Below are 895678 nucleotides of genomic sequence, written 5' to 3'. Positions count from 1 at the left end.
GGAGATCCGCGTCGAACTGCACGCCGGCAACATGGTGGCGCAGTTCCAGCCGGGCGAGGCCGTGCAGGTGCTGATCCCCGCCGACAGCCGCGTCGTCAACGCCTGAGGAACGCCGCGCCATGAAAAGACTATGGTGGCCCTGGGGCGTCCTCACCGCGATCAGCCTGGCCGTGCTGCTGTTCTTCGTGCTGTATCCGCTGGGCGTGCTGTTCGGCAACAGCGTCACCGGCCAGGACGGCGGCTTCACGCTGGAGGGGTTTCGCGCCCTGCTGGCCGACTCGCAGTACGTGGAGGCCTTCGGCAACACGCTGATCCTGGGCCTGGCCGTCACGACCTGCACCGTGCTGGTGGGCGTGCCGTTCGCGTACATGGTGGCGCGCTACGACTTCCCGCTCAAGAACCTGGTGGCGATCCTGCCGGTGCTGACCATCGTCATCCCGGAGATCATCGTGGGCCAGTCGTGGCTGCTGATCCTGGGCAACAACGGCCTGCTGACGAATCTGCTGGGCGACGCCGGCATTTCGCTGCCGTCGTTCTACGGCTGGACCGGCATGCTGTTCTCGATGACGCTGGTCTACTACACCTACATCTACCTGGGCGTGCTGGCGGCCTTGCGCGGCTTCGACGGCCAGCTGGAGGAAGCCGGCCTGAGCCTGGGCACGCCGCCGCTGCTGACCAAGCTGCGCGTGCTGGTGCCGGTGCTGCTGCCGGCGGTGCTGGTCAACGCGCTGGTGGTGTTCACGCTGGTGGTGGGCAACTTCGCGCTGGCCACGCTGCTGGGCAGCCGCGTGCCGCTCTTGTCGGTGATGACCTACAACACCTTCGTCAGCGAAATGGGCGGCAGCCCCACGCTGCAAAGCGCCATGTCGGTGGTGTCCATCGCCATCGTCGCCATCGTGCTGTTCTTCCAGAAGCGCGTGGTCGAACGCAAGGTCTACACCATGACGCAGGGCCGCGCCCCGGCCCCGGTGCGCGTGCGTTCGTGGACGGCGCTGCTCTACACCGGCGGCGTGGGCCTGGTGATCTGCATTTCGCTGCTGCCGCTGATCGTGGTGTTCATCGCGGCCTTCACCAAGACCAGCGGGCCGGTCATGCAATGGGGCCAGTGGTCGCTGGCCAGCATGCAGCGCGCGCTGCACGGCGCGCCCGAGCCCATTCTCAATTCGCTCAAGTTCGCCTCGCTGGCCACGGTGCTGGGCGTGTCCTTCGCGGTGTTGGCCAGCTACCTGACGATCAAGAAACGCAGCGCCTCCACGCAGGTGCTGGACTACATCGTGGTGCTGCCTTTGACCATCTCCGGCACGGTGCTGGGCATCGCGCTGGTGCAGACTTTCAACACCGGCTGGCTGGTGCTGGCGGGCACCTCCGGCATCATGGTGCTGTGCTACACGGTGCGGCGCCTGCCGTTCGCGGTGCGCAACGCCTCGTCGGTGCTGTTCAACATTCCCGAGTCGATCGAGGAAGCCTCGATCAGCCTGGGCGTCTCCCCGCTCATGACCTTCTTCAAGGTGGTCCTGCCCGCCATGAAGGCCTCGATCATCTCGGCCGCCATCCTCATGTGGCTGACGACGATCTCCGAGCTGTCGGCCTCCATCGTCGCCTACAGCGGCGGCCTGGAAACCATGCCCATCGCCATCTTCCGCCAGGTCGACGGCGGCAGGCTGGGCATGGCCTCGGCCTACGGCGCGGCGCTGGTCACGGTGATCGTGCTGCCCATCATCGTGTCGGTCAAGGCGTTCCGCATCAAGCTGTTCTCCGGCAAATAACCCACTCGCACAGAGGCTACCCATGCAACTCAAGCACCTACTTCAGCACAGCGTCCTGGCGGCGGCACTGGCAACCGGCGCGGCCCAGGCCCAGAACGTCGTGCTCTACTCGTCCAACAACACCGAGACCATCGAAACCGCGCTGGAAGCGGTCAGGCAGCACGCGCCCAAGCTGAACGTGCAGCCGGTCACCGGCGGCACCGGCACCATGATGAAGCGCATCGAGGCCGAGGCGCAGAACCCGCGCGGCGACCTGTTCTGGAGCGGCGGCTTCGGCACGCTGGGCGCCTACCGCCAGCACCTGCAGCCCTACCGCCCGGCCGACCTGGACAAGATCCCGGCGGAATTCCGCGGCCCGGACGACCTGTGGGTCGGCACCAACGTCCACGTCATGGTGATGATGGTCAACGAGCGCCAGCTCAAGGGCCTGCCCGCGCCGGCGACCTGGTCGGACCTGATGCAGCCGCAGTGGAAGAACAAGTTCGCCATCACCGATCCGTCCAAGAGCGGCACGGCCTACATGCTGGTGTACGGCCTGTACAAGCAGTTCGGCCAGGAAGGCCTGGACAAGATCGCGGCCAACGCCGTGATCACGGCTTCGTCGGGCACCACCTACAAGGGCGTGGCGGCCGGCGAATACGCCGCGGGCCTGACGCTGGAATACGCCGCGCAGGAATACGTGGCCGGCGGCCAGAAAGAGATCAAGCTGGTGTATCCGTCCGAAGGCAGCTACCTGGCGCCGGAAGGCATGTTCATCATCAAGGGCGCGAAAAACGCGGACGCCGCCCGCGCCCTGTATGACGGCCTGCTGAGCAAGGAATCGCAGCAGGCCCAGCTGGTGAACAACTTCCGCCGCCCGACGCGCACGGACATCCCGGTGGCCAGCCTGACCACCCTGCCCGACCTCAAGAGCATCAAGATCTTCCCGATCGACCAGGATGCGGCGGCCAAGGAATATGAAGCCGTGGTGGCCGCCTGGAACCAGGCCGTCTCGAAGGCGAAATAAGCGCCCTCAGTTGCCGTCGACCATCCGGCCGGCGGCAAGGACCAGCTGGCGCCCGCAACGGGCCGCCAGCTGCGGATCGTGGGTCACCAGCACCAGCGTGGTGCCGTGCTCGCGGTGCAGGTCGAACATCAGGTCGATGACCGTCACGCCGGTGGCGGCGTCCAGGCTGCCGGTGGGCTCGTCGGCGAACAGCAGGTCGGGCCGCACCACGAAGGCGCGCGCCAGCGATACGCGCTGCTGCTCGCCGCCGGACAGCGTGCGCGGGTAGTGATGCAGGCGCGCGCCCAGGCCGACGCGCTCCAGCATGGCCTGCGCCGCCTCGCGCGCGGCCTGCCCGGCCAGTTCCAGCGGCAGCATCACGTTCTCCAGCGCGGTCAGGTTGGGCAGCAGCTGGAACGACTGGAACACGAAGCCCACGTGGTTGGCGCGCAGGCGTGCGCGGCCGTCCTCGTCCAGGGAAAACAGGTCCTGCCCGGCCAGGCGCACGCTGCCGGCGCTGGGAACATCCAGCCCCGCCAGCAGTCCCAGCAAGGTGGACTTGCCCGAACCGGAGCTGCCGGTGATGGCCACCGCGCTGCCGGCCTCGACCGTAAAATCTATGCCTTCCAGGATAGACAGCGTGCCGCCGGCGTCGGCCACCCGCTTGCCCAGCCCTTTCACCTCGATCGAATTCTTGTTATCCATGCGCCTATTTTCCCGTCTGCTACTCGTATCCGTCCTGGCGACCGCCAGCGTGGCGCCCGCCCACGCTCAGACCGCCGCGCCGGCCCAGGGTTCCGCGCCCCGCACCGTGCTGATCCTGGGAGACAGCCTGTCGGCCGAATACGGCATCAAGCGCGGCACCGGCTGGGTGCCGCTGCTGTCGGCCCGCCTGTCCGAACAATACCCCAACTATCGCGTCGTCAACGCCAGCATCAGCGGCGACACCACCAGCGGCGGCGTGGCGCGCCTGCCGGCGCTGCTGCGCCAGCACGAGCCGGCCGTGGTGGTGCTGGAGCTGGGTTCGAACGACGCGCTGCGCGGCCTGTCGCTGTCCATGACCGAGCAGAACCTGCGCACCATGACGCAGGCGGCGCGCCAGGCCGACGCCCGCGTGCTGATCGTGGGCATGCAGATTCCGCCCAATTACGGGCGCGACTACACCCAGCGCTTCGCACAGGTGTTCCCCACGGTGGCCAAAGACGAAAACGCCCGGCTCGTGCCCTTCCTGATGGAAGGTATTGCAACGAACCGGGCGATGTTCCAGGCCGACGGCATCCATCCCAACGAGGATGCCCAGGCCAGATTGCTGGACAACGTGTGGCCGACGCTGCGGCCCATGCTCGACTGAAGCGTCAGCCGGCGGCCTGCTGCTGGTCGCCGCGGATGACGTCGGCGGCGGCCGGCAGCACTTCGACCTTGTACTGCTCACGCAGCATGCGAATCATGGCTTCGCTCTCGGCCTGGCCCCAGGCGCCGGAGAGCTGCTGCGCGAGGCTGTCCTGGTCGGCCTTGTCGACCTTGCCGGCCTCGACCTTCTCCAGGCGCACCAGCGTGTAGTCGGCGCCCGACTGCACGCCGGCATAGCCCGGCAGCGTGCCCGCGGGCAGGCGCATGGCGGCTTCGAGGACCGGACGCGGCAGGCCCTTGGGGTCCTGGCGCGAGACGGTCTGCGGCGCCGAATAGCCTTCCGGCACGGTCGTGGCCGGGCTGGCCTTGTCGGCGGCCAGGGCGGCTTCGCCGGCCTGCTTGGCGGCGGCGGCGGCGCGCTCGTCGATCAGCCTGGCGCGGATCGAATCGCTGACCTTCTCCAGCGGCGGCACGTGGGCCGGCTGCACCGCGGCCACGCGCACGGCCAGCATGGTGTCGGGCGAGAGTTCGATCACGCCGGAGTTGTGCTTTTCGCGCAGCACGTCGGGCGAGAACAGCACCTGGCGCACGCGCGGGTTGTCCAGCAGCGCGGCGTCGGGGCTGTCGGCGGCCGAGCCCGGGCCGGCCTGGTCGGCGGGCAGCAGGCCCTCGCGGGTCACCCCGGAGGCGGTGCGCAGCTTCAGGCCGACGGCGTCGGCGGCCGGCTGCAGGCTGTCCTGCTGGTCGTAGACCTGCTTGTTCAGCTGGCTGGCCATTTCCGAGAAACGCACGGCGGCGATCTGCTTGCGCACTTCGCCGGTGATCTGGTCCTTGACCTCGGCCAGCGGCTTGATGGCGGCGGGCTGGATCTCGGTGACCTTGACGATGTGCAGGCCCGACGGGCTTTCGATCACGCCCGAGACCTGGTCCTTGGCCTGGCCGAACACGGCCTTCTCCAGCGGGCCGGACAGCATGCCCGGGGCCAGCCAGCCCAGGTCGCCGCCCTTGGCGGCCGAGCCGGCGTCCTGCGATTCCTTGGCGGCCAGCTCGGCGAAGCGGGCCGGATCGGCGGCGGCCTGGCGGGCCAGGTCCTCGGCCTTGGCGCGGGCGGCCTTGCGGGCCTCTTCCGAGGCGCCGGGGGCCAGTTCGATCATGATGTGGCTGGCGCGGCGGCGCTCGGGCTTGCCGAAGCGGTTCTTGTTCTGTTCGTAATAGGCGGTCAGGTCTTCTTCCTTGACCTGCACGCCCTGGGTGGCGGCGGCCTCGTCCAGCACCAGGTACTGCACCTGGACCTGCTCGGGGATCTGCAGCTGCTGCTTGTTGGCGTCGTACCAGGACTGGATGTCGGCCGGCGTGACGTTGACCTGCGAGCGGAAGTCGGCGGCGGCGAAGCGGCGCAGCTGCACCGTGCGCTGCTGGGTCAGCGCGGTTTCCAGCGCGGCCACGACCTCGGCCGGCGCGCGGGCCGACTGGCCGACCGGTTCGAGCACGCGGGCCACGGCCAGGTCGCGGCGCAGGCCGGCTTCGAACGAGGTCGGCGACATGCCCTGCGCGGCCAGCACCTGGCGGTAGCGCTCGGGCGAGAAGCGGCCGTTGTCCTGGACTTCGGGAATCGCGGCGATGGTATTGCGCAGCGTTTCGTCCGACACCGAGAAGCGGTTGTCCATGGCGACATTGGCCAGCAGGCGCTGGTTGATCAGCTGGTTCAGCAGGTTTTCGCGCAGCGCCGGCGTGTCGATCACGGCCGGGTCGAACTGCGTTCCCAGGCGCTGGCGCAGCTGTTCGAGCTGGTTGCGGTGCGCCTGGTCGAACTCGGCGCGCGAAACCGGTTGCCCGGCGACCGTGGCCAGTTCGGGCTCGGCCCGCATGAAACTCTCATAGCCTTGAATCCCGACCAGGAAAAAGGACGGCACGATCAGAAGCAGCAGGATGAACTGCATCCAGCGCCGATGGCTGCGAATAAATTCGAACATGGAATCCCTGTTGCCGCGCTCCGGGGTATCCACCCGGAGCCGCACGAAAACGCATAAAAAAGGGCGAACCCGATTCGCCCCATTCCCATACCGGTCACTACCGGGTCAGCGGGCGGATTTTAGCATTTCTCATTCGCCGGGTGAGCCGGGCGAAACCCGGCCCTCGCCCGCATGGATCGCATCCGCCGTCAACCCGGGGAATCACTATTTCCGCCGCCTGCGGCCCCTCGTATCGTGGCCGGGTCCTTCCACCCGCAAAGAGGTCGCCCCGATGCCGTTTTCCGCCCCCCGCCTGCCCGTTCTGCGCGTCTGCGTCGCGCTCGCCCTGCTCGGCGGCGCCCACGCGGCGCTGGCCGCCCCGGTCGCCGCCGTGCACGAAGCCGCCCAGGCGCAGCGCCAGGGCATGCTGGACACCATGCGCGACCTGGTCGGGATCGAATCCGGCAGCAAGGACGTCGAAGGCGTGGAGCGCATCGCCGAACTGATCCGCGACCGCCTCAAGGCCCTGGGCGGCAAAGCCGAGATCCTGCCGGCCACCGACGTGTTCCGGCTGGACGACACGCCCGAGAAGGTCGGCCCCATGGTGCATGCCGAATTCAAGGGCAAGGGCGACAGGAAGATCATGCTGATCGCCCACATGGACACCGTCTACCGCAACGGCATGCTGAAGGACCAGCCCTTTCGGATCGACGGCGACAAGGCCTACGGGCTGGGGATCGCCGACGACAAGCACGGCGTGGCCATGATCCTGCACACCATCGCCCTGCTGCAGAAGCTGGGTTTCGACGATTTCGGCACCCTGACCGTGCTGATCAACGGCGACGAGGAAATCAGCTCGCCCGGGGCGCGCAGCACCATCACCCGCCTGGGCGCCGAGCAGGACGCCGTGTTCTCGTTCGAGGGCGGCGGCGCCGAGCCGCGCCTGACGCTGGCCACCAGCGGCATCGGCGCGGCCTACCTCACGGTGCAGGGCAAGACCTCGCACGCCGGCTCGCGCCCCGAAGGCGGCGTCAACGCGCTCTACGAACTGGCGCACCAGGTGCTGCAGCTGGACGACCTGTCCAAGCCCGAGGCGGGGCTGAAGCTGAACTGGACCGTGGCCCAGGCCGGCACCAACCGCAACGTCATCCCGGGCCAGGCCACCGCCCAGGCCGACGCCCGCGCGCTGCGCGTCTCCGACTTCGACGCGCTGTCGCGCAGCCTGGAGGAAGGCATCAAGAACAAGCTGCTGCCCGATTCCAAGGTCAGCGTGAAATTCGAAATCCGCCGCCCGCCGCTGGAGGCCACGCCCGCCTCGCGCGCGCTGGCCCGCCACGGCGTGGAGATCTATAAGGAACTGGACCTGCCGCTGAAGGTGGTGGACCGCGCCAGCGGCGGCGGCACCGACGCGGCCTTCGCGGCGCTCAAGGCGCGCGGGCCGGTCATCGAGGGCATGGGCCTGTCCGGCTTCGGCGCGCATTCCAACGACGCCGAATACATCCGCATCGACAGCATCGTGCCGCGCCTGTACCTGGCCGCCCGCATGATCATGGACGTGTCGCAGGGCAAGGCGCCCATGAAGTAGGAGTATCCTTGCAATCCTGTCCCAAGAACCTGATTGCAACACCTCCATGAGCGCAACATTACCCTCCTGGCCCTATTCCCGCTACATCGCCCACCGCGGCGGCGGCCGGCTGGCCCCGGAGAACACGCTGGCCGCGATGCGCGTCGGCGCCGAACACGGCTTCACCATGTTCGAATACGACGTCAAGCTCAGCCGCGACAACGTGCTGGTGCTGATGCACGACGACAAGGTCGACCGCACCTCCAACGGCGCCGGCCCGGCCGCGGACAAGACCTACGCGGAACTGGCGCAACTGGACTTCGGCAGCTGGCATTCGGCCGCCTACGCCGGCGAGCCGCTGCCCACTTTCGCCGCCGTGGCCCGCTACACCCTGGCCAACGGCATCGCCAGCAATGTCGAAATCAAGCCCTGTCCCGGCCGCGAGGCCGAGACCGGCCGCGCCGTGGCGCTGGCCGTCCGCCAGTTGTGGCAGGACGCGGCCCCCCTGCCCCTGCTGTCCTCGTTCGCGGAAGCCGCGCTGGCGGCCGCGCGCGAGGCCGCGCCGGAAGTGCCGCGCGCGCTCCTGGTGGAAAAAGTCCCCGCCGACTGGCGCGAGCGCCTGGCCAAGTACGAATGCGTGGCGCTGAACATCAACCAGAAAGACGCCACCCGCGAACTGATCGACGCCGTGCACGCCGCCGGCTACCGCATCGCGGCCTGGACCGTCAACGACCCGGAACGCGCGCGCCTGCTGCTCGACTGGGGCATCGACGGCATTTTCACCGACGAGCTGGCCGCCATCCGGCCCGCCGCCTGAGGCACCGCGCCGTGTTCAGCTACCGCCACGCCTTCCACGCCGGCAACCATGCCGACGTGCTCAAGCACGCCATCCTGATCCACACGCTGGATTACTTCAACCGCAAGGACGCGCCCTACTGGGTGGTCGACACCCATGCCGGCGCCGGGCTCTACAGCCTGGACAGCGACTGGGCCGCCAAGACCTCGGAGTTCGCCGACGGTATCGGCCGCCTGTGGGAAGCGCCGGACCTGCCGCCCATCCTGGCCGACTACGTGGCCCGCATCCGCGCCTACAACACCAACGGCCGCCTCAAGCGCTATCCCGGCTCGCCGTGGCTGGCGCTGGACGCCATGCGCCCGTCGGACCGGCTGCGGCTGTTCGAGATGCATCCCACCGAAATCGACACGCTGGTCTCCAACCTGGAGCACCAGGGCCGCACCGCCCAGCGCCAGACCACGATCTACGGCGACGACGGCTTCGAGGGCGTGAAGGCGCTGCTGCCGCCGCCCACGCGCCGCGGCATGGTGCTGATCGACCCTTCGTACGAAGACAAGAACGACTACCGCCGCACGCTCATTACCGTCAAGGAATGCATCAAGCGCTTCGCCACCGGCACCATCGCCGTCTGGTATCCGCTGGTGCAGCGCCGCGAGGCCGGCGAGATGGCGCGCCACCTGGAAAACCTCAAGGTCAAGAGCTGGCTGCACGCCACGCTGACCGTCAAGAAAGCCGCCATCGACGGCTACGGCCTGCACGGCAGCGGCATGTTCCTGATCAATCCGCCCTGGACCCTGCACGACGCGCTCAAGCCCGCCATGCCTTACCTCGCGCGCACGCTGGGGCAGGACGAACGCGCCGGGTTCACGCTGCAGTTCCGGGAAAATCCCTTCCCCGCGCCGAAAAAACACTCGGACGAATAAGGCGCTTCCCGCGTCGCAGGCGCTGCGGCGCGGGACGCCCGCCCTCAAACCACCTCGTCTTCCGTCGCTTCCGGCCGCAACGCCTCGCGCGCCAGCGCCAGCTTGGCCGCGGCGTCGCGCAGCGCCGTGCGCAGGCCCTCTTCGATCACCGGGTGGTAGAACGGCATCTCCAGCATGCGCGCCACGGTCAATTCCTGCTGCACGGCCCAGGCCAGCAGGTGGCCGATGTGCTCGGCGCTGGGGCCCACCATCTCCGCGCCCAGAAAGCGGCCGGTTTCGATATCGGCGTACACGTGCAGCAGGCCGCGGTTCTTCAGCATGACGCGCGAGCGGCCCTGGTCGCCGAAATCCACCTCGCCGATCACATAGGTGCCCGGGATCAGCCGCGCGTGGCCCTTGCCGGCCACCGCGATCTGCGGGTCCGAGAACACCACCGCCAGCGGCGCGCGGCGCAGGCCGGGACGGACGTCCGGATGGCGCGCCGCGTTTTCGCCGGCGATGCGGCCTTCGTCGGCCGCCTCGTGCAAGAGCGGCGCGTCGGCGTTGGCGTCGCCCGCGATGAAGATGGCGCTGTCGCCGGCCTGCATGGTTTCGCGGTCGAAGACCGGCACGCCCTGCGCGTTCAGCGCCAGCGAGGTGTGCTCCAGGCCCAGCCCGTCCAGGTTGGCGCGGCGGCCGGTGGCGACCAGGGCGTAATCGAAGCGCTCGGTGCGCTCACTGTTGTCCAGCGCCACGTAGCGCACTTCGACCTCGTCGCCCACGCGGGTCGTCTCCAGCACGCGCGCGTCCGGGTCCAGGTAGAACTCGCCCTGGAAGATCTTGCGCGCCGCCTGGCGGACCTGCGGGTCGCTGATGCCGGCCAGGCTGCCGCTGACCCCGAAGACGCGCACGGTCACGCCCAGCCGGGCCAGGGCCTGGCCCAGCTCCAGGCCGATCACGCCGGGACCGAACACCGCCACGCGGCGCGGCAGGTCGTTCCAAGCGAACACCTCGTCGTTGACCACCAGCCGGTCTCCCAGCGCGCGGAAAGGCGGCGGCACCGAGGGGCGCGAGCCGGTGGCGATGACGATGCTGGCGGCCTGCACCTCGGTGTGCTCGTCCACGTGCAGCACCGTATCCGACACGAAGCGGGCATAGCCGCGCAGCTTGTCCTCGGCGGGGATGTTCTCCACGCCTTCGAGCACGAAACCGACGAAGCGGTCGCGTTCGCGCTTGACGCGGTCCATGACCGCCGCGCCGTCGACGCTGATCTTGCCGTTCACGCGCACGCCGAACGCATCCGTGTGGGCGGCGCTGTGGGCCGCTTCGGCCGCGGCGATCAGCAGCTTGGACGGCATGCAGCCCACGCGGGCGCAGGTGGTGCCATAGGGGCCGCCCTCGATCAGCAGCGCTCGCTTGCCCGCGGCTTTCGCCGCGCGGTAGGCGGCCAGGCCGGCGGTGCCGGCGCCGATGATGGCGATGTCGGTGTGCAGAGTCTTCATGTCTTGGGGTCTCCCTGTATGGCGTGGGGCAGGATTTGCAAGGCGTATTCCGCCTTGTTGCGCAGCCTGAGGACGAACGCCGTCCCGCGGCGCCCGGACGGGGCCGCACCAAGATGCGCAACGAGGGAAATTCGCGGAAGATGCCGGGCCGCGGCGGGCGGCCCGGCCGGCGGACCGGGACGTACGCCCCGGCCCCGGCAGGCGCTTAGCCGATGCGCGCCTTCAGTTCTTCCAGGCCGCCGACCAGCGAGCCGTTGATGAACACCTGGGGAGCGGTGCCCTTGCCCGAGACCGCGCCGATCACGCGGCCGCGGACCTTGTTGTCCAGCGGGATCTCGATCGCGGAGTAGCCCTTGGCGTCCAGCAGCGCCTTGGCTTCGATGCAGAACGGGCAGCCCGGCTTGGAGAACACCACGACCTGGTCCGGCTTCTTGGCCTTCGGGGCGAAATACGCCAGCATGGTGTCGGCGTCGGACACTTCGAACGGGTCGCCTTCCTTTTCCGGCTCGATGAACATCTTTTCGATCACGCCGTCCTTGACCAGCATCGAGTAGCGCCAGCTGCGCTTGCCGAAGCCGAGGTCGCTCTTGTCGACCAGCATGCCCATGCCTTCGGTGAACGCACCGTTGCCGTCAGGCAGCAGCGTGATATTGGACGATTCCTGGTCCTTGGCCCATTCGTTCATGACGAAGGTGTCGTTGACCGACACGCACACGATGCTGTCCACGCCGGCTTCGAAGAAGGCGGGCGCCAGTTCGTTGTAGCGCGGCAGGTGCGTCGAGGAGCAGGTCGGCGTGAAGGCGCCGGGCAGCGAAAAGACCACAACGGTCTTATTCTTGAAGATATCGTCCGAAGTGACCTTCTTCCAGGTATTGTCTTCGCGGACGGGGAAAGTAACGTTGGGGACTCGTTGGCCTTCGCGGTTCTGCAGCATTCAATCTCTCCTTGGGGTAGCGGGGTCTTGTTCAACCACCATGGAAAGAATGATAAACGCCAGCTATTAATTAATCAAATTTAATAATTTTAATTAATTGATAGCCTAAGGCAATCGGCCCCGGGGCCGCCGGCCGGCAGGCGGGGACTTGCGCCGGCGGCCCCAAGGGAGATTACACGCGCGACGGCTCGTAGCCGGCATCGCGGATCGCGGCCTCGATCGCGGCGGCCTCGCCCGCGCCCGTCACGATGACGCGGTGCGACGGCAGATCCACGGTGACGGTCGCGCCCGGCGCGGCCTGGGTCACGGCGCCGGTGATGGTCTTGACGCAATGGCCGCAGGTCATGTCGGGCACTTGGAACTCGATGCTCATGTCTATCTCCAGAGGGATTCAAGGTTGGCGGACGCTGTTTTGTCCACCGTGAACACAGCTTAAACCTTCCAATTGTGTCAAGGTCAAGCGTAGAATGGGACGACACTACGGAGGTTGGCCATGAACATCGGCGAGGCGGCGAAAAGCTCCGGCATTTCCGCCAAGATGATCCGCTACTACGAAAGCATCGGCCTGATCGGCCCGGCCGTGCGCACCGACTCGGGCTACCGCGTCTACAGCGAGCACGACCTGCACACCCTGCGTTTCGTGCGCAGGGCGCGCGACCTGGGATTCTCGGTGGAACAGATGAACGAGCTGCTGGCGCTGTGGAAGGACCGCAGCCGCGCCAGCGCCGACGTCAAGCGCATTGCGCTCCAGCACGTGGACGAGCTGGAGCGCAAGGCCGAGGCGCTGCGCGAGATGGCCGCCACCCTCAAGCACCTGGCGCGCACCTGCCACGGCGACCAGCGGCCGGACTGCCCTATCCTGGAAGGCCTGGGCAGCGCGCACTAGCGCCCGCTTCAGGCCTGGACCGGCGTCTCGGCGGCGGCTGCCGCGGCCAGCTTGGCGGCCTGCGCGGCCTCGGCCTCGGCGGCGGCCCTGGCGGCGCGTTCGCGCGCGCGCTCCTTCACCGCATGCACGCCGTCGGCGTCCAGCGATTCGAACACCGCGATCGACTCCACGTGGCCGGTGTGCGGGAACATATTGATCACGCCGGCGCTCTTGAGCACATAGCCGCCCTCGTGCACCAGGATGGCGGCGTCGCGCGCCAGCGTGGCCGGATTACAGGACACGTAGACGATGCGGCGCGGACGCTCCTGCGGCTCCAGCTGCGACAGGGACTGCGACACGGCCTGCGCGCCCTCGCGCGGCGGGTCGATCAGCATGCGGTCGAAATAGCCCAGGCCGCGCAGCCAGTCCACGTCGACCTCGAACAGGTTCAGGGTCGCGAAGCTGGTGCTGCCGGCCAGGCCGTGGCGCGAGGCGGCCTCGAGCGCGCGGTCGGTCAGCGCCTTGCTGCCCTCGACGCCCACGGCTTCGCGCGCCTGCGTGGCCAGCGGCAGCGTGAAATTGCCCAGGCCGCAGAACAGGTCGGCCACGCGGTCGGTGGGCTGCACTTCCAGCAGCTGCAGCGCGCGCGACACCATGGCGCGGTTGATGGCGTGATTGACCTGGGTGAAGTCGGTGGGCCGGTACGGCATGCGCAGGCCGAACTCCGGCATGGCGTAGGCCAGCGCGTCGCCGTGCTCGCGCTCCAGCGGATGCACGGTGTCCGGCCCCTTGGCCTGCAGCCACCACTGCACGTTGTGCCTGGCGGCGAAGGCGCGCAGGATGGCGATGTCGCCGTCGGTCAGCGGCAGCAGATGGCGCAGCACCAGCGCGGTCACGCCCTCGCCCAGCGACACCTCGATTTGCGGCATGCGGTCCGGCGCCGACATCGAGGCGATCATGGCCCGCAGCGGCAGCAGCAGGTCGCTGACGTGGCGCGGCAGGACGTGGCATTCGCGCATGTCGGCCACGTAGCTGCTCTTGCGTTCGTGAAAGCCCACCAGCACCCCGCCCTTCTTCGGCACCACGCGCACCGACAGGCGCGCGCGGTAGCGATAGCCCCAGGTCGGGCCTTGCAGCGGCGGCAAAATGCGCGCCGGGCGCAACTTGCCCACGTGCCAGAACGTGTCCTCCAGCGAGCGCTGCTTGATGGCCACCTGCGTGCTGGGTTCGAGATGCTGCATGGCGCAGCCGCCGCAGACGCCGAAATGCGGGCAGCGCGGGGCGACGCGCTGCGACGAGGGCCGCAGCACTTCCTCGACGCGCGCGATCTCGTACGAGGGCTTGCGCCGCACCGTGACGGTCGAGACCCGCTCGCCCGGCAAGGCGCCTTCCACGAATACGACCTTCCCGTCGCGGCGGGCGATACCCCTGGCTTCCAGGTCCAGGGATTCGATACTCAAAACGTCAGACATCTCACGCAGTCCAGAATTACACGCAACCCGGTATTGTAAAAGGACTGCGCCCGATCCCGGAAATGGCCCGAGGCCCGTCCGCCGCTCAGAAGGCGCGCGCCACCGAAAACACCGCGCCCAGCCGCCCTGAGGGGTGGCCGTACTTGGTGGGCAGCCAGTTGTCCCGGGTCGCGCCCACGGCGGCCAGGCCCAGCACCCAGCCCTTGAGGTCCTTGGTCACGCCGAGCTTGTAGTCGACGTAATGGCCGATGGCGTCGCCGTCCATGTCGGTCTGGTTCTTCAGCTTCTGGTAGCCGACGTGGCCCACCAGGCCCCAGCCGTCGCCCAGGTCGAAGTTGGCCGTGCCGTCCAGGTACCAGGTGCCCTTGCTGTCGGGCGTGCTGAAGAAATCGCTGGGCGTGTACGAGTACTTCAGGCTGTAGCTGCCGTAGGAGACGCCCAGGTACAGGTCGGTGTTGTTGTAGTTGCCGCCCTTGGGCGAGCTGGAGCCGGGATAGTAGTAATGCAGCACGCCGGCGTCGAGCGCGAAGCCGCCGCCGACGTCGCCCTTCCAGCCGCCATAGAAATCCATTTCCAGGTTGCCGTCGGTGAAGACGAAGTCGGAGACGTTGGAGTTCCAGTTGCCCAGGTAGAAGCCGGAGCTGTGGGTCAGGTCGAAGCCCAGCTGCACGGCCGGGCGGAAATCGGTTTGCGAGTAGCCGCGGAACCGGTAGTCGCTGACGATGGCGGCATTGCCGCTGAGCGCGAATCCGCCGCCCAGGTCGGTGGGTTCGGCCAGCGCGGGCGCGGCGAAACTGGCGGCAAGCACAAAGGGCAAGGCGGGCAGCGTCTTCTTCATGGTGCAAAGTCCTGGTCGGATTCGAGGAAGGCGGACGGCCTCGGGGCGCGTCCGCGCCGGCCAGCCAGGAGCGGCGGCCGGTTACCGACTCATCAAGCAATGTCCATGCCAGGCCGCGGATGCCGCAGGCGGCAGCCCCGAAGCGCCCGGAATCGCCCTTTCATGCACCAGCGGCGTGCAGCCCGCGCGCCGCCATGCTCCAAAACAGGGAGCCCCCGGCACGCGCAGGCGTGGCGGGGGCTGCGATCACCGGCCGGCCTTGCGGCCGGGGTGCGGGGTTCAGTTGGCGGCCGGGGCCGTTTCGGCGGGCGCCTTGCCCTTGCCGTGGCGCGCTTCCATCTTGGCGTGGCGCTCCTGCATGCGGGCCTGGCGCTCCTTGACCATCGCGGTGACCTGGCCGCGCTGGGTGTCGTTCAGGCTGTCCCAGACGGCCAGCCACTGGTCGCGCACCTGCTTGGCCTGCGCGCCGAAGGCGTCGCGCGACTTGTCGGACGCTTCGACCAGCGCCCGCGGGTCCAGCTTGCCGCTGTCGAGCTGCGCCTTGAGCAGGTCATGGCGCTTGCCACCGGCCTCGCGGCGCGCCTCGTGCAGGCTGCGCTGGCTGTCCTGGGCGGTCTTGAACAGGGCCTGCTGTTTCTCGTCCAGCTTGAGTTCGGCGACCTGCGCCTTGGTCACGGGACCCAGGCCGGGAATCATCAGGCCGTCGCGCATGGCTTTGTGGAAGCCGCCGCCGCCGTGATGGCGCTGCTGCATGGCGGCGGGGCCGCCGTCAGCCGTGGGAGCAGCCATGACGGCGCCGGCCGCGAGGCCGCCGGTGGCGACGACGAAAGCGAGAGCGGCCAGGTTGGAGCGGATAGCGAATCGGGACATGTGGGTCTCCTTGAGTGAAGAAAGCGAGACCATTGTGCGATTCGCCCGGTTTCAGCCGGGTTTCGTGCGCGCAAGCGATGTTTCAGTCGATTGCGCGGGGCGTCCTTTACGTGGGGCGCCCTTTGCGCGGGGCGTCCTTTGCGCGGGGCGTCCTTCACGCGGGTGTGTTGCGCTCAGTTGGCGTCCCAGGCCGCCATGTATTCCTTCCAGTGCGGCGCGTCGCTGGCGCCGAGGGTGTCGCGCACCAGCGCGATCTCGGCCTCGTAGGCGGCGCGGTCGAGTTCGCCGCGCAGGAAGCGGAAGCGGCAGTACACCAGCCAGGTGTTGACCACGTCGGTTTCGCAATAGGCGCGCACTTCGTCGGCGCGGCCCTGGCTCCAGGCTTCCCAGACCTTGCTGCCGTCCATACCCAGCTTGCCGGGAAAGCCGCAGAGCTTGGCCAGCTCGTCCAGCGGCGCGTTGGCGCGGCCGTTGTACTTGGCCAGCAGGTCCATCAGGTCCAGGTGGCGGGAGTGGTAGCGCGAGATGTAGTTGTTGAACTTGAAATCGCGGTCTTCCTCGCCCATGTCCCAGTAGCGCGGCGCGGGCACGCCCTGGATCAGGCTGCGGTAGTGCAGCACCGGCAGGTCGAAACCCGAACCGTTCCAGCTCACGAGCTTGGGCGTGTAGCGTTCGATGGTCTTGAAGAAGCCCGCCAGCAAGGCGGCCTCGGGGTCGTCGGCCTGGCCCAGCGTCTTGACGCGAAAGCCCTGGTCGTCGCGGAACACGCAGCCCACCACCGCCACCTTGTGCAGGTGCAGCGGCAGGAAGTCGTGGCCGACCGCCTCGCGGCGCGCGGCCAGCGCGCGCTCGATCACTTCCTGGTCGGAAACCTCGGGCCCCCAGCCGTTGAGCTTGCGCAGCCCCTCGGCGTCGGGGATGGTTTCCAGGTCGAATACCAGGGTGGGCGTCATCGCGCGGGCAGGTATTGCATGGGGTCCACCGGCTGGCCCTGGCGGCGGATTTCGAAGTGCAGGCGCGGCGAGGTCGTGTCGCTCTGGCCGAGTTCGGCGATCTTGGCACCGCGCTTGACCGTCTGGCCGGTCTTGACCAGCACCGAACGGTTGTGGGCATAGGCCGTGATGAAGCCGTTCTGGTGCTCCACGATGATGAGGTTGCCCAGGCCGCGCACGCCGTTGCCGCTGTACTTGACCAGGCCGTCGGCCGCGGCGATGACCGGATCGCCCAGCGCGCCGGCGATGTCGATGCCCTTGCTGCTGGCGTTGAAGCCCTGCACGATCTGGCCGTTGGCCGGCCAGCCCCAGTTGATGACGCCGGCGTCGGCGGCGCGCGTGGCGGGCTTGGTCTCGACCGGGGCCGGCGCCGGGGTCGGCGTGGTTTCGGGCGGCGGCGTGGTGGTTTCGGGCTGGTCTAGCGGACGCGGCTGCGTCTTGGTGCCGGTGATCGGCGCGGTCTGCGCGCCGCCGGTGGCGCTGCCCGACATCTTCAGCACCTGGCCGACGGAGATCTGGTTGGGGTCGCTGAGGTTGTTCCAGCGCTTGACGTTCTCGATGTCCACGTTGTTGGCGCGGGCGATCTTGTATAGCGTGTCGCCCGGCTTGACCACATAGGTGCCGCCGGGCTGGGTGGCGGGCGCGGGCTGCCCGCCGGTCATGTCGACCACGGGCGCGCGAGTGCCTTTGGATGCGCAGCCGGCCAGGATGGCCAGGCTGAGCGCCCCCGCGATGAAGAGCGGGCGACGCAGGCGCGCCGACGGCGCGCCCAGAGTGATATCGGTCAGTTGCAACTGCCCGTTGAGCATACGTTTCTCCTGTTTGCTCAAGATTGTATTCCGGCCCGTAGCGGCACAAAGCGCACGGCCTCTAATTCTGTGCGTTTCCAGCTGGCCGCGCCCGTGCGTTCGATCAGAACCAGGCGCTGGTTGGCGCCCCCTTCCGGAGCGATCAGGCGGCCCCCCGGCGCCAGCTGCGAAAGCAGCGCTTGCGGGATGGCCAGGCCAGCGGCAGCCACAACGATAGCATCGAACGGCGCCACGCCGGGCAGGCCCAGCATGCCGTCGCCGTAGATGAGGCGTATCCTCGTCGTCAGCCGCAAGGCGCGCAGGTGTCCGCGCGCCAGTTCGTACAGTCCGCGGATGCGCTCGATGGTATGCACCTCGCGCACGAACTGCGCCAGCACCGCGGCCTGGTAGCCACAGCCGGCGCCGACTTCCAGCACCCGCGTGGGCGCGCGGTCCTCGCAGACCGCGGCAATCATGCGCGCCACCACCCAGGGCTGTGAAATGGTTTGCGAATGGCCGATGGGCAGCGCCGCGTCTTCGTAGGCGCGGCTGGCCAGCGCCTCGTCGACGAACAAGTGGCGCGGCACCGCGCCCATCGCGTTGAGCACGCGCTCGTCGCTGATGCCTTGCGCGCGCAGGCGCTGCACCATGGCCTGGCGCAGGCGGTCGGAGTTCAGGCCCAGGTTGCCGCCGGAGGCCGGCGCCGGCGCCTGGGCCTGGCGCGGCAGCGTGGCCGCGGAAATCCGGGTATTGCTGTTGGCCGGCGTGACGCCGGGGCTGAGCCGGCCAGAGTCGTAGCGCGCCGGGCCGCTGCGGCCGGGCACGGGCTGCGACACGTCCGGCTGGCTTATGCGTTTGCGCATAGCGGCTCCGCCCAGTTACGGATCTCGTCGAGCTGGCTGTGCTGGGTCAGGTCCAGCCGCAGCGGCGTGACCGACACGGTGCCCTGCTCGACGGCATGGAAGTCCGTGCCCGGAGCCGCGTCGGCCGCCAGGCCGACGGGGCCGATCCAGTACACCGTGTCGCCGTAAGGCGTGGTGGTGCGCACCACCGGCTGCGACGGATGGCGCTTGCCCAGGCGGGTGACGGCGAAGCCGCGCATGTCTTCGTAGCGGCGGCTGGGAATGTTGACGTTGAGCAGCACCGGCGCGGCCAGCGGCTGGGCCAGATGGCGCTCGACCACCTGGCGCGCGGCGCGCGCGGCGTCTTCGATGTGGGCCCAGCCTTTTTCGGCCAGCGAGAAGGCGATGGCGGGAATGCCGAACAGATAGCCTTCGCTGGCCGCGGCCACGGTGCCCGAATAAAGCGTGTCGTCGCCCATGTTGGCGCCGTTGTTGATGCCCGAGACCACCAGGTCCGGGCGCGCGTCCATCAGGCCGGTGAGCGCCACGTGCACGCAGTCCGACGGCGTGCCGTTGACCGCGATGAAGCCGTTGGAGGCGGTGCGCACCGACAAGGGGCGGTTCAGCGTGAGGGAGTTGGAGGCGCCGCTGTGGTTGGTCTCGGGCGCGACGACGGTGAGGTCGCCCAGGCCTTGCAGCGCCGACACCAGCGCTTCGAGCCCGGGGGCGGAGTAACCATCATCGTTCGAAACCAGAATTCGCATTGTGCATCCGAAAGAAAACAAGACACGGTGGACGTGTCCGATTGTACCGTCCGCAGAGGCCATCCGGATGACGGGGTTGAGGTCCGGGCGGCGGCGCCCCGCTCGATAACCCGTAGCCGGGCGCGGCGCGCGGCGCGGTAGAATCCGCAGCCATTACGACATACCAACGGACTCCCCCTTTCCATGGCGATCACCGCAACCTCCTTCGCGTTCCATCTTGCGCTCATCCTGCTGGCCTATCTGATCGGCTCGGTGCCGTTCGCGGTGGTGGTCAGCAAGCTCATGGGCCTGCAGGACCCGCGCAGCTACGGCTCCAAGAATCCCGGCGCCACCAACGTGCTGCGCACCGGCAACAAGACCGCCGCCGCGCTGACCCTGCTGGGCGACGCCGCCAAGGGCTGGTTCGCGATCTGGCTGGCCGAAAAGCTCGCTCCCGGCATTCCCGTCGGGCCGCTGTCGGCGGTGGCGCTGGCCGCTTTCGTGGGCCACCTGTATCCGGTGTTCCTGGGCTTCAAGGGCGGCAAGGGCGTGGCCACCGCGCTGGGCGTGCTGGTGGCGATCCAGCCCTGGCTGGCGGTGGCCACGGCCGCGACCTGGCTGATCGTCGCCATCTTCTTCCGCTATTCCTCGCTGGCCTCGCTGGTGGCGGCGTTCTTCGCCCCGGTGTACTACGTGTTCGGCTCCGGCCTGGCCTGGCGCGCCCAGCCCGCCATGGGCGTGGCGCTGGTCATCATCGGCGTGCTGCTGTTCTACCGCCACCGCGCCAACATCACGCGCCTGGTGCAGGGCACGGAAAGCCGGATCGGCGGCGGCAAGAAGAAATAGGCGGCGGCGCGGCGCCCTGCCCGCTCAACCGATCTCCGCCAGGTCCCACCGAGGCCTGACCGTAAAGCTGTGCGGCGCGTCCGCATCCAGCACCGCCAGTCCGGCCTTGACCCGCTCGGCCGCCGCGAACGCGATCATCGCGCCGTTGTCGGTGCATAGCGCCAGCGGCGGGAAATAGGCGGTCGCCTTCAGCGGCTTGAGCGCGGCCGCCAGGCGGGCGCGCAGCAACTGGTTGGCGCCCACGCCGCCGGCCACCACCAGCCGCTTCAGGCCGGTCTGCTTGAGCGCGCGGACGGCCTTGGCCGCCAGCACCTCGACGATGGCGGCCTGCGTGGCCGCGGCGAGGTCGGCGCGGGTCTGTTCGTCCAGGCCGCCCGCCGCCTCGGCGGCCTTGACCCGGGTCAGGACGGCGGTTTTCAGGCCGCTGAAGCTGAAATCCAGGTCGCCGCTGTGCAGCATGGGGCGCGGCAGGTCGAAACGCGCGGCGTCGCCGCTGGCGGCCAGCCGGGCCAGCGCGGGGCCGCCCGGATAGCCCAGGCCCATCAGCTTGGCGGATTTGTCGAAGGCCTCGCCGGCAGCGTCGTCCAGCGTTTCGCCCAGCAGTTCGTAGCGGCCCACGCCGTCGACCCGCATCAGCTGGGTATGGCCGCCGGACACCAGCAGCGCCACGAAGGGGAAGTCGGGCCGCGGGTCGGCCAGCATGGGCGACAGCAGGTGCCCTTCCAGGTGATGGATGCCGATGGCCGGCAGATGGCGCGCCCAGGCGAACGATTGCGCGACGCTGGCGCCCACCAGCAGGGCCCCGGCCAGGCCGGGGCCGGCGGTGTAGGCCACCGCGCCCACGTCGGACATCTGCAGGCCCGCTTCGTCCAGCACCTGGCGGGTCAGCGGGATGACGCGGCGGATGTGGTCGCGCGAGGCGAGTTCCGGCACCACGCCGCCGTATTCCTGGTGCATGGCGATCTGGGTGTGCAGCGCGTGGGCCAGCAGGCCGCGTTCCGTACAGACGGCCGCGACGCCGGTCTCGTCGCAGGAGCTTTCAAAGCCGAGAATAATCATGGCGGCAGAGTTTACAACTGATGCGAAAATAGCGGCCCGCAAGCCTGTTAAACATACTGGGGACTCGAATGCTGGAGAAGCTATTCAAGCTGCGTGAACACGGTACGAACGCCCGTACCGAGCTCGTGGCGGGCCTGACGACATTCCTGACGATGTCGTACATCATATTCGTCAATCCGGACATCCTGTCGTCGACGGGCATGGACCGCAACGCCGTGTTCGTGGCCACCTGCCTGGCCGCCGCGCTGGGCTCGCTGGTGATGGCGCTGATCGCCAACTGGCCCATCGGCATGGCCCCAGGCATGGGCCTGAACGCGTTCTTCGCCTTCACCGTGGTCAAGACCATGGGCTACACCTGGGAGCAGGCGCTGGGCGCGGTGTTCATCTCCGGCGTGATTTTCCTGTTCCTGACGATCTCCGGCATCCGGGTATGGCTGGTCAAGGGCATCCCGCATTCGCTGCGCAGCGCCATCGCCGCGGGCATCGGGCTGTTCCTGGCCATTATCGCGCTGTCGAACGCCGACATCGTGGTCGCGCATCCGGCGACCAAGGTCACGCTGGGCGACCTGACCAAGCCCGGCCCGCTGTTCGCGATCCTGGGCTTTTTCATCATCGCCGCGCTGGACGCGCTGCGCGTGCGCGGCGCCATCCTGATCGGCATCGTCGCGGTCACGCTGCTGTCGATGGCGCTGGGCTACAACGAATTCAAGGGCATCTTCGCCGCGCCGCCCAGCCTGGCGCCGACGCTGTTCAAGCTGGACATCCTGGGCGCCCTGCACAGCGGCTTCGTGCACGTGATCCTGGTGTTCGTGCTGGTCGAAGTATTCGACGCCACCGGCACGCTGGTGGGCGTGGCCCGGCGCGCCGGCCTGATGCCCGAGAACAAGCCCAACCGCCTGGGCCGCGCGCTGTTCGCCGACAGCTCGGCCATCGTGGCCGGCTCGATGCTGGGCACCAGCAGCACCACGGCCTACGTGGAAAGCGCCTCCGGCGTGCAGGCGGGCGGACGCACCGGCCTGACCGCGCTGGTGGTGGCGCTGCTGTTTCTGGCCGCGCTCTTCATCTCGCCGCTGGCGGGCGCCGTGCCGGCCTACGCCACCGCGCCCGCCCTGCTGTACGTGGCCGGCCTGATGATGCGCGAGCTGATCGACATCGACTGGAACGACGTGTGCGAGGCCACGCCGGCCGCGCTGACCGCGCTGGTCATGCCGTTCACGTATTCGATCGCCAACGGCATCGCCTTCGGCTTCATCAGCTATGTGGTGCTCAAGACCGCCACCGGCCGGGTGCGCGACGTGCATCCCGCCACCTGGCTGGTCGCGGCCCTGTTCGTGATCCGCTACGCCTTCTATCCGGGCTAGCGGCACGCTGCGTCGATTGTCCCCGTCAATCGGGGACATAGATTGAATCCATACAACCCGCCAGCGCATAAGGTTGCTGGCGGCTGCGGTTGAAATCGCCGATACACTCCCCAAGTATCCTGTATATGGAGTCCACCTTGCGTTTCAACCGTCCCACCCCCTCCTGCAGGGCAGTCCGATGAGCAGCCTGGCCCGCATCCCGTTTTCCGTCCTCGACCTGGCCCCCATCGTGCAGGGCCGCGACGCCGCCGACGCCTTCCGCAACACGGTGGCGCTGGCGCAGCACGTCGAGCGCCTGGGCTACCGCCGCTTCTGGCTGGCCGAGCACCACAACATCAACGGCGTGGCCAGCAGCGCCACCGCGGTGCTGATCGGCCACGTGGCGGCGCATACCAGCACCCTGCGGGTGGGTTCGGGCGGCGTCATGCTGCCCAACCACGCGCCGCTGATCATCGCCGAACAGTTCGGCACGCTCGAAACCCTGTACCCGGGGCGTATCGACCTGGGCCTGGGGCGCGCGCCAGGCAGCGACGGCGCCACGCAGCACGCGCTGCGCCGCGGCCCGCGCAGCGGCCTGGAGTTCCCCTCGCTGGTCGAGGAACTGCGCGGCTTCCTGGCGCCTTCGCGGCCCGGCCAGCCGGTGCGCGCCATACCCGGCGAAGGCCTGGACATCCCCATCTGGCTGCTCGGCTCCAGCGATTTCAGCGCGCGGCTGGCGGCCGAACTGGGCCTGCCGTTCTCGTTCGCCGGGCATTTCTCGCCCGAGGGCATGGCGGCGATGCGGCTGTACCGCCATCTGTTCAAGCCATCGGCGACGCTGGCCCGCCCCTACGCCATGATAGGCGTGCCGGTGGTGGCCGCGGAAACCGACGAGCAGGCCCGCCGCCAGGCCACCACGCAGCAGCAGAAATTCCTGTCCCTGGTGCGCGGCAACCGGCTGCAGCTGCAGCCGCCCGTCGACAGCATGGACGGGCTGTGGAACGAATGGGAGCGTGAAGCGGTCAATCAAAGACTGGGCGCCGCCATCGTGGGCGGGCCGGAAACCGTGCGGCGCGAGCTGGAGGCGCTGGTGGCCGAAACCGAGGCCGACGAGGTCATGATCGTCTCGGATTTCTACGATATTGCCGACCGCCTGCGCTCCTTCGAAATCGTCGCAGCCCTGAAGCAGGACGCCACGGCCTGAAGGCGTCCCCGACCGCGCCCGCTCCCGGCGCCAACCATTGCGACGCGACCGCCACCCGCTCTACTATGGCCAAAAGCGCATAGAACGCCGTAGCGTCGCCAACCCCGACACCGCTTTCGCCGTACACGCGGCAAGGATGCAAAATGAGTATTGTTGAACTCACCAAAGACAGCTTCCAGGATGCCATCACTCCCGACGGCACCCTGATCGTCGATTTCTGGGCGCCCTGGTGCGGCCCGTGCCGCGGCTTCGCCCCGGTCTTCGAGCAGGCCGCCACCGAGCACCCGGACGTCACGTTCGCCAAGGTCAACACCGACGTCGAACAGGAACTGGCCGGCGCGCTGGGCATCCGCTCGATCCCCACGCTGATGGTCTTCCGGGAGAAGGTGCTGCTGTTCTCGCAGCCCGGCGCCCTGTCCGGCGGTCAATTGAACGAACTGCTGGCCAAGATCAAGGAAGTGGACATGGAACAGGTCCACAAGGAAATCGCCGCCGCCCAGAACGGCTCGGACGCGTAATCGCGCGCTAACGTGATGGCGTAGGATGGGCATGGCGCGCGCGCACCGGGGCAAACACACCACCGCCCAGCGCGCGCAGCCCACCGGGCGGCGCAGGCCGCCATTTTCCGGCAAGCTTGTATCAGACCCATCTCATATATAGATGAGATAGATACTCAATACGATTCACGCACGTTCCCCACCCTGGAAATGTGCCGATGAATCCACCGATCACGGCCGGCGATCAGGTCCCCGGTCCAGCCCCCCTCCCCGCCGATTCCGCCGCAGGCCCGCGGCGCACCCTGCCGGTCGAATTCCACGGCCGCGCGCTCGATTACTTCCGCGTCTGGATCGTGAACGTGCTGCTCACCGTCGTCACGCTGGGCGTCTGGTCCGCCTGGGCCAAGGTGCGCACGCGGCGCTGGTTCTACGGGCACACGCGCATCGACGGCCACAGCTTCGACTATCACGCGACAGGCCGGCAGATTCTTGTCGGCCGGATCATCGCGTTGGCGGTGCTCGTCGCCGCTTCCATAATCAGCCGGCTCTCGCCGGCCGGCAGCCTGGCCGTCACCATCGCCATCCTGTGCCTCCTGTCCTGGACGGTCAACGCGGGCCTGCGTTTCAGCGCGGCCATGATGTCCTGGAGGAATGTGCGTTTCGGCTTTCAGGGCAATTACATGCGCGGGGCTTGCGTCTTTCTGCTCATGCCCGCGATCGCGGTATTGACGCTCGGGCTGCTGACCCCGCTCGCCTCGCGCATGGCGGGGCGCTACGTGGCCGGCGGCTACCGCTACGGCAACGCCGCCTTCGCCAGCACCCCGCGGCTGGGCTCGCTGTACGGCGCGCTCTTCCTCAGCATCCTGGTGTTCTTCGTGATCATGATCCTGGGCCTGCTGCTGGCGGCCGCCGTCGCCGCGGCCGATGGCATCGACGTCTCGATGGAGACGCTGGCGCTCGACTGGTACGCCTTCCTGTACGCCCCCGAGGGCCGGCCTCCGGCCTATGATTCGGGCCTGCTCAAGCTGCTCATCGCGGCGCTGGGCCCCAGCTTCTACGCCGCGTTTTTCATCGCCGGGTTGTACTACGGCGCCTGCCTGCGCAACGAGCTGTTCAAGCGCCTGACCCTGACGGGCGGACACCGCATGCAGAGCCGGCTGTCGCCGCTGGTCCTGATCTGGATCGTGATTTCCGGCCTGGTGGCCGCCGTCGTCACGCTCGGGCTGGCCTACCCCTGGGCGCGCGTGCGCCACTACCGCTACCTGACACAAAGCCTGACCGTGCTGGCCGCGCCGGGACTGGACGACCTGGTCTCGCAGCAGCAGAACGCGCCAGGCAGCTTCGGGAGCGAATTCAGCGAGCTCGAAGGCTTTGGCAGCGCGGCCATGTTCTGATCCCGGTCCGGTGCGAGGACGTCTGTTCAAGTCCGGCGCCGCCGCGCACCGCCCGGCCACGCTCACGCGGCAAGCCGACGGTTCCCTGCTGCTGGACGATGGCGGTACGCCGCGGGTGCTGGCGCCCAGCGCGCTGCGCTGGTCCAGCCGCATCGCCGATACGGCGCGGCGCGCGACCTTGCCCGGCGGCGCCGTGTTCGAGACTTTCGACAACGACCGGGTCGACGCCCTGAGCCGCCGCGGACCCGGCCTGTTGCACCGCCTGGAACGCCTCGGCACGTTGCGGCTCACGCTGACGGCGGCGCTGGCCCTGGTGGCGGTGCTCATCGGACTGCGCTGGGCCGTGCCCTGGCTGGGCGACGCGGCATCGCGTTTCGTGCCGCGCGCGGCCGAGGCCCGCATCGGCGCCGCGTTGCTGGACACGCTGGACCGCCTCTCCTTTCAACACAGCGATCTGCCCGTTGCCACGCGACAGGCCATCGAGGCCGAATTCAACGATCTGTCCGTCCATGCCAGCGCGCCGCCCGGCAGCCTCGGGCTGATTTTTCGGCGCGGCGGCAAGCTGGTGGGCGCCAATGCGCTGGCCTTGCCCGGCGGCCAGGTCGTGGTCACCGACGAGCTGGTTGCGCTGGCGCCCCGGCCCGCCGACCTGGCCGGCGTGCTCGCGCACGAGATCTCCCACGTCGAGTACCGGCACGGCATGCGCCGCCTGGGCCGCCTCGCGGGCCTGTCCGTCGTGGTCATGCTCATGACCGGGGATGGCGTCGGCGCGGTATACGACCTCGGCACTCTGGGCGCCGGCCTGCTCGACCTGGGCTACTCGCGCGGCTTCGAGCGTGAAGCCGACGCGCGCGGGGCCGCCCTGATGCGACGGGCCGGCAAGAATCCCGACACGCTGGCGCTCATGCTCGAGCGCCTGAGCGCGGCGTCGGGCGAGGGCCTGCCGGGCTGGCTGTCGAGCCATCCGCCCACGCAGGAACGGGTGGATGCGATCCGCGCGCGCCGGTAGTCAGCGCGCCCCGGTCACTCCACCTCCCACCCTGCCCGCCCGCGCGTGATGTTGGCCACGGTCAGCGCCAGTTCATCGACCGCGCCGCGCGGCACGGAAAAGCGCAGCGTCACGCCGGCTTCGTTGAAATCCTCTTGCACGATGGCGGCGCCGGCCTGCGCCAGCCGGGATTTGAGCAGCGGCAGTTCGGCAAAGCCGCAGCTGCAGGAAACCGTGGCGAGGTCCACGATCTCGGTGCGCTGCCCCAGCCGCAGGCAGTTCGCCGCGCAGCCGCCATAGGCGCGCACCAGGCCGCCCGCGCCCAGCTTCACGCCTCCGAACCAGCGCACCACCAGCACGGCCACCCGGTCCATGTCCTGGCCTTCGATGGCCTGCAGTATGGGGCGGCCGGCGGTGCCGCCCGGCTCGCCGTCGTCGTTGAAGCGGTATTCCTGGCCGATGCGGTAGGCCCAGCAGTTGTGGGTCGCCTCGGGGTCGCTGTGTTCGGCGAAGAAGCGCATGGCCTCCTCCACCGTCGCCACCGGCGCCGCGTAGGCGGCGAAGCGGCTTTTCTTGATGTCTTCCTGGTAGGAACAGGGCGCGGTCAGCGTGTGCGTCATGCCCGGCATTGTAAGTGCAGCGCGACGCTAGCCGTGGCAGTCGGGCACTTCCTGGTCCAGATAGACGTCGAAGGCGACGTCGCGCGCCCATTTGGCGGTCATGGCGCGCCAGGCGCCGGCGCGCTCCCAGGCGCGCATTTCCTGCGCCAGCCAGCCCCGGCTGGCCGCGGCGTCGGCCGGCAGCAGCCAGACGCGTTCATGCCGCGCGCCGTCGGCGGCCAGCGTGGACGAAAACTTCTTCCATTCCGGAAAGCGCATCAGCGGCTCCCACACCGCGTCGTCCACCAGGCCGATGTCGCAGCTGCCTTCGCGCACCGCGACCAGGGCGTCGGACGGCACGCGATAGGTGCGCACCACCGCGCCCCAGCGCTGCGCCAGTTCGCGCGAGGCCGACGCGGCCTCGGCCATGCAGACGCTGCGTCCGCGCGCGTCGGCCGGCTGGCGCAGGCGGGTGTCGCTGCGGATCACGGCCTTGGGGCGATAGGCGTAGCCCGTGGGCTGCGCGGCGACCGGGCCCGGCTGGTCCGCGCCGCCCTCGGCCAAAGCGAGATCCACCTCGCCCGCCGCGAGCGCGGCCGCGGCGGCGGCCGGCGGCAGCTCGCGCAGCCGCACCGGCAGACCCAGGCTCTGCCCGAGCCGCTCGGCCATGGCGGCGTCCAGCCCGTCCGGCGTGCGGATCTTGGCCCCGGCCGCGGGCGGCGGCGCCAGGTACGGCACGCCCACCACCAGCTCGCCGCGCGCGCGCGCCGCGGCGAAGGCTTCGGGCTGCGCCTGCGCCGCGCCCGACAGCGCCAGGCAGGCGCCGAGCGCGAGCAGCCTCAGACGGGCGGACAGGTTGCGGGTCGCCATGTCGTTCACACGTACTGGTAGCGCAGCAGGCGGTGCTTGAGGTTTTCGAGCACGAACTGGTCGATCAGCGCCGCCAGCACCGCGATGACCAGGATGTTGGTCATGACGCCGGTCATGTCGGCGATCTCGCCCGAATAGGCCAGCGAACGGCCCAGGCCCTTGCCGAAACCGATCAGCATCTCGGCCGAGATCAGCGCGCGCCAGGCGTTGCCGAAAGCCAGCTGCGCGCCGGTGATGAGCTCGGGCATCACGGCCGGCAGGTAGACGCGCTTGACCAAACCCCAGGGCGTGGCGCCCATGACGCGAGCGGCCGAGACGTGCACGCGCTGCACCGATTCGGTGGCGTTCATCACGCTGAGCGCGGCCGGGAAGAAGGCCGACAGCGCCACCACCACGATGATGGGCGTGTTGCCGAAGCCCATCACGATCAGGAACAGCGGCACCCACGCGATCGACGGGATCGATTGCAGGATGACGATGGCGCTGCGCAGCACTTCGCGGAAGAAGAACAGCACGGCCGCCACCAGCCCGAAGCCGATGCCGGCGGCCAGCGCCAGGCCGTAGCCCGCGCCCAGGCGTCCCAGCGTGCCCAGCAGGCTCTGGTGGAAGGACTGCTTGCCCAGGTCCTCGAACAGGCGCTCGACGACGGTGGGCACGCCCGGCATCAGGAAGTCCGGCAGCGCCAGCGAAGCCAGCTGCCACAGGGCCAGGATGAACAATACGCCCAGCACGCCCGCCAGATGCTTGCGGGCGCCGGTGACTCGGGTGGATGCGCTCAAAGCTTGCGAGCCTCTTGCCAGGACAGGTCGACGATGCTGGAGACGTCGTACGGCTTGCCGTCACGCGTCTTCAAGGAACCCTGGGCCTGCAGGATGTCGGCGATCTCCTGCATGCGGCGCGTGTCCTTCTCGGTCAGCTTGGGCGTGAACACCTGCGTGCCGATGGCTTCGGCGATCACCGTCTCGCGCGGCAGTTCGCCGCGGGTCAGGGTCTTGAGCGTGGGCTCGGCGATGAAGTAGGAGGCGATCAGCTTGGAGGCCTGGGCCGGTTGCTTCTGCAGCAGCTCGATGGCCTGGTTCTGCGCGTCCAGCGCCTTCCACACGTCGTCCTTGCGCTTGGCCAGGGTTTCGCCGGAGGTGATCACGACCATGCACGGAAACGGCCAGGCCTGGCCGACTTCATAGATCTGCTTGACCGGGGCCACCAGCTGCGCGATGCGGTCGTAGGGCTCGAACAGGAAGGCCGCGTCCACGCGCTTGCCCACCAGCGACTGCACCGCCACGGCCGGGCTCACGCCCATGATGTTGACGTCGTCGGCGGCCAGGTTGCCCTGCTTGAGCACCACGCCCTTGAGCACCACGTCGGCCGTGCTGCCTTCGGCCTGCGAGGCCAGGGTCTTGCCCTTGAGGCCGGCGATGTCCTTGATGCCGGTATCGTCGCGCACGATCAGCGAGTGGTAGCCCTGCTGCGCGCCGCCCACGACCTTCAGGTCGGCGCCCTTGGAGGCCCAGGCCACGGCGTTGGTGAAGCCCAGCACGCCGATGTCGAGCTGGCCGCCGACGATGGCCTTGATGAGGTCGGTGCCCGACTTGAATTCGATCAGTTCGGAATCCAGGCCGGCCTTCTGGTAGTAGCCGCCTTCCTGGGCGACGATGGCCTGCGCATCGTCCATGACGCGCAGATAGCCCACGCGGAATTTTTCGGCGGCCATCGCGGGGGCCGCTGCCAGCAGCGCCGCGGCCAGCGGCAGGGACAGCCATTGCTTGAATTTCATGAGGGAGCTCCAGGGGAATCGGAAACGGCGGCGCTTGCGCGCCGCCGCGAAAAACAGGCGCGCCGCGCCGTCAGGCGGCCAGGGCGAGGTCGGCGTGCGCGTCGGACCCGTCCACGGCGATGCCGAGCAGGCGCAGGATCTCGCGCTTTTCGGCGACCAGGCCGGACAGGTCGTGGGTCTTTTCGTGGTGCGCCAGGTTGAACTCGCGCAGCACCCGCGCCGGGCGCGGGCTGAACACGATGATGCGGTCGGCCAGGAACAGGGCTTCGTCCACGTCGTGGGTGACGAGCAGCACGGTGGGCTTTTCCTGGGCGATCAGCTGGCGCAGCACGTCCTGCAGGCTCAGGCGGGTCAGCGCGTCCAGCGCGCCGAAGGGCTCGTCCATGAGCAGGGTCTGCGGCTGCGCGATGAAGGCGCGGGCCAGCGCGGCGCGCTGGCGCATGCCGCCGGACACCTGGTGCGGGTAGTAGTCCTCGAAGCCGGCCAGGCTGACGCGGGCCAGCCACTGGCGCGCGGCCTCGCGGGCGCGGGCCTTGGGCGTGTTCTGGAACTCCAGCGCCAGGGCCACGTTGTCCAGCAGCGTCAGCCAGGGATAGAGCGCGTGCTCCTGGAACACCAGGGTGCGGCTGGGATGCGGGCCGGCGACGGCCTGGCCGTCGGCCAGCACGCTGCCAGCCGTGGGCTTTTCCAGGCCCGCCGCCAGGTGCAGCAGGGTCGACTTGCCGCAGCCCGACGGGCCGACCAGGGCGACCAGTTCTCCGGTCTTGATTTCGCTGGCGAAGCCGTCCACCACCGGCAGGTCGCCGAAATGCTTGTGGACTTGGTCGAAGGTGAGATTCATGGAACGAGCCGTGGCGGATGGAAAACGAGGCTCCAATCTAACAATTCGTTATATGAATCCAAACGATCAATATCGAATGTCTTAACTGCTTCCGGTAATAAAGCCATGCCGGCAATACCGGAATCGAATCGCTGCCACATAAAACGATATTGGACGCCGCGGCCCACGCTCATTAAGGTGGTCCGCATACATAACGGGGCCCACCCCGATCGGAGACATATGGAGCCGGACCATACCGACGCCGCGCGTCCGCGCGGCGCCCTTTCGCATCTGAAGGTACTGGACCTGACGCGCGTGCTGGCCGGCCCCTGGGCCACGCAGACGCTGGCCGACATGGGGGCCGAGGTCATCAAGGTGGAGCGCCCCGGAGAAGGCGACGACACCCGCGGCTGGGGTCCGCCCTTCCTGGTGGACGCCGACGGCGCCGAAACCCGGGATTCCTCGTACTTCCTGAGCGCCAACCGCGGCAAGCGTTCCATCACGGTGGACCTGGCCAAGCCCGAGGGCCAGGCGCTGATCGTGGCGCTGGCGCGGGATTCGGACGTGCTGGTGGAAAACTACAAGGTCGGCACCCTGGCGCGCTACGGGCTGGACTACGACAGCCTGCGGGCGGTGAACCCGCGCCTGATCTATTGTTCGATCACCGGCTTCGGGCAGGACGGGCCGTACGCGCCGCTGCCCGGCTACGACTTCGTGTTCCAGGGCATGGGCGGGCTGATGAGCATCACCGGCGACCCCGCAGGCGAACCGATGAAGTCGGGCATCGCCATCACGGACCTCCTGACCGGCGTCTACACCAGCACCGCCATCCTGGCCGCCGTGGAATACCGCCACGTCAGCGGCGCGGGCCAGCACATCGACATGTCGCTGCTGGACTGCGTGGTCACCATCTCCTCGTACCAGGCCATCAATTACTTCCTGTCCGGCCGGGTGCCGCAGCGCATGGGCAACGCCCATTCCAACATGGTTCCCTACCAGGTGTTCGCCTGCAAGCAAGGCGAGGTCATCGTCGCGGTGGGCAACGACGCCCAGTTCCGCGCCTTCTGCGGCGCCATCGGCCGCGCCGAGCTGGCGGCCGACGAGCGCTACGCCACGGCCGGCGCGCGCAACCGCCATCGCGCCACGCTGATTCCGCCCATCGCGCAGGCCATGCTGGCGCGCACCATGGCCGAATGGGTCGAAACGCTGCAGGCGGTCAACGTGCCCTGCGGCCCCATCTACGACATGGAGCAGGTGTTCCAGGACCCGCACGTGCGCCACCGGGGCATGCAGCTGTCGCTGCCGCACGGCGCCGGCGTGGAGACGCCTTCCGTGGCCAACCCCATCCGCCTGAGCGACACGCCGCTGCGCTACGAGCGCGGCGCGCCGACGCTGGGCGAGCACACCGACGCCGTGCTGCGCGAACGCCTGGGCCTCAGCCAGGCGCGCATCGCCGAGCTGCGGGCCAAAGGCATCGTCTGACCACCCCGACCGCCGTCGCGACGGCCATGCCCCCCTCAGGAGACACCACCATGCGCATTCTCTCCGCTGCGGCCTGCGCCGCGCTGGCCCTGTCAGCCCTGGCGCCCGCGTCCGCGCGCGCCCAGGACGCGCCGGTCCGCTTCGTCGTGCCCTACCCGCCCGGCGGCGCCGCCGACCAGATCGCCCGGCTGGTGGCGCAGGCCGTCGGCAAGGACGGCGAGGCCCCCATCATCGTCGAGAACAGGCCGGGCGCGGCGGGCATGATCGCCGCCGACCACGTGGCCCGCGCCAAGCCCGACGGCAAGACCTATTTCGTCGGCTCCAACGCGCCCCTGGTGGTGAACCAGGCCTTGTACGCCAAGATGAACTACGACCCGGCCAAGGACTTCGTGCCGGTCTCCGGCATGGCCAAATCGCCGCTGTTGCTGGTGGTGCGCCCGGACCTGCCGGCGCAGGACGTCAAGTCGCTGGTGGCGCTGGGCCGGCAGGCCCCGGGCAAGCTCACCATGGGCTCGGCCGGCACCGGCAACATCACCTACCTGGCCGGCGAATATGCCGTCAGCAAGCTGGGATTCAAGGTCACGCACGTGCCCTACCAGGGCAGCGCGCCGGCCATCGTCGGCCTGATGGGCGGCAGCACCGACATGATGTTCGACGCCCTGCCCTCCAGCATGACGCAGGCGCAGGCCGGCAAGATCCGCCCCTTCGCCGTGCTGGACGACAAGCGCTTCGCCGGCCTGCCCGAGGTGCCCACGGCCGCCGAGCTGGGCTATTCCGGCATCGAGGCCAGCGCGTGGTTCGGGCTGGTGGCGCCGGCCGGCACGCCGCCGGCCATCGTCGAACGCATGAACCGGGGCGTGAACCAGGCGCTGGCGCAGCCCGAGCTGCAGCGCAAGCTGACCGGCATCGGCGCGGTGCCCATGCCCGGCGGCCCCGCCGTGTTCGCGGCCTTCGTGCAGGCCGAGAGAGACCGCTGGCTGCCGGTGGCCCGCGACCTCGGCCTCAAGGCGCAGTAAGCAGACACGAGGAAACCACGGCATGATCACCGTGGATTCCAACAGCAACAAACCAAGGAGCACCGATGACTTTGAAGATCACCCGCCACGGCGCCACCGCCGTGCTGACCATGGACCGTCCCGACCAGCGCAACGCGCTCAGCACGGACATGCGCGAGGCGTTCTCGCGCGCGCTGCCCGAATTGCGCGACGACGACGGCGTGAAGGCCGTGGTGCTGACCGGCGCCGGCGGGCATTTCTGCGCCGGCGGCGACATCAAGGCCATGACCGAGGCGCATGCGCAGGGACTGGACGCGTTCGAAGGACGCGAGCGCATCCGCAAGATCCACCGCTGGTACGACACGCTGGTGGACCTGGAGAAGCCCGTGATCAGCGCGGTCGATGGCGCGGCCTTCGGCGCCGGCCTGTCGCTGGCGCTGTGCGCCGACTATGCCATCGCCAGCCGCCGGGCCACGTTCTGCGCGGTGTTCGCCCGCATCGGCTTCGTGCCCGACATGCTGGGCATGTACCTGTTGCCGCGCGCCGTGGGCCTGGCGCGCGCCAAGGAACTGGTGTTCACCGCCAGGGTGTGCGCGGCCGACGAAGCGCTGCGGCTCGGCCTGGTGCAGGCCGTGTGCGACGGCGATCCGCTGGAGCAGGCCCTGATCATGGCCGAGCGCTTCCACGCCGCGCCGACGCAGGCGCTGGGCCTGGCCAAGACCATCATGAACCGCAGCTACGAGTCCACCCGCGAGGACGTCTACGCGCAGGAAGCGATGGCCCAGGCGATCTGCCGCGACAGCGCCTACCACCGCGAAGCCGCGCGCCGCTTCGTCGAGAAACAGCCGCTTGCCTACAAATGGGATTGAACGGCTTGCGGGCCGCCGACGGCGGCCCGGGCCCGGCCTCAGGCGTCGATGCCGCGCGAGGTCAGGTACTCGTCGTAGGTGCCGCGGTAGTCGACGATCTCGCCGGACGGCAGGATCTCGATCACGCGCGTGGCCAGGCCGGACACGAATTCGCGGTCGTGCGACACGAACACCAGCGTGCCCTGGTATTTCTCCAGCGCGAACTGCAGTGATTCGATCGATTCCATGTCCAGGTGGTTGGTGGGCTCGTCGAGCAGCATGACGTTGTGCCGGCCCAGCATCAGGCGGCCGAAGGTCATGCGGTTCTTTTCGCCGCCGGACAGCACCTTGGGCGCCTTGGGCAGGTCGTCGGCCGAGAACAGCAGGCGGCCCAGCACCGAGCGGATCGACTGGTCGTCGTCGCCGGGCTGGCGGTGTTCGCCCATCCAGTCCAGCAGGTTGATGTCGGTCTGCTGGAACTGGTCGGAGACGTCCTGGGCCATATAGCCCAGATCGGCGTTTTCCGACCACTTCACGGTGCCGGCGTCCGGCGCCAGGTCATTGGCCAGCAGGCGCAGCAGCGTGGTCTTGCCCACGCCGTTGGCGCCGATGATGGCGATCTTCTCGCCCGCCTCGACCATGGCCGAGAAGTTCTTGATGACCGGCGCGTCGTAGGCCTTGGACAGGTTCTCGACGTTGACCGCCTGGCGGTGCATGACCTTGTTCTGCTCGAAGCGGATGTACGGGTTCTGGCGCGACGAGGGCTTGACTTCGACCTGCTCCGACTTGATGCGGTCGATCTGCTTCAGGCGCGAGGTGGCCTGGCGCGACTTGGACTTGTTGGCGGCGAAACGGCGCACGAAGTCCTGCAGTTCGGCGACGCGCTCCTTGGCCTTGGCGTTGTTGGCCACCAGGCGCTCGCGGGCCTGGGTCGAGGCCAGCATGTAGTCGTCGTAGTTGCCCGGGTAGATGCGGATCTCGCCATAGTCCACGTCGGCCATGTGCGTGCACACCTGGTTCAGGAAGTGGCGGTCGTGGCTGATGATGATCATGGTGCTCTGGTAGCTGTTGAGCACGTTTTCCAGCCAGCGGATGGTGTTGATGTCCAGGTTGTTGGTGGGTTCGTCCAGCAGCAGCACGTCCGGGTTGGAGAACAGCGCCTGCGCCAGCAGCACGCGCAGCTTCCAGCCCGGCGCCACTTCACGCATGGGCAGGTTGTGCTGGTCCACGGCGATTTCCAGGCCCAGCAGCAGCTCGCCGGCGCGGGCCTCGGCGGTGTAGCCGTCGTACTCCGCGAACTTGGCCTCCAGCTCGGCGGCGCGCATGTAGTCGTCCTCGGACGCCTCCGGGTTGGCGTAGATGGCGTCGCGCTCGGACATGGCGGCCCACATCTCGGTGTGGCCCATCATCACCACGTCCAGCACGCGCTGGTCTTCGAAGGCGAACTGGTCCTGGCGCAGCTTGCCCAGGCGCACGCCCGGCTCCAGCGAGACGTTGCCGGCCGAGGGCTCCAGATCGCCGCCGATGATCTTCATGAATGTCGACTTGCCGGACCCATTGGCTCCGATCAACCCGTAGCGGTTGCCTTCTCCGAACTTGACGCTGACGTTCTCGAAAAGGGGCTTGGGACCGAACTGGATGGTGAGATTGGCAGTGGATATCACGGTGTGGGTAGGGGGTATGAGGTGCTGCGGGCGCCAGAGGACGCGCGCGGGAAACCTGACATTGTAGCAAGCCGGTCTTTCCCGCGCCCCCTTCCCCCTTTCCCGTTACCGGCTCACGTCGATCACATACCTGCCCCGGTTGTTGCCCGCCATCATCCGGGCGGCCAGCTGCGGCACCTCGCTCAGGCCGGCCGTCATGGCGATGTCGGCGAACGGCATGTCCGCATAGACCCGGCCCAGCCGCTCCCAGGCCTGGCGGCGCCTGGCCGGCGGGCACATCACCGAATCCACGCCCAGCAGGCGCGCGCCGCGCAGGATGAACGGCATGACGGTGCCCGGCAGGTCGGCCCCGCCGGCCAGCCCGCAGGCCGCAACCGCGCCCCCGTACTCGGTCGCCGCCAGCGTCCTGGCCAGCACCTTGGAGCCCACCGTGTCGACCGCGCCGGCCCAGCGCTGCTTCTCCAGCGGCCGGGGCATCTCCGCCCATTCCGGCCCCGAAACGATTTCGGACGCGCCCAGCGACTTCAGGTACGGATGCACGGCCTCGCGTCCCGGCTGCACCAGTGCGGCGACCCGCCAGCCCAGGCCAGCCAGCAGCGCCACGGCCACGCTGCCCACGCCGCCGGACGCGCCGGTCACCAGCACCGGGCCGGCCGCCGGCGTCAGGCCGGCGGCCTCCAGCTCCATCACGCACAGCATCGCGGTAAGGCCGGCCGTGCCGATCGCCATGGCCTTGAAGCTGTCCAGCCCCGGGGCCAGCGGCACCAGCCATTCCGACCTGACCCGCTGCACCTGCGCGTAGCCGCCCCAGTAGCGCTCGCCCACGCTCCAGCCGGTCAGCACCACCGGCGCGCCGGGCGGATAGTCCGGCGCGGCGGATTCCAGCACGGTGCCGGCCAGGTCGATGCCGGGCACCATGGGATAGTCGCGCACGATCCCGCCCTTGCCCGTGACCGCCATCGCGTCCTTGTAGTTCAGGCTGGAATATTCGACCTTGACCGTCACGTCGCCGGCGGGCAGCTCGGCCAGGCTCAAATCCTGCAGGCTGCACAAGGTACGGCCGTCGTCCTGCGTCAGCAGCAGGGCCTTGAATGGATCGTCATGCTTCATGCGGTTTTCCTCTGTGGTTGATGGTTGCTAATCGACCCGGCTGCCCGACAGCTGCACCAGCTCGCCCCAGGTGCCGTACTCGCGGCGCAGCAGCTGGGTGAAATCCTCGGGCGTGTCGGTGCGCGCGAAGGCGCCGATGGATTTGAGCGACTGGGCCAGCGCCGGCGTGGCGACGGCCTCGCGCAGTTCCTGGTTCATGCGCTGCACGATGGGCCGCGGCGTGCCCTTGGGAAACAGCATGCCCAGCCAGGGATTGGCCTGGAAATCGGGGTAGCCGGCTTCGGCGAAGGTGGGCGTGTCCGGCAACATCGGCAGGCGCTGGCTGGAACCCACGGCCAGGGCTTTCAGGCGCCCGGACTGGATGTGCGGCAGGGTCACCGCCACCGTGTCCAGGCCGATGGCGACGTTGCCGGCGATCATGTCGGTCATCGCCTTGGCGCTGCCCTGGTACGGAATGTGGGTCAGCTGCAATTGCGCCTGGCGCTCCAGCATCACCATGCCCAGGTGCGACAGCGTGCCGTTGCCCGAGGACGAGAAATTCAGCGCGCCGGGATGGCGCTGGGCGTAGCCGCGCAGCCCCGCCACGTCGCTGAACGGCTGCGAGGCGTTGGCCACCAGCACCATCGGCAGGTCGGCCACCAGGCTGACCGGCGCGAAGTCCCGCAGCGTGTCGTAGCCCGTGGATTTGTACAGATGCGGATTGGTCACCAGCGAGGCGGTGGCCGACAGCATCATGGTGTAGCCGTCCGGCGCGGCCTTGGCCAGCGCGGCCAGCGCGATACTGCCGCCCTGCCCCGGCCGGTTCTCGACGATTACCGGCTGGTTCAGTTTTGCCGACAGGCGTTCGGCCAGCAGCCGCGCCACGGCGTCCGTGGCCTGCCCGGGCGGAAAACCCACCAGCAGCTTGACCGGCTTGGCCGGCCATTGGTCGGCGGCCTGGGCCGGCGCCGCGGCGGCCAGGCCGGCCGCCACCATCCATCCTGCTATCCATGCGCGCATTGTCGTCTCCTCCTGATGGCGCCCGGAGCCTGTCGGTAGCGGCCCCGTGGCGATGGAACCCGCGTCAGATCACGCCACGCTCGCGCAACTGCGCCTGCTGTCCGGCGTCGATGCCCAGCGCGCCCAGTACCTCGGCGTTGTGCTGCCCCAGGCTGGGCCCGGCGTGGTGGACCGCGCCCGGGGTGTCGGAAAAGCGCGGCACCACGCTCTGCATGCGCACCGGCCCGAGCTCCTCGTCCTCGACCGCGACGATGCCCTGGCGCGCCGCGATGTGCGGGTCGCTGAAAATGTCCGCGATGTCGTAGATGGGGCTGAAGCCCACCGCGTTGGCGTCCAGCAGCGCGCCCAGCTCTTCGAGCGTGTGGCGCGCGATGGCGGCCGACACCAGGGCGTCGAGCGACTCGCGGTTGCGCACCCGGTCCGGATTGGTGCGATAGCGCGGGTCCTCGGCCACGCCGGTCAGCGCCAGCGCCACGCACAGCCGTTCGAATATGCGCTGGGTCGATGCGGCGATCGAAGCCCAGTGGCCGTCGCGGGTGCGGTAGACGTTGCCGGGCGCCGCGTACTGGCTGCTGTTGCCCAGCCGCCCGCGCACGATGCCGAGCTGGTCGTATTCGATGGGCAGGAAATCCATGACCCGGAACATGGACTCCATCAGCGAACAGTCGATTTCCTGGCCCTGGCCGCGTGGCGCGGTCTTCTCGCGGTACAGGGCCGAGACGATGCCGAGCGCGCCGAACAGGCCGGCCACCGCGTCGGCGATGGGAAAACCCATGTGCAGGGGCCGCCCGTCGGCTTCGCCGCAGATGTTGGTCAGGCCGCTCATGGCCTCGAACACGCGCGCGAACCCGGGCTTGTTGCGGTACGGGCCGGTCTGGCCGAAGCCGGTGACGCGCAGTATGGTCAGCGCCGGGTTGTGGCCGTGCAGCCATTCGCGGCTCATGCCCCAGCCGTCCAGGGTGCCCGGGCGGAAATTCTCCACCAGCACGTCGAAGTCCGGCAGCAGGCGGGCCACGATGTCGCGGCCCTCGGGCGTGCGCAGGTCGACCGAAATGCCTTTCTTGTTGCGGTTGGCGACCTTCCACCACAGCGGCACCCCGTTCTTGTGCGGGGCCAGCGCGCGCAAGGGATCGCCCGGCCCGGGGATCTCGACCTTCAGCACGTCCGCGCCCAGGTCGGCCAGCAGCGTCGCGGCCCAGGGGCCGGCCACCACGGTCGACAGATCCAGAATACGCACACCTTTCAACGGACCCGCACTTTCCTCGAAACTCATCTGCTGACTCCTGGGCGCGGCCTGCCGCGCGGCGTTTGCAAGGGGGTGAGGAAATTCTGTGCTGAAATCGCTCCATCAGGAACGGGCAATTTCGATAAACCAGTTATCTCGAAATCAGATGGGAAGCGGCCATGGATCTGAAGAACCTGCGCATGTTCACGCGCATCGCCGAAGCCGGCAGCCTGACGCGGGCGGCCGCCGCGCTGGGCATCGCGCAATCGGCCCTGAGCCGCCAGTTGTCGGAGCTGGAGCAGGAATTCGGCGGCCGCCTGTTCTTTCGCACCGGGCGCGGCGTGCTGCCGACCGAGCTGGGCGAAAGCCTGATGCCGCGCGCCCAGGCGCTGCTGCTGGAGGCCGACCAGTTGCTGGAGGAAGCCCGGGCCGCGCAGCGCAAGCCGGCCGGGGTGGTCAGCCTGGGGCTGATTCCCTCGCTGTCGCAGCCGCTCATCGGCATGCTGCTGACCTACACGGAGGCGCGCTATCCCGGTATCCGGCTGCGCGTGTTCGAAGGCTATAGCGGTGAAATCGAGGCCTGGCTGGCCAACGGCAAGATCGACATCGGCATCTACAACCGCTATCGCGCCGCCTCCACCCGCATGCACGAAGTGCTATTCGAAACCGAGATGAAAGTGGTGACCGGCGCCGGTTCGGCGCTGGCCGGCAGGCGGGAGTTGCGGCTGGCCGACCTGGCGGCCGCGCCGCTGGCGCTGCCGGTGCGTCCCAACGCCCTGCGCACGGTGCTCGACAGCCTGACGCTGCGCGCCGGCATCGAGCTGAACGTGGTGCTGGAAGCCGATTCGGGCGTGGCCATCAAGGACGCCGTGCGCCGCGCCGGCCTGCACAGCATCCTGCCGGCCCACGCGGTGTCGGCCGAGGTCGAGGCCGGCAGCCTGGTTCCGCTGCGCCTGACCGATCCGTCCATACGCCAGACCGTGCTGATGGACCTGAGCCGCCAGCGCCCGGCCACCGCGGCCACGCGCCTGCTGTACAAGGCCCTGCCCGAGCTGGCGCGGGAGGTGATGGCGGGCGCGCGCTGAACGCGCCGCCCGCGGTCAGTGGGTGTGCTCGTCCAGCACCAGGTGCGCCAGCCCGGCCTCGGTGGCCAGGCCGACTTTCTGCCCGATGGGCAGCGTCGCCTTGGTGGCCACGTGGCCGTACGGCAGCCCGGTCACCACCGGCACCTTGACCGTGCGGCGCAGCCAGGCCACCACCTCGGGCAGGTCGTAGCCCTTGTCGTGGGGCGCCAGCCTGTAGTCGGTGAAGCGGCCCAGCACGATGGCCTTCTGCCGCCCCAGGATGCCCGCCTGGTGCAGCTGGATCAGCATGCGCTCGATGCGGTAGGGATGCTCGGCCACGTCTTCCAGGAACAGGATGCCGCCGCGCACCTTGGGCATGTAGGGCGTGCCCGCCAGCGAGGTCAGCATCGCCAGGTTGCCGCCCCACAGGATGCCGCGGCAGTCCACCGGATCGGCGTCCTGGGTCTCGAAGCTGAGGATCTCCAGTTCGCCGCGCATGATTTCGCCGAACAGCGCTTCGGTCAGGTCGTCGACCTTCTTGCCGCCGAAGTCGGCGACGGCGGTCGCGCCGGTGTAGCTGACCGCGCCGGTCTGCGCCAGCAGGGCGAGGTTGAAGGCGGTGAAGTCGCTCATGCCGACGAAGCGCTTGCCGCTGTCGGCCATGGCCTTCCAGTCGATGGCCGGCAGCAGCCGGCCCACGCCGTAGCCGCCGCGGGTCACCATGACGATGGGCAGCTTCTGCTTGACCGCGCGGGTCAGGCTGGCCAGGCGCTGGGCGTCGGTGCCGGCGAAGCGCTGGTGCTCGGCCAGCGCCGTGCGGTCCAGCGCCGTCTTGAAGCCCTGGGCCTGCAGGCGCTCGCGCGCCAGGTCCACGGTGGCCGGATCGCGCACCGCCGACGAGGGCGAAATCAGGTAGATGCCGCGGGCGTCGGGCCGCGCGTGGAAATGGCCGTGATCGTGGTCGTGGTCGTGGCCGCAGTCCTCGCCGCATTCGTGGTCATGGCCGTGGTCATGGACGGCCTTGGCGGCCTTGCTGGTGCTCATGCAATGGATTCCTTGCTGCGGCGGGCGCGGAAGAAGCGGCGCAGCAGGTCGCCGCAAGGTTCCGCCAGCACGCCGCCGGTGACTGAAGTGTGGTGATTGAGCCTGGCCACCGCGCCCACGTCCAGCACGCTGCCGCAGGCGCCGGTCTTGGGATCGTAGGCGCCGAATACGACCCGCGCCAGGCGCGCGTGCAGCATCGCGCCGATGCACATGACGCAGGGCTCCAGCGTGACGTAGACGGTGATGCCCGGCAGCCGGTAGTTTTCCAGCGCCTGGGCGGCGGCGCGCAGCGCCACGATCTCGGCGTGGGCGGTGGGATCGTGGTCGATGATGGTGCGGTTGTAGCCGCGGCCCAGGATCTCGCCCTGCGCCGAGACCACCAGCGCGCCCACCGGCACCTCGCCGATGTCGTAGGCGGCCTGGGCCTGTTCCAGCGCCAGCGTCATGAAAGCGGCGTCCTGCGCCGTCCAGGGCGGCGGGGCCGCCAGGGCCTGCGCTTCAACCACGGTACACCCGGGACTTCAGCGCAATGCGGCCGGCCAGGCTGGTGACGGCCTCTTCCAGCCACTGGTACAGCTCGGCCTGTTCGTCGTAGCGCGCCTGGTTCAGGTTGGACACCCGGCCTTCTTCGATGAAGCCCCAGGCGCGGCTGCGCTTGTCGCGGTGCTTGGGGTCCCAGACGCCGAAGGCGAAGCCGCCGGCGCGGCGGATCAGCGAAAAGCACGGAATGTCGGTGTAGCCGTCGCCGACGAACACCATCTGATCGAACGGCACGCGCAGGCGGTCCTCGGGAACCTTACGGTTGACCTCGAAGGGCTTGCCGCGGAAATCGCGGCCGATGATGCCTTTCTGGATGTGGAACAGGTAGCGCGTCTTGTCGGTGAAGCTGACGATGCGGCGCGGAAACATGATGCCGCCGTCTTCGCCGTAGACGAACTCGGACGCCCAGATCTCGGTGAATTCGTGCGCGATGGGGGTGGAACGGACCACGTCGCCGATGCCGCTGGAGATCAGGTAGAACTCCAGCTGCACCTGCGGCTGCTCGGCCCGCACGGCGGCGCGCAGCCGCTGGAACAGCGTGGGCACGCCGTCGTGCAGTTCGAGGCGCGCGCCCCAGTCTTTCAGGCGCTGCTGCGTGATCGGCCCGTACCTGCCGGACTGCGACAGGCGGATCATCTGGTACAGGTAGGCGGGCACCGGGTCCCAGTCCTGCTGCGACAGCAGGGGGTCGACGTCTTCCTTCCAGAAGGACGCCGTGTCCACCCCGATGCTGTCCAGGAAACCGGACGTGCTGTCCGAGGCCAGCGTGTCGTCGAAGTCGAAAATCAGGGCGATGACGTCGGACATGTATGTGCGTGAAAAAGGGCGACAGCCGCCATTTTGCCTGAATGTGGCGGCGGCCGCGCCCCTTGCCCTGCCCTTCCTACTGGCGGATGGGCGCGCTCATGGTGCCCGAGCCGCCGGCCGGCGCCGGGGCCATGCCGGGCGCGCCGGTCGAGGGCGCCGCCGAATCGGCCGGCACCTGGATCACCGTCTCGCGCAGCACGCCACCGCCCTGCACGCTGCCGCGCACGTTCGTGGGCGAGGTCATCTGGGTCACGCAATCCTGGCGCGACGCCTCCGGCAGGCGGTTGCAGCGGTCGATCATGTTCTGCTGGTACTGGTCGGGACTGGCTTCCCGGAGGTTCTGGCGCGCCGCTTCCTGGCGGGCCGCGCCGGCCTCGCGCATGCACGCGGCCGGGTCCTGGCCGGTGGCGCCGCTCTTGCACGCCGCGATGTCCTGCTGGTATTGGGATTGGCCTTTGCCGCGTCCGGTCGCATCCGCCGCGTGGACCGCTCCCGCGGCCAGCATCAGGCCTGCCGCGCAAAGGGTCGCCGCGAGGCGTTTGGTGTGCATGGGTCGTGTATTCATGGCCAGCTCCTTCAATAGCGATTGCACCAGAGCGGCGCGGCCTGCGGACCGGCGCCGCTCGCTCGGGACCCGCTCGCGCGAGGCGCGCGGGCCTTTGCTCCACTATCCCACGATGACGCGCCGGCGAGGTGTCCAGCAACGTGAAATCGTAAGATTACGTATCAATAATGCGCCGCAACATGCAATCCAGGACCACGCGTCTGCTAACGCGCGTCCGCTAACGCGCGTCCCTCTCCGCATCGGCGGGATTGATGCGGTTGCGGTAGGTCGCCGCGCGCATCAGCAGCATCGCGGTGACGGGCGAAGACACGATCAGCAGCAAGGTGATGACCACCTCGTGGAAAACCGGACGGGCCGACAGCGCCGAAAACACCAGGATGGACGCCAGCAGCACGCAGCCGCAGCCCATGGTGTTGCCCAGCGTGGGCGCGTGGATGCGGGCGTAGAAGGTGCGGAAACGCAGCAGGCCGGCCGAGCCGGTCAGGGCCAGCAGGCCGCCCAGCACCAGCAGGATGCTGGCGGGAATGCCGGCCCACAGCGGGATCTGGTCTGCGATCATGGCTCGATCACCTCCCCGCGCAGCAGGAAGCGCGCCATCGCGGTCGAACCGACGAAGCCGAACAGCGCGATCAGCAGCGCGATGTCGAAATACACCGACGTGCCGGAACGGATGCCGAACACCAGCATGGTCAGCATGCCGTTGATGTACAGGGTGTCCAGGGCCAGCACGCGGTCCTGGGCGGTCGGTCCGCGCAGCAGGCGGACGGTGGCGCAGACCATGCCCAGCGCGAAGCACAGCAGGGCGAAGGACGCGGCCCAATAAAGCACGGTATTCATTCGAAAATCTCCATCAGCGGGCGCTCATAGCGCTCCTGCACCAGCTTGATCCAGTCGCCCTCGTGCTGCAGGTCCAGCACGTGCAGCTTCAGGCGGTGGTCGTCGGTCAGTTCGACCCAGACGGTGCCGGGGGTGTAGGTGACGATGCAGGCCAGCATCGCCAGGCCATGCGGGTCGCGCATGGTCAGCGGGATCATGATGAACCCGGGCGAAAAATCGTTGGGGCCGGGATTCAGGATCAGCCTGGCCACGGCCACGTTGGAACGGATGATGTCGGCCGTGACGTGCAGGAACAGCGGCACCGCCTTCCACAGCCGGCGCGGGCGCGCGCGCAGCGGACGCAGGCGCGACGCGGCCCAGGTGAACCACAGCGCCAGCGCCAGGCCCAGGGCGACCTGGCCGGCCGATACGCTCTGGTTGAGCACCAGCCACAGCACGAACAGGAAGGTCGGCAGGAACAGGAAATAGAGGCGGCGCATCAGCTTCCCCCCTTGAGGCTGCGCACGGTCTGCGCCGACATGACGGCCTCGATGTACGACTTGGGCTGGTCCAGCGAGCGGGCCGCGTCGTCCAGATAGGCCGACACCGGCCCCGCGCCGGCGGCCAGGCCCACGCAGAGCAGCAGCAGCACGGCCACCGGGCCGGCCTCGATCACCCGCAGCCGCGGCGTGCTGCGGTCGTCGCTGGCCCAGAACACGCGGATGCCGGTGCGGCCCAGGCCGATCAGGCCGGCCAGGCCCGACACCAGCACCGCGGCCACCAGTATCCAGGCGTCCATGGGCAGCGCCGACTCGTTGGCCGCCGACACCGCCGCCGACAGCAGCGACAGCTTGGCCACGAAGCCCGACAGCGGCGGCAGGCCGGTAACCAGCAGCGCGCAGGAAATGAAGGCCAGCCCCAGAAAGGCCATGGCCGCCGGAATCGCCACCCCGACCACGTCGTCGGAGCGGTTGACCGAGGTCGGATCGTCCAGGTCGAAGGCGTCCAGCGTCACCGCCAGCACGTTCGCGCCGAAGCTGCGGGTGCGCTCGATCAGTTCGGCCAGCATGAAGAACGCGCCCGTGGTCAGCACCGAGCTGATCAGGTAGAACAGCGCCGGGCCGGTCAGCGTCACGCCCGGCATGCCCAGCGCGGTCAGCAGCGTGCCGGCCGACACGATCACGCAATAGCCCACCATCTTCTCGAGCTGCTGGGTGGCCAGCAGGCCCAGGCCGCCGAACAGCAGCGTGGCCAGGCCCGCGGCGAACATCCAGTCCAGGCTGAACGCCGCCGGCGCGCCCGACGGCAGCAGCAGCGAGCCGATGCGCAGCAGCGCGTAAATGCCCACCTTGGTCATGATGGAGAACATGGCCGCGATCGGCGCGCCGGCCGAGCCGTAGCCCTTGACCAGCCAGAAGTTCAGCGGCCAGGCGCCCGCCTTGACCAGGAAGGCCACGCCCAGGATGGCCGCGCCCGCCTCGAACAGCATGCGTTCGGCGCCCGCCAGGTGGCCGGCGCGCTGCGCCAGGTCGGCCAGGTTCAGCGTGCCGGTGACGCCGTAGATCAGCGCGATGCTGATCAGCAGCAGGAACGAGGCCACCAGGTTGACCGCGATGTACTGCAGGCCGGCGCTGACCCGCGCCACGCCCGAGCCGTGCAGCAGCAGGCCGTAGGAAGCGGCCAGCAGCACCTCGAAGAACACAAACAGGTTGAACAGGTCGCCGGTCAGGAAGGCGCCGTTGAGACCCATCAGCAGGAACTGGAACAGCGAGTGGAAATGCACCCCGGCGCGGTCCCAGCGGGCCAGCGCGTACACCAGCGAGGCCAGCCCCAGCACCGCGGTCAGCGTCAGCATCACCGCGGCGAGCCGGTCGACCACCAGCACGATGCCGAAGGGCGCGGGCCAGTCGCCCACCAGGTAGACCCCTACCCCGTCGGGCCACACGCCCGGCACGGCGCCGCCGGCCACGGCAAGCAGCGCGATCGCGGCGGCCAGCTGGGCCAGCGTGGACAGCGCGGCGATGGCGCCGCGCGTATAGCGGCGGGTGTCCGCCAGAAGCAGCATGCCCGCGCCGGCGAGCAGCGGGATGATGATGGGCAGTACGGGCAGATGTTGCAGCCAGAAATTCAAGATTGCGACTCCCGTCCATCCACGTGGTCGGTGCCCGTCAGGCCGCGCGAGGCCAGCAGCACGACCAGGAACAAGGCGGTGGTGGCGAAGCCGATGACGATGGCGGTCAGCACCAGGGCCTGCGGCAGCGGATCCGCGTACCAGGAGGCGTCATGGGCCGCGGCCGGGTCCACCACCGGCGGGCGGCCCGAGGCCAGCCTGCCCATGCCGAAGATGAACAGGTTCACCGCGTAGGAAACCAGCGACAGGCCCATGATGAACTGGAACGTCCGCGGCCGCAGCAGCAGCCAGACGCCCGAGCCAGCCAGGACGCCGATCGCGAGGGCGTAGATCAATTCCATCAGGCTTCTCCGGTTTGAGCGGCGGCCGCCTGGAGCTCGGCGGCGGCCTTGCGTTGCGCGCGCAGCGATTGGTGGGCCAGCGCCACCAGCACCAGCACGGTGGCCCCCACGACCAGCATGTACACGCCCAGGTCGAACAGCAGCACGCTGGACAGGTGCACGTGGCCGACCAGCGGCAGCGCGATGTCCCACGACAGCGCGGCCAGGAACGGCTTGTAGACCAGCCAGGCGGCCATCGCGGCCGAGCCGGCGAACAACAGGCCCATGCCGATCCAGTTCTGCGGATTCAGGCGGCTGCGCGACTCCACCCAGTACACGCCGCCGACCATGTATTGCAGGATCACGGCGGTGGCGAAGATCAGGCCGCCGACGAAACCGCCTCCCGGCTCGTTGTGCCCGCGCAGCAGGAAATACACCGAGATCAGCGCGGCCGTGGGCAGCAGCAGGCGCACCAGCACCGTGGGCACCATCATCGAGCCGGCCGGCAGCAGCGACTTGATGTCGGGCGCGGCCGGCACGCCGCCGTCCTGGTCGATCTGCTGGCGCGGCAGGTCCGCGCTTTCGGCGGCCGGACGGAAGCGGCGCAGCAGCGCGTAGACGGTCAGCGCCACGATGCCCAGCACCGTGATCTCGCCGAAGGTATCGAAGCCGCGGAAGTCCACCAGGATCACGTTGACCACATTGGTTCCGCCGCCGTCGGGCAGCGCGTGGTCCACGAAGAACGAGGAAATCGTCTCGCCCTGCGGGCGTGTGAGCACCGCGTAGGCCAAAGCCGACATGCCGGCGCCGGCGGCCACCGCCAGCAGCAGGTCGCGCAGGCGGCGTCCGCGCGCCTGCAGCGTGGCCTTGAGGCTTTCATCGTCGTCCTGGGCGATGCGCCGCGGCAGCCAGCGCAGGCCCAGCAACAGCAGCACCACGGTCACCACCTCGACCGACAGCTGCGTCAACGCCAGGTCGGGCGCCGAGAACCAGACGAAGGTCAGACAGGTGATCAGCCCCGCCCCGCCGGCCAGCGCCAGCGAGGCCAGGCGGTGGTACTTGGCCTGGTAGGCCGCCGCCAGGGCGCAGACCCCGCCCACCAGCCACAGCAGCGCGAACGACGGATCGACCGGGGTCAGGCGCCCCGCCCCGTTGAGCCAGCCGCCGGCGCGCAGCGGCAGCCAGGCGACAAACAGCGTGCCCAGCACGATGAGCAGCATCTGCACCTGCAGCCGCGACGAGGACAGCCAGCGCAGCAGCCAGGCCGCGGCCACGCTGGAGCCGTCCAGGAGCGCCTCGAAGGTGCGGCGGCCGTCCAGGCGGTAGATGAAAGGCACGCGGCCGGGATTGGCCCGCTGGTGCGCGCGCAGCGCCAGGTACAGCAGCACCCCGGCCGTGGTGGCCACCAGGCTCATGAGCAGCGGCAGGTTCAGGCCGTGCCAGACGGCCAGGCTGTACTCGGGCATGTCCTGCCCCAGGATGCTGTGCGCGGCCGTGGCCAGGAACGGGCCGACCGTCAGGCCGGGCACCACGCCCACCAGCAGGCACATGAACACCAGCAGCGCGCTGGGGAACAGCATCCAGCGCGGCGGCTCGTGCGGCGCGCGCGGCAGGTCGGTGGCCGGCGGGCCGAAGAACACCTGCAGGATGAAGCGCAGCGAATACGCCACGCTGAACGCGCCGGCCACGGTCGCCAGCAGCGGCAGGCCGATCTGGATGAGATCGTCGCCGCTGACGAACGTGGTCTCGGCGAAGAACATTTCCTTGGACAGGAAGCCGTTGAGCAGCGGCACCCCCGCCATCGAGGCGGCCGCCACCGTGGCCAGCGTGGCGGTGATGGGCATGGCCTTGTACAGGCCGGACAGGCGGCCGAGGTCGCGGGTGCCGGTTTCGTGGTCCACCATGCCCGCGGCCATGAAAAGCGAGGCCTTGAAGGTGGCGTGGTTGATCATGTGGAAGATGGCCGCCACCAGCGCCAACGTGCTGTTCAGGCCCAGCAGCAGCGTGATCAGCCCCAGGTGGCTGATGGTGGAATAGGCCAGCACCCCTTTCATGTCCTGCTGGAAGATGGCGGCGTAGGCGCCCAGCACCAGCGTCACCAGGCCCGCTCCGCCGATGATCCAGAACCATTCGTCGGTGCCCGACAGCACCGGCCAGAAGCGCGCCAGCAGGAACACGCCCGCCTTGACCATGGTGGCCGAGTGCAGGTAGGCCGACACCGGCGTGGGCGCGGCCATCGCGTTGGGCAGCCAGAACTGGAACGGGAACTGCGCGCTCTTGGTCAGGGCGCCCAGCGCCACCAGGATCAGCACCGCCGGATACCAGGGATCGGCGCGCACCAGGTCGCCGGCGGCCAGCACGCGGTCCAGGTCGTAGCTGCCGACGATATGGCCCAGGATGAGGACGCCGGCCAGCAGGCACAGCCCGCCGGCGCCGGTGACGGTCAGCGCCATGCGGGCGCCGCGCCGCGCGTCGAGCCGGTGGTGCCAGTAGGCGATCAGCATGAAGGACGCCAGGCTGGTCATTTCCCAGAACATCACCAGCTGGATCAGGTTGCCCGACAGCACCACGCCGAGCATGGCCGCCATGAACGCCTGGAAGAACGAGAAAAAGCGCGGCACGGGGTCTTCGGGCGACATGTAGTAGCGCGCGTACAGCACCACCAGCGCGCCCATGCCCGAGACGATCAGGGCGAACAGCCAGGCGTAGCCGTCCATGCGCAGCGTGAACTGCAGGCCCAGCGCGGGCGCCCAGGGCATGTCGACCCGGACCACCCCGCCGCCGGCGACTTCCGGGTACAGGCTGGCGACCAGAACCACGCAGACCAGGGCGATGAGGCCCGCCAGCCACGCCTCGGCGTTGCGGGCGTTGGAAGGCAGCAGCGCGGCGCACAGGCTGCCGGCGAACGGCAGAGCGAGGATCAGGATCAGCGACATGGCGTTCCGAGAATGTCCGGGCCCCCTCCCGCCGGCGCAAAGGCAGCGAAAGACGAAACAGACCGGGGATTGAAAACGGACGGAACCCTGGCCCGGTGCGTCGCTGCACTACACGTTGCCCCGCGGGGACATCAACCAACGCCATTGAACGGCGCAGACAGAAACAAACGCAATAGTTTTATTGCAAGACCGGCCAAGAATCTCATCCGAAAAATATCAGATTCTCGGGAGTTATGCAGGAATTTATGTGTGAACCGGGGCGATGACGACATGATCGATGCGCAATGATTACACAATCGACGCGTTTGCCGCTCGATTCATGTTGTTGTCAGGAAAGGCTTTTTTCCGCTTATTGCGGTCTACTTCGCGCAACGTTGCGGCCGCGCAAACGGGCGCGGCCGGTCAGGGTCGATCCGGGTTGACCGGCAGCGCGTTCCTGTGTGGAATTGCGCCCACGAAACGTCGGCCCCGCCAGCATCCGAGCCGGGCACGCTTTCACCGGCCGCCGGCCAGAAGCCGGCCGGACCGGAATTCAATAAGATGGAGAAGACTTTGACCCTGCTGTCCCAAGCCAAGGCCGTACTGGCCGCCGCCATCGCCGGCGTCTGTATCAGTAGCGTCGCGCAAGCCGCCGACGCCTACCCCAACAAGCCCATCCGCCTGATCGTGCCCTTCGCCGCGGGCGGCACCACCGATATCGTGGCCCGCATCGTCGCCGAAGGCCTGACCCGCGAGCTGGGCCAGGCCGTGGTCGTGGAGAACCGCGGCGGCGGCGGCGGCTCGATCGGCGCCGACGCGCTGGCGCGCTCCACCCCGGACGGCTACACGCTGGGCGTGGCCACCGTCAGCACCATGGCCACCAACCCGGCCACCAACCCCAAGAACCCGTACAACCCGCTGAAGGACTTCGTGCCCATCACCAATATGGTGAACGTGCCGAACGTGCTGACGGTGAACCCGTCCGTGCCCGCCAAGAACCTGGCCGAATTCATCGCGCTCCTCAAGGCCAACCCGGGCAAGTACGCCTACGCGTCCTCGGGCGCGGGCGGCATCGGCCACCTGGACGGCGAACTGTTCAAGTCGCTGACCAAGACCGACATGGTGCACGTGCCCTACCGCGGCTCGGGTCCGGCGCTCAACGACGTGATCGCCGGCCAGGTCAACGCCCAGTTCGACAACCTGCCCTCGTCCATGCCCCATATCCAGGCCGGCAAGCTGCGCGCCCTGGCCGTGGCCGCGCCCAAGCGCCTGCCGGCGCTGCCGGACGTGCCCACCTTCACCGAAGGCGGCCTGCCGGAAATGGACAACATGGCCTGGTACGGCCTGGTCGCGCCCGCCGGCACGCCGCAGGCCGTGGTCGACCGCATCCATGACGCCACCGTCAAGGCGCTGAAGGATCCGAAGATCGCGCAGCGCCTGGCCGACGGCGGCTCGCTGGTCGACGGCAACACCCCGGCCGAGTACGCCGCCCAGATCAAGCGCGAGCTCGAACTGCGCCAGCGTATCGCCAAGGAACGCAACATCCAGTCCACGAACTGATCCCCGCCAGTCCGGCTGCCGGCCCCTTGCGCGGGGCCGGCGCTTGACTGCAATCGCCCGGCTGGTAGCATGTGCGTCCGTGCGATCCCGTTATTTCCCCCCTCCCTGTGCCGCATGCGCCATCTGCGCCCTGCGCTCAACCTTGTTGAGCTCGCAGGAAGTCGCCGCGCGTTCCGCCTACGCGCGCTCCAAGCCCGGCTAATCGCCGGCGTTTCCTCCTTCTGAGTCTCATACCGGCCCGCCGCCGGCGGCCTGCGCACAAGCTCGCGCAGCGCATGCCTTGCCGCAGGCCGGCCGACGCCCTGCCGCGTGGCCGGGCGCCGAGCCTCGTCCCGATTTCCGCATGCCCGCCGACGGCCTGCGGACAGGCCACGCACCGACCTACTGCAAGCGTTCCATGCAACTCACCAAGAATTTCGTCAAAGCCAAAAACCCCTGCGCCGGCGGCTACAAATGGTTCCTGCGCGACCACAACGGACAGGGGGACTACCAGGCCGTGCTCGATGCGCTGGTCGCCGACGGACGGGTCGGCGACGCGTGCTGGCTGCTGGACCAGTTCGGCCCCACCGACGCGGTGCTGCGGCTCGACACCCTGGACGCCAACGCCATCGTCTTCGCCGGCACGCTGGAAGTGCGCATGGGCATCAACGTCGACACGGTGGTGCGCGCCGGGCGCAGCATCGTCACCGGCGGCGGCATCCGCGCCGGCGAAACCATCATGGCGGGCGAGAACATCACGGCCGGCGCCAACATCGCCAGCGGCGGCGAGCTGCGCGCCGGCGGCGACATCAGCGCCGAATGGGGCATCGAGACCGTGACCCGCCTGGACTGCGGCGGCAACGTGCGCGCCAAATGGGACATCTGCGCCGGCCAGGACCTGGCCGTCACCGGCCATCTTCATGCGGGCCAGGACCTGCAGACGCAAGGCGCCATCAAATGCGGCCAGGGCATCAAGGCCGGCGGCGACGTGCGCGCCGAAAAATCCATCGACGCGGCCTGCGGCATCCAGGCCGGCGGCTCCATTCTGTGCGGCGACCATCTGGCCAGCGGCTGGGGCATGATCGCCGGCGAGGACATCCGCGCCGAGGGCGCGATCCGGGCCGGCGAAGGCGTGCAGGCCGCGGGCTGCATCGAGGCCGGCGCGGGCCACGGCATCTACGCCGGCCTGAGCGTGCGCCTCGACGCCTGGCCGGCCTGCGCCCGGGTCGTGGCGCAGGCCCGTCCGCAACAGCTCGTCAGCGGACACTGGGACGGCTAGCGTCCCGCGCCGGCTGGCGCAGAACCAGCATCAGGCCGAGCAGAATGGCGACCATACCGGCCAGGCTCAGCGCCGACAGCCGGTTGCCCAGGATCAGGTAATCCAGCAGCGCCGTGCCCACCGGCACCAGGTAGAACAGGCTGGTGACGTTGACCAGGTTGCCGGCCTGGATCATGCGGTAGAACAGCAGCGTCGCGGCCACCGAAATCACCAGCCCCATCCAGAGCAGCGGCAGCACGAAGCCGGCCACCCACTCCACCCGCAGCGGCTGGAACGGCGCGAACAGCAGGCACAGCAGCAGGCTGACCGCGTACTGCAGCGGCAGGACGTCCATCGGCGCCTGATGCAGGCGCTTCTGCAGGATCGCGCCGGCCGTCATGCAGGCCAGCGCCGCGCATGCGCAGGCCATGCCGGCAACCGAGAAACGCGCCATCGCGATGCCTTGCAGCATCACCATCGCCAGGCCGCAGAACGCCAGCCCCAGCCCGGCCAGGCGCGCCGGCGCATGGCGCCGCTCCAGCAGCGCCAGGGTCAGGATGGGCTGCGCGCCCAGCAGCACCGCCAGCACGCCGGGCGTGATGCCGTTATCCAGCGCCAGCAGATAGAAGATGGTGTAGCCGCCTATCAGCAACAGGCCGGTGGCCGCGGCCCTCAGGCGCGTGCCCGGCTCGGGCAGCCAGCGCCGCCGCCAGGCGCAGATCAGCAGCAGCACGGCCAGGGCCAGCACGAAACGCGCCAGCAGAAAGCCGAAGGCGGACGCATGGAACAGCCCCCAGCGGGCGAAGATCGCGCCGCCGCTCCACAGCAGCACGAACAAGGTGGTGGAGCCGCAAGCGGCCCACGCGGATCGATCGAAAGACATGAGGTTTCTACCTGTCGAAGTCATTGCAGGCTCCGCCCCTGCCCGCACGCGGGCGCAAGCCGGCGCATGGCGGACGTGGCGCGCGTCAGGGCGCCGCGGCGTCAGGCGGACGGGCTTGGAAAGGGCTGGAGTCGGGTGCGGACGGCGTCAGCCGACGACGGCCGCAAGCGGCGGGCATGCGCCCGCCGGCACGCCGCAAGGCGGCGCGGACGGCGGAGATGCCGAGAGGAATGCCGGCGGCGCAAGCAGCACCGCAATGACAGGCGTAAACCGGGAAGAAACCAGTGACCGCACGCGCGCACGCAGGCCGGCCGTGGAGACGGCGGCGGGATGGGCGATGTGCGTGAAATCAGGCATGGGCGTAGCCTAGCGCCGACTGCGCACGGCCGTCAAGCGATCCGGCGCTGTTCCACGCCCATGTCGCGCCAGGCTTCGCCGTGGCAGGTGAACATCAGGATCTGGTGGCGCGTGGCGGCGTCGAACAGCGCGCGCTTCATGAAGTCGCGGCGCGCGTCGTCGGTGTGGACCAGCGCGTCGTCCAGCAGCAACAGCGTCGGCCGCCCGGCTTCGCGCAGCAGGTCCGCGTAGGCGAAGCGCGCCAGGATGCCGAGCTGTTCGCGCGTGCCGAAGCTGAGCGCGGCCAGCGGGTCTTCGCCGTGCGCGCGGCGCAGCGCCGCGGGCAGCAGGCCATCGTCGAGCCGCAGGTCGGCATCGGGGAACAGCAGCGCCAGATAATGGTTCAGGCGGCGCGCCAGCGGCGCCTGCAGCCGCTGGGTGGCGGCCGCCCGGCGTTCAGTGAGCAGGCCCAGCAGCAGGTCCAGGGCCGCCGCGCGGCGGGCCAGTTCGTCGCGCCGCCGTTCCAGGCGCTCGCAGGACGCCGCCGCTTCGGACAGGCGTTCGCCCAGCCCTTGCGCGCCGGCCTGGTCCAGCTTGCCCTGCAGCTGCAGGATGTCGCCGTGGCGCTTGTGCTGCGCATCGCGCTCGATGGCGGCGGACTTTTCGTAGCGCCGCACGTCCTGCTCCAGCAGTTCGGGCTGATGGCCGGCCAGCGCGGCCTGAGCCTCCCGCACGCGGCGTTCGAGCGCATCGTGGCCGCTGCGCGCCTCGGCCAGCCGGGCGGCGCGGTCCTGGCGCTGGGCGATGCGTTCGGGCGATTCCAGGTCGGCGCCGCGCGCGGCCGCCTGCGCTTCCAGCAGCTGGGCGCGGGCGTGTTCGGCGTCCATCGCGCGCTGCGCGTCGGCCAGCGTCTTCTCGGCCTGGGCTGCGCCAGCCTCGGCTGCGCGCAGCGCCTGCGTGGCCGCCTGCAGGTCGCCGTCGCCGGCCTCGTCCGCGGGCGGCAGCTTGGCCAGCCGCTCCTCCAGCTGCGCGCGGCGCGCCCTGGCTTCCTCGCGCTGGCTGCGCAGCGCGTCCACGCCCTTGGGCGCATGGATGGCGAGCGCGCGGCGCATGCCGTCGAGCTCGCGCAGCAGCGCGCCGTAGCGGGCGTGGCGCTGTTCGGCCTCGGCCAGGGTATCGACGCCCAGGCGCTTGCACCAGGCGGCGCAGGCGGCGACCGCCTCGTCCAGGTCGCGCCTGAGCGCGGGCAGATCCTTGCCGCCCGGCTCGATGCGGAAACGGCCCACGCCGGGCAGTTCCAGTTCGGCCGCCTCGGTCAGCAGCACCTCGTCGGCGCCGCTCAGCGCCCGGCCGTCCAGGCGCGCGTCGCGCCCCGGCTCCAGCGCGTAGGACAGGCGCGTGGCGATGGCCTGCCGCTGCAGCTGCAGATTGGCGCGTTCGCGTTCGGCCTTGCGCAAGGCCTCGATATCGGCGTCCGCGATCTCGATCCGCACGCTTTCGGCCTTCAGCGCGGAGCCTTGTTCGATCAGCGCGGCGGCTTCCTTCAGCGCGTGCGCCAGGCGCTCGATCTCGGGGTCGAGCTGGGCCAGCTGACGCTCCAGGTCGCGCCGGTCGGCCACGGCCTGCAAGGCGGCCACGCGCCGGCTCGCGGCCTGCACCGCCTCGGCCTGGTCCTGGCGCTGGCGCCGGGCGCGGGCCAGCGGTTCGAGCGCGGCTTCGGCGCGGCCGCGCGCGGCGCGGGCCTCCCCGGCCAGCGCCTGGTGCGCCGCGGCGTCCTGCTGGTCGCGCTGGACCTGGTCCTGCAACAGGGCCAGCGTCTGCGCGGCCTGCGCCTGTTCGCGGCGCAGGCCTTCCAGGGCCTCGCGTTCCCGGGCCACGGCGGCCAGCCGGGTGCGCGCTTCGGCGGCCTTGGCCTCGAAGTCTTTCCAGGGTTCGCCGGCGCGGGCGCGCTCGTGCTCGCGGCGCAGCTCGGCCAGGCGATCGACGTCGGCCTCAAGCTGGGCCATGGCCTGCGCGCACTCGTCGCGCTCGGCCGTCGCACGCGCCAAGGCGTCCTCGGCCTCTTTGTAGACGCCCTTGGGGCGGCTGTTGCGCGCGTCCAGCAGCGCGCCGCGCTCGGCGGCCACGCGCTCGTACAGGCGGTCGCCGTCGCCGCCGGCCAGTTCGCCGGACAACTGCGTCAGCGCGTCGCGCAAGTGCGCGCCCGCATGGCCGGCCGCGTCATGCAGGTTCTGGCCTTCGCCCTGCTGGATCCAGAGCAGGCCCGGAATGCCCGCCAGTTCGGGCTTGCTCTGGCCGCGCGCGGCCAGTTCGAAACCCAGCAGCGCGGCCAGCGCGTTCTCGGCCTCTTCGCCTTCGAGCCGGCGCGCGCCGCCGTCGACCAGCAGTTCGCAACGGGCGCGCGACAGGAACTGTTTTTTCAGCACATAGTCGTGGCCGGCGTGCGAGAACGCCAGCTCCACGCCGGGGCGCGCGCCGGACTCGCCGCGCGGCGCCAGGTCGGCGACCTTGCTGGTGCTGTAACGCTCCAGGAAAGCCGCGCGGATGGCCGCCGCCACCGTGCTCTTGCCGGCCTCGTTCGGCCCCACGAACAGGTTCAGGCCGTCTTCCAGGCCGTCCAGCACCAGCGGCTGGCGGAACTTGCGGAATTCTTCCAGGGCGATGCGCGAGAGCTTCATTTCGCACCTCCCGACACGGCGCTTTCGCGCTGGAACCTGAGCAGCAGCCGCAAGGCCTCGCCCGCCACCGCCGACTGCGCGGGGTCGGCCTGCAAGGCCTGCAATTGCGCCGCCACCTCGCCCACGTAGCCGCTGGCGCGCAGCTCGGCCAGGTCGGCCTCGTCCGGCTCCAGCTTCAGGCCCGACAGGTCCGGCAGCAAGGCGCGCACCTGCGCCGCCGTCCGGTCCACCGCCTGCTGCAGCGCCTCCCAGGTCTCCATGTTGACGTGCCCCTGCACGTCCAGGCGCAGCACGTCCTGCGCGTCGAGCCCGGCCATGCGCTCGGCCAGCGCCTGCGCGTCGCTGGGCAGGCTCAGCGTCTCCGACCAGGCCGACCAGCGGTAGCGCCCGGTGGCCAGCCGTTCGACGGCCGGCGCCGCGCCCGGGGCCTCGATGCGCACGTCCAGCACGTAGCCGGGCTCGTTGCCGCGAAAGCGGTCCTGCTCGGGCGTGCCGGCATACCAGGTGCGCTCGTCGATGGCGAGGCAGCCATGCCAGTCGCCCAGCGCCAGGTAATCGAGCCGCGCACGCGCGGCGCGGTCGGGCGCGATGGGATTGGTGGCGTCGATGTTGTCCGGCAGCCGTCCAGCCACGCTGCCGTGCGCCAGCCCCACGCGAAAACGCCCCGGCGCGGTCTCCAGGCCGTCGAAGGCCTGGGTCACGTCGTCGTAGGTATGGCGCTGGGTAAGCGGCGCGGCCAGCACCGCGAGATCGATGGCCGGCAGGTCCACCACGCCGATGGCCGGCGGCGCCTGCACGTTGGGCGGAATGCAGCCCAGCTGCCGGGCGCGGCTCCAGACGCTGTCGGCCAGCGCCGCGTCATGGTTGCCGGCGATCATGACCCAGGGTCCGGCATAGGCCGCCATGGCGCCGAACAGCCGGCGTATCGTGCGGTCCGACACGCCCTGCGTATCGAACACGTCGCCCGCCACCAGCACGGCGTCCACTTGGCGTTCGGCGGCCAGCGCGGCGATCCGCGCCACGGCCTCGAAGCGCGCCTCGGCCAGCATGGCGGCGTCATCGGTTTCGAACTGGCCGTATTGCCGCCCGATCTGCCAGTCGGCGGTGTGCAGGAAATGGATCATGCGCGGGATTGTAGGCCGAAGCGGGGTCGGGCCGGCGATGCGGCAACGCCATGATCGTAGGATGGGTGCAGCGCGAGACTGTCTGGACAAGAACGCAATCAGAAAACGCGCGGAACCCATCGTCCGCAAATCGCCCGTTTCACGCGCCCTTGCTGTCCAGCACCAGCGGCCGCCCGGCGGCGGATCTGCGGTCGTAGCGCGAAATATCCAGCCCGTCCGTGCGGATGGCCGGGCGCTGGCCCATGACCAGGTCGGCCACCAGCTTGCCCGAGCCGCAGGCCATGGTCCAGCCCAGCGTGCCGTGGCCCGTGTTCAGGTACAGGTTGCCGTAGCGGGTCGGGCCGACCACGGGCGTGCTGTCCGGGGTCATGGGGCGCAGGCCGGTCCAGAATTCGGCGCGGGCCACGTCGCCGCTGCCCGGGAACAGGTCGTTGACGACCAGTTCCAGCGTCTTGCGGCGGGCGTCTTTCAGGCGCAGGTCGAAGCCCGACAGCTCGGCCATGCCGCCGACGCGGATGCGCTTGTCGAAGCGGGTGACGGCGATCTTGTAGGTTTCGTCCAGGATGGTGGAGACCGGCGCGGCCGACTCGTCCGTCATGGGGATGGTGAGCGAATAGCCCTTGACCGGATACACCGGCAGGTCCAGGCCCAGCGGCTCCAGGAAGCCGCGCGTGTAGCTGCCGAAGGCGGCGACGTAGCGGTCCGCCGTCAGCACTTCGTTGCCCACGCGCACGCCGGTGATCTGGCCGCCCGCGGTGTTCAGGCCGGCCACGGCCTGGCCGTAGCGGAATTCCACGCCCAGCCCGGCCGCCAGCTCGGCCAGCCGGGTGGTGAACAGCTGGCAGTCGCCGGTCTCGTCGTTGGGCAGGCGCAGGCCGCCGGCCAGCTTGTCGATGGAGCGGGCCAGCGCCGGCTCGGCCGTCGACAGGCGGTTGCGGTCCAGCAGTTCGTAGGGCACGCCCACTTCTTCGAGCACGGAGATATCGCGGCGCGCGGCTTCGAGCTGCGCCTCGGTGCGGAACAGCTGCAGCGTGCCGCGCGTGCGCTCTTCATAATGGATGCCGGTGGAGGCGCGCAGTTCGCGCAGGCAGTCGCGGCTGTACTCGGACAGGCGCAGCATGCGTTCCTTGTTGACGGCGTAACGCTCGGCCGAACAGTTGGCCAGCATGGCGGCCATCCATTTGAGTTGGAACAGGCTGCCGTCCAGGCGGATGGCCAGCGGCGCGTGTTTCTGGAACAGCCATTTGACGGCTTTCAGCGGGATGCCGGGCGCGGCCCAGGGCGTGGAATAGCCCGGCGACACCTGGCCGGCGTTGGCGTAGCTGGTCTCCAGTGCGGCCGCGGGCTGGCGGTCCAGCACCGTCACTTTGGCGCCCTGGCGGGCCAGGTAGTACGCGGTCGTGGTGCCGATGACGCCGCTGCCGAGGACGATCACATGCATGATTCTTTCCGATGTTTGGTTTTATGCAGGAATTTCGGTAGTCTATGACCCTCGTCACAGTGAAAGACACTGAAAAATCCGTTTTGGCAGTGGTTTTTCCCGCCCAATACCCGTTTTCCGATCGCCCGTAGTGAAATGCGCGACCTCGACCGTATCGACCTGAAAATCCTGGATATCCTGCAGCGCGAAGGCCGGATTTCGGTCACCGAACTGGCCGACCGGGTGAACCTGTCGGCCACGCCCTGCTCGGACCGCATCAAGCGGATGGAGCGCGACGGCGTCATCACGGGTTACCATGCGCGCGTCAATCCGGCGGCGCTGGGCAAGAACCTGCTGGTGTTCCTCGAAATCAAGCTCTCGGCCAAGTCGGGCGACGTGTTCGACAAGGTCAAGAACGAGCTGCTGTACGTGCCCGAGGTCATGGAATGCCACCTGGTTTCGGGCGACTTCGACTACTTGGTCAAGGCGCGCCTGACCGAAATGAACGAGTACCGCCGTCTCCTGGGCGAAATCCTCAAGCGCCTGCCGGCTTCGGCCGAGTCGCACAGCTATGTGGTGATGGAGGAAATCAAGGAAACGCTGTACCTGCCGGTGGACCGCTAGGCGCGCGGCGCGTTCTTCGCGGTTTGTTACCGGATGGGACCGCGCCGGCTGCTATGCTGGCGGCCCCCGGATCGCGCCTCAGCGCACCGACCCCATTTTTACTCCGCCTATGACTCGACTCTACAAGTATTTCTTCCGCGGCCTGATCACCGTGCTGCCGCTGGCGTTGACGCTGTATCTGCTCTATATCTTCCTGGCCTGGACCGAAGCGGTGGCGCTGACCTTCCTGCGCCCGTTCATCGGCGGCTTCTACGTGCCCGGCATGGGCCTGGCGCTGGGCATCCTGGGCATTCTGGCGATCGGCTACCTGGTCTCCAAGGAGCGCGTGCAGCGCGTGCTGGTGCTGCTGGAAATGCCGTTCACCAACCTGCCGGTGGTCAAGAGCATTTATTCGTCGCTCAAGAGCTTCGCCGACTATTTCTCGCCCAGCTCCAAGAACACCGCCCAGCAGGTGGTGGTGCTGCGCGTGCCCGGCCAGCAGCTGGAGCTGGTGGGCCTGGTGACCCGCCGCAGCATGGAAGGCCTGCCCGAAGGCTTCACGCAGGAAAACCGCGTGGCGGTCTACCTGCCGATGGGGTACATGATCGGCGGCTACACCGTGTTCGTGCCGCAGGAATGGGTGCAGCCGATCGACATGTCGGTCGAGGAAGCCATGCGCTCGTCGCTGATCGCCTGGATGGCGCGCGCCGAAACCAATAACCGCCCGGCCGCGCCGGTCGCGCCCCAGCCTCCCGGCGACGCGCCGCGCAGCCAGGCCTGAGCCAGGACCTTCCATGCCCATCATCGAATTCACGCTGGCGCCAGGCTGCCCCTATATCGAAGTCAACCAATTGCTCAAGGCCGCCGGCGTCTGCGACAGCGGCGGCGCGGGCAAGATGCTGGTGGCCGACGGCCTGGTCCAGGTCGGCAGCGTGCCGGAAACGCGCAAGACCGCCAAGATCCGCGCCGGCCAGATCGTGACCTGCGGCGATGCGCGCATCGTGGTGCGCGCCGCCGAGGCCGGCGACGAGCCGGCCTGATCCTCTTTTCCACCGCCCCACCGCGAGCCGCCATGAAATTCAAGATGTCCCAGAACTCCATCTTCGCCGTCCTGCTGCGCTCGCCGTGGTGGATGAGCGCGGGGGTGGCCGTGCTGCTGTCGGCGGGAGGCTTCGCCGCCCTGCCGCTGGAGTACGCGGCGATGGGCGTGTTCGCGGCGATCCCGTTCGTGGTGATCGCCATCATGGCGGCCTACAAGCAGATGCGCGCCCCGTCGGACGCGCGCGTGCAGGCCGTGACGCAGGCCGCGGCCGCCATGTCCTGGGCGGAGTTCGCGCGCACCGTGGAGGCGGGCTTCCAGCGCGACGGCTGCGAGGTGCAGCGCCTGCAGGCCGCCGGCGCCGACTTCGCGCTCAGCAAGGACGGCCACGTGGCCATCGTCAGCGCCCGGCGCTGGAAGGCGGCCCGCGTCGGCGTCGAGCCGCTGCGCGAGCTGCAGGCGGCGCGCGAGCAGCGCGGCGCGCGCGAAGCCATCTATATCGCCCTGGGCGATGTTTCGGAAAACGCGCAGCAATACGCGCGCGCGCAAGGCGTGTCGCTGATGGCCGCGCCGGAACTGACCCGGCTGCTGCGCGACCTGAAAACCTGAGGCCGGGATGCGCCGATGAGCTACCGCCTGCTTGCCGACCTGGTGCTCATCGTCCATGCGCTGTTCGTGGCCTTCGTCGCCTTCGGCGGCCTGCTGGCGCTATGGAAACCCCGGATCGCCTGGCTGCACCTGCCGGCGCTGGCCTGGGGCGCGCTGGTCGTGGGCATGGGCTGGATCTGCCCGCTCACCCCGCTGGAGGTCTCGCTGCGGCGCCAGGCCGGCCAGGAGGGCTATGAAGGCGGCTTCATCGAACACTACCTGCTGGGCCTGATCTACCCCGCGGACATCGGCCGCGGTTCGCAGATCGCCCTGGCCGTGCTGCTGCTGGCCGGCAACGCCATCGTCTATGCCTTGTGGGCCCGGCGCCGCCGGCGCTGAACGCCGCGCTACAGATTGCGCGCGATGACCAGCCGCTGGATGTCGCTGGTGCCTTCGTAGATCTGGCAGACGCGCACGTCGCGGTAGATGCGCTCGACCGGGAAATCCTTCAGGTAGCCGTAGCCGCCCAGGGTCTGGATGGCCGCCGAACACACGCGCTCGGCCATCTCGGAGGCGAACAGCTTGGCCATCGAGGCCTCGGTCAGCGCGGGCCGGCCGGCGGCGCGCAGAGCCGCGGCGTGCAGCACCATCTGGCGCGCGGCGTGGATCTGCGTGGCCATGTCGGCCAGCCGGAACGACACCGCCTGGTGTTCGAAGATGGGCTTGCCGAAGGCCTGCCGGTCGCGGGCGTAGTCGCGCGCGCATTCGAAGGCCGCGCGCGCCATGCCGACCGACTGCGAGGCGATGCCGATGCGCCCGCCTTCCAGGTTGGACAGCGCGATCCTGTAGCCCTCGCCCTCCTCGCCCAGGCGGCAGGACGCCGGGATGCGCAGGTCCTCGAAAGCGATCTGGCAGGTGTCGGAGGCGTGCTGGCCGAGCTTGTCCTCGACCCGCAGGACCTTGTAGCCCGGGGTGTCGGTGGGCACGATGAACGCGGAGATGCCGCGCTTGCCGGCTTCGGGGTCGGTCACCGCGAACACGATCACGGTCTGGCCGTTGCGCCCCGAGGTGATGAACTGCTTGCCGCCGTTGAGCACGTAGCCGTCGCCGTCGCGGCGCGCGCGGGTCTGCAGGCTGCTGGCGTCGGAACCTGCCTGCGGCTCGGTCAGCGCGAAGGCGCCGATGTGCTCGCCGCGCGCCAGCGGCCGCAGGAAGCGTTCCTTCTGCTCGTCGGTGCCGAATTTCAGGATGGGCATGCAGGCCACCGAGTTGTGCACGCTCATGATGGTGGAGCAGGCGCCGTTGCCGGCGGCGATTTCTTCCAGCGCGACCGCGTACGACACATAGCCGCTGTCGTTGCCGTCCCATTCCTCCGGCACCAGCATGCCGAAGAATCCGAGCTGCGCCATTTCGGCGATGGCGTCGGCGGGATAGTGATGGTCGCGGTCCCAGCGTTCGGCGTTGGGCGCCAGGCGCTCCTGCGCGAAGCGGCGCGCCATGTCCTGGATGCTGAGCTGTTCTTCGGTCAAAAGCATGTTTGTCTCCTGAGTGCGCCGTCCGGCCTGCGGGGTCGCGGCCCGGCTCTGCGCGCGCGTCGCGGCCCGTCATGGGGACCGCGCCGACTGCGAGAATACACCGCCGCGTCAGGCGCGCGGCGCGTCCTGTTCGGCGCGCTGGCGCGCCGGCCCCATGGCGCGGCTCAGGTTGTAGGCGGTGTTGACCAGGCCGATGTGCGAGAAGCCCTGCGGGAAGTTGCCGATCAGGCGCCGGCGCACCACGTCGTATTCCTCGGACAGCAGGCCCAGGTCGTTGCGCAGGGACAGCAGCCGCTCGAACAGGCGTTCGGCGTCGTCGAGCCGGCCCAGCATCACGTAGGCGTCGGCCAGCCAGAAGCTGCAGGCCAGGAATACGCCCTCCTCGCCCTGCAGCCCGTCGTCGGTGAGGTCGGTGGAATAGCGCCGCAGCAGGCCGTCGCGCAGCAGCCCGCGCTCGATGGCCTGCACCGTGCCGGCCACGCGCGGGTCCTCGGCGGGCAGAAAGCCCACCTGCGGGATCAGCAGCATGCTGGCGTCCAGCGCGGTCGAGCCGTAGCTCTGCACGAAGCAGCCGCGCGCGCGGTCGTAGCCGTTTTCGCAGATGTCGGCGCGGATCTGGTCGCGCAGGCGGCGCCAGGCCGCGACCGGGCCTTTCAGGCCGAAGCGTTCGCAGCCCTTGACCGCGCGGTCGAAGGCCACCCAGCACATCAGCCGCGAATGCGTGAAGGCGCGGCGCTCGCCGCGCACCTCCCAGATGCCGTGGTCCAGCTCCGTCCAGCGCCGCGCCAGCGGCTCCAGCAGCACCTTCTGCAGCCGCCAGGCCTCGGCCAGCGGCGCGAGGTCGGCCGCGCGCGCGGCGTACAGGGTTTCGATCAGCTCGCCGTAGACGTCGAACTGGCTCTGGCCGGCCGCGTCGTTGCCGATGCGCACCGGCAGGCTGGAGGCATAGCCGGGCAGCCAGGGAATCTCCAGTTCCGGCAGCCAGCGTCCGCCGGCGATGCCGTACATGATCTGCAGCTGGTCGGGGTGCCCGGCCACGGCGCGCAGCAGCCATTGGCGCCAGGCCTCGGCCTCTTCGCGGTAGCCGGCGTTGAGCAGCGCGTACAGCGTGAGCGCCGAGTCGCGCAGCCAGCAATGGCGGTAGTCCCAGTTGCGCGCGCCGCCCAGCGTCTCGGGCAGCGAGGTGGTGGGCGCGGCGATGATGCCGCCGGTGGGCTGGAAGGTCAGCAGCTTGAGCGTGATCAGCGAACGCACCACCGCGTCGCGGCGTTCGTCGGCCGGCCCTTCCCAGTGGCAGCGCTTGGCCCATTCCTGCCACCAGGATATGGTGCGGTCCATGCTTTCGACGCGGTCGGGCACGAAGTGCGGCGTGCGGTGCGAGCGGTGGTAGGACAGCGTGAACGGCACCACCCGCCCCTGGTGCACGCTGAAGCGCGCGGTGGTCTTGAGGTCGTGCCCTTCCATCTCCACGGGCGTGTGCAGTTCGACCGCGTCCGGCCCGGCGATGGCGCTCAGGCCGTAGTCGCGCCGCCGCACCCAGGGCACGGCCTGCCCGTAGTTGAAGCGCAGCACCAGGTCCATGTCCATCAGCACGTGGCCGGAATCGCCGCGCACCACGCGCACCAGGTCCACGCGCTCGTCGTCTTCGCTCAACGGCATGAAGTCGTACATCGTCGCCACGCCCGAGGCGGTCTCGAAACGCGTTTCCAGCACGGCGGTGTCGGGCACGTAGCGGCGCGAGACGACGGCGCGCTGGCCATGCGGGGCGATGCGCCAGCGTCCGTGGCGCGCGTCGCCCAGCAGCGCGGCGAAACAGGCCGGCGAGTCGAAATGCGGCAGGCAGAGCCAGTCGATGGAGCCGTCGCGCGCCACCAGCGCGGCAGACAGCATGTTGCCGATGAGCCCGTAGTCTTCCAGCGGCTTGGACATACGCGGTCAGCCCGCGCCGCGGAATTCGGGATACAGCGTCATCCCGCCGTCGACGAACAGGGTCGTGCCGGTCACGTAGTCGGACGCGTCGCCGGCCAGCCAGACGGCGGCCCGCGCCACGTCCTCCGGCTCGCCGATGCGGCCGTACGGAATCAGCTTGAGCAGCCTGGCCAGGCTTTCGGGGCTGTCCCAGGCCGGCCGGTTGATGGCGGTGCGTATCGCCCCGGGCGCGATCGAATTGACGCGGATGCGGGCCGGCGCCAGTTCCTGGGCCAGCGACTTCATCAGCATCGACAGCCCGCCCTTGGACGCCGCGTAATTGACCTGGAAGGCCCAGGGGATGAGCTCGTGGACCGAACTGATGAAGAGGATGTTGCCGCGCGACATGCCTTTGCGCGCCGGGTCGGCCGGCTGGGATTCATAGGCCCGGGCCGCGGCGCGGGCGCACAGGAAATGGCCGGTGAGGTTCACGTCGATGACGCGCTTCCAGTCGGCCAGCGTCATGTCGGCGACGGGCGCGGGATGCTCGATGCCGGCGTTGTTGACCAGGATGTCGACGCGGCCGTAGTGGTGCACGGCCTGCTCGAACAGATGCTCGACCTCGGCCTCGCGGCTGATGTCGGCGGCCGCGGCCACGGCCTGGCCACCCAGGCGCTGCACGGCTTCGACCACGGCGGCCGCGCGCACCTGCGAGTCGCCGCCCGCGCGGTGATTGACCACCACCCGCGCGCCCGCTTGCGCCAGCGCGATGGCGGTGGCCCGCCCGATGCCCGACGACGCGCCGGTCACCAGCGCGACGCGGTCCTGCAAGTCCGATCCCTGTCGCATGCCGTCTCCTTCAGGAACGATCAGGTTAGTACCGCCCGCCGGGGCGGTACAAGCCGGATGCGCAACAGGGTTTTACACGGCTACCGGACCTTGCCCTCCTTCCAGGCGGCCAGCAGCTTCTCGTACGGAATGGTCTCGCCCTTGGGCTTCTCGTTGTCGAGCTTCTTCCAGGGCGCGTGCTGGTCGGACAGCCACTTGGACGGATTGCTCTTGGCATTGAGCTTGGGCGCGCACTGCGCCATCCCCGCCCGCTCCAGACGCGCCATGACCTGGTCCATTTCGTTGGCAAGGTTATCCATGGCGGCCTGCGGCGTCTTCTCGCCGGTGACCGCGGTGGCCACGTTCTTCCACCACAGCTGCGCCAGCTTGGGGTAGTCGGGCACGTTGTTGCCGGTGGGCGTCCAGGCCACGCGCGCCGGGCTGCGGTAGAACTCGATCAGCCCGCCGTAGTTGGCCGCGTTCTTGGTGAAGAACTCGCTGTTGATGTCGCTGTCGCGGATGAAGGTCAGGCCGGTGATGGACTTCTTGAGCGAGACCGACTTGGACGTGACGAACTGCGCGTAGAGCCAGGCGCCGGCCAGCCGGTCGGGGTTGGTGGACTTGAAGAAGGTCCACGAGCCCACGTCCTGGTAGCCGTTCTGCATGCCGTCCTTCCAGTACGGGCCGTAGGGCGACGGCGCCATGCGCCATTTCGGCGTGCCGTCGTCGTTGACCACCGGCAGGCCCTTCTTGGTCATGTCGGCGGTGAATGCCGTGTACCAGAAGATCTGCTGCGCGATCTGCCCCTGGGCCGGTACCGGGCCGGATTCGGAGAAGGTCATGCCCATGGCCTGCTGCGGGGCGTACTTCTTCATCCAGTCCACGTACTTGGTCAGCGCGTAGACGGCGGCCGGGCTGTTGGTGGCGCCGCCGCGCGCCACCGAGGCGCCCACCGGCGTGCACTTGTCGTCGGCCACGCGGATGCCCCACTCGTCGACCGGCATGCCGTTGGGCAGCCCCTTGTCGGCGGCGCCCGCCATGGACAGCCACGCGTCGGTGAAGCGCCATCCCAGCGACGGGTCTTTCTTGCCGTAGTCCATGTGGCCATAGACCTTCTTGCCGTCGAGCTCCTTGACGTCGTTGGAGAAGAAGTCGGCGATGTCCTCGTAGGCGGACCAGTTGGTCGGCACGCCCAGCTCGTAGCCGTACTTGGCCTTGAACTTGTCTTTCAGGTCCTGGCGCGCGAACCAGTCGGCGCGGAACCAGTAGACGTTGGCGAACTGCTGGTCGGGCAGCTGGTAGAGCTTGCCGTCCGGGGCCGTGGTGAACTTGGTGCCGATGAAGTCCTTGAGGTCCAGGCCGGGGTTGGTCCATTCCTTGCCCGCGCCGGCCATGTAGTCCGACAGCGGCAGGATGGCGCCGTAGCGGTAGTGGGTGCCGATCAGGTCCGAATCCGAGATCCAGCCGTCGTAGATGGACTTGCCGGACTGCATCGACGTCTGCAGCTTCTCGACCACGTCGCCTTCCTGGATCAGGTCGTGGTTGACCTTGATGCCGGTGATCTCGGTGAAGGCCTTGGCCAGCGTCTTGGACTCGTACTCATGCGTGGTGATGGTCTCGGACACCACGTTGATCTCGGTGACGCCCTTGGCCTTCAGCTTGGCGGCGGCGTCGATGAACCACTTCATCTCGGCCATCTGCTGGTCCTTGGACAGCGATGAGGGCTGGAACTCCGAATCGACCCATTTCCTGGCTTCCGGCTCTCCGGCCCACGCCCCCGACGTCCCGATCAGGGCGATGGCGGCCGCCATGGCGTGCATGCGCAATTTCATGACCTGTCTCCTCGATAAGTCTTCCCCGATGTACGCTGCGGACGCTGGCCCGGGAAGACGATGGCCGATAGTCCTTTACCTGCATAACGCAGGGGTCTGCGCCCCCGTTTCAGCCCTTTTTCATGATGAGCGCCAACAACAGCATCGATACCGCGAACCCGATCCAGACCGAGGGCGGTTCGTCCAGCGACAGCCATTCGGCCGCCTTCTCGCCCAGGCCCACGAAGGCCAAGTTGACCCAGGCCGCGGCCATCAGGCCGATGAACAGACGGTCGCCGCGGGTGGTGCGCAGGGGCAGGAACCCCTTGCGCTCGACCGTGGGCGATTTCAGTTCCCATATCGTCATGCCCGCCAGCATCAGGCCGACGCAGGCGAAGAACACGGCGACGGGAACGGTCCATACCATCCAGCTGAACATGAGTCGTCCTCCGGGTTGCCCGCGCTACACGCGGCCCATCGCGAAGCCCTTCGCGATGTAGTGCCGCACGAACCAGATCACGATGCCGCCGGGCACGATGGTCAGCACCCCGGCGGCGGCCAGCACGCCCCAGTCCATGCCCGAGGCGGACACGGTGCGGGTCATGGTGGCCACGATGGGCTTGGCGTTGACCGAGGTGAGCGTGCGCGCCAGCAGCAATTCGACCCAGCTGAACATGAAGCAGAAAAACGCCGCCACGCCCACGCCGGACTTGATCAATGGCAAAAAGATTGTCAGGAAAAAGCGCGGGAAGGAATAGCCGTCGACATAGGCGGTTTCATCGATCTCTCGCGGCACGCCGGACATGAAGCCCTCCAGGATCCACACCGCCAGCGGCACGTTGAACACCAGGTGCGCCAGCGCCACCGCCAGGTGGGTGTCCATCAGCCCGAACGAGCTGTAGAGCTGGAAGAACGGCAGCAGGAACACCGCCGGTGGCGTCATGCGGTTGGTCAGCAGCCAGAAGAACACGTGCTTGTCGCCGATGAAGCGGTAGCGCGAGAACGCATAGGCCGCCGGCAGCGCCACCGCCAGCGAGATCACGGTGTTGATCACCACGTAGATCAGCGAGTTGATGTAGCCGGAATACCAGGCCGGATCGGTGAAGATGGTGCGGTAATGCTCCAGGGTGAAATCCTCGGGCCAGAACGTCAGCGTGCTCAGGATTTCGGTATTGGTCTTGAACGACATGTTCAGCATCCAGTACAGCGGCAGGATGGCGAACACGAGATACAGCGCCAGGAATACGCCGCGCCACCAGCTCTTGTTCTCACGCATGGGTGCGCTCCTCGTCGAAACCGCCGGTGGTGCCGGCGCGCTGCATCCAGTTGTAGAGGATGAAGCACAGCAGCAGGATGATCAGGAAATAGATGATGGAGAACGCGGCGGCCGGCCCCAGGTCGAACTGGCCCACGGCCTTCTGCGTCAGGTACTGCGACAGGAAGGTGGTGGCGTTGCCGGGTCCGCCTCCGGTCAGCACGAAAGGCTCGGTGTAGATCATGAAGCTGTCCATGAAACGCAGCAGCACCGCGATCATGAGCACGCCGCGCAGCTTGGGCAGCTGGATGTAGCGGAACACCGCCAGGCGCGAGGCCCCGTCGATGCGCGCGGCCTGGTAGTAGGCGTCGGGAATCGCGCGCAGGCCCGCATAGCACAGCAGCGCCACCAGCGGCGTCCAGTGCCAGACGTCCATGACCAGCACGGTGACCCAGGCGTCCACGTCGTTGCCGGTGTAGTTGTAGTCCACGCCCAGCCATGACAGCGTCGCGCCCAGCAGCCCGATGTCGGTGCGGCCGAACACCTGCCAGATGGTGCCCACCACGTTCCACGGAATCAGCAGCGACAGCGCGATGATGACCAGCACCGCCGAGGCGCGCCAGCCGGTCGCCGGCATGGACAGCGCCAGCAGGATGCCCAGCGGGATCTCGATGGCCAGCACCGCCAGCGAAAAGCCGATCTGGCGCAGCAGCGCGCCGTGCAGCTCTTCGTCCTGCAGCACGGCGGCGTACCACTCGGTGCCGACGAACACGCGGCGCTCGGGCGAAATGATGTCCTGCACCGAATAGTTGACGATGGTCATCAGCGGCAGGATGGCGGAGAACGCCACGCACAGCACCACGGGCAGCACCAGCAGCCAGGCCCGGTGATCTATGGGTTTCATCGGATCAGCTCCTCGTCGCGGTAGAAGCAGGTGTGCGGGTTGAGCACCCCCAGCCAGGCCGTGTCCCCGGCCGCCGGGATGGCGCCGCCGTTCAGGCGCGCGCGCACCGCGACGCCCTCGTAGTCGGCCACCAGCAGCGTGTAGGTGCCCACGTCCTGCACGCGCTCGACGCGCATGGGCACGGCGCCTGGCGCCTCGGGCTCGGCCAGGCGCAGGTATTCCGGGCGCACGCCCAGCTTGACCGGGCCGGCGCCGGCCAGCGCCGCCGCCGGGGCCTCGGGCACGCCGGCCACGCGCCGGCTGCCGACCTCCAGCGCGCCGTCGCGCCATTGCGCGGGCAGGAAATTCATGCCGGGCGAGCCGATGAAATGGCCCACGAAGGTATGCGCCGGGCGCAGGAACAGATCGTCGGCGGTGCCCACCTGCACGGCGCGTCCGCGCGCCATCACCATGACCTGGTCGGCGAAGGTCAGCGCCTCGGTCTGGTCGTGGGTCACGTAGATCAGGGTCAGCTTGAACTCGCGGTGGATTTCCTTGAGCTTGCGGCGCAGCTCCCATTTGAGCTGCGGATCGATCACGGTCAGCGGCTCGTCGAACAGGATGGCCGACACGTCGCTGCGCACCAGCCCGCGGCCCAGCGAGATCTTCTGCTTGGCGTCGGCGGTCAGGCCGCTGGCGCGGCGGTCCAGCACCGCGGACATGTCCAGCATCTCGGCGATGCGCCCCACCCGCTCGCGCACGCGTTCGGCCGGCATGCCGCGGTTGCGCAGCGGAAACGCCAGGTTCTCGGCCACGGTCATGGTGTCGTAGACCACCGGAAACTGGAAGACCTGGGCGATGTTGCGCGCCTGCGGCGTGCGGCCGGTGACGTCCTGGCCGTCGAACAGAATGCGCCCGTGCGAGGGCCGCAGCAGCCCCGAGACGCAGTTCAGCAGCGTGGTCTTGCCGCAGCCGGACGGCCCCAGCAAGGCGTAGGCGCCGCCGTCCTGGAAGGTGAACTTCAGCGGCAGCAGCGCGTAATCGTCATCCGTCCTGGGGTCCGCGACGTAGGAATGGGAGAGGTCCAGCTCGATCTGCGCCATCAGGCCGCCTCCCCCGCGCCGGCCGGCTGGCGCGGCGCGGCCAGCAAGGCGCCGTCGGCGCCGAAGGCATAGGTCTGGGCGGGGTCGAAGTAAAGCTGCACCGGCTGCTCCAGCGTGTAGCGGTGCACGCCGGGCAGTTGCGCCACCACGTCGCCGGCCGCGGTCTCGGCGTGCACGAACGTGTCGGAGCCGGAAATCTCGGCCAGCTTCACCACGCCCGGCAGGCGGATATGCCCGGGGCGCGGCTCCACGTCCAGCGCGCCGGCGCGCAGGCCGGCGGTGAGTTCGCCGGCGGTTTCCGGGGGCAGCGCGCGCGCCACTTCCATCTCGCCTTGCAGCGTAAAGCCCGACGCCGTGCGGCGCGCCGGGAACAGGTTCATGGGGGGATCGCTGAAGGCGCGCGCCACCCGCAGGGAATTGGGGCGGTGGAAGACGTCGACGGTCGGCCCGTATTGCAGCAGTTCGCCGGCGTCCAGCACCGCGGTGTGGCCGCCCAGCAACAGCGCCTCGCCCGGTTCGGTGGTGGCGTAGACGACGGTGGAACGGCCTTCGGCGAACAATTCCGACAGTTCGTCGCGCAATTCCTCGCGCAGCTTGTAGTCCAGGTTGACCAGCGGCTCGTCCAGCAGGATCAGCGGCGCGTCCTTGGCCAGCGCGCGCGCCAGCGCCACGCGCTGCTGCTGCCCGCCCGACAGTTCCGACGGGTAGCGTTCCAGCAGGTGGTCGATGTGCAGGCGGGCCGCCATGGCGCGGACCTTGGCGCCGATGTCGCCGGCGCCGCGCAGCTTGAGCGGCGAGGCGATGTTGTCGTAGACCGACATGGACGGGTAGTTGATGAACTGCTGGTACACCATGGCGACGTTGCGCTGGCGCACCGGCACGCCGGTGACGTCGGCGCCGTCGGCCAGCACGCGGCCCTCGGTGGGCCGGTCCAGCCCGGCCATGATGCGCATCAGCGTAGTCTTGCCCGCCAGGGTCGCCCCCAGCAGCACCGTCATTGCCCCCTCGACCGGCGCGAGGCTCATGGGATACAGGTGGGTCTGCGAGCCCGCCCGCAAACTTACCCTGTCCAGGTTCAGCTGCATCTGATCTCCTCTACCTACTAATACGTCCCTGTTTTATTGCAACGCGGACTTCAGTATTCGGTACAGCGGCCCGGCCTGCGCCTGGCGGACGACAGGATGAGCATACTCTTTCAGATAGCTTTCGTTTTTTGTGCGTTTTACTCAAGAAGCGAACAAAAAACAATCTTGCGGTGCGTCATTATTTTTCGCTTTTGTTGTTTTATTATACGAACATGACACTGAATCCCCGCCAGAGCGCCCTGATCGAAATGGTGCGAGCCCAGGGCTCCGCCTCGATCGAAGAGCTCGCCAAACGCTTCGACGTCACGCTGCAGACGGTGCGGCGCGACGTCAATATTCTTTCGGAAGCCGGCCTGCTGTCGCGCTTTCACGGCGGCGTGCGCATCGAGGCCTCCACCATCGAGAACATCGCCTACCGCAAGCGCCAGGGCCTGCACGCCGCCGGCAAGCAGCGCATCGCCGAGGCGGTGGCGCGCGCCGTGCCGGACGGCTGCTCGCTGATCCTGAACATCGGCACCACCACCGAGGCCATCGCCCGCGCGCTGCTGCGCCATCGCGGCCTGCGCGTGATCACCAACAACCTGCACGTGGCCGACATCCTGTCGGACAACCCGGACTGCGAAGTCATCGTGGCCGGCGGCGTGGTGCGTTCGCGCGACCGCGGCATCGTGGGCGAGGCGACCATGGACTTCATCCGCCAGTTCAAGGTGGATATCGGACTGATCGGGATTTCGGGCATCGAGGCCGACGGCACGCTGCGCGACTACGACTTCCGCGAAGTGCGGGTGGCGCGCACCATCATCGAACAGTCGCGCGAAGTCTGGCTGGCCGCCGACAGCAGCAAATTCAAGCGCCAGGCCATGGTGGAGCTGGCGCACATCTCGCAGATAGACCGGTTTTTCACCGACGCGCATCCGCAGGAGCCGCTGGCGCAGGTCCTGCTGGACGCCGGCGTGCGCTGCGACGTCGCCGCGGCGCCCAATACCCTGAAGCAAACACCTTGACATCCATGAACGCTCCCCTCGCCCCCGTCGCCCCGCCCGACCGCAACCGCCTCCTGGCCACGCTGGACAACACGCATTCCTGGGACGTGATCGTCATCGGCGGCGGCGCCACCGGCCTGGGCACCGCGGTGGACGCCGCCTCGCGCGGCTACCGCACGCTGCTGATCGAAGGCGCCGACTTCGCCAAGGGCACCTCCAGCAAGGCCACCAAGCTGGTGCACGGCGGCGTGCGCTACCTGGCGCAAGGCAATGTCAGCCTGGTGCGCGAGGCCCTGCACGAACGCGGGCTGCTCAACCGCAACGCGCCGCACCTGGTGTGGCCGCTGGGCTTCGTCGTGCCCGCCTACAACCTGCTGGACCAGCCCTTCTACGGCGTCGGCCTGAAGATGTACGACATGCTGGCCGGCAAGCTCAACCTGTCGCCCAGCCGCTGGCTGTCGCGCCGCGACACGCTGGCCAACGCACCGACCCTGGCCGAGGCCGTCAATGGCCGCAAGCTGCGCGGCGGCGTGCTGTACTACGACGGCCAGTTCGACGACGCGCGCCTGGCCGTCAGCCTGATGCGCACGCTGTTCGACCTGGGCGGCACGGCGGTGAACTACGTGCGCGCCACCGGCCTGACCATGACCGGCGGCAAGGTCGACGGCGTGACCGCGCAGGACGTCCTGGGCGGAGCCAGCTTCACGCTGCGCGCGCGCTGCGTGATCAACGCCACCGGCGTCTGGGTGGACGCGGTGCGGCGCATGGAAGACAAGAACGCGCAGACCATGGTCGCGCCCAGCCAGGGCGTGCACCTGACCCTGCCGCGCGAATTTCTGCCGGGCGACCGCGCCATCCTGATTCCCAAGACCGACGACGGCCGCGTGCTGTTCGTCGTGCCCTGGAACGGCCACACCATCGTCGGCACCACCGACACGCCGCGCAACGACCTGCCGCTGGACCCGCAGGCCGGCGCGCAGGACGTGGACTTCATCCTCGGCACGGCGGCGCGCTACCTCAGCCGCAAGCCCACGCGCGACGACGTCACCAGCGTCTGGGCCGGCCTGCGTCCGCTGGTCAAGGCCACCGGCGAGGCGTCCACCAAATCCCTGTCGCGCGAGCACACCATCCTGGTGTCCAAGGCCGGCCTGGTCACCGTGACCGGCGGCAAATGGACCACCTACCGCCGCATGGCGCAGGACGTGGTCGACACGGCCATCCAGCACCAGCTGCTGACCCAGGCCAGCTGCCGCACCGAGACCCTGGCGCTGCACGGCGCCGCCGGCCTGGCGCCGTCGCAGGAACACGCCGGCACGCCGGACAGCTACTACGGCAGCGACCTAGCCGCGCTCAAGGCCCTGCCGGGCGCCGAGCGCATGCTGGTCAAGAGCAGCGGCCTGTCCGAGGCGCACGTGCGCTACGCGGCCCGGTACGAACTGGCGCGCAGCGCCGAAGACGTGCTGGCGCGCCGCAACCGCGCGCTGTTCCTGGACAGCGAAGCCGCGATGCTGGCCGCCCCCGAAGTGGCCCGCCTGCTCGCCGAGGAACTGGGCCACGATGCCGCCTGGCAGCAGCGCACGCTGCAGGACCTGGAAACGGTCGCGGCGAATTACCGGTTGTAGGGGGGATGGTGGGATGGTGGGATGCTGTGATGGCGTGACGGCGTGATGGCGTGACGGCGTAGGATGGGTGCAGCGCGAGAGCGCGTGCGCAAAAACTCAACCATCGAACGCGCGTAACCCATCCTACGCATCCGATGCGTCCGACGTATCCGATGCATCCGATGCATTCAACGCATCCGGCACATCCGATACATCCGGCACACCCGACGCATCCAACACGTCCCGCTCCTCCCCTCACGGCACCCGCAACGGGCTGTCCTCGATCATCCGCTCGAACGCCCGCAGCAGATCCGGGTCGCATTTGGCGCCGGCCTCTTGATGCAGGATGCGCATGATTTCCGCGTGCGGGCGCGCGGGATGGTAGGGGCGCACGTCGCCCAGCGCGTCGTAGGAATCGGCCAGCGAAATGATGCGCGCATGCAGCGGGATGTGGTGGCCCGCCAGGCCGGCGGGATAGCCGGAGCCGTCGAAATGTTCGTGGTGGTGGCGCACCGCCAGCGCGATCTGTTCGCGTTGCGGAATGGCGCTGCACAGGATGATGTCGGCGCCGGCCGCGGCATGCGCCTTCATGATCGCCCAGTCTTCCGGGCCGAGGCGGCTGGGCGAGAACAGCACGCGGTCGGGCGTGCCGATCTTGCCCAGGTCATGCAGCCGGGCGGCGATGGCGACGATTTCCTGTTCGTTTTCTGGCAGGCCCAGCGCCTGGGCCAGGGCCGCGCTCAAGGCCGCGACGCGGCCGCTGTGGCGGCCGGTGGCCGGGTCGCGCGCCTGCATGGCGGCAAACAGCGCGGCGACGCAGGAGCCCGGGGGTGTTGCGGGAACTTCGGAAGGCATTGGAACGGAGCGCGCAAGACGGGCTGGCGCCGTGCGCGGATTTCGCAAAAGGCGCGATTCTGACACATGAGCGGCCGCGGCCGCCGCAATCAGTGCTCCAGCCGCTCCAGCAGCATCTGCGCCACGCCCACCGACGAGGCCGGATTCTGGCCGGTGATGAGCAGGCCGTCGCCGACCACGTGCGGCTCCCAGTCCGGACCGCTGGAGTACTGCCCGCCCAGCTTCTTCAGTTCGTCCTCGACCAGGAACGGCACCACTTCGGTCAGTTGCACGGCGGCCTCTTCCGCATTGGAAAAGCCGGTGAGCCGGCGTCCCTGCACCAGCGGCTTGCCATCGGCCGTCTTGGCGTGGCGCAGCACGCCCGGCGCGTGGCATACGGCGGAGACCGGCTTGCCGGCCGCCAGCATGGCCTCGATCAGCGCCACCGACGCGGGGTCTTCGGCCAGGTCCCACAACGGGCCGTGGCCGCCGGGATAGAACACGGCGTCGTAGTCGGCCGCCTGCACCTCGGCCAGCGGGCGGGTCGCGGCCAGCAGGCGCTGGGCATCGGGGTCCTGGCGGAAACGGCGCGTGGCCTCGGTCTGGGCGTCGGGCTCGTCGCTCTTGGGGTCTAGCGGCGGCTGGCCGCCGGCCGGCGAAGCCAGCGCGACCTTGGCGCCGGCGTCCACGAATACGTAGTACGGCGCGGCGAACTCCTCCAGCCAGAAGCCTGTCTTGCGGCCGGTATCGCCCAGGGTGTCATGCGAAGTCAGCACGATCAGAATATTCATGGCGCGCTCCTGTTGTCGTCCGGGCCGACGCGCACGATGCGCTTGCCGGCGTTCTCGCCCCTGAGCAGGCCGATCAGGCCGCGCGGCGCGTTCTCCAGTTCCTCGACCACGTCCTCGCGGTACTTGATGCGGCCGTCGCGCAGCAGGCCTTCCATGGCCTGGCGGAACTCGCCGTAGCGGTGGGCGTATTCGTTGAAGATGATGAAGCCCTGCACCTTCAGGCGCTTGGTGAGGATGACCCGCATCAGCTGGCCCAGGCGGTCGGGCCCGTCGGGCGCGCGGGTGGCGTTGTAGGCCGAGATCAGGCCGCACACCGGCACGCGGGCGCGCGGATTGAGCAAGGGCAGCACGGCGTCGAACACGGCGCCGCCCACGTTCTCGAAATACACGTCGATGCCTTGCGGCACGGCCCGCGCCAGCCGCGCCGGCAGGTCCGGCGTCTTGTGGTCCACGCAGTCGTCGAAGCCCAGCTCCTCGACCACGTAGCGGCATTTGTCCGCGCCGCCGGCGATGCCCACGACCTTGCAGCCGTGGATCTTGGCGATCTGCCCGACCACCGCGCCCACCGCGCCGCTGGCCGCGGCCACCACCACGGTTTCGCCGGCCTTGGGCTGGCCGATGTCGAGCAGCCCCATGTAGCCGGTGAAGCCCGGCATGCCCAGCACGCCCAGCGAGTAGGAAGGATGTTCGGGATCGGGCCCCAGGCGCAGCAGGCCCGCGCCGTCCGACAGCGCGTAGTCCTGCCAGCCGGATTGCGCCAGCACCCAGTCGCCCGGCCGGTAGTCGGGATGGTTGGACGCCTGGACCCGCGTCACCGTGCCGCCCACCATGACTTCGCCGATCTTGACGGGTTCGGCATAGGACGGCGCATCGCTCATGCGCCCGCGCATATAGGGGTCCAGCGACAGATAGACGGTGCGCAGCAGCACCTGGCCCGGGCCGGGCTGCGGCACTTCGCCGGTTTCCAGGCGGAAATCGCCGTCGCCGGGCTCGCCCTGCGGACGAGAGGCCAGCACGATGCGGCGGTTGATGGAGGACGATTGCGGCATGGCGGTCGGATCTCCTGCGTAAAGCCGCCAGCGCGGCGGCATGGGGGTCGTCCCATTACACCATCGTTGTCCGAAGCCCAGAACGGTAACCCTGGCGGCCGCCCCCCTTTTAATTAATTAATAATTTAATTAAGATATCGGCCATGAACTCCGCACCGCCTGCCACGCCCCGCCGCCCCGGCCGTCCGCCGCGCCCCGACAGCGCCGCAATGCGCGCCCGGCTGCTCGACCTCGCCACTCAACGGTTCGCCGCGAGCGGCGTGGCCGCGACCACCATCGCCCACATCGCGCAGCTGGCCGGCGTCACGCCAGCCATGGTGCATTACTACTTCAAAAGCCGCGACCAGCTGATCGACGCCGTGGTGCAGGAACGGCTCGTGCCCGTCATCGCCTATGTCTGGGCGCCGGTGCCGGTAGCCGCCGGCGAGGCGCAGGAGCCGCCCGCGGACCCGGCCGCCACGGTGCGGGCCTTCATCGCCGAGATCGTCGGCCGCGTGGTGCGCAGCGCGGCCGAACGCCCCTGGCTGCCGGCGCTGTGGCTGCACGAAGTGGTCAACGAAGGCGGCCAGCTGCGCGAACGCGTGCTGCGCCACCTGCCCGCCGACCGCCTGCACGCCTTCGCCGCCCTGATCGCCGACTGCCACCGCCAGGGCGCCATCACGCCGGGCGTGGAGCCGCGGCTGGTGTTTCTTTCGCTGCTCGGCCTGACCCTGCTGCCCCTGGCCACGTCCAGCCTGTGGCGGCGCGTGTGGCAGGGCGACCCGCAGGCCCAGGCCCTGGACACCGAAGCGATCGCGGCCCACGCCATCGCCATGCTGACGGGCGGCCTGTTCTCGCCGGCCGCCCCTTCCCAGGCCTCTACAGGATGCTGACCATGCGCATTTCCACCGCCTTGCGCCGCCCCCTGCCCGCCGCCGCGGCGCTGGCCCTGCTGCTGGCCGGCTGCGGCAAAGACGAGCAGCCGTTCTTCCAGGGTTATGCGGAAGGCGAGTACGTCTACGTGGCCTCGTCCGAGCCCGGGCGGCTGGCCGACCTGCCGGTGCGCCGCGGCCAGCAGGTCGCCGCCGGCGCGCCCTTGTTCGCGCTCGAAGCCGGGCGCGAAACCGCCGCGCGCGAGCAGGCCAGCGCCCAGCTGGCCGCGGCCTCGGCCCAGTTGGCCGACACCGCCACCGGCAAGCGCCCGGCCGAAGTCGACGTCACCCGGGCGCAGCTGGCGCAGGCCGAGGCGGCCAGCCAGCGTTCGGCCGCGCAGCTGCGGCGCGACACCGAGCAGCTGCGCATCGGCGGCATCGCGCGCGCGCAGCTGGACGAAAGCCGCGAAAGGGCCCGCGCCGACGCCGCCCGCGTGCGCGAACTCAAGGCCCAGCTGGACGTGGCCACCCTGCCCGGGCGCGAAGAGCAGCGCGCGGCGCAGGCCGCCGACGTGGAAGCGGCCCGCGCGGCCCTGGCGCAGGCGGACTGGACGCTGGCGCAGAAACGCCAGGCCGCGCCCGCCGCCGGGCTGGTGTTCGACACGCTGTACCGCGTGGGCGAATGGGTGCCGGCCGGAAGCCCCGTGGTCAGCCTGCTGCCGCCGGGCAACATCAAGGTGCGCCTGTACGTCCCACAGTCGGCGCTGGGCGGGTTGAAACTGGGCCAGCAGCTCATGGTGCGCTGCGACGGCTGCGGCGACCCCATCCCGGTACGCATCGACTACATCTCGACCCAGGCCGAATACACGCCGCCCGTGATCTACAGCCGCGAAAGCCGCAGCAAGCTGGTCTACATGATCCAGGCCCGGCCCGCGCCCGAGGCCGCTGCGCGGCTGCATCCCGGCCAGCCGCTGGAGGCGGCGCTGCAATGAGCGCGGCGCCCGCCCGGCAAAACGCCGCCCGCCCCTACGTCATCGACGTGCGGGGCCTGAACAAGCGTTTCGGCGACAAGCAGGTGGTCGACGACGTTTCGCTGCAGGTGCGCGAGGGCGAGATCTTCGGCTTCCTGGGTCCCAACGGCAGCGGCAAGACCACCTGTATCCGGCTCATGTGCGGGCTGTTGACGCCGGACTCGGGCAGCGGCACCTGCATGGGCTACGACATCCTGCGCGACAGCGAGCAGATCAAGCGCCACGTCGGCTACATGACGCAGAAGTTCTCGTTCTGGGACGACCTGAGCATCCGCGAGAACCTCGATTTCGTGGCCCGCATGTACGGCATGCCGGCGCGCCGCGAAACCGTGGAACGGGCGCTGGAAAGCCTGGGCCTGCAAAGCCGCGCGCGGCAGCTGACCGGCTCGCTGTCGGGCGGATGGAAGCAGCGGCTGGCGCTGGCCGCCTGCCTGCTGCACGAGCCGCGCCTGCTGCTGCTGGACGAACCCACCGCCGGCGTCGATCCCACGGCGCGGCGCGACTTCTGGGAGCAGCTGCACGAACTCGCCGCGCGCGGTATTTCGGTGCTGGTCAGCACGCACTACATGGACGAGGCCGAACGCTGCCACAAGCTGGCCTACCTGTCCTACGGCCGGCTGCTGACGCAGGGCACGGCCGACGAGGTGATCGCCGAGCAGGGCCTGACCACCTGGGCCATCCGCGGGCACAACCTGGTGCCGCTGGCGCAGCGCCTGCGCGACGCGCCGGGCGTGGACCAGACGGTGGCCTTCGGCTCGGCGCTGCACATCAGCGGCCGCGACGCCGCGCTGCTGGAGCGCACGCTGCGGGACGCCGTCGCCGGCCAGGCGCTTGAACTGGAACGCATCGACACCAGCCTGGAGGACGTCTTCATCTACCTGATGAAGCGTTCCACCGACAACTACGCGAGCCCGCCATGAGTCCACGCCTGCAAGGCTTTTCCTGGTCGCGCTGGTGGAGCATGGTGCTCAAGGAGTTCCTGCAGCTGCGCCGCGACCGCATCACCTTCGGCATGATCGTGGGCATGCCCATCATGCAGCTGGCGCTGTTCGGCTACGCCATCAACACCGATCCCAAGCAGATGCCCACCGCCGTGATCGCCGCCGACCACAGCCCGTTCACGCGCAGCTTCGTGGCGGCGATGAAGGCGTCCGACTACTTCCGCATCACCGAGGAGCTGAAGGACGAGGAAGCCGGGCGCGCCGCGCTGGCCCAGGGCCGCGTGCTGTTCGTGCTGACCATCCCGCCCGACTTCAGCCGCCGCCTGCTGCGCGGCGAACGTCCGGCGCTGCTGATCGAGGCCGACGCCACCGACCCGATGGCGACCGGCCTGGCCATCGGCGCGGCCACCCAGCTGACGCAGGCGGTGGCGGAAAAAGACCTGACCGGCGCGCTGGCGCCGCTGGCCGGCGGCCAGCCGCCCTTCGAGGTGCGCGTGCACCGGCTGTACAACGAGGAGCAGATCTCGCAGTACAACACCGTACCGGGGCTGATGGGCGTGATCCTGACCATGACGCTGGTGATGATGACCGGCCTGGCCATGACGCGCGAACGCGAGCGCGGCACGATGGAGAACCTGCTGGCCATGCCGGTGCGCCCGCTGGAAGTGATGACGGGCAAGATCGTGCCCTACATCGCCATCGGCCTGATCCAGGCCAGCATCATCCTGCTGGCGGCGCGCTTCGTGTTCCACGTGCCGTTCCAGGGTTCGCTCGTCAGCGTCTACCTGGCCTCGCTGCTTTTCATCGCCGCCAACCTGACCGTCGGCATCACGCTGTCGTCGCTGGCGCGCAACCAGCTGCAGGCCATGCAGCTGACCATGTTCTATTTCCTGCCGAACATCCTGCTGTCGGGCTTCATGTTCCCGTTCCAGGGCATGCCGGTCTGGGCGCAATACCTGGGCAACCTGCTGCCGTTGACGCATTTCAACCGGCTGATCCGCGGCATTCTGCTCAAGGGCAACGGCTGGTGGGACCTCTGGCCCAGCATCTGGCCGCTGCTGCTGTTCACCGTGATCGTCATGGCCGCCGCCGTGAAGTTCTACCGCCGCACCCTGGATTGAACCGACATGCTCCGCCGTCCGTCCATGCCCTGTCCTTCCCTTGCCGCGCCGCGGCGCCTGGCCGCGCTCGCGCTGGGCGCGCTGCTCGCGGGCTGTACCGTGGGGCCTGACTTCCAGGCCCCCGCATCCCCGCAGGTCGACGCCTATCTTCCGCCTACGGCCGACGTCACGGCGGCCGACGCGGGCCAGCGGCTGGTGGCCGGCGCCGACATTCCGGCCCAATGGTGGCGCCTGTTCCGTTCCGAGGCGCTGGACGCTCTGGTGCGCCAGGCGCTGGAGGCCAGCCCCACGCTGGCGCAGGCCCGCGCCCGGCTGCGCCAGGCCGGCGAGGAGCTGAACGCCGAGACCGGCGGGCGCCTGCTGCCCTCGGCCGACGCCAACCTGTCGGCCGCGCGCCAGAAGGTGGACCCCTCGGCCTTCGGCGTGCCGGTGGCCGAGCCGCCGGCCCCGTTCACGCTCTACAACGCCTCCATCGACGTGTCCTACACGCTGGACCTGTTCGGCGGCAACCGGCGCGCGCTCGAAGGCCTGGGCGCTCAGGTGGACTATCAGCGCCACGAATTGCAGGCCGCGCGCATGGCGCTGGCCGCCAACGTGGTCACGGCCGCGATCCGCCAGGCCGACCTGGGCGAACGGCTGCAGGCCACGCGCGAACTGCTGGCGGCCCAGTCCCGCCAGCGCGACATCATGCGCCAGCGCCTGGACGCCGGCGGCATATCGCAGGCCGACCTCAGCAATCAGGAGCTGCTGGTGGCGCAGACGCAGGCCACGCTGGCGCCGCTGCAGTACCAGTTGTCGCAGGCCACGCACCAGCTGGCGGCCTACCTGGGCCAGCCGCCCGCCGCCCTGAGCGCGCCGCCCCTGCGGCTCGCCGACCTGACCCTGCCGCCGGACGTGCCCACCGGGGTGCCGTCGGCGCTGGTGCGCCAGCGCCCCGACATCCTGGCCGCCGAAGCGCTGTGGCACCGGGCCTCGGCCGACGTGGGCGTGGCCACCGCCAACCTGTACCCGCAGTTCACGCTGACCGCCAGCTTCGGCTCGCAGCGCACCCGCGCCGGCGACCTGTCCGACGGGGTCAATGTGTGGAACCTGGGACTGGGCCTGGCCCAGCCGCTGTTTCACGGCGGCGAGCTGCGCGCCCGCCAGCGCGCCGCGCAGGCGGCATACGACGCCGCGGCCGCGGGCTATCGCCAGACCGTGCTGGACGGCTTGCGCCAGGTCGCCGACGCCCTGCGCGCGGTGCAGACCGACGGCGCGGCCTTCCAGGCCCAGGACGAGGCCTGGCGGCGCGCCGCCGAGGCCGAGCGCATCGCGCAGGGCCGCTATCGCGCCGGCGGCATCAGCCACCTGAGCCTGCTCGACAGCCAGCGCCAGCTGCTGGAGACGCGCATCGCGCGCAGCGCGGCCGACGCGGCGCGCTACGCCGACACCGCCGCGCTGTTGCAGGCGCTGGGCGGCGGCTGGTGGAACGAGGCGCCCCCGCCCTGAGGGCCGGCGCGCACCACAACGGTGCGGCAAACGCGCTTGGCCGAGAATTCGGGGCTGAAAGTGGCGTTGTGCAAGGTTTAGGAAACCGCAGGGTTCGTTGCATCATGCAGAGGCTTATGCTGCAAAGATAACAACGATTCATGAATGACTTACTCGATTTGATCGTCTTCTCGCCCGATGCCGGTCAATGCAAGCGCCGTAGCGGCGCACTGGCCGGAATGGGCTTCTCGCCCCGCCAGTGCCACGACTCCAACGGCCTGTTCCGCCTGTTCCAGGCCCGCCGCGCGCCTCTGCTGGTGATGGAGGCCGAGCTTTCCGATCTCTGCATGGCGGTGGCGGGCCTGCGCGCCATGGACACCGCCGCCGGCATCGTCGCCATCTCCAGCTTCGACTCCCCCGAAAACCGCATCCTGGGCCTGCATTGCGGCGCGGACGTCTGTTTTCCAGCCTCCGTGGACACGCCGGAAATCGTGGCCGCGCTGCAGGCGCTGGTGCGCCGCGTGCCGGCGGCGGGCCGGCGCAAGCCCGCCGAGTCCGAGCCGCAGCCGTCGGCGCAGGCGCCCGGCGGGGGCAAGTGGCAGTTCCTCGACGCCGCCTGGACCCTGGTCAGCCCGCAGGGCACGCGGCTGTCACTGACCCAGGCCGAACGCGAATTCCTGCTCAAGCTGACCGCCACCGCCGACAAGCGCCTGCCGCGCGCCGATGCGCCCGGGCTGGAGGCCCAGGGCGGACGCGAATCCATGCGCCGCACCGACGTGGTCGTGAGCCGGCTGCGGCGCAAGGCCCAGGACGTGAACGTGGAACTGCCGATCCGCACCGTCTGGGGATGGGGCTACGCCTTCACCGGCGACATCTAGCCTCCCATCCCGCGCGGCGTATCATGCGGTCCAGGATCCTCTTTCGCCCACGCCGCCATGGAAGTCTTTGAACGCCTGCAGGCCCTGCTGGCCAGCCACCAGGCCCGCTACCGCCTGATCGAACACCCCGCCGCCGGCCGCTCGGTCGAAGTGGCCGCCATCCGCGGCACCGCCGTCAGCCAGGGCGCCAAGGCGCTGGTCTGCCGCGTGAAGCTGTCGTCGAACCAGCGCAGGAACGTGCTGGCCGTTTTTCCGGCCGACCGCCAGGCCGACCTCGCCGCCATCGCCCGCGCCGCCGGCGGCAAGAAGGCCTCGCTCGCCTCGCAGGACCTGGCGCGCGAGCTGACCGGCTGCGAGATCGGCGCCATCCCGCCCTTCAGCTTCAATCCCGAGCTGCACCTGCTGGTCGATCCCAGCCTGCGCCACCGGCATGAGGAAATCGTGTTCAACGCCGGCCGCCTGGACGCCTCCATCCTGCTGAACACGGAAGACTACTTCCGGCTGGCCGCGCCCGAAGAGGCGCCGCTGGTCAAGGCCGCCCCCGAACTTCCCGCCAACCAGGTCTGAACCATGTGTCTCGCCGTACTGGCCCTGCGCACGCTGCCGGGCATTCCCGTCCTGATCGCCGCCAACCGCGATGAATTCCACGAACGGCCCACCCTGCCCGCCGCGCAATGGCCCGACGCGCCCGACATCTACGCGGGGCGCGATGGCCGGGCCGGCGGCACCTGGATGGGCGTGAGCGCCCGCGGCCGCTATGCGCTGGTGACCAATTTCCGCGAACCCGGCCATTTCCGCGACCCGGCGCCGTCGCGCGGCGCGCTGGTCGAAGACTATCTGCGCGGCGCCGAACCGCCCGCGGCCTACCTGGCCCGCGTGCACCGGGGGGACCAGGCCTACAACGGCTTCAATCTGATCGTGGGCGACGCGCGCTCGGCCTGGTATCTGAGCAACCGCGACGGCGGCCCGCGCGAGCTCGCCCCCGGCATCTATGCCCTGTCCAACCATCTGCTGGACACGCCCTGGCCCAAGCTCGCGCGCACCAAGGCGGCGTTCGGCGCGGTGCTGCGCAGCGGCCCACAGCCCGACCTGCCCGCGCTCATGGCCGCCCTGGCCGACCGCCAGCCCGCCGACGACGCCGACCTGCCCGCCACCGGCCTGCCGCTGGAGCGCGAAAGACTGCTGAGCAGCCCCTTCATCGTCAGCCCCAACTACGGCACCCGCAGCTCCAGCGTGCTGGCGCTGCGCGAGGACGGGGCCGGACAGCTCGACGAAAGGCGCTTCGCCCCGGACGGCTCGGTCAGCGGCGAAAGCCGGCTGACATTTTCCTGGCAGCCGGCCGACACCATCGCTTGAGTTCCCGGACGCCTTGCGCGAACTCCGCGCGCCGGCCAAGGTCGAACCTGTTGCCGCCCCGCGTGGCGCGGCGGCGATTGCAGCCGGCTCCGAGGCCGGCGATCCTATCGAGGAGCATCTCATGAACAAGCGTATCGAACGCTGCACCATGGCCGCCGCGATGGCCGTGGGCAGCATGGCCTTTGCCGGGATACTGTCGACCGTCCAGGCCGGCCTGCCGCCGGTGCAGCGCCAGGGCGCCGTCGAATATGTCAGCGGCGGCATCGGCCTGGATGAATCCGAAGCCATGAAGGCCGCCGCCAAGGACTACCCGCTGGCGCTGACCTTCGCCGCGCAGCGCAACGGCACGGCCGACTACGTGGCCAACGTCGGCGTGTCCATCCAGGACGCGCAAGGCAAGTCGGTGCTGCAGGCCACTTCCGAAGGCCCTTACATGCTGGTGAAGCTGCCGGCGGGCCGCTACAAGGTGTCGGCCACCTATAACGGCGCGGCCCAGGAGCGCGAGGTCTCGGTGCAGGGCGGCGCCACGGCGCGCGCCGTGTTCGAATGGAAGTAGCCGGCGGCCCTACACGCCGGTAAACAGAATCGCGATCACGAAGCCCACGCCGACCGCCCAGACCAGCGAGCGCAGCGCGCCCCAGTTGGCCAGGTACATGGCCAGATAGCCCAGGCGCACGCCCAGCCAGCACGCCATCAAGGTGGCCACGTGCGCGGGCGGCGCCTGGTTGTACAGCGCGAACAGCACCGCCGCATAGAAGAACGGCAGCGCCTCGAAAGCATTGTTCTGCGCCGCGTTGGCGCGGGCGCGCCAGCCTTGCTGCCGCGCCAGCCAGGCGCGCGGGTCGTTGTTGTCGAACTGGCGGCCGCCGGCCTTGGCGATGATCGTGGATACGAAAGGCAGCAACGCAGCGGCCAGCATCAGCCACGCAATGGTCTTCATGGTGCGACTCCCGGGTGAGCGATCCGCCGACGATAACGCAAGCGGCCCGGCCGCGCTTACACTCAGCGCTTTGCGCCCCTTCCCCGCCCGTGCCGCTGCTCAGCCCCTGGTCCGCCCTGTTTCTTGCCGCCGCCATGCTCTGGCCGCCGGCGACGCGGCGCTGGGCGCTGGCGCCGCTGGCCGCGGCCTACGGCTGGGCCTGGGCCGACGGCAGCATCGATACGGTGGCGCTGGCCTGGCTGGCGCTGCTGGCGCTGGCGGCCGCACTGGTGCAATCGCCATCCGGTCCGGCCGCGCGCGGCGCGGGACATGCGCTGTTCCTGGCGCTGGCCGCGCTGCTGTTCATGCATGCGCTGCCGGGCTTTCACAATCTGCGCGTGATCGAGCCGGCGCCGCTCAGCCCCGGCGCCGCGCCTTTCGGCATGTACCTGAACCTGGACAAGCCGCTGGCCGCGTTCTGGGTGGTGCTGGCGCTGGCCCCGCCGATGGCCACCGCGCGGGCGCGCGCCACGCTGGCGGCGGCGGTGCTGGCCTGCGCCGCGGCGATCGCGGCCTGCCTGGGATGCGCGCTGGCCCTGGGCGTCGTGCAATGGGACCCCAAGTGGCCGCAGGCGGCCCCGGTCTGGCTGCTCAACAACGCCCTGCTGGTGACGCTGGCCGAGGAAGCGCTGTTTCGCGGTTATCTGCAACAGCAGCTGAGCCAGCGCTGGCGCGGCCGTCCGTGGGGCGGCGCGGCGGCGCTGGCGGTCGCGGCCGTGCTGTTCGGGCTGGCGCACTACGCCGGCGGCTGGCAATGGGTGCTGCTGGCCACGCTGGCGGGCGCGGCCTACGGCCTGGCCTACCGCTACGGCGGGCTGGCTGCCGCGGTGCTGGCGCACCTGGGCCTGAACGTGGCGCACTTCGGCCTGTACACCTACCCGATGCGCGCCGCGTTCTGACCGCCTCAGGCCGGCAGCGCCGGATAGTCGGTATAGCCGCCAGGACCCGGCGCGTAGAAGGTGGCCGGGTTGGGCGTGTTCAGCGGCGCCTTGAGCGCGAAGCGGCGCGCCAGGTCGGGATTGGCGATGTACTGCACGCCGAAGGCCACGGCGTCGGCACGGCCGGCGGCGATGGCGGCCTCGGCGGATTCGCGCGTGTAGCCTTCGTTGGCGATATAGACGCCGCCGAACGCGGCCTTGAGCGCCGGCCCCAGGCTGTCGGGCGCCTCGTGTTCGCGCACGCACAGAAAGGCGATGCCGCGCCCGCCGAGTTCGCGCGCCACGTAGCCAAAGGTCGCGGCCGGGTCGGAATCGCCCATGCTGTGGATCTCGCCGCGCGGCGACAGATGCACGCCGACGCGGCCCGCGCCCCATACCGAAATACAGGCGTCGGTCACTTCCAGCAGCAGGCGCGCGCGGTGCTCCACCGGGCCGCCGTAGGCGTCGGTGCGCAGATTGGTGCTGTCCTGCAGGAACTGGTCCAGCAGATAGCCGTTGGCGGCGTGCACTTCCACGCCGTCGAAACCGGCTTCCATGGCCATCTGCGCGCCGTGGCGGTAGGCCTGGACCACGCCCGGCAGCTCCGAGGTTTCCAGTGCGCGCGGCGTGACGTAGGCGCGCCGCGGGCGCACGTGGCTGACGTAGCCCTGCGGCGCGATGGCGCTGGGCGCCACCGGCAGTTCGCCGTCCAGGAACATCGGGTCGGAAATCCGGCCCACGTGCCACAGCTGCGCCACGATCCGCCCGCCGGCCGCATGCACGGCGGCCGTGACCTTGCGCCAGCCCTTGACCTGCTCCGGCGTCCACAGGCCCGGCGTGTCGGCGTAGCCCACGCCCTGCGGGGTCACGGCGGTGGCCTCGGTCAGGATCAGGCCGGCGCCGGCGCGCTGCGTGTAGTACTCGACCATCAGGTCGTTGGGCACGCGGCCGGGGTCGGCGTGCATGCGGGTCAGGGGCGCCATGATGACGCGGTTGGGCAGCGTCAGTTCGCCGACGCGCAGAGGTTCGAATAGCTGGCTCATGCAAATCCTCCGCCCCCTGCCGGGGGCTACATATCCTGGTTGAGTTGCCGCAGGAACGCGGCGATCACGGCTTCGTTGCGACGGAAAAACACCCACTGCCCCACTTTCGTGGCCGAGATCAGGCCCGCGCGCTGCAGCACCGCCAGGTGCGAAGACACGGTGGACTGGGACAGGCCGCAGCGGCTGTCGATGTGGCCCGCGCAGACGCCATGCTCGAAGCTGTGGCCCGGGCTTTCCTCGAAATAGGCCTGCGGCGTCTTCAGCCACGCCAGGATTTCGCGCCGCACCGGATTGGCCAGCGCCTTCAGGATGGCGTCGGCGTCGATGACGGGTTGCGCGGCATTGGAAGCAGTCATATTGAAATATCGCAATTTATCGAATCTTATATCGAAACTATTCGATATATAGTCATGCCCATGCGGATTCCAGGGCTATCGGCCGTCCGCCCGGCCCGGCTTGAGGCTGTCGGCCCAGTCGCGCGCCAGGTCGCGCCGGGCCCGCCGGTTCACCAGCGCGGTGAGCGCCATGGCGAGCACCGCGCCGGCCGCGGCCAGCGCCATGTCCTTCTGCGCATCCCAGATATCGCCCTGGGTGCCCAGGTAGGCCGCGCCCAGCTCGCTGCCCACCGTGGCCGCCGCGCCCCACTCCAGCAGTTCGTACAGCGCCGAGGTCGACAGCGTGACGTCCATGGGCAGGAAATACGCCCAGAAACCGCGTACCTCGACCACGCGCAGGAAGATCTCGCGGATGGGATAGGCCAGCAGCAGTCCGTAGGAAAAATGCACCACGCGGTCGAAGTTGTTGCGCTCCCAGCCGACCAGCGCGTTGAAGCTGCCGCCGGTCAGCGCGCGCCACCAGTCGTCGTACGGCACCAGCGAATACGTGTAGTGCGCCCCTACCGCGTGCAGGCACAGGTACAGGAAGATCAGCGTGTAGGACACGCGCGAAAACACGAACCAGCGGCGCGTGAGCAGCAGCGCCGCGCCGAAGGCCAGCACCAGCGCGTTCTCCAGCGCCCAGTCGGCGCGGTCGTGCGGCGAGATCGCCAGCGCCGTCCAGATGACCGCGAACAGCAGGCCCAGCGTGTACAGGTAGCGGCGCCGCGCGTCGGCCACGGTCACTCTCCCTCGACCCGGCCGCGCAGGCGCTTGATCTCGCCGTGCCGCACCTTGCGCTGCACGCGCCGGCGCTGCGAGGCGCGGGTCGGCCGGGTGGCGTGGCGCGGCTTGTCGGGCCGCGCCACCGAACGCACCATGGCGAGCAGGCGCTCGACGGCTTCGGCGCGGTTCTTTTCCTGGCTGCGAAACGCCTGCGACTTGATCACGATGATCCCGTCCTTGGAAACGCGGTGGTCGCTGAGCGCGCACAGCGCGTCCTTGATCTCGTCGGGCAGGCTGGAGGCGCGCACGTCGAAGCGCAGGTGCACGGCGCTGGACACCTTGTTGACGTTCTGGCCGCCCGCGCCCTGGGCGCGGATCATGGAGAACGCCAGCTCGCGCTCATCCAGGTAGAGGGAATCTAGGACGTGAAGCATATGGCGGGAGTATATCCATGCCCTTGCGGGCGCGGTTACGCGGCGGCGCTGGCGAGCGATGCGCCGCGCCAAGTAAAATAACGCGCTTTGCCTGCTTTTCCGGCGTCCGGCCGCCGACACCATCCATGACTTATTCCGCCAAAGAAATCTTCAAGACGCTGCAGGGCGAAGGCGCCCATGCCGGCCGCGCGGCGGTCTTCTGCCGGTTCGCCGGCTGCAACCTCTGGAGCGGCCGCGAAAGCGACCGCGCCAGCGCCGCCTGCACCTTCTGCGACACCGACTTCGTCGGCACCGACGGCGAAGGCGGCGGCAAGTTCGCCACCGCCGAACTGCTGGCCGACACCATCGCGGCCTGCTGGGGTCCGGGCGCCGAAGACCGCTACGTGGTCTTCACCGGCGGCGAACCGCTGCTGCAACTGGACGCCGCGCTGCTCACGGCCGTGCACGCGCGCGGCTTCACCGTGGCCATCGAAACCAACGGCACCATCAAGCCGCCGGCCGGCATCGACTGGATCTGCGTCAGCCCCAAGGGCACCGCCCCGGTGGTGCTGGAGCGCGGCGACGAGCTCAAGCTGGTCTATCCGCAGGCCAACGCCCTGCCCGAGGCCTTCGCCCACCTGGACTTCGACCACTTCTTCCTGCAACCCATGGACGGCCCCGCACGCGCGGCCAACACCCGGCAAGCCGTCCAGTACTGTATGCAGCATCCGCAATGGCGGCTCAGCCTGCAAACCCACAAATACATAGGCATTCCATGATTTACCCCCGTCCCCTGCGGAGCGCGCCATGATTTCCGTGACCCGCAGGCTGGAGTTCGACGCCGGCCACCGCATTCCCGACCATCGCAGCCAGTGCCGCAACCTGCACGGCCACCGCTACGTGCTGGAGATCACCCTCAGCGGCGACGTGGTGCAGGCCCCGGGCGAGTCCGACAACGGCATGTTGATGGACTTCTCCGAGATCAAGCAGATCGCCAAGACCCACATCGTCGACGTCTGGGACCACGCGTTCCTTGTCTATGAGGGCGACGCCGCCGTGCGCGCCTTCCTGGACACGCTGCCCGGCCACAAGACGGTGGTGCTGGACCGCATCCCCACGGCCGAAAACCTGGCCGCCATCGTCTTCGCCACGCTGGCGCCCCACTACCACGGCCACTACGGCGCCGAGCTGCGCCTGACCCGCGTGCGCCTGTACGAAACGCCCAACTGCTGGGCCGACTGCAACGGCTGAGCGCGCCCCGGCCGATCGCCCCATCCGAGCCCGGTTTTCCATCCCTGGAAAACCGGGCTCTTATCTTTTCGATTGAAACAATCAATGGAGATCTTCGTCATTTTCAATTAATAGTAAGCTAATAGATAGGATACAATCTATTCCATGAACACGCCCACCGACTTCCAGCTCATGGCCACCACGTCCAACCTGATGGTGCTGTCGCGCGCCTATCGCGGCGCCGCCGACAAGGCCCTGGCCGACTACGGACTTTCCCAGGCCACGGCCTGGCCCGTCATCCTGACCGGCCGTCTGGGAGACGGCGTGCGCCAGGGCGCCCTGGCCGAGGCGCTGGGCGTCGAAGGCCCCTCGCTGGTGCGGGTGCTGGACCAGCTGGTCGCCGCCGGCCTGATGGAACGCCGCGAGGACCCGCATGACCGCCGCGCCCGCACCCTGCACCTGACCGACGCCGGCCAGGCCTTGCGCGCGCAGGTCGAGGACGTGCTGGTCGAATTGCGCCGCCACCTGTTCCGCGGCATAGACGCGGCGGACCTGGAGGCCTGCCACCGGGTCTTCGAAAGCCTCAAGGCCGCGCTGGGCCGCAGCGGCGCCGGCGCGCAGCAACAGGACGAGCAGCCGTGAAACTGCCTACCCTGCGCGAAACCATCTTCTCGCTCCAGGCGTATCTGAGCGCCGTGCTGGCGCTGTACGTGGCGTACAGCATGGGCCTGCCGCGCCCGTTCTGGGCCATGACCACCGCATACATCGTGGCCCAGCCCTGGTCGGGCGCGGTGCGCTCCAAGGCGCTGTACCGCCTGACGGGCACCTTCGTCGGCTCGGCCGTCACCGTCTACATGGTGCCGCAGCTGTCGAACTCCCCGGTCGTCATGGTCGCGGCCATGGTGGTGTGGGTGGGCGTCTGCCTGTACCTGTCGGTGCTGGACCGCACCCCGCGTTCGTACCTGTTCATGCTGGCCGGCTATACCGCCGCCATGATCGGCTTTTCCAGCGTGACCGAGCCGTCCCTGGTGTTCGACACGGCGCTGGCCCGGGTCGAGGAAATCTGCCTGGGCATCGTCAGCGCCACGCTGGTCCACAGCATCGTGCTGCCGCAAGGCCTGGCCCCCACGCTGCTGCAGCTGCTGGACAAGGCGGTGCGCGGGGCGCGCAACTGGATGCACGACACGCTCAGCGGCCAGACCGACGAGCAGAAGGACCGCGACCGCCGCACGCTGGCCAACGACATCACGCAACTGCGCCTGCTGTCCACCCACGTGCCCTTCGACACCGGCAACCTGCGCTGGACCGCGGGCGCGGTGCGCGCCATGCAGGACCAGGTCGCGGCCCTGACGCCCATCGTTTCCGCCGTGGAGGACCGCATGCTGGCGCTGCAGGCCGACGGCCAGGCGCTGCCGCAGGAGGTTTCCGCGCTGCTGCGCGACATCTCCGAATGGATCAACGCCGGCGCCCTCGCCACGCACGAGGACGCCCTGCGCCTGCGCGCCGAGGCGGCCAGGCTCACGCCCGCCATCGACGGGCGCGCCACCTGGCGCGACGCGCTGCTGGCCAGCCTGATGACGCGGCTGCGCGAACTCATCGACACCCACGACCAATGCCTGGCCCTGCGCCGCGACATCCGCGCCGGGCTGCAGGGCGCGCCGCTGCGTCCGTCGCGCGCCAGGCGCGTTTCCTCCAATACCGTGCTGCACCGCGACCGCCAGCTCGCGCTACTGTCGGCGCTGGCCGCCGGCGTGGCGATTTCGATCTGCAGCGCGTTCTGGATCGGCACCGCCTGGAGCAACGGCGGCTCGGCCGCGCTGATGGCCGCGATCGCCAGCTGCATTTTCGCCTCGCAGGACAATCCCGTGCCCGGCATCATGCAGTTCCTGACCTACACCATCTATTCCATTCCGCTGTCGGCGCTGTACCTGCTGGGCATCATGCCCGCCATCCATTCGTTCGAAATGCTGGTGCTGGCGATGCTGCCCACGGCCTTCGTGCTGGGGGTGTACATCTCGCGCCCCGCCACCGTCGGCAAGGCCATGGCCTTCGTGTTCGGCTTCGTGGGCACGCTGGCGCTGCAGGACACCCATACCGCCGACATCGTGTCCTTCATCGATGCGCAGATCGCGCAGAACATCGGCGTGGCCACCGCCGCCATCGTCGCCGCCCTCTTCCGCACGGTCAGCGCCGACCGCAGCGCGCGCCGCATCCAGGCCGCCAACTGGAAAGAACTGGAAATACTGGCAAGTTCGCCGCGCGCCCCCGAGCGCCACACCTACGCCGCCCGCATGCTGGACCGCATCGGCCTGCTGCAGCCGCGCCTGGCGCTGGCCAAGCGCCCGGACGACGTGGTCGCCGCCGACGCGCTCAAGGACCTGCGCGTGGGCCGCGACATCACCGAACTGCAACGCGTGCGCCGCCACCTGCCCATGGCCGAGGCCGCCATCGCGCCGCTGCTGGCCAGCCTGGCCGGCTTCTTCCGGGCCCGCCAGGCCTGGCAGCCGGGACAGAAAACGCCGGAATTCCTGGCGCAGATCGACCGCGCGCTGTCCAGCGTCGCCAGCACCGCGCAGCACGAGGGCGCGCGGGCGCGCGCCGTGGTGGCCCTGGTGGGCATCCGCCGCGCCTTCTTCCCCGACGCCCCCGATTACCAACCGCCCCATCCGACGCTGGAGGGCCAGACATCATGATCGGCGAATTCAATCTCTACGGCATTTACTTCCCCTGGCTGCTGGTGCTGGGCGTGGCCACCCTGGGCATCGCCTGGGCCGTGCGCCGCGTGCTGGCCCGCGCCGGGCTGTACCGCCTGGTATGGCACCCCGCGCTGTTCGACCTGGCGCTGTTCGTGGTGCTGCTGTATGGCGTTTCCCTCATTTCCCCGTATTTTCTTCAGAGATCCGCATGAAACTCCCCAACGCCCTGCGCCCTTCCGCCATCGGCAGGTTCGCCGTGACGGCCGTCGTCGTCGCCGCGGCCGCCTACGCCGGCTGGCAGCTCTGGGTGCACTATGAAGTCGAACCCTGGACGCGCGACGGCCGCGTCAAGGCCTACGTGGTGCAGGTCGCGCCCGACGTCTCCGGCCTGGTCACCAGCGTGCCGGTGCACGACAACCAGGACGTGAAGGCCGGCGACGTGCTGTTCGAAATCGACCGCGCACGCTTCCAGCTGGCGTTCGACCAGGCCCAGGCCTCGGTGCATTCGCAGCAGGTGGCGCGCACGCAGGCGCTGCGCGACGCCAAGCGCAACCGCGCGCTGGGCCGGCTGGTGGCCGCCGAGGCGCTGGAACAGAGCGAGACCCGCCTGCAGCAGGCCGAGGCCGCGCTGGCGCAGGCCGAAGTCCAGCTCGACACCGCGCGCCTGAATCTCGAACGCAGCCGCGTGGTCGCGGCCACCGACGGCCGCGTCACCAACCTGGACCTGCGCGCGGGCTCCTACGCCACCGCCGGCCGCGGCGTGATGGCGCTGGTGGACGCGGGCTCGTTCTACGTCGAAGGCTACTTCGAGGAAACCAAGCTGCCGCGCGTGCACGAAGGCGATCCCGTCACGGTGACGCTGATGGGCGATTCGCGGCTGATCCGCGGCCACGTGGAAAGCATCGCCCAGGGCATCGCCGATCGCGACCGCAGCACCGGCGCCAACCTGCTGCCCAACGTGAACCCGACCTTCAACTGGGTGCGCCTGGCGCAGCGCATCCCGGTGCGCGTGAAGATCGACGACGTGCCCGAAGGCGTGCGCCTGGTGGCCGGCCAGACCGCCACCGTGGCGGTCGACAGCCCGCCCCGGCATGCCTCTGCGCACACCCCGCAGTCTTCCTGATCCCGTCTTTACCCTCTTTACCCTTTACCCGACGCCATACCGTGTGATTGCCATGAATACCAGAAACCTCCTGCCGCTGATGCTGGCCCTTGCGCTGGCCGGATGCACCACCGTGGGCCCCGACTACCAGGTGCCCGCGGACGCGGTGGCCGAGCGGCAGAGCGCGCAGGCGCCTTTCGCGCAGGCCCAGGAGGACGTGTTCCGGCAGGACGCGGTGCCCGGCCGCTGGTGGCGCCTGTACAACGACCCCACGCTGGACGGGCTGGTGGAAAAGGCGCTGGCCGCCAACACCGACCTGCGCGTGGCCGGCGCCAACCTCGAACGCGCCCAGGCCGTCCTGCGCGAAACCCAGGCGCAGCAGCAGCCCAGCCTCGGCGTCAACGCCTCGCCCACCTACGGCCACGCCTCGGGCCTGCAGGAAATGCAGCCCGGCATCGATCCGCCCAACCGCTGGTCGTACTCCGCCGGCGCCGGCGTGTCCTACCAACTGGACCTGTTCGGCCAGATCCGCCGCGCGATCGAAGCCTCCAGCGGCGACGCCCAGGCCGCGCAGGCCGCCTACGACGCCACCCGCGTCACCGTGGCCGCCGAAACCGCCCGGGCCTACGCCACCGTCTGTTCGGCCGGCATGCAGCTGGCTTCGGCCCGGCATTCGGTGAAAGTGCAGCAGGAATCGCTGGACGCGGTGCAGCGGTTGCAGCAGGCCGGCCGCGGCACCGTGCTGGACGTGACGCGCGCGCGCAGCCAGCTGCAGCAGCTGCGGGCCAACCTGCCGCCGTTCGAGGCCCAGCAGCGCACCGCGCTCTACCGCCTGGCGGCGCTGACCGGCCAGACGCCCGCGGAAATCACGCCCGCCCTGCTGCAATGCGCCGAGCCTCCCCGGCTGGCCGACACCATACCGGTGGGAGACGGCGCCGAACTGCTGCGCCGCCGTCCCGACATCCGCCAGGCCGAGCGCGCGCTGGCCGCCGCGACCGCGCGCATCGGCGTGGCCACCGCGGACCTCTACCCCAAGATCACGCTGGGCCTGTCGGCCGCCTCGGGCGGCCCCGCCACCATGTTCGGAGACCGCGGCACCTTCAGCTGGAGCGTCGGCCCCCTGATCTCCTGGACCATCCCCAACACCGGCGCCGCGCAGGCCCGCATCGCCCAGGCCCAGGCCGGCACCAAGGCCGCCGCCGCGCGCTTCGACGCCACCGTGCTCAACGCGCTGCGCGAAACCGAAAGCGCGCTGGTGGTCTACGCCCGCCAGCTCGACCGCGACAGCGCCCTGCGCGCCGCGCGCGACCAGAGCGCCGAGGCCGCCTCCCAGGCCAGCCAGTTGTTCCGCCTGGGCAAGACCGACTACCTGACCGTGCTGGACGCCGAACGCACGCTGGCCACCAACGAAAGCGCGCTGGCGGCCTCGCAGGCCGAACTCAGCAACGACCAGATCGCGCTGTTCCTGGCGCTGGGCGGGGGCTGGGAGAAGTAATCAGTGCACCGTGCTGCCGTCCGGCGGCGTCTGGTTCAGGCCCAGCGCCGCCTCCCAGCTGCGCAGCGGCACGCAGGTCTGCAGGCGCATGATGGCGCGCTCGATCAGGGCGGGATGCAGTTCGTGGCCCACGTGGGTGGCCACGTCGATGGTGGAATCGCCGTGCAGTTCGGTCAGGCGCGCCTGGGCGGCCTGGATGTGGGCCACGTCCATGACCGGATCGTCGGCCCCGTGCAGCAGGTGCAGCGTGGTGTATTGCGGCGCGGAGCGCGGCAGCTGGGCGTAGCGGCCGGAAAAGGCCAGGACGCGGCCGGCCATGCCGTCGTGGGCCTGGACCAGCTCCAGCGCCATGATGGCGCCTTGCGAGAACCCCGCCAGCGCCGTGTCGGACTGCAGCAGGCCGAAACGGGCCTGCGCCTGGCGCACATAGGCCTCCAGGGGCGGCAGGGCCCGCGCCACGCGTTCGGGGCGGTTTTCCTCGGTCACGCCGCGCACCGAGAACCATTGGCGGCCCGCGCCGCCGCCGTCGAAGGGCTCGAAGCCCTCGGGGATCAGCACGGCCGCCGCCGGAAACGCCGCGCGCACGGCCTGGGCCAGCGGCTGCAGATTGTCGGGCGAGCCGCCCACGCCATGCAGCAGGATGAAAAGCTGGCGCACGTCGACGCCCGGATCGGGAAGGAATTCGATAGAACTGGAAGACGCCATGAGACTGCTCCGTACGGGCCTGGGGCCGCTCAGGCAGCCCCCTATTGCCGCATTGTAAAATGCGCGGCCCGGTGTCCCTGAAAGTCCGACACCCCAGATATGTGGCCCGCGTGCGCGGCCATCACCCACCCAGCAATGCAAACATCCACAACAGAAGCCGGCGCGACGCCGGCCGGCCAGAATCAGCTGCACCGCGTGCTCAAGGCGCGCCACCTCACGATGATAGCGCTAGGCGGGGCCATAGGCACCGGCCTGTTCGTCGCCTCTGGCGCGGCCATCGCGCAGGCCGGCCCCGGCGGCGCGCTGCTGGTCTACCTGGCGATCGGGCTGATGGTGTATTTCATCATGACCAGCCTGGGCGAACTGGCGACCTTCATGCCGGTCTCGGGCTCTTTCTGCACCTACGCCTCGCGCTACGTGGACCCGGGCTTCGGCTTCGCGCTGGGATGGAATTTCTGGGTCAGCTGGGCCACGGTGGTGGCGGTGGACGTGGTGGCCGCGCAGCTCGTCATGGCGTACTGGTTCCCCGACACCCCGGGATGGATCTGGAGCGTGGCGTTCCTGGCGCTGACCTTCGGGCTGAACGCGTTCTCGGCGCGCAGCTTCGGCGAGGCCGAGTACTGGTTCGCCATCATCAAGGTGGCCGCGGTGCTGTGCTTCATCGGCGTGGGGCTGGCGATGCTGGTGGGCATCATCCACGGCGGCCCCGCGGTGGGGCTGCAAAACTGGACGGTGGGCGACGCGCCTTTCGTGGGCAACGCGGCCACCTGGGTCGGCGTGGCCATGGTGGTGGCCTATTCTTTCCAGGGCACCGAACTGGTGGCCGTGGCGGCCGGTGAATCCGAGAACCCGCGGCGCAACGTGCCGCGCGCCATCAATCACGTGTTCTGGCGCATCCTGCTGTTCTACGTGCTGGCCATTCTCATCATCGGCCTGCTGCTGCCCTATACCGATCCGCAGCTGCTGCGCAACGAGGTCGAGGACATCGCGGTCAGCCCCTTCACCCTGGTATTCCAGCATGCCGGGCTGCTGTCGGCGGCCACGGTGATGAACGCCGTCATCCTGACCTCGGTGCTGTCGGCGGGCAATTCCGGCATGTACGCGGCCACGCGGATGCTGTTCAACATGGCGCGCGAAGGCCAGGCCCCCGCCCTTTTCATGCGCCTGACCCGCAGCGGCGTGCCGCTGTACGCATTGCTGGCGACCGCGCTGCTGGCCTGCCTGTGCCTGTTCAGCCTGGTCTACAGCCCCAAGGCGGTCTATATCTGGCTGCTTAACTTCGCGGGCATGACGGAATTCATCGTGTGGCTGAGCATCGCGGTCAGCCACTACCGTTTCCGGCAGGGCTATGTCAGGCACGGCTACGACACCGCCGACCTGCCCTACAAGGCCGGCCTGTTCCCCTTCGGCCCGCTGCTGGCCTTCGTGCTGTGCCTGCTGGTCACGCTGGGCCAGAACTACCAGGCTTTTCTGGAAGAACGCATCGACTGGATCGGCGTAATCTCTACTTACCTGGCGATTCCGCTGTTCCTGGCCCTGTGGCTGGGCCACCGGCTGCTGCGCGGATCGCGCTGGATCCGGTACCAGGACATGCGCTTCTACGGCGTGGACCTGGCCCGCGAAACCGGCGCGCCGAGCGCCCGGCCCGCTGCTGCCGACGTTCGCGGTTAGGCGGGTACCGTATCCCTGGTTTTGGATACCGCCGTGAAGGATACGCCCAACGTGTCCATCACGCGGCGCAGCGTGCGGTAGCTTGGATTGGCCCCAGGAGCGAGGACGCGATAAAGATTGGTGCGGGCCAATCCCGACTCCTCAGCTATCGTGCCAATCCCGCGCGCGCGGGCCACATCGCCCAGCGCTTGAAGAAAAGCATCCGGATCGGCATCCTGAATCGCATCTGCCAGATAGTGGGCAATCGTCTCGTCATCGGTCAGATAGTTCGCCGGATCGAAATCACGCAGCTTTGTCATGTTGCACTCCGTTTAAGTTCGGCCCATAAGCTCTTGGCTATTGCAATATCCCGCGATTGGGATTTCTTGTCGCCGCCACACAGCAAAATGTAGATGGTCTGCCCACGACGACTACTGTATATTCATACAGCTATAATTGGTTCTCAGACCTTTCCTACGTGTTGCCATGCAGTCCCCGGAACGCATCCATCCCGCGCTATGGCGCGCCACCCAACTGGCTCAGGGCGCCGCCCGCTGCCTGCCCACCGGGCATGCGGCGCTGTCGGCCGAGCTGCCGGATGGCGGCTGGCCGCTGGGTTCGCTGATCGAGCTGCTGGCGCCGCATCCCGGCGTCGGCGAAATCCGCCTGCTGCGTCCGGCCCTGGCGCAGCTGGAAACCCGCCGCGCCATCGCGCTGGTGCAGCCGCCGCACGCGCCGCATATCGCCAGCTGGATGAGCTGGCGGCTGGACCCGCGCCAGCTGTTGTGGGTGGCCCCCGAGAAGCCCGCCGATGCGCTCTGGGCCGCCGAGCAGATCCTGAAGAACGGCAGCTGCGGGGCCCTGATCTGCTGGCTGCCCCGGGTGCGGCCCGAGTCCCTGCGCCGCCTGCACCTGGCCGCCCAGGCCAGCGACCTGCTGTTCGTCGCCCTGCGTCCCGCCGAGGCGGCCCGCAACGCCACGCCCGCGCCCTTGCGGCTGGCGCTGGCGCCCGCGCCGGGCGGGCTGTCGGTGCAGATACTCAAGCGCCGCGGGCCGGCCTGCGACACGCCGCTGTATATCGGCCTGGAGCCCGGCGCCGCCTCGACTTCTCCTTCCCGCCATGCGCCTCTGGATCGCCGCCTGCCTGCGCTGCCTGCCGCTGGACGCCATACGCCCGCACTGGCCGCATGAGGGGCCGGCGTTCGCGGTCCTGGACCAGGAACGCGTCGCCGCCCTGACGCCCGCCGCCCGCCAGGCCGGCGTGCGGCCCGGCATGCGCCGCGCCGGCGCCGCCGCCATCGCGCCCCAGGTCGAACTGCTGGCGCGCGATCCGCTGGCCGAGGCCGAAACCCTGCAGGGCGCGGCGCTGGCCCTGCTGCAATACACGCCCGAAGTCGCGCTGGCGGGCGACGACACGGTGCTGCTGAACGTGGGCGCCAGCCTGATGTTCTTCCGCGGCCCGCGCGCCCTGAGCCGCCGGGTGGCCGCCACGCTGCGCGCGCTGGACCTGCGCGTCACGCTGGGCATGGCCCCCACCGCCATGGGCGCCTGGCTGCTGGCGCGCCGTCCCGGCCGGCGCGCGCCCCGGCGCGTGCTGACGCTGCCCACGCTGGTCCGGCGGCTGGACGCCCTGCCCCTGGCGCTGCTGCCGCAGGCCCAGGCCCGCCGCGACTGGCTGGACGACATCGGCTGCCACAGCCTGGCGGACCTGCGCGCCCTGCCGCGCGCCGGCCTGCAGCGGCGCAGCGCGCCCGAACTGCTGCAGGCGCTGGACGCGGCCTATGGCCAGGCGCCCGAACTCTACCGCTGGATCGAACCGCCGCCCCGGTTCGAGCGGCGCATCGAACTCATGGACTACGTGGAGCACACCGACGCCGTGCTGGCGGTGGCGCGCCGCCTGGCCGAGCAACTGGCCGGCTGGCTGAGCGCGCGCCGGCTCGCGGTGCGGCGCGTGGTGCTCAGCCTGGAACACGAGCGCGGCCGCCATGCCCGGCCGCCCGCCGAGGTGGAGCTGGCCCTGGCGCAGCCGGTCTGGCAGGCGCAGCAGATCCTCGGCCTGCTGCGCGAAAAACTGGCCCGCTACACGCTGCAGGCGCCGGTGATCGCCGTCGCGCTGCTGGCGCCGGACACGCAGGAGCAGCCCGCCGCCAGCGCCACGCTGTTTCCCGAACCCGGCGGCACCGCCGCCGACCACGCCAGGCTGCTGGACCTGCTGGCGGCGCGGCTGGGCCGCAGCCAGGTGCGCCACGCCTGTCCCGTGCCCGACCATCGCCCCGAGGCCGCCAACGCCTGGGGCGATGCGCTGGCCCCCGCGCCCCGTCCCGCCCCGCTGCCCGAGCTGCTGGACCGGCCGTTCTGGCTGCTGGACCCGCCGCTGCCCCTGAAGCTGTCCGGCCACCGTCCGCAGTACGGCGGCCATGCACTGCGCCTGATGCGCGGCCCCGAGCGCATCGAAAGCGGCTGGTGGGACCCGGACCTGACCGTGCGCGACTACTTCGTCGCCGAGGACGAGGCCGCCGCGCGCTACTGGATCTACCGCGAGCGCGACGCCGAGCACGCCCGCTGGTTCCTGCACGGGCTCTACGCCTGAGAGTCCAGATGGAACACGATCTCCCCGAGGCCGTTGCGGCCGGCCTGCCTGGCTACGCCGAGCTGCAATGCCAGTCCAACTTCTCCTTCCTGCAAGGCGCCTCGCATCCGGAAGAGCTGGTCACCCGCGCCGCCGAGCTGGGCTACGCGGCGCTGGCCATCACCGACGAGTGCTCGCTGGCGGGCGCGGTCCGCGCCCACGTGGAGGCCAAGGCCCGCAACCTGCCGCTGCTGATCGGCGCCACCTTCCAGTTGCGCGCCGCGCCCGACGCCGCGCCGCTGGGCCTGACCCTGCTGGCCCAGACCCGCGAGGGCTATGGAAACCTGTCCGAACTCATCACCCTGGCGCGCACCCGCGCCCCCAAGGGCGAATACCGGCTGGCTCCGGAAGACCTGACCCATCCGCCCTCGGGCTACGCCCATCTGCGCCACATGCCCGAATGCCTGGCCATCCTCAGCCCCGCCTACGGCCTCGACGCCGAGCGCATGACGCAGCAGGCGCGCTGGCTGGCGCGCGCCTTCGGCCAGCGCGCCTGGGTCGGGTTGAGCCTGCTCCACCGTTGCCGCGACGACCTGCACCGCGCCGCGGTGGAACAGGCGGCGCAGGCCGCGCAGCTGCCCGTGGTGGCGCTGGGCCAGGTGCAGATGCACGTGCGCTCGCGCAAGCCGCTGCACGACACGCTGACCGGCATCCGCACCCGCCAGCCGGTGTCCCAGTGCGGCTATGAACTGTCCGGCAACGCCGAGCAGCACCTGCGCACGCGCATGCGCCTGGCCAATCTCTATCAGCCCCAGGCGCTGGCCCAGACGCTGGTGGTGGCCCGCCGCTGCGCGTTTTCGCTGGAGCAGCTGCGCTACGAATATCCGGACGAGATCGTGCCGCGCGGGCACACGCCGGCCACCTACCTGCGCCAGGAAACGCAGGCCGGGGCCGTGCGCCGCTTTCCCGGCGGGGTGCCGCCGGAAGTGGCCGCGCAGATCGAGAAAGAACTGAGCCTGATCGCCGAGCTGCGCTACGAAGCCTATTTCCTGACCGTCTACGACATCGTCCAGTACGCCCGCAACCAGGGCATTCTGTGCCAGGGCCGCGGCTCGGCGGCCAACTCCGCGGTCTGCTACTGCCTGGGCATCACCGAGGTCGATCCCGCGCGCGGCAACAGCCTGTTCGAGCGCTTCATCAGCAAGGAGCGCAACGAGCCGCCCGACATCGACGTGGACTTCGAACACCAGCGCCGCGAAGAAGTCATCCAGTACATCTACGACAAGTACGGCCGGCACCGCGCCGCGCTGACCGCCGTGGTCATTTCCTACCGGCCGCGCAGCGTGCTGCGCGACACCGGCCGCGCGCTGGGCGTGGACCCGGGCGTGATCGACGCGGTGGCGCGCGCCCACCAGTGGTGGGACAGCAAGAAGGAAATGCTGCGCACGCTGGGCGGCTGCGGGCTGGACCCGGATTCGCAGGTGGCGCGGCAATGGGCGGCGCTGGCGCACACCCTGATGGGATTTCCGCGGCATTTGTCGCAGCACCCGGGCGGCTTCGTGATTGCGCGCGGCAAGCTGTCGCGCCTGGTTCCCATCGAAAACGCCGCCATGCCGGACCGCAGCGTCGTGCAATGGGACAAGGACGACCTGGACGCGCTGGGCCTGCTCAAGGTGGACGTGCTGGCGCTGGGCATGCTGTCGGCGCTGCGCCGCACGCTGGAGCTGGCCGGGCAGCGCCGCGGCCGGCCCTTGCGGCTGCAGGACATCCCGCCGGACGACGCCGCCACCTACGACATGATCTGCGACGCCGACACCATCGGCGTGTTCCAGATCGAATCGCGCGCGCAGATGAGCATGCTGCCGCGCCTGCGCCCGCGCGAATACTACGACCTGGTGGTGCAGGTGGCCATCGTGCGGCCCGGACCGATCCAGGGCGGCATGGTCCACCCCTACCTGCGCCGCCGCCAGAGCAAGGAAGGCGCCAGCTATCCCAGCGAAAAAGTGCGCGGCGTGCTCGAACGCACGCTGGGCGTGCCGATCTTCCAGGAACAGGTCATGCAGATCGCCGTGGTCGCCGCCGGCTTCACGCCGGGCGACGCCGACCAACTGCGCCGCTCCATGGCCGCCTGGAAGCGCAAGGGCGGCGTGGACAAATACCGCGCCAAGCTGGTCGGCGGCCTGCTGGCCCACGGCTACACGCTGGAATTCGCCGAAGCGCTGTTCCGGCAGATCGAAGGCTTCGGCGAATACGGGTTTCCCGAAAGCCACGCCGCCAGCTTCGCGCTGCTGGCGTATGCCAGCTCCTGGCTCAAGCGGCACGAGCCCGAGGCCTTCCTGGCCGCCCTGCTCAATTCCCAGCCCATGGGCTTTTACGCGCCGGCCCAGCTGGTCCAGGACGCCCGCCGCCACGGCGTCTGCGTGCTGCCGGCCGACGTCACGGTCAGCGGCTGGGACTCGGCCCTGGAGCCCCTGCCGGCGGGCCACCCCGGCGCGCGGCGCGCGCCGCATCCGCACGCGCCCGCCCCCGATGCGCCGCGTCCCGCCGTGCGGCTGGGGCTGAGCCTGCTGCAGGGCATGCGCGAGGACGCCGTCCGGCGCATCGAGGCCGCGCGCGCCGCCGCGCCGTTCGCCGACACCGGCGACCTGGCGCGCCGCGCCGCGCTCACGCGCCACGACCTCAACGCCCTGGCCGCCGGCGACGCCCTGCGCACGCTGGCCGGCCACCGCCGCCAGGCCAGCTGGGAAGCCGCCGCCAGCGTGCACAGCCGCGACCTGCTGCGCGACGCCGCCATCGTCGAAACCGCCGCGCCGCGGCTGTCCGCCCCGACCGAGAGCCAGGCCGTGGCCGCGGACTACCGCAGCGTGGGCCTGACCCTGCGCAGCCACCCCGTGGCGCTGCTGCGCGCCGAGCTGGCGGCGCGCAATTTCCAGCCCGCCGCGGTGCTCAACGGCTACCCCGACAAGCGCGTGGCGCGCGCCTGCGGCATCGTCACCGTGCGCCAGCGCCCGCAAACCTCCAAGGGCGTCATCTTCGTCACCCTGGAAGACGAGACCGGTCCGGTCAACGTGATCGTGCGCCCCGAACTGATAGAACGCCAGCGCCGCGAACTGCTGGGGTCGGCGCTGCTGGGCGTATACGGTTCCTGGCAAAGCGTGGACGGCGTGCGCCACCTGGTGGCGCAGCGGCTGGTGGATCTGTCCGAGCTGTTGGGCGGACTGTCCGCGCGCAGCCGCAACTTCCATTAGGACGGGCTCGCGCCCGCCCTGAGCACAGCGCGCCGCGGCTGGTCTATCATGGCTTTTTCGACGCGTTGTTGTAAGGAGTTCTACATGATCCGCAAGCTGATTCCCTTCCTGCTGGTCGCCAGTCTGGCCGCATGCGCCAACACCGGAGCACCGCGTTCGTCCAGCGCATCGGGCTCCAGCTCCTCCAGCGCATCGTCCTCGTCCGGCGCCGCTTCCTCGTCGGGCATGTCCAGCGCCTCCGGCTATGGCGGCAAGACCTGCGACGCCGCGGCGCTGCAGTCGCAGATCGGCCAGAAGGCCACCCCGTCCGTGATGGAAGACCTGCGCACGCGCAGCGGCAGCTCCACCGCCCGCATGCTGCGCCCGGGCCAGGTCGTAACCATGGAATACAACGCCACCCGCCTGAACCTGATCGTCGACGACAAGGACGTCATGACCGCGATCCGCTGCGGCTGAAGACGCCTCAGTCGCCGCCGGCGGCGCTGCGCGCTTCGGCCAGCGCCACCGTCAGGTGCATCACTTTTTTCTTCAGCTGGTCGCGCTCGTCCGTCAGCCGCGCCAGCAGTTCGCGCAGGCGCGCGATTTCGGCCGGCATGTCGGCAATGTTCTCGATGGGTTCCTCGGGACGCGGCTCGCGCGGCGGGGCCTTGGCCTGGCGCACTTCGCGCGCCGCCTGCTGCAATTCCTTTCTGCCGCCCGCCACCGCGGCCGCCTGCCGCTCGACCGGAAGCGAAGACACCGCGGCGGCCGCGTTGATCGAGATCGCCCCTTCCTTGACGGCCCGCACCAGCTCGGGCGCGGCGGCCTTCTGGATTTTTTCTATCTGCCCCAGCGTGTTGCTGCTGATGCGCGCGGCGCGCGCCAGCGCCTGGCGGCTCGGGACCGGCATGGCCTGCGCCGGCAGCGGCGGCGCATCGGAACCCTCGTCCCAGGGCGGATCGTCGGGCGCGGCGGCGGCGGCGCGCGCCTGCAGGATTTCCTTCTTGCGCAGCGCCAGCACGCCGCGCTGGAAGTCCGACACGCTGCGTCGGCCCAGATGGTTTTCTATCATCCAAAGGTGCACATCCTCGATCGACTGGAAGCGCGTGTTCTGGATGGTCTGGAAGGCAATGCCGTGCTTGCGGCACAGCGCGTAGCGGTTGTGTCCGTCGACCAGCAGGTCGCCCCACAGCACCAGCGCGTCGCGGCAGCCTTCGGCCAGCAGGCTGCGTTCCAGCGCCGCGTACTCGTCTTCGGTCAAAGGGTCTATATAGGCGCGCAGGCCCTCGTCTATCCTGATGTCCATTGTGTCCAAATGCAGGTTTGCCTCAAGCCAGCCCCTGGCCGCGCAGCACGTCCTGGACCGCCGCCAGCCGCCCGACCGGATCGGTCATGGCCAGCAGGCGCGCCTTGTCGTCCGGCGGCAGCGGCAGCAGCTCGCACCAGCGGTTGGCGACCCAGCCGCCGTCGTCCAGCCTGAAGGGCGGCCCCACCGGCATGCGCTCGGCGCTCACGCCTTCGCGCTGCCACTGGGCCACCAGGCGCCCCAGCGCGTCGGCGCTGGCCTGCATGGCCGCCGGCACGGGCGCGGGCGGATCGTCGGCGATGGGCTCGGCCTGCCCCATCCAAAGGCCGTATTTTGCCACCTCGCTGGACAGCAGCCGGAAACGCCCCGTGCCCACGCAGCGCAGCTCCAGCAGCGCCGGCATGGGCGCGTCCCAGGCGTCGATGCGGGCCATCGTGCCCACGGGCGCCAGCGTCTCGCCGCCGCCCGGCGTGCGCACCTCCTGCCCCGACAGCAGGCCCACCACGCCGAACTCGCTGCCATCGGCGATGCAGCGCCGGATCATGTCCAGGTAGCGCACCTCGAAGACGCGCAGATGCAGCACGCCCGCGGGAAAAAGCGCGTTCGATAGCGGAAACAGCGGTATCAGCGACATGGCAGCCTCCTATTGGACGCAAACGCTGAAAAAACATGTCACGCGGCCGTCGTATCGCGGCGCCCGCCATTGCCCTATGATGGAGCCCGCGGCGCGGCCGGGTGCGCCGCGCCGCTTATGCGCTGCGCCCGTCGAACGGAATGCGCGTGAGCGTGTCCAGGGCCACCGTCTCCAGGCAGCGCGCGTTCACCGCGGCCGTTTCCTCGCCCTGCGGGCTCACGCCGAAAGCGAATGGCGCGCAGCCGCAATCGGCGCAGAAGTGATGCGAAATCACGTGCTTGTTGAACTGGTAGGTCGACATGCGATCGGTGGACGAGGTGATGCGCAGGCTGGCGCGCGGCACGAACCACAGCAGATAGCCCTTGCGGCTGCAGTACGAGCAATTGCATTCCAGGACCTGGGACACGTCGCCGTCGACCTCGAACGCGATCTGTCCGCAGTGGCAGCTTCCTTTTTGCATGGCCTGGCTCCTGATTACTGATTACGTGAGTCGGGCTTCCATCATAGAGCGGCGGCGGCCTTCTTGGCACCGCTTCCGTCTCATCTTCCGGAGAGAACATGCCCCAACTATCCGCCTATCTCAGCTTCGACGGCAACTGCGCCGAGGCCATGCAGTTCTACGAGCGCGTGCTGGGCGGGCGGCTGGAGGCGCTGATCCGCTACGCCGACGCGCCGCCCGACGCCGCCATGCCGCCCTTGTCGGCCGAGGACGCCGGGCGCATCATGCACGCGCGCCTGGGCCTGGACCAGCAGACGCTGCTGGGCAGCGACGCCACCGCCGCCCATCCCTATCCGGGCAAGCAGGGCGTGGCGCTGGCGCTGGCCTACCCCACGGTGTCCGATGCGCAGCGCGTCTTCGACCAGCTGGCCGACGGCGGCAACATCACGCTGCCGCTGCAGAAGACCTTCTGGGCCGAGGCCTACGGCGCGCTGATCGACCGCTACGGCACCCGCTGGATGGTCAGCGGCGGCCGCATGGCCCACTGAACACGACCTCTCCAAGGAAGCGATACCCGATGACGCATGGAATCCACGGCAGGCAGCGCTGGTGGGCGCTGCTGGTGCTATGCCTGGGCGTGCTGATGATCGTGCTGGACACCACGATCGTCAACGTCGCCCTGCCCTCTATCCGCCAGGACCTGCACTTCACCGAGACCTCGCTGGTCTGGGTGGTCAACGCCTACATGCTCACCTTCGGCGGCTTCCTGCTGCTGGGCGGCAGGCTGGGCGACCTGCTGGGACACCGCCGCATGTTCCTGGCCGGCCTGACGCTGTTCACGCTGGCCTCGCTGGCCTGCGGCGTGGCCCAGGGCCAGGCGCTGCTGATCGGCGCGCGCGCGGTCCAGGGGCTGGGCGGCGCGGTGGTCTCCGCCGTGTCGCTCTCGCTCATCATGAACCTCTTCACCGAGACCGGCGAGCGCGCCCGCGCCATGGGCGTATACGGCTTCGTCTGCGCCGGCGGCGGCAGTATCGGGGTGCTGCTGGGCGGGCTGCTGACCAGCGCGCTGTCCTGGCACTGGATCTTCCTGGTCAACCTGCCCATCGGCGTGCTGGTCTACGCGCTGTGCCTGCGGCTGATCCCGCGCGCCGCGCCGACGGCCGCCGGCGCCCGCCTGGACGTGGCCGGCGCGCTGGCCGTCACGGCCTCGCTGATGCTGGCGGTGTATGCCGTGGTCAACGGCAACGAGGCCGGCTGGACCTCGGCGCAATCCCTGACCCTGCTGGGCGTGGCCGCGGCGCTGATGGCGCTGTTCCTGTGGATCGAGGCGCGCGTCGAATCGCCGCTGATGCCGCTGGCGCTGTTCCGGCTGCGCAACGTGGCCACCGCCAACGTCGTCGGCGTGCTGTGGGCCGCGGCCATGTTCGCGTGGTTCTTCGTGTCGGCGCTGTACATGCAGCTGGTGCTGGGCTATACGGCCATGCAGGTCGGGCTGGCCTTCCTGCCGGCCAACCTCATCATGGCGGCCTTCTCGCTGGGCCTGTCGGCAAAGCTGGTGATGCGCTTCGGCATCCGGCTGCCGCTGGCCGCCGGCCTGTCGCTGGCGGCGCTGGGGCTGGCGCTGTTCGCGCGCGCGCCGATCGACGGCGCCTTCGCCGCCGACGTGCTGCCCGGCATGCTGCTGCTGGGCCTGGGCGCCGGCGTGGCCTTCAATCCCCTGCTGCTGGCGGCCATGAACGACGTGGAGCCCAGCCAGTCGGGCCTGGCCTCGGGCGTGGTCAATACCGCCTTCATGATGGGCGGCGCGCTCGGCCTGGCGGTGCTGGCCAGCCTGGCCGCGGCCCGCAGCGCCACGCTGACGCAGGCGGGCGCAAGCGCCACCGCGGCGCTCAACGGCGGCTACCAGCTCACCTTCCTGGCCGGCGCCGTCATCGCCGCGCTGGCGGCGGCCTTGAGCGCGGCGCTGCTGCGTGCGCGCAACCGCGGCGTGCCGGCCGAGGCCGGCGCGCCGCACTGAGCCGGCCTCAGCCCCGCGCGGGCCGCGCCAGCCAGGCTTCGGCCAGCTTCACGAAGGCGCTGGCGCCGATGGGCAGCAGCTCGTCGTTGAAGTCGTAGCTGGTGTTGTGGACCAGGCAGGGGCCGGCGCCGTGGCCGGCCTCGCGGTGGTCGCCGTCGCCGTTGCCGATGAAGCAATAGCTGCCCGGCACCGCTTCGAGCATGAAGGAAAAATCCTCGGCCGCCATGATGGGCGTCTGCGCCAGCACGCGCCCGGCGCCGACCACCGAGGCCAGCGTCTCGCGCATGAAGGCGGTTTCGGCCTCGTGGTTGATGGTCGAGGGATAGTGGCGGGTGAAGACGAAATCGCACTCGGCGCCGAACATCTCCGCCACGTGACGCGCGATCTCGCCCATGCGGCGCTCGATCAGGTCCAGCGTTTCGCGCGTGTATGCGCGCACCGTGCCGCGCAGCTCGCAGGTGTCGGCGATCACGTTGACCGCTTCGCCGGCGCGCAGCATGGTCACCGAGATCACCGCGGTCTCCAGCGGCTTCTTGTTGCGGCTGATGATGGTCTGGAACGCCTCGATCATCTGGCCGGCCGCCGGTATCGGGTCGATGGCCAGGTGCGGCATGGCCGCGTGGCCGCCCTTGCCGCGTATGGTCACGTGGAATTCGCTGTTGGACGCCAGCACCGGCCCCGGCGACGACGCGAAGCAGCCGACCGGAATGCCGGGCATGTTGTGCATGCCGAACACCGCTTCCATGGGGAATCTCTCGAACAGGCCGTCGCGCATCATTTCGCGCGCGCCGCCGCCGCGCTCTTCGGCCGGCTGGAAAATCAGGTAGACCGTGCCGTCGAAATTGCGATGGCGCGCCAGGTGCTGCGCCGCGCCCAGCAGCATGGCGGTATGGCCGTCATGGCCGCAGGCGTGCATGACGCCGGCGTGCTTGCTGGCATGGTCGAACCGGTTGGCCTCCTGCATGGGCAGCGCGTCCATGTCCGCGCGCAGGCCCACCGTGCGCGCCGAGCTGCCGTTGCGGATCACGCCCACCAGCCCGGTCTTGCCGAAGCCGCGATGCACCGTGATGCCCCAGCTCTCCAATTGCTGCGCCACCAGGTCGGCGGTGCGGTTCTCTTCGAACGCCAGCTCCGGATGGGCGTGGATGTCGCGGCGGATGGCGCGGATGGAAGGCGCGTGTTCAACAATGTCTTCGATCAGGTTCATGTGGCGATGCCGGCCCCGCGCAGGGGCCGCGATAACGGGTTGAAAAGAAGGCGGGGGATCAGTCGGGCTTGATGCCCAGCTTGCGCAGCACCGGGCCGGAGGCGTCCCGTTCGGCCGCGACGCGCCGGGCGAAGTCGGCCGCCGCCAGATGGTACGGCAGCGAGCCGTGGCTGGCGTACATCTGCTTGAGCGCGCCGTCCTGCTGCGCGCGGCCGATCTCGGCGTTCAGGCGCTGCACGATCGCCTCGGGCGTGCCGGCGCTGGCGGCCACGCCCAGCCACACCGCGCCCTCGAAGCCGCGGAAGTCCTGCTCGGCCAGCGTCGGCGCCTTGCCGAAGGCGGCGTCCGGCACCGTCTCGCTGATGGCCAGTACCCGCAGCCGGCCGTCCTTGACCATGGGTTCGACCAGCGCGGTGCCGGCGAAGTACATCTGCGTATCGCCGGCCAGCACCGAGTTGAGCGCGCCGGTGCCGGTCTTGAACGGAACGTGCATGATGTCGACGCCGGCCTGCTCGCGCAGCATTTCGAACAGCACATGCGGCGGGCTGCCGTTGCCCGACGAGGCGTAGTTCAGCTTGCCCGGCTGCTGGCGCGCCTGCGCCAGCAGTTGCCCCAGCGACTGCGCGGGCAGCTTGTCGTTGACCGTGAGCGCCATCGGGATGATGGCCAGCGGGCTGACCGGCAGCAGGTCGCGCGCCGGATCGTAGGTCAGGGCCGGAAAAATATACGGATTCCACACCAGGTGCGCGTTGGTCACCAGCGCCAGCGTATGGCCGTCGGCCGGCGCGGACTTGAGCTGCTGCATCGCCAGCATGCCGCCGGCGCCCGGCTTGTTCTCCACCACCACGGGCTGGCCCAGCGACCGGTGCAGCCGCTCGGCCAGCGGCCGCGCGAACAGGTCGGGCAGACTGCCGGGCCCGCCGTTGACCAGAATGGTCACCGGCCGGCTCGGCCAGTCCGCGGCGTGCGGCGCCGGGGCGATCAGCAGCGCGGCCAGCGCCGTCAGGCCGGCCGCGGCGCGGCGCAGAAAGGGCCGCCGCCGTCGGCGGGACTCGTGTAGCCGTGTCACAGTATGTCTCCTGTGCGCCTGCCGCCGGCTTGGATGCCGGTCATTCTGCGCGGCGCGCTTTTCTACGATAAGCACCACAAATCTCGGCGTCAACAATTTTTATCGAGATTTTTTCCGCGCATGATAAAGTAGCGTCATGTCTGACGGTACTTCCCTGCCCCCGCTCGCTCATTCCGCCTCGGCCCACACGCTCGTGGGCACGGCCTACGTCAACCTGCGCCGCGACATCATCCAGGGCAAACTCCCGCCCGGCTCGCGCCTGCGGGTCGAACATCTGAAGGACGATTACGGCGTGGGCGCCGGCACGCTGCGCGAGGCCCTGGCGCTGCTGGTCTCGGACGCGCTGGTCATCGCCCACGGGCAGCGCGGCTTTCACGTCACCCCGATCTCGCTGGAGGATTTCCACGACATCACCGAGAACCGCGTGCTGCTGGAAACCGAGGCCTTGCGCCAGTCCATCGCCGTGGGCGACGACGACTGGGAAAGCGCGGTGCTGGCGGCCTTTCACCGGCTGGGCAAGGCCGAGCAGCGCCTGGCCGCCGACCCCGAAGCCCGCTTCGAGGAATGGGAACAGCGCAACCGCGAATTCCACCGCGAACTGATCCGCGCCTGTCCCTCGCGCTGGCGCCACCACTTCCTGGGCATCCTGTACCAGCAGGCCGAGCGCTACCGCCGCCTGACCGTCACCCGCAAGCCCATCGCGCGCGACCTGCACGACGAGCACCAGCGCATCCTCGACGCCACGCTGGCGCGCGACGCCGACCTGGCCTGCTCCTTGCTGGCCAGCCACATCCGCCTCACCTACGAAGCCGTCGCGAAGCTGCCGCCCGAACTGTTCACGCCTTCGGCCTGAGGCGCGCCGCTCAGCCCGCGCCGGCGCGGTGCTGCGCCAGCACCTCGCACATGGCTTGGGCCGCGCGCTCCAGCACCGGCACCGCGCGCAGCAGTTCGTCCAGCATCACGCGGGCCGTGGGCGCATGGCAGGCCACCGCCGCCACCACGCGGTCGTCGGCGGCGCGCACCGGCACCGCCACCGCGCTCATGCCGCGCACGAACTCCTCGTTGTCGATGCCGATGCCCCGCGCGGCCAGGCGCTCCAGCTCTTCCTCCAGCCGCGCCGGATCGGTCAGCGTGCGCGGCGTGTTGCGGGTCAGCGGCAGCCGCGCCAGCACCCGGCTGCGCTCGAGCCGGCTCATGGAAGCCAGGAACAGCTTGCCGCTGGCGGTGCAATGCATGGGCACATGGCTGCCCACCGCGAAGAACAGCCGCAGCGGTTCGGCAGTCTCCACGCGTTCCATATAGACCACGCGGTCGCCGTCGGGCGCGGTGAGATTGCAGGTTTCACCCAGCGTGCCGACCAGCTGCGCCAGCACCGCGCGGCATTCGCGGGTGAAGGCCGAGGCGCGCAGCGTGGCCAGCGCCAGCGCCGAAGCCTGCGGGCCCGGCACGTAGCCGTTCTCGGTGGGCGTGGCGGCCACGAAGCCGGCGCGCTGCATGGCCGCCAGCAGGCGCATCAGCGATGACTTGGGCATGTCCAGCCGCTGCGCGAGCTGCGCCAGCGTGGGCGGATGCTGGGCCCGCGCCAGGTGTTCCAGCACCAGCAGCGCGCGCAGCGAGCGCGCCGTGTCCTGCGGCTCCTCCGATGCTGCGCTGCGATTTTGAAACCGGTTTTGCATTTTCTGTTCCACTTTTCCGCGCTTGCGCCGGTTGTGCTTTGCGCTGCGCGCACGCTTCCTAGAATCGCTCTCAGCGTCAGTGCCCGCAAGCCCGCGCGACGCCGGGTCCAGGCACTGCAGCGCATGGCATCACAGCGTATATAACTGCGCCCCACAACGACAAGCAGGGTAAACGCGCCGTCAGGGGCGTGCGGCGGCCCGCTGCAGGGAGAGCTTGCGGATATGTCCGATACCGTGGATTACATCGTCGTAGGCGCCGGCTCGGCCGGCTGCGTGATGGCCAACCGGCTGAGCGCCAGCGGCGCGCATTCCGTCTGCCTGCTGGAAGCCGGACCGAAGGACAGCTATCCGTGGATCCACATCCCCATCGGCTACGGCAAGACCATGTTCCACAAGGTCGTGAACTGGGGCTACTACACCGATCCCGATCCCAACATGCTGGACCGGCGCATCTACTGGCCGCGCGGCCGCACGCTGGGCGGCTCCAGCGCCATCAACGGCCTGATCTACATCCGCGGCCAGCGGCGCGACTACGACGCCTGGGCCGCCGCCGGCAATCCCGGCTGGGGCTGGGACGACTGCCTGCCCTATTTCCGCAAGCTCGAAAACAACGACCTCGGCCCCGGCCCCACGCGCGGCACCGACGGCCCGCTCAACGCCACCTCCATCAAGACCCCGCATCCGCTGGTGCAGGGCCTGATCGCCGCCGCGCAGAACCTGGGCATTGCCCAGGTCGACGACTTCAATACCGGCGAACAGGAAGGCGTGGGCTACTACCAGCTCACCACCCGCAACGGCCGGCGCTGCTCCACCGCCGTCGCCTACCTGCGTCCGGCCCAAGGCCGCGCCAACCTGCGCATCGAAACCGACGCGCACGCCATGGCCATTCTGTTCGAGGGCACCCGCGCCTGCGGGGTGCGCTACCGCCAGCACGGCCAGGTGCGCACCGTGCGCGCGCGCCGCGAAGTGATACTGTGCGCCGGCGCGCTGCAGTCGCCGCAGCTGCTGCAGCTCTCCGGCGTGGGGCCGGCCGCGCTGCTGCGCCAGTTCGGCATCGGCGTGGTGCGCGACCTGCCCGGCGTGGGCGAGAACCTGCAGGACCACCTGCAGATCCGGCTGATCTACGAAACCACGCGTCCCATCACCACCAACGACCAGCTGCGCACGCTGCCCGGCCGCATCCGCATGGGCCTGGAATGGCTGCTGCTGCGCGGCGGACCGCTGGCCGTGGGCATCAACCAGGGCGGGCTGTTCTGCCGGGTCGATCCGGCCAGCCTCACGCCCGACACCCAGTTCCATTTCGCCACGCTGTCGGCCGACATGGCCGGCGGCAAGGTGCACCCGTTCTCGGGCTGCACTTATTCGGTATGCCATCTGCGCCCCTCGTCGCGCGGGCGCGTGCGCCTGCGCAGCGCCGATCCCTTCGAGGCGCCGTCCATGCAGCCGAACTACCTGTCCACCGAACTGGACCGCCGCATGACGGTGGCGGCGGTCAAGTACGCGCGGCGGCTGGCCGCCACGGCGCCGCTGGCGGCGATGATGAAGCGCGAATTCCGCCCCGGGCCCGAGGTGCGCAGCGACGACGAGATCCTGCATTTCTGCCGCGAGTACGGGGCCACCATCTTCCACCCCAGCGGCACCGCCAAGATGGGGCCGCGCAGCGATCCCCTGGCGGTCGTCGACGCGCAGCTGCGCGTGCATGGCGTGGCGGGGCTGCGGGTGGTGGACTGTTCCATCATGCCGACGCTGGTTTCCGGCAACACCAACGTGCCCGCAGTCATGCTGGCCGAGCGCGCGGCCGATTTCATTTTGCAGGAGCATACCCAGGCGCATCCGCAGACGCTGCAGGCCGCCGCCTGACACCCACGGCCCAGGCCCGCGCAGACGGGCCGGCCGCCACACCAAAGGAGACTAGACATGGCCAAGCAGAACGAAGCCGCGGTGCGCCGGGTCGTCGCCGCGTCGCTGATCGGCGCCACCATCGAGTGGTACGACTTTTTCTTGTACGGCGTCGTCGCAGGCATTGTGTTCAACAAGCTGTATTTCCCGGCCGGGGACCCGCTGGTCTCCACCATGCTGGCCTACACCACGTTCGCGGTCGGCTTCGTCACCCGGCCGCTGGGCGGGCTGATCTTCGGCCACTTCGGCGACCGCATCGGCAGGAAAAGCATGCTGGTCATGACCCTGATGATCATGGGCGTGGCCACCTTCCTGATCGGCCTGGTGCCCACCTACGACAGCATCGGCATCTGGGCGCCCATCCTGCTCCTGCTGCTGCGCGTGTTCCAGGGCATCGGGCTGGGCGGCGAATGGGGCGGCGCGGTGCTGATGGCCTACGAATACGCGCCGCCCGGCAAGAAAGGGCTGTACGCGTCGCTGCCGCAGATAGGCCTGGCCATCGGGCTGTGCCTGGCCTCGGGCACGGTGGCCCTGCTGTCCACCCTGCTGACCGACGCGCAATTCATGGCCTGGGGCTGGCGCGTCGCCTTCCTGCTGTCGGCGGTGATGGTGCTGGTGGGCATGTACATCCGCCTGAACATCAAGGAAACGCCGGAGTTCGCCGCGGTCAAGAAGAACAACGCCGAAAGCCGCATCCCTTTCGCAGACATGTTCCGGCGCTTTCCGGGCAACGTCTTCAAGGGCATGGGCGCGCGCTACATCGACGGGGTGTTCTTCAACGTATTCGGCGTATTCACGATCTCGTATCTCACGCAGACTGTGAAGATCACGCGCACCGAGGCGCTGATCGGCGTGATGGCCGCGGCCCTGGTCATGTGCTTCTTCATCCCGTTCTTCGGCCGCCTGTCGGACCGCGTCGGGCGCACGCGCGTCTATTTCTGGGGCTCGCTGATCACCGCGCTGGCCTCGTTTCCCGCTTTCTGGCTGATGCTCAACAGCCAGGGCAGCGCGGTGCTGATCTGGGTAGCCATCATCATCCCGTTCGGCATCCTGTACGCGGCCGTGTACGGGCCGGAGGCGGCGCTGTTCTGCGAACTGTTCGACGCCCGGGTGCGCTACACCGGCATCTCCTTCGTCTACCAGTTCTCGGGCATTTTCGCCTCGGGCATCACGCCCATCATCGCCACCGCGCTGCTCAAGGCCGGCGGCGGCCAGCCCTGGCTGATCTGCCTGTACGTGCTGTTCTCGGGCGTGGTGTCGGCGGCGTGCGCGTGGCTCATCGGGCGCGGCAAGCAGCCCGACGAGGACGCCGCGGCCCGCGCGCTTCAGCCGGCCGCCACGGGCCGGCCGTAGAACGGATAGTTGGGGTCGTTGTAGCCGTGCGATGAAGCGTGCCCCGGAGTCACCCAGCCGTTGACCACGGCCTCGTCCTCGGGCGTGATGGCGACGTCCAGCGCGGCGTAGTAGTCCTCCATCTGCGCCAGCGTGCGCGGCCCGGCGATGACGGCGGTGACGATGGGGTTGGCCAGCACCCAGGCGGTGGCGAAATGCCCCGCCTGCACGCCGCGCGCGGCGCTGTGCGCTACCAGCTTCTGCGCGATCTGCAGCGACTCCTCGCGGAACTCAGTGGCCAGGATGCGGGAGTCGCCGCGCCCGGCGCGGGTATCGGCGGCCGGCGCCTGGCCCGGCAGGTACTTGCCGGTGAGCACGCCGCGCGCGATCGGGCTGTAGGGCACCACGCCCAGGCCGTAATGGCCGCAGGCCGGCAGGATCTCGACCTCGGGGCCGCGGTTGAGCATGTTGTAGTACGGCTGGCACACCACCGGCTGCGGCACGCCCATGCGTTCGCACAGGCGCATCACCTCGGCGATGCGCCAGCCGCGGAAGTTCGACAGCCCGTAGCTGCGCAGCTTGCCCGCGCGGATCAGGTCGCCCAGCGCCCACAGCGCTTCTTCGAGGTTTTCCTCGTGGTAGTCGCGATGCAGGTAGAGGATGTCCAGGAAGTCGGTGCCCAGCCTCACCAGACTGGCCTCGACGCCACGGATCAGCCATTGGCGCGAATAGTGCGACTGGTTCGGGCCCTTGCCCACGGCGTTGCCGATCTTGCTGGCCAGCACCCAGTCGTGGCGCTGCCCGGCCAGCAGCCGGCCCACCACTTCTTCCGAGCGCCCGCCGTTGTAGACGTCGGCGGTGTCGATGAAATTCAGGCCGCGGTCGCGCGCCGAAGCGACGATGCGCGCGGCCTCTTCGTCGGGCGTCTGCTCTCCGAACATCATGGTGCCCAGGCACAACGGCGATACCCGGAGATTGCTGCTGCCCAGCCGGCGGTAGTTCATGAGTGGATTCCTTGGGTTGTGGGGGGTTGGATACACCATACCCCGGATTATGCGCGCCGCGGCCCCGTCACGCCCCGCCCGCGTCCACCGCCGCCAGTATCCTGCCGAACAAGGCGTCGGCGTGGGCCGAATCCAGCCAGCGCACGATCACGACCATCTTGCGTTCCGGTTCGACCCAGGTGAACGAGCTGCCCGCGCCCACGCCGAAGAAGCTGGAGGCCGGCACGCTGGGGAACACGCGGCCTTCGTGGTTCAGCCAGATCAGGTAGCCGTAGTACGGCGCGATGTCGCAGGGCGTGCGCATGGCGCGTATCCAATCTTCCGACAGCACCTGGCGGCCGTTGGCGCGCCCGCCGTTGAGCAGCATCTGGCCGATCAGCGCCTGGTCGCGGGCGCTGATCGACATGCCGCCGCCCCAGTGCGAGCCGCCCGGCACCGAGGGCATGCGCTGGCCGTCGATCTCGACCCAGGCGTTGTCGTAGCCCACCCATCGCCAGTTCTCGCTCGCGCCGATCGGGCGCATCACCGCCTCGCGGAAAACCTCGGGCAGCGGCTTGCGGAACAGGTGCAGAAGCGCATAGGACAGCTGGTTGATGCGCACATCGTTGTATTCCCAGTACGTGCCGGGGCGCTGCAAGGGCCGCGCGTCGCCCTTCTTGCCGTCGGGCGGCACGCCGAAGGTGACGGCGCGGTAGCGGTCCGCCTGGTCGGACACCCCGAAGCGCTCGCCCTCCCATTCGCTGGTCTGCTGCAGCAGGTGGCGCCAGGTAATGTCGGCGTTCTGGCCGCTGTCGAAGCCGATGCCGGGCACGCGCCTGCCGACCGGCTCGTCCACGTCCGGCAGCAGGCCTCGGTCATGCGCCACGCCGGCCAGGATCGCCAGGTACAACTTGGCCACGCTGAAGGTCAGGTCGGCGCGCTCGGGCTCGCCCCACTCGGCGACGGTCTTGCCGTCCACCACCACCACGCCCGAGACCGGCCCGCGGTCGTGGATGGGGCCCAGCAGGCGGTTCCAGGGCGGCGGATCGTTCAGGTGCACGCCGAAGACGCCGTCGACGCTGCGGTCCCAGGCGGTTTCGTGGTCGTTGGCGAACTGGATCGCCTGCTGCATGAGGGTGTTCATTGCTTGCCTCGTTATGGTTGCGATTTCAGGAATTCCATGGCGGCCTGCACGCCGCCGGCGCGATGCGGCACCCCGGCCGCGGCCAGGCCCATCTCCACGCCGGCCAGCGCGCCGCACAGCGTCAGGTCATTGAAATGGCCCAGGTGGCCGATGCGGAAGACGCGGTCGGCCAGCTTGCCCAGGCCCTGCCCCAGCGACATGTCGTAGCGCTCCAGCACCGCCTTGCGCAAGGCGTCGGCGCTGTGCCCGGGCGGCATCAGCACCGCGGTCAGGGCCGGGCTGTGCGCGGCCGGGTCCAGGCTCAACAGCTCCAGCCCCCAGGCCTGCACCGCCAGGCGCGTAGCCTGCCCATGGCGGCGGTGGCGCGCGTAGACCTGCGCCAGGCCTTCCTCGCGCAGCATGGCCAGCGCTTCGTGCAGGCCGTAAAGCAGATTGGTCGAGGGCGTGTACGGAAAGTAGCCGCGTTCGTTGGGCCCGAGCATTTCGCGCCAATCCCAGTACGAGCGCGGCAGGCGCGCCGTGTCGGCCGCGGCCAGCGCCTTGGCGCTGACGGCGTTGAACGACAGGCCGGGCGGCAGCATCAGGCCTTTCTGCGAACCCGCCACCGTCACGTCCACGCCCCATTCGTCGTGGCGGTAGTCGATGGAGCCCAGCGACGAGATCGTGTCCACCATCAGCAGCGCCGGATGCGCGGCGCGGTCGATGGCCGCGCGCACCGCGGCCACGTCGCTGGTCACGCCGGTGGAGGTTTCGTTGTGCACCACGCACACGGCCTTGATGCGGTGCTGCGCGTCGGCGGCCAGGCGCGCGCCGATGGCCGCCGGGTCCGCCGGATGGCGCCAGTCGCCTTCCAGGAAGTCGACCTCCAGGCCCAGCCGCCCCGCCAGCTTGCGCCACAGGCTGGCGAAATGCCCGGTCTCGGCCATCAGCACCCGGTCGCCCGGCGACAGCGTGTTGACCAGCGCGGCCTCCCAGGCGCCGGTGCCCGAGGACGGATAGATCACCACCGGCCCCTGCGTCTGGAACACCTGCCGGATGCCGGCCAGCACCTCCAGGCCCAGCGCGCCGAAGACCGGCCCGCGGTGGTCGATGGTGGGCTGGTCGATGGCGCGCAGCACGCGGTCGGGCACGTTGGTGGGGCCCGGAATCTGCAGGAAGTGGCGGCCGGATGAGTGCGGGTTCAGGCTGAACATATGTCACCCCAGATGGAATAGTTTTTGTATACCAACGAAAAGCCCGGCAAACGAACAGCGTATGCCCGGCGTGCGGACCTACGGCATGCGTCACTCTATCCCATTGTTTTTACGTAATTAACCTAGGGTATACACCCATCAGGCCGCGGGGAAAGCAGGTTTATAGTGCGGAAAAACAGGGGAATTTTTGTATACCAATGAGCAGCGCGCTTAGCCTACCCGACGCCGACCCCGCGCCCGCGGCGCAGTTGTCCGGCGCCAGCCGCACGCTGCCGGCCACGGTGGCCGGGCAGTTGCGCAAGCGCATCATCCAGGGCGAATTCCCGCCGGCCTCGCGCCTGAACGAACGGGCGCTGTGCGACCTGCTGGGCGTGTCGCGCACGCCGCTGCGCGAGGCCTTCCGCCTGCTGGCCGCCGAAGGGCTGGTGCAGATCGAACCCAACCGCGGCGCCCAGGTGGTGGCGCTGTCCGAAGCCAATATCCGCGAAGCCTTCGAAGTCATCGGCGGGCTGGAAGCCATGTCCTGCCGGCTGGCCTGCGAACGGGCCACCGACCTGGAGATCGCCGAGATCCGGGCGCTGACCTACGAGATGATGGCCAGCCACGCGCGCCGCGACCTGCCCTCGTATTTCCGCCTCAACCGCGAGATCCACGAGCGCATCAGCCTGGCCTCGCACAACGGCCTGCTCAAGCAGCTGTACGACGCCCAGAACGCGCGCATCCAGAACCTGCGTTTCGTGTCCAACGAAAACCGCCAGAAGTGGGACCTGGCCATGCGCGAGCACATCGAAATGGCCGAGGCGCTGGAGGCGCGCGACGCCGACCGGCTGGCCGGCATCATGCGCCAGCACCTGCAGCGCAAGTGCGACGCCGCCCTCAGGACCTTGCAGCCGCCCGCACCGGATTCCGGCTGAACCGCCCGCCCGGACACGCAGCAGATACGCAGTACGTGCAGTGACTTCCACAGGAGCCTCGCCATGGCCGATTACCGCGTCCCCCCTCGTATCGTTCCTGCTTCACTCCCGTCTCACCGCCGTCCCAGGTTCGCGATCCTGGCCGCCGGGCTGGCCTGCGCCGCCGTCCTCGCCCAGCCGGCCCTGGCCGGCAAGAAGGACGACACCCTGCGCATGGCCTACGACCAGGCGCCCGAAAGCGTGGACCCGTACTTCAACAACGTGCGCATCGGCGTCATCATCGCCGCCAACGTCTGGGACACCCTGCTCTACCGCGACCCGGTCACCAACGAGTACAAGGGGCAGCTGGCCAAGAGCTGGAAGCAGGTCGACGACAAGACCATGGAGTTCGAACTGCGCCAGGGCGTCAAATTCCACAACGGCGAGGAGTTCGACGCCGACTCGGTGGTGTACACCCTGAACTACGTGGCCGACCCCAAGAACAAGGCCGTGACGCAGCAGAACGTTGCGTGGATCGACAAGGTCGAGAAGATCGACAAGTACAAGGTGCGCCTGACCACCAAGGAGCCCTTCCCGGGCGCCAAGGAATACCTGTCCACCACCGCCGCCATCCATCCCGCCAAGTACTACCAGGAAGTCGGCCCCAAGGGCATGAACGCCAAGCCGGTGGGTTCGGGCCCGTACAAGGTGGTGGACTACCAGCCCGGCAAGTCCATCACGCTGGAGCGCAACGCCGACTACTTCAAGGATTCGCCCAAGGCGCAGCCCAAGATCGGCAAGGTCGTCATCCGCTTCATACCCGACCGCCAGACGCAGATGGCCGAAGTCATCTCGGGCGGCGAAGACCTGATCATGAGCGTGCCCAAGGACCAGGCCGAGCAGCTGGGCTCCATGCCCCAGCTGCAGATGGTCACGGGCAACACCATGCGCATCGTGTTCATGCAGATGAACATCCTGGAAGGCACGCCGGCGCCGCAGCTCAAGGACGAGCGGGTTCGCCGCGCCATCATCCACGCCATCGACCGCGAATCCATGTTGAAGAACATCGTGGGCGAAGGCGGCGGCCTCATCAACACCATCTGCACGCCGTCGCAGGTGGGCTGTACCCAGGAAGGCGCGCCGGTCTACAAGTACGACCCGGCCCAGGCCAAGAAGCTGCTGGCCGAGGCCGGCTATCCCAACGGCTTCGACATCGACATCGTGGCCTACCGCGAGCGCAACCAGACCGAAGCGATCATCAACTACCTGCAGGCGGTGGGCATACGCGCCAAGCTGAACTTCCTGCAGTACGCGGCCATGCGCGACATGATCCGCGCCGGCAAGGCCTCGCTCACGCACCAGACCTGGGGCTCCAACCTGGTCAACGACGTGTCGGCCTCCACGCCGGTGTACTTCTCGTTCGGCAACGACGACATCACCCGCGACCCGCAGGTGCGCGACCTGCTCGATAAGGGCGACCACACCATAGACGCCGAGGCCCGCAAGGCGGCCTACAAAGAGGCGCTGGACCTGATCGCCAAGAAGGCCTACGCGGTGCCGCTCTGGACGCTGCCGGCCTATTACGTCGCCACCAAGGACGTGAACTTCAAACCGTATTCGGATGAACTGGTGCGCTTCTGGGACATGAGCTGGAAGTAAGAGGCGCGCGCCGCCGGGCGGTTCCGGCGGCGCGCATCGCAGACGGAAGCGAAAGAGGCTGAGTCCTATGCTTTATTTCACGATCAGGCGCCTGGGCCTGGCGCTGCTGGTGGCGCTGACGGTTTCGATCCTGGCGTTCCTGCTGCTGCACCTGTCGGGCGACCCGGCGCTGGCGCTGGCCGGCGAAGGCGCGCGCCAGGCCGACATCGAAATGATCCGCAAGACCTACGGCCTGGACCGGCCGCTGGCCGTGCAGTATGCGGACTGGCTCTGGCACATCCTGCAGGGCGACTTCGGCACCTCGGTGTATTTCAAGACCGAGGCCGGGCCGCTGATCCTGTCCAAGCTGGAGACCACGCTGATGCTGGGCCTGGCCGCGCTGGGCTTCGCGCTGCTGGTGTCGATTCCGCTGGGCGTGCTGGCCGCGCTGTACAAGGACAGCCTGGTCGACCGCTTCTGCCTGGCCGTGGCGGTGCTGGGCCAGGCGCTGCCGAATTTCTTTTTCGCGCTGATCCTCATCATGCTGTTCTCGATCACGCTGCGCCTGCTGCCGGTCTCGGGCAGCGGCAGCTGGCAGCACTTCGTGATGCCGGCCATCGCGCTGGGCTATTACGTGGCGCCGGCCTTCATGCGGCTGATCCGCGCCGGCATGATCGAGGTGCTGGCCGCCGACTACATCCGCACCGCGCGGGCCAAGGGCCTGCCGGCGCGCAAGATCGTTTTCAAGCACGCGCTGCGCAACGCCATCGTGCCGGTGGTGGCGCTGGCGGCGGTGCAACTGGGCTACCTGCTGGGCGGCTCGGTGGTCATCGAGACCATCTTCGCGCTGGACGGCCTGGGCTACCTGGCCTACCAGAGCATCACCTACAAGGACTATCCGGTGATGCAGCTGATCGTGCTGCTGCTGTCCGTGCTGTACGTGCTGCTGACGCTGGCCTCCGATATCGCCAACGCCTGGCTCGATCCGCGCATCCGGGTGTCCTGACATGAGCGCGCCCATCCTTACTCCCGCCGTGCCCGCCGCGCCCCCGGAACTGTCCGTCTCCGCCCTGCGCTGGCGGCGGCTACGGCGCAACAAGGCGCTGCTGGCTGGCGGCGGCATCCTGCTGGCCATCGTGCTGATCGCGCTGCTGGCGCCATGGATCTCGCCGCATGATCCGTATTACCAGGACCTCGCCTACCGCACCGCGCCGCCGGTCTGGTATGCCAAGGGCACCTGGCTGCATCCGCTGGGCACCGACCAGCTGGGCCGCGACTATCTCTCGCGCCTGTTCTACGGCGCGCGCATCTCGCTGCTGATCGGCGTCAGCGTGGCGCTGATCTCGGGCCTGATCGGCACCGCCCTGGGCATGGCGGCCGGCTACTTCGGCGGCAAGACCGACATGGCCGTGTCCTTCCTCATCACCACCCGCCTGTCCATGCCCGTGATCCTGGTGGCGCTGGCCACGGTGGCCATCGTCGGCGGTTCGCTATGGGTCGTGATCCTGGTGCTGGGGCTGCTCAAGTGGGACCGCTACGCGGTCGTCATGCGCAGCGCCACCCAGCAGGTCCGCTCGCTGGAATACGTGGCCGCGGCGCAGGCCGCCGGCGCCTCCACCTGGCGCATCGTGCGCGGCGAAGTGCTGCCCAACGTGGTGCCGCAGCTGATCGTGATCGCCACGCTGGAGGCGGCCAGCGCGATCCTGCTGGAGGCTTCGCTGTCGTTCCTGGGCCTGGGCGTGCAGCCGCCGCTGCCGTCCTGGGGCCTGATGATCTCGGAGGCCAAGGCCTATATGTTCTTCTCGTTCTGGCTGATCGCCATACCCGGCTCCGCGCTGGCGCTGCTGATCTTCGCCATCAACCTGGCCGGCGACGGGCTGCACCAGCTCCTCGCGCCGGAAGAGAGGTCCTGAGATGAGCGGCACGGATATCGTCCTCGACGTGCAGGGGCTGACCGTCGACATCGCCACGCCGCGCGGACCGCTGCATGCGGTGCGCGACGTGTCCTTCCAGGTCAGGCGCGGCGAAACGCTGTGCCTGGTCGGCGAATCGGGCTGCGGCAAGTCCATGACCTCGCTGGCCATCATGGGCCTGCTGCCCAAGGCCGCCCAGCGCCGCACGCGGCGTCTGGCCGTGCTGGGCGAGGATCTGTCGGCCGCCCGCGCGCGCCGCGTCAACGCGCTGCGCGGCAGCAAGATGGCGATGATCTTCCAGGAGCCCATGACGGCGCTCAACCCCGCCTACGCCATCGGCGACCAGCTGACCGAACACTACGTCCACCACTGCAAGGCGGGCCAGCGGCAGGCGCGCGACCGCGCGGTCGAATTGCTGGAGAAGGTCGGCATCGCCTCGGCCGCGCAGCGGCTGGGCCAGTATCCGCACCAGCTTTCCGGCGGGCTGCGCCAGCGCGTGATGATCGCGATGGCGCTGATGTGCGGGCCCGAACTGCTGATCGCCGACGAGCCCAGCACCGCGCTGGACGTCACCATCCAGGCGCAGATCCTGCGGCTGCTGGCCGAGCTGCAGGCCGAGCTGGGCATCGCCATGGTGCTGATCACCCACGACCTGGGCGTGGTCGCGCGCATCGCGCGGCAGGTCGCCGTCATGTACGCCGGCCAGGTCGTCGAGGAAGGGCCGGTGGCCGAACTCTTCGCCGCGCCCCGCCATCCCTATACCCAGGGGCTGCTGGGCTGCATCCCCGTGCCCGGACGCACGCCGCCGGGCGCGGCGCTGGGCACCATCCCCGGCGTGGTGCCGGCGCTGGTGGGCGAGCTCGAAGGCTGCGCCTTTTTCGAACGCTGCCCCCATGCGCAGCCGCGCTGCCGCCAGGCGGTGCCGGTGCATGGCCTGGACACGGGGCAGCGCTGGCGCTGCGTGCTGCATCCAGAGGGAGGCCGGGCATGAGCGCGTTGCTGCAAGCCGAAGGCGTCAGCCGCCAGTTCTCGGTGCGCGCCGGCATGTTCCGCCCGCGCAGCACCCTGCACGCGGTCAACGGCGTGGACCTGGAGGTCGAGCGCGGCGCGGTGCTGGGCATCGTCGGCGAATCGGGCTGCGGCAAGTCCACGCTGGCCCGCATGCTGCTGGGGCTGACGCCGCCCACCGAGGGCGCGGTGCGGCTCGACGGCCAGGACATCCGCGGCCTGGACCGGCGCGCGCTGGCGCGCCGCGTGCAGCCGGTGTTCCAGGACCCGTACTCCTCGCTGAACCCGCGGCGCACCATCGCCTCCATCGTCTCGCTGCCGCTGGAAGTGCACGGTATCGCCAACCCCAGGCAGCACAAGGCCATCGAAATGCTGGAGCGCGTGGGCCTGCCGCCGCGCCTGGCGCACAACACGCCGGGGCAGTTGTCCGGCGGCCAGCGCCAGCGCGTGGCCATCGCGCGCGCGCTGGTCATGCATCCCGAAATCGTCATCTGTGACGAGCCCACCTCGGCCCTGGACGTGTCGGTACAGGCCCAGATCCTGAACCTGCTGATGGACCTGCGGCGCGAATTCAACCTGACCTATGTCTTCATCAGCCACAACCTGGCCGTGGTGGAACACATCGCCACCCATGTGGCCGTGATGTACCTGGGCCGGGTGGTGGAATCCGCCGCCACCGCCCGCCTGTTCCACGAGCCGCGCCATCCCTACACCCAGGCGCTGCTGGCCTCGGTGCTCACGCCCGAACCGGGCCTGGGCATCCCCGACATGGGCCTGGGCCTGTCCTTTCCCGATCCGCTGCGCCCGCCGGCGGGCTGCCCGTTCCACCCGCGCTGCCAGCACGCGATGGACCAGTGCAAGACCGAACGCCCCGCGCTGGCGCAGCGCGGGCAGGCCCTGGTGGCCTGCCATCTCTATCCTTCCGATCCCCAGCATGGAGCCCGCCCATCATGACCCGCGCAGACGCCCTCGCCCAGGCCCAGCAATGCTTCGATTCCGGCGCCTTCCGCGCGCTGCTGGCGCGCCGCCTGGCCATGCCCACCGAAAGCCAGAACCCCGAACGCGCGGCCGTGCTGGCCGACTACCTGGACGCCGAAATCCGGCCGGCCTTCGAAGCCCTGGGCTTCACCTGCCGCACGCTGACGCATCCCAAGGCGCTGGCGCCGTTCCTGTACGCCGAGCGCATCGAAGACCCCGCCCTGCCCACCGTGCTGGGCTACGGCCACGGCGACGTCATACGCGGGTTGGAGCGGGAATGGAAGCAAGGCCTGTCGCCCTGGGGCCTGACCGAATCCGAAGGCCGCTGGTACGGCCGCGGCATCGCCGACAACAAGGGCCAGCACAGCATCAATATGGAAGCGCTGCGGCTGGTGCTGGAGACGCGCGGCCGGCTGGGATTCAACGCCAAATACCTGATCGAGATGGGCGAGGAAACCGGCTCCATGGGCCTGCGGGAACTGTGCGAAGCGCACCGCGATCTGCTCGCTGCCGACCTGCTCATCGCCTCCGACGGGCCGCGCCTGAGCGCCGAGCGGCCCACGGTATTCCTGGGCGCGCGCGGCAGCCTGAACTTCGACCTCAGCATCAAGGCGCGCGCCGGCGGCCATCATTCGGGCAACTGGGGCGGGCTGATCTCCAACCCCGGCATCCAGCTGGCGCACGCGATTTCCACGCTGGTCTCGCCGACCGGCCAGATCCGCGTGCCGGAATGGGTGCCCGCGGAACTGCCGCCGGCGGTGCGCCGCGCCCTGGCCGACTGCCAGGTCGACGGCGGCGCCGACGGCCCGGAGATCGAACCCGGCTGGGGCGAGCCCGGCCTGTCGCCGGCCGAACGCGTGTTCGGCTGGTGCTCGTTCGAAGTGCTGGCCTACAAGACCGGCAACCCCGACACCCCCGTCAACGCCATCCCGCCGCGCGCCTGGGCGCGCTGCCAGCTGCGCTTCGTGGTCGGCGTGGACCCCGACGAACTCATCCCCGCCCTGCGCCGCCATCTGGACCGCCAGGGCTTTCCCATGGTCCAGATCGCGCTCACCCGCGAAAGCATGTTCCGCGCCACCCGCATCGACCCGGAAGACCCGTGGGTGCGCTGGGCGGTGGAATCGCTGGAGCGCACCGCCGGCGTCAAGGCCGCGGTGCTGCCCAACCTGGGCGGCTCGCTGCCCAACGACATCTTCACCGACGTGCTGGGCCTGCGCACGATCTGGGTGCCGCATTCCTATCCGGGCTGCTCCCAGCACGCGCCCAACGAACACCTGCCGCCGGAGCTGCTGCGCCAGGCGCTCGGATTGATGACGGGACTGTACTGGGACCTCGGCGCGGGCGGCACGCCGGCGCTGGCGCGCTGAACTCAGGGCGCGGACCGCGCCGCCGACAGCGGCTGGACCGCCAGGCGCAGGCCCATCGCCTTGAGTATGGCGATCAGGCTGCTCAACGCCGGATTGCCCTGGGGCGATAACGTGCGATAAAGCTGGGTCGGATTCAGGCGGGCCTGCTCGGCCACCGCCTGCACGCCGCCGTAGGCGCGCGCGAGCTGGCGCAGCACGATCAGCAACTCGGCCTGCTCGCCGTCCTGGAGAATGTCATTGATGACTTCCAGCGCAAGCGTCGGATCGTTGCGGTATAGCTCCGCCATTGCTTCGTCATGGGCTCTGCTTTTCATGCGTCGGTTCTCCGTTGCCAGTCTTGCCAGCACTGCACTGCGCGCTCGATATCCGCGTGGCGCAGTACACCCGCTCGATTCGATACATGGGCATTTTCGTTTATAGACGAATATCAATCAAGCATGAGGCCTCAAGCACGAGCATTTCGTCCAGCCGGCGCGCTCCCCGCGGCCGTCCACAGACGAAAAAAAAGCCTCCTGCTAGGAGGCGGGCTGGGGCGGCAGCCGTATTCGCATGCCTTCCAGCAGCAGGTCCGTGATGAAGTCCGCCAGGCGCTCGCGCTGTTCGGCGTCGGGGGTCTGGCGGGTGAAGCGTTCGATGATGCCCATGAGCGACTGCGCGAACCAGTCGGCGCGCGGCTGCGTGCGCAACAGGCCCGCCTGCTGCTCGGCCCGCACGTTGTCGGCGAGCATCGCCACCAGTTCGTCCTTCAGGGCCTCAGCCGACGCCGCCTGGAAGAAGCCGATGCGGGTCAGGTTGGGATCTTCCTGCAGGATGTCCAGCAGCCCGCCCACGCCCTGGCGGATGCGGCCGGCCAGTTCGGCCTCGGGCAGGTCGTCCGGCAGGCGCGCCTGGCCGATGGCCTGGCGCAAGCGCTGCATGAACATGTCCACCAGCTCGTCGTACGCGGCCTGCTTGCTGCTGAAGTACTGGTAGAAGACCGGCTGCGTCACGCCGGCGCGGGCGACGATGTCGCTGATCCGGGTGTGCTGGAACCCGCGTTGCGCGAACTCCGCCGCCGCGACCGCCAGAAGCTGCAGCCGGGTGCGCTTGCCTTTGGTGAGACGCTCGTCTTGCGACGCAGGAGAAGGTGGTAACGTGATCATCGCGAGAAAATACTACCTATCAACAGTTTTAGCCACTGCCAACCCCCTACCGGACCGCCGTCCGGCCAGCCGATGAGATTGCCGTTACGCATCCTGCCCGCCGCCCCCGTTCTTGCCCTCGCGCTCGCCAGCGCCGGCTGCGTTCCCTACCCCGTCTACAAGACCCTGCAACCCGAAGCGCGCCCTACCGTGCTGGACGAGGCCGAGCGGCCCGTGGCGGATGCCCGCGTGGTGCTGATCAGCAGCGCATACCCCTACGGCCGCGAACGTTTTCGCAACGAAACGCGCAGCGCCGCCGACGGCGCGGCGGCGTTTCCCGCGATCCGCGAATGGCGCGCGGAATCGATGATGCTGCACGGCGCGCAGACCTATTTCTGGAACTGGTGCGTGGAAAAAACCGGCTATGAAACCTACGAAACCATGAACCGCGAGCCTGACGGTTTCGAGCCGCGCGCGCAGGTGCGCCTGCGGGCCGGCGAGTCGCGCTCATGCAACAGCGCGCAACCGCCCCTGACGCCACGCCCGCGGCCCTGAAACGGCTTGAAATCCCGGTAGCGCTTGCGACAACCCGTGACGCCCGCGCAGCAGTAAAGTATTGATGTTGCCTCTTGCCGCGCGCCATGCCGGCCGGGGCGATCCAGGAGCAGAATCATGAATCGGTTTTCGGTCCGCGCCACGGCGCTGGCCTTGGCGCTGGCGGTGGTCAGCGCGCCCGCGCTGGCCGGCGGCAGGCACGGCGGCGGTTATTGGGGCGGCGGCCACCACGGCGGCTATGGCGGCTACGGCGGCGGTTATCACCACTATCACGGCGGCGGCGGAAGCAGCTCCGACGGCTGGTGGGTGGGCGGCGCGTTCGCGCTGGCCGCGATCGGCCTGCTGCTGGCGGCGGACTCGGGGCCTTCCTACGCGCAGGCCGGCGTCTATGCGCCGGGCGTGGGCTATACCACCCCGCCGGTCTACGGCGCGCCGACCTATCCGGACTCCGTGTACGAGACGCCGCAATATCAGCCTCCCGAGCAGCCGCAATACGTGCCGCCGCCGCAATACGAACAGGCCGCGCCCATGGGCTCGCCCCAGGCCGGCGCCAGCAGCGATTGCCAGCGCTGGGCCATGAACCAGAGCGGCTACGACCCGGCGCACATCTCGCAATGGACCACGCAGGTCTCGGTGGACACCTACAACCGCATGCTGCAATCCTGCATGGCAGCAGGCCGCGAGTACACCAACTAGGTTGCCAATCCCGCAGCCAGCGCCAGCGCGCGCTGCAAAAACGCAGACTGGTCATCCTTGCGGTAGCTCACGATCACCGGCGACACGAACGCATCGCCTTCGATCCGCACGTGGGCCACGTCCTGCCGTTGCAAGCGCTGCACCGAGGCCGGCACCACTGACACGCCCACGCCCGCGGCCACCAGGCCTATCGCGGTCTGCAGCTCGTTGGCCTCCTGTTCGACCTGCAGCGCGTAGCCCGCGGCGCGGAACAGCCCCAGCACATGGTCCGCAAAGTTCGGCCGCGGCCGCGCCGGATACAGCACGAACGGTTCCTGCGCCAGGCGTTGCGCCGACACGCTGCCCATCGCCGCCAATGGATGATGCAGCGGCACGGCGGCCATCAATGGTTCGGTCATCAGCACCCGGCGTTCGATCGCCGGATCATCCAGCAGGATCCGGCCGATACCTAGATCGATGCGCCCTGTTTTTAGCGCTTCCAATTGCGGCAGCGTGGTCATTTCCGCCAAGCCGACTTCCACCTTGGGATCGGCGCTGCGCAATTGGCGGATCAGCTCGGGCACGAAGCCATACAGGGTCGACGGAACAAAACCGATGCCGAACCAGCGTCGCTGCGTTTGCCCCAGACGGCGCGTGCCTTCCAGCACTTCTTCCAGCCGGGCGGTCAACAGCCGCGATTGCTCCAGCAGGAAGCGCCCGGCTTCCGTCAGCCGCAAGGCGCGGGTAGTGCGTTCGAACAGTTGCACCCCCAGTTCTTCCTCGAACTGGCGGATCTGACGGCTCAGCGGCGGCTGGGCAATATGCAGCCGGGCGGCGGCACGCGTGAAGCTCCCCTCTTCCGCCACTGCCTGGAAGTATCTTAGGTGTCTGAGTTGCATGGCATATTTATACCCAATAGATATCAATAGGAAGCCATATAGTCTTGGACTCAAGCGGAAAGCGCAAGTCATACTGCCCCTGTCATGTCATTTCTGATAATAAAAGTATGAATCTGCCAAGCATTCTCTCGGTTCAGGCCATTCTGGTGGATCTGCCCACCATCCGCGCCCATCAACTGGCCATGGCGGTCATGCAGCGGCAAACGCTCGTGATCGTGCGCCTGACGTGCAGCGACGGCATCGAAGGCATCGGTGAAGCCACCACCATTGGCGGCCTGTCTTACGGTGAAGAGAGCCCCGAAGGCATCAAGCTGGCAATCGATACCTATCTGGCTCCGGCACTGACCGGCCTGGACGCCACCAACATCCACGCGGCCATGCAGCACCTGGAAAAGGTGGCCCGCGGCAATCGCTTCGCCAAGTCCGCATTGGAAACCGCGCTGCTGGACGCCCAGGGCAAGCGGCTGAACGTGCCGGTGTCGACCCTGCTGGGCGGCGCCGTGCGCCCCCGTCTGCCGGTGCTCTGGACGCTGGCCAGCGGCGATACCGCCCGTGACATCGAGGAAGCCGAGTCGCTGCTGCAAAGCCGCCGCCACAACACGTTCAAGCTGAAGGTGGGCCGCCGCGCCGTGTCGCAAGACGTGGCGCACGTGTCGCGCATCAAGCAGGCGCTGGGCGACCGCGCCCGCGTGACGGTGGACGTGAACCAGGCCTGGAACGAGGCCGATGCGGCCGGCGCCATCGCGCGGCTGGAAGCGGCGGGCGTGGACCTGATCGAACAACCCATAGCCCGCGCCAACCTGGCCGGGATGGCCCGGCTGGCCGCGCGCTTCGTCGTCCCGATCATGGCGGACGAAGCCGTAAATGGCCCGGAAGACGCGCTGGACATCGCGCGCCAAGGCGCGGCCGACGTGCTGGCGTTGAAGATCGCCAAGTCGGGCGGCCTGCACGAGATGCTGCGCACTGCGGCGGTGGGCGATGCCGCCGGCATGTCGCTATACGGCGGCACGATGCTGGAAGGCTCGGTGGGATCGATCGCGTCGGCGCACGGCTTTGCCTGCCTGCCGCGCCTGTCTTGGGGCACCGAACTGTTCGGTCCGCTGCTGCTGAAGGACGACATCGTCGTCAATCCGCCGCGCTACGCCGATTTCGAACTGGAACTTCCCGACGGCCCCGGCCTGGGGCTGACGCTGGACGAAGACAAGCTGAATTTCTACCGGCGGGACCGCTGACGGACCGCAGACACGCGACATCCGGCCGCGCCCGCCTCGAAGGGCGCACCCACAATAATTCATGCACTACGGAGACGACCATGCGCCACCTATTCAAACCCTTTGCCCGCGCCATCCTGGCCCTATCGCTCTTGGGCGGCGCGTCCGCCGCGCTGGCCGACGGCTACCCTGACCGCCCAGTCAAATGGATCGTGCCCTTCCCGCCGGGAGGCGCCATGGACAGCATCGCCCGCACGCTGGGCGAATCCATGGGCAAGCAGCTGAACACGTCAGTCATCGTCGAGAATCGCGCCGGCGCGGGCGGCAACATCGGCGCGGCCTCGGTCGCGCGCGCCAAGCCCGACGGCTACACGATTCTGATCGTGGCCAACGGCATGGCCGTCAACCCGGCGCTGTACGCCGACCTGAACTACGACCCCATCAAGGACTTCGCACCTATCTCGCTCTTGGCCGTGGTGCCCAACGTACTGGTCACCAATCCGGCCCGCACCGGCGCGACCAGCGTGCAGGACGTGATCGCCAAGGCGAAAGCCCGGCCCGGCCACTACACCTACGCCTCGGCCGGCGTGGGCACGTCGATCCATCTGGCGGGCGAACTCTTCGTATCGATGACGGGCGTCGACATGCTGCACGTGCCCTACAAGGGCAGCGGCCCGGCCGTGGCGGATTTGCTGGGCGGCCAGGTGGACTACATGTTCGACAGCATCACGTCCGCCAAGCCGCACATCGTCAGCGGCAAGCTGCGCGCGCTGGCCGTCACCACGGCCAAGCGCTCCGCCGCCCTGCCTGACGTGCCGACCCTGCGGGAAGCCGGCGTGCCGGGCTACGAACTGATGCCCTGGTTCGCGGCGTTCGCCCCCGCCGGCACCCCGCCGGAAGTGGTGGCCAGGCTGAACGAAGCCATGCGCAATGCGTTAGTGGAACCGAAGGTGAAGGCAACCCTGGATTCGATCGGCGCGGAGTCTATCGGAAGCAGCCCGGACGCACTGCGCGACCATCTGGCCAAAGAAACCACACAGTGGAAGACCCTGGTCAAGGAACGCAACATCAAGATCAACTGATGCACCGGGGCAGGCCCTGCCCGCCCCGACATCTCGGACCGGCCTGCGGCAGGTTTACGGCGTTTCCCCAGCCCGCGGAACGGCGCGCTAAGCGCCGTCGCCCGCCTCCAGGCGCGCCAGCCAGTCCTGGGCTTCGCGCCACTGGTGTTCGCTGAACACGCGCACGCCCGCCTGCGCAAGCAGTTCGGCCGTCACGCCCGAGCCGGGGATCTTGTTGCCGGCGAAATGGCCGTCGTACACATAACCGCTGCCGCAGGACGGGCTGCCCTCCTTGAGCACCGCGACCCGGATGGCATGGCGGCGCGCGGCCGCCAGCGCCTCGCGCGCGCCTTGCACGAAGGGCGCGGTCACGTCCTCTCCCGACACCGCCACGATGCGGGCGCGGCCGGCCAGCACCGTCGCCGCCGCGGCGCCCGGCTCGATCTCGGCGGGCGGACGCGGCACGGGCAGGCCGCCGGCGACCTCGGGACAGACAGCCACCACGCGGCCCTGCTTTAGCCAGCGCGCCAGCACCGCGTTGTCGTGCGAGACGGCGCGCGCGTCGTAGCGCACCGGCTTGCCCAGCAGGCAGGAACTGACCAGCACGTATTCCATACGCAATTCCGGCAGGCTCAGGAGGATTCCTCGGCCGCCTTGCGCGTCCGCCGCGGGGCGGCGGTCTTGCGGGCCGTCTTGCGCGCGGGCTTGGCGGCCGGCTCGGCCTCGGCAGGCGCGGCGGCCGCGGGTTCGGCGGCGGTCGCTTGCGCCTTGGCCTCGGCGGCCTTGGGCGTGGTCTTGCGGGCGCCGCGGGCGCGCTTGGCGGGGGCTGGCACGGGCTCCGCCGCCGGCTCCTCGATCTGCGGCGACGGCTTGACGAAGGTCCATTCCGTCACGTCGACCACGGGCGGCGGTGCGGCCACGGCCATAGGCTGGCGCTGCGGCGGAGCGGGCTTGGGGATGGGCGGCAGTTGCGCGGCGACGGGAGGGGGCGCCGCGTCGGCCGGCCTGGGGGCCTCCGGCTGCGCATAGGCCTCGGCCGCAGCCGGGGCGGATTCTTCGCGCGGGGCGGCGTCGGGCTTCTGGCCCGCGCCCCGGCCGGACGTCTTGCGCCCGCCCCGTGCATTGCGGGCCGGCCTGGCGCCGGCGGCTTCCGGCGCCGCGGCGGCGGACGGTGCTTCGGCGGCGTCGCTGGCTTGCGCGCGCGCCGCAGGACGCCCGGCCGGCTCGCCGCCGGCGCTGTCGCGGTACACATAAGTGCCGGATTTTTCCTCGCGGCCCACTTCCAGGAAACCGCGCGACTGCGCCTCTTCCAGCAGGTTGCCGAAGGCCCGGAAGCCGTAGTAGGACTCGTTGAAATCCGGCTTGCGGCGCTTGAGCGCGTCCTTCAGCGCCGAGGCCCAGATCTTGCCGCTGTCGCCGCGCTCGGCCACCAGCGCCTCGAAGGTCTCGACCACCATCTCGACGGCCTGGGTCCGGCGCGCCTCCTGCTCTTCCTTGCGGCGGCGTTCCTCGTCGGGCGTGCGGCGCTGGCCGCCGTTGGCGCCGCGGTTGTCGCGGCGGGCCTCGGCGGCGCGCTGTCCTTCGCGCGCCAGGTCGTCATAGAAAATGAATTCGTCGCAGTTGGCGATCAGCAGGTCGGAGGTGGACTGCTTCACTCCCACGCCGATCACCTTCTTGTCGTTCTCGCGCAGCTTGGACACCAGCGGCGAAAAATCGGAGTCGCCGCTGATGATCACGAAGGTGTTGACGTGCGACTTGGTGTAGCAGAAGTCCAGCGCGTCCACCACCAGCCGGATGTCGGCCGAATTCTTGCCCGACTGGCGCACGTGCGGGATCTCGATCAGCTCGAAATTGGCCTCGTGCATGGGAGCCTTGAATTCCTTGTAGCGCTCCCAGTCGCAATAGGCCTTCTTGACGACGATGCTGCCCTTGAGCAGCAGGCGTTCCAGCACGGGCCGGATGTCGAACTTGTGGAATTTGGTGTCGCGCACGCCCAGCGCCACGTTCTCGAAATCACAGAAAAGCGCCATGCTGACGCTTTCGTTGGGGTTGTTCATGTTTTGCTCCAGTTCGGCGGCGGCCGCCGGGCGAGGCGCCGCCAGATGCCGCCCATGATATACATATCCGCCGGTCCGCCCCCATTTTGACGGATCGCCAGGCAGCCCGGGCGCGCAGGCCAAGCCGATGCTTACGGCCTATTTCGCCCCGCTTTCCGGCCGATTGAGCGGCGCCGGTCCTGGCTAGAATTTCCCGAAATTCCGGCACTCCGCGCGCGGAGCGCCTTCGTTATCGGGCAAGATCCATGAATCCGTCTACCCTCATCGGCGCCGCCGTCGGCCTGTTCACCCTGGTCATCGTGGTGGCCCTGGCGGCCACCGACCCCAGCCTCTACATCAACCTGCCCGGGCTGGCCATCGTGCTCGGCGGCACCTGCGCGGCGCTGTTCATCGCCTATCCGCTGTCCGAGGTGGTGCGGATCTTCAAGCTGGTGCGCACCGTGTTCCGCAACGACCAGCACGACCAGCAGCGCGACATCGACGAACTGGTGACCATGGCCCAGCTCTGGATGAACACCGACGTGCGCAAGGTCGAAGAGGCGCTGAAAAAAGTCTCCAATCCCTTCCTGCGCACCGGCGTGCAGCTCATCATCGACAATACGCCGGAAGACCAGATCATCGAACTGCTGCAATGGCGCGTGGCGCGCCTGCGCGCCCGCGAACAGGCCGAAGCGCAGATGTTCCGCGTCATGGCCACCTTTGCGCCCGCCTTCGGCATGCTGGGCACCCTGGTCGGGCTGATCAACCTGATGTCGGTGCTGGGCGACGGCAGCATCCAGACCATCGGCCAGCAGCTGGCCATCGGCCTGATGACCACCTTCTACGGCATCCTGCTGGCCAACCTGGTGTGCAAGCCCATCGCCCTGAAACTGGAGCGCCGCACCGCGCGCCGCGTCGAATCCATGAACATGGTGCTGCAAGGCATCGCCATGATGTGCGAGAAGCGCGGCCCCGCCGTCGTGCGCGAAACGCTCAATTCCTTCGTCATGCACATCGAAGACGAAATCCATGACGGCGGCCTGCAGGAGCCGGCCCAGCCCAAGGCCGACGGCGCGGCCAAGCCCGCCGTCCGTTCCGTGCCCCTGGCCCGCCCGGCCGCCGCGCGCCAATGAGCCTGATCTCGCCCACCCTGGCCGAGCGGATCGAGCAGGCCCGCCAGGCCGAGCTGCGCGCCCGCAAGGCGGCCGCCGGCGGCGCCTGGCGCCAGGGCAGAAGCGGCCGCCAGGACCGCTACGCCCGCTGGCACGTCGAGGACAACGTAGAACCGGAATCCGAACACTGGCTGCTCAGCTACCTGGATCTGATCACGCTGCTGCTGGCGCTGCTGGTCGTGCTGCTGGCGCTGACCCGCCTGCAGGGCCTGGCTTTCTTCGGCAACGAGCAGCCTGTGCAGCTGGTCGGCTCGCTGGCCGCCAGCGGCCTGCCGGCATACGACGGCGAATATTCCGAATTCGACGCCGTGGCCATCCCGGCCAGCTGGGCCGAGCCGCCGGCCCCGGCCGAGCCGCCCGCGGCCACCGTGGCCGACGCCGCGCCCGCGCAGGAAGGCGAGATCGTGGCCGAAGCCGCGCCGCCGCTGCGCGCGCCGTCCAAGGAATCGCTGGGCCTGGCCGACCTGGGCAACTCGGTCGACGTCATCATCAATGAACAATCGGTCAGCTTCCGCATCAGCAACGAACTGCTGTTCCCGTCCGGCCAGGCCACCCTCAGCCCGGCCGGGCTGGACGTCATCAAGCGCCTGGCCGGCATCCTCAACAAAAACGATTACCAGGTGTCCGTCGAAGGCCATAGCGACCCGGTGCCCATCCAGACCCGGCAGTTCGCCTCGAACTGGGAACTGTCCAGCAGCCGCGCCACCAGCGTGCTGCGCGAACTGGTGCGCGACGGCGTCGCGCCGCAGCGCCTGCGCGCGGTCGGCTACGCCGAAACCCGCCCGCTCGAATCCAACGACACCGCCGCGGGCCGCGCCGCCAACCGGCGCGTGGAACTGATCATGGACATCACCGCGCCGCAGAAGGCGGCGCAGGGTCCCGCCGCGCCGCGTTCCTGAGCCGCCGTCCTCAATGGCGGTGGCGGCCGTAAGAGCGATGGTGGCCGCGATAGCCGTCATCGCCGCGATAGCCGGCGCGCCGGTACGAATGATGGTCGCGACCGCGGTCGCGGTCCCAGTGGCGGCGGCCACCGCGGCGGTGGTCGTTATCGTCCGTCAGCACATTGCCCAGCACCCCGCCGGCCGCCGCGCCGCCCAAGGTGACCCAGGGATCGCCATCCGACAGCAACGCACCCGCCACGCCACCCAGTCCGGCGCCGATGACGGTGTTGCGCGTCTCGCGGTCGGCCAGCGCCGTGGTGCTGACGCCCAGCGCCAGCGCGCCCGCAAGTACCGCTTGAATCAGTCGTTTGGTGATGGCCATGATTATTCTCCTGTAGCCGGCGTCCCCGCCCCACGGGGATCGCACGATCGGGACCCAAATTAGCATCGCCGCCATGTGTCAGTCCTGCTGGCTGGGATACCGGGTGTATAAGCTGTTTCAGTCGCTTTCCAGCGCCTAAACTGGACAAATGCCGCCCGCCACGCCCAAACCCATGGCCCCCGCCCTGCTGCGCCGCCTGCTGCGCGCCAAGGACCGCATCGACGCCGCCTCGCACGAGGCCTGGCCGGTCGAGCGTCTGGCCGCGGTGGCAGGCGTCACCGAAGCGCATTTCGCCCGCAGCTTCAAACAGGCCTTCGGCCTGCCGCCGCACCGCTATCTGCTGACCCGGCGCATCGAACGCGCGACGGCCCTGCTGCGCGACACCGCGCTCAGCATTACCGACGTCGCCTACGCCAGCGGCTGGGAGAGTCTGGGCAGCTTCGGCCGGGTGTTTCGCGACGTGACCGGCCACAGCCCCGGCGCCGTGCGCCGCCAGGCCCGGACTTCGCATGAACAGCTCGCCCCGGTGCCGGCCTGTATTCTGAAAGCCGCGTTGCGGCCTGAACTCGAAACCGCAGTTTTGGAGAAGCGCCGCCGCAAGAGCAGGACTACATTGCCCACACCAACCCAGGAGGTCTAATGAATCCAGGAATCAATGTGGTGGGCCTGTACGTCGACGACCAGGACGAGGCGCTCGCCTTCTATGTCGGCAAGCTCGGTTTCAAGGTCCATACCGACGTGCAGAACGGGCCGTACCGATGGCTGACGGTCCAGCATCCCGACCAGCCCTCTTTCCAGCTCGGCCTGTTCAGGCCCGGCCCGCCGGTGCACGACGACACCACCATGCAAACCCTGCTCGCCGTGGTCGCCAAGGGCGCCATGCCGCCCCTGGTCCTGCACGTTTCCGACTGTCGTGCGCAATATGCCCGGCTGAAGACCGCCGGGGTCGAATTCACTCAGGAGCCGATGGAGCGCTACGGCAGCATCGACGCGGGCTTTCGCGATCCCGCCGGCAATGGCTGGAAAATGATCCAGACCCCGCGCGGCGGGACGTAAGCGCGCGCCGGAGCAGGACTTCAGCTGGCGAACCTGAGCAGGTATCCGTCGGGGTCCTGCACCAGGAGCTCCTTGCAGGACGACCAGCCCGACCCGACGTGGTAGCGCTTTTCCTCGATCGGGCGGAACAACGGCCAACCGGCTGCTTCCAGCGACGCAGCCAGCGGCTCGATGGCAGGCACCTGCATCTGGAAGTTGATGCCTCGTCCGAAGGGCCGTTCCAATGGGCCGGTTTCCCAGGAGCCGTTGATGGCGCACAGCATGACCTGGAGCGGGCCGCGCTCGATATAGGCGAAGCCGGCCTCGGGGCGCGCGTAAGCCACTTCAAATCCAAGCAGGCCGCACCAGAAGTCCAGGCTGGCCTGCAGGTCGGAGACATCCAACTCAGGCACCAGGGGCGCGAATCCTCCCGTGGGCAATCTGCCTTCGGAGGCCGCGGCATTGCGTTGCTGTTGATCCATGGGCATATCCTGTCGTCGACGGCGCGATGCCCCGTGCCCGCGCCGGCCGACATACTACAGGACCCGCACGCGAGGCTACGAAAACAATGGCGAAACCGCCGCGATCGGCGGTAATCTGGCGGACCCGATCCGTCGTCCGTCCAGGAAGCTCCCATGTCGTACCTGCTATTGATCGTCGAACCGGCGGGCCAGCGCGCCCGGCGCACGCCCGAGGAAGGCCGCGAGGCCTATGCGCAGATGGTCGGCTATGCCGAGGACCTGCAGGCGCGCGGCCTGCTGGTGCGCGCGGAGTCGCTCAAGTCGGATTCGGAGGCGGTGCGCCTGCAGATCCGCGACGGCGAGCGCTCCCTGCTCGACGGCCCCTATGCCGAGGCCAAGGAGATGATCGGGGGATTCTTCCTGCTGAGCTGCGAGACGCGCGAGGAAGCGCTGGCGCTGGCGGCGCAGTGCCCGGCCGCGCAATGGGCCACGGTGGAGGTGCGCGAGCTGGGCCCCTGCTTCATGTAGCCGCCGTGGCCCGGCTTCAGCAGTTGCCTTTCTTGGCCTGTCCCGGCGGACAGAAACCGCCGCCGCCGCCGCCGTAGCCGCCGTGAGGATCGACGATCACCGCGCCGTCGGGCGTATAGACGGCGCAGCCTGACAACAGGGCCGCCATCAAGGCAAAGCTGCAAAGGATTTTCATATCTGTATTCAAAGTTGTGGACGCCTGCGAGTGTAGGCAGGCGCGCTGCAACCAGGGCTGAGTGTTCGTAACAATCTGCTGGTTGTGTTGCGCCGCCGTCCCGCAGACCTGGGACTTACCCTAGGTTTTTCGCACAGATGTCGATCCGGCGCCGCGTCGTTCGTCGTGCCTGTACAAGCCCGGAAAAACACGACGGGCCGTGATTTCCGAACCCAGGAGATTCAGGAATGCGATTCATGATCCTAGTGCGGGCCACGCCCGACAGCGAAGCCGGCGTCATGCCGCCCGAAAGCATGTTCGCCGCGATGACGACCTATCACGAAGCCCTGGCCAAGGCGGGCGTGCTGCTCGACGCCAACGGCCTGCAGCCCTCCTCGCGCGGCTGGCGGGTGCATTACGACCACGGCCAGCGCTCGGTGATCGACGGCCCGTTCGCCGACACCAAGGAGCTGATCGCCGGCTACACCATGATCCAGGCGCGCTCGCGCGAAGAGGCCATGCAATGGGCCTTGCGCTTTCCCGAGCCTTTTCCCGACCAGCCCTGCTCCATCGAAGTGCGCCAGATGTACGAGCTGGACGAACTCGGCCCCAGCGAATCGATCGAACGGTTCCGGCGCCTGCCGGCCATCAGCCGCTGACAGCCATCGCTCTTGCACCGATCCCAAGCCGACCCACCGGAAACCCACATCATGCCCAAACAGATCTTCGTCAATCTGCCCATCGCCGACATGCAGAAATCGCAGGCTTTCTTCAAGAGCCTGGGCTTTTCCTTCAATCCCCAGTTCACCAACGACCAGGGCGCCTGCATGGTCGTCAGCGACGACATCTACGTCATGCTGCTGGTGACCGACTTCTTCCAGACCTTCACCGGCAAGCCGGTGGCCGACGCCAACAAGAGCACCGAAGTCCTGATCGCGCTGTCCTGCGACAGCCGCGCCGAGGTCGACGACCTGGTGGCGCGCGCGCTGGCCGCCGGCGGCAGCGCGCCGCGCCAGCCGCAGGACCACGGCTTCATGTACGCGCACGGCTTCGAAGACCTGGACGGCCACATCTGGGAGCTGGTGTACATGGTGCCCGGCGAGATGCCCGAAGCATGACGACGCAGGCGGCCACGCATCGCGCCATCGAGGCGGTCTGGCGGATCGAAGCCGCCAGCGTCATCGCCGGCGTCGCGCGCCTGGTGCGCGACGTCGGCCTGGCCGAAGAACTGGCGCAGGATGCCCTGGTCGCCGCCCTGGAACGCTGGCCCGAGACCGGCGTGCCCGACAACCCGGGAGCGTGGCTGATGACCACCGCCAAGAACCGCGCCCGCGACCGCTTGCGGCTGGACGCGCTGCATACGCGCAAGCACGAGCAGATCGGCCGCGAGCTGGAGGCCCTGCAGGCCGACGTGGAGCCGGATTTCGTCGACGCGCTGGACGCCGCGCGCCAGGACGACATCGGCGACGATCTGCTGCGCCTGATTTTCACCGCCTGTCATCCGCTGCTGTCGACCGAGGCCCGCGTGGCGCTGACGCTGCGCCTGCTGGGCGGGCTGTCCACGGCCGAGATCGCGCGCGCCTTCCTGGCCTCGGAGTCCACCATCGCGCAGCGCATCGTGCGCGCCAAGCGCAGCCTCTCGGCCGCCAACGTGCCGTTCGAAGTGCCGCGGGCGCACGAGCGCGCGCCGCGCCTGGCCTCGGTGCTGGAAGTCATCTACCTGATCTTCAACGAAGGCTATTCGGCCACCTCGGGCGATGACTGGACCCGCCCCGCCCTGTGCGACGAAGCGTTGCGCCTGGGCCGCGTGCTGGCCGAGCTGGCGTCCGGGGAAAGCGAGGTGCACGGGCTGGTCGCGCTGATGGAACTGCAGGCCTCGCGCCTGTGCGCGCGCGCCGACGCGCAGGGCCGTCCCGTGCTGCTGATGGACCAGGACCGCGCCCGCTGGGACCGCTTGCTGATCCGCCGCGGGCTGGCGGCGCTGGACCGCGCCGACGCGCTGGGCGGGGCACGCGGCCCCTACGCGCTGCAGGCCGCGCTGGCGGCCTGCCATGCCCGCGCCCGCACGCCCGAAGACACCGACTGGCAGCGCATCGTGGCGCTGTACGACGCGCTGGCGCAGGCGCAGCCCTCGCCGGTGGTGGAACTGAACCGCGCCGTCGCCGTGGGCATGGCCTTTGGCCCAGAGGCCGGACTGGACCTGGCCGACCGGCTGGCGCAGGACCCGGCGCTGGCCAATTACCATTGGCTGCCCAGCGTGCGCGCCGACCTGCTGGCCAGGCTGGGCCGCCGCGCCGAGGCCCGCGCCGAATTCGAACGCGCCGCCGGCATGACGCGCAATGCCCGCGAGCGCGCATTGCTGCTGGAACGCGCCAACCAGATGGATTCGCAGACATGAAGCGCGACGCCATCGCGGCGTCCTAGATCCGATCCGGCCCGCTGGCGCCCTGTACGCGCGATGGATACCGTTTGCGTCGATACCGCAACGCGTCACCGTCCGATCATGGCGATCCAGTCCTTCCGGTGTGCAGACACGCAGGCCCTGTTCGAGCTGCGGCGGGTCCCCAGGTGGGTCAACGCCGAAGCCCCTGCGCTCAAGAAGCTGCGCCTGCTGCATGCGGCGCGCCAGCTTGTGGACCTGCGCACCCCGCCTGGCAATCGCCTGGAATACCTGAAAGACGGCAAGCGCGCCGGGCGGCACAGCATACGCGTCAACGACCAATGGCGCATCTGCTTCGTCTGGACCGCCGACGGCCCCGCCGACGTCGAGATCTTCGATTACCACTGACCCGGGACCGGCCGGCCCGGGCCATCCACGCGCCGCTACAGCAGTTCCGGCAGGCGGCGCAGGTCGTCGATGACCTCGCTGGCGCCTTCGTCCAGCAACCGCTGGCGTTGCCCGGGACCGTTGTGCGAGGCCCCGACGTAGCCGATGGCGCGCATGCGCGCAGCCCGCGCGGCGCGCACGCCGGCCACGCTGTCTTCCACCACCACGCAATCCAGGATTGCCGCGCGCATCTGCCGGGCGGCGAACAGGAACACGTCCGGCGCCGGCTTGCCGCGCGCCACCTGCGCCACGCTGAAGACATTGGGCGCGAACGCGTCCCACAGGCCCACCATCCTCAAGGCCGCCTCCAGCTTGGCGGGCTGGCTGCTGGAAGCCACGCACAGCTGCATGCCGCGCTCGCGCAGCGCCGCCACCGTTTCGGCCGCGCCGGGCAGCGCGCGCAGTTCCTGGCGGAAGCTGGCCTGCAGGCGGTCGGCGTACTGCCGCGCGAACCCGTCGGGCAGGCGGCGTTCGCTTTCCTGCTGCAGGGTCTGCCACATGTCCGCGTCGGGAATGCCGGCGAAGCGGCGCGCGGCCTCTTCGGGCGTGATGGCGATGCCGTGCGCGGCCAGCGCTTGCGACTGGGCGCGCGCCGCGATGATCTCGCTATCGATCAGGACGCCGTCGCAGTCGAAGATGACCAGGCGGGGGGCAGGCGTATGCATAGTGGCTCCGTGGGAAACAAGCCCCCATGATAGGCCGGCGGCATGACGCCGCAAGGTCGGCCGCGCGCGCCTACAGCCCCGCGCCGCGCAGGCGCCGCAAACGCCACGCCAGCGCCACGCCGCCCAGCCCTGCCGCGGCCACGATGAACGAGGCCGACGTCCAGCCGTAGCGGTCGATCGCGCCGCCCACCGCCAGCGGCCCGATCACCTGGCCGAGGTTGCTGCCCTGCATCACCAGCCCCACCGACGCCGCCGCCAGGCCGGCGCGCGGCGCCAGCGTGGGCGCGGTGCCCAGCAGGGTGGCCGGTATCAGCCCGCCCACCGCCGAGAACAGCACGCACAGCAGAAAGGTCGGCATCGCCGGCAACACCGAGCGGAAGATGAGCAGCGCCACCGCGCCCATCGCCACGCTGGCGCAGGCGATCAGCGTGGAACGCCGCCAGCCGCGCGCCAGCAGCACGCCGGCGCCCAGGTTGCCGATCACGTTGGCGGCGCTGGCGATGGCGCTGTAGACGCCGGCGGTGGCCAGCGACAGGCCCAGCTGCTCGGTCAGCAGCACCGGCAGGAAGGTGAACAGCGCGAAGAACATCAGGCTGTAGAGCGTGAACGTCAGCGCCAGCAGGCGCGGGCCGGGCGCGCCCAGGGTGTCCGCCGTGTCCTGGCGCAGGCTGCGCCAGGACAGGCTGGCCCCGCCCGGCGTGGCCGGGGCCAGCGCCGCGACGCTCGCCAGCGACACGACCACCGCCGCGCTGGCGCACCACCAGTAGCCGCGCCAGTCGCCGAAGGCCTGCGAGGCCAGCATCGCGATGGCCATGCCCGCCGGCATATAACAGCTCCACAGCGCGAACGCGATATCGCGGTTCGAGGCCGACACCATGCGCTGCAAGGCCGCCGGACCCGCCACCGAAATCATCAGGAATCCCAGCCCTTCCATGACGCGCGACGCCAGCAGCAGGCCGTAGGCCGGCGCCATCGCGCCCAGCGCCGCGCCCACGGCCGTGGCCGCCAGGCCGGCCAGCAGCATGCGACGCGCGCCGTAGCGGCCGATGACGCCGCCGGCCGCGATGCCGCCGAACATGCCCAGCACGGAGAACACCGCCGCCAGCGCGCCTATCGCGGCCAGGTCCAGCCCCAGATCCCGGCGCAGCAACGGCGCGGCGATGATCAGCTTGCCCACCTGCAGCGCCGCCGCCACGCCCGCGCCCACGATCGCCGCCACCGCGCCCCAGCGCGTTCCTTCCTGCCCCATTCCCGTCTCCGCCTTGTCAGAACCCGGCCAGGATGCCATCGCCGGCCGATTCCGGTAAGTGATAATCTTCTGATTGACTTGATCGATTTATTAGATCGTCCGGCGCGATGATAGACGCTCTTACCCTGGACCAGCTACGCGTATTCGCGGCGGTGGCCGACACCGGCAGTTTCCGCGCGGCCGCACGCCGCCTGTCGCGCGTGCAGTCGGCGGTCAGCCACGCCATCGCCAATATGGAAACGCAGCTGGGCGTCAGGCTGTTCGACCGCAGCGGCCACCGTCCCGTCATGACGCCCGAGGGCGCGGCGCTGCTGGCCAACGCCCGCGACATCCTGCTGCGCGTGGACGCCATGCGCGCCCGCGCCCAGGGGCTGGGCGAAGGCGTCGAGCTGGAACTGTCGCTGGCCGTGGACACGCTGTTTCCCCTTGCCGCGGTGGGCGCCTCGATCAACGCGCTGCGCGCGGCCTATCCTTCGGTGGCCACGCGGGTTTCGGTGCTGCCGCTGGGCGGGCCGATAGAGGCGCTGCTGGCGCGCAGCCATACGCTGGGCATCGTGGCGGGCGAGCACTTCCGCCATCCCCACATCGCCATGCAGGCCTTGTCCTCGGTGCAGATGGTGGCCGTGGTCGGCGCGGCCCACGCGCTGGCGCGCCACGTCGCGGCGGGCGAGCCGCTGGCCCCGCCCGCCCTCGCCGACCATGTGCAGATCGTGCAGTCGGACCCCTCGGCGCTCAGCCAGGGCCGCGACTTCGCCGTGCTGTCGCCGCAGACCTGCCGCGTCAATACGCAGGACGCCAAGCACGCGCTGATCGTCGCCGGCGCCGGCTGGGGCCGCCTGCCGCTGTGGCAGGTGGAGCGTGACCTGGCCGAAGGCCGGCTGCTGCGCCTGCCGACCGACAGCCTGGGCCGCGGCAGCCAGGTGGCCGCCGAAACCTATCTGGCGCACCGCATCGACCAGCCGCTGGGGCCGGCCGCCCGAGTGCTGGCGGCCGCGCTGCGCGACGCGGCCCGCTGAGGGCTCAGGACTTGGCGGGGGGCCGCGCGTAGCTCACGCCCATGCCGGCGCGCACGTCGTTCTGGATGCCGTAGGGCGGGATCGGATAGCGCAGTCCGTTGGCCGACAGGGCCTTCATGCCCTCGATGGCGATGGGCAGGTAGCGCGGCGGCATGGCCATCAGCATTTCCTCGTCCGGCACGCCGCCGTAGCGGCGCTCGGCGAAACAGGGCAAGGACAGGCTGGGTTCGCCGGTGGCCAGCGCCCTGCCCCAGGAGTCCGCACAGGCGGTCTCGCCCACCACGCTCCAGTCGAAGCGGCGGTAGTTCTTCCATTGCAGGCCATTGATGAGGATGATCATCTGGCCCGGCGTGGCGTACACCAGGCAGATGTCGGGCGGGTCCAGCCGGCCCGAGGCCAGCGGCGACACCACCATGCCCTGGTACTTGCCCGCGGGCACGCAGGACAGCGCTTCCTGGCGGGCCTGGGCGTCGGCCTGGGTGGCGTGCCATACGCCGACATAGTCCTCGCCGCGCCGCCAGGCCTCGTCCTGCGGCCCCAGCCCGATCACGGCGCGGCACTGCGCGCCCACCAGATCGTCGCCGGTGATGCCCACGGTCCAGCCCAGCCGCGCCGCCATGCCGACGATCTGGTCGGTGGTGTGCGTGGCCTGCGGACGCCGCAGGCCCTTGACCGCCGCCATGTCCTCCGCCCGCTCATACAGCTTCATGCCGATGACCGTGGTCTTCAGGCGCAGCAGCTTGTTCAGGTCATCGACCAGCGATGCCCAGTTCAGTGTCGTCTCTTCCATGCCCGTCCTTTGGACTGTAGTACTTGCACGGACTATAACGAATCGGCCGGGCCTACGGACCGATGGAACGCAGCGCCCGCTTGCAGATGCGTTCGGTGGCGGCCGCCGGCCGGCCTGCCGACCAGCGCGCGCATACTTCGCGCACCCAGTCCGGGCGGCTCTTGCTGGCGTCGTTGAGCCAGTTCGCCACCGAATCCTGCACATAGACGGCCGGGTCCGCCCGCAGCGCTTCCAGCAAGGGCAGCGCCTGGCCCGGATCGGACTTCAGCGCCGCGATGTGCGCGCACCAGACGCCGCGCGGACGCAACGACTCGCAGGCGAAACGCCGCAGCCGCTCGGACGGCTCACTGGTCCATGGCTGCAGCAATCGCAACGCCTCCTGCAGTTGCGCCGCCAGATGCTCGCGCAGCGCCAGCCAGGCCCATTCGCGCACGCCGAAATGCGCGTCGTCGGCCAGCGGACGGATCAGATCCAGGCGCGCGCCGAGCGTGCCGCCCGGCATGGCGCCCGCCATGAAGCAGGCCCAGCCGCGCACCGTGTCGCAACGGTGCGTCTTCAAGACTTCGAAGCCGTCGGGCCCCAGGCGTTCGCCCAGGATGTGCGCGGCCAGCGCCATGCGCCGGGAAATGCCCAGCCCCGCCTGCGCGCGCATCGAGGCCACCGCCGCGGCCCCGGCCTGCGGCGCCACGGCCTGCATCAGGACGGCGAAATCCACCGCCAGGCATTCGGTCAGCGTGGCCGCCGGTTCTCCGGCGTTCAACTGCGCCAGGCGCTCGGGCGCGATGTCTTTCACGCCCCTGCCGGCCGGCTTCGGCGCCGCAGCCTTGCGCGGGCTCACCGCGCCGGCTCCCGAATGGCGGCACGGCCCGCGTCCGTGCCTTGCCAGACCCGCTCCAGCAGGCCGGCCAGTCGCTCCCGGTCCGCGTCGCCGAAGCCCGCGAACAGCGAGCCGATCCAGTCGGTGTGCTCCTTGAAAAGCCTGGCCGCGGCCGTCCGGCCCTTGGCGGTCAGCTTCACCTTGATGCTGCGCCTGTCCTCCTTGCCTGCCTGGCGCGCCACGAAACCGTCGCGCTCCAGCCCGTCGAGCAGGCCGGTCACCGTGGCGCGCGTGACGCCGGCGCCTGCGGCCAGTTCGTGCGGCGCCAGGCCCTGCGCCTGTTCGTGCAGCAGGAACAGCAGCACGAATTTGCCCTCGGACAGCCCGCGCGGCGCGAGCCGGGCGGCGCAATCCCGATCGATGGCCGCGGCCAGCGACAGCAACTGAAAGCACAAGCCGATGCCGCCGGCCGACGGCAACCCCCGCCTTGCCGCGATTTCCAGCAGCGCGCGGTGCTTGCGTTCCAGCATGGCTTGTCCGTCCTTCATGGCCGCTCCAAAATTAATTAGCCGGCGTATAGTACGCCGGCTAATTAATATCCTGCAACCACGGGCCTGCCTTCAGCGATACAGCACCGTGGGGAGCCACAACCCGATCTCCGGGAACACGTACAGCAGGAAGATCGCGATCACCTGGATGCCCATGAACGGCATCATGCCCATGAAGATCTGGTTCAGCGTGACGTGCGGCGGCGAGACGCCCTTCAGGTAGAAGGCGGACATGGCCACCGGCGGCGACAGGAACGCCGTCTGCAGGTTCAGCGCCACCAGCAGCCCGAAGAACAGCGGATCGATGCCGAAGGTGTTGAGCAGCGGCACGAAGATGGGCATGAAGATCACGATGATCTCGGTCCATTCCAGCGGCCAGCCCAGCAGGAAGATGATGACCTGCGCCAGCAGCAGGAACTGCAGCTGCGACAGCCCCAGCGACAGCACCCATTCCTCGATGATACGCTGTCCGCCCAGCAGCGCGAAGGCCGCCGAGAAGATCGACGAGCCGACGAACAGCCAGCACACCATGGCGCTGGTCTTTGCGGTCAGGAACACCGATTCGCGCAGCACCGGCATGTTCAGCCGCCGGTACGCCAGCGCCAGCAGCGCGCCGCCCAGCGCGCCCATGGCCGCCGCCTCGCTGGGCGTGGCCAGGCCGAAGCCGATCGAACCCAGCACCGCCGCGATCATCACGGCCAGCGGGAAGAACGAGGACATCAGCATCTTGAAGATTTCCAGCCGCGCCCAGGTCAACAGGCCATAGAACGCCAGCATGGCGGCTGCGCATATCGCCGCGAAGATCCAGAAGCCGGTGGGCGCGGCGATGCCCTCGCCGGCCTCGGCCGGCGCATCCGCTGCGGCCGCGGCGGACGGCGCCGCCGGCGCGTCGGACTGGGCGCCGGGCGGTTCGGACAGGCCGCCCGCGTCATTGGAAGGCGGCTCGGCCAGTCCGCCGGACGGCGGCTCGCTCAGGCCCGAATCGAAATCCACCGAACCCAGCTGCAGTTCCGCGGGCACGTCGTAGACCACTTCGGGCCGCGTCGTAGCCTGGTAGACCACGGCCACCAGCAGCACCGTCACCGCCAGCGGCGCCAGCGCCATCGCCATGTAGCGCAGCAGCGCCGACAGCGGCACGTCGCGGTTGCGGCGCCCCTTGAACAGGGCCGCCACCATGCCGGACAGCGCGCGCACGTGACCGCCCGAGGCCAGCGCCTTCGATTCGGGCGACAGCGGCACGCCGCGTTCGGCCATGGGCAGCGGCGGCGCCAGGTCGGGCCGCAGCTTGGCCAGGATGATGACGTACAGCATGTACAGGCCGGCCAGCATGATGCCGGGGAACAGCGCGCCCGCATACAGCTGCACCACCGACACGCCGGTGGTCGCGCCGTACACGATCAGCATCACCGAAGGCGGCAGCAGGATGCCCAGGCAGCCGCCGGCCGTGATGGCGCCGGCCGTCAGCCGCACGCTGTAGCCGGCCTTCAGCATGGCCGGCATGGCCAGCAGGCCCATCAGCGTGACCACCGCGCCGACGATGCCGGTGGCCGTGGCGAAGATGGCGCAGGTCGCCAGCGTGGCTACCGCCAGCGCGCCGGGCAGGCGCGCCAGCGCCAGGTGCATGGAGCGGAACAGTTTTTCGATGAGGTTGGCGCGCTCCACCAGGTAGCCCATGAACACGAAGAGCGGGATGCAGATCAGCGAGTCGTTGGTCATGGTGGCGTACGTGCGCTGCACCATCAGGTCCAGCGTCTGCCCGATCGAGCGCGCCGGATCGGGATTCTGCATGTAGTACGCCAGGAAGGTGAACAGCACGCCCATGCCCATGAGGGTGAACGCCGTCGGAAAGCCCAGCATGATCGCCACCACGATCAGCGCCAGCATCAGCAGCCCGATGTGCCCGGTGGTGAGGTTGTCCCAGGGCGTCAGGAAGACGATCATCAGGATGACCAGGCCGATGCACGACAGGCCGAACCACAATGCCTTGTGGATTTTCATTGGCGAGGCTCCTCGTGCGTGACGTAGCGGTCCAGGCGGGCGATGTCCTCGTCCTTCACGTGCACCATCTCCTTGAGCTTGTCGACGTCCACTTCCTCGACGTCCTCTTCACGCGCCGGCCACGCCCCGCGGCGCAGGCACAGCAGGCAGCGCATGACTTCGGCCAGCCCCTGCACCAGCAGGACCGCGCCCGCGATCGGGATGAAGGCCTTGAACGGGTAGATGGGCGGCCCGTCGGCCATCAGCGAGGAATGCTCGCGGATGGCGATGGAATAGCCGGCGTAGTACCAGCCCGCCCACACCAGGGCGATGACCCCGGGAAAGAAAAACACGATGTACAGCGTCAGGTCGAGCCCGGCCTGCATGCGCGGCGGCAGAAAGCCGTACAGGATGTCGCCGCGCACGTGGCCGTTCTTGGCCAGGGTGTACGCGCCGGCCATCATGAACAGGATGCCGTAGTACATCATCTGCAGGTCGAACGCCCACGCGCTGGGCTGGTTCAACACGTACCGGGCGGCGACTTCCCAGCACACATGCAGGGTAAGAACGACGATCAACCAGGCGAAGGCCTGCCCGACGAAGGTGGATATGCGGTCTATGAAACGTATGATTCGGATCATCTGGCGTCCTGGTTGAGGCGCATGGCTTCCCGCCGCACGACCTGGACGAGCGCGCGACGCATGAGACGATGTGTCAATCGGTCAAGGCGCAACGGCGCCCCGGCCCGCCTGGGCCGGCGCGGGGCGGGCCCTGCGTTCAGGCCGTCTTGTTGCTGCGCGAGAAGTAGTGGTTGTAGGCCATGCGGAAGTTGACCGAGGTATCCCCGTTCCAGCGCCCCACCCGCTCGGCGAAGGCGCGCTGCGACTCCAGCACCTTCTTGAACAGGGGGTTCTCGGCCGAGCGCTTGGCGATCATCTCGTCCCAGATCTTCAGCTGCTGCTGCAGGATGGCGTCGGGCGTCTTGTAGAACTTGACGTTGTGCTCTTTCTGCAGCTTGACGTAGTCCTGCGAATAGCGGTTGGCCGCCTTCCAGGACATGTCGGCGCTGGCGGCCTGCGCGGCGTAGCTGAGGATGTGCTTGAGGTGGTCCGGCAGGCTGTCGTACTTGGCCTTGTTGAACAGCACCTCGAACTGCTCCGCGCTCTGGTGGAAACTCTGCAGCATGCAGATCTTGGAGACGTCCTGGAAGCCCAGCGCCAGGTCCGAGGACGCGTTGTTGAACTCGGCGCCGTCGAGCAGGCCCCGGTCCAGCGCCGGCACGATCTCGCCGCCGGGCAGCGCGTTGACCGCCGCGCCCATGGCCGTGTACATGTCGATGGCCAGGCCCACCGTGCGGAACTTGAGGCCCTTGACCTCGTCCATCTTGGTGATCGGGCGCTTGAACCAGCCGAACGGCTGGGTCGGCATCGGGCCGTACATCAGCGACACCACGTTCACGCCCATGGCTTTCTGGATCTCGACCAGCAGCTCCTTGCCGCCGCCGTATTCATGCCAGGCCAGCAGCATGTTGGCGTCCATGCCGAAAGACGGCCCGGACCCCCACAGCGCCACGGCCGTGTTCTTGCCGTACCAGTAGGCCACCACGCCATGCCCGCCGTCCAGCGTGCCCGCGGACACCGCGTCCAGCAGATCGAACGCCTTGACCACCGCTCCCGCGGGCAGCACCTCGATCTTCAACTGGCCGCCGGCCATGTCGTTGACCTTCTGGGCATAGTCGCGGGCGAACTCGTGGAAGATGTCGTTGGCCGGCCACGTGCTCTGGAAGCGCAGGGAAATCGGAGCATTCTGCGCCCGGCTGACCGCCGGAAATCCCAGGGCTGCGGCGCCGGCCGCGGCTGCGCCGGAGATGAACTTGCGGCGGCGGGGCTTTGTAACGTGTTGCATGGTGTGTTGTCTCCTGAAAGGACTACATGGACCAGCTAATAGTTACTTCTGCTACGTGGACGCGGGAGCGGCCCGCGGATGACGCGAAACTGTGAGCTGATTAAACCTTTCCGACTAATCGGTGACAATCAGCTTTATGTCAGGATTTACCCTAGACGACGGATTAACACTTAAGCGCTAAGGCCTCTGCACGACTCTCACCTTGCCGCTGTCGCCGCCGCCGCAGAACAGGCGTTCGCCCGCGTCGGACTCCAGCCCCGAGACGCCCGTGCCGGCCGGCATTTCCACGCTTTGCAGCACTTCGCCGGTGCGCGCGTCCAGTTCGCGCAACTCGCTGGCGCCGTCCTCCCAGGTGCCGTGCCACAGCTTTCCGTCCACCCAGGTCACGCCCGTGACGTAGCGGTCCGAAGCGATCGTGCGCAGCACGCGGCCGGATTCCGGGTCCACCTGGTGGATCTTGCGCTGGCGGTACACGCCCACCCACAGGCTGCCTTCGGCCCAGGCCAGGCCCGAGTCCTCGCCGCCGCCCGGCGCGGCGATGGTGGAGACCACGCGGCCGCTGGCCGGCTCGATTTTCTGGATGCGCCCGTCGGCGATCTGGTAGAGATGCCTGCCGTCGTAGGCCGTGCCGGCGCTGGCCGCGACGTCGATGGCGCGCGTCGTGGCGCCGCTGTCGGGGTCCATGGCCAGCAGCCTGTCGCCCACGGCGAACCACACCTGGCTGCCATCGTAGGTCAGGCCGTGCACGGCGCTCACGTTCTCGAACGGACCGTATTCGCGGATGATGCGGGCTTGGGAGCGTTTCATGTCGGTATCCTCCAAAAGAGACGCCTCCATGCTAGTCCGCCGCCAGCGCGGCCGGGAGCAACAAGGTTGTCGTGAATCCGGGCATGGGCGGGGTGATCCAGCGCCGCGCGCGGCCCTGCCCGCGCGACTGCACCTTGTCGGCGGCGGCCAGCGCATCGAGCGCGCGCTGCACCGTGCGCTGGCTGGCGTTCAGGGCCAGCGCCAGCGCCGAACTGGACCAGGCCTCGCCGTCGGCCAGGAACGCCAGGATGGCGCCGTGGTCGCGGTCGGCGTCTTCGACCGGGCGGGCCAGCACCACGGCCTCGCGTCCCGGCCGCGGCTCGAGCGCATAGCCTTCGCGCGTGGCGACGATGCCGGCCAGCGGCCGCAGCGCCGTGCGCAGCCGGCCGATTTCCACGCGCAGGCGCGCGCGGTGCGTGTCGTCGAAGTACGCGCTGCGAAAGGCCTGCCGGCTCAAGGCCTCGCGCGCGACGGCCTGCGGCCAGGCCTGCGCCAGCGCGCGGGCCAGCGCGAACAGCACCGGCCGGCTCGCCAGCGGCACCACCGCGCCGGCCTCGCGCACCGCGTTGCGGCAGGCGTCCACCACCAGCGTGTCGGACGCCAGCAGCGCCTCGACCTCGTCCAGCAGCAACAGGCGTTCGCCGCCGCGCCCGAGCAGGCGCGCAGCCGGCGCGGTCAGCACCATCGACGCGCTTTCGACCTCGGCCGCCAGCGCCGGAATGCCGGCGTGATTGGCCGCGATCTCGGCCTGGGCCAGCGCGGCGCGCGCGGGCTGTATCCGCAGCCGCCGCAAGGCGATGCCGGCGGCGATCAGTTCATGGATGGCGCGCGACGCGGGCGCCAGCGCGGCGGGGTCGAGCGCGGCCAGCGCGCGTTCGGCGTCGTCGAGCCGGCCGATCAGAAGCGCCCGGCGCGCCTGCAGATGACGGGCGTGCGCGGCATTGGCCGGATCGCCGTGCGCCTGCAAGGCGGCGCGCGCGGCCTCCAGCGCCTTCTCCGGCCAGGCCAGCTCGCGCGAGACCAGCGCGATCTCGGCCTCGGCCACCACGCAGCGGGCGCGCGACAGCACGTCCTTGGCGTCGAAGCCGCGGGCGGCGCTGCGCAGCAGGGTGCGGGCGCGGCGGAAATCGCCCAACTGCGCCATGGCGATGCCGCGCAGGGCGAGCGCCGGCGCGTCGCCGCGCAAGGCGACCAGATTCAGCGCGGCCAGCGGATCGCCGGCCGCCAGCGCCCGCGCCGCCGATGCGATCAGGGAATCCATGGACATTGCGCCACGTGCGCGGCTCCATTCAGTGTGCAAGCCCTAATCTATCACCGACCGGCCGGCGGGAAATTCAGCGTCAGCGCCACGCCTGCGCCGCGCAGGCCCTCGTCCAGGCTGATCTCGGCGTGATGCTGGCGGGCGATCTGCGCCACCAGCGACAGGCCGATGCCGCTGCCGCCGCCGGCGCTGCCGGCGGCGCGGTAGAAGCGGTCGAAGACGCGTCGGCGCTGGGCCGGCGCGATGCCGGGGCCGTCGTCGGCCACGCGCAGGAACGCGCCGCCATCCGGCAAGGGGCCACAGGACACGGCGATCTGCCCGCCCTCTGGCGTATAGCGGACCGCGTTGTCGAGCAGGTTGCGCAGCAGCACGCCCATCGCGTCGACTCGCCCCTGGACCGTACAGGCCCGGACTTCGAGCAGGATGCGCTGGCGCTTGCGGGTCGCGTCCGATTCGCAATCCCGCGCCAGCATCACGACCAGCTTGTCCAGTTCGATCGTCTCTGGCGCGTCGGCGCCTGCGCTCAACGCATCCATGCGGGCCTGATCCAGCAACTGCTCCGACAGGCGCGAAGTGCGCTGCGCGACCTGCCGCAGCTTTTCGATCGAGGCCGTCTCGCCGCCGGTTCCGATGCTGCGCGCCACCAGTTCGGCGTGCGCGCTGAGCGCGGCCAGCGGCGTGCGCAGTTCGTGCGCCGCGTCCTCCAGGAAGCGGCGCTCGCGGTCCATGCCGGCCTTCACCCGTCCCAGCAACTGGTTGATCGACTGGATGAACGGATGCAGTTCGCCCGGCATGCCGGCCGACGGCACGGGCGCCAGGTCGAACGGCTCGCGGCGCGCGATCGCCGCGCCGGTCTGGTCCACCTTGCGGAAAGCCCGGCACACCACCGCGCAGCTCACCGCCGCCAGCAGCACGAACAGAATGGAGACGATGATGAGGCCGCGCCTGACGCTGTACCAGGACCGCGCGCGCCATTCACTCTCGGGCTTGGCCACCTGCACCTGCACGCGGCCGCTGGCGTCGGTGAGCGAAAACACGCGCCACGCGGCGCCGTCCAGCGTCACGTCGGCGTAGCCGTCGGCAAGCGTCGCGCTCAGCGGCGCTTCGGGCGACTCAGGCGAACGCATCAGCAGCCGCCGGTCGGCCAGCGACCACACATGAAAGCGCACCCGGTCGCCGTCGACCAGTTCCGCTCCGGGCGGCGCGAAGCGTTCGGTGGGCGCCACGCTGCCCAGCAGGCTGACCGGCAGCGAGGCCAGCATCTGGGTGGCCGCGTCGCGCAGCCACAGGTCGCGCACGCCGGTCTGGGCGCGCATGGTTTCGTACTGCTGGAAGGCCGACACGCCGATCCAGGCCAGCAACAGGGTCAGCAGCAGCGTGACCGTCAACTGCCTGCGCAAGGTCTTCATGAAGCCTCTTCGATGCGATAGCCCAGGCCGTGCACCGTCGTGATCAGCCCGTCGCCCAGCTTGCGGCGCAGCTGGTGGATGTACACGGCCACCGTGTTGCTTTCGATCGCGCCGCTGTCGCCATAGACGGCGGCCTCCAGCTGCTCGCGGTTGACGGTATGGCCGATGCGCTCCATCAGCGCCAGCAGCGTGCGGTATTCATGTGCGCTCAGTCCGATCTCCACGCCGGCGCGCGTCACCACCCGCCTTGCGGGTTCCAGCACCACGTCGCGGCAGCGCAGCGCCGACACCACCGTGTTGCTGCTGCGCCGGACCACGGCGCGCAGCCGGGCCAGCAGCTCATCGAGCTGGAACGGCTTGACGATGTAGTCGTCGGCGCCCAGGTCCAGGCCCTGGACGCGTTCGCTGAGCCGGTCGCGCGCGGTCAGGATGAGCACCGGAGTCGCGTCGTAGCGCGCGCGCAGTTGCTTCAGGACCGCCAGGCCGCTGCCGTCGGGCAGCCCCAAGTCCAGCAGCACGGCCTGAAAAGCATGTTCGACCAGGGCCAGCCTGGCCTGCGCGACGTCGCGCACCCAGTGCGCGTCCACCCCCGACTGACCCAGGCCGGTATGCAAGGCGTCGCCCAGCATGGCGTCGTCTTCGACTAACAGGACACGCAAGAGAACTCCAAGGCAAACGAACGAGGGCGAATCATGCCGGCGCCCATTTAAAAAATTATTAAAACCCCATGCCGACAATGCGGTTCGCGTAGGGCGAGGCAGCCGGCCCGCCTGGGAACAAAGGAAGCAATGGAATGAAGCCACTGATTTTATCAAGCAGGACGCTGGCGGCCTCGGCCGCGCTGCTGGCGGCGCTGACGGGCAACGCACGCGCCGAGAACGAGGGACAGCGCCGCAACTTCATCGGCATGGGCGTGGGCGCCATACCGGTGTACGAAGGCTCCAGCGAATACCGCGCCCTGCCCGTGCCGCTGATCCAATACCAGTCCGGACACTTCTTCATTTCGCCGCGCGCAGGCCTGCCGGCCATGGGCCTGAAGTTCGACCTGGCGCCGGACTGGACCACCGGCGCCTTCGTCGGCATGGGGCTGGGACGCAAGGCCGATGACGCCGACCTCACCAAGGGACTGGAAGACATCGACTTCCACGGCACCTACGGCGCCTTCATCGAATGGTCGTCCGGGGACTTCTCGGTGATCGCGGCCTACCGGCAGGCCGCGAAAAGCGGCTATGGCGCCACGCTGGACCTGCGCGCAACCTACACGGCATGGCGCGACACGCGCAACCGCGTCTCGATCGGCGCCAACACGCAATGGGCCGACAGCGACTACATGCAGACGTGGTTTGGCGTCACGCCCTCGCAGGCCGCGCGCAGCCGCGCCGGGCTGGATACCTACTCGGCCTCGTCCGGCTTCAAATCCGTGTCGGTCTTCGGCACCTGGACACACAGCTTCAACGACCGCTGGGCCGCGGTGACCACGCTGGGCGTCAGCACCCTGGCCGGCGACGCCCGCGACAGCCCGCTGACCGACCGCGAGACCAACGCGTTCGCCCACGTCGGCGTCATCTACGCATTCTGACGGCCAGGGCCGGCCGGCCCGCAAACAGGGAGATCCCAGATGAAACGCCTGCATGGCATGGAATTGTTCGCCGAAGTGGCGAAGGCGCACAGCTTCAGCCGCGCCGCCGCCGCGCTCGGCGTCCCCACCTCCACGGTGTCGCGCCACGTGGCCGAACTGGAGCGCTCGGTCGGGCTGCGCCTGCTCAACCGCAACACGCGGCGCGTGGAACTGACCGACGCGGGCCGCCTGTACTTCGAGCGCTGCCGCCGCATCGTGGCCGAAGCCGAACTGGCGCACGCCGAGCTGCGCGAGCATTTGGACACGCCCAGCGGGCCGCTGCGGGTGCAGTTGCCGGCGGCCCATGCGCTGGACGCGCTGATGCCAGCCATGGTGGCTTTCGGGCGCCGCTACCCGGACATCCGGCTGCAGTTGTCCGTGGCCGAGCGCGAAAGCGCCGAGCGCGCGCCCGATGCCGCCGACGTGTCGATCCGCCTGGGCGAGCTGCCCGACTCCACGCTGGTGGCGCGCCGCCTGGGCGCGGTGCAGGCCGGGCTGTATGCCTCGCCCGCCTATCTGACCGCGCGAGGCGCGCCGCGCGAACCCGAAGACCTGGAACGCCACGACTGCATCGGGTTGCGCCAGGGCGCCTGCCCGGCCGGCCCCTGGCGGCTGCGGCGCGGGACCGAGCGGCGCGACGTCCCGGCGTCCCTGCGCTATGGCGCCAACGACGCCTGCATGGCCAGGCAGCTGGCCCAGATGGGCGCAGGCATCGCGGCGCTGGGCGGCGGCGCCGACGGACTGGTGCGCGTGCTGCCGACCTGGAGCCTGGAACCGGTCGCCGTGCACGCCGTGACCGAGACCCGCCTGCTGCCGGCCAAGACCCGCCGCCTGATCGACTTCCTGGCAGAGTATCTGGACGCGCCCGCGGCCGCGCTGGCCGCCGAACCGCCGCTGGCCCGCGCGGCCTAGCGCGACATGCGCCGGGTGATACGACCCCGTTTACCCGGCCCCGCCCCCTTTCCGTCCGCAGCGCCGCCCGCCACCGTGTAAACTCCCCCCTTTTTGACTCTGGTGGTATGTTGCAGGCCCCCCAGCGCACCGGTTTAAGCGGCCCGACGCTCATTCGCTTGCTGACTCGCCTGACGGATGTCGATGTCGCGCAATCCAGGCAATCGCTCTCTGACCATCTGAGCCAATGGCTCGGCTGGACGGACGCGATCGCCCTTTCGGCGGCGCTCAACACCAGCCCGCCCGTGATCGCGCCGGGCGCGCGCATGTTCGGCAGCGCCGAGGAGCGCGAATGCGAGCGCGTGCGCGCCACCCTGGCCGACGCCATCGCCAGCGATACCGCGGCCACGGCCGCCAGGCGTCCCGCGCCGGGACAGGCGCCGGCAAAGAAGCTGGCGGCCCTGGCCGAAGCCGAGGCCGATTACGCGAATTTCCGCCAGCGCTATCTGTCGTTGCAGCACACGATGGAAACCGCCGTGGGCAACCTGCGCAGCCGGCTGCGCGGCATGGTCGCGGCCAGGAATGGCGAATGGACGCGCCTGGCGGTGGTCGACGCCATCATGGACCGCGCCCTGCTGCCCAAGGAGCGCGCCCTGCTGGGCGCCATCCCGAAACTGCTGCAAGGCCATTTCGAACGCCTGCGCCAGGCCGAGGCGCAGGCCCTGGCCGAAGCCGGCGACGACGGCGCCGAGGCGCCTGCGGCCGCGGCCGGCGCCTGGCTGGAGACGTTCCGCAAGGACATGCGCAGCGTCCTGCTCGCCGAACTGGATGTCCGTTTACAACCGGTCGAGGGGCTGCTTGCCGCCCTGCGCACCGGCCAGATCCGTACACACTAACCAGGACACTATGTCCCGATACCTGATCAATCTCGTTGTTTTCCTGGCCGGCCTGGCCGTTGCGGGCTGGATCGGCCTGGGCTATGCGGGCACCAACCCGCTGGCGCTGGCCGTGACCCTGCTCATCGGCGTCTGCTATCTCGCCGGCGCGTACGAACTGTGGCGCTACCAGCGGGCCACCTCGGCCCTGAGCCGCGCCCTCTCCGGGCTGGCCGAGGCGCCGGGCAACCTGGCCAGCTGGCTGGACCAGCTGCCCGCCAGCCTGCGCAACGCCGCGCGCCTGCGCATCGAGGGCGAGCGCGCCGGCCTGCCCGGGCCGGCGCTGACGCCGTACCTGGTGGGGCTGCTGGTGCTGCTGGGCATGCTGGGGACCTTCCTGGGCATGGTGGTGACGCTGCGCGGCACCGGCCTGGCGCTGGAAAGCGCCACGGACCTCGCCGCCATCCGCGCCTCGCTGGCCGCGCCGGTCAAGGGCCTGGGATTCGCGTTCGGCACCTCGATCGCCGGCGTGGCCACCTCGGCGATGCTGGGGCTGCTGGCCGCCCTGTGCCGGCGCGACCGCATCCGCGCCGCGCAGCTGCTCGACGCCAAGGCCGCCACCGCCCTGCGCGTGTATTCGCAAGGTTATCAGCGCGAAGAGTCCTTCAAGCTGCTGCAACGCCAGGCCGAAGTCATGCAGCGCCAGGCCGAGGCCATGCCCGCGCTGGTCGACAAGCTGCAGGCCATGATGGACGGCATGACGCGCCAGCACCAGGCGCTCAACGACCGCCAGCTGGCCAGCCAGGACGCCTTCCAGGGCAAGGCCGAGGCGGCCTACGCCCGCCTGGCGTCGGTCATGGAGCAATCGATGAAGGACGGCGTGGCGCACAGCGCCCGTTCGGCCGGCGAAGCCCTGCAGCCGGTGGTCGCGGCCACCATGGCCAGCCTGTCGCGCGAAACCGCCAACCTGCAGGACACCGTGGCCCAGGCCGTGCAGCGCCAGCTCGACGGCCTGACCGCCGGCCTGCAGGCCTCGACCGCCAACGTGGCCGAGATCTGGAACCAGGCCCTGGCCGGACAGCAGCGCGCCAGCGAAGCCCTGGCCCAGGACCTGCGCGCATCGCTGGACCGCTACGCCCAGACCTTCGAACAACGCTCGGCCGCGCTGCTGGATCAGGTCTCCGCGCGCCTGGAGGCCTCTTCCGGCGATATGTCGCAGGCCTGGAGCCAGGCGCTGGCGCGCCAGGAACAGGCCAGCGAAAAACTGGCCGGCGACAACCTGCAGGCGCTGACCGCGGCCGCCGCCAGCTTCGAGCAGCACTCGGCCTCGCTGCTGCGCACCCTGAACCAGTCGCATGGCGCGCTGCAATCCGAACTGGCCTCGCGCGACCAGCAGCGCCTGGCGGCCTGGACCGAGACGCTGGGCGCCATGGGCGCGACGCTGCGCCAGGAATGGCAGCAGGCCGGCGCCCTGGCCGCCGAGCGCCAGCAGGCCATCGCCGAGACGCTGGCGCAGACCGTGCGCGACGTCACCGCGCAGGCCGCCACCCAGGCCGGCCTGCTCGAAAGCGTGGCTGCGCGCATGGAAGCCGCCGCCAACGGCGTGTCGCAGCAATGGACCGATGCGCTGTCGCGCCAGGAAGCCGCCAGCGCACGCCTGGCCGGCGACAACCGCCAGGCCCTGGAAGCGGCCGCCGCCACGTTCGAGCAGCATTCCTCCTCGCTGCTGCGCACGCTGGAGCAATCGCACGCCGACCTGCAGGCCGCGCTGGCCGCGCGCGACCAGGAACGCCTGGCCGCGTGGAGCGGCGCCCTGGCCTCGATGACCGCGGCGCTCGGCCAGCAATGGGAAGCGGCCGGCGCGCAGACCGTGGCGCGCCAGCAGGAGATCACCGAATCGCTGGCCCGGACCGTGCACGACGCGTCCACCCAGGCGCAGGCCCAGGCCGCGCTGCTCGAAGGCGTGGCCGCGCGCATGGAGAGCGCCGCGCGCGGCGTCTCCGAACAATGGACCGGCGCGCTGGCGCAGCAGCAACAACGCAGCGAAAAGCTGGCCGGCGACAACCAGGCGGCGCTCGAAGCCGCGGCCGCCGCCTTCGAACGGCACGCCGCCGGCCTGCTGCGCACGCTGGACCAGTCTCAGACCGAACTGCAATCCGCGCTGGCCTCGCGCGACCAGGAACGCCTGGCCGCCTGGACCGGCACGCTGTCCACGCTGGCCGAGCGCCTCGGCCACGAATGGGAACAGGCCGGCACCCAGGCCGCGCTGCGCCAGCTGGAGATCGGCGACACGCTGACCCAGGCGTCGCGCGAACTGGCCGAACAGGCCCAGGCGCATTCCAGCCTGCTCGAAAACATCTGCACCCGCCTGGAGGCGGCGGCCCACGGCGTCACGCAGGCCTGGATCGACGCGCAGGCGCGCCAGGAACAGGTCGGCGCGCAGCTGGCCGGCAGCAACCAGCAGGCGCTGGAAAGCGCCACGGCCGCCTTCGGCCGGCAGGCCGAACAGCTGCTGCAGACCCTGCAGCGCTCGCACGCCGAACTGCAGGCCGCGCTGGCCGGCAGCGACGAAGCCCGCCTGGCCGCCTGGACCGGCAAGCTCGGCGAAATGGCCGACACGCTGCGCGACCAGTGGGAACAGGCCGGCGCCAGCACCGCCAGCCAACAGCAGCAGATCTGCGACACCCTGGCGCTGACCGCGCAGGACATCGCCTCGCAGACGCAGGCCCACGCCAGCGAGACCATCGCCGAGATCGGCCGCCTGGTGCAGGCCGCCTCCGAGGCGCCGCGCGCCGCCGCCGAGGTCATCGGCGAACTGCGCCAGAAGCTGTCCGACAGCATGGAGCGCGACAACGAGATGCTGGAAGAACGCAGCCGCCTGCTCGAAACCCTGGGCACGCTGCTGGACGCCGTCAACCACACGGCCGCCGAACAGCGCTCGGCGGTGGACGCGCTGGTGTCCTCCTCGGCCGGTCTGCTCGACCGGGTGGGCGCGCAGTTCACCGGCCTGGTCGAAAGCGAGGCCGGCAGGCTGGCCGACGTGGCCGCGCAGGTCACCAGCAGCGCCGTCGAGGTCGCCAGCCTGGGCGAATCCTTCGGCGCGGCGGTGCAGCTGTTCGGCGAATCCAACGACAAGCTGCTCACCCATCTGCAGCGCATCGAAGCGGCGCTGGACAAGTCCATCGCGCGCGGCGACGAACAGCTCGCCTATTACGTGGCGCAGGCCCGTGAGGTCGTGGACCTGAGCATGATGTCGCAGAAGCAGATCGTCGAGAACCTGCAGCAGCTGGCCAGCCAGCGCGCGGCGCCCGCGGCGGAAACGGCATGAACGAGGACATCGACGGCGGCGTGGAGCCGACGGTCCCGGCCTGGGCCGTCTTCGGCGACCTGATGTCGGTGCTGCTGGGCGCTTTCGTCCTGATCCTGGTCAGCGTCGTCGCGCTGCAATTGCAGCTGTCGACCCAGCTCGAAGAAGAGGTCAAGCAGCGCGAAGCCGAAACCCAGCGCCGCGAGACGCTGGAGCAGGCGCTGGCCGGCCCGCTGGCCGCCGGACGCGTGACCCTGATCGACGGGCGCATCGGCATCAGCGGCAGCGTGCTGTTCGCGCTGAACTCCGACCAGCTGCAGCCGGAAGGCCGCGAGGTGCTCAAGACCCTGATCGAGCCGCTGGCGGCCTACCTGAGGACCCACAACGAGATCCTGATGGTCAGCGGCTATACCGACGACCAGCAGGTGCGCGAAGGCAACCGCCGCTTCGCGGACAACTGGGACCTGTCGGCCCAGCGCGCGCTGACGGTCACGCGCGCGCTGATCGACGAAGGCGTGCCCTCCTCGTCCGTATTCGCGGCCGCCTTCGGCGCCGAGCAGCCGGTGGCCTCGAACGCCGACGAAGCCGGCCGGGCCAAGAACCGCCGGGTCGAGATCACGCCGGTTCCCCGCCCCTCCGGCAACGCGGAACAGCCTCATGGGCGCTGACGGCGCGCGCGCGGAAATGCTGGACGCGCAGGCCGTGCTGGACGGCTGGCGCGAAAGCGGCGCCGACCGCCACGCGCCGGCGCGCTTTCGCCTGATCGACGCGATGGCGCGGCGCGCCGCCGCGCATGACGGCGCGGCGCGCCAGCGCCTGGACGCCAGGCTGGCCGAACTGATCCTGGCCTACGCCGACGACCTGCAACGCGCCGCCGGCCGGGCCGAACCCGCGCCGCAGGCCGAGGCCGCCCCCGGCCCGCTGGCCCGGCTGGCCGACGCGCTGGCCGCCCCCGCGCCGGACGAACCCGCGGAATCGCTGCCGGCGCAGCTGCGCGCCTCCTATCCGGAACTGGCGGTGCTGGAGTACTTCCAGGGCGTCTGGTCCCGGGTCAGCGCCGACCGCCAGGTGCGGCAATCGCAGGAGCAGGTCCACAAGAACGCCGGCCCGCTCAATTCCAACCAGCTCGTGCACCGCGCGCTGTCGCTGATGCGCGAGCTGTCGCCCGGCTACCTGCAGCAGTTCCTGTCCTATACCGACGCGCTGATCTGGATGGAGCAGATGGCGGCCGCCACCGCGCCGCCGCCCAAGGAAGCGCCGCGCGCCGGCGCCAAGAAGAGCGCGCGCGGCAAGGCGCGCTAGCGGCCCGCGATTTGCGCGCGCCGCGTGCGCCGGAGTAAGATACGGTTCATATACGGTTTATATATGGATCACTTATGGGCATAGTCAAGATTTCCGAGCAGATGCACGAGAACCTGCGCGTGGCCAGCGGCGCGCTGAGCCGCTCCATCAACTCCCAGGCCGAGCACTGGATGCGCATCGGCATGCTGTCCGAGCTTTACCCCGAACTGCGCCACGCCGACATCTGCCAGATGCTGATCCGCATCGAGCAGGCCGAAGGTTTCGCCATCGCCGCGCTGTCCCAGGGCCGGCCGCAGGCGGCCCAGCAGGAGGCCGCGTAAATGGCGCGCAAAGTCTCCATCAAGTCCGCCGCCGACATCGAAATGGCCCGCAAGGCCGGCGCCCTGGCCGCCGAAGTGCTGCACATGATCGCCGAACACGTGCGTCCCGGCGTCACCACCGACGAGCTCGACCGCATCTGCCATGACTACATCGTCAACGTGCAGAAGGCGATCCCGGCCAACGTGGGATACCACGGTTTTCCCAAGACCATCTGCGCCTCGGCCAACCACGTGATCTGCCACGGGATTCCCTCGGCCAAGGTGCTGAAGAACGGCGACATCCTGAACATCGACGTGGCCGTCATCAAGGACGGCTGGTTCGGCGACACCAGCCGCATGTATTACGTGGGCCAGCCCAGCCCGCTGGCGCGCCGCCTGGTCGAAACGACCTACGAGGCCATGCGCGCCGGCATCATGGCGGTCAGGCCCGGCGCCACCCTGGGCGACGTGGGCCACGCGATCCAGACGGTGGCGCACCGCGAGCACTTCAGCATCGTGCGCGAGTACTGCGGCCACGGCATCGGCCAGATCTACCACGACGAACCGCAGGTGCTGCACTACGGCCGCCCGGGCGAGGGCCTGGTGCTGCAGCCCGGCATGATGTTCACCATCGAGCCCATGATCAACGCCGGCAAGCCCCAGACCAAGCAGCTGCCCGACGGCTGGACCGTGGTGACCAAGGACCGCTCCCTGTCGGCCCAGTGGGAACACATGGTGGTCGTGACCGAGACCGGCTATGAAGTGCTGACGCCCTGGCCGGACGGCTTCGGCGCCTATCCGCCCATACCCTGACCGGCGCGGCAAGAAACGGAGTGCCGGCGGGCCGGGGCGCGATCATGATCGTGCCCTCGCCGTTCCTGCGCCCCGCTTCCATGCCCGCCCTGCCCCGCGCCTTCCGCCGCCTGGCCGCCTCCAACCTGGCGGCCCAGTTCTCCGAACAGATGGCGCTGGCCGCCGCGCCCCTGGTGGCGGTGCTGGCGCTGGGCGCCAGCGCCGCGCAGACCGGCTATCTGCAGGCCGCCCAGACCCTGCCGTTCCTGCTGTTGTCGCTGCCGGCCGGCGTGCTGGCCGACCGCATGCCGCGCCGCACCCTGATGAGCGTGGCCGAGGCCGTGCGCGCGGCCAGCCTGCTGGGCCTGCTGGCGCTGTTGTGGACGAACCTGCTGAACCTGGGCTGGCTGGCCGCCCTGGGATTCGCGGGCGCGCTGGGCACCGTGGCCTACAACGTGGCCGCGCCCGCGCTGGTGCCGCGGCTGGTCGCGCAAGCCGAACTGGCCAGCGCCAACCGCTGGCTGGAACTGGCGCGCAGCGCGGCGTTTTCGGCCGGCCCCGCGGCCGGCGGCGCCCTGGTCGGCTGGATGGGCGCGCAGCCCGCCTACGCGCTGGCCGCGGCCTTGTCGCTACTGGCGGCGCTGCTGCTCGCCGGCCTGCCGCGCGAGACGCCCGCGCCCAGGCCCCGGCGGCGCATGCTGGCCGAGTTGCGCGAAGGCGCATCCTTCGTCGCCGCGCATCCGCTGCTGCGCCCGGTGCTGGTGACCGCCGTGTTCTTCAATACCGCCTGGTTCGTGCTGCAGGCCGTCTACGTGGCCTATGCCGTGGACCGGCTCGGCCTGTCGGCCGCGGCCGTCGGCGCGACGCTGGGCGTGTATGGCGGCGGCATGGTGGCCGGCGCGCTGCTGGCGCCGTGGCTGGCCCGGCGGCTGTCCTTCGGCGCCATGATCGGCGCGGGTCCCCTGGCCGCGCTGGCGGCCAGCCTCCTGCTGCTGGCCACGCTGGCGCATCCGTCGGGCGCCTGGGCGGCGGCCGGGCTGTTCCTGTTCGGCGCCGGCCCCATCCTGTGGACCATCACCACCACCACGCTGCGCCAGGCGGTCACGCCCAACGCCATGCTGGGCCGGGTCTCTTCGGTAATCCTCACCGCGACCTACGGCGCCCGCCCCGTCGGCGCGCTGATCGGCGCCGTGCTGGCCGCGCGGGTCGGAATCGAAGCCTGCCTGTGGGCGTCCACCGCCGGCTTCGCCGTGCAGTTCGCGGTGCTGTTCGGCTCGCCGGTGCGGCGGCTGCGCAGCCAGCCCGCAACTGTTGCGGGCTGATCGGCGCGCATCTGTATCTGGCGGCCGCGCCCGCCCGCCGCTAGACTGCCCCGTTCATACCAACGGAGCGCGCGGCGCGCACAGCATGCTGAAAATCCTCGGAAAGGCCTCATCCATCAACGTGCGCAAGGTGCTGTGGACCTGCGCCGAACTGCGGCTGCCTTTCGAGCGCGAAGACTGGGGTTCGGGGTTCAGGCCCACGGAAGAGCCCGGTTTCCTGGCGCTCAACCCCAACGCCATGGTGCCCGTGATCCAGGACGGCGACTTCGTGCTGTGGGAGTCCAACAGCATCATCCGCTACCTGGCTTCGCAATACGGCGGCCAGGCGCTGTATCCGGCCGAACCGAAGCTGCGCGCCCGCGTCGACCAGTGGCTGGACTGGCAGGCCAGCGATCTGAACCGTTCCTGGTCCTATGCCTTCATGGCGCTGGCGCGGCAATCGGCCGCGCACCGCGACGCCGCCGCGATCGAGGCCTCGTGCCAGGCCTGGTCGCGCTTCATGGGCATCCTAGACCAGCGCCTGCAACAGACCGGCGCCTATGTGTCGGGCGCGGCCTTCACGCTGGCCGACGTCGCCGTCGGCCTGTCGGTGAACCGGTGGTTCCTCACGCCCTTCGACAAGCCGCGGCTGCCGGCCGTCGAGGCCTATTACGACCGGCTGGCCGAGCGCGAAGGCTACCGCCAGCACGGCCGCAACGGCACGGTCTGAGCGCCTACTTCACCACGCCGCAGACCAGGCGTCCGCCCCCGCCGCCCAGCGGCTTGGGCGTGTCGCTGTAGTTGTCGCCGCCCACGTGCACCATCAGCGCGCGGCCCTTGACGTCGGCCAGCTTCAGGTGCGGCGCGACCACCGCTTTCTTGGCCGAGCCGTCGGCCGCGACCACGATGAACGGCAGGTCGCCCTGGTGCCCGTCGGTCGCCATCGGGCCCTTGTGGGCCTTGGTTCCCTTGGGGTCCAGGTGCCCGCCGGCCGCGCCGCCGGGCGCCATCTGGTCGTTCACCATGCCGGGCTCGCAAGACCCTTTCTCGTGCACGTGGAAGCCGTGTTCGCCGGGCGGCAGGCCCTTCAGGTTCGGCGTCAGCTCCAGCCCGCCCTTGGTGTCCTTGACCGTGATGGTGCCGGCGCTCTTGCCCACGCCGTCCGCGCTCAGGAAGGACATCGAAACGCTTTCCGCCGATGCCGCGCCGGCGGCGCCCGCCAGCGCAAGCGCCGAAACCAGCAACGATATTTTCTTCATGTGGTGCCTCCAGGAATCGCAGGCCAGGGCCGGCCGGTCGCCGCCCCATGCCGTCAAAAACAATAGCATTCACGCCGAGCCGCCCGCCAGCAATCTTCGTTCCTGATACAAACGGAGGGCGCGGGCCTGCCGCGCCTCTCACCAGACCGCCGACACCACCGCGTGCAGCGCCACGCCGATCAGCCCGCCGACCACGGTGCCATTGAAGCGAATGTATTGCAGGTCCTTGCCCACGCTCAGCTCCAGCTCGTCGACCAGGTGGCGCTCGTCCCAGTTCTTCACCGTGCGCGAAATATGCTCGGTGACGCCGCTGCGCAGCCGGCCGGTCAGGCGGCGCGCGCCGCCCAGCACGTGGCGGTTGACGGCCTCGCGCAGGCCGGGGTCTTCGCCCAGCTTGCGGGCCAGCGCCAGCAAGGCGTTTTCCAGGTGGCGCGCCAGCGCCGAATCCTCGTCGGACAGATCGCGCCGCAACGCCGCGTGGATGTCGTCCCACAGGCCTTGCACGTATTCCTGCACCTTGGGGTGGTCGATGGCGCGCTGCTTGAGCGCCTCGACCTGCGCGGCCAGCGCGGGATCGTCGCGCAGCCGGCGGATGTAGTTCAGCACCCAGGCCTCGTAGTCGCGGCGCACCGGATGCTCCGGCTGCGACAGCACGTCGCGCAGTTCTTCCACCAGCGCGCGCGCCAGCCGGTCGGCCAGGTTGTCGGCGATGCCCTCGACCGACTTGACCACGTCCACCGCGGCGATGATGCGCGGCCATTCCTTCCTGGCGAACTTGACCAGCAGGCCCGAGGCGCGGGCCTTCACCTCTTCTTCGCTCAGGTAGCCGCCCAGCCGTTCCAGCGCGGCGTCCAGCAGCTCCTGGTGGCGGCCGTCGCGCGTGAGCAGGCCCAGCACCTCGCCGGCCGTGTCGGCCGCGTCCCAGCGGCGCAAGGTCTTCACCGCGAATTCCTGGATCACGCCGCGCACCGCGCGGTCGTCCAGCAGGTCCAGCATCTGCAGCGCCACGTTGCGCGCGCCTTCACTCAGGGCGCGCGCCTGGCGCGGGCGGCCCAGCCAGTGGCTCAGGCGCGCGGCCGGGTCGAACACGCGCAGCTTTTCCATCAGCGCGTCGGGGTCCAGGAAGTGGTCGCGCACGAACACCGCCAGGTTGTCGCCGATGCGGTCCTTGTTGCTCGGGATGATGGCGGTATGCGGAATCGGCAGTCCCAGCGGGCGGCGAAACAGCGCGACCACCGCGAACCAGTCGGCCAGCGCGCCCACCGTGGCCGCCTCGCAGAAGGCGCGCACCCAGGCCCAGATCCCCTGCCCGCCCATCGCATGGCTGAGGACGAAGCCGCCCATCATGGCCGCAAGCAGCGCCAGCGCGCCGATCTTCATGCGCCGCAGCTGCGCGCGGCGCGCCTCGGACGCCAGGGCGGAACGGGTCGCGCGGGCGGCGCCGGACGTGGACGTGTCTGTCATGGAGTCTCCGGGATGTGGGGGGCCAGGGCCAGCAGGCGCTACCCGGCCGGGGCCAGCAGGCCCGGCATGCCTTCATGGCTGGCCTGGGCGCGCGCCAGTATGAATTCGATCATCATCGAGATGGCCCGCGGATGGTGCCGGTTCGGCATGTACAGCATATACATGGCGCGCCCGAAAATGCTGAGCCGCCACGGCGTCAGGGCGGGCAGCAGCTCGCCGGCGGCCAAGTCCCGGTGCACCACGTAATCCGGCACGATGCCCACTCCCAGCCCGGCGCGGATCGCGTCGCGCAGGAAAACGTAATTGCGCGAAACCACCGTGGGCTCCAGCACCACGTGCTGGCGCGGCAGGCCGCCGTAATAGGCCGACAGCCGCAACGGCCGGCCGATGACCGCGGCGCTGATGACCGGACAATTGGCCAGGTCCTCGGGACGCTGCGGCAGCCCGCGGGCGGCGGCATAGGCATGCGACGCGCAGGCCACGTAGCGGACCTGGCCCAGCTCGCGCGCCACCAGGTTCTGCGGCGGCTCGGACATGATGCGCACCGCGATGTCGACCTCGTCGCGCAGCAGGTCGTCTACGCTGTTCTCGAACAGCACGTCCAGCACGATGTCCGGATAGGCCTGCTTGAACTCCAGCAGCCAGGGCGTCATCACGAAACCGCCGTAGCCGCTGGGCACGCTCAGCCGCACCTTGCCCTGCGGCGTCTTGCCCAGGGTCTCGACCGACTCGCGGGCCGCGGTGATCTCATCCTGGATGTTGCGGCCGTGGCGATAGAGCTTGAGCCCGATCTCGGTGGGTTCGACCCGCCGCGTCGTGCGCCGCACCAGCTGCATGCCGACCGAGCGTTCCAGCTGGCTCAGGTGATAGCTGACGTTGGCGCGCGTCATCTTCAGCCGGCGCGCCGCCTCGCTCAGGTTGCCGGCATCCAGGATTTCCACCAGCAAGGTCAGGGATTTGGTGTCCATCCGCCTCTCCTACACGGTCATCGTCAAAATTTTTTAAACGTTATGTCAATTGCCGCTGGAATTGTCAAGACTTATTGACTGGGAAAGAATATGGCACACAAAAAAGAGGCGGGCCAACCCGGCATGCCCTGACGGAGACACCTGTCCATGACAGACAGCGCAAGCACCGGCGCGGTTCACGCGCGCCGCTACGAGGACATCCTGGTCGTGACCATCGACCATCCCCCGGTCAATGCCCTGAGCGCCGCGGTGCGCGCCGGCCTGGCGCGGGCCGTGAGCCAGGCCCGGGACGACGCGCAGGTCCGCGCCATCCTGCTGACCGGCTCCGGCAAGGCGTTCATCGCCGGCGCCGACATCCGCGAATTCGGCAAGCCGCCGCAGCCGCCTTCGCTGCCCGAGGTGTGCAACCTGATCGAAGCCAGTCCCAAGCCGGTGGTGGCCGTGCTGCACGGCGCCGCGCTGGGCGGGGGGCTGGAAGTGGCGCTGGCCGCGCACTATCGCGTGGCCCTGCCCGGCGCCAGGCTGGGGCTGCCCGAAGTCAATCTGGGCCTGTTGCCCGGCGCCGGGGGCACGCAGCGCGCCCCGCGCCTGATGGGCGCGCAGGCCGCGCTGGACCTGATGCTGTCGGGCCGCCACCTGTCGGCCCAGGACGCGCTGGCCGCCGGGCTGGTCGATGCGGTGGCCGACGGCGACGACGCGCTCGGCGCCGGCCTGGCCCATGCCCGCCAGCTGCTCGCCATGCACGCCGGCCCGCGCCGCACCCGCGACGCGAGCGCCGCCCTGGCCGACAAGCCGGCGGCCCTGGCCGCGGTCGACGCCGCCGCCGAGCGCGTCGCCGCCACCTCCCGCGGGCTGTATTCGCCGGCGCGCATCGTCGAGGCCGTGCGCGCCGCCATCGAACTGCCTTTCGAACAGGGCCTGCAGGCCGAACGCGCGCTGTTCCTGCAATGCCTGGACAGCCCGCAGCGCGCCGGCCTGGTGCACGCCTTCTTCGCCGAACGCGCGACCGCCAAGGCGCCGGAACTGGCGCAGGCCCGGCCGCGGCGGCTGGAGCGGATCGGCGTCGTGGGCGGCGGCACCATGGGCGCCGGCATCGCCGTGGCGGTGCTGGACGCCGGCCTGCCGGTGGTGATGGTCGAGCAGGACGAGGCCGCCCTGGAGCGCGGCCGCGCGCGCGTCGCGCGGGTATACGACCTGCTGGTCGGCAAAGGACGGATGGACGCGGACGAACGCGCCGCCCGCCTGGCGCGCTTCACCGGCGCGACGTCCTACGACGCGCTGGCCGAGGCCGACCTCATCATCGAAGCCATCTACGAGGACATGGACGCCAAGCTCGCCGTGTTCGCGCAGCTGGACCGCGTGGCCAAGCCCGGCGCCGTGCTGGCCACCAACACCTCGTACCTGAACGTGGACCGCATCGCCCAGGCCACCCGCGGCCCGGCCGACGTGCTGGGCCTGCACTTCTTCTCGCCGGCCAACATCATGAAGCTGCTGGAAGTGGTGGTCGGCAGCCGGACCGCGCCCGACACCGTGGCCACCGGCTTCGAACTGGCGCGCCGGCTGCGCAAGATCCCGGTGCGCGCCGGGGTCTGCGACGGCTTCATCGGCAACCGCATCCTGGCCGCCTACCGCCAGGCCGCCGACATGATGATGGAAGACGGCGCCTCGCCCTACGAGATCGACGCCGCCGTGCGCGCCTTCGGCTATCCGATGGGCCCCTACCAGATGATGGACCTGGCCGGCGGCGACATCGGCTGGGCCACGCGCAAGCGCCGCGCCGCCACCCGCGACCCGGCGCTGCGCTATGTGCAGATCGCCGACCGCCTGTGCGAACGCGGCTGGTTCGGCCAGAAGACCGGCCGCGGCTATTACCTCTACCCCGACGGCGCGCGCCAGGGCCAGCCCGATCCCGAGGTGCTGGCCATCATCGACGCCGAACGCCGGCGCGCCGGCGTCAGCCCGCGCGCCTTCTCCGAGGAAGAGATCCAGCGCCGCTACCTGGCCGCCATGATCAACGAAGCGGCCAACGTGCTGAGCGAAGGCATCGCCCTGCGGCCGTCCGACATCGACGTGGTGGCCCTGTCCGGCTACGGCTTTCCGCGCTACCGCGGCGGGCCGATGCACTACGCGGACCAGGCGGGCCTGCCTCGCATCCTGGCCGATCTGCGCGGGTACGCGGCCCAGGACCCGGCGTTCTGGAAGCCCTCGCCGCTGCTGATCGAACTGGCCGAGAGCGGCCGCGATTTCGCCAGCCTGAACCGCAACGCCTGAATTCCAACCTACCGAAGGCCATTGCCATGCGTGAAGCCGTTATCGTCTCCACCGCCCGCACCCCGATCACCAAAGCGGGGCGCGGCGAATTCAACCTGATCGCCGGCCCCACGCTGGCCGCCCACGCCGTGCGCGCCGCGGTCGAGCGCGCCGGCGTGGACCCGGCGCTGATCGAGGACGCCATCATCGGCTGCGGCTACCCCGAGGGCGCCACCGGCCGCAACATCGGCCGCCAGGCGGTGGTGCGCGCCGGCCTGCCGCTGAGCGTGGGCGGCGCCACCGTCAACCGCTATTGCGCCTCGGGCCTGCAGGCCATCGCCAGCGCCGCCAGCCGCATCGTCATGGACGGCGCGCCAGCCATGATCGCCGGCGGCGTGGAATGCGTTTCGCAGATCCGCACCCGCGACGACGGCGTCAGCGGCATGGACCCGTGGATCGTGGCCAACAAGCCCGAGCTCTACCTGCCCATGATCGAGACCGCCGACATCGTCGCGGCGCGCTACGGCATCAGTCGCGAGGCCCAGGACCGTTTCGCCGCCCAGAGCCAGGCGCGCGCCGAGGCCGCGCAGGCCGCCGGCCGCTACCGCGAGGAGATCATCGCCGTCACCACCACCATGGCCGTCACCGATCGCGCCACCGGCACGGTCAGCGAACGCGAAGTGACCGTGGACCGCGACACCTGCAACCGTCCCGGCACGACCTACGAGGCGCTGGCCGCGCTGGCGCCGGTGCGCGGCCCCGGCCAGTTCGTCACCGCCGGCAACGCCTCGCAGCTTTCCGACGGCGCCGCGGCCTGCGTGCTGATGGAGGCCTCGCAGGCGCAGCGCGCCGGCATCCAGCCGCTGGGCGCGTTCCGCGGACTGGCGATCGCGGGCTGCGAACCCGACGAGATGGGCATCGGCCCGGTCTACGCCGTGCCCAGGCTGCTGGCCCGCCACGGCCTGTCGGTGCAGGACATCGACCTCTGGGAACTGAACGAGGCCTTCGCCTCGCAGGCCCTGTATTGCCAGGAAAAACTCGGCATCCCCATGGAACGCCTGAACGTCAACGGCGGTGCCATCGCGCTGGGCCATCCGTTCGGCGTCACCGGCGCGCGCCTGGCCGGCCACGTGCTGCTGGAGGGCCGCCGCCGCGGCGCCCGCTACGCGGTCGTGACCATGTGCGTGGGCGGCGGCATGGGCGCGGCCGGACTGTTCGAAATCTATTGATCACGAGAGCAACCATGGATCTGACTTTCACCCCCGAAGAAGAAGCGTTCCGCGCCGAAGTGCGCGCCTTCCTGGCGGCCGAACTGCCGCCGGAACTGGCGCGCAAGGTGCGCGGGCACCGCCACCTGTCCAAGGCCGACATGGAAGGCTGGCACGCCATTCTGAACGCGCGCGGCTGGCTGGCCAGCCACTGGCCCCGCGAATACGGCGGCACCGGCTGGAGCGCCGTGCAGAAGTTCATCTTCGAGAACGAATGCGCCCTGGCCCACGCCCCGCGCATCGTGCCCTTCGGCCTGAGCATGCTGGGCCCGGTCCTCATCAAGTACGGCAACGAAGCGCAGAAGCGCCACTGGCTGCCGCGCATCCTCGACGGTTCGGACTGGTGGTGCCAGGGCTATTCCGAGCCCGGCGCCGGCTCCGACCTGGCTTCGCTCAAGACCGCCGCGGTGCGCGACGGCGACCACTACGTCGTCAACGGCCAGAAGACCTGGACCACGCTGGGCCAGCACGCCAACATGATTTTCTGCCTGGTGCGCACGCGCAGCGAAGGCAAGCCGCAGGAAGGCATCAGCTTTCTGCTCATCGATATGAACAGCCCCGGCATCGAGGTGCGTCCCATCGTCACGCTGGACGGCGACCACGAAGTCAACGAAGTGTTCTTCTCCGACGTGCGCGTGCCCGTGGCCAACCTGGTGGGCGAAGAAAACCGCGGCTGGTCCTGCGCCAAGTACCTGCTGACCTACGAGCGCACCAATATCGCCGGCGTGGGCCTGTCGACGGCGGCGCTGCAGCAGCTCAAGGCCGTGGCGGCGCGCCAGCGCAAGAACGGCAAGCCGCTGGCCGAGGACCCGCTGTTCGCGGCGCGGCTGGCGCGCGTCGAGATCGAACTGGACAACATGCGCGTGACCAATCTGCGCGTGCTGGCCGCGGCCGCCCACGGCGGCGCGCCCGGCGCCGAAAGCTCGATGCTGAAGATCCGCGGCACCCAGATCCGCCAGGAAATCACGGCGCTCAACCGCCGCGCCATGGGCGTCTATGCCCGGCCCTACGTGAAGCAGGCGCTCGAAGACGGCTATGACGGCCCGCAGATCGGGCCGGACGGCGCCGACAGCGCCGCCGCGCAGTACTTCAACTTCCGCAAGCTGTCGATCTTCGGCGGCTCGAACGAAATCCAGAAGAACATCATCTCCAAGATGATCCTGGGACTGTAAGGAATCAAGCAGATGAATTTCGACCATACCGAAGACCGGCGCATGCTGTCGGACATGCTGCGACGCTTCGTGGCCGAGCAGTACGGTTTCGCCGTGCGCGACGACATCGCGCGCTCGTCCCAGGGCTATAGCGCGGACTTCTGGCGGCGCTATGCCGAGCTGGGCGCCATCGGCGCGCTGTTCCCGGAAGACGACGGCGGCCTGGGCGGCGCCGGATTCGACATCGCGGTGGTGTTCGAGGCCCTGGGCCGCGGGCTGGTGGTGGAGCCCTTCCTGGACGCGCTGGTGGCCGGCGACGCCATCGCCGCGGCCGGCACGCCGGCGCAGAAGGCCGTGCTGGCCGAGCTGCAGTCCGGCGCCGCCATCGTGTCGCTGGCCCACGCCGAGGCGCAGGCCGGCTACGAGCTGGCGCACGTGCGGACCCGCGCCGAGCGCGACGGCGACGGCTGGCGGCTCGACGGCGCCAAGGCCGTGGTGGGACACGCCGAACAGGCCGGTCTGTTTGTGGTGTCGGCGCGCACCTCGGGCGGCGACGACGACGCCGACGGCATTTCGCTCTTCCTGGTCCCGGCCGGCGCGCCCGGCCTGCAGGTGCAGGGCTACCCCCTGATCGACGGCGGCCGCGCCGGCGACCTGACCCTGGACCATGTGCGCGTGGGCGCCGACGCCCTGCTGGGCCAGGCCGGCGCCGGCCATGCCGTGCTGGAACGCAGCATCGGCAAGGGCGTGCTGGCGCTGTGCGCCGAAGCCGTGGGCGCGATGGACGCCGCGCGCGACGCCACCCTCGAATACCTGCAGACCCGCAAGCAGTTCGGCGTGCCGATAGGCCGCTTCCAGGCCCTGCAGCACCGCATGGCCGACGTGCTGCTGGAGATCGAACAGGCGCGCTCGGCCGTCATCAACGCCGCCGCCCAGCTCGGCCATGCCGACCGCGCCACGCGCGAGCGCGCGCTGTCGGCCGCCAAGTACACCATCGGACGCGTGGGCATCCTGGTGGCCGAAGAATGCATCCAGCTGCACGGCGGCATCGGCATGACCTGGGAACTGCCGCTGGCCCACTATGCCAAGCGCCTGGTCATGATCGACCATCAGTTCGGCGACGAAGACCATCATCTCGCCCGTTTCATCGCACTGGCCCCGCAGGAGTAATGCCATGAACAGCGGCACCCCGCCCCCCGACGCCCTCGACCTGCCGCTCGAAGGCGTGCGGGTCCTGGACCTTTCCCGCGTCTTCGCCGGCCCGCTGTGCGGCCAGGTGCTGGCCGACTTCGGCGCCGAGGTCGTCAAGGTCGAACACCCGGTGCGCGGCGACGACACGCGCGACTGGGGCCTGCGCATCGGCAAGGGCGAGACCACCTACTACAACAGCATGAACCGCAACAAGCGGTCCATCACGCTGGACCTGCAGTCCAGCGCCGGCGTGGAGATCGTCTACAGCCTGCTGCCGCAGTTCGACGTGGTGATCCACAACTTCAAGAGCGGCGGCGCCGAGAAGCTGGGCCTGGGCTACGAGCAGCTCAAGGCCGTCAAGCCCGACCTGATCTACTGCGCCATCGCCGGCTACGACAGTTCCGGACCCGAGGCGGCGCGCCCCGGCTACGACCTCGTCATCCAGGGCGAGACCGGCCTCATGGCGATCAACGGCGAAGCGCAGCAGCCGCCGTTGAAATTCGGCGTCGCGGCGGTGGACATGATGACCGGCATGTACGCCGCGCAGGCCGTCCTGGCCGCGCTCTACCGGCGCGAACGCAGCGGCCGCGGCCGCCTGATCGAAATGGCGCTGTACGACTGCGGCATCATGGTCACCAGCTACTACGGCCTGGACGCCCTGCTGCTGGGCCGCGACCCGCAGCGCTACGGCAACGCCCATCCGTCCATCGTGCCCTACGGCATGTTCGAAGCCGCCGACGGCCCGCTCATCATCGCGGTCGGCACCAATGCGCAGTTCGACAAATTCTGCCGCCACGTGGTGATGCGCCCCGACATCGTCGAGGACCCGCGCTACGCCACCAACGTCGAGCGCGCCAGGAACCGCCTGACCCTGCTGCCCGTGGTGACCGGCCTGATCCGCGAATTCCCGCGCGACCTGCTGCTGGCGCGCCTGACCGAGTGCGGCATTCCCTGCGGCGAGGTGCTGGGGCTGCACGAAGCCCTGACCGGCCCGCGCACGCGCCGCGGCGGCCTGGTGCAGGAACTGCCGCACCCCGTGGCCGGCAGCACGCACGTCTATGCGCCGCCGTACCGCCTGGACGGGCAGCGCCTGCCCATCCGCCACGCCCCGCCCACGCTGGGCGAAGGCACGCGCGACGTGCTGCAGCGCCTGCTGCAGATGAGCGACGCGCAGCTAGAGGCCTTGCAGGCGCAGGGCGTGCTGACCCTGCCCGGCGACGGCCGCGCCGATTGAAATCTCCGAAGAACGCAGACCAGGAACATCGATCATGACGGCACCGACTTCGTGCACCCATCCCTCCCGCGCCCGACGCGCCGTGCTGGCCCTGGCGGCAAGCCTGCTCGTGGCGGGCGGCGCGGCCGCGCAATCCTATCCCAGCCAGCCCATCAGGCTGATCGTGCCGTTTCCGCCCGGCGGCCCGACCGACGTGGCCTCGCGGCTGATCGGCCAGCAGCTCGAAGCGCGGCTGCGGCAGCCCGTCATCGTGGAGAACCGGCCCGGCGCCTCGGGGTCGATCGCCGCCAACCTGCTCAAGCGTTCGCCGGCCGACGGCTACACCCTGATGATGCTGGCCACGCCCACGCTGTTCGCGCCCTTCTTCTACAGGAACGTCGGCTACGAGACGCCCAAGGACTTCCAGCCCGTGGCCACGGTGTACGACCTGCCCATCGTGGTCGTGACCAATCCGCAGAAGCTGCCCGAGGTCGCCAGCCTGAAGCAGCTGGTCGACTATGCCCGCGCCCACCCCGGCGAGTTGAACTACACCAGCTCGGGCGCCGGCAGCTTCGGCCACATGACCATGGAACGGCTGCAGGACGTGGGCGACTTCCGCATGCAGCACGTGGCCTACAAGGGCGGCGTGCCCGCCATCACCGACACGATAGGCGGACAGGTGCCCATGATGTACGCCGACCTGGTGGCGGCCCTGCCGCATATCCAGGCGGGCAAGCTGCGCGCGCTGGCGGTCGGTTCACCCAGCCGCGTGTCCGTGCTGCCCGACGTGCCCACCATCGGCGAACAGGGCTTCGACGGTTTCGACGCGGTGTCCTGGGGCGGATTGCTGGCGCCGCGCGGCACGCCCGGCGCGGTAATCGAACGGCTCGGCCGCGAAGTCCAGGCCATCCTGGCCGACCCGGCGATCCAGGCCAAGCTCATCGGCGCGGGCACCATCGCGCACTATGAGCCGGCCGACGCGATGGGCCGGCGCATCGCCGACGACTACCAGAAATGGGGCGCGCTCGCGCGCGACAAAGGCATGACCGCAGAATAACGACCGACCGGGCGGAACCGGCGGCGTCCACCAGAGGAGACCAAGCACATGCAACCATCCATCACCCGCCGCGCCTGCCTGGGACTGGCGCTGACCGCGGCGCTGGGCGCCGTCCTGCCGCTGCAGGCCAGCGCCCAGGCCGCGTTCCCGTCCAAGCCCATCACGCTGATCGTGCCCTTCCCGGCCGGCGGCTCCACCGACCGCCACCTCCGGATCGTGGCGCAGGACGCCGCCAAATACCTGGGCCAGCCCGTCATCGTCGAAAACCGGCCCGGCGCCGGCGGCACCCTGGGCCCGTCCACCATGGCCAAGACCGCCAAGCCCGACGGCTACACCATCAGCCTGTACACGCTGGCGATGCTGCGCATGCCCTACATGCAGAAAAGCAGCTGGGACCCGATCAACGATTTCAGCTTCATCATCGGGCTGTCGGGCTACACCTTCGGCTTCACCGTGCGCGCCGACTCGCCCTACAAGACCTTCAACGAATACATCGAGGCCGCGCGCAAGGCGCCGGGCACCGTCGACTACGGCTCCACCGGCGTGGGCTCCTCGCCCCACCTGCTGATCGAGGAAGTCGCCATCAACGCCAAGGTCAAGCTGAACCACGTGCCCTTCAAGGGCAACGCCGACATGCAGCAGGCCCTGCTGGGCGGCCACGTCATGGCGCAGAGCGACGCCACCGGCTGGGACCAGTTCGTCGATGCCGGCAAGATGCGCCTGCTGGTCACCTTCGGCGAAAAACGCACCACCCGCTGGCCCGACGTGCCCACCGCCAAGGAACTGGGCTACAAGGTCGTGTCGACCTCGCCCTACGGCCTGGCCGGCCCCAAGGGCATGGACCCCGCCGTGGTCAAGACGCTGCACGACGCCTTCAAGCGCGCGCTGTACGACCCGGCCAGCATGGAGGTCATGAAACAGCTGAACCAGGAACCCGCCTACCGCGACAGCCAGGATTACAAGGCCTGGGCCCAGGAAACCTATGTCAAGGAGAAGTCGCTGATCGAGTATCTGGGATTGATGGCGAAGAATTGACGGAGCGGGTGGCGGGCGGAAGATGGGTTACGCGCGCTGGAAGCGCCAGGGACGTAGGATGGGTGCAGCGCGAGATTCACGACGCAAGAACCCCGTCACGGAACGCGCGGAACCCATCTCGCCCCCCCCCATCCGACATTTGCTAGACTGGCTGCCCGTATTCCCCCGCCGCCGCCCATGCCCCAGGACGTCCCCACCGATCTCAGCGCCGACGAAATCGCCAGGAAAGTGGCGGCCGCCATCGTGGCGCATCAGCTTCCGCCCGGCACCCGCCTGCGCGAAGAGGCGCTGGGCCGCGTCTACCAGGTCAGCCGCACCAAGGTGCGCGCCGCGCTGCTCATGCTGTCCAAGGACAAGCTGATCCAGATCGTTCCCGACAAGGGCGCCTTCGTCAGCAAGCCCGACGCCAACGAGGCGCGCGAGGTCTACGCCGTGCGCCGCATCCTCGAGGCCGCGCTGGCGCGCGAATTCGTGGCGCGCGCCACGGCCGCCGACTACCGCCGCATCGACGCCCACCTGGCGGCCGAGCGCCGCGCGCTGGAAGGCGGCGACGTGCAGGCGCGCAACCAGCTGCTGGGCCATTTCCACATCCTGCTGGCCGAGGTGGTCGGCAATTCGGTGCTGACCGGCATGCTACGCGAGCTGTCGGCCCGCAGCGCCGTGATCACCATGCTTTACCAGAGCTCGCGCGACGCGAGCTGCTCGTCGCGCGAACACCAGGAGTTCATCGACGCGGCCCGCGCCGGCGACGCCGAGCGCGCCTGCGCGCTGATGGACGCGCACCTGGAACACGTGCAGACCGCGCTGGACTTCTCCCAGGGCGGGCGCAGCGACGGCGACCTGGTCAGCGCGCTGTTGCGTTAGCGCGCCCCGGCGCGCAGTTGCTCGCGCAGCAGCTGCTCCATGCGCTGCTGCATCCAGCTCTCGGTTTCGCCCAGCCTGCCGCCCTGCAGCCAGAGGCTGCGCACCGGCAGCATCGGCAGCGACAGGTCCTCGCTGGGCACCCGGATCAGCGCCTGGCGATTGCCTTCGTACTCCGCGATATTGAGCGGCAGGATGGCCCAGCCCACGCCGTCGGCCGCCATGGCCGCGATGGCGTAGCAGCTGTCGGCGCGCCATACCGTGGGGCTCAGCACCAAGTCGTCGACGCCATCCATCTGCATGACCAGTTGCCGGTGCCGGGCCAGGTCGCTGCGCCCGGCGGCGGGCAGCGCGGCCAGCGGATGCCCGCGAGCCACGAAAATGCCCTGCGCCACGTCGCCCAGGCGGCGATGCGCAAAGGACGGGCCGGGATCGCCCCGGTCCAGGTGGAAGGCCAGGCTGGCGCGGCCCTGGCGCAGGTAGTCGGCGACCTCGGTGGCGGTGCCGTTCAGCTGGGTCAGCTCCAGCGCCGGAAAGCGCTCGGCCAGTTCCTTGAGCAAGGCGCCCAGCACCAGATGCGGCAAGGCCTCGTCCAGCGCGATCGACAGGCGCGCATCGCGCCCGCCGGCGAACGCCAGCGCGCGCTGTTCCAGCCCGCCGGCCTGGCGCAGCAGTTCGCGCGCCTCCTGCAGCATCACCTCGCCGGCCGGGGTCAGCGTGGCGTTGCGCCGCGAGCGGTCGAACAGTTCCACCCCCAGGTCGGCCTCCAGCAGTCCCACCGACGTGCTGACGGCCGACTGTGCCCGGCCCAGCTGGCGCGCGGCCGCGGAGAACGATCCGGCCTGCGCCGCGGCCACGAATTGGCGCAGCTGCTCCAGCGTCCATTGCATGCGGTTCTCCCGTTATCCATCTACTAAATAGATGAAATCAAACTTTTTCGTACGAATTACCTGATGAATAATAGCGCCTCTTGAAGGAGTGGAACCATGCAGCGGACTGAACCGAACGCTGTCGCCACGGCCGCGCCCGGCCGCTGGCTGGTGCTGGCCATCGTGTCCAGCGCCCTGTTGCTGATCGTGGTCGACATGACCGTGCTCTACACCGCGCTGCCGCGCCTGACGCATGAACTGAACGTCGGCGCCTCGGCCAAGCTGTGGATCGTGAACATCTACGCATTGGTGGTCTCGGGCCTGTTGCTGGGCATGGGCACGCTGGGCGACCGGCTGGGCCACAAGCGCCTGTTCATGGCCGGCCTGGCGGTGTTCGGCGTGGCCTCGCTGGCCGCCGCCTATGCGCCCGGCGCGGCCGCGCTGATCGCGGCGCGCGCGCTGCTGGCGGTGGGCGCGGCCATGATGATGCCGGCCACGCTGTCCATCCTGCGCCTGACCTTCGCCGACGAGCGCGAGCGCGCGGTCGCCATCGGCATCTGGGCCTCGGTGGCCTCGGGCGGCGCGGCCATCGGCCCGGTCATCGGCGGCGCGCTATTGGCACATTTCTGGTGGGGCTCGGTGTTTCTGATCAACGTGCCCATCGTGCTGCTGGCCCTGCCGCTGGCGTGGCGCTGCATCCCGGCCAGCCGGCCGCAGACCGGGCGTCCGTGGGACCTGGCCGGTTCGCTGCAGGTGATGGCCGGGCTGATCCTGTGCGCCTACGCGCTCAAGGAACTGGGCAAGCCCGCGCCCTCGTGGACTCACGCCGCGCTGGCCTGCGCCGCGGGCGCGGCGCTGCTCGCGGTGTTCGCGCGGCGCCAGCGCGGGCGGCCCTATCCGCTGATCGACTTCGCGATATTCCGCAACCGCGCCTTCTCGTCGGCGGTGGCGGCGGCGCTGTTCGCCGCGGCCGCGCTGCTGGGCATGGAGCTGGTGTTCAGCCAGCGGCTGCAGCTCGTCATGGGCAAGTCGCCGCTGGAGGCCGCGCTCTTCATCCTGCCGCTGTCGCTGGCCGCCTTCGTGTCCGGACCGCTGGCGGGCTGGCTGCTGGGACGCGTCGACGGACCGCGCCTGCTGTTCCTGGCGCTGCTGGTCTCGGGCGCCGGCATGGCCGGCTACCTGCTCAGCTATGACGCTTCCATCCTGCCCCAGATGGCCAGCCTGTGCGTGCTGGGCCTGGGCATAGGCGCCACCATGACGGCGGCCTCCAGCACCATCATGCAAAGCGCCACGCCCGAGCGCGCCGGCATGGCGGCCTCGATCGAAGAGGTGTCCTATGAGCTGGGCGGCGCGCTGGGCGTCACGCTGATGGGCTCCATCCTGTCGGGCGTGTACGCCCACGCGCTGGACGTGCCGGCGGGCCTGCCCGCGGACGCCGCGCGCGACAGCCTGGACCAGGCGCTCATCGTGGCCGAGCACGTGCCGGCCGACCTGGGCGCCGCGCTGGCGGCGCTGGCCCGCGGCGCGTTCGACACCGGCTACGCCGCCGTGCTGGCCACGGCCACCTTGCTGCTGTTGGCCACGGCGGGGTTCGTGCTGCTCAACCGCCGCCGGCTGCCCGCCTGAACTCAGCAGCTGCGCAGCGCGTGTTCCATGTCGGCGATCAGGTCTTCTTCGTGCTCCAGCCCGATGGAGACCCGGATCAATCCTTCCGACACCCCGGCGGCCTCGCGCTCGGCCGCCGGCACGCCCGAGTGCGTGGTGGAGGCCGGATGGCAGATCAGCGATTCGGTGCCACCCAGGCTCACCGCCGAGCGGAACAGATGCAGCGCGTTGATGAAGCGGAACGCCTTCTCGCGCCCGCCGTCGAGCACGAAGGCGAAGGTCGAGCCCGGCCCGGTGCACTGGCGCTTGTAGACCTCCTGGTAGGCGCTGTCGGCGATGAGCTCGGGGTGGAACAGCTGCACCTTCTCCAGCGGATTGCCGGCCAGCCATTGCGCCACCTTGGTCGCCGTGCGCGCCGCCTGCTTCATGCGCAGCACCACGGTCTCCATCGAGCGCGTGATCATCCAGCACGAATGCGGATCGAGCTGCGAGCCGAACGCGCTGCGGATGGCGCGCACCTTCTTGATCAGGTCCTTGCCGCCGGTGACCGCCCCGGCCACCAGATCGCTATGGCCGCCCACGTACTTGGTCAGCGAATACACGCACAGGTCCACGCCATGTTCGGCCGGCTTCTGGAAAATCGGCCCCAGCAGCGTGTTGTCGCAGACCGAGATGGGACGGTAGCCGTGGCGGCCTTCGAACGCGTCGAGTTCGCTCTTCATGGCCGCGAAATCGATCAGCGCATTGGTCGGGTTGGCCGGCGTTTCCACATAGAACAGGCGCACCGGCCCCTGCGCGGCCGCCGCCTCCAGCGCCTCGCGCATGCTGGCCGCCGACAGGCCGTCGCGCACCGCGTGCGAGCCTATGCCCCATTCCGGAAAGATCCGCGATATCAGGGTCTCGGTGCCGCCATACAGCGGCACCGACTGCACCAGCTGGTCGCCCGGACGCAGGAACGCCAGGAACACCGCGCTGATCGCCGACATGCCGCTTGAGGTCACGGCGGCGTCCTGCGAGCCGTCCAGCAGCGCCAGGCGGTCCTCCACGATCTCCAGGTTGGGATGGTTGAAGCGGCTGTAGACCAGCCCCGCGGCCTCGTCCTGCCCCAGCGGCTTGCGGCCCGACACCAGATCGAAGAACGCCGCCCCGTCCTCGGCCGAGCGGAACGCGAAGGTCGAGGTCAGGAATACCGGCGGCTTGACCGCGCCCTCCGACAGGAAGGGGTCGAAGCCGTAGGACATCATCTGCGTTTCGGCGTGTAGCGGACGGCCGAAGATGTCTTTCTTGTGGTAGCTGGAGTAACTCATGATCTGCCTCTCTCGGTAGTCCCGGGGTGGAAATCGCGCATGCGCAGACGATAGCGCCGGCGGCGCGGGTATGCATGGCAGTATGGCTGCGCCGGTCGCCAATATTCTTTCCATTTCTATTGCGTGGCGGCGATAATGGGAAACAACCTTTCCTTGAAGCCGAACCCGATGAAAGACACTGCCTCGTTACATCAACTTGATGCGATCGATTGGAAAATCATGAAAATCCTTCAAGAAGATGGGCGGCTCAGCAACGCCGAGCTGGCCGAGCGCGTGTCGCTGTCGGCCTCGCCCTGCTGGAAGCGCCTCAAGCGCCTGGAGAACACCGGCGTGATCCGCGGCTACCAGGCCATCCTGGACCGCCGCGCGCTGGGCATGGGCGTGGTGGCCTTCGTCAGCATCTCGCTGGAAAACCATACCGAAAAGACCTGCCGCGCGTTCGAGGCCGGCGTGCTCGCCATGCCCGAGGTGCTGGCCTGCCACAACACCACCGGCCAGCACGATTACCTGCTGCACATCGTGGCGCGCGATTTCGACGCCTATTCGGATTTCGTGCGCAACCGCCTGCGCCCGCTGCCCGGCGTGAAGGAACTGCTGAGCACGCTGTCGATGCACGAGGTCAAGTCGTCGGCGAAGCTGCATTTGTAGGATGGGTGCAGCGCGGGAGGTCTGAGGCAAGAACCCGGCTGCCGAACGCGCGAAACCCATCAGGCGGCCCCGGCCGCCGTTTTTCGCCGCATGCTGATGTTGGCCTCTTGCCACGAAAGGCGGCGGCTCGCGCCGCCTGATGGGTTTCGCGCGCTGAGCTTATGCGTTTTTGCCCAAGAACGCTCGCGCTGCACCCATCCTACGCCACGACGCTACACGGCCTCCAGCGCCCCCGCCACCACCCGGTTGCGGCCCTGGCGCTTGGCCTGGTAGAGGCCGCGGTCGGCCGCCTGGATCAGGTCGGTGCAGGCCTGCCCTTCGCGCGGCACCGCGGTGGCCGCGCCGATGCTTACCGTCAGCCACGGGCCCGAGCCGGCGTCCTTCTGCGGAATCTGCATGGCCTCGATGGCGCGGCGCAGCTTTTCGGCCGCGAGCCGCGCGCTGCCGGCGGGCGTGCCGGGCAGCACCAGCGCGAACTCCTCGCCGCCGAAGCGCGCCGCCAGGTCGGTGGAGCGGTCGCAGCTCGCGAAGATGGTGCTGGCCACGCGCTTGAGCGCCTCGTCGCCGGCGATGTGGCCGTAGGTGTCGTTGTAGGACTTGAAGTGGTCCACGTCGATCATCAACATGCTGATCTCGCGGCCGTCGCGCTGCGCGCGCTGCCATTCGGCGGTGAGGTACTCGTCGAAATAGCGGCGGTTGCCCAGGCCGGTCAGGCCGTCCGAATTGGTCAGGCGGCGCAGCTCCATATTGCTTTCCAGAAGCTGCTGCTGGCTCTGGCGCAGCGCCTGGTAGGCCTCGTCGCGCTGCACCAGCGCCATATACGAGCGCGAGTGGTAGCGGATGCGCGCCACCAGCTCGATGGAATCGGGCAGCTTCACCAGGTAGTCGTTGGCGCCGGCCGAAAACGCGGCGCTCTTGATCGCCGGGTCTTCCTTGGTGGACAGCACGATGATGGGAATGTCGCGCGTGACGGCATGCTGGCGGTACTGCTGCACCAGGCTCAGACCGTCCACGCCGGGCAGCACCAGGTCCTGCAGGATGACCGTGGGCCGCGTCTGGATCGCCACGGTCAGCGCTTTTTCCGGGTCCGAGCAGTAGTGGAAGTCGATATTGCCCTCCGCCGCCAGCGCCCGTCTGATGGCCTCGCCGACCATGACCTGGTCGTCCACCAGCAGCACCATGGCCGCGTGCGATTGCAGGTTCGACGGCGCCGCGCCTTCTGTGGGAGGGTACATATTCAGTCCTTCTTTTTGTTCAATGTCCGGCCGCTCAGGCAAAGGCCTGCGTGAGGCGGGAAGCGATTTGGTCCAATGGGCGGATTTCCACGGCCGCCTGCATGGCGGCCGCGGCCTTGGGCATGCCGTAGACGGCGCTGGAGGCCTGGTCCTGGGCGATCGTCAGCCAGCCCCGTTCGCGCAGCGCCCGCAGGCCGCGCGCCCCGTCCTGGCCCATGCCCGTCAGCAGCACGCCGGCCGCCCGGCCGCGCCAATGCTGCGCGACGCTATGGAAAAACACGTCGATGGAAGGCCGGTACAGGCTTTCCTTGGGATCTTCCGCATAGCGCAGCGTACCATCGGCCAGCAGCCGCAGATGATCGTCGGTGCCGGCCAGCAGGATCTGCCCCGGCGCGGGCTGCTCGCCCTCGCGCACCAGCCGCACCGGCAGCCGCGCCTGCTCGTTGAGCCAGTCCGCCATGCCGGCGGCGAACGAGGCGTCCACGTGCTGCACCAGCACGATGCCGGCCGGAAAGCCCGGCGCGATGCCCGACAGCAGCTGCGCCAGCGCCGCCGGTCCGCCGGCCGAAGCGCCGATGACCAGCAGCCCCTGCGCATGCGCCTGCGGTGCCGGCACGGCCACCGGGCTCAGCGGCAGACGCCTGCCGTAGCGGCCGATCAGCCAGCCTATGTTGCGGATCTTGCGCAACAGCGGCGCGGCCGCGGCGCCCAGGTCGGCCGCGCCCACCACGGGCGTGTCGGCCGCGTCCAGCGCGCCGTGGCCCATGGCGTCGAAAACCCGCGAAGTATGGCGGGCCACGTCGGAGGTGACCACCACGATGGCGCAGGGCGTGGCCCCCATGATGCGCCGGGTCGCCTCGACCCCGTCCATCACCGGCATGATGAGGTCCATCAGCACCAGGTCCGGGCGGTCGCGCGCGCACAGGTCCACGGCCTCCTGGCCGTCGGCCGCCACCCACGCCACCTGGAATGCCGGTTCCAGCGCGATCACGCGCCGCAGCATCTCCACCGCCATCGGCATATCGTTGACGATCCCGATTCTCACGTGTGCGCCTTTCCGATCAGGTCTTCGACGGCGTCGAGCAAAGCGTCGTCATGGAAGCTGCCCTTGGCCAGGTAGTAGTCGGCGCCGGCGTCCAGCCCGCGCCGGCGGTCCTCTTCGCGGTCCTTGTAGGACACTACCATGACCGGCAGGGTTTGCAGCCTGGGATCGGCCTTGATGCACGACACCAGCTCGATGCCGTCCATGCGCGGCATATCCACGTCGGTCACGACCAGGTCGAAAGATTCGCTGCGCAGCATGTTCCAGCCGTCCATGCCGTCGACCGCCACGGCCACGTCGAAGCCCCGGTTCAACAGCAGCTTGCGCTCCAGTTCGCGCACCGTCAGCGAATCGTCCACCACCAGCACGCGCTTGCGGCGCCGCGCCGGGGCCGCCGCGCCCGGGCCGTCGACCCGCGCCAGCCGCCCGCCTTCGACGAGCTTCTGCACCGACACCAGCATGTCCTCCACGTCGAGGATCAGCAGCGGCGTGCCGTCGTCCATCAGCGCGCCCGCCATCACGTCCTGCACCTTGCCCAGGCGCGGGTCCAGCGGCTGCACGACCAGCGTGCGCTCGCCGACGTAGCGGTCCACGGCGATGCCGTAGAGTCGGTCGTGCTCGCCCACCAGCACCACGCTGACCGTTTCCGAATACGGCGCGGGCTGGTCGGTGTGCAGGATCTGCCGCGCCGACACCAGCCCGATCTGCCGGTCCATGAACCGGAAATGCTGGTGCCCTTCCAATTGCTCGATGTCCTCGGCCCGCACCTGCAGGGCATGGCTGACGTAGGCCAGCGGAAAAGCGTAGATCTGCTCCTGGATCTCGACCAGCAGGCTGCGCACCACCGACAGCGACAGCGGCATCTCCAGCATGAAGCGCGTGCCCTGCCCGGTCTGCTGCTGGATGCGCACGGCGCCGCGCAGCTGCCGCACCATGGTCTGCACCACGTCCAGCCCGACGCCGCGGCCCGAGATCTCGGTGACCTCGCCGCGCGTGCTGAAGCCGGACAGGAACAGGAATTCCAGCAGCTCGGCCTCGCTGAGCCGCGCCGCGGTCTCCGCGCTGGCCAGCTTGCGCCGCACCACTTCGTCGCGCAGCCGTTCGGGCGCGATGCCGGCGCCGTCGTCGCTCAGTTCGATCAGCAGCATGCCGGCCGCGTGCCGCGCCGCCAGCCGGATCAGGCCTTCCGGCGGCTTGCCCGCCGCCGCCCGGACCGCCGGTATTTCTATGCCGTGATCGACGGCGTTGCGCAGCAGATGGGTCAGCGGCGCGTCGAGCTTCTCGAGGATGTCGCGGTCGACCTGGGTGGACTCGCCTTCGATCTCCAGGCGCACCTGCTTGCCCAGCGCGCGGCCCAGGTCGCGGACCATGCGGGCCATGCCGCCCACGCCGTCGCCGAAGGGCCGCATGCGGCAGGCCAGCGCCGTGTCGTACAGGCGCCGCGCCAGATGGCCCATGCGCCAGCCGAACTCGTCGACCTCGCCGGTGCGCTGCGACAGTTCCTGCTGGCATTGTTCGACGATGCGGTAGGCGTCCTCCAGCGCGGCCTGCCCGCCCGGGTCCAGCGCCTTGCCGGCCAGCGCGGTGCGCGCGCCGTCCAGCGCCTGCAACGCACCGGCCTGCAGCCGCCGCAGGCGCAGCATGGACGCGCCGAACGGCGCGATCCACTGCGACTCCACCAGCGTTTCGCTGGACAGGCCCAGCAAGCGGTTGAGCGTGTCGGCGGTAACCCGGAGCACCCGCTCGCCCTCGCCCGCGCCGAGGTCGGACTTGCGCCGCGCCGGCAGCGCCGCGGGGACTTCCGGCGGTTCCGGGATGGCCGGCATCGCAGGCGGCGCAACGGCCGCGGCCTGCGGCGCATGCGCCGCGCCGCTCAGCCGGGCCACCAGATCGTCGATCTCGCCGCCCAGTTCCGCGCCCGGCGTGGCCACGCGCTGCAGCAGGTCGGCGCCCAGCAGCAAGGCGTCGATATCGGCGGCCTGCAGCCGCAGCCGCCCTTCCTTCGCTTCGACCAGGCAGTCCTCCATCGCGTGCGCGATGCGCACCGCGGGGTGCAGGTCCACGATGCGCGCCGCGCCCTTGAGCGAATGCGCGGCGCGCATGCAGGCTTCCAGGTGCGACGCCGACGTGGGGTCGTGCTCCAGCGCCAGCAGACCGTCGTTGAGCACCTGCACCTGGGTGCGGGTCTCGATCTGGAACAGTTCCAGGAGCGAGGCGTCGCGCATCTGTTCCGGGTTCACGCCAGGCTCCGTTCCAAGGCTTGCATCAGCAGGGTTTCGTCCAGCACGCCCACGGCGCGGCCGCCGGCGCGCGCCATGCCGCGCGTGTATTTCAGCGCGGCGCCGTCCACCGTGGCAGGCAGCGGTTCGAGGCGGTCCAGCTCGACGGCGTGGATGCCTTGCACCTCGTCGACCGGCAGCACCACCGCGCGGCCCGCGCCGCCCAGGATCAGCATGCGCGCCGCGGCCGGACGCTCGCGCGCCTCGGGCGCGGCCTCCAGGCCCAGCAGCCGCGCCAGCGACACGCATACGGTCAGCGTGCCCCGCACATTGGCCACGCCCAGCATCGCCGGGTCGCGGCGGTGCGGCAGGCCGAGGATGCTGCGCACGCTCGCCACTTCGTCCAGCGCCTGCGCCGGCAGGCCCAGCCACTCGCGCTGGACGCGGAACACCAGCAGCGCGGACAGGTCGCCATGCGCGGGCTCCGGCGCGCCGCCGTCGCCCTCGGCCATCTGCGGCGGCAGGCGATCTAGGATGCGCTTGGCGGCCGCGGCATAGACCGGACAGTTGCGGCAATGCACGTGGCCCGCCAACTGCGCGCAACTCTGGTCGCCGCGGATGCCGATGCGGTTCCAGCAGTCGTCCACGTCGGCAAGCCTGTCCAGGGTTTCACTCACGGCGCGTCTCCTCGCGCGCCGCGCGCGCCTGCAGGCGGCGGGCGCCCTCGTGGTCGCCCTCGGAGGCGACCAGCGCGGCCAGGTGCAGCAGCGCCTCGCGGTGGGTCGGCTCCAGGTACAGCGCCTTGCGGTACGCGGCCTGGGCCTGGCGCGCGTCGCCGGCGGCGTCCTGCAGCAGCCCTTGCAGATACAGCGCCTCGGCGCTGACCCCGTGGGCGTCGATATGGGCCTGGCATTGCGCGGCGGCCTCGTCCACCCGCCCCTGGTCCGCCAGGGCGGCTATGCGCTGCAACGAGGCCTCGGCGTCCTGCCTGGCCGGCGCCGGCGCGGGCCGCGCGGCGTGCGGCCGGGCCAGGCCCGGCGCGGGCGCCTGCGGCAGCGCCCGCCGGGGCGGCGTCCAGCCATGCGCCAGCGGGCGCGCCGGCCGCGGCGCGGCCTTGGCCGCCGCCGGCAAGGCGCGCGCGCCGAAGGCGAAGGCGCGCGCCATCGGCAGCGCGGGCAGCCGGCGCGCCGTCAGCAGGCTGGTCTCGGCCGGGCCGACGAAGAGCGCGCCGTCGTCTCGCGCCAGGCGCAGCAGCACCTGCACGGCGCGTTCCTGCGTGGCCGCGTCGAAATAGATCAGCAGATTGCGGCAGAACACGAAGTCGTACGGCGCGACGCCCGCCAGCAGCCCCGGATCGAACAGGTTGCCCGAACGGAACCGCACGCGCGCGGCCACGTGCCCGGCCAGGCGATGGCCGTCGCCGGTTTCGGAAAAATAACGGTCGCGATAGGCCAGGTCGTCGCCGCGGAATGCGTTGCGGCCATACACGGCGCGCTGCGCGAACTCGACCATGCGCACGCTGATGTCCACCGCGTCCACCTGGAAGCGTTCGGCCGGCACGCCGGCGTCCAGCAGCGCCATGACGATGGAATACGGTTCTTCGCCGCTGGAACACGGCAGGCTCAGCACCCGCAGCACGCGGTGCTCGGCGCCAAGCGCGTAGAGGCGCTCGCGCGCCAGCGCGGCCATCGCGGCCTGGGACTCCGGATACCGGAAGAACCAGGTCTCCGGCACGATCACCGCTTCGATCAGCTGCTGCATTTCGTCGAGCGAGCTGCGGGCATGCTGCAGGTAATCGCCCTCGTCGTCCACGCCGGCCACGCTCATGCGGCGCCGCACCGCCCGCTCCACGGCCGCCTTGCCGATCGAGCCGCTGTCCAGGCCCATGCGCCGCTTGAGCAGCGCGCTGAAATCGTCGACCAGCATCATGGCCGGGCCTCGTCCGGAAACAGCAGCACGCGCACCGCCGCCGGCAGCAGATCGTCGACGCGTACGGCCTGCACCAGGCCGCCGGCGTGGCTCAGCACCGGCCCCAGGTAACGGGCCTCGGGATGATCCAGCCCGCCCGGCCGGAACGCGGCCGGGTCGAAATGCGCGGTTTCCGTGGCCTGCTCCAGGATCAGCCCCAGCAGCCGCGGTTCGGCTTGCGGCGCGCCGCGGTAGCGCACCAGCGCCAGCCGCGTGCTGGTCACGGCCGCCGCCGCCCCCCTTCCGGCCAGCGCGCTCATGTCGATGACCGGGACCGCCGCGCCGCGGCGCTCCAGCATGCCGGCCACCCACGACGGCGCGCCGGGCACCTGCTTGAGCGCGCGCAGGCCCAACACCTCGGCGACGTCGCGCGCCTCCAGCGCATAGCGGTCGGAACCGATGCAGAACAGCAGGTACAGCCGGCGTGCGGCCGCCGCGCGGGCGTGGGAGTCCGCCATGTCCGCCGTCACACCTTGAAGCGCGACACGCCGCTGCGCAGGTCGTTGGCCACCAGCGTCAGCTCATCGATGGCCAGCGAGGACTGGCGCAGCGACTCCACCGTCTGCTGCGCCGCGTCGCTCAGCTGCTGCAGCGCCTGGTTGATCTGCTCGGCCCCGGTGGCCTGCGCCTGCATGCCTTCGTTGACCATCTGCACGCGCGGCGCCAGGGTCTGCACCTGCTGGATGATCTGCGACAGCTGGTCGCCCACCTGCTGCATGTCGGCCATGCCGCGGCGCACTTCCTCGGAAAACTTGTCCATGCCCATGACGCCGGCCGAGACCGACGACTGGATCTCGCGCACCATCTGCTCGATGTCGTAGGTGGCGACGGCGGTCTGGTCCGCCAGCCGCCGGATCTCGGTCGCCACGACCACGAAGCCGCGGCCGTACTCGCCCGCCTTCTCGGCCTCGATGGCGGCGTTCAGCGACAGCAGGTTGGTCTGGTCTGCCACTTTCGTGATCGTGGTCACGACCTGCGTGATGTTGCCGGCCTTCTCGTTGAGGATCGCCAGCTTGGCGTTGACCGAGCCGGCCGCGCCGACCACGTTGCGCATGGTCTCCTCCATGCGCGCCAGCCCGACCTGGCCATTGCCGGCCAGCGCCGCGGTCTGTTCGGCCGCGCCCGAGACTTCCGTCATGGTGCGCACCAGTTCGCGCGAAGTGGCGGAGATTTCGCGCGAGGTGGCGCCGATCTCGGTGGTGGTGGCGGCCACTTCCGAGGCGGTCGCCTGCTGCTGCTTCGAGGTGGCCGCGATCTCGGTGACCGAAGTGGCGACCTGCACCGCCGAACGCTGGGTCTTGCCGACCAGTCCGGTCAGCTCGTCCAGCATGCCGTTGAAGCCCGTCTCGATGGCGTTGAACTCGTCCTTGCGCGCCAGCTTCAGGCGGCGGGTCAGATCGCCGCCGCCGGTGGACTCCAGCGTCTTGACGATGTAGCGCATCGGGTCGGCGATGGCGCGCATCAGCAGCACGCCGCAGATCACCGCCGCGACGATCGCCAGGGCCAGCGACACCATCATGCCGACCTCGGCGTCGGTCACCGATTTGCGGATGGCCTCGGCCGCCTCGTCGGCCTGCCGCTTGTTCTCGGTCACCACCGTGGCCAGGATGTCGCGGCCCTTGTAGAACGCCGGCCGCAGGTCCGACTTGACGCGCGCCTGCGCCAGCGCGGCGTCCGCCAGCGTGCCCGGCGCCAGGATCTCGGCGCGGATGCGCTTGTACTCCCGCAGTTCGCGCTCGAAGGCCTCGAAGAGCTGCAGGTCGTCGTTGCGTTCGATGGTGCGGCGGTATTGCGCGACCTCTTCGTCCAGCGCCTGGTCGTTTTTCGGCAGGGCCTCCAGGGCGGTGGCGCGTTCTTGCGCGGTATCCAGGCTCAGGGCGTCCTGCACCGTGATGAAACCCGTCAGCCAGGCGGCGCGGATCGAGGCGCTGTGATAGATGCCCGGCACCGCGTCGCTGTTGATCAGCTGGACTTCCGATTCGATCACCAGCAGGCGCCGGTAATCGACCACCACCATCAATGCCATGATGGCCAGGATGACCATGAAGCTGGCCAGGATGCGCTGGCGCAGTGTCAGATTATTCATGCCGGAAACCTTTCTACAGTGTCGACTCGCCTGTTCGGCTACCGGCCCGCGCCGGTCCTGGTCTATTACGGAATGTTGAGTTCGTCGGCAATTATTGCAAAGGCGGCTCCGGCCAGCCATGAAAAATGACGAAACGATCCCGATTGGGGTCGTTTCGTCTGAAAAAAGCAAAAAAAGCTTACAAAACCGGGCGAATTCGGCCCCGCCGCCTCAGTCTCGCCAGAGCGCGACGGGCGGCCGCTCCCGGACCCAGTCCTGCGCCTGTCCGTAGGCGTGCGCCAGTTGCAGCACCGCCAGGTCGCCGCGCGGCGGGCCGATCAGCTGCATGCCCATCGGCAGCCCGGCGGCGTTGAAGCCCACCGGCACGCTGATCACCGGGCAGCCGGCCAGCGTCCACGGCGTCACGGTCTCCATCCAGCGGTGGTACGTGTCCATCGGGCGTCCCGCGATCTGCTTGGGCCAGTCCATATTGACGTCGAACGGAAACACCTGCGCCGACGGCACCGCCAGGTAATCGACTTCCTCGAACATGCGCAGCACCGTCTGGTACCAGGCGCTACGCTCTTCGGTGGCCTGGTAGACCTGGCGCGCCGTGATTCCGTCCAGCCCCTCGACCTCCCAGATCAGCGCCGGCTTGGCCAGCTTGCGGGTCTCGGGATCGTGGACCAGGGCGTGGTACTGGCCGCCCACCATCAGGTGGCGGTGCACCAGCCACATGCGCCACAAGCGGTCGCCGGCGAACGGCACCCGGTAGTCCAGCGCCTCGCAGCCCACCGCCGCCAGATCGCCCAGCGCGCGCTCGCACAGGTCCAGGATGCCGGGCTCCATGGGCAGGTAGCCGTTCCAGTCGCCCAGCCAGCCCACGCGCTTGCCGCGCAGGTCGGTCTCCAGCGGCTGCGCGAACTGCGCCGGATCGTCCGACAGCGACAGCGGCGCGCGCGCGTCGTAGCCCGCCATCACCGACAGCATCAGCGCCACGTCGCGCGGCGTGCGGCCCATGGGGCCTTCGTAGGACAACTGCTTCAGGAAGACCTCGGGCGCCGGCCCGGACGGCACGCGCCCTGCCGACGGCCGAAAACCGTACACATTGCAGAACGCGGCCGGGTTGCGCAGCGAGCCGCCGAAGTCGCTGCCGTCGGCCACCGGCAGCATGCGCGCGGCCAGCGCCGCGGCCGCGCCGCCGCTGCTGCCGCCGGCCGTCCGGGAAGGATCGTAGGGATTGCCGGTGGCGCCGTAGACCGCGTTGTAGGTATGCGAGCCCAGCCCGAATTCCGGCACGTTGCTGCGGCCGATGAAGATGGCGCCCGAGGCCCGCATGCGCTCGATCATGATGGAGTCGTGCGCCGTCACCTGGTCCTTGTAGACCGGCGAGCCCATGGAGGTCACCATGCCGCGCACCGCCGTCAGGTCCTTGGGCGCCTGCGGCATGCCGTGCAGCCAGCCCAGCCATTGCCCGGCGTCCAGCTGGGCGTCGCGTTCGGCGGCCTCGCGCATCAGTTCGTCGCTGTCGCGCCGGGCCACGATGGCGTTCAGCTTGGGATTGACCCGGTCGATATGCGCCAGGTAGGCGGCCATCACTTCGCGGCAGGACACCTGGCGCAGCCGGATCGCCTCGGACAGCGCATGGGCCGGCATGGCCACGATATCGTTCAGCGCGGCGGGCGCGGGGGCGGCAGTAGGCATGCTTGTCTCCTTGTGGTGCGCCGCCTGCCAGGCGGACGCAGACGAAATACTACCCAAAGCGCGGCGGCGGCGCGCGGCCGCCTGCGGCTGATCAGCGCACGCGCCACCAGCCCGGCAGCAGGCCGCGCACCTTGGCGCGCCGGTAGCGGTCGTCGATCAGGTGCACCGTGCCCACGTCGTCTTCGGTGCGTATCACCCGGCCGGCCGCCTGCACCACCTTCTGCATGCCCGGATACAGATAGGTGTAGTCGTAGCCGTTCTCCTCGCCGTAGCGCCGGTCCATGGCGCGCTTGATGTGCTCGTTGACGGCGTTGACCTGCGGCAACCCCAGCGTGGCGATGAAGGCGCCGATCAGGCGCCTGCCCGGCAGGTCCACCCCTTCCGAGAATGCGCCGCCCAGCACGGCGAAGCCCACGCCCCGCCCCTCCTCGGAAAAACGCGCGAGGAACGCGGCGCGCCCGGCCTCGTCCATGCCCGGCGTCTGCGCCCATATCGGCACGTCCGGATGGCGTTCCCGCATCAGGTCCGAGACGCGGCGCAGGTAGTCGAAGCTGCTGAGAAAGCCCAGGTAGTTGCCCGGCCGCTCGGCGTACTGGCGCGCGATCAGGTCGGCGATCGGCGCCAGCGAACGCTCGCGGTCGCGAAAGCGCGTGGACACGTCGCCCACCACCCGCACCTCCAGTTGCCGGGCCTGGAACGGCGCGGCCACGTCGATCCAGGCGGCCGCCGGCGGCAGGCCCAGCGTGTCGCGGTAAAACTGCTGCGGGCTGAGCGTGCCCGAGAACAGCACCGTGGCATGCGCCGCCGCATAGCGCCCGGCCAGGTACGGCGCCGGGATCACGTTGCGCACGCACAGCGTGGAGCGCGGCGTCCTGGCGCCGGCCGCGCCGCCCGCGTCCAGGGTGGCGTCGAACAGCGCATGCGGGCCGAACTGCTCGGCCAGGCGCATGAAATGCAGGGCCTCGAAGTAGAACGCCAGCACCGGATCGTCCTGCGCCAGCGGATGCTCGCCCATGTGGTCGGTGATCGCGGCCACCGCCTTCTGCACCGCCGCCAGCACCCCGGCCGGCGCTTCGTCATAGGCCTGGTAGGCCTCGGCCTGCTTTTTGTTCAGGGCGTTCCAGGAACGGTTCAGGCCGTCCAGCGCTTTCTTCAGCGGCTTGGGCGCGGCCTGGCGCGCGCCCGCCAGCATGCCCTGGTCGAGCTCGCCCGTGTACATGCGGCGCGCCCGTTCCACCAGGTTGTGCGCCTCGTCCACCAGCACCGCCACCTTCCACTGGTTGGCCTGGGTCAGCGCATGCAGCATGGCGGTGGCGTCGTAGTAGTAGTTGTAGTCGCCCACCACCACGTCGGCCCAGCGCGCCATTTCCTGCGACAGGTAGTACGGGCAGATCTCGTGTTCGGCGGCCGTGGCGCGCAGCGCCGCGGCGTCCATGCGCGCGTGCGCCAGCGCGGCCTGGCGGGCGCCCGGCAACCGGTCGTAGAAGCCCCGGGCCAGCGGGCAGGATTCGCCGTGGCAGTCCTTGTCCGGATGCACGCAGGCCTTGTCGCGCGCCTGCATGTCCAGCACCCGCAGGCGCGGCGCGGCCGGCTGGGCGTTGACGGTTTCCAGCGCCTCCAGCGCCAGGCCGCGGCCCGGCCCCTTGGCGGCCAGGAAGAAGACCTTGTCCAGCCCCGCGCCCGGGCAGGCCTTGAGCACGGGAAAGATCGTGCCCAGCGTCTTGCCGATGCCGGTGGGCGCCTGCGCCATCAGGCAGCCGCCGTCGCGCGCCGTGCGGTACGCGGCCACGGCCAGCTCGCGCTGGCCGCTGCGAAACGCGCCATACGGAAACGCCAGCGCTTCCAGCGCCGCGTCGCGCGCGCGGCGGTGCGCCTGTTCGGCCGCGGCCCAGGCTAGGTAACGGCCGCAGTAGTCGTGGAAATACGCCTGCAGCGCCGCCGCGTCCTGGGTTTCCACCAGCACGGTTTCTTCCTCGGTGGCCAGGTTGAAATACACCAGCGCCACGCGCAGCTGCGCCAGCCCGCGGGCCTGGCACAGCAGGTGCCCGTAGACCCGCGCCTGCGCCCAATGCGCCGCGCGATGGTTGTCGCGCACGCTCTCGAAGCGGCCGCGATAGGTCTTGATCTCTTCGAGCTGGTTGGCCGCCGGATCGTAGCCGTCGGCGCGGCCGCGCACCAGCAGGTTCTGGTATTCGCCGGACAGCGCCACCTCGGTTTCGTAGTCCGGCCCGCGCCGCCCGGCCACCGCGGCGTGGCCGGCCATGCCCTCCAGGCCGCTGGGCGCGGGCGTGAAACGCGAATCCAGGTCGCCGGCGCGGGCCGTGAACTCGCAAAGCGTGCGCACCGCGACCGCGTGCTTCATGGCGCGTCCTCTTGCCAGCTCACGTGGCAGACGCTGACCGGCATGCCGTGCGCCACGCAATACTCCAGCCAGCGGACCTGGTTGTCCTGCAGCTTGTCGCCCGGCCCCTTGACCTCGATGAGTTCGTAGCGGCGCTCGCCGGGCCAGAAGCGGATCAGGTCCGGCAGGCCCGAGCGGTTGGCCTTGACGTCGCGCAGCAGCCGCGTGAAGTACAGCTTCAGGTGCGCCGCCGGCAGGCAGTCCAGCGCCAGCGCCAGCAGCGGCTCGGACAGCGCCCCCCAGAACACGAACGGCGACTGCACGCCGCGCTTTTCTGCGTAGCGCGCCAGGATCGTGTCGCGGTAGTCCGGCGTGTCCAGCTGCGCCAGGCATTGCGCGAAGCGCGCCTCGCGGCGCTGGTGGAAGTCCGGCGCGTCCAGGTCCGCCGGCCCGCGCTGGAACGGATGGAAAAACGCCCCCGGCACGGGTGCGAACACCGCCGGCCAGCACAGCAGGCCGAACAGCGAATTGATGAGCGCGTTCTCGACGTAATGCACCGGCGCGTCGTCGCGGTGCAGGTGATCGCGCGCCACGAACTCGACCGGCATGGGCTGGCCGGGACGCGGCAGCGACAGGTCGCGCCGCGCCACCGCGGGCGCGCGGCGTCTTGCGGCCGCGGCCTGCCCGGCGCCGCGCAGCAGGCGCGGCATCATGCGCGCCAGCCGCTGGCTTTCTTCTTCGCTTTCGGGTTCGGCCTGCGCGCGCGCCGCCAGCGCCAGGGCCTCGTCGAAGCGCGCCATGCGCTCGTATACGCGGATGCGGCGGTGACGCGCGCCGGGATAGGCGCACAGCGCATACACGCGCTGCGCCGCGTCCCAGTCCTGCGCGCGCTCGCAGGCCTGGCCGATGCGCAGCAGCAGCTTGCCGCGCCGCTTTTCCAGCCAGGGGTTATCGCTGGCGCAGGCGTCGATGGCCGGCAGCAGCGCATCGAGTTGCGCGCCCGCTTCGAGCGCCTGGCGGCACGCGTGCAGCGCCAGGTAGCGGTCGATGTCGGCGCGCGCCTGGAACGCGCGCGAGTCCGCGTCGAACGCCACGGTTTCATACTGGAACACGCCCAGGTCGGCCAGCACGAACTCCGACCAGTCCTGATGCAGATTGCCGAAGAACATGAGGCGCAGGCGTTCGCAGAGATCGGCCGCCATCACCCGCCAGACCGGCTCGGCGGCGCGCGGATGCCAGGCGGCATAAGGCTGCGCCGGCGGATGCAGCGGCCGCAGCGCCTCCAGCAGCTCGGCCTTGCGGGCGCCGGCCTTCACCGGCGCGCCGCGGAATATCGCGGCCAGTTCGCCCTTGGTATGCAGGCCGAAGAGCTCGTCCAGCGTCATGGGCGCCGCGGCGTCCAGCCAGCCCAGCGCCGCCAGCGGCGCGGCGGCCGCCAGCGTGCCGGGGATTTCTTCGTAGCTCAGGCGGGTGGCCCGGAACCACGGGCCGCGCCGCATCAGCATGCGCACCATGAGCGCCCGCGACGCCTGCGGCAGGGCCTGGAAATCCGCCAGGAAGCGCCGCTCGGCGTCGTCCAGCAGGTCGCCGTAGCGCTCGGCGATCCACGCCAGGGCGCGCTCGAAATTGTGCAGGTAGTAATAGCGGTGCGGAGGAAACATCGGCGCGGCCGGATGACTGGATATTTATCCAGCAATCATAGCAGGACGGCCGGCAAGCGCGAGGCTTGCCGGCCGTCCCCGGGCAGACGCCGCGATACCTCAGCGCGCCGGCTGCGGCTGGGCGCCGACTTCCTTGCGCACCTTGGCCACGTCGGCGGCGCTGACCGCGCCGGCCTTGTTGCCCCAGCTGGAGCGCACGAAGGTCACCACGTCGGCGATCTCCTTGTCGGTCATGCGCCAGTCGAAGCCCGGCATCGCGTACGCGGTCGGCGCGGTGGCCGTCGCCGGCATCTGCGCGCCCTTGAGCACGATGTGGATCAGCGACGCGGGGTCGGCCGAATTCACCGTGGAGCTGAGCGCCAGCTGCGGGAACGTTTCCGCATAGCCCTTGCCGGTGCTGCGGTGGCAGGCCGCGCAGTTGTTGAGGAAGGCCATGGCGCCGTCGCCCTTGTCCTTGCCGGCGCGCAGCGCCTGCGCCACGGAATCGTCATAGGCCAGCGGCTTGGCGTCGTCCTTGTTCACCGGCGGCAGGCTCTTCAGGTACACGGCGATGGCGTTGACGTCGGCGTCGGACAGGTGCTGCGTGCTGTCGCCGACCACCTGGGCCATGCCGCCGAAGGCCGCCGAATGCCCGTTGCGCCCGGACTTCAGGAAGGCCGCGATGTCTTCCTTGGTCCAGCCGCCCAGGCCGTCGGCCATATCGCCGCGCAGGTTCTTGGCCAGCCAGCCCTCGACCACGCCGCCCGACAGGAACGCCGAGCCGTCGGCCTCGGTCAGCGCCTTCTCCTGCAGCGCGAAGCCGCGCGGCGTATGGCAGGTGCTGCAATGGCCCAGGCCCTCGACCAGGTATTGCCCGCGCAGCAGCGCCTCGCGGTCGGCGCCCTTGAGGTCGCTTGCGGCGGGTCCGCTGACCGCGTCCGGCGCGAACATCCAGCGCCACACGCCGAGCGGCCAGCGCATGGACAGCGGCCAGGTGATGTCGGTGTCCTTGTTGGCCTGCTTCACCGGCTCGACGCCGTGCATGAAGTAGGCATACAAGGCCTTCACGTCGTCGGGCGTGACCTTGGCGTAGGCCGTGTACGGCATGGCCGGATACAGCGAATGCCCGTCCTTGGCCACGCCGTGGCGCACCGCCCGGTCGAAGTCCTCGTAGCTGTACTCGCCGATGCCGGTTTCCTTGTCCGGCGTGATGTTGGTGGAGTAAATCGTGCCCAGCGGCGACTCGATGCCCAGTCCGCCCGCGAACGGCTTGCCGCCCTTGGCGGTATGGCAGGCGATGCAGTCGCCGGCGCGCGACAGGTACTCGCCCTGCTTGACCAGCTGCGCGTCGGCCGCGGCCGGCGTGCCATCCGCCGCCCAGGCGGAGCCGGCGGCCAGGACGGAGAGCGCGGCGACAATGGTGTGCTTGATCATTGTTCCGTCTCCTTACGCCTGGACCAGCGGGCCGGGGTTCTTCAGGTACTGGTCGCGGATCGCCTGCGCGGACCAGAAGGCCAGCGCCCCGACCAGGCCCGTCGGGTTGTAGCCCATGTTCTGCGGGAACACGCAGGCCCCCATCACGAACACATTGGGCACGTCCCAGCTCTGCAGGTACTTGTTGACCACGCTTTCCCTGGGACTGGAGCCCATGATGGCCCCGCCCGTGTTGTGCGTGCTCTGGTAGACCCGCGTGTCGTAGCGCGCGCCCTTCTTGCGCACGCCCACGAAGTACTTCTCGGGCTTCATGGCCTTGGCCACTTCCTCCATGCGCTTGCCCATGTAGCCCAGCATCTCGAACTCGTTGTCGTGCCAGTCGAAGGTCATGCGCAGCAGCGGCTGGCCGTTGCTGTCCTTGTAGGTCGGGTCCAGCGACAGGTAGGCGTCGCGGTACGACATCACCGAGCCCGAAATACCGATGCTCAGGTGGCGCTGGTAGGCGTCCTGCACGCCCGCCTTCCAGGCCGTGCCCCAGCTGGGCGTGCCCGGCGCGGTGGGCGTCTGCTTGATGGGACGCCCGCCATAGCGCACGTGGCGGATGCTGGCCCCGCCCAGAAAGCCCAGCGGGCCGTGGTCGAACTGGTCGCCGTTGAGGTCGTCCATGCTGACGCCGCCGGCGCCCGTGCCCACGAACGGATTGAGCTGCGTGCCCTTGGGCAGCAGCATGCTGACCGCGCCGTTCATCTGGTAGGCGTAGTTCTTGCCGACCACGCCTTCGTTGGTCTTGGGATCGTAGGGCTTGCCGATGCCCGAGAGCAGCAGCAGGCGCACGTTGTGCATCTGGTAGGCCGACAGGATCACCAGGTCGGCCGGCTGCTCCACCTCGCGGCCCTGCGCGTCGATGTAGGTCACGCCGACCGCCTTCTTGCCGCTGGCGTCCAGGTTCACCTTGATCACCTGCGACTGCGTGCGCAGTTCGAAGTTGGGCTTCTTCAGCAGCACCGGCAGGATGGTGGTCTGCGGCGAGGCCTTGGAATACATGTAGCAGCCGTAGTTCTCGCAGAAGCCGCAGAAATTACAGGGGCCCAGGCGCACGCCGTACGGATTGGTGTACGGGCCGGACGCGTTGGCCGCGGGCGCCGGATACGGGTTGAAGCCCACCTCGCGCGCGGCCTTCTCGAACAGCTGCGCGCCGTAGGTGGTGGTCAGGGGCGGCAGCGGATATTCCTTGCTGCGCTTGCCTTCCAGCGGGTTGCCGCCCTCCACGACCTTGCCGTTCAGGTTGCCGGCCTTGCCCGAGGTGCCGCACACGTACTCGAACTTGGTGAAGTACGGCTCCAGTTCGTCGTAGGTGACGCCGAAGTCCTGGATGGTCATGCCTTCGGGAATGAAGTCCTTGCCGTAGCGCGTCTCGTAGCGGGTGCGCAGCTCCAGCTCTTCGGGCAGCACGCGGTAGTGCATGCCGTTCCAGTGAAAGCCCGCCCCGCCCACGCCGTTGCCCAGCAGGAACGAGCCGTTCTGGCGGTACGGCACCGCCACGTCGTCCACGCCGTGGCGGATGGTCACGGTTTCCTTGGACAGGTCCTGGAACAGCTTGCCGCGCACGGAATACGCCAGCTCGTCGATCACCTTGGGGTACTCGGCGTCCTTGGGCGTGTCCTGCATGCCGCCGCGCTCCAGCGCCAGCACGTGCAGGCCGGCCTCGGTCAGCTCCTGGCCCATGATCGCGCCGGTCCAGCCGAACCCGACCAGCACCGCATCGACTTTGTCTTTCTTGATCGCCATGGTTCAGCCCCTCTCCCCGGAAATCGAAACCGGACCGTAGGGGTACTTCACGTTGGGCTGGTCCGCCCAGTCCATGTAGTCGGCGCGCGCGCCCGGAAAGCCCACCATCTTCCAGCCCACCATGTTCTTGTTGCCGCCGTACATCGGATCGGCGAAGAAGCCTTCCTTGGTGTTGGCCAGCAGGAAATTGAAGAAGGTCCTGGACGGCACGGTCTCGAATTCGATCTTGCCGGCCTGCAGGTCCTTCAGGATCTGCTCCTGCAGCGGCTTGTCCAGCTCCGCGTAGACCTTGCCGTGCGTCTTCGTGCACCAGGCGTCGCAGGCCTCGATGCCGTTGCGGTAGACCTGCCGGGGATTCTGGTTGATCTGGTAGCCCAGCTCGGGCACCACGTCGGGGTGGAACGGCCCCTGCATGTACCAGAGCTTGCCGTGGCCGAACGGCGTTTCCATCTGGCGGTCGATGAACTCGGGCACGCCGGCTTCGATGGCGCCGGGGCCGTACTCGTCGGCGGGGATCAGGTGATCGACCGCGGCGACGATGAAGGCCCATTCGGCCTTGCTGAAGTAGGTGGGTTCATAAGGTTTGGCCGCAGGCGCCTTGGCGCTTTCCGACCCGTTGGTACAGCCGGTGGTCATTGCCCCCACCGCCAACGTCGACGCCGGCACGATGGCCAACGCCTGCAGGAACCGCCTGCGCGGCTTTGCGTCTTCTGTCATAAACATCTCCGTGATAACCCAAGCCGCCCTAGCCCTACAGAACATGAACCTGGAAACACGAACCGCCGAGCTAGAGACAACAAGCTCTACGCTTACAGAAAATCGACTCTTCCTGTGAAAGGGACACAAGAAAAGGTGCCGTCATTATGCGCTTTTCCCGCCAACTGATACGCTCGATTGACCGTATCAGTTTCATTTTCTCGGTATGGAAATGTGTTTTGCATTAAGGACTATGTAAGAAGCCCGCATAAGCGGGCTTTTCTGACAACTCCTTGAACGATTTCGCGCAAATTCAGCGCTGGCGCAGCCTGGCCACGTCGCCGGGCGTCACGCTGGCCGGCCGCTTGCCGTACTCGACCCGCAGCCAGTTTCCGAGCGCGCTGATGTCCTCGTCGGACAGCGTGCGCGCGAACCCCGGCATGGCCTGCATACGCTCCAGGCCGGGCAGCTCGTGCGCCGGCAGCCCGTCCAGTATCGAAACGAGCAGGTTGTGCGGATCGGCGTCGGTCACGCTGCTGTTGCCGACCAGGCCCGGCGCCACGTGCGGCACGCCCCGGCCATTGGCCGCATGGCAGCCGGCGCACAGGTTCAGGTAATGCGAGCGTCCCGACAGGTCCTGTTCCATCGGCCGCCCAGCCTCGGCCAGGGCGACGGCCGGCGGCGCCGCTTGCGGGCCGGAAGCGAACAGGTACGACACCGCGGCGTCGATATCCGATTCGCGCCATCGGCTGGTCGAGAGATTCACCGCTTCCAGCATTTCGCCCGACGCCACCGCCACCGCGCTGACGCCCGTGCGCAGGTAGCGCCTGAGTTCGTCCTCGGTCCAGCCGCGGGCCAGCAGGCCGGCGCGCGTGATGTCCGGGGCGGCGAAACGGGCCAGGGTGTTGTTGCCGGCCAGCGGCCGGCGCCGGTCCGTCTGCCCCAGCGCGCCGCGCGGGCTGTGGCACTCGGCGCAATGGCCCAGCGTATCGACCAGGTATTTGCCGCGCAGCAGCGCGGGCGCATTGTCCTGCCGCGCCTGCGCCTGCCCGTCGCCGGCGAACAGGAAGTTCCAGAAGTACAAGCCAAAGCGCAGGTTGAACGGGAACGAGAGCCCGTTCTCCCGATTGGGCTGCGCGACCGCCGGCACGTTCATCAGGTAGGCGTACATCGCATCGCTGTCCTGCCTGCTGATGCCGCGGTACGAGGTATACGGCATGGCGGGATACAGCAGATGCCCGTCGCGCGCCGTGCCGCGCGTCAGCGCCCGATGGAATTCCTCGGCCGTGTAGCGGCCGATGCCGTGGTCCGGGTCCGGCGTGATATTGGTGGAGTGAATCGCGCCGAACGGCGTCTCCAGCGGCCGTCCACCGGCTAACGGCGCGCCGCCATGCGCGGTATGGCAGGCCGCGCAATCGGCGACGGTCGCCAGGTATCTGCCCAGCTCGATCTGCCCGGCGGCGGCATCGACGTGCTGCACCGGATCGGACTGGGCCAGCCACCGCCGGCCTTCCTGCACCGCGACCAGGGCGATGACGGCGAGCGCGGCCGCGGCGGCGCCTGCCGCCAGCCAGCGTTTCGCGCCTTGCCGGCGCTTGCGGACGGTGTCATCGGCCATGGTCGCGCCTCACCAGTCCGGGGGTTTGCAGGACGACCTGCCTGACCGCTTCGAAATACCGCACGTAGCCGGTGCAGCGGCACAGGTGCGGGTCGAGCGCGGCCTCGACGGCCGCGTCGACCTCATGTTCGGCGATCGGCGTGCGCTTCAGCCTTTCCACCAGCACGGTGGCCGCGTTGACGAAGCCGGGCGTGCAATAGCCGCACTGAAAGCTGTAGCCATCGACGAAAGCCTGCTGCACCGGCGACAGTTCGACCACCGCGCCGTCCGCGTCGCGCCGCGCATGGCCTTCGATGGTGCGCACCTTCCTGCCTTTGAAATAGTGCGCGCCAGTGATGCAGGTGCGGACCTCCTGCGGCCCGTCCTGGCCGTCGACGATCACGGTGCAGGCCCCGCACTCGCCCTGGCCGCAGCCGAACCGCGTGCCGGTGAGATTCAGGTACTCGTGCAGCACGTCTATCATCATCATGTCCTGCGGCACCTCATATGGCCCGTAGGTCTTGCCATTGACGTCCAGCGTCAGGGGCAGGGATACGATGGAATTTTTCATGTGGCGCTCCTGTTCCGGGCCTGTGCACCGGGCCCTGATTGCAGCGCGGCGAGAATCTTGTCCGCGCTGACCGGCAGTTCCCGGAACCGGTGGCCGGTGGCATGGGCGACGGCGTTGGCCAGCGCCGGCACGATGGGCATCATGGACAGTTCGCCTATGCCCTTGTAGGGATCGGAACCGGACAGGGGCTGCAGTATTTCGGCGGTCTGCGTCCATACCGCCACGTCGCGCGAGCGCGGCAGCTTGTAGCGGTTGAAGTTCCACGTGCCGTTGCCCGGCCCGTCCTCGTACAGCGGCAGGTATTCGTGCAGCGCGTGGCCGATGCCCATGGCCGCCCCGCCCTGCAATTGCCCGGACACCAGCTCCGGCACCAGCTGGTTGCCGCATTCCAGCACCGCGTGATGGCGCAGGATCTCGACCTTGCCGCTGGCCTTCTCGACCGCGACTTCGGCCAGCACGCCCAGCACGCTGTTCAACAGGAATCCCGCGTTATTGCGCTGCACCGCCGGGTACGCCACCCGCGTGCGCGGAATGAAGCAATAGCCGCCGGCGGTGGGCGTGCCGCCGGCCGCCGGCCCGCCGCCGTCGCCCCGGCGCACGGCCAGGCCGTCGATCTGCCAGCGTTCGACGCCCGACGGCAGCGCGAAATCGGATTCCGTCCATTGCCCGCGGCTGAAGTCGTGGACCGCGACGCCGGTGACCAGGTTCAGTTCATAGGCCTTGCGCGCCAGCGTCTCCAGCGGCAGCGGCGTCATCCCGCCAGCCGTCAGCCGTCCGCCCACCCAGCGGGCCTCCTCCGGCCGCACCGCCGAGGACGCCCATTGGCCGCCGCCGATGCCCCGGCTCCAGATCGCGACCGCGGCGGGCCACAGGCCGTGCATGAACAGAAAACGGCTGGCCTCGATGGTGGCGTGGCTGAAGTAATACGAGGAGTTCGACGCCGACGAGGGCGAGGAAATATACGGCGTCCAGTACGGGTTCTGCGCCAGCAGGTCCTGCGCCGCCTGCGAGATGGTGCGCGGATTCTCGCTGGTCTGCATGGGCAGCTCGGGCCAACGTGTCTGGCCCCACTCCACCGCGTCGGCCGGGCGGCCCAGCCACTTGGCGCAGGCGTAGGCCTGGCTGGTGGTCGAGCCGGTGCCGATCTCCACCGCGACGTGGCGCAGCTCGATCCGCCCGTCCGGCGACAACGCGACGCCGGCGTATGCGGCGTCGGCCCCGTTGCCGTATTCGCGATAGGCGCAGGCGGCCCCCACGCCGTACAGCCGGCCCGGATGCTCGGCCTCGTAGGCCGATTTGCGCCGCTGCCGCTCCTGCCACAGCGGATGCGCGGCCATCCGGTGCAGCACTTCGGCGCCGCGCAGCTCGCCGCCGGGAATGGCGCCCTGCGTATTCTTCATGTTGGCGCGCAGCACGTTGGCCAGACGCAGCTCGATGGCGTCCAGCCCCAGTTCCTGCGCGACCTCGTCGACCAGCATTTCGGTCGCGCCTATGCTTTGCACCATGCCGACGCCGCGCACGGCGGCCGCATCCACCGCGCGCGACGCCTGCATCGTGCTCATCAGATCGCTGCGCGGAAAATAATAAAGAGACTGCGCGCCGACCAGCGTGGCGAAGCCCACGATGGGCGACCCGCTGCTGCGCCCGCCGCCATTGCCGACCAGCCTGGCCTGGAAAACCTGGAATTTCCCGCTGGCGCGATCCACCGCGATGCGGTAGCGGATCTGGAAACTGTGGCGCTTGGTGCCGGCCTGGAACTGCTCGTAGCGGTCGTTGGCCAGCCGCACGGGACGGCCGTCCGCGTACAGCGCCGCGATCATCGGCAGCAACTGGAACATGCTGGCTTCCTTGGCCCCGTAGCCCACGGTATGGCACGGCGTCAGCAGAATGCGCCGGATGTCGCGCCGGCTGGCGGCGAACATCCGGGCGGCATGCTGCAGGATCTCCTGCGGGGCCTGCGTCGCGACGATCACGTGCAGCGTGCCGTCCGCGCCTTCGTACCAGCAGTTGCCGTTATCGGTTTCCAACGGCGCGGGTTCGATGGACTGGGAGAAGTATTCCCGCTCCAGCACCAGCTGCCCCAGGCGGGGCTGTTCCAGCGCCTCGGCGATCTGCTGCGCGTGCGCCAGGCCGGCGGCGTCCAGCGCGTCGCTGCGCGCCCATTCTGGCGCCTGCTTGACGAAGCGCGCCGGGCGCAATGCCTTGTCCTTGAAGCTGGAGTAGACGTCATCGGCGAACGGGTCCTGCCCGCCCACGCGCACATAGCGCAGGCTGGCCCAGGGGTCGCGCACCAGCGGCTGCCCGCCGCCTTCGAAGCGGACCGCGCCCGGGCTGGATTTCAGTATTGTCTTGGCCGCCCTGAAGCGCGCGAAATCATGCCAGATCAGCATGGCCACGGCCTGCCCCAGATAGGCCGGCGTCGTGCCGGCGCGCAGCAAGAGCTCGCCATCGGCTATCGCGATGCCGTCGCGCTCCAGGTCTTGCGCGGTGACCACGCGGTCGGGCTGCAGCCCGGCCTCCAGCATGCCCAGGTCGATCCCGGCATAGACGCCGTCGGCCCGCGCGGCGCGCAGCAGCATGGCATGGGATTGCGTGTCGGGCCATCCGGGCTGGTCGACGGCGCGCATATCGAACCCGAAGGTCTTCTCGCCCGTCACCTTGGCCAGCGCGTCGATGCGATGGCGCATCCTGCCTGCGTCCGCGTCCCATGCCGACAGCGGCGGGGACTGCCGCACGGGCGCGGCGGCGAACGCCACGCGCGCGGGCCTGACCAAAGCGACCGCGATTCCGGAGACGACGCTGCTCCACAGGAAGTCGCGCCTGGTGAAACCATTGCTCATATTTTCGGCCTCTGTGCCACGGAGGGAAGAAGCCAATGATTCTGTCAGCCGCGTCCGCGCTCGTCCTGCACGAAAGCGACAAAAAATCGCTAAGACCGGCCAGGCGCGGAATCGGGCCGGGCGAGTTCGGCGAAGTACTTTGCCGGCGGCTTGCCCACGGCCTTGCGGAACATGGAGATGAACGCCGTCACCGACTCATAGCCGAGATGGTCGGCGGCGCGCTGCACCGAGTTGCCGGCGGCAAGCTGGTGCATGGCCACGATCAGGTGCAGCTGCTGGCGCCAGCGGCCGAACGACAGCCCGGTTTCCTGATGGACCAGCCGGGCCAGCGAACGCTCGCTCATGGCCACCTCCCTGCCCCAGGCCGCCAGCGTGCGCCTGTCGGCGGGGTTCTCCGTCAGCATTCTGGCGATCTTCTGCAGGCGCGGATCGGAAGACGTCGGCAGGTGCAAGAGCTCGACCGGCATCTTCACCAGCTCTTCGAGCAACACCACCGCCTTGCGGCCCGTGGGGCTGTCCGGCGGATAGCTGGCGTCGGCCTGCGCCATGTCGAGCATCAGCTCGCGCACCAGCGGCGTAATGGACAGGGTGCAGCATTGCCGCGGCAGACGGGCGGCGTCCGGACGCACGAAGAGATTGCAGATGCGCGCGTTGTCCGTCGCGCGCATGCTGTGCGTCATCTTCCCGGGTATCCACACCGCGCATCCGGGCGGCACCATCCAGATCGAATTCGGCACCTCGCAGGTCACGCCGCCGCGCAAGGCCAGCACCAGTTGCCCGTAGCGATGCCGGTGCACGGGCACCTCGCTCCTGCGCCCGGCAAGCTCCACCTGCCGGCCGATCACGGGCGCGTCGGACGCCTCAAACTCATCGAGCCTGTCGATGTCCAGATCCGCCAAAGTCGTCATGCCATTCACGTTGACCTGATTGAGCGATTTTTTGCCATTTTAAGCCGTATACATACTAACGGAGCGCATCCTATCCTGCCTGCTCCGCCCCTACCCGCTCATGCCGCCATGCAGCCATATCAACCGCCCACATCGGACAGCGCAACGCAGGCGATGGACGATATCGAGCTCCACGTCCTGCGCCATCTTTGCCAGTGGCGCCAGGCCGGGCAGCGCGCGATGCTGTTGACGGTGGTGCGGACCTGGGGCTCGTCGCCGCGCCCGGTGGGCGCCATGATGGCGCTGCGCGAGGACGGCCGCAGCGCCGGTTCGGTATCCGGCGGCTGCGTCGAGGACGACCTGATCCTGCGCCATGCGCGCGGCGCCGCAGGCATGCCGGCGCAGCCGCCGCAACTGATCCGCTATGGCGTCAGCGCCGACGAAGCGCATCGGTTCGGCCTGCCCTGCGGCGGCACGCTGGAGCTGCTGGCCGAATTCAATCCCGCGCCCGAACCCTTGGCGGAACTGCTTCAACGGCTGCAAGCCGGCGAACTGGTGCGCCGCACGGTCCTCCGCCAGGACGGCGCCGTGCGGCTGGACCGCGCGCACGCGCCCGGCACGCTGCGGCTCGACGACGACACGCTGGAATACACGCTGGGGCCGGCGTACCGCATGCTGCTGATCGGCGCCGGCGCGCTGGCCGAATACCTGGCCACCATGGCGCGCTTCAATGGGTTCTCGGTCACGGTCTGCGATCCGCGCGCCGAACACCGCGACGGCTGGCGCATGTCCGGCGTGCGCATGGTGACCGACATGCCCGACGACGCCGTGGCCGCCTTCGCCCCCGACCTGCGCAGCTGCATCGTGGCGCTGACCCACGATCCCAAGCTGGACGACATGGCCCTGCTCGAGGCCGTGGACAGCCCGGCCTTCTACGTCGGCGCCATCGGCTCGCGGCGCAACAGCGCGGCGCGCCGGGCCAGAATGAAAACGTATTTCGGCCACACGGACGCCAGCCTGGCCCGGCTCAGGGGTCCGGTCGGCATCCACATCGGCAGCAAAACGCCGGCCGAGATCGCGGTCAGCATCATGGCCGAAATCCTGGCCGTGAAAAACGGCGTGGACCTGCCCGCCGCGCTTTCCATCGCCGCGTCCAAGCCGCGCTGAGCGCCGCGCCGGGCGTCAGGGCTGATCGCGGTCGCCGGCCAGCGCGCCGCGCCATGCCTGCCCGATGATGCGCGCGTAGGCCGCGGGCACGTCGGCCACCGGCAAGGCCTTGGCCAGCCGGGTCACGTCCAGCGCGTCGCGCAGCAAGGCGTCCAGCGCGCTTTCCTGGATGCCGAAACTGCGCAGATCGGTCGGGATGCCCAGCCTTCCCACCAGCGCGCGCAGCGCCACCGGCAGCCGGCGCACCGCCGCTTCCTCGTCGGCATCGGCAATGCCGAAGATGCGGGCGGCCTCCAGCAGTTCCGTAAAGCGCTCCTCGCGCAGCGCGTCCAGCACATACGGCAGGATGACCGCGTTGGTGCTGCCGTGGCTTTTGTGGGTCTGCCCCGCGATCGCATAGGCGATGCCGTGGGCCGCGTTCAGCCCCGCGCTGCCGTACGAAAGCGCGGCATAAAGGCTGGCGTACGACATGCCGATGCGCGCCTGCGCATCGGCGCCGTCGGCGTAGGCCCGTTCCAGCCACGCCGCGCACAGCCGCAGCGACTCCCTGGCGAACATCATGGTCAGCAACGAGCGGCCGCTGTAGCCCGGGTCCGCGCTGCCGCCGCGGTCGTACTGCGCGCTGTCCAGCGTCACCAGCGACTCGATGGCGTGCGTCAAGGCGTCGATGCCGGCGTCGGCCGTGACCCGCGCCGGACAGGTATAGGTGAATTCGGGATCGACCAGCGCGATCTGCGGCCGCAGCGCGTTGTCCATCACCGCGACCTTGGTGGCGTTGTCCGGGTCCACCAGGATCGCCCCCGGCGTCGCCTCCGAACCGGTGCCCGAGGTGGTTGGCAAGGCGATGAGCGGCAGCGGCCGGCAGCCGGCCAGGTCGCCCAGGAAATCGCGCACCGGGCGGCCTTCGGGCAAGGTCAGGCAGAGCGCCTTGGCCAGGTCGATATTGCTGCCGCCGCCCAAGGCGATGACGTGGTCGGGCCGCGCGCCGTCCAGGGCCGCACGCAGCTGCCCGGTCGCCCGGTCGCACAGCGTGGTGGTCGGGTCGGGCTCGCCGCCTTCGTACACCGCGAGACGCACGCCGCGCGCGCCGGCGGCCTCGACCAGCTCGCGCACCCAGGGCGTCTGCCTGGCGAAGAAGGCGTCCGTCACCACCACGCCCTGCCGATGGCCCAGGCGTTCCAGCAATGCCGGCAACTGGTTGCGGGCGCCGCAGCCGACGATCAGGCGGCCGGGCGCGCAGAAATGGATCAGGTCTTCAGTTCTCATGGGTGGACTCCGGAACGGCGGGAAAAATCCCGTGCTGAAGAAAGCGGCGGATCTGCCGCGCCACGTCCGCCGTGTTCTCGGTGAGCACGGAATGGCCGGCGCCGGCAATGACGTATTGCGACGCCCGCGGCAGCCCCTCGGCCAGCCATAGGCCGTGGCTCAGCGGCGAGTCCGTGTCGTCGCTGCCGTGGATGACGAGCGCGGGTTCGGCGATCGCCGCCAGCGATGCGCGATGGTCCAGGCCGCGTATGGCCTGCCAGGTGGCGGCGACGGCGGCATGGTCGGCCGCCACGCGCATGCCCAGGCGCTGCTGGCGCTGCGCCACCTCGCGCAACAGCGCATCGCCCTCTTGCCTGAACCAGCGCGCCTGCGCCAGGCACGGCGTGCCCGACACCAGCACCAGTCCGGCCGGACGCGCGGCGTTGCTGCGGCGCAGGGCCTCCAGGATGACCGAAACGCCCATGCTCCAGCCGGCCAGCACGTAGGGGCGGCCGCCGCAGTGCGCGCGCACCGCGTCGTCCAGATCGTCGGCGTAGCGTTCCAGCGCATAACCGCCGGCCGCGGTCGGCCGGGGCGCGGCGCCGCGCCCGCGCAGATTGGGCAGCACCCAGGTCGCGGCGTCGGCCAGCGCCTCGGCCACCGGCGACCAGGCGGTGCGCGTGCCCTGGATGCCGTGGACCGCCACCACCCGAAGCGGCCCGCTACCCTTGATTTCAATGTCCATGTTGACGTCCGTCAAAGGAAAGCAACGGGCAGATGATGGAAAAGACGATACACGGCTTATATATCTCCAGAGGATGACTGGTGTTTTGCTATTCTTGCGCTGTCGAACGAGTAAGGAGAGAGGGATTGGCACGAGCCGCAAGCCCCGGCGCCGCCGGCGCCAAGCGCAAGTCCAGCGCGCCGTTGCCCGCAGTCGCCCCGATGCAGGCCAAGTCCAAGCTGAACGATGTGGCCTATCAGCTTCTGGAGGAGGCCATCGTGACGCTGAAGATTCCTCCCGGCACGCTGGTGTCCGAGCAGCGCCTGAGCGAAATGACCGGCGTCGGACGCACGCCGCTGCGCGAGGCCGTCCAGCGCCTGGCGCGCGAACACCTGATCGTGGTGATGCCGCAGCGCGGCCTGCAGATCCCAACCATAGACATCGGCAGGCAGCTGCGGCTGCTGGAAACCCGGCGCGAGATCGAGCGGCTGGTGTGCCGCAGCGCGGCCAAACGCGCCACGGCCAGCGAACGCAAGCGCTTCCAGCGGCTGGCCGACGAATTCAGCGCGGCCTCGGCCAAGAACAACGACGTCGCCTTCATGCGTTCGGACCGCGAATTCAACGAACTGTGCCTGACCGTGGCGCGCAACGAATTCACCGAAAGCGCCATGCGCGCGCTGCACGGCCTGTCGCGCCGGTTCTGGTATCTGCACTACAAGCAGGCGGCCGACCTGCCGGAAATGGCGCGCCTGCATGCGGCGGTCGCGTCGGCGATCGCGCAGGGCGACGTGGCCGGCGCCGGCGAGGCGCTGGACCGGCTGGTCGACAACGTCGAAGCCTTCGCCCGGGCCACGGTGGCGCTCGACCGGCTTTGAACCGGCCCCTGCCCGCCGCCGCACCCTAGCGCCCCTGCAGGATGGCGGCCTCTTCGTCCGACAGCTGCGGGCCGTCGAGCGTGACGCGCGAGTGGTCGTTGCGAAAGCGCGCGATCACCGGCCGCAGCTCCTCTTTCACGTGCTTCTCGCTATAGCCGTTGAACAGGTGCCCGGCCAGCCCCCGGCGCAGGTCCGAGGTGCCCATGAACCAGTCGGCGATGGGAAACGTCAGGTTCATGTTGTACTTCATCATGATCCCCATATTGTGATGCGCGGTGTGATGGCGCCGGATCGTATTGATGAAAGGCATGTTGCGCACGAACCAGTTGTCGTGCACGTGGCAGCAATAGTGGAAGGTCTCGTAGATCAGGTACTGCCCCACCATCGTCAGAAACAGGATGTAGCCCGCGTTCGGATTGAACACCAGCGAAGCGATGTAACCCAGCGCCGTGCCGGCCACGCCCAGCGTGGCGAGCACCCGCCACGGAAAGAACACGATCCGGAACTCCCGCGTGCTGTCGATGGTGGGCTCCAGATCCGTGAAGTACTGGTGATGCTGGCGCGTATGCCGTTCATAGATGGCGCGCAGCGCGAACACGTCGATGCGCCGGTGCATCACGTAGCGGTGCAGGAACCACTCCACGAAATTGCCCGCCAGAAACACCGGCACGACCAGCAGCCACTCCCAGGTCGCGCCCTGGATCTGGGTAAGGCAGTACCAGATCGCCGCCGCGCCGACGGCGTACATCACGCCGATGTGCAGCAGGCCGTTGTACAGCGGACTGATGTCCGCCTTGTACTCCTCGCGGAACTTGCGTTGTCGTTCGGTCATCATGGCCAGCCTCCTTACGCCGATAACGTACACAACTAATATATTAGTTTGCACAGGCTAGCGCGCGCCCCGGTACAAACCCCTATCGGATATTTTTTGAATCCAACTAATATATTAGTTGAGTACAAAAATCGCAGGACCACAACGGGAGACTAGCTATGGATATGTCCATTAGCGCGGTAGCAGCACGCACCAGTGTCGCCGCTCGTCTAGAGCGCCTGCCGATCACCGGCTATCAGCGAGGCTTGTTCGCCATCATCGCGACCGCCTGGTTCTTCGATTCCATGGACCTCGGAATCATGACCTTCGTGCTCGGTTCCATCAAAGCCGAATTCGGCCTGACGGCCATGCAGACCGGCCTGCTGGCCAGCTCCAGCTTCCTCGGCATGTTTCTCGGCGCGGCTACCGCCGGCCTGCTGGCCGACCGTTTCGGCCGCAAGCCCGTGTTCCAGGTCAGCATGGTGTTCTGGGGCATGGGCAGCCTGCTTTGCGGCTTCGCCCAGGACGTCGACTCGCTGATGATCTACCGCGTGCTGCTGGGCTTCGGCATGGGCATGGAGTTTCCCATCGGCCTGTCCATGGTGTCCGAGATCGTGCCCGCCAAAAGCCGCGGCCGCTACGTCGCCATCCTCGAAGGCTTCTGGCCCATCGGCTTTATCGCCGCCGGCATCGTGGCGTACTTCTGTCTGCCGCTGATAGGCTGGCGCGGCATCTTCATCCTGCTGGCCATCCCCGCCCTCTTCGTCTTCTACGTGCGCCGCTACGTGCCCGAATCCCCGCGCTGGCTGGAAGACGCCGGACGCACCGACGAGGCCGACGCCGTCACCGGCCGCTTCGAACATTCCGTGATGCGCTCGGGCCGCCTGAGCGAATTGCCGCCCGTCACCGACCTCACCGCCCAGGCCCGCCCCAGCCGCCGCGCGCTCTATGCCGAACTGTGGCACGGCATCTACGCCAAGCGCACGGCCATGCTGTGGATACTGTGGTTCTTCGCCCTGCTCGGCTACTACGGCCTGACCACCTGGCTGGGCGCGCTGCTGCAGCAGGCCGGCTACGAAGCCACCAAGTCGGTGCTGTACACCGTGTACATCTCGCTGGCCGGCATCCCCGGATTCATCTTCGCCGCCTGGCTGCTGGAAGCCTGGGGCCGCAAGCCCGCCTGCGTGCTGACCCTGCTCGGCAGCGCCGTGTCCGCCTACCTCTACGGACAGGCCGCGGCCATGCAGGCGCCCCTGCCCTACCTGATCGGAGCCGGCCTGTGCATGCAGTTCTTCCTTTTCGGCATGTGGTCGGTGCTATACGCCTACACGCCAGAGCTCTACCCCACGCGCTCGCGCGCCACCGGCGCCGGCTTCGCCTCGTCCATCGGCCGCGTCGGCTCGCTGGTCGGCCCTTACGTGGTCGGCGTGCTGCTGCCCCTTACCGGCCAGGCCGGCATCTTCGCGCTGGGCGCGGCGTCCTTCGTCATCGCGGGACTGGTCGTGATCGTGCTGGGCGCGGAAACCAAGGGGCGGTCGCTGGAGGAGCTGTCGCATTGAGGGTGTCGAGAATATCGGATTGCGCAGTAGTGGAGAGCCGAAATCCAGCCATCGAGCTGCCCGCCTGTGGATGGCGCTCAGGTGAATATAACAATATTGGCATATATGCCAATTCCGGTGCCGTGTGACGGCGGGAAGTACTATTTCAACACCCGCCCCAACCTGCCGCCGGCCATTGCAGCACCGCCGGCCAACGGCCCGCATTCGAAGAATTCCGATCATGCCGAACCGCCATGCCGTCCGGATTGCGCTGGCCCTGCCGCTGCTCGCGCTGGCCGGTTTCGGCGCCTGGATACTCAGCCTGCCGTCCCAGCCCGGACGCGCCGAACCGCCGCCCATCGCGGCCGATGAAACCAAGGCCATGCTGGCCGCGCTCGCGCCGCCCAAACGGCAGCGCCCGCTGGTAGCGGTGGTGGGCCTGAACGACGCCACCGAGACCACCGACTATCTGATGCCCGCCGGCATACTGCGCCGCGCCGACATCGCCGACGTGGAAATGCTGGCGAGCGCGGCCGGTCCGGTAAAGCTGTATCCCGCGCTCGCGGTACAGCCCGACGCCACGCTCGCCAGTTTCGACGCGCGCCATCCGGCCGGGGCCGACTACGTCATCGTGCCCGCCATGAGCCGCGACGACGATCCCGCCATCCTCGCCTGGCTGCTTGCACAGTCCCGCAAGGGCGCGACCATACTCGGCGTGTGCGCCGGGGCCAAGGTCGTGGCCGCCGCCGGCCTGCTCGACGGCAAGCGCGGCACCACCCACTGGTACTACCTAAACGACCTGCTGCGCGCGCATCCGTCGATCTCCTACGTCGCGGACCGGCGCGTCGTGACGGACCGGGGCGTGGCGACCAGCACCGGAATCTCCGCCTCCATGCCCATGATGCTCATGCTGATCGAGGCCATCGCCGGGCGGCAAAAGGCCGAGGCCGTGGCCGGCGACCTCGGCCTGCCCGCCTGGGACGCTCGCCACGCCAGCCGCAACTATGCGCTGACCCGGCCCTTCGTCACGACGGTGCTGGGCAACTCGCTGGCGTTCTGGAACCGCGAACGGATCGGCGTGGCGCTTGCGCCCGGCATGGACGAAGTCTCGCTCGCGCTGGTGGCCGACGCCTGGTCGCGCACCTACCGTTCCAGAGCCGCGTCGTACGCGGATTCGCCGCAACCGGTACAGACCCGCAACGGCATACGCATCATTCCCGACGCGGCCGACTGGTCGGCGCAAGCGCGCATCGCCACCGCGACCGAGCAACGGCCGGCCCAGGCGCTGGACCGGACCCTGCAGGCCATCGCCGGCCGCTACGGCGCGTCCACCGCCGACATGGTCGCCGTGCAACTGGAATACCCGTGGCAAGAAGCGCATGGCCGTTTTTCCGCAGCGCTGCCGCGGTAATTGTGTCAAAACCTGGCGCAGCCGCGCCGTCCGGCCGTTGGTGACACGCCTGGAAACATCCGGGCTGGCCGGTTTGGAAACACCCGCCTACGATCGGTGACTCGACTCGCGCCGCCCTGGAGCTCCGATGCGCGTATTGCAGTCGCTCAAGTCCCGTATCGCAGCCGCGCTGGCCGGCATCGGCACGCTCGTGGCCGCGGCCAGCGTGGCGCTCTATGGCGCGTATGGCAAGATCAGCCGCGGCGCCGAGCCGGTGTTCGCCGCCGGCACGGCCATCCAGACCGGCCAATGGCGGGTGGTGCCGCAACGCGCCTGGACCGCGTCGGGCAAGGCCTACGGCGTGCCGGTGAAGCCCGGCGCCACGGCGCTGGTGCTGGAAGCCGAACTGACCAATCGCACGGCGGAATCCAGCGCCGACTATCTCGGCGTGTTCCGCTGGAACGCGGCCGCCGGCAAGCCGTATGTGGTGGGCCTGCGCGACTCGCTGCAAATGCCCTACCTGCAGCCCGGCCTGCCCGAACGCGTCGCCTTCATCTGGACGCTGCCGCCCTCCGCCGCCGCGCCCGCGCAGGCCGCCTTCGCGGTGGCGAGCAAGACCTACAAGCCCATCGACAATCTGTACGGCGCGCCCGGCTGGTTCAATCCCGCCGTCGTGGGCCGGGTCGAGCTGCCCGTGGCGCAAGACGGCGCGAAGGCGGTGCAATGAGCGCGCGGCTGGGCTCGCTGCTGCTGATTCTTGCCTCGGCGCTGGCGTTGTACGGCATGCAGCGCAGCACGCCGCGCTACATGGACCTGACCGGTCCCATCGTCGAACGCGGCGTCATGGGCGAGGCGGTCGACACCCGCCTGTTCCAGGCCACGGTCGAGCGCGTGCAGTTCGCGCGGCAACTGGCCTATCGGCGCCTGGGCGCGGAGCAGGTCCGCGACACCGGCGGGGTGTGGGCCATCGTGTGGCTGCGCCTGGCCGCCGCCGACACCTCGGCCACCATGGCCGAAGCCGCGTGGCTCGGGCCAGACGGCCTGGCCTACCGCCATACCGACCGCCTGTCGCTTGCGCGCGGCGTGCCGCCCTACGCGCTGGACCCGGGCCTGCCGCGCAGCGTGCGGCTGGTGTTCGAAATCCGTCCCGACCAGGCGCGCGGCGCCGCCCTGCTGCTGTCCTCGCGCTACGGGCCGCGCCTGGATTCGCAGGCGCGCATCGCGCTGGACGACGTACCCGTCGACGCCGATGGCCGGCCCCAAGCCATCGCCCGATACGATCTGGACCAGGAGAGCCCGCCTTGAACGACGTCCAGCCCGCCGAGCGCCGCTGGCGCCGGCTCAGCCTCTGGCTCCTGCCTCCGTTGCTGCTGCTGACGCTCTTCTGGGGCGGACGCGAAAACGCGGCCCGTTGGCTTCAGGGACGCGAACTGCGGCCGCACGACGTGGCGGCAGGCGCCACGGCGCCGCTGGGCGGCGCCCGTTGGAGCCTGCAGGAATTCGGCGTCATGGAGCCGCCGGCCAACAAAGGCTGGCTGCCCGGCTCGCGCGCGGCGCTGGCCGCCTTCTCGGTGCACGTGGAAGCCTCCGACCTGCCCACGCGCTGGCGCGGCTGCCGCATCGCCCTGCACGACGCGCGCGGACGCACCTGGCTGCCCGCCATCGAGCCGGCGCTGCGCGTGCCGCCGGCCGCGGCGCGCGGCTGCGTGGCCGCCGCGCATCGCGGCATCGCGCCCGGCTCGCGCGTCGTCATCATCGAAGCCTTCATGGTGCCGGCCGACGCCGAGCCGCCCTGGTCGCTGTCCGTCTCCATGGACAGCGACCGGCCGGCCTACCTGCGCTTCACGCCGCCCGCGCCCGGCTGATCAGGCGGCCGCGGCCGCCGCGCGGCGCGACTGCCATGGCGCGAACGCGCTCTCCAGCACCGCCGCCAGAAAGCAGATGCGCAAAGGCTCGATCAGCAGGCCGGTGGACGAATCCCGGAACGGGCTGCCGAACAACAGCGACACCGCCTGCGCCAGCACCTGCCAGGTGTCCAGGTCATGCGGTCCGATCAGGCGTGCCGCGCCATACCACAGCCACGCCGCGCCCCAATCGATCAGCCGATACCCCACGATCAGCGTCACCAGCAGCAGCGTGCCGCTATGGAAGGCCAGCCGCACGCCATTGGCCAGCGGCAGATAGCGCTTGCGATAGCCCGCCACGAAATGCTCGACGAAATCCCGCAGGAAACGCGGCATCGAACGGTAGCGCTCGCCCAGGCGCTGCAGACGGTCATAGCGCCGCAACTCCGCGTCCTCGCGCACGTCGTAACCATAGACCAGGGCCGCCATCACCAGCCACACGACCGGCAGCAGCGCATAGAAGAACAGGCGCGCCAGCGCCGCCCCCAGGGTCGGGCCCTGCGCCTCCACCGGCGTCATGCCCGCGGCCCAAGCGTCCGACAGCGGCGTCAGCGCGTTCAGAAAAGACTGCAGCAGCGCGTCCAGCCCGCGCTTGTCGATCAGCCATTGCCAGGCCTGGTCCTTCCAGCGGCTGATCACGTACAGGCCGATAAGAATCCAGTTCGTCTCGCACAGCACCACCAGCCACTGCCAGCCGCTGCGCCCCGTGCGGTCGCGCGCCGCCACCGCCGCCTTGCGCACCAGCCACGAAATCGCCACCGACACCAGCAGCCAGCGCGAATCCAGCGCGTCCAGCACCTGCCCATGCTCGCCCAGCGGGTCCAGACCCAAGGCCAGCCGCGAATACTGCCGCACCGTATCGCCCAGGAATCCCCAGGCCGCGTAATACGCGAAAAACGGCAGCAAGGCCACGGTCAGCACCTGCCCCAGCCGCCCCTGCCCGCCGCCTTCCGCCGCCGCGCCGGCGCGCGCCGCTTCCTGCGCGCCGCGCAAGGCCGGCAGGCCCGGAAGCAGCACCAGGAACATGGCCACCGTCGTCACCAGCTGCGCCAGCGCCACCAGCGTCAGCACCGCCAGGCCGGACAGATGGTGGGCGAAACCGGTATGCACCGCCGCCCACAGCAGCACATCGTGGGCCAGCGAGCCGGCCAGCACCAGGGCCATCAATTGCGGCCAGAACCGCAGCCACAGCCTGCCGGTAAGCGCCCACGGCGCAAGCACGGCCTCGAGCATTTCGCCACCCTGTCGTCGCGCGGATTAGTAGCGGTCGATCATAAGACTGCGCCGGCGGGCGACTTGTTACCGCTTGCCACGATTGCGCACAGCGTGTCAGCGCCGTGGCCCCGCCCCGGCCGGCAATACTGGAACGGATGTTCCAGATAATGTACGATCCACCAACCCCGGACACCGGATCGCCATGCTGGACACCCTGCTCTCCACCGTCCCCCTGGACGCGCTCGCCGTAAGAATGCTGGCCACGGCCTTCGTCGTCATGGCGGTTTCATGGGCCGTGGGCGCCTTCGGCCCGCTCATCGGCGGCGCCCTGGCCGGCCTGCCCATCATCCTCGGGCCCGGCTTCTACTTCCTGGCCGCGCAAGCCCCGGCCGCCTTCGTCGCGCAGACCGCCGCCTACGCGCTGCTGTCGCTGTGCGCCACGCAGTGCTTTCTGCTGTGCTACGTCGCCGTCGCCGCCAGGACGCCGCCCTGGACCAGCCTGGGCTGCGCCGTCGGCGCCTGGCTGCTGGCCGCGCTGGCGCTGCGCCAGCTGCCCGCGCAACCCGTGGCCGGCGCCCTGCTCTTCATCGCGGTCACCGCGCTCTGCCTGCGCATCGGCCGCCGCTTCCTGCTGCCGCGCGGCCCCGCCAAAGGCAAGGCCGGCTTCGGCCTGCTCGCCCTGCGCGGCCTGCTGGCCGGCACGCTGGTGGCCGCCGTCACCACCGCCAGCCAATGGCTGGGCGCCACCGGCGCCGGCCTGCTGCTGGCGTTTCCCATCGGCTACAGCGTGGTCGCCATCACCCTGCACCAGAAACTCGGCACCGCCAGCCTGATCGCCACGCTCTACTCCGCGCTGCTCGGCACCGCCAGCCTGGCCGCCTTCTGCGCGGCGCTTGCGCTCACCGCCCCGCACTGGACGCCGAACGCGGCGCTGGCCTGGGCGCTGGCGGCTTCGATGACGTTCACGCTGGGCTTGGTGATCAAGCGGCGGCTGGCGATGGCGCGCTGATGCCATCCTGCTCGGGCCGGGCCAGCTGGGCCTTGCCCACGTTGCCGGCCGAGTCCAGTCCCAGCAACACCAGATTCCGCTCATAGTCCTGGGCAAGCAGGCGTAGGACGTCCTGCACGCCTTCGCGCCCGCCGCAAGCCAGTCCATAGAGCGCCGGCCTGCCCACGAACACGGCGTGCGCGCCCAGGACCTGGGCACGAACGATGTCGGCCCCGCTGCGCACGCCGCTGTCCAGGAACACCGGAATGCGGCCGCCGACGCGCTCCGCGATCGCCGGCAAGGCGGCAATCGCGGAGGGCGCCGCGTCCAACTGCCGGCCCCCGTGATTGGACACGATGACACCGTCCACGCCATGCCGGACCGCCAGGGCGGCGTCCTCCGCATGCAGCACGCCCTTGAGCACCAGCGGCCCGTCCCAGAGCCCGCGCAGCCAGCGCAGGCTCTCCCATACCAGCGACCGGTCCATGCTTCTGGCCAGCAGCGAAGCCTGGACCTCGGCCGGCAAGGCGTCGGCGGGATGCTCGGCCAGGTTCACGAACCGCGGCGCGCCGCCCTTGAGCATCCGCAGCGCCCAACCCGGGCGCCGCGCCACATCCCATGCCAGCCTGGGCGTTATCCGGAACGGGATCTTGAAACCGTTGCGCGCATCGCGCCAGCGGTGGCCGCCGACCGGCACGTCCGCCGTCAGCACCAGCACGCGATAACCGGCGCCGCGCGCGCGCCGCAGCAACTGCTCGGCCAACCCGCGGTCCCGCATCACATACAACTGCAGCCATTGCTCGCCGCCGCGGGCCTGCGTCCGCACTTCTTCGGCGCGCTGGTTCGACGCGGTCGACAACACGAACGGCACGCCGCTGTCCGCGGCGGCGGCCGCCAGCATCGCGTCGCCCCCCGGGCGCACGATGCCGTTCAGGCCCGTCGGGGCCAGCGCGAACGGCGCGCGCCAGGACGAGCCGAACACCTCCACCGAAGTATCGACCTGGGCGACGTCCCGCAGCACGCGCGGCGTCAGCCTGATCCGCTCGAAGTCGGCCCGGTTGGCGCGCAGGCAGGTTTCGTATTCCGCGCCGCCATCGATGAACTCGTACACGAACCTGGGCAGCGATTTGCGGGCCGCGCGCCGGTAATCGTCGATCGTGATCAGCACTCGGCACCTACTGCAGCGTAATGCCGCGCTCGCGGATGATCTTGCCCCAGCGCTCGTTCTCCCCCGCCACGAAGCTCGCCATCTCGCCAGGCGAACTGAACCAGGGCTCGACCGCGATGCTGGCGAAAAAATCCTTCACCGGCTGCGACGCCAGCGCCGCGCCCAGCGCGCGGTTCAGCGCCTCGACCGTGGCGCCGGACGTGCCCGCGGGCACCAGCATCCCCTGCCAGGCAAAGGCCTCGAAGCCCGCCAGCCCTTGCTCGTCCAGCGTCGGAATGTCGGGAAAATTCTGCATGCGCCGCGGGCTGGCCACGCCCAACACCTTGAGCCGCCCCGTCTTCATCTGCGGCACCACGGTGGAGGCATCCATCAGCGCGAACGACACCGCGCCCGCCATCAGATCGGTCACCGCCGGCGCACCGCCGCGATAGGCCACGTGCGTCATCTTCAGCCCGGTGCGCTCGCGAAAAAGCTCGGCCGCCAGATGCTGTGCCGACCCCACACCCGAGCTCGCGAAATTGGCGCTGTCGGGATGGCTCTCGGCCCAGCGCAGGAACTCGGCCAGATTGTTCGCGGGCACCTCGCTCGATACCACCAGCAATATCGGATAGCGCGCATACAGCCCCGCCGGCGCGAAATCCTTCGCGCTGTCATAAGGCAGGCTGGCGAACAGATGCGGATTGGCCGCCAGCGTCGTGAAATCGCCCGTAAAAACCATATTGCCCTGCGCCCTGGCATTGGCCACATACGCGGCCGCGATATTGGTGGCCCCGCCTGGCCTGTTGCTGACGAAAAAGCCGCGGCCCATCTGCGCGCTCATACTCTCGGCGAGCTTGCGCGCAATCACGTCCGAACCGCCGCCCACCGGAAAGGGATGCACCCATTCCACCGACCTGTCGCCGCCCTGCGCCAGACAGGCGGCGGCGCCGCCGCTGGACGCCAGGGCCAGCAGGGCTTTCAAGAATAGGCGCTTGCGCATGTCGCTTCTCTCCCGGAGTCGTGGCAATTCGATGGCGAGAGTGTGAGGCCCGGCGACATTCCTGAGAATTGTTATTTCCGGCCAAAGTCATTACATTCCGGTATGGCCTACAACCTGCACGAACTGCGCGCGTTCCTCGCCGTCATCGAACACGGCTCCCTAGGCAAGGCCGCCGAAAGACTCGCCCTTACCCAGCCCGCGCTAAGCAGGATCGTGAAGCGGCTGGAAGAATCGGTCGGCGAGGCTCTGTTCGAACGCCACACCGGCGGCATGCGCCTAACCGCCTACGGCAAGGCCCTGGCCCCGCATGCGCTACTGCTTTGCCGCGAGGAAAAAATCGCGCGCGACGAAATCGACCGCATGCGCGGCCTGGCCGTGGGCGCCCTGCGCCTGGGCGTCACCGCCGGCGCCTCCGCGCTGTTCATCCCCAGGGCGCTGGGCGCCTTCCTGGAAAAGTGGCCCGGCATCGCCGTCGACGTGGTCGAAGGCATCTGGGACGAACTGGCCACGAGCCTGGAGAACTACCGCGTCGATCTCGTGATCGCCCCGGAGGCGCCCGAGACCGCCCGCATCGCCGCCGCCAGGGATTGCGCCTGGCACGAGACCATGAACGTGATCGTCGGCGTCGGCCACCCTTTGCGCGCCGAGCCGCCCGTCGCCATGCAGGCCCTGCTTGCCGAACGCTGGTGCTTCGTTCCCGAACACACCGAACCCCGCAACCGCCTGGTCTCGCTCTTCAGGAAAAAAGGCCTCACCGCGCCGCCCATCGCGGTATCCAGCCCCTCGATTCCGCTGCTCAAAAGCCTGGTCGCGCATTCCGGCTTCGTCAGCTGGCTCACCCGCCCCATGTACGCGGCGGAACTGAAGGCCGGCCTGATCCGCGAACTGCACGTCGAAGGCCTGGATCACGAACGCCGGTTCGCGGCGTATCACCGGCGCGAAGGCATACTCCCCGCGCCGGCCCTACGGTTCCTGGAGGAAATCCGCAGGCAGACCGCTTAGCGCTGGTCGCCCAGCGCCCGCGCGGCCTGGAGGATCAAACCCAGTTGAATGGCGGTGAGCAGCGTATGTGATCGCGCAGACATGGCGAATACCCGAAGTGATAATTATCAATTAGTTGTAAACCAACTATTCTTGCTGCGACCGCTACACATCGACTGACAGCCTCCCGCGCTGAAAATCCATGACCGATACGCTCCAGCACCTCAGCCAGCAACAACGCGAATTCTCAAACGAACGCGACTGGGAGCAGTTTCATTCGCCCAAAAACCTGGCCTCCGCCCTGATCGTCGAAGCGGGAGAACTACTGGAACATTTCCAGTGGATGACCGAAGAACAAAGCCGGGCGCTCTCTCCCGAGAAGCTGGAAGCCGTCGGCTACGAAATCGCCGATGTGCTGCTTTATCTGGTCCAGCTGAGCAACGTGCTGGGCATCGATCCCGTGAAAGCCGCGCAGGCCAAAATCCGGATCAATGCGCAGAAGTATCCGGTCAGCCGCGCCAAAGGCAGCAGCAGGAAATACGATGAGATTTGAGCTGCGGAAACGGGTGCGCGTGACAGACGGCGCAAATGAGAAAAGGCGCCGAAGCGCCTTTTCTCTTGCCTTCCTACATCGAGGGCAGGATCACTCCCACTCAATCGTCGCAGGCGGCTTGCTCGACACGTCATACACGACACGGTTGATCCCGCGCACTTCATTGATGATCCGCGACGACACCCGGGCCAGCAGCGGATGCGGCAGCGGCGCCCAGTCGGCGGTCATGAAGTCGAACGTCTGCACCGCGCGCAGCGCGACGACGTATTCGTAGGTGCGGCCGTCGCCCATCACGCCCACGGACTTGACCGGCAGGAACACGGCAAACGCCTGCGAGGTCAGTTCGTACCAGGTCAGGCCGCTGGCCTCGTCCTTGGTGTTGCGCAGTTCTTCGATGAAGATGGCGTCGGCGCGACGCAGCAGTTCGGCGTATTCGTGCTTGACTTCGCCCAGGATGCGCACGCCCAGGCCGGGGCCGGGGAACGGGTGGCGATAGACCATTTGCGGCGGCAGGCCGAGCGCCACGCCGAGTTCGCGGACTTCGTCCTTGAACAGTTCGCGCAGGGGTTCCAGCAGCTGCAGGTTGAGCGTGTCCGGCAGGCCGCCGACGTTGTGGTGCGACTTGATGGAGGTGGCCTTGCCGGTCTTGGCGCCGGCCGATTCGATCACGTCGGGGTAGATGGTGCCCTGGGCCAGCCACTTGGCGCTTTTCTGCTTGCCGGCCTGTTCCTGGAACACTTCGACGAATTCGCGGCCGATGATCTTGCGCTTGGCTTCGGGGTCGGCCACGCCGGCGAGCTTGCCCATGAACTGGGCGGTCGCGTCGATGTGGATGATGTTGACGCCCATGTTCTCGGCGAAGGTCTGCATGACCTGCTTGCCTTCGTCCAGGCGCAGCAGGCCGTGGTCGACGAAGACGCAGGTGAGCTGGTCGCCGATGGCCTTGTGGATCAGCGCGGCCGCGACGGAGGAGTCCACGCCGCCGGACAGGCCGAGGATGACTTCGTCGTCGCCGACCTGTTCGCGGATGCGCGCGACGGCTTCGGCCACGTAGTCGGGCATGTTCCAGTCGCCTTCGCAGCCGCAGATCTCGTTGACGAAGCGGGCCAGCATGGCCTTGCCCTGCACGGTATGCGTGACTTCGGGGTGGAACTGCACGGCGTAGAACTTGCGGTCTTCGTCGGCCATGCCGGCGATCGGGCAGGACGGCGTGGAAGCCATGAGCTTGAAGCCCGGCGGCAGTTCGGTGACCTTGTCGCCGTGGCTCATCCAGACCTTCAACATGCCGTGGCCTTCGGGCGTGGTGAAGTCTTCCAGGCCTTCCAGCAGCTTGGTGTGGCCGTGGGCGCGGACTTCGGCGTAGCCGAATTCGCGGTGGTCGGAGAAGCTGACCACGCCACCCAGCTGCTGGGCCATGGACTGCATGCCGTAGCAGATGCCCAGCACCGGCACGCCCAGTTCGAACACGGCGTGCGGCACGCGCATGGAGCCTTCTTCGTAGGCCGAGGCGTGGCTGCCGGACAGGATGATGCCCTTGAGGCCTTGCGCCATCTGTTCGCGCACGAAGGCGTCGTCGACGTCGCCCGGATGCACTTCGGAATACACGCCGGCCTCGCGCACGCGGCGGGCGATCAGTTGGGTGACTTGCGAACCGTAGTCGAGAATGAGGATGCGCTGGTGCATGGAGACTCTACCGGTAATGAATGGAACCGCAGTAAATAAAACCGCACCGGCAGAACCGCGGGTTCATTGCGGTTCTGCCGGTGCGTGATGCATGACATTGTAGTTGACTGTACGGATCAGTCGGCGCGGTAGTTGGGCGCTTCCTTGGTGATCTGTACGTCGTGCACGTGCGACTCGCGCACGCCGGCGGAGGTGATCTCCACGAATTCGGCCTTGGTGCGCATGTCGTCGATGGTGGCGGCGCCGCAATAGCCCATCGAGGCGCGGATGCCGCCGACCAGCTGGTAAATGATGGCCAGCACGCTGCCCTTGTAGGGAACACGGCCTTCGATGCCTTCGGGAACCAGCTTGTCCGCGTTGTTGGCGGGGTCCTGGAAGTACCGGTCGGCCGAGCCGTCGGTCATGGCGCCCAGGCTGCCCATGCCGCGGTACGACTTGTACGAGCGGCCCTGGAACAGCACGACTTCGCCCGGCGACTCTTCGGTGCCGGCGAACATGCCGCCCATCATGCAGGAGAACGCGCCGGCGGCCAGGGCCTTGGCGACGTCGCCCGAGTAGCGGATGCCGCCGTCGGCGATCAGCGGCACGCCCGTGCCTTCCAGCGCCTTGGCGACTTCCGAGATGGCATGGATCTGCGGCACGCCCACGCCGGCGACGATGCGGGTGGTGCAGATCGAGCCGGGGCCGATGCCGACCTTGACGCCGTCGGCGCCGTACTCGACCAGCGCGCGCGCGGCGGCGGCGGTGGCGATGTTGCCGCCGATGACTTCGACCTTGGGATAGTTCTGCTTGACCCAGCGCACGCCTTCGAGCACGCCCTTGGAGTGGCCGTGGGCGGTGTCGACGATCAGGACGTCGACGCCGGCGGCGACCAGCTTCTCAACGCGCTCTTCGGTGCCGGCGCCCACGCCCACCGCCGCGCCCACGCGCAGCTGGCCCTGGGCGTCCTTGCTGGCCATCGGGTGTTCGGTGTTCTTGACGATGTCCTTGACCGTGGCCAGGCCGCGCAGTTCGAAGCCGTCGTTGACGATCAGCACGCGCTCCAGGCGATGCTTGTGCATCAGGGCCTGGGCCTCTTCCAGCGTGGCGCCTTCCTTCATGGTGACCAGGCGTTCCTGCGGCGTCATGATGTTGCGCAGGGGCTGGTCCAGGTTCTCTTCGAAGCGCAGGTCGCGGTTGGTGACGATGCCGACCAGCTTGCGTCCCTCGACCACCGGCAGGCCCGAGATGCCGTGCTGGCGCTGCAACGCAATCGCGTCGCGCACTTTCATCTGGGGGGTGACGGTGACCGGATCGATCACGATGCCGAATTCGTGGCGCTTGACGCGGGCCACTTCACGGGCCTGGGCGTCGGCGGACAGATTCTTGTGGATGATCCCGATTCCGCCCTCTTGCGCCATGGCGATGGCCAGACGCGATTCGGTGACGGTGTCCATGGCGGCGGACACGAGGGGGATATTGAGATTGATGTTGCGGGTCAGGCGCGTGGCCAGGGAGGTGTCGCGCGGCAACACCTCGGAATACGCAGGCACCAGCAACACATCGTCGAAGGTGAGCGCTTTTTGAACGAGACGCATGGGTAACTCCGGGCGCAAAGCAAGATTATACGCCGTCCAGGTGTTTTGCCTAGGTATTCACCCTAGGTCCGCAAAGATTATTTCAGTGTTTTTACCCGGATCAATTGACTTTCATTTTTACCCGGATCATAATCCGGCCATCAATTTTACCCGGACGAAACAATGACTACTTTGTCTGCACACACCGCATTCTCGGGCCATCGCCTCCTTGCCGCCGGCGCGCTGGCCGACGTGGCCCTGGCCGTAAAACGCGCGATGGCCGCCGGCGACGCCGCCATCCTGGTCTACGAGGACCGGTCCGGCCGGCAGGTGGACCTGAATCTAAGCGGCGACGACGCCAGCGTCGCCGAACGCCACCGCGCCCCCGCCGAAACCGATTCCGCCAGCCCGGCCGAACCGGCGCCGCGCGGACGCGGCCGGCCCAGGCTGGGCGTGGTGGCGCGCGAAGTCACGCTGCTGCCGCGCCATTGGGACTGGCTGGCCGCGCAGCCCGGCGGCGCGTCCGTGGCCTTGCGCAAGCTGGTGGAACAGGCGCGCCGCGGCAACGAGGCGCAGGAGCGCCGCCGCGCATGCCAGGAGGCCGCGTATCACTTCATGTCCAGCATGGCCGGCAACCTGCCGGGCTTCGAGGAGGCGACCCGCGCGCTTTATGCCGACGACCGCGAACGCTACGCGCGGCTCGTCGCCGACTGGCCGCAAGACGTGCGCGACTACGCCATGAAGCTGGCCTGCCCCGCGGCCGACCAAGCCGCCGCGGGCTGATCGCCCCGGCCGCGCCTGCGGTAGACCGGCCTGGGCCGAGGCGGCGGATATGCGTTTTAATCGGAACTGGCGGGCGCGCTTTTCGCGCCCGCGCCCTTCCCCTTACGGTGCATCATGGCCATCGCGAAGAACTTTCTGCTCTACGACGGAGACTGCCCGTTCTGCTCGAATTACGTGCAGATGCTGCGGCTGCAAAAGGCGGTCGGCCCGATCGACCTGCTCAACATGCGCGACCATCCCGACCTGGCGGTCGCCTACAAGGCGCAGGGATACGACCTGAACCAGGGCATGCTGCTGCACCTGGACGGACAGGATTATTTCGGCGCGGACTGCATCAACCGGCTGGCGCTGCTCAGCACCGGCAACGATTTGTTCAACAGCATCAACGCCGCCGTCTTCCGCAATCCCTGCCTGTCCACCGCCCTGTATCCGTTCATGCGCACCGGCCGCAGCCTGGCGCTGACCCTGCTGGGCAAGAAGAAGATGCAGGTCTGACTGCCTTTCAGGCCGCCCGCGCGGCGTCGTCCGGCGCCAGCGGCGCGGCCTCGCCCCGGCTCCAGCCGCAGGCCGGGTCGCGCTTGTCGCGCCGGTAATTCCATTCGGCGCCGCAGATGGCGCAGGTAAAGGCTTCGTGGCTGACGCCGCGCCGGTGTTCGTCGAGCGAGCGCACGTCACCGAGGCTGATCAGGTTTTCGTGTCCGGGCGCGTCGCGCCGATTCGCAGCGATAGCCTCGCATTGTTCGCAAGTCGCCATGGCTCATCCCCTTCCTTGTGCTTTACGGGGATGTTACGAAAGCGTAATCGGCCAAAGTTCAGCAATTCTCACCTGGGCCCGGCCAGATTCCGTAACGTCTTGGAAGAATATCGAACGGCAATAAGTCCCCGAAAGTCGGACTATCGTTGGTCGGGCGCCGGATTACGCCCAAAGCATGAGTTCCCTGCTCCGATACATCGACCCGAATCTTGAACAAGAAAGGATGCTTATCGTGACTTCAATCGGAAAAACCGCCGCTGCCTGCGTGTTGGGCGCCTATATGACACTGGCTGCCATCGGACAGACCGCTTACGCCCAGGCCGACGCCGCCGCGCCGCTCGCGACCGGAATGATCGACTCTGGCGTGGCCGAAGGCCAGGTGATCGAGGCCGTGCGCAGCGGCGACATCCTGTCCATCAAGATGCGGTTCAAGCCCATCGTGCCGGGCAAGACCGAGATGATTTATTCGACGATCTCGCAAAACGACTACGAGAACAGCTTCTACGTGGTCGCGGGCAACAAGAAATACCTGCTGCTGAAAGACAGCAACGACAGGCCCCTGACCAATCCCAAGCTGATGCTGCGCACCGCCAAGGACACGCCGATCGCCGGTTCCTGGCATGGGAAATTCCCCGCGCCGCCCAAAGAGATCACCGAAGTATCCCTGACGATCCCGGGCGTCGAGACCTTCGACGCCATCAAGATCACCGATCGATAGCCATGACGGGCCACCTGGGCGCGTCATCCCTGCTGGCGGCGGCGCTGCTGACCGCGGCCTGCGGCTCTTTTGCGCAAGAGCCGCCCTACAAGGCCGAGATTCTCGATCTCAAGGCCACTATCCTGGACCTGAAGGGTTTTCCTTCCGGCACCGGCGGCGGCGTATCCGACCTGACCGCGCGGATCGATGGGCTGGCCGCCCGCCATTCGGGCATATCGGTTCGGCAGGACCAGAATGCCGTGACCGTGTCGATGCTGGGCGACGTGCTGTTCGACTTCGACAAGGCCGCCATCCGCCCGGCCGCCGAACCGACGCTGCAGGACATCGCCGGTCTCATCGAGTCCGGCCCGGCCGGCGCCGTGGCGATCGAAGGACACACCGACTCCAAGGGATCGGCCGCCTACAACAAGGAATTGTCGCTGCGGCGCGCCCAGGCGGTGGCGAAATGGCTGGCCAGCCACGGCGTGGACCCCTCGCGCTTGAAAACCGAAGGCCTGGGCGACAGCCGGCCGGTGCAGCCGAACAAACTGGCCAACGGCGCGGACAACCCCGAAGGACGCGCCCAGAACCGGCGCGTGGAGTTCGTGCTGCCGAAGTGATTATCCCTGCCGCGCCGGGGGCATTCCGGCGCGGGTCAATATTCCGCAAGACCCCGCATTATTAGCTGTCGCGCCCCGGCGAACGGATCGCGCGCATCGGCTAGTCAGGCCGCGCTATTCATTCTTCCTCGCCGTAGCCGAAAGGCCAGCGGCGCTTGTTCGGCTCCGGGGCCGGTTGCTTGGTTTCCATGGCGGACTCCTGATGATTGATGACCGAATGCTACCGCCACGGGCCGAATCGAACTGCAAAGGTTCGCAAAGATCGAGGGCCGCCTTGCGGCGGCCCCATCCGTGTTTCTAACACAGGTGGACCGCGGCCCGCATCGGGGCTAGAACGCATGCGGTTTCGCAGGGCGGCGCGTAGCATGGAACGCACATGCTGCAGGAGGAGACCGTCATGCCGGGTTCCAACTGGATATGTGGCAGCAAGCCACCGCAACGCCAGGGATTCTTCGAAACCGAATTCAATACGGGCGAAACCGAGGTCACGATGTACTCCATATTGGGCTGGATGCCGCCCGCGCACCGCGGCTATGTGGTCCGGTGGCGCTTGCTGGACCCGGCCGTGGAACAGGCCGAGATCGAACGGTATCTGCATTGCCGCCGACAGGGCCGCAGCCATTCCTGAACGGCGGCCGCGGGCGCGGCAAGGCAGCTTAAGTTTTATTCCGGCTTTCGTCCCGGCAAAACGGAACTAAAAGCTTGTCCAGGAGCTGCACAACCTCGTCTACGCCTGAACGCCTGGCGAATACCGCGAACGCGACCAGTTCTACCAGGCCGAGCACAATCGGCCCCGACCAAGTGTTCATCTGCATGAACAAAAAAGCGTCAATCAGCGCAACGATAAAGACGGAAAGGATAAAGCGCTCTTCCCGCCGAGATTCCTTTTCATATTGGAGTTTCCGCTCCAGGTTCGCGGTGGCGGCAGCGATTTCCTCGGTTGGCAATATGCCGGCCGACTCGGAGGCGCTTTCGGAAAGATGCTGGAATTCTCCGCTGGGCACCGCTCATTCCTTGGGCCCGAAACGTTGAGCATACTCATCCAGCACCGATGAAAATGGAATCTCGACGCCCCAGTGTCCGGTGGTGAAATGCCGGCTCCATGCGCTCTTGCCGTCATGGGTCAGCTTGACGAGCTTGAATGCCGGTTCGTTGCCGAACCTGTCCACGGCCTCGTCGATCAATTCGACCGCCAGCGGGTCAGACGGGCGGAGTATCGACCGAAAGATGTTCCTGATTGGGCGGGCGCCAAAAGCTGACGCACGGTGGTAGACGGACGGCAAAACCGGACCGTAATTCCATGCCTGGAAATTCTCATCGGCGATCATGGGCCGCTTATGGCGGCCGGCGTAGACCATGTGAGCCAGATACAGGATTTTTTGTAGCTGCAGATTCGTAAGCGTCCAATCGGACGTGTCGCATGCGTGCTTGGCTGCCTGCAAAGCCGTTACGCCCATGATCGCCTCCGCGGAAAACATAACAATAAAGACTGCGAACAACTGTAATTTAATACAGCACCAGAGCAGCGCAATGCACGCCGGCGAGAACTAGGACCAAGGTAAGACACGGTCAACCGAAATAACCCGCAGTTATGAATTCCCCTAGGGATAACCCCATGAGGGAATTTGCTTATGCGCTTTAATTATTTGCACGGCGCATACTTCGCGGGCAAGAATTCGTCCTTGGCATAAATCAAAACCAATGGAACTTCGTCAACTCGAGGCCTTCGCGGCCGTGATGTCCACGGGCAGCGTCACCGCTGCCGGACGGCTGCTGGGACGCTCGCAGCCCGCGATCAGCCGGCTGCTGCAGGAACTGGAGGCCGAGATCGGCTATGCCCTGTTCGCGCGCAGCGGCCCGCGGGTCACGCCGACCGAACAGGGCTTTCTGCTGTACGAAGACGTGGAACGCGCGCTGGCCAGCCTGCAGCAGATCCGCGGCCGCGCCGAAGAGATCGCCCGCGGCGAGGCCCAGCCGCTGCTGATGGCGGCCACCTCGGCGCTGGCGGCCGGGCTGGTGCCCGACGCGCTCAAACGCATCGAGTCCCGGCTCGGCGCGGCCCGCGTGCAGTTGCGCAGCGCCTCGCCGGAACAGGTGGTGCATGCGGTGCTGTCGGGCTCGGCGCAACTGGGCGCGACCAGCCTGCCGCTGGAGCATCGCGGCCTGACGGTGCACTGGATCGGGCAGGCGCCCTGTGTGGCCGCGCTGCCGGAAAACGATCCGGCGGCGCAGCAGGCGGTGGTGCCGGTGTCGGCGCTGGCCGGCCGGCGCCTGATCACGATGGCCAATCCGTTCCGGCTGCGCCGGCGGCTCGACGCCGCGCTGGCCCCCGGCGGCCGCATGCCCGCCACGCTGGAAACCAATTCGTCCGTCAACGCCCTGGCCGTCGTGCGCGCCGGCCTGGGCGTGTCGGTGCTGGAACCGATCACCGCCTACGGCATGCCGATGGAAGGCGTGGCGATCCGTCCCATCGACCTGGACATCCCATTTTTCTTCGGGGTCATCACCCCGCAGTCGCAAACGCCGACGCCGGCCTGCCAGGCCATGGCCGATGCGCTGGCCGACGCCGCGGCGGCCCTGCTGCCCGGCTTCGTGCTGCACGACGCCAGCGCCCATGCGGCGCTGCTGCAGTCGATCTACGGCGACGACGCCCCACTTACGGAATCCCCTGCATCATGAATCTGCCCATAGCCACTCCGCCGCAAGGCCTGGCCGCGCTGGAAGCGCGCCTGCGCCAGGACCTTGCCTGGCTGGAACTTCCCGCCAAGAACTGGGTGACGCCCCGCCATGTCGACGGCAAGCCCGTGCTGGACGTGGCCATCGTCGGCGGCGGCATGGCCGGCCTGGCGGCGGCGGCGTCGCTCACGCACCTGGGCATCAACGCGCCCATCTTCGACCAGGCGCCCGCCGGCTTCGAAGGCCCCTGGGCCACCACGGCGCGCATGGAGACGCTGCGCTCGCCCAAGCAGCTGACCGGCCCCGCGCTGGGCCTGCCGGCGCTGACGTTCCGCGCCTGGTTCGAATCCCAGTTCGGGTCCGAGGCCTGGGAGGCGCTGGACAAGATTCCGCGCCTGCAATGGATGGACTACCTGCGCTGGTATCGCCGCGTGCTGGACCTGGATGTGCGGAACGAACACCGCATCTGCGCCGTGCTGCCGCGCGCCGACCGGCTGGTGCAGCTGGAAATCGAGTCGCCCGCCGGCCGCAGCACGGTGCTGGCGCGCCGCGTGGTGCTGGCGACCGGGCGCGACGGCCTGGGCGGCGCCTATGTGCCCGACTTCGCCAGGAAACTGCCGCGCAATCGCTGGGCGCACTCCTCCGACGTCATGGACTACGCCACGCTCGCCGGCAAGCGCGTGGGCGTGGTCGGCGCGGGCGCGTCCGCCATGGACAGCGCGGCCACCGCGCTGGAGGCGGGCGCGGCCAGCGTGGACCTGCTGATCCGCCGCCAGGACATCCCCCGCATCAACAAGGGCAAGGGCGCCGGCAATCCCGGCCTGACCCACGGCCACCTGACGCTGCCCGACGAATGGAAGTGGAAGATCCGCCACTACATCAACGCCGCCCAGGTCCCGCCGCCGCGCGGCAGCACGCTGCGCGTATCGCGCCACCCCAACGCGCGCTTCAACCTGGGCGCGGGCGTGCAGGACCTGGCCATGGTGGACGACGAAATCCGCGTCACCACTCCCAAGGGCGTGTTCGCGCTGGACTTCCTGATCTTCTCCACGGGATTCCGCATCGACTGGACCGCGCGCCCCGAGTTCGCCGCGCTGGCGCCGCACGTGCGCGCCTGGGGCGACCGCTACGTGCCGCCGGCCGGCCAGGAAGACCAGGAGCTGCATGACTCGCCCGACCTGGGCGCGGTCTTCGAACTGCAGGAGAAAACCCCGGGCGCCTGTCCCGGCCTGGACCGGGTGCACTGCTTCTCGTATCCGGCGGCGCTGACCCAGGGCACGATCTCGGGCGACATCCCCGCCATCAGCGAGGGCGCCAAGCGCCTCGCCCAGGGCATCGCGGGCCTGTTCTACCGCGAGGACGTGGCCACGCACTACGCCAATATGGAAGCGTTCTCCGAACCGGAAGTGTTCGGCGATGAATGGGTGCCCGCGCCGGCGCCCGCCCCCATCGCGCAATCGGAGACCGCGCAATGACGGGCTGGTTGCTGCGCCGCGTGGCGCAAGCCGCGGTGGTCGTCTTCCTGATGACGCTGATCGTGTTCGTGGGCCTGCATGCCATCGGCAACCCGGTGGACATTCTGATCGGCCAGGACGTGGACCAGGTCGACCGCGCCCGCATCATCGCCGAGCTGGGCCTGGACAAGCCGCTGTGGGAACAGTACCTGGCGTTCATCAACGGCGCCCTGCACGGCAATCTGGGCAACAGCTTCGTCTACAACATCCCGGCCGTGGAGCTGGTGATCCAGCGCCTGCCCGCCACCTTCGAGCTGGCCATCGCCGCCATGCTGCTGGCGGTGGTCGTGGGCCTGCCGCTGGGCCTGCTGGCCGGGCTGTATCCGGAAAGCCGCTACTCCAAGCTGATCATGGCGGGCAGCATCGTCGGCTTCTCGCTGCCCACCTTCTGGATCGCGCTGATGCTGATCATGACGTTCAGCGTGTCGCTGGGCTGGCTGCCGGCCAGCGGCCGCGGCGAGACGGTGGAGTTCCTGGGCCTGCAATGGTCGTGGCTGACGGCCGACGGCTGGCGCCACCTGATCCTGCCGGCCTTCAACCTGTCGCTGTTCAAGATCTCGCTGGTGATCCGCCTGACCCGCGCCGGCGTGCGCGACGTGCTGCCGCAGGACTTCGTGAAATTCGCGCGCGCCAAGGGCCTGTCGCCGCTGCGCGTGGTGGGCGTGCACGTGCTGCGCAACACCATGATCCCGCTGGTGACGGTGCTGGGCCTGGAACTCGGCTCGACCATCGCGTTCGCCGTGGTCACCGAGAGCATCTTCGCCTGGCCCGGCGCCGGCAAGCTGATCCTGGACAGCCTGAACGCGCTGGACCGCCCCGTGATCGTGGCCTACCTGATCGTGGTGGTGTTCCTGTTCGTCACGCTGAACCTGATCGTCGACATTCTGTACAAAGTGCTGGACCCGCGGGTGCGGCTGGAGGCTGCCGCATGAGCGTTGTATCCACACAAACGCCGGCGCCCGCCCTGCGCCGCGAATCTCCCTGGCGCCGCAACCTGGCCGAGTTCATGTCGTCCAGGACCGCGGTGCTGGGCCTGGCGGTGTCGCTGCTGCTGATCCTGGCCGCCGCGCTGGCGCCCTGGATCGCGCCGCAGAACCCTTACGACCTGCTGCAGATCGACGTGCTGGACGCGCGCCTGCCGCCAGGCACCATGAACGGGCTGGAGACCTTCCACTACTGGCTGGGCACCGACGGCCAGGGCCGCGACCTGCTGTCGGGGATTCTGTACGGCCTGCGCATCAGCCTGATGGTGGGCGTGGGCTCGGCCCTGATCGCCGGCGTGGTCGGCACGCTGCTGGGCCTGCTGGCCGCCTACGCGGGCGGCAAGGTCGACGCGCTCATCATGCGCCTGGTGGACCTGATCCTGTCCTTCCCGTCCATCCTGGTCGCCATGATGATCCTGGCCTACCTGGGCAAGGGCGTGGGCAACGTGGTGCTGACGCTGGTGATCCTGGAATGGGCCTACTACGCCCGCACCGCGCGCGGCCAGGCCCTGGTGGAGCGCCGCCGCGAATACGTGGAAGCCGCCCGCTGCCTGGACATCCCCAACTGGCGGATCATGCTCAAGCACATCCTGCCCAACTGCCTGCCGCCGCTGATCGTCATCGGCACGCTGCAGATCGCGCGCGCCATCACGCTGGAAGCCACGCTCAGCTTCCTGGGCCTGGGCGTGCCCGTGACCGAACCGTCGCTGGGGCTGCTGATCTCCAACGGCTTCCAGACCATGCTGTCCGGCGAATACTGGATCAGCTTCTATCCCGGCATCGCGCTGCTGATCACCATCGTGGCCATCAACCTGGTGGGCGACCGCCTGCGCGACGTGCTGAACCCGAGGAACCACAAATGACCGCCGCCAGCATGATTTCCGGCGCGCCGGCCACGCTGGAGGTGCGCGACCTGCGCACCCACTTTTTCACCCGCGCCGGCGTGCTGCCGGCCGTGGACGGCGTTTCCTTCACCCTGGAACGCGGCAAGATCCTGGGCCTGGTCGGCGAATCCGGCTCGGGCAAGTCGGTCACGGGCTTTTCCATCATGGGCCTGGTGGACGCGCCGGGCCGCGTCGTCGGCGGCGAAGTGCTGTTCCAGGGCCGCGACCTGACCCGGCTGGCGCCGCGCGAACTGCGCAAGCTGCAAGGCAACCGCATCGCCATGATCTTCCAGGACCCGATGATGACGCTGAACCCCGTGCTGCGGGTCGACGCGCAGATGATCGAGACCGTGCGCGCGCACAACAAAATGAGCGTGGCCCAGGCCCGCGAGCTGTCGCGCGACACCCTGGGCATGATGGGCATCCCCAGCCCCGAAGAGCGGCTGCTGGCCTATCCGCACCAGCTCTCCGGCGGCATGCGCCAGCGCGTGGCCATCGCCATCGCCATGCTGCACCGTCCGGACCTGATCATCGCCGACGAGCCCACCACGGCGCTGGACGTCACCATCCAGGCGCAGATCCTGTCGGAAGTGCAGAAGCTCGCGCAGCAGCACGGCACCAGCCTGATCTGGATCACCCACGACCTGTCGGTGGTGGCCGGACTGGCCGACGAAGTGGCCGTCATGTATGCGGGCCGCATCGTCGAACACGGCACGGTCGACGACGTGCTGGACCGTCCGCAGCATCCCTACACCGTGGGCCTGATCGACAGCCTGCCCAGCAACAACCGGCGCGGCCAGCGGCTGCGCCAGATTCCCGGCATGACCCCCAACCTGCTCAACCTACCCGCCGGCTGTGCCTTCGCGGCGCGCTGCCCGCGCGCCAGCGCCGCCTGCGGCCAGCAGCCCGGCATCGCCGAGGCCCTGCCCGGCCACCGCGTGCGCTGCTTCCATCCCACCCTGCAATCCAGCGAGGCGATGGCATGACGGCGTCCGCCCCCACCCCGCTGATCGACCTGAGCCGGGTCAGCAAGCGCTTCGGCGAACGCGCCGTCGGCCCGGCCGGCCGCGCCCTGCAGCGCCTGGGCCTGTCCAAGCCGCCCGCCGTCACCCGCGCCGTCGACAACGTGGACCTCATCGTCAATCCCGGCGAAGTGGTCGGCCTGGTCGGCGAGTCCGGCTGCGGCAAGTCCACGCTGGGCCGCATCGCGGCCGGCCTGCTCACGCCCTCCGGCGGCGAGATCCGCATCAACGGCGTGCGCCCCGCGGACATGAACGCCGCCCAGGCCCATGCCGCGCGCCTGCGGGTGCAGATGATCTTCCAGGACCCCTACGCCAGCCTCAACCCGCGCCTGCGCGTCGACGAGATCGTGGGCGAGGCGGCGCGCATCCACGGCCTGGTCGGCAACGGCGACTTTGACGACTACGTCAGCGCCCAGCTGGAACGCGCCGGCCTGGACCCGGCGCTGCGCCACCGCTACCCGCACCAGTTCAGCGGCGGCCAGCGCCAGCGCATCGGCATCGCCCGCGCACTGGCCGTGCAGCCTTCCATGCTGGTGTGCGACGAGGCCGTGGCCGCGCTGGACGTGTCCATCCAGGCGCAGATCCTGAACCTGTTCATGGACCTGCGCGAAGACCTGGGATTGACCTATCTGTTCATCAGCCACGACCTGGGCGTGGTCGAGCACCTGTCCGACCGCGTCGTCATCATGTACCTGGGCCGCGTGGTGGAGACGGCCACCGTGGAAGAAGTCTTCCGCCGTCCCAACCACCCGTACACGCAGGCCCTGCTGGCCGAAATCCCCAGCCTGAAATCGCGCCGCAAGACCTTTACCGCGATCAAGGGCGAAATCCCCAGCCCGCTGAACCCGCCCGGCGGCTGCCATTTCCATCCGCGCTGTCCGCAAGCGATGCCGCGCTGCAAGACCGAGGTTCCCACGCTCAAGGGTATCGCCATCAACCACCTGAGCGCCTGCCACCTGAACGACATGGCTTGAACACGCCTTCAACAAGGACTCCGAACATGAAACGCCTGATTCTCACCACGCTCGCCGCCGCCGTCCTCGGCGCCTCGGCCGCCGCCGTCGCCGACGACCTGTCCATCGGCTTCGCCGACCCGCTGTCCTCGCTGGACCCGCAGCTGAACAACCACGCCGGCGACCGCTCGGTGGCGCTGCACTTCTGGGATCTGCTGATCGAGAACAAGGAGAACAAGCTGCAGCCCGGCCTGGCCGTGAGCTGGAAGCCGCTGGACGACAAGACCTGGGAATTCAAGCTGCGCGAAGGCGTCAAGTGGCAGGACGGCACGCCCTTCACCGCCGACGACCTGATCTACTCCTACACCCGCGCGCGCGCCGTGCCGGGCAGCGTGGCCACCTACGCAGGCTACCTGCGCACCATCGACTCGATGAGCGCCAAGGACCCGCTGACCCTCATCGTCAAGACCAAGGCGCCCAATCCCGACCTGCCGCTGAACCTGGCCTCGGTGCACGTGGTCAGCAAGCACGTGGGCGAGAAGTCCACCACCGAGGACTACAACTCGGGCAAGGCCATGATCGGCACCGGCCCCTACAAGTTCGTGTCCTACACCCCCGGCGACCGCGTCATCATGGAACGCAACGACGCCTACTGGGGCGGCAAGCAGATCTGGGACAAGGTCAACTACCGCTACATCAACAATGCCGCCGCCCGCACCGCGGCGCTGCTGGCCGGCGACGTGGACGTGATCGACAAGGTCTCGGTGTCCGACCTGGCCAAGCTGCAGAAGGCCTCGAACGTCTCGGTCTATCCGTACGACGGCCTGCGCGTCATGCTGCTGCAGCCCAGCTTCAACCCCGCGCCCAACGCCTACATCACCGACAACAACGGCAAGCCGCTGGACAAGAATCCGCTCCTGGACGTGCGCGTGCGCCAGGCGCTGAACCTGGCCATCAACCGCAAGGCCATCGCCGACCGCATCCTGCAGGGCGCGGCCACCGAGGCCAACCAGTGGATGCCCAAGGGCACCTTCGGCTACAACCCCGACGTCAAGAACATCCCCAACGACGCCGCCCAGGCCAAGAAGCTGCTGGCCGAGGCCGGCTACCCCGACGGCTTCAAGCTGACCATGCACGTGCCCAACGACCGCTACCCGCAAGGCCCGGAAACGGCCCAGGCCGTGGCGCAGTTCTGGACCCGCATCGGCGTCAAGACCCAGGTGGAAGTGGTGCCGTGGGCCGTGTACTCGGGCCGCGCCAACAAGAACGAATTCGCGGTCAGCATGCTGGCCTGGGGCAACGGCACCGGCGAAGGCAGCTACGCGCTGGTCAACGTCCTGGCCACCGCCGACCCCAAGAAGGGCCTGGGCGCCTCCAACTGGGGCCGCTACAGCAACCCCAAGGTCGACGCCGCCCTGGAGCAGTCCACCTCGGAATTCGACGTGGCCAAGCGCGAAGCCATCCTGCGCGACTCGGTCAAGATCGTGTCCGATGACGTCGGCGTGATTCCGCTCTTCCACTACAAGAACATCTGGGCCGCCAAGAAAGGCCTGAAGGTCACCCCCATGACCAGCGACCGCACGGCCGCCATGATGGTGACCAAGGACGCGGGCAAGTAAGCCATGGCGCTCACCCTTTCCGTCACCCCCGCGGACGCCCTGATCGACGTGCCGCGCTGCATCCGGGTCGAGCAGGCCCGGCCCGGCCAGACCGTGGAAATCACGGCCCTGACCCGCCGCAACGGCGTGCTGTGGCAAAGCCGCGCGGCCTTCGTGGCCGACGCCGACGGCGTCGTCGACCTCTCGCGCCAGGCGCCCGCTTCCGGCGACTACGCCGGCACGGCCCCCATGGGCCTGATCTGGTCGCAATCGCCCGTGGATTCGCCCAGCCGCGAGCAATTCAACCACCCGGTGACCGAGGCCCTGGTCACCGACGTGGTGGCCCGCGCCGACGGCGCCCAGGCCCAGGCCAGCTTCACCCAGCGCCTGGCCGCCGAAGGCGTCACCCGCCACGAAGTGCGCGAGGAAGGCCTGGTCGGCACGCTATACCTGCCGCCCGGCTGCGCGCCCGGCACGCATCCCGCCGTCATGATCCTGAACGGCTCGGGCGGCGGCATCAACGAACCGCGCGCCGCGCTCTACGCCTCGCGCGGCTACGCCGCCTTCGCGCTGGCCTACTTCAAGGCGCCGGGGCTGTCCGACTACATCTCCAACACGCCGCTGGAATACTTCCAGACCGGGCTGCGCTGGCTGCGCAAGAAGGTGCAGCCCAAGCACGACTTCGTCGCCCTCAGCGGCCAGTCGCGCGGCGGCGAACTGGTGCTGCTGCTGGGCGCCACCTTCCCCGAGGAAGTCTCGGCCGTGGTCGGCTACGTGCCGGGCGCCGTGGTCCACAGCGGCCAGAACGCCTGCGACCCCAAGATCGGCCGCGAAGGCCCCACCTGGCTGCTGGGCGGCAAGCCCGTGCCGCACGTCTGGGAAAACAACCGCACCGCCACCTGGGCCCCGTTCGACGAAGGCCCCGCGCCGCACCGCCACGAGAAGGCCATCCTCACCGCGCTGCAGGACCCCGACGCCGTGGCCCGCGCCCGCATCAAGGTCGAGAACATCCAGGGCCCGGTCATCCTCTTGTCCGGCACCGACGACGGCTCCTGGCCGTCCAGCCTGTACTCGAAGATGGTGCGCGACAAACTGGCCGAAGTGAAGCACCCCTACCCGGTCCAGTGGCTGGACTACGAGAACGGCGGGCACTCCATCCTGTTCCCGTACGTGCCCACCACCCAGCACGTCTACGCCCATCCCGTGTCCGGCAAGATCAGCACCAGCGGCGGCACCCCCAGGGATAACGCCCGCGCCGACCAGGAATCGTGGGAAGGCGTGCTCAAGTTCCTCGACGCCGCCGTGCGCGCGCGCGCCGCCTGACAGAATCAAGGAGATCCGCATGGCTGAACCCATTACCTACAACGTCGCCGCCGACCTCGTCGACCGCCTAGTCGCGCTGGCGCCCGACAGCAAGACCTACGCCGCGCGCCACCAGCGCGAGAAAGTCGCCGCCGCCACCCAGGGCAGCTACGACGCCCTGTTCGACCCCGCGCTGCCCGGCCTGTCGCTGGCCGAGCGCCTGCTGGTCGCGCTGTACGCCAGCCGCATCACCCCGTCGCCGCTGCTGGCCGCCCACTACCGCAAGCGCCTGGCCGAGACCGACGCCGCGCCCGCCGACATCGCCGTCGCCGAGTCCGGCAAGCCTGCCGAGGCATCCAGCCCGCGCCTGGCCGCCATCCTCGAATACACGCGCAAGCTGATCGAAAAGCCCGTCGAAGGCGACGAGGCCGCGCTCAAGACCCTGCCGGCCGCCGGCGTGTCCACGCCCGCCGTCGTCACCCTGTCGCAGCTCATCGCCTTCCTGTCCTACCAGGTCCGCCTGGTCGCCGGCCTGCAAGCCATGCAAGCCCTGGAAAGCCAGCCCGGCCGCGCCGCCGGCACGCCGCCCGCGCCCTTCCCGCCCAACACCGCGGCCACCGCGCCCGGCGCCGTCATCAAGAACCACGGCTTCACCAACGAAAGCCTGGAATGGAAGGCCTGGCTGGACGTCGTCAACGTGAAAACCGCCACGCCCGAGCAGATCGCCGTCCTGGAAGAAAGCCACCCCAAGGCCAAGGTCTCCGACTACTACCTGTTCCTGGTCCACCAGCCCGAGATCCTGCGCCAGCGCTCCACCGCGTTCAACGCCATCATGTACGCCCCCGGCGGCCTGTCGCGCGCCGAACGCGAACTGGGCGCCACCGTCGTGTCGCGGGTCAACGGCTGCGTCTACTGCGCCTCGGTCCACGCCCAGCGCTTCGAGCAACTGGCCAAACGCAACGACGTGATCGCCCAGGTCTTCGAAGACCCCGCGACCGCCGGCACCACCGCGCGCGAACTGGCCATCGGCAAGTTCTCCATCCAGATCACCGACGCGCCCGCCACGGTGAACGCCGACAGCATCCAGGCCCTGAAGGACGTGGGCCTGAACGAAGGCGAGGTCCTGGACCTGCTGCATTCGGATGCGATCTTCGCCTGGGCGAACCGCCTGATGCTCAACCTGGGCGAGCCGGTTTTCCCTAAGGCTTGACCCTGTGGCGTCCGGCCGCCCCCGTGCCGGACGCCTGGCCGCTTGTCATCGCCGGCACCGGCCGGCGCTGACGAGCCGCTCTTTCAACGTTGCCAGGTCAGCAGCTTGACGCCCGCAACGCCAAACACCACGGCCACCGTCCCTTCGATCCAGCGCCGCAGCCTGGCGTACAGCGCAATCATCGGCGCGGTCGAAAAAGCGATGGCGTAGCCGCCGAACACCATCACGCCAAGCGACGCGCAACCGCCGATGATCGCCGGCAAGGTGCCGTCCGACGCGCTCTCTCCCAGCCCCAGCGACATGATCGCCATCCAGGCCAGCACCGCCTTGGGGTTGCCGATATGCATGAGCACGCCCTGGCGGTAGAGCGCCCGGTAGCGCGGGGTCACACGGCCCGTTTTCACATTCGCAAAGGCCGCGCCCGGCCTCAGCGCCGACCTGCCGGCGCGCAACGCCAGATAGAGCAGATAGACGCCTCCCACCATCTTCATGATGTAAAGCGCCTGCGCGGATGCCGCCAGCACGGCGGAAATGCCGGTCGCCGCCAGCGTCGCCCAGAATAGCGAGCCCGTGATGACGCCCGCCGCCAGCGCAAGCGCCGGCACACGGCCGTCACGCATCGCCGTTGCCATGATCGCCATATTGCTGGGCCCGGGACTGGCGGTGGCAATCAGATAAGTGCCATACACGAGGGCAAGCTGACTCACGAGCATTTGCGTTTCTCCAGGGATGCCAGGACATATCCCCGGCGCGACCACGCGGCGCTTCAGCCCGAGCGCAAGCAGCACCGCATCGCGCATGTTACTCGTATGCCAGATAACCTGGATCGCCGGATACCGCACAGTCCGCGGCCGGTTTTCCCGGTTCGCGGCGGCGGCGTTTTCGTTAAACTGACGCTTTCCGCCTACTCGTGCGCCCCGCCCATCGCGGGGCGCATTGCCTTACCCCATGTCCGACAAAACCCACGACATCCGCCCCGGCCAGTCGATCGAACTGCTCAAGGCCCTGCACATCCTGACCCGCGACGGCAAGATGAACCAGGACAGCCGCCGCAAGCTCAAACAGGTCTACCACCTGTTCCAGTTCATCGAACCGCTGCTCAAGGACGTCCAGCAGCAACGCGGCGCGGTCACCCTGGCCGACCACGGCGCGGGCAAGTCGTACCTGGGCTTCATCCTGTACGACCTGTTCTTCAAGGAACAACCCGAGGCCGTCAGGCAAGGCTCGCACATCTACGGCATCGAAACCCGCGAAGAGCTGGTCAAGTCATCCGAGGAACTGGCGCGCCGCCTGGGCTTCGGCGGGATGTCCTTCCTCAACCTGTCGGTGGCCGAATCGATCACCTCGGACAAGCTGCCCGCCGCCATCGACGTGGTGACCGCGCTGCACGCCTGCAATACGGCGACCGACGACGCGATCCATTTCGCGCTGGAAAAGAAAGCCAGGTACATCGTCATCGTCCCCTGCTGCCAGGCCGAAGTCGCCGCCGTGCTGCGCAAGAACAAGGCAAAGGCGCTGGCCGATCCGCTGGCCGAAATCTGGCGGCACCCGCTGCATACGCGCGAATTCGGCAGCCAGATCACCAACGTGCTGCGCTGCCTGCAGCTGGAAGCGCACGGGTATCAGGTCAGCGTGACCGAGCTGGTCGGGTGGGAACACTCGATGAAGAACGAGCTGATCATTGCGCAGTACAAAAACCTGCCGCGGCGCAAACCTGCCGAACGGCTGACGGAGATGCTGGAGCGCATCGGGCTGCAGGAGTTGAAGGACCGGTTTTTCCTGCCGGAGCCGACGACGGGGGCCTGAAAATCGGCCACCATGTCCTGCTAGCGGGAAGAGCTCGATCTACGGATCAATCGCCAGAGCTACGGCGCAAGCGATCGGTTGAATTCTTGTTCAGGCGCTGCGCTTCGGATTCCGCGTAGTCTTCCTCGCCCTGTTCGTACTGCCCTTCATACATACAACTGCTGCGGTACCACGCGCACTCGTTGCCTATTGAACAACCCGAAGTCAGCGCGGTGAGGATCAGGATGATGCTGCAACGGCCTACGGTTTGAATCGACATATCTCTCCCTGGTAATTGATGGACAGTGTAGGAGATGGAGATGGCGAATTCGGGTGGAGTCGGAAATCGATACCTTTGATCACGAATGAATTGATCATTGGGCAGGACAAGGATTTGCCGAGGAAAGACCCTCCGAACAGATGACCGAGATGCTGGAGCGCGTTGGGATTGAAAGCATTGAAGGATCGATTTTTCTCGCCACAGAGTGATTGAAAATTGACAAAGGACCGCATGCGGTCCTTCTGCTTTTTGAGCGCTCATCTCGGAGAGGGACGAAAACTTGCTGACGTGCCCCCGGAATATCCGTACAGATCAAAACTAGAGGTAAGGTTGCTTCTCAGCGCCCCGAGCGGGGCGAGGAGAAGCCATGAAACGGTCGAGATTTACCGAAGAGCAGATCGCCTACGCGCTGCGACTGGCCGATAGCGGCACACCGGTGGTCGATGTATGTCGACAACTTGGTGTGTCCGAGGCGACTAGCAGGGGGGGCGAGGACCGCGCAATAGTTCTATGGTCACGGCCGCCGAAGACGTGGGATGCTTACGACAGGCAGTTGCATAGGTACGCATTCCAAATCGAGTGTTCTGAGGAGGAGACAGCACGGGCGCGACCATCTGCCCAACCTCTATGGCGGTCGATTCGCATATTTGCGACCGCTGCCAAGTATCTCCTGTGGACGTCGAGCTTTCGCGGAAGGTTATGAGTTCACGCGAAATCCGTAGTGTCGCGTGAACACTGCTACCTATTGCGTTCGAACGGTGCTGAATGATCGGCACATTTCTGTATGCCTGTCAGAACGGAAGTTAGGACATGTTCGGCCGTGCAGAATGTCTGACTTCTTGGCTAGCAACTTGATTTTATGTTGCCATATGTATTATTTGGTGCTAAACATATCTAATATGCCGGAGGCGGTGATATGAAAGACTGAATAAAAGCCAGAGGGAGTTCGGTTTCTGTGTGGCGTGGCATTGCGTCAGCCCGATGTAATCTGACTTTCTGGGGATATAGCTCAAATGGCAAGGTGTTTGCGCATGAAGTACCCGATACAGTGTCAATGCGCAATTGGCTGAAATTTCCCGAGTTTTGTTGCCACAGCATGAGTTGTCAGAAATCAATAAATGCGCGGATGCTCGATACTCTGATTTTTGAAATGTAAAGTTGGCTAATAGTGGAATGCAACTAAAAAATAGGGTTTGAAAATGGATTGGAAACGGCTGTTATCAACTAAGCGTCTCGGACGTCCTGTCAATGGTGACAATCCATTAAGAACGGAGTTCACTCGTGACTACGATAGAATTATCTTTAGCTCTGCTTTTCGTCGATTGCAAGACAAGACCCAAGTATTTCCACTTGCAAAGAGCGACTATGTTCGGACACGACTCACTCATAGCCTGGAGGTTGCCAGTGTAGGGCGGTCACTTGGCATGCTTGCCGCTGACGCGATCGTACAGAAAGAGCCCGCTTTGAAAGATATAGTTAGTCCTTACGATCTTGGTACGGTCGTGGCAACCGCGTGTCTTGCTCACGACATTGGCAATCCCCCTTTCGGTCACGCCGGTGAGTCAGCAATACAGGAGTGGTTCGAAACCAGCGCTATTGTCAACGAGCTGAGCGACTCGGAGCGTTATGACCTACTGAAGTTTGAGGGTAATGCTCAAGGTTTTCGAACACTGTGCAAACAGCAGCATGCACCTCAAAGGGTTGGTTTGGAGCTGACTTGCGCAACACTTGGTGCTTTCGTCAAGTACCCGCGAGAGTCCGCGGTGGATGATGCTCAGAAGTACGGTATTAGCGGGAAGAAGTTTGGTTTCATGCAGAGTGAATCAGAACTTTTCCGAGAATTGGCCGATGAACTCGGTTTGGTGCGCAAGCCTGGTGCTACCGATGCTTGGTATCGTCACCCCTTAGCGTTTCTAGTGGAAGCGGCTGACGACATTTGCTATCACGTTATGGACGTTGAAGATGGCTACAAGGCGGGATGCCTATCGTTCGATGAGATCTCCGAGTTATACCGTCCTTGGCTCACTCCAATGCGTTGGGAATATGGCCTGCAGATTGAAGATCTTGGTCGACGCGTTGAATATTTTCGTGCTCTGACGGTGAATTCAATGGTCCAGGCCACAGTACAAGCCTTTAAGGAGAACTACAACGGCCTGCTGGATGGAACCTTCGACAAGGAGCTCACCGCATGCATCTCATTGAGCAGGGAGTTCACAGCATTCAAAGAGCTTGCGAAATGCAAGGTGTATATTGCGAGGCCTGTTATTGAGGTTGAGGCTTGCGGCTTTGAGGTTATCGCAGGGCTGCTGGAATCATTTTTCGGTGCGATAGATATCAAGGCGAATAACCTTGGAAAAGGAAAAGCGAAGGCCAGAACGCTCCTCGGTTTGATGCCAGGAGTTGCTCGTAACCTTACAGAGCTCTCTGCTTACGAGCGAACTCTTCTCGCCACGGATTTTGTTTCAGGCATGACCGATTCGTTTGCAGTCGAATTGTACCAACGCGTTCGGGGAATTTCGCTTCCTTGATCTAAAGAAAAGTTCGATGGTTTACGATTTTATCAATGTGACGAGCATCGAGCGTCCACTGCGGAGCGTGTGGAGCCCTTCGTGCCTTCTGGACTGAATAATGTGGCGGCGGGCTGGCATTAAGATAATGTCAGTTCACCACAACACTTTGCGCTAAACCGGCTCTCGTTGAAGCTGTTCCCCACCTGCTGAAAGTTCGGCGCCGTGGAGGTCGACATTGGCACTCTCTGGACGGCATTAGATTAATGTAACATAATGGTTACAAAAGGAAGAAGGCATGCAGAACCGAACCTCGGGGCGCCTTTACGCCGCGACTGATCTAGTCAATTTCCTCGAGTGCGAGCACGTTACATCGCTCGATCTGCTGAATCTGCAGAGCCCGCTGCCGCGGGGAGAGGTGGACGAGTCGACCCAGCTCATCCAGCGGAAGGGTTATGAGCATGAAGATGCGTACGTCCAGCACCTACGTGACCAAGGTCTGACTGTGATCGACATCGCCGAGGGCAATGAAAGTCTTGAGGCGAAGGTGGCCGCCACACTCAAGGCTATGCACGTCGGCGTCGATGTTGTCTTTCAAGCCACGCTAATGCACGACAACCTGGCAGGCTTTGCGGACTTCCTCATCAAGGTCGACAGGCCTTCTTCCCTGGGCAGCTACAGCTACGAGGTTTCAGACACCAAACTTTCGCGTACGGCTAGGGCCAAATTCCTGATACAGCTGTCGTTTTATTCGAAGCTGCTAACCGTAGCGCAGGGCGTAGCACCGGTGTCGATGCACGTCATTCTTGGGGACCGGTCTCGCAAGACCTATCGGTGTGCCGACTATGCACACTACTTTGAAGCGTTACTGGAGCGATTCCTGGCTCGCATGGAAGAGGAAGGTAAGACCACCTATCCGGAGCCCTGTGGCTACTGCGATCTTTGCCATTGGAATCATCTATGTAAGCAGCGATGGTTAGATGACGATCACCTCAGCCAGGTCGCTAACATCACACGCGGCCAGACACTAAAGCTTAAAGACGCGGGCATAGACACCATGGCCAAGCTAGCCGCGCTGTCTCCGAAGGCCGCGGTGAGCAAAGTCCAAGCTGGCACGCTGACAAAGCTGCAGCGTCAGGCGTTTCTGCAGACCGAGGGCCGACGTACGGGCAAGCGCATTGTCGAATTGCTACCTCTAGAGCCGGGCCGAGGCCTTCTTCGAATGCCCGAACCGAATGCCGGGGACATGTTTTTCGACATGGAGGGCGATCCGCTCGAAGAAGGCGGACTGGAATATCTCTTTGGCCTGTACTTCTCCGAAGGTGGCCAATGGCGTTTCAAGGGCTTCTGGGCCCATAGCCGCCAGGAGGAATGCGTCGCCTTCGAAGCGTTTGTCGACTTCGTTGTGGCCCGCCTGAAGACCTATCCAGGCTCTCACGTCTACCACTACGCGAAGTACGAAGAGAGCGCCCTCAAGAAGCTGATGACAATGCACGCCACGCGCGAGGCTGAGGTCGACAACTGGCTGCGCCGCGGTGTGCTCGTCGACCTCTACCAGGTAGTGCGCGAAGGCATCATGGTGTCGGAGCCACGCTATTCGATCAAGAACATCGAACACTTCTATCTGGAGGCACGCGAGGGCGATGTCACCAATGCTGGCGCCAGCATCGTCTGGTACGAGAGGTGGAAGGAGACAGGGGAATCGTCGCTTCTGGACTCCATCGAAAAGTACAACGAAGACGATGTCCGCTCGACGCAGGAACTGCGAGACTGGCTGTTGACACTGCGCCCGCAGGAGATGCCATGGGCACAGCCGCGTGCGATGGCGAACGGAGCTAGCGCTGAAACGCCATCCAACCAATCTCTCACCCAAGCCGAGGCTCGCCTTGTGCCATACCGCAAAGCCTTAGTTGAGTCCTTGCCGGAGGACCGCCTAGCCTGGACCGCTGAAGAGGCCTTTAAAGAGTTGATCTACCAGCTCCTGGACTTTCACCGCCGCGCAGACAAGCCCGCCTACTGGGCAATGTTCCAGCGCATGGATATGACAGACGACGAGCTTTTGGAAGATCCGGAGTGCCTAGCAGGGCTGGAGTCGGATCCACAGGCGCCACCCACGGTGGTGAAAAGGTCTACGCTCTACACGTACACATACCCTGCTCAGGAGACCAAGCTGCGTAGCGGCAGCAACATCACGCGGGCTGACACTGGCGAATCCTTGGGCCAGCTGGACATGGACAGCGAGGCGCGCCTCATTCGCCTCAAGGTTGGCCCTTCGAAGGAAAAGCCGCCTGCGCGGCTCAGTTTGGGACCAGGTAGCCCAGTGCCGACCAAAGTCATCCAAGAAGCACTGTTCCGGTTCGCTGACACCGTGATCGAGGGCACCCGCATGTACCCGGCGCTTGAAAGCGTACTACGCCGGCAAGTTCCTTCCATTGCGGGCAAGGATCCTGAAGCGCCAATGATTGTTGGAAAGGCCACGGTCGAGGCCTGCACCGCTGTGGTGAAGGGCATGCAGAACACCTATCTGTTTGTCCAGGGTCCACCCGGTGCTGGGAAGACCTACACCGGTTCTCACGTCATCGTCGAACTGCTGGCCGCCGGCAAGCGGGTCGGTATCACGTCCAATTCCCACCGTCCCATTAATCATCTGCTGGAGAAGATTTTCGAGGTTGCGAAGAAGCGAGGCCTGGCCTTCAAGGGTGTCAAGAAGTCGAATAAAGGGGACGACACGGAGTACCCCGGGGATGGCATCGAAAACCTCTATGACAACGACGCGGTTTTCTCCTGCGGCGCACAACTGGTGGCAGGGACCGCATGGCTTTTTTCCAGGCCTGACGCTAACCAGTACCTCGACTATCTGTTCGTCGATGAAGCCGGTCAAGTCTCGCTGGCCAATTTAATCGCCGTCGGCACCAGCGCCCGCAACCTTGTCTTGTTGGGGGACCAGATGCAGCTCTCACAGCCCACTCAGGGCGTCCATCCGGGACGCTCGGGCGACTCATGTCTCGACTACCTCCTCGACGGCGCCGCCACGATTGCGCCGAATCGTGGCATCTTCCTAGAGACAACCTGGCGGATGCACCCTGACGTCTGCGCCTTCATCTCGGAGGCGGTCTACGACTCTCGGCTGGAACCTGAGTCCAAGAACAGAGATCGGATCCTCGTACTTCGGGACGACGCAGCACCGATTCTCACCCCCACCGGAATAGTCTTCGCCCCAGTGAGCCATGAAGGCTGCTCGCAGCAGAGCAATGAGGAGGCCGAGGTCATCAAACACCTATACGAAAATCTTCTGCGCCAGAGCTACAGTTCAGACGATGGCAGCACCCACCCAATGGCTTCGGAGAACATCCTCGTCGTGGCCCCCTACAACATGCAAGTCAACCTGCTACGAGACGTGCTTCCGGCCAATGCTCGGGTTGGGACTGTCGACAAATTCCAAGGGCAGGAAGCCGAAGTAGTTCTCATCTCGATGACGACCTCGAGCGAAGCCGAATTGCCGCGCTTCATGGAGTTCTTGTTCAGCAAGAATCGTCTGAACGTGGCGGTGTCTCGGGCAAAGTCCTTAGCGGTGCTCGTGGCCAATCCCGCCCTGATGACTATCAAGTGTTCTACGCCGGAACAGATGGGCCTTGTGAATACCCTCTGTTGGATCGCGTCGATTGGAGCGCGGTCTGGACGGCAGTACTCGGCGTGCAGCGCGGATTAAAAATAGGTGTCAGACTACAGTTTCGCCGGAGAAATTGTAGTCTGACACCCATTTTCACAGGGAAAATCTGCAGCACCATTGCCTGAGTGGACAGCATCCAGGCCCAGGCGCCAACGACGCGGTGTTCCGCCGAGGAAATTGCCCACGATCACAGAGACACCATAGAGCGCAAGCCCCTCTTCAGTGCCACCCTTGCTGGCGGCGGCGCAGGTAAGGCAGGATACTCAAGAGTCCCAGCACCGCTAGCCCCGCACCGATCCATAACGCGATCCGAAACTCATAGCCCGCGGAGATCGCCATGCCGGACAGAAACGTCCCGCCGCCCAGGCCAATATTGATCACGGACGTATGAACCGCGTTCACCAAGGGCCCCGGATGTGCCACGCTGACGATGCGCGCCATCATCGCCGGATTCATCGGCACGCCGGACAAGCCGATCAGGATGACGAAAGCCACTGCCAGCCAGGCATACTGCGCCAGCAGCGCCATGCCAATTAACGAAAAACTGAGCACCGTCAGGCCAGTCACCATGATCGTGAGGCTATGTCGATAGGCTAAACGCCCCGTGATCATATTCCCGGCAAGATTGGCCGCGCCGTAGAGCATCAAGATGATCGGCACGACCTGCATCGTCAGGCCGGTGACCGAGGTCAGAATCGGCACGAAATAGCTGAAGGCGGCAAAGCTTGCCCCCAAAATCAGGCAACTGGTCGCGCAGGCCTTCCAGTACGCCAGCTTCTTGAACGCCTGCAGCTCCTCGGCCATGTTCAGGCCGCCCTTGCCGCCGCCGACGTTGGGCAAGGTGCGAACGAGCACCGCCAGGCAAACGAGCACCAAGAGCGCCACCAGGCCGAAACTCACGCGCCAGCCCCAGTGCTGGTTGATGATGGTGGCTAGCGGCACGCCGAAGACGTTCGATACCATGAAGCCGCCAATCACCACGGCGGCCGCGCGCGGTCGGTTTTCAATGGGCACCAACGCCATGCTGGTGGCCAAGGACAAGCTCAGGCACCCCGCGCATAAGACGCCGATGATCAAGCGCACCGCGATCAGTATGGCGTGATCCGAGATGAAGGCGCTAAAACCCTGCACCAGCACGTACGCGGCAAGCAACGCCAGCAATGTCGGTCGGTAAGGGACTTTGAGCTTCAGAAATACATACGTAAGCACCGGTCCGCCCAGCATCACGCCAAATGCGAAATACGAGATCAAGTGCCCCACTTGCCCTATCGTGATGCCGAAGGCCTCAGATAAGGTTTCCATCATTCCTGCCACCATCAATTCCGAGGTGCCAATCGAGAAGACGGCCAGCCCCAGAATGTAGACCACCAACGGCATTTCCTACTTTCCTAATAGTTATTGAACAATCATTCCAAAAATAGTCAAAAAAAACGCGTCGACTACGCAATCATAAGAATCACGCCTATAAAAATTTGCCTCGAGGGCTTGGCACAAGCACCCAAGTCCCCTGCTCGCCCCCTACAGGTTGGCCAGCAGCCCCGTCACGGCATCGTTGAGAACGCTCCTATCCGAAATATTTTTATTCAGCACCCGTAGCCCGTAGTAGCCCGCCAAGAAGCCTCGGGCCATTTCGACGGCCGAGATCGTCGTGCCGAATTCGCCATTCTTCTGCCCTTCGGTAAAAGCCGAGACCAAGGCCGTCTCCAGGCGTTGGCGGTATTCGGTGTTCAGCGTCGCGACGACCTCATCCTTGCTGCCACGCTCGAGCGCGGAGAACAGCACCATGGCCTCATGCTGCTCGGCCTGCGCCAGGTCCTCAGCCACGCCCCAGAGCAGGAGCGTACGCAGGCGGTCCCTGACCGAACCCGCTTGCATCAAGATGGTCAGCTGGGCTTGCATGCTCTTTTCGTGGCTGCGCAAAAGGGCCTGCTCATAAAGCGCCTGCTTATTGCCAAAGGCGTTATACAGGCTGCCCCGCCCGAGGCCGGTACTGTCGCAGAGGTCCTGCGCCGAGGTCCCGGCGAATCCATTCTCGCTGAAGACCCCAACCGCGGCATCAATAATTTCTTCGTCTTCGAATTGCCGAGGGCGCCCCTGGCTGGGCGATTTTTCCTTGCTCATGCGTCGAGTGCAGCTGAAGCGTTCAGTGCGCAAAGATAGCAGTTTTGGAACAAATAGTCCAATAAGGCAGCCGCCGACACCTATTGCACAGAACGATGAAGTAGAATTCAAATATCACCATAAATCATGAATTTAATTCATATACCATGCTAGACCGCATCCATCTATCCATCGTGCAAGAAGTGGAAAAACAAGGTTCGTTGACCGCCGCCGCAGGCGTCCTGCACGTAACGCAGTCGGCCCTAAGCCACAGCATGAAGAAGTTGGAGCAGCAGCTGGGCACCGACATCTGGCTGCGCGAAGGCCGCAGCCTGCGGCTCACGCAGGCCGGTCAATACCTGTTGGCGGTGGCCAACCGGGTGCTGCCGCAGCTGAATCTGGCCGAGGAGCGCCTGCGTCAGTTCGCCCAGGGAGAGCGCGGATCGCTGCGCATCGGCATGGAGTGCCATCCCTGCTATCAGTGGCTGCTGAAGATCGTTTCCCCGTATCTGGCCGCGTGGCCGGATGTGGACGTGGATGTGAAGCAGAAATTCCAGTTCGGTGGCATCGGAGCGCTGTTCGGCTACGAAATCGATCTGCTGGTCACACCCGATCCGCTAAATAAGCCAGGGCTCGTGTTCGAGCCTGTGTTCGACTATGAACAAGTGCTGGTCGTCGCGGGCAACCACCCGCTCGCCAAGGAGGAGTACGTCACGCCCAAGCAGCTCGGCAACGAGGTGCTGGTGGCCTATCCGGTGCCGGTCGACAGGCTCGACATCTACAGCATGTTCCTGACGCCGGCCGGCATTACGCCGAAGCGCCACAAGGCCATCGAGACGACGGACATCATGCTGCAAATGGTCGCCAGCGGCCGCGGGGTGGCGGCGTTGCCGCGCTGGCTGGTGCTGGAGTACGCGGATGCAATGAACGTGGTGCCTGTCCGGCTGGGCAAGAAAGGCATTGCCAAGCACATCTATCTGGGCGCTCGCGAGGTGGACGTCGATATCGATTACCTGCGTGCGTTTATCGCGCAGGCGAAACGGCCAGCCCTGGCTTGATGCAACGCGGTCAAGTGCAGGGCGCCAAATTTGCAAGCAGATCGGCATGCCGCACAACTCATGAACTGAACTAATGGTTTCATGAGATCAATTCACTTTTTTTCATGGATGGTCCAACCTATACTGCGCCCCCTACGTCGTCGATAAAGACTGCCAAATAAAACCAGAAGAATTTGAGCAGCGCTGAAAAGCAATGAATGGACGCGGGTTTATTTCAGGAATCAGGGCAGCAGATCAACATGAGCAACGAGTTCACATTTGCCATCAAGAGCATTTGTTTCGACGAAGACTATCGTCCTTCGGACAATACGCGGATCACCACCAATTTTGCCAATCTCGCCAGGGGCGCTAGCCGCCAGGAGAATCTGCGCAATACGCTGCGGATGATTGACAACCGTTTCAATGCCCTGGCGCATTGGGACAATCCCAAGGGCGACCGCTATACCGTCAATCTTGAAATCATCTCCGTCGAGATGAGCATTGACGGCGCAGGCAACGGCAGCGCCCTGCCCTTGATTGAAGTGCTGAAGACCAGCATTTTCGATCGGAAGACCAACGAGCGCATCGAGGGCATAGTAGGAAATAATTTTTCCTCCTATGTTCGGGACTATGACTTCAGCGTGCTGCTGCTGGAGCACACCAAGAATCAAGCCGCGTTCAGCACACCGGAGAATTTTGGGGACCTGCATGGAAAGCTGTTCAAGGCCTTCGTGAATTCAAGCACTTACAAAGAGCATTTCAGCAAGCCGCCCGTGATCTGCCTGAGCGTGTCGAGCAGCAAGACCTATCACCGCACTGAAAACCGGCATCCCGTGCTGGGCGTGGAATACCTGCAGGATGAGTACTCGCTGACTGACGAATACTTCAAGAAGATGGGAATGAAGGTCCGCTACTTCATGCCGCCCAACAGCGCCGCGCCCCTGGCTTTCTATTTTTCCGGCGATCTGCTGGGCGATTACTCCAATCTTGAGCTGATCAGCACGATCAGCACGATGGACACCTTCCAAAAGATCTACCGGCCGGAGATCTACAACGCGAACTCCGCGGCGGGAAAGTCCTATCAGCCCAGCCTGAAACACCAGGATTATTCGTTGACCCGGATTGTCTATGACCGAGAGGAACGTAGCCGGCTGGCTATCGAGCAGGGACGGTTTGTTGAAGAGCACTTCATCAAGCCGTACCAGGCGATTCTTGAGCAGTGGTCCGCCAACAACCCTCTTTGATCAATCAGAAAAACCAAGGCATCTATTGTGAAGAAATTGTTCCCCACCTCGACCGCCGGCAGCCTGCCCAAGCCCTCCTGGCTGGCAGAACCCGAGAAGCTCTGGTCGCCCTGGAAACTGCAGGACGAGGGCCTGGCCGAGGGCAAGCAAGACGCTCTGCGTCTGTCTCTGCAGGAACAGCAGCACGCGGGCATCGATATCGTCAGCGATGGCGAACAAACGCGTCAGCACTTCGTGACCACGTTTATCGAGCACCTGGAAGGCGTCGATTTCGAGAACCGCAAGACCGTCAGAATTCGCGATCGCTACGATGCGAGCGTGCCGACGGTGGTGGGCGCCGTGGCGCGCCGCAAGCCGGTGTTCGTCGACGACGCCAGGTTCTTGCGCCAGCAGACCGGGCAGCCGATCAAATGGGCCTTGCCAGGCCCGATGACGATGATCGACACGCTGTATGACGCCCACTATCGAAGCCGCGAAAAGCTGGCTTGGGAATTCGCCAAGATTCTCAATCAGGAAGCCAAGGAACTGGAGGCCGCCGGCGTCGACATCATCCAGTTTGACGAGCCTGCATTCAATGTGTTCTTCGACGAAGTGAATGACTGGGGCGTAGCCACGCTGGAACGCGCCATTGAAGGGCTCAAGTGCGAAACCGCTGTCCACATCTGCTACGGCTACGGCATCAAGGCCAATACGGATTGGAAGAAGACGCTGGGATCGGAGTGGCGGCAGTATGAAGAGGCATTCCCCAAGCTGCAAAAGTCCAGCATCGATATCGTCTCGCTGGAATGCCAGAACTCCCGCGTTCCGATGGATCTGATCGAGCTCATCCGGGGCAAGAAGGTCATGGTGGGCGCCATCGACGTGGCCACCAACACCATTGAAACCCCGGAGGAAGTCGCCGACACGCTGCGCAAGGCACTTCAGTTCGTGGATGCCGACAAGCTCTACCCTTGCACGAACTGCGGCATGGCTCCGCTGTCTCGTGCTGTCGCGAGAGGCAAGCTGAGCGCGTTGAGCGCCGGCGCGGAAATCGTCCGCAAGGAACTCTCGAACTGATTCAAAGGCGGGAAATAGTCGTCGCGAGCTGCCCGCGACGACCACGCGCGCGCAATAGACCTCAATATGTCACTTTCCAGCACTGCGATCGAGCCGTTGCGCTTTCGCGAAGTTCTCGGGCACTACGCGTCCGGCATTACCATCATCACGACGCAGTTCGATGACGAGCCGATAGGCTTCACCTGCCAGTCGTTCCACAGCGTGTCGATGAGTCCGCCGCTGGTGTCGTTCAACGTGATGTCCAGCTCAGGCAGCTATCCCAAGATCCGCCGCGCCGGTCGCTTCGCAGTCAATATCCTGTCGGACGAACAAGTCAGGATTTCCAACCAGTTCGCTCGGCGAGGCACGGACAAATGGCATGAAGTCCAATGGCGGGAGTCGCCGCTAGGCAATCCGATCATTGCCGGCAGCCTGCACTGGCTCGATTGCGAAATCTATGCCGAACACGCCGCCGGCGATCATCTGATCGTGATCGGTGAAGTGAAGGCGTTGAACCTGCAAGAAGCTGCCGCTACGCAGCCATTGCTGTACTACAAAGGCCAGTATCGCAACATCGCCGAGCATTGCGAGGCTTGACGGTTTAATCAGGGCGTCACCTGATAGCCGCGTTGCTGCATACAACTGGCATAGGTGGACGCAGCGGCCGCATTGGCCTGCGACTGGGCGGCCCGGTCCTGCCGGCGTTCCTGCCGTTGCCGCGAACCGCCTACCACCGCCCCGGCCACCGCGGCGTCTTTCGCCTGGTTCTGCCGGTATTGCTGCTTGACGTCGTCGTCCAGGCGGTCATAGACCTCCTCATGCTGCCGGCCGCGCGCGCCGGCCACCGCCGCACCCGCCGCCGCCCCGGCAGCCGCGCCGCGCACGCGCCCGCCGGATCGGGGACTTTCCGGCGTGGCGCTGGCCCCATTGCCGGCCAGCGCCTGGCACGCGGCGCTGTCTTGCTGGGTGGTTGCGGGAGACTGCCCTTTGAGCGGCGTCGCCGTCTGGGCCGTGGCGCCCAGGCAGAACAGGGCGAGCAAGGGAACTGCGCAATACATGGACGTTTTCATGAAAAACTCCATTGAATCGAGAACCCGGATGATTGGAGTTTAGCTTGATGGCGGGTGATGGGTTACGCGCGGTGGAGGGTTCGGTTCTTGTCCGTGTGTTGCCGCGCTGCACCCATCCTACGACGCCCCGGCGGCGCCGTCTGGATGGTATCTACACTCAACTCCGGCCCGCCACCTGCGCATACCGCCCCGCGATCCCGCCCGCCGCCTGGCGCATCCGCTCCACCACCATCCCGAACCTCTCCACCGCCAGCCGTTCGGCCATCGCCGTCACCGTAATCGCTCCCAATGCTTCCTGTTTCCCCGACAGGATCGGCACCGCCACCGCGCTGGTGCCCGGCATCAGCCCTGCCGGCGCATGCGCCAGCCCTTCTTTCCGGGCCTTTTCCACCCGCGCGATCACATCCTCCACGCGTTCGCCCAACACCTCCAGGCGCGCGGCATTGCTGCGCACCAGGATGACGCTCTCGTCGGCGTCCAGGCTCGCCAGCAGCGCCACGCCCGACACGCCCACTCCCAGCGGGCGTCTCACCCCCACTTCGATGGACAACACCTGGATCGGATGCCGCCCGGTCCGCCTGCCTATGCATATCGAGTCGTGTCCGTGGCGGATACTGAGAAACACCGTATCCCCGACCTGATCCGCCAGTTCCGACAGATATGGGTCGGCCAGCGTCAATAGCGGAAAGCGCCGCGTGCGCGCCAGCCCCAGCAGGGTGACTTCCTGTCCGATCAGATACCGGCGCGTTTCCGGGTCCTGTTCGACCGCCTCCTCTTGCACCAGGGTCTTCAGCAGCCGATGCACGGTCGGACGGTTCAGGCCGGACATGCGTTCCAGGTCCACCAGGCGCACGCCCCGTTCCTGGCCGCACGCAATCAGCCGCAGCAGCGCCAAGGCGCGGCGCACGGTCTGGGCGCCGGAGGCGTTCTTGTCCTCGGCGTCGCTCATGCGGCCTCCGGCTTCATGACGGATTTGGGGGTTTGCGCGATGCCGCGCTTGGTGACGATGGGGCCGAGCGTTGCATAGTTGGGGCCGCCGATGCGGCAGATCGGCCGCAGCAACCGGGTATCGATCTTGCCGTCCTGCATCAAGCCGTCGCGGATGTGGAACATGACGACTTCGCCCACGAAGAATTCGGCGCCGGTGGCTCCGAAGGGCGTGACGCTGTGCAGCCGGCATTCCAGGCTGATGGGCGCGGCGGCCAGGCGGGGCGTCGGGATGGCGGCGCCGGGAAGCACCTGCAGGCCCAGCAGTTCGGCTTCGCTAACTTCGGCCGGATGTTCCTGGGCGCTTTCATGGAGCGGATCGAGGAGCGTCTCGTCGGCGATGTTCACGACGAAGTGGCCGTTGGCCATGATGTTGCAGCCGGTGTCTTTGCGCTGCCCGGCCTTTCTGCCGATGTTGACGCCGATCATGGGCGGCTGGTTGGAAACGAAGGTGTAGCAGCTGAAGGGAGCCAGGTTGACGCCGCCGTTGGCGTTGACGCTGCTGATCCAGGCGATGGGCCGCGGAACGACGATGCCGCTCATCAGGCGGTAGGTCTGTTCGGGGTTCAGGTCGGTTGCGGGGAAATGCATGCTGTCTCGCTCCGTAGTCCGGATATTGAACATCAGAATTTGGACTCTTTCATGCGCATACAGTGCGCCTAGCCTTATTTTCCGGCGTAGACCGCACAAGCCGGAACATGCCTGCGGAAGCTCTATCTCAAATTAGTCCAATATTCGGAACTTTTCTTCAAATTGGCGTTGTCCGGCATGGCGGGAATTCCTAGAGTGTCATCAAACAAGCAAAACGCGATGACACGCACAGGAGACTGACCATGAACCGCAACGCGCTGCGCGCCTGCGCCACTGTGGCGCTGACCGTCCTTACCTCGATGGCCCATGCCGCCTGGCCCGACAAGCCCGTGAAGATCGTCGTGCCCTACCCGCCCGGCGGCAATGTGGACGTGGCGGCGCGGCTAATTGCGCCGGGGCTGCAGGAGGCGCTGGGCCAGCCCTTCATCGTCGAAAACAAGCCCGGCGCGGGCGGCATGATCGCCGGAGAACAGGTGGCCCGCTCGGCCCCGGACGGGTACACGCTGTTCATGGCCGCGAATGGTCCGCTGCTGTTTTCGCCGCTGATTTTCAAGCGCGACGCATATAGGTGGGATCGGGATTTTGCGCCTATCAGTTCGGTTTCGTTCACGCCGCTGGTGCTGCAGGTGCGGCCCGAGTTGAAGGTGAGGAACCTGGGAGAGCTGTTGGCGCTGGCGAAGAAGGAGCCGGGTAAGCTGAACATGGCGTCGCCGGGCGCCGGCACGACCAACCATCTGGTGAGTGAGCTGCTGCAGTCGCTAACCGGCGCGCGCTGGACGACGGCGCAATACAAGGGGAACGCGCCGGCCACGACGGACCTGCTGGGTGGCCAGGTGGATTTCAATTTCGATCAGATTTCGGTGGCGCTGCCTTACGTGACGGACGGGCGGCTGCGGGCGCTGGCGGTCACGACCGCCGAGCGCGTGCCGTCGATGCCCGACGTTCCCACGTTCGCGGAAGCCGGCGTGCAGGGCATGGAGGCGTCCACTTTCACCGGACTGCTGGCGCCGAAGGGCACGCCGCCCGAGGTCCTGGACAAGTTGAGCGCGGCGCTGGGCAAGATTCTGGCGCAGCCGGCAATCATCCAGCGTTTCGACGAGCTGGGCGCGCAGGCGCGCGGCAGTTCGCCCGAGGAATTCACGCGTTACCTGGCCGCGGAAGACGCGCGCTGGACGCCGATCATCAAGCGCGCCGGCATTACGGCGAATTGAATCCGGACGCGCCCGCGACGCGGCGCGCCTTTCCCTTACCTTCCCGATACGGAATCCGCCATGAGCAGACGCAGCATCTATGCCGAAGGCTTCAGCCACAAGAATCCCATTCCCGCCGCCTGCCGGATCGGCCCCATGCTGTATTCCGGCAGCATCCAGGGCACCGACCCGGCGACGGGCGCTTACGGCGCATCGCTGGAACGCCAGTGCGAACTGATGTTCGATCACGTGCGCCGCATCGTGGAAGCAGGCGGGGGCACACTGGGCCACATCGCCAAGATGACAGTGTGGATGCGCGACCGCAGCCAGCGCGCGGCGCTGAACGCGGCGTGGCTGCAGGCGTTTCCGGATGCGCAGGATCGCCCGGCGCGCCACACCATGCAGGCGGATCTGGATGGCGACAAACTCATCGAGTGCGATTTCGTCGCGGTGATCGGATAAGGGAACCGGCGATGACGCAATACCAACACTTCCATACCCATCCGACCGCGCCGGCGTATCGCTTGCCGCCGGGTTCGTGCGACAGCCAGTTTCATGTATTCGGGCCGGCGGACCGCTATCCGGTGCGTCCGGGCGCGGCGTATGAAATGCCTGACGCAACGATCGAGACGGCGCTGGGCCTGCACCGGCTGCTCGGCATCGAGCGCGGCGTGATCGTGCAGGCCACCACATATGGCGCCGACCATCAGGTCGTGCTGGACGGTCTCGCCGCGGCCGGCCCGTCGTACCGCGGCTGCGCGAATGCGGTGGTGCTGGCCGAACGCGATGACGCGTACATCCAGAAGCTGCACGACGCGGGCGTGCGCGGCGCGCGCTTCACGCGCCAGGGGCTGGGCATCAGCATGGCGCCGGCCGTGTTCGACCGCGCCATCGCGCGCATCCGCGAGCTGGGCTGGTACGCCAAGTTCCAGCCGGAGCCCGACGGCATGATGGCGCAGATGGAGCAGTTCGAAGCGCTGGACATCCCGGTGCTGCTGGACCACATGGGCCGCGCCGATCCGGGCGCGGGCGCGGCCGATCCCACGCGGCGCAGCCTGGAATCGCTGCTGGCCCGCGGCAATTTCTGGGTGATGCTGTCCTTGACGGAGAAGCTGTCGCGCACGGGAGAGCCCTGGGACGACGTGATTCCGCTGGCCCAGGCGCTGATCGCCGCGAACCCCGATCGCGTGATCTGGGGCAGCGACTGGCCGCATCCGGTGTCGGTCAAGGCGACGCCGGACGAGGGCAGGCTGCTGGACCAGTTGGCGCGCTACGCAGGCGATGACGCCACGCTCAGGAAGATTCTGGTCGACAACCCCGCGCGCCTTTTTGGATTCGACGAATGAAACTGCTCAGCTTCACCCATGAAGGCCGCGCGCGCTTTGGCGCCCTGCGCGGCCAGGACGAGATTGTTGCGCTCGATGGCCAGGGCCACGACAGCCTGCGCGCCGCGCTGGAAGCAGGCGCCCTGCCCGCCCTGGCGCGCCTGGCCGGCTCGCTGCCGGTCACGCACCGGCTGAGTCAGGTGCGCCTGCTGCCGCCGGTTCCCGCGCCCGAGAAGATCATCTGCGTGGGCGTGAACTACGGCAAACGCAACGAGGAGTACCAGGACGGCAGCGCGCCGCCCGCCTATCCCAGCGTGTTCCCGCGCTTTCCGGGCTCTTTCGTGGGGCACGGCGAGCCCTTGCTGCGCCCGCCGGAGTCCGGGCAGCTCGACTACGAGGGCGAAATCGCTATCGTCATCGGCAAGACCGGCCGGCGCATCGCCGCGCAAGACGCCTGGAGTCACATCGCCGGCCTGACCTGCCTGAACGAAGGCACGGTGCGCGACTGGGTCAGGCACGGCAAATTCAACGTGACCCAGGGCAAGAACTTCGACGCCAGCGGTTCGATGGGTCCATGGATGGTGACGGCCGACGAGTTCGACCCCGCCGCACCGCTGACGGTGCGCACGCGCGTCAACGGCGAGCTGCGCCAGCAGGACTCCACCGACAACCTGATGTTCCCCTTCGCCGAACTGATTCGCTATATCTCCATCTGGACCACGCTCAAGCCGGGCGACGTCATCTCCACCGGCACCCCTATCGGCGCCGGCGTGCGCTTCACGCCGCCGCGCTTCCTGAAGCCGGGCGACGTGGTCGAGGTGGAAGTGGCCGGCATCGGCATCCTGTCCAACCCTGTGGCTGACGAGTCGGCCGCGCCCGCGCAAGGAACCCGCCATGCTCAATGAAGACGACCGCATCCGCGCCGCCAGCCTCCTGCTGGAGGCGGAACGCAGCGGCGTACCCACCACGCAACTCGACCAGGTTTTTCCAGGCATCGAGATCGCCGACGCCTATGCGATCCAGAAGCGCATCATCGACCAGAAACTCGCCGCGGGGGCCAGGTTGCGCGGCCACAAGATCGGCCTGACTTCCAAGGCGATGCAAAGCACGGTCGGCATCGACGAGCCGGACTACGGGCATTTGCTGGACACGATGTTCTATCAGGACGGCGAGACCATTCCCACCGCCAGGCTGATCGTGCCCCGCGTGGAGGTGGAACTGGCTTTCGTGCTGGGCAAGCCGCTGCAGGGTCCCGACGTGAGCCTGTTCGACGTGCTGGACGCCACCGACTATGTGGTGCCGGCGCTGGAACTGATAGACGGACGCAGCAAGTATCCGCGCCGCATCGTCGACAACATCGCCGACAACGCCGCCTGCGCCGGCATCGTGCTGGGCGGCCGGCCCGTGCGGCCGCTGGACATCGACCTGCGATGGGTGGGCGCCCTGCTCCTGAAAAACGGCGTGATCGAGGAATCGGGCGTGTCCGCCGCCGTGCTGGGACACCCGGCGCTGGGCATCGCCTGGCTGGCCAACAAGCTGGCCCAGCACGATACCGGCCTGGCCGCCGGCCAGATCGTGCTGGCCGGGTCGTTCACCCGCACGGTGGCGGTCAAGAGCGGCGACACGCTACATGCCGACTACGGCAAGCTGGGCAGCATCTCGGTCCATTTTTCCTAGGACGCCGCATGGAACTTCCCGTCAATCCCTTCAAGCGCGCGCTGCGCGAACAACGCCACCAGACCGGCCTGTGGGTCACGCTCGGGCATCCGAACAGCACCGAGCTGGTTGCCGCCAGCGGCTTCGACTGGCTGCTGCTCGATACCGAACACACGCCGGCGCTGCTGCCGACGGTAATGGCCCAATTGCAGGCCGCGGCCGCCTATCGCAGCCATCCCGTCGTGCGGCCGTCGTGGAACGACAAGGTCCAGATCAAGCAATACCTGGACATCGGCGCGCAGACCCTGCTGCTGCCCTATGTGCAGAACGCGGCCGAAGCCGAGAGCGCGGTGGCCGGCATGCGCTACGCGCCGCGCGGCGTGCGGGGCGTCAGCGGCACCATGCGCGCCACGCGTTATGGCCGGGTGCCCGACTATATGCGCCGCTGCGAGGACGAGCTGTGCCTCCTGGTGCAGGCGGAGACCGGCGAGGCGCTGGAGAACCTGGACGCCATTATCGCGGTGGACGGTGTGGACGGCGTCTTCATCGGGCCGGCGGACCTGGCCGCCAGCCTGGGCTATCCCGGAGAACCGCAGCATCCGAAGGTGGTCGCCGAGGTCGAACGCGCCATCGGGCGGGTACGCGCGGCCGGCAAGGCGCCCGGCGTGCTGACGCCGGACGAGACGCTGGCGCGGCGGTACATGGCCGCGGGAAGTTTATACACGGCGGTGGGCGTGGATGCGGCGATCCTGGCGCGGCACTGCGACCAGCTCGCGGCGCGGTTCGCTGCCGCCCCTGGCTAGCACACCTGCCCTCATTTCACCGCCGCATTCCCGCCGTCCGCGAACAAGGCGGAACCCGTGACGAAACTCGCCATGGAACTCGCCAGAAACAAGGCGGCCGAAGCAATCTCCTCGGGACGGGCGATCCGCTTCATCGCGTGCAGTCCCGCCGCCCATTCCTTCTGCGCGCTGTCGCCCGCCATCGCCGTGTCCACGCCGCCGGGCAGGAGCGCGTTGGCCCTGATGCCCTTGTCGCCATAGTCAGCGGCGATGCCTTTGACCAGTCCCATCAGCCCCGCTTTGGCGGCCGCATAGGCCGCCATGCCGGGCAGTCCCACGCTGGTGCCGACAAAGCTGGACGTGAAAATGATCGCTCCGCCCTTGCGCTCGAGCATGGCGGGGATCTGATGCGCGCTGCCCAGAAACGCCGAATGCAGGTTCGCCGCTATCGTCGTTTGCCAGTCGGCAAAGGCAATATCGGCCAGCGGCGCTATGGGTCCGGTGGCGCCGGCGTTGTTGAACGCGATATCGAGGCCGCCGAATTCCGCGACCGCCGCTGAGACCAAGCGTCTGTGGGTCTCGGGCCGGCAGGCGTCGCCGGCGACCACGCTCGCCTTTCCGTCCTGGCCGCGAATGCGCGCGGCCACCTCCTCCAACGCCGATTCACCCCTGGCGTTCAAGACGACGGCGGCGCCCTGCGCGCTGAACAAGAGCGCGGCGGCGCGCCCGATTCCCGACGATGCGCCCGTGATGATGGCGACTTTATCCTGCAGCAACCCCATGGCGGCGCTCCGATATGAATGGTGTATCTTCATTGTCCGGAGCGTTGGCCGAGACGGATATCCGGTTCTTGCGGCCCGTTCGACGCTCTCCCTGCAAGCCGCACGCGGAAACCCCATGCGCAACCGCCCCGATCCATTCGTCCCGCCGAAACGGCGACAGCCCGCACGCCAGAACTCGCTCCTCTGGACTCTCGAACCCCTGGAGCGCGACGCCAATTACGCCCACCGCAAGATGTTCGGCTGCGACGCGGCCTACCTGGATGAGGCGCTGTACCTGGTGGCCGCGGACCGCGACGATCCGTGGAGCGGCATTCTGGTGTGCACGTCGAAAGAACGGCACGCGGCGCTGATGGCCGAGCTGCCAGCCCTGCAGCCGCATCCCGTGCTGGGCAAGTGGCTGTACCTGCCGCAGACGGACGAGTCTTTCGAGGCGATCGCGCAGAAGCTGGTCGGGCTTGCGCTGGCGCGCGATCCGCGGCTGGGGGTGATACCCAAGCCGCGATCGCGGCGGCGTAGCGCCTGGCGTAACGAGGAATAAAGGCAGCAGGTCTCTACAGATGGCGGTGGCTGCAAACCATGGGCTGCCCGGCAAGCGCCTCCATCAGCCCCGCCAGTCCGCGCGCGCTGCCGTCATCCAGGCCTTCGGTGCGGATCAGGCGAAAGCCCATCGCCAGGCTGTATTGCCAGTCCAGTTCCAGGATTCGGTAGTCGCGGCCATCTTGCGGGCAATGCCATTGCGCGGCCGGGTCTTCGTAGGCGGCGCCGATGAAGTCGACGTGCGAGTCGAACGGCGGCATGGACTCCAGCAGTTCGTCGGAGCCCGGCAGGCTGGGCTCGGAAAGGTTTTCGCCGACCGCCACGTGCGGCGCGGGGCCGTCATAAGCCAGCAGCATCAGCGGAAAATACCTGGGGTCGGCGTCATAGGCAGCGCGCGTGTCGGCGTTGAGGTACGGCCGCGCCGCCGGGCCCAGGCAGTATTGCGGGCTGTTCCAATCGCTGCCCTCGTTGTCCAGATACAGGTCGCCCGGCACGATACCGCGCTGGGATAGCAGCGCCAGCGCCTCTTCCATGGTGTCGTTATGGCGTATGGGCAGGTCCGCCGGCAGGTGTCCCGCCTGCACGTACATCGCGATCACGTCGCCCGTCGTGCGCAGGCCGTCCCGGTGCTGGTACGACCCTTCGTTCAGGCCGGCCAGGCCGAAGCTCAGGTTCAGCAATGCGCGATACGGGATGCGGTCGCCGCGCGGTTCGAGCACGTATCCCCCTTCCAGCAGCCTGGCTTCCAGCGCGCGCCAGTCCGGCGGCGGCAAATGCATATCGCGTGGGCAAAGAAACTGGTGGTGTTCGGACATGGACGACGCGTTCGTTCGAGGTTCGGGCGCGCCTTTTTAACATGGCGACGAGGACCTCGTCGGAACCGGGCGTCAATCCACCTTGGCGCCGGACCGTTCAACCAACGGCACCCATTTGGCGATATCCGCCTGGATGAACGCCGCCAGCCCGCTGGGCGGACCGTCGTGGAAGATCTCATAGCCCAGCGCCTGCAGGCGCCGGCGCTGTTCGTCGCCATCCATGACCTTGCGCGCGGCCGCGTTGATTCTGGCGACGACGTCGGGCGGGGTGCCGGCGGGCGCCATCAGGCCCAGGTCCACCGTGATGACGTAACCCGGCACGCCCTCCTCCATCATGGTGGGCACGTCCGGCAGCAGCGGCGACCGGGCTTGTCCGGTGACGGCCAGCGCGCGCAGCTTGCCTTCCTTGACCAGGCCGGACACGCTGGGGGTGTTGTAGAAGGCGAACGCGACTTCGTGCGCCATGATGGCGGCCACGCCCTGCGGCGCGCCGCGATAGGGAATGTGGGCGGCCTGGGCGCCGGTGATGGACAGCAGCAGTTCGGCCGACAGGTGGTGCGTGGTGCCATTGCCGCCGGAGGAATACATCAGCTTGCCCGGCTGGGCCTTCAAGGCGGCGACCAGTTCGCGCACCGAGCGGTACGGGCTGTCGGCCGGCACGATGAGGACGTTGGAACTGCCCGCCAGGTAGGCCACCGGGACGAAGTCCCTGGTGGGGTCGTAGGACAGTTTGGAGAACAGGCCCAGGTTGATGGCCCAGGTGTTGTTCGATCCCAGGACCAGCGTGTAGCCGTCGGGGGCCGATTTGGCCACATAGTTCATGGCGATCTGGCCGCCGCCGCCGGGCCGGTTCTCGACCACCACGGTCTGGCCCAGCAACTGGCTCAAGCCGGGCTGGACCGCGCGCGCCAGAATGTCGGCCGTGCTGCCCGCCGCCAGCGGCACGACCAGGGTGATGGGACGTTCGGGAAACGGCGCGGCGCCGGCCGGCATGGCGCCGAACCCCGCAAAGGCCAGGAGGGCCGCCAGTAGTGCTTTCATGATGCCTCCGCGGTGGTGCTTGCTGTGGAAACCATGCGGCATTGCATGATGCGAAGCAGCGTATCCGAGGTGGCCCGCCCGCAGAATAGGCGGGGTGCTATAGCGTCATGCCATCATGGCATGGCGGCTTCGCGGCGCAGCCGCTGCGATACCGAGCGGACCACGGCGACGAAGGCCTGGGCGGCGGGAGACAGCGGGTAGTTGGCCTGGCGCGCGATCGAGATCGGCCATTCCAGGCTGGGGTTGCGCAGCGCGATGCTTTTGATGCCGGCCGGCATCTGTCCGTGCGCGATCTGCGGCAGCATGGCCACGCCCATGCCGGCCTGGATCAGGCCTATCGCCGTGGACAGCAGCACGACGCGCTGTTCCACCCTTGGGTAGATGTCGGCGGCGATGAGGCGCCGGCTGATGCTGAGCCACGGCGGGGCTTCCGGATTGAGCTGGATGCACGGCAGTTCGGCCAGCACCTTGGCGTCGACCTCCTCGAAGCGGGCCAGCGGATGGTCGGCGCGCACGAAGAGCGCGACGCCGCGGTCCAGCAGCGGTTCGACCATGATGCGGGAGTCGTCGTCCGGCATGACGGCGCCCAGGCCGACGTCGGCCTCGTGCGAGAGCAGCCGGGTCCGGATCTGCTGCACCATGCAGTCGACCACGATCAGGTCGAGCTGGGGGTGGCGCTGATGGAATTCCATGAGCACGTGCGGCAGCAAGGTGGCGGCGGTGACGTGGCCGACCGCGACCATGACCTTGCCCAGCTTCAGTTCGGAATGTTCGCGGCTTTCCTGGATAGCGCTGTCGATGGCCAGGATGGCGCGCCGCGCCACGTCCGCCATGGCCTGGCCGTCGCGCGTGAGCGAGACCTCGCGGCCGCGCACGACCAGCGGCTGGCCGACCTCGGCTTCGAGCCGGCGGATCAGGTGGCTGACCGAGGGCTGCGACAGCCCCAGGCGTTCGCCGGCTGCAGTGAAGCTGGCGGTTTCGCCTATCGCGACGAGCGCGCGCAGCTGGCGCAGCGAGACGGATTCGACCGGATCTGACATGCCATGACGTCATGATGGAATAGTTTCCATACTATAGCTACATGCCCGAGCGCTCCCTAAGATGGGATTTCCCTAACCTGCGCACGGAACCGCAATGCCGCACTCCTCCTACGCCGCCGACCGCATGGGATCGGCCGTCGTCGAACCGTCGGGCCGCTTCGAAGCGGGCAGCCTGGCCTCGTTCACGCTGACCTATACCGCCGGCTATTTCGGCATCGACGACACCGGGTCGATCAAGATCGTGCACCGCTTCGCCAGCGACATGGGCAAGCCGCAGTTCGACCGGCCCGACGGCTGGAACTACACCACCGTGGAGGCTTCGAACGGCGCGGTGCTGCAGGTGGAGTACGACGGCAAGCGCAACATCCGGCCCTGGGACAAGACGCTGTTCATCCGGGTGGTGCGCGGCTATCTGGAGGAAGGCGACCGCATCGTGGTGCGTTTCGGCGACACGCGGCAGGGCTCGCCCGGCATGCGGGTGCAGACCTTCAGCGAACCGACCTTCGAGTTCAAGGTGCTGGTGGACGCCTTCGCCACCTACAACTACGTGGAGCTGGAGAACTCCCCCACCATCGCCGTGGTGGCCGGCCCGCCGGTCGCGTACAAGGCGATCCTGCCGAGCCAGGCGGCGGCCGGCGAGCCGTTCAGCCTCGGTTTCAAGGGCGAAGACAAGTGGGGCAACCCCAGCGACCGCGTTTCGGGCGAGTTCACGCTGCGCAGCAGCCTGCCGTTGCAGGGCCTGCCCGCCTCGTTCGCGATGCGCGAGGGCCAGCATGCGCTGCGGCTCGAAGGGCTGATGGCGCAGGCCCCCGGAGAACTGCGCATCGAGGTGCTGCGCGACGGGGTGCCGGTGGCGCACAGCACGCCGTGCCGGATCGTGCCGGCCGGCGACGGCAGGCGCGGTCATTACTGGGCTGATCTGCACGGACAGTCCGAGGAAACCATAGGCACGAATTCGGCGGAAGAGCTGATCCTGTTCGCGCGCGACCGCGCGTTTCTGGACGTCATGAGCCACCAGGGCAACGACTTCCAGATCACCACGCCGTTCTGGGAACACCTGAACGCGCTGACGGCCAAGTACAACCAGGACGGCGCGTTCATCATCTTTCCCGGCTACGAATGGTCGGGCAACACCGGTCTGGGCGGCGACCGCAACGTGCTGTATTTGCAGGAGGGCCGCCCCATCCACCGCTCCTCGCACGCGCTGATCGACGATCTGTCGGATCTGGCGCTGGACGCCAACGACGCCGACGCGCTGTTCGATGCGCTCAAGGACGAGGACGTGGTGGTGTTCGCCCACATCGGCGGGCGCTACGCCGACATCACGCGCTCGCACGACGCGCGGCTGGAACGCTCGATCGAGATCCATTCTGACTGGGGCACTTTCGAGTGGCTGCTGGAGGATGCGTTCCGGCTGGGCTACCGCGTGGGCATCCTGGCCAACAGCGACGGGCACAAGGGCCGGCATGGCGCCAGCCACCCCGGCGCGTCCCTGTTCGGCGCATACGGCGGCCTGAGCTGCCTGATCGCCGACCGGCTGACCCGCCAATCCATCGCCGAATGCCTGCGTCAGCGCCGCCATTACGCCACCACCGGCTGTCGCGCCTATCTGGACGTGCAGGCGCATTTCGAGCGGCCGGCGCGGCGCTATTCCGACGATCCCAAGCTGGGCGCGCCAGTGACGCTGGAGCCGGTCTCGCAAGCCGACATGGGCGCCATCCTGTCCTACGACGGCGACGCGCTGGAGTTCTCTTTCGAAGTGCTGACCCACGGCCCCATCGAACGCGTGGAGGTCCGCAACCGCATGGACGTGGTGCAGACGCTCACGCCTTACGACGAGGCCGCGCTGGGCAGCCGCATCCGCATCGTGTGGGAAGGATCGGAGTACCGCGGCCGCGGCCGGCAGACGGTGTGGGACGGCAGCGCCACGCTGGAAGGCAACGCCTTCGTGGATCCGCAGCCGATCAATTTCTGGAACCTGGACAAGACGCTGGAGCAGCCGCGGCCCGACATGCTGAGCTGGCGCTCGCTGACCACCGGCGGCTTCAGCGGCATCGACGTGCGACTGCGCGATCCGCAGGCCGGCGTGCTGAAGATCGACACGCCGGTCGTGCAGACCGAGATCGCCGTCGACCGGATCGGCCTGGAGCCGGTGGTGGTGGAGAACGGCGGCATCCGGCGCCGGCTGCAGGTCTATCGCCTGCCCGACGAAAATCCGGCGCGGCGCATGCAGGGGCGCGTTCGTGTGCCGCTGCACATGGGTCCCGACAATGCGGTGTACCTGCGCATCACCACCGAAGACGGGTTTTTCATTTACTCCAGCCCGATCTATGTGGAGCGCGTCTCGAACGTATCGGGAACGCGCGAAAAATAGCGATATCCGCCCTTCGGGCTTTTCTTTGCGACGAAACTACCGTAAATACCCCACATCCTTTTAAGACGACAGGAGTTGGGGTATGGCAGAGAAAGGCGCAATCCATGGCTTGGCGATAGGCGTGCCGTCGGCGGTGCTGGCGGGCGCCGTCGCGTTGTCGCTGCTGGGCTATGGCGCCGCCAATGCGATCGAAACCCGCTTTGGCATTCCCGCCGAATTGACTTACGGCTCGCCGCTGGACCTGCTGCATCTGTCCCGCCATGCGCTCACCGGCTGGATGGAAATGGCGGACAAGCTGCACGAGACCGAGAACTTTCGCTGGCTGGTCTACGTCATGGCGGGCGTGGGACTCGCGCTGACCTTGATAGCCATCGCCGCGCGTACTCCCAAGGTACGCCATCAGGCGGTAAAGGCAGGCGGCCGGGCGTGGCGCGCGCTGTCGAATCTGCCGGGCGCCGGGGCGCTGCGTTGGCTGCGCAGGCAGGCGCTGAGCTTCACCCCGCTGGCAATAGGCGCAGCCGTTCCATGGCTGCTGATTATCCTGATGAAGATGGCAATCACCGTGTTCGTCATTCTTCCCTACGCCGGATACAAGGGTGCGCTGCTGCACTTCGACACCTGGGTCGTATCCGCGGAATTCTGCAGCCCGATACGAGGCCGCAATGAAAGACTGAACCCGTTCAACCTCAACGCCTCGCCGTCCACGCAGGAATACAAGACCAAGATCACCCCCTGCCTGTCCCTCTGGCAAGACGGCGCCCTGGTTGCCGAAGGCCGGCATGTCGCCTCCACCGATAGCACGGTGATCCTGTTCGACCCGGTAAGCGGGAATGTGGTGATCGAACCCACCGAGGGCCGGTCCATGCGCTTGAGCGGCCCGTCCGCCGCCGTCCTGAACGATCAGCTGCGAACCCCGCTCACCGACGATTGACTACGCCTGCCACGCCGCCACCAGCCGGTTTCCGCCCGCCTCCTTGGCGCTGTACAGCGCTCGGTCGGCGGCGGCCAGGGCTTCGGCCAGCGGCGGCGCAGCCCGTTCGTAGCGGGCCAGGCCGATGCTGACCGTGGCCGACATGGCGATGCCGTCGGCCTGGGCCGCGATGGCGCCGGCGAAGCGTTGCGCGATGGATTCGCCCAGCGTCTGGGCGCGGCCGGCGGCGTCGCCGGCCAGCAGCGCGGCGAATTCCTCGCCGCCGATGCGGGCGAGGATGGCGTCGGGGCCCAGCACGGCGCGCGCCGTTTCCGCGAAGGCCTGCAGCACCTGGTCGCCTTTCTGGTGGCCGTGGCGGTCGTTGATGGCCTTGAAGCGGTCGAGGTCGAACGCCAGCACGGCCAGCGGCGCGCGGGCTCCGGCGTCCTGCAGCAGGCGCGCGCCCTGCTCGAAGAACCAGCGGCGGTTGCCCAGCCGGGTCAGGTAGTCGGTCTGCGATTCGCGCAGGAGCTGGCCGTGGGTTTCCTCGCGCACCAGCTTGAGCAGGGTCATGGGCAGGAGGATCGAATACAGCACGCCCTCGTACATGGTGAGCGTGCTGGCGGTCAGGTGTATGCCGGGGCCGTGTCCGGCCACCCACCACGGCAGCAGGCAGGCGCGCGCGGCGTAGATCAGCGCGTGCACGCCGGTCACCGCCGCGGCGATGCGCAAGGGCGTGTAGGCCTTCAGCTCGTCGCAGCGCAGCAGCTGCCAGGCCGTCATGCCGCTGACCAGCGCGATGGGAAATGCGCTGACGTATTTCCAGACGAGGTCCTCGCCCCGCTCGCCGGCCGCCGCCCATATCAGCGCCATGACGATGAGCAGCGCGAAGGAGGCGGCGCGGTAGCGCCTGCCGCGCAGCGAGGCCGCGCCGTTCATGACCAGCAGATAGCCGCTGAGCACGATGAGGTTGGCCGCGGCCGAGCCCAGCCCGCCCGGCACGCGGCTACGGAACAGCGCGGCGGTGCAGCCCAGCGCCAGCGTCGCGAAGCCCGCCGCCAGGATGCGCAGCGAGCGGCTGCGCCGGGGATGCGTGCGATGCTCCCAGAACGTCAGGCCGGCCGTGGCCAGCAGGGTTCCGATGATGATGAAGTAAAGGGTGAGGAGATCGACGTACATCGGAGACGTTGGGTATGGCGCGGCTTTTGCGCGGCAGGCCGAAATTCTACAAGGGCCGGCTTACGGCCGGGTCGCGGGCGCGCGCTCATCTACAATCGCAGGCCAAGCCGGTCGTAGGCGCGGCCGGGCGGTAGCTCACAGGTAGTAATGACGCGCGCGAAGAAAGCCCCTCCCAGGAAGAAACGTTCCACCAGCAGGTCCACGGCCCGTTCCAGCGGCCGATTCCCGAAGTTCCTGAAAGCGCTGCTGTTCTCGTCGCTGGCGAGTTTCGGCGCGGCCACTTATGTGCTGAATCCGCAGTGGCGGATTCCGGCGCCGGTGCAGGAGGCGCTGAACCGGCTGGGCTGGCCGGCCTTGCCGCACGAACGGACGGCAAAGCCGCAGGAACGGGCGGCGCCCACGGCCGCGCCGGCCGGCGCGCCGGCCCAGACCATGTTCGCCGAGTGCCGGCAGTTCTTTCCGCATTCGCGCCCGCCGGAAGTGCCGGGCAGCCAGAAGCTGCGCGAGATCTGTTTTTCGGCCTTCGCCATCCTGCACGACGGCCAGACCAAGACGCCGGTGTTCGTGGCCGAGCGCCTGAACCTCCGGATGCTGACGCAGGCCCAGGGCCTGCAGCGCACCGACAGGTTCTACGCCGAGGCGCGGCTGCCGCGCGCCGAGCGGGCCGAGCTGGACGACTACCGCGGCTCGGGCTATTCGCGCGGGCACATGGCGCCGGCCGGCGACATGTCCACGCCCGAGGCCATGGCGCAGAGCTTTTCGCTGGCCAACATGGTGCCGCAGAACCAGATCCATAACGGCGGCGCCTGGAGCGCCATCGAGCAGGACACCCGCAAGTACGTGATGCGCGCCGCCGGCGACGTGTACGTGTTCACGGGGCCGGTATACGGCGAACGGCCGCAGACCATCGGTTCGGGCGTGGCGGTGCCCAGCTACCTGTACAAGGTGGTGTACGACGCCACGTCGGGCCGCTCCTGGGTGCACTGGCAGGCCAACGCCGCCGGCACCCGCGCGGGGCCGCCGATCAGCTACGAGGAGTTCGTGCGGCGCACGGGGCTGAAGCTGCTGCCGGCCGGCGGCTGAGGCGCGCGGCCGGATTCAGCCGTTCATCTGGTACAGCTGTATCAGGTTGCCGCAGGTGTCGGAAAAGATGGCGATGGCGACCATGCCGGCCGGAGTCGGGTCGACGGTGAAGGCCACGCCTTTTTCCTTCAGGCGCCGCACGTCTTCCTGCAGATCCGCGCTTTCGAAGGCGGTGACGGGAATGCCGTCGTTCCTCAGCGCGGTCTGGTAGGCGTTGGCCGCCGGATGGCTGTTGGGCTCCAGCACCAGTTCCAGATCGGCGGGGCCGTCAGGCGAGACCACCGTGATCCAGCGCGCCGCGCCCATCGGGATGTCGTTTTTCTTCTGGAAGCCCAGCACTTCGGTGTAGAAGCGCAGCGCTTTGTCCTGGTCGTCGACGAAGATGCTGTTGAGCTTGATTCTCATGGGGTCGCTCCCGTGGTTTGCGCAGGCGCGCCCTCAGCCGCGCCAGGCGGCCTCGATGGCGGCGATGTCGATCTTGCGCATGGTCATCATGGCCTCGAAGGCGCGCTTGGCCGCCGCCGGGTCGGGGTCGGCGATGGCCTCCATCAGCACCCGCGGCGTGATCTGCCAGGACAGGCCCCACTTGTCGCGGCACCAGCCGCATTCGCTCTCCTGCCCGCCGTTGCCGACGATGGCGTCCCACAGCCGGTCGGTCTCGGCCTGGTCCTCGGTGGCGATCTGGAATGAAAAGGCTTCGCTGTGCTTGAAGGCCGGCCCGCCATTCAGGCCCAGGCAGGGAATGCCGATGACGGTGAATTCCACCGTCAGTACGTCGCCCTGCTTGCCCGAGGGATAGTCGCCCGGCGCGCGCAGCACCCGCTGCACGGCGCTGTCGGGGAAGGTCTGGGCGTAGAACTGCGCGGCTTCCAGCGCGTCGCGGTCGTACCAAAGGCAAATCGTGTTCTTGCTGGCCATGGCGGCTCTCCTGACGAAGTCCCGGTAGGTGCAGCATAGCCGCGATGCCGGTCCGGCAAGCGTTACCAAGCTTTGGAAAATGTTGTGGGCGCAATGCCGCCACATTTGTTACTCCCGGCGCAGGATGTGCGGTGCCACACTGTTCCCACGGACATCCAACCCAGGAGGAACCCGCTCATGACAGCCCCTACCGACAACCCCAGCCCCGCCGCCGCATCCCCCATGCGCACACCCCCGGTGGTTTCGCCGCAGGAATGGGAGGCCGCGCGCCAGCGGCTGCTGGTGAAGGAAAAAGCCCACACCCGCGCCCGCGACGCGCTGGCCGCCGAGCGCCGCCGCATGCCCTGGACGGAGGTGGACGCCAATTACGCCTTCGACGGCCCGCACGGCCGGCTCAGCCTGTCCGACTTGTTCGACGGACGCCGCCAACTGATCGTCTACCGCGCCTTCTTCGAGCCCGGCGTCTACGGCTGGCCGGAACACGCATGCCGCGGCTGCTCCATGGTGGCCGACCAGGTGGCGCACCTGGCGCATCTCAACGCCCGCGACACGACCCTGGTCTTCGTTTCGCGGGCGCCGCAGGAAGACATCGCGCGGCTCAAGGCCAGGATGGACTGGAAGATGCCGTGGTTCACGCTCACCGATGGCTTCGACAAGGATTTCGGCGTGCACGAATGGCACGGCACGAACGTGTTCTTCCGCGACGGCGACCGCATCTTCCGCACGTATTTCCTGAACAACCGCGGCGACGAACAGATGGGCGGCACCTGGAACTACCTGGACATCACGCCGCTGGGCCGCCAGGAGACTTGGGAGGATTCGCCCGAGGGATACCCGCAGACCCCGACGTACAAGTGGTGGAACTGGCACGACAGCTATGTCCAGGGCGCGGCGCCCGACCGGAAGTGGGTGGAAATATCGGACGCGGGCGAGGCGGCATTCCGCAACAAGAACAAGTAAGCCCCCTTCTAGGGGTATTCCCGATCCCGTATTGTGGCAAAAGTGAAATTTCCCTATTATTTTTTCATTGAGAGTGAAAAACAGACCAGAGTTTCATGAAATCCGATAAGCCCGAAGACAGCCCGAACGCCGCCGACGAACACGACAAGGCCCTGGGCGAACGCCTGCGCGCGGCGCGCCTGCAGCAAGGCCTGAAACTGAAGGACGTGGCGGAACGGGCCGACATGTCGATCGCGCTGATCAGCCAGGTCGAACGCGGCCTCAGTTCGCCGTCCATGCGCAGCCTGCGGGCGATCTGCCACGCCCTGGGCATCGACGGGGCCAGCCTGCTGGCCCCGGCCCCCAGCGGCCCGGTCAGCGACGAGCAGAACGAATTCACGGTCAGGGTCGCGGCGCGCAAGCCGCTGAAGCTGGGCAACAACGGCGTCACCAAGTACCGCATCACGCCCAGCAGCTGCGCCACCCTCGAAGGGTTCCTGATGGAGCTGGAGCCGGGCGCGGCTTCCGACCCCGGCTTCCTGGTGCAGGCCAGCGACAAGATCGGCTACGTGCTCAGCGGCAAGCTCCAGATCTTCGTCGACGACAAATCCTTTTTGCTGGAGGCCGGCGACAGCTATGGCTTTTCCGGCAGCCACCCCTATCGGTGGCAAAACGGCTGGGACCAGAAAACCGTTTTCCTGGTCGTCAACAGCAACCATTTCTACGTCTGACCCCCTCTCCATTGCTCCACCGCATTCCAGCCCATACCGACAAATAAAAGGCCGCGACGCGGCCATCCAAGGGATAACACCGCAATGAACTCGTCTTCAGCATCGATCGGCGCGCGCCCGGCGCGCGTTCCCGCGCGCAAAGGCAAGCTGCGCGACATCGTGGCCGCCAACATCGGCGCCTTTTTCGAGTGGTACGACCTGCTGGTCTACGCGCTGTTCGCGCTGCCGATTTCGCGGCTGTTCTTCCCTTCCGACGACCCGCAGACCGCCCTGCTGTTCAGCTTCCTGACCTTCGCAAGTTCCTACCTGATCCGCCCGGTGGGCGCCGTCCTGCTGGGCATCTACGCCGACAAGAAGGGGCGCAAGGCCGCGCTGTCGCTGACCGCCACGCTGATGCTGATCGGCACGGCGCTGATGGCGCTCATTCCCACCTACGCCACCATCGGCGCGCTCGCGCCGGTGGCGCTGGTGGCCGGCCGCCTGCTGCAGGGCTTTTCCGCGGGCGGCGAATTCGGCACCGCGAATTCCTACCTGACCGAGCAGAATCCCAGAATCAAGGCGTTCCTGGCCAGCCTGCAGTTCTCCACGACGGGCCTGGCGCTGGTGGTGTCGGCGCTGTTCGCCTACTTCATCAACCACTACCTCACCGAAGCGCAGATCGACAGCTGGGGCTGGCGCCTGCCCTTCGTCTTCGGCTGCCTGATCGGCCCCGTCGCCCTCTACATCCGTTTCAAGATCGATGAAACGCCCGAATTCGACGGCGAGCAGGCGCAACGCGCCGCCCCGCTGCGCGAGACCTTCCGCCTGCACAAGCGCTACCTGCTGCTGGGCGCGCTGATCGTGGCCGCCGGCAACGTCGCCAGCTATCTCAACATCTACATGCCGACCTTCGCCATCAACAACCTGGGCATTTCCAAGGACGATGCGTTCGTGGCCTCGATCTGCAGCGGCCTGGTGTGCACCTTCCTGCCCATGCTGGGCGGGCTGGCCGCCGACCGCTACGGCGCGGTCAAGACCATGGCCGCCGCCCTGGTGCTGGGGCTGATCATCATCGTGCCCACCTTCAGGATGCTGACCGGCGCGCCTTCGTTCGGCTCGCTGGTGCTGTTCCAGTGCCTGATGTCGCTGGTGTTCTACAGCTTCTATTTCGCGCCGGTCGGCTCGCTCCTGGCGCAGCTGTTCCCGACCTCCTGCCGCACCACCGGCGTATCCATCGCGTACGTCGCGTCGCAGACCTTCTTCGGCGGCGTCACGCCCGTGGTGGTGGGCTTTTTGGTGACGCGCACCGGCACGATCATGTCGCCCGCCTACTACCTGATCGCGATCGGCCTGGTGGCCATCGTCGCGCTGGCCAGCGTGCGCGCCAAGGTCCGCTGAACTCCCGCCAACCTCTTACAGGCGCTATCCGTTTCATGGACACCCGCATTCCCTCCCACGTGGACGTCGCCGTCATCGGCGGCGGCATCATCGGCATCAGCACGGCCTGGTCGCTGGCCCGCGCCGGCCTGCGCGTCGCCGTATTCGAAAAAGGCGTAGTCGCGGGCGAACAGTCCTCGCGCAACTGGGGCTGGATACGCTCGGTCGGGCGCGACCACCGCGAACTGCCGCTGGCGCTGCGCGCCAACGCCCTGTGGCGCGAGCTACAGGCCCAGGCGGACGTGGGCTACCGGCAGCGCGGCCTCGCCTACCTGGGCCGCAGCGCGGCCGATATGCAGGGCCACGCCAAATGGCTGGAAGCCGCGCGCCCGTACGCGGTGCCCGCCAGGCTGGTCGATGCCGCCGACCTGCCCGCCCTGCTCGGCGCGCAGAGCGCGCGCGCCTGGGCCGGCGCCCTCTACAACGCCGACGACGGCGTGGCCGAGCCGCAGCTGGCCACCGCCGCCATCGCCGGCCTGGCGCGCGCGGCGGGCTGCCAGATATTCGAACGCTGCGCGGTGCGCGGCCTGGACCTGGCCGCCGGCAGGGTCGGCGGCGTGGTCACCGAACGCGGCGCCGTCGGCGCGGCGGCCGTGGTGCTGGCCGGCGGCGCATGGTCGCGCCTGTTCTGCGGCAACAGCGGGGTGTCGTTCCCGCAACTCAAGGTGCACGCCTCGGTGCTGCGCACCACGCCGCTGGAGACCGGCATGGATCTGGCCATCAACGGCGGCGACTTCACCTGCCGCAAGCGCGCCGACGGCGGCTACACGGTTTCGCAGCTCGGCGCCTCCACGGCCGACCTGACGCCCGACAGCATCCGCCTGATGCGCCAGTTCCTGCCGGCCTGGATGGCCGAGCGCAAGTACCTGAAGCTGCGCGTCGGACGGCGCTTCATCGACGAACTGAAGATGCCGCGGCGCTTCGCGCTGGACGCGCCCACGCCGTTCGAGCAGCACCGCATCCTCGACCCGCAGGCCGGCATGGCGGCCATCTCCACCGCGCTGGAAAAGCTCAAGGCGGCCTTCCCCGCCTTCGCGCCCGCCCGCGTGGCCGGCGCCTGGGCCGGCATGATCGACGTCACGCCGGACGCCCTGCCTGTCATGTCGGCCGTGGATTCCGTGCCGGGCTTCTTCCTGGCCTCCGGTTTCTCGGGCCACGGCTTCGGCATCGGCCCCGCCGCCGGCGAACTGATGAGCGAACTGGTCCAGGGCAGGACGCCCACCGTGGACCCGGCCGCCTTCCGCCTGTCGCGCTTTGCCTGACCCCTTTTTTCACCCCGTTCATGGAGTACATGCAGTGCCTGACAACAATGCCCGACTGATCCGTTTCAACGGCGGCCCGATGGTCGATCCGGTCCCCGGCAAACCCAAGCAGCCGCTCACCGGCGACGCGTCGTTCCTCAGCGTCAAGGCCTTCGACCACGAAACGGCGCGCGCCGGCGTGTGGGAAAGCACGGCGGGCACGTTCCAGGCCAACAATGCCGGCTATATCGAATTCGGCTACATCGTCGAGGGCGCCTGCCGCCTGGTCGATCCGGACGGCACCGTGCATGCGCTGGCCGTGGGCGATGCCTTCGTCATGCCCGAAGGCTATTCGGGCCGCTGGGAAGTGGACCGGACCGTCAAGAAAATCTACTTCATCAGCGTCACCCGCTAAGCACGAACGCCCGGCCCGCCCGGGCATCCCCGCCCCCCGGCCAGCGGCAGCTTCGGCGCCTGCGCCGTCGTCAGCACGTCCCCGAAGGCATCGTCGTGCGGCCCGACAGTACAATTCCCCTGCTTTTTTCTTCTCCTGCCCGGCCATCCATGTCCAATCTCATCGTCCACGGCGGCACGCCCCTGCGCGGCCGCGTCACTCCTTCGGCCAACAAGAACGCGGTGCTGCCCGTGCTGTGCGCCACGCTGCTGACCGACCAGCCGCTGCGGCTGCACGGGGTGCCGGACATCACGGACGTGCGCAAGATCCTGGAGATCTTCCGCACGCTGGGCAGCGACGTGCGGCTCGACGAAAGCACCCGCACGCTGGACCTGCACCACCGCGACACGGCCTTCGACGCCGCCCGCCACCGGCTGCCCGAGGAAATGCGCTCGTCCATCATGCTGGTGCCGCCGCTGCTGGCCCGCTTCGGCGTGGCGCGGCTGGAAGACAACGTCAAGGGCTGCACCCTGGGCGTGCGCGAGATCGATCCGCACGTGGACATCTTCCGCTCGTTCGGCGGCGAGGTGGAGCGGGCCAGCGGCTCGCTGCTGGTGCGCGCCAGCGGCCACCTGCGCCCGACCCATCACTGGCTGGACTACGCCTCGGTGACCACGACCGAGAACTTCGTGCTGTGCGCCGCGGCGGCGCAGGGCGAATCCACGCTGACCAACGCGGCTTCCGAGCCGCACGTGCAGGAGTTCTGCCGCTTCATGGCGATGATGGGCGCCGACATCGACGGCATCGGCACCTCGCGCCTGACGGTGCGCGGCGGCGCCCGCCTGAAGGGCGGCGAATTCACCTTCGAGGAAGACTTCCACGAAATCACCACGTTCCTGGCGCTGGGCGCGATCACCGGCGGCGACGTGGTGGTGCGCAACAGCACCCCGGGCAACTTCCCGCTGATCGACCGCACTTTCGCCAAGTTCGGCGTGCAGATCGTGCATGAAAACGGCTGGTCGCGCGCGCTGCGCCAGGGCCCGCTCAAGGTGCAGACGCCCTTCACCAGCAACGTCCTGACCAAGGTCGAGGCCGCGCCCTGGCCCTACTTCCCGGTGGACCTTTTACCGATCTTCATCGCGCTGGGGGTGTGCGCCGAGGGCAACGCCATGTTCTGGAACAAGGTCTACGACGGCGCGCTGGGCTGGACCGGCGAATTGTCGAAGTTCGGCGCCCACGTGTTCTCGTCGGACCCGCACCGCGTCATCACCTTCGGCGGCCGTCCGCTGACGCCGGCGGTGGTCGAAAGCCCCTACATCATCCGGGTCGCGATCGCGCTCTTCATGGTGGCCAGCAGCATCGGGGGCCGCTCGGAAATCCGCAACGCCACGCCTATCCGCCGCGCCCATCCGCGCTTCGTGGAAAACCTGCGCAGCCTGGGCGTGCAGGTGGAATGGACCAGCGAAGAATAGCTGCCGGCGGGCCGGCGCAAGCCTATACTTTGCAGACACACACGCTCCATTACGCGTAACGGGAGCCCGCCGACTTACTCCCGGCGCGACGCGCCGGGAGCGTGGCACTCCAGGGTCATGGCCCCTTGCACCGGAGGCGGATGCCATGTCGCGCCCCGCAGATTGAGACGGCTCGTTTTTAGACGCAGTCTACGAAGCAGCACCTTCAAGGAGGTGTGTGATGAGCAAACTCTCCAATGACGCGCTGGACGCCCTGCGGGCGTCCGCGAGGGGCCAGGTCCTGACCCCCGACGCGGCGGGCTACGACGACGCCCGCAGAATCTGGAACGCCATGATCGACCGCCGCCCGGCGGTCATTTTGCGATGCGCCGGCGCCGCGGACGTGCGCCTGGCGGTGGACTTCGCGCGCCGCAACCGCCTGGTGGTGGCCGTGCGCGGCGGCGGCCACAACATCGCCGGCACCGCCGTCTGCGACGGCGGCATGATGATCGACCTCTCCGCGATGAAGTCGGTGCGGGTCGATCCGCGGCGCGCCCGCGCCTATGTCGAGCCGGGCGCGCTGCTGGCCGACGTGGACCACGAAACCCAGGCCTTCGGCCTGGCCGTGCCGCTGGGCGTGAATTCGACGACCGGCGTGGCGGGCCTGACCCTGGGCGGCGGCTTCGGCTGGCTGACCCGCCGGTTCGGCATGACCGTCGACAACCTCGTTTCGGCCGACGTGGTGACCGCCGACGGCCAGCTGCTGCACGCCAGCGCGCAGGACAACGAGGACCTGTACTGGGCGATCCGCGGCGGCGGCGGCAACTTCGGCGTGGTGACGATGTTCGAATTCCAGCTGCACGCGGTCGGCCCCATCGTGTACGGCGGCCTGGTGGTGCTGCCGCTGGCCCAGGGCCGGCAGGCGCTGCTGCAATACCGCGAGGCGCTGGAAACCATGCCGGAGGAACTGACGGTGTGGGCGGTGCTGCGGCTGGCGCCGCCGCTGCCGTTTCTGCCCGAAGCGGTGCACGGCAAGCCCATGCTGGCCTTCGCCATCTGCTATTCGGGCGATCCGGACCGGGGCCTGGCAGCGGTCGAGGCGGTGCGCGGCTGGGGCCAGCCCTATGGCGAACACCTGGGTCCCATGCCTTATACCGCCTGGCAGCAGGCCTTCGATCCCCTGCTCACGCCCGGTTCGCGCAATTACTGGAAGTCGCACAACCTGGGCCAGTTGCAGGACGGGCTGATCGACGCGCTCATCGGCGCGGTCGAAACGCTGCCGTCGCCGCAGTGCGAGATCTTCCTGGGCTATATCGGCGGCGTCGCCATGCAGGTTCCCGTCGCGGCAACCGCCTATCCGCACCGCGCCGCGCAGTTCGCGATGAACGTGCACGGGCGCTGGGACGCGCCCGAGGACGACGAGCGCTGCATCGCCTGGGCGCGCGCGCTGTTTCGCGCGACGCAGCCCTATGCGCAGGGCGGCGTGTACGTGAACTTCCTGACGTAGGACGAACCGGATCGGCTGGGCGCCGCCTACGGGCCGAATTTCGAACGGCTGGTGCGGGCCAAGACCCGCTACGATCCGCACAACCTGTTCCGGCATAACCAGAACATTCCTCCCGCGGCGGCCTGACGGCGCCCTCGGTCCGCGCCCGGACGCCCGCACCGCGTTCGGGCGCGACCGATTATTGCCGCGACGCCGCGGCATTAAGGCGCGCAACAATTATTAACGTGTCTGGCAAAATATCTCATTGACGGGAATTGCCCCGGCCCTTATTTTTGGGCGATTCTGCCCTGTAATAAAAACGCAGTCGCCGGCGGAAAAAAATCCACCATGTCCCTCCCCCGATAAATGCGTAAGGAGCGCTGAGAACAATGGGTCATCTGGTTTTGCTGCTGCTGGGCGTGGAATATATGCGCAAACGCGCCCGCGCCCTGATGATTATCGGCTGGATATTCCTGATCGCCGGCATCGTGGTGTTCATCGATGCGCTGGACAATGCCATCTACTTTCCGCTGAATTTCTTCGCCGGCCTTTTCATCATCGAGGGGCTGGCCACGCTGGCCATCGCCAAATCGGGCGTGGGCGGACAGCGGGTGCTGCGCTACGCCAAGGGCATCATCGTGCTGACCGCCGGCATCCTGGTGCTGGCCGGCCACCATCACGGGCATTTCCTGCTGTCCATGATTTTCGGGCTGCTGTTCCTGGTGGACGGGCTGCTGCAATGCACCGCCGCCTACGTGGTGCGCTATGAGCGCTGGCGTTATGTATTCGCCTCCGGCGTGGCCGAAATACTGCTGGCGATTTTCTTTTTCCAGCCCTACCCGACCAATTACGTGGGCACGGTGCCTTATTGCCTGGGGCTGTTCCTCGCGTTCGCGGGCCTGAAACTGCTGGCGCTGGCCCACCGCACGCGGCGCCTGGATTCGAATCCCGCGCTGCATGCCAATCCCGATCCGGCCTTCATGCCCACGCGCGGCGACGACGCACCGCCGCAAACCGTTTTCGACGGCCCGCCGGCGGCCTCCGAGCGCGCGCTCACGGTCCACGTCTGGACCCCGTCCGGCTCGGCCAAGGCGGAAACCCGCAATTATCCGGTGGTGGACCGGTATATCGCCGCCGTCGACCTCAACGGCGTCGTGTCCACCGGCCATGCCGCGATGGAATCGCCCGAAGGCATCTACATCAGCCTGTATCCGGCCAAGGAAATCGACCGCTCTCCCGAGCAGTTCGGCATGCTGCTGCGCGCCACCGCCGACAACAACGTGCCGGGCCTGTTCCAGCCCGATTACCCGACCGAGGCCAAGGCCTGGTGCCCGTCCACGGTGCAGGTGCGCATCCGCAACTACGACGCCGCCAAGCTGCAGGCGTTCTGGGACGAATACCGCCAGAACACCACCTACAACCTGACTTACCGCAATTGCTCCAGCTCGGTGTCCAACGGCCTGGAGGCGGCGCTGGACGGTGTGGTGGGCCGGCTGCATGGCCCCAAGGCCGGCTGGCGCGTGCTGCTGCGCCTGCTGCTGACGCCCGAACTCTGGGTGGCCGGGCAGATCCGCAAGCGCGCCCTGACCATGGCCTGGACCCCGGGCCTGACGCTGGACTATGCGCGCGCGCTCAGCATGCTGGCCGATCCGCGTCCGTTCGGCTGGTGGAAGATGTCACAGCAGGCGCTGCGCCAGATGGCGCGCCTGCGCGCCGGCTGGCGCAGCCAGGACCGCGAGGCCGTCGCCCGCAACGCGCGCGCCGAATCGCAGGGCGCGCAATGACGGACGCGGCCCGCCTGCTCCGCCCGCCCGCGCCCTTGCCCGCCCTCGCGCCGCGGCCATGATCGCGCAGATCGCCATCGGACTGGCCGTGCTGGCCGGGGCCGGCTGGGGCGCGCTCGCCCTGTGGTTCCAGGCCCCGCTGGGCCCGCGCGCGCGGGGCGTCGTGGCCGCCCTGTGGCTGGCGCTGGGCGCCGCCGCGCTAGCCGGCCTGGCCTGGGACGCCTGGCGGCCCGCCGCGTTTTTCGGCGCGCTGCTGCTGGGCCTGCTGGCCTGGTGGAAGCTGGGCGTGCGGCCGTCGAACGAACGCCAGTGGATGCCCGAGGTGGCCCGCCAGACCCAGGGCGCGGTGGACGGCGACATCCTCACCCTGCGCAACGTCCGCAATTTCGAGTGGCGCTCGCGCACCGACTTCGATCCGCGCTGGGAAACCCGGGTCTACGACCTGTCGCGCCTGGCTTCGGTGGACCTGCTGCTGTCCTACTGGGGCCGGCCGGCGGTGGCCCACGCCATGGTGTCGTTCGGCTTCGACGACGGCCAGTACCTGGTGTTCTCGGTGGAGATCCGGCGCAAGCTGAACGACACGTTCTCGGAGATCGGCGGCTTCTTCCGCCGGTACGAACTGGCCGTGCTGGCCTCTTCCGAGGAGGACAGCCTGCGGGTGCGCACCAACGTGCGCGGCGAGGACGGCTACCTGTATCGGGTGCATATGCCCGAAGGCGCGGCGCGCAAGCTGCTGCTGTCCTACGTGGACACGGCCAACCAGCTGGTGCGCCAGCCGCGCTTCTACAACACCCTGACCGCCAACTGCACCACCATCGTGTACCGCCTGGCCGACCAGATCGTGCCGGGGCTGCCGATGGACTACCGGCTGCTGCTGTCGGGCTACCTGCCCGAATACCTGTACCGGCTGGGCGCGCTGGAAGGCGCCGACAGCCCGCAGGCGTACCGGCAGGCCGGCCACTACACGGACCGCGCCCGCGCAACCGCGGACGCCGCCGACTTCTCGCGCAACATCCGGCGCGGCGTGCCTGGCGTGTAGCAGCAGGCAGCCCATCCCGTTCAGGACGTTCGGGCCGATATCGGCTGCGGCTCAGCGCTGGCCGGCCAGCCGCGCGGCTTCGCCCAGCAACGCGTCCAGCAGGCGGCGCGCCGGCACGGTCAGCGGCGCATCGGCGCGGTGGGTCACATAGATGACGGTCTTGGGCAAGGGATCGGCGAGGTCCAGCCGCACCAAGTCCAGCGCCGGCCCGTAACGGTCGAGGAACCCCTGCGGCATGATGCCGATGAGGTCCAGCTGCGGCATCAGCGCCAGCAGCGTGGAAAAGGACTCGCATTCGAGCTGCAGATGCAGCGCGCGCGCCTGCGCTTCGTCGGCATACAGCGCCCTGGGATCGCCCGGCCCCTGCGCCGGCCCGGTCAGCACCCAGGCGGCTTCGGCCAGTTCGCTCAGGCGCCGGGCGTGCGCCAGCGGATGCGACGCCCGCGCGACGATGACCGACTGGCTTTCGAACAGCGGCTGCACGGCCAGATCGCCGCCGCCGCCCGCCTCGGGCAGGGGACCCAGCGCCATGTCCAGTTCGCCCGAACGGATGCGCTCCAGCGCCTGCGGATAGAGCGTGTCGCGCACCCGCAGCCGCACCTGCGGCCAGCGCGCGCCATAGCGCGCCACCGCGCCCGGGGCCAGCAGGATGGCGGCGGCGGGCGATACGCCCAGCGTCACCTGGGCTTCGGCGCCGCGCAAATGCCACGCCAGGTCTTCGTGGGCCTTCTCGATTTCGCGCATGACCACCGCCGCGCGCGCCGCGAGGATCTCGCCGGCCTGCGCCAGCCGCACGCCCTTGGGGGTGCGCACCACGAGTTCGGCGCCCACCTCTTCCTCCAGCTGGCGCAGCGACTTGGTCAGCGCCGGCTGCGACACGTTCAGCACCTGCGCGGCAGCGCGCATGCTGCCGGTTCGGGCCAGGGTGAGCAACAGGTTCAGATGCTGGAGTCGCAAGCCGCCTCTCCGGCCGATTACCTGCGGTAATCGACATCAAAACAATTCAAGGGATGCGCGCGCAGGCCGTCGATAGAATTCCTGCATGCCCCATCGGAGACAGGAGCCTAGCATGACCCGAGGCGTGAAGAACATTCTCTTCATCATGTGCGACCAGCTGCGCTACGACCATCTTTCCTGTTTCGGCCATCCCACGCTGAAGACGCCGAACCTGGACGCGCTGGCCGCGCGCGGCGTGATCTTCGACCGCGCCTATGTGCAGTCGCCCGTGTGCGGCCCGTCGCGCATGAGCTACTACACCGGACGCTATGTGCACGCGCATGGCGCCAGCTGGAACTTCGTCCCGCTGAAGGCCGGCGAGATGACCATCGGCGACCACCTGCGCCCGCTCGGGGTGCGTTCCGTGCTGGTGGGCAAGACCCACATGCGCGCCGACATGGCCGGCATGTCGCGGCTGGGCATAGACCCGGCCTCCGTCATCGGCCGCCGCATCGCCGAATGCGGCTTCGACGCCTACGAACGCGACGACGGCATCCACCCGTACTCGGGCCACGACCCCGACCCGCGCTACAACGACTATCTGCGCGCGCACGGCTACGGAGGCGACAACCCCTGGGAATGCTGGGCCAATTCCGCCGTGGATGCCGACGGCACGGTACGCTCGGGCTGGTTCCTGAAGTATTCCAACCTGCCCGCGCGCGTGCCCGAAGAGCACTCGGAAACGCCATACATCACGCGTCGCGCGATGGACTTCATCAGCGAGGCGGGCGAACAGCCCTGGTGCCTGCACCTGTCCTACATCAAGCCGCACTGGCCCTATCTGGCGCCGGCGCCCTACGCCGGCATGTACAGCGCGCAGGACGCGCTGCCGGTGGTGCGGTCGGAGGCCGAACGGGCCGATCCGCATCCGGTGTATGCGGCGATGATGCGGCATCGCGTATCCGCGACCTTCTCCGAGCCCGGCGTGCGCGAGGCGGTCATGCCCGGCTACATGGGGCTGATCAAGCAGATCGACGACCAGCTCGGCGTGCTGTTCCGCTTCATGGAGGCGCGCGGCCTGTTCGACAACACCATGATCGTGTTCACGTCCGATCACGGCGACTATCTGGGCGACCACTGGATGGGCGAAAAAGACCTGTTCCACGAGCCCGTCATCCGCATGCCGCTGATCGTCTACGACCCGGACGCGCGCGCCGACGCGGCCCGCGGCACGCGCTGCGCGGCGATGGTCGAAGCGATAGACCTGGCGCCGACCTTCCTGGAAGCCTGCGGCGGCGTGCAGGTGCCGCACATCATGGACGGCCGTTCGCTGCGGCCCCTGCTGTTCGGCCAGACGCCGTCGGACTGGCGCGACCACGTCATCTGCGAGTACGACTACGCCTTCCAGGATTCGCGCATCGCGCTGGGCACGCCCGCGCGCCAGGCCTGGCTGCGTATGGTGCGCGACGAACGCTGGAAGTACGTGCTGGCCGAAGGCTACCGGCCGATGCTGTACGACCTGCAGGAGGACCCCCAGGAATTTGTCGACCTCGGCGCCTCGCCTGCGCACGAGGCGGTGCGCAGGCGCATGGAAGAACTGCTGTTCCGCTGGGCGCGCCAGCCGCGCCAGCGGGCCACGGTGGCCGACGGCACCATCGAATCCATCGAAGTCCAGCCGCGCATTTCCGAAGGCGGCATCCTGATCGGCTATTGGGACGAAGCCGATCTGGCCCGCGCCAGGCAGTCGTTCAAGCCCCGTTTCGCATCATCCAACCCGCTCGTGAAGCCGACGCTGGATCGGCTGTCGCAATCCTGAGGAGTGCCGCATGATTCTCGAAACCCCCGACATCACCCGCGCCCAGACCGGCCTGGACGGCGTTTCCTGGAACATCCTGGGCCAGGTGTACGTGCCCAAGCAGGTCAGCCTGGACAGCATTTCCTGGCACGCCACGTTTCCCGAAGAAAGCTTCGTGCCGCCGCACGTGCACCCGAACCAGGACGAATACATCTTTGTGCTGGACGGCCGCATCGACCTGCTCCTGGACGGCAAGAAGACTTCCGCCGGCCCGGGCGACCTGGTGCGCATGCCCCGCGGCGTGCCGCATGCGTTCTTCAACAATTCCGGCATGACCGCCACCGCGCTGTTCTGGGCCGCGCCCGCGGGCAAGCTGCTGGCGCTCTACCGGCGCATCCACAACATGTCGAGTCCGGCCGAGGTGGTGGCGGTGGCGCCGGAATACGACGTGATCTTCATGCCGCCCGTTTCTTCCGCGGCCTGAGCCATGCGCCGCCGCACGCTACTGAAGGGCCTGTCCGGCGCCCTCGCCTGTACCTTGCCGTGGTCCGCCCGGGCCGCGTACCCGGACAAGCCCGTGCGCATCATCGTGCCGCTGCCCGCGGCCAGCCCGCCCGACGTGCTCGCGCGCGTCATCGCTGAAAGGCTGCAGCGCCTGTGGGGCCAGCCGGTGGTGGTCGAGAACCGCCCCGGCGCGACCGGCATGATAGGGCTGGACGCCGTGGCGCGCAGCGCCCCCGACGGCTACACCGTGGGCATCATGTTCCTGACCCACACCGTGCTGCCGGCGCTGTTCGGCAAGGTGTCCTACCGTACGGATGGCGACTTCGCGCCGATCGCGAACCTGGTCTGGCTGTACAACGCCCTGCTGGTGGCGCCGGGCAGCGAGTATGCCGACGTCCGCGGCCTGGTCGAACAGGCCAGGCGCCAGCCCGGCAAACTCAGCTATGGCTCCGGCGGCAACGGCTCGCCCGCCCATCTGCTGGCCGCCGCCTTCTGTCAGGCAGCGGGCATAGACATGCTGCATGTGCCGTTCAAGGGACCCGCGGAAGCGGCGCAGGCGCTCATGGGCGGCTACGTGCAGACCATGTTCGCCACCGCCTCGGTCGCCGTGCCGCTGGCGCAGTCCGGCAAGTTGCGCGCGCTGGCCGTCACGCGCGACGGCGGCATGGACGCCCTCCCCGGCGTGCCCACGCTGGCCGAGGCCGGGGTGCCGGCGTTCAACCTCAAGGAATGGGAAGGCATCGTCGCGCCCGCGGGCACGCCGCCGGCTCTGATCTCCAAATGGAACGGCGCCATGCAGACCATCCTGGCCGAGGCCGGGGTGCGCGACAAGCTCGCCGGCCTGGGCATGGAAGCCGCGGACGCGAACACGCCGGCCGAATTCGCGGGGCTGATACGGGGCGAGCTGCAGCGCTGGTCGACGTTCGTGTCGGAACGGAAGCTGCGCAACGGATGACGGCGCAGCGCGCCGCAGCCCAGGCCTGCGGCCGCCCGCCCGGCCCGCCTAGCGCGCCGCGCCTGCCGACCGTCCCAGGAAATCGAGCACCGCCAGATACGAACCTTCGTTGCCCGCGGCGTTCGCGCTGGCCGATCCGCCGGCGTCCAGCAGCAGGCCCGACATGGCGTGCGGCTTGCTGATGAGGGTCGCGGGCAGGTAGGGATAGTGCACGTGGTGCCCCGCCCCCATGCAGACGTGGTGGAAGGTCGGCAGGCCGTGCGCCAGGCGCTGGCGCATGACGACCTCGGAATAGGCGGTGCTGGGCCAGAAGCCGTCGTCCGAGGCGCTGACCAGCATGATCGGGCCGGGATAGTTTTCGACCGGAATGCGGGCGCGCTCGAACGCCGCGCTGTCGCGCGTGGCGCTGAGAAAAGCATGGGTCTGGCGGTACGGCGGGTCCGAGGCGTAGGCCGCCTCCCAGTCCGCGCTGGCGTTGTCCTGCCACAGGTGCGGCAGCGGCTCGCCGGCCTTGGTCCAGACCTGCGCGTCGCGGCCGGTGCCGGGCGCGCCGGCGCTGACCACGCCGTGCATCACCGGCGACGGCACGTAGGCCACCACCGCGCTGACCAGCTCCGGGTAGTGCGAGGCCACCAGCAGCGAGGTCTCGCCGCCGCGGCTGATGCCCGACAGCGCCACGAAGCCGTCGCGCGGCGCCAGCTCGGCGCGGGCCCAGCGCAGCGCATGCTCGAAATATTCCAGCGGCATGTCGTTCAGGTACTTGGGCCGGCCTTCGTAGTTGAAGATGGCCAGCGCCAGGCACTGGTAGCCGCGGGCCGCGAACAGCGCCGCGCGCGGCGCGTTGACGCCGCCGGACGAGCCGTTCATGTAGATCACCAGCGGATGCGGGCCGGGGCCGGCCGGGGTGTAGAGCTCGCCCGACAGCGTCATGCCGCCGACCTGCTCGCGCACCGCGCGGTGGCTCACGCCTTCGGCCAGGAATTCCTGCACCAGCTGCGCGCGGGCGCTGCGGCGGCCGTCGCTGGCCTCGATGTCGATCGCCAGCGCGTCGGTGCGGTCCGGCGGGAACACCACGCGTTCCATGTCGCAGCAGCTCATGGACCAGACCAGGCCCATGGCCGAGGGCTCGGCGTAGCTGCCCGACACCGGGCAGTCGCGCGACAGGTCCAGGCTGCCGTCATGGCCGGCCATGAACACGGCCTGCGAGCGCCACGCGGCGCCGCACATCCGCATGCTGGCCGTCACGGTGACGAAGGCATAGGCCGGGAATCCGTCGATGCGGATGTCGCGCGCCACGTCGATCAGGGCGCGTTCGGGACTGACGGTGATGCGGGGCGGTTCGCTCACGGCGGCTCCTTAGCTCTTGAGATCGGTACGGGGCACGCCGTTGGCCTTGATGACCTGGGCCCACATGGCGGACTCCTCGGCGATGACGCGGTCCAGGTCGGCCGATGACGTGAACTCGACCGTCACGCCCTGCTCCGCGAACTGCTGCACCAGGCCGGGGTCGCGCGTGCCTTCGCGCACCGCATGCTCCAGCTTCTTGACCACGGCCGGCGGCATGGCGGCCGGGCCGGAAATCATCATGCGGGTGTACAGCTCGAAGCCGTCCACGCCCGCCTCCTTCATGGTGGGCACGTCGGGCAGGCTGGACAGGCGCTTGTCGGCGGTGACGGCCAGCACCTGCAGCTTGCCGGACTTGATGTTGGGCAGCGCCGAGGTCGGAAAATCGAAAGAGCTCTGCACGGTGCCGGCCATCAGGTCCAGCAGCGCCGGGCCGCTGCCCTTGTACGGCACGTCCTGGAACTGGGTGCCGGTCTTGGACTGGAAATGCAGCAGCGCCAGGTGGTTGATCACGCCGCGCCCGGCGTGCGCGCAAGTGATGTCGCCGGGCTTCTTCCTGGCCAGGGAGATGAACTCCTGCACGGTCTTCACGCCCAGCGCAGGATTGACGATCAGCAGCATGGGCGACTTGCCCATCGACCCCAGCTGCTTGAAGTCCGACTGCTGGTACGGCAGGTTGTTGTACAGCAGCGGGTTGAGGATCATGCCATTGGTGCCGGCAAAGCCCAGCGTGTAGCCGTCCGGCTCGGCGCGCGCCACCGCCACGGTGGCGATGATGGCCTGGCCGCCGGGGCGGTTCTCCACCACCACGCTCTGCTTGAGCGTCTTGCCCATGCGCTCGGCCAGGGCGCGCGCGGCGATGTCGGTCAACCCGCCCGGGGCAAAGCCCACCAGCAGGCGCACGGGGCGGGTCGGGAAGTCGTCCTGCGCCCAGGACGGGCGCGGGATCAGCGGCAGCGCGGCGAGCGCGCCCAGGGCATGGCGGCGGGTGAATCGCATACGGCTCTCCAGGCGGGAGCCGTCCGCCCGAGGGGCAGACGGTCTCGGAGAACGTATGTTGTATGCAGTTTTACGCCGGAGCTACTCGGGGTATCCCGAGGTCGTCAGGGAAGCATATTCCGCCTGACGGTACTTCGTATGCGATCCAGCCCGATCAGGGCTTGGCCATGAGCTTCTTCCACCCCTCCAGCTCCAGCCGGTTCATGGTGTCGATGTTCTTCTCGTAGATCTCGGCGGCGTCCGGGAAGGACTCCACCGCCCGGTCGATGCTGGCTTCGCGCAGCAGGTGCAGGATGGGATACGGCGAGCGGTTGGTGTAGTTGGAGATGTCGTCCGGCTGCGTATCGGCGAACTGGAACTGCGGGTGGAAGGTCGCTACCTGCAGTTCGCCCACCAGGCGCATTCGCTTGAGCAGGCGGTCCGATAGGTCCTCGAAGTCGTTGAACTCCAGGAAGTCGTCCAGCGCGTCCGGAACGATGAGCAGCGTGGTGTCGATCTTTTCCGGATCGGCCTCGGCCAGCAGCGCCAGTTCGTCCTGCAGGTCGGTCAGCACGCCCTCGGCGTCGGTGGCGTCGCTGACCGCGAAGCGGATCTGGTCCTTGACCTGCACCGCCTTGGCGAAGGGACAGAGGTTCAGGCCGATCACGGCCTGGTTCAGCCAGTGCCGCGTTTCGGCGACGACGTTGGCGTAGGCGTCGGAGGTGGAAATCATACGGGCATCGCCGCCATCGTCTGGGCCACCGCGGCGGTGAGCTTCTTGCCGTAGGGCACGTGCAGGAATTCGTTGGGGCCGTGGGCGTTGGACTTCGGCCCCAGCACGCCGCAGACCATGAACTGGGCCTTGGGGAAGCCCTTCTGCAGGATGCTCATCAGCGGGATGGTGCCGCCCTGGCCGATGTAGCCGCAGGGCGCGCCGTAGTACTGCTGCGAGGCCGCGTCCAGCGCCTGGGTCAGCCATTGCTCGGAGGCCGGCGCGTTCCAGCCGGTGGCCGCGCCTTCGTTGGCCTTGAAGATGACCTTGGCGTTGTAGGGCGCGTCGGCTTCCAGCAGCGCCTTGATCTCCTGCGAGGCGGCCACGGCGTCGACCAGCGGCGGCAGGCGCAGCGACAGCTTGAAGGCGGTGCGCGGACGCAGCACGTTGCCGGCGCTCGACAGCGGCGGCAGGCCTTCGGCGCCGGTCACCGACAGGGTCGGGCGCCAGGTGCGGTTGAGCAGCGCCTCTTCGGGCTCGGTCGTCATGGGCAGCACGAAGCCGCCGTCGGCGCCGCAGCTCCAGGGAAAACGGCGCCAGACCTCGTCGCCCAGGATGCGCGCGGTGGCGTGCACCTGCTCGATGCGCTCGGAGGGAATTTCGCAATGCAGGCTTTGCGGCAGCAGGCGGCCGGTGGCGCTGTCTTCCAGGCGGTCCAGCAGATGGCGCAGGATGCGGAACGACGACGGCACCACGCCGCTGGAGTCGCCCGAGTGCACGCCCTCGTCCAGCACCTGCACTTCCAGCGTGCCCGACACCATGCCGCGCAGCGAGGTCGTCATCCAGAGCTGGTCGTAGTTGCCCGCACCCGAATCCAGGCACACCACCAGCGCCACGTTGCCCAGGCGATCGCGCAGCGCGTCCACGTAGGGCAGCAGGTCGTAGCTGCCGGATTCCTCACAGGTTTCGACGATGCCCACGCAGCGTGGGCGCGGGATGCCCTGCTTGTCCAGCGCCATGATGGCGGTCAGCGAGGCGTACACCGCATAGCCGTCGTCGGCGCCGCCGCGGCCATAGAGCTTGCCGTCTTCGTACTTCGGGGTCCACGGGCCCAGGCCGGCGCGCCAGCCGGAGAATTCGGGCTGCTTGTCCAGGTGGCCGTACAGCAGCACGGTGTCGCCGTTGTCGCTGCGGGTGGCGGGCGCGTCGAAGAAAATCACCGGGGTGCGGCCCGGCAGGCGCACCACTTCCAGTTTCAGGCCCGAGACCTTATGCGCCTCGACCCATTGCGCGGCGTCGCGCACCACGCGTTCGATGAAGGCGTTCTTTTCCCAGTCCGCATCGAAGGCCGGGCTCTTGGCCGGGATGGCGATGTAGTCGGTCAGGGCCGGGATGATCTCGTTGTCCCACTTGGCGTCCACGAAAGCCTGCAAAGCCTGCGGATCGAGAGTGGGAGGAAGCGCGTCTTCGGGGATGCGGGCGTTCATGGCGGTGATCCTGTGGTCGGGAAAGATGGGCAAAGCGGTATTTTATGCCCAGCGCCGCGCCGCCGGCAGCTTTCGTCCCCTATTTGAAGCGCCCGCGCGCAAAAGGCGCCGCTACCTGGCCGCGTAGGCCTCGATGCGGCCCCACACCTGCCGGGCCAGCGGCTTGGCGTTGTCCACCGACTGGTACAGCCGGATTTCCATGTGGACGTCGTTGCGCGCGCTGTCGGCGCGCACCAGCGTGCCGGCGCGCAGGTCGGCCTCGACCAGCGTGTGGGGCAGCCAGGCCAGGCCGAAGCCCTGACGGGCCATGGCGTGCAGCGCGTCGGCCAGGTCCGATTCATAGCGGGTCTGCAACAGCGCCGGCACGCACAGGCCGCGCAGCCGGTCGCCCAGGATGCGGCCCAGCGACATGCTGTCGGCGTACGCCAGGAACGGCACCGCCGGGTCCGAGGCCAGCCTGGGCACCGCATGGCGCGGGTGGCGGCTGCCCGCCGCCAGCGGCGCGCTGACGGCCACCAGCCGGTCGGCGCCCACGCGCCGGCAGCGGTAGCCGGCGTTGTCTATCCGGGCGTAGAGCGGCTCGTGCGCGTGGCACAGCAGGAAATCGACCTCGCCATCCACCAGCATGTCGACGCCGTAGTTCAGGGTGGTGGTGACCACTTTCAGCTGGAACGGCTCCATGCCGCGCTCGACGCTGGCCATGAGCCCCGGCAGCACAGAATGCGCCAGCGTCTTGCCCGAGGCGATGACGATCCTGCGGGCGCGCTGCAGCTCCGGCTTTTGCAGTCCCTCGCGCGTTTCGCGCAGGATCTCCAGGACTTCGACGGCCGCCGCCAGCATGCTGCGGCCCGCGGCGTTGAGCGTGGAGACCTGATGGCCGCGCTCGACCAGCGGCACGCCGGCCCAGTCCTCCAGCGCCTTGATGCGGCGCCCGAAAGCCGGGTGCGTCACGTTGCGCGCCTGCGCGGCGCGCAGCAGGTTGCGCGACTTCGACAGCGCCACGAAGTCTTCCAGCCATTTGATGTCCATGCCGTTTTTCCCATTGTGCCGTTCCGGCACAGTGGCTGCGCATTTTGCACAAACCCCTGGGCGGGCGCAACTAGCATTCCGGCATCTTTCCTGGAAGCGCCGATGTCCGACTCCCCTGTCCTGCTGAAATCCCTGCGCAGCCATTTCCTGGGCGGCCAAGACGCCGCGGTCCACGGCCTGCCGGTGCTGAGCAAGCCTGTCGTGGGCAATGCCGCGCCGCGGCCGATCGACATGAACGGCAGCTATTGCGCCGGCCAGCTCTACGCGCAGGAATACCGGCTGGCGCGGCCCCGCCACCCCTACCCCGTGCTGCTGTGGCACGGCGGCGGCATGACCGGCGCGCAGTGGGAAAGCACGCCCGACGGCCGCCAGGGCTGGCTGTGGCGTCTGCTGCAAGCCGGCTACGACGTGTTCGTGGCCGACGCGCCGGAACGCGGCCGGGCCTCATGGACGATGTTTCCGCAGATCTACGGATCGGCGCCGATCTTCCGTTCCAAGGAAGAGGCCTGGCACCTGTTCCGCATCGGCCCGGCCGACGGCTACGCGGCGCGCCGCGCCCACCCCGCGCAGCAGTTTCCGCTGGAAGCCTTCGATACCTTCGCCAAGCAGTTCGTGCCGCGCTGGCTGGGCCACGAAGCCATGGCGCTGGACGGCTACCGCCGCCTGCTGGATCTGGCCGGCCCCTGCATCGTCATCGGCCACAGCCAGGGCGGCGGCTACGCCACGCAGCTGGCCCACGAATATTCCGGTTCGATCCGCGCGCTGGTGGCGGTCGAGCCCACCGGCACGCCGGCCGCCGCGGCCGCCTCCCTGCCCCCGCAGCTGCTGGTGTGGGCCGACCACTTCGGCGCCAGCGCCGCCTGGCAGCGCTACCGCGCCCAGACCGACGCCTATTGGCGCGCGCTGCGCCAGGCCGGCCAGCGCGCCGACGTGCTGGACCTGCCCGCCGCCGGCATCGCCGGCAATTCGCATTTCTGCATGCTGGACCGCAACAGCGACCGCATCGCCGAACTCATCGTCGACTGGCTCGCACGCCTCGACTAACCTTGCTCTGGAGACACTGATGACACTGAAGAAAATCGCGATCGCCCTGGCGTTCATGAGCGGCGCCTCGCTGGCCGCGGCCCAGCCGGGCGGCGGCTATCCCGACAAGCCGATCCGCATGATCGTGCCGTTCGCGCCCGGCGGCACCGCCGACATCATCGGCCGCGTGTTCGCCGCGCAGCTGGGCACGGAACTCGGCGCCACCGTGGTGGTGGAGAACAAGGCCGGCGCGGGCGGCTCGATCGGCACCCGCTTCGTCGCCGACTCGGCGCCCGACGGCTACATCCTGCTGCTGGCCTCGTCCAGCACCCACGGCACCAACCCGGCGGTCTACAAGAACCTGAGCTACGACGCCGCGCAGGACTTCACCGCCATCACCCAGCTGGTGACCGTGCCGGGCGTGCTCAGCGTCACCAAGGACTTTCCGGCGGCCGACCTGCAGGGCCTGGTCGCCGCGGCCAAGGCCGATCCGCAGAAGTACACCTACGCCTCGTCGGGCGCGGGCGGCCTGGGCAACCTGGCCATGGAGCTGATGAAGTCGATGACCGGCGCCGGGCTCATGCACATCGCCTACCGCGGCGCCGGCCCGGCCTTCACCGACGTGATCAGCGGCCAGGTGTCGATGATCTGGGAACCGCTGCCGGCGTCGCTGCCGTACATCAAGAGCGGCCAGATCCGCGCCATCGCAGTCGCCGCGGACCAGCGCTCGCCCGAGCTGCCCGACACGCCGACCTTCAAGGAAGCCGGCCTGCCGCGCTATGAAGCCAATGCCTGGAACGGCCTGCTGGCGCCCAAGGGCCTGCCGGACGACGTGAAGAAGGTGCTGCACGACGCCTCGGTCAAGGCGCTGAACGACCCGCAGGTCAAGGCCAAGATGGCCAGCCTGGGCGGCACGGTCGTGGCCGGCACGTCCGAGGACTTCCAGGCCCTGATCGCCCGCGACGTGAAGAAGTGGAAGAACGTCGCGGCCGACGCCAGCATCCAGCTGGATCAGTAAGGACTCAGGCCCCCAGCAGCGCCGGCTCGGCGCTGCGGCCCACGGCCGGCGCCTCGGCGTCGATCACGCGGCCGGCCTGCAGCTTGAACACCGCCACGGCCTCGCGCAGGCGCTGGGCCTGGGTTTCCAGCGAGGCGGCGGACGCGGCGGCCTGCTCGACCAGCGCCGCGTTCTGCTGCGTCACGCTGTCCATCTGCGACACCGCCTGGTTGACCTGCTGGATCCCTTGCGACTGTTCCTCGGACGCGCTGGAGATCTCGTTGATGATGTCCGTCACCCGGCGCACCGAACTCACGATCTCCTGCATGGTGGCGCCGGCGGCCTCCACCTGGTCCGAGCCGACCGACACCTTCTGCACCGAATCGTCGATCAATCCCTTGATTTCCTTGGCGGCGGCGGCGCTGCGCTGGGCCAGCGCGCGCACTTCGCTGGCCACGACCGCGAAGCCCTTGCCCTGCTCGCCGGCGCGCGCGGCTTCCACCGCGGCGTTCAGCGCCAGGATGTTGGTCTGGAAGGCGATGCCGTCGATCACGCCGACGATGTCGGCGATGCGGTTGGAGCTGTCGGCGATGCCGCGCATGGTGCCGACCACGTCGCCCACGGCGCGTCCGCCGCGCGCGGCCACTTCGGAAGCGGCCGTGGCCAGTTCCGAGGCGCTGCGCGAGCTTTCGGCGTTGTTGCGCACGGTGGACGAGAGTTCGTCCATGCTGGCGGCGGTTTCCTCCAGCGACGCGGCCTGCTGCTCGGTGCGCGAGGACAGGTCGATGTTGCCGGCGGCGATCTCGCGCGCGCCGGTATGGATTTCCTCGACGCCCAGGCGCACGGCCGACACGGTGCGCGCCAGGCTGTCCTGCATGCGCTTGACGGTGCCGTACAGCGCGCCGATTTCATTGTTGCCGCGCTGCTCGATGCGGTTGGTCAGGTCGCCCGCGGCGATGCGGTCGAACAGGCGGCCGGCCTCGTGCAGCGGGCGGAACACCGCGCGCGCGAACACCACGTACAGGCCCACCACCAGCACGCCCACCACGGCCAGCAGGCCGATCAGCAGCGCGATGGCGCCGTTGATGCGGGCCGAGGCCTCGCGCGCCACGCGCTGGCCGACTTCGTCGGCGTAATCCAGGTATTTCTGGATGGCGGCGGTGAAATTCAGGCCCAGCGGCGTGACTTTTTCCAGGTTCAGGCGGCCGGCCTCCTGGGCGTTGCCGGCGCGGATGGCCGCGATCATGGGCACGATGGCGTCGCGGTGGTAGACGTCATAGGCCGCCAGCGCGGCGTCGAACAGCGGCTTGCCTTCGGCCGTGGTCTCGGGCGTCTGGCGCGCGGTCTGGATCAGGTCGGCGGCCTCTTTGGTGTAGCGGTCCAGGCGCTGCATGCTGGCCAGGTTGTCGATGCGCTTGCCTTCCATCAGCGCGGTCTGCGCGGCCACCAGCACCAGCCGGGCGCGCAGCAGCTCGCTGGCGGCGCCGTCCACGGCGTTGGCGCGGACCAGGTTGGTTTCCAGCAGGCGTTCGATGGAGTTGCGGTTGGAGGTGAGCTGCTGGTAGACCGCGATGCCGGTCACCAGGAAAAGCGTGAAGAAAACGACTAAAGCGGTCGTCAAGACCGCGCGGATACTTAAATTCTTGAACATGAGGGGGAGGAACTCCGGGGGGTTGCGTAAAGCTTCCCCTATAACGGCGCACTGCAATGAAAAGTTAAATATCTCATTGAGTTACATATCCTCCCCCCCTTCCGGCGCGCCGTTCAGGCCGGCTTCCACCCTTGCGGCACGCGCGGCTTGTCGATCTGCGCGAAATGGCAGATGGCGTCGGCGATGCCGGAGAAGTCGATCCCGCCGAATTCGCCGGCGCGCGCCAGGCTGAACGACTCATGCACGGCCGCGGCGACCGGCATCGGCACCTTGGCGGCGTGCGCGGCGCCGACCACCAGGGACATATCCTTGTGCGCCAGGTCGATGGTGAATCCGGGCGTGGTGTCGCCAACCAGCACCTTGTTGGGGAAGTTCATGCGCAGCTGGCCGTTGGAAGCGGACGTGCCGTAGAGCACCTGCAGGGTCTTGGTGATGTCCAGGCCGAAGCGCTGCGACAGCGCCAGCGCCTCGGCGTTGACCTGGCACAGCGTGACCGCGACGTAGTTGTTGACCAGCTTGGTGCGCCCGCCCGCGCCCACCGGGCCGCAGTGGTAGGTGGTGGTGCCCATGGCGTCGAGCAGCGGCTTGACGCGCTCGAAATCGGCGTCGCCGGCGCCCACCATGAAGAGCGATTCGCCGCGGTCGGCATGTTCGGCCAGGCGCCCGACGGGCGCGTCCACCACCGTCATGCCGTGGGCCAGCGCCTGTTCCTGCAGGCGGTCGGTGGCCAGCGGATCGATCGTGCTCATGTCCATCAGCACGCTGCCGCGGGCGGCGTTGGCGAAGATCCCGCCCTCGCCCAGCGCCACCTGCTCGACCTCCTTGGACGAGGGCAGCATCGTGATGATGACCGCGCAGCGCCGCGCCACGTCGGCCACGTCCTTGCCCTGGGCGGCGCCGGCCGCCGCCAGCTCCTCCATGGCCTGCCGGTTGATGTCCAGGACCACGAGCTCGAACCCCGCCTTGCGCAGGTTCAGCGCCATGGACTTGCCCATGCGTCCCAAGCCGATGAAACCGATTTTTTCCATGCCAGTCTCCTCTCTGTCGGCGTTCGAGCGCCGATCGTGTCGCGCGGTTGCTCAATAGCCGATGTAGGCCGTCTTGGTCGAGGTGTAGAAGTCCACGGCGTAGCGGCCCTGTTCGCGCGGGCCGAAGCTCGACGCCTTCACGCCGCCGAAGGGCACGTGGTAGTCCAGGCCGGCGGTGGGCAGGTTCACCATGGTCAGGCCGCTGCGCACGTTCAGCCGGAAGTGGTTGGCGTGCTTGAGCGAGGTGGTGCAGATGCCCGAGGACAGGCCGAAAGCCGTGTCGTTGGCGACCTGCAGCGCCTCGTCGTAGCCCGACACCCGGATCACCGCGGCCACCGGGCCGAAGATCTCCTCCTGGTTGATGCGCATGGCGTTGCTGCTTTCGGTGAACAGGGTCGGACGCAGGAAATGGCCGGCCGTGGCCGCCTCGGCGCGCGTGCCGCCTTCGGCCAGGGTGGCGCCCTCGCTGCGGCCCAGCTCGATGTAGCCCAGGATCTTCTCCAGCTGGGCGGCGTTGATGACCGGGCCGATCTGCGTGCCGGCGGTGCGCGGATCGCCCACCACCAGCTTGCGCATCCTGTCGGTCAGGGCCTGCACGAAGCGGTCGTGGATGCCGTCGGCCACGATCAGCCGGCTGGACGCGGTGCAGCGCTGGCCGGCCGAATAGAAGGCGCCGTTGAGCGCGCACTCCACCGCCACGTCCAGGTCCGCGTCGTCCAGCACCACCAGCGGGTTCTTGCCGCCCATCTCCAGCTGCACCCGCATCATGCGTTCGCTGGCGCCGGCGGCGATCTTGCGGCCGGTGGCCACGCTGCCGGTGAAGCTCACGGCGTCTGCGCCGTCGAGCAGCGCCTGGCCCGCCGCCGCGCCATAGCCGTTGACCAGGTTGGCCACGCCCGCCGGCAGGCCGGCGCGCTCCAGGATGGCGAACAGTTCCCAGGCCGCGCCGGGCGTGTGTTCGGAAGGCTTGAGCACCACCGTGTTGCCGAAGGCCAGGGCCGGCGCGATCTTCCAGGCCGGGATCGCGATGGGAAAATTCCAGGGCGTGATCATGGACACCACGCCCACCGGATGGCGGCTGATCTGCACGCCGATGTCCGGGCGCACGGAGGGCAGGTTTTCGCCGCCGTAGCGCACCGCCTCGCCGGCGAAGAACTGGAACACCTGTCCGGCGCGCATCACCTCGCCCACCCCGTCGGCCAGGGTCTTGCCGGCCTCGCGCGAGACCAGGGCGCCCAGCTCTTCCTTGCGCGCCAGGATTTCGTTGGCCGCGCGGAACAGGATGTCGCTGCGCAGCTGCGTGCTGCTGCGCTCCCAGGCGGGCGCGGCGTCGCGCGCGGCCTGCACCGCCTGGCGCATCTGCGCCTGGTCGGCGCTGGCGTACAGGCCGATCACGTCCGCGGGGTCCGCCGGGTTGAGGTTCTCGATCGCATCGGGGCCTTCCACCCAGGCGCCGCCGATGTAGTTTGCTTTCTGCGTCACTGTCTGCTCCTAGTTATGGTCTTTGATCGTTTCACGCGTGGCCGCCCTTGCCCTTGCCCAGCACCGCCTCGCGAAAGCGCGACCGGAGATAGGGACCGTCGCGCGGCGGCAGGCTGCCGGGCTCGGGCGCCGAAGACACTTTTAACACCAGGCATTGCAGGCCCGGTTCGCGCAGGGCCGGAATGCGGTCCGACAGCTCCGCCTCGCTGCGCACCGTGGCCGCGTCCGCGATGCCGCAGGCGCGCGCCACGCCGGCGATGTCCACGCCGCGCCCCGAATGCGCCGGCTGCATGCCGGTCTCGCCGTAGTGCTCGTTGTCGATCACGATGATCTTCAGGTTCGAGGGCGCGCGCACCCCTATGGTGGCGAGCGAGCCCAGGCCCATCATCATTTCGCCGTCGCCGACGAAGGCCAGCACCTGCCGGCCGGGCTGCGCCAGCGCCAGGCCGAAGGCCACCATGCAGGCCCCGCCCATCGCGCCCCAGACGTAGAAATTGCGCTCGTCGTCGCCCGCGGCCGACGTGTCGTATGTGGGATTGCCCAGGCTGGCCACCACCAGCGCGTCGCCGCGCCTGTCGAGTATGCGGGCCACCGCCGCCCGCCGGTTCATCGTCGCCGTCGCGTTCATCTGCATGGTCCCGTCCTACTTGCTGAAGTTCTTGATGCCCAGCACGCGCTGGGAAATCACCACGGCCACCGCCCGGTTCGAATTGAACGCGAGCAGGCTGGCCGCCCGCACCGTTTCGGGCGCGTCCTCGCCGCGGTCGACGCGCTGCACGTAGACGCCCGCCGCTTCCAGCGCCGCCACGGCCGACTGGCCCATGGGACATTGCCAGGGATTGAACTCGCCCCATTCGCCGCGCATGGTGACCAGGCACAGCAAGGGCATGCGGCACTCCTGCGTCAACGCCAGCATATTGATGCAGTTGCCCACGCCGCTGGACTGCATCAGCAGCACGCCCTTGGCCCCGCCCAGCCAGGCCCCGCCCAGCATCGCCACGCCTTCTTCTTCGGTGGTGAGCGAAATCGCTTCCACGTCGGGGTCCGCCTCGAACAGCTTGATCAGCCGGCCGTGCCCGGCGTCGGGCACGTACGCCATTTGCGTAATGCCGGCTTCCTTCAAGTTCCGATAAACCAGCTCGGGCCAACTTTCCGCCATGATTGCCTGCCTCCGGTAAGGGATGGGAATTCAGATCTTTGCCTGCAGCTTGCACACGCCGGGCTTGGTCGGCGCATAGGCCTCTTCGCCCGGGATGGTGGCCACTTTCCGGTAGTAGTCCCACTCGCCCTTGGAGGCCGAGGGCGACTTGACCTGCATCAGGTACATATCGTGGACCATGGCGCCGTCGGCCCGGATATAGCCCTTGGTGAACATGTCGTCGATCTGCATGGACTTCAGCGCGTTCATGACCGCGTCCGAGTCGGTGGTGCCGGCGCGCTCCACCGCCTTCAGGTAGGTGGTGGTGGCGGAATAGTCGCCCGCCTGGAAGGTGGTCGGCATCTTCTTGTTGCGCTCGTGGAAGCGCTTGCTGAACGCGCGCGAGCGTTCGTCGAGATCCCAGTACCAGCCGTCGGTGAGGTACATGCCGGCCGTGGTGTCCAGGCCCAGGCTGTGGATGTCGGTGATGAACACCATCAGGCCGGCCAGGCGCATCTGGTCGCTCACGCCGAATTCCTTGGCCGTCTTGATCGAATTGATCAGGTCGCCGCCGCCGTTGGCCAGGCCCAGCACCTGCGCCTTGGAGGCCTGGGCCTTCATCAGGTAGGACGAGAAATCCGAAGTATTGAGCGGATGGCGGGTGGTGCCGGAAACAGAACCGCCGTTGGCCTGCACCACGTCCATGCTGGCCTTCTCCAGCGAATAGCCGAATGCGTAATCGGCGGTCAGCATGAACCAGCTCTTGCCGCCCTGCGCCACCATGGCCGCCGCCGTGCCGCGGGCCTGCGCCGAGGTCGAATAGGTGTACCGCACCGTGTAGGCGTTGCAGGCCTCCTCGGTCAGGCTGTCGGCGCCCGCGCCGGCGCTGATGAAGACCTTTTTCTTCTCGGCCGCGATGGTGCTGATGGCCAGCGAGGCCGACGAGTTGGAGCCGCCTATCACCAGGTCGACCTTGTCCTGGTCCCACCACTGGCGAGCCCGGTTCGACGCGATGTCGGCGCGGTTCTGGTGGTCGGACGCCAGCACTTCTATCGGCTTGCCCAGCACCTTGCCGCCGAAGTCCGCCACCGCCATGCGGATCGCGTCCAGGCCGCCGACGCCGTCGAAGTCCGAATAAGGACCGCTCATGTCCGTGACGAAGGCGATCTTCACCGTGTCGCCCTGGGCGCTGGCCGCTCCCGTCCCGCAGATGCCGACTACCGCCAACGCGACGGCACCTAACACTTTCGTACTGGTTTCCACGTCTTGTCTCCTTGCTGTGTCGGCCTTGCCGCAGGATCGCCAAAGCCATCTCTATTTTTAATAATATATTCATCTACGATCTATTTTTTTCATATCGTTTACCCCTAGCCCGACATTCGGCGCCGGTTTCCGATCCCTATAATCCGGTATCTCCCGCCCCACCCGCGCACCATGGATTTACGCCAGATCGAGTGTTTTCTCTGCCTGTACCGCAACGGCGGCATGACGCGCGCCGCCGCCGAGCTGGGCATCGTCCAGTCCGCGCTGAGCACGCAGCTGGCCAAGCTGGAAAAGACCTTGAAGGTTCAGCTGTTCGAACGCTCCAGCCGCGGCGTCACGCCCACGGCCGCGGGGGTGGATCTGTACAAGATGCTGCTGCCGCTGTCGAAGGAAGTGGAAAGCGTGCGCCAGCGCATGCTGGACCTGAGCGGCGGCACGTCGGGATTGATACGGGTGGGCACGGTGCCGTCGCTGGGCGCCAGCATCGTGCCGCGCGCCCTCTCGCTCTACAGCGCCGAGAACCGCGACGTCACGATCCGGCTGACCGAGGCCTATAGCGCGGGGCTGGTCGAGCGCCTGGACGCCGGCGAGCTGGACGTGGCCATCGTCAACCTGATCCAGCCGGTGCGCAGCCTGGAGATGCGTCCGCTGGTCAACGAGGAACTGGTGCTGGTGACCGCCGCCGGCAGCCCGCTGCGCAACGTCGAATTCAAGGACCTGTCGATCGACGCGCTGATCGTGCCGTCGCTGGGCCAGGGCCTGCGCGCCATCATCGATCCGGTGCTGAAGAAACGCGGCGCGGCCGCGCGCCCGCGCCTGGAAATGGACGCGCTGACCCCGACGCTGGAGCTGGTGAAGTCAGGCGCCTGGGCCACCATCCTGCCGGTCAGCGCCATCGCGCACGAACTGGACGCCGGCGCCCTGTCGGTGCGCCGCATCCACGCCGACATGCAGCGCCAATTGGTGGTGGTGAATCATCCGCGTCGCCCGCTCAGCCTGGCGGCCCAGCGCTTCGTGGCCGCGCTGGCCGCCGAGGCGCAGGACGCAGTCACGCGCGCGCAGCGGTTCATGAAGTCGTTGAAGCGCGCGTCGTAGGATGGGTGCAGCGCGCGGAGACCCGGGCCAGAACCCAGATCCCCAACGCGCGGAACCCATCAGGCGGCGCCAGCCGCCGTTTTTCGTGGCAAGAGGCAAACGGCGGCTAGCGCCGCCTGATGGGTGCCGCGCGTTATACAGCCCCGTTTTTGCGGATATCGTCTCGCGCTATACCCATCCTACGCCAGCCAGACGCGGGCATTGCGGAACATGCGCATCCACGGGCTGAACGCGCCGCCGGCGTCGGCCGCGCCCCACTTCTCGGGCGCCCACGACATCATGACGTTGCGGGTCACGCGCTCGGGGTGCGGCATCATGACCGTGAAGCGGCCGTCGGCGGTGGTGACCGCGGTCAGGCCGCCGGGGCTGCCGTTGGGGTTGAACGGATAGGCTTCGGTGGCCTGGCCGCGGTTGTCGATATAGCGCGCGGCGGCCAGCACACGGGCGGCGTCGCCCTGCTGCGAGAAGTCGGCATAGCCCTCGCCGTGGGCCACGGCGACCGGCACGCGCGCGCCTTCCATGCCGGCGAAGAAGATCGACGGCGACTTGGCCACTTCCAGCATGGACAGCCGCGCCTCGTACTTTTCCGACTGGTTGCGCGTGAAGCGCGGCCAGAATTCGGCGCCCGGGATCATGGGCGCCAGCGCGGCCATCATCTGGCAGCCGTTGCACACGCCCAGCGCAAAGGTGTCGGGGCGCGCGAAGTACGCGGCGAACTGATCCGACAGCTTGCTGTTGAAGCGGATGGTGCGCGCCCAGCCTTCGCCGGCGCCCAGCACGTCGCCGTAGCTGAAGCCGCCCACAGCCACCAGGCCCTGCGCCTGCGCCAGGTCCACGCGGCCCGACAGCAGGTCGGTCATGTGCACGTCGATGGCCTCGAAGCCGGCGGTGTCGAAGGCCCAGGCCATTTCCACCTGACTGTTGCAGCCCTGCTCGCGCAGGATGGCCACGCGCGGGCGCTTGCCGGTGTTGATGAACGGCGCGGCCACGTCTTCCTGCGGGTCGAAGGCCACGCTGGGGCTCATGCCCGGGTCCTGGGTATCGTTCCAGACGTCCAGTTCGGCCTGGGCGCAGGCCGGGTTGTCGCGGCGCGCCATGATGCGGTAGGAGACTTCGCTCCAGGCGCGGCCGAGGTCGGCGCGCGGCTGGCCCCAGACCTTCTTGCCGTCGCGGTAGAACTCCACTTCGTCGGCGCCGTTCAGGCCGCCGATGACGTGCGAGTGGGCCGACAGGCCCGCGCCGCGCAGCACCTGCATGACGGCGTCGCGCTGCGAGGCCGGCACCTGGATCACGGCGCCCGCCTCTTCCGAGAACAGCGCCTTGAGCGTGAGTTCGTCGCGCTGCACCGCCACCTGCTCGGGGCGGATCTTGAAGTCGCCCCAATCCGCCGATTGCGGATCGAAGGTCAGCATGTCCAGGTTGACCGAGATGCCGGTGCGGCCGGCGAAGGCCATTTCCACCAGGGTCGCGAACAGGCCGCCGTCGGAGCGGTCGTGGTAGGACAGGATGGTGCCGGCTTCGGCCAGCGTGCGAATGGTGACGAAGAAGGCGCGCAGGTCCTGCGGCGCGTCGATGTCCGGCACGGTCTCGCCGACCTGGTTATAGACCTGCGCCAGGATCGAGCCGCCCATGCGATGGCGTCCGCGCCCCAGGTCGATCAGGATCAGCACGCTGTCGCCGGCGTCGGTGCGCAGCTGCGGCGTGAGGCTGGCGCGCACGTCGGCCACCGGCGCGAAGGCCGTGACCACCAGCGACACCGGCGCCACCACCTGGCGCTGCTCGCCGTCCTGCTGCCACGAGGTCTTCATGGACAGCGAATCCTTGCCGACCGGAATCGACAGGCCGGTCGCCTGGCACAGCTCGCTGACGGCGGACACCGTGTCGTACAGCGCCGCGTCCTGGCCGTCCACGCCGCAGGCGGCCATCCAGTTGGCCGACAGCTTGATGTCTTCCAGGCGCGCCACGTCGGCGGCGGCCAGGTTGGTCAGGGCCTCGGCCACGGCCATGCGGCCCGAGGCCGGCGCGTCCAGCATGGCGATCGGGGTGCGCTCGCCCATGGACATCGCTTCGCCGCGGAAGCCTTCGTAGTCGGCCAGCGTCACGGCGCAATCGGCCACCGGCACCTGCCAGGGGCCGACCATCTGGTCGCGGCTGGACAGCCCGCCCACGGTGCGGTCGCCGATGGTGATGAGGAAGGTCTTGTTGGCCACGGTGGGGTGGCGCAGCACGCGGTAGGCGGCGTCAGTCAGGTCGATGCCGGCCAGGTCCAGCGGCGCGGACACGCCGGGCAGGCGCGTCACCTCGCGCGTCATGCGCGGCGGCTTGCCCAGGATCACGTCGATCGGCACGTCCACCGGACGCACCTCGGCCTCGCCTTGCGGACGGATCGTGTCCAGGCCGGGCAGGCCTTCGCCGTCGACCACGCGCAGCTGGCGCTCTTCGGTGGCCACGCCCACCACCGCGTACGGGCAGCGTTCGCGGCGCGCGATGGCGTCGAAGCGCTCGAGGTCTTGCGGCAGGATCGACAGGACGTAGCGCTCCTGCGATTCATTGCTCCAGATTTCGGCGGGCGACAGGCCGGATTCTTCCAGCGGCACGCGCTTCAGGTCGAAGATGGCGCCGCGGCCGGCGTCGTTGACCAGCTCGGGGAAGGCGTTGGACAGGCCGCCCGCGCCCACGTCATGGATGGCGATGATGGGGTTCTTGTCGCCCTGCTGCCAGCAGCGGTCGATGACTTCCTGGGCGCGGCGCTCGATCTCGGGGTTGCCGCGCTGCACGGAGTCGAAGTCCAGCTCGGCCGAGTTGCTGCCCATGCTGATGCTGGAGGCGGCGCCGCCGCCCATGCCGATGCGGAAACCCGGGCCGCCCAGCTGGATCAGCAGCGCGCCGGGGGGAATGACTTCCTTGTGCGTCAGGCCGGCGTCGATGCTGCCCAGGCCGCCGGCGATCATGATGGGCTTGTGGTAGCCCCAGCGGGTGCAGCCGGCGGTCTGCTCGAACGAGCGGAAGTAGCCCAGCAGGTTGGGACGGCCGAATTCGTTGTTGAAGGCGGCGCCGCCGATGGGGCCGTCGATCATGATGGACAGCGGCGAGGCGATGCGGTCGGGCAGGCCGTGGTGATCGGCTTCCCAGGGCTGCAGCGCGTCGTCGAAGCGCAGGTGCGAGACCGTGAAGCCGGTCAGGCCGGCCTTGGGCTTGGAGCCGCGGCCGGTGGCGCCTTCGTCGCGGATCTCGCCGCCGGCGCCGGTGGAAGCGCCCGGGAACGGCGCGATCGCGGTCGGGTGGTTATGCGTTTCCACCTTCATCAGCGTGTGCACGACGGTGTCGCGGCGGATGTATTTGGCGCCTTCCGCGCCCTCGCCCGTCAAGCCCGGCACGCCGGCCTGGAAGCGCTGCGCGGGGCCGCCTTCCATGATGGCGGCGTTGTCGGAATAGGCCACGACCGTGCCGGCCGGCTGCGCCTTGTGCGTGGCGCGGATCATGCCGAACAGCGTGTTGGGCTGCGCCTGGCCGTCGATCACCCACTGGGCGTTGAAGATCTTGTGGCGGCAGTGTTCGCTGTTGGCCTGGGCGAACATCATCAGTTCCACGTCGGTGGGGTCGCGCCCCAGGTCGCCGAAGGACTTGGCCAGGTATTCGATTTCGTCGTCGGACAGGGCCAGGCCGAGCGTGGCGTTGGCCTCGACCAGCGCCTGGGCGCCGCGCGCCTGCACGTCCACCGTGCGCATGGGCTTGCCGGCCAGCGGCTGGAACAGCGCCTGGCCGTCGAAGCTGGCGTCCACCACGGTTTCGGTCATGCGGTCGTGCAGACAGTCGGCGGCGCGCGCCAGCATGGCTTCGTCGAAGGACTTGGCGCCCAGCAGGCCGCGTTCGGGCGTGATCACGTAGCGCACGCCGCGCTCGATGCGGTGCACGGCCGTCAGGCCGCAGTTGTGGGCGATGTCGGTGGCCTTGCTGGCCCACGGCGAAATCGTGCCCAGGCGGGGAATGACCAGCAGCGCCAGACTCTTGGCCGGCGCCTCGCCCGTGGCCGGCGTGCCGTAGTCCAGCAGTTGGGCAAGCTGGTTCTGTTGCTCGGCCGTGAGCGCGGCGTCGGTGCTGACGAAGTGCTCGTAGCGGGCGGATATGTCGGCCACCGGCAGGCCGGCTTCCTTCAGCTGCGCCAGCAGGCGATCGCGACGGAAAGAGGACAGGACGGAGGAACCAGGCAGATGCTGAACTAGGGACACGATGCGGGCGCCGTATAAGGTAGAAGGAGCAAAAAGCGATTTTACCCGTTTAGGGGGTTTTCCCGGAGCCGCGCTGCAACCGGTCCGTTCAGGCCCCGCCGGCGGCCGAGGTTACAAAAGAATTCCGCCGCCCATGCACGAAGATGGTGCATGGCAATATCTGCGCGCATTTCCTTATGCGGTCCCCGTTTACCTGCCATCCTGGAGGCCTGGCCCGGAAATTTATGCTGCGACGCACCATGTTGCGTCCATCCCGCACCGCGGGAAAACACGAACTATCGCGCCCACGGCGCAACGGTAGGATGCAGCGACCCCACAAATAAAAAGCAAAGCGCCTACCCGCGCGCTGGCCGTAGCCTCATGTCCCGCCCCGAAGCCCCCGCCGAGCCCGTAGAACCGATCATCCCCGCAGAACCCGATCCCGCCGTAAAAGTGCCGCTGGCCATCGAGGACTGGCTGGCCGTGATCCTGCTGGCGGCGCTGGCCATCATCACCTTCCTGAACGTGCTGGTGCGCTATTTCACCGACCAGTCCTTCGCCTGGACCGAAGAAATCTCGGTGTTCCTGCTGATCGTGCTGACCATGGCCGGCGGCAGCATGGCCTTCGTGCGCAACCACCACATCCGCATCGAGATCCTGGCCGACTCGGGTTCGCCGCGCCGCCAGCGCATCATGGCGCTGATCTCCAACGGCTGCGTGCTGGCGTTCTTCCTGCTGCTGACCGTGCTGTCGGTCAAGCTGGTGGCCGACGAATACATCTACGAAGAGACCTCGCCGGCCATCGGCGTGCCGACCTGGTGGTATTCGATCTGGCTGCCCGTCATGGCCGCGGCGATCTCGCTGCGCACCATCGGCATATTGCGCCGCATCGCGCGCGCCCCCGTGGCGGCCGATTCCGCCAGCCGGGGCCAGCCATGATCGCGGGCGTCCTCTTCACCGTCTTCATCGTGCTCATGCTGATCGGCGTGCCGGTCGGCGTGGCGCTGGGCATCGGCGGCACCGTGGCCATCGTGCTGTCCAACCTGGACACGCCCTGGTATGGGCTGTTGACGGTGCCGCAGAACTTCTACGCCGGACTGGCCAAGTATCCGCTGCTGGCCATTCCCATGTTCGTGCTGGTGGGGTCGATCTTCGACCGCTCCGGCGTGGCCAAGCGGCTGGTGGATTTCGCCATCGCCATCGTCGGGCGCGGCCCGGGCATGCTGCCGCTGGTGTCGATCGCGGTGGCCATGTTCCTGGGCGGGATTTCCGGCTCCGGCCCGGCCTGCGCGGCCGCCGTGGGCGCGGTGATGATCACCGCCATGTCGCGCGCCGGCTATCCGGGTTCGTTCTCGGCCTCGGTGGTGGCCGCCGGCGCCGCCACCGACATCCTGATCCCGCCCTCGGTGGCCTTCATCATCTATTCGGTGCTGGTGCCCGGCGCCTCGGTGCCGGCGCTGTTCGCCGCCGGCATGGTGCCCGGCGTCCTGGCCGGCCTGGCGCTGATCATTCCGGCGGTGTGGCTGGCGCGCAAGCACAAGATGGGCGCGCTCGAGGCGCATCTGCCGCGCCCGCCATTCTGGGCCAGCCTGCGCGAGGCCTCGTGGGGCCTGGCCGCGCCGGTGCTGATCCTGGGCGGGATGCGCATGGGCTGGTTCACGCCCACCGAGGCCGCCGTGGTGGCGGTGTTCTACGGGCTGTTCGTGGGCATGTGCATCCACCGCAGCATCAAGCTGCGCGACCTCTTCACCATTTTGCGCGAAGCCGCCGAACTGTCCGCCGTCATCATGCTGGTGGTGACGCTGGCCGGCATCTTCGCGTGGGCCCTGTCCACGCTCAGCATCATCGATCCCGTCACGCACGCCATCGTCAATTCCGGCCTCGGCGAATGGGGCGTGCTGGCGCTGCTGATCCTGCTGCTCATGACCGTGGGCATGTTCCTGGACGGCATCTCCATCTTCCTGATCTTCGTGCCGCTGCTCATGCCGATCGCCAACGCCTACGGCTGGGACCCGGTGTGGTTCGGCGTGATCCTGACGCTGAAGGTGGCGCTGGGCCAGTTCACCCCGCCGCTGGCGGTGAACCTGATGGTTTCCTGCCGCATCGCGCGCGTGCCGATGGAGTCCACGGTGCGCTGGGTGGTGTGGCTGCTGGGCGCGATGTTCCTGGTGCTGGTGGCGGTGCTTGCCTTCCCGCAGCTGGCGCTGTGGCTGCCCCACAAGCTCGGTTATTGAAGCGGCTGACCTGCATTACACAACAACAGACAGACTAGCAAAGAGAGGAGACGCAACATGAAGTTCCGCAACCTGATCGGCGCCGCCCTGTGCGCGGCGGCAGTGGCGGGCATGGCGCCCGCGCATGCCCAGAACTACAAGTCCGAATACAAGCTCTCGATCGTCGTGGGCACCACCTTCCCGTGGGGCCAGGGCGCCGAAATCTGGTCCAACCTGGTGCGCGAGCGCACCGAAGGCCGCATCAACATCAAGGTCTACCCGGGCACCTCGCTGGTCCAGGGCGACCAGACTCGCGAATTCACCGCCATCCGCCAGGGCGTGATCGACATGGCGGTGGGCTCCACCATCAACTGGTCGCCGCAGGTCAAGCAGCTCAACCTGTTCTCCCTGCCCTTCCTGATGCCCGACTACGCCGCCATCGACTCGCTGGTGCAGGGCGAGGTCGGCAAGCAGATGTTCAAGCTGATCGAAAAGGCCGGCGTGGTGCCGCTGGCCTGGGGCGAGAACGGCTACCGCCAGCTCAGCAACTCCAAGCACGAGATCAAGAAGCCCGAGGACATGAAGGGCATGAAGCTGCGCGTGGTGGGCTCGCCGCTGTACATCGACACCTTCACCGCGCTGGGCGCCAACCCCACCCAGATGAGCTGGGCCGACGCCCAGCCCGCGCTGGCCAGCGGCGCCGTGGACGGCCAGGAAAACCCCCTGTCCATCTACACCGGCTCCAAGCTCTACACCGTGGGCCAGAAGTACCTGACCCTGTGGAACTACGTGGCCGACCCGCTGATCTTCGTGGTCAACCGCGAGGTGTGGAATTCCTGGTCCGAGAAAGACCGCGACATCGTGCGCCAGGCCGCGCTGGACGCCGGCAAGCAGCAGATCGTGATCGCGCGCAAGGGCGTGACGCCCGAGGACCCGTCGCTGCTCAAGGAGATCGAGGGCCACGGCGTCAAGGTCACCTCGCTGTCGCAGGCCGACCATGAAGCCTTCGTCAAGGCCACCAAGCCCGTCTACGACAAGTGGAAAAAGCAGATCGGCGAAGACCTGGTGAACCTGGCCGAAAAGTCCATCGCCAGCCGCAAGAAGTAAGCCCGCAAGAACACAGCAAGCCCCAGGGGAACCGGCGGCGCAAGCCGCCAACCGAGGCAGGGACACCAGATCCCGCCCGCCAACGGGCGCCGGCCACGAGCCGGCGCCCGTATTTTTTTGAGGCGGCCCCGTTACGCCGGGTAAGAAACTTCCAGGATATCCAGCTCTTCGATGCCGCCGGGCGTGCGCAAGACCACCGTATCGCCTTCCCTGGCCTTGATCAGGGCGCGCGCCACCGGCGAGATCCAGCTGATCTTGCCGGCCAGCGGCTCGGCCTCGTCCACGCCCACGATGGTCACGCGGTGCTCTTCGCCGGCCTTGTCGGAATACAGCACCGTGGCGCCGAAGAAAACCTGGTCGCGGTTGGGCTGGGCGGCCGGGTCGACCACCTCGGCGAAGTCCAGCCGCTTGGTCAGAAAGCGCATGCGGCGGTCGATCTCGCGCAGCCGCTTCTTGCCGTAGAGGTAATCGCCGTTCTCCGAGCGGTCGCCGTTGGACGCGGCCCAGGACACCACCTGCACCACGGCCGGACGCTCCACGTTCATCAGGTGCGCCAGCTCGCCGCGCAGGCGTTCGTAGCCGCCGGGCGTCATGTAGTTCTTGGTGCCGGCCGGCAGCGCCTGGGCCTGCGGCAGATCGTCGTCGTCCTCTTGATCGGATTCTTTAACAAATGCTTTGTTCATGGCGGTTGCGCCGTTGGGCGCGGTCACAGTCGATAGCATGGCGGGCGTGGCGGACGGGCCGCCGCCCGGGTCAGAACCAGTCGTGCCAGACCGGCTTGAGGTCCGGCGGCAGCGCCGGCAGGCGGCCCAGGTCCATCCGGCTTTCCTTGGGGCTGTGGAAGTCCGAGCCGCGCGAGGCGAGAAAGCCGTAGCGGCGCGCCACGTCCGCGTAGTGGCGGGCCTCTTCGACCGTATGGCTGCCGGTGTTGACCTCGATGCCGACGCCGCCCAGTTGCAGGAACTCGTCGAACAGCGCGGCGAACTGCAGCGGCGTGTACTTGTAGCGGCCGGGATGCGCGATCACGGCGCGGCCGCCGGCCCCGCGTATCCAGCCCACGGCTTCGGCCAGCGTGGCCCATTGCATGGGCACGTGGCCGGGACGGTCGTCGCCCAGGTGCTTGTTGAACACGGTCTGCACGTCGGGGCAATAGCCGGCCTCGACCAGGTAGCGCGCGAAGTGCGTGCGGCTGATGAGTTCGGGATTGCCGGCAAACGGCAGCGCGCCTTCGTAGGCGCCCGGCATGCCCATCTCGGCCAGGCGTTCGCCGATGCGCTTGGCGCGTTCGGCGCGGCCGGCGCGGGTCTTGCGCAGGCCTTCGATCAGCGTCTGGTCGGCCGGATCGAAGCGCAGCCCGACGATGTGCACCGTCAGGCCGGCCCAGGTGACCGAGATCTCGACGCCGGTGGCGAATTCCATGTCCAGTTCGCGCGCCGCGGCGGCGGCTTCGGCCAGGCCGCCGACCTCGTCGTGGTCGGTCAGGGCCCAGACGTCCACGCCATTGGCATGCGCGCGCTGCGCCACGTCGCGCGGCGCGAGCGCGCCGTCCGAGACGGTGGAATGGCAATGCAGGTCGATATTCAGGGTGCGCGCGTTCATGGGGCTATTGTAGAGAAGCCCCGCCAGCGTGGATAGCGCCGTGTCCGTCCCTGGTTTGGCAGGGCGCTAACCCAGCAGGAACGCGGCCACCGGCTCGACCTGCTCGTCGGCCATCAGCGTGGGCGCGTGGCCCACGCCGGCCACTTCGTGCGCCCGCGCGCGCGGATTGCGCGCCAGCATTTCTTCGACCGTGGCGCGGGTCAGCAGATCCGATTGCTCGCCGCGCACGATGAGGATGGGGCAGGCCACGGTGTCATAGGCGCGCCACAGGATCTGCTCGCCGGCGGCCAGTTCCTGCGGCGTCTGCGCGGCCAGGGCCTGGGCCAGCGCCAGGTCGTAGTGCTTGACCCATTTGCCGCCCTGTTCGGGGTACAGATAGCGTCCCAGCTCGGCCCATTGCGCGTCGGTATGCGGGCCGAACGTCGTGGAGTTGGCGCGCATGGCGGCCACGGCCGCGTCGAACGACTCGAATTCGGCCGGCTCGCCCACATACTGGCCGATGCGCGCCAGCGCGCCGGTCTCCAGCCGCGGGCCGACGTCGTTGAGCACCAGCTTGTCCAGCCGCACGCCTTCGGACGGCGGCAGCATGCCCGCATGCGGGCGCATCGCCAGCATGGCCTGCGCGTATACCGCGGCGCCCGACAGCGCCAGGCCGATCAGCCCGCCCATGGAGGTGCCCAGCCAGGCCAGGCGCGCCGGGCGCAGGCGGGCCAGCAGGGTCACCATGTCGGAGACGTACTGCGGCACGGTGTAGAAAGCGGGATTGGCGAGCCAGTCCGAACGCCCCCGGCCCACCACGTCCGGGCAGACCACCCGGTAACGGTGGGCCAGGCGGCGGGCCAGCGTGTCGAAATCCCGGCCGCTGCGGGTCAGGCCGTGCACGCAGACCAGCACCTCGTCGTTGGCCGGATCGCCCCATTCCCAGTAGGCCATGCGATGCAGCCCGGCCGGGCTGGCGCAGGTGACGAATTCCAAACGGGGTTCCAGGCGGGCGTCCTGCATCGATGCACTCCACGAGTCTGCGCGCGCCGACACGGTGCGCCAGGCGGGTATCTTATAGGATGGCGTCGAACTCGGACCGCGGCCCTGGACTATCGGAGCGCGCATCGCTACGATCACGCCATCCGGATCGACGCCCCGACCGCCGGGCGGAAGGTGAATTAGCCTATCGGCGCGATCCAACATTTAAATTGGAGTTGCCCGCCGTTTCGCGCCAAAGTACGCAGCCTCGAGCATTGCCAGATCAGTCTTCCCAAATTGATATGGAGTCCGTATGCAGCAAAGCAGTCCCACCTCCCCGCTGACCACCGACGAGCAGGCCGTCAGCCTCCCCCCTCCCCAAGCCCCCAAAGTGTTGCAGGACGTCCTGGCCCGCGCCGACGTCCAGATCAACGGTACGCGCCCCTGGGACATCCGCGTCCACGACAAGCACATGTACGACCGCGTGTTCGCAAGCTGGTCGCTGGGCCTGGGCGAGTCCTACATGGACGGCGAATGGGACTGCGACCAGCTCGACGAGCTCTTCACCCGCCTGCTGCGCGCCGACGTGGGATCGGCGGCGCTGGGCCTGGCGCGCCTCAAGCTGATCGCCGAACACCTGCGCCACAAGCTTTTCAACCTGCAGTCCAAGAGCCGCGCGTTCGAGGTCGGCAAACAGCACTATGACGCCGGCAACGACGTGTTCGAAGCCATGCTGGACAGCCGCATGATCTATTCCTGCGCCTACTGGGAACATGCCGAGACCCTGGAACAGGCCCAGGAAGCCAAGCTGGACATGATCTGCCGCAAGCTGCAGCTCAAGCCGGGCGAAACCCTGCTCGACATCGGCTGCGGCTGGGGCGGGCTGGCCAAGTTCGCGGCCGAGCGCTACGGCGTCAAGGTCACCGGCGTGACCGTCTCCAAGGAACAGCTGGCGCTGGCGCAGCAGCGCGTGCAGGGCCTGCCGGTGCAACTGCTGCTGCAGGACTACCGCGACCTGCAAGGCAGCTTCGACAAGGTCGTGTCGGTCGGCATGTTCGAGCACGTCGGCCCCAAGAACTACGACACCTACTTCACCCACGTGCAGCGCCTGATGGCGCCCGGCGGCATCTTCCTGCTGCACACCATCGGCATCGCCGCCACCAGCCAGAGCACCGATCCCTGGATCGACCGCTACGTCTTCCCCAACGGCAAGCTGCCCTCGGCGCGCGAAATCGCCACGGCGGTGGAAGGCCGTTTCATCATCGAGGACTGGCACAACTTCGGCGCCGACTACGACCGCACGCTGATGGCCTGGTGGGAGAACTTCGAGCGCGCCTGGCCCACGCTGGAAGCGCGCTACGGCAAGCGCTTCTACCGCATGTGGAAGTACTACCTGATGTGCTGCGCGGGCTTTTTCCGCTCGCGCGAGGGCCAGCTCTGGCAAGTGATGCTGACCCACCCGCAGCGCCAGGACATGTACCGCTCGCTGCGCTGACCTTCGCTACGCGGCCTGCCCCGCGTCCGCGCGGATCAGGTCGGCCGCGCGTTCGGCGATCATGATGGTCGGCGAATTGGTGTTGCCCGACGTGATCAGCGGCATCACCGACGCGTCCGCAATGCGCAGCCCCTCCAGCCCATGCACGCGCAGCCGCGCGTCGACCACCGCGCCGGCGTCGGCGTCGCGGCCCATGGCGCAGGTGCCCACCGGATGGAAAATCGTGGTGCCGATCTTGCCTGCCGCTTCGCGCAGCTGGGCTTCGTTCTCGTACGCCGGTCCCGGCAGCCATTCCTGCGGACGGTAGCGCTGCAACGCCGGCGCCGCGGCGATCCGGCGCACCAGGCGGATGGAATCCGCCGCCACCCGCAGGTCTTCCTCGGTGCTCAGGTAGTTGGGCGCGATCACCGGCGCCAGGCCCGCGCCTTGCGGACCCTGCGCATGCACGCTGCCGCGCGAGGTGGGCCGCAGGTTGCAGACGCTGGCGGTGAAAGCGTCGAATCCGTGTAGCGGCTCGCCGAAGGCGCCCAAAGACAGGGGCTGCACGTGGAACTCGACATTGGCGCGGGCCTGGCCCGGGTCCGATTTGGCGAAGGCGCCCAGCTGCGACGGCGCCATGCTCATCGGGCCGCTGCGGTTGACCAGGTATTCCAGGCCGATGCCCGCCCTGCCCCACCAGGTGGAGGCGATGCGGTTCAAGGTCTTGACGCCGTCGACCTTGAGGATGACGCGCAGTTGCAGATGGTCCTGCAGGTTTTCGCCCACCCCGGGCAGGGCGTGGCGCAGCGCGATGCCGCTTTCGCGCAGCCGCGCCGGCTCGCCCACGCCCGAGAATTCGAGCAGCTGCGGCGTGTTGATGGCGCCGGCCGCCAGCACCACTTCGCGGCGCGCGCGCACCGTCGCGCCGGCCTCGCCGCGCTTGAGCTGCACGCCCACGCAGCGCTTGCCTTCGAACACCAGCTGCTCGACCAGCGCGCCGGTTTCCACCCGCAGGTTCGGGCGCTGGCGCACCGGCCGCAGAAAGGCCTTGGCCGTGTTCCAGCGCCAGCCGCGGCGCTGGTTCACTTCGAAGTAGCCGCTGCCGAAATTGTCGCCGCGGTTGAAGTCCGCCACGCGTGGGATGCCTTCCTGCTCCGCCGCCTCGGCGAAAGCCTCCAGGATGTCCCAGCGCAGCCGCTGCGGCTCCACCCGCCATTCGCCGCCCGCGCCGTGGAACTCGTCTGCGCCGCGGTGGTGGTCTTCGCTGCGCTTGAAGACCGGCAGCACCTGGTCCCAGCTCCAGGCCGGATCGCCCGACAGCGCGGCCCAGTTTTCGTAGTCCTCGCGCTGGCCGCGCATGTAGATCATGCCGTTGATCGACGAGCAGCCGCCCAGCACGCGGCCGCGCGGGTAGATCAGCGCACGGCCGCCCAGGCCGGGCTCGGCCACGGTGCGGTACATCCAGTCGGTGCGCGGATTGCCGATGCAATGCAGATAGCCCACCGGGATGTGGATCCAGTGGTAGTTGTCGCGCCCGCCGGCCTCCAGCAGCAGCACCTGCACGGACGGATCGCGGCTGAGCCGGTTGGCCAGCACGCAGCCGGCCGAACCCGCGCCCACGATGATGTAGTCGTATGTCTCCATAAGCGCTTCTTATTTTCATGCCCGGGCGGATGCCGGACTTTGCCATGACTCTGGCGCAGTGCTGCGCGCCTGTCCAATGAATTGTTGAAAAACGCTTTATAAGCGTCTTTAATAAAGCTCGACTTCCCCGCCCCCATCCAGCCATGGATCTCAAGCATATCCGCAGCTTCGCCGCCGTGGCCCGCGCCGGCAACCTGACGCGCGCGGCCGAGCAGCTGCACCTGACCCAGCCCGCGCTCAGCCTGCAGCTCAAGAATTTCCAGGAATCGCTGGACCTGGCGCTGTTCGCGCGCACCGCCCAGGGGCTGGCGCCGAACGCCGACGGCCGCGCGCTGCTGCCGGCGGCGCAGCGGGTGCTGGACGCGCTGGACGATTTCGAGCGCGCCATCGGCGCGCTGCGCGACACCGTGCAGGGCGAGCTGCGGATCGGCACCATCCTGGACCCGGAATTCCTGCGGCTGGGCGCCACGCTGCAGCACCTGGTCGAGCACTATCCCAAGATCCGTCCCACGCTGCGCCACGGCATGTCCGGTTCGGTGGGCAGGCTGGTTCGCGCGGGCGAGCTGGACGTGGGTTTCTTCCTGGGCGCGCCGGGCGACGCGGCCGCGGGGCTGGAGGCGCTGCCGCTGGCTTCGTTCACGTATAGCGTGGTCGCGCCCAAGGGCTGGGGCGCGCAGGTGGCCGGCCGCGGCTGGGCCGAGATCGCCGCGCTTCCGTGGATCTGGACGCCCCCGGATTCCGTGCACCACCGCCTGCTGGCCGCGCAGTTCGAAGCCCTGGGCATCGCGCCCAACGCGGTGGCCGAGGTCGACCAGGAAGCCTCGATGCTGGACTTGGTGCGTTCGGGCGTCGGCCTGTCGCTGGCCCGCGATTCCATCGCGCTGCGCGAATCCCAGGCCAACGGCGTGCTGCTGATCAAGGGCCTGTCGATCCAGGCAGAACTGTCCTTCATCACCCAGGCCTCGCGGCGCGCCGACCCCTTGGTGGACGCCGCCTTCGCCGCCGTGCGCGCCGCCTTCGGCTGACGGCGCGCCCCGCGCCAAACAGGTGCGGCGCGCACAACACTATGCACCGCAATGAAGCAGCCCGCCGCACGCGCGGACGCGCCGGCCGCGCGCGCCCCCGCGCGCGCCGGCTGGCATGGACTTTGCTTTGAATCCTGGCAGGCGGGCCGCAAGCCCGCCGCACACGACAATTCGAGCAACACCGGCAAAGGCGCCCTCGACCGCAAGGTCCAGGGCGCTTTTCGTCTTTTCGGAACCGGGGATTTCCCATGAACGTATCGGCAGCAAGCGACTCCCTGCAAACCCTCGTCATCGTCGGCAACGGCATGGTGGGCCACCACTGCGTCGAACAGCTGATCGCGCTGGGCGCGCTGGAACGCTACCGCATCCACGTCTTCGGCGACGAGCCGCGCCGCGCCTACGACCGCGTGCACCTGTCCGAGTACCTGAACGGGCGCGACGCCGAATCGATGGCGCTGGGCGCGGCCGGGCTTTACGAACACCCGGGCGTCACGCTGCACCTGGGCACGCCGGTGCTGGAGATAGACCGGCGCCAGCGCGAGGTCGTCACCGCCGCGGGCCGCTATGCCTACGACAAGCTGGTGCTGGCCACCGGCTCCCATCCTTTCGTGCCGCCGATAGCCGGCGCCGAGGGCGCTTCGCGCCTGGTCTACCGCACGCTCGACGACCTGGACCAGATCCGCCAGGCCGCCGACGGCGCGCGCCGCGGCGTGGTGGTGGGCGGCGGACTGCTGGGCCTGGAGGCGGCCAACGCGCTGAAATCCCTGGGCCTGCAGGCGCACGTGGTCGAATTCGCGCCGCGCCTGATGCCGGTGCAGCTCGACGAGCAAGGCGGCGCGGCGCTGCGCGCCCGCATCGAGGCGCTGGGCGTGGGCGTGCACCTGTCGCGCGCCACGCAGGACATCCGGCCCGGCACGCAGTACCGCTACCGCATGCGCTTCGCCGAAGGCGCGCCGCTGGAGACCGACCTGATCGTGTTCTCCGCCGGCATCCGGCCGCAGGTCACGCTGGCGCGCAAGGCCGGGCTCACGCTGGCCGAGCGCGGCGGGATCGCGATCGACGACTTCTGCCGCAGCAGCGACGAACACATCTACGCCATCGGCGAATGCGCGGCCTGGAACGGCAGCGTGTACGGCCTGGTGGCGCCGGGCTACCAGATGGCGCGCACCGCCGCCGCCGCGCTGTGCGGCGAGGCCGCGCAGCCCTTCGCCGGCGCCGACATGTCGACGCGGCTCAAGCTGCTGGGCGTGGACGTCGGCTCCATCGGCGACGCCCACGGCGCCACGCCGGGCGCGCGCAGCTATCGCTATATCGACGAGGCCGGCGCCGGCTACCGCCGCCTGGTGGTCTCGGGCGACGGCAAGCGCGTGCTGGGCGCGGTGCTGGTGGGCGACAACAGCTATTACGACACCCTGCTGCAATACGTGCAGAACGGCATCGCCCCGCCGGCCGACCCGGCCAGCCTGATCCTGCCGCGCGGCGAGGCGGCGCCGCTGCTGGGCGCGGACGCCCTGCCCGATTCGGCCACGGTCTGTTCCTGCCACAACGTCAGCAAGGGCGCCGTCCGCCAGGCCATCGACGGCGGCTGCGCCGACCTGGGCGCGGTCAAGGCCTGCACCCGGGCGGCCTCGGGCTGCGGCGGCTGCGCCGGCCTGCTCAAGCAGGTGGTGGAACACGAACTGGCCGCGCGCGGCGTGGCGGTGGACAAAAGCCTGTGCGAACACTTCGCCTACACGCGCCAGGAGCTCTACGCCATCGTGCGGGTCGGCGGCATCGAGAGCTTCGAACAACTGCTGGCCAGCCACGGACGCGGCCGGCTGGGCTGCGAAATCTGCAAGCCCGCCGTCGCCTCCATCCTGGCGTCGTGCTGGAACCGGCCCATTCAGGACCCGGCCCTGGTGCCGCTGCAGGACACCAACGACACCTTCATGGCCAATATGCAGAAGAACGGCACCTACTCCATCGTGCCGCGCATCGCCGCCGGCGAGATCACGCCCGACGGCCTGATCGCCATCGGCGCCGTCGCCAAGAAATACGGGCTGTACACCAAGATCACCGGCGGACAGCGCATCGACCTGTTCGGTGCGCAGCTGCACGAACTGCCCGCCATCTGGGGCGAACTGATCGCCGCCGGCTTCGAGACCGGCCACGCCTACGGCAAATCGACGCGCACGGTGAAGTCCTGCGTGGGCAGCACCTGGTGCCGCTACGGCGTGCAGGACAGCGTGCGCATGGCGCTGGACATCGAGCACCGCTACAAGGGCCTGCGCGCGCCGCACAAGCTCAAGTTCGCGGTCTCCGGCTGCACCCGCGAATGCGCCGAGGCGCAGAGCAAGGACATCGGCGTCATCGCCACGGAGAAGGGCTGGAACCTCTACGTCTGCGGCAACGGCGGCATGCGCCCGCGCCATGCCGAGCTGTTCGCCACCGACCTGGACGACGCCATGCTGATCCGCGTCATCGACCGGCTGCTGATGTTCTATATCCGCACGGCCGACAAGCTGCAGCGCACCGCCGCCTGGCGCGAGTCGCTGGAGGGCGGGCTGGACTACCTGAAGCAGGTGGTGCTGGAAGACAGCCTGGGCCTGTGCGCCGAGCTGGAAGCGCAGATGCAGCTGGTGGTGGACCGCTATGAATGCGAATGGGCCAACGCGCTGAACGATCCGCAAAAGCTCAAGCGCTTCCGCACCTTCGTCAACGACGACGCCGCCGACCCCGACATCCGCTTCGTGCAGGAGCGCGGCCAGCCGCGGCCCGCCCCCGCCCGCGTCATCCCCATCGCCGAGGAGATTGCCTGATGGACGCCCTGGTCAACGAACCCGAAGCCTGGCGCCCGGTGTGCCGCCGCCAGGACCTGGTGCCCCACTCCGGCGTGGTGGCGCTGGTCGACGGCGTGCAGATCGCGCTCTTCTACGTGCCGCAGGCCGCCGAGGGCGAGGTCTACGCCATCGAGAACCGCGACCCGCGCTCCGGCGCCAACGTCATCGGCCGCGGCATCGTCGGCCACCTGGACGGCGAGCTGGTGGTCGCCTCGCCGCTCTACAAGCAGCATTTCCGGCTGGCCGACGGCAGCTGCGTGCAATACCCCGAACAGCGGCTGCGCGCCTGGCGCGCGCGCCTGAACGCCGACACGGTCGAGATCGGCTGACCTCACGGCAGATTCTCGCGGAATATCACCTGGCTGCGCGCCATTTCCACGCCGTTCATCGCGCTGCGCCTGTCGCGCAGGTTGGAGAAGATCCGCACGCAGCTCATCAGCGCCTCCATCGGGCTTTGCGTGATGACCGCGTCCATGGTGCCGTCTATCAGCAGCGAGCGGGTGTCGGGCGTGAGGCCGTGGCCGATGAACACCACCCGGTGCTGCAGGCCGGCCTCCTTCAACGCGCGCGCCACGCCGTCCGAGGCGCCGCCGATGTTGTAGATGCCGGCCAGCTGCGGATACTGCTCCAGCAGCTGGCGCGTCTGCTCGTAGTTGCGCTGGGCGTCGTCGTAGCCCTCGCGCAGGTCGACCACCTGCATGGCCTGGAACTGTTCCGCATACAGCTGCAGAAAGCCGCCCTCGCGCTCCTCGTGCGCGCGGTAATGGCGCGAGCCCGCGATCAGCGCCACGTGCGCCGCGCGCGAGCCGATGAAGCGCGCGATCAGGTAGCCCGCGGTGCGCCCTGCCGCACGGTTGTCCAGCCCCACGTAGGCGGCGCGCGCGCAGTTGGCGATGTCGGAAATCAGCGTCACCGTCGCCACGCCCTGCTGCGCAAGCGCGTCGACCGCCTCGCGCACCGCCGGATGCTCCAGCGCCATGAACGCGATGCCGTCGGCGCGCCGGCCGTGCCTGGCTAGCGCCTGGGCCAGCGCGTCGGGGTTGAAGCTCTCGACGTATTCGACCTGGCACTTGGCGTTCAGCGGCGCGAAGTGCTCGTGCGCGTAGCTGACGGTGTCGCCCAGCATGCGCAGATAGCGGTTGCTGCCGCGCGGCAGCAGGAACACCAGGCGCATGGGCTCGGGCGCGGCGGCCGCGAGGATTTCCTGTTCGGGCAGGTAGTCCAGCTCGATGGCGGCGCGAAAGACTTTCTGCGCGGTGCTGGCGCGCACGCCGGGGCGGCGGTTCAGCACCCGATCGGCCGTGGCGGTGGAGACGCCGGCTCGCGCGGCCACGTCGGCCAGGCGCGCCAGCCTGCGTTCGGAAGGTTTTCTATTCACATCAAAAACCATCATTAAAGAAGTTTGACGATGATAGCGCCTATTCACTATTGTCCAGTCTGCCGCATGGGATTGGCACTTTTGTGGCGCATCAAAAAACATCATAACCACGATTATGGAGACAACCATGAAGCTGATGACCCGCCGCAGTGCCTTGCGCCGCCTGGGCGCCGTTCCCGCCCTGGCCCTGGCCAGCGGTTTCCCGATGATCGCGCGCGCCGCCGACTACACGCTGAAGTACGGCAACAACCTGCCCGTCACCCATCCGCTGAACATCCGCGCCCAGGAAGCGGCCGAACGCATCCTCAAGGAAAGCAACGGCCGGGTGGACATCAAGATCTTCCCCAACAACCAGCTGGGCGGCGACACCGACATGCTGGCGCAGGTGCGCTCGGGCGGCATCGATTTCTTCACGCCGTCGGCGCTGGTCATCGCCACGCTGGTGCCGGTGGCGGCGATCAACGCCGTGGGCTTCGCCTTCAAGGACTACGACCAGGTCTGGAACGCCATGGACGGCGCGCTGGGCGCGCACGTGCGCGCCGCCATCGCGCAGCGCCGCCTCTACGCCTTCGAGAAGATGTGGGACAACGGCTTTCGCCAGACCACCAGCAGCAAGGCGCCGGTGCAGACCGCCGCCGACATGGACGGCCTCAAGATCCGCGTGCCGGTGAGCTCGCTGCCCATCTCCATGTTCAAGGGCCTGGGCGCCGCGCCGGCCAGCCTGCAGTTCAGCGAAGTCTATTCCTCGCTGCAGACCAAGGTGGTCGACGCCCAGGAAAACCCGCTGCCCATCATCCAGGTCGCCAAGCTGTACGAAGTGCAGAAGTACTGCTCGCTCACCAACCACATCTGGGACGGCTACTGGTTCATCGCCAACGGCCGCATGTGGGAAGGCCTGCCGCAGGACCTCAAGACGGTCGTCGCCCGCGGCATCAACGAGGCCGGCCTGGCGCAGCGCGAGGACATCAAGAAGCTCAACGCCTCGGTGCAGTCCGACCTGGAAGCCAAGGGCCTGCTGTTCAACCAGCCCTCGGCAGACAGCTTCCGCCAGCAGCTGCGCAACGCCGGTTTCTACAAGGAATGGCAGGGCCGCTTCGGCAACGAGGCCTGGACCCTGCTGGAGCAGGCCGTCGGCAAACTGGCCTGAGGTCGCGCCATGTCCTCCCTGTCCGCTCCCCACGCCGCGCCGCCCCTGCTGCCGGCCCATCCCCTGCGCCGGGCCGCCGGCGCAATAGACAGCCTGCTGGGCTGCGTGGTCGAACACGCGGCGGCGGCCATCGTGCTGGTCGAGATCGCGGTGCTGTTCGCCGGCGTGGTCGCGCGCTACGCCCTGCACAGCCCGCTGGTCTGGTCCGACGAACTGGCGTCCATCCTGTTCCTGTGGCTGTCCATGCTGGGCGCGGTCGTGGCGCTGCGGCGCGGCGAACACATGCGCATGACGGCCTTCGTCAACAACGTCGGCCCCGCGCGCCGCGCGCAGCTGGAAACGGCGGCGCTGGCGGCCTCGCTGGCCTTCCTGGCGCTGATCCTGGCCCCGGCCATCGAGTACGCGCACGAAGAACACTTCATCGTCACGCCGGCGCTTGAACTGAGCAACGCCTGGCGCGCCGCCGCCATTCCGGTCGGCATGGGCCTGATGGCCATCGTGGCGCTGCTGCGCCTGGCGCGCACCCAGACCCTGCCGCAGATGCTGGCGGCGCTGGCCGGCGCGGCGGCCGTGGTGGGGCTGTTCTGGCTGGCCCAGCCGCTTTTCTCCACGCTGGGCAAGCTGAACCTGGTGATCTTCTTCGTGGGCATCGTCGCAGCCACGGTGTTCGCCGGCGTGCCCATCGCGTTCTCGTTCGCGCTGGCCACCTTCTCCTACCTGGCGCTGACCACCAACACCCCCATGCTGGTGATGGTGGGCCGCCTGGACGAAGGCATGTCGCACCTGATGCTGCTGGCGGTGCCGCTGTTCATCTTCCTGGGCTCGCTGATCGAGATGACCGGCATGGCGCGCGCCATGATCCAGTTCCTGGCCAGCCTGCTGGGCCACGTCCGCGGCGGCCTTTCATACGTGCTGATCGGCGCCATGTACCTGGTGTCGGGCATCTCCGGCTCCAAGATCGCCGACATGGCGGCCATCGCCCCGGTGCTGTTTCCCGAGATGCAGAAGCGCGGCGCCAAGCCGGGCGACCTGGTGGCGCTGCTGTCGGCCACCGGCGCGCAGACCGAAACCATTCCGCCCTCCATCGTGCTCATCACCATCGGTTCGGTCACCGGCGTGTCGATCGCGGCGCTGTTCACCGGCGGCCTGCTGCCGGCGGTGGTGCTGGGCCTGGCGCTGTGCTCGGTGGTCTGGTGGCGCTACCGCAAGGAAGACCTGAGCCTGGCCCAGCGCTTCACCTTGCGCGAAATCGGCCGCTATTTCGTGATCGCCCTGCCCGCGGTGGCCCTGCCCTTCGTGATCCGCGCGGCCGTGGTCGAAGGCGTGGCCACCGCCACCGAGGTCTCCACCATCGGCATCGTCTATTCCGTGGTCATCGGCCTGCTGGTCTACCGCCGCTTCGACTGGGCCCGCCTCAAGCCCATGCTGATCGAGACCGCCTCGCTGTCCGGCGCCATCATGCTGATTGTGGGCTGCGCCACCGCCATGGCCTGGGCGCTGACGCAATCGGGATTCTCCGGCGACCTGGCGCGCCTGATGGCCGACATGCCCGGCGGCTCGTACGGCTTCCTGGCCGTGTCCATCGTGGCCTTCATCATCCTGGGCAGCGTGCTCGAAGGCATACCGGCCATCGTGCTGTTCGGCCCGCTGCTGTTCCCGATCGCGCAGCAGGCCGGCGTGCACGAGGTGCACTACGCCATGGTCGTTATCTTCGCGATGGGCATCGGCCTGTTCGCGCCGCCGTTCGGCGTGGGCTACTACGGCGCCTGCGCCATCAGCCGGGTCGATCCCAACGAAGGCATCGGGCCGATCTGGGGCTACGTCGCCGCGCTGCTCATCGGCCTGGTGATCGTGGCGGCCTTCCCCTGGTTCTCCATCGGTTTCCTGTAAGTCTCCCGCGGGGCTGCGGCCCCGCGCTTTCCAACCCTCAAAGCTGCAAAGTCCGATCATGAGTCGATTCCTGGGCGAAATCCGCCAACTCGGTTACGTGGTGCACGATATCGAAGCCGCCATGGACTACTGGAGCGCCACGCTGGGCGTGGGCCCCTGGTACTACAACCCGCGCGTACCCATCGTGAACTACCGCTACGACGGCGCCAGCCATGAGCCGCACAACTCGGTGGCGCTGGCCAACTCCGGCTACGTGCAGGTCGAGCTGATCCAGACCCGCAACGACGTGCCCTCCATGTACCGCGACTTCCTGCAGGCCGGCCGCACCGGCCTGCAGCACGTGGCCTACTGGACCGAGGACTACGACGCCGATCTCGAACGCCTGCTGGCGCAGGGCTTCAAGCCCAAGATGAGCGGCGAAGTCGGCGAAAAAGGACGCTTCATCTATTTCGATACCGAGTACCACCCCGGCACCGTGATCGAGCTGTCCGAAGTGGCCGGCCCCAAGGGCCGCCTGTTCGACCTGATCCGCGACAGCGCGCGCGACTGGGACGGCAAGGACCCCGTACGCCCCTTCCCCGACCTGAACCGACTCTGAAGCGCCCGCCCATCGCCCTATGAACTCCCAATCGTTTACCGCCACCTACCTGATCGAAACCCCGCTGGACCCCGCCCGGGTGGCCGAGGTCATGGCCGGCGAGCAGTCCTGCGGCACCTTCACGCGGGTGCAGGGCGAAACCGACGAGCTGCGCGCGCGCGCCCGCGCGCGCATCGAATCCCTGGAGGAACTGGAGACCGTCAGCGCCCCCAGCCTGCCCAACGCCTGGCTGGCGCGCCAGCCGGGCGGCATGCCGGCGCGCTACCGGCGCGCGCGGGTGCGCATCGCCTTTCCGGTCGCCAACGTCGGCGCCAACCTGCCCACGCTGGCGGCCACCGTCGGCGGCAATCTGTACGACCTGGGCGAAGCCACCGGCCTGCGCCTGGAAAGCCTGGAACTGCCCGCCAACTACCGCGCCCAGTTCGACATGCCCCGGGCCGGCATCGCCGGCACGCGCGCCCTGACCGGCGTGGCCAGCGGGCCGCTGGTGGGCACCATCATCAAGCCCAACGTCGGCCTCTCGCCCGAGCAGACCGCGCATCTGGTGGCGCAGCTGTGCGCCGCCGGCGTGGACTTCATCAAGGACGACGAGGTCTGCGCCAACCCGGCCCATGCCCCGCTGGCGCAGCGCGTGGCCGCCGTGATGGCCGTGGTGCGCGCGCACCGCGAACGCACCGGCCGCCAGGTCATGGTGGCGTTCAACATCAGCGACGAAACCGACGCCATGCGCCGCCACGCCGAGCTGATCGAACGCGAGCAAGGCAGCTGCGCCATGGTCAGCCTGAACCACTGCGGCTACTCCGCCGTCCAGACCCTGCGCCGCAGCACGCCGCTGGCGCTGCACGGCCACCGCAACGGCTACGGCGCGCTGTCGCGCCACCCCATGCTGGGCGTGGGATTCCAGGCCTACCAGACGCTGTGGCGGCTGGCGGGCGTGGACCACATGCACGTGCACGGCCTGCAGGGCAAGTTCTCGCAGGAGGACCAGGAAGTAGTGGACGCCGCGCGCAACTGCCTGGCTGCGCTGACCTTCGGCATCGACGACGCGGTGATGCCGGCGTTCTCGTCCGGCCAGTGGGCCGGCACCGTGCCCGCCACCTGGTCGGCGGTGCGCAGCGACGACCTGCTGTTCATGTCGGGCGGCGGCATCCTGGCCCACCCGGACGGCCCCGCCGCCGGCGTGCAGAGCATCCGCCAGGCCTGGCAGGCCGCGCGCGAAGGACAGGCCCTGCAGGACTACGCGCGCCAGGCGCCCGAACTGCGACGGGCGCTGGACTTCTTCGGAAACCGCGCATGACCCGCGACCAGCGCGGCCCCGCGCCGCCGCGTGTGGGCTGGTACGGAGACGACTTCACCGGCGCCACCGACACGCTGGCCGAAGTCTCGCGCGCCGGCCTGCGCAGCCTGCTGTTCCTGGGCGTGCCGACGCCGCAGCAACTGAGCCGCGCCGACGCGCTGGACGCCATCGGCATCGCGGGCGCGGCCCGCGCCATGCCGCCAGCCGAAATGCAGGACGAGCTCGACGCCGTGGGCCGCTTCATGGCCGGGCGCGGCGTGCGCGTGCTGCACTACAAGTGTTGCTCCACGTTCGACAGCGCGCCGCACGTCGGCAATATCGCCGCCGCCATCCAGGCGCTGCGCCGCCACATGCCCAACCCGCTGGTGCCCATCGTGGGCGGGCAGCCCAGCATCGGGCGCTATTGCAGCTTCGCGCAGCTCTTCGCCCGCGCCGGCGGCGCCCCCGCGATCCACCGCATCGACCGCCACCCGGTCATGCGCGCGCACCCGGTCACGCCCATGCACGAAGCCGACCTGCGGCTGCACCTCGCGGCGCAAGGCCTGCGCGAGATCCGGTCGGTGCCGCACACCGACTACCCGCGCCTGCGCCGGCCGGCCGACGCGCCCGTGCTGGAAGACTGGATCGACGGCGTCGTCGAATCCGCCGACGGCCCCCTGCTGCTGGACCTGATCGACGACGAGCAGCTCCCGGTGATCGGCCGCCTCATCTGGCGCGCGGCCGCCCGCCTGCCGCTGCTGGCGGTCGGCCCCAGCAGCGTGCAGCAGGCGCTGGCCCGCGCCATGCCGGGCGGCCGCGCCGCCGCCGTCGACGCACCGCTGGCGCCGGCCTCGGGGCCGGTGCTGGTGGTGGCGGGCAGCCTGTCGCCGGTCACCGCGCAGCAGATCGCCGCGTGCCGGCGCTATGCGCGCCAGCCGCTCTCCGTGCAACGGCTGCTCTCGGACCCTGGCTACGCCGCCGCGCAGTCGCGCGAGGCCGTCGCCGCGCTGGTCCAGGGGCACAACGTGCTGGTCCATACCGACCGGCCCGAGCAGGCCCCCAGCGCCGCCCACACGGCGGCCACCGCCCGCGCCACCGCGCAGCTTGCCGCCGCCATCGTGCAGGGCAGCGCGCAGGCGGGCCGACGGCTGGGCCGCGTCGGCATCGCCGGCGGCGACACCTCCAGCCAGGCCACCCTCGCCCTCGGCCTGTGGGGCCTGGCGTTTCGCTGCGTGCTGGCGCCCGGCGTCACGGTCAGCGTCGCGCGCAGCGACGACCCGCGCATCGACGGCATGGAACTGATGCTCAAGGGCGGCCAGATGGGCGGCGACCTGCTGTTCGACGAACTGGCGCAGGGGCTGGCCTGACGCCGTACGCCGCGCTTGCGGGTTATGCTGCGCCGTTGCGCCCGCCCGTCGGCGCCCCGACCCAGGAGACTCCCCGCATGAACCGGCTGCTGCGCGCCTCGGCCATGGCCGCATTCACGCTGTGCGTATCCGCCGCGGCCGCCGCCGCGCCGGCCACCCGCGCCGAATGGAGCGGCGCCGCGGCGCGCCAGCTGCAACGCCACCTGACCATGCCCAAGGAAGCCGACGGCCTGCCCGGCCCGCTCAGCCTGAAACTGCGCCTCACCATCCTGCCCGACGGCGGGATAGACAAGATCGAAGTGGCCGCCAGCTCCGGCCATGCGGCAGTGGACCGCGCCGCAGCCGCCATGGTCCGGCGCGCCGGGCCGCTGCCCGCCTTCGCCGCCGACATGACCGGCGACAGGGAAATCCTGATGCTGCCGCTGCGCTTCGAACCGGAAGCGCCGCAAGAGAATCCGCCGGCCGCCGCCGCGCACCGCTACGCCGACCCGGCGCGTGGCTACGGCGTGACCGTGCCCGCCCCCTACCGCATCCTGCCCAGCGGCAGGACGGCGGAATTCGACCTGCTGGTCAGGGTGGGCGATGCCAACGGAGAGCGGTGCACCATCGGTTTCAACACCGCGCGCAAGGCGCTGACGGCCCATCCCGGCCGCGAGGCGCCGCTGTCGGCAGCCGCCCGGCTGGCCGCGGACGAAACCCTCGAAGCCGCGCAGGGCCGCGAACTGCAGGAACGCCGGACATTCGAATCGGCCGGCGCGCACGGCGTCGAATACGTGGCGCCGGCCGCGGACGCGGCGCTGCTGCGCTACACCGCCCTGCTCGACACGCCGGCCCTGCGCGTGGCGCTGGCCTGCACCGCCACGCGCGCAGCCATGCCGGCCGCCCTGGCCGACTTCCGCCGCATCCGGGACGGGATCAGCCTGGGATCGCCGGACGCGCCTTGAACCTAGCGCCCATGCCAGTAGCGCCGCCCGCGCTGGCGCTGCGTCCACACCTCCAGCCCGTCCGGCGTTGAACTCGCTATCACCGCCCCGTCGCGGTCGCTGCGCCAGAACGCCGCGCCGGCGCGCATCCAGCGCCGCTCCACCGCGCGCGCCGGATGTCCGAAGCGGTTCAGGTGGCCGGCCTGCGCGATCGCGTGGCCCGCGCCGCTGGCCTGCACCAGTTCGCGTCCCGAGGACGAGGCCGAGCCATGATGCGGAGCCAGCACCACGTCCGCGCGCCCGAGACCGTTGGCGGCCAGCGCGCGTTCCTGCGCCGTGCCCACGTCGCCGGTCAGCAACAGCGTATGGCTGTCCCCTTCGATGCGTAGCACGCAACTTTCGGCATTGGGGTTTTGCGCCACACCGGCGCCTGCGCGCGGCGGATGCAGGAACGTAAAACGCACGCCGTCGGCCTCCCAGCCCAGCCCGCTGCGGCAACGCTGCGCCTGGCGCGGCGGAGCCGGCGCGCCGGCCCGCGGCCACAGCCGGGCGTCGCGCCGCAGAAACGCTTCCAGGTCGAAGGACGCGTAGCTGCGCGCCGCCGGCACGGCCGCCAGCACCGCGCGCAAGCCGCCCACGTGGTCCATGTGGGCATGCGACAGCACCAGCACGTCCAGCCGGCGGATCGCGCGCGCCTGCAGGAACGGCGCGACCACGCGCTCGCCGGCGTCGCTGCCGCCGTAGTGGCGCGGCCCGGCGTCGAACAGCAGCGTCTGGCTGGCCGTCTCCACCACGACGGCGCCGCCCTGTCCCACGTCCAGCGCGCTCATGCGCCAGTGGCCGGGCTCGGGCCTGTCGGGACGCCAGCACAGCAGCGGCAGCATGCACAGCCATCCCAGCCGCCGCCCCGGCCAGCCGGGCGCCTGCAGCGCCCAGGCCATGCCCGCCACCGCCAGCGCCAGCCACGGCCACGGGGCCGCTCCCACCGCCACGCTGGACCACTCGGCCGCGGCCACCCAGCCGACCGGCGCCATGGTCGCGTCGAACGCCGCCAGCCCCGCGCGTCCGGCCAGCGCGGCCAGGGCCTGGGCGCCCGGCAGCGCCGACAGCGCCGCGCACAGCAAGGCTAGCGGCGTCACCACGAAGGTCACCACCGGGATCGCCACCGCGTTGGCCAGCGGCGATCCCACGGACACCTGATGCACCAGATAGGCCAGCAGCGGCGTGAGCCCCACGGTGATCGTCAACTGCAGGCGCGCCGCCTGCGCCAGCCGCGCCGTCCATCGCGCCCGCCAGCCCGCCTGCGCATCGCGCGGCGCCTGGGCGACCCGCAGCAGCACGGCCACCGCCCCGAACGACAGCCAGAAGCCCGGCGCCATCGGCGCCCACGGGTCCAGCGCGGCCACCACCGCGGCCGCGCCCGCCAGCACCCGGTCGGCCGACAGCGGCAGCCGCGACACCGAAGCCGCCAGGGCCACGGACAGCATGAAGAAAGTGCGCCGCGCCGGCACGCCCCAGCCCGCCAGCAGGCAATACAGCAGCGCGACCGCCGCGGCGGCCGCGCCGCCGGCCACACGCGCCGGCGCGTACTCCGCCAGCCCCACGCCGCGCCATCGTCCCCGCCGCCACAGCGCCGCCGCCAGCAGGCCCGCCAGCCCCGCGATCGAGGTGACGTGCATACCGCTGATGGACACCAGATGGGTAATGCCGCTGCGGCTGAACACCTGCCAGTCCTCGCGCGCCACGCCGGCCTGGTCGCCGATCGCCAGCGCGATCAGCACCGGCGCATAGCGGTGCGCTCCCAACGCGGCGCGCAGCCCCTGCCGCACGTGATGGCGCGCCCGCTCCAGCGCCACGCCGGCCGTCGCCCAGGGCCGGTCCGCCAGCAGCCTCGGCCGCCCGCGCACCTTGCCCAGCGCCCGCACGCCGCGCGCGAACAAGCGACCCTCGGCATCCGGCCCCGCCGGATTCAGCGCCCCATGCGGACGCCGCAGCACCAGCGCCATGCGCCACACCTGCCCCGGCGCCAGCGCCGGCAGCCCACCCGCCGGCGCCGGCCAGCTCACCAGGATGCGCGACGGAATCCCCGCCGCCGCCGGCTCGGCCAGCTCCGCCAGGAAGCGCAGTTCCTTGTCATCGCCGTCGGGCAACCCGGCCACTCGCAGCACCACGCGCGATACCGCGTTTTGGTGCACCTGCGCCAGTTCATCGTCGAGCCGCCGTTGCGCCTGCACGCCGGCATTGAGCAGCCCCACGCACAGCCCCAGGGCCGCGGCCGCGCAGTTGCGTGGGCCCGCAAGGCGCAAGCGCAGCCCGGCAAACAGCGCCAACGCGGCGCCGGCGGCCAGCAGCCAGGCCGCGCCGGCCCCGGGCAGGCGCGGCAGAACCTGCACCAGCCCCGAGCCGGCGACCAATGCGATGCAGAAAATGCGGCCCGTGATATGCGCCTCCCGAAACGGGACAGCGTAGGCGGCCGCGATGGCCCTGCGGCGTCGCGCGTGGCGGTTTTGGCCGCCCCGGCCCGCCGCAACTCAGCCCTTCACCGGATTGCCGGCATACGCGCCGACCACGTCGATGAACCGCCTGAGCAGCGCCGACTTGTTGTCCGCGCGCCAGACCAGTTCCCAGTGCTGCACCACGTCCAGGTCCGGCAGTTCCATGAAGGCGACCGAATCCGGCGCGGCGCGCGTGGCGGAGTCGGGCAGCACGGTGCAGCCCATGCCGGCGGCGACCAGGGTGAGCATGGAGGCCACGTCCACGCCCTGCACCGCGGCCCGCGGCACGAAACCGGCCTTGAAGAAGCAGTGGATCAGCTTGTCGTGCCAGACCGGCGCGGCGTTGCGCGGCAGCCAGATGAAGTCCACCGCGTTGAGGTCGCGCAGCGAGGCGGGCGGGCCGCCTTCCCATCGCCAGTCGGCGGGATAGGCCAGCAGCATTTTCTCGGAATAGATGGGGATGCCCTCGAACGCGGGGTCGTCCGGCGGGCGGAACAGGGTGAAGCCGGCGTCCAGCCTGCCGGTGGGCAGCCACTCGAGCTGGGTGTCGGACAGCAGGTGGCTCAGCGTCAACGAGACGCCCGGCGCCTCGTGCCGGAAGATGCGCAGCACTTCGGTCAGCAACGGACGCAGGGTCAGCATGACCGGCAAGGCGATGGACAGGTGGCCGATTTCGCCGCGTCCCACGCGCTGGGCGCGTTCGACGGTGGCCGCGGCGTCGCCCAGCAGCCGGTTGGCGTCCACCAATAGCTGCTTGCCGACTTCGGTCAGGCGCACGCCGCGGGCGCTGCGCTCGAATACGGTCGCGCCCAGTTCTTCCTCCAGCGCCTGGATCTGCCGGGTCAGCGCGGGCTGGGCGATGTAGACGGCCTGGGCCGCCAGGCTGATGCTGCCGTGCTGTGCAACCGCAACGAAGTAGCGCAACTGCCGCAGATCCATGGTTATACCTTTACGGCATGGGGAACATAGGTAACAAGCATTTTACGGCATGGCCTGCGCTTCCTACCATCCAGCGGTGTCCATGCTTTCCATCAAGAGTATCCATGCCCATGCCACAGAAAATCCCGCAGTTGCTGCCCTCGGAGATCGATGCCTACCGGAAAATCCGGCGCGACCTCCATGCCCATCCCGAACTGGGTTTCGAAGAACACCGGACGGCCGAAGTGGTCCGTACGGAGCTGCGCCGGCTGTCCATCGAACACCGCACGGGAGTCGGCGGCACCGGCGTGGTCGGCATGATCCAGGGACGCGGAACGGCCTGCGGGCGCGCGATCGGACTGCGCGCCGACATGGACGCGCTGCCCATGGATGAATGCACGCGGCTGGACTACGCCTCGCGTCACGCAGGCAGAATGCACGCCTGCGGCCATGACGGGCACGTCGCCATGCTGTTGGCCGCCGCCGCTTATCTGCAGCGCACGCGGGCCTTCGACGGCGTGGTCTATCTGATTTTTCAACCTGCGGAGGAGGGATTGAATGGGGGATTGGAGATGGTCAGGGATGGCCTGTTCGAGCGGTTTCCGATGCAGGAGGTCTATGCCCTGCACAACTGGCCCGCGCTTGCGCTGGGATCGGTGTCGGTTCCGGTCGGGCCGGCCATGGCCGCGTCCGACCGCATCACCATCCGGATCAAGGGCAAGGGCGGCCACGGCGGCCTGGCGCCGCAGCGCGCGCTGGACCCCATCCTGATGGCGGGCCACGTCATCGTGGCGGCGCACTCCATCGTCAGCCGCAACCTGGACCCGCTGGAGGCCGGCGTGCTCAGCCTGTGCGGCATCGCCGGCGGCAGCCTGGCGGGCTTCAACGTGATCCCGGACGAGGTGGTGCTGACCGGCACCGCGCGCTCGCTTCAGCCCGAAGTGCGCAGCATCATCGAGACGCGGCTGCGGGCCACGGTCGAGCACGTGGTGCAGGGCCTGGGCGGCACGGCGACGCTGGAATACGAGCCCAACGTGCCGGCGACCGTCAACACCGAAGCCCAGGCCCTGCTGGCGCGGCGGGCGGCGGCCGACGTCGTGGGCGAGGACAACGTGGTGCGCCGTCCGCTGCCCAGCCTGGGCGGGGAGGATTTTTCCTTCATGCTGCAGCAACGCCCGGGCGCCTACATCCATCTGGGCACGGGAGACCCGGACCATCGCCACGGACTGCACAACTCGAATTTCGATTTCAACGACGCCGCGCTCCCCATCGGGGCCGCGGTCCTATCCCGTATCGCTGAACTGGGACTGCCGCTGCATAACAACGCATAAGCGGCGGCCGGGAGGAGACAGACTATGAAACAGACGAAAAAAGCGGCCCCTCGATGGCTGCAACTGACCGCCGCCATTCTGGGCAATGCGCTGGAATGGTATGACTTCGGCGTGTTCGCCGCGCTGGCCTTCATCATCGCCAAGGTGTTCTTCCCCGCCGCGGGCGAACACACCGCGCTGCTGCTGACCCTGGCGACTTTCGGCGTGGGCTTCGTGACCCGGCCCATCGGCGGGATCGCCATCGGCATCTATGCCGACCGGCGCGGGCGCAAGGCCGCGCTGCAACTGATCATCGCGCTGATGACGGTGTCGCTGCTCATCATGGTGTTCACGCCCTCTTACGCCACCATCGGCATCGCCGCGCCCATCCTGATCGTGATCGCGCGCCTGATGCAGGGCATCGCCACCGGCGGGGAATTCGCCTCGTCCACGGCCTACCTGGTGGAGGCGGCGCCGCCGGGCAAGAAAGGCGTGTACGGCGCCTGGCAGATGTTCGGCCAAAACCTCGCCAACCTGGCCGGCGCGGCCACCGGCTTCCTGCTGACCTCGCTGTTCACCGAAGAGCAGCTGATCGAAGGCATGTGGCGCGTGCCGTTCGTGATCGGCCTGCTGATCGCGCCGCTGGGCTGGTGGATACGGCGCTATCTGGACGAGCCCGAGGAATCCGAACTCGCCATGCGCAAGGGCGAGAAAGTCAGCCTGGCCGCGATGTTCAACCGCTACCCGCGCTCGATCGCCGCCACGCTGTGCCTGACCACCTGCGCCACCGCGTCGGTCTACACCTTCATCATCTACCTGCCGACCTTCGTCACGCGCCAGTTCAACTTCGCCCTGCACGACGCCTTCACGGCGCAGTCCATCGGGCTGCTGGCCCTGATCGTCGCGATTCCGCTGGCCGGCGCGCTGTCCGACCGCTACGGGCGCAGGCCCGTGATGCTGGCGTTCCTGCTGCCCTACGCCCTGTTGATGTACCCGCTGTTTTCCTGGGTGCAGTCGGCGCCCACGCTGGCCAACCTGACCGTCGCCTTCACCGCGCTCAGCATTCTGCTCGGCGGATTCCTGGGGCCGTTCGCGACCGCGCTGGGCGAGCAGTTCCCGACCAATGTGCGCTCGGCGGGGCTGGCGGTCTGCTACAACATCGCGGTGATGGTGTTCGGCGGCTTCGGACAGTTCATCGTCACCTGGCTGATCCAGACCACCGGCGTGACGCTCGCGCCCGTCTTCTACAGCCTGGCCGGCGGCGTGGTCGGGGTGATCGGCTGCATGCTGAGCCAGCCTTCCCGCCACGCGGCGCCAGGCCAGCCGGTGCTGCGCGACAGGCTGGCCTGATAACATACGGCGCATCAACCCGGGGAGTCTGCGTCGACGGGCCGCGCCAGGCCCGCCACGCGCGGCGCCCCGTCCAACCCGATCCAGATGCCAGACCGCTCCCCCACCCTCGCCGCCCAGGCCCGGCTGTCGCACGACCTGCTCCAGGCCGTGCGCCGCGATGCGCCGCTGGTGCAGTGCCTGACCAATTTCGTTTCCATGAACTATGCCGCCAACGCGCTGCTGGCCATCGGCGCTTCGCCCGCCATGGTGCACGCCGCCGAAGAGGCGCCGGAATTCGCCCGCCTGAGCGGCGCGGTGGTGATCAATATCGGCACGCTGTCGGCGCCCTGGCTGGACAGCATGCTGCTGACCGCCGGGTCGGCCGGCCGCGCCGGCACGCCCTGGGTGCTGGACCCGGTGGCGCATCACGCCACCGCCTTCCGCCGCGACGCGGTGGCGCGGCTGCTGGACCTGCGCCCCGCCGTCATCCGCGGCAACGCCTCGGAAATCATCGCGCTGGCCGGCGGCCAGAGCGCCGGCAAGGGCGTGGATGCGCGCGACGCCGTCGCGCAAGCGGAGGAATCGGCGCGCGCCCTCGCCGCCGCCCGCCAGACGGTGGTGGCCGTCACCGGCGAAACCGATTACGTCACGGACGGCAGCCGCGCGCTGCGCATTACCGGCGGCTCGCCCTGGATGCCGCGCGTCACGGCCACGGGCTGCGCGCTGACGGCGGTGGTCGGCGCGTTCGCGGCGGTGTCGCGGGACGATCCGTACGCCGCCGCGGTGGCGGCCCTGTCATGCTTCGGCATCGCCGGCGCCAGCACGCACGACCAGGCGCAAGGCCCCGGATCGTACGCATGGCGCTTCCTGGACGCGCTGGCGGCCCTGGATGCCGACAGCCTGGTCCGGGCTTCGCCGCTGCGCGCCTAGGGCCTGTTCACATCCGGTACTGCAGACTCAGCATCGCGTTGCGCGGCGCGCCCGGCATGTTCAGGTTCGGGCTGGTCCCGTGCGCCGACACGATATAGCCGGCGTCGAACAGGTTGTACACGTTCAGCTGCACCGCATACGGCCCCTTGCGCCACCATGCGGCGACGTCGGCGGTCACATAGCCGGGCAGCCTGACGGTGTTGCCCGGGTTCGCGTAGCGCGCGCCCACCAGGTTCAGGCCCGCGCCGGCGCCGAAGCCGTCTCCCAGGTCCTTGGTGACCCAGATGTTGCCGGCATGGCGCGGCGTCAGCGTGGCGCGCTTGCCTTCCACGTTCCTGCCGGCGTCCTTGGCGATCGATTCGGTGACGCGGGCATCCAGGTAGGCATAACCCATCATCGCGCGCCAGCCGTCGCCCAGGTCGCCCGACAGCGTCCATTCGGCGCCGTCGGTGCGTTGCGTTCCGACCGGCACCAGTGAGTTGGTGACCGGATCGTTGACCTTGATGTCGGTGCGCTCCAGGCGGAAGATGGACACCGTGGTCGACAGCTTGCCGTCCAGGAAGTCGTACTTGGCGCCGATTTCGTAGTTGGTGGTTTTCTCGGGCGCCAGGTCGGCGTTGCTCGCGGCCAGCGAGAATGCTTCGCCGGAAGGCTGGTACGACTGGCTCCACGAAACGTAATACGACTGCTTGGCGTCGGGCTGGTACACCAGGCCCAGGCGCGGACTCCAGTTGGAATCGGTGCGCGACAGCCTGGCGCCGCTGCGGCGGTCCTCGGTCTTCTGCTCGAAGCGGTCATGGCGCACGCCGCCCAGCATCTTCCAATGCTCGCCCAGCGACACCATGTCCTGGACGTACAGACCCAGGGTATTGAAACGGCCCAGGTTGTCGGCGCTGGGCCGTCCCCCCACCTGCATGGGCAGCGTGGGCAGCACCGGATCGAACAGGTCGACCGTGGCCACGTTGTTGGCCGAATAGTTCACCAGGTCCTTGTTCTGCTGCCCGACCTCCACGCCGTACAGGATCTCGTGCGAGACCGAACCCCATTGCGCGCGCTGCGTCAGCTCGGTCTGGTTGGTCCAGCCGTGCTCCTCGCGTCGCACGTTCGAACGGTTCAGCGTCACGGTTTGCGCGGCCTCGTTCACCACGCCCGGCAGCGTGTTGTTGCGGTTCAGCGTGTAGTGGTAGTAGCGGGTGGCGTTGCGCAGCGACCAGGTGCCGTTGAAGCGGTGGTTCAGCGTGCCGGCGTAGGACTGCACGCGCGCCTGCGTGTAGTCCACGTCGCGCGCGTTCTCGGCGCCGTAGTAGGTGGACGGGTCCACGTCCACCGGCCGGCCGTGATAGGCGGGAATGCCGAAGTCCGTGACGCGGCGGTCTTCCAGGAATTCGGTCTGGATCAGGAAGGTCGTGTCCTCGCCCAGGCGCAGCATGGCCGACGGCGCGATGGCCTTGCGGTCCAGGAACTGCTTGTCGCGGTAGCTGTCGCCCTTCTCGACCGCGCCGGTCAGCCGCCACGCCATGCTGCCGCTCTCGGTCGCGCGGCCCAGGTCCAGCTCCAGGCGGCGGTCGTTCCATGAACCGTAGCTCAGGCCCAGCTGGGTGATGTCCTCGCCGGGCTTCTTGGTGATGCGGTTGATCAGGCCGCCGGAGGACCCCCGGCCGTACAGCACCGCGGCCGGGCCCTTGATGACGTCGACGCGCTCGACGTTGGAAAGATCGCGATAGTACAGCGCGTCGTCCCGGAAGCCGTCGACGTACTGGTCGGCGATGGCGGTGAAGCCGCGGATCGACACCTGGTCGCGCTGCCCGTCGCCCGACGAAAAGCTGACCCCCGGCACGTTCTTCAGCGCGTCCTGCAAGGAATTGGCGTGCTGGTCGCGCATGACCTGCGCGGGCACCACGTTGACGGTCTGCGGGATGTCGCGCAGGGGCGCGTCGATCTTGGTGGCGCTGGACGAGTCCGGCGGGTTATAGCTCTGCGACGTATCGTCTATGCCGTAGACGCTGACGGCGGGCAAGGTGGCGGCAGAGGTTTCGCTCTGGGTCTGGGCCAGGCCGGACAGCGGCGCAATGGCGAGCAATGCTGCGGAGATCGAGCGAGTGGGATGCATGACCGTGCTGCGTTATCGGGTTGGGGATAAAACGGTCCGGCATTATTCTGCAAATGCGAATCTGTCGCAATATTTTTATCATTTGCTCATAGATCCGTGGTTCCGCATACAAGTTGCGGCCTATTCCCCCTGCGGCTGGCGGTAGTAGACGCAGATGCGCCTGCCGCCGATTTCATGCACCTCGATGGGTAATTCATACAGTTCGCTCAGCACCTCGGCCCGCACCAGCTCGGACGGCGCGCCCTGGCAGGCGATGCGGCCCGCCCGCATGGCGACGATGCGGTCGGCGTAGGTGGAGGCGAAGTTGATGTCGTGCAGCACCAGCACCACGGTCTTGCCCAGTTCGTCGGCCGCCCGGCGCAAGGTGCCCATCATGGCGACGGCATGCTTCATGTCCAGGCTGTTGAGCGGCTCGTCCAGCAGGACGTAGCGCGTGTCCTGGCACAGGACCATGGCGACGAAGGCGCGCTGGCGCTGGCCGCCAGACATTTCGTCCAGGTAGCGCCCGGCCAGCGGCTCCAGGTTCAGGTAGGCGATGGCCCGGTCGATGTGTTCCTTGTCGGCCAGCGTCAGGCGCCCGCCGCTGTGCGGATAGCGGCCGAACGCCACCAGGTCCCTCACCGTCAGCCGCAGCGGCAGATGGTTGTCCTGGCGCAGGATGGACAGGCGGCGGGCCAGTTCACGGCTGTCGGCGCGGGTCACGTCCAGGCCATCGACCGACACCGAACCCGCGGACATCGGCAGCAGCCGGCTGACCATGGAAAGCAGCGTCGACTTGCCGGCCCCGTTGGGGCCGATGATGGCGGTCACGCCGCCGGCCGGCAGCGACAGGGACACGCCGTCGACCACCACGCTGTCGCCGTATTGCTTGCTGACTTGCTGGATCTCTATCATCGGCGCCCCCTGCGCAGGATCAGGACGAGGAACATCACGCCGCCCACGAATTCAATGACCACGCTGACCGTGGTGTTCAACTGCAGCACGCGCTCGAGCAGCGTCTGGCCGCCCACCAGGAAAATCACGCTCAGCAGCGTCGCGGCGGGAATGGTATGGCGGTGCCGGTCCGAGCCCATGGCCTGGTAGGCCAGGTTGCTGACCAGCAGCCCGAAGAAGGTCACCGGGCCGACCAGCGCGGTGGACACCGACACCAGCACGGCGATGGCCGCCAGCGTCTGCAGCAGCGTGCGGCGGTAGTCCACGCCCAGGTTGACGGCGATCTCGCGGCCCAGCGCCAGCACGTCGTAGCGGTGCCGCATGCGCCACACCAGCAGCGAGGCCGCGCACACGGCGGCCAGCGCGATCGGCAGCAGGCCCACGCGCACGCTGTTGAAGCTGGCGAACATGCGGTCCTGCAGCACCAGGAATTCGTTGGGGTCGATCAGCCGCACCACGAAACTGGACAGGCTGCGAAACAGCAGCCCGAAGATGATGCCCACCAGCATCATCAGGTGCAGGCTGCGCACGCCGTCGGCGAACAGCCAGCGAAACAGCAGGCAGGCGAACGCCGTCATCACGCCCACCTCCAGCAGGAAGGCCGCCACGGGATGCTCGACGCTGGCTGCCGCCTGCCCGAAGCCGAACACCACCACCGCCTGGATCAGCAGGTACAGGGCGTCGAAGCCCATGATGGCCGGCGTCAGGATGCGGTTGTGCGTGATGGTCTGGAACAGCACGGACGACAGCGCCACGGCATAGGCCACCAGCAGCATGGCCGCCAGCTTGGCGCCGCGAAACGGAATCACGAACGACCACTGCCCGTTGGCGCCCAGGGTCATGAAGGCGGCCACGCAGGCCAGCGCGGCGATGCCGAGCAGGCCCAGCCGCCAGGTTTGCGCGCGCATCGCCGGCGCCCGGATGACGGTCTCAGCCAAGGCGGGTCCTCCGCACGCGCAGCAGGCCGAGGAACAGGATGCTGCCCAGCACCCCGACCACCGTGCCGATGGGAATCTCGTACGGGTGGATCACCAGCCGGCCGATGATGTCGCAGGCCAGCACGAAGATGCCGCCCAGCGCGGCCACCCACGGAATGGAGCGGCGCATGTTGTCGCCCAGCAGCAGGCTGACGGCGTTGGGCACGATCAGGCCCAGAAAGGGAATGGCGCCGGCCGTCACCACCACCACGGCGGAAATCGCCGACACGATGAGCAGGCCCGCCAGCGTCAGGCGCGCGTGGTTCAGGCCCAGGTTCGAGGCGAACTCGCGGCCCATGCCGGCCACCGTGTAGCGGTCGGCCGCCGCATAGGCGGCGCAGGCCAGCGCGAAGCCTACCCACAGCAGCTCGTAGCGCCCGCGCAGCACGCCGGAGAAATCGCCGGTGGTCCAGGCATGCAGCGATTGCAGCAGATCGTAGCGGTAGGCGACGAAGGTGGTCGCCGCCTGGATCACGCCGCCCAGGATCAGCCCGATCAGCGGCACGATGAACGGCGTGCGCAGCGGCACGCGGCGCAGCAGCGCCAGGAACAGCAGGGTTCCGGCCAGGGCGAAGCCCGTGGCCGTGAGCATCTTGCCGATCACCGGCGTGTCCGGCGCCAGCAGCGTGATGACCAGTATCCCCAGCGTGGCGGATTCGACGGTGCCGGCGGTCGAAGGTTCGACATAGCGGTTGCGCACCAGCATCTGCATGATCAGGCCGGCCACCGCCAGCGACATGCCGGCCAGCAGCAGCGCCAGCGTGCGCGGCACCCGGCTGACCAGCAACAGGCGCCAGGCGCGCTGGGCGTCGTCATCGCTCCATAACGCGCCCCAGGACCACTGGCCCGCGCCCAGGCTGATGCTGGCCGCGCACAGCAGCAACAGCAACGCCATCACCGCCGCCAGACCGCCCCAACCGCGCATCGACCGCCGCCAACCCACCTGCCCGACTCCTGCTCCCGACATGCGGCGCTACTTGGCCGCCGCCAGCGCGCCCGCGATTTCGTCGACGCTCTGCTGCATGGCCGTCAGGCCGGCGCTGCCCATCAGATACCAGTTGTAGCCGTTCAGGTACACCACGCGCTTGTGCTTCCAGGCCTTGGTCTGGCGCACCAGTTCATTGTCCAGCATGCGCTGGGCCGACACGCCTTCGCGGCCGATGGCGGCGTCGCGGTCGATCACGAACAGCCAGTCGGGATCGGTCTGCGCGATGAACTCGAAGGAAATGGCCTGGCCGTGGTTGGACACGCTCAGGCCGGTGGTGGCCGGCTTGATGCCGAAGGCGTCGTGGATCACGCCGAAGCGCGAGCCGGGGCCGTAGGCGCTCATCTTGCCGCCCGTGGTCAGCACGATCAGCGCCGTGCCCGCGCCGCCGGCCCGCTCGCGCAGGGCCGAGATCGACGCGTTCAAGGCGTCGAGCTTGCCGCGCGCGACGTCCTCCTTGCCGTAGATGGCCGCCAGCGTGTGCGTGTTGCGCGTGACGCTGCCGACCAGGTCCTTGGCGTCGACGGTCAGGTCGACGGTGGGCGCCAGCCTGGCCAGTTCGTCGTACTTGGGCGCGGAGCGGCCCGCCACGAAGATCACCTGCGGCGCGGCCGCGTGGATCACCTCGTAGTTGGGCTCGAACATCGTGCCTACCTTGAGGTAGCGTTTGTCGGCGTACTGCGCGAGCTGCGGCGGCAGCTTGGCCACGCTGGGCAGGCCTGCGACTTCCACGCCCAGCGCGTTCAGGGTGTCCAGCACCGCCAGGTCCATCACTACCGTCTTGGACGGATTGGCCGGCACCGCGGTCTCGCCGCGCGCGTGCTTGACCGGCACCGTGGCCTGCGCCGCGCACACGGCGGCCGTGGCGCCCAGCGCCAGCGCGGTTGCGGCGCGGGCCAGCCAGTGGCGGGCGCGGCCCATTCGTATCTGCTTTTTCATGCGTACCTCTTCATGTGGCGGGCGCCACGCGCCCTGCTGTCTCAGAACTTCACGCCCATGCCCAGCCAGTAGCGGCGGCCGTCCTCGACATAGCCGTAGTCGTCGTAGGCGACCTGCTTGTCGAACAGGTTGTAGATGCCGGCGTACACCGACACGGTCTTGTTGAGCTGGTAGGAACCGCCCAGGTCCACGAAGGTGTAGGACGGCGCCACCAGCGACGACGAGGACGGGCCGGTGATGGGCTGGCTTTCCTTGCCGCGGTAGTTCAGCCGCGCCCAGGCCTGCAGCGCGTCCGACGGCTGCCAGTTCACCGTGGTGGTGAACAGGTGCTTGGGCAGCTGGTTCAGCGGCTGGCCCTGGTACTGGCCCGACTTCTGCTCCGACTTGGTGTAGGTGTAGCTGCTGGTCATCGACCAGGCCTGCGACAGCGCGAACTGCATGCTGGCTTCCACGCCGCGCGAGTTGGCCTTGTCCACGTTCATGTAGGTGGTGGGGTCCGAGCCGAACTGGTTGGGACCGTCGGTGCACTGGGTGGCCGGGCACGCGACGCGGGTGATCTTGTCCTTGAAGTCGTTGTTGAACAGCGTCAGGCCGGCGTTGAAGCCTTCGCCGTCGTCATACAGGATGCCGATTTCCTCGGTCACCGACTTCTCCGGCGTCAGGTCCGGATTGCCGTACATATTGCCGCCGCGGCTGACCTGGCCCCAGCCGGCCACCGTCTGGCGCAGGTCGGGCGCGCGGAAACCCGTGGACACGCCGCCCTTGAGGGTCCAGCGCTCGGCCATGTGCCAGACGCCGTACAGGCGCGGGCTGAAGTGCGTGCCGAAGTTCTCGTCCTCGTCCATGCGCAGGCCGGTGGTCAGGGCGAAGCGCTCGGTCAGGCGCCATTCGTCCTCGGCGAACAGGGCCCACTGGTAGCGCTCGACCTTGTTCGGACCGCCGGCCAGCTGGTTGCCGGTCTGGTCGTTCAGGCGCTGATTCAGGTAGCTGCCGCCCAGGGTCAGCATGTGCGAGCCCAGCGGCAGCGTCCAGCTGGTCTGCAGGTCCAGATTCTTGATCTTCATCTGGCGCGAGCGGTTGTCGAACTCTTCCTGCTGCACATAGCTGTCGGACACGCCCCAGCCCCAGCGCCCGGTGTGCGACAGCGCCCATTTGTTGCTGCGGTAATCGGTCTCGGACGACGCCGGGCAGCCATTGCGCGAGCACGCCTCGCCCGGCGCCAGCGGCGCGACGGTCTTGCCCAGCGTTTCCTGCAGCTTCTGCCGCATGGTGGTCGCTTCCAGCACGATGTCGTGGTCGCGGTTGGGCGTGAGCGCCAGCTTGGCGGTCACGCTCTCGGCGTTGCGCTTGCGAAAGCCGTCGACGATGTCGTCCTCGTCGCGCTGCGTGGCCTGGCCGTAGATCTGCAGGCCCAGCAGGTCGGTCTTGATCGGGCCGGCCAGGTAGAAGTTGCCCTGGTAGATGTCGCCCGACTTGCTGCTTTCCTGGATCGTGGTGTCCAGGCGGATCTCGCCGCCCCAGGCTTCGGGCACTTTGCGGGTGATGATGTTGATCACCCCGCCCATGGCGTCCGAGCCGTACAGCGAGGACATGGGGCCGCGCACGACCTCGATGCGCTCGATGGCCGACAGCGGCGGCGTCCAGCCGCCCTCCACGCCCGTCGAATCCGAGTTGGTGCGGGTCTCGCGGGAGTTCTGGCGCTTGCCGTCGATCAGGATCAGCGTGTACTTCGGGCCCATGCCGCGCAGGCTGATGTCCTGGCGGTCGCCGCCGCCGGTGACGATGACGCCGGGCACTTCGACCAGCGCGTCGTTCAGGTCGCGGTAGAACTTCTTGTCCAGGTCCTCGCGGGTGATGACGCTGATCGAAGCCGGCGCGTCCTGGATCTGCTGCTCGTAGCCCGAGGCGGTGACCACCACCGTGTCCAGCGTCTTGGCGGTTTCATCGCTCTGCGCCCATGCCGGCGCCGCCCCGAAACCCGCCGCGCACAGGGCCGCCGCCAGCCGTGTGCGCGAGCCCGTTGCGCGCCTGGCGCCGGCCAGTTCTTTGCTGCTCATGATCTTCGATTTCTCCCGTCCCGGGCGCCGCGCCACCCCGCGTGCCGCGTCCCGCCCGCTTCCAATTTATGAATGAAAACTATTCTCATATTAGAATTGGAGCTGGCGGACAGCGGCAACACGCTTTCCGCAACTTTTATCTTCTTTGCACTTCTTGACGCATGCCTTTTTTCCATACCCCGGCGCCGCGCCGCATCCTGCTGATCGACGACGACGTCGAACTGGCGCAGATGCTGCGCGAATACCTGGAATCCGCTCATTGCCGGCTCACGCTCGCGCACACGGGCGCGCACGGGCTGGACCTGCTGGCGCAGGACGATTTCGACCTGGTGCTGCTGGACCTGATGCTGCCCGACGGCAACGGCCTGGACCTGCTCAAGCAATACCGGCAGCGCTCGCGCCGCCCGGTCATCATGTTCACCGCCCACGGCGGCGAAACCGATCGCGTGCTGGGCCTGGAGTTCGGCGCCGACGACTACCTGGCCAAACCCTTCAGCCCGCGCGAGCTCAAGGCCCGCATCACGGCGGTGCAGCGGCGCTTCGAAGAACTGCCGCAGGCCCCGTCCGCCCCCCTGGCGCTGGGCGACCTGTCGCTGGACCCGGCCAGCGGGCTCGCGCGGCTGGGCGACGAAGCAATCGCGCTGACCGGCGCCGAGCAGCGCATCCTGGAGATCCTGATGCGCACGCCCGGGCAGGTGGTCGCGCGCGAGCAGATCGGCCAGTACGCGCTGGGCCGCAAGCCCGACCGCTACGACCGCAGCATCGACACCCACATCAGCGCGCTGCGCAGGAAGCTGAGCCTGGACAACGGCGCGGCCGCGCTCTCCATCCGCAATCTGCGCGGCCTGGGCTACGTGCTCACCGGCGGCGCCTGATGGCCTGGCTGCCCGCCCGCTCGCTGTTCTGGCGCGCCTTCCTGACCTTCTGGAGCGCCATGGCCATCATCATGGTCTGCGCCATGATGCTCACGGCCGCGGTGGCCTGGTACCGCTTCAACTCGCTGGACGGCCTGAATCCCGCCAGCCTCACGCACGACGCCGAGCAGATCGCGCGCCTTCAGGGCAAGCAAGGCCTCAAGCGCTGGGTGCAGGCCATGGACCAGCGCTACACCGCCCTCAAGATCTACATCGTGGACGCGCGCGACGCCGACATCCTGGGCCGCCGCCTGCCCGCCCGCGTGCACGACTGGCTGGGCGCGTACCGCGCGGCGCCCGAGCGTGCGCAGGTGGACTACCCGCCGCCCGATCCGGCCAGCGAGCGGGTGTCCTGGTGGGACCCGCAGCTGCTGACGCTGCCGGACGGCTCGCGGCTGCTGATGCGCTTCCTGCCCTTCGATTCCTCGCGCTGGGAAGTGCTGGCGCTGTCGCCGGTGGCGCTGGCGCTGCTGTTGTTCGCGCTGGCCGTGACCGCGCCGTTGTGCTGGGCCCTGACCCGCCACGTCGCCGCGCCGCTGGCGCAGCTGCGCCAGGCCACGCAGTCGCTGTCGGCCGGCCGGCTCGACGCCCACACGCCCGCCAGGCTGGCGCGCCGCCGCGACGAACTGGGCCTGCTCGCGCGCGACTTCAACGCCATGGCGGACCGCCTGAAGGCGCTGGTCGATACCCGCGAACAACTGCTGCACAACATCGCCCACGAACTGCGCTCGCCGCTGGCGCGGCTGCGGCTGGCGGCCGAGCTGGCTCGCCGCAAGGACGAACGCCAGGACCTGCAGCTCGACCGCATCGAACACGAGTGCGAGCGGCTGGACGCGCTGATCGGCAACACGCTGCGGCTGGCGCGGCTGGGCGCCCTGCCCGCGCCGTCCGACACGGTGGATCTGGCCGAGATCGTGTCCGGGGTGGTCGAGGACGCGCGCTACGAGGCCGGCGGCCGCCAGGTCGGCATCGTCTGGGACGGGCATCCGCCGGTCGCGCTCATCGGCGAGCGCTGCAGCCTGGCCAGCGCCATCGAGAACGTGCTGCGCAACGCCCTGCGCTTCGCCCCCGCGCACAGCGCCATACGCGTGCGGCTGCAGGCTGGCGCGCGCGAGGCCTGCCTGGAGATCGAGGACCGGGGGCCGGGCGTGGCGCCCGAGGAACTGGAGTCGCTGTTCGAGCCCTTCTATCGCACGCCTTCGGGCGCGCGCAAGCCGGGCAGCGGCGCCGGCCTGGGGCTGTCCATCGCGCAGGCCGCGATCGCCGCGCACCGGGGCCGCATATCGGCTCGCAATCTTTCGCCGCGGGGGTTGAGCGTGCGCATGGAACTGCCGCTGCCGCCGGCCTGAAGCCGCCGCTCAGTCGGCGTCGGCCAGGATGGCGGCGGGCAGCCGCGGCAGCACCCGCAAGGCGTTGGCGGTGGTGGCGTGCGCCACCTGGGCCGTGGTCAGCCCGCGCAGTTCCGCCAGGACCTGCGCGATGCGCGCCAGCTCCGACGGCCGGTTGCGGCGCTGGGGCGGATGCAGCCAGGCCGGCGGGATGTCCGGCGCGTCGGTTTCCAGCACCAGGTGCGCCAGATCGACCTCGACGGCGTGGCGGCGGATCTGCAGCGCGCGCTCATAGGTCATGGCCCCGCCCAGCCCCAGCGCGAATCCCTGGTCGATAAAAGCCTGCGCCTGCTGGGCGCTGCCGTTGAAAGCGTGGGCGATGCCGCCGATGCGCGGATGGCGGCGCAGGTACTTCAGCAGGATGTCCTGCGACTTGCGCACGTGCAGCAGCACCGGCAGGCCGAATTCGGCCGCCATCGCCAGCTGCGCCGCGTAAAAGCGCTCCTGGCGCGCGCGCGGTTCGCCGCTGGCGATCTCGGGCACGAAGAAATCCAGGCCGATCTCGCCGATGGCGACGAAGCGCGGGTCGCCCAGCGACTGCCTGACGGCCGCGCGCAGCGCGTCCAGGTCGGCGTCGTCGGCGCGCTGCACATAGAGGGGATGGATGCCCAGCGCGTAGGCGCCGCCCGCCGTCCGGCCGGCCAGTTCGCGCACCACCGGGAAATTGGCGCGTTCGACCGCCGGGATCACGATGGACTGGACCCCGACTTCGCGGGCCTCGTCGGCGACCTGCTCGCGGTCGGCGTCGAACTCCGCGGCGTCCAGGTGGCAATGGGTGTCGATCAGCATGGGCGCGGCCTCCTTGCGCCGATTATCCGCCCGTCCCGCTCAACCCGAAACCAGGCGGCCGTTTTCCATGAGAAGCTGGCGGTCGGCGCGGGCGGCCAGTTCCGGATCGTGCGTGACGATGGCGAACGCCGTGCCCGATTCCCGGTTCACCCGGGTCAGCAGCTCGAACATATTGTGCGCGGTGTGGCGGTCCAGGTTGCCGGTGGGCTCGTCGGCCAGCACGCAGACCGGCCGGGTCACTAGCGCGCGCGCCAGCGCCACGCGCTGGCGTTCGCCGCCGGACAACTGCCCCGGGAAATGCCCTTCGCGCGCGGCCAGGCCCACCAGGCCCAGCACTTCGCGCGCCGCCTCGCGCGCCCGCTCGCGGTTTTCGCGGCGCACGATCAGCGGCATCGCCACGTTGTCCAGCGCCGAGAATTCCGGCAGCAGGTGGTGGAACTGGTAGACGAAGCCCAGGCTGCGGTTGCGCACCGCGCTCTTGCGGCTCTCGGACAGCCCGATGGCGAGCTGGCCGTCGACCGACACCGAGCCGCTGGTCGGCACGTCCAGCAGGCCCAGGATGTGCAGCAGCGTGCTCTTGCCCGAGCCCGAGGCGCCGACGATGGCGACCATCTCGCCGCGCGCCACCGACAGGCTGACGTTGCTCAGCACCTCGATGCGCGCCGGGCCTTCGTCGTAGATCTTGACGATGTTCTCGGCCTGCAGCGCCGGGGTCGTGTTCTCGGTCCGGATATCAGTCATGGCGCAGCACCTGGGCGGGTTGCAGGCGCGAGGCGCGCCAGCTGGGATACAGGGTCGCCAGCAGCGACAGCACCAGGGAGGTCACGCCTATGGTCACGATGTCGCCCACCTGCGGGTCCGAGGGCAAGGCGCTGATGAAATAGATCTCGCGCGGCAGGAAATGCACGCCCAGCAGGCGCTCGATGAAAGGCACGATCACGTCGACGTTATAGGCGATGACGATGCCGCCTGCCACGCCCAGCAGCGTGCCGATCACGCCGATCAGCGCCCCCTGCACCAGGAAGATGCGGGCGATCTCGCGCGGCCCGGCGCCCAGCGTGCGCAGGATGGCGATGTCGGACTGCTTGTCCTTCACGGCCATGACCAGCGAAGACAGCAGGTTGAACGCGGCCACCGCCACGATCAGCGCCAGGATCAGGAACATCATGCGCTTTTCGGTCTTGACGGCGGCGAACCAGGTGCGGTTGTTGCGCGACCAGTCGCTGGCCATCACGTAGGGCGGCAGCACCTTCTGCAGCTCGGCCGCCACTTCCGGCGCGCGCTGCATGTCGGCCACGCGCAGGCGCACGCCGGCCGTGCCGCTTTCGCGGAACACGCGGGCGGCGTCCTCGTCGTCGACGAAGGCCAGCGAGGAATCGTATTCGTAATGGCCCGAAGAGAACACGCCGACCACGGTGAACTGCCGCATGCGCGGCGTGAAGCCCGCCGGGCTGATCGACCCCTGCGGCGCCATCATCAGCAGCGTGTCGCCCAGCTTCACGCCCATGCCGTCGGCCAGTTCATTGCCGAGCACCACGCCGAAGCTGCCCGGCTTCAAGTCGGTAAGCCTGCCCGACACCATCTGCCTGGGCAGGTCCGAGACCTTGCCCTCGGCCTGCGGATCGATGCCGCGCACCTGCACGCCGCGCAAGGCCTGCCCGCGCACCAGCATGCCCTGCGCCGCGACGAACGGCGCGCCGGCCTTGACCTCGCTGTTCTTCTCGGCCGCCGAGGCGAACTGCTGCCATTGCTCCAGCACCCGCTCCGGCACCGCGCCGGGTATATAGAGTTCGATGTGCGGCAGCACCGACAGCATGCGGTCGCGCACTTCCTTCTGGAAACCGTTCATGACCGAAAGCACCACGATCAGGGCGGCGACGCCCAGCGCGATGCCGGCCATGGAACTGGCGGCGATGAATGAAATGAAGCGATCGCGGCGGCCGCGTCGCTGGCGGATTCGGGCCAGCCCGGCGTAGCGGGCGCCTATCCAGAGTTCGTAAGGTATTTTCAGCACGTGCGCATTATGGCATTAACGGGGCGAGGCGCCGTCGCGCGAAACGGGTTGTATCCGTTCCGGTCCCGGGCATGGCCTTACAATCCCCCACACCATGCTGATTGTTCTACCGGGCGCCCTGCCCGCCTTATCCGTGGCCGGCGAGCTGGCCAAGCTGTTGCCCGAACGCGCACCCACCCTGCACGCCTGGCTGCAGGCCGGCAACGCCCGGCCCCAGGCCTACGACGTGCGCGCCCACGGCTGCACGGCGTTCGAGTCCTGGCGGCTGGCCCGCGCCGGCTACACGCCCGGGGCCGGCCTGCTGCAAAGCGCCGGCCTGGGCCCGCTGCTGGCTGGCGGCCAGGCGCAAGGCGGCGAACCCGTCTGGCTGGCCGAGCTGGTCCATCTGGCCCTGGGCACCGACCAGGCCACCCTGCTGGACCCCGGCCTGATGGACCTGCGCGCCGAGGAAACCGCCGCCCTGCTGGAGACGGCCCGCCCGCTCTTCCAGGACACGGGCTTCACGGTCGAAGCGCTTGCGCCCGAGCGCTGGCGCCTGCGCCTGCCCGGCGATCTGCGTCCCCAGACCGCCAGCCCGCTGGCGGTGGCCGGGCAGCGCCTGAACGACTGGTGGCGCCAGGACGCGCAGACCCGTCCCTGGCGCCGGCTGCTCAATGAAATACAGATGGCCTGGCACGATCACCCGGTCAACGATGCGCGCGCGGCCCGCGGCCTGCCGCCGGTCAACGGGCTCTGGCTGTACGGCGGCGGATCGCCCTGGACGGCCGCGGCGCCCGGCGCCGAACGCGTATACACCGGGCTGGACGCCGCGCAGCGCGGCGGCGACTGGGCCGCCTGGCTCGACGCCCTGGCGGCGCTGGACGCGCAGCATCTGCGTCCGCTGGCCGGCAAGCACGGCCTGCCCGACCAGCCCGCCGAACTGCTGCTGCTGGGCGATGACCGCCAGGTCACCCTTACCCTGAAACCGCGCGGGGGCCTGCTCGGCTTGCTGCCCGCGCCCAAGAAAAACTGGAGCGCCTGGTGGTCACACCCCGCCTGACTGTCCGCCCGTCCGACCTGGACGCCTGCCGCGTCCTCGAAGCCTCGGGCATCCATCCGCTGCTGGCCCGCCTGTGGGCCGCGCGCGGCGTCACCCATCCCGACCAGACCCGGCTGGCCTGGCCTTCGCTGCTGCCGCCGGCCGGCCTGACCCATTCGGCCCACGCGGCCGGCGTGCTGGCCGACGCGATCCAGGCCGGCAAGAAGCTGCTGATCGTGGCCGACTACGACTGCGACGGCGCCACCGCCTGCGCGGTCGGCCTGCGCGCCCTGTCGGCCATGGGCGCCGATGTGGACTTCCTGGTCCCCAACCGTTTCGAGACCGGCTACGGCCTGTCGCCGGCCGTGGTGGAACTGGCCTGCCGCCACCGCGCCGGCAAGCCCGACATCATCATCACCGTGGACAACGGCATCGCCAGCGTGGACGGCGTGGCCGCGGCCAACGCCGCCGGCATCGGCGTGGTCATCACCGACCACCACCTGCCCGGCGACACCCTGCCGCAGGCCCTGGCCATCGTGAACCCCAACCAGCCCGGCTGCGGCTTTCCGTCCAAGAACCTGGCAGGCGTGGGCGTGATCTTCTACATGATGCTGGCGCTGCGCGCCGAGCTGCGCCGCCGCGGCGTGTACGCGCCCGACGGCGGCCCGCGCCTGGACGCGCTGTCCGATCTGGTGGCGCTGGGCACGGTGGCCGACGTGGTCAAGCTCGACGCCAACAACCGCCTGCTGGTCACCCAGGGCCTGCAACGCATGCGCGCCGGACGCCTGCAACCCGGGCTGCGCGCGCTGTTCGCCGTGGCCGGGCGCGAGCCGCGCAGCGCCAACGGCTTCGACCTGGGCTTCGCGCTCGGGCCGCGCATCAACGCCGCCGGCCGGCTGGCCGACATGAGCCTGGGCATCGCCTGCCTGACCACCGACGACGAGGCCCAGGCGCTGGAGATGGCGCGCGAGCTGGACAACATCAACCGCGAACGCCGCACGATCGAGGCCGAGATGCGCGAACAGGCGCTTGCCGCCATGGAAGCGCCCGAGGCGGCCGCCGGCGCCACCGTCTGCGTGTTCGACCCGGGCTGGCACCAGGGCGTCGTGGGCCTGGTGGCCTCGCGCCTGAAGGAAAAATTCTGGCGCCCCACCCTGGCCTTCGCGCCGGCCGGCGACGACGAGATCCGCGGCTCCGGCCGCTCGATCCCGGACGTGCACCTGCGCGACGCGCTCGACCTGGTGTCCAAGCGCCACCCCGACCTGATCCGCAAATTCGGCGGCCACGCCATGGCGGCCGGCCTGACCCTGGCCAAATCCGACTTCGCCGCCTTCGCCCCGGCCTTCGACGCCGCGGTGCGCGAACTCACCGGCCGCGACACGTTCGAACCCGTGATCGAAACCGACGGCTCCCTGGAATCGGGCTACGCCAACGCCGACGTGGCCGGCATGCTGCAGCAGCAGGTCTGGGGCGCGGGCTTCGCCGCCCCCCTGTTCCTGGATGAGTTCGTGGTGCGCAACCAGCGCCTGGTCGGCGAGAAACACCTCAAGCTGTCGCTGGAACGCGGCCACCAGCGCTTCGACGCCATCTGGTTCGGCCACGACCAGTCCCTGCCCGAACGCATCCAGGCCGCCTACCGCCTGGAACAGAATGTCTGGAACGGGATGGTGTCGGTGCAACTGGTCATCGAACACGCTGGGTAGAGGCCCACCCCCGAAGCGCCTGCGGCGCTTCCCCCTCAAGGGGGCGCCACTGCGGACCGGCGAAGCCGGCTCCGCGTGGCCCGGCTCTGCGGGACCGGCATCCACACTCACCCTACCTGTTCACCAGCCTCGCCGGCTGCGCCAGGGCCACCAACGCTCCCACCACCAGGCAGCCCGACAGCATATAAAGCCCGGTGTTGGTGGTCCCGGTCAGGTCCTTCAGCCACCCCACCAGATAAGGGCTGACGAAGCCGGCCAGATTGCCCACCGAGTTGATCAGCGCAATCCCGGCCGCCGCCGCGGTGCCGCCCAGCAAGGCGGTGGGCAGGCTCCAGAACAGCGGCAGCACGGTGCAGATGCCGATGTTGGCCACGGTCAGGGCCACGATGGCCAGGGCCGTGTTGCCGCTCCACAGCGCCGACAGCAGCAGGCCGACCGCGCCGAACAGCGCCGGCAGCGCGACGTGCCAGCGGCGTTCGCGGTGGCGGTCGGAGTTGCGCGAGATCAGGATCATGCCGATCACGGCGAACAGGTTGGGCACCGCCGTCAGCAGGCCGATCGCCAGCGGGCTCTGCACGCCGCTGCCCTTGATCAGCGTAGGCATCCAGAAGCCGACGCCGTACAGCCCCATGACGAAGGAAAAATAGATCAGCGCCATGGCCCAGACGCGCGGCCGGGTGAGCGCGGCGCGGATCGGCGGGTCCTCTTTCTGCTGTTCCTCGGCGGCGATGTTGCGGATCAGCACGGCCTTTTCGCTGGCGGTCAGCCACTTGGCGCGGTTGATACGGTCGTCCAGGTAGATCAGCACCAGCACGCCGATCACGACCGAGGGTATGCCTTCCAGCAGGAACAGCCATTGCCAGCCCGACAGGCCGTGGTCGCCGTGGAAGGTGCCCATGATCCAGCCCGAGATCGGGCCGCCGATCAGCCCGGACATGGGCACCGCGGTCATGAAGAAGGTGGTGATGCGTCCGCGGCGCGCCGCCGGATACCAGTAGGTCAGGTACAGGATGATGCCGGGAAAGAAACCGGCCTCGGCCGCGCCCAGCAGGAAGCGCAGCGCGTAGAACATGTGCACGCTGGTCACGAACATCATGCAGGCCGAGATGATGCCCCAGGTGATCATGATCCGCGCGATCCAGACGCGCGCGCCCACCTTGTGCAGGATGATGTTGCTGGGAATCTCGAACAGGAAGTAGCCGATGAAGAAAATGCCCGCGCCCAACCCGTACACCGTCTCGCTGAATTGCAGCTCCTGCAGCATCTGCAGCTTGGCGAATCCCACGTTGACCCGGTCCAGGTAGGCCACCACATAGCAGACCACCAGCAGCGGCACCAGCCGCCAGCCGACCTTGCGGTAAATCCTGTCCTCCTCCGTCGCCGGGATCGCCGGCGAGACCCCGGGGGCCATCGCATTTTCCATCTTTGTCTCCATTCCTCTGACGGGATGGGCCGACTTCCGGCCGGCCGCTACCCGCAGCCTAGAGCCGCAGAGTTGACAAAAAACTGAACAACTTTGGACGGCCGGAAATCGCCGGCCACAGATCCGTCCCCCACCCCGCCGAGATCGCCCCACGCGGCGCTGCCAAGCGCGCTAAAATGCCAGGTTTCGCACAAAAGTCATCAAGACAGGATCAATCATGGAAGCCGAACGTCAGAACCAGCTCGCAGCCCGCCTCGCCGACTACGCGGAGCGCGAACAGGCTCTACGGAGGTATCTTTGACTACGATGCCAAATCCGAACGCCTGCAAGTCGTAAACGCCGAGCTCGAAGACCCGGCGGTCTGGAATGACCCCAAGCACGCCCAGGACCTGGGCCGCGAGAAGAAATCCCTCGAAGACGTGGTCGAGACGCTGACGGCGCTGGGCTCCGGCCTGGCGGACTCGAACGAGCTGTTCGAGCTGGCCGCCGCCGATGACGACGACGCCACGCTGGAATCCATCGAGCAGGACGCCGACGCCTTCCAGGAAAAGCTGGAAGCGCTGGAATTCCGCCGCATGTTCTCCAACCCGGCCGACCCGCTGAACTGCTTCCTGGACATCCAGGCCGGCGCCGGCGGCACGGAAGCGCAGGACTGGGCCTCCATGCTGCTGCGCCAGTACCTCAAATACGCCGAACGCAAGGGCTTCAAGGCCGAGGTGCTGGAAGAATCCGAAGGCGAAGTCGCCGGCATCAAGTCCGCCACCATCAAGCTCGAAGGCGAGTACGCCTTCGGCTACCTGCGCACCGAAACCGGCGTGCACCGCCTGGTGCGCAAGAGCCCGTTCGACTCCTCGGGCGGACGCCACACCTCGTTCGCCAGCGTGTTCGTCTACCCCGAGGTCGACGATTCCTTCGAAGTCGAAGTGAACCCCGCCGACCTGCGCGTGGACACCTACCGCGCCAGCGGCGCGGGCGGCCAGCACATCAACAAGACCGACTCGGCGGTGCGCCTGACCCACATGCCCACCGGCATCGTGGTGCAGTGCCAGAACGACCGTTCCCAGCACCGCAACCGCGCCGAAGCCATGCAGATGCTGAAGTCCAAGCTCTACGAGCTGGAAATGCGCAACCGCATGGCCGAGCAGCAGAAACTGGAAGACTCCAAGACCGACGTGGGCTGGGGCCACCAGATCCGCTCGTACGTGCTGGACCAGAGCCGCATCAAGGACCTGCGCACCAACGTCGAAATCTCCAACACCCAGAAGGTGCTGGACGGCGACCTGGACCCGTTCATCCAGGCCAGCCTGAAGCAAGGCATCTGAGTTTCGCGACACTCCCTTCCACCGCTTCCCGAGGTTCACGAATGTCCGACACCATCGCAATCCTGACCGGCGCTTCGCGCGGCATCGGCGCCGCCATGGCGCGCGGCCTGGCCCGCCCGGGCACGCGCCTGATCACGCTGGCGCGCCGCGAAGATCCCGAACTGGCCGAGTACGCGCGCGCCCAGGGCGCGCAGCTCGAACAGCTCTCCGTGGACCTCTCCGACCTGGCCGCGGCGGGCGCGGCGGCCGAGCGCATCTGCGCCTCGCTGCCGCGCGACGCCAGGCGCTACCTGCTGATCAATAACGCGGGCACGGTGCACCCCATCGCCGCCACCGGCACGCTGACCGACGGCGCGGCCATCGCGGCCGCCTTCAACCTGAACGTCTCGGCCGTGATGCTGCTGACGGCGCGCTTCCTGGCCGCCGTCGAGGGCCTCGACGCCGACCGCCGGGTGCTCAACATCTCCTCCGGCGCGGGCCGCAACCCCAACGCCGGCTGGGGCGTGTACTGCGCCACCAAGGCCGCGCTCGACATGTACACGCGCGTGGTCAAGGCCGAGCAGGGCGAAGGCGGCGCGCGCATCGTGGCGCTGGCCCCCGGCATCGTCGACACCGACATGCAGGTCGCCATCCGCTCCAGCGATCCGGAAGACTTCCCCGCCCTGGCCAAGTTCCAGGACTTCCACGCCAGCGGCAAGCTGTCCTCGCCCGCCAACGTGGCCACCCGCATCCTCGCCTACCTGGATCGCTCGGATTTCGGCACGACCGAGATCGACGACATCCGCAATTACGACTGATTTCCCTACCATGACCGACCAATCGACCGCCACGGCGCCCGCCCAGGATGAAAACCGCTTGATCGCCGAACGGCGCGCCAAGCTGTCCAAACTGCGCGAAGCCGGGGTCGCGTATCCCAACGACTTCGTTCCCGACGCCCGCGCCGCCGCGCTGCACGACAAATACGACGGCCAGGAGCAGGAAGCCCTGGCCGCCAACCCCGTGGCCGTCAAGGTCGCCGGCCGCATGATGCTCAAGCGCGTCATGGGCAAGGCCAGCTTCGCCACGCTGCAGGACAGCACCGGCCGCATCCAGATCTACCTCGACCGCGGCACGCTGGGCGAAGACAGCTACGCCGCGTTCAAGCAATGGGACATCGGCGACATCATCGCGGTCGAAGGGTCGGTCTTCAAGACCAACAAGGGCGAACTGTCGGTGCACGCCGCCAGCGCGCGCCTGCTGTCCAAGTCGCTGCGCCCGCTGCCCGACAAGTTCCACGGCGTGGCCGACCAGGAGCTGCGCTACCGCCAGCGCTACGTCGACCTCATCATGACCGACGCCACGCGCCGCACGTTCGAGGCGCGCAGCAAGGCCATCGGCAGCATCCGCCAGTTCATGCTGAACGCGGGCTTTCTCGAAGTGGAAACCCCGATGCTGCACCCGATCCCGGGCGGCGCGGCGGCCAAGCCCTTCGTCACGCACCACAATGCGCTGGACATGGAAATGTTCCTGCGCATCGCGCCCGAGCTCTACCTCAAGCGCCTGATCGTGGGCGGCTTCGAGCGCGTGTTCGAAGTCAACCGCAACTTCCGCAACGAGGGCGTGAGCCCGCGCCACAACCCCGAATTCACGATGATGGAGTTCTACGCGGCCTTTGCGGACTACCGCTGGCTGATGGACTTCACCGAGGAACTGATCCGCCAGGCCGCCATCTCGGCCACCGGCAGCGCGGTGCTCACCTACCAGGAGCGCGAGCTGGACCTGGGCAAGCCGTTCGACCGCCTGACCATCTGCGAAGCCATCCTCAAGTACGCCCCGGGCTACACCCAGGCGCAGCTGGACGACGCGGCCTTCGTGCGCGCCGAGCTCAAGAAGCTGGGCGCCGACGCCGACGGCCCGGTGCTGGCGCGCGCCGGCCTGGGCGCGCTGCAGCTGGCGCTGTTCGAGGAAACCGCCGAAGCCAAGCTCTGGAACCCCACCTACATCATCGACTACCCGGTGGAAGTCTCGCCGCTGGCGCGCGCCTCCGATACCCGCGAAGGCATCACCGAGCGCTTCGAGCTCTTCATGACCGGCCGCGAAATCGCCAACGGCTTCTCCGAGCTGAACGACCCCGAGGACCAGGCCGAGCGCTTCCGCGCCCAGGTCGAGGCCAAGGACGCGGGCGACGAGGAAGCCATGTACTACGACGCCGACTACATCCGCGCGCTGGAATACGGCATGCCCCCCACGGGCGGCTGCGGCATCGGCATCGACCGCCTGGTGATGCTGCTGACCGACAGCCCCAGCATCCGCGACGTCATCCTCTTCCCGCACCTGCGCCGTGAAGACTGAAGGGCGCACGGCGTCATGATCTTCAAGATCCTGATGCTGCTGCTGGTCGTGGCGGGGCTGATCTACTGGATCAAACAGCCCCGCGGCGTCCAGCCGGTCGCCTACGCGCCGGCGCGCCAGCGCCGGCCGGCCTTCATCGCGCTGTGCATCGCCGCCGCCATCGCGGCGATCGCGGCGCTGCTGACCGCGGTGCTGTGGATGGGCAGCGTGGCCGGCGGCGTCACCGGCGGCGGCTACCGCGGCGAGGCGGATTTCCTGCTGCCGGTCTCCGGCGCGCTGCTGGCCCTGTCGGTGGCCTGCGCGGTCGGCGCCTTCTTCAAGCGGCGCGGCTGATTTCCCTGTTCATAACGGCCATCTGCCGGCGCCCGCCGGCAGCGCCGGCAGCGAAGCCTGCAGCATGGCGTCGATGAATTCCGCCGGCTGCAAGCGCCCGCCCGGCTTGTACCACTGCACCGTCAGGTTCATGGCGCCCAGCACGCAACGCTTGATGATGCGCGCATCGCCTTGCAGCAGGCCCGCGTCCACCGCCCCGGCCACCACGTCCTGCCACATCTGCTCGTAGCGGTCGCTCAGCGACTTGACCGCGTCGCGGCTGGGCGGCGACAGGCTGCGCCACTCGTAGACCAGCGCGTTCATGGCGTCGCCGCCGGCGCCGTGCAGCATGCTCCACATATGCACCCGGAACAGCGCGGCCAGCCGGTCGGCGGGCTCGTCGTAGCGCGCCAGCGCCTGCCCGCCGCCGTCTATCACTTCCTGGATGCCGTTGTTCATCACCGCCACCAGGATTTCCTCCTTGCTGCGGAAATGATGGAACAGACTGCCCGACTGCAGGCCCACCGCGCGCGCCAGTTCGCGCACCGTGGTGCGCTCGTAGCCGTGGCGGCAGAACAGCTGCCCCGCCGTCAGGATCACCTCGCGCCGGCGCTCGGACTCCGAACGGTCGTCCCGCGCCGCGCCGCTAGCCGTCTTTTGCATCGCCGCTCACCGCCGCTGCTTCATGCCGCCGTCTCCTCGGCGTAGAGCGCCTCGATCTCGCCCGCATAGCTGCGGTAGATGCTGGCGCGCCTGACCTTCATGGTCGCGGTCACTTCGCCGTCGTCATGGTCCAGCTCCTTGGTCAGCAGATGGAAGCGCTTGATCTGCGCCACCGGCGCAAGCCCGGCGTTGGCCCGCGCCACTTCCTGCTGGATCAGTTCGCGCACCGGCGCGGACTCGGCCAGCGAGCGGAAATGCGTGAACGCGATGCGGCGCGACTCCGCCCATTTGCCGACCGTGTCGAATTCCAGCTGGATCAGCGCCGACACGTACTTGCGGCCGTCGGCGATGACGATGCATTCCTTCACGTACGGGCTGCCCTTGACCGCGTTTTCGATCTCAGAGGGCGTCAGGTTCTTGCCGCCGGCGGTGATCATGATGTCTTTCAGGCGGTCCACGATGCGCACGCGCCCGTCGTCCTCGGCCACCACGTCGCCGGTATGCAGCCAGCCCTCGCGCACGGCGTCGGCGGTCGCGTCAGGATTCTTGTAATAGCCCTGGAACACCATCTCGCCGTGCACCTGCAGTTCGCCGGCCTCGCCCATGCGCCACTCGACGCCCAGTATCGGCTCGCCCACCGTGCCGACCTTGACCCGGTCGGGATGCTGGCCGAAGATCATGCCGGCCGATTCGGTCAGGCCGTAGACCTCCACCAGCGGCACGCCCAGCTTGCGGAAATAGCGCACCACGTCCGGCGGAATCGGCGCGGCGCCCGTCATGGCCACCCGCACCCGGCGCAGCCCGATGAAATTCTGCAAGGCGCGCAGCACCAGCCAGTACCACAGCCAGCGCGTCAGCCGCTCGCCGGCCGTGTACTGCGCCGGCGACTTCTCCAGGAAGGGCTCGCACGCCGCCAGCGCGCGCCGGTACAGCCAGCGCTGCAGCCGCCCGGCTTCCTGCATCTTGATGGAGATGGCGGCGTGCAGCTTTTCCCAGATCCGCGGCACGCCCAGGAAGATGGTCGGCGCGACTTCACGCAGGTCTTCCTGCACGGTGCGGATCGATTCGCCGAAATTGACCTGCGTGCCCAGGTAGATGGGCACGAAGGTCGACAGCATCTGCTCGGCCACGTGGCACAGCGGCAGGTAGGACAGGTGCACGCTGGCCCGGTCCATCGCCAGCCGGTCCGCGATGCCCGGCGCCACCGCGCGCATGTTGCGGTAGCTCAGCATCGCGCCCTTGGGCTTGCCGGTGGAGCCCGAGGTATAGATCATGAGCCCGGTGTCGTCCAGCCGCTGGCCGTCCAGCGCCGAGTCCAGCGCGGCCAGTTCGGCGGCCTCGCGCCGCTGGCCGTCGGCCTCGACCTCGGCGAAGGTCACGATGCGCGCGCGCTCGGCCGGCGCGTAGGAGCGCAGGCCCTTGCTCTCGATCACCACGATGCGGCGCAACAGCGGCAGCCTGTCGGCCACCTGCAGCACCTTGTCGGTCTGCTCCTGGTCCTCGCACACCACCAGTTCCACGTCGGCGTGCTCGAGCACATAGCCCATTTCTTCGGCCGGGCTGGTGGCGTACACCCCCACCGCCACGCCGCCGACCGCGCCCGCGCCCATCTGCGCCAGCAGCCACTCGACACGGTTCTCGGACACGATGGCGACCCGCCCGCCCGGCCCGAGGCCCAGCGCGCGCAGGCCCATCCCGACCCGGCAGGCCCGCTGCCAGTATTGCGACCACGATATCGGCTGCCAGATGCCGAAATCCTTCTGCCGGATGGCGATGGCGCCCGGCTGGCGGCGCGCCTGCTCGCGCAGCATCTGCGGCAGCGTCAGCGCCGGCCATGCCCCGGCCGCGGGAAGATTGCGTTCCTTTTCCGTCATGAGAGCCAGCGCTTGCGGCGCTTGTAGTGCTTGATGTCGCGAAAGCCGCGGGCTTCGCCCCCGCCGCCCACGCCCAGATAGAACTCGCGCACGTCGGGGTCGGCCGCCAGCTTGTCGGCGCTGCCGTCTATCACCACCTTGCCCGTCTCCATGATGTAGCCGTAGTTCGCCACCGCCAGCGCCACCGAGGCGTTCTGCTCCACCAGCAGCATCGACACGCCCTGCTCGCGGTTGATGCGCGCGATGATGGAGAAGATGTTCTCCACCAGCATCGGCGACAGGCCCAGCGATGGTTCGTCCAGCAGCATCAGCCTGGGCTGCGCGATCAGCGCGCGCCCGATGGCGAGCATCTGCTGCTCGCCGCCCGACAGGTAGCCGGCCAGGCCGCGCCGGCGCTCGAACAGGCGCGGGAAATAGGTGTAGACCAGGTCGAAGTCCGCGCGCGCCCCGGCCCTGCCGGTCAGGGCGTAGGTCGCGGCCACCAGGTTCTCCTCCACCGTCAGGTCCTCGAACACGCGGCGCCCTTCCATCACGTGCGCCAGGCCGGCGCGCACCAGGTTCTGGGGCCGCGCGCCGGCCGTGTCGCCGCCGTCGAAGACGATGCGCCCGCGCACCAGCGCGCCGTCCTCCAGGTCCAGCAGGCCGGACACGGCCTTCAGCGTGGTGGACTTGCCGGCGCCGTTGCTGCCCAGCAGCGCCACGATGCTGCCCGCCGGCACCGACAGCGACAGGCCGCGCAGCACCTGGACCGCCTTGTTGTAGACGACCTCGATGTTGTTGATATCGAGCACCGCCGCGTGCGCCGCCCTCACTTCAGCACGATCCAGTCGGAAGCCGGCACCATCTGCTTCTGCTTGACGTCGGCGCGGTAGATGCGGCCCACCGGAATCGAATTGCCCTTGATGGTGATGGGCACGCCGATCAGCCCGCCGGTATCGAAGTCCTTGATGCCGTCGAGCGCCGCCTTCATGTTGGCCCCGGTCAGCTCCTTGCCGGCGTCCAGCGTGCGCTTGGCCACTTCGGTGAACAGCATGGCGGCCAGAAAGCCCTGCATGTAGCCGGTGCTCTGGTACTGCGGACGCATTTCGCGGATCTTCTTCAGCATGGGCGCGTCGCCCTCGGTGTCGTAGTAATAGCGGTACGGCATCACGCCCATGAAGCCCTCGGCGTCCTCGCCCATCTGCATCACGGTGGAGTTGTCCATGGTCCAGAAGGTGCCCATGTAGCGGGTCTTCAGGCCCATGCGCTTGCCCTGCCCCACGAACTCCGGAATCGGCGCCAGCACGTAGCCGTGGAAGATCGTGTAGTCCGGATCGGCGCGGCGCAGCTTGATGACTTCGGTGGACACGTCCACGCTGCCCGGCGGGGTCATGATCTCGGTGGCGACCTTCAGCCCCAGCTTCTCGGCGACCGCGCGCGAGCTGGCTATCGGGTCGCGCCCGAACTCGGTGTCCGAGTACACGAACGCGACCTTCGCGCCCGGCTGTTCCTTGGCGATGTAGCGCAGCAGGATGCCGAACATTTCGGTGTAGTCCGGTCCCAGCATGAATTGCGCCGGATACTTGGCCGGGTCGTTCAGTTCGGTGGCGAAGGAAGCGCCGGTCATCAGGATGTCGCCGCTGCGGTTCAATTCGGCGTTGATGGTCTTGGAGAACCCGGTGGAATCGCCGTAGTAGAAATTCACCTTGTTCTGGCTGGTGATCTTCTTGAAGGCCGCCACCGAGGCGTCGACCTTGTACGCCGTGTCCTCGGGCACGTAGCGCAGCTTGCGTCCGTTCACCCCGCCCTGGTCGTTGACGATCTTCACGTAGTCGGTGATGCCGGCGTGGATGCCCTGCCCGGCGAAGGCGAAGACCCCGCTCAGCGGGATCGAGCCGCCCAGCACCAGGTCCTCGGCCGCCTGGGCGGCGGGCGCCGCCGCCAGTGCCGCCGCCAGGCCCAGCGGGGCCAGCAACCTGGATAAACCGCTACCGATCCGGATGCGCTTCATGGTGAGTCTCCTGTGGGTCTTGTGGCTGGCCTTCAGGTGCGAAACGGCCAGAGGTGGAAGAAACGGCGCACTCGCCGCCAGATTTCCGCGAGCCCGTGCGGCTCGAAGATCAGAAAGCCCACGATCAGCAGGCCGAAAACAATGGTGCGCACCGGCGAGATCAGCCGCAGCGCGTCGCCGCCCACCGGCAGCCAGCCGACGACCAGCTTGAGCAGCTCCGGCACCATGGTCATGAAGATCGCGCCCAGGATGGAGCCCAGGATCGAACCCATTCCGCCCACGATGATGGCCGCCAGGAAGAAGATGGACATGATGAGCGGAAAGCTCTCCGGCGTGACCACGCGGAAGAAATACGCCCACAGCCCGCCCGCCACGCCCGCGTAGAACGAGGACAGGCCGAAGGACAGCAGCTTGTAGCGCAGCAGCCGGATGCCCAGCACCTCGGCCGAGATGTCGCGGTCGCGGATGGCGATGAAGGCCCGCCCGATGCGGGTGCGGAACAGATTGGCCGCCCCCAGCACCATCAGCGCCGTCACCGGCACGATCAGCCAATAGATCTTGAACGAGGTGTCCAGGTCCACGCCCAGCAGCCGCGCCGGCGGCACCTGCAGCCCGGTGGTGCCCCCGGTGAACTCCCAGTTGGCGAAAATGAAATGCGCGATGAACGAGGCCGCGATGGTCGAGATCGCCAGGTACAGGCCCTTGACCCGCAGCGACGGGATGCCGACGAACAGGCCGCCCAGCATCGCCACTACGCCGCCGCCCAACAGGTTCACCAGCACCGGCGTGCCCAGGCGCAGCTCCATCACGGCCACCGTATATGCGCCCAGGCCCATGAACGCGGCCTGCCCCAGGCTGACCAGGCCGGTATAGCCGGTCAGGATGTTCAGGCCCGTGGCGCTGGCGATGTTGATCGCCACCAGGCAGGCCAGGTACAGCCAATACGCGTCGGCCATGAACGGAAACAGCATCAGCGCGGCGGCCAGCAGCGCCAGCCAGGTCCGCTGCGTGGCGGTATCGAACAGCGCTTCGTCGGCAAGATAGGTCTCTTTGGCAGTCGCGATGCGCATCGGTCACAGCCTCTCGATTTCACGGGTGCCGAACAGGCCGTAGGGCCTGGCCATCAGCACCACCACCAGCACGATGAAAGTGGCCAGCAGCTTGTACTCGCCGCCCAGGTAGGCGCCGGCCCAGGCCTCCAGCAGCCCGATGAACACGCCGCCCACCAGGGCGCCGGCCACGCTGTCCAGCCCGCCCACGATCACCACCACCAGCACCGACAGGCCGAACACGCCCATCGACGACGAGATCCCGCCGATCGCGCCCACGATCACGCCGGACACCGCGGCGATGGCGCCGGCGGCCACCCAGGCCAGCGAAAACACGCGCGGCACGTTGATGCCCATCGCATACGCCGCGCCCTGGTCCGACGCCGTGGCGCGCAGCGCCACCCCGCCGCGCCAGTAGCGGAATACGACCAGCACCAGCAGCGCCAGCGCCACGGCCACCCAGAACCCGTAGAACACCTTGGGCGCCACGAAGGCCTCGCCCACCATCACGGGCGCGCGCGGCATGAATTCCGGCAGGCGCCGCTGATCGGCCGTCCAGATCAGCTCCACCACGCCCACCAGGATGGACGCCAGTCCCACCGTGATCATGAACACCGAGATCGGCGATTCGCCCAGCATGGGCCTGATGGTCAGCCGCTCGACCAGCGCGCCGAACACACCCGAGGCCAGCACCGCGCCGGCGATGGCCAGCCATATCGGCCAGTCCATGCCCGCGGCGAACGCATAGAACAGATAGGCGCCCAGCATCAGGAATTCGCCGATGGCGATGTTGACCACCCGCGTGGCCTTGTAGACGATGACGAACGCCAGCGCCGCCAGCGCGTACAGCCCGCCGCTGCCCAGCCCGGCCAGCGAGACCTCCAGGAAGAACAGCATGTCCATCAGGCCGCCTCCCGCAGCCGGCGGCGCAGATCGCCCACGTCGCCCGCGCCCAGGTAGGCCTGGATGACCTGCGGATCGGCCTGCACCTGCGCCGGCGTGCCGTCGGCGATGACCTGGCCGAAGTTCAGCACCACCACGTGGTCCGACAGGTCCATCACCATGCCCATGTCGTGCTCCACCATCAGCACCGTCACGCCCCACTCGGCGCGCGCGTCCAGGATGAAGCGCGCCATGTCGTCGGTCTCCTCGCGGTTCATGCCGGCCACCGGCTCGTCCAGCATCAGCACCTTGGGGTTCATGGCCAGCGCGCGCGCCAGCTCCACGCGCTTTTGCAGGCCGTACGACAGCGCCGCCACCGGCGCGTGGCGGATGTGGTCGATCTCCAGGAAATCGATGATGCGTTCTTCGATATCGGCGCGCAGCGCCATCTCTTCGCGGCGCGCCCGGCCCAGGTAGAAAAGCGCGTCCAGCACGTTGCTGCGCAGATGGGCATGGCGGCCCAGCTTGATGTTGTCCAGCACCGTCATGCCGCGAAACAGCGCGATGTTCTGGAAGCTGCGGGCCAGGCCCAGCCTGGCGCGCTCCGGCGCCGCCACGCGCGTGATGTCGCGCCCCAGGAAGCGGATCTGTCCCGCCGAGGGCTTGTAGAAACCGGAAATGGTGTTGAACAGCGAGGTCTTGCCGGCGCCGTTCGGGCCGATGACCGTGGTGATGGAGCCGGGCTCCACGCGGAACCCCACGTCCGTGAGCGCCTTGACCCCGCCAAACGACAGCGTGACGCCATCGACCTCCAGCAACGGAGGGCTGTCCGACCGATCCACCATTTGTCTCCCCGCTTTCGATGCGAAGTTTTTATCGGTTGTCGGCGTCAGTCTGGCGAACCCGCGAGGCAGGCGATGCAGCGAACCTGTCTTTACCCACGCCAGTACAGCGCCGGAAAATCGTTCAATGCTTCGTTCAATGCGTTACGCTAAGCGTGCTCAAAACAAAACCAAGCAAGCGCTCGGTTCAGACCATAGCATCGCGTTTTTTGGATCGACAGCTGGTATTTACCCGATAACGGAGACTCTCCCATGACCCCTGCACTTCCGGCCCTGCGGACGCTGCTTCTGGAAACCGACGGCGCCATCGCGACGGTGACGCTCAACCGCGCCGACGCGCTCAACGCCATCGACGTGGCCATGGCCCGCGACCTGCAGCAGGCGGCCCAATGGCTGGAAGCCCGCGACGACGTCCGCGTGGTGCTGCTGCGCGCCGCGGGCAAGGCGTTCTGCGCCGGCGGCGACATCTCCATGTTCGAAGGCGAGTCCGCGCTCGTGCGGGCCACGCTGCTGGACCTGTTCACGCCGCTCAACGATTTCGTCGCCCGCGTCGCGCGCATGGACAAGCTATGGCTGGCCCAGGTGCATGGCATCGCCGCCGGCGCCGGCCTGTCGCTGGTGCTGGCCTGCGACCTGGCCATCGCCGCGGCCGATGCGCGCTTCCTGACCGCCTACCTGAAACTCGGCGCCACGCCGGACGCCGGCATGACGCATGGCCTGACCCGGGTGCTGGGCGCGCGCCGCGCGCTGGACCTGCTGCTGCGTCCCGACCCCTTCGGCGCGGCCGAGGCGCTGGCCTGGGGCATCGTCACCCGCACCGCGCCCGCCGGGGATCTGGCCGAAGCGGCGCGGGCCTACGCCGGCGCCCTGGCCGCGAACGCCCCGCACGGCATCGCCGGCGCCAAGGCGCTGCTGCGCGCTGCCGAACACGCCCCGCTGGAAACCCAGCTGGCCGAAGAGACCGCGCGGTTCCTGGACTCGGCCGCGCGCGCCGATTTCGCCGAAGGCGTGCAGGCCTTCCGCGAGAAACGGCCGCCGACATTCAGCGGCAGATAAAGCATAAGGAAAACTAGACGACGCGCTTTTCGACCGCCTGCGCCCAGCGCCGCGCCACCGTCGGCGAGGTGGCGCAGGTGGCCGATTCCGTCACCACGCGCACCGCGCGTTCGAGCAGCTGGATGTCGGCCTCGTGCTGGCGCGCCACGTGCGGGTCTTCGAAGAAGATCACGCGCTGGCACTGGTGTTCCAGCACCAGCTCGGCGATCTGCGCGTCGCCGCCCAGCGGGCCGCTCAGGTAGCGGTGCACCCAGGGCGTGTCCTTGGGCCAGCCGCGCGACCAGGCCAGCTCGTTGAGACGCCCGCCCGTGGTGCCCGTGGCCACGCGGCGCGCAAAGCGCGACAGCACGTCGAAGTGCTCGGCCGCGAACGCCACCATTTCGTCCTTCAGGGCGTCGTGGGCGATCAGCGCCAGGGTCTGGCCGGTGAAGTTGAACAGGCGCGAGACCGAAACGTCCGGCGCCAGCCCGGCGTGCACGCGCTCGACCTCCATCCATTCGATGGCGCCGGCCAGCGTCGAGATGAACGGCCGGCCATGCGTGATGCACTGGCGCTTCAAGGCCAGCGCCTCGGGAAAAATCGAAGACGGGTCGACCGGATCGATCAGGTAGATCGCGCCGTCGAACGGCGCGTCGCCGTCGCGGCCCTCGGTGACCCGGGCCACCAGCTTCATCAGGCCGCCCTCGCGGCCATAGGGATAGCGGATCAGGCCGCTATAGCCCTGCAGCATGCCTTCGCGCACGATGGCGTCGTGCGTGCGGCCCACGGTGTGCAGCTGCACGCCCAGTTCGCGGATGGTGGACGAGCAGGCGCGCAGCCAGCTGAACAGGGCGGCGTCGGGAGTTTCGTGGTGGAGCCGGTTGGCGGCCAGGCCAAAGCGCAATTGGGCAGCGGGCATCGATAGACTCGGGCAAAAGAAACGGCGGAGATACCGATGATACCGTGGCCCGCATTACCCGCCGGCGAAAAAAAAGCTCCCCGGGGGGAGCTTGTCCGAAGCCGGCCTTCAGTCGGCTTCGTCGATCCAGGCCATCTGGATGGCCTCCAGGATTTTCTCGCCGCAATGGGCGGGATCGTCGCTGAAACCCGGCAAGGCCAGGACCCACTCGCGCAGCTGCACGAAGCGCAGCGTCTTGGGGTCCACGTCCGGATACGCATCGGCCAGCGCGGCGGCGATCTCGTAGGTGTCGGTCCACTTCATCAATGGCCCTCTTTCGCGTGGTTGATGGTGTACTTGGGAATCTCGACCGTCAGGTCGGCGTCCGCCACCAGCGCCTGGCACGACAGGCGCGAGGTCGGGGTCAGGCCCCAGGCCTTGTCCAGCAGATCCTCTTCGTCGTCGGTGGCGTCCTCGAGCGAAGCATAACCCTGCTTGACCACCACGTGACAGGTGGTGCAGGCGCACGACAGTTCGCAGGCGTGCTCGATGTCGATGTGGTTGTCCAGCAGCACGCGGCAGATCGACACGCCCTTGGGCGCGTCTTCGATCACGGCGCCTTCCGGGCAGTAATCGGGATGAGGCAATACGGTCAGTTTCGGCATAACGTGTTATCAGGCGATCTCATCTAGTTTGCGGCCGGCCAGCGCGGCGCGGATGCTGCGGTCCATGCGGCGCGCCGCGAACTCGTCGGTCGCCGCCGCCAGGGCCTGCACCGCGTCCTTCACGGTATCGGCGTCGGTCGCATCCTGCGCCGCGGTGGCGGCCTGCAGGCACTCGTCCACGCGCTTGCGCTCTTCGGCGTCCAGCAGGTCGCCGTCCACGGCCAGCGCGGCCTGCACGGATTCCACCAGCTGGCGGGCATCGACCTGCTGCTCGCGCAGCATGCGGGCCTGCGCGTCGGAATCGGCCTGCGCCACGCTGTCGGCCAGCATCTGCGCGATTTCCTCGTCCGACAGGCCGTAGGACGGCTTGACCGACACCATGGCCTCGACGCCCTGGCTTTGCTCGCGGGCGGTCACGCTCAGCAGCCCGTCGGCGTCCACCTGGAAGGTCACGCGGATGCGCGCCGCGCCCGCCACCATGGGCGGAATGCCGCGCAGCTCGAAGCGCGCCAGCGAGCGCGAATCGGCGACCAGGTCGCGCTCGCCCTGCACCACGTGGATGCTCATGGCGGTCTGGCCGTCCTTGAAGGTGGTGAATTCCTGGGCGCGCGCCACCGGAATGGTGCTGTTGCGCGGGATCACGCGCTCCACCAGGCCACCCATGGTTTCCAGTCCCAGCGACAGCGGGATCACGTCCAGCAGCAGCCAGTCCTCGCCCGGAGCGCGGTTGCCGGCCAGCAGGTTGGCCTGCAGCGCCGCGCCCAGCGCCACCACCTGGTCGGGGTCCAGGTCGGTCAGGGGCGTGGTGCCGAACAGCTGCCCCACCGCCGCGCGCACCACCGGCATGCGGGTCGCGCCGCCCACCATCACCACGCCGCGCACGTCGGCCGGCGCGAGCGCGGCGTCGCGCAGCGCGCGCCGGGCGCAGTCCAGGGTGCGTTCGATCAGGGGCCGGGCCAGGGTTTCGAATTCGGCGCGGGTCAGCGCCGCGTCCAGCTTGCGGCCGTCCGACAGCGCCAGCTGCACACGGGCCTCGTCGGCATCGGACAGCGCTTCGCGCGCCGCGCGCGCGGCCATCAGCAGGCCGCGCCGGTCCGACGGCGTCAGCTCGCCGCCGGCGGCCAGTCCGGCCAGGGCGCGGTCGGCGATCAGGGAGTCGAAATCGTCGCCGCCCAGCGCCGTGTCGCCGCCCGTGGCGATTACTTCGAACACGCCCTGGGTCAGGCGCAGGATGGAAATGTCGAAGGTGCCGCCGCCCAGGTCGTACACCGCGTACACGCCCTCGGCCGCATGATCCAGGCCGTAGGCGATGGCCGCCGCGGTCGGCTCGTTGAGCAGGCGCAGCACGTTCAGCCCGGCCAGGCGGGCCGCGTCGCGGGTGGCCTGGCGCTGGGCGTCGTCGAAATACGCGGGCACCGTGATGACGGCGCCCACCAGGTCGTCGCCCAGCACGTCTTCGGCGCGCTGGCGCAACACCGCCAGGATCTGCGCCGACACCTCGACCGGGCTCAGGTCACCCTGCACCGTGCGGATGCGCACCATGCCGGGCGCGTCCACGAATTCGTAGGGCGCGCGCATGGCCTGGGCCTCCGCCAGCGAGCGGCCCATGAAGCGCTTGACCGACACCACGGTGTTGTGGGGGTCCTGCGCCTGCTGGGCCAGCGGCTCGCGGCCCGTGGTGACCTTGCCGTCGGGGAAATAGCGCACGGCCGACGGCAGCAGGGCCTGGCCCTGCGCATCCGTCAGCACTTCGGCGACGCTGCTGCGCACCGCCGCGACGAGGGAATTGGTCGTGCCCAGGTCGATCCCGACCGCCAGCTTGCGCTGGTGCGGCGCGGGCGATTCACCGGGTTCGGATATCTGCAATAAGGCCATGTGATTCGGTTCTTCTGATCTGTGGGCGGCGGCGCGGCCGCGCGCCTTGGGCTATCCGGCGGGCTGGGCTTCTGCCAGTTCCTGCGCCAGCTTCTCCACGAACATCCATTCCCGCACCTTGGCGCCGGCCGCGGCGTAGTCGCGCTCCTGGTCCAGCAGGCGGGCGAGCGTGGCGTGCATGGAAGCGCGCGCCTGCTCCAGCTCGGCCTGCAAGGCGGCCAGGGCGGCGGCGTCGCCGCGCGCATCGTCCAGCATCTCGCGCCAGGTCATCTGCTGCATCAGGAAGGCGCCGTCCATGGAGGTGTTGCTTTCGGTCTGCAGGTCCACGCCGGCCTGTTCGCACAGGTAGCGGGCCCGCAGCAGCGGGTCGCGCAGCTGGCGGTAGGCCTCGTTGGCGCGCGCCGCCCATTGCATGGCGACGCGGCGTTCGGCCGGACTGGCGGTGGCGTAACGGTCGGGATGCACCTGGGCGGCGACGGCGCGCCACGCGCTTTCCAGCGCCCGGGCGTCGAGGTCGAAGCGTGCCGGCAAGCCGAACAGGCTGAAGTGGTCGTCTCCAGCCAAGACTACACCGTGAACGACTCGCCGCAGCCGCAGGTCGCCTTCTCGTTGGGGTTGCGGAACTTGAAGCCTTCGTTCAGGCCTTCGCGGGCGTAGTCGAGCTCGGTGCCGTCGAGGTAGGACAGGCTCTTGGGATCGACGAAAACCTTCACGCCGAAGCTCTCGAACACCTGGTCCTCGGGCGCCGCGTCGTCCACGTACTCGAGCTTGTAGGCCATGCCGGAGCAGCCCGTGGTCCTAACGCCGAGCCGCAAGCCGATACCCTTTCCGCGCTTCTGCAGGTAGCGGCCGATATGGGTGGCGGCCTGTTGGGTCAGGGTAACGGACATGTTCAGCTCGCCACGGTTTCGGCCGCGACCGAATGCTTTTCTTTGTAGTTCTGCACCGCCGCCTTGATCGCGTCTTCGGCCAGGATGGAACAGTGCACCTTCACCGGCGGCAGGGCCAGCTCTTCGGCGATCTGCGTGTTGCGGATCTTCATGGCCTCGTCGAGCGTCTTGCCCTTGACCCATTCCGTCACCAGCGAGCTGGAGGCGATGGCCGAGCCGCAGCCGTAGGTCTTGAAGCGCGCGTCTTCGATCACGCCGGCTTCGTTGACCTTGATCTGCAGCTTCATGACGTCGCCACAGGCCGGCGCGCCGACCATGCCGGTGCCCACCGATTCGTCCGACTTGTCGAACGAGCCGACGTTGCGGGGGTTTTCGTAGTGATCCAGAACTTTGGTGCTGTAAGACATGCTATTTCTCCACGGATTTCTTGGCGCGGGCGCTTAGTGCGCGGCCCACTGCACGGTGTTCAAGTCGATGCCTTCCTTGGCCATTTCCCACAGCGGCGACATATCGCGCAGCTTGCCGACGCGGCTCTTGATGAGCTCGACGGCGAAGTCGACTTCCTGCTCGGTGGTGAAGCGGCCCAGCGTGAAACGGATCGAGCTGTGCGCCAGCTCGTCGTTGCGGCCCAGGGCGCGCAGCACGTAGGACGGTTCCAGGCTGGCCGAGGTGCAGGCCGAGCCGCTGGAGACGGCCAGTTCCTTGATCGCCATGATCAGGGACTCGCCTTCGACATAGTTGAAGCTGACGTTCAGGTTGTGCGGCACGCGCTGGTCCATGTCGCCGTTCAGGTAGACCTCTTCGATCTGCGACAGGCCTTTCCAGAGGCGGTCGCGCAACATGCGGATGCGCTCGTTCTCGGTGCCCATTTCCTCGCGGGCCAGGCGGAAGGCCTCGCCCATGCCGACGATCTGGTGGGTGGCCAGCGTGCCCGAGCGGAAACCGCGCTCATGGCCGCCGCCGTGCATCTGCGCTTCGATGCGGATGCGCGGCTTGCGGCGCACGTACAGGGCGCCGATGCCCTTGGGGCCATAGGTCTTGTGGGCCGAGAACGACATCAGGTCGACCTTGAGCTTCTGCAGGTCGATTTCCACCTTGCCGGTGGCCTGCGCGGCGTCGACGTGGAAGATGATGCCCTTCTCGCGGCAGATTTCGCCCAGGGTTTCCACGTCCTGGATCACGCCGATTTCGTTGTTCACCATCATCACGGACACCAGCACGGTGTCGGGGCGCAGCGCGGCCTTGAAGGTGTCCAGGTCGATCAGGCCGTTGTCCTTGACGTCCAGGTAGGTCACTTCGAAGCCCTGGCGCTCCAGCTCGCGACAGGTGTCGAGCACGGCCTTGTGCTCGGTCTTGACGGTAATGATGTGCTTGCCGCGCTCGGAGTAGAAGTTCGCGGCGCCCTTGATGGCCAGGTTGTCGGATTCCGTGGCGCCGGAGGTCCAGACGATTTCGCGCGGGTCGGCGTTGACCAGCTTGGCGACTTCTTCGCGGGCGCGCTCGACGGCCTCTTCCGACTCCCAGCCGAACGCGTGGCTGCGCGAAGCCGGGTTGCCGAAGTTGTCGTACAGCCAGGGCACCATCTTTTCAACGACGCGGGGATCGACGGGCGTCGTGGCGGAATAGTCCAGATAGATCGGGCGGGTGGTCATTTCTACAACTCCTACTACTTATACGGTGGCATTGGCGGCGACGGTCGCGGTCGGGGCATTGGCGGCATTGGCGCCCCCCACCCGGTTGACGCGGACTGCGCAGGCCTGTGCCTGATTGTTGGCTTCCTGCAGCTGGCGCACGCGCTGCTGATCGACCAGATCCTGCAGCGACACCGAGTCCAGGTAATCGACCATCTTGCGGTTGAGCGTGGCCCAGAGTTCGTGCGTCATGCACTTGCCCGGCTTGCCGTCGTTGCCGCTGGTACAGTCGCGCTTGCCGCCGCAGCTGGTGGCGTCCAGCGGCTCGTCCACGGCGAAGATGATGTCGGCGACGGTCACGTTGCGCGCCAGGCGGGCCAGCGAATAGCCGCCGCCCGGGCCGCGCACGCTGTCCACGAGTTCGTGGCGGCGCAGCTTGCCGAACAGCTGTTCCAGGTAGGACAACGAGATATTCTGACGCTGGCTGATGGCCGCAAGCGTGACCGGACCGCTATGCTGCCGCATAGCCAGGTCGATCATGGCAGTCACGGCGAAACGCCCTTTGGTAGTTAGCCGCATGGTAGGTTCCCAGTGATTCGGCAACGGCCGCCGGCGAATCCAGCGGCCAATACCCGAGTAATTGGCTCAAGTATAGCCTAATCCCGACTAATTTGGTATGGCACCGGCCTAGAAAAAACCGCGCATATGCGCGGTTTTTCATTGCCAGGCACTTCCGGGAACCGCACACAGGCGGTTCCAAGTACGGAATCAGGCTGCCTGGTACTGGGTTGCGCGCTTGCGCACCAGTTCGAGCACACCCTGACAGGCGTCTTCGAGGTAGTCCAGAACCTTGCCGAAACCGTCGGCGCCGCCATAGTAGGGATCGGGCACGGTGGCCTCTTCGAACTCGTTGGCAAAGCGCATCAGCAGCATCAGCTTGTGCTGGTAGGCCTTGGGGCACTGCTGCTGCATGGCCGAGAGGTTGTCCCAGTCCATGGCGAGGATCAGGTCGAAATCGCGGAAATCTTCCGCGGTGACCTGACGCGCTTCGCAGTGCGTGATCTCGTAGCCGCGCTTGCGCGCTGCGGCCTGCGCCCGGGCATCAGGCGCCTCGCCGATGTGAAACGCGTGCGTGCCCGCGGAGTCGATGCGAACCACATCGCTCAAACCCGCGTCATTCACCAAATGGCGAAACACGCCCTCTGCGCTCGGCGAGCGACAGATATTGCCCATGCAAACGAAAAGTACCTTGGTCATCATGGGTGTAAGTGTGCGGGAAAACCCGAGATAAGGCAAGTTTTTTTTGCGTTTGCGTAAATGGCTCAGGGCAAATATGTCCCCATCACTTTTTCATATGATTCAATGGCTTGCATCAACAATCAAAAGCAACGCTTGAACTCCGGGGCGGGATAATCGACGGCGCCGCAGGCGGGCGATTGCAACGCAACAGATCGGCGGCCGATTCAGCAAGGTGTCAGCAAAAAGACACAACAAGATACGTCAGACGGCGCCGTCCAGCAGCACCCGCTGTTTCAGCGCGGTCAGGGCGTCGCGCGCCGCCGCGGCCTGCTCGAATTCCAGGTTGCGGGCGTGGTCCATCATCAGCTTTTCCAGGCGCTTGATTTCGCGCGCCATGGCCTTTTCGTCCTTCATGAATTCGGCCGGCACCGCCGCTTCCAGCGCGTCGTGCTGGGTCGGCGCGACGATGCCGTCGATGAGCTCGCGCACCGCCTTCTGCACGCCGCGCGCCGTGATGCCGTGGTCCTCGTTGAACTGCAGCTGCTTGTTGCGGCGGCGGCCGGTTTCCTCGATGGCGCGCTGCATCGAATCGGTGATGCGGTCGGCATAGAGGATGGCGTGGCCGTTCAGGTTGCGCGCGGCCCGCCCGATGGTCTGGATCAGGCTGCGCTCGGAACGCAGGAAACCCTCTTTGTCGGCGTCCAGGATGGCGACCAGCGACACTTCGGGAATGTCCAGGCCTTCGCGCAGCAGGTTGATCCCCACCAGCACGTCGAAGGTGCCCAGGCGCAGGTCGCGGATGATCTCCACCCGCTCGACCGTGTCGATGTCGGAGTGCAGGTAGCGCACCCGCACGCCGTGCTCGCTCAGGAAGTCCGTCAGGTCCTCGGCCATGCGCTTGGTCAGGGTGGTGACCAGCACCCGTTCGCTGCGCGCCACGCGTTCCTTGATCCGGCCCAGCAGGTCGTCGACCTGGGTGCGCGCCGGCAGCACCTCGACCAGCGGATCGACCAGGCCGGTGGGACGCACCACCTGCTCGACGACGTTGTCGGCGTGCTCTTTCTCGTAGGCGGCCGGCGTGGCCGAGACGAATACGCACTGGCGCATGCGGGCCTCGAACTCCTCCAGCCGCAGCGGCCGGTTGTCCAGCGCCGAGGGCAGCCGGAACCCGTACTGCACCAGCGTCTCCTTGCGCGAGCGGTCGCCGCGGTACATGCCGCCCAGCTGGCCGATGGTGACGTGGCTTTCGTCGATGAACATGAGCGCGTCGGCCGGCAGGTAGTCGATCAGGGTGGGCGGCGGCTCGCCCGGGGCGGCGCCCGACAGGTGGCGCGAGTAGTTCTCGATGCCCTTGCAGAAGCCCAGCTCCTGCAGCATCTCCAGGTCGAAGCGGGTGCGCTGCTCCAGGCGCTGGGCCTCGACCAGGTGGCCGTCGTCGGTGAAGCGCCTGACGCGTTCGCGCAGCTCTTCCTTGATGGTCTCGATGGCGCGCAGCACGGTGTCGCGCGGCGTTACGTAGTGCGAGCCGGGATAGACGGTGAAGCGCGGCAGCTTCTGGCGGATGCGGCCGGTCAGGGGGTCGAAGAGCTCCAGGCTTTCGACCTCGTCGTCGAACAGCGTCAGGCGCAGCGCCAGCTCGGGGCTTTCGGCCGGAAAGATGTCGATGGTCTCGCCGCGCACGCGGAAGGTGCCGCGCGTGAAATCGGCGTCGTTGCGGGTGTACTGCATGGCGACCAGGCGCGCCAGGATCTCGCGCCGCGAGATCTGGTCGCCGGCGCGCAGGATCAGCACCATCGCGTGGTAGTCGCCAGGATTGCCGATACCGTAGATACACGACACCGTGCCCACGATGATGGTGTCGCGGCGCTCCAGCAGGCTCTTGGTGGCCGACAGCCGCATCTGCTCGATGTGCTCGTTGATGGAGGAGTCTTTCTCGATGAACAGGTCGCGCGTCGGCACGTAGGCCTCGGGCTGGTAGTAGTCGTAGTACGAGACGAAGTACTCGACCGCGTTCTTCGGGAAGAACTCGCGCATCTCGGCGTAGAGCTGCGCGGCCAGCGTCTTGTTGGGGGCCAGCACCAGCGCGGGCCGGCCCAGGCGCGCGATGACGTTGGCCATGGTGTAGGTCTTGCCCGAACCGGTCACGCCCAGGAGCGTCTGGAACATCAGGCCGTCTTCGACGCCCTGGACCAGGCCGTCGATGGCGGCGGGCTGGTCGCCGGCCGGCGGATATGGCTGGTACAGGTGAAACGGGCTGCCCGGAAAGTCGATGAAGCCGCCGCCGGCAACGGCTGGCACGCCATCGTCCCCGGCGACGACGGCTTCCACGCTCGGGTCTATTGTGGGCTTAGGCATGCTAGACTCTTCCAGGGTAAACCCCCCATTATCCACAGCACCCCGGACTGCGTCCACCCACCTCATCAGACTCCCATGAGCACCCTTTTCGATTCCGTCGAACTCGCGCCGCGCGACCCCATTCTTGGCCTGAACGAACAATACAACGCCGACACGCGTCCCGGTAAAGTCAATCTGGGCGTGGGCGTGTACTACGACGACGAGGGCCGCATCCCCCTGCTGGGCGCGGTGCGCAAGGCTGAAACCGCCCGCATCGAGGCCGCCGCGGCCCGCGGCTACCTGCCGATCGAAGGTATCGCCGGGTACAACGCCGGCGCGCAGGCCCTGCTGCTGGGCAAGGATTCCGCGCTGGCCGCCGCCGGCCGCGTGCTGACCACCCAGGCCCTGGGCGGCACGGGCGCGCTGAAGATCGGCGCCGACTTCCTGCGCCAGCTGCTGCCCTCTTCCAAGGTCCTGATCAGCAACCCGAGCTGGGAAAACCACCGCGCGCTGTTCGAGCGCGCCGGTTTCGAAGTCGGCACCTACGCCTACTACGACGCCGCCACCCGCGGCCTGGACTTCGACGCCATGCTGGCCGACCTGAAGGCCGCTCCGGCCAAGACCGTGGTCGTGCTGCACGCCTGCTGCCACAACCCCACCGGCGTGGACCCCACCATGGACCAGTGGAAGCAGATCGCCGCCGTGGTCAAGGAAAACAATCTGGTGCCGTTCCTGGACATCGCCTACCAGGGCTTCGGCGACGGCCTGACGGAAGACGCCGCGGTCGTGCGCATGTTCGCCGACCTGGACCTGACCATGTTCATCAGCTCCTCGTTCTCGAAGTCGTTCTCGCTGTACGGCGAGCGCGTCGGCGCGCTGACGGTCGTGGCCGGCAGCAAGGACGAAGCCGCCCGCGTGCTGAGCCAGCTCAAGCGCGTGATCCGCACCAACTACTCCAACCCGCCCACCCACGGCGGCACGGTGGTGTCCACGGTGCTGAACACGCCCGAACTGTTCGCCATGTGGGAACAGGAACTGGCCGGCATGCGCGACCGCATCCGCCTGATGCGCAAGCAGCTGGTCGAGAAGATCCAGGAACACGGCGGCAAGCAGGACTTCAGCTTCGTGCTGCGCCAGCGCGGCATGTTCTCGTACTCGGGCCTGACCGCCGCCCAGGTGGACCGCCTGCGCGAAGAGCATGGCGTCTACGCCGTGTCCAGCGGCCGCATCTGCGTGGCCGCGCTCAACAGCGGCAACATCGACAAGGTCGCCAAGAGCATCGCCGCGGTGCTGTAAACGGCCCGCCATCCGGCCTCAAACGGGACCCGCGGGTCCCGTTTTTTATGGACGCCCGCCCACGGCTTGCTTTTTTGCGCTGCGTCCCCCAGAATGGCCGCTGTATATATGTACAGTCCGCCAGCAACGGATCATCGCCATGGCCAGCAAACTCACCGATCGCCAACAGCAAATCCTGGATCTCATCAGGCAAACCGTCGCGCGCACGGGTTTTCCGCCCACACGCGCCGAGATCGCGCAGGCCCTGGGTTTCCGCTCGCCCAACGCAGCCGAAGACCACCTCAAGGCGCTGGCGCGCAAGGGGGCCATCGAGCTCACCGCGGGCGCCTCGCGCGGCATCCGCCTGAAGGACGCCGCCGGCGCGCCCGCGCAGGCATCCCTGCCCATGCCCGCCCTGGCGCAGCTCTTGCTGCCGCTGGTGGGCCGCGTGGCCGCCGGCAGCCCCATCCTGGCGGCCGAACACGTCGAACGCGAGGTCGGCGTGGACCCCAACCTGTTCGCCCAGGCGCCCGACTACCTGCTGAAGGTGCGCGGCATGAGCATGCGCGACGCCGGCATCCTCGAAGGCGACCTGCTCGCCGTCAAAAAAGCGTCCGAGGCCCGCAACGGCCAGATCGTGGTGGCCCGCCTCGGCGACGACGTCACGGTCAAGCGCCTGCAGCGCCAGAACGGCCATATCGAGCTCCTGCCCGAAAATCCGGACTTCCAGACCATCGTGGTCGGGGCCGACCAGGATTTCGCGCTGGAAGGCATCGCGGTGGGGCTGATTCGTACGCACGCGCTGCATTGAGCCTGCGCGCAGGCATAAAGAAACCCGCCTAGGCGGGTTTCTGTTTGGGCGGCCGAACCGGTCAGTGCTTGAGCACCGGATCGGTCGAGCCTTCGGCGGGCTTGGCCACCAGGGGCTCCTTGACCGCTTCTTCCTCGGCCAGGGGCTCGGGCAGGCGTTCCAGCGCCAGCTCCAGCACCTTGTCGATCCAGCGCACCGGCACGATCTCGAGGTGGTTCTTGACGTTGTCCGGAATCTCCGCCAGGTCCTTGACGTTTTCTTCCGGGATCAGAACCATCTTGATCCCGCCGCGGTGGGCGGCCAGCAGCTTTTCCTTCAGGCCGCCGATGGGCAGCACTTCGCCGCGCAGCGTGATCTCGCCGGTCATGGCGACGTCGGCGCGCACCGGGATGCGCGACAGGGCCGACACCATGGCCGTGGTGATCGCGATACCGGCGGACGGGCCGTCCTTGGGCGTCGCGCCTTCCGGCACGTGCACGTGCATATCGTGCTTCTCGAACACGCTGTCGGCAAAGCCCAGGCGGCGGGCGCGCGAGCGCACCACCGTGCGGGCCGCCTCGACCGATTCCTTCATCACGTCGCCCAGCGAACCGGTGCGTTGGATGACGCCCTTGCCGGGCATGTCGGCGACTTCGATCGTCAGCAGGTCGCCGCCGACTTCGGTCCACGCCAGGCCGGTGACCTGGCCGATTTGGTTTTCCTTCTCGGCCATGCCGAAGGCGTAGCGGCGCACGCCCAGGTATTCGTTCAGGTTCTCACCCGTCACGTTGACCGGCTTGACCTCGGGCGTCTTGCCCTCGGCCTTGGCGCGGTCGGCCTGGGTCAGCAGCTGCTTGATGACCTTGCGGCAGATCTTGCCCACTTCGCGTTCGAGCGCACGCACGCCGGCTTCGCGGGTGTAGTAGCGCACGATGTCGCGCAGCGCGCTGTCGTCGACGGTCAGCTCGCTATCCTTGACGCCGTTGTTCTTCATCAGCTTGGGCAGCAGATGGTCGCGGGCGATGTGGATCTTTTCTTCCTCGGTGTAGCCCGACAGGCGGATCACTTCCATCCGGTCCAGCAGGGCCGGCGGAATGTTCAGCGTGTTGCTGGTGGCCACGAACATGACGTCGGACAGGTCGAAGTCGACTTCGATGTAGTGGTCCTGGAATGTGTGGTTCTGTTCCGGGTCCAGCACTTCGAGCAGGGCCGACGAGGGGTCGCCGCGGAAATCCATGCCCAGCTTGTCGATTTCATCGAGCAGGAACAGCGGATTGCGCACGCCCACCTTGGACATGTTCTGGACGATCTTGCCCGGCATGGAGCCGATGTACGTGCGGCGGTGGCCGCGGATCTCGGCTTCGTCGCGCACGCCGCCCAGCGCCATGCGCACGAACTTGCGGTTCGTGGCCTTGGCGATGGACTGCCCCAGCGAGGTCTTGCCCACGCCCGGAGGGCCGACCAGACACAGGATCGGCGCCTTCACCTTGTCCACGCGCTGCTGCACGGCAAGGTATTCCAGGATGCGTTCCTTGACCTTCTCCAGGCCATAGTGGTCGTTGTCCAGCACCGCCTCGGCGTTGCTGATGGAATTGTTGATCTTGCTCTTTTTCTTCCAGGGAAGATTGATGAGCGTATCGATGTAGTTGCGCACCACGGTGGCTTCGGCCGACATGGGCGACATGAGCTTGAGCTTCTTGAGCTCGGCATCGGCCTTCTTGCGCGCCTCTTTGGGCATGTGCGCGGCGATGATCTTCTTTTCGAGCTCTTCGATGTCCGCGCCCTCTTCGCCCTCGCCCAACTCCTTCTGAATGGCCTTGACCTGCTCATTCAGGTAGTAGTCGCGCTGGCTCTTTTCCATCTGCTTCTTCACGCGGCCGCGAATCCGCTTCTCGACCTGGAGGATGTCGATTTCGGTTTCGAGCTGCGTGAGCAGGCCTTCGAGGCGCTCGGAGGTGCCGACGATCTCGAGCATTTTCTGCTTCTGCTCGAGTTTCAGCGGAAGATGCGCGGCGATCGTGTCGGCCAGGCGCCCGGCATCGTCGATGCCGGCCAGCGAGGTCAGGATCTCCGGGGGGATCTTCTTGTTCAGTTTTACGTACTGCTCGAACTGGGCGACGATCGCGCGGCGCAGGGCCTCGGTTTCGGAGCCCTGCATGGCGTCGGGTTCGATCGGCGACACCTGGCAGGTGAAGTGCGAATCGGCGTCTTCGATGCTGTTGATGCGGGCGCGCTGGGTGCCCTCGACCAGCACCTTGACGGTGCCGTCGGGCAGCTTGAGCATTTGCAGGATGCCGGCGACGCAGCCGATCTCGTAGACGTCTTCGGGCGTGGGATCATCCTTGCCGGCGGATTTCTGGGCCACCAGCATGATGCTTTTGCCCGCTTCCATCGCAACCTCGAGCGCGCGGATCGAGCGCGGACGGCCGACGAACAGCGGGATGACCATGTGCGGGAACACCACCACGTCGCGCAGTGGGAGCAGGGGCAGGTCGATCGGGTCGGAAGGCAGGGTCTGGCTGGCAGACATAGGAGGTTCCTCGGTATGACTCGGCGTATCGGGGACGGTTGGCCCGATTTTCGGACCAAGCACGTCAGTTACGTCTGTTATGGGAACAATAGCCGAAAATTCAAGATCTCGGCGCCTCGATAGCCCAAAGGTTAAAAAAACCCCGCGGGGGCACCTTCAGTATGCAGGGGACAGGGCCGGGAGAAAAGCGGATTTCCCCCGACGGTACGCCTGGAGACAAAAAAACCCGTTACGAGAACGGGCTTTTTTGAAATATCAGGCCGCGGCGTCCCTGACTTCTCCCCGCTCCGGCTTGTCCGTCGCGGCGGCTTCGTCGGCGTAGATCAGCAAGGGCTTGCCGTCTCCGTCGATGGCGCCTTCGTCCAGCACCACGCGCTTGACGTTGCCCTGGGAAGGCAGGTCGTACATGGTGTCGAGCAGGGCCTGCTCGATGATGGAGCGCAGGCCGCGGGCGCCGGTCTTGCGGCGCAGCGCCTTGCGGGCGATCGCCTTGAGGGCGGCGGGCCGCACGTCGAGCTCGGCGCCTTCCATGGCGAACAGCTTCTGGAACTGCTTGAGCAGGGCGTTCTTGGGCTCGGTGAGGATCTGCACCAGCGCGGCCTCGTCCAGCTCGTCCAGCGTGGCGACCACCGGCAGGCGGCCGACCAGCTCGGGGATGAGGCCGAACTTGATCAGGTCTTCCGGCTCGACTTCGGAGAACAGCTCGCCCACGCCGCGTTCGGACTTGGCGCGCACCGAGGCCGAGAAGCCGATGCCCGATTTCTCGGTACGGTCGCGGATGACCTTTTCCAGCCCGTCGAAGGCGCCGCCGACGATGAACAGGATGTTGGTCGTGTCGACCTGGACGAAGTCCTGGTTGGGGTGCTTGCGCCCGCCCTGCGGCGGCACCGAGGCGACCGTGCCTTCGATCAGCTTGAGCAGGGCCTGCTGCACGCCCTCGCCCGACACGTCGCGGGTGATGGACGGGTTGTCCGACTTGCGCGAGATCTTGTCGATTTCATCGATGTAGATGATGGCGCGCTGCGCCTTTTCCACTTCGTAGTTGCAGTTCTGCAGCAACTTCTGAATGATGTTCTCGACGTCTTCGCCCACGTAACCGGCTTCGGTCAGCGTGGTGGCGTCGGCCATGACGAAGGGCACGTTCAGCATGCGCGCCAGCGTCTGGGCCAGCAGCGTCTTGCCCGACCCGGTGGGGCCGATCAGCATGATGTTGCTCTTGGAGAGCTCGACCTCGTCGCCCTTGATCTCGCCGTGGCGGATGCGCTTGTAGTGGTTGTAGACCGCCACCGCCAGCATGCGCTTGGGCGAATTCTGCCCGATCACGTACTGGTCGAGGAAGGTCTTGATTTCAGCCGGAGTGGGCAGCTCGGAACGAATCGCCGCGCGCGCGGTGGCCTGCGCCTCTTCGCGGATGATGTCGTTGCACAGATCTATGCATTCATCGCAGATGAATACCGACGGACCCGCGATCAGCTTGCGGACTTCATGCTGGCTTTTATTGCAAAACGAGCAATGCAGCACTTTTGCGTCTGCCGATCCCTTTTTTTCAGGCATATTTCTTTCGTATCTCAGGTAAAGATGCGCCAGCCCAGCGAAGGTCTGGCGCATGCGCTTACTCAAATATGGTGGCAGCGGGTTCGAATATCAACCGGGAAGTCAGCCTTCCGTGCGGGAGCTCATTACCTTGTCCACCAGTCCATACGATACCGCATCTTCGGCCGACATGAAGTTGTCACGCTCCGTGTCTATGCCGATGCGCTCCATCGTCTGGCCGGTATTGTCGGCCAGGATGCGGTTCAGGCGCTCGCGCAGGTCCAGGATTTCGCGGGCCTGGATCTGGATGTCCGAGGCCTGCCCCTGGGCGCCGCCCGAGGGCTGGTGGATCATGATGCGGGAGTTGGGCAGCGTGAAACGCTTGCCCTTCTTGCCCGCCGCCAGCAGGAACGCGCCCATGCTGGCCGCCAGACCGGTGCACAGCGTGGACACGTCCGGCTTGACGAACTGCATCGTGTCGTAGATGGCCATGCCCGCGTACACCGACCCGCCGGGCGAGTTGATGTACAGGGAAATGTCCTTGTCAGGATTCTCCGATTCCAGGAACAGCAACTGCGCGACGACCAGGTTAGCCGTCGCGTCGTTGACCGGTCCCACCAGGAAAATGAGCCGCTCGCGGAGCAGACGCGAATAGATGTCGTAGGCGCGCTCGCCGCGCCCCGACTGCTCGATCACCATGGGAATGTAGCCCAGGCCGGTAGGGGTCACCGACGACCCGCCGTTCATTGCCGCATAGAAATCGGTGAATCTCTGCATAGTGTTACGCCATCCCCATCAACTGATCGAAAGGCACCTTCTCTTCGGTGACCTTGGCCTTTTCCAGCACGTGCGCGACGACATTGTCTTCCAGCACGATCGCCTCGATTTCAGCACGACGCTGGCGGTCGGCCAGGTAATAGCTGACAACCTGGGCGGGTTGTTCGTAGTTCTGGGCGAACTCTTCGATGCGCGCGCGCACCTGCTCGGGCTTGGCCTGCAGCTGGGCTTGCTTGACCAGTTCCGAGACCAGCAGGCCCAGGCGGACGCGGCGCTCGGATTCGGTCGTGAAGGCTTCGGCCGGGATCGGCACGGACTCGGCGTTGGGGATGCCGCGCTGCTTCAGTTCTTCGCGGGCGGCGGCCACGCGGCCTTGCACGTCGTTGTCGACCAGGGCCTTCGGCACGTCGAACTTGCCGGCTTCGACCAGGGCGTCCATCACGCTGGACTTGGTGCGGCCTTGCGAGCGCACCTTGACTTCGCGTTCGATGTTGCTGCGGATGTCGGCCTTGAGCTTTTCCAGGTCGCCTTCGGGCTGGCCGAGGGACTTGGCGAATTCGCCGTTGAGTTCGGGCAGCACGCCTTCGGCCACTTCCTTCACGGTGATCGTGAATTCGGCGGTCTTGCCGGCGACTTCCTTGCCCTGGTAGTCATCGGGGAACTTGAGCGGGAAGACCTTGGTGTCGCCGGCCTTCAGGCCGCGCGCGGCTTCTTCGAACTCGGGCAGCATGCGGCCCTGGCCCAGCACGAAGGGGAAGTCTTCGGCCTTGCCGCCTTCGAACGGCACGCCGTCGATGGTGCCGGCGAAGTCCAGCGTGATGCGGTCGCCGTCGGCGGCGGCACGGCCTTCGCGGGCTTCGAACGTGGCGCGCTGCTTGCGCAGGACGTCCAGGGTCTTTTCGACTTCGGCGTCGGTGACGGCGGTTTCGTAACGGGTGACGGCCAGCGCCGACAGGTCGGGCACGGCGACTTCGGGGTAGACCTCGAACGTGGCGGTGAACGCCAGCGTGTCGTCGGCGACGCCTTCGGTCTTGGGTTCGAGGTTCGGGGCGCCGGCGACGCGCAGTTTGGCGCCGTCCACGGCCTGCTCGAAGGCACGGCCGACTTGGCTATTGATCACGTCGTAGCGGATGCCGGGGCCATGGCTGCGCTCGAGCATGGCGAGCGGGGCCTTGCCCGGACGGAAGCCGGGGACCTTGGCGGTCCGGGCCACGCGCTTCAATTGCGCCTGGACTTCCTTTTCGACGTCGGCCACCGAGACGGCCAGATCAACACGGCGCTCCAGGCCGGAGAGGGTTTCAACCACAGGCTGCATTAAAAGACCTATATTCCGAGAGATAAGAGATAACGGGCGGATAAACACGCCATTTTACCGGAAAGTTCCGGACCGCTGACGCAAAGAGGCGCGAGCACCCGGATAAGTCCGGATACTCGCGCCCCGTTTTCCACTCCGCATGGGGCGGAAAAACGCCTGCCGGCGCCTTACTTGGCCTTGGCGATGCGCTCTTCGATGTGCTGCGCGCGCTTGGCCGAGGACGGATGCGAGCTCATCATATCGCTCTTGCCGCCGTCCAGTTCGGCCAGCTTCTGGAACGCGGTCACCAGGCCGCGGGTGTTCTGCTTCTTGGACTGCAGCAGGTCGAACGAGTAGTCGTCGGCGGCGCTTTCCTGCGATTGCGAGAACTGCGCGTTGATGAACTTCTCGGTCAGGTCGCCCAGCTGCGACGAGCTGAGGGCGGCGACCGTCGCGCCGCCCGCCGCGCCGGCGGCGTCGCGCGCGGCCGAAACCGTGTAGGCGGTCTGCATGGCCTTCTTGCTGTGGCCCAGCGCCACGTGGCCGATTTCGTGGCCGACCACGCCCATTACTTCGTCGTCGGTCATCATGTCCATCAGGCCGCTGTAGACGCGGATGCAGCCGTTGGCCATGGCCCAGGCGTTCACGTCCTTGGTGATGTAGACCTTGTAGCTGGCCTTCTGGCCGTTGACCGTGCCGCCCAGCGCCTTGGCGATCTTCTGCAGGCGGGCGTCGTACTTGCTGCCGGGCGCGGCGATCTTCTCCTGCGAATCGCTCTGGGCGCACGACTTGTCCGAAAGCGTCTTGATTTCGGCGTCGCTCAACGTGGCGGCCTGCACGACCTTGCTGCCGGCGCCGACCAGTCCGCCGATGTCCAGCGCATGCGAGACGGAATAAGGGGCAAGCGCGACGGCCAACGCGGCCACGGTGTAGCGGATCTTCATGGGAACAAACTCCTCTTGAGTGGCTCTATGCCAACGAGGCGGCAATTCTATATATGGCCAATGTGCTCCGAACGTTTCGGCACACAGTTTCGCAAATGCCAGTTTTTCTTACATAAAACCCCGGCAGACGGCGGGCAATCGTGCTATCGGCCATGGCCCGCCGTCATGAAAACGGATGCACGCCGCCACATGCCGTTGATAGAATTGCGCCCGCTTTTTTCGCACACATCTACGGCTCGCACCCAACATGATTCATAACTCCCCTCCCCGCCTGGGCCTGCTGCCCGGCCTGATCTTCAGTTCCCGCTGGCTGCAGCTGCCGCTGTACCTGGGCCTGATCGTGGCGCAAGGCGTCTACGTCATGCTGTTCCTGAAGGAGCTGTGGCACCTGCTCACGCACGCCACCAGCTTCGGCGAGATGGAGATCATGCTGCTGGTGCTGGGCCTGATCGACGTGGTCATGATCTCGAACCTGCTGGTGATGGTGATCGTCGGCGGCTACGAGACCTTCGTCTCGCGGCTGCGCCTGCAAGGCCATCCCGACCAGCCGGAGTGGCTCAGCCATGTCAACGCCAGCGTGCTCAAGGTCAAGCTGGCCATGGCCATCATCGGCATCTCGTCGATCCACCTGCTGCGCACCTTCATCGAGGCCGGTACGCTGGGCACGGCCAACGCGCGCTTCACCGAAGCCGGCGTCATGTGGCAGACCATCATCCATGCCCTGTTCATCTTCTCGGCGCTGGGCATCGCGCTGGTCGACAAGCTCTCCACGCCCGCCAGCCACGCCAAGCACTGACGGCGCCGCGGCTACGCGGAGGCGAAAAAAAAACCCACGCATGCGCGTGGGGTTTTTTCATGCGGCCGCTGAGATCAGGCCGCGACCTTGATGTTCTTCGCACTGGGCCCCTTGGGCCCGGTGCCCACGTCGAAGGTGACGCGCTGGTTTTCCTGCAGCGACTTGTAGCCTTCGCTGCGGATCTCGGAGTAGTGCGCGAAAAGATCCTTGCTGCCGTCGTCGGGCATGATGAAGCCATAACCCTTTTCGGCGTTGAACCACTTAACGATGCCGGTTGCCATGGAGTGTCCTTGACCTATGAAAAGCGATTGCTCGCGGGGCGCCAGATCATCAAGGATGGGAGAGGAAACAACCGCTGCACCACTGACGGCGACAAGAGAAACGCAAACCGCGTCGCTTGAAAATCTCGCTGAACCCAGTGTATTGGCGAACCTCGAAAATCGTCAAACAAATGCGCGCACCGGTTTATTTTTCAAGTTGCCACGTCAGGAAACATAAAGATACCAAGTGGCTAGCCCGCGAATCCGCCGGCGTCCAGGAACTCCTGTTCGGCCTGCGTAGTCTGCCGGCCGAGCGCGCCATTGCGATGCGGAAAGCGTCCGAAACGCTTGATGATGTCGCGATGCAGGACCGCCCAATGCAGCGAATCCGCGTCCACCGGCTCCATCAGCGCGACGGCGCGGTTCTGCGCCGCCAGGTTTTCGGCATGCTCGAACGGCAGGTAGAAAAACGGGCGCAGCTGCCGGTCGACGGCCAGGTCGTGGCCGGCCGCGATGGCGCGCTCGGCGAAGTATTGGGCCAGAGGATCGGTGGCGTACATGTGCGCCGTGTCCCGGTAGGCGTTGCGGGGGAACTGGTCCAGCAGGATCATCAGCGCCAGCGCGCCGGTGGCGTCATCCAGCCAGCCATCCAGCCGGCGCGCGGCCGCCTCGCGGTGCGCGTCCTCGAAACGGACGCGGAACTCGGCGTCGAACTCGGGATTCTTGCTGAACCATTTTTGCGGCCCGGCATCGACCCAGAAGGAAACGACGTCCTGCGGTCGGATGGCGAGCGGCGTGGCGGTGGATTCGGTCATGTGGGCGCGATCCTGCTTGATTGGCGGCGGTGGGAATAGCCAGAGAATAACGCGCCCGCGGCGCCGGGGCCGCGGCCGAAAAACAAAAAAGCCCCGCTAGCGGGGCTTCTTCGAAAAACTCAGGACCTTACAGGACCTGGATTTTCGTGGCTTGCGGGCCCTTGGGGCCATTGGCCGTCACAAAGCTGACGCGCTGGTTCTCTTCCAGGGACTTGAAGCCCGTACCCTGAATTTCGGAGAAGTGGGCGAACAGATCCTTGCCACCCGCTTCCGGAGTGATGAAGCCATAGCCCTTTTCCGAGTTGAACCACTTAACGACGCCGGTTTCCATACTGTATTTCCTAGAGATAATGGGCAAATGCCCGGAGGTCACGAATCAATCAAGGAGGGGACAGTAGAACAATAACGCTGAGCCGGAAAAGGCACGGCACTGAACGAAAATCGCAACGCTTGTGATCGTGTGCCGACACTATCGTTAGGTTCCCCTCATAAGTCAACATAATCCTAAAAATTGCGTGCCAATAATGCAACAAAGGGAAACGGCGCACAAAATACACACGAATTCATAGGCAATAAGAGGTCCTGCATAGGTGTAAACACCCATACATCATAAAAAAACAATCAAGGCTTATATAAATGCCGTCCCCACCTGCGCACACCCTGCATACGCCGTTTGGACTAGCACTTTGGTTTGCCGCCAGGCTTACTCGTCGATAGGTAAACCCAACAAATCGAGTGCCGCGCCAAAAGCATCGGGACCCGAGCAAAGGAAAACCGCCACGTCGCCGGGATTCATATTTTCCAGGACCTGGTCGATTTGTTCTTGCGCATTATCAACATTGTCGACATTCGCGGCGTGTATATCCGCCCCCGCATCGACTTTTGCGCGCGGCACAATGTCTGCGATCGCATTCAGATCGGTCACGCCCACGACCACGTAGACGCTGATGCTTTCGCCGTCCAGCGTGGTGTGCAGCTCAACGCCGCCCGCCACGTCGGCAACCTGCCGACTTACAATTTCCATGTTCCATCTTCCTAAATTCGCGGGACAGGCCCGCCCGGGCACGCACCTCGCGGGTGCACACGCACGCCCAGGCGCGACTATAACAGCCTTGGGCTAGGGCTTCCTGACATTCGGACCGAGCGAGCGGCGCGCCGCGCCCGAGGTGGCCGCCACGTTGCGGCATTGCACGCCTGCGGCGGCCAGCGCATCGCGCAGCGGCTTCTGGGCGGCCAGGAATGCGGACTTTTCATCGTCCGCCAGCTTGCAGACGAACAACTGCGCCTGCAGCTGGGTGCGGCGGGCCTTGCGGTTGCCGGCATCCTGCGCGAGCCAGTCGCCGATCCAGGCGGCGGCCGCCTCGGCGCTGCCCTGCTGCTTGACGTGGCCCAGCAGGTCGAACACGGTCACGCCGTCGATCCGTTCGTCGTCGCCGCGCGACAGGAACAGCTTGGCGGCCTGGCCCGAATAGCCGGGGACCACCGCGAGGCAATCGCGTTCTGCGGGTTTTTTCATGGTGTATGCACTGTCGGTTATCGGAAAGCCTGGACTGTAACCCGGGCGCAGCCGCTGTCGCATTGCCGCCGCCGAACTCTGCTATCGTCGGACTGATCCCTTCCCTACATGGTGGACATCATGCAACGCGATTTCGATCTGGTCGTCACGATTCTGGGCGCCCTGCGCGACGCGCCGGGCCCCAACCTGAGCACGCACGACATCAAGAACGCGGCCCTGGCGCCGCATCCCGAAGAACAAGCCCTGCAGCTGGTCGCGCATCATCTCGACCTGCTCGAGGATGCTGGCCTGGTCAAGCAGGTCAGCGAAACCGCCGCCAATGCGGGCGCGACGCGCTGGCGCATCACCTGGAAGGGCTATGACGCCCTGGAGCAGGACGAGGAAGACGAAGACGAGGATTTCGACGCCGAGGAATGAGGCGCCGGCAGGCTCAGCGGCGCCGCAGAATGCGCCGCGTGAGCAGCGACGCGGCGGCGCCGATCACCAGGCTGAACATGAAGGCGGCGATCGACAGCATCACCGACAGATCGCTGAAGCCGCCGCGGCGCGACAGCACGAACACCGCCACGAACACGGCCGCCGCCAGCGCGGCGACACCCGCGAGCGCATGCTTGACGGAACCCAGGCGGCCGCACAGCGCACCGCCGGCCAGCGCCGCCGCCACCACCGCGGCCATGGACCAGAACAGATATTCGTACTGCATGCGAACCATCTCCCCGAAGGCATTGAGGCGCACGCATTATAGGCGCGCCCCCGCGCCGCCCTACCAGCCGCGGAAGCGTTCCCAGTGCGCCACCACCTCGGGCGAGCCGTCGCGCACGACTTCATACGCGTCGTGCTGGGCGCAGGTGGCGCAGGCATGGTTGGGCACGATCCGCAATTTGGCGCCCAGCGGCAGGTCCGGCAGGGCCGCTGCGCTGCCGGGACGCACCTTGATGATGCCCTGCTCCTGGTTGGTCTCGGCCAGCAGCAGATCGGGATAGACCTTGCCGGAGGCGTCGCAGACGAGCCCGTACAGCTGATCGACGCGCTGCCTGGCGGTTCCGCGGTCGCGCGACATGGCCATCCACCCGGCGTCCACCAGTATCCAGCCCTTGTCGGGCTGATGGCCGATCACTGTGGTCAATACGGTGGCCGCGATGTCGTCGACCTCGCACACGCCCAGGCCCGCCATCACCAGGTCGAAGAACACGTATACGCCGGCGCGCACCTCGGTCACGCCGTCCAGGCTGCGCGCGAAATGCGCCGTGGGCGTGGAGCCCACGCTGACCACCGGGCACGGCAGGCCGGCCTTGCGGATGGCCTCGGCGCAACTGACGGCGGCCTGCCTTTCCTGCTCGGCCATGTCGGCGATGGCCTCGATGCTGTCGCAGCCATAGGATTCGCCCGCATGGGTCATAACTCCCCGCAGGCAGGCGCCCTGCTCATGCAGCGTCCTGGCGATGGCCAGCAGCTGCTCGGTATTGCCGGGCTGCACGCCGGCGCGGTGGCCGTCGCAGTCGATCTCGATCAGCGCGGGAATGGGGTCGCCGGCGTCGCGGGCGCGGCGCGCCACGGCCTGCGCCGCCTCGATGCTGTCGACCACCACGGTCAGATCGACGCCGCGGCGGCGCAGCGCCAGCACGCGGTCCAGTTTCGCCGGCGAGACGCCGACGGCGTACAGCAGATCGGTGACGCCGGCGGCGGCGAACTGCTCGGCCTCCTGCAACGTCGACACCGCGGCCGGGCCTTGCGGCGTGGACATCAGCCGGCGCGCGACCTCGATGGACTTGGGCGTCTTGAGGTGCGGGCGCAACTGCACGCCATGACCGGCCATCAAGGCGTTCAGGCGCTCGATGTTGCGCGCCATGCGGGTCTCGTCGAGCAGCAGGCACGGGGTGTCCAGGGAGTCCACGGTGGATGGGGCGGCGGCGGTCATGGGCGTCTCGGCATGGCGGATTGGAATGCCTGCCAGTATGGCGCGGCGGCGCCCTCCCGTGTTTAATATCGACTTAATCATCCATTAACGCGACGCTGAATGATTACCACCGACGACCTGCGCTTTTTCCTGAGCCTGGCGGCGACCCGCTCGCTGGCCGAGGCGGCCCGCATGATGGACGTGACCCCGCCGGCCGTCACGCAGCGCCTGCATGCGCTGGAAAAGCGCCTGGGCGTCAGGCTGGTCAACCGCTCCGGGCGCGGCACGGCGCTGACCGACGAGGGCCGGCTGCTGGCCTTGCGGGCCGAGCAGATCTGCGCGGAACTGGGCGACCTGGCCGACGAACTGGCGGGCCGGCGCGGCGTGGTGGCGGGCCATCTGCGCGTGGTCGCCCCGCTGGGCTTCGGCCAGCGCTACGTCGCCGGGCTGGTGGCGCAATTCCGCGAGCGCAGCGAGAACCTCACCGCCAGCCTCACGCTGTCGGACGGCCCGCCCCGGCTCGCCGCCGACGACTGGGACGTCATGGTCCATATCGGCGAACTGCGCGATTCGACGCTGGTGGCCCATCCGCTGGCGCCCAACCGCCGCCTGCTATGCGCCGCTCCCGCCTACCTGGCGCGCCGCGGCGCGCCCGCCAAGCCGGAAGACCTGCGCGCGCACGATTGCATCGCGCTGCGCGAAAACGACGAGGACGTGACGCTGTGGCGCTTCAGGCAGGGGCGCGGCGCAGCGGTCGGCGTGCGCATCGCGCCGGTGCTGTCGAGCAACGCCGGCGAAACCGCGGTGGAGTGGGCGCTGGCCGGGCACGGCATCATCGTGCGTTCGGAATGGGACGTGGCGGCGCACCTGCAGGCGCGCCGGCTGGTGCCGCTGCTGGCCGGCTGGACCCTGCCGCAGGCCAACGTGGTGGCCCTGGTGAAATCGCGCCAGGAACTGGCCGCGCGCACCGCCGGATTCCTCGCACACCTGCGGGCGGCCTTCGCCACGCCGCCGTGGCGCGCCCAGGTTTAGGCCGCGTCAGTCCAGCATGGCTTCGGCTTCGATCTCGACCAGCCATTCCGGCAGCGACAGGCCGCTGACGATGATCCAGGACGACGGCGGCGGGTCCTGCGGGAAACGGTCGCGCAGCGCCTGGGCGATCACCTCCTGGTCCTCGCGCACCGTCTCGCAGATGTAGATGCGCAGCATGATCACCTGATCCAGCCTGCCGCCCGCGGCGGCCAGCACGCGCTCGACATTGTCGAGCGCGGCCTCGGTCTGCCCCTGCAGGCCGGGGCTCACCGTGCGCGCCTGGGCGTCGACGCCCACCTGGCCCGACAGCAGCATGCGGCGCTGGCCGGTCACGATCACGGCCTGGCTGAAGCCGTACTGCACGGAGTCGAATACGGTATCGGGATTGACGACGGTTCGGGACATGGCCTGCTCCTGGGACACTCGGGTCCCGCCATTCTATCTGCCCGGGTCCCGGCGCCGCCGCGCGCAGGCCATGCGGCCCTTGCCGCACCCGCGATTTGCGGCCGGCCGGCGACGCGCATACCATCGGCCTCCATCGATTTCCCGTTCAATCATTTTCATGCAAGGCGGACAGACCGCGTGAACACCCGCACACCCTCCGGCACGCCCCGGGTCACAGGCGCCTCCTGGGCGGCGCTGCTGCGCGGAAGCAACGCGCTGCGCTCCATTGCGCTGGCCGGCGGCGTGGCGCTGCACGCCATCAACGTGTATGTCGTCACCACCATCCTGCCCAGCGTGATCCAGGACATCGGCGGGTTGGAGTACTACGCCTGGAACACCACGCTGTTCGTGGTCACGTCCATCGTCGGGTCGGCGCTGTCGGCCCGGCTGATCGAGGCGCTGGGGCCGCGCGCCGCGTACCTGCTGGCGGTGCTGGTGTTCACGGTGGGATCGGCGGCCTGCGCGCTGGCGCCGTCCATGCCCTGGCTGCTGGCCGGGCGCAGCGTGCAGGGCCTGGGCGGCGGCATCCTGTTCGCGCTCAGCTACGCGCTGATCCGGCTGGTGTTCGAGCCGGCGCTGTGGTCGCGCGCCATGGCGCTGGTGTCCGGCATGTGGGGAGTGGCCACCTTGTGCGGCCCCGCCATCGGCGGCATCTTCGCGCAGGCCGGGCACTGGCGGCTGGCCTTCTGGGCGCTGCTGCCCGCGGCGGCGGCGCTGGCCCTGATCGTGGCGCTGAAGGTGGGCGGCAAGAGCGCCTCGCGGCCGGCCAGGCCGACGTCGCTGCCCTGGTCGACGCTGGGCCTGCTGGTGGTCAGCGTGCTGGCGATCACCGCGGCCAGCCTGTCCACCAGCCTGGGCTGGAACCTGGCGGGCATCGCCGCCGGGCTGGCGATCGCGGCGCTGATCGCGGCGGTGGATACGCGCGCCGCCAAACGGCTGCTGCCCACCGGCGCCTACCGCATCGGTTCGCCGCTGGGCGCGCTGTACGCACTGATGTGCCTGGTGGTGGCGGCCATCACCACCGAGATCTTCGTGCCGTACTTCCTGCAGGTGATCCACGGCATGTCGCCGCTGGCCGCCGGCTACATGACGGCCGCGATGGCGGCGGGCTGGACGCTGGCCGCCATGCCCAGCTCGACCCGCAGCGGGCCTGCCGCCGACTTCCTGGTGCGCCTGAGCCCGGCCGTCATCCTGGCCGCGCTGGCCGCACTGGCCCTCATGACGCCGCGCACGGCGCTGTTGCAGTCGCAAGCGGGGCTGGCCGTCTACGTGCTGGCGCTGGCCGGGGTCGGCTTCGGCATCGGCCTGAGCTGGCCGCATCTGCTGACCCGCATCTTCAACGCGGCGCCGCCCGGCGAGGAGACCCTGACCTCCTCGTCCATCACCACGGTGCAGTTGTACGCCACGGCCTTGACCGCGGCGCTGGCCGGCGTCATCGCCAACAGCGCGGGCCTGGCCGATCCGGGCGGCGTCACTGGCGCGCAGCGCGCCGCGCAATGGCTGTTCGGCGCGTTCGCGCTGGCGCCCGCCGCGGCCCTGCTGCTGCAGGCGCGGATCGCGCGCCGGCGCTAGCGGGCCGGTCCGCCAAAGGCGGTATGGAAGCGCGCGGGCGGGTTTGCTACGCTGCTCCTACCTGGAGGGTACCGGCCATGAACAATGGAATCCGCGTGCTGTGCGTGCAGCCATCGTCGTTCTCCGCGCGTTTCGCGTTCCTGGGGATCGCGCTGCGATGGACGCTGGGCGCCACGCCGCGGCCCGCCAGGCTGCTGATCGGCCCCCACGACCTGGAGCCGCTGGGCTCCGAGGCCGACTTCTGGAGGTTCGCGCTGCGCCATGCGTGCGCCAGCCGCTCCATCCTGATCACCCGGGGCGGCCGCTGGGACGTGACGGCCTCGGTCGACGGCGACGAAGTCCGCGCCTTCGGACGCAAGTTCGCCCTGCGCCATTGCCTGTTCTGAGGTCAGGCATCCTGCGGCGGCTTGCGGTGATACAGCGCCAGTTCCTCGGCGGTCCAGCGCTGCCGCGCCTCTTCCTGGCAGCAGCTGCGGAACACCAGCGCCCCCACGTCCAGGAAACGCTTGAGGTCGGCGTCCGACAGCTTGGCCTGCACCTGTATCAGGCAATCCGCGTAGGCGGACAGTATCCCGTCCCAATGGTCGAACCTGCCCGGCGCGACGGGCTGCGTGATCATGCGCGCCATCATTTCACTATGATCCATGCTCTGACCCTCTCGGACGCCCCGCCGCCGCCATGAGCGCCGGCGTAGGGGCCGCCCGCCCCGTCAGCAAGCGCCATGCCCGGACGGGGATCAGCGCGCGGCGGGCTGGCGCTGGGCCTGGCCATCCGGCGCGCGGCCGCGCAGCAGCGCGTCGGGATAGGCCTGCAGGTAGTCCGCCAGCTCCCGCAGCGAGCGGGCCGCGCGCGCCAGCTCCTGCAAGGCCGTGCCGGCGCTGACCGGCAGGTCGCCCTCGGGACTGAGCACGCCGCCGACCGCCGCCAGCGAACGGCTGGCCTGCTTGAGCACGGTCTGCGCCTGCGGCGCCAGGCCGGTGTCCAGCCGCCTGACCAGGCTGGCCGTGCCGCGCAGCAACTGGTTGAGTTCCGTGCCCAGCGCCTCGAACGGCACCCGCTCCAGCTTGGCCAGGATGCTGTTGACCTGCTGCTGCAGCTGGTCCAGGTTGTTCGGCACGGTGGGGATCAGCGGCCTGGGCTCCATCTTGAACGCCACCGGCTTGGCGTCGGGAAACACCGCCACCGCGACGTACAGCTGGCCGGTCAGCAGGTTGCCGATGCGCAGCTGCGCGCGCATGCCGCGCTCGATCATGGCGCTCAGCAGCTTGCCGCTGGGATGCTCCAGCGAGGACCCGGAGTATTCGCGGATCTCGCCCACGGTCTTGGCGCCCAGGCGCTCGAGATACAGCGTGGCGCCGACCATCGCATAGAACTGGTTGGTCTCGCGGTCCAGCTCCAGGCCGATGGAATCGACCTGTCCGATGGTGGCGCCATAGGCGTCGATGGGCGCGCCGACCGTCAGGCCGCGCACCGACTGGTCGAAACGCATGCGGATATGCAGCGGCACGCCGTCGGGCTGGGCCCGCGCGGCGCTCTCGGATGGGAAGATGACGAATTCGTCGTCGGCCTTGGCGACCACCCGTTCGCGCTGCTCGATCGTATCGAAGGCCACGCCGCCCACGATGACCGACAGCAGCGATTGCGAGCGCATCTGCAGGCCGCGCGCGTCCACGCTGAAGTCCACGCCGCTGGCGTTCCAGAAGCGCGTGGCCGCATTGACGTAGGCGTCGTTGGGCGCGTCGATGAACACCTGCACGTCCACGCCTTCGCCGGTGCGGTCGAGCTGGTAGCCCACCACCTGCCCCACCGGTATGCGCCGGTAGTAGACCGGCGAGCCCACGTCCAGCGAACCCAGGTCGCGGGCCTTGAGCGTGTAGCGCTTGCCGGCGCGGTCCTGCGTGACCTCAGGCGGGATTTCCAGGCCTGTGAAGGTCGATTGCAGCGTGTGCCGATCATTCTTCGGGTCCGGGCGGCTGGCGGGATCGACGCCGATGTAGGCGCCCGACAACAGGGTGCCCAGCCCCGACACCCCGCTCAGGCCGAGGCGCGGGCGCACCACCCAGAACCGGGTGCCTTCGCGCAGCAGGCTGGCGGCTTCCTTGTCGAGGCGTATGGTGACGATGACGCCGGAATGGTCGGGGTTGAGCGCCACCCGTTCGACCAGGCCGACATTGACCTCTTTGTAGCGCACCTGCGTCTTGCCGGCTTCCAGGCCTTCGGCGGTCTGGAAGCCGATGGTGGCGGTGGGGCCCGCCTCCATCCAGACGCGCACCACCAGCAACAGGCCGCCGACCGCCGCGATGATGGGCACCAGCCAGATCCATGACAGGCGACGCCGTTTGCGCCCGGCGGCTGGCGCATGGGCGGAGGCAGGGCCGGGCTCAGGCATAGAGGACGCTCTCTGTAGTATCCATCCGGACGCGCGGGCAAGATCCGTCCCAAGAATCGCCCCCCGCCGCCCGCCACGCAAGTAAGGGAAATCCCGAGGCCGGGGTTCGCGGTAGGATAAGCGTCCCTGAAAGCAGAAATACAGCAGGAATATCCCGTGACTCTCGAAATCCGCCCCGCCGCCCCTACGGACGCGGCCCAGATCCATGCCTTCATCACCGAACTCGCCATCTATGAGCGCGCCGCCCACGAGGTGATCGCCAGCGTCGAGGACGTGCGGCGCACGCTGTTCGCCGAGGGCGCGCCGGCCAAGGCGCTGATGTGCCTGCTGGACGGCAGGGTGATCGGCTACGCCGTGTACTTCTACAGCTACTCGACCTGGCTGGGCCGCAACGGCATCTACCTGGAAGACCTCTACGTCACGCCGGAACACCGCGGCATCGGCGCCGGACGCGATCTGCTGCGCCACCTGGCGCAGGAAGCGGTGGCCAACGGCTGCGGCCGGCTGGAATGGAGCGTGCTGGACTGGAACGAGCCGGCCATCGATTTCTACCGCTCGATCGGGGCGCTGCCGCAGGATGAATGGGTGCGCTACCGCCTGGCCGGCGAAGCGCTGCAGAACTTCGCGCAGGGCCGGCGCTGAGCGGCCGGCTCAGAATTCCGGCAGGTCGAACAGCGTGTGCAGCGTGGAGCTGGGCACGGGCACGGACGCGAGATGCTCGCGTCCGTCGTCGTCGACCAGCACGCGCACCGGACGCGAGGCCACGCTCATGCCGTCCAGGCTCATGGCGGTCTCGACCTGGGCGCCGTCCTTGATGAGTTCGATGACTTCCGAAGCCGCCGCCGTCACCGGCTCGGTGACCCAGCCGGGCACGCCGCGCTCGGCCTGCCCCCAGCGCACATAGGCCACATGCCCGCTGACGGGCTCCTTGCGGACGGCGACGATTACATACAAAGACATCCGGGCCTCCCTGATAGAACGTGGCCAGGATCGTATAACAACTTGGCGCGGCCATGACGGCCGCCGGGCTCAGGGTTCGATGTCGATCGGGGCAAAGGATTTCACCAGGTCGTCCAGCATCTTCAGCTGGGTGAGGAAGGGCTCCAGCTTGTCCAGGGGCAATGCGCTGGGGCCGTCGCATTTCGCGTTCCTGGGATCGGGATGCGCCTCCAGGAACAGACCCGCCAGCCCGACCGCCATGCCGGCGCGCGCCAGTTCGGCGACCTGCTCGCGGCGTCCGCCCGAGGCCGCATCCAGCGCCGAACGCTGCTGCAGCGCGTGGGTCACGTCGAAAATCAGCGGGCGGTTGCCGGTCACCTTTTTCATGACGCCGAAGCCCAGCATGTCCACCACCAGGTTGTCGTAGCCGAAGCAGGTGCCGCGGTCGCACAGGATCAGCTTGTCGTTGCCGGCCTCGGTAAATTTTTCCACGATGTTCAGCATCTGGGTCGGGCTGAGGAACTGCGGCTTCTTGATGTTGACCACGCGCTGCGTCTTGGCCAGCGCCACCACCAGGTCGGTCTGCCGGGCCAGGAAGGCCGGCAGCTGCAGGATGTCGGCGACCTCGGCCACCGGCGCGGCCTGCCAGGGCTCGTGCACGTCGGTGATGACCGGCACGCCGAAGGTCTGCTTGACCTCTTCGAAAATGCGCATGCCCTCTTCCAGCCCCGGACCGCGGTAGGAATGGATCGAAGAACGGTTGGCCTTGTCGAAGGATGCCTTGAATACGTAGGGGATGCCCAGCTTGCGCGTCACGCGCTGGTATTCCTCGCAGGCGCGCAGCGCCAGCTCCCGGGATTCCAGCACATTGATGCCGCCGAACAGCACGAAGGGCAGATCGTTGGCGCAGTTGATGGAAGGGGAAATGACGACTTGCGGCGCGGTCATGGCGGGTGAATCCTGTAGAGATGTAGCGGGTGATAGTGCGTAATGTACAACCTTGGCCGGCGCGGCTCAGGCGTTGCCGGTGTCGGAAGTCCAGCTGGCCGAGTAGGTCTGCGGCAGCAGGCTCAGGCTGCCCACCAGCTTTTCCACGCGCTCGTCTTCCTGGCGCATGGAATAGACCACGGCCGTCACCTCGGAGCGGCCGGCGTCGCGCTGCTGGCTTTCCACGCCGCGCAGGCGCAGGCTGTGCTTGCCCAGCGCGTTGAGCAGTTCGGCGCGCACCAGGGCTTCGTCGGCCGACGCGCAGGTCAGCGCGATGTTGTAGTAGCGTTCCTCGGTTTCCGCCTCGGGCACGTAGCGGTCGACCAGCCTGGCGCCGCCGCGCAGCACGACGTTGGTCACCAGGATCAGCGCCGCCACCGCGCCGGACTCGGCCAGAAAGCCGTAGCCCGCCAGCACGCCGACGGCGCCGGTGGCCCAGATGGTGGCCGCGGCGCTCAGGCCGCGGATGGTGAGCCCGTCGCGCATGATGAGGCCCGCGCCCAGGAAACCGATGCCGGTCACCACCTGGCTGCCCAGGCGCATGTCGCTGCCTGCGTCCAGCAGCGCCGGCAGCGCGGTGTAGGCGGCCGCGCCCAGCGCGACCAGCGCGTGCGTGACGACGCCGGCGTAGTTCTGGCGCCACTGGCGCTCCAGGCCGACGGCGGCGCCCAGCAGCATGGCCAGCGTGAGATGGGTGGCGATGGAAAGTCCGGTCATGGCAGGCTTGAGGTGACGGCAAGCCTGCCATTATCGCCCGCGTCCGGGCGCTCCGGACGCCGGCCGCTTACTCCTGGCCCGGATCGCTCACCAGCCGGTAGGCGATGGCGCCGATGATGGCGCCGACGATGGGCGCCACCCAGAACAGCCACAACTGCTCCAGCGCCCAGCCGCCGACGAACAGCGCCGGTCCGGTGGAACGGGCGGGATTGACCGACGTGTTGGTCACCGGAATGCTGATCAGGTGGATCAGCGTCAGCGCCAGGCCGATGGGAATGGCGGCGAAGCCGGCCGGCGCCCGCTTGCTGGTGGCGCCCAGGATCACGAACAGAAAGCCCGCGGTCATGACGATTTCGGTAATCAGGGCCGACGCCATCGAATACTTGCCCGGCGAATACGCGTCATAGCCGTTGGCCGCGAAATGGCTGCCCTTCAGGTCGAAACCCAGCTTGCCGCTGGCGATGCAGGCCAGCACCGCGGCCGCCGCGATGGCGCCGAGCACCTGCGCGATGACATAAGGCAGGATTTCCCTGGCCGGAAAACGGCCGCCCGCCACCAGGCCGACGGTGACCGCCGGATTGAAATGGCCGCCCGAAATATGGCCGACGGCGAACGCCATGGTCAGCACCGTCAGGCCGAAAGCCAGCGCCACGCCGGCGAAGCCTATGCCCAGTTCGGGAAAACCGGCGGCCAGCACCGCCGCCCCGCAGCCGCCCAGCACCAGCCAGAACGTGCCGAAGAATTCCGCGCCGCAACGCTTCGATAGCGAATACATTTCCACTCCCCAAAAACGAAAACCCAACGGTATCGCGCGGCGGGAATTGCAACGTTAAAGCAATGCAAATCTTGACAGTTCTTGTTCGCGGCCCGAGCGCCGGCAGCTCCGCCCCACACAGGGTAACGGCGCGAAAAGGCTTCGGGGATCGGCCGGATGGGCGAACCCATGGCGGCCCCATCGGTCCTGCGGCTTGCAATAAATATTTAAACAGGCACACTACGGCCATTCGAAAGTATGGCCTTGCCACGCAAGGCCTCATCCGGCCGGCTGCAAACCCCTTGCGGCCGAGTCTGCGGTAGGAGTGCGCGGTGTCTGATGTCCGGGACATGAATCCTCTTCATCAAAACAGGCGGGTGCCGTCACGGCCCGCTGCCGCCTTGCCGATGCCCTCCCCGCGCCACCTTCCCCGCGCAATCGCGTCTGCCGCCATGCGGTAGCGATCGGCCGCGGCCGTTCCTCGCGGAACCGGCCGTCCGGCTTCCCTCCCCCTTCTGATTCCGTTTCCCGTCTTTCGCGGCCGCATGCGCCGTGAGGACTTTCTTCGTGCAGACCCGTCAAGAGGCCGACACACCCATAGACCGACTCAAGGAGCGTCACATGCGGTTAATCACCGACCAGGAACTCAACACCATGTCCACCGAGAGCAAGCGCCGCCGGCACCAGGAGCTGGATCGCAAGCTCGTCGTCGCCAGCCAGCGCGGCTGGTCCTGCGTGCAACGGATCGAGGCCAGCCGCGCCAAGGTCCATGCCGCCATTCAGCGCGACATCGAACTGGGCCGCGACACCGAGGCCAAGGTCGACAAGCGGCGCGTGCGCGCCCGCGCGGCCAGCTAGCCCGGGCGGCCAGGCAGGGGATGCGGCGACTGGCAACGGGCCGCATTCTCCTGCGGGCCGCCGCTGGTCCAGCGCTGCACGTCGCGGATCAGGTATTGCAGGAATTGCGCGTAGGCCCGGTCCAACGCCCGCATCCAGGCGCTGTCGTCATGCCTGACGCAGGAGGCGCGCACGGCGCAGTTCAGCGTTTCCGCCAGGAGGCCGACGGTTGCGCCAGACATCCGGAAACAGATCGGCGCCTGGCAGGAATGCCGGTGAGCATCGCGCAGCGCGTCATCACGCGCCTGCGCCGTGGCCTGCGTATCGGCCGCGACCCGCAGCAGCAGGTTCAGTATTTCGCACCAGTCCGCCAGCAACTCGTGCACGGCACACCTCGCGGGGAACGCGTACGGACGCTCGGATTCGGGGCGCGCAGATCGATGACATCCAGAAATGCAGCGTACTTGAGTGCCACGGAAGGCTCTCCTTATCGTGCTGTTTATGGGCAAGCATCCACTGAAGAGCGCGACGATATAGCAAAAATCGGGATATTCGCACTGGCGTATACCCGTAAGGGGGCGTCCCGACTTGCCTTGCCCGGCACCCCACCTTCGATAGCGCGAGGGCACATTAAATGTATGCACAAAAAATCGTTGCACCCTTTATTTTCTGTACATACAATAAATAAATGATCATCACCTTCGACACCGCCAAAGATCTGAGCAATCAGCGCAAGCACGGCGTTTCGCTGGCGGCCGCTGAATGGTTCGAATGGGATGAAGCCCTGGTGCGCGAGGACATGCGCCGAAAGTACGGCGAGCGCCGCATGATCGCCTTGGGCTATATCGATGTGCGCCTGTATTGCATGGTGTACGTGGACCGCAACGACGAACGGCGCATCATCAGCCTTCGCAAGGCAAACTCGAGAGAGGTGAACCTGTATGCCGAAACTTAAGCCGGGGACGATCGTTCCCAACCGCGAAGAGGACGAGGTCATTAACCGTGGCATCGCCGCCGATCCGGATACCTACGAACTCGGAGCAGCCGACCTGAAAAAAATGACACGAGTCGGACGTCCCAAGGCAGAGATCACGAAAGAGCGGATCTCGATCCGGCTGTCACCCGACGTGCTGGCGTTGGCCAAAGGCAAAGGAAGCGGCTGGCAAACCCGGATAGACCAAAAGCTACGTGCAGCCTACAGCCCCAAGATCGCGTACATCGGCGGTTCGATGGACGGTATCCAACTGTACGTGGCGGGACATCCGAAGACTGCAATGGTCCAATATAAGGGCGCCGACGATTTTCCGGCCGACCCGTTGCGACTGGAGCAGTACGTGCGCAGGACGATCAGCCGCAAGATTGGCGACCACACCGAGCAGCGCGATTTCTTCGTGCTCAAGGGGATGACAGACAGTGAGGCGAAGAAACTCGCCGAAAAGCGCCCCCTGCTTTGGCATGACGACGAAGTGCAGGTGGAGGAGCAGGACGGAGTGGCCATCGTTCATGGCCTCCCCTGATGCTCCCCGGGACGCTACGAAATACGGGCAGCAAGGAATCCGCCAGCTGTCGAAAAAGAAAACCCCCGAGGCATTCGACGCCTCGGGGGTTCTCGGGGGGCTGTAGACACTGTTGGCGCACCGCTGTGCGCACCGCCAGACAGCGTCAGGCAATAAGTGGTGCGAAGGAGGGGACTCGAACCCCTACACCTGTTACGGCGTCAGGACCTAAACCTGGTGCGTCTACCAATTTCGCCACCTTCGCAAAGCCAAGCCCGCTATTGTAGCTTGCTTGTTAAAATCTTGCGTCATGAATCCGCGCCTCGATGCCCTACACCCCTATCCGTTCGAAAAACTGCGGGCTTTGCTGGCTTCGGCCGCCCAGCAGCCGGACGGCCTGACGCCCATCAATCTATCGATCGGCGAGCCCAAGCACGCCGCGCCGGAGCGCATCGGACAGGCGATCCGCGACAGCCTCGCGGGCCTGTCGGTCTATCCGTCCACCAAGGGCGACCCGGCGCTGCGCCAGGCGATTTCGCAGTGGCTGGCCAGCCGCTACAGCATTCCGGCGCCGGACCCGGAAACCCAGGTGCTGCCGGCGCTGGGCTCGCGCGAGGCGCTGTTTGCGTTCACGCAGACCGTCATCGACCCGTCGGCCGGCTCGGTGGTGATCTGCCCCAATCCTTTTTATCAGATTTACGAAGGCGCCGCGCTGCTGGCCGGGGCCACGCCCTACTTCGTGAACGCCGACCCGGTGCGCGATTTCGGCAGCGACTGGAACCGGGTTCCGGCCGAGGTCTGGAAGCGGACGCGCATGGTTTTCGTCTGTACGCCGGGCAACCCGGCCGGCAACGTCATGTCGCTGGACGACTGGAAGACGCTGTTCGAGCTGTCCGACCGCCATGATTTCGTGATCGTCTCGGACGAGTGTTATTCCGAGATCTACCTGGACGAAGCCAATCCGCCCCTGGGCGGCCTGCAGGCGGCGCGCCGCCTGGGCCGTGACGACTACCGCAACCTGGTGGCGTTCTCGAGCCTGTCCAAGCGTTCCAACGTGCCGGGCCTGCGCTCGGGCTTCGTGGCGGGCGACGCCGCCCTGATCGGCCGTTTCCTGCTGTACCGGACGTATCATGGCAGCGCGATGAGCCCGCTGGTGTCGGCGGCCAGCATCGCCGCCTGGACCGACGAGGCCCACGTCAAGGACAACCGCCGCATGTACCGCGAAAAGTTCGACGCCGTGGTGCCGATCCTGCAAAACGTGCTGGACGTGACCCGTCCGCAGGCCTCTTTCTACCTGTGGGCGGCCACGCCCGGTTCGGATACGGCGTTCGCGCGCGACCTTTACGGCCGTACCGGTGTTACCGTGCTGCCGGGCAGCTTCCTGGCGCGCGAGGCGCACGGGACGAATCCCGGCCAGGGCCGCATCCGCATCGCCCTGGTGGCGCCCTTGGCCGACTGCGTGCAGGCGGCCGAACGCATTGCCCATTTTGTGCATACTTCTGTTTGATCAACCCTTAAAAGCTGAGCCGCTATGACTCTCGACCTGCAGACCACCATCGAACAAGCCTGGGAAAACCGGGCCAACCTGTCGCCCACCGACGCCAGCGCCGAAGTGCGCGAAGCGGTCGAGCACACCATCGACGGCCTGGATCTGGGCCGCCTGCGCGTGGCCGAGAAGATCGGCGACGACTGGGTCGTGCATCAGTGGATCAAGAAGGCCGTGCTGCTGTCGTTCCGCCTGAGCGACAACGCCATCATGGGCCAGGCGCCGCTGCAGTTCTACGACAAGGTGCCGCTCAAGTTCTCGGAATACGGCGACAACGCCTTCAAGCAGGGCGGCTACCGCGTGGTGCCGCCGGCGGTGGCGCGCCGCGGCGCCTACATCGCCCGCAACGTGGTGCTGATGCCCTCCTACGTGAACATCGGCGCCTACGTCGACGAAGGCACGATGGTCGACACCTGGGCCACGGTCGGTTCGTGCGCCCAGATCGGCAAGAACGTGCACCTGTCGGGCGGTGTGGGCATCGGCGGCGTGCTGGAGCCGCTGCAGGCCAACCCCACCATCATCGAGGACAACTGCTTCATCGGCGCGCGCTCGGAAGTCGTGGAAGGCGTGGTGGTGGAAGAGAACTCGGTGCTGGCCATGGGCGTGTTCCTGTCGCAAAGCACCAAGATCTATGACCGCGCCACCGGCAAGATCACCTACGGCCGCGTGCCTTCGGGCTCGGTGGTGGTGCCCGGCTCGCTGCCGTCGGCCGACGGCACGCACAGCCTGGCCTGCGCCGTCATCGTCAAGCGTGTCGACGCGCAGACCCGCGCCAAGACCAGCATCAACGATCTGCTGAGGGCCTGATGAGCACACCCGCGTCCGCGTCGGCCTGCGCCGTACTGGATCTGGTCAAGGACCTGATCGCCCGCCCGTCGGTGACGCCCGCCGATGAAGACTGCCAGGCCACGCTTGCCGCGCGCCTGGAGCGCATCGGCTTCAAGTGCGAAACCATCGCCCAGGGCGGCGTGACCAATCTGTGGGCCCGGCGCGGCAGCGCCGCGCCGCTGGCGGTGTTCGCCGGCCACACGGACGTGGTGCCCCCGGGGCCGCGCGAGAAGTGGGAGAGCGATCCGTTCGTGCCCACCGAACGCGACGGCTACCTGTACGGCCGCGGCGCGGCCGACATGAAGAGCTCGATCGCCGCCTTCGTGGTGGCGGCCGAGGAATTCGTGGCGGCCAATCCGCAGCATGGCGGCTCCATCGCGCTTTTGATCACGTCCGACGAGGAAGGCCCGTCGATCGACGGCACCGCCATCGTCTGCGACGCGCTCAAGGCGCGCGGCGAGCAGCTGGACTACTGCATCGTGGGCGAGCCGACCTCGGGCGAGGCGCTCGGCGACATCTGCAAGAACGGCCGCCGCGGCTCGCTGTCGGGCAAGCTCACGGTCAAGGGCATCCAGGGCCACGTGGCCTACCCTCACCTGGCGCGCAACCCGGTGCACCAGCTGGCGCCGGCGCTGGCCGAGATCGTCGCGATCGAATGGGACCAGGGCAACGAGTACTTCCCGCCCACCACATTCCAGGTGTCCAACCTGAACTCGGGCACCGGCGCCACCAACGTGGTGCCGGGCGAGGCGGTGGCGCTGTTCAACTTCCGCTTCTCCACCGCCAGCACGCCGGACGGCCTGAAGGCGCGCGTGCATGAGGTGCTGGACCGCCACGGCCTGGAATACGCGCTGGACTGGGAGCTGGGCGGCGAGCCTTTCCTGACCCCGCGCGGCACGCTCAGCGAGGCGCTGTCCTCGGCCATCAAGGACGAGACCGGCGTGACGACCGAGCTGTCGACCACCGGCGGCACGTCCGACGGCCGCTTCATCGCCAAGATCTGCCCGCAGGTGATCGAGTTCGGCCCGTGCAACGCCACCATCCACAAGGTCAACGAACGCGTCGAGATCGCCTCGCTCGCGCCGCTGAAAAATATTTACCGGCGCACGCTGGAAAACCTCCTGCCCGCCAAGGCGTAATCCGTCCCGCGCCGATCGCGCGGGCCCTGCGCCCCTCGGGAGACGCCGTTTCCCGAGGGGCGAATTCATCAAGAATGCCAGCCATGCAACCATCCGCCCGCCTAGAACTGCTGACCCTGCGCGACCTGATCCGTTACGGCGTCTCCCGGCTGAACGCCGCCGGGGTGGCGCTGGGCCACGGCAGCGACAACGCCTGGGACGAGGCGGTATACCTCGTCCTGCACGCCCTGCACCTGCCGCTGGACACGCTGGAACCCTTCCTCGACGCCCGCGTGCTCGACAAAGAGCGCGCCCGCGTCCTGGACCTGATAGACCGCCGCGTGACCGAGCGGCTCCCCGCCGCCTACCTGACCAACGAGGCCTGGCTGCGCGGCCATCGCTTTTACGTGGATCAGCGCGTCATCGTGCCGCGCTCGCCGATAGCCGAACTGCTGGACCAGGGCCTGGCGCCCTGGGTCGCGGACCCGGCCGAGGTCGGGCGCGTGCTGGACATGTGCACCGGCTCGGGTTGCCTGGCCATCCTGGGCGCGCTGGCGTTTCCCCATGCGCAGGTGGACGCGGTGGACGTGTCCTCCGATGCGCTGGAGGTGGCGCGGCGCAACGTCGAGGACTACGGGCTGGAGGACCGGCTGGCGCTGCACCAGAGCAATCTGTTCGAAAGCCTGCCCGCGCAGCGCTACGACGTCATCATCTGCAATCCGCCGTACGTCAACAGCGGCTCGATGGACGTGCTGCCCGAGGAATACCGCCACGAGCCGCAGCTGGCGCTGGCCGGCGGCGCCGATGGCATGGACCTGGTGCGCCGCATCCTCGAGGCCGCCCCGCGCTACCTGAGCGAGAACGGCGTGCTGGTGCTGGAGATCGGCCACGAGCGGCCTTTCTTCGAAGCGGCCTTCCCCGAACTGTCGCCCATGTGGCTGGATACCGAGCAGGCGTCCGACCAGATCCTGCTGTTTACCCGTGAGCAATTGACAACGTGATACGCGCTACTGGATTGACCCTGCGCCGGGGCACGAAAGTGCTGCTTGACGGCGCCGAATTCGTCGTGCACCCGGGCGAGCGCGTCGGCATCGTCGGCAAGAACGGCGCCGGCAAGTCGTCCCTCTTCGCGCTGCTGACCGGCGCGCTGGACGTGGACGCCGGCACGCTGGCCATGCCGGCCGGCTGGCGCATCGCCAGCGTCAAGCAGGAAATCGAGGCCGACGAGCGCCCGGCGCGCGAGTTCGTCATCGACGGCGACGTGCATCTGCGCGAGCTGCAGGCGCGCCGCGCGGCGCTGACGGACGAGCAAGGCACGCAGATCGCCGAGGTCGAGGCGGCGCTGGTGGAAGCCGGCGCCTGGAGCGCGGCCTCGCGCGCCGAGCAGCTGCTGGCCGGCCTGGGCTTCAAGCCCGCCGAATGGATGCAGCCGGTGGCGAGCTTCTCGGGCGGCTGGCGCATGCGCCTGGCGCTGGCGCGCGCGCTGATGGCGCCGTCCGAACTGCTGCTGCTGGACGAGCCCACCAACCACTTGGACCTCGACGCCATGCTGTGGCTGGAGAAGTGGCTGGGCGCCTACCCCGGCACCGTGATGCTGATCTCGCACGACACCGAGTTCCTGGACGCGGTGGCCAAGTCCATCCTGCATTTCGACCACGCCAAGCTGGTGCGCTACCGCGGCGGCTACGGCGACTTCCTGACGCAGCGCGCCGAGCGCCTGCGCCAGAGCAACATCGCCTACGAACGCCAGACGCGCGAAGCCGCGCGGCTGCAAGGCTTCATCGACCGCTTCAAGGCCAAGGCCTCCAAGGCCAAGCAGGCGCAAAGCCGGGTCAAGGCGCTGGCCCGCATGCAGGTGCTGGCGCCCCTGCAGGCCGAGGCCGGCATCGACATCCGCATCCCGTCGCCCGAGCAGGTGCCCGACCCGCTGCTGACGCTGGAGCACCTGTCGGCCGGCTATACCGACGCGGCCGGCAATGCCGTGCCCATCCTGCGCGACGTGACGCTGATGGTGCGCGCCGGCAGCCGGGTGGGCGTGCTGGGCGCCAACGGCGCCGGCAAGAGCACGCTGATCAAGACGCTGGCCGAGGAACTGCCGGTGCAGGCCGGCGAGCGCCGCGCCTCGCGCGGGCTGGCCATCGGCTATTTCCACCAGCACCAGCTCGACATGCTGGACGTGGACAGCACACCCATCGCCCACCTGGCGCGCCTGGCGCCCGAGGCGCGCGAGCAGGAGCTGCGCAACTACCTGGGCGGCTTCGGCTTTTCAGGCGACACGGTGACCAGCAAGGTCGGCCCCATGTCCGGCGGAGAAAAGGCGCGCCTGGCGCTGTCCCTGATCGTCTGGCAGAAGCCCAACCTGCTGCTGCTGGACGAGCCCAGCAACCACCTGGACGTGGAAACCCGCGAGGCCCTGGCCACCGCGCTGGCGGACTTCGGCGGCAGCATGCTGCTGGTGTCTCACGACCGGCACCTGCTGCGCACCACGGTGGACAGCTTCTGGATCGTGGCCGACGGCGCGGTGCGCGAATTCGACGGCGACCTGGAGGACTACCGCGACTGGCTGGCCGCGCGCAACGCCGGCGAACGCGCCGAAGCGGCGCGCGAGAACGCGGCCAACGGCGAGCCCGTCATCGACCGCAAGGCGCAGCGCCGCGCCGAGGCCGAACAGCGCCAGCGCCTGTCGGCGCTGCGCAAGCCGCTGGAAGCGAAACTCGCCAAGGTGGATGCCGAGATGGAAAAACTGCGCGCCAAGCTGCAGGCGCTGGACGCCGTCATCGCCGACCCGGACCTGTATTCGGACGCACGCCGCGCGGAACGCCAGAAGGTCATGGCCGAGCATGGCGAGCACGGCAAGCGCATGGACGAGCTGGAAGAGCAGTGGCTGGAGATCCAGGGCTCGCTCGAGGAGATCGAGCAGTCGGAGCCTTGAAGGGATGGCGGCTGGGGGTGTCCGATGGGTTCCGCGCGTTCGATGATTGGGTTCTTGCTTAAGGACGCTCGCGCTGCACCCATCCTACGGTCGCGTCATCGTAGGATGGGTGCAGCGCGAGAATCCTAGGGCAAGAACTCAGGTATCAAGCGCGCGGAACCCATCGCCCCCCCTCACGAATAAGGGCGTTCGCGCAGCCGGGTATGGTGCGCGACCACCGTATCGATCACTTCGTGCAGTATGTTTTCGGCCAGTTCGGGCGGCACGCCCGCTTCCTCGGCCAGGCGCCGGATGCGCGCGACCTGCTGGGACTCGCGCCGGGTGTCGAGCAGATCCATGCCGTGGGCCTGCTTCAGTTCGCCGATCATGTCCGTGCAGCGAAAGCGCACGCCCAGCAGCAGGATGATCTGCTGGTCGATCTCGTCGATCTCGGCGCGCAGCGACGCCAGCTCGTCTTCGGGGGATTCGTGCTCGGCCATGTTTTTCAACCCTGAACGATATCGAGTTTCGCGATGCCCAGCGCCAGGGTCTTGGCGCCCACGTCGCGGAACTGGATTTGGGCCTGGGCGTCCTGTCCTGCGCCGCTCAGGCCGATGATCGTGCCCTCGCCGAACCGCGCGTGGCGCACGCCCTGACCTACACGATACTGCTTGTCGCCCACGGTGACGCCGCTGGCCACGCTGCGCGGTTGACGCGGCGCAATGGTGTTGGTGGGCTTGCGTCCGAACGCGTCGCCGCGGTTGCCGCCGCCCCAGCTCGCGCTGGTGGCGCCGACCTGCGCCAGGCCGGCCTTGGGGGTCAGCCATTTCAGGTGCTGCTCCGGAATTTCGTCCAGGAAGCGCGAGCGCATCGCGTAGCGCGTCTGGCCGTGCAGCATGCGGCTTTGCGCCAGGCTGATGTACAGGCGCTGGCGCGCGCGCGTGATGGCCACGTACATGAGGCGGCGCTCTTCTTCCAGCCCGGACGGCTCGAGGATGCTGTTCTCGTGCGGGAACAGGCCCTCTTCCAGGCCGGTGATGAAGACCGCGTCGAACTCCAGGCCCTTGGCCGCGTGCACGGTCATGAGCTGCACCGCGTCCTGGCCCTGCTGGGCCTGGTTGTCGCCGGCCTCCAGCGCCGCGTGCGACAGGAACGCCGCCAGCGGCGTCAGGCCGTCGCCGCCGATGGCCGGCGCGTCCACCACGCCCGGCATGAGCGTCGAGGAAGCGTCCTGCTCGGGCACGACGCCGGCCGGCAGGCCGTCGTAGTTTTCCTCGGACGCGAACACGGCGGCCGCCGTGATCAGTTCGTTCAGGTTTTCCAGACGCTCGGCGCCTTCGCGCTCGGCCTTGTAATGGGCGTTCAGCCCGCTGGCCTCGAGCATGTGCTCGACCATCTCCGGCAGCGGCAGGTCGCGCGTTTCCTCGATCAGACGGTGGATCAGCTGGGCGAACTGCGCCAGGTTGGAGCCACCCTTGCCGCCCACCAGGGCCACCGCCGAATACAGGCTGGTGTCATGGGCGCGCGCGGCGTCGGCCAGCTGCTCCAGCGTGCGCGCGCCGATGCCGCGGGTCGGGAAGTTCACCACCCGCATCCACGAGGTGTCGTCGTGCGGGTTGGCCATCAGGCGCAGGTAGGCCAGCGCGTGCTTGATTTCCTGGCGCTCGAAAAAGCGCAGGCCGCCGTACACCTTGTAGGGAATGCCGGCCGAGAAGATGGCGTGTTCCAGCACCCGCGACTGCGCGTTGCTGCGGTAGAGCACGGCGATCTCGCGGCGCAGGCTGCCGTCGCGGATCAGCGCGCGGATCTCGTCGACGATCCATTGCGCCTCCATGCCGTCGGACGGCTGCTCGATGACGCGCACCGGCTCGCCCTCGCCCTGCTCGGTCCAGAGATTCTTGCCCAGCCGGCCGGTGTTGTGGCCGATCAGCGCGTTGGCCGAATCCAGGATGTGGCCGTAGGAGCGGTAGTTCTGCTCCAGGCGGATCACGGTGCCGCGCGCGTAGTCGCGCTCGAAGTCGGCCATGTTGCCGACGTTGGCGCCGCGGAATGCGTAGATGGACTGGTCGTCGTCGCCCACCGCGAAAATGGCGGCGCCGCCGCCGGCCAGCAGGCGCAGCCACTTGTACTGCAGCGTGTTGGTGTCCTGGAACTCGTCGACCAGGATGTGGCGGAAACGGCGCTGGTAGTGCTCGCGCACGGGCGCGTTGCGCGACAGCAGTTCGTAGGCGCGCAGCAGCAGTTCGGCGAAGTCGACCACGCCCTCGCGCTGGCACTGGGCCTCGTAGAGCTGGTAGATCTCGATCAGGCGGCGGCGGTGGGCGTCGTAGGCTTCGACGTCGGCCGGACGCAGGCCCTCTTCCTTGGCGCCGTTGATGAAGCGCTGCACGTCGCGCGGCGGATACTTTTCATCGTCGACGCCGTTGGCCTTCATGAGGCGCTTGATCGCCGCGAGCTGATCGGTGACGTCCAGGATCTGGAAGCTCTGCGGCAGGCCGGCATCGCGGTGATGGGCGCGCAGCATGCGGTTGCACAGGCCGTGGAAGGTGCCTATCCACAGGCCGCGCATATCGATGGGCAGGATGGCCGACATGCGCGCCAGCATCTCGCGGGCGGCCTTGTTGGTGAACGTGACCGCCAGCAGCCCAAAAGGCGAGGCCTGGCCGGTTTGAATCAGCCAGGCCATGCGGGTGGTGAGCACCCGGGTCTTGCCGCTGCCCGCCCCGGCCAGGACCAGGGCGTGCTGCGGTTCTAACGTTACTGCGGCGCGTTGTTCAGGATTGAGCTTCTCTAGCATCATGCCGCGTAGCGGCGCAGACGTTGAGCGAATTGCTCGAGCCCGGCGATGCCGCTTTGCTGGGCGCGCTGGCACCAGGCCTGCAGATCATTGAGGAGCTGTTCGCTGCTGGCGCTGGAGCTTTCCCAGATGCGGCCGAGTTCGCGGCGCATCTGCACCAGCGTGGCCAGCGACTTGTTGCGGGCGATGGCCTGGTCCACGGCGGCAACCTGTTCGGGCTGGAGGATGTCCTCGTTGCGGTGGATGGCGCGGCGCACGCGGTGCAACTGGGTCCAGTCGCATTCGGCGCTGCCCTTCTTGCGCGAATCCTTCAGCTTGGCGAGTTCTTCGCGGGCGGCGCTCTTGATCACGTCCGCGTAGCGGGCCATGACTTCGTAGCGGTGCGTGATCACGCCCTGCAGGGTGCGCAGGTCGATGCCGGTGCGGCTGTCGTCCAGCTTGAGCTTGGGCGCGACCTTCTTGATCTTGGCCAGGCCGAAGAACTTCAGGATGTTGATGTAGCACCAGCCGATGTCGAACTCGTACCACTTGGCCGAGAACTTGGCCGACGTGCCATGGGCGTGGTGGTTGTTGTGCAGCTCTTCGCCGCCGATCACGATGCCCCACGGGAACACGTTGGTGCTGGTGTCCGGGCTGTTGTAGTTGCGGTAGCCCCAGTAGTGGCCGATGCCGTTGACCACGCCGGCGGCCCAGAACGGAATCCAGGCCATCTGCACGGCCCACACCGTCACGCCGATGGCGCCGAACAGGGCGATATCGATGGCGAGCATGGTCAGCACGCCCCACAGGCTGTGCTTGCTGTAGATGTTGCGCTCGAGCCAGTCGTCGGGCGTGCCGTGGCCGAACTTGGCCATGGTTTCCTTGTTGGACGATTCCTCGCGGTACAGCTCGGCGCCGCGGAACAGCACTTTCCAGATGCCGAACAGGATGGGCGAATGGGGATCGCCTTCCTTTTCGCACTTGGCGTGGTGCTTGCGGTGAATGGCAACCCATTCCTTGGTGACCATGCCGGTCGTCATCCAGAGCCAGAAACGGAAGAAGTGCATGACGGCTGGATGGAGGTCCAGGCCGCGGTGCGCTTGGCTGCGATGGAGGAATACCGTGACCGAAACGATCGTGATGTGCGTCATCACCAGGGTGAACACGACGATCTGCCACCAGGTGGCTTGCGTCAGACCGCCGGCAATGAAGGAGAGGATGTAATCCATAAAGCTGTTATGAGCCTCGCTTGAGAAGTGCGTGAAGTTTAGCTTACCTTTGCCGTCTTATGACAAGGGAGTTTCAAAATAGTTTTTGAGAGAAATCAAGGACTAAGCCAGGGTTTTGACACGTAAACATCCCTACTCGCGACCATAAAAGACAAGCGCGAGGCCAGGCCCTGCGACCCTGCATCTACCCTGTAACAAGGGTAGCGCAATCGCCGGGACAAGTGGTTTGGGCCAGATTTTGGCATTAAAGTTCCTGTCAGCCGCGCGGCCGCGCGCCCTGCCGTCCGCCACGCCCCGACTGTCTCTTTTGCCCCACTGATGTTGCCGAACAAACCCCGCTTCATAATACGCCCCCCTTTTATTTGCGCCCTGGCCCTGGTGGGCGCCGGCCTGTCCGCGCCCGCCGCGTCGCAGACGCTGAAGCCGGGCGACGTGGTGGTGCTGGCCTCTTATTACGAGATCCGCGGCTCGGACTGCCTGGCCCTGCGCGCGCCGCGGCTGTCCATCACCCTGGCGCCCCGCCTGGGCAAGGCCAGCGTCATGCAGACGCGCGGCCAGTCGGGCGCCTCCGGGCGCTGCGCCTACAAGACGGTGCCCGTCTCGCAACTCGTGTACCAGGCCGACCGGCCGGGCCAGGATTCCCTGGCCTGGGAGGTGAAGTACCAGGACAAGACGCTCGGCACCCGCCGCTACAGCGCCACGGTGGGCGTCACGCCGGGTTCCTGATCCGACGCCTGCGCCGCCTCGGCCGATTCCTCGGATTCGGCTACGGCCCCCTTTTTCTTGCGCTCGAACACCGCGGCGAAGAAGCCGTCGGTGCCGTGCACGTCGGGGCGCAGCTGGACATAAGGACCGTCGAGCTGAAGGTTCTCGCAGCGGGCCGCCAGGATGGCGGCGGCGTCCAGGCGTTCGAAATCGGGGTGGCTGGCCAGGAAACGCTCGGCCTGCACCTCGTTTTCCTCGGCCAGCAGGCTGCAGGTGGCGTAGACCAGGCGGCCGCCGGGCGCCACGCAGCGCGCGGCGCTCTTGAGGATGCGCTCCTGCAACTGGCCCAGCTCGGCCAGCGCCTCGGGGTGCTGGCGCCATTTCAGGTCGGGATTGCGGCGCAGCGTGCCGATGCCGCTGCACGGGGCGTCGACCAGCACGCGCTGGGCCTTACCGGCCAGGCGCTTGACGCGGGCGTCGTTCTCGTTATCGATGACGACCGGCACCACGTTGGACAGGCCGCTGCGCGCGAAGCGCGGCTTGGCGCGCGCCAGGCGCGCCGCCGACACGTCGAAAGCGTACAGGCGGCCGGTGGAGCGCATCAGCGCGCCCAGCAGCAGCGTCTTGCCGCCCGCGCCGGCGCAGAAATCGATGATCATCTCGCCGCGGCGCGGCCCGACCAGCAGCGCCAGCAGCTGGCTGCCCTCGTCCTGCACCTCGATACTGCCGTTTTCGAATTGCGGCCAGCGGTTGATGGCCGGCCGGCCTTCCATGCGGATGCCCCAGGGCGAATACGGCATGGCGACGGGCTGGTAGCGGCCGGCGCCCTGCTGCAGCTCGGCCAGCATGGCGTCGCGTTCGGCCTTCAGCGGATTGACGCGCAGGTCCAGGCTGGCCTGGCGGTTGAGCGCCTCGATCAGCGTTTCGGGACTGTCCATCGCGCCCAGGCGCTCGTCGAGCCAGTCCGGGATGCTGCCGCGCACCGCGCGCGGCAGCGTCGCCAGGTCGATCTGCGACACGCGCCGCAGCCACTCGGCCTCGGCGGCGTCCAGGCCTTCGGCCAGCTCGCCGGCGCCCAGCGTGGCCGCCAGGCCCAGGATGGCCAGGCGGCGCGAGGCCGGGCCCACGCCGCTTTCGCCGAACTGGCGGTAGCGGCGCAGATGGCGCAGTACGTCGTAGACGGCCTCGGCGACCTCGGAGCGGTCGCGCGCGCCCAGGTTGGGATGGCTGCGCAGCCAGTGCGACAGCGCCGCGTCGGCCGGGTGGGTCCATTGCAGGATTTCGCCCAGGGCGCGCTGCACCTGCTCGATCCGGATGGCGGCGTACGGCTGGCGCGGACGGTTGTACTGGGGCTTCTGCGGCGCGCGGGCCTCGCCGCGCGGGGCGTCGTGGGGACGCTGGCCGGGACGGCCTTCGCGGCGCTCGGCGCTGTAGGAGGCGCGCTCGCCGCCGCGCGGCGCGTCGTAGGACGGACGCTGGCCGGGGCGGCCTTCGCGGCGCTCGGCGCCGTAGGAGGCGCGCTCGCCCTGCCGCTCGTCGCGGCGTTCTTCGCGCCTGCCGTCGGGACGGCCTTCGCGCCGCTCGTCGCGGCGACCGTCGCGGCCGCGCTCCAGCGCCTGCCGGGCCTCGCCCTTGGGGCGCGAAAAGAAGCTCCGGCCGTCGCGGCCTTCGGCGGCGCGCGGGGCGCCGGCCGGACGGGAACGCGGGGGTTGGGATTTAGTCATGGCGTATTCCAGTGGGGCGGAGGTTTGCCGCCCGGTAAATGCGTTGCAGCGCGCGTTGCGCGGACGGTCAGGCGGCCGGCGACCAGGTGAACAGGCGCTCGGGATCGCCCGCCACGTTCACGCGGTGGTCGCTCGTCAGGGTAACCCGGCCTTCGGCCAGCCAGCGCACCGCCGCCGGGAAAGCCTGGTGCTCGACCGTCAGCACGCGCTCGGCCAGCGCTTGCGGCGTATCGCCGGCCAGCACCGGAACGCAGCCCTGGGCGATGATGGGGCCGTGGTCCAGCACCGGGGTCACGAAATGCACCGTGCAGCCGTGCACCCGCACGCCGGTGGCCAGCGCCTGGGCGTGGGTGTGCAGGCCCGGGAAGGCCGGCAGCAGCGAAGGATGGATGTTGACCAGCCGGCCCGCATAATGGTTGACGAAGCCCGGCGTCAGCACGCGCATGAAGCCGGCCAGGATGACGTAATCGGGCTCGTAGCGGTCGATCTCGGCGGCCAGCGCGGCGTCGAAGGCCTCGCGGCTGGCGTAGTCCTTGTGGAACAGGGCCGCGGTGGGAATGCCCTGGTGGGCGGCCCATTCCAGGCCGGCGGCGTCCGGCCGGCTGGCGATCACGGCGGCCACTTCGGCCGGCCAGCCCTGGTCGCGGCACGCTTCGGCCAGCGCCCGCATGTTGCTGCCCCGCCCCGAGATCAGGATGACCAGGCGGCGCTTGGTGGTAGATATTTCCGGCAAGATAAGGAATTCCAAGGGAAATCGGGTTTGTGCGCGCGAGTCCCGCGCGATTTGGGCGGGATGGGAACAAACCCGGAATCCAAAATTGTAAACTCTCGCTCGTGAAACCATCGCTGCATATCTACCGATCCCTGCCCCCGCCCGAGCGGCGCGCCCCGTGCGCGCTGACGATCGGCAATTTCGACGGCGTCCATCGCGGACACCAGGCCATGCTGGCGCGCGTCTGCCAGGTCGCGAGCGAACGCGCGCTGGCGCCCGCCGTCATGACCTTCGAGCCGCATCCGCGGGAATATTTCGCCACGCTGCACCAGCGCCCGGAACTGGCGCCCACCCGGATCTCCGGGCTGCGCGACAAACTGGCGGCGCTGGCGCGCTACGGCATCTCCCAGGTCGTGGTCGAGCGTTTCAATGCCCGCCTGGCCGAGATGTCGGCCAACGCCTTCATCGAACAGCTGCTGGTGCAGGGCCTGCACACCAGATGGCTGCTGGTGGGCGAGGATTTCCGCTTCGGCCACAAGCGCAGCGGCGACATCGACCTGCTGCGCGAAGCCGGGCTGCGCCACGGCTTCGAGGTGCAGACGCTGGCCGACGTAACCGACCAGCACGGGCACCGCATCTCCAGCTCGGAAGTGCGCACCGCGCTGGCGGTGGGCGACCTGGAGCGCGCCCGCCACCTGCTGGGCCATCCGTATCACATCAGCGGCCACGTCATACACGGCCAGAAGCTGGGCCGCACGCTGGGCTTTCCCACCATGAACCTGCGCGTGGCCGAACGCTGCGCCGCGCGCTCGGGCATTTATGTGGTGCAGGTCCACGGCCTGGGCGAGCGCGCCCTGCCCGCGGTGGCCAGCCTGGGCGTGCGCCCCACGGTCGAAGACCGCGGCCGCGTGCTGCTCGAGGCGCACCTGCTCGACGAGACCATCAACGCTTACGGTAAACTCGTACGCGTCGAATTCCTGCAAAAGTTGCGGGACGAAGAAAAATTCCCTGACCTCCCTTCCCTGACTGCCGCCATCGCCGAAGACGCGCGAAACGCGCGCGCCTATTTTGCCGTCCATGGACTATAAAAAGACCCTCAACCTGCCCGATACCCCTTTCCCCATGCGGGGCGACCTCGCCCGACGCGAGCCCGCCTGGATTTCGCAGTGGGAGGAAAACCACGTCTACCAGGCGATCCGCGCCGCCAGTCGCGGCCGCCCGCGCTTCGTGCTGCACGACGGCCCGCCCTACGCCAACGGCGACATCCATATCGGCCACGCGGTCAACAAGATCCTGAAGGACATCATCGTCAAGAGCCGCAACATGGCCGGCTATGACGCGCACTACGTGCCGGGCTGGGACTGCCACGGCATGCCGATCGAAATCCAGATCGAGAAAAAGTACGGCAAGCACCTGCCGGTGGCCGAAGTCCAGTCCAAGGCCCGCGCCTACGCGCTCGAACAGATCGACCGCCAGCGCAAGGACTTCAAGCGCCTGGGCGTGCTGGGCGAGTGGGATCGTCCCTACATGACGATGAACTTCAGCAATGAAGCCGACGAGATCCGCGCGCTGGGCCGCATCCTGGACAAGGGCTACGTCTTCCGCGGCCTGAAGCCCGTGAACTGGTGCTTCGACTGCGGCTCGGCCCTGGCCGAGGCCGAGGTCGAATACGCCGACCGCGTCGACCCGGCGGTGGACGTGGCCTTCCCGTTCGCCGAACACGCCAGGCTGGCCGCGGCCTTCGGCCTGGATTCGGTGGACGACGGCGCCATCGTCATCTGGACCACCACGCCCTGGACCATCCCGTCCAACCAGGCGCTGAACGTGCATCCCGAAATCGAATACGCCCTGGTGCGCGTGTCGCCGGCGCCCAAGTTCGGCCCCCTGCTGCTGATCGCCAAGGAACGCGTCGAGGATTGCCTGAAGAGCTGGGAGCTGGAAGGCGAAATCATCGCCACCGCCCCGGGCGCGGCGCTGTCCGAGATCCAGTTCCGCCATCCGCTGGCGCAGTTCGAGGCCGCCTACGACCGCAAGGCGCCCGTCTACCTGGGCGACTACGTGACCGCCGACTCCGGCACGGGCGTGGTGCACTCGGCCCCGGCCTACGGCATCGAGGACTTCATCTCGTGCAAGGCGCACGGCATGAAAGACACCGACTTCATCAGCCCGGTGATGGGCGACGGCAAGTATGCCGACAGCCTGGCGCTGTTCGGCGGCCTGTCGATCTGGGACGCCAACCCCAAGATCGTCGAGGCGCTGAAGGAAGCCGGCGCGCTGATGCACGTGGAAAAGCATAAGCACAGCTACATGCACTGCTGGCGCCACAAGACGCCCATCATCTACCGCGCCACCAGCCAGTGGTTCGCCGGCATGGACGTGGCCCCCAAGGACGGCGGCCCGACCCTGCGCGAATCGGCGCTGGCCGGCATCGACGCCACGGCCTTCTATCCGGCCTGGGGCCGCGCCCGCCTGCACGCCATGATCGCCAACCGTCCGGACTGGACCCTGTCGCGCCAGCGCCAGTGGGGCGTGCCGATGGCCTTCTTCGTGCACAAGGAGACCGGCGAGCTGCATCCGCGCACCATCGAATTGCTCGAACAGGTGGCGCAGCGCGTCGAAAAAGGCGGCATCGAGGCCTGGCAGGCGCTGGACCCGCGCGAACTGCTGGGCGACGAGGCCGACCAGTACGAGAAGAACCGCGACACGCTGGACGTGTGGTTCGACTCCGGCAGCACGCACGCCACGGTGCTGGGCGGCAAGGACGGCGCTTTCGCCGGCTCGCACGGCGCCGAACTGGGCTGGCCCGCCGACCTCTACCTGGAAGGCTCGGACCAGCACCGCGGCTGGTTCCATTCCTCGCTGCTGACCGGCTGCATGCTTTACGGCCAGCCGCCCTACAAGGCGCTGCTGACGCACGGCTTCGTGGTCGACGGCCAGGGCCGCAAGATGAGCAAGTCGGTGGGCAACGTGATCGCCCCGCAGAAGGTGTCCGACTCGCTGGGCGCCGAAATCCTGCGCCTGTGGGTGGCCTCCACCGACTACTCGGGCGAACTGTCCATCTCCGACGAGATCCTCAAGCGCGTGGTCGAAGGCTACCGCCGCATCCGCAATACGCTGCGCTTCCTGCTGGCCAACCTGGCCGACTTCGACGCGGTGTCGCAGGCCGTGCCCTACGGCGAACTGTTCGAGATCGACCGCTACGCGCTGGCCATGACGGCGCAGATGCAGGCCGAGGTCCAGGCCAACTACGAACGCTATGACTTCCACCCGGCCGTCGCCCGCCTGCAGACCTTCTGCTCGGAAGACCTGGGCGCGTTCTACCTGGACATCCTGAAGGACCGCCTGTACACCTCGGCCGAAGACAGCCGCGCCCGCCGCTCGGCCCAGACCGCGCTGCTCGACATCACCCAGACGCTGCTCAAGCTGATGGCGCCGATCCTGTCGTTCACGGCCGAAGAAGCCTGGAAGGAACTGGTCGACTCCGCCCTGAAGAACCAGGCCGACGCCGCCCGCACCACGATCTTCACCGAGGTCTACCACGCGCTGCCGCCGTACGCCGACGCCGAAGCGCTGACGGCCAAGTGGACGCGCCTGCGCGCCATCCGCGCCGAAGTCCAGCGCAAGCTCGAAGAAGTGCGCACGGCCGGCGACATCGGTTCGTCGCTGCAGGCCGAGGTCGACCTCTACGCCAGCGGCGCGGACCGCGAACTGCTGGCCAGCCTGGGCGACGACCTGCGCTTCGTGCTGATCGTCTCGCGGGCCACCGTGCACGCCGGCGAAGGCGAGACCCGCATCGAAGTCACGCCCTCGGCGCACAAGAAGTGCGAGCGCTGCTGGCACTGGCGCCTGGACGTGGGCCAGGACGCGGATCATCCCGAGATCTGCGGCCGCTGCGTGTCCAACCTGTTCGGCTCGGGCGAAGCCCGCGACAAGGCCTGAACATGGCCGGGCCCGCCCCCACCGGCGTCCAGTCCGGCACCCGCCCCGCGCCCGCGCGCGTGGGGCGCTGGCTGGCCATCGCGCTGGCCATCATCGTGCTGGACCAGCTGACCAAGATCTACTTCAACACCGCGTACCAGTACGGCCAGCGCGTCAACCTGCTGCCGTTCTTCGACTTCACCCTGGTGTACAACCGCGGCGCCGCGTTCAGTTTCCTGGCGTCCGAGGAAGGCTGGCAGCGCTGGCTGTTCACCGGGCTGGGCTGCGTGGCGGCCGTGGTCATCACCATCATCCTGCGCCGCACCCACGGCCAGCCGCGCTTCTGCCTGGCGCTCACGCTGATTCTGGGCGGCGCCATCGGCAACGTCATCGACCGGGTGGTGCATGGCCACGTGGTGGACTTCCTGCTGTTCTACTGGAACAACTGGCAATTCCCCGCCTTCAACCTGGCCGACGTCGGCATCACCTGCGGCGCCGTGCTGCTGGTGCTGGACGAACTGCTGCGCTCACGCAAGCCGCAAGCCTGAGTTTCGCCGCGTTTGATCCCCCCTGAACGGATGGCGAACGGCGCGATGCCGCAATGCAGAATAAAATCACTGTCCGTTCCTCGTTTACGCGGCGCTGAACCCGCCGCCCCGCCCCCATGCTCGACCTCGCCCGCAAACGCATCGTCCTCGGCCTGACCGGGGGCATCGCCTGCTACAAAATCGCCGAGCTGGTGCGGCGCATGACCGAACAGGGCGCCACGGTCGACGTGGTGATGACCGAGGCGGCCACGCACTTCATCACGCCCATCACCATGCAGGCCCTGTCGGGCCGCCCGGTGTTCGTGGACGCCTGGGACGCGCGCGTGCCCAACAACATGGCGCACATCGACCTGACACGCGGCGCCGACGCCGTGCTGATCGCGCCCGCCAGCGCCGATTTCATGGCCAAGCTGGCCCACGGCATGGCCGACGACCTGCTGTCCACGCTGTGCCTGGCGCGCGCTTGTCCGCTGCTGGTCGCGCCCGCCATGAACCGCGAAATGTGGGCCAACCCGGCCACGCAGCGCAATGTCGCGCAGCTGCGCGCCGACGGCGTCAGCGTGCTGGGACCCGCCGCCGGCGAACAGGCTTGCGGCGAGACCGGCGACGGCCGCATGCTGGAAGCGCACGAACTGCTGACGGACCTGATCGCCTTCTTCCAGCCCAAGCTGCTGGCCGGCCGCCACGTGCTGCTGACCGCCGGCCCCACGTCCGAGCCGGTGGACCCGGTGCGCGTGCTGAGCAACCGCTCCTCGGGCAAGACCGGCTACGCGCTGGCGCGCGCCGCGCGCGAGGCCGGCGCCCGCGTCACGCTGATCACCGGCGCCACCTTCCTGCCGGTGCCGCGCGGCGTCACCGCGCTGTCGGTCACCACCGCGCGCCAGATGCACGATGCGGTGATGGCCAGCGCGGCCGACGCCGACATCTTCATCGCCGTGGCCGCCGTGGCTGACTGGCGCGTGAAGAACGTCAGCACCCAGAAACTGAAAAAGACCAGCGAGGGCGGCGGCGCCCCCGTCATGGAGTTCGAACCCAATCCCGACATCCTGGCCGAAGTCGCCAAGCTGGCCGACGGTCCCTGGTGCGTGGGCTTCGCGGCCGAAACCGAGAAGCTGGCCGAGCACGCCGAAGCCAAGCGCGCGCGCAAGGGCATCCCCCTGCTGGTGGGCAACCTCGCGCACAAGGTCATGGACGCCGACACCACCGAACTGGTGCTGTTCGACGAACAGGGCGTGCATCCCCTGCCCGCCGCCGGCAAGCTGGACGCGGCGCGCCGCCTGATCGCCGAGATCGCGGCGCGGGTGCCGCCGAAGTAGTCCTCTGCGCACTCAAAAAAAAACGCCAGGCGTCGCGGCCTGGCGTTTTTGTTTGCGCGCCCGCGCCGCGGCCGCGCTCAGTGTATGTGCTCCTGCGCCGAGCGGTCGTCACGCTCCATCTGCAGCGTCGTATGGTGCAGGTCGAAGTCCTGCTGCAGGCGGTCTTCGATGGCGCGGCGCACCGCCTCGCCGTCGGCCCCCGGCTCCAGCACCACATGGCCCGTCAGCATCGGATTGCTCTGCGTCACCGCCCACAGGTGGATGTCATGGATGGCGGCCACGCCGGCCGTGCCGGCGATGGCGTCGCGCACCGCCTGCAGGCTCATGCCCGGCGGCACGCCTTCGAGCAGGATGTTCACGCACTCGCGCAACAGCGTCCAGGTGCGCGGGAACACCATGAAGCCGATGCCCACCGCCAGCGCCGAATCCACCCAGCGCCAGCCCGTGAACCAGATCACCACGGCGCCGACGATCACGCCTATCGAGCCCAGCATGTCGGCCCACACTTCCAGGTAGGCGCCCTTCACGTTCAGGCTTTCGTCCTTCGCGCTTGCCAGCAGCCGCATCGCGATCAGGTTGACGATCAGGCCGACCACGGCGACGGCCAGCATCCCCACGGACTGGATATCCGACGGCGCCGACAGGCGCTGATAGGCCTCGTACAGGATGTAGAACGCGATGCCCAGCAGCACCAGCGCATTGACCGCCGCCGCCAGAATCTCGAAGCGGGCGTATCCGTAGGTGCGCATCAGGTCCGCCGCCTTGCGGCCCGCGCGGATCGCGACCAGCGCCAGCAGCAGGGCCATGGCGTCGGTCATCATGTGCATGGCGTCGGAAATCAGCGCCAGGCTGCCCGTCATGATCCCGCCGACGATTTCCACCAGCATGAAGGTGCTGGTCAGGCCCAGCGCGATCCAGAGGCGGGATTCGGGTAAGGTGCGCACGTCGCCGTGCTGATGGCTATCGCTCATTGGTGTCCGCGGATCAAGGCTGGTTCGACGGCGCGACGGCGGTGCCGCACTGCGCGCAGAAACCGGCTCCGGCAGCGATGGCCGCGCGGCACTGCGAGCAGGCCAGCGGCGCCAGCGAGACGCCGCATTGCGAACAATAGCGCCCGCCCGCAGCCTGGGAGGCGCCGCAACCGTTGCAGACGGCGGCGGCGCCCTGCGGCGCGCCGCCATAGGCCCCGCCGCCGCGACGGTCATAGCCATGATGGCCGCCGTACCCGCGATGCCCGGCGCGCCCGCCCAGCAGATGTTTCAGTATGCCCATATCAGCCTCCGAGCCGCGATCGCGGCGTATTGCCAGGCATCATGACAAAGCCTGAAGCAGCTTCAGAGTCAAGGGCAGAGTACGACGACAGTGCCCCGAGGCGAGTATTCGTGGTGCGGTGGCGGCGCTCCCGGAAATGGGATGAATCTGTCACTCGGCCAGGCCCTGCAGGCCCCTCCGACCTCCATACCCCCCTATCATCGGCCCAAAACATGGAGGAATGACATGATCGGACACAAGCCGCCTGCGGCGTCGACAGTCCTGATCGGCGACATCCGTACGCTGATCGAGGCATCACGGCAGCGCGCCGTCTCGACCGCCAACGCCGAACTGACCTTGCTGTTTTGGCGTATCGGCCACCGCATCCATACGGAGGTTCTGGCCGGACAACGGGCCGGATACGGTGAGGAACTACTGGCAACCTTGGCCCGGCACCTCGTTCGCGACTTTGGGCAAGGCTTCGCGGAAAAGAATCTACGGCGCATGGTGCAGTTTGCGGCCGCCTATCCTGACGAATCAATTGTCGTGACGCTGTCACGACAATTGAGCTGGTCGCATTTCGTGGCGCTGTTGCCGCTGAAGGATCCGCTCAGGCGGGACTACTATGCACAAATGGCCAGTGCCGAACGCTGGAGCGTGCGGACACTGCGCGAACGCATGGATTCGATGCTGTACGAGCGCACTGCGCTTTCAAAAAAGCCGCATGAAACAATCGCTCAGGAACTGGCGGCCTTGCGCGATGCCCGCCGGATGTCGCCGGCGCTGGTGATGCGCGACCCATATATCCTGGACTTTCTGGGCCTGCTGGATAGTTGGCAGGAGGACGAACTGGAAGCGGCGATCATCCGCGAAATGCAGTCCTTTCTGCTGGAGCTGGGCGCTGGTTTTTCTTTTCTTGCGCGACAGAAACGCATCCAGATCGACGACGAGGACTTCCACCTCGATCTGCTGTTTTATAACCGCAAGCTGCGCCGACTGGTAGCGGTGGAACTGAAAATCGGCGAGTTCAAAGCAGCGTTCAAGGGGCAGATGGAGCTTTACTTGCGCTGGCTCGACAAGCATGAACGCGAACCTGGAGAAGCCCCGCCGCTAGGCATCATCCTATGCGCCGGCAAAAAGCGCGAGCAGATCGAACTATTGGAGCTGGACAAGTCGGGCATCCATGTCGCCGAATACCTGACCGCCCTTCCACCACCCGCAGTGTTGGCCGAACGGCTACAGCAGGCAACCGAGCGGGCTCGCTCCCAGATCGAGCGCCGCAAGTCCGGCGAACAGCGATGACGGCGGCATTCAGGTTGCGCGAAAAGCCGCCGCCAGACCCGCGATCAAGCCTGGCGCCCTTGCGGACGCTCAGGCGCTGGCGCCTTGCGTTCAATCGAGGCTGATGTTGGCGGCCTTCACGATGTCCGCCCACTGCTGGCGGTCCTTCTCCAGGAACTGGCCGAACTGCTCGGGCGTCATGCCCGTGACCGGCTCCGAACCCAGGCCGGCCATTTTCTCGACCAGGGCGGGTTGCTTGAGCACGTCCTGCAGCGCGGCGTAGTAGGCGGCCAGCACGTCGGCGGGCAGGCCGGCGGGCGCGAACACGCCCTGCCAGGTCGGCATGTCGAAGCCCTTCAGGCCCTGCTCGTCCAGCGTGGGCACGTTGGGCAGCTGCGGCGCGCGCTTGAGCGAGGCCACGCCGATGGCCTTGACCTTGCCTTGCGTGGCCAGCGGGGCCGCGGTGGAGATGTTGTCCATCGTCATCGCGATATGGCCGCCCAGCAGGTCGGTGATGACAGGCGCCGCGCCACGGTACGGCGCGTGCGGCACTTTCACGCCCAGCTTGTACAGCATGGTCTCGGCGATCAGGTGGTTGGAGATGCCCACGCCGGCGGTGCCGTAGGTGGCGGTCGGCGTCTTCTGGAAGTATTCCTTCAGCTCGGCCAGGTTGTTGGCCGGCACGTCCTTGTTCACGATGACCACGTTGGGCTGCACCGCGACCAGCGTGATCGGGGTGAAGTCAGTGGGCTTGTAGTTGGTGCCCTTGGGGTTGAGCACGTGGGTGATGGCCATGGAGCCGGCGGCGCCGATGCCGATGGCGTAGCCGTCGGCCGGCGACTGGCTCAGGCGGTACGCCATGATGTTGCCGCCGGCGCCGGCCAGGTTTTCGACCACGACAGGTTGGCCCAGGCGTTGCGACAGCGGGTCGGCCAGCAGGCGGGCCAGCGTATCGGCCGAGCCGCCCGGGGCGAAGCCCACCAGCAGGCGCACGGGTTTAGCGGGCTTCCAGGCGTCGGCGGCCAGCGCCGGCGTGGCGGCAAGCGCCGAAACGGCGAACAGTGCGCCGACGGCGCGGTTTAGGGTACGGCTGAACATAACGAAAAACTCCCTGCAATATTTGATTCACCGAAGGCCCGGCGCGCCAGGCCTTCGGGTAGAGATTGGGTGTCAGACACCCGGACCAAGGATTTGCGCCAGCGTCTGCGCGACGAGGCGGTTGGAGAGCAGGACCGGACGGCCGGACGCCTGGGCCACGGCCGCGCGCATGCGCTCGGCGTAACCCATGCAGTGCATGACGATCAGGTCACAGGAGGCCAGCTCGCGGCCGGCCTGCTCGAAATTTCGCGCCGCCTGCTGCGCGTCGGCCTCATAAGGCGAGGCGTGCGCCACCTGGACGTCGCAAGGCAGCGGCACGGCCATGTGGAAGGCGTCGACCTGCGCGGCCAGCGGCACCACCAGGCCCACCTTGCGGCAGTGCTGCGCCAGCGCCGCGACCAGGTGATCCACGACCTGCTGCGGCTCCACCACGAGCGTGCGCATCGGCGCGATGGCCGTGCCGGTGCACAGCGGCACCAGCACGTCGTAGCCGGCGGCGTCGGCCTGGCTCATGACCTGGGCCAGCCGGGCCTCGGCGGCGGCCGCGTCCAGCTCGATCTGCGAGCCGTCGCGCATGCGCGTGGCGAAGCGGTAGGCGCCCGGCTTGGGCGCCAGCGCGGCCAGCGCCGCCGCGTCCAGGCCGTCCAGCGCGCCGAACTCGTCGACCTGCACGTGCGCGCCCAGCAGCGGCGCGATTTCCGGCACCACGTCGCTGCGCGGCGACTGCCCGATGGTGAAGAACGCCACCCGCCGCCGCGGTTGCGCGCTCATGCCGCGTCTCCGGTTTCGCGGCCCACGGTCTGCAGGTGCGCCATGGAGCCGTAGCGCGATTGCAGCGCGGCCCATTCGGCCTCGTCGAAAAACGTCATGGCGCGCTGGCCGAAGAGCTTGGCGGTTTCGATGCAGAAGCGCATGGCGACGTCGGCGTCCACCGCGTTGGTCACGCCGGTGGCGCAGCCCGGCACCGTGGTCTGGGCGGTCAGCGCCACGCCCACCACGGGCGCGTCGGTGACGATGGTGGGCTGCATCAGCGAATTCACGTGCCACAGGCCGTTTTCGTAGGGCGTGATGTCCTGCGTGGTCAGCGGCAGCGTCACGGGCAGTTCGCCGCTGACCCAGCCCATCACGTCCAGCATCGTCTCGGGAATGCGCAGCAGATAGCCCTGTTTTGCCACCGGCGTCAGCGCCACGCCGCGCTTGTTGACGAGACGGTTGCCGCGCGTGGTGTCGACCGAGAGGATCGCGTCCATGCGCGGATCGACTTCATGCGACATCATCTCGCGCATCGGGAATGGCGAGCGCATCATCGGCACCGGATGATGCGGACGCGTGCCGGCGCGCGGGCAGATATGCGTGCGGATGCGCACCGTGCCGGGCAACACGTCGCCCTCGCGGGCCATGGCCATCAGCTTGAAAGCCGCCGCGATCGCGACCACCGCGCCATCGCTGTCGGACACCAGGCCCGTGACGGCCGGGCGCGCGCCGATGCCGCCCAGGCGGCCCACGATGCCCAGCTGCGGCGCCGTCTCGTCGGCGCCCGGGATGACGATGGAAAGGAATTCGGTGGCGGCGCCGTCGCGCTCGAGCCGGGTCACCTCGACTTCGCAGTCGCCGGCCTCGCGCAGCCGCTGCGCCACCGACTCGCCGGTGACGTGGGCGGACGACAGCAGTTCGATCGTGTCGATGACTTGCTTCATGCCTGGACCTCCACCGGACCCGGGCGGAATACGCGCGGTTCCTGCTGGCCGAGGAACAGCGGCGCCTCGTGCGGGCCGATCAGGGTCATCTCGCCGCCGCTCACCCGCAGCCCGGAGCCTTCCGGCAGGCCCAGCACCGGCATCGCCGGGTTCAGGGTGCAGAACTCGGCCAGGCGCTGCGCGCGGGTCTCGCCGCGGTGGCCCGGCGGATGGGCGTTGGTGTAGTGCGGATTGATCTGGAACGGCAGCAGGCCCAGTGCGTCGAAGCCCTGCGGGTCGGTGATGGGCATGTCGTTGGTGGTGCAGATGGTCGGGCAGCTCAGGTTGGACCCGGCGCTCCAGCCCAGATAGGCCGCGCCCTGGCGGACCCGGCGCGCCACCACGCCCAGCAGGCCCTGGCGGCGCAGCTGGCCCAGCAGGTTGAACGTGTTGCCGCCGCCCACGATGATCACGGCCGCGCCTTCCAGCGCGGCCACCGGATCTTCGGCGCGGTGCAGGCCCTGGATGTCCAGGCCGGTGTCGGCCAGCGCCGAGACCACCAGCGCGGTGTAGTCGTCCCAGTTGCGGGTCACGCCCGCGAACGGCACGAACACGGCCGGCGCGCCCGGCGGCAGCGCCGCGATCAGTTCGCGGATGGCGGGCAGCGCATGCACCAGATAGCCGGCGTCGCTGCTGGAATTGCTGAGTAGCAGGAGGTTCATGAAAGCGATTTCCGTAAGGAAGTTTGGAGATTCAGGCTAGCCAATAGGGATCGTTCAGTTCGCGGCCCAGCGCCCCCACCTGCTCGAGCACGGTCTGGCGCAACCGCGCGACGCGCTCGGCGTCGACCTGGAAAGACACGAAGGACAGGCACAGGCCGCGCAGCTCGCCGGTGGCGGGATCGCGCAGCGCCGCGGCCACCGCGCCGATACCGGGCATGGCCTGGTCGATGGCGACGCCGCAGCGGTCGGCGCGGACCTGCGCCACCAGGCCGGCCAGTTCGCCCACGGTGGCGGGACAATCGCGTCCCTCCATGGGCAGCGACTGGCCGGGGTCGGCGCCGTACAGCGCCTGGAACTCGGCATCGCTCAGGCGCGACAGCAGCGCCCGGCCCATGGCGGTGCCCGAGGCCGCGCGGCGCGAGCCGGGCGAAGACAGCACCTGCACCGGGTGCGAGCCGTTCAGGCGCTGCAGCACCACGGTCTCGCGCTGGTTCAGGGTGGACAGATAGGCGGTCAGCCCGCTTTCGTCGGACAGGCGCGCCAGCACGGCGCGGCAGGCGTCATCGAGCGGCGTGGCCGCCATGCCGGCGCGCACCGCCTGGGCCAGCAAGGCCCCTGCGCGGTAGCGGCGCGTGGCGGGGTCCTGGTCCAGCAGGCCGTAATGCTGCATCTGGTTGAGCAGGCGCGAAGCCGTGCTCTTGGGCAACGCAAGGCGCGCCGCCACATCGGTGAAGCTCAATTCCGTCGCGCCGTCCGCATACAGCGACAAGACGCGCTGGACTCCGTCGAGAATGCTCATATTGGTTCCGAATTATGGAACTCAAGTTCCTAATAGAAGAACAAGAATAAAGCACGGGGTGGATGGCGGTCAATACGAAGTGCAATGGGCGGGGTTTCCGGCAGACTGCAGAGACACAAAGGCGGCCCCGCCCTGTGGCCCATGCGAAAAGGACGAACCATGACCATCCCGCCCCCTTCTTCCAAGTCTCGTGACGCGAGGCTGGCCCGCAATGATCCAGGTCAGGCCGCACGCATTCCCGCAGCCGGCCCGGGAAATATCGTGACCTTGCTGGCCGAATGGAGAAACGAAGAACCGTTAGGACCCGAAGACCAGTTCCCCGATCTCGAGGACACACCGATCGGGCGGCAAAACCCGCGATGAGCGCCTATCTGCTGGACACCAATATCATCAGCGTCCTGCTGCGCGAGCCCGATGGCCGGGCCGCGCGCCGTGTCGAGCGGGTCGGCCATCGCCGGGTCTGCACCAGCATCGTCGTCGCGGCCGAACTGCGCTACGGTTGCGCCAAGAAGAACTCCGCCAGATTGCGTGCCAGGGTCGGATGCCTGCTGAACGCGATACCGGTCCTGCCGCTGGACGCGCCCGCCGACGCCAGATACGGCAGCATTCGCGCCCAGTTGGAAGCGGCAGGGGAAACCATCGGCGCCAATGATTTATTGATCGGCGCGCATGCCCACGCGCTCGGCCTGACGCTGGTGACCGGCAACACCCGGGAATTCGAGCGCATTCGCGGGCTGGTCATAGAAAACTGGCTGGCTTGAAATCGGCGCTGCGCTGCGGCGCCCCTTCCCTACCGCTCCGCCATCTCCGCCCACTGCGCCAGCGGCAGCGGCGGTTGTTCGTGCAGGATGCGCGCCAGCACCAGTTTCAATTCGGCCCAGCCGCCGCGCGCGGTGGGCCAGCTCGACGGAGTGACCGGCGTCCAGCCACCGTCGGCGGCGCGCTGCGCCATCTTGAAGCGGAAGGTGTAGTGGCCCGCCACGCCCATGCGCAGGTCGGTGACGACCAGGGCGTCGCCGATGGCGTCGTAGCGCAGCCAGTCGTCGGTGAACCAGCGCAGCCGCTGGTGCAACGGCACGCCGGCCAGGGCCTGGCCGAGGTCCAGGTTCAGCGGCTGGCGCAGCCATTCCGGCGGGTCGCGGTCGAACAGGCTGCTGACGGATTCGTAATAGTGGCCGTCGGCGGTCTTGGCGATGACGCGCCATACCAGGGTGTTGAATGGCATGTTGACCGCGCGCAGTTCGGTGACGGCGATGCCCCGGGCCTGCATCGCTTCGCGCACTCGGTGCTCGGCGGCCATGCGGCCGGCCAGGCCGAAGCCCAGGTAGGCGGTGCTGAACACCAGGGCGGCGGCCAGCAGGCGGCGCGCGCCGCGGGTCATGCCGCAGGCGATCGCCACCAGCACGCCGGCGGCCAGCGGCACGGTGTAGACGGGGTCGATGATGAAGACGGCGGACCAGCTTTCCGGTATGCGCGCCAGCGGCCAGAAGAGCTGGGTGCCGTAGACGGTGAACGCGTCCAGCACGGGGTGCGTGACCAGCACCAGCCACAAGGTGAGGAACAGCCGCCGCCCGCTGTAGGGCGCCTGCGGCCAGTATTTGCGGATCAGCCAGGCGAGCAAGGCGGCCAGGCCGGTCAGGACGAAGACCGAATGCGAGAAGCCGCGATGGTAGGTCATGAGCGAGACCGGGTCGGGGTAGCTCATCAGCACGTCCAGGTCCGGCACGGTGGCCAGGGCCGCGCCGTAGATCAGCGCCCGGCGTCCCTGGAAGCGTCCCATCAGCGCGCCCTGTATTCCGGCGCCCAGCACCGCTTGCGTAACCGAATCCATAATTCCCTGACTGTAGACTTCAACCGTACGGACTAGGGCCTGCGCGTCCGCTCTTGCAGGCGTTAAGATACCCGATTGCATTCAGCTTATTTTCAAGTTTGCCTTTGTGAGCCTATACGTGGACCAATACATCGACCAGATCGCCGCGTTCATCGAGACCAACCAGGCATGGGCGGGTCCGATCACTTTCCTGCTGACGCTGGGCGAGTCCCTGGTGCTGGTGGGCCTCTTCATCCCGGCCACCGCGCTGATGCTGCTGACCGGCGGGCTGATCGGCGCGGGTACGCTGAGCCCGTGGATCGTGCTGGCCTGGGGCATCGCCGGGGCCATCGTGGGCGATGCGCTGTCTTACTGGCTGGGCCGCTGGGCCGGGCCGAACGTGCTGCGCCGCTGGCCGCTGAAGCAGCAGCGCTCCGGCGTCGCGCGCGCCCGCCTGTTTTTCTACCGCTACGGTTTCGCTTCGGTGCTGGTCGGCCGCTTCCTGGGCCCGATCCGTTCCACCATTCCCACGGTGGCCGGGGTGATGGGCATGGCCCACGGCCGCTTCCAGCTGGCCAATGTCATTTCCGCCGCCCTGTGGCTGCCGCTGATGCTGGCGCCGGGCTACATCACGGCGCGCAGCCTGGGCACAGCGGACAACGCGCAGCAGATCGCCATGATGATAGGCGCCGGCCTGTCGGTGCTGCTGGGCGGCGGCCTGCTGGTGGCCATGCTGCGCAAACGCCGCGTGCCGGCTCGCCAGCGCCGCGGCAACTGAACCGGAGAGCTCCATGGCCATCGATGGCGAGCCGAAAGACGGCGATTTCGTGCGCTATATCGAAAACCTGACGCGCGCTGGCGGCGCCGCGCGCGGCAGGGTCGAGGCCGAGCGCGTCGACGCCGGCCTGTTGTCCGACCCCTTCCCCACGCCCGCGCGCAAGCCCGCGGCGGCCGCCCCCGCCGGCCAGGAAGACCCCGCCGCGGACTCGCTGGCGCGGCGCGCGCGCCAGCGCAAGATCGGCATCATCCTGACCATAGGCGGCGTGCTGGCCGGCTGGGCGGCGGCGCGCATCGTGTTCCAGGTGCTGCGCAGCCCGCAGGTCGACCTGGACGAGCTGATGCCCGCGGCCTTCCTGGTTTTCTTCGCGGTGATGCTGTTCAAGGCCGCCGCCGGCGCGCGCAATCCGCGCCGGCCGCCGCTGGCCAAGCTGCCGCCCTTGAAGACCTCCGCGTACCGCAAGGACGGTAGCGCGTGAGGCCGGGACGCGGCGGCAATGGTGCTAACATTTCCGCCGCTGTCCAACAGACCCCACGAACCCGGAGTGAAAGTGAATAACGTAGTCGGATTGAACCAGGCCCAGGCGGCCACGATGCTCAAGTTGCAGGACCACTTGAACAGCATGATCAATCCGGACTGGGTCAACGGCGGCGCCCGTTTCCTGCGGGCCGCCTTCGTCGAATCGGCCGAGGCGCTGGAGCACTACGGCTGGAAATGGTGGAAGAAGCAGACCATCGACCTGCCCCAGGTGCAGATGGAACTGGTGGACATCCTGCACTTCTATCTGTCGCACACCATCGTCGCGGCCGGCGGCAGCGCCGGGCAGGCCGCCGACGCGCTGGTGGCCGATCTGGCCGGACCGGCCTCGGTGTCGCTGGACGGCAAGGCCTACGCGCTGGACACGCTGAACGTGCCCGAGCTGCTCGAACTGATCGGCGGCCTGGCGGTGTGCGGGCGCGCCAGCTTCAAGGTGCTGGAGCAGGCCATGACGGCCTGCGAAATGAGCTGGAACGACGCCTACACGCAGTACGTTTCCAAGAACGTGCTGAACATCTTCCGCCAGCGCCACGGCTACAAGGAAGGCACCTACGTCAAGATCTGGAACGGCGAAGAAGACAACGTCGTGCTGGCGCGGCTGATGTCGGCGCTGGACCCGGCCCAGGCCGATTTCGCCGAACAGCTGCAGGCCCGGCTGGAACAGGCTTACGCCGCTCTCTAGGCGCTGCGGGCCACGGGCCCCGCCACCGAATCGATCGCGACGTCCCACACCGACGGCGAACCCACCTGCTGGCGCAGCGCTTCGGTGAAGGCGCGTATCCTGGCGTTGGCGCGCGGCATGGCCCGCAACAGATAAATGCCGCTGTCCGGCGCCGGCACGGCGTCCCGCAGCGCCAGCTGCACCAGGCGGCCGGCGCCGATGTCCGGGCCGGCCGACCAGTTCGGCATGAGCGCGATGCCCAGACCTTCCAGCGCGGCCTGGCGCCGCGCGTCGCAATCGTCGCATTCGAGCACGAAGCGGGCGTCCTGCGCCCACAGCCCGCCGCCCACCTCGCGCCAGCCGCGCACGCTGGTGCTGTGGCGCCGGTCGATCAGGCGGTGGCGCGCCAGGTCCGCCAGCGTGCGCGGCACGCCGTGCCGCTCCAGATAGGACGGCGCCGCGCAGATCAGGTAGCGGTGGCTGCCGATGCGCTGCCCGATCAGGCTGCTGTCGGGCTGCTGCCCCACCCTGACCACCACATCCATGCGCTCGACCACCGGGTCCACCACCCGCTCGGTCAGCTCCAGTTCCACGCGCAATTGCGGATGGCGCAGGCCCAGGCGCGGCAGCATGGGCACCACGTAGCGCCGCGCGAAAGCAGGCAGGCAGCTCACGCGCAGCTGGCCCTGGACGCTCTGTTCCAGCGAAATGACCTCGGAACGGGCCTCCGTCATGTCGTGCAGGATCTTCACGGCGCGCTCGTAGAGCACTTCGCCGGCCTCGGTCAGGGCCAGGGCGCGGGTGGAGCGCAGGAACAGCGGCACCTGCAGTTCGGACTCCAGCGCCCCGATCTGGCGCGCCACGGACGAGGCCACCATGCCGCGGCGGCGCGCCACCTCGGAGAAGCTCTGCGCGCGCGCGACGTCGACGAAGATCGACAGGTTTTCGGCGAATTTGACGGCTTTCATTTGTGCATATGGCGCAAAAGGCTTTGGCGTGTGGCGCGTGCTTTCCTGCTGGCGCTGGCACTTACGATAGCGTGCATGGCCGCAGTTTGGCAATTTGCACAAAAATAGGAACCGCAATGACCGACACCGCTTACCCGAACGCCGTCTCGCCGTTCGTCTACACCAGCCGCGCGCAGCGCGTGGTCTTCGGCCCGGGCAGCCTGGAAGGTCTGGCGGCCGAGCTCGACGCGCTGGGCCTGCGGCGGGCGCTGGTGCTGTGCACCGCGCCGCAGCGCGCCCAGGCCGAGCGCGTGGCCGCGCTGCTCGGCGCCGACCGCGTCGCCGGCATATTCGACCAGGCGGCGATGCACGTGCCCATCGAGGTCGCGCGCCAGGCGCGCCAGGCGGCGCGCGAGCATGGCGCGGATTGCGCCGTGGCGGTGGGCGGCGGCTCCACCATCGGACTGGGCAAGGCCATCGCGCTGGAGGCCGGCCTGCCCGTGATCGCGGTGCCCACCACTTACGCCGGTTCCGAGATGACGCCGATCTACGGCATCACCGAAGCCGGCCTGAAAAAGACCGGCAAGGACGAGCGCGTGCTGCCGCGCAGCGTGGTCTACGACCCGGAACTGAGCATGTCGCTGCCGGCGGCGATGAGCGCGACCAGCGGCATGAACGCCATCGCCCACGCCGCCGAAGGGCTGTACTCGGCCGACGGCAATCCCATCATGGACCTGATGGCGCAGGAAGGCATCCGGGCGCTGGCCCGGGCGCTGCCCGTCATCTGCGGCGGCGCGGCCGGCCAGGCCCTGCAGGCGGCGCGCGGCGACGCGCTGTACGGCGCCTGGCTTTGCGGGACCGTGCTGGGCAGTGTGGGCATGGCCCTGCACCACAAGCTCTGCCATACGCTGGGCGGCAGCTTCAACCTGCCGCACGCCGAGGTGCATACCGTGGTGCTGCCGCATGCCCTGGCCTACAACGCGCCGGCCGCGCCGCAGGCGATGCAGCGCATCGCCGCCGCGCTGGGCCGCGTCCGACGCCGCGCAGGGCGTGTACGACCTGGCCCGCTCGCTGGACGCGCCCACGGCGCTGCGCGAGATCGGCATGCGCGAGCAGGACCTGGACCAGGCCTGCGACATCGCGCTGCGCACGCCCTATCCCAACCCGCGTCCGCTGGAACGCGCGGCCTTGCGCGCCTTGCTGCAGGACGCCTACGAAGGCCGCCGGCCCGGGGCGGCCGGCCGCTAGCGCGCGCCGAAGCGGGTTTCGCCGAACAGCGCTTTCTGGTCGCGCGGCTGCGAGCGCCAGTACTGGTGCGGCGCGGCGACCTGGCCGCCGAGCTGCGCGGCGGCATGCCAGGGCCAGCGCGGGTCATACAGCATGCCGCGCGCCAGCGCGACCATGTCGGCCTGGCCCTGCGCCAGGATGTCCTCGGCCTGCTGCGCCTCGGTAATCATGCCGACGGCGATGGTGGGCATGCCCACCTGGCGCTTGATCTGCTCGGCGAACGGCACCTGGTAGTTCGGCCCGACCGGAATTTTCTGCTGCGGCGACACGCCCCCGGAGGACACGTCGATGAACTCGCAGCCGCGCGCCTTGAGCTGCTGCGCGAAGGCCAGGGTCTGCTCCAGGTCCCAGCCCCCTTCGACCCAGTCCGTGGCCGAGACGCGCACGCCCAGCGCCACATTGCGCGGCGTGATTTCGCGCACCGCCTGGAACACCTCCAGCGGAAAGCGCATGCGGTTCTCCAGCGAGCCGCCGTAGGCATCGTCGCGACGGTTGGCCAGCGGCGACAGGAACTGGTGCAGCAGGTAGCCGTGCGCCGCATGCAGCTCGATCGCGTCCAGCCCCAGGCGCAGCGCGCGGCGGGCGCTGTCGACGAAGGCCTCGCGCACGCGCGCCAGACCGGCCTGGTCCAGGACCCGGGGCGCCGGCTCGGCCGCGCCGTGCGGCAGGGCCGAAGGCGCCCAGGGCTGCCAGCCGCCCGCCTCGGGCGCGGACCAACTGACCGCCGTTCCAGGGGCGCCTCGCTGGAGGCCTTGCGGCCCGCGTGGCCGAGCTGTATGCCGAGCCTGATCGGCGAATGGCGCCGTACGGCGGCCACCACGCGGCCCAGCGCGGCCTCGGTGTCGTCGGACCACAGGCCGAGATCGCCCGGCGAGATGCGGCCCTCCGGCTCGACCGCCGTGGCTTCGATGAACATCAGCCCGGCGCCGGACAGCGCCAGGTGGCCCAGGTGGATCATGTGCCAGTCGACGGCCCGGCCCTTCTCCTGCGGGCCGCCGCTGGTCCAGCGCTGCACGTCGCGGATCAGGTATTGCAGGAATTGCGCGTAGGCCCGGTCCAACGCCCGCATCCAGGCGCTGTCGTCATGCCTGACGCAGGAGGCGCGCACGGCGCAGTTCAGCGTTTCCGCCAGGAGGCCGACGGTTGCGCCAGACATCCGGAAACAGATCGGCGCCTGGCAGGAATGCCGGTGAGCATCGCGCAGCGCGTCATCACGCGCCTGCGCCGTGGCCTGCGTATCGGCCGCGACCCGCAGCAGCAGGTTCAGTATTTCGCACCAGTCCGCCAGCAACTCGTGCACGGCACACCTCGCGGGGAACGCGTACGGACGCTCGGATTCGGGGCGCGCAGATCGATGACATCCAGAAATGCAGCGTACTTGAGTGCCACGGAAGGCTCTCCTTATCGTGCTGTTTATGGGCAAGCATCCACTGAAGAGCGCGACGATATAGCAAAAATCGGGATATTCGCACTGGCGTATACCCGTAAGGGGGCGTCCCGACTTGCCTTGCCCGGCACCCCACCTTCGATAGCGCGAGGGCACATTAAATGTATGCACAAAAAATCGTTGCACCCTTTATTTTCTGTACATACAATAAATAAATGATCATCACCTTCGACACCGCCAAAGATCTGAGCAATCAGCGCAAGCACGGCGTTTCGCTGGCGGCCGCTGAATGGTTCGAATGGGATGAAGGCCCTGGTGCGCGAGGACATGCGCCGAAAGTACGGCGAGCGCCGCATGATCGCCTTGGGCTATATCGATGTGCGCCTGTATTGCATGGTGTACGTGGACCGCAACGACGAACGGCGCATCATCAGCCTTCGCAAGGCAAACTCGAGAGAGGTGAACCTGTATGCCGAAACTTAAGCCGGGGACGATCGTTCCCAACCGCGAAGAGGACGAGGTCATTAACCGTGGCATCGCCGCCGATCCGGATACCTACGAACTCGGAGCAGCCGACCTGAAAAAAATGACACGAGTCGGACGTCCCAAGGCAGAGATCACGAAAGAGCGGATCTCGATCCGGCTGTCACCCGACGTGCTGGCGTTGGCCAAAGGCAAAGGAAGCGGCTGGCAAACCCGGATAGACCAAAAGCTACGTGCAGCCTACAGCCCCAAGATCGCGTACATCGGCGGTTCGATGGACGGTATCCAACTGTACGTGGCGGGACATCCGAAGACTGCAATGGTCCAATATAAGGGCGCCGACGATTTTCCGGCCGACCCGTTGCGACTGGAGCAGTACGTGCGCAGGACGATCAGCCGCAAGATTGGCGACCACACCGAGCAGCGCGATTTCTTCGTGCTCAAGGGGATGACAGACAGTGAGGCGAAGAAACTCGCCGAAAAGCGCCCCCTGCTTTGGCATGACGACGAAGTGCAGGTGGAGGAGCAGGACGGAGTGGCCATCGTTCATGGCCTCCCCTGATGCTCCCCGGGACGCTACGAAATACGGGCAGCAAGGAATCCGCCAGCTGTCGAAAAAGAAAACCCCCGAGGCATTCGACGCCTCGGGGGTTCTCGGGGGGCTGTAGACACTGTTGGCGCACCGCTGTGCGCACCGCCAGACAGCGTCAGGCAATAAGTGGTGCGAAGGAGGGGACTCGAACCCCTACACCTGTTACGGCGTCAGGACCTAAACCTGGTGCGTCTACCAATTTCGCCACCTTCGCAAAGCCAAGCCCGCTATTGTAGCTTGCTTGTTAAAATCTTGCGTCATGAATCCGCGCCTCGATGCCCTACACCCCTATCCGTTCGAAAAACTGCGGGGCTTTGCTGGCTTCGGCCGCCCAGCAGCCGGACGGCCTGACGCCCATCAATCTATCGATCGGCGAGCCCAAGCACGCCGCGCCGGAGCGCATCGGACAGGCCGATCCGCGACAGCCTCGCGGGCCTGTCGGTCTATCCGTCCACCAAGGGCGACCCGGCGCTGCGCCAGGCGATTTCGCAGTGGCTGGCCAGCCGCTACAGCATTCCGGCGCCGGACCCGGAAACCCAGGTGCTGCCGGCGCTGGGCTCGCGCGAGGCGCTGTTTGCGTTCACGCAGACCGTCATCGACCCGTCGGCCGGCCTCGGTGGTGATCTGCCCCAATCCTTTTTATCAGATTTACGAAGGCGCCGCGCTGCTGGCCGGGGCCACGCCCTACTTCGTGAACGCCGACCCGGTGCGCGATTTCGGCAGCGACTGGAACCGGGTTCCGGCCGAGGTCTGGAAGCGGACGCGCATGGTTTTCGTCTGTACGCCGGGCAACCCGGCCGGCAACGTCATGTCGCTGGACGACTGGAAGACGCTGTTCGAGCTGTCCGACCGCCATGATTTCGTGATCGTCTCGGACGAGTGTTATTCCGAGATCTACCTGGACGAAGCCAATCCGCCCCTGGGCGGCCTGCAGGCGGCGCGCCGCCTGGGCCGTGACGACTACCGCAACCTGGTGGCGTTCTCGAGCCTGTCCAAGCGTTCCAACGTGCCGGGCCTGCGCTCGGGCTTCGTGGCGGGCGACGCCGCCCTGATCGGCCGTTTCCTGCTGTACCGGACGTATCATGGCAGCGCGATGAGCCCGCTGGTGTCGGCGGCCAGCATCGCCGCCTGGACCGACGAGGCCCACGTCAAGGACAACCGCCGCATGTACCGCGAAAAGTTCGACGCCGTGGTGCCGATCCTGCAAAACGTGCTGGACGTGACCCGTCCGCAGGCCTCTTTCTACCTGTGGGCGGCCACGCCCGGTTCGGATACGGCGTTCGCGCGCGACCTTTACGGCCGTACCGGTGTTACCGTGCTGCCGGGCAGCTTCCTGGCGCGCGAGGCGCACGGGACGAATCCCGGCCAGGGCCGCATCCGCATCGCCCTGGTGGCGCCCTTGGCCGACTGCGTGCAGGCGGCCGAACGCATTGCCCATTTTGTGCATACTTCTGTTTGATCAACCCTTAAAAGCTGAGCCGCTATGACTCTCGACCTGCAGACCACCATCGAACAAGCCTGGGAAAACCGGGCCAACCTGTCGCCCACCGACGCCAGCGCCGAAGTGCGCGAAGCGGTCGAGCACACCATCGACGGCCTGGATCTGGGCCGCCTGCGCGTGGCCGAGAAGATCGGCGACGACTGGGTCGTGCATCAGTGGATCAAGAAGGCCGTGCTGCTGTCGTTCCGCCTGAGCGACAACGCCATCATGGGCCAGGCGCCGCTGCAGTTCTACGACAAGGTGCCGCTCAAGTTCTCGGAATACGGCGACAACGCCTTCAAGCAGGGCGGCTACCGCGTGGTGCCGCCGGCGGTGGCGCGCCGCGGCGCCTACATCGCCCGCAACGTGGTGCTGATGCCCTCCTACGTGAACATCGGCGCCTACGTCGACGAAGGCACGATGGTCGACACCTGGGCCACGGTCGGTTCGTGCGCCCAGATCGGCAAGAACGTGCACCTGTCGGGCGGTGTGGGCATCGGCGGCGTGCTGGAGCCGCTGCAGGCCAACCCCACCATCATCGAGGACAACTGCTTCATCGGCGCGCGCTCGGAAGTCGTGGAAGGCGTGGTGGTGGAAGAGAACTCGGTGCTGGCCATGGGCGTGTTCCTGTCGCAAAGCACCAAGATCTATGACCGCGCCACCGGCAAGATCACCTACGGCCGCGTGCCTTCGGGCTCGGTGGTGGTGCCCGGCTCGCTGCCGTCGGCCGACGGCACGCACAGCCTGGCCTGCGCCGTCATCGTCAAGCGTGTCGACGCGCAGACCCGCGCCAAGACCAGCATCAACGATCTGCTGAGGGCCTGATGAGCACACCCGCGTCCGCGTCGGCCTGCGCCGTACTGGATCTGGTCAAGGACCTGATCGCCCGCCCGTCGGTGACGCCCGCCGATGAAGACTGCCAGGCCACGCTTGCCGCGCGCCTGGAGCGCATCGGCTTCAAGTGCGAAACCATCGCCCAGGGCGGCGTGACCAATCTGTGGGCCCGGCGCGGCAGCCCCGCGCCGCTGGCGGTGTTCGCCGGCCACACGGACGTGGTGCCCCCGGGGCCGCGCGAGAAGTGGGAGAGCGATCCGTTCGTGCCCACCGAACGCGACGGCTACCTGTACGGCCGCGGCGCGGCCGACATGAAGAGCTCGATCGCCGCCTTCGTGGTGGCGGCCGAGGAATTCGTGGCGGCCAATCCGCAGCATGGCGGCTCCATCGCGCTTTTGATCACGTCCGACGAGGAAGGCCCGTCGATCGACGGCACCGCCATCGTCTGCGACGCGCTCAAGGCGCGCGGCGAGCAGCTGGACTACTGCATCGTGGGCGAGCCGACCTCGGGCGAGGCGCTCGGCGACATCTGCAAGAACGGCCGCCGCGGCTCGCTGTCGGGCAAGCTCACGGTCAAGGGCATCCAGGGCCACGTGGCCTACCCTCACCTGGCGCGCAACCCGGTGCACCAGCTGGCGCCGGCGCTGGCCGAGATCGTCGCGATCGAATGGGACCAGGGCAACGAGTACTTCCCGCCCACCACATTCCAGGTGTCCAACCTGAACTCGGGCACCGGCGCCACCAACGTGGTGCCGGGCGAGGCGGTGGCGCTGTTCAACTTCCGCTTCTCCACCGCCAGCACGCCGGACGGCCTGAAGGCGCGCGTGCATGAGGTGCTGGACCGCCACGGCCTGGAATACGCGCTGGACTGGGAGCTGGGCGGCGAGCCTTTCCTGACCCCGCGCGGCACGCTCAGCGAGGCGCTGTCCTCGGCCATCAAGGACGAGACCGGCGTGACGACCGAGCTGTCGACCACCGGCGGCACGTCCGACGGCCGCTTCATCGCCAAGATCTGCCCGCAGGTGATCGAGTTCGGCCCGTGCAACGCCACCATCCACAAGGTCAACGAACGCGTCGAGATCGCCTCGCTCGCGCCGCTGAAAAATATTTACCGGCGCACGCTGGAAAACCTCCTGCCCGCCAAGGCGTAATCCGTCCCGCGCCGATCGCGCGGGCCCTGCGCCCCTCGGGAGACGCCGTTTCCCGAGGGGCGAATTCATCAAGAATGCCAGCCATGCAACCATCCGCCCGCCTAGAACTGCTGACCCTGCGCGACCTGATCCGTTACGGCGTCTCCCGGCTGAACGCCGCCGGGGTGGCGCTGGGCCACGGCAGCGACAACGCCTGGGACGAGGCGGTATACCTCGTCCTGCACGCCCTGCACCTGCCGCTGGACACGCTGGAACCCTTCCTCGACGCCCGCGTGCTCGACAAAGAGCGCGCCCGCGTCCTGGACCTGATAGACCGCCGCGTGACCGAGCGGCTCCCCGCCGCCTACCTGACCAACGAGGCCTGGCTGCGCGGCCATCGCTTTTACGTGGATCAGCGCGTCATCGTGCCGCGCTCGCCGATAGCCGAACTGCTGGACCAGGGCCTGGCGCCCTGGGTCGCGGACCCGGCCGAGGTCGGGCGCGTGCTGGACATGTGCACCGGCTCGGGTTGCCTGGCCATCCTGGGCGCGCTGGCGTTTCCCCATGCGCAGGTGGACGCGGTGGACGTGTCCTCCGATGCGCTGGAGGTGGCGCGGCGCAACGTCGAGGACTACGGGCTGGAGGACCGGCTGGCGCTGCACCAGAGCAATCTGTTCGAAAGCCTGCCCGCGCAGCGCTACGACGTCATCATCTGCAATCCGCCGTACGTCAACAGCGGCTCGATGGACGTGCTGCCCGAGGAATACCGCCACGAGCCGCAGCTGGCGCTGGCCGGCGGCGCCGATGGCATGGACCTGGTGCGCCGCATCCTCGAGGCCGCCCCGCGCTACCTGAGCGAGAACGGCGTGCTGGTGCTGGAGATCGGCCACGAGCGGCCTTTCTTCGAAGCGGCCTTCCCCGAACTGTCGCCCATGTGGCTGGATACCGAGCAGGCGTCCGACCAGATCCTGCTGTTTACCCGTGAGCAATTGACAACGTGATACGCGCTACTGGATTGACCCTGCGCCGGGGCACGAAAGTGCTGCTTGACGGCGCCGAATTCGTCGTGCACCCGGGCGAGCGCGTCGGCATCGTCGGCAAGAACGGCGCCGGCAAGTCGTCCCTCTTCGCGCTGCTGACCGGCGCGCTGGACGTGGACGCCGGCACGCTGGCCATGCCGGCCGGCTGGCGCATCGCCAGCGTCAAGCAGGAAATCGAGGCCGACGAGCGCCCGGCGCGCGAGTTCGTCATCGACGGCGACGTGCATCTGCGCGAGCTGCAGGCGCGCCGCGCGGCGCTGACGGACGAGCAAGGCACGCAGATCGCCGAGGTCGAGGCGGCGCTGGTGGAAGCCGGCGCCTGGAGCGCGGCCTCGCGCGCCGAGCAGCTGCTGGCCGGCCTGGGCTTCAAGCCCGCCGAATGGATGCAGCCGGTGGCGAGCTTCTCGGGCGGCTGGCGCATGCGCCTGGCGCTGGCGCGCGCGCTGATGGCGCCGTCCGAACTGCTGCTGCTGGACGAGCCCACCAACCACTTGGACCTCGACGCCATGCTGTGGCTGGAGAAGTGGCTGGGCGCCTACCCCGGCACCGTGATGCTGATCTCGCACGACACCGAGTTCCTGGACGCGGTGGCCAAGTCCATCCTGCATTTCGACCACGCCAAGCTGGTGCGCTACCGCGGCGGCTACGGCGACTTCCTGACGCAGCGCGCCGAGCGCCTGCGCCAGAGCAACATCGCCTACGAACGCCAGACGCGCGAAGCCGCGCGGCTGCAAGGCTTCATCGACCGCTTCAAGGCCAAGGCCTCCAAGGCCAAGCAGGCGCAAAGCCGGGTCAAGGCGCTGGCCCGCATGCAGGTGCTGGCGCCCCTGCAGGCCGAGGCCGGCATCGACATCCGCATCCCGTCGCCCGAGCAGGTGCCCGACCCGCTGCTGACGCTGGAGCACCTGTCGGCCGGCTATACCGACGCGGCCGGCAATGCCGTGCCCATCCTGCGCGACGTGACGCTGATGGTGCGCGCCGGCAGCCGGGTGGGCGTGCTGGGCGCCAACGGCGCCGGCAAGAGCACGCTGATCAAGACGCTGGCCGAGGAACTGCCGGTGCAGGCCGGCGAGCGCCGCGCCTCGCGCGGGCTGGCCATCGGCTATTTCCACCAGCACCAGCTCGACATGCTGGACGTGGACAGCACACCCATCGCCCACCTGGCGCGCCTGGCGCCCGAGGCGCGCGAGCAGGAGCTGCGCAACTACCTGGGCGGCTTCGGCTTTTCAGGCGACACGGTGACCAGCAAGGTCGGCCCCATGTCCGGCGGAGAAAAGGCGCGCCTGGCGCTGTCCCTGATCGTCTGGCAGAAGCCCAACCTGCTGCTGCTGGACGAGCCCAGCAACCACCTGGACGTGGAAACCCGCGAGGCCCTGGCCACCGCGCTGGCGGACTTCGGCGGCAGCATGCTGCTGGTGTCTCACGACCGGCACCTGCTGCGCACCACGGTGGACAGCTTCTGGATCGTGGCCGACGGCGCGGTGCGCGAATTCGACGGCGACCTGGAGGACTACCGCGACTGGCTGGCCGCGCGCAACGCCGGCGAACGCGCCGAAGCGGCGCGCGAGAACGCGGCCAACGGCGAGCCCGTCATCGACCGCAAGGCGCAGCGCCGCGCCGAGGCCGAACAGCGCCAGCGCCTGTCGGCGCTGCGCAAGCCGCTGGAAGCGAAACTCGCCAAGGTGGATGCCGAGATGGAAAAACTGCGCGCCAAGCTGCAGGCGCTGGACGCCGTCATCGCCGACCCGGACCTGTATTCGGACGCACGCCGCGCGGAACGCCAGAAGGTCATGGCCGAGCATGGCGAGCACGGCAAGCGCATGGACGAGCTGGAAGAGCAGTGGCTGGAGATCCAGGGCTCGCTCGAGGAGATCGAGCAGTCGGAGCCTTGAAGGGATGGCGGCTGGGGGTGTCCGATGGGTTCCGCGCGTTCGATGATTGGGTTCTTGCTTAAGGACGCTCGCGCTGCACCCATCCTACGGTCGCGTCATCGTAGGATGGGTGCAGCGCGAGAATCCTAGGGCAAGAACTCAGGTATCAAGCGCGCGGAACCCATCGCCCCCCCTCACGAATAAGGGCGTTCGCGCAGCCGGGTATGGTGCGCGACCACCGTATCGATCACTTCGTGCAGTATGTTTTCGGCCAGTTCGGGCGGCACGCCCGCTTCCTCGGCCAGGCGCCGGATGCGCGCGACCTGCTGGGACTCGCGCCGGGTGTCGAGCAGATCCATGCCGTGGGCCTGCTTCAGTTCGCCGATCATGTCCGTGCAGCGAAAGCGCACGCCCAGCAGCAGGATGATCTGCTGGTCGATCTCGTCGATCTCGGCGCGCAGCGACGCCAGCTCGTCTTCGGGGGATTCGTGCTCGGCCATGTTTTTCAACCCTGAACGATATCGAGTTTCGCGATGCCCAGCGCCAGGGTCTTGGCGCCCACGTCGCGGAACTGGATTTGGGCCTGGGCGTCCTGTCCTGCGCCGCTCAGGCCGATGATCGTGCCCTCGCCGAACCGCGCGTGGCGCACGCCCTGACCTACACGATACTGCTTGTCGCCCACGGTGACGCCGCTGGCCACGCTGCGCGGTTGACGCGGCGCAATGGTGTTGGTGGGCTTGCGTCCGAACGCGTCGCCGCGGTTGCCGCCGCCCCAGCTCGCGCTGGTGGCGCCGACCTGCGCCAGGCCGGCCTTGGGGGTCAGCCATTTCAGGTGCTGCTCCGGAATTTCGTCCAGGAAGCGCGAGCGCATCGCGTAGCGCGTCTGGCCGTGCAGCATGCGGCTTTGCGCCAGGCTGATGTACAGGCGCTGGCGCGCGCGCGTGATGGCCACGTACATGAGGCGGCGCTCTTCTTCCAGCCCGGACGGCTCGAGGATGCTGTTCTCGTGCGGGAACAGGCCCTCTTCCAGGCCGGTGATGAAGACCGCGTCGAACTCCAGGCCCTTGGCCGCGTGCACGGTCATGAGCTGCACCGCGTCCTGGCCCTGCTGGGCCTGGTTGTCGCCGGCCTCCAGCGCCGCGTGCGACAGGAACGCCGCCAGCGGCGTCAGGCCGTCGCCGCCGATGGCCGGCGCGTCCACCACGCCCGGCATGAGCGTCGAGGAAGCGTCCTGCTCGGGCACGACGCCGGCCGGCAGGCCGTCGTAGTTTTCCTCGGACGCGAACACGGCGGCCGCCGTGATCAGTTCGTTCAGGTTTTCCAGACGCTCGGCGCCTTCGCGCTCGGCCTTGTAATGGGCGTTCAGCCCGCTGGCCTCGAGCATGTGCTCGACCATCTCCGGCAGCGGCAGGTCGCGCGTTTCCTCGATCAGACGGTGGATCAGCTGGGCGAACTGCGCCAGGTTGGAGCCACCCTTGCCGCCCACCAGGGCCACCGCCGAATACAGGCTGGTGTCATGGGCGCGCGCGGCGTCGGCCAGCTGCTCCAGCGTGCGCGCGCCGATGCCGCGGGTCGGGAAGTTCACCACCCGCATCCACGAGGTGTCGTCGTGCGGGTTGGCCATCAGGCGCAGGTAGGCCAGCGCGTGCTTGATTTCCTGGCGCTCGAAAAAGCGCAGGCCGCCGTACACCTTGTAGGGAATGCCGGCCGAGAAGATGGCGTGTTCCAGCACCCGCGACTGCGCGTTGCTGCGGTAGAGCACGGCGATCTCGCGGCGCAGGCTGCCGTCGCGGATCAGCGCGCGGATCTCGTCGACGATCCATTGCGCCTCCATGCCGTCGGACGGCTGCTCGATGACGCGCACCGGCTCGCCCTCGCCCTGCTCGGTCCAGAGATTCTTGCCCAGCCGGCCGGTGTTGTGGCCGATCAGCGCGTTGGCCGAATCCAGGATGTGGCCGTAGGAGCGGTAGTTCTGCTCCAGGCGGATCACGGTGCCGCGCGCGTAGTCGCGCTCGAAGTCGGCCATGTTGCCGACGTTGGCGCCGCGGAATGCGTAGATGGACTGGTCGTCGTCGCCCACCGCGAAAATGGCGGCGCCGCCGCCGGCCAGCAGGCGCAGCCACTTGTACTGCAGCGTGTTGGTGTCCTGGAACTCGTCGACCAGGATGTGGCGGAAACGGCGCTGGTAGTGCTCGCGCACGGGCGCGTTGCGCGACAGCAGTTCGTAGGCGCGCAGCAGCAGTTCGGCGAAGTCGACCACGCCCTCGCGCTGGCACTGGGCCTCGTAGAGCTGGTAGATCTCGATCAGGCGGCGGCGGTGGGCGTCGTAGGCTTCGACGTCGGCCGGACGCAGGCCCTCTTCCTTGGCGCCGTTGATGAAGCGCTGCACGTCGCGCGGCGGATACTTTTCATCGTCGACGCCGTTGGCCTTCATGAGGCGCTTGATCGCCGCGAGCTGATCGGTGACGTCCAGGATCTGGAAGCTCTGCGGCAGGCCGGCATCGCGGTGATGGGCGCGCAGCATGCGGTTGCACAGGCCGTGGAAGGTGCCTATCCACAGGCCGCGCATATCGATGGGCAGGATGGCCGACATGCGCGCCAGCATCTCGCGGGCGGCCTTGTTGGTGAACGTGACCGCCAGCAGCCCAAAAGGCGAGGCCTGGCCGGTTTGAATCAGCCAGGCCATGCGGGTGGTGAGCACCCGGGTCTTGCCGCTGCCCGCCCCGGCCAGGACCAGGGCGTGCTGCGGTTCTAACGTTACTGCGGCGCGTTGTTCAGGATTGAGCTTCTCTAGCATCATGCCGCGTAGCGGCGCAGACGTTGAGCGAATTGCTCGAGCCCGGCGATGCCGCTTTGCTGGGCGCGCTGGCACCAGGCCTGCAGATCATTGAGGAGCTGTTCGCTGCTGGCGCTGGAGCTTTCCCAGATGCGGCCGAGTTCGCGGCGCATCTGCACCAGCGTGGCCAGCGACTTGTTGCGGGCGATGGCCTGGTCCACGGCGGCAACCTGTTCGGGCTGGAGGATGTCCTCGTTGCGGTGGATGGCGCGGCGCACGCGGTGCAACTGGGTCCAGTCGCATTCGGCGCTGCCCTTCTTGCGCGAATCCTTCAGCTTGGCGAGTTCTTCGCGGGCGGCGCTCTTGATCACGTCCGCGTAGCGGGCCATGACTTCGTAGCGGTGCGTGATCACGCCCTGCAGGGTGCGCAGGTCGATGCCGGTGCGGCTGTCGTCCAGCTTGAGCTTGGGCGCGACCTTCTTGATCTTGGCCAGGCCGAAGAACTTCAGGATGTTGATGTAGCACCAGCCGATGTCGAACTCGTACCACTTGGCCGAGAACTTGGCCGACGTGCCATGGGCGTGGTGGTTGTTGTGCAGCTCTTCGCCGCCGATCACGATGCCCCACGGGAACACGTTGGTGCTGGTGTCCGGGCTGTTGTAGTTGCGGTAGCCCCAGTAGTGGCCGATGCCGTTGACCACGCCGGCGGCCCAGAACGGAATCCAGGCCATCTGCACGGCCCACACCGTCACGCCGATGGCGCCGAACAGGGCGATATCGATGGCGAGCATGGTCAGCACGCCCCACAGGCTGTGCTTGCTGTAGATGTTGCGCTCGAGCCAGTCGTCGGGCGTGCCGTGGCCGAACTTGGCCATGGTTTCCTTGTTGGACGATTCCTCGCGGTACAGCTCGGCGCCGCGGAACAGCACTTTCCAGATGCCGAACAGGATGGGCGAATGGGGATCGCCTTCCTTTTCGCACTTGGCGTGGTGCTTGCGGTGAATGGCAACCCATTCCTTGGTGACCATGCCGGTCGTCATCCAGAGCCAGAAACGGAAGAAGTGCATGACGGCTGGATGGAGGTCCAGGCCGCGGTGCGCTTGGCTGCGATGGAGGAATACCGTGACCGAAACGATCGTGATGTGCGTCATCACCAGGGTGAACACGACGATCTGCCACCAGGTGGCTTGCGTCAGACCGCCGGCAATGAAGGAGAGGATGTAATCCATAAAGCTGTTATGAGCCTCGCTTGAGAAGTGCGTGAAGTTTAGCTTACCTTTGCCGTCTTATGACAAGGGAGTTTCAAAATAGTTTTTGAGAGAAATCAAGGACTAAGCCAGGGTTTTGACACGTAAACATCCCTACTCGCGACCATAAAAGACAAGCGCGAGGCCAGGCCCTGCGACCCTGCATCTACCCTGTAACAAGGGTAGCGCAATCGCCGGGACAAGTGGTTTGGGCCAGATTTTGGCATTAAAGTTCCTGTCAGCCGCGCGGCCGCGCGCCCTGCCGTCCGCCACGCCCCGACTGTCTCTTTTGCCCCACTGATGTTGCCGAACAAACCCCGCTTCATAATACGCCCCCCTTTTATTTGCGCCCTGGCCCTGGTGGGCGCCGGCCTGTCCGCGCCCGCCGCGTCGCAGACGCTGAAGCCGGGCGACGTGGTGGTGCTGGCCTCTTATTACGAGATCCGCGGCTCGGACTGCCTGGCCCTGCGCGCGCCGCGGCTGTCCATCACCCTGGCGCCCCGCCTGGGCAAGGCCAGCGTCATGCAGACGCGCGGCCAGTCGGGCGCCTCCGGGCGCTGCGCCTACAAGACGGTGCCCGTCTCGCAACTCGTGTACCAGGCCGACCGGCCGGGCCAGGATTCCCTGGCCTGGGAGGTGAAGTACCAGGACAAGACGCTCGGCACCCGCCGCTACAGCGCCACGGTGGGCGTCACGCCGGGTTCCTGATCCGACGCCTGCGCCGCCTCGGCCGATTCCTCGGATTCGGCTACGGCCCCCTTTTTCTTGCGCTCGAACACCGCGGCGAAGAAGCCGTCGGTGCCGTGCACGTCGGGGCGCAGCTGGACATAAGGACCGTCGAGCTGAAGGTTCTCGCAGCGGGCCGCCAGGATGGCGGCGGCGTCCAGGCGTTCGAAATCGGGGTGGCTGGCCAGGAAACGCTCGGCCTGCACCTCGTTTTCCTCGGCCAGCAGGCTGCAGGTGGCGTAGACCAGGCGGCCGCCGGGCGCCACGCAGCGCGCGGCGCTCTTGAGGATGCGCTCCTGCAACTGGCCCAGCTCGGCCAGCGCCTCGGGGTGCTGGCGCCATTTCAGGTCGGGATTGCGGCGCAGCGTGCCGATGCCGCTGCACGGGGCGTCGACCAGCACGCGCTGGGCCTTACCGGCCAGGCGCTTGACGCGGGCGTCGTTCTCGTTATCGATGACGACCGGCACCACGTTGGACAGGCCGCTGCGCGCGAAGCGCGGCTTGGCGCGCGCCAGGCGCGCCGCCGACACGTCGAAAGCGTACAGGCGGCCGGTGGAGCGCATCAGCGCGCCCAGCAGCAGCGTCTTGCCGCCCGCGCCGGCGCAGAAATCGATGATCATCTCGCCGCGGCGCGGCCCGACCAGCAGCGCCAGCAGCTGGCTGCCCTCGTCCTGCACCTCGATACTGCCGTTTTCGAATTGCGGCCAGCGGTTGATGGCCGGCCGGCCTTCCATGCGGATGCCCCAGGGCGAATACGGCATGGCGACGGGCTGGTAGCGGCCGGCGCCCTGCTGCAGCTCGGCCAGCATGGCGTCGCGTTCGGCCTTCAGCGGATTGACGCGCAGGTCCAGGCTGGCCTGGCGGTTGAGCGCCTCGATCAGCGTTTCGGGACTGTCCATCGCGCCCAGGCGCTCGTCGAGCCAGTCCGGGATGCTGCCGCGCACCGCGCGCGGCAGCGTCGCCAGGTCGATCTGCGACACGCGCCGCAGCCACTCGGCCTCGGCGGCGTCCAGGCCTTCGGCCAGCTCGCCGGCGCCCAGCGTGGCCGCCAGGCCCAGGATGGCCAGGCGGCGCGAGGCCGGGCCCACGCCGCTTTCGCCGAACTGGCGGTAGCGGCGCAGATGGCGCAGTACGTCGTAGACGGCCTCGGCGACCTCGGAGCGGTCGCGCGCGCCCAGGTTGGGATGGCTGCGCAGCCAGTGCGACAGCGCCGCGTCGGCCGGGTGGGTCCATTGCAGGATTTCGCCCAGGGCGCGCTGCACCTGCTCGATCCGGATGGCGGCGTACGGCTGGCGCGGACGGTTGTACTGGGGCTTCTGCGGCGCGCGGGCCTCGCCGCGCGGGGCGTCGTGGGGACGCTGGCCGGGACGGCCTTCGCGGCGCTCGGCGCTGTAGGAGGCGCGCTCGCCGCCGCGCGGCGCGTCGTAGGACGGACGCTGGCCGGGGCGGCCTTCGCGGCGCTCGGCGCCGTAGGAGGCGCGCTCGCCCTGCCGCTCGTCGCGGCGTTCTTCGCGCCTGCCGTCGGGACGGCCTTCGCGCCGCTCGTCGCGGCGACCGTCGCGGCCGCGCTCCAGCGCCTGCCGGGCCTCGCCCTTGGGGCGCGAAAAGAAGCTCCGGCCGTCGCGGCCTTCGGCGGCGCGCGGGGCGCCGGCCGGACGGGAACGCGGGGGTTGGGATTTAGTCATGGCGTATTCCAGTGGGGCGGAGGTTTGCCGCCCGGTAAATGCGTTGCAGCGCGCGTTGCGCGGACGGTCAGGCGGCCGGCGACCAGGTGAACAGGCGCTCGGGATCGCCCGCCACGTTCACGCGGTGGTCGCTCGTCAGGGTAACCCGGCCTTCGGCCAGCCAGCGCACCGCCGCCGGGAAAGCCTGGTGCTCGACCGTCAGCACGCGCTCGGCCAGCGCTTGCGGCGTATCGCCGGCCAGCACCGGAACGCAGCCCTGGGCGATGATGGGGCCGTGGTCCAGCACCGGGGTCACGAAATGCACCGTGCAGCCGTGCACCCGCACGCCGGTGGCCAGCGCCTGGGCGTGGGTGTGCAGGCCCGGGAAGGCCGGCAGCAGCGAAGGATGGATGTTGACCAGCCGGCCCGCATAATGGTTGACGAAGCCCGGCGTCAGCACGCGCATGAAGCCGGCCAGGATGACGTAATCGGGCTCGTAGCGGTCGATCTCGGCGGCCAGCGCGGCGTCGAAGGCCTCGCGGCTGGCGTAGTCCTTGTGGAACAGGGCCGCGGTGGGAATGCCCTGGTGGGCGGCCCATTCCAGGCCGGCGGCGTCCGGCCGGCTGGCGATCACGGCGGCCACTTCGGCCGGCCAGCCCTGGTCGCGGCACGCTTCGGCCAGCGCCCGCATGTTGCTGCCCCGCCCCGAGATCAGGATGACCAGGCGGCGCTTGGTGGTAGATATTTCCGGCAAGATAAGGAATTCCAAGGGAAATCGGGTTTGTGCGCGCGAGTCCCGCGCGATTTGGGCGGGATGGGAACAAACCCGGAATCCAAAATTGTAAACTCTCGCTCGTGAAACCATCGCTGCATATCTACCGATCCCTGCCCCCGCCCGAGCGGCGCGCCCCGTGCGCGCTGACGATCGGCAATTTCGACGGCGTCCATCGCGGACACCAGGCCATGCTGGCGCGCGTCTGCCAGGTCGCGAGCGAACGCGCGCTGGCGCCCGCCGTCATGACCTTCGAGCCGCATCCGCGGGAATATTTCGCCACGCTGCACCAGCGCCCGGAACTGGCGCCCACCCGGATCTCCGGGCTGCGCGACAAACTGGCGGCGCTGGCGCGCTACGGCATCTCCCAGGTCGTGGTCGAGCGTTTCAATGCCCGCCTGGCCGAGATGTCGGCCAACGCCTTCATCGAACAGCTGCTGGTGCAGGGCCTGCACACCAGATGGCTGCTGGTGGGCGAGGATTTCCGCTTCGGCCACAAGCGCAGCGGCGACATCGACCTGCTGCGCGAAGCCGGGCTGCGCCACGGCTTCGAGGTGCAGACGCTGGCCGACGTAACCGACCAGCACGGGCACCGCATCTCCAGCTCGGAAGTGCGCACCGCGCTGGCGGTGGGCGACCTGGAGCGCGCCCGCCACCTGCTGGGCCATCCGTATCACATCAGCGGCCACGTCATACACGGCCAGAAGCTGGGCCGCACGCTGGGCTTTCCCACCATGAACCTGCGCGTGGCCGAACGCTGCGCCGCGCGCTCGGGCATTTATGTGGTGCAGGTCCACGGCCTGGGCGAGCGCGCCCTGCCCGCGGTGGCCAGCCTGGGCGTGCGCCCCACGGTCGAAGACCGCGGCCGCGTGCTGCTCGAGGCGCACCTGCTCGACGAGACCATCAACGCTTACGGTAAACTCGTACGCGTCGAATTCCTGCAAAAGTTGCGGGACGAAGAAAAATTCCCTGACCTCCCTTCCCTGACTGCCGCCATCGCCGAAGACGCGCGAAACGCGCGCGCCTATTTTGCCGTCCATGGACTATAAAAAGACCCTCAACCTGCCCGATACCCCTTTCCCCATGCGGGGCGACCTCGCCCGACGCGAGCCCGCCTGGATTTCGCAGTGGGAGGAAAACCACGTCTACCAGGCGATCCGCGCCGCCAGTCGCGGCCGCCCGCGCTTCGTGCTGCACGACGGCCCGCCCTACGCCAACGGCGACATCCATATCGGCCACGCGGTCAACAAGATCCTGAAGGACATCATCGTCAAGAGCCGCAACATGGCCGGCTATGACGCGCACTACGTGCCGGGCTGGGACTGCCACGGCATGCCGATCGAAATCCAGATCGAGAAAAAGTACGGCAAGCACCTGCCGGTGGCCGAAGTCCAGTCCAAGGCCCGCGCCTACGCGCTCGAACAGATCGACCGCCAGCGCAAGGACTTCAAGCGCCTGGGCGTGCTGGGCGAGTGGGATCGTCCCTACATGACGATGAACTTCAGCAATGAAGCCGACGAGATCCGCGCGCTGGGCCGCATCCTGGACAAGGGCTACGTCTTCCGCGGCCTGAAGCCCGTGAACTGGTGCTTCGACTGCGGCTCGGCCCTGGCCGAGGCCGAGGTCGAATACGCCGACCGCGTCGACCCGGCGGTGGACGTGGCCTTCCCGTTCGCCGAACACGCCAGGCTGGCCGCGGCCTTCGGCCTGGATTCGGTGGACGACGGCGCCATCGTCATCTGGACCACCACGCCCTGGACCATCCCGTCCAACCAGGCGCTGAACGTGCATCCCGAAATCGAATACGCCCTGGTGCGCGTGTCGCCGGCGCCCAAGTTCGGCCCCCTGCTGCTGATCGCCAAGGAACGCGTCGAGGATTGCCTGAAGAGCTGGGAGCTGGAAGGCGAAATCATCGCCACCGCCCCGGGCGCGGCGCTGTCCGAGATCCAGTTCCGCCATCCGCTGGCGCAGTTCGAGGCCGCCTACGACCGCAAGGCGCCCGTCTACCTGGGCGACTACGTGACCGCCGACTCCGGCACGGGCGTGGTGCACTCGGCCCCGGCCTACGGCATCGAGGACTTCATCTCGTGCAAGGCGCACGGCATGAAAGACACCGACTTCATCAGCCCGGTGATGGGCGACGGCAAGTATGCCGACAGCCTGGCGCTGTTCGGCGGCCTGTCGATCTGGGACGCCAACCCCAAGATCGTCGAGGCGCTGAAGGAAGCCGGCGCGCTGATGCACGTGGAAAAGCATAAGCACAGCTACATGCACTGCTGGCGCCACAAGACGCCCATCATCTACCGCGCCACCAGCCAGTGGTTCGCCGGCATGGACGTGGCCCCCAAGGACGGCGGCCCGACCCTGCGCGAATCGGCGCTGGCCGGCATCGACGCCACGGCCTTCTATCCGGCCTGGGGCCGCGCCCGCCTGCACGCCATGATCGCCAACCGTCCGGACTGGACCCTGTCGCGCCAGCGCCAGTGGGGCGTGCCGATGGCCTTCTTCGTGCACAAGGAGACCGGCGAGCTGCATCCGCGCACCATCGAATTGCTCGAACAGGTGGCGCAGCGCGTCGAAAAAGGCGGCATCGAGGCCTGGCAGGCGCTGGACCCGCGCGAACTGCTGGGCGACGAGGCCGACCAGTACGAGAAGAACCGCGACACGCTGGACGTGTGGTTCGACTCCGGCAGCACGCACGCCACGGTGCTGGGCGGCAAGGACGGCGCTTTCGCCGGCTCGCACGGCGCCGAACTGGGCTGGCCCGCCGACCTCTACCTGGAAGGCTCGGACCAGCACCGCGGCTGGTTCCATTCCTCGCTGCTGACCGGCTGCATGCTTTACGGCCAGCCGCCCTACAAGGCGCTGCTGACGCACGGCTTCGTGGTCGACGGCCAGGGCCGCAAGATGAGCAAGTCGGTGGGCAACGTGATCGCCCCGCAGAAGGTGTCCGACTCGCTGGGCGCCGAAATCCTGCGCCTGTGGGTGGCCTCCACCGACTACTCGGGCGAACTGTCCATCTCCGACGAGATCCTCAAGCGCGTGGTCGAAGGCTACCGCCGCATCCGCAATACGCTGCGCTTCCTGCTGGCCAACCTGGCCGACTTCGACGCGGTGTCGCAGGCCGTGCCCTACGGCGAACTGTTCGAGATCGACCGCTACGCGCTGGCCATGACGGCGCAGATGCAGGCCGAGGTCCAGGCCAACTACGAACGCTATGACTTCCACCCGGCCGTCGCCCGCCTGCAGACCTTCTGCTCGGAAGACCTGGGCGCGTTCTACCTGGACATCCTGAAGGACCGCCTGTACACCTCGGCCGAAGACAGCCGCGCCCGCCGCTCGGCCCAGACCGCGCTGCTCGACATCACCCAGACGCTGCTCAAGCTGATGGCGCCGATCCTGTCGTTCACGGCCGAAGAAGCCTGGAAGGAACTGGTCGACTCCGCCCTGAAGAACCAGGCCGACGCCGCCCGCACCACGATCTTCACCGAGGTCTACCACGCGCTGCCGCCGTACGCCGACGCCGAAGCGCTGACGGCCAAGTGGACGCGCCTGCGCGCCATCCGCGCCGAAGTCCAGCGCAAGCTCGAAGAAGTGCGCACGGCCGGCGACATCGGTTCGTCGCTGCAGGCCGAGGTCGACCTCTACGCCAGCGGCGCGGACCGCGAACTGCTGGCCAGCCTGGGCGACGACCTGCGCTTCGTGCTGATCGTCTCGCGGGCCACCGTGCACGCCGGCGAAGGCGAGACCCGCATCGAAGTCACGCCCTCGGCGCACAAGAAGTGCGAGCGCTGCTGGCACTGGCGCCTGGACGTGGGCCAGGACGCGGATCATCCCGAGATCTGCGGCCGCTGCGTGTCCAACCTGTTCGGCTCGGGCGAAGCCCGCGACAAGGCCTGAACATGGCCGGGCCCGCCCCCACCGGCGTCCAGTCCGGCACCCGCCCCGCGCCCGCGCGCGTGGGGCGCTGGCTGGCCATCGCGCTGGCCATCATCGTGCTGGACCAGCTGACCAAGATCTACTTCAACACCGCGTACCAGTACGGCCAGCGCGTCAACCTGCTGCCGTTCTTCGACTTCACCCTGGTGTACAACCGCGGCGCCGCGTTCAGTTTCCTGGCGTCCGAGGAAGGCTGGCAGCGCTGGCTGTTCACCGGGCTGGGCTGCGTGGCGGCCGTGGTCATCACCATCATCCTGCGCCGCACCCACGGCCAGCCGCGCTTCTGCCTGGCGCTCACGCTGATTCTGGGCGGCGCCATCGGCAACGTCATCGACCGGGTGGTGCATGGCCACGTGGTGGACTTCCTGCTGTTCTACTGGAACAACTGGCAATTCCCCGCCTTCAACCTGGCCGACGTCGGCATCACCTGCGGCGCCGTGCTGCTGGTGCTGGACGAACTGCTGCGCTCACGCAAGCCGCAAGCCTGAGTTTCGCCGCGTTTGATCCCCCCTGAACGGATGGCGAACGGCGCGATGCCGCAATGCAGAATAAAATCACTGTCCGTTCCTCGTTTACGCGGCGCTGAACCCGCCGCCCCGCCCCCATGCTCGACCTCGCCCGCAAACGCATCGTCCTCGGCCTGACCGGGGGCATCGCCTGCTACAAAATCGCCGAGCTGGTGCGGCGCATGACCGAACAGGGCGCCACGGTCGACGTGGTGATGACCGAGGCGGCCACGCACTTCATCACGCCCATCACCATGCAGGCCCTGTCGGGCCGCCCGGTGTTCGTGGACGCCTGGGACGCGCGCGTGCCCAACAACATGGCGCACATCGACCTGACACGCGGCGCCGACGCCGTGCTGATCGCGCCCGCCAGCGCCGATTTCATGGCCAAGCTGGCCCACGGCATGGCCGACGACCTGCTGTCCACGCTGTGCCTGGCGCGCGCTTGTCCGCTGCTGGTCGCGCCCGCCATGAACCGCGAAATGTGGGCCAACCCGGCCACGCAGCGCAATGTCGCGCAGCTGCGCGCCGACGGCGTCAGCGTGCTGGGACCCGCCGCCGGCGAACAGGCTTGCGGCGAGACCGGCGACGGCCGCATGCTGGAAGCGCACGAACTGCTGACGGACCTGATCGCCTTCTTCCAGCCCAAGCTGCTGGCCGGCCGCCACGTGCTGCTGACCGCCGGCCCCACGTCCGAGCCGGTGGACCCGGTGCGCGTGCTGAGCAACCGCTCCTCGGGCAAGACCGGCTACGCGCTGGCGCGCGCCGCGCGCGAGGCCGGCGCCCGCGTCACGCTGATCACCGGCGCCACCTTCCTGCCGGTGCCGCGCGGCGTCACCGCGCTGTCGGTCACCACCGCGCGCCAGATGCACGATGCGGTGATGGCCAGCGCGGCCGACGCCGACATCTTCATCGCCGTGGCCGCCGTGGCTGACTGGCGCGTGAAGAACGTCAGCACCCAGAAACTGAAAAAGACCAGCGAGGGCGGCGGCGCCCCCGTCATGGAGTTCGAACCCAATCCCGACATCCTGGCCGAAGTCGCCAAGCTGGCCGACGGTCCCTGGTGCGTGGGCTTCGCGGCCGAAACCGAGAAGCTGGCCGAGCACGCCGAAGCCAAGCGCGCGCGCAAGGGCATCCCCCTGCTGGTGGGCAACCTCGCGCACAAGGTCATGGACGCCGACACCACCGAACTGGTGCTGTTCGACGAACAGGGCGTGCATCCCCTGCCCGCCGCCGGCAAGCTGGACGCGGCGCGCCGCCTGATCGCCGAGATCGCGGCGCGGGTGCCGCCGAAGTAGTCCTCTGCGCACTCAAAAAAAAACGCCAGGCGTCGCGGCCTGGCGTTTTTGTTTGCGCGCCCGCGCCGCGGCCGCGCTCAGTGTATGTGCTCCTGCGCCGAGCGGTCGTCACGCTCCATCTGCAGCGTCGTATGGTGCAGGTCGAAGTCCTGCTGCAGGCGGTCTTCGATGGCGCGGCGCACCGCCTCGCCGTCGGCCCCCGGCTCCAGCACCACATGGCCCGTCAGCATCGGATTGCTCTGCGTCACCGCCCACAGGTGGATGTCATGGATGGCGGCCACGCCGGCCGTGCCGGCGATGGCGTCGCGCACCGCCTGCAGGCTCATGCCCGGCGGCACGCCTTCGAGCAGGATGTTCACGCACTCGCGCAACAGCGTCCAGGTGCGCGGGAACACCATGAAGCCGATGCCCACCGCCAGCGCCGAATCCACCCAGCGCCAGCCCGTGAACCAGATCACCACGGCGCCGACGATCACGCCTATCGAGCCCAGCATGTCGGCCCACACTTCCAGGTAGGCGCCCTTCACGTTCAGGCTTTCGTCCTTCGCGCTTGCCAGCAGCCGCATCGCGATCAGGTTGACGATCAGGCCGACCACGGCGACGGCCAGCATCCCCACGGACTGGATATCCGACGGCGCCGACAGGCGCTGATAGGCCTCGTACAGGATGTAGAACGCGATGCCCAGCAGCACCAGCGCATTGACCGCCGCCGCCAGAATCTCGAAGCGGGCGTATCCGTAGGTGCGCATCAGGTCCGCCGCCTTGCGGCCCGCGCGGATCGCGACCAGCGCCAGCAGCAGGGCCATGGCGTCGGTCATCATGTGCATGGCGTCGGAAATCAGCGCCAGGCTGCCCGTCATGATCCCGCCGACGATTTCCACCAGCATGAAGGTGCTGGTCAGGCCCAGCGCGATCCAGAGGCGGGATTCGGGTAAGGTGCGCACGTCGCCGTGCTGATGGCTATCGCTCATTGGTGTCCGCGGATCAAGGCTGGTTCGACGGCGCGACGGCGGTGCCGCACTGCGCGCAGAAACCGGCTCCGGCAGCGATGGCCGCGCGGCACTGCGAGCAGGCCAGCGGCGCCAGCGAGACGCCGCATTGCGAACAATAGCGCCCGCCCGCAGCCTGGGAGGCGCCGCAACCGTTGCAGACGGCGGCGGCGCCCTGCGGCGCGCCGCCATAGGCCCCGCCGCCGCGACGGTCATAGCCATGATGGCCGCCGTACCCGCGATGCCCGGCGCGCCCGCCCAGCAGATGTTTCAGTATGCCCATATCAGCCTCCGAGCCGCGATCGCGGCGTATTGCCAGGCATCATGACAAAGCCTGAAGCAGCTTCAGAGTCAAGGGCAGAGTACGACGACAGTGCCCCGAGGCGAGTATTCGTGGTGCGGTGGCGGCGCTCCCGGAAATGGGATGAATCTGTCACTCGGCCAGGCCCTGCAGGCCCCTCCGACCTCCATACCCCCCTATCATCGGCCCAAAACATGGAGGAATGACATGATCGGACACAAGCCGCCTGCGGCGTCGACAGTCCTGATCGGCGACATCCGTACGCTGATCGAGGCATCACGGCAGCGCGCCGTCTCGACCGCCAACGCCGAACTGACCTTGCTGTTTTGGCGTATCGGCCACCGCATCCATACGGAGGTTCTGGCCGGACAACGGGCCGGATACGGTGAGGAACTACTGGCAACCTTGGCCCGGCACCTCGTTCGCGACTTTGGGCAAGGCTTCGCGGAAAAGAATCTACGGCGCATGGTGCAGTTTGCGGCCGCCTATCCTGACGAATCAATTGTCGTGACGCTGTCACGACAATTGAGCTGGTCGCATTTCGTGGCGCTGTTGCCGCTGAAGGATCCGCTCAGGCGGGACTACTATGCACAAATGGCCAGTGCCGAACGCTGGAGCGTGCGGACACTGCGCGAACGCATGGATTCGATGCTGTACGAGCGCACTGCGCTTTCAAAAAAGCCGCATGAAACAATCGCTCAGGAACTGGCGGCCTTGCGCGATGCCCGCCGGATGTCGCCGGCGCTGGTGATGCGCGACCCATATATCCTGGACTTTCTGGGCCTGCTGGATAGTTGGCAGGAGGACGAACTGGAAGCGGCGATCATCCGCGAAATGCAGTCCTTTCTGCTGGAGCTGGGCGCTGGTTTTTCTTTTCTTGCGCGACAGAAACGCATCCAGATCGACGACGAGGACTTCCACCTCGATCTGCTGTTTTATAACCGCAAGCTGCGCCGACTGGTAGCGGTGGAACTGAAAATCGGCGAGTTCAAAGCAGCGTTCAAGGGGCAGATGGAGCTTTACTTGCGCTGGCTCGACAAGCATGAACGCGAACCTGGAGAAGCCCCGCCGCTAGGCATCATCCTATGCGCCGGCAAAAAGCGCGAGCAGATCGAACTATTGGAGCTGGACAAGTCGGGCATCCATGTCGCCGAATACCTGACCGCCCTTCCACCACCCGCAGTGTTGGCCGAACGGCTACAGCAGGCAACCGAGCGGGCTCGCTCCCAGATCGAGCGCCGCAAGTCCGGCGAACAGCGATGACGGCGGCATTCAGGTTGCGCGAAAAGCCGCCGCCAGACCCGCGATCAAGCCTGGCGCCCTTGCGGACGCTCAGGCGCTGGCGCCTTGCGTTCAATCGAGGCTGATGTTGGCGGCCTTCACGATGTCCGCCCACTGCTGGCGGTCCTTCTCCAGGAACTGGCCGAACTGCTCGGGCGTCATGCCCGTGACCGGCTCCGAACCCAGGCCGGCCATTTTCTCGACCAGGGCGGGTTGCTTGAGCACGTCCTGCAGCGCGGCGTAGTAGGCGGCCAGCACGTCGGCGGGCAGGCCGGCGGGCGCGAACACGCCCTGCCAGGTCGGCATGTCGAAGCCCTTCAGGCCCTGCTCGTCCAGCGTGGGCACGTTGGGCAGCTGCGGCGCGCGCTTGAGCGAGGCCACGCCGATGGCCTTGACCTTGCCTTGCGTGGCCAGCGGGGCCGCGGTGGAGATGTTGTCCATCGTCATCGCGATATGGCCGCCCAGCAGGTCGGTGATGACAGGCGCCGCGCCACGGTACGGCGCGTGCGGCACTTTCACGCCCAGCTTGTACAGCATGGTCTCGGCGATCAGGTGGTTGGAGATGCCCACGCCGGCGGTGCCGTAGGTGGCGGTCGGCGTCTTCTGGAAGTATTCCTTCAGCTCGGCCAGGTTGTTGGCCGGCACGTCCTTGTTCACGATGACCACGTTGGGCTGCACCGCGACCAGCGTGATCGGGGTGAAGTCAGTGGGCTTGTAGTTGGTGCCCTTGGGGTTGAGCACGTGGGTGATGGCCATGGAGCCGGCGGCGCCGATGCCGATGGCGTAGCCGTCGGCCGGCGACTGGCTCAGGCGGTACGCCATGATGTTGCCGCCGGCGCCGGCCAGGTTTTCGACCACGACAGGTTGGCCCAGGCGTTGCGACAGCGGGTCGGCCAGCAGGCGGGCCAGCGTATCGGCCGAGCCGCCCGGGGCGAAGCCCACCAGCAGGCGCACGGGTTTAGCGGGCTTCCAGGCGTCGGCGGCCAGCGCCGGCGTGGCGGCAAGCGCCGAAACGGCGAACAGTGCGCCGACGGCGCGGTTTAGGGTACGGCTGAACATAACGAAAAACTCCCTGCAATATTTGATTCACCGAAGGCCCGGCGCGCCAGGCCTTCGGGTAGAGATTGGGTGTCAGACACCCGGACCAAGGATTTGCGCCAGCGTCTGCGCGACGAGGCGGTTGGAGAGCAGGACCGGACGGCCGGACGCCTGGGCCACGGCCGCGCGCATGCGCTCGGCGTAACCCATGCAGTGCATGACGATCAGGTCACAGGAGGCCAGCTCGCGGCCGGCCTGCTCGAAATTTCGCGCCGCCTGCTGCGCGTCGGCCTCATAAGGCGAGGCGTGCGCCACCTGGACGTCGCAAGGCAGCGGCACGGCCATGTGGAAGGCGTCGACCTGCGCGGCCAGCGGCACCACCAGGCCCACCTTGCGGCAGTGCTGCGCCAGCGCCGCGACCAGGTGATCCACGACCTGCTGCGGCTCCACCACGAGCGTGCGCATCGGCGCGATGGCCGTGCCGGTGCACAGCGGCACCAGCACGTCGTAGCCGGCGGCGTCGGCCTGGCTCATGACCTGGGCCAGCCGGGCCTCGGCGGCGGCCGCGTCCAGCTCGATCTGCGAGCCGTCGCGCATGCGCGTGGCGAAGCGGTAGGCGCCCGGCTTGGGCGCCAGCGCGGCCAGCGCCGCCGCGTCCAGGCCGTCCAGCGCGCCGAACTCGTCGACCTGCACGTGCGCGCCCAGCAGCGGCGCGATTTCCGGCACCACGTCGCTGCGCGGCGACTGCCCGATGGTGAAGAACGCCACCCGCCGCCGCGGTTGCGCGCTCATGCCGCGTCTCCGGTTTCGCGGCCCACGGTCTGCAGGTGCGCCATGGAGCCGTAGCGCGATTGCAGCGCGGCCCATTCGGCCTCGTCGAAAAACGTCATGGCGCGCTGGCCGAAGAGCTTGGCGGTTTCGATGCAGAAGCGCATGGCGACGTCGGCGTCCACCGCGTTGGTCACGCCGGTGGCGCAGCCCGGCACCGTGGTCTGGGCGGTCAGCGCCACGCCCACCACGGGCGCGTCGGTGACGATGGTGGGCTGCATCAGCGAATTCACGTGCCACAGGCCGTTTTCGTAGGGCGTGATGTCCTGCGTGGTCAGCGGCAGCGTCACGGGCAGTTCGCCGCTGACCCAGCCCATCACGTCCAGCATCGTCTCGGGAATGCGCAGCAGATAGCCCTGTTTTGCCACCGGCGTCAGCGCCACGCCGCGCTTGTTGACGAGACGGTTGCCGCGCGTGGTGTCGACCGAGAGGATCGCGTCCATGCGCGGATCGACTTCATGCGACATCATCTCGCGCATCGGGAATGGCGAGCGCATCATCGGCACCGGATGATGCGGACGCGTGCCGGCGCGCGGGCAGATATGCGTGCGGATGCGCACCGTGCCGGGCAACACGTCGCCCTCGCGGGCCATGGCCATCAGCTTGAAAGCCGCCGCGATCGCGACCACCGCGCCATCGCTGTCGGACACCAGGCCCGTGACGGCCGGGCGCGCGCCGATGCCGCCCAGGCGGCCCACGATGCCCAGCTGCGGCGCCGTCTCGTCGGCGCCCGGGATGACGATGGAAAGGAATTCGGTGGCGGCGCCGTCGCGCTCGAGCCGGGTCACCTCGACTTCGCAGTCGCCGGCCTCGCGCAGCCGCTGCGCCACCGACTCGCCGGTGACGTGGGCGGACGACAGCAGTTCGATCGTGTCGATGACTTGCTTCATGCCTGGACCTCCACCGGACCCGGGCGGAATACGCGCGGTTCCTGCTGGCCGAGGAACAGCGGCGCCTCGTGCGGGCCGATCAGGGTCATCTCGCCGCCGCTCACCCGCAGCCCGGAGCCTTCCGGCAGGCCCAGCACCGGCATCGCCGGGTTCAGGGTGCAGAACTCGGCCAGGCGCTGCGCGCGGGTCTCGCCGCGGTGGCCCGGCGGATGGGCGTTGGTGTAGTGCGGATTGATCTGGAACGGCAGCAGGCCCAGTGCGTCGAAGCCCTGCGGGTCGGTGATGGGCATGTCGTTGGTGGTGCAGATGGTCGGGCAGCTCAGGTTGGACCCGGCGCTCCAGCCCAGATAGGCCGCGCCCTGGCGGACCCGGCGCGCCACCACGCCCAGCAGGCCCTGGCGGCGCAGCTGGCCCAGCAGGTTGAACGTGTTGCCGCCGCCCACGATGATCACGGCCGCGCCTTCCAGCGCGGCCACCGGATCTTCGGCGCGGTGCAGGCCCTGGATGTCCAGGCCGGTGTCGGCCAGCGCCGAGACCACCAGCGCGGTGTAGTCGTCCCAGTTGCGGGTCACGCCCGCGAACGGCACGAACACGGCCGGCGCGCCCGGCGGCAGCGCCGCGATCAGTTCGCGGATGGCGGGCAGCGCATGCACCAGATAGCCGGCGTCGCTGCTGGAATTGCTGAGTAGCAGGAGGTTCATGAAAGCGATTTCCGTAAGGAAGTTTGGAGATTCAGGCTAGCCAATAGGGATCGTTCAGTTCGCGGCCCAGCGCCCCCACCTGCTCGAGCACGGTCTGGCGCAACCGCGCGACGCGCTCGGCGTCGACCTGGAAAGACACGAAGGACAGGCACAGGCCGCGCAGCTCGCCGGTGGCGGGATCGCGCAGCGCCGCGGCCACCGCGCCGATACCGGGCATGGCCTGGTCGATGGCGACGCCGCAGCGGTCGGCGCGGACCTGCGCCACCAGGCCGGCCAGTTCGCCCACGGTGGCGGGACAATCGCGTCCCTCCATGGGCAGCGACTGGCCGGGGTCGGCGCCGTACAGCGCCTGGAACTCGGCATCGCTCAGGCGCGACAGCAGCGCCCGGCCCATGGCGGTGCCCGAGGCCGCGCGGCGCGAGCCGGGCGAAGACAGCACCTGCACCGGGTGCGAGCCGTTCAGGCGCTGCAGCACCACGGTCTCGCGCTGGTTCAGGGTGGACAGATAGGCGGTCAGCCCGCTTTCGTCGGACAGGCGCGCCAGCACGGCGCGGCAGGCGTCATCGAGCGGCGTGGCCGCCATGCCGGCGCGCACCGCCTGGGCCAGCAAGGCCCCTGCGCGGTAGCGGCGCGTGGCGGGGTCCTGGTCCAGCAGGCCGTAATGCTGCATCTGGTTGAGCAGGCGCGAAGCCGTGCTCTTGGGCAACGCAAGGCGCGCCGCCACATCGGTGAAGCTCAATTCCGTCGCGCCGTCCGCATACAGCGACAAGACGCGCTGGACTCCGTCGAGAATGCTCATATTGGTTCCGAATTATGGAACTCAAGTTCCTAATAGAAGAACAAGAATAAAGCACGGGGTGGATGGCGGTCAATACGAAGTGCAATGGGCGGGGTTTCCGGCAGACTGCAGAGACACAAAGGCGGCCCCGCCCTGTGGCCCATGCGAAAAGGACGAACCATGACCATCCCGCCCCCTTCTTCCAAGTCTCGTGACGCGAGGCTGGCCCGCAATGATCCAGGTCAGGCCGCACGCATTCCCGCAGCCGGCCCGGGAAATATCGTGACCTTGCTGGCCGAATGGAGAAACGAAGAACCGTTAGGACCCGAAGACCAGTTCCCCGATCTCGAGGACACACCGATCGGGCGGCAAAACCCGCGATGAGCGCCTATCTGCTGGACACCAATATCATCAGCGTCCTGCTGCGCGAGCCCGATGGCCGGGCCGCGCGCCGTGTCGAGCGGGTCGGCCATCGCCGGGTCTGCACCAGCATCGTCGTCGCGGCCGAACTGCGCTACGGTTGCGCCAAGAAGAACTCCGCCAGATTGCGTGCCAGGGTCGGATGCCTGCTGAACGCGATACCGGTCCTGCCGCTGGACGCGCCCGCCGACGCCAGATACGGCAGCATTCGCGCCCAGTTGGAAGCGGCAGGGGAAACCATCGGCGCCAATGATTTATTGATCGGCGCGCATGCCCACGCGCTCGGCCTGACGCTGGTGACCGGCAACACCCGGGAATTCGAGCGCATTCGCGGGCTGGTCATAGAAAACTGGCTGGCTTGAAATCGGCGCTGCGCTGCGGCGCCCCTTCCCTACCGCTCCGCCATCTCCGCCCACTGCGCCAGCGGCAGCGGCGGTTGTTCGTGCAGGATGCGCGCCAGCACCAGTTTCAATTCGGCCCAGCCGCCGCGCGCGGTGGGCCAGCTCGACGGAGTGACCGGCGTCCAGCCACCGTCGGCGGCGCGCTGCGCCATCTTGAAGCGGAAGGTGTAGTGGCCCGCCACGCCCATGCGCAGGTCGGTGACGACCAGGGCGTCGCCGATGGCGTCGTAGCGCAGCCAGTCGTCGGTGAACCAGCGCAGCCGCTGGTGCAACGGCACGCCGGCCAGGGCCTGGCCGAGGTCCAGGTTCAGCGGCTGGCGCAGCCATTCCGGCGGGTCGCGGTCGAACAGGCTGCTGACGGATTCGTAATAGTGGCCGTCGGCGGTCTTGGCGATGACGCGCCATACCAGGGTGTTGAATGGCATGTTGACCGCGCGCAGTTCGGTGACGGCGATGCCCCGGGCCTGCATCGCTTCGCGCACTCGGTGCTCGGCGGCCATGCGGCCGGCCAGGCCGAAGCCCAGGTAGGCGGTGCTGAACACCAGGGCGGCGGCCAGCAGGCGGCGCGCGCCGCGGGTCATGCCGCAGGCGATCGCCACCAGCACGCCGGCGGCCAGCGGCACGGTGTAGACGGGGTCGATGATGAAGACGGCGGACCAGCTTTCCGGTATGCGCGCCAGCGGCCAGAAGAGCTGGGTGCCGTAGACGGTGAACGCGTCCAGCACGGGGTGCGTGACCAGCACCAGCCACAAGGTGAGGAACAGCCGCCGCCCGCTGTAGGGCGCCTGCGGCCAGTATTTGCGGATCAGCCAGGCGAGCAAGGCGGCCAGGCCGGTCAGGACGAAGACCGAATGCGAGAAGCCGCGATGGTAGGTCATGAGCGAGACCGGGTCGGGGTAGCTCATCAGCACGTCCAGGTCCGGCACGGTGGCCAGGGCCGCGCCGTAGATCAGCGCCCGGCGTCCCTGGAAGCGTCCCATCAGCGCGCCCTGTATTCCGGCGCCCAGCACCGCTTGCGTAACCGAATCCATAATTCCCTGACTGTAGACTTCAACCGTACGGACTAGGGCCTGCGCGTCCGCTCTTGCAGGCGTTAAGATACCCGATTGCATTCAGCTTATTTTCAAGTTTGCCTTTGTGAGCCTATACGTGGACCAATACATCGACCAGATCGCCGCGTTCATCGAGACCAACCAGGCATGGGCGGGTCCGATCACTTTCCTGCTGACGCTGGGCGAGTCCCTGGTGCTGGTGGGCCTCTTCATCCCGGCCACCGCGCTGATGCTGCTGACCGGCGGGCTGATCGGCGCGGGTACGCTGAGCCCGTGGATCGTGCTGGCCTGGGGCATCGCCGGGGCCATCGTGGGCGATGCGCTGTCTTACTGGCTGGGCCGCTGGGCCGGGCCGAACGTGCTGCGCCGCTGGCCGCTGAAGCAGCAGCGCTCCGGCGTCGCGCGCGCCCGCCTGTTTTTCTACCGCTACGGTTTCGCTTCGGTGCTGGTCGGCCGCTTCCTGGGCCCGATCCGTTCCACCATTCCCACGGTGGCCGGGGTGATGGGCATGGCCCACGGCCGCTTCCAGCTGGCCAATGTCATTTCCGCCGCCCTGTGGCTGCCGCTGATGCTGGCGCCGGGCTACATCACGGCGCGCAGCCTGGGCACAGCGGACAACGCGCAGCAGATCGCCATGATGATAGGCGCCGGCCTGTCGGTGCTGCTGGGCGGCGGCCTGCTGGTGGCCATGCTGCGCAAACGCCGCGTGCCGGCTCGCCAGCGCCGCGGCAACTGAACCGGAGAGCTCCATGGCCATCGATGGCGAGCCGAAAGACGGCGATTTCGTGCGCTATATCGAAAACCTGACGCGCGCTGGCGGCGCCGCGCGCGGCAGGGTCGAGGCCGAGCGCGTCGACGCCGGCCTGTTGTCCGACCCCTTCCCCACGCCCGCGCGCAAGCCCGCGGCGGCCGCCCCCGCCGGCCAGGAAGACCCCGCCGCGGACTCGCTGGCGCGGCGCGCGCGCCAGCGCAAGATCGGCATCATCCTGACCATAGGCGGCGTGCTGGCCGGCTGGGCGGCGGCGCGCATCGTGTTCCAGGTGCTGCGCAGCCCGCAGGTCGACCTGGACGAGCTGATGCCCGCGGCCTTCCTGGTTTTCTTCGCGGTGATGCTGTTCAAGGCCGCCGCCGGCGCGCGCAATCCGCGCCGGCCGCCGCTGGCCAAGCTGCCGCCCTTGAAGACCTCCGCGTACCGCAAGGACGGTAGCGCGTGAGGCCGGGACGCGGCGGCAATGGTGCTAACATTTCCGCCGCTGTCCAACAGACCCCACGAACCCGGAGTGAAAGTGAATAACGTAGTCGGATTGAACCAGGCCCAGGCGGCCACGATGCTCAAGTTGCAGGACCACTTGAACAGCATGATCAATCCGGACTGGGTCAACGGCGGCGCCCGTTTCCTGCGGGCCGCCTTCGTCGAATCGGCCGAGGCGCTGGAGCACTACGGCTGGAAATGGTGGAAGAAGCAGACCATCGACCTGCCCCAGGTGCAGATGGAACTGGTGGACATCCTGCACTTCTATCTGTCGCACACCATCGTCGCGGCCGGCGGCAGCGCCGGGCAGGCCGCCGACGCGCTGGTGGCCGATCTGGCCGGACCGGCCTCGGTGTCGCTGGACGGCAAGGCCTACGCGCTGGACACGCTGAACGTGCCCGAGCTGCTCGAACTGATCGGCGGCCTGGCGGTGTGCGGGCGCGCCAGCTTCAAGGTGCTGGAGCAGGCCATGACGGCCTGCGAAATGAGCTGGAACGACGCCTACACGCAGTACGTTTCCAAGAACGTGCTGAACATCTTCCGCCAGCGCCACGGCTACAAGGAAGGCACCTACGTCAAGATCTGGAACGGCGAAGAAGACAACGTCGTGCTGGCGCGGCTGATGTCGGCGCTGGACCCGGCCCAGGCCGATTTCGCCGAACAGCTGCAGGCCCGGCTGGAACAGGCTTACGCCGCTCTCTAGGCGCTGCGGGCCACGGGCCCCGCCACCGAATCGATCGCGACGTCCCACACCGACGGCGAACCCACCTGCTGGCGCAGCGCTTCGGTGAAGGCGCGTATCCTGGCGTTGGCGCGCGGCATGGCCCGCAACAGATAAATGCCGCTGTCCGGCGCCGGCACGGCGTCCCGCAGCGCCAGCTGCACCAGGCGGCCGGCGCCGATGTCCGGGCCGGCCGACCAGTTCGGCATGAGCGCGATGCCCAGACCTTCCAGCGCGGCCTGGCGCCGCGCGTCGCAATCGTCGCATTCGAGCACGAAGCGGGCGTCCTGCGCCCACAGCCCGCCGCCCACCTCGCGCCAGCCGCGCACGCTGGTGCTGTGGCGCCGGTCGATCAGGCGGTGGCGCGCCAGGTCCGCCAGCGTGCGCGGCACGCCGTGCCGCTCCAGATAGGACGGCGCCGCGCAGATCAGGTAGCGGTGGCTGCCGATGCGCTGCCCGATCAGGCTGCTGTCGGGCTGCTGCCCCACCCTGACCACCACATCCATGCGCTCGACCACCGGGTCCACCACCCGCTCGGTCAGCTCCAGTTCCACGCGCAATTGCGGATGGCGCAGGCCCAGGCGCGGCAGCATGGGCACCACGTAGCGCCGCGCGAAAGCAGGCAGGCAGCTCACGCGCAGCTGGCCCTGGACGCTCTGTTCCAGCGAAATGACCTCGGAACGGGCCTCCGTCATGTCGTGCAGGATCTTCACGGCGCGCTCGTAGAGCACTTCGCCGGCCTCGGTCAGGGCCAGGGCGCGGGTGGAGCGCAGGAACAGCGGCACCTGCAGTTCGGACTCCAGCGCCCCGATCTGGCGCGCCACGGACGAGGCCACCATGCCGCGGCGGCGCGCCACCTCGGAGAAGCTCTGCGCGCGCGCGACGTCGACGAAGATCGACAGGTTTTCGGCGAATTTGACGGCTTTCATTTGTGCATATGGCGCAAAAGGCTTTGGCGTGTGGCGCGTGCTTTCCTGCTGGCGCTGGCACTTACGATAGCGTGCATGGCCGCAGTTTGGCAATTTGCACAAAAATAGGAACCGCAATGACCGACACCGCTTACCCGAACGCCGTCTCGCCGTTCGTCTACACCAGCCGCGCGCAGCGCGTGGTCTTCGGCCCGGGCAGCCTGGAAGGTCTGGCGGCCGAGCTCGACGCGCTGGGCCTGCGGCGGGCGCTGGTGCTGTGCACCGCGCCGCAGCGCGCCCAGGCCGAGCGCGTGGCCGCGCTGCTCGGCGCCGACCGCGTCGCCGGCATATTCGACCAGGCGGCGATGCACGTGCCCATCGAGGTCGCGCGCCAGGCGCGCCAGGCGGCGCGCGAGCATGGCGCGGATTGCGCCGTGGCGGTGGGCGGCGGCTCCACCATCGGACTGGGCAAGGCCATCGCGCTGGAGGCCGGCCTGCCCGTGATCGCGGTGCCCACCACTTACGCCGGTTCCGAGATGACGCCGATCTACGGCATCACCGAAGCCGGCCTGAAAAAGACCGGCAAGGACGAGCGCGTGCTGCCGCGCAGCGTGGTCTACGACCCGGAACTGAGCATGTCGCTGCCGGCGGCGATGAGCGCGACCAGCGGCATGAACGCCATCGCCCACGCCGCCGAAGGGCTGTACTCGGCCGACGGCAATCCCATCATGGACCTGATGGCGCAGGAAGGCATCCGGGCGCTGGCCCGGGCGCTGCCCGTCATCTGCGGCGGCGCGGCCGGCCAGGCCCTGCAGGCGGCGCGCGGCGACGCGCTGTACGGCGCCTGGCTTTGCGGGACCGTGCTGGGCAGTGTGGGCATGGCCCTGCACCACAAGCTCTGCCATACGCTGGGCGGCAGCTTCAACCTGCCGCACGCCGAGGTGCATACCGTGGTGCTGCCGCATGCCCTGGCCTACAACGCGCCGGCCGCGCCGCAGGCGATGCAGCGCATCGCCGCCGCGCTGGGCGCGTCCGACGCCGCGCAGGGCGTGTACGACCTGGCCCGCTCGCTGGACGCGCCCACGGCGCTGCGCGAGATCGGCATGCGCGAGCAGGACCTGGACCAGGCCTGCGACATCGCGCTGCGCACGCCCTATCCCAACCCGCGTCCGCTGGAACGCGCGGCCTTGCGCGCCTTGCTGCAGGACGCCTACGAAGGCCGCCGGCCCGGGGCGGCCGGCCGCTAGCGCGCGCCGAAGCGGGTTTCGCCGAACAGCGCTTTCTGGTCGCGCGGCTGCGAGCGCCAGTACTGGTGCGGCGCGGCGACCTGGCCGCCGAGCTGCGCGGCGGCATGCCAGGGCCAGCGCGGGTCATACAGCATGCCGCGCGCCAGCGCGACCATGTCGGCCTGGCCCTGCGCCAGGATGTCCTCGGCCTGCTGCGCCTCGGTAATCATGCCGACGGCGATGGTGGGCATGCCCACCTGGCGCTTGATCTGCTCGGCGAACGGCACCTGGTAGTTCGGCCCGACCGGAATTTTCTGCTGCGGCGACACGCCCCCGGAGGACACGTCGATGAACTCGCAGCCGCGCGCCTTGAGCTGCTGCGCGAAGGCCAGGGTCTGCTCCAGGTCCCAGCCCCCTTCGACCCAGTCCGTGGCCGAGACGCGCACGCCCAGCGCCACATTGCGCGGCGTGATTTCGCGCACCGCCTGGAACACCTCCAGCGGAAAGCGCATGCGGTTCTCCAGCGAGCCGCCGTAGGCATCGTCGCGACGGTTGGCCAGCGGCGACAGGAACTGGTGCAGCAGGTAGCCGTGCGCCGCATGCAGCTCGATCGCGTCCAGCCCCAGGCGCAGCGCGCGGCGGGCGCTGTCGACGAAGGCCTCGCGCACGCGCGCCAGACCGGCCTGGTCCAGGACCCGGGGCGCCGGCTCGGCCGCGCCGTGCGGCAGGGCCGAAGGCGCCCAGGGCTGCCAGCCGCCCGCCTCGGGCGCGACCAACTGACCGCCGTTCCAGGGCGCCTCGCTGGAGGCCTTGCGGCCCGCGTGGCCGAGCTGTATGCCGAGCCTGATCGGCGAATGGCGCCGTACGGCGGCCACCACGCGGCCCAGCGCGGCCTCGGTGTCGTCGGACCACAGGCCGAGATCGCCCGGCGAGATGCGGCCCTCCGGCTCGACCGCCGTGGCTTCGATGAACATCAGCCCGGCGCCGGACAGCGCCAGGTGGCCCAGGTGGATCATGTGCCAGTCGACGGCCCGGCCCTGTTCTGCCGAGTATTGGCACATGGGCGCGATGACGATGCGGTTGGCCAGTTCCAGGTTGCCGATGGCGGCGGGGCTGAAAAGCAGGGACATGCGAGGAACCTCCGTGTCAGGGGATACCACAGCATACCGCCTGCGCCGCAGCCCTACTGGCCCTCGATCACGGAGTCCAGGAACTGGCGCGTGCGTTCTTCGCGCGGCTGGCTGAACAGCACCGACGATTCCGCGTCCTCGACGATGTTGCCGGCGTCGAAGAACAGCGTGCGGTCCGAGCTGCGTTCGGCGAACTTCATCTGGTGGGTCACGATGATCATGGTCATGCTGCGCCGTGCCGACAGGTCGCGCAGGATCTGCAGGATGCCGCCGACCAGTTCCGGGTCCAGCGCCGAGGTGACTTCGTCGAACAGCATGATGCCGGGGCACATGGCCAGCGCCCGCGCGATGCCCACGCGCTGCTTCTGCCCGCCCGACAGCTGCGCGGGATAGACGTCGAGCTTGTCGCCCAGCCCCACCATTTCCAGGTACTCCACGGCGCGCTCGCGGGCCTGGTCGCGCGACATGCCCAACACGCGCAGCGGCGCTTCCATGGCGTTGCCCAGCGCGGTCATGTGAGGGAACAGGTTGAAGTGCTGGAACACCATGCCGATCTTGCCGCGCACCTTGCGCAGGTGCTCGGAGTTGGGGCCGACCGGCCGGCCCTGGGCGTCGGTCCACATGGGCACGCCGTCGATCTCGATCTCGCCGCTGCTGGGGCGGTCCAGCGTCATCAGCACGCGCAGCAGCGTGGACTTGCCTGAGCCCGACGGCCCGATCACGGCCACGGTCTGGCCGGCCGGGATCTCCAGGTTGATGCCGCGCAGCACCTCCAGGTCGCCGTACTGCTTGCGCAGGTTCTTGATGCTTACGCTGGCGCTCATCGCCTTCCTCCATATCGTTGCAAACGGGCCTCCAGGCCGCGCACGCCCCAGGCCGCCACCAGGCTGAGCGCCAGGAACAGCAGGCCCACCAGGGTCAGCGGCTCGGTGTAGCGGAACGTGGCCGAGCCGATCATCTTGCTTTGCTGCAGCAGCTCGACCACGGTGATGGCCGACAGCAGCGGCGTGTCCTTGAACATGGCCACCAGGTAGTTGCCCAGCGCCGGCACCACGGGCGGTATGGCCTGCGGCAGCACCACGTCGACCGCCGTGCGCCAGCGCGACAGGTTGAGCGCGGTGGCGGCCTCCCACTGGCCGCGCGGCACCGCCTCGATGCCGGCGCGGTAGACCTCGGCGCAATAGGTCGCGTAGTGCAGGCCCAGCGCGAGAATGCCGGTGGCCAGCGGCGACATGCGCACGCCGGTCAGGGGCAGCACGTAGAACAGGAAATACATCTGCACCAGCAGCGGCGTGCTGCGCACGAACTCGATCACGAAGCCGACCGGCAGCGACACGATGTGCAGGCGCGAACGCCGCAGCATGGCCAGCACCAGGCCCAGCGTGACCGCCACCAGCATGCCCAGCAGCGTGGCCTGGATGGTGACGACCAGGGCGGAGCCCAGGGTGGGCAGGATTTCCAGGGCGAAAGACCAGTCGAATATCGGTGTCATCGGACCCGGACCCTCCGCTCCAGCAGGCGCACGCCGGCCGTGATCAGCAAGGCCACCGCGAAGTACAGCAGCAGCATCAGGGTGAAGATTTCGGTGGTGCGCAGGGTTTCGCTGCGCAGCAGCTGGCCGCGGAACGTCAGGTCGGTAATGGTGACCAGCGACACCAGCGCCGTGTTCTTCAGCAGTTCGATCAGCAGGTTGCCGGCCGGCGGCAGCATGGCCGGCACCGCCTGCGGCACGACGATGCGGCGCATGATCTGCGCGCGCGTCAGGTTCAGCGCGATGCCCGCCTCGCGCTGGCCCGGCGGCACCGCGCGGATCGCGCCGCGCACCACCTCGGCGCCGTAGGCGCCGGCGTTGAGCGCCAGCACCACGATGCCCACCAGCATGGCCGGCAGCTGCACCCCGAACAGCGGCAGCACGAAATAGAACCAGAAAAGCTGGACCAGGGCCGACGTGCCGCGGAACACCTCCACGTAGATCGAGGCGATCCAGCGCACCGGGGCCAGGCTCGACAGGCGGCAGATGCCCGCGGCCAGCGCCAGCGGGACGGCCAGCACCACCGCGCCCGCCATGACCTGCAGCGTGACGCCCAGGCCTTCCGGCAGCGGCGGCGCCAGCTCGGCGAAATGCTCGGAGATCAGCTGCATGGCCGCCCCCTTACTGGCCGGCGCACAGCTGGGCGGCGGTCACGCCCTTGGGCAGCTCCTCTGAAGTGAAGCCGAACGGCGCCACCAGCTTCTGGTGCTCTTCGGTGCCGATGAACTTGGCCAGTTCCGCGTTGAACGCATCGGCGAAGGCCTTGTCGTCGCTGCGGAACGCATAGGCGCCATAGCCGCGCACGTTCTTGCCGTCGATGACCGGGTCGGTGAACGGCTCGGCCTTCTGCAGGCCGCTGGCGGCGCTGGTCTTGCCCATCAGATCGTTGACCGTCAGCGCGGTGGCGGCGTAGGCGTCGGCGCGGCCGGCCTGCACGCCCGACAGCGCGCTGACCGCGTCCGGGAACACCACCACCTGGGCGGGCGGCACCTTGGACTTGGAGGCGTACTCGCCCTCGATGGCGCCCACCACCACGCCCAGCTTGGCGTCGGGGTTCTTGACCACGTCTTCGTAGCTGTGCAGGTTCTTGGGGTTGCCCTGCTTGACCAGGAACGCCTGGCCCACGCCGTAGGTGGGATTGGAGAACGCCACCTGCTGGCAGCGTTCGGGCGTGACGTACATGCCGGCCGCGATGATGTCGAAGCGCTTGGCCTGCAGGCCCGGAATCAGCGAGCCGAATTCGGTCAGCACGCCTTCCACCTCGTTGATGCCCATGCGCTTGAGCACCACGCGGGCGATTTCCACGGATTCGCCGGTGACCTTGGCTTCCTTGCTGTCCATGTAGGCGAACGGCGCTTCGTTGGCATAGCCGATGCGTATCTTGCCGGCCGCCTTGGCCGCTTCCAGCGTGGAGGCGGCGGCCGGCTTGTCGGCGGCGGCCGCGGCGGGCTTGTCTGAGCCGGAATCGGAGCAGGCGGCCAGCAGCCCCAGGCTCAGCGCCGCCAGCAGGCGCCGGGATCGGATCGAGGTCGAGTTCATGGGTCGTTTTCTCCCTGATTTATTTCTAGATTCATGAATGCACTAAAAATGATACGACACTAAATCATTTCGACGCTAATGATATGGACGAAAAAAAGCAGGCCGCAGCCTGCTTTTCCCTGCCCTGCCCCTATGGGACGTTAGGACTGGTTACGAACCGTTGGCGTCCATGACCCGGCCGCCGGATGGCTATTGCGCGTACGAGAACCGGCCGTTCCTGATGACGCCCATGACCCGCGCGCGTTCGTCGAAGCCCTGGTGGTCTTCCTTGGAAATGTTCAGCACGCCGTTGGGCACGACCAGGTCGCGGGTGTCCTCGATGGCGTCGCGCAGCGCGGCGCGAAACGCCGGCGTGCCCGGCTTGGCGCCGGTCTTGAGCGCGCGCGCCACCGCCGAATCCAGCAGCATCCACGCGCCATAGGCGTCGCCGGCGAACTGCGTCATCGTGTTCTTGCCGTACTGGGCTTCGTATTTGTCGGCGAAGGCCACGGCTACCGGCTTGACCGGATTGCCGTCGGGCAGCTCGCGGGCCACCACGCCCGGGCCGGTCGGAAACAGCGTGCCTTCCACGTCGGCGCCGCCGATCTGCAGGAATTCCAGCGTGGCGATGCCATGGGTCTGGTAGATGGCGCCGGTGTAGCCGCGCTCCAGCAGCGTCTTCTGGGGCAGCGCCGAGGGCGTGCCCGCGCCGGCGATCAGCACGGCGTCCGGATGGGCGGCGATGAATTTCAGCGCCTGGCCCACCACCGAGGCGTCGGTGCGCTGGAAGCGCTCCTGCGCCACGATCTTCAGGTCGTCGCCGGCGGCGGCGCTGAACTCCTTCCACCAGCTGTCGCCGTACGAATCCGCGAAGCCGATGAAGGCCACGTTCTTCAAGCCCTTCTTTTTCATGTCCTCGACCAGCGCGGTCGCCATCAGCGAATCGTTCTGCGGCATCTTGAACGCCCAGGCGCGCTTGGGGTCGGACAGCGGCTCGACGATGACGCTGGAGGCGGCCAGCGCGATCATCGGCGTGCCGGTCTCGGCCAGCACGTCCAGGCCGGCCAGCGCCGCCGCGGTGGTGTTGGGGCCGACGATGGCGTCGACCTTGTCCTCCGAGGTCAGCTTGCGCATGTTCTTCACCGCGCGGCTGACGTCGGTGCCGTCGTCCAGCACCACGTAGCGGGCCGGCTCGCCGCCCAGCGTGGCGGGCCAGAGGCGGATCGCGTTATTGGTCTGGATGCCGATGGCGGCGGCCGGACCGGTCGTGGACACGTCCACGCCGATGACGACTTCGGCCTGGGCGGTAAACACGGGAACGGCCAGCGCAATGGCACAGGCGCAGCGGAGGAATGCGGCAGACATGACTACGTTTCTCGGAAAGATTGAAGGAATTGAAGGCAATCCCCGTATTCTGCCTTATCCGCGTAGCGCCCCGTGCCCACGCCGCCGTTACATCGGCTTGCCGATGCGCGCAAGCCGCCGCAAGCCGCGGGCCGTATCATCGACAAGGCGGCCCGCGCGGCCCGCTCCCACCCACCGGATGCGCCCGCAACGGGCGCCCTTCTTACAGGAGTCACGCATGAAGAAAACCGCAACCGCCGCCTGGTCGGGCGACCTGAAGACCGGCAAGGGCACCCTTTCCACCCAAAGCGGCGTACTCAAGGACCAACCCTACGGCTTCAACACGCGCTTCGGCGACACCCCGGGCACCAACCCCGAAGAACTGCTGGGCGCCGCGCATGCCGGCTGCTTCACCATGGCGCTGTCGGCCATCCTGGGCGAGGCCGGCATGGTGGCCCAAAGCCTGGACACCAAGGCCGAGGTTACGCTGGACAAGGTGGCCGACGGCTTTTCGATTTCAGCCGTGCACCTGACGGTCGAAGCCGTGATTCCCGGTGCCAGCGCGCAGGCCTTCGAAGAGGCGGCCCGCAAGGCCGAAAAGGGCTGTCCGGTCTCCAAGGTGCTCAACGCCAAGATCACGATGGACGCGAAGCTCAAGTCCTGATCGAGCGCTCCAGACGCAAAAAAGCCAGCATCTGCTGGCTTTTTTTTGGCTTGCTGCGTGCTGCTAGTGGTAGGCCGAAATCACCGGATGCTGGCGGCGGCCTTCGTCCATATCGTGCAGCACTTCGCCTACCGCGCCGCCCAGGGCCGCCAGGCGCAGCTTCAGCCGCCGCCAGCCGCCGGTCGGACCCAGCGCCTGCGCTTTTGCGCCCTTGCCGGCCACAGAGTGTTCCCGGGTGTTCTTCAATGCGGTATCGCTCATGATTCTCTCCTTGAGAAAGCGCGATGTGGAACAGCACGAACTCATCTTAGACCTGAGTCTGCTGCGTCGCAATAAGAATCTCCAAGCATTTTTTTGTTCGTTGCACAATGAGTACAAACGCGAAATTCTGGTGCATGAGGCACCGTGTTGCGCACCATCCGGGTGCGCCGGCTCAGCGGGCCAGGTGCGCCTCGATCAGCTTGTCCGCCATCTGCGCCACGCGGCCGGCCGGCCCGCCCTGCCCGAACAGCTGGCTGGACACGAACGCGCCTTCCAGCAGCAGCAGCAGCCCGTCGCCCAGCGCGTCGGGATCGGCCGCGCCCATTTCCCTAGCCATCGCCGCCAGCCGGGTGCGCAATTGCGCCTTGTGGGCCACCGCCACGGCACGCGCGGGGTGGTCGGATTCCGGATATTCCACCGCCGCATTGGTCAGGCCGCAGCCGCGATAGCCGCTCTGCACGGCGCGCGCGCCCAGGCCGGACAGGTAGGCCAGGATCTGCGCCCGCGGATCGCCGGGATGGGCGGCGCAGGCCGCGTCGAAGCGGGCCCAGAATTCCGCGTCGTAATCGCGCAGGTAGGCGGCCGCCAGTTCGTCCTTGGACGAAAAGCTGCGGTACAGGCTGGGCTTGGTCACCCCCGCCTCGTTGACGATGGCGTCCACCCCCACGGCGCGGATGCCGTCGCGGTAGAACATTTCCCGCGCCGTCTTGCGGATGCGGTCGGCCGCCAGCGGCTGCTTGGCGGCGGGCCGGGTATCGGCGGTCTTGCTGGCCATGCTCGTGCTCCTTGTCTGGCTGACAGCGCCACAAAAAGCGCTTGACTGTGTTACTGACCGGTACGTACTATGCGCTTCTCGACTCTTCATACGTACCGGTAAGTAACATGAGTATAGCCCAACCCCCCATGCCTTTCCGGCGCGTCGGCCAGAAGTACGCGTTCGTCGTCGTCGCCGTGATCTTCCTGTCCCTGCTGGTCTCGGCCGGCCTGCGCTCCTCGCCCGGCGTATTGCTGGTGCCGCTGGAAGAGGCTTTCGGCTGGAGCCGCAGCACGATCTCGTTCGCCGCCGCGATGGGGATCTTCCTGTACGGCCTGGTCGGCCCGTTCGCGGCCGCGGCGATGGAGCGCTTCGGACCGCGCCGCGTGCTGATCGGCGCGCTGGCGCTGATGTCCGCCTCCAGCGCGGCCAGCGCGTTCATGACCCAGCCCTGGCACCTGCTCATGACCTGGGGCGTGTTCTCGGGCATCGGTTCGGGCGCGGTCGCCGTGGTGCTGGGCGCCACCGTCGTCAACCGCTGGTTCACCCGCCACCGTGGCGTCATGATGGGCCTGCTGACGGCCAGCACCGCGACCGGCACGCTGGTGTTCCTGCCGGTGCTGGCGGCGCTGGCCTCGTCCGGCGACTGGACCCGGGTGGTGTGGGCGGTGGCCGCCGCCGCCGCGGCGCTGGTGCCGCTGGCCTGGTGGCTGGTGCCCGACAGCCCGGCCAGCGTGGGCCTGACGCCGTACGGCAGCGATCCGCACGCCGCGCCGGCCGCGCCGGCGCCGCGCCCCGGCCTGCTGGCCACCACCTTCGGCGTGCTGGCGCGCGCGGCCCGCACGCGCACCTTCTGGTTCCTGTTCGCCACCTTCTTCGTCTGCGGCTTCACCACCAACGGCCTGGTGGGCACGCACCTGATCGCGCTTTGCGGCGACCACGGCATGCCCGAGGTGCAGGCCGCCGGCCTGCTGGCGTTGATGGGCGTTTTCGACCTGATCGGCACCACCGCGTCCGGCTGGCTGACCGACCGCTACGATCCGCGCAAGCTGCTGTTCGTCTACTACGGGCTGCGCGGCCTGTCGCTGATCTACCTGCCCTATTCCGATTTCTCGTTCTACAGCCTGTCGATCTTCGCCATCTTCTTCGGGCTGGACTGGATCGCCACTGTGCCGCCCACGCTGCGCCTGACCACCGAGGCCTTCGGCGAGCGCGACGCCGCCATCGTGTTCGGCTGGATCGTGGCCGGCCACCAGCTGGGCGCAGCCAGCGCCGCGTGGATGGCGGGCGCGCTGCGCGCCGCGCAGGGCAGCTACCTGATGGCCTTCGTGATCTCGGGCGCCACCGGCCTGATCGCCGCCGTCATCGCGCTGATGATAGGCCGGCGCCGCCAGGCGGCGGCGCAGCCGGCCTGAAGCGCGCGCGTCCCGGCGCCGCTCAGCGCTGGGGCGCGCCCGCGTGCCGGGCGCGCAGGTTGTAGGCCTTCTTGCTGCCCACGTGCTTGCGGATCAGCGATTCGGCAAGCGCGCCGTCGCGCCGCATCAGCGCCTGCACGAAGGCCTCGTGGTCGGCCACCGCTGCGGTCCATTCGTCGCTGTCGAAATTGGACTTGTAGCGCAGCGCCTGCACCTGCAGGTTGAGGCGGTCATAGGCATGGGTCAGCGCCGGGTTGTGCGCCGCGCGGTTGATCGCGATGTGGGTGCCCATGCTGGCGGCGAAATAGGCGCGGATGTCGCGCTTTTCATAGTTCTCGCGCATCTGCGCGTGCAATTGCGCAATCTGCGCCAGTTCGGCGTCGCTCGCGCGTTCGGCGGCGCTGCGCACCGCCAGTCCTTCCAGCACCGACAGCACATCGAAAATGTTCTCGACGTCGTCGGCCGACAATTCGATCACCATCGCGCCGCGCTTGGGCTGCAACGCCAGCAGCCCGTCCGAGGCCAGCATGCGGTAGGCCTCGCGCAGCGGCGTGCGTGAAATCTTCAACTGATCGCACAGGTCGCGCTCGTTCAGCCAGGTGCCCGGCTTGAAGGTGCCGTCGATGATGAGCTGACGCAGTTTTTCGGCCACCACGGCCGGCAGCGTCGGGTGATGGATGGCCAGATCGGGGACGGATTGATCCAGGACTTCAGGGTTAGCCATGAGTTGTACGTGCTCGCTGATTCGATTATTTTTGTATCTGGTATACCAGACACCACCGGAATACCAACCTGACCCCATCATAGAGCAAGCAACACGCGGGCAGGTATCCCCCCACCAAGGAGACCTTCATGAACAAGCATGCTCGCGCCTGGGCCGGCGCACTGGCGCTAGGCGCCGGCCTGGCCGCCGCCGGCCCCGCCCTGGCCCAGGACGCATCCGCCTGGCCGCAACGGCCGCTGCGCCTGATCGTCGGCTTCGTGCCCGGCGGCGGCACGGACGTATCGGCCCGTATTCTTTCCGCCCGCCTGTCCACGGTGCTGGGCCAGCAGGTGGTGGTCGAGAACAAGCCCGGCGCCTCGGGACTGATCGCGGCCGACTACGTGGCCAAGGCCGACGCCGACGGCTACACCCTGCTGCTGGCCAATATGCAGTCCACCGTCGCCGCGCCGTATGTGGTGCAGTCCAACCTGGATCCGATCAAGGACTTCACCGCGGTGCGCTACATCGGCTCGGTGCCCAACGTGCTGGTGGTCAATCCCGCCAAGCACCCTTACACCAGCGTGCAGAACCTGGTCGACGACGCCCGCGCCAAGCCCAAGCAGCTGCTGTACGCCTCCTCCGGCATGGGCAGCCCGCAGCACCTGAGCGCGGCGCGCTTCTCGCAGATCGCCGGCGTCACCATGGAGCACGTGCCCTACAAGGGCAGCGGCCAGGCCATGACCGACCTGCTGGGCGGCAGCGTGGACCTGAACTTCGACACCCTGCCGGGCGCCATCAACCAGATCCAGGCCGGCAAGCTGCGGCCCCTGGCCGTGACCAGCGCCGAGCGCAGCAAGCGGCTGCCCGACGTGCCCACGCTGGCCGAGTCCGGCATCAAGGGCCTGGACGTGGTGCAGTGGTACGCGGTGCTGGCCCCGGCCAGGCTGCCCCAGCCGGTGCTGGACAAGCTCGACCGCGCGCTGGCCCAGACCCTGGCCGATCCCGAGATCCAGTCCAAGCTCGCCGAACAGGGCATGGACCTGGGCGGCGGCCCGCAGACCCCGGCGGCCTTCGCCAGCTATGTGCGCGACGAATGGAGCAAGTACGGCAAGCTCACCGCCAGCCTGGGCCTGAGCAAACAGTAACCCCGCGGGGGCCGCGCCCCCGCCCATGCAAAGGAACGCCATGAGCGCATCCCCCTCTTCCGACGCCTCCCTCATCCTGCGCCAGCGCGACGGCGACATCGTGACGGTGGTGCTGAACCGTCCCGACAAGCTCAATGCCTTCACCATCGACAGCTGGCGGCTGCTGGGCGACGCCTTCCTGGAACTGGACGCCGACGACAGCGTGCGCTGCGTGCTGCTGCGCGGCGCCGGGGAAAAGGCCTTTTCGCCGGGCAACGACATCGGCGAATTCGAAACCGCGCGCAGCAACAAGCGCCAGGCGATCGAGTACGGCGCCGTCATGCGCCGCACCATCGAAGCCATCGGCGGGTGCCGCCATCCGGTGGTCGCGCAGATCCACGGCATCTGCGTGGGCGGCGGGCTGGAGATCGCCAGCCTGGCCGACATCCGCATCTGCGGCGAAAGCTCGCGCTTCGGCGTGCCGATCAAGAACCTGGGCCTGGTGATGTCGTATTCGGAGCTGGCGCCGCTGGTGCGGCTGGTCGGCCCGTCGGCGGCGCTGCAGGTGCTGCTCGAAGGCAGCATCTTCGACGCCCGGGAGGCCTTGCGGCTGGGCGTGGTCACGCGCGTGGAGCCCGACGACCAGGTGGCCGCGCAGGCCCAGGCCACCGCCCGGCGCATCGCCGACGGCGCGCCGCTGGTGGCGCGCTGGCACAAGAAATTCGTCCGCAACCTGGTCGGCGGCAAGGCCCTGACCGACGCCGACCGCGACGAGGCGTTCGACTGTTTCGACACCGAAGACTTCCGCGCGGGCTACCGCGCCTTCCTGGCCAAGGCCAAGCCGCAATTCAACGGCCGCTGAACGCGGCGCTAGGAGTCCACATGCATAACGACGATACCCGGCGTCCGGCCGGCGCGCTGGCCGGCATGCGCGTGATCGAGCTGTCGCAGATCATGGCCGGCCCGACCTGCGGCATGATGCTGGCCGATCTGGGCGCCGACGTCATCAAGGTCGAGAAGCTCGACGGCGGCGACGATTCGCGCCAGTACCGCGACCCGCAGATCAACGGCATCTCGGCGCCCTATCTCATGCTCAACCGCAACAAGCGCGCCATCGCGCTGGACCTCAAGCATCCCGAGGGCAAGAAAATCCTGCTGCGCATGATCCGCGACGCCGACGTGGTGACCGAGAACTTCCGCAAGGGCACGATGGAAAAGCTGGGCCTGGGCTACGACACCCTGCGCCGCGAAAACTCCGGCCTCATCTATTGCGCGGTGTCGGGCTACGGCACCACCGGCCCCTACGCCGACAAGGGCGGCTTCGACCTCGTGGCGCAGGGTTTCTCCGGCCTGATGGCGATCACCGGCGAGCCTGGCGGCCCGCCGCTGCGCACCGGCAACTCCGTGGCCGACATCAACGCCGGCCTGCTGGCGGCCTTTGGGGTGCTGGCGGCCTACCAGCACAAGCAGCGCACCGGCGAAGGCCAGATCGTCGAGACCTCGCTGCTCGAAGCCAGCCTGCAGCAGCTCTACTGGCATGCCGCCATCTACTTCGGCAGCGGCGTCTCGCCCGGCCCCACCGGCTCGGCGCACGTGCTGAGCGCGCCCTACCAGGCATTCCCCACCGCCACCGACTGGATCATCATCGGCGGGGCCAACGAAAAGAACTGGCAACGCATCGCGCAGGCGCTGGGCCAGCCGCAATGGGCCGAGGACCCGCGCTACGCGCGCAACCGCGACCGCATGCAGAACCGCGAGCAGTTGGTGGAGGAAATGTCGGCGATCCTGAAAACCCGCCCCGCGCAGGCGTGGCTGGACATCTTCGACGCGGCCGGCGTGCCGGCCGGCCCGGTGCACTCGATCGCGCAGGCGCTGTCGCACCCGCAGACGCTGGCGCGCGGCATGGTGGTGGAACAGGACCATCCGGTGGCGGGCAAGGTCCGCACCGTCGGCATGCCCGTCAAACTGTCGGCCACGCCCGCGCAGTACCACCGCGCCGCGCCCCGCCTGGGCGAGGACACGATCGCGATTCTGGGGGAGTTCGGCTACGGCGAGCAGGAGATCGGCGCGCTGATCGAAGCCGGCGTGGTCGCGGCGGTGGGCCGGGAGCCGGCCACCGCCTAGCGTCGCGCCCTACTCCGTCTCGCCCAGATAAGCCGCACGGACCTTGGGATCGTGCAGCATCTGGCCTGCCGGACCGGACAGGATGATCTCGCCCGACTCCATCACGTAGCCGCGATGGCTGTTCTCCAGCGCCAGGCGCGCGTTCTGCTCGATCAGCAGGATGGTGACGCCTTCGCTGGCGATGGTGCGCACCACCTCGAAGACTTTCTCGACCATCAGCGGCGCCAGTCCCATCGAGGGCTCGTCCAGCAGCAGCAGCCTGGGGCGCGCGATCATGGCGCGGCCCATGGCCACCATCTGCTGTTCGCCGCCGGACAGGGTGCCGGCCGCCTGCCTGCGGCGCTCGGCCAGGCGCGGGAACAGGGTGAAGACCCGGTCCGTGTCCTGGCGCACCTGCGCCGCGTCGCGCCGCACGTAGCCGCCCATGGCGAGGTTTTCCTCGATGGTGAGCTGGCCGAAGATGCCGCGTCCCTCGGGCACCATGACCAGGCCGCGGCGCACCAGTTCGTGCGATTTCTGGCCGCCGATGGATTGCCCGGCGTAGACCACTTCGCCGCCGGCCAGCGGCACCAGGCCGCAGATGGCGCGCAGGGTGGTGCTCTTGCCGGCGCCATTGGCGCCGATCAGGCACACCAGCTCGCCTTCGTCGACCCGCAGGTCGATTCCGCGCACCGCGCGGATGCCGCCGTAGGCGACCTGCAGGCCGCGCAATTCGAGCAAGGGTTGGGATGCTGCTGCCGTCATGCCGGGCGCTCCTGGTGAATCAGCGGGTCCTGGGCGGCGCCCGCGCCCAGATACGCTTCGATGACCTTGGGGTCGCGCTGGACCTGGGCGGGCTTGCCCATGGCCAGCACCTTGCCGTATTCCAGCACCAGCACGCGGTCGCACAGCCCCATGACGAGTTTCATGTCGTGTTCGATCAGCAGCACCGTGATGCCGTCGGCGCGGATTTTCTCGATGAGCTTGCGCAGCACCACCGTCTCAGAGGCGTTCATGCCGGCCGCCGGCTCGTCCAGCGCCAGCAGCTTGGGATCGGTGGCCAGCGCGCGCGCGATCTCCAGGCGGCGCTGGTCGCCGTAGGGCAGCGAACGCGCCACGTCGTTGGCGCGATGGCCGATGCCGACGTATTCCAGCAGTTCGTGCGCGCGCGCCTCGGTGGCCGCCTCTTCGGCGCGCGTGGCGCGCGTGCGCAGCACCGCGCCGAACACGCCCGAGCGGGTGCGCATGTGGCGCCCGATCATGACGTTCTCGATGGCGCTGAGGTTGGCGAACAGGCGGATGTTCTGGAAGGTGCGCGCCAGGCCGGCGTAGGCGACCTCGTGCGGCTTCTTGCCCGACAGCGACACGCCGTTGAAGGTGCAGGAGCCCTCCTCCGGGATGTACAGGCCGGTCAGCACGTTGAACAGCGTGGTCTTGCCCGCGCCGTTGGGCCCGATCAAACCGTAGATCTCGCCTTCCTCGATGTCGAAACTCACTTCGGACAAGGCCTGCAGGCCGCCGAAGCGCTTGCCCAGCCCCTGGGCTTGCAGCAGTTTATTGCTCATGCCGCGCCTCCCTGGGTCTTGCTGGCCAGTTCGCGGCGGCGCACCGCCGACGGCCACAGGCCGGCGGGCCGGAACAGCATCACGCACACCATGGCCAGGCCGAACAGCAGCATGCGTATGCCTTCGGGGTCCAGCACCACGGCGCCGAAAAGCATGTGCTGCACCGGCTCGACCACCGCGCGCAGGAATTCGGGCAAGGCGGCCAGGATCAGCGCGCCCAGGATCACGCCCGGGATGTGGCCCATGCCGCCCAGCACCACCATGCACAGGATCGAGATAGATTCCATTAGCGAGAAGCTCTCGGGACTGACGAAGCCCTGCATCGAGGCGAACAGCGCGCCGGCCACGCCGCCGAAGGACGCGCCCATCGCGAACGCCAGCAGCTTGATGTTGCGGGTGTTGATGCCCATCGCCTTGGCGGCGATCTCGTCTTCGCGGATGGCTTCCCAGGCCCGCCCGATGCGCGAGTTCTGCAGGCGCACGCACACCACCACGATGATGAGCGTCAGCGCCAGCAGCAGGTAGTAGTACTTCTCGGGCCCGGTCACCCGGATGCCGAGCAGGCTCTCGGTGCGGCCGAAGGCGAATTCGCCCACCTTGAACGTGTCGACGCGGTTGATGCCCTGCGGGCCGTTGGTGATGTTGACCGGCGCGTTCAGGTTGTTCAGGAAGATCCGGATGATCTCGCCGAAGCCCAGCGTCACGATGGCCAGGTAGTCGCCGCGCAGCTTGAGCGTGGGCGCGCCCAGCAGCACGCCGAACAGGCAGGCCACGGCCAGCGCGATCGGCAGGATCGCCCAGAACGGCAGGTGCAGGCCGAAGTGCGGCGAGGCCAGCAGCGCCCAGGCGTAGGCGCCCACCGCGTAGAACGCGATATAGCCCAGGTCCAGCAGCCCGGCGAAGCCCACCACGATGTTCAGGCCCAGCGACAGCATCACGTACAGCAGCGCGAAATTGAGGATGCGCACCCAGCTCTGGCCGGCCATGCCCAGCACGAAGGGCAGCACCGCCAGCACGATGCCGATCAGCGCGATGCCGATCAGGTTGCGGGTCGAGAACCCGCTGCGGTTGGCTTGCGCGCTCATGCCCGGTCCCCCACGCGTTCGCCCAGCAGGCCCGACGGACGGAAGATCAGCACCAGCACCAGCACGAAGAACGCGAACACGTCCTGGTAGTGGCTGCCGAGGAATCCGCCGGTCAGGTCGCCGATGTAACCGGCGCCCAGCGATTCGATGATGCCCAGCAGCAGGCCGCCGGCCATGGCGCCCACCAGGTTGCCGATGCCGCCCAGCACCGCGGCGGTGAACGCCTTCAGGCCGAGCATGAAGCCCATGGTGTATTGCGACACGCCGTAGTAGGTCGCGACCATCATGCCGGCCACCGCGGCCAGCGCCGAGCCGATCAGGAAGGCGGCCGAGATCACGGTATTGATGTTCACGCCCATCAGCCCCGCGACTTCGCGGTTCTGGGCCGTGGCGCGCATGGCCGTGCCCAGGCGGGTCTTGTGCACCACCGCCAGCAGCCCGCCCATGATGAGCGCCGCGATCACCACGATGGCGATCTGCAGCGTGCTCATGCGGGCCCCGCCGATCTCGAAGACCCGCGGCGACAGCACTTGCGGAAAGTTGAGGTAGTTGCGGCCCCAGCTCATCATCGCCACGTTCTGCAGGATGATGGAAACGCCGATGGCGGTGATCAGCGCCGCCAGCCGCGGCGCCCGGCGCAGCGGCCGGTAGGCCACGCGCTCGGCGGTCCAGCCCACCGCCATGCACAGCGGCACCGAGACCAGCAGGCCCACGCCCAGCACCACGAAGGCCGAGGTGCCCGGGTCGCCGCCGACCAGCGCGATGGCGGCCGTGGTGGCGGCCATCGCCCCGATCATGACGACGTCGCCATGCGCGAAGTTGATCAGCCCGATGATGCCGTACACCATGGTGTAGCCAAGGGCGACCAGGGCGTACACGCTGCCTAGCGTGACGCCGTTAATCAGTTGTTGAATGAAGATGTCCATAGGGGCCGCGCTTTGAGCCTGGAAGAATCGCGCCGGGCGGGCCGTCGGGCCCGCCGCGTCGCCGCGCAGCGCGCGCCGCGGGGCGCGCGCTTATGAAGAGGCGGTCGCGGCCCGGCCGCGTCCGCCCCGGTCAGCAGCCGTCAGTTGGCCTGGCTGACCATGGTCTCGACCATCTCCCACTTGCCGTTCTTGACTTCGTAGATGGTGACCGAGATTTCCTTGAGGTCGCCGTTGGCGTCGTAGGAAATGTGCTCGCTGGTCGCGCCCTTGCGGTTGAGCTTGGCCAGCGCCGGCAGGTACTTCTCGGGTTTGGCCGAGCCGGCCTGCTCGATGGCGGTGATCATGTTCCATGCGCCGTCGTAGGCGTACGGGGCGTAGACGCCGGGCGCCTTCTTGAAGCGCGCTTCGTAGCGCTGCGCGAAGTCCTTGCCCGCGGCCATCTTGTCCAGCGGCACGCCGGCCAGCGAGGCGTAGGTGCCGTCGGCGGCGTCGCCGGCCAGCTTGATGAAGGTGTCGCTGCGGGTCATTTCGCCCGAGACCAGCGGCGCCTTCAGGCCCAGCGTCGCGAGCTGGCGCTTCATGGGGCCGGACTGCGCGTCCAGGCCGCCGTAGAAGATCGCGTCGGGCGCGGCGCCCTTGATGTTGGTCAGGATGGCGGTGAAGTCGTTGGCCTTGTCGGTGGTGTACTCGCGGCGCACGACCTGGCCGCCGGCGGCCTTGACGGCCTTCTCGACCTCGTCGGCCAGGCCCTGGCCGTAGGCGGTGCGGTCGTCGATGATGGCGATCTTCTTGGCCTTGAGCTTCTCGACCATGAACTTGCCGACCGCGGCGCCCTGCTGGGTGTCGCTGGTCATCATGCGGAAGGTGGTCTCGTAGCCCTGCTTGGTGTATTCGGGCGAGGTGGCCATGGCGATCTGCGGCAGGCCGGCGTCATGGTAGACGCGCGAAGCCGGGATCGTCGTGCCGGAATTGAAGTGCCCCAGGATGCCGACCACGTCCTGGTCGACCAGCTGCTGGGCGACCTGCACGCCGACGCGCGGATCGGCCTGGTCGTCGCGCGACACCAGCACGAAGGTGGCCGGCTTGCCGTCGACCTTGATGCCCTTCTTGTTGGCCTCTTCCAGGGCCAGGTTCAGGCCGTTCTGCATGTCCTCGCCGTAATGCGATTGCGGGCCGGTCAGCGGCGCGGCGAAGCCGAACTTGATGTCGGCGGCCTGCGCGGCGGCGACCATGCCGGCGGCGGCGAGGCTGGCGGCGACGAGCTTCAAAGTGGTGCGGAACTTCATGGGTATCCTCCGGTGTGTCGGACGTTAGACCTTGTTATACCTGAGCTTTTAGCCAGGTTTCTGGTTTTTTACGAGGCAGGTCCCGAGGGTGGCGGGACGCTGCGCCTGCCTGGCTTGTTGCGTCCGGATGCCGGGTTGCGACATCCGGATTTGCGGTGCGACCGGATTTTGCTTCCAGTGCAACCTTGCCCGATATTGGAGATAACCCTTGGATGTCCAAAGGCCCTCTCCGGCCGTCAACCTATGGTCATGAGGCTGGCGTTGCCGCCGGCCGCGGCCGTGTTGACGCTGACGGAACGCTCGGCCAGGAGACGTTCCGGCACGTAGGCCGCGCCCGCCGCGATCGCGTCCGGCGTCAGGCCCTGCACCGACAGAATGGCGCCGGGGCGCTGCGCGATGCGCCGGTTCAGCGCCTGCAGCGCGTCGCCGTCGCCTTCGAACAGCACGGCCTGGTAGTCGGCCTGGTCCACGTCTTCGTCGGCCAGGATGCCCGCGCGTTCGCGCTGCTCGGCGTCCAGGCTCTGCAGCAGCGCCTGCGCGGCCGGCGTATCGGCGAACCAGGCATGGTTGCCGGTAAGCCGGGCCACCGACCATTGGGCGCGCGCGCCGGCCTCGGTGGCGGCCACGCAATACACGGCGCCGCGCGGCTCGACCACGTAGGTATTGGTCTCGCCGGTCGGGCCGGGCAGCGCCAGCCGCTGCGGCAGCGGCGCCGAGGCGTCCAGCGCCGGCGGCAGGCCGGCCGGACGGGTGGCCAGCAGACGGTACATATACAGCGGGCCGCCGGCCTTGGGGCCGGTGCCGGACAGGCACTCGCCGCCGAAGGGCTGCACGCCCACCACGGCGCCGACGATGTTGCGGTTGACGTAGACGTTGCCCGCCATGACCTGGCCGGTCACGTGCGCGATGGTCTCGTCGATTCGGGTATGCACGCCGAAAGTCAGGCCGTAGCCGGTGCCGTTGATGGCCTCGAGCAAGCCGTCCAGCTCGTCGCGCTTGTAGCGCACCACATGCAGCACCGGGCCGAACACTTCGCGCGTGAGTTCGCCGATGTCGTCGATCTCGATCAGCGTGGGCGGCACGAAGGTGCCGTGGCGGCATTCGCCGTTCAGCTCCACCTGGTCCACGCGGTGGCCCGCGGTGCGCAGGGTTTCGATGTGGCGCTGGATACCGTTGCGGGCCTCGGCGTCGATCACCGGTCCCACGTCCACCGACAGCCGGTCGGGATTGCCCACGCTGAGTTCGCGCATGGCGCCGCGCAGCATGGTCAGCACGTGGTCGGCGCTGTCTTCCTGCACGCACAGCACGCGCAGCGCCGAACAGCGCTGGCCGGCCGAGTCGAAGGCCGAGGTCAGCACGTCGTACACCACCTGTTCGGCCAGCGCGGAGGAATCGACCACCATGGCGTTCTGGCCGCCCGTCTCGGCGATCAGCGGAATGGTGTGGCCGGCGTCGTCCAGGCGCTCGGCCAGCGTGCGCGAGATGATGCGCGCCACGTCGGTGGAGCCGGTGAACATCACGCCGCGCACGCCGGGGCTGGCCACCAGCTGGGCGCCCACGGTTTCGCCGCGGCCGGGCAGCAGCTGCACGGCGCCGGGCGGCACGCCGGCGGCGCGCAGGATGGCCACCGCCTGGGCCGCGATCAGCGGGGTCTGCTCGGCCGGCTTGGCCAGCACCGTGTTGCCGGCGGCCAGCGCGGCCGCGACCTGGCCGGTGAAAATGGCCAGCGGGAAGTTCCACGGGCTGATGCACAGCACGGTGCCCAGCGGGCGGTGCGTGTCGTTGTCGAATTCGCTTTCGGCCTGGTCGGCGTAATAGCGCAGGAAGTCCACGGCCTCGCGCACCTCGGCGATGGCGTTGGGCAGCGACTTGCCGGCTTCGCGCACGATCAGGCCCAGCAGGGTCTGCATCTGCTCTTCCAGCAATTGCGCCGCGCGGCGCAGGCACTGGGCGCGCTCGGCCACCGGCGTGGATTGCCAGATGGGCGCGGCGTTGGCGGCGTCGCGCAGCGCGGCCTCGGCCTCTTCGGGGCTGGCCTCGATGACGTGGCCCACCAGGTCGCGCAGATTGGCGGGGTTGCGGACCTCGACGGCGCGGGTCGCGTCCCAGGTCTCGCCGCCCTCGCCCAGCATGGGCGCGGCGCGCCACGGCATCGAGGCGCTGGCCAGCAGCGCCGCCGACAGCGAGCCCAGGCGGTGCTCGTTGCTGAGGTCCAGGCCGGCGGAGTTGGCGCGCGCGCCGGCCTGAGGATCGCCGTAGAGTTCGCGCGGCAGCGGGATCTTCTCGTGCGGCGCGCCCAGCGGCGCGATGCGCGAGGCGGCCTCGACCGGATCGGCCACCAGCTGCTCCACCGGAATGCTGTCGTCGCCGATCAGGTTGACGAACGAGGTGTTGGCGCCGTTTTCCAGCAGGCGGCGCACCAGGTAGGCCAGCAGGGTTTCATGCGTGCCCACCGGCGCGTAGATGCGGCACGGGCGGTTCAGCTTGCCCTGCGCCAGCGGCCCCACCACTTCGTCGTAGAGCGGCTCGCCCATGCCGTGCAGGCACTGGAACTCGTACTGGCCGGGATAGTAGTTCTGGCCGGCCAGGTGGTAGACGGCCGCCAGCGTGTAGGCGTTGTGCGTGGCGAACTGCGGGTACACCGCCTCGGGCGCGCCCAGCAGCTTGCGGGCGCAGGCCAGGTAGGCCACGTCGGTGTAGACCTTGCGCGTGTACACCGGATAGCCTTCCAGGCCGTCGACCTGGGCGCGCTTGATTTCGGTGTCCCAGTACGCGCCCTTGACCAGCCGCACCATCACGCGGTGGCGGCTGCGCCGGGCCAGGTCGATCACGTAGTCGATGACGAAGGGCGCGCGCTTCTGGTAGGCCTGGATCACGAAGCCGATGCCGTTCCAGCCGTCCAGCTCCGGCTCGAAGCACAGCGCTTCCAGCAGGTCGAGCGAGATTTCCAGGCGGTCCGCTTCCTCGGCGTCGATGTTCAGGCCGATGTCGTAGCTGCGCGCCAGCAGGGTCAGCGCCTTGACGCGCGGCAGCAGCTCGGCCATGACGCGCTCGCGCTGGGCGCGCGAATAGCGCGGATGCAGCGCCGACAGCTTGATCGAGATGCCCGGGCCTTCATAGATGCCCCGGCCGGCGGCGGCCTTGCCGATCGCGTGGATGGCCTGCTCGTACGAGGCGTAGTAGCGCTCGGCGTCCTCGGCCGTGGTGGCGGCCTCGCCCAGCATGTCGTACGAGTAGCGGAAACCGCGCGATTCCATCTTGCGGTTGTTGGCCAGCGCCTCGGAAATCGTCTGGCCCGACACGAACTGCTCGCCCATCATGCGCATGGCCATGTTCACGCCCTTGCGCACCAGCGGCTCGCCGCCCTTGCCGATCAGGCGGGTCAGCGCGTGCGACAGCGACTGCTCGCTGCTGACCGCGACCAGCTTGCCGGTAATCATCAGGCCCCAGGTGGCGGCGTTGACGAACAGCGACTGCGAGCCGCCCATGTGCGACTTCCAGTCGCCGCGCGCCACCTTGTCGCGGATCAGCGCGTCGCGCGTGGCGCGGTCGGGGATGCGCAAAAGCGCCTCGGCCAGGCACATCAGGGCCACGCCCTCCTGGCTGGACAGCGAGAATTCCTGGATCAGCCCCTCCACGCCGCCGCCGCTGCGCTTGCCGCGCAGCTTCCTGACCAGGTCGGCGGCCATCGCGTGGATTTTTTCCAAGTTGGGCATGCGCGCCTGGCCCAACAGCAGCGGCACGCATTCCGGTTCAGGACGGCGGTAGGCCGCCGTGATGGCCGCGCGCAGCACCGATTGCGGCTGCACGTCCTGGCCGAACTCGTAGAACGGCGGCGTGGGCGCGGCGTGCCCGTCGCCCGACTCGTCCTCGCCGTCGCCGTCGGCGCCCAGGTGCGACATCTCGGCCGGCAGCTGGCCGCGCTCGATGCGGTCCAGGTACGCGAGTATCGCCTGCTTGTGCAGCCAGTGCGGGGTGCAGTTGAGCTTTTGCGCGGCGGCCTTGAGCCGGTCGCGCAGCGCGTCGTCGACTTTGACGCCTAGGGTCGTGCTGGCCATGAGAGATTGCTTCCTGTCACAGGGCAGAGTTCGTTCGGGCCCGACCGGGCCCTGGGAGTGGAACCGGACTGGAGCCGGATTCGAACCGTATGCTAGACAGGTTGCAACCGCGCATATATTGCGGTTAACCCTAGGTTAACCGCTTGAGAACTACCGGATTTCGGAAAAATCCGGGAGTCAGTCCTTGAGCGCCGAACAGCCGTACATCTGGACCGCGCCCGATCCCGCCGGGGTCTGCCCCCGGATGGCCGTCGCGATGGCCCCGCCCAGGGCGGCCACGGCGCGCTGCTGCGCGGCGATCAGCGCCGGCACGCCGGCGTCGGCCACGGTTTCGGTCACCACGCTGCGGCACAGCAGCCCCGTGCCCTTCATGTTGACCGGCCGCACCCGCCAGGTGACGTCGAGCTGCGCCATGCGGCCAGAGACCAGTTCAAAGCGCTGCACGTCGGTCTGCACCCGCCAGGTGGCGGCGCCCGGCCCGGGCTTGACCATCTGCACGTCCAGCGCGCCCAGCTCGCGCTTGAGCGCGTCTGACAGCGCGCCGCGCAGTTCGTCGCCCAGCGGCGCGCTCCAGCGCTCGGAATACAGCGCCGACAGGCTGCCGTCACCGGTGCGCACCATCAGCTGGGGCTGGTCGGCCTGGGTCGGCACGTTGACCGGCTGCACGTCGATCAGGTAGGGAGCGGAAGCGCCGGCGCCGGCGCCGCCCGGCGCGGCCGGGCCTTGTAGCGTGTAGTAGTTCACCGGCGCCGAGGCGCCGCAGCCCGCCAGCGCGGCCGACAGGAGCAGCGAGGACAGGGCCGCGCGCGGGCGGGTACAGCGGAATGGGCGTCTATTCATGGGTATCAGTTCCTGACAGGACCGGCGCCTGGAATCGGGTCTGGACCGCGGCCGCGCAGCAGGGCCTCGGGGTTGGCTTGCAGGAAATCGGCCAGCGCGCGCAGCGAACGCGCCGCGCGTCCCAGCTCCTGCATGGCGCGCTCCGTGTTCACCGGCAGCGAGGAGTCGGAGGCCAGCAGCGAGTTGATCTGCGCCATCGAATCCCTGGCCTGTTTCAGCATCTTCTGCGCCTCGGGCGCCACCTGCTTGTCGAGCCGGCCCATCAGCTTGGAGGTGCTGGCCAGCGTGGCGCGCAGGTCTTCGCCGATCTTGTCGAACGGAATCTTCTCGACCTTGGCGATGATGTTGCTGACTTGCTGCTGCAGCTGGTCGAGGTTGCCCGGCACGGTCGGTATCTGCGCCGGCTCGGAATCGACGAACTCGACCGGCTTGGCGTTCGGGAAGAAGTCCATCGCCACGTAAAGCTGGCCGGTCAGCAGGTTGGCGGTGCGCAGCTGGGCGCGCAGGCCGTGCTTGATCATGCTGCCCAGCAGGCGGTTGCCGGCCACGTCGCCGTTCTGGACGGCGCGCTCGCGCACCTCGTCGAACACGCGGCCCAGGCGTTCCGGATACAGCGTGGCGTCCACCAGCGAGTAGAAGCGCTTGGCCTGCGGATCGAAATCGAGGTTGATCTGCGTGACGTTGCCCAGCGTGATGCCGCTGAAATCGATGGGCGCGCCCACCGTCAGGCCGCGGATCGACTGGTCGAAGCGCAGGCGGATCGGGAAGGCCTCGCCGTCCGGGTTGGCCTTGGCCGCGGTCTCGGTGGGATAGAGTTCGAATTCGGTATCGTCGGCGGCCGGCGTGCCGGAATCGCGCGTGTTCAGCACCGGCTCGAACGCCACGCCGCCCATCGCCATCGACACCAGCGACTGGGTGCGCACCTTCAGGCCGTCGGCGTTGACGCTGAAATCCACGCCGCTGGCGTTCCAGAAGCGCGTGGCGTTGGTGACGAACTTGTCGTTGGGCGCGTCCACGAACACCTCGACGTTGACGGCCTTGCCGGTCTGGTCCAGGGCATAGCCGATGACGCGGCCGACGTTGATGCGGCGGAAATAGACCGGCGAGCCGATGTCCAGCGACCCCAGGTCGGCCGCCTTGAGCTTGAAGCGCTTGCCGGCGCGGTCGTGGGTGACCGCGGGCGGCACTTCCAGCCCTTCGAATTCCAGCTTGGTGGCCTTGTTGCCGTTCTTGCCTTCCTCGGCGTCCACGCCGATGTAGGCGCCCGACAGCAAGGTGCCCAGGCCGGAGACGCCGCTGACGTCCAGGCGCGGGCGCACCACCCAGAAATTGGTGCCTTCCCGCGCCAGGTCCGAGACTTCCTTGGCCAGTTCGGCGCGCACCACCACCTTGCTGCGGTCTTCGTTGAAGCCGATGGCGCGCACGGTGCCGATGGTCACGTCCTTGTAGCGCAGCTGGGTCTTGCCGACTTCCAGCCCTTCGGCGGTGTTGAACGAAATGGAGATGTCCGGCCCGGCCTGCATCCAGGTCCGCACGACCAGCGACAGGCCCATCAGCGCGGCCACGATGGGCACCAGCCAGATCCACGAGACGCGGCTTTTCTGCTTGCGCGAGATCGAGGGCGAAGCGAACGGTTCCTCGCCCGATCCGGGTGCTTGCTCGGACATCTATTCTTCCTTTTTAGTGGGAGGAGCCGAGGGTCGGCCCCCGTCCCCGCCCAATTTCCTAGCCCGTTTCCTGGCCCGCGCCAGCCGTCGGGCGGCGCCGGCTTTCGACCGGCGCCGATTCTATTTCACTTTGCGTTTCCAGGTCCCAGCTGCGGCGCAGGTCGAAGCTCATGGCCGACAGCATGGTCAGGATCACCACCACGCCGAAGGCCGCCGCGCCCGCCCCCGCGCTGATTTCCATCAGGCCCTGGAAATCCGCCAGCGCCGCCAGCAATATAACGACAAACACGTCCAGCATGGACCACTGGCCGATGAATTCCACCATCTGGTAGAGCCGGGTGCGCGGACGCAGGTTGGTGGTGCTGCGCCATTGCTCGGTGAGCAGCAGCAGGATGATCGCGAGCAGCTTGGTCAGCGGCACCGCCACGCTGGCGATGAAGACGATGAGCGCGATGTCCCAGGAGCCCATCTCCCACAGTTCGACCACGCCGCCCAGGATGGTGTGGGCGCTGTCGCCCAGCACCGAGCTGACCTTCATGACGGGCAGCACGTTGGCGGGAATGTAGAACACGATGGCCGCCAGCAGCAGCGCCCAGGTGCGCGCCAGATGGTCGGGCTTGCGGTGGTGCACCAGCGCGTCGCAGCGCACGCAATGATGCAGCGCCTCGGGGTCGGCCTCGCGCGGCAGCGCCTGCACCTGGCCGCAGACGTGGCAGCCGGTCAGCACCCGGTCGGGGCCGGCCTGCGGCACGTGCACCGGCACCACGCCGGTGTCTTCGGCGTAGCGCCACAGCGCATGCGGCGACAACCGCCCGAGCATGGTCAGCAGGATGGTGAGTATGCCGAAAGCGCCCAGCCCGATCCCGGGGGACACGGCCGCCATGCCCGCCAGCTTGACCACCGCCACCAGCACGCCGAGCAGGAACACCGGCACCATGCACCAGGGACGCAAGATACCCAGCAAGCGCATGGCAGGACGGAAAGCCAACGGCTCGCGGCCCCGCGAGAGCGGGCCCAGCACCCACAGCAGCACTCCCAGCTGCAAGAGCGGCAACGCGAAGCCGGCCAGGCCGGTCATGACGGCCACCACCCAGTGCCCCTGGCGCCAGGTGATGGAAATGGCGTCCAGCAGCGAGGCCTGCTGCGTCATGCCCTGCACGGACATGGACGCGACGGGATAGGCGTTGGCCACCCCGAACACGATCAGGGCGGCGATGGCGAGAGCCAGCCAATTGGACAAACTAAGCCCGCTGTAGCGCCACAGGGTGGCGCCGCAGCGGGCGCAATTGGCAGTCTCGTCAGGTTCGAGCTGATGCCGGCGATAGATGCTCGCGCAGTGTTCGCACTCGATCAGCGGCTGGCGGTCCGCGGTCATAGAGGGGGTTGCGTTGCCCTAGTCGACGAGCTCGACTTCCTGCTTGTCCGGCGCGTCCGAGGACGGCGGCTTGCCGTTGTCGTCGAAGCTCAGCGTGACCTTGCCTTCGTCGTCCAGGTCCACCGTGACCGTGCCGCCCTCGACCAGCTTGCCGAACAGCAGCTCGTCGGCCAGCGCGCGGCGGATGGTGTCCTGGATGAGGCGCTGCATGGGACGCGCGCCCATCAGCGGGTCGAAACCCTCCTTGGCCAGATGATCGCGCAGGCGCGTGGTGAACACAGCCTCCACGCGGCGCTCGTGCAGCTGGTCTTCGAGCTGCATCAGGAACTTGTCCACCACGCGCAGGATGATCTCGCGGTCCAGCGCCGCGAACGGGATGATCGCGTCCAGGCGGTTGCGGAACTCGGGCGTGAACATGCGGCGGATCTCGGCCATTTCGTCGCCGACCACGCGCGAGTTGGCGAAGCCGATGGACGGACGGTTCAGCGTCTCGGCGCCCGCGTTCGTGGTCATGATGAGGATCACGTTGCGGAAATCCGCCTTGCGGCCGTTGTTGTCGGTCAGCGTGCCGTGGTCCATGACCTGCAGCAGGATGTTGAACACGTCCGGATGCGCTTTTTCGATTTCATCGAGCAGCAGCACGCAGTGCGGCTGCTTGGTGATGGCCTCGGTCAGCAACCCGCCCTGGTCGAACCCGACATAGCCGGGAGGCGCGCCGATCAGGCGCGACACGGCGTGGCGTTCCATGTATTCCGACATGTCGAAGCGCAGCAGCTCCACGCCCAGCGTGAACGCGAGCTGGCGGGCCACTTCGGTCTTGCCCACGCCGGTGGGGCCGGAGAACAGGAAGGCGCCGATGGGCTTTTCCGGCTTGCCCAGGCCCGAACGCGCCATCTTGATGGCGGCCGACAGGGCCTCGATGGCGTTGTCCTGGCCGAACACCACGGTCTTGAGGTCGCGCTCCAGCGTGGCGAGCTTGCTGCGGTCGTCGTTGGAGACGGACTGCGGCGGGATGCGCGCGATCTTGGAGACGATGTTTTCGATGTCGACCTTGCCGATCACCTTCTTCTGGCGCGAGCGAGGCAGCAGGCGCTGCGCGGCGCCGGCCTCGTCGATCACGTCGATGGCCTTGTCGGGCAGGTGGCGGTCGTTGATGAAGCGCGCCGACAGTTCGGCGGCGGCCGACAGCGCCGCGGCCGAGTAGCGCACGCTGTGATGTTCCTCGAAGCGGCTCTTCAGGCCGCGCAGGATCTGCACGGTCTGTTCGACGCTGGGCTCGGGCACGTCGATCTTCTGGAAGCGGCGCGACAGCGCGTGGTCTTTCTCGAAGACGCCGCGGTATTCGGTATAGGTGGTCGCGCCGATGCACTTGAGCTGCCCGGACGACAGGGCCGGCTTCAACAGGTTGGACGCGTCCAGCGTGCCGCCCGAGGCCGAACCGGCCCCGATCAGCGTGTGGATTTCGTCGATGAACAGGATGGCGTCGGGATTGCCGCGGATCTGCTTGAGCACGCCCTTCAGGCGCTGTTCGAAATCGCCGCGGTACTTGGTGCCGGCCAGCAGCGCGCCCATGTCCAGCGAATAGACCTGGGCGGCCTGCAGGACCTCGGGCACTTCGCCGCGCGTGATGCGCCAGGCCAGGCCCTCGGCGATGGCGGTCTTGCCCACGCCGGCCTCGCCGACCAGCAGCGGATTGTTCTTGCGGCGGCGGCACAGCACCTGGATCACGCGCTCGACTTCGTGCTCGCGCCCGATCAGGGGGTCGATGCGCCCGGCCAGCGCGGCCGCGTTCAGGTCGGTCGCGTACTGGTCCAGCGGCGACTGGCGCGAGTCGCCCTGGTCTTCACCATTGGTCTGCTGCTCTTTCTGCACGGCGGCGGACTCCACCTGGGGCTGTTTGGTAATGCCATGCGAGAGGAAGTTGACGACGTCGAGCCGGGTGACGCCCTGCTGCTGCAGGTAGTACACGGCGTGCGAATCCTTTTCGCCGAAAATGGCCACGAGCACGTTGGCGCCGGTTACCGGCTTCTTGCCGGTGCCGCCGGCCGACACGTGCATGATCGCGCGCTGGATCACGCGCTGAAAACCCAGCGTGGGCTGGGTGTCTACTTCGGCGCCGCTCGGAATCACGGGCGTGTTTTCCGAGACGAACTGGCGCAGGTTGCGGCGCAGCTCGTCCAGGTTCGCGGCGCAGGCGCGCAGAACCTCGACAGCCGAAGCGTTGTCGAGCAGCGACAACAGCAGGTGCTCGACGGTAATAAATTCGTGCCGGGCCGAACGGGCCTCGACAAAAGCCATATGCAGGCTGACTTCAAGCTCTTGGGAAATCACGCTTCCTCCGTGACGCATCGAAGCGGTCAAATACACGATTCATATTCTATGCCGATCAGGGCGTAACGCCAGCGATTTCAAAAACCACGCTGTCGTGGCGGCCGTGCGCATCCATGACAGTAAGCGTATACCGGCCGTCTCTGGCCAGCACTAACTTGAATGGATGACCCGACGCGCCCTCGCTCACCACGCGCCCGTCGAGCATCCACCATACAACGCCCTCGGCTCCTTGCACATCCACATCTACCGCCACCTCGCGCCCGCCGGGCACGGGCCGCAGCACCGAACCGGTCGCCACGCCCTGCAGGCGCACGGGCGCCTGCGAGGTGTCGGCGTAGCCCGCGAACGACGGCGGCGCGGTTTCGTTCAGTATCCACGCCGCCCGCTGTTCCGGACATTCGCCGGACGGCACGCTGCCCAGTCTGTAACCCAGCGGCCAGCAGATCACGGCGGACTGCACCGTCGCCGGCCGGACGCGGGCCTGGGGCGCGCCTTCCGGCAATGCCGCCACGATGTCCTGCAGCAGCGGCGCGGCCACGTTGGCGCCGAAAAACCCCGGGTTGGGCGTGCCGTCGGGACGGCCGACCCAGACGCCCAGCGTCCACCTGTCGGTCACTCCGACGGCCCAGGCGTCCCGGAATCCGAAACTCGTCCCGGTTTTCCAGGCCAGTTGCCGGGCCGGGCTGCCGGCGTTGTAGAACGGCCGGTCGGGGTGGCCGCCGCCCTCCAGAATATCGCGGACGATCCAGGCGGCCCCAGGGCTCATCATACGGGACTCGACCCGCGGCTGCTCCGGCCGCAGGCGGGGACGGCCCGAAATGCCGCCCCGTGCCAGGGCGCGATATGCGCCCACCAGTTCTTCCAATGTGGTGCCGCCCCCGCCCAAAATCAAGCTCAGATTGGGCTCGGCGCCGGCCGGCAATCGTAACCGCACCCCGCCCGACAGCATGGACGCGGCGAAACGGGTCGGGCCGACCCGGTCCAGCAGATCCACCGCCGGCACGTTCAGCGAGCGCTGCAAGGCCTGCGCCACGCTGATCGGCCCGGCGAAGGCCGCCTGGAAATTGCCCGGCGCGTAACCGCCGAAGGACATCGGGGCGTCGATCAGCAGGCTTTCGGAATGGATCAGGCCCTCGTCCAGCGCCTGGGCGTACAAAAAGGGCTTGAGCGTCGAGCCCGGCGAACGCACGCCGCGCACCATGTCCACGTGGGAATAGCGGGTGGCGTCCGAGAAGTCGGCGGAACCGGCGTAGGCCTTGACCTCCAGCGTGTCGTTGTCCATGACGAGCACCGCCATGGACACCTTGGGCGGCAGGCTGTCGACCCGGTCCAGCAGCATGTGCTCCACCGAGGTCTGCATGTCGGCGTCCAGGGTGGAAGTCACCAGGGGCGGACGCGCGCCGGTCCGGCGGGCGCTGGTGCCCGCCTCCTGCAACAGGCGCTGCGCGGCCAGCGGCGCCAGCCAGCGGGCGCGCAGCGGCGGCGCCACCACGCGCTCGATCTTGGCGTCGGCCACTTCGGCCGGGGTCCAGCGGCCCAGCTCGACCATGCGGTCCAGGACCTTGTCGCGCGCGGCCTGCGCGGCCTCGGGGTGGCGGTCGGGGCGCAGCCGCGACGGGGCCTGCGGCAAGGCGGTCAGCATCGCCGCCTCGGCGGGGCTCAGGTCGCGCGCCGGCTTGCCCAGCCACAGGCGCGAGCCCATCTCCACGCCCTCGACGATGCCGCCCATCGGCGCGTGGGTCAGGTACAGCGACAGGATCTCGTCCTTGCTGTAGTGCATTTCCAGCTGCACCGCGCGCCAGGCCTGGCGCAGCTTGGCCGACAGCGAACGCGAGGGCTTGCCGGCCAGCTCGGGGTCGATCAGGCGCGCGACCTGCATGGTCAGCGTCGAGCCGCCCGAGACGATGCGCCGGTTGGTGGCCCACTGCCAGCCGGCGCGCGCCAGCGCCACCGGATTGATGCCGGGGTGCCAGTAGAACCAGCGGTCCTCGTAGGTCAGCAGAGTTTCCAGATAGCGCCCGGACACCTGTTCCGGCCGCACCGGATAGCGCCAGATGCCGTCGCGGCTGGGATAGTTGCGCAGCGGCGTGCCGTCGGCGGCCACCACCACGGCGGCGCCGCCCGAGTCCACGGCAGGCAGGGGATACAGGCGGTCGAACGCGAATAGCAACGCGGCCAGCGCAAACAACGCGCTGGCCGCGAAGATTCCGCGCCGCCGCCAGCGGTGGGCGCGCTGCGCGCCCGCCGCCGGGGTGGCGGCGGCGTTCAAGGACGCCTGGCGCCGCGGTCGCGGATCTCTACCGTGCTCCATTGCTCGCCTACGCCCCGGATTTCCGGCCGATACATGTCTTCGGCCACCGTCGACGGCACCGCGTAGCGGCCCGGCGTCACCACCCGCACCAGGTAGAACACGTCCACCTTGCCGCGGCCCAGCGCCACCGCGGCCACGTAGCGGTCATCGCGGAACTCGCGGTGCTTGATGTTGGGATCGGCCATCGCGTCGGCCACGCGCCGCCCGCCGATGGTCCAGTCCTGCATCTCGGGGCTTTGCGACAGGTTCAGGTTTTCCACCTCGAAGCCGGCCGGCACGCGGTCGACCAGCAGCGCGTCCGGGATGTTCTGGTTGGCGCCGGCCTGCAGCCAGACCACCAGCATGTCGCCGGTCTGCAAGGTGCCGCCGTCCCACGGACGGCCGTCCGGACGGTACCAGCCGCGCTTGAGCTGGATGATGTCGTTGCGCGGCGCCGGCGCCGAGGTCGGGCTGCCCTGGATGTCGTACTCGACGAACAGGGACTGGCTGCCGGTGTTGGTCAGCTGCATGCCGGCCAGGTCGGCCACCGACAGCGCCACGGTCTGGTCGCTCTTGCCGCCGGCCAGCGGCTTGCGCACGCCGTTGACCGTCAGGGCGGCCTCCCAGGGCGTGGACTTGTCGCCGCCGAGGGCGCGCGCGGCCAGCAGCAGCGACATCTGCTCCTGGGTCGACAGGTACGAGCGGTTGCCCAGGCGGCTGGCCAGCTGGCCGACCAGGTTGTCCAGGCCGTCGTGGCGCAACTGGTACTGCTGCGCCAGCGCATAGCCCAGCGCGTAGTCGCGCACGCTGCTGCCGTAGTCCCCCAGCCACTCGTCGTAATAGGCGCTGTTGCGGCGCTGGTGGATGCCGTAGTCGCGCGACACGGCCAGGTCGAGCGCGGACTTCATGCGCCCTTCGTCGCCCATCAGCTTGAAGGCGGCCGCCAGCTGGATCAGCGGCAGCGGCGAACGCGCGCGTTCCTGGTAGTTGTCGAACAGCTGGCGCACGGTCGACAGCGGCGCCTTGTTGTCGCGCGCCAGCGCCAGCACCGCGGTGGCCAGGCCGGCAAAGCGGCGGTGGTCTTCGCGCAGGATGTTGGCGTCGCTGGCGTCGAGACGCCCCGATTCAAGGTTGCGCTTGAGGTTGGCCGACCAGGTGCCGAACGCGCCGGCGCTCTGCTGCACCTGTTCCAGCAGCCACTGGCGCGAACGCTCCAGCGAAGCCTCCGGCACTTCGAAGCCGTGGTCGCGGGCGTCCTGCAGGAAGCCCACGGCGTAGCCCGTCAGCCACACGTCGCGCGAGGACGAGCTGCTCCACAGGTTATAGGAGCCGGCCGCGTTGCGCATGCCCGCCAGGCGGCCGATGGCGCCGGCCACCTTGGCCGCGCGTTCGGTCTGGCTGCGCGGCTTGAGGCCGAACTGCTTGGCCCCGTCCTCGTCGATCAGCACCCACGGCAGGGTCGCGCTGATGGTCTGCTCGGTGCATCCGTAGGGATAGTTGAGCAGGCCTTCGACCAGGCGGTTGACGTTGAACGGCGGACGGTTCGACACCGACATGCTGACGGTGGTGGAGTCCGGGTAATAGGAAGCCACCCACGAAGCCTGCGGCGTGTTCGATTCGCCCGGATTCAGGCGCAGGCGCCGCACCTGGCGCTCGGCCGCGTAGGCCGGCTGCACCTGCAGCACCGATTCGCGCACGATGTGCACGGGCTTGCCGCCGCCCTGCCCGTCGACGGTCAGGCGCATCAGGCCCAGACCGTACGAGCCGGTGGTGCTGGCGGTAAAGCGCAGCGTGGTGCGCTGCTTGTCCTTCAGCGTGACGCTCTTGACGCCGTCGACGATGGCCAGCGGGTCCAGCGCCTCAAGCTTGACCGTCACCTTCTGCTCGGCGCCGCTCATGTTGGTGACGTCCAGCGCAATCGCAGCCTGGTCGCCCGGCGTGATGAAGCGCGGGGTGTTCAGTTCCGCCACGATGGGCGCGGCGACCACCATTTCGGCATCGGCGCTGCCGTAGTTGTCGGGCGTGAAGGCCACCGCCATCAGGCGCAGCGTGCCGTTGAAGTCGGGCAGGTCCAGCGGGATGTCGGCCTCGCCCTGCTCGTTCAGCCTGACCGGGCCGGAGAACAGGTCGACCAGCTTGACCTTCTTGGGCAGGCTCTTGCTGTCGCCGCGCATGGCGGCGTCGCCGCCCCACTTCAGCTTGCCCTTGGTGCCGTCCATCTTCTCGATCAGCTTGCCGTACATGTCCAGCAGTTCGGGCGCGTAGCGGTGCTTGCCGAAGAAGTAGTCCAGCGGATCGGGCGTCTTGTACTGGTTGATATTGAGGATGCCCACGTCGACCGCGGACAGCGTGACCGTGGCCTGCTTGCCCTGGGCGCCGTCGACCTTGACGCGCACGTTGGTCTTGGTCTCGGGCACCGTCTTGGCGGCGGCCGTGAGCTTGACGTCGAGCTTGCGGTCGGCGCTGGCGATCGGCAGGAAGGTCAGGCCCAGCGCGCGCGCCGGGGTCACGCGGTCGCCCTCGCTGCCGGGCCGGAACACGGCCGCGGCGATGTACAGGTCATGCCGCTTCCAGGTCTTGTCCACGGGGATCTCGACCTGCGTGCCGGAGGCCTTCACGGCCACCCACGACGACCACAGCATGCGGTCGCCTTCCACCGTGATGAGGGCCTGGCCGTCATGCGGCGGGGTCAGGGTCAGCTTGACCGTGTCGCCCGGCTTGGCCGGCGCGCCTTCCAGTTTCATCTGCACGCGGTCCGGGCGGTTGCCCATGGCGTCGGCGTCCTGCGCGTTCCAGCCGGCGTAGAAGCGGTAACGCATGGTCTCGCCGGTTTCCGGGTCGGCGATTTCCAGGCGGTAGCGGCCCCACTTGACCGGCAGGGTCAGCTGGGCGCGGTCCTTCAGCGCGATCTCGCGCGAATCCACCAGTTCCTCGGTTTCGGTATAGCCGCTGTTCCAGCCGCGCTGGTCGTCGAAGCGCCAGTAGTACTGGCGGTCCTCGCGGAACAGGCGCACCTGGGCCTGCGCCAGCGGGGCGATCTTGCCCTGGGCGTCCACGCGCAGCACCTCGAAGCCGGCCGGCGCGCCCTCGCGCGCCACGTCACTGTCGAACTGCGGACGCACGGCGATCAGGCGGTCGGCGGGCCAGACGCTGCGCTCGATGGAGCGCACCACCGGGCGGCCGCCCGATTCCAGCAGGCTGGCCGAGACCCGCACCTTCATCGGCGAATGCGTGCCGCCGGTGCGCGGATCGACTTCGAGCTGGCCACGGCCCTTGTCGTCCAGGGACGCCTCGGGCAGCTCTTCGAAATGACGGCGGGCATCGTCGGCCACGTCGCCGAAGATGAACCCGGGCCACTGCTGGGGCAGCGCGTAGCGGTCGCGCTTGACCTGGAAGCTGGACAGCAGCCGGTTGCCGGCCGCGGGCGCGCCATACAGATAGTCGCCCTGCACATCCACCGTCAGGGATTCTTCCGGACGCAGCACCTCCTGTTTGGAGGTCAGCGTCATCTTCATGCGTTCGGGCAGGAATTCCTCGACCTGGAACTTCCAGGACGCGTCCGGCGCGCGCGAGGCGGGGTCCACACGCAGCTCGAGCAGCCAGGTGCCGGTCTGGGCGTCCTGCGGCAGCTCGACGCTGCGTTCGACGTAGCCCGGCAGGTCCTTGGCCGGATGCCACAGCGTGCTCAGCACGGTGCGGCCGTCGGGCCGCTTGAGCGTGGCGGTCAGCGGCGACGGGCTCAGCATGCGGCCGTCCAGGTCGCGCGGCAGCACCGAAACGTTGAAGGTTTCGCCGGGACGGTACAGATTGCGTCCGGCGTAGACGAACAGGTTGTTGGGACGCGAGGTGTGGCCGCCGGTATCGAACTCGGACAGGTCCAGGGCCGGTTCGCCCAGCGCCAGCACCGTCATTTCCTTGTCGCGCGAGGCGCGGATGACGCGCGCATTGGCGAAGCTGCCATCGAAGCGGACGTGGCCCTGCCCGTCCGCGGCGGCCTTGGCCAGCGTCTTGCCGGCGCCGTCGACCAGTTCGAACACGGCGCCGGAGATCGCGGTGCCGTTCTTGAGCGAAACCGAATAGGCCTCGATGCGGTCCAGATAGCGGCGCGCATGCAGGCCGATGTCGCTGACGTAGAAATACGTCACCTGGTATTCATAGCGGAAGCGGCCGGGCTGGCTCATCACCGCCACATAGATGCCCGGCTCCTGCAATTCCTTGATGCCTTCGACCGGCAGGAAGGTCACATGGCGCCGGTTCGGCTTGTCGTCGGTGAGGAAGCGCCCCTGGTAGACGCTGGTCGTCAGCGTATTCAGGCGGTCCAGATCCCAGTTGCTGACCGAGCCCTTCAGGCTGCGGTTGTCCGAATAGCGCCATTCGTCTTCATAGTCGCTGCCTTCGTCGTCGGACGAGGAAGCGGTGTTGCGGCCGATGCCGAGCACGGTGTCGAACAGCTCCGGCACGCGCTCGGGCGCAACGCGCAGGAACTGCACGTCGACCTCGGACACGTTGACCGTGGCCACCGGCAGACCGCCGTTCTGGCCGGCCGGCAGCACCACGCCGCGGCTGGCGAAATAGAACGACGGCGGCATGGCCTGGGTCTGCACCTCGCAATGCGCCACCTGGGCCAGCTTGCCCGAGGCGCCCGCGCCGGGCAGCCCGACGCGCAGCGTCACGGCGTAGGAGCGCTGCGGCTGCACGTAAGGGAAATACACGACGCGCGGATTGTCGCCGACCACCCAGTTGCCCTTGACGATCTTGCCCTTGGGCGCCGGGTCTCCCGGGCGCACCGAAGCGGGCTGGTCGCCGGGCTGGGCGGCCGATTCGCTGTCTTCGTCGGCCTGGCCCGAGGCCGCGCCGGTATCGGTCACTTGCAGGAAAGCGTCCAGCTCGGCCTTGGCGTCAACGGGCTGGGTGAAGGTCACCGCCAGCGCCAGCGCGTCGTTGTACTGCCGCGGCTGGCAGGTCAGCGCCGCGAACGGATCGGCCTGGCCGACCTGCGCCGCGGCGGGCAAGGCCGGCTTGGCGTCGCTTACGCCCGGCGCCGGGGCCGGCTGCGATACCGCCGCCGGCGCGGGCGGGGCCGCCTGGCGTTCCTGGCCCATCCACCAGCCCAGGCCGATGGCGCCCGCCAATACCGCGACCCCGGCCGTCGCCAGCCAGGTCTTGCTGATCTTTCCACTCACGGCAAATCTCCCGCTTACTTTTAATATTGCGCAGCTTCTTTACGGCGAAGCTGCCGGCCGACTATCCCGCGCGCCTGGACGGCGCGCGGGCAACGCCGCCGGACACCTTAGTCCGGCAGAACAACGCCGCCATGACAGGCGGCGTGATCGATTCGGGAGTTCAGACCGGCTCCATTACGCACTGCAGGGGGTGCTGGCGCGCCCGCGCGTACTGCGCGACCTGCGCGATGCGCGTGGCCGCCAGATCGCGCGGATAGACGCCGCACACGCCGCGTCCCTCGTGATGCACCTGCAGCATGATCCGCGTCGCTTCTTCGTGATTTTTATTGAAGAACTTCTGCAGTACTTTCACGACGAACTCCATCGGGGTGTAGTCGTCATTGAGCAGCAAAACCTGGTACATCGGAGGCGGCGCAACGCGCGCCGGCGCCTTCTCGACGGCCAAATCGTGCTGGGTATCCAAGGTAGAACTCATAGGGCCGCTATTCTATTTAAACTGGGGACGGCTAGCATGTAACTTACGGAAAATTACATGCAGAAATGCGTAGTTTCCATACTTGACGCCGCGAAGAAAAGCGGCGCATTATCCACGCATTCTGGGGTTTTCAACGCATCGAAAATCTGCCAGGAAGCCGGAGGGGGGACAGAGGTCTAGACCGCAATGCCCTTCTGTCAACATACGATTCAATGAGGCAGTCCGCATGTCTGATACGACCGCTACCGCCGTCCAAGGGGACAATCCCAAATCGACGGGCACCGTCAAATGGTTCAACGATGCAAAGGGGTTTGGCTTCATTACGCCCGACGACGGCGGTGAAGATCTGTTCGCCCATTTTTCGTCCATCCAGATGAATGGTTTTAAAACCCTGAAAGAAGGCCAGAAAGTGGCCTTCGAGATTATTCAGGGGCCCAAAGGAAAACAGGCGCTGAATATCACTGCCGCCTGATTTACCCTTAAAGCGCAACCACAGGTTGCGCCATTATCGGGCGGGGCTCACGGGCCCCGCCTTGTTATTTTCTTCCTCCGCCTGGCCCATGTTCAAGAACGCTGCTTTGTTTTCCCTAGGTCGTACGCTGTCCGCATCACCGTTCTTCAGGGCCGCCGCGCTCATGCTGGCCACCGCCGCCGCGCTGCCCGCGGCCGCCCAGACCGGCCCGCAGCCTCCGCTGCCCACCGTCCAGATCTCCGCCGGCATCCATATTATCCGCGCGGAAGTGGCCGATTCGGACCAAACCCGCCGCGACGGCCTGATGTTCCGCCGCGAACTGCCGGGCAACGACGGCATGCTGTTCGTCTTCGAGCAACCGGACGTGCAGTGCTTCTGGATGCGCAACACGCTCTTGCCGCTCTCGATTGCCTTTATCGCCGACGACGGCACGATCGTCAACATCGAGGACATGGCGCCCCAGACCGAAGACCCCCATTGCGCCAAGAAGCCGGTGCGCTACGCCCTCGAAATGGCGCAGGGCTGGTTCAAGGACCACGGCATCGCAGCCGGCAAGAAGCTCGACGGCCTGCCCTGACGCGCGCGCCGCGCCCGCCCATGAAAAAGGGAGCTCCGCGAGCTCCCTTTTTCGTTGGACCCGGCGAGGTGTGCGGGTCCGGTCCGCGCTGGCTTAGACGCGCTCGATGATCATCGCGATGCCCTGGCCCACGCCGATGCACATGGTGCACAGCGCGTAGCGTCCGCCGGTGCGGTGCAGCTGGTTGATCGCGGTGGTGGCCAGGCGCGCGCCGCTGGCGCCCAGCGGATGGCCCAGGGCGATGGCGCCGCCGTTGGGGTTCACGCGCGGATCGTTGTCGGCGATGCCCAGCTGGCGCAGCACGGCCAGGCCCTGGGCGGCGAACGCCTCGTTCAGCTCGATCACGTCCATCTGTTCCAGCTTCAGGCCGGTCTGGGCCAGCACCTTGAGCGTGGCCGGCGCCGGGCCGATGCCCATGATGCGCGGGGCCACGCCGGCCGTGGCCATGCCGATCACGCGGGCGCGCGGGGTCAGGCCGTGGCGCGCGGCCGCCTTTTCGTCGGCCAGCAGCAGCGCGGCCGCGCCGTCGTTCACGCCCGAGGCGTTGCCGGCGGTGACGCTGCCGCCTTCGCGGACCACGCCCTTGAGCTTGGCCAGCGCTTCCAGGCTGGTTTCACGCGGGTGCTCGTCCTTGCTGACGACCACCGGGTCGCCCTTTTTCTGGGCGATGGATACCGGCACGATCTCGGCGTCGAAGAAACCTTCCTTCTGGGCGCGCGCGGTCTTCTGCTGGCTGGCCAGCGCGAACAGGTCCTGGTCTTCGCGGCTGATCTTGAAATCGTCGGCCACGTTCTCGGCCGTCTCGGGCATGGAGTCCACGCCGTACTGGGCCTTCATCAGCTTGTTGATGAAGCGCCAGCCGATGGTGGTGTCGTAGATGGCGGCGCTGCGCGAGAACGCGCTGTCGGCCTTGCCCATCACGAACGGTGCGCGGCTCATGCTTTCCACGCCGCCGGCCAGCATCAGGCCGGCTTCGCCGGCGCGGATGGCGCGGGCCGCGGTGCCGATGGCGTCCAGGCCCGAACCGCACAGGCGGTTGACGGTGGCGCCGGGCACTTCGATCGGCAGGCCGGCCAGCAGGGTCGCCATGCGGGCGACGTTGCGGTTGTCTTCGCCGGCCTGGTTGGCGCAACCCATGATGGCGTCGTCCAGCTCTTCCCAGCGCACGCCGGGATTGCGCGCGACCAGCGCCTTGATGGCTACGGCAGCAAGATCGTCGGGGCGCACCGGCGCCAGCGCGCCGCCATAGCGGCCGAAGGGGGTGCGGATCGCATCACAGATATAAGCATGCACGGTCATGGGAAGCTCGAAGTAAGTGAGGAAAAACCGGATCGGACGATCTTAACGCAGGGGCCGAGCACCAAGTTGGCGCGCCCGCTGGATGTCCGCGGCACGGACAGTGTCCAGCGGATGTTCACCTTCCTACTTCGCCGGCTGGCGGGCCGCGCGCGCGGCGTCCACGATGGCCTGCCGGCGGAACCGCCCGGCGGACAGGTGATAGAACGGCAACGGGCAGAACTGGCGCGACACCACCGAAGCCAGCAGCGAGGCCACCAGCAGCCAGAACAGCATGGGCTGGCTGCCGGTCATTTCCATCACCACCACGCTGGCCGTCAGCGGCGCCTGGGTGGCGGCGGCCAGGAAGGCGGCCATCGACAGCAGCACCAGCACGCGATGGTCCACGCCGTCGCCGGCCAATTGCCAGATGTGATGGCCGATGCCCGCGCCGGTGGTCAGGGCCGGCGTGAAGATGCCGCCCGGAATGCCCGCCCAGTACGACACCACCGTGGCCGCCAGCTTGGCCAGCCCGAAGCTGGCAGGCGCGGTGTCCTCGCCCGACAGCAGCCCGGCCGCCACGCCATAGCCGGTGCCGTACACCGTGCCTGCCGTGGCCAGCCCGATCGCGGCCAGCAGCAGGCCCATGGCGAAGGCCACCCAGATCGGATGCGCGCGCATCCAGGCGCGCCAGGATTGCGGCGAGCAGCCGGCCGCGCCCTTGCCCAGCAGGCGCCCGAACAGGCCGCCGGCCGCGCCGTTCAGCGCCGCGCAGATGAGCACCCAGGTGACCATGCCGTGGGCCAGCGGCGCGCCGCCGAAGACGCCGAAATACGGGTTGTTGCCCACCACCGCCACGACCAGGAAACCGGCGGCCAGCACGCCGATCAGCACCAGGCGCTGCCAGCGCAGCACGGTGCCGCGGCCCAGTTCCTCGATGGCGAAGATCACGCCCGCCAGCGGCGCGTTGAAGGCGGCGGCCAGGCCGCCAGCCGCGCCGGCGGCGATCAGCTCGTTGGCATGGAACCCGCGCAGCTGCACGCCGCGCCGCTTCCAGAAGTCGCCCCAGGCCAGCATCAGCGCGGCGCCGACCTGCACCGAAGGCCCTTCGCGGCCGATCGACGCGCCGGCCAGCATGCCGAAGAACGCCAGTGGGATTTTCCATAGCGTCTGCGCCAGCGACACCAGGCCGTTCTGGCCCGGACCGGGCGGCAGCGACAAGGCCCCGATCACCTGGGGAATGCCGCTGCCCGAGGCATTCGGCGCGTAGCGCAGCGTCAGCCAGCGCAAGGCCGCCATCGCCAGCGGCAGCACCACCAGCGCCAGCCAGCCGTTATGCGAGACCCAGGCGCGGTTCCATTCCAGCGCCAGATCGGCCAGCGACGCGAAGCCCAGCGACATCAGCGCCACCAGCCCGGCCCCGCCCAGCAGCAGCCCCAGCTGCACGCTCTTGCGCGACAGGCGGTTGATCTGGCGCACCTTGCGGTGCATCCAGCGGCGCGGGGCGGCCAGTATCCGGCGCAGGAAATCGGAGTGGGTCATGGCATGGCTGGCGGGTTTGCAACGCCGCCAACCTTAACATTGCCGCAGCCTCGCCGGGTCAGAAAGCCGACCAGTCCTCGCCGGCGCCTTGCAGGGCCGGCCGCGCCACGGGCAGCGCCGGCTTGCGCGCGGCCGGCACCGCGTGCGCCAGCCGCGCCTGCGCCGCGCTGGCCGTGCCGCCGGCCTCGACCTTGAAGCGGCGCACTTCCTGCGCCAGGCGGCCGGCCTGTTCCTGCATGCTGGCCGCGGCCGCGGCGGCTTCTTCCACCAGCGCCGCGTTCTGCTGCGTCACGGTGTCCATCTGCGCCACGGCCTGGTTGACCTGGCCGATGCCGGCCGACTGCTCTTCCGAGGCGCTGGCGATTTCGCGCACCAGCGTGGCGACCTGGCGCACGCTGTCGACCACTTCGCGCATGGCGCGGCCGGCCTCGTCGACCTGGCGCGTGCCGCCCTCGACGCGCACGGCCGATTCGTCGATCAAGGCCTTGATTTCCTTGGCCGCCACCGCCGAGCGCTGCGCCAGCGTGCGCACCTCGCCGGCCACCACCGCGAAGCCGCGGCCCTGCTCGCCCGCGCGCGCCGCCTCGACGGCGGCGTTGAGCGCCAGGATGTTGGTCTGGAACGCGATACCGTCGATCACGCCCGTGATATCGGCAATGCGGCGCGAACTGTCGGAGATCGCGCTCATGGTCTGGACCACGCCGTCGACCACTTCGCCGCCGCGCACCGCCACGCTGGAGGCCAGGTTGACCAGCCGGTCCGCCTCGCCGGCGTTGTTGGCGTTCTGCTGCACCGTGCTGGTCAGCTGCTCCATCGAGGCCGCGGTCTCCTCCAGCGAGGAGGCCTGCTCTTCGGTGCGCTGCGACAGGTCGGCGTTGCCCTGGGCGATCTGCGACGAAGCCGAGGCGATGCTTTCACAGCCGTCGCGCACGTCCTTGACGATGCGGGCCAGGCTTTCGTTCATGCTCTTCAAGGCGCTCATCAGTTCGCCGGTCTCGTCGCGCGAAACCACCTGGATGTCGGTGGTGAGGTCGCCCGCCGCCACCTGGCGCGCCGCCTTCACGGCCTGGTCCAGCGGACGCACGATGCCGCGCGTGACCAGCCAGCCCAGCAGCACGCCGAGCGCCACGCCGGCGACCGCCAGCGCGATCATGATGGCGCGCATCGTGCCGTACAGCTCCGTGCCCTGGCGCACCGTCTGCGCGGCGACGCCTTCCTTGCCCTGCGCCAGCGTGGTCATCAGGTCGTCGAGCTTCTGCGAGGCGGCGATCACGCGCGCCTTGATCTCGGCCGCGCCGGCCCCGCCCTGGACCGCGGCGAAGTAGGCGCTGGTCTCGCGCTTCCAGACCTGCTCGGTCTCGGCGAACTGCGCCAGCACGCGCCTGCCCTCTTCCGCATGGAAATTGGCGCTGGCCTTCTGCAGCAGCGCGTCCATGTTGGCGAGCGCGGTGTCGAACTGCTTGCGCTGCGCCTGGCGTTCCTGCTCGGTCGCGGCGGCCGGATAGCCGTTGAGCGCGCGGCCCGCGTAGATCAGGTTGATATTGGCTTCCTTGAGGTCCGAAAGCCCGCGCAGCTCGGTGTTGTAAAGCTGATCGTTCATGGCGTTGATGCGCGCCAGCCCCCAGACCCCGAAGGCCCCGATCGCGCCGCCTATGGCCGCGACCAGCAGAAACGCCCCTGACAGACGCGCGCCGATGCGCATGCCCGAAAATAACCGCAACATGTTTCCCTTCCCTGTAGTTCCCCCGGCTCATGGCGGGCATGCCGCAGTCCTGGACCCCGTGGTTCGGCCGCAGACCGGGCGCAACGATAGCGGCTCGCTCACTTGGGGATAACCCTGAGGAAGGGCATGTTTATTCTCGATATCCGGGCAATGAACCGGACGCGGAATAAAAAAACCCTTCGCCGGCAAGCGAAGGGTTTTTGCGGGGCGCGGCGCCAGCCGGCCCGTCAGCCTGAAGCCAGGGCTCAGGCGAAGTTCTTGGCCGCGAATTCCCAGTTCGCCAGGGCCCAGAAGTTCTCCAGGTACTTGGGACGGGCGTTGCGGTAGTCGATGTAGTAGGCGTGTTCCCACACATCACAGGTCAGCAGCGGCTTGTCGGCGGTGGTCAGCGGGGTGGCGGCGTTGCTGGTGTTGACGATGTCGACCGTGCCGTCGGCCTTCTTGACCAGCCAGGTCCAGCCCGAACCGAAGTTGCCGGCGGCCGACTTGTTGAACGCTTCCTTGAACGCGTCGAAGCTGCCCCACTTGGCGTTGATGGCGTCGGCCAGCTTGCCGGTGGGCGCGCCGCCGGCCTTGGGAGCCAGGCTGTTCCAGTAGAACGTGTGGTTCCAGACCTGGGCCGCGTTGTTGAAGATGCCGCCCGAGGACTTCTTGACGATGTCTTCCAGCGACAGCGATTCGAATTCGGTGCCGGGGATCAGGTTGTTCAGGTTCGTGACGTAGGTCTGATGATGCTTGCCATAGTGGAACTCCAGCGTTTCCTTGGAGATGTGCGGAGCCAGCGCGTCCAGTTCGTAAGGCAGGGGGGGAAGAGTATGTGCCATGTGAAAGTTCCTTCTGTTGAATGCACGATCAAGCCGTTCAATTGTATCGGCAACTCCTGAGGATACCGCGTTAACCCCGTGCAGGCGCGGGGTTAACAAACGTGTCCGTCGCGCGGACTCAGGAAGCCTCGCGCGTGGCGCGCGTCTGCTTGACTTCGACGTTTGCGCCGCCCTGCGCGAAGCTGAGGTCCAGCGCCTGCCCCGCGGCCAGCGACGCCGCGTCGCGCACGATGCGGCCCTGCGCGTCGCGCGCGATGGCGTAGCCGCGCGCCAGCGTGTTGCCGGGATCGAGCGCGCGCAGTTGCGCCGTGGCCGCGGCCAGCCGGTCGCGGCGCTGCGCCAGCAGCCGCGCCTGCGCCTGGCCCAGCCTGCGCAGCGCGCCGCCCAGTCGGTCGGCGGCGCGGCCCGTGTCCGGCGCGCGATGCGCCAGCCGCTGCTTCAGCAGGTCGACCCGCGCCGCGCGCCGCCCCTGCGGCCCGGCCCAGGCCGTGGCCAGCCTGAAGCGCAGGCTGTTGAGCCGTTCGCGCTGGTGCTCCAGCCGCTGGGCCGGCGACACCAGTTGCGCGGCCGCGCGGTCCAGCCGCTGGGCGGCGCGTTCGAGCCGGCGCTGCTGGCCCCGCGCCAGCGCCTGCGCCGCGTGCATGACGCGGCCCATGAGTTCGGAACGCGGCACGCAGGCCAGCTCGGCGGCCGCCGTCGGCGTGGGCGCGCGCACGTCGGCCACGAAGTCCGCGATGGTGAAATCGGTTTCGTGCCCGACCCCGCAGATCACCGGGATTTCGCTGGCGGCCACCAGCCGGGCCAGGGCTTCGTCGTTGAAGCTCCAGAGATCCTCGATGCTGCCGCCGCCGCGCACCAGCAGCAGCGTGTCCACTTCGGCGCGCTGGTTGGCCAGCCGCAGCTGGGCCGTCAGCCGGCCCGCGGCGTCGGCGCCCTGCACCGGCGCCGGATAAATGATCACGGGCACCTGCGGCGCGCGCCGCGCCAGCGCCGACAGCACGTCGCGCAGGGCCGCCGCGTGCAGCGAAGTGATCACGCCGATGGCGCGCGGCAGCCGGACGGGCTCGCGCTTGCGGGCGGGGTCGAACAGGCCCTCGCCGGCCAGTTGCTCTTTCAGGCGCAGAAAGGCTTCGTACAGATTGCCGACGCCGGCGCGGCGCATGGCGTCGGCCTGCAGCTGGTAGTCGCCGCGGGGCTCGTACAGCGAGACGCGGGCGCGGATCTCGACCTGGTCCCCGGCGCGCGGCACGAAACCCACCGCGCTGGCGCGGCTGCGGAACATCACGGCGCGCACCGCGGCCCGGTTGTCCTTCAAGGTGAAGTACCAGTGCCCGGAAGCCGCGGCCGTGAAGTTGGAAATCTCCCCGCGCACCCACAACGCCGGGATGCTGCGCTCCAACAACTGCCCCACGGCTTGGTTCAACTGGCCAACCGTCAGGAGATCCCGCGTAAATACGTTGTTTGTGACTGCAAATTCAATTGTCATGGGGCTTTCCGATGCATAACCTGTCCACAGGGCACGCGTAGCGGGGCGCCATCATACCTTGTCCCCGCTTGTTTGCCGCAATCGGCCTGACAGCCAGCAAAATCGTAGCAACTAACTGATTTGTATATGCTTTTTTTGAAAAAACAGCTGCTCGCAATTGAAGCAAACAAGTGCAAACCCTGCGTGCGCAAGCCTTCCGGCGAAGTTTTACACAGAATTATCCACAAGATCTGTGGATAGCTTCGGGATCGTTCCGACTTGCCACGCCCGGGCCGCCCCGTTACAGTTTCGGCTTGATCAGTTGCCGGCGCGCGGCCTGCGCGCGCATCCGGCGCTCCCCGGGAGTTGAACGCTTTGCTTTCCATCTTGCGCGAGGCCGGCTGGCCCATCTGGCCCCTGCTGGCGACATCGGTCCTGGGCTTGGCGCTGATCTTCGAGCGCTTCCTCTCGCTGCGCCGCGGGCTGGTCATGCCGCGCGGCCTGACCGAACAGGTCGCGGAAATGCTGCGCAACCGCCAGGACACCCCCGAATCCATCAACCGCCTGGAACGCAATTCCCCGCTGGGCCGCGTGCTGGCCGAAGTCATGCGCCACCGCCACCTGCCCCGCGAAGAGCTGCGCAACGTGGTCGAGGACGCCGGCCGCGCCGTCGCCCATGACCTCAGCCGCTACATCTCCGCCATCGGCACCATCGCCGTCATCGCGCCGCTGATGGGCCTGTTCGGCACCGTGGTCGGCATGATCGAGATCTTCGGCTCCTATACCCCCGGCGGCGGCGACCCCGCCCAGCTGGCGCGCGGCATCTCGATCGCGCTGTACAACACCGGCTTCGGCATCCTCATCGCCATTCCCGCCATGATCGCGCACCGCTACCTGCGCGGCCGCGTGGACGGCTACCTGCACGCCATGGAGCAGGCCGCCTCGCGCCTGGTGCGCGCCGTCTCGCACCACGCCCCCGCCCGCGAGGGCCGTCCATGAATTTCCGCGGCTCCCGGGACGAGCGCGACGAGCTGGACATCAACCTGATCCCGCTCATCGACGTCCTGCTGGTCATCCTGATCTTCCTCGCCGCGACCACCTCGTTCGCGCGCTTCACCCAGCTCAAGGTGACGCTGCCGCAGGCCTCGATGGAACAGGACACGCCGCCGGCCCTGGAGGTCGCCATCAGCCAGGACGGGCGCTACGCGCTCAACGGCACGCTCATCGACGTCTCCACGCCGCCCGAGATCGCCGACGCCCTGCGCCAGGCCGCGGCCGGCAAGACCGAGCCGCTGGTCGTCATCAACGCCGACGCCCAGGCCACCCACCAGTCCGTGATCAACGTCATGGAAGCCGCCCGCCTGGCCGGCATCGGCCGCGTCAACTTCGCCGCGCAGACCGCCCGGTGACCGCCAAGCGCGCCTCCACGCTGCTGGCTCGCCAATGGCAGCACGGCGGCTGGCTCTCCACGCTGCTGCGCCCGCTGTCCGCCCTGACGGCCTGGGCGGTGGCGCGCAAGCGCAGCCGCTACCGGCAAGGCCGGCTTCCCGCCTACCGCGCCCCCGTTCCGGTGGTGGTGATCGGCAACGTCTACGTCGGCGGCACCGGCAAGACGCCGATGGTCATCGCCACCGTGGAAGGCCTGCGGGCGCGCGGCTACACGCCGGGCGTCGTCAGCCGCGGCTATGGCGTCAAGGTCGGCCCGCAGCCGCGGGTCGGGACCGGCGCGCTGGAGGCCGACCGCTATGGCGACGAGCCGGCGCTGATCGCGCGCGCCACTGGCGCGCCGGTATCGGTCCATCCCAAACGCGCGCTGGCCGCCCAGGCCCTGCTGCAGGCCCATCCCGAAGTGGACGTGATCGTGTCCGACGACGGCCTGCAGCATCTGGCGCTGGCCCGCGACATCGAAATCGTGGTGCAGGACGAGCGCGGCGTGGGCAATGGCCGGCTGCTGCCGGCCGGCCCCCTGCGCGAACCCGCCAGCCGCCTGCGGGAAGTCGACGCTGTGGTGACCAACGTCGGCGTTGCAAAAGCTGCTTCCTGCGCGCCGGGCGGCCGCCCGCGCCAGGTCAGCATGTGGCTGGAGCCGGGCGCGGCGCGCCAGATCGAAGGCGGCGCCACGCGCCCGCTGGCGTCCTTCGCCGGCCAGCCGCGCATCGCGGCCGCCGCCGGCATCGGCAACCCGGAACGCTTTTTCGCCACGCTGCGCGCCGCCGGCGTCGCGCCGCACGCCACCCTGGCCCTGCCCGACCATCACGACTATGCCGAATCGCCGTTTCGCGCGCTGGCGGCCGACGCCATCCTGGTCACGTCCAAGGACGCGATCAAATGCGCCGCCCTGGGCGATCCGCGCCTGTGGGAAGTGCCGGTGCAGGCCGGCTTTTCCGACCCGCAGCTCTTCGACTGGCTGGCGCAGGCCCTGCGGGCCGGCCACCCTTCAGGAGCGGGTCCGGCCGGCGGCAAACTGCTTTAGAATTCCGGTCATGGAATCCCGCCTTCTCGACATCCTCGTCTGCCCCTTGTGCAAGGGCCGCCTCGAACACGACCGGCAGCAGGCCGAACTGGTCTGCCGCGCCGATCGCCTGGCCTTCCCCGTGCGCGACGGCATCCCCGTCATGCTGGAATCGGAAGCCCGCGCGCTCGACGACGCCCCGGCAGCATGAGCTTCATCGCCCTCATCCCGGCGCGCACCGCCTCCACCCGCCTGCCCGACAAGCCGCTGGCCGACATCGCCGGCAAGCCCATGGTGGTGCGCACGGCCGAACGCGCCGCCCGGTCCGGCGCCGAGCGCGTCTACGTCGCCACCGATGACACCCGCGTCATGCAGGCCGCGCAGGCCCACGGGCTGCAGGCGCTGATGACCCGCGCCGACCACCCCACCGGCACCGACCGGCTGGCCGAGGCGGTGGAGCAGCTCGGCCTGGCCGACGACGCCATCGTGGTCAACGTCCAGGGCGACGAGCCGCTGATCGAACCCACGCTCATCGACGCCGTGGCCGCCAAGCTGCAGGCCAGCCCGCAGGCCGACATCGCCACCTGCGCCTGCCCCCTGGCCGACGCCGAAGCGCTGTTCAACCCCAACGTGGTGAAACTGGTCTGCGGCGCGGACGACCGCGCCCTGTATTTCTCGCGCGCGCCCATTCCGTGGGCCCGCGACGCCCTGGCCGGCGGCGAGCGCGTGCTGGCCCAGGGCCTGCCTGCCTGGCATCACATCGGCCTTTATGCCTACCGCGTTTCTTTCCTGCGCCGCTATCCGGCGCTGCCGCAGGGCGCGCTGGAGCGTTTCGAAGCGCTGGAACAGCTGCGCGCCATGGAGCACGGCCACGTCATCGTCGTCCATCGGGCGTCCCACCCTCCTGCGGCCGGCGTAGACACCCCGGCCGACCTGGAGCGCGTGCGCCAGGTTTACGCCAGCCAAACCTAGGGTTATTTCCTATGGCGCGGCCCCGCAGCGGCTGCTGCATTGCGGCATAATTCCCCGGATCACAAAAAATAAACCCCATTCAGGAGCACTCATGCGTCTCATCTTGCTCGGACCTCCCGGCGCCGGGAAAGGCACCCAGGCCGCGTTTCTCACCCAGCACTTCGGCATTCCCCAGATCTCCACCGGCGACATGCTGCGCGCGGCGGTGAAGGCGGGCACGCCGCTGGGGATCGAAGCCAAGAAGGTCATGGACGCCGGCGGCCTGGTCTCCGACGAGATCATCATCGGCCTGGTGCAGGACCGCCTCAAGCAGCCCGACTGCGCCAACGGCTATCTGTTCGACGGCTTTCCCCGCACCATCCCGCAGGCCGACGCGCTGAAGAGCGCCGGCGTCAAGCTGGACTACGTGGTGGAAATCGAAGTCCCCGAAGAGGACATCATCGAACGCATGAGCGGACGCCGCGTGCACCAGCCCAGCGGCCGCAGCTACCACGTGCGCTTCAACCCGCCCAAGGTCGAAGGCCGCGACGACGTCACCGGCGAGGAGCTGATCCAGCGCGACGACGACCGCGAGGAAACCGTGCGCAACCGCCTGTCGGTGTACCGCGAGCAGACCCGCCCGCTGGTCGACTACTACTCGTCCTGGGCCCAGAAGGACCCGGCCGGCGCGCCCAAGTACCGCAAGATCTCGGGCGTCGGCGCGGTCGACGAAATCAAGTCGCGCCTGTTCGAGGCCGTCAAGAGCTGATACGGCGTTTCGATGGCTAGACGGCCCTCGGCGCCGGCCGGACGCGACGCGTTCCGGTCCCGGCCCGGGGGCCTTTCAGTTTTTATGTTCGGCGCGAGCCGCGCCGCTTTTATCCCTTGAATTGATCTGGTGGTAGAGACATGGAAATCGCGAACAAGGTATTCATTGTTACGGGTGGCGCTTCCGGACTGGGCGCGGGCACCGTGCGCATGCTGGCGGAAAACGGCGCCAAGGTCGTCATCGCCGACGTCCAGGACCAGCCGGGCGAGGCCCTGGCCAAGGAACTGGGCCAGCGCTACGTGCACTGCGACGTCACCCAGGAAGCCGACGGCAAGAAGGCCGTGGCCGCGGCCCAGGAACTGGGCGCCCTCTTCGGCCTGGTGAACTGCGCCGGCGTGGCGCCCGCCGCCAAGATCGTGGGCAAGAACGGCGCGCATCCGCTGGATCTGTTCCAGAAAGTCATCTCGATCAACCTGATCGGCGGCTTCAACATGATGCGCCTGGCCGCCGAGGCCATGAGCGCCAACCAGCCCGAGCCCACCGGCGAGCGCGGCGTGCTCATCAACACGGCCTCGGTCGCCGCCTTCGACGGCCAGATCGGCCAGGCGGCCTACGCCGCCTCCAAGGCCGGCGTGGCCGGCATGACCCTGCCGATCGCGCGCGACCTGGCCCGCACCGGCATCCGCTGCATGACCATCGCCCCGGGCATCTTCGGCACGCCCATGGTTTTCGGCATGCCGCAGGAAGTGCAGGATTCGTTGGCCGCCAGCATCCCCTTCCCTTCGCGCCTCGGCCGCCCGGAAGACTACGCCAAGCTGGTCCACAGCATCATCACCAACGAAATGCTCAACGGCGAAACCATCCGTTTGGACGGCGCCATCCGCATGCCTCCCAAATAAAGAGACTTTCTTTCACGGGGAAAGACGCGTTTTCTTGCGAAGACGGCGGCTTTCCCCCAGTATCCATGTTTTGCGGGGCCAGTCGGCCCCTTTTTCATTACCCAGCTTCCCATGAGCCTGTTCCGTTCGGCGGCCACGGTCAGCAGCTTCACGCTGCTGTCGCGCATTTCCGGCCTGATCCGCGACATCCTGGTGGCGCGCGCCTTCGGCGCCGGCCCGCTTACCGACGCATTCTGGGTCGCTTTCCGCATTCCCAACCTGCTGCGCCGGCTGTTCGCCGAGGGCGCTTTCGCGCAGGCCTTCGTGCCCATCCTGGGCGCGGCGCGCAACAACCGCAGCCCCGAAGAAGTCCGCGCCCTGCTCGACCGCGTCGCGCTGCTGCTGACCGCGGCGCTGATGCTGATCACGCTGGCCGGCATCATCGCCGCGCCCTGGGTGGTGTCGGCCATGGCCAGCGGCCTGCGCGGCGCCGACCGCGACACCGAGTTCGGCGCCGCGGTCTGGATGACGCGGATGATGTTCCCGTACATCTTCTGCATGTCGCTGGTGGCCTTCGCCTCGGGCGTGCTCAACACCTGGCGCCGCTTCGCCGTGCCGGCCTTCACGCCGGTGCTGCTGAACCTGTCCATGATCGCCGCCTGCCTGTGGCTGGCGCCGCGCGCGGACGTGCCCATCTACGCGCTGGCCGTCGGCGTGATGATAGGCGGCGTGGCGCAGCTGGCGGTGCAATGGGTGGCGCTGGCGCGGCTGGGCCTGACCCCGCGTTTTTCGCTGCGGCTGCGCCAGGCCTGGGCCGATCCCACCGTGCAGCGCATCCTCAAGCAGATGGCGCCGGCCACGCTGGGCGTATCGGTGGCCCAGCTCTCGCTGCTCATCAACACCAATATCGCCACCTGGCTGCGGCCCGGCAGCGTGACCTGGCTGTCGTTCGCCGACCGCCTGATGGAGTTCCCCACCGCCCTGCTCGGCGTGGCGCTGGGCACCGTGCTGCTGCCCAGCCTGTCGGCCGCCCACGCGCGCGACGACCGCGACGGCTACAGCGGCCTGCTGGACTGGGGCCTGCGCCTGGTGCTGCTGCTGGGCCTGCCGGCCGCCGTCGGCCTGGCGCTGCTGTCCGACGGCCTGGTCGCCACCCTGTTCCACTACGGCGCCTTCGCGGCCGAGGACGTGGCCCAGACCCGGCTGGCGGTGGTGTCGTACTCGGCGGGCCTGATCGGCCTGCTGGCCGTCAAGATCCTCGCTCCCGGCTTCTACGCCAAGCAGGACATCCGCACCCCGGTCAAGATCGCCATCGGCGTGCTGGTGGTGACGCAGCTGCTCAACGTGGCGCTGGTGCCGCTGATGGCGCACGCCGGCCTGGCGCTGGCCATCGGCCTGGGCGCCTGCCTCAATGCGCTGGCCCTGCTGATCGGCCTGCGCCGCCGCGGCGTCTACCAGCCCGGCCCGGGCTGGACCTCGTTCGCCCTGCGGCTGCTGCCGGCGCTGGCCGCGCTGGCGGCGCTGCTGTGGTTCGCCGACGGGCGCATCGACTGGATCGCGCTGCAGGCCCATTCCTGGCTGCGCGTGGCCTGGCTGGCCGGCGTGCTGGCCGCCAGCGGCGTGGTCTATTTCGGCGTCTTGTTACTGTTTGGCTTCCGCCCGCGGGACTTCGGGCGGCGCCGCGCGAGCTGAAACCGGCGGTATCGACCGGCATCTCCACAAAAAGCCGGTCGAGCACCGGCTTTTTTTGCATTAGTCCCGTCAAGAATTGACAAGCTACCGGTAATCTTTGGTAAAAAACCTTTATTATTTACAAATTGCCATCGAACGGAACCCCAGGGACCTCATGCGGGACATGAAGTGAAGTACGCCCAAGGACAACCCATGGCGGACCAGGTCATCAACTGGCTGCTGCTGTTGCGCTCAGGCCAGGCGACGGCGCAGGACTACAGCGATTTCCTGGCCTGGCGCGCGGCCGATCCGGCCCACGAGACTGCCTGGCAGCAACTGACGGGCACGCTCGAAGGGTCGTCGCTCGGCCGGCTCGGCGACGCCTATCCGGCCGGCTACGCCAGCGCCGGCCAGGCCGCCGCGCCGGCCCTGCTTGTGCCGCCCCCCGCTCCCATCGCGCCGCCGCGCCGCCGTTTCCTGGCCGGCGCGCTTGCGCTCGCCGGCACCGGCGCCTGTGCGGCCTATGTGGGCAACGCCTTCTATCCGCTGGGCAATGTCGCGGCCGACGCCGCGACCGCCACCGGCGAACGCCGCCGCTACGTGCTGTCCGACGGCAGCCAGCTGCTGCTGGACGCGCGCAGCCGGGTCAATCTCGATTTCACGCCCGCCTACCGCCAGGTGCACCTGCTGGACGGCGCCGTCACGGTGTCGGTGGCGCCCGACGCGCGCCGCCCCTTCCTCGTGCACACGGCGCAGGGCACGGTGCGCGCCCTGGGCACGCGCTACATGGTGCGGCAGCAGGCCCAGCGCACGCTGGTGGTGGTGCACGAGCACGAGGTCGAGGTCGAAACCATGTCCGGGGCCCACGGCACCGTGCGCGCCGGCACCGGCGCCCGTTTCGACGCCTCCCGCATGGATACCCCGCGCGCCGAGCTCATGGCCGAGGCGGCCTGGGAAGCCGGCTGGGTCGAGGCCCGCGGCCGCCCGCTGGCCGAAGTGATCGCGGCGCTGCGCCCGTATCGCAGCGGCACGCTGCGCGTGTCCATGGCCGCCGGCGGCCTGCCCGTCTCGGGCCACTTCCCGCTGGACGACACCGACGCCGCGCTCGACACGCTCAGGGACATGATGCCCATCAACGTGCGCCGTTTCACGCCCTGGTTCGTGTCCATCAACGTCGCAGCCTGACAACGCCCGCCCGTTCCCGCCGCGCCGCAGCCGGGCGCTTCGTTGTATACTCATCACAGTGTTTTTATCCAGTAGGCGCCGCGGTTCCTCCCCGGGACTTCGCTCGCAGCGCCCCCCGCCCGGTTGACGGGCGCTCCATCGGCAGACTTGACATTAAAAGCTTGCATTCCCTCCGGGACTTGCTACAATGTTCGACTTTGCCGAATTCAACTTATATAGCAACATGGCCAATACCGCCCAAGCCCGCAAGCGCGCTCGCCAATCCGTTGAGCGCAACAAGCACAACTCCAGCCTGCGCTCGATGCTGCGCACCGCGATTAAGCGCGTTCGCCAATCCATTGCCGCTGGCGACAAGGCTGCGGCAGGCGAAGTGTTCCGTAAGGCCTCGAGCGTGATCGATCGCGTGGCCGACAAGAACATCATCCACAAGAACAAGGCCGCTCGCCACAAGAGCCGCCTGGCTGCCGCCATCAAGGCGCTGGCCTAAGCCATTCTGCCGCCCCGGCCTACGGGGCGTCACGAATACGGCAAATGAAAAAGGATGCCCGCGGGCATCCTTTTTTGCGTCCGGCGCCCGCCCCTATCGCAGGCTGGCCTCCAGGCTGGACCCCAGGCGCGCCTCGATCGCCGCGGCCGCCTCGCGCAGCGAGGCCATGAACGCGCCGACCAGCGGATTACCCGGCCGGTGCTCCGGGAACACCACGTTGACCCGGAACGGAAACGAATGCGCCAGCGGCCGGATGTGCAGGCCGCGCCCGGCGAAATCCAGCGCGGTCAGCGGATTGACGATGGCCGCGCCCAGCCCCTCGCGCACGAAGGTGCAGACCGAGACCGCCGTGGGCGTCTCCACGATGGAGCGGCGCAGCACGCCGGCCGCGGCGAAGGCCTCGTCGATCTGGATGCGGTAGGGATCGGTCGAGGACAGGCTGACGAAGGCCTGACCCTCGAAGTCGGCCAGCGCGATGCGCGGCCGCGCCAGCAGCGGATGCCCGTCGGGCAGCGCGCAGACCTCGTCGACCTGCAGCAGCAGTTCCACCCGCGTGCCGGCCGGCGCCGCGTCGTGCTCGGTCAGGCCCAGGTCGTAGCGCTGGGCGCTCAGCCATTCCTCCAGCAGCGGCGACTCCTGCGTCTCCACCGTCAGGCTCACGCCGTCGTGGCGCTCGTGAAAGCGCCGGAACGCATCGGGCAGAATGGAATGCGAGAACGCCGGCAAGGCGATGAGCGACAGCTGCCCGCCCTTGAACGCGCGCAGGCGCGCCGCGGCCGAGGCCACCCGCTCCAGGCCGGCATAGGACTGGCGCACCTCGTCATACAGCGCCAGGCCCGGCATGGTGGGCCGCAGGCGCCCCGCCACCCGCTGGAACAGCGCAAAGCCTACGGCGCGCTCCAGGCGCGCCAGTTCGCGGCTCACGGTGGGCTGGGACGAACCCAGCAGCTCGGCCGCCTTGGTCACGCCGCCGGCGATCATCACCGCGCGGAAGACTTCGATATGCCGATGCGTCAGCATGCCTTGCTCATATCCAGAATGAATCGATCCACGAAATCAAAGCATTTTACTGGATGACCGAAGACGGGCATCATGCCGCCTGGTTTCACATTCCGCTTGAGGTTTACGCCCGCCATGGCTTTCGATCCGCGCCAACTCACCCGACTCGCCGCCGAACACGGCACGCCGCTATGGGTCTACGACGCCGCCGTCATCCGCGAACGCATCGCGCAGCTGCGCCACTTCGACACCATCCGCTATGCGCAGAAAGCCTGCTCGAACCTGCACATCCTGCGCCTGATGCGGGCCGAAGGCGCGGTGGTGGACGCGGTCTCGCTGGGCGAGATCGAACGCAGCCTGGCGGCCGGCTTCCAGCCCCGTGGCGAGCCCGAAGGCATCGTCTTCACCGCCGACCTGATCGACCACGCCACGCTGGCCGCCGTGCTCAAGCACGGCATCACGGTCAACGCCGGTTCGCTGGACATGCTGGACCGCGTCGGCCAGGCCGCGCCGGGCCATCGCGTGTGGCTGCGCATCAACCCCGGCTTCGGCCACGGCCACAGCAACAAGACCAACACCGGCGGCCCGCAAAGCAAGCACGGCATCTGGATCGGCGACCTGGCGCAGGCCATGGCCATCGTGCGCCGCCACGGCCTGAAGCTGGTCGGCATCCACATGCACATCGGCTCGGGCGTGGACTACGCCCACCTGTCCAGCGTGTGCAACGCCATGGTCGACGTGGTGGCCTCGCTGGACCATGACATCGAAGCCATTTCCGCCGGCGGCGGCCTGTCGATTCCGTACCGCGACGGCGAGCCGCGCATCGACTGCGACCACTATTTCCAGCAATGGGACGCGGCGCGCCGGCGCATCGCCGAACGCCTGGGCCATCCGGTGCGTCTGGAGATCGAACCCGGCCGCTTCCTGGTGGCCGAGGCCGGCGCGCTGGTGGCCGAGGTGCATTCGATCAACCGCCGCCCCGAGCGCGATTTCGCGCTGGTGGACGCGGGCTTCAACGACTTGATGCGCCCGGCCATGTACGGCAGCTATCACCGCATTTCGGTGCACGCGCCGGACGGCCAGACCCCGGAGTCGCCGGCCGTCCGCATCGCGGTGGCCGGCCCGCTGTGCGAATCGGGCGACGTGTTCACGCAGGATGCCGGCGGCGTGGTCTCCGACCAGCTGCTGCCGCGCCCGCGCATCGGCGATTTCCTGGTGTTCCACAGCGCCGGCGCCTACGGTTCGTCGATGTCGTCGAACTACAACAGCCGGCCGCTGGCGCCCGAGGTGCTGCTCGACGGCGGCCAGGCGCGGCTCATCCGCCGCCGCCAGACCGTCGCCGAGCTGCTGGCGCTGGAAGAAACGCCTACTTGAGAAAGGCCTCGCGCAGGGCGAAGGTGGCCTGCTTGAACACGCCCAGGTCGGTGCCCACGGCCACGAAGTGCATGCCCATGTCCAGGTAGCGCCTGGCGTCGGCCTGGACCGGCGCCAGAATGCCCACCGCCTTGCCCCGGGCGCTGACGCGCTGGTACAGGTGGCGGATGACTTCCTGGACCTCCGGATGGCCGGGATTGCCCAGGTGGCCCAGCGCGGCGGCCAGGTCGGACGGGCCGATGAACACGCCGTCCACGCCCTCGACCGCCGCGATCTCGTCGACCGCCTCGATGCCGGGGCGGCTTTCGATCTGCAGCAGCACGCAGATGTTGTCGTTGACCGTTTGCAGGTAGTCCGGCACCGTGCCATACCGGTTGCTGCGCTGCATGCCCGCCACGCCGCGCATGCCCTGCGGCGGATAGCGCGTGGCGGCCACCGCCCGGCGCGCGTCCTCGGCGGACTCGATGAACGGAATCAGCAGGTTGTAGAAGCCGATGTCGAGCAGCCGCTTGATCTCGACCGGATCGTTCCAGGACGGCCGGCCCACCGCGGCGCTGGCGCTGCCCTGCAGGGCCTGCAGCTGCTGCAGGAACATCGGCACCTCGTTGGGAGAGTGCTCGCCGTCCAGCAGCAGCCAGTCGAAGTCCGCCAGCCCCGCGAGTTCCGCGGTGATGTGGCTGGACATGCTCATCCAGAAGCCGATGAGCCGCTCGCGGGCCAGGATGCGCTGGCGGAAGCGGTTGGGTAAGGGTGAATTCATTGCTGCCTTTTCGTCAGAAAAAATGAATGTCCGCTCAATCGAGCTTGGCGCCGGAGGCCTTGGCCGCCTTGCCCCATTTGGCGATCTCGGCCTCGACGAAGGCCGAGAACGACTTGGGATCGTCGGCCACCACCACGAAGCCCACGCTCTCCAGCTTCTGCCGGATCTCGGCCGAGGACAAGGCCTTGACGGTCGCCTGGTTCAGCTTCTGGATCACGGCCGGCGGCGTGTTGGCCGGCGCGGACAGGCCGAACCAGGACTCGGCCGAAAAGCCCGGATAGCCCGATTCGGCCACCGTGGGCGTGTCGGGATAGGCGGGATTGCGCTTGGCGCTGGCCACGGCCAGCGCGCGCAGCTTGCCCGACCGGACCTGCGGCAGCAGCGTGTCCTGGTTGAGGAACATCACCGACACGCGCCCGCCGATCATGTCGGTGATGGCCGCCGCGCCGCCCTTGTAGGGCACGTGCACCAGGTCGATCTTGGCGTCCTGCTCCAGCATTTCCATCGCCAGGTGGCCGGACGAGCCGCTGCCGGAACTGGCGTGCGTGTACTTGCCGGGATTCTCGCGCGTGAGCTTGATGAATTCGGCGAAGGTCTTGCCGGGGAACTCGTTGTTGGCCACCAGCACATTGGGGCCGGTGGCCAGCAGCGAAATATGCGCGAAGTCGCTGTTGCGGTACGGCATGTTCTTGTAGACCGAATAGCTGATGGCGTTGGAGCCCACGCCGGACAGGAGCAGCGTGTAGCCGTCGGCCGGCGCCTTGGCCACCATGTCGGAGCCGATGTTGCCGTTGGCCCCGCCCTTGTTCTCGACCACCACGGTCTGCCCCAGCTCCTTGGACAGCTCCGCGGCCAGCAGCCGGCCCACCGAATCGGTGCTGCCGCCGGCCGGGAAAGGCACCACCAGCTTCAATTGCCTGGCGGGCCAGGCCTCGCCCTGCGCCGTCGCCGCCACCGGCAGCAAAGCCAGCGCGCCGGCCGCCGCCGCGGCCAGGGTGATCAGGCGTCTGCGCGCCCGGTGATTGTTATGTCCCATGCTTGTCTCCTCGGTGCCCGGTGTCCGGGTCAGTGAATTTCAGGCTCGCCCGCGGCCGCAGCGCGCGTTTCGGTCTGAAGAAAATCGAAATCGCAGCCGGTGTCGGCCTGGCCGATGTGCTTCAGGTAGAGCACGCCATAGCCACGCTCGAAGCGCGGCGGCGGCGCCTGCCAGGCGGCGCGGCGCGCGGCCAGCTCGGCCTCGGGCACCAGCAGTTCCAGGCGCCGCGCGGGCACGTCCAGCGAAATGCGGTCGCCGTCGCGCACCAGCGCCAGCGGGCCGCCGACATAGGCCTCGGGCGCCACGTGCAGCACGCAGGCGCCGTAGCTGGTGCCGCTCATGCGCGCGTCGGAAATCCGCACCATGTCGCGCACGCCCTGCTTCAACAGCTTTTGCGGGATCGGCAGCTGGCCCCATTCCGGCATGCCGGGCGCGCCCTGCGGGCCGGCGTTCTGCAGCACGATCACGCTGTCGGCGTCCACGTCCAGTTCGGGATCGTCGATGCGCGCGGCCATGTCGTTGTAATCCTTGAACACCACCGCGCGGCCGGTGTGCACCTGCAGCCGCTCCTCCATGGCCGGCGGCTTGATCACCGCGCCGTCCGGCGCCAGGTTGCCGCGCAGCACCGCCAGCCCGTCGCGCTCGATCAGCGCCTGCTCGCGCGTGCGGATCACGTCCTCGTTGAAGATGCGCGCGCCGGCGATGTTCTCGCCCAGCGTGCGGCCGTCGACCGTGCGCTGGGCGGTGTCGAGCAGGTCGCCCAGCTGCACCAGCATCGCGCGCAGGCCGCCCGCGTAGTAGAAATCTTCCATCAGGTACTTGCCGGCAGGACGCAGATTGGCCAGCACCGGCGTGGTGCGGGCCAGGTGGTCGAAGCGGTCCAGATCGAGGTCGAAGCCGCTGCGCCGCGCCATCGCGATCAGGTGCACCACGGAGTTGGTCGAGCCGGACAGGGCCAGCACCGTGCGCACCGCGTTGTCGTAGGACGCGGCGGTCAGCAGGTCGGAAGGCTTCAGGTCCTCCCACACCATTTCCACGATGCGCTTGCCGGTCAGGCTGGCCATCTGCGCGTGGCGCGAATCCGGCGCCGGGATCGAGGACGCGCCCGACAGGCACAGGCCCAGCGCCTCGACCGCGCCCGTCATGGTGGAAGCGGTGCCCATGGTCATGCAATGGCCCGGCGAACGCGCGATGCCGTCCTCCACGCCCTGCCAGTCTTCCTCGGTGATGTTGCCGGCGCGCAGCTCGGCCCAGTATTTCCAGGTGTCGGAGCCCGAGCCCAGGGTGTTGCCGTTCCAGTTGCCGCGCAGCATGGGGCCGGCCGGCATGAAGATGGTGGGCAGGTTCATGGAGATCGCGCCCATGATGAGCGCGGGCGTGGTCTTGTCGCAGCCGCCCATCAGCACACAGCCGTCGGCCGGATAGGAGCGCAGCAGCTCTTCCGTTTCCATCGCCAGCAGGTTGCGGTAGAGCATGGTGGTGGGCTTCTGGAACGGCTCGGACAGGCTCATGGCCGGCATTTCCACCGGGAAGCCGCCGGCCTGCCAGATGCCGCGCTTGACCTCTTCCACACGCTGCTTGAAGTGGCTGTGGCAGGGGTTGATGTCGCTCCAGGTATTGATGATGGCGATGACCGGCTTGCCCGCATAGTCGGAGCGGTGGTAGCCCATCTGCGCGGTGCGCGAACGGTGGCCGAAGGACCGCAGGTCCCGCACGCCATACCAGCGGTGGCTGCGCAGCTCCTCGGGCTTCTTGCGCTTGTCTGAATTGCTCATGTCTCGGTTCCTCTGCGCTTTGGCTAGGGTTATAGGAATAAAAGAAGTCAGGCGCCGTCCAGCAGATAGGGCACGCCCGCGCGTACGCATATGCCGCGCAGGCGTTCGGCCAGCGCGGCGGGAATCGGAATGCCCTGGCGCAGCCGGCGCGCGCGCTCGGCGGCCTCGGGCTCGCCGGCGACCAGCACGGGCTCGTCGGGCCGGGCAGCTGGCGTATCGTGCATGGTATCGATCAGTTCGTCCATGTCGGACTCGAACGAACCGGCCGCGCGGAACGCGTCCGGATTCAGCGCCAGGAAGAAATGCCCCACGTCGTCCGGCTCGCCGGGACGGCGCGTGGGCGCGCGGCGCACCGCCAGCGCGCTGCCGCTGAGCGTGCCGCCCAGGATCTGCGCCATCATCGCCAGGCCGTAGCCCTTGTGGCTGCTCATGGCGGCCGTGCCGCCCAGCGGCGTCAGCCCGCCGTCGGGGCGGTCGAAGATGAACTGCATGGCGGCGCCGGCGTCGGTCACGGGCTCGCCCTGACCGTCTACGGCCCAGCCCGGCGGCAGCGGCTTGTCCAGGAAGTCGTAGACCTTGACCTTGTTGGCCGCGACCGTGGTGGTGGCCATGTCCAGCACGAAGGGCTCGTGATAGGCGGCCGGCGCGCCGAAGGCGATGGGATTGGTGCCCAGCATGGGCATGGCCCCGCGCGTGGGCACCATGATGATGCCGTTGGCGCTGCTGGCCACCAGCCCGACCGCGCCGCGCTCGACCGCGATGCGCGCATAGATGCCGGCGGCGCCGAAGTGATGCGAGTTGCAGACCGACACCGCGCCCACGCCGTGTTCCAGGGCCTTGTCCACCGCCAGGTTCATGGCCAGCGCGGCGGCCGGATAGCCCAGCCCGCCCATGCCGTCGATCAGCGCGCTGGCCCCGCCGTCGCGCACGATGCGCGCCCGCGCATCCAGGCGCAGCGTGCCGGCGCGCCATTTGTCTTCATACGCGGGCAGCATCGAAATGCCGTGCGAATCGACCCCGAGCAGGTCGGTGCCGGCCATCAGCTCGGCGGTGGTGGCCGCCAGGTCCGGCGCCATGCCCCATGCCTGCAGCACCTGCAGGATCTGCGCCCGGACCTGCTCCACCGGCACGTCCGTCACTGTCGCTTCCTTGCCTCGCACTCGCTTGGTCTCCTGTCGTCGTTATGGTCAGGGCGGGCCGGACGGCGGGTTCAGTCCCGGTCCCGGTCCACCAGCCGGTGACGCGCCTGGCCCAGGTGGAACTGCATCGCAACGCGGGCGCGCTCGCTGTCCTGTTCGCGCACGGCGTCGAGGATGGCGGCGTGCTCGTCCACCACGCGCTGCGCGCGCTGGCGCGAGCCGGTGCGGGTCAGGTTCAGGGTCAGGCGCATGAAGCCGCTGATGGATTCGTGGATGCTCTCCAGCACGCCCAGGTAGAAATCGTTGCCGCTGGCCTCGGCGATGCTGGCATGGAACGCCAGGTCGGCCTCGGCCGAGACCTGCCCGCGCGACAGCGCGTCGGCGAAGGCAGCGTGCGCGTCCTCGATCTTCTTGAGCTGTTCGTCCGTGCGGCGCAGCGCGGCCAGGCGCGCGGCGTCGCCTTCCAGCGCGACCCGCACCTCCTGGGCGCGCAGATAGGCGCTGACGTTCTGCACGTCGTTGAAGGTCTTCAGGCGCGGCGCGGGCTGATGGCTGACGAAGGTGCCCAGCCCCTGGTGCGCGGTGATCAGGCCGTCGGCGCGCAGGCGCAGCAGCGCCTCGCGCACCACCGGGCGCGACACCCCGAAGCGTTCGGATATCTCGTTTTCCGACGGCAGCTTGTCGCCGACGTTCAGCCCGCCGGACACGATCTGTTCGAAGATCTGCCCGTACAGCTGGTCGGCCAGCCGCACCCGGTGGCCGCGCTCCAGCACCAGCGCGCCGTGCGCGTCCGGCTCGGCGGGCGCCTGCGGCGCGGGCTGGGATGATGCTTTGGGTCGGGCCACGGATTTACCTCGATGCTGGGGGCGAAACAGCGCACATCGTACCGCCTGTGCGCGCAGCCGCGTCCGGCCGCGCGCACAGGGTCAGGCCGCGGCGGCCTGCCGGTCCCAGGCGGCCAGCTCGCGCGCCGCCGGCGCCACGCGCTCGCGCTCGGCTTCGGACAGGCCGGTCAGCAGCGGCAGCATCGGCCCCATGTCGGCCACGCCGGACAGCGTCACCGCATCGTGCAGCACCCGGATCGGGCTGATGCCGTCGCGGCAGTCTTCCAGCGGCAAGTACTTCGCGCGCACCGCCTCGGCCTCATCGTAGCGGCCGTCGCGCAGCAGGTGCAGCAGGCGCATCGAGCCGCGCGGCGCCACGCAGACCGACCCCGAGGTGAAGCTCTTCAGGCCGAAGTCGCGGTAATGCACGATGGCCGGACGTTCGCCGATACCGCTGACGACCCAGCGCGTGTCCACGGCCTGCAGCAGCGCCGACAGATAGGCGTCGCGCGACGGGTCTTCGCGCACCACGGCGTACTTGAACGCCACGATGCGGCCTTCTTCGATCAGGCGCGCGGCGGTGGCCGGCGCCAGGTAGTCGGCCGACTTGAGATAGATGACCGCGGGCTTGCCCAGCGCGTCGGTGAAGCGGCGCACGCCGTCGGCCAGCCCCGCGTCGGTGTAGGGAAAGGCCATGGGCAGCAGCATGGCGGTGGGAAACGCGCGCGAGCGCAGGATCGCCGCCTGGTCCATCATCTTGCCGTAGTCGGGGCCGACCGAAGGCAGTATCCAGGTGTCGGGGCCGGCCATGCCAGCCAGCATGTCGACGATGCGCGCGTACTCGCCCACGCCCACGTTGTAGAAATTGGCGTTGCCGCCGTACATCACGTTGCGCACCCCGCCGGCTTCCAGGTGGCCGAGCAGGGCCTGGTTGGCCTCCACGTTCAGGGACAGGTCGTCGTGGCGCGCCAGCGGCGGCACGGCGATGACCGAACGCTGCAAGTCCTGCGCGGTGACCGGGGAAGTTTTCATGGACGGGCTCCTGGCTGGGTCGGATTAAGGTGAAAAAAGTATACTTGGTTGACAACCATAAGCTCAATACATATATTTGTTTTACAAGTAGACCGGCAGCATCAACGCGGGCGTCCCGCGGCTTGTAGCCTCGGGCCATGCCAGGGGCGGAATACCCCATCAACGATGCGCGGCCACGCGCACACCGAGGAGATGAATTCCATGCATGCAGCCCTTGCGCGAGGCCGGTCCGTCACGGCCGCCCTGTTTGCCGCGGTCCTGGCCGCCGCCGTGCCGGCAGCGCCGGCCCTGGCCGACTACCCCGAACGCGAAGTCAGGATCGTGGTGCCCTTCCCCGCGGGCGGCACCACCGACATCGCCGCGCGCGTGGTCGCCGCCGAACTCGGCAAGACCTGGAACAAGCCCGTGGTGGTGGACAACAAGGCCGGCGCCGGCGGCAACGTGGGCACGGCCGAGGCCGCGCGCGCCGCGCCCGACGGCTACACGCTGCTGATGGGCACGGTCAGCACGCACGCGATCAACCAGTCCGTCTACGCCAAGCTGCCCTACGATCCGGTCAAGGACTTCGTGCCGGTGACGCTGGTCATCCCGGTGCCCAACATCCTCGAACTGAATCCCGCCTTCGCCGACCGCCACGGCATCCGCAACGTCGCCGACCTCATCAAGTACCTCAAGGCCAATCCCGGCAGCGTCAACATGGCCTCCACCGGCAACGGCACCTCCACCCACCTGTCGGGCGAACTGTTCCAGAGCATGACCGGCACGCGCATGACGCACGTGCCCTACAAGGGCAGCAGCCCCGCGCTGACCGACGTGATGGCCGGCTCGGCCGACCTGATCTTCGACAACCTGCCTTCGTCCATGGGCTTTCTGAAGAGCGGCAAGCTGCGCCCGCTGGCCGTGACCAGCGCCCAGCGCTCGCCCGCCCTGCCCGACGTGCCCACCATGGCCGAGGCCGGCGTGGCCGGCTACGACGCCTCCAGCTGGTTCGGCCTGCTGGCGCCGGCCGGCACGCCGGCCGCGGTGGTCGACAAGATCCAGCGCGACGTGGCCGCCGCGCTGCAGCAGCCGAACGTGCGCGCCCAGTTGCAGGCGCAGGGCGCCACGCCGTCGGGCAACACCCCCGCCCAGTTCAAGCAGTTCATGGCGCAGGAGACCGCCAAATGGGCTGAAGTCGTGAAGAAATCCGGCGCCAAGGTCGATTGACCCGGCGCCGATCCGGGCCCGCATGCAACGCGTGGGCGGCGGGCCCATCACATCATCGCGCGAACCTGGAGACACCATGAACAGACGACTGAGCGCCCTTGCAGTGGCGGCCGCGGCGGGCGCCGCCCTGCTTGGCGCGCCGGCCGCGCAGGCGGCCGGCTATCCCGACAAGCCCGTCACGATGATCGTACCCTTCGTGCCCGGCGGTTCATCCGACATCACCGCCCGGTCGGTCACGCCCGGCCTGACCAAGCTGCTCGGCCAGACCTTCGTGGTCGAGAACAAGCCCGGCGCCAACAGCGCCATCGGCGCCCAGGCGCTGGCCCGTTCCACGCCCGACGGCTACACCATGATGGTGGGCTCCATCGGCACCTTCGCCATCAACGAAGCCCTGTACAAGAACCTGTCGTACAACCCCAGCAAGGACTTCGAATACCTGACGCAGGCCGTGCGCAATCCCAACGTGCTGGTGGCCGCGCCCAACTTCCCCGCCGCCACCGTGGCCGAACTGGTGGACTACGCCAAGAAGAACCCGGGCAAGGTGTCGTACGCCTCGTCCGGCACGGGCTCGTCCGATCACCTGTCGGCGGTGCTGTTTCGCCAGCGCACGCAGAGCACCGGCGTGGACGTGCCGTACCGCGGCGGCGGCGCGGCGATCGCCGACCTGATCGGCGGCCAGGTCAATGTGTCGTTCCAGAACCTGGGCGCGGTCCAGACCCACATCAAGGCGGGCAAGCTCAAGGCGCTGGCCATCACCGGCGACGCGCGCGCCGCCGACCTGCCCGACGTCCCCACGCTGGCCGAAGCCGGCATCAAGGACATGGTGGTGTATTCGTGGCAGGGCTTCGCCGTGCCCAAGGGCACGCCGGCGCCCATCGTGCAGCAACTGTCCAAGGCCCTGCAGACCGCGCTGCGCGATCCCAAGACCGAGCAGACGCTGCAAGGCCTGGGCTTCGAGGTCGTGGCCAACACGCCCCAGCAGTTCACCGCGTTCCAGCAGGCCGAGGTCAAGCGCTGGAAGGACGTCATCAAGAAAGCCAACATCCAGCTGGAGTGATCGCGCCGTGCGGGCCGGGGCGCGGCCCCGGCCCGTTCCCCCGCCGGATCAAGTAGCATCGAGATTTAGCCACCCACACCTGTACGACAACATGACCACCAAGCATCGCATCATCCAGGTCGGCTCGCTGGCCGGTTCCCCCACCGCCAACCAGAACCTCGCCGAACGCTACGACGTCGTCGAACTGTGGAAGTACCCGGACCGCAAGGCCGCGCTGGCCGAGCACGGCAAGGGCATCACCGCGGTCGTCACCTCCGCCAACCACGGCGCCGACGCCGAACTCATCAACGCCCTGCCCGACCTGAAAGCCATCTGCAGCTGGGGGGTAGGCTATGAAACCATCGACATCCAGGCCGCCAAGCAGCGCGGCGTGCAGGTCAGCAACACCCCCGACGTGCTGACCGACTGCGTGGCCGACCTGGCCTGGGGCCTGCTGATCGCCGGCGCCCGCCGCATGGGCCAGGGCGAACGCTTCGTGCGCGCCGGGCTGTGGGGGTCGGGCCAGGTGCACGGCAGCATCCCGCTGGGCCTGCGCGTCAGCGGCAAGAAGCTGGGCATCGTCGGCCTGGGCCGCATCGGCGAAGCCATCGCGCGCCGAGGCGCCGGCTTCGACATGGACATCCGCTACCACAACCGCCGCAAGCGCGACGACGTGCCGTACGGCTACGAGGCCTCGCTGACCGGCCTGGCCGAATGGGCCGACTTCCTGGTCGTAGCCACTGTGGGCGGCGCGGGCACGCGCCATCTGGTGAACCGCGAAGTGCTGGAAGCGCTGGGTCCCGACGGCATCGTCGTCAACATCGCGCGCGGCCCCGTCATCGACGAAGCCGCGCTGGTCGCCGCGCTGCAGGCCGGCAAGCTGGGCTGCGCCGCGCTGGACGTGTTCGAGCACGAACCCAAGGTGCCCGAAGCCCTGATGACCAGCGACAAGACCGTGGTGCTGCCGCACATCGGCAGCGCCACGCTGGAGACGCGTTTGAGCATGGAAAACCTGGTGCTGGAGAACCTGCAGGCGTTCTTCGAGACGGGCAAAGTCGTTACTCCCGCCGAGTAAGCGGACTCTCCCAAAAAAAAAGCCTCTCGGCGCCCATACCGAGAGGCTTTCGACTTTCCGGCCCTGACGGGCGGCTAAAGCCGGTTACGCAAAGGAACCGGGCCTTGCGGCCCGTCGCGGTCACTTGGCCGGCGTGGCGCCGGACTTGTCCATCTTGGCGGCCCCGCCCGCCCTCCCCGCCTGGTGCTTGGCGGACGTCTTGTCGGACTTGTGATGCTTTTGCTGCGCGTGGGTCTTGCTTTCGCCCGTCTTGGCCGAGGCGTCGGCGCCGGCCGCGAACGCGCTGGGCGCGGCGGCAAGACCGAGGCACAAGGCCGAGGTGGACAGGAACGCAGCGATACGGGAGTGAGTCGTCATGTGGTGACCTCCTGAATGATTGGGACCGGGCCGGGGCCCGGTCCCTACTCCGACACGGGGCGGCGACATCGCCGCTGAACCCGTGTCGGTTGGAGGCTGCGCCCTACCGAAGGTTCAACGCCGAACCACAAATTTTCGGCCGCTAACGCTTCGAAAAGGATTCGTAATCCGTTTGCAAGCTTCAGCTTTCGAAAGCCAGCAGCGCGACGGTGGCGAACAGCATGAGCGCGAAGCAGGCTCTCAGTTTGCGTTCAGGCAATCTGTACGCAAGCTTCACGCCCACCGGCACGAACAGCAGGCTGCCGATGGCCAGCGGCGCGCCCACCAGCCAGTCGGCCTGGCCGGCCCAGGTGTAGGTGATGAGCGCGATGGTGGAGCCGGGAATCACCATGCTCAGGGCCAGCGCCTGCGCGGTGGTCTGGGGCAGGCGGAATACGGTGGTGATGATGGGCACGGCCAGCACCGCGCCGCCCACGCCGAAGAAACCGCCCAGCGTGCCGCAAAGCATGCCCAGCACGCTGGCGCGGCGCGGCGTGAACACGGGAACCGGGCCGCGCGCCGCCGGCGCGGGTTTGGCGGCCGGGCGCGAGGCGCGCCAGGTCTGCCATACGTAGAACAGCGCGATGAAGAACAGGAACACCGCGAAACTGCGCCGCAGCAGGCTGGAGTCTATGCCCAGCGCCAGCCGCGCGCCGACCCAGGTGAACACCACCGCGCCCGCCGCCCCCGCCAGTGCCACGCGCTTGTCGATGCGCACCTGCTGGTTGTACTTGCGCACCGCCATCATGATGGTGGGCAGGACCATGATGAGCGCCGTGCCCTGCGCCAGCTGCTGCGACATGCCCATGAGCAGCACCAGCGCGGGAATCGCGATCAGGCCGCCGCCTATGCCCAGCACGCCTCCCAGGAAACCGATCATGCCGCCGGCTGCCAGGCAGGCGGCAATAATTAACAGACTCAAGTCTTGCTCCAGCAGGCCCGGCCGAGCGCGGGCGGGCCGTCAGTATACGGATGTGGCGCGGCCGGCGGCCTCAACGCAGTTTGTCCAGCGCGGCGTCCAGGCGGTCCACCGCCCAGATTTCCAGGCCTTCTATCGGCTGGCGCGGCGCGTTGGCCTTGGGGATCAGGGCGATCGAAAAGCCCAGCTTGGCCGCTTCGCGCAGGCGCTCCTGACCGCGCGGCGCGGGCCGGATCTCGCCGGCCAGGCCGACTTCGCCGAACGCGATCAGGCCGCGCGGCAGCGGCTTGTCGCGCAGCGACGACATGATGGCCAGCAGCACCGGCAGGTCGGCCGCCGGCTCGGTGATGCGCACCCCGCCCACCGCGTTGACGAACACGTCCTGGTCGAAGGTGGACACGCCCGCGTGCCGGTGCAGCACGGCCAGCAGCATCGCCAGGCGGTTGCCTTCCAGCCCGACCGTCAGCCGGCGCGGATTGGGCGCGTGCGAGGAATCCACCAGCGCCTGGATCTCCACCAGCAGCGGACGGGTGCCCTCTTGCGTGGCCATCACGCAGGAGCCGGCCACCTGCTGCTCGTGTTGCGACAGGAACAGCGCCGACGGATTGGCCACGCCGCGCAGCCCGCGGTCGGTCATGGCGAAGACGCCGAGTTCGTTGACCGCGCCGAAGCGGTTCTTGAACGCGCGCACCAGCCGGAACGACGAATGCGTGTCGCCCTCGAAGTACAGCACGGTGTCGACGATGTGCTCGAGCACGCGCGGCCCGGCCAGCGCGCCGTCCTTGGTGACGTGGCCGATCATGACGATGGCGATGCCGGTCTGCTTGGCCAGCCGCGTGAGCTGCGCCGCGCATTCGCGCACCTGCGACACGGACCCCGGCGCCGCGCTCAGTTCGCCGCTGTAGAGCGTCTGGATCGAATCGATGACCGCCACCGTGGGCTTCTGCTCGGACACCGCGGCCTGGATCGCTTCGAGGCGGATTTCGGCCAGCAGGTTGACGTTGCCGGTCTGCAGGCCCAGGCGCCGCGCGCGCAGCGCCACCTGCTCCGCCGATTCCTCGCCGGTGACGTACAGCACGCTGGTGGTGGCCGACAGCGAGGCCAGCGCCTGCAGCAGCAGCGTGGACTTGCCGATGCCCGGGTCGCCGCCGATCAGCACGACCGCGCCGGCCACCAGGCCGCCGCCCAGCACGCGGTCGAATTCGTCCAGCCCGGTGGGCTGGCGCGGGGTTTCGCGGGCTTCGATTTCGGACAGGCTGCGCACCGGACTGCTGGAGGCCAGGGGCGCGTAGCGGTGGGCGGAAGCCGCCGGGGTCGAAGACTCGACCGTCTCTTCCAGCGTGTTCCAGGCATTGCAGTGCGGGCATTTGCCCTGCCACTTCGGGGTGGTGCCGCCGCAGTCGGCGCAGACGTATACGGTTCGGGATTTGGCCATGCGCGGAAGTTTACCGGCATCGCCGCGACCCCGAGGGCCGGCGCCGTTACATGATGCAAATTTACGAAATTTCCTGCCGGATTCCTTCAAATCGCGCATAATCAGACAGTGCTGCGCAAGATCGAGCCGCCCGCCCCACGCGGCCTCCCGAAACTGCGCAAGGAGTACGCGCATGAGCATTGCCTACCGCCCCCCTTTCGACGAAGACGATGAACGGGATCTGCGCGCCCTGTACCGTCGGCCCGACCCCGGCGCCAGCCCCGAACTGGACGCGGCGGTGCGCCGCAGCTGGCATCCCGGCCACAGCTGGCACCCGGCCTGGGGCGCCGCCGCCTGCGCCGCCATGGTCGCCGGCCTGTTCGCCTGGACCGACATGCGCGAGGCGCAGCAGGAATACGCCGATCCGGCCGCGCAGCTGACCGCGCCCCACGAATCCGCCGCAAGCCAGGAAGCGCCCGCTGCGGCCGCGGCTGAAACGCCCGCGCCGGCCGCCCCCGCCATGCAGCGCGAGGCCGCCGAGCCGCCCGCCCAGGAAACGGCGTCCGACACCCAGCCGCAGGCCGAAGCCGCGCCCGCCGAAGGCGAGGCCGCCGCCGAGCCGGCGCCTTTCAGCGACGAGGACATCGAGGCCCGCGCCGCGCATATCCGCGCCCTGATGCAGGCCGGCCAACAGGAAGAGGCCGTGCAGGCGCTGCGCGAGCTGCAGCAGGGCGCGCCCGACCTGGCCCTGCCCGACGACCTGCAGGAACTGGCCGACCGCAACCCGGCCTGAGCCCGCCGGGCCGCCCCCGGGCTTCTTGCTAACATAGCCGCATGAGCCCGAGCTTTCACCACCGCAACCTGCCTCACCTGCTGCTGCATGCGCGCGAAACGCTGATGGCGCATTTCCGCCCGCTGCTGAACGAGGCCGGCGTCACGGAACAGCAGTGGCGGGTCCTGCGCACCCTGAGCGAAACCGGGCCGATGGAGCCCAACCAGATCGCGCGCAGCTGTCAGCTGCTCAGCCCCAGCCTCACGCGCATGCTGGCCGGCATGCAGGAACAGGGCCTGATCAAGCGCGAACGCTCGCGCGCCGACCAGCGGCGCCAGGAAATCTCGCTCACGCCCAAGAGCCACAAGCTGATCGACCGCATGCGCCCGATGGTGGACGCGAAATACCTGGAGCTGGAATCCAGGATCGGCAAGGAACTGCTGGACCGCATGTACCGGGACGTGGACGCCATGGTCGAACTGATCAAGCGCGATCCCGATGCGCCGCAAGAGCCCGGCGAAACGCAATCCTGACTCCACCCGTCCATGGACATCCTGACCAATACCTTCAAACGCGCCCTGCTCCAGGGCAAGCCGCAGATCGGCCTGTGGGCCGGCCTGTGCAGCGCCTACTCCATCGAGATCGTCGCCGGCGCCGGCTTCGACTGGCTGGTGATCGACGGCGAGCACGCGCCCAACACCTTGCAGAGCACGCTGGCGCAGCTGCAATCCGTGGCCGCCTATCCCGTCGCGCCGGTGGTGCGGCCGGCCTGGAACGACGCCGTCCAGATCAAGCAGATCCTGGACGCGGGCGCGCAGACCATACTGGTCCCGATGGTGCAATCGGCCGAGGAAGCCGCGGCTGCGGTCGCCGCCGTGCGTTATCCGCCCCAGGGCATACGCGGCGTGGGCAGCGCGCTGGCCCGCTCCTCGCGCTGGAACCGCATCCCCGACTACCTGCGGCGCGCCAACGACGAGATGTGCGTGCTGGTGCAGATCGAAACGCCGCGCGCGGTCGAGGCGCTGGAACAGATTCTCGCCGTGGACGGCGTGGACGGGGCCTTCATCGGCCCGGCCGACCTGGCGGCCAGCATGGGCTACCTGAGCGAGCCCGACCATCCGGCGGTCGCGCAAGTGATCGAGCGCACCATCGAACGCATCGTCGCCAGCGGCAAGGCCGCCGGCATCCTGCATGGCAGGGTCGAACAGGCGCGGCGCTACCTGTCGCTGGGCGCGAGTTTCGTCGCCGTGGGCGTCGACGCGATTCTGCTGGCGCGCGCGGCCGAAGGGCTGGCGGCCCAGTTCAAGGACGTCGCCGCGCCCGCGGCCCGGGCCGCCCAGGGCCCCTACTGAGACTCCAGCACCACGCCCGAGGCGCGCACCACCTCCTGCCATTTGCCCGCCTCGCTGCGCAGGGTCTGGGCGAACTGGGCCGGGGTGTCCTGCGCCGGCACGAAACCGTTGGCCAGATAGGACTGGCGCACCTCGGGCAGGCTCAGCACCTCGCGCAGCGCATCGGCGAAACGCGCGATGCGGTCGGCCGGCGTGCCCTTGGGCGCGGCGAAACCGAACCAGTTGCTCCTGACCACGTCGGGCATGCCGGCCTGCGCCGCGGTGGGCACGTCCGGCAGCCCGCCGAAGCGCTCGGGCGAGGCCACCGCAAGCACCCGCACCCGGTTCTGCGGCAGATAGGCCGCCGCGACGCTGTAGCCGCCGATGTACAGCTGCACCTCGTCGGCCAGCAGGGCCTGCACGCCCGGCGCCGAACCGCGGTAGGCGATGTGCATCATGCCCGCGCCCATCGCCTCGGACAGGCTGTAGGCCGACAGGTGCGGCGTGGTGCCCATGCCCGGCGAGCCGTAGTTGAGCTTGCCCTTGTGGGCGCGGGCGTACTGCGCGAACTGCGCGTAATCCTCGGCCGGCACTTTGGCGCTGATGTAGACGAACGCCGGTATGTCGACCATCTTGCCCACCGGCTCCAGGTCGGTCAGCGGATCGAAGCCCAGCTTGCGGTACAGGAACTGGTTGATGACGAAGTTGTTGGTCGCCCCCAGCAGCAGCGTGTAGCCGTCGGGCTTGGCGCGCACCACGTCCTGCGCGCCGATGTTGCCGCCGGCGCCGGTCTTGTAGTCCACCACCACGGGCTGGCCCAGGCGCTTTTCCAGCAGCGGCTGGATCTGGCGCATGGCGACGTCGCCCGCCGCCCCCGGCGCATACGGCAGCACGACCCGGATGGGATGATCGGGATATTCCGCCCGGGCCGACGGCGGCAGCGCCGCCGCGCACAGGGCAAGCAAAACGGATACGGCGCAAGTCCGGTACGTCATGATGTCCTCCCCTGGCCGGCAGGCGGCGCGCCCGCGACATCCCGGCGCGTCGGCCGGCCGTAGTCGTTGCTGGTGCTACAGGTCGATGCGCATCAGGTCGTGCGCCAGGCGCAGCGGACCCGAGTAGTTCTTGCGGATGTCGGCCACGATCTCGTCCATCAGGTGCGGGCCCATCAGCTCCACCGGCAGGTGCTTGGCGGCGGCGCGCTTGAGCACCGGGCTGGTGGAATCGAAGTGGCCGAAGTGCGTGGCCACCAGGCTCTTCACATTGGCCCGCTGCGCGATCTTGCCCAGGTCGGTGGGGCTGGTGTGCGCATAGGTGCCCACGCCGGTCTTGGCGCGGTGCGCGATGAACGATTCGGGAAACGTGCACTCGTGGATCAGCAGGTCGGCGTCCTGCGCCAGCTTCACCATGGCCTCACAGGGCGCGGTATCGCCGCTGAACGCGATGACCTTGCCTTCGGCCTCGACCCGCACGCCGAAGCATTCGCAGATCTCGCGCGGAATGTGCTCGACCCAGTCGACCGAAATGCGCACCCGGCCGTCGTCGAACACCACGCCGGGGCTGACCTCGCGCACCTCGGGCCGGATGGCCTCGATATTGGCCTGGCGCACCGGATAGGCGCTGCGCGCCTGGAAATCGATCTGGAAGGCGCCGTTCTCGAACAGATGATCGACGAAGTGGCGCGTGCCCTTGGGCCCCAGCACCAGCGGCGGCCCCTTCTTGTTCAGCATCCAACTGGAAATCACGAAGTACGGATAGTCGCAGATGTGGTCGTGATGCATGTGCGTCAGGAACACGAAGCCGACCTTGGCCGGGTCGACATCGGCGCGCACCATCTGGCGCGTGGCCCCTTCGCCGCAATCGAACAGATAGTGCGTATCGTCATCCAGGGTCAGCAGGATGGCGGACTGGCCGCGGTCGGGATCGGGCAGCGCGGCGCCGGTCCCCAGCATCGTGATCTTCATGGTTTCCCCTTGTGTGTCGCAAGACGGTTGGACTGCGACCCAGTATAGGCACGGAGTGCATACGATCTAATCAATTATTAGAATGCTGTGATAACCAACAGGAATTACACCAAACCATGCCCTCCCCGCCCCGCATTCCCGAGCTGCGCCACATCGGCGGACGCCTGCGCATGCGCCACCTGGAGCTGCTGCGCGCGCTGTACGCGCTGCGCAGCGTGCACAAGGCGGCGGCCGAACTCGGCATGACGCAGCCGGCCGCCAGCAAGCAGCTGCTGGAACTGGAGGACATGTTCGGCGTGCCGCTGTTCCAGCGCACGCGCCGCGGCATCGTGCCCACCGGCTTCGGCCACGCGCTGGCGCGCAAGGCCGACGTGCTCTGGTCCGACCTGTCCGGCGCGCGCAATGAAATGGCGGCGCTGGCCGTGGGCGCCAGCGGGCGCATCCGCGTCGGCGTGCAGCAGGTGGCGCTGCCGGTGCTGGTGCCGCGCGCCGTGCAGCGCCTGCACGCCGAGCACGCCGGCGTCACCGTCATGCTGCAGGAAGAGGCACACGACACACTGCTGGCGGGCCTGGCGCGCGGCGAGTTCGACTGCGTGCTGGGCCGCCTCATGCTGGATGCGACGCAGCCCATCTTCCGCACCGAAGTGCTGTACGAGGAGCCCATATGCGTGGTGGCGCGCGTCGGCCACCCGCTGGCGAAATCCAGCCGCATCACCGCCGCCGCGCTGGCGCGGCAGGACTGGCTGCTGCCGCCGCCCCAGGCGCCGCTGCGCCAGCGCATCGACGCCTACTTCGCCCAACACGGGCTGACGCTGCGCGCGCCCATGGCCGAGTCGGTTTCGCTGCTGGCCAACGAGGTGCTGCTGCGCACCAGCGACGTGCTGTCGGCCATGCCGCGCGCGGTGGCGCAGCACTACGCCGCGCTGGGCGTGCTAGCCATCTTGAAGTTCCGTCCCGACTGGACCCTGCCGCCGGTCGGCGTGGTGCAGCGCGCCGAGGTCGAGGCGGCGCCGGCGCTGCAACGCTTTCTGGAAGCGCTGCGCATCGAAGCCGGCGCGCTGGGCGCGTGAAGCCCGGGCCTCAGGCGTATTGCGCCAGGCCGCGGCCCAGCGACCAGTTCTCCTTGGCCACTTCCACCAGGCTCACGAATACGTCGTCGGCGCGCATGCCGGGGCTGGCGGCCAGCCGTCCGGCAATCCGCGCGAACAGCGCTTTCTTCTGCTGCGCGCTGCGCGTGTTGCTTGCCGTGATCTGGATGAACACCACGTCATCGCTGCGGTCCACGCCCAGGTAGGTCGCGCCATAGCGGAAATTGGCGGCGTCGTGTTCTGTCATGGCCATGAACTGGTCGTCGTCGGGAACGTCGTAGGTTTCGCGCAGCGCCTGATAGACGCCGTCGAAAATCGCCTGGCGGTAGGCTTCGGGCTTGCCCGTGCGCAATGAAATATGGACTAGCGGCATGGCGGTTCTCCAAGTTGTGCCGCTTCATGTTATCTATTCTGATACGCTATTTGTCCATATATCATTGATAAGTATTTGAAATGACCGACAGAGCCCTGGACCTGGATGCCGTCAAGGCCTTCGTGCGCATCGCCGAACTCGGCAGCTTCACCCTGGCCGCCGAGGCGGTGGGCGCCACGCAGGCCGCGGTCAGCCTGAAGCTGAAGCGGCTCGAAGACCGGCTGGGTTTCCGCCTGCTCGAACGCACGCCCCGCTATGTGGAGCTGTCCGCGCGCGGCGCGGGCTTCCTGGAGCACGCCCGCGAACTCCTGGCCGCGCACGACCGCGCGCTGTCGGCGGTGGCCGCGACCCGCCAGCGCCTGGCCATCGGCATCAGCGACCACGTCGCCGGCCCTGAACTGCCCTCGCTGATCGCGCGCATGAACGCGCAGGACCCGCAGCTGCTGATCGAAATCCGGATCGCCTCGTCGGCCGATCTGCTGCAAAGCTACGACCGCCGCGAACTGGACACGGCGATCGTCCGGCTGCACGCCGGGCGCAGCGACGGCAAGCTCATCGCGAAGGAGAAATTCGGCTGGTTCGCCGCGCCGGGCTGGCAGCACCGGGCGGGCGAGCCGCTGCCGCTGGCCACGATGGCGCAGCCCTGCGGCGTGCGCGCCTTGGCCGGGGAACTGCTGGACGCCGCCGGCATCCCCTGGACCGAAGTGTTCGTCGGCGGCGGCGTGATGGCGGTGACGGCCGCCGTCATGGCGGGATTGGGCGTGGCGGCGCTGGCGCCGCGCATGCTGCCGTTCGGCGCGGCGGACGCGGGCCCCAGGCTGGGGCTGCCCGCGCTGCCGCAGCTGCCGGTGCTATTGCATACGCGGGTCCGGGACGGCCGAGCGCACGATGCGCTCACGGCCCTGACGGCCGCTTTCCGCAGCGCGGTGCGCGGCTGAGCCGGCGGCTCAGGAACGCCCGGCCAGGCTGCCGCCGCCGTCCACCCCCAGCACCTGGCCGGTGATGAAGCCCGCGTCGTCCGACAGCAGGAAGGCGATGGCGGCCGCCACTTCGGCGGGCGTGCCCAGGCGCTTCATGGGCACCGAGGCCAGGGCGCGCTTTTCGGCGTCGCTGCCGGCCGGCCGCGTGGCGCGGAACATTTCGGTTTCGATCGGGCCGGGCGCCACCGCGTTGACGGTGACGCCGTACTCGGCCAGCTCCAGCGCCCAGCTGCGGGTACAGCCCACCAGCGCGCTCTTGGCGGCCGAATAGGCGCTGCGGTCGACGCCGCCGTGGACGGCGCGGCTGACCACGTTGACGATGCGCCCGGCGCGGCGCACTTTCATGGATTCGATGAAAGCCTGGGTGACCTGCACCGCCACGCGCACGTTCAGGTCCAGCACGTTGTACAGGGTGGCCAGGTCGATTTCGCCCAGCGGCTGCGGCAGCACGATGCCGACGTTGTTGACCACGGCGTCGACCGGGAATTTCTCGCGGATCTCGCGCAGCACTTCCTCGGTGCGGCCGGCGTCGGCCAGGTCGCAGGCGTAGAGATAGCCGGGAAAATCCACGTCGGTGGTGTTGCGCGCGATCCCGACCACATGGCAGCCCATGTCGGACAGCCGCTGGGTAAGGGCCCAGCCGATGCCTTTGGTAGCGCCCGTGATGAGCACGCATTTGTCCTTCATGGATCCAAACCTCGCTTCAGTTTTCTAGGAAAAAACGGGCGCCTGAGCGCCCGGTCTTTCAAGTAGACACCATCCGGCGTTACCTGTCTTGTAAATTGCGTAGCAATTCTTGCACGCCGGACGGCCTGGTCAGGCGTCCCGGGTGACCGGCACGCGCGGCGCCAGGGCGCACAGCAGCTCGTAGCCGATGGTGCCCGCGGCCTGGGCGACCTCGTCGACCGACGGGCCTTCCTCGCCCCACAGCGACACCGGCGTGCCCACGCCGGCGGCGGGAACCGGGTCCAGGTCGACCATCAGCATGTCCATGGAGACCCGGCCCACGAGCTGGGTGCGGATGCCGGCCACGACCACCGGCGTGCCGGTGGCGGCGTGGCGCGGATAGCCGTCGGCGTAGCCGCAGGCCACGATGCCGATGCGCATCGCGCGCTCGGCGCGGAAAATCGCGCCGTAGCCGACCGAATCGCCAGTCTTGAGTTCCTGCACGGCGATGATTTCCGAGCGCAGCGACATGGCCGGCTTCAGGCCGAACGACGCCGCGTCGGCGTCGGCGAACGGCGAGGCGCCGTACAGGCAGATGCCGGGGCGCACCCAGTGCGCCTGCGATTCCGAACCGACCGCGATCTCGGCGAAACGCAGCGTGGCCGCCGAATTGCAGACGCTGATCGCGCCCGGCAGCTTATGCGTCACCGAATTGAAGATACCCAGTTGTTCGTTCACGCCCTGCGGGCCGTCGGCGCAGGCGAAGTGGGTCATCTTGCCCACCGAGCCCAGCGTGCCCTGCTGCTGCAGCAGCATGGCGCGTTCGTGCGCCGCGGCATAGGCCGCCGGGCTGAATCCCAGGCGGTTCATGCCGCTGTTGAGCTTGAGCATGATGTCCACGCGGCGCGACAGGCGCGCGCGCGCCAGCATGTCGAGTTGCTCGCGGTTGTGCACCGTGGCGCTCAGGTGGTAGCGGTCGACCACGTCCAGGTCGGCCGGATCGAAGAAACCTTCGAGCAGCAGTATCGGCCCGCCCCAGCCCGCCTCGCGGCAGCGCACGGCTTCGTCCAGGTCCAGCATCGCCAGGCCCTGCGCCTTGGAGAATCCGGCCACCGCCTGCTCGATGCCGTGGCCGTAGGCGTTGGCCTTGATGACGGCCCAGATCGAGGGCGCCTGCCCGGACGCGGCGGCGGCGGTCAGGTCGAGATGGCGGCGCACGGCGGCCAGATTGTGCGCGAGGGCGGAAACGGAGACGGTGGCTGAAATTGGGCGCGGCATGGTGTGCAATCCTGTGGCGCTTAAGTCTAACTGATCCTTGCCCCCGGCGGCATGGCGCCGCCGCGCGGGCGCGTACACCTTAAAATGATCTGGTCCCGGCTCCCGCGGGGCCGTCATCGCCCATCCGCTTTATGCCCATCGATCACTACGAAAACTTTCCCGTCGCCTCGCTGCTGCTGCCGCGCAGGCTGCGCGGCGCCGTGACCGATATCTACCGGTTCGCCCGCGCCGCGGACGACATCGCCGACGAAGGCAGCGCCACCGACGAGGAACGGCTGCGCCAGCTGGCGGCCTTCCGCGCCGAACTGCACCGCATCGGCGCCGAGCCGGGCGCCACGCCCGAGCCCGGCTCGCCCGAGCTGGCCGGCATCTTCGTGCCGCTGGCGGCCACCATCGCCCGCCACCAGTTGCCGATCACGCCGTTTTTCGACCTGCTGTCGGCCTTCGAGCAGGACATCGGCGTCAAGCGCTACGAAACCTACGCCGCGCTGGCCGACTACTGTACGCGCTCGGCCAACCCCGTGGGCCGGCTCATGCTGCACCTGTTCGAAGCCACCAATCCCAACAACGTCGAAGAGGCCGACGCGATCTGCACCGGCCTGCAGCTGGTGAATTTCTGGCAGGACGTGCGGGTGGACTGGCGCAAGCAGCGCGTCTACCTGCCCCAGGAAGACCTGCGCCGCCACGGCGTCACCGACGAGGACCTGGCCGCCTGCCGGCTGACGCCCGCGTGGCGCGACCTGATGGCCTTCGAAGTCGAACGCGCCCGCGCGCTGCTACACTTCGGCGCTCCGCTGGCTCGCCGCCTGCCGGGCCGCATGGGCCTGGAGCTGCGCCTGGTGGTGCAAGGCGGGCTGCGCGTGCTGGAGCGTATCGAGGCGGGCGGCTACGATGTATTCATGAATCGCCCCGAATTGGGCGCCAAAGACTGGGCCATCATGTTGTGGCGCGCAATTACCTGATATGACCCCTGACGAATATTGCCAGGAAAAAGCCGCCAAAAGCGGCTCCAGCTTCTACTACGCCTTCCTGTTCCTGCCGCCCGAGCGGCGGCGCGCCATCACGGCCCTGTACGCCTATTGCCGCGAAGTCGACGACGTGGTGGACGAATGCACCGATCCCTCGCTGGCGCGCGTCAAGCTGGCCTGGTGGCGCACCCAGGTCGACCAGATGTACGACGGCAAGCCCGACCATCCCGTCACCCGCGCGCTGCAGCCGCACCTGGAAAGCTGCGCCATCACGCGGGAGCGCCTGCTGGCCGTGATCGACGGCATGGAAATGGACCTGGACCAGACCCGCTACCTGGACTGGCCCGGGCTGCGCAAATACTGTTGGCATGCCGCCGGCGTGGTGGGCGAACTGTCCGCCGGCATCTTCGGCTACTCCGATCCCAAGACCCTGGTGTACGCGGAAAAGCTCGGCCTGGCGTTCCAGATGACCAACATCATCCGCGACGTGGGCGACGACGCCCGCCGCGGCCGCATCTACCTGCCGGTCAACGACATGCAGCAGTTCGAGGTCAAGGCCTCGGACATCCTCAACGGCGAATATTCCGAACGCTTCAGCGCGCTGATGAAGTTCCAGGCCGAGCGCGCCCGCGGCCTGTACCGCGAAGCGATGAGCAACCTGCCCGAGGCCGACCGCCGCTCGCAGCGGCCCGGCCTCATGATGGCCGCCATCTACCACGCGCTGCTCGACGAGATCGAGCGCGACGACTGGCAGGTGCTGCACCAGCGCATTTCGCTCACGCCGCTGCGCAAGCTGTGGCTGGCCTGGAAAACCTGGGTGGGCGGCGGACGCGGACTCGTCCGCCGGCTGGCGCGGTGAAGGCCGCGGTCATCGGCGCGGGCTGGGCCGGGCTGGCGGCCAGCGTCGCCCTGCGCGAGGCGGGCGCCAAGGTCACGGTATTCGAAGCCGGCCATACGCCGGGCGGGCGCGCCCGGCGCGTCTTCCACACCGAATTCGACGCGCCGCTGGACAACGGCCAGCACCTGCTCTGCGGCGCCTACAGGCAGACGCTGGCGCTGATGCGGCGCGTGGGCCGCAACCCGGACGCGCTGCTGATGCGCCGCCCGCTGCGGCTGGCCAGCCTGGACGGGCGCTTCCGCCTGGCGGCCCCGCGCCTGCCGGCGCCGCTGCACATGGCCGTGGCCATCCTGGGCGCGCGCGGCCTGTCCTGGGCCGACCGGCTGGCGATGCTGCGCCTGATGCGCGGGCTCAAGGCCATGTCCTGGACGCCGCCGCGCGACTGGACCGTGCAGCAGCTGCTGCATTACCACGCGCAATCCGACGCGCTCATCGGCCAGCTATGGGAGCCGCTGTGCCTGGCCGCGCTCAACACGCCGCCGGCCGCGGCCAGCGCCGCGCTGTTCGCGCGGGTGCTGCGCGACAGCCTGGCCGGACGCCGCGAAGACAGCGACATGCTGATGCCCTGCACCGACCTGTCGGCGCTGTGGCCCGACGCCGCCGCGCGCCAGGTGACCATGCGCTACGGCAGCACGGTGCGCCAGCTGCGCCCGTCGGACGACGGCATCGACGTCAACCAGGAACGCTTCGACGCCGCGGTGCTGGCCGTGCCGCCCACGTTCGCGGCCCGCCTGCTGGACGCGCCGCTGCGCGAGGCCGGCGCCGCCGGCCTGTTGAACGCGCTCAAGGCTTTCGACTACCTGCCCATCGCCACGCTCAACCTCCGGCTCGCCGAGCCCTGGCGCCTGCCCGAGCCCATGATGATGCTGCGCGAGGAAGCCGCCCGCGGCCACGTCGGGCAGTGGCTGTTCGACCGCGCGCAACTGGCCGGCGACACCCGCGCGGGCGAGCTGGCCGTGGTGGCCAGCAATGCGGTCGGCATCGCCGAGCGCAACCGGCGCCAGGCCATCGAGGCGCTGATCGACCAGGTGGCCGAGCAGGCCGCCAGCCATCCGGCGCGCATGTCCGCCATGCCCGAAGTGACGGCGGCGGAACTGTTCATCGAAAAACGCGCGACCTTCGCGGCCGTGCCGGGCCTGACCCGTCCGCTGAACACCACGCCCTGGCCCACGCTGGCGCTGGCCGGCGACTGGACCGACACCGGCTATCCCGGCGTGCTGGAAGGCGCGGTGCGCAGCGGCCTGCAGGCCGCCAGCGTGCTGGCCCGCGCAAGCGCCGAAGCGGCCGCCTAGCGGAACAGGCTGGCGCTGGCCAGCCCGGCCGCGGTCAGCAGCAGCGAACCGGCCAGGCTGGCCCCGGCGTAGCCCAGCGCGCCGCCGTAGGCGCCGCGTTCCAGCATGGCCACGGTTTCGGCCGAGAACGTGGAAAACGTGGTCAGCCCGCCCATGAAACCCGTGATCGCGCCCAGGCGTATCCAGGCCGGCCATTCGGGATGCGCGGCCACCAGCGCCAGCGCCAGCCCCACCAGGTAGCCGCCCGCCAGGTTCACCGCCATGGTTCCCCAGGGCCAGGACTCGACGTTCAGCCACAAGCCGATCAGCCAGCGCGCCCAGGCGCCGAACATGGCGCCCAGGCCCACGGCCAGGAAATTGAGGGGAATCAGGGTCTGGTATGCGGACATCGGATCAGGGCGCCTTGTGCTGTCGCAGGCGCAGGGAAAAAACCAGCAGCAGTATGCCGAAAAACACGGCGTAGATGCCGATCACCCACACCAGCGCCAGCGCGCCCGCGCCGGGCTGCATGACCAGCATGGCGCCGAACAGCACCGACACCAGGCCGGACAGGCCGAGCAGCCATTCGTTGCGGATCTCCTTGCGGAAACGGACCGCCGCGATCAGCTGGAACACGCCCGACACCAGCGCCCACAGCGCAATGATGTAGAGCAGGACCAGCGCCGTCAGGCCCGGCCACAGGAACGTGACGATGCCGGCCGCCACGCCCAGCAGGCCCACCACGATGAGCGCCCACAGCGGCTTGCCGTTGTCCCGGATGCGCACGCCGGCCACCAGCGCCAGCACGCCGTCGGCCAGCGCGAAGGCGCCCCACACCAGCACCAGGGCCGACAGCGTGATGGCGGGCATGAACATGGCCATGAGGCCGAACAGGATGGCGACGACTCCGCGCAGCGCCACCCATCCCCAATGACGACCGATGTGATCTGCGACTTGCCGTTCGAGCATGACGACCTCCGGGGGTTTGCCAAGGGTGGCCTATCTTATCGCCGCAGCCCTCCGGGCGCCACGCGGCGGCGAAACCGATTGAAATCCTCTTGCGGTCGCGCGCGTGGCACTTATAAGAGTCATTCTCATTAAGTGTTAGAATCCGCGGGCTTTCATCCGAAACCCCATGGACAGCCCAACCACTCCCCGCCGCCGCGCCTACTGGCTCAAGACCCTGCACCAATGGCACTGGATCAGCTCGGCGCTGTGTCTGCTCGGAATGCTGCTGTTCGCCATCACCGGCCTCACGCTGAACAACGCCTCGCACATCGAGGCCAAGCCGGTCGTCACCAGCCGCCAGGTCCAGCTTCCTCCCGCCGAACTGGCGCAACTGTCCCCTCCCCCCGCGCTGGACCGCAACAAGGCGCCGCTGCCGGCCGCCGTGGCGCGCTGGCTGGACGACACGCTCGACGCCGGCGCGGCGGGCCGCCAGGCCGAGTGGTCCGCCGATGAAATCTATCTGTCGCTGCCGCGCGCCGGCGGCGACGCCTGGCTGTCCATCGACCTGACCAGCGGCGAGGTCGAGTACGAACGCACCGACCGCGGCTGGATCTCCTACCTGAACGATTTGCACAAGGGCCGCAACACCGGCCTGGCCTGGAGCTGGTTCCTCGACATCTTCGCCGTGGCCTGTCTGGTGTTTTCGCTGACCGGGCTGGTGCTGCTGAAGATGCACGCCGGCAACCGCAGCGCGACCTGGCCGATGGTGGGGCTGGGCGTGGTGATCCCGGTCGTGCTGGCCCTGCTATTCATCCATTGATCCGCCCCTGGAGACTTCCATGCGCAAGCTGTTGCTGTCGGCCCTGCTGGCCGGCCTGATCGCCCGAACGGCCCAAGCGGCCGACATCGGCCTGTCCATCGAGGTGCCGCGCCTCGACGTCGCCGAGTACCACCGCCCCTACGTGGCGATCTGGATCGAGAATCCCGACCAGAGCGTGGCCACCGACCTGGCCGTCTGGTACGACGTGGCCAAGAAGAACAACGAAGGCACCGAATGGCTCAAGGACATGCGCCAGTGGTGGCGCCGCAGCGGCCGCAACCAGCAGTTTCCGGTGGACGGCGTGAGCGGCGCGACCAAGCCCGTCGGCAAGCACGCGCTCAGCTTCGACGCCGCCAGCAAGCCGCTGGCGCAGCTCAAGCCCGGCCAGTACGCCGTGGTGGTCGAGGCGGCGCGCGAAGTCGGCGGCCGCGAGCTGCTGCGCATCCCCTTCCAATGGCCGCCGCAGAAGGCCGAGCAGCTGACCGCCCGCGGCGAACACGAACTGGGCGCCATCGCGCTCGACCTGAAACCCTGATTAGGAGCGCAACGATGAAATCCACCGCCAAACTGGCCGCCGCCCTGGCCCTGTGCCTGCCCTTCGCCGCCCAGGCCCATGACGTCTGGATGGTGCCGTCCTCGACGGTACTGTCGGGCACCGACAGCTGGGTCACGGTCGACGCCGCCGTCGGCAACGACAAGTTCTATTTCAACCACGCGCCGCTGCGCCTGGACGGCCTGGCCGTGACCGCGCCCGACGGCAAGCCGGCCGAGGCCGAGAACCTCAACCGCGGCAAGCTGCGCAGCACCTTCGACCTGCAGCTAAAGCAAAGCGGCACCTACCGCGTGGCCGTGGTCAACGACGGCGTGTTCGCGCGCTGGAAGGAAGACGGCAAGAACAAGCGCTACTTCGGCAAGCCGGAAGGCCTGGCGCAGGCGGTGCCGGCCAAGGCCGACGGCCTGGAGATCTCCCAGAGCGTGGGCCGCGTCGAAACCTTCGTCACCGCCGGCAAGCCGTCGGCCGTCAAGCCGGTCGGCCGCGGCCTGGAACTGGCGCCCGTGACGCACCCGAACGACCTGTTCACCGACGAGCCCGCCACCTTCCAGATGCTGCTCGACGGCAAGCCCGCGGCGGAACTGCAAGTCAATGTCGTGCCCGGCGGCAGCCGCTATCGCGACAAGGTCGGCGAAATCGAGCTCAAGACCGACAAGGACGGCAAGTTCACGGTGAAGTGGCCGCAGCCCGGCCTGTACTGGATCGAAGCCGGCATGGAAGACGCCAAGGTCACCGTGGAGCAGGCCAAGAAGCGCCGCCTGTCCTACGCCGGCACGGTCGAAGTGCTGCAACCCTGACGGTCAGCCGGCGCATGGCCTCGTCTTCCTACGCCCCGCGCGGCGCGCCGGCCGCGGCCGTAAGCGTCGCCTACGGCGCCATGCCGGCGCGCCCGGCGGCGCTGGCCGGCGCCACCATGGGCACGACCTGGTCGGCGCGCATGGCGCTGCCGGCCGGGCGCACCGAAGCGGCCGCGCGCCAGGCCATCCAGGGCGCGCTGGACGACGTAGTGGCCCAGATGAGCACCTGGGAAGCCGACACCGACATCACGCGCTACAACCGGGCGCAGCCGGGCTGGCAGGCGCTGCCGGCCGAATTCTTCCATGTGCTGAGCCACGCGCTGGCGCTGGCCGAGGACAGCGGCGGCGCCTACGATCCCACCGTCGGGCCGCTGGTCAACGCCTGGGGCTTCGGGCCGCACCAGCGCGCCTTCGAACCGCCCTCGCCCGGCGCCATCGAGGCCGCGCGCGCCCGCTGCGGCTGGCGCCGCGTGCAGCTCGACGCCGAACGCCGCGCGGCGCTGCAGCCGGGCGGCGCCTACCTGGACCTGTCCTCCATCGCCAAGGGCTACGGCGTGGACCGCGCCGCGCTCGCGCTCGACGCCCTGGGCGTCACCCAATACCTGGTCGAAGTCGGCGGCGAACTGCGCGCCCGGGGCGCGCGGCCCGACGGCCAGCCCTGGCGCGTCGCCATCGAAGTGCCCGACGCCAGCGACGGCCATGCGCTGGCGCTGCCGCTCACGGACCGCAGCATCGCCACCTCGGGCGACTACCGCCGCCACGCCGGCAGCGGCGACCAGCGCTACGCCCACACCATCGATCCGCGCAGCGGCCAGCCGGTGCGCAACAACCTGGCCTCGGTCACGGTGCTGCATGCCGGCTGCATGCAGGCCGACGCCTACGCCACGGCGCTGACCGTGCTGGGCGAGGCCGACGGCCTGGCCTACGCCCGCCGCCACGACCTGGCGGCCCTGTTCATCCTGCGCGCGCGCGACGCCTGGCGCGTCGTGGCCACCCCCGCGTTCCAGGCGCTGGCCGAATTCCGTTGACGCCATGGCAGCAACCCGGTTGATCGCGGCGGCATGCGTGGTGGGGGCCTGGCTCCTCTTGTGCGCCTGGGCCTGGCGCCGCGCCCGCCTCCACCGCGTGCAGCAGGCGCTGGCCCGGCAGGCCCTGGACGCGCCGGTCCCCGACGACACCTTGCTGGTCGCCTACGCGACGCAGACCGGCTACGCCGAGATCCTGGCCGAACAGACCGCGCAATCGCTGCGCGCCGGCGGCCTGGCGGTGCGCGTGGCCGCGCTGGAACAGCTGGACGGCAGGCGCCTGGCCGAATATCGCCGCATGCTGTTCGTGGCCAGCACCTATGGCGAGGGCGATCCGCCCGACGCCGCCGCGGCCTTCGCCCAGCGCATGCAGCAGGCCGCGCCGGCGCTGGCCGGCTCGCAGTACGCGGTGCTGGCGCTGGGCGACAGCGAGTACGCGCACTTCTGCGGCTTCGGCCATCGCCTGGACGAGTGGCTGCACGCGCAGGGCGCGACGCCGCTGTTCGACCTGGTCGAAGTCGACAACGGCGATCCGGCCGCCCTGCGGCACTGGCAGCACCACCTGGGCCTGCTGGCCGGCCGCAGCGACCTGCCCGACTGGCAGGCGCCGGTCTACGAATCCTGGCGCCTGGCCGAGCGCCGCCACCTCAATCCAGGCAGCCAGGGCGGCCCCTGCTATCTGCTGACGCTGACCCCGCCGCCCGGCGTCGCGCCCGGCTGGCAGGCGGGCGACATCGCCGAGATCGGCCCGCGCCGCGAAACCGGCGGCCCGCTGCTGGCGCACCGCGAATACTCGATCGCCTCGCTGCCCGAGGACGGCTCGATCCAGTTGCTGGTGCGCCAGATGCGCGGCGCCGACGGCGCGCTGGGCCTGGGCAGCGGCTGGCTGACCCACATCGCCCAGCCGGGCGATGCCATCGATCTGCGCGTGCGCGCCAACCGCAATTTCCATGCGCCGGCCGACGACCGCCCGCTGCTGCTGGTGGGCAACGGCACCGGCCTGGCCGGGCTGCGCGCGCTGATCAAGGCGCGCCGCGCCGCGGGCCGGCGGCGCAACTGGCTGGTGTTCGGAGAGCGCAACGCCGCGCACGACTGGTTCTGCCGCGTAGAGATCGACGCCTGGCGCGGAGACGGCACGCTGGAGCGCGTGGACGCGGTGTTCTCGCGCGACCAGCCGCAGCGCCGCTACGTGCAGCACCTGCTGCGCGAACAGGCCGACGCGGTGCGCGCCTGGATCGACGCCGACGCGGCGGTCTACGTCTGCGGCAGCCTGCAGGGCATGGCCGGCGGCGTGGACGCCGCCTTGCAGGACATCCTGGGCGCGGCGCGCCTGCAGGCCATGCAGCACGACGGCCGCTACCGCCGCGACGTGTACTGAACGGCCGGGCTTACTGCAGCTTGATCTGCGCGCGCTCGATCACCGTCTTCCAGCGGTCGCGCTCGGTGCGGATCTGCGCGCCGAACTCGGCCGGCGTGTTGCCCAGCGGGAACGCGCCGGTCTCTTCCATCTTGGCCGCCGTCGCCGGATCGCGCACCGCCTGGGCGAAGGCCTGCGCCAGCTTGTCGCGCACCTCGTCGGGCATGCCGGCCGGCCCCACCACGCCGTACCAGGCGGTCACGTCGTAGTCCTTGTAGCCCTGCTCCGCGAAAGTCGGCACGTCCGGCAGGCGCGGATTGCGCTGCGTGCCCGTAATGGCCAGCGCGCGCAGGTGGTTGCTCTTCAGGTACGGCAGCGAGGACGGGAAATTGTCGAAGATCACCGGCACCACGCCGCCCACGGTGTCGGTCAGCGCCGGCGCCGAGCCGCGGTACGAGATGCTGTTCATCTTGCCGCCGATGAGCTGCAGGAACCAGATCATGCCCAGGTCGTTGACCCCGCCGGCGCCCGCGTTGGCGTAGCCGTCCTTGCCGGGATTGGCGCGCACGTGCGCCACGAAGTCGGCCAGCGTGCGGGCCGGATATTCCGGGTTCACGCTGAGGATGTTGGGGCTGGTGACCAGGTTGCTGATGGGCGTGAAATCCTTGACCGGGTCGTAGGCCAGCTTGGGAAACAGGTGCGGCGCGGTGCCGTGCGTGCTGACGGTGGCCAGCCCCACGGTGTAGCCGTCGGGTTTGGCGCGCGCCGTGGCCGTCATGCCTATGGTGCCGGAGGCGCCCGTGCGGTTCTCGACCACGACCTGCTGGCCGAGGATCTCGCCCGCCTTGGCCGCCGCCAGCCGGCCGACGATATCGGTGGGCCCGCCCGCCGGGAACGGCACGATCAGGGTGATGGGACGGTCGGGAAAGGCCGCCTGGGCGGCGGGCAGCACGGCGGCCAGCGCCAGGGCGATGCAGGTCTTGCGCAACATGATGCTTGTCTCCTGTGAAGGATGGTGGATGTCGTTATCGGTGGGAATCGGCCGCGGGCTGCGCCATCGCCTCGCGCCGCAGGATGCGGCCGGGGCGCGGCTGCCCGGCCAGCGGCGGATGGACCTGGCGGCCGTTGACCAGCACCTGCTCGACGCCGGCCGAGGCCAGCGTCGGCGCCTCCCAGGTGGCGCGGTCCTCGACGGTGTCGGCGTCGAACACCACGATGTCGGCCCAGGCGCCCTCCGTGAGCTGGCCGCGCCCGGCCAGGCCGAACACGCGCGCCGGCAAGGCGGTCATCTTGGCGACCGCCTCCTCCAGCGTCAGCAGCCGGGCCTCGCGCACGTAGCGGCCCAGCACCCGCGTGAAGCTGCCCCACAGGCGCGGGTGCGGATGCGCGTCGTTGGGCAGGCCGTCGGAGCCGACCATGCAGCGCTCGTGCCGGAAAATGCGCTGCACCTCGGCTTCGTCCATGGCGAAGTAGATCGCGCCCGCCGGGCACAGGCGGCGCGCCGCCGTGGTCTTGTCGCAGCCCCATTGCGCCGCGATGTCGCTCAGGTAGCGCCCGCCGCATTCGGGATGCGGGGTCGACCAGGTAATGCGGATGTCGTCGATGAGGTCGGCGCGCTCCGGAATCAGGATGGTGGAGCTGCCCGGATACGGGTAGATGTCCAGCGCCACGTCCACGCCCTCGGCGCGCGCGCGGTCGATATTGGCCAGCGTCGCGCGGCTCTTGCCCCAGTTGCGCGGCAGCATGCACTTGTGGTGCGAGAGCACGGTGGCGCAGCCGGTGCTGCGGCCCACTGACAGCACCTCTTCGACCGCGGCCTCGACCTCGTCGCCCTCGTTGCGGATATGGCTGGTGTGCATGGCGCCGCGCGCGGCCGCCACCCGGGCCAGCCCTTCCAGCTCCGGCGGCTGCGCGGCGCCGCCCGGCTGGTACGCCAGCCCGGTGCTGAATCCCACCGCGCCCGCTTCCAGGGCGGCCTCCAGCATGCGCTCCATGGCCAGCTGCTCGTCGGCCGTGGGCTGGGCCGCCGGGTCGCGCATGGCGGCCAGGCGCAGGTTGGCGTGCCCCACCAGGGCCGCCACGTTGATCATGGGCTGCTGCGCGCGCAGTTCGCCGAAATAGGCGTCCATGTCGGCGAACAGCGGCGTCTCGCCCAGCAGCGCCAGCGCCGCCGCGGTATTGCCGGGCAGCGGCGCGGGCGCGCCGCTGACGCCGCAATTGCCCACCACCACCGTGGTGATGCCCTGGCTAGTCTTCCATTCCAGGCCGGGCCGCTCCACGAACATCAGGTCGTCATGGCCGTGCACGTCGATGAATCCGGGCGCCACGATCTTGCCGCGGGCGTCCACGCGCCGCGCCGCGGCGGCCTGCGCCAGGTCTCCGATCGCGGCGATGCGCTCGCCCGACACGCCCACGTCGGCCCGGCGCCGCGGGCCGCCCAGCCCGTCGATGACCCAGCCGCCTTCGATGATGAGGTCCAGAGTGTGCTGCCGCATTGCCTATCCTGCCCGGGGAACGAAAACGCCTAGTATCGGCGCACGGATCAATCTGGGAAAATTGTTTTTATTGATCCATCTATCGTGATTTGAAATGAATCGCCTGCCCAAGCACGTCACGCTCAAGCACCTGACCGCCTTCGTCGCGGTGGCGCAGGAATCCAGCTTCACGCATGCCGCCAAGCGCCTGTTCCAGACCCAGTCCTCGGTCACCGGCCTGGTGCAGCAGCTGGAGGAAGCGCTCGCCACGCAGCTGTTCGCGCGCACCAGCCGGCGCGTGCTGCTCACGGCGGCGGGCGAGGCCTTCCTGCCCGGCGTGATGCGGCTGCTGGCGGATTTCGACGGGGTGATCGAGGACGTGGTGCGCTTCGGCGCGCTGGAGCGCGGACGCGTGGGCGTGGCGGCCGCGCCGTCGGCCATCACCCAGATCATCGCGCCGGCGTCAGCCGCGTTCTGCGCCCGGCATCCCGGCGTGCGCCTGTACCTGAGCGACGACAACTCCGGCCGCATCCAGCGCAAGGTCGCGGCGCGCGAAGTCGATTTCGGCCTGACCAGCCGCTGGGCCGACGCGCCCGGGCTGCATTTCGACGCCGTGCTGGAAGACCGTTTCGGCGTGCTGTACCGCGAGGACGACCCGGCGCTGCGCCCCGGCCGCGGCGGCACGATGCGCTGGTCCGACCTGGCGCCGCGCAAGCTGGTGGGCGTGGTCGACGAGACCGGCATCATGGCCTTGCTGCGCGCCCGCGCCGACCTGCCGATCGAAGCGGCCGCGCCGTTCTACGAGGCGTCCAGCACCACTTCGCAGGCCGCGCTGGTCAAGGCCGGGCTGGGCGTGGCGCTATTGCCCGCGCTGGCCGCCCAGCGCGTGCTGGAGCCGGGGCTGGCCTACGCGCTGCTGGCGCGGCCCACGGTGATGCGCACGGTCTGCATCATCCGGCCCAAGGAATATCCGTTGAGCCCGGCCGCCGAGGGACTGATCGGGGCGATCCGGGATTATCTGCGCACGGCGGAGCTGCCGGCGGGGTGCAGGCGGGTGGGGTGACCGCCCGCACTCCTTACTTGGCCGCGCGCAGCTTCTCGTCCAGGGCCGCCAGGCCCGCGGCGAACACGCCCTGGCCCACGGCCTTGGCCACGTCGCTCAGTTCCGCGCCTTCGACGCGGAAATCGGCCCACCACTGCACCAGCGTCTGGCCGCCTTCGGTGACGGGATGCAGCGACACGCCGGCGACGTAGTCGCGCATGGGCAGGTCGGTCTCGATGATGGAATAGCGCAGCGCCGTGCCGGGATCGTCCAGCATCAGCAATTGCTCGCGCACGAAACCCGAGGGCTTGAGCGTCAGGTACCGCACGCTGCCCACGGCGTCGTGGCGGCCGCCCTCTTCCAGGCGGCTTTCGGCGATGCCGGGATGCCAGGCGGCCAGGCCGTTGAAGTCGCGGAAGCTGGCCCAGACCTTCTGAAGCGGCGCATGGATGATGGCGCTGACGTGCACGGTGTGCGGCATACGGACTCCTGCGGGCGCGCGGCCCTGTGTGGTGACGGGATCAGAAAGTCAGGTTCTTGAACTCGCGCGTGGCGGCGGTCAGGGCCTGTTCGGTGGGCAGGCGCTCCATGGAACTGGCGCCGTAGAAGCCGTGGCAGTGCTTGCAGGCGCGCAGCACGTGCAGGGCGTCGGCGGGCGTGGCGATGGGGCCGCCATGGCACAGCACGATGACGTCCGGGCGCACGGCCAGCGCGGCGGCGGCGATGCGGTCGATGGCCGCCACGCAGTCGTCCAGCGTCAGGGCCGTTTCCGCGCCGATCGAGCCGCCGGTGGTCAGGCCCATGTGGGCCACGATGATGTCGGCCCCCGCGCGCGTCATCGCCACGGCGTCGTCTTCATTGAACACATAGGGCGTGGTCAGCATGCCCTTCTTGTGCGCCAGGCGGATCATGTCCACTTCCAGCGCGTAGCCCATGCCGGTCTCTTCCAGGTTGGCGCGGAAATTGCCGTCGATCAGGCCCACGGTGGGAAAATTCTGCACGCCGGCGAAGCCCTGGCGCTTGAGGTCGTCGAGGAACACGTCGAAATCGCAGAACGGATCGGTGCCGTTCACGCCGGCCAGCACCGGCGTCTTTTTGACCACCGGCAGGACTTCGCGCCCCATCTCCACCACGATCTCGTTGGCGTTGCCGTAGGCCAGCAGACCGGCCAGCGAGCCGCGGCCCGCCATGCGGTAGCGGCCCGAGTTGTAGATCACGATCAGGTCGATGCCGCCCGCTTCCTCGCACTTGGCCGACAGGCCGGTGCCCGCGCCGCCGCCCACGATGGGCGTGCGCGCGCGCACCATGGCGCGGAACTTGTCCAGTAGCTCGTTGCGGTCAAAACGCGGCATGGCGGCAATCCTCAGTGTGTAGCGATTTCAAGATAGTGTTCGACCGCCGTCTTGGCGAACAGCGGATCGTTGATGTGGCAAGGCACGCGCACCAGCCGGCGCTGCCCGGTCTGCTTGAGATTGGCCTCCAGCGCCCCGAACAGCGCGGCGTCGGCCTGCGGGTCCCAGAACGCCTGCCCCGGCGCGTCCAGCGCGGATACCCCGCCCTCCGGGATCAGGAAGCGCACCGGCCCCTGGCACTGGTTCAGTCTGGCCGCGATCCACTCGCCCTGGCGCGCGTTTTCCTCGACGGTGGTGCGCATCAGCGTCACCTGCGGGTTGTGGGGATAGAACTTGCGGCCCCGGTAGCGTTCCGGAACCGTCTCCATCGCGCCGAAGTTCACCATGTCGAGCGCGCCGCAGGAACCCACGTAGGGCGCGCCCGTGCGGGCCACGGCGCCGAAGCGGTCCTCGGTGCAGGCCAGCACGCCGCCGAACAGCAGGTCGCAGACTTCGGTGGTGGTCAGGTCCAGCACGCCGGCCAGCAGGTGGCTGTCGAGCAGCTTTTCCATCGACTGCCCGCCGGTGCCGGTGGCATGGAACACCAGGCAGTCGTAGCGCGACTCCAGCAGCGGCACCACCTGCTGCACGCAGGGCGTGGTCACGCCGAACATCGTGATGCCCAGCGCGGGCCGGCCGTCGTCCGGCGCAGCGCTGGCCGCCTGCCGGAACGCGCCGCCGATGGCGCCTGCGGCATTGCCCAGCACCCGCCGCGAAATGCGGTTCAGCCCCGCGACGTCGGTCACCGAATACATCATGGCGATGTCCGACGGCCCCACATAGGGCGCCACATTGCCCGACGCCATGGTCGAGACCATCAGCTTGGGGGTGCCGATGGGCAGCGCGCGCATGGCCGGCGTGATCAGCGCGGTGCCGCCCGATCCGCCCAGCCCCAGCATCGCGCCGATATCGGCGCGCCCGGCGGCGTAGCGTTCGAAGGCCTGCGCCATGGCGGCGATGGCGGTGCCGCGGTCGCCGGTGAACACCGCCGCCGTCCCCTGCGGGTGGCTGGCGGCGACCTCCTGGGCCTGCACCTGGGCGGCGCTGGCCGCGCCCGAGGTGGACACGTCCAACGACACCACGTCCAGCCCCTGCCCCTTAAGCAGCGCCACCACGTAGTCGGCTTCCTGGCCCTTGGTGTCGTAAGTGGCGGCCACGTAGACCCGCCGGTTCGAATGCGTCATGACTCCTCCGCGGGCGGCTACACTCGGTGCGCGCCTCGATATGTGGGGCCGCGAGGCCTGTAGAATCTAGAAATGAGACGAAAGAATCATACTGAGACACCTGTCTCACGTCAAACCCGATCCCCCGCCCGCAAAGCGCCCGCCGGGGCCGCGGCGGCCCGCCTGATCGCCCCCGCCAGCCCCCAGGCCGCGGCCAGCGGCGAGCCTCCGCACGGCCCGCGCGCGCGCATGCGCAAAACCCTGCTGGACACGGCCCAGCGCCTGATGGCGCAGGGCATCACGCCTTCGGTGGCCGAACTGGCCGGGCACGCCCAGGTCTCGCGCGCCACCGCCTACCGCTATTTCCCCAGCCAGAGCGCGCTGATCGCCGCGGTGGTGGACGAAAGCCTGGGGCCCATCCTGGCCTGGGACTCGGCCGCGCCCGACGCGTCCACGCGCGTGGACGAGCTGCTGCGCTTCGCCTATCCGCGGCTGGAATCGCACGAGGCGCCGCTGCGCGCCGCCATCATGGTGTCCCTGCAGCAGCACGCCGAGGCCAGCGCCGGACGCGCCGGCGCGGAACCCCGGCTGGTGCGCGGCCACCGCGTCGACATCCTGAAGCGCGCCATCGCGCCGCTGGCCGGCCGGCTCACGCCGGCGCAGCAGGACCGCGTGGCCCAGGCGCTGTCGCTGGTGTACGGCACCGAGGTATTCCTGGTGCTGAAGGACATCTGGAAACTGGAACTGCCCGAGGTCACCGAAGTCGCGCGCTGGACGGCCCGCGCCATCATCGAGCAGGCGCTGGCCGAAGCGGATGGGCGCGGGAAGTAGCCCGGCTACGCGCGCGACTTGCGGTGGCTGCGAAACAGCAGGTGCGTGGAAGCCAGATGGAAGCGCACCGCGATCTGGGCGCACTCCGCGTCGCGCGCGCGCAGCGCGGCGATGATCTGGCGGTGATGCTCCACGCTGCGCAGCATGTCGTCCCTGGTGTAGAAGTAGAACGAGCCGATGATGATCGGCATATCGAGCAGGCTTTCCACCATGGAGCGCACCCGGGCCGATTGCGCGGCGTTCAGCAGCGCGTGATGGAACTGGTTGTTGTAGTGCTGCACGCGCGCCACGCTGTCGGGGTCGTTGGAATTGACCGCGTCCAGCATGCACTGGTTGATGCGCTCCAGTTCGAGGATCTGTTCAGGGGTCGCGCGTTCGGCCGCCGCCTTGGCCGAATACGGTTCCAGCAGCATGCGTAGTTCGAACGCTTCGTCGATGTCGCGGTCCTGCCAGCCCAGCACCACCGCGCCGCGCCGGCCTTCGTGCTTGACCAGGCCGTCGGCCACCAGGCGCTCGATGGCGCTGCGCACCGGCGTGCGGCTGACGGAAAGCTCGGCCGCGATATGCTCTTCGCGCAGCCGCTCGCCCGGCATGAAAGCGCCCGCCATCAAGCGGCGGCGCAGCTCTCCATAGACGTAATCGCGGGCGCTGGACATGGTGGCGCGAGGCTCCGGAACAAGGTAGTCGAACTATACCGGAAGGCCATGCGGGGCATGGCGCTGCGCCAGCCGCTCCAGGAACCTGGGCCAGACCTCCGGATTCAACAGCCGCGCCGGGCGGCGGCCCGCCAGCATCGCGGCGATCTGGGCCGCGGACCCTTGCGCCACCTTGCGCCGGCCTTCGTGCGTCACGCCGCCCGTGTGATAGGTCGCCACCACGTCGGGACGCAGCAGCAGCGGGTGGTCCGGCGGCGGCGGCTCCTGGCTCCAGACGTCCAGGCCGGCGCCCGCCAGCCGTCCGTCCCGCAGCGCCGCCAGCAGCGCGTCTTCGTCGTGGATGCCGCCGCGCGCGGTGGAAATGAAAAGCGCGCCTGGCTTCATCCGCCCGAACTGCTCGGCCCCGAACATGCCGCGCGTCTCGCCGTTCAACGGACAGTGCAGGCTGACGACGTCGGCCGCGTCGAGCAGCGCCGCCAGGTCCGCCGGCTCGGCGCCGCGGCGTCGGATTTCCCCGGCCGGCAGCAGCGGATCGCAAGCGAGGACGCGCATGCCGAAACCGGCGGCGGCGCGCGCCACTCTGGCGCCGATTTCGCCGATGCCCACCAGGCCCAGCACCCGGCCTTCGATTTCATGCCCCATCAGCGCCTCGCGCGTGGCGGCGGTTCCCGCCAGCAGCGCGGCCTGGGAGGCGCGCAGGCGCTTGACCAGCGCCAGCAGCAAGGCGTAGGTCATTTCCGCCACCGAGGCCGCATTCGCGCCGGCCTGGTTGACCACGGCCACGCCGGCCCGCGTGCAGGCCGCCACGTCCACCGTGTCGTAGCCGGCGCCGCCGGAGGACACGCACAGCAACTGCGGGCATGCGGCCAGCAGGCTTTCCGACACCTGCCAGCGCGCGGGCACCTCGTCCTTGGCCGCGCTGACGTGGTAGGCGTGCGCGCCGGCCAGGCCGGCCGCCGTGACGGCGTCGCCATGCGCGGGCAGCACCTGCAGGGCGAGGCCCGGCTCGCGCCCGATGTCCGCGTCGAACGCCGGGTCGATCCACAGATCCAGCCGGGCCACGCGCATCGTGTCCTTCGGCCGCGGCGCTGCGCTCATGCCTGCCGCTCCGTGCAGCCCAGGGCTTTGAGCCTGGCGTCGATCCACGAGGTATCCAGCCTGCCGGCGGCGATGTCCGCCAGCATCTTGGTTTCCACTTCGTGCTTGGACGAGGCCGCCTGATAAAGCGCCTCGGTCTGCTCGTACGGGATCGACAGCAGGCCGTCGTCGTCTCCGACGATCAGGTCGTCCGGCGCGATCGTCATGCCGTCCAGCGCGATGACGCCATTGATCTCGCCCGGCCCGTCCTTGTAGGGTCCGCGGTGCGTCACGCCGGCCGCGTAGACCGGGAACGAGCCGCGCCGTATCGCGCCGCAGTCGCGGATGGCGCCGTTGATCACGATGCCGGCGAGGCCGCGCGCCTGCGCATAGCTGGTCATGATTTCGCCGATGATCGCGTTGGTCAGGTCGCCGCCCGCGTCCACCACGATCACGTCGCCCGGCTGGGCCAGCTCCAGCGCCTTGTGCACCAGCAGATTGTCGCCGGGCCGGGTGCGCACGGTCAGGGCCGGGCCGGCCATCGGACGGCCGTCGTGCATGGGCCGCAGGCGCGCGCCGCCCGCCGCCATGCGCGACATGCAATCGCTGATGTTGGCCACCGGAATGCCGCTGAACTTCTCCACGGTCTGCCTGCTCACCGCGCGCTTGCGGGCATGGATCTCAAAACCGATCATCTTTGCTCCTGTCTGGAAAATTGCGATGGCTCGCGGTCACTGCTTGGGAATGCCGGCGTCCTGCACGACCTTGCCGAAGATCTCGTGGTCGGCGCGGTGCTGGCGCGCCAGGTCGTCGGGCGTGCCCTTGAGGATGCTGTAGCCGGCGTCTTCCAGCTTCTTCACCAGTTCGGGGTTGGACTGCACGGCCTGCAGGGCCTGGTTCAGCGTGGCGACCACGTCGTCCGGCGTCTTGGCCGGCGCCATCAGGCCCCACCAGATCGACTGGTCCAGGCCCTTGAATCCGTTCTCCGCGAACGTCGGCACGTCGGGCAAGGCCGGCGCGCGGTCCTTGGCGACCACGGCCAGCGCGCGCACCTTGCCGCCGCGGATCTGCGGAAGCAGCGAAGCCACCGAGCCCACGTACATGTCGATCCGGCCGCTGGCCAGGTCCGGGAACGCCTGGCCCCAGCCGCGGTACGGCACGTGCATCAATTCGATGTTCGCGGCCTTGCGCCACAGATAGCCGGTCAGGTCGCCGGTGCCGCCGATGCCGGGAATGCCCAGCGAAACCTGGCCGGGGCGGGCCTGCGCCGCCTTGACCACGTCGGCCACCGTCTTGAACGGCGAGTCGGGCAGCACCACGAACACGCTGGGCGAAGTCGCCACCGGCCCGACCGGCCTGAAATCCTTGAAGGTGTCGTAGCTGAGCTTGTTGTAGAGCCAGGGGTTCAGCACGATGTTGTCGGTCTGGGCCATCACCAGCGTGTGGCCGTCGGGGCGGGCGCGGGCGGTGGCGTCCAGCGCCAGGTTGCCGCCGGCGCCGGGCTTGTTCTCCACCACCATGTTCCAGCCGCGGTCCTGGCCGATCGCGCTGGCCATCATGCGCGTCAGCGTGTCGGTGCCGCCGCCGGGCGGAAACGGGGAGATCAGGGTAATGGGCGCCGCGCCCATGTCGGCGGCGTTCACGGCGGCGCAGCCCAGCACGAGCGTGGCGGCCAACAGGTTCTTCAAGCGTTTCATCGTCTTCCTCACACGGTTTGATTTTTTTGACTGGCAGTTCCACGCGGCGCGCTCAACGCCGCTGCGCCAACGGCGCCAGCCAGGCCAGGCGCGCGTCCACCGAATCCGGCACGTCGAAATCGCCCCGGGCCCGGGCCGCGTCTATGCCGCGGCTGGTGCGCGCGAACAGCCGCTCCACGCCGTCGAGCACCAGCGGTTCCAGCCCGGCCTCGACCAGTTGCTCGCGCGCCTCGCGGACTTCGGCATGCCGGCGGCCGGCGTGCAACACGTGCGAACGGATGAAGGAATCCATGAAGGCGGTCAGCGGCGTGCGGTCGATGTCCGCCAGCACTTCGTAGAGCGAGGCGCGCAGCCCCATGGATTCGGCCGCCACCAGGCATTCCACCGCCAGGCTTTCCATGCCCTTGGTCATGATGCTGCGCAGCAGCTTCAGCCGCACGGCGTCGCCCGCCGCGCCGGCGATGGCGCGCGCCGGCGCCCCGCCGCTCTCGGCCAGGCGCAGCACGGCGTCGGCGCCCGTGCCGGCGCACAGCAAGGGCGTGCGCTCGGCCAGCAAGGCGATGGCGCCCATGATCGCCACGTCGGTGAAATCGATGCCCTGCGCGGCGGCGGCCGCCGCGGCGGCCTGCATGTCGGCCGCGCCGGCCGTGGTGAAGTCGGCGTAGACGGCGTCGGCGCGCATGTGGGGGAAGCTCTGCTGCGCCACCTCGCGCGCGGCGTGGCCGTACACGGCCGACACCACGATGTCGGCCTCGCGCAGCCAGGGTCCGGGCGCCGCGTGCAGTCCGGCGCCATAGCGGCGCGCGCGCGCGGTCATTTCCTCGTCCTGGCGCAGATCGCAGATGCCGGCCATTCGATGGCCGGCATCGGTCCACGCCTGCGCGTAGCAGGACCCCACTTCACCGCAACCCAGCAAGGCGATTTTCATTTCTATAAATACATAAAAAATACAATGATGCGTTTATAGAACGAAAATACGCAGAAACTTATCGGTAATAACCCGTAGTTTTAATACATTAAAAAAACAATATTGCCTCAAGCGCGGCGAGTCATGCCGGCCGAGATGGCGCGAGCCGTGCGGCACAGCGGCTCCAGGCACTGCTCGACCATCTGGTCGGCGGTGCGCACGCCCTGTATCCACACGATGTTCACGCAACCGTAGAGCCGCCCCGGCGCGGCCATGATGGGAACGGCGATGGCCTCCAGCCTGTCGTTCTGGTCCCTGCGCGGCTTGTCGTAGTCGCCGCCGAAGCGCTGCTCGCGCAGCCCGTAGCCCTGGCGGCGAGTCTGCTCCAGCATCCTGTCCACGGCGGCGCTATCGTGCGCCAGCGCGTCGCCCTCGCGGCGGCTGCGGCGCAGCGCCGCTAGGATCGACTCGCGCTCCTTGTCGGCGCAGAAGGCCAGATAGGCGCGGCCCACGGCGGAGCGCAGCATGTTGATCTGGAAGCCGATGTTGTCCCTGCGTATCGTGAAGTACGACTGGCTGCGGTTGGTCTCGCGCACGATCATCGCGCTGCCGCGGCGCACCGTCAGGTCCGACGGCCACAGCACCTTGGCCTGCAGGCGGTCCAGTTCGGGCGCCGCGCACTGGCCCAGCAGGTCCAGCACGCGCGCGCGCCGGCTGGGTTCGTTGAGCGAGCTGGCCGGACAGAAATAGTCGTCGGCGATCCGCCGCCAGATCAGGCCGCGCAATTGCAGCGTCGCCAGGATGCGCAGCAGCGTGGCCTTGGCGTAGCCGGTGCGCACGTGCAATTCCTGCAGGCTCGCGCCCTGCGAGGCGCGCACCTCGTCCAGCACGATCAGGCCGCGCTCCAGCGCGTCTATCGTCTTCACCTTCGGGGCCCAGCGGGTCATTGCGTCTGCCTTTTCCGCGCATCCGCGGATTTCACTCGGTGAAACTCTAGCAAAACCTGCTTGAGCCGCCCAGCCCGCTCCAAATATCGTGGCGTCTATCGCAGGCCGATGTGGCTGGCGAACCGGGACGAGAGGCTGGAATGGGCGGACAGGCTGTACGCAATGTGCTGTGGATCATGTGCGACCAACTGCGCTGGGACTATCTGTCCTGCTATGGACACCCGCGCCTGCGCACCCCCAACATCGACCGGCTGGCCGCCGAGGGCGTGCGTTTCGACAACGCCTTCGTGCAGGGCCCGGTCTGCGGCCCGTCGCGCATGTCCTACTACACCGGCCGCTACGTCACCAGCCACGGCGCGGTATGGAACTTCGTGCCCATGCCGGTCAGCGAACTGACGCTGGGCGATTACCTGAACCCGCTGGGCGTGCGCGTGGCGGTGGCCGGCAAGACGCACATGGAACCGGACATGGCCGGCCTGCGCCGCCTGGGGATCGACCCCGCCAGCGCCATCGGCACGCTGGCGATGGAAGGCGGATTCGAACCCTACGACCGCGACGACGGCATCTGGCCCGACGGCTTCAGCACCGAGGCGCACCGCTACGGCCAATACCTGCGCCAGCGCGGCTACGACGGCGCCAATCCCTGGCACGATCACGCCAACTCGGCGCTGGGCCAGAACGGCGAGATTCTGTCGGGCTGGAACATGCGCCACGCCGCCCTGCCCGCCCGCGTGCGCGAAGAGGACTCCGAAACGCCCTACATGACGCGGCGCGCGATCGAGTTCATCGAAGAAAGCGGCGACCGGCCCTGGGTACTGCACCTGTCCTACATCAAACCGCACTGGCCCTACGTCGCGCCGGCGCCCTATCACGCCATGTACTCGAAAGACGACGTGCAGGCCGTCAAGCGCAGCCCCCGCGAACTGGAGCATGCGCACCCCGTGCTGCAGGGCTACCGCCGCACGGAGGTGAGCCAGAGCTTCTCCCGCGACGAAGTGCGCGAGACCGTCATCCCCACCTACATGGGACTCATCAAGCAGGTGGACGACCAATTGGGCGTGCTGTTCGACTACCTGCGGCGCAGCGGACGCGACCGGGACACCATGATCATTTTCAGCAGCGACCACGGCGACTACCTGGGCGACCACTACATGGGCGAGAAGGAGCTCTTCCACGATTGCGTGGCCAAGGTGCCGCTCATCATCCGCCTGCCGGGCGACGGCGTGCCGCGCGGCGTCGTGGAATCGCGGCTGGTGGAAGCCATCGACCTGGTCCCCACGATCCTGGACGCCTACAAGGCGGACATCCCCGGCCACATTCTGGAAGGACGTTCGCTGCTGCCGCTATTGCAGGGCAATGCCCCGGCCGAGTGGCGCAACGCCGTGTACTCGGAAAACGACTATGCGTTCCGCGACTGCGTGCGCGAACCGCTGAACCGGCCCGCCGACGGCTGCCACGCCTACATGGTGCGCGACCACGACTGGAAGTACGTGCATTTCGAGGGCTTGCGTCCGCAGCTCTTCGACCTGCGCGCCGACCCCGACGAATTCGACGACCTGGGCGCGGACCCCGCTTACGCCGCCGTCCGTGAGCGTTACCAGGCCCTGCTGTTCGAGTGGCTGCGCAACCGCCGGATACACCCCACGGTCAGCGGCGAGACGATGGCGGCATGGACGCGCAAGGAGGAGTCGACAGGCATCCATATCGGCAGGTGGTGACACAGCGCGCCCGCACCAGGGCGCCTGAAAAAAAACATACGGAAGGAGACAACATGAAATCGCAGCTACTTGCGCTGGCGGCCTGTATCGCCGCCGGCACAGGACCGTACGCCCATGCGCAGGACGACTGGCCGGCGCGCCCCATCCGCGTGGTGGTGGCGTTTCCGGCGGGCTCGCCCGGCGACACGGCCGCGCGCATCGTGGCCGAGGCGGTCGGACAGACGCTCAAGCAGCCCCTCGTCGTGGAAAACCGCCCCGGCGCGGGCGGCAATATCGGCGCGGAAGCGGTGGCCCGGGCGGCCGCCGACGGCTACACCTTTCTGCAGGCGCCCGATACGGTGGTCACCATCAACCCGGCCATCTATCGCAAGCTCAATTTCAAGGCCGAGGACCTGACGCCGGTCGTGGCGCTGGCCAACTTCAACCAGATGCTGGTGTGCGGCCCCTCGTCCGGCCTGCGCACGCTGGCCCAGCTCGACGCCGAGGCCAGAAAGGCGCCCGGCGCGCTCAGCTACGCGTCCGGCGGCCAGGGCGTGCCCGGCCATCTGGCGATGGAGCTGTACCTGTCCGGCGCGGGCCTCAACGTCATGCACGTCCCGTACAAAGGGCCGTCGCCGGCCACCCAGGACGTGCTGGCGGGCCAGGTGCCCTGCGGCTACCTCGCCTCGCCCGTGGTCGCGTCCTACGTGTCCGCCGGCAAGCTGAACGGGCTGGCGGTATCGGGCGACACGCGCTCGGTGCAGGCGCCGGACGTGCCCACCATGCAGCAGGCCGGCGTCGCGGGCTACGACGCCACCTTCCGAGAAATGCTGTTCGCGCCCAAGGGCACGCCGGCGGCCATCGTCAACCGCATGAACGACGCGGTGGCGCAGGCCCTGGCCCGGCCGGACGTCAAGCAGAAGCTGCAGGCCAACGACCTGGACCCGCGTCCGGAATCGCCCGAGCAGACGGCCAGCCGGTTGCGCGACGACATCGCCAAATGGAACGCCGTCATCCAGAAGATTCACCTGCAGGTGAACTGAACCTGAACGATATTGGAGACCCCATGAACACGACCGCAACGCCCACCGTCTTCGGCTCGCTGAAGAACTACCGGAAAGGCTCTATCGAGATCACCACCGGATCGCCCCGCCACTATGTGTTTTCCAACATATTCGAAGTGGCCGACGGCGCCGCGCCCTACGAGAAGATCGTCGTGGGCAAGAACCTGGAGTACGTCATCGAGACCGTGCGGGCCGAAGGCGTGTCGCCCTGGTACGTCTGCAGCCACGACGAGTTCGCCATCCTCATGGACGGCGTGGCGCAGGTCGAATTCCTGGCCCTGGACCAGCCGCCGGCCGCGGGCGAAGGCGCCGTGCTCGCGGGCGAAAACCTCGCCGGCCGGCCGATGGGACACGTGAAGCTGGGCCGCGGACACCAGTGCCTGCTGCCCGCGGGCTGCGCCTACCGCTTCACCGCCGCGCTGCCGGGCGTCCTGCTGCTGCACACCCGCCTGGGCGAACTGTCCGTCGAGAAGTGGGCGGACATCTGCCTGCAGTAGCCCTCCGCCCTCCCCCACGATTCTTTCCATCTGGAGAACCGACATGGCCCAGCTCGCCACCGATACCCCCGCCCCCGCTTTCGCCGCCGACAAGGTCCAGGCCAGCGCCGCCGACGCCGCGACCGGCTACAAGCGCTTCGATCTCGGCGCCTTCACCTTCACCCGCGACGAATACTTCGCCAAGATTCACTGGCCGGCCAACGGCCAGACGCGCACCCACGCCATGCCCGCCGACGCGTTCCTGCGCGCCCTGATGCGGGACGTGGCCTGGGGCTTCTTCTACGGCTGGGTGAACTTCGACCACGTATTCGGCACCCGCAACCACTACGGCAAGGTCGACGTCTACGCCGGCTCGTTCAACGGCGTCATGAAGGCGGCCGGCGTGGACTACACCGAGACCTTCGACACCCCGCTCATCATGGCCACGTTCAAGGCCATGCTGCACGACTGGACCAACGAAGGTTTCGATCCCTTCGCCGCGCCGGAAGAAACCGGCACCGCCTTCGGCCGCAAGCACGGCGACAACGCGGACGCCATCGAACGTTCGCGGATCGCCACCCGGCGCATGCCCGGCCTGCCCGGGGATTCGCCCCTGCGCGACGACCTGCCGGTCAACCGCGCGTTCGCGGACGTGACCCAGGAAGAGCCGGAGGTCCACGTCGAACCCGGCTTCGAAGGCCAGCTGCACGCCTTCAACCTGTTCAAGTACCTGTCGCGCTCGGACGTGACCTGGAACCCCTCGGTCACCTCGGTGTGCGGCGCCAGCCTGTTCTGCCCCACGACCGAGGAGTTCATCCTGCCGGTGTTCCACGGCAACGACCGGGTGGAATGGTTCCTGCAGCTGTCCGACGAGATCGTCTGGGACATCGGCGACAAGGAAACCGGCGCGCCGCGCGCGCGGGTCACGATGCGCGCCGGCGACGTCTGCGCCATGCCGGCCGACATCCGCCACCAGGGCTATTCGACCAAGCGCTCCATGCTGCTGGTCTGGGAGAACGCCACGCCCGACCTGCCCCAGCGCTACGAAAGCGGCGAACTCCCGCCGTATCCGGTCGCCTTCTGAGCCTTACCCACACTCTTCAGCGAATCATCAACCATGCAGAACAAACTCTTCATCGACGGCAAGTTCGTGGACGCGGCCGCCGGCGGCACCATCGACGTGCTGAATCCTTACGACGGCGCCCTCATCACCGCCATCGCCGCCGCCGAGGCGGCCGACGTGGACCGCGCCGTCGCAGCGGCGCAGCGCGCGTTTCCCGCCTGGTCGCGGATGGCGGCGGCCGACCGCGGACACCTGTTGCTCAAGCTCGCCGACAGGATCGAAGCCAACGCCGAAGAGCTGGCGCAGCTGGAAACCCTGGACACCGGCCATCCCATCCGCGATACGCGCGGCCTGGACGTGCCGCGCACCGCCGCCTGCTTCCGCTACTTCGGCGGCATGGCCGACAAGCTGCTGGGCAGCGTCATCCCGGTGGAAGCGGGCTTTCTGAACTACGTGCAGCGCGCGCCGATCGGCGTGGTGGGCCAGATCGTGCCGTGGAACTTCCCGCTGATGTTCACCAGCTGGAAAATGGGCCCGGCCCTGGCCGCCGGCAACACCGTCGTGATCAAGCCGTCGGAGCTCACGCCGCTGTCGACGCTGCGCATCGCCGAACTCATGGCCGAGGTCGGCTTTCCCGATGGCGTCGTCAACGTGGTCCCGGGCTATGGCCATACCGCCGGCCAGCGCCTGGCCGAGCATCCGGACGTGGGCAAGATCGCCTTCACCGGCTCGACCGCCACCGGCCGGCGCATCGTCGAGGCGTCCAAGGGCAACCTCAAGCGCGTGCAGCTCGAACTGGGCGGCAAGGGCGCCAACATCGTCTTCGAGGACGCCAACCTCGACGCCGCGGTCAACGGTGCGGCCTGGGCTATCTTCCACAACCAGGGCCAGGCCTGCATCGCCGGCTCGCGGCTGATGCTGCACGACAGGATCGCCGACGAATTCCTCGAACGCTTCACCCGGCTGGCGAACTCCATCCGCCTGGGCGATCCGCGCTCGCCCGACACGGAAATGGGCCCGCTGACCTCGGCGCAGCATCGCGACAAAGTGCTGTCCTACGTGCAGATCGCCACCGAACAGGGCGGGCGCGTGCTGGCCGGCGGCAAGGCGCCCGACGGGGCGCTGTCCGCGGGCTATTTCGTGGCCCCGACGGTGGTGGAGGCCAAACCGCAGGACCGCGTCGCGCAGGAAGAAGTCTTCGGCCCCTTCGTCACCGTGCTGCGCTTCGGCAGCGACGAAGAAGCCGTCGCCATCGCCAATGCGACCGACTACGGGCTGGGCAGCGGGCTGTGGACGCGCGACCTGGCGCGCGCGCACAAGGTCGCGGACGCCATCCGCGCCGGCATGTGCTGGATAAACTGCTACAAACGGGTGAATCCGGGCAGTCCCTTCGGCGGCATGGGCCAGTCCGGCTATGGCCGCGAGATGGGCTTCGAGGCCATGCACGACTACACCGAGGCCAAGTCCGTCTGGGTGAATGTGGACGCCGCGGTGCCGCCCTACTTCAAGCGTTGAGCCATCGACAGGAGTCCCCCATGAACACCGCCACCCGAGACCCGGAAGCCGTCCTCACCGAAACCGTCCTCGACACCTTCGCCCGGACGCCGGACCCGCGGCTGCGCCAGCTGATGCAGTCGCTGGTGCGCCACCTGCATGCCTTCGTCTCGGACGTGGAACCGACCGAAGCCGAATGGATGGCGGCCATCCGGTTTCTGACCGAAACGGGGCAGATCTGTGACGGCGTGGTGCGGCAGGAGTTCATCCTGCTGTCCGACACGCTGGGCGTCTCCATGCTGGTCGACGCCATCAACCACCGCAAGCCGGGCCACGCCACCGAAAGCACCGTGTTCGGCCCCTTCTACATCGCCGGCATGCCGGACCGGGCCGCGGGCGAGGACATGGCGCAGACGCCCGGCGAGCCGGCGCTGGTTCATGGGTACGTCCGCGACACCGAGGGCCGGCCGCTGGCCGGCGCCGTGCTCGATGTGTGGCAGACGGCCGCCAACGGCATGTACTCCGGCCAGGACACGGCCCAGCCCGAAGGCAACCTGCGCGGCCGCTATCGCGCGGACGACACCGGCTACTACGCGATACGCACCATCCTGCCGGTGTCCTATCCCATTCCGGGAGACGGACCCGTGGGCCGCATGATGGCGGCCACCGGCCGGCACATCTTCCGGCCCGCCCACCTGCATTTCATGATCGAGGCGCCGGGCCACCAGACGCTGGTCACGCACCTGTTCAATGCCGGCGATCCCTACCTCGCCTCCGACGCCGTGTTCGGCGTCAAGCCGTCGCTGGTGGTGCAGTACGAGCCGCGCGGCGCGGACTCGCCGCTGGCGGCGCGCTACGGATTCCGGTCGGGGTTCCACGAGGGGCAATATGACTTCGTGCTGCCGCGAGCCTGAACAACGCGCCGGGGCGCTATGCCGGGTCGAAGACGTGCCCGACGGCGGATCGCGCACGGTCAGCGCGGGCGCGCAGTCCGTGATCCTGGTGCGGCGGGGGGACGCGGTATGGGGCTACCTGAACCGCTGCCCGCACTTCTCCATCACGCTGGGCGCGGCGCATGGCGGCGTGCTGACCTACGAAGGCCGGGTGATGATGTGCGCCCACCATTCGGCCCTGTTCCGCTTCGAGGACGGCCAGTGCATAGAAGGCCCATGCCAGGGCGCGGCGCTGGACCCGTACCCGGTGCGCATTGCGGCGGGGGTGGTGTACCCGGCGTAGGATGGGTGCAGCGCGAGAATCCTTGAGCAAGAACCCAATCTTCCAGCGCGCGAAACCCATCAGGCGGCGAAAGCCGCCGCCTTTCGTGGCAAGAAAAAAAAGCCGGCTTACGCCGGCTGATGGGTTTCGCGCGTTCGGCGTCCGCGTTCTCGCCTTTACCCTGCCGCGCTGCACCCATCCTACGCTCAAGAACGCCTCCCCGTAGGATGGGTACAGCGCGAGAATCCTTAAGCAAGAACTCAACCATCAAGCGCGCGAAACCCATCAGGCGGCACCAGCCGCCGCCTTTCGTCGCAAGCGCAAAAAGCCCGACCGACGGGTTACGCGCGTTTTGGCGGTCTCCCGTAGGATGGGTGCAGCGCGAGAATCCTTAAGCAAGAACCCAATCTTCCAGCGCGCGAAACCCATCAGGCGGCGAAAGCCGCCGCCTTTCGTGGCAAGAAAAAAAAGCCGGCTTACGCCGGCTGATGGGTTTCGCGCGTTCGGCGCGAGAGTTCTTCTACGGGAACTCTCGCGCTGCACCCATCCTACTGCAGGGTGCGCGTGAAGACGAACTGGCCGTCCTGCCAGTCCACCGGCACCACGTCGCGCGGGCCGAAGCGGCCTTCGAGGATCAGCTTCGCGACCGGGTTTTCGATCTGCTGCTGGATCGCGCGCTTCAAGGGGCGCGCGCCGAACACCGGATCGAAGCCGGAGCGGGCCAGTTCGGCCAGCGCGGGTTCGCTGACCTCCAGGCGCATTTCCTGGCGCTCCAGGCGCTCGCCGAGGCGGCGCAGCTGGATGCGGGCGATCGATTCGATGTGCTGCGCTTCCAGGCCATGGAACACGACCACCTCGTCGATGCGGTTGAGGAACTCCGGACGCAGGGTCTGCTTGAGTTCGTCCCACACCACTTCCTTGACCACTTCGTAGGGCTTGCCCGCCAGGCTCTGGATATGGTGCGAGCCCAGGTTGGAAGTCATCACGATGACGGTGTTGCGGAAGTCCACGGTGCGGCCCTGGCCGTCGGTCAGGCGGCCGTCGTCCAGCACCTGCAGCAGCACGTTGAAGACGTCCGGGTGCGCCTTTTCCACTTCGTCCAGCAGCACCACGCTGTACGGCTTGCGGCGCACGGCCTCGGTCAGGTAGCCGCCCTCTTCGTAGCCCACGTATCCCGGCGGCGCGCCGATCAGCCGCGCCACAGAGTGCTTCTCCATGAATTCGCTCATGTCGATGCGGATCATGTGCTCTTCGGAGTCGAACAGGAATTCCGCCAGTGCGCGCGTCAGCTCGGTCTTGCCCACGCCGGTGGGGCCCAGGAACAGGAACGAGCCGTAGGGGCGCGACGGGTCCGCCAGGCCGGCGCGCGAACGCCGGATCGCGTCGGACACCAGGCGCACGGCCTCGTCCTGGCCGACCACGCGCTTGTGCAGGTATTCCTCCATGTGCAGCAGCTTCTCGCGTTCGCCCTGCATCATCTTGGACACCGGGATGCCGGTGGCACGCGACACGACCTCGGCGATTTCCTCGGCGCCGACGCGGGTGCGCAGCAGGCGCGGACGCCCTTCGCCGCCCTCGGCTTCCTCGGCGGCTTCGGCCGCGCCCACTTCCGCCGCCTTCAGTCGCGCCTCAAGGTCGGGCAGCTTGCCGTACTGCAGCTCGGCCAGCTTGTCGAACTGGCCCTTGCGCTGCAGTTCCGCCATCTCGGCGCGCACGCTGTCGATCTCTTCCTTGATGGCCTGCGTGCCCTGCACGGCGGCCTTCTCGGCCTTCCAGATTTCCTCGAAGTCGTTGTATTCGCGCTGCAGCTTTTCGAGCTCGTCCTCGATCGCGCCCAGGCGGCGCTTGGAAGCGTCGTCGGTTTCCTTCTTGACGGCCTCGCGCTCGATCTTGAGCTGGATGATGCGGCGGTCCAGCTTGTCCATCACTTCCGGCTTGGAATCGATTTCCATGCGGATGCGCGCGCCGGCCTCGTCGATCAGGTCGATGGCCTTGTCGGGCAGGAAGCGGTCGGTGATGTAGCGGTGCGACAGCTCGGCCGCGGCCACGATGGCCGGGTCGGTGATCTCGACGCCGTGGTGGATTTCATAGCGTTCCTGCAGCCCGCGCAGGATGGCGATGGTGGACTCCACGTCCGGTTCGTCGACCAGCACCTTCTGGAAGCGCCGCTCCAGCGCCGCGTCCTTTTCGATGTACTTGCGGTATTCGTCCAGCGTGGTCGCGCCGATGCAGTGCAGCTCGCCGCGCGCCAGCGCCGGCTTGAGCATGTTGCCGGCGTCCATCGCGCCCTCGGCCTTGCCCGCGCCCACCATGGTGTGCAGCTCGTCGATGAAGACGATGTTGCTGCCGTCGTCCTGGGCCAGCTCCTTGAGCACGGCCTTCAGGCGCTCTTCGAATTCGCCGCGGAACTTGGCGCCGGCCAGCAGCGCGGCCAGGTCCAGCGACAGCACGCGCTTGCCGCGCAGGGTTTCCGGCACCTCGTCGTTGACGATGCGCTGCGCCAGGCCTTCGACGATGGCGGTCTTGCCCACGCCGGGTTCGCCGATCAGCACCGGGTTGTTCTTGGTGCGGCGCTGCAGGATCTGGATGGTGCGGCGGATTTCGTCGTCGCGGCCGATGACCGGGTCGAGCTTGCCCTGGCGGGCGCGCTCGGTCAGATCCATGGTGTACTTGGACAGGGCTTCGCGGTTGGATTCGCCTTCGGCGGCGGACACGTTCTCGCCGCCGCGCACGGCCTCGATCGCGGCTTCCAGGGCCTTTTTCTGCAGGCCCGCCTCGCGCAGGATGCGGCCGGCCTCGCCCTTGTCGTCGGCCAGGGCCAGCAGGAACAGCTCGCTGGCGATGTAGGTGTCGCCGCGGCGCGCGGCTTCCTTGTCGGTGCGGGTGAGCACGCCCTGCAGGTCGCGGCCGACCTGGACGTTGTCTTCGCCCTGCACCTGCGGCAGGGACTTCAGGGCGCTGTCGATGGCCGGCTGCAGCCGGTTCACCGCCACGCCGGCCCGCGCCAGCAGGCTGCCGGCGCCGCTGTCGGCATCCGACAGCAGGGCCGAGAGCACGTGGATGGGCTCGATGTAGGGGTGGTCATTGCGCGCGGCCAGACTCTGGGCGTCGGCCAGGGCTTGCTGGAACTTGGTGGTGAGTTTGTCGAATCGCATAATGGTCTATTGGCTTGTGGGGGAGCCTGACCGATACATGCCGGCGGGCTCGATAAGCTGAATATGCGGCCGGGTGCCCGAATTTCAACACCGTGCGCGCGCCATGGTTTCTTCGACCTGCAGCCATAATGTCGTTCATGAGCATATACGTTTTTGTCTACGGCACGCTACGCGCCGGCGAAATCAACGACCTGGCGCTGGCGGCCGCCGGCCGCGGCCTGCCCGCGGCCCGCTACGTCGGTCCGGCCAGCGTGCCGGGCCGCCTGGTGGATTTCGGCGACTGGCCGGGCCTGATCCCCGTGGAGGACGGCCGCCGGGTGCGCGGCGACGTCTTCCTGGTGGAACCGCCCCTGCTCGCCCTGATGGACGAAATCGAGGAATACGATCCCGCCCTGCCGGGCTGCTTCGTGCGGCGCGAGGTCAGCGCGCGCCTGGAGCCTCCGTCGCCGGTGCGCAGCCTGGCTTGCCAGTACTACCCCATAGACCCGGCGTTACGCGGCGCGGCGGTGGACATCGCGGCCGATGACTGGATTCGTTACCGAATGGTGAGGCAGGCGCGCCACATCGATAAGACGTCGTAGTAACAACGGACTACAATAGCAAGCATCTTCGCGCTTCACCTCCCATTCTGGTCGTAACCCGATCTATGGGCACTACAAAGGTCATCATATGCAAAAACGGGTCCCCGTTGCCCCTGATGCCGCCCACTGTTCCACTTGCATGCTGGGGCACGTGTGCGTGCCGGTCGGCATGGCAGCCGCCGAAGTGGAAAAGCTGGACGAACTGGTCAAGGAGCGCGTGCGCCTTGAAAAGGGCAAATCGCTTTATTCGCTGAACCATCCGCTGGACGCCGTCTACAGCGTGCGCTTCGGCAGCCTCAAGACGCAGCTGGAAGACGCCACCGGCCAGATCCAGGTCACCGGTTTTCACCTGCCCGGCGAAATCGTCGGCATGGACGGCATGCTCGACGGCAAGCACGTCTCGACCGCGGTGGCGCTGGAAGACTCCGAGGTCTGCGTCATCCGTCTGGCCGACATCGACCGCGTCGCGGCGCACCTGCCCTCGCTGCAGCAGCAGTTCCGCCGCCTGATGAGCCGCGAAATCAACCGCTCCCACCAGATGCTGGCCTCGCTGGGCTCGATGCGCTCCGAGCAGCGCCTGGCCGCGTTCCTGCTCAACCTGTCGCAGCGCTACGCCTCGCTGGGCTATTCGTCCACCGAGTTCGTGCTGCGCATGAGCCGCGAAGAAATCGGCAATTATCTCGGCTTGACCCTGGAGACGGTCAGCCGGCTGTTCTCGCGCTTCGCGCGCGACGGCCTCATCAAGATCAACCAGCGCGAAGTACGCATCCTGGACCTGCCGGCGCTCAAGCAGCTCCTGGGCCAAGAAGGCTGCTGAACGCCCGCTGCGCCGTGCGCCGCGCACCCGCTTCCCACATCCGTCCGGCGCCGCCGGGCCGCGCCGCCTTCGGCGCGGCGCAAGGCCTGGCCGCGCTGCTAGCGCTGACGGCCTGTCTGGCGCCCCTGGCGGCCCATGCCCAGACGCCGCTGCCGCCCCCCTACGACTACGACGAACCCGTGCCCGTGCCCAAGCGCGCGGCGCCCTTGCGCTGGCAGCCGCTGGAGCTGGGCAAGCCCGGGCAGCGGTACAGGATGCCGGTCTACGCCAACCGCCGGCTCGACCGCGACGACCTGCGCGATATCAAGCAGGTCGTCATCGTGGTCCACGGCGTCAAGCGCGACGCCGACCATTACTACCAAACCGTGGAGCAGCTGCTCGCGCGCAATCCGGCGCGGGCGCGCGACACGCTGATCCTGGCGCCGCGCTACACGGGCGCGATCGATTCGGGATACGCCGGCATGGCGGCCTGGCGCAAGGCGAGCTGGGAGGAAGGCGCCGACAGCGTGCAGGCCGCCGGCCGGCCCGCGCCGGTCAGCGCGTTTCAGGTGCTCGACGACCTGCTGCGCAGCCTGGACGACGACGAGCGCCTGCCGGCCCTGGCGGGCATCGTGCTGGCCGGCCATTCGGCCGGCGCGCAGCTGGTGCAGCGCTACGCGGTGCTGAACAACGTCGACGGCCCGCTGCGCCGCGGCGGCGTGGCGCTGCGCTACGTGATCGCCAATCCTTCGTCCTACCTGTACCTGACCAACGAGCGCCCGCGCCCCGACGGCAAGGGCTATGCGCCGTACGAGCGCGGCATCTGCCCGACCTACAACCAGTACAAGTACGGCCCGGACCGGCTGCCGCCCTATGCCCGCGAAACCGACGAATCGCGGCTGTTCGTGCGCTACGCGGCGCGCGACGTGACCTACCTGCTGGGCGCGGCGGACAACAATCCCGAAGACCGCCTGCTCGACAAGACCTGCGGCGCCGAGGCCCAGGGCGCGACCCGCCTCGCGCGCGGCATGGGCTACGTCCAGTACGAATACCAGCTGGCCGCCCGCGGCGCCCGGCCCGTCACGCTGCACCGGCGCGCCTACCAGGTCGCCGGCGTCGGCCACGACCACGCCGGCATGTTCGGCTCGGAATGCGGCGCACGCGCCCTGCTGGGCCAGGACACCCGCAGCGCCGACGGCGCCGCCACCTGCGAAGCCGTCAAGCCGCACGTCCGCTGACGGAAAACTGAAAACCATCGCAGGGGGTGCATTTCCGCGCCGACGAGCGCAACATAAAGCCTTGGAGCGATCCATCGGCGGCGGCGCAGGCCCGGGCCGCGCTCGCATGGCCGGCGCTTCCGACAGCCAGCAGGAGAACGGATATGACGCACGCATATCTCGACATGCCCGACGCCCGGCGCCGCATCAAGGCCATTTTCGTCGGCTCCATGGGCAATCTGGTGGAGTGGTACGACTTCTACGCCTACACCGCCTTCGCCCTGTACTTCGCCCCCGCCTTCTTCCCTTCCCACGACCCGGTGGTCCAGCAGCTGAACGCCGCCACGCTGTTCGCGGCGGGCTTCATCGTGCGCCCGCTGGGCGGCTGGCTGTTCGGCCATCTGGCCGACCGCCACGGGCGGCGGCTGTCGCTCATGGTCTCGGTGGGGATGATGTGCGTGGGCTCGCTGATCATCGCGGTCACGCCCACCTACGCCACCATCGGCCTGGCCGCGCCGGCCCTGCTGGCGCTGGCGCGCGTGGTCGAGGGCCTGAGCCTGGGCGGCGAGTACGGCGCCAGCGCCACCTACCTGACCGAGATCGCGGACCCCGAGCACCGCGGCTTCTATTCCAGCTTCCAGTACGTCACGCTGATCGGCGGCCAGCTCTGCGCGATCCTGGTGCTGCTGCTCTTGCAGAACGTGTTCCTCACGCACGAACAGCTGCTGGAATGGGGCTGGCGCATTCCCTTCGTGATCGGCGCCATGCTCGCCATCATCACCGCGGTCATGCGGCGCGACATGCCCGAGACCGATTCGTACAAGGAAGCCAGCAAGGCTCCGAAGCCGCAGACCAGTTCGCTGCGCGGCCTGCTGCAGTACCCGCGCGAGGTGGCGATCGTGGTGGGCCTGACCGCCGGCGGCACCGCGGCCTTCTATACCTTCACCACCTACATGCAGACCTTCGTGCGCCAGACCTCGGGGTTCAGCGACATCGTCACCACCTACATCATCGCCGGCTCGCTGATCTTCGCGCTGTTCCTGCAGCCGCTGTACGGCGCCCTGTCCGACCGCATCGGGCGCAAGCCGCTGCTGATCTTCTTCGGCGTGGCCGGCGCGGCGCTCACCGTGCCCATCCTGATGACGCTGTCGCATACCAGCTCGCCCTTCATCGCCTTTCTGCTGATCTGCGGCGCCTGGATTTTCACGGCCGGCTATACGTCCATCAACGCCGTGGTCAAGGCCGAGCTGTTCCCCACCAACGTGCGCGCCACCGGCGTGGCCGTGCCGTACGCGATAACGGTGTCCATCTTCGGCGGCACGGCGCCGGCCATCGCGCTCTTCTTCAAGCAGCAGGGGCACGAGGAATGGTTCTACTACTACCTGGCGGGCATCATCCTGCTGTCCCTGCTGGTGTATGCGAGCATGCGCGACACCAAGCACGCGTCGGCCATGCACCGGCACGCCTGAGCGCCGGCGCGCCGCCTCAGGTAATGCGCACCACGTAGTCCGGCAGGGGCGGTTCGGGCAGCACGGCCAACGCCTTGAGCTGCGAGGGCGCGCGCTTGCTGGCCGCGCGCAGATGGTCCGCCAGCGCCTCGGCCGCCTGGTCGAAGCGCGCCTCGCACAGGCAATCGACGATGCGCGCGTACTCGGCCGCCACCGCCGGATTGACGGGCTGGCGGAACATGCGGCAGAAGAGCTGGTTCACGATCAGCGGCAGTTCGCAGCGCGTCAGAATGCGCAGCAGCTTGGTGTTCTGGTGATGCGCCAGGCAGTCCACGTGTACGGCGCGCTCGACCCGCAGCAGGCCTTCCAGGTCCAGCGACGGCGAGGCCAGTTCGCGCCGCAGCGCCGCCGGCAGCGCCGGGTCCAGCTGCGGCGCGCTCAGGCGCAGCGCCTGCGGCGCCAGCAGCAGCCGCAGCTCGAAATCCTGGAAGATGGCGCGCGCGGTCAGCGGGCCGGCGCGCCACGAGGAATACACGCTTTTTTCGACCAGTCCGCGGTCCACCAGCCGGCCCAGCGCCTCGCGCACGGCGGCGCGGTTGGCGCGGAAATGCTCGGTGGCGCGGGCCTCGTCGATGCGGAAATGGCCGAACACCACACAGGTGGAAATGGCCTGCTCCAGCTGGCCGTAGATGCGCTCGCTCTCGGAGGGAATGCGGATGGTGGCGTCGGGGGTGTCCAGCCCCAGCGCGGCCTCGTCGATGGGCAGGCGCCGCGGCGCGGGCTGCTCGCCGGGCGGCGCGACCAGATAGCCGCGGCCCTGGAATTTGCGCAGCAGGTTCTCTTCGTGCAGCATTTCGAAGGCCTTGCGCACCGGCACGCGGCTGGTGCCGAACACCTTCGCGACCGGCCCTTCCAGCAGCACCAGGCCGGCGGCCACGCGGCCATCGAGGATGGCCTGGCGCAGGCGGTTGCGAATCACGTCATAGCGCAGCTCGCGCGGCCCCGGCTCGGGCGGCGGCGCGGCCTCGGCGGGCAGGCCGGAATCCTGGACGGGCGACTGGCGCGGTGCTCTTTTCATCGTCGTGGCGCGGCCGGCCAGCTTGCGGGCCGGGATTCAATCTGTACGCATGAAGTCGGCCCATTTGCGGACCAGGTAATTGTGCTCGTCCATGACGGTGTTCCATACCGCCACACGGCTCATGCGCTGCTCATACGAACCGCCGTCGCGGACGCTGCCGCGGCGCACGAGGATATTACCACCCGTGCCCGGCAGGTCCTCGCGGGCCGGCAACCCGCCGTACCAGTAGTCCCATTCGGCCTGGCTGAGATAGGCGCGGGTGCGGTCGGGGTTGGAGATGTAGAAGCCCTGGCGCGCCATCACCGCGCCCGCGCGGCCCGACAGCCACCAGTTCAGGTAGCGGTAGGCGTCCTCCAGCTTGGGCCCTTGCAGCCGGCTGGAAATGCCCAGCCCGCCATACCAGGCGCGATAGCCCTCGGCCGGACTGGCGATGCGGCAGGCCAGGCCCGCGCTGGCGTAGTCGTCGGCCGACGGCGACCAATGGCTCTGTATGGCCACGCGCCTGTGCGCCATCAGGCTCGCGGCCTCGGCGCAATCGTCCCAGAAGCCGGCGAACAGGCCGGCCTTCTTCTTGGCGATCAGCAGCTCGATCATGCCGTCGATCTCTTCGATGCTGAGATTGCCGATGTCGCCGAACCGCATTTCGCCGCTGGCCTGCAGCGCCAGCGCCGCGTCGAGCGCGCCGATGGCGGCGTCGGCCTGCAGCGCGACGCGCCCGGTGCAGCGCGGCGAAACCAGCCAGGACCAGCTTTCCGGGGCGTCGCCGATCAGCCGGGACAGTTCGGCCGGCAGGTAGGCGAAGCTGTCGGCGTTGTGCGTCAGCGGCAGCATGCTGATCCGGCGGCTGGGCGTGTCGGCCAGGGAGCTGTCGGCCTGCACGTACAGGCGCGTCACCGGATTGCAGCCCTGCCCGTAGGGCGCGCCCGGCGTCAGGCGGCCGCTGCGCGGCAGCGCGTTGATCTCGTCCCAGCGCGCGATGCGATCGGTGTCGATGGCCTGCAGCGCGCCGGTCGGCCACAGATAGTCGATGCTGTGGAACCACTGGTCGTACACGTCGAAGCTGCCGGGCTCGATCACGGCCTGGCGCTGGGCGTCGAACCCGTTGAGCACCTGGTATTCGATGGGAATTCCCAGATCCTCCTCGGCGCCGCGGCGCAGCGATTCCAGCAGCGTCACCGACGTGCCCAGCACGCGCAGCGCCCGCCGCTCACGGGCCTTTACCGATATGCCTTGCGGGCTGACCATGGCGCACCTATCGAGAACATGAATGGCTATCCTGCCCGGCCATTGTGTAGAAATGCTCGAACTCGCGCCAGGACTTTGTGACGGCGCCCTCGTCCAGGCCGCGGGTGATGAACACCAGCCGCGAGCGGCGGTCGGCGCCCGGCCACGCGTCCAGGTGCCGCGGCGGGTGCATCAGGTGGCCCATGCCGTGCAGGACCACGGCGCGCGCCGGTCCGCCGCCTTCGGGAATCACATCCAGCAAGCCCTTCAGGCGCAGGATGCGGTCGGCGTGGCGATGCATCAGGAGCGTCAGCCAGAGCGTCAGCACGGCCCAGCGCAAGGGCCCGTCGAAGCTCAGGCAGAAGGCGCTGGCGCCGTCGGCCGCCGCCGCGCCGCCGCGCGGGCCGCGGCCTGCCGCGCCGACCCGGCGCAGCCATTGCGCAGGGTCCGCCGCCGGGCCGTCGGCGCCGGCGGCCAGCCAGCCGTCGGGCGCGTCGTCCGCGGGCGCGCCCAGGTCGATGCGCCGCGCCATCGGGTTGAGCCGCGCCAGCTGCGCGTGCAGCGCGGCCACCTCGTCCGCGCCGGCCAGGTCGGTCTTGCTCAGCCACAGCGTGTCGGCCGCCGCCACCTGCGCCGTCCATTCCGCGTAGCGCCGGCGCTGGTCCGCCGCGCTCATCGCGTCGACCACGGTGGCGACGAACGCGGGATGGAAGCGGCGGCTGGCCAGCAGCGTAGCCAGCACCGGCCCGGGCGCGGCCAGGCCGGTGGTTTCGATCACCACGCGCTTGAACGGCGGCAGTTCGCCGCGCAGGCGGCGCTGGTGCAGCCGGACCAGCGCGCTGTCGAGCTCGCCGCGGATGGAGCAGCAGATACAGCCGTTCTCCAGCAGCAAGGTGTCGGAATCGACGGCGCCGACCAGCAGGTGGTCCAGGCCCACGGCGCCGAATTCGTTGATCAGCACTGCGGTCTCGCCGCGTTCGCCGCCGCGCAGCCAGCGTTGCAGCAGCGTGGTCTTGCCCGCGCCCAGAAAGCCGGTCAGCACGCCCGCCGGCAGCGTGTCCGCGTCAGCCCGCGCCATGATCGGCCTCCCGCACGGCTTGCGGCCAGGGCATGTCCAGCGGATCGAGGCGGCGGCCCAGCAGTAGTTCGGCCGCCGCCCACAGCCCGCCCAGGTCGGGCAGCAGCACGCTCGCGCCGGTCGGGCCGGACAGCAGATAGGACTGCCCGTGCAGGTCGCGCAGCTCCAGGCGGAACAGCGCCAGCAGCCGGTTGGCCTGGGCCGCCTGAAGCAGGCGTTCGCGCCGCGACTGCTCGGGCGGGACGTCGGCGCGGCTCCAGTGGGCCGTGCCTTGCAGCAAACCGCAGATGCCGCACATGGTCGCCTCCTTTCAGGGCATGACGTCGCCGGAGTTCGGCCCCAGCACCTGGCCGACGTAGAGATTGCCGCCGGGGTCGGATGCCAGCAGCACCGCGCTGGGCGCGACTTCCTCGGGGCGGCCGAAGCGACCCAGCGGCAGGCCGGCGGCCTTCTGCTTTTTCCAGCTCTCGCTGATGCCGTCGACCAGCGGCGTCTCGATCGGGCCGGGCGCGATGGCGTTGACCAGCACGTTGGCCGGCGCCGCTTCCAGCGCCAGCGACTTGGTGAAGCCGATGACGCCCGCCTTGGCCGCCGCGTAGTGGCTCAGCTCCGCGCCGCCCTTGATGCCCAGCTGCGAAGCGACGTTGACGATGCGCCCCCAGCGCTGCGCCGTCATGTGCGGCAGCGCCCGGCGCGAGCACAGGAATACGCTGCGCAGGTCCACGCGCATCATCTCGTCCCACATCGCCGCCGGCATGTCGGCGCACAGCGACTGCGTCAGGATGCCGGCGTTGTTCACCAGCACGTCGATGCCGCCGTAGGCGTGCACGCAGGTATCGATGGCGCGCGCGGCGGCCAGCTCGTCGCTGACGTCGGCGGCCTGCGCCACGGCGCGCGCGCCGGCCTCGCGGCAGCGCGCCGCGACCGCCTCGGCCCGCGCGCCGTCCAGGTCGGCCAGCAGCAGCGCGGCGCCCGCCCGCGCATAGGCCAGCGCGATGGCCGCGCCGATGCCGCTGCCGGCGCCCGTCACCACGGCGCGCCGGTTCTCCAGAACGTTCGTATGCATCATGAGTGCCTCTTTCAGGTTTGCAGACCCGGCCAGCGCACCGTCAGCCCGCCGTCGGCGATCACGGACTGCCCGGTGATGTAGGAAGCGTCGTCGCTGGTCAGGAAGCGGATCAGCAGCGCGATCTCGCGGGCGCTGCCCACCCGCCCCAGCGGTATGCCGGCGGCCGCGCGCGCCAGGCCTTCCGGCCCCAGGGAATTGACCGGGTCCAGCGACTGCGGCGTCTCGACCAGGCCCGGAATGACCGCATTGCAGCGGATGCCGCGCGGCGCCAGCTCCATGGCCACGGCGCGGCACAGGCCGGGCACGCCGGCCTTGGCCGCCGCGTAATGCACGTGCTGCTGCCAGCCGTACACGCCGCCGGCGATGGACGAGACCGCCACCATCGCCCCGCCGTCGCGCATGTGCCGGGCCGCCGCGCGGAACACGCGCATCACCCCGCCCAGGTCCACGTCCATCATCTCGGTCCATTGCGCGTCGCTCATGTCGGCGAGCGCGGCCTGCCTGAGCAGGCCGGCGTTGGCCACCGCGTAATCCAGCCGCCCGTAATGCCCGGCCGCGCGCGCGGCGAACGCCTCGACCTGGCCGGCCTGGGTCACGTCCACCGGCAGCATCAGGCACTGGCCGCCGGCCGCCTCCACCAGGGCCGCCGTCGCCGAGGGATCGTGAACGTCGCCGGGCAGGTAGCCGCCGGCCACCGCCACGCCGGCCTGCGCGTAGGCCAGCGCCAGGGCCTGGCCGATGCCGCTGGCCGCGCCGGTGACCAGCGCCGCTTTGTCGTATCCGGACATGGCAACCTCCTATTTGACGGTGCTGGGGTCCACGTGCGGGACCAGCACCATGACGATGCCGGACAGGAAGCACGGGATGGCGCCCCAGTACAGCGCCGCCTCGATCCAGTCCGCGCCGCTGGACAGCGTGTACGTGCTGCCGAAGCCGGCCACGATGGCCCCCACCTGCCCGAGCGCGTTGACGAAGGAGCCGGCCGTCGCCCGGATCTGGTTGGGGAAGCTCTCGCCGATCAGGAACAGCACCGCCGCGTAGGGGCCGATAAGAAAGAACAGGCCCAGCGAGTACAGCGGCACGATGCTCCAGAAATCGCCCTGCGGCGCCTGCAGCATGGCGTAGAACGCCAGCCCGCCCAGAATCCAGCCGATGGCCACGGCGTTGCGCCGCCCGATGCGGTCGCCCAGCCAGCCGTGGAACAGATAGCCCAGAAAGCCCGCCAGGTTCGACACGATCAGCACTTGCAGCGCGTTGGAGAAGTCCACGCCCTTGCCGGGCGTGCCGCCCGAGCCGCCCAGCACCGACGTGCCCAGCACCGCGAACAGCACGATGGCGAACCAGTTCAGGAAAAAGCCCAGCGACAGGGTCAGCGTCGGGCGCAGCGACGCCCCTTTGAAGATCGCCGCCACGCCCTGCTGGTGCCCGCCGCCGGCGTCCAGGCCGTGGGCCGCGGCCAGGGCTTGCGCCTGTTCCCCCTCGCCCCGGGCGCGCAGTTCGGCGATGCGCCGGGCCGTGAGGAACTGCGGGGTCTCGACCAGCCTGCGGCCCAGGATCACGATGACGACCGCGGGAAAAGTCGCGAACACGAAGGACAGGCCCCAGCCGCCGCCCTGTCCGAACCAGCGCTCGCCCAGCGGATACAGCACGGCCACCAGCGCCGCCGTCAGCACCGCGCCTATCGGCCAGCCGCCCTGCACCAGCGAATAGATGAAGCCGCGCCGCTTGCGGGCCGCGGGATCGGCGTGCGCCACCGCGAACAGCTCGGTCAGGTAGGTGGCGTTAATGCTCTGCTCGGCATAGCCCAGCCCCGCCAGCGAACGCACCAGGATCAGCAGCAGAAAGCCCAGCCCCGCCGACAGGCCGATGATCCAGCCCGCCAGCGCCGTCAGGCCCGAGCAGATGGCGGCGCCGGCCACCGCGATGATAATGCCCTTGCGCCGGCCGAGACGGTCGGTGACCGGTCCCAGGCCGAACGCCACCAGCGCCGTGCCCACGGTGACCCAGGTGTTGAGACTGGCCAGGCGCTCGGCGCTCCATTGGAAATACTCGCCCAGCTGCGGCAGCAGCGTGCCGAACAGGATGAAATCATAGACAGCGAAAACCCAGGCGAAAAAGCACACCCAGGTGGCGTAGTTGACTTGCTGCTTGGTGACGGCGGGCGGCGTCCATAGCGCCGAGGCGCTGCGCGCGGAATCGAGGGTATCCATGGGGTCGGCCTGCGGAAAGTAAGGGCCGGGACGGCCCGGGAAGAATCGGTCAGCTGCGCGGCTGGCGGCGCAGGAAGTCGTCGGCGATCTGGTCGCAGGTCGCGAAGCGCACGCCGTCGTGCTTCTGGAAGTGTTCGATCAGCCGTTCCAGCATCAGCAGCACCTGGGGCCGGCCGGACACGTCGGGATGCAGCGTGATCGGAAACACCGCGTAGTCGTGCTCGCGGTAGACCCAGTCGAACTGGTCGCGCCACATCTGCTCGATGTCGCGCGGGTTGACGAAGCCGTGGCTGTTGGGCGCCTTTTTGATGAACATCATCGGCGGCAGATCGTCCAGGTACCAGTTGGCCGGGATCTCGACCAGCGACGTCTCGCGGCCCCGCTGCAGCGGCTTCATCCAGGTGTCGGGATGGCGGGAATAGTCGATCTTGGTCCAGGTGTCGCCCACGCGCACGTAGTAGGGATGGAAGTCGTTGTGCATCAGGCTGTGGTCGTACTTGATGCCCTTCTTGACCAGCAGCTCGTTGGTGATGGGGCTGAATTCCCACCACGGCGCGACGTAGCCGGTGGGCGCCCTGCCCGCCAATCGGGTGATGACCTCGATGCTTTTGTCCAGCACCGCCTCTTCCTGCTCCGGCGTCATGGCGATGGGATTCTCGTGGCTGTAGCCGTGTATGCCGACCTCGTGCCCGGCGTCGACCACCGCCTTCATCTGGTCGGGGAAGGTTTCGGCCGAATGGCCGGGGATGAACCAGGTCGTGGTCAGCCCGTATTTCTTGAACAGCTTGAGCAGCCGCGGCGAGCCGACCTCGCCCGCGAACATGCCGCGCGAAATGTCGTCGGGGGAATCCTCGCCGCCGTACGAGCCCAGCCAGCCGCTCACCGCGTCCACGTCGACGCCGAACGCCACGAATATCTGCTTTGCCATGCCTGCACCTCCTGCCCTGGGTAGAGAACCTGGACCGCCCGCAGCACGGGCGGCAGCTTGAATATGTACATTTTCATCAAAGTACATATTTGGGCAAATGGTAATGCGTCTGGAAGGCCATGCCATTGGGGTGATCCCTAGCGCGAGGCCGCCGGCGCGAATTTCCGCTTGACAGCCGGACGGCGGCGGCTAGACACTTAACCTTATGGTTAACTTTGACGAAGACACGCTGGACGGCATCTTTGCCGCCCTGGCCGATTCCACCCGGCGCCGCGTGCTGGCCGATCTGCAGCGGGGCGCGGCCTCGGTCAGCGACCTGGCGCGGCCGCACGCCATGTCCCTGCCCGCTTTCCTGAAGCATCTGCGGGTGCTGGAAGACGCCGGCCTGATCGCGCGCGCCAAGGACGGCCGCGTGGTGAACTGCACCCTGTCGCCCGAGCCGATGCGCACGGCAAGCGACTGGCTGGCCCGCTACGAGAAGTTCTGGAGCGGACAGCTCGATTCGCTGGCGCGCTACCTCTATCACGAGGAGGAAATCCACCCATGCAAAACCGAGACACCCCACAAGCCGACGCCCCCATCGAACTCCGGCTCCGGCGGCGCTTCGACGCCCCGGTCGAGCGCGTCTGGCGCGCCTGGACGGACCCGCAAGCGCTGATGCGCTGGTTCGGCCCCGCCGAGACCCGGCGGGTGCTGGTGGCCGAAACCGACGTCCGGGTAGGCGGCGCCTACCTGGTCGGGTTCGCCACCGAAGACGGGCTGGAGCACCACGCCAGCGGCAGCTACCGTGTCGTGGAGCCGCAGCGCCGGCTGGTCTTCACCTGGGCCTGGCGCGACACGCCGGCCGAGGTCTCGCTCATCACGCTGGAATTCACGCCCGCAGGCGGCGGCACCGAACTCGCCTTCCTGCAGACCCCGTTCGTCGACCCGGCCACCCGCGACAGCCACGAGCATGGCTGGTCCGGCGCCATGGACCGGCTGGCGGGCCACCTGGCGGACGCGGCCTGAGCGCCGTCCGCCCCACCCCAGAGGAGCCACAGATGCAAACCGATCATCCTGTCGTATCCCAGGCGCAATGGAACGCCGCGCGCGAAGCGCTGCTGCGCCGCGAGAAAGAACTAACCCGGGCGCAGGACGCGCTGGCGCGCGAGCGCCTGGCCCTGCCCTGGGTCCGCGTAAGCAAGCCGTACCGCTTCGAGGGTCCGGACGGCGTGCTGGACCTGGCCGGGCTGTTCCACGGCAGAAGCCAGCTCATCGTCTACCACTTCATGTACGCCCCCGAATGGGAGGAAGGCTGCGTGGGCTGTTCGTTCCTGGCCGATCACATGGAAGGCGCGCTGATGCACCTGCGCCAGCACGACGTCACGGTGGCCGCCGTGTCGCGCGCGCCCTACGCCAGCCTGGCCGCGTTCAAGCGGCGCATGGGCTGGCGTTTCGACTGGTATTCGTCGCAGGGCGACGACTTCAATCTCGACCTGGGCGCCTCGCTGCGCACCCCCGACGGCGCGATCGAGGACCGTCCCGGCGCCAGCGCCTTCCTCCTCGACCCGGACGGCGAGATCTTCCACACCTACTCGGCCTTCGGCCGCGGCGTGGAGCGGCTGGCGGGCGCCTACAACTACCTGGAGCTGGCGCCGCTGGGACGCAACGAAAACGGGCCGCACTTCAACCTGGGCGACTGGGTGCGCCACCATGACCGCTACGACGACGCCGCGCAGGCCTGCCACGCCTGCGGCTGAAGGCGGCGCGCCGGCCCTGGCATGGCTGGCCTGCACGGCGGCCATGGCCGCCGGCCTGTGGCTGGACACGCTGCGCACGCCGGCCGCCGTGCTGGCCAGCGCCTGCGCGGCCCCCGGCAACCTGGCGGAAATGGCGTGGCGCCACGCCGCGCTGATGCCGGCCAGCACGCTGGCCATGGCGGCCGCGGCGCTGGCGCCCTGGCCGGGCGCGCCGGCGTTCGCGGCGCGGCTGGCCTGCATGCTGCCGATGGTCGTGGGCATGGTGGCCGGCGCGCAACTGGGCATGGCCCTGGCCTTGCCGCTGGGCGCGGCGCCGTTCGCGGCGATGGCCGTAGGCATGGCGAGCGGCATGGCCGCCGCCCTGCTGGCGGTGGGCGCGCCTTAGCGGCGCGCCCCGGTCAGCGGGCGCGGCGGTGGCGGCGGCGCATCCTCGATGGGCGCGGCCTGCGGCGACTGGATTTCCAGCGCCGACACGGCCTGCGCCACGCAGGGCAGTATCCAGCCCTCTTCCTTTTCGTCGCGCGACAGGCCCGGCCATTCGATGCCGTACATCACCTCGCCTTCCAGCATCAGGCACATGCACGCGCGGCAGGTGCCGTTGCGGCACGAACTGGGCAGCTTGACGCCCGCCGCCTGCGCCGCCAGCAGCAGCGGCGTGCCGGCGGGCGCATCGAAACGCAGCCCCGCGGGCTGCACCAGAACCGGAAACGAAGCAGGCATGGCGGCCCCGGCTCAGCCGGCGTTGTCCTGCCAGTCCAGCTGCCAGGCGCCGGACAGCACGTTCTGCATCCACAGCACGCAGGTCAGGGTCTTGGCGTCCGTGACCTCGCCCTTGCGGCAGGCTTGCACCAGTTCCTCGGGGCGGGCGCTGACCACGTCCAGGAACTCGTCCTGGTCCAGTTGGCGGTCGCCGGCGCGCAGGCCGCGCGCGAAGAAGATGTGGATGATTTCCGTGGAATACGCGATGGCCAGGTGCAGGGCGCCGGCATGCGCCCACTGGCTGGCCGTGTAACCGGTTTCTTCCAGCAGCTCGCGCTTGCCGCAGACCAGCGGGTCTTCGCCCGGGTCGAGCTTGCCGGCCGGAAACTCGGTCATGACGCGCCCGATGGGATAGCGGTACTGGCGCTCCAGCAGCACGCGGCCGTCGTCGAGCAGCGGAATCACCACCACGGCGCCCGGGTGCACCACGTACTCGCGTATGCCGGTGTTGCCGTTGGGCAGGCTGACGGTGTCGCGGCGGATCTTCAGGAAGCTGCCCTCGTAGGGCGCTTCGCTTGCGACCAGGCTTTCGACGAGATGGGAATCGGGTTTGGTCATGACGGGTTCCTGGGCCGGCTGAGCGTGGGCGGTATCGGAGGAATGCAGCTTACCATCGCCGCCCCGACGCCCCGCTCCGCTCAGCCGAATTTGCGCCGCGCGTCCAGCGCCAGGCCGGCGCCGATGCTGCCGAACAGGTCGCCCTCCACGCTGCGCGCCTGCGGCGCCAGCGCCGACACCGCCTCGCGCAGGCGCGGCACGCGGCTGGAGCCGCCGGTGAAGAACACCGTGTCCACGTCCGCCGTCGCCACGCCGGCATCGCGCAGCAGCGCGCCCACGGTGGTCTGGACCTTGCCGATCAGCCGCTCCACGCAGGCGTCGAACGAGGGCCGCGTGACCTCCACGCCCAGTTGCGGCGCGATGCGCGACAGGTCGATGCGCGCGGCCTCGGATTCGGACAGCGCGATCTTGGCCTCTTCCACCTGCACGGCCACCCAGTGGCCGGCGCGCTGCTTCACCAGCTCCAGCAGCAGGTCGATTTTTGCGCGGTCGCCGGCCTCGGCGCGAATGAACGCGAAGTGCTCGGCGGCCTTGCGCGTGTAGGCCTGGTTGATGGTGTGCCAGCACGCCAGGTTGCCGTATTGCGTGGACGGCACGTCCTTGCCGCTGCGCAGCTGGCTGCCCAGCCCCAGCAGCGGCATCACGTGCGCCAGGCTGAGCTGCTTGTCGAAATCGACGCCGCCGATGTGCACGCCGCCATAGGCCAGGATGTCCTCGCGCCGGTCGGCCTTGGCCGCGCGGCCCGGCCCCAGCCGGATCAGCGAGAAATCCGAGGTGCCGCCGCCGATGTCGATCACCAGCACCAGCTCTTCGCGCGCGATCTGCGATTCATAGTCGAAGGCCGCGGCCAGCGGCTCGAACTGGAACTCGATCTCGGTAAAGCCCACGCTGCGCGCGATCTCGCCCAGCGTGTCCTCCGCCGTCTGGTCGGCGGCGCGGTTGTCGTCCACGAAATACACCGGCCGGCCCAGCACCGCACGGGTGAAATCGCGCCCGGCCGCCGCTTCGGCGCGGCGCTTCAACTCGGCGATGAAGCGCGTCAACAGCACGCGAAACGGAATCGAGCGGCCCTGGACCTCGGTGGAGCCCTCCATGAGCGAACTGCCCAGCAGGCTTTTCATGGAGCGCATCAGGCGTCCGTCGTAGCCCGCCAGGTAATCGGAGATGGCTGCGCGGCCATAGCTGACCTCGGCGTCCTCGTCGTGGAAGAAAATGGCCGAGGGCAAGGTGGTCTTGCCATCCTCGAGCGCGAGGAGTGCGGGCTGGCCGGCGCGGCTCCAGCCGACGGTGGAATTGGACGTGCCGAAGTCGACGCCGCATGCGGTGGAAATCATGGAAACTGGGGACCGAAAGCAAAACGGCGGGCTAGTGTACCCGCTGCACACTAGCCCGCCGGGCGCGCCAGCGCCCTGGCGGTGAAGACCAGGGTCGCGGCCGCCAGCGCCAGGCCGGCGGCGAAACCCGCGCCATAACCCGCATACGCGGCCAGTCCGGTCATCAGCGACGAAGTCAGGATTTCGCCCAGGTCGCGCGCGCTCTGCACCGCCGTCATGTCGGTGCCGGCCTGCGCGCCGGCGCGCGCGAAGCGCATGGCCAGCGTCATCAGCGCGACCGACGCGGCTCCCGCGCCGAACGAGCCCAGCGCCTGCGAGGCATAGGCCAGGCCCGGATGCGGCGCGGCCCAGCCCTGGGCCTGCGCCAGCCAGCCCGCCGCCGCCGCGCCGCAGGCGGCCAGGCCCAGCCCCAGCGCCGCGCGCCCGCCCAGACGGCCGATCAGCCAGGCGCCCCCGCCGCAGCCCAGCAGCACGGTCACCACGCCGCCCGCCATGCCGAGGCGGCCGATCTCCTCCACGCGCCAGCCCGCGTCCACCAGGAACAGCTTGGACAGGCCGTAGCCGGCCGCGGCCGTCATCGCCGACAGGAACGCCGCCGCAGCCAGCGCCCAGGCCCCCGGCCGGCGCACGAAACCGGCAAGCGCGGCCCGCGGCCGCAGCGGCGCGCAATCCGCCTCGCCCTCGCGCCAGGTCGCGGCCAGAATCAGGCTGAACGCCGCCGCGCCCGCCAGCACGGCCAGCGCGCCGGCCTGGCCGATGTGGCCGGCCAGGATCAGGCAACCCGGCCCGCCGAAGAAAAAGCCCATCATCGTGCCGCCCACCTGCGCGGCGTTGGCGCGCGCCAGGGCCTGGCCCTCGAAGCGTTCCGCCGTCAGGCCGTCGGTGGCGATGTCCTGCGTGGCGCTGGCCAGCGAGGCCGCCGCCATCAGCGCCACCACCCACGCGGCGCTGGCCGACGACACGCCCAGCAGCGCCACGCCCGCCAGGCAGGCCAGCACCACCGCCTGCATCGGCACGATCCAGCTGCGCCGCCGCCCCAGCGCGCCGCTCCAGCGGTTGTCCACCGCCGGCGCCCACAGGAATTTCAACACCCACGGCAGGCCCACCAGCGGCAGCCACGCCAGCGCGCCCAGGTCCGCGCCGTCGCGGCGCAGCAGCGTGGGCAAGGCCTCCATCGCCACGCCCAGCGGAATGCCCTGCGAAAAATACAGGGCGGCCACCATCACGAACAGGCGTGCGTTGTTCTCGCGTCTCATCTTCAGATCTTTCCTTGCGACAGGTTCGCCGCGCGGCGGTGTTCGCTGCCCCGGCCGGGCGTGACGAACAGGATTTTTCCCGGACAGGCGATGTGCAGCCGGTGCCATACGCCGCGCGGCACCACCGTGCAGCGCCGGGTGTCGAGCAGCACGTCGGTTTCCGCGCCGTCTTCCGCGGCCAGCGTCAACACCACGCGGCCTTCCAGCACGCACAGCATTTCGTCACCGCCGGGATGGCGTTCCCACACGTCGCCGTGCACGTCGGCGTCGTCGGCCACGGCCTTGACGCCGACCAGCCAGTCTTCGCCGTCCGCCAGCCGGCGGCGCGCACCGATCTCGCGCAGCGAGCCGTCGCCGCCCAGCGCCATGAAGTGATCGAGCCAGTCGAAGACCGGCGGTGCGAAATCGGTTTCTGTCTTCATCGTGATGTCTCTCTGCAAAGCGGGCGGGATGGGGATCAATACTGGGCGCGCAGCGTCAGCATGACGTTGCGCGGTTCGCCATAGCGGTTGTTCCAGGCCGTGCCCGACAGGCTCTGGTAGTAGCGGCGGTCGAACAGGTTGTTGACGTTCAGCGCGGCGGTCAGGTGCTTGTCCAGCCGGTACGCCATGCGCAGGTCCACCAGCGTGTAGCCGCCCTGGCGCAGCGTGACCGGGCCGGACACCGTCGAAAAGCCCGACTGCATCTGCACGCCACCGCCCACGCTCAGCCGGCGTTCCATGACCGGCAGCGCATAGTTGGTCCACAGCCGGAAAATGTGCTTGGGCGTGAAGCTGGCGTACGGCTGTCCGTTGGAGACGGAGTCGGAGACGTACTTGCTGGTGTTGAAGGTGTAGCCCGCGGCCACCGTCCAGTGCGGCGCGACCTGGCCGCTGGCCTCGGCCTCGAAGCCGCGGCTGCGGACCTCCCCGCCCGAGATGTAATAGCAGTTGTTGCCCACGCAGGGCCAGTCGGGGTCCTGCTGCGCGCGGTTCTTCTGCCGGATCTGGAACACGGCCAGCGACACGTTCAGGGCGCCGTCGGCCAGCGCGCCCTTCACGCCGGCTTCGTAGTTGGTGCCGGTGACCGGGTCCAGCGGATTGCCGTCGCGCGTCAGCTGGCTTTGCGGCTGGAACACCTGCGCATAGCTGCCGTAGAGCGACCATTGCGAGTCCAGGTCGACGATCAGCCCGCCATAGGGCGTGAACTCGGGATCGATCCGCTGGCGCGCGGACGGCGCGCTCTGGTTCCACCAGCTCATGCGCCCGCCCAGCACCAGGGTCAGCGGATCGGCCAGCGAAAACCGGCCCATCGCATAAATGCCCTGCTGCTTCAGGCGCGTTTCGCCGGGCGAGGCGTACGGCCCCACGCCGGGTTCGGGCACGCCGCGCGGGTCCCAGTCGAACACGTCGACCGGCACGTTCAGCGCCGGGATCAGCATGCCCGTGTACTGCTCGGACGTGGTGCGCTGCGCATTGCCGCCCAGCAGCAGTTCGTGGCGCCGCCCGAACCACTGCACCGGCCCGCTCACGTAGGCGTCGATGCTGGCCTGCGTGTTGTCGAATTTGTAGGCGCCGCCCATCAGCCGTGAACCCAGGCCGGTTTCGCGGTCGATCGCGCCATAGGCGCCGGCGTACTTCAGATTGCTGTCGGCCGTCAGGTAGTTGGCGCTGATCTTGGCCGTCCAGCCCTGGCCGAAACCATGCTCCAGGTCGGCGAACACCCGGGTCGTATTCCAGTTGAAGCGGTCCCATGCCGCATCCAGATAGGTCGAACGCGGCAGCCCGATATCGCCGCCGTCCTTGTAGCGCGGCACGCCCGCCATATTGGTGGTGGACCGGATGCGCTGGTGCTGCAGGCCCGCCGACAGCACCGTGCGCGGACTCAGGTCCACCTCGCCTATGCCGTAGAACAGCGCAGACTGCTGATCGGCGACGTCGTAGAAATAGCCGCGGTCCTCGTACGCGCCCACGATGCGCCCGCGCACGCTGCCGCTGTCGTTCAAGGGGCCGCCCAGGTCGGCTTCGGCGCGGTAGCGGTCCCAGCTGCCCGCGCTGGCCGTGCCGCTGAATTCGAACGCCCGCTGCGGCCGCTTGCGCACCAGGTTCACGGTGGCCGCCGGATTGCCGGCCCCGTGCAGCAGGCCGTTGGCTCCGCGCAGGATCTCGACGCGCTCGTACACCGCCATGTCCTGCGGCGCGGCCGCCATATTGCCCATCAGCACCGGCACGCCGTCCTGCTCGAAAGAATCGACCTTGAAGCCGCGCGAGTAATACGCCGTGGTCAGCAGCTGATAAGGCTGCACCGTGATGCCGGTGGCGTGCTGCATGACCTCGTCCAGGCTTTGCAGGTTCTGCTCCTGCATGCGCTCCAGCCCGATCACCGTGACCGATTGCGGGATCTCGCGCAGCGCCAGCGGCAGCTTGCCCAGCGTCGCCGCGTCCGGCGCGACGCCTTCGCCGCTGACCGTCACCGCCGGCAACGCCTGCGCATCCTGCGCCTGCGCCGGCCCGGCCGCCACCGCCAGCCACAATGGCCACTGCCACACCCGCGCCGTCCTGCCGCCCGCCCCCGCCTTCGATGCCTTGCGCACTGCCGTTCCTTTTGAGTTGCTATTGAGAACCATTCGCAACGAATTCTAGGGAGAACGGCGAGCGCCCGCTGGCGATCGCGGAAGTCTTGCTGGCGATTGCGGAAGTTTCAGCCGCGCGCCGCCACGCTGCTGGGCAGCACGCCGTAGCGGCGCAGGAAGGCCTTGGTGAAATGCGAGTCGGTGTAGCCGCAGGCATAGGCGGCCTCAGACACCGAGAGCGCGCCGGCCGCCAGCAGCGCATGCGCCTGCTGCATGCGGCATTCGCGCACATAGGCGTAGACGCTCATGCCGAACAGCTTGCGAAAACCCGTGGTGAGCTTGTTGACGTTGATGCCGGCCTGGCGCGCCAGTTCCGGCAGCGAAGGCGGGTCCTGCAGGTTCGCCGCCGCCAGGTCGCGCGCATGATGCAGGCGCTCGACGTCGCCGCGCGCCAGGCCGTGGCCCGGCGTCTCGTGCAACGCGCCGAACGCCAGCGCCGCCAGCTCCAGCGCCTTGCCCGACAGGTACATGCGCTTGAGGGCCCCCTGCACCGGGCAGGCCAGCATCTGGTTGCCCAGCGCCTGGACCGCCGGCGCCACGCGCAGGTTGGCGTCGGCATAAGGCTGGCCGCCGGGCGCGCGCAGCCGCGCCGCCAGTTCGGCGGGCTCCATCGAAAACGCTTCCTGCAACTGCGAAAGGCCCGTGCGCAAGGACACGAAACGCAGCGCCTTGTGCGCGCCGAATTCGTGCTCCATCCCCATCTCGTCCTGGCACAGGCTCAGGTGCAGCAGCGGTCCGCTCACGCGCGTGGCCGGCGCGCCGCGCACGCTATAGCGCAGCTCGCCGTCGAGCACCAGCACCAGCTTCAGCCCCGGCTCCAGGCGTTCATGCACGCGCGCCTCGCGGCCGAAACGCAGCGTGCCGCCGGCCAGCGACATCGCCGGCATGGCGGCCGTAACGGTCCAATCGGGTTCGGGATGGATAAGGGTCACGGTAAAGGCCCCGCGCCGGGGCCGTCTCAGTTGATGAGATTGAATATTATTACCATCAACCCATATCGGAAAGCCGGACCGCCGCCCTCGGCGGCCCGGCGGGCCTTGCGCTACTGCTGCTGGCGGCGCTGCTCCAGCTCTTTCAGGCATTGCGCCACGCCGGCCTGCATCTGCGAGTTCGACACCGCGGCGCGGTCCGACACCTCGCGGCAGCGCTCGTACTCGGCGCGGCTTGCCGGCGTATCGCTGACCGCCGCCGGCGTCGAGCCGGCTCCGGGCGTGACCGTCACCCGCAGCGTCGAAGGCGGCGAGAGGCTGCCGTCCTTGGAGCGCACGCTGGGGTACTGGTACTCCTGCGTGACCGGCGCGGCGTTCTGCGCCTGCGCCACGCCGGCCGCGCACAGGGCGGCGAGCAGGAACGCGGAAATTCGGAGTTTTTTCATGGCTACCTCTCTACGATGAACTGGCGCGCAGCGCACGGGCATTGCGATCCGCCGCGCCGCACTATCGTATCCTCGCGCGGCGCGCCGGGACGCTACACCGGACGCCGGAGTTGTTTCTTGTCGTTTCGCGCCGGACGGCTCAGGACCTGCCCGCCGGCTTGCCCGCAGACTGGCGCAGCGGCGCCAGCAGCGACGACAGGCCGTTGTGGTCCAGTTCATGCATCAAGGCCAGCAACCGGCCCAGCTCGCCGGGCGGAAAGCCCTTGCGCGCGAACCACGCCAGGTACGGCCCCGGCAGGTCGGCGATCAGCCGGCCCTGGTACTTGCCGAAAGGCATGGTCCGGGTGACCAGCAGGGAGAGGAGTTCGGGGTCCATGGGCAGTCAGCGTGCGGATGCGGTGTCGAAAATAAACATCATGGTTTCGTCGAAGCCAGCTCCTGCGGATCGTCAACGAGGTTCGGCATCATCCCTGGGAGCGCTCGGCGGCGGCGCCAGGGCCGCGACATGGCGCAGCTTATCAGGGTTGCGCACGATGTAGATGGCCGTGATCCTGCCGTCGCGCACCTCCAGCGTGGTGGAGCGCGGCAGGCCGTCGATTTCGGTCGCCAGCACGCCCGGCATGCCGTTCAACCGGGTCACCACCGCGTCCAGGAATTGGCCGCCGCGCTTGGACGACAGGCCGGCGAAGAAACGCGCGATCCGGTCGCTGCCCAGGATGGGCTTGAACACGGCCAGCTTCTTGCCGCCGCCGTCGGCGTGCAGCACCGCGTCCTGCGCCAGCAGCCCGCGTAGCGCGTTCACGTCGCCGGCGCGGCAGGCCTGCCAGAACGCGGCGGCGATGCGCTCGCCGTCCTGTTCGGTCACTGCGTACCGCGGCCGCGCCTCGCGCACGCGGCTGCGCGCACGCGCGGCCAGCTGCCGGCACGCGGCCTCGTTGCGGCCCAGCGTGAGCGCGATCTCGGAAAACGGCATGTCGAACACGTCATGCAGCAGGAACGCGGCGCGCTCCAGCGCGGACAGGCGTTCCAGCGCCAGCATCAGCGCCACGGACAGGTCGTGCGCGATCTCGCCCGCCCCCGGCGCCTGGTAGCTGGCGGCATCGGGCAAGGGTTCCGGCAGCCAGGGGCCCACGTATTCCTCGCGCCGCGCGCGCGCCGACTTCAGGTGGTCCAGGCACAGCCGCGTGACGGTGCGCGACAGAAAGGCGCGCGGCGTCGCGACCTGGCTGCGGTCGACGTCGCGCCAGCGCAGCCAGGCGTCCTGCACCATGTCCTCGGCCTCCGCCCACGAGCCCAGCATCCGGTAGGCCAGGCCCTGCAGATAGCGGCGATGGGGCTCGAAGTCGGCGACGGCATCGGCCGCGGCGGAAGTGTCCATGGCGCCCGGACCTCAGCCCTTGGGATGCTGCGAGCGGAATCCGACGGCGATGCGGTTCCAGCTGTTGATCATATTGATGGCCACCGTCAGGTTCACCTGTTCTTCCGCGCTGAAATGCCGGGCCATGGCTTCGTAGTCGGCATCCGGCGCATGGGTTTCGGACAGCCTGGTCAAGGCTTCGGTCCAGGCCAGCGCGGCGCGTTCGCGTTCGCTGTAGAGCGACGATTCGCGCCAGGCATCCAGCAGGTACAGGCGCATTTCGGTTTCGCCCTGCCTGCGCGCGTCGCTGGCGTGCATGTGCAGGCAATAGGCGCAGCCGTTGATCTGGGAAGCCCGCATCTTCACCAGCTCCAGCAGGCTGTGTTCCAGGCCGCAGCCCTCCACGAAATCGTTCAGGGCGACCATGGCCTTCATGGCCTGGGGTGCGGCGGTATAAGCATTGAGTCGGGCGGTGGCCATGGATAGCTCTCCGGCAGGTTCGCGCCGCGGGATGCGGCGCCGTCATCCACAAGACGAGGCAGCTCGGGGCGACGTGACATCGCCGACGGAAAAAATTGTAAGACCGGCGAGTTCAGGCCGCGTGGACGATGCGGGGCTCGCAGCGCACCGGGAACTTCACCGAATTGGCGATGAAGCAGAAATGGTGTGCGCGATCGTGCAGTTCCGCGGCCAGCGCCGCATCGTCGCCGGCGCGGATGGTCACCTCGGGACGCAGCGTGACGCTGGCGAACGCCCCGCCGCGCTCGCGGTCCTCCACCATCACGCCCTCGGCCTCGTCGCGGTAGGCCAGCACGGTCACGCCTTCGACGGCGCAGAAATGCAGATACCAGAGCTTGTGACAGGCCGACAGCGAGGCCACCAGCAGGTCCTCGGGATTCCAGCGCGCCGGATCGCCGCGGAACGCCGGATCGGACGAGCCCGGCACGTCGGGCTTGCCTTCGGCCCGGATCAGGTGATCGCGGGAATACGCGGTGTAGCTGGACGTGCCGGCGCCGGTATTGCCGGTCCAGTCCACGGTGACGCGGTAGCGGTGTTCGCCATTCATAGGGGTCGTCCTGTCGGCTGATTCGCGGGTCCGCCGCCGGGCGCGCCGGCGGCAAGGACATCAAGCGTAGCGCATGGGCGCGCGCCCACGCGTCCTTACATCCGGTTTCAGCACCGGCAGGTTACTGTCCTTATCGTGAACGCCTTTTCCACACAGGAGCTCGCCATGATGAAACTCACCCTGACCTGCGCCCTGACGCTTGCCCTTTTGGCCGGTTGCGCGCCTTCCCAGACCCAGTCCGGGCGCGGCGCGCCCCCAGACGGCCATACGGCCCGCAACTCCCTGGACTGGGCCGGCAGTTACGAAGGCACGCTGCCTTGCGCCGACTGCCCCGGCATCCGCACCCGGCTGATCCTGAGCCAGGACAACCGCTACGAAAGACAGACCCAGTACCTGGACCGCCAGCCGCAGCCCGAGGTCGTGACCGGCAGTTTCAGCTGGGAGTCCGACGGCAGCACCATCCGGCTCGACGCCGCCGGCGACAGCCAGCGCTACTTCGTGGGCGAAAACCAGGTGACCATGCTGTACCGCGACGGTACGCGCCCCACCGGCCCGCTGGCCCCGCACTACGTCCTGCGCCGCGCGCAATAAGCCCTCGCGCCGCATGCGCGCTTGCGGCTATGCTTGCCGCAACCCCGCGCCCGCGGCGCGCCCCTCCTCTTCGCCCAAGGAAATCATGAAGACCGATCACGAGCTGCTCTCCGCCTTCGCGCCGACCGGCGTGCTGCGCGCCTCCATCAACCTGGGCAACCCCATCCTGGCCCACGCCGATCCCGCCACCGGCAAGCCCGGCGGCGTCTCGGTGGACCTGGCGACCGAGCTGGCCCGGCGCCTGCAGGTCGGGCTGGAGCTGGTGGTGTTCAAGTCCGCCGGCGAATCCGTCAACGCGGTGGCGGCCGACCAGGCGGACGTGGGCTTTTTCGCCATCGACCCGCTGCGCGGCGAGCAGATCGCCTTCACCGCCCCATACGTGGTCATCGAGGGCGCCTACCTGGTGCGGCAGGACTCCCCCATCGCCGCCATGGACCAGGTCGACCGCGAGGGCCTGCGCGTCGTGGTCGGCAAGGGCAGCGCCTATGACCTCTACCTGACGCGCGAACTCAAGCAGGCGGAGATCTTCCGAGCGCCGACCTCGCCCGCCGTGGTCGACACCTTCCTGAGCGAAAACATGGAAGTCGCCGCCGGCGTCAGGCAACAGCTCCAGGCCGACGCCCGGCGCCTGGGCGGGCTGCGCCTGCTCGACGGCCATTTCATGCTGATCCGCCAGGCCATGGGCGTGCCCAAGCGCCGCGGCGAGCGGGCCAGCGCCTACCTGGGCGTCTTCGTCGAAGCGATGAAGAAATCGGGATTCGTGGCCGAGGCGCTGGCGCGCCACGGCATCCAGGGCGCGGCCGTGGCGCCGCTGGAAGCGGCTTCGGACGCGTAAATAAAAGCGCGCCGGCAATCGCCGGCGCGCTCTGTGCCCTTCAGTGGCTGATCATCCAGGGCCTGGCGCCCGCGAAGGACTTGGCCCCGTCCGGCGTCGTGCGCGTTTTGCCCGCCTTGCCGCCGCCGCAGCATCCGCAGTTCATGCCGTGGCCGGACCGCGAGCTGCGCGGTTCGTGCGCGCTGCGCTCATTGGCCGCGCGCGCCCGGTTCACCGCCGAGGACAGCGCGGAAATCGCAGGCGCCCCGCCCACGATGCGGCCTGAAGGCGCTCCGCATTGCGGGCACGCGGCAGGTTCCCGCCACCGCGCCAGGGGCACGAGCGCGGCGAATTCGCCGCAGCGGCCGCAGGCATAGTCGTACATGGGCATGTCGGTCTCCTAGCGGTCGCGCGAAAGCGGCATGTCCACGCCGCCCTGGATATGCTTGACGGGCCCGCTGGCCGAGGGCTGGATGTCGAAATCGAAGATTTCCGTCGGCAGCCAAAGCGTGGCGCAGGAGTTGGGAATGTCGACCACCCCGCTGATATGCCCCTGCACCGGCGCGCAGCCCAGCAGCGAATAGGCCTGGGCGCCGGAATAGCCGAACTTCTTCAGGTACTCGATGGCGTTCAGGCAGGCCTGGCGATAGGCCACGTTCACGTCCAGGTAATGCTGCTTGCCGGACTCGTCCACCGAAATGCCCTCGAAGATCAGGAAGTCCTTGTAGGCCGGCGCGATCGGGCTGGGCTTGAAGATCGGGTTCCTGATCGCGTACTTGTCCATGCCGCCCTTGATCAGCGACACGCGCATATGCACCCAGCCGGCCATCTCGATGGCGCCGCAGAACGTGATCTCGCCGTCGCCCTGCGAGAAATGCAGGTCGCCGACCGACAGCCCGCCGCCCTTGACGTAGACCGGGAAGAACACGCGGGCCCCGCGCGACAGGTCCTTGATGTCGCAGTTGCCGCCGTGCTCGCGCGGCGGCACGGTGCGCGCGCCCTCGGCCGCCGCGCGGTCGCGGTCCGCCCCTTGCAGCGCGCCCATGTGCGCCGTCTTGGGCGCGGGCGGATTGGCCAGCGGCGGCACCCGCTTGGGATTGGTGTCGATCAGCGCCTGCTCGCGCCGGTTCCAGGTATCCAGCAGCTTCTTGTCCGGCAGGCAGCCGATCAGCCCGGGATGGATCAGGCCCGCGAAACTCACGCCGGGGATATGCCGCGACGACGTGAACATGCCGTGGAAATCCCAGATGGACTTCTGCGCGTGCGGGAAATGCTCGGTCAGAAAGCCGCCGCCGTTGTTGCGGCTGAAGAAACCGTTGAACCCCCACATGCTCTCGGGCTTGGCGCCGATGTCCAGCAGGTCCACCACCAGCAGGTCCCCGGGCTCGGCGCCTTCCACCCCGACCGGGCCGGACAGGAAATGCACCGTAGTCAGGTCCACGTCGCGGACGTCGTCGGCGCTGTCGTCGTTCTTGATCGCGCCGCCGGTCCAGTCATAGGTTTCCAGTATGAAATCATCCCCGGGCCTGACCCACACCGCCATCGGAATATCCGGATGCCAGCGATTATGGATCTGCGCGTTTTCGTAGGGGGATTGAGCCAGGTCGACTCTGATGAGGGTATCGGTCATTCTCTTTCATCCCCAGCGTAATGTGTTGATAAAACAGAACTTTCTATAACCAGCCGTCCGGTGACCGCGCGCGGTTCGGCAATCACGGGCCGCTGATATGACGACGAAGGTAGGCGAGTTTCGGACGTGCGTAAACTGGTTTTCCAGCCAGTACATGGACGGCGCGCAACAGTTATGATGCAACCCGTTTCCCACGCCCCACCAAGGTTTCACGCATGGCCGCACTGCCCCGCCGACTTTTCGCTTTCCTGTTGATCTGCGCCGCCAGCGCCGGCGCGCACGCGGCCGGGGATTGCGTTGCCGAAGTCGAAGCCGAGAGCGCCCGCATCGCGCGCGCCCAGGACGTGCAGCGCACGCACGAGGCGGCCAACGACCTGCAGCTCGACCACAAGCTGTGCCAGGGCCGGCTGGATTTGCTGGACGCCCGCTTCGCGCTGGCCGACCAGTTCGAGGCCTGTCGGCGCGACGGCGTGGCGTTTCCGCAGAAGCTGGCGCGCGACATGGGCGAGGCCGCCGACGAGCTGCCGGACCTGAAGGCGAAGTGGATCAGGACCTGCGGTCCCTACATGAAGCCCTGAGTGAAGCCCTGAGTTGAGGCCCTGAACGGCCCGCGCCGCTCAGGCGGCCTGCTGTTCGGCGCTTTGCGGGTAGAAGATGGCGCGGCTGGGATCGAAGCCGTAGCGGTGCTCGAACTCGGTGGCGTCGGCGGCCAGCGCCAGCACCGAGTCCAGGATGAAATCGGCCTTTTCGTCGGACAGCAGCACGCTGAAGTTCAGCCTGACGAAGCCGGGCTTTTCGATTTCCCGGCCGTCGAGGATGGCCTGGCGCATCTGGGCGGATTCGTCCTCGCCGATCTGCAGCAGCCGGTGCACGTAAGGGCCGGCGCAGGCGCAGCCGCCGCGGGCCTGGATGCCGTAGCGGTCGCTCAGCATGCGGGTCACGAGCTGCTGGTGGACGAAGCCGCCGCGGCCGTTGCGCACGCGGAAGGAAAAGATCGGCAGGCGCTGCGCGGTGAGCGAGCCCAGCAGTTCGAGCCGCGGCGCGTCACCCCAGCGGGCCAGCGCGCGCCGCACGTAGTGGGCGTTGCGCTCGCGCATGAAATCGGCGCCCAGCGCCTCCTTGACCAGCAGCGCCAGCGCCGCGCGGATGTCGCCGACGACGTTGGGCGTGCCGGCCTCTTCGCGCGATTCCAGGCTGCCGCTGTAGTCGTGGCTGGCCGGCGATACGAACTTGACGGTGCCGCCGCCGGGCCAGGTGGGTTTGGTGTCGAGCACCGCGTCGCGGCGCACGATCAGCACGCCCGAGGCGCCCGGGCCGCCGATGAATTTGTGCGGCGAGAACACGATGGCGTCGATGCAGGCGTCGGCCGCGGGCGACATGCGCACCGGCAGATAAGGCGCGCCGCCGGCATAGTCCCACAGCATCCTCGCGCCGGCGCGCTTGACGCGCCGCGTGATGCCTTCCACGTCGGCGACGATGCCGGTCACGTTGGAGGCCGCAGACAGCGCGCAGATCACCAGCGCGTCATCCGCGCCGGCCAGCGCCGCATCCAGCTGGACCAGGTCGGGGCCGCCCGCGGCGTCCTCGGCCAGCTCGACCAGCTCGGCGCCGCACTCGCGCCAGGGCAGGATGTTGGAATGGTGTTCGTAGGGGCCGATGATGACCCGGACCTTGCGGCCGGCCGCCAGCGCCGCCGGCACGCCGAACAGATGCACCAGCCGGTTGATGCCGGCCGTTGCGCCCGAGCCCGCGAAGATCACTGCGTGTTCGTCGCCCGCGCCGCAGCAGCGGGCGATCGCCGCGCGCGCCTCGCGGCGCAGGCGGGTGATGTAGCCGCCGCAATAAGAGGCTTCGGTGTGCGAGTTGGCGTAATACGGCAGCACCTGTTCCAGCACGAAGCGCTCGACCTGCATCAGCGCCCGGCCCGAGGCGACGTAATCCGCGTAGACCATGGGCTTGGCGCCGTAGGGGCCGTCGACGACCGCGTCCTTGCCGATCAGCCCGTCGGCCAGCGCCGCAACAACGTCGTCCGCGCGGAGACTGGCTTCAAACTGCTGCAAAGGCCGCTGCGCGGCGGAACTGGCTTGGGCGGGGGCGTTCATGGCGATGAGAATTCCGGTACGTTTCGAAATATCATACGATGGATGCAACGGTGAAACATCACCTATTTTTTGCCAAAAATCACCTAAAACGGGTCATTTGATCTAAATAATGGAAAAAATAGACAAACTTGATATCGGCATAATTTCGTGCCTGCTGAAAGACGGTTCGCTGTCGCAGCGCGAGCTTGCCGACCGGGTCGGCCTGTCGCAGAACGCGTGCTGGCGCAGGCTGCAGCGGCTGAACGCCTGCGGCATCATTCGCGGCACGCGGGCCGAGGTGAACCTGGTCGAACTCGGCCTGGACCTGACGGTGTTCGTGATGATCCGCACCAGCCATCACGCCAAGGATTGGGCCGACGGTTTCCGCCGCCACGTCGAACGCCTGCCCGAGGTCACCGAGTTCTACCGCATCGGCGGCGACTGGGACTATCTGATCAAGGTGGCCTGCCGCGGCATGGCCGGCTATGACCGCTTCTACCAGAAACTGATCACGGACTTCGAACTGTCCACCGTGACCGGTTTCTTCAGCATGGAAGCCATCATCGAGAACCGCCCGCCCGACCTGCGCCAACTGGAAGGCTGAAGCCGCGGCCTATGCCGGGACCAGCGGCCAGCGCTTGGTCAGGAACAGGAACACGTGACGGAACGGATCGTCCACGCGGTGCAGCGCGCCGCTGACTTCCGCGATGGGCGGGCGGAACGCGTCGAACAGGCGCAGCGCCGTGGGCAGCACCAGGTACGGCACGCGTTCGGTCAGGTCGTTGTAGCCCAGCACCAGCAGGCCTCCGGGCTTGAGCACCGCCTCGCAGTTTTCCAGCAGCTGTTCGAAATCCCGGATTTCATCTATGCCGAAACCCAGCAGCCCGTTGGCCACCACCACGTCGAACACGTTGCCGCCGTAATGCCCCGCCATGCGCGTGGCGCTGCCCGTCCAATGCCGGCCCGGCCGGCCGTACACCGCCTGGCGCGCCTCGATGTCGAGCGTGTAGAACTCGGTGTCCAGCAGCCGGCGGTAATGCCAGTTGTGCTTGTCCAGGCCCACGAACAGCGTCTTCAGCGGACCGCCGGCGTCCACAGCCATCGTGTTGATGTAGCCGAACACCGCCTGTTCCAGGAAGCGCCGGTTTTCGGCCTGCAGCCTGAAATCGATGTTCAGCCGTTCGGCCGCGCGCGGAGACAGCTTGAACACCGCCCTCTTCAGCAAATAGCGCAGTTTGCGCATTCCGATTTCCTTTCCATGCCATTTCCAGGATAGAAAAGTTAGCGACGCGCACGGGCAGGGAATATGGGACCGGGCTGATTATTAAACCGGCCCGAATATATTCGCAGCCTTCCCCATCGCCGCACTGGCCGCGCCCGGAATCGTTTAAGACGGATTACGACTTTTGCCGGCTGTCGGAAGCCCGGAATAATCTCGGCAAAATGCAGCGCCCGATAAGCGCGAAGGAGGTGCGCCTTGGATAGCCATGCCGCAGCTTGCGCCGCGCTGCTGTCGGTGCGCGGCCTGTCGGTCGATTTCGATACCGCGGACGGCGTCGTGCATGCGGTCGAGAACCTGGACTTCGAACTGCATGGCGGCCGCACGCTGGCCATCGTGGGCGAGTCGGGCTCGGGCAAGTCGGTCACCTCGCTGGCCATCATGCGCCTCGTCGGCTACGCCGGCGGGCGCATCGCCGCCGGCCGCATCCTGTTCCGCGACGGCGCGGGCCACGAACTCGACCTCACCGCCGCCAGCGACGAGACCATGCGCGCCATCCGCGGCAACGACATCGCCATGATCTTCCAGGAGCCGATGACCTCCTTGAATCCGGTCTTCACCATCGGCGACCAGATCGCCGAGGCCATCGTGCTGCACCAGCGGCTGCCGCGCGCGGCGGCGCGCCAGGCCGCCCGCGGCCTGCTGGAAAAAGTGCGCCTGCCCGATCCGGCGCAGATGCTGGACCGCTATCCCCACCAGCTTTCCGGCGGCATGCGCCAGCGCGCCATGATCGCGATGGCGCTGTCGTGCCAGCCGCGGCTGCTGATCGCCGACGAACCGACCACGGCGCTGGACGTCACCATCCAGGCGCAGATCCTGAATCTGATCCGCGCGTTGCAGCGCGACCTGGGCACGGCCGTCATCTTCATCACGCACGACATGGGCGTGGTGGCCGAAGTGGCCGACGACGTGGTGGTGATGCTGAGCGGGCGCAAGGTCGAGCAAGGCGCGGTGCGGGAAATCTTCCACGCGCCCAGGCACCCGTACACGCGGTCCCTGCTGGCGGCCGTGCCGCGCCTGGGCAGCCTGCGCGGCCGCGACCTGCCGCTGCGCAAAGCCCATGCGCATTTCGAAGGCGGCGTGCTGCGCCAGCATGGCCAGACGCGCGAGCAGGACACCGCCCGCTATGGCGAGTCGCTGCTGCAAGTGGAGCGGCTGACCACGCGCTTTGACGCAAGCCGCAATGTCTTCGGCCGGGTCACGCGGCGCGTGCATGCCGTGGAACAGGTCAGTTTCGACCTCTATCCCGGCGAGACGCTGGCGCTGGTGGGCGAATCGGGCAGCGGCAAGTCCACCATCGGCAAGACCCTGCAACAGCTGGTGGCGCCGACCTCGGGCGCCGTGCGCTATGGCGGCCGGAACATTTTCTCCCTGGCAGGCGCCGAACGCCGGCGCCTGCGCCAGGAAATCCAGTACATCTTCCAGGACCCCTACGCCTCGCTCGACCCGCGCAAGACGGTGGCCTTCAGCATCGCCGAACCCATCCGTACGCACCGGCTGCTCGCGGGCGCAGACGCCATCGCCCGCCGCGTGGGCGCGCTGCTGGAACAGGTCGGGCTGGAGCCTCGCCACGCCGGGCGCTATCCGCACGAATTCTCGGGCGGCCAGCGCCAGCGGGTGTGCATCGCGCGCGCCCTGGCCAGCAATCCCCGGCTCATCATCGCCGACGAATCGGTGTCGGCGCTGGACGTGTCGATCCAGGCGCAGATCCTGAACCTGCTGATGGACCTGCAGCAAGACCGCGGCCTGTCCTATCTGTTCATCACGCACGACATGGCGGTGGTGGAACAGGTGAGCCATCGGGTGGCGGTGCTGTACCTGGGCCAGATCGTGGAACTCGGCACGCGCCGCCAGATCTTCGAGTCGCCGCAGCATGCCTACACCCGCAGGCTGCTGGCCGCGGTGCCGGTCGCCGAGCCGGGCCGGCACCGCGACACCGCGTTGATCGAGGGCGAAATCCCCAGCCCGCTGCGCCGCGTCGGCGACGAGCCCGCCATCGTCCGCCTGGCCGAATTCGCGCCGGGCCATCTCGTCGCCGAGGCCGCCTGAGCAGGCCCCGGCGCCCATGAATTTCGCACCCCTGGAGGCAATCATGCGATTCCTACGCAAACCCTGCATCGCCGCCGCGCTGGCCCTGGCGCTGGGCGGCGCGCAGGCCGCCGGCACGCTGAACGTCGCGATCAGCCTGGACCCGGGCAGCTGGGACCCCATCGACACCTTCCTGACGGCCTGGGGCTCGGTGGGCGGCAATCTGTATGACGGCCTGACGATGCGCGGCGCCGACCTGACGCTGCAGCCGGGCCTGGCCACCAGCTGGGAATTCCTGGACGACAACCAGCGCCTGCGCTTCAAGCTGCGCACCGGCGTCAAGTTCCATAACGGCGAACCCTTCGACGCCGAGGCCGTGAAGTTCAGCTTCGAACGCCTGCTGGGCGCCGAGGGCCTGAAAGGCCCGCAGAAATCCAACTACGACTCGATCGGCGAGGTCCGGGTGGTGGACGAGCACACCGTCGACTTCGTGCTGAAGCGGCCGGACCCCATCCTGCTGACCAAGCTGGCCGGCTATGGCGCCATGATCGTGCCGCCGCGCTACATCAAGGAAAAAGGCGAAGAGTACTTCAACGCCAACCCGGTGGGCACCGGCCCGTTCAAGTTCGCCGGCTACCGGCCCAAGGTCAGCATCACGCTCGCGCGCAACGATGACTACTGGGGCGGCAAGCCCAGGCTGGACCAGGTGATCTACCGATTCATCGGCGAACCCGGCACCCAGGTGGCCGAACTGCAGGCCGGGCGCATCGACATCGCCACGCTCATTCCGCTGGGCCTGATCGACACCGTCAAGGGATCGAGCAAGGCCGACGTCATCTCCACGCCCGGCCCGGTGGTGCACGCGCTGCGCTTCAACACCAGAAACGGCATCACCCGCGACCGCGACGTGCGCCGCGCGCTGACCATGGCCGTGGACCGCGACGCCATCGTCAAGCTGCTGTTGCTGGGCCAGGCCCGGACCATCGCCAGTTTCCAGGGGCCGTTGTCGTTCGGCTACAACCCCGAGCAAAAACCCCTGCCCTTCGATCCCGAGGGCGCCAGGAAGCTGCTGGCCGCGGCGGGCGTGAAGCCGGGCGCCGCCGTGCGGATCGACGTGCGCGGCAACACCTCGAACTTCCGCGAAGTGGCGCAGGCCGTCGCCGGCTACCTGCAGGCGGTGGGCGTGCGCGCCACGATCAAGCCGCACGAAGCCAGCGCGCTGCTCAACGACATCATTCCCAACGGCAAGGCCGGCGACATGTGGCAAAGCCAGTGGGGCGGCTGGACCTACGACTACGACAACACCGCCTACCTGATGTATCACTCGGGCCAGAAATGGAACCCGTTCGACGACGATCCCAAGCTCAACGCCATGCTGGAGGCGCAACGCACCGTCTATGACCGCAAGCGCCGCGAAGCCATGCTGCAGGAGATCGCCGGCTACGTCGCCGACCAGGCGCTGGATCTGCCGCTGTACAGCCTGAACACCATCGTGGGCGTGAACAAGCGGGTCAGGAACCTGGAGCTGCCCGGCGACATCCGCTTCCGCTTCCTGGAAACCGCCGTGGACTGATCCCATGACCGGATTCATTGTCCAGCGGGTGTTGCAGGCGGTGTTCGTCATCATCGCGGTGACGCTGCTGGTCTCGTACGCGGTGCGCATGACCGGCGATCCGGCGCTGATGCTGAGCGAAGGCGCGGGCGGCGTCACCGAAGAGGACCTGGCCAACATCCGCCAGGCGCTGGGCCTGAACCGCCCGTTCCACGAGCAATACCTGTCCTACATGCAGGGGCTGCTGCGCGGCGACTTCGGGCGCAGCTTCCTGGGCGGTACGCCGGTGGCCAGGCTGATCGGCGAGGCGCTGCCGGCCACGCTGATGCTGGCCTGCGCCTCGCTCGCCGCATCCATCCTGATCTCGCTGCCGCTGGGCATCCAGGCCGCGGTCAGGCGCGGGCGGGCCGCCGACCAGGCCATCCGCATCCTGTCGCTGGTGGGCTTGTCCTTTCCCAATTTCTGGCTGGCGCTGATGCTGGTGCTGCTGCTTTCCATCACGTTTCCGCTGTTGCCGCCATCCGGCTGGAGCGGCCCGGCCAGCCTGGTGATGCCCGCCCTGACCATGGCCATCATCCTCAGCGCCACCAATATCCGGCTGGTGCGCACCACCATGCTGGACACGCTGTCGGCCCAATACATCATGGTGGCGCGCAGCAAGGGGCTGAAGGAACGCGTGGTGCTGTACAAGCACGCGCTGCGCAACTGCGCGATTCCGCTCATCACCTATCTGGGCCTGCAGTTCGGCGGGCTGATCGGCGGCATCGTGGTCATCGAAATGGTCTTCAACTGGCCCGGCATGGGCACCCTGGCCTTCGACGCCGTGGCCGGCCGCGACTATCCGGTGCTGCAGGGCGCAGTCACGGTGCTGGCCGCCCTCATCGTGCTGGTCAACCTGGCCGTCGACATCGCCTACGGGCTGGTCGACCCTCGCATCCGTGCGCGCTGATCCCGCGCGTCCGTCCCGCATGCAGACCCTGTCCACCCCCGCCGCCGCCGAGGGCGCCAGGCCGCGCCTGCGCCTTTCGCTGGAGTTGGCGCTGGGCGTGCTGCTGACCGGCGGGATGGCGGCGCTGGTGCTGGCCTCGGGCTGGCTGTTTCCGGACGGCGGCGCGGCCATGGACCTGACGGCCCGCCTGACCGCGCCGGCCGTCACCGCCGCGCATCCGCTGGGCACCGACCCGCTGGGCCGCGACGTGCTGGCGCGCGTCATCGTCGGCGGTAGAATCTCGCTGCTGGTGGGGTTCGCATCGGTGCTCGGCGGCGCGCTGCTGGGCAGCGTCATGGGCCTGGTCGCGGGCTTCTACCGCGGATTCTGGGACGTGATCGTGATGCGTTGCGCCGACGTGCAGCTGGCGCTGCCGTTCATCCTGGTGGCCATCACGTTCATCGCGATCCTGGGCGGCGGCCTGTCCAACGTCATCGTCTTCATGATCGCGTCGCAATGGGTGCAGTACGCGCGCGTGGTGCGGGCGCAGGTGCTGACGCTGCGGGAGCGGGAATTCGTGCAGGCCGCGCGCGCCTTCGGCGTGCGCGACCCGGCCATGATGCGGCATCACATCGTGCCCAACGTGCTGGGCCCGCTGGTCATCCTGATGACGCTGAACGTGGCCAACAACATCCTGCTCGAAAGCAGCCTGACGTTTCTCGGGCTGGGGGTGGACCCCATGATTCCCAGCTGGGGCGGTATGCTTGCCGACGGCCGGACCTACATGCAGACGGCCTGGTGGGTCAGCGTGTTTCCCGGACTGGCCATCATGCTGACGGTGCTGGGCCTGAATCTGCTGGGAGACTGGCTGCGCGACCGCCTCGACCCGAAAGGGTGAACCGTCACGGGTTTTAAGGATTTTGAAAGATGCCTTTGCTGGAAAAAACATTCGACCGCACGCTGGACGCCTGGACCCACGCCTACATGGCGCCGGCCTGGCGCGGCGCGACGGTGGAAGGCTGGCTGTTCGAAGGGCCGCAGGCGCGGCTCGCGGCCCAGGCCCGCCTGGCGCAGGCCGGGGTCACCGCCCGTTTTCGCAGCGCCTACAAGCCGCTGCTGCATTTTTTCCTGGAAGAGGTCGAACGCGCCGGGCTGGTTTCGGCCCGCGTGCGCTATCCCGTGCACGAACACGCGCACGCCAGGCGCTTCGCGCTGGAGGCCTATCCGCTGGTCGGCCTGCTCGACGGGGTGCGCGTCACGCTGGAAGCGGGCGCGGATGACCTGCACTACGACGTGGCGCTGGGCTATGCCGACGGCAGCGTGATCGAACAGCGCGTCTACGCGCCGAACCAGCTCGGGCACGCCCCCGACGGCACGCCCGAACTGTCGCCCACGGGCTGGCTGCGGGTGCGCGACGCCGAAGGCGCGCTGCATACCGACGCCGCGCATCTCACCGAATACCAGCAGGTGTTCCGCAGCATCGTGGATACGGTCCGCGCCCGTTCCTGGGGCGCGCACGAACCCTTTTTCGAACGCCTGGAGATCCGCGTGGACCTGCCCGGCATCGAGTTCGCGCTGCCGGTGGACGAAGAAATCGTCAGCACTTTCGAGGCGCTGCACGAAGACCTGTATTTTTCGCTGCTGGAATTCTTCCAGCGGCACTCCGGGCGCCCGGCCGGCGACCGCGGCCTGCAGCCCGGCCAGATCGTTCCCGACATCCGCCGCAACGACGGCGCGGCGCGCGTGCGCATGACGCTGGAACCTTTCGCCGCGCTCGCGCCGCTGGTTCCCGCCGCCCCCGCCATGCCGCTGGCGCAGATGCGCGAGCCGCTGTCGGCCGCGCAGATCGCCGGCTGCATGGCCGACCTGGGCGGCGACGCCTTCCAGGCCGTCTCGCGCGAAGGCCGCCCGGTGCTGGGAACCTATCTGCGCGGCCCGGGGCCGGCCGTCTTCATTTCGGGCGCGCAGCACGCCAACGAGACCTCGGGCGTCGTCGGCGCCCTGCGCGCCGCGCAGGCGCTGGCGGCCGCCGGCGACCCGCATTTCGCGCTGATCGCCGCCGAAAATCCCGATGGCTATGCGCTTTTCAACCGCCTGCGCGAACGGCATCCGCGCCACATGCTGCACGCCTCGCGCTACAGCGCGCTGGGCGACGACATCGCGCACCGCGAGAACGCCCCGTTCTTCGAGCGCGAGGGCCGGCACCTGGCGCTGGCCATCAGCGGCGCGCAGCTGCACATCAACCTGCACGGCTATCCGGCCCACGAATGGACCCGTCCGCTATCGGGCTACCTGCCGCGCCATTTCGAGCGCTGGACCATACCCAAGGGATTTTTCCTGGTCATGCGCCACCATCCGGGCTGGGGCGACCGCGCCCGCCGCCTGGTGGCGGGCGTGACGGCGCGGCTCGCCCGCGACGTGGCCGGCCTGGTCGAGTTCAATGCCCGGCAGCTTGAACGTTTTCAGGCGCACGCGGTCGAAACCGGTTTCGACCTGCATCACGGCATCCCCGTGCAGATCGAGGAAAGCGACCGCGAAGCGGTCCCACTGACCTTGATTTCGGAGTTTCCGGATGAAACCGTCTATGGCGAGCGCTATGTTTTCGCGCATACTGTACAAATGGAAACCGTCCTGGCGGCCACCGGCCTTTACCGCGCAGGACTTTAGCGGCTACGCGCCGCTCGCGGCCAAGGACCGCAACGGCACCCGACTCTCAATCAATAAGAAATGAATATCCGAGAACGCAATCACGGCGACGATCTGGCCCTGGTGGACATCTGGCTTCGTTCGGTGCGCGCCACGCATACGTTCCTGACGGAAAAAGAAATCCAGGCCATGTACCCGCAGGTGCTCAACACCTACCTGCCGTCCGTGCGGGTATGGGTTTGCGAGGACGACACCGGCGAGGTCGCAGGCTTCATGGGCCTGAACGGCAACAAGGTCGAAATGCTGTTCGTCGACGCCAACAAGCGCGGCAAGGGCGCCGGCCGCCGGCTGCTGAATTTCGCGCGTTCGCTGCACGGCACCCTGCTGGTGGACGTGAACGAACAGAACCCGCAGGCCCACGGCTTCTACAAGCACTACGGGTTCGAAGACGTCGGCCGTTCAGACCATGACGATTCGGGCCGGCCGTTTCCCATCATCCATATGAAACTGGCCAACTGACGCCGGAATGCACGGCGGCGAGAACCGCCTCGTTCACATAGCCCCCCTCACCCCGCCGATTTTTCCTCATGCCTGGCGCGCCAGGCCTTGAGCGCTTCGCGGTAGTTGTCCATGGCTTCGTTGTAGACGTCATAGACACAGGGTATGCAGCCGCTGTTGCAGCATTCTTCGGGCGCGGGCGGCTCGGGCGGCACGGGCGGCGGATCGTCGTCGAAAACAGGTTTGGTGCTCATACAGAGATGTTAACGCCGCCGCCTGGACCTTACTGAGGACGCGTGCGGATCGCGACGGGCGGCCAGGTTTCCTTGATCGCGTCGTAAATGCGCTTGCCGACCCGGCCGTCCTGCGGCAGGTTGCGCCGGGCCTGTTCCTCGCGCACGGCGTCGCGCGTCTTGGCGCCCGGAATACCGTCGGCCACGCCCACGTCGTAGCCCAGGCCGTACAGCATTTCCTGCAGCTCCTTGATCTGCGCGCGCGACAGGCCCGGATCGTCGGTCGGCCAGGCCGCGGCCAGGGCCGGGCCGCCTTGCAGGCGGTTGAGCAGCAGCGACACCGCCAGGCCGTAGCGGCGCGACTGGTTGTAGTGCAGGATGGCGTCGAAATTCACGGTGGCCAGGAACACCGGGCCACGGGCGCCGGTGGGCGCGAACAGATAGGCCTGCTGGTCGTTGCCGGCGGCCAGCTTGAGCGCCGAGCCGTCGCCCTGCTTCACGCCGGCCTGCGCCCACTGCGCGATGCTGCGGCGGTCCTGCGACCCCACGTACTCGGCGTCGGGCTCGGGCGCAATGGCGGCCGCGACCTCGGCGGGCACGCGCACCTCCACCACGGCCGGCAGGCCGTGCGTCCATTTGGCGCGGCGCTTGCGCAAATGGTTGGCGGTGGAGGCCAGCGCGTCGGGCAGCGAGTTGTACAGATCGATCTTGCCGTCGCCGTCGCCGTCGGCGGCCAGTTCGTAGAACGAGGTCGGGATGAACTGCGTCATGCCGAAAGCACCGCTCCAGGAGCCGACGAAGCTGTCGGGCTGCACGGTGCCGTCGCGCAGCAGCCGCACCGAGGCGTAGGCGTTCTTCTCCCACAGCGATTTGTTCTCGGTGCAGGCGCGCGTCAGCCAGGCGTTGAGCACGTCGGTCTTGCCGACCTGGCGGCCGTAGTTGGTCTCGATGCCGAAGATGGCGACCAGCGTGGCCGGGTCCACCTGGTACTGCTGGCCGATGGCGGCCAGCTGCGCGCCGTACTTGGACAGCACCGCCTGGCCGTCCTTGACGCGCTCGTCGTCCACCGTCTTGGCGATGTAGTCCCACCAGGCTTCGCGGCCTTCGGGCTGGCCCTTGGCCGAGGCCACGGTGGTGGGCAGCAGCTTGGCGTTGGCGGTGTACTTGTCCCAGTCCGCCACGGTCAGCCCGTTGGCGGCGGCCCCCTTGCGCAGTTTGGCGATGCAGGCCTTGGTGCCCAGTTCGGTCGGAACGATGACCTGCGGCGCGGCGGGCGCGGCGGCGGCGGGGTCCGCCACGGCGGTGGCGGGCGCGGCGGCGGCCGGCGTGGTTGCGGCCGGCGCGGCTGCGGGCGCGGCCGGCGCGGGCGCGTCGTCGAAGCTGCGCTTGGGCGTCAGCGCGGGCAGCGGCTGGGCCGGCGCCGCCGGCTGCGCGCGCGAGCCGGTGGCCGAGGACGGCGACTGGGCGTGCGCGGCGCCGGCGGCCGCGGCCGCGAACGCCGCGGCGCTCAGCACACGGGCAAAGGTATCGATCCGAAAGCGAATGGAACGCTGGCGCATGGCAATCCTGAAAATTCGAAGTCAGCCCGGATCGTACCGCGATCCGGGCCTGTCCATCGAACGCCGGGCGCGTTGCCAAGCCTGCGGCGACGGAGAATAATCGCCCCATCGCCACCCTGTCCGCGCCATGACACCCTTCCGAGGCAAGCTACGCATCCGGCACCTGGAAATCGTGCTGACCGTCGCCGAATTGGGCAACCTGTCCAAGGCGGCCGCGCAATTGCACAGCACGCAATCGGCCCTGTCGCGCGCCATCGCCGAGATCGAGGAACTGGTGGGCGCGCGGCTGTTCGAGCGCACCGCCAAGGGCACCACCTGCACCGCGCTGGGCGTGGCCATGTGCCGCCACGCCCGCCAGCTGCTCACCGGCCTGCGCAAGGCCGAGACCGACCTCGCCGCCGTGTCGCGCGGCGACGAGGGCAGCCTGACCGTCGGCTGCTTTTCGATGTTCGCCAGCTGGCCCATGGCCGAGGCGGCGCGGGCGTTTCGCGTGGCCTGTCCGCGCATCACGCTCAGCATAGAAATCGGCACGCACGAGCGGCTGATCGAAGACCTGGACGCCGGCGCCATCGACGTGCTGATCAGCCGTTTCTCGTCGGCGGTCAATCCGCAGATCTACCGCTCCATCAACCTGCTCAACGACCCCATCGTGCTGGCCTGCGCCGCCGACCATCCGCTGGCCGGCGCGCCCGAGGCCACGCTGGCCGACTGCGTGGCCTATCCCTGGATCGCCGCCCTGCCCGGCAGCCGCATCCGCGGCGAACTGGAACTGTCGCTGCGCCAGGCCGGGCTGCCGATACCGGATATGATCGGCGTCCTGTCGCTGGAATTCGGCCGCGAGATGCTGCTGGAAGGCCAATATCTGTGGATGCTGCCCGGCAGCGTGGCGGCCGTGCGCCAGGCGCGCGGCGAACTGGTGGTATTGCCGGCGCGCCCGGCGCTGCGCAAGTCGCCGCTGGCCGCCATCTGGCGCCGCGACCGGCCCAGCACGCGGCAGGCGCGCGCGTTCGCCGCGCAGCTCGAACTCGCCATCGCCGCAGACGGCATCGCGCTGGCGGCCTGAACCTCTGGACCCGGACATCATGCACGAATGGCTCAACGCACTGCCCAAGGCGGAACTGCACCTGCACCTGGAAGGCTCGCTCGAACCCGAGCTGCTGTTCCTTCTGGCCGCGCGCAACGGCGTGGCCCTGCCCTGGCCCGACGTCGAATCCCTGCGCGGCGCATACGACTACGGCAATCTCCAGGAATTCCTGGACCTCTATTACCTGGGCGCGGACGTGCTGCGCACCGCGCAGGACTTCTATGACCTAACCTGGGCCTATCTGCTGAAGTGCCGCGAGCAGAACGTGGTCCACACCGAACCTTTCTTCGATCCCCAGACCCACACCGACCGCGGCGTGCCGCTGGAAGCGGTGCTGGAAGGCATCGGGCAGGCGCTCGAAGACGGCCGCAGGCAGCTCGGCGTCAGCAGCGGGCTGATCCTGAGCTTTCTGCGCCACCTGCCCGAAGCGCAGGCCATGCAGACGCTGGAAGCCGCGCTGCCCTACCGCGACGCCTTCATCGCCGTGGGCCTGGACAGCAGCGAAAAAGGATTCCCGCCGCGCCTGTTCCAGCGCGTGTTCGACCGCGCGCGCGCCGAAGGCCTGCCCGCCGTGGCCCATGCCGGCGAGGAAGGCCCGCCCGAATATATCTGGGAGGCGCTCGACCTGCTCAAGGTGCGGCGCATCGACCACGGCGTGCGCGCCGCCGAAGACCCCAGGCTGATCGCCCGCCTGATCGACGAGCAGATCCCGCTGACCGTCTGCCCGCTGTCGAACATCCGCCTGCGCGTGTTCGAGCACATGCGCCATCACAACATCCTGTCGCTGCTGGACGCGGGCGTGAAGGTGACGGTGAATTCCGACGATCCCGCCTACTTCGGCGGCTACGTGAACGAGAACTTCCACGCCCTGTACGAACACCTGGGCATGACCCGCGGGCAGGCCCAGGCGCTGGCCGACAACAGCCTGGATGCGCGCATCGCCGGGTAGGCGCAGCCGGCCATTCCCGTTTCGCATGGCTTCTTTCAAAACCGGAATGTCCGGTCCGGCCCTTTCCTCCCTACCATAGTCCGGCGGCCCCGGCATCCGCCGCGGCCGATCGACGGACCAAGGAGGCAGGATATGAGTCAAACCGTTCAGGCGGCCCTGCGGGCGGGCACGCTGACCGGCGTACGCGCGGGCGGCGTTTGCCGCTATGGTGCCATTCCTTATGCGCAGGCCCCGGTGGGTCCGCTGCGCTTCGCGCCGCCGCAGCCGCCGGCGTGGCGCGGCGATCTGGACGCCACCGGACGCGGCGCGGTCGCGCCGCAGTTGCCCTCGCGCCTGCGCGAGGCCATGGGCGACTTCGACGCCCCCCAATCGGAAGACTGCCTGCACCTCACCGTGTGGACCCCCGCGGCCGACGGCAAGCGGCGTCCCGTGGTGGTGTGGCTGCACGGCGGCGCCTGGCAAAGCGGCGGCGGCGCGCTCGACTGGTACGACGGGTCGCTGCTGGCGCAGCGCGGCGACGTGGTCGTGGTGGCGGTCAATTACCGGCTGGCCGCGCTGGGTTGGCTGTACGTGCCGGGCCAGACCGCCAACGTGGGCCTGCTGGACCAGGAAGCCGCCATCGACTGGGTGCTGGAGAATATCGAGGCCCTGGGCGGCGACCCGCAGCGGCTCACGCTCATGGGGCAGTCGGCCGGCGCTTCCTCGATCTGCGCCATGCTGGCGCGCAAGCCTCGCTTCTCGCGCGCCATCCTGCAAAGCGCCGCGCTGGGCCGCGGTTTTCGCAGCGCGCAGCAGGCCGAGGTCCTGGGCCAGGCGTTTCTACGCGCCGCCGGCGCCGACTCCCTGGAAGCGGCGCGCGCGCTGCCGGTGGCCGCGCTGCTGGCCGCGCAGCAGGCGCCCGAAGTGATGGCGGCCCTGCGCGCCGAAGACAGCAGCCGCAGCCTGTTCGGCCCGGTGGTCGACGGCGATACGCTGCCGCTGGAGATCGCGCCGGCGCTGCGGCGCGCCGCCGCCCGCGCCGACGTGCTGGTCAGCTACACGCGCGACGAAATGGCCGCCTTCCCCGGACACGCAACGGATGCGGCCGGCCAGAAACTGGGCGACGCGCTGTTCGGCGCGCCCTCGCGCCTATGGGCGCAGGACGCCGTCGCCCAGGGCCGCCAGGCCTGGCTGGCCCGCTTCGACGTGGCGCCCACGGCGCGCTTCGGCGCCTGCCACTGCATCGAACTGCCTTTCGTGTTCGACACCCGGCAGGCTTTCGCCGCCGCGCCCATGCTGGCCGGCCTGCCGACGGCGCAGGCCGAGTCGCTGGCGCGCCGCACGCAGGCGGCCTGGATCGCCTTCATCCGCGGCGAAGCGCCCGACTGGCCGGCGGCCCCGCATCTGCAGGCGCTGGCCTGAGCCGCACGCAATCCACATCAATCAAACAAGGGGAATCCATGTTCAAGCAAACCATGCTGGCGCTGGCGCTCGCGCTGCCCGTGGCCGCCTCGGCCGCCTATCCGGACAAGCCGGTGAAGATCTTCGTGTCCAACCCGCCGGGCGGGCCGGTGGACGTCATGCTGCGCGTGCTGGCCGCCAAGCTGGGCGCCGCCTGGGGACAGCCCGTGGTGGTGGAAAACCGGCCGGGCGCCTCCGGCATCATCAGCACCAATGCGCTGGCCAAGTCCGCGCCCGACGGCTATACGCTGGGCATGGTGGTGGCCTCGTCGGTCACCATCGTGCCGTTCGCGGTCGACAGCCTGCCTTTCGATCCGCAGAAAGACCTGCAGCCGATCTCGCTGGTGGCGCGCACGCCGTTCATCTTCGTCGTGCCCACCGACAGCCCGCTCAAGACCTGGGAGGATTTCGTGCGCGCCAGCAAGGCCCGCAGCCTGAGCCTGGGCTCGTCTTCCATCGGCACGGCGTTCCACTTGGTCTGGGAGCAGACCGCGCGCCGCGCCGGCATCAAGGCCCTGTACGTGCCCTCTTCCTCGTTCGGCAAGACCCAGAACGACCTGATCGGCGGGCAGCTCGACGTGGCCCTGGACGCGCCTTCCAGCGCCAAGGGCCTGATCGACGGCGGCCGCCTGCGCGCGCTGGCCATCACCAGTCCGCAGCGCTTCGCCGGCCTGCCCGGCACGCCGACGCTGGAGGAGTCGGGCATGAAGGGCTACGCGCCGCAGCCGTGGATCGGCCTGATGGCGCCGGCCGGCACGCCCGCCGACCGCGTGGCGCTGATCCAGCGGGCGGTGTCCGGCGTCCTGCAGGAACCCGAGATGAAGGCGCAGATGGAAACGCTGGGCATGATCCCCATCGGCAGCACGCCGCAAGCGCTGGCCGCCACCATAGATTCGGACCGGGCCGAGATGGAGCCGCTCATCAAGGAGCTGGGCATCAAGCTGCAATAACCCGCGGCCGGGCGCGGGCATCACGGAGCGGGACGCGGGTGAAATATAGAATGGCCCGACTCCCACTCCCGCTTCCTCCATGCATCCCGCACGCCGCCGCGCGCTCGTCCTGGCCGTCAACCTGGGCAGCTTCATCACCATCCTCGACATCAGCATCGTTAACGTGGCGCTGCCCACCATGCAGGCCGCGCTGCGCATCGACATGGCCGGCCTGCAATGGGTGGTGGACGCCTACGCCCTGTTCCTGTCCGCCTTCATGCTGTCGGCCGGGCCGCTGGGCGACCGCTACGGCCGCAAGCGTTCGTGGCTGGCGGGCGTGCTGCTGTTCACGGCCGGCTCGGCGCTTTGCGGCATGGCGCAGAACCTCACGGCGCTGCTGATCGGCCGCGCCGTGCAGGGCGTGGCCGGGGCGCTTCTGATCCCGGGCGCGCTGTCGCTGCTGACGCAGGCGTTCCCCGACCCCAGGGAACGCGCGCAGGCCATCGGCGTCTGGGCCTCGTGCAACGCGGTGTCGCTCATCGTCGGCCCCATGCTGGGCGGCGTGCTGGTGGCGCACTTCGACTGGCAAAGCATCTTCCTCATCAATCTGCCGGTGGGCGCGCTGGCCGTCGCGCTGGGCGCCTGGAGCATCGCCGAAAGCGCCCATCCCGAACATGCCGCCTTCGATCCCGCCGGCCAGGCGCTGAGCGTGCTGTGGCTGGGCGCGCTGACCTACGGCCTGATCGCCGCCGGCGAACACGGCTGGGCCGCGCCGCAGGCCGCGGGCGCGCTGGCGCTGGCCGCAGCCGGGCTGCTGGCCTTTCTGTGGGTCGAGCACCGCGTCGCCCGGCCCATCCTGCCGCTGGGGCTGTTTCGCGACCCCGCCTTCGCCATCACCAATGTCGCGTCCTTCGTGCTCGGTTTCTCGGCCTACAGCAGCCTGTTCTTCTTCTCGCTGTATCTGCAGCACGTGCAGAGCCTGTCGCCGCTGGCGGCCGGCTGGCAGCTGGCGCCGCAGTTCGCCGCGGCGGGGCTGGTCTCCATCGTGTTCGGCCGGCTCAACCAGCGCTTCGGCCTGCCGCGGCTGATGGTCGCCGGCTACGTGTTCATCGGCGCGGCCATGCTGGGCATGACGCTGCTGCAGGCGGGCACGCCCTACGCCGTCACCGGGTCGCTGCTGGTGCTGCTGGGGCTGGGCACGGGGCTGGCCGTGCCCTCGACCAGCATGGCGGTGATGGCCAGCGTGCCGCGCGAACGTTCCGGCATGGCCTCGGCCACCATGAACGCGCTGCGCCAGACCGGCATGACCATAGGCATCGCCCTGCTGGGCGCGCTCATGAGCGCGCGCGCGATCGACGCGCTGGCGGCCGCGCTGGCGCGCCGCGGCGTGCCCGGGGCAGAGATCGCCGCGCACGCCGCCGTCACGCGCCACGTCATGCCGGCGCAGCCCGCGGATGCGGCCGCCCTGTTCGGCGACGCGCTGACCGGCGGCTTCCACGCCGCCATGTCCGCCGCCGGCGGCGCCGCGCTGCTGGCGGCGCTGTTGCTCGCGCTTCTGGCGCGCGGTTCGCGCCGCCTGCTGCGCGCCGCCTGAAGCGGGATTCCGGTGCCCGAAATTCCACTCGCCGGAATCAAAACGGCCTGTTTTTAAGCATCCGTAACCAGACGCGACGACGCTGCGGCGCTCCGGTAAGATCCTCGACCAATAACAGGTTAACAACCACGAGGAGAACAGACATGGCGTATTCCAAAGCCGTGTTCCGCCTGGCGCCGCTGGCGCTGGCCGCACAACTGCTCATGGCCGGCCCGGCAGCCGCGCAGAGCGCGCCCGGCACCCAGGGCCCGCCGGTCCCGGCGCCCGCGCCGGCCCTGGCCGCGCAGATCGACCAGCGCGCCAAGGCCATCGAAGACAAGCTCATCGCGTGGCGGCGCGACATCCACCAGCACCCCGAACTGGGCAACCAGGAACAGCGCACTTCCAAGCTGGTCGCCGACCATCTGCGCGCGCTCGGCATGGAAGTGAAGACGGGCGTTGCGGGCACCGGCGTGGTCGCCCTGCTCAAGGGTGGCAAGCCCGGCCCGGTGGTAGCGCTGCGCGCCGACATGGACGCGCTGCCGGTGAAGGAACAGGTGGATCTGCCGTTCGCATCCAAGGCCAAGGGCACGTTCCTGGGCAAGGAAGTGGACGTCATGCACGCCTGCGGCCACGACGCCCATACCGCCATCCTGATGGCCACCGCCGAAGTGCTGGCCGGCATGAAGGACGAGCTGCCCGGCAGCGTCAAGTTCATCTTCCAGCCGGCCGAGGAAAGCCCGGCCGAATTCGAGCCCGACGGCAAGAAGGTCTGGGGCGCCAAGATGATGGTGCAGGAAGGCGTGCTGGAAAATCCCAAGGTCGACGCCATCTTCGGGCTGCACGTGTCCAGCGCCTATCCGTCGGGCAAACTGTCGTGGCGCAGCGGCCCGGCCATGGCGGCGGCCGACCAGTTCTGGATCGACGTCACCGGCAAGCAGACGCACGGCGCGCGGCCGTGGTCGGGCATCGACCCCATCGTGGTCGGCTCGCAGATCATCCTGGGCCTGCAGACCATTCCCAGCCGCCAGATCAACAGCATGCTGGAGCCGGCCGTCATCACCGTGGGCGCGATCCACGGCGGCAACCGCATGAACATCGTGCCCGAAAGCCTCGCCATGACCGGCACCATCCGCACCTACGACGAGGGCATGAAGAAGGACATCCACCAGCGCATCGCGCGCACCGCCGACATGATCGCGCAAAGCGCGGGCGCCAAGGCGGACGTGCGCGTGGTCGAGCTGTACAACGCCACCGTGAACAATCCGGCGCTGACCGAGAAGATGGGCCCGACCCTGCGCCGCGTCGCGGGCGAAGGCAACTACGGCCTGCAACCCAAATCCACGGCGTCGGAGGACTTTTCGTTCTATCAGGAAAAGGTGCCGGGCATGTTCTTCTATCTGGGCGTGACGCCCAAGGGCACGGACGTGGACAAGGCCGCGCCCAACCACTCGCCGCGCTTCTACGTCGACGAGTCGGGCCTGCTCAACGGCGTGCGGGCGCTGTCGAACCTGGCGGTGGACTACATGGCCGAGGCGCAGAAAGGCGGCTGAATGTGGAACGCCGGGCGGCTTTCGCCGCCTGATGGGTTTCGCGCGTTCGATGATTGGGTCCTTGCTCAAGGAATCTCGCGCTGCACCCATCCTACGATGCGGTCACGAACGTAGGATGGGTGCAGCGCGGCACGTTCCGGGCAAGAACACGAACGCGTAACGCGCGAAACCCATCGGCCGGCGCGAGCCGGCTGCGCTTGCGACGAAAGGCGGCGGCTTTCGCCGCCTGATGGGTTTCGCGCGTTCGATGATTGCGTTCTTGCGCAAGGAATCTCGCGCTGCACCCATCCTACGCCCGGTAAACGGGCCATCTACGGGATACGGCGCTAGACGTAGAACGCCGCGTGGTAGGCGACTTCGCCTTGCGCGGGACGCGTGAAGGCCAGCGCCATGAAGTACTCGGGCGGCACGCCCGGATACGTCAGCCCCGGCGTCGCGACGAAGCCGAAGCGGCCGTAGTAGTCCGGCTCGCCCAACACCACGCAGCCGGCCGCGCCCTGCGCCCGCAGCCTGGCCAGGCCTTCCTGCAGCAGCGCCGCGCCCACGCCGCGGCGCTGCCGGTCCGGCCGCACGGCCAGCGGCCCCAGGCCGTACCAGTCGCGCGAACCGTCGCTCACCGCCACCGGCGAGAACGCGACGTGGCCCACCATCTCGTCGCCGTCCCACGCCGCCAGCGACAGCGTCAGCGCGCCGGCCTCGCGCAGCGCGTCGATGATGCGGCCTTCGGTGTGCTGGCTGTGGGGATGGTCTTTGAACGCGTCCTGCGTCAGGGCGTAGATGGCCTCGCGGTCGCGGGGCGTCTCGGGAAGTATGCGCATGGCGATGCTCCTGCGGTTGTGGCGCCCAGTGTAGCCGCGGCCGCATTGACGCAGGCGCGGCCCGTCGATACAGTGGCCTCACCTCTTACCCTGCGACCATCCCATGAACCCTTACCGCGTCGGCATCGCCGGCTTCGGCGCCATCGGCCAGGCCGTGGCGCAATCCCTGGACGCCGGGCTGCCCGGCCTGGCCCTGGCCGCCGTCGCCGTGCGCGACCCGCAGGCCCCGCCGGCATACGCCTGGAGCGGCGGCGCTCCCGTCTTCACCACCATCGGCGCGCTGCACGAGCATTGCGACGTAGTGGTGGAATGCGCGCCCGCCGCCGTGTTCCGCGACATCGCCGAACCGGTGCTGCGCGCCGGCAAGAAGCTGGTCGTGCTCAGCTCCGGCGCCCTGCTGCGCAACGACGACCTGATCGAACTGGCCCGCGCCCATCACGGTCAGATCGTGGTGCCGTCGGGCGCCATCCTGGGCCTGGACGCCATCACCGCCGCGGCCGAAGGCGTCATCCATTCCGTCACCATGATCACGCGCAAGCCGGTGCGCGGCCTGCTGGGCGCGCCTTACCTGACGGACAACAACATCGACATCGCGGACATCGCCGAACCGCGCCTGATTTTCCGCGGATCGCCGCGCGAAGCGGCTGTGGGCTTTCCCGCCAACCTGAACGTGGCGGTCAGCGTGTCGCTGGCCGGCATCGGTCCCGACAAGACCACCCTGGAAATCTGGGCCGATCCCTCGCTGGACCGCAACGTCCACCGCGTCGAGGTCGTATCCGACTCGGCCTCGTTCTCGATGGAAATCCAGAACATTCCCTCGGCCAATCCCAAGACCGGCCGCATCACCGCGCAAAGCGTGGTGGCCGCGCTGCGCAAGCTGACCGGTCCTCTGCGCGTGGGCACCTGACGCCCGCCGCTCAGGCCGCAGCGCGGTCCGGCTCCGGCTGCCGCGCCCGCGCCTCGATGCGTTCCATGCGCCAGCCGCCCGCGCCGTCCAGCGCCAGCCTGTGCGTATGGAAGGCGTCCAGCGTGCTGCGATGGCCCACGCTGACCAGCATGCAGTCCGGCAGCGCGCCGCGCAGAAGGCCGTACAGCGCGTGCTCCAGGCCTTCGTCGGTGGCCGACGTGGCCTCGTCCAGGAACACGATGGCGGGCCGGTTGAACAGCACGCGCGCGAACGCCACGCGCTGCTGCTCGCCGATGGACAGCGTGCGCGCCCAGTCCGCCACTTCGTCGAGCCGTCCGGCCAGATGCCCCAGGTTCACCTGGCGCAGCGCATCGGCCAGGCGCGCATCGTCCTCCGGCTGCGCCAGGCCGGGATAGGCCACCGCGCCGCGCAGGTCGCCCAGCGGCAGGTACGGCCGCTGCGACAGGAACAACGCGTTCGCGCCCTGCGGCCGCCTTACCGTGCCTTCGGCGTATGGCCACAGGCCCGCCAGCGCGCGCAGCAAGGTGGTCTTGCCGCTGCCCGACGGCCCCTTGATCAGCAGGGCCTGGCCCGGCCGCAGCCGCAGGTCCAGGTCGCGCAGCAGCGCGGCCCCGTCGGGCCGGCGCAGCTGCAGGCGCTCGATATCCAGCCCGTCGGGCAGCGTCTCGGTCCGCACGGCGGGCAGCGCGCGGGCGGCCTGGTTGGCGTCCAGGAAGCCATTGAGGCGGTCCAGCGTGGCGCGGTATTGCGCGAAGGTGTCGTAGGAGGTGCGGAAGAACGACAGCGCATCCTGCACCTGCCCGAAGGCCTGCGAGGTCTGGATCACGTCGCCCAGCTTGATGGCGCCGCTGAAAAAACGCGGCGCCTGCAGAATGAAGGGAAACACCACGGCCACCTGGCTGACCGACAGGTTGAAGCCGTCGAACTTCAGGCCCCGGTACACGCGCGCCCACAGGTTGGCGACGTAGGCCGTGAACCGCGTCCAGAGCGTGGCGCGCTCCACTTCCTCGCCCTGGTAGAACGCGACATTCTCGGCGTTCTCGCGCAGGCGCACCAGCGCATAGCGGAAATTCGCGGTGAGGCGTTCGGACAGGAAGTTCAGCCGGATCAGCGGCCGCCCGATCCTGAAGGCGAACAGCGTGGCCACGATCACGTAGAGATACACCATGAACACCATGGCGCGCGGGATTTCCACGCCGGCCACCGTGAGCGCGCCCGACAGGTTCCACAGGATGGCGGTGAACGCCACCAGCGACACCACCGCGCTCAGCGCGCCGATCGCCAGCGTGCGCGAGCCGGTGACGAACATGGCGATGTCCTGTTCGATGCGCTGGTCGGGGTTGTCCACCGGCGCATCCAGGAAATGGCCGCGGTAATACGCGCCGGCGCCCAGCCAGTCGCGCGTCAGGTGCTCGTTGAGCCAGACGCGCCAGCGGATGTCGAAGGCCTGGCCGGCGTAGCTGTCGACCAGCGTGCGCGCCACGTGCACGCAGGCCAGCACCGAGAATATGCCCAGAAAGCGCCAGAACGCCGACTGGTCCAGCGCCTGCAGCGCGCTGTAGAAGCCGTTGTACCAGAACGAAAACAGCACGGTCATGCGCACCGCGAACATGGCCAGCAACAGCAGCAGCGCCACGGTCAGCAAGGGCCGCAGGCTGCGGCGCGGATCGAGGTAAGGCCAGGCCAGCCGCCGGAACTTGCGGCCCCAGTCCGTGGTGCGCGCCAGCGCCATCGCGGCCAGCGCCAGGGCGACGGCGCTGATGCCGAACGCCTGCGCGAGCCACAGTGCGCTTTCGGCAAGTTGCTGTTGCCAGTTCAGATCCATGGGCAAAGTCCTCCAACCGTTTCTGGTTAGACGGGAGCTTGCCGCCAGGTTCCGGGGATGGCGGCCGCTTTAAGCCTGGCTTAAGCGTTGCGGCCGGCGCGGCCTTCGATGCGGCCGCCCAGGTCCAGGCTGGCGAACAGATCGGCCAGCGTGGGCACGGAGCGGGCGGGCCAGATCGCGCTCAGGTCGAAGGCGGGCAGGCGCTGGCCGTCGCGCACCTCGCAAAAGCGCACCCCGGCGAAGTTCATCGAGCGTATCCAGCTGGGCAGCAGCGCCACGCCGCAGCCGCCGGCCACGCAGGCCAGCACGGTCAGCGTGCGGTTGGCCTCCTGCGCCACCTGCGCGTCGTGGCCGCCCTTGCGCATGGCGTCGAGAATGCCCGCGTAAAAGGCCGGCAATTGCGCCTGCGGGTACATGACCAGGCCGGCCCGGGCGATCTGCGCCATCGAGACCTTGCCGTCTTCGGCCACCTCCAGCTCGTCCGGCACCGCCGCCACCAGACGGTCGCGCAGCAGCAGCCGCTCGCGCATGCGCCCGCCCACGGCGACCGGCGTGTGCATCAGGCCCAGGTCGATTTCGCCGGTCTGCAAGGCTTCGGCCTGCTCGGCGTTGCTCATTTCGCGCAGGAACACGCGCACGCCCGGCGCCTGCCGGCGCAATTCGCGCAGCGCGCGCGGCAAGGTGTCGAACAGGGCCGAGGACACCAGGCCGATGGTCAGCTGCCCCGCGCTGCCGCGGCCGATCTCGCGCGCCCGTTGCGCCGCCGCGTCGATGCGCGCCACGCTGGTCCGCACGTCCTCCAGTATGGCCAGCGCCGCCGGCGTGGGCGCGGCGCCGCGGCGCGAGCGCTCGAACAGGCGCACGCCCAGGTCCTGCTCCATGCGGCCCAGCGCCTGGCTCAAGGCCGGCTGCGCGATGCCCAGCCACTCCGACGCGCGGCTGACGCTGCCGTGGTCCACCACGGCCAGGAAGTAACGCAAGTGCCTGGTTTCCATATCGATTCGATATACATAAAACAGTTTTACCAAATAGAAAACTATACAGCGCGTTCTTAGAATCCCGGCTTATGGACACACGCACCGAGCCGAAATCCGTCGACACCCACGCCCACGTATTCCACCGCGGGCTGGCGCTGGCCGCCACGCGCCGCCACAGCCCCGACCACGACGCCACGCCGGCCGACTACCTCGCCTTGCTGGACGCGCACGGGCTCGGCCACGGCGTGCTGGTGCAGCCCAGTTTCCTGGGGTCCGACAACAGCCACCTGGTCGAGGCCCTGCGCGCCGCGCCCGCGCGCCTGCGCGGCGTCGCGGTGGTGGCGCCCGGCGTCCCCGCCGAACATCTGCTGGCGCTGGCCGAGGCGGGCGTGGTCGGCATCCGGCTGAACCTGATCGGGCTGCCCGTGCCGGACCTGCGCCTGCCCGGCTGGCGCACGCTGCTGGCGCGCGTCAATGCGCTGGGCTGGCACGTCGAAGTGCATCTGCCGGCCGCGCGCCTGCCGGACATTCTGCCGGCGCTGCTGGCCGCGCAATGCCGCGTGGTGGTGGACCATTTCGGCCGCCCCGATCCCGCGCTGGGCGTCGCCGATCCCGGCTTCCAGTACCTGCTGCGCCAGGCCGACAGCGGCCGCGTCTGGGTCAAGCTGTCGGCCCCCTACCGCAACTGGACGGCGTCCGCCTGTACGACGTCCGGGCGGATCGCCGCGCGGCAGCTGCTCGACGCCTACACGGCCGCCCGCCTCATGTGGGGCAGCGACTGGCCTCACACCGAACATCGCCATCTGGCGTCCTATTCCGCCGCAGTCCGGTGGCTGGACGCCTGGATCGACGATCCCGTGCAGCGGCGCATGGTGCTTGCCGACACGCCGCTGCGGCTGTTCAGATTCCAAGGAGACAAACCATGACCCACCTGTTCCAACGCCTGGCGCGCCGCGGCGCCCTGTACGCGGCCGCCGGCCTGCTCGCCGGCGCCGCCGGCGCCGCGAGCGCCGCCTATCCCGAACGCGCCGTCACGCTGGTCGTCACCTATCCGCCCGGCGGCACGGTGGACGTGGTCGCGCGCCTGATCGGCCCCAGGCTGGCCGCGGAACTGGGCCAGCCGGTCGTCATCGAAAACCGCGGCGGCGCCGGCGGCATGATAGGCGGCGCGGTCGTGGCCAAGGCCAAGCCGGACGGCTATACGCTGATGCTGGACGCCTCCAACCACGCGCAGAATCCCGCCCTGCATTCGAAGATGCAGTTCGACACGCTGACGGCGTTCGCGCCGGTGTCCCTGCTGCTGCGCGTGCCCAACGTCCTGGTGGTCACGCCCTCGTACGAAGTGCGCAGCGTGGCCGACCTGATCAGGCTGGGCCGTCCGGGCGCCAAGGAGCACGTGTACTACGCCTCGGCCGGCCCCGGCTCGGCGCAGCATCTGGCCGGCGAACTGTTCAACCTGCTGGCCAAGACCGAGCTGCAGCACGTGGCCTACAAGGGCGGCGGCCCGGCCATGATAGACGTCATGTCGGGCCAGGTTCCCGTGATGTTCGCCAGCATGGGCTCGTCCTGGCAGCATGTGAAGAACGGCAAGCTGCGCGCGATCGCCGTCGGCGGCCTGGAGCGCTCCAAGACCGCGCCCGAGCTGCCCACCATCGCCGAATCCGGCGTGCCCGGCTACGAGACCTACGAATGGAACGCCGTGTTCGCGCCGGCCGGCACGCCGCCCGCCATCGTCGACCAGGTGTCGCAGGCGCTGGCCAAGGTGCTGAAAGACCCCGCCATCGCCGAGCAGCTCGCCGGCATCGGCGCCGAACCCATCGGCTCCACACCGGCCGAACTGGACAGCTTCCGCCGCGCCGAGATCGCCAAATGGCAGCGCGTGGTCAAGGAGGCCGGCCTCAGCCTGGATTGATTGGTGCCGGGCCGGCCGGCCCGGCTATCATCGTCCCTGACACAGCTTTACCGCAGGGACAGGAGATGGACAAGATCCGGCTCGACAAATGGCTTTGGGCGGCGCGTTTCTACAAGACGCGCAGCCTGGCCGTACAGGAAATCGGCAAGGGCCGCGTGCAGGTGAACGACCAGCCGGCCAAGCCGGCGCGCGAGGTCGCGCCCGGCGACCTCGTCACCATCCGCAAGGAAGACCCCGCGCTGCGCGTGCGGGTCGTGGGCGTGAGCGGCGTGCGCGGCCCGGCGCCGGTGGCGCGCCAGCTCTACGAGGAAACGCCCGACAGCATCGCGGCGCGCGAGCGCGCGGCGGAAATGCGCCGGCTCGCGCCCGAACCGGCGCTGGGCATCGAGGCCGGACGGCCGACCAAGCGCGACCGGCGCCTGATCGACCAGATGCGCGGGAAGTGAGGCCGCCATGAAGAAAAATCCGATGGGCGGCCTGGTCTACTCCACCGATGGCGGGCGCATGTGCCCGCAGTGCCGCCAGCCCGTGACGCAATGCCGCTGCGACACGGCGCGCGCCGCGCCGGCCGGCGACGGCGTGGCGCGCGTATCGCGCGAAACCAAGGGCCGCGGCGGCAAGAGCGTCACCGTGGTCAAGGGCCTGGCGCTGGACCCGGTTGCGCTGGGCGCGCTGGGCAAGCAGTTGCGCGCGGCCTGCGGCTCGGGCGGCACCGTGAAAGACGGCGTGATCGAGGTACAGGGCGACCATCGCGAGCGCGTCATGGAGGCCTTGCAGAAACAGGGCTACCGCGCCAAGCGCGCCGGCGGCTAGGAGAAAGCACATGAACGATTCATCGCTGGCCGACGTGGCCAGCTGGCATGCCCACGTGTATTTCGACGCAGCCAGCCGGGATGCCGCGCAGGCGCTGCGCGAACGGATCGCCTCGCGCTTCGGCGGCCGGATGGAGCTGGGGCGCTTCCATGAGCGCCCAGTCGGCCCGCATCCGTGCTGGAGCTACCAGATCGCCTTCGCGCCCGGGGACTTCGCCGAGATCGCGACCTGGCTCACGCTGCACCACGGCGGGCTGGACGTGTTCCTGCACCCGAACACCGGCGACTCGCTGCGCGACCACCGCGACTGCGCCGTCTGGATCGGGAGCAGCCATGTGCTCGATCTGCAGGCGCTGGGCTGAACCCGCCGGCCCGTAGCGTCAGAGCGCGCGGCCCACGATCAGCGAATCCAGCGCCAGGGTGGCGTCGTCGCTCCTGCCCTCGTAGGGCAGGCGGTTGAGCACGTAGCGCATGGCGTTGAGCCGCGCGCGCTTCTTGCAGTCGGACTTGACCACCACCCACGGCGCGTCGGCGGTGTCGGTGTGCGCGAACATCGCTTCCTTGGCGCGGGTGTAGTCATCCCATTTGTCCAGCGAGGCCAGGTCCACCGGGCTCAGCTTCCACTGCTTGAGCGGATGGACCTTGCGCTGCTCGAAGCGGCGCAGCTGTTCCTCGCGGCTGACCGAGAACCAGAATTTGATCAGGTGGATGCCGCTGCTGACCAGGTGGCGCTCGAAGTCGGGCACCTGGCGCAGGAAGTCCAGGTACTCCCCATGCGTGCAAAAGCCCATCACGCGCTCCACGCCGGCGCGGTTGTACCAGGAGCGGTCGAACATGACGATTTCGCCGGCCGTGGGCAGGTGCTGCACATAGCGCTGGAAATACCATTGGCCGCGCTCGGTGTCGGACGGCTTTTCCAGCGCGACCACGCGCGCGCCGCGCGGGTTCAGGTGCTCCATCATGCGCTTGATGGTGCCGCCCTTGCCCGCCGCGTCGCGGCCTTCGAACAGGATCACGACACGCTGGCCGGTGGCCTTGACCCAGGCCTGCAGCTTGAGCAGTTCGACCTGCAAACGGTACTTCTGCTTTTCGTAATTGCGCCGCAGCATGCGGTGGCGGTACGGATAAATGCCTTCGCGCCAGTGCGCGACCAGTTCGTCGTCGGGATTGCGCGGCGCCGCCTCGGCCTGCTCGCCGGCTGCCAGCAGCGCGCGGTGCACGGCCTGCGCATCGTCGGGCGACAGCGCCTCGATGAGCGAGCGCAAAGCCTCGTGCGCCTGTTCGGGCGCGCCGGCGGGGCGGCGGCGCGCGATGTCGGCCAGCAGCGCCACGGCCTCCTGGCGCGCGGCGTGCACACGGGCGCCGGCCCGCCTGCGGATCTGCTCGGCGGGCGCGGGCGCCATGTCCTGGTCGATGGCGTCTGGCATCTTGTCCGTCATGGGTGCTCTCCTTGTTATGTGCGTCGTCCGCCTCGCGACGCGGCGGATTGACGTGAATGAAAGGTTGTAGCATCTTTGCGGACTCCGGCTCCGCGCCGTCCGTTATCCGCGCCATGTGGTCATTCATCAAGCGCCTGCTCGCCGGCCCCGCGCCGGCCGAAGATCCGCTGCGCGAAACCCTGAGTTTCGACGACGCCGGCCTGACGCGCGCCAGCGAACTGCTGCGCGCGCTGCGCCAGCGCGAGTTCTGGCCCTGGGACGAGATCCACGAATTCGGCTTTCGCTACACGCAGGCGCTGTACCCCGATCCCTGGGCCGGCGACTACATGGAAGGCCTGTGGATCTTCCGCGTCTGCGGCGACGAGGGCGGACGGATGACGCTGGAATTCGACCAGGACATGCTGGACGCGGAACGGCTGCCCGACGCGCTGCTGCGCCACCTGCCCGGGCTGGACATGGGCGCGCTGCGCGCCGGCCTGGCCGCCGCCGGCCGCGGCCCGCACAATTTCGAGGCCGAGGGCGACTGGATAGCCTGGCGGCGCGCCGACGCCGCGCCTACACCCGGTCCAGGCCCTGCCTGAGATCGGCCACGATATCCTCGGGCGTCTCCAGTCCCACCGACAGCCGCAGCAGCCCTTCGGACAGGCCGTAGCGCTCGCGGTCCTCGGCGGTGTAGCTGGCGTGCGTCATGGACGCGGGATGCTGGATCAGCGTCTCGGGGTCTCCCAGGCTGACCGCGATGCGGGCCAGTTTCAGGCTGTCGAGCAGCCGGCGCCCGCCCGCCAGCCCGGTCTTCAGTTCGAACGCCACCAGCCCGCCGCCGGCCGACTGCTGGCGCCGGGCGATCTCGGCGCCGGCCGTGTCCGCCAGGCCCGGATAGAACACCTCGGCCACCGCGGGATGGCCGCGCAGCAGCTCGGCCACCTTCCTGGCCGATTCGCTGTGGCGCTCCACGCGCAGTTCCAGCGTCTTCAGGCCGCGCAACACCAGGAAGGCCGTGAACGGCGACAGCGTCGCGCCGGTGAAGTAGCGCAGGCCCTGCAGCCGGATCGCGTCGATGTGCTGCTTGCGCCCCAGCACCGCGCCGGCCAGCAGATCGCCGTGGCCGCCCAGGTACTTGGTGGCCGAATGCAGCACGAGGTCGGCGCCGTGCTCCAGCGGACGCTGCAGCACCGGCGTGGCGAAGGTGTTGTCGACGATGGTCAGCAGGCCGCGGGCGCGGGCGATGGCCGACACGGCGGCGATGTCCACCAGGCGCAGGTTGGGATTGGCCGGCGTCTCGAAATACACCGCGCGCGTTTTGGGGCCGATGGCGTCGGCCACGGCCTGCGGGCGGGTGAAGTCGGCGAACACCGCGCGCACGCCGAAGCGGGCCAGGCCCTGCGTGAACAGCGTGAAGGCGGTGCCGTAGACGATCTGGTCCACCACGATCTCGTCGCCGCTTTGCAGCAGCGTGAACAGCGTGGCGGAGATCGCGGCCATGCCGGAGGCGGTCGCCACACCGGCCTCGGCGCCCTCCAGCGAGGCCAGGCGTTCTTCCAGCAGCGCCTGCGTGGGATTGCGGGTGCGGCCGTAGACGTAGCCCTGGGCCTCGCCCAGCCTGATCCGGTCGAAGGCTTCCAGGCTTTCCTGGGTGTAGGTGGAAGTCAGGTAGAGCGGCGGCGACAGCGCGCCCTGTTCGTCCAGCGGCTCGTAGCCGAGATGGATGGCGCGCGTGGCGAAGCCCTGTTGCGGAAAATCGGACATCTGGGATTCCTTGTTCGGATATCAGCGTTTGTGGTCGGCGCGGCGCGCCAGCCATTCGCCGGTGAATTGCACGATGGACACCAGCGCGATCAGGATCACGATCACCTCGAACATCACGCGGGTCTCGTAGCGTTCGTAGCCGTAGCGGATCGCCAGGTCGCCCAGGCCGCCGGCGCCCACCGCGCCGGCCATGGCCGAGGCATTGATCATGGCGATGACGCTTACCGTCATGCCGCCGACGATGCCGGGCAGCGCTTCGGGCAGCAGCACGTGGCGCACGATGTGCCAGCGCCGGCAGCCCATGGCGCGCGCGGCTTCCACCAGGCCGTGGTCCACCTCGTTGAGGCTGACCTGCGCGATGCGCGCGAAGAACGGCACCAGGTTGGCCGACAGCGGCACGATGGCGGCCCAGGTTCCCAGGGTGGTGCCCACCAGCATGCGCGTGAACGGCAGCATGGCCACCAGCAGGATGATGAAGGGAATGGCCCTGAAGGTATTCACCACGATGGACAGCGCCTTGTTCAGGCGCGGCAGCGGATAGAGATTGCCCGGCGCGGTGACCGTCAGGACCAGCGCCAGCGCCAGCCCGCAGACGATGGCGATGGCCGCCGCCACGCCCACCATGGTCAGGGTCTGCAGAAACGCCTGCAGGTATTTATCGAACATCGGCAGCGACATAGCCCAGCACCTTTATCTGATCGGCCACCAGCGCGGCGCGCGCGGCCTCTTCCCGTAGTGCGCCCGCCGGCACCGACACCAGCAGGCTGCCTTGCGCGTGGCCGCGCAGGCGGTCCAGCCCGCCATGCAGCAGCGTCGCGCCCGGCCCCAGGGCGGCCAGCGCCTGCAGCGAAACGCCGCCCGGCCGCCCCTGCCCCGTGAAGCGCAGGCTCAGCACCGCCACGCCGTCGCGGCCCTGCAGGTCGGGCACCAGCCTGGCCTCCAGGTCGGCCGGCAATCCATGTTGCAGGGGCCGCAGCAAGGCGCGCGTGGCCTCGGCCTGGGGATTGCCGAAGACACGCCAGACCTCGCCGTGCTCGACCTTGCGCCCGCCGTCGAGCACCAGCACCTTGTGGCAGATCTCGCGGATCACCGCCATGTCGTGCGTGATCAGCACCACCGTCAGGCCCAGCTTGCGGTTGATGTCGCGCAGCAGGGTCAGGATGGACTGCGTGGTCTCGGGGTCCAGCGCCGAGGTGGCCTCGTCGCACAGCAGGATCTCGGGCTCGTGCACCAGCGCCCGGGCGATGCCGACGCGCTGCTTCTGGCCGCCGGACAGCCTGGCCGGATAGACGTCGGCCTTGTCGCCCAGCCCCACCAGCTCCAGCAGCGCGGCGACGCGGGCCCGCGCGGCCGCCGGCTTCACGCCGGCCACGCGCAGCGGCAGGGCCACGTTCTCGGCCACCGTCTTGGCCGACAGCAGATTGAAGTGCTGGAAAATCATGCCGATGCGCCGGCGCAGCGCCACCAGGGCGTTCTCGTCCAGCCCGCCCGCGTCCACGCCGTCGATCAGCACGCGTCCGGCGCTGGGCCGCTCCAGCATGTTGATGGAGCGCAGCAGCGTGGACTTGCCGGCGCCGCTGCGCCCGATGATGCCGAACACCGTGCCGCGGGCAATCGAGAACGACACGTCGGACAGCGCCGCAACCGCGCCGCGCGCGCCCTCGTAGCGCTTTTGCAGCCCTTCGAACACGATGTGCTCGTCGCCCGCCGGCAGCGGCGGCGCGGCCGCCGGCTGGGCAATGGAAAACTCATGTTGCATCATGGCTCAGAACACCGGAATCACGGAGCCTTCGAACTTGCTGAGGATGAACTGGCGCACCTCTTCCGAGTGGTAGGCCTTGACCAGCTCGGGCACCCACGGCGCGTTCCGGTCCTGTTCGCGGACCGCAATGATGTTCACGTAGGGATTGTTTTCCTTCTTTTCGACCGCGATGCCGTCGCGCGTGGCGATCAGGCCGGCCTGGTAGGCGAAGCTGTTGACGATGGCGGCGGCGTCCACGTCGGGCAGCGAGCGCGCCAGCACCACCGAGGCGCTCTCCACGAACTGGAGCTTCCTGGGGTTGGCGGTCACGTCGGCCAGCGTGGCCGTGCCGGTGGCCGGGTCGAAGCCGTTCCTGAGCGTGATCAGGCCCTGGTCGCGCAGCACCACCAGCGCGCGCGTCTGGTTGCTGGGATCGTTGGGTATGCCCACGCGCGCGCCTTCCGGCAGGTCCTTCAGCGACTTGTATTTGCGGGAATAGAACGCGATGGGCGAGATCAGCGTGTTGGCCACCGGCACCAGCTTGTAGCCGCGCTGGCGGATCTGGTCGTTCAGAAAGGGAATGTGCTGGAAGGCGTTGGCCTCCAGGTCGCCGTTGTTCAGGGCCTCGTTGGGGCTGGCGGTGCCGGTGATGACCACCGGCTCCACGGCCAGACCGTTCTTCCTGGCGACCTGGGCCACCACTTCCCAGATCTGTTCGTCGACGCCGCCGCGCACGCCGACCTTCAGGGGTTTGGCGTCGGCCGAAAAGGCCGGGCCGTGGAACATCGCCGCCGAGGCCAGCACCACGCCAAGCAGCTTCTTGAAAATACGGGGAGTCATTTTGGAATCGCCTCTCAGGCTAGGGCCTGTTCACACTAAAAGGAGCCACGCATGAGTACCCAAATGAGCGCCTATCAAGGCGCGAAGCGCAGTCGTGGCAGGTCCCCGGCGAGCATTCGCAACGCGGAGAGGCGCTCATTTGGGTACTCACCCTTCGGGCAGGCCGGTAATCGGGCGCCAGGCGTCGTTGCACTCACCTTGCGTGGCACAGCCACGCGGCGGCGAGCGCGCCTAGCCTGGCGCCCGATTACCGGCCTGTGCGTGGCTCCTTTTAGTGTGAACAGGCCCTAAACGGTTATAAGAGAAACGATTCTAGGGACGGGCACGCCCGGCGCGAACGAAGACTTCGTTCGGTGCTTATGGCCGGGGCGTTTGGTTATGGCCGCGCGGCATATGCGCGCGGCGCGCCGAAAACGTTCAGAACGGCTTGACGACCACCAGCGCGACGATCGCGGAAGCCGCGACCACGGTGAACGGCGCGTACCAATCGATCAGCGGCGGACGCTGCGCGCCGCCGCCGGCCATGCGGCGCAAGGCCTTGCTCTGGACGCCCAGCAGCGCCGACAGCGCCAGCGCGATGGCGATCTTCACCCAGATCCAGTTCATGATGAACCAGCCGAAGGTCACGGCCAGGTGCAGGCCGACCAGCCAGGCCAGCACCATGGCCGGCGTGGTCACGTACAGGGTCCAGCGGCGCAGCGCGCCGAGCATCCTGCTTTCTTTCGGGGCTTCGCCGCCTTCCTGGGGCTGCGAGGACAGCAGGAACAGCGACACGAACAGCGAGCCGCCCAGCCAGGCGACCACGGCCGCCACGTGGAGCATTTTCAGGAATTGGTATGTCATGGCCGGCATTATCGCCGCAGGCGCGCGCCGCGGCGAACCGGCTTGCAACGGCAATTTGCGCTACGGCAAAGCGGCGGCCCGGCGCGGCCTTACTTGGCGGCGTCGGCGCCTGCCGGCGGCGGGCTGCCCGCCGGCGCCGCCTTGCTGTCCGAAGGCGCGGCCGCCTTGCTGTCCGCGGGCGCGGCCTTGCCATTGGCGGCCGGCGTATCACTGGCGGCCGCCGGGTTCAAGGTGTCGGCCGGCGCGTCCGGCGACACCGCGGGCTCGGCCGGCGCGGGCTTGGGCGGCGTCTTGCCGCGTCCGGCCGGCGCCGGCTGCGGCGCCGAAGCGGCCTGCGCGTCCGGCAGGAAGCGCTGCAACAGCTGGAAAAATCCGTCGTAGAACTGGGGCCGCGCCACCGTCTGGCTGGCGGTCTTGACCAGCGAATCGTCGCTGGCGCCGAACGGCATGGACACCTGGCCCAGCACGCTCACGCCCACGCTGGCCGAATTGGCGGTGCGCTTGATCGAATAGCGGTCCTGCATCGCGGTGGCGAACACCGTCGAGCGCTCGTTCGACGCGCCATCGGCGGCGCATTCGATATTGAAGCTGATCTGCGTATGCTGGCCGTCCTCGGCCTGGAAATTCTTGTGCCCGGTCACGCGCGCCGACTCGAAGCGGTCGATCAGATAGCCCTGGCTCAGCAAGGCCCGCCGGCCCGCGTCGCAGGCGGCCACGCTGCTGGCGGCGACGCCGCGCGAGTAGGTGTCGTTCTGGGTGAAGTCCTCCTTCTCGTACGCGGGCTTGGGGGAGGAGCATCCGGCCACGGCGCCCGTCAGGGCGGCGAGCAGGATCAGGGACGGACGGCGGGTGATACGAGGCATGTATGGGTCCGCGAGCCGGCGGCTTGCGGCAATGTGATGCGTGAACGTCGGTTATAGCGCATCCCCCCGCCTCAAGCCTTTACCAGGAATGAACAGTTCAACAGAGAGGTAACAGGCGATATAACAGGGACAAAACGAACGGCTACTGGGACTAACCCCTGGTCCCACGCCGCCGGATTTTGGCTATTCTGCCCGCGTCGATCCAAAACCCCGCAGAAGAGACCTGCCCGCCGCGGCAGGCGCCGACGGAGCAACCGCCCCGGAAACTCTCAGGCAACCAGGACTGCGCGGTCTAGACAATCTGGAGAGCGGCGCCGCGCGCGCCCACCGAAGGGGAACCCGCCGCCCTCCGCGCGGCGCGTGAAACTCTCAGGTACCAAGACAGATGGGGTGCTGCGGCCGGGTGGCCGCGGCCACCCTACCCTTGGAGCGACCATGCCCCGCATCGCCATCATCGGCGCCGGCATCACCGGCGTCACGTCCGCCCATGCCCTGAACAAGCTGGGATTCGACGTCACCGTCTACGACCGCCAGCGCTACCCCGCCATGGAGACTTCCTACGCCAACGGCGGCCAGCTGTCGGCCAGCAACGCCGAGGTCTGGAACAGCGTGTCCACCATCATGAAAGGCCTGCGCTGGCTGGGCCGCCACGACGCCCCGCTGCTGCTCAATCCGCGTCCGGGCTGGCACAAGTATTCCTGGCTGGCCCAGTTCATCGGGCAGATCCGCAACTATCGCCAGAACACCATCGAGACCACCCGCCTGGCCATCGAGGCGCGCCAGCACCTTTACGCCATGGCCGAAGAAGAAGGCATCGATTTCGACCTGGAGCGCCGCGGCATCCTGCACATCTACCACGACGCGGCCAGCTTCGACACCGCGCGCCGCGCCAACGCGCTGCTGCGGCAAGGCGGGCTGGAGCGCTACGAGGTAACCGCGGAAGAAGCGCGCCGCATCGAGCCGGCCCTGCAGACCGCCTGCCACGCCGGCTTCTACACGCCGTCGGACGCCACCGGCGACATCCACAAGTTCACCAGCGGCCTGGCCCGCGCCTGCCAGCGCCGCGGCGTGCGGTTCGTGCAGGACGCCGACATCACCGCCATCGCGCACGAGGGCGGCGCCTACCGTCTGGACCTGGCGGCAGGCGCGCTGCCGGCCCGCCAGGAATCGGCCGACGCCGTGGTGATCTGCGCCGGCGCGGCCAGCCGCCAGTTCGCGCGGCAGCTCGGAGACTCGCTCAACATCTACCCGGTCAAGGGCTATTCGATCAGCGTGCACCTGGACGACGAGGCCAGCCGCGCCGCCGCGCCCTGCGTGAGCCTGCTGGACGAGGCCGCCAAGATCGTCACCAGCCGCCTGGGCGACCGCTTCCGCGTGGCCGGCACGGCGGAATTCAACGGGTTCAACCTGGACATCCGGGCCGAACGCGTGCAGCCGCTGGTGGACTGGACCCGCCGCCACTTCCCCGGCGTGCGCACCGCGCGCGTGGTGCCGTGGTGCGGGCTGCGCCCGATGACGCCGAACATGATGCCCAGGGTCGGCCCCGGCAAGCGGCCGGGGGTGTTCTACAACACCGGCCACGGCCACCTGGGATGGACGCTGTCGGCCGCGACCGCCCAGATGCTGGCGGCCAGCGTCCAGGCGGGCATGGGCCGGGCCTGAGCCCTGCGGCGCTCAATGCGCCGCGACCGCTTCCCTGCTGTCCTGCTCGACGGCGCGCGGCGGCGCGCCTTCCGCGCCCGGCGGGCAGGCGTTCTTGCAGATCCGCCCGTCCTTCATCACCAGGCTGATGCGGTCCGGGTCGATCAGCAGCGACAGGTCCTCCAGCGGATTGCCGTCGACCATGACCACGTCCGCCAGATAGCCGGGACGCAGCATGCCCAGCTCGTGCGGCCGCTGCATGATCTCCCCGCCCAGCCGGGTGGCCGACACCAGCGCCTCGGTGGGCGTCATGCCGACATAATCCACGAAATACTGGAGATCGGAGGCGTTGGTTCCGTGCGGCATCCAGGCGAAGCCGTAGTCTCCGCCAGGCAGGATGCGTATGCCGCGCCGGTGCATCTTGCGCAGCGATTCGGCGGCGATCTCCAGTTCGCGCTTGTAGCCCATCTGCTCGGCGGCGGCGGGCGTGATGCCGTAGTCGGAAGCATGGAAGGCGGTGCGAACCAGCCAGCCGATGCCCGGCGCCACGAAGTGCCTGTCCTTGTTGGCTTCCAGCATGTCGAGCGCCTCGTCGTCGGCGAAGCTGGCGTGATAGATCATCTCGATGCCGTGCCGCACGCATTGCTTGACCGATTCGCTCGAACGCGCGTGCGCCGCCACGCGCTTGCCGAAACGCTTGGCCTCGGCCGCCAGCATGGCGATCTCCTCTTCCGAGAATGGCGACATTTCGGCCGGCAGCCCGGCGATGTACTCGCCCGACAGATTGATCTTCAGGTGGTCGACGCCGTACTTGATGAAGGTGCGCGCCGACCGCCGGATCTCTTCGGGGCCGCTGCAGACGCTGCCGAAGCTGAGTTCATCGAACGGCATGTGCGGCAGCGTGTTGTCGCCCAGCGCGCCGATCGTGGTGATCTCCTGGCTGCCCGCCAGGTAGCGGGGGCCGGGGCATTCCCCCGCGTCGATCGCGTTGCGCAGCACCACGTCCAGGCGCGGCTTGGCGGCCGCCGCGCCGACGGCCGAGGTCCAGCCCATCTCCAGATAGCGCTTGGCCACGCGCACGCACCAGAGTATGTGTTCCTCCGGCGGCATGAACTGGATGGCGGCGAGCGAGGGCTGGTCGTTCCACGAGAAATGCGTGTGCGCCTCGGTCATCCCGGGCATCAGGAAGCGGCCGCGGCCGTCGATGACGCGCGCGCCATCGCGGCTCACCTGCCGCGGCGCGCGCGCGACCTCGGCGATGCGCGCGCCGTCGATCAGCACCTCGCCCTTGAACACGGCTTCGCCGCTGCCATCGAAGATGGCGACATTGGTAATGGCAATTCTGGACATGACAAGTCTCCTCCGGCCCGCGCCGCGGGCCGGCTTTCTTATGTTGAAACGCCAGGAAAAGAGCGGCTAACGCTGCGCCGCGTAGAACTCCCGCAGGGCCTGCACGCAGGCCTGGGGCTGTTCATAGGTCGTCCAGTGTCCGCAATCGCCGAACACCACGTAACGGCTTGCCGCGATGCGGCCGGCCAGTGCCTCGACGTTGGCCGGCGGCGCCACGCCGTCCTGGTCGCCGGTCACCAGCAGCGCCGGCACGTCCAGCGATTCCACGGCGGCGGGCTGCGCGCCGGCCAGCGCCTCGCAGCTTTGCGCATAGCCTTCCGGCGGCTGGCGCATCACGCTTTCGCGCACCAGCGCCAGCACCGCGGGCTGATCCTGCTTGGTCCGGGCGCTGGTCGCGCCCTTGACGATGGCGTCCGCGATCTCCTGCATGGCCGCGTCGCCGCCGCGCGCCAGCTCGGCGCGCGCGCGGATGCCGGCGCGTCCGGCGTCGGGCGGCGCGGCCAGCGGCCCGAACAGGGCCAGCGACCTGACCCGGCCGGGGTGCGCCACGGCGAAATGCTGGGCCACGATGGTGCCCAGGGAATGCGCGGCGATGTGCAGCGTATCGATCTTCAGTTCCGCCAGCATGCCGGCCAGCGCGTCCACGTAGGTCTGGATGGACAAGGGCTGCGAACCCAGCGGCGAGCGCGCGCTGCCCGGCAGGTCCGGACGGATGACGCGCAAGCCCTCGAACGCGCCCATCACCGGCGTCCAGGTGTTGGAAGAGCCGCCCAGGCCGTGTATGCACAACAGCGCCGGCCCCTCGCCGTCGATTTCCACCGCCAGACCGTTGACGTAGTTCGTGCTCATGCTTGCTCCTCGACAAACGTGTTCTCGATGACGCCCAGACCCTCGACCTCCACGCGCACCACGTCGCCGGCGGCCAGATAGCGCGGCGGCTGCATGCCCATGCCCACGCCCGCGGGCGTGCCCGTCGCGATCACGTCGCCGGGATACAGCGTGATGCCGCGCGAAATCGTTTCGATCAGGAACGGAATGTCGAAGATCATGTTCTCCGTGGGTCCGTCCTGGCGCAGCTCGCCGTTGACCCAGCAGCGCACGCGCGTGCGCGTGCCGTCGAATTCGTCGGCGGTGGCGATCCACGGCCCCATGGGGCAGAACGTGTCGAACGATTTCCCCATGTCCCACTGCTGGTGGCGCATCTGCACGTCGCGGGCGGTGACGTCGTTGACGACCGTATAGCCGAACACGTGCTCCAGCGCCCGGGCGCGCGGGATGTTCTTGCCGCCCTTGCCGATCACGACCGCCAGCTCGGCCTCGTAGTCGATCTGCGACGAGACGCCGGCCGGCAGCAGCACGTCGTCGCGCGGCCCCACCACGCACTCGGGCACCTTGGTGAAGACGATGGGCCAGGACTCGGGATTCGCGTCGTTGTCCTTGAAAACCGAGGCCGACAGCTCCTTGGCGTGGGCGTGGTAGTTGCGTCCCACGCACCACAGGTTGCGGCGCGGCCTGGGCAGCGGGGCCAGCAGCCTCGCCTCGGCCAGCGGCAGCGCCGCTCCCGTTGCGGGCAGTTCGCGGCCCGCGGCCAGCAGGTCGATCACGGCCTGGGCGCCCAGGCGCTTGCGTTCCGCATCGAACGCCAGGGGCGCCACCGTCGCGCCATCGGCGGACACCAGTCCCACTTCCTGGCTGCCGTTCAATATAAAGCTAGCAATGCGCACTACCGTCTCCTTCTTCTACCTGAACAGTCCCGCGGCGGGCCCGTGGCGCGCCGGCAGGTTCGGAGGACTTTATAGGCGCCGGCCGCGGCGCGCTTATCGCCGGGTGCGCGGACTTATCGCAGAGTCAGATCTTGTGCTAGGTGAATACACCTACGCCGGATTCGCGCGCAAACGCCCATAAAATTCCCGCAGGCGCCGCCGCCGCGCAACGGACTCGCCCAGCTGGCTCGCAAGGCGAGGACGAAAAGACAGGAGACGGAGATGCAGGAGACTTATGCCTTGCACGAAGGCGCGTTCGGCCGCGCCGTCGTGCTGGAACTGCGCGATGACCTGATCGCGCACGCGCACGCCGAAGTGCAGCTCGCCCTGTGGCTGGGCGGCTCGCGGGCGCAAGGCCGCGTCGGCCAGACCGTGGTGCCCTACAGCGAAAACCTGGCGCTGGGCGCCAACCCCTACGAGTCGCACGACGCGCGGCTGCTCGAACGTTCGGGCCCGGCGATTTTCCTGGTCCTCTACATCGCCAAGCCCTGGCTGGACGAACGGCGCGCCGCCACCGGCCGCCCGTTCCATTTCGACGCGCCCGGCGTGCCCATCGACGCCGCCGTGCGGCAGAGCTGCTGGCGCCTGCTGGACAAGATCGTCGCGCCGCACCAGCACCCGGGCGCCGATATCGACGCCGAGGTCGAAGCCCTGCTGCTGGCCGCGATCGAATCGTCGGCCGGGCCGGACCGGGCGCCGCGTCCGGTCTCGCCGGCGCCCGCGCTGGACCGCCGGCTGCGCGCGGCCATCGCCTATATGCGCCAGCACGTCCACGAGCCGATGGCCGTGGAGGACGTCGCCAGCCGCGTCGGACTGTCGCGCGGGCACTTCTTCGCGCTGTTCCGCGACCAGCTCAACACCACGCCCCAGGTGTTCTGGAGCGCGGTGCGCGTGGAGGAAGCCGTGCGCCTGCTGGCGCACCAGAAGCAGCCCCTGACCTCGGTGGCGTTGGATCTGGGTTTCTCGACGCCCGGCAATTTTTCGCGCTTTTTCCGCGAGCACATGGGCGTGTCGCCGTCGCGCTTCCGGCGCGCGGCGACCGGGCCGGCGCAGCATCTGCTGACCGGCGTCGACTGAAGCCGCGCTCAGGCGGCCGCGGCCTGCTTCTGGCGCAGCAGCGACAGCGCCGTGTCCTCGATCATGTCCTCCTGGCCGCCGATCATGCCGCGCCGGCCCATTTCGACCAGGATCTCGCGCGCGGGCACGCCGTACTTCTGCTCGGCGCGCTTGGCGAACAGCAGGAACGAGCCGTACACGCCGGCATAGCCCAGCGTGAGCGCGTCGCGGTCGATGCGGATCGGGAAGTCCATGATGGGCACCACGCGGTCTTCGGCCACGTCCTGGATCTTGAACACGTCCACGCCGGTCTCCACGCCCATGAGGTCCAGCACCGACACCAGCACTTCCAGCGGCGTGTTGCCGGCGCCCGCGCCCAGGCCCGCGGCGGCCGCGTCGATGCGTACCGCGCCGGCCTCGATCGCGGCGATGCTGTTGGCCACGCCCATCGCAAGATTGTGGTGGCCGTGAAAGCCCAGCTCCGTCTCGGGGCGCAGCGCGGCGCGCACCGCCTCGATCCTGGACTTGACGGTATGGGGCAGCAGATGGCCGGCCGAGTCGGTGATGTAGATGCAGTTGGCGCCGTAGCCTTCCATCAGCCTGGCCTGCCGCACCAGTCCCTCGGGGCTGTTCATGTGGCTCATCATCAGGAAGCCCACCGTATCCATGCCCAGCTTGCGCGCCTCGCCGATGTGCTGCTCCGAGGTATCGGCCTCGGTGCAGTGCGTGGCCACGCGCAGCGTGTGCACGCCCAGCGCGTGGGCGCGGCGCAGGTCGTCGACCGTGCCGATGCCCGGCAGCAGCAGCGCCGACACCTTGGCCTGCTTCATCTGCGGCACCACCGCCGCGAGGTATTCCTCGTCGGTGTGCAGCGGGAAGCCGTAGTTGACCGACGCGCCGCCCAGGCCGTCGCCGTGCGTGACCTCCAGCATCGGCACGCCGGCCTCGTCCAGGCCGCGGGCGATGGACACCATCTGCTCCAGCGTGATCTGGTGGCGCTTGGGATGCATGCCGTCGCGCAGCGTCATGTCATGCAGTACGACTTTCTTGCCTTTCAGTTCCATGTTCCTGATCTCCTAGTTTGCGGCCGGGACGGCGGCGTCGGCCAGCATCTGTTCGGCGAACATTTCGGCGCTGCGCACCGCCGCCGCGGTCATGATGTCCAGGTTGCCCGAGTACTTGGGCAGGTAGTCGCCCAGGCCCTCGACCTCCAGGTAGACCGACACGCGCCTGCCGTCGAACACCGGCCCGTTGACCAGCCGGTAGCCCGGCACGTACTTCTGCACCTCGGCGATCATGGCGTGTACCGACTCGCGAATTCTGTCCTGGTCGGGCTCGGTCTCGGTCAGGCAATGGACCGTGTCGCGCATGATGAGCGGCGGCTCGGCCGGATTGAGGATGATGATGGCCTTGCCCTTTTTGGCGCCGCCGATGCGTTCCACGGCGCCGGCCGTGGTGCGGGTGAATTCGTCGATGTTCTTGCGGGTGCCGGGGCCGGCCGAGCGCGACGACACGGTGGCCACGATCTCGCCGTATTCCACCGGCTGCACGCGCGAGACGGCGTAGACCATGGGAATGGTGGCCTGGCCGCCGCAGGTGACCATGTTGACGTTGTTGTGCCCGCCGCCCAGCAGGTCCTTGAGGTTGACCGGCGGCACGCAGTACGGGCCGATGGCGGCCGGCGTCAGGTCGATGACCTTGACGCCGCGCGCGGTGAGCTTGTCCGAGTTCTCTTTGTGCACATAGGCGCTGGTGGCGTCGAAAGCGAAGTCGATGCCGTTCTCTTCCAGGTGCGGCAGCAGGCCGTCGACCCCGTCCGAGGTGACGCGCAGACCCATTTCCCGCGCGCGCTTGAGCCCGTCGGATTGCGGGTCTATGCCCACCATCCAGACCGGCTCCAGCACCGGGCTGCGCTGGAGCTTGGCCAGCAGGTCGGTGCCGATGTTGCCCGAGCCGATGATGGCGGCCCGCAGTTTGCGTGACATGGTTTACTCCTTGATGATTGAACGAAAGAACCGCCGCGCCGCCTCAATTGCCCATCAGGCCGAGCGGCGCCAGGGACAGCCCGGGCACGTAGGTGATCGCCAGCAGGGTGGCGATCATGGCCACGATGAAGGCGATGGAGCCGGCCGCCGCCTTCTCCAGCGCAACGCCGCCGATGCGCGCGCCGACGAACAGGTTCACGCCCACCGGCGGGGTGACCATGCCGATCGCCAGGTTGACGATGATCACGATGCCGAAGTGCACCGGGTCCACGCCCACCGCCGTGACCACCGGCAGCAGAATCGGCGTCAGGATGATGATGGCGGCGATGGTCTCCATGAACATGCCCACGAACAGCAGCAGCGCGTTGATCAGCAACAGGATGACGATGGGGTTGTCGGTCAGGTGCACGATGTAGTCGGCGATCACGAACGGAATGCGCTCGATCGCCAGCACCCGGCCGAAGATGGTCGCGGTGCCGACGATGACGATCACGGTGGCCGAGGTCAGCGCCGATCCGGCGATCACCTGGTACAGCCCCTTGAAGCTCAGTTCCTTGTGCACGAAGGCGCCCACCACGAAGCCGTACAGCACGCCCACGGCGGCGGCCTCGGTCGGCGTGAACACGCCGCCGTAGATGCCGCCCAGGATGATCACCGGCGCCAGCAGCGCCCACTTGGCGTCCCATACCGCGGCCGCGATCTCGGCGCCGCTGTAGCGCCGCTCCGAACCGCGGTAGCCGTGCTTGCGCGCGCTGAGGTAGGCCACCACGATCAGCGCCACGCCGATCAGCAGGCCGGGAATGATGCCGGCCAGGAACATCTTGGTGATCGACACGTTGGCCGACACCGCATAGATGATCATCGGGATGCTGGGCGGGATGATGATGCCGATGCTGCCGGCCGCGGCGATCAGGCCGACCGAATAGCCCTTGTCGTAGCCCTGCTGGGCCATGGCCGGCAGCATGATGCCGCCGATCGCGGCCACCGTGGCCGGCCCCGAGCCGGAGATCGCGGCGAAGAACATGCAGGTGACGATGGCGATGATGGCCAGCCCGCCCGTATAGCGCCCGAACAGCACGTTGCCCACGTTGAGCAGGCGGCGCGACAGCCCGCCCTGCCCCATCAGGTCGCCGGCCAAAATGAAGAACGGCACCGCCATGAGCGGGAAGGAATCGATGGAGGTCACCAGCCCCTGGGCGATGTAGCTGCTGCTGACCTTGCCGCTGTAGATCAGCGCGACGGCCGAGGCCAGGCCCAGCGAAATGGCGATGGGGACGCTCAGTATCAGGAGCGCCAGGAAGCTGCCGAACAGCAATAGCGAAATCATGCGCGGCCTCCGTGGCGCAGCGCGCCCAGTTCAACGAAGATGCTTTGCACCAGCCGGAAGATCACCAGCGCGAAGCCGACGGTGGGCGCCAGGTAGATGACGCCCATCGGCAGGCCCAGCGAGGACGAGGTCTGGCCGAACTTGAAGATCTTGAGCGTCAGCGCGTAGCCTTCCTTGACCACCATCGCCGCGAACACGATGAAGAGTGCGTGCGACAGGATCACGAAGCCCGCCTTCAGCCTGCCGGGCAGGCGCGACACCGCCGCCTCCACGCAGATGTGCGCATTGCGCTTGACGGCGTAGCTCACGCCCAGATAGGTGGCCCAGATGAAGCAATAGCGCGCCAGTTCCTCCGACCACGCCAGGGAGCTGTCCATGACGTAGCGCATGAACACCTGGGCGCAGATCAGCAGCGACATGGCCGCCAGGAGGAACACCGTGAGCACTTCTTCCAGGTGCTTGTCTAGAAATTTCCACATGATTGCGTCGTTCCGAAGACGGCCGGCGCGCGGCCGGCCGCGTCGCCGCGATGCGCGGCGGCGGCTTGGAGGCGCGCTTTGCGCGCGCGTTGGAAGGGTTCCGGCGCCCGGCGCCGGCCGGGCTCAGCCGCCGGTCTTGCCGGTTTCGGCCACGATGCGGTCGACGATGTCGCCGCCGACCTTCTTCTTCACCATCTCCTGGATGGGACCCATGCGGCTGGAGAACGCCGCCAGCTCTTCGGGCGTGAGGCTGGTGAAGGTGACCGTGGGCATGGCGGCCTCGGCCTTCTCATCGGCCTTTTGCGCCAGTTCGCGCTGGTAGGCGGTGGTGTCCTTGACGGCCTGCAGGAACGCCTTCTTGTCGGCGTCGCTGAAGCGCTCGTAGACCTCGGGATTGATCAACAGCGGCCACGGCGAATACACGTGGTTGGTCTTGGTGATGTACTTCTGCACTTCGTTGAACTTCATGTCGTAGAAGAGGTTGATCGGCCCCTCCTGCGCGTCGAACGTGCCCTGCTGCAGCGCCGTGAACAGTTCGCCGAAGGCCAGCGGCGCGGGGTTGGCGCCCTCGGCCTTCCAGGCCGCGATGTGCACCTCGTTCTCCATGGTGCGCATCTTCATGCCTTCCAGGTCGGCCGGCGACTTGATCACCTTCTTGCTGTTGGTCAGCTGGCGAAAGCCGTTTTCCCAGTAGGCCACGCCCTTGATGCCGACCTTGTCCAGGCTGGCCAGCAGGCCCTGCCCGATATCGCCGTCCAGCACCCGATAGACGCTGGCCCGGTCCTTGAACAGGAACGGGATGTCCAGCGCGAAGAATTCCTTGTTGAAATTGCCCAGCACCGCCGAGGACACGAAAGTCATGTCCACGTTGCCCAGCTGGATGCTTTCCACCAGTTCGCGTTCGCTGCCGAGCTGCGAATTGGGAAAGATCTCCATCGTGATGCGCCCGTCGGTCTTGGCCGCGAGTTCCTTGGCCAGGTGTTCCAGGGCCTGGTGGCCGGTGTTGCTGGTGGAGGCGGCGTGGCCCGCCTTGAGCACGATTTTTTCGGCCGCCTGCGCCCGGCCCGCAAGGCCGGCCGCGCACAGGGTCGTCGCCGCGGCGATGGCCGCAAGCCGGAACAGCTTCGTGGTGATGAGATTCGTCATTGGTTTGTCTCCAACGCTGCGCCGCTCCCGTGGGAGGCGGCATGTTCTTGTTCGGGTGAATCGGGCTGGGAATGCCGTAGGCGCATTCTAGATTGATGCTAGAATTTTTTCAAATAATGATAGATGCTCTCAACATATGAGAACAATGGCCGAACAGTCCGGCCATTCCACAACCGAAAGAGGAGTCCCTGCATGAACATTGCGGCATCGGAAACAGCGTCCGCACCCTGGAACCCTGAAAGCATGCTGGCCGCGCTGCGCGCCGACGCCGGCATCGGCGAAGTGCTGGCGGGCGCCGACATCGAGGCCCGGTTCCTGAACGACTGGAGCGGCGAGGAAGGCGGCAGGCCGCTGGCCCTGGTGCGTCCGCGCGACACCGCCGAGGTCGCGCGCGTGCTGGCGCTGTGCCACGCGGGACGCTGCCCGGTGGTGCCGCAAGGCGGGCTGACCGGCCTGGCCGGCGGCGCCACGCCGATCGAAGGCTGCGTGCTCGTCTCGCTGGAACGCATGTCCGGCGTGGTCGAACTGGACCCCGCCTCGGCCACCATGACCGTGCTGGCCGGCACGCCGCTGCAGGCCGTGCAGGAAGCCGCGCAGGCCGCCGGCTTTCTGTTCGCGCTGGACCTGGGCGCGCGCGGCTCCTGCCAGATCGGCGGCAACATCGCCACCAATGCCGGCGGCAACCGGGTGATCCGCTACGGCATGGCGCGCGACCTGGTGCTCGGGCTGGAAGCCGTGCTGCCCGACGGCACCGTGCTGTCCATGATGAACAAGATGGTCAAGAACAATGCCGGCCCCGACCTGAAGCATCTGTTCATCGGCACCGAGGGCACGCTGGGCATCGTCACCCAGGCCGTGCTGCGCCTGCATCCGGGCGTCTCGGGCGCCAATACCGCGCTGGTGGCCGCGCCCGATTTCGGCTCGGCCATCAAGCTGCTGCGCCATGCGCAGCACCGCCTGGGCGGCCGGGTCAGCGCGTTCGAGGTGATGTGGCAGGACTACTATGCCGCGGCCACCACCGCCGGCGGCATCGCCGCGCCGCTGCCGGCCACGTATCCGCTGTACGTGCTGCTGGATCTGCAGGCGGCCGCGCCCGAAGAGGACGCGGCGCGCTTCGAGGCGGTGCTGGAGCACGCGCTGGCCGAAGGCTGGATCGCCGACGCCGCCATCGCCCAGTCCCACGCGCAGGCCCAGGCCTTCTGGGAACTGCGCGACGCCATCTCCGAGATGCTGCGCACTTTCGCGCCCACCATCAACTTCGACGTATCCGCGCCCATCTCGCGCATCGAGGAATGCGTGGCCCGGATGCGCCAGGCGCTGGCGCGCGATTTCCCCGACGTGCGCGCGATCTACTTCGGCCACGTGGGCGACGGCAACGTGCATATCGTGGTGGGGCCGCTGCCGGCCGATGGCCGCAAGACCGAAGCGCGCATCGAGGCCGCGTTCTACGACATCGTGCGCAGCCTATCGGGATCAGTCTCGGCCGAGCACGGCATCGGGCTGCACAAGCGGCCGTGGCTGCACTACAGCCGCAATCCGGCGGAGCTGTCGTTGATCGCGGCGATGAAGCGGGCGCTGGACCCGCACGGGCTCATGAATCCGGGGAAGATTCTGGCCGTTTGATAACGGGGCGGTTGGCGCTGTCTGATGGGTTTCGCGCGTTCGGTATTTGAGTTCTTGCTTACGGATTCTCGCGCTACACCCATCCTACGATACCCATCACCCCGCAAAACCCACCACCTACCCCTGGCTGCTGCCCAGCTCCGCGCTGATCCTGCGCGCGGTCTCGCATACCACCGGCGCCAGCGCCTTCATGCGTTTTTCATCCAGGTATTCGAGCGTGCTGGAAACGCTGATCGCGGCGACGGTCTTGCGGCTGCCGTCGCGGATCGGCGCGGCCACGCAGCGGATGGACGGCTCGTCCTCGCCGGTGTCGTAGGCGTAGCCGGCCTGCGCGTAGCCGCGCATCAGCTTGATCCACGCGGACTTGGACACCGGCAGGCGCAGCAGGTGGCGTTGCTGCTCGTAGATGGCTTCCCACTCGTGCTCGCACGCGTCCAGCAGCAGCGCCTTGCCCACGCCGGTGGAGATCAGCGGCTTGCTGCCGCCGATGCGCGAACTGATCTCGACCGCGCGGCGGCTGGATATCTTGTCCAGATAGATCACCAGGCCGTGATCCACGGTGGCCAGGTGCACGGTGTCCGAGGTCTTGTCGGCCAGGGCCTGCAGCATGGGGCGCGCGATGCGCGTCAGCTCCACTTCGGAATAGGCGTGAAAACCCAGCTCCAGCAGCTTGCGGCCCAGCCGGTAGCCGCGCTGCGGATCGCGCTTGAGATAGTTGCGCCGCGCCAGCGCCAGCACGATGCGATGCACCGTGCTGTAGGTCATGCCGGTGTGCTGCGCGATTTCCCCCAGGTCGCCGATGCCGGCGGCGACCGATTCGATGATGTCCAGGCCGCGGATCAGCGTCTGGCTGGAACCCGGTTCCGGGCGCGCGGCCTGGTCGTCCGACTTGGCCGCGGACTTGGCCGCTGACTTGGCCGTGCTGGAGGAGGTCTTTGCTTGCTTCACCTGTTTCACCCTGACGCGGCATGCCATGCCCGCCGCGCATCCCGTTCGGCCAAGACGCCCTTGCTCGACGATGAGCGGGCTTGGCCGCCGGTATTCTACGGTATTGCAAGCGCCGCGGCGCAGTGCGCGTCGGCGGTTTCGGCCGGCGGGCGATCGCGGTTGAAGTGCGCGCCCCGGCTCTCGGCGCGGGCGCGCGCCGCGGCCACGATGAGGTCGGCCACCAGCGCCAGATTACGCAGCTCCAGCAGTTCCAGGCTGGCGCCCTCGCGCTCGAAGCGCGCCTGCATTTCGGCGCGCAGCGCGCCGGTGGTTGCGGCCGCGCGCCGCAGACCCGCATCGCTGCGCACCACGCCCACGTCGCGGCTCATCACTGCGCGCAGCTCGTGCCGCAGCCGCGCCAGGTCCGCGGCCGGCGGCGCGACGGCCGCCGCGTCGCCGGCCAGTTCCAGCCCGCCTGCCGGGCCGGACGCCGCGCCATGCCGCAGGATGTCCCGCGCCGCCGCCCTGCCCGTCACCACGCACTCCAGCAAGGAATTGCTGGCCAGCCGGTTGGCCCCGTGCAGCCCGGTGCAGGCGGCCTCGCCGACCGCGTAAAGCCCCGGCAGATCGCTGCGGCCGGACACGTCGGCAACCACGCCGCCGCAGGTGTAGTGCGCGGCCGGCGCGACGGGAATCGGCATGGCGGTCATGTCGATGCCCAGCGCCAGGCAGCGCGCGTGGATGGTGGGAAAGTGCGCGCGCAGGAATTCCGCCGGCAAGTGGCTGATGTCCAGATGCACGCAGTCCAGCCCGCGGCCGGACATCTCCGCCTGGATGGCGCGCGCCACGATGTCGCGCGGCGCCAGTTCGGCGCGCGGGTCGTGCGCCGGCATGAAACGCTCGCCGTCGGGCAGGCGCAGCACACCGCCCTCGCCGCGCACCGCCTCGGAAATCAGGAAGCCGTCGGCCTGCGGGTGATGCAGGCCGGTGGGATGGAACTGCGTGAACTCCAGATTGGCGACGCGGCAGCCGGCGCGCCACGCCATGGCAATGCCGTCGCCGGTGGCGGCCGGCGGCGCCGTGGTCGTCCGATAGACCTGGCCCGCGCCGCCGCTGGCCAGCACCACGTGCGCGGCGGCGGCGTCGAACACCCGCGCGCCGCGCAAATCCAGCAGGCGCACGCCGCGGCACGCCGCCGGCGCGCCCGACAGCAGCAGGTCCACGGCGCAATGCCGCTCCAGCAGCGTGATGCCGGGCGTCGCGCGCGCCCGCGCGCCCAGCGCGGCCACGATGGCGCGGCCGGTGGCGTCGGCCGCGTGCGCGATGCGGCGCTGGCCGTGCCCGCCTTCGCGCGTCAGGTGCAGGCCGCCGGAATCGGCGCTGAACGCCACGCCTTGTTCGCGCAGCCAGTCGATGGCGCCCCAGGCCTGCCCGATGATGGCGCGGGCGGCGAACGCATCGCACAGCCCCGCGCCCGCCACGAGCGTGTCGCGCACGTGCGCCTGCACGCTGTCGCCGGCGGCCAGCGGCGCGGCGATGCCGCCCTGCGCGCGGTTGCTGGCGCTGTCGGCCAGCCCGCCCTTGGACACCAGCGCGACCCGCCGGCGCGGGGCCAGCTCCAACGCCGCGGCCAGGCCCGCCAACCCGCTGCCGATGATGATGACGTCGAATTCCATGCGCCCGTTCTCCGGTTAGAAATCAGGCCGGACCGACGCGCGCGTACAGCGCGCCGTCGCGGGCCAGGTCGCCGCTGGCCTGCACGCGGCGCTTGCGCCGTTCGGCGAAATCCAGCATGCGGTCGATGGGCCGCTTGGCGCGCAGGCCCAGCGCCGGGTCCAGCAGGATTTCATTGCGCCCGTGTTCCAGCGCGTCGGCCAGGCTGGACAGCGCGTTCATGGCCATCCAGGGACAGTGCGCGCAGCTCTTGCAGGTTGCGCTGTCGCCCGCGGTCGGCGCGGCCAGGAAAGTCTTGCCCGGCGCCTGCGCGCGCATCTTGTGCAGAATGCCCTGGTCGGTCGCCACGATCAGGGTGTCCGTATCCAGCCTGCGGGCGGCGTCGATCAGCTGCGTGGTGGAGCCGACCACGTCGGCCTGCGCCAGCACCGGCTCGGGCGACTCGGGGTGGGCCAGCACCCGGGCCTGCGGATGTTCGGCCCGCATCAGTTCCAGCTCCACGCCCTTGAACTCGTCGTGCACCACGCAGGCGCCCTGCCACAACAGCATGTCGGCGCCGGTCTGGCGCTGGACGTAGGCGCCCAGGTGGCGGTCGGGCGCCCACAGGATCTTCTCGCCGCGCGCGTGCAGCTCGGCGATCAGGTCCAGCGCGATGGACGAGGTCACGACCCAGTCCGCCCTCGCCTTCACCGCGGCGCTGGTGTTGGCGTAGACCACCACGGTCCGGTCGGGATGGGCGTCGCACCACGCGGCGAAGTCCGCGGCCGGGCAGCCCAGGTCCAGCGAGCAGGTGGCTTCCAGGTCCGGCATCAGGATGCGCTTGTCCGGGCTCAGGATCTTGGCGGTCTCGCCCATGAAGCGCACGCCCGCCACCGCCAGCGTGCGCGCCGGATGGTCGCGCCCGAAGCGAGCCATTTCCAGCGAATCGCCGACGCAGCCGCCGGTCTGCTCGGCCAGTTCCTGCAGGGCCGCGTCCACGTAGTAATGGGCCACCAGCACCGCGCCTTCGCGCGCCAGCAGCGTGCGCACGCGGTCGGCGGCGGCGGGCAGGTCGAATTCGTTGGACCGGGCATTCATGGGCGTCTCCGTCAAAATATACTCATTTTGAGTATTTATGGATCAAAAAAAAGGGCACGATTTATGCTAGTGTTGAGCATAAATCGTGTCAACCCGTTTTTGCCCGGATGCGGGGGCTACGCCGTCCTCACGAACAGCGCCCGCAGCTTGCTCCAGAAGTCCCCGCCCAGCACGAAAAAGCTGGCGATCAGCATCACGTCGCCCAGCACCTGCAGCTGCCACATATTGGGCCTGAGGCCGGGCCACAGCTGATCCACATAGGGCTCCAGCATCGAGGTCAGGATGGGAATCAGGAACATCGCCAGGCCGATGGCATGGCGCACCGGACCCACCTTCTGCACCGGCGCGAGCCGTTTGGCATGCCCGAAGACGATGGCCTTGAGCTGCTGGAAGCCCTCCTTGCCCATCACGGCCACGCAGGTCAGCAGCAGCACCTTGTTGGCGATGAAGATGGTGCCGGTCAACGCGGCGATGCGCGAGCCCGGCACGTCGAGGGCGGCGGCGATCGGGATGAGGAACCAGAGCGCGAAGGCCAGGATGAAAAGCGCGATTCCGCACTTGAAGCGCCACCCCGTCCGGGGAGCGGCTTGAGACGTGTTTTCCGGCGATGACATGGCTGACTCCTCTTCAGGTGTCTGAATAAGCCGGGACTGACGGCCCCGGCGGACGTGGCGCGCGGCGGCGCGGTTCGAACAGCCGCAGCATCAGGCAGGCGTACAGCGTGACGGCGATGAACAGGCCCATGCGCACGGCGAAGGCGGTGTAGACGTCCTTGCCCGCGACGCTGTCCTGCACCGACTGGCCGAGCAGGATGACCAGCGTCACCAGCGTGTTGAGCCAGAAGCTCGGCGGATGCCGGGTGGGACTGAGCCGGTACAGCTTGCGCGCGGCCAGCAGGCCGAACAGCAGCATCCACAGAAAGAACATCCAGAGGCTGACGCACAGGCTCAGCGCGCACCAGAACAGCACGGCCAGCAGCCCGCCCAGCAGCGTGGAGCCGAGCAGTTCGCGCGCCGCGCCGTGCGCCGCCGTGACGCAGGACTGCCGCCCCAGGCTGACCGACTTCAGAATGATGGGCATGTAGCCCAGCGGATCGGTCAGCGCCAGCAGGAAGGCGGGCATCACGACCAGCGTGGCGCGCAAGGCCATCCGGGCGGCCTGGTCCGGCGGCAGGACCGGCGCGGCCGGCGGCTTGGGCGCCAGCGCCGGCTCGCGGAACAGCCAGTGACAACAGCCCAGCACGGCGACGGCCGCGAGCAGGCCCTTGGCCAGCGCTTCGACCGCCAGCGCCGCCAGCCGGAAATCGATGGTGCCGGCCGCGGCGATGATGGTCAGCCCGATGATCAGGAACATCGTGAGCACGCCGTTGGCCCCGCGCATGCCGGCGCGAAACGCCAGGAACAGACAGAGGCCGATGAGCAGCACGCCGGCCAGCGGGTAATAGCGCAGCAGCGGGCTGAGCAGCAGCCCGGTGGCCGTGGCCAGCCCGACCGCCGCCACCAGCCCCAGCCCGGCCCGGGCCGACAAGGGCTGGTTCATGCCGGCCAGCAGGAACACGCCCAGCACCGGCGCGACCATCGGTATGGGCAGGTCCAGGCCGAAGCCGATCGCCACGCACAGCGCGACGCCCACGCCCAGGCGCAGGGCGCGCACGCCGCGCGGATCGCGGCCGTCGGCAATGGCGTCAGTAGGCATAGGAAAGCCAGCTCATCAGGCGCAGATAGGCGCGGCCCAGCAGGTTGAGCGGATTGCCGGAGCTGGGAAACGCCATCACTTCGGCCTGTCCGCCCACGCGCACGTCGCGCAGTTCGGGCAGGTCGTCCCGGTCGAACTCGACGATGACCGGAAAGCGCTGCGCCGGGCGCAGCCAGTCGCGGCTGTTCTGCACCGTCGGCAGGCCGCCCGGCGGCGTGCCCGGGCCGACGTTGACGCCATAGCCCACGCTGCGCACCCGGCCGTCGAAGATGCGGCCGGGACGCGCGTCCAGCACGATGCCCACCGGCGTGCCCGGCTCGATATGGCCGAGGTTGTTCTCGGTCATCTCCGCGCTGATCCAGACGTCATGGATCGGGATCAGCGTCATGACGGCCTTGCCGGCGGCGGCGAACTGGCCGACGTCGGTGCGCAGGTCGGTGATCAGTCCGGGCGAACTGGCGCGCACCCGCGTGTTGGCCAGGTCCAGCTCGGCCTTCTGCACGGCGGCCGCGGCGCTGCGCAGCCTGGCGTTGTCCTCGTCGCTGCCGCCCTCCTGCTCGCGCGCCCGCTGCACTTCGGCGCGCGCCGCCGCGACCTGGCTGACGGCCTGCTCCAGGCTGGCGCGGGCGATCTCCAGCCGGCGCAGCGAGACCGTGCCGCGGTCCTCGCGGTACAGGCGTTCGAGCCGGCCGCTGTCCTGGCGCGCCTTCAGTTCGTTGGCCTGCGCGGCCCGCAGCGAGGCCTGGGCCGAATCGATGCCGGCGGTGCTGGCGCCGATCTGCCTGCGCATGGATTCCAGGTCCGCGCGGGCGCGCTCCAGCGCGATGCGGTACTGCTCCGGGTCCACGTCGAACAGTGCGGCCCCGGCCTGCACGTCCTGGTTGTTGCGCACGTAAACCTTGGTCACGCGTCCCGACACTTCCGGCGCCACCGCGATGACGAAGGCCTCCACCCTCGCCTGCTGCGTATACGGGGTATAGCGGTCGGCCAGCAGATACCAGGCCAGGCTCAGCACGATGAGCAGCGCGACCCAGCCCACGCCCTTGCGGGCAGGGTCGGACGGCGCAGGCGCGGCGGCGGGCTGCGGTTCATTCATCGGCTTTCCCCTTCTTCGCGAGCGGCGCGGCCTGCGGTTCGGCCAGCAGGTCGCCCCAGTCGGTGCGCCGCTCCATCTGTTGCCGGGTGGCCGCGTCCAGCACCGGCTCGCCGGTGTGCCAGCCGCCGCCCAGGGCCTTGTACAAGGCGATCAGGTCGCCCACCGCGCCGCCGCGGTTGACCACGTAAGCGTCCTGCTGCGAGGCCACGGCGCGCTGCGCGTCCAGCACGCGCTGGAAGTCGGTATAGCCCTCGCGATAGAGCGCGTTGGCCAGCGCCAGCGAACGCTCGGCGGCCTGCGCCGACTGCTGCAGGATGCGGTCGCGTTCCACAGCCTTGATCAGGCCGCTGGCGGCGTCGTCGGCCTCGCGCGCGGCCTCGCGCACCTCGTCCTGGTAGGCGACGATCAGCTGCTGCAGGCGCGCGTCCTGGACGCGCACGTTGTTCTGCAGCCGGCCGTGGTCGAACACGTTCCAGCTCAGGCTGGGTCCGGCCAGCAGGGCCGCGCCGCCGCCGGTTCCGGCCAGCGAAGTGGCGGTCCAGGCGATGCTGCCCAGCAGGGTCAGCGAGGGATAGAGGTCCGCCTCGGCCACGCCGATCTGGGCCGACTGCGCGGCGATGCGCAATTCCGCGGCGCGCACGTCGGGCCGGCGCAGCAGCAAGTTGGCGGGCACGTCCTGCAGCACCGCGCGGTCGACCAGCGGGACGACCGCCTCTTTCTCGGCCAGTTGCGGGATGGGGCCGGGCGGGCGGCCGATGAGGACGGCCAGCGCGTTGCGCGCGCGCATGATCTGGCTTTCGAACTGGGGGATGGTGCCCAGCGTGCTCAGGTACTGGGTCTTGGCCTGCTGCAGGTCCAGCTCGTCGGTCTCGCCGCTGGCGTACAGGCGCTGCGTGATCTCGTAGCTGCGCTTCTGGATGGCGGCGTTGCCGCGGGCGATGCGCAGCCGCGCCTCGGCGGTGCGCAGCGTGTAGTAGCTGTCGGCCACCTGGGCATGCAGCAGCACCAGCACGTCCTCGCGGTTGGCCTGGGCCTCGAAATACGCCGCGTCGGCCGACTCGATGGCGCGACTGAAACGCCCCCAGAAATCCAGCTCCCAGCCGATGTCGAATCCCGCGCTGTACTGCCAGAAGCTGCTGGGCTGCGGCGTGCCCAGGGCCGAGCGCGAAGCGCGATGCGTGTACAGGGCGTCCGCGCCCGCCACCTGGACCTGGGGATAGAGCCCGCTGCGGGCGATGCCGAGCTGGGCGCGGGCCTCCATGATGCGCAGGCCGGCAATGCGCAGCCCGCCGTTGCCGGCGTCGGCCTGGCCGATCAGGTATTCGAGGACGGGATCGTCGAAGATGCGCCACCACTGGCGCGCGTCGGGCTCGACCCCGGCGCGGGTGGCCTGCTGCAGCGCCGGCGTGTTCCAGCCGTCGGCCCAGGACGCGTGCTGGGGCTGGAAGTCCGGCCCGAGTTTCATGCAGCCGCCCAGGCAGAACACGCCCATCAGCAGCAGCCGATTCGTACAAGTCCGCAGCGACATCGATGGATATCGGATCGATCAGAACCTAGCCGCAACGGCGCGCGCGGCGCCCGTGGACCCGGCTCGGGGCCCTGGCATTTTCAGCCGGGCGCCCGGGCCGGGCGGTCAAAATCCAAAGAAGACGGGTCTCCTGGTCTGGATGCCGCGATTGCATGACGGAATGTCAACTTGCGCATCGATTCTAGGAGCCTTTTTTGCTTCCCGCCAGAGGGGTGTGGACAGGAAGAGACGAGGGTCGGGATGACCCCGTTGCGCCGATGTACAAAACCCGCCGTCCGGCGCTAAATTCGATTGCGCGCCGCGACGCGCGACGCGCACGCAGGTTTCCAGCCATGCACTCCGGAGTGCCGCCATGAACGCTCGAAAGAAGGCAGAAAAGGATAAAAAGTCGGCGCCGGCCAGGCTTTCGGCCAAGGAGTACGACCGTGAGCTCGAACGCCTGCACGTCGAACTGGTCAAGCTCCAGGAATGGGTCGTGCGCACCGGCGCCAAGGTCTGCATCCTGTTCGAAGGGCGCGACGGCGCCGGCAAGGGCGGCACCATCAAGGCCATCACCGAACGCGTGAGCCCGCGGGTGTTCCGCGTGGTGGCCCTGGCCGCGCCGTCCGACCGCGAGAAAACGCAGATGTACATACAGCGCTATCTGCCGCATCTGCCGGCCGCGGGCGAGGTCGTGATCTTCGACCGCAGCTGGTACAACCGCGCGGGCGTCGAGCGCGTGATGGGCTTCTGTTCCGAAGAAGACGTCGACAATTTCCTGAAGGCCGTGCCGCTGGTCGAGCGCGCCATCATCGGCTCCGGCGTGCTGCTGCTCAAGTACTGGCTGGAGGTCAGCCAGGAAGAACAGACGCGCCGGCTGCAGGCCCGCATCAACGACGAACGCAAGATCTGGAAGCTGTCGCGGCTGGACCTGGACTCGTACAGCCGCTGGTACGACTATTCGCGCGCCCGCGACGATATGTTCGAGGCGTCCGACACCGACGTTTCGCCGTGGCACGTCGCCCAATCGGACGACAAGAAGCGGGTGCGCCTGAACATCATCCGCCACCTGCTGGCCAGCATTCCGTACGAGTCCGTGCCGCGGCCCAAGGTCAAGCTGCCCAAGCGCCAGAAGCCGGGCGACTACCGCGAGCCGGACCGTCCGGTAAGGCAGGTGCCCGAGCTGTACTGAGGGCCGCGCATAACCATGAACGCAGCGCCAGTACTGGCCGCCCGGGCCGCGCGCTTGCCTAGAATGGTTGAAAAATCCGCAGCGGCGGCAACACGTCGCCTACTGCGCCCCATCGTTTCTTCGCGGCGGGAGACTTATGCTCGAGGCCATCGAGACGTTCCATTGGGGCGCCATATTCCAGATCGTTCTCATCGACATCCTGCTCGGCGGCGACAACGCCGTCGTGATCGCGCTGGCCTGCCGCAATCTGCCGCCGCGGCAACGAATGCGGGGCATACTCTGGGGCACGGCGGGGGCCGTGCTGTTGCGAGTGCTATTGATCGCCTTCGCGCTGGTGCTGCTGGACATCCCCTTCCTGAAGGCCCTGGGCTGCCTGCTGCTGGTATGGATAGGCATCAAGCTGCTCGCCCCCGAGGAAGACGCGCACGGCAACATCGCCGCGGGCACCAGCGTGCTGTCGGCCATCAAGACCATCATCTTGGCCGATTTCGCGATGAGCCTCGACAACGTCATCGCCATCGCCGGCGCGGCGCAGAACGCCCAGGCCGACCACCAGCTGTATTACGTCATCTTCGGGCTGTGCGTGAGCGTGCCCATCATCGTGTGGGGCAGCACCCTGGTGCTCAAGCTGATCGACCGCTTCCCCATCGCGGTGACCTTCGGCGCCGGGCTGCTGGGCTGGATCGCCGGCGGCATGCTGATCACCGACATCTTCATCGTCGAGCGCTGGGGCGAGCCGGCCGCGCCGCTCAAGCTGGGCGTGGAGCTGGCGGGCGCGCTGCTGGTCATCGTGGCCGGCAAGTGGCTGGCCGCGCGCCGGCGGCGCAAGCGACCGGCCCGCGGCGAATCGGCCTCGACTTCGTAACGGTTTGTGGATTTCCAGGGTTTTCCCCTAGGCCTGCCGTGTCGATTTCCGCTTCACTGGTACGTCGTGTCAGTACGCAAACTCTTCGAAAGGCGGACTCACCATGGCTACCGGTACTGTCAATCTCCATCGCGTCATGCGCACCACGCCCGATCGCCTCTATCGGGCCTTCCTGGAACCCGACGCCGTCGCGCGCTGGCTTCCCCCCTACGGCTACACCTGCCTGGTGCATCAGCTCGACGCCCGAGTCGGCGGCGTGCACAAGATGGCGTTTCGCAATTTCGGCACGGGCCACAGCCACGATTTCGGTGGCGAATACCTGGAACTGATCCCCAACCAGAAAATCCGCTATTCGGACCGGTTCGACGATCCCAGCCTGCCGGGCGACATGCAGACCAGCGTCACGCTGCGCCAGGTATCCTGCGGCACGGAAATCACCATCCGCCAGGAAGGCATCCCCGAGGCCATCCCCACGGAGATGTGCTACCTGGGCTGGCAGGATTCGCTGGACCAGCTCAGGCGCCTGGTCGAGGCCGAGATGCCCGACGATGCCTAGCCGCAACGCGGGATTAATGCTCCAGGTCTAATCCATGCATGCGCCAGGATGCCGAACATGACCGATAAGCGAGCCGCCAAAAGCGCCTCCGTTGCCCCCGGACAGCCCGTGCTGCTGTCCGGCGGCAATCCCCAGATCCCCAAGGGCGAAGGCGACGCGCCGGTGCAGGCCTATATCGCCGCCATGCCCGGCTGGAAGAGCGCGCTGGGCCGGCGCCTGGACGCGCTGATCGTGCGCGCCGTGCCCGGCGTGCACAAGGCGGTCAAATGGAATTCGCCCTTTTACGGGGTCGCGGGCCAGGGCTGGTTTCTCAGCTTCCATTGCTTCACCCGCTACGTGAAGGTGGCCTTCTTCCGCGGCGCTTCGCTGAGTCCAATTCCGCCGGGCGCGTCCAAGCACCCCGCGACGCGCTATCTGGACATCCACGAAAACGATGCGCTGGACGAGGCGCAGTTCCTGGACTGGGTCAGGCAGGCCAGCGAACTGCCCGGCGAACGCATGTAGGACGCCGGCGATTGCTACGCATGGCGGATTTCATCCTTGGGTATGCGTCCCGGCGGCCGATGGACGAGCGGCCCGACATGCTTCATCCTGGACGACAGACAGAAATAGACACCGTTCGCGTCTTGATACTCACTGTGGCGCGGCAAACGCGCAATGAGCGTGCTCAAAAGCTCAAGGGTTGGGGAATCAAGATGAACATCCTGCTGGCGTTCGCGCCCTTCATCGTGTTTGTCATCATCGAAAGGGCTGTCGGGGTGCTGGAAGGATTGGCCGCTGGCGCGATCGTATCGGCCGGGCTGGTGCTGCGCGACTGGATCAGTCCGGAGCGCCGCGTCAAGCTGATGGAGACCGGCACCTTCGTGCTGTTCGCCGGGCTGACGCTGTACGCGCCCATGGTCGACGGCGAATCCTGGACCATCTCCGAGGCGCGCCTGAGGGTGGACACGGGGCTGCTGTTCATCATCCTGCTGACCCTGGCGCTGCGCCGGCCGTTCACGCTGGCCTACGCGCGCGAAAAAGAACCCGAATACGTCTGGAAGGCCCGCAGCTTCGCGCGCATGAAATATGCGATCGCCGCCGCCTGGGCGCTGGCCTTCGCCGTGATGGCGGCGACCGACGCGCTGCTGGTCTACCGCCCGCAGCTGCCGCAGGGCATCGCGATCGCGGTGACGCTGGCCGCGCTTGCGGGGGCGATGAAGTTCACGGCGTGGTATAGAGACCGGATGTGGGCGACAACGTCCAGATAGCTTGGTGCGGACCGACGGGTTGCGCGCGCCGGTCGTTTGCGTTCTTGCATAAAGGCTCTCGCGCTCTACCCATCCTACTGGAAGTGATACCGCTCGCGGTAACCCACCGGCGACATGCCGCAGTACTTGCTGAAGATGTCGCGAAAGGCCTTGGTGTCGTTGTAGCCGACCTCGTACATGACCTCGGCCACGCTTTTGCGCGAGGTCTCCAGGCGTTTCTTGGCCGCTTCCACCCTCACCCGCTGCAGGTATTCCACGATGCTGTTGCCGGTGGCCTGGCGGAAGCGCCGTTCCAGGGTGCGCCGGCCCATCGCGTGGCGGCCGGCCAGTTCCTCGACCGTGATCTTCTCCGTGTAGCGGCCTTCGATGTAGTCCTGCACCGCGCGCACCACCTCGTCGGCATGCGCCTTCTGGCCCATGAACACCGAGAACGGCAGCTGGCTCTGGCGGCTCCAGTCCAGCTGGAAGTACTTGGCGCACCAGATGGCGGTTTCGCGGTCGGTGTATTTCTCGATCAGGTGCAGCACCAGGTGCGCGGCCGAGAACGCGCCGCCGCTGGTGTAGATGCCATTGTCGGCCATGACCACGCGGTCGCTGACCCAGCGCACGTTGGGAAACATGCTGGCGTACAGGTTCTGCGCGACCCAGTGCACCACCGCCTGCTGGCCGTCGAGCAGGCCGCCGGCCGCCAGCAGCGCGGCGCCCATGCACAGGCTGGCGGCCTCGCCGCCGGCGCGGTGGTGGCGCGCCAGCCATTCGATCAGCTCGCGGTTCGACAGCACCGCGTCCGACACCGAACCCAGCAGCGGCGGCGCGATGCAGATGTCGATGTCCGCCGCCTCGTCCAGCACCATGTCGGCCTGCACGGTGATACGGCCGTCGTCCAGGCTGACCTCGCGCGTCAGGGCCAGCGTGCATACCTTGAACCGGGGCTCGCGCCCGTGCGCGGCCAGGTATTCGTTGGCGACCAGGAAGCCGTGCCGGGCGGTTTCCAGGGACGCGATGTTGGCCCCGCGGGGCAGCAGGAAAGCGATGTTTTTCATCCTGCAAAGCATACGCCTGGCGGCTGTCGCAATCCACCCTCAAGAATGTCGCAATTACCTATCTGAAAGCGCGGCCGATCCCGATACAGTGACATACACCGGAACCCGCTCCGGCATGTGCCGAGAGGCGGCTCGCGGGGCCGCCGGGCGCATCAGAACAACACCAGGAGTTCATCATGGAAAAGTACATAGACGGCTTTCTACTGAGCGTGCCCACGGCCAATCTGGACGCCTACCAGAAGATGTCCAGCCTGGCCCGGACCATCTGGCTCGAGCACGGCGCGCTGGACTACCGCGAAGGCGCGGCCGACGACATCGACGGCGAAGGCTTCGGCTCGTTCACCGCCGCGGCCGGCGCGCGCGAAGGCGAGACCGTCGTATTCGCCTGGATTCTGTACGCCAGCCGGGCCGAGCGGGACCGCATCAACGCCAAGGTCATGGCCGATCCGCGCCTGAAGGACATGTGCTGCGAAGGCGTGTTCGACACCAAGCGGATGTGCTGGGGGGGATTCCGCACGCTGGTCGGCGACTGAACCCAATATCGGAGATCCACATGAACACCCCTGCAAGCAAGCCCATCCCCGAAGGCATGCACACGCTGACCCCGCACATCGTGTGCGAAGGCGCGGCGCAAGCCATCGACTTTTTCAAGAAAGCGTTCAACGCCCAGGAAATCACGCGGCTGGCCGGACCCAACGGCAAAGTCATGCACGCGGCCGTGCGCATCGGCGACTCGGTGCTGATGCTGATGGACGACTTCCCCGAATGGGGCTCGCTGGGCCCCAAGGCGCTCAAGGGCACGCCGGTCACGCTGCACCTGTACGTGGAAGACGTGGACGCGGCCATCAAGCAGGCCGTGTCCGCCGGCGCCCAGGTGACCATGCCGGCGGCCGACATGTTCTGGGGCGACCGCTATGGCCAGGTGGTGGACCCTTACGGCCACCGCTGGTCCATCGCCACGCACAAGTTCGACCTGACGCCGGACGAAATCCGCGAGAACATGGCCAAGATGGGAGACATGCAGGGCTGCGGCGATCCCGCCAAGAAGCCCCAGCCCTGAGCCCTTCAGCTGGCTACGCGGCGCTGGGTGCGGAAAAAGCGCCAGATCAGCGCCGAGGCATCGGGGCCGTTGGCCGAGTGGTAGCGCACGGACCCGTCTCCGCCGCTCCAGGCGTGCTCCAGCCGGATGATCTCGCACAGGCGCAGCACGGTGCTGCGCCCGCGCTGCAGGTCCAGCCGGCGATAGGCCCGCTCGGTGCCCAGCCCCAGCACGCGCTCGACCGGCGCGGCGTCGGCCGGCACGCCGTTGAGCGCGCGGAACTGCTCGAACAACTGGCGCGCATTGCGCGGCGCCACCGCCGGGTCCAGATGGCCATGCAGGATCAGCGCGGGCATGCCCAGCCGGAAAACAGCCGGGTCCGCGATGTTTTCCAGGAGCGGCGCGAGCGGCTTGACGCTGCCGCGCCGCATGGCGGCCAGGCCGCCGGCCGCGCTATGGGCGTCGCCGGCCACCGGCCCCGAATGCATGGCCACCGCGGCGATCAGGCGCGGATGCCGCAGCGCCACCAGCGCGGCCATGCCCGCCCCCGCCGACAGGCCGGCGATGTAGATGCGCTCCGGGTCCACCCCGAAGCGGGCCGCTTCCGAGCGGATCAGCCCGGCGATCAGGTCGGCCTCGGCCCCGCCGTGCGCGTCGTCCGGCTGGAACCAGCGCCAGCAGCGCTGCACCTGGCGCGCCAGCGACTGCTGCGGATACAGCACCATGAAACCGCCGGCATCGGCCCATTGGTTCATGCGTGAGCCGCGCGCGAACGCCAGGCTCGTCTGGCGGCAGCCATGCAGCATCACCACCAGCGGCATGCCGGTACGCGGCGCGGAAACCGGCGTATAGCGCGCGAAGGCGAGGCGCCGGCCGGACCCGTCGGTGTACTGGCGGGAGGCCTCCCAGCGCCCGGCTCCCAGGCCGGCGGACGCCGCCGCCGCGGCCTTGGCGGCGGGTTTGGCGGCCGGTTTCGCCGGTTTGCGGCGCACGGCCGCCCGCCTGGCGGCCTTGGGCGCGGCCGCCAGCAACGCGGCGCGCTGCAGCCGGCCGAGCCGCTTGGCGGTCTTGAATATCAGACTGGTGAAACTGCGCGCCATCCGAACCTCGGTCAGTCAGCCCCTGGAGAATGTATCGTATGGTAACTGCGCCAGCGCGATCTCCCGGACCCCGCGGCAAGCGCCGGCTTGCACCAGATCAAATCTGCGCCGCATCCGCCTTGCGGCGGTCTTGAGACGGCGTCGCAAAGCGCCTATGGTGGAGGCTTGCCCAACCGAGACGCATTCATGTTTCCCGACGACAGACCCCAGACCCTAGGCGAAGAAATCGCCAACGCCATCAGCCACGGCGTCGGCGCGGCCGGCGCGGTGGCCTCGGCGCCCATCCTGATCGTCGCGGCCGTGCGCCAAGGCGACGTCGCCTTCATCGTGGGGGCCGCGGTATTCGCCGCGTCGATGTGCCTGCTGTACCTGGCCTCCACCATATACCATGCGCTGCCGCGCTGCCGCGCCAAGGAGTTCTTCAACCTGCTGGACCATTCGGCCATCTACCTGCTGATCGCCGGCACGTACACGCCATTCGCCCTGGGCGCGCTGCGCGGCCCGTGGGGCTGGACGCTGTTCGGCCTGGTGTGGGGCCTGGCCCTGCTGGGCGTGGGCCTGAAGGCCAGCAAGCGGCTCAACCGCCCCGCCCTGTCCACCGGACTGTACCTGGCGATGGGCTGGCTGGTGCTCATCGCCGTCAATCCGCTCATCGAGAAAGTGCCCACCGGCGGCCTGTGGTGGCTGGTCGCCGGCGGCCTGGCCTATACCGGCGGCGTGGCCTTCTTCGTGCTCGACAACCGCTGGCGCTACAGCCATTTCGTCTGGCACCTGTTCGTGCTGGCCGGCACCGTCTGCCATTTCTTCGCCGTGCTCTGGTACGCGGCCTGATTGCGCCCGGAAACATCGCGGCCAGCAGCGACTACGAAAACGCGCAAAACGTTTCCGCCCCGCCCCCGGGGCCGCCCTGCCGCGCGCCGCGCGCCCGCGGTGGCCTGCCGACACAGGAAAACACATCGCGAAACTTGCCCCTGGGCCGGGCCGGTTGCCATCATGGTCGGACATTCAACCGGAACATGGAGGTTTCATGCAGCGTTCCACTAATGCATTCCATATTGCCGCGGGGCAGCAAGCGCGCAAGGCGCGCGCGGCGTGGGGAGTCCTGCCCGCCGTGCTGCTGACGGCGGCGCTGTCCGGTGCCCCCGCCTTTGCCCAGCAGGCCGCCCAGCCCCAAGCCCAGGCCCAGCAGCAGATGGCGCCCCCGCCCGCGATCCAGCCGACCGAGCAGCAATTGCAGCGCTACGCGTCGGCCTCGCAGAAAATCTCCGGCGTCGTGGACGAATACCGTCCCAAGGTCGACGCCGCCAAGACCGACGAAGCCAAGCAGAAGGTCGTCCAGGAAGCGGACGCCAAGATGGTGCAGCTGGTCCGCGCCGACGGCCTGAGCGTCGAGGAATTCAACGGCATCGGCCAGGCCGTGCAGCAGGACCCGCAGCTCAAGCAGCGCGTCATGAACATGACCAAGGGCGCGCCCGCCCGCTGACGCCGCCGCTGCCCCCGCCGCGGCAAACGCCACCCGCCTTCGGGCGCGTGGCGTTTTTTTGTCGTAGGGCCGCCCAGGAAGCAACGCATATGCCGCAACGCCATCGCGTCTTATCCTCGCGCCGCTGGAAAACCGTGCTGCCTGGCGGCGCGCACCACGACCAGGGTGGCGGCCAGCAGCACCAGCAACGCGGGTGAGAAGGCCACGACACCCAGCCGGTCCAGCAGCACGCCACCGACGATGCCGCCGCCCGCGATCGCCATGTTCCAGGCCGTGACCAGCATCGACTACGCCACGTCGGCCGCGTCTCCTGCGGTCTTGGCGATGGCCCGGCCCTTCTGGTGCTCGGGCACCATGCGCGCGGCATAGCCCGCCAGCAGCGCCCACAACAGGCCGGCCGACACACCCGCGAGGAAGCGCGCCACCATCGTCAGGACATAACTGCTGGATAGCGTGGTGACGGTATTGGCGATGAAGAAACCGGCAATGGCGGCAAGCAGCAGCGGGCGACGGCGCGCGTCTTGCGTGGCGGCGGTTGGCGGAATCGCCGCTACCAGCGCCGAGGAAGGTTTCGACGTGGTGATGCGTACCGGCGAACCGACCGACTCGCGCCTCATGTCCCGGCCCCTGGGCAATTACCGACTGCAGCTGGTCGCCTCGCCGGACTACCTGGCGAGGCGCGGGACGCCCGAGGCTCCTGCCGACCTGATCCACCACGCCTGCCTGCAACACAAATTCCCCAGTACGGGAAAGCTCGAATCCTGGCCGCTCAAGCGCGCGAAAGACGCCGCGGAAGCGAGGCTGCCGGTCTCGATGGTCTGCAACACGTCGGCGGCGCTGATGGAAGTGGCTCTCGCCGGCCTCGGCATCGCTTGCTTGCCGGACTACATGCTGCGCCAGGCCATCGAGCGGGGCGAACTGGTCACCGTGCTGGATGCGCACATCGAGCACCAAGGCGCCTTCCGGCTGCTGTGGCCGTCGAGCAAGAATCTGGCTCCGAAGCTGCGTGTATTCATCGACTTCATGGTCGAAGAACTGTTCAAGCGCTGACCTGTCCGGAGCAACAGGGCAAGCCCGCTTTTCCCGTTTTGGCCTTATCCTCTAATTCCCCAGACCCGTCTTAGCGGAGCGCGACATCTTGACCCCGGACCTCACTCTCTATGACCTGGCGGGCGCCGACCCGTCGCTGCGGTTCAGCCCGCATTGCTGGAAGACGCGCATGGCGCTGGCCCACAAGGGCCTGTCGGCCCAGACCGTGCCGTGGCGCTTCACCGAGAAGGAAGCCATCGATTTTTCCGGCCAGAAGCTGGTGCCGGTGCTGGTGGACGGCGGCCACGTGGTCAGCGACTCCTGGCAGATCGCCTGTTATCTCGAAGACGCCTATGCCGACCGCCCATCGCTGTTCGGCGGCCCGGCCGGCCGGGCCTTGAGCCTGTTCGCCAATTCCTGGGCCGACAGCACGCTGGTACCGACGCTGGCGCGCCTGCTCCTGCCCAGCATCCACGGGCTGATCCACGAGAAGGACAAGGACTACTTCCGCGCCACGCGCGAAAAGCGCTTCGGCAGGCTGGAAGACCTGCCGGCCGGCTACGAAGCGCAGATCGCCGCGCTGCGCGCCGCCCTGCTGCCCCTGCGCCAGACGCTGGCCCGGCAGCCCTATCTGGCCGGCGAACGGCCCGCCTATGCCGACTACGCCGTGTTCGGCATGTTCATGTGGGCGCGCTGCACCAGCGCGCTGGACCTGCTGGCCGCGGACGATCCGGTCCATGCCTGGCGCGAACGTCTGCTCGACGCCTTCGACGGCATGGCGCGCGCCGCGCCCACCGCGGCGGCCTGATCAGGTCTTGAGCCGGTAGCCGGTCTTGAAGATCCAGCGCACGCCCAGCAGACAGGCCAGCAGGAACACCAGCGTCATGCCCACGCTGACGCCGACGCTCACGTCGGCCGCGCCGTAGAACGCCCAGCGGAACGCGCTGACCAGGTAGACCACGGGGTTGAACAGCGTGACGGCCTGCCAGAACGGCGGCAGCATCTTGATGGAATAGAAGGTGCCGCCCAAAAAGGTCAGCGGCGTGATGATCATGAGCGGGATGATCTGCAGCTTCTCGAAGCCGTCGGCCCAGATCCCGATGATGAAGCCGAACAGGCTGAAGGTGACGGACGTGAGCACCAGGAAGGCCAGCATCCAGAACGGGTGGACCACGTCGAAGTCGACGAACAGCCGCGCCGTGGCCAGCATGATGAGCCCCAGGATGATGGACTTGCTGGCCGCCGCCCCGACGTAGCCCATGACGATTTCCACGTACGAGATGGGCGCCGAGTGGATCTCGTAGATGGTGCCCGAAAAGCGCGGCATGTAGATGCCGAATGACGCGTTGGCGATGCTTTGCGTCAGCAGCGACAGCATGATCATGCCGGGCACGATGAAGGCCCCGTAGCTCACGCCGTCGATCTCGACCATGTGCGAGCCGATGGCCGAGCCGAACACCACGAAGTACAGCGAGGTGGAGATCACGGGCGACAGCACGCTTTGCATCAGCGTGCGCCACGCGCGTGCCATTTCGAACAGGTAGATAGCGCGGATGGCGTAGAAGTTCATGATTGACCGTGCACCAGGCTGACAAAGATATCCTCGAGCGAGCTTTCCGATGAATTCAGGTCGGTGAATTCGATCTCCAGCCTGCCCAGCTCGTGCAGCAGCCGCGAAATCTCGCCGCCGCCCTGGTTATCGTAGGTATAGACCAGCGTGTGGCCGTCGGCCGACAGGTCCAGCTGGAAGCCGTCGAGCGCCGTGGGGATGCCGGGCAGCGCCGCCTTCAGCGTCAGGGCCAGCTGGCGCTTGCCCAGCTTCTTCATCAGGGCGTGCTTTTCCTCGACCAGGATGATCTCGCCCTTGCGGATCACGCCGATCCGGTCGGCCATTTCCTGGGCTTCCTCGATGTAGTGCGTGGTCAGGATGATGGTGACGCCGCTTTCGCGCAGGCGCCGCACCATTTCCCACATGCCGCGGCGCAGCTCGACGTCGACCCCGGCGGTGGGTTCGTCCAGGAACAGGATGGCGGGCTCGTGCGACAGCGCCTTGGCGATCATGACGCGGCGCTTCATCCCGCCCGACAGCGCCATGATGCGGCTGTCCTTCTTATCCCACAGCGACAGGTCGCGCAGCACTTTCTCGACGTAGGCGTGGTCGGTCGGCTTGCCGAACAGGCCCCGGCTGAAGTTGACGGTGTTCCAGACGCTCTCGAACGCGTCGGTGGAGATTTCCTGCGGCACCAGCCCGATCTTGGCGCGCGCCGCGCGGAAATCGCGCACGATGTCGTGGCCATCGGCCAGCACGGTGCCGGAAGTGGGATTGATGATGCCGCAGATGATGCTGATCAGCGTCGTCTTGCCCGCACCGTTCGGCCCCAGCAAGGCGAAGATTTCGCCGCGCTGGATATCCAGGTTCACGTTCTTGAGCGCCTGGAATCCCGATGCGTACCGCTTGGTTAGGTCCTGGACTGAAATGACCGGCTGCACACGCGCCCCCGACTTGATAGACAGCCAGGGATTTTACTCGCCACGCCGGCGCGGCTTGTTCGAGGTGGCGGAACAGTCTGTTTTGAAAATGGGGGGGGGGGGCGGCTGGGGCTGCCTGATGGGTTTCGCGCGCTGCATGGCTGAGTTCTTGCGCAAGGATTCTCGCGCTGCACCCATCCTACGGTCTCGCCATCGTAGGATGGGTGCAGCGCGAGACATCCGGGATAAAAAATCAAATATCGAACGCGCGAAACCCATCAGGCGGCCCCAGCCGCCCTTCCTCTTACCTCCCCCAGCGCAACACCAGTGGATCCAGACGCCGGGCGGTCTCCAGCAGCCCCTGCCTGACTTCCGGCCGCATCGCGGGGAACGGATGGCGTGGCGCGTCGCAATCGATCACGCCGCCGGCCTTCATCAGCGCCTTGGCGGTCAGGATGCCGCCCTGGCGGTTTTCGTAGTTGATCAGCGGCAGCCAGCGCTCGTACAGGCGGTAGGCCTCGTCGCGGCGTCCGGCCCGGTGCGCCTCGATGATGGGCCGCAGGCCGTCGGCGAAGGCGCCGCCGGTCATGGAGCCGGTGGCGCCGGCGTCCAGGTCGGGCAGCAGGGTGATGGCTTCCTCGCCGTCCCAGGGGCCTTCGATCGCCGCGCCGCCCAGTTCGATCAGGTCGCGCAGCTTGGTGGCGGCGCCCGCCGTCTCGATCTTGAAGTACGACACCTGCTCGATCTCGCGCGCCATGCGCGCCAGCGTCGCGGCCGGAAGCGGCGTGCCCGCGACCGGCGCGTCCTGGATCATGATGGGAATGTCCACCGCGTCGGACACGCGCTGGAAGAAGCCGTGCACCTGCTCTTCGGACACCCGGATCGTGGCGCCGTGGTACGGCGGCATGATCATCAGCATCGCCGCGCCCTGCTCCTGCGCGCGCCGGCTGCGCGCGGCGCAGACCTGGGTGCTGAAGTGGGTCGTGGTCACGATGACCGGGACGCGGCCGGCGACGTGCTCCAGGATCGTGCGGGTCAGGATCTCGCGCTCCTCGTCGGACAGCACGAACTGTTCGGAGAAGTTGGCCAGGATGCAAAGACCGTCCACGCCCGAATCGATGATGAAGTCCACCGCCCGCTTCTGGCTGGGCAGGTCGAGCTCGCCGGACTCGGTGAAAGGCGTGGGGACGACGGGGAATATGCCGCGGTAGCGCGGCGTCTTGGAGAGGGTCATGGCGCCTTATTCGATGATGTTGAAACTGTCGAGGTATTCGGTCTTCAGGGACAGGCCCAGGCCGGGCCGGTCGTCGTCCAGGTCGATGAAGCCCCGTTCGGCCACCGGCTCGCCGTCGAAGATGTAGTAGAACAGTTCGTTGCCGACTTCCACGTCGAACATGGGGAAGTACTCGCTCATGGGCGAGGCCAGCGTGCTCATGGTCAGATGATAGTTGTGCATCTGGCCGGCGTGGGGAATGACCGGCACGCTGTAGGCCTCGCACAGCGCGTTGATCTTGTGCGCCGCCGTGATGCCGCCCACCCGGTTGGTGTCGTACTGCACCACCGACACCGCCTTGCGGTCCAGCAGCTGCTTGAACCCGTACAGCGAAAACTCGTGCTCGCCGCCGGAGATCGGGATCGAGCTCAACTGGTTCAGCTCGGCATAGCCGTCGATGTCGTCGGCGATGACCGGCTCCTCCAGCCAGCGCGGCTCGAAGCGTTCGAGCTTGGGAAGCATGCGCTTGGCGTATTCCAGGTTCCAGCCCATATAGCATTCCAGCATCAGGTCGGTGTCGTAGCCGATCACTTCGCGCACCGCCTCCACCGATTTCAGGTTCTCGACCACGCCCTTCTGCAGATGCGCCGGGCCGTAGCCGAAGCGCATCTTGAAGGCGGTGAAGCCCTGGTCCAGGTAGGTCTGGGCCTCCTGCTGCATGGCGTCCAGGTCGGTGCGGTAGAGCTTGGAGTAGTAGACCGGGATCTTTTCCTTGGTGCGCCCGCCCAGCAGCTTGAAGACCGGCTTGCCCACCGACTTGCCCAGGATGTCCCAGATGGCCAGGTCCACGCCCGAGATGGCGGCCATGGTCACGCCCTTGCGGCCCCAGGCGTGGGTGGCGCGGTACATGCGCTGCCACAGGTATTCGTAGTCCCAGGGGTCCTGGCCGATCACCAGCGGCGCCAGGTACTGGTCGATGATGGCCTTGGCCACGCGCGGGGCCAGCGCCACGTTGCCCAGGCCGACGATGCCGTCGTCGGTCTCGACTTCGACCACGGTCCAGCCGTGGAAACGGAAGGTGCTCATGGTTTCCTGCGGCGAATACAGCAGGTCCATGGCGTTGGAGCAGAAGTTGCCCTGGGGCGGAACGGTCTTGCCGGTCCATTCGTAGACGCGAGCGCGGACGGATTTGATTTTCATGGGAGCTTACCTGCGTGCAGAAGATGGGAAGAAGCGGGCCTCAGGCCGCCGCCAGGCGCGAGGCGCGGTGCGACGCGCCCATGCGGCATGCGATCAGAAAGGCCTGCCAGGTGGCGTCCAGGTCGGCGCGGCCCTGGCCCGCGATGTCGTAGGCGGTGCCGTGGGCGGGCGTGGTGATGGGAATGGGCAGGCCGCCCTGCACCGTCACCCCGCGCGAGAACCCCAGCAGCTTGAGCGCAATCTGGCCCTGGTCGTGGTACATGGTGACGATGGCGTCGAACTCGCCCGCCTGGGCTTTCAGGAAGATGGTGTCGGCCGGGAACGGGCCGCGCACCGGCAGGCCTTCGTCGTTCAGCTGGCGCACGGCCGGCGCGATGATGTCGATTTCCTCGCGTCCGCAGGTGCCGCCGTCGCCGCCATGCGGGTTGAACGCCGCCACCGCCACCCGCGGCTGCGCCACGCCGTTGGCCTGCAGCGAGCGGTGGATCAGCCGCGCCGCGTCCTTGATGCCGTCGACGCTGAGCGCGGCGGCCGCGTCCTTGAGCGGAATGTGCGAGGACACGCGCGAGGTCCAGAGATCGCCCAGGGTGTTGAACTCGCAGAAGTAGCCGGTCACGCCCAGGTATTTCGCGAAATGGTGCAGCTCGTCGTTGTGAGCCATGCCGCCCAGCTTCATCGCGTACTTGTTCAGCGGCGCGAAGCAGATGGCGTCGATGTGGCCGTCCTGCGCGGCATCCATACAGGCGTCGAGCACGCACAGCACGGAGGCGCCGCCGGCCGGCTGGGCCAGGCCGACGCGCACTTCGTCCTGCCGCACCGTATCCATCTCCAGCCAGGCCGGGACCGTGCTGTCGGGGCGGTCGCGCAGCGCCTCGAAGCCCGGCACCGGCTGGGTGCGCACCTGCACCCCGGCCACGCGCTGGCCTTCGCGCCACAGCCAGGCGTCGCCCGCCAGCACGATGTTGGCGTGCTGGCAGGCTTCGGGCCTGGCCAGCAGGCGGGCGATCAGTTCGGGGCCGATGCCGGCGGGGTCGCCCAGGGTCAGGGCGATGACGGGTTTGTGCTGCGTAGTCGTCATGGTTCGGGACTCATTCCACGGAAATATTGTTTTTCTTGATGATGGCGGCGTAGCGCTGGTTCTCGGCCTTGTGGAACTGCGCGAACTGCTCCTGGCTCATCGGGTTGAGGTCGGCGCCGATGGCCTGCAGGCGTTTCTGGGTGGCCGGCAGCGCCAGGACCTGGTTGACCAGGTCGTGCACCTGCGTCTGGACGGCGAGGGGCGTGACGCTAGGCATGTAGATGCCGTACCACGCGCTCATTTCCACGCCCGGCAGGCCGGCCTGCTCCATCGTGGGCACGTCGGGAATCTGCGGGTTGCGCTGCTTGCTGAGCACGGCCAGCGGACGCACCTTGCCGGTCTTGATGTGCGGGATGACGGACGACGCCGTTTCGAAGGCCACCTGCACCTGCCCGCCGATCAGGTCCACCAGCGCGGGGCCGCTGCCGCGGTAGGGGATGTGCACCATCTTCACGCCGGCGGCGTCCTGGAACAGTTCGGCCGCGATGTGCTGGGTGCTGCCCGCGCCGCTGCTGGCGAAGTTGTAGGCGCCCGGCTTGCCCTTGAGCAGCGCGATCAGCTCCGACACCGACTTGGCCGGCAGGTCGTTGTTGACCACCAGGATATTGGGCACGGCGCCCACGAACACCACCGGCACGAGGTCGCGGTCGTTGTCGTAGCCGAGCTTGAGCAGGTGCGGCGCGATGGCGTGCGCGGTGGAGACGCCCATCACCATGGTGTGCGGATCGCCGGACTTGGCGACCTGGTCGGCCGCCAGCGTGTTGGACGCGCCCGGCTTGTTTTCAACCACCACCGTCTGCTTGAGCAGCGGGCCGAGCTCGTCGCCCACGGCCCGCGCCATCGCGTCGGTGCCGCCGCCCGGCGCCGACCCCACCAGCAGCCGCAGGGGCTTGCTGGGCCAGTCGCCGGCAAGCGCCTGCAGGGGGGCCAGGGCCGACAGGCACAAGGCCCCTGCCGCCATGGCTGCGTATAGCCGAGTCTTCATGGTTGTCTCCTTGGGTAGCTGGTTTGCCGCCTGGCGGTCATTACTGTTTTTGTGGCTCCATCTTAGAAACAAGCTTAGTTTCCGTAAAATGAAACTTTTGCACCAACCGTTCACCTTAGGCGATCAATCATGGAACGTACGATTTCCGTCCCTGCGCTGCTGTCGCGGCTGCGCATGCGCCAGATCGTCCTGCTGCTGGCGATCGAGGAGCGCGGCACGCTGCGCGCGGCCGCCGCCCAGCTCAACATGACGCAATCGGCGGCCAGCAAGATGCTGCACGAACTGGAGCTGGCCATCGGCCAGCCGCTGTTCGGGCGGGTCGGCCGCGGGCTGACGCTGACCGCCGCCGGCGAGTGCGTCATGGAGTACTTTCGCGGCATGCGCGGCACGGTGGCGTCGCTGGCGCGCGAGCTGGAAGAGGTACGGCTGGGCAGCACCGGCAAGCTCTTCATCGGCAGCATCATGGCGGCCTCGCCGGGGCCGCTGACCGATGCGCTGCTGCGCCTGAAGCAGACCTATCCGCTGCTGGCGGTGGAGATCTCCACCGGCACCAGCGACCTGCTGATCGGCCGCATGACCGAGGGCAAGCTGGACGTGGTGATCGGCCGCATGCTGACGCTGCCGGAACGCCATTACGTTTTCCGCCCGATCGGCGACGAGGCCTTGTCGGTGATCGCCGCGGTGGACCACCCGCTGGCCGCGCGCAAGCGCGTGGACTTCGCGGCCATGATGGAATATCCGTGGGTGCTGCAGCCGCACGGCAGCCCGATGCGCGACGTGATGGAGCAGGAATTCCGCGCGCACGACGCCGCGCCGCCGCGGGGCCTGATCGAATCGGCGTCGATCCTGACCACCACCAACCTGGCGATGAAGTCTTCGATGCTGGGGGTGATTCCGGAATCGGTGGCCGGCCGCTATGCCGCGCACGGGCTGCTCGCCATCCTGCCCTATCGCATCCGCCACCGCCTGACGGCCTTCGGCAGCATCGTGCCGCGCGACCGGCCGCTGAGCGCGGCGGCCCGGCATTTCGTCGGCCTGCTGCACGGCGACCCGGACCTTTGAGGCCGCCGCGCCGTATACTTGCGGGTTGCGCGATAGCGCCTTTTACCAGAGAGATTTGCCCGTGAGCACCCTGCCCGCCTGTCCGCAATGCCGGTCCGAATTCACCTATGAAGACGGCGGCCTTTACATCTGCCCGGAATGCGCGCACGAATGGTCGGCGCAGGCGGGCGACGCCGCCGAGCAGGCCCGCGTCTACCGCGACTCGGCCGGCAACGTGCTGCAGGACGGCGACACCGTCACGGTCATCAAGGACCTGAAGCTGAAAGGCTCGGGCGGCGTGATCAAGATGGGCACCAAGGTCAAGGGCATCCGCCTGGTCGACGGCGACCACGACATCGATTGCAAGATCGACGGCTTCGGCCCCATGAGCCTGAAGTCGGAATTCGTCAGGAAGGCCTAGGCCCTCGCTAGAGGTCCTCGTCTTCCTCGGGCTTGGGCATGAGATAGGCCGTCAGCGTGCTGGACAGCCCGGCCATCACCCACAATACGAAGAACGAGATGGTGTAGAAGCCCACGCGCCCGGTCGGGACGTGGCCGAAAATCGCCACGTCCAGCGGGTCGATCAACGCGAAGACCAGCACGCTACAGGCGGCGGCGGCCAGGAACGACGGCCACAGTATCCACATCAACGATCTCAAGCCCATCAGTGCACTCCCGTTCTACGGATTGGCGTTCGGCGCGGTCTGTTCGACGACCAGGCCGCGCTTGACCACGCCTTCCTGGATCGGCTGGTTGCTGAAATTCGTGTAGGCCAGATAGATGGTGATGAAACACCCGATCATGGCCAGGAACGGCCCGGCCATCAGTATCCAGGGCCAGGGTTCACGGTACCAGGGTTTGGCGGGCTGCGCGGGCTGGGCTGCGTTCATGGACATATCCTGTTCTGTGCTTACTCGGGAACGTAGAAGCTGGCGGCTTCGTCGGTTTCGATGGCGCGCTGCTCGCCGTCCTGGCCGCGCGCGCGCAGTGTGATGGGGTGGGCGCCGGGCTCGGCGCCGGCGGGCGCGCGGATCACCATCGGCACCAGCTTGTTGGCCGCGGCTTCGACGTCGACGGTATCGGCGCCCTGCTGGCCGGCCATCACGGTCAGGCCGGGCATGCCCTCGGCGCTCAGGCGCAGGCGCATGGGCTGGTCGGAGGTGTTGATGATCTGCAGGCGGTAGACGTTCTCGATCTGGCCGCCGGCCACTTCGCGCCCCAGCGCGCCGCGGTCGCGGATGATGTCGACGCGCAGCGGATTGCGCATGGCCAGCGAGGCCACGAAGGCGATGGCGAGCGCCAGGATCAGCGTGCCGTAGATCAGCACGCGCGGGCGCAGCAGATGCGAACGCGCGCTCTTGGTGGACAGGCCGTCGAGCATGGCGCGCTCGGAGGTGTAGCGGATCAGGCCCGGCTGGTACTGCATCTTGTCCATGACCTGTTCGCAGGCGTCGATACAGGCCCCACAGCCGATGCACATGTATTGCAGGCCGTCGCGGATGTCGATGCCGGTGGGGCAGACCTGCACGCACAGGCTGCAATCGACGCAATCGCCCATGCCGGCCGCCTTGTGGTCGATCTTGCGCGAGCGTCCGCCGCGCGGCTCGCCACGGACCTTGTCGTAGGTGACCACGAAGGTGTCGGGGTCCACCATCACGCTCTGGAAGCGCGCGTACGGGCACATGTATTTGCACACCGATTCGCGCATGAAGCCGGCGTTGCCCCAGGTGGCGAAGCCGTAGAACAGCATCCAGAACCACTGCCAGGGCCCCAGCTGCAGCGTGAACAGCTCGTGGCCCAGTTCGCGGATGGGCGCGAAATAGCCGATGAAGGTGGAGCCGGTCCACCAGGCCACGGCGATCCACAGGAAATGCTTGGTCAGCTTCAGGCGGGCCTTGCGCCAGCTCCAGGGCGATTCGTCCAGGCGGATGCGCGCGACGCGGTCGCCTTCGACCTTGCGTTCGATCCACATGAAGATTTCGGTATAGACGGTCTGCGGGCAGGCGTAGCCGCAGAAGAGCCGCCCGGCCACGGCCGTGAACAGGAACAGCGCCAGCGCCGAAATGACCAGCAGCACCGCCAGGTAGACCACGTCCTGCGGCCACAGCACCAGGCCGAACAGGTAGAACTTGCGCGCGCCCAGGTCGAACAGCACCGCCTGGCGCCCGTTCCACTGCAGCCAGGGCAGGCCGTAGAAAATGATCTGCGTGAAAAACACGAAGGCGATCCGCCAGCGCGCGAAAATGCCGCTGACCGACCGCGGGTAGATCTTGCTGCGCACGTCCGCCAGCGTCTGTTCCAGGGTTTCCTGGCCGGGACGCGGCGGCCTCGTGTGGGGCCGCCAGGGTGGCGGGTCACCGCCAGGCGAATTGCCGCCGACGCTTGCGGTTGACCCATCTTCCATATGCTGCTCCGTGCTTTAAGTCAGTGATAGGGGGGCGGGGATCGCCCGCCCCCTGCCCTTATTTCGCCGCCTCGTTGGACGCCACGGGCTCGGCGCCGGGCTTGTTGGACAAGCCCCAGACCCATGCCGTCAGGATCTTGATCTGCTCCGGCGAGAGGATCTCTTCGTGGGCCGGCATGCGGTTGTCGCGGCCGTCCAGGATGGTCTTGACGATGGTGGCCTCGGAACCGCCGTAGAGCCAGACGTCGTCCGTCAGGTTGGGCGCGCCCAGCGCCTGGTTGCCCTTGCCGTCCACGCCGTGGCAGGCGACACAGAAGTTGGCGAACTCGCGCTTGCCGCGGAACACCCGCACCGGATCGGCGGTCAGGCCCGACAGCGAACGCACGTACTGGGCGATGTCGCCGGCGGTCTTGGGGTCGATGGTGCCCTTCCAGGGCGGCATGATGCCGACGCGGCCCTTGGTGATGGTCTGCATGATGGCTTCCGGCGAGCCGCCGTGCAGCCAGTCGCCGTCGGCCAGGTTGGGGAAGCTGGGCCCGCCCTTGGCGTCGGAGCCGTGGCATTGCGCGCAGGTGTTCAGGAACAGGCGCTGGCCGATTTCGCGCGCGCCCGCATCCTGCGAGATCTGCGGAATGTCCATGGTCTCGAAGCGCGCGTAGATCGGGCGCACGGCTTCGGCCATCCTGGCCTGCTGCTGCGCGACCTCGCCGGTGCTGCTGTAGCCCAGCTGGCCCTTGTACTCGCCCAGGCCGGGCATGAAGAACAGGTAGCCCAGCGCGAACAGGCACATCAGCAGGTACATCCAGGTCCACCAGCGGGGCACCGGATTGTTCAGTTCGGTCAGGTCGCCATCCCAGACGTGGCCCGTGTCTTCGACCTGGCCGGCGACCGGCTTGGTGCCGAGCCAGCGGCGCTGGGTGTACAGCAGCCAGATGCACCAGATCACGCCGCCCAGGGCGATGATCGAGATGAAATACCCCCAAAAGCCATTAACGAAATCGCTCATGACCGATTCGCTCCATCATGTTGTCCCGACCCGAATTCATCGGGCAGTGCGAACGGCAGCATGGCCGATTCGCGGTTGGCGCCCTGGCGGCCGCGCGAGCAGGCCCACCAGACGATGCCAAAAAAGGTTGCCATCGAGATGGCGGTGACGATTGCGCTCAGGTAGCCCAGCATGGTCATTCTCCCGTTGCGGCCGGCGCGGCGGGTTGGACGGGCTGAGCGGCGGGCTGGGGCGGCTGGGCCGCCCGCTTGGCCGCCTCGGCGGCTTCGGCCTGCCTGGCCTTGCGCACGCCGACGCCCAGGCCCTGCAGGTAGGCGACCAGCGCGTCTTCCTCGGTCTTGCCTTCGATGGCCTTGGGCGCCGCGGCGATTTCCTCGTCCGTGTAGGGCACGCCCAGCTTGCGCAGGGCGCGCATGCGCTGGTCCACGTCGGCGCCGGTGATGACGGTTTTCTCCAGCCACGGATAGGCCGGCATGTTGGATTCCGGCACCACCTTGCGCGGATCGCGCAGGTGGATGCGGTGCCAGTCGTCCGAGTAGCGTTCGCCCACGCGCGCCAGGTCGGGACCGGTGCGCTTGGAGCCCCACAGGAACGGACGGTCGAAGACCGATTCGGCCGCGATGGAGTACGAGCCGTAGCGCTGCACCTCGGCGGCCAGCACCCGCACCTGCTGCGAGTGACAGCCCACGCAGCCTTCGCGGATGTAGATGTCGCGGCCCATCAGCCGCAGCGGGCTGTAGGGCTCGACGCCGGCGACGGCCTGGGTCGTGCTGTGCTGGAAGAACAGCGGGATGATCTGTACGAGGCCCGCGAAGGACACCACCAGGATGCTGGCGATGATCATCCAGCCGATGTTCTTCTCGAGCGTCTCGTGGGAAAAGAAGCCGCGTTGCTTGTTGGCCATGATGTCCTCGTCAAACGGTGGCCGGCACGGCGGTCGGTGCGACCGACGGACGCGCGCCATGGGGATCGTCCAGCGGAATGGCGGGGTTGACCGGGCGCGCGCCGCGCACCGTCATCCACACGTTCCAGGCCATGACGAACACACCCGACAGGAACAGCGTGCCACCCAGCAGGCGGATCAGGTAATACGGAACCCGCGTCTTCAGCTCTTCGACGAAGCTGTACACCAGGGTGCCGTCGGCGGCGGTGTCGCGCCACATCAGGCCCTGCTGCACGCCGGCGATCCACATGGAGGCGATGTACAGCACCACGCCGATGGTCGCGATCCAGAAGTGCAGTTCGATGGCCTTGACGCTGTACATCTTCTCGCGGCCGTACAGGCGCGGAACCAGGTAGTACAGCGAGCCGAAGCTGATCATGGCGACCCAGCCCAGCGCGCCGGAGTGCACGTGGCCGATGGTCCAGTCCGTGTAGTGCGACAGCGCGTTGACGGTGCGGATCGACATCATCGAGCCTTCGAAGGTCGACATGCCGTAGAACGACAGCGCCGTGACCATGAACTTCAGGATCGGATCGGTGCGCAGCTTGTACCAGGCGCCCTGCAGGGTCATGATGCCGTTGATCATGCCGCCCCAGGACGGCGCCAGCAGGATCAGCGAGAACGTCATGCCCAGCGACTGGGTCCAGTCGGGCAGCGAGGTGTACAGCAGGTGGTGCGGGCCCGCCCACATGTACGTGAAGGCCAGCGCCCAGAAGTGGACGATGGACAGGCGGTAGGAATAGATGGGACGCCCGGCCTGCTTGGGCACGAAGTAGTACATCATGCCCAGGAAGCTGGTGGTCAGGAAGAAGCCCACCGCGTTGTGGCCGTACCACCACTGCACCATCGCGTCCTGCACCCCGGCGTAGGCCGAATAGGACTTCCACATCGAAACCGGCATCTCGATGTTATTGAAGATGTGCAGGATGGCGATCGTCAGGATGTACGAGCCGAAGAACCAGTTGGCCACGTAGATGTGCTTGGAGCGGCGCTTGACGATGGTGCCGAAGAACACGATGGCGTAGGCCACCCACACCAGCGTGATCAGGATGTCGATCGGCCATTCCAGTTCGGCGTATTCCTTGCTGCTGGTGAAGCCCATGGGCAAGGTGATGGCGGCGGCGACGATGACGATCTGCCAGCCCCAGAACGTGAACGCGGCCAGCGGGCCACAGAACAGGCGGGCCTGGCAGGTGCGCTGCACGACGTAATACGACGTTGCGAACAGCGCGCTACCGCCGAATGCGAAGATGACCGCGTTGGTGTGCAGCGGGCGCAGGCGGCCGTAGGACAGCCACGCCGTGTCGAAATTCAGCTGCGGCCAGATGAGCTGCGCGGCGATAAATACGCCCACGGCCATGCCGACGATGCCCCAGACCACCGTCATGAGCGCGAACTGCCTCACGATCCGGTAGTTGAAGGTATCGGCCTTGTTTGCGATTGCGGCGCAATCGTTCATCACCTTCCCCTAAAGAGAAACAATTAGATCCAAGTTGCCATGATGGCGGTTGGCGGCCAAACGGACGTTGATATGAATCAAACCCTGTCGGCAGTACGGGGGAACAAGCAGGTTGCGCAACAGATCTATGGCTGGCGCGGCGGGCATGAGGGCTTCAGCCCCGTCCGGCGGGCCCGCTGTCGTCGTCGCGCAGAATGGCGCTGCCGGCTTCGTCGGTGTCGTCGTACTGGCCGTTGAACACGGCCCACCAGAGCGACACGCCGATGGCCAGCACGAACAGCAGCGACAGGGGCAGCAGCAGATAGAGGATGGTCACGGCGCGGCCTCGAGCGCGGCCGACGGCGGCGCGCCGGACCAGTCGCGGCGGCACAGGCGCCAGGAGTTGTAGGCCACCGCCAGCGACGACACCAGCATGGTGATGGCGGCCAGCCAGGGCGTGACCCAGCCGACCACGGCCAGCGGCGTCATGAGCAGGTGCCAGACCACCGAGCCGTGCAGGTTCTGGCGGGCCTTCTTGCGCGCCTCGGCCAGCAGCGCGTCCAGCGCGGCGTCGGGCATGGCGGGGTCGGCGGCCAGCGCCGAATGGGCCGAGGCCATGGCGGTGGGCACCGCCATCGACATGGCGCAGGGGCAGCTCATCACCAGCAGCGCCACCATCACGGGGATGCTGTGGGCGGCGTCGATATAGGCCCAGACGGCGGCCGCGGCCAGCGCCAGCGCCACCTGGACCATGACGAAGCGCGAGGCCAGCCGGTCGGCGCGCGCGCCCAGCGCCAGCCGCTCGGCCTCGATGCGCTCGTGGCGCGCCCCGCCTGCGGCGCCGCCGAAGGACTGGCGGGCGCACAGTTCGAGATAGCGCGCGGTCAGCAGGAAGGCCACGAACATCGTGACCGAATCGAAATACACCTCGCCGCGCCCGGTGTAGGTGGCGTGGACGCTGGGAATGAAGGCGGCGACGATGCCCAGCGCCACCGGCACGTCCATGCCGGCGCGGCCGCGCCGCAGGTTCTCGCCGGCCAGGCGCCAGATGGGCCAGGCCGAATACAGCACCACCGGCACGGTCAGCGCCAGGCTGGCCCAGTTCATCAGCACGATGGCCCAGTCCAGCGTCTCGAGCGCGTCGGCCGGGATGCCGTCGTGGCGCAGGTAGCCGGGCCAGGCGAACATCATGACCTGCATCATCGCCAGCCACGCCAGCGACAGGCGCACCAGCGCATGGCGGCGCAACTGGCGGTCGGCCTGGGGCAGGCCCGCCGGGACGGCAAAGATCGATTTGGCTCGCATGCGCCGATCGTACCCAGCGCCGGCCGGCCCTGCCTTGATCTGAATCAAGGCGCCCCTGGCGGTTTGTTGCGCCCGGTTTAGGGGCGCTGGCGCCCCAGCACTTCGTTCACGGCCCGCATCAGGCCGGCAAGGTCGTCCTCTTCTATGGTCAGCGCCGGAGTCAGGTAGACCACGTTGCCGAAAGGCCGCACCCAGACGCCGGCCTCGACCAGCCGCCGCTTGAGCGCCTCGCGGTCGCCGATGCCGTCCAGCTCCACCACCCCGATGGCGCCCAGCACCCGCACGTCGCGCACCCAGGGCAGGTCGCGGCACGGCGCCAGTCCCGCCGCCAGGGCCTCGGAGATGGCGCGGGCCTGTTCCAGGCGCGGCTCGCGCTCGAACAGGTCCAGCGAGGCGTTGGCCGCCGCGCAGGCCAGCGCATTGCCCATGAAAGTGGGGCCGTGCATCAGCGCGTGCGAAGGATCGTCGGACCAGAAGGCGTCGAACACCCGGCTGCTGGCGACGGTGGCCGCCAGCGGCAGGGTGCCGCCGGTCAGGGCCTTGGACAAGGTCAGGATGTCCGGCCGGATGCCGGCCTGCTCGAACGCGAACATGCTGCCGGTGCGCCCGAAGCCGGTGAAGATCTCGTCGAAGATCAGCAGCAGGCCGTGGCGGTCGGCCAGGCGGCGCAGCCGCCGCAGGACTTCCGGGTCGTGCAGCAGCATGCCGCCGGCGCCCTGCACCAGCGGCTCGACCAGGATGCCGGCCAGCCGCGGCGCGTGGCGCTCCAGGTGGTCCTCGAGCGCGGCCAGCTCGGCCTCGCCTTGCGGCAGATCGACGATGTCGTGCTCGGCCAGCATGCCGCGGTACAGGCTGTGCATGCCCTCTTCCGGATCGCACACCGACATGGTGCCGAAGGTGTCGCCGTGGTAGCCGCCGCGAAACGCCAGGAAGCGGGTGCGTCCGCGCTCGCCCTGGTTGAGCCAGAACTGCAGCGCCATCTTCATGGCCACTTCCACCGCCACCGAGCCGGAGTCCGTATAGAAGACGCGGTCCAGGCCCGGCCCCAGCAGCGCGGCCAGGCGGCGCGCCAGCGTCAGGGCCGGTTCGTGCGTCAGTCCGCCGAACATCACGTGCGGCATCGCGTCCAGCTGCGCCCGCACCGCCTGGGCGATGTGCGGATGGTTATAGCCATGGCAGGCGGTCCACCAGGACGCCACGCCGTCGATCAGGCTGCGGCCGTCGGCCAGTTCGAGCCGGCTGCCGTGGCTGCGCACCACCGGCAGCGGCGGCGTGGCCGTCTTCATCTGGGCATAGGGCAGCCAGATGTGGGGATGGCCCCGGGCCATCCAGTCGGGCGTGTGCATGAATCACCTCCACTACAATGGCCCGCATTCTACGGCCTGGCGCCGACCTCACGGTCCGCCCGGCCGCCGCAGGACGGGTCGATGTCGAAACTGGATACGCTGTTTTTCTCCGAGCTGGCGCGCGCCGAAACGCGCCAGGTCAGGCGCCGCCTGCGCACGGCCGGCGCCGCCGCCCCCGGGCATCTGCTGCTGGGCGGCGCGCCCATGCTTAACTTCTCCAGCAATGACTACCTGGGGCTGGCGCGCCACCCGCTGCTGGTCGAGCGCGCCCGCGAATGGGCGGCCCGCCACGGCGCCGGCGCCCAGGCCTCGCGCCTGGTCTGCGGCAATCTGGACCTGCACGAACAAGTCGAAGCCAAGCTCGCCCGCCTCAAAGGCACCGAGGCCGCGCTGCTGCTGGCTTCGGGCTGGCAGGCCAACGCCGCCGTGCTGCCCGCCCTGCTGCGCGCGGCCGCCGGCCGGGGCGAGGTCGAGCTCTACGCCGACAAGCTCAACCACGCCAGCCTGCACCACGGCTGCCTGGCCGCCGGCGTGCGCCAGATCCGCTTCCGCCACAACGACCTGGCGCACCTGGAAAGCCTGCTGGCCGCGCGCGCCGCAAACCCGGCGGACAAGCCCGTGACCCGCTTCATCGTTACCGAAAGCGTATTCAGCATGGACGGCGACCGGACCGACGTGGCGCGCCTGGCCGACCTGGCCGACCGCTACGACGCCTTCGTCTACCTGGACGAAGCCCACGCCACCGGCGTGCTGGGCCCCAACGGCATGGGGCTGGCCGGGCTGGCGCCGGGCCGGATCGATCTGGCCATGGGCACCTTCAGCAAGGCGCTGGGCGGATTCGGCGCCTATGTGGCCGGTTCGCGCGCGCTGTGCGACTACCTCGTCAACGCCTGCTCCGGCTTCATCTACACGACGGCGCTGCCGCCCGCGGTGCTGGGCGCCATGGACGCGGCGCTGGACCTGGTGCCCACGCTGGACGCCGAACGCGCCCGGCTGGCGGCCGCCGGCGACCATCTGCGCGCGTCTTTGCAGGCGCTGGGGCTGGACACCGGCGACTCGTCCACCCAGATCGTGCCGGCCATCGTCGGCGACGCGGCCCGCGCGCTGCGGATGGCGTCGGCCCTGGAACAGCGCGGCCTGCTGGCGGTGGCGATCCGCCCGCCCACCGTGCCGGCCGGCACCAGCCGGCTGCGCGTGACCCTGAGCGCCGCGCACCGCGACGCCGACGTGGCGCGCCTGATCGACGGCTTCGCCGCGGTGCTGGCGTGACGCGCCGCCCCACCCTGCTGTTCGTCCACGGCTGGGCCTTCGACGCCTCGGTCTGGACGCCGCTGCGCGCCGAGCTTGGCGACTGGCCGCAGGCGGCCTTCGACGCCGGCTATTTCGGCGCGCCCGAAGACCCCGCCGTCGACGGCCCGGTCATCGCCATCGGCCACTCGCTGGGCGCGCTGCGCCTGCTGCGCCGCCTGCCGCCCGGCTGCCTGGGGCTGGCGGCCATCAACGGCTTTGCGCGCTTCGCCGCCGGACCCGGCTTCGAGGCCGGCGTGCCGCCCCGCATGCTGGACCGCATGCAGAAGCGCCTGGCCGCGGCCCCCGAGGCCGTGCTGCGCGACTTCCGCCAGCGCTGCGGCGCGGACGCGCCGTTCGGTCCGCCCCGGCTGGAGCCGCTCGAACGCGATCTGCGGGCCCTGCGCCACGAGGACCGGCGCGCCGCCCTGGCCGCGCTGCCGGCGCCGCTGCTGGTCCTGGCCGGCGCGCAGGACCCCATCGTGCCGGCCGCCATGACGCAGGCGGCCTTCGCCGGCGCGCCCGGCTGCGAGCTGCGCTGGCGCGAAGGCGGCGGGCATCTGCTGCCGGTCTCGGACGCGCGCTGGTGCGCCGACGCGCTGCGCGCCTTCATCGCCCGCGCGGCGGGCGCGCCATGACGGCCGTCCCCGTCGCGGCGCGCTTCGGCGCGGCCGCCCGCCGTTACGAAGACCATGCGCCAGTGCAGCGCATCACGGCCGAACGCCTGGCCGACGACATCGCGCTGCTGCCGCTGCCGCGCCATCCGCGCATCCTGGAGATCGGCTGCGGCACCGGCCTGCTGACCCGGGCGCTGGCGCGCCGCATCGGGCCGGCCGACTGGACCGTGACGGACATCTCGCCCGGCATGCTGGCGGCCGCGCAAAGCCGTCCGCCCCCGCCCGGCACGGTCCGCTACCGGTTGCTCGACGGCGAGCGCCCCGAAGGGCTGCCCGGGGGCTACGACCTGATCTGCTCCAGCCTGGCGGTGCAATGGTTCTCCGACCTGAACGCCGGCCTGGGCCGGCTGGCCGCGCTGCTGGCTCCGGGCGGCCGCCTGGCGGTGGCGACCCTGGCTGCGGGCACGTTCCAGGAATGGCGCGCGGCCCATCGCGAGGCCGGGCTCAGCGCGGCCACGCCGGCCTATCCGCCGCTGGACGCCATCCGTCCGGGCATGGGCAATCTGACGGGTGGCGTGCGCGGCGAACGGCTGCTACATAATCATCCTGACGGCCTGCATTTCCTGAAGGGCCTGAAGGGCATCGGCGCCACCAGCCCGGCGCCCGGCAGCAAGCCGCTCAGCCCCGCCGGATTGCGGCGGGTGCTGGCGGCATTCGATCGAAGAGGAGCCACGGTGACCTATCACCTGGCCTATGGCATGTGGAAAAAAACTGATCAACGCCCCGCCGGGGTATTCGTGACCGGCACCGACACCGGTATCGGCAAGACCCTGGTGTCGGCCATCCTGGCGCGCGCCTGGAACGCCGACTACTGGAAGCCGGTGCAGACCGGCGTCTCCGAGGAACCCGGCGATACCGACACCGTGGCCCAGCTGGCCGGGCTGCCGCCCGAGCGGCTGCACCTGCCCGCCTACGTGCTGCAGGCGCCCCTGTCGCCGTGGGCGGCGGCCACGCTGGAAGACGCCGTGGTCGACGCCACCAGCATCGTCCCGCCCGCCACCCAGGCCCCGCTCATCGTGGAAGGCGCGGGCGGGCTTTACGTGCCGATCGACGACACCCACATGATGATCGACCTGATCGCGCGTCTGGACCTGCCCGTGGTGCTGGCCGCGCGCAGGGGGCTGGGCACCATCAACCACACCCTGCTCAGCCTGGAGGCGCTCAGGCGGCGCGGCATCGCCGTGCTCGGCGTGATCATGAGCGGGCCGCTGTCGGCCGGCAACAAGGAAGCCATCGAGCGCTTCGGCAACGTGCGCGTGCTGGCCGAGATCCCGCCGCTGTCCAAGGTCGACGCCGCCACCGTCGAGGCCCTGGCTTGCGGCATCCCGTCGCTGGAAGACTGCCTGACCGAACTGGGCGGCGCGCCGGCCGTGGCGGGCTAGCCGCCGTTACGAATGCGTACAAAATAAATCCCGCGCGCGCGGCCGCGATCCGCGCGCCGCGCCCGTGCGCGCCATCCTGCGTTCTCCGTGCCGGATGGCTGCCGCCGGCTGGGTTTCGATATGGATTCCGGCTTGCGCGCCCCCGCTTTCTACATCCAAAAGCCACATCCCGCCTTGCGCGGCGGCGTTCTCGCGCACGGACGCGCCGTTGTTGACCGCTAACGCAACACAACGATAGATTTCGGCGAATTGCAGTTCTATACGCTGGCAGTTGGTCGTGTTCCCAGGTTTTCTTCTTTGCAGGAGAGCTGGCATGGTCACCAGAAGGCTGCACATTCCCGTCCTCGCCCCCAATCCCAACCGCAACTTCTTCGACGGCACCCGTCCGGGCCAGCCCGTGCTGCGTCCGGCCGACCTGCTGGCCCTGCGCATCGAGCTGCACAACCTGACGATCTCGCCCGGCCAGCCGCCGCGGCTGCGCAAGACCGGCAGCGGCGCGGCCACGCTGATCGTGCACTTTCCGCCGCAGTCGATCGCGGAACAGACCTTCCTGGAAAACGCGGCCAGCCAGGACGAGGACTCGCTTGCTCCTCCGCCCGTGCGGGCGCGCATCGCGGGCGAATCCCGGCTGGCCTTTGCGGTCCCGGATGATTTCGACGCGCCCTACACGCTGGAAGGCGTGCTGGCCGCCATCGAATCGCTGCCGCCGGCCGTGGCCGCCAACGCCCGGCCCCCGGCCGCGCCCGCCCCGCGCCTGGTCCTGCGCGATCTGTTCGACAAGCGCCTGGACAAGCTCAGCCCGGCGCAACGCGCGGCGCTGTCGAGCTTCGCCTTGCGCAATGCGCGCCTGGCCATGCGCCAGGACGCGCCCGGCGCGCTGCAGCGGCGCCAGGCCGGCGGCGGCGTCGGCCTGCGCCCGCCGCGGCCCGGCCCGGTCGCCGCGATCCGCACGCCGCAGCGCGCCGGCGCCATCATCGACATCCTCAAGCGCGGCCCCCGGCCCGCGGCCCCAGGCGCGCAGCAGACCGCCATCGAACTACCGTGGCGCCTGATCCTCAGCCCGCACGCGCAGACGAGTTGGCGGCACGCCAAGTCTCCCGCCACCTCGGCCGCCACCCTGCACACCGAGCTGTGGCACACGCGGCTACTGGCGACGCAGGACGGCGACGCGGTCGAACCGCCCGCGCCGGATGCGCGGCGCACGCTGCGCGCGATCTGGGCGCTGAGCGGCGAGGGCTCGTCCATGCCCATGCAGTCGGCCTATCCGGTGCCGGCCGACCAGCGCCTGCCCGCGCCCGACGCCTCGCCGTTCCTCATGCCGATGAACGATTACGATCGCTACCAGATCGCGCACCTGTCGTCGAACTTCTCGGCCGCCAGCTACACGCCGCAGCCTATCGCCACCCGCCTGCTGATGCTGTCCTCGCTGGGCGCCTGGCTGGATTCGCGCGGCAACTGGGACGGCCCCGGGCTGTCGCTGGAGGAATGGACGCACCGCGGCGCGATGGGCCGCGACCACTACGTGCGCATCGTCTACAAGGGCTTCCTGTTTCCGTTCGGCCACCGCGCGGCGCTGATCAAGGTCAGCGAACGCAAGTTCCACCCGGGCCGGCCCGGCAATGTCGCCTATCTGCGCCAGCGCCAGTTCATCATCGTGCGCCAGCGCGAGCGCGTGTACGACCTCGAACTGCCGGCGCGCGACGGCGGCGTCGGCGACCCGATGCTGCTGAACCTGCAGATGCCGTTCTCCAGCGTGCGCATCCTCACCACGGTCACGCCCAACCTGGACCCGGCCGGCAGCCCCGCCAGCAATATCGACAACCAGGACATCAAGCTGTTCTGGCCCTGCGTGGCGGGCGCGCCTTTCAGCTTCGCCTGTTCGGCCACCGACACCGATGGGCGCAGCGTGCAGTTCGGCCTGCCCATGATTTTCATGATTGGCGACAAGGCCAGTCCGCGCGGCCAGAGCGGGCAGTCGCTGGTGCCGCTGTGGCCGCAGGCCGAGGCCTTCGCCCAGCAGGCGCAGACGGCCTGGCGGCGGCCCGACCGCAGCGGCCGGCGGGTCGCGCAGCTCAACCGCCAGCGCGTCACGCTGGCGCCCAGCCAGAAGGCCGGCGACACAGCGGCCGAGGTGGAATCCATCGAGTTCGACGCCGTGGTCGATCCCGGCAACGCCGGGCTGCGCGCCTACAGCGACGGGCTCAACGACGCGCTGTTCTATCCGGGCGTCAAGCGCGCCTCCATCCGCATCGCGGCCCTGTCCGGGCTGGCCGGCGGCGACGGCCACAGCGTCCTCAGCTGGAATGCGCACTATCTCCGCTTCGGCTTCGACGCCGCCAACGTCGGCCAGGTCTTCGGCGACATCGACGCCGACCCCTTGCACCGCGGCAACGCGGCGCTGGACTTTTCCCGGCAGGGCGACCGCGCGGGCGGTTTCGTGCAGCCCAACCTGCGCCCCACGGCGCTGTCGCGGCTGGCCGGACCGGTCAGCGGCTCGGTGCAGGAGTTCGTCGCCGGCCGCATGAAAGGCGACGACGTCTTTCCCAAGACGCTGTCGGACCTGCCCCTGCCGCTGTTGTTCGGCTGTATCCCGCTGGGCGAGGTGATCGAGGCCGTGGCCAACGCGGCCAACACGCCCGAGCGGGTGCCGCGCTTCGTGGCCGAAGGCTGCAGCCAGCTGGAAAGCCTGACCAACGACATGGGACGGCTCTACGCCCTGGTGGCGGACCTGGCGCAGCAGCCCCGCCGCATCGCCCAGGGCGCCCTGAAAGTGCTGCAGGCCAGGTTCCAGGACCTGCAGGCCCAGGCCCTGGCCTACGCGCCGGCCCTGGTGGCCGGCGCCCGGACCCGCGTCGACGCGCTGAGCGCGGCGATGCAGGACGTGGTGGCGCAGATCGAACTGCTTGCCGGACAGTCCTTCGACGCCGCGCCCGCCCTGCCGGGGCTGCCCGCCGCGCTGGACGCCGCGCGCGCCGCCGCCACGGCCGTGCGCACCGCGGCCGACGCCCAGGTCGGCGGCGTGGGCCTGCCGGACGGCTATCGCCAGTCGCTGCGGCAGGCCGCCGGCGCCGCGCAGGAACTGCTGGACAGCCTGGGCGCGATTCCCGCGCTGCTGGTCCAGGGCAAGGCGTTGTACGACGCGCTCGACGCCGTCGTCGGCCAGCCGGGCCAGCTGGATCAACTTTTTTCGGACGCTGCGACGCTCAAGCTGCGCCTGCAGGCCATCGGCGATGCCGCCCAGCCCCTGTCGCAGACCATCGGCACCGCGCGCCTGCTCGAAGGCGCGCCCCGTCAGGTCGCGCAGGGCGCGCTGCGCGCGGTGCAGCTGGCGGTCGACGCCGTGCTGGCCAGCGCCCAGCTGCTGGACCTGCTGTGCGGCGACGAGCTGACCCTGCGCTTCGACTGGAACCCGGTGATCCGCAACTGGCCGGCCGAAGCCGGCAAATCGATATTCGTCGCCAACGACCCGCAAGGGCTGCGCATCGCGGTCGAGGCGAGCGTGCGCAAGAACGGACAGAGCGCGCCCAAGCTCTCGGTCGCCTGCTCGCTCAAGCACTTCGACCTGGTGCTGATCGCGCCGGCCAGCTTCCTCGAACTGAACTTCGAGAAGATCGAGTTCCGCATCGACACGGCCGCCAAGATGGACGTGGACGTGCTGCTTTCCGACATCAAGTTCGTCGGCCCCCTGTCGTTCGTGGAAACGCTGCGCGACCTGATCCCGCTTGACGGTTTCTCCGATCCGCCCTATCTGGACATCTCGGCCAAGGGCGTGGACGCGGGCTTCGACGTGGCGCTGCCGGCCATCGCCATCGGCGTGTTCAACCTGTCCAACCTCAGCCTGGGCGCCGGCTTCACCGTGCCCTTCATCGGCCAGCCGCTGGCCGTGCGCTTCAATTTCTGCACGCGCGAGCAGCCTTTCAACCTGTCGGTCTGCATGTTCGGCGGCGGCGGCTTTTTCGGCGTCACGCTGGACCCGTCCGGCATCCAGCTGCTGGAGGCCGCGTTCGAATTCGGCGCCAGCGTCTCGGTCAACCTGGGCGTGGCTTCCGGCGGCGTGCACGTGATGGCGGGCATTTACTTCCGCATGGAAAAAGACGCCTGCTCGCTGGCCGGCTATTTCCGAATGGGCGGCTGCGTCAGCGTGCTGGGCATCGTCAGCATCTCGATCGAGATCTACCTGGAACTGCGCTACGAATTCGAGAGCGGCAAATGCGCCGGGCGCGCGACCATCACCGTCGAGATCGAAGTCTTCATGTTTTCGACCAGCGTGTCGCTGTCGTGCGAGCGCAAGTTCGCCGGCTCCAACGGCGACCCCGGCCTGCGCGACCTGATGGGTCCCAGGCCCGACCTGCCGCTGGCGCAGGAGCTGGCGCAGATCGACGACGACACGCAATACGCCTGGCGCGAGTACGCCGAAGCCTTTGCCTGAGGAGCGTTCCATGGCCAAGCAAACCATCGTCTGGACCGTGATCCCCCACGGCCGCGTGCCTGACGGCGCCGACGCCGGCCGGCTGCGCGTCTCCATCGTGGCCTCGCCCCGGCTGACGCCGGAATCCGAGGACGAACAGCGGCTGGGCGCCTACGCCGACTGGCGCAACTGGCCGCGCACGCTCGAGCGCCTGCGCTTCGGGCTCAATACCGGCGCCGAGGAAATCGAGCTGGAGCCGCAGCTGCAGGCCGACCCGGCGCTGTGGGACCGGCTGCTGCCCGCAGCCACGCCGGTCGCCGGCTTCGTGTTCCGCGACATGAGCACGGTGAATCTGTTTTCTTATTCGGTGGCCGCGCTGCTGGGGCTGGCGCGCAAGCACTACGGCCGGATGGCGGTGCTGGCCACCGGCACCCACCCCACTTTGCTGCCCTGGCGCGAGGCGCATCCCGTGCTGAAGGACATGCTGAGCGACTGCGGCACGCGCACCGCCATCCTGCCCATCGGCGACCGCCGCATCGAAGTGGCGCTGCCCGGCTTCGGCCGCTTCTTCGACGATGGCGCCGAAGGCACGGAACGCGCGCTGCGCGCCCAGGTCTACGGCCCCGGCAGCATCTACCATGGCCGCGCCGCCGCCCCCGGCGCGGACCACGACGGCAACCCGCTGCCCGCCTCCGGCTTCGCGCTGCGTGCGCTGCCGACCCGCTGGAACGACGCGGCGCTCAACAACACCGACCAGCACCTGATGAAGCAATGGAATTCGCAGGCCGAGTACTCCCTGTATCAGGCAAACCGCTTTTACCGCCGCGAACCGCCCAGCATCGAACAGCAGAAAATACTCAGGCCCGACGGTTCCCCCACGCCTCCCGCCCCCGCGGCGCCGGACATGGATTTCCACGCCATCGTGGCCTCCTACGCCGACTATCCGGCGCTGCTGCGCCGACTGGGCCTGGTCATCGACTGCCTGCTGCCGGCGGACTCGCCGCTGGAGCGGCAACTGGCCGCGGCCGGCGCGGCGCAGGGCCGCTTCTTCCTGGTCCTGCGCTGGCAGGACGCGCACGATCCCGCCGACGACGCCTGTCCCGCCACCGCCTGGGCCGCGGACCCCGAGCGCTTCGTCACGCGGCCGCGCAATCCCGACCACGAACGCGGCATGCTCAAGCTGCGCCGCGCCGACGACAGCTGGGACCTGTACGAGCCGCGCAGCCCGTTCGACGTCTACCAGGTCGACCCCGACGGCGCCGCCCTGAAAACCGTGGACTTCGTCCTGACCGCGCAGAACCTGATCGCCCGCAGCCTGGCGCTGGGCGCCGACGGCGCCGTGACCTACACCACCGGCGACAAGCAGGGGCTGGCCGCGCTGCGCTCCGGCGGCCTGGGCGTGGCGCGGCGCGGGCGCGCCTGGGAGGTGGCGCAGAACGCCGCGGCCGCGGCCCTGAAGAACGCCGCGCTCGGCGGCGCGTCGGGCAGCATCGTGCTCTACGCCGAAGACCTGCTGCGCGGCTACCGCGTCGACGTGCAGGCGCAGGGGCCGGGCGATCCCGAACCGTGGCGCTCGCTGTGCCTGCGCACCGGGGTCTACCGCTGCGCCGACGGCGGCCCGCCGCTGGAGCTGCCCGACGACGAAGGCTATGTGAAGGGCGCGTCCACCACCAGCGGCGGCGCGCAGCCCGACGACCACTACCTGCACGAATCGCTGTTCCGCTGGACCGGCTGGAGCCTGGTCGCGCCGCGCCCCGGGCGCACGCTGCGCGCGCGCGAAGATGCCGCCAGCGGCGTGCAGGGCGAGACGCCCGAAGACGTGCAGGACGCCGCGCCCGCCGGCGCGGGCAACGGCCTGGCGGTCAGCTTCGCCGCGCGCAAGGGCAGCCTGCCGCGCCTGCGCTTCGGCATGTCTTACCGCCTGCGCGCGCGGCTGGTCGACCTGGCCGGCAACAGCCTGGCGCACGACGACCCCACGCTGGAGCGCGACGACAACGCCACCCGGCCGGTCGGCTACTGGCGTTTCGAACCGGTGGACCCGCCGGCGCTGCTGCACCGCGCCCGCGTCAGCGAAGGCGAATCGCTGGAGCGCATGGTGATCCGCAGCAACGCCGGCATGGACCCCGAAGCCTGGCTCGCCAGCCCCGACTTCAAGGCCGCGCGCCAGCAGTCCGGCCCCACCGATTTCGACGACACGCCCGCCAACGAACGCCACGTCGTGCCGCCCAAGGCCTCGCAGCTGCAATGCGAAACGCACGGTCTGTTCGACGCCATGATGGACAGCCCCGCCGGCATCAAGCAGGCCTATGCCATCGCCGCGCGCGACGCGGCCACGCTGTACGACGCCGGCCCCGGCACGCAGATCGAACTGGTCACGCCGCAGGCGCTGGCCGACGTCGCCACCACCGACGCCGTGCCGCCGCAGCTGCCCTCGCCCGAACATCCCGCCGGCGAACGCCTGGCCGCAGGCCAGTACGTCATCCACCGCGAGGCGCAGGTCAACACCCCCTATCTGCCCGACCCGGCGGCCGGCGGCTTCGCGCTGCGCGCGCAGCCCGGCCATACCCTGCCCGGCGTGACCGGCCCCAAGGCGCTGGGCCCCAGCGCCGCCATCGCGCAGACCCCGTCCCAGGAACTGGTGCTGCTGGTGCGCCACGCCGGCGCCTGGCCCGACACCCAGGGTTTCCGCATCGTGCTGCAGGAACGCAAGGCCACGCTGGACGACCCGCCTTGCGCGGAACGCTACGCCGACGACGGCGCGCCCACCTGGGACGAGGCCGCGCGCGTCCTCACCCTGTACCTGCCCAAGGGCCGCATCGCCCGGCTGCGCTACGCCAGCTTCGTCAATCCCGGCCTGATCGACGCCTTCGGCATCCCGGCCTGGGCCGGCGCCGAAGGCGAAAGCGCCGGACTGCGCCTGGCCGCCATGCTGGGCAGCTGCTGGATGGTCACGCCCTACCGCCCGCTGGTGCTGGTGCACGCCACCCAGCAGCCGGTCTGCGATCCCGTGCTGCTGCTGCCCGGAGAACTGGCGCGCGATCCCGGCGCCTCCCACGTCGACCTGCAGGCCCGCGTCCGGCTGCATGGTCCCACCACCGGCAAGATCGAAATCGAAGCCGACTGGCACGAATGGGTCGACGACCTGGACAAGCCGCGCCCCGAACGCGTGGCCGGCCATGGCGTGCTGGCCGAGATCGCGCTGTCCGAGAACTATCCCAACCTCTTCAGCCTCAGCAACGCCGTGGCGGAACAACAGGCCGAGGGCGGCAAGCAGCGCGCGGCCGGCAACCGCCACGAATTCGGCGACACCCGCTACCGGCTGATCCGCTACCGTCTGCGCGCCGCCACCCGCTTTCGCGAATACCTGCCGCCGACGCTGTACGCCCAGCCCGACAAAGTCACGCGCCTGGGCCCCGTGGCCGACGGCCCCGTGGTCGAGACCGGCGCCGACGACGATCCCGGCGCGCCGCAGCAGGTGCGCGCCGGCACGGCGCAGAACACCGTCGTGCCCGCCAGCGCGCCGCCCGACGTCCCGCGCCTCATGTACGTGCTGCCTACCTTCCGTTGGGAAGAAACCCGGGGCCCGGGCACCCTGGACGTGACCCGCCTGGGCAACGGCCTGCGCGCCTGGCTCGAACGCCCCTGGTTCTCGTCCGGCGACGGCGAACTGCTCGGCGTCGTGATCGGCGGAGACGGCAGGAACTTCACCGACATCCCCGACAACCTGGTCCCGCTGGTCACGCAATGGGGCATGGACCCCTTGTGGGACACGGCCCAGCCCAAGCACCGCGCGCGCGCCTCGGACTTCCCCGCTCGCGTGGCCGACGAAGCCGTCCGGCTCCAGGAACTTCCCGCCAACGTCCACGTCGTCGGCCACCGCGTGCACTGGGACGAGGCCCGGGCCCGCTGGTACTGCGACATCGAACTCGACCCCGGGCGCACCTACATGCCCTTCGTGCGCCTGGCGCTGGCGCGCTACCAGCCCAACGCCATCGCCAGCGCCAAGCTCTCGCGCGTCGTGCTGGCCGAATTCTCCCAGCTGCTGCCGCGCCGCCGCGCCGTGTTCGAGCACAAGCGCGGCAAACTCGAATTCGAACTGCGCGGCGTGGTGCCGGCGCATGGACCGATGAAATTCCCGGTGGACTCGGAATACCTGGACATTTCATACATCCCCGGCATCGGCCAGACGCCCGAAAGCGGCCGCAACCGCATCGAACTGGTATTGCAGACCCGCGACCCGGCGCTGGAAAGCGACCTGGCCTGGACCGACGCCAAGGTGCTGGCCTCCGGCCTGCTCGATCCGTCCGGTCCCGCGCGTACGCCGGACAGGCCCGTCATCCCCGACCGCTGGCGCGACCTGCCGCTGCGGGAAGTCGCGACGCCGGCCGCCTTCAGCGAAGTCTTGCGATCCGGCGGCGGCGCCCTGCGCTTTCCGCCGGTGCTGGAAGGCCCGCTGCTGGGCGACCTGCTCGATCCCGTCATCTGGTCCACCAGCGTCGCGGTCCCGGACGCCGGCGGCAAGCCGACGCGTATCGCCGTGCGGGAGTATGAGCGGTATTACACGGACGCAAGCATCACGCAGCGGCGCGGCAATGCGCAGCACCAGCGGCGGATCGTGGAAGAGCGGCTGGTGTATGTGGCGTTTTTTGGGGTTTAGTCGCCTTTACCTGTCAAGCCCGCCTCAGCCTATCGCCAGCCGGACGGGCTTGCCGACGCGGCTCAGCATCTCGACCAGCGTGTCGATGGTGAACTTCGCCGTCTTCTTGTTCACCACGTCCGATACGCGCGGGCGCGACACCATCAGTATCCGCGCGGCCTCGGCCTGCTTCAGATGGTGCTGCTCGATCCAGTCGGCCAAGGCCGACATCAGTTGTTCCTTGAGCAGCTGCGTGTCATTGATCTGCTGTTTCGCCGCGGCCTGCAGGCGCGCGGCTTCCTCGGCCGGAAACCCCAGTTCCAGGAACAGGTTCGCGTCTGCTTTGGTGACGTGGCGGATTTTCGTGTCGACGTTCATATCCTGCCTCTTCTAGCATTCACCATGTCGCGGATTCGGATTTCCCGCGCTCCGGCGCCTATCGCATCGAAAGACTTCCAGGCGTCCGGCTCCAGCCCCGCCTGGACCAGGCTCAACTGGAAACCGGCATCTCGCCGCGGTTCGTCGGGGAATGCCACCAGATCTTCATAGGCGGACCCGACCCAACGAATTTCCTTCATGCATTGCATACGCGATCGCCGTATAAAATTTTATACATATTTTCTGGAGATCTCAAGGCCTGCCGCATTCCAGGAACGCAGGCCTGGTCAACTACGATGTGAAAATAGCGTATGGACGCCGCGCAATCCTGCGGTGCGTGAGCTTTTTACCCACCCTGATGTGCCGCCTGCCCCGCAGACAAAAAAAGGGTGCCCGCAGGCACCCAAATCCACCCTACAACAGCACTACAACCACATAACTTTCCAATAACGCTCCCTTACGCAGCCTTCTGAGCCTTGCCGTGCTCGAACTGGGCTTCCTCGGTCGAGCCCGTCAGCGCGGTGGTCGACGACTGTCCGCCCTCGATGGTCTGAGTGACGGCGTCGAAGTAGCCGGTGCCCACTTCGCGCTGGTGCTTGACGGCGGTGAAGCCCATTTCGGCCGCGGCGAATTCCTTTTGCTGCAGTTCGACGAAGGCGCTCATCTGGCGGCGGGCGTAGCCGTGGGCCAGTTCGAACATGCCGTAGTTCAGGGCGTGGAAGCCGGCCAGGGTGATGAACTGGAACTTGTAGCCCATGGCGCCCAGTTCGCGCTGGAACTTGGCGATGGTGCCGTCGTCCAGGTTCTTCTTCCAGTTGAACGAGGGCGAGCAGTTGTAGGCCAGCAGCTTGCCGGGGAACTGGCGGTGGATGGCCTCGGCGAACTTGCGGGCGTATTCCAGGTTGGGCGTCGAGGTTTCGCACCAGATCAGGTCCGCGTAGGGCGCATAGGCCAGGCCGCGCGAGATGGCCTGGTCGATGCCGGCGCGGGTGCGGAAGAAGCCTTCGACGGTGCGCTCGCCGGTGATGAAGGGACGGTCGTTCTCGTCCACGTCGCTGGTCACCAGGTCGGCGGCGTCGGCGTCGGTGCGGGCCAGCAGCACGGTGGGCGTGCCCATGGTGTCGGCGGCCAGGCGGGCCGAGACCAGCTTGGAGACGGCTTCGCGGGTGGGCACCAGGACCTTGCCGCCCATGTGGCCGCACTTCTTCACGGAGGCGAGCTGGTCTTCGAAGTGCACCCCGGCGGCGCCGGCCTCGATCATGGCCTTCATCAGCTCGAAGGCGTTGAGCACGCCGCCGAAGCCGGCTTCGGCGTCGGCCACGATGGGCGCGAAGAAGTCGATGTAGCCCTCGTCGCCCGGGTTCTTGCCTTCCATCCACTGGATCTGGTCGCAGCGGGTGAGCGAGTTATTGATGCGGCGCACGACCTGCGGCACCGAATTCGCGGGGTACAGGGACTGGTCGGGGTACATTTCGCCGGCCAGGTTGGCGTCGCCGGCGACCTGCCAGCCGGACAGGTAGATGGCCTTCAGGCCGGCCTTGACCTGTTGCATGGCCTGGTTGCCGGTCAGGGCGCCCAGCGAATTGACGAAGGGCTCGCTGTGCAGGAGTTCCCACAGGCGGGTCGAACCGCGGCGGGCCAGCGTGTGCTCCACGGCGACGGAGCCGCGCAGGCGGATCACGTCTTCGGCGCTGTAGTCGCGCTTGATGCCTTGCCAGCGGGAATTCTCGGCCCAGTCCTTCTGCAGATTGCGGATTTCGGTTTCGCGGTTGCTCATGGTGATGCTCCTGGTCAGTGATGGGAAAGACTTCTGGATTCGGGGTCCTGCATTGCTTGAATCGTTGGAGAAAGTCTAAGCCCGTGCTGCAGGGCAAGGTAGGCATATGTCTTATACAAGACAAAAAATATTATTCAATATAATCAATAAGTTATAAACTCAATTTCGTATCACGAAACGCAATTGTCATCTGTGAAATGCACTGACGCTGCTGCGCAGCAGGCACTTTCACATGGCGAGGGTTACATTTCACGATGCGAAAAACAAGGCGCCGCGGAGCGCCTAAAATACGCCCATTCCCCTGTTTTCCAGATACCGCCATGACCTTGTCCCACGGTCCGCTCGGCCAGAGCGTGTCCTACGTCTCGCAATACGATCCGACGCTGCTGTTTCCCATCGCGCGCTCGCACAACCGCGCCGCCCTGAACCTGGCTGACGGCAAGCTGCCGTTCAAGGGCGTGGACCTGTGGAACGCCTATGAGCTGTCGTGGCTGGACGCCAAGGGCAAGCCGCGCATCGCCATGGCCACGTTCTCGGTGCCGGCCGACAGCCCCAACATCATCGAGTCCAAGTCGTTCAAGCTATACCTGAATTCGTTCAACCAGACCCGGCTGGTCAATTCGGCCGCCTTGCGCGGCCGCCTGGAGCGCGACCTCAGCGCCGCGGCCGGCGCGCCGGTCGGGCTGGACTTCTTCCTGCCGCAGCGCTTTTCCGAATTGCAGATGGGCGAGCTGGACGGGATCTATATCGACAAGCTGGACATCGAGATCGACACGTACGAGCCGGCGCCCGAGCTGCTGCGCACGCGCGCCGGCGATCCGGTCGAGGAAACGCTGGCTTCGCGCCTGCTCAAGTCGAACTGCCCGGTGACCGGCCAGCCCGACTGGGCCAGCGTGCAGATCCGCTACCGCGGCGCGCCCATAGACCGCGAATCGCTGCTGCGCTATATCGTGTCGTTCCGCCAGCATGCGGAATTCCATGAACATTGCGTGGAACGGATTTTCACCGACATCATGCAGGCCTGCCGGCCCGAGCAGCTGACCGTGTATGCGCGCTACACGCGCCGCGGCGGGCTGGACATCAATCCGTGGCGCAGCAATTTCGAGGCGGCGCCGCCGCCGGACCTGCGCACGGTCCGCCAGTAGCGCCGCCCTGCCCCGGCCCGGGCCTTACTTCACGAAGGGCTCGGGCCGCGGGGTGTCGTCGGCCGACGGCGGCAGTATCGGGTACTGGATCGCCGGCTGGTCGCCGGTCAGCGTCTTCAGGAAGGCCACGATCTGCCCGTTCTCGTCGGGCGTGAAGGTGCGGCCCAGCTGGAGCCGGCCCATGATGTCCACGGCTTCGGTCAGCGTGGCGGCCTCGCCGTCATGGAAGTACGGATAGGTCAGCGCCACGTTGCGCAGCGTGGGCACCTTGAAGTTGAAGCGGTCGGCGTCCTTGCCGGTCACCGCCGCCCTGCCCTCGGCCTTGTTCTCGGTCTGGTACGGCATGACCAGGCCCATCTTCTGGAACGAGTTGCCGCCCACCGCCACGCCGTTGTGGCAGGCGACGCAGCCGCTGTTCTTGAAGAGTTCGTAGCCGGCCAGCTCGCGCACGGTCAGCGCCTTCTTGTCGCCGCGCAGCCATTGGTCGAAGCGCGAGTTGGGCGTGACCAGGGTTTCCTCGAACGCGGCCAGCGCGCCGGTCACTTCCTCGATAGTGATGCCGTCCTTGCCGAAGACCTGCTTGAATTCGGCGCGGTAGCCGGGAATCGAGCTCAGCACCTGGATGGCCAGTTCGTGCGTGGACGCCATTTCCATGGGGTTGGCGATGGGGCCGCCGGCCTGCTCGCGCAGGTCCTTGGCGCGGCCGTCCCAGAACTGCGCGATGTTCAGGCTGGAATTGAGCACGGTGGGCGAATTGATCCCGCCCTTCTGCCACTGGTGGCCGATGGAGGCCTTGAGGTTGTCCGAACCGCCCATGCCCAGGTTGTGGCAGGAGTTGCAGGAAATCGCGCCGGACCGCGACAGGCGCGGATCGAAGAACAGTTTCTTGCCGAGTTCGACCTTGGCGGGGTCCTTGACGACGGCGGGTTCCACCGGCTGTATCGGTTCCTGCGAGGCCGCCGAAGCCAGGGCGTTCCAGCCGCCCAAGGCGATCCCCGCTGCCAGCAACACGCTTGCCTTCTTCATTTGCTTCTCCTGGGTAATGACCTTTATGACTGCAAGGTCATTACATCAGGCTGAAGCCGGGCGGGCTTTGCGTCGTGTCAAGAGGCGGCCGGCGGGCGCCGGCCGTGCGCTCAGGGGCGCGCCACCGCTCCGCCGGCAGCGGCGGGTTCGGCGCGGCGCGCCTGCACCGCGATCCACTGCGCCAGCAGGGCCGCGGCCGCGAACGCCACGCCGGCGCCCACCCACGGGCCCTGGCGCAGGCCGGCGTCGAGCAGCAGGCCGAAGGCCAGCGGCCCCAGGGCCGAGCCCACGTCCATGCCGGAATAGACCAGGCCGTAGACCGAGCCGGTGGCGCCCTTGGGCGTGACGCGGCGGATCAGCATGTCGCGCGAAGGCGCGGCCACGCCGGAGCAGAAACCGGCAAGGCCCACCACGGGCGCGGCCAGCACGGCCGGCACCAGGCCCAGCGCCAGCACCACCAGGGTCAGGCCCGCCAGGATCAGCGCCACCATTACCGTGCGCTCGGTGCGCGGATTGGCCGACACCAGGAAGCCGCCCGCGGCCATGCCGACGGCCGAAGCCACCATATAGCCCGACAGCGCCGAGCTGGCGGCGACCTTGGACAAGTCGTACAACTGGCCCAGCAGCGGGATGGTGTAGTTCTGCACCGAGGACAGCGCGATGGAGGTGCAGGCGAAGAACAGGAACGCGCCCCACAACGCCGGCTTGGACAGCAGCGTGGCCAGCGTGGTCAGCACGCCTTCCTGCGGCTTGGGCGAGGTCTTGCCGGCGGCGGGCTTCGGTTCGGCCTCGCCCTGTTCGGCATGCGGCAAGGGGCCGCCGAGCAGGTCGCGTCCCAGCACGGTCAGCAGCAGCACCAGCGCGACCAGGCCGGCCGCGCTGTAGGCCGCGACGCGCCAGTCGGCCAGCAGCGTGATGGTGGTCATGAACACCGGCGTCAGCGCCCAGCCCAGGTTGCCGGTCAGCCCGTGCGTGGAAAACGCGTGGCCCAGCCGCGGCGCGGTGATGCGGTGATTGATGATGGAATAGTCGGCCGGATGGAATACCGAGTTGCCGACGCCGCCCACGACGGCGGCCGCGACCAGCATGGCGTAGCCCGTGGCCGAGCCGATCAGCAGCCCCGACAGCACGAAGCAGGCCAGCCCGAACCACAGCACCGGCCGCGCGCCGACCCGGTCGACCACGAAGCCCGAGGAGGCCTGGCCGATGCCCGACACCACGTAGAAGGTGGAAACCAGCAGCCCCAGGCGGGCGAAGTCCAGCCCGAATTCATTGCCCAGCGAAACGTACAGCGAGGGCAGCACCAGCTGGAAAAAGTGCGAGGAGGCATGGGCCACCCCGATCAGCAGAATGATTTTCCAGTCGCGCCGGCGGACGGCGGCGTCCACGGCCAGGGTATTCGCAGCGGTATTCATCGCAAAAGGCCGCCGATAGCGGCAAAGTGCGCAGCGCCCGGGGCGCCGCGCGGGTTGTCTCCGGCCGACGTCCGGCATGGGCCCGGCGTCGGATTCTGGTTGAGGTTCAGGGCCATGACGGGCCCGGCCGCTACATGGCCTTTTCGCGGATCGCGGGCCAGGCGCGCTGCAGGTAATACAGCATAGACCAAACGGTCAGGACCGCGGCGATGACGATCAGCACGTCGCCCAGCAGCTTGGCGTCGATGCCGTAGATCGGCTGGTTGTACAGCAGACAGGGAATCGCCACCATCTGCGCGGCGGTCTTGAACTTGCCCAGGCGGTGCACCGCCACGCTGGCGCTGGCGCCGATCTTGGCCATCCATTCGCGCAGCGCGGAAATGGTGATTTCCCGGCCGATGATGATGAGCGAGATGAAGGCGTCCACCCGGCTCAGGTCCAGCAGCACGATCAGCGCGGCGCAGACCATGAGCTTGTCGGCCACCGGGTCCAGGAAGGCGCCGAACGCGGAAGTCTGGTTCCAGCGGCGGGCCAGCCAGCCGTCGAACCAGTCGGTCAGGGCCGCGATGATGAAGGCCCAGGCCGCGAGCGTATCGCGCGTGGGCACGGACATCCAGCTATCGGGCAGGTAGAACAGCCCGACCACCAGCGGGATCATGGCGATACGCAGCCATGTCAGGATAATGGGTACGTTAATTGGCATAGTGTCCGTATGCTACAGCAAGACCCCCCCCGAAGCGCCTGCGGCGCTTCCCCCCCAGGGGGGCGCCGCTACAGACCGGCGAAGCCGGATCTGTGCGGCCTGGATTGTGGGGCGGCGGTTGCTTGCGGGGGGTGGGGTTCTTTGGCTAGGTCGGGGGCTTGGAGTTTAGCGTTGTGGGGTTAACGCAAGGCTTCATAGATTCTTATCGCCAGGTCATAGGAGATGCCGTCCACCGAGGCCAGGTCTTCTATGCTGGCCGACGCCACGCCGGAGAAGCCGCCGAAGCGGGCCAGCAGGCGCTGGCGGCGGCGGGCGCCTACGCCTTCTATTTCTTCCAGGCGCGAGACATTGCGCGCCTTGGCGCGGCGCGCGCGCATGCCGGTGATGGCGAAGCGGTGGGCTTCGTCGCGGACCTGGGCGATCAGCATCAGGGCCGCGGATTCGCCGCCCAGGGCGACGGGCGGGCGTTCGTCGGCGAAGACCAGGGTTTCCAGGCCGACCTTGCGGCCCTCGCCCTTGGCCACGCCCACCAGGGTCTGGATGTCCAGGCCCAGTTCCGCGAACACCTTGCGCGCCACCTCGACCTGGCCCTTGCCGCCGTCGATCAGCACCAGGCCGGGCATCGGCGCCTCGCCGTCGGCGACCTTGGCGAAGCGGCGGGTCAGCACCTGGCGCATGGCGGCGTAGTCGTCGCCCGGCGTGATGCCGGCGATGTTGTAGCGGCGGTACAGCGAGGGCTGCATGTCGTGGTGCTCGAACACCACGCAGGAGGCCTGCGTCGCTTCGCCGGCGGTATGGCTGATGTCGAAGCACTCGATGCGCAGCGCGTCCAGCGCGGCTTCGTCGGTGTCCAGGTCCAGCGCCTCGGCCAGCGCCAGCGTGCGGGCCGCGCGCGCGCCGGATTCGGTGAGCGCGCGCGCCAGGGCCATCTCGGCGTTCTTGCCGGCCTGCTCCAGCCAGGCGCGGCGCGTGCCTTGCGGCCGGGTCAGCACCCTGGCGGGCCGTCCGCCGGCCTGCTCCACCAGCAGTTCGATCAGGCCGGCGTCCGGCAGCGCGTGCGAACACACCAGCACGGGCGGCATGACGTTGTCGGTGTAGTGCTGGGCCACGAAGGCCTCCAGCACCTGGGGCGCGGCCTCGCCCTCGGCGTGCGAGGGAAAGAAAGGCTTGTCGCCCAGGTGGCGGCCGCCACGCACCATCGCGAGATTCACGCAGACCTTGCCGCCGGCGATGGCCACCGCGATGATGTCGGTGTCCTCGCCGCTGACGTTTTCCATGGTCTGCTGGTGCAGCACGCGCGCCAGCGACCCCATCTGGTCGCGCAGCGCCGCGGCCTCCTCGAAGCGCAGTTCGCTGGAGGCCTGCAGCATGCGGCTTTCGATCTCGCCCATCACGTCCTTGGCTTCGCCGTTCAGGAAGCGCACGGCGCGCTGCACGTCGCGTTCGTATTCCGCGGCCTCGATCGCGCCCACGCAGGGCGCCGAGCAGCGGCCGATCTGGTGCAGCAGGCAGGGCCGCGATCGGTTGGCGAAAACCGTGTCCTCGCAGGTGCGCAGGCGGAAGACTTTCTGCAGGATCTGTATGGTTTCGCGCACCGCCCAGGCGTTGGGGAACGGGCCGAAAAACTGGCCGCGCTTGTTGGTGGCGCCGCGGTAGTAGGCGATGCGCGGCCAGGCATGGCCGGTGATCAGCAGGTACGGATACGACTTGTCATCGCGAAACAGGATGTTGTAGCGCGGCTTCAGGCTCTTGATGAGGTTGTTTTCCAGGATCAGCGCCTCGGCCTCCGAGCGCGTGACGGTGACCTCCAGCCGCGCCACCTTCGCCACCATCTGGGCGATGCGCGGGCTGGCCAGGTTCTTCTGGAAATACGACGAGACGCGCTTTTTCAGGTCGCGCGCCTTGCCGACATACATGACCTCCCCGGCCGCATCCAGGTGCCGGTACACGCCCGGCAGATGCGGCAGGTCAGCCAGGAACGATTTGAGATTGAAGTCGTCGGGCATTCTGGTAACGGGTTTCGGCCTGCAGGGCGTCCCAGTCCGGCGCCGCGTAGCGCGGCATCAGGCGGCGGATCCGGGCCACGGATTCGGGCGGATGCTCGAATTCCAGGCGCGCCAGCAGGTCGTCGGCCAGGTCGGGCCGGTTGCACACCAGCACCATATCGCAGCCGGCGCCCAGCGCGGCCTGGGCGCGGGCCAGGATGTCGCCGGCCACCGCGGCGCCTTCCATGGTCAGGTCGTCGGAGAACACCACGCCATCATAGGCCAGGCGCTTGCGCAGAATGTCCTGCACCCAGCGCCGCGAAAAGCCGGCCGGCTGGGAATCGACCTTGGGATAGATCACGTGGGCGGGCATCACCGAGGGCAGCACGGCGTCGCCCAGCCAGGCGTACGGCGCGGCGTCCTCTTCCAGGATGCGTTCCAGCGGGCGTTCGTCCACGGGAATCTCGTGGTGCGAATCGGCCTCGACGAATCCGTGGCCGGGGAAATGCTTGCCGCAGGCCGACATGCCGGCCAGCTGCAGGCCCTGGATCAGCGCGCGCGAGAGCATGGCCACCACGCGCGGATCGCGGTGGAAGGCGCGGTTGCCGATCACCTTGCTCACGCCGTAGTCCAGGTCCAGCACCGGCGTGAAGCTCATGTCCACGCCGCAGGCGCGCAGCTCGGCGGCCAGCACGTAGCCGGCCTCGGTCGCCAGGCGCATGGCCATGAGCGGGTCGCGTTCCCACAGCGCACCCAGCTCGCGCATCGGCGGCAGCGGCGTGAAGCCGTCCTCGCGGAAGCGCTGCACGCGCCCGCCCTCGTGGTCGACCAGGATCAGCAGCGGTTCCTTGCGGGCCTTGTGGATCTGGCGGGTCAGCTTGGTGAGCTGGCGGCGGTTCTCGAAATTGCGCGCGAACAGGATCACGCCGCCCACCAGCGGGTGGCGCAGGCGCTGCTTTTCTTCCTTGGTCAGCGAGTAGCCCGCCACGTCGACCATCACGGGGCCGGGCGGCAGCGCCTTGCTGGATTTTTTCTTGGCCATGTCAGGCTGTCCTTCTGTCTGTGTCCGGCAAGCCGGCCGGCGAAGCCGGAATCAGGGCTTGCGTTCGACCACCACGTAGGCGGCGGCCATGTCGGATTCGTCGGTAATGGAAACATGGGCGGCGCCGAAGCGCTGCGCATACCAGTCCTGCAATTCGGGCGCGATCACCAGCACCGGACGTCCGCCGGGCGCGTTCAGCGTCTGCACGCGCCGCCAGGTCATGGGCATGCGCATGCCCAGGCCGATCGCCTTGGAAAACGCTTCCTTGGCCGCGAAACGCGTGGCCAGAAAGCGCAGGCCGCGCGCCGGATCGCGCGCGCGGCGGGCGTGGAATTTCTGCAATTCCTCGGCGCCCAGGATTTTTTCGGCGAAGCGGTCGCCGTGGCGCGCCAGCGCGCGCTCGATGCGGTCGATGCGCAGCAGGTCCATGCCGATGCCGGCGATGGCGCCTGCGGGAGCGGGAGCGGGAGCAGCCATGCGAAGCCGGGGCTCAGCGCCCGCGCAGCGCCTGCAGGCGGGCCTGCACCATCAGCGCCTTCATGTCGCGCACGGCCTTCTCCCAGCCGTCGAACACCGCCTGCGCCACGATGGCGTGGCCGATATTGAGCTCGGAGATGCCGTCCAGCGCGGCCACCGGCGCGACGTTGCCGTAGTGCAGGCCGTGGCCGGCGTTCACGCGCAGGCCGTGGCGCAGCCCCTCGGCCAGCGCCACGCGCAGGCGTTGCAGCTCGGCCTCGGCGGCCTGGCCTTCGGCTTCGGCGTAGGCGCCGGTATGCAGTTCGATCACCGGCGCGCCGGCCTTGGCCGCGGCCTCGATCTGGACCGGGTCCGGATCGATGAAAAGCGAGACGCGGATGCCGGCTTCGGAGAGCAGCGCCACGGCGTCGGACACCGGGCCCAGGGCGCCGGCCACTTCCAGCCCGCCCTCGGTGGTGAGCTCGGTGCGCTTTTCTGGCACCAGGCAGACGTCGTCGGGCTTGACCGCGCAGGCGATCTCCAGCATTTCGGGCGTGACCGCGCATTCCAGGTTCATGCGCGTGCGCAGCTGCGGCCGGATGGCGTAGACGTCGGCGTCCTGGATGTGGCGCCGGTCTTCGCGCAGATGCAGCGTGATCAGGTCGGCGCCGGCGTCCTCGGCGCGCAGCGCGGCGGCCACCGGGTCGGGATAGGCCGTGTGGCGCTGCTGCCGCAGCGTGGCGACGTGATCGATGTTTACACCAAGTTCTATCATTGCACTTTCGTCGTTGCTTCCCAGCCGCCGCCCAGGGCCTTGTACAGTTCCACGCGGTTGATCAGCGCCGCAAGGCCGGTCTGGACCAGCGCGAGCTGGGCATTGAAAAAGTCCACCTGCGCGGTCTGCACCTGCAGGTAGCTGTCGATACCATTGGTATAGCGCAGATTCGACAGTTCCAGGGTGCGCGCCGACGCGGTCTGCAACGCGCGCTGGGCGTCGAGCTGGGCGGAATAGGTGGCCTCGCCCGCCAGCGCGTCCGAGACTTCGCGGAACGCCTGCTGGATGGTCTGCTCGTACTGCGCCACGGCGATATTGTCGCGCGCCTTGGCCAGGTTCAGCCCTTCGCGGATGCTGCCGCCGGCGAACAGCGGCGTGGTGATCGAGGGCGAGAAGCTCCAGTACCCCTGCCCGCCCTTGAACAGATCGCCCAGCGACGGGCTGGCCACGCCCAGCAGGCCGGTCAGCGAGATGGTCGGGAAGAACGCCGCGCGCGCCGCGCCGATATTGGCGTTGGCGGCCTTCAGCTGGTTCTCCGCGGCGACGATGTCGGGGCGGCGCTCCAGCAGGTCGGACGGCAGGCCGGCCGGCACCGTGGCCAGCAGCTGGTCGCGGCCGAACGTGGCCGGCGCCGGCAGGTCCTGCGGCAGCGGCGTGCCCACCAGCAGCACCAGGGCGTTGGTCGCCTGGGCCTGGGCGCGCGCCAGCTGCGCCAGGTCGGCCGAGGCCGAATCCAGCAGCGACTTGGACTGGTTCAGGTCCAGTTCCGAGGCCACGCCGCCGTCGAAGCGGCGCTTGACCAGGTCATAGGACTCCTGGCGCGAGGCCAGCGTGCGCTGCGTCAGGTCCAGCTGGACCTCGGCGGCGCGCAGGTTGAAATACGACTGGGCGACCGCGCCCACCAGCGTGATGTGCACGCTTTTCTGCGCCTGTTCGGTCGACAGGTATTGCTGATAGGCGGCCTCGGACAGGTTGCGCAGGCGGCCGAACAGGTCGATCTCGAAGGTCGTCAGGCCGATGCCGGCCTGGTAGGAGCTGCTGATCGAGCCGGCGCCCGGCATGCGCATGTTTTCGGGCAGGTGCTGACGCTGGCCCTGGATGCCGGCGCCGATGCTGGGCCATTGCGCGCCGCGCTGGATGCCGTACTGGGCGCGGGCTTCTTCGACGCGCTGCACCGCCACGCGCAGGTCGCGGTTGTTGACCAGCGCCAGTTCGATCAGGCTTTGCAGGCGCGGATCGCGGAAGAAGTCGCGCCAGCCCAGGTCGGCCGCGGGCGTGCCGTCCTGCGGCATCACCCCGGTCGACGGCTGGGTGCCCAGCGTGGTGGGCTTGGCGTAGCCGCCGTACTGCACCTTGGGCTGGTCGGGCCACAGGCCCGACACCGGGGGATCGGGACGCTTGTAGTCGGGCGCCAGCGAGCAGCCGGCCAACGCCACCGCCACGCAGGCGGACAAGGCGGTCTGTCTGAACTTCAGGGCCATCATTGCTTGCCCTCCGGGCCACCATTGGGTTGTGCGGGTTCCTGCGCGGACTCGCCGGCAGCCTTCCTGGCGGCCTGCTCTTCCTCGAAGGCGCGCAGTTCGGCGCCCAGCAGGCGCGGGCGGGTCTTGAACAGGCCCAGCACCACCACGAAGAAGGTCGGCACGAAAATCACGGCGAACGGCGTGGCGGCGAGCATGCCGCCCAGCACGCCCAGGCCCACCGCGCGCTGGCTGGCCGCGCCCGCGCCGGTCGCCATCGCCAGCGGGACCACGCCCAGGATGAAGGCCAGCGAGGTCATCAGGATGGGGCGGAAACGCAGCCTGGCGGCTTCCACCGCGGACTCGTACAGCCCCATGCCGCGGGCGTACTGGTCCTTGGCGAACTCCACGATCAGGATGGCGTTCTTGGCCGCCAGGCCGATCACGGTCACCATGCCCACCTGGAAGTACACGTCGTTGGACATGCCCAGCGCGCTGATCAGCGCCACGGCGCCCAGCATGCCCAGCGGCACCACCAGCATCACCGACAGCGGGATCGCCCAGCTTTCATACAGCGCCGCCAGCACCAGGAACACGACCAGCAGCGACAGGCCCATCAGGATGGGGGCCTGGTTGCCGGCCTGGCGTTCCTGGTAGGACAGGCCGTTCCACTCGAAGCCGAAGCCCTGCGGCAGCAGCCCGACCAGGCGTTCCATCTCGGCCATGGCCTCGCCGGTGGTGTAGCCCGGCGCCGCGTCGCCGCTGATGCGCATGGACTCGTAGCTGTTGTAGCGCACCACCTGCACCGGACCCTGCTGCCATTCGGCCTTGACGAAGGTCGACAGCGGCACCATGCCGCCCTGGGCGTTGCGCGCGTTGAGCTGCAGCACGTCGTTGAGCTGCATGCGGTACGGCGCGTCGGCCTGCACCCAGATGTTCTGCATCCGGCCCATGTTGGGGAACTTGCTCAGGTAGGCCGAGCCCACCGCCGTGGAGATCAGCGAGGCGGCCTCGTTGAAGTCCACGCCCAGCGCGGCCGCCTTGTCCCGGTCGATCGTCAGGTTCAGCTGCGTGCCGGCGCCCAGGCCGGTGATGCGCACCTGCGACAGCACCGGGCTCTTCATGGCCTCGCCCATCAGCTGGCCGGTGGCCGCGGCCAGCGCGGCCGAACCCGCCGCCGCGCGGTCCTGCAGGCGGAAGTCGAAGCCGGTGGCGTTGCCCAGCGACGAGATGGCCGGCGGCACCAGGGTGAACACCTGCGCGTCGTGGATGCCCATCAACTGCGTCTCGAAGGCCTTGAACGCGATCGCGCCGGCGGAATCCTGGCGCTCCTTGCGCTCGGCGAAGTCCTTGAGCGTGACGAAGGCGATGGCGGCGTTCAGGCCGTTGCCGTTGAAGCTGTAGCCCTGCACCGCGATCACGTTCTCGACGGCCGGCACCTCGGAGAAGTATTTCTCGACCTGTTCGATCACCTCGACCGTGCGGTTGGCGGTGGCGCCGGTAGGCAGCTCGATGTTGCTGACCACGTAACCCTGATCTTCCTCGGGCAGGAAGGACGAAGGCAGGCGCAGGTACAGCCAGCCCAGCAGCACCACCAGCAGCGCGAACACCAGCATCATGCGCCCGCCGCGGTGCAGGATGCGCGACACCCAGTTCTGGTAGCCGTGGGTGGTGGCGTCGAACTTGCGGTTGAACCAGCCGAAGAAGCCCTTCTTCTCGTTGTGGTGGCCCTTGGGCACCGGCTTGAGAATGGTGGCGCACAGCGCCGGCGTGAAGGTCAGCGCCAAAAGCGCCGAGAAGAAGATCGACACGGCCATGGCCACGGAGAACTGGCGGTAGATCACGCCCACCGAACCGCTCATGAAGGCCAGCGGCAGGAACACGGTCACCAGCACCAGCGTGATGCCGATGATGGCCCCGCTGATCTGCGGCATGGCTTTCTTGGTCGCTTCCTTGGGCGGCAGCCCTTCGGTCGCCATGATGCGCTCGACGTTCTCGACCACCACGATGGCGTCGTCCACCAGAATGCCGATGGCCAGCACCATCGCGAACATGGTCAGCACGTTGATGGAGAAGCCCAGCGCCAGCATCACCGCGAACGCCCCCAGCATGGCCACCGGCACCACCAGCGCCGGGATCAGGGTGTAGCGCACGTTCTGCAGGAACAGGTACATCACCAGGAACACCAGCACCATGGCCTCGACCAGGGTGTGGACCACCTGCTCGATGGACACCTTCACGTAGGGCGCGGTGTCGTACGGGATGGAATAGGTGATGTTGCCGGGGAAGTACTTGGACAGTTCTTCCATCTGCTGGCGCACGCCCTGCGCGGTGGCCAGCGCGTTGGCGTCCGGCGACAGCACGATGGCGAAGGCCGCCGTGGGCTTGCCGTTCAGGCGGGCGCCGAACTGGTAGTTGTCGGCGCCGACCTCGATGCGGGCGACGTCGCGCAGCAGCACCTTGGAGCCGTCGGTGTTGGCGCGCAGCACGATCTGGCCGAAGCCCTCGACCGTGCTCAGCTGGCCGTTGGCCGTGACCGTGGCGGTGATGCGCTGCGAATCCGGATTGGGCGGCGCGCCGATGCTGCCGCCCGAAATCACCACGTTCTGGCTGGCGATGGCCTGGTTGACCTGCGACATGCTCAGGTTGAAGCCCACCAGCTTGGCCGGGTCCACCCAGACGCGCATGGCGCGCGGGGCGGCGAACAGCTGGAACTGGCCCACGCCGGGCACGCGCGACACCGGGTTCTTGATGTTGCGGGTGATGTAGTCGGCCAGCGCGGTCTGGTCCAGCGAGCCGTCGGTGGACGACACCGCCGCCACCATCAGGAAGCCCGTGCTGGTCTGCTCGTATTGCAGGCCCTGCTGCTGCACGGCGGTCGGCAGCTGCGCGACCACGTTGGACACGCGGTTCTGCACGTCCACCTGCGCCAGATCGGGGTTGGTGCCGGGCCGGAAGGTGGCGGTGATGGTCGAAGTGCCGTACGAGTCGCTGACCGACTCGTAGTAGATCAGGCCCTTGGCGCCGTTGAGCTGGTCCTCGATGATACTGGTGACCTGCTCGGCCACTTCATTGGCCGAGGCGCCCGGATAGGTGGCCGTGATGGTGATCGCCGGCGGCGCCACGTCCGGATACTGCGAAACCGGCATGTTCGGGATGGCCAGTATCCCGGCCAGCAGGATGAACAGGGCGACTACCCAGGCGAAAATCGGTCTATCGATAAAAAATTGCGGCATGTGGGCTGACTCTGAAAGCGATGCTCACGAAAGAGGAACGCGGCGCAAGCGCCGCGTGCCGCTTAAGATTTCTGGCCTGCGGGCTCGGCCGGCTTGGCGTCCGGCTTGGCTTCGGGCTTGGCTTGCGGCGCTGCGGCGGGCTGGGCGCCCGGCGCGGGCGCCGCGCCCTGCTGCTTGGTCCAGGGGCTGGCCTTGACCGGCGCGCCCGGGCGGACCTTCTGGAAGCCTTCCACGACCACCACGTCGCCGGCCTTCAGGCCGCTGGTGACGACCCATTGGTTCTTGATGGCGCCGCCGGTGGTCACCGGCACCTGCTCGATCTTGTTGTCCTTGACCAGCATCAGGCTCTGCATGCCGTCGGCCGTGCGCTGCAGCGACTGCTGCGGCACCATCAGCGCCTTGTCGTCGACGCCCTGCTCCAGGCGCACGCGCACGTACATGCCGGGCAGCAGGATGCCGTCGGGGTTGGGCACTTCGGCGCGCAGGTTGACCTGGCCGGTGGACGGGTCCACGGTGATGCCGGTGAACAGCAGCTTGCCGGGATGGTCGTACTCGGTGCCGTCTTCCAGCACGATGGTGGCGCGCGCCATGTCCTTGCCGACCTGCTGCAGCTTGCCGCTGGCGAAGGCGCGGCGCAGCGACGCCAGTTCCGCGGTGGACTGGGTGAAGTCCACGTAGATCGGGTCGAGCTGCTGCACGATGGCCATCTGCGTGGCGGACGTGGCCTCGACCAGCGCGCCCTCGGTGACCAGCGGCTTGCCGATGCGGCCCGTGATGGGCGAGGTGACGTCGGTGTAGCCCAGGTTGATGGCGGCATTGTCCTGCGCCGCCTTGGCAGCGGCGACCGCGGCGTCGGCCTGGCGGTACGAAGCCACGGCGTTGTCGTATTCCTGCTTGCTGACGGCGTTGGCCTTGACCAGCGGCGCGTAGCGGTCGGCCAGCAGCTTGGCGCTGAACAGGTTGGCCTGCGCCTGCTTGAGCTGCGCGGTGGCCTGATCGTAGGCGGCCTTGTAGGGCGCCGGGTCGATCTTGAACAGCAGCTGGTTTTCCTTGACGTCGCCGCCCTGCTCGAAGGTGATCTTCTGCACGATGCCGGTGACCCGCGAACGGATCTGCGCATCGCGCACGGCGTCGACCCGGCCCGGCAGCTCCGACACGATGGGCGCGCGCTGCGGCTGGATCGTGATGACGCTTACCTGCGGCATGCCTGGATTCATCTGCGGCTTTTCGCCGCAACCCGCCAATATCAGCGCGAGGACGCCGCCCGAAAAAGCCAGCCTCGAAACACGTTTAGGCGAAAACCGCATTGAAACCCCCGCGTAGGTATCCGTAGTCGCGACAAGCAAGCGCGTTATTTTTCCGCGACTTTTGCCCGCGGTCAAAATAACGCATTCGTCATCAAGGTGTTTGAATAGCCCGTTAATGTAACTCAGTTATCGGGGAAACCACGGATTTTCATCTCGCAAAATCGCCCGCGCGCGCCGGTTTGCGGCATGGAATCAACAATCTGCGCCCTCAGGTGCGCGTGCCATTGCGGTGTATGTCGTGGGTCACGAAGCAGCTGTTCTCGGTGGGCCGGTCCAGGATGCCGGGCTTGGCGAGGGTATGGCGTATATCGGCCAGCCCCGCTTCCCAGTGCTCGCGCATGGCCTCGGTGCCGAATTCATAATCCTTGGAAAATCGCTCTTCGTGCTTGGATTCGTATATCAAGTTGACGATATTGGTGGCCGGCGTATGCGAGAGCTTGCGCAATTCCGCCAGGTCGGCGGCGTTGCGCTCGGCCTCGGGCAGGCGCTCGAGCAGCCGCTGCAGCCCGTGGCGCAGTTTCAGCACGCGCCGCAGCTGGTCGGTGACCAGGCGGGTCCGGCTCGAATACTGGATGTCCTTCTGGCGCTCGGCCACGTCTTCCAGCGAGGCCGGCAAATTGCCGCGCGCCGGCCATAGATCGACCTGGAACGCCAGGGTGTCGCGCATGGTGTCGGTGGTCAGCACCTGCGCCAGCGGCGTATTCGAGACGAGGCCGCCGTCCCAATAATGCTGGCCGTCGATTTCGACCGCCGGAAAACCCGGCGGCAAGGCGCCCGAGGCCATGATGTGCTCGGGTTCCAGCTTGTGCTTGAGGCTGTCGAAATAGGCGAAGTTGCCGCTGCGCACGTTGACCGCGCCGAAGCTGGCGCGCACCGCCCCGCTGTTGAGCAGATCGAAATCCACGAATTGCCGCAACGTCGCGGCCAGCGGCGTGGTGTCGTAGAAACTGGTGGAGGCCGCGCCCTGCCCGCGCACCAGATACGGCGGCGGCACGCGCGGCTTGAAAAACCCAGGCTGCCCGGAGAACAGGGCCTGCATCGCCGATATCTGCCCGTTCAGCACCGGCGAGCCGAAGCCGAACGGCACGCCGGCGAACATCTGCGCCAGCGTCTCGCCCCAGGGCAGCGCGGCGAAACCGGCCGGGCGGCAGATGCTTTCCCAGAAGCCGCGCAGCCGCTCCACGCGCTCGTCCTCGGGCGAGCCGGCGATGATGGCCGCATTGATGGAACCGATGGAGATCCCCGAGATCCAGTTGGGCCGGATGCCCGCCTCGTGCAGCCCCTCGTAGACCCCGGCCTGGTAGGCGCCGAGAGCGCCGCCGCCCTGCAGCACCAGGGCGACGACTTCGTAGGGCGGCGTATCGCCGGTGTTCCTGGACTGTGCCTTGCGGCGTGCGCTCATGCGGGAATTCCTTGCTGCTAGGGTTTGCTCTGCTTGTCCGGCACCTGCGGCGCGGCCACGCCGGCGCGGAACGGATACTTGGCGAAGATCTCGGCGACGACCTGGTCCACCTTCTGGGGGGAGCCGGTGCTGTCCGGGTCCTGCACCTCTCCCACCGCCACGCCTTCCCACACCAGCTGCCTGCGGCGCGCGTCGACCAGGTCGATGTTCAGGGTGCCCTCAGTATATTGATAGACGTCCTCGCCCCAGCCGTAGCCGGGCCAGCCGCCGTAGAAGCCCGCGCGGTAGCCGTAGTACGGCCCCATCGGGGCGGCCGGGGTGACCTGCGTCTTCTGCTGCATCTTGGCGCCGAAGTTGACCAGCAGGTCGGGACTGGAGGCGCTATAGGTGTAGCCGCGCATCTCCATCTGGCTGCGCGTGGCGTTCTTGAGCCGCTCGGTCAGCAACGTGCTGTAGCCGGCCCGGTCCGTGCCCAGCGGCGTCATGAAACCGAACGTGCGGTACTGGGCGAAATCGGCCTGGTGGTCGTAGTCGCCTTTCACCGTGGGGCCCGAGGCGCAGGCCGCCAACAACCCCGTCATGGAACCCGCCGCCAGCCATTTCAACGCTTTCATGTCGTTTTCTCCGAGAGCCCAAGGCGCAAACATAGTGCCGCGAAGCCCGCGAAATATCAACAGAATCTCATTCTCACCGTGCCCGCGCGGCGCGCCGTCCAGTACACTCTGCGCCTGTCTACACACCGCACAGGCCCGCTACCGATGTTGGAACTCGACGGCTCGATCTGGTTTCGTTCCGGCGCCCAGACCTGGGGCGGAAAAAACCGCATAGACCTGCTGGCGCAGATCGACGCCACCGGCTCGATCACCAACGCCGCGCGCGCCGTGGGCATGAGCTACAAGGGCGCCTGGGACGCCATCGACGCCATGAACAACCTGGCCGGCGAACCGCTGGTGATCCGTGCGGCCGGCGGCAAGGGCGGCGGCGGCACCCGCCTCACCGATCGCGCCCGCCGCCTGATCGCGACCTTCCGGGCGCTGGAGGCGGAACACCGCAAGTTCATGGAAAACCTGACCCGCGCCGGCCTGGACGCCAGCGGCGACATCGACCTCATGAGGCGCTTCATGCTCAAGACCAGCGCGCGCAACAAGCTGTTGGGCACCGTCATCCAGGTGCGCGCCGGCGCCGTCAACGACGAGATCGTGCTGCGCATCGCCGGCGGCCAGGCCATCACCGCCACCATCACCCGCGAAAGCACGCAGGAACTGGACCTGGCCGTGGGCAAGGAGGCGATCGCGCTGATCAAGGCCTCGTCGGTCATCGTCGGCGCGCCCGGACCGGGCCTGCGCCTGTCGGCGCGCAACCAGCTGCCGGGCACGATCTCGGCGCTGCATCCGGGCGCGGTCAACAGCGAGATCCTGATTGCGCTGGAGGGCGGGGTCACGCTGGCGGCCATCGTCACCAACGAAAGCGCCAAGGACCTGGGGCTGGACGTCGGCGCGGACGCGGTGGCGATCTTCAAGGCTTCGAGCGTGATTCTCGGGGTGCTGGATTAAGGCGGTCCGGGAGATTACACGCCCACGTCCGCGTCATGGCGGCGCACGCTGCCCTCGCCCACTTCGAACACTTCGTCGGCCAGGGCGTCCACGTCGGCGGGGTCGTGCGTGATCAGCAGCATGGGCACGTCCAGCTGGCGCTGCAAGGCGTTGAGCTCCAGCCGCATTTTGCCGCGCAGCTGCGCGTCCAGGGCCGAGAACGGTTCGTCCAGCAGCAGGATGTCCGGCTGCAGCATCAGGGCGCGCGCCAGCGCCACGCGCTGCTTCTGGCCGCCGGAGATCTCGGCGGGATAACTGCCTACGATGGCGCCCAGTTCGAACGCTTCCACCCAGCGGCGCGCCTGCGGGCCGACCTCGCGTCTGGGCGGGTTGAGCCAGCCGCGGCGCAATCCGAACGCGATGTTCTGCGCCACGGTCAGGTGGGGAAACAGCGCGTAGTCCTGGAACAGATAGGCCACGCGGCGCGACTGCGCCGGCAGGCAGATGCCGGCCGCGGCGTCGTAAAGCACGCGGCCGTTGATCTCGATGCGCCCGGCGTCCGGGCGCAGCAGGCCGGCCACCGCGCGCAGGGTCAGGCTCTTGCCGGCGCCGGACGGGCCGAACAGCGCGATGCGCTTGGCCGAGGAATCGAAGGCCACGTCCAGCGAAAAACGCCGTTCGCCCGACTGCATCTGCTTGCGCACCTGGATGCTGACGCTCATCGCGCGCCCTCCTCGCGCCGCCCGCCGGCCAGCGGCACCAGCCTGCCGGCCAGCAGCAGCACCACGATGCAGGTCGCGGAAGTCACCAGCACCAGCAGGTTGGCGGTGGCGTCGTCGCCGGCCTGCACCGCTTCGTAGATCGCCACCGACAGGGTCTGGGTGCGTCCGGGCAGGTTGCCGGCGATCATCAGCGTGGCGCCGAATTCGCCCAGCGCGCGGGCGAACGCCAGCAACACGCCGGCGGCGATGCCGCGCGCGGCCAAGGGCAGCGTGACGCGGAAGAACACGCCCGCCTCGCACACGCCCAGCACGCGCGCCGCGTTCTCCAGCTGGCCGTCCACGTTCTCGAAGGCGGCGCGGGCCGACTTGAACACCAGCGGGAAAGCCACCACGGACGCGGCGATCACCGCGCCCTGCCAGGTGAATACCAGCTCTATGCCCCAGCCGGCCAGCGTCTCGCCGATGACGCCGCGCCGGCCCAGCAACACCAGCAGGTAATAGCCCAGCACCGTGGGCGGCAGCACCAGCGGCAAGGTGAAGATGGCGTCCAGCAGGTCGCGGCCCGGCCAGCGCCAGCGCGACAGCGCATAGGCCGCGGCCGTGCCGGACACGGCGGCCAATAGCGTTGCCCAGCCCGCCACTTTCAGGGAAAGCAGCAGCGGGACCCAAACCGGATCAGTCATGGGCGCCTACGATTCAACAGGTCTCAGGGCTTCTGGAAGCCGTAGCGCGACAGTATCGCCTGACCGGCGGGAGACAGCACATAGGCGACGAAACTTTCGGCTTGCCTGGCCGCCGCGTCGCGCGCCGTGATGGCGATGGGATAGGTCACCGGCGTCTGCGAGGGCACGCGCACCGCGATCCTGACCTTGTCGGGCATGATGGCCGCGTCGGTGGCGAACACGAAGCCCGCGTCGACCTCGCCGCGCGCCACGTAGTCCAGGCTCTGACGCACGTTCTGGGCCAGCACGCTCTTGGCCTGCACCGCGTCCCACAGGCCGGCGGCCTCCAGCGCGCCCTTGGTGTAGCGCCCCACCGGCACCGAGGCCGGGTTGCCGTAGGCCACGCGCTTGATCTCCGGGCGCGTCAGGTCCTCGAGCGCCGCGATGCCCGCCTTGCTGTCGGCCGGCACGATCAGCACCACCTGGTTGGCGGCGAAGTCCACCCGCGACGCCGGCCGCACCGCTTTCTCGGCGACCGCCTTGTCCATGGCTTTCTGGTCGGCCGAGGCGAACACGTCGGCCGGCGCGCCCTTGACGATCTGCTGCAGCAGCACGTCGGAGGCGCCGAAATTCAGGATCACCTTGGCGCCGGCGTGCGCTTTCTCGTAGCCCTGCGCCACTTCCTTGAACGCGTTGGTCAGGCTGGCGGCGGCCGACACCACCAACTCGCCGGCGTGGACGCCGCCGCCCCAGGCAAGGGCAAGCGCCGCGGACAGCGTGACGAGGGGACGTTTGAACATAGTTTTCTCCGTGCAGACTCACGAAATATATATAGGTATATAACGATCGTCAATTTGGCTCTGCGCGGGAGATTGAGCCAGATCAAGCAAAGAGGCGGCCTCAGCCGCGCGCCACCGTGGTGACGTTCACCGACTCGGGCGCCAGCAGTTCGCGCAGCCGTTCCAGCGCGAGTTCGGGCCGGGCCGCGCCGCACATGAAGATGTCCAGGGCCGCGTAGCGGTGCTCGGGCCACGAATGGATGCTGATGTGGGATTCGCTCAGCATGACTACGCCGGTCACGCCGGCGCCCTCGCCGAAATGGTGGAAATGGGCGCTCAGCACCTGCGCCCCGGCGGCCCGGGCCGCGTCGACCAGCTGCCGCTCCAGCGCCTGCGGATCGGACAGGCGCCCGGCCTGCACGCCGCGGAAATCGGCCAGCACGTGGCGGCCGGCGGTGGCGTGCACGGTCACTTGTGGAACCCGCCGGAAGACCAGCCGGAACTGCCCGAACTGCCGCCCCAACCGCCGCCGCCCCGATAGGCGCCGCCCGGGGAGCTGGCGGCGCTGGTCGCGGCCAGCACCACCACCACGGCATAGATGGCATACAGGATCTTGCCCATCGCGCTATTCGTCCTTGCCGGAAAATCTGTCCGCCAGCACGGCGGGAACCCAGAGGAACGCCATGCCGATCACGATGGGCATGAAGTGTCCGCTGAAAATCTCGTCCAGGTTGAGCGCGCCCAGCCCGATCATGGCGATCCAGGCCCACTTGCGGTAGCCGCCGTCCTGCGCGGCGCGGCGCGGCGCGGCCTTCTGCCCGGCCAGTTGGGGCTTGCCGAACCACCGCGCCACCTGGGCGGCCCCCACCGGCGTGCTTGCCGACCAGCCCAGTTCGGTGTCGGTCAGTTCGCGCGTGAGCTTGAGGCTGGTGGCCTGGTAATCCGTGATCGCGGTGCTGTCGCCCACTTTCACGCGCCAGTTGAAGGCGCCCAGCGCCAGTTCGACGCGCGAGGTGTAGTCGTACAGCTTCTTGTACAGCTTGGAACGCCAGCGCACGCTGGTCGCGTCGTTATGGCTGGGCCAGCTGTCGCAGACCTGCACGCGCTCCCAGCCCTCGTCCGTCTCCACCAGCCAGATAAAGCCCTTGGTGGGATTGAACAGCAGGTATTCGATCCAGTCCGAAGGCTCTTCGGGATCGGGATCGGCGCACTTCATCAGGCCGATGATGGTGTAGGCGGCACCGTCGATCTCGGCGCGCGCGCCCAGCGCCAGCGTGGTCTGGATCGCCTCGACCTTGCGCGCCTTCTCGATGACCTCGGCCGTGGGGCCCGAGCAATCGACCGCCGCCGCGCACGAGGGGCAGATCACCTGCGTGGCCAGGGCCGCCACGAAGCTTATCGGGGCGCCGCAATTGGGGCAGTCCAGCGCCTTGATCTGGCCGCGGAACCGGCCGGCGGTTTCCTCCACCTGCTCCGGGCTGCGCAGCGACGCCGCCTGCATGGCTGACAGGTCGAACGCCTTGCCGATATAGAGCACCGGCTCCGGCCCGTCGGAATAGTCCAGCGTCAGGAACGTGTCCAGGCTGCGGAAGTCCGCGGCCCTGGCCTGCCAGCCGTCGCCGGGCACGAAGGGCAGCTCGCCCTGCGCGCCGCCGGCCTGGCTGACCCGCACGTCGGCGGCCGTGTAGCGCTGGCCGTCCAGCTTTATTTCCACGCCCGGCGCGATTTCCTCGAACGGCGGCATGCCGTGCGCGTCCTTGACCTTGCGCCGCCGGGTCACGGCGTACTGGCCCGAAGCGTCCGACAGCCAGCCGTCCGAGCCGTCCTCGAACCACAGGTACCACTCGTTCCAGTAGCCTTCTTCGTAGCGCAGCTGGATGCGGCCGATGACGTCGAAGCGCTTGTCCTCGTACTTGCCGGCCGCGCCCAGGCACAGCGGCGAATAGTCCTCCAGCACCTCGGCCGTTTCGCCGATGCGCCGGACCGAGTCCGCATCCTTGAGCAAGGTGCTGCGGCACGCGCCGCAGACCGCCATCACGGAAGCCGTGGAGGTGAACTTGACGGGAGCGCCGCACTGCGGACACAGAACCTGTTGCATGCGTGGGCCAGGTCCTAGCTGGTGAGTTTCTTCAGCACCTCGGCCTTGGCCGAGTCATAGTCGGCCGCCGTGATCAGCCCCTTGTCCAGCAGGTCCTTGAGCTGCTGCAGGCGCTGCACCGGGTCCGCGCCTGCAGCGGGCTGCGCAGGTTGCTGGCCCGGCTGCGCGGGCGGCTGGCCCTGCGCCGCGCCCAGCCCCTGCGCCATGGTCTGGCCCAGCGCCGCGCCGGCGGCCAGGCCCGCGCCGATGCCGGCGATGCCGCCTTCGTTCTGCGCGGCCAGCGGAATCGAGGTGGCGGTCTGGTACTGGGTGAACTTGCCGAGGTCGCCGGCCATGCCCATCGAGATCCGCGTGTCCAGCGCCTTCTGCAGTTCCTCCGGCAGCGAGACGTTTTCCACCGTGAAGTTGTCCAGCCTGACGCCATAGCGGTCGAACACCGGCGCGAGCTGTTCGGCGATGCTTTGCGACATCAGGCCCTGGTTGCCGGCCATGTCCAGGAACGGCACCTTGGAGCCGCCCAGCGCCGTGGTCATGGCCGCAACCACCATGTTGCGCAGCTGCGCTTCCAGGTCGTCGACGGTGTATTCATCGCGCGTGCCGCTGACTTCGCGGTAGAACTTGCCCGGGTCGGAGATCTGGTAGGAATACACGCCGAACGCGCGCAGCCGCACCATGCCGAATTCGCTGTCGCGCAGCGTGACCGGCTGCGCCGTGCCCCAGCGCCGGCCCAGCTGCAGCCGCGTGCTGAAGAAGATCACGTCCGACTTGAAGGGCGACTCGAACAGCTTGTCCCAGTTCTTCAGGTAGGTCAGGATCGGCAGCGTCTGCGTGGTGAGCTTGTACATGCCGGGGCCGAACACGTCGGCCACCTTGCCTTCGTTGACGAACACCGCCATCTGCGACTCGCGCACGGTCAGGCTGGCGCCGTACTGGATTTCGAAGTCCTGCATCGGATGGCGCCAGGCGAGCACGCCGTCGCGATCCTCGTTCCATTGCAGGATGTCGATGAACTGCTTGCGGATGAATGAACCGAGACTCATGGAAAGTCCTCCTGTCGGGTCGGAGACTGCCCGCCTTGCGTGTCAGGTCAGGCAGGCGGCGTTGACGATGCCGGCGGCGATCGAGATCGAGCCGATCAGGCCGCCCATGGCGATATTGTTTTCCCTGATGGCGTCGTTCATTCCGCGGATGGCCTGCGCCACCACCACGTAGACGACGATCTGCACCAGCATGGCGGCCAGACCCCAGACCAGGAACATGACGAAGCTGGCGTGCAGCGCGATGCTGGAGCCCAGCGTCAGGCTGAAGCCCACCAGCGCGCCGCCGTAGGACAGCGCGGCGGCGATGTTGCCTTCGTGGATCAGCTCGAATTCCGGGTAGCGCGTCACCGCCGTGTAGACGGCCGTGAAGACGCCCAGCATCGCGAGCGCCGAAGCCATGTAGATCAGATAGGTCACCGCCGGATGCATTGCTTCTCCCATTGCCAGCCCTCCAATTGCGCGCAGTATATACGCCGGCTTCGATATACTGCGAACGCTCTTCGTGTCGGACATCCCATGCGCGACCGCGTACTCATTCTTTCGGTATTGATCGTCGCTTCCTGCGGCCTGGGCTACGAGCTCATCAGCAGCGCGCTGGCCAGCTATCTGCTGGGCGATTCCATCCTCCAATTCTCCTCCGTCATCGGCTGCTACCTGTTCGCCATGGGCATAGGCTCGTGGTTGTCAAAATATGTAAAAGACGAAGACGTTTTGAATCGATTCATCGACGTGGAGCTGCTGGTCGCGCTGCTCGGCGGCGTGTCGGCGGCGGTGCTGTTCCTGGTCTTCGCGTGGCTGTCCGCGCCGTTTCGCGCCGCGTTGTACGTGGGCGTGTTCGTCATCGGCATGATGGTCGGCATGGAGATCCCGCTGGTGATGCGGGTGTTCAACCAGCGCAAGGCCGAGTTCCGCGAGATCGTCAGCCGCGTGCTGACCTTCGACTACCTGGGCGCGCTGGCCGTCTCGCTGGTGTTCCCGTTGCTGCTGGCGCCCAAGCTGGGGCTGCTGCGCACCAGCTTCCTGTTCGGCATGCTCAACGCCGGCGTGGCGCTGTGGACCACCTGGCTGTTCCGCAGCGAGGTCCGCCGCCCCGGCGAGCGCGCCATCCGCGCCAGCGTGGTGATGGGGCTGCTGGGCCTGGGCTTTCTGTATTCCGGCAACATGACGGCCTGGGCCGAGAAAGGCCTGTACGGCGACGAGGTGGTGCATGCCGAAACCACGCCGTACCAGCGCCTGGTGGTCACGCGCTGGCACGACGACCTGCGCCTGTACATCAACGGCAACCTGCAGTTCTCCTCGCGCGACGAACACCGCTACCACGAATCGCTGGTGCATCCGGGCCTGCAGGCCCTGCCCTGGGCGCGCAACGTGCTGGTGCTGGGCGGCGGCGACGGCCTGGCCGTGCGCGAAGTGCTCAAGTACAAGCAGGTCGAGCGCGTGACGCTGGTGGACCTGGACCCGGCTATGACCGGCCTGTTCTCGCGCTCCGAGCCGCTGACCCGGCTGAACGGCGGCTCGCTCACCGACCCGCGCGTCACCGTCGTCAACGAGGACGCCGGCCGCTGGCTGGAAACCCATGCCGAGGTCTACGACTTCATCATCGTGGATTTTCCCGACCCGTCGAACTTCGGCCTGGGCCGCCTGTACTCGGTGCCCGTCTACCATCTGATGGCGCGCCACCTGGCCGAGAACGGCTATCTGGTGGTGCAGTCCACCTCGCCCTACTTCGCGCCGCGCTCGTTCTGGAGCGTGGACGCCACGCTGAAAGAGGCCGGGCTGAACACCTGGCCTTACCACGTCTACGTGCCCTCTTTCGGCGACTGGGGATTCATCCTGGCGGGCAAGCGCCGCGACTACGCGCCGCCCGGGAAGATCACAGTGGCCACGCGCTACCTCGACCCCGCCACGACGCGCGAGCTGTTCCATTTCCCGGCCGACATGCCGGCGCTCGCGATGCCGCCCAACCGCTTGAATGAGCAGTCGCTCGTGCGCTATTTCGACGAGGACTGGCGCCAGGTCATCCGCTGATGCGCCGCCGCAGCTTCCTGTTGGGCGCGGGCACGGCCGCGGTCGCCGGCGCCGCCGCCGGCTACTGGCGCTCGCGCATCGTCGAGACCACGCCCCAGGTGCATTACCCCGGCATGCAGGCCGGCCACGCGCTGCGCGACGGCGCATCCTGGCCGCAGCCGGCGTCCGTGCGCCGCCACGGCGTGGCGATCCTGGGCGCCGGCGTCGCCGGCCTGTCCTGCGCCTGGAAACTGGCGCGCGAAGGCCATACCGATTTCATCGTGGTGCAAGGCCCGGAGTTCGGCGGCAACGCCGCCGGCGGCAGCCGCGACGGCCTGGACTATCCGCTGGGCGCGCACTACCTGCCGCTGCCGTCGCTGGCGTCCTCGCACGTGCGCGAAATGCTGGCCGACTTCGGCGTCATCCAGCGCGGCGCGGGCGAGGAGCGCCCCTACTACGACGAGGCCGTGTTGGCGCACTCGCCCCAGGAACGTCTGCTGCGCGACGGCCGCTGGGAAGACGGCCTGCTGCCCATGACCGGGCTGCCCGAGGCGGACGTGGCCCAGCACCGGCGCTTCCTGGCCCTGATCGAGCGCCTGCGCGGCGCCACCGGCAGCGACGGCCGCAAGCTCTTCTGCATTCCGCTGGCGCTGTCGTCGCGCGATCCCGCGTGGCGCGCGCTGGACGCCATCACGTTCAAGCAGTGGCTGCAGCGCGAAGGCTATACCTCGCCGGCGCTGCACTGGTATCTGGACTACTGCTGCCGCGACGACTATGGCGCGCGCTACGACGTGGTCTCGGCCTGGGCCGGCCTGCATTATTTCGCCAGCCGCGACGGCCATGCGGCCAACGCCGCCGAGGGCGCGGTGCTGACCTGGCCCGGCGGCCTGTCGGTGCTGGCGGCCAGGCTGCGCGACGCGGTCACGCGCAAGCTGGGCCATGACCGATGGCTCGTGGCTGGCGCCGCGGTGCGCGTCCAGGACACGCCCGCCGGCCCGCTGGTCACCTGCCTCGCGCCCGGCCCCGCGGCCTCGGCCTACAGCGTGCAGACCCGCCGCACGGTGTGCGCGATGCCGCTGTTCGTGGCCCAGCGCATCCTGCCCGACATCCGCGCCTACGGCTACGACCCGGCCGTGCACGCGTCCTCGCACGCGCCCTGGATGGTGTCGAACTTCGTCATGGACGGCTACCCGGCCGAGGCGCCGGGCGAGCCGCTGTCCTGGGACAACGTGGTCTACGGCGGACGCGCGCTGGGCTACGTCGTGTCCACGCATCAGCTGCTGCGCGTGGCGCCGTCGCCGCGCAGCGTGTTCAGCGCCTATCACGCGCTCAGCGGCCAGACGCCGCGGGCCGCGCGCGAATGGCTGGCGTCCGCCAGCCCCGAAGCCCTGCGCGACGAAGCCGCCGCCGACCTGATCGCGGCCTACGGCAAGGCGTTCTGGCGCAACGCGCGGGCGCTGGAGATCACGGTGCGCGGCCACGCGATGGCCTCGCCGCTTTGCGGCTACCTGTCCAACGCCGGGCTGGCGGCGCTGCGCGAGGTCGACGGCCCGGTGCTGTTCGCGCATGCCGACCTGTCGGGCTATTCCGTGTTCGAAGAAGCCGCGTGGTGGGGCGTGGTCGCCGCCGGCCGCATCCTGGGGCAGGCGCCGCCCACGGCCTGAGGGGGCTGCAATACAATTCGGCGTCCCGCCGGCGGCCCGGCGGCTTTTGGCGGAATCCCTATGGCAGCGAAGCAGGTCATCGTTCTCGGCGCGGGCATCGTGGGCGTGTGCTGCGCGCTCGAACTGTTGCGCCGAGGCATGTCGGTCACCCTGGTCGACCGGCAGGAGCCCGGGCGCGAAACCTCGCTGGGCAATGCCGGCGTGATCGCCCGCAGCTCGCTCATGCCGTTCAACCATCCCGGCCTGTGGACCCAGCTGCCGCGGCTGCTGAAAAACGACAGCGTGCAATTCCGCTATCGTCTGCGCTATCTGGCGCGCAACCTGGGATGGGCCGCGCGCTTCCTGCTGAACGCCCGGCCCGCCGTGTTCCAGGAAACCGCCGCGGCGCTGGACGGCCTGATCCGCCTGTCCGCCCCCGAGCACCTGCGCCTGCTGGGCGAGGCCGGCGCCTTGCCGCGCCTGCGCGACACCGGCTGGGTCTTCCTGTACCGCTCGCAACAGGCCTGGGAAGGCGCCGAAGCGGCGCGCCGCGCTTATGCGCAATTCGATGTGCCGACCCAGGCGCTGAACGCCGCCGAACTGGCCGCGATGGAACCGGCGCTGGCGCCCATCTTTCCGCGCGCGCTATGGATACAGGGCTCGTATTCCGTCGACGACCCGCACGAAGTCACGGCCGCCTACGCGCGGCTGTACCGCGAGCGCGGCGGTGCCTATACCCGCCTGAACGCCCGCGCCATCGGCCGCGACGGGCAACGCTGGACGGTGCGGGGCGACGGCGCCGCGCTATCGGCCGACCGACTGGTGGTGGCCCTGGGCCCGTGGTCGAAAAGCCTGCTGGCCACGGCCGGCATCGGCCTGCCGATGGCGTTCGAACGCGGCTATCACATGCACTACAGCGGATTGAACGGCGCCAGCCTGTCGCGCCCGGTGTACGACACCGGCGGCGGCTACGTGCTCTCGCCCATGGCCCGCGGCCTGCGGCTGACCACGGGGGTGGAGCTGGACGCCTGCGAGGCGCCGGCGCGCGGCGTGCAGCTGGAGCTGGCCGAGGCCCGCGCGCGCGAGGCCTTCCCGCTGGACCGGCGGCTGGACGCCAGCGCCTGGCTGGGCCGGCGCCCCACCCTGCCCGACAGCCGCCCGATGATAGGCGAGGCGCCGCGCCATCCCGGCCTGTGGCTGGCGCTGGGCCATCAGCATATCGGCTTCAGCACCGCGCCGGGCACGGCCAGGATACTGGGGGAATTGATGGCCGGCGAAGGCGACGCGGCGCGCCACGCGGCCTTCCGGCCGGGGCGCTTCCTGTAGGCCGCCCCGGGCCGCCGGTCAGCCCAGCAGCAGCGCGTCGTCCGACAGCTTCTCGCCGCGCACGCGCTCGAACATCTGCAGCAGGTCCGGCACGTCCATGCCGCGGCGCTCGTCGCCGGAGACGTCCAGCACCACCTGCCCCTGGTGCAGCATCACGGTGCGGTCGCCCACGTCCAGCGCCTGGCGCATGCTGTGGGTGACCATCATGGTGGTCAGGTGGCTTTCGGCCACGATGCGGGCCGTGAGCTGCAGCACGAAGTCGGCGGTGCGCGGGTCCAGCGCCGCGGTGTGCTCGTCCAGCAGCAGGATGCGCGACGGCTGCAGCGCCGCCATCAGCAGGCTGACCGCCTGGCGCTGGCCGCCGGACAGCAGGCCGATGCGGTCGGAGAGGCGGTTCTCCAGGCCCAGGCCCAGCGTGGCCAGGCGTTCGCGGAAGCCCTCGCGCATCGAAGCCTTGACCGCGCGGCTGTAGCCGCGGCGCGCGCCGCGCATCTGCGCCAGCGCCATGTTCTCTTCGATAGTCAGGTCTTCGCAGGTGCCGGCCATGGGGTCCTGGAACACCCGCGCCACGCTGCCGGCGCGCGCCCACACGGGCTGGCGCGTGACGTCCACGCCGTTGATGTCGATGCGGCCCGAATCGACCGACAGGTCGCCCGACACCGCGTTCAGGAAGGTGGACTTGCCGGCCCCGTTGGAACCGATGACGGTCACGAACTGGCCCTGCGGGATTTCCAGCGACAGGCCGCGCAGCGCGCGCGTCTCGATGGGCGTGCCGGCGTTGAACGTGATTTTCAAATCTTTGGCGGACAACATTTCAGTACTCCATTAATACACTCACCGCCTGAACCCTGCACGGCCCGATCGGGGCCGCCGGGGAGCCGGCTCTGCCGGTCCCCGCGCGGCGCCCCCCAGGGGGGAGGCGCCGCAGGCGCTTCGGGGGGGTTACTTCCTGACTAGACGGCGCTTGAGCATGGGGATCACCAGCGCGATCGTCACCAGCACCGCGGTCACCAGGTTCAGGTCCTGCGCCTTCAGGCCGATGAAATCGCTGTTCAGCGCCAGCGCGATGAAGAAGCGGTAGACGATGGCGCCGATGATGACGGCCAGCGTCGCCAGCACCAGCTTGCGCGACGGCAGGATGCTCTCGCCCACGATCACGGCGGCCAGGCCGATCACGATGGTGCCGATGCCCATGGAGATGTCCGACCCGCCCTGGGTCTGCGCGAACAGCGCGCCGGCCAGCGCGACCAGCGCGTTCGACAGCGCCATGCCGCTCAGGATCATGCGGCCGGTGTTCACGCCCTGGGCGCGGGCCATGCGGCCGTTGGAGCCGGTGGCGCGCACGGCCAGGCCGGTCTGGGTGGCGAAGAACCAGTCCAGCGCGAGCTTGGCCAGGATCACGATGACGACCAGGATCAGCGGCCGCGCGACGTAGTCCGACAGCCATGCGGGCTGCAGGATGGTGAATACGGTGGGTTCGGTGATCAGCGGCACGTTGGGCTTGCCCATGATGCGCAGGTTGACCGAATACAGGGCGATCATCATCAAGATGCTCGCCAGCAGGTCCATGATCTTGAGCTTGACGTTCAGCCAGCCGGTGACCAGGCCCGCGCAGGCGCCGGCGATGGTGGCGATGACGGTGGCCAGGAACGGGTCGGTGCCCGACGCGATCAGCGTGGCGCAGACTGCCCCGCCCAGCGGGAAGCTACCGTCGACGGTCAGGTCCGGGAAGCGCAGCAGGCGGAACGAGATGTACACGCCCAAGGCCACCAGGCTGAAGATCAGTCCGATCTCCAGTGCGCCCAACAACGAAAACAATGACATGGGTCAAATCCAGATGAGGTAAGAAACGAGCATATTAAAGAGTTGAAACGTCGGACTTCTTGCGTTTGCGGGTCAGTTTTACCCCAGCTTTCGCAATAAACGTTTCCCGAATCGCGATTTTCTCTCGTTTCCTGCCAAAAGCTCTCCCGCGCCGGGCGTAGTACGCCGGCGAAACTCAGAATCATCCGGGGAGACAGGCTAGACAAAAACGCAAGAAAAACCCCGCTCACGCTGCTGGAGCATGGCGGGGCTTGTACGGTTCCGGTTTACTTCACGACCACCGCAGCCGACTTGAGCACGTCGTCGGACAGGGTCACGCCCTGCTTGGCGGCCGCGCCCGGGTTCACGTAGAGCTCGAGCTTGGAGCTGGTCTCCGAGGCGATGGCGCCGGGCTTCTCGCCCTTGAGGATGCGCACCACGATCTTGCCGGTCTGCACGCCCAGGTCGCGGTAGTTGATGCCCAGGGCGGCGATGCCGCCGCGCTTGACGCTGTCGGTGTCCGAGGCGATCAGGGGGATCTTGGCGTCGTTGCCGACCTTGACCAGCGATTCGTAGGCCGACACCACGTTGTTGTCGGTGTTGGTGTAGATGACGTCGACCTTGCCGATCAGGCTGCGGGCGGCGGAAGCCACGTCCACCGAGCGCGGCGCGGCGGCCTCGACCAGGCTCATGCCCGACTTGGGCAGGATTTCCTGCAGCTTCTTGACCACCACGACCGAATTGGCCTCGCCCGGGTTGTAGACCATGCCCACGCGCTTGGCGTTGGGCACGATGCGCTTGATCAGCTCGACCTGCTTGTCCAGGGCCAGCAGGTCCGACACGCCGGTCACGTTGGTGCCCGAGGCTTCCATGCCGGGAACCAGCTGGGCGGCGACCGGATCGGTGACGGCGGAATACACCACCGGCACGTCCTTGGTGGCGGCCACCACGGCCTGAGCCGACGGCGTGGCGATGGCGACGATGGCGTCGGGGCGGTCGCCCACGAACTTGCGCGCGATCTGCGCGGCGGTGCCGTTGTTGCCCTGCGCGCTCTGGTATTGCCACTTCAGGTTCTTGCCCGGCTCGTAGCCGGCCTGCTTGAGGGCGTCCTGCACCCCGTCACGCACCGCGTCCAGCGCCGGGTGCTCGACGATGGCGGTGACCGCCACCGACTTTTGCTGCGCGGCCACCGGCGCGGCGATAGCCAGCGCCAGTGCCATGGCGCCAACCGTCAGAAAATGTTTTTTTCCGATCAGCATAGGTAAGCTCCTTGAACCCTTGGTTTTTGTCGATTATTACGGCGCCGCCGGCGGCTACCCGCCGGCCGGGCCACGATAAAGCCGTATAGTCTAACTTGCCGCCAAGCAAAATGACTTCGGGGAATCCCTGTGACGAAACATGTCGCCGCGCCCCGTCAACCGCTACAGAGGCCTCATCATGATCAAACGCGCACTGGGCCGTTCCGGCCTGCAAATTCCCCCGCTGACCTTCGGCGGCAACGTCTTCGGCTGGACCGTCGACGAGGCCGGCACGTTCTCGCTGCTGGACGCGCTGGTCGACGCAGGCCTGAATTTCATCGACACGGCCGACGTATATTCGCGCTGGGTCAAGGGCAACCAGGGCGGCGAATCCGAAACCCTGATCGGCAAATGGCTCAAGCGTTCGGGCAAGCGCGACCGCGTGCTCATCGCCACCAAGGTCGGCATGGAGATGGGACCCGACGCCAAGGGGCTGGCGCCGGCCTACATCCGCCGCGCGCTGGAAGCGTCGCTGGCGCGCCTGCAGACCGACTACGTGGACCTGTACCAGTCGCACGAGGACGATCCCGACACCCCCCTGACCGACACGCTGGCCGAATACGCCAAACACATCGAGTCCGGCAAGGTGCGCGCCATCGGGGCCTCGAACTACACCCCGGTGCGCCTGTCGGAAGCGCTGATCGCCAGCGAGCGGCACGGCCTGCCGCGCTACGAGAGCATCCAGCCCGAATACAACCTGTACCGCCGCGAGACCTTCGAATCCGGGCTGCAAAGCCTGGTGAAGACGCAGCAGATGGGCACGATCAACTATTACGCGCTGGCCAGCGGCTTTCTCAGCGGCAAGTACCGCACGCCGGAAGACGCCGGCAAGAGCGTGCGCGGCCGCCTGATCGTCAAGACCTATCTCAACGACCGCGGCCTGCGCATCCTGAAGGCGCTGGACGAGGTCTGCGAAGAAGCCGGCTGCACGCCGGCGCAGGCCGCGCTGGCCTGGCAGATCGCGCAGCCCGGCATCACCTCCCCTATCGTCAGCGCCACCTCGCTGGACCAGCTGGACGAACTGGTCAAGGCCGCCAGCCTGACGCTGACGCACGAGCAACTGGCCAAGCTCAGCCAGGCCAGCGAGTGGCGTTGACCGGACGCTAGAAGCGCTGGGTCAGCGTGACCAGCGCGGTGCGGCCCTCGCCGTAATAGACCGAGTTGTAGAAACCCATCGCGCGGTAGTAGCGCTTGTCCGCGAGGTTGCTCACGTTGAACTGCAGCTGGGTCTGCGGCCCCAGGTCGTAGCGGGCCATCAGGTCGAACAGCGCATACGGCGCCTGCTCCACCGAGGCGGACTGCTCCCCGTAGTACCCCAGCGCCCGGGTGCGGCTCTGCCAGCGCACCCCGCCGCCCACCACCAGCCTGTTCAGGACGCCCGGCAACCGGTAGGCGGTGCTGACCTTCAGCATCTGCTCGGGCTGCGTGGTCTGAACCTTCCTGCCCTGGTTATCCTTCGACACGCGGTAGGTATAGCCCAGGAACAGGTTCCAGCCGGGCGTCATTTCGCCGGCCAGTTCCAGTTCGAACCCGCGGGTGCGGGTGCCGTCCAGCATCTCGTACCAGGACTCGTTGCGCGCGACGTCGAAGCCGCCGTATTCGGCCACGTCCTTCTGGTTGGTCTGGAACACGGCGAACGAACCGTTCAGGCGGCCTTCCAGGTAAGACGCCTTGATGCCCGCCTCGTAGTTGTGGCCGTAGGCCGGGCCGGTCATTTCCCAGTCTCGGGTCTTGTACATCTGCGGCTGGAAGATGTTGGTATAGCTGGCATAGGCGGTATAGGTGTCGTCGAGATCGTAGGTCACGCCCAGGTAAGGTGTGAGTTCGGAATAGCGCTGCGATTGCGACAGCGTGGTCGGGACCGCCTCCGGGGACCATTGGTTCCAGCGGTATTCGTCGGCCTCCCAGCGCGTCCAGCGCGCCCCCGCCAGCAGATGCAGGCCGCTGGCGAGATTGAAACGCGCCGTGCCGAAAATGCCGGTCTGCGTGGTGCGCAGCTGCTGGTCCGAGACCGCCTGGTCCCAAACCGGTTCGGGCCAGTCGCCGCTCCAGTCATGGATGTTGGGAATCGGATAGCTCGCCTGGTCGGAAGAGTTCCAGCCCTTGGTGCGACTGCGCGTCCTGGAATGCGAGAAGCCCAGATTGAATTCATGCGTTGCGCCAAACAGGCCGAAGTCGCCGTTCAGAGAGCCTCCGTAGACGTCCTGTTCGCTATTGCCGCGGTATTTGCGCAGGGTCGGCGTGCCAGACAGATAGCCGGTTTCGGCGTCGACCGGGAAGTCCGCGGCGAACAGCAACGAGGCGTCGAAATCGTTGTCCAGGCGCGAATACGACAGGCGGCCTTCCCAGCCGTTGGCGAAACCATGTTCGAGCTGGGCGAAGTATTCGGTGGAGTCGGTGTCCCAGGTGGTCCACTTGGCGCCCACCGTCTGCCCCTTGCGCCAATCGACCTGCTCGCCGTTGGTGTCGAATATCGGCAGGCCGCCCCACATCACGCCCTTGGGACGCGAGCGCTGCGCGGACGCGCCGGCGCTGAGCGTGGTCGATTCGGCGATGTCCGCCTCGACGATGCCATAGGCCACGTCGCGCTTCTTGCTGTAGAGATCCAGGGTATCGCCGCGCCGCTCCTTGGCTCCGACCACGCGGGCGCGCACCGCGCCCGAACCGGTGAGCGGCGCCGACAAATCGACCTCGCCGCGATAGGTGTCGTAGCTGCCGCCCATGGCCCTCAGGCTGCCCTGGAACTCGCGCGTCGGCCGTTTGCGAATGAAATTGACCGACCCGCCCGGATTGCCGGTGCCACTCATCAGGCCGGTCGCGCCGCGGATGATTTCCACGTGGTCATAGATGACCGGGTCCAGATTGCCTTCGCCGAACTGGTAGGTATTGTCCAGCGGCTTGACCACGCCGTCGAACTGCATGGTGTCCATCTGGAAGCCGCGCGAATAATAGCTGAGCCGGTCGGTCTCGCTTTGCTGGACGTTCATGCCGGTGGCGTGTTCCATGACGTCGCGCACGCTGCCCATGGCCTGATCGTCGAGCTGCTGGCGCGTCACGATACTGGTGGACTGGGGCGTGTCGCGCTGCGTCAGCACCAGGCCGTTGGCCGACCGCATCCAGTCCGCGGTATAGGAGCCGCTGCCTTCGGTGGTTGCGCCGGCGCCCAGCACCACCACGGCGTCGAGTTCGGCCGTCTGCGCGCCGGGGGCATGCTGCAGCAGATAATCGCCGTCGGCGCGGCGCACGGCTTGCAGGCCGGTGCCGGCCAGCAGCGCCGCGAAGCCCTGCTCCACGCCATAGGCGCCGTGCAGCCCGGCGGTCTCCATGCCCGCGGCCAGCGCCGGGTCGAAGGACAGCAGCACGCCGGCCTGCCGGGCGAAACCGGACAGCGCCGCGCCGAGCGCGCCGGCCGGCACGTCCACCGAATGCAGCGCCGGCACGGCACCCGCAGGCTGGGCCAGCGCGGGCAGGACCGCGGCGCCGGCGGCCGCGGCCAGCGCCAGCGCGGCCAGGGCCTGCATGCGCGGGCGCGCCGGCGCGACGGGACGGGAGGAGGAAAAAGGCAGAGACATATCGTTGGTTCCAGGCGAAGTAATTCGATGCTTCACCTGTATGCCAATCGAAAACCGGAAAGTGACAGCCGTTCCACCGGGCAGGCGACGCCGGCCGGATCAGCCTGCCGGCCGCAGCACCACCCAATAGCGCGTATGGCGTTCCACGCGCACCGGCAGCGTGCGCGCCACGGCGGCCAGGGCGCGGTCGGTGTCGTCCAGCGGGAACGAACCGGAAATGCGCAGCGCCGCCACCGCGGGATCGCAGGCCAGCCTGCCGGGCCGGTAGCGGGCCAGTTTCTCGACGAAGGCATCGAGCCGCATGCCGTCGGCGTACAGCGCGCCGTGCAGCCAGTCCTCGGCCTGCGCGACAGGGACGGCCGGCTGCACCGCGCGCCGGTCGAAGTACGCACCCGAGCCCGCCTGGAGGAGGCGCGCCGCGCCCCCGTCCGCCGCCGGTTCGATCCGCACGGCGCCTTCGGTCACGGCGATCCATGCGCCTTCATCGGCCAGCCGGACCGTGAATCGGGTTCCCAACGCGGTGACGCGGCCGGCCGGCGTGGACACGGCCAGCGGCCGCGGCGGCGCCAGCGCATCGGCGTGCGAGGCGAGGTGCAGTTCGCCGCGGCGCAGGACGACCAGGCGCCGCGCCGCATCGAAGCGCAGATCGGCGGCGCTGTCGGAATTGAGGGTGAGCACGCTGCCGTCGGGCAACGTCGCGCTGCGCCGCTGCCCGACCGCGGTGGCGTAGTCGGAAGTCCATTCCGTCCAGGGCAGGCCCGCCGCCGCCAGCCCGCCCGCGCCCAGCACCAGCGACAAGGCCTTCAGCGCCCGCCGCCGGCCGCGCCGGGGCGTGCGTTCCAGCGCCGCGAGACCTGCGTGCGGTTCTATCAGGCCGAACTGGCGGCCCAGCATTTCCACGCGCTCCCAGGCCTGCCGGTGCGCCGGGCTGGCTTCTATCCAGCGGCGGCAGGCGGCGCCGTCCTCCGCGGTGGCGTCATCGGCGCCCAGGCGGACGAACCAGAGGCTGGCCTCGCGGATGACCGACGCCGGCAGCTCGGCCGGGCCCGTGGCGCGCCCGCTCACCATGCCGCCAGGCAATGCTGCATGGCGCGGGCCAGGTACTGGCGCACCGAACTGACCGACACCTGCATGCGTCCGGCGATCTCGGCGTGCCGCAGCCCTTCCAGCTGCGCCAGCAGGAACGCCTTGCGCACCTTGGGCGGCAGGCCGTCGAGCAGGCGGTCGATTTCGATCAGGGCCTCCAGGGCCAGGGCCCGGCGCTCGGGCGACGGCGCGGCCGCCTCTCCGAGCGACGCCAGGCTGTCCAGGTAGGCGCGCTCGATGTCGCGGCGGCGGAACAGGTTGACCATGAGCCCGTGCGCGATGGTCGTCAGATAGGCGCGCGGTTCGCGCAGGCTGCGCGTGTCGTCCTCGCGCACCAGCACTTTCAGGTAGGTATCGTGGGTCAGGTCCGCCGCGTCGAAGGGGCAGCCGGTCTTTCGGCGCAGCCAGTCGCGCAGCCATGACTGATGCTGTATGTAGAGCCCTTCGACGGGCGCTGGGGTTCCGCTGTGACTCATGGCATTCGACGGGCCGGACCGCAAATTCAAAATTGATAACGATTATCAATATTAATTCAAAATCCGGCCCGCGCATGCCTCAATCCAGCTTCACCCCCGAGTCCTTCACCACCTTGGCCCAGCGTTCGACTTCGCTGTCGACGAACTTGCCGAACGCCGGTCCGGTCAAGGTCGGCACGGCCGAGCCGTTGCTGGTCCAGGTTTCCTTGATCTTGGGCGCGTTCAAGGCCTTGGTGATTTCGGCGCTCATCTTGTCCACCGCTTCCTGCGGCGTGCCGGCGGGCGCCCAGATCGCGTACCAGGTCGAGACCACGTAGTTGGGCACGCCCGCCTCGGCGGCGGTGGGCACGTCGGGCAGCGAGGGCGAGCGCTCGGCCGCGGCCACCGCCAGCGGCTTGATCGTGCCGGAGCGGATATGGCCGGCCGAGGAGCCCAGGCCGTCGAAGGCCAGGTCCACCTGTCCGCCGATCAGCGCCGACAGCATCGGCCCGGCGCCCTGGTACGGCACGTCCACCAGCTTGATGCCGGTCTGCATCGCGAACAGCTCGCCGGCCAGGTGGTGGGTGCTGCCCTTGCCGGCGGTGCCGAAGTTGATTTCGCCCGGACGCTTCTTGACGTAGGCGATCAGCTCCTGCACGGTCTTGACCGGCAGCTTGCCCGGATTGATGACGATGACCTGCGGCGGCTGCGCCACCAGCGCGACCGGCACGAAGTCTTTCTGGATGTCGTAGCTGAGGTTCTTGTAGAGCGAGGGGGCCAGCGCGTGGTGGGCGCCGCCCATGAAGAAGGTGTAGCCGTCCGGCCTGGCCTTGGCCGCCACGCCGGCGCCCACGGTGCCGCCGGCGCCGCCCTTGTTGTCGATGACCACGGTCTGGCCCAGCTGGGTGGTCAGTTGCTGGGCCAGCGGACGGGCGAAGGTGTCGGTGCCGCCGCCGGCCGGGAACGGCACGATCAGCGTGATCGGACGTTCCGGCCATTGGGCGGCGGCCGCGCCGCCGTAGCCCGCGGCGCAGACGGCGACCAAGGCCGCGGCGATAGTGCGATATTTCATTTTGTCTCCTCTTGCTGCAGCTCGGGGAAGCCCCTTGGGGTCTTCCGGTTTTTTTATGGAATGATGCTGCTCGATCTTTGGGGCTTTATCTGGGCATGGGCTCCTGGAAGAAGGATTCGGAACGGGCGGACGGCCTCACAACGTGCCGTACGTTTCGCGCAGCACGTTCTTCTGGACCTTGCCCATGGTGTTGCGCGGCAGCTGGTCGACGATGTGCACGCGCTTGGGCACCTTGAAATTGGCGATGCGCGCCTTCAGCTCGGCCTGCATGGCGTCCGCGTCCAGCGCCGCGCCGTTCCTGGGCACCACCACGGCGACCACGGCTTCGCCGAAATCGGCATGCGGCACCCCGATGACGGCGGACTCGGCCACGCCGGGCATGTCGTCGATCAGGGTCTCGATTTCCTTGGGGTAGACGTTGTAGCCCCCCGAGATGATCAGGTCCTTGCTGCGGCCCACGATGGACAGGTAATCGGCGGGCACGTCGCGACCGGCGGATTCGCCGCCCCAGCGGCCCACGTCGCCCGTCTTGAACCAGCCGTCCTCGGTGAATTCCTCGCGGGTCTTTTCCGGCATGCGCCAGTAGCCCGAGAACACGTTGGGGCCGCGCACCTGCACGTTGCCGATCTCGCCCGGCGCCAGCGCGACGCCCGCGTCGTCCACCACCCGGACCTGCACGCCCGGCAGCGCGCGGCCGACGGTGCCGGCCAGGCGCTCGCCCAGCGCGGGATCGTAGGGGTTGGAGGTCAGCATGACGGTTTCGCTCATGCCGTAGCGCTCCAGGATGGCGTGGCCGCTGCGTTTCTGGAACTCCGAGAAAGTCTCGGCCAGTAGCGGCGCCGAGCCCGAGATGAACAAGCGCATGCGCGCGCAGACCTTGCGGTCGAAGCGCGGGTCGGCCAGCAGCCGCACATAGTAGGTGGGCACGCCCATCATCACCGTGCTCTGCGGCAGGTAGCGCAGCGCCTGGTCGGCGTCCAGCTTGGGCAGCCAGATCATCTTCGCGCCGGCCAGCAGCGCGCCGTGCGAGGCGACGAACAGGCCGTGCACGTGGAAGATGGGCAGCATGTGCAGCAGCACGTCGTCGCTGCGCCAGCCCCAGTAGTCGTGCAGCACGCGGGCGTTGGCGGCCAGGTTGCCGTGCGACAGCATCGCGCCCTTGCTGCGCCCGGTGGTGCCGGACGTGTACAGGATGGCGGCCAGGTCGTCGGGCTCGCGCGCCACGGTCTCGAAGCGCTGCGACAGGCCGCCCGCGGCCTCCAGCAAGGTGCCGGTGCGGTCCTCGTCCAGCGTGTAGACGTGCGCGCAGCCGGCCTTGTCGGCGGCGCGGCGCACCCATTCCAGGTTCTTGCTGGCGCAGACCACCACGGCCGGCTCGGCGTTGCCCAGGAAGTATTCGATTTCCGATTCGCGGTAGGCGGTATTCAGCGGCAGGTACACCAGGCCGGCGCGCAGCGTGGCGAGGTACAGCAGCAAGGCTTCCGGCGACTTCTCCACCTGCACCGCCACGCGCGATCCGTCGGGCAGGTCCAGCGAGGCCAGCAGATTGGCCAGGCACGCGGTGGCGCGGTCGATGTCGTCCCAGGTGTATTTCAGCTCGGGGGTTTCCAGCGCGACTTTGCTGCGGTCCGCGGGAAAGCCGCCTTCCAGCACGGCATATAGATTAGCGTTGCTCACCTTGTCTAGTCTCCGGAGAAGTTGGGATCTGTGCCGGCCAGGAACGCGCGCACGCCTTCTTTGTGGTCGCGGCTGTCGGCGTAGGAAAAGTAATCCTGGTATTCGTCCTCGCTGAGCGCGCCGCCGGCGGCGAGCCTGCGGGACAGGCGTTTGTTGATGCGGGCGGCCAGGGGCGCGCCGCGGGCGATGCGCTCGGCGCTCTGGCGGGCGGCGTCGGCCACCTCGGAATCGGCCACGATGCGGGTCAGCAGGCCCAGCTCGCGCGCTTCTTCGGCGCCGAATACACGGCCCTCCAGCAGGATGGCCAGGGTCGCGGCCCGCCCGGCCAGCGCCAGCAGGCCGCTCATTTCGTCGGGCGCCATGGGAAAGCCCAGCCGGTTGATCGGCACGCCCAGGCGCGCCGAACTGCCGGCGATGCGCAGGTCGCACTGGCTGGCGATTTCCAGGCCGCCGCCCACGCACACGCCCTCGATCTGCGCCACCACCGGCTGCGGGCACAGCGCTACCGCGCGCAGCGCCGGCGCCAGCAGTTCGCGGTGGTAGCGCTGCACCGCGGCCATGTCGCCGCGCTGCTGCGGGAATTCGCGTATGTCGGCGCCGGCGGCGAAATTGCCGCCGGCGCCGCGCACGATCACGCAGCGCACGCCGTCGTCGGCCGCGATGTCTTCGAAGACCTCGCGCAGTTCCTGCCACATGCCCACCGTGATGGCGTTCAGGCGCCCCGGGTGCGACAGCGTGACCCAGGCCAGATGGCCCTCGCACGCCAGCAGCACGCGGCCAGCCGCGTTTTCCGTCATGTCCCCTCCTCTATGGTCCCGCGGCTGCCGCGGGACCGGATCAATCTTGTAGTTTCGCCACGCGCCCCACGCCCCGGCTGACCTGGGGCTTGCCCTCGCCCAGGCGGGCCAGGTTGTCGTCCAGTTCGTCCAGGTCGTACAGGTAGTTGACCATCATGGCGCAGGACTGCTTGAGCCCCTTGGGCGAGGTGTCCGCCGCCCAGTTCAGCCTTTCGATGCGCGCGCCGTTGCCCAGGTGGAAACGCGCCACCGGGTCCAGCGGCTGGCCGTTCTTCATGGATTGCAGATAGCTGGCCGCCAGCCGCAGTCCGGCCCGCTTGACCACGTCCGGCGCCTTGCCCTGGGCGGCCCGCGCCAGGCGCGCGACCCAGCGCTGTCCGTCGGGCGCGGCCTCGCGCTTGCGGGCTTGCGCGCGCGCCTTGTCCTCGCGCACGATGGCCTCGACCGCATCGGCCTCCAGCTTGCCCAGCCAGTCCGCGAAGCCCGGAATGGGCGACAGCGTGGCGAAGGACTTGAGCTTGGGCAGTTCGTCCAGCAATTGCTCCACCACGCGCTTGAGCAGGAAGTTGCCGAAGCTGATGCCCTTCAGGCCGGGCTGCGTGTTCGAGATGGAATAGAAGATGGCCCAGCGCGCCTTGTCCAGGTCCTGCGGCGGCAGCGTGCTGTCGAGCAGCACCTGCACGTCGTCGGCCATGTGGCTGGCGAAGGCCACTTCCACGAAGATGAGCGGCACGTCCGGCATCTGCGGATGGAAATAGGCGTAGCAGCGGCGGTCCGGCGACACGCGGCGGCGCAGGTCGTCCCAGGACGTGATCTCGTGCACGGCCTCGTAGAGGATCAGCTTTTCCAGCAGCGAGGCCGGCGAATCCCAGGTCAGCGGACGCAGTTCCAGCAGGCCCACGTCGAACCAGGCGGACAGCAGCCCTTCCAGGTCCTTGTCCAGCGCCTGCAGGCCGGCGACCTGCTTGCGCCAGCGCAGCATGTCGGCGCGCAATTCCACCAGGAAGCGCAGCCCCTGCGGCTGGGCGTTGAAGCGCTTGAACAGGCGCGCGCCCTCGCCGGCGGATTCCGCGAAACTGCCGCGGACCTGGGCCAGCGCGGCCAGCATCAGCCGGCGGTCCTTGGACTGAGCCGCGGCGTACTGCTCACACCAGCGGCGCGCCAGCTTGTTGGCGGCCACGTCGGTCAGGCGCGCCTCGAACAGGCGGCGCACTTCGGATTCGCTGGGCAGGCGGCCGCGCTCCCAGAGCCGGCCGAGCCGGGTGATCAGGCCCGCGGCTTCCTCGGCGCCGTCGGTCTCGGGCTCAGGCGTGCGCGCGCCGCGCGCGGGTGCGAGATTGGCGGGTGCGGACATGGGCAGGCTCCTCGATGACGATGGGTTCCGGCGGCGCCGGCTCGCCGGCCTCCGCAAGGCTCAATGCGCGCAGCGCTTCCAGCTGCCGCATCAGGTGGGTATGCGCGAGCGCCTGCGCGGCCTCGCCGTCGCGCGCCTTGAGCGCTTCGAAAATGGCCAGGTGCTCGGCGCAGGACTGCTCGATCCGGCCCGGCTGCGACAGGCTGCGGTGGCGCGACAGGCTCAGCACCTTGCGCAGGTTGCCGACCATGTCCGACAGCCACTGATTGCCGGCCAGCGCCTGCACCGCCTCGTGGATCAGATAGTTGGTCTTGTAGTAGGCGTCGATGCGCCCGGCCCGCGCATGGCCGGCCAGCGCCGCATGCAGCGGCTCCAGCGCCGCCAGCTGTTCGTCGCTGGCCTTGCGCGCGGCCTCGAATGCGCAACGCCCTTCCAGCATGGCCATCAGCGGAAAAATGTCTTCCAGGTCCTGCGCCGACAGCTCGTTGACGAAGCAGCCGCGGCGCGGCTCCAGCCGCACCAGGCCTTCGGTGGCCAGCACCTTGAGGGCTTCGCGCAAGGGCGTGCGCGAGATGCCCAGCTCGCCCGCCAGACGCAGCTCGTCTATCCATTCGCCGTTGCGCAGCGAGCGCGCATGGATCATGCCGCGCAGCCGGTCGGCGACTTCCAGGTACAGCGCTTGGCGGACAATGGGCTGGGTCATGGGCGCGGCTTGCCTGTAATTCATAATTATGAATAAGCCCATGATAGGCCCCGTTCGCGCAGGCCGTAAAGCCCCCGCCGCCCTGGGACCTACCCTAGCTTGCCGTCCGGCCGCGGCTCAGATGGCGATGACGATTTTCCCGAAGTGCCCGCCGGACGCTTCGTGCCTGAAGGCGGCGGCCAGTTCGGCCAGCTCGAACGTGCTGTCGATCTGCGGCTTCAGGCCGGTGCTTTCGAGGGCGCGGACCATGTCTTTCTGATCCTGCCGGCTGCCGACGATCAAGCCCTGCAGCCGCAATTGCCTGGCCATTATCAGCGCCGTGGGAATCGGCCCGGCCATGCCGGTCAGCACGCCGATCAAGGCGATGTGCCCGCCTATGCGGCACGCGGCGATCGACTGCGGCAAGGTGCCCGGGCCGCCGACCTCGACGACGTGGTCCACGCCCCTGCCGCCGGTAAGGTCGAGCACCGCCTGTCCCCACTCGGGGACTTCCTTGTAGTTGAGGACATGATCGGCGCCCAGCGCGCGCAGGCGCTCAAGCTTGGCGGCCGAGGACGAGGTGGCGATGACGCTGGCCCCCATTGCCTTGGCCATCTGCAAGGCGAATATCGACACGCCGCCCGTGCCCATGACCAGGACGCTGTCGCCGGCCTTCAGGCCGCCGTCGACCACCAGGGCGCGCCAGGCGGTCAGCCCCGCGGTGGTCAGGGTGGCCGCCTGCGCATGGCTGTATCCCTTGGGCGCCCGCGTGAACCAGGTGGCGGGAAGCGTGACCTTTTCACGCGCATAGCCGTCCACGCCGTCGCCCGGCGTGGTGGAGAAATCCGCGATGGCGGGCGCGCCGCTTTCCCATAGCGGAAAGAAGCAGGACACCACGTGATCGCCGACCGCGAATTCCGTGACGCCCTTGCCAACCGCCTCGACGACGCCGGCGCCGTCCGACAGCGGAATGCGTCCGTCCTCGGTGGGCATCAATCCGGTCGCCACCGCGTAGTCGTGGAAATTCAGCGAACTGGCACGGATCCGCACCAGGATCTCGCCGGCGGCCGGCGCGCGCGGCGCGTCGAGCCGGACCTGCGTCAGATTGTCCAGGCCGGCCGGCAGCTTCAGTTGAATGGCGTTCATGGGTAACCCCCTGGTGGCGATCGTCGATGGAAAATTCTAGTCCTCGGACGAAGCCCGGCCAATCAGCGGCACGGCCTAGAAGTGCAGCACGCCGTCCACCGCGTGGCGGGTCAGCGAGCGCGCCCAGCGCCGCGCCGGCAGGCCGTAGCGCGCCTCCACCGCTTCGGCGCGGGCCAGCAGCTGCGCCGGCGTGATGGCCAGGGCCGGGCCGGAGAAGGCCAGCACGATCTGATTGCCCGCGTCGATTTCCGGCAGCAGCAGCACGCGGTCGTCGAAGGCCTTGGACAGGTTGTCGATGTTGCGCCCGAAGCTCTCGTGGCGCCCGAACAGGTTCACCGCCAGCACCCCGACCTCGCCCAGCACGCGGCGGCAGTCGCGGTAGAACTTCACGCTGTCGCGCACCGGGCCCTCGGCCGCGGCGTCGTAGAGGTCCACCATCAGCACCGGGCAGCGCCCGGCGTTGAGCGGGTCGGCCACCCAGACGCCGGCGTCGGCGTGCTCGACCTCGAGCCGGTTGGCGCCGGGCAGGCGGAAGAACATGTGGCAGGCGGCGGTCACGCGCGGATTCCATTCCACCGCCAGCAGCGGGCTGCGGGTGTGCTTGACGCAGAACCGCGCCAGCGATCCGGCGCCCAGGCCCAGCATGCCGATGGGCTCGTCCTTGGGCGGCTCCAGGAATAGCAGCCAGGCCATCATCTGGGCGGTGTACTCCAGCACCAGCTCGGCGGGACTCTTGATGCGCATGGCGCCCTGCACCCATTCGGTGTTGAAGTGGAGGTAGCGGATGCCGTCCACTTCGGAAAGGGTCGGCTGGTCGAGTTCGGACGGGAAGGCGGATTTTTTCATGGCGCGATTGTAGGCGGGCGCCGGCCGATGGGTTTCGCGTGCACGCGCGCGCGAAACCCGAACCCTATCAGGCGGCCTCCCAGATCCGCTCCAGCAGATCCGCACAGGACACCTCTGCCTCCAGGCTGGCCGCCAGCCGCAGCACGCGCTTCAGATACAGATGCGCGTCGCATTCCCAAGTCACGCCCATCGCGCCGTGGGTCTGGATCGCGTTCTGCACGGCCCGCCTGCCGGCCTCGACCGCCAGCAGCGGCACGAACAGGGCGTCGCGCGGCGCCGAAGCCGCGGCCTCGTCCAGCGCGGCCGCGGCCGCCCAGCCGGCCAGCCTGGCGTCGTCCAGGGCCATCCAGTCTTCGGCCAGCCGGTGCTTGATGGCCTGGTTGGCGCCGATGGCGCGGTCGAACTGGCGGCGTTCGCGCGCGTACGCCGCCGCCATGTCGAGCGCGGCCGAGGCCGCGCCCAGCAGCTCGGCCGAGCGCAAGAGCCGCAGGCGCGTGCGCAGGCGTTCCCAGACGCCGGGGGCCGATTCGAGTTCGACGCTCTCCAGCACTTGCACGCGCGCGGCCTGCGCCACCGGCATGGTCGGGTCCAGCCCGGCCTCGCCCGCCAGCGGCGCCAGCAGTTCGGCGCGCAGCGAGGCCTCGCCGGTGCGGCGCAGGGCCAGTGCGCGCACGCCCTCGCCCGCGCCTTCGACATAGGCCGAGCCGTCGGGACGCAGCGCGGCGTCGGCGTAATAGGTTTCGCCCGCCATCATGGCGGCGGCCCATTGCGGCGCCGGGCCGCCCGCGCCGGCCTCGCACAGCGTGGGCAGCAGCGTCATGTTGGCCGCCAGCGGCAGGCCCAGCAGATGGCGGCCGGCGGCTTCGGCCACGATCCAGGCCTCGCGCATGCCCAGGCCCAGCCCCTCGTGCGCGGCGGGCGCCAGCAGCGCCGGCCAGCCTTGTTCGGCGATGCCGCGCCATTGTTCCAGGCGCGTGCGCGCGGGCTGCTCGCAGGCGGCCCGGGCCGTGGACAGGGGATGGCGTTCGGCCAGGTAGCGCCGGGCCGCGTCTTGCAGCATGCGCTGGTCTTCGGTCGGATGCAGGTCCATGGAATTCAAGCCTTGGGCAGGCCGAGCATCTGCTCGGCGATGATGTTGCGCTGGATCTCCGAAGTGCCAGCCAAAATGGTTTCGGCGCGCGACCACAGGTAGGCGTGCACCAGCCCCGCCGCGCGCGGATCGGCCGGGCCTGCCGCCACGCAGGCCGCTTCGCCCAGCAGTTGCAGCGACAGTTCGAGCAGGCGCTGGTGCGCCTCGCTCCAGTGGATCTTGGTGGACGAGCCTTCCGGTCCCGGCGGATCGCCGCGCATGGCGCCGGCCAGCGCGCGCTGCGACTTCAGCGCCAGCACGTGGCTGTCGGCGGCCAGCCGCGCCCAGCGCTGGCGCACGGCGGCCGAGGCCGCCGGCACCCGGCCGTAGGCGTCGGCGCGCTGCGCCAGTTCGCGTATCTGCTGCAGCTCCTGCGCGAAGCGCACCAGGCGCGGGATGAAGTAGGTGCCGCGCTCGAAGCTGGCCGCGGCCATGGCGATCTTCCAGCCCTGGTTCTCCTCGCCCAGCAGGTCTTCGCGCGGCACGTGGACGTTCTCGAAGAAGACTTCGCAGAACTCGGCCTCGCCGGTGAGCTGGCGGATGGGCTCGACGCGCACGCCCGGGCTGCGCATATCCACCAGCAGAAAGCTCAGGCCCTTGTGGCGCGCCGACTGCGGATCGGTGCGCGCCAGCACGAAGCAGCGCTGCGCGCGATCCGCGAACGAAGTCCAGATCTTGTGGCCGTTGAGCACGTAGCCGCCCGGCGCCGGCTCGGCGCGGGTGCGCACCGAGGCCAGGTCGGAGCCGGCGCCCGGCTCCGAATAGCCCTGGCACCACACTTCGCGGTTGGACAGGATGCCGGGCAGGAAGCGGCGCTTCTGCTCCTCGCTGCCGAAATGCAGCAGCGTGGGCGCGAGTATGCCGTGGCCGATCAGGTTCACGCCCAGCGGCGCGCCGCAGCGCGCATGCTCTTCGTGAAAGACCGCCTGGCGCGACAGCGGCAGCGCCTGCCCGCCGTACTCTCTGGGCCAGCCCAGCCCGGACCAGCCGTGCGCGCACAGCGTGTCCTCCCAGGCGCGCCGGAAGTCCAGATCGCGCGGATCGGCCGCGCCCGGCCAGCCGCGGACGAAGTCCGCATAGGCCGATTGCAGCCACGCGCGCAGCTCGCGGCGGAAAGTCTCGTCGTCCGCCGCGGCGGTTTCCAACTGGGTCATGCCTTTACTCCAGGCGGATGTTCGAATCGCGCGCGACCTTGGCCCAGGTCGTCACGTCCTGGCGGATGAAGGCGGCGAAGGTCTTGGGATCGCTGCCGATGATGTCCAGCCCCAGCCCCACGAACTGCGTCTTGACCTCGGGCTGCTGCAGGATCTGGGCCAGGTTCTGGTAGAGCTTGTCGACCACCGGCTGCGGCGTGCCGGCCGGCGCCACCAGGCCCAGCCACGGCATGGCGGAGTAGCCGGGCAGGCCCGAGGCCGCCACGGTCGGCAGGTCCGGCACCGAAGCCGAGGGCTTGGTGGTGGTCACCGCCAGCGCGCGCAGCTTGCCGTCCTTGACGAAAGGCCCGGACGAGGCCCAGGCATCGAACATGACCTGCAGGCGGCCGGCCACCAGGTCGTTCAGGGCCGGCGAGCTGCCCTTGTACGGGATGTGCGTCATCTGCACGCCGGCCATGCTGTTGAACAGTTCGGCCTCCAGGTGGGTGGAGCTGCCGGTTCCCACCGAGCCGTAGCTCACCTTGCCCGGGTTGGCCTTCAGGTAGGCGATGAGTTCGCCCACGTTCTTGGCCGGCACGGAGGGATGCACTTCCAGCACGTGCACCACCGAGGCCACCTGGGTGACGGGAGTGAAGTCCTTGATGGGATCGTAGTTGACCTTGGCGTAGATGCTGGGCGCGATGCCCAGCGAGGACGCCGCCATCAGCAGGGTGTAGCCGTCGGGCGCGGCGCGCGCCACGTAGTCGGACGCGATCATGGTGCCGCCGCCGGGCTTGTTCTCGACGATGACCGGCTGGCCCAGCCTGGCGCCGAGCTTCTCGGCCAGCACGCGGCTCATGATGTCGGCCGCGCCGCCCGGCGAGAACGGCACCACGATGCGCACGGGGCGATTGGGATAGTCGTCCTGGGCCAGCGCCGGACCGGCGGCGCCCAGGCAGGCCAGCGCCACGCCGGCCAGCAGTTTCTTCATCATGCTTTGCTTCATCATGTCTCCTCCTGGGATTACGGTGAGCGCCTGCGCGCTACGGGGTTACGGGCAGAATCAGGGCGTCCAGCACCGCGACGCCTTGTCCCGCCTCTTTGATCAGCAAGGGATTGACTTCGATTTCCGACACGGCCGCCGGCGCGGCCAGCAGGGCGTTGCCCACGGCCACGATGCTGCGGCAGGCGGCCGCCAGGTCGGCGCGCGGCTTGCCGCGGTAGCCGTCCAGCAGCGCGAACGCCTTCAGTTCGCGCAGCATCTGCAGGGCGATGTCCTCGTCCACCGGCAGCAGGCGATGGCTGGTGTCCTGGTACAGCTCGGTCAGCACGCCGCCCAGGCCCACCGTCAGCACCGGGCCGAACACCGGATCGCGGGTCGCGCCCACGATGATCTCGGCGACGCCGCGTTCCATCTTCTGCACCAGCACGCCGTCGATGCGCGCATCGGGCTGGGCCCGCGCCGCAGCCTGCGTGACCGCGTCGTAGGCGGCGCGCACGGCCGCGTCGTCGGCCAGGTTCAGGGCCACGCCGCCGACCTCGGTCTTGTGCGCGATGTCGGCGCTGAGGATCTTCAAGGCCACCGGATAACCGGCAGCGCGCGCGTCCGCCACGGCCTCGTCGGCGCTGCGCGCGGCGCCCGCCCGGGCCTGCGGCAGGCCGAAGGCGGCCACGTAGGCGCGGGCGTCGGCCTCGTTGCAAGGCAGGGCCGGCACCGCGGCCGGCACGGCCGCCGGCGCGGCGGCGATGCGGCGGGCGCCGCGCGCCTCGCACCACAGCAGGTAGGGCGCCAGCGCCGAGACCGCCAGGCCCAGGTCTTCGAACACCGCCACCCCGGCCTCGCGCAGCGCGGCGCGGCTCTGGGCCAGGCCGGTGTCGATGGCCACGAACAGCCGCGGATGCTGGCGCGACACCTCGGCCAGGGCGTCGGCCATGCGGTCCAGCATGTAGCCGGGCGCATACACCACCACGGCGTCGATCGCGTCGCTGGTGGCCAGCGCCTGCAGCGCGGTGCGCACGAATTCGGGATCGTTGACCACGTTGCCGGTCACGTCCACCGGGTTGCCCACCATGCCGTAGTCCGGGATGCCGCCGCGCAGCACCGCCTGCAGATCGGCCGGCAGGTCGGGCAGTTCCAGCCCGGCGCCGATGAACTTGTCGGCCAGGATGGCGCCCAGCGCGCCCGACATGGTCAGCACCGCGACGCGCTTGCCCGCGCTGCGGTGGCGCAGCGTCGCCAGGCTGGCCAGGTGCGCCATCTGCGCGAAGTCGGTGGCCTCGATCACGTTGAGCTGGCGGAAGGCCGCGCCGTACACGCGCCGGTCGCCTGCCAGCGCCGAGGTGTGCGACTGCACCGCCTGCGCGCCCTTGTCCGTGGTGCCGGCCTTGAGCGCGATCAGCAGCTTGCCCTGGCGCTCCAGCTCGCGGCAGGCGCGCACGAAGCGTTCGCCGTCGCGCAGCTGTTCGATATAGCCCAGCACGATTTCGGTCTGCGGATCGGCGGCCAGGTATTCGAGGTACTGCGAGAAATCCAGGCAGGCCTCGTTGCCGGTGTTGATGAAATGCGAGAACGGCAGGTCCAGCCTGCGCGCGATGGCGTAGACCGCGGCGCACACGTTGCCGCTTTGCGTCAGCAGGCTGACGTTGCCCGGCCCGCTTTGCCGGGGCGACGTCTTGAAGACCGAAGCGAACGCGGTATAGGCCTGGGTGTTGAGATTGGCGAAGCCCATGCAGTTCGGCCCGGCCACGGCCATGCCGCTCTCGGCCACGAAGGCTTCCAGCTCCTGCTGCAGGCGCGCGCCCTCCCCGCCAGCCTCGGCGAAGCCCGCGGCGTAGACGATGGCGGCCCGCACGCCCTTGGCATGGCAGCGGCGCAGCATGGGCGTCACGTCGGCGGCCGCGATCGCCAGCACCGCCAGGTCCACGGCCTCGGGCACAGATTCGATATCGGGCCAGCAGCGCTGGCCGAACACTTCCTGGTACTTCGGGTTCACCGGATAGATGCCGCCCTCGTAGCCGAAGCGGGTCAGCAGGTCCAGCGGCATGCCGCCGATGCGCCCGGGATCGGCGCTAGCGCCGATCATCGCGATGGAGCGCGGATTGAGCAAGGGGTCCAGGCTGAGGGTCATGCCGTCTTGCCCTCCTTGTTGCGCTGGATGGCCTGGGCCAGTCCACGGTCGCGCACGGCGCGGAATTCTTCGCTCATGTGCGACAGCTGGTGCGTATCGAAGTGCGCCGACAGCGCCGTGCGCAAACCCTGGGCGTCGGCGGTGCGGTTGAGCGAACGCTTGATCAGGCGCAGGCCGAAAGGCGGCGCCTGGGCGATGCGCTGCGCCAGCGCCAGCGTCGCGGCCTCCAGCTCGGCCTCGGGCACCACGCGATTGACCATGCCGATCCGCAGCGCTTCCTGGGCGTCGACCTTCTCGCCCGTGTAGAGCATTTCCTTGGCCTTGCGCAGCCCCATCACCCAGGGATGGATCAGCACCTCGGTGGCCGCGGCCGCCAGCGTGTGGCCGACGGGGTCGGAAAAATAGGCGTTGTCGGCGCAGACCACCAGGTCGCACATATTGGCGATCATGAATCCGCCGGCCACGCAGGCGCCCTGCACCTGCGCCACGGTGGGCTTGGGAAAGTCCCAGATGCGCATGCAATAGCCGTAGTAGCGGCGCGATTCATATTCCCAGCGCTCTTCCACCGTGAAGTCGGCGCGCTTGGCCTGGGCTTCCTTGAGGTCGTGCCCGGCCGAGAAATGCGCGCCGCGGCCCGCCAGGACCACGACCCGCACCGAGTCGTCCTGCTCGGCCCGGGTCAGGGCGTCGTCGAGTTCGTCCAGCATCTGCTGGCTCTGGGCATTGCGCGCGGACTCGCGCGCCAGGCTGATGCGGCATACGGCGTCGTACCGATCGACGGCCAGGGTGGCGTATTCCATGGTCTCCTCGTCCTTGTCTTGCCGCGCCATCGAGGGCGGCGCGGTCCGTTGGATTGAATTAACGCACCCGGAATCCTAAAATACAAAATATTCATCAATTTTTTCCCACATTATGAACAAACAGGCGTCAACCGGCGGAACCCAAAGCATGCGGCGGGCGCTGGCCCTGCTGCGCGTGCTGGCCCAGCACCAGGAAGAAGGCATCGATCTGCAAGGCGTGATGGCCGCCACCGGGCTGGAGCGCTCGACCGCGCACCGCCTGCTGAGCAGCCTGCTTGAGGAACAATTCGCCGAGCGCGATCCCGGCACCCGGCGCTACCGCCTGGGCGTGGATTCCATGCAGCTCGGCTTCGCGGCGCTGCGGCGCGCGCCGCTGCTGGACGCGCTGCGGCCGTTCGCGCAAAGGCTGGCGCGGCTATCGGGCGATACGGTGTTCCTGGTGATACGCCAGGGCGATTACGCGCTGTGCCTGCTGCGCGAGGCCGGCTCGTTTCCGGTGAAGGTGTTCACCACCGACCAGGGGGAGCGGCGTCTGCTGGGCGTGGGCGCCGGCGGGCTGGCGCTGATGGCCGCCCTGCCGGACGAGGAAATCGCCGCGCTGTACGCGCGCCATGCCGCCGGCTACGCGCAAAGCGGCGTCACCGGCGCGGCGCTGATGCAGGCGGTCAGGCAGACCCGCAAGGCGGGCCATTCGGAGATCGTGGACACCATCACGCCGGGCGTCTCCGGCGTGGGCGTGGCGTTCCAGGTGTCGGAACTGACGTGGGTGGCTTTCAGCTTCGGCGCGATCAGCAGCCGGCTGGACGCGCCCCGGCGGGCGCAGATGGGCGCGCTGCTGCAGGCGGAATGCCAGGCGTGGGCGCGCGACTACGCGTCCCCCGCCTGAGACCTGGCTGCGGTCAGATGCGCTCGAAGATCGCGGCGATGCCCTGCCCGCCGCCGATGCACATCGTCACCAGCGCATAACGGCCGCCCACGCGCTGCAGTTCGTGCAGCGCCTTGACGGTGATGATGGCGCCGGTCGCGCCGATGGGGTGGCCCAGGCCGATGCCGCTGCCGTTGGGGTTGACCTTGGCCGGGTCCAGCTTCAGCTCGCGCGTCACCGCGCAGGCCTGGGCCGCGAAGGCTTCGTTGGCTTCGATCACGTCGAGCTGGTCCACGGTCAGGCCGGCGCGCTTGAGCGCGGCCTGGGTGGCCGGCACCGGGCCGATGCCCATGATTTCCGGGTCCACGCCGGCGTGGGCGTAGGCCACCAGGCGGGCCAGCGGCTTGATGCCGCGCTTGGCCGCGACCGAGGCGTTCATCAGCACCACGGCGCCCGCGCCGTCGTTCAGGCCCGAGGCGTTGCCCGCCGTGACGGTGCCGTTTTCTTTCTTGAACACCGGCTTGAGCGTGGCCAGGCTGTCGGCGGAGACGTCGCGGCGCACGTGCTCGTCGGTGTCGAACACGACCTCGCCCTTGCGCGACTTCAACACCACCGGCACGATCTGGTCGCGGAAATAGCCGGCGTCGATCGCGGCCGCGGCGCGGCGGTGCGATTCGGCGGCCACCGCGTCCTGGTCCTGGCGGCTGATGTCGAAGCGCGCCGCCACGTTCTCGGCGGTCACGCCCATGTGCATGCGGCCGAAGGGATCGGACAGCGCGCCGGTCATCATGTCCAGCATGACGCTGTCGCCCATGCGCGCGCCCCAGCGCTGGGCCGGGGCGATGTAGGGCGCGCGGCTCATGCTTTCGGCGCCGGCGCCGATGGCGATGTCGGCGTCGCCCAGCATGATGGTCTGGGCCGCCGACACGATGGCCTGCAGGCCCGAGCCGCACAGGCGGTTGACGTTGAAGGCCGGGGTTTCCTTGGAGATGCCGGCGTTCATGGCGGCCACGCGCGACAGGTACATGTCGCGCGGCTCGGTGTTGATGACATGGCCGACCGCGACGTGGCCGACCTCGTCGCCCTTGACGCCGGCGCGTTCGAGCGCGGCCTTGATGACGGTGGCGCCCAGGTCGCACGGCGGCACGTCTTTCAGCGCGCCTCCGAAATCGCCGATGGCGGTGCGCATGGCGGACGCGACGATGACTTCATTCATGGTGTTTCCTCCTTGTGATGCTTCCCATCATACTGCCGCGCCCGGCCCCGCGTCTGCCGTTCAGGCCTTGCGCGCGGCGCGGCGCGCGACGAATTCCTGCACCGCCTGCGCGTGCGCCGGCGTCTTGTGGGCGAGCGCCTGATAGGCCGCCGACAGCTCCAGCAGCGTGTCCAGGCGCGCGTGCTGGCTTTCGCGCAGCAGGCGCTTGGTCAGGCGCACCGCGTCGGGCGAATTGGCCGCCATGCGCGCGGCCAGCGCATGCGCCGCGGGCAGCAGTTCGGCCGCCGGCACCACGCGCGAGACCAGGCCCCATTCGGCCGCGGTGCGCGCGTCGATGGCGTCGCCGGTGAAGGACATCTCGGCCGCGCGCGCCATGCCGATCAGGCGCGGCAGGAACCAGGCGCCGCCGTCTCCGGGCACGATGCCCAGCTTCACGAAGCTCTCGGCGAAGGCGGCTTCCTCGGCCGCGATGCGCACGTCGCACATGCAGGCCAGGTCGCAGCCCGCGCCGATGGCCGGGCCGTTGACCGCGGCGATGGTCGGGACTTCCAGCGCATGCAGCGCCAGCGGCAGGCGCTGGATGCCGTGGCGGTATTCCTGGCGCAGCGCCGCGCTGCCGACTTCCGGGCCGATCTGGCGCTGCATGTCGTTGACGTTGCCGCCCGACGAAAACACGCTGCCGGCCGCGGTGATCACCAGCACCCGGACTTCGGGGTCGCGTTCGATCCGCGCGAACGCCGCCAGCAGTTCGTCCACCATCGTGCTGCCGGTCAGGGCGTTGCGGGTCTTGGGATCGTTCAAGGTCAAGGTGACCACGCCGTCGGCGCGCTGCTCGTACTGCACCAGATCCGTCATGGATCTCCTCCTGTTCGATGAAAAATGCCAGCCGGGCGACGCGACGCGCGCCCCCTCCATCAGCGTAGGGATGCGGGAGGTTGCCGTCCAATATTAAATTTTTCCATCCCGATACGGGATCGGTATCGGCCATCCTTGCTCATTTGATTCGAAACCGATATCGGAAATCAAAAAAATAATATTGGACAGCTTTCACCACGCTCATCGATAGTGAAGCCCGGCGCCATGCTGCGGCGCCTGGCCTGCATCGGAGCGCCCCATGATAGATACGCTGGAACTTACCGCCATCCCGCCCGAAGACGAAGCCTTGCGCGCCGAGGTCCGGGACTTCCTGGCGCAGACGCTGGACGGACTCGAACCCGACGCGCGCGCCCGCTCGTGGATGGGCTACGACGCCGAATTCAGCCGGCGCCTGGCCGAACGCGGCTGGCTGGGGCTGACGCTGCCGCGCGAGCATGGCGGATCGGCGCGCGGCCATTTCGCGCGCTTCGTCCTGTCCGAAGAGCTGCTGGCCGCCGGCGCCCCGGTCTCGGCGCACTGGATCGCCGACCGCCAGAGCGCGCCCCTGATCCTCAAGTACGGCACGCCCGCGCAGCAGGCGTTCTACCTGCCCCGCATCTGCCGCGCCGAAGCGTTCTTCTGCATCGGCATGAGCGAGCCGGGATCGGGCTCGGACCTGGCCAGCATCCGCACGCGCGCCGAACCGGCCGCCGGCGGCTGGCGCCTGAACGGCAGCAAGATCTGGACCACCAACGCGCACCGCTCGCACTATATGATCGCGCTGGTGCGCACGTCCGGCACCGCCGAGGACCGCCACCAGGGGCTGTCGCAATTCATCGTGGACCTGTCGCTGCCCGGCGTCTCGGTGCGCCCCATCGAAGACCTGGCCGGCGATGCGCATTTCTCGGAAGTGTTCTTCGACAACGTGGCGCTGCCCGCCGACGCCCTGATCGGCGCGGAGGGCGCGGGCTGGGCCCAGGTGAACGCCGAACTGGCGTTCGAGCGCAGCGGACCCGAACGCCTGTATTCCAGCATCGCGCTGCTGCAGTGCTGGCTGACGCATTGCCGCGGCCAGGACCCGGACGCCGGCGACCGTGCGCTGCTGGGCGGCATCCTGTCGCAGATGGCGGTGCTGCGCGCCATGTCGCTGGCCATCGCCGGCAAGCTGGCGGCCGGGCTCAGCCCCGCCACCGAGGCCGCGCTGGTCAAGGACCTGGGCACCGAACTGGAACAGGCCATCCCGCGGCTGATCGGCGACGCGCTGGCGCGCCGGCCGGACCAGCCGCCTCCCCCGCCGCTGCTGCGCACGCTGGCGTACCTGGAACAGGTGGCGCCCACGTTCTCGCTGCGCGGCGGCACCCGCGAAATCCTGCGCGGCATCATCGCCCGCGGCCTTGGCCTTCGATAAGGACAGACTCATGGACAATATTTTTGGCGACGCGGCAGAACGCCTGTTCGCGCAGACCTGCACGCCCGACGTCATCCGCCGCGCCGAGCAGGGTCAGCGGCCCGCCGAGGCCTGGCAGGCCTGCGAAGACGCCGGCTTCGGCGACGCGCTGGTGCCCGAGGCGGACGGCGGCGCCGGACTGGAGCTGGCCGAGGCGCTGCCCGTGGTGCTGGCCGCCGGCCGCCACCTGTGCCCCTATCCCATCGCCCACACCGTGCTGGCGCGCCCCTGGCTGTGCCGCGCCGGACGGCCGCAGCCCACCGGCTCGATCGCGCTGGCCCCGCACGGCGTGACGCTGCGCGACGGACGCCTGCACGGCGCCGGCGTGCCCTGGATGCGCAGCGCGGACTACGTGCTGGCCCAGGCCGACGGCCAGGCCTGGCTGCTGCCCGCGCAGGCCGCGCGCATCGAAGCCGGCGGCGTGCACGCCAGCCTGTCGGCGGATGCGTCCTGGGATCTGGCCGACGCCGAGCGCATCGAGGGCGGCGGCGCGCTGGACACGCTGGCCGCGGCCGCCTATGCCGGCCTCATGGCCGGCGCGATGGAACGGGTGCTGGCCATGACGCTGGACTACGCCAACCAGCGCGCGCAGTTCGGCAAGCCCATCGGCCGCTTCCAGGCCATACAGCAGCAGGTCAGCGTGATGGCCGAACAGGTATGGGCCGCGCGCATGGCCGCGCAGCTGGCGTTCCAGGGCGCCGAGGGACGGCCCGCGCCGCTGCTGGCCGCGACCGGCAAGGCGCGCGCCAGCCTGGCCGCGCCGCTGGTGGCCGATATCGCGCACGCCGTGCACGGCGCCATCGGCGTGACCGAGGAATACGACCTGCAGCTCTACACCCGGCGGCTGCGCGAATGGCGGCTGGCCGGCGGCTCGGAAAGCCACTGGCACGAACGCATCGGCGCGCAGGCGCTGGCCGACGGCGGCGATGCGCTGTCGTTCCTGCGCGGCGCGCTGTGCGCCAAGGAGGCCGCATGAGCGACGCGCCGCGCGACGACCTGCCGCTGGCCGGCATCCGCGTGCTCGACCTGAGCCGCGTGCTGGCCGGCCCCTGGTGCACCCAGACCCTGGCCGACCTGGGCGCCGAAGTCTGGAAGATCGAGGCCCCCGGACAGGGCGACGACACCCGCAGCTGGTCGCCCCCCGACGTGGGCGGCGAATCCACCTATTTCCTGTGCGCCAACCGCAGCAAGGAATCGGTGGCCGTCAACCTCAAGCATCCCGAGGGCCAGCGCATCGTGCGCGAGCTGGCGCGGCAGGCCGACGTGCTGGTCGAGAACTACCGGCTGGGCGCGCTCGAGGCTTTCGGGCTGGGCTACGAAGACCTGGCCGCCATCAATCCCGGCCTGGTCTATTGCTCCATCAGCGGCTACGGCCGCAGCGGGCCGCGCGCGGCCGAGCCGGGCTACGACTTCGTGATCCAGGCCGAAAGCGGGCTGATGTCGATCACCGGCGAACCGGAAGGCGCGCCCATGAAGCTGGGCGTGGCCATCACCGACCTGGTCACCGGCATGAACGGCGTGCAGGCCATCCTGGCCGCGCTGCTGGCGCGCGCGCGCAGCGGCCGCGGCCAGCACATCGACCTGGCGCTGCTGGACGGCGCGGTCAGCGTGCTGGCCAACGTGGGCGCCGGCTACCTGGCGGCCGGCCACAAGCCGGGACGCCTGGGCAACGGCCATCCCACCGTGGTGCCCTACCAGATCTTCGCCACGCGCGACGGCTCTTTCGCCCTGGCTGTCGGCAACGACGGCCAGTTCGCGCGCCTGTGCGCCCTGCTCGGGCATCCGGAATGGAGCGCCGACCCGGACTACGCCACCAACCGCGCGCGCGTGCTCAACCGCGAGCGCCTCATTCCCATGCTGCAGGCCGAGTTCGCCGAGGCCGGCACGGCGCACTGGCTCGAACGGGTGCGCGCCGCCGGCATACCCGCCGGCGCGGTGCGGCGCGTGGACGAGGCCCTGGAGGCGCCCGAGATCGCGGCGCGCGGCATGATCGCCGACACGCCCGACGCCCGGCACGGCACGCTGCGCCTGCTGCGCTCGCCGCTGCACCTGCGCGGCACGCCGCCGCGCGAACCCGCCGCGCCGCCGCGCCTGGGCGAACACACCGACGCCGTGCTGGGCCGCGCGCTGGCCCTGGACGACGCGGCGCTGGCCGCGCTGCGCGCGGCCGGCGCGATCGCCTGATAGCGGCGGGATAGCACCGATGCCGGAAACGATATGCAGCCCGTATCATCTGTGGCACGCCCCAACCGGACCGCCACCATGGATTTCCGTCACCTGCAGCAGTTCCTCGTCCTGGCCGAAACGCTGAACTTCCACCGCGCGGCCGAAAAGCTGCACATGTCGCAGCCGCCGCTGTCGGTGTCCATCCGCAAGCTAGAAGAGACCGTGGGCGTGCCGCTGTTCATCCGCGGACGCCAGGGCGTCAAGCTGACCGAAGCCGGCCTGGCGGCGCTGGACGAGGCGCGACGCGCCCTGTTCCATGCCGAACAGTTCCGCCAGGCCGCGCGCGCCGGCGCGGCCGGCGAAGGCGGCACGGTGCGCATCGGCTTCGTGGGCTCGGCCACCCACGCGGTGCTGCCGCGCATCCTGCCGCCGTTTCGCCAGCGCTATCCGGGCGTCAACGTGGTGCTGCGCGAAGCCACGTCGATACGCATCATGCAGGAGCTGGAAGAAGACACGCTGGAGATCGGCATCGTGCGCGTGCCGGTCGCGATGGGCTCGAACGTGCGGCTCACGCCGCTGACCACCGAGAACTTCGCGCTGGCCGTGCCCAAGACGCATCCGCTGGCGCGGCGCGGCCGCATCCGGCTGGCGGACCTGGCCGACGAAGCCTTCATCATGTATACCGCCGACGAGGCGGCCGGCCTGCGCATGGCCGCCATCAACGCCTGCCAGCTGCGCGGTTTCACGCCGCGCATCACGCAGGAGGCGGTGCAGGTGCAGACCCTGCTCAGCCTGGTCGAAAGCGGCCTGGGCGTGGCCCTGGTGCCGGCCGGCGGCCGCCGCCATCCAGGCACCAACGTGGTCTACAAGACGCTGGCCGATTTTCCCGGCGACGCCACCATCGGCATTTCGCTGGCCTGGAACCCGGCCACCGAACGCAGCGCCGCCCGCAACCTGCGCGCCATGGCCAGCCAGGCCTTCCGTGACAAGGCGATGAAATAGTCAAGCCGAAAAAACCACAGGGAAGCGGGCGGCTTGCGGCAACACGGCCGACCGGCTTAGGATGGAGCATGGTTCGACTTCACCAGCGATTCGGGAGCACATCGTGAAGACAGTTGCTGAGCTTCTCAGGGAAAAGGCCAACCAATCCGTCGTGACGGTCTCGCCGGACGCATCGGTCTACGACGCAATCAAGACCATGGCCGAACGCAGCATAGGCGCCGTGGTGGTAGTCCAGGGCGACGCGGTCCTGGGCATGCTGACCGAGCGCGACTACGCCCGCAAGATCGTTCTGCAGGACCGCTCGTCGCGCACCACCAAGGTCCGCGACATCATGACCGACTCGGTGTATTACGTGGGCCGCGCCGACACTCGCGAACACTGCATGGCGATGATGACCGAAAGGCACTTCCGCCACCTGCCGGTGATCGAGGACGGCAAACTGATCGGGCTGCTGTCCATCGGCGACCTGGTCAAGGACGTGATGAGCGAACAGAAATTCATCATCCACGAACTCGAACGCTACATCACCGGCGAACGCGGCTAGCCCGCCAGCGTCCTGAAGGCCGGCACGATCAGCCCCAGGCCGGCCGCCAGCAGCAGCATGAACACCAGGCGCTTGACGGTCTGCATCGAGCCGGCCGTGGCGTAGCGGCGCGCCACCCAGGTCACGCCGATCACGATCGGCAGCGCCAGCACGCTCAGCCAGAACGAGGACGCCATGAATTCGCCCTGTCCCGTCACCAGGGTCAGGCGCGCCATCGCGTTGACCGAGAACAGGATCAGCAGGCTGTTGCGGATGGCGGCCAGCGGCAGCGGCTGGCGGTACAGGTGATAGACCATGGGCGGCCCGGCGCTGGAGAACAGCCCGCCCAGCACGCCCGACACGGCGCCGAAGAACAGGAACGACCCGCGCGAGGACACCTGCGCCAGCGGCTGTGCGCGCGCCACCAGCAGGACGGCGCAGGCCACGATGGTGCAGCCCAGCAGCAGCTGCAGCAGCACCGCCATGGAACCGCTGATCCACGCCAGCGCGGTCACGCCCACGCCCACGCCGACCAGGCTGCTAAACATGGCAGGCCGGATCAGCGACCAGTTCACCTGCGGCCTGGCCCGCGCCAGCGTGACGGCGGCGTTGACCAGCGACAGCACGCTGACCACGTTGGCCACCTCGGCCACGGAGGCCAGCTGGAACACGCCCGACAGGCCCAGCAGCACCAGGCCGAAGGCGAAGCCCGTCATCGTCTGCGCATAGGTGGCCAGCGCCACGCAAACCAGGAACAGCAAGTGTTGGGAAATACTCATTGCTAGGGGTAGAGCCTGACCTGCCTCGGCTCTGCCCGGCGCCGCGCGGGACGGCGGCATGGGAGCGGATCGACGGGGGAACGGCGTACTAGGGGATGGGCGATTTTCAGGCGGCGATGATAGCATCGGCCCGCGCACCGTCGCTCATGTTTTGTCACAAATGGATGCGCTCATGCACGCGGCCCCGCCCGCGGTCCGCTATCCTTGCCGCCCTGCCTTCCGCTCGCGCCCCGCTATCCGCGCCCCTACTTGCGCCCATGACGCCCCGACAGACCACGATCAATACGGTGACCCTGACCTGCTCCACCTGCGGCAGCGCGCAGTTCACCAAGCTGGACACCAACGAATACCGCTGCAGCCACTGCCATGCCGTGACGCTGGTGGAAGACAACGTCGCCCAGCGCCTGGAGAAGATCCTGCGCAACATGCAGCAGCCGGCCGCCAAGCCGCGCTCCGGCAGCGTGGCCGCGGCCGCCGTCGCCGTGGCGCTTGCCGTCGCGATTCCGGTGGCAGCGGTGCTGCTGACCGAAGGCGGCCGCAGCAGCACCGTGCGCCAGCCGGCGCCTGCGCCCGCGATCGACGTTTCCCTGGTCAAGCTGACCGACGTGCGCGAAGTGCAGACCCGCGGCGGCCGCCAGCTCGTCATGATGGTGCGCAACGAGACCGGCAGGAAAATCGACATGCCGCGCGTCACTGCCTCGTTCTTCCAGGGCGAGCTGTCGCTGTCCTCGGCCTCGGGATCGGCGCCGGCGCGTTCGCTGGAGCCGGGCGAATACGCGCCGCTGACGATCCAGGCGCCGGACAAGGCCTACACCCGCTACGCCCTGGAAGTGGCCAGGCCCATGCCCGCGCGCGGCAAGAACAACGCCGTCACCGCCAGCCGGGTCCAGCTGGTGCGCAACGACGGCAGCTACCGCCTGGTGGGCCTGCTCAAGAACGAAGGCGCCGAGGCGGCCAACAGCAGCCAGGTCACGGTCATGCTGTACGCCGACGACGGAACCCTGATCGGCATCGGCAACGGCTACGGCTCGGCCAGCCCGCTGGCGCCGGGCGCGCTGACCGCCTTCGACGCGCGCTGCGAAATGCTGGCCGACAGGCCGGTGGCTTCTTACGACTACATGGTGCAAAGTGAACGCTAGCCATTCCCATTCCGGACGCCTGTCCCGGCCGGCCATGGCCGCGCTGGGGCTGATCCTGCTTGCCGCCGGCGGCTACGCGCTGTGGAAATACACCGCCATCCTGCCCTGGAGCACGCGCGCCGACGCGCCCGCCTCCGCCGCGCCGCGCGAGGAAGCCCCGCGCGAGAGCGCCCCGGCCACCCGCATCGTGCGGGTCAGCCCGGCCAACGTGCGCGTCATCGACCACGTGCGCCTGAGCACGGAGGAACTGCTGGACCCCGGCTTCGCGCTCTTCGACCCGGCCGCGCTCAAGCTGTCGGCGCCGCGCCGGCTGCTCGACGAAATCGAACGCCCGGTCCTCTACGCCGAACTGGTCAACACCAGCAAGGAATACGTGATGCTGGCGCCCAAGGCCGAGATCACGGTGTACGACGGCTCGCGCGCGCTGGACCTGCGGCAGTCGTGGAGCCTGCCCGCGCGGCTCTATCCGGGCGAACGGGTGCCGGTCGCGCTGACCGGCCGCGTCGAGCGCTACACCGAAGTCAAGACCGACTGGCTGCCGGCCAAGCGCGCCGCCCTGCCCGGCCCGCGGCCGCAGCTGGCCGTGACCGTGGAGAACACCGAGGCCGCGGTCGGCACCGGCACCCTGAACTTCACCTACCGCTATCGCTACAAGTACGTCACCGTCCACGGACGGGTGCGCAACGACAGCGCGGCCGAGGTCGAGAACGTCAAGCTGTGGGTCAGCCTGTACGACGCCCAGGGCCAGTTGACCGGCGCCACCTTCCAGACGCCGCGCGTGTCCCGGCTCAAGCCCGGCGAGAGCGCGCCGTTCCAGGCGCACGTGAAGCAGCATGGCGCCAATTTCGCCCGGGTGGAAATCGTCTACGACGCGGACGCGCGCTAGCGCCGCCTTGCGGCCCGCCCGGGGTCGCGCTTAAGCAACGTCTATCATGCCAAGTCTTATATAAGATATAAGACATTTGCCTGCGCCCCCCTCTTCCCTCTACAATTCGGGCCGACAACCCTTCTTCCAACCCGACTTTGAGCAGGCCTCACATGCTGGATAACTATCGCCAACACGTTGCCGAACGCGCGGCTCTGGGGATTCCCCCGCTGCCCCTTACGGCCAAACAAACCGCTGAACTGATCGAACTGCTGAAGAACCCGCCCGCCGGCGAAGAGCAGAACCTGGTCGAGCTGTTGACCCACCGCGTGCCGGCCGGCGTGGACGATGCCGCCAAGGTCAAGGCCTCCTACCTGGCCGCCGTGGCGCTGGGCAAGGAAAACTGTGCGCTGGTCAGCCGCGCCAAGGCGACGGAACTGCTGGGCACGATGCTGGGCGGCTACAACATCGGCCCCCTGATCGAGCTGCTGGACGACGCCGAAATCGGCACCATCGCCGCCGACGCGCTGAAGAAGACCCTGCTGATGTTCGACGCCTTCCACGACGTGAAGGAAAAGGCGGACAAGGGCAACGCCAACGCCAAGGCCGTGATGCAGAGCTGGGCCGACGCCGAATGGTTCACCAGCCGTCCGGAACTGCCGGAAAGCCTGACCATCACCGTCTTCAAGGTGCCGGGCGAAACCAACACCGACGACCTGTCGCCGGCTCCGGACGCCACCACCCGCCCCGACATCCCCATGCACGCCCTGGCGATGCTCAAGAACAAGCGCGAAGGCGCCGCGTTCCAGCCGGAGGAAGACGGCAAGCGCGGCCCGGTGCAGTTCATCGAATCGCTCAAGGAAAAAGGCCATCTGGTGGCCTACGTCGGCGACGTGGTCGGCACGGGCTCCTCGCGCAAGTCGGCCACCAACTCGGTGCTGTGGTTCACCGGCGAAGACATCCCCTTCGTGCCGAACAAGCGCTTCGGCGGCGTGTGCCTGGGCGGCAAGATCGCCCCGATCTTCTACAACACCATGGAAGACGCGGGCGCCCTGCCGATCGAGCTGGACGTCTCCAAGATGGAAATGGGCGACGTGGTCGAACTGCGCCCCTATGAAGGCAAGGCTCTGAAGAACGGCGAAGTGATCGCCGAGTTCCAGGTGAAGTCCGACGTGCTGTTCGACGAAGTGCGCGCCGGCGGCCGCATTCCGCTGATCATCGGCCGCGGCCTGACGGCCAAGGCGCGCGAAGCGCTGGGCCTGGCGCCCTCGACGCTGTTCCGCCTGCCCAAGGACCCCGCCGACAGCGGCCGCGGCTACACCCTGGCCCAGAAGATGGTCGGCCGCGCCTGCGGCCTGGCCGAAGGCAAGGGCATCCGCCCGGGCACCTACTGCGAACCGAAGATGACCTCGGTCGGCAGCCAGGACACCACCGGCCCCATGACCCGCGACGAACTGAAGGACCTGGCCTGCCTGGGCTTCTCGTCCGACCTGGTGATGCAGTCGTTCTGCCACACCGCCGCCTATCCGAAGCCCGTGGACGTCAAGACCCACCACACGCTGCCGGAATTCATCAGCACCCGCGGCGGCGTCTCGCTGCGCCCGGGCGACGGCGTGATCCACTCGTGGCTCAACCGCATGCTGCTGCCCGACACCGTCGGCACCGGCGGCGACTCGCACACGCGCTTCCCCATCGGCATCTCGTTCCCGGCCGGCTCGGGCCTGGTGGCCTTCGCCGCCGCCACCGGCGTGATGCCGCTGGACATGCCTGAATCGGTGCTGGTGCGCTTCAAGGGCAAGATGCAGCCCGGCGTCACGCTGCGCGACCTGGTCAACGCCATCCCGCTGTACGCGATCAAGCAGGGCCTGCTGACCGTGGCCAAGCAAGGCAAGAAGAACATCTTCTCGGGCCGCATCCTCGAAATCGAAGGCCTGCCCGACCTGAAGGTGGAACAAGCCTTCGAACTGTCGGACGCCTCCGCCGAACGTTCGGCCGCCGGCTGCACGGTGCGCCTGAACAAGGAACCGATCATCGAGTACATCAACAGCAACATCGTGATGCTGAAGTGGATGATCGCCAACGGCTACGAAGACGAGCGCACGCTGGGCCGCCGCATCAAGGCCATGGAAGCCTGGCTGGCCGATCCCAAGCTGCTGGAGCCGGACGCCGACGCCGAATACGCCGCGGTCATCGAGATCGACCTGGCCGACGTGCACGAGCCCATCGTGGCCTGCCCGAACGACCCCGACGACGTCAAGACGCTGTCGGACGTGGCCGGCGCCAAGATCGACGAAGTGTTCATCGGCAGCTGCATGACCAACATCGGCCACTTCCGCGCGGCTTCCAAGCTGCTGGAAGGCAAGCGCGATATCCCGGTCAAGCTGTGGGTCGCTCCGCCCACCAAGATGGACGCCACCCAGCTGACCGAGGAAGGCCACTACGGCGTGTTCGGCACGGCCGGCGCCCGCACCGAAATGCCGGGCTGCTCGCTGTGCATGGGCAACCAGGCGCAGGTCCGCGAAGGCGCGACGGTCATGTCGACCAGCACCCGCAACTTCCCGAACCGCCTGGGCAAGAACACCAACGTGTACCTGGGTTCGGCCGAACTGGCCGCGATCTGCTCGAAGCTGGGCCGCATCCCGACCAAGGACGAGTACATGGCCGACATGGGCGTCATTAACAAGAGCGGCGACCAGATCTACCAGTACCTGAACTTCGACAAGATCGCCGACTACAAGGACGTGGCCGACGTCATCGAGGTCTAAGCACCCGCCAGGCCCGCGCCTGCAAGACGGCCCCGGAGAGCGATCCGGGGCCGTTTTTCATTTGCGGCCGCCCTGCGCGGCGTCCGGTTGCCTCGCATACACGACCAGGCGAAGATGCCGGTCCTCGTCGATGGTCAGCGAAGTGTGCTCGTAGGGCTCGGCCCGGCCGTCCATCGCCAGGGTGCGCACGCCGCTGCATGGCGCATGCACGTCATGCTTGCGCCACCATGCCTTGAACTCCGGCGACACCTGCTGCAGCTCGTCGACCAGCTCGTGGATGTCGGCTTCCTGCGTGGCGCGCGCGAAATCGCGGCGAAAGCTCGACAACATCAACGGCGCCTGTGCTTCCCAGTCGTGCACGCGCTCGCGCAGCAAGGCATCGGTGAACAGCATCCACAGCAGGTTGCGCCGCCCGGGCGCATGCGAACCGAAGGCGAACATGGCGTCGGCCAACGCGTTGTAGCCCAGCACGTCCCAGCGCAGATTGAGCACGAAGGCCGCATGCGGCAGATCGTGCATCAGGCGCGCCACCAGCGGCGGCAGTTCGCACCAGGTCTTGCCGGGTTCGGCGGGCGGCCGTTCGTGGGCCAGCAGGAACAAATGGCGGCGTTCGGCGGCGTCCAGTTTCAGCGCGCGCGCCAGGTTCTCCAGGAACGCGGCGGACACGCCGATGTCGCGCCCCTGCTCCAGCCAGGTGTACCAGGTCAGTCCGACCCCCGCGAGCGCGGCGACCTCTTCGCGGCGCAGGCCCGGCGTGCGCCGCCGCCCGCCGCTGGGCAGGCCCGCATCCGCGGGCGACAGGCGCTCGCGGCGCGCGCGCAAGAAGGCGGCAAGGTCGGCGCGGGTACGTTCCAGGGTGCGCATGGCTTATCTCATTGCTTTAAGTAATAGCATAAACGGTTAAATTGTAATTGCTTAACCAGGCCAGCAGAATGATTGCCTCTCTATTCTGGATAAGCAAGATGAACCCGCATTCCTGTATTTCCGCGCCGCCCGCGGGCGCGCTCGCCGCCCCGCCCTGGCTTGGCCTGTCCGTGCTGCTGCTGGGGGGCTTCGTCACCATCTTCGACCTGTTCGTGGTCAACGTCGCCATCCCCGCCATGCAGGCCGGACTGGGCGCCAGCTTCGCGCAGATAGGCTTCATTGTGGCCGGCTACGAGCTGGCGTTCGGCGTGCTGTTGATCACGGGCGGGCGGCTCGGCGATCTGTATGGGCGGCGCCGCCTGTTCGCCGTCGGCATGGCCGGATTCACGCTGGCCTCGGCGCTGTGCGGGCTGGCCCCCGACGCCGGCTTCCTGATCGGCGCCCGGGTGTTGCAGGGCCTGGCGGCCGCCTTGCTGTTCCCGCAGGTGTATGCGTCCATCCGCGTCAATTTCGAGGGCGAGCACGGCCGCCGCGCCTTCGGCCTGCTGGGCATGACGCTCGGCCTGGCGGCCATCGCCGGACAGGTGCTGGGCGGCTGGCTGGTGCACGCGGATCTGTTCGGGCTGGGCTGGCGCAGCATCTTTCTCATCAACGTGCCGATCGGCCTGGGCGCCATCGCGGCCGCGCGGCGCATTCCGGAATCGCGCGCGCCGCAGCGTCCGGCGCTGGACTGGAGCGGCGTGCTGCTGGTCAGCCTGGGACTGGCGCTGCTGCTGGTGCCGCTGATCGAAGGCCCCGGACAGGGCTGGCCCGCCTGGAGCCTGTGGGCGCTGGCCGCGTCGGCCGCGCTGCTGGCGGCGTTCTATCGCCACCAGGAACGGCGGCGCATCGCGGGCGGCCTGCCGCTGGTGGACATGCGCCTGTTGGGCGAACGGCGCTTCGCACTGGGCGCGCTGCTGGTGCTGCTGATCTATTCCACTTCCAGTTCGTTCTTCCTGTGCTTCGCGCTGCTGACGCAGACCGGACTGGGACTGGACCCCTTCGTGGCGGGCAGCATATTCGCCCCATGCAGCGTGGGCTTCGTCGCCGCCTCGCTGGCCGCGCCCCGGCTGGTGTCGCGCTGGGGCATCCGGGCCATCGCCGCGGGCGCGCTGGCCTATGCCGCGTCGCTGGCGGTGCTGATCGCGCAGGTGTCGGCCGCGGGCGCCGGCCTGGAGCCGCTGCGGCTGATTCCGGCGCTGATCGCGGTGGGCGCCGGCCAGGGCATCATCATGACGCCGCTGCTGAATCTGGTGCTGGGGTTCGTCAGGCAATCGCAGGCGGGCATGGCGGCGGGCGTGGTCTCCACCGTGCAGCAGGTCGGCGCGGCGCTGGGCGTGGCGGCGGTCGGCATTCTGTTCGGCGCGACGCTGGCCGACGGCGTTGCGGCGGCCCGGGCGGACCAGTACGTCTCGGCCTTCGTGGCGGGCATGCTGTACAACCTGGGCGCCGCCTTGCTGGTTTGCGTGCTGTTGCGGATGCTGGCGAGCATCCAGCGGGAGGCGGGTCGATAGCGGCGCACTGCGATACGTTTCAATACAATCGCAACACCCGTCTACATAGCCCCGGAGGAAATCCCGCCAATGACCCGGCTCCTGCTGCCGCCGCTGCTGCTGGCGCTCGCCGGCTGCGCCACCGCGCCGCCGTCCAACCCGGAGAACATCTGCGCCATCTTCCGCGAAAAGCCGGACTGGCACGACGCCGCGCTGCGGGTGCAGAAGAAATGGGGCGCGCCGGTGGCGGTGCCGATGGCGATGATGTACCAGGAATCCTCGTTCAAGCAGGACGCGCTGCCGCCGCGCTACTACTTCCTGGGCTTCATCCCGTGGGGCCGGGTCAGCTCGGCCTACGGCTACGCCCAGGCCAAGGACGAAACCTGGGCCGACTACAAAAAAGACGCAGGCGGCTGGGGCGCCAGCCGCGACGACTTCGCCGACGCGCTGGACTTCATGGGCTGGTACATGAACAAGACCCAGCGCATCAACGGCGTCTCCAAATGGGACGCCTACGGCCAGTACCTGAACTATCACGAAGGCTGGACCGGCTACCGCAACCGCAGCTACGAGCGCAAGGCCTGGCTCAAGACGGTGTCGGGCAAGGTCCAGGCGCGCGCCGAGAAATTCAGCGCGCAGTACAAGAGCTGCGAAGCCAGCCTGACGCGCGGCGGGTGGTTCTGGTGAGGGCCGGGGCCGCGCCCTAGAAATCCATGCTCGCGCTCAGCGAGAAGGTGCGCGGCCCGCCCAGCGCCAGATAGCCGTTGCCGGGATACCCGCCCACCGAGGACCAGTAGTTGCGGTTGGCGATGTTGTCCACGCGCGCGCGCAGGGTCAGCACGTGGCCGTCCACGTCCATCATGTAGCGCAGGCCGGCGTCGAAACGGGTCCAGCCCGGGACCTTGAGCGTGTTGGCGTCGTCGGCGTAGGACGAGCCGGTATAGACCACGCGGCCGTCCACCGCCAGGCCGGGCACGCCCGGGATGTCCCATTCCACGCCCAGGTTGGCCTGGAAGCGCGGCACGCCGATCACGCGGTTGCCGTCGATGGAGGGCGGGCCGGTGGCGCGCTGCTCGGCGTCCAGCCAGGTCAGCCCGCCCAGCAGGCGCACGCTGTTGACGGGCTCGCCGTAGAAGGTCAGCTCGGCACCCTGGTGGCGGTCCTTGCCGGAGATGGTGAGCGCGTTGCTGGCGTCGTACATGGCGCGCGGCCGGTCGGTGGAGAACAGCGCCAGGCCCGCGCCCAGTCCGTCGCCCTCGTACTTCACGCCGACTTCCTTCTGCTTGGAAACGAAGGGCGGCAGGCTCTGGCCGACGTTGGGCACCGGCTTGCCGCCGGCCATGGCCGGGGCGGTCGGGCCTGCCGTCAGGGCCTCGATGTAGTTGGCGTACAGCGAAACGTCGGGCGCGACCTTGACCACCAGGCCGGCGGCCGGCGAATTGTGGCTGGCGTCATAGGCGCTGCTTTCGTTGCCGGTGTTGTACGCGTACGCGCGCTGCGACAGGCGCTGGTGGCGGATGCCCGCCGTCAGCCGCACCCGGTCGTCGAGGAACGACAGCGTGTCGCCGATGGCGTAGCTGCTCAGGCGGATGCGGTTCTGCAGCGCCGGATCGTCCAGGTCGTTGCCGCGCAGCGCGCCGGCGCTGAACGCCGGCTTGTCGTACGAAACCGGGTCGTAGATGTTGGTGGGGAACTTGTTGCCGAAGTCCATCACGTAGGCGTTCCTGGTCTTCAGGTCGAAGAACGAGGCCGACACCACGAATTCGTGGCCCACCGGGCCGGTGCGGGCCTTGCCGCGCAGGCCGAACTCGCCGGTGTTGACGCTGTCCTCGCGCGTGTTGTCGAACCGGTAGAAGGTGCCGTCGCCCGTGCTGCCGTTGGTCAGCGTGACATTGCCCAGCGAGTTGGCTTCGTCGCTGCGGCGCATGCCGAAGGCCGCGTAGGCCGTCAGCCGGTCGCTGAAATCGTGTTCGGCGCGCACGGTGCCGAAGAGATCGCGTTCGTTGGAATAGGTCCAGGGCTGCGCGTAGTTAGAACTGGCGTCGGGCGCGTCGGGCACCGTGGTGACCCCGGCGCCCAGCGTGACGTTGGGACGCGCGCGCTTGAGCTTGTTTTCCTGCCAGCCGATGTCGGCCGACAGGCGCGTATCGGCCGAGCGCCAGTCCAGGCCCAGCGACACCAGGCTGGTGCGCGAATGTTCGTCATCGATGCCGGTGTCGCCGCTATGCTGCGCGGCGTTCAGGCGGATGCCGGTGCTGTCGCCCGGACCGAAACGGCGCGCGAGGTCGGTGGACAGCTGGATGCGGCCGCCGCTGGACACGCCGGTGGTGACGCGCGTCAGCGGTTCGTTGGGCGCGCGCTTGGGCACCAGGTTGATCACGCCGCCGATGCCGCCGCCGCCGGGCGCCGCGCCGGTCAGGAAGGTCGAAGCGCCGCGCAGCACCTCCACGCGCTCGAACAGTTCGGTGGCGATGTACTGGCGCGGCAGCAGGCTGTAGAGACCGTTGTAGGCCACGTCGTCCGAGCCCAGAATGAAGCCGCGGATGAAGTACGACTCCTGGAAATTGCCGAAGCCCCGCGCCACGCGCACGCCAGCGTCGTTCTGCAGCACGTCGCCCACGCTGCGCGCCTGCCGGTCCTGGATCAGCTCGTTGGTGTAGCTGGTGATGCTGAACGGCGTGTCCATGATGTCCTGCGTGCCCAGCACGCCGATGCGCCCGCCGCGGGCCACCTGCCCGCCCGCGAACGGCGCGGCCAGGCCGCCGGCCGAGGCGTCGGCGCTGGCTTCGACGGTAATGGCGTCCATGGAAACCACCGGCTCCTGGCCGGTGGCGGAAGAGGCTGCGTTCTGGGCGTAGACGGAAGCGCAGCACGGCAGCGCGGCTGCCATGCAGGCTAGGGCTTTGATCTTCATATCGGGATGTCCGCGTGGGCGGGTCTTGAGTGGAAAACTGCAGAATCCCGATCGGCCGGGCTTCAATTCATCCCGGCCATGATACACAAAACGGAATCGTTCTCATTAGTTTTACTAATTACTGAACATGTGAATGTTGTGGTGGGGCAACGTCGATTCCCGTTGTTCGATGGGTCATCAGCTACGCGGGTCGTAATCCTCGGGGGCCATCGGCTCCATCGGAAAATGCGGGCCCGTGCGCTTGCGGAATTCGAACAGAGACCAGTCCGAACTGGTCACGCCGGGGCTGTCGCACTCCACCAGCGCCGATGAGATCGGCACGAATACGGGCCGGCAGTACATGCGCGACTTGACCAGGATGTAGCGCGCCTCGGTGGGCTCCACGCCCAGGCTGCGGAATACGCCCAGGTCCCAGGGCTCGTGGGTGCGTTCGGTGATGACCAGGCGCGCCGCGTCGATGTCGAGCACGGCGCTGCGGCCCATGCAGGCCATCTGCCCGGTGTAGGTGGGCCCCGTGATGAGATATTCGCCGTTGCTGAGCGCCTCCACCCGGCCGCGCAGCGTGACCGGGCGGGCCGGACGACCGATGCTGTCGATGGCGCGCTTGTTGCCCACCGGCAGTTCCACCTGCGCCCCCACGCCGGCGCGCGTGAGCGCAGCGACCGCTTCCGGATCGCAATACAGCCCCGCCACGATGCCGTCCAGTCCCGCGTCCAGCGCCGCCGTCAGCACGTCCATGGTGTCGCAGGTGCCGCCGCTCATGCAGTTGTCGCCGTGGTCCAGCAGCAGCACGGGCCGGCTTGCGCCTTCGGCCAGCTGGCGCGCGCGCGCCAGCGATTGCGCCAGCGGCTCGCTGCGGTACAGAAAGCCCTCGCGGTCGGCCCAGATGGACGCGGCCATGTCGCCGGCGATGCGCTCGGCCTCCTCCTGGCTGCCGTCGGCCACCGCCACCACGCTGAGGCAGGGATGGGGGATGTCGGCCAGCCCGAAGCCGGCCAGCACCGAGACGCCGAGCGCGCCGGCGGCTTCGGCGCGCCGCGCGGCCTCGACGGCTGCGCGCATCGCGCCCTCGCCGGTGTTGCTGCGCAGCGTGTGCGATACCAGCGGCAGCCGGCGCCAGGCCATGAACGGCCTGGTGCGGCCGTCGATGGCGTCGAACAGCAGGCGGCCGGCGTGCTCGCCGGTTTCGTACATGTCGATGTGCGGATAGGTCTTGAAGCTGACGATGACATCGGCGCTGGCGACCATCTTCGGCGTCACGTTGCCGTGCAGGTCCAGCGCGACCGCGATGGGCGCGTCCGGCGCCGCGCGGCGCACGCGTTCGAGCAGGTCGCCTTCGCCGTCGTCGGTGCTTTCCACCGCCATCGCGCCATGCAGGTCCAGCAGGATGGCGTCGCAGCCCGGCGCGGCCGCGACGATGCGCGCGCACAGGGTTTCGTAGGCGTCGGCGGCCACCCGGCCGCTGGGATAGGCGGTGGCCGACACCGGCGTCACCAGCTGCGCGCCGCGCGCCTCGGCCAGGTCGATGAACGCCGCCATCGCGGTGCGCTTGCCGTGGTTCTCGGCATAGGCCTCGGCGTCGAAGGTCGGCCCCGCCACGCCGAAGGCCGACAGCGGCGTGGGCACCGGCGAGAAGGTGTTGGTCTCGTGGTTCATGCGGGCGATCAGGACTTTCATGCCGGCGCTCCCTGGGCGGATTCGATGCGGCCGCAGCAGCGCAGCATGGCGTGCAGCAGCACGTTGCAGCCGGCCTCGAGGTGTCCGGGTTGCGCATCCTCGATCTCGTTGTGGCTGATGCCGTCCTTGCACGGCACGAAGATCATGGCGGTGGGCGCGACCCGCGCCATGTAGACCGCGTCGTGGCCGGCGCCGCTGATCACGTCCAGCGAATCCAGCCCCAGCGTGCGCGCGCCGTCGCGCACGGCCTGCACCAGCCGCGGCTCGAAGGGCTGCGGCGGGAAGTACACCACTTCCTTGCGTTCGACCTCGAAGCGGCCCGGCTGGGCCAGTTCGTCGCAGGCCCGCGCCAAGGCCGCGGCCATGCTGTCGAGCGCGGCGTCGTCGGCCGCGCGCAGGTCCACGGTCAGCGACACCCGCCCCGGAATCACGTTGCGCGAATTCGGATAGCCGTCGATGCAGCCCACCGTGGCGCGGCCGTGCGGGGCGTGGTCCAGCGCGATCCGGTTGACCGCCAGCACCAGCTGCGAGGCCGCCACCAGGGCGTCGCGGCGCAACTCCATCGGCGTCGGGCCGGCATGCGCCTCCTGGCCGGTGATGGTGATGTCGTACCAGCGCTGGCCCAGCGCGCCCTGCACCGCGCCGATGGTGATGCCGTGCGCCTCCAGGATCGGCCCCTGCTCGATGTGCGCCTCGAAATAGGCGCCCACGGCCCTCGGGCGCGCCGGCTCCGGTCCGGCATAGCCGATGGCGCGCAGCGCGTCGCCGACGCTGACGCCGTCGCGGTCGCGCGCGGCCAGCGCGTGTTCCAGCGTGAAGGCGCCGGCATAGACGCCCGAGCCCATCATCACCGGCACGAAGCGCGACCCTTCCTCGTTGGTCCATACCACCACTTCCAGCGGCGCCTCGGTGACGAGGCCGCGCTGGTGCAGAGTGCGCAGCACCTCGATGCCGGCGAGCACGCCGTAGTTGCCGTCGAACTTGCCGCCGGTGGGCTGGGTGTCGATGTGGCTGCCGGTCATCACCGCCGGCAGGTCGTCGCGCAGGCCGGCGCGGCGCATGAAGATATTGCCGATGGCGTCGACCCGCACGGTGCAGCCCAGCTCGCGCGCCCAGCGGCAGACCAGGTCGCGCCCCTGGCGGTCCAGGTCGGTCAGCGCCAGCCGGCACACGCCGCCCTTTTCGGTGGCGCCGATGCGCGCCAGTTCCATCAGCGACGCCCACAGGCGCGCCCCGTCGATGCGGATGCCGCTCACGGCCTCCAGTGCGTTCATTTCCATGATGATTTCCTCGTAGATCTCAGACCCCCACCCCCAGGTAGCGGTCTTTGACGTTCTCGTCCGCCATGAATTCCGCATTGCTGCCCTGGTAGACGATGGTTCCCTGTTCGATGACGAAATGCCGGTCGGCCAGCTGGGTACAGACCTCCAGGTTCTGTTCGACCAGCAGGATGGTGACGCCGGCGCGCTTGATGGACTGGATCTGCGCCACGATTTCCTCGACGATCACCGGCGCCAGGCCTTCGACCGGCTCGTCCAGCATCAGCACGCGCGGATGGTTCATGAGCGCGCGCCCGATGGCCAGCATCTGCTGCTCGCCGCCGGACAACTGGCCGCCGCCGTTCTTGCGCCGCTCCTTCAGCCGCGGAAAGATGCGGTAGACATCTTCCAGCTGCCACGGCGAATCGCGGCGCATGCCCAGCTTGAGGTTTTCCTCCACCGTCAGCAGCTTGAAGATGCCGCGGTGTTCGGGCACCAGGCACACGCCCATGGCGGCGATGCGGTGGGCCGGCATCCCGGCGATGTCGCGCCCGCCGAAGCGCACCGCGCCGGCCTTGGGCGCGATCACGCCGGCGATGGTCTTGAGCGTGGTGGACTTGCCCGCGCCGTTGCGCCCCAGCAGCGTGACCACCGTGCCCTGCTCCAGCTGCAGCGACACCCCTTGCAGGATGTGGCTCTTGCCGTAGTAGCTGTGTATGGCGTCGACGTCCAGGATCATGCCCGGCCTCCCGTGATCATGTTGCCCAGGTACGCGGCGCGCACCCGTTCGTCGCTGCGGATGGCGCCGGGCGGGCCTTCGACCAGCACCCTGCCCTGCTGCATCACCGTGACGGTGTCGGAGATGTCCATGACGATGTTCATGTTGTGCTCGATCAGCACCACCGTATGGTCGTCGCGCAGGCTGCGGATCAGGCGCTTCATCTCTTCCAGGTCGTCCACCCCCATGCCGGAGGTGGGCTCGTCCAGGAAGATGGCGCGCGGCCGCGCGGCCAGCGCCATGCCCACTTCCAGGCGCCGCTGCTGGCCGTGCGACAGCGCGCCGGCGGCCACCTGCGCCAGGCGCGGCAGGCCCAGGCGTTCGAGCGCGGCGTCGACCACCTCGCGCTGCGCCCGCGCCCCGGTCGGCGGATGCCAGCAATCGAACGCGCCGGCGCGGTGCGCGCCCTGCGCCGCCAGCCGCAGGTTCTCGCGCACCGACAGATTGGCGAACAGGCTGGTGACCTGGAACGAACGGGCGATGCCGCGCTGCACGCGCTGGTGATCGGCCTCCTGCGTGACGTCCTGGCCGTCGAACACGATGCTGCCCTCGCTGGCGCGCAGCGTGCCGGTCAGGATGTGGAACAGCGTGGTCTTGCCGGCGCCGTTGGGGCCGATCACCGAATGCACCGTGCGCGGCCGCACCTCCAGGTCGACCCCGTGCAGGGCCACGAACTTGCCGAAACGCTTGACGATGCCGCGCGCCTGCAGCAGCGGCGTGGAAGCAGCCTGGTTCATGCGCGGTTCTCCTCGACGGCGGACTGCCCGCCGGGACGGCGCCGCAGCGCCAGCCAGATGCGTTCGCCCAGGCCCCACAGCCCTTTCTGCATGAACAGGCTGACGGCGATCAGCAGAAAGCCCAGCAGCATCAGCCAGCGCGGCCAGAGCGTGGAGAGCCAGTCGGCGGACAGCACATAGAACGCCGCGCCCAGCACCGAGGCGAACAGATTGCCGGTGCCGCCGATGACGGTCATCACCAGGATCATTTCGCTGCTGTGGTATTCGATGCTGGAGAGCGGCGCGATGCCGGTCATCATGGCCAGGAAGGCGCCGGCCAGCGCCGTCACCGCCCCGGAAATGGCGAAGGCCGCCAGCTTGAACAGGCGCACGTCGTAGCCCACCGCCATGGCGCGCGCCTCGTTGTCGCGGATCGCCAGCAGCGTGCGGCCGAACACCGAATTGGTCACCCGCAGCAACAGCCAGAACACCGCCAGAAAGCACGCGGCCACGAAGGCGTAGAAGCGCCAGGGCGTGTCCAGCGGCAGGATCTCCAGCCCCGCCACCGACAGCGGCGGACGCGGCACGTCCAGCAGGCCGTTGTCGCCGCCGGTCAGATCCGGCAGGCTGTAGGCCAGGAAATAGAACATCTGGGCGAAGGCCAGGGTCAGCATCACGAAATACGCGCCGCGCTGGCGGATCGCGAACCAGCCCACCAGCGTGGCCGCCAGCGCCCCCACCGCCATGGCCGACAGCAGCGCCAGCGGCATCGGCATGCCGGTGCGCGTGAGCAGCAGCCCCGCCGCGTAGCTGCCCAGGCCGAAGAAAATGCCCTGCCCGAACGACAGCAGCCCGGTAAAGCCCAGCAGCAGGTTGCAGCCCAGCACGGCCAGGGCGTAGATCAGCACTTCCGCGGCCAGCGAACCCGACTGCATGACGAGCGGCAGCAGCAGCGCCACGGCCAGCGCCAGCAGCAATTGCGCGTGCGATTTCAAGCGCGTCATCATCCTCTCCCCATCAGGCCGTGAGGCCGCAGCAGCAGAACCGCGGCCATCGCCACATAAATCATCAGCCGCGCGCCTTCCGGCCACAGCGTGCTCATCACGCTCTGCACCACGCCGATCAGAAGGCCGCCGACCAGCGCGCCGAAGAAACTGCCCATGCCGCCGACCACCACGATGACGAAGGCGATGCCCAGGGCCTCCACGCCCATGAAGGGCTCCACCCCGCGGATAGGCGCGGCCAGCACGCCGGCCAGCGCCGCGGTGGCCGCGCCCAGCGCGAACACCAGGCTGAACATGCGGAACACGTTGATGCCCAGCATCGACACCATCTCGGTGGACTCGCTGCCGGCGCGCACCGCGCTGCCCAGCCGCGTGCCTTCCAGCACGTACCAGAGCAGCAGCGAGAACACGGCGGTGAAGCCGATCACGAACAGGCGGTACTTGGGATAGATGAAGCTGCCCCACATCACCACGCCCTGCAGCGAGGCCGGCACGGCCACGTTGTCGCCGATCGGCCCCCACACCACGATGACCAGTTCCTGCAGCACCAGGGCCAGGCCCACGGTGATGAGGATGTGGAACTCGTGCGCCTGCGCGTAGACGTGACGCAGCACGATTTTTTCGGCGGCCCAGGCGCATGCGCCCACCAGCAGCGGCACCACCGCCAGGGCCAGCCAGAAGTCCAGCCCCCATTCGATGGCCTGGAAGCAGAAGTAGGCGCCCAGCAGATAGAACGCCCCGTGGGCGAAGTTCACGAAGCGCAACAGACCGAAGACGATGGACAGGCCGACTGCCAGCAGGAAGTACAGCATGCCCACTCCGATCCCGTTGATGACCTGGAGCAGATAGACGTTCATGGAAAAGCCCGGAAGAAGTGGCGCCGGGCCGCGGGACGGCGCCCGCGGCCTCCCTGGGTCGGGCTGCTAGAGCTTGCAGCCGGTTTCCGCGGGCGGCAGGAACGAGCGGCCGCTATGCACGATCTCGGCGTAGTCGTCCTTGTCCTTCATGTCCTTCTTGGCGCGTCCCTTGAGCAGGTAGTAGTTCTTCATGACCTGGTGGTCGGCCTTGCGGATCTCCTCCGGCCCGGTCAGCCCTTCGTAGGCCATGCCTTCCATCACGGCGACCACCTTGGCCGGGTCGGCGCTGCCGGCCTTGACGATGGCGTCGAGCATGATGCGGGTGCAGATGTAGGAGCCCGCCAGGCTGTAGTTGGGATTGGCGCGGGTCTTTTCCCGGGAGAGCTTGACCAGCTCCTTGTTCAGCGGGCTGTCGATGCCGTGCCAGTACTGCGCGCCGAAATACACGCCTTCGCACAGGTCGGCGCCCAGGCTTTCGAACTGCTCCAGGCCGGACGCCCAGGCCACCAGGATGGTGCAGTTCTGCTTCATGCCGAAGCTGACCGCCTGGCGCAGCGTGTCGGACGACTGCGAGCCGAAGTTCAGGATCAGCAGCACGTCGGGCTTGGCGGCCAGCGCGTTGGTGAGGTAGCCGCTGAATTCCTTTTCGGTCAGCGAGTGATAGCTGTTGCCGACGTGCTCGATGCCTTTTTCCTTGAAGATGGCCTTGGCCGCGTTGAGCAGGCCGTCGCCGAACACGTATTGCGGCGTGATGGTGTACCAGCGCTTGGCCTTGGGCAGTTTTTCCAGCAGCGGGCGCACGGTCTGCTCGATGGCGCCGAAGGTCGGCACCGACCAGCGGAAGGTCGCCCGGTTGCAGTCCTTGCCGGTGATCTCGTCGGCGCCGGCGGTGGTGATGAACACGCCGCCGGCGCGCTCGATCTCCTTGCCCATGGCCAGCGCTTCGGACGACAGGATGCCGCCGGCGAAGAACTTGACGCCTTTCTGCTGCGAGACTTCCTGGACCTTGCGCACCGCCGTGGCCGGCTTGCCCTCGGTGTCCAGCACGGTATAGGCCAGCGGCCGGTCCAGCGCGCGGCCGTACTGCTCCAGCGCCAGCTTCATACCCAGGTCGGCGTATTTGCCGTTGGCGGCGAACGGGCCCGACATGGGCACGGGACAGCCGAACTGGATGGCCTCGGCCGTCTTGGCCTGGGCCAGCGCGGACCGGGCGGTCCACAGCGATCCGGGCAGGGCGCCGAGCGCGGCGATTTTCAACAGGTTGCGGCGATTCAAGATGATTCTCCCCTGGACGCCGCGGACTGCCGCCGCGGCATGTTGACGATGTCGGGAGCGCCCCATGCGCGTCCCCCTTCCGACTCTGTCTGCTCCAAGCTGCGGGCCGGCCGGCCCATACCGCGATCCTATTTATCATGATAAATAGGATAATTATCATGATCAGATTGCGGGTCCGGCCCTGTCAATACCGGCCGCATCAGGTATAACCCTGGGCCGCGGCCCGTCCCGCAGCAACGGAGAAACGCGATGGCGTTCGACAGTCAGGACCTACCGGCAGGCGGCATCGCGAGTCCGCCCAAGCGCAGCGATCTGGTCGCCGAAGAGATCAAGCGGCTGATCACCGCCAAGAACCTGCTGCCCGGCGACAAGCTGCCGCGCGAAAGCGAGCTGCAGAGCATGTTCTCGGTCAGCAAGAGCACCATGCGCGAGGCGCTCAAGTCGCTGGAGGTGCAGGGGCTGGTTAAAGTCAGCACCGGCCCGGGCGGCGGCGCCACCGTGGTCGAGGTGCCGCTGGACCGCACCTTCCAGCTGATGCAGAACTACCTGTTCTTCAAGGAAGTCAGGATCGAGGACATCTACCAGGTGCGCCGGCTGCTGGAGCCGGAGCTGGCGGCCAGCGCCGTGCCTTTCCTGACCGAGGCGCACTTCGCCGCGCTGCAGGAGAACATCGCGTGCTGCGATCCCAGCGCCGGCCACGTGCACGACCCGCTGGCCCAGCGCCAGGAAGAAATGAACTTCCATGACATCCTGGCGTCGGTCTGCCCCAATCCGTTCCTGCGCTTCAGCTGCGAAATGACCAACGAGATGATCCGGCAGCTGACGGTGTTCGACAACGACATGCCGCTGGCCGAACAGCAGCGCTTCGGCAGCGCCAACACGGGCTTTCACCGCCAGATCCTGGCCGCGGCGCGCGAGCGCGACGTCGAGAAAGTGCGCGCGCTGATGAGCGAACACATGCAGGACGCGATGCGCTCGGTCAAGCGCATGCACGGCAAGCTCGAAGGCCGCCTGATCCTGGATTCCGAAATGTCGCGGCGCAACGCCGCGCGCAACGTCCGCCGCGTGCGCCGCCGGAAAACGTCCTGATTCTCGCGGCCGGGCCGTCCGCCCCGGCGTTGCCGGCGCGCATGCGTCTGTAGGATTTTTCTGGATATATTCCGGGCATCTTGCAGGGTTGGCGCGCATCCGCCACAGTATGGGATCGCGACCGCTGCACGGAACTTTGACGTGCCGTTTAAGTCTTATATAAGATACAAGACATACCACTGCGCGCGGCCTTGTCTCACATACAATGACAAACGCGCAAAAACGCCAGAAAATGCCGGCTTTAGGCGGGCAAAACCACGGAGTCCATCATGCCGCACAACACCCTAGACACTCTCAAGAATTTCAAGATCGGCAGCAAGGCCTGTCAGTACTACTCGCTGCCGGCGCTGGGCAAGGCCCTGGGCATCGACGTGCAGCGGCTCCCGGTCTCGATCCGCATCGTCCTGGAGTCCGTGCTGCGCAACTGCGATGGCAAGAAAGTCACCGAAGAACACGTCCGCCAGCTCGCCAACTGGCAGGCCAACGCCAAGCGCGAAGACGAGATCCCCTTCGTCGTGGCCCGCGTGGTGCTGCAGGACTTCACCGGCGTGCCGCTGCTGGCCGACATCGCCGCCATGCGCTCCGTGGCCGACAAGATGGGCAAGAGCCCCAAGAGCATCGAGCCGCTGGTGCCGGTGGACCTGGTGGTGGACCACTCGGTCATGATCGACTACTTCGGCACCAAGGACGCGCTGGACCTGAACATGAAGCTGGAATTCAAGCGCAACCAGGAGCGCTACCAGTTCATGAAATGGGGCATGCAGGCGTTCGACACCTTCGGCGTCGTGCCGCCGGGCTTCGGCATCGTCCACCAGGTCAACCTTGAATACCTGGCCCGCGGCGTGCACCACGACAAGAAGAACAACGTCTACTACCCCGACTCCCTGGTGGGCACCGACAGCCACACCACCATGATCAACGGCATCGGCGTGGTCGGCTGGGGCGTGGGCGGCATCGAGGCCGAAGCCGGCATGCTGGGCCAGCCCGTCTACTTCCTGACCCCCGACGTGGTCGGCGTGGAACTCAAGGGCCAGCTGCGCGGCGGCGTCACCGCCACCGACCTGGTGCTGACCATCACCGAAATGCTGCGCCGCGAAAAAGTGGTGGGCAAGTTCGTCGAATTCTGCGGCGAAGGCACGGCCAGCCTGTCCGTGGCCGAGCGCGCCACCATCGGCAACATGGCGCCCGAATACGGCGCGACCATGGGCTTCTTCCCGGTCGACGAGCGCACCATCGACTACTTCCGCGGCACCGGCCGCACCGAAGAGGAAATCGCCGCCTTCGAAGCCTATTTCAAGGCCCAGAAGATGTTCGGCATCCCCAAGGCCAAGGACATCAACTTCACCAAGCTGCTGACGCTGGACCTGTCCACCGTCGCGCCGTCGCTGGCCGGTCCCAAGCGTCCGCAGGACCGCATCGAGATCGGCAACGTCAAGAACACGTTCATCGACCTGTACTCCAAGCCGATCGCCGAGAACGGCTTCAACCAGCCGGCCGAGAAGCTGGAACAGACCTTCACCACCAGCGCCGGCACCAAGATCAAGAACGGCGACATCCTGATCGCGGCCATCACGTCCTGCACCAACACGTCCAACCCCAGCGTGCTGCTGGCCGCCGGCCTGCTGGCCAAGAAGGCCGTCGAAGCCGGCCTCTCGGTGCCCAAGCACATCAAGACCTCGCTGGCCCCCGGATCGCGCGTGGTCACCGAGTACCTGACCAAGACGGGCCTGCTGCCCTACCTGGAAAAGCTCGGCTTCGACGTGGCCGCCTACGGCTGCACCACCTGCATCGGCAACGCCGGCGACCTCAGCCCCGACCTGAACGAAGCCATCATCGGCAACGACCTGATCTGCTCGGCCGTGCTCTCGGGCAACCGCAACTTCGAGGCCCGCATCCACCCGAACATCAAGGCCAACTTCCTGGCCTCGCCGCCGCTGGTGGTGGCCTACGCGCTGGCCGGCACCGTCACGCGCGACCTGATGACCGAACCGGTCGGCCGCGGCAAGAACGGCGACGTCTGGCTGGGCGACATCTGGCCGACCACCGAGGAAATCAACTCGCTGCTCAAGTACGCGCTGGACCCCAAGGCCTTCGAGGCCAACTACGGCCAGGTCAAGAGCAACCCCGGCAAGCTCTGGGAGAACATCAAGGGCGTCAAGGGCGATACCTACAACTGGCCCGACTCGACCTACATCGCCGAGCCGCCGTTCTTCGATGGCTTCGGCATGACGCCGGGCGCGATCCCGACCGTCAAGGGCGCCCGCGCGCTGGGCGTGTTCGGCGACTCGGTCACCACCGACCACATCTCGCCGGCCGGCTCCATCAAGGAAACCTCGCCCGCGGGCAAGTGGCTGAAGGAGAACGGCGTCATGAAGGCCGACTTCAACAGCTACGGCTCGCGCCGCGGCAACCACGAGATCATGATGCGCGGCACCTTCGCCAACGTGCGCATCAAGAACCTCATGATCCCGGCCCTGCCCGACGGCAGCCGTTTCGAAGGCGGCGAAACCCTGTTCCAGCCCACCGGCGAACAGATGTCCATCTATGACGCGGCCATGAAGTACGTGGCGGCCGGCACGCCCACCGTGGTGTTCGGCGGCGAAGAGTACGGCACCGGCTCCTCGCGCGACTGGGCCGCCAAGGGCACCCAACTGCTGGGCGTCAAGGCCGTCATCACCCGCAGCTTCGAGCGCATCCACCGCAGCAACCTGGTCGGCATGGGCGTGCTGCCCCTGCAGTTCAAGGGTTCCGACAGCGTGCAGTCGCTGGGCATCACCGGCGAGGAAACCTACGACATCTCGGGCCTGGAAAACGGCATCAAGCCGATGCAGGACGTCACGCTGACCATCACCCGCAAGGACGGCTCCAAGCAGGACGTCACGGTGCTGCTGCGCATCGACACCCCGATCGAAGTCGACTACTACCAGCACGGCGGCATCCTGCCCTTCGTGCTGCGCCAGCTGCTGGCGGCCTGATCGGCGGCAGGCTGCACAAAAAACCCCGGGACCGCGAGGTTCCGGGGTTTTTTCACGTTTCGAGGGGCCGGCAAAGCCGGCAACCCCATCAATCGTCGAACGCATACGCGTCCATCGCCAACGCCCCGTACGAGATTTCATCGGTCAAACGGGTGGCCGACGCGCCGCCCGCGCCCAGGGCCACATAGAACGGCATCAGGTGGTCGTCATGCGGATGCGCCTGGGCCGCGCCCGGGGCCTGGGCCTGCCAGTCCAGCAGCGCGGGCAGGTCGCGCGCGGCCAGCCGGCCGGCGTACCAGTCCTGGAAAGCCGGCACGTACGGCAGCGCCGGCGCGTTCTGCGGCATGCGGACGTGGCGCAGGTTGTGGGTCAGAGAACCCGATCCGACGATCAGGATGTCCTCGTCGCGCAGCGGCGCCAGCGCGCGGCCCAGCGCCAGCTGGCCAGCCGCGTCGCGCCCCATGTCCAGCGACAGCTGCACCACCGGCACGTCGGCCTCGGGGTACAGGTAGCGCAGCGGCACCCAGGCGCCGTGGTCCAGCGGGCGGCGCGGATCGTCGGCCGCTTCGATGCCGGATTCCGCCAGCAGGGCCTGCACGCGCGCGGCCAGCACCGGCGAGCCGGGCGCGCCGTATTGCAGCGTATAGAGTTCCGGCGGGAACCCGCCGAAATCGTGCCAGGCCACCTGGCGGTCGCGGGTAGACAGCGCCAGCCCCTCGCCCATCCAGTGCGGCGACACCACCAGCACGCCCTTGGGCTTGCGGCCTTGCGCGGCGCTCCAGCCCGCCAGCGCGGGGCCGGTCAGGCCGGGTTCGACGGCCAGCATGGGCGAGCCGTGGGAAACGAAAAGCGTGGGCCAGCGCATGGCGGGGCCTCCTGATAATGCGTCGATGACAGCATTCTCCGCTGTTTCCGATCAGCAATAAACTACCCACAAAGGGATGGTATGTTGCTCATTCGGCATCAATAGGCGTGCATGCCCGGCCCGGAGCCCGGCTTGGGGTCGACCGCAAGCGGGGCGTTCCACGGGCGTTAAACTATCGCGTTGCACACTTTCTGGATGTACTCCGAAGTTATGGCCCGATCCCGCAGCCAATCCACTCCCCGCATGTCGCGCGACGCCACCCGGCTGGTCACGCTGGCCCAGGCGCTGAACCGCTCGGGCAGCCGCCTGGAAGACGTGTTCTGGGAGACCCAGCTTGGCGAAGCGATCCCGAAGCTGCTCAAGGGAGGGCAGGACGCTCCCCTGGAGGCGGCCCTGGACCACCTCGCGCAGAGCGACGTGGGCGCTTATGAAATCCTGATCGAACAGGCTGAAACCCTGTCCGAATCCATGAAGATCGAGAAGAACGGCGTGCGCTACGACGTTCTGCTGATCGTGGCGCCCATCGTCGCCTGGACGCGCTACGCGATTCCCACCGGCTCGATTCCCGCCGGCGCCCAGCAGGCCCTGCTCGCGCAGCTGCACGGGCACGTGCTGTCCAGCAAGGCGCGCAGCGCGCTGATGCCCGTGCTGGTCAGCGTCGACCAGATGCCGCGCACCTTCTCGGAAACCTGGCAGTGGCTGCAGCGCCTGGGCTCGCAGGCGCTGGGCGCCGAGACCGCCAAGCCCGCGCTCAACACCGAGGTCGAGACCGCCAACATGCTGGCCGACACCCGCTACATCGTGGCGGCCGTGGCCGTGCCGGAGAACGAGCCCATCTTCCGCTGGCAGGAACAGATGGGCGAAGCCGACGCCAGCCGCGACGCCAGCCAGCAACAGTGGGCCGCCCAGGCCCAGCCCACGCTGGCCGCCCTGCTGCCCGGCTGCGGCTTCGAAATGCTGCTGCCCGACGCCTATTACGTGAGCAACCGCGAAGCGGACCGGCGCGTGCGCCCGCTGTCGCTGCGCGCGGCGGTCAGCTGGCTCGAAGGCGCGGTCAGCCTCGAGGCCTCGCAGCTGCGCGCGGTGGTGGCCGGCTGCGGCGAAAACCGCATCGACGAATACCGCGTCGGCTTCACGGCCCGCAACAGCAACGACGTCTATTACGGCTGCGTGTGGCCGCTGTACGGCCGCGAGGAAGACCTGCCGGTCGACGAAGGCCAGCCCGACGTGATCGACGAGATCGCGGCGCTGCTCAAGGAATACGGCGTGACCGACGTGCGCCGCATCCCCGGCGTGCTGCCGCCCGAGTACTGCGAAGACTGCGGCGCGCCCTACTTCCCCAACCCGCTGGGCGAACTGGTGCACGCCGAACTGCCCGAGGACGCGGAAGCCTCCCCGGCCAAGTTCCACTAGGCCGCGCGCTGCCATGCAGGCGGACATCTTCTGCCGGGTCGTCGACAACTACGGCGACATCGGCGTGTGCTGGCGCCTGGCCCGCCGCCTGGCGCACGGCCGAGGCTGGGACGTGCGCCTGTGGGTCGACGACCTGGCCAGCTTCGCCCGCATCCAGCCCGGCATCGCGCCCGGCCTGGCGCAGCAGCGGCTGGCCGGCATCGACATCCAGCACTGGAGCGACGCGCCGGACCCCGCCCTGGCCTCGCGCGACGTGGTGATCGAGGCGTTCGCCTGCGATCCGCCCGCGGCGTTCCTGGAAAGCATGCGGCGCCGGCCTCCCGTCTGGATCAACCTGGAATACCTGAGCGCCGAGTCCTGGGTCGAAAGCTGCCACGGCCTGCCCTCGCAGCGGCCGGACGGGCTGGTCAAGCATTTCTTCTTTCCCGGTTTCACCGAAGCCACCGGCGGCCTGCTGCGCGAGCCCGGCCTGTCGGCCGAACGCGACGCGCTGCAGGCCTCGACGGACGCGCAAACCGCCTTCCTGCGCTCGCTGGGCGTGGGCGAGGAGCTGCTGTTGCGCCGCCGCGACGGCGCCCGCACCGTGTCCCTGTTTTGTTATCCCAGCGCGCCGGCGGCCGAGCTGGTCGGCGCGCTGGCGGCCGATCCGCGCCCCAGCGTGCTGCTGGCCCCCGAAGGCGTCGCGCCCGGGCTGGAAGCCGCCTGCGCGGCACCCGGCGCGCCGCTGCTGGCTCGCCTGCCCTTCGTGGCGCAGCCCGACTTCGACCGCCTGCTGTGGTGCTGCGACCTGAACTTCGTGCGCGGCGAGGACTCTTTCGTGCGCGCCGCCTGGGCCGCGCGGCCGCTGGTCTGGCAGATCTACCCCCAGGACGGCAACATCCACCTGGAAAAGCTGGAGGCCTGGCTGGCGCGCTATCCGGCCCCGGAAACCGCCCAGGCCCTCATCCGCGCCTGGAACCAGCCCGAGCCCGGCCGGACGGCGGCCGCGCTGGCCGCCGCCCTGGCGCCGGATGCCTGGAACGGCTGGGCCGAGGCGGCCCGGGCCTGGGACGCCAGCCAGGCCGCGCGGCCCGACCTGGGCGAAAATCTGGCCGATTTCTGCGCAGAGTTGGCGAAGAAACGTTAGAATAGAGAGTTTTCCGAGAGCCCTGTATTTTGTCGGGCCTCAACTATGACGCCTCCCGGGGTGTGCACTAAGCCCAGGCGCCGGCCTTACGGCCAGCTTCCCGGGGGCTTTCTGCTAGCACGGCGAGTGCACCTATCACCCCGGAGTTTTATCGATGAAAACCGCTCAGGAACTGCGAGTCGGCAACGTGGCCATGGTTGGCAAGGACCCCCTGGTGGTCCAGAAGGCCGAATACAACAAGTCCGGCCGTAACGCCGCCGTGGTCAAGCTGAAGTTCAAGAACCTGCTGACCGGCGCCGCCAGCGAATCGGTCTACAAGGCCGACGAAAAGTTCGAAGTCGTCCAGCTCGACCGCAAGGAGTGCACCTACTCCTACTTCGGCGACCCGATGTACGTCTTCATGGACGAAGAGTACAACCAGTACGAAATCGAAGCCGACAGCATGGGCGACGCCCTGAACTACCTGGAAGAAGCGATGCCCGTGGAAGTGGTCTTCTACGACGGCCGCGCCATCTCGGTGGAACTGCCCACGACCATCGTGCGCGAAATCACCTACACCGAACCCGCCGTGCGCGGCGATACCTCGGGCAAGGTGACCAAGCCGGCCAAGATCAACACCGGCTTCGAACTGAACGTGCCGCTGTTCTGCGCCATCGGCGACAAGATCGAAATCGACACCCGCACCAACGAATACCGCAGCCGCGTCAACAACTGATCGGCCACGGACGAAAAAAATGCCAGACCTTCGGGTCTGGCATTTTTTTTGGCTGGCGGGCCTTTTTGCCGCCGGGCCGCCCCAAGGCAAAAACGCCCCCCTCGGGGGGCAGCAAGCACGCGCAGCGTGCGCGGCGTGGGGGCCTTTTTGCCGCCGGGCCGCCCCAAGGCAAAAACGCCCCCTCGGGGGGCAGCAAGCACGCGCAGCGTGCGCGGCGTGGGGGCCTTTTTGCCGCCGGGCCGCCCCAAGGCAAAAACGCCCCCTCGGGGGGCAGCAAGCACGCGCAGCGTGCGCGGCGTGGGGGCCTTTTCTCTATTGCAGGCGTTCGTCGTCCAGGAAGTCGGGTACCGCCATCACCTCGATGCCGTCGTCGGCCAGTTCGGCGCGCTCCTGCGGCGTGGCGGTGCCGCGGATGGGCCTGTCGTCGGCGTCGCCGGCATGGATGCGGCGGGCCTCTTCGGCAAAGCGCGCGCCGACGTTTTCGGTGTTGCGCAGCACGGCGCGGACCTGGCGCATGACCACGGCCTGCAGCGCCGCCATTTTTTCGGCTTCGCTGGCGTTGGCCGGCAAGGCGGGCCGGGCAGCCGGCTCGTGCAGATTGGCCACGTTCAGCCGCGGCGCCGACAGGCGCTTGGTAATGCTGGCCGACGCACAGACGGGGCACGTGACCAGGCCGCGCGCCTGCTGCGCGTCATAGTCTTCGTGCGAACCGAACCAGCCTTCGAAGAGGTGGCCGTGTTCGCACTCGAGGTCGAATACTTTGAGAGCCATGGCATTCATATGGGGTGCAATGGCCAGAATACAAGAAAACGCCGCCCGGCCCGCGCCCGCCTCGGGCTACTTCCCGCGCTTCTGGGCCGGCGCGCCCGCCACCTGGGCCTGCTGGGCCTGCAGCGCGTCGATCTGGCGCTGCAGGTCGCGCAGCTGCTGGCGCACGTCCTTTTCCTGTTCGGCCAGCGCCGTCGCTTCCTGGCGCGACTGTTCCTGGCGCGCGGCGACCTGCTGTTCCTGCTGCAGGCGCAGCGCGCGGTCGGCCTGCAGGGTGCTCAGTTCGGCGCTGCGCGTGGCCAGCAGTTTTTCGGCGTGGGCGGTTTCGGCCTGCAGCTTGATGCGCTTGATGTCCACCTCGGCCAGGTCCGCCGATTGGGCGGCGAAGGCGCGATAGGTCGATTCGGCCTGCTTGTCCGACTGGGTCTTCAGCACGCGCCAGAAATCCTTCTGCTGGAACAGCGCGACGTAATAGGTCAAGTCGTCGGGCTTGAACAGCAGGCTCGCGCCATAGGTGCCGTTATAGGCCGTGCGCAGTTCGGAAACCTGGCGGTTCTGTATCAGCGACTGCAGTTCGGAAACGGTGGACGAGGGCCGCGCGGCCAGCGCCGGCGCGCTCGCCGGCGGCGTCACGGGCGTGGACGCCGCCTGCGTATCCTCCACCTGTTTAACCGTGGGACGCGGCTCCTCGGGCTGCGCGACGGCGCAGGCCGCCAGGCCGGACAGGGCCGTTCCCAACAGCGCCATGCGTGCGGCGCCACGGATAAAGTGGACTTTCATGCCTACCCCAAAAAAAAGTTTGCGGAACTATAGCAATTTATTTCACCGAGGACGCCTGGATTTACACCTCGGCGGCCTCTCCCTGCCCTGCGCCCAGGTGCAGCTTGCGCATTTTTTCCCATAGCACCTTGCGGCTGATTCCCAGCGCGTTGGCGGTATCCTGGCGGCGCCAGCCGTTGCCGTCCAGCGCCGCCAGGATGCGGGCGCGTTCGGCGCGCTCGGCGTCGGTGAACACCGGCGGCTCGCACTGCGCGCCGGCGGCCGCCAGCGGCTCGGCGAGCTGGCCGAAGATGCGTTCGATGCGCGGCGGGTCCCAGGCACCGAGCTGGCGTCGCATTATGGCCACGCGCTCGGCCACGTTGGACAGTTCGCGCACGTTGCCGGCGAAGCGCGTCTGCGCGACGCGCTCCAGCAGCCACGCCGGCGGCTCGTCCGGCGCGCCCAGCCGCTCCAGCAGGGCGCGGAAGATCGCCGCCTTCTCGGCGCCGCCGCGCTCGTCCAGGTTGGGAATGCGCAGTTCGATCACCGCCAGCCGGTAATACAGGTCGGCGCGGAACTCCTCCTGCCCCACCAGGGCGCGCAGGTCCTTGTTGGTGGCGGCGATCAGGCGGAAGTCCACCGGCACTTCCACCGTCGAGCCCAGGCGCGTCACGCTGTTCTGCTCCAGCACGCGCAGCAGCTTGACCTGCTGGTAGCGCGGCAGGTCGCCGATCTCGTCCAGGAACAGCGTGCCGCCGTGGGCCTGTTCGAAATAGCCCTTGTGCGCGCCGATCGCGCCGGTGAACGCGCCCTTGGCGTGGCCGAAGAAATGCGCCTCGAACAGGCCTTCGGGAATGGCGCCGCAGTTCACCGCCACGAAGGGGCCGTCCGACCACGGCGCGCGCTCGTGCAGCAGGCGCGCCACGCGCTCCTTGCCCACGCCGGTTTCGCCGTGGATCAGCACGTTGCTGCGGCAGTCGGCGTACAGCTCGGCTTCGGCCAGCAGTTCGCGCATCGGCGCAGACACCGCGATCAGCGGCTGTTCGCGCCGGGGCGCGGCGCGCTTGACCTGGTCCAGCACGCCCAGCAGTTCGAACAGCAGCTTGCGCAGATCGGAGGCGGTGAACGATGGCGGCAGCGTGTACGAGTATTCGGGCGGGTAGTAGCGCGGATCGCGCCCGCGCGCCTCGGACGCCACCCAGATGATGGGCAGGCCCTGCGCGGCCAGCCAGTCGTAGCCGCTGAAGCGCGTATCGCCCATCACCGAAACCGACACCAGGGCCACCGCCGGCCGTCCGGCATCGCGCGGCGGCGGAAAGGCCGTGCCGGCGTCGGCCCGCAACAGCGCCACGTCCATGCCGGCCAGGCAGCGCTCGGCGCGGCTGGCGATGTCGGAGGTGCCCTCCCAGACATAGAGATCGAATTCGTCGCGCATGAATTTCTGGCTCATGGCGCGAACCTCGCGGGCAGACAGGCAGCGGAAATCACGATATTCACCATCAGTACACCAGGCGGGGCTTGCCGCAATCGACGGAAATCAGGGAGACGTCGGTCTGGCCCAGGCTCAGGCCCAGCAGATTGAGCAGCTGCTGCAGCAGCACCGACAGCGTGTCCAGCAAAGGCGTCAGCAGCGCGACGACCACCGACAGCACGCCGCCGACCTGCCCGCCGTCGCTCAGGGCGAGCGCGCCGACCGCTTTGACGCGGCATTGCCGGATATCGTCGGGGCCGCCGGCCATGAAGCAGGCCACGTCGCTCAGCGGCGCCGCCAGCAGCGTGTTCAGGATGCCGCCGACCAGCTGCAGCGTGCCGCCCAGCACGCCGGTCAGGCCGCCGGTGCTCAGGCGAGTGCCGAGCCGCTCCATCGCGTCCTTGGACCACTGCATGTCGTTGACGACCTTGGACACGGTCTTGCCGGCATGCGAGGCGTCGCCGCCCACCAGCCTGGCGGCAAGGTCCGCGCGCTCCTTGTCCGTCAGCGGCGTGCCGGTACTGAACAGATCGCCCAGGATGCCGCCGATCAGCGCGTCCGACAGGTTGGACGCCAGCTGCGCCAGGTCGACCTGGGAGGCGTTGATCGTGGTGCTGGAGTTCGGCGACGGCGGCTCGGTCAGCAGCACCGATACCGGCGTGGACGACGGAAACACCGACAGCGGCGGGTCGGCGATCTTGGCGGTCAGCGGCAGGATGCCCAGCACGTTCAGCACCTCGTGGCGTCCGATGGCGGCCGAGGCCGAGGACTCGCAGCTATTGGTCAGCGACACGAAATGATTCGGGTCCCGGTCGGTGCTGGACTGCATGGCGGGGAAGCTGCCCAGGCACAGGTTCACCAGCGACGAAGACACGTCGATGACGGCCTGCGATTCGGTCAGCGGCGCCTCGCACAGCTTGCTGACGGTGCCGGTCGATTGCGCCACGTCGATGATGATGGGCAGGTCCACGCGGGTGCCCAGCGTGTCCGACAGCAGCGGGCCGACCAGCGGGATGGTGGCGGTATTGACCCGCAGGTACACGCGGATGCCGGCGCTGGTGGCGCGCGCGCCCACGCCGCCGATGCCGATGGAAGGCGGCTCGACCACGCGCACCTGCGCGTCCACGCCCAGCAGCGGCACGCTCAGCCCGAGGTTGATGAGGTTCTCGCCGTTGGCGATCACCAGCGAGGTCTCCAGGATGTTGCGCGCGTTGATGTCGGCCTGCAGCGCGGAATGCGCGCCGCCGCCCTGCACCGACAGGTCGAGCAGGCCGCCGTCGCCGAACAGCTTGACCGGCAGGTCCAGCGGCATCACGTCCAGCGCCACGCCGATGGCCCGGGCCAGCAGCCCCACGTCGGCGCTGGCCGTGCCCATTTTGTCGATGACGCTCAGGGTCGCGTTGAGCAGCTGGCCCAGCGTCAGGTTCTCCACGGCCGCCAGCTGTTCGGGCGTGCCCACGCCGGTTGCGACCGACAGCGGCAGGCCCAGGGCCTTGAGCAGGCCGGCCGGCGTGATCTGGACGTTGGCCAGCCCGGCCGCGTCCAGCACGTCGAGCTGGGCCGGCGAGGCGCCGACGGTGGCCAGCAGCCGCGACAGCAGGCCGCCGCGCTCCAGGCGCAGCAGGCGCGAGCCGACCGAGAAGACGGCGACCGGCCTGGAATTGGCCGCCACCGCCGAGACCGAGGCCGGCAGGCCGCCATCGCCGCCGCTGAAGCTGGGGATGATGCGGCTCAGCCGCTTGCTGACCGTCACGCGCACGGCGTTGAACGCCTCGTCACCGGCCGGATCGAACAGGTGCATGCCGGCGGCGTCGGCGCGGTCCGGGTCCCAGACCTTGCATTCGACGGTGATGTCGGCGTCCGTGAAGCGGTCGATCAGCGTGGGGATGTTGCGCCGCGCCGAGGCGCGGCCGGCCGCGATCGCCGGCGCGCAATCGGCTGGCGCGCCCAGCCCCAGCGCCTGCACCGCCGACAGCGCGGCAAGGTCCGCGCCCTTCTGCATCTCGCGCTTCATGTAGAAGCTGTAGGCCAGCTGCGCCGCGCCCAGCAGCACCACCCCCACCAGGATCGCGAAGACCACGGCCACGGTGATGCTGCCGCGCTGACGCGGCAACGGGACGGGACGCGAAGAATGAGCGCGCATGTTCGGTTCCGGCTCGGGTCCGGGCATCAGTTTGTGTTCTTGGTTTCGACGCGCTTCTGCAGCCACTCGGGGATCGGGTGCTTGAAGCTGTCCAGATAGCGGTTCCAGGCGGCGGTGGACACCGGCCCCAGGATGGGCAGCGCGCCGCCCGCGCGCCGGCCGTCGGCCTGCGCCGCCAGCAGGCCGCGCGTGACGTCGCCGAACGCTTCCGGCGCGGCCTCCTGCGGCGCGGCGCTAGCCTGTTGCGGCAGCGGCGTGGAAACCTGCTGTACCACCGGACGGTCGGGCATGGCGGCCGGCGCCGCAGCCGGGGCGGTCGGGGCCGCGGGCGTCGGCGCGCCGGCGGCCATGCCGCCGGTCAGCGGCGCATTCGACTGCGCATGCGCGGCGGGCGCGGCCAGCGCCAGGGCGGAGAACAGCAGCGTGGTGTAGGAACGGATGTGGGACATGTCGAAATTCCTGGCTGAATACGGTTAACGCACGATGGGCCCGTTGCCCAGGCCCTCCATCAAGGGGCTCATCATCGGCATCACGGCGCCGCCCGCGCCGGAGACGCGGGTGGCCGGCAGGCCGGCCGCGGGCATGGGCATGGGCGCGACCTGGCCGCGGATCTCGGCAGCCAGGCGCAGCACCTGGCCGCGGGCCTCCTCGCCCAGCTGCGCCTGGTCCATCAGGCGCTGCGCCTTGAGCGGGTCGCCTTCGACCAGCAGCAGCACCGCCATATTGGCCAGCACCCGGCCGTTCTCGGGCGCGAGTTCGGCCGCCTGGCCCAGCGGCACGCGGGCGCCGTTCAGGTCGCCGGCGCGCAGCCTGGCGTAGCCCAGGTCGCCCAGGATCTGCGCGTTCATCGGCGCCAGCCGCGCCGCCTGCGCGAAGTCGTCGGCCGCCTGCTCGTACTGGCCGCGGCCGCCGGCGATCAGGCCCAGGCCATGCCAGCCCTGCGCGGCCTGCTCGCCGCGGGTCAGCGCGCGGTAGGCCTGTTCGCTGGCGGCGGTCTGGCCGGTCTGGCGCAGCGCGTCGGCGCGCATGACGGCCACGCGGCTGTCGGCGCCGAACTTCTGCTGATAGGCGTCGATGTAGGCCAGCGACGCGAAATAGCGCTCCTGGCGCTGCGCCTCGGCGATCATCGACAGCATCATCTCCGGCTCGCGCGGCCGGTTGCGGCCCTGGGCCTCGTCTTCCTGCTGGCGCGCCAGCGCCTGCTCCTGCTGCTGTTGCTGGATCAGCTGCCACGCCGACTCGGCGCCGTTGCTCTTGCACCCCGCCAGGCCCGCCAGCACCGCCGCCGCGGCCATGCCGCGCGCGCAGCCGCGCCGCCAATTCATCGCGCCCGCCATCATGTTCCCCCCATGCGCGACAACGCGCGTATCACCGCTATGAATCCCGCTCCGCCCGTGACGATCAGCAGCGCCGGCAGCAGGGTCACGATCATGACGCCCGTCATCTTGACGGTGGTCTTGCCGACCCGCTCCTTCAGCTCCAGGCGGCGCGATTCGCGCAGCCGTTCGCCGAAGCGGTTCAGCGGCTCCTGCACCGCGCCGCCGTGCTGGTCCACCTGCGCGATCAGGCGGCAGATGGCGGACAGATCGTCGTTGTCGAAGCCGGTCGCCAGCCGCGCCAGCGACTGTTCGCGCGTGCGGCCGCGCACGTAGAGTTCGGAGGCCAGCCGCAGTTCCTGCGACAGCACCGGCAGCACCTGGCCGAATTCCGCCACCAGCACCTGCAGGCTCTGGTCGATGGACAGCCCCACGCCCTGCAGCAGGCGCAGCAGGTCCACCAGCAGCGGCAGTTCGTCCGCCGCCAGGCGCCGGCGGCGCGCCACGCGGCGGCGCAAGGCCCATTTGGGCAGCATGTAGCCGAACCCGAAGCCGAAGAAAGCGGCGAGCAGCATGCCGCCCAACGAGCCGATGTGGCCATAACGCAGGCCCGCCGTCACCGCCGCCACCGGCAGCAGCAGCGCCAGGCCGAAGCGCGCCACCACGAAGCGCGAGCGGGCCGTGGCGGCGTCGGCATAGCCGGCCATGTCCACCAGCTTGCGGTCTTCGGCGGCCAGGAGCGCATCGGCCAGGCGCCCCTGGCTCAGGCGCCTGCCGAACGAATCGGCGGCGCGCGCGGCGGCCGCGAGGCGGCCCTGCGCGTCGGCGGCCGGCAGCGGCGCGGCCGCGCCCTCGCCCATCTGGCGCGCCGCCAGCGCCTGGTCCACCACCTGGCGGCTGCGGCTCTGGCCGCGCAGGCGCCGCACCAGACCCACGCCCAGCACCAGCATGGCCGCCGCGATCAGCATCAGCGCCGCGGCCAGCGTGGTCGAGGCGTTCCAGGACTGCAGGATATGCATCGCGCCTCTCCTCAGATCGACTTGGCCATGCGGTACAGCCAGTAGCTGCCGCCGATCTGCAGCGCCACCGCGGTCACCAGCATCTTGAAGCCCGCCGGGTCGTGCCACAGTCCCATGAAGAGATTGTTGTTGGTCACGATGATGAAGCCGGCGATCCCCACCGGCAGCAGCGCCAGTATCCAGGCCGACAGCCGCACCTCGGCCGAGCTGGCCGACAGTTCGTTGCGCGCCTGGGCCACGTCGCGCATGAACGCGGCCATGCGCTCCAGCACCTGGTCGCTGCGCCCGCCGAAGCGCATCGCCAGCGACACCACGGCGGCGATCATGTACAGCTCTTTCAGCCCGTACAGGCGCGACACGTGCACCAGCGCCGCGTCCAGCTCCTTGGCCGAGCGGCTCAGGCTGGCCGCCGTCTCCACCACTTCGCGCAAGGGTTCGTCGGTGTTGGCGGCGGCGGTCTGGAAGGCCGAGCCCATGCTGTTGCCGATGGTGACCAGGCGCACGATGTTGTCCAGGAACGCCGGCAGCTGCGCGATCATGCGGCGCTGGCGCTTGTCGGCGCGCAGCCACAGCAGGAAATACTCCAGCACCGCCACCAGCACCAGCGTCACCGCGCCGGACAGCCCGCCCAGCAGCAGCCAGGCCAGCGCCGCGCCGCCGAACAGCGGCGCCGCCAGGCGCAGATAGAAGCCGGGGCTCTGGCGTATGCCGGCCACCAGCAGCAGGCGGTCCCATCCCAGCAGGCCGCTGCGCATGGCGCGCGAACCGGCCGCGAACGTGTCGTCGTCCGGGCGCGCGTCGCGCACGCGGTTGAGCTGGTTCTCCAGGAACGCCGAGCTCGCGGCGCGGCGCGCGCCGCGGCTGGCGTGGCGCCACAGCAGCGCCGCGCCCAGCATCAGCGCCAGCGCCAGGCCGGCCAGTATCAGGACCCGCTCCATCAGCGCCTCCGGCTCCAGAACCCGCCGCCACCGCCGCCATCGCCGTCGCCGGACGCGGCGTCGTTGGCGCGCGCCTCGCTGCGCATCCTGGCCAGCTTGGGCGTATGCGGATGGATGCCCAGCCATTTCCAGCGGTCTTTTTCCTCGCCCTCCGGCGTCAGGAAGGTTTCGTGGCGGTACAGCTCCTGCGTGGAAATCACGTTGTCGCCCATGCCCGTCACCTCGGTCACCGACAGCACGCGGCGCTTGCCGTTGGACAGGCGGCCGATCTGCACGATGAAGTCGAGCGCGCTGGCGATCTGGCGGCGCAGGCTGTCCTCGCTGCCCTGGAAGCCGGCGAAGCCCGCCAGCATCTCGATCCGGTACAGGCACTCGCGCGGCGAGTTGGCGTGGATGGTGGCCATGGAGCCTTCGTGCCCGGTGTTCATGGCCTGCAGCATGTCCATGACTTCGGCGCCGCGCACTTCGCCCACCACCACGCGGTCCGGGCGCATCCGCAGGCTGTTGCGGATCAGCTCGCGGATGGTCACCGCGCCGCTGCCGTCGAAGCCGCCCTGGCGCGATTCCAGCCGCACTACGTGCGGGTGATTGAGCGACAGTTCGGCCGTGTCCTCGACCGTGACCACGCGCTCGGTGCCGGGGATGAAGAACGCCAGCGCATTGAGCAGCGAAGTCTTGCCCGAACTGGTGCCGCCGGACACCAGGATGTTGCAGCGGTTCTTCACCGCCTCGTGCAGCAGCCGGTAGATCTCTTCGTCGAACGTGCCCAGCGTCAGCAGGTCGGCCGGCTTGAGCGGGTCCTGGCGGAACTTGCGGATCGACACCATGGGGCCGTCCACCGCCAGCGGCTCGATCACCACGTTCAGCCGCCCGCCGTCGGGCAGGCGCGCGTCCACCATGGGGCTGGACTCGTCCAGGCGGCGGCCGATGGGCGCCAGGATGCGGCGCACGATGCGCAGCACGTGCTGATTGTCGGTGAAACGCAGCGTCTCGCGCGCCAGCACGCCGCGGCGCGACACGAACACGTTGTCGTAGCCGTTGATCAGGATGTCTTCCACCGCCGGGTCCGCCAGCAGGTCCTCCAGCGGCCCCAGGCCCGCCAGTTCCTTGGTCAGGGCCTCGGCGATCTGCCGCATCTCGCCTTCGTTGATCGGCACCCTGCGCAGCCGCACGAAGCTCGCGACCTCGATGTCCACGAACTCCTGGATCGCCGAGCGCGCCCAGCGGCCGAACTCGGCGCCCAGCTCCTCGATGCGGGAAAGCAGGTGCTCGTAGGCCGCCGTCTTCACTTCCTGATAGCGGTTCGACGCCGAAAAACCGGAGTCGCCTTCGCCGCCGAACTCAACCGTCGCTGTCATGATCATGTGGGATTCCGTTGCTGTCCGTCCGTGTTGCCGTCAACCCGCCATGCGGCGGTGCACGCCGGGCAGCCAGGTCGCGAGCCAGCCGGCGCGCCCGCCGGCGGCGTGTTCGTGGGCGCTCAGTTTTTCGGCCAGCGCCTGCACCGCGCGCACGTAGATGTCGCGTTCGGCTTCTTCATGCAGCAGATGGCCCTGGTTGGTGCACACCATCAGCGCCAGCGTGCGGTCGGGCAGCGTGCCCACCAGGTCCAGCTGGAAGCGCTCGGCGATCTGCTGCGCGGTCATGCCGTAGCGCTCGTCGTAGCGGTTGACGATCAGCCCCAGGCTGCGGCGGTCCACGTGCATCTGCTCCAGCTCCTGCAGCAGGCCGGCCAGCGACACCAGCGCGCCCACGCTCTGGTCCGTCACGATCCAGTTCTGCTCCGAGGCGCGCGCCAGGCCGGCCACGAATTCGGGATTGGTGAAGCCGCCGGCATCGGCCACCACCACGCCGAAATGCTGGCGCATGCGCTCGAACACCAGCAGCGAATCGGACAGCGAGGCGTCGCGCATCTGCGCCAGGTCGCGCGGCAGCGACAGCACGCTCAGACCATTGGCCGTGTGCGGCATGGCCGAGCCCAGCAACGTGGAGTCCAGGCGGCGCAGGTTGCGCGCCGCCTCGGCGAAGTCGAAGTCGCCGCCGATGTTCAGGTACAGCTGGCAGTCTCCCACTGGCCAGCCCAGGTCCATCAGCGCCACGCGGCTCGACAGCGGCAGCGTCGAGCCGGGCTCGGCCGCGGCCGCGCGCGCAGCCTTGCCACCGGCCGCGTTGCGCGCGCAATGGGCCTGTTTGAGGCGGTCCTGCACCATGCCGGCCAGGTGCACGGCCAGCGTGCTGGCGCCCACGCCGGGGCGCGCGCTCAGCAGCAGCACGCTGCGCCGCGATCCGCCGCCGGGCGCGTCGCCCGCCTGCGCGTTCATCAGGCGCTGCACGATTTCCTTGATTTCCTGCGGCGCCACCGTGGGATCGACGAAGTCGCTGACCCCGGCGCGCAGGGCCGCGATCGCGCCTTCGGGCTGGCTCAGCAGCCCCACCGCCACGCGCGGCAGGCTGGGCGCGATGCGCGCCAGCAGGCGCGCCAGCTCGGCCGACTTGAACAGCTTGCCGGGCTCGTCCTCGCTCAGCGTGAAGTCCAGGAACACCACCTGCGGCGCGATGTCCGCCAGGCGCCGCGCCAGTTCTTCCGTGCCGGGCGACTCCTGGGTCAGCATGCCCATGTCGCCCAGCGCCTGCCCCAGCTGGGCGGCGATGTCCGCCCCGCGGGAGCAGAACAGGAATCGCCTGCCGTTCTGCAGGCCCTTCCATTCGCTCGTATGTGTCTTCATATCGTTCACCGCGAAAATCCCGGCATCTGCTGGCCGCCCATCGGGCCGGTCAGGTAATAGCCCCAGGCGTTGAAGCCGTTGTCGGCGCGCTCCTGCCTGGCCCCCGGCAGCGGCAGCGTGACGCCGCGCGCGATGGGGCGCACCAGGCGCGGCGTCACCACGATGACCAGCTCGGTGTCCTCCTGCTTGTAGTCCAGGCTGCGGAAGAAAGTGCCGATGATGGGCAGGTCGCCCAGCAGCGGCACCTTGCTGACCATCGCCTTGGTCTGGCGCGACACCAGGCCGCTGATCACGAAGCTCTCGCCGTCGCCCAGCTCCACCGTGGTGTCCGCGCGGCGCGTGCGCAGCGCCGGAATGATGGAGGCGGAGTTCTCGCCGTTGCTGATCGCGATGCCGTTGCTGTAATCGAGTTCGCTGGCCTCGGGCGCCACCTTCAGCGAGATGCGGTCGCGCGACAGCACGGTGGGCGTGACGGTCAGGCCGATGCCGAACGGCTTGAACGTGACCGACACGGTGCCCAGCCCGCCGGATTCAGGGATGGGCAGCTCGCCGCCGGCCAGGAAGCTGGCGCTCTGGCCCGTCAGCGCCACCAGCGTGGGCTCGGCCAGCACGCGCGCCATGCCGTTGTTCTGCAGCAGCCGCAGATTGGCCGAGAAGTTGTTGGTGTCGTAGAACAGCGAGAAGCCCGAGGCCGCCGCGCCCAGGTTGGCCGGCACCAGGCTGGCGCTGGCGCTCCACGGGCCGCTGCCGCCGGCCGACCAGTTGATGCCCGCTTCTTTCATGACGGAGCGCGACACCTCGACCACTTTTACCTCCACCTGCACCACGCCGCTGGTGCCGGCCGAGGACACGTCCACCACGTTCTTTTCCCCGCCCACGGCCGAGGCCGCCATCGCCACGGACGCGACCTGCCCCATCGGCGTTTCGGCGTGGCCGGACACCACCGCGCGGTCGCCGGCGATGTCGATGTTGGCGCCGCCGGCGATGCCGCGGCTGGCCAGCGCGCCCTGCACGCTGCCGCCCACGCGCAGGTTCCAGACCTGGGGCGCGGGATTGGAGCCGCTCCAGACCTGCAGCTGCGTGGTGCCGGCCTTCTTGCCGTAGACCAGGATGGCGCCCGCGCGCTTGCCGCCGGCGGGCAGGATCTTGACGTCGGCCACTTCCGGGTCGCCGATGGCCAGGCGCGAGGGCACGGCGCCGTCCAGCAGCAGGGTCTGCTGGCCCTTGACCGCCAGGTTCAGGTCGCGGACCGGCGCCGGCGCGCTCGCGGCCGGCGCCGCGGTTTGCGCTACGGCGCTCGCGCCGCAGCCGAACGCGGCAAGCGCCGACAGGACACAGATGACGGTGGTGCGCTGATGTTTCTTCATGGTGCTGGATCGAGTTATTTGGGAGAGTCCAGCCGCCGGGGCCCGCATCGGCCCCGCGGCCGCTGTCAGTAACGCACGCGCTCGGTCTTGTCGCCGCGCACGATTTCCACCGACCGGCCGCCGCCGGCATTCGCGCCGCGCGCCACGGCCGCGGGCGTACGCGCCGCCGTCGTGGTGCCGTCGAGCTGCACCAGGCTTTCGCCGGCATAGGCGCGGTTCGGCGCGAGCTTGAGCGCATCGCGCTGGGCCGGCGTCAGGTCGGCGCGCACCGGCAGCACGCTGCCGCGCTGCACGAACAATTCCGTGTCCGGCAGGGCCTCGTCGCCCAGCGGCCGCAGCGCCAGCTGCAGGCGGCCGGCGCGGCTGGCCAGCATCAGTTCATTGACGCGTTCCAGCGGCACGGCCAGGACCGCGGTCTTGGCCGGCTGGTTCGGCACGCCCGCCTGCCCTGCCGGCTTTTCCTCCGGACCGTCCACCGAAGCCTTGCCGTAGGCCAGCACGCGCAGCTGCGATTGCAGCAGGCGCGCCTGCGCGCCAGGCACTTCCTGGCCTTTCTCGATCATGAAGAACACGTCGACCCAGTCGCCCGGACCGATGCGGTTGCCGCCGCCCACGACTTCGTCGACCGCGATGGCCACGGCGCGTTCTCCTTCCTTGAGCTGGCGCGCCAGTCCCTGCGCCAGCAGGCTGGGCAGCATGGGATCGCCCGCGGCGATATCGACCTTGGCCACTGCGCCTTCCAGCGGCGCGGCCGCCTCATAGCCGCCCGACAGCGCCGCCTGCCACTGCGCCACTTCCAGCATCCGGGCCGCGTCGATGCGCGTGCCGGCCGCGATCGGCGTCTTGGCCACGACCACCGGATAGCGCTTGACGGGCGCGGCGACCGGCGCCGCCGGCGCGGGCGCCGACGCCGCGGCGGCTGGCGCGCTGGCCGGCGCGGACGCCAGCCTCCAGGCGATGAAGGCCAGCACCAGCCCCGCTACCAACAACATCCCTGCGACGATCTTGCTCAAACTGCTCATGGTGTCCCCTGCGATATCTGTACGACGGCTTGCGAATGCAATTGGTTGGGAATCCAGTTCCGGCCCATGCCCGGCAACGAGGTGATCAGGCCCTGCAGGGTGGCCAGCAAGGGCCAGGACTGGGTTTCATAAGTCAGGTTCACGGTGGCGCAGTCGGACTGCCGGCCGGCCGGGCCGCTCCACTCGCAAGGCGCGCGCGAGGCCGCGCACACCACGCTGGAGCCGGACGAGAACGCGCTCATGGCGGCGGAACAGGCCGCCGCCGGCACGTCGGGCTCGCCGTTGTAGCGGGCCGAAACCGCGGCGCGCGCGCCGTCGGTCGCGGCCGCGGCCAGTTGCTGCTGCATCCAGAACAGCGCGCTCACGCCCAGCACGCCGCAGATGAACAGCAGCAGCACGATCAGGGTCAGCGAAAACTCCAGCGCCGCGACGCCGCGCTGGCGCCGCGGCCGGCAATGGAGCGGATGAGGGGTGCGCATCTCAGCCCTCCCCGTCCAGCTGGTCCAGATGCACGGTCGCGCGCGCGCTCAGCACGCCGGAGGCCGGCATCAGCGCCGTGCGCAGCAGCGGCACCGTGGGGATGAGCGGATGGGCGCCATACGGATAGGACACGGTCACTTCGATCTGGCCGTCGGCCAGCGGCAGGCCGCTGCATGCGCCGCCGCCCGAACTGCTCAGCGCGCCCGCGCTGCCGCACACCGCCACCCGCACCGGCGAGGCCGACAGCGTGCTGATCCATTCGGCCCGCTGCAGCGCGGTGTCGCGTCCCGCCCCGGCCCGCGCCGCCAGCGAAGCGGCGCCGCCCTGCCATTGCAGGATCTTGCGCGCGCCGTCCTGCGCGGCCAGCGCGACGGAGTTCTGTGCGGCGGCGACCAGCGAATAAGTCAGAATCCCGTAGAACAACAGGAAGAACACTACGAATACCAGGCCGAATTCCAGGGCATAGACGCCACGCTGAGCGCGGCGATTCCCATGTACGCGGCGTACGGAATCTGGCGCAGCCGCGCGCCCGGCGCCCACACGCGCGAGAGCGCCAGCACCAGCAAGGCATGCAGGCCCGCCAGCAGGCTCGACAGCACGAGCACCGCCAACAGCGCAGGCAGCCCCAGCAGCAGTCCCAGCACGGCGATGGCCTTGACGTCGCCCGCGCCCATCAGGCGCCGGCTCCACAGCAGCAGGAACGGCAGCGCCGCGGCGAACCCCAGCCAGGCCATGAGCCAGCCGGACCAGCGCGGCGGATAGGCCCAGCCGGGGGCCAGCCACGCGGCCAGCAGCCACAGCAGCTGAAGCGCGAACCCCGACACCACCAAGGCGTTCGGGACGCGGCGGTAGCGCAGGTCGTTGTAGACCAGCGCCAGATTCCAGCTTGCGAACAGCAACCACCACAATGCTTCCCCTGGAGACAAGGCAGGACCTTCAAGAATCGGAAATCGGATACGACAGCGGACGCGCGGCGTGCTTCTCGAATCAAATAAAAAAAGCTGGACGGGAGCCGCGGCAGCGGGCGGGCGGCCCGCCGTCGCGGCATGGGAAGCGATCGGGATCAGCCCGGCGTGTTGTCGCTCAGCGCGCCGCCCAGTCCCGTGAACAGGCCTTCGAGCGCGTCGGTGAACGTGCCCACCACGGCCAGCAGCGCCACCGCGATCATGCCGGCGATCAGGCCGTATTCGAGCGCGGTGATGCCCTCTTCTTCATTCCAGAATTGCATGAGTTTTTGCTTCATTTTCGAACCTCACTGGTCTCGATTGATCATCAAGCCGCCCCGCCGGCGGCAGGCCCGGCCACACTTCCAGAACCACTCGCACACCGTCGCTACTGCAAGGCGGCGCGCGTCCGGAATCCTGCTTATTCCGGCCCCTGGACGGACCCGGGATACTTGCCCGGATGCGCCACCGGCGCCGATTCAATGATCGAGTCAATGCGCTGCGCCGTGCGCACGCGAAACCGCCGGGACGCCCGCTGCAGATGCCAGCGCATCAGCAGCATGGTCGCCACGGATAATGCAAACGCGATATAGGGCAGCATTGCGCCGCCGATCTGCGCGCCCGAATATTCGCGGGACGTGGTGCAGACCACGGTCCCGGCCGCGGCGCCGGTGTAATGCATGCCGCAGATCGCCACCGCCATCAAAATGGCCGCGCCGGCGCGCTGGCGTTCGTTCTGGGTATTGAAGGCGAGCCACAATGCGGCCGACGCGGCCACCACGGCGATAAACACCGAGGCCGTCACCATGGGCAGGTCCCAGGCCAGCACGGCCGGCATGCGCATGGCGCTCATGCCCACATAATGCATGGAGACCACGCCCAGCCCGGTGGCCACGCCGCCCGTCAGGCAGCGCAGGAAAGTAAAACGCTGGCGGCCGACAAACCAGAATGCCCAGCCGGAAAAACCCGCGGCGACCAGGAAACTGAGCAGCGTGAGGTCGAATTGATAACCCACGTCGAAAGGCAGGTTCTGGGCCTGCATACCGATGAAATGCATGCTCCAGATACCGACTCCGCCCATTGCGACGGCGCCGATCAGTATGTAGCCGAAACGGATTTCGCCATCGCGGGTTTCCGCCCGGATACCCGCCGCGGCCAGCATCGCCACGTAGGAACCGAGCACCGCAACGAAAAACGAAAGCGCCACCAGGCCACCGTGGAACGAAAGCGGAACGATTTCACCTGACGTCATGGACAGCCTCTTTTGAAACTGGCCGCACGCAGCGCTGCGGGCCCATGATTCTGCTTGCGGTCACCCTTTTCAAACTTGCGGATTTCCTTGGGCTGAACATTTCGATGCAATGAGAAGATACGTTATTTGTAGTCTTGTATATTACCATTTAATACACATCAGGGTTTTCCCTTATATTCGCAATAATGCTGTATTTAAATGTAAATAACGTTCTTTAAGTTAAGAATATCTCATTGAAAAACATATGGTTATCTATCAAACACGCCAGTTTATGCAGTTTCAAATTTGCAACAACTTAGCGAAAACGCTAATTCACTATATGGTCCAATGAAATAAATTGTCATTTTAGTCAGCGACTGGCACCATAACGCGACCCCGGCGACCGGCGGTGGAAATAGTCGATAAATATCGGAAAGGCCATGGAACTGCGCCGCGGAAACAAGAGACATCAAAAGGCATGAGACGTACATTTCCGGCAGCTTCAGTTTCCCTGGTCCTCGCCTGCGCCCTCGCGGCAGCCGGCAATGCTCGCGCAGACGGCCCTTTGCGCGGCAATCCCGTCGATTCCATGCCCAAACTGGAGCGGCCGCCGTCGGCCACCCAGCCGCCGCCCGTGGTGCAGACGGCGACGCCGGAACAAATGGCTTTGCAGGCGCGGCTGGCGCAGCGCATCGTGCCGCGCAATTTCGACGTCAGCGGCGTGCGCGCGATTCCCTTCGAAGAAGTGGCCGCATTGCTGAGCCCGCTGGCCGGCAAGGAAATAAGCCTGGGCGAACTGGTCCAGCAGGTCGACAAAATCACGCTGCTGTACCGGGAAAAAGGCTATCCGCTGTCGTTCGCGCTGGTGCAGAACCAGAGTTTCGCCAACGGCCTGGTGGTGGTGACGGTGGTCGAGGGATATATCGGCTCGGTGCGCATCGAAGGCGATATCGGCAACGCGCAAGACCGGCTCGATACCCTGGCCGGCCCGTTGAAAGAGGAAAGGCCGCTCAAGCAGGCCACGCTGGAACGCCAGCTGAATCTGATGCGCACGGTGCCCGGCGTCAAATTCACGCCCAGCCTGGATCTGCCGCGGCGCGCCGACGGCGCCACAGAACTGGTATTGGCGGCCAGCCGCCAGCCGGTCAGCCTGACCGGCGGCATCGCCGACCTGGGCACCGGCATGCAGCCGCTGGTGAATATGGCGACCAACAGCCTGACGCCGCTGGGCGAACAGGTGAAGCTGACCGCCGCCGTGCCCTTCAATACCGACGACGTGAAATACTTCAACGGTGAAATCCGCGTGCCGATCGGCGCCGACGGCCTGGCGCTGAAAATCGACGGCTACCACTACGACGCGCGCCCCGAGGACGATGCCATCGAATATCTCGGTTTCGAGCGCCGCGTCAAAAACGACCGCGTCGGCCTCGGCGTGAGTTATCCGTTCCTGCTCAACAACAGCCGTTCGCTGACCGGCACGCTGGGCGTCTATGCCGCCAATTCCAAGGACCGCTACGACGCGCGCAACAGCGACCGCTGGCTGCAGCAGGACGCCCGCGTGCGCGCCGCCAACGCGGAACTGCGTTATATCCAGGTATCCGAGAGCCAGGCCACCGACATCACGTTAGGCGTCGCCAAGGGTTTCGACGCCGCCGGCGCCAAAAAAGACATCTCAACCAATTACGGCTATTCCGCCACCCCGATCCTGGACCTGGATTTCACCCGCTATAACCTCAACGCCAAGCAGACCTTTGCGTTGCCGGGCCAGTTCGGGCTGGTTTTCTCGGGCGCCGGGCAATATTCCAGCAATATCCTGCCTTCCTCGGAGCAGGTCTCGTACGGCAGCTGGCGCTACGCCATGGGCTATCCCCAGGGAGAACAAAGCGGGGATAAAGGCATAGGCGTCTCGGCGGAAATAAACCGGCGCTTCGGCACCGGCTGGCAGTACCTTTCCAGCGTGCAACCCTATGCGATGGTCGACTATGCGCGCACCTGGTACAACAACAAAAGCCTGCAGGAACTGAACCAGCGGCATTTGTCTTCGGTGGCGCTGGGGCTGCGGATCACGGACGATAAGTATTATCTATTCGATTTCAACGTCGCCAAGCCGGTGGGGTCGGCGACGGTCGACAATGACCGCGACCTGCGTTTCAACGCGAATTACTCGCTTTATTACGACGCGTTCTGAGCGCGGCGTTACGTAACGCCGCCCGTAACGTAACGGCCGATAACCGGCCATTCGTAACATTCGCAGCCTGCGCGAGATCGTAAATCTGCGTATTTCTCGAATAAGGGTAAACCCTTAATAACTCATAACAACATGAATTGAAAGGGTTTTATCCTTGAAAATCCCGCCCGCCGCGCCGCGGGCGTTTTTTTGAAAAAAGTTGGCACGCTTTGTGCATGTGTAGATGTATCGGGCCGTTTCTTGCCTGACTCTTCCAACACAAGGAGTTCGCCATGCATACCAATATCGAGACTCGCCGCATTTCGCGCATCCTGACATCCACCGTCCTGGCCGCGGCGCTGATGAGCGCCCTGGCCGCCTGCGGCGGCGGTGGCGGCAGCAAGTCGGCGAGCCTGCCGGGCACGGTCATTCCCGAAACGCCGGGAGGCGGCGGTGGTGGCAATGGCGGTGGCGGCGGCAATGGCGGCGGCGACGGCGGCACCAACCCGGGCGGCACCGATCCCACCAATCCGACCAACCCGATCACGGCCGGCCTGCTCGAAACCACGCTGGGCAACACCGGCGCCGCGGTGGACAACACCCTGCCCCTGAACCTGGACACCACGCTGGGCGGCGTAGGCAAGGCGCTGGACCCCACCATCAAGCCGGTGGCCGACACCGTCGTCGGGCTGACGCAGGAAATTGGCGCCACCACGGGCCTGGGCCAGCCGGTGGACGGCACGGTCAAGCAGGTCGGCGGGCTGGTCAGCGATCTCGGCACCACGGTCAAGGGCACCGGCCTGCCCGGCGGGCTGAGCACCGGCCTGGGCGGCCTGGTGGACGGCCTGGGCAAGACCGTGGCCAGCACCGGCGGCCTGCTGCATGCCGATCCGAACAACCCCAATCCGCTGACGACCGTGCTGGGCAACGCCACCGGCGCCGTGGGCGCGCTCACCGCCGGCCTGTCGGGCCAGGGCGGCCTGCTCAACCCGGTGACCCAGGTGGTCGGCGGCATCACCGGCGGCGTGCTGGGCGGACCCTCGACGCCGCTGCTGGAGCCGGCGCTGGGCAACGTCGGCAAGACCGTGGACAACGTTCTGCCGCTCGGCCTGCAGCCTACCCTGGCCGGCCTGGGCGCGGCGCTCGACCCCACCGCCAGCCCGCTGGCCGGCACCGTGACCGGACTGACCCAGCAGGTGGGCGACACCACCAGGCTGGGCGCGCCGGTGGCCGGCCTGCTGAACAGCCTGGGCGGCACGGTCAGCAACCTGGGCGGCTCGCTGCCCGGCGGCGCGGTCGGCCTTAATGGCGTGCTGCAAGGGCTGGGCGGCGCGGTGGCCAGCGCCGGCGGCCTCCTGCACGCCACGCCGGGCAACCCCAACCCGCTGGGCGCGACGCTGGCCAACGCCACCGGCGCGGTCGCCTCGCTCACGGGCGGCCTGGGCCTGGGCGGCGTGACCGGCGGCCTGACCGGCGGCGCCAACGGCAACGGCGGACTGCTCAGCCCCATCACCGGCCTGCTGGCCGGCGTGACGCAGCCGGGCGGCGCCAACGGCGGCCTGCTGGCGCCGGTGACCGGCCTGCTGGCCGGCGTCACGGGCGGCCTGGGCGGAGCCGCGGGCGGAACCGCCGGCAACGGCGGCCTGCTGGGCGGATTGCTCGGCGGCGGCGCCGCCGCGGGCGGCACGGCCGGCGGCTCGGGCGGCGCGGCCGCCAACGGCGGGCTGCTGGGCGGCCTGGTCGGCGGACTGGCTGGCGGCGTCTCGGTGAGCGCCAACACCGGTTCCGGCGCGGGCGCGAACGTGAGCGCAGGCGGCGGTGCGGCGGCCGGCACGGCCAACGGCGGACTGCTGGGCGGCTTGCTGGGCGGCGTCACGGGCAGCCTGAGCGGCGGCGGCACGGCCGGCGCTCCCAACGGCGGCCTGCTGGGCGGCCTCCTGGGCGGCCTCTCGGCCCGCAAGTAATCCACGCCATCGGCCCGGGAGCACGAACCATGCTGCAACAAGAGACCTACTTTCACCAGGAGCCCGCGGCCGGGCGCAGCAGCGAACTGCGTCCCGGCGTGCTTGAGGACATCGCGCTGATGCTGGGCAGGCAGTTCGCCGTCTATAACGCGGCGTGCCAATCCGCTCTGGCCGAAAAGCTGGGCATCCCCCTGGCGGACCTCAAGGCGCTGGAACTGGTGATGGAGTTCGACGCCCTGCCCACCGGGCAGCTGGCCCAGTTGATGGGCATCAGCTCCGGCGGCGCGACGGCGCTGATCAACCGCCTGGAGGCGGCCGGCTACGTGCAGCGCGGCCGCCATCCGCTGGATCGCCGGATGATCGTGATCCGGCCGGTGGAAGAGCAGTGCCAGCTGGTGGCGCAGGAACGCCAATGGGTCGCCGACGCGGTCATGCTGACGGCGCGCCGCCATGACCCGGCGGAGCTGGAATCGGTGCACGCCTATCTGGCGCAGTGCGTGCGCGCCCTGCGCCACGACACGCTGGTCTGGCTGGAGGCGCGCAGCGCGCACCACTCCGTCTGAACGGGCCGCGCCCGGGTCAGGCCGGCCCGGGCGCGCCGAACTGCAGGCGCGGCACGGCCGCCAGCAGTCTGCGCGTCATTTCCTCGCGCGGCGCATGCAGCACCGCGTCGGCCTGCCCCAGCTCGATGATGCGGCCGCCTTCCATGACGGCGATGCGGTCGGCCAGATATTCGACCACGCCGAAGTTGTGCGTGATGAACAGGTAGGCGATCCCCAGCTCGTCCTGCAATTCGCGCAGCAGGTCCAGGATCTGGGCCTGCACCGACACGTCCAGCGCCGAGGTCGGCTCGTCGCAGATCAGCACCTTGGGCTCGACCGCCAGCGCCCGCGCGATCGCGATGCGCTGGCGCTGGCCGCCGGAGAACTCGTGCGGATAGCGGGCCAGCGTGTTGGCCGGCAGGCCGACCCGCTCGACCAGGCGCGCCGCGAGCGCGGCGCGCGCCGTCCTGTCCATCCCGCGCCGCAGCGAGGCCAGGCCTTCGTCCAAGATGTCGCCCACGCGCATGCGCGGATCGAGCGAGGCGTAGGGGTCCTGGAACACGATCTGGATGTCCTGCCGCAGGCGTTGCAGCTGGCGGCGGTCGGCGGTCAGCAGGTCCTGGCCCTCTAGCAGCGCGCGGCCCGAGACGCGCGCGCCGTCGATCAGCCGCAGCAGCGCCTTGCCGGTGGTGGTCTTGCCGCAGCCCGATTCGCCCAGCAGCGCCAGGGTCTCGCCGGCCTTGAGATCGAACGTCACCCCGTCGGCGGCCTTGACCCACGACACGATGCGCCGCAGCGGCCCCTTGCGCACGGGGTAATGCACTTTCAGGTCAGCGACCTCCAGCACCACCTCGCCCGTACGCCGGGCGCGCGCCCCGCCCGCCTCGGCCAGCGCCTTGCGGCCCGGCTCCGTCAACGGGACGCCGCGTTTCTCGAAGGTGGGAATGGCCTCGAACAGCTGGCGCGCATAAGGGTGGCGCGGCGCGCGGAAGAACTCCTCGGCGCTGGCGCTCTCGACGATTTCGCCGGCGCGCATCAGCGCCACGTGATGGGCCACGTTCTTCACCACCGCGAGGTCGTGCGTGATCAGCAGGATGGCCATGCCCATCTCGCGCTGGATGTCGGCCAGCAGATCCAGCACCTGCGCCTGCACGGTGACGTCCAGCGCCGTGGTGGGCTCGTCGGCGATCAGCAGCAGCGGCTCGGCCGCCAGCGCGATGGCGATCATGACGCGCTGCTTCTGGCCGCCGGAGAACTGGAAGGGATAGTCGTCCACGCGCCGCTCGGGCTCGGGAATGCCCACGCGCCGCAGCCACTCGATGGCGCGCTCGCGCGCGGCCGCGCCGCGCAGCGACGTATGCGCGAGCAGGGTCTCGACGATCTGGTCGCCAACGCGCATCACCGGATTCAGGCTGGTCGACGGTTCCTGGAAGATGATGCCGATGCGCCCTCCGCGCACGCCGCGCATCGCGCTTTCCGGCAGGCGGTTCAGGTCCTCGCCGTCCAGGTCGATCTGCCCGCCCACGATGCGGCCGGCGTCCGGCAGCAGGCGCAGCAGCGCCAGCGCCGTCATGCTCTTGCCGCAGCCGGATTCGCCCACCAGCGCGAAGGTCTGGCGCCGGGAGATGGCCAGCTGCAGGCGCTTGACCGCCTGGGTCATGCCGCTTTCGCCGGCGATGTCCACTTCCAGTTCGCGGACCTCGAGCAAGGGCTTCTGGCTCATGGCGCGTCTCCGGAGCGCGAAGGCGCGGCCGCGGCGCCGCGCCTGAACAGGCCCAGGCCGCGGCGCGCCGGCTTGTAGCGACGGGTGCGCGGATCGAACGCATCGCGCACGGCGTCGGCGAACAGATTGGCCGCCAGCACCAGGGCCAGCATGAAGATGAATGCGGTCATCAGGTTCCACCAGATCATGGGATCGCGGGACATTTCCAGCCGGGCGCCGTCGATCATCGAGCCGAAGGAATTCATGCTGGGATCCACGCCTATGCCCAGGTACGACAGCACCGCCTCGTACAGGACCAGCCCCGAGAACTCCAGCACCATGGTGATCAGGACCAGGTGCGCCACGTTGGGCAGCAGGTGGCGCGTCATGATGCGCCAGTGCGATACGCCGAAGGCCCTGGCGGCCTGCACGTATTCCAGCTCGCGCAGCTTCAGGGTTTCGGCGCGCAGCAGGCGGCACAGCCCGGCCCAGCCGGTAAAGCCCAGGATCATGCACAGCAGGAACAGGCGCAGGTCGGCGCGCGCGGCCGAGGTGTCGAACAGGTCCGCGTTATTGTCGATGTAGACCTGCATCATCAGCGCGCAGGCGGCCACCAGCAGCACGCCCGGAATCGAGGTGATGGTGGTGTACAGGTACTGGATGGCGTCGTCGATCCTGCCCTTGAAGTAGCCGGCCGCGATACCGAAGACGATGGCCGGCGGCAGCATGGCCACGGTGGTGAGGCTGCCGATCACGAGCGCGGTGCGGATGCTTTTCAATGCCTGCCACAGCACGTCGTTGCCGATGCGGTCGGTGCCCAGCGCGTGGTAGCCGCTGGACAGCCCCGCCAGCGCCCCCACCGCCAGGCACAGCAGCGTGAAGGTGAGCGTCATGGCGCCCCAGGGCACGCCGGCATGATCGCCGGACGCCGCGCGCCGCCGCCGCAGGCAGGCGTACAGCACCCCGGCCGCCGCCAGCGCCACGGCCAGCCCGCCGGCCAGGCCCAGCCCCAGCCGCCTGAGCAGGTCGCCGCCGCGGTCGCGGTCCGGGTCCTCCAGGTGCAGGCCGGCGCCGCGCAGCCGGGGAAAATCGCGCACCGGCTTGCCGTCGACCAGCTCGGTTTCCTTGGTGAACTGGCGCACGGCCAGCGGTTCGGAATAGGTTTTCTCCGGCCGCATCAGCACCGTGCCGGCAAGCAGGCCGTCCAGCGCCGAGCGCACCGCGGGCGCATAGACCGGGGCGGCGTCGGCCGGCGCGCCCGGCGCGGGCGGCAACTGGGGCCGGTAGTGCACCGAATCCAGCAGGCCCACCGCGACGAAGGCGGCCAGCACCACGGCCGAGCACATGGCCGGCGTATCGCGGGCGACGCGCGCCCAGGTCGAGCGCAGGTTCGGGCTGCGGCGCACCCGCCAGGCGTAGGCGGCCGCGCCCAGCACCATCAGCCATAGCGCGATATCGGTCCAGAGAAAGACGAACTTGGGCATGGCGGCTACTCGAATCTGACGCGGGGATCGGCCAGCGTGTAGGAAATGTCGGCCAGGATCAGCCCGACGATATAGAGCGCGGCGCCCAGGAACACCATGGCGCGCACGATGGAGAAGTCCTGCGCGTTGATCGCGTCGATGGTGTAGCTGCCCAGGCCGGGAATGCCGAAAAAGGATTCGGCGATCAGGCTGCCCATGAAGAGCAGCGGCAGCGCGGCCACCGTGCCGGTCAGGATGGGCAGCATGGCGTTGCGCAGCACGTGCCTGAACAGCACCACGCGCTCGGCCAGGCCCTTGGAACGGGCGGTGCGCACGTAGTCCTTGCCGATCTCCTCCAGGAACAGGGTGCGGTAGAAGCGCGCTTCCGGCCCCAGCCGCGACACGATGGCGACCAGCACCGGCAGCGCCAGGAATTTGACCGCGTCCAGCCCGCCCGAGAAGCCCGAGAACGGCACCAGCCGCAGCAGCTTGGCGAACACCCACTGGCCGGCGATGATGTAGAACAGGCTGGAGATGGACAGCAGCAGCACGCACAGCACCACGCCCCAGAAATCCAGCCGCGTGGCCCGGAAATACACCAGCGTCAGCGAGAACACGATGCTGACGAAAAGCCCCAGGATGAAGGTGGGCACCGCCAGCGCCAGGCTGGGCCCCATGCGCGTCTGGATCTCGCGGCCGATGTCGCGGCCGCCGTCGGAGGCGCCGAACTCCATGGCCAATAGCGGCACCGAGCGCTGGTAGAACACCGTGTCGGTCAGCCGGGCCGCGCCCTCGGCCTTGCTGTTGAAAAACAGCGGCTTGTCGTAGCCGCGCTCGGCCTTCCACTTTTCCACCGCCTCCTGGCTGACGCGCTGGCCGCCGATGGCCAGGCGCGCCATGTCGTCGGGCGTGTTCACCGCGAAGAACAGGATGAAGGTAAAGAGATTCACGCCGATCAGAATCAGCACGCCGTACAGCAGACGGCGGATCACGTAGCCGATCATGATTGATGCTCCTTGCCGGCGCGCGGCGCGAATGCCGTCTGGCGTTCGCGCCGCTTGAGCGCCACGTACGAAGGCCAGATCGCCAGCGCCAGCAGCAGCACGAAGACGCCGACGGGCCACCATCTGGGGGAATTCCATTCGTCGATCTTGCGCTGGCGCAGCTCGGGATCGATCTTCATGTATTGCAGCGTGTTGCGCACCATCTGGGTCGGCTTGGCGTTGCCCACCCATTGCTGGTAGGCGCCGCCCGACATCGGGAAGTAGCCGAACATCCAGGGCGCGTCGCGCTGCACGATGGCCACCATTTTCGCGATCAGCTTTTCTTTCTCGGGGCCGTCGTCCAGGAACTTGAGCTGCTCGAACAGCCGGTCGTATTCGGGGCTGGCGTAGTTGGCCGCGTTTTCGCCGCCGCCCTTGGCCTTGGCGTTGGGGCCGTACAGCAGGAACAGGAAATTCTCGGCGTCGGGATAATCGGCATTCCAGCCCCAGAAGAAGATCTGCGCGGCGCCGCGCATCATCTTGTCCTGGAAGCGGTTGTAGTCGGTGGCGCGCACGTCCAGCTGCACGCCGATCTTGGCGAGCTGGCGCCGCATCCAGTCGAACTGCGGATTGGAGCCGCCGCCCGACATGGAGTCGTAGTACAGCACCAGCGGCGCGCCGGTCTCGGCGTTGCGGCCGTCCGGGTAGCCGGCCTCGGCCAGCAGGCGCTTGGCCACGTCCACCGATTTGCGCACGGGCTTGCCGTCCACCAGGTCGTAGACCACCGGGTTGATGCCCTCGGGCGGCTCGCGGTAGCCGAGCACGCCTGGCGGCACCGGGCCGTAGGCCACCGAAGCCTGGCTGTTCTCGAACACGGCCACGTATTCTTCCCAGTCGAAGGCGATGCTGATGGCCTGGCGCAGCTTGCGGTTCTTTTCCTGCTGCTCGGGCGTATCGCCCTTGCCCACCACCGGGTCCAGCCAGTTGAAGCCCATGTACCAGTTGGCCGTCTCGACCGTGGTGGGCAGCTTGATGCCGTGCTCGCGGTACAGGCGCGCCTTGTCCTGGCTGTCGCCGGCCGCCACCAGCATGGCCACGCCGTATTCGCCGCGCTCGATCTGCGGCATGTCGTAATAGCCCTGCATGAACTTGCCGGTCAGCGGTATGGCTTCTTTTTCGACGCTGAATTCCGCGCGGTCGATGAAGGGCGTGGGCTTGCCGCAGTCGGCCAGCAGGCCGGCGGCCTCGTCGCCGGGTTCGCCTTCGCAGGGATAGGGTTCGCCGTGGTAGTTGGGATTGCGGGCCAGCACGTGGCGGCGGTTCTGCAGCGACTCCGCCAGCATGTACGGGCCGGTGCCCACCGGCCAGGTGTTGAACGACAGGTCATGCTCGGCCATGCCCGGCTGGCTGTAGAAGCGGTCCGCCTCCCAGGGAATGGGCGCGGTGAAAGTCATGGCCAGCCAGTACTTGAACTGCGGATACTTGCCCTTGACGCGGATGCGCAGGGTGTGGGCGTCCAGCGCCTGCACGCCGGTGAAGCCGTCGGGCTCGCGCAGGTCCAGCCAGGGCGGCGCGCCGGCGCCGCCCGGCGCGTCGCGCCGCAGCGCCTGGTCGCGCTGGCGCAGGCGCTCGCCGTATTCTTTCAGGCCCACGATGTGCTCGGCCATCAGCGCGGAGATCGGCGACACCACGCGCGGGCTGGCCAGGCGCCGCAGGCCGTAGACATAGTCGTCGGCGGTCAGCTCGCGCGTGCCGGTGCGCGGGAAATCGGGAATGTAGTACTTGCCTTCGAGTTCGCCCGGCGCCAGCGGAAAGTATTCATAACCGCCGTCGGCCTTGCGCGCGAAGGCCGGATGCGGCGCGTAGCGCGAGCCGGGGCGCAGCTTGATGTCGTACACGCTCTCGGCGATCTGCTGGCCCGGCGCGTCGGCCGGCAGCGTGTTGCCCTGGGCGTCCAGGTAGACCGGCGGGTCGATCGAGGCCGCCGCGCGCGGCACCAGTTCGTAGGGCCGCTTCAGATAGTGGTAGCCGTAAAGCGTCTCGTAGATGTTGTAGGTATAGGGGGTTTCGTCGCCGGAATAGGAGCTGGCCGGGTCCAGGTACTTGGGCGAGCGCTTGACGAAGGCCGAATAAAGCGTGTTCTGGCCTTCGGCGCCGGCCGGATAGGGGCTGTTGATGGGGCTTTCCCGCGAGCAGCCCGCCAACGCCAGCGACAACAGCAAGGCCATCGCCCAGAGCCGCTTCAATGCACCCATGGAAACCTTCCCTTCGAATCGTTGCGACAGAGGATAGCAAACACGGGCCCGGACCCATAGGGCCGCGCCGCGCTCAGCCGCACTGGCGCTGCCGCCAGCAGTCGTAGCGCCATTTCCAGGGCTGCACGGCGCCCGGCTGCGCCCACAGGCCGCGCCCGGCCGCCTTGGCCTGGCGCTGCAGCGCCGGCATGGCCTGGTCGCGCAGGTAGTCGCCGCGGCGCGCCGTGTAGGCCCAGGCGTAGCCGGCCTCGACCTGGGCGCGGTTGGCCGACTGCCCGTTCTCCAGCATCAGCGCGCACACGTCGCGGCCGTACTGGTCTTTTTCATAGCACTGGGCGGTCAGCGTCTTGCCCGCCACCAGGCCGGCCAGATGCTTGCGCGCGGCCTCGGCATAGGGCTGGCCGGGCTGTTCGGCGCCATGCCCTTCCTCGGGCGCGTCGATGCTGTCCATGCGGATCTTGCGCTGCCCGTCCGGCGCCCGCAGCGTGACGGTGTCGCCGTCGGCGACATTGACGATCATGCCCGTCAACGTATAGCTGCCGGCAGGCACCCCGTCCGCCCGGCCCTGCGCCGGCGGCGCCGGCTGCGGCTCCTGCCGCCCGGAAGGCTGCAGCCAATCGACCACGGCCGCCGCCGCCGCAAGGATAAGGGCGACGACCACGGCGGCCAGCTTGCCGCCGCCGCGAAAATAAGGATTGCCACGCACCGGCAGGGCTCCAGAATGGAAAACGCAGGAAGTTTGCCATAAGGAGGGGGGGCGGGGTGGCTGCGGGTGGGGTGGCGTAGGATGGGTGCAGCGCGAGAGTTTTTGAGCAAGGACGCAGACGCTCAGCGCGCGAAACCCATCAGGCGGCGCCAGCCGCCGCCTTTCGTCGCATGCTGATTATTTGTCTCTTGCCACGAAAACCGGCGGCTGGCGCCGCCTGATGGGTTACGCGCGCTCCATATTCGGGTCCTTGCTCAAGAACTCTCGCGCTGCACCCATCCTACAACCACCCCGACTTCCGGAACCGCCAGTACAGCACCGAACAGACGCTCGCGATCACGCCTAGCGTGACGGGATAGCCCCAGGGCGATTTGAGTTCGGGCATGAACTCGAAGTTCATGCCGTAGATGCCGGCGATGGCGGTGGGCACCGCCAGGATGGCGGCCCAGGAGGCCAGCTTGCGGGTGGTGTCGTTCTGCGCCGCCTGGCCGATCATGAGGCTGGCTTCGAACGCGAACGCCAGCGATTCGCGCAAGGCGTTGAACAGCTCGTCCACCCGCAGCACGCGGTCGGCGACCTCGCCGAAATACGGGCGGGCGTGCTCGTCCACGGCCGACATCTCCACGCGCGCCAGGCGGCGGCATATCTCGGCCAGCGGCGAGACCACCGTGTGGATGCGCAGCAGGTCGCGGCGCTGCCGGTACAGCCTGCGGATGTCGGAGTCCTTGGCGCCGCGGATCAGCAGCTTCTGCTCGGCGCCCTCCACCACCGCCTCGATCTTGCCGGCCGCCGCCACGTAGCGGTCGACCAGCCAGTCCAGCAGCTCGGAAGCCACATAGTCGCTGCCGCGCTTGAGCAGGTCGGGCGCGGCTTCCAGCCGTTCGCGCAGCGCGCTGTGGCCGGCGGTGGCGCCGCGCCGCACCGTGACCAGGAAACCGTCGCCGATGAGGAACTGGGTTTCGCCGAAGATCGGCCGCTCGGCCTCGACCTCCACCGTGATGGCCACGATCAGGATCATGTTGCCGTAGTCGATGATCTTGGGCCGGCGATGGGCCTCCAGCATTTCTTCCTGGTTCTTGTCGCAGGCGCCGAGTTCGCTCGCGATCCTGCCCAGCAGTTCCGGGCCGGGATTGCGCAGGCCTATCCACAGCATGCCGTGGCCCTGCCTGACGTACTGCCCGACCTCGTCGATGGGAACCTCGCGTTCGCGCCGCCCGTTCACGTAGGCGATCGACGCGACGACTTCGCGTTTCGCCGCGTCGGCGGCGAGTTCTTCAGTAGACATAAACACCCTCGGACTATGCGACCCGTGCCGGTATCGGGCGATGATAGCCCTTTCTACGAGAACAGATTTCGCACCCGCCGGGCCACGTCCACGCTTGGCGCCTGCGGCTGCGGCGACGCGCCGCGCCCTTCGGGCAGCGGCGGGGGCTTGGGCAGATGCTCGAACAGCGGCAGCATCGCATTCGAGATGTAGCGCGTGCGCGAGCCGTAGACGTGGCGGTCGCCCATGCCGGTCTGCTGGTGCACGTAGAAGCGCTGCGGCACGATGAGCTGCAGGCGCTCGCGGGCGCGCGTCATGGCCACGTACAGCAGGCGGCGCTCTTCCTCGATCTCTTCGGCCGTGCCGGTGCTCATGTCGGACGGGATGCAGCCGTCCACCACGTTCAGCACATAGACCGCCTTCCATTCCTGGCCCTTGGCCGAATGGATGGTGGACAGGATCATGTAGTCCTCGTCGCGCAGCGGCGCGCCGGATTCGTCGCTGGTGGCGTCCGGCGGGTCCAGGGTCAGCTCGGTCAGGAAGCGCTCGCGCGACGGATAGCCCGAGGCGATGCGCAGCAGCTGGTCGAGATCGGCGCGGCGCACCCGGGCGTCGTCGTACAGCCGCTCCAGCTGACTGCCGTACCAGCGCAGGGCCAGGTCGGCGTCGGCCGGCCACTTCAGGCCGGAATCGCACAGCGCGGCGTAGGTGTCGGCGAAGCCGCGCCATTCCTCCTGGGCCGCCGCGCCCGGCTTGAATTCGCGCAGCGCCTGCAGCGGCTGCGGCGAGGCCGACATGGCGTCCATCAGCCTGGCCGCGGTGGCCGGGCCGATGCCCGGCAGCAGCTGCGCCACGCGAAAGCCGGCCATGCGTCCGCGCGGATTCTCGGCCCAGCGCAGCAGCGAGAGCAGGTCCTTGACGTGCGCGGCCTCCAGAAAGCGCAGCCCGCCGAACTTCACGTAAGGGATGCTGCGGCGGGTCAGCTCCAGTTCCAGCGCGGCGCTGTGGCTGGAGGTGCGAAACAGCGCGGCCTGCGACTTGAGCGTGGCGCCGCCCTCGCGCTGGGCCAGCACCTGGTCGGCGACCCAGCGCGCCTGGCCGGCCTCGTCGCTGACCGTCACCAGCTCGGGCAGCTGCGACGACTGGCGGTCGGTCCAGAGATCCTTGGCATAGCGTTCCGTGGCCTGGCCGATGACCGCGTTGGACGCGTTCAGGATGGGCTGGGTGGAGCGGTAGTTGCGCTCCAGCGTGATGACGCGCGCCGGCTCGGGAAACTGCGCGGGGAAGTCCAGGATGTTGCGCACGGTGGCCGCGCGGAACGAATAAATGGCCTGGGCGTCGTCGCCCACCACGGTCAGGCCGCGCCCGTCGGGCTTCAGGGCCAGCAGGATGGCCGCCTGCAGGCGGTTGGTGTCCTGGTACTCGTCGACCAGCACGTGGTCGAAGCGCGCCCCCAGGTCGGCCGCGATGCCGGGGTCGCCCATCATCTCGGCCCAGTAGAGCAGCAGGTCGTCGTAGTCCAGCACCTGCTGGTCCTGCTTGGCCGCGACGTAGGCGCGAAACAGGTTCTTGAGTTCGTCCTCCCATTGCGCGCACCACGGGAAGGCGGTCTTGAGCACGTCGGCCACGGGCGTCTGGCTGTTGACCACCCGCGAATAGATCGCCAGGCAGGTGCCCTTGAGCGGAAAGCGCGACTTGGTGGCCGACAGCCCGAGTTCGTGGCGCACCATGCCCATGAGGTCCTCGGCGTCGCCGCGGTCATGGATGGTGAAGGTTTCGGCCAGGCCGATGCGCTGCGCGCAATCGCGCAGCAGCCGCGCGCCGATCGCGTGGAAGGTGCCGGCCCACGGCAGCGACGGCGGCTGCTGCGTGGAGCGCAGGTTCATCGCCCGCTGCAGCACCGTGCCCACGCGCCGCTCCATCTCCAGCGCCGCGCGGCGCGAGAACGTCAGCAGCAGCATGCGCTGCGGGTCCGCGCCATTGAGGATCAGGTGGGCGACGCGGTGCGCCAGCGTGTTGGTCTTGCCCGAGCCGGCGCCCGCGATCACCAGCAGCGGCGCGGCCGCGCCGAATTCGGCGGCTTCGCGCTGGGCGGGATTGAGATCGGCCAGGGGATCGGGGCGTTCGGAGGCGGACGGAGACGGCAGGCTGTTGGGGTCGGACATGGAACGGGGGCCGCCGGCGGCGGCCTCGGCAGGCAAGGCGCCGGGACATTGCCCGGCTCGGGATTGGCACTGTATATTTATACAGAATTTTTTGGATTCCGTCTGATTCCGTGCGCCTCCTGACCGGCACCGCTTCCTGGACCGACCCCACGCTGCTGGCCTGCGGCCGGTTCTATCCGCCCGAGGCCCGCAGCGCCGAGGCGCGGCTGCGCCATTACGCCTCGCGCTTCGGCATGGCCGAGGTCGATTCCAGCTATTACGCCATGCCCACGGCGCAAAACGCCTATCTGTGGGACCAGCGCACGCCCGACGGATTCGTCTTCAACATCAAGGCCTTCCGGCTGTTCACCGGGCACCAGACGCCGCTTTCGGCGCTGCCCGCCGACATCCGGCGCGAACTGGCCGACTGGCCCGAGCCGCTCATCTACCACGACCAGATGCCGTCCGACCTGCGCGACGAGCTCTGGCGCCGCTTCCAGCTGGCGCTGGAGCCGCTGCGCCTGCCCGGCAAGCTGGGCGCGGTGCATTTCCAGTTTCCGCCCTGGGTGCGGCGCGATGCGCGCGGCATGGCGCGGGTCGGCGACTGCGCGCGGCGCATGGAAGAACACCTGGTGTCGGTGGAGTTCCGCCACGCAAGCTGGTTCGCCACGCCCGCGGCCACCGAGGCCACGCTGGCGTTCGAGCGCGAGCTGGGCGTGGCGCACACGGTGGTGGACGCGCCCCAGGGCTACGCCAACACGGTGCCCGCGGTCTGGGCCTGCACCCATCCGGAACTCGCGCTGCTGCGGCTGCACGGACGCAACGCGGCGACCTGGAACGCATCGGGCGCGGCCTCGTCGGGACGCTTCCAGTACGAGTACACGGAGCAGGAACTGGCGGAGCTGGCCGAACGCTTTGCGCGGCTGGCGGCGCAGAGCGCGCAGGCGCACGCCGTCTTCAATACCAATTTCGAGGACCAGGGCATGCGCAACGCCGCCGCCTTCGCCGCCGCGTTAGGGCGACGGCCGTAGCGCGGCGGCCTTGGCGCCGCGCCGGGCGGCGGGCGCGTGCGCCACTTCCGCCAGGCTTTCCAGCAGCACTTCGAATTTGCGCGCGATCTCGTGGTCGGGCACGCAGGCGTAGCCCAGCAGCAGGCCGGGCCGGCGCGCCTCGTCGTTGACGTAGTAGCGCGACAGCGCGCGCGTCAGCACGCCTTTGCCGTGCGCCACTTCCACCACGCGCCGGTCGTCCATGTCCGGCGGCAGCGTCAGCACCAGGTGCAGGCCGGCCATGCTGGCGTCGCGGTGCAGCCACTGCGGCCCCAGCCGCCTTTCGATCAGATTGACCAGCATGGCGCGGCGGCGTCCGTACAGCATGCGCATACGACGGATGTGGGCGGCGTAATGGCCGTCGGCGATGAAGGTGGCCAGCGCCGCGTGCGTCATCAGATGGCCTTCGCGGTACAGCTCGGCGTGCGCGGCCTGGAACGCCGCGGTCAAGGCCTTGGGCAGCACCAGGTAGCCCACGCGCAAGCCCGGATACAGCGTCTTGCTGAAGGTGCCCATGTAGATCACGGGCGCGTCCGGCTCCAGCCCCAGCAGCGAGGCGATGGGCCGGCCGGAGAAGCGGAATTCGCTGTCGTAGTCGTCTTCGATGATCCAGCTGCCGCTGGCGCGCGCCACGGCCAGCAGCTGGCGGCGGCGCGCCAGCGACATGACCGGGCCCAGCGGATACTGATGCGAAGGCGTGACGAAAATGAAGCGCGGCGGCTCGACGGGCGATTCCGGCAGCCGCATGCCCTCCTCGTCCACCGGCAGGTGCAGCGTGCGCAGGCCGTTGGCCTGCAGCACGGTGCGCGCGCCCCAGTAGCCGGGGTCCTCGACCCAGGCGGTTTCGCCGGCCTCGCCCAGGATGCGGGTGGTCAGGTCGATGGCCTGGTGCAGTCCCTCGGTGATCAGGATCTGCTCGGGGTCGCAGTCGATGGAGCGCGTCAGCGCCAGATGCTGCGCCAGCGCCTCGCGCAGCGCCGGCAGGCCGCCGCCGTACGAGTAGGTCAGCAGGTCGGGCGTGGGATTGCGCCACAGGCCGCTCATGATGCGGCCGAACTTCTTGTGCGGGAACTCGGCCAGGTCGGGCACGCCGGGCATGAACGCGCCCCACTGGTAGGGCGAGGCCGAGGCGCCGTCGACGATGGCCGCGCCGCGCGCCGACAGCGCCGGGCGCGGCGCGGCCGGCGGCGGCTGGCGGCGGCGCCGGCCGCTGGCCAGGTAGGAGTCCGGCACCGAGGCGTTGACGAAGGTGCCGTTGCCCTGGCGGCTGCGGGTATAGCCTTCGGCCAGCAGCTGGCTGTAGACGTGCACCACGGTATTGCGGGCGATGCCCAGCTCGGCCGCCAGGTCGCGCGTGGCGGGCAGCCGCGAGTCCGCGGCGATGGCGCCGTCCAGGATGGCTTCGCGGATGCCCTGGTACAGGCGCTTGTTCATGGGACCGCTGGCGCCGTCGCCCAGGCGCAGCAGCAGCAGGTCACCGACGATGGAACGCAATTGGTTCTACCCGTTTTAGAAAAGTGGTTCCCATAAATGGGGCCATCGTAGCATTAAATATTGGTTTTACCGTCCCCATCACGCTCTGCGAGGCCGAGATGAAGAATCAGGATCTGAATACCCGCCGTTCCCTGGCCACGCCGCGTGGCGTCGGCGTCATGTGCGACTTCTACGCCGTGCGCGCCGAAAACGCGACGCTGTGGGACGCCGAGGGCAAGGAATACATCGATTTCGCCGGCGGCATCGCCGTGCTGAACACCGGCCACCTGCATCCGAAGGTCAAGGCCGCGGTCGCCGCGCAGCTCGACGCATTCACCCATACGGCCTACCAGATCGTGCCGTACGAGGGCTACGTCACGCTGGCCGAGCGCATCAACCGCGTCGCGCCCATAGCCGGGCTGAAGAAGTCGGCCTTTTTCACCACCGGCGTGGAAGCCGTGGAGAACGCGGTGAAGATCGCGCGCTCGGCCACCGGGCGCTCGGGCGTGATCGCCTTTTCCGGATCGTTCCACGGCCGCACCATGCTGGGCATGGCGCTGACCGGCAAGGTCGCCCCCTACAAGCTGTCGTTCGGCCCGATGCCGGGCGACATCTACCACGTCCCCTTCCCCAACGCGGCCCAGTCCGTCAGCGTGGCCGATTCGCTCAAGGCGCTGGACCTGCTGTTCAAGTGCGATATCGATCCGCGCCGGGTCGCGGCCATCATCATCGAACCGGTGCAGGGCGAAGGCGGCTTCAACATCACCCCGCCGGCGCTGATGACGGCGCTGCGCAAGGTCTGCGACGAGCACGGCATCCTGCTGATCGCCGACGAGGTGCAGACCGGATTCGGGCGCACCGGCAAGCTGTTCGCCATGGAGCACCACGCGGTCCAGGCCGACCTGATCACCATGGCCAAGAGCCTGGGCGGCGGCTTCCCGATCTCGGGCGTGGTCGGACGCGCCGAGATCATGGACGCGCCGGCCGCCGGCGGCCTGGGCGGCACCTATGCCGGCAACCCGCTGGCGGTGGCCGCCGCGCACGCGGTGCTGGACGTGATCGCCGAGGAAAAACTGTGCGAGCGCGCCGCCCTGCTGGGCGAGAAGCTGCGTGCGCATCTGGAAGGACTGCGCGCCACGGTCCCGGGCATCGCCGACGTGCGCGGCCTGGGCTCCATGGTCGCGCTGGAACTGAACGACGCCGCCAGCGGCAAGCCGGACGCGGAAGCGGTCAAGCGCGTGCAGGCGCGCGCCCTGGAGCGCGGCCTGATTTTGCTAAGCTGCGGTGTGTACGGCAACGTTCTGCGCTTCCTGTACCCCTTGACCATTCCCGACGCCCAGTTCGATCGGGCGCTGGCCATCCTGTCCGAGGTTTTGGCCACCTGATGCGCGGGGCCTGACCATTCAAGGAGACTGCAACATGACCGCATTGACTCAACCGCTGGCGCGCCCGGATCTGCTGCGCGACGCCTGCTACCTGGACGGCAAATGGGTGGGCGCCGGCGACGGCCCTTCCATTCCCGTCGACAATCCTTCCACCGGCAAGACCATCGTGTCGGTGCCCAAGCTGGGCCGCAAGGAAACCGAGCAGGCCATCGCCAGCGCCCAGGCCGCCCTGCCCGCCTGGAGCGCCAAGACCGGCAAGGAGCGCGCCGCCATCCTGCTGAAGTGGGCGCAGCTGATGCTTGCGCACCAGCGCGACCTGGCCGCCATCATGACCTCGGAACAGGGCAAGCCCGTGACCGAGGCCGCCGGCGAGATCGCCTACGCCGCCTCGTTCCTGGAATGGTTCGCCGAAGAAGCCAAGCGCATCGACGGCGACATCCTGCAAAGCCCCAAGGCCGGCCAGCGCCTGATGGCGCTCAAGCAACCCATCGGCGTCACCGCCGCCATCACGCCGTGGAACTTCCCGGCCGCGATGATCACGCGCAAGGTCGGCCCGGCGCTGGCCGCCGGCTGCACCATGGTGGTCAAGCCGGCCCAGCAGACGCCGCTGACCGCGCTGGCCCTGGCCGTGCTGGCCGAAGAGGCCGGTGTGCCCGCGGGCGTGTTCCACGTCATCACCGGCAGCTCGCGCGAAATCGGCGCGGCGCTGTGCGAAAGCGAGGTCGTGCGCAAGCTGAGCTTCACCGGTTCCACCGAAGTCGGCCGCACGCTGATGGAACAGTGCGCGCCCACCATCAAGAAGCTGTCGCTGGAACTGGGCGGCAACGCGCCCTTCATCGTGTTCGACGACGCCGACCTGGACCGCGCCGTCGACGGCATTCTGGCCTCGAAGTACCGCAACGCCGGCCAGACCTGCGTGTGCGCCAACCGCATCTACGTGCAGGCCGGCGTCTATGAAGAGATCGCCAAGCGCCTGGTGGCCAAGGTCGAAGCCATGAAGGTCGGCGACGGCTTCGCCGAGGGCGTGACGCAGGGCCCGCTGATCGACGCCAGCGCGGTCGAGAAGGTGCAGGAACACATCGCCGACGCCACCGCGCACGGCGCCAAGGTGATCGCCGGCGGCAAGCCGCATGCGCTGGGCGGCACGTTCTTCGAGCCGACCGTGGTGCGCGACGTGACCCAGTCGATGCGCTTCGCTTCCGAAGAAACCTTCGGCCCGGTGGCCCCGCTGTTCCGCTTCGACACCGAAGAGGAAGTCATCGGCATGGCCAACGACACCATCTTCGGCCTGGCCGCTTATTTCTACACCCGCGACTACGCCCGCATCTGGCGCGTGTCCGAGGCGCTGGAATACGGCATCGTCGGCATCAACACCGGCATCATTTCCAATGAAGTCGGCCCGTTCGGCGGCGTCAAGCAATCGGGTCTGGGACGCGAAGGCTCGAAGTACGGCATCGAGGAGTACCTGGAGATCAAGTACCTCTGCGTGGACCTGGGCGCCTGAGCCCGTCGGCGGCCATAAAAACGGGAGGGCCGCGCGCCCTCCCGTTTTGCATCCGCCGCCCGCGCCGGCGTGGTAGATTTGCCCGTTCCCTGGAAAAGCCACGAGCGCAATGAGCAGAACCTTTACCCGCGAGGAAACCCGCCGGCTGGCGGCCATACTGGCCGAGACGGCGCAGACCGAAGTCATGCCGCGTTTCCGCAACCTGCCCGACGGCGCGGTGCGCGGCAAGACCTCGCCGCGCGACCTCGTGACCGACGCCGACGAGGCCGCCGAGCGCCTGATCGCCGCGCGCCTGTCCAGGCTGTATCCGGGCGCCGTGCTGATCGGGGAAGAAGCCTCGGCGCGCAATCCGGCGCTTTTGAACATGCTGGTCGACGCCGACCTGGCTTTCCTGATCGACCCCATCGACGGCACGCGCAACTACGTCGCCGGCCTGCCGCTCTTCGGCATGATGATCGCGGCCTGCCATCGCGGCGACGTGATCGCCGGCGTGATCTACGATCCGCTGAACCGCGACGGCGCGCTCGCCGTGCGCGGCGAAGGCGCCTGGATCGAATACGAAAACGGCCGCCAGGCCGCGCTCGCCGTGGCCAGCCCCGCCCCGCCCGAGGACATGGACGGCCTGATCGCCACCGGCAACCTGCCCGAGCCGCTGCGCTCCACCGTCAACGGCAATCTCTCGCGCCTGGCCAGCACCGCGTCGCTGCGCTGCGCCGCGCACGAATACCGCACGCTGGCCGCCGGCCACTGCCACGTCGCGCTCTACAACCAGCTGACCGCCTGGGACCACGCGGCCGGCTGGCTGCTGCACCGCGAAGCCGGCGGCTATTCGGCGCACTTCGACGGCTCGCCCTACAAGCCCACGCACCGCACCGGCGGGCTGCTTTACGCGCCCGACGCCGGCAGCTGGCAGGCGGCCCGCCGGGCGCTTATGGGGGACGGGATGGAATCCGCCGAGACTTGACAAGACCGCCCTGGCCCAGGGTCAAAAATCCGGGTAATCCCTAGGAGTTATCCCCAGTTCCTGTGGACAACCCTATGGAAAGGTCTGTAACCGCGGCAAAAAAACCTTGCGCGGCAAGCACTTGCTTAGACCGGTCAAAAACCGGCCTGCCGCCGGCCTGTTTACAAGGCCTCCAGCGCCACCGCGCAGGGCTGTTCCACTTTGAGCGCCAGCATGGCGTCGGCGCGGGTGCGGCCCAGGTTGATCGCCGCTATCGGCACGCCGTTGCGCGCGGCGGCGGCCACGAAGCGGTAGCCCGAATACACCATCAGCGACGAGCCGACCACCAGCACCGCGTCGGCCGCAGCGAGCGCGTCATTGGCGCGCTCCACGCGGGCCGCGGGCACGGTTTCGCCGAAGAACACCACGTCCGGCTTGACCACGCCGCCGCAGCGCGGACAGGCCGGCACGCGATAGCGGCCGAAGTCCTCGCCGTCCAGGTCGGCGTCGCCGTCGGGCGCGTCGTCGGCCTCCAGCGCCAGCCAGTCGGGATTGGCTTGCTGCAAGGCCTGCTGCCAGGCGTAGCGGTCGCCGCGCCAGTCGCAGGCCATGCAGCGCACCTGGTCCAGCCGGCCGTGCAGGTCCACCACTTCGCGGCTGCCGGCGGCCTGGTGCAGGCCGTCGACGTTCTGCGTCACCAGCAGCCCCACGTTGCCGCGCGCCTCCAGCCGGGCCAGCGCCCGGTGCGAGGCATTGGGCTGCACCTGGCCGAACCGGCGCCAACCGACCATGCTGCGCGCCCAGTAGCGCGCCCGCGCCGGCTCGCCGCCCATGAAGGTCTGCAGCGTCATGGGCGGGGTGCGCTTCCAGGCGCCGTCGGCGTCGCGGTAATCGGGAATGCCGGAATCGGTGCTCACGCCCGCCCCGGTCAGCACGAACAGCCGCGGGTGGCGGTCGACGAAGCCGCGCAGCGCGGCCAGGTCCGAGGTCCGCGTGTCCATCCGTTCAGCCGCCCAGGCCGCAGTCCGGCATGTCGCTGACCAGGCTGGCCTGGGTGACGTTGCTGCCCGGCGGCACGCTGCGCGTGAGCCAGACGTTGCCGCCGATGGTCGAACCCTTGCCTATCGTGACGCGGCCCAGGATCGTGGCGCCGGCGTAGATCACCACGTCGTCCTCGATCAGGGGGTGGCGCGGCAGGCCTTTCTTCAGTTCGCCGTTCTCGCCCGGCGGGAAGCGCTTGGCCCCCAGCGTGACCATCTGGTAGAGCCGCACGCGGTCGCCGATGATGGCGGTTTCGCCGATCACCACGCCGGTGCCGTGGTCGATGAAGAAGCTCTTGCCGATGGTGGCGCCCGGATGGATGTCGATGCCGGTGTCGGCGTGCGCGATCTCGGCCACCATGCGCGCCAGCATCGGCACGTTCAGGCGGTACAGCACGTTGGCCAGGCGGTGGTGGATCATGGCCGCCACGCCGGGATAGCACAGCAGCACTTCGTCGACGTTGTGGGCCGCCGGGTCGCCCTGGTAGGCGGCGGTCACGTCCAGGTCCAGCGCGGCGCGCACGCGCGGCAGCTCGGCGCCGAACTGGCGCACGATCTCGATGGCGCGCTGGCGCGTGTCCGCCGAGGCGGCCTGTTCCGGCCGGCCCACGTACTGCAGCTCCAGACAGACCTGGTGCAGCAGCGCGTCCAGCGCCGCGCCGATGGTGTGGCCGACGTAGAAGTCCTCGACCTCTTCGCGCAGGTCGATCGGGCCCAGGCGCATCGGGAACAGCGCGCCGCACAGATCCTTGACGATCTGGCGCAGGCTTTCCTGGGACGGGAATTCGCGCAGGTCGGCGTCCTCGCGCAGGCGTCCGCGCGGGCCGCGCCAGGCCACGCGCGCCTCGCGCAGGCCCGACACGATGCTGTCCAGGTTCCAGTGGGCCGGCGTGGTGGAGGACGGCCCGCTCATCGCCGTTGCTCCGGCCGGGCGCCGGCCGCGCCGGCATGCGGATAGAAATCGAACATGGTGGTACCTCGCTGACGGTGTATTGCCCCGGCGGCGGGCGCCGGGCGATGTTGCTTCGCAATAATTCCGTCAACTGTAACCGCTCGCGCCCATTTCCCGGAATCCGTCCGACATGGCGTAGGGGTTTATGCCGCGTAGCCCTGCGGATTGCCCTGTTGCCAGCGCCAGCCGTCGGCGCACATCGCGTCCACATCGTGCGTGCTGCGCCAGCCCAGCAGCGAGGCCGCCAGCGCCGGGTCGGCCCACATCCGCTCGATGTCGCCGGGCCGCCGCGGCTGCGTCTGCAGCGGGATGCGGCAGCCGTTGACGCGCTCGAAGGCGCGCACCAGCTCCAGCACGCTGGTGCCCTGCCCCGTTCCCAGGTTGACCGCCACGAAACCGGGATGGCCGGCGGAATAGGCCAGCGCCTGCACGTGGCCCTGCGCCAGGTCCATGACGTGCAGATAGTCGCGCACGCCGGTGCCGTCGGCCGTGCCGTAATCGTCGCCGAAGACCCGCAGATAGGGCTGGCGCCCCACCGCCACCTGCGTGATGTAGGGGAACAGGTTGTTGGGCGTGTCGCGCGGGCTTTCGCCGATCCGGCCGCTGCGGTGCGCGCCGATCGGGTTGAAGTAGCGCAGCGTGACGGCGCTGAAGCCGGGATCGGCCTTGCACACGTCGCGCAGCATCTCCTCGACCATCAGCTTGGTGCGGCCGTAGGGATTGGTGGGCGCCAGCGGATGGGCCTCGGTGAACGGCAGGTACTGCGGCTCGCCATAAACCGTGGCCGAGGAACTGAACACCATGCGCGCCACGCCGGCGGCGCGCATGGCGCGCAGCAGCGCCACCGAGCCGCCGACGTTGTTGTCGTAGTACTTGAGCGGGTCGGCGACCGATTCGCCGACCGCCTTGCTGCCGGCCAGGTGCAGCACCGCGCCCACCGGCTCGCCGCGGGCAGCCGCCTCGCGCAGCACCGACTCCAGCAGGCCGGGGCTGCGGATGTCGCCCTCCACCAGCGGAATGCGCGCGCCGCACAGCTCCTCCACGCGGCGCACGGCCTCGCGGCTGCCGTTGCTGAAGTCATCGACCACCAGCGGCCGCTGGCCGGCCGCCAGCATCGCCACCAGCGTGTGCGTGCCGATGTAGCCGGCCCCGCCCGTCACCAACACATGCAGATCCGGCATGGACTGCGGCCTCCTTCAAAGATGCGCGGCCACGCCCGGCACCCAGGCATGGCGCGGACGCGGCGCCTGCGCGTGGCTGCGGTAGCGGTCGATCCAGTACGAGGTGGACGCGTCATGGCCCCAGTCCACCACGCCGGCCGACACCGGCACCGCCAGCTCGCGCTCGATGCCGGTGGCCAGGCGCTTGCCCAGTTCCACGCCCCACTGGTCGAAGGGGTTGATGCCCCACACCACGCTCTGCACGAACACCTTGTGCTCGTACAGCGCCAGCAGCGCGCCCAGCCCGCGCGGATCGAGCTGGCGCAGCACGATCAGCGTGGACGGCCGTCCCCCCGGATGGACCATGTGCTGCGCCAGGGTGAGCGCGTGCTCGCGGTCGTCGATGTGGGCCACGTCCAGCAGCGCCTGCTCCAGGCTCTTGCCGCGCAGCAGCGCCTGGCGCTGGGCCAGGCAGTTGGCCAGCAGCTTGCGGTGCGCGTCGGGGCTGTCGGCATGGCCTTGCAGGCTGGCGATGAAGTCCACCGGCGCGCCCGCTTCGCTTTGATGCAGCCACTGGAAGAAGGTGTGCTGGCCGTCGGTGCCCGGCATGCCCCAGATGATGGGCGCGGTCGGCACGCCGACCGCGGCGCCGTCGCCCGCGACCCGCTTGCCCAGCGACTCCATCTCCAGCTGCTGCAGATAGGTGACCAGGTGCAGCAGGCGCGCGCTGTAGGCGGCGATGTTCAGCGAGTTGTGGCCCAGCACGCTGCAGTTGACCAGGCCGGCCAGCGCCAGTTGCACCGGCGCGTTCGAGCCGAACGGCGCCTGCTGGAAATGCTGGTCCATGGCCTGAGCGCCGGCCTGCATGCCGATCAGCACCTCGGCGCCCACCGTCAGCGCGATGGACAGGCCGGCGACCGACCAGACCGAATAACGCCCGCCCACCCAGTCGCACATCTTGAAGACCTGGGAGGCCGGCACGCCCAGCGCGCGCGCGGCCGACGGATTGGCGGTCACGGCGGCCAGCTGTTCCGACACGTCGGCCGCGCCGCCCTGCTTGAGCCAGGCGATGGCGGCGCGCGCGTTGTGCAGCGTCTCGGCCGTGGTGAAGGACTTGGACGACACCACCACCAGGCAGCGGCGCGGGTCCAGCCCGGCCACGGCGTCATGGAAGGCGTGCCCGTCGATGTTGGACACGAAGCGGATCTGGCGCCGCTGCGAGGCGCCGCCGAAGGCCTGGATCGCCAGGCGCGGCCCCCAGTCGCTGCCGCCGATGCCGATGTGCAGCACCGTGGAGAAGTCGGCGGTCTGGTCCACCCTGCGCACGAAATCCATCATGCGCGCGTATTCGCAGACCGAGTCGGCATCCTGGCCGTCCGGCTGCTCGCGGGTGCGCCCGGCGCGCAGCGCGGTATGCCAGGCCGGCTTGCCTTCGGTCCAGTTGACCGGCTCGCCGGCGAACAGCGCGCGGCGCGCCTCGGCCAGTCCGCGCGCCTGCAGCAGGGACTGCGCCGCGGCGTCCAGCGCCGGCGACTGCCGCTGCATGGTCAGGTCCACGCACAGTCCCGCCGCCTCGATGACCTTCAGCGCCCCGGCGTCCAGTGCGGCGGATTGCGCGGCCTGCGCGAACCCCCGCCATTCGGGGCTGTCCGCCAGGCCGGAATCCGCCCTCGACGCTTCAATCGCATTGTTGGCCTTTCCCATCGCGTGATGCTCCTTAAAACGGTAAACGAACATGAGGGGCAATGCGTCGGAACGCGTTGCGGAAGTCCTCCTCGATACGGGCCAGTGCGGCCACGGTGTCTCCTTCGAAACGCAACACCACGGTAGGCGTGGTGTTGGACGGACGCGCCAGGCCGAAGCCGTCGGCATAGTCCACGCGCACTCCGTCCAGATTGCTGATGGAGACCGCGCCGGGGAATTCCCCCTGCGCGCGCAGCGCCTCCACCAGGTCGAACTGCTCGCCTTCGGCGGTTTCCAGCTTGATCTCGGGCGTGGCGCATGCCTGCGGCAGGCCCTCCAGCAGCGCGGACGGGTCCGGCGCCGCCGACAGGATTTCCAGCAGGCGCGCGGCGGCATAGATGCCGTCGTCGAAGCCGTACCAGCGTTCCTTGAAAAAGATGTGCCCGCTCATCTCGCCGGCCAGCAGCGCGCCGGTCTCGCGCATGCGCGCCTTGATCAGCGAATGCCCCGTGCGGCACATGGTGGGCTTGCCGCCGGCCTCGGTGACGGCGCGCGCCACCAGCCGGCTGCACTTGACGTCGTACAGGATCTCGGCGCCCGGATTGCGCGACAGCACGTCGCGCGCGAACAGGATCAGCTGGCGGTCGGGCCAGATGATCTGCCCGGACTTCGTCACCACGCCCAGCCGGTCGCCGTCGCCGTCGAACGCCAGGCCGACCTCGCAGTCGGAATAGCGCAGGCAATAGATCAGGTCCTGCAGGTTCTGGGGATCGGCCGGATCGGGATGATGGCCGGGAAACGAACCGTCGACTTCGCAGAACAGTTCGGTGACTTCGCAGCCCAGCGCGCGAAACAGCGCCGGCGCCACCGCGCCGGCCACGCCGTTGCCGCAGTCGATGGCGATCTTCATGGGCCGCGCCATGCGGATGTCGCCCAGCAGGCGCGCCGCGTAGCAGGGCTGTATCTGCATCTGGGTGCGCCCGCCGGCCACGCCGGCCGACTCGATCGGCTGGCGCATCGCGTCGCGCAGCGCCGTGATGCCTTCGCCGTACAGCGAGGCGCCCTCCATCACGATCTTGAAGCCGTTGTGCGCGGGCGGGTTGTGGCTGCCGGTGACCGCGATGCCCGCCCCCGTGTCCATCAGGCGGGTCGCGAAGTACACCATCGGCGTGGTCGCCATGCCGATGTCGATGACGTGCATGCCCGCCGAGCGCAGCCCGGCCTGCAGCGCGGCCGCCAGCTCCACGCTGCTCAGGCGCCCGTCGCGCCCCACCACCATCGACCGCGCCCCCTGTTCGCGCGCCCGGGCCCCCGCCGCCATGCCCAGGCTGTGCGCGAACCGCGCGTCGATCTCGTCCGGCACCGTGCCGCGTATGTCGTAAGCCTTGAAAACCGCATCCAGAATTTGCGGGGTGTCCCAGCCAAATGTTCCGTGCATGCCATCTTCTCCGGGTGGCGTTTACTTACTTTGGACCGTTCTGTTTGAAATCGCCGTAATAGGCCGCGCGGGAATAGCGGTAGCTTCCGTACTTGGAGCGGAAGCCGAAGCGTTCGGGCAGCAGCTTGAGACCGTTGAACAGCACGCCGTCGACCGGCGCGCCAGCCTGGATCAGGCGCTTGGCCGTCTCCCGGATCTCGCCCACCGTGTTCATGCCGGAGCGCACCACCACCATGACCGCCGCCGCATGCGTGCCGACCACGGCGGCGTCCGGAGACGACAGCACGGGAGCCGTGTCCAGAATCACCATGTCGTACTGCGACGCCAGTTCGCGCAGGGTCTCGCCGAACACGGGCGAGGCCAGCAGCTCGGAAGGATCGAAGGTCACCGCGCCGGTGGCGATGAAGTCCACGCCCTCGGACACGCTGTGCTTGCGCACGCGGCTCAGCGGAATCGTGCCCGACAGCACTTCGAACAGGCCGTCTTCCTTGGGCACGCCGAAATAGCGGTTCAGCTGCCCCTTGCGGAAGTCGGCGTCGATCAGCAGCACGCGCTTGCCCACGCCGCCCTGGATGAAGGCGAAATTGGCCGACAGGAACGACTTGCCCACCCCGGCCACCGGCCCCGTGAACATGACCATGTTGTTGGCCGACTGGCGCAGCGAGGCCTGCAGCACGTTGCGGAAGGAACGCAGGCTTTCGATCGGAGGCGCGTTGCCCTGGCTCTGCGCCAGCAGCGCGGGCACCGTGGCGTTCTTGCGCCGGCTGCGGCGCCACAGGCGGTCCTGCATGTCGCTGTAGGGAATGGCGGCCAGCACCGGCAGGCCGGTATGGCGCTCGACGTCTTCCGGCTCCGACAGGCCGCCGAACAGCGCGTTGCGCACGAAGGCGCACAGCATGCCGAAGATCAGGCCGAAGGCCGTGGCCACGCCGATGATGATGGCGGCCTTGGGGCGCACCGGCTTGTCGGGCTGCACCGCGGCGTCCAGGATGCGCACGTTGCCCACCTTGCCGGCGCGGATCAGGCGCAGCTGCTGGGCGTTGTTGAGCAGCGTGGTGTAGAGCTCGGTGTTCACGCGCACGTCGCGCACCATGCGCACCACGTCCTGTTCGAGATCGGGCAGTTGCCGGATGTGGCCGCCGATGCGGTCCACGTCGCCGGTCAGCGCGGAGATCTGGCGGTCCAGGGCCACGATGCTGGGATGGCTGGGCGCGAAGCGCGTGATCATCTCCTGGCGCTTGGCGCGCAGTTCCATCACGCGGGTCTGCGCGTCGACCGACTGGCCCAGGATCAGCTTGGCCTCTTCGCTCAGGTCGATGGTGCCGCGCTTGTTGCGCAGCGAGTTGTACTTGGTCTCGGCCGCGTCCAGCTCGCTCTTGAGGATGGGCAGCTGCTTTTCCAGGAAGACCAGCGACTTCTCGGCCTGCGCCGACTTGCGGTTGAGGTTCTGCTGCACGTACTCCTGGCCGATCTGGTTGAGCACGGCGGTCGTCATCACCGGATCGTTGCCTTCCAGCGTGACGCCGATCACGCCGGAGGTGCGGCCGCGTTCGAAAATGCCCAGGCGCCCCTGCACGTCCTCGATGGCCGCCAGGCGCGAGCTGCGCGACACCACGAACTCGGTTCCCGGACGGCCGCTGAGCGCGTCGACGTGCACGTCCAGCGCGCCGCCGCCCGGCAGCAGGAAGTGCTCGGGCTTGCCGACGGTGCCGTTGAACGTGGCGCCGGTCAGCTTGTCGTTGAGCGTGTAGCGTCCGTCGCCCAGCGTGGTGATGCGAAACGGCTTGCCCAGCCATTCGTTGGGCACGTCCAGCTGCGAGACGGCGATGGTCTCTCCGCCCCAGGCGTAGCCGCCGCGCGGCAGGCTGGACGGATAGGGCAGGCTTTCGTAGCGCTGCGCCAGCCATTCGCCCACCACCGGGAAGTAGCGCGGCTTGGCGTGGATGTACAGCAGGAACTTGTCCACGGCCGGGCCGACCACCATGCGCGAGCGCAGCACTTCCATTTCGCCCGAGGTTTCGGCCTTGGTGTCGAACATGGTCGAGACGTCGCCCAGCAGGCTGCGGCTCTGGCCCTGCGGCAATTCTTCCTCCACTTGCACGATGATGTCGGCGGAGTAGACCTTGGGCGTGACCATCACATAGGCGACCGCTCCCAGAAAGGCGAGCAGCATGATGGCGAGGATCATCCACCGGTTGGAGAAGATGGCGTCGACGTGGGACGTCAACGGGGTTTCCTGTTGGCGAGCCGGCACGGACGGCTCGAACGATTCGATAGGCAACGACATGCAGCTCTCCAAGAGAAGGCGCCGCTGCGGGTAGCGGCGCCCCCAAAGGCGTGGGTTAAAAACTAGTCAATGGCTTTCACGGTCTGTACCGTCTGCGCGCTCGGGAACAGGTTGCTGATGAAGCGGTTCCACCTCACCAGGCCGGCCGAATCCACGAACACAACGTCTTTGGGTTGCAACTCAAACTTCTCCCCTACTGCCAAGGCTTGCGGTGAACCGGCGTTCAGATGGAACACCAGCGGCTTCGCCTGCTCCGTGCTGCGCACGACAAAGATCTGCGACGGATTCGAGGTCGTCTGATTCGGCCCTCCCGCCAAACCCAGCGCCTCGGTCAACGACATGCGGCCGTCGCGCATTACTGCCGCGGTGGGCAGGGTGACCTCGCCCATCACGAATACCTTGCTGTCGTCGCGCGGCGTCACCCTCACGGTGTCGCCCGGCTTCAACAGCACCTGGTTCAAGTCCTGGCCGCGCTCGATCAGGGCCGGCACGTTCACGCGGGTGCGGCGTCCGTCGCGGATCACGTACACCGAGCTGCGATCGCCCGTCGGCAAAATCCCGCCGGCCCGGTTGATCGCTTCCAACAGGGTCATCGGAATGTCGTTGATCGCAATCGCGCCAGGCGTCTTCACCTCGCCGTCCACGTAAATACGCTTGCTGCGATAGCCCAGCACGCGTACTGTGATCTGCGGGTCCTGGATGTACTTGCTTGAACTATTCACTATGAGATTGCGCGCCTGGAGTTCCGTCAACCCCGCCACTTTCAGCAGTCCGGCATAGGGAAATTGGATATATCCAGTGGATGAGACCGTATAGCCCGGAATGCCCGAGGCGGTATCCCCGATGGCTAGTTCGGTCACCCCAGTCCCAATGGCGTAGGTTTGCGTCGGAAGGACGAGTTCGGGGTGATCCCACACCACGATGGAAAGAATGTCGCCCGGTCCGATGAGGTAGGGCCCGGACTTTCCGTACAGCTTTTCGACGCCATCGCTGGCGATCAGGGCTTCACGCGCGCGCTGCTCTTCGAGCACCAGGCTGGGGGTGATCTGTCTTATCTCAGCTTTGGAGTTGGGGTCCAGCGGGTCGGCGAGCTGGTTGGCGTCAAACGTCATACCGGGGGACAAGGCGCAAGCGCCCAGCGAGGACACGAGCGCGATAGCGGCTATGGCTCGGCTCAACGTTCCGAAAAATGTAGTCATGGCAAATCCACTTGTGAATGACTTCGTTGCTTGGAAAGGAGCCCGATGCGTAACGGGTTGCGACATTCCACTCTCTTTTCCTGGCCCCGCACATTCGACGGATGTCCTAAGCCTTCTCCTACATCGTTTGGAGGTTTCGGGTGGCCCGGGCACTCAATAAGATTTTGTCGGTAGCCACAGGCTTTGCGGCGGTGCACGGCTTTTTTTCCCGCGCGCGGCAGGCCGGCTTCCAACGAACAGGAGTGCGCGATGGAACCGTCCCAAACGGACACGTCGACCAGATTCAGCGGGGCAAGCTATCTCTATCGCTTGCTGGATGCCGCGATCGTGATTGCCTGCGGCCTGACCGCCACCGGATTGAAATTCTCGGATGACGCGCTGGCGGACCCTCCGCAAATCCATCTGTTCCTGATTTACCTGTGCGGCCTGGGCGTGGTCGCGATCTTCCCGGCGTTCCGGCTGTACGTGTCCTGGCGCGGCCGTCGCCTGACCGACCTGGTCGGACGCAGCGTGGCGGCCTGGGCCCTGGTGTTCGCGCTGGGCATCTGCATCAGTTTTCTCATGCACCAGACCGCCGCGATATCCCGCATATGGGCGGCGACCTGGTTCATCATGACGGCGCTGGCGCTGATCGGCGTGCGCATCGCGGTCTACTCGGTGCTGGGCGCGGCGCGCGACCGCGGCATGGACCGCAAGCGCGTGCTGCTGGTGGGTTTCGGCGCGCTGGGCCACGACCTGTGGCGCCGCGTCGAGCAATACCGCAACACCGGCTACGAAGTGGCCGGCATCTACGCCGAGCCGCACGAGAACCTGCCGCCGCAGGTCCGCCGCCTGCACGAGCTGGGCGGCCTGCACGACTTCGTCAAAGAGAACAACGTGCGCGAGATCTGGATCGTGCTTCCGATGGAGGCCGGCCAGGAACTGCGCGAAGTGCTCTACCACCTGCGCAACGACCTGGTCGACATCCGCTGGATTCCCGACGTGATGTCCATCCAGCTGCTCGGCCACCAGATCGGCGAATTCCTGGGCCTGCCGGCCATCCAGCTCAACAGCCTGCCGGCCGCCGGCGTGCGCGGACTGGCCAAGGAAGTGTTCGACCGCAGTTTCGCGCTGTGCGCGCTGATCGGCCTGTCGCCCGTCATGCTGACCGTGGCCCTGCTGGTGAAGGCGACCTCGCGCGGGCCGGTGTTCTTCACGCAGCCGCGCCTGGGTGTGGACGGCAAGGTGTTCCACGTCTACAAGTTCCGCACCATGACCGTGCACCAGGAACAGGGCGTGGTCACGCAGGCCACGCGCAACGACAGGCGCGTCACGCGCATCGGCGGCTTTCTGCGGCGCACCAGCCTGGACGAGCTGCCGCAGTTCCTCAACGTGCTGATGGGCGACATGTCGGTGGTCGGTCCGCGCCCCCACGCGCTGGAGCACAACGAACTCTACAAGGACCTGGTGCAGCGCTACATGATGCGCCACCGCGTCAAGCCGGGCATCACGGGCTGGGCCCAGGTCAATGGCCTGCGCGGCCAGACCGACACCCTGCGCAAGATGAGCGACCGGGTCGAGCACGATATCTATTACATCCAGAACTGGACGTTCAGGATGGATCTGCTGATCATCGCCCGCACGGCGGTATCGGGATGGACGGGCCGCAATGTCTACTGAACCGTTGGGATGGCCCGAGCGGCGGGGAACGGCCGCGCGCGCAGACGGCGTGCTGGCCGGCGCCGACTTCCGCGAGGCGGTCGAGATGCTGCCGCTGGTGTCGATCGACCTGTTGCTGCGCGATGCGCGCGGCCGCTACCTGACCGGGCTGCGCGCCAATCCGCCCGCCCAGGGCGCCTGGTTCGTGCCGGGCGGACGCATCCGCAAGAACGAAACGCTGCGCCAGGCGCTGTGCCGCATCGCGCGCGAAGAACTCGGCTTGCCCGTACCCGACCAGGCCTGGCGGCCGCGCGGCGTGTACGAGCATTTCTATGGCACCAATTTCGCAGGCGAGGCCGGACGCTCCACGCATTACGTCGTCCTCGCCTATGAAGCGGAAATTCCGTTGGACATCTCCAGCCTGCCGCAGGCCCAGCACCGCAGCTACCGCTGGCAGCCCGCGGCGGCCATCGCCGCCGATCCCGGCGTGCATCCGTACACCCAGGCCTACTTCAAGGAGTGAGCGCCATGACGAATCCCCCTCCCCCGTACCGGGCAGTCATCCTCTGCGGCGGCTCCGGCTCGCGGCTGTGGCCGCTGTCGCGCGAGCTGCTGCCGAAGCAGTTCATCCGCCTGACCGATGACCGCAGCCTGTTGCAGAACACCTTGCTGCGCCTGGCGTCGGCGGGCGCCGAAGCCAGGCCCACGCTGGTCTGCAACGACGCGCACCGCTACATCGCGGCGGAACAGGCGCTGGAACTGGGCATCAAGGACGCCGAGGTGATCCTGGAACCGTTCGCGCGCAACACCGCACCGGCCATCGCCGCCGCCACGCTGCGCGCCATGCGCGACGGCGAGGACCCGGTCATGCTCATCATGCCCTCGGACCACGTGCTGGAGGACGGCGAAGTGCTGCGCGCCGCCTTCGCCGAGGCCTACCAGGCGGCCCTGCAGGGCGCGCTGGTGACCTTCGGCATCACGCCCACCGCGCCGCTGAGCGGCTACGGCTACATCCAGGCCGACGAGCCGGGCGAAATGGGGCCGGCGCGGCGCGTGCGCCGCTTCGTCGAGAAGCCCTCGCCCGAAGTGGCGCAGCGCTTCATCGACGACGGCGGCTATTACTGGAACAGCGGCATGTTCGCCTTCCAGGCCTCGGTATTCCTGTCGGAAATGGCCCGGCTGGCGCCCAAGATGCTGGAACAGGTGCAGGCGGCGGTGGCCATCGGCCACGGCGAGAACGCCCTGTTCCACCTGGACGGTCCGTCCTTCGAGGCCTGCCCCAGCGATTCGATGGACTACGCCATCATGGAGCGCACCGACAGCGCCGTGGTGATTCCGCTGGCGGCCTCGTGGAGCGACGTGGGCGCCTGGGACGCGGTCTGGGGCATCGCGCAGAAGACGGTGGAAGGCAACTCCACCACCGGCGACGTGATGGTGGAGGATTCGCGCAACTGCCTGATCCACTCGACCAGCCGGCTGGTCGCCTCGGTGGGGCTGGACGATATCGTCGTCATCGAAACGGCCGACGCCGTGCTGGTGGCGCACAAGTCCCGCTCGCAGGACGTCAAGCGCCTGGTGGAAGTGTTCAAGACGCAACACCGCTCCGAGCTCAACCACCACCGCGAAGTGCAGCGCCCCTGGGGCTCTTACGACTCGGTCGGCCAGGGCCCGCGCTACCAGGTCAAACGCATCACGGTCAAACCCGGGGCGCGCCTGTCCTCGCAGATGCATCACCACCGGGCCGAGCACTGGATCGTGGTGTCGGGCACGGCGCGCATCTACAACGGCGACAAGCAGTACCTGCTGACCGAAAACCAGTCGACCTACATCCCGCTGGGCGAGATCCACAGCCTGGAGAACCCCGGGAAGATTCCGCTGGAAATCATAGAGGTGCAGTCGGGCGCGTACCTCGGGGAGGACGACATCGTTCGATTCCAGGATATGTATGGCCGAGTTTGAGAGGGAGGAGGAGAGGATTCCATTCTGGCGGCCTGGGGCGGCGCGGATCTGCCTGCCGGTGGCGGGGTTGTTCTTTCTCGTCCTGATCACGGTGGGCAACCTGCCAGGGCTGGCGGCGGAAATGTCCGACGCCTTCGGCGACAAGCGCCTGCACCTGGCCGCCTATTCCCTGCTGGCGGGACTGGTCTATGCCTCGGTCAACCGGCGCCCGGCGCTGGTGGCCATGCTGACCGTCACCATCCTCGGAATGGTGGATGAATCGATCCAATCCCTTTTTCCCTACCGAGAGGCTGAGCTCTTAGACCTTTTGGCCGATATCTCCGCGGCGGGTGCAACAGTAATCTCATTGCACATCGGTACCGCAGCCTTCGGCTCCTTTCGTGCAGTTACTAAGTCTTAAGGATACAACCATGCCAAAACGGGCATTGATTACCGGCGTCACCGGCCAAGACGGGTCCTACCTGGCGGAGTTCCTGCTTGCCAAGGGCTATGAGGTCCACGGCATCAAGCGGCGCGCTTCCCTGTTCAATACGGCCCGCATCGATCACCTGTACCAGGACCCTCATGACCAGCCGCGCAACTTCGTGCTGCACCACGGCGACATGACCGATTCCTGCAGCCTGATCCGTATCGTCCAGTCGGTGCAGCCGGACGAGATCTACAACCTGGCCGCGCAAAGCCACGTCGGGGTCTCGTTCGAAGAACCGGAATACACCGCCAACGCCGACGGCCTGGGCACCCTGCGCCTGCTGGAAGCCATCCGCATCCTGAAGCTGGAGAACAAGACCCGCTTCTACCAGGCCTCGACCTCCGAGCTGTACGGCCTGGTGCAGGAGATTCCGCAGAAGGAAACCACGCCGTTCTATCCGCGCAGCCCGTACGCGGCGGCCAAGCTGTACGCCTACTGGATCAGCGTGAACTACCGCGAAGCCTATGGCATGTACGCCTGCAACGGCATCCTGTTCAACCACGAATCGCCCAAGCGCGGCGAGACCTTCGTGACCCGCAAGATCACCCGCGGCCTGGCCCGCATCGTGCTGGGCCTGCAGGAGTGCCTGTACCTGGGCAACCTGTCGGCGCTGCGCGACTGGGGCCATGCGCGCGACTACGTCGAAATGCAGTGGCTGATGCTGCAGCAGGACACGCCCGAGGACTACGTGATCGCCACCGGCATGCAGTACAGCGTGCGCGAGTTCATCAATACCGCCGCGCGCGAGCTGGGCATCCTGCTGGCCTGGGAAGGCGAAGGCCTGGAAGAGACCGCCACCGTGCTGTTCTCGCCGGTGCACGACGTCAAGCCCGGCCAGGTCATCGTGCGCGTGGACCCGCGCTACTTCCGCCCCACCGAAGTGGAAACCCTGCTGGGCGATCCCACCAAGGCGCGCGAGAAGCTGGGCTGGTCGCCTCGCACTTCCTTCGCCGAACTGGTCAAGGAAATGATCGAGAGCGACCTGCGCGACGCGCGGCGCGATGCGCTGGTCGAGCAGAACGGCTACGAAATCTACGCCTACAAGGAGTAGTCGGACATGACGAACCAGGAGCAACGCGTCTTCGTCGCCGGGCATCGCGGCATGGTGGGCGCCGCGATCACCCGCGAGCTGCAGCGCCGCGGCTACGGCAACGTGATCACCCGCAGCCGCGCCGAACTGGACCTGGAAAACCAGAACCAGGTGCACCGCTTTTTCTCGACCACGCCGGTCGACGTCGTGTACCTGGCCGCCGCCAAGGTGGGCGGCATCCTGGCCAATCAGACGCACCCGGTGGAGTTTCTGTACAAGAACCTCATGATCCAGTGCAACGTCATCCGCGCCGCCCACGCGGCGGGGGTGCGCAAGCTGTTGTTCCTGGGTTCGTCATGCATCTACCCGCGCGAGGCGCCGCAGCCCATCCACGAGGACGCCCTGCTCACCGGGCCGCTGGAATCCACCAACGAACCGTACGCCATCGCCAAGATCGCGGGCCTGAAGCTGTGCGAGGCGTACCAGCGCGAATACGGCGCGCGCTTCATCTGCGCGATGCCGACCAATCTGTACGGCCCGCACGACAACTACGACCTGCAGAACAGCCACGTGCTGCCCGCGCTGATCCGCAAGTTCCATGAAGGGCGCGAAGCCGGCCAGGACGCCGTGACCATCTGGGGCACGGGCGCGCCGCTGCGCGAGTTCCTGTACGTCGACGACCTGGCCCAGGCCTGCGTGATGCTGATGGAGCATCCCGACGCCGAGGGCATCTACAACATCGGCGCGGGGCAGGACATCTCCATCGCCGACCTGGCCAGGCTGGTGGCGCGCGTGGTCGGCTACACCGGCGAGATCGTCTACGACACCAGCAAGCCCGACGGCACGCCGCGCAAGCTGATGGATTCGTCGCGGATGCAGGCGCTGGGCTGGAAGCCGGAGATCTCGCTGACCCACGGCATCACGCTGGCCTACGGGCATTTCCTGCGCGAGCGCACGCAGCAAGCGCTGCCCGTGGCCTGACGGCCGTATCGACAGGCCCTCGCCATGCTCGGATTGCTCAGGAAACACATCGCCGGCAACGCCTCCTTCTGGGGGCTGGTGGAGTACGGCATCGGCCCGGTGGCGGCGCTGGTGGCCCTGCCCATCCTGTTCCGCCAGCTGGGCACGGTGGGCTTCGGCCAGTATTCCATGATCATCGCCCTGGCCGGCTTCGGCAACGCCGCCAACCTGGGCGCGGCGGTGACGGCCACCAAGCTGGTGTCCGAGCGCCTGCACGAGCCGGGCGGCGCCTATCGCGCCGCCGGCGTCAGCATGTCGCTGATCGGCTGCGCGCTGGGCGTGGTGACGCTGGCCGCCCTCATGCTGTGGGGCGCGGTGGGCCTGGGCTGGCCCGACGCCACTTTCGGCGGCGTGGCGGTGACGATGCTGGCGCTGCCGGCGCTGGCCATCTACCTGACCCAGCAGTACGACCAATTGTTCTCGGGCTGCCTGAAGGGGCGCGAGGATTTCCGCGCCACGGCGCTGTGCGAGGTGTTCAGCCGCAGCGGCACGATGGCGCTGGCCTGCGCCACGGCCTGGATGACGGCCTCGCCCACCTGGACCGGACTGGCCCAGGCGCTCGGGCTGCTGCTGGCCGGCAGCGTCAAGATGGGCGTGTTCTCGCGCGCCTACGGCCGCCTGGTGGTGCGCCCCGTGCGCGACCGCGGCGCGATGATGGACGCCTTCCGCTTTTCGCGCTGGTCCTGGCTCAACAGCCTGAGCGCGCTGGCCTTCGGCTCGGTGGATCGCGTGCTGGTGGGCAGCCTGATGGGGCCCGCCGCGCTGGCCATCTATACCGTGGGCGTGCAGGTCGGGCAGATCATCCACACCGCCTCGGTCGCCATTTTCCAGAAGGCCATGCCGCGCGTGAGCCGGCTGTCGGCCTCCCCTCCCTATCCCGGCGCCGCCGAACGCGAGATCCGCCGCATGATGCTGTGGAACCTGGCGCTGTCGGCCGGGGCCACGATCGCCGTGCTGGCCGTCAGCCGCCCGCTTCTGAACATGTTGCTCAGCGCCAGCGTGGCCCAGGACCACCTTGGAACCTTCCAGCTGCTCATCATCGCGTCGGGGCTGCTGTCCCTGAACGCCGCGGCGCATTTCTCCCTGCTCGGACTCGGCAATTCGCGGGCGGTCGCCATCCTGAACGGACTGGGCGGCCTGGCGATGCTGTGCGTCATGGCGGGGCTGGTGCAGATTGCGGGCGAACACGCCGCCGCCTGGGGCCGCATGGCCTACGCGGCGATCACGCTGGCGGGCGTGGCCTTCGCCATCCGCCAATCCCGTCCCGATTTCCCTGGTGTCGTGCCTGCGGCCACCCGATAACCAACAAGCTGAGGTATTCCATGCGCAAGCGCCATAACGAGTATTCACGCCAGCTCATCGACTTTGTCCGCGAGCTCCGCCCGCCAGCCCCGATCGCCGGCGGCCTGATGCCCAAGGTGACCATCGTGACGCCCTCGTTCAACCAGGCCCGCTTCCTGGAACGCACCATTCTGTCGGTGCTGAACCAGGGCTATCCGCGGCTGGAGTACATCATCATCGACGGCGGCTCGACCGACGGCAGCGTGGACATCATCCGCAAGTACGAGCGCTACCTGAGCTATTGGGAAAGCACGCCCGACCGCGGCCAGTCCCACGCCATCAACAAGGGCTTCGAGCGCGCCACCGGCGACTACGTGGGCTGGCAGAACTCCGACGACCTGTATTTCCCGGGCGCGCTGCGCAAGCTGGGCGCGGCCGCGTCCAAGGGCCGCGCGCCCATCGTCAGCGGCAACCTGTTCGTGGCCGACGCCAACAACCGGATCTTCCGCAAGATCCACTACACCCCGGTCAACCGGGGCACGCTGACGGTGGTCAAGGCCTCCATCCCGAACCAGTCCGCCATCTTCCGCCGCGACCTGCTGCGCAAGTACGGCCTGCTGCAGGAAAGCATGCGTTACTGCATGGACCTGGAGCTGTGGAGCCGCCTGCTGCGCGAGGGCAAGAACCTGATCGTGCCCGACGCCATGGGCGTGTACACGGTCCACGACGAGACCAAGACCGCGCTGATGCAGGACGTGCTGCTGGAGGAGCGCGAGCAGATCGTGACCCGCATCCGGCGCACCGAGCCGGGCCTGGGCCGCCTGTTCGAACTGTCGTGCAGGGCCTCCAAGGTGGCCGCGCACGCGCGCCAGGGCGATCTGTCCTACCTGTTCGAAAAGCTGACCACCAAGATCTTCGGCCGCGACGACTGGGCCGCCCACTAGCATCGCCGGGCCCAGCCTGACGGAGAAAAGCCGCAATGAATCCGCACCGCCGCCTTTCCACTCTGCACCTGCTCGGCCTGTTCGCCTTCACCGCGCTGGCGCTCAACGACGACCGCTTCATCCTGGGGGTGGGCAGCTTCAAGCTGTCGCCCTTCGATTTCCTGTTCGTCGCCATGCTGGGGGTCAAGGCGCTGCGGCTGGCGGACCCGCGCGCCTACGCCCTGCCGCGCGGCCTGCTGGGCCTGCTGCTGGGGCTGCAGGCGCTGTCGGTGGTCTACCTGCTGCTGGTATCGGTGGACCACCCCGGCATCGAGACCGGCGACGTGGCGCGCGACCTGCGCATCGTGTTCTATTTCCTGTGCACGCCGTTCCTTTGCTACAAGGACATCGACAGCCCGCATGCCTACGCCGTGCTGCAGAAGTACATCGTGGCGGCCTGCCTGGCCGTGGCCACGCTGATGCTGCTGGAGCAGCTGCAGGGCTTCAGCGTGTCCAATCCGCTGCGCAACGTGCGCCTGGGCGTGTGGGCCATTCCCTTCGGCGTGGTGTCGCTGCTGTACTTCCGGCGCACGCTGAACGTATCCGGCCCCAAGGCCTATGCACTGACCGTCTACATGCTGCTGGCGCTGGTGTTTTCGCTCAACCGCAGCCAGTACCTGCAGCTGGCCGCCTCGGTGCTGATCGCCGTGCTGCTGGGCGCCGGCCCAGAGATCCGGCGGCGCGCCGTGCTGGTGTTCGCGCCGGCCGCGATCGCCGGCGTGCTGGTGTTCGCGAGCATCGGCTACCTGGACGTGCTGACCAACCGCATCTTCAGCGTCGAGCGCCTGGACGAGGACTCCAGCTACGGCGCGCGCATCCAGGAGATGCAGGGGCAGATGGATTCCTTCGCCGAAAGCCCGGTGTTCGGCAAGGGCGCCGGCTTTCGCAGCTGGGTGATGGGCGAGAACGGCTTCGAGCTGAGCACCTTCGCCCACAACTCCTGGGCCTTCTACCTGATGAAGTTCGGCGTGGTCGGCACCATCATGATCATGCTGCCGCCGCTGCTCATCCTGCTGCTGACGCTGCTCAGGCGCTACGCCCATCCCGGCCTGGAGCTGCACCGGCGCTATCTGCTGGCCACCGCGCCCATCTACATCTTCATCGATTCGCTCTCGGGCGGCCTGGCCTACGCGCCCAAGACCGCCTTCACCGGATTCCTGCTGTGCTATTGCCTGTCGCTGATGCGCAATGCGCAGATCATGCCCGTTCCCTCGACTACGCCGCCCGCCCCCAGCCCCCGTCCGGCCGCCGCGCGCCGGGCGCCAACACGAGTGATCCCACATGCCTGATGTTTTGTTTGTCGCGCCGGACCTGCACGGCGGCGTCGGAAGATGCGTCGCCTTCATCGTGGACGCGCTGCCGGAACAGGGGGTGGATTCCGCCCTGTTCCTGCTGCGCTCGCGCAACCGGGAGTATCCCGTCTCCAACCCCAAGGTCACGCGGGCGCTGCCCGTGTACGAATCGCCCGCCGCGCTGCGCCTGATGCTGCCCGTGGCGTTCCTGCGCCTGCTGCGCCAGATCCGGCGCGACAAGCCGGCCATCGTCTGCTCGCACGGCCTGCTGTGCAACATGCTGGTGGTGCTGGCCAAGAAACTGCTGCGCGGCCGCTTCAGCACCGTCGCCTTCGAGCACAGCAGCCCCGCCATCCATTACGGCGCCTCGCGCATGCGGCGCCTGAAGTGCTGGCTGGTGAGCCAGACCTACCGGCGCCACGACGCCGTGGTCGGCGTATCGCGCGGCGTCAAGGAGGACCTGGTCAGCATGTTCCCGCCGCTGCGCGGCAAGGTCCACACCATCTACAACGGCGTGCCGCTGGACAACGTCCGCCGCCAGGGCGCGGCCGCCGCGCCCCAGCCGCCGCAGCAGGCCCCGGCGCAGGCGCCCTACCACGTGGTGGCGGTCGGCCGCCTCGAAGCGGTCAAGGACTACGCCACCCTGATCGACGCGGCCGCGCTGCTGGACGATCCCGGCATCGCCTTCACCATCCTGGGCGAAGGCTCCGAACACGACGCCCTGCAGAAACGCATCGACGAGCACGGCTCGCGCACCCCGGTCAGGCTGGCCGGCCACATCGACAACCCGTTTCCGGTGATCGCCGGCGCCGGCGCCTTCGCCCTGACCTCGGTGCGCGAGAGCTTCGGCAACGTGCTGGTCGAGGCGCTGTGCCTGGGCGTGCCGGTGATTTCCACGGACTGTCCCCACGGCCCTGCCGAAATTCTGGACGCGGGCCGCTACGGCCTGCTGGTGCCGGTGGGCGACGCCGCGGCGCTGGCCGACGCGGTGCGCCGCCTGGCCTACGACAGCGAGATGCGGCAGCGGCTGGCCGCCCAGGGCCCCGAACGCGCCGACGCGTTTTCCCTGGAGCGGCACTGCCGCAACGTCATCTCGCTATTTCAGCCGCTCATGCAGCGCGGCACGCCCTGAACAGGAAGCATCATGCAGAAGATACCGGTTTCGGTCGTCGTCATGACGAAGAACGAGGAACGCAACATCGCCAAGTGCCTGAAGGCGCTGGTCGAATTCGATGAAGTCTTCGTGGTGGACTCCAACAGCACGGACGCCACCTGCTCCATGGCGACCGCGCTGGGGGCCAAGGTCTCCAACTTCCAGTGGAACGGCAAGTATCCGAAGAAGAAACAGTGGTGCCTGGAGCAGCTGCCGTTCTCGCATCCCGTGGTGCTGTACGTGGACGCCGACGAGGAAATGACCCCGGGCCTGGCCGCCGAGATCCGCGAGGCGCTGCCGCGCTTCGCCGCCGGCGCCGGCGGCGCCTTCGTGCCCTTCGACTACGTGTTCTGCGGCAAGAAGCTGGAGCACGGCCACCGCGTCTACAAGCTGGCGCTGCTGGCGCGCGACCGTTCCCGCTTCCTGGACTACGACGACCTGGACGTGGCCCACATGTGGGAGGTCGAGGGGCATTACCAGCCGCAGGTCGAGGGCGAGACCTTCGCGCTGCGCGAGCGCATGGTGCACAACGACCACGATTCGCTCTTCCACTATTTCGACAAGCACAACCGCTATTCCGACTGGGAAGCCAACCTGCGCACCAAGGGCCTGATGAACGACCCGCGCGAAGCCAACGTGGGCGCGCGCGCCCTGCTCAAGCGCATCTTCCAGGCCATGCCGTTCAAGGCGCCGATCGCCTTTCTGCACTCCTACGTGTTCCGGCTCGGCTTCCTGGACGGCAAGGCCGGCTACGACTACGCGGTGGCGCGCGCCATGTACTACTGGCAGATCCGCATCAAGACCGAGGAAATCCAGAAGGCGCGCCAGGCCAGCGCGGCCGCGGCGCGCGACGACGCCGTGGCGGGAGCGGCGAAATGAGCGCCCTGCAGCGTCTGGACCAGTTCACGCTGGCGCCCGGCCAGCGCGGCCGCTCCGCCCTGACGGTGCAGCTGTGGTGGATGGTGCAGGGCACGCTGTTTCGCTGGTCGCCGCAGGTGGCGTACGGATTTCGCCGCTGGCTGCTGCGCTGCTTCGGCGCGCGCATCGGCCGCAAGGTCCTGATCCGGCCCAGCGCCACGGTCACCTACCCCTGGAAGGTGGAGATCGGCGACTACGCCTGGATCGGCGACGAGGCGGTGATCTACAGCCTCGGGCCCATCCACATCGGCGCCCATGCCGTGGTGTCGCAGCGCAGCTACCTGTGCGCGGCCGACCATGACGCCGCGCAGCCCGCGTTTCCGCTGCGCGAGCGCGCGGTGCGCATCGAGGAAGGCGCCTGGGTCGCCACCGACGTATTCATCGGTCCCGGCGTGACGGTGGGGCGCGAAACCGTGGTCGGCGCCCGCAGTTCCGTATTCCGCAACCTGCCGGCCGGCATGATCTGCCACGGCAATCCCTGCCGGCCGGTGCGGCCGCGCCAGGCTGGCCCGGCATGAAAATCCTCGTCTACGGCATCAACTACGCGCCCGAGCTGACCGGCATCGGCAAGTACAGCGCCGAAATGGCCGAATGGATGGCCGCGCGCGGCCATCAGGTCAACGTCGTGACCGCCCCGCCCTACTACCCCCAGTGGCAGGTGCAGGAAGGCTACCGCGCGGGCCGCTATCGCAAGGAAACGCGGCGCGGCGTCACCGTGCGCCGCGCGCCGCTCTGGGTGCCGGCCAGGCCGGGCGGGCTCAAGCGCCTGATCCACCTGTCCAGCTTCGCCCTGTCCAGCCTGCCGTCGCTGCTGCGCGCCGCCGCCGGCCGCCCCGACCTGATCCTGGTGGTCGAGCCGGCGCTGTTCTGCGCGCCCGCCGCGTGGCTGGCCGCAAGGCTGTGCGGCGCGCGCGCGTGGCTGCACATCCAGGACTACGAAGTGGACGCGGCCTTCGAGCTGGGCCTGCTCAAGGGCGCCGGCCTGCGCGCCGCCGTGCGCCGCGCCGAACGCTGGCTGATGCGCCGCTTCGACCGCGTCTCCACCATCTCTGGCCGCATGCTGGACCTGGCGCTGGCCAAAGGCGTCGACCCCGGCCGCGCCCTGCTGCTGCCCAACTGGATAGACGTGAACGCCATCGCGCCGCGCAGCGGCGGCGACTACCGCGCCGAACTGGGCATTCCGGCCGACGCCGTGGTCGCGCTGTACTCGGGCAACATGGGCGGCAAGCAGGGCCTGCAGACCCTGGCCGACGTGGCGCGCCGCCTGGACGGCGAGACCCGCCTATGGTTCGTGTTCTGCGGCCAGGGCCCGGAACGCGCGCCGCTGCAGGCCGCCTGCCAGGGACTGGAGCGGGTGCGCTTCCTGGACCTGCAGCCGGCCGAGCGGCTGGGCGAACTGCTGAACACCGCCGACGTCCACCTGCTGCCGCAACGCGCCGGCGCGGCCGACCTGGTCATGCCGTCCAAGCTGACCGGCATGCTGGCCAGCGGCCGGCCCGTGGTCTGCGGCGCCGCGCCCGGCACCGAACTGGCCGCCGTCGTGGCGCGCTGCGGCCTGGTGACCCCGCCCGAAGACGGCGCGGCCATGGCCGAAGCCGTGCGTACGCTGGCCGACGACACGCCCCGGCGCGAAGCCCTGGGCGCGGCCGCGCGGCAGTATGCGTTGGCGCATCTGCACATCGATGCGGTGCTGGCCGAGGCGGAGCGTGAGTTCATTGCGGTGGCCGAGTCGAAAGGCAAACCGACCGAGCGCAACGCCGGGATTTGAGGCGGGGAAAACCGGTCTTCATGCGGCGTTCAGCGCGTAGGATGGGTGCAGCGCGCGCCTGCCCGGGCCAGAACGCCGGATCTCCAACGCGCGTAACCCATCGGCCGGCGCAAGCCGGCAATTCTGGTGCCGGCAAGAAATCCAACTCTGCATGCGACGAAAAACGGCGGCTGGCGCCGCCTGATGGGTTGCGCGCGTTTGGCGCTTGGGTTCTTGTGTCTATGGTCTCGCGCTTGACCCATCCTACGGGTCTTCATCCTGGCGGATCGCGGTCGGGGGGGCGCCGTTGCGGACCAGGCCCATCTGCACGGCGATGTAGGCGGCTTCGGCCTGGTTGCGGGCGTTGAGCTTCCAATACAGGGTGCGCGCATGGCTCTTGACGGTGGCCACCGAGATGCCGACCTGTTCGCCGATCTCGCGCATGGTCTTGCCCTGCACCAGCAGTTGCAGGATCTCTTCCTGTCTTTGCGTCAGCTCGCGTAGCGCCTGCGGCGCGGCCTGGGTGGCGCCCTGCGGCCGGGCCACCGCCTGCGGATAGCATTGGCCGCCCGCCATCACCAGGCTCACCGCCGCGGCCAGCGCGTCCGGGTTGGAGGCCTTGGGCAGATAGCCCGCGACGCCGGCGCGCGCGCATGCCGTCATCACGCCCTGGTCCAGCACGGTGTACAGCACCAGCACCAGGCGCGGCATGAAGAACGCCATGGACTGCGACAGCAGGCCCACGTCCTGTTCCGCCAGGCCGCTGCAACCCACCACCAGCAGTTCCACTGGGCGGTTGATAGAGCTGGACATGTTGAGCAGATGCGCTGGCGAGATGGCCAGGATGTCGTCGGCGTTGCGTACGCGCTCCAGCACATGCTGGATCGCCACACGAAGCAGAGCGTAGTCTTCGATCAGTACGGTTGTCATCCCCGGGGGAACCTTGTGACACTCGGCCCATACACGGTTCCCATGACGCTGGCGCATCGCTTGCCGCTATCGCGGCGTGACGGCGTCATCGACTTCACGGGAAGCTCGCCCACAGCATCGGATCGCATTGGCGAGGCGGCGGTGGTTCGCCCTTTCGAGCCATGCTTGCGGACACAACCCATGCTATCAGCGGCTACGTCCGCTGAATCTCGTACAGGTGGATGAATGGCGGTGGAATGCGCTTGCATTGCGACCGCTGCACTGCTATGAACGGCGTAGCCTCGATGGCTATGCGCATCCGGCAGCGGGACGCCTGACGTCCCGGACTGCCGGACCGACTGCGCGACCGGCAAGCGCTATCCCACCTTGCGCCCATACATCTGTCCTGCGTCCACATCCCTGCCACTGCTGGGCTCGTGCCATTCCAGCGTGGCGCCGCGCTGCAGCGCCGCGTAGACGGCTTCGCCCTTGTTTTTGACATGCAACCGTTGGTACAGCGTACAAGCGTGCGTCTTGGCCGTCGCCACCGAGATATTGAGCATCCTGCTGACCGTCTTGATCGGATAGCCGCGGGCCAGCAGCACCAGCACTTCATACTGGCGCGGGGTGATCTGCAGCAACTGCGCGCCCGCGCTGACCGGCATGGCGCTCTTGGCGGGAGCGTCCTCGGCGTCGCGCGCCGGCAAGGCGCACACCGACTGCTGCGCCGGCGCCTGGATGGCCTGCTCGCTGGGGAAGCACTGGCCGCCGGCCATGACCAGGCGGATGGCCGCCTCCAGGATTTCGACCGAAGCCGTTTTCATCAGGCAGCCGTAGATGCTGCTTCCCGGCAGGCCCTGCACCGGCATCGGCAATGGCATGACGTCCGTCAGAAGCAGGATCCGCTTCGGCGTCAGCACCCGCTGGATTTCATGCAGCGCGCTCCACGCTTCGTCGGTATCCACCGGCAGTCCATAGATCAGGAGATCGGCGCCAGCGTGCACGCCATCGGCCTTGGAAATATCCGCCAGGCCCATCCCCTCGATTTCCCACACATCGTCCAACTTGCTAAGAATCTGCCACAACCCCAGCCGCAGGAGCGGATGGGCTTCAATCAGGACCATCTTGGCCATGGTGTCCTCCCGGTTTTTCGACGGCCTAGAAAGGATCTTCGCTGTGCTGAAGACTATTTTTTTTCCAACCCTGCGGGGGTGGTCCGCAATATCCCGGAATATCTAATGAAGCTGAACCGGGACATTTGGGCTGGGAGACTTTGGTAGCCACCATAACGGATGGCATGGACCCATCTTATGGTTCGAAATCCGCAAAATCAAGACGTTTGCCCACGATATAATCCGATAAAAACAGACATCATTCGTGAGCCTTAATCAATATAGTAAATATGGCTGAGCAGCGGCTTTGATGCTTTCCGGCGCTAGGGTTTTCACCAGGATTTTCGGCGTCCACACTTGCCTTTCCCTATGAAAGCCGTGGCGCGGGCATGCGTCCCCGCTAGGCCGGGCGCGGCTCCGGCCGTGAAAAAGCCGCGTCCGGGCATCTGCCGGACACGGCCGTAAAACGCGGGCGCCAGGCCCGATTTCTGTCCAGATGTATCTGCTGACACATTCCGCCCGTAGGCGCATTGCTTATTCGAAATATGGGTAACATTTTAATTTGTGCGTCACGCGCATCATTTACTCCATATAAGCGAAGTCGAATACCGTATGGCCGCCCTGGTGATGCCAATGGTGCATTGAAGCATGACGCTTCCTCAGGAAATTGGCGTAGTGGATTTCGCCGTCCGTTTCGACGTAGGTGGAGGGCGACAGCTCCTCTATCCGGTTGAGCGAGACGCCCTTGCCGTAGTGGCAGAAGCCCTGGTACTGGGCGCAGCGCATCACTTCCCCCTCGGGCGACACCACGATCCCGGCGTTGCGGGCCCGCATCGGATTGCGCACGATGGGGTTGCACGCATGCGGCGTCCACTCGGTCGAGCGCGGCGAATCGGCGAAGAAGGCGAATAATTCGTCGCAGTGGCTCTGGCCATCCGTGCGGTCGATATTAGTTAATAGCCACCAATATTTTCCGTGCTTAAAAATAATCGTATCGACGGCGGATATATTGGTCATCAGATTAACATCCAGCTCCCACTTCAATGGAAATTCCGTGCATTTCCATAATTCTATACTGCGATTTCCGCAGGTTTCCGGAACCATGTATGTCACGCCTTCGTGCTCGAATATATACGGAAACGAAAGGTGGTAAGGCAGGTTCAGGGCCGTGCCCAGCAGGCGGAAAGCCCCGTCGGAGTAGGTCGCGACGGAGATCGTACCCTTGCGGGAATTAAAATCGTAGTCCTCGAAAAATATATATGGCTTTTTATCCTGGGTATATACAAATGGATCTGCGAAGAATCTGCCCTTGGGCGGTTGCAGGACCATGGCCTCGGATACTACGGCCTGCTGCCGGAAAGACGGGAACATTCCAATCCGCCAGCGTATATTGCGTTTCATGACGCGCCGCACAATCAAATCCGACATCAACCAGGCCTGGCGCGCGATATAAGCGGCGGAATTCCACTCCGCCGGATCGGCGCGGCGCTGGCCGCTCATGATCTGCATGCCGGGCGGCGCCGCCCCCTGGCGCAGTCGCGCGAGCGCCTGGAGCGCGTCATAAACCATGAAGTTTCCGAGGCTGAATGCGCGCGCCTGATTCTTCAACCAGAACACTTCGGTGTTGAAACTGCGCTGGTCCAGAAGCTCGTCGTCTTCGAGCCGCGCGCCGACGCGCCAGAGTTTTACCGTGGTGTGGTCCTCGCGCTGGTAGACCTCCCAGAAGCCGGCGTAGCGGCTGGTCTGCACCGCGATATCGGAATAACTCAGCTGCCATACGCCCAGCCGGGCCCAGTCCTGCAGCTGTTCGCGCGAGGCCGGCGACGTGCCCAGCGTAATCACCAGGTCCAGCTCCAGCGTGGCCACCGCGTCCTGCAGCGCCGCCGGCGCGGCCTGGTGCGCCAGCGGCACGACCGCGGCCGAGTCCGCCGGCAGGCTGCCGCGCAGGTCGCGGCACTCCAGCATGGCGCGCTGCTTGGCCGGCAGCAGCCTGCCCTCCAGGCGCGACAGCGTGCCGAACAGCGCCTTGACGCCCAGGCGCGGCTCCTCGCTAGGCGCGTGCATCACCAGCAAAGCGGCAACTTCGAAATCCTGGCTGTGCCGGAGCCACTCGACCATCTCGTGCATCCAGCCGGGCTGTTCCAGCCCGTCAACCAGCAGTCCCACTTTGAAGGTCTTCATTTCTGCTCCTGAGTCTGCACCGCTGCCCGTACAGCGAACGGGCTAGCCATGCTTGGCGGTCTCATCGATGGTGTGCGTCTCTATCTCCTCGCGCTGATACTGCGGTCTTTTGCGCCTATGTTCCAGCCCGCATTTAATCTAGGCCGGCAGCCCGAGGCGGGCGGCCCGTTCATCATTCCGACGGCCGAGCACAGCGCTCGCCGGCCTGCCCGGAAGTCCTCGTCCATCGGTAGGAGCCGTAGGGCTGCCAACGGCGTATCGGCGGCTCGCGGCTGCGCCGCTAGTGGTAAACCCTATTCGGGATAGCCGAGGCTCGCATCTCCGCCATCGCTAGCGCATAATGGTTTTTAAACGAACGTTTGAATTCAACCTTATGCAAGAAATCAGCCAGCCCACTACCCGTGACGCGATCCTGGATACGGCCGAGGCCCTGTTCGCGCAGCAGGGGCACGACGCGACGTCGATGCGCCAGATCACCAGCGCGGCCGGCGTGAACCTTGCTTCGGTGAACTACCACTTCGGCTCCAAGGAGTCACTCGTCCAGGCGGTGCTAAAACGCCGCCTGGCCGTGCTGAACCGCGAGCGCCTGCGGCTTTTGGACGAACTGGAGGCGCAGGCCGAAGGCCGGCCCCTCAAGCCCTCGCAGATCGTGGACGCCTTTTTCGGCACGCTGCTGCGCCTGGCCGCCGATCCGGCGCAGGCCGGCAGCACCTTCCTGCCGCTGCTGGAACGCACCATGACCGACCCGTCCGACTTCATCCGCGCGCTGTTCGCCGAAGAGTACGCGGACGTGCTGGAGCGCTACCGCAACGCGCTGTTCGCCGCGCTGCCGGACGTGCCCAGGGCGGAAATCATGTGGCGCTTCCAGTTCATGCTGGGCGCCACCTCGTACGCCATCATCGGCACCGGCCTGCTGCGCTCCGTCACCGGCTGGACCATCGACGAAGCCGAGCAACCCAACAACCCCGAGCTGCTGCTGCCCCGCCTGATGAGCTTTCTGCTGGGCGGGCTGCGCTCGCCCCTGCCGCAAGTGCCTTAGGGCGGGACGGCCGGCCGCAAACGAAGAACATGGAGGCAAGAACATGAACGCAGTCATCCTCGCCCTGGCCGTCATCGTGCTGCTTGCGGCCGTCGTGCTGGGCGTGCGCCCGATCCGCCGCGCCCTGCTGTCGGCGCCGGTCTTCCGGCTCTACAGCAAGGTGCTGCCGCAGATGTCGGACACCGAGCGCGACGCCCTCGAGGCCGGCACCGTGTGGTGGGAAGGCGAGCTGTTTCGCGGCCGCCCGGACTGGAGCCGGCTGCTGGCGTACCCGCGCCCCCGGCTGAACGAGGATGAGCAGCGCTTCCTGGACCACCAGGCCGAGGAGGCCTGCCGCATGGTCGACGACTGGGAGGTCACGCAGCAGCGCTACGACCTGCCCGCGCCCGTCTGGGACTACCTCAAGACCCAGGGTTTCCTGGGCATGATCATTCCCCGCGAATACGGCGGCCTGGGCTTCTCGGCCTATGCCCATTCCGAGATCGTGACCAAGCTGTCCACGCGCTCCTCGGCGCTGGCCGTGTCGGTCATGGTGCCCAATTCGCTCGGCCCGGCCGAACTGCTGCTGCACTACGGCACCGACGAACAGAAGAACCACTACCTGCCCCGCCTGGCGCGCGGCGAGGAAGTGCCGGCCTTCGCGCTGACCAGCCCCTGGGCGGGCTCCGACGCCGCCGCCATCCCCGACAGCGGCATCGTCTGCAAGGGCGAATGGCAGGGCCGCGAAGTGATAGGCATGAGGGTCACCTGGGACAAGCGCTACATCACGCTGGCCCCGGTCTGCACGCTGCTGGGCCTGGCGTTCCGCCTGTACGACCCGGACGGCCTGCTGGGCGGCAAGAAAGACCTGGGCATCACTTGCGCGCTGGTGCCGCACGACCATCCCGGCGTCGATACCGGCCGCCGCCATTTCCCGCTGAACGCCATGTTCATGAACGGTCCCACGCGCGGCACGGACGTGTTCATGCCGCTGGACTTCATCATCGGCGGGCCGGCCATGGCCGGCCAGGGCTGGCGCATGCTGATGGAATGCCTGGCGGCGGGCCGCTCGATCTCGCTGCCCTCGTCGAACACCGGCATGTCCAAGCTGACCGCGCGCGCCGTCGGCGGCTATGCGCGCGTGCGCAGCCAGTTCCGCACCCCGGTGGGCAAGTTCGAGGGCGTGGAGGAAGCGCTGGCGCGCATCGGCGGCAACACCTACATGATGGACGCCGCGCGCGCCATGACCGCCGGCGCGGTGGACCTCGGCGAAAAGCCCTCGGTCGTGTCCGCCATCGTCAAATACCACGTCACCGAACGCGCCCGCCAGGTCGTCAACGACGGCATGGACGTGATCGGCGGCAAGGGCATCTGCCTGGGCCCCTCCAACTTCCTGGGCCGCGCCTACCAGCAGATCCCCATCGGCATCACCGTGGAAGGCGCCAACATCCTCACGCGCAGCCTGATCATCTTCGGCCAGGGCGCGATCCGCTGCCATCCCTACGTGCTGGCGGAAATGCAGGCGGCCCAGTCGCCCGACCGCCGCCAGGGCCTGATCGATTTCGACCGCGCCTTCTGGGGCCACGCGGCCTTCGTCGTGCGCAACGCGCTGCGCGCCGCGGGCACCGCGCTGACGGGCGCGCGCTACGTGCGCGTGGACGCCGACGTCGCGCCCGAAATGAAGCGCTACTACCAGCAGCTCAGCCGCTACAGCGCCGCCTTCGCGCTGCTGGCCGACAGCGCCATGCTGGTGCTGGGCGGCAGCCTCAAGCGGCGCGAGCGCCTGTCGGCGCGCCTGGGCGACATCCTGTCGCAGATGTACCTGGCAAGCGCCGCGCTCAAGCGCTACGAGGACGAGGGCCGCCAGGCCGCCGACGCGCCGCTGGCGCACTGGTCCGTCCAGGACGCGCTGTACAGGCTGCAGCAGGCCTTCGACGGCGTGCTGGAAAATTTCCCCAACCGCGCGGCCGCCTGGGCGCTGGCCCGCCTGGTGTTCCCGTGGGGCCGCCCCCAGGCCCTGCCGTCGGACCGTCTGGGCCAGGACGTGGCGCGCCTGCTGATCCAGCCGGGCGCGGCGCGCGACCGCCTGACCGCGGGCTGCCACCTGCCGGCCACCGAGCAGGAACCGGTAGGCGCGATCGAACTGGCGCTGGCGGCCACGCTGGAGGCCGAGCCCATCGAAGCCAAGATCCGCGAACTCGAAAAGCGCGGCGCGCTCGACGGCAACCCCAAGGCCAACGTGCGCGACATCGCCGACGCCGCCTATGCGGCAGGCGGCATCACCGCCGAGGAATACGCGGTGGTCCAGCGCCGCAACCGCTTGCGCGACACCGTGGTGCGCGTCGATGATTTCGCCTTCGACTTCGGCGCGGGGCAGGACATCGAACCCGCGGCCGAACGCAAGGTCGCCTGAAGGAGGCAACGGATGGCATTCAAACCGGTCTACGTCGTCGATGGCCTGCGCACGCCTTTCCTGAAGGCGCGCAGCGGGCCGGGCCCGTTCTCGGCCGGCGATCTCGCCGTGCAGGCCGGCCGCAGCCTGCTGCTGCGCCAGCCCTACGCGCCCACCGACCTGGACGAGGTCATCGTGGGCTGCGCCGCGCCCTCGCCCGACGAAGTGAACATCGGCCGCGTGATCGCGCTGCGCCTGGGCTGCGGCAACAAGGTGCCGGGCTGGACCGTGATGCGCAACTGCGCCTCGGGCATGCAGGCGCTGGATTCCGCCATCGCCAACATTCAGTCCGGCCGTTCGGAACTGGTGCTGGCCGGCGGCACCGACGCGCTGTCGCGCGCGCCGGTGTTGTTCTCGGACGACATGGTGCGCTGGCTGGGCGGCTGGTACGGGGCCCGCGGCGCGGGCGCCAAGCTGGCGATGCTGCGCCGGTTCCGGCTGCGCAACCTGGCGCCCGTGATCGGCCTGCTCAAGGGCCTGACCGACCCCGTGGTGGGCCTGTCCATGGGCCAGACCGCCGAGAACCTCGCCACCCGCTTCAATATCGATCGCCAGGCGATGGACGCCTACGCGGCCGAGAGCCACCGGCGCGCGCTGGCGGCCCGCGCCGCCGGCGCCATGGGCGAGATCGCCGCCTTGATCGACACGCAAGGCAGGCTGTACGCTGAGGACGACGGCGTGCGCGCGGACTCCACGCCCGACAAGCTGGCCAAGCTCAAGCCGGTCTTCGACAAGCCCTGGGGCAACATCACGGCGGGCAACAGTTCGCAGGTCACCGACGGCGCCGCCATGCTGGCGCTGGCTTCCGAAGAAGCCGTGCGCAAATGGAATCTGCGGCCGCTGGGCCGCATCGTCGACAGCCAGTGGGCCGGCCTGGACCCCGCGCAGATGGGCCTGGGACCGGTGCATGCCGCCACCCCTATCCTGCAACGCCACAACCTGGGACTCAACGATCTGGACTTGTGGGAAATCAACGAAGCCTTCGCCGCCCAGGTGCTGGCCTGCATGGCCGCGTGGCGCGACGAAGCCTATTGCCGGGAACACTTCGGCACCGCGGCCTGGGGCGAACTGGACCGCGCCCGGCTCAACGTGGACGGCGGCGCGATCGCCATCGGCCACCCGGTGGGCGCATCCGGCGCGCGCATCGTGCTGCATCTGCTCGACGCGCTCAAGCGCCGCGGCGCGCGGCGCGGCATGGCGGCCATCTGCATCGGCGGCGGCCAAGGCGGCGCGATGCTGGTCGAAACCCTGGACGAGGACCGCCCATGACGACGATCGATACGCTTTCCCACTGGCGCCTGGAGCGCGAGGCCGACGGGCTGGCGTGGCTGACCTTCGACCGCGCCGGCAGCGCCGTCAACGCCCTGTCCGCCGACACCCTGGCCGAACTCGCCGTGGTGCTGGACGCGCTGGACGCGCAGCCGCCGGCGGGCCTGATCATCCGCTCCGGCAAGACCACCGGCTTCATCGTGGGCGCGGACGTCAACGAGTTCGCCAGCCTGGACACGCCCGAGCAGGCGCGCGCGCTGGTCGCGCGCGGCTGGAACCTGTTCAACCGCGTGGCCGCGCTGCGCTACCCGACGCTGGCACTGATCGAAGGCCACTGCCTGGGCGGCGGCCTGGAGCTGGCGCTGGCCTGCCGCTGGCGCCTGGTGGCCGACCAGCCGGGGACCTCGCTGGCGCTGCCCGAAGTGATGCTGGGCATTTTCCCCGGCTGGGGCGGCATGCTACGCCTGCCGCGGCTGATCGGCGCGCCGGCGGCGCTCGACATGATGCTGACCGGCCGCGGCGCCGACGCGCGCCGCGCCGCGGCGCTGGGCCTGGCCGACGCCCGCGTCCCGCCGCGGCTGCTGCTGGCCGCGGCCCGCCAGACCGTGCTGTCGGGCAAGGCCCCACGTCGCGCGCGCGGCCCCGGCGCCTGGTTCAGGCGCTGCACCGACCACTGGCCGCTGAAGGCCATCATCGCCTCGCGCGCGCGCAAGCAGATCGCGGCCAAGGACCCGCAGGGCCACTATCCCGCGGCGCCGGCCATCGTCGACATCTGGGAAAAACACGGCGGCAACGCGCTGCAGGCGCCCGCGCTGATCGACCGCATCATCGCCTCGGGCACCGCCCGCAACCTGCTGCGCGTGTTCCGCCTGCAGGAACGCCTGAAGGCCAACGGCAAGCAGCCCGGCGTCCCGCCGGCGCGCCGCGTGCACGTAGTGGGCGCCGGCGTGATGGGCGGCGACATCGCGGCGTGGTGCGCGCTCAAGGGCATGACGGTCACGCTGCAGGACCAGGACATGGCGCGCATTGCGCCGGCCCTCAAGCGCGCCGCGGCGCTGTACGCCCGCCGCCTGAAGGACCCGCGCCTGGCGCGCGCCGCGTTCGATCGCCTGATTCCCGACCCGGCGGGCGACGGCGTGCCGCTGGCCGACGTCGTCATCGAAGCCATCAGCGAGCAGCCCGAGGCCAAGCGCGCGCTGTACCGCGCGCTGGAACCGCGCATGCGCGCCGACGCCCTGCTCGCCACCAACACTTCCAGCCTGCCGCTGGAAACCCTGCGCGCCGGCCTGGCGCGCCCGGCCCAACTGGTCGGCATCCACTTCTTCAATCCCGTGGCGAAGATGCCGCTGGTCGAAGTGGTGCACGCCGACGGCGACGACGGCGCGGCGCAGGCGCGGGCCTGCGCCTTCGTGGGCCAGATCGACAAGCTGGCGCTGCCGGTGAAAAGCGCGCCCGGCTTCCTGGTCAACGCCGTGCTGGCGCCTTACATGCTGGAGGCCATGCGCAGCGTGGACGAAGGCCTGGCGCCGCAGGCCGTGGACGCGGCGATGGTGGCCTTCGGCATGCCGATGGGTCCGCTGGAGCTGGCCGACACCGTGGGCCTGGACATCGCGCGCGCCGCGGGCGAGGAACTGGCCGGCGGCGCCGAGCCGCCGCGCTGCCTGGCCGACCGGCTGGCGCGCGGCGAATTGGGCAAGAAGACCGGCCAGGGCTTTTACGCCTGGCGCGACGGCAAGCCCGTCAAGAATGGCGCGGCCTCCCCTGGCGCCCCGCCGGGACTGGCGCGCCGCCTGATTCAGCCCTTGATCGACGCCACCCGCGAGCGCGTCGAGCAAGGCATCGTCGCCGACGCCGACCTGGCGGACGCCGGCGTGATTTTCGGCACGGGTTTCGCTCCCTTCACGGGCGGCCCCATGCATTACCAAGGCAGCGACAGGCCGGCAACGGCCGGGCTGGCAGGACCCGCAGTGCAATAGAGACATACATCAAACACGAGGAGGCATCACCATGCGCAGCAAACGTTCCTTGTCCTTGAGCACCTTGTCGGCCGTCGCGGTTGGCCTGGGCGCGGCAACGACGGCCCATTCCGCCGGCTTCCAGCTTCTTGAGCAGAACGCCAGCGGCCTGGGCAACGCTTACGCGGGCTCGGCGGCAAATCCGGAAAACGCCAGCATCATCTACTACAACCCGGCGGGCATGACCTATCTGCCGGGCCTGAACGTCTCGGGCGGCGTCAACCTGATCAGGCCGTCGTTCAAGTTCAAGGACAACGGCGACAGCCGCAATCCCGGCATCCCGGGCCTGCCGGGCACCGGCCTGGGCGGCTCGGTCCCCACCGGCGGCAACGGCGGCGACGCCGGCAGCCTGGGCGTGGTTCCCAACCTCTACGGCTCGTGGCAGCTGAACGAACAGTGGTACATCGGCCTGGGCATCGGCGCGCCGTTCGGCCTGATGACCGATTACGACGACGGCTGGGTCGGCCAGTACCACTCCAACAAGTTCGACATCAAGACCATCAACATCAACCCGTCGATCGCCTACAAGGTCAACGAGAAGTTCTCGATGGGCTTCGGCCTGAACTGGCAGCACATCGACGCCAACTACAAGAAAAAGACCGTGCTGCCCGTGCCCGGCATGCCGCTGGGCACCACCGGCGACGCCGACCTGAACCTCAAGGGCGACGCCTGGGGCTGGAACGTGGGCTTCATGCTGCAGCCGACCGAGGACACCCGCATCGGCCTGTCGTACCGCTCCAAGATCAAGCACACGGCCAAGGGCGACACCGACATCGACAACATCTACCCGCGCGGCAACTCGGTCTCGTTCGACGCCAAGGCCTCGGTGACGCTGCCCGACACCCTGATCCTGAGCGCGGCGCACCAGCTCAACGAGCGCTGGGAACTGCTGGGCGACGTGTCGTGGACCGGCTGGAGCAGCATTCCCGAACTCAAGATCCGCAACTCCGGCCCCGGCGCGCGCGACGACGAACTGCCGCTGAACTTCCGCGACAGCTGGCGCGTCGCGCTGGGCGCGAACTACAAGTTCGCGCCGGACTGGAAATGGAAGTTCGGCGTGGCCTTCGACCAGTCGCCCGTCTACCAGGCGTCCGACCGCCCGACCTCGCTGCCCGACAACGACCGCTACTGGTTCTCGACCGGCGTGCAGTGGCAGGCCGGCAAGAACACGACGCTGGACGTGGGCTACACCTATCTGTACCTGCGCAAGACGGACATCGACACCACGTCCGGCAACGCCTTGACCAAGGGCCGCGTCGCGGGCACCTATGACAGCAACGCCCACATCCTGGGCGTACAGCTGTCGTCCCGCTTCTAGCCTTTCCGCCCTGCCCGGAGGGCGGGTTCGCCCCGCCCTCCGTTTTTTCAGGAGACTTCCTTGAGCAAGTTCCTCGTCAAACACGCCGCCGTCCTGGGCGCCGGCGTCATGGGCGCGCAGATCGCCGCCCACCTGGCCAACGCCGGCGTGCCCGTCACGCTGTTCGACCTGGCCGCGCCCGAGGGCGATCGCAACGGCATCGTCAACAAGGCGCTGGCCGGCCTGAGGAAACTGGAGCCGGCGCCGCTGGCCGGCGCCGCGCGCCTGGCGCTGATCACGCCGGCGAACTACGACGACCACCTGGACCGCCTGCGCGGCTGCGACCTCGTGATCGAAGCCATCGCCGAGCGCATGGACTGGAAGACCGCGCTGTACGAACGCATCGCGCCGCACGTCGCGCCCGACGCCCTGATCGCCTCCAACACCTCGGGCCTGTCGATCGACGCGCTGGCCCACGCGCTGCCCGAGAGCCTGCGCGAACGCTTCTGCGGCATCCACTTCTTCAACCCGCCGCGCTACATGCGGCTGGTGGAAATCATCGCCACTCCGCACACGCGCGCCGACGTGCTCGACCAGCTCGAAACCTGGCTGACCTCCAAGCTGGGCAAGGGCGTGGTGCGCGCGCTGGACACCCCCAACTTCGTGGCCAACCGCATCGGCGTGTTCTCGATCCTGGCGGCCATGCACCACACGTCCCGCCTGGGGCTGGGCTTCGACGAGGTCGACGCCCTCACCGGCCCGAAGATCGGCCGCCCCAAGAGCGCCACCTACCGCACCGCCGACGTGGTCGGCCTGGACACCCTGGCCCACGTCGTGGGCACCATGGAAAAGAACCTGCCTGACGATCCGTGGCACCGGTACTTCGCCCTGCCCGGCTGGCTGTCGGCCCTGATCGCCAAGGGCGCGCTGGGCCAGAAGAGCGGCGCCGGCGTCTACCGCAAGCAGGGCCGCGACATCCAGGTGCTGGACCTGAAGGCGCAGGACTACGTGCCCAGTGCCGGCAAGCTGGCCGACGAGGTCGCCGCCCTGCTCAAGGAACGCGATCCCGCGCGCCGCTTCGCCGCGCTGCGCGCCTCCGCCCATCCGCAGGCCCAGTTCCTGTGGAGCCTGTTTCGCGACATCTTTCACTACAGCGCGGTGCAGCTCGAACACGTGGCCGACAACGCGCGCGACCTGGACCTGGCCATGCGCTGGGGCTTCGGCTGGTCGCAAGGGCCGTTCGAAACCTGGCAGGCCGCCGGCTGGCAGGACATCGCCGCGGCCGTGGCCGAGGACATCGCCGCCGGCCGCGCCATGAGCGACGCGCCGCTGCCGGCGTGGGCGCTGGAGCCGGCCCGCCAGGGCGTGCACACGCCCGAAGGCTCGTATTCGGCGCGCAGCGGCCAGCTGCATCCGCGCTCCAGCCTGCCGGTGTACCGCCGCCAGCTGTTCCCCGAGCGCCTGTACGGCGAAGGCGCCGCCGCGCGCGGCGCCACGGTCTGGGAAAACGAAGGCGTGCGCCTGTGGCATCTGCCCGAGCACGACGCCGGCATCGCCATCCTCTCGGTCACGTCGCGCAACCACACGCTGGGCGCCGAAGTACTGGAAGGCGTGCTGCAGGCGGTGGCCCGCGCCGAACGCGAATTCGACGGCCTGGTGATCTGGCACGACGCGCCCTTCGCGCTCGGCGCCAATCTGCAGCAGGTGTCGGAAGCCTGCGCCGCCGGCCAATGGGAAATGCTGGAAGCCACGGTCGAGAAATTCCAGCGCGCCTCGCAGGCCTTCAAGTACGCGCAGATTCCCACCGTGGCCGCGGTGCAGGGCATGGCGCTGGGCGGCGGCTGCGAATTCCTCATGCACGCCACGCACCGGGTGCTGGCGCTGGAAAGCTATATCGGACTGGTCGAGGCCGGCGTGGGGCTGATTCCGGCCGGCGGCGGCAGCAAGGAGTTCGCCGGCCGCGCCGCCGCGCTGGCGGCGCGCACGGCCACGCCGGGCGAGGTCTTCCCCTACCTGCAGTCGGTGTTCCAGAACATCGCCACCGCCCAGGTCGCCAAGAGCGCGCTGGAGGCCATCGCGGCCGGCTTCGGCCGCGACCGCGACGTGGTGGTTTTCCATCCGGACGAGCTGCTGTTCGTCGCCATCGGCCAGGCCCGCGCCGCCGCCGAGGCCGGCCACACGCCGCCGCCGCGGCTGCGCGACGTGCCGGTGGCCGGGCGCGGCGGCATCGCCAACTTCGAAATGGTGCTGCTCAACATGCGCGAGGGCGGCATGATCAGCGCCCATGACTACCGCGTGGCGCGCAGCGCCGCCGTGGCCCTGTGCGGCGGCGAGATCGACCCCGGCGCCAAGGTGGACGAGGAATGGCTGCTGGCGGTGGAACGCCGGGAATTCATGGCGCTGCTGCGCACACCGGAGACGCAGGCGCGCATCCGTCACACTTTAGACACCGGCAAGCCCTTGAGGAATTGATATGAGCAAGCAGATTCAAGACGCTTACATCGTGGCGGCGACGCGGTTGCCGGTGGGCAAGCGCAACGGCGCCTACGCGACCACGCGGCCCGACGACATGCTGGCGGCGGCGATCAACGGCGCGCTGGCGCAGGCGCCGGGGCTGGACCATGCCCGCATCGAAGACGTGATCGCCGGCTGCGCCATGCCGGAAGCCGAACAGGGCATGAACGTGGCGCGCATCGGCCTGCTGCTGGCGGGGCTGCCGCAAAGCGTGGCCGGGGTCACCGTGAACCGCTTCTGCGCCTCGGGGCTGCAGGCGGTGGCCGACGCCGCCGCGCGCATCCGCATGGGCGAGGCCGACATCATGATAGGCGCGGGCACCGAGTCCATGAGCGCCATGCCGCAGATCATGGGCAACAAGGTGGCGATGAACCCGGCCATCTTCGCGCATGAAGAAAATCTCGGCATGGCGTTCGGCATGGGCCTGACCGGCGAAAAAGTCGCCGAGCGCTGGAAGGTCTCGCGCGAGGACCAGGACGCCTTTGCGCTGGCTTCGCACCAGAAGGCCTGCGCGGCCATCGCCGCCGGCCATTTCCGCGCCGAGATCACGCCTTACGAAGTGGTGGCGCACCTGCCCGACGGCGCCAGCGGCGCGGTGCGCGAGGTGCGCCGGCTGGTCGAGGTGGACGAAGGCCCGCGCCCGGACAGCAGCGCCGAGGCGCTGGCCCGGCTCAAGCCGGTGTTCGCGGCGCGCGGCAGCGTCACGGCCGGCAACAGCTCGCAGATGTCGGACGGCGCGGCCGCCGTGGTCCTGGTGTCCGACCGCATCCTGCGCGAATTCAACCTGAGTCCGCTGGCGCGCTTCGCCGGTTTCGCGGTGGCCGGCGTGCCGCCCGAGGTGATGGGCATCGGCCCGGTCGCGGCCATTCCCAAGGTGCTGGCGCGCGCCGGCATCGGGCAGGACGCGCTGGACTGGATCGAACTGAACGAAGCCTTCGCCGCCCAGTCGCTGGCGGTGATCCGCGAACTGAAGCTGGACCCGGCCAAGGTCAACCCGCTGGGCGGGGCCATCGCGCTGGGCCATCCGCTGGGCGCGACCGGCGCGATCCGCACGGCCACCATCGTCCACGGCCTGCGCCGCACCGGCGGCAAGTACGGGCTGGTGACCATGTGCATCGGCACCGGCATGGGCGCGGCCGGCCTGTTCGAAGCCATGTAGGCGGCGCGCCGGCGATGAAGCCCTATTGGTTCAAGAGCCTGTCGCCGCGGTGGCGCGCGCGCCTGATGCGGGTGGGATTCAACCTGCATCCGGCGTTCCGCGCCACCGGCGGGCGCGTGGTGCACGTGTCGCCGGATTTCCAGCACATCCGCATCAAGCTGCCGCTGCTGCGCCGCACGCGCAACATCGTCGGCTCCATGTACGGCGGCTCGCTGTTCGCGGTGACCGACGGCGCCCACCCCACCATGCTGATGTCCGCGCTGGGCGCGGACCACATCGTCTGGGACAAGGCCGCGACCATCCGCTACCGCAAGCCGGCCTACGCCACGCTGTACGCCGATTTCCGGCTGCCGCCGGGCGAGATCGCGGAGATCCGCCGGCTGCTGGCGCAGCATCACGAAACCACCCGCAACTACACGGTCGAACTCAAGGACAAGGACGGCGTCGTCTACGCCGTGGTGGAGCGCAGCATCTACATCGCGGACAAGACGTTCTACAAGCGCAAGAACACCGGCGGCGCGGACTCCGGGCCGCCGCCCTGACCTCCCCGGACATCGCCGTCAGCCGTTTGCGCGACAATACGCCCGCGCGGGCGGCGCCGAAGACGGTCCGCCCGGGCAACCCGCAGCAGTGCATACGAGCGACGATGGAACGAATCTGGCAGAAGAGCTACCCACCCGGCGTCCCCGCCGAGATCGACCTGGACGGCGCGACCACGCTGGTATCCGTGGTGCGCGAGAGCTGCCTGCGCTACGCGGACAAGACCGCGTACATCAGCATGGGCAGGCCGATGCGCTACGCCGAGCTGGACCGGCTGACGCGCGACTTCGCGGCCTGGCTGCATGCCAACGGCCTGGGCCGCGGCGACCGCGTCGCGCTCATGATGCCCAACCTGCTGCAATACCCGGTATGCCTGTTCGGCGCGCTGCGCGCCGGCTGCGTGGTGGTCAGCTGCAATCCGCTCTACACCGCCCATGAACTGCAGCATCAGCTGGCCGACTCGGGCGCGCGCGCCATCGTGGTGGCCGACAACTTCGCCGCCACGCTGGAAAAGGCCCTGCCCGGCACCGCGATCGAACGGGTGCTGGTGACCTCCATCGGCGAAATGCTGGGTCCGCTCAAGGGCCGCCTGGTGGACTTCGCGGTGCGCCGGATCAAACGCATGGTGCCCGCGTGGACCATACCCCGCGCCGTCCGGCTGGGCGCGGCATTGCGCGCCGGGCGCGCCGCGCCCTTCGAAGAGGTCCCGCTCGACCAGCGCGACCTGGCCTGCCTGCAATACACGGGCGGCACCACCGGCGTGGCCAAGGCCGCCATGCTGACCCACGGCAACCTGGTGGCCAATCTCAACCAGGCCTACGCCTGGGTGCGCCCGCTGGTGACCGAGGGCGAGGAATGCATCGTGACGGCGCTCCCGCTCTATCACATCTTCGCGCTGACGGCGAACTGCCTGACCTTCATGCGCATGGGCGCAAGCAACCTGCTCATCATCAATCCGCGCGACATCCCCGGGCTGGTCAGGGAAATGCGCAAAGTGCCGTTTTCCGCTTTCACCGGCGTGAACACGCTGTTCAACGCGCTGCTCAACAACCCGGATTTCGCGCGCCTGGATTTCTCGCGGCTGCGGCTGACCATGGGCGGCGGCATGGCGGTGCAGCGCGCCGTGGCCGAACGCTGGCGCGCCGTGACCGGCCGCTCGCTGGCGCAGGCCTACGGCCTGACCGAGACCTCGCCGGCCGTCACCATCAACCCGCTGGACGTGCAGGCCTTCACCGGTTCCATCGGCCTGCCCGTGCCGTCGACCGACCTCTCGATCCGCGACGACGCCGGCCGCGAGCTGGGCATAGGCGAAAGCGGCGAGATCTGCGTGCGCGGCCCCCAGGTCACGCAGGGCTACTGGAAGCGCCCCGACGAGACGGCGCTGGTCATGTACCCCGACGGGTTCCTGCGCACCGGCGATATCGGCTACGTGGACGAGAACGGCTACGTGTTCCTGGTCGACCGCAAGAAAGACATGATCCTGGTGTCGGGCTTCAACGTCTATCCCAACGAGGTCGAGGACGTGGCCGCGCTGCATCCCGGGGTCAAGGAAGTGGCGGCGGTCGGCGTGCCCGACGAGCGGTCGGGCGAGGCGGTCAAGCTGTACGTCATCCGCAAGGACCCGGCGCTGGACGCCGAGACCCTGATCGCGCATTGCCGCCAGCAGCTGACCGGCTACAAGGTGCCGCGCTACGTCGAGTTCCGCGAGGACCTGCCGCGCAGCAGCGTGGGCAAGATCCTGCGCCGCGAGCTCAAGCCCGCGGCGCCCCCGGTGCGGGCCTGAGGCGCGCTACCACTGGCCGAAGAAAATGCCGGCCCGCTTGTGCGCGTTGGTGGATTTTTCGATGGCTTCGTCGCTGATGGTGGTGCGGCGCTTGGTGCGCAGCATCCATTCCAGCAGGCGCTGGCGCAGCGCCTGGCGCGTGCCGGCATGCGCGCTGCTGCGACCCAGGTCCTGGAACTCGCCGGGATCGGCCTGCAGGTCGAACAACTGCTCGGGTTCGTCCAGCCAGTACACGTAGCGCCAGCGGTCCGTGCGCACCGACCAGGCGCGCGCGTTCTGCGGCGTCTTGCCGCACAGCACGCGGGCCTGGCGGAAACTGTAATCCAGCTCCGAGAACACGCAGTCCCGCCATGCCGCCGCGCCATCGCCGCCGCCATGCAGCAGCGTCTGCAGCTCGCGGCCTTCCAGCCGGTGACCGGGGACGGGCGCGCCCAGCGCGCGCAGCACCGTGGGCGCCACGTCCACGCTTTCGACCATGTCGGCAAGCGCCTTGCCGCGCGTGGCGTCGGCCTGGGCCGACGGGTCCATCACGATGAACGGCACGCGCTGCACGGTGTCGTAGAACAGCTCTTTTTCGCCCAGCCAGTGATCGCCCAGGAAGTCGCCGTGGTCGGCCGTGAACACGATGAGCGTGTTCTTCATGAGGCCCGCGCCCTCCATGTAGTCGAACAGCCGGCCCAGGTGGTCGTCGAGCTGGCGGATCAGGCCCTGGTAGGCCGGGCGCACCACCCGCACGCATTCGTCGGTGGAGAAACTGAGGCTTTCCTCATGCTGGCGGTAGGCCGCGACCACCGGATGCGCGTCGGCCAGTTCTTCCTGGTTGCGCTGCACCGGCAGGCACTGGTCGGCCGTGTACATCCGGTGGTAGGGTGACGGCGCCATGTACGGCCAATGCGGCTTCACGTAGCTCAGGTGCAGCACCCAGGGCTGGCTGCCGCGGCGCTTCATGAAGTCCAGCGCCTGGTCGGTCATGTAGGCGGTTTCCGAATGCGCCTCGGCCACGCGCGCCGGCAGGTGCACGTTGCGCATGTTCCATCCGCTGGCCACGCGCCCGTCGGCGTCCAGGCCGGCGATGACGTAGTCGGTCCAGGGATCGGCGCTGTCGTAGCCATGGCGGCGCAGGAACGCCGGATAACCGCTTTCGTCGCCGGGTTCGTGGTGGCCGTCGTAGCGGTCCAGCTCGGTGAAGCCGCCGCGGCTGAGCAGCACGCCCAGCTCGGAGGCGCCGTCGATGGACAGGCGCTCCATGCCGGCCTTGTCGGCAATGATGTGCGTCTTGCCGGCCAGCGCCAGGTCGCGGCCCTGCCCCGCCAGGTACTCGCCCAGCGTGACTTCGTTGACCGACAGCGGCACGCGGTTCCAGGTCGCGCCGTGGCTGGACGGATAGCGCCCCGTGTAATAGCTCATGCGCGAAGGGCCGCAGACGCCCGAATTCACGAACGCCCGGTCGAAGCGCGCGCCGCGCGCGGCCAGCGCGTCCAGGCTGGGCGTCTGCAGATAGGGATGGCCATAGCAGCTGAGGTGATCGGCCCTGAGCTGGTCGGCCATGATGAACAACACGTTCTGCACGGTACTCATGCCTGCTCCTATTGTTCCGCCTTGAAGCCGGATTCTCGCACCACGGGCTCCCACTGCTTGCGGTACGCGGCCAATTCTCGGGCGGTTTCGCCCGCGTCCATGGACACCGGCTCCAGGTAGACCGCGCGCACCGCTTCCTGCATGGCGGGCTCCTTCATGACGGCGGCGATGTCCGCGCTCAGGCGGTCGATCCTGGCCTGCGGCATCGACGCCGGCGCGAAGAACGCGTTCCAGCCATCGGCCACCAGGTCCAGGCCCTGCTCGCGGAAGGTGGGCACGTCATTCAGTTCCGCGGGGCGCTGCTCGCCCGACGTTGCCAGGATGCGCAGCTTGCCGGAGCGGTGCTGCGGCAGCAGGGTGTCGAGCGAATCGATGCCTTGCGGCAGGACGCCGCCTATCAGTTCGGTGATCAGCGGCGACGAACCGCGGTAGCCGACCACCTCGGGCGCGTCGCCCAGCTCGCGGCCCAGCATCAGCGCGAAGAAATGCGGCAGGCTGCCGGTGGCCGGCACGCCCAGGCTGAACTGCCTGGGATGACTCTTCAGCCACTGGCGCAGGCCGTCCACGTTCCGGATCGGCGAATCGGCCGACACGGCCAGCGCGAACTTGTAGCGGCTGACCAGCGACACCGGCTTGAAATCGCGCTGGGCGTCGTAGCCGGCCTTGGCGTACACCAGGGGCGCCACCACCATGACGGCCGGATTCGCCAGCATCAGCACGTTCTGCTCGGCCGATACCGCGCGCATGCCCTGCGCCGCGATGCGCCCGCCCGCGCCCGATTTGTTCTCCACCACCACGGGCACGCCCACCCGCTCCGTCAGCCGGGTGGCGACCAGCCGCGCGATGCGGTCGGAACTGCCGCCCGGCGCATACCCCACCACGATCGTCAGCGGGCTTTCCAGCGGGGCCTGCTGCGCACAGACCTGCGGCACGGTTCCCGCCAGCGCTGCCGCGACCGCGGCGCCCGTCATCCACTTAAGCATTGTCTTCTCCTGCCGACAGCTGCGCTGTCGATTATGGTGATTACTGCCTGTCCCCGGATGGGAAAGCCGACTGTAGCAACGCGGATATTTGTTGATCTAATCCACTACTTGCAATCATGATTTGCGTTGCCTCAAGAAAGGAGCAGCCATGCAGAACCCCCTCCCGCCTGGCCAACGTCCCGTGACGGACATGCTGCTGTACCGGCTCTACCAGGCCTGGTGGCAATCCAATCCGGTGTTCCTGCGCCTGTGCGAAGGACGGTTCGGCATCACGCGCCGCCAATGGCGCATCCTGGCCTGTACGGTCGAAGACGGCACCATGAGCACGGCCGAACTGGCGGCCACCGCCAAGCTGGACCTGGCGCGCACGTCCCGCACCGTGGGCGCGCTCTGTGAAAAAGGCTTGCTGCGCCGCCTGCACGACAGCGCCGACCGCCGCGTGGTGCGCGTGGCGGTGACGGACGAGGGCCTGGCCCTCTACCAGGGCCTGCTGCCCGAAATCGCCCGGCTCAACGACCTGCTGGTGCAGGACCTGAGCGCCCAGGAAGTCGCCGTGCTGCGCGACCTGCTGGGCCGCATCGAACAGCGCGGACGCCGCATGTCGCAGGACAACATCGTCGCGGAAAAGGCCAGCAGGCGAGAGGGCGGCACGCGCCGCGCCCGCCCAACCTGAGGCCGCGCATCCGCCGCTATTGATCGGCCTTGAAACCCGATGCCCGCACCACCGGCTCCCATTGCTTTTGATAGGCCGCCAGCGCTTCGGCGGTTGCGCCGGCGTCCATGGACACCGGCTCCAGGAACGCCGCGCGCACGGCTTCCTGCATCTCGGGTTCCTTCATGACGGCCGCGATATCCGCGCCCAGCCGCTCGATCCTGGCCTGCGGCATCGCAGCCGACGCGAAAAAGGCATTCCAGCCCTCGGCCACCAGGTCGACGCCCTCCTCGCGGAAGGTGGGCACGTCGGGCAGATCGGCGTCGCGCTTCTCGCCTGAAACGGCCAGGATGCGGACCTTGCCGGAACCGGCCAGCGGCAGCAGCGTATCCAGCGTGGTGATGCCTTGCGGCAAAACGCCGCCGACCAGCTCGTTGATCACCGGCGTCGAGCCCCGGTAGCCGACCACCTCGGGCTGCTCCTTCAATTCGCGGCCCAGCATCAGCGCGAAAAAGTGCGGCAGGCTACCCGTGGCCGGCACGCCGATGGTGAGTTGCCTGGGATGCGCTTCGATCCACTGGCGCAGGTCCGCCAGGTTCTTGATCTGCGAATCCGGAGGCACGGCCAGCGCGAACTTGTAGCGGGTGACCAGCGACACCGGCTTGAAGTCGCGCTGGGGATCGTAGCCGGGCTTGGCATAGACCAGCGGCCCCACCACCATGACGGCCGGATTCGCCAGCATCAGCACGTTCTGCTCGGCCGACGCCGCGCGCATGCCCTGCGCCGCGATGCGCCCGCCCGCGCCCGACTTGTTCTCCACCACCACGGGCACGCCGACGCGCTCGGCCAGCCGGCTGGCGACCAGCCGCGCGACGCGGTCCGCCGTGCCGCTAGGGGCAAACCCCACCACGATCGTCAGCGGTCCTTCCAGCGCAGCCTGCTGCGCACCGGCCGGCGCAACGGCGCCCGCCAGCATTGCCGCGACCGCGGCTCCTGCCATCCATTTACACATGCTTGTCTCCTGGTGACAGCGGCCCACTGTCGTTTATGGTTGTCGCTGCAAGGCCGGCTCCCGAATGCGGGATTCGAATGTAGCAACGTGAGCATTTATTGATCTAATTCAGGACTTGCGGACATGAACTGCGACACCTCAAACGGCCAGCGCTGCCTGGCGGACATGCTGCTGTACCGGCTGTACCAGGCCTGGTCGCAAGCCAACCCCGTCTTCCTGCGACTTTGCGAAGGGCGCTTCGGCATCACGCGCCGCGAATGGCACATACTTGCCTGTGCCGTCGAAAGCGGAAGCATGAGTTCGGCCGAACTGGCCGCCGTCGCCAAGCTGGATCTCACGCGCACGTCCCGCACCCTGAGCACGCTCTGCCAGAAGGGCTGGATACGCCGCAGGCAGGACGGCGCCGACCGCCGCGTGGTGCGCGTGGAAGCCACCGAAGAGGGCAAGGCCCGCTATCACGCGCTGCTGCCCGAAATCGCGCGCCTGAACAACCTACTGGTGCAGGATCTGGACGATCGGGAGGTCGCCCTGCTGCGCGATTTTCTTGGCCGCATCGAACAGCGCGGACGCCGCATGTCGGAGGACAACGTCGTGGCGGAAAAGGCCAGCCGCCGCGACGGAGGCACGCGCCGCGCGCACCTGTCCTGAAGCCTGACTGTCGCGCCGGACCAACAACCGACGGCACCGCCTCCGGCCCCCGCGCGCCGCCGCCAAATCCCTGAAACAACGGGTTTTTTCGACCCCACGCCCTGCCGGCCGCCCTGGCCCGCGGGGCTTTTTTACATTTTTGGCGGACTGTTTCTTTGAATTGCATGGCCGCAATAATTAATAATAATTATCGTTGTCATTCGCATGTCAGTCCATTTGACGGCCGCGCGGCCGCTGGAGATCCCACTTGAAACGCCATTTCCACCCGGCCGCCCGCCCTGCGCGGCCGCAAGCCCTGTTGCCCCTGGCCGCCGCGCTGGCCGCCTGCCTAGGCGGCGCCGCGCAGGCCCAGCCCGCCGAACCCGCCACGCTGCTGCCCGCCGTGGAGGTCACGGGCGCGGCGGAAACCGCCACCAGTCCGGTCGCCGGCTACGTGGCCACGCGCAGCGCCACCGGCACCAAGACCGACACGCCGCTGTCGGAAACGCCCCAGGCCATCACCGTGATCCCGCGCGACCAGATCGTCGACCAGGGCGCCCAGAACATCCAGGACACCATGAATTACGCCGCCGGGGTGCGGCCGAACGCGTACGGCGTGGACAACCGCGCCGACTACGTGCGAGTGCGCGGCGTCGAGCCGGTGCAGTACCTGGACGGCCTGCGCCAGTACTTCAGCTTCAACAATCCGCGCACCGAGGTCTATGCGATGGAGCGCGTGGAAGTGCTGCGCGGCCCCTCCTCCATGCTGTACGGACAGGGCAGCACCGGCGGCATCGTCAATCTGGTCAGCAAGCGGCCGCTGGAAGAAGCGCAGCGCGAAATCGGCGTGGTGCTGGGCAACCACAACCGCCGCGAGATCCAGGCCGACCTGACCGGCCCGGTGACCGAAGATGGCCAATGGCTGTACCGCGTCATCGCGGTCGGACGCGACAGCGACACCCAGGTGCAGTACGCGCCGGACGACCGCCTCATGCTGGCGCCCTCGCTCACCTGGCGTCCCAGCGCCGCCACCTCGCTGACGCTGCAGGCCACCTGGCAGAAGGACCGCGCCGGCACCACGCAATCGTTCCTGCCGTGGAGCGGCTCGGTGCAGGAGAATCCCAACGGCCGCATTCCGACGCGGCGCTTCACCAGCGAGCCGGGCTTCGACGCCTACGACACCGAGCAGTTCAGCGTGGGCTGGCTGTTCGAGCACCAGTTCAACGACACCTGGAAGGTGCGACAGAACTTCCGCAACACGGTCAGCAGCGTCGACTACAAGACGCTGTATCCCAACGTGTACGGCGCGCGCCGAGGCGATTCCTACATCGATGCCGAGCAGCAGACGGTCGACCGCTACTTCTACGTCAACAAGCCGCGCATGCGCACCCTGCTGGCCGACCAGAACCTCGAAGGCAAGCTGCACTGGGGCCGCACCGAACATACGGTGATCTTCGGCATGGACTACTCGCGCTACCGCGAGACCAGCCAGACCGCCACCGGCGCCGGCTCGCCGCTGAACCTGTTCCATCCCGAGTACGGCAACGTGCCGCAATACGAATTGAGCGACAAGCCCAAGCAGAACCAGCAGCAGATCGGCTTCTATGCCCAGGACCAGATCACCTTCGACCGCAACTGGATCTTCCTGGCCGGCATCCGCCGCGACCGCGCCGACAGCACCACCGCGGGCCAGGACCGCGAGACGGACCTGGCCACCACCAAGCGCTTCGGCCTGATGTACGCGGCGGACAACGGCTGGTCGCCTTACCTCAGCTACAGCGAATCGTTCACGCCCATCGCCGGCGCCGACTTCTACGGCGACCGCTGGCAGCCGATGCGCGGCAAGCAGGTCGAGGCCGGCATCAAGTACATGCCCAAGGACGCCGACATCGAATTCACCGCCGCCGCCTACGACCTGCGCGAAGAGAACCGCCAGACCAACGACCCCGACAATCCCAACAACCAGGTGCAGGCCGGCAAAACCCGCACCCGCGGCGTCGAACTGGAGCTGCGCGGGCGCGTCACCAAGGAACTGGACGTGATCGCCAACTACATCTACACCGACATCGACCCGCAACTGGAGGCGCAGCCCAAGCACATGGCGTCGATGTGGGGCAAGTACCGCTTCGCGCTGGCCGGCCAGCCCGGCTTCGCGGTGGGCGCCGGCGTGCGCTACCTGTCGGCCTTCCGCGACGGCGGCGCGCCCGAGACGCCCGCCGTCACGCTGTTCGACGCCATGATCAGCTACGACAACGGCCCGTGGCGCTACGCCCTGAACGTCAACAACATCGCCGACCGCAGCTACGAAGTGGTCTGCCTGGACCGCGGCGACTGCTTCTACGGCGCGCGCCGCACGGTCATGCTGAGCGGCGCCTACCGCTTCTAGCGGCGGGCGCGGGAAAACCTGTACGTACATCCTGTACGTACAGGTGTACACTACGGTTTTCCTTCGTCTTTTCAACCACCTGACAGACGCCTGCACTAACGTCTGCATCTAGAAAACCGTCCTGGAGACTCGACAGTGTCGACCGAAACTTCCCGCTCGCCCTTTTTTGGCACGATGCAGAAAATCCCCGGAGGATTGATGCTGGTGCCGCTGATCCTGGGTTCCCTGATCGGCACCTTCGCCCCCGACGCGCTGGCCATCGGCGGCTTCACCACCGCCCTGTTCAAGAACAGCGCCCTGCCCCTGATCGCGCTGCTGATCTTCGCCACCGGCACCCACGTCAACGCCCGCACCGGCGGCCCCATCCTGGCCACCGCCGGCACCATTCTGCTGATGAAGACGCTGGTGCCCGCCACGCTCATCATCATCCTGGGCAGCTACGTCGGCCTGGACGGCGTGATGGGCGTGTCCATCCTGGCGCTGCTGGCGGCCTTCGACAACAGCAACGGCGGCCTGTGGCTGGCCTACACCGGCCAGTACGGCGACGCCCGCGACCGCGGCGCCTACGTGGCCAGCGCGGTCAACGACGGCCCCTTCTTCAGCCTGCTGTTCCTGGGCGCCTCGGGCCTGGCCGACATCCCGATGGTGGCCCTGGTGGCGGCGCTGGTGCCGTTCCTGCTGGGCGTGGTGGTCGGCAACCTGGACCCCAAGTGGCGCGACGTGCTCAAGCCCGTGCCGAACATCGTCATTCCCTTCTTCGCCTTCGCGCTGGGCACCGGCATCAACCTGGGCGCCGTGGTCAGCGGCGGCGTCAGCGGCCTGATCCTGGGCCTGATCATCAGCCCCATCACCGGCGGCCTGGTGTACCTGGGCTACCGTTTCATCCTGCGCCGCGGCGGCAAGAGCGGCCTGGGCTTCGCGGCCGGCACCACCGCCGGCAACGCCATCGCCACCCCCGCGGTGGTGGCGGCGGCCGATCCCAACTTCCAGCAATACGTGTCGACCGCCACCGCGCAGGTCGCCGCCTGCGTGCTGATCAGCTCCATCCTGGCTCCGGTGCTGGCCTCGTTCTTCCTCAAGCGAGCGGGCGAACTCAAGTCCGAAGAGGCCGACGCGGCCGACGCGCACCCCTCGCTGCGCGAGGCGCGCGGAGAGGCGCTTTGAATCCCGCCATCGCCATCGTCGCCGACGACCTGACCGGCTCGGGCGATACGGCGGTGCAGTTCGTCCGCGCCGGCTGGAGCACGCACCTGTCCATCGGCGGCGCCGACGAGGCGCTGGCCGGCCCAGCCACCGCCGGCGTCGAAGTGCTGGCCGTGACCACCAACAGCCGCGCGCTGGCCTCCGAGGCCGCCGCCGCGGTGGTGCGCGACAACGTGCGCCGACTGCGCGCGGCCGGCGTGACGCGCCTGTACAAGAAAGTGGACTCCACGCTGCGCGGCGCCTTCAAGGCCGAGGTCGACGCGGCGCGCGAGGCCTGGGGCCCGGACACGGTGGCGGTGATCTGCCCCGCCTTCCCGGCCACCGGCCGCACCGTGCAGGCCGGCGTGCTCTACGTGAACGGCAAGCCGGTCACCGAAACCTCGGCCGCCACCGACCCGGTCACGCCGGTAACCGAAAGCCATATCCCCACTCTGCTGGGCTGCGCCCACGTAGCGCAGCACGACGGCGACACGCCCGAAGCGCTGGCCGCGCGCATCCGCCAGGCCGGTCCGACCGTGGCGGTGGACGCCGCCAGCGACGCCGACCTGGAGCGGCTGGCGCGCGCCATCGGCCTGCTCGGCGCGCAGGCGCTGCCGGTGGGCGCGGGCGGCCTGGCCGCACCGCTCGCCCGGGTCTGGGCCGGCGCCGACCAGTCCGCCCCCGTGGTCGTGGTGGTGACCTCCCAGCACAGCGCGGCGCGCGCCCAGGCGGCCGCGCTGCAGGCCGCCGGCGCCGACACCTGGACGCCGTCGCTGGCCGACCTGGCCGATGACGCCGCCTGGCAGGCCTGGAGCCAGCCGCTGCTCGCGGCCCACGCCCAGGCGCCGGCCGAGGCCGGCACGGTGCTGCTGCTGGCCCCCGAAGGCCAGCGCGACGGGCTGGATTCCGAGACCGTCGCCGAACGCCTGGGCGGCCTGGCCGCGCAGCTGATCGCGGCCTCGCAGGCCGCCGGCGTGGTCGCCACCGGCGGCGACGGTGCGCGCAGCGTGCTGCTGGCGCTCGGCGCCCGCGGCATCGCGCTGGTCGACGAAGTAATCGGCGGCGTGCCCCTGGGCACGCTGACCGGAGGCACGGCCGCCGGCCTGCCCGTGGTGACCAAGGCCGGCGGCTTTGGCGCCGAAGACGTACTGGTTCGCGCGGTGCGCGCGATCCGCGACAGGAGATTCAAGCAATGACACAACCCCAACCCAACAAGCTGCCGCTGCTGGCCGTGACCCTCGGCGACGTGGCCGGGATCGGGCCGGAGATCACGGCCAAGATGCTGATGGGCCATGACGAACTGCGCCAGAAGGCGCGCCTGCTGGTGGTCGGCGACGTGGACGTCATGGCCAACGCGGTGCGCAGCCTGGGCGGCGATCCCGCCATCGTGCGCAAGCTCGAGCGCGCGGCCGATTGCAGCAACACCCCCGGCACCATCGAAGTGCTGCAGGCCGGCCCCTCGCTGGCCCACGTCAAGCTGGGCGAAATCAGCCCCGACGCCGGCGACGGCTCGGTGCGCTTCGTCACCACCGCCTGCGCGCTGGCGCGCGCCGGCGAGGTCGACGGTATCGTGACCGCGCCGCTGAACAAGGCCGCCATGCACGCCGCCGGCCACAAGTGGCCCGGCCACACCGAACTGCTGGCCCATGAATTCGGCGTCAAGACCTTCTCGCTGGTGCTGTCGGCCGGCGACCTCTACATCTTTCACGCCACCACACACGTGTCGCTGCGCCAGGCCATCGAGAACCTGACCCCGGCGCGCATGCGCGCGGTGCTGCGCCTGGCCGGCTCGTTCGCCAAGGCGCTGGGCCGCGGCGACCAGCCGGTGGCCGTCTCCGGCCTGAACCCGCATGCCGGCGAAAACGGCATCTTCGGCAGCGAAGACGCCGACATCCTGGCGCCCGCCGTGGCCGAGGCCAACGCCGAAGGCATCCTGGCCGCCGGCCCGATCCCCGCCGACGCCCTGTTCCCGCAGGCCGTGCGCGGCAAATGGAAGTTCGTGATCGCCTGTTACCACGACCAGGGCCACGCGCCCTTCAAGGCGGTCTACGGCGACGACGGCGTGAACATCACCGTCGGCCTGCCGGTGGTGCGCGTCTCGGTCGACCACGGCACCGCCTTCGACATCGCCGGCCGCGGCATCGCCCGCGAAGACAGCCTGGTCCTGGCCGCCGAGCGCGCCGCGCACCTGGCCCCGGGCTGGACGCATGTATGGGAAACTGCGCGGGCACAAACCGGAGGTTGATTCCCCTATGTCCACGGCGCCCGCCACGCACGATGCCTTGCCCGCACTAGACCGCTCCGGCGATACGCCGCTGCATGCCCAGGTGGCCACCCTGCTGCGCGGATACATCCGCACCAACCGCCTGGCGGCCGGCACCGCGCTGCCCAGCGAGGCGGGGCTGTGCGAGCGTTTCGGCGTGGCGCGCAGCGTGGTGCGCCAGGCCCTGGCGGCGCTGGCTTCCGAAGGCCTGATCCAGCGCGAAAGCGGCCGCCCGGCCACCGTGGCCGCGCCGCAGGAGCATCGCCGGCTGGTGCAGCGCTCCACCGGCCTGTACGAGCAGTTCGCCCAGTCCGGCGTCGCGCTGCAGACCCGCGTGCTGGCTCTCGCCCGCGCCGAGCCGCCCGCGGAAGTCGCCGAATTCTTCGGCACGACCCGGCTGCTGATGCTGGAACGCCTGCGCCACGTGGCCGACGCGCCGCTGGCCTATGTGCGCACCTGGCTGCCGGCCGACGCCGTGCCCGGGCTGCGCACCGAAGACCTGACCGACGCCTCGCTGCACGGCGTGCTGACGCGGCGTTTCGGCCTGCGTCCCGGCGCCGGGCGCAATCAGATCCGGGCCGTGGCCGCCGACGCCACCCTGGGCCGCCTGCTGGACACGCCCGCCGGCACGCCGCTATTGATGCTGCAGGGCCGCGGCATGGATCAGCTGGACCGGCCGCTGGAATGGTTCACCACCTGGCACCGCGCCGAACAACTGGTGTTCGACGTGGACGTCAGCGTGGGCCACGAAAGCTTGCAGCCGCGGCTGCAGACCGGCGCCGCGGCGTCCGAGGCCGCGCCCGAAGCGCACGACCCGCTGGCGCGCGCCCAGGCCCTGGTGGCCGAGCTTTCCGCCGAACTGGCGAGGCTGCGCGCGCAGCCCTGAAGTCCTCTTGCGGGGTCCGCGCCGGGCCCGCTCACAGGCGCGCGGCCGCGGGCGCCAGTTGCCGCGCCAGCGCCTTGCGATCGACCTTGCCCACCGAGTTCTCCGGCAGGCGCTCCATCCAGCGCACCTCGCGCGGCACGTAGATCCGGCCCAGGCGCGCCAGCACCGCGGCCTGTATGCCGGCCTCGTCCGGCGCGGCGTCGCCGGCGCGCTGCACGAAGATCACGGGCACTTCGCCCAGATCCTCGTCGGGCGCGCCCACCGCGCAGCAGGCCGCCACCCCGGGCAGCCCGGTCACTACCCCTTCTATCAGCGCCGGCGAAATGTTCTCGCCGCCCCGGATGATCACGTCCTTGATGCGGCCGGTGATGCTCAGATAGCCCTGCTCGTCGAAACGCCCCAGATCGCCCGTGCGCAGCAGCCGCGGCGCATCGGCGTCGGCGCCGTCCACGCCCAGATACCCCAGCATCAGGCTGTCGCCCTCGATGCAAATCTCGCCTTCGCCGCCCGGCGCGGCCTGCGTGCCGTCGGGCAGGCGCAGGCTCACGCGCTGGCCGGCCAGCACCGTGCCCACGGAACCCACGCGGCGCGCCGCGGGCGGATTCATGGTCGAGGTGCAGGTGGCTTCCGACAGCCCGTACGACACCACCAGCGGACAACCCAGGAAGGCCTCGATGCGCCGGTGCAGGGCTTCGGTGATGGGCGCCGAGCCGCACCGGGCGAAGCGCAGCGCCGCGAGACTGGCCGGATCGAATTCCAGCTCCAGCATGCGCGCATACATGGTGGGCACGCCGGTGATGATGGTGGGCCGGAACGCCGCGAGCAATCCCGGCATGTCCTCGGCCCGGAAGCGGCCGGCCAGCGCCACGCACGCGCCCGCCAGCAGCGGCGTGAAAATCTGGTTGTTGAGCGCATTGGTGTGATGCAGCGGCATGACGTGCAGCAGCCGGTCGCCGGGCGTCAGCCCGGTATGCGCCAGCACGCCGCGCGCGTTGTTGGCCAGCCCGCGATGGCTGAGCAGCACGCCCTTGGGATTGCCGGTGCTGCCCGACGTGAACAGCAGCAGGCCGGCCTCGCCGGGCGCGGCGTCGCTGGCGCCGCGCCAATCCAGCGGTCCTTGCGCGACCGCGCCCGCCTCCAGCAGGCGTTGCGGCGCCAGGCCGCTGGCCCGGGCCGTCGCGGCGTTGGCCTCGTCGTGCAGCATCCAGCCCAGTCCCACCGCCGCCACGCGCCGGGCGGTCTCCGCGTCCGACAGGCGCGGCTCCAGCGGACACGGGCATGCGCCCGCCGCCATCACGCCCAGAATGGCCAGCACCTGGGCCTGCGAACGTTCCATCGCGATCGCCACCAGGCTGCCGCGCGCCACGCCGGCGGCGCGCAGGCCGCCGGCGATGCGTCCGACCTCATGGTGCAGACCGGCATAGGTCAGCACGCCGTCCGCGGTCGCGATGGCGGGCCGGCCGGCCCATTGCGGCTGGCTCCACAGGCGCGCGAAAGCGGCCACCAGGGTGGCGTCGGCGATCGTCATGGCGGTCTCCTAACGCAGTGCGACGGCGGCGTCGCGCTCGAACTGCCCGTCGGGGTCCAGTTCGCGCAGCGCGCGCGCCTCCGCCGCCGTGGGCGGCGCGGACGGCTCGGCGCCCGAGGCGTCGAACTCGAACCCCGTGCGCTCGCGCACTTCGGACAGGCTGGATTCCGGATGCCAGGACTGCAGCGCCAGGCGCCCGTCGCGCTTGACGAACACGGCGATGGGCGTGACCACGCCATGGAATCCGCCCCAGGAAGTCATGAAGTCCAGCCTGGGCACGAAGGTGCGGCGCGAGTGCTCGGTGCGCCAGGTGCAGGCGCGCCTGGCGGTGGGCAGCATCACCGCGCCGCCGCCGCCGCCCGGCAGCCGCACCTTGGGTTCGTGCCAGTCGCCGATGCAGGAATTGTTGGCGCAGCCTTCCCCGTCGATCTGCGCGGCGCCCAGGAAGGTCAGGTCCATGCGGCCGCGCGTGCACAGGTCGTAGAAGTCCTCGTTCGAGAAAATCGAGGCCGTGTGCTCGGCCAGCACCGGGTCGGAGCTGGAGATCGGAACGTGCGAGGGCCGCGGATTCACGCCGCCGGCCACGTTGATGTAGACGAAGTCCCAGTCGTAGGCGCGCTTGGCCAGCAGGCAGGCCAGCATGGGCAGGGTGGAATTCACGCCGCTGAAGGTGATTTCGTCCGGCCGGATGAAACGCGCCAGGTTGGTGACGATGTACGAAAAGCCCGACCATTGCTCAGCCATGCTGCACCTCCCGCGCTTCAGGCGCCGCGGCCATGTGCGCCGCGAGATCGCCCTGCTTGTCCATGTATGCCTCCACCGCCGGGTAGTCGATGGCGTAGTCCGGCCAGCAGGACCCCGGCCAGGCGCTGCCCGGCGCCACGGCATACGCCTGCACCATGAAGAACGGCACCAGCGTGGATTCGGGATTGGCTTCGAACACCGCGCTGTCCACCATCTTCTCGGCCACCACCAGCACGCTGCCGGCGGCGCGCGACATGATCCGGTCCCAGTGCGCGGTGCCGTGCACGCGCACGTTGCCCAACGCGTCCACCTCCGACGCCTGGATCACGGCGAAGTCGGGGCGGATAGCCGGCACCACCCAGGTCTGCTGGCCGCTGCCATAGGGATCGTCCAGGCATTTCCAGCCGTTGAGTTCGGGCAGGCCGCTGCCGTGCAGGCCGCCGCAAGGCTGGAACGGCACGCCGAAGGCGGCCGCCCGCAGGCCGGCCGTCAGGCTGGCGCAGGCGTGTTCCTCCAGTTCGATCTCGCGACGCTCCACCGCCTTGCGATACCACGGCGCCAGGCCGAAGTTGCCTTCCATGGCGACGATGCCCGCGCGCACGCGGCGCAGCGCGCCGGCGCGGCACAGGATGTCCACGTCGTAGCCCGGCGACTGCTTGATCAGTTCCAGGTCGCGCCGCCCCTGCCGGATCAGTTCGCGCACGAAGGCGAACGGTCCGCGGTGCAGGAAGCTGCCGCCCAGCGCGATCGATGCGCCGTTGGGCACCAGCGCGGCCAGCTCGGCCAGCGTGCGCTGCTTGTCCTTCTGATTGAAACCCGATGCCATGATGTCTCCTTGCCTGCTCGTTCTTTTGCGTCTAGCGCGCCTGCAGATACGCCGCCACCCGGTCCTTCAGGCCCGGCTGGGCGGCGGAGCGCACCAGGCGGGCAAGATCCGTGTCCGGCGTTTCCGCCGACAGCGCCGCGTACAGCTGGACGCGGCTCGCGCAGCTCAGCGCGGACGCGGCGTCCAGCGCCTCGCGTTCAATGTCGGGCCAGTCCGGCGCGGCGGCGAGGCGGCTGGCGAAGCCGTCCCGCAACGCCTCTTGCGCGCCGAACGTGGCCGCCTGCTCCAGCACCGCGCGCGCCCGTTCCGCGCCCACCAGGGCCGCGTAACGGCGCGTGCCCAGCACCAGGCCGAACTTCAGCCCGGGCATGCGGAACGTGGCGTCCGGCGCGCTGACGCGCCATTTGCAGGCGCCGAACAGGTCCACGCCCGCGCCGAAGTTGCGGCCGTGGGCCAGGCCCAGCGTCAGGCACGGCGACGCCGCCAGCCGCTGCAGCAGCATCTCGATGCGCACAAAGCGCAGCAGCAGATCGCCCTCGCTCTGTTCCTGCCAGCCGCCGAAGTCGAAGCCCGCGCTGAAGTTCCTGCCCTCGCCCTTGAGCACGACGAGCCTGGCGCCCGCGGCCTCGGCCTCGTCCAGCGCGGCGATCAGCGCTTCCACCAGTGCGGCCGACAGGGCGTTCATCTTGTCGGGCCGCGCCAGCGTCAGCACATGCGCCGCTCCCTGCCTGTCGATGCGCAGGACGTCGTTCATTGCGCCGTCTCCTTGCGGGCCGCGCGCAGCGGGCCCAGCACCTCGTCGTTGTGTTCGCCCAGCGCCGGCGGACGGCGGCGCAAGGCGGTGGTCTGGCCGTCGAAACGCACGGGCAGTCCGAACGTGCGGGTGCGCACGCCGTTGGGCAGGTCCACGGGCTGCACCCAGCCCATGTGTTCCACCTGCGGGTCCGCCAGCACTTCGGAATAGGTGTTGATGGGCGCGCACGGCACCCCGGCCGCGCGGAAACGCGCCAGCCAGGTCTGGGCGTCCTCGGTTTCGAAGATCGCCTCCAGGATCTCGCGCAGCGCCGTCTGGTTGCGCGCGCGGGCGCTGGTATCGGTGAAACGCGGATCGGCCAGCAGATCCTCCCTGCCCACCGTGGCGCACACACCCTTCCACAAGGCCTGGTTGCCCGCCGCCATGCCGAAGTAGCCGCCCTTGCAGCGGAAGGCCTGGTACGGCGCATTGCGCGGATGCGCCGATCCCAGCTTGACCGGGTCCCTGCCGCTGCCGAAGAACTCCGACGTCTGCAGGGCCGCGATGCCCAGCGTGGCGCCCAGCATGGGCACGTCGATATGCGTGCCCTGCCCGCTGGCCTGGGCCGCGCGCAGCGCCGACGCGATGGCGAATGCGCCGTACAGGCCGGCCGAAAAATCGGCCACGGGAACGCCGCATTTCACGGGTTCGCCGCCGGCCTCGCCGGTCACGCTCATGATGCCGCTCATCGCCTGGATGGTCAGGTCGAACCCGCCTTCCTGCGAACGCGGCCCCGACTGGCCGTAGGCCGAGATCGAGCAATAGACCAGCCGGGGATTGGCCTCGCGCAGTTGCGCGTATCCCAATCCCAGGCGCTCCATCACGCCGGGCCGGTTGTTCTCGATCAGCACGTCGGCGGACAGCGCGAGCTCGCGCGCCAGGGCCAGGTCGCCGGGGTCCTTCAGGTTCAGCGTCACCGAACGCTTGTTGCGGTTCAGCGACGCGAAGTTCTCGCTATAGCCGTCGGAAATGGGCGGCCAGCTGCGCAGCGTGTCGCCGCCTTCGGGGTTTTCGACCTTGATCACATCGGCGCCCATGTCAGCCAACAACATGCCGCAAAAAGGCCCCGCCGCGACATTGCAAATCTCCAGCACTGTGATGCCGGCCAGCGCCGAACTGGGTGTCATGCCTTACCTCTCGTTATGAAAATTCAATATTTGGGACTAGCAAATCATTATAAAAGCACGCCGCGAAACCGGGCATCATTCAACGCACGCCAGATGCAAGGCCATGAATTTCAGCATGAATCCTAGTGCATTCCCTAAGCCACGTGCTTATTTGTTGACCAGAATATCACCGTGTGGAATTCTAAGTAAACCATTTTTTGGAATTCATATCCTATATTTTAGGACTTATGAAGAATCGAGGCCCCGCCCCGACACCAAGGAGACTTCCATGAAGAACACGTGGCGCATCGCCCTGGCGGGCATGGCGCTGGCTTTGGCGGGCGGCGCGGCCGCCGCCGCCTGGCCGACCAAACCCATCCGCATGGTGGTTCCCTTCCCGCCCGGCGGGGCGACCGATGCCGCCGCGCGCATCTATGCGCAGCATCTGGGCGACTACCTGGGACAGGGCGTGGTCGTGGAAAACAAGGCGGGCGCGGGAGGCGAGATCGGCGCGGAGTACGTCGCCAAATCCCCGGCCGACGGCTACACCCTGCTGATGGGCGCCGTGGGCAGCCACGCGATCCATGCCGCCATGCCGGACAAGCCCGGCTATGACTTCGGCACCGCCTTCGTGGGCGTGTCGATGGCCACCAGCATGCCCATGGCCGTGGCCGTGAACAGCGGCAAGATCCCCGCGAAGAACATCCGGGAACTGATCGATCTGGCCAAGAGCCGGCCGGGTTCCATCACCTTCGGTTCGGCCGGTCCCGGCACGTCCCAGCACATGGCGGGCGAACTCTTCCAGGTCGTGACGGGCACCCGGCTCATGCACGTGCCCTACCGCGGCAGCGGCCCGGCCATCACGGACCTGCTCGGCGGCCAGATCGACATGGTGATCGAAACGCTGCCGGCGCTGCTGCCGCACATCGCAACCGGCAAGATCCGCCTGCTCGGCGTCACCACGGCCACGCGCGCCACCGCGCTGCCGGACCTGCCCACGCTGGCCGAGCAGGGGGTGAAGGATTATTCCGTCGCCACCACCTACGCGCTGCTGGCGCCTGCCGGCACGCCGCCCGCCGTGGTGGACAAGCTCTCGGCCGGCATGCAGAAGGCCGCCGCCATGCCGTCCGTGCAGCAGGCCGCGCAGAAACTGGGCGCGGACGCCGTGGCCACCTCGCCGGCCGACACCGGCCGGGTGCTCAAGCAGGAAGTGGCGCGCTGGGCCGACGTGGTGCGCTTGTCGGCGGCGAAATGATCAACAGCGGAAACGCAGGGGGCTATTGATCCAGATAGCCGCGCCGATAGCCCATCCCCTGCGAAATGGACTGCGCGCAGGCCGCCACGTCCGGCGCCAGCTGCTTCATCCTGGTCGCGCTCAGGCGGTCCAGCGGACCCGAGATGCCCACCGCGGCCACCGGCTGGTCCAGGCTGTTGAACAAGGTCACGGCCAGCCCGCCCACGCCTTCGCGCCATTCGCCCCGGTTGATCGCATAACCGCTGCGGGCGATTTTGCGCAGCTCGTCCTTCAGCAGCGGCATCGACACGATGGTCGACGGCGTATGGCGCGCGAGCTGGTCGGCGTAGCGCTCGACGTAGCCCTCGGGCTGGTAGGCCAGCAGGGCCTTGCCGGTGGCGACGGCATAGGCCGGGGCGCGGCCGCCCACCATGGAGTAGGCGCGTATGGGCTGGGGGCTGTCGATCTTGTCCACGTAGACCACGTCGAAGCCGTCGAGCACGGACAGGTGCACGGTTTCGCCCGTCTGGTCGGCCAGCGTGCGCATGAAGGGAGCGGCCAGCTTGCGCAGGTCCAGCTGGGCAAGCTGGCGCGCGGCCAGCTCGAACAGCCTGACCGAACCGCGGTACCCTCCGCCGTCGTCATCCTTGATCACGTAGCCCGCATGCATGAGCGTCTGCAAGGTGCGGTGCGTATTGCTGCGGGTCAGCCCCACGCGGGCGGCCAGCGCATCGATGCTGCGCGGCGGATCGTCCACGTCGGTGACCGCTTCCAACACCATCAAGCCTTTGAGCAGCGTCTTGTCCATCACATATTTCCTAATATTTAGGACAAAATAGCACGAGACGCCGGGCCCGGCCAGGATCTAGCGCACGCCGTCCGCGATCGCGGCCCGCACGGCTTGCGAGCGGTCCCAGAGGTTGGGCTGGCTGGCCGAGGAATAGCCCGACACGAACGGCTTGGCCTGGCCGCTGGCCGGGTCATAGACGTGGCGCGACACCGCGCCGATATTGCCGCCGTACAGATGCACGCTGATGGAGACCTGGTCCGCGTGCGCGTTCGAAACCCGGTGGATGTCGCCTTCTTCGGGCGACAGGCGCGCCACGTCGCCGGGGCGCAGGGTCGTGGCCGGGCCGGCTGGCGCCAGGCGGCCCTGGGCGTCGCGCGCGTAGCGCTGGTCGACCTCGGCGCCGCGCAGCATGCCCACATAGCCCCAGACTTCGTGGTCGTGCACCGGCGTGGACTGCCCCGGCCCCCAGACGAAACTCACCAGCGAAAAGCGCTCCAGCGGATCGCAATGCAACAGGTACTGCTGGTAGTACTGCGGATGCGGCGCGGTGCAGGACTCGGGCAGCCAGTCGTCATGGCGCACCAGGCCGGCGAACGCCGCCTCCAGCGCCGCGCTCTGCCGCAGCCCGTCGGCCGACGCCATGCGCGTGGCCGTGGCAATGAAACCGCGCAGCCGGTCCAGGCCGGTTCGAGAGTCAGGCATTCGTATCTCCAGGTCAGGGATAAATCCCAGATGAGAAATCCAGTATCCATCATTCGGGAAAAATGCGCATCCCGCGGCTCGCCCGCCCCGCCGCCGGCGACCGTTTTTTTCTTGACAGGCCCATGCCCGCGCGTGCAGCGTATCGGACTGCCTGCAAGATAGAAAATGAATCCTACGCATCTACAAATTCCCGCCACGCTGGCGCATGCCCTGCGGGCGGCGCGCCGCGTGCTGGTATTCACCGGCGCGGGCGTTTCCGCCGAAAGCGGCATCGCCACCTTCCGCGACGCGCTCACCGGCCTGTGGTCCCGCTTCGACGCGCAGGCGCTGGCCACGCCCGAGGCCTTCAGGGCGCATCCCGACATCGTCTGGGGCTGGTACGAATGGCGCCGCGCCCAGGTGCTGCGCGCCACGCCCAACGCCGCCCACCGCGCCATCGCCGAACTGGCCCGGCACGTGCCGGAACTATGCGTCGTCACGCAGAACGTGGACGACCTGCACGAACGCGCCGGCAGCCTCGGCGTCGCGCACCTGCACGGCAGCCTGCACGCGCCGCGCTGCTCGGGCTGCGGCGCGCCCCAGGCCTGCGCCGATGACGCGCCCCAGGAGCCCGAAGAAGGCAGGCGCATCGCGCCCCCGGCCTGCACGCGCTGCGGCGCGCCGGTGCGGCCCGGCGTCGTCTGGTTCGGCGAAAGCCTGCCCGTCGACGCGTGGAACACCGCCATCCGCGCCGCCGAGCAATGCGACCTGCTGCTGAGCATCGGCACCTCGGCGCTGGTCTACCCGGCCGCCGAGCTGCCGCAGCGCGCGCTGGCCGCCGGCGCCATCGTGGCCCAGATCAATCCGGCCGCCACGCCGCTGGACGCGCGCGCGCACCACAACCTGCGCGGCCCGGCCGCCGAGCTCATGCCCAGGCTGCTCGACAGCGCCGGATTCGACGCGGGCGGCGGCGATTGAATCGCCTGGCGACGTAAAGATTCGTGAGGATGTTCGGCCCAGGGGAAACCCCAAATCCCACCCCGCCCAGCGCGGGATACAGTGGCGCAATAGGTTTCGGCAGTGGAGATCATCATTCCATTTTCCTGGAGACTTCCCGACGTGTTCGTGCGCTCGCCAGACGGTGTCCTGCACCGCGTGGTGCGCCACGCCACGACCGCTGAAACCATCGCCAAGCTCGAAAGCATGCCCAGCAGCTACCATCTGGACTGCGAATGCAAACTCGACAACGGCGAGACCCTCTGCTGGATCGGCAATGACCGCTACCGCCAATTGAACGGCGGCCAGATCTTCACTGCCGAACCCGCGGTCGCCGCGCCCCATTTCAACGCCCGCAAGAGCGGCTTCGCGGCAGGCGGCGAGCACACACCCGGTAGCAAACCCGACCCGCGCAAGAAGCTTGCCGCGGGCCAGGACCATGTACCATTGGCTGTCGTCAATCTGAAAACCGGCAACGACTGGAGCCTGATACGCGCATGGCGCGAGCATCTCAATATCAGCACCGCTGATATGGCTGCCCGGCTGGGCGTGGATCACTCCATTTACATCGAACTGGAACGGCCGCGACCGCGGCCCCGGCAGGCCATCCTGGACCGCGTATCTGCGGCCCTGGGCGTGTCTCCCGACCAGCTCGACGATTCCTTGTTAGGAGGACATTTCCACTGAAATGTCCGAATGATTCTGGCGTCGCATACCAATGACCCGCGCATGGAGGTGTAAATATGCTCGGCACGGCAAGACGGCTTACCGATGTCCTCGCCACCGCTCCGGATGGCACGCTGTACCGTATCGAACGCTTCGTTTCGGGCCACGATGCGTGCTCCGCAATGGGCACGTCCCGTTTCGATCCGAAGACCCACTGCGTATGCCGCACCAGCGCCGGCGACCAGGTCGCCTGGCTGGGCGGACAGGCCTACCAGCTGCTGAAAAGCGGCACGGCCTTGACGGCGGTGGACCGACGACGGCAACAGTGAACACCGCGTAAAAACAGAAAGCGGCTTGATGATTGCTCATCAAGCCGCTTTTTGTATTGTCCGGATCTTGCCTCGCACATCGCCACGATGCGTGTCGGCATGAAATTGAATTGGCGCGCCCGGCAGGATTCGAACCTACGACCCCCTGGTTCGTAGCCAGGTACTCTATCCAGCTGAGCTACGGGCGCCCCGAAAGAGGCGTGTTTATACCATGAATCAAATAGGCTGCGCAAATCGGCACGGGCCCGCCCATACTTGACCCAGGTCAAGGAAATAGGCGGGCGCCGCGCAGTACGCTGGTTGGGTACGCGACGGACCCGCGCCTCGCCGCGGTTTTCATTCCACTTCGACGCGGACCGGACAGCAGGTATCGTCATGGCCAAGAAGTTTCCGCTGCATCCCAAGCACCCCGAACGCATCTGCTGGGGCTGCGACCGCTACTGTTCCACCGATTCCATGGCCTGCGGCAACGGGTCGGGGCGCACCATGCATCCCGCCGAAACGCTGGGCGAGGACTGGTACACGGTGGGCGACTGGGGATTCGACGAAGAAGAAACGCCGGCGCAGAAAACCGTCGCGATGCTCCAGCCCTCGCCCTGAAGACGGCGCCGGACGGATTAAAACCTCCGGCCACATCCCCGCATACCGCGAAACTAGTCCAAATAAACCGGTTCATGCGTGCACCGTTGCGCGGCTGCACAGTTTAAAAAATAATTGGATTTTTTTCGGAGTCGGGCAGATTATCTCGCCAGCGGGAAAAAATACCGTCGCGCCAGCGCGGCCCATCAATTCGACCTACGGAGATCCGCCGCCACGCCTGAATCAATGCGGTCCAACTAGCTTGAAAACAAATCGTTTTTCTGTTTGAAGCCTCACCGAACTTCACAGCCAATTCTTATTGGAGCGATAAAAATGAAGCTGAGCCGTCGCAAATTCAATGCAGGTGGTCTTACCTTACTCGCAGCCGGCACGCTGGCTGGGCCGGCCCGGGCCGCCGACGGGCTGATCGCCGATCTGCCCGAGGGCGATGAACAATTCGGACTGGCGACCGACGCCTATATTTACGCCTACCCGCTGGTGACCATGGAAATGACCCGAAGAGTCATGACCAACGTCGCCGAACCGGAGGGAACCCGGGCGCCGATGGGGCACCTCATCAAGCTGCGCCACTATCCGGACGCCAAATTCCGGGACGTCACGGCGCCGAACGCCGACACCCTCTACACCACGGCCTTTATCGACGTGGGCGACGAACCCTGGGTGGTCAGCCTGCCCGACCTGCACGGCCGCTACGCCCTGTTTCCCATGCTCGACGGCTGGACCACGGTATTCGACGTCCCCGGCAAGCGGACCACGGGCACGGGGGCGCAGACCTTCATCGTGACCGGCCCCGGATGGCAAGGCGCCGTGCCCGAGGGCATGACGCATTACAAATCCCCCACCAGCATCGTCTGGCTGCTCGGCCGCATCTACTGTTCCGGCACGTCCCAGGACTACGCCGAGGTGCACAAGGTCCAGGACGAGGTCAAGCTCAGCCCGCTGAGCGCCTGGGGCAAAAACTGGACCCCGCCCAAGGGCAAGGTCGATCCGTCCATAGACATGAAGACCCCGGTGCGCGACCTGGTCAACAATATGGACGCGATCGCCTACTTCACGCTGTTCGCCGAACTCCTGAAGCGCAATCCTCCCAACGCGGCCGACGCTCCCATGGTGGCGAGACTGGCCTCGATCGGCATCGTGCCGGGGCAGGACTTCGACCGCAGCAAATTCAATCCCGAGTTCTCCAAGCGCGTGCCGCAGGTCGGTTTCGGGCGCATCATGACGCATTTCAAATCCAGCGGCGGCGATATCCAGGAAATCGACGGCTGGGGTTTTACGACCAAGACCGGCATTTACGGCACCAATTATCTGCAGCGCGCCCTGGTGGCCGCGATCGGCCTGGGCGCCAACCGTCCGCAGGACGCGATCTACCCCACTTCGCTGCAGTCGGACACCGGAGCGATCAAACGGGCCTATAACGGTTCGGAAAAATACGTCCTGACCTTCAAGAAAGGCATGACCCCGCCGGTCTCCGGATTCTGGTCATTGACCATGTACGACGATAAATATTTCTTCGTCGACAACCCGCTCAACCGCTATTCCATCAGCGCGCGCCAGGCGCTGAAAACCAAGCCCGACGGCTCGATCGACCTGCTCATCCAGCATGAATCCCCCGGCCCCGAACTGGAGTCGAACTGGCTGCCGGCGCCCAAGGGCAGGTTCATCCTGATGATGCGCCTGTACTGGCCCAACGAAAGCGACCCGTCGATCATCAACGGCACCTGGACCATACCCCCCGTCAGGCGGGTGAGCTGATCCCCGCAGCGCGGGAGGGTTTGCGATGAAAAACAAGCTCAGCGGCGGCCTGCTTTGCGGGCTGCTCCATGGCGCGTCCGCCCTGGCGGCGGGCGCGGACGCGCCCGCGCAGCAGGCCGGGCCTTCGGATCAATGGGAGTTTGCGGTCACGCCCTACTTCTGGGCGGCCGGATTCTCCGGCAAGGTATCCCAGCCGCGCCTGCCGGTCATCGACGTGGACGCGGATTTCGGCAAGCTGTTCGACAACCTGGATTTCGGCGCCATGCTGATCGGCGAAGCGCGCAAGGGCCGCTACAGCATCTTCGGCGACCTGATCTACACCAAGATCGGCACCCAGGGAGACACGCCGCACGGCCTGCTGGCCACCAGCGCCGACGTCAAGACCTCGACCTTCGCCGGACTCATCGGCGCCGGCTATTCCGTGCTGGAAAACTCGCCGCACCAGCTGGACGTGGTCGCGGGCCTGCGGGTGTGGTCGGTCGACACCGACATCACGCTCAAGGGCGCACACCTCAACGGCAGGAAACGCAGCGACGGCGACACCTGGGTCGACGGCCTGGTGGGCGTGCGCGGAAACTATGCGATCAACCCGAAGCTCTACGTCACGGGCTGGGGCCTGATCGGCGCCGGCGGGGCGCAAGCCGATTGGGACCTGGGGCTGGGGCTGGGCTACCGCGTCAGCAAAAACGTCTCGGCGGCCATCGGCTACCGCGCCATAGGCGTGGACTACAGCCGGGGGGATTTCAAATTCGACGCCGTGCTGCAAGGCCCCATGGCGGGACTGACGATCCGGTTCTAGCCTCGCCACGCAAAACAAAAAGGCCTTCGATCGAGATCAAAGGCCTTTCCATTTTCTTTGCTGTATTGGCCAAATCCAGATTTGGCGCGCCCGGCAGGATTCGAACCTACGACCCCCTGGTTCGTAGCCAGGTACTCTATCCAGCTGAGCTACGGGCGCTCCGGCAAAGAGGCAAAATTATATCAGAAAATCTTGCCGTGCTTTTACTGCTTTTTACTGCTTCTACTTCTACTGCGTTTTTGCTTGAACCATCATTCCGATGGCGCGCCCGGCAGGATTCGAACCTACGACCCCCTGGTTCGTAGCCAGGTACTCTATCCAGCTGAGCTACGGGCGCGTGTCAGAGCAAGCCTTGAATAATAGCGTTATTTCAGAAGGCGCGCAAGTCAGGAAGATTGCGCATCGATATCCAGCCTTGTCATCAATGCCCTCGCCTGCTCGACCACGTCGGCGTCGTTGGGCCGGAAGTCCATGCGCAGCGCCTGTGGCAATCGGGAGAAATGGGCGTGGCAGCTGTGGGCATAGGCCGGATCGTAATGCTCGTCTATCAGCTCGCGCGCCAGCTCGCGCCGCGCGCCCAGGTCCACCAGCGCCTGCCAGCCGCTGACCCGCTCGCGGCTGTGCAGGCCGACCAGCCGCTGCAGCTGCGCCTTCAGCGACGCGGGATCGTCGAACAGTTGCGCGTAGTCCTGCTGCAGGAACGCGGCCCGGTCCTCGCGGCTGGAGCGCACATCCACGCAAGGGCTGTCATGCATGGCGGCCAGCAGCGCCGCCGGCAAGGCCACCGCGCCGATCTTGCGGCTCTCGGCCTCGACGAACACCGGGCGCGACGGATCGAGCTGGCGCAGCGCCTGCGCCAGCCGCGTATCGAAGCCTTTTTGCGTGGGCTGCGGCACCCCGGCCCACGCCCCCAGCAGGGAACCGCGATGCGCGGCCAGTTGCTCCAGGTCCAGCGTCTGCGCGCCCGCCCCGGCCAGCGCGTTCAGCAGCCGCGTCTTGCCGCTGCCGGTCGGCCCGGTCAGCACGATGTAGCGCAGCGTGCCCGGCAACTGCTCCAGCGCTTCCAGCGTCGCGCGGCGATAGGCCTTGTACCCGCCATCGAGCTGGCGCGCGCGCCAGCCGATCATGTTGAACATGGTCGTCATGGAGCCCGAGCGCGTGCCGCCTCGCCAGCAATAGACCAGCGGGCGCCAGCCCTGCGGCCGGTCCACGAAAAGGCTCTCCAGATGCGCGGCGATATTGCGCGCCACCAGCGCCGCGCCGACCCGAGAGGCCTCGAACGGCGAGACCTGCTTGTAGAGCGTGCCGACCACGACGCGCTCCTCGTTGCTCAGCACCGGCGCGTTGATCGCGCCCGGAATATGGTCATCGGCGAATTCGAGCGGCGTGCGCACATCGATGATCTCATCGAAGTCGTCGACCCGGTCGAGCGTGGCGAGCAGGTGTTTCAAGGTGGCGGCGCGAAAGAGGGAAAGCTCGATTCTCTCATGCCGGAAAGAAGGCGGGCCCGCATCGAGGCATGGCGGCTTGCCTTCACAGGAACAATTTGACGATGCCCCCGATCAGGACCACTACGGAGATACCCAGCCCGAACGGGTACCAGAATGCCTCGCGGGTGAGCTTATGTCCCTCCGCATAGAACTTGATCTGTTCCGCAAAGAGCTTGCCGGCTTCAGCGTTGAGCTTGCTGATCTCGGCACGGATTTTTTCCAGTTCGGCGTCTTCCATGTCGGCAACCTTTGCTGTGCTCATCACGGCGGTTCCTTGTTAGAAAAACAGCTTGGCAAAAGCCACCCCCGCGCCGAACATGGCAATGGCGACCGTCACCGGATACCAGAATGTCTCGCGCGTAATCTTGCCGGCCTCGGCGCCTATGCGGAGCGATTCCGCCATCAGCTTGCTGATCTCTGCACGAATTTTCTCCAGTTCAGCTTCTTGCATGTTGGCGACCCCTGTTGTGCCTGTCGTGGCGTTTGCCTGCGAGCGTACGCGGCCGCACGCCGTGCGCCGCCTCCGAAAAAAATTATAGGTATGGCCTGGCGATTCCGAAACCTTCCTCCGGTCCTAGGGAACTGCGTATTTGCCGAGGGAGGCAAGAAAAAACCCGCAGAGCTTACGCTTCTGCGGGTTTTTGGGACATCGCGACGGATCGCGGCGTCCATGTCTGGCGGAGATGGTGGGATTCGAACCCACGATGCAGTTTTTAGCCACATACTCCCTTAGCAGGGGAGCCCCTTCAGCCTCTCGGGCACATCTCCGAAGAGAACGAGATTCTAGCACGACTTTTTTGACTCATGCCGCCGAGGGGGCGGCTAGCGCGAAAAAAATCGTGCCGTAGCGCTTGTTCAGGCCTTCTCGGCGGGCGCCTGGTCCAGGCCGAAGGCCTTGTGCAGCGCGCGCACGCCCAGCTCCATGTACTTGTCGTCGATGATGACCGAGGTCTTGATTTCGCTGGTGCTGATCATCTGGATGTTGATGCCTTCCTGCGACAGCGTCTGGAACATCAGGCTGGCCACGCCCACGTGCGAGCGCATGCCGATGCCGACGATGGAGACCTTGGCGACCTTTTCGTCGGTGGACAGTTCGCGCGCGCCCACGGCGGGGATGACTTCGCGCTTGAGCAGGTCCACGGCGCGCGCGAATTCATTGCGGTTCACGGTGAACGAGAAGTCGGTCGTGCCGGCCACGGACTGGTTCTGCACGATCATGTCGACGTCGATGTTGGCGGCGGCGACCGGACCCAGGATGGAGAAGGCGATACCGGGTTTGTCCGGAACGGCCAGCAGGGTGATTTTGGCTTCGTCGCGGCTGAAGGCGATGCCGGAGACAACGGCGGCTTCCATTTTTTCGTCTTCCTCAAAAGTAATCAGCGTGCCCGAGACCATTTCTTCTTCGAGCGGGATGAGCGGGTCGGTCAGCGAGGACAGGACCCGCACCGGCACACGGTATTTGCCGGCGAATTCGACCGAGCGGATCTGCAGGACCTTGGAGCCCAGCGAGGCCATTTCCAGCATTTCCTCGAAGGAAACGACGGCCATGCGGCGCGCTTCGGGCACCACGCGCGGATCGGTCGTGTAGACCCCGTCGACGTCGGTGTAGATCAGGCATTCGTCGGCCTTGATGGCGGCCGCCACGGCCACGGCCGAGGTATCGGAGCCGCCGCGGCCCAGCGTGGTGATGTGGCCTTCGGGATCGACGCCCTGGAAGCCCGTGACGATGACCACGCGGCCGGCGTCCAGATCGCCGCGGATGCGCGCGTCGTCGATGGCGCTGATGCGCGCCTTGGTGAACGACGAATCCGTGCGCACGGGCACCTGCCAGCCGGCATAGCTGCGCGCCGGCACGCCTTCGGCCTGCAGCGCGATGGCCAGCAGGCCGCTGCTGGCCTGCTCGCCGGTGGCGGCGATCATGTCGAGCTCGCGCGTGTCGGGCTGGGGCGAAATCTCGCGCGCCAGGCCGAGCAGGCGATTGGTTTCGCCCGCCATCGCCGACGGGACTACGACAACCTGGTGGCCGGCGGCGTGCCACTTCGCGACGCGGCGCGCCACGTTCTTGATGCGCTCGACCGAGCCCATCGAAGTACCGCCATATTTGTGAACGATCAGGGACATCTCGTACTCTGGCTGGGAACCCGCCGCAAAAGGTTGACGGGCAAAGCCGTATATTCTAGCGCGACGGTAAAAATTTGCGCAGTTTGTGCAATTTTCCGTCCATGGCGCGGCTATTTCAGGGATTTTCCCGGGGTTCGACCCAGACCCTGCCCCGATGGCAGCGGATGACGTGGCCGGCCTGCTCCACCCGCAGCTGGCGGTCGTGGCCCAGGCTGTGCAGCCCGCGCAGCTGGCGCAGCAGGTCCTGCATGCGGGCCTCGGTCGGCATGCGGGCGCCGTTGCGCTGCAGCCAGTGGCGCAGCACGTGCGCCTGGCGCGCATGCGACAACTCGCGCCAGGCGCGCAGCGAAAAGCTGGCGCCGTCCGGGCCGGGCTCCAGCGACGCGAAATCGGCCTGCGCCACTTCGTCCAGGATTTCGGCCGCCTGCGCCATGTGGCGCGCATGCCGGGCGACGATGGCCCGCCATCCCGGCCAGCGGGCGTCCAGCACGGGCGCCAGCAGTTCGCGCACGGCCGCGCGCGTGTAGCGGGGATCGGCGTTGGTCGGGTCCTGCACCGGGCGCCAGCCGCAGGCCCGCTCGACGGCCTGCGCCGCGCTCAGGATGAGGTCGCGGTCCAGCTCCAGCCACGGCCGCACATAGGCCACGCCGTCGCGCCGCGCGACGGGCGCCATGGCCGCCATGCCCTCGAGCCCGGTGCCGCGCAGCAGGCGCAGCAGCACGGTTTCGGCCTGGTCGTTGCGATGATGCGCCAGCAGCACGTGCGCCGCCCCGGCCTCCCGGACCAGCCGCGCCAGGGCGGCGTAGCGGGCGTCGCGCGCGGCGGCCTCGATGCCCTTGCCGGCGGCCGCGTCGACCTCGACGCGGGCCTGCGCCAGCGGCAGCGCCAGCAGGTCCGCCAGCGCGCGCGTCTGCCGTTCCCATGCGTCGGCGTCGGCCTGCAGGCCGTGGTGCACGTGGATGAGGATCACGTCCATGCCCAGCTGCGGCGCCACGGCGGCCGCATGCACGGCCAGCATGGCCGAGTCCGCGCCGCCGCTCAGCGCCACGGCGACGCGCGCCGGCCGCTCGGGCAAGGCCAGCAGCGCGCGGCGCAGGGCCGCGGCGAGATCGTCGGACAGGGGCAGCGGATGAACTGCGCCCGCCGCGCCCCGAGAGCTGTCTTCGGGAGTCGGGCGGGCGTTCATGATGGGGAACGGCGCGTGGCGCGCGGCGCCGGCGCGAAGCCGGCGCCCGGGCCTCAGGCGCGCACTTCCTGGAAGTTGCCGTAGGACAGCAGGCGCTGCACGCGCTGCTCGACCAGCTGCTCGGGCGTCATGTCCTGCAGCTGGCGCAGCGCATCGCCCAGCGCACGGCGCAGCAGGCGCGCCATGACGCGGGGATCGCGGTGGGCGCCGCCCACGGGTTCGTTGACCACGCGGTCCACCAGGCCCAGGTCCTTCAGGCGCGGCGCGATGATGGCCAGGGCCTCGGCGGCCTCGGGCGCCTTGTCGGCGCTGCGCCACAGGATGGAGGCGCAGCCTTCCGGCGAGATCACGGCGTAGGTGGCGTACTGCAGCATCAGCACGGCGTTGCCCACGGCGATGGCCAGGGCGCCGCCCGAGCCGCCTTCGCCGATGATGGTGCAGATCACGGGCACCTTGAGCTCGGCCATGGCGTAGAGGTTGCGGCCGATGGCCTCGGACTGGCCGCGCTCTTCGGCGCCGATGCCCGGATAGGCGCCCGGCGTGTCCACGAAGGTGAACACGGGAATGCCGAACTTCTCGGCCAGGCGCATCAGGCGCAGGGCCTTGCGGTAGCCCTCGGGACGCGGCATGCCGAAATTGCGCGCGGCGCGTTCCTTGGTGTCGCGGCCCTTCTGGTGGCCGATGACCATGCAGGGGGTGCCGTTGAAGCGCGCCAGGCCGCCGACGATGGACTGGTCGTCGGCGTACATGCGGTCGCCGTGCAGTTCATGGAAGTCGGTGAATATTTCGCGCACGTAGTCCAGCGTGTAGGGACGCTGGGGATGGCGGGCGACCAGGGCCGTCTGCCAAGGCGTGAGCTTGGCGTAGATTTCCTTGGCCAGGGTCTGGCTCTTCTGCTGCAGACGTCCGATTTCGTCGGAGATGTCCACCGCCGAATCGGCCTGCACGTAGCGCAGCTGCTCGATCTTGTTCTCAAGCTCGGCTAGCGGTTGTTCGAATTCCAGAAATGTATTGCGCATGTAGTGTGGTTCCGTAGATGGGCTGCCCGGGGTGCGTCAGTACTGGACCGGAGCCGGTTCCAGACTGCGCCACAAATACCAGGTCGCCACGGTACGCCAGGGTTGCCACGCCAACGAGACTTCGCGAGCCTCGAAGCGAGAGACAGGCTCGCCGCTGAAATAGTGTAGCGAGATTGCCTTGAGCAACCCGGGATCATCCAGCGGCAAGACGTCGGGCCGCTGCAGATTGAAAATCAAAAACATCTCCGCCGTCCAGCGTCCGATGCCGCGGATGGCGACCAGCTCGGAAATGACGGCTTCATCGTCCATGGCCGCCCATTTCTCGGGATGCACCCGGCGTTCGCCGAAATGCACGGCCAGGTCCAGCACGTATTCGGCCTTGCGCTGCGACAGCCCGGCGGCGCGCAGGCCGTCGAGGCCGACGCGCAGCACCGCGACCGGCGTGGGGCGCTTGCCCGCCGCGTCGATGAACCGGGTCCAGGCGGTGTCGGCCGCCTTGGGCGAGACCTGCTGCCCGATGATGGCGCGCGCCAGCGTCACGAATGGCGTGCCGCGCGAAGTCAGCCATACCTCCGGGTGCTGGGGGATGATCTTCTTCAGGATGCGGTCGCGCCGCATCAGGTGGGCTACGGCGGCTTCCCAATACTCGGGCTTGGGAATCTCGAGGTCGGCGGTGGACATGGCGGGCGGTTCCTGGCGGCTCACGCGCGACGCCATTGCGTCAGGCCGCCCGGCTTGTCGTCCAGCTCGATGCCGGCCTCGCGCAGTTCCGCGCGGATGCGGTCGGCCTCGGCGTAGTTGCGGGCGGCCTTGGCCGCCGCGCGCGCCTCGATCAGCGATTCGATCGCCTGGGCGTCGAGCGCGCGGCGCTCGCCCTGCTCCATGGCGGCCGCCGAGTAGCGGGTGGGCGACTGGAAGTAGGCCGCCGGCTCCTGCTGCAGCAGGCCCAGCAGGGCGCCCAGCGCCTTCATCTGGCCGGCGCTGCGCGCGCTTTTTTCGCGGTTGGCTTCGGAAGCCAGCTCGAACAGCGCCGCCACGGCGCCGGAGCTGTTGAAGTCGTCGTCCATGGCGGCCTTGAAGGCCTGGGCCTGGGGCTCGTTCCAGTCGACGCCCTGGTCGTCGGCGGCCACGTTCTGCAGAGCCTGGTACAGGCGGTCGAGCGCGTTCTGGGCGTCGACCAGGTTGTCCGGCGTGTAGTTCTGCGGGCTGCGGTAGTGGTTGCGCACGATGAAGAAGCGCACCATCTCGGCCTCGCGCGGATTGACGCGGTAGCTGGATTGGTCGGCCGCCGGTTCGTCCTGCGCGATGGTCTGGCGGATGGTGCGGAAGTTGCCCAGCGACTTGGACATCTTGTCCGAGTCGACCATGAGCGGGCCGCAGTGCATCCAGATATTGGCCAGCGTACCGCCGAAGGCGCCCTCGGTCTGGGCGATTTCGTTTTCGTGGTGCGGGAATTTCAGGTCCGGCCCGCCGCCGTGGATGTCCAGCGGCAGCCCCAGCAGGGCCTTGCTCATGGCCGAGCATTCGATGTGCCAGCCCGGCCGGCCCAGGCCGTAGGGCGACTCCCATTTGGTGTCGGCCGGCTCGTCTTCCTTGGCCGATTTCCAGAGCACGAAGTCGAGCGGGTCGCGCTTGGCCGAGCCCACCGCCACGCGCTCGCCGGCGCGCAGGTCGTCCAGCGTCTTGCCGGAGAGCTTGCCGTAGCCGGGGAAGCCGCGCACGGCGTAGTTCACGTCGCCGTCGTCGGCCTGGTAGGCCAGGCCGTTGCGTTCCAGCTTGCCGATGATGTCCAGCATCTCGCCCACGTACTGCGTGGCGCGCGGCTCGCGGTCCGGCGTGGCCACGCCCAGCGCGCGCTCGTCGGCGTGCATGGCGTCGATATAGAACTCGGTCACTTCGCCGATGCGGCGGCCGGTCTCGACCGCGCGGCGGATGATCTTGTCGTCGATGTCGGTGATGTTGCGCACGTAGTCGACGGCCAGCCCGCTGGCGCGCAGCCAGCGCTGCACCACGTCGAACGACACCAGCATGCGGGCATGGCCCAGGTGGCAGAAGTCGTAGACGGTCATGCCGCACACGTACATGCGCACCTGGCCGGCCTGGGCCGGCTTGAACGGTTCTTTGGTACGCGATAAGGTGTTGTAGATTTGCAGCATGGCGCGTGGTTCGGCTTTGTTGTTCGGCTCAGCAGTTCGGCTTTGTTGTTCGGATGAGTTTTCCGTGGCGGACGCGGAAAAAAGATGCCATCGAAGGACGATACCCCCGACGCCAGCATCCGGGTTGGACGAGAGTCAAAACCCAACCGGGGCTAAAATGGTGGTCGTCAAGTATAGCAAGCGGCCCGGTCGCGCGCGTAAGCGCCGGCCAGCCACGACTTTTAACGGATGACCACGTGACTATCAAGCCGCGCCTACGCGTCGCCCTGCTCGCCCTGGCCCTGGCGGGCGTTCCCGCTGGAGCCTCTCTTGCACAGTCCATGGCCGGCGGCGGGGGCGCGAACCCCAACGCCAACCGGACCACCCTGGACCCCATCCCGCCCGAGGGCGGCTGGGACAGCCTGGCCAACATGCTGGAAGCGATCAAGCCCGGCGTCGACACGCGGCTGACGCCTTCGCCCTCGCAGATCACCACGCACATCGAACGCCTGCTGAACCACGGCGACAACGAAGAGGCGCTCGCGCTGATCGAGAAACGCCAGGCCGAGATCAAGGGCCAGCGCGGCACCGACGTGCAGCTGATGTTCCAGCACGCGCGCGCCCTGGCCGCCCTGAATCGCACCAACGAGGCCATCGACGTCTACACCGAGATGACCACCGAATTCCCCGAGCTTCCGGAACCCTGGAACAATCTGGCCGCTCTATATGCAAGCCGCGGCGAGCTCGATCGTGCGCAGGACGCCCTGCAAATGGCGCTGCGCGCCGATCCCGGCTATGCCGCCGCGCGCGCCAATCTGGGCGACCTGCAGCTGCTGCAGGCGCTGAGCACCTATAGAAAGGCCGCCCGCGAAGGCGTGCCGGGCGCGCAGCAAAAGGCCCAGGAAGTCGAAACCATGTTGAAGGATAAACAAGGCAAATGATGTCCCGTTTTTCTCCTCTGCACCTGCTGCGCCTGACGGCGTGCTCGTTCGCGCTGGCCGCTTTCGCGCCGGCGCTCGTCAGCGCCGCTCCGGCGGCCAATTCCTCCACCTCCACCTCTGAAGGCACAAAAGCCATGAGCACCAACCCCCGCGTCAAGCTTCAAACGAACCAAGGCGACATGGTCATCACCCTGGATGCCGCCAAGGCTCCCAAGACCGTCGAGAACTTCCTGACCTACGTCAAGGAAGGCTTCTACAACGGCACGGTGTTCCACCGCGTGATCGATGGCTTCATGATCCAGGGCGGCGGCTTCGAACCGGGCATGAAGCAGAAGCAGACCCACGCCCCCATCGAGAACGAAGCCAACAACGGCCTGAAGAACGACAAGTACACCCTGGCGATGGCCCGCACCAGCGATCCGCACTCGGCCACGGCGCAGTTCTTCATCAACGTGTCCAACAACGACTTCCTGAACTTCACCGCCCCCACGCCCAACGGCTGGGGCTATGCCGTGTTCGGCAGCGTGACCGAAGGCACCGACGTGGTCGACAAGATCAAGGGCGTGAAGACCGGCAACAAGGGCTTCCACCAGAACGTCCCCAACGAGGACGTCATCATCGAGAAGGCCGAAGTTCTTGAATAAGATCAGCCTGCCCGGCCCCATCTGGCTGGCGTCCGACCTGCACCTGGGCCCGGCCACGCCGGCCACCCTGGAGGCCTTCACGGCCTTTCTGCAGGCGGCGCGCGAAGAAGCCGCCGCCCTGCTGCTGCCGGGCGACATCTTCGACGCCTGGATCGGCGACGACGTGATCCGCGCCGCGCCGCCGTGGCTGGCCACGGCGCTGACGGCGCTGCGCGAGACCGCCGCGCGCATCCCGGTGTGGCTGGGCCGCGGCAACCGCGACTTCCTCATCGGCGAAGAGCTGGCCCGGGCGCTGGGCGCCCACCTGCTGCCCGAGCCCGCCCTGCTGGAAACGGATTTCGGCCCCATCCTGCTGACCCACGGCGACGAGTTCTGTACGGACGACGCCGCCTATCAGCAGTTCCGCCAGATGGTCCGCAATCCGCGCTGGCAGGCCGAGTTCCTGGGCAAGACCATTCCCGAACGGCTGGCGATGGCGCAGCAGGCCCGCGGCGAAAGCCAGGCGGCCAACCAGGCCAAGTCGATGGAGATCATGGACGTCAACCCCGGCGCCATCGAAAAGGTCCTGCGCGACACGGGCGTGCGCGTGCTGGTGCACGGCCACACCCACCGCCCGGCCCGCCACGTGCTGGACGTCGACGGCCGCAAGTGCGAACGCTGGGTGCTGCCCGACTGGGACTGCGACCACGTCAACCCGCCTCGCGGCGGCTGGCTGGTCATCACGTCCGACGGCCCGGAGTTCTACGACCTGGAACCGTAAGCCCCATCGGCCGGTCCGAGCCGGCATCCGTCCATGGGACGGATGCCGGCTTTTTTCATTTGCGCGAAGCGGACCTCAGCGCGTGAATATCCACGCGGCCACCACGCCGCCGAACACGATCCGGTACCAGGCGAACACGCGGTACGTATGGTTGGCGACGAAACGCAGCACGGCTCGCACCACCACCATCGCGCTCAGGAACGCCGCGACGAAGCCCACCGCGATGCCCGACAGGTCCTGCTGGGTCAGCAGGTCCATGTTCTTGTACATGTCGTAGACCGCCGCGCCCAGCATGGTCGGCATGGCCAGGAAGAACGAGAATTCGGTCGCCGTCTTGCGCTGGATGCCGGCGATCATGCCGCCGATGATGGTCGCGCCCGAGCGCGAGGTGCCCGGGATCATGGCCAGGCACTGCGCCACGCCCACGCCCAGCGCCTGCTTCCAGGAAATCTGCTCCAGCGTGCGGGCCGTGGCGCGCTCGTCGGAGGCGGTGTCGTCGGCCGCGCCCGGCTGGTCGCCCGGCGTGTGATGGGTCTTGCGCTCCACGTACAGCATGATGAGCCCGCCCAGCACCAGGGTCACGACCACCACCGCCGGGTGGTAGAAGATGCTCTTGATCGACTTGATGAAGATCGCCCCGATCACGGCGGCCGGCAGGAAGGCGATGATCAGGTTGCGGGTGAAGGCCACCTCGCTGGGCACGCCGGTCAGCGTGCCGCGCGCCAGCCGCAGCAGGCGCGCGCGGAACACCCACATCACCGCCAGGATGGAGCCCAGCTGGATCACCACCTCGAAGACCTTGCCCTGGCTGGACTCGAAATTGATCCAGTCGCCCACCAGGATGAGGTGGCCGGTGCTGGACACCGGGATGAATTCCGTCAGGCCCTCGATGACGCCCAGGACGAATGCTTTGATCAGGTATAGCGCGTTGTCGGTCACGATACAGGTTCTGTCCGGTTAGTCGTTGGCGGGAGAGGCTTCGTCGGCATGCAGCTCTTGCGGCCGCTTCTCGACGCGCACCAGGGCGATGCGGCGGCCGTCCATTTCGAGGACTTCGAAGCGGAAATGGTCGTGGTGGATCTCGTACTCGCAGGCGTCGCCCGGCTTGGGCAGGTGGCCGAAGCGCGACAGCAGGTAGCCGGCCAGGGTCGAGAAGTCCTGGGCGTCGTCGACCAGGCCTTCGGTTTCGAGCACCTGCTCGACGTGGTGCAAGTCGGCCGCGCCGTCGATCTTCCAGGTGTTCTCGCCGTCGGCGACGATGTCGGGCAGTTCGTCCTCGTCGGGGAATTCGCCGGCGATGGCCTCGAAGACGTCGATGGGCGTCACCAGCCCCTCGATCGCGCCGAATTCGTCGGCCACCAGCACGAGCTGGCCGCGCGAGCGCTTGAGCGTATCCATCAGGCGCAGGATGCCGATGGATTCGTGCACGATGATGGGATCGCGCAGGCGGTTGCGGCGCACGCGGCCCTCGGTGATCAGGTCGGCCACCAGGTCCTTGGCGCGGCCGATGCCCAGCACCTCGTCGAGCGACCCGCGACAGACCGGGAAGAAGCTGTGCGGCGCCTCGGTCAGCTGGTTGCGGATGGTCTGCGGATCGTCGTCGATATTGATCCAGGAGACGTCCGTGCGCGGCGTCATGATGGAGCGGATCGAGCGCTCGGCTAGGGTCAGCACGCCGCTGACCATGTTGCGCTCTTCGACGCCGAAGGCCGGCACGGTCGGGCCGTCGACGCTGGGCAGGTCGGGTTCGTCGGCCGGCGGCCGCTTGCCCAGCATGCGCAGCACGGCCGAGGCGGTGCGCTCGCGCATGGGACGGCGCGCGTCCAGCTTGAGCAGGTTGCGGCGCGCCACCTGGTTCAGCGCCTCGATGGCGACCGAGAAGCCGATGGCCGCGTACAGGTAGCCCTTGGGCACCTTGAAGCCGAACGCCTCGGCCAGCAGCGAGAAGCCGATCATGAGCAGGAAGCCCAGGCACAGCACCACCACCGTGGGGTGGGCGTTGACGAAGCGCGTCAGCGGCTTGGACGCCAGCAGCATGATGCCGATGGCGATGACGACGGCGATCATCATGATCGCCAGGTGGTCCACCATGCCGACGGCGGTGATCACCGAATCCAGCGAGAACACCGCGTCCAGCACCACGATCTGCGTCACGATCACCCAGAAGCTGGCGTAGACGCGCGGCCCGGACGAGCCGCCGTGCTGGCTGCCTTCGAGGCGCTCGTGCAGCTCCATGGTGCCCTTGAACAGCAGGAACAGGCCGCCGATCATCAGGATCAGGTCGCGTCCCGAGAAGGAAAGCGGGCCGACGGAAAACAGGGGGGTGGTCAGCGTGACCAGCCATGACATGACCGACAACAGCCCCAGGCGCATGACGAGCGCCAGGCTCAGGCCCATGATGCGCGCGCGGTCGCGTTGCGCAGGGGGCAGCTTGTCCGCCAGGATGGCGATGAAAATCAGGTTATCGATTCCCAGGACGATCTCGAGGACGACCAGGGTAAGCAAGCCGACCCACGCAGTGGGGTCCAGCAGCCACTCCATCAGGAGCTCCAAAAGTTACACGACCGATAATCGTACATGGAAAATCCGTGACACGCCGGTGACGCCGCCCCTCCGTAAGCCTGATGTACAGGCGGTTTAGGCCATAGGAACCAGCCGCCGGACAGAAAAAAACCGGCCTGGGGCCGGTCTGTTCCTGGCGCGCGAGCCGCTTAGTTGCTGAGCTTGAGCGTGCCCTTCATGACGGCCCAGTGGCCGGGGAACGAGCAGAAGAACGCATAGGCTTCGCCCGCGGTCAGCTTGGACACGTCGAAGGTGACCGAATCCGATTCGCCGCCGCCGATGACCTTGGTGTGCGCGATGACGCGGCTGTCGCCCTGCTTGACGTAGTCCTGGGCGGCGCCGGCGTTCATGCCGTCGGTGGCCACGCCCTGGCGGTCGGCTTCCTTGGTGAGCACCCAGTTATGGCCCATCGCGACCTTGGGCATCTTGCCCACGTGCTTGAGCGTCACGGTGAATTGCTTGCAGCTTTTGTCGACCACC

Annotated in this window: 848 protein-coding genes, 6 tRNA genes, 6 pseudogenes and 2 riboswitches (2 of these 862 only partly in view); of the genes and pseudogenes, 388 read left to right on the top strand and 472 right to left on the bottom strand. The window is 68.6% G+C overall.

Features of this window, described 5'->3' with window-relative positions; all coding sequences use genetic code 11:
* The 3 genes in view from AC1M14_RS12555 to AC1M14_RS12545 are tightly spaced (at most 22 nt apart) and all read left to right on the top strand, a layout consistent with a single transcriptional unit that may run on beyond the window.
* Positions 1-106: the final stretch of an ABC transporter ATP-binding protein gene (locus tag AC1M14_RS12555; RefSeq protein ID WP_209165462.1), read on the top strand. The gene continues 971 nt to the left of window position 1, outside the view; the window shows 106 of its 1077 coding nt (coding positions 972-1077); its start codon lies off the left edge, out of view; its stop codon occupies positions 104-106.
* 13 nt (positions 107-119) lie between these two features.
* Positions 120-1766, top strand: coding sequence for an ABC transporter permease (locus AC1M14_RS12550; protein WP_209165463.1), 1647 nt, complete (start codon positions 120-122; stop codon positions 1764-1766).
* A 22-nt stretch (positions 1767-1788) separates the two neighbouring features.
* Positions 1789-2772, top strand: coding sequence for an ABC transporter substrate-binding protein (locus tag AC1M14_RS12545; RefSeq protein ID WP_479731703.1), 984 nt, complete (start codon positions 1789-1791; stop codon positions 2770-2772).
* Between the two features lie 6 nt (positions 2773-2778).
* Here the strand turns inward: AC1M14_RS12545 and AC1M14_RS12540 are convergent, their stop codons facing one another.
* Positions 2779-3456, bottom strand: coding sequence for an ABC transporter ATP-binding protein (locus AC1M14_RS12540; RefSeq protein WP_102771356.1), 678 nt, complete (start codon positions 3454-3456; stop codon positions 2779-2781).
* On the opposite strand from AC1M14_RS12540, the gene AC1M14_RS12535 reads away from it, so the two are divergent.
* A complete protein-coding gene (locus tag AC1M14_RS12535; RefSeq protein ID WP_479731702.1) occupies positions 3455-4102 on the top strand; it encodes an arylesterase in 648 nt (215 codons plus the stop codon). The two genes, AC1M14_RS12540 and AC1M14_RS12535, sit on opposite strands and share 2 nt — an antisense overlap.
* Before the next feature lie 4 nt (positions 4103-4106).
* Here the strand turns inward: AC1M14_RS12535 and AC1M14_RS12530 are convergent, their stop codons facing one another.
* Entirely contained in the window at positions 4107-6074 is a 1968-nt protein-coding gene (locus tag AC1M14_RS12530) for a SurA N-terminal domain-containing protein (RefSeq protein WP_479731701.1), read from the bottom strand.
* A 271-nt stretch (positions 6075-6345) separates the two neighbouring features.
* Here AC1M14_RS12530 and AC1M14_RS12525 point away from each other — a divergent pair, with 271 nt between their 5' ends.
* Genes AC1M14_RS12525 through AC1M14_RS12515 form a run of 3 tightly spaced genes read left to right on the top strand, consistent with a single transcriptional unit; the run spans position 6346 to position 9336 of the window.
* Positions 6346-7638 (top strand): M20/M25/M40 family metallo-hydrolase, encoded by a 1293-nt coding sequence (locus tag AC1M14_RS12525; RefSeq protein ID WP_479731700.1) that lies wholly within the window; start codon positions 6346-6348, stop codon positions 7636-7638.
* A 46-nt stretch (positions 7639-7684) separates the two neighbouring features.
* Complete coding sequence (gene ugpQ, locus AC1M14_RS12520) at positions 7685-8434, top strand: glycerophosphodiester phosphodiesterase (RefSeq protein WP_111825024.1); 750 nt, start codon at positions 7685-7687, stop codon at positions 8432-8434.
* Between the two features lie 11 nt (positions 8435-8445).
* Positions 8446-9336: a 23S rRNA (adenine(2030)-N(6))-methyltransferase RlmJ gene (locus AC1M14_RS12515; protein WP_102771360.1), complete on the top strand. Its 891-nt coding sequence runs from the start codon at positions 8446-8448 to the stop codon at positions 9334-9336.
* A 44-nt stretch (positions 9337-9380) separates the two neighbouring features.
* On the opposite strand, the gene AC1M14_RS12510 is transcribed toward AC1M14_RS12515, so the two are convergent.
* The 3 genes from AC1M14_RS12510 to AC1M14_RS12500 form a co-directional block, all read right to left on the bottom strand.
* The gene (locus AC1M14_RS12510) at positions 9381-10817 is read right to left on the bottom strand and encodes a dihydrolipoyl dehydrogenase (protein ID WP_102771361.1); all 1437 of its coding nucleotides are present in this window, start codon (positions 10815-10817) and stop codon (positions 9381-9383) included.
* 205 nt (positions 10818-11022) lie between these two features.
* On the bottom strand, positions 11023-11751 hold the full coding sequence (locus AC1M14_RS12505) for a glutathione peroxidase (protein WP_102771362.1): 729 nt from the start codon (positions 11749-11751) through the stop codon (positions 11023-11025).
* Between the two features lie 172 nt (positions 11752-11923).
* Complete coding sequence (locus AC1M14_RS12500; protein WP_102771363.1) at positions 11924-12124, bottom strand: heavy-metal-associated domain-containing protein; 201 nt, start codon at positions 12122-12124, stop codon at positions 11924-11926.
* Between the two features lie 120 nt (positions 12125-12244).
* Here AC1M14_RS12500 and cueR point away from each other — a divergent pair, with 120 nt between their 5' ends.
* Positions 12245-12637, top strand: a complete 393-nt coding sequence (gene cueR, locus AC1M14_RS12495; RefSeq protein WP_102771364.1) for a Cu(I)-responsive transcriptional regulator — start codon at positions 12245-12247, stop codon at positions 12635-12637.
* Positions 12638-12645: 8 nt separating this feature from the next.
* On the opposite strand, the gene rlmD is transcribed toward cueR, so the two are convergent.
* From rlmD to surE, 7 genes are all read right to left on the bottom strand, one after another.
* A complete protein-coding gene (gene rlmD / locus AC1M14_RS12490; RefSeq protein WP_479731699.1) occupies positions 12646-14088 on the bottom strand; it encodes a 23S rRNA (uracil(1939)-C(5))-methyltransferase RlmD in 1443 nt (480 codons plus the stop codon).
* Between the two features lie 85 nt (positions 14089-14173).
* Entirely contained in the window at positions 14174-14926 is a 753-nt protein-coding gene (locus AC1M14_RS12485) for a TorF family putative porin (RefSeq protein WP_102771366.1), read from the bottom strand.
* A gap of 279 nt (positions 14927-15205) precedes the next feature.
* Positions 15206-15796: a hypothetical protein gene (locus tag AC1M14_RS12480; protein ID WP_102771367.1), complete on the bottom strand. Its 591-nt coding sequence runs from the start codon at positions 15794-15796 to the stop codon at positions 15206-15208.
* Positions 15797-15969: 173 nt separating this feature from the next.
* Positions 15970-16749, bottom strand: coding sequence for a 3'-5' exonuclease (locus AC1M14_RS12475; RefSeq protein WP_102771368.1), 780 nt, complete (start codon positions 16747-16749; stop codon positions 15970-15972).
* On the bottom strand, positions 16746-17597 hold the full coding sequence (locus AC1M14_RS12470; protein WP_102771369.1) for a peptidoglycan DD-metalloendopeptidase family protein: 852 nt from the start codon (positions 17595-17597) through the stop codon (positions 16746-16748). Before AC1M14_RS12470 ends, AC1M14_RS12475 begins: the two co-directional genes overlap by 4 nt.
* Before the next feature lie 17 nt (positions 17598-17614).
* On the bottom strand, positions 17615-18439 hold the full coding sequence (locus tag AC1M14_RS12465; protein ID WP_168202108.1) for a protein-L-isoaspartate(D-aspartate) O-methyltransferase: 825 nt from the start codon (positions 18437-18439) through the stop codon (positions 17615-17617).
* Positions 18424-19182 carry a 5'/3'-nucleotidase SurE gene (surE, locus tag AC1M14_RS12460; protein ID WP_102771370.1) on the bottom strand — a complete coding sequence of 253 codons (759 nt, stop codon included), beginning with the start codon at positions 19180-19182 and terminating at the stop codon, positions 18424-18426. Before surE ends, AC1M14_RS12465 begins: the two co-directional genes overlap by 16 nt.
* Before the next feature lie 183 nt (positions 19183-19365).
* Between surE and plsY the strand changes: the two genes are divergently transcribed.
* A complete protein-coding gene (gene plsY / locus AC1M14_RS12455) occupies positions 19366-20007 on the top strand; it encodes a glycerol-3-phosphate 1-O-acyltransferase PlsY (protein ID WP_102771371.1) in 642 nt (213 codons plus the stop codon).
* Between the two features lie 24 nt (positions 20008-20031).
* On the opposite strand, the gene tsaD is transcribed toward plsY, so the two are convergent.
* The gene (tsaD, locus tag AC1M14_RS12450) at positions 20032-21066 is read right to left on the bottom strand and encodes a tRNA (adenosine(37)-N6)-threonylcarbamoyltransferase complex transferase subunit TsaD (protein ID WP_102771372.1); all 1035 of its coding nucleotides are present in this window, start codon (positions 21064-21066) and stop codon (positions 20032-20034) included.
* Positions 21067-21134: 68 nt separating this feature from the next.
* Between tsaD and AC1M14_RS12445 the strand changes: the two genes are divergently transcribed.
* The 5 genes from AC1M14_RS12445 to AC1M14_RS12425 all read left to right on the top strand — a co-directional run bounded on the left by AC1M14_RS12445 (position 21135) and on the right by AC1M14_RS12425 (position 26510).
* On the top strand, positions 21135-22427 hold the full coding sequence (locus tag AC1M14_RS12445) for an NCS2 family permease (RefSeq protein WP_102771373.1): 1293 nt from the start codon (positions 21135-21137) through the stop codon (positions 22425-22427).
* Positions 22428-22605: 178 nt separating this feature from the next.
* Positions 22606-23610 (top strand): LLM class flavin-dependent oxidoreductase, encoded by a 1005-nt coding sequence (locus tag AC1M14_RS12440; RefSeq protein WP_111825017.1) that lies wholly within the window; start codon positions 22606-22608, stop codon positions 23608-23610.
* 143 nt (positions 23611-23753) lie between these two features.
* Positions 23754-24128 carry a thioredoxin family protein gene (locus AC1M14_RS12435; RefSeq protein WP_111825016.1) on the top strand — a complete coding sequence of 125 codons (375 nt, stop codon included), beginning with the start codon at positions 23754-23756 and terminating at the stop codon, positions 24126-24128.
* A gap of 197 nt (positions 24129-24325) precedes the next feature.
* A complete protein-coding gene (locus AC1M14_RS12430) occupies positions 24326-25501 on the top strand; it encodes a YjgN family protein (protein ID WP_479731698.1) in 1176 nt (391 codons plus the stop codon).
* Between the two features lie 10 nt (positions 25502-25511).
* Positions 25512-26510, top strand: a complete 999-nt coding sequence (locus AC1M14_RS12425) for a M48 family metallopeptidase (protein WP_479731697.1) — start codon at positions 25512-25514, stop codon at positions 26508-26510.
* A gap of 14 nt (positions 26511-26524) precedes the next feature.
* On the opposite strand, the gene AC1M14_RS12420 is transcribed toward AC1M14_RS12425, so the two are convergent.
* The 5 genes from AC1M14_RS12420 to AC1M14_RS12400 form a co-directional block, all read right to left on the bottom strand.
* Complete coding sequence (locus tag AC1M14_RS12420) at positions 26525-27109, bottom strand: IMPACT family protein (RefSeq protein WP_102771848.1); 585 nt, start codon at positions 27107-27109, stop codon at positions 26525-26527.
* Positions 27110-27136: 27 nt separating this feature from the next.
* Positions 27137-27958, bottom strand: a complete 822-nt coding sequence (locus tag AC1M14_RS12415) for a type 2 periplasmic-binding domain-containing protein (protein WP_102771849.1) — start codon at positions 27956-27958, stop codon at positions 27137-27139.
* Positions 27959-27963: 5 nt separating this feature from the next.
* Positions 27964-28737, bottom strand: a complete 774-nt coding sequence (locus AC1M14_RS12410) for an ABC transporter permease (protein WP_102771378.1) — start codon at positions 28735-28737, stop codon at positions 27964-27966.
* The gene (locus tag AC1M14_RS12405; protein WP_102771379.1) at positions 28734-29732 is read right to left on the bottom strand and encodes an ABC transporter substrate-binding protein; all 999 of its coding nucleotides are present in this window, start codon (positions 29730-29732) and stop codon (positions 28734-28736) included. The genes AC1M14_RS12410 and AC1M14_RS12405 overlap by 4 nt, the downstream gene beginning before the upstream one ends.
* A 70-nt stretch (positions 29733-29802) precedes the next feature.
* The gene (locus AC1M14_RS12400; RefSeq protein ID WP_479731696.1) at positions 29803-30573 is read right to left on the bottom strand and encodes an ABC transporter ATP-binding protein; all 771 of its coding nucleotides are present in this window, start codon (positions 30571-30573) and stop codon (positions 29803-29805) included.
* Positions 30574-30792: 219 nt separating this feature from the next.
* On the opposite strand from AC1M14_RS12400, the gene AC1M14_RS12395 reads away from it, so the two are divergent.
* From AC1M14_RS12395 to AC1M14_RS12385, 3 genes are all read left to right on the top strand, one after another.
* The gene (locus AC1M14_RS12395; RefSeq protein ID WP_479731695.1) at positions 30793-32034 is read left to right on the top strand and encodes a CaiB/BaiF CoA transferase family protein; all 1242 of its coding nucleotides are present in this window, start codon (positions 30793-30795) and stop codon (positions 32032-32034) included.
* Positions 32035-32084: 50 nt separating this feature from the next.
* Positions 32085-33050, top strand: coding sequence for a Bug family tripartite tricarboxylate transporter substrate binding protein (locus AC1M14_RS12390; protein WP_479731694.1), 966 nt, complete (start codon positions 32085-32087; stop codon positions 33048-33050).
* A 65-nt stretch (positions 33051-33115) separates the two neighbouring features.
* Positions 33116-33898: an enoyl-CoA hydratase/isomerase family protein gene (locus tag AC1M14_RS12385; protein ID WP_102771384.1), complete on the top strand. Its 783-nt coding sequence runs from the start codon at positions 33116-33118 to the stop codon at positions 33896-33898.
* Positions 33899-33936: 38 nt separating this feature from the next.
* Here AC1M14_RS12385 and AC1M14_RS12380 read toward each other — a convergent pair whose 3' ends face one another.
* From AC1M14_RS12380 to AC1M14_RS12365, 4 genes are all read right to left on the bottom strand, one after another.
* Positions 33937-35541, bottom strand: a complete 1605-nt coding sequence (locus AC1M14_RS12380) for an ABC-F family ATPase (protein ID WP_168202106.1) — start codon at positions 35539-35541, stop codon at positions 33937-33939.
* A gap of 105 nt (positions 35542-35646) precedes the next feature.
* Positions 35647-36651, bottom strand: a complete 1005-nt coding sequence (locus AC1M14_RS12375; RefSeq protein WP_479731693.1) for an MDR family oxidoreductase — start codon at positions 36649-36651, stop codon at positions 35647-35649.
* Between the two features lie 27 nt (positions 36652-36678).
* A complete protein-coding gene (locus AC1M14_RS12370) occupies positions 36679-37650 on the bottom strand; it encodes a Bug family tripartite tricarboxylate transporter substrate binding protein (protein ID WP_102771387.1) in 972 nt (323 codons plus the stop codon).
* Positions 37651-37714: 64 nt separating this feature from the next.
* The gene (locus AC1M14_RS12365) at positions 37715-38923 is read right to left on the bottom strand and encodes a CaiB/BaiF CoA transferase family protein (RefSeq protein ID WP_102771388.1); all 1209 of its coding nucleotides are present in this window, start codon (positions 38921-38923) and stop codon (positions 37715-37717) included.
* A 131-nt stretch (positions 38924-39054) separates the two neighbouring features.
* Between AC1M14_RS12365 and AC1M14_RS12360 the strand changes: the two genes are divergently transcribed.
* The gene (locus AC1M14_RS12360) at positions 39055-39960 is read left to right on the top strand and encodes a LysR family transcriptional regulator (RefSeq protein ID WP_479731692.1); all 906 of its coding nucleotides are present in this window, start codon (positions 39055-39057) and stop codon (positions 39958-39960) included.
* 15 nt (positions 39961-39975) lie between these two features.
* Here the strand turns inward: AC1M14_RS12360 and AC1M14_RS12355 are convergent, their stop codons facing one another.
* The 10 genes from AC1M14_RS12355 to AC1M14_RS12310 all read right to left on the bottom strand — a co-directional run bounded on the left by AC1M14_RS12355 (position 39976) and on the right by AC1M14_RS12310 (position 49098).
* Positions 39976-40983 (bottom strand): LD-carboxypeptidase, encoded by a 1008-nt coding sequence (locus AC1M14_RS12355; protein WP_111825009.1) that lies wholly within the window; start codon positions 40981-40983, stop codon positions 39976-39978.
* On the bottom strand, positions 40980-41429 hold the full coding sequence (gene tadA, locus AC1M14_RS12350) for a tRNA adenosine(34) deaminase TadA (protein ID WP_209166435.1): 450 nt from the start codon (positions 41427-41429) through the stop codon (positions 40980-40982). The genes AC1M14_RS12355 and tadA overlap by 4 nt, the downstream gene beginning before the upstream one ends.
* Positions 41430-41481: 52 nt before the next feature.
* The gene (locus AC1M14_RS12345) at positions 41482-42330 is read right to left on the bottom strand and encodes an HAD family hydrolase (protein ID WP_102771391.1); all 849 of its coding nucleotides are present in this window, start codon (positions 42328-42330) and stop codon (positions 41482-41484) included.
* 76 nt (positions 42331-42406) lie between these two features.
* Positions 42407-42895 (bottom strand): hypothetical protein, encoded by a 489-nt coding sequence (locus AC1M14_RS12340; RefSeq protein WP_246842363.1) that lies wholly within the window; start codon positions 42893-42895, stop codon positions 42407-42409.
* A 217-nt stretch (positions 42896-43112) separates the two neighbouring features.
* On the bottom strand, positions 43113-43454 hold the full coding sequence (gene mnhG, locus AC1M14_RS12335) for a monovalent cation/H(+) antiporter subunit G (protein WP_102771393.1): 342 nt from the start codon (positions 43452-43454) through the stop codon (positions 43113-43115).
* Positions 43451-43732, bottom strand: a complete 282-nt coding sequence (locus AC1M14_RS12330; protein WP_062682541.1) for a K+/H+ antiporter subunit F — start codon at positions 43730-43732, stop codon at positions 43451-43453. Before AC1M14_RS12330 ends, mnhG begins: the two co-directional genes overlap by 4 nt.
* Entirely contained in the window at positions 43729-44211 is a 483-nt protein-coding gene (locus tag AC1M14_RS12325) for a Na+/H+ antiporter subunit E (protein WP_102771394.1), read from the bottom strand. The genes AC1M14_RS12330 and AC1M14_RS12325 overlap by 4 nt, the downstream gene beginning before the upstream one ends.
* A complete protein-coding gene (locus AC1M14_RS12320; RefSeq protein WP_102771395.1) occupies positions 44211-45842 on the bottom strand; it encodes a monovalent cation/H+ antiporter subunit D in 1632 nt (543 codons plus the stop codon). Before AC1M14_RS12320 ends, AC1M14_RS12325 begins: the two co-directional genes overlap by 1 nt.
* Positions 45839-46183 carry a Na+/H+ antiporter subunit C gene (locus tag AC1M14_RS12315; protein WP_102771396.1) on the bottom strand — a complete coding sequence of 115 codons (345 nt, stop codon included), beginning with the start codon at positions 46181-46183 and terminating at the stop codon, positions 45839-45841. The genes AC1M14_RS12320 and AC1M14_RS12315 overlap by 4 nt, the downstream gene beginning before the upstream one ends.
* The gene (locus AC1M14_RS12310; RefSeq protein ID WP_102771397.1) at positions 46183-49098 is read right to left on the bottom strand and encodes a monovalent cation/H+ antiporter subunit A; all 2916 of its coding nucleotides are present in this window, start codon (positions 49096-49098) and stop codon (positions 46183-46185) included. The genes AC1M14_RS12315 and AC1M14_RS12310 overlap by 1 nt, the downstream gene beginning before the upstream one ends.
* A gap of 540 nt (positions 49099-49638) precedes the next feature.
* Between AC1M14_RS12310 and AC1M14_RS12305 the strand changes: the two genes are divergently transcribed.
* Together AC1M14_RS12305 and AC1M14_RS12300 are read left to right on the top strand one after the other, a co-directional pair.
* On the top strand, positions 49639-50637 hold the full coding sequence (locus AC1M14_RS12305) for a tripartite tricarboxylate transporter substrate binding protein BugE (protein ID WP_209166421.1): 999 nt from the start codon (positions 49639-49641) through the stop codon (positions 50635-50637).
* Between the two features lie 397 nt (positions 50638-51034).
* Positions 51035-51895 (top strand): hypothetical protein, encoded by an 861-nt coding sequence (locus tag AC1M14_RS12300; RefSeq protein WP_102771399.1) that lies wholly within the window; start codon positions 51035-51037, stop codon positions 51893-51895.
* Here the strand turns inward: AC1M14_RS12300 and AC1M14_RS12295 are convergent.
* The 5 genes from AC1M14_RS12295 to AC1M14_RS12275 all read right to left on the bottom strand — a co-directional run bounded on the left by AC1M14_RS12295 (position 51873) and on the right by AC1M14_RS12275 (position 58336).
* Positions 51873-52757, bottom strand: coding sequence for a DMT family transporter (locus AC1M14_RS12295; RefSeq protein ID WP_102771400.1), 885 nt, complete (start codon positions 52755-52757; stop codon positions 51873-51875). The genes AC1M14_RS12300 and AC1M14_RS12295 overlap by 23 nt on opposite strands.
* A gap of 147 nt (positions 52758-52904) precedes the next feature.
* Positions 52905-53114 (bottom strand): hypothetical protein, encoded by a 210-nt coding sequence (locus AC1M14_RS12290; RefSeq protein WP_479731691.1) that lies wholly within the window; start codon positions 53112-53114, stop codon positions 52905-52907.
* Between the two features lie 32 nt (positions 53115-53146).
* Positions 53147-55771, bottom strand: coding sequence for an AAA family ATPase (locus tag AC1M14_RS12285; RefSeq protein ID WP_479731690.1), 2625 nt, complete (start codon positions 55769-55771; stop codon positions 53147-53149).
* Positions 55768-56895 carry a metallophosphoesterase family protein gene (locus tag AC1M14_RS12280; RefSeq protein ID WP_479731689.1) on the bottom strand — a complete coding sequence of 376 codons (1128 nt, stop codon included), beginning with the start codon at positions 56893-56895 and terminating at the stop codon, positions 55768-55770. Before AC1M14_RS12280 ends, AC1M14_RS12285 begins: the two co-directional genes overlap by 4 nt.
* Before the next feature lie 139 nt (positions 56896-57034).
* Positions 57035-58336, bottom strand: coding sequence for a D-amino acid dehydrogenase (locus AC1M14_RS12275; protein ID WP_479731688.1), 1302 nt, complete (start codon positions 58334-58336; stop codon positions 57035-57037).
* Positions 58337-58471: 135 nt separating this feature from the next.
* Here AC1M14_RS12275 and AC1M14_RS12270 point away from each other — a divergent pair, with 135 nt between their 5' ends.
* From AC1M14_RS12270 to AC1M14_RS12250, 5 genes are all read left to right on the top strand, one after another.
* A complete protein-coding gene (locus AC1M14_RS12270; protein WP_102771404.1) occupies positions 58472-58939 on the top strand; it encodes a winged helix-turn-helix transcriptional regulator in 468 nt (155 codons plus the stop codon).
* A 109-nt stretch (positions 58940-59048) separates the two neighbouring features.
* A complete protein-coding gene (locus AC1M14_RS12265; protein ID WP_102771405.1) occupies positions 59049-59699 on the top strand; it encodes a DUF502 domain-containing protein in 651 nt (216 codons plus the stop codon).
* Positions 59700-59712: 13 nt separating this feature from the next.
* Positions 59713-59958, top strand: coding sequence for an RNA-binding S4 domain-containing protein (locus AC1M14_RS12260; protein ID WP_479731687.1), 246 nt, complete (start codon positions 59713-59715; stop codon positions 59956-59958).
* Positions 59959-59990: 32 nt separating this feature from the next.
* Entirely contained in the window at positions 59991-60566 is a 576-nt protein-coding gene (locus AC1M14_RS12255; protein WP_111825000.1) for a restriction endonuclease, read from the top strand.
* A gap of 15 nt (positions 60567-60581) precedes the next feature.
* The gene (locus AC1M14_RS12250; protein WP_111824999.1) at positions 60582-60944 is read left to right on the top strand and encodes a DUF2784 domain-containing protein; all 363 of its coding nucleotides are present in this window, start codon (positions 60582-60584) and stop codon (positions 60942-60944) included.
* Positions 60945-60952: 8 nt separating this feature from the next.
* Here AC1M14_RS12250 and AC1M14_RS12245 read toward each other — a convergent pair whose 3' ends face one another.
* The 9 genes from AC1M14_RS12245 to AC1M14_RS12205 all read right to left on the bottom strand — a co-directional run bounded on the left by AC1M14_RS12245 (position 60953) and on the right by AC1M14_RS12205 (position 70953).
* Positions 60953-62080 carry an acyl-CoA dehydrogenase family protein gene (locus AC1M14_RS12245; protein ID WP_102771409.1) on the bottom strand — a complete coding sequence of 376 codons (1128 nt, stop codon included), beginning with the start codon at positions 62078-62080 and terminating at the stop codon, positions 60953-60955.
* 108 nt (positions 62081-62188) lie between these two features.
* Entirely contained in the window at positions 62189-64009 is a 1821-nt protein-coding gene (locus tag AC1M14_RS12240) for a glycoside hydrolase family 15 protein (protein WP_479731686.1), read from the bottom strand.
* 6 nt (positions 64010-64015) lie between these two features.
* Complete coding sequence (locus AC1M14_RS12235; protein ID WP_479731685.1) at positions 64016-64837, bottom strand: glucose 1-dehydrogenase; 822 nt, start codon at positions 64835-64837, stop codon at positions 64016-64018.
* 80 nt (positions 64838-64917) lie between these two features.
* Positions 64918-66648, bottom strand: a complete 1731-nt coding sequence (locus AC1M14_RS12230) for an ABC transporter substrate-binding protein (RefSeq protein WP_102771412.1) — start codon at positions 66646-66648, stop codon at positions 64918-64920.
* 109 nt (positions 66649-66757) lie between these two features.
* Positions 66758-67066, bottom strand: coding sequence for a DUF2160 domain-containing protein (locus AC1M14_RS12225; protein ID WP_102771413.1), 309 nt, complete (start codon positions 67064-67066; stop codon positions 66758-66760).
* 24 nt (positions 67067-67090) lie between these two features.
* Positions 67091-67903, bottom strand: coding sequence for a carbohydrate ABC transporter permease (locus AC1M14_RS12220; RefSeq protein ID WP_209166407.1), 813 nt, complete (start codon positions 67901-67903; stop codon positions 67091-67093).
* Positions 67896-68786: a carbohydrate ABC transporter permease gene (locus AC1M14_RS12215; protein WP_102771415.1), complete on the bottom strand. Its 891-nt coding sequence runs from the start codon at positions 68784-68786 to the stop codon at positions 67896-67898. Before AC1M14_RS12215 ends, AC1M14_RS12220 begins: the two co-directional genes overlap by 8 nt.
* A complete protein-coding gene (locus AC1M14_RS12210) occupies positions 68783-69868 on the bottom strand; it encodes an ABC transporter ATP-binding protein (RefSeq protein WP_479731684.1) in 1086 nt (361 codons plus the stop codon). Before AC1M14_RS12210 ends, AC1M14_RS12215 begins: the two co-directional genes overlap by 4 nt.
* Positions 69868-70953, bottom strand: coding sequence for an ABC transporter ATP-binding protein (locus AC1M14_RS12205; RefSeq protein WP_479731683.1), 1086 nt, complete (start codon positions 70951-70953; stop codon positions 69868-69870). Before AC1M14_RS12205 ends, AC1M14_RS12210 begins: the two co-directional genes overlap by 1 nt.
* Positions 70954-71165: 212 nt before the next feature.
* On the opposite strand from AC1M14_RS12205, the gene AC1M14_RS12200 reads away from it, so the two are divergent.
* Positions 71166-71957, top strand: coding sequence for a DeoR/GlpR family DNA-binding transcription regulator (locus tag AC1M14_RS12200; protein WP_013394120.1), 792 nt, complete (start codon positions 71166-71168; stop codon positions 71955-71957).
* Between the two features lie 5 nt (positions 71958-71962).
* Positions 71963-73558 (top strand): glycerol-3-phosphate dehydrogenase/oxidase, encoded by a 1596-nt coding sequence (locus AC1M14_RS12195; RefSeq protein WP_111824992.1) that lies wholly within the window; start codon positions 71963-71965, stop codon positions 73556-73558.
* Between the two features lie 234 nt (positions 73559-73792).
* Here the strand turns inward: AC1M14_RS12195 and AC1M14_RS12190 are convergent, their stop codons facing one another.
* The 3 genes from AC1M14_RS12190 to AC1M14_RS12180 form a co-directional block, all read right to left on the bottom strand.
* The gene (locus AC1M14_RS12190) at positions 73793-74392 is read right to left on the bottom strand and encodes an HD-GYP domain-containing protein (RefSeq protein ID WP_479731682.1); all 600 of its coding nucleotides are present in this window, start codon (positions 74390-74392) and stop codon (positions 73793-73795) included.
* 89 nt (positions 74393-74481) lie between these two features.
* Positions 74482-75162: a type 1 glutamine amidotransferase domain-containing protein gene (locus AC1M14_RS12185; RefSeq protein ID WP_102771421.1), complete on the bottom strand. Its 681-nt coding sequence runs from the start codon at positions 75160-75162 to the stop codon at positions 74482-74484.
* Complete coding sequence (locus tag AC1M14_RS12180; protein ID WP_102771422.1) at positions 75159-76211, bottom strand: NADP-dependent oxidoreductase; 1053 nt, start codon at positions 76209-76211, stop codon at positions 75159-75161. Before AC1M14_RS12180 ends, AC1M14_RS12185 begins: the two co-directional genes overlap by 4 nt.
* Positions 76212-76354: 143 nt before the next feature.
* Here AC1M14_RS12180 and AC1M14_RS12175 point away from each other — a divergent pair, with 143 nt between their 5' ends.
* The 9 genes from AC1M14_RS12175 (at position 76355) to AC1M14_RS12135 (ending at position 84412) form a co-directional block, all read left to right on the top strand.
* Positions 76355-77083, top strand: coding sequence for a TetR/AcrR family transcriptional regulator (locus AC1M14_RS12175; protein WP_168202105.1), 729 nt, complete (start codon positions 76355-76357; stop codon positions 77081-77083).
* A 2-nt stretch (positions 77084-77085) separates the two neighbouring features.
* Positions 77086-78054, top strand: a complete 969-nt coding sequence (locus AC1M14_RS12170; RefSeq protein ID WP_479731681.1) for an HlyD family secretion protein — start codon at positions 77086-77088, stop codon at positions 78052-78054.
* Complete coding sequence (locus AC1M14_RS12165; RefSeq protein ID WP_111824986.1) at positions 78051-79013, top strand: ABC transporter ATP-binding protein; 963 nt, start codon at positions 78051-78053, stop codon at positions 79011-79013. The genes AC1M14_RS12170 and AC1M14_RS12165 overlap by 4 nt, the downstream gene beginning before the upstream one ends.
* Entirely contained in the window at positions 79010-80155 is a 1146-nt protein-coding gene (locus AC1M14_RS12160) for an ABC transporter permease (protein WP_102776045.1), read from the top strand. Before AC1M14_RS12165 ends, AC1M14_RS12160 begins: the two co-directional genes overlap by 4 nt.
* A gap of 6 nt (positions 80156-80161) precedes the next feature.
* Positions 80162-81643, top strand: coding sequence for an efflux transporter outer membrane subunit (locus tag AC1M14_RS12155; protein ID WP_479731680.1), 1482 nt, complete (start codon positions 80162-80164; stop codon positions 81641-81643).
* A gap of 140 nt (positions 81644-81783) precedes the next feature.
* Positions 81784-82500: a response regulator transcription factor gene (locus tag AC1M14_RS12150; protein WP_479731679.1), complete on the top strand. Its 717-nt coding sequence runs from the start codon at positions 81784-81786 to the stop codon at positions 82498-82500.
* A gap of 57 nt (positions 82501-82557) precedes the next feature.
* Positions 82558-83067 carry a YbaK/prolyl-tRNA synthetase associated domain-containing protein gene (locus tag AC1M14_RS12145; protein WP_479731678.1) on the top strand — a complete coding sequence of 170 codons (510 nt, stop codon included), beginning with the start codon at positions 82558-82560 and terminating at the stop codon, positions 83065-83067.
* A gap of 3 nt (positions 83068-83070) precedes the next feature.
* Positions 83071-83856 carry an NRDE family protein gene (locus tag AC1M14_RS12140; protein WP_209166385.1) on the top strand — a complete coding sequence of 262 codons (786 nt, stop codon included), beginning with the start codon at positions 83071-83073 and terminating at the stop codon, positions 83854-83856.
* A 121-nt stretch (positions 83857-83977) separates the two neighbouring features.
* On the top strand, positions 83978-84412 hold the full coding sequence (locus AC1M14_RS12135) for a carboxypeptidase-like regulatory domain-containing protein (RefSeq protein ID WP_479731677.1): 435 nt from the start codon (positions 83978-83980) through the stop codon (positions 84410-84412).
* Positions 84413-84421: 9 nt separating this feature from the next.
* Here the strand turns inward: AC1M14_RS12135 and AC1M14_RS12130 are convergent, their stop codons facing one another.
* Positions 84422-84796 (bottom strand): MAPEG family protein, encoded by a 375-nt coding sequence (locus AC1M14_RS12130; protein WP_102776039.1) that lies wholly within the window; start codon positions 84794-84796, stop codon positions 84422-84424.
* 134 nt (positions 84797-84930) lie between these two features.
* On the opposite strand from AC1M14_RS12130, the gene AC1M14_RS12125 reads away from it, so the two are divergent.
* Positions 84931-85734 (top strand): CPBP family intramembrane glutamic endopeptidase, encoded by an 804-nt coding sequence (locus tag AC1M14_RS12125; protein WP_479731799.1) that lies wholly within the window; start codon positions 84931-84933, stop codon positions 85732-85734.
* A gap of 5 nt (positions 85735-85739) precedes the next feature.
* Here the strand turns inward: AC1M14_RS12125 and AC1M14_RS12120 are convergent, their stop codons facing one another.
* From AC1M14_RS12120 to arfB, 4 genes are all read right to left on the bottom strand, one after another.
* A complete protein-coding gene (locus AC1M14_RS12120; RefSeq protein ID WP_479731676.1) occupies positions 85740-86795 on the bottom strand; it encodes an alkene reductase in 1056 nt (351 codons plus the stop codon).
* 26 nt (positions 86796-86821) lie between these two features.
* The gene (locus tag AC1M14_RS12115) at positions 86822-87151 is read right to left on the bottom strand and encodes an ArsR/SmtB family transcription factor (RefSeq protein WP_102776037.1); all 330 of its coding nucleotides are present in this window, start codon (positions 87149-87151) and stop codon (positions 86822-86824) included.
* 75 nt (positions 87152-87226) lie between these two features.
* On the bottom strand, positions 87227-87910 hold the full coding sequence (locus AC1M14_RS12110; RefSeq protein ID WP_479731798.1) for a DUF2238 domain-containing protein: 684 nt from the start codon (positions 87908-87910) through the stop codon (positions 87227-87229).
* Positions 87911-87912: 2 nt separating this feature from the next.
* Positions 87913-88329, bottom strand: a complete 417-nt coding sequence (gene arfB, locus AC1M14_RS12105) for an alternative ribosome rescue aminoacyl-tRNA hydrolase ArfB (protein ID WP_102776035.1) — start codon at positions 88327-88329, stop codon at positions 87913-87915.
* Positions 88330-88454: 125 nt separating this feature from the next.
* On the opposite strand from arfB, the gene queE reads away from it, so the two are divergent.
* The 7 genes from queE (at position 88455) to AC1M14_RS12070 (ending at position 94831) form a co-directional block, all read left to right on the top strand.
* A complete protein-coding gene (gene queE, locus AC1M14_RS12100) occupies positions 88455-89087 on the top strand; it encodes a 7-carboxy-7-deazaguanine synthase (RefSeq protein ID WP_102776034.1) in 633 nt (210 codons plus the stop codon).
* A gap of 28 nt (positions 89088-89115) precedes the next feature.
* Complete coding sequence (queD, locus tag AC1M14_RS12095; RefSeq protein WP_111824979.1) at positions 89116-89559, top strand: 6-carboxytetrahydropterin synthase QueD; 444 nt, start codon at positions 89116-89118, stop codon at positions 89557-89559.
* Positions 89560-89703: 144 nt separating this feature from the next.
* Positions 89704-90180 carry a MarR family winged helix-turn-helix transcriptional regulator gene (locus tag AC1M14_RS12090; RefSeq protein WP_102776032.1) on the top strand — a complete coding sequence of 159 codons (477 nt, stop codon included), beginning with the start codon at positions 89704-89706 and terminating at the stop codon, positions 90178-90180.
* Positions 90177-92231, top strand: coding sequence for an FUSC family protein (locus AC1M14_RS12085; protein WP_479731675.1), 2055 nt, complete (start codon positions 90177-90179; stop codon positions 92229-92231). The genes AC1M14_RS12090 and AC1M14_RS12085 overlap by 4 nt, the downstream gene beginning before the upstream one ends.
* Positions 92228-92446: a DUF1656 domain-containing protein gene (locus AC1M14_RS12080; RefSeq protein WP_102776030.1), complete on the top strand. Its 219-nt coding sequence runs from the start codon at positions 92228-92230 to the stop codon at positions 92444-92446. Before AC1M14_RS12085 ends, AC1M14_RS12080 begins: the two co-directional genes overlap by 4 nt.
* Positions 92443-93357: an efflux RND transporter periplasmic adaptor subunit gene (locus AC1M14_RS12075; protein ID WP_102776029.1), complete on the top strand. Its 915-nt coding sequence runs from the start codon at positions 92443-92445 to the stop codon at positions 93355-93357. Before AC1M14_RS12080 ends, AC1M14_RS12075 begins: the two co-directional genes overlap by 4 nt.
* Before the next feature lie 52 nt (positions 93358-93409).
* Positions 93410-94831: an efflux transporter outer membrane subunit gene (locus AC1M14_RS12070; RefSeq protein ID WP_102776028.1), complete on the top strand. Its 1422-nt coding sequence runs from the start codon at positions 93410-93412 to the stop codon at positions 94829-94831.
* Here AC1M14_RS12070 and ypfH read toward each other — a convergent pair whose 3' ends face one another.
* Positions 94832-95536, bottom strand: coding sequence for an esterase (gene ypfH, locus AC1M14_RS12065; protein ID WP_111824977.1), 705 nt, complete (start codon positions 95534-95536; stop codon positions 94832-94834).
* A 135-nt stretch (positions 95537-95671) separates the two neighbouring features.
* Between ypfH and AC1M14_RS12060 the strand changes: the two genes are divergently transcribed.
* Positions 95672-97207 carry an amino acid permease gene (locus tag AC1M14_RS12060; protein WP_479731674.1) on the top strand — a complete coding sequence of 512 codons (1536 nt, stop codon included), beginning with the start codon at positions 95672-95674 and terminating at the stop codon, positions 97205-97207.
* Here AC1M14_RS12060 and AC1M14_RS12055 read toward each other — a convergent pair.
* On the bottom strand, positions 97204-97506 hold the full coding sequence (locus AC1M14_RS12055) for an addiction module antidote protein (RefSeq protein WP_102776026.1): 303 nt from the start codon (positions 97504-97506) through the stop codon (positions 97204-97206). The genes AC1M14_RS12060 and AC1M14_RS12055 overlap by 4 nt on opposite strands.
* A gap of 166 nt (positions 97507-97672) precedes the next feature.
* Here AC1M14_RS12055 and imuA point away from each other — a divergent pair, with 166 nt between their 5' ends.
* The 4 genes from imuA (at position 97673) to AC1M14_RS12035 (ending at position 103459) form a co-directional block, all read left to right on the top strand.
* Complete coding sequence (gene imuA / locus AC1M14_RS12050; RefSeq protein WP_102776025.1) at positions 97673-98377, top strand: translesion DNA synthesis-associated protein ImuA; 705 nt, start codon at positions 97673-97675, stop codon at positions 98375-98377.
* On the top strand, positions 98307-99776 hold the full coding sequence (locus tag AC1M14_RS12045) for a Y-family DNA polymerase (RefSeq protein ID WP_479731673.1): 1470 nt from the start codon (positions 98307-98309) through the stop codon (positions 99774-99776). The genes imuA and AC1M14_RS12045 overlap by 71 nt, the downstream gene beginning before the upstream one ends.
* 8 nt (positions 99777-99784) lie before the next feature.
* Positions 99785-103003, top strand: coding sequence for an error-prone DNA polymerase (locus tag AC1M14_RS12040; protein ID WP_479731672.1), 3219 nt, complete (start codon positions 99785-99787; stop codon positions 103001-103003).
* A gap of 84 nt (positions 103004-103087) precedes the next feature.
* A complete protein-coding gene (locus AC1M14_RS12035) occupies positions 103088-103459 on the top strand; it encodes an I78 family peptidase inhibitor (protein ID WP_102776022.1) in 372 nt (123 codons plus the stop codon).
* A 7-nt stretch (positions 103460-103466) separates the two neighbouring features.
* Here AC1M14_RS12035 and AC1M14_RS12030 read toward each other — a convergent pair whose 3' ends face one another.
* The 3 genes from AC1M14_RS12030 to AC1M14_RS12020 form a co-directional block, all read right to left on the bottom strand.
* Positions 103467-104288 carry a ParB N-terminal domain-containing protein gene (locus AC1M14_RS12030; protein WP_102776021.1) on the bottom strand — a complete coding sequence of 274 codons (822 nt, stop codon included), beginning with the start codon at positions 104286-104288 and terminating at the stop codon, positions 103467-103469.
* A gap of 22 nt (positions 104289-104310) precedes the next feature.
* Positions 104311-104922 (bottom strand): LON peptidase substrate-binding domain-containing protein, encoded by a 612-nt coding sequence (locus tag AC1M14_RS12025; RefSeq protein ID WP_111824970.1) that lies wholly within the window; start codon positions 104920-104922, stop codon positions 104311-104313.
* A gap of 115 nt (positions 104923-105037) precedes the next feature.
* Positions 105038-105382, bottom strand: coding sequence for a GFA family protein (locus AC1M14_RS12020; RefSeq protein ID WP_102776019.1), 345 nt, complete (start codon positions 105380-105382; stop codon positions 105038-105040).
* 98 nt (positions 105383-105480) lie between these two features.
* On the opposite strand from AC1M14_RS12020, the gene AC1M14_RS12015 reads away from it, so the two are divergent.
* On the top strand, positions 105481-105909 hold the full coding sequence (locus AC1M14_RS12015; protein WP_102776018.1) for a VOC family protein: 429 nt from the start codon (positions 105481-105483) through the stop codon (positions 105907-105909).
* Positions 105910-105938: 29 nt separating this feature from the next.
* Positions 105939-107378, top strand: a complete 1440-nt coding sequence (locus tag AC1M14_RS12010) for a DHA2 family efflux MFS transporter permease subunit (RefSeq protein ID WP_102776017.1) — start codon at positions 105939-105941, stop codon at positions 107376-107378.
* 7 nt (positions 107379-107385) lie between these two features.
* Here the strand turns inward: AC1M14_RS12010 and AC1M14_RS12005 are convergent, their stop codons facing one another.
* The gene (locus AC1M14_RS12005) at positions 107386-108585 is read right to left on the bottom strand and encodes a M20 aminoacylase family protein (RefSeq protein WP_102776016.1); all 1200 of its coding nucleotides are present in this window, start codon (positions 108583-108585) and stop codon (positions 107386-107388) included.
* Between the two features lie 58 nt (positions 108586-108643).
* On the bottom strand, positions 108644-109654 hold the full coding sequence (locus AC1M14_RS12000; protein ID WP_258231555.1) for a Bug family tripartite tricarboxylate transporter substrate binding protein: 1011 nt from the start codon (positions 109652-109654) through the stop codon (positions 108644-108646).
* 136 nt (positions 109655-109790) lie between these two features.
* On the opposite strand from AC1M14_RS12000, the gene AC1M14_RS11995 reads away from it, so the two are divergent.
* The gene (locus tag AC1M14_RS11995) at positions 109791-110507 is read left to right on the top strand and encodes a GntR family transcriptional regulator (RefSeq protein WP_102776015.1); all 717 of its coding nucleotides are present in this window, start codon (positions 109791-109793) and stop codon (positions 110505-110507) included.
* A gap of 10 nt (positions 110508-110517) precedes the next feature.
* Here the strand turns inward: AC1M14_RS11995 and AC1M14_RS11990 are convergent, their stop codons facing one another.
* Positions 110518-111330 carry an IclR family transcriptional regulator gene (locus AC1M14_RS11990; protein WP_479731671.1) on the bottom strand — a complete coding sequence of 271 codons (813 nt, stop codon included), beginning with the start codon at positions 111328-111330 and terminating at the stop codon, positions 110518-110520.
* Positions 111331-111552: 222 nt separating this feature from the next.
* On the opposite strand from AC1M14_RS11990, the gene AC1M14_RS11985 reads away from it, so the two are divergent.
* Both AC1M14_RS11985 and AC1M14_RS11980 read left to right on the top strand, forming a co-directional pair.
* The gene (locus AC1M14_RS11985; protein WP_102776013.1) at positions 111553-113190 is read left to right on the top strand and encodes a GMC family oxidoreductase; all 1638 of its coding nucleotides are present in this window, start codon (positions 111553-111555) and stop codon (positions 113188-113190) included.
* 57 nt (positions 113191-113247) lie between these two features.
* Complete coding sequence (locus AC1M14_RS11980) at positions 113248-114582, top strand: MFS transporter (protein WP_102776012.1); 1335 nt, start codon at positions 113248-113250, stop codon at positions 114580-114582.
* Here AC1M14_RS11980 and AC1M14_RS11975 read toward each other — a convergent pair.
* The 3 genes from AC1M14_RS11975 to AC1M14_RS11965 all read right to left on the bottom strand — a co-directional run bounded on the left by AC1M14_RS11975 (position 114555) and on the right by AC1M14_RS11965 (position 117881).
* Complete coding sequence (locus tag AC1M14_RS11975; protein ID WP_102776011.1) at positions 114555-115565, bottom strand: aldo/keto reductase; 1011 nt, start codon at positions 115563-115565, stop codon at positions 114555-114557. The two genes, AC1M14_RS11980 and AC1M14_RS11975, sit on opposite strands and share 28 nt — an antisense overlap.
* Before the next feature lie 67 nt (positions 115566-115632).
* The gene (locus AC1M14_RS11970; RefSeq protein WP_210405774.1) at positions 115633-116688 is read right to left on the bottom strand and encodes a serine hydrolase domain-containing protein; all 1056 of its coding nucleotides are present in this window, start codon (positions 116686-116688) and stop codon (positions 115633-115635) included.
* Between the two features lie 11 nt (positions 116689-116699).
* Complete coding sequence (locus tag AC1M14_RS11965) at positions 116700-117881, bottom strand: pyridoxal-phosphate-dependent aminotransferase family protein (protein WP_111824963.1); 1182 nt, start codon at positions 117879-117881, stop codon at positions 116700-116702.
* 197 nt (positions 117882-118078) lie between these two features.
* Between AC1M14_RS11965 and AC1M14_RS11960 the strand changes: the two genes are divergently transcribed.
* From AC1M14_RS11960 to AC1M14_RS11930, 7 genes are all read left to right on the top strand, one after another.
* On the top strand, positions 118079-118795 hold the full coding sequence (locus AC1M14_RS11960) for a GntR family transcriptional regulator (protein WP_479731670.1): 717 nt from the start codon (positions 118079-118081) through the stop codon (positions 118793-118795).
* 63 nt (positions 118796-118858) lie between these two features.
* Positions 118859-120433, top strand: a complete 1575-nt coding sequence (locus tag AC1M14_RS11955) for an ABC transporter substrate-binding protein (protein WP_209166356.1) — start codon at positions 118859-118861, stop codon at positions 120431-120433.
* Between the two features lie 67 nt (positions 120434-120500).
* A complete protein-coding gene (locus AC1M14_RS11950) occupies positions 120501-121418 on the top strand; it encodes an ABC transporter permease (RefSeq protein ID WP_102776007.1) in 918 nt (305 codons plus the stop codon).
* A 1-nt stretch (position 121419) separates the two neighbouring features.
* Complete coding sequence (locus AC1M14_RS11945; RefSeq protein ID WP_102776006.1) at positions 121420-122325, top strand: ABC transporter permease; 906 nt, start codon at positions 121420-121422, stop codon at positions 122323-122325.
* A gap of 1 nt (position 122326) precedes the next feature.
* Positions 122327-123316, top strand: a complete 990-nt coding sequence (locus tag AC1M14_RS11940) for an ABC transporter ATP-binding protein (protein WP_479731669.1) — start codon at positions 122327-122329, stop codon at positions 123314-123316.
* Positions 123313-124287 (top strand): ABC transporter ATP-binding protein, encoded by a 975-nt coding sequence (locus AC1M14_RS11935; protein WP_479731668.1) that lies wholly within the window; start codon positions 123313-123315, stop codon positions 124285-124287. Before AC1M14_RS11940 ends, AC1M14_RS11935 begins: the two co-directional genes overlap by 4 nt.
* Positions 124284-125678 (top strand): M20 family metallopeptidase, encoded by a 1395-nt coding sequence (locus AC1M14_RS11930; RefSeq protein ID WP_479731667.1) that lies wholly within the window; start codon positions 124284-124286, stop codon positions 125676-125678. The genes AC1M14_RS11935 and AC1M14_RS11930 overlap by 4 nt, the downstream gene beginning before the upstream one ends.
* Positions 125679-125680: 2 nt before the next feature.
* Here the strand turns inward: AC1M14_RS11930 and AC1M14_RS11925 are convergent, their stop codons facing one another.
* The gene (locus AC1M14_RS11925; protein WP_209166344.1) at positions 125681-125992 is read right to left on the bottom strand and encodes an addiction module antidote protein; all 312 of its coding nucleotides are present in this window, start codon (positions 125990-125992) and stop codon (positions 125681-125683) included.
* Between the two features lie 201 nt (positions 125993-126193).
* Entirely contained in the window at positions 126194-126820 is a 627-nt protein-coding gene (locus AC1M14_RS11920; RefSeq protein ID WP_102776001.1) for a TetR/AcrR family transcriptional regulator, read from the bottom strand.
* Between the two features lie 72 nt (positions 126821-126892).
* Here AC1M14_RS11920 and AC1M14_RS11915 point away from each other — a divergent pair, with 72 nt between their 5' ends.
* Both AC1M14_RS11915 and AC1M14_RS11910 read left to right on the top strand, forming a co-directional pair.
* Complete coding sequence (locus tag AC1M14_RS11915; protein WP_479731666.1) at positions 126893-127354, top strand: carboxypeptidase regulatory-like domain-containing protein; 462 nt, start codon at positions 126893-126895, stop codon at positions 127352-127354.
* A gap of 117 nt (positions 127355-127471) precedes the next feature.
* Positions 127472-128050 (top strand): hypothetical protein, encoded by a 579-nt coding sequence (locus AC1M14_RS11910; protein WP_479731665.1) that lies wholly within the window; start codon positions 127472-127474, stop codon positions 128048-128050.
* Here the strand turns inward: AC1M14_RS11910 and AC1M14_RS11905 are convergent.
* A complete protein-coding gene (locus AC1M14_RS11905) occupies positions 128047-128928 on the bottom strand; it encodes a LysR family transcriptional regulator (protein ID WP_102775998.1) in 882 nt (293 codons plus the stop codon). The genes AC1M14_RS11910 and AC1M14_RS11905 overlap by 4 nt on opposite strands.
* 107 nt (positions 128929-129035) lie before the next feature.
* Here AC1M14_RS11905 and AC1M14_RS11900 point away from each other — a divergent pair, with 107 nt between their 5' ends.
* Positions 129036-130160 carry a muconate/chloromuconate family cycloisomerase gene (locus AC1M14_RS11900; protein ID WP_111824955.1) on the top strand — a complete coding sequence of 375 codons (1125 nt, stop codon included), beginning with the start codon at positions 129036-129038 and terminating at the stop codon, positions 130158-130160.
* 80 nt (positions 130161-130240) lie between these two features.
* Positions 130241-131221: a Bug family tripartite tricarboxylate transporter substrate binding protein gene (locus AC1M14_RS11895; protein WP_479731664.1), complete on the top strand. Its 981-nt coding sequence runs from the start codon at positions 130241-130243 to the stop codon at positions 131219-131221.
* Between the two features lie 87 nt (positions 131222-131308).
* On the opposite strand, the gene AC1M14_RS11890 is transcribed toward AC1M14_RS11895, so the two are convergent.
* The gene (locus AC1M14_RS11890) at positions 131309-131815 is read right to left on the bottom strand and encodes a 2-thiouracil desulfurase family protein (protein ID WP_479731663.1); all 507 of its coding nucleotides are present in this window, start codon (positions 131813-131815) and stop codon (positions 131309-131311) included.
* Between the two features lie 17 nt (positions 131816-131832).
* Positions 131833-133257 carry an NYN domain-containing protein gene (locus AC1M14_RS11885; protein ID WP_479731662.1) on the bottom strand — a complete coding sequence of 475 codons (1425 nt, stop codon included), beginning with the start codon at positions 133255-133257 and terminating at the stop codon, positions 131833-131835.
* A gap of 245 nt (positions 133258-133502) precedes the next feature.
* Between AC1M14_RS11885 and AC1M14_RS11880 the strand changes: the two genes are divergently transcribed.
* Both AC1M14_RS11880 and AC1M14_RS11875 read left to right on the top strand, forming a co-directional pair.
* Positions 133503-134369 carry a motility protein A gene (locus tag AC1M14_RS11880; RefSeq protein ID WP_111824951.1) on the top strand — a complete coding sequence of 289 codons (867 nt, stop codon included), beginning with the start codon at positions 133503-133505 and terminating at the stop codon, positions 134367-134369.
* A complete protein-coding gene (locus AC1M14_RS11875; protein WP_479731661.1) occupies positions 134366-135307 on the top strand; it encodes an OmpA/MotB family protein in 942 nt (313 codons plus the stop codon). Before AC1M14_RS11880 ends, AC1M14_RS11875 begins: the two co-directional genes overlap by 4 nt.
* A gap of 10 nt (positions 135308-135317) precedes the next feature.
* Here AC1M14_RS11875 and AC1M14_RS11870 read toward each other — a convergent pair whose 3' ends face one another.
* Complete coding sequence (locus AC1M14_RS11870; RefSeq protein ID WP_479731660.1) at positions 135318-135671, bottom strand: glycine zipper 2TM domain-containing protein; 354 nt, start codon at positions 135669-135671, stop codon at positions 135318-135320.
* Positions 135672-135819: 148 nt separating this feature from the next.
* Between AC1M14_RS11870 and AC1M14_RS11865 the strand changes: the two genes are divergently transcribed.
* Complete coding sequence (locus AC1M14_RS11865) at positions 135820-136311, top strand: helix-turn-helix domain-containing protein (RefSeq protein ID WP_479731659.1); 492 nt, start codon at positions 135820-135822, stop codon at positions 136309-136311.
* On the top strand, positions 136311-136727 hold the full coding sequence (locus AC1M14_RS11860; protein ID WP_479731658.1) for a VOC family protein: 417 nt from the start codon (positions 136311-136313) through the stop codon (positions 136725-136727). Before AC1M14_RS11865 ends, AC1M14_RS11860 begins: the two co-directional genes overlap by 1 nt.
* A gap of 20 nt (positions 136728-136747) precedes the next feature.
* Here the strand turns inward: AC1M14_RS11860 and AC1M14_RS11855 are convergent, their stop codons facing one another.
* Positions 136748-137188, bottom strand: coding sequence for a bleomycin resistance protein (locus tag AC1M14_RS11855; protein WP_479731657.1), 441 nt, complete (start codon positions 137186-137188; stop codon positions 136748-136750).
* A 153-nt stretch (positions 137189-137341) separates the two neighbouring features.
* Between AC1M14_RS11855 and AC1M14_RS11850 the strand changes: the two genes are divergently transcribed.
* Positions 137342-137695: a YciI family protein gene (locus AC1M14_RS11850; RefSeq protein ID WP_111824947.1), complete on the top strand. Its 354-nt coding sequence runs from the start codon at positions 137342-137344 to the stop codon at positions 137693-137695.
* Positions 137696-137711: 16 nt separating this feature from the next.
* Here the strand turns inward: AC1M14_RS11850 and AC1M14_RS11845 are convergent, their stop codons facing one another.
* Positions 137712-137870 (bottom strand): hypothetical protein, encoded by a 159-nt coding sequence (locus tag AC1M14_RS11845; protein WP_102775987.1) that lies wholly within the window; start codon positions 137868-137870, stop codon positions 137712-137714.
* A 227-nt stretch (positions 137871-138097) separates the two neighbouring features.
* On the opposite strand from AC1M14_RS11845, the gene AC1M14_RS11840 reads away from it, so the two are divergent.
* The 4 genes from AC1M14_RS11840 to AC1M14_RS11825 all read left to right on the top strand — a co-directional run bounded on the left by AC1M14_RS11840 (position 138098) and on the right by AC1M14_RS11825 (position 140637).
* Positions 138098-138508 carry a YciI family protein gene (locus AC1M14_RS11840; protein WP_102775986.1) on the top strand — a complete coding sequence of 137 codons (411 nt, stop codon included), beginning with the start codon at positions 138098-138100 and terminating at the stop codon, positions 138506-138508.
* A 51-nt stretch (positions 138509-138559) separates the two neighbouring features.
* A complete protein-coding gene (locus AC1M14_RS11835; protein WP_102775985.1) occupies positions 138560-138967 on the top strand; it encodes a VOC family protein in 408 nt (135 codons plus the stop codon).
* A complete protein-coding gene (locus AC1M14_RS11830; RefSeq protein ID WP_479731656.1) occupies positions 138964-140247 on the top strand; it encodes an RNA polymerase sigma factor in 1284 nt (427 codons plus the stop codon). Before AC1M14_RS11835 ends, AC1M14_RS11830 begins: the two co-directional genes overlap by 4 nt.
* A gap of 105 nt (positions 140248-140352) precedes the next feature.
* Positions 140353-140637, top strand: coding sequence for a type II toxin-antitoxin system RelE/ParE family toxin (locus AC1M14_RS11825; RefSeq protein WP_479731655.1), 285 nt, complete (start codon positions 140353-140355; stop codon positions 140635-140637).
* Positions 140638-140672: 35 nt separating this feature from the next.
* Here AC1M14_RS11825 and AC1M14_RS11820 read toward each other — a convergent pair whose 3' ends face one another.
* The gene (locus tag AC1M14_RS11820) at positions 140673-141341 is read right to left on the bottom strand and encodes an HAD family hydrolase (RefSeq protein WP_479731654.1); all 669 of its coding nucleotides are present in this window, start codon (positions 141339-141341) and stop codon (positions 140673-140675) included.
* Positions 141342-141411: 70 nt separating this feature from the next.
* The gene (locus AC1M14_RS11815; protein WP_102775981.1) at positions 141412-142590 is read right to left on the bottom strand and encodes an MFS transporter; all 1179 of its coding nucleotides are present in this window, start codon (positions 142588-142590) and stop codon (positions 141412-141414) included.
* A gap of 107 nt (positions 142591-142697) precedes the next feature.
* On the opposite strand from AC1M14_RS11815, the gene AC1M14_RS11810 reads away from it, so the two are divergent.
* On the top strand, positions 142698-143606 hold the full coding sequence (locus tag AC1M14_RS11810; protein ID WP_479731653.1) for a LysR family transcriptional regulator: 909 nt from the start codon (positions 142698-142700) through the stop codon (positions 143604-143606).
* Positions 143607-143610: 4 nt separating this feature from the next.
* Here the strand turns inward: AC1M14_RS11810 and AC1M14_RS11805 are convergent, their stop codons facing one another.
* From AC1M14_RS11805 to AC1M14_RS11760, 10 genes are all read right to left on the bottom strand, one after another.
* The gene (locus AC1M14_RS11805; RefSeq protein WP_102775979.1) at positions 143611-144396 is read right to left on the bottom strand and encodes a DUF169 domain-containing protein; all 786 of its coding nucleotides are present in this window, start codon (positions 144394-144396) and stop codon (positions 143611-143613) included.
* Positions 144397-144448: 52 nt separating this feature from the next.
* The gene (locus tag AC1M14_RS11800) at positions 144449-145189 is read right to left on the bottom strand and encodes a DNA alkylation repair protein (protein ID WP_479731652.1); all 741 of its coding nucleotides are present in this window, start codon (positions 145187-145189) and stop codon (positions 144449-144451) included.
* A gap of 41 nt (positions 145190-145230) precedes the next feature.
* Positions 145231-145761, bottom strand: a complete 531-nt coding sequence (locus AC1M14_RS11795; protein ID WP_479731651.1) for a MarR family winged helix-turn-helix transcriptional regulator — start codon at positions 145759-145761, stop codon at positions 145231-145233.
* Positions 145762-145833: 72 nt separating this feature from the next.
* Complete coding sequence (locus AC1M14_RS11790; protein ID WP_479731650.1) at positions 145834-147759, bottom strand: TRAP transporter large permease; 1926 nt, start codon at positions 147757-147759, stop codon at positions 145834-145836.
* On the bottom strand, positions 147756-148379 hold the full coding sequence (locus tag AC1M14_RS11785; protein WP_102775976.1) for a TRAP transporter small permease subunit: 624 nt from the start codon (positions 148377-148379) through the stop codon (positions 147756-147758). Before AC1M14_RS11785 ends, AC1M14_RS11790 begins: the two co-directional genes overlap by 4 nt.
* Positions 148380-148515: 136 nt before the next feature.
* Positions 148516-149643, bottom strand: coding sequence for a TRAP transporter substrate-binding protein (locus AC1M14_RS11780; protein ID WP_479731649.1), 1128 nt, complete (start codon positions 149641-149643; stop codon positions 148516-148518).
* Positions 149644-149820: 177 nt separating this feature from the next.
* Positions 149821-150450 (bottom strand): Vgb family protein, encoded by a 630-nt coding sequence (locus AC1M14_RS11775; protein ID WP_102775974.1) that lies wholly within the window; start codon positions 150448-150450, stop codon positions 149821-149823.
* A 31-nt stretch (positions 150451-150481) separates the two neighbouring features.
* Positions 150482-151711: a helix-turn-helix domain-containing protein gene (locus AC1M14_RS11770; RefSeq protein WP_102776057.1), complete on the bottom strand. Its 1230-nt coding sequence runs from the start codon at positions 151709-151711 to the stop codon at positions 150482-150484.
* A gap of 50 nt (positions 151712-151761) precedes the next feature.
* The gene (locus AC1M14_RS11765; RefSeq protein ID WP_479731648.1) at positions 151762-153120 is read right to left on the bottom strand and encodes an ATP-binding protein; all 1359 of its coding nucleotides are present in this window, start codon (positions 153118-153120) and stop codon (positions 151762-151764) included.
* Positions 153117-153779, bottom strand: a complete 663-nt coding sequence (locus tag AC1M14_RS11760; protein WP_102775972.1) for a response regulator transcription factor — start codon at positions 153777-153779, stop codon at positions 153117-153119. The genes AC1M14_RS11765 and AC1M14_RS11760 overlap by 4 nt, the downstream gene beginning before the upstream one ends.
* 134 nt (positions 153780-153913) lie before the next feature.
* Here AC1M14_RS11760 and AC1M14_RS11755 point away from each other — a divergent pair, with 134 nt between their 5' ends.
* The 10 genes from AC1M14_RS11755 to AC1M14_RS11710 all read left to right on the top strand — a co-directional run bounded on the left by AC1M14_RS11755 (position 153914) and on the right by AC1M14_RS11710 (position 164235).
* The gene (locus AC1M14_RS11755; RefSeq protein WP_479731647.1) at positions 153914-154699 is read left to right on the top strand and encodes a MipA/OmpV family protein; all 786 of its coding nucleotides are present in this window, start codon (positions 153914-153916) and stop codon (positions 154697-154699) included.
* Between the two features lie 39 nt (positions 154700-154738).
* On the top strand, positions 154739-155650 hold the full coding sequence (locus tag AC1M14_RS11750) for a LysR family transcriptional regulator (protein WP_102775970.1): 912 nt from the start codon (positions 154739-154741) through the stop codon (positions 155648-155650).
* Between the two features lie 107 nt (positions 155651-155757).
* Complete coding sequence (locus tag AC1M14_RS11745) at positions 155758-156525, top strand: DUF3348 domain-containing protein (protein ID WP_479731646.1); 768 nt, start codon at positions 155758-155760, stop codon at positions 156523-156525.
* Between the two features lie 10 nt (positions 156526-156535).
* Positions 156536-159832 carry a DUF802 domain-containing protein gene (locus AC1M14_RS11740; RefSeq protein ID WP_479731645.1) on the top strand — a complete coding sequence of 1099 codons (3297 nt, stop codon included), beginning with the start codon at positions 156536-156538 and terminating at the stop codon, positions 159830-159832.
* Positions 159829-160479, top strand: a complete 651-nt coding sequence (locus AC1M14_RS11735; protein ID WP_102775968.1) for an OmpA family protein — start codon at positions 159829-159831, stop codon at positions 160477-160479. Before AC1M14_RS11740 ends, AC1M14_RS11735 begins: the two co-directional genes overlap by 4 nt.
* On the top strand, positions 160469-161113 hold the full coding sequence (locus tag AC1M14_RS11730) for a DUF2894 domain-containing protein (protein ID WP_102775967.1): 645 nt from the start codon (positions 160469-160471) through the stop codon (positions 161111-161113). Before AC1M14_RS11735 ends, AC1M14_RS11730 begins: the two co-directional genes overlap by 11 nt.
* A gap of 74 nt (positions 161114-161187) precedes the next feature.
* Positions 161188-161433: a ParD-like family protein gene (locus tag AC1M14_RS11725; protein ID WP_102775966.1), complete on the top strand. Its 246-nt coding sequence runs from the start codon at positions 161188-161190 to the stop codon at positions 161431-161433.
* The gene (map, locus tag AC1M14_RS11720) at positions 161434-162225 is read left to right on the top strand and encodes a type I methionyl aminopeptidase (protein WP_209166869.1); all 792 of its coding nucleotides are present in this window, start codon (positions 161434-161436) and stop codon (positions 162223-162225) included.
* Between the two features lie 80 nt (positions 162226-162305).
* Positions 162306-163526, top strand: coding sequence for an MFS transporter (locus AC1M14_RS11715; RefSeq protein ID WP_479731797.1), 1221 nt, complete (start codon positions 162306-162308; stop codon positions 163524-163526).
* Positions 163527-163611: 85 nt separating this feature from the next.
* Positions 163612-164235, top strand: coding sequence for a glutathione S-transferase family protein (locus tag AC1M14_RS11710; RefSeq protein WP_111824936.1), 624 nt, complete (start codon positions 163612-163614; stop codon positions 164233-164235).
* A gap of 4 nt (positions 164236-164239) precedes the next feature.
* Here the strand turns inward: AC1M14_RS11710 and sodC are convergent, their stop codons facing one another.
* The 3 genes from sodC to AC1M14_RS11695 all read right to left on the bottom strand — a co-directional run bounded on the left by sodC (position 164240) and on the right by AC1M14_RS11695 (position 167196).
* The gene (gene sodC, locus AC1M14_RS11705) at positions 164240-164764 is read right to left on the bottom strand and encodes a superoxide dismutase family protein (protein WP_209166868.1); all 525 of its coding nucleotides are present in this window, start codon (positions 164762-164764) and stop codon (positions 164240-164242) included.
* Positions 164765-164902: 138 nt separating this feature from the next.
* Positions 164903-166228 carry a DUF445 domain-containing protein gene (locus AC1M14_RS11700; RefSeq protein WP_479731644.1) on the bottom strand — a complete coding sequence of 442 codons (1326 nt, stop codon included), beginning with the start codon at positions 166226-166228 and terminating at the stop codon, positions 164903-164905.
* Positions 166229-166266: 38 nt separating this feature from the next.
* Positions 166267-167196, bottom strand: a complete 930-nt coding sequence (locus AC1M14_RS11695) for a LysR family transcriptional regulator (RefSeq protein WP_102775961.1) — start codon at positions 167194-167196, stop codon at positions 166267-166269.
* Positions 167197-167343: 147 nt separating this feature from the next.
* Here AC1M14_RS11695 and AC1M14_RS11690 point away from each other — a divergent pair, with 147 nt between their 5' ends.
* The 8 genes from AC1M14_RS11690 to AC1M14_RS11655 all read left to right on the top strand — a co-directional run bounded on the left by AC1M14_RS11690 (position 167344) and on the right by AC1M14_RS11655 (position 177225).
* A complete protein-coding gene (locus AC1M14_RS11690; protein WP_479731643.1) occupies positions 167344-169467 on the top strand; it encodes a 3-hydroxyacyl-CoA dehydrogenase NAD-binding domain-containing protein in 2124 nt (707 codons plus the stop codon).
* Between the two features lie 26 nt (positions 169468-169493).
* On the top strand, positions 169494-170675 hold the full coding sequence (locus AC1M14_RS11685) for an acetyl-CoA C-acyltransferase (protein WP_102775959.1): 1182 nt from the start codon (positions 169494-169496) through the stop codon (positions 170673-170675).
* A gap of 14 nt (positions 170676-170689) precedes the next feature.
* Positions 170690-171886: an acyl-CoA dehydrogenase family protein gene (locus tag AC1M14_RS11680; protein WP_102775958.1), complete on the top strand. Its 1197-nt coding sequence runs from the start codon at positions 170690-170692 to the stop codon at positions 171884-171886.
* 12 nt (positions 171887-171898) lie between these two features.
* On the top strand, positions 171899-173035 hold the full coding sequence (locus tag AC1M14_RS11675; protein ID WP_479731642.1) for an acyl-CoA dehydrogenase family protein: 1137 nt from the start codon (positions 171899-171901) through the stop codon (positions 173033-173035).
* A 4-nt stretch (positions 173036-173039) separates the two neighbouring features.
* Positions 173040-174290 carry a CaiB/BaiF CoA transferase family protein gene (locus tag AC1M14_RS11670; protein ID WP_479731641.1) on the top strand — a complete coding sequence of 417 codons (1251 nt, stop codon included), beginning with the start codon at positions 173040-173042 and terminating at the stop codon, positions 174288-174290.
* A gap of 34 nt (positions 174291-174324) precedes the next feature.
* A complete protein-coding gene (locus tag AC1M14_RS11665; RefSeq protein WP_479731640.1) occupies positions 174325-175326 on the top strand; it encodes a Bug family tripartite tricarboxylate transporter substrate binding protein in 1002 nt (333 codons plus the stop codon).
* A 48-nt stretch (positions 175327-175374) separates the two neighbouring features.
* The gene (locus AC1M14_RS11660) at positions 175375-176361 is read left to right on the top strand and encodes a tripartite tricarboxylate transporter substrate binding protein (protein ID WP_479731639.1); all 987 of its coding nucleotides are present in this window, start codon (positions 175375-175377) and stop codon (positions 176359-176361) included.
* A gap of 177 nt (positions 176362-176538) precedes the next feature.
* Positions 176539-177225 (top strand): GntR family transcriptional regulator, encoded by a 687-nt coding sequence (locus AC1M14_RS11655; RefSeq protein ID WP_209166862.1) that lies wholly within the window; start codon positions 176539-176541, stop codon positions 177223-177225.
* Here AC1M14_RS11655 and AC1M14_RS11650 read toward each other — a convergent pair.
* Positions 177222-178112, bottom strand: a complete 891-nt coding sequence (locus AC1M14_RS11650) for a LysR family transcriptional regulator (protein WP_102775952.1) — start codon at positions 178110-178112, stop codon at positions 177222-177224. The genes AC1M14_RS11655 and AC1M14_RS11650 overlap by 4 nt on opposite strands.
* Before the next feature lie 96 nt (positions 178113-178208).
* Between AC1M14_RS11650 and AC1M14_RS11645 the strand changes: the two genes are divergently transcribed.
* On the top strand, positions 178209-179717 hold the full coding sequence (locus tag AC1M14_RS11645) for an MFS transporter (protein WP_479731638.1): 1509 nt from the start codon (positions 178209-178211) through the stop codon (positions 179715-179717).
* A gap of 2 nt (positions 179718-179719) precedes the next feature.
* On the opposite strand, the gene AC1M14_RS11640 is transcribed toward AC1M14_RS11645, so the two are convergent.
* Positions 179720-181003 carry a cystathionine gamma-synthase family protein gene (locus AC1M14_RS11640; RefSeq protein ID WP_479731637.1) on the bottom strand — a complete coding sequence of 428 codons (1284 nt, stop codon included), beginning with the start codon at positions 181001-181003 and terminating at the stop codon, positions 179720-179722.
* A 219-nt stretch (positions 181004-181222) separates the two neighbouring features.
* Between AC1M14_RS11640 and AC1M14_RS11635 the strand changes: the two genes are divergently transcribed.
* Positions 181223-181651 (top strand): Lrp/AsnC family transcriptional regulator, encoded by a 429-nt coding sequence (locus AC1M14_RS11635; RefSeq protein WP_246842358.1) that lies wholly within the window; start codon positions 181223-181225, stop codon positions 181649-181651.
* A 212-nt stretch (positions 181652-181863) separates the two neighbouring features.
* Here AC1M14_RS11635 and AC1M14_RS11630 read toward each other — a convergent pair whose 3' ends face one another.
* The 17 genes from AC1M14_RS11630 to AC1M14_RS11550 form a co-directional block, all read right to left on the bottom strand.
* Positions 181864-182886 (bottom strand): response regulator, encoded by a 1023-nt coding sequence (locus AC1M14_RS11630; RefSeq protein WP_209166860.1) that lies wholly within the window; start codon positions 182884-182886, stop codon positions 181864-181866.
* A gap of 34 nt (positions 182887-182920) precedes the next feature.
* Entirely contained in the window at positions 182921-183931 is a 1011-nt protein-coding gene (gene cheB / locus AC1M14_RS11625; protein WP_102775947.1) for a chemotaxis response regulator protein-glutamate methylesterase, read from the bottom strand.
* Positions 183928-186168 (bottom strand): response regulator, encoded by a 2241-nt coding sequence (locus tag AC1M14_RS11620; protein WP_479731636.1) that lies wholly within the window; start codon positions 186166-186168, stop codon positions 183928-183930. The genes cheB and AC1M14_RS11620 overlap by 4 nt, the downstream gene beginning before the upstream one ends.
* A complete protein-coding gene (locus AC1M14_RS11615) occupies positions 186165-186824 on the bottom strand; it encodes a chemotaxis protein CheW (RefSeq protein WP_479731635.1) in 660 nt (219 codons plus the stop codon). The genes AC1M14_RS11620 and AC1M14_RS11615 overlap by 4 nt, the downstream gene beginning before the upstream one ends.
* Positions 186817-188076 carry a CheR family methyltransferase gene (locus AC1M14_RS11610; RefSeq protein ID WP_479731634.1) on the bottom strand — a complete coding sequence of 420 codons (1260 nt, stop codon included), beginning with the start codon at positions 188074-188076 and terminating at the stop codon, positions 186817-186819. The genes AC1M14_RS11615 and AC1M14_RS11610 overlap by 8 nt, the downstream gene beginning before the upstream one ends.
* Positions 188073-188573 carry a chemotaxis protein CheW gene (locus AC1M14_RS11605; RefSeq protein ID WP_479731633.1) on the bottom strand — a complete coding sequence of 167 codons (501 nt, stop codon included), beginning with the start codon at positions 188571-188573 and terminating at the stop codon, positions 188073-188075. The genes AC1M14_RS11610 and AC1M14_RS11605 overlap by 4 nt, the downstream gene beginning before the upstream one ends.
* An 8-nt stretch (positions 188574-188581) precedes the next feature.
* Positions 188582-190201 carry a methyl-accepting chemotaxis protein gene (locus AC1M14_RS11600; protein ID WP_479731632.1) on the bottom strand — a complete coding sequence of 540 codons (1620 nt, stop codon included), beginning with the start codon at positions 190199-190201 and terminating at the stop codon, positions 188582-188584.
* Positions 190202-190411: 210 nt separating this feature from the next.
* Entirely contained in the window at positions 190412-191884 is a 1473-nt protein-coding gene (locus AC1M14_RS11595; RefSeq protein ID WP_209166855.1) for an amidase, read from the bottom strand.
* A 91-nt stretch (positions 191885-191975) separates the two neighbouring features.
* The gene (locus AC1M14_RS11590; RefSeq protein WP_479731631.1) at positions 191976-194246 is read right to left on the bottom strand and encodes an ATP-dependent DNA helicase; all 2271 of its coding nucleotides are present in this window, start codon (positions 194244-194246) and stop codon (positions 191976-191978) included.
* Entirely contained in the window at positions 194243-195886 is a 1644-nt protein-coding gene (locus AC1M14_RS11585) for a VRR-NUC domain-containing protein (protein WP_479731630.1), read from the bottom strand. The genes AC1M14_RS11590 and AC1M14_RS11585 overlap by 4 nt, the downstream gene beginning before the upstream one ends.
* Positions 195887-195985: 99 nt before the next feature.
* Entirely contained in the window at positions 195986-197299 is a 1314-nt protein-coding gene (locus AC1M14_RS11580) for a c-type cytochrome (RefSeq protein ID WP_102775937.1), read from the bottom strand.
* A 12-nt stretch (positions 197300-197311) separates the two neighbouring features.
* Positions 197312-199087: a GMC family oxidoreductase gene (locus AC1M14_RS11575; RefSeq protein ID WP_479731629.1), complete on the bottom strand. Its 1776-nt coding sequence runs from the start codon at positions 199085-199087 to the stop codon at positions 197312-197314.
* A gap of 3 nt (positions 199088-199090) precedes the next feature.
* Positions 199091-199804 carry a gluconate 2-dehydrogenase subunit 3 family protein gene (locus AC1M14_RS11570; RefSeq protein ID WP_111824917.1) on the bottom strand — a complete coding sequence of 238 codons (714 nt, stop codon included), beginning with the start codon at positions 199802-199804 and terminating at the stop codon, positions 199091-199093.
* A gap of 292 nt (positions 199805-200096) precedes the next feature.
* Positions 200097-201401, bottom strand: a complete 1305-nt coding sequence (locus AC1M14_RS11565) for a cytochrome c (RefSeq protein WP_479731628.1) — start codon at positions 201399-201401, stop codon at positions 200097-200099.
* Complete coding sequence (locus AC1M14_RS11560; protein ID WP_102775933.1) at positions 201391-201951, bottom strand: (2Fe-2S)-binding protein; 561 nt, start codon at positions 201949-201951, stop codon at positions 201391-201393. Before AC1M14_RS11560 ends, AC1M14_RS11565 begins: the two co-directional genes overlap by 11 nt.
* The gene (locus AC1M14_RS11555) at positions 201948-204791 is read right to left on the bottom strand and encodes a xanthine dehydrogenase family protein molybdopterin-binding subunit (protein WP_479731627.1); all 2844 of its coding nucleotides are present in this window, start codon (positions 204789-204791) and stop codon (positions 201948-201950) included. Before AC1M14_RS11555 ends, AC1M14_RS11560 begins: the two co-directional genes overlap by 4 nt.
* Before the next feature lie 89 nt (positions 204792-204880).
* Positions 204881-205699, bottom strand: a complete 819-nt coding sequence (locus AC1M14_RS11550; protein WP_209166848.1) for an AraC family transcriptional regulator — start codon at positions 205697-205699, stop codon at positions 204881-204883.
* Positions 205700-205852: 153 nt separating this feature from the next.
* Between AC1M14_RS11550 and AC1M14_RS11545 the strand changes: the two genes are divergently transcribed.
* Entirely contained in the window at positions 205853-206845 is a 993-nt protein-coding gene (locus AC1M14_RS11545) for an XdhC family protein (protein WP_479731626.1), read from the top strand.
* A 15-nt stretch (positions 206846-206860) separates the two neighbouring features.
* Here the strand turns inward: AC1M14_RS11545 and AC1M14_RS11540 are convergent, their stop codons facing one another.
* Together AC1M14_RS11540 and AC1M14_RS11535 are read right to left on the bottom strand one after the other, a co-directional pair.
* Positions 206861-208111, bottom strand: coding sequence for an iron-containing alcohol dehydrogenase (locus tag AC1M14_RS11540; protein WP_479731625.1), 1251 nt, complete (start codon positions 208109-208111; stop codon positions 206861-206863).
* Positions 208101-208835: an alpha/beta fold hydrolase gene (locus AC1M14_RS11535; protein WP_479731624.1), complete on the bottom strand. Its 735-nt coding sequence runs from the start codon at positions 208833-208835 to the stop codon at positions 208101-208103. Before AC1M14_RS11535 ends, AC1M14_RS11540 begins: the two co-directional genes overlap by 11 nt.
* A gap of 200 nt (positions 208836-209035) precedes the next feature.
* Here AC1M14_RS11535 and AC1M14_RS11530 point away from each other — a divergent pair, with 200 nt between their 5' ends.
* Entirely contained in the window at positions 209036-209689 is a 654-nt protein-coding gene (locus tag AC1M14_RS11530) for a GntR family transcriptional regulator (RefSeq protein WP_102775928.1), read from the top strand.
* 25 nt (positions 209690-209714) lie between these two features.
* On the opposite strand, the gene AC1M14_RS11525 is transcribed toward AC1M14_RS11530, so the two are convergent.
* Positions 209715-210524, bottom strand: a complete 810-nt coding sequence (locus tag AC1M14_RS11525; protein ID WP_102775927.1) for a sterol desaturase family protein — start codon at positions 210522-210524, stop codon at positions 209715-209717.
* 155 nt (positions 210525-210679) lie between these two features.
* On the opposite strand from AC1M14_RS11525, the gene AC1M14_RS11520 reads away from it, so the two are divergent.
* The 5 genes from AC1M14_RS11520 to AC1M14_RS11500 all read left to right on the top strand — a co-directional run bounded on the left by AC1M14_RS11520 (position 210680) and on the right by AC1M14_RS11500 (position 215293).
* A complete protein-coding gene (locus AC1M14_RS11520) occupies positions 210680-212059 on the top strand; it encodes an MFS transporter (RefSeq protein ID WP_102775926.1) in 1380 nt (459 codons plus the stop codon).
* 220 nt (positions 212060-212279) lie between these two features.
* On the top strand, positions 212280-213449 hold the full coding sequence (locus tag AC1M14_RS11515; protein ID WP_479731622.1) for a DJ-1/PfpI family protein: 1170 nt from the start codon (positions 212280-212282) through the stop codon (positions 213447-213449).
* A 127-nt stretch (positions 213450-213576) separates the two neighbouring features.
* Positions 213577-214155, top strand: a complete 579-nt coding sequence (locus AC1M14_RS11510) for a hypothetical protein (protein WP_209166840.1) — start codon at positions 213577-213579, stop codon at positions 214153-214155.
* The gene (locus AC1M14_RS11505; RefSeq protein WP_102775923.1) at positions 214152-214733 is read left to right on the top strand and encodes a hypothetical protein; all 582 of its coding nucleotides are present in this window, start codon (positions 214152-214154) and stop codon (positions 214731-214733) included. Before AC1M14_RS11510 ends, AC1M14_RS11505 begins: the two co-directional genes overlap by 4 nt.
* The gene (locus tag AC1M14_RS11500) at positions 214730-215293 is read left to right on the top strand and encodes a hypothetical protein (RefSeq protein ID WP_479731620.1); all 564 of its coding nucleotides are present in this window, start codon (positions 214730-214732) and stop codon (positions 215291-215293) included. The genes AC1M14_RS11505 and AC1M14_RS11500 overlap by 4 nt, the downstream gene beginning before the upstream one ends.
* Here the strand turns inward: AC1M14_RS11500 and AC1M14_RS11495 are convergent, their stop codons facing one another.
* Positions 215294-216565 carry a hypothetical protein gene (locus tag AC1M14_RS11495; RefSeq protein WP_479731619.1) on the bottom strand — a complete coding sequence of 424 codons (1272 nt, stop codon included), beginning with the start codon at positions 216563-216565 and terminating at the stop codon, positions 215294-215296.
* A 184-nt stretch (positions 216566-216749) separates the two neighbouring features.
* On the opposite strand from AC1M14_RS11495, the gene AC1M14_RS11490 reads away from it, so the two are divergent.
* Complete coding sequence (locus AC1M14_RS11490) at positions 216750-217556, top strand: hypothetical protein (protein WP_479731618.1); 807 nt, start codon at positions 216750-216752, stop codon at positions 217554-217556.
* Here AC1M14_RS11490 and AC1M14_RS11485 read toward each other — a convergent pair.
* Entirely contained in the window at positions 217528-218703 is a 1176-nt protein-coding gene (locus tag AC1M14_RS11485; RefSeq protein WP_479731617.1) for an alpha-hydroxy acid oxidase, read from the bottom strand. The genes AC1M14_RS11490 and AC1M14_RS11485 overlap by 29 nt on opposite strands.
* 7 nt (positions 218704-218710) lie before the next feature.
* The gene (locus AC1M14_RS11480; RefSeq protein WP_479731616.1) at positions 218711-219664 is read right to left on the bottom strand and encodes a Bug family tripartite tricarboxylate transporter substrate binding protein; all 954 of its coding nucleotides are present in this window, start codon (positions 219662-219664) and stop codon (positions 218711-218713) included.
* 120 nt (positions 219665-219784) lie between these two features.
* On the opposite strand from AC1M14_RS11480, the gene AC1M14_RS11475 reads away from it, so the two are divergent.
* Positions 219785-220684, top strand: a complete 900-nt coding sequence (locus AC1M14_RS11475; RefSeq protein WP_479731614.1) for a LysR family transcriptional regulator — start codon at positions 219785-219787, stop codon at positions 220682-220684.
* 181 nt (positions 220685-220865) lie between these two features.
* Positions 220866-221216 carry a nucleotide pyrophosphohydrolase gene (locus AC1M14_RS11470; protein ID WP_479731613.1) on the top strand — a complete coding sequence of 117 codons (351 nt, stop codon included), beginning with the start codon at positions 220866-220868 and terminating at the stop codon, positions 221214-221216.
* 90 nt (positions 221217-221306) lie between these two features.
* On the opposite strand, the gene guaA is transcribed toward AC1M14_RS11470, so the two are convergent.
* Positions 221307-222899, bottom strand: coding sequence for a glutamine-hydrolyzing GMP synthase (guaA, locus tag AC1M14_RS11465; protein ID WP_102771963.1), 1593 nt, complete (start codon positions 222897-222899; stop codon positions 221307-221309).
* A 116-nt stretch (positions 222900-223015) separates the two neighbouring features.
* Positions 223016-224476, bottom strand: a complete 1461-nt coding sequence (gene guaB, locus AC1M14_RS11460; protein WP_102771964.1) for an IMP dehydrogenase — start codon at positions 224474-224476, stop codon at positions 223016-223018.
* Between the two features lie 162 nt (positions 224477-224638).
* On the opposite strand from guaB, the gene AC1M14_RS11455 reads away from it, so the two are divergent.
* Positions 224639-225238 carry a DUF2239 family protein gene (locus AC1M14_RS11455; protein WP_479731611.1) on the top strand — a complete coding sequence of 200 codons (600 nt, stop codon included), beginning with the start codon at positions 224639-224641 and terminating at the stop codon, positions 225236-225238.
* Between the two features lie 114 nt (positions 225239-225352).
* Positions 225353-225733, top strand: a complete 381-nt coding sequence (locus AC1M14_RS11450) for a DCC1-like thiol-disulfide oxidoreductase family protein (protein WP_479731610.1) — start codon at positions 225353-225355, stop codon at positions 225731-225733.
* Between the two features lie 7 nt (positions 225734-225740).
* Here AC1M14_RS11450 and AC1M14_RS11445 read toward each other — a convergent pair whose 3' ends face one another.
* A complete protein-coding gene (locus tag AC1M14_RS11445; protein ID WP_209165980.1) occupies positions 225741-225992 on the bottom strand; it encodes a hypothetical protein in 252 nt (83 codons plus the stop codon).
* Positions 225993-226167: 175 nt separating this feature from the next.
* Between AC1M14_RS11445 and AC1M14_RS11440 the strand changes: the two genes are divergently transcribed.
* The 3 genes from AC1M14_RS11440 (at position 226168) to AC1M14_RS11430 (ending at position 227937) form a co-directional block, all read left to right on the top strand.
* Positions 226168-226710: a hypothetical protein gene (locus AC1M14_RS11440; RefSeq protein ID WP_479731609.1), complete on the top strand. Its 543-nt coding sequence runs from the start codon at positions 226168-226170 to the stop codon at positions 226708-226710.
* Between the two features lie 2 nt (positions 226711-226712).
* The gene (locus AC1M14_RS11435) at positions 226713-227309 is read left to right on the top strand and encodes an OmpA family protein (RefSeq protein ID WP_479731608.1); all 597 of its coding nucleotides are present in this window, start codon (positions 226713-226715) and stop codon (positions 227307-227309) included.
* A gap of 376 nt (positions 227310-227685) precedes the next feature.
* Positions 227686-227937, top strand: coding sequence for a hypothetical protein (locus AC1M14_RS11430; RefSeq protein ID WP_440130621.1), 252 nt, complete (start codon positions 227686-227688; stop codon positions 227935-227937).
* A 28-nt stretch (positions 227938-227965) separates the two neighbouring features.
* Here AC1M14_RS11430 and AC1M14_RS11425 read toward each other — a convergent pair whose 3' ends face one another.
* Positions 227966-228313, bottom strand: coding sequence for a hypothetical protein (locus AC1M14_RS11425; protein ID WP_479731607.1), 348 nt, complete (start codon positions 228311-228313; stop codon positions 227966-227968).
* A 3-nt stretch (positions 228314-228316) separates the two neighbouring features.
* Positions 228317-228766, bottom strand: a complete 450-nt coding sequence (locus tag AC1M14_RS11420; RefSeq protein ID WP_479731606.1) for a Panacea domain-containing protein — start codon at positions 228764-228766, stop codon at positions 228317-228319.
* Positions 228767-229010: 244 nt separating this feature from the next.
* Here AC1M14_RS11420 and AC1M14_RS11415 point away from each other — a divergent pair, with 244 nt between their 5' ends.
* Genes AC1M14_RS11415 through AC1M14_RS11375 form a run of 9 tightly spaced genes read left to right on the top strand, consistent with a single transcriptional unit; the run spans position 229011 to position 239451 of the window.
* Positions 229011-229988 carry a LysR family transcriptional regulator gene (locus tag AC1M14_RS11415; RefSeq protein WP_479731605.1) on the top strand — a complete coding sequence of 326 codons (978 nt, stop codon included), beginning with the start codon at positions 229011-229013 and terminating at the stop codon, positions 229986-229988.
* Complete coding sequence (locus tag AC1M14_RS11410) at positions 229985-231460, top strand: SidA/IucD/PvdA family monooxygenase (RefSeq protein WP_479731604.1); 1476 nt, start codon at positions 229985-229987, stop codon at positions 231458-231460. Before AC1M14_RS11415 ends, AC1M14_RS11410 begins: the two co-directional genes overlap by 4 nt.
* Complete coding sequence (locus AC1M14_RS11405; protein ID WP_102771973.1) at positions 231457-232431, top strand: ABC transporter permease; 975 nt, start codon at positions 231457-231459, stop codon at positions 232429-232431. Before AC1M14_RS11410 ends, AC1M14_RS11405 begins: the two co-directional genes overlap by 4 nt.
* The gene (locus AC1M14_RS11400) at positions 232428-233345 is read left to right on the top strand and encodes an ABC transporter permease (protein ID WP_102771974.1); all 918 of its coding nucleotides are present in this window, start codon (positions 232428-232430) and stop codon (positions 233343-233345) included. The genes AC1M14_RS11405 and AC1M14_RS11400 overlap by 4 nt, the downstream gene beginning before the upstream one ends.
* The gene (locus AC1M14_RS11395) at positions 233342-234352 is read left to right on the top strand and encodes an ABC transporter ATP-binding protein (RefSeq protein WP_102771975.1); all 1011 of its coding nucleotides are present in this window, start codon (positions 233342-233344) and stop codon (positions 234350-234352) included. The genes AC1M14_RS11400 and AC1M14_RS11395 overlap by 4 nt, the downstream gene beginning before the upstream one ends.
* On the top strand, positions 234349-235362 hold the full coding sequence (locus AC1M14_RS11390) for an ABC transporter ATP-binding protein (RefSeq protein ID WP_102771976.1): 1014 nt from the start codon (positions 234349-234351) through the stop codon (positions 235360-235362). Before AC1M14_RS11395 ends, AC1M14_RS11390 begins: the two co-directional genes overlap by 4 nt.
* Before the next feature lie 26 nt (positions 235363-235388).
* A complete protein-coding gene (locus AC1M14_RS11385; RefSeq protein ID WP_479731603.1) occupies positions 235389-236960 on the top strand; it encodes an ABC transporter substrate-binding protein in 1572 nt (523 codons plus the stop codon).
* A gap of 3 nt (positions 236961-236963) precedes the next feature.
* On the top strand, positions 236964-238262 hold the full coding sequence (locus AC1M14_RS11380) for an acyl-CoA thioester hydrolase/BAAT C-terminal domain-containing protein (protein ID WP_479731602.1): 1299 nt from the start codon (positions 236964-236966) through the stop codon (positions 238260-238262).
* A gap of 19 nt (positions 238263-238281) precedes the next feature.
* Positions 238282-239451, top strand: a complete 1170-nt coding sequence (locus AC1M14_RS11375; protein ID WP_479731601.1) for a CMD domain protein — start codon at positions 238282-238284, stop codon at positions 239449-239451.
* 83 nt (positions 239452-239534) lie between these two features.
* Here AC1M14_RS11375 and AC1M14_RS11370 read toward each other — a convergent pair whose 3' ends face one another.
* Positions 239535-240251, bottom strand: a complete 717-nt coding sequence (locus AC1M14_RS11370) for a LysE family translocator (RefSeq protein WP_479731600.1) — start codon at positions 240249-240251, stop codon at positions 239535-239537.
* A gap of 148 nt (positions 240252-240399) precedes the next feature.
* Between AC1M14_RS11370 and AC1M14_RS11365 the strand changes: the two genes are divergently transcribed.
* Entirely contained in the window at positions 240400-241257 is an 858-nt protein-coding gene (locus tag AC1M14_RS11365) for a class I SAM-dependent methyltransferase (protein WP_479731599.1), read from the top strand.
* Positions 241258-241303: 46 nt separating this feature from the next.
* Here the strand turns inward: AC1M14_RS11365 and AC1M14_RS11360 are convergent, their stop codons facing one another.
* Positions 241304-241516: a hypothetical protein gene (locus tag AC1M14_RS11360; RefSeq protein WP_479731598.1), complete on the bottom strand. Its 213-nt coding sequence runs from the start codon at positions 241514-241516 to the stop codon at positions 241304-241306.
* 367 nt (positions 241517-241883) lie between these two features.
* On the opposite strand from AC1M14_RS11360, the pseudogene AC1M14_RS11355 reads away from it, so the two are divergent.
* The 3 genes and pseudogenes from AC1M14_RS11355 to AC1M14_RS11345 form a co-directional block, all read left to right on the top strand.
* Positions 241884-241994, top strand: a pseudogene (locus AC1M14_RS11355) (transposase); the annotation flags it as partial.
* A 721-nt stretch (positions 241995-242715) separates the two neighbouring features.
* Entirely contained in the window at positions 242716-244044 is a 1329-nt protein-coding gene (locus AC1M14_RS11350; RefSeq protein WP_479731597.1) for a deoxyguanosinetriphosphate triphosphohydrolase, read from the top strand.
* Between the two features lie 277 nt (positions 244045-244321).
* Complete coding sequence (locus AC1M14_RS11345; protein WP_479731596.1) at positions 244322-247732, top strand: TM0106 family RecB-like putative nuclease; 3411 nt, start codon at positions 244322-244324, stop codon at positions 247730-247732.
* Between the two features lie 180 nt (positions 247733-247912).
* Here AC1M14_RS11345 and AC1M14_RS11340 read toward each other — a convergent pair whose 3' ends face one another.
* Complete coding sequence (locus AC1M14_RS11340) at positions 247913-249070, bottom strand: MFS transporter (RefSeq protein ID WP_111824879.1); 1158 nt, start codon at positions 249068-249070, stop codon at positions 247913-247915.
* A gap of 141 nt (positions 249071-249211) precedes the next feature.
* A complete protein-coding gene (locus tag AC1M14_RS11335) occupies positions 249212-249814 on the bottom strand; it encodes a TetR/AcrR family transcriptional regulator (RefSeq protein ID WP_479731595.1) in 603 nt (200 codons plus the stop codon).
* Between the two features lie 146 nt (positions 249815-249960).
* Here AC1M14_RS11335 and AC1M14_RS11330 point away from each other — a divergent pair, with 146 nt between their 5' ends.
* The 4 genes from AC1M14_RS11330 to AC1M14_RS11315 all read left to right on the top strand — a co-directional run bounded on the left by AC1M14_RS11330 (position 249961) and on the right by AC1M14_RS11315 (position 253706).
* Positions 249961-250851, top strand: a complete 891-nt coding sequence (locus AC1M14_RS11330; RefSeq protein WP_479731594.1) for a LysR substrate-binding domain-containing protein — start codon at positions 249961-249963, stop codon at positions 250849-250851.
* A 239-nt stretch (positions 250852-251090) separates the two neighbouring features.
* Positions 251091-252074, top strand: coding sequence for a DUF1852 domain-containing protein (locus AC1M14_RS11325; protein ID WP_102771989.1), 984 nt, complete (start codon positions 251091-251093; stop codon positions 252072-252074).
* A 27-nt stretch (positions 252075-252101) separates the two neighbouring features.
* A complete protein-coding gene (locus AC1M14_RS11320) occupies positions 252102-253130 on the top strand; it encodes a methionine synthase (protein ID WP_479731593.1) in 1029 nt (342 codons plus the stop codon).
* 66 nt (positions 253131-253196) lie between these two features.
* A complete protein-coding gene (locus AC1M14_RS11315; RefSeq protein WP_479731592.1) occupies positions 253197-253706 on the top strand; it encodes a flavin reductase family protein in 510 nt (169 codons plus the stop codon).
* A gap of 8 nt (positions 253707-253714) precedes the next feature.
* On the opposite strand, the gene AC1M14_RS11310 is transcribed toward AC1M14_RS11315, so the two are convergent.
* From AC1M14_RS11310 to AC1M14_RS11300, 3 genes are all read right to left on the bottom strand, one after another.
* Entirely contained in the window at positions 253715-254179 is a 465-nt protein-coding gene (locus AC1M14_RS11310) for a YMGG-like glycine zipper-containing protein (RefSeq protein ID WP_247747792.1), read from the bottom strand.
* A gap of 157 nt (positions 254180-254336) precedes the next feature.
* A complete protein-coding gene (locus AC1M14_RS11305) occupies positions 254337-255128 on the bottom strand; it encodes an IclR family transcriptional regulator (protein WP_479731591.1) in 792 nt (263 codons plus the stop codon).
* Positions 255125-255757 (bottom strand): flavin reductase family protein, encoded by a 633-nt coding sequence (locus AC1M14_RS11300; RefSeq protein ID WP_102771994.1) that lies wholly within the window; start codon positions 255755-255757, stop codon positions 255125-255127. The genes AC1M14_RS11305 and AC1M14_RS11300 overlap by 4 nt, the downstream gene beginning before the upstream one ends.
* Before the next feature lie 242 nt (positions 255758-255999).
* Between AC1M14_RS11300 and AC1M14_RS11295 the strand changes: the two genes are divergently transcribed.
* The 6 genes from AC1M14_RS11295 to AC1M14_RS11270 are packed head-to-tail and all read left to right on the top strand — an operon-like array spanning position 256000 to position 260731.
* Entirely contained in the window at positions 256000-256968 is a 969-nt protein-coding gene (locus AC1M14_RS11295; protein WP_479731590.1) for a Bug family tripartite tricarboxylate transporter substrate binding protein, read from the top strand.
* Between the two features lie 60 nt (positions 256969-257028).
* Complete coding sequence (locus AC1M14_RS11290) at positions 257029-257409, top strand: RidA family protein (protein ID WP_102771996.1); 381 nt, start codon at positions 257029-257031, stop codon at positions 257407-257409.
* 11 nt (positions 257410-257420) lie between these two features.
* Complete coding sequence (locus AC1M14_RS11285) at positions 257421-258293, top strand: amidohydrolase family protein (RefSeq protein WP_102771997.1); 873 nt, start codon at positions 257421-257423, stop codon at positions 258291-258293.
* Entirely contained in the window at positions 258290-259177 is an 888-nt protein-coding gene (locus AC1M14_RS11280; protein WP_111824869.1) for a fumarylacetoacetate hydrolase family protein, read from the top strand. The genes AC1M14_RS11285 and AC1M14_RS11280 overlap by 4 nt, the downstream gene beginning before the upstream one ends.
* Positions 259167-259949: a 2-oxo-hept-4-ene-1,7-dioate hydratase gene (hpaH, locus tag AC1M14_RS11275; protein WP_102771999.1), complete on the top strand. Its 783-nt coding sequence runs from the start codon at positions 259167-259169 to the stop codon at positions 259947-259949. The genes AC1M14_RS11280 and hpaH overlap by 11 nt, the downstream gene beginning before the upstream one ends.
* 8 nt (positions 259950-259957) lie before the next feature.
* On the top strand, positions 259958-260731 hold the full coding sequence (locus AC1M14_RS11270) for an HpcH/HpaI aldolase family protein (RefSeq protein ID WP_111824867.1): 774 nt from the start codon (positions 259958-259960) through the stop codon (positions 260729-260731).
* A gap of 11 nt (positions 260732-260742) precedes the next feature.
* Here AC1M14_RS11270 and AC1M14_RS11265 read toward each other — a convergent pair whose 3' ends face one another.
* Entirely contained in the window at positions 260743-261492 is a 750-nt protein-coding gene (locus AC1M14_RS11265) for an SDR family oxidoreductase (RefSeq protein ID WP_479731589.1), read from the bottom strand.
* 115 nt (positions 261493-261607) lie between these two features.
* On the opposite strand from AC1M14_RS11265, the gene AC1M14_RS11260 reads away from it, so the two are divergent.
* On the top strand, positions 261608-262030 hold the full coding sequence (locus AC1M14_RS11260; RefSeq protein ID WP_479731588.1) for a hypothetical protein: 423 nt from the start codon (positions 261608-261610) through the stop codon (positions 262028-262030).
* Between the two features lie 13 nt (positions 262031-262043).
* Here the strand turns inward: AC1M14_RS11260 and AC1M14_RS11255 are convergent, their stop codons facing one another.
* The 3 genes from AC1M14_RS11255 to AC1M14_RS11245 all read right to left on the bottom strand — a co-directional run bounded on the left by AC1M14_RS11255 (position 262044) and on the right by AC1M14_RS11245 (position 264925).
* Positions 262044-262808 (bottom strand): hypothetical protein, encoded by a 765-nt coding sequence (locus tag AC1M14_RS11255; RefSeq protein WP_479731587.1) that lies wholly within the window; start codon positions 262806-262808, stop codon positions 262044-262046.
* A 108-nt stretch (positions 262809-262916) separates the two neighbouring features.
* Positions 262917-263885 (bottom strand): Bug family tripartite tricarboxylate transporter substrate binding protein, encoded by a 969-nt coding sequence (locus AC1M14_RS11250; protein ID WP_479731586.1) that lies wholly within the window; start codon positions 263883-263885, stop codon positions 262917-262919.
* A gap of 113 nt (positions 263886-263998) precedes the next feature.
* A complete protein-coding gene (locus AC1M14_RS11245; protein WP_102772004.1) occupies positions 263999-264925 on the bottom strand; it encodes a LysR family transcriptional regulator in 927 nt (308 codons plus the stop codon).
* Between the two features lie 94 nt (positions 264926-265019).
* Here AC1M14_RS11245 and AC1M14_RS11240 point away from each other — a divergent pair, with 94 nt between their 5' ends.
* Positions 265020-267299, top strand: coding sequence for a DUF3604 domain-containing protein (locus AC1M14_RS11240; RefSeq protein WP_479731585.1), 2280 nt, complete (start codon positions 265020-265022; stop codon positions 267297-267299).
* A gap of 82 nt (positions 267300-267381) precedes the next feature.
* The gene (locus tag AC1M14_RS11235) at positions 267382-268230 is read left to right on the top strand and encodes a hypothetical protein (protein ID WP_479731584.1); all 849 of its coding nucleotides are present in this window, start codon (positions 267382-267384) and stop codon (positions 268228-268230) included.
* On the opposite strand, the gene AC1M14_RS11230 is transcribed toward AC1M14_RS11235, so the two are convergent.
* Positions 268231-269388, bottom strand: a complete 1158-nt coding sequence (locus AC1M14_RS11230; RefSeq protein ID WP_479731583.1) for a GGDEF domain-containing protein — start codon at positions 269386-269388, stop codon at positions 268231-268233.
* A 147-nt stretch (positions 269389-269535) separates the two neighbouring features.
* On the opposite strand from AC1M14_RS11230, the gene AC1M14_RS11225 reads away from it, so the two are divergent.
* Positions 269536-270471: a DNA/RNA non-specific endonuclease gene (locus AC1M14_RS11225; protein ID WP_479731582.1), complete on the top strand. Its 936-nt coding sequence runs from the start codon at positions 269536-269538 to the stop codon at positions 270469-270471.
* 15 nt (positions 270472-270486) lie between these two features.
* On the opposite strand, the gene AC1M14_RS11220 is transcribed toward AC1M14_RS11225, so the two are convergent.
* Together AC1M14_RS11220 and AC1M14_RS11215 are read right to left on the bottom strand one after the other, a co-directional pair.
* Entirely contained in the window at positions 270487-270876 is a 390-nt protein-coding gene (locus AC1M14_RS11220; protein WP_479731581.1) for a VOC family protein, read from the bottom strand.
* A 33-nt stretch (positions 270877-270909) separates the two neighbouring features.
* Positions 270910-271389, bottom strand: coding sequence for a VOC family protein (locus AC1M14_RS11215; RefSeq protein WP_102772010.1), 480 nt, complete (start codon positions 271387-271389; stop codon positions 270910-270912).
* A gap of 177 nt (positions 271390-271566) precedes the next feature.
* Here AC1M14_RS11215 and AC1M14_RS11210 point away from each other — a divergent pair, with 177 nt between their 5' ends.
* From AC1M14_RS11210 to AC1M14_RS11170, 9 genes and pseudogenes are all read left to right on the top strand, one after another.
* On the top strand, positions 271567-272349 hold the full coding sequence (locus tag AC1M14_RS11210) for a DUF899 domain-containing protein (protein WP_479731580.1): 783 nt from the start codon (positions 271567-271569) through the stop codon (positions 272347-272349).
* Between the two features lie 95 nt (positions 272350-272444).
* Positions 272445-273059, top strand: coding sequence for a helix-turn-helix domain-containing protein (locus AC1M14_RS11205; RefSeq protein ID WP_102772012.1), 615 nt, complete (start codon positions 272445-272447; stop codon positions 273057-273059).
* Between the two features lie 84 nt (positions 273060-273143).
* The gene (locus AC1M14_RS11200) at positions 273144-274436 is read left to right on the top strand and encodes an MFS transporter (RefSeq protein WP_111824858.1); all 1293 of its coding nucleotides are present in this window, start codon (positions 273144-273146) and stop codon (positions 274434-274436) included.
* 35 nt (positions 274437-274471) lie between these two features.
* Entirely contained in the window at positions 274472-275737 is a 1266-nt protein-coding gene (locus tag AC1M14_RS11195) for an NAD(P)/FAD-dependent oxidoreductase (protein ID WP_102772014.1), read from the top strand.
* A gap of 34 nt (positions 275738-275771) precedes the next feature.
* Positions 275772-276131 carry a cupin domain-containing protein gene (locus AC1M14_RS11190; protein WP_102772015.1) on the top strand — a complete coding sequence of 120 codons (360 nt, stop codon included), beginning with the start codon at positions 275772-275774 and terminating at the stop codon, positions 276129-276131.
* A 149-nt stretch (positions 276132-276280) separates the two neighbouring features.
* Positions 276281-277582 carry a UDP-N-acetylglucosamine 1-carboxyvinyltransferase gene (locus AC1M14_RS11185; protein WP_102772016.1) on the top strand — a complete coding sequence of 434 codons (1302 nt, stop codon included), beginning with the start codon at positions 276281-276283 and terminating at the stop codon, positions 277580-277582.
* Between the two features lie 220 nt (positions 277583-277802).
* Positions 277803-279194: pseudogene (locus AC1M14_RS11180) on the top strand (FAD-binding oxidoreductase).
* Positions 279195-279436: 242 nt separating this feature from the next.
* Positions 279437-280831, top strand: coding sequence for an HdeD family acid-resistance protein (locus AC1M14_RS11175; RefSeq protein WP_102772018.1), 1395 nt, complete (start codon positions 279437-279439; stop codon positions 280829-280831).
* A 58-nt stretch (positions 280832-280889) separates the two neighbouring features.
* Positions 280890-281870, top strand: coding sequence for an Lnb N-terminal periplasmic domain-containing protein (locus AC1M14_RS11170; protein ID WP_479731579.1), 981 nt, complete (start codon positions 280890-280892; stop codon positions 281868-281870).
* Between the two features lie 51 nt (positions 281871-281921).
* Here AC1M14_RS11170 and AC1M14_RS11165 read toward each other — a convergent pair whose 3' ends face one another.
* Entirely contained in the window at positions 281922-282827 is a 906-nt protein-coding gene (locus tag AC1M14_RS11165) for a LysR substrate-binding domain-containing protein (protein ID WP_479731578.1), read from the bottom strand.
* Between the two features lie 112 nt (positions 282828-282939).
* Between AC1M14_RS11165 and AC1M14_RS11160 the strand changes: the two genes are divergently transcribed.
* The 3 genes from AC1M14_RS11160 to AC1M14_RS11150 are packed head-to-tail and all read left to right on the top strand — an operon-like array spanning position 282940 to position 286060.
* Positions 282940-284622, top strand: coding sequence for an alkaline phosphatase family protein (locus tag AC1M14_RS11160; protein WP_479731577.1), 1683 nt, complete (start codon positions 282940-282942; stop codon positions 284620-284622).
* 10 nt (positions 284623-284632) lie between these two features.
* On the top strand, positions 284633-285085 hold the full coding sequence (locus AC1M14_RS11155; protein WP_102772022.1) for a cupin domain-containing protein: 453 nt from the start codon (positions 284633-284635) through the stop codon (positions 285083-285085).
* 3 nt (positions 285086-285088) lie between these two features.
* Positions 285089-286060 (top strand): Bug family tripartite tricarboxylate transporter substrate binding protein, encoded by a 972-nt coding sequence (locus AC1M14_RS11150; protein ID WP_102772023.1) that lies wholly within the window; start codon positions 285089-285091, stop codon positions 286058-286060.
* A gap of 48 nt (positions 286061-286108) precedes the next feature.
* Here the strand turns inward: AC1M14_RS11150 and AC1M14_RS11145 are convergent, their stop codons facing one another.
* The 5 genes from AC1M14_RS11145 to AC1M14_RS11125 form a co-directional block, all read right to left on the bottom strand.
* Positions 286109-287407, bottom strand: a complete 1299-nt coding sequence (locus AC1M14_RS11145; RefSeq protein ID WP_479731576.1) for an acyl-CoA thioester hydrolase/BAAT C-terminal domain-containing protein — start codon at positions 287405-287407, stop codon at positions 286109-286111.
* Positions 287408-287416: 9 nt separating this feature from the next.
* Complete coding sequence (locus AC1M14_RS11140; RefSeq protein WP_111824854.1) at positions 287417-288403, bottom strand: Bug family tripartite tricarboxylate transporter substrate binding protein; 987 nt, start codon at positions 288401-288403, stop codon at positions 287417-287419.
* A gap of 154 nt (positions 288404-288557) precedes the next feature.
* Positions 288558-289115, bottom strand: coding sequence for a DUF1415 domain-containing protein (locus AC1M14_RS11135; protein WP_479731575.1), 558 nt, complete (start codon positions 289113-289115; stop codon positions 288558-288560).
* Positions 289112-290581: a M20 family metallopeptidase gene (locus AC1M14_RS11130; protein WP_479731574.1), complete on the bottom strand. Its 1470-nt coding sequence runs from the start codon at positions 290579-290581 to the stop codon at positions 289112-289114. Before AC1M14_RS11130 ends, AC1M14_RS11135 begins: the two co-directional genes overlap by 4 nt.
* 111 nt (positions 290582-290692) lie before the next feature.
* Positions 290693-291610, bottom strand: coding sequence for a LysR family transcriptional regulator (locus AC1M14_RS11125; protein WP_102772028.1), 918 nt, complete (start codon positions 291608-291610; stop codon positions 290693-290695).
* Between the two features lie 102 nt (positions 291611-291712).
* Here AC1M14_RS11125 and AC1M14_RS11120 point away from each other — a divergent pair, with 102 nt between their 5' ends.
* Entirely contained in the window at positions 291713-292654 is a 942-nt protein-coding gene (locus tag AC1M14_RS11120) for an alpha/beta hydrolase (RefSeq protein ID WP_102772029.1), read from the top strand.
* Between the two features lie 19 nt (positions 292655-292673).
* On the top strand, positions 292674-293651 hold the full coding sequence (locus AC1M14_RS11115) for a tripartite tricarboxylate transporter substrate binding protein BugE (RefSeq protein ID WP_209165948.1): 978 nt from the start codon (positions 292674-292676) through the stop codon (positions 293649-293651).
* Between the two features lie 4 nt (positions 293652-293655).
* Here the strand turns inward: AC1M14_RS11115 and AC1M14_RS11110 are convergent, their stop codons facing one another.
* From AC1M14_RS11110 to AC1M14_RS11085, 6 genes are all read right to left on the bottom strand, one after another.
* Positions 293656-295281: a methyl-accepting chemotaxis protein gene (locus AC1M14_RS11110; protein WP_102772031.1), complete on the bottom strand. Its 1626-nt coding sequence runs from the start codon at positions 295279-295281 to the stop codon at positions 293656-293658.
* A gap of 113 nt (positions 295282-295394) precedes the next feature.
* Positions 295395-296309, bottom strand: a complete 915-nt coding sequence (locus AC1M14_RS11105) for an NAD(P)-dependent oxidoreductase (RefSeq protein ID WP_111824852.1) — start codon at positions 296307-296309, stop codon at positions 295395-295397.
* 51 nt (positions 296310-296360) lie between these two features.
* Positions 296361-297791, bottom strand: a complete 1431-nt coding sequence (locus AC1M14_RS11100) for an aldehyde dehydrogenase family protein (RefSeq protein WP_479731572.1) — start codon at positions 297789-297791, stop codon at positions 296361-296363.
* Between the two features lie 31 nt (positions 297792-297822).
* Positions 297823-298425 (bottom strand): thiamine pyrophosphate-dependent enzyme, encoded by a 603-nt coding sequence (locus AC1M14_RS11095; protein WP_246842353.1) that lies wholly within the window; start codon positions 298423-298425, stop codon positions 297823-297825.
* 9 nt (positions 298426-298434) lie between these two features.
* Positions 298435-298890: a phosphonopyruvate decarboxylase gene (locus AC1M14_RS11090; protein ID WP_479731571.1), complete on the bottom strand. Its 456-nt coding sequence runs from the start codon at positions 298888-298890 to the stop codon at positions 298435-298437.
* 90 nt (positions 298891-298980) lie between these two features.
* Positions 298981-300192, bottom strand: a complete 1212-nt coding sequence (locus AC1M14_RS11085; protein ID WP_440130622.1) for an ABC transporter substrate-binding protein — start codon at positions 300190-300192, stop codon at positions 298981-298983.
* A gap of 171 nt (positions 300193-300363) precedes the next feature.
* Here AC1M14_RS11085 and AC1M14_RS11080 point away from each other — a divergent pair, with 171 nt between their 5' ends.
* Positions 300364-301287 (top strand): LysR family transcriptional regulator, encoded by a 924-nt coding sequence (locus AC1M14_RS11080; RefSeq protein WP_479731570.1) that lies wholly within the window; start codon positions 300364-300366, stop codon positions 301285-301287.
* Positions 301288-301466: 179 nt separating this feature from the next.
* Here AC1M14_RS11080 and purL read toward each other — a convergent pair whose 3' ends face one another.
* Entirely contained in the window at positions 301467-305516 is a 4050-nt protein-coding gene (purL, locus tag AC1M14_RS11075) for a phosphoribosylformylglycinamidine synthase (RefSeq protein WP_479731569.1), read from the bottom strand.
* Between the two features lie 360 nt (positions 305517-305876).
* On the opposite strand from purL, the gene AC1M14_RS11070 reads away from it, so the two are divergent.
* The 3 genes from AC1M14_RS11070 to AC1M14_RS11060 are packed head-to-tail and all read left to right on the top strand — an operon-like array spanning position 305877 to position 308815.
* Positions 305877-306434 (top strand): TRAP transporter small permease, encoded by a 558-nt coding sequence (locus AC1M14_RS11070; protein ID WP_102772037.1) that lies wholly within the window; start codon positions 305877-305879, stop codon positions 306432-306434.
* Positions 306431-307729 (top strand): TRAP transporter large permease, encoded by a 1299-nt coding sequence (locus AC1M14_RS11065; RefSeq protein WP_102772038.1) that lies wholly within the window; start codon positions 306431-306433, stop codon positions 307727-307729. The genes AC1M14_RS11070 and AC1M14_RS11065 overlap by 4 nt, the downstream gene beginning before the upstream one ends.
* A 57-nt stretch (positions 307730-307786) precedes the next feature.
* Entirely contained in the window at positions 307787-308815 is a 1029-nt protein-coding gene (locus AC1M14_RS11060) for a DctP family TRAP transporter solute-binding subunit (RefSeq protein WP_102772039.1), read from the top strand.
* 131 nt (positions 308816-308946) lie between these two features.
* On the opposite strand, the gene greB is transcribed toward AC1M14_RS11060, so the two are convergent.
* From greB to AC1M14_RS11045, 3 genes are all read right to left on the bottom strand, one after another.
* Complete coding sequence (greB, locus tag AC1M14_RS11055) at positions 308947-309498, bottom strand: transcription elongation factor GreB (protein WP_102772818.1); 552 nt, start codon at positions 309496-309498, stop codon at positions 308947-308949.
* 70 nt (positions 309499-309568) lie between these two features.
* Positions 309569-310414 (bottom strand): 3',5'-nucleoside bisphosphate phosphatase, encoded by an 846-nt coding sequence (locus AC1M14_RS11050; protein ID WP_102772040.1) that lies wholly within the window; start codon positions 310412-310414, stop codon positions 309569-309571.
* 66 nt (positions 310415-310480) lie between these two features.
* On the bottom strand, positions 310481-311416 hold the full coding sequence (locus AC1M14_RS11045; RefSeq protein WP_479731568.1) for an alpha/beta fold hydrolase: 936 nt from the start codon (positions 311414-311416) through the stop codon (positions 310481-310483).
* Positions 311417-311687: 271 nt separating this feature from the next.
* On the opposite strand from AC1M14_RS11045, the gene cfa reads away from it, so the two are divergent.
* Positions 311688-312869, top strand: a complete 1182-nt coding sequence (cfa, locus tag AC1M14_RS11040) for a cyclopropane fatty acyl phospholipid synthase (protein WP_479731567.1) — start codon at positions 311688-311690, stop codon at positions 312867-312869.
* Positions 312870-312875: 6 nt separating this feature from the next.
* On the opposite strand, the gene AC1M14_RS11035 is transcribed toward cfa, so the two are convergent.
* The gene (locus AC1M14_RS11035; protein WP_209165943.1) at positions 312876-314492 is read right to left on the bottom strand and encodes a GMC family oxidoreductase N-terminal domain-containing protein; all 1617 of its coding nucleotides are present in this window, start codon (positions 314490-314492) and stop codon (positions 312876-312878) included.
* 143 nt (positions 314493-314635) lie between these two features.
* On the opposite strand from AC1M14_RS11035, the gene AC1M14_RS11030 reads away from it, so the two are divergent.
* Genes AC1M14_RS11030 through nirD form a run of 4 tightly spaced genes read left to right on the top strand, consistent with a single transcriptional unit; the run spans position 314636 to position 318665 of the window.
* Entirely contained in the window at positions 314636-315517 is an 882-nt protein-coding gene (locus AC1M14_RS11030) for a LysR family transcriptional regulator (protein ID WP_111824845.1), read from the top strand.
* A 51-nt stretch (positions 315518-315568) separates the two neighbouring features.
* A complete protein-coding gene (locus tag AC1M14_RS11025) occupies positions 315569-315769 on the top strand; it encodes a hypothetical protein (protein ID WP_479731566.1) in 201 nt (66 codons plus the stop codon).
* Entirely contained in the window at positions 315766-318315 is a 2550-nt protein-coding gene (gene nirB / locus AC1M14_RS11020) for a nitrite reductase large subunit NirB (protein ID WP_209165941.1), read from the top strand. Before AC1M14_RS11025 ends, nirB begins: the two co-directional genes overlap by 4 nt.
* Complete coding sequence (gene nirD / locus AC1M14_RS11015) at positions 318315-318665, top strand: nitrite reductase small subunit NirD (RefSeq protein WP_479731565.1); 351 nt, start codon at positions 318315-318317, stop codon at positions 318663-318665. Before nirB ends, nirD begins: the two co-directional genes overlap by 1 nt.
* Before the next feature lie 2 nt (positions 318666-318667).
* On the opposite strand, the gene AC1M14_RS11010 is transcribed toward nirD, so the two are convergent.
* On the bottom strand, positions 318668-319729 hold the full coding sequence (locus AC1M14_RS11010; RefSeq protein WP_479731564.1) for a LacI family DNA-binding transcriptional regulator: 1062 nt from the start codon (positions 319727-319729) through the stop codon (positions 318668-318670).
* A gap of 112 nt (positions 319730-319841) precedes the next feature.
* Between AC1M14_RS11010 and AC1M14_RS11005 the strand changes: the two genes are divergently transcribed.
* The 6 genes from AC1M14_RS11005 (at position 319842) to AC1M14_RS10980 (ending at position 326936) form a co-directional block, all read left to right on the top strand.
* A complete protein-coding gene (locus tag AC1M14_RS11005; RefSeq protein ID WP_111824841.1) occupies positions 319842-320861 on the top strand; it encodes a TRAP transporter substrate-binding protein in 1020 nt (339 codons plus the stop codon).
* A gap of 9 nt (positions 320862-320870) precedes the next feature.
* Positions 320871-322751: a TRAP transporter large permease gene (locus AC1M14_RS11000; RefSeq protein ID WP_479731563.1), complete on the top strand. Its 1881-nt coding sequence runs from the start codon at positions 320871-320873 to the stop codon at positions 322749-322751.
* 58 nt (positions 322752-322809) lie between these two features.
* A complete protein-coding gene (locus tag AC1M14_RS10995) occupies positions 322810-323349 on the top strand; it encodes a VOC family protein (protein ID WP_111824839.1) in 540 nt (179 codons plus the stop codon).
* A 19-nt stretch (positions 323350-323368) separates the two neighbouring features.
* Positions 323369-324646 carry a ribulose-bisphosphate carboxylase large subunit family protein gene (locus AC1M14_RS10990; RefSeq protein ID WP_479731562.1) on the top strand — a complete coding sequence of 426 codons (1278 nt, stop codon included), beginning with the start codon at positions 323369-323371 and terminating at the stop codon, positions 324644-324646.
* Positions 324643-325992: a four-carbon acid sugar kinase family protein gene (locus AC1M14_RS10985; RefSeq protein WP_479731561.1), complete on the top strand. Its 1350-nt coding sequence runs from the start codon at positions 324643-324645 to the stop codon at positions 325990-325992. Before AC1M14_RS10990 ends, AC1M14_RS10985 begins: the two co-directional genes overlap by 4 nt.
* Positions 325993-326069: 77 nt before the next feature.
* Entirely contained in the window at positions 326070-326936 is an 867-nt protein-coding gene (locus tag AC1M14_RS10980) for a TonB family protein (protein WP_479731560.1), read from the top strand.
* 2 nt (positions 326937-326938) lie between these two features.
* On the opposite strand, the gene AC1M14_RS10975 is transcribed toward AC1M14_RS10980, so the two are convergent.
* A complete protein-coding gene (locus tag AC1M14_RS10975; RefSeq protein ID WP_479731796.1) occupies positions 326939-329299 on the bottom strand; it encodes a DNA internalization-related competence protein ComEC/Rec2 in 2361 nt (786 codons plus the stop codon).
* A gap of 147 nt (positions 329300-329446) precedes the next feature.
* Positions 329447-330349 (bottom strand): LysR family transcriptional regulator, encoded by a 903-nt coding sequence (locus tag AC1M14_RS10970; RefSeq protein ID WP_102772055.1) that lies wholly within the window; start codon positions 330347-330349, stop codon positions 329447-329449.
* A 110-nt stretch (positions 330350-330459) separates the two neighbouring features.
* Between AC1M14_RS10970 and AC1M14_RS10965 the strand changes: the two genes are divergently transcribed.
* From AC1M14_RS10965 to thiM, 3 genes are all read left to right on the top strand, one after another.
* The gene (locus AC1M14_RS10965; RefSeq protein WP_479731559.1) at positions 330460-331659 is read left to right on the top strand and encodes an amidohydrolase; all 1200 of its coding nucleotides are present in this window, start codon (positions 330460-330462) and stop codon (positions 331657-331659) included.
* 24 nt (positions 331660-331683) lie between these two features.
* Entirely contained in the window at positions 331684-332988 is a 1305-nt protein-coding gene (locus AC1M14_RS10960) for an MFS transporter (protein ID WP_102772057.1), read from the top strand.
* Positions 332989-333075: 87 nt separating this feature from the next.
* On the top strand, positions 333076-333900 hold the full coding sequence (gene thiM, locus AC1M14_RS10955) for a hydroxyethylthiazole kinase (RefSeq protein ID WP_479731558.1): 825 nt from the start codon (positions 333076-333078) through the stop codon (positions 333898-333900).
* Between the two features lie 7 nt (positions 333901-333907).
* Here thiM and AC1M14_RS10950 read toward each other — a convergent pair whose 3' ends face one another.
* The 6 genes from AC1M14_RS10950 to AC1M14_RS10925 all read right to left on the bottom strand — a co-directional run bounded on the left by AC1M14_RS10950 (position 333908) and on the right by AC1M14_RS10925 (position 341901).
* A complete protein-coding gene (locus AC1M14_RS10950; RefSeq protein ID WP_479731557.1) occupies positions 333908-336010 on the bottom strand; it encodes a TonB-dependent receptor in 2103 nt (700 codons plus the stop codon).
* Positions 336011-336130: 120 nt separating this feature from the next.
* Positions 336131-336904: an iron ABC transporter ATP-binding protein gene (locus AC1M14_RS10945; protein ID WP_479731556.1), complete on the bottom strand. Its 774-nt coding sequence runs from the start codon at positions 336902-336904 to the stop codon at positions 336131-336133.
* Positions 336901-337881 (bottom strand): iron chelate uptake ABC transporter family permease subunit, encoded by a 981-nt coding sequence (locus AC1M14_RS10940; RefSeq protein WP_479731555.1) that lies wholly within the window; start codon positions 337879-337881, stop codon positions 336901-336903. Before AC1M14_RS10940 ends, AC1M14_RS10945 begins: the two co-directional genes overlap by 4 nt.
* Entirely contained in the window at positions 337874-338845 is a 972-nt protein-coding gene (locus AC1M14_RS10935; protein ID WP_479731554.1) for an ABC transporter permease, read from the bottom strand. Before AC1M14_RS10935 ends, AC1M14_RS10940 begins: the two co-directional genes overlap by 8 nt.
* Before the next feature lie 48 nt (positions 338846-338893).
* The gene (locus tag AC1M14_RS10930) at positions 338894-339844 is read right to left on the bottom strand and encodes a siderophore ABC transporter substrate-binding protein (protein WP_209165932.1); all 951 of its coding nucleotides are present in this window, start codon (positions 339842-339844) and stop codon (positions 338894-338896) included.
* A gap of 41 nt (positions 339845-339885) precedes the next feature.
* Positions 339886-341901, bottom strand: a complete 2016-nt coding sequence (locus AC1M14_RS10925) for a ligand-gated channel protein (protein ID WP_102772063.1) — start codon at positions 341899-341901, stop codon at positions 339886-339888.
* 161 nt (positions 341902-342062) lie between these two features.
* Between AC1M14_RS10925 and AC1M14_RS10920 the strand changes: the two genes are divergently transcribed.
* Both AC1M14_RS10920 and AC1M14_RS10915 read left to right on the top strand, forming a co-directional pair.
* Complete coding sequence (locus AC1M14_RS10920) at positions 342063-342776, top strand: response regulator transcription factor (RefSeq protein WP_479731553.1); 714 nt, start codon at positions 342063-342065, stop codon at positions 342774-342776.
* Positions 342776-344164, top strand: coding sequence for a HAMP domain-containing sensor histidine kinase (locus AC1M14_RS10915; RefSeq protein ID WP_111824829.1), 1389 nt, complete (start codon positions 342776-342778; stop codon positions 344162-344164). The genes AC1M14_RS10920 and AC1M14_RS10915 overlap by 1 nt, the downstream gene beginning before the upstream one ends.
* A gap of 9 nt (positions 344165-344173) precedes the next feature.
* On the opposite strand, the gene AC1M14_RS10910 is transcribed toward AC1M14_RS10915, so the two are convergent.
* The 3 genes from AC1M14_RS10910 to AC1M14_RS10900 are packed head-to-tail and all read right to left on the bottom strand — an operon-like array spanning position 344174 to position 346958.
* The gene (locus AC1M14_RS10910; RefSeq protein WP_479731552.1) at positions 344174-344992 is read right to left on the bottom strand and encodes a TatD family hydrolase; all 819 of its coding nucleotides are present in this window, start codon (positions 344990-344992) and stop codon (positions 344174-344176) included.
* Between the two features lie 39 nt (positions 344993-345031).
* A complete protein-coding gene (locus AC1M14_RS10905; protein WP_102772067.1) occupies positions 345032-345733 on the bottom strand; it encodes an ABC transporter ATP-binding protein in 702 nt (233 codons plus the stop codon).
* Positions 345726-346958, bottom strand: coding sequence for a lipoprotein-releasing ABC transporter permease subunit (locus AC1M14_RS10900; protein WP_246842419.1), 1233 nt, complete (start codon positions 346956-346958; stop codon positions 345726-345728). The genes AC1M14_RS10905 and AC1M14_RS10900 overlap by 8 nt, the downstream gene beginning before the upstream one ends.
* Before the next feature lie 142 nt (positions 346959-347100).
* Here AC1M14_RS10900 and AC1M14_RS10895 point away from each other — a divergent pair, with 142 nt between their 5' ends.
* A complete protein-coding gene (locus AC1M14_RS10895) occupies positions 347101-348045 on the top strand; it encodes a hypothetical protein (protein WP_479731551.1) in 945 nt (314 codons plus the stop codon).
* Positions 348027-349727, top strand: coding sequence for a single-stranded-DNA-specific exonuclease RecJ (gene recJ, locus AC1M14_RS10890; RefSeq protein WP_102772070.1), 1701 nt, complete (start codon positions 348027-348029; stop codon positions 349725-349727). The genes AC1M14_RS10895 and recJ overlap by 19 nt, the downstream gene beginning before the upstream one ends.
* 112 nt (positions 349728-349839) lie before the next feature.
* Here the strand turns inward: recJ and AC1M14_RS10885 are convergent, their stop codons facing one another.
* The gene (locus AC1M14_RS10885; RefSeq protein WP_479731550.1) at positions 349840-351150 is read right to left on the bottom strand and encodes an MFS transporter; all 1311 of its coding nucleotides are present in this window, start codon (positions 351148-351150) and stop codon (positions 349840-349842) included.
* Positions 351151-351367: 217 nt separating this feature from the next.
* Between AC1M14_RS10885 and prfB the strand changes: the two genes are divergently transcribed.
* From prfB to AC1M14_RS10865, 4 genes are all read left to right on the top strand, one after another.
* A protein-coding gene (gene prfB / locus AC1M14_RS10880) for a peptide chain release factor 2 (RefSeq protein WP_102772071.1) occupies positions 351368-352472 on the top strand; the annotation gives its coding sequence in 2 pieces (ribosomal slippage) (positions 351368-351448 and positions 351450-352472; 1104 coding nt in all).
* A gap of 41 nt (positions 352473-352513) precedes the next feature.
* Complete coding sequence (locus AC1M14_RS10875; RefSeq protein ID WP_102772072.1) at positions 352514-353269, top strand: SDR family oxidoreductase; 756 nt, start codon at positions 352514-352516, stop codon at positions 353267-353269.
* Positions 353270-353279: 10 nt separating this feature from the next.
* Positions 353280-354803 (top strand): lysine--tRNA ligase, encoded by a 1524-nt coding sequence (gene lysS, locus AC1M14_RS10870; protein ID WP_479731549.1) that lies wholly within the window; start codon positions 353280-353282, stop codon positions 354801-354803.
* Positions 354804-354818: 15 nt separating this feature from the next.
* Positions 354819-355136, top strand: coding sequence for a preprotein translocase subunit TatB (locus AC1M14_RS10865; protein WP_479731548.1), 318 nt, complete (start codon positions 354819-354821; stop codon positions 355134-355136).
* 9 nt (positions 355137-355145) lie between these two features.
* Here the strand turns inward: AC1M14_RS10865 and AC1M14_RS10860 are convergent, their stop codons facing one another.
* From AC1M14_RS10860 to AC1M14_RS10830, 7 genes are read right to left on the bottom strand one after another with little or no spacing between them, the layout of a single operon-like run.
* Complete coding sequence (locus tag AC1M14_RS10860) at positions 355146-355778, bottom strand: TetR/AcrR family transcriptional regulator (protein WP_102772075.1); 633 nt, start codon at positions 355776-355778, stop codon at positions 355146-355148.
* A 20-nt stretch (positions 355779-355798) separates the two neighbouring features.
* A complete protein-coding gene (locus AC1M14_RS10855; RefSeq protein WP_479731547.1) occupies positions 355799-357652 on the bottom strand; it encodes an AMP-dependent synthetase/ligase in 1854 nt (617 codons plus the stop codon).
* Positions 357649-358443 (bottom strand): ABC transporter ATP-binding protein, encoded by a 795-nt coding sequence (locus AC1M14_RS10850; RefSeq protein WP_168202147.1) that lies wholly within the window; start codon positions 358441-358443, stop codon positions 357649-357651. The genes AC1M14_RS10855 and AC1M14_RS10850 overlap by 4 nt, the downstream gene beginning before the upstream one ends.
* A gap of 17 nt (positions 358444-358460) precedes the next feature.
* Positions 358461-359642 carry an ABC transporter substrate-binding protein gene (locus AC1M14_RS10845; RefSeq protein ID WP_102772078.1) on the bottom strand — a complete coding sequence of 394 codons (1182 nt, stop codon included), beginning with the start codon at positions 359640-359642 and terminating at the stop codon, positions 358461-358463.
* A gap of 32 nt (positions 359643-359674) precedes the next feature.
* Positions 359675-360712: a branched-chain amino acid ABC transporter permease gene (locus AC1M14_RS10840; RefSeq protein WP_479731546.1), complete on the bottom strand. Its 1038-nt coding sequence runs from the start codon at positions 360710-360712 to the stop codon at positions 359675-359677.
* Positions 360713-360715: 3 nt separating this feature from the next.
* The gene (locus tag AC1M14_RS10835; protein WP_111824821.1) at positions 360716-361594 is read right to left on the bottom strand and encodes a branched-chain amino acid ABC transporter permease; all 879 of its coding nucleotides are present in this window, start codon (positions 361592-361594) and stop codon (positions 360716-360718) included.
* Entirely contained in the window at positions 361594-362418 is an 825-nt protein-coding gene (locus tag AC1M14_RS10830; RefSeq protein WP_168202104.1) for an ABC transporter ATP-binding protein, read from the bottom strand. Before AC1M14_RS10830 ends, AC1M14_RS10835 begins: the two co-directional genes overlap by 1 nt.
* A 249-nt stretch (positions 362419-362667) precedes the next feature.
* Here AC1M14_RS10830 and AC1M14_RS10825 point away from each other — a divergent pair, with 249 nt between their 5' ends.
* Positions 362668-363471 (top strand): enoyl-CoA hydratase/isomerase family protein, encoded by an 804-nt coding sequence (locus AC1M14_RS10825; protein WP_479731545.1) that lies wholly within the window; start codon positions 362668-362670, stop codon positions 363469-363471.
* A gap of 13 nt (positions 363472-363484) precedes the next feature.
* Here AC1M14_RS10825 and AC1M14_RS10820 read toward each other — a convergent pair whose 3' ends face one another.
* The 11 genes from AC1M14_RS10820 to uvrB form a co-directional block, all read right to left on the bottom strand.
* Positions 363485-364369, bottom strand: a complete 885-nt coding sequence (locus tag AC1M14_RS10820; RefSeq protein ID WP_479731544.1) for a methylglyoxal synthase — start codon at positions 364367-364369, stop codon at positions 363485-363487.
* Between the two features lie 108 nt (positions 364370-364477).
* Positions 364478-364672: a Fe-S cluster assembly protein IscX gene (gene iscX, locus AC1M14_RS10815; RefSeq protein WP_111824819.1), complete on the bottom strand. Its 195-nt coding sequence runs from the start codon at positions 364670-364672 to the stop codon at positions 364478-364480.
* Positions 364672-365013: an ISC system 2Fe-2S type ferredoxin gene (gene fdx, locus AC1M14_RS10810; protein WP_102772084.1), complete on the bottom strand. Its 342-nt coding sequence runs from the start codon at positions 365011-365013 to the stop codon at positions 364672-364674. The genes iscX and fdx overlap by 1 nt, the downstream gene beginning before the upstream one ends.
* A gap of 9 nt (positions 365014-365022) precedes the next feature.
* Entirely contained in the window at positions 365023-366888 is a 1866-nt protein-coding gene (hscA, locus tag AC1M14_RS10805) for a Fe-S protein assembly chaperone HscA (RefSeq protein WP_111824818.1), read from the bottom strand.
* A gap of 51 nt (positions 366889-366939) precedes the next feature.
* Entirely contained in the window at positions 366940-367452 is a 513-nt protein-coding gene (hscB, locus tag AC1M14_RS10800) for a Fe-S protein assembly co-chaperone HscB (protein ID WP_102772086.1), read from the bottom strand.
* Positions 367453-367454: 2 nt separating this feature from the next.
* Complete coding sequence (iscA, locus tag AC1M14_RS10795) at positions 367455-367778, bottom strand: iron-sulfur cluster assembly protein IscA (RefSeq protein ID WP_102772087.1); 324 nt, start codon at positions 367776-367778, stop codon at positions 367455-367457.
* Positions 367779-367780: 2 nt separating this feature from the next.
* Complete coding sequence (iscU, locus tag AC1M14_RS10790) at positions 367781-368185, bottom strand: Fe-S cluster assembly scaffold IscU (RefSeq protein WP_102772088.1); 405 nt, start codon at positions 368183-368185, stop codon at positions 367781-367783.
* A 33-nt stretch (positions 368186-368218) separates the two neighbouring features.
* Positions 368219-369430 (bottom strand): IscS subfamily cysteine desulfurase, encoded by a 1212-nt coding sequence (locus AC1M14_RS10785; RefSeq protein WP_102772089.1) that lies wholly within the window; start codon positions 369428-369430, stop codon positions 368219-368221.
* Positions 369431-369448: 18 nt separating this feature from the next.
* Positions 369449-369988, bottom strand: coding sequence for a Fe-S cluster assembly transcriptional regulator IscR (iscR, locus tag AC1M14_RS10780; protein ID WP_062682794.1), 540 nt, complete (start codon positions 369986-369988; stop codon positions 369449-369451).
* A gap of 189 nt (positions 369989-370177) precedes the next feature.
* Positions 370178-370669, bottom strand: a complete 492-nt coding sequence (locus AC1M14_RS10775; RefSeq protein ID WP_042794076.1) for a low molecular weight protein-tyrosine-phosphatase — start codon at positions 370667-370669, stop codon at positions 370178-370180.
* Positions 370670-370909: 240 nt separating this feature from the next.
* Positions 370910-373003, bottom strand: coding sequence for an excinuclease ABC subunit UvrB (gene uvrB / locus AC1M14_RS10770; RefSeq protein WP_246842352.1), 2094 nt, complete (start codon positions 373001-373003; stop codon positions 370910-370912).
* A 75-nt stretch (positions 373004-373078) separates the two neighbouring features.
* Here uvrB and AC1M14_RS10765 point away from each other — a divergent pair, with 75 nt between their 5' ends.
* Both AC1M14_RS10765 and lexA read left to right on the top strand, forming a co-directional pair.
* Positions 373079-374278 carry an amino acid aminotransferase gene (locus tag AC1M14_RS10765; RefSeq protein ID WP_102772090.1) on the top strand — a complete coding sequence of 400 codons (1200 nt, stop codon included), beginning with the start codon at positions 373079-373081 and terminating at the stop codon, positions 374276-374278.
* A gap of 139 nt (positions 374279-374417) precedes the next feature.
* On the top strand, positions 374418-375068 hold the full coding sequence (gene lexA, locus AC1M14_RS10760) for a transcriptional repressor LexA (protein ID WP_102772091.1): 651 nt from the start codon (positions 374418-374420) through the stop codon (positions 375066-375068).
* Between the two features lie 61 nt (positions 375069-375129).
* Here the strand turns inward: lexA and lon are convergent, their stop codons facing one another.
* The 5 genes from lon to loiP form a co-directional block, all read right to left on the bottom strand.
* Entirely contained in the window at positions 375130-377577 is a 2448-nt protein-coding gene (gene lon, locus AC1M14_RS10755; protein WP_102772092.1) for an endopeptidase La, read from the bottom strand.
* A 255-nt stretch (positions 377578-377832) separates the two neighbouring features.
* Positions 377833-379131: an ATP-dependent Clp protease ATP-binding subunit ClpX gene (gene clpX, locus AC1M14_RS10750; protein WP_102772822.1), complete on the bottom strand. Its 1299-nt coding sequence runs from the start codon at positions 379129-379131 to the stop codon at positions 377833-377835.
* A 102-nt stretch (positions 379132-379233) separates the two neighbouring features.
* Positions 379234-379887 carry an ATP-dependent Clp endopeptidase proteolytic subunit ClpP gene (gene clpP, locus AC1M14_RS10745; RefSeq protein WP_102772093.1) on the bottom strand — a complete coding sequence of 218 codons (654 nt, stop codon included), beginning with the start codon at positions 379885-379887 and terminating at the stop codon, positions 379234-379236.
* A gap of 4 nt (positions 379888-379891) precedes the next feature.
* Complete coding sequence (tig, locus tag AC1M14_RS10740; protein ID WP_102772094.1) at positions 379892-381202, bottom strand: trigger factor; 1311 nt, start codon at positions 381200-381202, stop codon at positions 379892-379894.
* Positions 381203-381369: 167 nt separating this feature from the next.
* On the bottom strand, positions 381370-382125 hold the full coding sequence (loiP, locus tag AC1M14_RS10735) for a metalloprotease LoiP (protein ID WP_479731543.1): 756 nt from the start codon (positions 382123-382125) through the stop codon (positions 381370-381372).
* Positions 382126-382372: 247 nt separating this feature from the next.
* On the opposite strand from loiP, the gene AC1M14_RS10730 reads away from it, so the two are divergent.
* Positions 382373-382921, top strand: a complete 549-nt coding sequence (locus AC1M14_RS10730) for a TIGR00645 family protein (protein ID WP_102772096.1) — start codon at positions 382373-382375, stop codon at positions 382919-382921.
* A gap of 74 nt (positions 382922-382995) precedes the next feature.
* Here the strand turns inward: AC1M14_RS10730 and AC1M14_RS10725 are convergent, their stop codons facing one another.
* From AC1M14_RS10725 to AC1M14_RS10705, 5 genes are all read right to left on the bottom strand, one after another.
* The gene (locus AC1M14_RS10725) at positions 382996-383202 is read right to left on the bottom strand and encodes a cold-shock protein (RefSeq protein ID WP_042794090.1); all 207 of its coding nucleotides are present in this window, start codon (positions 383200-383202) and stop codon (positions 382996-382998) included.
* Positions 383203-383432: 230 nt separating this feature from the next.
* The gene (locus AC1M14_RS10720) at positions 383433-383996 is read right to left on the bottom strand and encodes a DUF924 family protein (protein ID WP_102772097.1); all 564 of its coding nucleotides are present in this window, start codon (positions 383994-383996) and stop codon (positions 383433-383435) included.
* 127 nt (positions 383997-384123) lie between these two features.
* Entirely contained in the window at positions 384124-384327 is a 204-nt protein-coding gene (locus AC1M14_RS10715; protein ID WP_102772098.1) for a cold-shock protein, read from the bottom strand.
* A gap of 372 nt (positions 384328-384699) precedes the next feature.
* Complete coding sequence (locus AC1M14_RS10710) at positions 384700-385020, bottom strand: hypothetical protein (protein ID WP_102772099.1); 321 nt, start codon at positions 385018-385020, stop codon at positions 384700-384702.
* Positions 385021-385113: 93 nt separating this feature from the next.
* A complete protein-coding gene (locus AC1M14_RS10705; RefSeq protein ID WP_102772100.1) occupies positions 385114-385512 on the bottom strand; it encodes a hypothetical protein in 399 nt (132 codons plus the stop codon).
* A 120-nt stretch (positions 385513-385632) separates the two neighbouring features.
* Here AC1M14_RS10705 and AC1M14_RS10700 point away from each other — a divergent pair, with 120 nt between their 5' ends.
* Positions 385633-385929 (top strand): DUF2513 domain-containing protein, encoded by a 297-nt coding sequence (locus AC1M14_RS10700; protein ID WP_102772823.1) that lies wholly within the window; start codon positions 385633-385635, stop codon positions 385927-385929.
* A gap of 13 nt (positions 385930-385942) precedes the next feature.
* Here the strand turns inward: AC1M14_RS10700 and AC1M14_RS10695 are convergent, their stop codons facing one another.
* Complete coding sequence (locus AC1M14_RS10695; RefSeq protein WP_111824816.1) at positions 385943-386215, bottom strand: hypothetical protein; 273 nt, start codon at positions 386213-386215, stop codon at positions 385943-385945.
* Positions 386216-386275: 60 nt separating this feature from the next.
* Positions 386276-387430, bottom strand: a complete 1155-nt coding sequence (locus AC1M14_RS10690) for a DSD1 family PLP-dependent enzyme (RefSeq protein WP_111824815.1) — start codon at positions 387428-387430, stop codon at positions 386276-386278.
* Between the two features lie 99 nt (positions 387431-387529).
* On the opposite strand from AC1M14_RS10690, the gene AC1M14_RS10685 reads away from it, so the two are divergent.
* Positions 387530-388441: a LysR family transcriptional regulator gene (locus AC1M14_RS10685; RefSeq protein WP_209166774.1), complete on the top strand. Its 912-nt coding sequence runs from the start codon at positions 387530-387532 to the stop codon at positions 388439-388441.
* Positions 388442-388447: 6 nt separating this feature from the next.
* On the opposite strand, the gene AC1M14_RS10680 is transcribed toward AC1M14_RS10685, so the two are convergent.
* Entirely contained in the window at positions 388448-388846 is a 399-nt protein-coding gene (locus AC1M14_RS10680) for a RidA family protein (RefSeq protein ID WP_102772104.1), read from the bottom strand.
* 177 nt (positions 388847-389023) lie between these two features.
* On the opposite strand from AC1M14_RS10680, the gene AC1M14_RS10675 reads away from it, so the two are divergent.
* Together AC1M14_RS10675 and AC1M14_RS10670 are read left to right on the top strand one after the other, a co-directional pair.
* Complete coding sequence (locus AC1M14_RS10675; protein WP_111824814.1) at positions 389024-390457, top strand: MFS transporter; 1434 nt, start codon at positions 389024-389026, stop codon at positions 390455-390457.
* A gap of 77 nt (positions 390458-390534) precedes the next feature.
* Positions 390535-390843 carry a hypothetical protein gene (locus AC1M14_RS10670; RefSeq protein WP_102772106.1) on the top strand — a complete coding sequence of 103 codons (309 nt, stop codon included), beginning with the start codon at positions 390535-390537 and terminating at the stop codon, positions 390841-390843.
* A gap of 2 nt (positions 390844-390845) precedes the next feature.
* Here the strand turns inward: AC1M14_RS10670 and AC1M14_RS10665 are convergent, their stop codons facing one another.
* Both AC1M14_RS10665 and AC1M14_RS10660 read right to left on the bottom strand, forming a co-directional pair.
* Positions 390846-391103: a hypothetical protein gene (locus AC1M14_RS10665; RefSeq protein WP_102772107.1), complete on the bottom strand. Its 258-nt coding sequence runs from the start codon at positions 391101-391103 to the stop codon at positions 390846-390848.
* 90 nt (positions 391104-391193) lie between these two features.
* On the bottom strand, positions 391194-392846 hold the full coding sequence (locus tag AC1M14_RS10660) for a PqiB family protein (protein WP_479731542.1): 1653 nt from the start codon (positions 392844-392846) through the stop codon (positions 391194-391196).
* Positions 392847-393002: 156 nt separating this feature from the next.
* Between AC1M14_RS10660 and AC1M14_RS10655 the strand changes: the two genes are divergently transcribed.
* Positions 393003-393488, top strand: coding sequence for a GNAT family N-acetyltransferase (locus AC1M14_RS10655; protein WP_102772109.1), 486 nt, complete (start codon positions 393003-393005; stop codon positions 393486-393488).
* A 9-nt stretch (positions 393489-393497) separates the two neighbouring features.
* Here AC1M14_RS10655 and AC1M14_RS10650 read toward each other — a convergent pair whose 3' ends face one another.
* From AC1M14_RS10650 to aqpZ, 4 genes are all read right to left on the bottom strand, one after another.
* Positions 393498-393806, bottom strand: a complete 309-nt coding sequence (locus AC1M14_RS10650) for a carbohydrate isomerase (protein WP_102772110.1) — start codon at positions 393804-393806, stop codon at positions 393498-393500.
* Positions 393807-393875: 69 nt separating this feature from the next.
* Positions 393876-394733, bottom strand: coding sequence for a 3-deoxy-8-phosphooctulonate synthase (gene kdsA / locus AC1M14_RS10645; protein ID WP_102772111.1), 858 nt, complete (start codon positions 394731-394733; stop codon positions 393876-393878).
* A 66-nt stretch (positions 394734-394799) separates the two neighbouring features.
* On the bottom strand, positions 394800-395489 hold the full coding sequence (locus tag AC1M14_RS10640; protein WP_102772112.1) for an MgtC/SapB family protein: 690 nt from the start codon (positions 395487-395489) through the stop codon (positions 394800-394802).
* Positions 395490-395556: 67 nt separating this feature from the next.
* On the bottom strand, positions 395557-396264 hold the full coding sequence (gene aqpZ, locus AC1M14_RS10635) for an aquaporin Z (RefSeq protein WP_102772113.1): 708 nt from the start codon (positions 396262-396264) through the stop codon (positions 395557-395559).
* A 600-nt stretch (positions 396265-396864) separates the two neighbouring features.
* On the opposite strand from aqpZ, the gene AC1M14_RS10630 reads away from it, so the two are divergent.
* On the top strand, positions 396865-397101 hold the full coding sequence (locus tag AC1M14_RS10630; protein ID WP_102772114.1) for a toluene tolerance protein: 237 nt from the start codon (positions 396865-396867) through the stop codon (positions 397099-397101).
* Here the strand turns inward: AC1M14_RS10630 and AC1M14_RS10625 are convergent.
* On the bottom strand, positions 397098-397466 hold the full coding sequence (locus AC1M14_RS10625) for a hypothetical protein (protein ID WP_146196878.1): 369 nt from the start codon (positions 397464-397466) through the stop codon (positions 397098-397100). The two genes, AC1M14_RS10630 and AC1M14_RS10625, sit on opposite strands and share 4 nt — an antisense overlap.
* Before the next feature lie 302 nt (positions 397467-397768).
* On the opposite strand from AC1M14_RS10625, the gene AC1M14_RS10620 reads away from it, so the two are divergent.
* Complete coding sequence (locus AC1M14_RS10620; RefSeq protein WP_479731541.1) at positions 397769-398035, top strand: BrnT family toxin; 267 nt, start codon at positions 397769-397771, stop codon at positions 398033-398035.
* The gene (locus AC1M14_RS10615) at positions 398022-398597 is read left to right on the top strand and encodes a BrnA antitoxin family protein (protein ID WP_111824807.1); all 576 of its coding nucleotides are present in this window, start codon (positions 398022-398024) and stop codon (positions 398595-398597) included. The genes AC1M14_RS10620 and AC1M14_RS10615 overlap by 14 nt, the downstream gene beginning before the upstream one ends.
* A gap of 157 nt (positions 398598-398754) precedes the next feature.
* On the opposite strand, the gene AC1M14_RS10610 is transcribed toward AC1M14_RS10615, so the two are convergent.
* Positions 398755-398841: transfer RNA gene (locus AC1M14_RS10610), tRNA-Leu, on the bottom strand.
* Between the two features lie 45 nt (positions 398842-398886).
* Here AC1M14_RS10610 and dapC (AC1M14_RS10605) point away from each other — a divergent pair.
* The 5 genes from dapC (AC1M14_RS10605) (at position 398887) to AC1M14_RS10585 (ending at position 405000) form a co-directional block, all read left to right on the top strand.
* Positions 398887-400083 (top strand): succinyldiaminopimelate transaminase, encoded by a 1197-nt coding sequence (dapC, locus tag AC1M14_RS10605; protein WP_168202103.1) that lies wholly within the window; start codon positions 398887-398889, stop codon positions 400081-400083.
* Positions 400084-400107: 24 nt separating this feature from the next.
* A complete protein-coding gene (gene dapD / locus AC1M14_RS10600) occupies positions 400108-400929 on the top strand; it encodes a 2,3,4,5-tetrahydropyridine-2,6-dicarboxylate N-succinyltransferase (protein ID WP_102772119.1) in 822 nt (273 codons plus the stop codon).
* A complete protein-coding gene (gene dapE, locus AC1M14_RS10595; RefSeq protein WP_102772120.1) occupies positions 400929-402089 on the top strand; it encodes a succinyl-diaminopimelate desuccinylase in 1161 nt (386 codons plus the stop codon). The genes dapD (AC1M14_RS10600) and dapE (AC1M14_RS10595) overlap by 1 nt, the downstream gene beginning before the upstream one ends.
* A gap of 83 nt (positions 402090-402172) precedes the next feature.
* A complete protein-coding gene (gene prmB / locus AC1M14_RS10590; RefSeq protein ID WP_209165335.1) occupies positions 402173-403069 on the top strand; it encodes a 50S ribosomal protein L3 N(5)-glutamine methyltransferase in 897 nt (298 codons plus the stop codon).
* Positions 403066-405000: an ABC-F family ATP-binding cassette domain-containing protein gene (locus AC1M14_RS10585; protein WP_102772122.1), complete on the top strand. Its 1935-nt coding sequence runs from the start codon at positions 403066-403068 to the stop codon at positions 404998-405000. Before prmB (AC1M14_RS10590) ends, AC1M14_RS10585 begins: the two co-directional genes overlap by 4 nt.
* Positions 405001-405173: 173 nt before the next feature.
* Here the strand turns inward: AC1M14_RS10585 and AC1M14_RS10580 are convergent, their stop codons facing one another.
* From AC1M14_RS10580 to AC1M14_RS10570, 3 genes are read right to left on the bottom strand one after another with little or no spacing between them, the layout of a single operon-like run.
* A complete protein-coding gene (locus AC1M14_RS10580) occupies positions 405174-405479 on the bottom strand; it encodes a chorismate mutase (RefSeq protein WP_102772123.1) in 306 nt (101 codons plus the stop codon).
* A gap of 5 nt (positions 405480-405484) precedes the next feature.
* Positions 405485-407779: a UvrD-helicase domain-containing protein gene (locus AC1M14_RS10575; RefSeq protein ID WP_111824803.1), complete on the bottom strand. Its 2295-nt coding sequence runs from the start codon at positions 407777-407779 to the stop codon at positions 405485-405487.
* Positions 407776-408984 carry a DesA family fatty acid desaturase gene (locus tag AC1M14_RS10570; protein WP_111824802.1) on the bottom strand — a complete coding sequence of 403 codons (1209 nt, stop codon included), beginning with the start codon at positions 408982-408984 and terminating at the stop codon, positions 407776-407778. Before AC1M14_RS10570 ends, AC1M14_RS10575 begins: the two co-directional genes overlap by 4 nt.
* Before the next feature lie 318 nt (positions 408985-409302).
* Between AC1M14_RS10570 and AC1M14_RS10565 the strand changes: the two genes are divergently transcribed.
* Positions 409303-409710, top strand: coding sequence for a hypothetical protein (locus AC1M14_RS10565; RefSeq protein ID WP_479731538.1), 408 nt, complete (start codon positions 409303-409305; stop codon positions 409708-409710).
* Here the strand turns inward: AC1M14_RS10565 and AC1M14_RS10560 are convergent.
* Positions 409674-410990, bottom strand: a complete 1317-nt coding sequence (locus tag AC1M14_RS10560) for an RsmB/NOP family class I SAM-dependent RNA methyltransferase (RefSeq protein WP_168202144.1) — start codon at positions 410988-410990, stop codon at positions 409674-409676. The genes AC1M14_RS10565 and AC1M14_RS10560 overlap by 37 nt on opposite strands.
* A gap of 490 nt (positions 410991-411480) precedes the next feature.
* The gene (gene purN, locus AC1M14_RS10555) at positions 411481-412137 is read right to left on the bottom strand and encodes a phosphoribosylglycinamide formyltransferase (RefSeq protein ID WP_479731795.1); all 657 of its coding nucleotides are present in this window, start codon (positions 412135-412137) and stop codon (positions 411481-411483) included.
* A 110-nt stretch (positions 412138-412247) separates the two neighbouring features.
* Between purN (AC1M14_RS10555) and AC1M14_RS10550 the strand changes: the two genes are divergently transcribed.
* The 4 genes from AC1M14_RS10550 (at position 412248) to coaBC (AC1M14_RS10535) (ending at position 417907) form a co-directional block, all read left to right on the top strand.
* On the top strand, positions 412248-413213 hold the full coding sequence (locus AC1M14_RS10550) for a bifunctional riboflavin kinase/FAD synthetase (RefSeq protein WP_102772127.1): 966 nt from the start codon (positions 412248-412250) through the stop codon (positions 413211-413213).
* Complete coding sequence (gene ileS / locus AC1M14_RS10545) at positions 413203-416064, top strand: isoleucine--tRNA ligase (protein WP_479731537.1); 2862 nt, start codon at positions 413203-413205, stop codon at positions 416062-416064. Before AC1M14_RS10550 ends, ileS (AC1M14_RS10545) begins: the two co-directional genes overlap by 11 nt.
* 2 nt (positions 416065-416066) lie before the next feature.
* On the top strand, positions 416067-416591 hold the full coding sequence (gene lspA, locus AC1M14_RS10540) for a signal peptidase II (RefSeq protein ID WP_102772129.1): 525 nt from the start codon (positions 416067-416069) through the stop codon (positions 416589-416591).
* Between the two features lie 116 nt (positions 416592-416707).
* Positions 416708-417907, top strand: coding sequence for a bifunctional phosphopantothenoylcysteine decarboxylase/phosphopantothenate--cysteine ligase CoaBC (gene coaBC / locus AC1M14_RS10535; protein ID WP_479731536.1), 1200 nt, complete (start codon positions 416708-416710; stop codon positions 417905-417907).
* A gap of 77 nt (positions 417908-417984) precedes the next feature.
* On the opposite strand, the gene AC1M14_RS10530 is transcribed toward coaBC (AC1M14_RS10535), so the two are convergent.
* The gene (locus tag AC1M14_RS10530; RefSeq protein WP_102772131.1) at positions 417985-418878 is read right to left on the bottom strand and encodes a cation diffusion facilitator family transporter; all 894 of its coding nucleotides are present in this window, start codon (positions 418876-418878) and stop codon (positions 417985-417987) included.
* A 13-nt stretch (positions 418879-418891) separates the two neighbouring features.
* The gene (locus tag AC1M14_RS10525; RefSeq protein ID WP_479731535.1) at positions 418892-419179 is read right to left on the bottom strand and encodes a double zinc ribbon domain-containing protein; all 288 of its coding nucleotides are present in this window, start codon (positions 419177-419179) and stop codon (positions 418892-418894) included.
* A gap of 225 nt (positions 419180-419404) precedes the next feature.
* Between AC1M14_RS10525 and AC1M14_RS10520 the strand changes: the two genes are divergently transcribed.
* On the top strand, positions 419405-420460 hold the full coding sequence (locus tag AC1M14_RS10520; RefSeq protein WP_479731534.1) for a PDDEXK nuclease domain-containing protein: 1056 nt from the start codon (positions 419405-419407) through the stop codon (positions 420458-420460).
* 90 nt (positions 420461-420550) lie between these two features.
* On the opposite strand, the gene AC1M14_RS10515 is transcribed toward AC1M14_RS10520, so the two are convergent.
* From AC1M14_RS10515 to AC1M14_RS10495, 5 genes are all read right to left on the bottom strand, one after another.
* Positions 420551-421537: a Bug family tripartite tricarboxylate transporter substrate binding protein gene (locus AC1M14_RS10515; RefSeq protein ID WP_102772133.1), complete on the bottom strand. Its 987-nt coding sequence runs from the start codon at positions 421535-421537 to the stop codon at positions 420551-420553.
* Positions 421538-421609: 72 nt separating this feature from the next.
* Positions 421610-422308, bottom strand: coding sequence for an AroM family protein (locus AC1M14_RS10510; protein ID WP_102772134.1), 699 nt, complete (start codon positions 422306-422308; stop codon positions 421610-421612).
* Positions 422305-423234, bottom strand: a complete 930-nt coding sequence (locus AC1M14_RS10505) for a DUF1177 domain-containing protein (RefSeq protein ID WP_209165332.1) — start codon at positions 423232-423234, stop codon at positions 422305-422307. Before AC1M14_RS10505 ends, AC1M14_RS10510 begins: the two co-directional genes overlap by 4 nt.
* On the bottom strand, positions 423231-423935 hold the full coding sequence (gene pepE, locus AC1M14_RS10500) for a dipeptidase PepE (RefSeq protein ID WP_102772136.1): 705 nt from the start codon (positions 423933-423935) through the stop codon (positions 423231-423233). The genes AC1M14_RS10505 and pepE (AC1M14_RS10500) overlap by 4 nt, the downstream gene beginning before the upstream one ends.
* Before the next feature lie 31 nt (positions 423936-423966).
* On the bottom strand, positions 423967-424734 hold the full coding sequence (locus AC1M14_RS10495; protein WP_111824799.1) for an IclR family transcriptional regulator: 768 nt from the start codon (positions 424732-424734) through the stop codon (positions 423967-423969).
* A 159-nt stretch (positions 424735-424893) separates the two neighbouring features.
* Between AC1M14_RS10495 and AC1M14_RS10490 the strand changes: the two genes are divergently transcribed.
* Both AC1M14_RS10490 and AC1M14_RS10485 read left to right on the top strand, forming a co-directional pair.
* Positions 424894-425097 carry a hypothetical protein gene (locus AC1M14_RS10490; RefSeq protein WP_479731533.1) on the top strand — a complete coding sequence of 68 codons (204 nt, stop codon included), beginning with the start codon at positions 424894-424896 and terminating at the stop codon, positions 425095-425097.
* Positions 425094-425495: a PIN domain-containing protein gene (locus AC1M14_RS10485; RefSeq protein ID WP_479731532.1), complete on the top strand. Its 402-nt coding sequence runs from the start codon at positions 425094-425096 to the stop codon at positions 425493-425495. The genes AC1M14_RS10490 and AC1M14_RS10485 overlap by 4 nt, the downstream gene beginning before the upstream one ends.
* A 29-nt stretch (positions 425496-425524) precedes the next feature.
* Here the strand turns inward: AC1M14_RS10485 and AC1M14_RS10480 are convergent, their stop codons facing one another.
* Positions 425525-426565 (bottom strand): metal-dependent hydrolase, encoded by a 1041-nt coding sequence (locus AC1M14_RS10480; RefSeq protein WP_479731530.1) that lies wholly within the window; start codon positions 426563-426565, stop codon positions 425525-425527.
* 118 nt (positions 426566-426683) lie between these two features.
* Here AC1M14_RS10480 and AC1M14_RS10475 point away from each other — a divergent pair, with 118 nt between their 5' ends.
* From AC1M14_RS10475 to AC1M14_RS10465, 3 genes are all read left to right on the top strand, one after another.
* Positions 426684-427322 (top strand): DedA family protein, encoded by a 639-nt coding sequence (locus AC1M14_RS10475; RefSeq protein ID WP_102772140.1) that lies wholly within the window; start codon positions 426684-426686, stop codon positions 427320-427322.
* A gap of 13 nt (positions 427323-427335) precedes the next feature.
* The gene (locus AC1M14_RS10470; protein WP_209165328.1) at positions 427336-427800 is read left to right on the top strand and encodes a hypothetical protein; all 465 of its coding nucleotides are present in this window, start codon (positions 427336-427338) and stop codon (positions 427798-427800) included.
* Between the two features lie 90 nt (positions 427801-427890).
* The gene (locus AC1M14_RS10465; protein WP_102772142.1) at positions 427891-428541 is read left to right on the top strand and encodes a dUTPase; all 651 of its coding nucleotides are present in this window, start codon (positions 427891-427893) and stop codon (positions 428539-428541) included.
* Here AC1M14_RS10465 and AC1M14_RS10460 read toward each other — a convergent pair.
* A complete protein-coding gene (locus AC1M14_RS10460; protein WP_102772143.1) occupies positions 428538-429488 on the bottom strand; it encodes a LysR family transcriptional regulator in 951 nt (316 codons plus the stop codon). The genes AC1M14_RS10465 and AC1M14_RS10460 overlap by 4 nt on opposite strands.
* A gap of 116 nt (positions 429489-429604) precedes the next feature.
* Here AC1M14_RS10460 and AC1M14_RS10455 point away from each other — a divergent pair.
* Positions 429605-430715, top strand: a pseudogene (locus AC1M14_RS10455) (maleylacetate reductase).
* On the opposite strand, the pseudogene AC1M14_RS10450 reads toward AC1M14_RS10455, so the two are convergent.
* Positions 430712-431739: pseudogene (locus AC1M14_RS10450) on the bottom strand (NADH:flavin oxidoreductase/NADH oxidase); the annotation flags it as partial. The pseudogenes AC1M14_RS10455 and AC1M14_RS10450 sit on opposite strands and share 4 nt — an antisense overlap.
* A 705-nt stretch (positions 431740-432444) precedes the next feature.
* Between AC1M14_RS10450 and AC1M14_RS10445 the strand changes: the two are divergent.
* Complete coding sequence (locus AC1M14_RS10445) at positions 432445-432624, top strand: BrnT family toxin (protein ID WP_479731540.1); 180 nt, start codon at positions 432445-432447, stop codon at positions 432622-432624.
* Positions 432611-433186: a BrnA antitoxin family protein gene (locus AC1M14_RS10440; protein WP_111824807.1), complete on the top strand. Its 576-nt coding sequence runs from the start codon at positions 432611-432613 to the stop codon at positions 433184-433186. The genes AC1M14_RS10445 and AC1M14_RS10440 overlap by 14 nt, the downstream gene beginning before the upstream one ends.
* 157 nt (positions 433187-433343) lie before the next feature.
* Here the strand turns inward: AC1M14_RS10440 and AC1M14_RS10435 are convergent.
* Positions 433344-433430, bottom strand: a tRNA-Leu gene (locus AC1M14_RS10435).
* Positions 433431-433475: 45 nt separating this feature from the next.
* Between AC1M14_RS10435 and dapC (AC1M14_RS10430) the strand changes: the two are divergent.
* The 5 genes and pseudogenes from dapC (AC1M14_RS10430) (at position 433476) to AC1M14_RS10410 (ending at position 439592) form a co-directional block, all read left to right on the top strand.
* A pseudogene (dapC, locus tag AC1M14_RS10430) lies at positions 433476-434675 on the top strand (succinyldiaminopimelate transaminase).
* A gap of 24 nt (positions 434676-434699) precedes the next feature.
* On the top strand, positions 434700-435521 hold the full coding sequence (gene dapD, locus AC1M14_RS10425) for a 2,3,4,5-tetrahydropyridine-2,6-dicarboxylate N-succinyltransferase (RefSeq protein ID WP_102772119.1): 822 nt from the start codon (positions 434700-434702) through the stop codon (positions 435519-435521).
* On the top strand, positions 435521-436681 hold the full coding sequence (gene dapE / locus AC1M14_RS10420; protein ID WP_479731539.1) for a succinyl-diaminopimelate desuccinylase: 1161 nt from the start codon (positions 435521-435523) through the stop codon (positions 436679-436681). The genes dapD (AC1M14_RS10425) and dapE (AC1M14_RS10420) overlap by 1 nt, the downstream gene beginning before the upstream one ends.
* Before the next feature lie 83 nt (positions 436682-436764).
* Positions 436765-437661, top strand: coding sequence for a 50S ribosomal protein L3 N(5)-glutamine methyltransferase (gene prmB / locus AC1M14_RS10415; RefSeq protein ID WP_209165335.1), 897 nt, complete (start codon positions 436765-436767; stop codon positions 437659-437661).
* Positions 437658-439592, top strand: a complete 1935-nt coding sequence (locus AC1M14_RS10410) for an ABC-F family ATP-binding cassette domain-containing protein (protein WP_102772122.1) — start codon at positions 437658-437660, stop codon at positions 439590-439592. Before prmB (AC1M14_RS10415) ends, AC1M14_RS10410 begins: the two co-directional genes overlap by 4 nt.
* A gap of 173 nt (positions 439593-439765) precedes the next feature.
* On the opposite strand, the gene AC1M14_RS10405 is transcribed toward AC1M14_RS10410, so the two are convergent.
* The 3 genes from AC1M14_RS10405 to AC1M14_RS10395 are packed head-to-tail and all read right to left on the bottom strand — an operon-like array spanning position 439766 to position 443576.
* Positions 439766-440071: a chorismate mutase gene (locus tag AC1M14_RS10405; RefSeq protein WP_102772123.1), complete on the bottom strand. Its 306-nt coding sequence runs from the start codon at positions 440069-440071 to the stop codon at positions 439766-439768.
* A gap of 5 nt (positions 440072-440076) precedes the next feature.
* Positions 440077-442371 (bottom strand): UvrD-helicase domain-containing protein, encoded by a 2295-nt coding sequence (locus AC1M14_RS10400; protein ID WP_111824803.1) that lies wholly within the window; start codon positions 442369-442371, stop codon positions 440077-440079.
* Positions 442368-443576 carry a DesA family fatty acid desaturase gene (locus tag AC1M14_RS10395; RefSeq protein ID WP_111824802.1) on the bottom strand — a complete coding sequence of 403 codons (1209 nt, stop codon included), beginning with the start codon at positions 443574-443576 and terminating at the stop codon, positions 442368-442370. Before AC1M14_RS10395 ends, AC1M14_RS10400 begins: the two co-directional genes overlap by 4 nt.
* Before the next feature lie 318 nt (positions 443577-443894).
* Between AC1M14_RS10395 and AC1M14_RS10390 the strand changes: the two genes are divergently transcribed.
* Positions 443895-444302, top strand: a complete 408-nt coding sequence (locus AC1M14_RS10390) for a hypothetical protein (protein WP_479731538.1) — start codon at positions 443895-443897, stop codon at positions 444300-444302.
* On the opposite strand, the gene AC1M14_RS10385 is transcribed toward AC1M14_RS10390, so the two are convergent.
* Both AC1M14_RS10385 and purN (AC1M14_RS10380) read right to left on the bottom strand, forming a co-directional pair.
* Complete coding sequence (locus AC1M14_RS10385; protein WP_168202144.1) at positions 444266-445582, bottom strand: RsmB/NOP family class I SAM-dependent RNA methyltransferase; 1317 nt, start codon at positions 445580-445582, stop codon at positions 444266-444268. The genes AC1M14_RS10390 and AC1M14_RS10385 overlap by 37 nt on opposite strands.
* Before the next feature lie 490 nt (positions 445583-446072).
* On the bottom strand, positions 446073-446729 hold the full coding sequence (gene purN, locus AC1M14_RS10380; protein WP_479731795.1) for a phosphoribosylglycinamide formyltransferase: 657 nt from the start codon (positions 446727-446729) through the stop codon (positions 446073-446075).
* Positions 446730-446839: 110 nt separating this feature from the next.
* Between purN (AC1M14_RS10380) and AC1M14_RS10375 the strand changes: the two genes are divergently transcribed.
* The 4 genes from AC1M14_RS10375 to coaBC (AC1M14_RS10360) all read left to right on the top strand — a co-directional run bounded on the left by AC1M14_RS10375 (position 446840) and on the right by coaBC (AC1M14_RS10360) (position 452499).
* Positions 446840-447805 (top strand): bifunctional riboflavin kinase/FAD synthetase, encoded by a 966-nt coding sequence (locus tag AC1M14_RS10375; RefSeq protein ID WP_102772127.1) that lies wholly within the window; start codon positions 446840-446842, stop codon positions 447803-447805.
* The gene (ileS, locus tag AC1M14_RS10370; RefSeq protein ID WP_479731537.1) at positions 447795-450656 is read left to right on the top strand and encodes an isoleucine--tRNA ligase; all 2862 of its coding nucleotides are present in this window, start codon (positions 447795-447797) and stop codon (positions 450654-450656) included. Before AC1M14_RS10375 ends, ileS (AC1M14_RS10370) begins: the two co-directional genes overlap by 11 nt.
* 2 nt (positions 450657-450658) lie before the next feature.
* A complete protein-coding gene (gene lspA, locus AC1M14_RS10365) occupies positions 450659-451183 on the top strand; it encodes a signal peptidase II (RefSeq protein WP_102772129.1) in 525 nt (174 codons plus the stop codon).
* A gap of 116 nt (positions 451184-451299) precedes the next feature.
* Positions 451300-452499 carry a bifunctional phosphopantothenoylcysteine decarboxylase/phosphopantothenate--cysteine ligase CoaBC gene (gene coaBC, locus AC1M14_RS10360; RefSeq protein WP_479731536.1) on the top strand — a complete coding sequence of 400 codons (1200 nt, stop codon included), beginning with the start codon at positions 451300-451302 and terminating at the stop codon, positions 452497-452499.
* A 77-nt stretch (positions 452500-452576) separates the two neighbouring features.
* Here coaBC (AC1M14_RS10360) and AC1M14_RS10355 read toward each other — a convergent pair whose 3' ends face one another.
* Both AC1M14_RS10355 and AC1M14_RS10350 read right to left on the bottom strand, forming a co-directional pair.
* Complete coding sequence (locus AC1M14_RS10355; protein WP_102772131.1) at positions 452577-453470, bottom strand: cation diffusion facilitator family transporter; 894 nt, start codon at positions 453468-453470, stop codon at positions 452577-452579.
* Positions 453471-453483: 13 nt separating this feature from the next.
* A complete protein-coding gene (locus AC1M14_RS10350; RefSeq protein WP_479731535.1) occupies positions 453484-453771 on the bottom strand; it encodes a double zinc ribbon domain-containing protein in 288 nt (95 codons plus the stop codon).
* Positions 453772-453996: 225 nt separating this feature from the next.
* Between AC1M14_RS10350 and AC1M14_RS10345 the strand changes: the two genes are divergently transcribed.
* Positions 453997-455052, top strand: coding sequence for a PDDEXK nuclease domain-containing protein (locus AC1M14_RS10345; protein WP_479731534.1), 1056 nt, complete (start codon positions 453997-453999; stop codon positions 455050-455052).
* A gap of 90 nt (positions 455053-455142) precedes the next feature.
* Here the strand turns inward: AC1M14_RS10345 and AC1M14_RS10340 are convergent, their stop codons facing one another.
* The 5 genes from AC1M14_RS10340 to AC1M14_RS10320 form a co-directional block, all read right to left on the bottom strand.
* Complete coding sequence (locus tag AC1M14_RS10340) at positions 455143-456129, bottom strand: Bug family tripartite tricarboxylate transporter substrate binding protein (RefSeq protein WP_102772133.1); 987 nt, start codon at positions 456127-456129, stop codon at positions 455143-455145.
* Positions 456130-456201: 72 nt separating this feature from the next.
* A complete protein-coding gene (locus AC1M14_RS10335; protein ID WP_102772134.1) occupies positions 456202-456900 on the bottom strand; it encodes an AroM family protein in 699 nt (232 codons plus the stop codon).
* A complete protein-coding gene (locus AC1M14_RS10330) occupies positions 456897-457826 on the bottom strand; it encodes a DUF1177 domain-containing protein (protein WP_209165332.1) in 930 nt (309 codons plus the stop codon). Before AC1M14_RS10330 ends, AC1M14_RS10335 begins: the two co-directional genes overlap by 4 nt.
* Positions 457823-458527, bottom strand: coding sequence for a dipeptidase PepE (gene pepE, locus AC1M14_RS10325; protein ID WP_102772136.1), 705 nt, complete (start codon positions 458525-458527; stop codon positions 457823-457825). The genes AC1M14_RS10330 and pepE (AC1M14_RS10325) overlap by 4 nt, the downstream gene beginning before the upstream one ends.
* Positions 458528-458558: 31 nt before the next feature.
* On the bottom strand, positions 458559-459326 hold the full coding sequence (locus AC1M14_RS10320; protein WP_111824799.1) for an IclR family transcriptional regulator: 768 nt from the start codon (positions 459324-459326) through the stop codon (positions 458559-458561).
* 159 nt (positions 459327-459485) lie between these two features.
* Here AC1M14_RS10320 and AC1M14_RS10315 point away from each other — a divergent pair, with 159 nt between their 5' ends.
* Both AC1M14_RS10315 and AC1M14_RS10310 read left to right on the top strand, forming a co-directional pair.
* Complete coding sequence (locus tag AC1M14_RS10315; RefSeq protein ID WP_479731533.1) at positions 459486-459689, top strand: hypothetical protein; 204 nt, start codon at positions 459486-459488, stop codon at positions 459687-459689.
* Positions 459686-460087, top strand: coding sequence for a PIN domain-containing protein (locus tag AC1M14_RS10310; protein WP_479731532.1), 402 nt, complete (start codon positions 459686-459688; stop codon positions 460085-460087). The genes AC1M14_RS10315 and AC1M14_RS10310 overlap by 4 nt, the downstream gene beginning before the upstream one ends.
* Positions 460088-460116: 29 nt before the next feature.
* On the opposite strand, the gene AC1M14_RS10305 is transcribed toward AC1M14_RS10310, so the two are convergent.
* The gene (locus AC1M14_RS10305; RefSeq protein ID WP_479731530.1) at positions 460117-461157 is read right to left on the bottom strand and encodes a metal-dependent hydrolase; all 1041 of its coding nucleotides are present in this window, start codon (positions 461155-461157) and stop codon (positions 460117-460119) included.
* Between the two features lie 118 nt (positions 461158-461275).
* Here AC1M14_RS10305 and AC1M14_RS10300 point away from each other — a divergent pair, with 118 nt between their 5' ends.
* The 3 genes from AC1M14_RS10300 (at position 461276) to AC1M14_RS10290 (ending at position 463133) form a co-directional block, all read left to right on the top strand.
* Positions 461276-461914 carry a DedA family protein gene (locus AC1M14_RS10300; RefSeq protein ID WP_102772140.1) on the top strand — a complete coding sequence of 213 codons (639 nt, stop codon included), beginning with the start codon at positions 461276-461278 and terminating at the stop codon, positions 461912-461914.
* Between the two features lie 13 nt (positions 461915-461927).
* The gene (locus tag AC1M14_RS10295) at positions 461928-462392 is read left to right on the top strand and encodes a hypothetical protein (protein ID WP_209165328.1); all 465 of its coding nucleotides are present in this window, start codon (positions 461928-461930) and stop codon (positions 462390-462392) included.
* Between the two features lie 90 nt (positions 462393-462482).
* Positions 462483-463133 carry a dUTPase gene (locus AC1M14_RS10290; protein ID WP_102772142.1) on the top strand — a complete coding sequence of 217 codons (651 nt, stop codon included), beginning with the start codon at positions 462483-462485 and terminating at the stop codon, positions 463131-463133.
* Here AC1M14_RS10290 and AC1M14_RS10285 read toward each other — a convergent pair.
* Positions 463130-464080: a LysR family transcriptional regulator gene (locus AC1M14_RS10285; RefSeq protein WP_102772143.1), complete on the bottom strand. Its 951-nt coding sequence runs from the start codon at positions 464078-464080 to the stop codon at positions 463130-463132. The genes AC1M14_RS10290 and AC1M14_RS10285 overlap by 4 nt on opposite strands.
* Positions 464081-464196: 116 nt before the next feature.
* On the opposite strand from AC1M14_RS10285, the gene AC1M14_RS10280 reads away from it, so the two are divergent.
* Positions 464197-465306 carry a maleylacetate reductase gene (locus tag AC1M14_RS10280; RefSeq protein WP_479731529.1) on the top strand — a complete coding sequence of 370 codons (1110 nt, stop codon included), beginning with the start codon at positions 464197-464199 and terminating at the stop codon, positions 465304-465306.
* Here the strand turns inward: AC1M14_RS10280 and AC1M14_RS10275 are convergent.
* The 6 genes from AC1M14_RS10275 to AC1M14_RS10250 all read right to left on the bottom strand — a co-directional run bounded on the left by AC1M14_RS10275 (position 465303) and on the right by AC1M14_RS10250 (position 470829).
* Positions 465303-466415: an NADH:flavin oxidoreductase/NADH oxidase gene (locus AC1M14_RS10275; protein ID WP_102772145.1), complete on the bottom strand. Its 1113-nt coding sequence runs from the start codon at positions 466413-466415 to the stop codon at positions 465303-465305. The genes AC1M14_RS10280 and AC1M14_RS10275 overlap by 4 nt on opposite strands.
* A gap of 53 nt (positions 466416-466468) precedes the next feature.
* On the bottom strand, positions 466469-467239 hold the full coding sequence (gene ehuA / locus AC1M14_RS10270; RefSeq protein ID WP_102772146.1) for an ectoine/hydroxyectoine ABC transporter ATP-binding protein EhuA: 771 nt from the start codon (positions 467237-467239) through the stop codon (positions 466469-466471).
* Entirely contained in the window at positions 467236-467907 is a 672-nt protein-coding gene (gene ehuD, locus AC1M14_RS10265) for an ectoine/hydroxyectoine ABC transporter permease subunit EhuD (RefSeq protein ID WP_111824793.1), read from the bottom strand. The genes ehuA and ehuD overlap by 4 nt, the downstream gene beginning before the upstream one ends.
* Entirely contained in the window at positions 467904-468557 is a 654-nt protein-coding gene (gene ehuC / locus AC1M14_RS10260) for an ectoine/hydroxyectoine ABC transporter permease subunit EhuC (RefSeq protein WP_479731528.1), read from the bottom strand. Before ehuC ends, ehuD begins: the two co-directional genes overlap by 4 nt.
* Positions 468558-468567: 10 nt before the next feature.
* On the bottom strand, positions 468568-469485 hold the full coding sequence (gene ehuB / locus AC1M14_RS10255; protein WP_479731527.1) for an ectoine/hydroxyectoine ABC transporter substrate-binding protein EhuB: 918 nt from the start codon (positions 469483-469485) through the stop codon (positions 468568-468570).
* A 189-nt stretch (positions 469486-469674) separates the two neighbouring features.
* Complete coding sequence (locus tag AC1M14_RS10250) at positions 469675-470829, bottom strand: ABC transporter substrate-binding protein (RefSeq protein ID WP_479731526.1); 1155 nt, start codon at positions 470827-470829, stop codon at positions 469675-469677.
* 217 nt (positions 470830-471046) lie between these two features.
* On the opposite strand from AC1M14_RS10250, the gene AC1M14_RS10245 reads away from it, so the two are divergent.
* A complete protein-coding gene (locus tag AC1M14_RS10245) occupies positions 471047-471472 on the top strand; it encodes an OsmC family protein (protein ID WP_102772151.1) in 426 nt (141 codons plus the stop codon).
* 63 nt (positions 471473-471535) lie between these two features.
* Here the strand turns inward: AC1M14_RS10245 and AC1M14_RS10240 are convergent, their stop codons facing one another.
* Together AC1M14_RS10240 and AC1M14_RS10235 are read right to left on the bottom strand one after the other, a co-directional pair.
* On the bottom strand, positions 471536-471733 hold the full coding sequence (locus AC1M14_RS10240) for an XRE family transcriptional regulator (RefSeq protein WP_102772152.1): 198 nt from the start codon (positions 471731-471733) through the stop codon (positions 471536-471538).
* Between the two features lie 172 nt (positions 471734-471905).
* Positions 471906-472508 carry a TetR/AcrR family transcriptional regulator gene (locus AC1M14_RS10235; protein WP_102772153.1) on the bottom strand — a complete coding sequence of 201 codons (603 nt, stop codon included), beginning with the start codon at positions 472506-472508 and terminating at the stop codon, positions 471906-471908.
* Positions 472509-472615: 107 nt separating this feature from the next.
* Here AC1M14_RS10235 and AC1M14_RS10230 point away from each other — a divergent pair, with 107 nt between their 5' ends.
* Positions 472616-473902, top strand: a complete 1287-nt coding sequence (locus AC1M14_RS10230; RefSeq protein ID WP_111824790.1) for an MFS transporter — start codon at positions 472616-472618, stop codon at positions 473900-473902.
* Positions 473903-473924: 22 nt separating this feature from the next.
* Here AC1M14_RS10230 and AC1M14_RS10225 read toward each other — a convergent pair whose 3' ends face one another.
* On the bottom strand, positions 473925-474626 hold the full coding sequence (locus tag AC1M14_RS10225) for a GntR family transcriptional regulator (RefSeq protein ID WP_102772155.1): 702 nt from the start codon (positions 474624-474626) through the stop codon (positions 473925-473927).
* A gap of 128 nt (positions 474627-474754) precedes the next feature.
* Here AC1M14_RS10225 and AC1M14_RS10220 point away from each other — a divergent pair, with 128 nt between their 5' ends.
* Genes AC1M14_RS10220 through AC1M14_RS10210 form a run of 3 tightly spaced genes read left to right on the top strand, consistent with a single transcriptional unit; the run spans position 474755 to position 477853 of the window.
* Complete coding sequence (locus tag AC1M14_RS10220) at positions 474755-475750, top strand: tripartite tricarboxylate transporter substrate binding protein (protein WP_209165323.1); 996 nt, start codon at positions 474755-474757, stop codon at positions 475748-475750.
* 40 nt (positions 475751-475790) lie between these two features.
* On the top strand, positions 475791-476591 hold the full coding sequence (locus tag AC1M14_RS10215) for an enoyl-CoA hydratase/isomerase family protein (protein ID WP_102772157.1): 801 nt from the start codon (positions 475791-475793) through the stop codon (positions 476589-476591).
* 20 nt (positions 476592-476611) lie between these two features.
* The gene (locus AC1M14_RS10210) at positions 476612-477853 is read left to right on the top strand and encodes a CaiB/BaiF CoA transferase family protein (protein ID WP_479731525.1); all 1242 of its coding nucleotides are present in this window, start codon (positions 476612-476614) and stop codon (positions 477851-477853) included.
* 9 nt (positions 477854-477862) lie between these two features.
* Here the strand turns inward: AC1M14_RS10210 and AC1M14_RS10205 are convergent, their stop codons facing one another.
* From AC1M14_RS10205 to clpS, 13 genes are all read right to left on the bottom strand, one after another.
* On the bottom strand, positions 477863-478597 hold the full coding sequence (locus AC1M14_RS10205; protein ID WP_102772159.1) for an ABC transporter ATP-binding protein: 735 nt from the start codon (positions 478595-478597) through the stop codon (positions 477863-477865).
* Positions 478594-479397, bottom strand: coding sequence for an ABC transporter ATP-binding protein (locus AC1M14_RS10200; protein WP_102772160.1), 804 nt, complete (start codon positions 479395-479397; stop codon positions 478594-478596). The genes AC1M14_RS10205 and AC1M14_RS10200 overlap by 4 nt, the downstream gene beginning before the upstream one ends.
* Positions 479394-480482, bottom strand: coding sequence for an ABC transporter permease subunit (locus tag AC1M14_RS10195; RefSeq protein ID WP_209165321.1), 1089 nt, complete (start codon positions 480480-480482; stop codon positions 479394-479396). The genes AC1M14_RS10200 and AC1M14_RS10195 overlap by 4 nt, the downstream gene beginning before the upstream one ends.
* A complete protein-coding gene (locus tag AC1M14_RS10190; RefSeq protein ID WP_479731794.1) occupies positions 480479-481330 on the bottom strand; it encodes a branched-chain amino acid ABC transporter permease in 852 nt (283 codons plus the stop codon). The genes AC1M14_RS10195 and AC1M14_RS10190 overlap by 4 nt, the downstream gene beginning before the upstream one ends.
* Positions 481331-481548: 218 nt before the next feature.
* Complete coding sequence (locus tag AC1M14_RS10185; protein WP_102772163.1) at positions 481549-482694, bottom strand: branched-chain amino acid ABC transporter substrate-binding protein; 1146 nt, start codon at positions 482692-482694, stop codon at positions 481549-481551.
* 236 nt (positions 482695-482930) lie between these two features.
* Positions 482931-486752 carry a trifunctional transcriptional regulator/proline dehydrogenase/L-glutamate gamma-semialdehyde dehydrogenase gene (gene putA / locus AC1M14_RS10180; protein ID WP_479731524.1) on the bottom strand — a complete coding sequence of 1274 codons (3822 nt, stop codon included), beginning with the start codon at positions 486750-486752 and terminating at the stop codon, positions 482931-482933.
* Between the two features lie 177 nt (positions 486753-486929).
* Positions 486930-487592 carry a PqiC family protein gene (locus tag AC1M14_RS10175; RefSeq protein ID WP_209165319.1) on the bottom strand — a complete coding sequence of 221 codons (663 nt, stop codon included), beginning with the start codon at positions 487590-487592 and terminating at the stop codon, positions 486930-486932.
* 5 nt (positions 487593-487597) lie between these two features.
* Positions 487598-489259 carry a PqiB family protein gene (locus tag AC1M14_RS10170; protein WP_102772166.1) on the bottom strand — a complete coding sequence of 554 codons (1662 nt, stop codon included), beginning with the start codon at positions 489257-489259 and terminating at the stop codon, positions 487598-487600.
* A 58-nt stretch (positions 489260-489317) separates the two neighbouring features.
* The gene (locus AC1M14_RS10165) at positions 489318-490634 is read right to left on the bottom strand and encodes a paraquat-inducible protein A (protein ID WP_479731523.1); all 1317 of its coding nucleotides are present in this window, start codon (positions 490632-490634) and stop codon (positions 489318-489320) included.
* 18 nt (positions 490635-490652) lie between these two features.
* The gene (clpA, locus tag AC1M14_RS10160; RefSeq protein ID WP_168202101.1) at positions 490653-492965 is read right to left on the bottom strand and encodes an ATP-dependent Clp protease ATP-binding subunit ClpA; all 2313 of its coding nucleotides are present in this window, start codon (positions 492963-492965) and stop codon (positions 490653-490655) included.
* 55 nt (positions 492966-493020) lie between these two features.
* Positions 493021-495234: a penicillin-binding protein 1C gene (pbpC, locus tag AC1M14_RS10155; RefSeq protein WP_479731522.1), complete on the bottom strand. Its 2214-nt coding sequence runs from the start codon at positions 495232-495234 to the stop codon at positions 493021-493023.
* Positions 495231-500438 carry an alpha-2-macroglobulin family protein gene (locus tag AC1M14_RS10150; RefSeq protein ID WP_479731521.1) on the bottom strand — a complete coding sequence of 1736 codons (5208 nt, stop codon included), beginning with the start codon at positions 500436-500438 and terminating at the stop codon, positions 495231-495233. Before AC1M14_RS10150 ends, pbpC begins: the two co-directional genes overlap by 4 nt.
* A 160-nt stretch (positions 500439-500598) precedes the next feature.
* Positions 500599-500913: an ATP-dependent Clp protease adapter ClpS gene (gene clpS, locus AC1M14_RS10145; RefSeq protein WP_025135841.1), complete on the bottom strand. Its 315-nt coding sequence runs from the start codon at positions 500911-500913 to the stop codon at positions 500599-500601.
* Between the two features lie 226 nt (positions 500914-501139).
* Between clpS and AC1M14_RS10140 the strand changes: the two genes are divergently transcribed.
* On the top strand, positions 501140-501385 hold the full coding sequence (locus tag AC1M14_RS10140; protein WP_006220277.1) for a cold-shock protein: 246 nt from the start codon (positions 501140-501142) through the stop codon (positions 501383-501385).
* Positions 501386-501473: 88 nt separating this feature from the next.
* Complete coding sequence (locus AC1M14_RS10135; RefSeq protein ID WP_168202100.1) at positions 501474-501962, top strand: DUF192 domain-containing protein; 489 nt, start codon at positions 501474-501476, stop codon at positions 501960-501962.
* Positions 501963-502055: 93 nt separating this feature from the next.
* On the opposite strand, the gene pcaF is transcribed toward AC1M14_RS10135, so the two are convergent.
* From pcaF to xseA, 5 genes are all read right to left on the bottom strand, one after another.
* Positions 502056-503261, bottom strand: coding sequence for a 3-oxoadipyl-CoA thiolase (gene pcaF / locus AC1M14_RS10130; RefSeq protein ID WP_479731520.1), 1206 nt, complete (start codon positions 503259-503261; stop codon positions 502056-502058).
* A gap of 123 nt (positions 503262-503384) precedes the next feature.
* Complete coding sequence (locus tag AC1M14_RS10125) at positions 503385-504779, bottom strand: chloride channel protein (protein ID WP_479731519.1); 1395 nt, start codon at positions 504777-504779, stop codon at positions 503385-503387.
* Positions 504780-504837: 58 nt separating this feature from the next.
* Positions 504838-506502, bottom strand: coding sequence for a methyl-accepting chemotaxis protein (locus tag AC1M14_RS10120; RefSeq protein ID WP_479731518.1), 1665 nt, complete (start codon positions 506500-506502; stop codon positions 504838-504840).
* A gap of 245 nt (positions 506503-506747) precedes the next feature.
* On the bottom strand, positions 506748-507326 hold the full coding sequence (gene sodB, locus AC1M14_RS10115) for a superoxide dismutase [Fe] (protein WP_102772174.1): 579 nt from the start codon (positions 507324-507326) through the stop codon (positions 506748-506750).
* A gap of 118 nt (positions 507327-507444) precedes the next feature.
* Complete coding sequence (xseA, locus tag AC1M14_RS10110) at positions 507445-508812, bottom strand: exodeoxyribonuclease VII large subunit (protein ID WP_479731516.1); 1368 nt, start codon at positions 508810-508812, stop codon at positions 507445-507447.
* A gap of 354 nt (positions 508813-509166) precedes the next feature.
* Here xseA and AC1M14_RS10105 point away from each other — a divergent pair, with 354 nt between their 5' ends.
* The 10 genes from AC1M14_RS10105 to rpsT all read left to right on the top strand — a co-directional run bounded on the left by AC1M14_RS10105 (position 509167) and on the right by rpsT (position 517184).
* A complete protein-coding gene (locus AC1M14_RS10105) occupies positions 509167-509790 on the top strand; it encodes a MotA/TolQ/ExbB proton channel family protein (RefSeq protein ID WP_102772176.1) in 624 nt (207 codons plus the stop codon).
* On the top strand, positions 509787-510200 hold the full coding sequence (locus AC1M14_RS10100) for an ExbD/TolR family protein (protein ID WP_102772177.1): 414 nt from the start codon (positions 509787-509789) through the stop codon (positions 510198-510200). Before AC1M14_RS10105 ends, AC1M14_RS10100 begins: the two co-directional genes overlap by 4 nt.
* Entirely contained in the window at positions 510197-511264 is a 1068-nt protein-coding gene (lpxK, locus tag AC1M14_RS10095; RefSeq protein WP_479731515.1) for a tetraacyldisaccharide 4'-kinase, read from the top strand. Before AC1M14_RS10100 ends, lpxK begins: the two co-directional genes overlap by 4 nt.
* A gap of 10 nt (positions 511265-511274) precedes the next feature.
* A complete protein-coding gene (locus AC1M14_RS10090) occupies positions 511275-511454 on the top strand; it encodes a Trm112 family protein (RefSeq protein ID WP_102772179.1) in 180 nt (59 codons plus the stop codon).
* Positions 511451-512215 (top strand): 3-deoxy-manno-octulosonate cytidylyltransferase, encoded by a 765-nt coding sequence (gene kdsB / locus AC1M14_RS10085; RefSeq protein WP_479731514.1) that lies wholly within the window; start codon positions 511451-511453, stop codon positions 512213-512215. The genes AC1M14_RS10090 and kdsB overlap by 4 nt, the downstream gene beginning before the upstream one ends.
* Positions 512216-512306: 91 nt before the next feature.
* Complete coding sequence (gene adk, locus AC1M14_RS10080; RefSeq protein WP_479731513.1) at positions 512307-512963, top strand: adenylate kinase; 657 nt, start codon at positions 512307-512309, stop codon at positions 512961-512963.
* 140 nt (positions 512964-513103) lie between these two features.
* Positions 513104-513862 (top strand): 3-hydroxyacyl-CoA dehydrogenase, encoded by a 759-nt coding sequence (locus tag AC1M14_RS10075; RefSeq protein WP_209165311.1) that lies wholly within the window; start codon positions 513104-513106, stop codon positions 513860-513862.
* 111 nt (positions 513863-513973) lie between these two features.
* A complete protein-coding gene (gene murJ, locus AC1M14_RS10070) occupies positions 513974-515533 on the top strand; it encodes a murein biosynthesis integral membrane protein MurJ (RefSeq protein WP_479731512.1) in 1560 nt (519 codons plus the stop codon).
* Positions 515534-515725: 192 nt separating this feature from the next.
* Positions 515726-516697 carry a FecR domain-containing protein gene (locus AC1M14_RS10065; RefSeq protein ID WP_479731511.1) on the top strand — a complete coding sequence of 324 codons (972 nt, stop codon included), beginning with the start codon at positions 515726-515728 and terminating at the stop codon, positions 516695-516697.
* Positions 516698-516920: 223 nt separating this feature from the next.
* Complete coding sequence (rpsT, locus tag AC1M14_RS10060) at positions 516921-517184, top strand: 30S ribosomal protein S20 (RefSeq protein WP_102772827.1); 264 nt, start codon at positions 516921-516923, stop codon at positions 517182-517184.
* Positions 517185-517277: 93 nt separating this feature from the next.
* Here rpsT and AC1M14_RS10055 read toward each other — a convergent pair whose 3' ends face one another.
* Positions 517278-518204 (bottom strand): LysR family transcriptional regulator, encoded by a 927-nt coding sequence (locus AC1M14_RS10055; RefSeq protein ID WP_479731510.1) that lies wholly within the window; start codon positions 518202-518204, stop codon positions 517278-517280.
* Between the two features lie 114 nt (positions 518205-518318).
* Here AC1M14_RS10055 and lysA point away from each other — a divergent pair, with 114 nt between their 5' ends.
* The gene (lysA, locus tag AC1M14_RS10050; protein WP_479731509.1) at positions 518319-519557 is read left to right on the top strand and encodes a diaminopimelate decarboxylase; all 1239 of its coding nucleotides are present in this window, start codon (positions 518319-518321) and stop codon (positions 519555-519557) included.
* Here the strand turns inward: lysA and garL are convergent.
* From garL to AC1M14_RS10020, 6 genes are all read right to left on the bottom strand, one after another.
* A complete protein-coding gene (garL, locus tag AC1M14_RS10045; RefSeq protein ID WP_102772187.1) occupies positions 519550-520317 on the bottom strand; it encodes a 2-dehydro-3-deoxyglucarate aldolase in 768 nt (255 codons plus the stop codon). The genes lysA and garL overlap by 8 nt on opposite strands.
* 34 nt (positions 520318-520351) lie before the next feature.
* A complete protein-coding gene (locus AC1M14_RS10040) occupies positions 520352-521353 on the bottom strand; it encodes a tripartite tricarboxylate transporter substrate binding protein (RefSeq protein WP_479731508.1) in 1002 nt (333 codons plus the stop codon).
* Positions 521354-521382: 29 nt separating this feature from the next.
* Positions 521383-523128, bottom strand: coding sequence for an L-arabinonate dehydratase (araD, locus tag AC1M14_RS10035; protein ID WP_102772189.1), 1746 nt, complete (start codon positions 523126-523128; stop codon positions 521383-521385).
* Positions 523129-523175: 47 nt separating this feature from the next.
* A complete protein-coding gene (locus AC1M14_RS10030; RefSeq protein WP_246842416.1) occupies positions 523176-524204 on the bottom strand; it encodes an Ldh family oxidoreductase in 1029 nt (342 codons plus the stop codon).
* Positions 524205-524338: 134 nt separating this feature from the next.
* Complete coding sequence (locus AC1M14_RS10025) at positions 524339-525043, bottom strand: FadR/GntR family transcriptional regulator (protein ID WP_168202142.1); 705 nt, start codon at positions 525041-525043, stop codon at positions 524339-524341.
* Between the two features lie 150 nt (positions 525044-525193).
* Positions 525194-526123 (bottom strand): dihydrodipicolinate synthase family protein, encoded by a 930-nt coding sequence (locus AC1M14_RS10020; protein WP_102772192.1) that lies wholly within the window; start codon positions 526121-526123, stop codon positions 525194-525196.
* Positions 526124-526324: 201 nt separating this feature from the next.
* On the opposite strand from AC1M14_RS10020, the gene AC1M14_RS10015 reads away from it, so the two are divergent.
* From AC1M14_RS10015 to AC1M14_RS10005, 3 genes are all read left to right on the top strand, one after another.
* Positions 526325-527329 (top strand): tripartite tricarboxylate transporter substrate binding protein, encoded by a 1005-nt coding sequence (locus AC1M14_RS10015; RefSeq protein WP_102772828.1) that lies wholly within the window; start codon positions 526325-526327, stop codon positions 527327-527329.
* 76 nt (positions 527330-527405) lie between these two features.
* On the top strand, positions 527406-528386 hold the full coding sequence (locus tag AC1M14_RS10010; RefSeq protein WP_102772193.1) for a Bug family tripartite tricarboxylate transporter substrate binding protein: 981 nt from the start codon (positions 527406-527408) through the stop codon (positions 528384-528386).
* A 91-nt stretch (positions 528387-528477) separates the two neighbouring features.
* The gene (locus tag AC1M14_RS10005; protein WP_479731507.1) at positions 528478-529440 is read left to right on the top strand and encodes a 2-hydroxyacid dehydrogenase; all 963 of its coding nucleotides are present in this window, start codon (positions 528478-528480) and stop codon (positions 529438-529440) included.
* A gap of 120 nt (positions 529441-529560) precedes the next feature.
* On the opposite strand, the gene AC1M14_RS10000 is transcribed toward AC1M14_RS10005, so the two are convergent.
* The 3 genes from AC1M14_RS10000 to radA form a co-directional block, all read right to left on the bottom strand.
* Entirely contained in the window at positions 529561-529797 is a 237-nt protein-coding gene (locus tag AC1M14_RS10000) for a hypothetical protein (RefSeq protein WP_479731506.1), read from the bottom strand.
* A 181-nt stretch (positions 529798-529978) separates the two neighbouring features.
* Positions 529979-530758 carry a sulfite exporter TauE/SafE family protein gene (locus tag AC1M14_RS09995; RefSeq protein ID WP_102772196.1) on the bottom strand — a complete coding sequence of 260 codons (780 nt, stop codon included), beginning with the start codon at positions 530756-530758 and terminating at the stop codon, positions 529979-529981.
* 70 nt (positions 530759-530828) lie between these two features.
* Positions 530829-532190 (bottom strand): DNA repair protein RadA, encoded by a 1362-nt coding sequence (radA, locus tag AC1M14_RS09990; RefSeq protein ID WP_102772197.1) that lies wholly within the window; start codon positions 532188-532190, stop codon positions 530829-530831.
* A gap of 172 nt (positions 532191-532362) precedes the next feature.
* Here radA and AC1M14_RS09985 point away from each other — a divergent pair, with 172 nt between their 5' ends.
* From AC1M14_RS09985 to hpaI, 3 genes are read left to right on the top strand one after another with little or no spacing between them, the layout of a single operon-like run.
* The gene (locus AC1M14_RS09985) at positions 532363-532962 is read left to right on the top strand and encodes a hypothetical protein (RefSeq protein ID WP_479731505.1); all 600 of its coding nucleotides are present in this window, start codon (positions 532363-532365) and stop codon (positions 532960-532962) included.
* A 41-nt stretch (positions 532963-533003) separates the two neighbouring features.
* Positions 533004-533474 (top strand): homoprotocatechuate degradation operon regulator HpaR, encoded by a 471-nt coding sequence (gene hpaR / locus AC1M14_RS09980; protein ID WP_102772199.1) that lies wholly within the window; start codon positions 533004-533006, stop codon positions 533472-533474.
* 12 nt (positions 533475-533486) lie between these two features.
* On the top strand, positions 533487-534293 hold the full coding sequence (gene hpaI / locus AC1M14_RS09975; RefSeq protein WP_102772200.1) for a 4-hydroxy-2-oxoheptanedioate aldolase: 807 nt from the start codon (positions 533487-533489) through the stop codon (positions 534291-534293).
* Here hpaI and AC1M14_RS09970 read toward each other — a convergent pair.
* Positions 534287-535267, bottom strand: coding sequence for a tripartite tricarboxylate transporter substrate binding protein (locus tag AC1M14_RS09970; protein ID WP_209165304.1), 981 nt, complete (start codon positions 535265-535267; stop codon positions 534287-534289). The genes hpaI and AC1M14_RS09970 overlap by 7 nt on opposite strands.
* Before the next feature lie 75 nt (positions 535268-535342).
* Positions 535343-536236, bottom strand: coding sequence for an MBL fold metallo-hydrolase (locus AC1M14_RS09965; RefSeq protein ID WP_102772202.1), 894 nt, complete (start codon positions 536234-536236; stop codon positions 535343-535345).
* 116 nt (positions 536237-536352) lie between these two features.
* Here AC1M14_RS09965 and AC1M14_RS09960 point away from each other — a divergent pair, with 116 nt between their 5' ends.
* On the top strand, positions 536353-537306 hold the full coding sequence (locus AC1M14_RS09960; protein WP_102772203.1) for a LysR substrate-binding domain-containing protein: 954 nt from the start codon (positions 536353-536355) through the stop codon (positions 537304-537306).
* A 10-nt stretch (positions 537307-537316) separates the two neighbouring features.
* Here AC1M14_RS09960 and AC1M14_RS09955 read toward each other — a convergent pair whose 3' ends face one another.
* On the bottom strand, positions 537317-537697 hold the full coding sequence (locus AC1M14_RS09955; RefSeq protein ID WP_102772204.1) for a tautomerase family protein: 381 nt from the start codon (positions 537695-537697) through the stop codon (positions 537317-537319).
* 80 nt (positions 537698-537777) lie between these two features.
* Here AC1M14_RS09955 and AC1M14_RS09950 point away from each other — a divergent pair, with 80 nt between their 5' ends.
* Positions 537778-538635, top strand: a complete 858-nt coding sequence (locus AC1M14_RS09950) for a LysR substrate-binding domain-containing protein (RefSeq protein ID WP_479731504.1) — start codon at positions 537778-537780, stop codon at positions 538633-538635.
* A gap of 9 nt (positions 538636-538644) precedes the next feature.
* Here AC1M14_RS09950 and AC1M14_RS09945 read toward each other — a convergent pair whose 3' ends face one another.
* Both AC1M14_RS09945 and alr read right to left on the bottom strand, forming a co-directional pair.
* Positions 538645-539364 carry an SDR family oxidoreductase gene (locus AC1M14_RS09945; RefSeq protein ID WP_102772206.1) on the bottom strand — a complete coding sequence of 240 codons (720 nt, stop codon included), beginning with the start codon at positions 539362-539364 and terminating at the stop codon, positions 538645-538647.
* 129 nt (positions 539365-539493) lie between these two features.
* Positions 539494-540621, bottom strand: a complete 1128-nt coding sequence (alr, locus tag AC1M14_RS09940) for an alanine racemase (RefSeq protein WP_209165300.1) — start codon at positions 540619-540621, stop codon at positions 539494-539496.
* Positions 540622-540752: 131 nt separating this feature from the next.
* Here alr and hpnC point away from each other — a divergent pair, with 131 nt between their 5' ends.
* Genes hpnC through hpnE form a run of 3 tightly spaced genes read left to right on the top strand, consistent with a single transcriptional unit; the run spans position 540753 to position 543779 of the window.
* Positions 540753-541583 carry a squalene synthase HpnC gene (gene hpnC, locus AC1M14_RS09935; protein ID WP_102772208.1) on the top strand — a complete coding sequence of 277 codons (831 nt, stop codon included), beginning with the start codon at positions 540753-540755 and terminating at the stop codon, positions 541581-541583.
* Position 541584: 1 nt separating this feature from the next.
* On the top strand, positions 541585-542448 hold the full coding sequence (hpnD, locus tag AC1M14_RS09930; protein ID WP_102772209.1) for a presqualene diphosphate synthase HpnD: 864 nt from the start codon (positions 541585-541587) through the stop codon (positions 542446-542448).
* Positions 542445-543779: a hydroxysqualene dehydroxylase HpnE gene (gene hpnE / locus AC1M14_RS09925; protein WP_102772210.1), complete on the top strand. Its 1335-nt coding sequence runs from the start codon at positions 542445-542447 to the stop codon at positions 543777-543779. The genes hpnD and hpnE overlap by 4 nt, the downstream gene beginning before the upstream one ends.
* Here the strand turns inward: hpnE and crcB are convergent.
* The gene (gene crcB / locus AC1M14_RS09920; RefSeq protein ID WP_102772211.1) at positions 543776-544168 is read right to left on the bottom strand and encodes a fluoride efflux transporter CrcB; all 393 of its coding nucleotides are present in this window, start codon (positions 544166-544168) and stop codon (positions 543776-543778) included. The genes hpnE and crcB overlap by 4 nt on opposite strands.
* Positions 544169-544172: 4 nt before the next feature.
* A complete protein-coding gene (locus AC1M14_RS09915) occupies positions 544173-544727 on the bottom strand; it encodes an HdeD family acid-resistance protein (RefSeq protein WP_111824765.1) in 555 nt (184 codons plus the stop codon).
* A 166-nt stretch (positions 544728-544893) separates the two neighbouring features.
* Between AC1M14_RS09915 and AC1M14_RS09910 the strand changes: the two genes are divergently transcribed.
* From AC1M14_RS09910 to AC1M14_RS09890, 5 genes are read left to right on the top strand one after another with little or no spacing between them, the layout of a single operon-like run.
* Positions 544894-545526, top strand: coding sequence for a PepSY-associated TM helix domain-containing protein (locus AC1M14_RS09910; protein WP_479731503.1), 633 nt, complete (start codon positions 544894-544896; stop codon positions 545524-545526).
* Between the two features lie 19 nt (positions 545527-545545).
* Positions 545546-546061 carry a DUF2271 domain-containing protein gene (locus tag AC1M14_RS09905; protein WP_209165299.1) on the top strand — a complete coding sequence of 172 codons (516 nt, stop codon included), beginning with the start codon at positions 545546-545548 and terminating at the stop codon, positions 546059-546061.
* Between the two features lie 14 nt (positions 546062-546075).
* Positions 546076-546876, top strand: coding sequence for a DUF4198 domain-containing protein (locus tag AC1M14_RS09900; protein ID WP_102772215.1), 801 nt, complete (start codon positions 546076-546078; stop codon positions 546874-546876).
* Between the two features lie 14 nt (positions 546877-546890).
* On the top strand, positions 546891-547904 hold the full coding sequence (locus tag AC1M14_RS09895) for an FAD:protein FMN transferase (protein WP_479731502.1): 1014 nt from the start codon (positions 546891-546893) through the stop codon (positions 547902-547904).
* Positions 547905-547908: 4 nt separating this feature from the next.
* Positions 547909-549279 (top strand): sulfite reductase subunit alpha, encoded by a 1371-nt coding sequence (locus AC1M14_RS09890; protein WP_209165297.1) that lies wholly within the window; start codon positions 547909-547911, stop codon positions 549277-549279.
* A gap of 10 nt (positions 549280-549289) precedes the next feature.
* Here the strand turns inward: AC1M14_RS09890 and AC1M14_RS09885 are convergent, their stop codons facing one another.
* Both AC1M14_RS09885 and AC1M14_RS09880 read right to left on the bottom strand, forming a co-directional pair.
* Positions 549290-550249, bottom strand: coding sequence for a tripartite tricarboxylate transporter substrate binding protein BugE (locus AC1M14_RS09885; RefSeq protein WP_168202099.1), 960 nt, complete (start codon positions 550247-550249; stop codon positions 549290-549292).
* Positions 550250-550283: 34 nt separating this feature from the next.
* A complete protein-coding gene (locus AC1M14_RS09880) occupies positions 550284-551753 on the bottom strand; it encodes an N-acyl-D-amino-acid deacylase family protein (protein ID WP_479731501.1) in 1470 nt (489 codons plus the stop codon).
* A 94-nt stretch (positions 551754-551847) separates the two neighbouring features.
* On the opposite strand from AC1M14_RS09880, the gene AC1M14_RS09875 reads away from it, so the two are divergent.
* Positions 551848-552795, top strand: coding sequence for a LysR family transcriptional regulator (locus AC1M14_RS09875; RefSeq protein ID WP_102772219.1), 948 nt, complete (start codon positions 551848-551850; stop codon positions 552793-552795).
* 13 nt (positions 552796-552808) lie between these two features.
* Here AC1M14_RS09875 and AC1M14_RS09870 read toward each other — a convergent pair whose 3' ends face one another.
* The 3 genes from AC1M14_RS09870 to AC1M14_RS09860 are packed head-to-tail and all read right to left on the bottom strand — an operon-like array spanning position 552809 to position 555349.
* Positions 552809-553255 (bottom strand): SRPBCC family protein, encoded by a 447-nt coding sequence (locus AC1M14_RS09870; RefSeq protein WP_102772220.1) that lies wholly within the window; start codon positions 553253-553255, stop codon positions 552809-552811.
* A 40-nt stretch (positions 553256-553295) separates the two neighbouring features.
* On the bottom strand, positions 553296-554126 hold the full coding sequence (locus AC1M14_RS09865; RefSeq protein ID WP_111824760.1) for a phosphoenolpyruvate hydrolase family protein: 831 nt from the start codon (positions 554124-554126) through the stop codon (positions 553296-553298).
* A gap of 11 nt (positions 554127-554137) precedes the next feature.
* Positions 554138-555349, bottom strand: coding sequence for a Tm-1-like ATP-binding domain-containing protein (locus tag AC1M14_RS09860; protein ID WP_479731500.1), 1212 nt, complete (start codon positions 555347-555349; stop codon positions 554138-554140).
* A gap of 162 nt (positions 555350-555511) precedes the next feature.
* Between AC1M14_RS09860 and AC1M14_RS09855 the strand changes: the two genes are divergently transcribed.
* Positions 555512-556159: a TetR/AcrR family transcriptional regulator gene (locus AC1M14_RS09855; protein ID WP_102772830.1), complete on the top strand. Its 648-nt coding sequence runs from the start codon at positions 555512-555514 to the stop codon at positions 556157-556159.
* A gap of 5 nt (positions 556160-556164) precedes the next feature.
* On the opposite strand, the gene AC1M14_RS09850 is transcribed toward AC1M14_RS09855, so the two are convergent.
* From AC1M14_RS09850 to AC1M14_RS09825, 6 genes are all read right to left on the bottom strand, one after another.
* Complete coding sequence (locus AC1M14_RS09850) at positions 556165-556815, bottom strand: GntR family transcriptional regulator (protein ID WP_102772223.1); 651 nt, start codon at positions 556813-556815, stop codon at positions 556165-556167.
* A 33-nt stretch (positions 556816-556848) separates the two neighbouring features.
* Entirely contained in the window at positions 556849-557913 is a 1065-nt protein-coding gene (locus tag AC1M14_RS09845) for an NAD(P)-dependent oxidoreductase (protein WP_479731499.1), read from the bottom strand.
* Positions 557910-558587 carry an RraA family protein gene (locus tag AC1M14_RS09840; RefSeq protein WP_479731498.1) on the bottom strand — a complete coding sequence of 226 codons (678 nt, stop codon included), beginning with the start codon at positions 558585-558587 and terminating at the stop codon, positions 557910-557912. Before AC1M14_RS09840 ends, AC1M14_RS09845 begins: the two co-directional genes overlap by 4 nt.
* A gap of 36 nt (positions 558588-558623) precedes the next feature.
* Complete coding sequence (locus tag AC1M14_RS09835; protein WP_102772226.1) at positions 558624-559589, bottom strand: Bug family tripartite tricarboxylate transporter substrate binding protein; 966 nt, start codon at positions 559587-559589, stop codon at positions 558624-558626.
* A 52-nt stretch (positions 559590-559641) separates the two neighbouring features.
* Positions 559642-560517, bottom strand: coding sequence for a DUF1932 domain-containing protein (locus AC1M14_RS09830; RefSeq protein WP_479731497.1), 876 nt, complete (start codon positions 560515-560517; stop codon positions 559642-559644).
* A 107-nt stretch (positions 560518-560624) separates the two neighbouring features.
* Complete coding sequence (locus AC1M14_RS09825) at positions 560625-561443, bottom strand: IclR family transcriptional regulator domain-containing protein (RefSeq protein WP_108627526.1); 819 nt, start codon at positions 561441-561443, stop codon at positions 560625-560627.
* Between the two features lie 140 nt (positions 561444-561583).
* Here AC1M14_RS09825 and AC1M14_RS09820 point away from each other — a divergent pair, with 140 nt between their 5' ends.
* Genes AC1M14_RS09820 through AC1M14_RS09790 form a run of 7 tightly spaced genes read left to right on the top strand, consistent with a single transcriptional unit; the run spans position 561584 to position 568473 of the window.
* On the top strand, positions 561584-563161 hold the full coding sequence (locus tag AC1M14_RS09820) for an alkaline phosphatase family protein (protein WP_111824754.1): 1578 nt from the start codon (positions 561584-561586) through the stop codon (positions 563159-563161).
* 53 nt (positions 563162-563214) lie between these two features.
* Positions 563215-564183, top strand: coding sequence for a Bug family tripartite tricarboxylate transporter substrate binding protein (locus AC1M14_RS09815; RefSeq protein WP_479731495.1), 969 nt, complete (start codon positions 563215-563217; stop codon positions 564181-564183).
* A 23-nt stretch (positions 564184-564206) separates the two neighbouring features.
* A complete protein-coding gene (locus AC1M14_RS09810) occupies positions 564207-564701 on the top strand; it encodes a cupin domain-containing protein (RefSeq protein ID WP_209165290.1) in 495 nt (164 codons plus the stop codon).
* 43 nt (positions 564702-564744) lie between these two features.
* Positions 564745-565764, top strand: coding sequence for a hydroxyquinol 1,2-dioxygenase (locus AC1M14_RS09805; RefSeq protein WP_479731494.1), 1020 nt, complete (start codon positions 564745-564747; stop codon positions 565762-565764).
* A 33-nt stretch (positions 565765-565797) separates the two neighbouring features.
* The gene (locus AC1M14_RS09800) at positions 565798-567258 is read left to right on the top strand and encodes an aldehyde dehydrogenase family protein (protein WP_111824752.1); all 1461 of its coding nucleotides are present in this window, start codon (positions 565798-565800) and stop codon (positions 567256-567258) included.
* 20 nt (positions 567259-567278) lie between these two features.
* A complete protein-coding gene (locus tag AC1M14_RS09795) occupies positions 567279-568151 on the top strand; it encodes an intradiol ring-cleavage dioxygenase (protein ID WP_479731493.1) in 873 nt (290 codons plus the stop codon).
* Positions 568126-568473, top strand: coding sequence for a Rieske 2Fe-2S domain-containing protein (locus AC1M14_RS09790; RefSeq protein WP_209165288.1), 348 nt, complete (start codon positions 568126-568128; stop codon positions 568471-568473). The genes AC1M14_RS09795 and AC1M14_RS09790 overlap by 26 nt, the downstream gene beginning before the upstream one ends.
* A 527-nt stretch (positions 568474-569000) precedes the next feature.
* On the opposite strand, the gene clpB is transcribed toward AC1M14_RS09790, so the two are convergent.
* Entirely contained in the window at positions 569001-571607 is a 2607-nt protein-coding gene (gene clpB, locus AC1M14_RS09785; RefSeq protein ID WP_102772235.1) for an ATP-dependent chaperone ClpB, read from the bottom strand.
* Between the two features lie 137 nt (positions 571608-571744).
* On the opposite strand from clpB, the gene AC1M14_RS09780 reads away from it, so the two are divergent.
* The 4 genes from AC1M14_RS09780 to AC1M14_RS09765 all read left to right on the top strand — a co-directional run bounded on the left by AC1M14_RS09780 (position 571745) and on the right by AC1M14_RS09765 (position 575670).
* Positions 571745-572188, top strand: coding sequence for a gamma-glutamylcyclotransferase family protein (locus AC1M14_RS09780; protein ID WP_479731492.1), 444 nt, complete (start codon positions 571745-571747; stop codon positions 572186-572188).
* Positions 572189-572276: 88 nt separating this feature from the next.
* The gene (locus AC1M14_RS09775; protein ID WP_102772236.1) at positions 572277-573005 is read left to right on the top strand and encodes a helix-turn-helix domain-containing protein; all 729 of its coding nucleotides are present in this window, start codon (positions 572277-572279) and stop codon (positions 573003-573005) included.
* Positions 573006-573121: 116 nt separating this feature from the next.
* A complete protein-coding gene (locus AC1M14_RS09770) occupies positions 573122-574222 on the top strand; it encodes a hypothetical protein (protein WP_247747683.1) in 1101 nt (366 codons plus the stop codon).
* 143 nt (positions 574223-574365) lie between these two features.
* A complete protein-coding gene (locus tag AC1M14_RS09765; protein WP_102772238.1) occupies positions 574366-575670 on the top strand; it encodes an MFS transporter in 1305 nt (434 codons plus the stop codon).
* A 16-nt stretch (positions 575671-575686) separates the two neighbouring features.
* On the opposite strand, the gene AC1M14_RS09760 is transcribed toward AC1M14_RS09765, so the two are convergent.
* From AC1M14_RS09760 to AC1M14_RS09725, 8 genes are read right to left on the bottom strand one after another with little or no spacing between them, the layout of a single operon-like run.
* A complete protein-coding gene (locus tag AC1M14_RS09760) occupies positions 575687-576727 on the bottom strand; it encodes a GntR family transcriptional regulator (RefSeq protein ID WP_479731491.1) in 1041 nt (346 codons plus the stop codon).
* Positions 576728-576763: 36 nt separating this feature from the next.
* On the bottom strand, positions 576764-577972 hold the full coding sequence (locus tag AC1M14_RS09755; protein ID WP_479731490.1) for an ABC transporter substrate-binding protein: 1209 nt from the start codon (positions 577970-577972) through the stop codon (positions 576764-576766).
* A 7-nt stretch (positions 577973-577979) separates the two neighbouring features.
* Positions 577980-579029 carry a CobW family GTP-binding protein gene (locus AC1M14_RS09750; RefSeq protein WP_479731489.1) on the bottom strand — a complete coding sequence of 350 codons (1050 nt, stop codon included), beginning with the start codon at positions 579027-579029 and terminating at the stop codon, positions 577980-577982.
* Entirely contained in the window at positions 579016-579327 is a 312-nt protein-coding gene (locus AC1M14_RS09745) for a hypothetical protein (protein ID WP_102772242.1), read from the bottom strand. The genes AC1M14_RS09750 and AC1M14_RS09745 overlap by 14 nt, the downstream gene beginning before the upstream one ends.
* Before the next feature lie 12 nt (positions 579328-579339).
* On the bottom strand, positions 579340-580098 hold the full coding sequence (locus AC1M14_RS09740; protein WP_479731488.1) for an SDR family NAD(P)-dependent oxidoreductase: 759 nt from the start codon (positions 580096-580098) through the stop codon (positions 579340-579342).
* An 11-nt stretch (positions 580099-580109) separates the two neighbouring features.
* Positions 580110-580886, bottom strand: a complete 777-nt coding sequence (locus AC1M14_RS09735; protein WP_111824747.1) for an SDR family NAD(P)-dependent oxidoreductase — start codon at positions 580884-580886, stop codon at positions 580110-580112.
* A 9-nt stretch (positions 580887-580895) separates the two neighbouring features.
* Positions 580896-582308 carry an MFS transporter gene (locus tag AC1M14_RS09730; protein WP_102772246.1) on the bottom strand — a complete coding sequence of 471 codons (1413 nt, stop codon included), beginning with the start codon at positions 582306-582308 and terminating at the stop codon, positions 580896-580898.
* Between the two features lie 49 nt (positions 582309-582357).
* Positions 582358-583236 (bottom strand): polysaccharide deacetylase family protein, encoded by an 879-nt coding sequence (locus tag AC1M14_RS09725; protein ID WP_209165276.1) that lies wholly within the window; start codon positions 583234-583236, stop codon positions 582358-582360.
* 205 nt (positions 583237-583441) lie between these two features.
* On the opposite strand from AC1M14_RS09725, the gene AC1M14_RS09720 reads away from it, so the two are divergent.
* Genes AC1M14_RS09720 through AC1M14_RS09705 form a run of 4 tightly spaced genes read left to right on the top strand, consistent with a single transcriptional unit; the run spans position 583442 to position 585360 of the window.
* Positions 583442-583894: an ArsR/SmtB family transcription factor gene (locus tag AC1M14_RS09720; RefSeq protein WP_209165275.1), complete on the top strand. Its 453-nt coding sequence runs from the start codon at positions 583442-583444 to the stop codon at positions 583892-583894.
* A complete protein-coding gene (locus tag AC1M14_RS09715) occupies positions 583780-584244 on the top strand; it encodes an SRPBCC family protein (RefSeq protein ID WP_146747987.1) in 465 nt (154 codons plus the stop codon). Before AC1M14_RS09720 ends, AC1M14_RS09715 begins: the two co-directional genes overlap by 115 nt.
* Before the next feature lie 32 nt (positions 584245-584276).
* Positions 584277-584975, top strand: a complete 699-nt coding sequence (locus AC1M14_RS09710) for a DUF899 domain-containing protein (RefSeq protein ID WP_479731487.1) — start codon at positions 584277-584279, stop codon at positions 584973-584975.
* A complete protein-coding gene (locus tag AC1M14_RS09705; RefSeq protein WP_479731486.1) occupies positions 584929-585360 on the top strand; it encodes a hypothetical protein in 432 nt (143 codons plus the stop codon). Before AC1M14_RS09710 ends, AC1M14_RS09705 begins: the two co-directional genes overlap by 47 nt.
* Here AC1M14_RS09705 and AC1M14_RS09700 read toward each other — a convergent pair.
* From AC1M14_RS09700 to AC1M14_RS09645, 12 genes are all read right to left on the bottom strand, one after another.
* Positions 585357-585695, bottom strand: coding sequence for a 2Fe-2S iron-sulfur cluster-binding protein (locus tag AC1M14_RS09700; RefSeq protein WP_102772251.1), 339 nt, complete (start codon positions 585693-585695; stop codon positions 585357-585359). The genes AC1M14_RS09705 and AC1M14_RS09700 overlap by 4 nt on opposite strands.
* A gap of 12 nt (positions 585696-585707) precedes the next feature.
* Positions 585708-586292: an NUDIX domain-containing protein gene (locus AC1M14_RS09695; RefSeq protein ID WP_102772252.1), complete on the bottom strand. Its 585-nt coding sequence runs from the start codon at positions 586290-586292 to the stop codon at positions 585708-585710.
* Between the two features lie 80 nt (positions 586293-586372).
* Positions 586373-587626 carry an Hsp70 family protein gene (locus tag AC1M14_RS09690; RefSeq protein WP_479731485.1) on the bottom strand — a complete coding sequence of 418 codons (1254 nt, stop codon included), beginning with the start codon at positions 587624-587626 and terminating at the stop codon, positions 586373-586375.
* 50 nt (positions 587627-587676) lie between these two features.
* Positions 587677-588882 (bottom strand): RhtX/FptX family siderophore transporter, encoded by a 1206-nt coding sequence (locus AC1M14_RS09685; RefSeq protein WP_111824742.1) that lies wholly within the window; start codon positions 588880-588882, stop codon positions 587677-587679.
* Positions 588883-588884: 2 nt separating this feature from the next.
* Complete coding sequence (locus tag AC1M14_RS09680; protein ID WP_479731484.1) at positions 588885-589304, bottom strand: cupin domain-containing protein; 420 nt, start codon at positions 589302-589304, stop codon at positions 588885-588887.
* A gap of 35 nt (positions 589305-589339) precedes the next feature.
* Positions 589340-591487 carry a TonB-dependent siderophore receptor gene (locus tag AC1M14_RS09675; protein ID WP_479731483.1) on the bottom strand — a complete coding sequence of 716 codons (2148 nt, stop codon included), beginning with the start codon at positions 591485-591487 and terminating at the stop codon, positions 589340-589342.
* A 74-nt stretch (positions 591488-591561) separates the two neighbouring features.
* Positions 591562-592425, bottom strand: a complete 864-nt coding sequence (locus tag AC1M14_RS09670; RefSeq protein WP_258231366.1) for a helix-turn-helix transcriptional regulator — start codon at positions 592423-592425, stop codon at positions 591562-591564.
* Positions 592426-592535: 110 nt separating this feature from the next.
* Positions 592536-592868, bottom strand: coding sequence for a hypothetical protein (locus AC1M14_RS09665; RefSeq protein WP_102772257.1), 333 nt, complete (start codon positions 592866-592868; stop codon positions 592536-592538).
* Between the two features lie 139 nt (positions 592869-593007).
* The gene (locus tag AC1M14_RS09660; RefSeq protein ID WP_102772258.1) at positions 593008-593244 is read right to left on the bottom strand and encodes a DUF3820 family protein; all 237 of its coding nucleotides are present in this window, start codon (positions 593242-593244) and stop codon (positions 593008-593010) included.
* Positions 593245-593316: 72 nt separating this feature from the next.
* Positions 593317-594246, bottom strand: coding sequence for a sigma-70 family RNA polymerase sigma factor (locus AC1M14_RS09655; protein WP_479731482.1), 930 nt, complete (start codon positions 594244-594246; stop codon positions 593317-593319).
* A 12-nt stretch (positions 594247-594258) separates the two neighbouring features.
* The gene (locus tag AC1M14_RS09650; RefSeq protein WP_102772260.1) at positions 594259-594705 is read right to left on the bottom strand and encodes a carboxymuconolactone decarboxylase family protein; all 447 of its coding nucleotides are present in this window, start codon (positions 594703-594705) and stop codon (positions 594259-594261) included.
* A 112-nt stretch (positions 594706-594817) separates the two neighbouring features.
* On the bottom strand, positions 594818-595291 hold the full coding sequence (locus AC1M14_RS09645; protein WP_479731481.1) for an OsmC family protein: 474 nt from the start codon (positions 595289-595291) through the stop codon (positions 594818-594820).
* Between the two features lie 165 nt (positions 595292-595456).
* Here AC1M14_RS09645 and AC1M14_RS09640 point away from each other — a divergent pair, with 165 nt between their 5' ends.
* Positions 595457-595882: a copper resistance protein NlpE gene (locus tag AC1M14_RS09640; RefSeq protein WP_209165266.1), complete on the top strand. Its 426-nt coding sequence runs from the start codon at positions 595457-595459 to the stop codon at positions 595880-595882.
* An 85-nt stretch (positions 595883-595967) separates the two neighbouring features.
* Positions 595968-596717: an ABC transporter substrate-binding protein gene (locus AC1M14_RS09635; RefSeq protein WP_479731480.1), complete on the top strand. Its 750-nt coding sequence runs from the start codon at positions 595968-595970 to the stop codon at positions 596715-596717.
* Positions 596718-596757: 40 nt separating this feature from the next.
* Here the strand turns inward: AC1M14_RS09635 and AC1M14_RS09630 are convergent, their stop codons facing one another.
* On the bottom strand, positions 596758-597087 hold the full coding sequence (locus tag AC1M14_RS09630; protein ID WP_102772264.1) for a zinc ribbon domain-containing protein: 330 nt from the start codon (positions 597085-597087) through the stop codon (positions 596758-596760).
* Between the two features lie 9 nt (positions 597088-597096).
* Entirely contained in the window at positions 597097-598326 is a 1230-nt protein-coding gene (gene fmdA, locus AC1M14_RS09625; RefSeq protein ID WP_102772265.1) for a formamidase, read from the bottom strand.
* Between the two features lie 215 nt (positions 598327-598541).
* On the opposite strand from fmdA, the gene AC1M14_RS09620 reads away from it, so the two are divergent.
* Positions 598542-598904 carry a hypothetical protein gene (locus AC1M14_RS09620; protein ID WP_102772266.1) on the top strand — a complete coding sequence of 121 codons (363 nt, stop codon included), beginning with the start codon at positions 598542-598544 and terminating at the stop codon, positions 598902-598904.
* A gap of 39 nt (positions 598905-598943) precedes the next feature.
* Here AC1M14_RS09620 and AC1M14_RS09615 read toward each other — a convergent pair whose 3' ends face one another.
* Positions 598944-600428 carry an aminotransferase class V-fold PLP-dependent enzyme gene (locus AC1M14_RS09615; protein ID WP_479731479.1) on the bottom strand — a complete coding sequence of 495 codons (1485 nt, stop codon included), beginning with the start codon at positions 600426-600428 and terminating at the stop codon, positions 598944-598946.
* A gap of 109 nt (positions 600429-600537) precedes the next feature.
* On the opposite strand from AC1M14_RS09615, the gene AC1M14_RS09610 reads away from it, so the two are divergent.
* Complete coding sequence (locus tag AC1M14_RS09610) at positions 600538-601011, top strand: Lrp/AsnC family transcriptional regulator (RefSeq protein ID WP_102772268.1); 474 nt, start codon at positions 600538-600540, stop codon at positions 601009-601011.
* 9 nt (positions 601012-601020) lie between these two features.
* Here the strand turns inward: AC1M14_RS09610 and AC1M14_RS09605 are convergent, their stop codons facing one another.
* Entirely contained in the window at positions 601021-601650 is a 630-nt protein-coding gene (locus tag AC1M14_RS09605; RefSeq protein ID WP_111824730.1) for a class I SAM-dependent methyltransferase, read from the bottom strand.
* 234 nt (positions 601651-601884) lie between these two features.
* Between AC1M14_RS09605 and AC1M14_RS09600 the strand changes: the two genes are divergently transcribed.
* The 6 genes from AC1M14_RS09600 to AC1M14_RS09575 are packed head-to-tail and all read left to right on the top strand — an operon-like array spanning position 601885 to position 609359.
* On the top strand, positions 601885-603735 hold the full coding sequence (locus AC1M14_RS09600) for an ABC transporter ATP-binding protein (protein WP_479731478.1): 1851 nt from the start codon (positions 601885-601887) through the stop codon (positions 603733-603735).
* 43 nt (positions 603736-603778) lie between these two features.
* A complete protein-coding gene (locus AC1M14_RS09595; RefSeq protein ID WP_479731477.1) occupies positions 603779-605287 on the top strand; it encodes an ABC transporter substrate-binding protein in 1509 nt (502 codons plus the stop codon).
* Positions 605288-605291: 4 nt separating this feature from the next.
* Complete coding sequence (locus AC1M14_RS09590) at positions 605292-606215, top strand: ABC transporter permease (RefSeq protein WP_479731476.1); 924 nt, start codon at positions 605292-605294, stop codon at positions 606213-606215.
* Positions 606205-607092: an ABC transporter permease gene (locus AC1M14_RS09585; protein WP_479731475.1), complete on the top strand. Its 888-nt coding sequence runs from the start codon at positions 606205-606207 to the stop codon at positions 607090-607092. The genes AC1M14_RS09590 and AC1M14_RS09585 overlap by 11 nt, the downstream gene beginning before the upstream one ends.
* 29 nt (positions 607093-607121) lie before the next feature.
* Positions 607122-608861: a M14 family metallopeptidase gene (locus AC1M14_RS09580; RefSeq protein ID WP_479731474.1), complete on the top strand. Its 1740-nt coding sequence runs from the start codon at positions 607122-607124 to the stop codon at positions 608859-608861.
* A gap of 60 nt (positions 608862-608921) precedes the next feature.
* Positions 608922-609359 carry an acetyltransferase gene (locus tag AC1M14_RS09575; protein WP_479731473.1) on the top strand — a complete coding sequence of 146 codons (438 nt, stop codon included), beginning with the start codon at positions 608922-608924 and terminating at the stop codon, positions 609357-609359.
* 47 nt (positions 609360-609406) lie between these two features.
* Here the strand turns inward: AC1M14_RS09575 and AC1M14_RS09570 are convergent, their stop codons facing one another.
* Positions 609407-609592, bottom strand: a complete 186-nt coding sequence (locus AC1M14_RS09570) for an oxidoreductase-like domain-containing protein (RefSeq protein ID WP_102772275.1) — start codon at positions 609590-609592, stop codon at positions 609407-609409.
* A gap of 29 nt (positions 609593-609621) precedes the next feature.
* A complete protein-coding gene (locus AC1M14_RS09565; RefSeq protein ID WP_479731472.1) occupies positions 609622-611130 on the bottom strand; it encodes a lytic murein transglycosylase in 1509 nt (502 codons plus the stop codon).
* Between the two features lie 127 nt (positions 611131-611257).
* Here AC1M14_RS09565 and AC1M14_RS09560 point away from each other — a divergent pair, with 127 nt between their 5' ends.
* The 6 genes from AC1M14_RS09560 to AC1M14_RS09535 all read left to right on the top strand — a co-directional run bounded on the left by AC1M14_RS09560 (position 611258) and on the right by AC1M14_RS09535 (position 618658).
* Entirely contained in the window at positions 611258-612193 is a 936-nt protein-coding gene (locus tag AC1M14_RS09560) for a LysR family transcriptional regulator (protein WP_111824723.1), read from the top strand.
* A gap of 19 nt (positions 612194-612212) precedes the next feature.
* A complete protein-coding gene (locus AC1M14_RS09555) occupies positions 612213-613163 on the top strand; it encodes an adenosine deaminase (protein ID WP_111824722.1) in 951 nt (316 codons plus the stop codon).
* 132 nt (positions 613164-613295) lie between these two features.
* Complete coding sequence (locus tag AC1M14_RS09550; RefSeq protein ID WP_479731471.1) at positions 613296-614564, top strand: carboxylesterase family protein; 1269 nt, start codon at positions 613296-613298, stop codon at positions 614562-614564.
* 38 nt (positions 614565-614602) lie between these two features.
* Positions 614603-615553: a Bug family tripartite tricarboxylate transporter substrate binding protein gene (locus tag AC1M14_RS09545; protein WP_479731470.1), complete on the top strand. Its 951-nt coding sequence runs from the start codon at positions 614603-614605 to the stop codon at positions 615551-615553.
* Positions 615554-615632: 79 nt separating this feature from the next.
* A complete protein-coding gene (locus tag AC1M14_RS09540) occupies positions 615633-617126 on the top strand; it encodes an MFS transporter (protein ID WP_479731469.1) in 1494 nt (497 codons plus the stop codon).
* Positions 617127-617269: 143 nt separating this feature from the next.
* Positions 617270-618658 (top strand): amidohydrolase, encoded by a 1389-nt coding sequence (locus tag AC1M14_RS09535; protein WP_111824720.1) that lies wholly within the window; start codon positions 617270-617272, stop codon positions 618656-618658.
* A gap of 326 nt (positions 618659-618984) precedes the next feature.
* On the opposite strand, the gene AC1M14_RS09530 is transcribed toward AC1M14_RS09535, so the two are convergent.
* Positions 618985-619476, bottom strand: a complete 492-nt coding sequence (locus AC1M14_RS09530; RefSeq protein WP_111824719.1) for a GNAT family N-acetyltransferase — start codon at positions 619474-619476, stop codon at positions 618985-618987.
* A gap of 103 nt (positions 619477-619579) precedes the next feature.
* Here AC1M14_RS09530 and AC1M14_RS09525 point away from each other — a divergent pair, with 103 nt between their 5' ends.
* On the top strand, positions 619580-620383 hold the full coding sequence (locus AC1M14_RS09525) for an aspartate dehydrogenase (protein ID WP_111824718.1): 804 nt from the start codon (positions 619580-619582) through the stop codon (positions 620381-620383).
* A gap of 10 nt (positions 620384-620393) precedes the next feature.
* Here the strand turns inward: AC1M14_RS09525 and AC1M14_RS09520 are convergent, their stop codons facing one another.
* Both AC1M14_RS09520 and AC1M14_RS09515 read right to left on the bottom strand, forming a co-directional pair.
* Entirely contained in the window at positions 620394-622229 is a 1836-nt protein-coding gene (locus AC1M14_RS09520; RefSeq protein ID WP_479731468.1) for an ABC transporter ATP-binding protein/permease, read from the bottom strand.
* 80 nt (positions 622230-622309) lie between these two features.
* Positions 622310-623224, bottom strand: coding sequence for a LysR family transcriptional regulator (locus AC1M14_RS09515; protein WP_479731467.1), 915 nt, complete (start codon positions 623222-623224; stop codon positions 622310-622312).
* Positions 623225-623295: 71 nt separating this feature from the next.
* Here AC1M14_RS09515 and AC1M14_RS09510 point away from each other — a divergent pair, with 71 nt between their 5' ends.
* From AC1M14_RS09510 to AC1M14_RS09490, 5 genes are all read left to right on the top strand, one after another.
* Positions 623296-624132, top strand: a complete 837-nt coding sequence (locus AC1M14_RS09510; RefSeq protein WP_111824715.1) for an amidohydrolase family protein — start codon at positions 623296-623298, stop codon at positions 624130-624132.
* On the top strand, positions 624129-625118 hold the full coding sequence (locus tag AC1M14_RS09505; protein WP_111824714.1) for a tripartite tricarboxylate transporter substrate binding protein: 990 nt from the start codon (positions 624129-624131) through the stop codon (positions 625116-625118). Before AC1M14_RS09510 ends, AC1M14_RS09505 begins: the two co-directional genes overlap by 4 nt.
* Before the next feature lie 65 nt (positions 625119-625183).
* A complete protein-coding gene (locus AC1M14_RS09500; RefSeq protein ID WP_102772289.1) occupies positions 625184-625564 on the top strand; it encodes an RNA-binding S4 domain-containing protein in 381 nt (126 codons plus the stop codon).
* A gap of 7 nt (positions 625565-625571) precedes the next feature.
* Positions 625572-625931 (top strand): translation initiation factor Sui1, encoded by a 360-nt coding sequence (locus AC1M14_RS09495; RefSeq protein ID WP_479731466.1) that lies wholly within the window; start codon positions 625572-625574, stop codon positions 625929-625931.
* A 10-nt stretch (positions 625932-625941) separates the two neighbouring features.
* On the top strand, positions 625942-626292 hold the full coding sequence (locus tag AC1M14_RS09490) for a DOPA 4,5-dioxygenase family protein (protein WP_479731465.1): 351 nt from the start codon (positions 625942-625944) through the stop codon (positions 626290-626292).
* Positions 626293-626310: 18 nt separating this feature from the next.
* On the opposite strand, the gene ppk2 (AC1M14_RS09485) is transcribed toward AC1M14_RS09490, so the two are convergent.
* Positions 626311-627333 carry a polyphosphate kinase 2 gene (gene ppk2, locus AC1M14_RS09485; RefSeq protein WP_479731793.1) on the bottom strand — a complete coding sequence of 341 codons (1023 nt, stop codon included), beginning with the start codon at positions 627331-627333 and terminating at the stop codon, positions 626311-626313.
* 149 nt (positions 627334-627482) lie between these two features.
* On the opposite strand from ppk2 (AC1M14_RS09485), the gene AC1M14_RS09480 reads away from it, so the two are divergent.
* Positions 627483-627950, top strand: coding sequence for a hypothetical protein (locus tag AC1M14_RS09480; RefSeq protein ID WP_102772293.1), 468 nt, complete (start codon positions 627483-627485; stop codon positions 627948-627950).
* Here AC1M14_RS09480 and AC1M14_RS09475 read toward each other — a convergent pair.
* The 6 genes from AC1M14_RS09475 to AC1M14_RS09450 all read right to left on the bottom strand — a co-directional run bounded on the left by AC1M14_RS09475 (position 627925) and on the right by AC1M14_RS09450 (position 633402).
* The gene (locus AC1M14_RS09475) at positions 627925-629115 is read right to left on the bottom strand and encodes a trans-sulfuration enzyme family protein (protein ID WP_479731464.1); all 1191 of its coding nucleotides are present in this window, start codon (positions 629113-629115) and stop codon (positions 627925-627927) included. The genes AC1M14_RS09480 and AC1M14_RS09475 overlap by 26 nt on opposite strands.
* Positions 629116-629136: 21 nt before the next feature.
* The gene (locus tag AC1M14_RS09470) at positions 629137-629793 is read right to left on the bottom strand and encodes a methionine ABC transporter permease (RefSeq protein ID WP_111824710.1); all 657 of its coding nucleotides are present in this window, start codon (positions 629791-629793) and stop codon (positions 629137-629139) included.
* Positions 629771-630877: a methionine ABC transporter ATP-binding protein gene (locus AC1M14_RS09465; protein ID WP_102772296.1), complete on the bottom strand. Its 1107-nt coding sequence runs from the start codon at positions 630875-630877 to the stop codon at positions 629771-629773. The genes AC1M14_RS09470 and AC1M14_RS09465 overlap by 23 nt, the downstream gene beginning before the upstream one ends.
* Positions 630878-630880: 3 nt before the next feature.
* Positions 630881-631696, bottom strand: a complete 816-nt coding sequence (locus AC1M14_RS09460) for a MetQ/NlpA family ABC transporter substrate-binding protein (RefSeq protein ID WP_102772297.1) — start codon at positions 631694-631696, stop codon at positions 630881-630883.
* A gap of 417 nt (positions 631697-632113) precedes the next feature.
* Positions 632114-632539, bottom strand: a complete 426-nt coding sequence (locus AC1M14_RS09455; RefSeq protein WP_479731463.1) for a CopD family protein — start codon at positions 632537-632539, stop codon at positions 632114-632116.
* A gap of 89 nt (positions 632540-632628) precedes the next feature.
* Positions 632629-633402 carry a DUF2242 domain-containing protein gene (locus tag AC1M14_RS09450; RefSeq protein ID WP_479731462.1) on the bottom strand — a complete coding sequence of 258 codons (774 nt, stop codon included), beginning with the start codon at positions 633400-633402 and terminating at the stop codon, positions 632629-632631.
* Between the two features lie 203 nt (positions 633403-633605).
* A riboswitch (glycine riboswitch) is annotated at positions 633606-633698 on the top strand.
* Position 633699: 1 nt separating this feature from the next.
* Positions 633700-633791, top strand: a riboswitch (glycine riboswitch).
* 46 nt (positions 633792-633837) lie between these two features.
* Here AC1M14_RS09450 and AC1M14_RS09445 point away from each other — a divergent pair.
* Positions 633838-635064 (top strand): D-amino acid dehydrogenase, encoded by a 1227-nt coding sequence (locus AC1M14_RS09445; protein WP_102772300.1) that lies wholly within the window; start codon positions 633838-633840, stop codon positions 635062-635064.
* Between the two features lie 12 nt (positions 635065-635076).
* Here AC1M14_RS09445 and AC1M14_RS09440 read toward each other — a convergent pair whose 3' ends face one another.
* The 3 genes from AC1M14_RS09440 to AC1M14_RS09430 all read right to left on the bottom strand — a co-directional run bounded on the left by AC1M14_RS09440 (position 635077) and on the right by AC1M14_RS09430 (position 638117).
* Complete coding sequence (locus AC1M14_RS09440; RefSeq protein WP_479731461.1) at positions 635077-636393, bottom strand: metal-dependent hydrolase family protein; 1317 nt, start codon at positions 636391-636393, stop codon at positions 635077-635079.
* Positions 636394-636459: 66 nt separating this feature from the next.
* Positions 636460-637242, bottom strand: a complete 783-nt coding sequence (locus tag AC1M14_RS09435) for an alpha/beta fold hydrolase (RefSeq protein WP_209165238.1) — start codon at positions 637240-637242, stop codon at positions 636460-636462.
* Positions 637239-638117: a fumarylacetoacetate hydrolase family protein gene (locus AC1M14_RS09430; protein ID WP_111824705.1), complete on the bottom strand. Its 879-nt coding sequence runs from the start codon at positions 638115-638117 to the stop codon at positions 637239-637241. The genes AC1M14_RS09435 and AC1M14_RS09430 overlap by 4 nt, the downstream gene beginning before the upstream one ends.
* Before the next feature lie 261 nt (positions 638118-638378).
* Between AC1M14_RS09430 and AC1M14_RS09425 the strand changes: the two genes are divergently transcribed.
* Positions 638379-639233: a helix-turn-helix domain-containing protein gene (locus AC1M14_RS09425; RefSeq protein ID WP_102772304.1), complete on the top strand. Its 855-nt coding sequence runs from the start codon at positions 638379-638381 to the stop codon at positions 639231-639233.
* Positions 639234-639241: 8 nt separating this feature from the next.
* Here the strand turns inward: AC1M14_RS09425 and dmpG are convergent, their stop codons facing one another.
* The 5 genes from dmpG to AC1M14_RS09400 all read right to left on the bottom strand — a co-directional run bounded on the left by dmpG (position 639242) and on the right by AC1M14_RS09400 (position 644149).
* Positions 639242-640276, bottom strand: coding sequence for a 4-hydroxy-2-oxovalerate aldolase (gene dmpG, locus AC1M14_RS09420; protein WP_102772305.1), 1035 nt, complete (start codon positions 640274-640276; stop codon positions 639242-639244).
* 12 nt (positions 640277-640288) lie between these two features.
* On the bottom strand, positions 640289-641197 hold the full coding sequence (locus AC1M14_RS09415) for an acetaldehyde dehydrogenase (acetylating) (protein ID WP_102772306.1): 909 nt from the start codon (positions 641195-641197) through the stop codon (positions 640289-640291).
* 43 nt (positions 641198-641240) lie between these two features.
* Positions 641241-642524 carry a TRAP transporter large permease gene (locus AC1M14_RS09410; protein WP_102772307.1) on the bottom strand — a complete coding sequence of 428 codons (1284 nt, stop codon included), beginning with the start codon at positions 642522-642524 and terminating at the stop codon, positions 641241-641243.
* Positions 642521-643003: a TRAP transporter small permease gene (locus tag AC1M14_RS09405; RefSeq protein WP_102772308.1), complete on the bottom strand. Its 483-nt coding sequence runs from the start codon at positions 643001-643003 to the stop codon at positions 642521-642523. Before AC1M14_RS09405 ends, AC1M14_RS09410 begins: the two co-directional genes overlap by 4 nt.
* A 123-nt stretch (positions 643004-643126) precedes the next feature.
* On the bottom strand, positions 643127-644149 hold the full coding sequence (locus tag AC1M14_RS09400) for a TRAP transporter substrate-binding protein (protein ID WP_102772309.1): 1023 nt from the start codon (positions 644147-644149) through the stop codon (positions 643127-643129).
* A 192-nt stretch (positions 644150-644341) separates the two neighbouring features.
* On the opposite strand from AC1M14_RS09400, the gene AC1M14_RS09395 reads away from it, so the two are divergent.
* Positions 644342-645772: an FAD-binding oxidoreductase gene (locus AC1M14_RS09395; RefSeq protein ID WP_479731460.1), complete on the top strand. Its 1431-nt coding sequence runs from the start codon at positions 644342-644344 to the stop codon at positions 645770-645772.
* A gap of 117 nt (positions 645773-645889) precedes the next feature.
* On the opposite strand, the gene AC1M14_RS09390 is transcribed toward AC1M14_RS09395, so the two are convergent.
* The 7 genes from AC1M14_RS09390 to AC1M14_RS09360 all read right to left on the bottom strand — a co-directional run bounded on the left by AC1M14_RS09390 (position 645890) and on the right by AC1M14_RS09360 (position 653769).
* On the bottom strand, positions 645890-646720 hold the full coding sequence (locus tag AC1M14_RS09390; protein ID WP_479731459.1) for an IclR family transcriptional regulator: 831 nt from the start codon (positions 646718-646720) through the stop codon (positions 645890-645892).
* 95 nt (positions 646721-646815) lie between these two features.
* Positions 646816-648375, bottom strand: a complete 1560-nt coding sequence (gene nadB / locus AC1M14_RS09385; RefSeq protein ID WP_479731458.1) for an L-aspartate oxidase — start codon at positions 648373-648375, stop codon at positions 646816-646818.
* Positions 648376-648397: 22 nt separating this feature from the next.
* A complete protein-coding gene (gene nadA / locus AC1M14_RS09380) occupies positions 648398-649450 on the bottom strand; it encodes a quinolinate synthase NadA (RefSeq protein ID WP_479731457.1) in 1053 nt (350 codons plus the stop codon).
* A gap of 116 nt (positions 649451-649566) precedes the next feature.
* Positions 649567-650064, bottom strand: coding sequence for a transporter suffix domain-containing protein (locus AC1M14_RS09375; protein WP_479731456.1), 498 nt, complete (start codon positions 650062-650064; stop codon positions 649567-649569).
* Between the two features lie 13 nt (positions 650065-650077).
* Complete coding sequence (locus AC1M14_RS09370; RefSeq protein ID WP_479731455.1) at positions 650078-651145, bottom strand: DUF2955 domain-containing protein; 1068 nt, start codon at positions 651143-651145, stop codon at positions 650078-650080.
* Entirely contained in the window at positions 651135-652241 is a 1107-nt protein-coding gene (locus tag AC1M14_RS09365) for an HlyD family secretion protein (protein ID WP_102772316.1), read from the bottom strand. Before AC1M14_RS09365 ends, AC1M14_RS09370 begins: the two co-directional genes overlap by 11 nt.
* Entirely contained in the window at positions 652234-653769 is a 1536-nt protein-coding gene (locus AC1M14_RS09360; protein WP_479731454.1) for an efflux transporter outer membrane subunit, read from the bottom strand. Before AC1M14_RS09360 ends, AC1M14_RS09365 begins: the two co-directional genes overlap by 8 nt.
* A gap of 352 nt (positions 653770-654121) precedes the next feature.
* Between AC1M14_RS09360 and ppk2 (AC1M14_RS09355) the strand changes: the two genes are divergently transcribed.
* The 5 genes from ppk2 (AC1M14_RS09355) (at position 654122) to AC1M14_RS09335 (ending at position 657611) form a co-directional block, all read left to right on the top strand.
* Positions 654122-654940 carry a polyphosphate kinase 2 gene (gene ppk2, locus AC1M14_RS09355; RefSeq protein ID WP_102772318.1) on the top strand — a complete coding sequence of 273 codons (819 nt, stop codon included), beginning with the start codon at positions 654122-654124 and terminating at the stop codon, positions 654938-654940.
* Between the two features lie 136 nt (positions 654941-655076).
* Positions 655077-655805 (top strand): TerC family protein, encoded by a 729-nt coding sequence (locus tag AC1M14_RS09350; protein WP_102772319.1) that lies wholly within the window; start codon positions 655077-655079, stop codon positions 655803-655805.
* Between the two features lie 103 nt (positions 655806-655908).
* Positions 655909-656361 carry an SRPBCC family protein gene (locus AC1M14_RS09345; protein WP_102772320.1) on the top strand — a complete coding sequence of 151 codons (453 nt, stop codon included), beginning with the start codon at positions 655909-655911 and terminating at the stop codon, positions 656359-656361.
* Positions 656362-656418: 57 nt separating this feature from the next.
* A complete protein-coding gene (locus AC1M14_RS09340; protein ID WP_479731453.1) occupies positions 656419-656865 on the top strand; it encodes a DUF1801 domain-containing protein in 447 nt (148 codons plus the stop codon).
* Positions 656866-657056: 191 nt separating this feature from the next.
* Entirely contained in the window at positions 657057-657611 is a 555-nt protein-coding gene (locus AC1M14_RS09335) for a hypothetical protein (protein ID WP_102772322.1), read from the top strand.
* Between the two features lie 74 nt (positions 657612-657685).
* Here the strand turns inward: AC1M14_RS09335 and AC1M14_RS09330 are convergent, their stop codons facing one another.
* Positions 657686-658666 (bottom strand): GlxA family transcriptional regulator, encoded by a 981-nt coding sequence (locus AC1M14_RS09330; protein WP_102772323.1) that lies wholly within the window; start codon positions 658664-658666, stop codon positions 657686-657688.
* Positions 658667-658830: 164 nt separating this feature from the next.
* On the opposite strand from AC1M14_RS09330, the gene AC1M14_RS09325 reads away from it, so the two are divergent.
* Both AC1M14_RS09325 and AC1M14_RS09320 read left to right on the top strand, forming a co-directional pair.
* Positions 658831-659187, top strand: a complete 357-nt coding sequence (locus tag AC1M14_RS09325) for a DUF1428 domain-containing protein (RefSeq protein ID WP_102772324.1) — start codon at positions 658831-658833, stop codon at positions 659185-659187.
* Between the two features lie 20 nt (positions 659188-659207).
* Positions 659208-659714: a VOC family protein gene (locus AC1M14_RS09320; RefSeq protein ID WP_479731452.1), complete on the top strand. Its 507-nt coding sequence runs from the start codon at positions 659208-659210 to the stop codon at positions 659712-659714.
* 5 nt (positions 659715-659719) lie between these two features.
* Here AC1M14_RS09320 and AC1M14_RS09315 read toward each other — a convergent pair whose 3' ends face one another.
* The gene (locus AC1M14_RS09315; RefSeq protein WP_479731451.1) at positions 659720-660793 is read right to left on the bottom strand and encodes an extracellular catalytic domain type 1 short-chain-length polyhydroxyalkanoate depolymerase; all 1074 of its coding nucleotides are present in this window, start codon (positions 660791-660793) and stop codon (positions 659720-659722) included.
* A gap of 186 nt (positions 660794-660979) precedes the next feature.
* Here AC1M14_RS09315 and trhA point away from each other — a divergent pair, with 186 nt between their 5' ends.
* Both trhA and AC1M14_RS09305 read left to right on the top strand, forming a co-directional pair.
* Positions 660980-661624 carry a PAQR family membrane homeostasis protein TrhA gene (gene trhA, locus AC1M14_RS09310; protein WP_479731450.1) on the top strand — a complete coding sequence of 215 codons (645 nt, stop codon included), beginning with the start codon at positions 660980-660982 and terminating at the stop codon, positions 661622-661624.
* Between the two features lie 196 nt (positions 661625-661820).
* Positions 661821-662276 (top strand): DUF4168 domain-containing protein, encoded by a 456-nt coding sequence (locus tag AC1M14_RS09305; protein WP_102772328.1) that lies wholly within the window; start codon positions 661821-661823, stop codon positions 662274-662276.
* Positions 662277-662386: 110 nt separating this feature from the next.
* On the opposite strand, the pseudogene AC1M14_RS09300 reads toward AC1M14_RS09305, so the two are convergent.
* A pseudogene (locus AC1M14_RS09300) lies at positions 662387-662836 on the bottom strand (MFS transporter); the annotation flags it as partial.
* A 55-nt stretch (positions 662837-662891) separates the two neighbouring features.
* On the opposite strand from AC1M14_RS09300, the gene AC1M14_RS09295 reads away from it, so the two are divergent.
* Positions 662892-663326, top strand: a complete 435-nt coding sequence (locus AC1M14_RS09295) for a LysR substrate-binding domain-containing protein (protein WP_479731449.1) — start codon at positions 662892-662894, stop codon at positions 663324-663326.
* Between the two features lie 88 nt (positions 663327-663414).
* Complete coding sequence (locus tag AC1M14_RS09290) at positions 663415-664113, top strand: glutathione S-transferase family protein (protein ID WP_479731448.1); 699 nt, start codon at positions 663415-663417, stop codon at positions 664111-664113.
* On the opposite strand, the gene AC1M14_RS09285 is transcribed toward AC1M14_RS09290, so the two are convergent.
* From AC1M14_RS09285 to AC1M14_RS09260, 6 genes are all read right to left on the bottom strand, one after another.
* On the bottom strand, positions 664114-664875 hold the full coding sequence (locus AC1M14_RS09285; RefSeq protein WP_111824689.1) for an ABC transporter permease: 762 nt from the start codon (positions 664873-664875) through the stop codon (positions 664114-664116).
* Positions 664872-665795, bottom strand: a complete 924-nt coding sequence (locus AC1M14_RS09280) for an ABC transporter ATP-binding protein (RefSeq protein ID WP_479731447.1) — start codon at positions 665793-665795, stop codon at positions 664872-664874. The genes AC1M14_RS09285 and AC1M14_RS09280 overlap by 4 nt, the downstream gene beginning before the upstream one ends.
* A 283-nt stretch (positions 665796-666078) precedes the next feature.
* A complete protein-coding gene (locus tag AC1M14_RS09275) occupies positions 666079-667008 on the bottom strand; it encodes a dihydrodipicolinate synthase family protein (protein WP_102772334.1) in 930 nt (309 codons plus the stop codon).
* A gap of 6 nt (positions 667009-667014) precedes the next feature.
* A complete protein-coding gene (locus AC1M14_RS09270; protein WP_102772335.1) occupies positions 667015-668187 on the bottom strand; it encodes an L-rhamnonate dehydratase in 1173 nt (390 codons plus the stop codon).
* 40 nt (positions 668188-668227) lie between these two features.
* Positions 668228-669265 carry a 4-hydroxythreonine-4-phosphate dehydrogenase PdxA gene (locus AC1M14_RS09265; protein WP_102772336.1) on the bottom strand — a complete coding sequence of 346 codons (1038 nt, stop codon included), beginning with the start codon at positions 669263-669265 and terminating at the stop codon, positions 668228-668230.
* Between the two features lie 10 nt (positions 669266-669275).
* Positions 669276-670250: a Bug family tripartite tricarboxylate transporter substrate binding protein gene (locus AC1M14_RS09260; RefSeq protein ID WP_479731446.1), complete on the bottom strand. Its 975-nt coding sequence runs from the start codon at positions 670248-670250 to the stop codon at positions 669276-669278.
* A gap of 129 nt (positions 670251-670379) precedes the next feature.
* Here AC1M14_RS09260 and AC1M14_RS09255 point away from each other — a divergent pair, with 129 nt between their 5' ends.
* Both AC1M14_RS09255 and AC1M14_RS09250 read left to right on the top strand, forming a co-directional pair.
* Positions 670380-671312 carry a LysR family transcriptional regulator gene (locus AC1M14_RS09255; protein WP_479731445.1) on the top strand — a complete coding sequence of 311 codons (933 nt, stop codon included), beginning with the start codon at positions 670380-670382 and terminating at the stop codon, positions 671310-671312.
* 61 nt (positions 671313-671373) lie between these two features.
* Positions 671374-671712, top strand: a complete 339-nt coding sequence (locus AC1M14_RS09250; RefSeq protein WP_102772837.1) for a zinc ribbon domain-containing protein YjdM — start codon at positions 671374-671376, stop codon at positions 671710-671712.
* A gap of 7 nt (positions 671713-671719) precedes the next feature.
* Here AC1M14_RS09250 and AC1M14_RS09245 read toward each other — a convergent pair whose 3' ends face one another.
* The 10 genes from AC1M14_RS09245 to AC1M14_RS09200 form a co-directional block, all read right to left on the bottom strand.
* A complete protein-coding gene (locus AC1M14_RS09245) occupies positions 671720-671956 on the bottom strand; it encodes a hypothetical protein (RefSeq protein ID WP_102772339.1) in 237 nt (78 codons plus the stop codon).
* 15 nt (positions 671957-671971) lie between these two features.
* Positions 671972-672181, bottom strand: coding sequence for a FixH family protein (locus AC1M14_RS09240; protein ID WP_102772340.1), 210 nt, complete (start codon positions 672179-672181; stop codon positions 671972-671974).
* Between the two features lie 20 nt (positions 672182-672201).
* Positions 672202-673695: a cytochrome c oxidase accessory protein CcoG gene (ccoG, locus tag AC1M14_RS09235; protein WP_479731444.1), complete on the bottom strand. Its 1494-nt coding sequence runs from the start codon at positions 673693-673695 to the stop codon at positions 672202-672204.
* A 58-nt stretch (positions 673696-673753) separates the two neighbouring features.
* Positions 673754-674701: a cytochrome-c oxidase, cbb3-type subunit III gene (ccoP, locus tag AC1M14_RS09230; protein WP_479731443.1), complete on the bottom strand. Its 948-nt coding sequence runs from the start codon at positions 674699-674701 to the stop codon at positions 673754-673756.
* Positions 674698-674874: a cbb3-type cytochrome oxidase subunit 3 gene (locus AC1M14_RS09225; RefSeq protein WP_479731442.1), complete on the bottom strand. Its 177-nt coding sequence runs from the start codon at positions 674872-674874 to the stop codon at positions 674698-674700. The genes ccoP and AC1M14_RS09225 overlap by 4 nt, the downstream gene beginning before the upstream one ends.
* A gap of 2 nt (positions 674875-674876) precedes the next feature.
* A complete protein-coding gene (gene ccoO, locus AC1M14_RS09220; protein WP_102772344.1) occupies positions 674877-675605 on the bottom strand; it encodes a cytochrome-c oxidase, cbb3-type subunit II in 729 nt (242 codons plus the stop codon).
* Between the two features lie 10 nt (positions 675606-675615).
* Positions 675616-677103: a cytochrome-c oxidase, cbb3-type subunit I gene (gene ccoN, locus AC1M14_RS09215; protein WP_102772345.1), complete on the bottom strand. Its 1488-nt coding sequence runs from the start codon at positions 677101-677103 to the stop codon at positions 675616-675618.
* Positions 677104-677257: 154 nt separating this feature from the next.
* Positions 677258-677419, bottom strand: coding sequence for a cbb3-type cytochrome oxidase assembly protein CcoS (gene ccoS, locus AC1M14_RS09210; protein ID WP_102772346.1), 162 nt, complete (start codon positions 677417-677419; stop codon positions 677258-677260).
* The gene (locus tag AC1M14_RS09205; protein ID WP_102772347.1) at positions 677416-678387 is read right to left on the bottom strand and encodes a P-type ATPase actuator domain-containing protein; all 972 of its coding nucleotides are present in this window, start codon (positions 678385-678387) and stop codon (positions 677416-677418) included. Before AC1M14_RS09205 ends, ccoS begins: the two co-directional genes overlap by 4 nt.
* Positions 678388-678464: 77 nt before the next feature.
* Complete coding sequence (locus AC1M14_RS09200; RefSeq protein WP_479731441.1) at positions 678465-679733, bottom strand: adenosylmethionine--8-amino-7-oxononanoate transaminase; 1269 nt, start codon at positions 679731-679733, stop codon at positions 678465-678467.
* An 81-nt stretch (positions 679734-679814) separates the two neighbouring features.
* Here AC1M14_RS09200 and AC1M14_RS09195 point away from each other — a divergent pair, with 81 nt between their 5' ends.
* Genes AC1M14_RS09195 through bioD form a run of 3 tightly spaced genes read left to right on the top strand, consistent with a single transcriptional unit; the run spans position 679815 to position 683079 of the window.
* A complete protein-coding gene (locus AC1M14_RS09195; protein WP_479731440.1) occupies positions 679815-681002 on the top strand; it encodes an aminotransferase class I/II-fold pyridoxal phosphate-dependent enzyme in 1188 nt (395 codons plus the stop codon).
* On the top strand, positions 680999-681658 hold the full coding sequence (locus AC1M14_RS09190) for an alpha/beta fold hydrolase (RefSeq protein WP_479731439.1): 660 nt from the start codon (positions 680999-681001) through the stop codon (positions 681656-681658). The genes AC1M14_RS09195 and AC1M14_RS09190 overlap by 4 nt, the downstream gene beginning before the upstream one ends.
* Positions 681655-683079 (top strand): dethiobiotin synthase, encoded by a 1425-nt coding sequence (bioD, locus tag AC1M14_RS09185; protein WP_479731438.1) that lies wholly within the window; start codon positions 681655-681657, stop codon positions 683077-683079. Before AC1M14_RS09190 ends, bioD begins: the two co-directional genes overlap by 4 nt.
* Before the next feature lie 6 nt (positions 683080-683085).
* Here bioD and AC1M14_RS09180 read toward each other — a convergent pair whose 3' ends face one another.
* Positions 683086-683394, bottom strand: coding sequence for a hypothetical protein (locus AC1M14_RS09180; RefSeq protein WP_479731437.1), 309 nt, complete (start codon positions 683392-683394; stop codon positions 683086-683088).
* Between AC1M14_RS09180 and AC1M14_RS09175 the strand changes: the two genes are divergently transcribed.
* Together AC1M14_RS09175 and AC1M14_RS09170 are read left to right on the top strand one after the other, a co-directional pair.
* Entirely contained in the window at positions 683393-687508 is a 4116-nt protein-coding gene (locus AC1M14_RS09175; protein ID WP_479731436.1) for a hypothetical protein, read from the top strand. The genes AC1M14_RS09180 and AC1M14_RS09175 overlap by 2 nt on opposite strands.
* A 10-nt stretch (positions 687509-687518) precedes the next feature.
* On the top strand, positions 687519-692144 hold the full coding sequence (locus AC1M14_RS09170; RefSeq protein WP_479731435.1) for a hypothetical protein: 4626 nt from the start codon (positions 687519-687521) through the stop codon (positions 692142-692144).
* Between the two features lie 24 nt (positions 692145-692168).
* Here AC1M14_RS09170 and AC1M14_RS09165 read toward each other — a convergent pair whose 3' ends face one another.
* The 3 genes from AC1M14_RS09165 to aceA all read right to left on the bottom strand — a co-directional run bounded on the left by AC1M14_RS09165 (position 692169) and on the right by aceA (position 694278).
* Positions 692169-692501, bottom strand: a complete 333-nt coding sequence (locus tag AC1M14_RS09165; RefSeq protein ID WP_102772355.1) for a helix-turn-helix domain-containing protein — start codon at positions 692499-692501, stop codon at positions 692169-692171.
* Positions 692498-692710 (bottom strand): type II toxin-antitoxin system RelE/ParE family toxin, encoded by a 213-nt coding sequence (locus AC1M14_RS09160; protein ID WP_102772356.1) that lies wholly within the window; start codon positions 692708-692710, stop codon positions 692498-692500. Before AC1M14_RS09160 ends, AC1M14_RS09165 begins: the two co-directional genes overlap by 4 nt.
* A 248-nt stretch (positions 692711-692958) precedes the next feature.
* Complete coding sequence (gene aceA / locus AC1M14_RS09155; protein WP_102772357.1) at positions 692959-694278, bottom strand: isocitrate lyase; 1320 nt, start codon at positions 694276-694278, stop codon at positions 692959-692961.
* Positions 694279-694598: 320 nt separating this feature from the next.
* On the opposite strand from aceA, the gene queF reads away from it, so the two are divergent.
* A complete protein-coding gene (gene queF, locus AC1M14_RS09150; RefSeq protein WP_102772358.1) occupies positions 694599-695423 on the top strand; it encodes an NADPH-dependent 7-cyano-7-deazaguanine reductase QueF in 825 nt (274 codons plus the stop codon).
* Positions 695424-695447: 24 nt separating this feature from the next.
* Here the strand turns inward: queF and AC1M14_RS09145 are convergent, their stop codons facing one another.
* From AC1M14_RS09145 to AC1M14_RS09090, 12 genes are all read right to left on the bottom strand, one after another.
* Positions 695448-696449, bottom strand: coding sequence for a cytochrome-c peroxidase (locus AC1M14_RS09145; protein WP_102772359.1), 1002 nt, complete (start codon positions 696447-696449; stop codon positions 695448-695450).
* 110 nt (positions 696450-696559) lie between these two features.
* A complete protein-coding gene (locus AC1M14_RS09140; protein WP_111824679.1) occupies positions 696560-697864 on the bottom strand; it encodes an MFS transporter in 1305 nt (434 codons plus the stop codon).
* Between the two features lie 130 nt (positions 697865-697994).
* A complete protein-coding gene (gene pgsA / locus AC1M14_RS09135) occupies positions 697995-698567 on the bottom strand; it encodes a CDP-diacylglycerol--glycerol-3-phosphate 3-phosphatidyltransferase (protein WP_102772361.1) in 573 nt (190 codons plus the stop codon).
* Positions 698568-698746: 179 nt separating this feature from the next.
* Positions 698747-700573, bottom strand: a complete 1827-nt coding sequence (gene uvrC / locus AC1M14_RS09130; protein ID WP_102772362.1) for an excinuclease ABC subunit UvrC — start codon at positions 700571-700573, stop codon at positions 698747-698749.
* Positions 700536-701594 carry a beta-N-acetylhexosaminidase gene (gene nagZ / locus AC1M14_RS09125; RefSeq protein ID WP_102772363.1) on the bottom strand — a complete coding sequence of 353 codons (1059 nt, stop codon included), beginning with the start codon at positions 701592-701594 and terminating at the stop codon, positions 700536-700538. Before nagZ ends, uvrC begins: the two co-directional genes overlap by 38 nt.
* 51 nt (positions 701595-701645) lie before the next feature.
* Positions 701646-702071 (bottom strand): holo-ACP synthase, encoded by a 426-nt coding sequence (gene acpS / locus AC1M14_RS09120; protein WP_111824676.1) that lies wholly within the window; start codon positions 702069-702071, stop codon positions 701646-701648.
* Between the two features lie 13 nt (positions 702072-702084).
* On the bottom strand, positions 702085-702825 hold the full coding sequence (locus AC1M14_RS09115) for a pyridoxine 5'-phosphate synthase (RefSeq protein ID WP_102772365.1): 741 nt from the start codon (positions 702823-702825) through the stop codon (positions 702085-702087).
* Complete coding sequence (locus AC1M14_RS09110; RefSeq protein WP_102772366.1) at positions 702822-704309, bottom strand: efflux transporter outer membrane subunit; 1488 nt, start codon at positions 704307-704309, stop codon at positions 702822-702824. Before AC1M14_RS09110 ends, AC1M14_RS09115 begins: the two co-directional genes overlap by 4 nt.
* On the bottom strand, positions 704306-707521 hold the full coding sequence (locus AC1M14_RS09105; protein WP_102772367.1) for an efflux RND transporter permease subunit: 3216 nt from the start codon (positions 707519-707521) through the stop codon (positions 704306-704308). The genes AC1M14_RS09110 and AC1M14_RS09105 overlap by 4 nt, the downstream gene beginning before the upstream one ends.
* 62 nt (positions 707522-707583) lie before the next feature.
* The gene (locus AC1M14_RS09100) at positions 707584-708828 is read right to left on the bottom strand and encodes an efflux RND transporter periplasmic adaptor subunit (RefSeq protein ID WP_479731434.1); all 1245 of its coding nucleotides are present in this window, start codon (positions 708826-708828) and stop codon (positions 707584-707586) included.
* Positions 708829-709036: 208 nt separating this feature from the next.
* Positions 709037-710230: a patatin-like phospholipase family protein gene (locus AC1M14_RS09095; RefSeq protein ID WP_209165203.1), complete on the bottom strand. Its 1194-nt coding sequence runs from the start codon at positions 710228-710230 to the stop codon at positions 709037-709039.
* A 17-nt stretch (positions 710231-710247) separates the two neighbouring features.
* Positions 710248-710844: a DUF4136 domain-containing protein gene (locus AC1M14_RS09090; RefSeq protein ID WP_102772370.1), complete on the bottom strand. Its 597-nt coding sequence runs from the start codon at positions 710842-710844 to the stop codon at positions 710248-710250.
* A 144-nt stretch (positions 710845-710988) separates the two neighbouring features.
* Between AC1M14_RS09090 and AC1M14_RS09085 the strand changes: the two genes are divergently transcribed.
* Positions 710989-711783 (top strand): TOBE domain-containing protein, encoded by a 795-nt coding sequence (locus AC1M14_RS09085; protein WP_111824671.1) that lies wholly within the window; start codon positions 710989-710991, stop codon positions 711781-711783.
* Positions 711784-711797: 14 nt separating this feature from the next.
* Here the strand turns inward: AC1M14_RS09085 and AC1M14_RS09080 are convergent, their stop codons facing one another.
* From AC1M14_RS09080 to AC1M14_RS09045, 8 genes are all read right to left on the bottom strand, one after another.
* Entirely contained in the window at positions 711798-712484 is a 687-nt protein-coding gene (locus tag AC1M14_RS09080) for an ATP-binding cassette domain-containing protein (RefSeq protein ID WP_479731432.1), read from the bottom strand.
* The gene (modB, locus tag AC1M14_RS09075; protein WP_102772374.1) at positions 712481-713167 is read right to left on the bottom strand and encodes a molybdate ABC transporter permease subunit; all 687 of its coding nucleotides are present in this window, start codon (positions 713165-713167) and stop codon (positions 712481-712483) included. Before modB ends, AC1M14_RS09080 begins: the two co-directional genes overlap by 4 nt.
* Before the next feature lie 23 nt (positions 713168-713190).
* Positions 713191-713946 (bottom strand): molybdate ABC transporter substrate-binding protein, encoded by a 756-nt coding sequence (gene modA, locus AC1M14_RS09070; RefSeq protein ID WP_209165202.1) that lies wholly within the window; start codon positions 713944-713946, stop codon positions 713191-713193.
* A 100-nt stretch (positions 713947-714046) separates the two neighbouring features.
* Complete coding sequence (gene speD, locus AC1M14_RS09065; protein WP_102772376.1) at positions 714047-714397, bottom strand: adenosylmethionine decarboxylase; 351 nt, start codon at positions 714395-714397, stop codon at positions 714047-714049.
* On the bottom strand, positions 714394-714546 hold the full coding sequence (locus AC1M14_RS09060) for a hypothetical protein (RefSeq protein WP_168202097.1): 153 nt from the start codon (positions 714544-714546) through the stop codon (positions 714394-714396). Before AC1M14_RS09060 ends, speD begins: the two co-directional genes overlap by 4 nt.
* A gap of 4 nt (positions 714547-714550) precedes the next feature.
* Positions 714551-716023, bottom strand: coding sequence for a DUF4178 domain-containing protein (locus AC1M14_RS09055; RefSeq protein ID WP_111824668.1), 1473 nt, complete (start codon positions 716021-716023; stop codon positions 714551-714553).
* Between the two features lie 14 nt (positions 716024-716037).
* A complete protein-coding gene (locus AC1M14_RS09050) occupies positions 716038-717063 on the bottom strand; it encodes an SPFH domain-containing protein (RefSeq protein ID WP_102772378.1) in 1026 nt (341 codons plus the stop codon).
* A gap of 42 nt (positions 717064-717105) precedes the next feature.
* On the bottom strand, positions 717106-717492 hold the full coding sequence (locus AC1M14_RS09045; RefSeq protein WP_102772379.1) for a DUF350 domain-containing protein: 387 nt from the start codon (positions 717490-717492) through the stop codon (positions 717106-717108).
* A gap of 87 nt (positions 717493-717579) precedes the next feature.
* Here AC1M14_RS09045 and AC1M14_RS09040 point away from each other — a divergent pair, with 87 nt between their 5' ends.
* From AC1M14_RS09040 to AC1M14_RS09030, 3 genes are read left to right on the top strand one after another with little or no spacing between them, the layout of a single operon-like run.
* Positions 717580-719091 (top strand): polyamine aminopropyltransferase, encoded by a 1512-nt coding sequence (locus AC1M14_RS09040; RefSeq protein WP_111824667.1) that lies wholly within the window; start codon positions 717580-717582, stop codon positions 719089-719091.
* A complete protein-coding gene (locus AC1M14_RS09035) occupies positions 719091-720734 on the top strand; it encodes an NAD(P)-binding protein (RefSeq protein WP_479731431.1) in 1644 nt (547 codons plus the stop codon). Before AC1M14_RS09040 ends, AC1M14_RS09035 begins: the two co-directional genes overlap by 1 nt.
* A 60-nt stretch (positions 720735-720794) precedes the next feature.
* Entirely contained in the window at positions 720795-722039 is a 1245-nt protein-coding gene (locus tag AC1M14_RS09030) for an NAD(P)/FAD-dependent oxidoreductase (protein ID WP_479731430.1), read from the top strand.
* A gap of 18 nt (positions 722040-722057) precedes the next feature.
* Here AC1M14_RS09030 and AC1M14_RS09025 read toward each other — a convergent pair whose 3' ends face one another.
* The 3 genes from AC1M14_RS09025 to AC1M14_RS09015 all read right to left on the bottom strand — a co-directional run bounded on the left by AC1M14_RS09025 (position 722058) and on the right by AC1M14_RS09015 (position 725101).
* Positions 722058-722852, bottom strand: coding sequence for an ABC transporter ATP-binding protein (locus AC1M14_RS09025; protein ID WP_102772393.1), 795 nt, complete (start codon positions 722850-722852; stop codon positions 722058-722060).
* 129 nt (positions 722853-722981) lie between these two features.
* The gene (locus AC1M14_RS09020) at positions 722982-723863 is read right to left on the bottom strand and encodes an ABC transporter permease (RefSeq protein ID WP_102772394.1); all 882 of its coding nucleotides are present in this window, start codon (positions 723861-723863) and stop codon (positions 722982-722984) included.
* A gap of 266 nt (positions 723864-724129) precedes the next feature.
* Entirely contained in the window at positions 724130-725101 is a 972-nt protein-coding gene (locus AC1M14_RS09015; protein WP_102772395.1) for an ABC transporter substrate-binding protein, read from the bottom strand.
* 178 nt (positions 725102-725279) lie between these two features.
* Between AC1M14_RS09015 and AC1M14_RS09010 the strand changes: the two genes are divergently transcribed.
* Positions 725280-726236, top strand: a complete 957-nt coding sequence (locus AC1M14_RS09010) for an aldo/keto reductase (RefSeq protein ID WP_102772839.1) — start codon at positions 725280-725282, stop codon at positions 726234-726236.
* A gap of 7 nt (positions 726237-726243) precedes the next feature.
* Here AC1M14_RS09010 and AC1M14_RS09005 read toward each other — a convergent pair whose 3' ends face one another.
* From AC1M14_RS09005 to AC1M14_RS08935, 15 genes are all read right to left on the bottom strand, one after another.
* Positions 726244-728712 (bottom strand): TonB-dependent siderophore receptor, encoded by a 2469-nt coding sequence (locus AC1M14_RS09005; RefSeq protein ID WP_479731429.1) that lies wholly within the window; start codon positions 728710-728712, stop codon positions 726244-726246.
* A gap of 99 nt (positions 728713-728811) precedes the next feature.
* A complete protein-coding gene (locus AC1M14_RS09000) occupies positions 728812-729780 on the bottom strand; it encodes a FecR domain-containing protein (protein WP_479731428.1) in 969 nt (322 codons plus the stop codon).
* Entirely contained in the window at positions 729774-730274 is a 501-nt protein-coding gene (locus AC1M14_RS08995; RefSeq protein WP_102772397.1) for a sigma-70 family RNA polymerase sigma factor, read from the bottom strand. Before AC1M14_RS08995 ends, AC1M14_RS09000 begins: the two co-directional genes overlap by 7 nt.
* 79 nt (positions 730275-730353) lie before the next feature.
* Entirely contained in the window at positions 730354-731325 is a 972-nt protein-coding gene (locus AC1M14_RS08990; RefSeq protein WP_102772398.1) for a Bug family tripartite tricarboxylate transporter substrate binding protein, read from the bottom strand.
* Positions 731326-731460: 135 nt separating this feature from the next.
* Positions 731461-733002 carry a malonate--CoA ligase gene (locus AC1M14_RS08985; RefSeq protein WP_479731427.1) on the bottom strand — a complete coding sequence of 514 codons (1542 nt, stop codon included), beginning with the start codon at positions 733000-733002 and terminating at the stop codon, positions 731461-731463.
* A gap of 5 nt (positions 733003-733007) precedes the next feature.
* On the bottom strand, positions 733008-733799 hold the full coding sequence (locus AC1M14_RS08980; protein ID WP_102772400.1) for an enoyl-CoA hydratase/isomerase family protein: 792 nt from the start codon (positions 733797-733799) through the stop codon (positions 733008-733010).
* Between the two features lie 40 nt (positions 733800-733839).
* Entirely contained in the window at positions 733840-735153 is a 1314-nt protein-coding gene (locus tag AC1M14_RS08975; protein ID WP_168202096.1) for a malonyl-CoA decarboxylase domain-containing protein, read from the bottom strand.
* Positions 735104-735856: a GntR family transcriptional regulator gene (locus tag AC1M14_RS08970; protein ID WP_102772401.1), complete on the bottom strand. Its 753-nt coding sequence runs from the start codon at positions 735854-735856 to the stop codon at positions 735104-735106. The genes AC1M14_RS08975 and AC1M14_RS08970 overlap by 50 nt, the downstream gene beginning before the upstream one ends.
* A 117-nt stretch (positions 735857-735973) precedes the next feature.
* Complete coding sequence (locus tag AC1M14_RS08965; protein WP_479731426.1) at positions 735974-736981, bottom strand: zinc-dependent alcohol dehydrogenase family protein; 1008 nt, start codon at positions 736979-736981, stop codon at positions 735974-735976.
* 75 nt (positions 736982-737056) lie between these two features.
* Positions 737057-737827 carry a class I SAM-dependent methyltransferase gene (locus tag AC1M14_RS08960; RefSeq protein ID WP_102772403.1) on the bottom strand — a complete coding sequence of 257 codons (771 nt, stop codon included), beginning with the start codon at positions 737825-737827 and terminating at the stop codon, positions 737057-737059.
* Positions 737828-737894: 67 nt separating this feature from the next.
* A complete protein-coding gene (locus AC1M14_RS08955; protein WP_111824659.1) occupies positions 737895-738917 on the bottom strand; it encodes an acyl-CoA dehydrogenase family protein in 1023 nt (340 codons plus the stop codon).
* A 5-nt stretch (positions 738918-738922) separates the two neighbouring features.
* Complete coding sequence (locus AC1M14_RS08950; protein ID WP_102772405.1) at positions 738923-740110, bottom strand: acyl-CoA dehydrogenase family protein; 1188 nt, start codon at positions 740108-740110, stop codon at positions 738923-738925.
* 4 nt (positions 740111-740114) lie between these two features.
* On the bottom strand, positions 740115-741083 hold the full coding sequence (locus AC1M14_RS08945; RefSeq protein ID WP_102772842.1) for a Bug family tripartite tricarboxylate transporter substrate binding protein: 969 nt from the start codon (positions 741081-741083) through the stop codon (positions 740115-740117).
* Between the two features lie 49 nt (positions 741084-741132).
* Positions 741133-743217: an acetate--CoA ligase family protein gene (locus AC1M14_RS08940; protein WP_479731425.1), complete on the bottom strand. Its 2085-nt coding sequence runs from the start codon at positions 743215-743217 to the stop codon at positions 741133-741135.
* On the bottom strand, positions 743214-744017 hold the full coding sequence (locus tag AC1M14_RS08935; RefSeq protein WP_102772843.1) for an enoyl-CoA hydratase: 804 nt from the start codon (positions 744015-744017) through the stop codon (positions 743214-743216). The genes AC1M14_RS08940 and AC1M14_RS08935 overlap by 4 nt, the downstream gene beginning before the upstream one ends.
* Positions 744018-744129: 112 nt before the next feature.
* On the opposite strand from AC1M14_RS08935, the gene AC1M14_RS08930 reads away from it, so the two are divergent.
* Positions 744130-744903, top strand: coding sequence for an IclR family transcriptional regulator (locus AC1M14_RS08930; RefSeq protein WP_102772407.1), 774 nt, complete (start codon positions 744130-744132; stop codon positions 744901-744903).
* Positions 744904-744916: 13 nt separating this feature from the next.
* Here the strand turns inward: AC1M14_RS08930 and bktB are convergent, their stop codons facing one another.
* Both bktB and AC1M14_RS08920 read right to left on the bottom strand, forming a co-directional pair.
* On the bottom strand, positions 744917-746098 hold the full coding sequence (bktB, locus tag AC1M14_RS08925) for a beta-ketothiolase BktB (protein ID WP_102772408.1): 1182 nt from the start codon (positions 746096-746098) through the stop codon (positions 744917-744919).
* A 60-nt stretch (positions 746099-746158) separates the two neighbouring features.
* Positions 746159-746953: a crotonase/enoyl-CoA hydratase family protein gene (locus tag AC1M14_RS08920; protein WP_102772409.1), complete on the bottom strand. Its 795-nt coding sequence runs from the start codon at positions 746951-746953 to the stop codon at positions 746159-746161.
* 259 nt (positions 746954-747212) lie between these two features.
* Between AC1M14_RS08920 and AC1M14_RS08915 the strand changes: the two genes are divergently transcribed.
* From AC1M14_RS08915 to AC1M14_RS08895, 5 genes are all read left to right on the top strand, one after another.
* On the top strand, positions 747213-748361 hold the full coding sequence (locus AC1M14_RS08915) for an acyl-CoA dehydrogenase family protein (RefSeq protein WP_102772410.1): 1149 nt from the start codon (positions 747213-747215) through the stop codon (positions 748359-748361).
* 10 nt (positions 748362-748371) lie between these two features.
* Positions 748372-749376, top strand: coding sequence for an acyl-CoA dehydrogenase family protein (locus AC1M14_RS08910; protein WP_102772411.1), 1005 nt, complete (start codon positions 748372-748374; stop codon positions 749374-749376).
* The gene (locus AC1M14_RS08905; RefSeq protein WP_209165185.1) at positions 749373-750584 is read left to right on the top strand and encodes a CoA transferase; all 1212 of its coding nucleotides are present in this window, start codon (positions 749373-749375) and stop codon (positions 750582-750584) included. Before AC1M14_RS08910 ends, AC1M14_RS08905 begins: the two co-directional genes overlap by 4 nt.
* A 78-nt stretch (positions 750585-750662) precedes the next feature.
* Positions 750663-751568, top strand: a complete 906-nt coding sequence (locus tag AC1M14_RS08900) for a LysR family transcriptional regulator (protein WP_102772413.1) — start codon at positions 750663-750665, stop codon at positions 751566-751568.
* 103 nt (positions 751569-751671) lie between these two features.
* On the top strand, positions 751672-752112 hold the full coding sequence (locus AC1M14_RS08895; RefSeq protein ID WP_102772414.1) for a CBS domain-containing protein: 441 nt from the start codon (positions 751672-751674) through the stop codon (positions 752110-752112).
* Here the strand turns inward: AC1M14_RS08895 and AC1M14_RS08890 are convergent.
* Entirely contained in the window at positions 752109-752870 is a 762-nt protein-coding gene (locus AC1M14_RS08890; RefSeq protein WP_102772415.1) for a TSUP family transporter, read from the bottom strand. The genes AC1M14_RS08895 and AC1M14_RS08890 overlap by 4 nt on opposite strands.
* A gap of 257 nt (positions 752871-753127) precedes the next feature.
* Here AC1M14_RS08890 and AC1M14_RS08885 point away from each other — a divergent pair, with 257 nt between their 5' ends.
* From AC1M14_RS08885 to acnB, 3 genes are all read left to right on the top strand, one after another.
* On the top strand, positions 753128-754009 hold the full coding sequence (locus AC1M14_RS08885; protein WP_479731424.1) for an FxLYD domain-containing protein: 882 nt from the start codon (positions 753128-753130) through the stop codon (positions 754007-754009).
* Entirely contained in the window at positions 753999-754895 is an 897-nt protein-coding gene (locus AC1M14_RS08880) for an FxLYD domain-containing protein (RefSeq protein ID WP_479731423.1), read from the top strand. The genes AC1M14_RS08885 and AC1M14_RS08880 overlap by 11 nt, the downstream gene beginning before the upstream one ends.
* A 152-nt stretch (positions 754896-755047) precedes the next feature.
* Positions 755048-757639, top strand: a complete 2592-nt coding sequence (gene acnB / locus AC1M14_RS08875) for a bifunctional aconitate hydratase 2/2-methylisocitrate dehydratase (protein ID WP_111824653.1) — start codon at positions 755048-755050, stop codon at positions 757637-757639.
* A gap of 57 nt (positions 757640-757696) precedes the next feature.
* Here acnB and AC1M14_RS08870 read toward each other — a convergent pair whose 3' ends face one another.
* Positions 757697-758503 (bottom strand): helix-turn-helix transcriptional regulator, encoded by an 807-nt coding sequence (locus AC1M14_RS08870; protein WP_102772419.1) that lies wholly within the window; start codon positions 758501-758503, stop codon positions 757697-757699.
* Positions 758504-758601: 98 nt separating this feature from the next.
* On the opposite strand from AC1M14_RS08870, the gene AC1M14_RS08865 reads away from it, so the two are divergent.
* Complete coding sequence (locus AC1M14_RS08865) at positions 758602-760056, top strand: MFS transporter (protein WP_479731422.1); 1455 nt, start codon at positions 758602-758604, stop codon at positions 760054-760056.
* 69 nt (positions 760057-760125) lie between these two features.
* The gene (locus AC1M14_RS08860) at positions 760126-760722 is read left to right on the top strand and encodes a transglycosylase SLT domain-containing protein (RefSeq protein ID WP_102772421.1); all 597 of its coding nucleotides are present in this window, start codon (positions 760126-760128) and stop codon (positions 760720-760722) included.
* 16 nt (positions 760723-760738) lie between these two features.
* Here the strand turns inward: AC1M14_RS08860 and AC1M14_RS08855 are convergent, their stop codons facing one another.
* The 8 genes from AC1M14_RS08855 to AC1M14_RS08820 form a co-directional block, all read right to left on the bottom strand.
* Positions 760739-762949 (bottom strand): TonB-dependent receptor, encoded by a 2211-nt coding sequence (locus AC1M14_RS08855; RefSeq protein WP_479731421.1) that lies wholly within the window; start codon positions 762947-762949, stop codon positions 760739-760741.
* Positions 762950-763126: 177 nt separating this feature from the next.
* Positions 763127-764626 (bottom strand): M81 family metallopeptidase, encoded by a 1500-nt coding sequence (locus AC1M14_RS08850; protein WP_479731420.1) that lies wholly within the window; start codon positions 764624-764626, stop codon positions 763127-763129.
* Positions 764623-765906, bottom strand: coding sequence for a Zn-dependent hydrolase (locus AC1M14_RS08845; RefSeq protein ID WP_102772423.1), 1284 nt, complete (start codon positions 765904-765906; stop codon positions 764623-764625). The genes AC1M14_RS08850 and AC1M14_RS08845 overlap by 4 nt, the downstream gene beginning before the upstream one ends.
* A 19-nt stretch (positions 765907-765925) precedes the next feature.
* Complete coding sequence (locus AC1M14_RS08840; RefSeq protein ID WP_479731419.1) at positions 765926-766624, bottom strand: ABC transporter ATP-binding protein; 699 nt, start codon at positions 766622-766624, stop codon at positions 765926-765928.
* Entirely contained in the window at positions 766621-767400 is a 780-nt protein-coding gene (locus AC1M14_RS08835) for an ABC transporter ATP-binding protein (protein WP_102772425.1), read from the bottom strand. Before AC1M14_RS08835 ends, AC1M14_RS08840 begins: the two co-directional genes overlap by 4 nt.
* Positions 767397-768383, bottom strand: a complete 987-nt coding sequence (locus AC1M14_RS08830) for a branched-chain amino acid ABC transporter permease (RefSeq protein ID WP_102772426.1) — start codon at positions 768381-768383, stop codon at positions 767397-767399. Before AC1M14_RS08830 ends, AC1M14_RS08835 begins: the two co-directional genes overlap by 4 nt.
* Positions 768383-769240 (bottom strand): branched-chain amino acid ABC transporter permease, encoded by an 858-nt coding sequence (locus AC1M14_RS08825; RefSeq protein WP_102772427.1) that lies wholly within the window; start codon positions 769238-769240, stop codon positions 768383-768385. The genes AC1M14_RS08830 and AC1M14_RS08825 overlap by 1 nt, the downstream gene beginning before the upstream one ends.
* Positions 769241-769306: 66 nt before the next feature.
* Positions 769307-770515, bottom strand: a complete 1209-nt coding sequence (locus AC1M14_RS08820) for an ABC transporter substrate-binding protein (RefSeq protein WP_102772428.1) — start codon at positions 770513-770515, stop codon at positions 769307-769309.
* A gap of 249 nt (positions 770516-770764) precedes the next feature.
* Here AC1M14_RS08820 and AC1M14_RS08815 point away from each other — a divergent pair, with 249 nt between their 5' ends.
* Both AC1M14_RS08815 and acnA read left to right on the top strand, forming a co-directional pair.
* A complete protein-coding gene (locus AC1M14_RS08815) occupies positions 770765-771604 on the top strand; it encodes a FadR/GntR family transcriptional regulator (protein WP_111824647.1) in 840 nt (279 codons plus the stop codon).
* Positions 771605-771873: 269 nt separating this feature from the next.
* Positions 771874-774579, top strand: a complete 2706-nt coding sequence (acnA, locus tag AC1M14_RS08810) for an aconitate hydratase AcnA (protein WP_102772430.1) — start codon at positions 771874-771876, stop codon at positions 774577-774579.
* A gap of 88 nt (positions 774580-774667) precedes the next feature.
* Here the strand turns inward: acnA and AC1M14_RS08805 are convergent, their stop codons facing one another.
* Positions 774668-775444: a DODA-type extradiol aromatic ring-opening family dioxygenase gene (locus AC1M14_RS08805; RefSeq protein WP_479731418.1), complete on the bottom strand. Its 777-nt coding sequence runs from the start codon at positions 775442-775444 to the stop codon at positions 774668-774670.
* 210 nt (positions 775445-775654) lie between these two features.
* Here AC1M14_RS08805 and AC1M14_RS08800 point away from each other — a divergent pair, with 210 nt between their 5' ends.
* The 3 genes from AC1M14_RS08800 (at position 775655) to efp (ending at position 778698) form a co-directional block, all read left to right on the top strand.
* Positions 775655-776857, top strand: coding sequence for a DUF2863 family protein (locus AC1M14_RS08800; RefSeq protein ID WP_111824646.1), 1203 nt, complete (start codon positions 775655-775657; stop codon positions 776855-776857).
* 13 nt (positions 776858-776870) lie between these two features.
* A complete protein-coding gene (gene earP / locus AC1M14_RS08795) occupies positions 776871-777983 on the top strand; it encodes an elongation factor P maturation arginine rhamnosyltransferase EarP (protein ID WP_479731417.1) in 1113 nt (370 codons plus the stop codon).
* Between the two features lie 154 nt (positions 777984-778137).
* Positions 778138-778698 (top strand): elongation factor P, encoded by a 561-nt coding sequence (gene efp, locus AC1M14_RS08790; protein WP_102772434.1) that lies wholly within the window; start codon positions 778138-778140, stop codon positions 778696-778698.
* A 312-nt stretch (positions 778699-779010) separates the two neighbouring features.
* On the opposite strand, the gene AC1M14_RS08785 is transcribed toward efp, so the two are convergent.
* The 17 genes from AC1M14_RS08785 to AC1M14_RS08705 all read right to left on the bottom strand — a co-directional run bounded on the left by AC1M14_RS08785 (position 779011) and on the right by AC1M14_RS08705 (position 794903).
* Positions 779011-779469, bottom strand: coding sequence for a DUF1178 family protein (locus tag AC1M14_RS08785; RefSeq protein WP_479731416.1), 459 nt, complete (start codon positions 779467-779469; stop codon positions 779011-779013).
* 66 nt (positions 779470-779535) lie between these two features.
* Positions 779536-780246, bottom strand: a complete 711-nt coding sequence (locus AC1M14_RS08780; protein WP_102772435.1) for a DUF2968 domain-containing protein — start codon at positions 780244-780246, stop codon at positions 779536-779538.
* A gap of 61 nt (positions 780247-780307) precedes the next feature.
* The gene (locus tag AC1M14_RS08775) at positions 780308-781675 is read right to left on the bottom strand and encodes a sigma 54-interacting transcriptional regulator (protein WP_479731415.1); all 1368 of its coding nucleotides are present in this window, start codon (positions 781673-781675) and stop codon (positions 780308-780310) included.
* Between the two features lie 49 nt (positions 781676-781724).
* Positions 781725-783839 (bottom strand): TadG family pilus assembly protein, encoded by a 2115-nt coding sequence (locus tag AC1M14_RS08770; RefSeq protein WP_479731414.1) that lies wholly within the window; start codon positions 783837-783839, stop codon positions 781725-781727.
* Between the two features lie 26 nt (positions 783840-783865).
* Positions 783866-784288 (bottom strand): DUF3613 domain-containing protein, encoded by a 423-nt coding sequence (locus AC1M14_RS08765; RefSeq protein WP_102772438.1) that lies wholly within the window; start codon positions 784286-784288, stop codon positions 783866-783868.
* Positions 784289-784312: 24 nt separating this feature from the next.
* Positions 784313-785164 carry a tetratricopeptide repeat protein gene (locus AC1M14_RS08760; protein ID WP_258231371.1) on the bottom strand — a complete coding sequence of 284 codons (852 nt, stop codon included), beginning with the start codon at positions 785162-785164 and terminating at the stop codon, positions 784313-784315.
* An 11-nt stretch (positions 785165-785175) separates the two neighbouring features.
* A complete protein-coding gene (locus AC1M14_RS08755; RefSeq protein WP_102772439.1) occupies positions 785176-786174 on the bottom strand; it encodes a type II secretion system F family protein in 999 nt (332 codons plus the stop codon).
* An 11-nt stretch (positions 786175-786185) separates the two neighbouring features.
* Positions 786186-787112 (bottom strand): type II secretion system F family protein, encoded by a 927-nt coding sequence (locus AC1M14_RS08750; RefSeq protein WP_102772440.1) that lies wholly within the window; start codon positions 787110-787112, stop codon positions 786186-786188.
* Entirely contained in the window at positions 787112-788476 is a 1365-nt protein-coding gene (locus AC1M14_RS08745) for a TadA family conjugal transfer-associated ATPase (protein ID WP_102772441.1), read from the bottom strand. Before AC1M14_RS08745 ends, AC1M14_RS08750 begins: the two co-directional genes overlap by 1 nt.
* Before the next feature lie 33 nt (positions 788477-788509).
* Positions 788510-789847: a response regulator/pilus assembly protein gene (locus AC1M14_RS08740; protein WP_168202095.1), complete on the bottom strand. Its 1338-nt coding sequence runs from the start codon at positions 789845-789847 to the stop codon at positions 788510-788512.
* Positions 789844-791205, bottom strand: a complete 1362-nt coding sequence (locus AC1M14_RS08735; RefSeq protein ID WP_111824640.1) for a type II and III secretion system protein family protein — start codon at positions 791203-791205, stop codon at positions 789844-789846. The genes AC1M14_RS08740 and AC1M14_RS08735 overlap by 4 nt, the downstream gene beginning before the upstream one ends.
* A 65-nt stretch (positions 791206-791270) precedes the next feature.
* A complete protein-coding gene (gene cpaB, locus AC1M14_RS08730; RefSeq protein WP_102772444.1) occupies positions 791271-792227 on the bottom strand; it encodes a Flp pilus assembly protein CpaB in 957 nt (318 codons plus the stop codon).
* Positions 792224-792706, bottom strand: a complete 483-nt coding sequence (locus AC1M14_RS08725) for a TadE/TadG family type IV pilus assembly protein (RefSeq protein ID WP_102772445.1) — start codon at positions 792704-792706, stop codon at positions 792224-792226. The genes cpaB and AC1M14_RS08725 overlap by 4 nt, the downstream gene beginning before the upstream one ends.
* Position 792707: 1 nt before the next feature.
* Complete coding sequence (locus tag AC1M14_RS08720; protein ID WP_246842340.1) at positions 792708-793142, bottom strand: TadE/TadG family type IV pilus assembly protein; 435 nt, start codon at positions 793140-793142, stop codon at positions 792708-792710.
* Positions 793142-793615 (bottom strand): prepilin peptidase, encoded by a 474-nt coding sequence (locus tag AC1M14_RS08715; protein ID WP_102772446.1) that lies wholly within the window; start codon positions 793613-793615, stop codon positions 793142-793144. Before AC1M14_RS08715 ends, AC1M14_RS08720 begins: the two co-directional genes overlap by 1 nt.
* Positions 793616-793770: 155 nt before the next feature.
* Positions 793771-793935, bottom strand: coding sequence for a Flp family type IVb pilin (locus tag AC1M14_RS08710; protein WP_440130625.1), 165 nt, complete (start codon positions 793933-793935; stop codon positions 793771-793773).
* 137 nt (positions 793936-794072) lie between these two features.
* Positions 794073-794903 carry an MHYT domain-containing protein gene (locus AC1M14_RS08705; protein WP_111824639.1) on the bottom strand — a complete coding sequence of 277 codons (831 nt, stop codon included), beginning with the start codon at positions 794901-794903 and terminating at the stop codon, positions 794073-794075.
* A gap of 568 nt (positions 794904-795471) precedes the next feature.
* Here AC1M14_RS08705 and AC1M14_RS08700 point away from each other — a divergent pair.
* From AC1M14_RS08700 to AC1M14_RS08690, 3 genes are all read left to right on the top strand, one after another.
* Complete coding sequence (locus AC1M14_RS08700) at positions 795472-797070, top strand: ShlB/FhaC/HecB family hemolysin secretion/activation protein (RefSeq protein ID WP_246842410.1); 1599 nt, start codon at positions 795472-795474, stop codon at positions 797068-797070.
* Between the two features lie 272 nt (positions 797071-797342).
* The gene (locus AC1M14_RS08695; protein ID WP_479731413.1) at positions 797343-799013 is read left to right on the top strand and encodes a collagen-like triple helix repeat-containing protein; all 1671 of its coding nucleotides are present in this window, start codon (positions 797343-797345) and stop codon (positions 799011-799013) included.
* 29 nt (positions 799014-799042) lie between these two features.
* Positions 799043-799576 (top strand): MarR family winged helix-turn-helix transcriptional regulator, encoded by a 534-nt coding sequence (locus tag AC1M14_RS08690; protein ID WP_102772451.1) that lies wholly within the window; start codon positions 799043-799045, stop codon positions 799574-799576.
* Positions 799577-799592: 16 nt separating this feature from the next.
* Here AC1M14_RS08690 and AC1M14_RS08685 read toward each other — a convergent pair whose 3' ends face one another.
* From AC1M14_RS08685 to AC1M14_RS08655, 7 genes are all read right to left on the bottom strand, one after another.
* Complete coding sequence (locus AC1M14_RS08685) at positions 799593-801278, bottom strand: ABC transporter ATP-binding protein (RefSeq protein ID WP_479731412.1); 1686 nt, start codon at positions 801276-801278, stop codon at positions 799593-799595.
* Complete coding sequence (locus tag AC1M14_RS08680) at positions 801275-802741, bottom strand: ABC transporter permease (protein ID WP_111824636.1); 1467 nt, start codon at positions 802739-802741, stop codon at positions 801275-801277. Before AC1M14_RS08680 ends, AC1M14_RS08685 begins: the two co-directional genes overlap by 4 nt.
* 5 nt (positions 802742-802746) lie before the next feature.
* Positions 802747-803724, bottom strand: coding sequence for an ABC transporter permease (locus AC1M14_RS08675; protein ID WP_102772453.1), 978 nt, complete (start codon positions 803722-803724; stop codon positions 802747-802749).
* On the bottom strand, positions 803721-805958 hold the full coding sequence (locus tag AC1M14_RS08670) for an ABC transporter substrate-binding protein (protein WP_479731411.1): 2238 nt from the start codon (positions 805956-805958) through the stop codon (positions 803721-803723). Before AC1M14_RS08670 ends, AC1M14_RS08675 begins: the two co-directional genes overlap by 4 nt.
* Positions 805959-806031: 73 nt before the next feature.
* Entirely contained in the window at positions 806032-806664 is a 633-nt protein-coding gene (locus AC1M14_RS08665; protein WP_209165165.1) for a thermonuclease family protein, read from the bottom strand.
* A gap of 280 nt (positions 806665-806944) precedes the next feature.
* On the bottom strand, positions 806945-807949 hold the full coding sequence (locus AC1M14_RS08660) for a magnesium and cobalt transport protein CorA (protein WP_209165163.1): 1005 nt from the start codon (positions 807947-807949) through the stop codon (positions 806945-806947).
* Positions 807950-808002: 53 nt separating this feature from the next.
* Entirely contained in the window at positions 808003-810093 is a 2091-nt protein-coding gene (locus AC1M14_RS08655) for an ATP-dependent helicase (RefSeq protein WP_479731410.1), read from the bottom strand.
* Positions 810094-810203: 110 nt separating this feature from the next.
* On the opposite strand from AC1M14_RS08655, the gene AC1M14_RS08650 reads away from it, so the two are divergent.
* On the top strand, positions 810204-811103 hold the full coding sequence (locus tag AC1M14_RS08650) for a DUF72 domain-containing protein (protein WP_102772457.1): 900 nt from the start codon (positions 810204-810206) through the stop codon (positions 811101-811103).
* Here the strand turns inward: AC1M14_RS08650 and pdxR are convergent.
* A complete protein-coding gene (pdxR, locus tag AC1M14_RS08645) occupies positions 811086-812615 on the bottom strand; it encodes a MocR-like pyridoxine biosynthesis transcription factor PdxR (RefSeq protein ID WP_479731409.1) in 1530 nt (509 codons plus the stop codon). The genes AC1M14_RS08650 and pdxR overlap by 18 nt on opposite strands.
* Positions 812616-812713: 98 nt before the next feature.
* Here pdxR and AC1M14_RS08640 point away from each other — a divergent pair, with 98 nt between their 5' ends.
* The 3 genes from AC1M14_RS08640 to AC1M14_RS08630 all read left to right on the top strand — a co-directional run bounded on the left by AC1M14_RS08640 (position 812714) and on the right by AC1M14_RS08630 (position 816447).
* The gene (locus tag AC1M14_RS08640; protein WP_479731408.1) at positions 812714-813979 is read left to right on the top strand and encodes a 4-aminobutyrate--2-oxoglutarate transaminase; all 1266 of its coding nucleotides are present in this window, start codon (positions 812714-812716) and stop codon (positions 813977-813979) included.
* A gap of 34 nt (positions 813980-814013) precedes the next feature.
* Positions 814014-815483, top strand: coding sequence for an NAD-dependent succinate-semialdehyde dehydrogenase (locus AC1M14_RS08635; RefSeq protein ID WP_479731407.1), 1470 nt, complete (start codon positions 814014-814016; stop codon positions 815481-815483).
* 109 nt (positions 815484-815592) lie between these two features.
* A complete protein-coding gene (locus AC1M14_RS08630; RefSeq protein WP_111824630.1) occupies positions 815593-816447 on the top strand; it encodes an inositol monophosphatase family protein in 855 nt (284 codons plus the stop codon).
* A gap of 161 nt (positions 816448-816608) precedes the next feature.
* On the opposite strand, the gene AC1M14_RS08625 is transcribed toward AC1M14_RS08630, so the two are convergent.
* From AC1M14_RS08625 to AC1M14_RS08595, 7 genes are all read right to left on the bottom strand, one after another.
* Entirely contained in the window at positions 816609-817427 is an 819-nt protein-coding gene (locus AC1M14_RS08625; protein ID WP_479731406.1) for an NAD-dependent protein deacetylase, read from the bottom strand.
* Positions 817428-817431: 4 nt separating this feature from the next.
* On the bottom strand, positions 817432-818379 hold the full coding sequence (epsC, locus tag AC1M14_RS08620) for a serine O-acetyltransferase EpsC (protein WP_102772462.1): 948 nt from the start codon (positions 818377-818379) through the stop codon (positions 817432-817434).
* 182 nt (positions 818380-818561) lie between these two features.
* Complete coding sequence (gene galE / locus AC1M14_RS08615) at positions 818562-819599, bottom strand: UDP-glucose 4-epimerase GalE (protein WP_479731405.1); 1038 nt, start codon at positions 819597-819599, stop codon at positions 818562-818564.
* 15 nt (positions 819600-819614) lie between these two features.
* Complete coding sequence (pgi, locus tag AC1M14_RS08610; protein WP_102772464.1) at positions 819615-821282, bottom strand: glucose-6-phosphate isomerase; 1668 nt, start codon at positions 821280-821282, stop codon at positions 819615-819617.
* A gap of 13 nt (positions 821283-821295) precedes the next feature.
* Positions 821296-822699, bottom strand: coding sequence for a phosphomannomutase/phosphoglucomutase (locus AC1M14_RS08605; RefSeq protein WP_102772465.1), 1404 nt, complete (start codon positions 822697-822699; stop codon positions 821296-821298).
* 25 nt (positions 822700-822724) lie between these two features.
* On the bottom strand, positions 822725-824986 hold the full coding sequence (locus tag AC1M14_RS08600) for a GNVR domain-containing protein (RefSeq protein WP_479731404.1): 2262 nt from the start codon (positions 824984-824986) through the stop codon (positions 822725-822727).
* Between the two features lie 62 nt (positions 824987-825048).
* Positions 825049-826185: a polysaccharide biosynthesis/export family protein gene (locus tag AC1M14_RS08595; RefSeq protein WP_102772467.1), complete on the bottom strand. Its 1137-nt coding sequence runs from the start codon at positions 826183-826185 to the stop codon at positions 825049-825051.
* A 249-nt stretch (positions 826186-826434) separates the two neighbouring features.
* Here AC1M14_RS08595 and AC1M14_RS08590 point away from each other — a divergent pair, with 249 nt between their 5' ends.
* From AC1M14_RS08590 to AC1M14_RS08530, 13 genes are read left to right on the top strand one after another with little or no spacing between them, the layout of a single operon-like run.
* A complete protein-coding gene (locus AC1M14_RS08590; RefSeq protein ID WP_102772468.1) occupies positions 826435-827844 on the top strand; it encodes an undecaprenyl-phosphate glucose phosphotransferase in 1410 nt (469 codons plus the stop codon).
* Complete coding sequence (locus tag AC1M14_RS08585; RefSeq protein ID WP_168202093.1) at positions 827834-828346, top strand: GDP-mannose mannosyl hydrolase; 513 nt, start codon at positions 827834-827836, stop codon at positions 828344-828346. The genes AC1M14_RS08590 and AC1M14_RS08585 overlap by 11 nt, the downstream gene beginning before the upstream one ends.
* Positions 828347-828351: 5 nt before the next feature.
* On the top strand, positions 828352-829782 hold the full coding sequence (locus tag AC1M14_RS08580) for a mannose-1-phosphate guanylyltransferase/mannose-6-phosphate isomerase (protein ID WP_111824625.1): 1431 nt from the start codon (positions 828352-828354) through the stop codon (positions 829780-829782).
* Positions 829769-830182 carry a VanZ family protein gene (locus AC1M14_RS08575; protein ID WP_479731403.1) on the top strand — a complete coding sequence of 138 codons (414 nt, stop codon included), beginning with the start codon at positions 829769-829771 and terminating at the stop codon, positions 830180-830182. Before AC1M14_RS08580 ends, AC1M14_RS08575 begins: the two co-directional genes overlap by 14 nt.
* A 10-nt stretch (positions 830183-830192) precedes the next feature.
* Complete coding sequence (gmd, locus tag AC1M14_RS08570; RefSeq protein WP_102772471.1) at positions 830193-831302, top strand: GDP-mannose 4,6-dehydratase; 1110 nt, start codon at positions 830193-830195, stop codon at positions 831300-831302.
* A 6-nt stretch (positions 831303-831308) separates the two neighbouring features.
* Positions 831309-832262, top strand: a complete 954-nt coding sequence (locus tag AC1M14_RS08565; RefSeq protein WP_102772472.1) for a GDP-L-fucose synthase family protein — start codon at positions 831309-831311, stop codon at positions 832260-832262.
* A gap of 24 nt (positions 832263-832286) precedes the next feature.
* The gene (locus tag AC1M14_RS08560) at positions 832287-833603 is read left to right on the top strand and encodes a lipopolysaccharide biosynthesis protein (protein WP_102772473.1); all 1317 of its coding nucleotides are present in this window, start codon (positions 832287-832289) and stop codon (positions 833601-833603) included.
* Between the two features lie 20 nt (positions 833604-833623).
* A complete protein-coding gene (locus AC1M14_RS08555) occupies positions 833624-834526 on the top strand; it encodes a glycosyltransferase family 2 protein (RefSeq protein WP_102772474.1) in 903 nt (300 codons plus the stop codon).
* 35 nt (positions 834527-834561) lie between these two features.
* Positions 834562-835854: an O-antigen ligase family protein gene (locus AC1M14_RS08550; RefSeq protein ID WP_102772475.1), complete on the top strand. Its 1293-nt coding sequence runs from the start codon at positions 834562-834564 to the stop codon at positions 835852-835854.
* Complete coding sequence (locus AC1M14_RS08545) at positions 835847-836989, top strand: glycosyltransferase (RefSeq protein ID WP_102772476.1); 1143 nt, start codon at positions 835847-835849, stop codon at positions 836987-836989. The genes AC1M14_RS08550 and AC1M14_RS08545 overlap by 8 nt, the downstream gene beginning before the upstream one ends.
* Before the next feature lie 12 nt (positions 836990-837001).
* Complete coding sequence (locus AC1M14_RS08540) at positions 837002-837889, top strand: glycosyltransferase family 2 protein (protein WP_102772477.1); 888 nt, start codon at positions 837002-837004, stop codon at positions 837887-837889.
* Entirely contained in the window at positions 837886-838446 is a 561-nt protein-coding gene (locus tag AC1M14_RS08535; protein WP_102772478.1) for a putative colanic acid biosynthesis acetyltransferase, read from the top strand. Before AC1M14_RS08540 ends, AC1M14_RS08535 begins: the two co-directional genes overlap by 4 nt.
* Entirely contained in the window at positions 838443-839696 is a 1254-nt protein-coding gene (locus AC1M14_RS08530; protein WP_479731402.1) for a WcaI family glycosyltransferase, read from the top strand. The genes AC1M14_RS08535 and AC1M14_RS08530 overlap by 4 nt, the downstream gene beginning before the upstream one ends.
* A 243-nt stretch (positions 839697-839939) precedes the next feature.
* Here AC1M14_RS08530 and AC1M14_RS08525 read toward each other — a convergent pair whose 3' ends face one another.
* The 3 genes from AC1M14_RS08525 to AC1M14_RS08515 form a co-directional block, all read right to left on the bottom strand.
* Positions 839940-840605, bottom strand: a complete 666-nt coding sequence (locus AC1M14_RS08525; protein WP_102772480.1) for a response regulator transcription factor — start codon at positions 840603-840605, stop codon at positions 839940-839942.
* A 356-nt stretch (positions 840606-840961) separates the two neighbouring features.
* Positions 840962-841717 (bottom strand): response regulator transcription factor, encoded by a 756-nt coding sequence (locus AC1M14_RS08520; protein WP_209165149.1) that lies wholly within the window; start codon positions 841715-841717, stop codon positions 840962-840964.
* A gap of 561 nt (positions 841718-842278) precedes the next feature.
* A complete protein-coding gene (locus AC1M14_RS08515) occupies positions 842279-843877 on the bottom strand; it encodes a glucosamine inositolphosphorylceramide transferase family protein (RefSeq protein WP_479731401.1) in 1599 nt (532 codons plus the stop codon).
* A gap of 373 nt (positions 843878-844250) precedes the next feature.
* Between AC1M14_RS08515 and AC1M14_RS08510 the strand changes: the two genes are divergently transcribed.
* The 9 genes from AC1M14_RS08510 (at position 844251) to AC1M14_RS08470 (ending at position 857924) form a co-directional block, all read left to right on the top strand.
* A complete protein-coding gene (locus tag AC1M14_RS08510) occupies positions 844251-844916 on the top strand; it encodes a TetR/AcrR family transcriptional regulator (protein WP_479731400.1) in 666 nt (221 codons plus the stop codon).
* 43 nt (positions 844917-844959) lie between these two features.
* On the top strand, positions 844960-847308 hold the full coding sequence (locus tag AC1M14_RS08505; protein ID WP_479731399.1) for an acyl-CoA dehydrogenase: 2349 nt from the start codon (positions 844960-844962) through the stop codon (positions 847306-847308).
* Positions 847309-847320: 12 nt separating this feature from the next.
* Positions 847321-848616 carry an acetyl-CoA C-acetyltransferase gene (locus AC1M14_RS08500; RefSeq protein WP_479731398.1) on the top strand — a complete coding sequence of 432 codons (1296 nt, stop codon included), beginning with the start codon at positions 847321-847323 and terminating at the stop codon, positions 848614-848616.
* On the top strand, positions 848613-850592 hold the full coding sequence (locus AC1M14_RS08495; RefSeq protein ID WP_209165142.1) for a 3-hydroxyacyl-CoA dehydrogenase NAD-binding domain-containing protein: 1980 nt from the start codon (positions 848613-848615) through the stop codon (positions 850590-850592). The genes AC1M14_RS08500 and AC1M14_RS08495 overlap by 4 nt, the downstream gene beginning before the upstream one ends.
* Before the next feature lie 31 nt (positions 850593-850623).
* Entirely contained in the window at positions 850624-851949 is a 1326-nt protein-coding gene (locus AC1M14_RS08490) for an OmpP1/FadL family transporter (protein ID WP_479731397.1), read from the top strand.
* Positions 851950-852009: 60 nt separating this feature from the next.
* Positions 852010-854400, top strand: a complete 2391-nt coding sequence (locus AC1M14_RS08485; protein WP_479731396.1) for a 3-hydroxyacyl-CoA dehydrogenase NAD-binding domain-containing protein — start codon at positions 852010-852012, stop codon at positions 854398-854400.
* Position 854401: 1 nt separating this feature from the next.
* Positions 854402-855601: an acetyl-CoA C-acyltransferase gene (locus AC1M14_RS08480; protein ID WP_479731395.1), complete on the top strand. Its 1200-nt coding sequence runs from the start codon at positions 854402-854404 to the stop codon at positions 855599-855601.
* A gap of 14 nt (positions 855602-855615) precedes the next feature.
* A complete protein-coding gene (locus AC1M14_RS08475) occupies positions 855616-856143 on the top strand; it encodes a DUF4442 domain-containing protein (RefSeq protein ID WP_102772483.1) in 528 nt (175 codons plus the stop codon).
* Positions 856144-856247: 104 nt separating this feature from the next.
* Positions 856248-857924, top strand: coding sequence for an AMP-binding protein (locus AC1M14_RS08470; RefSeq protein ID WP_102772484.1), 1677 nt, complete (start codon positions 856248-856250; stop codon positions 857922-857924).
* 6 nt (positions 857925-857930) lie between these two features.
* On the opposite strand, the gene AC1M14_RS08465 is transcribed toward AC1M14_RS08470, so the two are convergent.
* Both AC1M14_RS08465 and AC1M14_RS08460 read right to left on the bottom strand, forming a co-directional pair.
* A complete protein-coding gene (locus AC1M14_RS08465; protein ID WP_479731394.1) occupies positions 857931-859502 on the bottom strand; it encodes a sulfatase-like hydrolase/transferase in 1572 nt (523 codons plus the stop codon).
* Between the two features lie 8 nt (positions 859503-859510).
* Positions 859511-860485, bottom strand: coding sequence for a Bug family tripartite tricarboxylate transporter substrate binding protein (locus AC1M14_RS08460; RefSeq protein WP_479731393.1), 975 nt, complete (start codon positions 860483-860485; stop codon positions 859511-859513).
* Positions 860486-860633: 148 nt separating this feature from the next.
* Here AC1M14_RS08460 and AC1M14_RS08455 point away from each other — a divergent pair, with 148 nt between their 5' ends.
* Complete coding sequence (locus AC1M14_RS08455; protein WP_111824610.1) at positions 860634-861158, top strand: MarR family winged helix-turn-helix transcriptional regulator; 525 nt, start codon at positions 860634-860636, stop codon at positions 861156-861158.
* A gap of 16 nt (positions 861159-861174) precedes the next feature.
* Here AC1M14_RS08455 and AC1M14_RS08450 read toward each other — a convergent pair whose 3' ends face one another.
* Entirely contained in the window at positions 861175-862149 is a 975-nt protein-coding gene (locus tag AC1M14_RS08450; protein WP_479731392.1) for a Bug family tripartite tricarboxylate transporter substrate binding protein, read from the bottom strand.
* A gap of 123 nt (positions 862150-862272) precedes the next feature.
* On the opposite strand from AC1M14_RS08450, the gene AC1M14_RS08445 reads away from it, so the two are divergent.
* From AC1M14_RS08445 to AC1M14_RS08420, 6 genes are all read left to right on the top strand, one after another.
* A complete protein-coding gene (locus AC1M14_RS08445; protein WP_102772489.1) occupies positions 862273-862797 on the top strand; it encodes a MarR family winged helix-turn-helix transcriptional regulator in 525 nt (174 codons plus the stop codon).
* 247 nt (positions 862798-863044) lie between these two features.
* Positions 863045-865162 (top strand): TonB-dependent siderophore receptor, encoded by a 2118-nt coding sequence (locus tag AC1M14_RS08440; RefSeq protein ID WP_479731391.1) that lies wholly within the window; start codon positions 863045-863047, stop codon positions 865160-865162.
* Positions 865163-865297: 135 nt separating this feature from the next.
* The gene (locus tag AC1M14_RS08435) at positions 865298-866326 is read left to right on the top strand and encodes a 2-keto-3-deoxygluconate permease (RefSeq protein ID WP_111824607.1); all 1029 of its coding nucleotides are present in this window, start codon (positions 865298-865300) and stop codon (positions 866324-866326) included.
* On the top strand, positions 866323-867540 hold the full coding sequence (gene dtnK, locus AC1M14_RS08430) for a D-threonate kinase (RefSeq protein WP_479731390.1): 1218 nt from the start codon (positions 866323-866325) through the stop codon (positions 867538-867540). The genes AC1M14_RS08435 and dtnK overlap by 4 nt, the downstream gene beginning before the upstream one ends.
* Complete coding sequence (gene pdxA, locus AC1M14_RS08425) at positions 867537-868589, top strand: 4-hydroxythreonine-4-phosphate dehydrogenase PdxA (protein ID WP_102772493.1); 1053 nt, start codon at positions 867537-867539, stop codon at positions 868587-868589. Before dtnK ends, pdxA begins: the two co-directional genes overlap by 4 nt.
* Before the next feature lie 7 nt (positions 868590-868596).
* Positions 868597-869493 carry a GntR family transcriptional regulator gene (locus tag AC1M14_RS08420; RefSeq protein WP_209167052.1) on the top strand — a complete coding sequence of 299 codons (897 nt, stop codon included), beginning with the start codon at positions 868597-868599 and terminating at the stop codon, positions 869491-869493.
* Between the two features lie 31 nt (positions 869494-869524).
* On the opposite strand, the gene AC1M14_RS08415 is transcribed toward AC1M14_RS08420, so the two are convergent.
* Genes AC1M14_RS08415 through AC1M14_RS08395 form a run of 5 tightly spaced genes read right to left on the bottom strand, consistent with a single transcriptional unit; the run spans position 869525 to position 874511 of the window.
* Positions 869525-871021 (bottom strand): class I adenylate-forming enzyme family protein, encoded by a 1497-nt coding sequence (locus AC1M14_RS08415; RefSeq protein WP_479731389.1) that lies wholly within the window; start codon positions 871019-871021, stop codon positions 869525-869527.
* Positions 871022-871030: 9 nt separating this feature from the next.
* Complete coding sequence (locus AC1M14_RS08410) at positions 871031-871765, bottom strand: CoA-transferase subunit beta (protein WP_209167050.1); 735 nt, start codon at positions 871763-871765, stop codon at positions 871031-871033.
* Entirely contained in the window at positions 871758-872591 is an 834-nt protein-coding gene (locus tag AC1M14_RS08405) for a CoA transferase subunit A (RefSeq protein ID WP_102772497.1), read from the bottom strand. Before AC1M14_RS08405 ends, AC1M14_RS08410 begins: the two co-directional genes overlap by 8 nt.
* 31 nt (positions 872592-872622) lie before the next feature.
* Positions 872623-873345: an enoyl-CoA hydratase/isomerase family protein gene (locus tag AC1M14_RS08400; RefSeq protein WP_209167049.1), complete on the bottom strand. Its 723-nt coding sequence runs from the start codon at positions 873343-873345 to the stop codon at positions 872623-872625.
* Positions 873342-874511 carry a CaiB/BaiF CoA transferase family protein gene (locus tag AC1M14_RS08395; RefSeq protein WP_102772499.1) on the bottom strand — a complete coding sequence of 390 codons (1170 nt, stop codon included), beginning with the start codon at positions 874509-874511 and terminating at the stop codon, positions 873342-873344. The genes AC1M14_RS08400 and AC1M14_RS08395 overlap by 4 nt, the downstream gene beginning before the upstream one ends.
* A 268-nt stretch (positions 874512-874779) precedes the next feature.
* Here AC1M14_RS08395 and AC1M14_RS08390 point away from each other — a divergent pair, with 268 nt between their 5' ends.
* Complete coding sequence (locus AC1M14_RS08390) at positions 874780-875745, top strand: tripartite tricarboxylate transporter substrate binding protein (protein WP_479731388.1); 966 nt, start codon at positions 874780-874782, stop codon at positions 875743-875745.
* A gap of 22 nt (positions 875746-875767) precedes the next feature.
* Here AC1M14_RS08390 and AC1M14_RS08385 read toward each other — a convergent pair whose 3' ends face one another.
* Positions 875768-876532, bottom strand: a complete 765-nt coding sequence (locus tag AC1M14_RS08385; protein WP_479731387.1) for an IclR family transcriptional regulator — start codon at positions 876530-876532, stop codon at positions 875768-875770.
* Between the two features lie 57 nt (positions 876533-876589).
* The gene (locus tag AC1M14_RS08380; RefSeq protein WP_479731386.1) at positions 876590-877216 is read right to left on the bottom strand and encodes a cysteine dioxygenase family protein; all 627 of its coding nucleotides are present in this window, start codon (positions 877214-877216) and stop codon (positions 876590-876592) included.
* A 165-nt stretch (positions 877217-877381) separates the two neighbouring features.
* On the opposite strand from AC1M14_RS08380, the gene AC1M14_RS08375 reads away from it, so the two are divergent.
* The 3 genes from AC1M14_RS08375 (at position 877382) to AC1M14_RS08365 (ending at position 879186) form a co-directional block, all read left to right on the top strand.
* The gene (locus tag AC1M14_RS08375; protein ID WP_479731385.1) at positions 877382-878173 is read left to right on the top strand and encodes an SIR2 family NAD-dependent protein deacylase; all 792 of its coding nucleotides are present in this window, start codon (positions 877382-877384) and stop codon (positions 878171-878173) included.
* Positions 878174-878275: 102 nt separating this feature from the next.
* Positions 878276-878878: a helix-turn-helix domain-containing protein gene (locus AC1M14_RS08370; RefSeq protein ID WP_102772504.1), complete on the top strand. Its 603-nt coding sequence runs from the start codon at positions 878276-878278 to the stop codon at positions 878876-878878.
* A 161-nt stretch (positions 878879-879039) separates the two neighbouring features.
* Positions 879040-879186 carry a hypothetical protein gene (locus AC1M14_RS08365; protein ID WP_246842339.1) on the top strand — a complete coding sequence of 49 codons (147 nt, stop codon included), beginning with the start codon at positions 879040-879042 and terminating at the stop codon, positions 879184-879186.
* A gap of 111 nt (positions 879187-879297) precedes the next feature.
* Here the strand turns inward: AC1M14_RS08365 and AC1M14_RS08360 are convergent.
* Positions 879298-879374: transfer RNA gene (locus AC1M14_RS08360), tRNA-Arg, on the bottom strand.
* A gap of 187 nt (positions 879375-879561) precedes the next feature.
* Here AC1M14_RS08360 and AC1M14_RS08355 point away from each other — a divergent pair.
* The 3 genes from AC1M14_RS08355 to AC1M14_RS08345 all read left to right on the top strand — a co-directional run bounded on the left by AC1M14_RS08355 (position 879562) and on the right by AC1M14_RS08345 (position 882340).
* The gene (locus tag AC1M14_RS08355) at positions 879562-879786 is read left to right on the top strand and encodes a DUF3079 domain-containing protein (protein ID WP_111824596.1); all 225 of its coding nucleotides are present in this window, start codon (positions 879562-879564) and stop codon (positions 879784-879786) included.
* Between the two features lie 312 nt (positions 879787-880098).
* A complete protein-coding gene (locus AC1M14_RS08350; RefSeq protein ID WP_479731384.1) occupies positions 880099-881541 on the top strand; it encodes a DUF1254 domain-containing protein in 1443 nt (480 codons plus the stop codon).
* Positions 881542-881566: 25 nt separating this feature from the next.
* Entirely contained in the window at positions 881567-882340 is a 774-nt protein-coding gene (locus tag AC1M14_RS08345; protein ID WP_479731383.1) for a hypothetical protein, read from the top strand.
* Between the two features lie 82 nt (positions 882341-882422).
* Here the strand turns inward: AC1M14_RS08345 and AC1M14_RS08340 are convergent.
* The 11 genes from AC1M14_RS08340 to cysS form a co-directional block, all read right to left on the bottom strand.
* Positions 882423-882499: transfer RNA gene (locus AC1M14_RS08340), tRNA-Arg, on the bottom strand.
* Positions 882500-882600: 101 nt separating this feature from the next.
* Positions 882601-882677, bottom strand: a tRNA-Arg gene (locus AC1M14_RS08335).
* 49 nt (positions 882678-882726) lie between these two features.
* Positions 882727-883791: a tRNA 2-selenouridine(34) synthase MnmH gene (mnmH, locus tag AC1M14_RS08330; RefSeq protein WP_209166908.1), complete on the bottom strand. Its 1065-nt coding sequence runs from the start codon at positions 883789-883791 to the stop codon at positions 882727-882729.
* Between the two features lie 82 nt (positions 883792-883873).
* A complete protein-coding gene (locus tag AC1M14_RS08325; protein ID WP_111824592.1) occupies positions 883874-884092 on the bottom strand; it encodes a hypothetical protein in 219 nt (72 codons plus the stop codon).
* A gap of 15 nt (positions 884093-884107) precedes the next feature.
* Complete coding sequence (locus tag AC1M14_RS08320; protein ID WP_168202092.1) at positions 884108-884281, bottom strand: hypothetical protein; 174 nt, start codon at positions 884279-884281, stop codon at positions 884108-884110.
* A gap of 224 nt (positions 884282-884505) precedes the next feature.
* Positions 884506-884598: transfer RNA gene (locus tag AC1M14_RS08315), tRNA-Ser, on the bottom strand.
* Between the two features lie 87 nt (positions 884599-884685).
* Entirely contained in the window at positions 884686-885951 is a 1266-nt protein-coding gene (locus AC1M14_RS08310) for an aspartate kinase (RefSeq protein ID WP_102772511.1), read from the bottom strand.
* Positions 885952-886066: 115 nt separating this feature from the next.
* On the bottom strand, positions 886067-887047 hold the full coding sequence (tilS, locus tag AC1M14_RS08305; protein WP_479731792.1) for a tRNA lysidine(34) synthetase TilS: 981 nt from the start codon (positions 887045-887047) through the stop codon (positions 886067-886069).
* Positions 887048-887190: 143 nt separating this feature from the next.
* Positions 887191-888156 carry an acetyl-CoA carboxylase carboxyltransferase subunit alpha gene (locus tag AC1M14_RS08300; RefSeq protein ID WP_102772513.1) on the bottom strand — a complete coding sequence of 322 codons (966 nt, stop codon included), beginning with the start codon at positions 888154-888156 and terminating at the stop codon, positions 887191-887193.
* A gap of 36 nt (positions 888157-888192) precedes the next feature.
* Positions 888193-888837: a DNA-3-methyladenine glycosylase 2 family protein gene (locus tag AC1M14_RS08295; RefSeq protein WP_209166910.1), complete on the bottom strand. Its 645-nt coding sequence runs from the start codon at positions 888835-888837 to the stop codon at positions 888193-888195.
* Positions 888838-888857: 20 nt separating this feature from the next.
* A complete protein-coding gene (gene cysS, locus AC1M14_RS08290) occupies positions 888858-890312 on the bottom strand; it encodes a cysteine--tRNA ligase (protein WP_479731382.1) in 1455 nt (484 codons plus the stop codon).
* Between the two features lie 236 nt (positions 890313-890548).
* On the opposite strand from cysS, the gene AC1M14_RS08285 reads away from it, so the two are divergent.
* The 3 genes from AC1M14_RS08285 (at position 890549) to AC1M14_RS08275 (ending at position 892636) form a co-directional block, all read left to right on the top strand.
* Positions 890549-891232 carry a tetratricopeptide repeat protein gene (locus AC1M14_RS08285; protein WP_102772515.1) on the top strand — a complete coding sequence of 228 codons (684 nt, stop codon included), beginning with the start codon at positions 890549-890551 and terminating at the stop codon, positions 891230-891232.
* 134 nt (positions 891233-891366) lie between these two features.
* Positions 891367-891876 (top strand): peptidylprolyl isomerase, encoded by a 510-nt coding sequence (locus AC1M14_RS08280; protein ID WP_111825512.1) that lies wholly within the window; start codon positions 891367-891369, stop codon positions 891874-891876.
* Entirely contained in the window at positions 891869-892636 is a 768-nt protein-coding gene (locus AC1M14_RS08275; RefSeq protein ID WP_102772516.1) for a UDP-2,3-diacylglucosamine diphosphatase, read from the top strand. The genes AC1M14_RS08280 and AC1M14_RS08275 overlap by 8 nt, the downstream gene beginning before the upstream one ends.
* 75 nt (positions 892637-892711) lie before the next feature.
* On the opposite strand, the gene AC1M14_RS08270 is transcribed toward AC1M14_RS08275, so the two are convergent.
* The 3 genes from AC1M14_RS08270 to azu all read right to left on the bottom strand — a co-directional run.
* A complete protein-coding gene (locus AC1M14_RS08270; protein WP_102772517.1) occupies positions 892712-893575 on the bottom strand; it encodes an undecaprenyl-diphosphate phosphatase in 864 nt (287 codons plus the stop codon).
* Positions 893576-893593: 18 nt separating this feature from the next.
* Positions 893594-895177, bottom strand: coding sequence for a TerC family protein (locus AC1M14_RS08265; protein ID WP_102772518.1), 1584 nt, complete (start codon positions 895175-895177; stop codon positions 893594-893596).
* Positions 895178-895347: 170 nt separating this feature from the next.
* Positions 895348-895678: the 3' portion of an azurin gene (gene azu / locus AC1M14_RS08260; protein ID WP_102772519.1), read on the bottom strand. 119 nt of this gene lie beyond the right edge of the window; 331 of the gene's 450 nt are visible here — the last part of the coding sequence; the start codon falls outside the window, past its right edge — the gene reads right to left on this strand; the stop codon is at positions 895348-895350.

This window comes from Achromobacter sp. SX5 (assembly GCF_056711425.1).
Note: the sequence above shows the minus strand (reverse complement) of the source record. Positions and strands in the feature narration are given on the sequence as shown.

Coding starts and splice junctions, on each gene's coding strand:
- AC1M14_RS09095 (WP_209165203.1), bottom strand. CDS start 710,230: ATGAGCGCACGCCGCAAGGCACAGTCCAGGAACACCGGCGATACGCCG.
- AC1M14_RS12130 (WP_102776039.1), bottom strand. CDS start 84,796: ATGAAGACCATTGCGTGGCTGATGCTGGCCGCTGCGTTGCTGCCTTTC.
- AC1M14_RS12435 (WP_111825016.1), top strand. CDS start 23,754: ATGAGTATTGTTGAACTCACCAAAGACAGCTTCCAGGATGCCATCACT.
- AC1M14_RS11095 (WP_246842353.1), bottom strand. CDS start 298,425: ATGCAGATGAACGCGACGGCGACGATGAACCGGCGGGCGGCGGTGGCC.
- fmdA (WP_102772265.1), bottom strand. CDS start 598,326: ATGACCGATACCCTCATCAGAGTCGACCTGGCTCAATCCCCCTACGAA.
- AC1M14_RS09225 (WP_479731442.1), bottom strand. CDS start 674,874: ATGCTGGGCTACCTGAGCGCAATCGTCACCGCCATCTCGATGGCAACC.
- AC1M14_RS09565 (WP_479731472.1), bottom strand. CDS start 611,130: ATGCGCCAGCGTTCCATTCGCTTTCGGATCGATACCTTTGCCCGTGTG.
- AC1M14_RS10840 (WP_479731546.1), bottom strand. CDS start 360,712: ATGCGCATCGCGACTGCCAAAGAGACCTATCTTGCCGACGAAGCGCTG.
- AC1M14_RS08550 (WP_102772475.1), top strand. CDS start 834,562: ATGAATCCGCACCGCCGCCTTTCCACTCTGCACCTGCTCGGCCTGTTC.
- AC1M14_RS12285 (WP_479731690.1), bottom strand. CDS start 55,771: ATGAAGCTCTCGCGCATCGCCCTGGAAGAATTCCGCAAGTTCCGCCAG.
- AC1M14_RS11225 (WP_479731582.1), top strand. CDS start 269,536: ATGACGCGCGCGAAGAAAGCCCCTCCCAGGAAGAAACGTTCCACCAGC.
- AC1M14_RS09270 (WP_102772335.1), bottom strand. CDS start 668,187: ATGAAAATCAAATCCGTCCGCGCTCGCGTCTACGAATGGACCGGCAAG.
- AC1M14_RS11675 (WP_479731642.1), top strand. CDS start 171,899: ATGAATTTCGACCATACCGAAGACCGGCGCATGCTGTCGGACATGCTG.
- AC1M14_RS08770 (WP_479731414.1), bottom strand. CDS start 783,839: ATGCGCGCTCATTCTTCGCGTCCCGTCCCGTTGCCGCGTCAGCGCGGC.
- ccoO (WP_102772344.1), bottom strand. CDS start 675,605: ATGGCCAACAAGCAACGCGGCTTCTTTTCCCACGAGACGCTCGAGAAG.
- AC1M14_RS10490 (WP_479731533.1), top strand. CDS start 424,894: ATGACCATCCCGCCCCCTTCTTCCAAGTCTCGTGACGCGAGGCTGGCC.
- trhA (WP_479731450.1), top strand. CDS start 660,980: ATGTTTCCCGACGACAGACCCCAGACCCTAGGCGAAGAAATCGCCAAC.
- AC1M14_RS09255 (WP_479731445.1), top strand. CDS start 670,380: ATGGAACGTACGATTTCCGTCCCTGCGCTGCTGTCGCGGCTGCGCATG.
- tsaD (WP_102771372.1), bottom strand. CDS start 21,066: ATGATTATTCTCGGCTTTGAAAGCTCCTGCGACGAGACCGGCGTCGCG.
- ccoP (WP_479731443.1), bottom strand. CDS start 674,701: ATGAGCGATTTCGTTAATGGCTTTTGGGGGTATTTCATCTCGATCATC.
- AC1M14_RS11530 (WP_102775928.1), top strand. CDS start 209,036: ATGCAGGCCAAGTCCAAGCTGAACGATGTGGCCTATCAGCTTCTGGAG.
- AC1M14_RS11525 (WP_102775927.1), bottom strand. CDS start 210,524: ATGATGACCGAACGACAACGCAAGTTCCGCGAGGAGTACAAGGCGGAC.
- AC1M14_RS08850 (WP_479731420.1), bottom strand. CDS start 764,626: ATGAAAGTCCTGATCGCCCGCATGAACCACGAGACCAACACCTTCTCG.
- AC1M14_RS11030 (WP_111824845.1), top strand. CDS start 314,636: ATGGATCTCAAGCATATCCGCAGCTTCGCCGCCGTGGCCCGCGCCGGC.
- AC1M14_RS09325 (WP_102772324.1), top strand. CDS start 658,831: ATGGAAAAGTACATAGACGGCTTTCTACTGAGCGTGCCCACGGCCAAT.
- AC1M14_RS08920 (WP_102772409.1), bottom strand. CDS start 746,953: ATGACGGATCTGGTGCAGTACGAGCAGCGCGCCGACGGCGTGGTCACC.
- AC1M14_RS11880 (WP_111824951.1), top strand. CDS start 133,503: ATGAATCCGTCTACCCTCATCGGCGCCGCCGTCGGCCTGTTCACCCTG.
- AC1M14_RS11490 (WP_479731618.1), top strand. CDS start 216,750: ATGCTGGACACCCTGCTCTCCACCGTCCCCCTGGACGCGCTCGCCGTA.
- AC1M14_RS11050 (WP_102772040.1), bottom strand. CDS start 310,414: ATGAACGCGCGCACCCTGAATATCGACCTGCATTGCCATTCCACCGTC.
- AC1M14_RS12530 (WP_479731701.1), bottom strand. CDS start 6,074: ATGTTCGAATTTATTCGCAGCCATCGGCGCTGGATGCAGTTCATCCTG.
- AC1M14_RS08585 (WP_168202093.1), top strand. CDS start 827,834: ATGTCTACTGAACCGTTGGGATGGCCCGAGCGGCGGGGAACGGCCGCG.
- AC1M14_RS11635 (WP_246842358.1), top strand. CDS start 181,223: ATGAAAATCCTTCAAGAAGATGGGCGGCTCAGCAACGCCGAGCTGGCC.
- AC1M14_RS10285 (WP_102772143.1), bottom strand. CDS start 464,080: ATGAAAGCCGTCAAATTCGCCGAAAACCTGTCGATCTTCGTCGACGTC.
- AC1M14_RS09240 (WP_102772340.1), bottom strand. CDS start 672,181: ATGAACGCAGCCCAGCCCGCGCAGCCCGCCAAACCCTGGTACCGTGAA.
- AC1M14_RS10295 (WP_209165328.1), top strand. CDS start 461,928: ATGGCCATCGATGGCGAGCCGAAAGACGGCGATTTCGTGCGCTATATC.
- AC1M14_RS11170 (WP_479731579.1), top strand. CDS start 280,890: ATGATCGCGCAGATCGCCATCGGACTGGCCGTGCTGGCCGGGGCCGGC.
- AC1M14_RS08310 (WP_102772511.1), bottom strand. CDS start 885,951: ATGTCCCTGATCGTTCACAAATATGGCGGTACTTCGATGGGCTCGGTC.
- AC1M14_RS09825 (WP_108627526.1), bottom strand. CDS start 561,443: ATGACCCGCTGGGCCCCGAAGGTGAAGACGATAGACGCGCTGGAGCGC.
- AC1M14_RS11545 (WP_479731626.1), top strand. CDS start 205,853: ATGGACGATATCGAGCTCCACGTCCTGCGCCATCTTTGCCAGTGGCGC.
- AC1M14_RS10055 (WP_479731510.1), bottom strand. CDS start 518,204: ATGCTGACGCATCGGCATATCGAAGTCTTCCGCGCGGTGATGATCGCC.
- AC1M14_RS11205 (WP_102772012.1), top strand. CDS start 272,445: ATGAAATCCGATAAGCCCGAAGACAGCCCGAACGCCGCCGACGAACAC.
- AC1M14_RS11520 (WP_102775926.1), top strand. CDS start 210,680: ATGGATATGTCCATTAGCGCGGTAGCAGCACGCACCAGTGTCGCCGCT.
- AC1M14_RS08860 (WP_102772421.1), top strand. CDS start 760,126: ATGACCCGGCTCCTGCTGCCGCCGCTGCTGCTGGCGCTCGCCGGCTGC.
- AC1M14_RS09535 (WP_111824720.1), top strand. CDS start 617,270: ATGGCGTATTCCAAAGCCGTGTTCCGCCTGGCGCCGCTGGCGCTGGCC.
- AC1M14_RS11955 (WP_209166356.1), top strand. CDS start 118,859: ATGGCCGATTACCGCGTCCCCCCTCGTATCGTTCCTGCTTCACTCCCG.
- AC1M14_RS09965 (WP_102772202.1), bottom strand. CDS start 536,236: ATGAAGATCACGATGCTGGGGACCGGCGCCGCGCTGCCCGATCCCGAC.
- hpaR (WP_102772199.1), top strand. CDS start 533,004: ATGAGCCCGAGCTTTCACCACCGCAACCTGCCTCACCTGCTGCTGCAT.
- AC1M14_RS10515 (WP_102772133.1), bottom strand. CDS start 421,537: ATGTTCAGCCGTACCCTAAACCGCGCCGTCGGCGCACTGTTCGCCGTT.
- AC1M14_RS10460 (WP_102772143.1), bottom strand. CDS start 429,488: ATGAAAGCCGTCAAATTCGCCGAAAACCTGTCGATCTTCGTCGACGTC.
- AC1M14_RS12385 (WP_102771384.1), top strand. CDS start 33,116: ATGACTTTGAAGATCACCCGCCACGGCGCCACCGCCGTGCTGACCATG.
- AC1M14_RS12195 (WP_111824992.1), top strand. CDS start 71,963: ATGAACGCTCCCCTCGCCCCCGTCGCCCCGCCCGACCGCAACCGCCTC.
- AC1M14_RS11950 (WP_102776007.1), top strand. CDS start 120,501: ATGCTTTATTTCACGATCAGGCGCCTGGGCCTGGCGCTGCTGGTGGCG.
- AC1M14_RS11265 (WP_479731589.1), bottom strand. CDS start 261,492: ATGGGGTTGCTGCAGGATAAAGTCGCCATCATCACGGGCGCATCGTCG.
- AC1M14_RS11795 (WP_479731651.1), bottom strand. CDS start 145,761: ATGAAGGACGGACAAGCCATGCTGGAACGCAAGCACCGCGCGCTGCTG.
- AC1M14_RS11700 (WP_479731644.1), bottom strand. CDS start 166,228: ATGACAGACACGTCCACGTCCGGCGCCGCCCGCGCGACCCGTTCCGCC.
- AC1M14_RS09330 (WP_102772323.1), bottom strand. CDS start 658,666: ATGCTTTGCAGGATGAAAAACATCGCTTTCCTGCTGCCCCGCGGGGCC.
- AC1M14_RS11305 (WP_479731591.1), bottom strand. CDS start 255,128: ATGAGCGACGCCGAGGACAAGAACGCCTCCGGCGCCCAGACCGTGCGC.
- AC1M14_RS09080 (WP_479731432.1), bottom strand. CDS start 712,484: ATGAGCGTCAGCATCCAGGTGCGCAAGCAGATGCAGTCGGGCGAACGG.
- AC1M14_RS12260 (WP_479731687.1), top strand. CDS start 59,713: ATGCCCATCATCGAATTCACGCTGGCGCCAGGCTGCCCCTATATCGAA.
- AC1M14_RS09865 (WP_111824760.1), bottom strand. CDS start 554,126: ATGCCGCGTTTTGACCGCAACGAGCTACTGGACAAGTTCCGCGCCATG.
- AC1M14_RS10165 (WP_479731523.1), bottom strand. CDS start 490,634: ATGACCGCGGACCGCCAGCCGCTGATCGAGTGCGAACACTGCGCGAGC.
- AC1M14_RS10120 (WP_479731518.1), bottom strand. CDS start 506,502: ATGTTGCGGTTATTTTCGGGCATGCGCATCGGCGCGCGTCTGTCAGGG.
- AC1M14_RS12510 (WP_102771361.1), bottom strand. CDS start 10,817: ATGAAGACTCTGCACACCGACATCGCCATCATCGGCGCCGGCACCGCC.
- queD (WP_111824979.1), top strand. CDS start 89,116: ATGATTTCCGTGACCCGCAGGCTGGAGTTCGACGCCGGCCACCGCATT.
- AC1M14_RS08410 (WP_209167050.1), bottom strand. CDS start 871,765: ATGGCTGAGCAATGGTCGGGCTTTTCGTACATCGTCACCAACCTGGCG.
- AC1M14_RS09635 (WP_479731480.1), top strand. CDS start 595,968: ATGAAGACCGATCACGAGCTGCTCTCCGCCTTCGCGCCGACCGGCGTG.
- hpaH (WP_102771999.1), top strand. CDS start 259,167: ATGCTCAATGAAGACGACCGCATCCGCGCCGCCAGCCTCCTGCTGGAG.
- AC1M14_RS09465 (WP_102772296.1), bottom strand. CDS start 630,877: ATGATGCAACATGAGTTTTCCATTGCCCAGCCGGCGGCCGCGCCGCCG.
- nirB (WP_209165941.1), top strand. CDS start 315,766: ATGAACGTATCGGCAGCAAGCGACTCCCTGCAAACCCTCGTCATCGTC.
- AC1M14_RS12230 (WP_102771412.1), bottom strand. CDS start 66,648: ATGAAATTGCGCATGCACGCCATGGCGGCCGCCATCGCCCTGATCGGG.
- AC1M14_RS10705 (WP_102772100.1), bottom strand. CDS start 385,512: ATGAAAAAACCCGCAGAACGCGATTGCCTCGCGGTGGTCCCCGGCTAT.
- AC1M14_RS08845 (WP_102772423.1), bottom strand. CDS start 765,906: ATGGAAATGAACGCACTGGAGGCCGTGAGCGGCATCCGCATCGACGGG.
- iscA (WP_102772087.1), bottom strand. CDS start 367,778: ATGTCCGTTACCCTGACCCAACAGGCCGCCACCCATATCGGCCGCTAC.
- AC1M14_RS11400 (WP_102771974.1), top strand. CDS start 232,428: ATGAGCGTTGTATCCACACAAACGCCGGCGCCCGCCCTGCGCCGCGAA.
- cfa (WP_479731567.1), top strand. CDS start 311,688: ATGCAGCAAAGCAGTCCCACCTCCCCGCTGACCACCGACGAGCAGGCC.
- AC1M14_RS09015 (WP_102772395.1), bottom strand. CDS start 725,101: ATGCTGATCGGAAAAAAACATTTTCTGACGGTTGGCGCCATGGCACTG.
- AC1M14_RS09910 (WP_479731503.1), top strand. CDS start 544,894: ATGGACAGCCCAACCACTCCCCGCCGCCGCGCCTACTGGCTCAAGACC.
- AC1M14_RS09780 (WP_479731492.1), top strand. CDS start 571,745: ATGAGCATATACGTTTTTGTCTACGGCACGCTACGCGCCGGCGAAATC.
- AC1M14_RS08280 (WP_111825512.1), top strand. CDS start 891,367: ATGAGCACCAACCCCCGCGTCAAGCTTCAAACGAACCAAGGCGACATG.
- AC1M14_RS10715 (WP_102772098.1), bottom strand. CDS start 384,327: ATGGAAACCGGCGTCGTTAAGTGGTTCAACTCGGAAAAGGGCTATGGC.
- AC1M14_RS09530 (WP_111824719.1), bottom strand. CDS start 619,476: ATGCGCATACTTCCCGAGACGCCCCGCGACCGCGAGGCCATCTACGCC.
- AC1M14_RS12010 (WP_102776017.1), top strand. CDS start 105,939: ATGACGCATGGAATCCACGGCAGGCAGCGCTGGTGGGCGCTGCTGGTG.
- AC1M14_RS12190 (WP_479731682.1), bottom strand. CDS start 74,392: ATGCCTTCCGAAGTTCCCGCAACACCCCCGGGCTCCTGCGTCGCCGCG.
- AC1M14_RS11250 (WP_479731586.1), bottom strand. CDS start 263,885: ATGAAAGCACTACTGGCGGCCCTCCTGGCCTTTGCGGGGTTCGGCGCC.
- uvrB (WP_246842352.1), bottom strand. CDS start 373,003: ATGCCTAAGCCCACAATAGACCCGAGCGTGGAAGCCGTCGTCGCCGGG.
- AC1M14_RS10345 (WP_479731534.1), top strand. CDS start 453,997: ATGATCGGACACAAGCCGCCTGCGGCGTCGACAGTCCTGATCGGCGAC.
- AC1M14_RS12245 (WP_102771409.1), bottom strand. CDS start 62,080: ATGCTTTTGACCGAAGAACAGCTCAGCATCCAGGACATGGCGCGCCGC.
- AC1M14_RS10970 (WP_102772055.1), bottom strand. CDS start 330,349: ATGGATCTGCGGCAGTTGCGCTACTTCGTTGCGGTTGCACAGCACGGC.
- AC1M14_RS11025 (WP_479731566.1), top strand. CDS start 315,569: ATGAAGCAGCCCGCCGCACGCGCGGACGCGCCGGCCGCGCGCGCCCCC.
- AC1M14_RS09845 (WP_479731499.1), bottom strand. CDS start 557,913: ATGAGCGCAGCGCCGCGGCCGAAGGACACGATGCGCGTGGCCCGGCTG.
- AC1M14_RS09450 (WP_479731462.1), bottom strand. CDS start 633,402: ATGCCTCGTATCACCCGCCGTCCGTCCCTGATCCTGCTCGCCGCCCTG.
- AC1M14_RS11365 (WP_479731599.1), top strand. CDS start 240,400: ATGTCCGACAAAACCCACGACATCCGCCCCGGCCAGTCGATCGAACTG.
- AC1M14_RS12480 (WP_102771367.1), bottom strand. CDS start 15,796: ATGTCCCGATTCGCTATCCGCTCCAACCTGGCCGCTCTCGCTTTCGTC.
- AC1M14_RS12180 (WP_102771422.1), bottom strand. CDS start 76,211: ATGCCGCAATCGTCCTCCATCAACCGCCGCATCGTGCTGGCCTCTCGT.
- AC1M14_RS09470 (WP_111824710.1), bottom strand. CDS start 629,793: ATGTCGCTGCCGATGTTCGATAAATACCTGCAGGCGTTTCTGCAGACC.
- AC1M14_RS08725 (WP_102772445.1), bottom strand. CDS start 792,706: ATGCGCACCCCTCATCCGCTCCATTGCCGGCCGCGGCGCCAGCGCGGC.
- AC1M14_RS10730 (WP_102772096.1), top strand. CDS start 382,373: ATGATTCATAACTCCCCTCCCCGCCTGGGCCTGCTGCCCGGCCTGATC.
- AC1M14_RS08470 (WP_102772484.1), top strand. CDS start 856,248: ATGGAACGAATCTGGCAGAAGAGCTACCCACCCGGCGTCCCCGCCGAG.
- AC1M14_RS11630 (WP_209166860.1), bottom strand. CDS start 182,886: ATGTACCCTCCCACAGAAGGCGCGGCGCCGTCGAACCTGCAATCGCAC.
- AC1M14_RS12210 (WP_479731684.1), bottom strand. CDS start 69,868: ATGGCGCAGATCGAGCTGGACCTCTCCCATTCCTACGTCGCGGACCCC.
- AC1M14_RS11990 (WP_479731671.1), bottom strand. CDS start 111,330: ATGCAAAACCGGTTTCAAAATCGCAGCGCAGCATCGGAGGAGCCGCAG.
- AC1M14_RS08530 (WP_479731402.1), top strand. CDS start 838,443: ATGAAAATCCTCGTCTACGGCATCAACTACGCGCCCGAGCTGACCGGC.
- AC1M14_RS08935 (WP_102772843.1), bottom strand. CDS start 744,017: ATGGAATACGCCACCCTGGCCGTCGATCGGTACGACGCCGTATGCCGC.
- AC1M14_RS11745 (WP_479731646.1), top strand. CDS start 155,758: ATGTTGCAGGCCCCCCAGCGCACCGGTTTAAGCGGCCCGACGCTCATT.
- AC1M14_RS11870 (WP_479731660.1), bottom strand. CDS start 135,671: ATGGCCATCACCAAACGACTGATTCAAGCGGTACTTGCGGGCGCGCTG.
- AC1M14_RS12400 (WP_479731696.1), bottom strand. CDS start 30,573: ATGAATCTCACCTTCGACCAAGTCCACAAGCATTTCGGCGACCTGCCG.
- AC1M14_RS09755 (WP_479731490.1), bottom strand. CDS start 577,972: ATGGTCAGCCCGCAAGGCATATCGGTAAAGGCCCGTGAGCGGCGGGCG.
- AC1M14_RS09765 (WP_102772238.1), top strand. CDS start 574,366: ATGACGCACGCATATCTCGACATGCCCGACGCCCGGCGCCGCATCAAG.
- AC1M14_RS08575 (WP_479731403.1), top strand. CDS start 829,769: ATGGCCGAGTTTGAGAGGGAGGAGGAGAGGATTCCATTCTGGCGGCCT.
- AC1M14_RS09030 (WP_479731430.1), top strand. CDS start 720,795: ATGGCAGCGAAGCAGGTCATCGTTCTCGGCGCGGGCATCGTGGGCGTG.
- gmd (WP_102772471.1), top strand. CDS start 830,193: ATGCCAAAACGGGCATTGATTACCGGCGTCACCGGCCAAGACGGGTCC.
- AC1M14_RS08465 (WP_479731394.1), bottom strand. CDS start 859,502: ATGAGTACCGTGCAGAACGTGTTGTTCATCATGGCCGACCAGCTCAGG.
- AC1M14_RS09285 (WP_111824689.1), bottom strand. CDS start 664,875: ATGAACTTCTACGCCATCCGCGCTATCTACCTGTTCGAAATGGCACGC.
- AC1M14_RS10470 (WP_209165328.1), top strand. CDS start 427,336: ATGGCCATCGATGGCGAGCCGAAAGACGGCGATTTCGTGCGCTATATC.
- queF (WP_102772358.1), top strand. CDS start 694,599: ATGACCTTGTCCCACGGTCCGCTCGGCCAGAGCGTGTCCTACGTCTCG.
- modA (WP_209165202.1), bottom strand. CDS start 713,946: ATGTTCAAACGTCCCCTCGTCACGCTGTCCGCGGCGCTTGCCCTTGCC.
- AC1M14_RS10205 (WP_102772159.1), bottom strand. CDS start 478,597: ATGACGGCAGCAGCATCCCAACCCTTGCTCGAATTGCGCGGCCTGCAG.
- prmB (WP_209165335.1), top strand. CDS start 436,765: ATGCAACCATCCGCCCGCCTAGAACTGCTGACCCTGCGCGACCTGATC.
- pgsA (WP_102772361.1), bottom strand. CDS start 698,567: ATGCCAATTAACGTACCCATTATCCTGACATGGCTGCGTATCGCCATG.
- AC1M14_RS08545 (WP_102772476.1), top strand. CDS start 835,847: ATGCCTGATGTTTTGTTTGTCGCGCCGGACCTGCACGGCGGCGTCGGA.
- AC1M14_RS11185 (WP_102772016.1), top strand. CDS start 276,281: ATGTCCAATCTCATCGTCCACGGCGGCACGCCCCTGCGCGGCCGCGTC.
- AC1M14_RS10980 (WP_479731560.1), top strand. CDS start 326,070: ATGAACCGGCTGCTGCGCGCCTCGGCCATGGCCGCATTCACGCTGTGC.
- AC1M14_RS09985 (WP_479731505.1), top strand. CDS start 532,363: ATGAGCATTGCCTACCGCCCCCCTTTCGACGAAGACGATGAACGGGAT.
- cueR (WP_102771364.1), top strand. CDS start 12,245: ATGAACATCGGCGAGGCGGCGAAAAGCTCCGGCATTTCCGCCAAGATG.
- AC1M14_RS09060 (WP_168202097.1), bottom strand. CDS start 714,546: ATGGGCAAGATCCTGTATGCCATCTATGCCGTGGTGGTGGTGCTGGCC.
- AC1M14_RS11155 (WP_102772022.1), top strand. CDS start 284,633: ATGATTCTCGAAACCCCCGACATCACCCGCGCCCAGACCGGCCTGGAC.
- earP (WP_479731417.1), top strand. CDS start 776,871: ATGCAGGCGGACATCTTCTGCCGGGTCGTCGACAACTACGGCGACATC.
- AC1M14_RS12290 (WP_479731691.1), bottom strand. CDS start 53,114: ATGCCTGATTTCACGCACATCGCCCATCCCGCCGCCGTCTCCACGGCC.
- AC1M14_RS08445 (WP_102772489.1), top strand. CDS start 862,273: ATGAACTGCGACACCTCAAACGGCCAGCGCTGCCTGGCGGACATGCTG.
- AC1M14_RS12325 (WP_102771394.1), bottom strand. CDS start 44,211: ATGCGCCGCCTCTATTTCCTGTTCCTGCCGACCTTCCTGTTCGTGCTG.
- AC1M14_RS10775 (WP_042794076.1), bottom strand. CDS start 370,669: ATGATGACCAAGGTACTTTTCGTTTGCATGGGCAATATCTGTCGCTCG.
- AC1M14_RS09460 (WP_102772297.1), bottom strand. CDS start 631,696: ATGACTCCCCGTATTTTCAAGAAGCTGCTTGGCGTGGTGCTGGCCTCG.
- AC1M14_RS12150 (WP_479731679.1), top strand. CDS start 81,784: ATGAATGACTTACTCGATTTGATCGTCTTCTCGCCCGATGCCGGTCAA.
- AC1M14_RS08840 (WP_479731419.1), bottom strand. CDS start 766,624: ATGATCCTGGACGTCGACGCCATACACAGCTACTACGGCAAGAGCCAC.
- AC1M14_RS11780 (WP_479731649.1), bottom strand. CDS start 149,643: ATGCAACACGTTACAAAGCCCCGCCGCCGCAAGTTCATCTCCGGCGCA.
- AC1M14_RS12255 (WP_111825000.1), top strand. CDS start 59,991: ATGAAATTCAAGATGTCCCAGAACTCCATCTTCGCCGTCCTGCTGCGC.
- map (WP_209166869.1), top strand. CDS start 161,434: ATGGCGCGCAAAGTCTCCATCAAGTCCGCCGCCGACATCGAAATGGCC.
- AC1M14_RS09795 (WP_479731493.1), top strand. CDS start 567,279: ATGAACACCGCCACCCGAGACCCGGAAGCCGTCCTCACCGAAACCGTC.
- AC1M14_RS10040 (WP_479731508.1), bottom strand. CDS start 521,353: ATGGGACATAACAATCACCGGGCGCGCAGACGCCTGATCACCCTGGCC.
- AC1M14_RS10015 (WP_102772828.1), top strand. CDS start 526,325: ATGCATGCAGCCCTTGCGCGAGGCCGGTCCGTCACGGCCGCCCTGTTT.
- AC1M14_RS09000 (WP_479731428.1), bottom strand. CDS start 729,780: ATGGTGAGCGGGCGCGCCACGGGCCCGGCCGAGCTGCCGGCGTCGGTC.
- mnhG (WP_102771393.1), bottom strand. CDS start 43,454: ATGATCGCAGACCAGATCCCGCTGTGGGCCGGCATTCCCGCCAGCATC.
- AC1M14_RS09610 (WP_102772268.1), top strand. CDS start 600,538: ATGGAAAAAATAGACAAACTTGATATCGGCATAATTTCGTGCCTGCTG.
- AC1M14_RS10395 (WP_111824802.1), bottom strand. CDS start 443,576: ATGGATTACATCCTCTCCTTCATTGCCGGCGGTCTGACGCAAGCCACC.
- ypfH (WP_111824977.1), bottom strand. CDS start 95,536: ATGGCGTCTTCCAGTTCTATCGAATTCCTTCCCGATCCGGGCGTCGAC.
- nadB (WP_479731458.1), bottom strand. CDS start 648,375: ATGGAATTCGACGTCATCATCATCGGCAGCGGGTTGGCGGGCCTGGCC.
- hpnC (WP_102772208.1), top strand. CDS start 540,753: ATGCCCATCGATCACTACGAAAACTTTCCCGTCGCCTCGCTGCTGCTG.
- AC1M14_RS11785 (WP_102775976.1), bottom strand. CDS start 148,379: ATGATCCGAATCATACGTTTCATAGACCGCATATCCACCTTCGTCGGG.
- AC1M14_RS11915 (WP_479731666.1), top strand. CDS start 126,893: ATGAGATTGCCGTTACGCATCCTGCCCGCCGCCCCCGTTCTTGCCCTC.
- AC1M14_RS11270 (WP_111824867.1), top strand. CDS start 259,958: ATGGAACTTCCCGTCAATCCCTTCAAGCGCGCGCTGCGCGAACAACGC.
- AC1M14_RS10170 (WP_102772166.1), bottom strand. CDS start 489,259: ATGTCCGAGCAAGCACCCGGATCGGGCGAGGAACCGTTCGCTTCGCCC.
- AC1M14_RS12020 (WP_102776019.1), bottom strand. CDS start 105,382: ATGCAAAAAGGAAGCTGCCACTGCGGACAGATCGCGTTCGAGGTCGAC.
- AC1M14_RS08885 (WP_479731424.1), top strand. CDS start 753,128: ATGACGCCCCGACAGACCACGATCAATACGGTGACCCTGACCTGCTCC.
- AC1M14_RS12175 (WP_168202105.1), top strand. CDS start 76,355: ATGAACTCCGCACCGCCTGCCACGCCCCGCCGCCCCGGCCGTCCGCCG.
- AC1M14_RS10950 (WP_479731557.1), bottom strand. CDS start 336,010: ATGCATCCCACTCGCTCGATCTCCGCAGCATTGCTCGCCATTGCGCCG.
- AC1M14_RS08405 (WP_102772497.1), bottom strand. CDS start 872,591: ATGGCATCGGGTTTCAATCAGAAGGACAAGCAGCGCACGCTGGCCGAG.
- AC1M14_RS09595 (WP_479731477.1), top strand. CDS start 603,779: ATGCGATTCCTACGCAAACCCTGCATCGCCGCCGCGCTGGCCCTGGCG.
- AC1M14_RS09580 (WP_479731474.1), top strand. CDS start 607,122: ATGCCTTTGCTGGAAAAAACATTCGACCGCACGCTGGACGCCTGGACC.
- AC1M14_RS12225 (WP_102771413.1), bottom strand. CDS start 67,066: ATGTTCAGCTGGATGGTATGGACCGTTCCCGTCGCCGTGTTCTTCGCC.
- AC1M14_RS11390 (WP_102771976.1), top strand. CDS start 234,349: ATGACGGCGTCCGCCCCCACCCCGCTGATCGACCTGAGCCGGGTCAGC.
- AC1M14_RS09295 (WP_479731449.1), top strand. CDS start 662,892: ATGTCCCGGCCCCTGGGCAATTACCGACTGCAGCTGGTCGCCTCGCCG.
- AC1M14_RS10925 (WP_102772063.1), bottom strand. CDS start 341,901: ATGAGCAGCAAAGAACTGGCCGGCGCCAGGCGCGCAACGGGCTCGCGC.
- AC1M14_RS10700 (WP_102772823.1), top strand. CDS start 385,633: ATGCAACGCGATTTCGATCTGGTCGTCACGATTCTGGGCGCCCTGCGC.
- AC1M14_RS12395 (WP_479731695.1), top strand. CDS start 30,793: ATGGAGCCGGACCATACCGACGCCGCGCGTCCGCGCGGCGCCCTTTCG.
- AC1M14_RS09145 (WP_102772359.1), bottom strand. CDS start 696,449: ATGAAGAAGGCAAGCGTGTTGCTGGCAGCGGGGATCGCCTTGGGCGGC.
- AC1M14_RS12305 (WP_209166421.1), top strand. CDS start 49,639: ATGGAGAAGACTTTGACCCTGCTGTCCCAAGCCAAGGCCGTACTGGCC.
- AC1M14_RS11815 (WP_102775981.1), bottom strand. CDS start 142,590: ATGGGGCAGGAAGGAACGCGCTGGGGCGCGGTGGCGGCGATCGTGGGC.
- alr (WP_209165300.1), bottom strand. CDS start 540,621: ATGCCGCGCCCAATTTCAGCCACCGTCTCCGTTTCCGCCCTCGCGCAC.
- AC1M14_RS12240 (WP_479731686.1), bottom strand. CDS start 64,009: ATGTCCAAGCCGCTGGAAGACTACGGGCTCATCGGCAACATGCTGTCT.
- AC1M14_RS09040 (WP_111824667.1), top strand. CDS start 717,580: ATGCGCGACCGCGTACTCATTCTTTCGGTATTGATCGTCGCTTCCTGC.
- AC1M14_RS08625 (WP_479731406.1), bottom strand. CDS start 817,427: ATGGACACGCGGACCTCGGACCTGGCCGCGCTGCGCGGCTTCGTCGAC.
- AC1M14_RS09725 (WP_209165276.1), bottom strand. CDS start 583,236: ATGGCAAAGCAGATATTCGTGGCGTTCGGCGTCGACGTGGACGCGGTG.
- AC1M14_RS12125 (WP_479731799.1), top strand. CDS start 84,931: ATGCTCTGGCCGCCGGCGACGCGGCGCTGGGCGCTGGCGCCGCTGGCC.
- AC1M14_RS08930 (WP_102772407.1), top strand. CDS start 744,130: ATGAACAAACAGGCGTCAACCGGCGGAACCCAAAGCATGCGGCGGGCG.
- AC1M14_RS09180 (WP_479731437.1), bottom strand. CDS start 683,394: ATGCCAGCTCTCCTGCAAAGAAGAAAACCTGGGAACACGACCAACTGC.
- AC1M14_RS12315 (WP_102771396.1), bottom strand. CDS start 46,183: ATGGAATTGATCTACGCCCTCGCGATCGGCGTCCTGGCTGGCTCGGGC.
- AC1M14_RS10885 (WP_479731550.1), bottom strand. CDS start 351,150: ATGGAAAATGCGATGGCCCCCGGGGTCTCGCCGGCGATCCCGGCGACG.
- AC1M14_RS12265 (WP_102771405.1), top strand. CDS start 59,049: ATGACTCGACTCTACAAGTATTTCTTCCGCGGCCTGATCACCGTGCTG.
- AC1M14_RS09745 (WP_102772242.1), bottom strand. CDS start 579,327: ATGTGCGGCATCTGCGGTTTGCTGCAAGGCACGGCCCACTGGAGCCGC.
- aqpZ (WP_102772113.1), bottom strand. CDS start 396,264: ATGTATTCGCTATCGAAGCGTTGCGGCGCGGAATTCTTCGGCACGTTC.
- AC1M14_RS10075 (WP_209165311.1), top strand. CDS start 513,104: ATGGAAATCGCGAACAAGGTATTCATTGTTACGGGTGGCGCTTCCGGA.
- AC1M14_RS09455 (WP_479731463.1), bottom strand. CDS start 632,539: ATGACATACCAATTCCTGAAAATGCTCCACGTGGCGGCCGTGGTCGCC.
- AC1M14_RS12250 (WP_111824999.1), top strand. CDS start 60,582: ATGAGCTACCGCCTGCTTGCCGACCTGGTGCTCATCGTCCATGCGCTG.
- AC1M14_RS08525 (WP_102772480.1), bottom strand. CDS start 840,605: ATGACAACCGTACTGATCGAAGACTACGCTCTGCTTCGTGTGGCGATC.
- AC1M14_RS10195 (WP_209165321.1), bottom strand. CDS start 480,482: ATGAGCGCGCAAGCCAACCGCAGCGGGTTCTCGACCCGCAACCTGATC.
- lysA (WP_479731509.1), top strand. CDS start 518,319: ATGGCTTTCGATCCGCGCCAACTCACCCGACTCGCCGCCGAACACGGC.
- AC1M14_RS10010 (WP_102772193.1), top strand. CDS start 527,406: ATGAACAGACGACTGAGCGCCCTTGCAGTGGCGGCCGCGGCGGGCGCC.
- AC1M14_RS09740 (WP_479731488.1), bottom strand. CDS start 580,098: ATGATGCATACGAACGTTCTGGAGAACCGGCGCGCCGTGGTGACGGGC.
- AC1M14_RS08825 (WP_102772427.1), bottom strand. CDS start 769,240: ATGAACGTCTATCTGCTCCAGGTCATCAACGGGATCGGAGTGGGCATG.
- AC1M14_RS10865 (WP_479731548.1), top strand. CDS start 354,819: ATGATCTTCAAGATCCTGATGCTGCTGCTGGTCGTGGCGGGGCTGATC.
- AC1M14_RS08745 (WP_102772441.1), bottom strand. CDS start 788,476: ATGATCATGACAGCGACGGTTGAGTTCGGCGGCGAAGGCGACTCCGGT.
- AC1M14_RS10405 (WP_102772123.1), bottom strand. CDS start 440,071: ATGGCCGAGCACGAATCCCCCGAAGACGAGCTGGCGTCGCTGCGCGCC.
- AC1M14_RS08510 (WP_479731400.1), top strand. CDS start 844,251: ATGCAAGAAATCAGCCAGCCCACTACCCGTGACGCGATCCTGGATACG.
- AC1M14_RS12295 (WP_102771400.1), bottom strand. CDS start 52,757: ATGTCTTTCGATCGATCCGCGTGGGCCGCTTGCGGCTCCACCACCTTG.
- AC1M14_RS09875 (WP_102772219.1), top strand. CDS start 551,848: ATGAATCGCCTGCCCAAGCACGTCACGCTCAAGCACCTGACCGCCTTC.
- AC1M14_RS12340 (WP_246842363.1), bottom strand. CDS start 42,895: ATGAATACACGACCCATGCACACCAAACGCCTCGCGGCGACCCTTTGC.
- AC1M14_RS11810 (WP_479731653.1), top strand. CDS start 142,698: ATGATAGACGCTCTTACCCTGGACCAGCTACGCGTATTCGCGGCGGTG.
- AC1M14_RS12445 (WP_102771373.1), top strand. CDS start 21,135: ATGCTGGAGAAGCTATTCAAGCTGCGTGAACACGGTACGAACGCCCGT.
- AC1M14_RS10355 (WP_102772131.1), bottom strand. CDS start 453,470: ATGAGCGATAGCCATCAGCACGGCGACGTGCGCACCTTACCCGAATCC.
- AC1M14_RS08915 (WP_102772410.1), top strand. CDS start 747,213: ATGATAGATACGCTGGAACTTACCGCCATCCCGCCCGAAGACGAAGCC.
- AC1M14_RS09575 (WP_479731473.1), top strand. CDS start 608,922: ATGAATATCCGAGAACGCAATCACGGCGACGATCTGGCCCTGGTGGAC.
- clpS (WP_025135841.1), bottom strand. CDS start 500,913: ATGAGTTCTACCTTGGATACCCAGCACGATTTGGCCGTCGAGAAGGCG.
- AC1M14_RS12390 (WP_479731694.1), top strand. CDS start 32,085: ATGCGCATTCTCTCCGCTGCGGCCTGCGCCGCGCTGGCCCTGTCAGCC.
- AC1M14_RS10620 (WP_479731541.1), top strand. CDS start 397,769: ATGATCATCACCTTCGACACCGCCAAAGATCTGAGCAATCAGCGCAAG.
- AC1M14_RS11725 (WP_102775966.1), top strand. CDS start 161,188: ATGGGCATAGTCAAGATTTCCGAGCAGATGCACGAGAACCTGCGCGTG.
- AC1M14_RS11150 (WP_102772023.1), top strand. CDS start 285,089: ATGCGCCGCCGCACGCTACTGAAGGGCCTGTCCGGCGCCCTCGCCTGT.
- imuA (WP_102776025.1), top strand. CDS start 97,673: ATGCAGTCCCCGGAACGCATCCATCCCGCGCTATGGCGCGCCACCCAA.
- AC1M14_RS10240 (WP_102772152.1), bottom strand. CDS start 471,733: ATGAGCGATACCGCATTGAAGAACACCCGGGAACACTCTGTGGCCGGC.
- AC1M14_RS11135 (WP_479731575.1), bottom strand. CDS start 289,115: ATGATTTCCACCTCCGACGCCTACGCCAACGTCGTCGCCGAAACGCGG.
- AC1M14_RS08380 (WP_479731386.1), bottom strand. CDS start 877,216: ATGCCTGACTCTCGAACCGGCCTGGACCGGCTGCGCGGTTTCATTGCC.
- AC1M14_RS12540 (WP_102771356.1), bottom strand. CDS start 3,456: ATGGATAACAAGAATTCGATCGAGGTGAAAGGGCTGGGCAAGCGGGTG.
- AC1M14_RS08505 (WP_479731399.1), top strand. CDS start 844,960: ATGAACGCAGTCATCCTCGCCCTGGCCGTCATCGTGCTGCTTGCGGCC.
- AC1M14_RS08345 (WP_479731383.1), top strand. CDS start 881,567: ATGAAAAACAAGCTCAGCGGCGGCCTGCTTTGCGGGCTGCTCCATGGC.
- AC1M14_RS11820 (WP_479731654.1), bottom strand. CDS start 141,341: ATGCATACGCCTGCCCCCCGCCTGGTCATCTTCGACTGCGACGGCGTC.
- aceA (WP_102772357.1), bottom strand. CDS start 694,278: ATGAGCAACCGCGAAACCGAAATCCGCAATCTGCAGAAGGACTGGGCC.
- AC1M14_RS11475 (WP_479731614.1), top strand. CDS start 219,785: ATGGCCTACAACCTGCACGAACTGCGCGCGTTCCTCGCCGTCATCGAA.
- AC1M14_RS09630 (WP_102772264.1), bottom strand. CDS start 597,087: ATGCCCATGTACGACTATGCCTGCGGCCGCTGCGGCGAATTCGCCGCG.
- AC1M14_RS08320 (WP_168202092.1), bottom strand. CDS start 884,281: ATGCAAGAAGCTGAACTGGAGAAAATTCGTGCAGAGATCAGCAAGCTG.
- AC1M14_RS09160 (WP_102772356.1), bottom strand. CDS start 692,710: ATGCAATGCATGAAGGAAATTCGTTGGGTCGGGTCCGCCTATGAAGAT.
- AC1M14_RS11685 (WP_102775959.1), top strand. CDS start 169,494: ATGCGTGAAGCCGTTATCGTCTCCACCGCCCGCACCCCGATCACCAAA.
- AC1M14_RS10765 (WP_102772090.1), top strand. CDS start 373,079: ATGAGCACCCTTTTCGATTCCGTCGAACTCGCGCCGCGCGACCCCATT.
- AC1M14_RS09515 (WP_479731467.1), bottom strand. CDS start 623,224: ATGGAAACCAGGCACTTGCGTTACTTCCTGGCCGTGGTGGACCACGGC.
- AC1M14_RS11340 (WP_111824879.1), bottom strand. CDS start 249,070: ATGCCGTTGGTGGTCTACATTCTGGGGCTGGCCGTCTTCTCGATTGGC.
- AC1M14_RS11555 (WP_479731627.1), bottom strand. CDS start 204,791: ATGAGCAATGGTTTCACCAGGCGCGACTTCCTGTGGAGCAGCGTCGTC.
- ccoG (WP_479731444.1), bottom strand. CDS start 673,695: ATGGAAGATGGGTCAACCGCAAGCGTCGGCGGCAATTCGCCTGGCGGT.
- AC1M14_RS11515 (WP_479731622.1), top strand. CDS start 212,280: ATGCCGAACCGCCATGCCGTCCGGATTGCGCTGGCCCTGCCGCTGCTC.
- AC1M14_RS12360 (WP_479731692.1), top strand. CDS start 39,055: ATGGATCTGAAGAACCTGCGCATGTTCACGCGCATCGCCGAAGCCGGC.
- AC1M14_RS08475 (WP_102772483.1), top strand. CDS start 855,616: ATGAAGCCCTATTGGTTCAAGAGCCTGTCGCCGCGGTGGCGCGCGCGC.
- AC1M14_RS12200 (WP_013394120.1), top strand. CDS start 71,166: ATGACACTGAATCCCCGCCAGAGCGCCCTGATCGAAATGGTGCGAGCC.
- AC1M14_RS11860 (WP_479731658.1), top strand. CDS start 136,311: ATGAATCCAGGAATCAATGTGGTGGGCCTGTACGTCGACGACCAGGAC.
- AC1M14_RS11835 (WP_102775985.1), top strand. CDS start 138,560: ATGCCCAAACAGATCTTCGTCAATCTGCCCATCGCCGACATGCAGAAA.
- AC1M14_RS11965 (WP_111824963.1), bottom strand. CDS start 117,881: ATGTTCAGCCTGAACCCGCACTCATCCGGCCGCCACTTCCTGCAGATT.
- AC1M14_RS10310 (WP_479731532.1), top strand. CDS start 459,686: ATGAGCGCCTATCTGCTGGACACCAATATCATCAGCGTCCTGCTGCGC.
- AC1M14_RS11000 (WP_479731563.1), top strand. CDS start 320,871: ATGTCCTCCCTGTCCGCTCCCCACGCCGCGCCGCCCCTGCTGCCGGCC.
- AC1M14_RS12215 (WP_102771415.1), bottom strand. CDS start 68,786: ATGAAACCCATAGATCACCGGGCCTGGCTGCTGGTGCTGCCCGTGGTG.
- AC1M14_RS11840 (WP_102775986.1), top strand. CDS start 138,098: ATGCGATTCATGATCCTAGTGCGGGCCACGCCCGACAGCGAAGCCGGC.
- AC1M14_RS09970 (WP_209165304.1), bottom strand. CDS start 535,267: ATGACGTACCGGACTTGCGCCGTATCCGTTTTGCTTGCCCTGTGCGCG.
- AC1M14_RS12060 (WP_479731674.1), top strand. CDS start 95,672: ATGCAAACATCCACAACAGAAGCCGGCGCGACGCCGGCCGGCCAGAAT.
- AC1M14_RS09590 (WP_479731476.1), top strand. CDS start 605,292: ATGACCGGATTCATTGTCCAGCGGGTGTTGCAGGCGGTGTTCGTCATC.
- AC1M14_RS10390 (WP_479731538.1), top strand. CDS start 443,895: ATGTTGCCGAACAAACCCCGCTTCATAATACGCCCCCCTTTTATTTGC.
- AC1M14_RS09205 (WP_102772347.1), bottom strand. CDS start 678,387: ATGCGAGCCAAATCGATCTTTGCCGTCCCGGCGGGCCTGCCCCAGGCC.
- AC1M14_RS11430 (WP_440130621.1), top strand. CDS start 227,686: ATGCTGCAGGAGGAGACCGTCATGCCGGGTTCCAACTGGATATGTGGC.
- AC1M14_RS09665 (WP_102772257.1), bottom strand. CDS start 592,868: ATGAAAAAACTCCGAATTTCCGCGTTCCTGCTCGCCGCCCTGTGCGCG.
- AC1M14_RS08755 (WP_102772439.1), bottom strand. CDS start 786,174: ATGCATATCCTGCAGTCCTGGAACGCCTCGACCACGCTGGCCGCGGCG.
- AC1M14_RS08660 (WP_209165163.1), bottom strand. CDS start 807,949: ATGTCTACTGAAGAACTCGCCGCCGACGCGGCGAAACGCGAAGTCGTC.
- pepE (WP_102772136.1), bottom strand. CDS start 423,935: ATGAACCTCCTGCTACTCAGCAATTCCAGCAGCGACGCCGGCTATCTG.
- AC1M14_RS11970 (WP_210405774.1), bottom strand. CDS start 116,688: ATGAACACCCTCATGCAGCAGGCGATCCAGTTCGCCAACGACCACGAA.
- AC1M14_RS10505 (WP_209165332.1), bottom strand. CDS start 423,234: ATGAAGCAAGTCATCGACACGATCGAACTGCTGTCGTCCGCCCACGTC.
- AC1M14_RS09265 (WP_102772336.1), bottom strand. CDS start 669,265: ATGACGACTACGCAGCACAAACCCGTCATCGCCCTGACCCTGGGCGAC.
- AC1M14_RS11260 (WP_479731588.1), top strand. CDS start 261,608: ATGCGCAACCGCCCCGATCCATTCGTCCCGCCGAAACGGCGACAGCCC.
- clpX (WP_102772822.1), bottom strand. CDS start 379,131: ATGCCTGAAAAAAAGGGATCGGCAGACGCAAAAGTGCTGCATTGCTCG.
- AC1M14_RS11125 (WP_102772028.1), bottom strand. CDS start 291,610: ATGGACATCAAATGGCTGGAAGACTTCGTGGCGCTGTCGAAGTCGCGC.
- crcB (WP_102772211.1), bottom strand. CDS start 544,168: ATGTCCGCATACCAGACCCTGATTCCCCTCAATTTCCTGGCCGTGGGC.
- AC1M14_RS11120 (WP_102772029.1), top strand. CDS start 291,713: ATGTCCGACTCCCCTGTCCTGCTGAAATCCCTGCGCAGCCATTTCCTG.
- kdsA (WP_102772111.1), bottom strand. CDS start 394,733: ATGACCGCGCCGCAAGTCGTCATTTCCCCTTCCATCAACTGCGCCAAC.
- AC1M14_RS10350 (WP_479731535.1), bottom strand. CDS start 453,771: ATGGGCATACTGAAACATCTGCTGGGCGGGCGCGCCGGGCATCGCGGG.
- AC1M14_RS11975 (WP_102776011.1), bottom strand. CDS start 115,565: ATGAACTACCGCCGGCTGGGCAGCAGCAATCTCCGGGTATCGCCGTTG.
- AC1M14_RS11585 (WP_479731630.1), bottom strand. CDS start 195,886: ATGTTTCCTCCGCACCGCTATTACTACCTGCACAATTTCGAGCGCGCC.
- AC1M14_RS08980 (WP_102772400.1), bottom strand. CDS start 733,799: ATGACGGAAAACGCGGCTGGCCGCGTGCTGCTGGCGTGCGAGGGCCAT.
- AC1M14_RS11730 (WP_102775967.1), top strand. CDS start 160,469: ATGGGCGCTGACGGCGCGCGCGCGGAAATGCTGGACGCGCAGGCCGTG.
- AC1M14_RS08455 (WP_111824610.1), top strand. CDS start 860,634: ATGCAGAACCCCCTCCCGCCTGGCCAACGTCCCGTGACGGACATGCTG.
- AC1M14_RS08960 (WP_102772403.1), bottom strand. CDS start 737,827: ATGAAAAAATCCGCCTTCCCGTCCGAACTCGACCAGCCGACCCTTTCC.
- AC1M14_RS10210 (WP_479731525.1), top strand. CDS start 476,612: ATGCATAACGACGATACCCGGCGTCCGGCCGGCGCGCTGGCCGGCATG.
- AC1M14_RS10175 (WP_209165319.1), bottom strand. CDS start 487,592: ATGAATAGACGCCCATTCCGCTGTACCCGCCCGCGCGCGGCCCTGTCC.
- AC1M14_RS09260 (WP_479731446.1), bottom strand. CDS start 670,250: ATGAAGACTCGGCTATACGCAGCCATGGCGGCAGGGGCCTTGTGCCTG.
- AC1M14_RS08605 (WP_102772465.1), bottom strand. CDS start 822,699: ATGCACGGAACATTTGGCTGGGACACCCCGCAAATTCTGGATGCGGTT.
- AC1M14_RS09955 (WP_102772204.1), bottom strand. CDS start 537,697: ATGCCGCTAGTCCATATTTCATTGCGCACGGGCAAGCCCGAAGCCTAC.
- sodB (WP_102772174.1), bottom strand. CDS start 507,326: ATGGCACATACTCTTCCCCCCCTGCCTTACGAACTGGACGCGCTGGCT.
- AC1M14_RS11360 (WP_479731598.1), bottom strand. CDS start 241,516: ATGTCGATTCAAACCGTAGGCCGTTGCAGCATCATCCTGATCCTCACC.
- AC1M14_RS10720 (WP_102772097.1), bottom strand. CDS start 383,996: ATGACCGAATCCACCGCCACGCCGCTCGCCATCCGACCGCAGGACGTC.
- AC1M14_RS09105 (WP_102772367.1), bottom strand. CDS start 707,521: ATGCCGCAATTTTTTATCGATAGACCGATTTTCGCCTGGGTAGTCGCC.
- AC1M14_RS12040 (WP_479731672.1), top strand. CDS start 99,785: ATGGAACACGATCTCCCCGAGGCCGTTGCGGCCGGCCTGCCTGGCTAC.
- AC1M14_RS08750 (WP_102772440.1), bottom strand. CDS start 787,112: ATGGAGCGGGTCCTGATACTGGCCGGCCTGGCGCTGGCGCTGATGCTG.
- AC1M14_RS08300 (WP_102772513.1), bottom strand. CDS start 888,156: ATGCGCAATACATTTCTGGAATTCGAACAACCGCTAGCCGAGCTTGAG.
- AC1M14_RS11710 (WP_111824936.1), top strand. CDS start 163,612: ATGCTGAAAATCCTCGGAAAGGCCTCATCCATCAACGTGCGCAAGGTG.
- AC1M14_RS10135 (WP_168202100.1), top strand. CDS start 501,474: ATGTTCAAGAACGCTGCTTTGTTTTCCCTAGGTCGTACGCTGTCCGCA.
- AC1M14_RS11805 (WP_102775979.1), bottom strand. CDS start 144,396: ATGGAAGAGACGACACTGAACTGGGCATCGCTGGTCGATGACCTGAAC.
- AC1M14_RS11065 (WP_102772038.1), top strand. CDS start 306,431: ATGATCGCGGGCGTCCTCTTCACCGTCTTCATCGTGCTCATGCTGATC.
- dapD (WP_102772119.1), top strand. CDS start 434,700: ATGACTCTCGACCTGCAGACCACCATCGAACAAGCCTGGGAAAACCGG.
- AC1M14_RS12160 (WP_102776045.1), top strand. CDS start 79,010: ATGAGTCCACGCCTGCAAGGCTTTTCCTGGTCGCGCTGGTGGAGCATG.
- AC1M14_RS08865 (WP_479731422.1), top strand. CDS start 758,602: ATGAACCCGCATTCCTGTATTTCCGCGCCGCCCGCGGGCGCGCTCGCC.
- surE (WP_102771370.1), bottom strand. CDS start 19,182: ATGCGAATTCTGGTTTCGAACGATGATGGTTACTCCGCCCCCGGGCTC.
- AC1M14_RS11455 (WP_479731611.1), top strand. CDS start 224,639: ATGACTACTTTGTCTGCACACACCGCATTCTCGGGCCATCGCCTCCTT.
- guaB (WP_102771964.1), bottom strand. CDS start 224,476: ATGCGTCTCGTTCAAAAAGCGCTCACCTTCGACGATGTGTTGCTGGTG.
- AC1M14_RS12415 (WP_102771849.1), bottom strand. CDS start 27,958: ATGGCGACCCGCAACCTGTCCGCCCGTCTGAGGCTGCTCGCGCTCGGC.
- AC1M14_RS11435 (WP_479731608.1), top strand. CDS start 226,713: ATGACGGGCCACCTGGGCGCGTCATCCCTGCTGGCGGCGGCGCTGCTG.
- AC1M14_RS08480 (WP_479731395.1), top strand. CDS start 854,402: ATGAGCAAGCAGATTCAAGACGCTTACATCGTGGCGGCGACGCGGTTG.
- loiP (WP_479731543.1), bottom strand. CDS start 382,125: ATGAAGATCCGCTACACCGTGGCCGCGTTGGCCGTCGCGCTTGCCCCT.
- AC1M14_RS10315 (WP_479731533.1), top strand. CDS start 459,486: ATGACCATCCCGCCCCCTTCTTCCAAGTCTCGTGACGCGAGGCTGGCC.
- AC1M14_RS08560 (WP_102772473.1), top strand. CDS start 832,287: ATGCTCGGATTGCTCAGGAAACACATCGCCGGCAACGCCTCCTTCTGG.
- pepE (WP_102772136.1), bottom strand. CDS start 458,527: ATGAACCTCCTGCTACTCAGCAATTCCAGCAGCGACGCCGGCTATCTG.
- AC1M14_RS09100 (WP_479731434.1), bottom strand. CDS start 708,828: ATGCGGTTTTCGCCTAAACGTGTTTCGAGGCTGGCTTTTTCGGGCGGC.
- AC1M14_RS11130 (WP_479731574.1), bottom strand. CDS start 290,581: ATGAACGCCCGCATCCCCGAAGACGCGCTTCCTCCCACTCTCGATCCG.
- AC1M14_RS10510 (WP_102772134.1), bottom strand. CDS start 422,308: ATGAGCGCGCAACCGCGGCGGCGGGTGGCGTTCTTCACCATCGGGCAG.
- AC1M14_RS09005 (WP_479731429.1), bottom strand. CDS start 728,712: ATGTCTCTGCCTTTTTCCTCCTCCCGTCCCGTCGCGCCGGCGCGCCCG.
- AC1M14_RS10855 (WP_479731547.1), bottom strand. CDS start 357,652: ATGACGGAAAAGGAACGCAATCTTCCCGCGGCCGGGGCATGGCCGGCG.
- AC1M14_RS09415 (WP_102772306.1), bottom strand. CDS start 641,197: ATGTCACGCAAACTGCGGGCCGCCATCATCGGCTCGGGCAACATCGGC.
- AC1M14_RS11650 (WP_102775952.1), bottom strand. CDS start 178,112: ATGCAATGGACGCTGGAGCAGCTGCGCCAATTCGTGGCCGCGGCGCAG.
- greB (WP_102772818.1), bottom strand. CDS start 309,498: ATGAACAAAGCATTTGTTAAAGAATCCGATCAAGAGGACGACGACGAT.
- AC1M14_RS08900 (WP_102772413.1), top strand. CDS start 750,663: ATGGATTTCCGTCACCTGCAGCAGTTCCTCGTCCTGGCCGAAACGCTG.
- AC1M14_RS08500 (WP_479731398.1), top strand. CDS start 847,321: ATGGCATTCAAACCGGTCTACGTCGTCGATGGCCTGCGCACGCCTTTC.
- AC1M14_RS10965 (WP_479731559.1), top strand. CDS start 330,460: ATGCCACAGAAAATCCCGCAGTTGCTGCCCTCGGAGATCGATGCCTAC.
- AC1M14_RS08955 (WP_111824659.1), bottom strand. CDS start 738,917: ATGGACCTGCATCCGACCGAAGACCAGCGCATGCTGCAAGACGCGGCC.
- tadA (WP_209166435.1), bottom strand. CDS start 41,429: ATGACGCTGGCGCTGGAACAGGCCCAGGCCGCCTACGACATCGGCGAG.
- AC1M14_RS09200 (WP_479731441.1), bottom strand. CDS start 679,733: ATGCACACGCCCGACTGGATGGCCCGGGGCCATCCCCACATCTGGCTG.
- AC1M14_RS08870 (WP_102772419.1), bottom strand. CDS start 758,503: ATGCGCACCCTGGAACGTACCCGCGCCGACCTTGCCGCCTTCTTGCGC.
- ehuA (WP_102772146.1), bottom strand. CDS start 467,239: ATGAGCGCCAGCGTAAGCATCAAGAACCTGCGCAAGCAGTACGGCGAC.
- AC1M14_RS11640 (WP_479731637.1), bottom strand. CDS start 181,003: ATGAGTTACTCCAGCTACCACAAGAAAGACATCTTCGGCCGTCCGCTA.
- AC1M14_RS09605 (WP_111824730.1), bottom strand. CDS start 601,650: ATGCGCAAACTGCGCTATTTGCTGAAGAGGGCGGTGTTCAAGCTGTCT.
- AC1M14_RS08350 (WP_479731384.1), top strand. CDS start 880,099: ATGAAGCTGAGCCGTCGCAAATTCAATGCAGGTGGTCTTACCTTACTC.
- AC1M14_RS08690 (WP_102772451.1), top strand. CDS start 799,043: ATGCTGCAACAAGAGACCTACTTTCACCAGGAGCCCGCGGCCGGGCGC.
- AC1M14_RS12035 (WP_102776022.1), top strand. CDS start 103,088: ATGATCCGCAAGCTGATTCCCTTCCTGCTGGTCGCCAGTCTGGCCGCA.
- AC1M14_RS09440 (WP_479731461.1), bottom strand. CDS start 636,393: ATGTCCAGAATTGCCATTACCAATGTCGCCATCTTCGATGGCAGCGGC.
- AC1M14_RS11010 (WP_479731564.1), bottom strand. CDS start 319,729: ATGATGGTTTTTGATGTGAATAGAAAACCTTCCGAACGCAGGCTGGCG.
- AC1M14_RS11370 (WP_479731600.1), bottom strand. CDS start 240,251: ATGCGCGATGCGGTGCTGCTTGCGCTCGGGCTGAAGCGCCGCGTGGTC.
- AC1M14_RS09805 (WP_479731494.1), top strand. CDS start 564,745: ATGGCCCAGCTCGCCACCGATACCCCCGCCCCCGCTTTCGCCGCCGAC.
- AC1M14_RS12185 (WP_102771421.1), bottom strand. CDS start 75,162: ATGAATATTCTGATCGTGCTGACTTCGCATGACACCCTGGGCGATACC.
- AC1M14_RS10575 (WP_111824803.1), bottom strand. CDS start 407,779: ATGATGCTAGAGAAGCTCAATCCTGAACAACGCGCCGCAGTAACGTTA.
- AC1M14_RS11230 (WP_479731583.1), bottom strand. CDS start 269,388: ATGTACGTCGATCTCCTCACCCTTTACTTCATCATCATCGGAACCCTG.
- AC1M14_RS12505 (WP_102771362.1), bottom strand. CDS start 11,751: ATGCTGCAGAACCGCGAAGGCCAACGAGTCCCCAACGTTACTTTCCCC.
- AC1M14_RS09555 (WP_111824722.1), top strand. CDS start 612,213: ATGCACGAATGGCTCAACGCACTGCCCAAGGCGGAACTGCACCTGCAC.
- AC1M14_RS08635 (WP_479731407.1), top strand. CDS start 814,014: ATGACCGCATTGACTCAACCGCTGGCGCGCCCGGATCTGCTGCGCGAC.
- AC1M14_RS11935 (WP_479731668.1), top strand. CDS start 123,313: ATGAGCGCGTTGCTGCAAGCCGAAGGCGTCAGCCGCCAGTTCTCGGTG.
- AC1M14_RS08400 (WP_209167049.1), bottom strand. CDS start 873,345: ATGAACGACGTCCTGCGCATCGACAGGCAGGGAGCGGCGCATGTGCTG.
- AC1M14_RS11610 (WP_479731634.1), bottom strand. CDS start 188,076: ATGATGCTGGTCGACGATTTCAGCGCGCTGCTCAAGCGGCGCATGGGC.
- AC1M14_RS09850 (WP_102772223.1), bottom strand. CDS start 556,815: ATGTCCAGCGCCCGCGATTACGTCTATGGAGAGCTGCGCCGCCGCTTG.
- lysS (WP_479731549.1), top strand. CDS start 353,280: ATGACCGACCAATCGACCGCCACGGCGCCCGCCCAGGATGAAAACCGC.
- AC1M14_RS11740 (WP_479731645.1), top strand. CDS start 156,536: ATGTCCCGATACCTGATCAATCTCGTTGTTTTCCTGGCCGGCCTGGCC.
- AC1M14_RS08780 (WP_102772435.1), bottom strand. CDS start 780,246: ATGAAAGTCCACTTTATCCGTGGCGCCGCACGCATGGCGCTGTTGGGA.
- AC1M14_RS11245 (WP_102772004.1), bottom strand. CDS start 264,925: ATGTCAGATCCGGTCGAATCCGTCTCGCTGCGCCAGCTGCGCGCGCTC.
- dapE (WP_102772120.1), top strand. CDS start 400,929: ATGAGCACACCCGCGTCCGCGTCGGCCTGCGCCGTACTGGATCTGGTC.
- AC1M14_RS09055 (WP_111824668.1), bottom strand. CDS start 716,023: ATGCAACAGGTTCTGTGTCCGCAGTGCGGCGCTCCCGTCAAGTTCACC.
- acnB (WP_111824653.1), top strand. CDS start 755,048: ATGCTGGATAACTATCGCCAACACGTTGCCGAACGCGCGGCTCTGGGG.
- AC1M14_RS11765 (WP_479731648.1), bottom strand. CDS start 153,120: ATGAAGACCTTGCGCAGGCAGTTGACGGTCACGCTGCTGCTGACCCTG.
- galE (WP_479731405.1), bottom strand. CDS start 819,599: ATGCCGGATCTGCATGTGTTGGTGACGGGCGGGGCCGGCTACATCGGC.
- xseA (WP_479731516.1), bottom strand. CDS start 508,812: ATGACAATTGAATTTGCAGTCACAAACAACGTATTTACGCGGGATCTC.
- AC1M14_RS11140 (WP_111824854.1), bottom strand. CDS start 288,403: ATGCGATTCACCCGCCGCCATGCCCTGGGCGCGCTCGCCGCGCTGCCG.
- AC1M14_RS11215 (WP_102772010.1), bottom strand. CDS start 271,389: ATGGCCAGCAAGAACACGATTTGCCTTTGGTACGACCGCGACGCGCTG.
- AC1M14_RS11335 (WP_479731595.1), bottom strand. CDS start 249,814: ATGAGCAAGGAAAAATCGCCCAGCCAGGGGCGCCCTCGGCAATTCGAA.
- AC1M14_RS11450 (WP_479731610.1), top strand. CDS start 225,353: ATGGCCATCGCGAAGAACTTTCTGCTCTACGACGGAGACTGCCCGTTC.
- AC1M14_RS08600 (WP_479731404.1), bottom strand. CDS start 824,986: ATGTCGTTGCCTATCGAATCGTTCGAGCCGTCCGTGCCGGCTCGCCAA.
- AC1M14_RS12165 (WP_111824986.1), top strand. CDS start 78,051: ATGAGCGCGGCGCCCGCCCGGCAAAACGCCGCCCGCCCCTACGTCATC.
- AC1M14_RS11900 (WP_111824955.1), top strand. CDS start 129,036: ATGAATCTGCCAAGCATTCTCTCGGTTCAGGCCATTCTGGTGGATCTG.
- AC1M14_RS09690 (WP_479731485.1), bottom strand. CDS start 587,626: ATGATTTCCACCGCATGCGGCGTCGACTTCGGCACGTCCAATTCCACC.
- AC1M14_RS11985 (WP_102776013.1), top strand. CDS start 111,553: ATGTCCGATACCGTGGATTACATCGTCGTAGGCGCCGGCTCGGCCGGC.
- murJ (WP_479731512.1), top strand. CDS start 513,974: ATGAGCCTGTTCCGTTCGGCGGCCACGGTCAGCAGCTTCACGCTGCTG.
- AC1M14_RS08495 (WP_209165142.1), top strand. CDS start 848,613: ATGACGACGATCGATACGCTTTCCCACTGGCGCCTGGAGCGCGAGGCC.
- AC1M14_RS10330 (WP_209165332.1), bottom strand. CDS start 457,826: ATGAAGCAAGTCATCGACACGATCGAACTGCTGTCGTCCGCCCACGTC.
- AC1M14_RS11175 (WP_102772018.1), top strand. CDS start 279,437: ATGGGTCATCTGGTTTTGCTGCTGCTGGGCGTGGAATATATGCGCAAA.
- AC1M14_RS08910 (WP_102772411.1), top strand. CDS start 748,372: ATGGACAATATTTTTGGCGACGCGGCAGAACGCCTGTTCGCGCAGACC.
- AC1M14_RS11210 (WP_479731580.1), top strand. CDS start 271,567: ATGACAGCCCCTACCGACAACCCCAGCCCCGCCGCCGCATCCCCCATG.
- dapC (WP_168202103.1), top strand. CDS start 398,887: ATGAATCCGCGCCTCGATGCCCTACACCCCTATCCGTTCGAAAAACTG.
- ugpQ (WP_111825024.1), top strand. CDS start 7,685: ATGAGCGCAACATTACCCTCCTGGCCCTATTCCCGCTACATCGCCCAC.
- AC1M14_RS11110 (WP_102772031.1), bottom strand. CDS start 295,281: ATGTTCAAGAATTTAAGTATCCGCGCGGTCTTGACGACCGCTTTAGTC.
- AC1M14_RS11775 (WP_102775974.1), bottom strand. CDS start 150,450: ATGAAACGCTCCCAAGCCCGCATCATCCGCGAATACGGTCCGTTCGAG.
- AC1M14_RS08460 (WP_479731393.1), bottom strand. CDS start 860,485: ATGCTTAAGTGGATGACGGGCGCCGCGGTCGCGGCAGCGCTGGCGGGA.
- AC1M14_RS09410 (WP_102772307.1), bottom strand. CDS start 642,524: ATGATTTCGCTATTGCTGTTCGGCAGCTTCCTGGCGCTCCTGATACTG.
- AC1M14_RS11655 (WP_209166862.1), top strand. CDS start 176,539: ATGCCCCAGGACGTCCCCACCGATCTCAGCGCCGACGAAATCGCCAGG.
- AC1M14_RS09660 (WP_102772258.1), bottom strand. CDS start 593,244: ATGGACCCCGAACTCCTCTCCCTGCTGGTCACCCGGACCATGCCTTTC.
- AC1M14_RS08355 (WP_111824596.1), top strand. CDS start 879,562: ATGGCCAAGAAGTTTCCGCTGCATCCCAAGCACCCCGAACGCATCTGC.
- AC1M14_RS10910 (WP_479731552.1), bottom strand. CDS start 344,992: ATGCTGATCGACACCCATTGCCACCTGGACGCCGCGGAGTTCGACGCC.
- AC1M14_RS12365 (WP_102771388.1), bottom strand. CDS start 38,923: ATGAGTTTCGAGGAAAGTGCGGGTCCGTTGAAAGGTGTGCGTATTCTG.
- ppk2 (WP_102772318.1), top strand. CDS start 654,122: ATGAACGCTCGAAAGAAGGCAGAAAAGGATAAAAAGTCGGCGCCGGCC.
- AC1M14_RS11035 (WP_209165943.1), bottom strand. CDS start 314,492: ATGGAGACATACGACTACATCATCGTGGGCGCGGGTTCGGCCGGCTGC.
- AC1M14_RS11105 (WP_111824852.1), bottom strand. CDS start 296,309: ATGGAAAAAATCGGTTTCATCGGCTTGGGACGCATGGGCAAGTCCATG.
- AC1M14_RS10630 (WP_102772114.1), top strand. CDS start 396,865: ATGCGGTTAATCACCGACCAGGAACTCAACACCATGTCCACCGAGAGC.
- AC1M14_RS11115 (WP_209165948.1), top strand. CDS start 292,674: ATGACACTGAAGAAAATCGCGATCGCCCTGGCGTTCATGAGCGGCGCC.
- AC1M14_RS08365 (WP_246842339.1), top strand. CDS start 879,040: ATGGGCACGTCCCGTTTCGATCCGAAGACCCACTGCGTATGCCGCACC.
- AC1M14_RS09830 (WP_479731497.1), bottom strand. CDS start 560,517: ATGAAAATCGCCTTGCTGGGTTGCGGTGAAGTGGGGTCCTGCTACGCG.
- AC1M14_RS12275 (WP_479731688.1), bottom strand. CDS start 58,336: ATGCATGTGATCGTCCTCGGCAGCGGCGTCATCGGCACCACGACCGCG.
- AC1M14_RS10650 (WP_102772110.1), bottom strand. CDS start 393,806: ATGTCTTTGTATGTAATCGTCGCCGTCCGCAAGGAGCCCGTCAGCGGG.
- AC1M14_RS11300 (WP_102771994.1), bottom strand. CDS start 255,757: ATGCATTTCCCCGCAACCGACCTGAACCCCGAACAGACCTACCGCCTG.
- AC1M14_RS08950 (WP_102772405.1), bottom strand. CDS start 740,110: ATGACCCAGTTGGAAACCGCCGCGGCGGACGACGAGACTTTCCGCCGC.
- AC1M14_RS09835 (WP_102772226.1), bottom strand. CDS start 559,589: ATGAAACGCTTGAAGAACCTGTTGGCCGCCACGCTCGTGCTGGGCTGC.
- AC1M14_RS10305 (WP_479731530.1), bottom strand. CDS start 461,157: ATGGATTCGGTTACGCAAGCGGTGCTGGGCGCCGGAATACAGGGCGCG.
- AC1M14_RS09140 (WP_111824679.1), bottom strand. CDS start 697,864: ATGAATACCGCTGCGAATACCCTGGCCGTGGACGCCGCCGTCCGCCGG.
- AC1M14_RS10835 (WP_111824821.1), bottom strand. CDS start 361,594: ATGGACATGCTGTTCTTCCTGGAGGTCTCGCTGGCCGGGCTGGGCAGC.
- AC1M14_RS09705 (WP_479731486.1), top strand. CDS start 584,929: ATGACCGCTACGACGACGCCGCGCAGGCCTGCCACGCCTGCGGCTGAA.
- modB (WP_102772374.1), bottom strand. CDS start 713,167: ATGACTGATCCGGTTTGGGTCCCGCTGCTGCTTTCCCTGAAAGTGGCG.
- ehuD (WP_111824793.1), bottom strand. CDS start 467,907: ATGACACCGATATTCGACTGGTCTTTCGCCCTGGAAATCCTGCCCACC.
- AC1M14_RS08945 (WP_102772842.1), bottom strand. CDS start 741,083: ATGATGAAGAAACTGCTGGCCGGCGTGGCGCTGGCCTGCCTGGGCGCC.
- epsC (WP_102772462.1), bottom strand. CDS start 818,379: ATGAGCGGGCCGTCCTCCACCACGCCGGCCCACTGGAACCTGGACAGC.
- AC1M14_RS08905 (WP_209165185.1), top strand. CDS start 749,373: ATGAGCGACGCGCCGCGCGACGACCTGCCGCTGGCCGGCATCCGCGTG.
- AC1M14_RS10685 (WP_209166774.1), top strand. CDS start 387,530: ATGATTACCACCGACGACCTGCGCTTTTTCCTGAGCCTGGCGGCGACC.
- AC1M14_RS11200 (WP_111824858.1), top strand. CDS start 273,144: ATGAACTCGTCTTCAGCATCGATCGGCGCGCGCCCGGCGCGCGTTCCC.
- AC1M14_RS11380 (WP_479731602.1), top strand. CDS start 236,964: ATGGCGCTCACCCTTTCCGTCACCCCCGCGGACGCCCTGATCGACGTG.
- AC1M14_RS12475 (WP_102771368.1), bottom strand. CDS start 16,749: ATGACGCCCACCCTGGTATTCGACCTGGAAACCATCCCCGACGCCGAG.
- AC1M14_RS09495 (WP_479731466.1), top strand. CDS start 625,572: ATGAAGAAAAATCCGATGGGCGGCCTGGTCTACTCCACCGATGGCGGG.
- AC1M14_RS11535 (WP_479731624.1), bottom strand. CDS start 208,835: ATGGACATTGAAATCAAGGGTAGCGGGCCGCTTCGGGTGGTGGCGGTC.
- AC1M14_RS10485 (WP_479731532.1), top strand. CDS start 425,094: ATGAGCGCCTATCTGCTGGACACCAATATCATCAGCGTCCTGCTGCGC.
- AC1M14_RS10915 (WP_111824829.1), top strand. CDS start 342,776: ATGGCCTGGCTGCCCGCCCGCTCGCTGTTCTGGCGCGCCTTCCTGACC.
- AC1M14_RS08705 (WP_111824639.1), bottom strand. CDS start 794,903: ATGACGTCAGGTGAAATCGTTCCGCTTTCGTTCCACGGTGGCCTGGTG.
- AC1M14_RS11540 (WP_479731625.1), bottom strand. CDS start 208,111: ATGAGAACTGAAGACCTGATCCATTTCTGCGCGCCCGGCCGCCTGATC.
- AC1M14_RS08675 (WP_102772453.1), bottom strand. CDS start 803,724: ATGATCGGCTACGTGATCCGCCGTCTGCTGTACGGCGTGCTGATTCTG.
- AC1M14_RS08535 (WP_102772478.1), top strand. CDS start 837,886: ATGAGCGCCCTGCAGCGTCTGGACCAGTTCACGCTGGCGCCCGGCCAG.
- AC1M14_RS10245 (WP_102772151.1), top strand. CDS start 471,047: ATGAAGAAAACCGCAACCGCCGCCTGGTCGGGCGACCTGAAGACCGGC.
- AC1M14_RS09050 (WP_102772378.1), bottom strand. CDS start 717,063: ATGAGTCTCGGTTCATTCATCCGCAAGCAGTTCATCGACATCCTGCAA.
- lon (WP_102772092.1), bottom strand. CDS start 377,577: ATGTCTGCCAGCCAGACCCTGCCTTCCGACCCGATCGACCTGCCCCTG.
- AC1M14_RS09175 (WP_479731436.1), top strand. CDS start 683,393: ATGGTCACCAGAAGGCTGCACATTCCCGTCCTCGCCCCCAATCCCAAC.
- AC1M14_RS12330 (WP_062682541.1), bottom strand. CDS start 43,732: ATGAATACCGTGCTTTATTGGGCCGCGTCCTTCGCCCTGCTGTGCTTC.
- AC1M14_RS10440 (WP_111824807.1), top strand. CDS start 432,611: ATGCCGAAACTTAAGCCGGGGACGATCGTTCCCAACCGCGAAGAGGAC.
- AC1M14_RS10190 (WP_479731794.1), bottom strand. CDS start 481,330: ATGGTGTACGGCATCATCGGGCTGATCAACTTCGCGCATGGCGACGTC.
- AC1M14_RS10670 (WP_102772106.1), top strand. CDS start 390,535: ATGAACAATGGAATCCGCGTGCTGTGCGTGCAGCCATCGTCGTTCTCC.
- AC1M14_RS08965 (WP_479731426.1), bottom strand. CDS start 736,981: ATGAACGCCATTCAACTGAAGCTGCCGGCCGGCCTGGACAATCTGACG.
- AC1M14_RS08385 (WP_479731387.1), bottom strand. CDS start 876,532: ATGGACAAGACGCTGCTCAAAGGCTTGATGGTGTTGGAAGCGGTCACC.
- AC1M14_RS08680 (WP_111824636.1), bottom strand. CDS start 802,741: ATGCCCAAGTTCGTCTTTCTCTGGACCGATATCGCGCTATGGCTGATG.
- AC1M14_RS11890 (WP_479731663.1), bottom strand. CDS start 131,815: ATGGAATACGTGCTGGTCAGTTCCTGCCTGCTGGGCAAGCCGGTGCGC.
- AC1M14_RS09915 (WP_111824765.1), bottom strand. CDS start 544,727: ATGCTCGAACGGCAAGTCGCAGATCACATCGGTCGTCATTGGGGATGG.
- AC1M14_RS08630 (WP_111824630.1), top strand. CDS start 815,593: ATGAGCAGAACCTTTACCCGCGAGGAAACCCGCCGGCTGGCGGCCATA.
- AC1M14_RS12535 (WP_479731702.1), top strand. CDS start 3,455: ATGCGCCTATTTTCCCGTCTGCTACTCGTATCCGTCCTGGCGACCGCC.
- AC1M14_RS09620 (WP_102772266.1), top strand. CDS start 598,542: ATGGCCGCACTGCCCCGCCGACTTTTCGCTTTCCTGTTGATCTGCGCC.
- AC1M14_RS08975 (WP_168202096.1), bottom strand. CDS start 735,153: ATGTCCGCACCCGCCAATCTCGCACCCGCGCGCGGCGCGCGCACGCCT.
- AC1M14_RS08855 (WP_479731421.1), bottom strand. CDS start 762,949: ATGAAGATCAAAGCCCTAGCCTGCATGGCAGCCGCGCTGCCGTGCTGC.
- AC1M14_RS08890 (WP_102772415.1), bottom strand. CDS start 752,870: ATGAGTATTTCCCAACACTTGCTGTTCCTGGTTTGCGTGGCGCTGGCC.
- AC1M14_RS10090 (WP_102772179.1), top strand. CDS start 511,275: ATGGAATCCCGCCTTCTCGACATCCTCGTCTGCCCCTTGTGCAAGGGC.
- AC1M14_RS09860 (WP_479731500.1), bottom strand. CDS start 555,349: ATGACGCATTCGAACCGGCGGGTCTACGTGGCCGCCACTTACGACACC.
- AC1M14_RS08450 (WP_479731392.1), bottom strand. CDS start 862,149: ATGTGTAAATGGATGGCAGGAGCCGCGGTCGCGGCAATGCTGGCGGGC.
- AC1M14_RS11240 (WP_479731585.1), top strand. CDS start 265,020: ATGCCGCACTCCTCCTACGCCGCCGACCGCATGGGATCGGCCGTCGTC.
- AC1M14_RS08830 (WP_102772426.1), bottom strand. CDS start 768,383: ATGACGCGCTTGAAATCGCACGCGCAATTGCTGCTGGCGCTGGCCGTG.
- AC1M14_RS10495 (WP_111824799.1), bottom strand. CDS start 424,734: ATGAGCATTCTCGACGGAGTCCAGCGCGTCTTGTCGCTGTATGCGGAC.
- ehuC (WP_479731528.1), bottom strand. CDS start 468,557: ATGCAGCTGATCTCCGAGCATTTCGCCGAGCTGGCGCCGCCGCTGCCG.
- AC1M14_RS11940 (WP_479731669.1), top strand. CDS start 122,327: ATGAGCGGCACGGATATCGTCCTCGACGTGCAGGGGCTGACCGTCGAC.
- ehuB (WP_479731527.1), bottom strand. CDS start 469,485: ATGAACTCGACCTCGATCCGATCCCGGCGCCTGCTGGCGGCGCTGAGC.
- AC1M14_RS12420 (WP_102771848.1), bottom strand. CDS start 27,109: ATGACGCACACGCTGACCGCGCCCTGTTCCTACCAGGAAGACATCAAG.
- AC1M14_RS11595 (WP_209166855.1), bottom strand. CDS start 191,884: ATGCCTACTGCCGCCCCCGCGCCCGCCGCGCTGAACGATATCGTGGCC.
- AC1M14_RS11005 (WP_111824841.1), top strand. CDS start 319,842: ATGAAGCTGATGACCCGCCGCAGTGCCTTGCGCCGCCTGGGCGCCGTT.
- rpsT (WP_102772827.1), top strand. CDS start 516,921: ATGGCCAATACCGCCCAAGCCCGCAAGCGCGCTCGCCAATCCGTTGAG.
- AC1M14_RS12470 (WP_102771369.1), bottom strand. CDS start 17,597: ATGCTCAACGGGCAGTTGCAACTGACCGATATCACTCTGGGCGCGCCG.
- AC1M14_RS09800 (WP_111824752.1), top strand. CDS start 565,798: ATGCAGAACAAACTCTTCATCGACGGCAAGTTCGTGGACGCGGCCGCC.
- AC1M14_RS12205 (WP_479731683.1), bottom strand. CDS start 70,953: ATGCAGCTGAACCTGGACAGGGTAAGTTTGCGGGCGGGCTCGCAGACC.
- AC1M14_RS11550 (WP_209166848.1), bottom strand. CDS start 205,699: ATGACGACTTTGGCGGATCTGGACATCGACAGGCTCGATGAGTTTGAG.
- AC1M14_RS10480 (WP_479731530.1), bottom strand. CDS start 426,565: ATGGATTCGGTTACGCAAGCGGTGCTGGGCGCCGGAATACAGGGCGCG.
- AC1M14_RS12405 (WP_102771379.1), bottom strand. CDS start 29,732: ATGAAATTCAAGCAATGGCTGTCCCTGCCGCTGGCCGCGGCGCTGCTG.
- AC1M14_RS10530 (WP_102772131.1), bottom strand. CDS start 418,878: ATGAGCGATAGCCATCAGCACGGCGACGTGCGCACCTTACCCGAATCC.
- arfB (WP_102776035.1), bottom strand. CDS start 88,329: ATGCTTCACGTCCTAGATTCCCTCTACCTGGATGAGCGCGAGCTGGCG.
- prmB (WP_209165335.1), top strand. CDS start 402,173: ATGCAACCATCCGCCCGCCTAGAACTGCTGACCCTGCGCGACCTGATC.
- AC1M14_RS08835 (WP_102772425.1), bottom strand. CDS start 767,400: ATGAACCAGGCTGCTTCCACGCCGCTGCTGCAGGCGCGCGGCATCGTC.
- AC1M14_RS09540 (WP_479731469.1), top strand. CDS start 615,633: ATGCATCCCGCACGCCGCCGCGCGCTCGTCCTGGCCGTCAACCTGGGC.
- bioD (WP_479731438.1), top strand. CDS start 681,655: ATGACGGCCGTCCCCGTCGCGGCGCGCTTCGGCGCGGCCGCCCGCCGT.
- AC1M14_RS08265 (WP_102772518.1), bottom strand. CDS start 895,177: ATGGAGTGGCTGCTGGACCCCACTGCGTGGGTCGGCTTGCTTACCCTG.
- AC1M14_RS09820 (WP_111824754.1), top strand. CDS start 561,584: ATGGGCGGACAGGCTGTACGCAATGTGCTGTGGATCATGTGCGACCAA.
- AC1M14_RS11310 (WP_247747792.1), bottom strand. CDS start 254,179: ATGAAAACGTCCATGTATTGCGCAGTTCCCTTGCTCGCCCTGTTCTGC.
- AC1M14_RS11470 (WP_479731613.1), top strand. CDS start 220,866: ATGACCGATACGCTCCAGCACCTCAGCCAGCAACAACGCGAATTCTCA.
- AC1M14_RS08655 (WP_479731410.1), bottom strand. CDS start 810,093: ATGTCCGACCCCAACAGCCTGCCGTCTCCGTCCGCCTCCGAACGCCCC.
- AC1M14_RS09345 (WP_102772320.1), top strand. CDS start 655,909: ATGGCTACCGGTACTGTCAATCTCCATCGCGTCATGCGCACCACGCCC.
- dapD (WP_102772119.1), top strand. CDS start 400,108: ATGACTCTCGACCTGCAGACCACCATCGAACAAGCCTGGGAAAACCGG.
- AC1M14_RS10200 (WP_102772160.1), bottom strand. CDS start 479,397: ATGAGCAATAAACTGCTGCAAGCCCAGGGGCTGGGCAAGCGCTTCGGC.
- hscA (WP_111824818.1), bottom strand. CDS start 366,888: ATGGCCTTATTGCAGATATCCGAACCCGGTGAATCGCCCGCGCCGCAC.
- AC1M14_RS12170 (WP_479731681.1), top strand. CDS start 77,086: ATGCGCATTTCCACCGCCTTGCGCCGCCCCCTGCCCGCCGCCGCGGCG.
- AC1M14_RS10995 (WP_111824839.1), top strand. CDS start 322,810: ATGAGTCGATTCCTGGGCGAAATCCGCCAACTCGGTTACGTGGTGCAC.
- AC1M14_RS11755 (WP_479731647.1), top strand. CDS start 153,914: ATGAAGCCACTGATTTTATCAAGCAGGACGCTGGCGGCCTCGGCCGCG.
- AC1M14_RS10220 (WP_209165323.1), top strand. CDS start 474,755: ATGAACAAGCATGCTCGCGCCTGGGCCGGCGCACTGGCGCTAGGCGCC.
- AC1M14_RS09960 (WP_102772203.1), top strand. CDS start 536,353: ATGCCCTCCCCGCCCCGCATTCCCGAGCTGCGCCACATCGGCGGACGC.
- AC1M14_RS11220 (WP_479731581.1), bottom strand. CDS start 270,876: ATGAGAATCAAGCTCAACAGCATCTTCGTCGACGACCAGGACAAAGCG.
- AC1M14_RS09305 (WP_102772328.1), top strand. CDS start 661,821: ATGCAGCGTTCCACTAATGCATTCCATATTGCCGCGGGGCAGCAAGCG.
- AC1M14_RS10140 (WP_006220277.1), top strand. CDS start 501,140: ATGTCTGATACGACCGCTACCGCCGTCCAAGGGGACAATCCCAAATCG.
- AC1M14_RS12090 (WP_102776032.1), top strand. CDS start 89,704: ATGAACACGCCCACCGACTTCCAGCTCATGGCCACCACGTCCAACCTG.
- AC1M14_RS09945 (WP_102772206.1), bottom strand. CDS start 539,364: ATGAAGGACAAATGCGTGCTCATCACGGGCGCTACCAAAGGCATCGGC.
- AC1M14_RS08765 (WP_102772438.1), bottom strand. CDS start 784,288: ATGTCCCACATCCGTTCCTACACCACGCTGCTGTTCTCCGCCCTGGCG.
- AC1M14_RS12220 (WP_209166407.1), bottom strand. CDS start 67,903: ATGCGTGAGAACAAGAGCTGGTGGCGCGGCGTATTCCTGGCGCTGTAT.
- iscR (WP_062682794.1), bottom strand. CDS start 369,988: ATGCGGCTAACTACCAAAGGGCGTTTCGCCGTGACTGCCATGATCGAC.
- AC1M14_RS12025 (WP_111824970.1), bottom strand. CDS start 104,922: ATGTCGCTGATACCGCTGTTTCCGCTATCGAACGCGCTTTTTCCCGCG.
- AC1M14_RS09950 (WP_479731504.1), top strand. CDS start 537,778: ATGACCGACAGAGCCCTGGACCTGGATGCCGTCAAGGCCTTCGTGCGC.
- AC1M14_RS12155 (WP_479731680.1), top strand. CDS start 80,162: ATGCTCCGCCGTCCGTCCATGCCCTGTCCTTCCCTTGCCGCGCCGCGG.
- AC1M14_RS09045 (WP_102772379.1), bottom strand. CDS start 717,492: ATGCATCCGGCGGTGACCTATCTGATCTACATGGCTTCGGCGCTCGCG.
- acnA (WP_102772430.1), top strand. CDS start 771,874: ATGCCGCACAACACCCTAGACACTCTCAAGAATTTCAAGATCGGCAGC.
- AC1M14_RS11420 (WP_479731606.1), bottom strand. CDS start 228,766: ATGGGCGTAACGGCTTTGCAGGCAGCCAAGCACGCATGCGACACGTCC.
- AC1M14_RS08520 (WP_209165149.1), bottom strand. CDS start 841,717: ATGGCCAAGATGGTCCTGATTGAAGCCCATCCGCTCCTGCGGCTGGGG.
- AC1M14_RS10340 (WP_102772133.1), bottom strand. CDS start 456,129: ATGTTCAGCCGTACCCTAAACCGCGCCGTCGGCGCACTGTTCGCCGTT.
- AC1M14_RS10875 (WP_102772072.1), top strand. CDS start 352,514: ATGTCCGACACCATCGCAATCCTGACCGGCGCTTCGCGCGGCATCGGC.
- AC1M14_RS09895 (WP_479731502.1), top strand. CDS start 546,891: ATGGCCTCGTCTTCCTACGCCCCGCGCGGCGCGCCGGCCGCGGCCGTA.
- AC1M14_RS10230 (WP_111824790.1), top strand. CDS start 472,616: ATGAGTATAGCCCAACCCCCCATGCCTTTCCGGCGCGTCGGCCAGAAG.
- AC1M14_RS09720 (WP_209165275.1), top strand. CDS start 583,442: ATGGTTAACTTTGACGAAGACACGCTGGACGGCATCTTTGCCGCCCTG.
- AC1M14_RS10990 (WP_479731562.1), top strand. CDS start 323,369: ATGAACTCCCAATCGTTTACCGCCACCTACCTGATCGAAACCCCGCTG.
- AC1M14_RS12080 (WP_102776030.1), top strand. CDS start 92,228: ATGATCGGCGAATTCAATCTCTACGGCATTTACTTCCCCTGGCTGCTG.
- AC1M14_RS12465 (WP_168202108.1), bottom strand. CDS start 18,439: ATGCGCAAACGCATAAGCCAGCCGGACGTGTCGCAGCCCGTGCCCGGC.
- AC1M14_RS09870 (WP_102772220.1), bottom strand. CDS start 553,255: ATGCCGCACACCGTGCACGTCAGCGCCATCATCCATGCGCCGCTTCAG.
- efp (WP_102772434.1), top strand. CDS start 778,138: ATGAAAACCGCTCAGGAACTGCGAGTCGGCAACGTGGCCATGGTTGGC.
- AC1M14_RS10335 (WP_102772134.1), bottom strand. CDS start 456,900: ATGAGCGCGCAACCGCGGCGGCGGGTGGCGTTCTTCACCATCGGGCAG.
- ccoN (WP_102772345.1), bottom strand. CDS start 677,103: ATGAACGATTGCGCCGCAATCGCAAACAAGGCCGATACCTTCAACTAC.
- AC1M14_RS10985 (WP_479731561.1), top strand. CDS start 324,643: ATGACCCGCGACCAGCGCGGCCCCGCGCCGCCGCGTGTGGGCTGGTAC.
- bktB (WP_102772408.1), bottom strand. CDS start 746,098: ATGAATGAAGTCATCGTCGCGTCCGCCATGCGCACCGCCATCGGCGAT.
- AC1M14_RS08390 (WP_479731388.1), top strand. CDS start 874,780: ATGAAGAACACGTGGCGCATCGCCCTGGCGGGCATGGCGCTGGCTTTG.
- thiM (WP_479731558.1), top strand. CDS start 333,076: ATGCCAGACCGCTCCCCCACCCTCGCCGCCCAGGCCCGGCTGTCGCAC.
- AC1M14_RS10615 (WP_111824807.1), top strand. CDS start 398,022: ATGCCGAAACTTAAGCCGGGGACGATCGTTCCCAACCGCGAAGAGGAC.
- tig (WP_102772094.1), bottom strand. CDS start 381,202: ATGCAGCCTGTGGTTGAAACCCTCTCCGGCCTGGAGCGCCGTGTTGAT.
- AC1M14_RS10215 (WP_102772157.1), top strand. CDS start 475,791: ATGAGCGCATCCCCCTCTTCCGACGCCTCCCTCATCCTGCGCCAGCGC.
- garL (WP_102772187.1), bottom strand. CDS start 520,317: ATGAATTCACCCTTACCCAACCGCTTCCGCCAGCGCATCCTGGCCCGC.
- AC1M14_RS12545 (WP_479731703.1), top strand. CDS start 1,789: ATGCAACTCAAGCACCTACTTCAGCACAGCGTCCTGGCGGCGGCACTG.
- AC1M14_RS09490 (WP_479731465.1), top strand. CDS start 625,942: ATGAACGATTCATCGCTGGCCGACGTGGCCAGCTGGCATGCCCACGTG.
- AC1M14_RS09750 (WP_479731489.1), bottom strand. CDS start 579,029: ATGGCGCGGGCTGACGCGGACACGCTGCCGGCGGGCGTGCTGACCGGC.
- uvrC (WP_102772362.1), bottom strand. CDS start 700,573: ATGCCCGACGACTTCAATCTCAAATCGTTCCTGGCTGACCTGCCGCAT.
- AC1M14_RS09525 (WP_111824718.1), top strand. CDS start 619,580: ATGAACCCTTACCGCGTCGGCATCGCCGGCTTCGGCGCCATCGGCCAG.
- AC1M14_RS09445 (WP_102772300.1), top strand. CDS start 633,838: ATGCCCCGCATCGCCATCATCGGCGCCGGCATCACCGGCGTCACGTCC.
- AC1M14_RS09500 (WP_102772289.1), top strand. CDS start 625,184: ATGGACAAGATCCGGCTCGACAAATGGCTTTGGGCGGCGCGTTTCTAC.
- AC1M14_RS11495 (WP_479731619.1), bottom strand. CDS start 216,565: ATGCTCGAGGCCGTGCTTGCGCCGTGGGCGCTTACCGGCAGGCTGTGG.
- AC1M14_RS09815 (WP_479731495.1), top strand. CDS start 563,215: ATGAAATCGCAGCTACTTGCGCTGGCGGCCTGTATCGCCGCCGGCACA.
- AC1M14_RS12120 (WP_479731676.1), bottom strand. CDS start 86,795: ATGAGCCAGCTATTCGAACCTCTGCGCGTCGGCGAACTGACGCTGCCC.
- AC1M14_RS11645 (WP_479731638.1), top strand. CDS start 178,209: ATGCAGCGGACTGAACCGAACGCTGTCGCCACGGCCGCGCCCGGCCGC.
- AC1M14_RS11605 (WP_479731633.1), bottom strand. CDS start 188,573: ATGGCGGACTCCCACGCCCGCGCGGCGGCCGCACGCCGGCTGTACCTG.
- AC1M14_RS11405 (WP_102771973.1), top strand. CDS start 231,457: ATGACGGGCTGGTTGCTGCGCCGCGTGGCGCAAGCCGCGGTGGTCGTC.
- AC1M14_RS09245 (WP_102772339.1), bottom strand. CDS start 671,956: ATGGGCTTGAGATCGTTGATGTGGATACTGTGGCCGTCGTTCCTGGCC.
- AC1M14_RS12485 (WP_102771366.1), bottom strand. CDS start 14,926: ATGAAGAAGACGCTGCCCGCCTTGCCCTTTGTGCTTGCCGCCAGTTTC.
- AC1M14_RS11060 (WP_102772039.1), top strand. CDS start 307,787: ATGAAGTTCCGCAACCTGATCGGCGCCGCCCTGTGCGCGGCGGCAGTG.
- AC1M14_RS10895 (WP_479731551.1), top strand. CDS start 347,101: ATGCTGATTGTTCTACCGGGCGCCCTGCCCGCCTTATCCGTGGCCGGC.
- AC1M14_RS11195 (WP_102772014.1), top strand. CDS start 274,472: ATGGACACCCGCATTCCCTCCCACGTGGACGTCGCCGTCATCGGCGGC.
- cpaB (WP_102772444.1), bottom strand. CDS start 792,227: ATGAGCAGTTTGAGCAAGATCGTCGCAGGGATGTTGTTGGTAGCGGGG.
- nirD (WP_479731565.1), top strand. CDS start 318,315: ATGGACGCCCTGGTCAACGAACCCGAAGCCTGGCGCCCGGTGTGCCGC.
- hpnD (WP_102772209.1), top strand. CDS start 541,585: ATGACCCCTGACGAATATTGCCAGGAAAAAGCCGCCAAAAGCGGCTCC.
- pcaF (WP_479731520.1), bottom strand. CDS start 503,261: ATGACCGTGCATGCTTATATCTGTGATGCGATCCGCACCCCCTTCGGC.
- nagZ (WP_102772363.1), bottom strand. CDS start 701,594: ATGGCCAAGAAAAAATCCAGCAAGGCGCTGCCGCCCGGCCCCGTGATG.
- AC1M14_RS08970 (WP_102772401.1), bottom strand. CDS start 735,856: ATGACCCAGCCCATTGTCCGCCAAGCGCTGTACCTGGAAGTCGCCGAC.
- AC1M14_RS09370 (WP_479731455.1), bottom strand. CDS start 651,145: ATGCCTACTGACGCCATTGCCGACGGCCGCGATCCGCGCGGCGTGCGC.
- AC1M14_RS10235 (WP_102772153.1), bottom strand. CDS start 472,508: ATGGCCAGCAAGACCGCCGATACCCGGCCCGCCGCCAAGCAGCCGCTG.
- AC1M14_RS08710 (WP_440130625.1), bottom strand. CDS start 793,935: ATGCAATTCTGGAATGAAGAAGAGGGCATCACCGCGCTCGAATACGGC.
- AC1M14_RS10960 (WP_102772057.1), top strand. CDS start 331,684: ATGAAACAGACGAAAAAAGCGGCCCCTCGATGGCTGCAACTGACCGCC.
- AC1M14_RS09115 (WP_102772365.1), bottom strand. CDS start 702,825: ATGATAGAACTTGGTGTAAACATCGATCACGTCGCCACGCTGCGGCAG.
- AC1M14_RS09320 (WP_479731452.1), top strand. CDS start 659,208: ATGAACACCCCTGCAAGCAAGCCCATCCCCGAAGGCATGCACACGCTG.
- pdxA (WP_102772493.1), top strand. CDS start 867,537: ATGACACAACCCCAACCCAACAAGCTGCCGCTGCTGGCCGTGACCCTC.
- araD (WP_102772189.1), bottom strand. CDS start 523,128: ATGAGCAATTCAGACAAGCGCAAGAAGCCCGAGGAGCTGCGCAGCCAC.
- adk (WP_479731513.1), top strand. CDS start 512,307: ATGCGTCTCATCTTGCTCGGACCTCCCGGCGCCGGGAAAGGCACCCAG.
- AC1M14_RS09365 (WP_102772316.1), bottom strand. CDS start 652,241: ATGAATGAACCGCAGCCCGCCGCCGCGCCTGCGCCGTCCGACCCTGCC.
- ppk2 (WP_479731793.1), bottom strand. CDS start 627,333: ATGGCGCCCGCGCCCGCCGAGCAGATCCGCAGGCGGGCCGGCGCCCGT.
- AC1M14_RS11925 (WP_209166344.1), bottom strand. CDS start 125,992: ATGAAAAGCAGAGCCCATGACGAAGCAATGGCGGAGCTATACCGCAAC.
- AC1M14_RS12015 (WP_102776018.1), top strand. CDS start 105,481: ATGCCCCAACTATCCGCCTATCTCAGCTTCGACGGCAACTGCGCCGAG.
- iscU (WP_102772088.1), bottom strand. CDS start 368,185: ATGTCTTACAGCACCAAAGTTCTGGATCACTACGAAAACCCCCGCAAC.
- AC1M14_RS08295 (WP_209166910.1), bottom strand. CDS start 888,837: ATGTCCACCGCCGACCTCGAGATTCCCAAGCCCGAGTATTGGGAAGCC.
- AC1M14_RS10525 (WP_479731535.1), bottom strand. CDS start 419,179: ATGGGCATACTGAAACATCTGCTGGGCGGGCGCGCCGGGCATCGCGGG.
- nadA (WP_479731457.1), bottom strand. CDS start 649,450: ATGAATGCCCGGTCCAACGAATTCGACCTGCCCGCCGCCGCCGACCGC.
- AC1M14_RS09275 (WP_102772334.1), bottom strand. CDS start 667,008: ATGACCCTCTCCAAGACGCCGCGCTACCGCGGCATATTCCCCGTCGTC.
- AC1M14_RS12270 (WP_102771404.1), top strand. CDS start 58,472: ATGCGCGACCTCGACCGTATCGACCTGAAAATCCTGGATATCCTGCAG.
- AC1M14_RS11825 (WP_479731655.1), top strand. CDS start 140,353: ATGGCGATCCAGTCCTTCCGGTGTGCAGACACGCAGGCCCTGTTCGAG.
- AC1M14_RS11600 (WP_479731632.1), bottom strand. CDS start 190,201: ATGAATAATCTGACACTGCGCCAGCGCATCCTGGCCAGCTTCATGGTC.
- AC1M14_RS11865 (WP_479731659.1), top strand. CDS start 135,820: ATGCCGCCCGCCACGCCCAAACCCATGGCCCCCGCCCTGCTGCGCCGC.
- AC1M14_RS10830 (WP_168202104.1), bottom strand. CDS start 362,418: ATGGTGGATCGGTCGGACAGCCCTCCGTTGCTGGAGGTCGATGGCGTC.
- AC1M14_RS09360 (WP_479731454.1), bottom strand. CDS start 653,769: ATGTCGCTGCGGACTTGTACGAATCGGCTGCTGCTGATGGGCGTGTTC.
- AC1M14_RS10935 (WP_479731554.1), bottom strand. CDS start 338,845: ATGCGCGGTTGGGGCGGTCTGGCGGCGGTGATGGCGTTGCTGTTGCTG.
- AC1M14_RS09880 (WP_479731501.1), bottom strand. CDS start 551,753: ATGCGGCAGCACACTCTGGACCTCATCATCGAAGGCGGCTGGGTCATC.
- AC1M14_RS09760 (WP_479731491.1), bottom strand. CDS start 576,727: ATGAAAAGAGCACCGCGCCAGTCGCCCGTCCAGGATTCCGGCCTGCCC.
- AC1M14_RS11505 (WP_102775923.1), top strand. CDS start 214,152: ATGAGCGCGCGGCTGGGCTCGCTGCTGCTGATTCTTGCCTCGGCGCTG.
- AC1M14_RS11680 (WP_102775958.1), top strand. CDS start 170,690: ATGGATCTGACTTTCACCCCCGAAGAAGAAGCGTTCCGCGCCGAAGTG.
- AC1M14_RS11770 (WP_102776057.1), bottom strand. CDS start 151,711: ATGGATTCCCTGATCGCATCGGCGGCGCGGGCGCTGGCGGCCGGCGAT.
- AC1M14_RS09645 (WP_479731481.1), bottom strand. CDS start 595,291: ATGAATGGCGAACACCGCTACCGCGTCACCGTGGACTGGACCGGCAAT.
- clpB (WP_102772235.1), bottom strand. CDS start 571,607: ATGCGATTCGACAAACTCACCACCAAGTTCCAGCAAGCCCTGGCCGAC.
- AC1M14_RS10825 (WP_479731545.1), top strand. CDS start 362,668: ATGACCCCTGCACTTCCGGCCCTGCGGACGCTGCTTCTGGAAACCGAC.
- AC1M14_RS11715 (WP_479731797.1), top strand. CDS start 162,306: ATGCCCGCCCTGCCCCGCGCCTTCCGCCGCCTGGCCGCCTCCAACCTG.
- AC1M14_RS10690 (WP_111824815.1), bottom strand. CDS start 387,430: ATGACCGCCGCCGCCCCATCCACCGTGGACTCCCTGGACACCCCGTGC.
- AC1M14_RS09505 (WP_111824714.1), top strand. CDS start 624,129: ATGACCCACCTGTTCCAACGCCTGGCGCGCCGCGGCGCCCTGTACGCG.
- AC1M14_RS11565 (WP_479731628.1), bottom strand. CDS start 201,401: ATGGCCGATGACACCGTCCGCAAGCGCCGGCAAGGCGCGAAACGCTGG.
- AC1M14_RS10920 (WP_479731553.1), top strand. CDS start 342,063: ATGCCTTTTTTCCATACCCCGGCGCCGCGCCGCATCCTGCTGATCGAC.
- AC1M14_RS12375 (WP_479731693.1), bottom strand. CDS start 36,651: ATGAAGCATGACGATCCATTCAAGGCCCTGCTGCTGACGCAGGACGAC.
- AC1M14_RS08590 (WP_102772468.1), top strand. CDS start 826,435: ATGGAACCGTCCCAAACGGACACGTCGACCAGATTCAGCGGGGCAAGC.
- AC1M14_RS10580 (WP_102772123.1), bottom strand. CDS start 405,479: ATGGCCGAGCACGAATCCCCCGAAGACGAGCTGGCGTCGCTGCGCGCC.
- AC1M14_RS12550 (WP_209165463.1), top strand. CDS start 120: ATGAAAAGACTATGGTGGCCCTGGGGCGTCCTCACCGCGATCAGCCTG.
- AC1M14_RS12005 (WP_102776016.1), bottom strand. CDS start 108,585: ATGAACCTGATCGAAGACATTGTTGAACACGCGCCTTCCATCCGCGCC.
- radA (WP_102772197.1), bottom strand. CDS start 532,190: ATGGCCAAATCCCGAACCGTATACGTCTGCGCCGACTGCGGCGGCACC.
- AC1M14_RS11735 (WP_102775968.1), top strand. CDS start 159,829: ATGAACGAGGACATCGACGGCGGCGTGGAGCCGACGGTCCCGGCCTGG.
- AC1M14_RS11295 (WP_479731590.1), top strand. CDS start 256,000: ATGAACCGCAACGCGCTGCGCGCCTGCGCCACTGTGGCGCTGACCGTC.
- AC1M14_RS08695 (WP_479731413.1), top strand. CDS start 797,343: ATGCATACCAATATCGAGACTCGCCGCATTTCGCGCATCCTGACATCC.
- AC1M14_RS11285 (WP_102771997.1), top strand. CDS start 257,421: ATGACGCAATACCAACACTTCCATACCCATCCGACCGCGCCGGCGTAT.
- hpaI (WP_102772200.1), top strand. CDS start 533,487: ATGGACATCCTGACCAATACCTTCAAACGCGCCCTGCTCCAGGGCAAG.
- putA (WP_479731524.1), bottom strand. CDS start 486,752: ATGGCCAGCACGACCCTAGGCGTCAAAGTCGACGACGCGCTGCGCGAC.
- AC1M14_RS09480 (WP_102772293.1), top strand. CDS start 627,483: ATGTGGTCATTCATCAAGCGCCTGCTCGCCGGCCCCGCGCCGGCCGAA.
- AC1M14_RS10640 (WP_102772112.1), bottom strand. CDS start 395,489: ATGACCGGACTTTCCATCGCCACCCATCTCACGCTGGCCATGCTGCTG.
- AC1M14_RS09405 (WP_102772308.1), bottom strand. CDS start 643,003: ATGTGGAAATTTCTAGACAAGCACCTGGAAGAAGTGCTCACGGTGTTC.
- coaBC (WP_479731536.1), top strand. CDS start 451,300: ATGCTCGACCTCGCCCGCAAACGCATCGTCCTCGGCCTGACCGGGGGC.
- AC1M14_RS11855 (WP_479731657.1), bottom strand. CDS start 137,188: ATGGATCAACAGCAACGCAATGCCGCGGCCTCCGAAGGCAGATTGCCC.
- AC1M14_RS12525 (WP_479731700.1), top strand. CDS start 6,346: ATGCCGTTTTCCGCCCCCCGCCTGCCCGTTCTGCGCGTCTGCGTCGCG.
- AC1M14_RS09090 (WP_102772370.1), bottom strand. CDS start 710,844: ATGAAAGCGTTGAAATGGCTGGCGGCGGGTTCCATGACGGGGTTGTTG.
- AC1M14_RS11325 (WP_102771989.1), top strand. CDS start 251,091: ATGAGCAACGAGTTCACATTTGCCATCAAGAGCATTTGTTTCGACGAA.
- AC1M14_RS10225 (WP_102772155.1), bottom strand. CDS start 474,626: ATGGCTAACCCTGAAGTCCTGGATCAATCCGTCCCCGATCTGGCCATC.
- AC1M14_RS10785 (WP_102772089.1), bottom strand. CDS start 369,430: ATGACCACCCGCCCGATCTATCTGGACTATTCCGCCACGACGCCCGTC.
- AC1M14_RS12280 (WP_479731689.1), bottom strand. CDS start 56,895: ATGATCCATTTCCTGCACACCGCCGACTGGCAGATCGGGCGGCAATAC.
- AC1M14_RS09700 (WP_102772251.1), bottom strand. CDS start 585,695: ATGCCTGCTTCGTTTCCGGTTCTGGTGCAGCCCGCGGGGCTGCGTTTC.
- lexA (WP_102772091.1), top strand. CDS start 374,418: ATGGCCAGCAAACTCACCGATCGCCAACAGCAAATCCTGGATCTCATC.
- AC1M14_RS09650 (WP_102772260.1), bottom strand. CDS start 594,705: ATGGCCACCGCCCGACTCAATGCTTATACCGCCGCACCCCAGGCCATG.
- AC1M14_RS10680 (WP_102772104.1), bottom strand. CDS start 388,846: ATGTCCCGAACCGTCGTCAATCCCGATACCGTATTCGACTCCGTGCAG.
- rlmD (WP_479731699.1), bottom strand. CDS start 14,088: ATGTCTGACGTTTTGAGTATCGAATCCCTGGACCTGGAAGCCAGGGGT.
- AC1M14_RS08595 (WP_102772467.1), bottom strand. CDS start 826,185: ATGACTACATTTTTCGGAACGTTGAGCCGAGCCATAGCCGCTATCGCG.
- AC1M14_RS08555 (WP_102772474.1), top strand. CDS start 833,624: ATGCGCAAGCGCCATAACGAGTATTCACGCCAGCTCATCGACTTTGTC.
- AC1M14_RS11660 (WP_479731639.1), top strand. CDS start 175,375: ATGCAACCATCCATCACCCGCCGCGCCTGCCTGGGACTGGCGCTGACC.
- AC1M14_RS08800 (WP_111824646.1), top strand. CDS start 775,655: ATGGCCCGATCCCGCAGCCAATCCACTCCCCGCATGTCGCGCGACGCC.
- AC1M14_RS09685 (WP_111824742.1), bottom strand. CDS start 588,882: ATGAGACGCGAGAACAACGCACGCCTGTTCGTGATGGTGGCCGCCCTG.
- AC1M14_RS09475 (WP_479731464.1), bottom strand. CDS start 629,115: ATGTCCGATTTTCCGCAACAGGGCTTCGCCACGCGCGCCATCCATCTC.
- sodC (WP_209166868.1), bottom strand. CDS start 164,764: ATGAAGAAAATATCGTTGCTGGTTTCGGCGCTTGCGCTGGCGGGCGCC.
- AC1M14_RS08685 (WP_479731412.1), bottom strand. CDS start 801,278: ATGAGCCAGAAGCCCTTGCTCGAGGTCCGCGAACTGGAAGTGGACATC.
- AC1M14_RS11330 (WP_479731594.1), top strand. CDS start 249,961: ATGCTAGACCGCATCCATCTATCCATCGTGCAAGAAGTGGAAAAACAA.
- AC1M14_RS11695 (WP_102775961.1), bottom strand. CDS start 167,196: ATGGACACCAAATCCCTGACCTTGCTGGTGGAAATCCTGGATGCCGGC.
- plsY (WP_102771371.1), top strand. CDS start 19,366: ATGGCGATCACCGCAACCTCCTTCGCGTTCCATCTTGCGCTCATCCTG.
- AC1M14_RS09640 (WP_209165266.1), top strand. CDS start 595,457: ATGATGAAACTCACCCTGACCTGCGCCCTGACGCTTGCCCTTTTGGCC.
- AC1M14_RS11905 (WP_102775998.1), bottom strand. CDS start 128,928: ATGCAACTCAGACACCTAAGATACTTCCAGGCAGTGGCGGAAGAGGGG.
- AC1M14_RS11560 (WP_102775933.1), bottom strand. CDS start 201,951: ATGAAAAATTCCATCGTATCCCTGCCCCTGACGCTGGACGTCAATGGC.
- AC1M14_RS11445 (WP_209165980.1), bottom strand. CDS start 225,992: ATGGCGACTTGCGAACAATGCGAGGCTATCGCTGCGAATCGGCGCGAC.
- AC1M14_RS09315 (WP_479731451.1), bottom strand. CDS start 660,793: ATGGCGCGCAGTTTCACCAGTCTGATATTCAAGACCGCCAAGCGGCTC.
- AC1M14_RS10005 (WP_479731507.1), top strand. CDS start 528,478: ATGACCACCAAGCATCGCATCATCCAGGTCGGCTCGCTGGCCGGTTCC.
- AC1M14_RS10320 (WP_111824799.1), bottom strand. CDS start 459,326: ATGAGCATTCTCGACGGAGTCCAGCGCGTCTTGTCGCTGTATGCGGAC.
- AC1M14_RS09710 (WP_479731487.1), top strand. CDS start 584,277: ATGCAAACCGATCATCCTGTCGTATCCCAGGCGCAATGGAACGCCGCG.
- lspA (WP_102772129.1), top strand. CDS start 450,659: ATGGCCGGGCCCGCCCCCACCGGCGTCCAGTCCGGCACCCGCCCCGCG.
- AC1M14_RS12075 (WP_102776029.1), top strand. CDS start 92,443: ATGAAACTCCCCAACGCCCTGCGCCCTTCCGCCATCGGCAGGTTCGCC.
- AC1M14_RS09425 (WP_102772304.1), top strand. CDS start 638,379: ATGCAGGAGACTTATGCCTTGCACGAAGGCGCGTTCGGCCGCGCCGTC.
- AC1M14_RS09655 (WP_479731482.1), bottom strand. CDS start 594,246: ATGGACACTTCCGCCGCGGCCGATGCCGTCGCCGACTTCGAGCCCCAT.
- AC1M14_RS11670 (WP_479731641.1), top strand. CDS start 173,040: ATGAACAGCGGCACCCCGCCCCCCGACGCCCTCGACCTGCCGCTCGAA.
- ileS (WP_479731537.1), top strand. CDS start 413,203: ATGGACTATAAAAAGACCCTCAACCTGCCCGATACCCCTTTCCCCATG.
- AC1M14_RS09615 (WP_479731479.1), bottom strand. CDS start 600,428: ATGAACGCCCCCGCCCAAGCCAGTTCCGCCGCGCAGCGGCCTTTGCAG.
- AC1M14_RS10125 (WP_479731519.1), bottom strand. CDS start 504,779: ATGACCCACTCCGATTTCCTGCGCCGGATACTGGCCGCCCCGCGCCGC.
- AC1M14_RS08565 (WP_102772472.1), top strand. CDS start 831,309: ATGACGAACCAGGAGCAACGCGTCTTCGTCGCCGGGCATCGCGGCATG.
- AC1M14_RS09350 (WP_102772319.1), top strand. CDS start 655,077: ATGCTCGAGGCCATCGAGACGTTCCATTGGGGCGCCATATTCCAGATC.
- AC1M14_RS12235 (WP_479731685.1), bottom strand. CDS start 64,837: ATGCGACAGGGATCGGACTTGCAGGACCGCGTCGCGCTGGTGACCGGC.
- AC1M14_RS11290 (WP_102771996.1), top strand. CDS start 257,029: ATGAGCAGACGCAGCATCTATGCCGAAGGCTTCAGCCACAAGAATCCC.
- AC1M14_RS11960 (WP_479731670.1), top strand. CDS start 118,079: ATGAGCAGCGCGCTTAGCCTACCCGACGCCGACCCCGCGCCCGCGGCG.
- AC1M14_RS09110 (WP_102772366.1), bottom strand. CDS start 704,309: ATGATGGCCCTGAAGTTCAGACAGACCGCCTTGTCCGCCTGCGTGGCG.
- pgi (WP_102772464.1), bottom strand. CDS start 821,282: ATGGGAAAGGCCAACAATGCGATTGAAGCGTCGAGGGCGGATTCCGGC.
- AC1M14_RS11255 (WP_479731587.1), bottom strand. CDS start 262,808: ATGCATTTGCCGCCGCCGGACTGGCGCGCGCTGGAAGCCAGGCTGCTG.
- AC1M14_RS09675 (WP_479731483.1), bottom strand. CDS start 591,487: ATGGTTCTCAATAGCAACTCAAAAGGAACGGCAGTGCGCAAGGCATCG.
- iscX (WP_111824819.1), bottom strand. CDS start 364,672: ATGAAGTGGACCGACACCTACGAGATCGCCGCCGCGCTGGCCGATGCG.
- ileS (WP_479731537.1), top strand. CDS start 447,795: ATGGACTATAAAAAGACCCTCAACCTGCCCGATACCCCTTTCCCCATG.
- AC1M14_RS09890 (WP_209165297.1), top strand. CDS start 547,909: ATGGCAGCAACCCGGTTGATCGCGGCGGCATGCGTGGTGGGGGCCTGG.
- AC1M14_RS10930 (WP_209165932.1), bottom strand. CDS start 339,844: ATGAAAAAGCAGATACGAATGGGCCGCGCCCGCCACTGGCTGGCCCGC.
- clpP (WP_102772093.1), bottom strand. CDS start 379,887: ATGCAGAGATTCACCGATTTCTATGCGGCAATGAACGGCGGGTCGTCG.
- AC1M14_RS10945 (WP_479731556.1), bottom strand. CDS start 336,904: ATGATAGAGATCCAGCAAGTCAGCAAGCAATACGGCGACAGCGTGGTG.
- AC1M14_RS09790 (WP_209165288.1), top strand. CDS start 568,126: ATGACTTCGTGCTGCCGCGAGCCTGAACAACGCGCCGGGGCGCTATGC.
- AC1M14_RS10845 (WP_102772078.1), bottom strand. CDS start 359,642: ATGAAGCGCATCCGGATCGGTAGCGGTTTATCCAGGTTGCTGGCCCCG.
- AC1M14_RS11045 (WP_479731568.1), bottom strand. CDS start 311,416: ATGCAGGACGCCCGCCTGGAACCCCGTTTGGAATTCGTCACCTGCGCC.
- AC1M14_RS09885 (WP_168202099.1), bottom strand. CDS start 550,249: ATGTTGCGCAAGACCTGCATCGCCCTGGCGCTGGCCGCCGTGCTGCCC.
- AC1M14_RS08670 (WP_479731411.1), bottom strand. CDS start 805,958: ATGGGTGCATTGAAGCGGCTCTGGGCGATGGCCTTGCTGTTGTCGCTG.
- AC1M14_RS09025 (WP_102772393.1), bottom strand. CDS start 722,852: ATGTTGTCCGCCAAAGATTTGAAAATCACGTTCAACGCCGGCACGCCC.
- AC1M14_RS10065 (WP_479731511.1), top strand. CDS start 515,726: ATGGCGGACCAGGTCATCAACTGGCTGCTGCTGTTGCGCTCAGGCCAG.
- AC1M14_RS10020 (WP_102772192.1), bottom strand. CDS start 526,123: ATGAAAACTTCCCCGGTCACCGCGCAGGACTTGCAGCGTTCGGTCATC.
- fdx (WP_102772084.1), bottom strand. CDS start 365,013: ATGCCGAAACTGACCGTATTGCCTCATCCCGATTACTGCCCGGAAGGC.
- cysS (WP_479731382.1), bottom strand. CDS start 890,312: ATGCTGCAAATCTACAACACCTTATCGCGTACCAAAGAACCGTTCAAG.
- AC1M14_RS09340 (WP_479731453.1), top strand. CDS start 656,419: ATGACCGATAAGCGAGCCGCCAAAAGCGCCTCCGTTGCCCCCGGACAG.
- coaBC (WP_479731536.1), top strand. CDS start 416,708: ATGCTCGACCTCGCCCGCAAACGCATCGTCCTCGGCCTGACCGGGGGC.
- AC1M14_RS09435 (WP_209165238.1), bottom strand. CDS start 637,242: ATGAGCACGAACTACGTCAACGGTCTGGCGGTGGAAATCGACGGCGAG.
- AC1M14_RS10725 (WP_042794090.1), bottom strand. CDS start 383,202: ATGGCAACCGGCATCGTTAAGTGGTTCAACGCCGAAAAGGGTTATGGC.
- AC1M14_RS11920 (WP_102776001.1), bottom strand. CDS start 126,820: ATGATCACGTTACCACCTTCTCCTGCGTCGCAAGACGAGCGTCTCACC.
- AC1M14_RS09395 (WP_479731460.1), top strand. CDS start 644,342: ATGAACATTGCGGCATCGGAAACAGCGTCCGCACCCTGGAACCCTGAA.
- AC1M14_RS08375 (WP_479731385.1), top strand. CDS start 877,382: ATGAATCCTACGCATCTACAAATTCCCGCCACGCTGGCGCATGCCCTG.
- AC1M14_RS10665 (WP_102772107.1), bottom strand. CDS start 391,103: ATGGATCATAGTGAAATGATGGCGCGCATGATCACGCAGCCCGTCGCG.
- AC1M14_RS08420 (WP_209167052.1), top strand. CDS start 868,597: ATGTCCACGGCGCCCGCCACGCACGATGCCTTGCCCGCACTAGACCGC.
- AC1M14_RS08990 (WP_102772398.1), bottom strand. CDS start 731,325: ATGAAATATCGCACTATCGCCGCGGCCTTGGTCGCCGTCTGCGCCGCG.
- AC1M14_RS12140 (WP_209166385.1), top strand. CDS start 83,071: ATGTGTCTCGCCGTACTGGCCCTGCGCACGCTGCCGGGCATTCCCGTC.
- AC1M14_RS11440 (WP_479731609.1), top strand. CDS start 226,168: ATGAGTTCCCTGCTCCGATACATCGACCCGAATCTTGAACAAGAAAGG.
- AC1M14_RS10400 (WP_111824803.1), bottom strand. CDS start 442,371: ATGATGCTAGAGAAGCTCAATCCTGAACAACGCGCCGCAGTAACGTTA.
- AC1M14_RS09560 (WP_111824723.1), top strand. CDS start 611,258: ATGACACCCTTCCGAGGCAAGCTACGCATCCGGCACCTGGAAATCGTG.
- AC1M14_RS11750 (WP_102775970.1), top strand. CDS start 154,739: ATGAAACGCCTGCATGGCATGGAATTGTTCGCCGAAGTGGCGAAGGCG.
- AC1M14_RS08775 (WP_479731415.1), bottom strand. CDS start 781,675: ATGAGCCAGAAATTCATGCGCGACGAATTCGATCTCTATGTCTGGGAG.
- AC1M14_RS10860 (WP_102772075.1), bottom strand. CDS start 355,778: ATGCAAAAGACGGCTAGCGGCGCGGCGCGGGACGACCGTTCGGAGTCC.
- AC1M14_RS09570 (WP_102772275.1), bottom strand. CDS start 609,592: ATGAGCACCAAACCTGTTTTCGACGACGATCCGCCGCCCGTGCCGCCC.
- AC1M14_RS11995 (WP_102776015.1), top strand. CDS start 109,791: ATGTCTGACGGTACTTCCCTGCCCCCGCTCGCTCATTCCGCCTCGGCC.
- AC1M14_RS08490 (WP_479731397.1), top strand. CDS start 850,624: ATGCGCAGCAAACGTTCCTTGTCCTTGAGCACCTTGTCGGCCGTCGCG.
- AC1M14_RS09775 (WP_102772236.1), top strand. CDS start 572,277: ATGCAAAAACGGGTCCCCGTTGCCCCTGATGCCGCCCACTGTTCCACT.
- AC1M14_RS11885 (WP_479731662.1), bottom strand. CDS start 133,257: ATGAACAACCCCAACGAAAGCGTCAGCATGGCGCTTTTCTGTGATTTC.
- AC1M14_RS11070 (WP_102772037.1), top strand. CDS start 305,877: ATGTCCCGCCCCGAAGCCCCCGCCGAGCCCGTAGAACCGATCATCCCC.
- AC1M14_RS09170 (WP_479731435.1), top strand. CDS start 687,519: ATGGCCAAGCAAACCATCGTCTGGACCGTGATCCCCCACGGCCGCGTG.
- AC1M14_RS09680 (WP_479731484.1), bottom strand. CDS start 589,304: ATGAAGACAGAAACCGATTTCGCACCGCCGGTCTTCGACTGGCTCGAT.
- AC1M14_RS08735 (WP_111824640.1), bottom strand. CDS start 791,205: ATGAAGAAACATCAGCGCACCACCGTCATCTGTGTCCTGTCGGCGCTT.
- AC1M14_RS11850 (WP_111824947.1), top strand. CDS start 137,342: ATGTCGTACCTGCTATTGATCGTCGAACCGGCGGGCCAGCGCGCCCGG.
- AC1M14_RS12055 (WP_102776026.1), bottom strand. CDS start 97,506: ATGACAAAGCTGCGTGATTTCGATCCGGCGAACTATCTGACCGATGAC.
- AC1M14_RS11665 (WP_479731640.1), top strand. CDS start 174,325: ATGACGGCACCGACTTCGTGCACCCATCCCTCCCGCGCCCGACGCGCC.
- AC1M14_RS11580 (WP_102775937.1), bottom strand. CDS start 197,299: ATGATCAAGCACACCATTGTCGCCGCGCTCTCCGTCCTGGCCGCCGGC.
- AC1M14_RS11830 (WP_479731656.1), top strand. CDS start 138,964: ATGACGACGCAGGCGGCCACGCATCGCGCCATCGAGGCGGTCTGGCGG.
- AC1M14_RS08515 (WP_479731401.1), bottom strand. CDS start 843,877: ATGAAGACCTTCAAAGTGGGACTGCTGGTTGACGGGCTGGAACAGCCC.
- AC1M14_RS09195 (WP_479731440.1), top strand. CDS start 679,815: ATGTCGAAACTGGATACGCTGTTTTTCTCCGAGCTGGCGCGCGCCGAA.
- AC1M14_RS11575 (WP_479731629.1), bottom strand. CDS start 199,087: ATGGCGATCAAGAAAGACAAAGTCGATGCGGTGCTGGTCGGGTTCGGC.
- AC1M14_RS11375 (WP_479731601.1), top strand. CDS start 238,282: ATGGCTGAACCCATTACCTACAACGTCGCCGCCGACCTCGTCGACCGC.
- acpS (WP_111824676.1), bottom strand. CDS start 702,071: ATGGCTGCTCCCGCTCCCGCTCCCGCAGGCGCCATCGCCGGCATCGGC.
- AC1M14_RS09510 (WP_111824715.1), top strand. CDS start 623,296: ATGGACACACGCACCGAGCCGAAATCCGTCGACACCCACGCCCACGTA.
- AC1M14_RS10000 (WP_479731506.1), bottom strand. CDS start 529,797: ATGACGACTCACTCCCGTATCGCTGCGTTCCTGTCCACCTCGGCCTTG.
- AC1M14_RS11345 (WP_479731596.1), top strand. CDS start 244,322: ATGCAGAACCGAACCTCGGGGCGCCTTTACGCCGCGACTGATCTAGTC.
- AC1M14_RS11845 (WP_102775987.1), bottom strand. CDS start 137,870: ATGAAAATCCTTTGCAGCTTTGCCTTGATGGCGGCCCTGTTGTCAGGC.
- AC1M14_RS11350 (WP_479731597.1), top strand. CDS start 242,716: ATGGATTGGAAACGGCTGTTATCAACTAAGCGTCTCGGACGTCCTGTC.
- AC1M14_RS08995 (WP_102772397.1), bottom strand. CDS start 730,274: ATGAGTCACAGCGGAACCCCAGCGCCCGTCGAAGGGCTCTACATACAG.
- AC1M14_RS10275 (WP_102772145.1), bottom strand. CDS start 466,415: ATGTCCCTGCTTTTCAGCCCCGCCGCCATCGGCAACCTGGAACTGGCC.
- AC1M14_RS11945 (WP_102776006.1), top strand. CDS start 121,420: ATGAGCGCGCCCATCCTTACTCCCGCCGTGCCCGCCGCGCCCCCGGAA.
- AC1M14_RS08395 (WP_102772499.1), bottom strand. CDS start 874,511: ATGACACCCAGTTCGGCGCTGGCCGGCATCACAGTGCTGGAGATTTGC.
- AC1M14_RS09900 (WP_102772215.1), top strand. CDS start 546,076: ATGAAATCCACCGCCAAACTGGCCGCCGCCCTGGCCCTGTGCCTGCCC.
- AC1M14_RS08940 (WP_479731425.1), bottom strand. CDS start 743,217: ATGACCCTCAGCCTGGACCCCTTGCTCAATCCGCGCTCCATCGCGATG.
- AC1M14_RS11790 (WP_479731650.1), bottom strand. CDS start 147,759: ATGAAAATCCACAAGGCATTGTGGTTCGGCCTGTCGTGCATCGGCCTG.
- AC1M14_RS08580 (WP_111824625.1), top strand. CDS start 828,352: ATGACGAATCCCCCTCCCCCGTACCGGGCAGTCATCCTCTGCGGCGGC.
- AC1M14_RS09010 (WP_102772839.1), top strand. CDS start 725,280: ATGATCAAACGCGCACTGGGCCGTTCCGGCCTGCAAATTCCCCCGCTG.
- AC1M14_RS09085 (WP_111824671.1), top strand. CDS start 710,989: ATGTTGGAACTCGACGGCTCGATCTGGTTTCGTTCCGGCGCCCAGACC.
- AC1M14_RS12135 (WP_479731677.1), top strand. CDS start 83,978: ATGAACAAGCGTATCGAACGCTGCACCATGGCCGCCGCGATGGCCGTG.
- AC1M14_RS11415 (WP_479731605.1), top strand. CDS start 229,011: ATGGAACTTCGTCAACTCGAGGCCTTCGCGGCCGTGATGTCCACGGGC.
- AC1M14_RS09695 (WP_102772252.1), bottom strand. CDS start 586,292: ATGACCAAACCCGATTCCCATCTCGTCGAAAGCCTGGTCGCAAGCGAA.
- AC1M14_RS10660 (WP_479731542.1), bottom strand. CDS start 392,846: ATGCCTGAGCCCGGCCCTGCCTCCGCCCATGCGCCAGCCGCCGGGCGC.
- AC1M14_RS10520 (WP_479731534.1), top strand. CDS start 419,405: ATGATCGGACACAAGCCGCCTGCGGCGTCGACAGTCCTGATCGGCGAC.
- AC1M14_RS09545 (WP_479731470.1), top strand. CDS start 614,603: ATGTTCAAGCAAACCATGCTGGCGCTGGCGCTCGCGCTGCCCGTGGCC.
- AC1M14_RS12070 (WP_102776028.1), top strand. CDS start 93,410: ATGAATACCAGAAACCTCCTGCCGCTGATGCTGGCCCTTGCGCTGGCC.
- AC1M14_RS12310 (WP_102771397.1), bottom strand. CDS start 49,098: ATGTCGCTGATCCTGATCCTCGCTCTGCCGTTCGCCGGCAGCCTGTGC.
- AC1M14_RS12045 (WP_479731673.1), top strand. CDS start 98,307: ATGCGCCTCTGGATCGCCGCCTGCCTGCGCTGCCTGCCGCTGGACGCC.
- AC1M14_RS10185 (WP_102772163.1), bottom strand. CDS start 482,694: ATGAAGTTCCGCACCACTTTGAAGCTCGTCGCCGCCAGCCTCGCCGCC.
- AC1M14_RS10710 (WP_102772099.1), bottom strand. CDS start 385,020: ATGGAAATTGTAAGTCGGCAGGTTGCCGACGTGGCGGGCGGCGTTGAG.
- AC1M14_RS09020 (WP_102772394.1), bottom strand. CDS start 723,863: ATGTCATTGTTTTCGTTGTTGGGCGCACTGGAGATCGGACTGATCTTC.
- AC1M14_RS10445 (WP_479731540.1), top strand. CDS start 432,445: ATGAAGGCCCTGGTGCGCGAGGACATGCGCCGAAAGTACGGCGAGCGC.
- AC1M14_RS08325 (WP_111824592.1), bottom strand. CDS start 884,092: ATGAGCACAGCAAAGGTTGCCGACATGGAAGACGCCGAACTGGAAAAA.
- AC1M14_RS09165 (WP_102772355.1), bottom strand. CDS start 692,501: ATGAACGTCGACACGAAAATCCGCCACGTCACCAAAGCAGACGCGAAC.
- AC1M14_RS09840 (WP_479731498.1), bottom strand. CDS start 558,587: ATGATCGGTTTTGAGATCCATGCCCGCAAGCGCGCGGTGAGCAGGCAG.
- AC1M14_RS11315 (WP_479731592.1), top strand. CDS start 253,197: ATGTCACTTTCCAGCACTGCGATCGAGCCGTTGCGCTTTCGCGAAGTT.
- AC1M14_RS12115 (WP_102776037.1), bottom strand. CDS start 87,151: ATGACTGCTTCCAATGCCGCGCAACCCGTCATCGACGCCGACGCCATC.
- AC1M14_RS09730 (WP_102772246.1), bottom strand. CDS start 582,308: ATGGATACCCTCGATTCCGCGCGCAGCGCCTCGGCGCTATGGACGCCG.
- AC1M14_RS10570 (WP_111824802.1), bottom strand. CDS start 408,984: ATGGATTACATCCTCTCCTTCATTGCCGGCGGTCTGACGCAAGCCACC.
- AC1M14_RS10820 (WP_479731544.1), bottom strand. CDS start 364,369: ATGCCCGCTGCCCAATTGCGCTTTGGCCTGGCCGCCAACCGGCTCCAC.
- AC1M14_RS11080 (WP_479731570.1), top strand. CDS start 300,364: ATGGATTTACGCCAGATCGAGTGTTTTCTCTGCCTGTACCGCAACGGC.
- AC1M14_RS11090 (WP_479731571.1), bottom strand. CDS start 298,890: ATGGCGTACGTGCCCGACGCCGGGCACGGCCGGCTGATCAAGCTGTTC.
- dmpG (WP_102772305.1), bottom strand. CDS start 640,276: ATGGAACTGAAAGGCAAGAAAGTCGTACTGCATGACATGACGCTGCGC.
- queE (WP_102776034.1), top strand. CDS start 88,455: ATGACTTATTCCGCCAAAGAAATCTTCAAGACGCTGCAGGGCGAAGGC.
- AC1M14_RS11395 (WP_102771975.1), top strand. CDS start 233,342: ATGACCGCCGCCAGCATGATTTCCGGCGCGCCGGCCACGCTGGAGGTG.
- AC1M14_RS12145 (WP_479731678.1), top strand. CDS start 82,558: ATGGAAGTCTTTGAACGCCTGCAGGCCCTGCTGGCCAGCCACCAGGCC.
- AC1M14_RS11160 (WP_479731577.1), top strand. CDS start 282,940: ATGACCCGAGGCGTGAAGAACATTCTCTTCATCATGTGCGACCAGCTG.
- AC1M14_RS08760 (WP_258231371.1), bottom strand. CDS start 785,164: ATGAATTGGCGGCGCGGCTGCGCGCGCGGCATGGCCGCGGCGGCGGTG.
- AC1M14_RS11385 (WP_479731603.1), top strand. CDS start 235,389: ATGAAACGCCTGATTCTCACCACGCTCGCCGCCGCCGTCCTCGGCGCC.
- AC1M14_RS12030 (WP_102776021.1), bottom strand. CDS start 104,288: ATGGACATCAGGATAGACGAGGGCCTGCGCGCCTATATAGACCCTTTG.
- AC1M14_RS08540 (WP_102772477.1), top strand. CDS start 837,002: ATGCAGAAGATACCGGTTTCGGTCGTCGTCATGACGAAGAACGAGGAA.
- AC1M14_RS10905 (WP_102772067.1), bottom strand. CDS start 345,733: ATGACTGATATCCGGACCGAGAACACGACCCCGGCGCTGCAGGCCGAG.
- AC1M14_RS10030 (WP_246842416.1), bottom strand. CDS start 524,204: ATGGCGCCGGACCTGGCGGCCACCACCGCCGAGCTGATGGCCGGCACC.
- AC1M14_RS09400 (WP_102772309.1), bottom strand. CDS start 644,149: ATGACGAATCTCATCACCACGAAGCTGTTCCGGCTTGCGGCCATCGCC.
- AC1M14_RS08785 (WP_479731416.1), bottom strand. CDS start 779,469: ATGGCTCTCAAAGTATTCGACCTCGAGTGCGAACACGGCCACCTCTTC.
- AC1M14_RS09335 (WP_102772322.1), top strand. CDS start 657,057: ATGAACATCCTGCTGGCGTTCGCGCCCTTCATCGTGTTTGTCATCATC.
- AC1M14_RS11895 (WP_479731664.1), top strand. CDS start 130,241: ATGCGCCACCTATTCAAACCCTTTGCCCGCGCCATCCTGGCCCTATCG.
- AC1M14_RS11875 (WP_479731661.1), top strand. CDS start 134,366: ATGAGCCTGATCTCGCCCACCCTGGCCGAGCGGATCGAGCAGGCCCGC.
- AC1M14_RS11280 (WP_111824869.1), top strand. CDS start 258,290: ATGAAACTGCTCAGCTTCACCCATGAAGGCCGCGCGCGCTTTGGCGCC.
- AC1M14_RS11910 (WP_479731665.1), top strand. CDS start 127,472: ATGAATCGGTTTTCGGTCCGCGCCACGGCGCTGGCCTTGGCGCTGGCG.
- AC1M14_RS09550 (WP_479731471.1), top strand. CDS start 613,296: ATGAGTCAAACCGTTCAGGCGGCCCTGCGGGCGGGCACGCTGACCGGC.
- AC1M14_RS11510 (WP_209166840.1), top strand. CDS start 213,577: ATGCGCGTATTGCAGTCGCTCAAGTCCCGTATCGCAGCCGCGCTGGCC.
- AC1M14_RS09735 (WP_111824747.1), bottom strand. CDS start 580,886: ATGTCCGGATACGACAAAGCGGCGCTGGTCACCGGCGCGGCCAGCGGC.
- AC1M14_RS09520 (WP_479731468.1), bottom strand. CDS start 622,229: ATGGATCTGAACTGGCAACAGCAACTTGCCGAAAGCGCACTGTGGCTC.
- kdsB (WP_479731514.1), top strand. CDS start 511,451: ATGAGCTTCATCGCCCTCATCCCGGCGCGCACCGCCTCCACCCGCCTG.
- AC1M14_RS08700 (WP_246842410.1), top strand. CDS start 795,472: ATGCCCAAACTGGAGCGGCCGCCGTCGGCCACCCAGCCGCCGCCCGTG.
- AC1M14_RS12500 (WP_102771363.1), bottom strand. CDS start 12,124: ATGAGCATCGAGTTCCAAGTGCCCGACATGACCTGCGGCCATTGCGTC.
- AC1M14_RS09035 (WP_479731431.1), top strand. CDS start 719,091: ATGCGCCGCCGCAGCTTCCTGTTGGGCGCGGGCACGGCCGCGGTCGCC.
- AC1M14_RS11570 (WP_111824917.1), bottom strand. CDS start 199,804: ATGACAGAAGACGCAAAGCCGCGCAGGCGGTTCCTGCAGGCGTTGGCC.
- AC1M14_RS11410 (WP_479731604.1), top strand. CDS start 229,985: ATGAATCTGCCCATAGCCACTCCGCCGCAAGGCCTGGCCGCGCTGGAA.
- AC1M14_RS10695 (WP_111824816.1), bottom strand. CDS start 386,215: ATGCAGTACGAATATCTGTTCTGGTCCATGGCCGCGGTGGTGGCGGCG.
- lspA (WP_102772129.1), top strand. CDS start 416,067: ATGGCCGGGCCCGCCCCCACCGGCGTCCAGTCCGGCACCCGCCCCGCG.
- AC1M14_RS09810 (WP_209165290.1), top strand. CDS start 564,207: ATGAACACGACCGCAACGCCCACCGTCTTCGGCTCGCTGAAGAACTAC.
- AC1M14_RS12440 (WP_111825017.1), top strand. CDS start 22,606: ATGAGCAGCCTGGCCCGCATCCCGTTTTCCGTCCTCGACCTGGCCCCC.
- AC1M14_RS11590 (WP_479731631.1), bottom strand. CDS start 194,246: ATGAAGCACGCGGTCGCGGTGCGCACGCTTTGCGAGTTCACGGCCCGC.
- AC1M14_RS10250 (WP_479731526.1), bottom strand. CDS start 470,829: ATGTCTGCCGCATTCCTCCGCTGCGCCTGTGCCATTGCGCTGGCCGTT.
- AC1M14_RS10280 (WP_479731529.1), top strand. CDS start 464,197: ATGACCGACACCGCTTACCCGAACGCCGTCTCGCCGTTCGTCTACACC.
- AC1M14_RS09375 (WP_479731456.1), bottom strand. CDS start 650,064: ATGTCATCGCCGGAAAACACGTCTCAAGCCGCTCCCCGGACGGGGTGG.
- AC1M14_RS12300 (WP_102771399.1), top strand. CDS start 51,035: ATGCAACTCACCAAGAATTTCGTCAAAGCCAAAAACCCCTGCGCCGGC.
- AC1M14_RS10100 (WP_102772177.1), top strand. CDS start 509,787: ATGAATTTCCGCGGCTCCCGGGACGAGCGCGACGAGCTGGACATCAAC.
- AC1M14_RS09905 (WP_209165299.1), top strand. CDS start 545,546: ATGCGCAAGCTGTTGCTGTCGGCCCTGCTGGCCGGCCTGATCGCCCGA.
- AC1M14_RS11235 (WP_479731584.1), top strand. CDS start 267,382: ATGGCAGAGAAAGGCGCAATCCATGGCTTGGCGATAGGCGTGCCGTCG.
- AC1M14_RS08815 (WP_111824647.1), top strand. CDS start 770,765: ATGGCGTTCGACAGTCAGGACCTACCGGCAGGCGGCATCGCGAGTCCG.
- AC1M14_RS09715 (WP_146747987.1), top strand. CDS start 583,780: ATGCAAAACCGAGACACCCCACAAGCCGACGCCCCCATCGAACTCCGG.
- AC1M14_RS12370 (WP_102771387.1), bottom strand. CDS start 37,650: ATGCGCGCATGGATAGCAGGATGGATGGTGGCGGCCGGCCTGGCCGCC.
- AC1M14_RS12355 (WP_111825009.1), bottom strand. CDS start 40,983: ATGAGCACCAGCAAGGCCGCCAAGGCCGTCCATGACCACGGCCATGAC.
- AC1M14_RS11980 (WP_102776012.1), top strand. CDS start 113,248: ATGGCCAAGCAGAACGAAGCCGCGGTGCGCCGGGTCGTCGCCGCGTCG.
- AC1M14_RS11930 (WP_479731667.1), top strand. CDS start 124,284: ATGACCCGCGCAGACGCCCTCGCCCAGGCCCAGCAATGCTTCGATTCC.
- AC1M14_RS08640 (WP_479731408.1), top strand. CDS start 812,714: ATGAAGAATCAGGATCTGAATACCCGCCGTTCCCTGGCCACGCCGCGT.
- AC1M14_RS12345 (WP_102771391.1), bottom strand. CDS start 42,330: ATGTCCGACGTCATCGCCCTGATTTTCGACTTCGACGACACGCTGGCC.
- guaA (WP_102771963.1), bottom strand. CDS start 222,899: ATGCACCAGCGCATCCTCATTCTCGACTACGGTTCGCAAGTCACCCAA.
- AC1M14_RS08415 (WP_479731389.1), bottom strand. CDS start 871,021: ATGACGATCGCCGACGCCACCCTGGTGGCCGCTTTCGCGCGCCTGTGG.
- AC1M14_RS12430 (WP_479731698.1), top strand. CDS start 24,326: ATGAATCCACCGATCACGGCCGGCGATCAGGTCCCCGGTCCAGCCCCC.
- AC1M14_RS11690 (WP_479731643.1), top strand. CDS start 167,344: ATGACAGACAGCGCAAGCACCGGCGCGGTTCACGCGCGCCGCTACGAG.
- dapE (WP_479731539.1), top strand. CDS start 435,521: ATGAGCACACCCGCGTCCGCGTCGGCCTGCGCCGTACTGGATCTGGTC.
- AC1M14_RS08805 (WP_479731418.1), bottom strand. CDS start 775,444: ATGCGCTGGCCCACGCTTTTCGTTTCCCACGGCTCGCCCATGCTGGCC.
- AC1M14_RS10565 (WP_479731538.1), top strand. CDS start 409,303: ATGTTGCCGAACAAACCCCGCTTCATAATACGCCCCCCTTTTATTTGC.